Annotated in this window: 774 protein-coding genes, 12 tRNA genes, 1 other RNA gene, 4 pseudogenes and 1 riboswitch (1 of these 792 only partly in view); of the genes and pseudogenes, 257 read left to right on the top strand and 534 right to left on the bottom strand. The window is 47.5% G+C overall.

Annotation, left to right across the window (positions count from 1 at the left end):
* The 5 genes from NNX04_RS03955 to NNX04_RS03935 all read right to left on the bottom strand — a co-directional run.
* Positions 1-1,338, bottom strand: partial view of an efflux RND transporter permease subunit gene (locus NNX04_RS03955; RefSeq protein ID WP_261947591.1) — the beginning only. It extends 1,782 nt beyond the left edge of the window; 1,338 of the gene's 3,120 nt are visible here — the first part of the coding sequence; the start codon lies at positions 1,336-1,338; its stop codon lies off the left edge, out of view.
* A gap of 10 nt (positions 1,339-1,348) precedes the next feature.
* On the bottom strand, positions 1,349-2,380 hold the full coding sequence (locus NNX04_RS03950) for an efflux RND transporter periplasmic adaptor subunit (RefSeq protein ID WP_261947590.1): 1,032 nt from the start codon (positions 2,378-2,380) through the stop codon (positions 1,349-1,351).
* Positions 2,377-3,651 (bottom strand): TolC family protein, encoded by a 1,275-nt coding sequence (locus NNX04_RS03945; protein ID WP_261947589.1) that lies wholly within the window; start codon positions 3,649-3,651, stop codon positions 2,377-2,379. The genes NNX04_RS03950 and NNX04_RS03945 overlap by 4 nt, the downstream gene beginning before the upstream one ends.
* Positions 3,652-3,750: 99 nt before the next feature.
* Entirely contained in the window at positions 3,751-4,131 is a 381-nt protein-coding gene (locus NNX04_RS03940; protein WP_261947588.1) for a hypothetical protein, read from the bottom strand.
* A gap of 107 nt (positions 4,132-4,238) precedes the next feature.
* A complete protein-coding gene (locus tag NNX04_RS03935) occupies positions 4,239-5,246 on the bottom strand; it encodes a site-specific integrase (RefSeq protein WP_261947587.1) in 1,008 nt (335 codons plus the stop codon).
* A gap of 202 nt (positions 5,247-5,448) precedes the next feature.
* Here NNX04_RS03935 and NNX04_RS03930 point away from each other — a divergent pair, with 202 nt between their 5' ends.
* On the top strand, positions 5,449-6,501 hold the full coding sequence (locus NNX04_RS03930; protein ID WP_261947586.1) for a DNA-binding protein: 1,053 nt from the start codon (positions 5,449-5,451) through the stop codon (positions 6,499-6,501).
* 258 nt (positions 6,502-6,759) lie between these two features.
* Here the strand turns inward: NNX04_RS03930 and NNX04_RS03925 are convergent, their stop codons facing one another.
* Together NNX04_RS03925 and pabB are read right to left on the bottom strand one after the other, a co-directional pair.
* Positions 6,760-7,512 (bottom strand): dienelactone hydrolase family protein, encoded by a 753-nt coding sequence (locus NNX04_RS03925; RefSeq protein ID WP_261947585.1) that lies wholly within the window; start codon positions 7,510-7,512, stop codon positions 6,760-6,762.
* A 168-nt stretch (positions 7,513-7,680) separates the two neighbouring features.
* Positions 7,681-9,120, bottom strand: a complete 1,440-nt coding sequence (pabB, locus tag NNX04_RS03920; protein WP_261947584.1) for an aminodeoxychorismate synthase component I — start codon at positions 9,118-9,120, stop codon at positions 7,681-7,683.
* 156 nt (positions 9,121-9,276) lie between these two features.
* Here pabB and NNX04_RS03915 point away from each other — a divergent pair, with 156 nt between their 5' ends.
* From NNX04_RS03915 to NNX04_RS03855, 13 genes are all read left to right on the top strand, one after another.
* On the top strand, positions 9,277-9,903 hold the full coding sequence (locus tag NNX04_RS03915; protein ID WP_007641193.1) for a DUF4230 domain-containing protein: 627 nt from the start codon (positions 9,277-9,279) through the stop codon (positions 9,901-9,903).
* 21 nt (positions 9,904-9,924) lie between these two features.
* A complete protein-coding gene (locus NNX04_RS03910) occupies positions 9,925-12,711 on the top strand; it encodes a DUF2339 domain-containing protein (protein WP_261947583.1) in 2,787 nt (928 codons plus the stop codon).
* A gap of 161 nt (positions 12,712-12,872) precedes the next feature.
* Positions 12,873-14,279, top strand: coding sequence for a DUF3999 domain-containing protein (locus NNX04_RS03905; protein WP_261947582.1), 1,407 nt, complete (start codon positions 12,873-12,875; stop codon positions 14,277-14,279).
* Positions 14,280-14,311: 32 nt separating this feature from the next.
* A complete protein-coding gene (locus tag NNX04_RS03900) occupies positions 14,312-15,223 on the top strand; it encodes an STM4504/CBY_0614 family protein (RefSeq protein ID WP_261947581.1) in 912 nt (303 codons plus the stop codon).
* A 139-nt stretch (positions 15,224-15,362) separates the two neighbouring features.
* The gene (locus NNX04_RS03895; RefSeq protein ID WP_261947580.1) at positions 15,363-16,115 is read left to right on the top strand and encodes a ribonuclease H family protein; all 753 of its coding nucleotides are present in this window, start codon (positions 15,363-15,365) and stop codon (positions 16,113-16,115) included.
* A gap of 61 nt (positions 16,116-16,176) precedes the next feature.
* Positions 16,177-16,749, top strand: coding sequence for a hypothetical protein (locus NNX04_RS03890; protein ID WP_007641202.1), 573 nt, complete (start codon positions 16,177-16,179; stop codon positions 16,747-16,749).
* 32 nt (positions 16,750-16,781) lie between these two features.
* Positions 16,782-17,669: a hypothetical protein gene (locus NNX04_RS03885; protein ID WP_261947579.1), complete on the top strand. Its 888-nt coding sequence runs from the start codon at positions 16,782-16,784 to the stop codon at positions 17,667-17,669.
* A 155-nt stretch (positions 17,670-17,824) separates the two neighbouring features.
* On the top strand, positions 17,825-18,676 hold the full coding sequence (locus NNX04_RS03880) for a 3-keto-disaccharide hydrolase (RefSeq protein ID WP_261947578.1): 852 nt from the start codon (positions 17,825-17,827) through the stop codon (positions 18,674-18,676).
* Between the two features lie 188 nt (positions 18,677-18,864).
* Complete coding sequence (locus NNX04_RS03875; protein ID WP_261947577.1) at positions 18,865-21,039, top strand: cellulase family glycosylhydrolase; 2,175 nt, start codon at positions 18,865-18,867, stop codon at positions 21,037-21,039.
* A gap of 889 nt (positions 21,040-21,928) precedes the next feature.
* Positions 21,929-25,225: a TonB-dependent receptor gene (locus NNX04_RS03870; RefSeq protein WP_261947576.1), complete on the top strand. Its 3,297-nt coding sequence runs from the start codon at positions 21,929-21,931 to the stop codon at positions 25,223-25,225.
* Between the two features lie 62 nt (positions 25,226-25,287).
* Entirely contained in the window at positions 25,288-26,799 is a 1,512-nt protein-coding gene (locus NNX04_RS03865; RefSeq protein WP_261947575.1) for a tryptophan halogenase family protein, read from the top strand.
* Positions 26,800-26,811: 12 nt separating this feature from the next.
* Positions 26,812-28,269 carry a tryptophan 7-halogenase gene (locus tag NNX04_RS03860; protein ID WP_261947574.1) on the top strand — a complete coding sequence of 486 codons (1,458 nt, stop codon included), beginning with the start codon at positions 26,812-26,814 and terminating at the stop codon, positions 28,267-28,269.
* Positions 28,270-28,298: 29 nt separating this feature from the next.
* Positions 28,299-30,200 carry a glycoside hydrolase family 97 protein gene (locus tag NNX04_RS03855; RefSeq protein ID WP_261947573.1) on the top strand — a complete coding sequence of 634 codons (1,902 nt, stop codon included), beginning with the start codon at positions 28,299-28,301 and terminating at the stop codon, positions 30,198-30,200.
* A 45-nt stretch (positions 30,201-30,245) separates the two neighbouring features.
* Here NNX04_RS03855 and istB (NNX04_RS03850) read toward each other — a convergent pair whose 3' ends face one another.
* The 3 genes from istB (NNX04_RS03850) to NNX04_RS03840 form a co-directional block, all read right to left on the bottom strand.
* The gene (istB, locus tag NNX04_RS03850; protein WP_261946238.1) at positions 30,246-31,034 is read right to left on the bottom strand and encodes an IS21-like element helper ATPase IstB; all 789 of its coding nucleotides are present in this window, start codon (positions 31,032-31,034) and stop codon (positions 30,246-30,248) included.
* Positions 31,024-32,565, bottom strand: coding sequence for an IS21 family transposase (istA, locus tag NNX04_RS03845; RefSeq protein ID WP_261946239.1), 1,542 nt, complete (start codon positions 32,563-32,565; stop codon positions 31,024-31,026). Before istA (NNX04_RS03845) ends, istB (NNX04_RS03850) begins: the two co-directional genes overlap by 11 nt.
* Before the next feature lie 405 nt (positions 32,566-32,970).
* A complete protein-coding gene (locus tag NNX04_RS03840) occupies positions 32,971-33,363 on the bottom strand; it encodes a hypothetical protein (protein ID WP_261947572.1) in 393 nt (130 codons plus the stop codon).
* Position 33,364: 1 nt separating this feature from the next.
* Here NNX04_RS03840 and NNX04_RS03835 point away from each other — a divergent pair, with 1 nt between their 5' ends.
* The 4 genes from NNX04_RS03835 (at position 33,365) to NNX04_RS03820 (ending at position 41,277) form a co-directional block, all read left to right on the top strand.
* Positions 33,365-35,551: a dockerin gene (locus NNX04_RS03835; RefSeq protein WP_261947571.1), complete on the top strand. Its 2,187-nt coding sequence runs from the start codon at positions 33,365-33,367 to the stop codon at positions 35,549-35,551.
* Positions 35,552-35,906: 355 nt separating this feature from the next.
* The gene (locus NNX04_RS03830) at positions 35,907-38,792 is read left to right on the top strand and encodes a dockerin (RefSeq protein WP_261947570.1); all 2,886 of its coding nucleotides are present in this window, start codon (positions 35,907-35,909) and stop codon (positions 38,790-38,792) included.
* Between the two features lie 151 nt (positions 38,793-38,943).
* On the top strand, positions 38,944-40,242 hold the full coding sequence (locus NNX04_RS03825; RefSeq protein ID WP_261947569.1) for a GDSL-type esterase/lipase family protein: 1,299 nt from the start codon (positions 38,944-38,946) through the stop codon (positions 40,240-40,242).
* A gap of 75 nt (positions 40,243-40,317) precedes the next feature.
* On the top strand, positions 40,318-41,277 hold the full coding sequence (locus NNX04_RS03820) for a polysaccharide deacetylase family protein (RefSeq protein ID WP_261947568.1): 960 nt from the start codon (positions 40,318-40,320) through the stop codon (positions 41,275-41,277).
* A gap of 104 nt (positions 41,278-41,381) precedes the next feature.
* Here NNX04_RS03820 and pelA read toward each other — a convergent pair whose 3' ends face one another.
* The 7 genes from pelA to NNX04_RS03780 form a co-directional block, all read right to left on the bottom strand.
* Positions 41,382-43,385, bottom strand: a complete 2,004-nt coding sequence (pelA, locus tag NNX04_RS03815; RefSeq protein ID WP_261947567.1) for a pectate lyase — start codon at positions 43,383-43,385, stop codon at positions 41,382-41,384.
* A 268-nt stretch (positions 43,386-43,653) separates the two neighbouring features.
* Complete coding sequence (locus tag NNX04_RS03810; protein WP_261947566.1) at positions 43,654-47,049, bottom strand: HEAT repeat domain-containing protein; 3,396 nt, start codon at positions 47,047-47,049, stop codon at positions 43,654-43,656.
* 221 nt (positions 47,050-47,270) lie between these two features.
* Positions 47,271-48,635, bottom strand: coding sequence for a multicopper oxidase family protein (locus tag NNX04_RS03805; RefSeq protein WP_261947565.1), 1,365 nt, complete (start codon positions 48,633-48,635; stop codon positions 47,271-47,273).
* A complete protein-coding gene (locus NNX04_RS03795) occupies positions 48,628-50,172 on the bottom strand; it encodes a TolC family protein (protein WP_315973074.1) in 1,545 nt (514 codons plus the stop codon). The genes NNX04_RS03805 and NNX04_RS03795 overlap by 8 nt, the downstream gene beginning before the upstream one ends.
* A gap of 35 nt (positions 50,173-50,207) precedes the next feature.
* A complete protein-coding gene (gene cueR / locus NNX04_RS03790) occupies positions 50,208-50,678 on the bottom strand; it encodes a Cu(I)-responsive transcriptional regulator (RefSeq protein ID WP_261947564.1) in 471 nt (156 codons plus the stop codon).
* Positions 50,679-50,680: 2 nt separating this feature from the next.
* The gene (locus NNX04_RS03785) at positions 50,681-52,951 is read right to left on the bottom strand and encodes a heavy metal translocating P-type ATPase (protein WP_261947563.1); all 2,271 of its coding nucleotides are present in this window, start codon (positions 52,949-52,951) and stop codon (positions 50,681-50,683) included.
* 11 nt (positions 52,952-52,962) lie between these two features.
* Positions 52,963-53,169: a heavy-metal-associated domain-containing protein gene (locus NNX04_RS03780; protein ID WP_040391709.1), complete on the bottom strand. Its 207-nt coding sequence runs from the start codon at positions 53,167-53,169 to the stop codon at positions 52,963-52,965.
* Positions 53,170-53,316: 147 nt separating this feature from the next.
* Between NNX04_RS03780 and NNX04_RS03775 the strand changes: the two genes are divergently transcribed.
* The 4 genes from NNX04_RS03775 (at position 53,317) to NNX04_RS03760 (ending at position 56,897) form a co-directional block, all read left to right on the top strand.
* A complete protein-coding gene (locus NNX04_RS03775) occupies positions 53,317-54,297 on the top strand; it encodes an HPP family protein (protein WP_261947562.1) in 981 nt (326 codons plus the stop codon).
* A gap of 178 nt (positions 54,298-54,475) precedes the next feature.
* Positions 54,476-55,279: a peptidylprolyl isomerase gene (locus tag NNX04_RS03770; RefSeq protein WP_151057744.1), complete on the top strand. Its 804-nt coding sequence runs from the start codon at positions 54,476-54,478 to the stop codon at positions 55,277-55,279.
* Between the two features lie 23 nt (positions 55,280-55,302).
* Entirely contained in the window at positions 55,303-55,683 is a 381-nt protein-coding gene (locus tag NNX04_RS03765; protein ID WP_191966433.1) for a hypothetical protein, read from the top strand.
* Between the two features lie 209 nt (positions 55,684-55,892).
* A complete protein-coding gene (locus tag NNX04_RS03760; RefSeq protein ID WP_151057746.1) occupies positions 55,893-56,897 on the top strand; it encodes a right-handed parallel beta-helix repeat-containing protein in 1,005 nt (334 codons plus the stop codon).
* A 184-nt stretch (positions 56,898-57,081) separates the two neighbouring features.
* Here the strand turns inward: NNX04_RS03760 and NNX04_RS03755 are convergent, their stop codons facing one another.
* The 4 genes from NNX04_RS03755 to NNX04_RS03740 all read right to left on the bottom strand — a co-directional run bounded on the left by NNX04_RS03755 (position 57,082) and on the right by NNX04_RS03740 (position 64,074).
* Positions 57,082-57,771, bottom strand: coding sequence for a response regulator (locus tag NNX04_RS03755; protein ID WP_007641264.1), 690 nt, complete (start codon positions 57,769-57,771; stop codon positions 57,082-57,084).
* 78 nt (positions 57,772-57,849) lie between these two features.
* A complete protein-coding gene (locus NNX04_RS03750) occupies positions 57,850-59,373 on the bottom strand; it encodes an ATP-binding protein (RefSeq protein ID WP_261947561.1) in 1,524 nt (507 codons plus the stop codon).
* The gene (locus NNX04_RS03745) at positions 59,373-60,824 is read right to left on the bottom strand and encodes a TrkH family potassium uptake protein (RefSeq protein ID WP_261947560.1); all 1,452 of its coding nucleotides are present in this window, start codon (positions 60,822-60,824) and stop codon (positions 59,373-59,375) included. The genes NNX04_RS03750 and NNX04_RS03745 overlap by 1 nt, the downstream gene beginning before the upstream one ends.
* A gap of 151 nt (positions 60,825-60,975) precedes the next feature.
* A complete protein-coding gene (locus NNX04_RS03740; protein WP_007641267.1) occupies positions 60,976-64,074 on the bottom strand; it encodes a glycoside hydrolase family 15 protein in 3,099 nt (1,032 codons plus the stop codon).
* 309 nt (positions 64,075-64,383) lie between these two features.
* Here NNX04_RS03740 and NNX04_RS03735 point away from each other — a divergent pair, with 309 nt between their 5' ends.
* Together NNX04_RS03735 and NNX04_RS03730 are read left to right on the top strand one after the other, a co-directional pair.
* A complete protein-coding gene (locus NNX04_RS03735) occupies positions 64,384-64,905 on the top strand; it encodes a hypothetical protein (protein ID WP_261947559.1) in 522 nt (173 codons plus the stop codon).
* A gap of 37 nt (positions 64,906-64,942) precedes the next feature.
* A complete protein-coding gene (locus tag NNX04_RS03730; protein ID WP_261947558.1) occupies positions 64,943-65,350 on the top strand; it encodes a DUF3060 domain-containing protein in 408 nt (135 codons plus the stop codon).
* Between the two features lie 19 nt (positions 65,351-65,369).
* On the opposite strand, the gene NNX04_RS03725 is transcribed toward NNX04_RS03730, so the two are convergent.
* The 20 genes from NNX04_RS03725 to NNX04_RS03630 form a co-directional block, all read right to left on the bottom strand.
* Positions 65,370-65,513: a hypothetical protein gene (locus NNX04_RS03725; protein ID WP_261947557.1), complete on the bottom strand. Its 144-nt coding sequence runs from the start codon at positions 65,511-65,513 to the stop codon at positions 65,370-65,372.
* Positions 65,506-65,649 carry a hypothetical protein gene (locus NNX04_RS03720; protein ID WP_261947556.1) on the bottom strand — a complete coding sequence of 48 codons (144 nt, stop codon included), beginning with the start codon at positions 65,647-65,649 and terminating at the stop codon, positions 65,506-65,508. Before NNX04_RS03720 ends, NNX04_RS03725 begins: the two co-directional genes overlap by 8 nt.
* 79 nt (positions 65,650-65,728) lie before the next feature.
* Positions 65,729-66,274: a hypothetical protein gene (locus NNX04_RS03715; protein WP_261947555.1), complete on the bottom strand. Its 546-nt coding sequence runs from the start codon at positions 66,272-66,274 to the stop codon at positions 65,729-65,731.
* Positions 66,271-66,867: a hypothetical protein gene (locus NNX04_RS03710; protein ID WP_261947554.1), complete on the bottom strand. Its 597-nt coding sequence runs from the start codon at positions 66,865-66,867 to the stop codon at positions 66,271-66,273. Before NNX04_RS03710 ends, NNX04_RS03715 begins: the two co-directional genes overlap by 4 nt.
* A 2-nt stretch (positions 66,868-66,869) precedes the next feature.
* Complete coding sequence (locus NNX04_RS03705) at positions 66,870-67,655, bottom strand: hypothetical protein (protein WP_261947553.1); 786 nt, start codon at positions 67,653-67,655, stop codon at positions 66,870-66,872.
* Positions 67,656-68,537: a hypothetical protein gene (locus NNX04_RS03700; protein WP_261947552.1), complete on the bottom strand. Its 882-nt coding sequence runs from the start codon at positions 68,535-68,537 to the stop codon at positions 67,656-67,658.
* Positions 68,534-68,866 (bottom strand): hypothetical protein, encoded by a 333-nt coding sequence (locus NNX04_RS03695; protein WP_261947551.1) that lies wholly within the window; start codon positions 68,864-68,866, stop codon positions 68,534-68,536. Before NNX04_RS03695 ends, NNX04_RS03700 begins: the two co-directional genes overlap by 4 nt.
* A gap of 41 nt (positions 68,867-68,907) precedes the next feature.
* Positions 68,908-69,126: a hypothetical protein gene (locus NNX04_RS03690; protein ID WP_261947550.1), complete on the bottom strand. Its 219-nt coding sequence runs from the start codon at positions 69,124-69,126 to the stop codon at positions 68,908-68,910.
* Complete coding sequence (locus NNX04_RS03685; protein ID WP_261947549.1) at positions 69,126-69,452, bottom strand: hypothetical protein; 327 nt, start codon at positions 69,450-69,452, stop codon at positions 69,126-69,128. Before NNX04_RS03685 ends, NNX04_RS03690 begins: the two co-directional genes overlap by 1 nt.
* 9 nt (positions 69,453-69,461) lie before the next feature.
* Entirely contained in the window at positions 69,462-70,310 is an 849-nt protein-coding gene (locus NNX04_RS03680) for a major capsid protein P2 (protein WP_261947548.1), read from the bottom strand.
* Positions 70,310-70,468: a hypothetical protein gene (locus tag NNX04_RS03675; RefSeq protein ID WP_261947547.1), complete on the bottom strand. Its 159-nt coding sequence runs from the start codon at positions 70,466-70,468 to the stop codon at positions 70,310-70,312. The genes NNX04_RS03680 and NNX04_RS03675 overlap by 1 nt, the downstream gene beginning before the upstream one ends.
* A 130-nt stretch (positions 70,469-70,598) precedes the next feature.
* Positions 70,599-71,054: a hypothetical protein gene (locus tag NNX04_RS03670; protein WP_261947546.1), complete on the bottom strand. Its 456-nt coding sequence runs from the start codon at positions 71,052-71,054 to the stop codon at positions 70,599-70,601.
* Between the two features lie 55 nt (positions 71,055-71,109).
* Entirely contained in the window at positions 71,110-71,697 is a 588-nt protein-coding gene (locus NNX04_RS03665; protein ID WP_261947545.1) for a hypothetical protein, read from the bottom strand.
* On the bottom strand, positions 71,685-72,083 hold the full coding sequence (locus NNX04_RS03660; RefSeq protein WP_261947544.1) for a hypothetical protein: 399 nt from the start codon (positions 72,081-72,083) through the stop codon (positions 71,685-71,687). Before NNX04_RS03660 ends, NNX04_RS03665 begins: the two co-directional genes overlap by 13 nt.
* Positions 72,080-72,229: a hypothetical protein gene (locus tag NNX04_RS03655; RefSeq protein WP_261947543.1), complete on the bottom strand. Its 150-nt coding sequence runs from the start codon at positions 72,227-72,229 to the stop codon at positions 72,080-72,082. Before NNX04_RS03655 ends, NNX04_RS03660 begins: the two co-directional genes overlap by 4 nt.
* A complete protein-coding gene (locus NNX04_RS03650; RefSeq protein WP_261947542.1) occupies positions 72,222-72,368 on the bottom strand; it encodes a hypothetical protein in 147 nt (48 codons plus the stop codon). The genes NNX04_RS03655 and NNX04_RS03650 overlap by 8 nt, the downstream gene beginning before the upstream one ends.
* Before the next feature lie 44 nt (positions 72,369-72,412).
* Positions 72,413-74,140 (bottom strand): replication endonuclease, encoded by a 1,728-nt coding sequence (locus tag NNX04_RS03645; RefSeq protein ID WP_261947541.1) that lies wholly within the window; start codon positions 74,138-74,140, stop codon positions 72,413-72,415.
* Positions 74,137-74,370, bottom strand: coding sequence for a hypothetical protein (locus NNX04_RS03640; RefSeq protein WP_261947540.1), 234 nt, complete (start codon positions 74,368-74,370; stop codon positions 74,137-74,139). Before NNX04_RS03640 ends, NNX04_RS03645 begins: the two co-directional genes overlap by 4 nt.
* Entirely contained in the window at positions 74,351-74,626 is a 276-nt protein-coding gene (locus NNX04_RS03635; RefSeq protein WP_261947539.1) for a hypothetical protein, read from the bottom strand. The genes NNX04_RS03640 and NNX04_RS03635 overlap by 20 nt, the downstream gene beginning before the upstream one ends.
* A 148-nt stretch (positions 74,627-74,774) precedes the next feature.
* The gene (locus NNX04_RS03630; protein ID WP_261947538.1) at positions 74,775-75,008 is read right to left on the bottom strand and encodes a hypothetical protein; all 234 of its coding nucleotides are present in this window, start codon (positions 75,006-75,008) and stop codon (positions 74,775-74,777) included.
* Between the two features lie 238 nt (positions 75,009-75,246).
* Here NNX04_RS03630 and NNX04_RS03625 point away from each other — a divergent pair, with 238 nt between their 5' ends.
* Positions 75,247-75,597, top strand: coding sequence for a hypothetical protein (locus NNX04_RS03625; protein WP_261947537.1), 351 nt, complete (start codon positions 75,247-75,249; stop codon positions 75,595-75,597).
* 163 nt (positions 75,598-75,760) lie between these two features.
* Here the strand turns inward: NNX04_RS03625 and NNX04_RS03620 are convergent, their stop codons facing one another.
* Genes NNX04_RS03620 through glgC form a run of 4 tightly spaced genes read right to left on the bottom strand, consistent with a single transcriptional unit; the run spans position 75,761 to position 80,722 of the window.
* The gene (locus NNX04_RS03620; protein WP_151057749.1) at positions 75,761-76,123 is read right to left on the bottom strand and encodes a hypothetical protein; all 363 of its coding nucleotides are present in this window, start codon (positions 76,121-76,123) and stop codon (positions 75,761-75,763) included.
* A gap of 59 nt (positions 76,124-76,182) precedes the next feature.
* Positions 76,183-77,697: a 4-alpha-glucanotransferase gene (gene malQ / locus NNX04_RS03615; protein ID WP_261947536.1), complete on the bottom strand. Its 1,515-nt coding sequence runs from the start codon at positions 77,695-77,697 to the stop codon at positions 76,183-76,185.
* Positions 77,698-77,736: 39 nt separating this feature from the next.
* Positions 77,737-79,464, bottom strand: coding sequence for a glycoside hydrolase family 57 protein (locus NNX04_RS03610; RefSeq protein ID WP_261947535.1), 1,728 nt, complete (start codon positions 79,462-79,464; stop codon positions 77,737-77,739).
* Positions 79,457-80,722: a glucose-1-phosphate adenylyltransferase gene (gene glgC / locus NNX04_RS03605; RefSeq protein WP_151057755.1), complete on the bottom strand. Its 1,266-nt coding sequence runs from the start codon at positions 80,720-80,722 to the stop codon at positions 79,457-79,459. The genes NNX04_RS03610 and glgC overlap by 8 nt, the downstream gene beginning before the upstream one ends.
* Positions 80,723-81,099: 377 nt before the next feature.
* Between glgC and glgB the strand changes: the two genes are divergently transcribed.
* Together glgB and glgA are read left to right on the top strand one after the other, a co-directional pair.
* Positions 81,100-83,307 (top strand): 1,4-alpha-glucan branching protein GlgB, encoded by a 2,208-nt coding sequence (glgB, locus tag NNX04_RS03600; RefSeq protein ID WP_261947534.1) that lies wholly within the window; start codon positions 81,100-81,102, stop codon positions 83,305-83,307.
* 21 nt (positions 83,308-83,328) lie between these two features.
* A complete protein-coding gene (gene glgA / locus NNX04_RS03595; protein WP_261947533.1) occupies positions 83,329-84,771 on the top strand; it encodes a glycogen synthase GlgA in 1,443 nt (480 codons plus the stop codon).
* A gap of 42 nt (positions 84,772-84,813) precedes the next feature.
* Here the strand turns inward: glgA and ypfJ are convergent, their stop codons facing one another.
* Positions 84,814-85,707, bottom strand: coding sequence for a KPN_02809 family neutral zinc metallopeptidase (ypfJ, locus tag NNX04_RS03590; protein ID WP_261947532.1), 894 nt, complete (start codon positions 85,705-85,707; stop codon positions 84,814-84,816).
* A 205-nt stretch (positions 85,708-85,912) separates the two neighbouring features.
* Here ypfJ and pgm point away from each other — a divergent pair, with 205 nt between their 5' ends.
* Positions 85,913-87,553 carry a phosphoglucomutase (alpha-D-glucose-1,6-bisphosphate-dependent) gene (gene pgm / locus NNX04_RS03585; RefSeq protein WP_261947531.1) on the top strand — a complete coding sequence of 547 codons (1,641 nt, stop codon included), beginning with the start codon at positions 85,913-85,915 and terminating at the stop codon, positions 87,551-87,553.
* Between the two features lie 58 nt (positions 87,554-87,611).
* On the opposite strand, the gene NNX04_RS03580 is transcribed toward pgm, so the two are convergent.
* The 7 genes from NNX04_RS03580 to NNX04_RS03545 form a co-directional block, all read right to left on the bottom strand.
* A complete protein-coding gene (locus tag NNX04_RS03580) occupies positions 87,612-88,466 on the bottom strand; it encodes a pirin family protein (RefSeq protein ID WP_007641279.1) in 855 nt (284 codons plus the stop codon).
* Positions 88,467-88,475: 9 nt separating this feature from the next.
* Entirely contained in the window at positions 88,476-88,871 is a 396-nt protein-coding gene (locus tag NNX04_RS03575) for an OsmC family protein (RefSeq protein ID WP_261947530.1), read from the bottom strand.
* Between the two features lie 33 nt (positions 88,872-88,904).
* Complete coding sequence (locus tag NNX04_RS03570; protein ID WP_007641281.1) at positions 88,905-89,384, bottom strand: pilin; 480 nt, start codon at positions 89,382-89,384, stop codon at positions 88,905-88,907.
* Between the two features lie 28 nt (positions 89,385-89,412).
* Positions 89,413-89,667 (bottom strand): GNAT family N-acetyltransferase, encoded by a 255-nt coding sequence (locus NNX04_RS03560; protein WP_007641282.1) that lies wholly within the window; start codon positions 89,665-89,667, stop codon positions 89,413-89,415.
* A 105-nt stretch (positions 89,668-89,772) separates the two neighbouring features.
* Complete coding sequence (gene rimO, locus NNX04_RS03555; RefSeq protein WP_151057763.1) at positions 89,773-91,176, bottom strand: 30S ribosomal protein S12 methylthiotransferase RimO; 1,404 nt, start codon at positions 91,174-91,176, stop codon at positions 89,773-89,775.
* A gap of 121 nt (positions 91,177-91,297) precedes the next feature.
* Entirely contained in the window at positions 91,298-92,071 is a 774-nt protein-coding gene (locus NNX04_RS03550; protein WP_151057765.1) for a hypothetical protein, read from the bottom strand.
* Between the two features lie 152 nt (positions 92,072-92,223).
* Positions 92,224-93,396: a MalY/PatB family protein gene (locus NNX04_RS03545; protein ID WP_261947529.1), complete on the bottom strand. Its 1,173-nt coding sequence runs from the start codon at positions 93,394-93,396 to the stop codon at positions 92,224-92,226.
* 70 nt (positions 93,397-93,466) lie between these two features.
* On the opposite strand from NNX04_RS03545, the gene NNX04_RS03540 reads away from it, so the two are divergent.
* On the top strand, positions 93,467-94,381 hold the full coding sequence (locus NNX04_RS03540) for a hypothetical protein (RefSeq protein WP_261947528.1): 915 nt from the start codon (positions 93,467-93,469) through the stop codon (positions 94,379-94,381).
* A gap of 42 nt (positions 94,382-94,423) precedes the next feature.
* Here the strand turns inward: NNX04_RS03540 and NNX04_RS03535 are convergent, their stop codons facing one another.
* The 3 genes from NNX04_RS03535 to NNX04_RS03525 form a co-directional block, all read right to left on the bottom strand.
* On the bottom strand, positions 94,424-94,990 hold the full coding sequence (locus NNX04_RS03535) for a dihydrofolate reductase family protein (RefSeq protein ID WP_007641288.1): 567 nt from the start codon (positions 94,988-94,990) through the stop codon (positions 94,424-94,426).
* A gap of 59 nt (positions 94,991-95,049) precedes the next feature.
* Positions 95,050-97,236 (bottom strand): 5-histidylcysteine sulfoxide synthase, encoded by a 2,187-nt coding sequence (gene ovoA / locus NNX04_RS03530; protein WP_261947527.1) that lies wholly within the window; start codon positions 97,234-97,236, stop codon positions 95,050-95,052.
* A 129-nt stretch (positions 97,237-97,365) separates the two neighbouring features.
* On the bottom strand, positions 97,366-98,217 hold the full coding sequence (locus tag NNX04_RS03525; protein WP_261947526.1) for an ATP-binding protein: 852 nt from the start codon (positions 98,215-98,217) through the stop codon (positions 97,366-97,368).
* Positions 98,218-98,317: 100 nt separating this feature from the next.
* On the opposite strand from NNX04_RS03525, the gene NNX04_RS03520 reads away from it, so the two are divergent.
* Complete coding sequence (locus NNX04_RS03520; RefSeq protein WP_151057774.1) at positions 98,318-98,989, top strand: response regulator; 672 nt, start codon at positions 98,318-98,320, stop codon at positions 98,987-98,989.
* Between the two features lie 13 nt (positions 98,990-99,002).
* On the opposite strand, the gene NNX04_RS03515 is transcribed toward NNX04_RS03520, so the two are convergent.
* The 12 genes from NNX04_RS03515 to NNX04_RS03460 all read right to left on the bottom strand — a co-directional run bounded on the left by NNX04_RS03515 (position 99,003) and on the right by NNX04_RS03460 (position 116,440).
* Complete coding sequence (locus NNX04_RS03515) at positions 99,003-102,659, bottom strand: ATP-binding protein (protein WP_261947525.1); 3,657 nt, start codon at positions 102,657-102,659, stop codon at positions 99,003-99,005.
* Between the two features lie 2 nt (positions 102,660-102,661).
* Positions 102,662-103,420 (bottom strand): DUF4194 domain-containing protein, encoded by a 759-nt coding sequence (locus NNX04_RS03510; RefSeq protein ID WP_261947524.1) that lies wholly within the window; start codon positions 103,418-103,420, stop codon positions 102,662-102,664.
* Positions 103,413-104,930 (bottom strand): Wadjet anti-phage system protein JetA family protein, encoded by a 1,518-nt coding sequence (locus tag NNX04_RS03505; protein WP_261947523.1) that lies wholly within the window; start codon positions 104,928-104,930, stop codon positions 103,413-103,415. Before NNX04_RS03505 ends, NNX04_RS03510 begins: the two co-directional genes overlap by 8 nt.
* Before the next feature lie 31 nt (positions 104,931-104,961).
* Positions 104,962-105,354 (bottom strand): DUF3012 domain-containing protein, encoded by a 393-nt coding sequence (locus NNX04_RS03500; RefSeq protein ID WP_040391724.1) that lies wholly within the window; start codon positions 105,352-105,354, stop codon positions 104,962-104,964.
* 43 nt (positions 105,355-105,397) lie between these two features.
* Positions 105,398-106,375 carry a porphobilinogen synthase gene (gene hemB, locus NNX04_RS03495; protein ID WP_261947522.1) on the bottom strand — a complete coding sequence of 326 codons (978 nt, stop codon included), beginning with the start codon at positions 106,373-106,375 and terminating at the stop codon, positions 105,398-105,400.
* Positions 106,376-106,394: 19 nt separating this feature from the next.
* Complete coding sequence (locus NNX04_RS03490; RefSeq protein WP_040391727.1) at positions 106,395-106,820, bottom strand: hypothetical protein; 426 nt, start codon at positions 106,818-106,820, stop codon at positions 106,395-106,397.
* Positions 106,821-106,856: 36 nt separating this feature from the next.
* Positions 106,857-107,483 carry a transglycosylase SLT domain-containing protein gene (locus NNX04_RS03485; protein WP_007641305.1) on the bottom strand — a complete coding sequence of 209 codons (627 nt, stop codon included), beginning with the start codon at positions 107,481-107,483 and terminating at the stop codon, positions 106,857-106,859.
* A gap of 2 nt (positions 107,484-107,485) precedes the next feature.
* The gene (ligA, locus tag NNX04_RS03480) at positions 107,486-109,528 is read right to left on the bottom strand and encodes an NAD-dependent DNA ligase LigA (protein WP_261947521.1); all 2,043 of its coding nucleotides are present in this window, start codon (positions 109,526-109,528) and stop codon (positions 107,486-107,488) included.
* A gap of 100 nt (positions 109,529-109,628) precedes the next feature.
* Positions 109,629-110,813 (bottom strand): cell division protein ZipA, encoded by a 1,185-nt coding sequence (gene zipA / locus NNX04_RS03475; protein WP_007641310.1) that lies wholly within the window; start codon positions 110,811-110,813, stop codon positions 109,629-109,631.
* Between the two features lie 27 nt (positions 110,814-110,840).
* Complete coding sequence (smc, locus tag NNX04_RS03470) at positions 110,841-114,350, bottom strand: chromosome segregation protein SMC (protein WP_261947520.1); 3,510 nt, start codon at positions 114,348-114,350, stop codon at positions 110,841-110,843.
* Positions 114,351-114,647: 297 nt separating this feature from the next.
* Positions 114,648-115,928 (bottom strand): c-type cytochrome biogenesis protein CcmI, encoded by a 1,281-nt coding sequence (ccmI, locus tag NNX04_RS03465; protein ID WP_261947519.1) that lies wholly within the window; start codon positions 115,926-115,928, stop codon positions 114,648-114,650.
* The gene (locus NNX04_RS03460; RefSeq protein ID WP_040392004.1) at positions 115,925-116,440 is read right to left on the bottom strand and encodes a cytochrome c-type biogenesis protein; all 516 of its coding nucleotides are present in this window, start codon (positions 116,438-116,440) and stop codon (positions 115,925-115,927) included. The genes ccmI and NNX04_RS03460 overlap by 4 nt, the downstream gene beginning before the upstream one ends.
* A gap of 229 nt (positions 116,441-116,669) precedes the next feature.
* On the opposite strand from NNX04_RS03460, the gene NNX04_RS03455 reads away from it, so the two are divergent.
* Positions 116,670-116,745: transfer RNA gene (locus NNX04_RS03455), tRNA-Val, on the top strand.
* A 40-nt stretch (positions 116,746-116,785) separates the two neighbouring features.
* Positions 116,786-116,862, top strand: a tRNA-Asp gene (locus tag NNX04_RS03450).
* Between the two features lie 148 nt (positions 116,863-117,010).
* On the opposite strand, the gene NNX04_RS03445 is transcribed toward NNX04_RS03450, so the two are convergent.
* The 8 genes from NNX04_RS03445 to ccmA all read right to left on the bottom strand — a co-directional run bounded on the left by NNX04_RS03445 (position 117,011) and on the right by ccmA (position 122,651).
* Positions 117,011-117,151: a hypothetical protein gene (locus NNX04_RS03445; RefSeq protein WP_191966435.1), complete on the bottom strand. Its 141-nt coding sequence runs from the start codon at positions 117,149-117,151 to the stop codon at positions 117,011-117,013.
* 105 nt (positions 117,152-117,256) lie between these two features.
* Positions 117,257-117,802 carry a DsbE family thiol:disulfide interchange protein gene (locus tag NNX04_RS03440; protein WP_261947518.1) on the bottom strand — a complete coding sequence of 182 codons (546 nt, stop codon included), beginning with the start codon at positions 117,800-117,802 and terminating at the stop codon, positions 117,257-117,259.
* The gene (locus NNX04_RS03435) at positions 117,795-119,777 is read right to left on the bottom strand and encodes a heme lyase CcmF/NrfE family subunit (protein WP_040392005.1); all 1,983 of its coding nucleotides are present in this window, start codon (positions 119,775-119,777) and stop codon (positions 117,795-117,797) included. The genes NNX04_RS03440 and NNX04_RS03435 overlap by 8 nt, the downstream gene beginning before the upstream one ends.
* A gap of 10 nt (positions 119,778-119,787) precedes the next feature.
* Complete coding sequence (gene ccmE, locus NNX04_RS03430) at positions 119,788-120,252, bottom strand: cytochrome c maturation protein CcmE (protein WP_040391731.1); 465 nt, start codon at positions 120,250-120,252, stop codon at positions 119,788-119,790.
* A gap of 40 nt (positions 120,253-120,292) precedes the next feature.
* Positions 120,293-120,490, bottom strand: coding sequence for a heme exporter protein CcmD (ccmD, locus tag NNX04_RS03425; RefSeq protein ID WP_261947517.1), 198 nt, complete (start codon positions 120,488-120,490; stop codon positions 120,293-120,295).
* The gene (locus NNX04_RS03420; RefSeq protein ID WP_261947516.1) at positions 120,490-121,245 is read right to left on the bottom strand and encodes a heme ABC transporter permease; all 756 of its coding nucleotides are present in this window, start codon (positions 121,243-121,245) and stop codon (positions 120,490-120,492) included. The genes ccmD and NNX04_RS03420 overlap by 1 nt, the downstream gene beginning before the upstream one ends.
* Positions 121,246-121,270: 25 nt before the next feature.
* A complete protein-coding gene (gene ccmB / locus NNX04_RS03415) occupies positions 121,271-121,984 on the bottom strand; it encodes a heme exporter protein CcmB (protein ID WP_007641332.1) in 714 nt (237 codons plus the stop codon).
* Positions 121,977-122,651 (bottom strand): cytochrome c biogenesis heme-transporting ATPase CcmA, encoded by a 675-nt coding sequence (gene ccmA, locus NNX04_RS03410; RefSeq protein ID WP_261947515.1) that lies wholly within the window; start codon positions 122,649-122,651, stop codon positions 121,977-121,979. Before ccmA ends, ccmB begins: the two co-directional genes overlap by 8 nt.
* Positions 122,652-122,892: 241 nt before the next feature.
* Here ccmA and fliK point away from each other — a divergent pair, with 241 nt between their 5' ends.
* The gene (gene fliK, locus NNX04_RS03405) at positions 122,893-124,668 is read left to right on the top strand and encodes a flagellar hook-length control protein FliK (RefSeq protein ID WP_261947514.1); all 1,776 of its coding nucleotides are present in this window, start codon (positions 122,893-122,895) and stop codon (positions 124,666-124,668) included.
* 43 nt (positions 124,669-124,711) lie between these two features.
* Positions 124,712-125,002, top strand: a complete 291-nt coding sequence (locus NNX04_RS03400) for an EscU/YscU/HrcU family type III secretion system export apparatus switch protein (protein ID WP_261947513.1) — start codon at positions 124,712-124,714, stop codon at positions 125,000-125,002.
* A gap of 26 nt (positions 125,003-125,028) precedes the next feature.
* Here the strand turns inward: NNX04_RS03400 and NNX04_RS03395 are convergent, their stop codons facing one another.
* The 16 genes from NNX04_RS03395 to prmB all read right to left on the bottom strand — a co-directional run bounded on the left by NNX04_RS03395 (position 125,029) and on the right by prmB (position 140,854).
* Entirely contained in the window at positions 125,029-125,772 is a 744-nt protein-coding gene (locus tag NNX04_RS03395) for a hypothetical protein (protein ID WP_261947512.1), read from the bottom strand.
* Positions 125,759-126,274: a DUF2878 domain-containing protein gene (locus tag NNX04_RS03390; protein WP_261947511.1), complete on the bottom strand. Its 516-nt coding sequence runs from the start codon at positions 126,272-126,274 to the stop codon at positions 125,759-125,761. Before NNX04_RS03390 ends, NNX04_RS03395 begins: the two co-directional genes overlap by 14 nt.
* The gene (locus tag NNX04_RS03385; protein WP_007641361.1) at positions 126,274-127,539 is read right to left on the bottom strand and encodes an SAM-dependent methyltransferase; all 1,266 of its coding nucleotides are present in this window, start codon (positions 127,537-127,539) and stop codon (positions 126,274-126,276) included. The genes NNX04_RS03390 and NNX04_RS03385 overlap by 1 nt, the downstream gene beginning before the upstream one ends.
* Positions 127,536-128,363, bottom strand: a complete 828-nt coding sequence (locus NNX04_RS03380; protein ID WP_261947510.1) for a DUF1365 domain-containing protein — start codon at positions 128,361-128,363, stop codon at positions 127,536-127,538. The genes NNX04_RS03385 and NNX04_RS03380 overlap by 4 nt, the downstream gene beginning before the upstream one ends.
* A 33-nt stretch (positions 128,364-128,396) precedes the next feature.
* On the bottom strand, positions 128,397-129,665 hold the full coding sequence (locus tag NNX04_RS03375) for an NAD(P)/FAD-dependent oxidoreductase (RefSeq protein ID WP_261947509.1): 1,269 nt from the start codon (positions 129,663-129,665) through the stop codon (positions 128,397-128,399).
* Positions 129,666-129,724: 59 nt separating this feature from the next.
* Positions 129,725-130,492, bottom strand: a complete 768-nt coding sequence (locus NNX04_RS03370; RefSeq protein WP_261947508.1) for an SDR family NAD(P)-dependent oxidoreductase — start codon at positions 130,490-130,492, stop codon at positions 129,725-129,727.
* Positions 130,493-130,502: 10 nt separating this feature from the next.
* Complete coding sequence (locus tag NNX04_RS03365; protein WP_261947507.1) at positions 130,503-131,924, bottom strand: cryptochrome/photolyase family protein; 1,422 nt, start codon at positions 131,922-131,924, stop codon at positions 130,503-130,505.
* Complete coding sequence (locus tag NNX04_RS03360; protein ID WP_151057809.1) at positions 131,921-132,355, bottom strand: nuclear transport factor 2 family protein; 435 nt, start codon at positions 132,353-132,355, stop codon at positions 131,921-131,923. Before NNX04_RS03360 ends, NNX04_RS03365 begins: the two co-directional genes overlap by 4 nt.
* Positions 132,356-132,364: 9 nt before the next feature.
* The gene (locus NNX04_RS03355; protein ID WP_261947506.1) at positions 132,365-133,282 is read right to left on the bottom strand and encodes a MerR family transcriptional regulator; all 918 of its coding nucleotides are present in this window, start codon (positions 133,280-133,282) and stop codon (positions 132,365-132,367) included.
* A 2-nt stretch (positions 133,283-133,284) separates the two neighbouring features.
* Entirely contained in the window at positions 133,285-134,244 is a 960-nt protein-coding gene (locus tag NNX04_RS03350) for a YbgA family protein (RefSeq protein ID WP_261947505.1), read from the bottom strand.
* A 221-nt stretch (positions 134,245-134,465) separates the two neighbouring features.
* Positions 134,466-135,440, bottom strand: coding sequence for an HTH-type transcriptional regulator CysB (cysB, locus tag NNX04_RS03345; protein WP_040391738.1), 975 nt, complete (start codon positions 135,438-135,440; stop codon positions 134,466-134,468).
* Positions 135,441-135,734: 294 nt separating this feature from the next.
* On the bottom strand, positions 135,735-136,634 hold the full coding sequence (locus NNX04_RS03340) for a 5'-nucleotidase (RefSeq protein ID WP_151057814.1): 900 nt from the start codon (positions 136,632-136,634) through the stop codon (positions 135,735-135,737).
* A gap of 20 nt (positions 136,635-136,654) precedes the next feature.
* Positions 136,655-137,428 carry an amidohydrolase gene (locus tag NNX04_RS03335; RefSeq protein ID WP_151057817.1) on the bottom strand — a complete coding sequence of 258 codons (774 nt, stop codon included), beginning with the start codon at positions 137,426-137,428 and terminating at the stop codon, positions 136,655-136,657.
* Between the two features lie 2 nt (positions 137,429-137,430).
* The gene (locus NNX04_RS03330) at positions 137,431-138,609 is read right to left on the bottom strand and encodes an MFS transporter (RefSeq protein ID WP_261947504.1); all 1,179 of its coding nucleotides are present in this window, start codon (positions 138,607-138,609) and stop codon (positions 137,431-137,433) included.
* Positions 138,610-138,742: 133 nt separating this feature from the next.
* The gene (aroC, locus tag NNX04_RS03325; RefSeq protein WP_007641389.1) at positions 138,743-139,843 is read right to left on the bottom strand and encodes a chorismate synthase; all 1,101 of its coding nucleotides are present in this window, start codon (positions 139,841-139,843) and stop codon (positions 138,743-138,745) included.
* Between the two features lie 81 nt (positions 139,844-139,924).
* Positions 139,925-140,854, bottom strand: a complete 930-nt coding sequence (prmB, locus tag NNX04_RS03320; protein WP_261947503.1) for a 50S ribosomal protein L3 N(5)-glutamine methyltransferase — start codon at positions 140,852-140,854, stop codon at positions 139,925-139,927.
* Positions 140,855-140,997: 143 nt separating this feature from the next.
* Here prmB and folE point away from each other — a divergent pair, with 143 nt between their 5' ends.
* A complete protein-coding gene (gene folE / locus NNX04_RS03315) occupies positions 140,998-141,540 on the top strand; it encodes a GTP cyclohydrolase I FolE (protein WP_007641392.1) in 543 nt (180 codons plus the stop codon).
* 58 nt (positions 141,541-141,598) lie between these two features.
* Here the strand turns inward: folE and NNX04_RS03310 are convergent, their stop codons facing one another.
* The 6 genes from NNX04_RS03310 to NNX04_RS03285 all read right to left on the bottom strand — a co-directional run bounded on the left by NNX04_RS03310 (position 141,599) and on the right by NNX04_RS03285 (position 146,347).
* Entirely contained in the window at positions 141,599-142,501 is a 903-nt protein-coding gene (locus NNX04_RS03310) for a DUF4892 domain-containing protein (protein WP_261947502.1), read from the bottom strand.
* A 38-nt stretch (positions 142,502-142,539) separates the two neighbouring features.
* Positions 142,540-143,424: an alpha/beta hydrolase gene (locus tag NNX04_RS03305; RefSeq protein WP_261947501.1), complete on the bottom strand. Its 885-nt coding sequence runs from the start codon at positions 143,422-143,424 to the stop codon at positions 142,540-142,542.
* A 53-nt stretch (positions 143,425-143,477) separates the two neighbouring features.
* Positions 143,478-143,948 (bottom strand): phosphohistidine phosphatase SixA, encoded by a 471-nt coding sequence (sixA, locus tag NNX04_RS03300; protein WP_261947500.1) that lies wholly within the window; start codon positions 143,946-143,948, stop codon positions 143,478-143,480.
* Positions 143,945-144,322 (bottom strand): DUF4389 domain-containing protein, encoded by a 378-nt coding sequence (locus NNX04_RS03295; RefSeq protein WP_261947499.1) that lies wholly within the window; start codon positions 144,320-144,322, stop codon positions 143,945-143,947. Before NNX04_RS03295 ends, sixA begins: the two co-directional genes overlap by 4 nt.
* Positions 144,322-145,341, bottom strand: coding sequence for an NAD(P)H-dependent glycerol-3-phosphate dehydrogenase (locus NNX04_RS03290; RefSeq protein ID WP_040392018.1), 1,020 nt, complete (start codon positions 145,339-145,341; stop codon positions 144,322-144,324). Before NNX04_RS03290 ends, NNX04_RS03295 begins: the two co-directional genes overlap by 1 nt.
* 502 nt (positions 145,342-145,843) lie before the next feature.
* Positions 145,844-146,347 (bottom strand): flavin reductase family protein, encoded by a 504-nt coding sequence (locus NNX04_RS03285; RefSeq protein ID WP_040391744.1) that lies wholly within the window; start codon positions 146,345-146,347, stop codon positions 145,844-145,846.
* A 333-nt stretch (positions 146,348-146,680) separates the two neighbouring features.
* Between NNX04_RS03285 and NNX04_RS03280 the strand changes: the two genes are divergently transcribed.
* From NNX04_RS03280 to NNX04_RS03235, 10 genes are all read left to right on the top strand, one after another.
* Positions 146,681-146,757 (top strand) — tRNA-Pro (locus NNX04_RS03280).
* 37 nt (positions 146,758-146,794) lie between these two features.
* Positions 146,795-146,871, top strand: a tRNA-Arg gene (locus tag NNX04_RS03275).
* 76 nt (positions 146,872-146,947) lie between these two features.
* Positions 146,948-147,023, top strand: a tRNA-His gene (locus NNX04_RS03270).
* A 201-nt stretch (positions 147,024-147,224) separates the two neighbouring features.
* Positions 147,225-148,070, top strand: a complete 846-nt coding sequence (folD, locus tag NNX04_RS03265; RefSeq protein WP_040391745.1) for a bifunctional methylenetetrahydrofolate dehydrogenase/methenyltetrahydrofolate cyclohydrolase FolD — start codon at positions 147,225-147,227, stop codon at positions 148,068-148,070.
* Positions 148,071-148,150: 80 nt separating this feature from the next.
* On the top strand, positions 148,151-148,912 hold the full coding sequence (gene truC, locus NNX04_RS03260; RefSeq protein WP_261947498.1) for a tRNA pseudouridine(65) synthase TruC: 762 nt from the start codon (positions 148,151-148,153) through the stop codon (positions 148,910-148,912).
* Positions 148,912-149,607 carry a 16S rRNA pseudouridine(516) synthase RsuA gene (gene rsuA, locus NNX04_RS03255; protein ID WP_261947497.1) on the top strand — a complete coding sequence of 232 codons (696 nt, stop codon included), beginning with the start codon at positions 148,912-148,914 and terminating at the stop codon, positions 149,605-149,607. Before truC ends, rsuA begins: the two co-directional genes overlap by 1 nt.
* Entirely contained in the window at positions 149,604-150,692 is a 1,089-nt protein-coding gene (locus tag NNX04_RS03250; protein ID WP_261947496.1) for a class I SAM-dependent methyltransferase, read from the top strand. The genes rsuA and NNX04_RS03250 overlap by 4 nt, the downstream gene beginning before the upstream one ends.
* Positions 150,693-150,844: 152 nt before the next feature.
* Positions 150,845-150,920, top strand: a tRNA-Asn gene (locus tag NNX04_RS03245).
* 90 nt (positions 150,921-151,010) lie between these two features.
* On the top strand, positions 151,011-151,292 hold the full coding sequence (gene ppnP / locus NNX04_RS03240; RefSeq protein ID WP_040391747.1) for a pyrimidine/purine nucleoside phosphorylase: 282 nt from the start codon (positions 151,011-151,013) through the stop codon (positions 151,290-151,292).
* A 219-nt stretch (positions 151,293-151,511) separates the two neighbouring features.
* A tRNA-Asn gene (locus NNX04_RS03235) sits at positions 151,512-151,587 on the top strand.
* Between the two features lie 78 nt (positions 151,588-151,665).
* Here NNX04_RS03235 and NNX04_RS03230 read toward each other — a convergent pair.
* Positions 151,666-153,180 carry an alpha/beta hydrolase gene (locus NNX04_RS03230; RefSeq protein WP_261947495.1) on the bottom strand — a complete coding sequence of 505 codons (1,515 nt, stop codon included), beginning with the start codon at positions 153,178-153,180 and terminating at the stop codon, positions 151,666-151,668.
* The gene (locus tag NNX04_RS03225; protein WP_261947494.1) at positions 153,177-153,872 is read right to left on the bottom strand and encodes a TIGR01621 family pseudouridine synthase; all 696 of its coding nucleotides are present in this window, start codon (positions 153,870-153,872) and stop codon (positions 153,177-153,179) included. The genes NNX04_RS03230 and NNX04_RS03225 overlap by 4 nt, the downstream gene beginning before the upstream one ends.
* A gap of 464 nt (positions 153,873-154,336) precedes the next feature.
* Here NNX04_RS03225 and NNX04_RS03220 point away from each other — a divergent pair, with 464 nt between their 5' ends.
* From NNX04_RS03220 to NNX04_RS03205, 4 genes are all read left to right on the top strand, one after another.
* Positions 154,337-154,960, top strand: a complete 624-nt coding sequence (locus NNX04_RS03220) for an acyltransferase (RefSeq protein ID WP_261947493.1) — start codon at positions 154,337-154,339, stop codon at positions 154,958-154,960.
* 85 nt (positions 154,961-155,045) lie between these two features.
* Positions 155,046-156,587 carry an FMN-binding glutamate synthase family protein gene (locus tag NNX04_RS03215; protein ID WP_261947492.1) on the top strand — a complete coding sequence of 514 codons (1,542 nt, stop codon included), beginning with the start codon at positions 155,046-155,048 and terminating at the stop codon, positions 156,585-156,587.
* A 27-nt stretch (positions 156,588-156,614) separates the two neighbouring features.
* The gene (locus tag NNX04_RS03210; RefSeq protein ID WP_157152512.1) at positions 156,615-157,202 is read left to right on the top strand and encodes a DUF3806 domain-containing protein; all 588 of its coding nucleotides are present in this window, start codon (positions 156,615-156,617) and stop codon (positions 157,200-157,202) included.
* Positions 157,203-157,501: 299 nt separating this feature from the next.
* Complete coding sequence (locus NNX04_RS03205) at positions 157,502-158,071, top strand: TMEM165/GDT1 family protein (RefSeq protein WP_040391752.1); 570 nt, start codon at positions 157,502-157,504, stop codon at positions 158,069-158,071.
* Positions 158,072-158,129: 58 nt separating this feature from the next.
* Here NNX04_RS03205 and NNX04_RS03200 read toward each other — a convergent pair whose 3' ends face one another.
* Genes NNX04_RS03200 through NNX04_RS03190 form a run of 3 tightly spaced genes read right to left on the bottom strand, consistent with a single transcriptional unit; the run spans position 158,130 to position 160,163 of the window.
* A complete protein-coding gene (locus NNX04_RS03200; RefSeq protein ID WP_261947491.1) occupies positions 158,130-158,837 on the bottom strand; it encodes a hypothetical protein in 708 nt (235 codons plus the stop codon).
* 19 nt (positions 158,838-158,856) lie between these two features.
* The gene (locus tag NNX04_RS03195; protein ID WP_151057849.1) at positions 158,857-159,276 is read right to left on the bottom strand and encodes an HIT family protein; all 420 of its coding nucleotides are present in this window, start codon (positions 159,274-159,276) and stop codon (positions 158,857-158,859) included.
* A gap of 44 nt (positions 159,277-159,320) precedes the next feature.
* Complete coding sequence (locus tag NNX04_RS03190; protein ID WP_261947490.1) at positions 159,321-160,163, bottom strand: 4-alpha-glucanotransferase; 843 nt, start codon at positions 160,161-160,163, stop codon at positions 159,321-159,323.
* A gap of 729 nt (positions 160,164-160,892) precedes the next feature.
* Between NNX04_RS03190 and NNX04_RS03185 the strand changes: the two genes are divergently transcribed.
* A complete protein-coding gene (locus NNX04_RS03185; protein ID WP_261947489.1) occupies positions 160,893-162,722 on the top strand; it encodes a DEAD/DEAH box helicase in 1,830 nt (609 codons plus the stop codon).
* Positions 162,723-162,815: 93 nt separating this feature from the next.
* Here NNX04_RS03185 and NNX04_RS03180 read toward each other — a convergent pair whose 3' ends face one another.
* The 3 genes from NNX04_RS03180 to rapA form a co-directional block, all read right to left on the bottom strand.
* The gene (locus NNX04_RS03180) at positions 162,816-163,574 is read right to left on the bottom strand and encodes a hypothetical protein (RefSeq protein WP_261947488.1); all 759 of its coding nucleotides are present in this window, start codon (positions 163,572-163,574) and stop codon (positions 162,816-162,818) included.
* Between the two features lie 99 nt (positions 163,575-163,673).
* Positions 163,674-163,955, bottom strand: coding sequence for a hypothetical protein (locus tag NNX04_RS03175; protein ID WP_151057855.1), 282 nt, complete (start codon positions 163,953-163,955; stop codon positions 163,674-163,676).
* Positions 163,956-163,979: 24 nt separating this feature from the next.
* On the bottom strand, positions 163,980-166,961 hold the full coding sequence (rapA, locus tag NNX04_RS03170; RefSeq protein WP_261947487.1) for an RNA polymerase-associated protein RapA: 2,982 nt from the start codon (positions 166,959-166,961) through the stop codon (positions 163,980-163,982).
* A 143-nt stretch (positions 166,962-167,104) separates the two neighbouring features.
* Between rapA and NNX04_RS03165 the strand changes: the two genes are divergently transcribed.
* The gene (locus tag NNX04_RS03165) at positions 167,105-168,034 is read left to right on the top strand and encodes a D-hexose-6-phosphate mutarotase (protein ID WP_261947486.1); all 930 of its coding nucleotides are present in this window, start codon (positions 167,105-167,107) and stop codon (positions 168,032-168,034) included.
* A 70-nt stretch (positions 168,035-168,104) separates the two neighbouring features.
* Here NNX04_RS03165 and NNX04_RS03160 read toward each other — a convergent pair whose 3' ends face one another.
* Positions 168,105-169,088 carry a malate dehydrogenase gene (locus NNX04_RS03160; RefSeq protein ID WP_007641441.1) on the bottom strand — a complete coding sequence of 328 codons (984 nt, stop codon included), beginning with the start codon at positions 169,086-169,088 and terminating at the stop codon, positions 168,105-168,107.
* 181 nt (positions 169,089-169,269) lie between these two features.
* Positions 169,270-170,736 carry a dihydrolipoyl dehydrogenase gene (locus NNX04_RS03155; protein WP_261947485.1) on the bottom strand — a complete coding sequence of 489 codons (1,467 nt, stop codon included), beginning with the start codon at positions 170,734-170,736 and terminating at the stop codon, positions 169,270-169,272.
* A gap of 261 nt (positions 170,737-170,997) precedes the next feature.
* Here NNX04_RS03155 and NNX04_RS03150 point away from each other — a divergent pair, with 261 nt between their 5' ends.
* Positions 170,998-171,387, top strand: a complete 390-nt coding sequence (locus tag NNX04_RS03150) for a YkgJ family cysteine cluster protein (RefSeq protein WP_261947484.1) — start codon at positions 170,998-171,000, stop codon at positions 171,385-171,387.
* Here the strand turns inward: NNX04_RS03150 and NNX04_RS03145 are convergent.
* The 4 genes from NNX04_RS03145 to NNX04_RS03130 form a co-directional block, all read right to left on the bottom strand.
* On the bottom strand, positions 171,341-171,958 hold the full coding sequence (locus NNX04_RS03145; protein WP_261947483.1) for a dUTP diphosphatase: 618 nt from the start codon (positions 171,956-171,958) through the stop codon (positions 171,341-171,343). The two genes, NNX04_RS03150 and NNX04_RS03145, sit on opposite strands and share 47 nt — an antisense overlap.
* Before the next feature lie 55 nt (positions 171,959-172,013).
* On the bottom strand, positions 172,014-172,805 hold the full coding sequence (locus tag NNX04_RS03140) for a TatD family hydrolase (protein ID WP_261947482.1): 792 nt from the start codon (positions 172,803-172,805) through the stop codon (positions 172,014-172,016).
* Between the two features lie 80 nt (positions 172,806-172,885).
* Positions 172,886-173,239 carry a PilZ domain-containing protein gene (locus NNX04_RS03135; RefSeq protein ID WP_007641447.1) on the bottom strand — a complete coding sequence of 118 codons (354 nt, stop codon included), beginning with the start codon at positions 173,237-173,239 and terminating at the stop codon, positions 172,886-172,888.
* A gap of 70 nt (positions 173,240-173,309) precedes the next feature.
* Positions 173,310-174,335 (bottom strand): DNA polymerase III subunit delta', encoded by a 1,026-nt coding sequence (locus NNX04_RS03130; protein ID WP_261947481.1) that lies wholly within the window; start codon positions 174,333-174,335, stop codon positions 173,310-173,312.
* 96 nt (positions 174,336-174,431) lie between these two features.
* Here NNX04_RS03130 and NNX04_RS03125 point away from each other — a divergent pair, with 96 nt between their 5' ends.
* Complete coding sequence (locus NNX04_RS03125; protein WP_261947480.1) at positions 174,432-175,070, top strand: pseudouridine synthase; 639 nt, start codon at positions 174,432-174,434, stop codon at positions 175,068-175,070.
* Between the two features lie 28 nt (positions 175,071-175,098).
* Here the strand turns inward: NNX04_RS03125 and tmk are convergent, their stop codons facing one another.
* On the bottom strand, positions 175,099-175,722 hold the full coding sequence (gene tmk / locus NNX04_RS03120; RefSeq protein WP_261947479.1) for a dTMP kinase: 624 nt from the start codon (positions 175,720-175,722) through the stop codon (positions 175,099-175,101).
* Between the two features lie 111 nt (positions 175,723-175,833).
* Between tmk and NNX04_RS03115 the strand changes: the two genes are divergently transcribed.
* Both NNX04_RS03115 and lpxH read left to right on the top strand, forming a co-directional pair.
* On the top strand, positions 175,834-176,328 hold the full coding sequence (locus NNX04_RS03115; RefSeq protein WP_007641451.1) for a peptidylprolyl isomerase: 495 nt from the start codon (positions 175,834-175,836) through the stop codon (positions 176,326-176,328).
* Between the two features lies 1 nt (position 176,329).
* The gene (gene lpxH / locus NNX04_RS03110) at positions 176,330-177,052 is read left to right on the top strand and encodes a UDP-2,3-diacylglucosamine diphosphatase (protein ID WP_261947478.1); all 723 of its coding nucleotides are present in this window, start codon (positions 176,330-176,332) and stop codon (positions 177,050-177,052) included.
* Positions 177,053-177,126: 74 nt separating this feature from the next.
* On the opposite strand, the gene NNX04_RS03105 is transcribed toward lpxH, so the two are convergent.
* The 6 genes from NNX04_RS03105 to NNX04_RS03080 all read right to left on the bottom strand — a co-directional run bounded on the left by NNX04_RS03105 (position 177,127) and on the right by NNX04_RS03080 (position 184,763).
* Positions 177,127-177,537, bottom strand: coding sequence for a LiaF transmembrane domain-containing protein (locus tag NNX04_RS03105; protein WP_261947477.1), 411 nt, complete (start codon positions 177,535-177,537; stop codon positions 177,127-177,129).
* A 17-nt stretch (positions 177,538-177,554) separates the two neighbouring features.
* A complete protein-coding gene (locus NNX04_RS03100) occupies positions 177,555-179,168 on the bottom strand; it encodes an ABC transporter ATP-binding protein (RefSeq protein ID WP_261947476.1) in 1,614 nt (537 codons plus the stop codon).
* A 3-nt stretch (positions 179,169-179,171) separates the two neighbouring features.
* Positions 179,172-180,062, bottom strand: coding sequence for an ABC transporter permease (locus NNX04_RS03095; RefSeq protein ID WP_261947475.1), 891 nt, complete (start codon positions 180,060-180,062; stop codon positions 179,172-179,174).
* The gene (locus tag NNX04_RS03090) at positions 180,062-180,997 is read right to left on the bottom strand and encodes an ABC transporter permease (RefSeq protein ID WP_007641461.1); all 936 of its coding nucleotides are present in this window, start codon (positions 180,995-180,997) and stop codon (positions 180,062-180,064) included. The genes NNX04_RS03095 and NNX04_RS03090 overlap by 1 nt, the downstream gene beginning before the upstream one ends.
* Positions 180,997-182,628 (bottom strand): peptide ABC transporter substrate-binding protein, encoded by a 1,632-nt coding sequence (locus NNX04_RS03085; protein WP_261947474.1) that lies wholly within the window; start codon positions 182,626-182,628, stop codon positions 180,997-180,999. Before NNX04_RS03085 ends, NNX04_RS03090 begins: the two co-directional genes overlap by 1 nt.
* 68 nt (positions 182,629-182,696) lie before the next feature.
* Entirely contained in the window at positions 182,697-184,763 is a 2,067-nt protein-coding gene (locus NNX04_RS03080; protein ID WP_261947473.1) for a M3 family metallopeptidase, read from the bottom strand.
* Between the two features lie 305 nt (positions 184,764-185,068).
* Between NNX04_RS03080 and NNX04_RS03075 the strand changes: the two genes are divergently transcribed.
* The 3 genes from NNX04_RS03075 (at position 185,069) to NNX04_RS03065 (ending at position 187,765) form a co-directional block, all read left to right on the top strand.
* Positions 185,069-185,686, top strand: coding sequence for a hypothetical protein (locus NNX04_RS03075; protein ID WP_007641469.1), 618 nt, complete (start codon positions 185,069-185,071; stop codon positions 185,684-185,686).
* Between the two features lie 5 nt (positions 185,687-185,691).
* A complete protein-coding gene (locus tag NNX04_RS03070) occupies positions 185,692-186,666 on the top strand; it encodes a GGDEF domain-containing protein (RefSeq protein ID WP_007641470.1) in 975 nt (324 codons plus the stop codon).
* A 133-nt stretch (positions 186,667-186,799) separates the two neighbouring features.
* Positions 186,800-187,765 (top strand): sulfite exporter TauE/SafE family protein, encoded by a 966-nt coding sequence (locus NNX04_RS03065; protein ID WP_007641472.1) that lies wholly within the window; start codon positions 186,800-186,802, stop codon positions 187,763-187,765.
* Positions 187,766-187,791: 26 nt separating this feature from the next.
* On the opposite strand, the gene NNX04_RS03060 is transcribed toward NNX04_RS03065, so the two are convergent.
* Entirely contained in the window at positions 187,792-190,005 is a 2,214-nt protein-coding gene (locus NNX04_RS03060; protein ID WP_261947472.1) for a TonB-dependent siderophore receptor, read from the bottom strand.
* 149 nt (positions 190,006-190,154) lie between these two features.
* Here NNX04_RS03060 and NNX04_RS03055 point away from each other — a divergent pair, with 149 nt between their 5' ends.
* Entirely contained in the window at positions 190,155-192,365 is a 2,211-nt protein-coding gene (locus NNX04_RS03055) for a TonB-dependent siderophore receptor (protein WP_261947471.1), read from the top strand.
* Between the two features lie 172 nt (positions 192,366-192,537).
* Here NNX04_RS03055 and NNX04_RS03050 read toward each other — a convergent pair whose 3' ends face one another.
* The 3 genes from NNX04_RS03050 to NNX04_RS03040 are packed head-to-tail and all read right to left on the bottom strand — an operon-like array spanning position 192,538 to position 194,862.
* Entirely contained in the window at positions 192,538-192,852 is a 315-nt protein-coding gene (locus NNX04_RS03050) for a DUF3325 domain-containing protein (RefSeq protein ID WP_261947470.1), read from the bottom strand.
* Positions 192,845-194,551: a PepSY-associated TM helix domain-containing protein gene (locus NNX04_RS03045; protein WP_261947469.1), complete on the bottom strand. Its 1,707-nt coding sequence runs from the start codon at positions 194,549-194,551 to the stop codon at positions 192,845-192,847. Before NNX04_RS03045 ends, NNX04_RS03050 begins: the two co-directional genes overlap by 8 nt.
* A gap of 23 nt (positions 194,552-194,574) precedes the next feature.
* The gene (locus NNX04_RS03040; RefSeq protein WP_007641482.1) at positions 194,575-194,862 is read right to left on the bottom strand and encodes a hypothetical protein; all 288 of its coding nucleotides are present in this window, start codon (positions 194,860-194,862) and stop codon (positions 194,575-194,577) included.
* 211 nt (positions 194,863-195,073) lie between these two features.
* On the opposite strand from NNX04_RS03040, the gene NNX04_RS03035 reads away from it, so the two are divergent.
* Complete coding sequence (locus NNX04_RS03035; protein WP_261947468.1) at positions 195,074-196,165, top strand: efflux RND transporter periplasmic adaptor subunit; 1,092 nt, start codon at positions 195,074-195,076, stop codon at positions 196,163-196,165.
* Positions 196,158-199,316, top strand: coding sequence for an efflux RND transporter permease subunit (locus NNX04_RS03030; RefSeq protein ID WP_261947467.1), 3,159 nt, complete (start codon positions 196,158-196,160; stop codon positions 199,314-199,316). Before NNX04_RS03035 ends, NNX04_RS03030 begins: the two co-directional genes overlap by 8 nt.
* Before the next feature lie 145 nt (positions 199,317-199,461).
* Here the strand turns inward: NNX04_RS03030 and NNX04_RS03025 are convergent, their stop codons facing one another.
* The 11 genes from NNX04_RS03025 to NNX04_RS02975 all read right to left on the bottom strand — a co-directional run bounded on the left by NNX04_RS03025 (position 199,462) and on the right by NNX04_RS02975 (position 215,759).
* The gene (locus NNX04_RS03025) at positions 199,462-200,220 is read right to left on the bottom strand and encodes an HpcH/HpaI aldolase family protein (protein WP_261947466.1); all 759 of its coding nucleotides are present in this window, start codon (positions 200,218-200,220) and stop codon (positions 199,462-199,464) included.
* On the bottom strand, positions 200,213-202,021 hold the full coding sequence (locus tag NNX04_RS03020; RefSeq protein ID WP_261947465.1) for an IucA/IucC family protein: 1,809 nt from the start codon (positions 202,019-202,021) through the stop codon (positions 200,213-200,215). The genes NNX04_RS03025 and NNX04_RS03020 overlap by 8 nt, the downstream gene beginning before the upstream one ends.
* Positions 202,014-203,894, bottom strand: coding sequence for an IucA/IucC family protein (locus tag NNX04_RS03015; RefSeq protein ID WP_261947464.1), 1,881 nt, complete (start codon positions 203,892-203,894; stop codon positions 202,014-202,016). The genes NNX04_RS03020 and NNX04_RS03015 overlap by 8 nt, the downstream gene beginning before the upstream one ends.
* The gene (locus NNX04_RS03010) at positions 203,894-205,771 is read right to left on the bottom strand and encodes an IucA/IucC family protein (RefSeq protein WP_261947463.1); all 1,878 of its coding nucleotides are present in this window, start codon (positions 205,769-205,771) and stop codon (positions 203,894-203,896) included. Before NNX04_RS03010 ends, NNX04_RS03015 begins: the two co-directional genes overlap by 1 nt.
* Before the next feature lie 11 nt (positions 205,772-205,782).
* Positions 205,783-206,814: a 2,3-diaminopropionate biosynthesis protein SbnA gene (gene sbnA, locus NNX04_RS03005; RefSeq protein ID WP_261947462.1), complete on the bottom strand. Its 1,032-nt coding sequence runs from the start codon at positions 206,812-206,814 to the stop codon at positions 205,783-205,785.
* Between the two features lie 173 nt (positions 206,815-206,987).
* A complete protein-coding gene (locus NNX04_RS03000; RefSeq protein WP_261947461.1) occupies positions 206,988-208,232 on the bottom strand; it encodes an MFS transporter in 1,245 nt (414 codons plus the stop codon).
* Between the two features lie 10 nt (positions 208,233-208,242).
* A complete protein-coding gene (gene sbnB / locus NNX04_RS02995) occupies positions 208,243-209,295 on the bottom strand; it encodes a 2,3-diaminopropionate biosynthesis protein SbnB (protein ID WP_261947460.1) in 1,053 nt (350 codons plus the stop codon).
* A 506-nt stretch (positions 209,296-209,801) separates the two neighbouring features.
* A complete protein-coding gene (locus tag NNX04_RS02990) occupies positions 209,802-212,282 on the bottom strand; it encodes a TonB-dependent siderophore receptor (RefSeq protein ID WP_261947459.1) in 2,481 nt (826 codons plus the stop codon).
* 97 nt (positions 212,283-212,379) lie between these two features.
* The gene (locus tag NNX04_RS02985; RefSeq protein ID WP_261947458.1) at positions 212,380-213,354 is read right to left on the bottom strand and encodes a FecR domain-containing protein; all 975 of its coding nucleotides are present in this window, start codon (positions 213,352-213,354) and stop codon (positions 212,380-212,382) included.
* Positions 213,355-213,357: 3 nt separating this feature from the next.
* Positions 213,358-213,879: a sigma-70 family RNA polymerase sigma factor gene (locus tag NNX04_RS02980; RefSeq protein ID WP_040391758.1), complete on the bottom strand. Its 522-nt coding sequence runs from the start codon at positions 213,877-213,879 to the stop codon at positions 213,358-213,360.
* A gap of 200 nt (positions 213,880-214,079) precedes the next feature.
* Positions 214,080-215,759, bottom strand: coding sequence for a tannase/feruloyl esterase family alpha/beta hydrolase (locus tag NNX04_RS02975; RefSeq protein WP_261947457.1), 1,680 nt, complete (start codon positions 215,757-215,759; stop codon positions 214,080-214,082).
* Between the two features lie 160 nt (positions 215,760-215,919).
* On the opposite strand from NNX04_RS02975, the gene NNX04_RS02970 reads away from it, so the two are divergent.
* A complete protein-coding gene (locus tag NNX04_RS02970) occupies positions 215,920-216,216 on the top strand; it encodes a Dabb family protein (RefSeq protein ID WP_261947456.1) in 297 nt (98 codons plus the stop codon).
* A gap of 71 nt (positions 216,217-216,287) precedes the next feature.
* Here the strand turns inward: NNX04_RS02970 and NNX04_RS02965 are convergent, their stop codons facing one another.
* From NNX04_RS02965 to NNX04_RS02955, 3 genes are read right to left on the bottom strand one after another with little or no spacing between them, the layout of a single operon-like run.
* Complete coding sequence (locus tag NNX04_RS02965; protein ID WP_261947455.1) at positions 216,288-219,812, bottom strand: PVC-type heme-binding CxxCH protein; 3,525 nt, start codon at positions 219,810-219,812, stop codon at positions 216,288-216,290.
* Between the two features lie 35 nt (positions 219,813-219,847).
* Entirely contained in the window at positions 219,848-220,993 is a 1,146-nt protein-coding gene (locus NNX04_RS02960) for a Gfo/Idh/MocA family protein (protein WP_261947454.1), read from the bottom strand.
* A 46-nt stretch (positions 220,994-221,039) separates the two neighbouring features.
* Positions 221,040-221,891: a sugar phosphate isomerase/epimerase family protein gene (locus NNX04_RS02955; RefSeq protein ID WP_261947453.1), complete on the bottom strand. Its 852-nt coding sequence runs from the start codon at positions 221,889-221,891 to the stop codon at positions 221,040-221,042.
* Positions 221,892-222,000: 109 nt separating this feature from the next.
* Between NNX04_RS02955 and NNX04_RS02950 the strand changes: the two genes are divergently transcribed.
* The 3 genes from NNX04_RS02950 to NNX04_RS02945 all read left to right on the top strand — a co-directional run bounded on the left by NNX04_RS02950 (position 222,001) and on the right by NNX04_RS02945 (position 224,651).
* The gene (locus NNX04_RS02950) at positions 222,001-222,735 is read left to right on the top strand and encodes an AraC family transcriptional regulator (protein ID WP_261947452.1); all 735 of its coding nucleotides are present in this window, start codon (positions 222,001-222,003) and stop codon (positions 222,733-222,735) included.
* 754 nt (positions 222,736-223,489) lie between these two features.
* Entirely contained in the window at positions 223,490-223,678 is a 189-nt protein-coding gene (locus tag NNX04_RS22870) for a helix-turn-helix transcriptional regulator (RefSeq protein WP_410004074.1), read from the top strand.
* The gene (locus tag NNX04_RS02945; protein WP_261947451.1) at positions 223,668-224,651 is read left to right on the top strand and encodes a site-specific integrase; all 984 of its coding nucleotides are present in this window, start codon (positions 223,668-223,670) and stop codon (positions 224,649-224,651) included. Before NNX04_RS22870 ends, NNX04_RS02945 begins: the two co-directional genes overlap by 11 nt.
* A 39-nt stretch (positions 224,652-224,690) precedes the next feature.
* Here NNX04_RS02945 and NNX04_RS02940 read toward each other — a convergent pair whose 3' ends face one another.
* The 12 genes from NNX04_RS02940 to NNX04_RS02885 all read right to left on the bottom strand — a co-directional run bounded on the left by NNX04_RS02940 (position 224,691) and on the right by NNX04_RS02885 (position 249,067).
* Positions 224,691-225,320 carry a hypothetical protein gene (locus NNX04_RS02940; RefSeq protein ID WP_261947450.1) on the bottom strand — a complete coding sequence of 210 codons (630 nt, stop codon included), beginning with the start codon at positions 225,318-225,320 and terminating at the stop codon, positions 224,691-224,693.
* Positions 225,321-225,360: 40 nt separating this feature from the next.
* The gene (locus NNX04_RS02935; protein ID WP_261947449.1) at positions 225,361-227,157 is read right to left on the bottom strand and encodes a GmrSD restriction endonuclease domain-containing protein; all 1,797 of its coding nucleotides are present in this window, start codon (positions 227,155-227,157) and stop codon (positions 225,361-225,363) included.
* 67 nt (positions 227,158-227,224) lie between these two features.
* Entirely contained in the window at positions 227,225-233,779 is a 6,555-nt protein-coding gene (locus NNX04_RS02930) for a DUF3320 domain-containing protein (protein ID WP_261947448.1), read from the bottom strand.
* Positions 233,780-233,891: 112 nt separating this feature from the next.
* Positions 233,892-234,764: a hypothetical protein gene (locus NNX04_RS02925; RefSeq protein WP_261947447.1), complete on the bottom strand. Its 873-nt coding sequence runs from the start codon at positions 234,762-234,764 to the stop codon at positions 233,892-233,894.
* Positions 234,764-236,395 (bottom strand): AAA family ATPase, encoded by a 1,632-nt coding sequence (locus NNX04_RS02920; RefSeq protein ID WP_261947446.1) that lies wholly within the window; start codon positions 236,393-236,395, stop codon positions 234,764-234,766. The genes NNX04_RS02925 and NNX04_RS02920 overlap by 1 nt, the downstream gene beginning before the upstream one ends.
* Positions 236,395-238,650 (bottom strand): AAA family ATPase, encoded by a 2,256-nt coding sequence (locus NNX04_RS02915; protein ID WP_261947445.1) that lies wholly within the window; start codon positions 238,648-238,650, stop codon positions 236,395-236,397. Before NNX04_RS02915 ends, NNX04_RS02920 begins: the two co-directional genes overlap by 1 nt.
* 9 nt (positions 238,651-238,659) lie before the next feature.
* Positions 238,660-239,835, bottom strand: a complete 1,176-nt coding sequence (locus NNX04_RS02910) for a restriction endonuclease subunit S (protein WP_261947444.1) — start codon at positions 239,833-239,835, stop codon at positions 238,660-238,662.
* Positions 239,832-241,421, bottom strand: a complete 1,590-nt coding sequence (locus NNX04_RS02905) for a type I restriction-modification system subunit M (RefSeq protein ID WP_261947443.1) — start codon at positions 241,419-241,421, stop codon at positions 239,832-239,834. The genes NNX04_RS02910 and NNX04_RS02905 overlap by 4 nt, the downstream gene beginning before the upstream one ends.
* A gap of 35 nt (positions 241,422-241,456) precedes the next feature.
* On the bottom strand, positions 241,457-243,331 hold the full coding sequence (gene rmuC, locus NNX04_RS02900) for a DNA recombination protein RmuC (protein WP_261947442.1): 1,875 nt from the start codon (positions 243,329-243,331) through the stop codon (positions 241,457-241,459).
* Positions 243,332-243,333: 2 nt separating this feature from the next.
* Complete coding sequence (locus tag NNX04_RS02895) at positions 243,334-246,753, bottom strand: DEAD/DEAH box helicase family protein (RefSeq protein WP_261947441.1); 3,420 nt, start codon at positions 246,751-246,753, stop codon at positions 243,334-243,336.
* Between the two features lie 31 nt (positions 246,754-246,784).
* Positions 246,785-248,248 (bottom strand): sigma-54 interaction domain-containing protein, encoded by a 1,464-nt coding sequence (locus NNX04_RS02890; protein ID WP_261947440.1) that lies wholly within the window; start codon positions 248,246-248,248, stop codon positions 246,785-246,787.
* A 594-nt stretch (positions 248,249-248,842) separates the two neighbouring features.
* Entirely contained in the window at positions 248,843-249,067 is a 225-nt protein-coding gene (locus tag NNX04_RS02885; RefSeq protein WP_261947439.1) for a helix-turn-helix domain-containing protein, read from the bottom strand.
* A 157-nt stretch (positions 249,068-249,224) separates the two neighbouring features.
* On the opposite strand from NNX04_RS02885, the gene NNX04_RS02880 reads away from it, so the two are divergent.
* From NNX04_RS02880 to istB (NNX04_RS02870), 3 genes are all read left to right on the top strand, one after another.
* On the top strand, positions 249,225-250,088 hold the full coding sequence (locus tag NNX04_RS02880; RefSeq protein WP_261947438.1) for a hypothetical protein: 864 nt from the start codon (positions 249,225-249,227) through the stop codon (positions 250,086-250,088).
* A gap of 137 nt (positions 250,089-250,225) precedes the next feature.
* Positions 250,226-251,767: an IS21 family transposase gene (istA, locus tag NNX04_RS02875; RefSeq protein WP_261946239.1), complete on the top strand. Its 1,542-nt coding sequence runs from the start codon at positions 250,226-250,228 to the stop codon at positions 251,765-251,767.
* A complete protein-coding gene (gene istB, locus NNX04_RS02870; RefSeq protein WP_261946238.1) occupies positions 251,757-252,545 on the top strand; it encodes an IS21-like element helper ATPase IstB in 789 nt (262 codons plus the stop codon). Before istA (NNX04_RS02875) ends, istB (NNX04_RS02870) begins: the two co-directional genes overlap by 11 nt.
* 449 nt (positions 252,546-252,994) lie before the next feature.
* Here istB (NNX04_RS02870) and NNX04_RS02865 read toward each other — a convergent pair whose 3' ends face one another.
* The 23 genes from NNX04_RS02865 to NNX04_RS02750 all read right to left on the bottom strand — a co-directional run bounded on the left by NNX04_RS02865 (position 252,995) and on the right by NNX04_RS02750 (position 308,926).
* A complete protein-coding gene (locus tag NNX04_RS02865) occupies positions 252,995-254,110 on the bottom strand; it encodes a 1-acyl-sn-glycerol-3-phosphate acyltransferase (protein WP_261947437.1) in 1,116 nt (371 codons plus the stop codon).
* Positions 254,111-254,474: 364 nt separating this feature from the next.
* Positions 254,475-255,212, bottom strand: a complete 738-nt coding sequence (locus tag NNX04_RS02860; RefSeq protein ID WP_261947436.1) for a 4'-phosphopantetheinyl transferase family protein — start codon at positions 255,210-255,212, stop codon at positions 254,475-254,477.
* A 314-nt stretch (positions 255,213-255,526) separates the two neighbouring features.
* Entirely contained in the window at positions 255,527-266,248 is a 10,722-nt protein-coding gene (locus NNX04_RS02855; RefSeq protein ID WP_261947435.1) for an SDR family NAD(P)-dependent oxidoreductase, read from the bottom strand.
* Positions 266,245-279,894: an SDR family NAD(P)-dependent oxidoreductase gene (locus tag NNX04_RS02850; protein WP_261947434.1), complete on the bottom strand. Its 13,650-nt coding sequence runs from the start codon at positions 279,892-279,894 to the stop codon at positions 266,245-266,247. Before NNX04_RS02850 ends, NNX04_RS02855 begins: the two co-directional genes overlap by 4 nt.
* A gap of 60 nt (positions 279,895-279,954) precedes the next feature.
* Complete coding sequence (locus NNX04_RS02845; RefSeq protein ID WP_261947433.1) at positions 279,955-282,396, bottom strand: type I polyketide synthase; 2,442 nt, start codon at positions 282,394-282,396, stop codon at positions 279,955-279,957.
* 28 nt (positions 282,397-282,424) lie between these two features.
* Entirely contained in the window at positions 282,425-288,088 is a 5,664-nt protein-coding gene (locus tag NNX04_RS02840; protein ID WP_261947432.1) for an SDR family NAD(P)-dependent oxidoreductase, read from the bottom strand.
* Positions 288,089-288,199: 111 nt separating this feature from the next.
* Positions 288,200-288,556: a phosphopantetheine-binding protein gene (locus NNX04_RS02835; RefSeq protein WP_261947431.1), complete on the bottom strand. Its 357-nt coding sequence runs from the start codon at positions 288,554-288,556 to the stop codon at positions 288,200-288,202.
* A 2-nt stretch (positions 288,557-288,558) separates the two neighbouring features.
* Positions 288,559-291,435 (bottom strand): type I polyketide synthase, encoded by a 2,877-nt coding sequence (locus NNX04_RS02830; RefSeq protein WP_261947430.1) that lies wholly within the window; start codon positions 291,433-291,435, stop codon positions 288,559-288,561.
* 10 nt (positions 291,436-291,445) lie between these two features.
* Complete coding sequence (locus NNX04_RS02825; protein ID WP_261947429.1) at positions 291,446-292,186, bottom strand: SDR family NAD(P)-dependent oxidoreductase; 741 nt, start codon at positions 292,184-292,186, stop codon at positions 291,446-291,448.
* Between the two features lie 6 nt (positions 292,187-292,192).
* The gene (locus tag NNX04_RS02820) at positions 292,193-293,539 is read right to left on the bottom strand and encodes a class I adenylate-forming enzyme family protein (RefSeq protein ID WP_261947428.1); all 1,347 of its coding nucleotides are present in this window, start codon (positions 293,537-293,539) and stop codon (positions 292,193-292,195) included.
* Positions 293,536-294,477, bottom strand: coding sequence for an acyltransferase domain-containing protein (locus tag NNX04_RS02815; protein WP_410004073.1), 942 nt, complete (start codon positions 294,475-294,477; stop codon positions 293,536-293,538). Before NNX04_RS02815 ends, NNX04_RS02820 begins: the two co-directional genes overlap by 4 nt.
* Positions 294,478-294,595: 118 nt before the next feature.
* The gene (locus tag NNX04_RS02810; RefSeq protein WP_261947427.1) at positions 294,596-296,014 is read right to left on the bottom strand and encodes a PfaD family polyunsaturated fatty acid/polyketide biosynthesis protein; all 1,419 of its coding nucleotides are present in this window, start codon (positions 296,012-296,014) and stop codon (positions 294,596-294,598) included.
* Positions 296,004-296,924 carry an ACP S-malonyltransferase gene (gene fabD, locus NNX04_RS02805; protein ID WP_261947426.1) on the bottom strand — a complete coding sequence of 307 codons (921 nt, stop codon included), beginning with the start codon at positions 296,922-296,924 and terminating at the stop codon, positions 296,004-296,006. Before fabD ends, NNX04_RS02810 begins: the two co-directional genes overlap by 11 nt.
* Positions 296,925-297,770: 846 nt before the next feature.
* Positions 297,771-298,373 carry an HAD family hydrolase gene (locus NNX04_RS02795; protein ID WP_261947425.1) on the bottom strand — a complete coding sequence of 201 codons (603 nt, stop codon included), beginning with the start codon at positions 298,371-298,373 and terminating at the stop codon, positions 297,771-297,773.
* Complete coding sequence (locus NNX04_RS02790) at positions 298,374-299,447, bottom strand: homoserine O-acetyltransferase family protein (protein WP_261947424.1); 1,074 nt, start codon at positions 299,445-299,447, stop codon at positions 298,374-298,376. It lies immediately after the preceding gene.
* Between the two features lie 15 nt (positions 299,448-299,462).
* Positions 299,463-300,458 carry an SDR family oxidoreductase gene (locus NNX04_RS02785; RefSeq protein ID WP_261947423.1) on the bottom strand — a complete coding sequence of 332 codons (996 nt, stop codon included), beginning with the start codon at positions 300,456-300,458 and terminating at the stop codon, positions 299,463-299,465.
* Between the two features lie 24 nt (positions 300,459-300,482).
* Positions 300,483-302,405, bottom strand: coding sequence for a ThiF family adenylyltransferase (locus tag NNX04_RS02780; protein ID WP_261947422.1), 1,923 nt, complete (start codon positions 302,403-302,405; stop codon positions 300,483-300,485).
* Positions 302,402-303,295, bottom strand: coding sequence for a hypothetical protein (locus tag NNX04_RS02775; protein ID WP_261947421.1), 894 nt, complete (start codon positions 303,293-303,295; stop codon positions 302,402-302,404). The genes NNX04_RS02780 and NNX04_RS02775 overlap by 4 nt, the downstream gene beginning before the upstream one ends.
* A 4-nt stretch (positions 303,296-303,299) precedes the next feature.
* Entirely contained in the window at positions 303,300-304,058 is a 759-nt protein-coding gene (locus NNX04_RS02770; protein ID WP_261947420.1) for a hypothetical protein, read from the bottom strand.
* A 42-nt stretch (positions 304,059-304,100) separates the two neighbouring features.
* Positions 304,101-304,904 (bottom strand): SDR family NAD(P)-dependent oxidoreductase, encoded by an 804-nt coding sequence (locus NNX04_RS02765; RefSeq protein ID WP_261947419.1) that lies wholly within the window; start codon positions 304,902-304,904, stop codon positions 304,101-304,103.
* 432 nt (positions 304,905-305,336) lie between these two features.
* A complete protein-coding gene (locus tag NNX04_RS02760; RefSeq protein ID WP_261947418.1) occupies positions 305,337-306,176 on the bottom strand; it encodes an alpha/beta fold hydrolase in 840 nt (279 codons plus the stop codon).
* Positions 306,177-306,766: 590 nt separating this feature from the next.
* Positions 306,767-307,312: a hypothetical protein gene (locus NNX04_RS02755; protein ID WP_261947417.1), complete on the bottom strand. Its 546-nt coding sequence runs from the start codon at positions 307,310-307,312 to the stop codon at positions 306,767-306,769.
* Positions 307,313-307,636: 324 nt separating this feature from the next.
* Positions 307,637-308,926 (bottom strand): tyrosine-type recombinase/integrase, encoded by a 1,290-nt coding sequence (locus NNX04_RS02750; RefSeq protein WP_261947416.1) that lies wholly within the window; start codon positions 308,924-308,926, stop codon positions 307,637-307,639.
* Between the two features lie 208 nt (positions 308,927-309,134).
* Between NNX04_RS02750 and mutS the strand changes: the two genes are divergently transcribed.
* The 3 genes from mutS to NNX04_RS02735 all read left to right on the top strand — a co-directional run bounded on the left by mutS (position 309,135) and on the right by NNX04_RS02735 (position 312,762).
* Positions 309,135-311,783: a DNA mismatch repair protein MutS gene (gene mutS, locus NNX04_RS02745; protein WP_261947415.1), complete on the top strand. Its 2,649-nt coding sequence runs from the start codon at positions 309,135-309,137 to the stop codon at positions 311,781-311,783.
* A gap of 182 nt (positions 311,784-311,965) precedes the next feature.
* Positions 311,966-312,289 (top strand): ferredoxin FdxA, encoded by a 324-nt coding sequence (gene fdxA, locus NNX04_RS02740; protein ID WP_040391760.1) that lies wholly within the window; start codon positions 311,966-311,968, stop codon positions 312,287-312,289.
* Between the two features lie 164 nt (positions 312,290-312,453).
* Positions 312,454-312,762: a PilZ domain-containing protein gene (locus tag NNX04_RS02735; RefSeq protein WP_007641530.1), complete on the top strand. Its 309-nt coding sequence runs from the start codon at positions 312,454-312,456 to the stop codon at positions 312,760-312,762.
* A gap of 95 nt (positions 312,763-312,857) precedes the next feature.
* Here NNX04_RS02735 and NNX04_RS02730 read toward each other — a convergent pair whose 3' ends face one another.
* Positions 312,858-313,592: an MlaA family lipoprotein gene (locus NNX04_RS02730; protein ID WP_040392053.1), complete on the bottom strand. Its 735-nt coding sequence runs from the start codon at positions 313,590-313,592 to the stop codon at positions 312,858-312,860.
* A 430-nt stretch (positions 313,593-314,022) separates the two neighbouring features.
* Here NNX04_RS02730 and NNX04_RS02725 point away from each other — a divergent pair, with 430 nt between their 5' ends.
* The 3 genes from NNX04_RS02725 (at position 314,023) to NNX04_RS02715 (ending at position 319,478) form a co-directional block, all read left to right on the top strand.
* The gene (locus tag NNX04_RS02725; protein WP_007641535.1) at positions 314,023-315,702 is read left to right on the top strand and encodes a hypothetical protein; all 1,680 of its coding nucleotides are present in this window, start codon (positions 314,023-314,025) and stop codon (positions 315,700-315,702) included.
* Between the two features lie 128 nt (positions 315,703-315,830).
* A complete protein-coding gene (locus NNX04_RS02720; RefSeq protein WP_261947414.1) occupies positions 315,831-318,518 on the top strand; it encodes a TonB-dependent receptor domain-containing protein in 2,688 nt (895 codons plus the stop codon).
* A gap of 234 nt (positions 318,519-318,752) precedes the next feature.
* Positions 318,753-319,478 carry an energy transducer TonB gene (locus NNX04_RS02715; RefSeq protein ID WP_040391763.1) on the top strand — a complete coding sequence of 242 codons (726 nt, stop codon included), beginning with the start codon at positions 318,753-318,755 and terminating at the stop codon, positions 319,476-319,478.
* An 89-nt stretch (positions 319,479-319,567) separates the two neighbouring features.
* On the opposite strand, the gene NNX04_RS02710 is transcribed toward NNX04_RS02715, so the two are convergent.
* From NNX04_RS02710 to ffs, 23 genes and pseudogenes are all read right to left on the bottom strand, one after another.
* Positions 319,568-320,023 (bottom strand): hypothetical protein, encoded by a 456-nt coding sequence (locus tag NNX04_RS02710; protein WP_261947413.1) that lies wholly within the window; start codon positions 320,021-320,023, stop codon positions 319,568-319,570.
* 79 nt (positions 320,024-320,102) lie between these two features.
* Positions 320,103-321,047: a porin gene (locus NNX04_RS02705; protein ID WP_261947412.1), complete on the bottom strand. Its 945-nt coding sequence runs from the start codon at positions 321,045-321,047 to the stop codon at positions 320,103-320,105.
* A 139-nt stretch (positions 321,048-321,186) separates the two neighbouring features.
* The gene (locus tag NNX04_RS02700) at positions 321,187-321,684 is read right to left on the bottom strand and encodes an HvfC family RiPP maturation protein (protein ID WP_261947411.1); all 498 of its coding nucleotides are present in this window, start codon (positions 321,682-321,684) and stop codon (positions 321,187-321,189) included.
* Positions 321,685-321,711: 27 nt separating this feature from the next.
* A pseudogene (locus NNX04_RS22865) lies at positions 321,712-321,903 on the bottom strand (HvfC/BufC family peptide modification chaperone); the annotation flags it as partial.
* A gap of 25 nt (positions 321,904-321,928) precedes the next feature.
* Positions 321,929-322,771 (bottom strand): HvfB family MNIO-type RiPP peptide maturase, encoded by an 843-nt coding sequence (locus NNX04_RS02690; RefSeq protein WP_261947409.1) that lies wholly within the window; start codon positions 322,769-322,771, stop codon positions 321,929-321,931.
* Positions 322,771-323,154, bottom strand: coding sequence for an HvfA family oxazolone/thioamide-modified RiPP metallophore (locus NNX04_RS02685; RefSeq protein WP_261947408.1), 384 nt, complete (start codon positions 323,152-323,154; stop codon positions 322,771-322,773). Before NNX04_RS02685 ends, NNX04_RS02690 begins: the two co-directional genes overlap by 1 nt.
* Before the next feature lie 166 nt (positions 323,155-323,320).
* On the bottom strand, positions 323,321-327,283 hold the full coding sequence (hrpA, locus tag NNX04_RS02680) for an ATP-dependent RNA helicase HrpA (RefSeq protein ID WP_261947407.1): 3,963 nt from the start codon (positions 327,281-327,283) through the stop codon (positions 323,321-323,323).
* 90 nt (positions 327,284-327,373) lie between these two features.
* Positions 327,374-328,390 carry a cupin-like domain-containing protein gene (locus NNX04_RS02675; RefSeq protein WP_151057958.1) on the bottom strand — a complete coding sequence of 339 codons (1,017 nt, stop codon included), beginning with the start codon at positions 328,388-328,390 and terminating at the stop codon, positions 327,374-327,376.
* Positions 328,391-328,546: 156 nt separating this feature from the next.
* Entirely contained in the window at positions 328,547-329,257 is a 711-nt protein-coding gene (locus NNX04_RS02670; protein ID WP_261947406.1) for a DUF6445 family protein, read from the bottom strand.
* A 24-nt stretch (positions 329,258-329,281) separates the two neighbouring features.
* Entirely contained in the window at positions 329,282-330,790 is a 1,509-nt protein-coding gene (locus NNX04_RS02665) for a tryptophan halogenase family protein (RefSeq protein WP_261947405.1), read from the bottom strand.
* 22 nt (positions 330,791-330,812) lie between these two features.
* Positions 330,813-331,547 (bottom strand): SapC family protein, encoded by a 735-nt coding sequence (locus NNX04_RS02660; protein WP_261947404.1) that lies wholly within the window; start codon positions 331,545-331,547, stop codon positions 330,813-330,815.
* 100 nt (positions 331,548-331,647) lie between these two features.
* Positions 331,648-334,566 carry a TonB-dependent receptor gene (locus NNX04_RS02655; protein WP_261947403.1) on the bottom strand — a complete coding sequence of 973 codons (2,919 nt, stop codon included), beginning with the start codon at positions 334,564-334,566 and terminating at the stop codon, positions 331,648-331,650.
* Between the two features lie 426 nt (positions 334,567-334,992).
* Positions 334,993-335,460 carry a Dps family protein gene (locus NNX04_RS02650; RefSeq protein WP_151057968.1) on the bottom strand — a complete coding sequence of 156 codons (468 nt, stop codon included), beginning with the start codon at positions 335,458-335,460 and terminating at the stop codon, positions 334,993-334,995.
* A 143-nt stretch (positions 335,461-335,603) separates the two neighbouring features.
* Positions 335,604-336,095, bottom strand: a complete 492-nt coding sequence (locus tag NNX04_RS02645) for a GNAT family N-acetyltransferase (protein WP_261947402.1) — start codon at positions 336,093-336,095, stop codon at positions 335,604-335,606.
* Positions 336,096-336,100: 5 nt separating this feature from the next.
* Positions 336,101-338,083 (bottom strand): VWA domain-containing protein, encoded by a 1,983-nt coding sequence (locus NNX04_RS02640; RefSeq protein WP_261947401.1) that lies wholly within the window; start codon positions 338,081-338,083, stop codon positions 336,101-336,103.
* Positions 338,084-338,317: 234 nt separating this feature from the next.
* A complete protein-coding gene (locus NNX04_RS02635; RefSeq protein WP_261948387.1) occupies positions 338,318-338,839 on the bottom strand; it encodes a hypothetical protein in 522 nt (173 codons plus the stop codon).
* Positions 338,840-338,890: 51 nt separating this feature from the next.
* Positions 338,891-339,334, bottom strand: a complete 444-nt coding sequence (locus tag NNX04_RS02630; RefSeq protein ID WP_261947400.1) for a YcgN family cysteine cluster protein — start codon at positions 339,332-339,334, stop codon at positions 338,891-338,893.
* A gap of 32 nt (positions 339,335-339,366) precedes the next feature.
* The gene (locus NNX04_RS02625; RefSeq protein ID WP_151057976.1) at positions 339,367-339,663 is read right to left on the bottom strand and encodes a YcgL domain-containing protein; all 297 of its coding nucleotides are present in this window, start codon (positions 339,661-339,663) and stop codon (positions 339,367-339,369) included.
* 31 nt (positions 339,664-339,694) lie between these two features.
* Positions 339,695-340,831, bottom strand: a complete 1,137-nt coding sequence (gene rnd / locus NNX04_RS02620) for a ribonuclease D (protein ID WP_261947399.1) — start codon at positions 340,829-340,831, stop codon at positions 339,695-339,697.
* A gap of 5 nt (positions 340,832-340,836) precedes the next feature.
* Positions 340,837-341,430, bottom strand: a complete 594-nt coding sequence (gene recR, locus NNX04_RS02615; protein WP_151057980.1) for a recombination mediator RecR — start codon at positions 341,428-341,430, stop codon at positions 340,837-340,839.
* An 81-nt stretch (positions 341,431-341,511) separates the two neighbouring features.
* Entirely contained in the window at positions 341,512-341,832 is a 321-nt protein-coding gene (locus NNX04_RS02610) for a YbaB/EbfC family nucleoid-associated protein (protein WP_007641584.1), read from the bottom strand.
* 31 nt (positions 341,833-341,863) lie between these two features.
* The gene (gene dnaX / locus NNX04_RS02605; protein WP_261947398.1) at positions 341,864-343,786 is read right to left on the bottom strand and encodes a DNA polymerase III subunit gamma/tau; all 1,923 of its coding nucleotides are present in this window, start codon (positions 343,784-343,786) and stop codon (positions 341,864-341,866) included.
* Positions 343,787-344,009: 223 nt separating this feature from the next.
* An RNA gene (ffs, locus tag NNX04_RS02600) (signal recognition particle sRNA small type) lies at positions 344,010-344,105 on the bottom strand.
* Positions 344,106-344,446: 341 nt separating this feature from the next.
* Here ffs and tpx point away from each other — a divergent pair.
* From tpx to NNX04_RS02575, 5 genes are all read left to right on the top strand, one after another.
* The gene (tpx, locus tag NNX04_RS02595; protein ID WP_007641589.1) at positions 344,447-344,944 is read left to right on the top strand and encodes a thiol peroxidase; all 498 of its coding nucleotides are present in this window, start codon (positions 344,447-344,449) and stop codon (positions 344,942-344,944) included.
* Between the two features lie 269 nt (positions 344,945-345,213).
* Positions 345,214-346,677: a sensor histidine kinase gene (locus NNX04_RS02590; RefSeq protein WP_007641593.1), complete on the top strand. Its 1,464-nt coding sequence runs from the start codon at positions 345,214-345,216 to the stop codon at positions 346,675-346,677.
* Positions 346,670-347,101, top strand: coding sequence for a response regulator (locus NNX04_RS02585; RefSeq protein WP_007641595.1), 432 nt, complete (start codon positions 346,670-346,672; stop codon positions 347,099-347,101). The genes NNX04_RS02590 and NNX04_RS02585 overlap by 8 nt, the downstream gene beginning before the upstream one ends.
* A 30-nt stretch (positions 347,102-347,131) precedes the next feature.
* Positions 347,132-349,636 (top strand): EAL domain-containing protein, encoded by a 2,505-nt coding sequence (locus NNX04_RS02580; protein WP_261947397.1) that lies wholly within the window; start codon positions 347,132-347,134, stop codon positions 349,634-349,636.
* Positions 349,637-349,812: 176 nt separating this feature from the next.
* Entirely contained in the window at positions 349,813-350,373 is a 561-nt protein-coding gene (locus NNX04_RS02575) for a hypothetical protein (protein ID WP_007641598.1), read from the top strand.
* Between the two features lie 113 nt (positions 350,374-350,486).
* Here the strand turns inward: NNX04_RS02575 and NNX04_RS02570 are convergent, their stop codons facing one another.
* The 6 genes from NNX04_RS02570 to NNX04_RS02545 all read right to left on the bottom strand — a co-directional run bounded on the left by NNX04_RS02570 (position 350,487) and on the right by NNX04_RS02545 (position 359,571).
* A complete protein-coding gene (locus NNX04_RS02570) occupies positions 350,487-351,401 on the bottom strand; it encodes a LysR family transcriptional regulator (RefSeq protein WP_261947396.1) in 915 nt (304 codons plus the stop codon).
* A 337-nt stretch (positions 351,402-351,738) separates the two neighbouring features.
* A complete protein-coding gene (locus tag NNX04_RS02565; RefSeq protein ID WP_315973072.1) occupies positions 351,739-353,769 on the bottom strand; it encodes a TonB-dependent receptor plug domain-containing protein in 2,031 nt (676 codons plus the stop codon).
* A 36-nt stretch (positions 353,770-353,805) separates the two neighbouring features.
* Positions 353,806-355,719: a putative bifunctional diguanylate cyclase/phosphodiesterase gene (locus NNX04_RS02560; RefSeq protein WP_261947395.1), complete on the bottom strand. Its 1,914-nt coding sequence runs from the start codon at positions 355,717-355,719 to the stop codon at positions 353,806-353,808.
* 21 nt (positions 355,720-355,740) lie between these two features.
* Positions 355,741-356,304 carry a response regulator gene (locus NNX04_RS02555; protein WP_261947394.1) on the bottom strand — a complete coding sequence of 188 codons (564 nt, stop codon included), beginning with the start codon at positions 356,302-356,304 and terminating at the stop codon, positions 355,741-355,743.
* Positions 356,301-359,009, bottom strand: a complete 2,709-nt coding sequence (locus NNX04_RS02550) for a response regulator (RefSeq protein ID WP_261947393.1) — start codon at positions 359,007-359,009, stop codon at positions 356,301-356,303. Before NNX04_RS02550 ends, NNX04_RS02555 begins: the two co-directional genes overlap by 4 nt.
* Before the next feature lies 1 nt (position 359,010).
* Positions 359,011-359,571, bottom strand: a complete 561-nt coding sequence (locus tag NNX04_RS02545) for a YfiR family protein (protein ID WP_261947392.1) — start codon at positions 359,569-359,571, stop codon at positions 359,011-359,013.
* 171 nt (positions 359,572-359,742) lie between these two features.
* On the opposite strand from NNX04_RS02545, the gene NNX04_RS02540 reads away from it, so the two are divergent.
* Entirely contained in the window at positions 359,743-360,594 is an 852-nt protein-coding gene (locus NNX04_RS02540) for a 6-carboxytetrahydropterin synthase (protein ID WP_261947391.1), read from the top strand.
* Between the two features lie 16 nt (positions 360,595-360,610).
* Here NNX04_RS02540 and NNX04_RS02535 read toward each other — a convergent pair whose 3' ends face one another.
* The 3 genes from NNX04_RS02535 to NNX04_RS02525 form a co-directional block, all read right to left on the bottom strand.
* On the bottom strand, positions 360,611-360,937 hold the full coding sequence (locus NNX04_RS02535; RefSeq protein WP_261947390.1) for a YqcC family protein: 327 nt from the start codon (positions 360,935-360,937) through the stop codon (positions 360,611-360,613).
* A gap of 73 nt (positions 360,938-361,010) precedes the next feature.
* On the bottom strand, positions 361,011-363,149 hold the full coding sequence (gene dinG / locus NNX04_RS02530; RefSeq protein ID WP_261947389.1) for an ATP-dependent DNA helicase DinG: 2,139 nt from the start codon (positions 363,147-363,149) through the stop codon (positions 361,011-361,013).
* The gene (locus tag NNX04_RS02525; protein ID WP_007641626.1) at positions 363,149-364,303 is read right to left on the bottom strand and encodes a 1-acyl-sn-glycerol-3-phosphate acyltransferase; all 1,155 of its coding nucleotides are present in this window, start codon (positions 364,301-364,303) and stop codon (positions 363,149-363,151) included. Before NNX04_RS02525 ends, dinG begins: the two co-directional genes overlap by 1 nt.
* Positions 364,304-364,454: 151 nt before the next feature.
* On the opposite strand from NNX04_RS02525, the gene NNX04_RS02520 reads away from it, so the two are divergent.
* Together NNX04_RS02520 and NNX04_RS02515 are read left to right on the top strand one after the other, a co-directional pair.
* Positions 364,455-364,889 carry a YchJ family protein gene (locus NNX04_RS02520; RefSeq protein WP_261947388.1) on the top strand — a complete coding sequence of 145 codons (435 nt, stop codon included), beginning with the start codon at positions 364,455-364,457 and terminating at the stop codon, positions 364,887-364,889.
* A 201-nt stretch (positions 364,890-365,090) separates the two neighbouring features.
* Positions 365,091-366,383: a diguanylate cyclase domain-containing protein gene (locus NNX04_RS02515; RefSeq protein ID WP_007641629.1), complete on the top strand. Its 1,293-nt coding sequence runs from the start codon at positions 365,091-365,093 to the stop codon at positions 366,381-366,383.
* 19 nt (positions 366,384-366,402) lie between these two features.
* On the opposite strand, the gene NNX04_RS02510 is transcribed toward NNX04_RS02515, so the two are convergent.
* The 8 genes from NNX04_RS02510 to NNX04_RS02475 all read right to left on the bottom strand — a co-directional run bounded on the left by NNX04_RS02510 (position 366,403) and on the right by NNX04_RS02475 (position 372,599).
* Positions 366,403-367,419, bottom strand: coding sequence for an aspartate carbamoyltransferase (locus NNX04_RS02510; RefSeq protein ID WP_151058001.1), 1,017 nt, complete (start codon positions 367,417-367,419; stop codon positions 366,403-366,405).
* A 115-nt stretch (positions 367,420-367,534) separates the two neighbouring features.
* The gene (locus tag NNX04_RS02505) at positions 367,535-368,704 is read right to left on the bottom strand and encodes a glycerol-3-phosphate dehydrogenase/oxidase (RefSeq protein WP_151058003.1); all 1,170 of its coding nucleotides are present in this window, start codon (positions 368,702-368,704) and stop codon (positions 367,535-367,537) included.
* Positions 368,705-368,785: 81 nt separating this feature from the next.
* Positions 368,786-369,085 carry an STAS domain-containing protein gene (locus NNX04_RS02500; RefSeq protein WP_261947387.1) on the bottom strand — a complete coding sequence of 100 codons (300 nt, stop codon included), beginning with the start codon at positions 369,083-369,085 and terminating at the stop codon, positions 368,786-368,788.
* On the bottom strand, positions 369,078-369,755 hold the full coding sequence (locus tag NNX04_RS02495) for an MlaC/ttg2D family ABC transporter substrate-binding protein (RefSeq protein ID WP_261947386.1): 678 nt from the start codon (positions 369,753-369,755) through the stop codon (positions 369,078-369,080). The genes NNX04_RS02500 and NNX04_RS02495 overlap by 8 nt, the downstream gene beginning before the upstream one ends.
* Positions 369,748-370,230 carry an outer membrane lipid asymmetry maintenance protein MlaD gene (gene mlaD, locus NNX04_RS02490; protein ID WP_007641644.1) on the bottom strand — a complete coding sequence of 161 codons (483 nt, stop codon included), beginning with the start codon at positions 370,228-370,230 and terminating at the stop codon, positions 369,748-369,750. Before mlaD ends, NNX04_RS02495 begins: the two co-directional genes overlap by 8 nt.
* A 2-nt stretch (positions 370,231-370,232) precedes the next feature.
* Complete coding sequence (mlaE, locus tag NNX04_RS02485; protein ID WP_261947385.1) at positions 370,233-371,024, bottom strand: lipid asymmetry maintenance ABC transporter permease subunit MlaE; 792 nt, start codon at positions 371,022-371,024, stop codon at positions 370,233-370,235.
* Positions 371,021-371,830 carry an ABC transporter ATP-binding protein gene (locus NNX04_RS02480; protein ID WP_261947384.1) on the bottom strand — a complete coding sequence of 270 codons (810 nt, stop codon included), beginning with the start codon at positions 371,828-371,830 and terminating at the stop codon, positions 371,021-371,023. The genes mlaE and NNX04_RS02480 overlap by 4 nt, the downstream gene beginning before the upstream one ends.
* Before the next feature lie 283 nt (positions 371,831-372,113).
* Positions 372,114-372,599 (bottom strand): VOC family protein, encoded by a 486-nt coding sequence (locus NNX04_RS02475; RefSeq protein WP_261947383.1) that lies wholly within the window; start codon positions 372,597-372,599, stop codon positions 372,114-372,116.
* 275 nt (positions 372,600-372,874) lie between these two features.
* Between NNX04_RS02475 and NNX04_RS02470 the strand changes: the two genes are divergently transcribed.
* Positions 372,875-373,573 carry a hypothetical protein gene (locus NNX04_RS02470; protein WP_261947382.1) on the top strand — a complete coding sequence of 233 codons (699 nt, stop codon included), beginning with the start codon at positions 372,875-372,877 and terminating at the stop codon, positions 373,571-373,573.
* 80 nt (positions 373,574-373,653) lie between these two features.
* On the opposite strand, the gene NNX04_RS02465 is transcribed toward NNX04_RS02470, so the two are convergent.
* The 5 genes from NNX04_RS02465 to NNX04_RS02445 all read right to left on the bottom strand — a co-directional run bounded on the left by NNX04_RS02465 (position 373,654) and on the right by NNX04_RS02445 (position 379,766).
* Complete coding sequence (locus NNX04_RS02465; protein ID WP_261947381.1) at positions 373,654-375,051, bottom strand: DUF2130 domain-containing protein; 1,398 nt, start codon at positions 375,049-375,051, stop codon at positions 373,654-373,656.
* 2 nt (positions 375,052-375,053) lie between these two features.
* Positions 375,054-376,934, bottom strand: a complete 1,881-nt coding sequence (locus tag NNX04_RS02460; protein ID WP_261947380.1) for an ATP-dependent nuclease — start codon at positions 376,932-376,934, stop codon at positions 375,054-375,056.
* A gap of 209 nt (positions 376,935-377,143) precedes the next feature.
* Positions 377,144-377,590, bottom strand: coding sequence for a peptidoglycan-binding protein (locus tag NNX04_RS02455; RefSeq protein WP_261947379.1), 447 nt, complete (start codon positions 377,588-377,590; stop codon positions 377,144-377,146).
* A 258-nt stretch (positions 377,591-377,848) separates the two neighbouring features.
* The gene (locus NNX04_RS02450; RefSeq protein ID WP_261947378.1) at positions 377,849-379,369 is read right to left on the bottom strand and encodes an FGGY family carbohydrate kinase; all 1,521 of its coding nucleotides are present in this window, start codon (positions 379,367-379,369) and stop codon (positions 377,849-377,851) included.
* A 55-nt stretch (positions 379,370-379,424) separates the two neighbouring features.
* Positions 379,425-379,766: a DUF1820 family protein gene (locus tag NNX04_RS02445; protein ID WP_040392063.1), complete on the bottom strand. Its 342-nt coding sequence runs from the start codon at positions 379,764-379,766 to the stop codon at positions 379,425-379,427.
* 217 nt (positions 379,767-379,983) lie between these two features.
* Here NNX04_RS02445 and NNX04_RS02440 point away from each other — a divergent pair, with 217 nt between their 5' ends.
* Positions 379,984-381,360, top strand: a complete 1,377-nt coding sequence (locus NNX04_RS02440) for a DEAD/DEAH box helicase (protein WP_151058022.1) — start codon at positions 379,984-379,986, stop codon at positions 381,358-381,360.
* 123 nt (positions 381,361-381,483) lie between these two features.
* On the opposite strand, the gene NNX04_RS02435 is transcribed toward NNX04_RS02440, so the two are convergent.
* Complete coding sequence (locus tag NNX04_RS02435; RefSeq protein WP_007641687.1) at positions 381,484-381,810, bottom strand: DUF6172 family protein; 327 nt, start codon at positions 381,808-381,810, stop codon at positions 381,484-381,486.
* 210 nt (positions 381,811-382,020) lie between these two features.
* Here NNX04_RS02435 and miaB point away from each other — a divergent pair, with 210 nt between their 5' ends.
* Entirely contained in the window at positions 382,021-383,394 is a 1,374-nt protein-coding gene (gene miaB, locus NNX04_RS02430) for a tRNA (N6-isopentenyl adenosine(37)-C2)-methylthiotransferase MiaB (protein WP_007641688.1), read from the top strand.
* Between the two features lie 85 nt (positions 383,395-383,479).
* On the opposite strand, the gene NNX04_RS02425 is transcribed toward miaB, so the two are convergent.
* From NNX04_RS02425 to NNX04_RS02375, 11 genes are all read right to left on the bottom strand, one after another.
* Positions 383,480-383,686 (bottom strand): hypothetical protein, encoded by a 207-nt coding sequence (locus NNX04_RS02425; protein WP_007641689.1) that lies wholly within the window; start codon positions 383,684-383,686, stop codon positions 383,480-383,482.
* Between the two features lie 187 nt (positions 383,687-383,873).
* On the bottom strand, positions 383,874-385,802 hold the full coding sequence (locus tag NNX04_RS02420; RefSeq protein ID WP_261947377.1) for a response regulator: 1,929 nt from the start codon (positions 385,800-385,802) through the stop codon (positions 383,874-383,876).
* Between the two features lie 22 nt (positions 385,803-385,824).
* The gene (locus NNX04_RS02415) at positions 385,825-386,268 is read right to left on the bottom strand and encodes a response regulator (protein WP_007641700.1); all 444 of its coding nucleotides are present in this window, start codon (positions 386,266-386,268) and stop codon (positions 385,825-385,827) included.
* A gap of 38 nt (positions 386,269-386,306) precedes the next feature.
* Positions 386,307-387,836 carry a sensor histidine kinase gene (locus tag NNX04_RS02410; protein ID WP_157152516.1) on the bottom strand — a complete coding sequence of 510 codons (1,530 nt, stop codon included), beginning with the start codon at positions 387,834-387,836 and terminating at the stop codon, positions 386,307-386,309.
* Positions 387,833-388,063: a histidine kinase dimerization/phospho-acceptor domain-containing protein gene (locus tag NNX04_RS02405; RefSeq protein WP_151058030.1), complete on the bottom strand. Its 231-nt coding sequence runs from the start codon at positions 388,061-388,063 to the stop codon at positions 387,833-387,835. Before NNX04_RS02405 ends, NNX04_RS02410 begins: the two co-directional genes overlap by 4 nt.
* Positions 388,064-388,074: 11 nt before the next feature.
* The gene (locus tag NNX04_RS02400; RefSeq protein ID WP_261947376.1) at positions 388,075-389,400 is read right to left on the bottom strand and encodes a sigma-54-dependent transcriptional regulator; all 1,326 of its coding nucleotides are present in this window, start codon (positions 389,398-389,400) and stop codon (positions 388,075-388,077) included.
* Positions 389,401-389,511: 111 nt separating this feature from the next.
* Positions 389,512-389,754, bottom strand: coding sequence for a hypothetical protein (locus NNX04_RS02395; RefSeq protein ID WP_151058032.1), 243 nt, complete (start codon positions 389,752-389,754; stop codon positions 389,512-389,514).
* Complete coding sequence (locus NNX04_RS02390; RefSeq protein ID WP_151058034.1) at positions 389,720-390,202, bottom strand: hypothetical protein; 483 nt, start codon at positions 390,200-390,202, stop codon at positions 389,720-389,722. The genes NNX04_RS02395 and NNX04_RS02390 overlap by 35 nt, the downstream gene beginning before the upstream one ends.
* Before the next feature lie 10 nt (positions 390,203-390,212).
* Positions 390,213-390,506 carry a DUF883 C-terminal domain-containing protein gene (locus NNX04_RS02385; protein WP_040391789.1) on the bottom strand — a complete coding sequence of 98 codons (294 nt, stop codon included), beginning with the start codon at positions 390,504-390,506 and terminating at the stop codon, positions 390,213-390,215.
* A gap of 83 nt (positions 390,507-390,589) precedes the next feature.
* On the bottom strand, positions 390,590-390,751 hold the full coding sequence (locus tag NNX04_RS02380; protein ID WP_007641725.1) for a DUF1328 domain-containing protein: 162 nt from the start codon (positions 390,749-390,751) through the stop codon (positions 390,590-390,592).
* 289 nt (positions 390,752-391,040) lie between these two features.
* Positions 391,041-392,162, bottom strand: a complete 1,122-nt coding sequence (locus NNX04_RS02375; RefSeq protein WP_232283055.1) for an AI-2E family transporter — start codon at positions 392,160-392,162, stop codon at positions 391,041-391,043.
* A gap of 351 nt (positions 392,163-392,513) precedes the next feature.
* Here NNX04_RS02375 and NNX04_RS02370 point away from each other — a divergent pair, with 351 nt between their 5' ends.
* The 14 genes from NNX04_RS02370 to NNX04_RS02305 all read left to right on the top strand — a co-directional run bounded on the left by NNX04_RS02370 (position 392,514) and on the right by NNX04_RS02305 (position 407,949).
* Positions 392,514-393,218: a BON domain-containing protein gene (locus NNX04_RS02370; RefSeq protein ID WP_261947375.1), complete on the top strand. Its 705-nt coding sequence runs from the start codon at positions 392,514-392,516 to the stop codon at positions 393,216-393,218.
* Positions 393,219-393,449: 231 nt separating this feature from the next.
* Positions 393,450-394,526 (top strand): PhoH family protein, encoded by a 1,077-nt coding sequence (locus NNX04_RS02365; protein ID WP_007641731.1) that lies wholly within the window; start codon positions 393,450-393,452, stop codon positions 394,524-394,526.
* Positions 394,527-394,528: 2 nt separating this feature from the next.
* Positions 394,529-394,996 (top strand): rRNA maturation RNase YbeY, encoded by a 468-nt coding sequence (gene ybeY / locus NNX04_RS02360; protein ID WP_007641732.1) that lies wholly within the window; start codon positions 394,529-394,531, stop codon positions 394,994-394,996.
* Between the two features lie 20 nt (positions 394,997-395,016).
* Positions 395,017-395,892 carry an HlyC/CorC family transporter gene (locus NNX04_RS02355; protein WP_007641733.1) on the top strand — a complete coding sequence of 292 codons (876 nt, stop codon included), beginning with the start codon at positions 395,017-395,019 and terminating at the stop codon, positions 395,890-395,892.
* 88 nt (positions 395,893-395,980) lie between these two features.
* Positions 395,981-397,519, top strand: a complete 1,539-nt coding sequence (lnt, locus tag NNX04_RS02350; protein ID WP_261947374.1) for an apolipoprotein N-acyltransferase — start codon at positions 395,981-395,983, stop codon at positions 397,517-397,519.
* A gap of 701 nt (positions 397,520-398,220) precedes the next feature.
* Positions 398,221-401,160 (top strand): ribonucleoside-diphosphate reductase subunit alpha, encoded by a 2,940-nt coding sequence (locus tag NNX04_RS02345; RefSeq protein ID WP_261947373.1) that lies wholly within the window; start codon positions 398,221-398,223, stop codon positions 401,158-401,160.
* A 120-nt stretch (positions 401,161-401,280) separates the two neighbouring features.
* Complete coding sequence (locus NNX04_RS02340; protein ID WP_261947372.1) at positions 401,281-402,591, top strand: ribonucleotide-diphosphate reductase subunit beta; 1,311 nt, start codon at positions 401,281-401,283, stop codon at positions 402,589-402,591.
* 109 nt (positions 402,592-402,700) lie between these two features.
* Positions 402,701-404,296, top strand: a complete 1,596-nt coding sequence (locus NNX04_RS02335; RefSeq protein WP_261947371.1) for an ATP-dependent nuclease — start codon at positions 402,701-402,703, stop codon at positions 404,294-404,296.
* Between the two features lie 212 nt (positions 404,297-404,508).
* On the top strand, positions 404,509-404,730 hold the full coding sequence (locus NNX04_RS02330; RefSeq protein ID WP_151058044.1) for a hypothetical protein: 222 nt from the start codon (positions 404,509-404,511) through the stop codon (positions 404,728-404,730).
* Positions 404,731-404,895: 165 nt separating this feature from the next.
* Positions 404,896-405,486, top strand: a complete 591-nt coding sequence (gene lepB, locus NNX04_RS02325) for a signal peptidase I (RefSeq protein ID WP_050977005.1) — start codon at positions 404,896-404,898, stop codon at positions 405,484-405,486.
* Between the two features lie 128 nt (positions 405,487-405,614).
* Complete coding sequence (locus tag NNX04_RS02320; protein WP_261947370.1) at positions 405,615-406,061, top strand: hypothetical protein; 447 nt, start codon at positions 405,615-405,617, stop codon at positions 406,059-406,061.
* A 46-nt stretch (positions 406,062-406,107) separates the two neighbouring features.
* The gene (locus NNX04_RS02315) at positions 406,108-406,851 is read left to right on the top strand and encodes a class I SAM-dependent DNA methyltransferase (RefSeq protein ID WP_261947369.1); all 744 of its coding nucleotides are present in this window, start codon (positions 406,108-406,110) and stop codon (positions 406,849-406,851) included.
* A 29-nt stretch (positions 406,852-406,880) separates the two neighbouring features.
* Positions 406,881-407,558 carry a sulfotransferase family protein gene (locus NNX04_RS02310; RefSeq protein WP_261947368.1) on the top strand — a complete coding sequence of 226 codons (678 nt, stop codon included), beginning with the start codon at positions 406,881-406,883 and terminating at the stop codon, positions 407,556-407,558.
* Between the two features lie 7 nt (positions 407,559-407,565).
* Complete coding sequence (locus NNX04_RS02305) at positions 407,566-407,949, top strand: MmcQ/YjbR family DNA-binding protein (RefSeq protein ID WP_261947367.1); 384 nt, start codon at positions 407,566-407,568, stop codon at positions 407,947-407,949.
* A 161-nt stretch (positions 407,950-408,110) separates the two neighbouring features.
* Here NNX04_RS02305 and moeA read toward each other — a convergent pair whose 3' ends face one another.
* Positions 408,111-409,346 (bottom strand): molybdopterin molybdotransferase MoeA, encoded by a 1,236-nt coding sequence (gene moeA / locus NNX04_RS02300; RefSeq protein ID WP_261947366.1) that lies wholly within the window; start codon positions 409,344-409,346, stop codon positions 408,111-408,113.
* A 183-nt stretch (positions 409,347-409,529) separates the two neighbouring features.
* On the opposite strand from moeA, the gene NNX04_RS02295 reads away from it, so the two are divergent.
* Both NNX04_RS02295 and NNX04_RS02290 read left to right on the top strand, forming a co-directional pair.
* Positions 409,530-409,913: a transmembrane 220 family protein gene (locus NNX04_RS02295; RefSeq protein ID WP_261947365.1), complete on the top strand. Its 384-nt coding sequence runs from the start codon at positions 409,530-409,532 to the stop codon at positions 409,911-409,913.
* Positions 409,914-410,034: 121 nt separating this feature from the next.
* Positions 410,035-410,268: a hypothetical protein gene (locus NNX04_RS02290; protein WP_007641761.1), complete on the top strand. Its 234-nt coding sequence runs from the start codon at positions 410,035-410,037 to the stop codon at positions 410,266-410,268.
* Between the two features lie 35 nt (positions 410,269-410,303).
* Here the strand turns inward: NNX04_RS02290 and NNX04_RS02285 are convergent, their stop codons facing one another.
* The gene (locus NNX04_RS02285) at positions 410,304-412,712 is read right to left on the bottom strand and encodes a DNA internalization-related competence protein ComEC/Rec2 (protein WP_261947364.1); all 2,409 of its coding nucleotides are present in this window, start codon (positions 412,710-412,712) and stop codon (positions 410,304-410,306) included.
* A 181-nt stretch (positions 412,713-412,893) separates the two neighbouring features.
* On the opposite strand from NNX04_RS02285, the gene NNX04_RS02280 reads away from it, so the two are divergent.
* Positions 412,894-413,430 (top strand): DUF2062 domain-containing protein, encoded by a 537-nt coding sequence (locus NNX04_RS02280; RefSeq protein WP_261947363.1) that lies wholly within the window; start codon positions 412,894-412,896, stop codon positions 413,428-413,430.
* Positions 413,431-413,483: 53 nt separating this feature from the next.
* On the opposite strand, the gene NNX04_RS02275 is transcribed toward NNX04_RS02280, so the two are convergent.
* From NNX04_RS02275 to NNX04_RS02265, 3 genes are read right to left on the bottom strand one after another with little or no spacing between them, the layout of a single operon-like run.
* Complete coding sequence (locus NNX04_RS02275; protein WP_261947362.1) at positions 413,484-414,713, bottom strand: lipoprotein-releasing ABC transporter permease subunit; 1,230 nt, start codon at positions 414,711-414,713, stop codon at positions 413,484-413,486.
* Positions 414,713-415,450 (bottom strand): lipoprotein-releasing ABC transporter ATP-binding protein LolD, encoded by a 738-nt coding sequence (gene lolD, locus NNX04_RS02270; protein ID WP_261947361.1) that lies wholly within the window; start codon positions 415,448-415,450, stop codon positions 414,713-414,715. The genes NNX04_RS02275 and lolD overlap by 1 nt, the downstream gene beginning before the upstream one ends.
* A 13-nt stretch (positions 415,451-415,463) precedes the next feature.
* A complete protein-coding gene (locus tag NNX04_RS02265; protein WP_261947360.1) occupies positions 415,464-416,705 on the bottom strand; it encodes a lipoprotein-releasing ABC transporter permease subunit in 1,242 nt (413 codons plus the stop codon).
* A 125-nt stretch (positions 416,706-416,830) separates the two neighbouring features.
* Between NNX04_RS02265 and NNX04_RS02260 the strand changes: the two genes are divergently transcribed.
* Both NNX04_RS02260 and NNX04_RS02255 read left to right on the top strand, forming a co-directional pair.
* Positions 416,831-417,403 (top strand): PilZ domain-containing protein, encoded by a 573-nt coding sequence (locus NNX04_RS02260; protein WP_007641776.1) that lies wholly within the window; start codon positions 416,831-416,833, stop codon positions 417,401-417,403.
* Between the two features lie 16 nt (positions 417,404-417,419).
* Positions 417,420-417,761: a hypothetical protein gene (locus NNX04_RS02255; protein ID WP_261947359.1), complete on the top strand. Its 342-nt coding sequence runs from the start codon at positions 417,420-417,422 to the stop codon at positions 417,759-417,761.
* 81 nt (positions 417,762-417,842) lie between these two features.
* On the opposite strand, the gene sthA is transcribed toward NNX04_RS02255, so the two are convergent.
* From sthA to NNX04_RS02215, 8 genes are all read right to left on the bottom strand, one after another.
* Positions 417,843-419,258, bottom strand: coding sequence for a Si-specific NAD(P)(+) transhydrogenase (gene sthA, locus NNX04_RS02250; protein WP_151058070.1), 1,416 nt, complete (start codon positions 419,256-419,258; stop codon positions 417,843-417,845).
* Positions 419,259-419,315: 57 nt separating this feature from the next.
* Positions 419,316-419,567, bottom strand: coding sequence for a (Na+)-NQR maturation NqrM (gene nqrM, locus NNX04_RS02245; protein ID WP_040391792.1), 252 nt, complete (start codon positions 419,565-419,567; stop codon positions 419,316-419,318).
* Positions 419,568-419,661: 94 nt separating this feature from the next.
* The gene (gene nqrF / locus NNX04_RS02240; RefSeq protein WP_151058071.1) at positions 419,662-420,885 is read right to left on the bottom strand and encodes an NADH:ubiquinone reductase (Na(+)-transporting) subunit F; all 1,224 of its coding nucleotides are present in this window, start codon (positions 420,883-420,885) and stop codon (positions 419,662-419,664) included.
* A gap of 17 nt (positions 420,886-420,902) precedes the next feature.
* Positions 420,903-421,511 carry an NADH:ubiquinone reductase (Na(+)-transporting) subunit E gene (gene nqrE, locus NNX04_RS02235; protein WP_007641784.1) on the bottom strand — a complete coding sequence of 203 codons (609 nt, stop codon included), beginning with the start codon at positions 421,509-421,511 and terminating at the stop codon, positions 420,903-420,905.
* A complete protein-coding gene (locus NNX04_RS02230) occupies positions 421,511-422,179 on the bottom strand; it encodes an NADH:ubiquinone reductase (Na(+)-transporting) subunit D (RefSeq protein ID WP_007641786.1) in 669 nt (222 codons plus the stop codon). Before NNX04_RS02230 ends, nqrE begins: the two co-directional genes overlap by 1 nt.
* A 2-nt stretch (positions 422,180-422,181) precedes the next feature.
* Complete coding sequence (locus tag NNX04_RS02225) at positions 422,182-422,958, bottom strand: Na(+)-translocating NADH-quinone reductase subunit C (RefSeq protein WP_007641787.1); 777 nt, start codon at positions 422,956-422,958, stop codon at positions 422,182-422,184.
* Entirely contained in the window at positions 422,951-424,153 is a 1,203-nt protein-coding gene (locus NNX04_RS02220; RefSeq protein ID WP_261947358.1) for an NADH:ubiquinone reductase (Na(+)-transporting) subunit B, read from the bottom strand. Before NNX04_RS02220 ends, NNX04_RS02225 begins: the two co-directional genes overlap by 8 nt.
* Before the next feature lie 3 nt (positions 424,154-424,156).
* The gene (locus NNX04_RS02215) at positions 424,157-425,500 is read right to left on the bottom strand and encodes a Na(+)-translocating NADH-quinone reductase subunit A (RefSeq protein WP_261947357.1); all 1,344 of its coding nucleotides are present in this window, start codon (positions 425,498-425,500) and stop codon (positions 424,157-424,159) included.
* A gap of 580 nt (positions 425,501-426,080) precedes the next feature.
* On the opposite strand from NNX04_RS02215, the gene mfd reads away from it, so the two are divergent.
* On the top strand, positions 426,081-429,542 hold the full coding sequence (mfd, locus tag NNX04_RS02210) for a transcription-repair coupling factor (protein WP_261947356.1): 3,462 nt from the start codon (positions 426,081-426,083) through the stop codon (positions 429,540-429,542).
* A 35-nt stretch (positions 429,543-429,577) separates the two neighbouring features.
* The gene (locus NNX04_RS02205) at positions 429,578-430,438 is read left to right on the top strand and encodes a peptidoglycan binding protein CsiV (protein WP_261947355.1); all 861 of its coding nucleotides are present in this window, start codon (positions 429,578-429,580) and stop codon (positions 430,436-430,438) included.
* A gap of 79 nt (positions 430,439-430,517) precedes the next feature.
* Here the strand turns inward: NNX04_RS02205 and NNX04_RS02200 are convergent, their stop codons facing one another.
* The 19 genes from NNX04_RS02200 to leuC all read right to left on the bottom strand — a co-directional run bounded on the left by NNX04_RS02200 (position 430,518) and on the right by leuC (position 451,733).
* Entirely contained in the window at positions 430,518-430,736 is a 219-nt protein-coding gene (locus tag NNX04_RS02200) for a cold-shock protein (RefSeq protein ID WP_040392075.1), read from the bottom strand.
* A 177-nt stretch (positions 430,737-430,913) separates the two neighbouring features.
* The gene (locus NNX04_RS02195; RefSeq protein WP_007641807.1) at positions 430,914-431,381 is read right to left on the bottom strand and encodes a methylglyoxal synthase; all 468 of its coding nucleotides are present in this window, start codon (positions 431,379-431,381) and stop codon (positions 430,914-430,916) included.
* Positions 431,382-431,494: 113 nt separating this feature from the next.
* Positions 431,495-433,399 carry a molecular chaperone HtpG gene (gene htpG, locus NNX04_RS02190; protein ID WP_261947354.1) on the bottom strand — a complete coding sequence of 635 codons (1,905 nt, stop codon included), beginning with the start codon at positions 433,397-433,399 and terminating at the stop codon, positions 431,495-431,497.
* Positions 433,400-433,562: 163 nt separating this feature from the next.
* Positions 433,563-433,639, bottom strand: a tRNA-Val gene (locus NNX04_RS02185).
* Between the two features lie 81 nt (positions 433,640-433,720).
* On the bottom strand, positions 433,721-434,929 hold the full coding sequence (locus tag NNX04_RS02180; protein ID WP_261947353.1) for an O-succinylhomoserine sulfhydrylase: 1,209 nt from the start codon (positions 434,927-434,929) through the stop codon (positions 433,721-433,723).
* Positions 434,930-434,950: 21 nt separating this feature from the next.
* Positions 434,951-436,477 carry an amidophosphoribosyltransferase gene (purF, locus tag NNX04_RS02175; protein ID WP_007641811.1) on the bottom strand — a complete coding sequence of 509 codons (1,527 nt, stop codon included), beginning with the start codon at positions 436,475-436,477 and terminating at the stop codon, positions 434,951-434,953.
* Positions 436,478-436,506: 29 nt separating this feature from the next.
* A complete protein-coding gene (locus NNX04_RS02170) occupies positions 436,507-437,028 on the bottom strand; it encodes a CvpA family protein (RefSeq protein ID WP_151058083.1) in 522 nt (173 codons plus the stop codon).
* 77 nt (positions 437,029-437,105) lie between these two features.
* Complete coding sequence (locus NNX04_RS02165; RefSeq protein WP_007641813.1) at positions 437,106-437,705, bottom strand: SPOR domain-containing protein; 600 nt, start codon at positions 437,703-437,705, stop codon at positions 437,106-437,108.
* Between the two features lie 34 nt (positions 437,706-437,739).
* Positions 437,740-439,023 (bottom strand): bifunctional tetrahydrofolate synthase/dihydrofolate synthase, encoded by a 1,284-nt coding sequence (gene folC / locus NNX04_RS02160; RefSeq protein WP_261947352.1) that lies wholly within the window; start codon positions 439,021-439,023, stop codon positions 437,740-437,742.
* Between the two features lie 15 nt (positions 439,024-439,038).
* Positions 439,039-439,899: an acetyl-CoA carboxylase, carboxyltransferase subunit beta gene (accD, locus tag NNX04_RS02155; RefSeq protein WP_007641815.1), complete on the bottom strand. Its 861-nt coding sequence runs from the start codon at positions 439,897-439,899 to the stop codon at positions 439,039-439,041.
* 88 nt (positions 439,900-439,987) lie between these two features.
* Complete coding sequence (gene trpA / locus NNX04_RS02150) at positions 439,988-440,797, bottom strand: tryptophan synthase subunit alpha (protein ID WP_007641816.1); 810 nt, start codon at positions 440,795-440,797, stop codon at positions 439,988-439,990.
* Positions 440,798-440,861: 64 nt separating this feature from the next.
* A complete protein-coding gene (gene trpB / locus NNX04_RS02145; RefSeq protein ID WP_007641817.1) occupies positions 440,862-442,088 on the bottom strand; it encodes a tryptophan synthase subunit beta in 1,227 nt (408 codons plus the stop codon).
* A gap of 32 nt (positions 442,089-442,120) precedes the next feature.
* The gene (locus NNX04_RS02140; RefSeq protein WP_261947351.1) at positions 442,121-442,744 is read right to left on the bottom strand and encodes a phosphoribosylanthranilate isomerase; all 624 of its coding nucleotides are present in this window, start codon (positions 442,742-442,744) and stop codon (positions 442,121-442,123) included.
* A 129-nt stretch (positions 442,745-442,873) separates the two neighbouring features.
* Positions 442,874-443,773: a tRNA pseudouridine(38-40) synthase TruA gene (gene truA, locus NNX04_RS02135; protein ID WP_081489675.1), complete on the bottom strand. Its 900-nt coding sequence runs from the start codon at positions 443,771-443,773 to the stop codon at positions 442,874-442,876.
* Positions 443,774-443,848: 75 nt separating this feature from the next.
* A complete protein-coding gene (locus NNX04_RS02130; protein WP_261947350.1) occupies positions 443,849-447,028 on the bottom strand; it encodes a FimV/HubP family polar landmark protein in 3,180 nt (1,059 codons plus the stop codon).
* A 365-nt stretch (positions 447,029-447,393) separates the two neighbouring features.
* The gene (gene asd / locus NNX04_RS02125) at positions 447,394-448,500 is read right to left on the bottom strand and encodes an aspartate-semialdehyde dehydrogenase (protein ID WP_261947349.1); all 1,107 of its coding nucleotides are present in this window, start codon (positions 448,498-448,500) and stop codon (positions 447,394-447,396) included.
* Between the two features lie 34 nt (positions 448,501-448,534).
* Positions 448,535-449,617, bottom strand: a complete 1,083-nt coding sequence (gene leuB / locus NNX04_RS02120; protein WP_410004072.1) for a 3-isopropylmalate dehydrogenase — start codon at positions 449,615-449,617, stop codon at positions 448,535-448,537.
* A 30-nt stretch (positions 449,618-449,647) separates the two neighbouring features.
* Positions 449,648-450,295: a 3-isopropylmalate dehydratase small subunit gene (gene leuD / locus NNX04_RS02115; protein WP_261947347.1), complete on the bottom strand. Its 648-nt coding sequence runs from the start codon at positions 450,293-450,295 to the stop codon at positions 449,648-449,650.
* Between the two features lie 16 nt (positions 450,296-450,311).
* The gene (gene leuC / locus NNX04_RS02110; protein ID WP_261947346.1) at positions 450,312-451,733 is read right to left on the bottom strand and encodes a 3-isopropylmalate dehydratase large subunit; all 1,422 of its coding nucleotides are present in this window, start codon (positions 451,731-451,733) and stop codon (positions 450,312-450,314) included.
* A gap of 161 nt (positions 451,734-451,894) precedes the next feature.
* Between leuC and NNX04_RS02105 the strand changes: the two genes are divergently transcribed.
* Positions 451,895-452,791: a LysR family transcriptional regulator gene (locus tag NNX04_RS02105; protein ID WP_261947345.1), complete on the top strand. Its 897-nt coding sequence runs from the start codon at positions 451,895-451,897 to the stop codon at positions 452,789-452,791.
* A gap of 88 nt (positions 452,792-452,879) precedes the next feature.
* Entirely contained in the window at positions 452,880-453,632 is a 753-nt protein-coding gene (locus tag NNX04_RS02100; RefSeq protein WP_007641828.1) for a TIGR04219 family outer membrane beta-barrel protein, read from the top strand.
* 78 nt (positions 453,633-453,710) lie between these two features.
* Here NNX04_RS02100 and NNX04_RS02095 read toward each other — a convergent pair whose 3' ends face one another.
* Entirely contained in the window at positions 453,711-455,879 is a 2,169-nt protein-coding gene (locus tag NNX04_RS02095; protein WP_261947344.1) for a patatin-like phospholipase family protein, read from the bottom strand.
* Positions 455,880-456,281: 402 nt separating this feature from the next.
* Between NNX04_RS02095 and NNX04_RS02090 the strand changes: the two genes are divergently transcribed.
* From NNX04_RS02090 to xthA, 5 genes are all read left to right on the top strand, one after another.
* Positions 456,282-457,358, top strand: coding sequence for a 3-deoxy-7-phosphoheptulonate synthase (locus NNX04_RS02090; RefSeq protein ID WP_040391798.1), 1,077 nt, complete (start codon positions 456,282-456,284; stop codon positions 457,356-457,358).
* Positions 457,359-457,580: 222 nt separating this feature from the next.
* On the top strand, positions 457,581-457,991 hold the full coding sequence (locus tag NNX04_RS02085) for a hypothetical protein (protein WP_261947343.1): 411 nt from the start codon (positions 457,581-457,583) through the stop codon (positions 457,989-457,991).
* A 203-nt stretch (positions 457,992-458,194) separates the two neighbouring features.
* A complete protein-coding gene (locus NNX04_RS02080) occupies positions 458,195-459,127 on the top strand; it encodes a transporter substrate-binding domain-containing protein (protein ID WP_261947342.1) in 933 nt (310 codons plus the stop codon).
* A 194-nt stretch (positions 459,128-459,321) separates the two neighbouring features.
* A complete protein-coding gene (locus tag NNX04_RS02075) occupies positions 459,322-461,430 on the top strand; it encodes a carboxy terminal-processing peptidase (protein WP_261947341.1) in 2,109 nt (702 codons plus the stop codon).
* 68 nt (positions 461,431-461,498) lie between these two features.
* Complete coding sequence (xthA, locus tag NNX04_RS02070) at positions 461,499-462,311, top strand: exodeoxyribonuclease III (protein ID WP_261947340.1); 813 nt, start codon at positions 461,499-461,501, stop codon at positions 462,309-462,311.
* 89 nt (positions 462,312-462,400) lie between these two features.
* On the opposite strand, the gene NNX04_RS02065 is transcribed toward xthA, so the two are convergent.
* A complete protein-coding gene (locus NNX04_RS02065; protein ID WP_261947339.1) occupies positions 462,401-463,348 on the bottom strand; it encodes a LysR family transcriptional regulator in 948 nt (315 codons plus the stop codon).
* 138 nt (positions 463,349-463,486) lie between these two features.
* Here NNX04_RS02065 and NNX04_RS02060 point away from each other — a divergent pair, with 138 nt between their 5' ends.
* Positions 463,487-464,086: an FMN-dependent NADH-azoreductase gene (locus tag NNX04_RS02060; RefSeq protein ID WP_191966450.1), complete on the top strand. Its 600-nt coding sequence runs from the start codon at positions 463,487-463,489 to the stop codon at positions 464,084-464,086.
* A 36-nt stretch (positions 464,087-464,122) separates the two neighbouring features.
* On the top strand, positions 464,123-464,974 hold the full coding sequence (locus NNX04_RS02055) for a pirin family protein (RefSeq protein ID WP_261947338.1): 852 nt from the start codon (positions 464,123-464,125) through the stop codon (positions 464,972-464,974).
* Between the two features lie 51 nt (positions 464,975-465,025).
* Here the strand turns inward: NNX04_RS02055 and NNX04_RS02050 are convergent, their stop codons facing one another.
* On the bottom strand, positions 465,026-466,021 hold the full coding sequence (locus NNX04_RS02050; RefSeq protein ID WP_261947337.1) for an acetylating acetaldehyde dehydrogenase: 996 nt from the start codon (positions 466,019-466,021) through the stop codon (positions 465,026-465,028).
* A 454-nt stretch (positions 466,022-466,475) separates the two neighbouring features.
* Between NNX04_RS02050 and NNX04_RS02045 the strand changes: the two genes are divergently transcribed.
* Positions 466,476-467,732, top strand: a complete 1,257-nt coding sequence (locus tag NNX04_RS02045; protein WP_261947336.1) for a hypothetical protein — start codon at positions 466,476-466,478, stop codon at positions 467,730-467,732.
* Between the two features lie 22 nt (positions 467,733-467,754).
* Complete coding sequence (locus NNX04_RS02040; RefSeq protein WP_261947335.1) at positions 467,755-468,783, top strand: DUF6976 family protein; 1,029 nt, start codon at positions 467,755-467,757, stop codon at positions 468,781-468,783.
* Positions 468,784-468,921: 138 nt separating this feature from the next.
* Here the strand turns inward: NNX04_RS02040 and NNX04_RS02035 are convergent, their stop codons facing one another.
* Both NNX04_RS02035 and NNX04_RS02030 read right to left on the bottom strand, forming a co-directional pair.
* Complete coding sequence (locus tag NNX04_RS02035; RefSeq protein WP_261947334.1) at positions 468,922-469,446, bottom strand: hypothetical protein; 525 nt, start codon at positions 469,444-469,446, stop codon at positions 468,922-468,924.
* 16 nt (positions 469,447-469,462) lie between these two features.
* Complete coding sequence (locus NNX04_RS02030; protein ID WP_261947333.1) at positions 469,463-469,852, bottom strand: hypothetical protein; 390 nt, start codon at positions 469,850-469,852, stop codon at positions 469,463-469,465.
* Positions 469,853-470,061: 209 nt separating this feature from the next.
* Here NNX04_RS02030 and NNX04_RS02025 point away from each other — a divergent pair, with 209 nt between their 5' ends.
* Entirely contained in the window at positions 470,062-471,891 is a 1,830-nt protein-coding gene (locus tag NNX04_RS02025; protein ID WP_151058113.1) for an ABC transporter ATP-binding protein, read from the top strand.
* Positions 471,892-471,990: 99 nt separating this feature from the next.
* On the opposite strand, the gene NNX04_RS02020 is transcribed toward NNX04_RS02025, so the two are convergent.
* Genes NNX04_RS02020 through NNX04_RS02005 form a run of 4 tightly spaced genes read right to left on the bottom strand, consistent with a single transcriptional unit; the run spans position 471,991 to position 474,574 of the window.
* Positions 471,991-472,236 carry a hypothetical protein gene (locus NNX04_RS02020; protein ID WP_261947332.1) on the bottom strand — a complete coding sequence of 82 codons (246 nt, stop codon included), beginning with the start codon at positions 472,234-472,236 and terminating at the stop codon, positions 471,991-471,993.
* Positions 472,237-472,241: 5 nt separating this feature from the next.
* Entirely contained in the window at positions 472,242-472,787 is a 546-nt protein-coding gene (locus tag NNX04_RS02015; RefSeq protein WP_151058117.1) for a DUF2058 domain-containing protein, read from the bottom strand.
* Positions 472,788-472,820: 33 nt separating this feature from the next.
* Positions 472,821-474,422 (bottom strand): cryptochrome/photolyase family protein, encoded by a 1,602-nt coding sequence (locus tag NNX04_RS02010; RefSeq protein WP_261947331.1) that lies wholly within the window; start codon positions 474,420-474,422, stop codon positions 472,821-472,823.
* The gene (locus NNX04_RS02005) at positions 474,419-474,574 is read right to left on the bottom strand and encodes a DUF2256 domain-containing protein (protein WP_007641854.1); all 156 of its coding nucleotides are present in this window, start codon (positions 474,572-474,574) and stop codon (positions 474,419-474,421) included. The genes NNX04_RS02010 and NNX04_RS02005 overlap by 4 nt, the downstream gene beginning before the upstream one ends.
* 91 nt (positions 474,575-474,665) lie before the next feature.
* Between NNX04_RS02005 and earP the strand changes: the two genes are divergently transcribed.
* The 3 genes from earP to NNX04_RS01990 all read left to right on the top strand — a co-directional run bounded on the left by earP (position 474,666) and on the right by NNX04_RS01990 (position 477,426).
* Entirely contained in the window at positions 474,666-475,805 is a 1,140-nt protein-coding gene (earP, locus tag NNX04_RS02000) for an elongation factor P maturation arginine rhamnosyltransferase EarP (RefSeq protein WP_261947330.1), read from the top strand.
* Between the two features lie 142 nt (positions 475,806-475,947).
* A complete protein-coding gene (gene efp / locus NNX04_RS01995) occupies positions 475,948-476,508 on the top strand; it encodes an elongation factor P (RefSeq protein ID WP_007641857.1) in 561 nt (186 codons plus the stop codon).
* Between the two features lie 150 nt (positions 476,509-476,658).
* Positions 476,659-477,426 carry a hypothetical protein gene (locus tag NNX04_RS01990; RefSeq protein ID WP_261947329.1) on the top strand — a complete coding sequence of 256 codons (768 nt, stop codon included), beginning with the start codon at positions 476,659-476,661 and terminating at the stop codon, positions 477,424-477,426.
* Positions 477,427-477,471: 45 nt separating this feature from the next.
* Here NNX04_RS01990 and NNX04_RS01985 read toward each other — a convergent pair whose 3' ends face one another.
* The 4 genes from NNX04_RS01985 to rlmKL are packed head-to-tail and all read right to left on the bottom strand — an operon-like array spanning position 477,472 to position 482,245.
* Complete coding sequence (locus NNX04_RS01985; RefSeq protein ID WP_261947328.1) at positions 477,472-478,062, bottom strand: sulfite oxidase heme-binding subunit YedZ; 591 nt, start codon at positions 478,060-478,062, stop codon at positions 477,472-477,474.
* A gap of 11 nt (positions 478,063-478,073) precedes the next feature.
* Positions 478,074-479,081 carry a protein-methionine-sulfoxide reductase catalytic subunit MsrP gene (gene msrP, locus NNX04_RS01980; RefSeq protein ID WP_261947327.1) on the bottom strand — a complete coding sequence of 336 codons (1,008 nt, stop codon included), beginning with the start codon at positions 479,079-479,081 and terminating at the stop codon, positions 478,074-478,076.
* 56 nt (positions 479,082-479,137) lie between these two features.
* Positions 479,138-479,965, bottom strand: a complete 828-nt coding sequence (locus NNX04_RS01975) for a hypothetical protein (RefSeq protein ID WP_261947326.1) — start codon at positions 479,963-479,965, stop codon at positions 479,138-479,140.
* Positions 479,966-479,986: 21 nt separating this feature from the next.
* A complete protein-coding gene (gene rlmKL / locus NNX04_RS01970; RefSeq protein ID WP_261947325.1) occupies positions 479,987-482,245 on the bottom strand; it encodes a bifunctional 23S rRNA (guanine(2069)-N(7))-methyltransferase RlmK/23S rRNA (guanine(2445)-N(2))-methyltransferase RlmL in 2,259 nt (752 codons plus the stop codon).
* A 282-nt stretch (positions 482,246-482,527) separates the two neighbouring features.
* Between rlmKL and rmf the strand changes: the two genes are divergently transcribed.
* Positions 482,528-482,752, top strand: coding sequence for a ribosome modulation factor (rmf, locus tag NNX04_RS01965; protein ID WP_007641871.1), 225 nt, complete (start codon positions 482,528-482,530; stop codon positions 482,750-482,752).
* Between the two features lie 149 nt (positions 482,753-482,901).
* On the opposite strand, the gene NNX04_RS01960 is transcribed toward rmf, so the two are convergent.
* From NNX04_RS01960 to NNX04_RS01945, 4 genes are all read right to left on the bottom strand, one after another.
* The gene (locus tag NNX04_RS01960) at positions 482,902-483,930 is read right to left on the bottom strand and encodes a quinone-dependent dihydroorotate dehydrogenase (RefSeq protein ID WP_261947324.1); all 1,029 of its coding nucleotides are present in this window, start codon (positions 483,928-483,930) and stop codon (positions 482,902-482,904) included.
* An 88-nt stretch (positions 483,931-484,018) separates the two neighbouring features.
* Positions 484,019-484,243, bottom strand: a complete 225-nt coding sequence (locus tag NNX04_RS01955) for a DUF2835 domain-containing protein (RefSeq protein WP_007641873.1) — start codon at positions 484,241-484,243, stop codon at positions 484,019-484,021.
* A gap of 51 nt (positions 484,244-484,294) precedes the next feature.
* A complete protein-coding gene (locus NNX04_RS01950) occupies positions 484,295-486,307 on the bottom strand; it encodes a methyl-accepting chemotaxis protein (protein ID WP_261947323.1) in 2,013 nt (670 codons plus the stop codon).
* 63 nt (positions 486,308-486,370) lie between these two features.
* A complete protein-coding gene (locus NNX04_RS01945; protein ID WP_261947322.1) occupies positions 486,371-491,269 on the bottom strand; it encodes an NAD-glutamate dehydrogenase in 4,899 nt (1,632 codons plus the stop codon).
* Positions 491,270-491,474: 205 nt separating this feature from the next.
* Between NNX04_RS01945 and NNX04_RS01940 the strand changes: the two genes are divergently transcribed.
* The 6 genes from NNX04_RS01940 (at position 491,475) to NNX04_RS01915 (ending at position 498,783) form a co-directional block, all read left to right on the top strand.
* Entirely contained in the window at positions 491,475-492,434 is a 960-nt protein-coding gene (locus NNX04_RS01940) for an AAA family ATPase (protein WP_261947321.1), read from the top strand.
* A gap of 5 nt (positions 492,435-492,439) precedes the next feature.
* A complete protein-coding gene (locus tag NNX04_RS01935) occupies positions 492,440-493,426 on the top strand; it encodes a DUF58 domain-containing protein (RefSeq protein WP_261947320.1) in 987 nt (328 codons plus the stop codon).
* A gap of 28 nt (positions 493,427-493,454) precedes the next feature.
* Positions 493,455-494,027: a DUF4381 domain-containing protein gene (locus NNX04_RS01930; RefSeq protein ID WP_261947319.1), complete on the top strand. Its 573-nt coding sequence runs from the start codon at positions 493,455-493,457 to the stop codon at positions 494,025-494,027.
* Positions 494,020-495,024: a vWA domain-containing protein gene (locus NNX04_RS01925; protein WP_261947318.1), complete on the top strand. Its 1,005-nt coding sequence runs from the start codon at positions 494,020-494,022 to the stop codon at positions 495,022-495,024. Before NNX04_RS01930 ends, NNX04_RS01925 begins: the two co-directional genes overlap by 8 nt.
* Complete coding sequence (locus tag NNX04_RS01920; RefSeq protein WP_261947317.1) at positions 495,024-496,958, top strand: vWA domain-containing protein; 1,935 nt, start codon at positions 495,024-495,026, stop codon at positions 496,956-496,958. The genes NNX04_RS01925 and NNX04_RS01920 overlap by 1 nt, the downstream gene beginning before the upstream one ends.
* A gap of 73 nt (positions 496,959-497,031) precedes the next feature.
* Positions 497,032-498,783, top strand: a complete 1,752-nt coding sequence (locus tag NNX04_RS01915) for a BatD family protein (RefSeq protein WP_261947316.1) — start codon at positions 497,032-497,034, stop codon at positions 498,781-498,783.
* Here NNX04_RS01915 and NNX04_RS01910 read toward each other — a convergent pair.
* The 7 genes from NNX04_RS01910 to NNX04_RS01880 form a co-directional block, all read right to left on the bottom strand.
* The gene (locus NNX04_RS01910; RefSeq protein WP_261947315.1) at positions 498,769-499,608 is read right to left on the bottom strand and encodes a nitrate- and nitrite sensing domain-containing protein; all 840 of its coding nucleotides are present in this window, start codon (positions 499,606-499,608) and stop codon (positions 498,769-498,771) included. The genes NNX04_RS01915 and NNX04_RS01910 overlap by 15 nt on opposite strands.
* A 5-nt stretch (positions 499,609-499,613) precedes the next feature.
* Entirely contained in the window at positions 499,614-500,747 is a 1,134-nt protein-coding gene (locus NNX04_RS01905; RefSeq protein ID WP_261947314.1) for a methyl-accepting chemotaxis protein, read from the bottom strand.
* A 332-nt stretch (positions 500,748-501,079) separates the two neighbouring features.
* Positions 501,080-503,779: an aminopeptidase N gene (gene pepN / locus NNX04_RS01900; RefSeq protein ID WP_261947313.1), complete on the bottom strand. Its 2,700-nt coding sequence runs from the start codon at positions 503,777-503,779 to the stop codon at positions 501,080-501,082.
* A 33-nt stretch (positions 503,780-503,812) separates the two neighbouring features.
* The gene (locus tag NNX04_RS01895) at positions 503,813-504,085 is read right to left on the bottom strand and encodes a YeaC family protein (protein ID WP_007641894.1); all 273 of its coding nucleotides are present in this window, start codon (positions 504,083-504,085) and stop codon (positions 503,813-503,815) included.
* Between the two features lie 20 nt (positions 504,086-504,105).
* Positions 504,106-504,978: a rhomboid family intramembrane serine protease gene (locus NNX04_RS01890; protein WP_261947312.1), complete on the bottom strand. Its 873-nt coding sequence runs from the start codon at positions 504,976-504,978 to the stop codon at positions 504,106-504,108.
* A 34-nt stretch (positions 504,979-505,012) separates the two neighbouring features.
* Positions 505,013-506,023, bottom strand: coding sequence for a metallophosphoesterase (locus NNX04_RS01885; RefSeq protein ID WP_261947311.1), 1,011 nt, complete (start codon positions 506,021-506,023; stop codon positions 505,013-505,015).
* 18 nt (positions 506,024-506,041) lie between these two features.
* On the bottom strand, positions 506,042-506,941 hold the full coding sequence (locus NNX04_RS01880; RefSeq protein ID WP_007641897.1) for an NAD(+) kinase: 900 nt from the start codon (positions 506,939-506,941) through the stop codon (positions 506,042-506,044).
* Between the two features lie 89 nt (positions 506,942-507,030).
* Between NNX04_RS01880 and NNX04_RS01875 the strand changes: the two genes are divergently transcribed.
* The gene (locus NNX04_RS01875) at positions 507,031-508,059 is read left to right on the top strand and encodes a DUF1853 family protein (protein WP_261947310.1); all 1,029 of its coding nucleotides are present in this window, start codon (positions 507,031-507,033) and stop codon (positions 508,057-508,059) included.
* A 4-nt stretch (positions 508,060-508,063) separates the two neighbouring features.
* Here NNX04_RS01875 and NNX04_RS01870 read toward each other — a convergent pair whose 3' ends face one another.
* The 6 genes from NNX04_RS01870 to NNX04_RS01845 form a co-directional block, all read right to left on the bottom strand.
* Positions 508,064-509,197 carry a cyclic nucleotide-binding domain-containing protein gene (locus NNX04_RS01870; protein ID WP_232283057.1) on the bottom strand — a complete coding sequence of 378 codons (1,134 nt, stop codon included), beginning with the start codon at positions 509,195-509,197 and terminating at the stop codon, positions 508,064-508,066.
* Between the two features lie 30 nt (positions 509,198-509,227).
* The gene (locus tag NNX04_RS01865) at positions 509,228-510,175 is read right to left on the bottom strand and encodes a 1-aminocyclopropane-1-carboxylate deaminase/D-cysteine desulfhydrase (protein ID WP_261947309.1); all 948 of its coding nucleotides are present in this window, start codon (positions 510,173-510,175) and stop codon (positions 509,228-509,230) included.
* Positions 510,176-510,184: 9 nt separating this feature from the next.
* Entirely contained in the window at positions 510,185-511,564 is a 1,380-nt protein-coding gene (locus tag NNX04_RS01860) for a hypothetical protein (protein WP_261947308.1), read from the bottom strand.
* 268 nt (positions 511,565-511,832) lie between these two features.
* Entirely contained in the window at positions 511,833-511,958 is a 126-nt protein-coding gene (locus NNX04_RS01855) for a hypothetical protein (protein ID WP_255477784.1), read from the bottom strand.
* A gap of 128 nt (positions 511,959-512,086) precedes the next feature.
* A tRNA-Asp gene (locus tag NNX04_RS01850) sits at positions 512,087-512,163 on the bottom strand.
* Between the two features lie 59 nt (positions 512,164-512,222).
* Positions 512,223-512,298, bottom strand: a tRNA-Val gene (locus tag NNX04_RS01845).
* A 227-nt stretch (positions 512,299-512,525) separates the two neighbouring features.
* Between NNX04_RS01845 and NNX04_RS01840 the strand changes: the two genes are divergently transcribed.
* Genes NNX04_RS01840 through trmA form a run of 3 tightly spaced genes read left to right on the top strand, consistent with a single transcriptional unit; the run spans position 512,526 to position 515,875 of the window.
* Entirely contained in the window at positions 512,526-513,938 is a 1,413-nt protein-coding gene (locus NNX04_RS01840) for a two-component system sensor histidine kinase NtrB (RefSeq protein ID WP_261947307.1), read from the top strand.
* A gap of 57 nt (positions 513,939-513,995) precedes the next feature.
* Entirely contained in the window at positions 513,996-514,730 is a 735-nt protein-coding gene (locus tag NNX04_RS01835) for a hypothetical protein (RefSeq protein WP_261947306.1), read from the top strand.
* A gap of 56 nt (positions 514,731-514,786) precedes the next feature.
* Positions 514,787-515,875, top strand: a complete 1,089-nt coding sequence (trmA, locus tag NNX04_RS01830) for a tRNA (uridine(54)-C5)-methyltransferase TrmA (protein WP_261947305.1) — start codon at positions 514,787-514,789, stop codon at positions 515,873-515,875.
* Positions 515,876-515,902: 27 nt separating this feature from the next.
* Here trmA and NNX04_RS01825 read toward each other — a convergent pair whose 3' ends face one another.
* From NNX04_RS01825 to rmuC (NNX04_RS01815), 3 genes are read right to left on the bottom strand one after another with little or no spacing between them, the layout of a single operon-like run.
* Positions 515,903-516,418: a GNAT family N-acetyltransferase gene (locus NNX04_RS01825; protein WP_157152520.1), complete on the bottom strand. Its 516-nt coding sequence runs from the start codon at positions 516,416-516,418 to the stop codon at positions 515,903-515,905.
* Between the two features lie 12 nt (positions 516,419-516,430).
* Complete coding sequence (locus NNX04_RS01820; protein WP_225318389.1) at positions 516,431-516,904, bottom strand: DUF2489 domain-containing protein; 474 nt, start codon at positions 516,902-516,904, stop codon at positions 516,431-516,433.
* A 57-nt stretch (positions 516,905-516,961) separates the two neighbouring features.
* Positions 516,962-518,488 (bottom strand): DNA recombination protein RmuC, encoded by a 1,527-nt coding sequence (gene rmuC, locus NNX04_RS01815; RefSeq protein ID WP_261947304.1) that lies wholly within the window; start codon positions 518,486-518,488, stop codon positions 516,962-516,964.
* A 111-nt stretch (positions 518,489-518,599) separates the two neighbouring features.
* On the opposite strand from rmuC (NNX04_RS01815), the gene murI reads away from it, so the two are divergent.
* A complete protein-coding gene (gene murI, locus NNX04_RS01810) occupies positions 518,600-519,427 on the top strand; it encodes a glutamate racemase (RefSeq protein ID WP_261947303.1) in 828 nt (275 codons plus the stop codon).
* Between the two features lie 79 nt (positions 519,428-519,506).
* Here murI and NNX04_RS01805 read toward each other — a convergent pair whose 3' ends face one another.
* Positions 519,507-520,019: a CBS domain-containing protein gene (locus NNX04_RS01805; RefSeq protein WP_050977007.1), complete on the bottom strand. Its 513-nt coding sequence runs from the start codon at positions 520,017-520,019 to the stop codon at positions 519,507-519,509.
* Between the two features lie 199 nt (positions 520,020-520,218).
* Positions 520,219-521,583 (bottom strand): MFS transporter, encoded by a 1,365-nt coding sequence (locus tag NNX04_RS01800; RefSeq protein ID WP_007641920.1) that lies wholly within the window; start codon positions 521,581-521,583, stop codon positions 520,219-520,221.
* Positions 521,584-522,012: 429 nt separating this feature from the next.
* Here NNX04_RS01800 and NNX04_RS01795 point away from each other — a divergent pair, with 429 nt between their 5' ends.
* The 4 genes from NNX04_RS01795 to NNX04_RS01780 all read left to right on the top strand — a co-directional run bounded on the left by NNX04_RS01795 (position 522,013) and on the right by NNX04_RS01780 (position 530,581).
* A complete protein-coding gene (locus tag NNX04_RS01795; RefSeq protein ID WP_261947302.1) occupies positions 522,013-524,736 on the top strand; it encodes a PD-(D/E)XK nuclease family protein in 2,724 nt (907 codons plus the stop codon).
* Positions 524,736-528,281: a UvrD-helicase domain-containing protein gene (locus tag NNX04_RS01790; RefSeq protein ID WP_261947301.1), complete on the top strand. Its 3,546-nt coding sequence runs from the start codon at positions 524,736-524,738 to the stop codon at positions 528,279-528,281. Before NNX04_RS01795 ends, NNX04_RS01790 begins: the two co-directional genes overlap by 1 nt.
* A 129-nt stretch (positions 528,282-528,410) precedes the next feature.
* On the top strand, positions 528,411-529,529 hold the full coding sequence (locus tag NNX04_RS01785) for a CDP-alcohol phosphatidyltransferase family protein (protein ID WP_261947300.1): 1,119 nt from the start codon (positions 528,411-528,413) through the stop codon (positions 529,527-529,529).
* Positions 529,529-530,581 carry a lysylphosphatidylglycerol synthase transmembrane domain-containing protein gene (locus NNX04_RS01780; protein WP_261947299.1) on the top strand — a complete coding sequence of 351 codons (1,053 nt, stop codon included), beginning with the start codon at positions 529,529-529,531 and terminating at the stop codon, positions 530,579-530,581. The genes NNX04_RS01785 and NNX04_RS01780 overlap by 1 nt, the downstream gene beginning before the upstream one ends.
* Before the next feature lie 130 nt (positions 530,582-530,711).
* Here NNX04_RS01780 and NNX04_RS01775 read toward each other — a convergent pair whose 3' ends face one another.
* The 4 genes from NNX04_RS01775 to ribA are packed head-to-tail and all read right to left on the bottom strand — an operon-like array spanning position 530,712 to position 533,564.
* Entirely contained in the window at positions 530,712-531,089 is a 378-nt protein-coding gene (locus NNX04_RS01775; protein ID WP_007641930.1) for a 6-pyruvoyl trahydropterin synthase family protein, read from the bottom strand.
* Between the two features lie 40 nt (positions 531,090-531,129).
* The gene (locus NNX04_RS01770) at positions 531,130-532,206 is read right to left on the bottom strand and encodes a zinc-binding dehydrogenase (protein WP_261947298.1); all 1,077 of its coding nucleotides are present in this window, start codon (positions 532,204-532,206) and stop codon (positions 531,130-531,132) included.
* 13 nt (positions 532,207-532,219) lie between these two features.
* Complete coding sequence (locus NNX04_RS01765; RefSeq protein ID WP_151058184.1) at positions 532,220-532,933, bottom strand: RibD family protein; 714 nt, start codon at positions 532,931-532,933, stop codon at positions 532,220-532,222.
* Positions 532,911-533,564: a GTP cyclohydrolase II gene (gene ribA, locus NNX04_RS01760; protein WP_007641933.1), complete on the bottom strand. Its 654-nt coding sequence runs from the start codon at positions 533,562-533,564 to the stop codon at positions 532,911-532,913. Before ribA ends, NNX04_RS01765 begins: the two co-directional genes overlap by 23 nt.
* A 158-nt stretch (positions 533,565-533,722) precedes the next feature.
* Between ribA and NNX04_RS01755 the strand changes: the two genes are divergently transcribed.
* Both NNX04_RS01755 and NNX04_RS01750 read left to right on the top strand, forming a co-directional pair.
* Positions 533,723-534,826, top strand: coding sequence for a glycosyltransferase family 4 protein (locus NNX04_RS01755; protein ID WP_261947297.1), 1,104 nt, complete (start codon positions 533,723-533,725; stop codon positions 534,824-534,826).
* 3 nt (positions 534,827-534,829) lie between these two features.
* Positions 534,830-535,633, top strand: coding sequence for a class I SAM-dependent methyltransferase (locus NNX04_RS01750; RefSeq protein WP_151058190.1), 804 nt, complete (start codon positions 534,830-534,832; stop codon positions 535,631-535,633).
* Here the strand turns inward: NNX04_RS01750 and NNX04_RS01745 are convergent.
* The 4 genes from NNX04_RS01745 to NNX04_RS01730 all read right to left on the bottom strand — a co-directional run bounded on the left by NNX04_RS01745 (position 535,630) and on the right by NNX04_RS01730 (position 539,270).
* Positions 535,630-537,246, bottom strand: a complete 1,617-nt coding sequence (locus NNX04_RS01745) for a sulfatase-like hydrolase/transferase (RefSeq protein ID WP_261947296.1) — start codon at positions 537,244-537,246, stop codon at positions 535,630-535,632. The genes NNX04_RS01750 and NNX04_RS01745 overlap by 4 nt on opposite strands.
* Positions 537,247-537,526: 280 nt before the next feature.
* Positions 537,527-537,976 (bottom strand): hypothetical protein, encoded by a 450-nt coding sequence (locus tag NNX04_RS01740; protein ID WP_261947295.1) that lies wholly within the window; start codon positions 537,974-537,976, stop codon positions 537,527-537,529.
* Between the two features lie 99 nt (positions 537,977-538,075).
* Entirely contained in the window at positions 538,076-538,705 is a 630-nt protein-coding gene (locus tag NNX04_RS01735; RefSeq protein WP_261947294.1) for a hypothetical protein, read from the bottom strand.
* 358 nt (positions 538,706-539,063) lie between these two features.
* A complete protein-coding gene (locus NNX04_RS01730; RefSeq protein ID WP_261947293.1) occupies positions 539,064-539,270 on the bottom strand; it encodes a glycoside hydrolase family 88 protein in 207 nt (68 codons plus the stop codon).
* An 89-nt stretch (positions 539,271-539,359) separates the two neighbouring features.
* Here NNX04_RS01730 and NNX04_RS01725 point away from each other — a divergent pair, with 89 nt between their 5' ends.
* Positions 539,360-539,662: a hypothetical protein gene (locus tag NNX04_RS01725; protein WP_261947292.1), complete on the top strand. Its 303-nt coding sequence runs from the start codon at positions 539,360-539,362 to the stop codon at positions 539,660-539,662.
* A gap of 106 nt (positions 539,663-539,768) precedes the next feature.
* The gene (locus NNX04_RS01720) at positions 539,769-539,972 is read left to right on the top strand and encodes a DUF2934 domain-containing protein (RefSeq protein WP_261947291.1); all 204 of its coding nucleotides are present in this window, start codon (positions 539,769-539,771) and stop codon (positions 539,970-539,972) included.
* A 43-nt stretch (positions 539,973-540,015) separates the two neighbouring features.
* Here NNX04_RS01720 and NNX04_RS01715 read toward each other — a convergent pair whose 3' ends face one another.
* Positions 540,016-540,456 carry a DUF3592 domain-containing protein gene (locus NNX04_RS01715; RefSeq protein ID WP_007641943.1) on the bottom strand — a complete coding sequence of 147 codons (441 nt, stop codon included), beginning with the start codon at positions 540,454-540,456 and terminating at the stop codon, positions 540,016-540,018.
* Positions 540,457-540,693: 237 nt separating this feature from the next.
* Between NNX04_RS01715 and NNX04_RS01710 the strand changes: the two genes are divergently transcribed.
* Entirely contained in the window at positions 540,694-542,151 is a 1,458-nt protein-coding gene (locus NNX04_RS01710) for a GGDEF domain-containing protein (RefSeq protein WP_261947290.1), read from the top strand.
* Between the two features lie 120 nt (positions 542,152-542,271).
* Here the strand turns inward: NNX04_RS01710 and NNX04_RS01705 are convergent, their stop codons facing one another.
* On the bottom strand, positions 542,272-542,478 hold the full coding sequence (locus NNX04_RS01705; RefSeq protein WP_007641948.1) for a cold-shock protein: 207 nt from the start codon (positions 542,476-542,478) through the stop codon (positions 542,272-542,274).
* Positions 542,479-542,870: 392 nt separating this feature from the next.
* Here NNX04_RS01705 and fnr point away from each other — a divergent pair, with 392 nt between their 5' ends.
* From fnr to NNX04_RS01685, 4 genes are all read left to right on the top strand, one after another.
* A complete protein-coding gene (gene fnr, locus NNX04_RS01700) occupies positions 542,871-543,629 on the top strand; it encodes a fumarate/nitrate reduction transcriptional regulator Fnr (RefSeq protein WP_007641951.1) in 759 nt (252 codons plus the stop codon).
* A gap of 38 nt (positions 543,630-543,667) precedes the next feature.
* The gene (locus NNX04_RS01695) at positions 543,668-544,264 is read left to right on the top strand and encodes a DUF4202 domain-containing protein (RefSeq protein WP_261947289.1); all 597 of its coding nucleotides are present in this window, start codon (positions 543,668-543,670) and stop codon (positions 544,262-544,264) included.
* Between the two features lie 53 nt (positions 544,265-544,317).
* Positions 544,318-544,695 (top strand): SirB2 family protein, encoded by a 378-nt coding sequence (locus NNX04_RS01690; RefSeq protein ID WP_040391812.1) that lies wholly within the window; start codon positions 544,318-544,320, stop codon positions 544,693-544,695.
* A gap of 303 nt (positions 544,696-544,998) precedes the next feature.
* A complete protein-coding gene (locus tag NNX04_RS01685; protein ID WP_261947288.1) occupies positions 544,999-545,517 on the top strand; it encodes a hypothetical protein in 519 nt (172 codons plus the stop codon).
* 80 nt (positions 545,518-545,597) lie between these two features.
* Here the strand turns inward: NNX04_RS01685 and NNX04_RS01680 are convergent, their stop codons facing one another.
* The 3 genes from NNX04_RS01680 to NNX04_RS01670 form a co-directional block, all read right to left on the bottom strand.
* Positions 545,598-545,936, bottom strand: a complete 339-nt coding sequence (locus tag NNX04_RS01680) for a hypothetical protein (RefSeq protein WP_007641961.1) — start codon at positions 545,934-545,936, stop codon at positions 545,598-545,600.
* A gap of 125 nt (positions 545,937-546,061) precedes the next feature.
* Complete coding sequence (trhO, locus tag NNX04_RS01675; RefSeq protein WP_261947287.1) at positions 546,062-547,072, bottom strand: oxygen-dependent tRNA uridine(34) hydroxylase TrhO; 1,011 nt, start codon at positions 547,070-547,072, stop codon at positions 546,062-546,064.
* A 132-nt stretch (positions 547,073-547,204) separates the two neighbouring features.
* On the bottom strand, positions 547,205-547,525 hold the full coding sequence (locus NNX04_RS01670) for a BolA family protein (RefSeq protein ID WP_261947286.1): 321 nt from the start codon (positions 547,523-547,525) through the stop codon (positions 547,205-547,207).
* Positions 547,526-547,655: 130 nt separating this feature from the next.
* Between NNX04_RS01670 and NNX04_RS01665 the strand changes: the two genes are divergently transcribed.
* Positions 547,656-547,871, top strand: coding sequence for a hypothetical protein (locus NNX04_RS01665; protein WP_040391814.1), 216 nt, complete (start codon positions 547,656-547,658; stop codon positions 547,869-547,871).
* A 136-nt stretch (positions 547,872-548,007) separates the two neighbouring features.
* Here the strand turns inward: NNX04_RS01665 and galK are convergent, their stop codons facing one another.
* From galK to NNX04_RS01650, 3 genes are all read right to left on the bottom strand, one after another.
* A complete protein-coding gene (galK, locus tag NNX04_RS01660) occupies positions 548,008-549,156 on the bottom strand; it encodes a galactokinase (RefSeq protein WP_261947285.1) in 1,149 nt (382 codons plus the stop codon).
* 6 nt (positions 549,157-549,162) lie between these two features.
* A complete protein-coding gene (locus tag NNX04_RS01655) occupies positions 549,163-550,206 on the bottom strand; it encodes a UDP-glucose--hexose-1-phosphate uridylyltransferase (RefSeq protein ID WP_261947284.1) in 1,044 nt (347 codons plus the stop codon).
* Between the two features lie 236 nt (positions 550,207-550,442).
* Positions 550,443-550,814, bottom strand: coding sequence for a diacylglycerol kinase (locus NNX04_RS01650; protein ID WP_007641976.1), 372 nt, complete (start codon positions 550,812-550,814; stop codon positions 550,443-550,445).
* A gap of 185 nt (positions 550,815-550,999) precedes the next feature.
* On the opposite strand from NNX04_RS01650, the gene NNX04_RS01645 reads away from it, so the two are divergent.
* Together NNX04_RS01645 and NNX04_RS01640 are read left to right on the top strand one after the other, a co-directional pair.
* Complete coding sequence (locus NNX04_RS01645; RefSeq protein WP_261947283.1) at positions 551,000-551,542, top strand: phosphatase PAP2 family protein; 543 nt, start codon at positions 551,000-551,002, stop codon at positions 551,540-551,542.
* A gap of 121 nt (positions 551,543-551,663) precedes the next feature.
* Positions 551,664-552,764, top strand: coding sequence for an MJ1255/VC2487 family glycosyltransferase (locus NNX04_RS01640; protein ID WP_261947282.1), 1,101 nt, complete (start codon positions 551,664-551,666; stop codon positions 552,762-552,764).
* Between the two features lie 36 nt (positions 552,765-552,800).
* On the opposite strand, the gene arfB is transcribed toward NNX04_RS01640, so the two are convergent.
* The 5 genes from arfB to rpoE all read right to left on the bottom strand — a co-directional run bounded on the left by arfB (position 552,801) and on the right by rpoE (position 556,273).
* Positions 552,801-553,220, bottom strand: a complete 420-nt coding sequence (arfB, locus tag NNX04_RS01635; RefSeq protein WP_007641982.1) for an alternative ribosome rescue aminoacyl-tRNA hydrolase ArfB — start codon at positions 553,218-553,220, stop codon at positions 552,801-552,803.
* 1 nt (position 553,221) lies between these two features.
* Positions 553,222-553,695: a SoxR reducing system RseC family protein gene (locus NNX04_RS01630; protein ID WP_151058213.1), complete on the bottom strand. Its 474-nt coding sequence runs from the start codon at positions 553,693-553,695 to the stop codon at positions 553,222-553,224.
* Between the two features lie 16 nt (positions 553,696-553,711).
* The gene (locus NNX04_RS01625; RefSeq protein ID WP_261947281.1) at positions 553,712-554,743 is read right to left on the bottom strand and encodes a MucB/RseB C-terminal domain-containing protein; all 1,032 of its coding nucleotides are present in this window, start codon (positions 554,741-554,743) and stop codon (positions 553,712-553,714) included.
* A gap of 88 nt (positions 554,744-554,831) precedes the next feature.
* Positions 554,832-555,557, bottom strand: coding sequence for a sigma-E factor negative regulatory protein (locus NNX04_RS01620; RefSeq protein WP_081489678.1), 726 nt, complete (start codon positions 555,555-555,557; stop codon positions 554,832-554,834).
* A gap of 125 nt (positions 555,558-555,682) precedes the next feature.
* A complete protein-coding gene (gene rpoE / locus NNX04_RS01615) occupies positions 555,683-556,273 on the bottom strand; it encodes an RNA polymerase sigma factor RpoE (RefSeq protein ID WP_007641990.1) in 591 nt (196 codons plus the stop codon).
* Positions 556,274-556,499: 226 nt separating this feature from the next.
* On the opposite strand from rpoE, the gene nadB reads away from it, so the two are divergent.
* Positions 556,500-558,137: an L-aspartate oxidase gene (gene nadB / locus NNX04_RS01610; protein WP_007641992.1), complete on the top strand. Its 1,638-nt coding sequence runs from the start codon at positions 556,500-556,502 to the stop codon at positions 558,135-558,137.
* Between the two features lies 1 nt (position 558,138).
* On the opposite strand, the gene NNX04_RS22860 is transcribed toward nadB, so the two are convergent.
* Both NNX04_RS22860 and NNX04_RS01605 read right to left on the bottom strand, forming a co-directional pair.
* Complete coding sequence (locus tag NNX04_RS22860; protein WP_410004087.1) at positions 558,139-558,585, bottom strand: protein YgfX; 447 nt, start codon at positions 558,583-558,585, stop codon at positions 558,139-558,141.
* A 67-nt stretch (positions 558,586-558,652) separates the two neighbouring features.
* Entirely contained in the window at positions 558,653-558,907 is a 255-nt protein-coding gene (locus NNX04_RS01605; protein WP_007642009.1) for an FAD assembly factor SdhE, read from the bottom strand.
* A gap of 113 nt (positions 558,908-559,020) precedes the next feature.
* Here NNX04_RS01605 and ygfZ point away from each other — a divergent pair, with 113 nt between their 5' ends.
* The gene (ygfZ, locus tag NNX04_RS01600) at positions 559,021-559,980 is read left to right on the top strand and encodes a CAF17-like 4Fe-4S cluster assembly/insertion protein YgfZ (protein WP_261947280.1); all 960 of its coding nucleotides are present in this window, start codon (positions 559,021-559,023) and stop codon (positions 559,978-559,980) included.
* A gap of 17 nt (positions 559,981-559,997) precedes the next feature.
* Positions 559,998-560,834: an HDOD domain-containing protein gene (locus NNX04_RS01595; RefSeq protein WP_261947279.1), complete on the top strand. Its 837-nt coding sequence runs from the start codon at positions 559,998-560,000 to the stop codon at positions 560,832-560,834.
* A 70-nt stretch (positions 560,835-560,904) separates the two neighbouring features.
* On the opposite strand, the gene NNX04_RS01590 is transcribed toward NNX04_RS01595, so the two are convergent.
* Positions 560,905-561,942, bottom strand: coding sequence for a LacI family DNA-binding transcriptional regulator (locus NNX04_RS01590; protein ID WP_040391818.1), 1,038 nt, complete (start codon positions 561,940-561,942; stop codon positions 560,905-560,907).
* 239 nt (positions 561,943-562,181) lie between these two features.
* On the opposite strand from NNX04_RS01590, the gene fucP reads away from it, so the two are divergent.
* On the top strand, positions 562,182-563,507 hold the full coding sequence (gene fucP / locus NNX04_RS01585; protein WP_151058227.1) for an L-fucose:H+ symporter permease: 1,326 nt from the start codon (positions 562,182-562,184) through the stop codon (positions 563,505-563,507).
* A 64-nt stretch (positions 563,508-563,571) separates the two neighbouring features.
* Here the strand turns inward: fucP and moaE are convergent, their stop codons facing one another.
* The 3 genes from moaE to moaC are packed head-to-tail and all read right to left on the bottom strand — an operon-like array spanning position 563,572 to position 564,774.
* Positions 563,572-564,024, bottom strand: a complete 453-nt coding sequence (gene moaE, locus NNX04_RS01580; RefSeq protein ID WP_261947278.1) for a molybdopterin synthase catalytic subunit MoaE — start codon at positions 564,022-564,024, stop codon at positions 563,572-563,574.
* A 1-nt stretch (position 564,025) separates the two neighbouring features.
* Positions 564,026-564,274, bottom strand: a complete 249-nt coding sequence (moaD, locus tag NNX04_RS01575; protein ID WP_007642019.1) for a molybdopterin converting factor subunit 1 — start codon at positions 564,272-564,274, stop codon at positions 564,026-564,028.
* Positions 564,274-564,774 carry a cyclic pyranopterin monophosphate synthase MoaC gene (gene moaC / locus NNX04_RS01570; RefSeq protein WP_040391820.1) on the bottom strand — a complete coding sequence of 167 codons (501 nt, stop codon included), beginning with the start codon at positions 564,772-564,774 and terminating at the stop codon, positions 564,274-564,276. The genes moaD and moaC overlap by 1 nt, the downstream gene beginning before the upstream one ends.
* Positions 564,775-564,896: 122 nt before the next feature.
* Between moaC and dusA the strand changes: the two genes are divergently transcribed.
* From dusA to NNX04_RS01555, 3 genes are all read left to right on the top strand, one after another.
* Positions 564,897-565,898 carry a tRNA dihydrouridine(20/20a) synthase DusA gene (gene dusA, locus NNX04_RS01565; protein ID WP_261948385.1) on the top strand — a complete coding sequence of 334 codons (1,002 nt, stop codon included), beginning with the start codon at positions 564,897-564,899 and terminating at the stop codon, positions 565,896-565,898.
* Positions 565,899-566,050: 152 nt separating this feature from the next.
* Complete coding sequence (gene tal / locus NNX04_RS01560) at positions 566,051-567,007, top strand: transaldolase (RefSeq protein ID WP_261947277.1); 957 nt, start codon at positions 566,051-566,053, stop codon at positions 567,005-567,007.
* Entirely contained in the window at positions 566,997-567,455 is a 459-nt protein-coding gene (locus tag NNX04_RS01555; protein WP_151058236.1) for a TerB family tellurite resistance protein, read from the top strand. The genes tal and NNX04_RS01555 overlap by 11 nt, the downstream gene beginning before the upstream one ends.
* A 27-nt stretch (positions 567,456-567,482) precedes the next feature.
* Here the strand turns inward: NNX04_RS01555 and NNX04_RS01550 are convergent, their stop codons facing one another.
* The 22 genes and pseudogenes from NNX04_RS01550 to trmJ all read right to left on the bottom strand — a co-directional run bounded on the left by NNX04_RS01550 (position 567,483) and on the right by trmJ (position 587,974).
* Positions 567,483-567,965: an STAS domain-containing protein gene (locus NNX04_RS01550; protein WP_151058238.1), complete on the bottom strand. Its 483-nt coding sequence runs from the start codon at positions 567,963-567,965 to the stop codon at positions 567,483-567,485.
* Positions 567,965-569,185 carry a SpoIIE family protein phosphatase gene (locus NNX04_RS01545; RefSeq protein ID WP_225318395.1) on the bottom strand — a complete coding sequence of 407 codons (1,221 nt, stop codon included), beginning with the start codon at positions 569,183-569,185 and terminating at the stop codon, positions 567,965-567,967. The genes NNX04_RS01550 and NNX04_RS01545 overlap by 1 nt, the downstream gene beginning before the upstream one ends.
* 155 nt (positions 569,186-569,340) lie before the next feature.
* On the bottom strand, positions 569,341-570,744 hold the full coding sequence (der, locus tag NNX04_RS01540; protein ID WP_040392101.1) for a ribosome biogenesis GTPase Der: 1,404 nt from the start codon (positions 570,742-570,744) through the stop codon (positions 569,341-569,343).
* 155 nt (positions 570,745-570,899) lie between these two features.
* Positions 570,900-572,126, bottom strand: coding sequence for an outer membrane protein assembly factor BamB (bamB, locus tag NNX04_RS01535; RefSeq protein WP_151058244.1), 1,227 nt, complete (start codon positions 572,124-572,126; stop codon positions 570,900-570,902).
* A complete protein-coding gene (locus NNX04_RS01530; protein ID WP_007642032.1) occupies positions 572,127-572,822 on the bottom strand; it encodes a YfgM family protein in 696 nt (231 codons plus the stop codon).
* A gap of 66 nt (positions 572,823-572,888) precedes the next feature.
* A complete protein-coding gene (hisS, locus tag NNX04_RS01525) occupies positions 572,889-574,160 on the bottom strand; it encodes a histidine--tRNA ligase (RefSeq protein WP_040391822.1) in 1,272 nt (423 codons plus the stop codon).
* Between the two features lie 30 nt (positions 574,161-574,190).
* Positions 574,191-575,315 carry a flavodoxin-dependent (E)-4-hydroxy-3-methylbut-2-enyl-diphosphate synthase gene (ispG, locus tag NNX04_RS01520; protein WP_040391824.1) on the bottom strand — a complete coding sequence of 375 codons (1,125 nt, stop codon included), beginning with the start codon at positions 575,313-575,315 and terminating at the stop codon, positions 574,191-574,193.
* Positions 575,316-575,354: 39 nt separating this feature from the next.
* Positions 575,355-575,717 carry a DUF4115 domain-containing protein gene (locus tag NNX04_RS01515; protein WP_261947276.1) on the bottom strand — a complete coding sequence of 121 codons (363 nt, stop codon included), beginning with the start codon at positions 575,715-575,717 and terminating at the stop codon, positions 575,355-575,357.
* On the bottom strand, positions 575,696-576,262 hold the full coding sequence (locus NNX04_RS01510; protein WP_261947275.1) for a helix-turn-helix domain-containing protein: 567 nt from the start codon (positions 576,260-576,262) through the stop codon (positions 575,696-575,698). The genes NNX04_RS01515 and NNX04_RS01510 overlap by 22 nt, the downstream gene beginning before the upstream one ends.
* 22 nt (positions 576,263-576,284) lie before the next feature.
* Positions 576,285-577,067 (bottom strand): type IV pilus biogenesis/stability protein PilW, encoded by a 783-nt coding sequence (gene pilW, locus NNX04_RS01505; protein ID WP_050977038.1) that lies wholly within the window; start codon positions 577,065-577,067, stop codon positions 576,285-576,287.
* Positions 577,068-577,125: 58 nt separating this feature from the next.
* Positions 577,126-578,304 (bottom strand): 23S rRNA (adenine(2503)-C(2))-methyltransferase RlmN, encoded by a 1,179-nt coding sequence (gene rlmN / locus NNX04_RS01500; protein WP_261947274.1) that lies wholly within the window; start codon positions 578,302-578,304, stop codon positions 577,126-577,128.
* 38 nt (positions 578,305-578,342) lie between these two features.
* A complete protein-coding gene (ndk, locus tag NNX04_RS01495) occupies positions 578,343-578,768 on the bottom strand; it encodes a nucleoside-diphosphate kinase (protein ID WP_007642044.1) in 426 nt (141 codons plus the stop codon).
* 173 nt (positions 578,769-578,941) lie between these two features.
* Positions 578,942-579,364 (bottom strand): SufE family protein, encoded by a 423-nt coding sequence (locus tag NNX04_RS01490; RefSeq protein WP_007642046.1) that lies wholly within the window; start codon positions 579,362-579,364, stop codon positions 578,942-578,944.
* A gap of 45 nt (positions 579,365-579,409) precedes the next feature.
* Positions 579,410-579,946 carry a putative Fe-S cluster assembly protein SufT gene (gene sufT / locus NNX04_RS01485; protein WP_261947273.1) on the bottom strand — a complete coding sequence of 179 codons (537 nt, stop codon included), beginning with the start codon at positions 579,944-579,946 and terminating at the stop codon, positions 579,410-579,412.
* A 26-nt stretch (positions 579,947-579,972) separates the two neighbouring features.
* Entirely contained in the window at positions 579,973-580,332 is a 360-nt protein-coding gene (locus NNX04_RS01480; protein ID WP_007642050.1) for a HesB/IscA family protein, read from the bottom strand.
* Positions 580,333-580,381: 49 nt separating this feature from the next.
* Positions 580,382-581,611, bottom strand: a complete 1,230-nt coding sequence (locus NNX04_RS01475) for a cysteine desulfurase (RefSeq protein ID WP_261947272.1) — start codon at positions 581,609-581,611, stop codon at positions 580,382-580,384.
* Positions 581,604-582,932, bottom strand: coding sequence for a Fe-S cluster assembly protein SufD (sufD, locus tag NNX04_RS01470; protein WP_261947271.1), 1,329 nt, complete (start codon positions 582,930-582,932; stop codon positions 581,604-581,606). The genes NNX04_RS01475 and sufD overlap by 8 nt, the downstream gene beginning before the upstream one ends.
* Before the next feature lie 3 nt (positions 582,933-582,935).
* Positions 582,936-583,625: pseudogene (sufC, locus tag NNX04_RS01465) on the bottom strand (Fe-S cluster assembly ATPase SufC); the annotation flags it as partial.
* Between the two features lie 186 nt (positions 583,626-583,811).
* Positions 583,812-585,248 (bottom strand): Fe-S cluster assembly protein SufB, encoded by a 1,437-nt coding sequence (gene sufB / locus NNX04_RS01460; protein ID WP_007642060.1) that lies wholly within the window; start codon positions 585,246-585,248, stop codon positions 583,812-583,814.
* A 32-nt stretch (positions 585,249-585,280) separates the two neighbouring features.
* Positions 585,281-586,441 carry an aminotransferase class V-fold PLP-dependent enzyme gene (locus NNX04_RS01455; RefSeq protein WP_261947270.1) on the bottom strand — a complete coding sequence of 387 codons (1,161 nt, stop codon included), beginning with the start codon at positions 586,439-586,441 and terminating at the stop codon, positions 585,281-585,283.
* 41 nt (positions 586,442-586,482) lie between these two features.
* Positions 586,483-586,971, bottom strand: coding sequence for a Fe-S cluster assembly transcriptional regulator IscR (gene iscR, locus NNX04_RS01450; protein ID WP_040391826.1), 489 nt, complete (start codon positions 586,969-586,971; stop codon positions 586,483-586,485).
* A 163-nt stretch (positions 586,972-587,134) separates the two neighbouring features.
* Entirely contained in the window at positions 587,135-587,974 is an 840-nt protein-coding gene (trmJ, locus tag NNX04_RS01445; RefSeq protein WP_007642064.1) for a tRNA (cytosine(32)/uridine(32)-2'-O)-methyltransferase TrmJ, read from the bottom strand.
* A gap of 259 nt (positions 587,975-588,233) precedes the next feature.
* Here trmJ and NNX04_RS01440 point away from each other — a divergent pair, with 259 nt between their 5' ends.
* Positions 588,234-589,037, top strand: a complete 804-nt coding sequence (locus NNX04_RS01440) for an inositol monophosphatase family protein (protein WP_040392106.1) — start codon at positions 588,234-588,236, stop codon at positions 589,035-589,037.
* Between the two features lie 93 nt (positions 589,038-589,130).
* Here NNX04_RS01440 and NNX04_RS01435 read toward each other — a convergent pair whose 3' ends face one another.
* From NNX04_RS01435 to queA, 8 genes are all read right to left on the bottom strand, one after another.
* The gene (locus tag NNX04_RS01435) at positions 589,131-589,709 is read right to left on the bottom strand and encodes a TetR/AcrR family transcriptional regulator (RefSeq protein ID WP_007642070.1); all 579 of its coding nucleotides are present in this window, start codon (positions 589,707-589,709) and stop codon (positions 589,131-589,133) included.
* 12 nt (positions 589,710-589,721) lie between these two features.
* Positions 589,722-592,856: an efflux RND transporter permease subunit gene (locus NNX04_RS01430; protein WP_261947269.1), complete on the bottom strand. Its 3,135-nt coding sequence runs from the start codon at positions 592,854-592,856 to the stop codon at positions 589,722-589,724.
* 3 nt (positions 592,857-592,859) lie between these two features.
* A complete protein-coding gene (locus NNX04_RS01425) occupies positions 592,860-594,035 on the bottom strand; it encodes an efflux RND transporter periplasmic adaptor subunit (protein ID WP_261947268.1) in 1,176 nt (391 codons plus the stop codon).
* A gap of 294 nt (positions 594,036-594,329) precedes the next feature.
* Positions 594,330-596,339 carry a PAS domain-containing protein gene (locus NNX04_RS01420; RefSeq protein ID WP_261947267.1) on the bottom strand — a complete coding sequence of 670 codons (2,010 nt, stop codon included), beginning with the start codon at positions 596,337-596,339 and terminating at the stop codon, positions 594,330-594,332.
* 140 nt (positions 596,340-596,479) lie between these two features.
* Entirely contained in the window at positions 596,480-597,646 is a 1,167-nt protein-coding gene (gene secF / locus NNX04_RS01415) for a protein translocase subunit SecF (protein ID WP_261947266.1), read from the bottom strand.
* A gap of 12 nt (positions 597,647-597,658) precedes the next feature.
* Positions 597,659-599,542 carry a protein translocase subunit SecD gene (gene secD / locus NNX04_RS01410; protein ID WP_007642082.1) on the bottom strand — a complete coding sequence of 628 codons (1,884 nt, stop codon included), beginning with the start codon at positions 599,540-599,542 and terminating at the stop codon, positions 597,659-597,661.
* A gap of 172 nt (positions 599,543-599,714) precedes the next feature.
* Positions 599,715-600,836, bottom strand: a complete 1,122-nt coding sequence (gene tgt, locus NNX04_RS01405; protein ID WP_315973089.1) for a tRNA guanosine(34) transglycosylase Tgt — start codon at positions 600,834-600,836, stop codon at positions 599,715-599,717.
* Between the two features lie 49 nt (positions 600,837-600,885).
* The gene (gene queA / locus NNX04_RS01400) at positions 600,886-601,968 is read right to left on the bottom strand and encodes a tRNA preQ1(34) S-adenosylmethionine ribosyltransferase-isomerase QueA (RefSeq protein WP_261947264.1); all 1,083 of its coding nucleotides are present in this window, start codon (positions 601,966-601,968) and stop codon (positions 600,886-600,888) included.
* 233 nt (positions 601,969-602,201) lie between these two features.
* On the opposite strand from queA, the gene NNX04_RS01395 reads away from it, so the two are divergent.
* The 3 genes from NNX04_RS01395 to NNX04_RS01385 all read left to right on the top strand — a co-directional run bounded on the left by NNX04_RS01395 (position 602,202) and on the right by NNX04_RS01385 (position 605,164).
* Positions 602,202-602,287: transfer RNA gene (locus NNX04_RS01395), tRNA-Leu, on the top strand.
* A 482-nt stretch (positions 602,288-602,769) separates the two neighbouring features.
* Entirely contained in the window at positions 602,770-603,792 is a 1,023-nt protein-coding gene (locus NNX04_RS01390) for a nucleoid-associated protein (RefSeq protein ID WP_261947263.1), read from the top strand.
* A complete protein-coding gene (locus tag NNX04_RS01385) occupies positions 603,785-605,164 on the top strand; it encodes a hypothetical protein (RefSeq protein WP_261947262.1) in 1,380 nt (459 codons plus the stop codon). The genes NNX04_RS01390 and NNX04_RS01385 overlap by 8 nt, the downstream gene beginning before the upstream one ends.
* Positions 605,165-605,316: 152 nt before the next feature.
* Here the strand turns inward: NNX04_RS01385 and NNX04_RS01380 are convergent, their stop codons facing one another.
* Entirely contained in the window at positions 605,317-606,114 is a 798-nt protein-coding gene (locus NNX04_RS01380) for a hypothetical protein (protein WP_261947261.1), read from the bottom strand.
* 324 nt (positions 606,115-606,438) lie between these two features.
* Between NNX04_RS01380 and NNX04_RS01375 the strand changes: the two genes are divergently transcribed.
* The gene (locus tag NNX04_RS01375; RefSeq protein WP_261947260.1) at positions 606,439-606,753 is read left to right on the top strand and encodes a hypothetical protein; all 315 of its coding nucleotides are present in this window, start codon (positions 606,439-606,441) and stop codon (positions 606,751-606,753) included.
* Positions 606,754-606,816: 63 nt separating this feature from the next.
* Positions 606,817-607,980, top strand: a complete 1,164-nt coding sequence (locus NNX04_RS01370; protein ID WP_261947259.1) for a hypothetical protein — start codon at positions 606,817-606,819, stop codon at positions 607,978-607,980.
* Between the two features lie 21 nt (positions 607,981-608,001).
* Here the strand turns inward: NNX04_RS01370 and NNX04_RS01365 are convergent, their stop codons facing one another.
* The 15 genes from NNX04_RS01365 to NNX04_RS01300 form a co-directional block, all read right to left on the bottom strand.
* The gene (locus NNX04_RS01365) at positions 608,002-608,982 is read right to left on the bottom strand and encodes a hypothetical protein (RefSeq protein WP_261947258.1); all 981 of its coding nucleotides are present in this window, start codon (positions 608,980-608,982) and stop codon (positions 608,002-608,004) included.
* On the bottom strand, positions 608,958-609,683 hold the full coding sequence (locus NNX04_RS01360; protein WP_261947257.1) for a hypothetical protein: 726 nt from the start codon (positions 609,681-609,683) through the stop codon (positions 608,958-608,960). Before NNX04_RS01360 ends, NNX04_RS01365 begins: the two co-directional genes overlap by 25 nt.
* Complete coding sequence (locus NNX04_RS01355; RefSeq protein WP_261947256.1) at positions 609,680-610,207, bottom strand: baseplate complex protein; 528 nt, start codon at positions 610,205-610,207, stop codon at positions 609,680-609,682. Before NNX04_RS01355 ends, NNX04_RS01360 begins: the two co-directional genes overlap by 4 nt.
* Positions 610,204-611,106, bottom strand: coding sequence for a hypothetical protein (locus NNX04_RS01350; RefSeq protein WP_261947255.1), 903 nt, complete (start codon positions 611,104-611,106; stop codon positions 610,204-610,206). Before NNX04_RS01350 ends, NNX04_RS01355 begins: the two co-directional genes overlap by 4 nt.
* A 2-nt stretch (positions 611,107-611,108) precedes the next feature.
* Entirely contained in the window at positions 611,109-611,468 is a 360-nt protein-coding gene (locus NNX04_RS01345) for a DUF1353 domain-containing protein (RefSeq protein ID WP_261947254.1), read from the bottom strand.
* On the bottom strand, positions 611,462-612,601 hold the full coding sequence (locus NNX04_RS01340; protein WP_261947253.1) for a DUF4376 domain-containing protein: 1,140 nt from the start codon (positions 612,599-612,601) through the stop codon (positions 611,462-611,464). The genes NNX04_RS01345 and NNX04_RS01340 overlap by 7 nt, the downstream gene beginning before the upstream one ends.
* A 14-nt stretch (positions 612,602-612,615) precedes the next feature.
* Positions 612,616-614,790, bottom strand: coding sequence for a phage tail protein (locus NNX04_RS01335; RefSeq protein WP_261947252.1), 2,175 nt, complete (start codon positions 614,788-614,790; stop codon positions 612,616-612,618).
* Positions 614,790-615,314, bottom strand: a complete 525-nt coding sequence (locus NNX04_RS01330; protein ID WP_261947251.1) for a phage tail protein — start codon at positions 615,312-615,314, stop codon at positions 614,790-614,792. Before NNX04_RS01330 ends, NNX04_RS01335 begins: the two co-directional genes overlap by 1 nt.
* Complete coding sequence (locus NNX04_RS01325) at positions 615,311-616,489, bottom strand: baseplate J/gp47 family protein (RefSeq protein WP_261947250.1); 1,179 nt, start codon at positions 616,487-616,489, stop codon at positions 615,311-615,313. The genes NNX04_RS01330 and NNX04_RS01325 overlap by 4 nt, the downstream gene beginning before the upstream one ends.
* Positions 616,486-616,806 carry a DUF2590 family protein gene (locus tag NNX04_RS01320; RefSeq protein ID WP_261947249.1) on the bottom strand — a complete coding sequence of 107 codons (321 nt, stop codon included), beginning with the start codon at positions 616,804-616,806 and terminating at the stop codon, positions 616,486-616,488. Before NNX04_RS01320 ends, NNX04_RS01325 begins: the two co-directional genes overlap by 4 nt.
* Positions 616,806-619,052, bottom strand: coding sequence for a phage tail tape measure protein (locus NNX04_RS01315; protein WP_261947248.1), 2,247 nt, complete (start codon positions 619,050-619,052; stop codon positions 616,806-616,808). The genes NNX04_RS01320 and NNX04_RS01315 overlap by 1 nt, the downstream gene beginning before the upstream one ends.
* Positions 619,053-619,066: 14 nt before the next feature.
* Positions 619,067-619,240: a DUF6890 family protein gene (locus NNX04_RS22855; protein ID WP_410004086.1), complete on the bottom strand. Its 174-nt coding sequence runs from the start codon at positions 619,238-619,240 to the stop codon at positions 619,067-619,069.
* Positions 619,237-619,536 (bottom strand): putative phage tail assembly chaperone, encoded by a 300-nt coding sequence (locus tag NNX04_RS01310; RefSeq protein ID WP_261947247.1) that lies wholly within the window; start codon positions 619,534-619,536, stop codon positions 619,237-619,239. The genes NNX04_RS22855 and NNX04_RS01310 overlap by 4 nt, the downstream gene beginning before the upstream one ends.
* Positions 619,537-619,582: 46 nt before the next feature.
* Positions 619,583-619,849, bottom strand: coding sequence for a hypothetical protein (locus tag NNX04_RS01305; RefSeq protein ID WP_261947246.1), 267 nt, complete (start codon positions 619,847-619,849; stop codon positions 619,583-619,585).
* A gap of 65 nt (positions 619,850-619,914) precedes the next feature.
* The gene (locus tag NNX04_RS01300; RefSeq protein WP_261947245.1) at positions 619,915-620,175 is read right to left on the bottom strand and encodes a hypothetical protein; all 261 of its coding nucleotides are present in this window, start codon (positions 620,173-620,175) and stop codon (positions 619,915-619,917) included.
* Positions 620,176-620,499: 324 nt separating this feature from the next.
* On the opposite strand from NNX04_RS01300, the gene NNX04_RS01295 reads away from it, so the two are divergent.
* The gene (locus NNX04_RS01295) at positions 620,500-620,814 is read left to right on the top strand and encodes a hypothetical protein (protein WP_261947244.1); all 315 of its coding nucleotides are present in this window, start codon (positions 620,500-620,502) and stop codon (positions 620,812-620,814) included.
* A gap of 15 nt (positions 620,815-620,829) precedes the next feature.
* Here NNX04_RS01295 and NNX04_RS01290 read toward each other — a convergent pair whose 3' ends face one another.
* The 13 genes from NNX04_RS01290 to NNX04_RS01230 form a co-directional block, all read right to left on the bottom strand.
* Positions 620,830-621,147, bottom strand: coding sequence for a hypothetical protein (locus tag NNX04_RS01290; protein ID WP_261947243.1), 318 nt, complete (start codon positions 621,145-621,147; stop codon positions 620,830-620,832).
* Positions 621,144-621,536 (bottom strand): hypothetical protein, encoded by a 393-nt coding sequence (locus NNX04_RS01285; RefSeq protein WP_261947242.1) that lies wholly within the window; start codon positions 621,534-621,536, stop codon positions 621,144-621,146. The genes NNX04_RS01290 and NNX04_RS01285 overlap by 4 nt, the downstream gene beginning before the upstream one ends.
* Positions 621,526-621,741: a hypothetical protein gene (locus tag NNX04_RS01280; protein ID WP_261947241.1), complete on the bottom strand. Its 216-nt coding sequence runs from the start codon at positions 621,739-621,741 to the stop codon at positions 621,526-621,528. Before NNX04_RS01280 ends, NNX04_RS01285 begins: the two co-directional genes overlap by 11 nt.
* Positions 621,734-622,336: a hypothetical protein gene (locus NNX04_RS01275; RefSeq protein ID WP_261947240.1), complete on the bottom strand. Its 603-nt coding sequence runs from the start codon at positions 622,334-622,336 to the stop codon at positions 621,734-621,736. Before NNX04_RS01275 ends, NNX04_RS01280 begins: the two co-directional genes overlap by 8 nt.
* On the bottom strand, positions 622,336-622,569 hold the full coding sequence (locus NNX04_RS01270; protein ID WP_261947239.1) for a hypothetical protein: 234 nt from the start codon (positions 622,567-622,569) through the stop codon (positions 622,336-622,338). The genes NNX04_RS01275 and NNX04_RS01270 overlap by 1 nt, the downstream gene beginning before the upstream one ends.
* Positions 622,569-623,021, bottom strand: a complete 453-nt coding sequence (locus NNX04_RS01265; protein ID WP_261947238.1) for a DUF2597 family protein — start codon at positions 623,019-623,021, stop codon at positions 622,569-622,571. Before NNX04_RS01265 ends, NNX04_RS01270 begins: the two co-directional genes overlap by 1 nt.
* 62 nt (positions 623,022-623,083) lie before the next feature.
* Complete coding sequence (locus tag NNX04_RS01260; protein ID WP_261947237.1) at positions 623,084-624,193, bottom strand: DUF2586 domain-containing protein; 1,110 nt, start codon at positions 624,191-624,193, stop codon at positions 623,084-623,086.
* A 2-nt stretch (positions 624,194-624,195) separates the two neighbouring features.
* Positions 624,196-624,840, bottom strand: coding sequence for a phage virion morphogenesis protein (locus NNX04_RS01255; protein ID WP_261947236.1), 645 nt, complete (start codon positions 624,838-624,840; stop codon positions 624,196-624,198).
* Entirely contained in the window at positions 624,827-625,312 is a 486-nt protein-coding gene (locus tag NNX04_RS01250) for a phage tail protein (RefSeq protein ID WP_261947235.1), read from the bottom strand. Before NNX04_RS01250 ends, NNX04_RS01255 begins: the two co-directional genes overlap by 14 nt.
* Complete coding sequence (locus tag NNX04_RS01245; RefSeq protein ID WP_261947234.1) at positions 625,313-625,777, bottom strand: head completion/stabilization protein; 465 nt, start codon at positions 625,775-625,777, stop codon at positions 625,313-625,315. It abuts the gene before it with no gap.
* Positions 625,778-625,874: 97 nt separating this feature from the next.
* A complete protein-coding gene (gene gpM / locus NNX04_RS01240; RefSeq protein ID WP_261947233.1) occupies positions 625,875-626,597 on the bottom strand; it encodes a phage terminase small subunit in 723 nt (240 codons plus the stop codon).
* 70 nt (positions 626,598-626,667) lie between these two features.
* Positions 626,668-627,699: a phage major capsid protein, P2 family gene (locus tag NNX04_RS01235; protein WP_261947232.1), complete on the bottom strand. Its 1,032-nt coding sequence runs from the start codon at positions 627,697-627,699 to the stop codon at positions 626,668-626,670.
* 66 nt (positions 627,700-627,765) lie between these two features.
* Positions 627,766-628,695 (bottom strand): GPO family capsid scaffolding protein, encoded by a 930-nt coding sequence (locus tag NNX04_RS01230; protein WP_261947231.1) that lies wholly within the window; start codon positions 628,693-628,695, stop codon positions 627,766-627,768.
* Positions 628,696-628,759: 64 nt separating this feature from the next.
* Between NNX04_RS01230 and NNX04_RS01225 the strand changes: the two genes are divergently transcribed.
* From NNX04_RS01225 to NNX04_RS01215, 3 genes are read left to right on the top strand one after another with little or no spacing between them, the layout of a single operon-like run.
* Positions 628,760-630,565: a terminase large subunit domain-containing protein gene (locus NNX04_RS01225; protein ID WP_261947230.1), complete on the top strand. Its 1,806-nt coding sequence runs from the start codon at positions 628,760-628,762 to the stop codon at positions 630,563-630,565.
* 4 nt (positions 630,566-630,569) lie between these two features.
* Positions 630,570-631,607 (top strand): phage portal protein, encoded by a 1,038-nt coding sequence (locus NNX04_RS01220; RefSeq protein WP_261947229.1) that lies wholly within the window; start codon positions 630,570-630,572, stop codon positions 631,605-631,607.
* Positions 631,607-631,927, top strand: coding sequence for an ogr/Delta-like zinc finger family protein (locus tag NNX04_RS01215; protein ID WP_261947228.1), 321 nt, complete (start codon positions 631,607-631,609; stop codon positions 631,925-631,927). Before NNX04_RS01220 ends, NNX04_RS01215 begins: the two co-directional genes overlap by 1 nt.
* On the opposite strand, the gene NNX04_RS01210 is transcribed toward NNX04_RS01215, so the two are convergent.
* The gene (locus tag NNX04_RS01210; protein ID WP_261947227.1) at positions 631,924-632,310 is read right to left on the bottom strand and encodes a hypothetical protein; all 387 of its coding nucleotides are present in this window, start codon (positions 632,308-632,310) and stop codon (positions 631,924-631,926) included. The two genes, NNX04_RS01215 and NNX04_RS01210, sit on opposite strands and share 4 nt — an antisense overlap.
* Before the next feature lie 609 nt (positions 632,311-632,919).
* A complete protein-coding gene (locus NNX04_RS01205) occupies positions 632,920-633,213 on the bottom strand; it encodes a hypothetical protein (protein WP_261947226.1) in 294 nt (97 codons plus the stop codon).
* Positions 633,214-633,715: 502 nt separating this feature from the next.
* Between NNX04_RS01205 and NNX04_RS01200 the strand changes: the two genes are divergently transcribed.
* Both NNX04_RS01200 and NNX04_RS01195 read left to right on the top strand, forming a co-directional pair.
* Positions 633,716-633,925: a hypothetical protein gene (locus NNX04_RS01200; protein ID WP_261947225.1), complete on the top strand. Its 210-nt coding sequence runs from the start codon at positions 633,716-633,718 to the stop codon at positions 633,923-633,925.
* 60 nt (positions 633,926-633,985) lie between these two features.
* A complete protein-coding gene (locus NNX04_RS01195) occupies positions 633,986-634,639 on the top strand; it encodes a hypothetical protein (RefSeq protein ID WP_261947224.1) in 654 nt (217 codons plus the stop codon).
* 10 nt (positions 634,640-634,649) lie between these two features.
* On the opposite strand, the gene NNX04_RS01190 is transcribed toward NNX04_RS01195, so the two are convergent.
* The 10 genes from NNX04_RS01190 to NNX04_RS01145 form a co-directional block, all read right to left on the bottom strand.
* Positions 634,650-635,060: a hypothetical protein gene (locus NNX04_RS01190; RefSeq protein ID WP_261947223.1), complete on the bottom strand. Its 411-nt coding sequence runs from the start codon at positions 635,058-635,060 to the stop codon at positions 634,650-634,652.
* 494 nt (positions 635,061-635,554) lie between these two features.
* Entirely contained in the window at positions 635,555-635,722 is a 168-nt protein-coding gene (locus tag NNX04_RS01185) for a hypothetical protein (RefSeq protein ID WP_261947222.1), read from the bottom strand.
* Positions 635,723-635,907: 185 nt separating this feature from the next.
* Positions 635,908-636,123 (bottom strand): hypothetical protein, encoded by a 216-nt coding sequence (locus NNX04_RS01180; RefSeq protein ID WP_261947221.1) that lies wholly within the window; start codon positions 636,121-636,123, stop codon positions 635,908-635,910.
* Positions 636,123-636,401 carry a hypothetical protein gene (locus NNX04_RS01175; RefSeq protein WP_261947220.1) on the bottom strand — a complete coding sequence of 93 codons (279 nt, stop codon included), beginning with the start codon at positions 636,399-636,401 and terminating at the stop codon, positions 636,123-636,125. The genes NNX04_RS01180 and NNX04_RS01175 overlap by 1 nt, the downstream gene beginning before the upstream one ends.
* Positions 636,388-636,612: a hypothetical protein gene (locus NNX04_RS01170; RefSeq protein WP_261947219.1), complete on the bottom strand. Its 225-nt coding sequence runs from the start codon at positions 636,610-636,612 to the stop codon at positions 636,388-636,390. The genes NNX04_RS01175 and NNX04_RS01170 overlap by 14 nt, the downstream gene beginning before the upstream one ends.
* A 12-nt stretch (positions 636,613-636,624) precedes the next feature.
* Positions 636,625-637,578 (bottom strand): hypothetical protein, encoded by a 954-nt coding sequence (locus NNX04_RS01165; protein ID WP_261947218.1) that lies wholly within the window; start codon positions 637,576-637,578, stop codon positions 636,625-636,627.
* 10 nt (positions 637,579-637,588) lie between these two features.
* Positions 637,589-638,062 (bottom strand): hypothetical protein, encoded by a 474-nt coding sequence (locus NNX04_RS01160; protein ID WP_261947217.1) that lies wholly within the window; start codon positions 638,060-638,062, stop codon positions 637,589-637,591.
* Positions 638,055-638,408 (bottom strand): hypothetical protein, encoded by a 354-nt coding sequence (locus tag NNX04_RS01155; RefSeq protein ID WP_261947216.1) that lies wholly within the window; start codon positions 638,406-638,408, stop codon positions 638,055-638,057. Before NNX04_RS01155 ends, NNX04_RS01160 begins: the two co-directional genes overlap by 8 nt.
* A 313-nt stretch (positions 638,409-638,721) precedes the next feature.
* Positions 638,722-641,397 carry a toprim domain-containing protein gene (locus NNX04_RS01150; protein ID WP_261947215.1) on the bottom strand — a complete coding sequence of 892 codons (2,676 nt, stop codon included), beginning with the start codon at positions 641,395-641,397 and terminating at the stop codon, positions 638,722-638,724.
* A 34-nt stretch (positions 641,398-641,431) separates the two neighbouring features.
* Entirely contained in the window at positions 641,432-641,647 is a 216-nt protein-coding gene (locus NNX04_RS01145; protein ID WP_261947214.1) for a helix-turn-helix domain-containing protein, read from the bottom strand.
* Between the two features lie 171 nt (positions 641,648-641,818).
* On the opposite strand from NNX04_RS01145, the gene NNX04_RS01140 reads away from it, so the two are divergent.
* The 4 genes from NNX04_RS01140 (at position 641,819) to NNX04_RS01125 (ending at position 644,926) form a co-directional block, all read left to right on the top strand.
* Positions 641,819-642,121: a hypothetical protein gene (locus NNX04_RS01140; RefSeq protein ID WP_261947213.1), complete on the top strand. Its 303-nt coding sequence runs from the start codon at positions 641,819-641,821 to the stop codon at positions 642,119-642,121.
* Between the two features lie 3 nt (positions 642,122-642,124).
* A complete protein-coding gene (locus NNX04_RS01135) occupies positions 642,125-643,195 on the top strand; it encodes a phage integrase (protein ID WP_261947212.1) in 1,071 nt (356 codons plus the stop codon).
* A gap of 294 nt (positions 643,196-643,489) precedes the next feature.
* The gene (locus NNX04_RS01130) at positions 643,490-644,386 is read left to right on the top strand and encodes an adenylate/guanylate cyclase domain-containing protein (RefSeq protein WP_261947211.1); all 897 of its coding nucleotides are present in this window, start codon (positions 643,490-643,492) and stop codon (positions 644,384-644,386) included.
* Between the two features lie 33 nt (positions 644,387-644,419).
* A complete protein-coding gene (locus NNX04_RS01125; RefSeq protein ID WP_261947210.1) occupies positions 644,420-644,926 on the top strand; it encodes an RDD family protein in 507 nt (168 codons plus the stop codon).
* A gap of 20 nt (positions 644,927-644,946) precedes the next feature.
* On the opposite strand, the gene lptG is transcribed toward NNX04_RS01125, so the two are convergent.
* Positions 644,947-646,005, bottom strand: a complete 1,059-nt coding sequence (gene lptG, locus NNX04_RS01120) for an LPS export ABC transporter permease LptG (RefSeq protein ID WP_007642091.1) — start codon at positions 646,003-646,005, stop codon at positions 644,947-644,949.
* Positions 645,998-647,098 carry an LPS export ABC transporter permease LptF gene (gene lptF, locus NNX04_RS01115; protein ID WP_261947209.1) on the bottom strand — a complete coding sequence of 367 codons (1,101 nt, stop codon included), beginning with the start codon at positions 647,096-647,098 and terminating at the stop codon, positions 645,998-646,000. Before lptF ends, lptG begins: the two co-directional genes overlap by 8 nt.
* A 208-nt stretch (positions 647,099-647,306) precedes the next feature.
* Here lptF and NNX04_RS01110 point away from each other — a divergent pair, with 208 nt between their 5' ends.
* From NNX04_RS01110 to NNX04_RS01100, 3 genes are read left to right on the top strand one after another with little or no spacing between them, the layout of a single operon-like run.
* A complete protein-coding gene (locus tag NNX04_RS01110; RefSeq protein ID WP_261947208.1) occupies positions 647,307-648,905 on the top strand; it encodes a leucyl aminopeptidase in 1,599 nt (532 codons plus the stop codon).
* Positions 648,906-649,325 carry a DNA polymerase III subunit chi gene (locus NNX04_RS01105; protein ID WP_007642098.1) on the top strand — a complete coding sequence of 140 codons (420 nt, stop codon included), beginning with the start codon at positions 648,906-648,908 and terminating at the stop codon, positions 649,323-649,325.
* A gap of 44 nt (positions 649,326-649,369) precedes the next feature.
* Positions 649,370-649,987 carry a hypothetical protein gene (locus tag NNX04_RS01100; RefSeq protein ID WP_261947207.1) on the top strand — a complete coding sequence of 206 codons (618 nt, stop codon included), beginning with the start codon at positions 649,370-649,372 and terminating at the stop codon, positions 649,985-649,987.
* A gap of 28 nt (positions 649,988-650,015) precedes the next feature.
* Here the strand turns inward: NNX04_RS01100 and NNX04_RS01095 are convergent, their stop codons facing one another.
* Positions 650,016-651,224, bottom strand: coding sequence for a sugar efflux transporter (locus NNX04_RS01095; protein WP_225318401.1), 1,209 nt, complete (start codon positions 651,222-651,224; stop codon positions 650,016-650,018).
* 136 nt (positions 651,225-651,360) lie between these two features.
* On the opposite strand from NNX04_RS01095, the gene NNX04_RS01090 reads away from it, so the two are divergent.
* Both NNX04_RS01090 and ylqF read left to right on the top strand, forming a co-directional pair.
* A complete protein-coding gene (locus tag NNX04_RS01090; RefSeq protein ID WP_261947206.1) occupies positions 651,361-651,681 on the top strand; it encodes a hypothetical protein in 321 nt (106 codons plus the stop codon).
* A gap of 30 nt (positions 651,682-651,711) precedes the next feature.
* A complete protein-coding gene (ylqF, locus tag NNX04_RS01085) occupies positions 651,712-652,650 on the top strand; it encodes a ribosome biogenesis GTPase YlqF (protein ID WP_151058279.1) in 939 nt (312 codons plus the stop codon).
* Positions 652,651-652,717: 67 nt separating this feature from the next.
* Here the strand turns inward: ylqF and NNX04_RS01080 are convergent, their stop codons facing one another.
* From NNX04_RS01080 to NNX04_RS01065, 4 genes are all read right to left on the bottom strand, one after another.
* Positions 652,718-654,979, bottom strand: a complete 2,262-nt coding sequence (locus NNX04_RS01080; RefSeq protein ID WP_261947205.1) for a PQQ-dependent sugar dehydrogenase — start codon at positions 654,977-654,979, stop codon at positions 652,718-652,720.
* A 170-nt stretch (positions 654,980-655,149) separates the two neighbouring features.
* Positions 655,150-656,106 carry a DUF4380 domain-containing protein gene (locus tag NNX04_RS01075; protein WP_261947204.1) on the bottom strand — a complete coding sequence of 319 codons (957 nt, stop codon included), beginning with the start codon at positions 656,104-656,106 and terminating at the stop codon, positions 655,150-655,152.
* 137 nt (positions 656,107-656,243) lie between these two features.
* A complete protein-coding gene (gene trxA, locus NNX04_RS01070; protein ID WP_261947203.1) occupies positions 656,244-657,131 on the bottom strand; it encodes a thioredoxin in 888 nt (295 codons plus the stop codon).
* 6 nt (positions 657,132-657,137) lie between these two features.
* A complete protein-coding gene (locus NNX04_RS01065) occupies positions 657,138-657,671 on the bottom strand; it encodes a YaeQ family protein (RefSeq protein ID WP_261947202.1) in 534 nt (177 codons plus the stop codon).
* Between the two features lie 29 nt (positions 657,672-657,700).
* Here NNX04_RS01065 and NNX04_RS01060 point away from each other — a divergent pair, with 29 nt between their 5' ends.
* Positions 657,701-658,555, top strand: coding sequence for an RluA family pseudouridine synthase (locus NNX04_RS01060; RefSeq protein ID WP_261947201.1), 855 nt, complete (start codon positions 657,701-657,703; stop codon positions 658,553-658,555).
* 3 nt (positions 658,556-658,558) lie between these two features.
* Here the strand turns inward: NNX04_RS01060 and NNX04_RS01055 are convergent, their stop codons facing one another.
* The 3 genes from NNX04_RS01055 to NNX04_RS01045 all read right to left on the bottom strand — a co-directional run bounded on the left by NNX04_RS01055 (position 658,559) and on the right by NNX04_RS01045 (position 662,715).
* Positions 658,559-660,376: a glycoside hydrolase family 9 protein gene (locus NNX04_RS01055; protein WP_261947200.1), complete on the bottom strand. Its 1,818-nt coding sequence runs from the start codon at positions 660,374-660,376 to the stop codon at positions 658,559-658,561.
* Positions 660,377-660,589: 213 nt separating this feature from the next.
* Positions 660,590-661,318 carry a DnaA regulatory inactivator Hda gene (gene hda / locus NNX04_RS01050; RefSeq protein ID WP_232283062.1) on the bottom strand — a complete coding sequence of 243 codons (729 nt, stop codon included), beginning with the start codon at positions 661,316-661,318 and terminating at the stop codon, positions 660,590-660,592.
* Positions 661,306-662,715 (bottom strand): DUF2066 domain-containing protein, encoded by a 1,410-nt coding sequence (locus tag NNX04_RS01045; protein WP_261947199.1) that lies wholly within the window; start codon positions 662,713-662,715, stop codon positions 661,306-661,308. Before NNX04_RS01045 ends, hda begins: the two co-directional genes overlap by 13 nt.
* Before the next feature lie 248 nt (positions 662,716-662,963).
* On the opposite strand from NNX04_RS01045, the gene purM reads away from it, so the two are divergent.
* The 4 genes and pseudogenes from purM to NNX04_RS01025 all read left to right on the top strand — a co-directional run bounded on the left by purM (position 662,964) and on the right by NNX04_RS01025 (position 665,949).
* A complete protein-coding gene (purM, locus tag NNX04_RS01040) occupies positions 662,964-664,019 on the top strand; it encodes a phosphoribosylformylglycinamidine cyclo-ligase (RefSeq protein ID WP_261947198.1) in 1,056 nt (351 codons plus the stop codon).
* A gap of 4 nt (positions 664,020-664,023) precedes the next feature.
* Positions 664,024-664,695 (top strand): phosphoribosylglycinamide formyltransferase, encoded by a 672-nt coding sequence (gene purN / locus NNX04_RS01035; RefSeq protein ID WP_261947197.1) that lies wholly within the window; start codon positions 664,024-664,026, stop codon positions 664,693-664,695.
* Positions 664,643-665,311, top strand: a pseudogene (locus NNX04_RS01030) (DUF3108 domain-containing protein); the annotation flags it as partial. The gene purN and the pseudogene NNX04_RS01030, both read left to right, overlap by 53 nt.
* Positions 665,312-665,466: 155 nt before the next feature.
* Complete coding sequence (locus NNX04_RS01025) at positions 665,467-665,949, top strand: FKBP-type peptidyl-prolyl cis-trans isomerase (RefSeq protein WP_007642144.1); 483 nt, start codon at positions 665,467-665,469, stop codon at positions 665,947-665,949.
* 54 nt (positions 665,950-666,003) lie between these two features.
* Here NNX04_RS01025 and NNX04_RS01020 read toward each other — a convergent pair whose 3' ends face one another.
* From NNX04_RS01020 to NNX04_RS01010, 3 genes are all read right to left on the bottom strand, one after another.
* Positions 666,004-666,189, bottom strand: a complete 186-nt coding sequence (locus tag NNX04_RS01020; protein WP_007642146.1) for a hypothetical protein — start codon at positions 666,187-666,189, stop codon at positions 666,004-666,006.
* 26 nt (positions 666,190-666,215) lie between these two features.
* Complete coding sequence (gene dcd, locus NNX04_RS01015; RefSeq protein WP_007642150.1) at positions 666,216-666,785, bottom strand: dCTP deaminase; 570 nt, start codon at positions 666,783-666,785, stop codon at positions 666,216-666,218.
* Between the two features lie 62 nt (positions 666,786-666,847).
* Positions 666,848-667,276 carry a MerR family transcriptional regulator gene (locus tag NNX04_RS01010; RefSeq protein WP_157152526.1) on the bottom strand — a complete coding sequence of 143 codons (429 nt, stop codon included), beginning with the start codon at positions 667,274-667,276 and terminating at the stop codon, positions 666,848-666,850.
* Positions 667,277-667,564: 288 nt separating this feature from the next.
* Between NNX04_RS01010 and NNX04_RS01005 the strand changes: the two genes are divergently transcribed.
* The 6 genes from NNX04_RS01005 (at position 667,565) to NNX04_RS00980 (ending at position 673,971) form a co-directional block, all read left to right on the top strand.
* On the top strand, positions 667,565-667,792 hold the full coding sequence (locus tag NNX04_RS01005) for a hypothetical protein (protein WP_007642161.1): 228 nt from the start codon (positions 667,565-667,567) through the stop codon (positions 667,790-667,792).
* A gap of 141 nt (positions 667,793-667,933) precedes the next feature.
* The gene (locus NNX04_RS01000) at positions 667,934-668,329 is read left to right on the top strand and encodes a GtrA family protein (RefSeq protein ID WP_261947196.1); all 396 of its coding nucleotides are present in this window, start codon (positions 667,934-667,936) and stop codon (positions 668,327-668,329) included.
* A 1-nt stretch (position 668,330) separates the two neighbouring features.
* Positions 668,331-669,287 carry a glycosyltransferase family 2 protein gene (locus NNX04_RS00995; RefSeq protein WP_040391831.1) on the top strand — a complete coding sequence of 319 codons (957 nt, stop codon included), beginning with the start codon at positions 668,331-668,333 and terminating at the stop codon, positions 669,285-669,287.
* A gap of 28 nt (positions 669,288-669,315) precedes the next feature.
* Complete coding sequence (locus NNX04_RS00990) at positions 669,316-671,166, top strand: NPCBM/NEW2 domain-containing protein (protein WP_007642164.1); 1,851 nt, start codon at positions 669,316-669,318, stop codon at positions 671,164-671,166.
* A gap of 61 nt (positions 671,167-671,227) precedes the next feature.
* A complete protein-coding gene (locus NNX04_RS00985) occupies positions 671,228-672,199 on the top strand; it encodes a glycosyltransferase family 2 protein (protein ID WP_040391832.1) in 972 nt (323 codons plus the stop codon).
* A gap of 2 nt (positions 672,200-672,201) precedes the next feature.
* The gene (locus NNX04_RS00980) at positions 672,202-673,971 is read left to right on the top strand and encodes an ArnT family glycosyltransferase (protein WP_007642166.1); all 1,770 of its coding nucleotides are present in this window, start codon (positions 672,202-672,204) and stop codon (positions 673,969-673,971) included.
* 25 nt (positions 673,972-673,996) lie between these two features.
* On the opposite strand, the gene NNX04_RS00975 is transcribed toward NNX04_RS00980, so the two are convergent.
* From NNX04_RS00975 to NNX04_RS00965, 3 genes are all read right to left on the bottom strand, one after another.
* Positions 673,997-675,385 carry an MATE family efflux transporter gene (locus NNX04_RS00975; RefSeq protein WP_261947195.1) on the bottom strand — a complete coding sequence of 463 codons (1,389 nt, stop codon included), beginning with the start codon at positions 675,383-675,385 and terminating at the stop codon, positions 673,997-673,999.
* Positions 675,386-675,499: 114 nt separating this feature from the next.
* Complete coding sequence (locus NNX04_RS00970) at positions 675,500-677,998, bottom strand: ABC transporter permease (protein ID WP_261947194.1); 2,499 nt, start codon at positions 677,996-677,998, stop codon at positions 675,500-675,502.
* 5 nt (positions 677,999-678,003) lie between these two features.
* Positions 678,004-678,687 carry an ABC transporter ATP-binding protein gene (locus tag NNX04_RS00965; RefSeq protein WP_261947193.1) on the bottom strand — a complete coding sequence of 228 codons (684 nt, stop codon included), beginning with the start codon at positions 678,685-678,687 and terminating at the stop codon, positions 678,004-678,006.
* A 20-nt stretch (positions 678,688-678,707) separates the two neighbouring features.
* On the opposite strand from NNX04_RS00965, the gene NNX04_RS00960 reads away from it, so the two are divergent.
* Positions 678,708-679,412 (top strand): arylesterase, encoded by a 705-nt coding sequence (locus NNX04_RS00960; protein WP_261947192.1) that lies wholly within the window; start codon positions 678,708-678,710, stop codon positions 679,410-679,412.
* 33 nt (positions 679,413-679,445) lie between these two features.
* On the opposite strand, the gene recJ is transcribed toward NNX04_RS00960, so the two are convergent.
* The 10 genes from recJ to NNX04_RS00910 form a co-directional block, all read right to left on the bottom strand.
* Positions 679,446-681,182: a single-stranded-DNA-specific exonuclease RecJ gene (gene recJ / locus NNX04_RS00955; protein ID WP_261947191.1), complete on the bottom strand. Its 1,737-nt coding sequence runs from the start codon at positions 681,180-681,182 to the stop codon at positions 679,446-679,448.
* Positions 681,183-681,287: 105 nt separating this feature from the next.
* On the bottom strand, positions 681,288-682,685 hold the full coding sequence (gene thrC, locus NNX04_RS00950) for a threonine synthase (protein ID WP_261947190.1): 1,398 nt from the start codon (positions 682,683-682,685) through the stop codon (positions 681,288-681,290).
* A gap of 15 nt (positions 682,686-682,700) precedes the next feature.
* Positions 682,701-684,005 carry a homoserine dehydrogenase gene (locus NNX04_RS00945; protein WP_261947189.1) on the bottom strand — a complete coding sequence of 435 codons (1,305 nt, stop codon included), beginning with the start codon at positions 684,003-684,005 and terminating at the stop codon, positions 682,701-682,703.
* Positions 684,006-684,150: 145 nt separating this feature from the next.
* A complete protein-coding gene (locus NNX04_RS00940; RefSeq protein WP_007642179.1) occupies positions 684,151-684,948 on the bottom strand; it encodes a DsbC family protein in 798 nt (265 codons plus the stop codon).
* Between the two features lie 57 nt (positions 684,949-685,005).
* On the bottom strand, positions 685,006-685,926 hold the full coding sequence (xerD, locus tag NNX04_RS00935) for a site-specific tyrosine recombinase XerD (protein ID WP_007642186.1): 921 nt from the start codon (positions 685,924-685,926) through the stop codon (positions 685,006-685,008).
* A gap of 168 nt (positions 685,927-686,094) precedes the next feature.
* The gene (rplS, locus tag NNX04_RS00930) at positions 686,095-686,451 is read right to left on the bottom strand and encodes a 50S ribosomal protein L19 (RefSeq protein WP_255321701.1); all 357 of its coding nucleotides are present in this window, start codon (positions 686,449-686,451) and stop codon (positions 686,095-686,097) included.
* A gap of 4 nt (positions 686,452-686,455) precedes the next feature.
* Positions 686,456-687,193, bottom strand: coding sequence for a tRNA (guanosine(37)-N1)-methyltransferase TrmD (trmD, locus tag NNX04_RS00925; RefSeq protein WP_007642188.1), 738 nt, complete (start codon positions 687,191-687,193; stop codon positions 686,456-686,458).
* Positions 687,194-687,289: 96 nt separating this feature from the next.
* Positions 687,290-687,826, bottom strand: a complete 537-nt coding sequence (gene rimM, locus NNX04_RS00920; protein ID WP_261947188.1) for a ribosome maturation factor RimM — start codon at positions 687,824-687,826, stop codon at positions 687,290-687,292.
* Positions 687,827-687,859: 33 nt separating this feature from the next.
* A complete protein-coding gene (gene rpsP / locus NNX04_RS00915) occupies positions 687,860-688,108 on the bottom strand; it encodes a 30S ribosomal protein S16 (protein ID WP_007642190.1) in 249 nt (82 codons plus the stop codon).
* 193 nt (positions 688,109-688,301) lie between these two features.
* A complete protein-coding gene (locus NNX04_RS00910) occupies positions 688,302-690,209 on the bottom strand; it encodes a beta-ketoacyl synthase (RefSeq protein ID WP_007642193.1) in 1,908 nt (635 codons plus the stop codon).
* 145 nt (positions 690,210-690,354) lie between these two features.
* Here NNX04_RS00910 and NNX04_RS00905 point away from each other — a divergent pair, with 145 nt between their 5' ends.
* A complete protein-coding gene (locus NNX04_RS00905; protein WP_007642195.1) occupies positions 690,355-691,359 on the top strand; it encodes a GlxA family transcriptional regulator in 1,005 nt (334 codons plus the stop codon).
* 70 nt (positions 691,360-691,429) lie between these two features.
* Here the strand turns inward: NNX04_RS00905 and NNX04_RS00900 are convergent, their stop codons facing one another.
* Together NNX04_RS00900 and NNX04_RS00895 are read right to left on the bottom strand one after the other, a co-directional pair.
* Positions 691,430-691,924 (bottom strand): Hsp20 family protein, encoded by a 495-nt coding sequence (locus NNX04_RS00900; RefSeq protein WP_007642197.1) that lies wholly within the window; start codon positions 691,922-691,924, stop codon positions 691,430-691,432.
* Positions 691,925-692,063: 139 nt separating this feature from the next.
* The gene (locus tag NNX04_RS00895; protein ID WP_007642199.1) at positions 692,064-692,987 is read right to left on the bottom strand and encodes a TIGR01777 family oxidoreductase; all 924 of its coding nucleotides are present in this window, start codon (positions 692,985-692,987) and stop codon (positions 692,064-692,066) included.
* A gap of 275 nt (positions 692,988-693,262) precedes the next feature.
* Between NNX04_RS00895 and NNX04_RS00890 the strand changes: the two genes are divergently transcribed.
* Positions 693,263-693,574: an HPF/RaiA family ribosome-associated protein gene (locus NNX04_RS00890; RefSeq protein WP_007642201.1), complete on the top strand. Its 312-nt coding sequence runs from the start codon at positions 693,263-693,265 to the stop codon at positions 693,572-693,574.
* A 93-nt stretch (positions 693,575-693,667) separates the two neighbouring features.
* Here the strand turns inward: NNX04_RS00890 and NNX04_RS00885 are convergent, their stop codons facing one another.
* The 21 genes from NNX04_RS00885 to NNX04_RS00785 form a co-directional block, all read right to left on the bottom strand.
* Positions 693,668-694,417, bottom strand: a complete 750-nt coding sequence (locus tag NNX04_RS00885; protein WP_007642203.1) for a SapC family protein — start codon at positions 694,415-694,417, stop codon at positions 693,668-693,670.
* 179 nt (positions 694,418-694,596) lie between these two features.
* Positions 694,597-694,673: transfer RNA gene (locus NNX04_RS00880), tRNA-Pro, on the bottom strand.
* Between the two features lie 171 nt (positions 694,674-694,844).
* Complete coding sequence (locus NNX04_RS00875) at positions 694,845-695,204, bottom strand: MerR family transcriptional regulator (protein ID WP_007642204.1); 360 nt, start codon at positions 695,202-695,204, stop codon at positions 694,845-694,847.
* Positions 695,185-695,493, bottom strand: a complete 309-nt coding sequence (gene ihfA / locus NNX04_RS00870; protein WP_007642205.1) for an integration host factor subunit alpha — start codon at positions 695,491-695,493, stop codon at positions 695,185-695,187. Before ihfA ends, NNX04_RS00875 begins: the two co-directional genes overlap by 20 nt.
* Positions 695,494-695,505: 12 nt before the next feature.
* Positions 695,506-697,881 (bottom strand): phenylalanine--tRNA ligase subunit beta, encoded by a 2,376-nt coding sequence (gene pheT, locus NNX04_RS00865; RefSeq protein WP_261947187.1) that lies wholly within the window; start codon positions 697,879-697,881, stop codon positions 695,506-695,508.
* A 15-nt stretch (positions 697,882-697,896) separates the two neighbouring features.
* The gene (gene pheS / locus NNX04_RS00860; RefSeq protein ID WP_151058320.1) at positions 697,897-698,910 is read right to left on the bottom strand and encodes a phenylalanine--tRNA ligase subunit alpha; all 1,014 of its coding nucleotides are present in this window, start codon (positions 698,908-698,910) and stop codon (positions 697,897-697,899) included.
* Positions 698,911-699,037: 127 nt separating this feature from the next.
* Positions 699,038-699,397, bottom strand: a complete 360-nt coding sequence (rplT, locus tag NNX04_RS00855; protein WP_007642208.1) for a 50S ribosomal protein L20 — start codon at positions 699,395-699,397, stop codon at positions 699,038-699,040.
* Between the two features lie 31 nt (positions 699,398-699,428).
* Complete coding sequence (gene rpmI, locus NNX04_RS00850; RefSeq protein WP_007642209.1) at positions 699,429-699,626, bottom strand: 50S ribosomal protein L35; 198 nt, start codon at positions 699,624-699,626, stop codon at positions 699,429-699,431.
* Between the two features lie 61 nt (positions 699,627-699,687).
* Complete coding sequence (gene infC, locus NNX04_RS00845; protein WP_441303067.1) at positions 699,688-700,149, bottom strand: translation initiation factor IF-3; 462 nt, start codon at positions 700,147-700,149, stop codon at positions 699,688-699,690.
* 161 nt (positions 700,150-700,310) lie between these two features.
* Positions 700,311-702,236 carry a threonine--tRNA ligase gene (thrS, locus tag NNX04_RS00840; RefSeq protein WP_261947186.1) on the bottom strand — a complete coding sequence of 642 codons (1,926 nt, stop codon included), beginning with the start codon at positions 702,234-702,236 and terminating at the stop codon, positions 700,311-700,313.
* Positions 702,237-702,374: 138 nt separating this feature from the next.
* On the bottom strand, positions 702,375-702,776 hold the full coding sequence (locus NNX04_RS00835) for a hypothetical protein (protein ID WP_225318404.1): 402 nt from the start codon (positions 702,774-702,776) through the stop codon (positions 702,375-702,377).
* Positions 702,777-702,861: 85 nt separating this feature from the next.
* Complete coding sequence (locus NNX04_RS00830; protein WP_261947185.1) at positions 702,862-704,241, bottom strand: efflux transporter outer membrane subunit; 1,380 nt, start codon at positions 704,239-704,241, stop codon at positions 702,862-702,864.
* Positions 704,242-704,244: 3 nt separating this feature from the next.
* A complete protein-coding gene (locus tag NNX04_RS00825; RefSeq protein ID WP_261947184.1) occupies positions 704,245-706,188 on the bottom strand; it encodes a MacB family efflux pump subunit in 1,944 nt (647 codons plus the stop codon).
* Entirely contained in the window at positions 706,188-707,537 is a 1,350-nt protein-coding gene (locus tag NNX04_RS00820; protein ID WP_261947183.1) for an efflux RND transporter periplasmic adaptor subunit, read from the bottom strand. Before NNX04_RS00820 ends, NNX04_RS00825 begins: the two co-directional genes overlap by 1 nt.
* A gap of 177 nt (positions 707,538-707,714) precedes the next feature.
* Positions 707,715-709,091: a sulfite reductase subunit alpha gene (locus tag NNX04_RS00815; protein ID WP_261947182.1), complete on the bottom strand. Its 1,377-nt coding sequence runs from the start codon at positions 709,089-709,091 to the stop codon at positions 707,715-707,717.
* A gap of 3 nt (positions 709,092-709,094) precedes the next feature.
* Positions 709,095-709,922: a DUF4198 domain-containing protein gene (locus NNX04_RS00810; protein ID WP_261947181.1), complete on the bottom strand. Its 828-nt coding sequence runs from the start codon at positions 709,920-709,922 to the stop codon at positions 709,095-709,097.
* A 57-nt stretch (positions 709,923-709,979) separates the two neighbouring features.
* Positions 709,980-710,492: a DUF2271 domain-containing protein gene (locus NNX04_RS00805; RefSeq protein ID WP_261947180.1), complete on the bottom strand. Its 513-nt coding sequence runs from the start codon at positions 710,490-710,492 to the stop codon at positions 709,980-709,982.
* Between the two features lie 27 nt (positions 710,493-710,519).
* On the bottom strand, positions 710,520-711,116 hold the full coding sequence (locus NNX04_RS00800) for a PepSY-associated TM helix domain-containing protein (protein ID WP_261947179.1): 597 nt from the start codon (positions 711,114-711,116) through the stop codon (positions 710,520-710,522).
* Between the two features lie 108 nt (positions 711,117-711,224).
* The gene (locus NNX04_RS00795) at positions 711,225-713,711 is read right to left on the bottom strand and encodes a TonB-dependent receptor domain-containing protein (protein WP_261947178.1); all 2,487 of its coding nucleotides are present in this window, start codon (positions 713,709-713,711) and stop codon (positions 711,225-711,227) included.
* A 117-nt stretch (positions 713,712-713,828) separates the two neighbouring features.
* The gene (locus tag NNX04_RS00790; protein ID WP_261947177.1) at positions 713,829-714,512 is read right to left on the bottom strand and encodes a Fe2+-dependent dioxygenase; all 684 of its coding nucleotides are present in this window, start codon (positions 714,510-714,512) and stop codon (positions 713,829-713,831) included.
* Positions 714,513-714,581: 69 nt separating this feature from the next.
* Entirely contained in the window at positions 714,582-716,954 is a 2,373-nt protein-coding gene (locus tag NNX04_RS00785; protein WP_261947176.1) for a catecholate siderophore receptor Fiu, read from the bottom strand.
* A 233-nt stretch (positions 716,955-717,187) separates the two neighbouring features.
* Here NNX04_RS00785 and NNX04_RS00780 point away from each other — a divergent pair, with 233 nt between their 5' ends.
* From NNX04_RS00780 to NNX04_RS00770, 3 genes are read left to right on the top strand one after another with little or no spacing between them, the layout of a single operon-like run.
* Positions 717,188-718,000: a substrate-binding periplasmic protein gene (locus NNX04_RS00780; protein ID WP_261947175.1), complete on the top strand. Its 813-nt coding sequence runs from the start codon at positions 717,188-717,190 to the stop codon at positions 717,998-718,000.
* Between the two features lie 2 nt (positions 718,001-718,002).
* A complete protein-coding gene (locus tag NNX04_RS00775) occupies positions 718,003-718,518 on the top strand; it encodes a hypothetical protein (protein WP_261947174.1) in 516 nt (171 codons plus the stop codon).
* Positions 718,519-718,534: 16 nt separating this feature from the next.
* The gene (locus NNX04_RS00770) at positions 718,535-719,920 is read left to right on the top strand and encodes an energy transducer TonB (RefSeq protein WP_261947173.1); all 1,386 of its coding nucleotides are present in this window, start codon (positions 718,535-718,537) and stop codon (positions 719,918-719,920) included.
* 91 nt (positions 719,921-720,011) lie between these two features.
* Here NNX04_RS00770 and nfuA read toward each other — a convergent pair whose 3' ends face one another.
* A complete protein-coding gene (gene nfuA / locus NNX04_RS00765) occupies positions 720,012-720,599 on the bottom strand; it encodes a Fe-S biogenesis protein NfuA (RefSeq protein ID WP_007642242.1) in 588 nt (195 codons plus the stop codon).
* A gap of 347 nt (positions 720,600-720,946) precedes the next feature.
* On the opposite strand from nfuA, the gene metH reads away from it, so the two are divergent.
* From metH to NNX04_RS00720, 9 genes are all read left to right on the top strand, one after another.
* Positions 720,947-724,669 (top strand): methionine synthase, encoded by a 3,723-nt coding sequence (gene metH / locus NNX04_RS00760; RefSeq protein WP_261948384.1) that lies wholly within the window; start codon positions 720,947-720,949, stop codon positions 724,667-724,669.
* A 60-nt stretch (positions 724,670-724,729) separates the two neighbouring features.
* Positions 724,730-725,419, top strand: coding sequence for a hypothetical protein (locus tag NNX04_RS00755; RefSeq protein ID WP_007642246.1), 690 nt, complete (start codon positions 724,730-724,732; stop codon positions 725,417-725,419).
* Positions 725,420-725,578: 159 nt separating this feature from the next.
* On the top strand, positions 725,579-725,800 hold the full coding sequence (locus tag NNX04_RS00750; RefSeq protein ID WP_007642249.1) for a hypothetical protein: 222 nt from the start codon (positions 725,579-725,581) through the stop codon (positions 725,798-725,800).
* Between the two features lie 42 nt (positions 725,801-725,842).
* Positions 725,843-726,346, top strand: a complete 504-nt coding sequence (locus NNX04_RS00745; protein WP_007642252.1) for a DUF6942 family protein — start codon at positions 725,843-725,845, stop codon at positions 726,344-726,346.
* A gap of 327 nt (positions 726,347-726,673) precedes the next feature.
* Positions 726,674-727,261: a porin family protein gene (locus tag NNX04_RS00740; protein ID WP_261947172.1), complete on the top strand. Its 588-nt coding sequence runs from the start codon at positions 726,674-726,676 to the stop codon at positions 727,259-727,261.
* 183 nt (positions 727,262-727,444) lie between these two features.
* A complete protein-coding gene (locus NNX04_RS00735) occupies positions 727,445-728,068 on the top strand; it encodes a DUF2238 domain-containing protein (protein ID WP_261947171.1) in 624 nt (207 codons plus the stop codon).
* A gap of 140 nt (positions 728,069-728,208) precedes the next feature.
* Complete coding sequence (locus NNX04_RS00730) at positions 728,209-728,565, top strand: helix-turn-helix domain-containing protein (RefSeq protein ID WP_261947170.1); 357 nt, start codon at positions 728,209-728,211, stop codon at positions 728,563-728,565.
* Positions 728,565-729,878 (top strand): type II toxin-antitoxin system HipA family toxin, encoded by a 1,314-nt coding sequence (locus NNX04_RS00725; protein ID WP_261947169.1) that lies wholly within the window; start codon positions 728,565-728,567, stop codon positions 729,876-729,878. Before NNX04_RS00730 ends, NNX04_RS00725 begins: the two co-directional genes overlap by 1 nt.
* A gap of 67 nt (positions 729,879-729,945) precedes the next feature.
* Complete coding sequence (locus NNX04_RS00720; protein WP_261947168.1) at positions 729,946-731,142, top strand: CvpA family protein; 1,197 nt, start codon at positions 729,946-729,948, stop codon at positions 731,140-731,142.
* On the opposite strand, the gene lpxL is transcribed toward NNX04_RS00720, so the two are convergent.
* The 4 genes from lpxL to NNX04_RS00700 form a co-directional block, all read right to left on the bottom strand.
* Positions 731,136-732,053 carry an LpxL/LpxP family Kdo(2)-lipid IV(A) lauroyl/palmitoleoyl acyltransferase gene (gene lpxL, locus NNX04_RS00715; RefSeq protein ID WP_007642263.1) on the bottom strand — a complete coding sequence of 306 codons (918 nt, stop codon included), beginning with the start codon at positions 732,051-732,053 and terminating at the stop codon, positions 731,136-731,138. The two genes, NNX04_RS00720 and lpxL, sit on opposite strands and share 7 nt — an antisense overlap.
* Before the next feature lie 44 nt (positions 732,054-732,097).
* A complete protein-coding gene (locus tag NNX04_RS00710) occupies positions 732,098-732,865 on the bottom strand; it encodes a DUF481 domain-containing protein (protein ID WP_261947167.1) in 768 nt (255 codons plus the stop codon).
* Positions 732,866-732,978: 113 nt separating this feature from the next.
* Positions 732,979-733,203: a DUF2789 domain-containing protein gene (locus NNX04_RS00705; protein WP_261947166.1), complete on the bottom strand. Its 225-nt coding sequence runs from the start codon at positions 733,201-733,203 to the stop codon at positions 732,979-732,981.
* Between the two features lie 91 nt (positions 733,204-733,294).
* Positions 733,295-734,191, bottom strand: coding sequence for an acyltransferase (locus NNX04_RS00700; protein ID WP_261947165.1), 897 nt, complete (start codon positions 734,189-734,191; stop codon positions 733,295-733,297).
* A 93-nt stretch (positions 734,192-734,284) separates the two neighbouring features.
* On the opposite strand from NNX04_RS00700, the gene lepB (NNX04_RS00695) reads away from it, so the two are divergent.
* On the top strand, positions 734,285-734,914 hold the full coding sequence (lepB, locus tag NNX04_RS00695; RefSeq protein WP_151058351.1) for a signal peptidase I: 630 nt from the start codon (positions 734,285-734,287) through the stop codon (positions 734,912-734,914).
* Between the two features lie 35 nt (positions 734,915-734,949).
* Here the strand turns inward: lepB (NNX04_RS00695) and NNX04_RS00690 are convergent, their stop codons facing one another.
* A complete protein-coding gene (locus tag NNX04_RS00690) occupies positions 734,950-735,480 on the bottom strand; it encodes a 5' nucleotidase, NT5C type (RefSeq protein ID WP_261947164.1) in 531 nt (176 codons plus the stop codon).
* A 100-nt stretch (positions 735,481-735,580) separates the two neighbouring features.
* A complete protein-coding gene (gene fabV / locus NNX04_RS00685) occupies positions 735,581-736,756 on the bottom strand; it encodes an enoyl-ACP reductase FabV (RefSeq protein WP_261947163.1) in 1,176 nt (391 codons plus the stop codon).
* 227 nt (positions 736,757-736,983) lie between these two features.
* Here fabV and NNX04_RS00680 point away from each other — a divergent pair, with 227 nt between their 5' ends.
* From NNX04_RS00680 to mgrA, 3 genes are all read left to right on the top strand, one after another.
* The gene (locus tag NNX04_RS00680; RefSeq protein ID WP_261947162.1) at positions 736,984-737,397 is read left to right on the top strand and encodes an MAPEG family protein; all 414 of its coding nucleotides are present in this window, start codon (positions 736,984-736,986) and stop codon (positions 737,395-737,397) included.
* A gap of 108 nt (positions 737,398-737,505) precedes the next feature.
* On the top strand, positions 737,506-737,943 hold the full coding sequence (locus NNX04_RS00675; protein ID WP_261947161.1) for a hypothetical protein: 438 nt from the start codon (positions 737,506-737,508) through the stop codon (positions 737,941-737,943).
* Between the two features lie 216 nt (positions 737,944-738,159).
* On the top strand, positions 738,160-739,173 hold the full coding sequence (mgrA, locus tag NNX04_RS00670) for an L-glyceraldehyde 3-phosphate reductase (RefSeq protein WP_007642275.1): 1,014 nt from the start codon (positions 738,160-738,162) through the stop codon (positions 739,171-739,173).
* A 351-nt stretch (positions 739,174-739,524) separates the two neighbouring features.
* Here the strand turns inward: mgrA and creD are convergent, their stop codons facing one another.
* The 4 genes from creD to creB all read right to left on the bottom strand — a co-directional run bounded on the left by creD (position 739,525) and on the right by creB (position 743,995).
* Entirely contained in the window at positions 739,525-740,898 is a 1,374-nt protein-coding gene (gene creD, locus NNX04_RS00665; RefSeq protein ID WP_261947160.1) for a cell envelope integrity protein CreD, read from the bottom strand.
* A gap of 169 nt (positions 740,899-741,067) precedes the next feature.
* Positions 741,068-741,670 carry a hypothetical protein gene (locus NNX04_RS00660; protein WP_261947159.1) on the bottom strand — a complete coding sequence of 201 codons (603 nt, stop codon included), beginning with the start codon at positions 741,668-741,670 and terminating at the stop codon, positions 741,068-741,070.
* A 121-nt stretch (positions 741,671-741,791) separates the two neighbouring features.
* Positions 741,792-743,285: a two-component system sensor histidine kinase CreC gene (creC, locus tag NNX04_RS00655; RefSeq protein WP_151058358.1), complete on the bottom strand. Its 1,494-nt coding sequence runs from the start codon at positions 743,283-743,285 to the stop codon at positions 741,792-741,794.
* Entirely contained in the window at positions 743,285-743,995 is a 711-nt protein-coding gene (gene creB / locus NNX04_RS00650) for a two-component system response regulator CreB (RefSeq protein WP_261947158.1), read from the bottom strand. The genes creC and creB overlap by 1 nt, the downstream gene beginning before the upstream one ends.
* A gap of 123 nt (positions 743,996-744,118) precedes the next feature.
* Between creB and NNX04_RS00645 the strand changes: the two genes are divergently transcribed.
* On the top strand, positions 744,119-746,326 hold the full coding sequence (locus NNX04_RS00645; protein ID WP_261947157.1) for an FdhF/YdeP family oxidoreductase: 2,208 nt from the start codon (positions 744,119-744,121) through the stop codon (positions 746,324-746,326).
* A 4-nt stretch (positions 746,327-746,330) separates the two neighbouring features.
* Here NNX04_RS00645 and NNX04_RS00640 read toward each other — a convergent pair whose 3' ends face one another.
* Complete coding sequence (locus NNX04_RS00640; RefSeq protein ID WP_151058364.1) at positions 746,331-746,594, bottom strand: hypothetical protein; 264 nt, start codon at positions 746,592-746,594, stop codon at positions 746,331-746,333.
* Between the two features lie 348 nt (positions 746,595-746,942).
* Between NNX04_RS00640 and NNX04_RS00635 the strand changes: the two genes are divergently transcribed.
* Positions 746,943-747,998, top strand: coding sequence for a TerC family protein (locus NNX04_RS00635; protein WP_261947156.1), 1,056 nt, complete (start codon positions 746,943-746,945; stop codon positions 747,996-747,998).
* Positions 747,999-748,045: 47 nt separating this feature from the next.
* Here NNX04_RS00635 and cysG read toward each other — a convergent pair whose 3' ends face one another.
* The 11 genes from cysG to NNX04_RS00580 all read right to left on the bottom strand — a co-directional run bounded on the left by cysG (position 748,046) and on the right by NNX04_RS00580 (position 769,195).
* A complete protein-coding gene (gene cysG, locus NNX04_RS00630) occupies positions 748,046-749,431 on the bottom strand; it encodes a siroheme synthase CysG (RefSeq protein ID WP_261947155.1) in 1,386 nt (461 codons plus the stop codon).
* A 115-nt stretch (positions 749,432-749,546) separates the two neighbouring features.
* The gene (gene serS / locus NNX04_RS00625; protein WP_261947154.1) at positions 749,547-750,833 is read right to left on the bottom strand and encodes a serine--tRNA ligase; all 1,287 of its coding nucleotides are present in this window, start codon (positions 750,831-750,833) and stop codon (positions 749,547-749,549) included.
* Between the two features lie 47 nt (positions 750,834-750,880).
* The gene (gene crcB, locus NNX04_RS00620; protein WP_151058374.1) at positions 750,881-751,255 is read right to left on the bottom strand and encodes a fluoride efflux transporter CrcB; all 375 of its coding nucleotides are present in this window, start codon (positions 751,253-751,255) and stop codon (positions 750,881-750,883) included.
* A 1-nt stretch (position 751,256) separates the two neighbouring features.
* On the bottom strand, positions 751,257-752,609 hold the full coding sequence (locus NNX04_RS00615; protein WP_261947153.1) for a replication-associated recombination protein A: 1,353 nt from the start codon (positions 752,607-752,609) through the stop codon (positions 751,257-751,259).
* 37 nt (positions 752,610-752,646) lie between these two features.
* On the bottom strand, positions 752,647-753,276 hold the full coding sequence (gene lolA / locus NNX04_RS00610) for an outer membrane lipoprotein chaperone LolA (protein ID WP_261947152.1): 630 nt from the start codon (positions 753,274-753,276) through the stop codon (positions 752,647-752,649).
* 70 nt (positions 753,277-753,346) lie between these two features.
* Positions 753,347-755,704 carry a DNA translocase FtsK gene (locus NNX04_RS00605; RefSeq protein WP_007642301.1) on the bottom strand — a complete coding sequence of 786 codons (2,358 nt, stop codon included), beginning with the start codon at positions 755,702-755,704 and terminating at the stop codon, positions 753,347-753,349.
* A 165-nt stretch (positions 755,705-755,869) separates the two neighbouring features.
* Entirely contained in the window at positions 755,870-757,378 is a 1,509-nt protein-coding gene (locus NNX04_RS00600) for a sensor domain-containing diguanylate cyclase (protein WP_261947151.1), read from the bottom strand.
* A gap of 34 nt (positions 757,379-757,412) precedes the next feature.
* On the bottom strand, positions 757,413-763,931 hold the full coding sequence (locus tag NNX04_RS00595) for a putative Ig domain-containing protein (protein WP_261947150.1): 6,519 nt from the start codon (positions 763,929-763,931) through the stop codon (positions 757,413-757,415).
* A 336-nt stretch (positions 763,932-764,267) separates the two neighbouring features.
* Positions 764,268-765,155 carry an efflux RND transporter periplasmic adaptor subunit gene (locus tag NNX04_RS00590; protein ID WP_261947149.1) on the bottom strand — a complete coding sequence of 296 codons (888 nt, stop codon included), beginning with the start codon at positions 765,153-765,155 and terminating at the stop codon, positions 764,268-764,270.
* Positions 765,156-765,207: 52 nt separating this feature from the next.
* Entirely contained in the window at positions 765,208-767,373 is a 2,166-nt protein-coding gene (locus tag NNX04_RS00585; protein WP_261947148.1) for an efflux RND transporter periplasmic adaptor subunit, read from the bottom strand.
* A 4-nt stretch (positions 767,374-767,377) separates the two neighbouring features.
* On the bottom strand, positions 767,378-769,195 hold the full coding sequence (locus tag NNX04_RS00580) for an efflux RND transporter periplasmic adaptor subunit (protein ID WP_261947147.1): 1,818 nt from the start codon (positions 769,193-769,195) through the stop codon (positions 767,378-767,380).
* Positions 769,196-769,650: 455 nt separating this feature from the next.
* On the opposite strand from NNX04_RS00580, the gene NNX04_RS00575 reads away from it, so the two are divergent.
* The 4 genes from NNX04_RS00575 (at position 769,651) to trxB (ending at position 775,238) form a co-directional block, all read left to right on the top strand.
* Positions 769,651-771,804: a sensor histidine kinase gene (locus NNX04_RS00575; RefSeq protein WP_261947146.1), complete on the top strand. Its 2,154-nt coding sequence runs from the start codon at positions 769,651-769,653 to the stop codon at positions 771,802-771,804.
* On the top strand, positions 771,797-772,255 hold the full coding sequence (locus tag NNX04_RS00570) for a response regulator (RefSeq protein ID WP_007643577.1): 459 nt from the start codon (positions 771,797-771,799) through the stop codon (positions 772,253-772,255). Before NNX04_RS00575 ends, NNX04_RS00570 begins: the two co-directional genes overlap by 8 nt.
* Positions 772,256-772,315: 60 nt before the next feature.
* Positions 772,316-774,073 carry a putative bifunctional diguanylate cyclase/phosphodiesterase gene (locus NNX04_RS00565; protein WP_007643579.1) on the top strand — a complete coding sequence of 586 codons (1,758 nt, stop codon included), beginning with the start codon at positions 772,316-772,318 and terminating at the stop codon, positions 774,071-774,073.
* A 217-nt stretch (positions 774,074-774,290) separates the two neighbouring features.
* The gene (gene trxB / locus NNX04_RS00560) at positions 774,291-775,238 is read left to right on the top strand and encodes a thioredoxin-disulfide reductase (RefSeq protein WP_261947145.1); all 948 of its coding nucleotides are present in this window, start codon (positions 774,291-774,293) and stop codon (positions 775,236-775,238) included.
* 80 nt (positions 775,239-775,318) lie between these two features.
* On the opposite strand, the gene NNX04_RS00555 is transcribed toward trxB, so the two are convergent.
* The 6 genes from NNX04_RS00555 to purL all read right to left on the bottom strand — a co-directional run bounded on the left by NNX04_RS00555 (position 775,319) and on the right by purL (position 783,549).
* The gene (locus NNX04_RS00555) at positions 775,319-776,008 is read right to left on the bottom strand and encodes a DUF3313 family protein (RefSeq protein WP_007643581.1); all 690 of its coding nucleotides are present in this window, start codon (positions 776,006-776,008) and stop codon (positions 775,319-775,321) included.
* A gap of 277 nt (positions 776,009-776,285) precedes the next feature.
* Positions 776,286-777,416, bottom strand: coding sequence for an acyltransferase family protein (locus NNX04_RS00550; protein WP_261947144.1), 1,131 nt, complete (start codon positions 777,414-777,416; stop codon positions 776,286-776,288).
* Between the two features lie 44 nt (positions 777,417-777,460).
* Positions 777,461-778,141: an ABC transporter permease gene (locus NNX04_RS00545; protein ID WP_261947143.1), complete on the bottom strand. Its 681-nt coding sequence runs from the start codon at positions 778,139-778,141 to the stop codon at positions 777,461-777,463.
* Positions 778,138-779,022: an ABC transporter ATP-binding protein gene (locus tag NNX04_RS00540; protein ID WP_261947142.1), complete on the bottom strand. Its 885-nt coding sequence runs from the start codon at positions 779,020-779,022 to the stop codon at positions 778,138-778,140. Before NNX04_RS00540 ends, NNX04_RS00545 begins: the two co-directional genes overlap by 4 nt.
* A gap of 51 nt (positions 779,023-779,073) precedes the next feature.
* On the bottom strand, positions 779,074-779,454 hold the full coding sequence (locus NNX04_RS00535; RefSeq protein ID WP_261947141.1) for a GntR family transcriptional regulator: 381 nt from the start codon (positions 779,452-779,454) through the stop codon (positions 779,074-779,076).
* A gap of 222 nt (positions 779,455-779,676) precedes the next feature.
* Positions 779,677-783,549 carry a phosphoribosylformylglycinamidine synthase gene (gene purL, locus NNX04_RS00530; protein ID WP_261947140.1) on the bottom strand — a complete coding sequence of 1,291 codons (3,873 nt, stop codon included), beginning with the start codon at positions 783,547-783,549 and terminating at the stop codon, positions 779,677-779,679.
* Positions 783,550-784,206: 657 nt separating this feature from the next.
* Between purL and mltF the strand changes: the two genes are divergently transcribed.
* The 4 genes from mltF to NNX04_RS00510 all read left to right on the top strand — a co-directional run bounded on the left by mltF (position 784,207) and on the right by NNX04_RS00510 (position 792,802).
* Complete coding sequence (mltF, locus tag NNX04_RS00525; protein ID WP_261947139.1) at positions 784,207-785,715, top strand: membrane-bound lytic murein transglycosylase MltF; 1,509 nt, start codon at positions 784,207-784,209, stop codon at positions 785,713-785,715.
* Between the two features lie 219 nt (positions 785,716-785,934).
* On the top strand, positions 785,935-788,988 hold the full coding sequence (ydiJ, locus tag NNX04_RS00520; RefSeq protein WP_261947138.1) for a D-2-hydroxyglutarate dehydrogenase YdiJ: 3,054 nt from the start codon (positions 785,935-785,937) through the stop codon (positions 788,986-788,988).
* An 84-nt stretch (positions 788,989-789,072) separates the two neighbouring features.
* Positions 789,073-791,649 (top strand): DUF349 domain-containing protein, encoded by a 2,577-nt coding sequence (locus NNX04_RS00515; protein WP_261947137.1) that lies wholly within the window; start codon positions 789,073-789,075, stop codon positions 791,647-791,649.
* A 433-nt stretch (positions 791,650-792,082) separates the two neighbouring features.
* The gene (locus tag NNX04_RS00510) at positions 792,083-792,802 is read left to right on the top strand and encodes a GntR family transcriptional regulator (protein WP_225318412.1); all 720 of its coding nucleotides are present in this window, start codon (positions 792,083-792,085) and stop codon (positions 792,800-792,802) included.
* A gap of 74 nt (positions 792,803-792,876) precedes the next feature.
* Here the strand turns inward: NNX04_RS00510 and NNX04_RS00505 are convergent, their stop codons facing one another.
* Genes NNX04_RS00505 through NNX04_RS00495 form a run of 3 tightly spaced genes read right to left on the bottom strand, consistent with a single transcriptional unit; the run spans position 792,877 to position 794,178 of the window.
* Complete coding sequence (locus tag NNX04_RS00505; RefSeq protein ID WP_007643604.1) at positions 792,877-793,065, bottom strand: DUF4177 domain-containing protein; 189 nt, start codon at positions 793,063-793,065, stop codon at positions 792,877-792,879.
* 5 nt (positions 793,066-793,070) lie between these two features.
* Positions 793,071-793,277, bottom strand: coding sequence for a hypothetical protein (locus NNX04_RS00500; protein ID WP_007643606.1), 207 nt, complete (start codon positions 793,275-793,277; stop codon positions 793,071-793,073).
* A 40-nt stretch (positions 793,278-793,317) separates the two neighbouring features.
* Positions 793,318-794,178, bottom strand: coding sequence for an SPFH domain-containing protein (locus tag NNX04_RS00495; protein WP_261947136.1), 861 nt, complete (start codon positions 794,176-794,178; stop codon positions 793,318-793,320).
* 212 nt (positions 794,179-794,390) lie between these two features.
* Here NNX04_RS00495 and NNX04_RS00490 point away from each other — a divergent pair, with 212 nt between their 5' ends.
* The 4 genes from NNX04_RS00490 (at position 794,391) to NNX04_RS00475 (ending at position 798,241) form a co-directional block, all read left to right on the top strand.
* Entirely contained in the window at positions 794,391-795,482 is a 1,092-nt protein-coding gene (locus tag NNX04_RS00490) for a sensor histidine kinase (protein ID WP_261947135.1), read from the top strand.
* Between the two features lie 29 nt (positions 795,483-795,511).
* The gene (locus NNX04_RS00485; protein ID WP_007643611.1) at positions 795,512-796,108 is read left to right on the top strand and encodes a response regulator transcription factor; all 597 of its coding nucleotides are present in this window, start codon (positions 795,512-795,514) and stop codon (positions 796,106-796,108) included.
* Between the two features lie 190 nt (positions 796,109-796,298).
* Complete coding sequence (locus tag NNX04_RS00480; protein ID WP_040392683.1) at positions 796,299-796,601, top strand: DUF485 domain-containing protein; 303 nt, start codon at positions 796,299-796,301, stop codon at positions 796,599-796,601.
* Positions 796,601-798,241, top strand: coding sequence for a cation acetate symporter (locus tag NNX04_RS00475; protein ID WP_007643618.1), 1,641 nt, complete (start codon positions 796,601-796,603; stop codon positions 798,239-798,241). Before NNX04_RS00480 ends, NNX04_RS00475 begins: the two co-directional genes overlap by 1 nt.
* Positions 798,242-798,285: 44 nt before the next feature.
* Here the strand turns inward: NNX04_RS00475 and NNX04_RS00470 are convergent, their stop codons facing one another.
* Positions 798,286-799,365, bottom strand: coding sequence for a GGDEF domain-containing protein (locus NNX04_RS00470; protein ID WP_261947134.1), 1,080 nt, complete (start codon positions 799,363-799,365; stop codon positions 798,286-798,288).
* A 196-nt stretch (positions 799,366-799,561) separates the two neighbouring features.
* Positions 799,562-800,353 carry a glycoside hydrolase family 16 protein gene (locus NNX04_RS00465; RefSeq protein WP_261947133.1) on the bottom strand — a complete coding sequence of 264 codons (792 nt, stop codon included), beginning with the start codon at positions 800,351-800,353 and terminating at the stop codon, positions 799,562-799,564.
* 112 nt (positions 800,354-800,465) lie between these two features.
* Between NNX04_RS00465 and NNX04_RS00460 the strand changes: the two genes are divergently transcribed.
* Positions 800,466-800,738 (top strand): hypothetical protein, encoded by a 273-nt coding sequence (locus NNX04_RS00460; RefSeq protein ID WP_261947132.1) that lies wholly within the window; start codon positions 800,466-800,468, stop codon positions 800,736-800,738.
* Between the two features lie 141 nt (positions 800,739-800,879).
* Here the strand turns inward: NNX04_RS00460 and NNX04_RS00455 are convergent, their stop codons facing one another.
* Positions 800,880-801,545, bottom strand: coding sequence for an RluA family pseudouridine synthase (locus NNX04_RS00455; RefSeq protein WP_410004085.1), 666 nt, complete (start codon positions 801,543-801,545; stop codon positions 800,880-800,882).
* A 277-nt stretch (positions 801,546-801,822) separates the two neighbouring features.
* Between NNX04_RS00455 and NNX04_RS00450 the strand changes: the two genes are divergently transcribed.
* Complete coding sequence (locus NNX04_RS00450; protein WP_261947131.1) at positions 801,823-803,487, top strand: nitrite/sulfite reductase; 1,665 nt, start codon at positions 801,823-801,825, stop codon at positions 803,485-803,487.
* On the top strand, positions 803,471-803,974 hold the full coding sequence (locus tag NNX04_RS00445; RefSeq protein WP_261947130.1) for a DUF934 domain-containing protein: 504 nt from the start codon (positions 803,471-803,473) through the stop codon (positions 803,972-803,974). The genes NNX04_RS00450 and NNX04_RS00445 overlap by 17 nt, the downstream gene beginning before the upstream one ends.
* Positions 803,975-804,050: 76 nt before the next feature.
* Here the strand turns inward: NNX04_RS00445 and NNX04_RS00440 are convergent, their stop codons facing one another.
* The 14 genes from NNX04_RS00440 to NNX04_RS00375 form a co-directional block, all read right to left on the bottom strand.
* Positions 804,051-805,190 carry a patatin-like phospholipase family protein gene (locus NNX04_RS00440; protein WP_261947129.1) on the bottom strand — a complete coding sequence of 380 codons (1,140 nt, stop codon included), beginning with the start codon at positions 805,188-805,190 and terminating at the stop codon, positions 804,051-804,053.
* Between the two features lie 174 nt (positions 805,191-805,364).
* Positions 805,365-805,832 carry an NfeD family protein gene (locus tag NNX04_RS00435; protein ID WP_261947128.1) on the bottom strand — a complete coding sequence of 156 codons (468 nt, stop codon included), beginning with the start codon at positions 805,830-805,832 and terminating at the stop codon, positions 805,365-805,367.
* A 9-nt stretch (positions 805,833-805,841) separates the two neighbouring features.
* Positions 805,842-806,831 (bottom strand): SPFH domain-containing protein, encoded by a 990-nt coding sequence (locus tag NNX04_RS00430; RefSeq protein WP_261947127.1) that lies wholly within the window; start codon positions 806,829-806,831, stop codon positions 805,842-805,844.
* Positions 806,832-806,887: 56 nt separating this feature from the next.
* Complete coding sequence (locus tag NNX04_RS00425) at positions 806,888-808,507, bottom strand: AMP-binding protein (RefSeq protein WP_261947126.1); 1,620 nt, start codon at positions 808,505-808,507, stop codon at positions 806,888-806,890.
* Between the two features lie 109 nt (positions 808,508-808,616).
* Positions 808,617-809,180, bottom strand: a complete 564-nt coding sequence (locus NNX04_RS00420; RefSeq protein ID WP_261947125.1) for an NUDIX hydrolase — start codon at positions 809,178-809,180, stop codon at positions 808,617-808,619.
* Positions 809,177-809,500: a Nif3-like dinuclear metal center hexameric protein gene (locus NNX04_RS00415; protein ID WP_151058416.1), complete on the bottom strand. Its 324-nt coding sequence runs from the start codon at positions 809,498-809,500 to the stop codon at positions 809,177-809,179. Before NNX04_RS00415 ends, NNX04_RS00420 begins: the two co-directional genes overlap by 4 nt.
* 28 nt (positions 809,501-809,528) lie before the next feature.
* Positions 809,529-810,704: a phosphoglycerate dehydrogenase gene (locus NNX04_RS00410; RefSeq protein ID WP_007643647.1), complete on the bottom strand. Its 1,176-nt coding sequence runs from the start codon at positions 810,702-810,704 to the stop codon at positions 809,529-809,531.
* A gap of 72 nt (positions 810,705-810,776) precedes the next feature.
* A complete protein-coding gene (locus NNX04_RS00405) occupies positions 810,777-811,892 on the bottom strand; it encodes a phosphoserine transaminase (RefSeq protein ID WP_261947124.1) in 1,116 nt (371 codons plus the stop codon).
* 533 nt (positions 811,893-812,425) lie between these two features.
* Positions 812,426-813,982 carry a tryptophan halogenase family protein gene (locus NNX04_RS00400; RefSeq protein ID WP_261947123.1) on the bottom strand — a complete coding sequence of 519 codons (1,557 nt, stop codon included), beginning with the start codon at positions 813,980-813,982 and terminating at the stop codon, positions 812,426-812,428.
* Between the two features lie 158 nt (positions 813,983-814,140).
* On the bottom strand, positions 814,141-815,571 hold the full coding sequence (locus NNX04_RS00395) for a tryptophan halogenase family protein (RefSeq protein WP_410004071.1): 1,431 nt from the start codon (positions 815,569-815,571) through the stop codon (positions 814,141-814,143).
* 89 nt (positions 815,572-815,660) lie between these two features.
* Positions 815,661-816,383 carry a SapC family protein gene (locus NNX04_RS00390; protein WP_007643655.1) on the bottom strand — a complete coding sequence of 241 codons (723 nt, stop codon included), beginning with the start codon at positions 816,381-816,383 and terminating at the stop codon, positions 815,661-815,663.
* An 84-nt stretch (positions 816,384-816,467) separates the two neighbouring features.
* Positions 816,468-819,482: a TonB-dependent receptor gene (locus NNX04_RS00385; protein WP_261947121.1), complete on the bottom strand. Its 3,015-nt coding sequence runs from the start codon at positions 819,480-819,482 to the stop codon at positions 816,468-816,470.
* A 387-nt stretch (positions 819,483-819,869) separates the two neighbouring features.
* Positions 819,870-820,553, bottom strand: coding sequence for a uracil-DNA glycosylase (gene ung, locus NNX04_RS00380; protein WP_261947120.1), 684 nt, complete (start codon positions 820,551-820,553; stop codon positions 819,870-819,872).
* A gap of 110 nt (positions 820,554-820,663) precedes the next feature.
* Complete coding sequence (locus tag NNX04_RS00375; RefSeq protein ID WP_007643661.1) at positions 820,664-821,266, bottom strand: peroxiredoxin; 603 nt, start codon at positions 821,264-821,266, stop codon at positions 820,664-820,666.
* A 395-nt stretch (positions 821,267-821,661) separates the two neighbouring features.
* Between NNX04_RS00375 and NNX04_RS00370 the strand changes: the two genes are divergently transcribed.
* Together NNX04_RS00370 and bfr are read left to right on the top strand one after the other, a co-directional pair.
* On the top strand, positions 821,662-821,871 hold the full coding sequence (locus NNX04_RS00370) for a bacterioferritin-associated ferredoxin (RefSeq protein ID WP_007643663.1): 210 nt from the start codon (positions 821,662-821,664) through the stop codon (positions 821,869-821,871).
* A 162-nt stretch (positions 821,872-822,033) separates the two neighbouring features.
* Complete coding sequence (bfr, locus tag NNX04_RS00365) at positions 822,034-822,510, top strand: bacterioferritin (protein ID WP_151058424.1); 477 nt, start codon at positions 822,034-822,036, stop codon at positions 822,508-822,510.
* 104 nt (positions 822,511-822,614) lie between these two features.
* On the opposite strand, the gene NNX04_RS00360 is transcribed toward bfr, so the two are convergent.
* The 3 genes from NNX04_RS00360 to NNX04_RS00350 all read right to left on the bottom strand — a co-directional run bounded on the left by NNX04_RS00360 (position 822,615) and on the right by NNX04_RS00350 (position 826,679).
* A complete protein-coding gene (locus NNX04_RS00360) occupies positions 822,615-823,451 on the bottom strand; it encodes a general secretion pathway protein GspB (RefSeq protein ID WP_261947119.1) in 837 nt (278 codons plus the stop codon).
* A 4-nt stretch (positions 823,452-823,455) separates the two neighbouring features.
* On the bottom strand, positions 823,456-825,147 hold the full coding sequence (locus tag NNX04_RS00355) for an ExeA family protein (protein WP_261947118.1): 1,692 nt from the start codon (positions 825,145-825,147) through the stop codon (positions 823,456-823,458).
* Between the two features lie 128 nt (positions 825,148-825,275).
* Positions 825,276-826,679, bottom strand: a complete 1,404-nt coding sequence (locus NNX04_RS00350; RefSeq protein ID WP_261947117.1) for an MBL fold metallo-hydrolase RNA specificity domain-containing protein — start codon at positions 826,677-826,679, stop codon at positions 825,276-825,278.
* Between the two features lie 209 nt (positions 826,680-826,888).
* Here NNX04_RS00350 and NNX04_RS00345 point away from each other — a divergent pair, with 209 nt between their 5' ends.
* From NNX04_RS00345 to NNX04_RS00320, 6 genes are all read left to right on the top strand, one after another.
* Positions 826,889-827,818 (top strand): glycoside hydrolase family 16 protein, encoded by a 930-nt coding sequence (locus NNX04_RS00345; protein WP_261947116.1) that lies wholly within the window; start codon positions 826,889-826,891, stop codon positions 827,816-827,818.
* Between the two features lie 269 nt (positions 827,819-828,087).
* Positions 828,088-830,997, top strand: coding sequence for an aminomethyl-transferring glycine dehydrogenase (gene gcvP, locus NNX04_RS00340; RefSeq protein WP_261947115.1), 2,910 nt, complete (start codon positions 828,088-828,090; stop codon positions 830,995-830,997).
* Between the two features lie 154 nt (positions 830,998-831,151).
* Positions 831,152-833,245 (top strand): elongation factor G, encoded by a 2,094-nt coding sequence (gene fusA, locus NNX04_RS00335; protein WP_261947114.1) that lies wholly within the window; start codon positions 831,152-831,154, stop codon positions 833,243-833,245.
* A gap of 181 nt (positions 833,246-833,426) precedes the next feature.
* Positions 833,427-834,266 (top strand): methylated-DNA--[protein]-cysteine S-methyltransferase, encoded by an 840-nt coding sequence (locus tag NNX04_RS00330; RefSeq protein ID WP_261948382.1) that lies wholly within the window; start codon positions 833,427-833,429, stop codon positions 834,264-834,266.
* 15 nt (positions 834,267-834,281) lie between these two features.
* Complete coding sequence (locus NNX04_RS00325) at positions 834,282-834,893, top strand: alpha-ketoglutarate-dependent dioxygenase AlkB family protein (RefSeq protein WP_151058434.1); 612 nt, start codon at positions 834,282-834,284, stop codon at positions 834,891-834,893.
* 216 nt (positions 834,894-835,109) lie between these two features.
* Positions 835,110-835,847, top strand: coding sequence for a helix-turn-helix transcriptional regulator (locus tag NNX04_RS00320; RefSeq protein ID WP_261947113.1), 738 nt, complete (start codon positions 835,110-835,112; stop codon positions 835,845-835,847).
* 29 nt (positions 835,848-835,876) lie between these two features.
* On the opposite strand, the gene NNX04_RS00315 is transcribed toward NNX04_RS00320, so the two are convergent.
* Together NNX04_RS00315 and NNX04_RS00310 are read right to left on the bottom strand one after the other, a co-directional pair.
* Positions 835,877-836,368 carry a GNAT family N-acetyltransferase gene (locus NNX04_RS00315; RefSeq protein WP_261947112.1) on the bottom strand — a complete coding sequence of 164 codons (492 nt, stop codon included), beginning with the start codon at positions 836,366-836,368 and terminating at the stop codon, positions 835,877-835,879.
* Between the two features lie 28 nt (positions 836,369-836,396).
* A complete protein-coding gene (locus tag NNX04_RS00310) occupies positions 836,397-836,942 on the bottom strand; it encodes a DUF4256 domain-containing protein (protein ID WP_261947111.1) in 546 nt (181 codons plus the stop codon).
* 122 nt (positions 836,943-837,064) lie between these two features.
* Between NNX04_RS00310 and NNX04_RS00305 the strand changes: the two genes are divergently transcribed.
* The gene (locus tag NNX04_RS00305; RefSeq protein ID WP_151058442.1) at positions 837,065-837,781 is read left to right on the top strand and encodes a tRNA (adenine(22)-N(1))-methyltransferase; all 717 of its coding nucleotides are present in this window, start codon (positions 837,065-837,067) and stop codon (positions 837,779-837,781) included.
* 4 nt (positions 837,782-837,785) lie between these two features.
* Here the strand turns inward: NNX04_RS00305 and NNX04_RS00300 are convergent, their stop codons facing one another.
* The 4 genes from NNX04_RS00300 to NNX04_RS00285 all read right to left on the bottom strand — a co-directional run bounded on the left by NNX04_RS00300 (position 837,786) and on the right by NNX04_RS00285 (position 846,281).
* Complete coding sequence (locus tag NNX04_RS00300) at positions 837,786-838,955, bottom strand: DUF1624 domain-containing protein (RefSeq protein ID WP_261947110.1); 1,170 nt, start codon at positions 838,953-838,955, stop codon at positions 837,786-837,788.
* Between the two features lie 15 nt (positions 838,956-838,970).
* Entirely contained in the window at positions 838,971-841,082 is a 2,112-nt protein-coding gene (locus tag NNX04_RS00295; RefSeq protein WP_261947109.1) for a TonB-dependent siderophore receptor, read from the bottom strand.
* Positions 841,083-841,269: 187 nt separating this feature from the next.
* Entirely contained in the window at positions 841,270-845,658 is a 4,389-nt protein-coding gene (locus NNX04_RS00290) for a pectinesterase family protein (protein WP_261947108.1), read from the bottom strand.
* Between the two features lie 80 nt (positions 845,659-845,738).
* The gene (locus NNX04_RS00285) at positions 845,739-846,281 is read right to left on the bottom strand and encodes a PEP-CTERM sorting domain-containing protein (protein WP_261947107.1); all 543 of its coding nucleotides are present in this window, start codon (positions 846,279-846,281) and stop codon (positions 845,739-845,741) included.
* Between the two features lie 457 nt (positions 846,282-846,738).
* Here NNX04_RS00285 and NNX04_RS00280 point away from each other — a divergent pair, with 457 nt between their 5' ends.
* Positions 846,739-848,397 (top strand): glycoside hydrolase family 43 protein, encoded by a 1,659-nt coding sequence (locus tag NNX04_RS00280; RefSeq protein WP_261947106.1) that lies wholly within the window; start codon positions 846,739-846,741, stop codon positions 848,395-848,397.
* A gap of 82 nt (positions 848,398-848,479) precedes the next feature.
* On the opposite strand, the gene NNX04_RS00275 is transcribed toward NNX04_RS00280, so the two are convergent.
* The 4 genes from NNX04_RS00275 to NNX04_RS00260 form a co-directional block, all read right to left on the bottom strand.
* The gene (locus tag NNX04_RS00275; RefSeq protein WP_261947105.1) at positions 848,480-849,049 is read right to left on the bottom strand and encodes an SDR family oxidoreductase; all 570 of its coding nucleotides are present in this window, start codon (positions 849,047-849,049) and stop codon (positions 848,480-848,482) included.
* On the bottom strand, positions 849,039-849,233 hold the full coding sequence (locus NNX04_RS22935; protein WP_261947104.1) for an SDR family NAD(P)-dependent oxidoreductase: 195 nt from the start codon (positions 849,231-849,233) through the stop codon (positions 849,039-849,041). The genes NNX04_RS00275 and NNX04_RS22935 overlap by 11 nt, the downstream gene beginning before the upstream one ends.
* A 142-nt stretch (positions 849,234-849,375) precedes the next feature.
* Positions 849,376-850,371 carry a sensor domain-containing diguanylate cyclase gene (locus NNX04_RS00265; protein ID WP_261947103.1) on the bottom strand — a complete coding sequence of 332 codons (996 nt, stop codon included), beginning with the start codon at positions 850,369-850,371 and terminating at the stop codon, positions 849,376-849,378.
* Positions 850,372-850,460: 89 nt separating this feature from the next.
* Positions 850,461-851,033, bottom strand: coding sequence for a nitroreductase family protein (locus NNX04_RS00260; protein WP_261947102.1), 573 nt, complete (start codon positions 851,031-851,033; stop codon positions 850,461-850,463).
* 250 nt (positions 851,034-851,283) lie between these two features.
* Between NNX04_RS00260 and NNX04_RS00255 the strand changes: the two genes are divergently transcribed.
* The gene (locus NNX04_RS00255) at positions 851,284-852,090 is read left to right on the top strand and encodes an endonuclease/exonuclease/phosphatase family protein (protein WP_410004070.1); all 807 of its coding nucleotides are present in this window, start codon (positions 851,284-851,286) and stop codon (positions 852,088-852,090) included.
* Positions 852,087-853,310 (top strand): cardiolipin synthase ClsB, encoded by a 1,224-nt coding sequence (clsB, locus tag NNX04_RS00250; protein ID WP_261947101.1) that lies wholly within the window; start codon positions 852,087-852,089, stop codon positions 853,308-853,310. Before NNX04_RS00255 ends, clsB begins: the two co-directional genes overlap by 4 nt.
* A 34-nt stretch (positions 853,311-853,344) precedes the next feature.
* On the opposite strand, the gene NNX04_RS00245 is transcribed toward clsB, so the two are convergent.
* Together NNX04_RS00245 and NNX04_RS00240 are read right to left on the bottom strand one after the other, a co-directional pair.
* Positions 853,345-853,653, bottom strand: coding sequence for a winged helix-turn-helix domain-containing protein (locus tag NNX04_RS00245; protein WP_261947100.1), 309 nt, complete (start codon positions 853,651-853,653; stop codon positions 853,345-853,347).
* Positions 853,654-853,696: 43 nt separating this feature from the next.
* On the bottom strand, positions 853,697-854,773 hold the full coding sequence (locus tag NNX04_RS00240; RefSeq protein WP_261947099.1) for an alkene reductase: 1,077 nt from the start codon (positions 854,771-854,773) through the stop codon (positions 853,697-853,699).
* Between the two features lie 151 nt (positions 854,774-854,924).
* Here NNX04_RS00240 and corA point away from each other — a divergent pair, with 151 nt between their 5' ends.
* The gene (gene corA, locus NNX04_RS00235) at positions 854,925-855,890 is read left to right on the top strand and encodes a magnesium/cobalt transporter CorA (RefSeq protein ID WP_007643712.1); all 966 of its coding nucleotides are present in this window, start codon (positions 854,925-854,927) and stop codon (positions 855,888-855,890) included.
* Positions 855,891-855,940: 50 nt separating this feature from the next.
* Here corA and NNX04_RS00230 read toward each other — a convergent pair whose 3' ends face one another.
* Complete coding sequence (locus NNX04_RS00230) at positions 855,941-857,674, bottom strand: pentapeptide repeat-containing protein (RefSeq protein WP_261947098.1); 1,734 nt, start codon at positions 857,672-857,674, stop codon at positions 855,941-855,943.
* 328 nt (positions 857,675-858,002) lie between these two features.
* On the opposite strand from NNX04_RS00230, the gene ettA reads away from it, so the two are divergent.
* From ettA to NNX04_RS00205, 5 genes are all read left to right on the top strand, one after another.
* Positions 858,003-859,667 carry an energy-dependent translational throttle protein EttA gene (ettA, locus tag NNX04_RS00225; RefSeq protein WP_261947097.1) on the top strand — a complete coding sequence of 555 codons (1,665 nt, stop codon included), beginning with the start codon at positions 858,003-858,005 and terminating at the stop codon, positions 859,665-859,667.
* A gap of 117 nt (positions 859,668-859,784) precedes the next feature.
* Positions 859,785-861,230: a sodium:proton antiporter NhaD gene (nhaD, locus tag NNX04_RS00220; RefSeq protein WP_261947096.1), complete on the top strand. Its 1,446-nt coding sequence runs from the start codon at positions 859,785-859,787 to the stop codon at positions 861,228-861,230.
* 350 nt (positions 861,231-861,580) lie between these two features.
* Positions 861,581-862,612, top strand: a complete 1,032-nt coding sequence (locus tag NNX04_RS00215; protein WP_007643720.1) for a nucleoside hydrolase — start codon at positions 861,581-861,583, stop codon at positions 862,610-862,612.
* A gap of 71 nt (positions 862,613-862,683) precedes the next feature.
* Positions 862,684-864,048, top strand: coding sequence for a hypothetical protein (locus NNX04_RS00210; protein WP_007643722.1), 1,365 nt, complete (start codon positions 862,684-862,686; stop codon positions 864,046-864,048).
* The gene (locus NNX04_RS00205) at positions 864,048-865,472 is read left to right on the top strand and encodes a hypothetical protein (protein ID WP_007643724.1); all 1,425 of its coding nucleotides are present in this window, start codon (positions 864,048-864,050) and stop codon (positions 865,470-865,472) included. Before NNX04_RS00210 ends, NNX04_RS00205 begins: the two co-directional genes overlap by 1 nt.
* 110 nt (positions 865,473-865,582) lie before the next feature.
* Here NNX04_RS00205 and NNX04_RS00200 read toward each other — a convergent pair whose 3' ends face one another.
* The 13 genes from NNX04_RS00200 to NNX04_RS00140 all read right to left on the bottom strand — a co-directional run bounded on the left by NNX04_RS00200 (position 865,583) and on the right by NNX04_RS00140 (position 886,212).
* Complete coding sequence (locus NNX04_RS00200) at positions 865,583-866,125, bottom strand: hypothetical protein (RefSeq protein ID WP_261947095.1); 543 nt, start codon at positions 866,123-866,125, stop codon at positions 865,583-865,585.
* A gap of 115 nt (positions 866,126-866,240) precedes the next feature.
* Positions 866,241-866,615 carry a PaaI family thioesterase gene (locus NNX04_RS00195; RefSeq protein WP_261947094.1) on the bottom strand — a complete coding sequence of 125 codons (375 nt, stop codon included), beginning with the start codon at positions 866,613-866,615 and terminating at the stop codon, positions 866,241-866,243.
* Between the two features lie 413 nt (positions 866,616-867,028).
* Positions 867,029-868,978, bottom strand: a complete 1,950-nt coding sequence (drt3b, locus tag NNX04_RS00190; RefSeq protein ID WP_261947093.1) for an antiviral reverse transcriptase Drt3b — start codon at positions 868,976-868,978, stop codon at positions 867,029-867,031.
* Positions 868,975-870,201: an antiviral reverse transcriptase Drt3a gene (gene drt3a, locus NNX04_RS00185; protein ID WP_261947092.1), complete on the bottom strand. Its 1,227-nt coding sequence runs from the start codon at positions 870,199-870,201 to the stop codon at positions 868,975-868,977. Before drt3a ends, drt3b begins: the two co-directional genes overlap by 4 nt.
* 478 nt (positions 870,202-870,679) lie before the next feature.
* Complete coding sequence (locus tag NNX04_RS00180) at positions 870,680-872,326, bottom strand: cellulose binding domain-containing protein (RefSeq protein WP_261947091.1); 1,647 nt, start codon at positions 872,324-872,326, stop codon at positions 870,680-870,682.
* A gap of 231 nt (positions 872,327-872,557) precedes the next feature.
* Positions 872,558-874,486 carry a non-reducing end alpha-L-arabinofuranosidase family hydrolase gene (locus NNX04_RS00175; RefSeq protein WP_261947090.1) on the bottom strand — a complete coding sequence of 643 codons (1,929 nt, stop codon included), beginning with the start codon at positions 874,484-874,486 and terminating at the stop codon, positions 872,558-872,560.
* 198 nt (positions 874,487-874,684) lie between these two features.
* Complete coding sequence (locus NNX04_RS00170) at positions 874,685-876,706, bottom strand: family 43 glycosylhydrolase (protein ID WP_261947089.1); 2,022 nt, start codon at positions 876,704-876,706, stop codon at positions 874,685-874,687.
* A 106-nt stretch (positions 876,707-876,812) separates the two neighbouring features.
* On the bottom strand, positions 876,813-878,663 hold the full coding sequence (locus tag NNX04_RS00165; protein ID WP_007643754.1) for an endo-1,4-beta-xylanase: 1,851 nt from the start codon (positions 878,661-878,663) through the stop codon (positions 876,813-876,815).
* 398 nt (positions 878,664-879,061) lie between these two features.
* A complete protein-coding gene (locus NNX04_RS00160; protein WP_007643757.1) occupies positions 879,062-880,222 on the bottom strand; it encodes a helix-turn-helix domain-containing protein in 1,161 nt (386 codons plus the stop codon).
* 383 nt (positions 880,223-880,605) lie between these two features.
* Positions 880,606-881,877 carry a substrate-binding periplasmic protein gene (locus NNX04_RS00155; RefSeq protein WP_261947088.1) on the bottom strand — a complete coding sequence of 424 codons (1,272 nt, stop codon included), beginning with the start codon at positions 881,875-881,877 and terminating at the stop codon, positions 880,606-880,608.
* Positions 881,878-881,984: 107 nt separating this feature from the next.
* Positions 881,985-883,445, bottom strand: coding sequence for a cobyric acid synthase (locus NNX04_RS00150; RefSeq protein WP_261948380.1), 1,461 nt, complete (start codon positions 883,443-883,445; stop codon positions 881,985-881,987).
* A gap of 44 nt (positions 883,446-883,489) precedes the next feature.
* Positions 883,490-884,128, bottom strand: coding sequence for a cob(I)yrinic acid a,c-diamide adenosyltransferase (cobO, locus tag NNX04_RS00145; RefSeq protein WP_040392925.1), 639 nt, complete (start codon positions 884,126-884,128; stop codon positions 883,490-883,492).
* Positions 884,129-884,280: 152 nt separating this feature from the next.
* Positions 884,281-886,212, bottom strand: coding sequence for a TonB-dependent receptor (locus NNX04_RS00140; RefSeq protein ID WP_261947087.1), 1,932 nt, complete (start codon positions 886,210-886,212; stop codon positions 884,281-884,283).
* Positions 886,213-886,335: 123 nt separating this feature from the next.
* Positions 886,336-886,537, bottom strand: a riboswitch (cobalamin riboswitch).
* 143 nt (positions 886,538-886,680) lie between these two features.
* Between NNX04_RS00140 and NNX04_RS00135 the strand changes: the two genes are divergently transcribed.
* Positions 886,681-888,810: a TonB-dependent siderophore receptor gene (locus tag NNX04_RS00135; RefSeq protein ID WP_261947086.1), complete on the top strand. Its 2,130-nt coding sequence runs from the start codon at positions 886,681-886,683 to the stop codon at positions 888,808-888,810.
* Positions 888,811-888,898: 88 nt separating this feature from the next.
* On the opposite strand, the gene NNX04_RS00130 is transcribed toward NNX04_RS00135, so the two are convergent.
* From NNX04_RS00130 to NNX04_RS00110, 5 genes are all read right to left on the bottom strand, one after another.
* Entirely contained in the window at positions 888,899-889,414 is a 516-nt protein-coding gene (locus tag NNX04_RS00130; protein WP_007643766.1) for a hypothetical protein, read from the bottom strand.
* Between the two features lie 26 nt (positions 889,415-889,440).
* On the bottom strand, positions 889,441-889,716 hold the full coding sequence (locus NNX04_RS00125) for a hypothetical protein (protein ID WP_040392728.1): 276 nt from the start codon (positions 889,714-889,716) through the stop codon (positions 889,441-889,443).
* A 1-nt stretch (position 889,717) separates the two neighbouring features.
* Positions 889,718-890,965, bottom strand: coding sequence for a hypothetical protein (locus NNX04_RS00120; protein WP_261947085.1), 1,248 nt, complete (start codon positions 890,963-890,965; stop codon positions 889,718-889,720).
* A 168-nt stretch (positions 890,966-891,133) separates the two neighbouring features.
* On the bottom strand, positions 891,134-893,383 hold the full coding sequence (locus tag NNX04_RS00115) for a PVC-type heme-binding CxxCH protein (protein ID WP_261947084.1): 2,250 nt from the start codon (positions 893,381-893,383) through the stop codon (positions 891,134-891,136).
* Between the two features lie 228 nt (positions 893,384-893,611).
* On the bottom strand, positions 893,612-894,277 hold the full coding sequence (locus tag NNX04_RS00110; protein ID WP_261947083.1) for a 3-keto-disaccharide hydrolase: 666 nt from the start codon (positions 894,275-894,277) through the stop codon (positions 893,612-893,614).
* A 395-nt stretch (positions 894,278-894,672) separates the two neighbouring features.
* Here NNX04_RS00110 and NNX04_RS00105 point away from each other — a divergent pair, with 395 nt between their 5' ends.
* From NNX04_RS00105 to NNX04_RS00070, 8 genes are all read left to right on the top strand, one after another.
* On the top strand, positions 894,673-896,781 hold the full coding sequence (locus NNX04_RS00105) for a TonB-dependent receptor family protein (RefSeq protein WP_261947082.1): 2,109 nt from the start codon (positions 894,673-894,675) through the stop codon (positions 896,779-896,781).
* Between the two features lie 183 nt (positions 896,782-896,964).
* The gene (locus NNX04_RS00100; RefSeq protein ID WP_261947081.1) at positions 896,965-899,322 is read left to right on the top strand and encodes a TonB-dependent receptor; all 2,358 of its coding nucleotides are present in this window, start codon (positions 896,965-896,967) and stop codon (positions 899,320-899,322) included.
* A 118-nt stretch (positions 899,323-899,440) separates the two neighbouring features.
* Entirely contained in the window at positions 899,441-900,772 is a 1,332-nt protein-coding gene (locus tag NNX04_RS00095; protein ID WP_261947080.1) for a 5-methyltetrahydrofolate--homocysteine methyltransferase, read from the top strand.
* Positions 900,773-901,016: 244 nt separating this feature from the next.
* A complete protein-coding gene (locus NNX04_RS00090) occupies positions 901,017-903,320 on the top strand; it encodes an Orn/Lys/Arg decarboxylase N-terminal domain-containing protein (RefSeq protein WP_261947079.1) in 2,304 nt (767 codons plus the stop codon).
* Positions 903,321-903,387: 67 nt separating this feature from the next.
* The gene (locus NNX04_RS00085; protein ID WP_261947078.1) at positions 903,388-904,092 is read left to right on the top strand and encodes a hypothetical protein; all 705 of its coding nucleotides are present in this window, start codon (positions 903,388-903,390) and stop codon (positions 904,090-904,092) included.
* Positions 904,093-904,342: 250 nt separating this feature from the next.
* Entirely contained in the window at positions 904,343-905,356 is a 1,014-nt protein-coding gene (locus NNX04_RS00080) for a metal-dependent hydrolase family protein (RefSeq protein WP_261947077.1), read from the top strand.
* A gap of 44 nt (positions 905,357-905,400) precedes the next feature.
* Positions 905,401-906,057: an efflux RND transporter periplasmic adaptor subunit gene (locus NNX04_RS00075; RefSeq protein ID WP_261947076.1), complete on the top strand. Its 657-nt coding sequence runs from the start codon at positions 905,401-905,403 to the stop codon at positions 906,055-906,057.
* Complete coding sequence (locus NNX04_RS00070; protein ID WP_261947075.1) at positions 906,038-909,184, top strand: efflux RND transporter permease subunit; 3,147 nt, start codon at positions 906,038-906,040, stop codon at positions 909,182-909,184. The genes NNX04_RS00075 and NNX04_RS00070 overlap by 20 nt, the downstream gene beginning before the upstream one ends.
* 122 nt (positions 909,185-909,306) lie before the next feature.
* Here the strand turns inward: NNX04_RS00070 and ggt are convergent, their stop codons facing one another.
* From ggt to NNX04_RS00055, 3 genes are all read right to left on the bottom strand, one after another.
* Positions 909,307-911,034, bottom strand: a complete 1,728-nt coding sequence (gene ggt, locus NNX04_RS00065) for a gamma-glutamyltransferase (protein WP_261947074.1) — start codon at positions 911,032-911,034, stop codon at positions 909,307-909,309.
* 281 nt (positions 911,035-911,315) lie between these two features.
* Complete coding sequence (locus NNX04_RS00060) at positions 911,316-913,070, bottom strand: alpha-amylase family glycosyl hydrolase (protein ID WP_261947073.1); 1,755 nt, start codon at positions 913,068-913,070, stop codon at positions 911,316-911,318.
* A gap of 118 nt (positions 913,071-913,188) precedes the next feature.
* Positions 913,189-914,478: a hemolysin family protein gene (locus NNX04_RS00055; protein ID WP_007643785.1), complete on the bottom strand. Its 1,290-nt coding sequence runs from the start codon at positions 914,476-914,478 to the stop codon at positions 913,189-913,191.
* A 149-nt stretch (positions 914,479-914,627) separates the two neighbouring features.
* Between NNX04_RS00055 and NNX04_RS00050 the strand changes: the two genes are divergently transcribed.
* A complete protein-coding gene (locus NNX04_RS00050; protein ID WP_050977075.1) occupies positions 914,628-915,473 on the top strand; it encodes a PEP-CTERM/exosortase system-associated acyltransferase in 846 nt (281 codons plus the stop codon).
* Positions 915,474-915,478: 5 nt separating this feature from the next.
* Here NNX04_RS00050 and NNX04_RS00045 read toward each other — a convergent pair whose 3' ends face one another.
* On the bottom strand, positions 915,479-916,534 hold the full coding sequence (locus NNX04_RS00045; RefSeq protein ID WP_261947072.1) for an FUSC family protein: 1,056 nt from the start codon (positions 916,532-916,534) through the stop codon (positions 915,479-915,481).
* 9 nt (positions 916,535-916,543) lie between these two features.
* Positions 916,544-917,479, bottom strand: coding sequence for a transporter substrate-binding domain-containing protein (locus NNX04_RS00040; RefSeq protein ID WP_050977076.1), 936 nt, complete (start codon positions 917,477-917,479; stop codon positions 916,544-916,546).
* A gap of 315 nt (positions 917,480-917,794) precedes the next feature.
* Here NNX04_RS00040 and NNX04_RS00035 point away from each other — a divergent pair, with 315 nt between their 5' ends.
* From NNX04_RS00035 to NNX04_RS00025, 3 genes are read left to right on the top strand one after another with little or no spacing between them, the layout of a single operon-like run.
* A complete protein-coding gene (locus NNX04_RS00035; RefSeq protein ID WP_007643792.1) occupies positions 917,795-918,430 on the top strand; it encodes an energy transducer TonB in 636 nt (211 codons plus the stop codon).
* A gap of 58 nt (positions 918,431-918,488) precedes the next feature.
* A complete protein-coding gene (locus NNX04_RS00030; RefSeq protein WP_007643794.1) occupies positions 918,489-919,205 on the top strand; it encodes a MotA/TolQ/ExbB proton channel family protein in 717 nt (238 codons plus the stop codon).
* Between the two features lie 3 nt (positions 919,206-919,208).
* Entirely contained in the window at positions 919,209-919,622 is a 414-nt protein-coding gene (locus NNX04_RS00025; RefSeq protein WP_007643796.1) for an ExbD/TolR family protein, read from the top strand.
* Positions 919,623-919,677: 55 nt separating this feature from the next.
* Here NNX04_RS00025 and NNX04_RS00020 read toward each other — a convergent pair whose 3' ends face one another.
* A complete protein-coding gene (locus NNX04_RS00020; protein ID WP_007643798.1) occupies positions 919,678-919,821 on the bottom strand; it encodes a hypothetical protein in 144 nt (47 codons plus the stop codon).
* 153 nt (positions 919,822-919,974) lie between these two features.
* Between NNX04_RS00020 and NNX04_RS00015 the strand changes: the two genes are divergently transcribed.
* The gene (locus tag NNX04_RS00015) at positions 919,975-921,348 is read left to right on the top strand and encodes an MATE family efflux transporter (protein ID WP_261947071.1); all 1,374 of its coding nucleotides are present in this window, start codon (positions 919,975-919,977) and stop codon (positions 921,346-921,348) included.
* A gap of 66 nt (positions 921,349-921,414) precedes the next feature.
* Here NNX04_RS00015 and NNX04_RS00010 read toward each other — a convergent pair whose 3' ends face one another.
* Positions 921,415-921,744, bottom strand: coding sequence for a type 1 pili tip component (locus tag NNX04_RS00010; protein WP_261947070.1), 330 nt, complete (start codon positions 921,742-921,744; stop codon positions 921,415-921,417).
* Positions 921,745-922,087: 343 nt separating this feature from the next.
* Between NNX04_RS00010 and NNX04_RS00005 the strand changes: the two are divergent.
* Positions 922,088-922,495, top strand: a pseudogene (locus NNX04_RS00005) (polysaccharide deacetylase family protein); the annotation flags it as partial.
* Between the last annotated feature and the right edge of the window lie 251 nt (positions 922,496-922,746).

The raw sequence follows: 922,746 nt of genomic DNA, 5'->3' as shown, positions 1-922,746 counted from the left end.
AACTTCGGAAGTCGCCTCGAAAACCACGTTTAAGCGTTCGCGCAGGCCAAGAGCGCCTTCGCGTTGAGCGTGGGATAAACGTCGGATAGCATTTTCCACGATAATCACAGTGCCATCGACGATGATCCCGAAATCCAATGCCCCGAGGCTCATCAAGTTTGCGGACACCCCGGTGTGTACCATGCCGGTTATGGTGGCAAGCATTGATAACGGGATTACTGCTGCTGTAATCAGTGCTGCGCGCAAATTTCCAAGTAACAGGAAAAGCACCACAATCACCAATAAGGCGCCTTCCAGAAGGTTTTTACTGACCGTTGCAATGGCTTTATCAACTAAAGCCGTACGATCATAAACGGGTGTCGCAATAATGCCATCCGGGAGTGAGGCTTGAATGTCAATCAGCCGTGCTGCTACGTCTCGCGCCACCGTGCGTGAGTTTTCTCCGATGAGCATCATGGCCGTACCCAGCACGGTTTCAACACCATCCTGGGTTGCTGCACCGGTTCGAAGCTCTCTCCCGATAGCGATTTCTGCTACATCACTAATTTTGACAGGAACAGAATCCTGCTGCGCAACAATGACGTTGGCGATGTCATCCAAGGTTCCCAATTGGCCGGGCGAGCGCACCAGTAATTGTTGCCCATTGCGCTCGATGTAACCTGCACCACGGTTATCATTATTGGATTCAAGCGCTTCAACCAAATCTTCCATCGACACCCCGAAGTGCAGGAGTTTCTGTACATCTGGCGTAATGTGGTATTGCTTGTTATAGCCACCAATACTGTTTACCTCTACCACACCCTTTACCTGCGCCAACTGGGGTTTGATTATCCAGTCTTGAATTTCACGCAAGGCGGTAGAATCGTAAGGCTTACCGTCTTGTGTTCGCGCATCGGGAGCCGCTTGAACGGTATACATAAAGATTTCACCCAAACCTGTCGAGATGGGTCCCATTTCGGGTTCCATACCGGTGGGCAACACACTTTTCATCGATCCCAGTTTGGTGTTGATGAGGTTCCGGGCAAAGTAGATATCGGTACCTTCATCAAACACCACGGTAACCTGTGATAAACCATAGCGGGATAACGACCGCGTATAGGACAGGTTGGGTAACCCTGCCAACGCGGTTTCTATCGGGTAGGTAATCCGCTGTTCGGCTTCTAACGGCGAGTAACCTGGTGCAGCGGTATTAATTTGCACCTGGACATTGGTGATGTCGGGCACCGCATCAATAGGGAGTTTTTGGTAACTCCAAAACCCGATGCCGACGATTAATAAAACAAAACTTAAAAACAGATAACGCCGCTCGATGGCTAAGCGTAGTAGTGAATCAATCATGCTACACCCCTTAGTGTTCGTGCTCGGCTTCAGATTTTTCGATGTCAGCTTTAATGAGATAGCTGTTTCGGGTTACGTACTCTGTATCTGGTTTCAGGCCAGATATGACCTCGGCATAGCTGTCATCTTTTCGGCCCACGATCAAGGGGATAAATTCGTATTTATTACCGTGTTTGACAAAAACCCCGGTGCGCCCTCCCAGGATTTGCAGAGCATCTATTTTTACCGCTACGTCTACGTTAAATTCATCGATAACAATACGTCCTTCTGCCATTGAACCTGGAGAGAGCATGGATAGGTCGTTGCTTAGTTTTGCGCGCGCAATGAGATACGGCTGCTCGTCACCTGCCGGGAGGAGGTGCTCAATTTTTGTTTTAACTTTTTGCTCGCCTATGCTCAGAAAAACTTCTTGCCCGATAGCAACAGAGGAACGTTGAGAGGGGAAAATACGCAACTCGGCCCACAAGTTGTCGAAGCTCGAAATTGAAAACAGTATTTGATCTCCTGTCACCTCGCCCGAATTAGCGTGCCGTTGCACAATCATCCCGGCAATGGGTGCGCGGATACTGTATTTCCTCAAACTCTCGTTGGCTTCAACTTCAGCCAGAAGATCACCGGCTGCCACTGTCTCACCAATAGTTACCTGTACCGACGTTACAACACCGGAAAATCGTGCACGCACATGGCTGGTTTGTTCGGGAGCTGTGGTTAATCGCCCATAGGTAAGAATGGTTTGATGAAGTGTTTGTTCTCCAGAGCGTTCCGTCACAATACCCACAGTTTGTGCCATGGCGTCTTCGATTTGACTGGTTCCCTCTTCATCTTCGTGCTTCTCATCGTTCCCATGGCCATGTGAACCGGACTCTTCTGTGTGTTCATCCTCTTGATGTTGGTGATCGTCGCTCTTCGTTGCTGCACTGGCCATATAAATATCGGCCAAAAACATCACCAATAGCAGTGCCAAAATTAAAACCACGCCCGGAGCGGATTTCAGCAAATTTTTGGATGAAGGTTTCGTTAGATGTTTGTTCGATGTTTTCATGGGTTAACCTCAAAATTCTGTTCGTTCAGGGGGGAGCCAATCATTCGCTCCAACTCAATACGGGTTTCCTGCATGCGGGCAGCGGCCTCTACCAAGGCTTGCTGGGCATCCAGCAATTGGCTTTGCGCAAGGTTTAATTCCAGATAGCTGTAGCGCCCCCGGTCAAATGCATTGGCAGTACTGCGCATGGCTTTTTTTAGCGAAGGAAGGGCCTCGTCACGCAACACATTGACTTCATCAATCGCTTGCCGATGGGCCTCATAAGCGGAGATAAGCTGAGCCTCTAATTGCACTCGCGCGCTGTCTCGTTCGAGTTCAGCACTTTGTTGATTGGCATTAGCGGTTGTGATTGCGCCACCGGCTCTACTGCCTGCACCTAAAGGCATGCTCAAGCCAAGCACGACAGCGGAATCCTCGGAAGCCTGAAGACGACGAACGCCCGCACTCCATTCCAGGGAGGGGCGTCGTTCGCTACGCGCTTGTTGCACTTCGGCTATGCGAACATCTACTTCTTTGGTTAATTGTTCCAAATCCGGATTGCCCGACAGCTTGCCCAACAACGTCGGCAACGGCATTGCCGTTGGAACCGCATAAAGATCGGCTTTTACCGCTGTAAAATCCGGCGAGGAATCTGCCCAATAAGCGCTGAGTTTGACTCTCTCACTGCTGACTATTTGTCGGGCTTGTTGCAAGGCAATTTTGGAGCGCGCCAGTGCGGCGTTTCCGCGCAAGAGTTCACTCTCTGCTGTACCGCCTGCCTGAACCTGCCTGGTCAGTGAGCTGAGGGTTTGCTGGATTAACTGGTGCGCCTCTTCCTGTAACGCCAGTTGTTCTTGCGCAGCCAGTAATTGAATGAATTGATGAGTCACCGCTGTAATCACATCCAACGTCAGTAGGCGTTGGGTAGATTGCAGTTGCTGTTGGCGGGCGGTAACGAGATTCATGCGCGCATCGCGCTGACCACCCAACTCAATAGCGGATGACAATGAAATGGTCAGTTCGCTGGCATCGGTACCGCTAAATTCGCCGGTACCTGCGACATTCTCAAGGTCAGCGCTGATGCGATACTCGGGCCGCAGCGCGGCAGTTTGTTTTTCTCCGGCCAAGGCATTGACCTTAAAGGTATAGCCCGCCAGTTGAGGATTTTGTTGCAGGGTTGCCCGGACTGCCTCACTCAACGTGAGTGTTGATTGTGCAGCTGAGGACGCCGCATAGGCACTACAGGTAATGGCAATAACCGAGACGGTTAATGCCCGATGGATAAATTGCATAGAAAGCTCCAGCCATATAGGTATTTCCCGGCGCAGCACGTGGAAGCACAATGGAAATACTCGAATTACCCCTGTCAAAAAAAGGGGCGTTATGGGTAATCAGGCTGGAGTGACGGGAGGCGCGCGCGGCGGCGGGCGTAAACCTACAATGCGACGTGGGTGGGCGGTTTGAGAAGCAGGGAAGAAAAATGCGGATCGAGGCAATACCAAAAACACAAACATGGCAACCAGTAATAGCGCCAATGTTGCATCGAATTTCAGCAGTTTGGCGACCACTGATTGGGATAGATCGATATCCATATCAACATGTGCACTGTCTGCATCATGTTCTTCATGGGTATCGATATTGTCGAGATGAATGGAAATTGGTGGTTCCTGGCCATCAAAGCAATAGTGCCCGTGCACGCCGGTCCAGCTGGTCATCAGCCAAAGCAGCAGTGTCAGAAGCACAAATGTTTTATAACCGGAACGAATTCTCACCTGTGGGGCACCTGATAGTGAAGCTCATTGAGGATATAGCAATCTGTTTGTCATAGCCACCGACCCAGTCCAGAGATACCCTGGACTGGGTCGGTGGCTATGCAATCTCACGGAATGACGATAAATTGAGTCATTTTTTCCATCAGCGTGAGCGCGGCATTATCGGAAAACTGCTGGCCCTCCTCGATGTATTCCCACACTGTTGCGTCACTTTTCCATCCGCCTTGCTTTTTGATTAACTCAAAATCTATCCGCTCCCTTGCCGCCGATGTGGACAGTCCACGCCGAAAGCTATGACTACTGAGGTCTGGAAGAAAGTCGAATTGACAAGCTTTGCCCAGATTTTTAAGCAAATCGTTAATTGCTCCTGGGTTCAGCGGCTTTGTTTGGACCTGACTCCATCGGTTGACCGGCCTGAAAAGTGGACCGTTGTTGATACCGGCAATGTCCACCCAATCCTTAATGGCTGTAGCAGGACAGCAGCCCTTTGTGCCAAAAGGCAGGGCTCGGGTTAGCCCCTGCATCTGCTGGTCGGTTTTGGAGCGAGGCAAACGGATAATCAGTCCTTCCGGTTCCCACACAAGATCCCGTACCTGAATCGAAACCAGCTCGCTGCGGCGAAACGCCCCAAAAAACCCGGTTAATATCAATGCAATATCACGGTATTTTTTTTGATTATCGGGTTGTTGTCGCAGGTGATTTACCATTTGCGCAATGTGCTCCAGTCGCAGCGCTTTGGCTTTACGTTTTGGCTGTCCATGGGTACGGCGAATCCCATCCATGGTTTTGCGTACGAGGAGATCGTGTGCTGGATCAGTTAATCCCTGGTGATGGTGCCATTGGCTAATCGCAGTGAGGTGAAGATCTAAAGTTCGGGAGTTTAGTGATTCGGCTTTAGCCAACAGATAGCGCACGACAATGTCCCTATCTGTGGGCAAACGTCCGCCCCATCTTTCAAATTGCCGGATGGCAGAACGATAGGCCTTACGAGTGTTTTCAGACGTGGCCATCTGAAGATAATGACGGAGCGAATCTGATTCCGTTCGCGCAATTGGGCTCGGCTCCTCGTTACGAAATGACAAATCATTAGCGATTACTGGCGGTTTGATGTTCATGAGCTGAGTTCCTGACGGAGCCGCGGGAAAGGCGGTTATGTACTGATATTACATAGGGAAATTTTGATTGATCAGTTTAACAAGCGATAACATTCATTATCGAAGGTTATGTTTAGCAATTCAAGTTGTATCAAAATAGACAAATATAATGTAATATTATGTAATACGTATTACGTTACTAAATAATCTAAGAGGAACTACAATGGCCCGTGCAGGAGTGACTTACTATGATGTTACTAAAGCCGCAGAAACCATCAAAGCCGGGGATCAAGAGCCCACGGTTGATCGGGTGCGCGAGCAACTGGGTACGGGGAGCAGAAGCACCATCGCTCCGTTATTGAAGCGCTGGCGGTCAGACAACGACGGTGATGCCGAGGTCAGTGGACTGCCACATGACTTGGTGGACGTAGTGAAATCCCTGCACGAACGGGTGCAACAAATGGCCGACCAACGCATCGAGCAGGCCCGGCAGGAATTTGAAACGTTGAATGACGAACGTCAGGAGCGACTAACCGAAGCAAACAGCACCCTAGTGCAGCTGTCTTCGCGGCAGCAGGACATGGAAAAGCAGATAGAACTGCTTAACGAAGAAAAACGTCAGCAAAGTCAGTCTCTGGAAGATACCCGAGTCAACCTTGCCAAGACGGAATCCCAGCGGGATGAAGCGATCACACGATTCACTGAATTGAAAGAAACCGTCACTGAGCTTAGGCAGGAAAACCGGGACATTCGCGATCATTTTGAGCACTACCAACAGCGCACCGCCGAAGACCGTCAACAGGAACGCGATCAATTCCGAGCGACCAACCAGCAGTTGCACGATCAAGTCCACAACCTCCAGGGCCAGCTCACTCAAGCTGCGTCAAGAGAATCCGGACTGTCTGATGCAAACGCGAAGCTCCAAAGAGCAGTAGATGAACTTGAGCAGACTAACGCTTCCCTAAGCAGTGAAGTAAGCCGAAAAATTGAGGATATTCAAAGCCTGACACGTAATGCTGAAGAAGCCTCGAAAGGGATGCGAGAATACCAACATAAAAATGACGAGCTAACTGAAAAAGTGGCAGTGATTACGAGCATGAAAGCAGAAGCGGAGAAAAACGTGGCCGTATTATCGCAAGCGTTGGAAGATGCCAATACCAGACTCAAAGCCTCCCAAGATAAAGTGGAGCTTCTGTCCGACGAGAACAAGGTGATTCTTCTGGAAAAAGCCGTGATTCAAGGGCAGTTTAAACAGCTCCAAAGTTCTTTGCCGTAGGCAGGGGTCGGTCACCTAAATAATGAAGTATATCAATAAGTTATCTGCGAAGTGGCTAAATTCAACGCTTTTACCGGCCGGACCTCAGTAAGGATTTTGTTGTTCTTTTGAGTTGGTATTTTCATCGTAACTCCAAGGTGAATCAGGTGTTTTAACGTTTAGTTCAATACCCACTTCACTTGGACGATCATCTAATGATCTTGTTACAAAATATTATGGTTGAGCCATAGCGTGACACCTCTTTTGTCACTATGGCTACTAGTACAGCACTCGCTTAAACATGCCCAGTGCTGTTTGATAACCCCACAGCTGCAACTCTGCATCGTATCTCTCGCCTTCATCGCGCATAAAAGCATGCACACCATTAACCTCATGCCAAGTGAAGTTCACTCCCTTCGCAACCAGGTTGGCATAAACTTTTGCGCGCCCCTCCGGCGGAATATGCGGGTCTTGTTTGCCCCAAATCATCTGCAATTCCCCTTTAATTTCACCGGTGCGAGTCAGGCTTTCATTGCCGGGGTTGGAGGGTGTTAAGCCGGAGTGAATATCCGTTGCATAAAAACAGCTAGTGGCCGCGATGGCCGGGTTGATGGCCGCGCGATACGCCAAACCACCGCCCAAGCAAAAACCCATAGCGCCGATTTTGCCGGAGTAATAATCCAGTGTTTGCACGTAATCGATCATCGCCTGAGTATCGCTGTCGTGTGCTTCCAGGGTTTTGGCGACTTTATCGGCGTTGCCTTTATCGCGGCCGGCATCGTCATAACCCAGTACGGTACCGATGGGGTTTAACTCATGGAACACTTCCGGAACAATCACAATAAAACCGTGGCCCGCCATAATTTGCGCGCTGCGACGGATCGGAGAGGTCTGTTGGAAAATTTCGGAGTAAAGAATAATCGCAGGGAATTTTTTACCGGCGGTTTCGGGGGTGTTTTTGGGGTGATAGACATAGCAGCGCATAACACCGGTAGGGGTGTTCAGGTCGACTTGATGGTCCTGGATAAGCATTATTTTCTCCTCTATTGATGGGGTAGATGTTTTGCAATTGGCACTGAGTTTTCGGAATTCGGACTCTTCTTTCAAAACCCTCAAGTCAGGGACGACTTGAGGGAGCTACAGGGATGTATTCATGCGTTTTTGAAAGAAGAGTCCGTGTTTCGAAAACGGGCTTCAAATTTAAGAACCAAACTCTTTTTCAAGTGTATCCATCAGCACTTTTACTTTAGCGATGGACTCGCGGTATTCCTGTTCGGTTTCTGAATCTGCAACTATGCCGCCGCCGCCCCAGCAGTGGATTTTCTCGCCGTCACAAACCAAGGTACGGATGGCGATGCTGGTATCCATTTGGCCGTCGGCACTGATGTATCCCAGGCTGCCGCAATAAAGCGAGCGGCGGGTGGGTTCCAACTCTTCGATAATCTCCATGGCGCGAATCTTTGGTGCGCCAGTAATACTGCCGCCGGGAAAGGCATCGCGCAGCAGGTCGAGGGCGGTGGCATTGGGGTTTAACTCGCCGGTCACGGTACTCACCAAGTGATGCACATTGGCAAAGGTCTGCAGTTCACAGAGTGTGGGTACCCGTACTTGCGCGTTGTGTTTGCTCAAATCATTGCGGAGTAAATCCACAATCATCACATTCTCTGCGCGATTCTTCAGGCTGTTTTGTAGCCATTCGGCATTGGCGACATCCTCTTCGGGAGTCGCGCCGCGTTTGATCGTTCCTTTAATCGGCTTGGTTTCAACGCACTTATCACGTACCTGAATAAACCGCTCGGGCGATAAACTCAGCACCGCACCAGCCTCCAATTGCATAAAACCCGAGAAGGGCGAGGGCAGTGCAGCGCGTAATACGCGATAAGCAATAAACGGGTCACCACTGAATTCAGCGCTAAAACGTTGGGCAAAATTGACTTGATAACAATCCCCCGCACGAATGTAGTCGTGAATTTTGGCCAGTGCTTGTTGGTATTCTTCTACTTTAAGATTGCTTTCAAACTCACTGATTTTGAACGATTTTTGATCACTCTTAATGCAATTTATAGCTTCGTGGAACGCTGGGTTTTTAGCGGCTAAGGCGCAGAGCTGCTCGATTTCCAAAAAGTTATAAGCACCGCCAAGCCGTTGACCCAGCTCAGTGTTGATGACTAAACAAGCGGTTTTATGCTGGTGATCCTGAATAATCGCCCAAGGGTAAATGCCGACCGACATATCCGGCAGCGCTATGTCATTTCGAGCAAGATTAGGCATGGTTTCCAAACGGCGGCCGAGGTCGTAACCAAAATAGCCAAGTGCGCCGCCAATAAAAGGCAGGTCGCTATTTGAGTGTTTGGGTAATTGATCGACAGGTAAAAATTGCTTGAGCAGATAAAACGGATCCAGTGCAGATTCGTCTGTGCGCCCATCACCGTAACGAATGGATGTGTTCGCGCCACGTGTTTCCACCAAGCACTGCGGCGCAGCGGCGATAATATCAAAGCGCCCATACGTGCTCTGCGGGCGGCCGGAATCCAGCCAGACAGCATGTGGTAAATAGCGCACCAGAGCGAACCAGTGGGCCGAGTCTGGTTGATAAACAAGCGGAATAATGTGAGGTGTTGTGGCAGTAAAGTCGGGCATGGAATCTCGTCGGGCTATGCCGTTACGGGGGTTGCATTCTACCTTATCAAGCCTCGGCTGCGGCAATTAGACTTTGACGCCAAGCCCGTTTAAGCTGCTGCGACTTCGAGTGTGCTTTTGTCGCTGACAAGTGTTTGTTAATTAAGGACTAACCTGATGGATTTCCTCGTTTTTATAGTGGCCATGTTGATTGGCGGGGTTGCAGCCTGGCAGGCATTTAGCTGGTACTACGCCAAAAAGTTTAAACCTGCTAAGCAGGACGTTGCTGCTGAATCCTTTGTGCTGTTGGAGCGGATCGAAAAGGTGTTTAAGGTGGTATTAGCCGAAGGTTATTTCACCGAAATATACGATCACAAATCCAAAAAAGATTTCTTTGGCATTTTCAAAACTAACAGCAAGGCCTTGGTCGTCGCTAAAGCAAAAGTATCGGTAGGTTACGATTTTGCCAAAATGCGTTTTCGTCGCGATCACCAAAGCCGCACGCTGGTTATCGAGCACTTTGCCGACCCTGAAATTATTTCTATCGATACCGATTACAAGTTCTATGACATCAACCAAGGCTTGCTCAATAAGTTTGATAACGAGGATTACACCGAAATTCTCGCCGAAGCCAAAAAGCTGATGCAGGACAAAGCGCAAGCGAGCGATTTACCCGAAATTGCGCAAAAACAAATTCAATTAATGATGCAACAACTCTGCGCGTCCGTCGGTTGGCAGTTGGAGCATGAAAAGGTATTGGAACCGCTGAAAACGGTACAAGTCCTTGTTGATGATAATAAATAAAAATACACGTAAGGAATTTCTATGGTTTTACTGATTATTTTCACCTTGGTCGGGATGGGCTTGGGTGAAGCGGCATTTTATGAAAATGGTTGGCTGATTGGCGGCGCGCTGGGGTTTTTGATCACCAAAATCATTCAACTCAGCGGTCAGGTTACGCGCCTTCAACGCGATGTAAAACAACTGCAATCCCCGCCGATTCCACCCGCGCCGATTGCGCAACCTGTTACTGCACAGTCGGTGTCGGTAGTGTCGCCTGTTAATGCAGAGCAGGAGCCGCTGCAACAAGCTCCGCAACACCAAACTCTGCTGGATGAGCGCTTAAAGGAGCATGGTATTGAGTTGCCGCCGGCGCAACCGCAATTGCCGCCACAAACTGCCGCACGTCAAACAACAGTGCCGCAATCACAAACTGTTTATCAACCCGCAGCGGCGCGCTATGAGCGCCCGCCTCGCCAGCCCAATGCAGCGGAAAAAGCCGCTGAAAAACTGCAGCAATATCTCAAGGATTTTTTCACCCAAGGCAATCCTATTGTGCGTATCGGCATGGTAGTGATGTTTTTTGGTTTGAGTTTTTTAGTAAAGTACGCCGCGAACCAAGGCATGTTTCCGCTGGAATTACGCATGGCGATAGTGGCTGCCATTGCATTGGTGTTAATTGGGCTCGGCTGGAAAACCCGTGACCGTGAGGGTGGTTACGGGCTGGTATTGCAGGGCGGTGGTATTGGTGCGCTGTACCTCACGGTATTTGCGGCGGCCAAAATGTATGCACTGATGCCTACTGGTGTTGCGCTGGTATTAATGCTGATTATTGTTGCGCTGGGTGTGCTACTCGCTGTTATCCAAAATGCACAAGTACTGGCGCTAATGGCCACCGCTGGTGGTTTTCTTGCGCCCATTCTCACCTCGGACGGTTCCGGGAATCATGTCGGGCTATTTAGTTTTTATCTGCTACTTAACCTCGGCATTCTCGCCATTGCCTGGTTTAAAACCTGGCGCTTGCTCAATTGGGTCGGCTTTGTTTTTACCTTTGTCATTACCTCGCTCTGGGGCGTGCTGAAATACGAGCCGCATTTATATGCCAGCACCCAACCGTTTTTGCTCGCATTTTTTGCGCTTTATTTAAGCGTATCGATTTTATTCTCACTCAAACAACCGCCCAACTTAAAAGGTTTGGTGGATGGCAGTTTGGTGTTCGGTTTGCCGATTGTCGGTTTTGGTTTGCAAACCGCGCTGCTTAAACACACTGAATACGGCTTGGCGATTAGTGCATTAATTCTGGCGATAATTTATATCACGCTGGCGCGCGTGCTCTGGGCAAAATACCAACAAACCCATCGTGTATTGATTGAATCATTTATTGCCTTGGGTGTGACCTTTGCCACGCTCACCATTCCGCTGGCGTTAGACGCGCAGTGGACATCTGCAACTTGGGCCCTGGAGGCCGCCGGTTTAATTTGGGTCGGTTTGCGTCAGCAGCGATTGCTACCGCGCTGTGCCGGTTATTTGTTGTATATCGCAGCGGCGGTGTCATTACTGATTGACGGTATTAGTGCTGGTTCCTTGCCCATTATTCGCGGTGATTTTATCGGCTTGCTGATCCTGTCTGTCGCCGCGCTGGCGATTGCCTTCACTGCAGATCGTTTTATTTCCGTGCTGCGCTCAAGCGAAAAACACCTGGCATCCGTTGCGCAAATTATTGCGTGGCTGTGGTGGTTGCATGCGGGTTATATGGAGTTAAGTGCCCATGTGGCGGGCGAGCAACATTTTGCCGCGCTGATTGGTTTTTTTGCCGTCTCCGTTGCTGGTGTAATGGGGTTAAGTAAAAAATTAAGTTGGCCGTCACTGGCGTCGCTCGGTTTTTGGTTATTGCCTTTAACGTCACTCTGGGCGCTGCGTAATTTTGGCGAAGGCTTATTTATCGGTTTTGGCGTTTATCCCTCGCAGGGTTGGGGTTTACTGGCGCTTGGTTTATTTATTGCGGTGCAATATCGCTTTTTATGGAGCCGCCGCGAATTGTCATCCGGCGGTTTATTAAGTGTGTGGCACATTTTAAGCGCGTGGTTTTTATTCACGCTGGTGTATTGGGAGGCAAGTCACTGGCAGGGTGTTATGCAATGGTATGGCACCAGTGCGGCGGTATTGTGGTTTGCGTGTTTGGTTGTGCCCTTGGTTGCGCTGTTGTATTTCACACCTAAATCCATTTGGCCGTTTGCGGCTTATCCGGCGGATTATAAAAATTATATTCCTGCGCCGTTGTTGCTGTTATTACTTGGTTGGTTTGTTGTTGCTTCACATTATTCCGGTATCACCAATCAATTTTATTTACCCATACTCAACCCGCTGGATTTAGCACAAGCCGCTGTATTAGCGATTGTTGCTTATGCCATTAAGCGCGGCTTTATTAATTTGCACACAGCACCCGCCGAGTTGCGCTACGGCTTGCTCGGTGGTTTGGGTTTTGTGTGGATTAACCTGGTGCTGCTACGTGCAATTCACCATTACGCGGCTGTGGACTATGTCGCCGCAGTAATGTGGGATTCTGCCATCGTACAAATGTCGCTTTCCATTTTGTGGGCGATTTGCGCGTTGGTAGTTATGAATATTTCCCGCCGTCTGCAAGAACGCAAACTCTGGATGCTCGGCGCTGGTTTACTCGCCCTGATAGTCGCAAAACTATTCCTGAAAGATTTAAGCGGCGCAGGTACCTTGGCAGGTGTTGTGTCGTTTATGGCCGTGGGTGCATTAATGTTACTGATTGGTTATTTATCACCGATTCCGGCGAAAGCAAAAGCGGTAGAGCCTGAGTAAACGCACTCCGAAATCGTTTGCGATTAGGGGCTTTGTTTCGAAAACGCATGAATACATCCCTGTAGCTCCCTCAAGTCGTCCCTGACTTGAGGGTTTCGAAACAAAGCCCCTAACAGCAAACTTATACTCTGCCAATGTGCGATTTGTATAAGAGGTAAAAAATGAATTTCGTTAAAAAGTATCTAACAACAATTGCAATAGCACTGGGTTTTAGTGCGGTATGTAGTGCTGAAATAATACCCGTATATAAAATTGACGCTGCCACTGGCAGCTATGTGCAAACTACCTTAACCCACGATATTTATCGCTACAGTGCCGATACACAATTAAAAGATTTAATCGTTACCGATCAACAAGGCAATAAGCTGCCGTACCGCATTAGCGCGCCGGATACAAAAATCAGCGTGCAAACGCAACAAACGCCTGTGCGTTATTTCCCGGTGCCGGTCGGTGCATCGCCAGAAACTTTGTTGATATTAAGCAGCGCCTCTATTCGTTTGGCGGATAACGAAATTTCCGTCAGTGTAGAGAAGGGCAACAACCCCTTAGCGGAAAACCAAACTGCCGCTACCGATTTTTATGTGGTGGATTTGAGCGATGTAAGAACCCGTGTTGACAGCTTGGCTATTCTTTGGCCGATTAACGAGGCGCATCAATATCTGGAAGTGGAGGTCAGTGGCACCAATGATATGACCAACTGGACACCTATCACCAACACCACACTGGTGCAATTGCAGAAAGAGGGCGAGTATTTAACGCGCAATAAAATCGCGCTAAACCTGAATGAAATGCAATATGCCTATTTGCGCTTAAAATTTACGCGCGGTGGCGACAATTTAAAACTCACCAGCGTTCATATTGAAAATACCGATAAAATTGCCAACGCACCCACCGCTGACACCTGGGAAGTGCAGGGAGCCTTGGCAGAAAAACAAAGCTCTGCTTTGCATGGCGAACGCCACAACAATAATTCAGCGGTCGCCGCATGGGAATTTACCCGCGACGATATCGCTCCGGTTAGTCAAGTGAGCCTGAATTTAGGCAATATTCAATACGGTGATCGCCTCAATGTTTTTTCCCGTCGCAGCAGCAAACAACCGTGGCAATTAGTGCATCAAGGCATTTGGTTTAACGCCCAAGTCGGTAGCGAATGGGAGCGCAGCGATGCCATCAGTATTTACAGCAATAGTGATACTCAGTGGCGTGTTGAACTCAACGAATTAGTGCGGACCACACTCACACCCGCGCTGGTCTTTCACCGCACCACACAAACCTTACAATTTATCGCCAACAACACCGCCCCCTACAATATCGCCATAGACAACCAAACCACCACCGACCACCAAGCCGTTAGTGCGCAAATATTTTCGCAACTTATGGCAGGGAAAGACGTGCAATGGGAATCCGTAACCGCAGAACCCCTGAACCCTAATCTTGGTTCCTTCGCCCGTCACCAAGTAGATATCAATTGGAAAACCATTTTGTTTTGGTTTGTGTTGATTAGTGCGGTGGGTGCGTTGGTGTGGGTAGCGGTGAGGTTGGTAGGGCAGATTAATAGCAATAATTAGATCGTAGAATTTATCACGGGAGCTGAAAATATATGTCGATTATTGATGTTTTTTCAAAAAGGCAGAAAAAATACAGAGGCGAAGTTTCTGATGTGTATCAGTACGATAAAATTCCAAATACTCTACGTGTTCAGTTAATTCATATTGTGCGCGATACAATAGGAGTTAATACCCATAATTCCTATGAAGCGTATAGGCAGATTCATAAAGTGCTCTGTAAAGAATATGGTGTGTTTTCATTGCTTCCCTCTGCAAGAGATGACTTTGAGGCGATTTATGATTTCTTTCTAAAAGAAAAAGATGTTGAAAGATGTTTGGATGTTATTGAGTTAAGCATTAGGTATATCGACGGCTACGTGAGGAAAAACTATTATCAGTTTCCTCAAATGCAAAGTCCTGATGATGCGATTGAAGAATTGAACTTGAGATTTAAGGAGTCCTCTGTTGGGTTTCAGTATGTATCAGGTGAATTGATTAGGGTTGATTCTCAATTTTTGCACTCCAATGTAGCAAAGCCTGTACTTAATTTGCTTGGTAGCGAGGAAATGTACCTAGGAGCAAATGATGAATTTTTGTCAGCATTTGAGCACTACAGGCACAAACGATACAAGGAGAGTATGAATGAGTGCTTGAAATCATTTGAGAGCGTAATGAAGGCCATCCATGATAAATATACTTGGCCTTACGGTAAGGGTGATGCGGCACAAAAATTAATCAATAGTTGCCTGGCAAACCAACTAATACCTGACTATCTGCAAACGCAGTTCTCTTCAATCAAAGGCCTATTGGAAAGCGGAACACCTACAGTTAGAAACAAGGAGTCCGGCCATGGACAAGGTGCTGAAATTAAAAGTATTCCTGAGCATTTTGCAAGTTATGCACTGCATTTAACTGCCACAAATTTACTGTTTTTAATAGAATGTGAAAAGAAATTTACTCCATAAAAGTGGTTTCAATTAAAAATCTATTCTTCGTAGGGCCGCTACATTGTCATGTTGGGCTTCGTTCCTCAGCGCCAACCTACGTTCGATATATAAATTAAGTGTGTAAGTATTCGTTGTTAAATAAATTAAAGAGAGTGTAATGGCTTCAAAATTTTATGTGGTATGGGCTGGGCGCGAGACGGGGATTTTTACGGATTGGGCTACGTGTAAAAAGCATATCGATGGTTTTACTGGTGCGCGGTATAAATCATTTTTAACCCGTGAAGAAGCCGAAGCTGCTTTTGGTGGTGCAAAACCCACGGCGGGAACGGGTGGGCGTGCGGCAACTGCTGCGAAGATCAAAACCTATAATGCGGCAGAAGTAAATGCCTTGCCGGTGGATGTGAAAATTTTTACCGACGGTGGTTGTGAACCAAACCCCGGTGAAGCGGGTTCGGGTTTGGCGTTGTATCGCGATAATAAAGTCGCTGAGCTTTGGTATGGCTTGTATGACCCGAACGGTACCAATAACACCGCCGAATTAAATGCATTACACCAAGGTTTGCTACTGGCGAAAGAGGAAATCGCCAAGGGCAAAACGGCGGCGGTTTTTTCTGACTCGCAGTATTCCATTCAGTGTGTTGTGCAATGGGCCGTAGGTTGGGAAAAAGCGGGCTGGAAAAAGAAGGGTGGGGAGATTAAAAACCTGGAGTTGATTAAAGAGATTTATTCCCTACACCAAACCCTGAAAGACAAAGTGCAAGTACTGCATGTGAATGGTCACGTAGGTGTACAGGGCAATGAACTCGCCGATCGCATGTCGATCCTTGCCATTCAATCCCGCGAAACTGATTTTGCCTTGTACCGCGAACCGCTGGATATTGCGGCGATTCTGGCGACGCGTGCGGGGTAATTACTGAACAGTAATTGGGGGCAATTACGGCCTCCAACAGTTTTAATACAAGGAAACAATAATGAAATTAGGTACATGCCCTTGTTGCGGCTCACGCGATTTACAAAAAGTACAAGGGGAAGAATTTGTTTGTCAGGCATGTAAAGCGCCATTGCGTTTTACTTGGAGCGCTGCTCACGGTATTGGTATTGTATTACCACTCACTTTGCCCAATTTGATGCAACAGTTTCCAGAGTTTATTCGCTATGGTGTTCCCGCCGTATTATTGGCGGTGTTATTGGTTTTGTATTTTAAGTATCGCCGCTTTCATTTAGATGAAATCCGCCTTAATGAATTGCTATTGGAATTGCAGCATGACCTACAGTTGGCTGGTAAATTTAGCGCAAGAAAAACTGGTGTGCTTGATTTTATCCAACAAATGAATGGACTAAAAAATACTTACGGTAAAGTGCCAGCAATACAAACGTTATTGCGGGAGCACTTTAATCGGGTTGGTGGCTTTAATATTGAGGAGCAGAGCAGGGCTTTTTCCGGGCTTTATCCTGATATCGATCTAAACCAATTTTCGCAACAACAAATATCTTTTGCTCAAGCAGAAATAGAGCGTTTGCGAGCCTATAGCGTAAAGGCGTGAGCTATTGATATCCACTGTAGATAAAAATAACAATGAACCTGAAAGCCCTGCTAAAAAATAATCACGCACACATGGCGTTAATCATCGGTAACGGTATTAATCGTTACAACAGCGATGCAGGGCTTAGCTCTTGGGATGCGATGCTGCTGGAGCTGTGGGAACGGCATACACACGACGAACCTAAAGATATCCCGCTGGGCATTTCCCTCACCGAATTTTATGACGCGCTGGATTTAAGCAGCAATGCGGTGAGTAAAAATCTGCAAAAAGAATTTTGTTGTTTTCTGGATGGCTGGCAAGCAAAAGAACATCACCTTCGCCTGATGCACTGGGCCCAACAATACGCGGTGCCGGTGTTAACCACGAATTTTGATGAAACCCTCTCTGATTGTGCCGGCCTTCAATTGCACCACACCGATGGTGTCCGCTTTACCGATTTTTATCCCTGGTCGAGTTACTTTGCAGCGCAAGCGATTAATGACCCTGCACAAGAATTTGCGATTTGGCACATCAACGGTATTAAGCGTTACTCGCGCAGTATTCGTTTGGGCCTCAGCCATTACATGGGTTCTGTTGAGCGCGCACGCGCTTTAATTCATAAGGGCGGCGATAAGCGGTTGTACTCCGAAAAACACCAAGGCCAATGGAACGGCTGCAACACCTGGCTGCAGTGTATTTTTAATAATGATCTGGTGTTTGTTGGCCTGGGGTTGGATACCTCGGAAATTTTTCTGCGCTGGCTGCTGATCGAGCGGGCCAAATACTTCAAAACCTATCCCACGCGGCGCCGCGCCGCTTATTACCTGCACGCCGGGCGGGATTTGTCGCAAGGGCAGGTGATCTTCCTCAAAAGCGTTGGCTGCGACATTGTAAAACTGCCCAGTTACGATCAGCTCTATGGCGATGCCTGGCTTGTGTAGCGGGCTTGCGTGTTGGATTTGTATAGCTGGTCTCTGTGGTTAGTTTGGTTTTGTAAATCTCCTGCCATTTATCCGATAATTGGTTTAGATTTCTGCTCTCAGTGTTAATAAGCATATTAATAACAATATCCATCACAGCAGAAAGAGAGCTATTTATGACAATCCAAGGATTCAAACAACACCTGCTGGCAGCTATGTTGCTGTGTGCAGTGGCAAGCTCGGTACAAGCCGCCCCCGCAAAAACCGCCGTAAATGACCCGGACAAAGAAGAATGGATTGAGATGTTCAACGGTAAGGATTTAAGTAACTGGAGCGTGAAAATCAGTGGCTTTGAGTTGAACGACAATGCGTTTAATACCTTTCGCGTCGAAGACGGCATTATGAAAATGCGCTATGACCAGTACAAAGAATTCAATAATCACTTCGGTCATATTTTTTACAACGGCGGCCCATACTCCCATTACCGTATGAAAGTGGAGTACCGTTTTGTGGGTGATCAGGTTAAAAATGGCCCGGCATGGGCGTACCGCAACAACGGCATCATGTATCACACGCAAGACCCCAAAACTATGGGCGTTAAGCAGGATTTCCCCGGCAGCATGGAATACCAATTGTTGGGTGGCGATGGCGTAAACCCGCGCACTACCGGCAACCTGTGTACCCCCGGTACCCATGTGGTTTACAACGGCAAATTTACCGAAGATCACATCATCAACTCCAATAGCGACACCTTCCACGGTGAGCAATGGGTAACTGCCGAGTTGGTAGTTCACGGCAGCGAAAAAGCCGAACACTTTATTAACGGCAAAAAAGTATTGGAATACACCGGTTTGCAATGGGACGACCGCACACCCAACAGCGGTGGTTACATCGCCCTGCAAGCAGAGAGTCACCCTACAGATTTTCGCCGCGTAAGCTTGTTGAATTTGGAAGGTTGTATGGATAAGACCGCGAAGAATTTCAAAAGCTATTTTGTGAAGAATAAACAGGAAGCGTGTGTTTATTAATCGGGGGCAGCATCGCCCCCTTGTCAAACTACCACTAACGTTAAAAAAACTTCCACTTTTTGTTTTTTGGTAACCTTTTTCCGAAAAGCGATATCAGTATTACCAGGGGTTTCAATAGGCTGCGATCAACCGTACTTGCTGTACGGTTGATCGCACATCTATTAATAATAAGTATTGAGATCCCTGTTATGAAAACAATAAATGCATTGTTAGTGCTAAGTATTGCCTCGCTGCTTTCTGCTTGTGGCGGTTCAGGATCAGGCTCGGGTGCCAGTTCGAGTAGTGTCTCGTCAATGGTTGAGTCGGTATCCAGTCAGTCGAGCGCAGTTAGTGTTGATGCTTCATCGGTCGACGCCAGTTCGTCTAGTCTTGCCTCTTCAGTCGCTGATGTCAGTTCATCGAGCCTTGCTATTTCATCGGTTGATATGAGCTCATCCAGCCTCGCTGTGTCATCGGTTGCTATGAGTTCGTCATCCGTTATTGTCATTTCGTCGGCGGATGCAAGTTCATCAAGCCTTGCAACTTCCTCGATTGTGGCAAGCTCTTCCAGCATTGCTGTTTCATCTTCATCGATTGAAGCAAGTTCATCCAGTCTTACAAGTTCTTCTTTAATCGCAAGCTCCTCTAGTCTTGCCGCTTCATCGGCCAGCGCTGCGCTTTACCCCAGTTACAACACTAATCCCATTGCTCCTGATATGACGGGCATGGAAAGTGATGCGGTACAGTTGGCTGCCAAAATGAAGCTGGGTATTAATGTTGGAAACCAAATGGAAGCAACGAATTGCCCGCAGCTGGAATTGACACAGAGAGAGACTTGCTGGGGCCACCCGAAGGTTTCTGAGGCTTATATTCAATTGGTCAAGGACAGGGGTTTTGACGCGATTCGGCTCCCCGTATCCTGGGATCAGTACGCTGATCAAACTACTGGAAAAATCAGTGATTTTTGGCTTAATCGCGTGAAAGAAGTGGTGCAGTATGCGGTGGATAATGGGCTCTACGTAATGGTTAACATCCATTGGGATGGTGGCTGGTTGGAGAGAAGTTTTCACGAAGCCGCTGAATCTGAAACCAAGAAAGAAGCGGTAAAAGCCAAACAAAAAGCTTATTGGGAACAAATTGCCACACATCTGCGCGAATTCGATGAACATGTCATGTTTGCGAGCGCCAACGAGCCTGATACATCTAATGACAACGAGTCAGCCTCTGTGATTGCATCAAGAGTTGCTGTTCTTGATGAGTATCACCAAACATTTGTCGATGCGGTTCGTTCCACCGGCGGTAAAAACGCTTATCGCGTGTTGATAATCCAAGCCCCAAAAACCGACATTGATCTGGCTACCAATAATTGGTTTGTTATGCCATCCGACACTGCAACGGGTCGCCAAATGGCTGAGGTGCATTTTTACCCATTTAGTTTTACCAACCAGGACGCAGATATAGTGGCTGACTGGGGAACCTTACAGTTTTTTTGTTACTGGGGTGAAGGCAACCATTCGGAAACGGATACTTTTCGCAACTCGACTCGCGAGGAAGAGGGGTTTGTTGATGCGAAATTTGCCCAAATGAAAACAAAATTTGCGGACCAAGGCATCCCCGTTGTGTTAGGAGAGTTCGCTGCAAGGCCGCGCTCTGAGGAAGCTTGCTCTGACTATCCCAAGCATCTCGCGTCGCGCGCTTATTACGCTCAATATGTCACCCAAGCGTCAATTGAAAATGGCATGCTGCCATTCTTTTGGGATACAGGCGAGGTGTTTGAGCGCGGTACTCCGGCTGTCAATAATCAACAAGTGCTTGATGGGCTATTAATAGGCTCTGGTAAATTGAACGGTAGTTCATCGAGTAGTCAGTCCAGTTCAGCGAACAGCTCCAGTTCGTCAACAGAAGTCTCCAGCACCTCTAGCAGCTCATCATCCAGTGCGAGCAATAGTATTGTCTTGGATACCAGTCCGAGCAATTGGAGTGTGAGCAATGGTGTAGTTAAAAATGACTCTGCCACTCATATTCAATTCACATTAAGTGCAAGCGGCCAAGCTGCTGAGATCGGGCTTGGTGCGCCAATAAATATGAATGGCTCGACAGTTGAAGTAGTGTTGAATTTTGATCAAGTGTTTGTGACTGACCGCAATAACGGAAATACTCAATTTTTCCAATTTTTTGCTTTAGATGGCGATTGGGATGATGTTGGCGGGCAGCAATGGGTATGCATGCAACAATCTACTCCTATAATTGCAGATCAAGATCAAACATTTACCTGTTCGGGAGCGTTTAATGATGTAGCAGATGCAGCAGTTTTCGGGTTTCAATTCTTCGCAACGGCAGGAACAGTTACCATTAAAAGTGCCACTATTACCTTGGCAAAATAATTAGCATTTCCTAAAGGCCGACTTCATGTATGAAGTCGGCCTTTTTCTTTGGGGTTGCATAATAAAACTGGCATGCTAATTCTGTGAACTCACCTACACCGTGCATCTCACGCCCAATTCCATAAGTATGGAACCCAGCGTGCACCGGCTTCAGGTGTTTTGCCTTTCTTGTGGAGCAGAGCTATGACCCTTTCCAATTGTTTAATCGCAGCCCACCGGCAATCACAAAACCACAATTGGTAGAAGCTTTATTGATTGGGGTTGGAAAAGCCGTTGTAACAGGCCCGCTTTATAAACAAAGCGGGCCTTTTTCTTTTGAACAGATTACTTTGGAGCTAAATCAATTGTTGAGTTGATGGGGTTATCGAGAAATCCAGTTATTAATCAAGCGATGCCTAATGCGCGGTTAAGGGTAGGGTCTATGCAGCTTGCTGGAAAATGATGAGGTATGGAATCTCCAACCAAAATCGCTTATCACGATAACAATATTTTTTATTTTTATAACAATAAATTAAAAAATGGATTAAATAGACAATTTTCCGCATTCTCTGTACGAGATGAATTTGGTCGGATTTTCAACCTCTGCTGTTTATTTGTAACTTTTATTCTCACAAGTTTGTGTTGAAAGTGAAGAACCGACTGAAAAAATAGCAAATTTTGAAATTTTTATTCATATATTTGAAATTAAAAAAAATTTAAGAAAACACGCTATTCAGGATTTATATAAAACCCGCCTAATTGTGTAGAAGGGCAAAAGAAGTTTTAAGCGCCCTTTGGTTTCCCAGGTATGGCAAAAACCTTCTGCAAGGTCGAGAACCTTGCTTGAGGTCTTGCCCTGGACTTGGAGAGCGACACAACCATATAAACATAAATTAGGTGGTATTTAGAGATGTCGAATAACAATAGTTATAACTATGGTCGGTTCAAGAAAACACTACTTGCAGCAAGTATTATGGCGATTGGTTCTGCGGCTTATGCGGCTGACGATTCCAAAACTACGGGCGCCAAAGATGATGATATTGAGGAGATCGTTGTTTCTGGTATTCGCCGGAATATTGAATCTGCCCAGGAGTTAAAGAGAAATGCTAATACTGTAATCGATTCCATTACAGCAGATGAGTTGGGAGACTTCCCGGATAAATCGGTTGCCGAAGCCTTGATGCGTGTTCCTGGTGTAATGATTGAGCGCTTTGCTACGCGAACAGATACAGGCGCATTCTCCGTGGAGCCATCTGGCGTCATCATCCGCGGTCTACCATTTGTGCGCAGTGAATTTAATGGGCGCGATACTTTTAGTGCAGATTCAAGTCGCGGTTTGAGTTGGGGTGATGTATCCCCGGAGCTTATGGGTGGTGTGGATATTTATAAAAACCAAACCGCGGAACTGATCGAAGGTGGTATTTCTGGTCTTGTAAATCTCAAAACCCGCCTGCCTTTTGATAGCGATAGCAGCGTAAATGTTGTCACCTTAGGCGCTAACTACAGTGACTTGTCAAAATCCAGCACCCCGGAGCTTTCAGGTATACATACCAGTCGTTTTGATACAGACGTCGGTGAATTTGGTGTGATGGCTAACTTTGCCTATTCCGATGTGGATGCTACATCGCAAAGCTCCAGAATGGCTCGCGTCAACCGCTTCCGGGATGTCTACGCTGAAGACTCGCTTTATTTTATTCCCCAAGGTGTTTCCTTTGGCGATAGCCAATACAGCCGTGAGCGCAATGGCGCCGCCTTAGCTTTCCAGTGGCAGGATAACGAAGGCCGTTACCTCGCAACGCTACAATACAACCGCTCCCAATATGAGAATACATCTGAAGGGCGTGGTATCGGCGTGGGTTGGGCTGGTCTTGGTGGCGGCGACAGCTTGTTCCTCGAGATTAAAGAGGGTGGCACTGGTTCTGGTGCAATTATTCGACCTGCTCCGGGTACTGACGCATTTACTTTTGCTGAAGATGGTTTGTTTTCCCACGGCACTGTTGTGCAAAACCACGGTTGGTGGGGCGCTAACAATAATGATTCAAAACTGGTTGCGGCCAATGCAAACGGTGAAGCCTTGGTTGAGACTTGCGCTAGTCTGGATTCATGGGCTGGTTGTGGTGAAGGCGCAGTTGTAACGGATTTTATTGGTGGCAACCTCAGCACCAATGCGGATGTGAGCGATTCCAAAAGTGTTACCGAAGATATTAGTTTGAATTTTAAATGGAATGTGACTGATAAATTCCGTGCAAATTTTGATGTGCAGCATGTAAATTCTGATTTGGATGAGTATCGAGTCAATACAGGTTTCAACACGTGGGCAAATCCAGAAGTTGACTTGCGTCATGACCTCAACAGGGTCGTTTTGAACGCGCCTACCAACGTTAACCTTCTGGACGCTGGGCAAGGCATATTTGCCAATCCTAATAGTTATTATCCCACCAGTGTGCTGGAGTTCCTTGGCGATAATAACGGTGAAGAATTTGCCACAAAAGTAGATTTAATTTACGACGTAGATTCCGGTTTTGTTGAGCGTATTAAAACTGGTGTGCGATACGCTGATCGTGATCAACAAGTGAATCAGGCCGGTAACTGGCAAGCTATGTCCACCTCCTGGAATCAGAATGCAGGCTGGTTCAACATCGACAGCCCAGCACATACTGGAATTTATGACGGCGAGGAATACACTTTTAACGGATACAAAGATGCTTTTGTTGTGGATACCTGGAAGTCTAACTACGGCAGTATAAGCATTGCTGATGGTGGTAACTTTTTTGTATTTCCTAACACCAGCACTATGCGCGATTGGAAATACACTAACAGCGCTATGGCGACTGGCCAACCGGTTAATGGTTTTTATCCAATCTGTTCTAATTTGGGTGGTCGCTTAACAGAAGTAGAGGGGACTTGTTTCCGTCCGAACGAGTCACTAAACGTATCGGAAGAGACTGAAGCATTTTATGTTCAGATCGATTTTGGTGGAAATGACCTCACACTGTTTGATCGCCCTGTAAGTGGCAACATTGGTGCTCGTTATGTTAAAACTGAAATCGCAAGTGCGGGTGGAGAGCAATTCCCTGAGTACGATCTTGAAAGCCGTCCATGTGAAGAGACTACTCCAACCGATCCAGACGCTCCAGAAACCCGTCCCCCGGTTCCATTTACGGTTACCTGTTATTTAGGCGCTGATGAGATTGCGTTTATGAACAATGGCGGTAACTTGGGAACCTCCAAAGCAACGCATCACAATGTGTTGCCGAGCTTTAACATCAAATACGATGTGACCGATAATTTTGTTACACGCTTTGCTCTTTCACGAGCTATGTCTCGACCAGATATTGGTAGCTTGAGAAATTACATTACCGTTAGTTCGAATTTACCCAGCGTGGATGACGAAACAGGATCTTTGTGGGTTAAGGACGCTAGTGGAGAAATTGTGGGTGCCAATGTCGCCTACACCGCAAGTGCTGCCAATCCCTATTTGAAACCGACTATTGCTGATCAGGCAGACATCAGTTTCGAATACTATTCAGGGCCTAACAGTATTTCTTTGGCTTTGTATAAAAAGTCATTTGACGATTACATCCAGACGGGAACCTATTTCCGCAAAATGACTAATAACGGCGTCACGAAAGATGTTGTAGTTACTGGTCCAATTAATGGCGATGGTGCAGAGGTTCAAGGGTTTGAAGTTCAAGGAACGCATTTGTTCCACTATTTGCCAGGTTTCTGGAGTGGCTTTGGTATTCAGGCGAACTACACCTATGTTGAAAATAAGGGCATCGAGAATACCGGTGTAAATAGTTCCTCTGAAAATGGTTCGAGCGGCTCCAGTGGTGCATCTGATCGTGTGCAAGTCGATCAGTTAGAAGGCATGTCTAAAGATGCTTATAACCTCGGTGTTTTCTATGAGCGTAATAAGTTTTCTGCTCGTTTATCCTATAACTGGCGCGCTGAATATCTCGTCACCGTTCAGGATTGTTGTATAGGCACACCTGTTTGGCAGGATGATTACGGCCAACTGGATGCTTCATTGCGTTATCGCATCAATGATATGTTTGAGCTGAGTTTATCCGGTAGTAACTTGACGGATCAAAAAGCAGTACTGACACAACAAATGGAAAATAGCGAAGATGGTGGAAAGCGTTTGAAATATTCCATCAATCAAAGTGATATTCGCTATACCCTGGGTCTCCGGGCGCAATTCTAGGTTAGTTGTCCATGGAGCTACCGTTTGTAACGGTAGCTCCAGTTTTTTCTGGAGCACGAGCGATGCAACAACCTTTTAGAATAATAATTGTGGGCGGCGGTACAGCAGGCTGGATGACAGCGGCTGCTATTTCCTCAGTTTATAAAGATCGATCACGTTTTCAAATAACACTGGTTGAGTCGGAAGAGATTGGCAGTATTGGTGTAGGCGAGGCTACTTTGCCCTCTATAAAAAGCTTCAATGACCAGCTAGGTATTAATGAAGTTGAAATGATGAGGCGCACCCAGGCGACCTTTAAGCTCGGTATTCAATTTAATGATTGGGGCAGGTTAGGGGCTAGTTATATTCACCCATTTGGTTTGTATGGCAGCTTGAAAAACTCTTCGGATTTTTACCAGTATTGGTCTCATGTGGCTTCAAAAAAAACCATCCCCGATATATCAAAGTATTCCTTTGCTGTGCAATTGTGCGAGCGCAACCAGTTTACATTTCCTTCCAAAGATTCGGGCCAGATTGAAAGTACTTTTTCTTATGCTTACCATTTTGATGCCGCGCTCTACGCTGCCTATTTGCGCGAGATAAGTGAACGCGCTGGTGTATTGCGTGTGAATGGCATAGTTGAAGCAATTAACAATGACCCTGATACAGGCAACATTACTGCTGTTTTTCTTCGTGATGGAAAAACGTTGAGTGGCGACTTTTTTATCGATTGCTCGGGTTTTCGCTCCCTGTTATTACATAAAAATCTACAATCCGAATTTGAAGATTGGTCTCATTGGCTCTTGTGCGACAGAGCAGTCGCTATGCAGTCTGAGCAGCCAAAAGACATTCCTCCTTACACTATGTCAACTGCAAAAGAAGCTGGCTGGCAGTGGCGAATCCCTCTACAGCACAGAGCTGGTAATGGTTATGTATATTGTAGCAATCTAATCAGCGATGATCAGGCCCATGATTCTTTGCTTAAAGGGCTTGCTGGAAAACCCTTGACCGATCCTAGATTTATTAAATTCAAAGCGGGGCGGTATAAAAAATCCTGGCAAAAAAATTGTGTTGCTATTGGTTTATCAAGTGGCTTTCTAGAGCCGCTAGAGTCAACCAGTATTTATCTAATACATATAGCGATTATTTGTTTATTGCGTGTCTTTTCCTTCCAGTCAAATAAAAACCTATCTATCTTATCCGATGAATATAATCGGTTGATTGATAATGAGTACGAGCGGATACGGGATTTTCTTATTCTGCATTACCGTTTAAATGATCGCACTGATTCAGAATTGTGGCGGCATTGTCGATCTATGAAAGTGCCAGACAGCCTTATGCAAAAAATGGATTTATTCAAGCGTCGCGGTTATTCAGAAAGCTTCAAGTATGGCTTATTCAGTACGCCCAGTTGGCTCGCTGTTTTTCACGGTCAAGGACTTTTCCAGCAGGGCGTTGATCCGTTTATCTCATCTATTCCAACAGAAAAGATCGAGCCGATACTCGCAGAGGTTAGCGGTATGATTGATAAAGGGCTGCAGGCTGCTTCAACTCATGAGCATTTCATCAAACAGTACTGTAACGCCGCCACATGACGGGTAATTTTTATGAACGATGGAATTAAAAAAATTGTAATCGTTGGGCGGGACTTGGATGCGTGGATAACAGCCTTTTTCCTTAAGTATGTACTCGATAAGTCCAGAGACTCATACGAAGTTACTTTAGTGGAGCTAGGGACGCTGTTAACAGAGCATGACATTTTTGCAGTTCTCCCTAGCTACAAAATGTTACACAAAACGCTAGGCGCTAATGAAGATAAATTACGCCAAACCGCAAAAGCTCGCCCTTTTTTTGGTCAGAGATTTACGGGTTGGAACCCGGAATTGCCAGAATTTTTCCATGCCTACGATCGACTGGGTATAAATTTTAATGGTGTAGATTTCTTTCAGTATTGGATGAAAGCTGTTAACAATGGGCTGAAACTTCCTTTGGAGGATTTTTCTCTGGGGGTTGCGGCTGCCAAGCATGGCCGCTTTGTGGCTAGCACTGGGCAGGCCGACTTCTCTCATCTAGCGTATGGCTACCACCTAAGCGCTATTGAATATGTCAATGCAATCGCCCGGGCGGCGATGGAAGTAGGGGTAAAACGAGAGAATGGAAATATCATAACGATTAATAGAAACAATGATGTGATTGATTCTTTAAGCTTGGATGACGGAATGGTTCTTAAGGCTGATTTTTTTATTGATGCATCAGGTGCGGACGCATTATTGATAAATTCGTTAACGGATAATAATTTTGAAAGTTGGGAACATTGGTTCCTGTGTGATCGAATCATTACTGCATCCAGCGCTCCTTTATCTCCTGCTCCAGCATTTAGTCAGGTCACTGCGTTTTCAAGTGGCTGGTGTGGTCTATATCCGTTAAACAACAGAACGGCCATTCAAACACTCTATTCTTCCCGTCATACAGATTTTTCCGGTGTTGTGGCAGAAATGAAAATGCGTGTAGGTGTGGATATTTCACAGGGAGTCGAGCGACCTATTAAATGCGGCATGCTAAGCCGACCATGGATTGGGAACTGTTTAGCTGTGGGAACTGCTGCAGCAAGTATGGAACCTTTGGATGCACTGCAAGAGCACTCGTTAGTTATAAGTATGGTTATGCTCAAACAGCTATTTCCAAACAGTAACGAATATCAAAATGAAAGGGATGTTTATAACAAAAAAATGCATTCTTTTATAGAGAACTTGAGGGATTTTCAGATTGTTCATTATGCGCTTAATTCCAGGGATGAGTTGTTTTGGACTGCCTGTAAAAACCTTAAATTACCTCATATTTTAAAAGAAAAGATTGATATTTTTAAGTGTTGTGGTTACGCGTCGGTCCGCGAGGATGAAACATTTCAAGAGGAGAATTGGATAAGTGTTTTCAATGGTCATGGGTTAGCTCCCGAGTTTTACAGCCCTTTGGTGGATAATATGAGTGATGATGAAATGATACAAAACTTTCAAAAAATCTTGAGGATGATTAAAGAACGAATTAATTCTTCGCCGTTAGTGTAAACCCGAAATTTACTTTTATGTGAGAAGAAATGATGTTGAAAAAATTATTATTGTTGGTGATATCTACAATTCCTATGTTGGCTTTTGCCGATACCTATAACCTAAGCTCACCTAATGGCAGGATTTCCGTTGCTCTTGAAAATGGCGAAAAAGGGTTAAGCTACAGCGTTAAAGTCGATAATAAGTCCATTATTGAAGATTCTGCCCTTGGGCTGATAATTGATGATGCCCCACTGGGCGGTGCCAAAATGAATTTCCTGGGAGAGACGCGAGGTGAAGCTCGTGACTCGTTTGAATTGTTTGCCGGGCGCGCCAAACAAGTGAAGGATTTCTATAATTCTGGTCTGTTTCAATTTGCTTCTGCGAGCGAGAAAAAATTGAAATTGAATCTGGCTGTAAGGATTTATGACGAGGGCGTTGCTATTCGTTACATACTGCCGAATCAAGCGGGTTTAAAAACATTCACCATCCAAAATGAACTCACTCGTTTTTCATTTGCTGCCGATTACACCTGTTACGGTTTAAATCTGGGTAAGTTTGCAAATAGTCACGAAGGTGAGTTTGATCCAATAAAGTCATCATTTATTCGTGAACACAACCTTTACGATAATCCGTTGGTGTGTAAAACGGGAATAGGGCAAGGCGTTTTTGCGCTGGCGGAATCTGATGTGCGTGATTATCCCGGCAGTTGGTTTATGGGCCGCGGTGACGGCGGTTGGGGAGTTGATATCAAACTGACGCCGCGTTTTGATTCCCGTCCAGATGGACTTGAAAAAGCGGCAGTGCGCGCGACTATGTCTGCTGCTGGTGTGCAGTCACCCTGGCGGGTAATTATGCTTGGCGATACGCCCGGCAGTTTGACTGAATCTTCCTTAATTGCTGCGCTTGGCGCTCCTTCCGAAGTAAAAGACACCAGTTGGATCAAGCCAGGCAAGGTAGCCTGGGATTGGTGGAACGATAATCAGGTGGTGCTTGAAGGTACAGATGTCAAACCGGGAATGAATACCGAAACTTATAAGGCCTATATCGATTTTGCGGCAACTCTCGGGCTTGAATACATTCTTATCGATTCCGGGTGGCATGAAGGCGCCGCTTGGACCAGCTCTCCCGGTGCAGACTTGATAAAACCCATTCCAGCGATGGATATGCCCGAGATTTTTCGTTATGCCAAAAGTAAAAATGTTGGCGTTTGGCTGTGGGTTCAATGGCAGCAATTGGATTGGCAAATGGAAGAGGCGCTAAGCACTTACAACAAATGGGGTGTGAAAGGCATTAAAGTGGATTTTATGGATCGTTCAGATCAGGAAATGGTTGCCTATTACCATAAGCTGCTACAAATGACGGCCAAGTACAAAATTATGGTTAATTTACACGGTGCCTATCCACCCAATGGATTGGTTAGAACCTATCCTCACTTTTTAACGCAGGAAGGTGTAATGGGCGCGGAATACAACAAGTGGAGCGCGCGCGTGACAGCGACACACAACGTTACACTTCCATTTACTCGAATGATCCTTGGGCCAATTGATTACACGCCGGGCGGATTCCGCCACACCACACCGGAGGAGTTTCCAGCGCTTCGTCGCAATACTTTGCCTTACGTAAAAACAACACGTGGACATGGCTTGGCAATGTTTGTTGTTTATGACAGCCCGTTACAAATGTTGGCAGATTCGCCAATTACCTATAGCAAGACGGATGGCAAATGGCCGCAACCTGAAAACGAGTGGGCTGATGGTTTGGAATTCATAAAGGATGTACCCGTAACTTGGGATGAAACCAAAATTATTCAGGGGGATATTGGGCAATACATTATTTCTGCTCGTCGGAAAGGAAGTGATTGGTATATAGGTGCCATGACTAACGAGATGGAGCGCAATGTGAAAGTGCCGCTGGACTTTCTGGGGGAAGGACTGTTGATTTGCGTTTAAAACTGACCCACCTTTTGCGTTGAATTTTGACCCACCCTTAATGGTTTATTTTACAGGTTTGGGTTGTGGATAAGTTGTCGTCTTTTTCTCCTTTTTCGGTTGTGCTGAACTCTCTTTGAAACGATAGCTATCATTGCCGGTTTCAACAATATGGCAATGATGGGTGACTCGATCCAATAACGCTGTAGTCATCTTTGCATCACCAAATACATTCGACCATTCAGCAAAGCTGAGGTTGGTGGTGATGATCATGCTGGTGCGTTCATACAACTTGCTCATTAAGTGGAACAACAAAGCCCCACCAGTTTGACTGAGGGGTAAATAGCCCATCTCATCCAGAATCACTAAATCGGTATGCATTAAACGTGATGCAATTTGTCCGGCTTTGCCTTGCTGTTTTTCCTTCTCTAATGCATTCACCAATTCAATGGTCGAGAAGAAACGAACGCGGCGATGTAGTTGCTCAATCGCTTGAATGCCGATGGCACTGGCAAGGTGGGTTTTGCCCGTTCCAGGGCCACCGACAAACACGACATTCTGCGCGTTATCCATAAAGTCACCGGCACACAATTGCCGGATCAATGCTTCATTGGCCATGCTGCTCGTAAAATCAAAGCCACTCAGATCCCGGTACGCTGGGAATTTGGCAGTCTTCAGTTGATAAGCCACCGAACGTACTTCGCGCTCGGCCAGTTCTGCTTTGAGTAAATGATCAAGGATGCCGGTGCTCGCCTGGAATGCTGGTGAATCCTGTTCAGCAAGATCGTTCAGTGCATGGGCCATGCCGTAGAGTTTGAGTGACTTCAGTGCGGGGATCATGGGATTAGTGTGCATGGTGTCCTCCTTGAGTACTGATGGTTTGAGCGCGCAGGTTATCGTAGCGAGTGACGTTAGCCAGTGGTTCCACTCTCAGTGCTAATGCAGGCGGTACTTCAATCGGTGGGATGGGTGTTCCCTCTACTAATCGACTCAGGATATTGATCACGATTTGTTTGGAGGGTGAACCGGTTTCCAATGCAAGTTCTACAGCGGTGAGAACATCTTGCTCATCGTGCAGCAGCACGAGTGCAAGAATATCCACCATCTCGCGGTCACCACCGACACGCTTTAACAAAATGGTTTGCAGTGATTGAAAGGCTTTGGGCAATTCTGCGAAGGGAGCACCGTTGCGAATGGCTCCGGGTTTGCGCTGCAACACCGAGAGGTAATGTCGCCAGTCATACACTGTCGTTACCTGCTCATGCCTGCGGTTAAACACGCGGGTATGCACCGCGATGATATTGCCTTCCGCAATCACCTCCAGGTGATCATGATAGGTATGCAAACTCACCGGTCGATTAGCGAAGGAAGACGGTACGCTGTAACGCGTGCGTTCGAAGGTGATTAAACAGGTGGGCGATACGCGCTTGGGCTGCTCGACAAAACCATCGAACGGTTGCCCCACCGGCATCAGGAAAGATCGCTCATGATCCAATGCCGCTTGAATGGTTAATGCTTCAGTGGGATGGGTGGATTCACTCCAGAGTTGAACGCAGCGCTCGTGTAACCAGTCATTCAAAGCAATCAATGAAGGTTGGGCGGGCACCTGTTGCCAAAGCCTTCTTCGCGCATCCTGCACGTTCTTCTCGACCTGACCCTTCTCCCAACCCGCAGCAGGATTGCAGAACTCTGCATCAAATAAGTAGTGACTCACCATCGCTGCAAAGCGCGCATTCACATCACGCTGCTTGCCACGTTTTACCTTATCGACAGCCGTCTTCATGTTGTCGTAAATCCCGCGTTGCGGAATGCCACCCCAAGCCATAAAGGCATGATGGTGCGCATCGAACAACATCTCGTGGGTTTGCAGCAAATAAGCGCGGACAAAGAAAGCTCGGCTGTAACTCAATTTGAAGTGAGCGACTTGCAGCTTTACCCGTTCGCCCGCAATTACCGCCCAGTCTTCACTCCAATCAAACTGGAATGCTTCACCGGGTTTGAATTGCAATGGGATATAGGTGTGCTTGCTCGCACCTTTACTCGATTCCAACTGCTGGCGGCGCCAATCGCGGGCAAAGACAGCAACGCGATCATAGGAGCCTTCAAACCCCAACGCACGTAAATCAGCGTGCATCTGTTTGAGTGAACGACGCTGCTTGCGGGAGGTGCGTGCAGCATCGACCAACCACTGCCGCAACTTATCGGCAAAGGCATCAAGCTTACTGGGTGTTTGTCGCTTGGGATAAACCGGTTCGCTGATCTCATTGCGCAGGTAGCGGCGAACGGTGTTGCGGGAAAATCCGGTACGTCGTGCAATCTCCCGTAACGAGAGTTTGTCACGGAAATACCAACGTCTGATCTTGCTCAAAATGGCCACGTTAATCACTCCTATCTCCCGCTCAAAAAACAAGCAGGATAGTCGGTTACGTGGGTCAATTTTCGACGCAAATATGCGGGTTTAGTGGGTCAGTTTTAAACGCAAATCAACATCCTGGTAATTAGCGCCTCATAGTCAGTTAACAAGCCTTTCAACTAACAAAACTTCTAAAAAAAATAACAAGAATTTGTTAGTGCTATTAAATCATCCTGCTTGAGATACCTAAGCCGCCTTTCTTTTCTAAATCATATTGATTCGCCGTGGATGGCCCCAGCCGCATTCTCGTTGTGGGTTTGTGTGTGCGCGCATGAATACAACTAATGCAATGGAAGGTTTATGTCGTGATAACACGCCTAAGTGTTCAGTGCACTTCAGATGTTTACAAATAACCAATAATGAATGGTGTTTTATGATTCAAACAAAATTAAGCCTGTATTTGTGCCTGGCCATGTCAGGTGGAATGCTGATTGGATGTGGTGGCGGTTCGTCCGGCTCTTCCCAAACCAGTGCCCCTTCTGTATCGAGTTCATCCGTGTCCAGCGTGCCTGAATCCAGTTCAGCTGTTTCCAGTTTGCCTGCATCCAGTTCATCAGTAGTTAGTTCATCAGTAGTTAGTTCATCTGTATCCAACTTGCCTGCATCCAGTTTGCCTGTAACAAGCTCACCGGCATCCAGTTCGTCTGTATCCAGTAGTTCAGCGGTGGTGTCCTCTGCAAGCTCAAGCAGCTTAATGACCGCCTCAAGTGAGAGCAGCGCTTCGAGCCTTTCAAGCAGTGCGTCAAGCTCCGAGGATGCCGGATGGACCAACGTGAAATACGGTGGTGGTGGTTATGTTCCCGGTTTGGTATTTCATCCAACCACGCCTGACCTTCTTTATGCACGTACCGATATTGGCGGTTCCTATCGTTGGGATGCAGCGGCAGCCATTTGGGCACCGCTGACCGACGGTTTTGGGATAAGGGATAGTTCCCATCAGGGCGCAGAGAGTATTGCGCTGGATCCAACCGATGACAGACGTGTGTACATGACCACGGGTGTGACTGTGAGCCTGTCTGATCTTGGGCGTTTGTATATTTCTACGGATCGCGGCGATAACTGGCAGCGGGTAGATCTGCCATTTCCTGTGGGATCTAATAACAGGGGCCGGGCAATTGGCGAGCGCATGATGGTTGACCCTAATAACCCAGCCATTCTGTTCTACGGTTCTCGCACCGCCGGTTTGTGGAAGAGTTCTGATCGTGGCCAAAACTGGCAGCAAGTGCAGTCCTTAGCCTCGCTGAAAATGAACCAATCCCAGATTGACAACAATTCGGGCGGCACCCCAATTGGTGTGCAACAAGTCATTTTTGATACGGCTACCAGCGGAAGCGGTAGTGCGACCCAAACCATTTATACCGCCGTCGCTCCGGATTATGTCGCCCTGGCTGGCTTGAGCCACAGTGTTTACAAATCAACCGACGGCGGCGCAACCTGGACTGATGTAAACACTCCTGTGCAGGGTTACCACATTCCTCATTGGGTGCGCGCCCAGGATGGGATGATGTACGTGGTCTTTACCAAAACTACCGGCCCAGGTGCAGAAGGGCCTGCGACGCTTTACAAATTTGATGGTACTAACTGGACCCCGCTCAAAAGCTATGAAAAAACCGAATGGACCAGCTTTGGTATAGGCGGTGTGGCAGTTTCTGGTAGTGGTTCGTCCACCCGAATCGTGCTGGGTATTACCAATTCCTGGGGTGATTGGGAAGGTAAGCCAACCGTACAGATCTCCGATGACGCGGGCCTGAATTGGCGCGAAATTGGCTCAATGACGCCGCGCATTCCTGCGACTGGTTCATTTACCGGCTGGCTAGACGATATAGAGATTAACCCGGGTAACCCCGAACACGTTCTGGTGGTTCATGGAGGTGGTGTATGGGAAACCAAAAATGCCTCTGCAACCAAACCTACCTGGAGTGAAATGGTCAATGGCATTGAAGAGACGGCCACTCTATCACTCATGGCCCCACCTTCAGGTGCTTCCTATAGTTTGTTGAACAGCTCCGGGGATATAGGTGTACATGTTCATACCGATTTGTCGACCAAGCCTACTCGTAGTACAGGTCACGTTTTTGCTAACGGTATCGCTACTGATATGGCGTGGGATACACCGTCCTACATTGCGACAATCGGCAGTGCCCACTGGGGTGGCGAAAACAAAGGGGCACTTTATTCCACGGATTCGGGTGCGACCTGGAATGCATTCCCATCGCTTCATCCGAAAGGGCTGACTAATCAAGCCGATTTTTCCAGCTTGGCCGTCTTGAAAGCCAACCATGTGATCTGGGCACCCAATAATTCAGTTCCTGCTTATACAACTAACAACGGTGCAAGTTGGACAAATTCAAACTTGCCGGCCTTGCCGGATGGTTGGGGCCGCGGCTATCGCCTTGCGGCTGATCGCAAAAATTCAAACAAGGTCTATGCCTATGATTCCGGTGGCGGTTGGTGGGGGCCTACACCCAAGTTCTTCACCTCAACCGATGGTGGTAGCACGTTTACTGTTAGCAGTCAGTTCACCAGCCTCAATGCTCGCCCCGAGTTTTTTGGTACGGCTTCCATGGCGGTCAATCCATATGTTGAAGGTGATGTGTGGCTGGTGGATGGACACAGTATTTATCACTCGCTCGACTCGGGTGTTACCTGGACCAAACTCAACGTTGCGGCATCCGTCTGGGGTTCCAATACCAATTCACCGGAAGTGTTTGGCGCAACTTCCATTGCATTGGGTAAAGCACCTGCTGGTTCAGCTTACTCGGCATGGATTTATGTAGTGGGTGTGATTGATGGCGTCTGGGGGCTGCATCGTTCCGAGGATGGCGGCAACACTTGGACACGTATCAACGACGACAAGCACCAGTATGCCGGTATGGGTAACCTGGCGGCGGATCACAATGTGGTTGGTCGGGTGTTCTTCAGCGGTAATGGCCGCGGCATCTTTTCACTAACTAAATAAATGGTCCCTACCTGTGTTCACTTTTGTGGTGGACACAGGTAGAGATTTTTATTAGTACATCTTGTTTTTGTAAAAAAGATTTAACTATTTTTCCCTTCATAAACTAAGAAAAAATTAAATTTTTATTGCTATGAAAAAATGTTGGTACTTATTTTCTATTTATTGCTAATGAATAGGCGAAATTCCGGGTTAACTTCAAAATGCCTGCATCTATTTCTAATAAAGACATCAGGCGTATCACCATGAGCCCTGGGAAACGCGGTCAGCGTGAATAAGAGTTCTTGCAGAAAAATAACAATAACTGTACCTCTCCAACTCATGGATATTAATCCCACTACACCTTTTCGGAGGCTACATGCGGTTCATTTCCAAACTTTTGATTAATAAGCTTGCCATTAACAAGCGTTCCATCAGCAATTTGTCTTTTTTATTTGTTTTTTTCACATCTATACCTGTCACTTTCGCCCAGAGTAATTGTGGGACTGGTGGCGGTACTACGGTTTGCCTTTCTGCGACTGGATCAACGAGCAGTATTGATCTCTCCTGGACGGTAAGCGGATCTGTTAGTCGCATTGAATTGTATCGGGATACCGACAGTAATCCGGCGGGCCGCACCAGAATTGCAGTTCCTGCCACGTCGGCCCGGAGTTATTCTGATACAGCAGCAGTTACCGGAACCCAGTACTGGTATTGGGTTAAATTTAACGCTACTGGCGGCCAATATAATTCTGGCGCAGCGACAGCGACTCGTTTGGCTGCTGTCAGTTGTCCAACACCCAGTGTCGTTCCTTATGTGCAAGTGGGGGGAACCTGGAGCCAAACCGGTTCTGCGACTGTGGCATCCGGGACCTCGATTGGTTTGGGGCCTCAACCTATCGCGGGTGGTAATTGGGCAACGGGAACCTGGAGTTGGAGCGGCTGCGGTACCAGCGGCAGCTCACGTGAGCAGTACTTTGCGCCATCTGCAAGCTGTACCGCCTCTGCAGTATTCACCGATACCTGTGGCCAAACGGCCAGCTACAATTTTGCAATCAACACCACCGCCAAATGGACCAATGTGAAATACGGTGGTGGTGGTTATGTTCCCGGTTTGGTATTTCATCCAACTACGCCTGATCTTCTCTATGCACGTACCGATATCGGCGGCTCCTATCGTTGGGATGCAGCGGCAGCCATTTGGGCACCGCTGACCGACGGTTTTGGTGTAAGAGATGGCTCTCATCAAGGCGCGGAAAGTATCGCGTTAGACCCAACCGATGACCGTCGCGTGTACATGACCACCGGCGTCACCGTGAACTTATCTGACCTTGGGCGTTTGTATATTTCTACCGATCGCGGTGATAACTGGCAGTACATCACTCTGCCTTTCCCCGTGGGTTCCAACAATAGAGGGCGCGCGATTGGTGAGCGCCTGATGGTTGACCCCAACAACCCGGCGATCCTGTTCTACGGCTCACGCACTGCCGGTTTGTGGAAGAGTTCTGATCGCGGCCAAAACTGGCAGCAAGTGCAGTCTTTAGCCTCGCTGCAGATGAACCAGTCCCAAATTGACAACAATTCGGGCGGCACCCCAATTGGTGTGCAACAAGTCATTTTTGATACGGCTACCAGCGGAAGCGGTAGTGCGACCCAAACCATTTATACCGCCATTGCGCCGGATTATGCCGCTTTGGCTGGCTTGAGTCACAGCGTTTTCAAGTCAACCAATGGTGGCGCAAGTTGGACTGGCATAAATACTCCCTTACAGGGCTATCACATTCCGCACTGGGTACGCGCCCAAGACGGCATGATGTACGTGGTCTTTACCAAAACCACCGGCCCGGGTGCAGACGGCCCAGCGACACTTTATAAATTCGACGGAACCAACTGGATCCCACTTAAGAGCTATACGCAGACCGAATGGACCAACTATGGCATAGGTGGTGTTGCGGTTTCTGGCACAGGTTCATCTACCCGAATTGTGCTGGGCATCACCAACTCCTGGGGCGATTGGGAGGGTAAACCAACAGTACAAATCTCCGATGACGCAGGCATTAACTGGCGTGAAATTGGCTCGGCTACGCCACGCATCCCCGCTAATGAGGGCTTTACTGGCTGGCTGGACGACATTGAAATTAACCCATTCAACTCCGAGCACATTCTGGTTGTACACGGTGGCGGCGTATGGGAAACCAAAAATGCCTCCGCAACCAAACCCACCTGGAATGAAAAGGTTAACGGTATCGAAGAGGTTGCTACTCTGGCACTGATGGCACCACCACCCGGTGCGTCTTACAGCTTGTTGAATAGCTCTGGCGATGTAGGCACCCTGGTTCATACTGACTTGTCCGTTAAACCAACCCGCAATACAGGTTCAAACTTCAAGAATGGCCTGGCTACTGATATGGCATGGGAAAACCCCTCTTACATAGCCACCATTGGCAGCGCCCATTGGGGTGGTGCGAATCCCGGCGCGTTTTATTCCACTGATTCAGGCGCGACCTGGAATAGCTTCCCAACGCTTCATCCCCAAGGGCTGACTAACCAACAGGATTTTTCCAGCCTGGCGGTGATGAAAGCCAACCATGTGATCTGGGCGCCCAGCAATTCAGTGCCAGCCTATACCACCAATAACGGCGCCAGCTGGACTTACTCCAACCTGCCGGCACTGCCAGAGGGTTGGGGGCGTAGTTATCGCCTGGTGGCAGATCGCAAAAACCCCAACAAAGTTTATGCCTATGATTCCGGTGGCGGTTGGTGGGGACCTGCGCCCAAGTTCTACAGCTCAACCGATGGTGGCAGCACCTTCACTGCCAGCAGCCAGTTCGCCAACCTCAATGCACGCCCTGAGTTTTTTGGTTATGCGTCGATGGCCGTGAACCCGAATGCAGAAGGTCATATCTGGTTGGTGGATGGCCACAGCATTTTCCGTTCAGTCGACTCAGGGGTTACCTGGACCAAACTCAATGCCGCTGCCTCAATCTGGGGCTCCAATACCAATTCGCCGGATGTCTATGGCGCAACGTCTATCGCTCTGGGTAAAGCACCAGCCGGTGCGTCTTACTCAGCGTGGATTTATGTGATTGGTGTAATTGATGGCGTCTGGGGCCTGCATCGCTCCGAGGACGGCGGCAATACCTGGACGCGTATCAATGACGACAAACACCAGTATGCCGGTATGGGTAACTTGGCGGCGGATCACAATGTGGTTGGTCGGGTGTTCTTCAGCGGTAATGGCCGCGGCATCTTTTTTACTAACTAAATAAGTGGTTCCTGCCTGTGTGCCCTTAATGGTGCACAGGCAGGCTTTTTTATAAACGGCAACATCGAGTTTTACCCAGTGTTATCAACCAAAAGGAGCGTCACAGTTATTTATGCAATACCTTTATCAGAAAAAAAACAGCAAACAACAGATGAAAAATATTAAACAGTTAGGCAGCGCTTTTTTATTCGCCAGCTTCGCGTTATCAATGAGTGCAAACGCGGCGGACGTTATATCCATTTACAAAGATAAGCCGCTTAAAGATTCGCAAATATTTCTAGAGAGCTCAGGCCAGCAACTGAAATTTAATGGCACTAATTTGGTTACGCCAAAAGGTGATGTCCAGTTACAAGCCAGCAGTAAAAAAAATGCGTCTGATGCCCTGAGATTTAGCTGGAAGGATACCTGGTACTCCAGCATGACATTGGAAGCGGTTGCGCCTTTGAATTTGGCGGGAATGATGAAAACCGGCGTATTGGCGCTGGATGTGAAAATCGAGGAGCTCGATAAAGGCGGTATTTCCTTTAAAATGAAATGCAAATCCGATAACTGTAATCGCGTAGTACCTTTCACCATGGCGGCGCGAGAGTTGCGCGGTAAAGGTTGGAGCAAAGCTTACGTTCCCTTGAATTGCTTTGTGCAAGAGCAAGACGACTTTAGCGCAACGACTACCCCGTTTGCCTTGGACGTGGGCGGGCAGGGCGGTGTATCTATTGCGAATGTAGAGTTGCTCGGCAACGCACCTAAAAATATTTCTTTGCTTGAATGCCCTGATTACAAAACTGCTTCGACTACCCCTGACATGTTGAATGAATGGTGGTCTATTGACTGGTGGTTGCCACGTCACGAGCAAAAACGAATGGAAGCCAAAACCATTGCCGAAAAAGGCGGAAAAATAGATTTATTATTTATTGGTGACTCCATTACTCAAGGTTGGGAAGGCGATGGTGCACCCGTGTGGCAAAAGCATTATGCCCACAGAAATGCCTTTGCCATTGGCTTTGGTGGCGACCGCACAGAAAATGTATTGTGGCGCTTACAGCACGGCGCGGTTGAAAACATGTCGCCCAAGGTGGTTGTGTTGATGATTGGCACCAACAATACCGGCCATCGCTATGAAAACCCCATCTACACTGCAGCAGGTATTAAAAAAATACTGCAGGAACTGCAAGTGCGTCTGCCTAATTCCAAAGTGCTGATGCTGGCCATTTTCCCGCGTGATGAACAGCCCAACGGCGGTTTACGCCTAATTAACAAAGGTGTGAATGCGATTATTAAAGATTACGCCGATAATAAGCGGGTGTTTTTTACAGACATTAATTCCGTTTTCTTAACTAATGAGGGCGTGCTGCCAAAAGAAATTATGCCTGACCTGCTGCACCCCAATGAAAAAGGTTACAGCCTCTGGGCGGAAGCCTTGGAACCACATTTACAGAAACTGATGAAATAGTGGTTACAGCGGCGCCCTTGGGCGCCGTTTTTCTGTTATAAAAAAGATATCTATAGCGTTCGGGAGGGAGTAGTTATGAATGAGGCTTATTGTATTAATTTAGCAAGAATGTCTGCAATTCACGTAAAAAAAATCTTTCAGATTGTATTCATGGGGATCTTAGCGGCAACTTCACTTTGTCACGCTCAAGAGTTAGCCATCACCTTTGATGACGCACCTACGCCAGACTCTGCTTTAATGAGTGGTGATGAGCGCACCCAGAAAATAATTGCCGCTTTGCAAAAGGCAAAAGTACCGGATGCTCTGTTTTTTGTGCAGGCCGACAGATTAAATAAATCCACCCAGATGCGTTTGGATCAATATGCGGCAGCCGGATTTCACATAGCAAACCATAGTTACAGCCACCAATCAGCCAGTGCGTTAGGGAAAAAAAATTATATTGCTGACGCCAAGAGCGCTCACTTGCTGCTCAAAAACCAAAATAATTTTTTACCTTTTCACCGCTTTCCCTATTTGGATTGCGGTAAGGATAAATCCTCCATTCTTGCAATTCGGGATTCTTTATCGGAGCTTGGCTATAAAGACGGTTATATAACTATCGCCAACTACGACTGGCACATCAGCAACCTACTTGCGAAGGCGGCGGAAAATAAAAAGAATATCAATTTTGAAAATGCCAAAAAGTTTTACGTGGATACTTTGTTCAGCGCTATTGAGTTCTACGACGAAGTTGCCCGAAAAGCGTTAGGGAAGTCACCAAAGCATGTATTGTTATTGCACGAGAATGACGCAGCGGCTTTGTTTTTGGGAGATTTAATTGCGCATTTGCGAAGTAAGGGGTGGAAAATTATTTCACCGCAAAAAGCCTATGAAGATCCTATTTCTCGCGATCTAAGCAATATTTCCTACCATCATCAAAATAGAGTGGCAGCCATAGCACGGCGATCAGGTATTCCTGAGGATAAGTTGTACCATGTATCGGAGAATGTTGATTATTTGGATAAGGCTTTTGTCGAGGCAGGTGTTGTTTATTAATCGTGTAAAGGGGGAGTGCTTTTTCTTACTTTAGCCTTACCTTAGTCAATTCAAAACCAGCATAAAAATCACCCTCCACCTAAAAAACGGAGGGTGATTTTTTATTAAAGGTAACCGACTTTTTGGGCGAAACTAATTATCGATGTACCGTAAGAGCCGCCCCAGCTATAACCGGTGCGACGCTCCAGTGACATTTGGGTGATGTCATAAAATTTACTGCCATCGCGGTCACTGAAGAAACCCCTGTTGGTATTTAAATCATAAAAGCGATACCACATTTTGCTGCCAGCTTTGGGCACTATGGGGTTAGTTTCCGCTTGCGATGAATCGTAGGTATAACCTTCAAGATAAGTGTTGGGGCTATTAAACCAGGCAACACCCGCACGTACGGCTTTTTCTATATCGGCGGTTTGTGGTTGTGTCATCAGAAACGCAAGTACACCAACGGATTCACTACCGCTCAATGATTCCAACTCATACGCGCGCGCTTTTTTCGGTAAATAATCGGTCGCACCGTGTTGTGCGCACCACGCGGTTAATACCCCATTTTGTTTCCACTGGGCCTTCAAAATATATTCTGTGCCTTTGGTTACTGCGGTTTTAAAACGTGCGCGATCTCCATCGGAAAATACATCGGTATCAAACGGCGCGCGTTTATTCGCAGCGAAATCCAATACCGTCAATGCGTATGCCATGCCGTTATCGTTAAAGGTTGCGTGGTCTGCATAGCCACCTTTTAATGGATAAAACTGCGGCAGGGCACCAGTGCTGTATTGTGAACTCACCAAAAAATTTGCTGCTTTGCGCACTGCATCGCGATATTTGGTAATACCACCTTGTTTGTAAACATCCGCGAGGTAAACCATTTCGGTGATGGTTGCGCCGTTGTCGATAGTCCCGCTTTCACTGCCGCCACTACCGCTGCCCACACTGTTGTAATCCAGATTTTTCGGCCAGCCGCCGTTGGTTTGCTGATAAGACAAAACTACATCAGCGCGGGAAACTGCCCATTTGGTGCGCGATTTGGTTAACCAACTGGCAGCCGGATTGCCATCCAAGGTAAGCATTCTTGCTGTGCCAACTGAACTTGCTACCGAACTGGTTGCCGCGCTGGAGCTGGATTTCACCGACGAAGAGCTGCTGCTAACACCAGTACCACAAACGCCTGCTGTAGTCAGTGCACCTGCTACTGTGAGTGAATCTATATTTGCTAAACCGTCAGCAGTCAGCGATTTGAGTTTTAACAGGTTGTTACCCTGCACCAAATCAATTTCGATGCTCGCTGTTTGCCAATTTGTCCAGCCACCGGTTGGGGGCAATTGCAGTGTGTAATTGCCATTGCTGCCGCCATTAATTAACAAAGAACCATTGCGATTAGCGGTTCCACCATTTGCAAAGCGGAAAGTTAAGGTGTGGCGACTGCTTGAGGTAGCGTTAACAGCCCACTCGATAGCAGCGCCTTGCACGTTGTTGCTATTGGTGTAGCCGTTACCGCTATAACCAGCATTGGTGCTCTCGGTGGCTATGCCATCCACACGGCAAAAACCAGCTTGTTCTTCTTGAATTACCAGCGACGAAATTGTCGTACTGGAACTAGTTGCTAAAGAGCTTGCTGCCAAAGAACTTGCGGGGCGACTACTACTGGATAGCGCAACACTGGACCTTACTGAACTCACCGCGCTGGACTGCGCAATGCTGCTGGGTGCAGATGACGCGTTGGTGCTGCCACATAAGGTGCCATTCACTTTGGGTGCGCCCGCGGTGCCATTTGCTTGAAACCCAAAACTGGCGGACGCACCTGCCGCAAGTGTTGTATTCCAACTTAAACCCGTTGCGCTATAGGGGTTGGAGCCGCTGAGTGTAGCGTTCCAGGCATTGGTAATTGTTGCGTTCGGTTCTTGCCAGGACACAGACCAATTATTTGCAGTTTGAGCGGTGTCGTTAGTTACTTTTATTTCGCCGGTAAACCCGCTGCCCCAGTTGTTGGTGACAGTGTAGGTGCAAGCCGCCCAGGATGCAGGTGATAGTGCAATGAGTGCCGCACTAATCAGCAGCCGCTGTTTGCTTCGAGTGGAAAGTTGTAGTGGTGTGAAAAATTTATTATTCATAGCTGTTCCCTATCATTTTTTGGATAAATGTTGTGACACAGCACCGGAAGGTGCCAGATAGGTAATGACCGAATCGTACAACTTATTATTATTCGCGCGAGTCTACGCGCGCCTTAACAAACATAAAAGTAATCAACTCTGACTTTGAGATTTATTGGCGCGCTATGTTGTATTCAGTCTAATTAATCTGGATGGCAAAATTTCACAGATAAAAAAATCCCCCGGTTTAGCCGAGGGATAAAAATAAATAACGAGAGTTAGTGTGAAATTAATGCCCTTCCTGTACCTCCTCAGTGAGTGTAGACAGGTAGGCCACCACATCGCGAATCTCATCCGCTTTTAACAACATACCCATGGGTGGCATACCGGATACCGGGCCGAAACCTGGTGCCACACGTGCACCCGGGTCAACCAACGCTTGCAGTAATTGTTCGCGTGACAGGGTTTTGGCAATGGTCGTTAAGTTCGGGCCGACATTGGCGCCGCGAGTTCCCACCATATGGCAGCGCACACATTGTGCGGTATTGCTGTAGCGGAAAATATTCATGCCTTTTTCTGCATCACCGCCGTACAAAGATTCGCGGAACATATCCAGTGGGTTGGTTTTGTCTTTGCTGTTTTGGTAAGTGGTGAGCAGTTCGGTTAATTCCGGTGCTTTAATTTTTTCCACAGCTGTAATTAATTCCAGCTGCACTTCCGGTGCAATTTTTCCGGCGATCAGCTGGGTCATTTGATCTTTAAATACCACAACCGCTTCCGGTGCTTCTACATTGACCAGCGACAGGAGTGCTGCTTGCTGTTCACCGGTGGTGCCGTTTTTCAACAACAGGCTGTGCATTTCCACCACTTGTTGTACCGGTAAATCCAGCTCGGGAACCATGGCCAGTGCCGCCATGCGTACACTTTGGTCTTTATCTTTCATGGCGACAAAAACCAGATCCCCGATATTATCGACCGAGAATTTTTTCAGTGTGTGTAGCGCGGCGATACGTGCTTCAGGTGCAGGATCTTTGCTTAGTTGGGTAACCAAATTATTTTTGGCTGCGCGGATATTTAAACCGGCAATTGCATGCACAGTGGCTTCGCGCACCTCTGCGTCACTGTCCGCCAGGAGATTGTTGTAGTTAGCACTCAGTGCTGCAATTGCTTCACTTTCCGGGTGTTTTACGGCGCCGCGATAAGCACCGGTCACACGGTCATAGGCGGAGGTTTCACCCCAGCTTGCCAAGGCATGGATCGCTTCGGCGCGCAGAACACCGGCCATTTTTTGCTGTGACGCAAAACGAATTAAACGTTCAGCATTGTCGGCGGTAGTGTTGGTTGCACTTTTGGCATAAACGTTCGCGTTGATGACACGACGTAATAATTGCTCGTTGGTAAACGTGGGTTTATCCAAATAAGCTGCCAGGGCGGGCAGGGCGTCGGTCACTAAAGTGTCATCGCTAATGGCGCGTGCGGCATTAGTCACGACGTATTCGCTCTTGTCATTAAGAAAAGCGGCGAGGGTAGGGCTGGCCATTTGTTTTAATGCAACCACGGCAGCAATACGTACAGCTTCCGATGAGTGTGTTGCCAATTCACCAAGCGCCGCATCATCACCAATACGTGCCAGGGCGATGGCACCGGCTTGTCGCAAATACACATCTTCATCCTTGTTGGCCGCGAGCATAGCAACTATAGGCGCGATAGCAGTTTTATCGCCAATGCGACCCAAGGCTTGTGCCGCATAAAGTTGCGCGCGTGGATTTTCATCGCTCAACAACGGCAATAATGATTCAGTGGCCGGTGCGTGATTGGCATCGCCCAATACTTTGGCGGCTTGCGCGCGCATTTCACTGTTGGCATCTTTTAATAAAGCAATCAACACGGCATCGACACTGGCATCTTTACGCAATAATTGCCCAAGGCCCCAAATGGCATGGATGCGCGCAAATTCGTCTGTTGCGGTTTGCGCTTGGGTTTCCAACACGCTGCGCTCGTTTTTATCGACCAAAATAAATTGCGCTTTTTGACGCACGCGCATGTCTACATGGCTTAACAATGTTGCTAAATCGTCGGCGCTACGTTGGCGTAAATCTTCTGCAAGTAGCGCTTGGGTTTCGGTGCGGATTGCATTGCCTGCGGTGTCCGGTGTATCCAATTTCCATACACGGCCTTTTTGTTTTAAACCCCAACCTTCAATCCAGTCGCTCATGTACATGGCACCGTCCGGGCCGAAATCCAAACCGGTCGCGAGTACACCGCGGAAAATATTTTCATCCTTATCCAATTCAAAACTGGCGCCTTTGGGTTTCAGGGTAAACGCATTAATACCGGCGCGTGCCGCTGAACCGACAAACTCCACCACAAAGAAGTGATCTTTCCACTTATCGTTAAACGCGGTGCCGGGGTTATAGGTCATACCGGTGGGGCCTGCGTAATAAGGCGCGACTGGTGGAAGAATATGCGCGGCCTGGTCTTTAAAGCGCGGGGTGTAATAGTTTTCATCCATCCAGGGTTTGTAGCTGTTGTTTTTAGGGTCTTTGTATTTACCCAGCTGCCAGTTAATACGCCAGCCGGTGTCGGACCCTTCAATCAAATGCACTACACGCTCATATTCACCGACGTGATCGCCGTCGTTATCCACGCTGATAAAGTTGCCGTATTTGTCGAACGAAAATTCATAAATATTGCGCAGACCGTGGGCAAAGACTTCGAAATTACTGCCGTCCGGTTCGCTGCGCACAATCACGCCTTGATCCTGATAATCCCAGGTTTTACCTGTAGCATCGGTAACAACCGTACCGACATCGCCCATGCTGTAATACATTTTTCCGTCTGGCCCCATCATCGCGCCGGACATACCATGGCCACTAAAACCAATGTGCACGGCAAAACCATGGGCGAGGGATTTTTTCTCGTCCATCTGGCCATCGCCATTGGTGTCTTTCAGCTTCCAGAAATCAGGTGCGATGTTGACAAATAATTCATCCAACAAATCGCTGTAATACATACCACCGATCACATCGGTGACTTCCGTATTAAAACCTTCCACCACGGTTTGCGCAAAATCGGCTTTGCCACTGCCGGACGTATCTTCCAGGCGAACAACCGACTCTTTCATGACCGTCAAGTCGCGCCAGTCATGGCTGCCATCTTTGTTGCGATCAGGAATGCGTTTGTTTTGTGCACTTTTTTCCGGTGCCAATTCTGCTTTGAGGAATGCACGGCGGTCTTCAATATTTCTAAACGCAACGGAAGGGTGCTCCCAGTCGGCATAGCCACGAATATCAAATTCAGAATTGTTACTGCGTTGGGTGATGCCCGCCCAAATGCGGCCTTTGTCATCCACATGGATGGCCACGGTATCGCCCATTAATTTTTCAGAGGCCCAGAGTTCGCCAGTAATGCCATCTGCAAGTTTTAATTCCACTTGCGACTCAATGGTCGCGGCGGTTTTTTTGGCGTCTTCGGGGGTGATGCGGGTAATGTTCAACGCAACACTGCTAACGGCGCTGCTGCTGTGCGCGCTGTTGTCTGTTGTTGTATTGGTGGTTTTGTCGCCGCAGCCGGTTAGTAATACCAGTGCTGCTATGGAGGTTGTGAACCAGACGGCTGGTTTCATTGAGCTTTGTGACCGATAAAGATAATGCGAAAAAGGAATACCGAGTGGGCGTTTTTTCATGAGTCTCTCACGCTGGTTCTGATTATGAAAAAGGGTTAAGTGTATTGGATCGACGTTCGTCTATTTGTAGTTATAGTCAGGCAGGATTATAGGGGAGTGACGCCCCCAAGGCAGTCTGAATTGACGTATGTAGACATTTATTAACACTTCACCAGCAAATAAAAAAACCTCTGTGTCACCAGCGGTGACACAGAGGTTCGGTAATACGCGTTGATAAGTTTTTAAGTGGGAATATCGCTGGGCACCTTATCCACTTTTTTGGCTTGGGTGCCTGCGGGTGGCAGGTACATATCCGCTTGCTCACCTAGTGCGTCGCGCACGCGAATCATGGAAAACATACCGCCCATTTCCAGTTTGCCGTAGCGGCCTTCGCCCATCATCATCGGCAAGGTATTTTCCGGGCCGGGCATATGTCCCATGTCCACATGTTCCTGATGCTCAGCCATGCCATGCTCGCCCATCGCCATATAACCCGGCAGCACTTTATTAATTTGTGCGCTGGGTTGTTTTACGCCGAGCATATTGGGCACATCGTGGCCCATGGCATTCATAGTGTGATGACTCATGTGGCAGTGAAACGCCCAATCACCCGGTACGCCAACAAATTCAATATCGCGGGTTTGACCCACACCCACAATTTCAGTCACCTCACTGCGCCATTGGTTTTCTGGCCAGCGGCCACCATCAGAACCAGTCACTGTAAATTGCACACCGTGTAAATGAATCGGGTGATTCCACATAGATAAATTACCGATGCGAATACGAATGCGTTCACCGGTTTGGCCGACCATGGATTCAATCGCCGGAAACACTTTGCTGTTCATCGTCCACAAATTAAATTCCGTCATGACGCTTGGGTCGGGTCTATAGGTGCCCGGGTGTACCGCCCAGTTATGCAACAGCACGACATAATCGCGATCCACTTCGGGCTTGGTGATTTCTTTGGGGTGAATAATAAACATGCCCATCATGCCGGTGGCGAGCTGCACCATTTCGTCCGCATGTGGGTGATACATATGGGTGCCGTGTTGTTGTAGGGTGAATTCATAGACAAATGTTTCGCCCGGTTTAATCGGCGCTTGGGTTAAACCACTTACCCCATCCATGCCCCAGGGCAATAAAATACCGTGCCAGTGGATGCTGGTATGCTCGGGCAATTTATTGGTGACATAAATTCGCACCTGGTCGCCTTCAACTGCTTCAATCGTTGGTCCTGGTGTGCTGCCGTTGTAACCCCAAGCTTTGATTTTTGAACCCGGCGCAAATTCGTGCTCAATTTCTTCGGCGATTAAATGAAATTCTTTTACGCCATTGTTCATGCGATAGGGTAGGGTGCGGCCATTAGGCGTGATTACCGGGCGATAGCCCAGTGCCGTTAATTCTGGTTTTTGTGTGCTGACGGCAGGAATATCTTTGGTGCTTTTGCGTACTACTTTTTTTGTAGATTGATGCTGTGAGTGGTCCACTTTGGGCTCTGCCGGTGTTGGCATTTGATGTTGGGAGTGATCCACTTGCGCCTGTAAGGGCAAACTCGCGGCCACCAAACCGGCGGCGCTGCCGAGCAGTAAATTGCGGCGATTAATCATGTTGATGCTCCTGCTCTTCGCTGGTGTTTTTATCTGAGTGGTCGCTGTGAGATTGATGACTGGAATGATCCATTTCTGCATGGTTCATTGTTGAGTGATCCATTTTGGAATGATCCATCTCTGAATGGTTCATCTTTGAATGATCCATTTTGGAATGATCCATTTTGGAATGATTCATTTGCGAGTGATCTGGTTTTCCAGTGGAAATAGGCAATGTTTTGCCGATGGATAATTCCAATTGGCTGCGCGCCAGCCAATAATTTTTTAACTCTTTGGTGTAGTCGTGGGCCAATTGGATTTCATTGCGTTTAATCTCCAATAGTTCAAACGGGCTGGTGAGCATAAAATTGACTTCGCGCTGAGCGAGCGCGGTACGTTTTTCCGCCACCTGTAAACTCTGTGTGATTAACGCCAGCTGTGTTTGTGCAGTTTCGAGGGCCAGCAGCGCTTGTGCTATTTCCACATCCGCCGCCAATTCATGCTGTTGTAATTTGGCTTGCAGTTGTGCGACTTGCGCATCCAAAGCCGCCAATTTTCCTTGGTTGCGATTAAAAATTGGCAATGCAAATTCCACTTCCGGGCCGATATTTTTTCCGCCATCCGCCTCTCGCTCCGCATTAATACCCACACTAATATCGCGCCAGCCATTTTCTCTTGCTAGCAATGTACGGCGTTTGCTGGCCAGCGTTAATTGTTGCTGAATAATTTTATTATCCAACCTATGGCTATTGGCCTCAGCCATTAACTGATCTCGGGCAAATGTTTCCGGTTGCAGTACGGGCAATTGTGTAGGCAAGGTGAGTGCGTTGGTGCTGGGTAGGCCGATAAAATTGAGTAAAGTTAATCGTGCATTTTTTGCCGCTAATTGGCGTTGATTAAATTGTTGTTGCACGCGGCGCAATTCATTGTCGTAATACAAAAATTGGTTTTCTGCCATATTGCCCGCACGATAGAGGCTGAGCGCCAGTTGCATTTGCGCTTTGGCTGCGTCTAATACTTGGGTTTGGATCTGTAAATGCTGGGCGGCAGCGAGAGCGCTGTAATAGTGCGATTGGGTTTGCACTACTAATTCCTGCAACTCAGCTTGCAGTTGCAATTGTGCACGCAGCAGATTGTCTTGCGCTAATTGACGGCGCAGCGGGCGAGTAAATAATTCCAGCAGAGGTTGACTTAATCCCGTTTCTAATTGCCAGCGCCCACCACCTTCAGGGCGCATGGCACCGATGGAAATATGTGGGTTACTAATTAATTCGGCTTGGAGTTGTTGTGCATCGGCAATACCTAATTGTGCAAGCTGCATACGCACTTGTGGCGAATGACTTAACAGTAGTTGTATGGCATCGGTTAGTTGCAAGGGTTCTTTTGTTGAAGAACTCACTGTGTGATCCGCGTCTAAACTAGCACCGGGAAAGTTTTGCTCAAGCGCGGTTTGCACGGGCATTAATGAGTTTTGGGGTGCTGTGCTGCTACAGGCGCTGATTAATAAACTACTGGCGAGTAGTAATAGCAGCGCGATTTTTTTTAAGTTTGGATTCATCTTTTCACCTTATGACTTTCTCATTTTTTAGCACGTTACTGTTGCTGTTGCGCCTGTTGATGGCAACAAGAAAGGCCATCTAAAATTGGGCAGTCGGGACGGTCATCGCCCTGGCAGCGATTCGCTAAATCGCTCAGCGCGTTACGCATTTGTTGCAGCGCGTGAATACGTTCATCCATTTCATCAATATGTTCCATCGCCAGTTTTTTTACATCGGCACTGCTGCGTGCTTCGTCTTTCCACAGGCTGGACAGCTGGGCGATTTGTTTCATGGAGAAGCCTAAATCCCGCGCGCTTTTAATAAAACGCAACAGGTGAATCTCCCGCGTTTGATAAACTCGGTAATTCGCTTGCGTGCGATCGGTGGGTGTGATTAAGCCGAGCGTTTCATAATGACGAATCATTTTTGCACTGACACCAGTCAGTTTTGCGGCATCGCCAATGGTATGCAAACCCTGCGCGTGTGCACTTGCCAATTCCAGGTTTGATGAATTGATTTGATACATAGTTATTTGCCCTTTTGGTGGCCGCTAATCGGTGCTTGCCAATTGCGCAGACGCAAGGCGTTAGTCACTACAAATACACTGGACAGCGCCATAGCGCCCGCTGCAAGCATGGGAGATAACAGCACTCCAAATGCAGGGTAGGCAATACCGGCGGCGAGTGGAATTAACGCCACATTGTAAGCAAAAGCCCAAAATAAATTTTGCTTAATGTTACGCATAGTGGCACGCGCCAGCGCAATACTTTTGGGTACGCCTTCAATATCGCCGCTCACCAAAATCAGATCGGCGCTTTCAATGGCGATGTCGGTTCCGGTACCAATCGCCAGCCCCAGGTCCGCTTCGGCAAGCGCTGGCGCATCGTTAATACCATCGCCCACATAGGCGATAGCGCCATGCTCGCTGCGCAATTGTTTTACCGCGGAAACTTTTTGATCGGGCAATACTTCGGCGATCACCACATCTATATTTAATTGTTTAGCAATCACTTCGGCGGTGCGGCGGTTGTCACCGGTAATCATCGCCACTTTAAAACCAAGTGCATGCAATGCGCTTAACGCCCCAGCGGTGCCGGGTTTAATGGTGTCGGCCAGTGCCATCACGGCGGCAATTTGATTATTAACGGCAACATAAATTGGCGTTTTGCCGTCGCTGGCTAATTGCTGGGCCTTGGTACTGAATACCGCCAGATCAATCTCGAGTTTTTCAAACAAGCGATCAGCACCAATATAAATTTCATTGCCAGACACTTGTGCTTTTAATCCGTAACCGGCCATCGCCTCAAAGGATTCCAGCGTGCCGAGCGTTACTTTTTCGGTGGCGGCTGCGGTTACCAACGCTGTTGCTATCGGGTGTTCCGAGTGTTGTTCTGCCGCTGCAACCAGCGCCAGCACGGCATTTTTTTCAAACCCGTAAGCGACGATAAAATCTGTCAATTGTGGTTGGCCCATCGTTAGAGTGCCGGTTTTATCAAAGGCGATAGTTTTTACTTCGGCGAGGGATTGCAGCGCCGCACCGCGACGAAATAACAAACCAAGGTTCGCGGCGCGGCCGGTGCCCACCATAATCGAAGTGGGTGTAGCTAAACCCATAGCACAAGGGCAGGCGATAATCAGTACCGCCACGGCATTCACCAGTGCAAAACCGAGCGCGGGCTCGGGGCCAAAAAACATCCAAACGATAAACGTGAGCAGCGCCACTAGCATCACCGCCGGCACAAACCAGCGGGTGATTTGATCCACCAATGCTTGAATTGGCAGTTTTGAACCCTGTGCCGCTTCCACCAGCTGGATAATTTGCGCCAGCATGGTGTCCTTACCGGTTTTGGTGACGCGGTACTGGAAGGAGCCGGTGCTATTGAGTGTGCCGCCAATCACTTCGGCGCCTGCAATTTTACTCACCGGCATAGGTTCACCGGTCATCATGGATTCATCCACAAAGGAACTGCCTTCGGTCACTGTGCCATCCAGCGGGATACGTTCGCCGGGGCGTACGAGCAAGGTGTCGCCGGGTTGGATGAGATCTATCGCCAGCGTTTGTTGCGCGCCATCCACCATACGTGTTGCGGTGTGCGGTTGAAGTTTTACCAGTTGGGCAATGGCATCGCTGGTGCGGCCACGAGCGCGGGCCTCCAATAATCGCCCCAGCAAAATCAGGGTGACAATCACGGCGGCGGCTTCAAAGTAAACATTCACCGTACCGGCGGGCAGGGCGGCTGGAATGAAGGTGGCAACCAGCGAGTAGCCCCACGCGGCCAAGCTGCCTACGGCGACCAGCGAGTTCATATCTGGCGCCATGCGTATCAAGGCAGGTAAACCTTTGAGGTAAAACACACGGCCGGGGCCGAACATCACCAAGGTGGTTAAAACGGCCTGGATTATCCAATTCCACTGCCCAAGGTTGGCCATTAACCAATGGTGCAGGGCGGGAATAAGGTGGCTGCCCATCTCCATCACAAATACCGGCAAGGTGAGCAAGAGCGCCAGCTGGAACTGGTGGGTTAATTGCTGGTGTTCCTGCTCACGGCGGTCGGCACTGTCGCCGGCATCTTCATCTTGCGCCAGTTTTGCGTTGTATCCTGCCTGTTCTACTTTTTCCACCAGGGTGTTTAGCGCCACTGGGTGGGTAAGTGTAAGGTGCGCTCGTTCGGTGGCGAGGTTGACACTGACGCTGTTCACCCCTTCAACTCTACTCAGTGCGCGCTCAACGTGGGCAACACAGGAGGCACATGTCATACCTTCAACTGCCAGATCTAACTCGCTTGATGAGTTACTCATGATAGGCCTCTCTATTTTTCGCTAAAGGGTTGAGCCGGATAACCGGCCTCCGCAAAAATCCCGAGTAATTGCTCATTACTCAATGTTGATTCGACCCGCACCTGACGAATCGGCGGGAACGTTTTAACGACGGCATTGGCATCAACTGCTTGTAAGGCGCGTGTAATCGCGTTAGCGCAGCCTTGGCAAGTCATGTTTTCTACGTGAAATAACTGCATGGTGGTCTCCTGATAATCTGTTAGTGAGATCAGGTTAAGGCTTACCATCATGGGAAGGTCAAGCATTCTATTGAGTTTAGGCTTATTTGCAGTTAGCGCTATAAACCTCTAGCATTCTGCGCTTTTCTGGTGCATGGAGTATCCCCTGTGAGTATCAAACACTGGTTTCATGAAGCCCGCTTACTGCTCGGTATAGAGCGCAGCACCACTCGTCACGGTGAAAAACTGATTTCCGGGTTGGGCGCTTTTCTCGGCATTCTGGCGGTTTACTGGGGTACACGCTGGTGTTTCCCGGATGGTTTTATGCACACCGCGGGCACTCTGATTATGGTGACTTCTATGGGCGCGACTGCCGTGCTGCTGTTTGCGGTGCCGCAGGGTGCCTTGTCCCAGCCTTGGGCCGTGATTGGTGGCCATGTGCTGTCGGCATTTGTGGGGGTTACTTGTCAGCAGCTAGTGCCGGATCAAACCTGGACACCGGCTTTAGCTGTGGGCTTGGCGGTAGCGGTAATGCACTATGCGCGCTGTATGCATCCTCCCGGCGGCGCCACGGCACTTGCCGCCGTTATTGGCGGGGCAGAAATCTACAAGCTCGAATATTTTTATCTAGTGGCACCCATCCTGATCAATGTGGTCAGCATCATGGCAATGGCTATTGCATTTAATGCTTTTTTCCCTTGGCGTCGCTATCCGGCCCATTTAACCCGTCGGCAAATTGCCAAACCCACAGTTACTGCTGAGCGTCAGTTCGAACTGACCCAGGAAGATTTTTCTGCAGCGATGGAACAGCTGAACTCCTACGTGGATATCACCGCTGAAAATCTCACTCAGTTACTGGAGCTGGCAAAGCAACACGCAGAAAAAAACATCACCCACCCGGAGCAAATTATTCCCGGGCATTTTTACAGCAATGGCAAACTGGGGAACTTATGGAGCGTGCGTCAGGTCGTAGACGCCGCCAACCATGCCAACGCCAATAAAGACCAAGTGATTTTTAAAGTGGTGGCGGGGGCGGGCGGTTATGCCACCGGGATTTGCTTGCGCAGCGAATTTCGCCAATGGGCGCGCTATGAAGTTATTCCTCAGCCTAATGGCCACTGGAAAAAGCTGACCGATGACGATGTATAAATCCCATCAAACACATGAAGAGTCTGCGTTAACTATTACAATTTCCAACAAATTTAGGGTGTGTACCCAGAGTAGTACAGGATAAGATGCCGTCATCCTAACTGGGTGTAACCACGTCCACTTAGCTATAAAAATTAATTATTTTCATTATTTATTTTGTCATCGAGGTTTATCGACCATGCGTTTCAATTCCATTGCAGTTGCACCTTCCACCTTGCTTAAACACACCATTGCCGCTGTTTGCCTGAGCGCTGGTGTATTGATGAGTCAATTAGCAGCCGCTACTACAGTTCAATTTCAAACTGTGATGGGTGATTTTGAAGTTAACCTTTATGACAAAACCACACCTAAAACCGTCGCCAACTTTTTGGCCTATGTGAATGCTAATGCCTATGCAAATACGGTTATTCATCGCTCAGTAAGCGGGTTTATTGTGCAGGGCGGTGGTTTTAAATATGTCACCACAGATAAGTTGGAAGCAATCACAAAAAATGCTGCAGTGGAAAATGAACCTGTGTATTCCAACGTGCGTGCGACCATTTCTATGGCAAAAACGCCTAACAACGCTAACAGTGCGACAAACCAATGGTTTATCAACCTGGCCGACAATTCATCCAATCTTGACAGACAAAATGGTGGCTTTACTGCATTCGGCGAAGTGACCAGTGGCATGGATGTCGTGCTCGCCATCGCAGGTGTAACTCGTTTCAACTTTAATTCCGACTTTACTGAGCTTCCTTTGCGTAATTATTCTGCTGATGATTACAAAGCGAAAAAACCGGTAAGCGACCAAAATTTTGTAATGATCGAAAATGTCGTCGTGTTAAATGCGGACCCGGATACTGCAACCAGCCTTAATCCACCTAAAAACACCCTCATAACAGAAAAGGATGATGGCGGTAGCGGCAGCTTGGGTTTACTTTCCCTGCTTGCACTGGGTTTGCTTGCGCTGGGCCGTAAAACCCTGTTGAATAAGGCTTAACTTATCAACAAGAGGGATGCAGTGTGATTACATACTTGTATTGGATAACGGTTATTGCCGTTGCTGTTTTTGTTTTCTGGGGAATCGGCCGCTACTTTAAATGGAAAGCGGGCGCCATTGGCGGGCTGACAATACTGATCATCGGCTGGGGGATGTATTTCTTCCACTATGAGCAGCACTTTGTAAAGAACTTTGGTGGCGTGATGTCGATTGACGTTCCCAAGGGTCAAATGCACATGGCGGCAACCTGGAAAGACGATAACCTGTGGATCGAAAACTACGACCCGGCAACTAATACCTGTATTTTTAGTGAATATTCAAAGGGTAGTTTGTTGGAAGGTCGGGTAACGATTAAAAACTGTAATCCACTGATGCCAAAAGCAGAAGCACCTGCCGCTGAGTAATTCACCGCGCTAATAAATGAAACACAAAAGGGGCCTTGCGCCCCTTTTGTGTTTCCAGAATACACAGTCTTATCACCGATGAACTGGGCGCCAAGCATAATTAGATTTTTTTAAAATATAAGCCACAGTTTTTCTTGCGAGAGAGTGTTTTAGCACTAGCCTTCAAGCATGAGGAGTGTAAATTCTCCTGTTGTTATAGAGGGTAAACTATGAGTTTTATTCATAGCATGCGGCAGTCTCTGATCTTGTTTTTATTGATTCTTGCAAACAGTGCTCCAGCAGCATTTGCAGCGCAAACGGTCACTGAAAAAACCTGCACGGCAATCCAAAATGCAATCAATAAATTGCCTTCGGCTGGCGGTGAGGTGTTGTTGACCAGCGGCACTTATACCTGCACCCATCCCATCGTGCTCGATAAAAGTCACGTCACCTTACGTGGTCGTGGTACCGCAACAGTACTACGCCTGGCTGATGGAATTAACGCACCTGTCATTGTGATGGGGCAAACTGAAAACGTTCCGAGCAGATCAATTCATTTTGTGAGCGTTAGCGATTTAATGATTGATGGTAATAGAGCAAACCAATCATCAGAATGTATGGGTGGCCCCTGCAGTGACCAGTTTCCTTTGCGCAATAACGGCATAAGCATTCGCCGCTGTATTGATTGCAGTGTGCAGTCGGTAGTCGTTTTTGGTGCTATGTCGGGCGGCTTGGTGACAGAACTCGGTTGTCGCCGTTTGCGAATTCGCGATTACACCTCTTATGACAATGAATTTGATGGCTTGGCAGGCTACGAAACCGAAGACAGTAGTTTTTCCGGTATTTACCTTTACAACAATCAAGCTGCTGGGATATCTACCGATATCAAATTCAACAATAATAAATTTTTTGATGTCACTATCACTAACAATAAAACGGTCGGCATTTTTATGCGTGATTCATTGGATAATTCGTTTACCAATTTGCATATAAGCGACAGTGTGCAGCATGGAATTTTTCTGGCACAAGTAAACCATGACCCGACGACAGGTGCGACTGGCAATACATTTACCGGTGTAGTGATTAGTCGCTCCGGAGGGGCTGGCATGATCGCGAACGATGCATCCTGTGTAAATAATATGATGGTTGGTGCGCAGTTTATTAATAATCGCCACGGCTGTATCAGTGAGGCATCGTCGGGATTGGTGGAAAACGTTGGAACTATTTGTCGTTAGTAGAAAACTAGCAGTAGATTAAAAATTATTTTTGCAAGCTATGGCTTAGCCATCAATGCAATCGCCCTGTGTGTGTAAATGGATGTACGTTGAGTCAGCGCGCGACCCGATTGGTCGCGCGTTTTTTTGCAGAAATTGAGCAAATGAAATTATTTTGGTGGGGATTATTTGAATCAACGGGGGCTTAGTTTTCTACGCTAGGGAGAAAGCGATAGCCAACACCGGGTTCTGTTTCGATATAGCGAGGGTTGGATGGGTCATCACCGAGTTTGGTGCGCAAGCGGGCGATAAAAATACGCAGGTAATGGGTGTCTTCCACATGAGTGCCGCCCCATATTTCGCGCAGCAATTGTTGCTGGGTTACCAAACGTCCAGCGTTATTAATCAAGCGCTTTAATAATTCAAATTCTTTGCGCGATAGCTTGGTAGCCTCTCCATCTACCGTTAATTTACGCTCTTGTAAATCGATCACTACCCGCTCATCCTGAAATGTATGCACACTTTCTACGCTTGGGCCAAAGGCTTTAATCAACCCGCGAATACGGGCCAGCAATTCCTGAATGCCAAAGGGTTTCACTACGTAATCATTGGCGCCAGTATCAAGCGCCTGCACAATTTCAGATTCGCGGTTACGTACAGAGAGCACAATAATTGGCTGGTGGAAAAAGTCGCGCAATTTTTTCAGCACTACCTGACCATCCAGATCGGGCAACCCCATATCCAGAATAATCAAATCCGGGCCAATTTCAGCCGCCAATGCCAAACCTTGGCGCCCCGTATCGGCCTCAAGAATAGTATAGCCTTGGGCGGTGAGGCCGATTTGTAAAAAGCGACGAATTTGCGGTTCATCGTCGATAATCAATATTTTACTCATGATGGCTCCATTGCAGTGAGGCAAAGTATAAACAGCACTGCGCTGAATCAGTGTTATATCGCTGTTAAATTTAGCGGTTTAATGCTCTTGTTGATCTTTTTTGTCTTCGCTTTCAGTGATGGGCAGTTCGATTCTAACGCAGCAGCCTGGATTTTTTTTATCGGCCAATCGGCGTGGGTTAGCATGAATACTTACTTTGCCACCGTGAGCCATGATCATACCCTGGCATATCGTTAAGCCCAAGCCGCTGCCAGATCTACGTCTGTCACCTTTTTCGGCCGTATGGAAACGCTCAAATACCTTTTCACGTTCATCCTCGGGAATGCCTGTTCCCTGATCGCAAATCGTAATAATTATTTTGTCTTGTTCTTTAAAGCAATCTACATCAATGCTGGCGCCCTTGGGTGAGAATTTGATTGCATTATCGATAACATTGAAGATTGCCTGTTCAAGGAAGGCGGTGTGCACATACAGCGGTGGCAGGTTAGGGCTGATGTCGTACTTTAAATCATTGTGTATTAGCAAAGGTTTCAGGCGTTTTTTAACAACACTGATGATCTCTTCAACACCAACCCAGTCACATTCCAATTGGAGATGACCAAAACCAAGCTTGGTCATATCCAATAAATTTTGTGTGTATCGATTGAGCCGCTGCGCTTCTTCCAAAACTGTTTTTAACAGCTCTGTTGTCTCCTCTTTATTTAAATGATCGCCAAATTCAATTACCGTAGAGGTGGCGCCAATCATGGTTGTTAGTGGAGTACGAAAGTCGTGTGATACCGAGGATAATAGCGCAGAGCGCAGTAATTCATTTTCTTTGGCAATTTTTTCCTTTTCCAAATCGGCGGCAAGTCGTGTTCGTTCCAAGGATATATTTACTTGATGCAGAAGTAGCAGAAAAATATCTTTGGGTAAATATTGAATATTCTCGATAGAAATTTTTAACAGTCCGATAACTTGTCGGGTGTTATAGAGAAAGTACACATCATGCTCTTGTTCCAGCTCAGGGATTTTTTTAATCATCTCTGGCGTTAAGCGTAGCTCTAACAATTCCTCAAGATAAGTTTTGCGCAGGTTGGTCATACGCCGGATCATTGGGTGGGTAGCCCAATTATCACCATGAATAATCAGTACACAATTTTCTTTCCACGGTTGCAATGCCTCGCGCATGGCATTGACAACATCGTCGGTATTCAGGGCTTTTGGCAGTTTTTCGAGCAATTCCAATTCAATGTCTGTCATAAATTCGCGCATACGAATTTTTTGAACATTTTTTTTGTGTTTGGTAGCCATGTAACCAACAAGCACTGAAGTAAGCAAAAATAACAGAATCGTTAATAGATCTTCATCCTGATGGATCATTATTGATCTATGAGGAGGCGCAAAGAAAAAACTAAACGCAAAGAAACTTGATAGGGCATTAATAATTGCCAATTCCACTGTTACATTGATGGCAATAAAGACCACCATCACAATGTACAGCAAGGGCACATTGGTTTTTGGCAGGTAATCGGTAATAAGAAATGCGAGCGGTGTTAATAACCAGGGAAATAAAATCCCAATGGGGTATGCAAAGCGGCGTAGGGTTTTTTCAATGATCATTATGCCCGCCAAAATGCAGGGGTGAACAATACAATTATCGTCAAGAACTCAAGGCGCCCGAGCAGCATTCCGGCAGACAAGGCCCACTTTGCGGTATCGCTCAGGCTGGAGAAGTTGCCCGCAGGCCCAATTATGTCGCCCATGCCGGGGCCAACGTTCATTACAGCTGTCAATGAGCCTGTAACACTGGTTACAAGATCAAGACCTGTTAACGCTAGAATCACCGCAATAATCAGCCAACAGGCCACCATTAAAAACATATATGAAATCGACGAAGCAATAATCTCTGAGCTGATCAAACGATTGTTATAGCGGCGACTAATGATTGCACGCGGATGTATGGCTGTCATGATTTGTTCTTTAACAAGCCCCCCAAATATTTGTAACCGGAATACTTTTATGCCGCCAGTAGTGGAGCCAGAGCAGCCACCTACGAATGTCGCAAAGAAAAAAACAACTAACGATAAACTGCCCCATAACTGGTAATCGCCCGATGCAAAACCAGTAGTTGTAATGACGGACACAAGATTAAAGCAGGCCATAGTTACCGCGCGCAGCGGATCCATTTGATCACTGATAATCAACTGTAATGACAATGCAATGGTAGTGACAGCCACAATCCAAAGTAGACCACGCACTTGGGCGTCATTAAATACAATGAACTTCTTGTTTACCAGCAAGCGTACAAACAATACAAATGGGAAGGCTCCCGCAAGCATAAACACAATAGCAATCCAATGGATTAACAAGCTTTCAAACTGTGCAAAAGAACTATCGGAAGTGGAGAAGCCTCCGGTGGACACTGTAGTCATCGCGTGGTTGATTGCGTTAAAGAAATCCATTCCGGCTAGCCAAAAAGCTAAAAAGCAAATAACGGAAAGCGCAAGATATGAATATATAATCATTGCCATCAAGCTTTGTGCTCGTGGCATAGCTTTATCAGACCAATCTGAGGATTCTGTCTTAAATAGGCGCATGCCGCCCACACGCAGAAAGGGCAGAATGGCAATCGCCATACCGATAATACCTACACCGCCAATCCAATTCAGCATTGAGCGCCATAAAAGAATATCTTTAGGAAGGTAATCCAAGCCTGCCATTACTGATGAGCCTGTAGTCGTGACCCCCGACACAGCCTCAAATACCGCGTCAGCCAGCCCCAATGGTTTGGCAGCCAAAATAAAGGGTAGTGCGCTAAACAGTGAGACACCAGTCCACGCGGCGCTAGTAATTAAAAACACCTGGCGTGGCTGCATAAAATCCAGGCGGGATTTTTTACCAATCAGAAGAAAAACAATACCGACAAGGCTGGTAATGGTCGCTGAAGAGAAAAAAGCCAGTTGGTTGTCGCTATTGTAGGCAATGGAGAGCGCCAGAGGCACCAGCATGAACAGCGCAAGAATATTAAGGATTGCACCCAGAATAAGTAGTGTTGGCCCCAGTAATTTCATAGTTCTCAACTTTAGCAAAGTGAAGTGCCACAAGACGGCGCATTCTAAACGCTATGTTGTCGGGAGCCTATGGCCGGTCACTATATATTTCGTAAAAACCGCGTCTTAGAAACTACAAAGTAAATACCGGCACAGGGCTTCTGGATACAGATTAGTAGGGTTGGGTAATCTCCGCAAAAATCAGCGTGACATAAAGGTTAACAATGTGGGGGGATTGCTCAAGGAAGATCATCAGGTCGCTGTCCACACCACGGTTATGCACAGGTGCCCTTCGGTCACGTATATAGCGCTCAGCAGCTAGCTCTAATACTTCAAGGAACACCACCGGTTCACGAAAGCGCACCTGTGGGTTGGTAATACAGAATTGGGTATAGGCATAGAGCGCCTCTATTACTGCACATTTATAGAAAGCAGGGTAGAGCTGGTGGGTGAGTTGATCGATATGGTGGGCAAAACTTTCTTCGCCGGGCGTCATAGAACGGCGAATGGTTTTACAGTCCAAATAAAAACAACTGCCATCCGGGTTACAAAATACCAGCTGTTCGGCAAACATAAGGCTGTGCCATATGTCTTTCAGGAAGTTATCGTCAAAATGGGTGATCAAGCCACGTGCGGTACGCCACTCTTGCCAATCATTGTCTACCGCATCAGAAAGTATTGAGTTTTCATCATTGGGATCTGCCAAATGATGGATAGGGTAAGGTGTAATATGGTTAATTTCTTGCGAGAATACTTTTTTACGCGATGTCAGAATCGCACGGATTTTTTTATAGAGCCGCGCCGGGGACTGAAGCCCTAACCACTCCACCATGCTCACATCTTCAGCATCACCTTTATCCATGCCGCAGAGCAGCATAAAGTTCCGTAATTGCACAGAGTGCAAACCATCAAATAATTTTGGCTCGGCGCGAATTAACGAGCCAATACCGGAAATTAATTCTTGCACCAAGGTGCGCTCTAATAAATCTGGAAAAAGTTCACGTACACTTTCAAAATAAGTTGCATTTGAAAATGATTGGTCAACTTTAATTTCTGTATGATCATTGTCACCCACAGAGATAATCAGGTTGCGCGCTGCCAGCAATGTAAGGCTATCGGCAAGGTCAATCAGCGTATAACTTAACTGTGAAAAACAAAAACGCGATAACAGCCAATAGTTCATTTTTTGAGAGCGATAGAAAAAGTCACGAATCAACTCTTTTAGTGTAATTACAGTGCCACTTGCGCCCACGTTGTCGGTTAATTTTTTGGTGCTCACATAGGCCGAAAACTTTCTAAAAGTAATAATGTCGCTTTCGGTATAAAAATGTTCGAGCAATGCGGCGGCAACCGGCTCAAGCTGTGACGGCTGCAGCGCATCATCTGTTGAGTAGCTGGCCAAAACCTGTTGGCTCATGGATGGAATATGAAAGTGCGGGATGGTTAGTGTATTTACGCGCGATGCACGATAAGCCAAATTGGCAGATGCATATCCAACATATTCTTGTTCATTCCGCAATTGATAATTGCGCAAGGTTTGAAATAATAATTCACTGTTTGGCACCTTATTCAGGCGGTGATCTACCAACAAAGTAAAAACAGCAACTTCCGAACTCAACCAGTTCTTGTGAATAAATGCAATTTCTTGTGTGAGTGTTTCAATAATCCACTCGGCATCGTACCGACGATAATCTTCACGTTCACTTTGCAGCCATGACAGGCTCAAATAAACCTTGTTATTAATTTCATAGGTCTGCGATGAGGCCAAGCTTTGCACACGTCTACGTGGCCTGCCGGTCAAGCCCAAAGCTTTGTTTTCACCGACATGTGCATAAGCCTCCATCAAGCTCGATGCAGATACCACTCCCATAGGTTTAATATCCTGCAGGCTTTCAGCAATAACACCGTGCTTGGATAAGTTTTGTTTAATTGCCTCATTTTCTGTGAGCACAACCAACGCAATATTGGATTTAATAAAGCGGGTAGAGCGACGACGCATTTTTAATGGGTCAAGATCATCCGGGCTCACTAAACCTTCATCAAGCATTAACCCGGTCAAAAATAAACTTTGGGCCCAGACCAAAGGGATATTTTCGTTAGGAACCCGTGTTTGTGAGCGTGGATTACGTTTTTCCGCCTCAACATTTTCCAATGGTAAATAATAAAGTTCAGGCAATAGACCTATACCATTTACATCCACCATGAGCGATTCAAGTTTTTTACGATAATATTTTGCTGTCGCTTCACTGCCATCAAACAACGCGGTGATATACAGATAAGTAAAAAACAACGGCCATTCGGATTCTACATGGGCAAAATTTCCCAGCTCGTCGTGTTCGTAATAAATACGTGAGCTTTCTTCCAGCACAGTCTGGTGGCCGTCCCATAAAAAACGCTTGCAACCGTAGTTTCCGCCGAGCTTGGTTAAAATCGAATCGCGGGTTTGGGTCGCCAGGGTTTCTTTACCAACGGCAAATGCTGGAAACCCGATAATGCTGAGCAGTGCACTGTCAGTTTCCTTTGATAAGGACTCGCGAGGCAAAAGGGAGGTGAGGGTGGTTCTGGCAAGTGAAATTGCATCTGCAATCACATGAATAGTTGCACGCGGATCGCCATGCTTGCCAAACAGATTAAATTTATCCAGCGCCTGTAGCGCCGCTTTTGCCATTCCTACAGAACTGGCATTGATTTCGGTTTTACCATTATTAACTTTGTTGCCACGCTCCCAAATCCCATAATCGGGTGTTCGGTAAGCACTGGCGATGTAATAAACAAGATTTTGGACAAAATCTACTTCATCGTAGGTGCAGACAATCCGTAAACCGGACGCGCTCATTTGTGCCAACATCAATAGAAAAACAGAGGTTGCATCTATCTGCAAATGTCCCCATGCGTCATCTGCTACAACGGGTAAACCCGTGGCAGTATCGTATTTCGCGTGTAATGCATCACCGTTATCTAACGAGTGCTTGAAGGCCTCAACTTTATTGGCCTGGCGCATCATGGACTGCAATAGTCCACGCATCAGTTTTATGGTGGATTGCTCGAGCAGATCGCTTTTGTAGGTTTCGCCTTGGTGTTTGAAGGCCATCGCTAGCGACCAGACGCTGATAATGGAGTACACGTTATCGCGCACCCAGGCGTCGGTGTAATCGCCGTGGCTGGTAATTGCCGTACTGGCAGGTAAGAGTCCGGTAACCGGGTGCTGCTTACTCAAGATGACTGTTTCGACCTCAGCGTACAAACGCTCTAACAGTTGTTTATGCTTCATAGAAACGCAGTGCCATCGCAAAAAAGTATAACCAGGAGAAATGGCCACATTTCCCACGTGTAAACCTCACAGGAGTGCACGCGGTTGTTGATACCCCATCCATTTTTACAATTTAACATAATATACATTATGCGCAATCATTGAGGGGACGACGGTTTTGTCAATATCAAAATGTGACCTACTTGGTCTCAGTATATGCAGCGAACATGCCCATATACAAAAATAATCTAAAAACCCACGGTATTTTTTTTGCTGATTAGCCCCCGGCGCCAAGCGTTTGGCGCTGAAATCACCAATAAGGGTTAATACATGGATTTTTTCAAGAGCACGTTTATAGAGTCCGCTGGACTCACCCCGGCGATTATTGCCGATTATTGTGGCGTTTCTGTGCGCACCGCCCAGCGCTGGCTTGCAGGCCGCACCAAACCGAGCCACGCCGCCCAAGAGTTGCTATTGCTCAAGGTGCGCCGCCGTATCATGCCGAGCCGCTGGCCGGAACACTGGTTCTTTAATTGCAACGGCGACCTGGAGGCCGGAACCAATACCCACGCACTGGCGTGGCAACATTTGGACTGGTACAGCTATTCGCTATCGCGCTGGACCTTCCTGCTGAGCTTGATCCCGCAGATCAATAAGCGACTGGATGAATTACAGGCGCGCGCGACCCCGGCGCAAGTGATCGAACTTGATAAATACCGCAAGCGCTTGGCCGAAGTGACTAAACATGAGTTCTTATTGCCCGAGCGCCTGACGCCGCTCTTTATCCAAACCTACGGCCAGCCAGAACACGAACCGCAGGAAAAAATTACCCACCGGAAAATCGGCTGCTAGAATTCACCCCGCAACACTAACCAATAGGAATTTGATTATGAAATACGCAATTATTGCGCTCACCCTTTCAACTCTTGCCGCGTGTGGCGGCGGTGGTGGCGGCTCGCCATCCAATAACGTATCCACCAGCAGCGAAGGGAAAAACACAACACCCACAGGCACCGTCAACAGCACCGCCAGCAAACTGGAAATTACCGGCAGCTACAACACCGCCACTGTCACCAGCCGCAAAGGCATTGACGTTACCGGCAATAACAACACTGTTTACATTCAGACGTCGATTGATTATCTCGATGTGTCCGGGGACTCAAACACTTTCGATATTTCCAATGGCGTTACCATTGATGAGTGCAACATTATCGGCAATGAAAATAAAACGATTAAAAGCGAACAGCTAAAAATAACCTGCACGGTTATCGGTGAACAAAACACCGGATTTAATTAACAATAAAAAAGGCCGCTGATTAGGCGGCCTTTTTTAATTCTGCTACTTGTTTTTTCAACTCACCCACATCGCGCCATAGGAATTTAATTTCCGTTCGTATTGCGCCCCACACAGCACCGCCACCAATCAACGTACTCGCCAATGTCACAATATACTCAGGCATCACATTCCACCACCGCACACGTAAGCACACTGCCCGCCTGTGCTGCTATTTCCGGGTTGGCAATGCCCAGCGCCATGAACACAACAGTCAACACGCCACCAATAAAACGACGCCCCTTCCAGTTAAATTTTTTCAATCAATCACCTTCGCCTTTTTCAATTGATCCACCACCAACGCCGCAATCACAGCACCCGCCACCGTTAAAAAAATCTGATTCACTTTTCGATACCCCACACTTTTTGCGCGTATTCGTCTGACTCATTAAATGGGTTCAATAAATCAATTGCACCAAAAAAATAATCACCCGCCGCCGCCATATTTTTATCACCCACAGCACCCGTTACCGCCTGATTAATCAAGTTATTGGGGTTCGCCGGGTTCACATATGGCTCTACCTTTTTTGCCGCCGATGCAGCTTGCACAGCAGGTGTAATGCCCGGTAATTGCAATTTGCCAATTAGCCCGGCTATGTCCCAACCCATGCCCGCCGCATCGACAGTAGTGTCGTCATTGTGCGACCACTCGTAAGCCCAACCGCCCAATGTCCAGTTGCTATCGCCTGTCAGCGCCTGCCCAACAGACTCGACACCCTGATTAACAAAATTGTTTTGGCTTGCCGGGTTCACTTTATCAACAGCGCTCGCTATCGCTTCTTTTGCGCCATACAGTTTGTAGCCGATAAAACCCAATAGCGGCACACCAACGCCGATACCAATCAACATCAGCCCGTCAATATTTAGGTTTACTTGCGGCTTACTCATGCTGCATTTATCCCGGCTAGAATTTGCGAATCGGTGTAGGGTTGCTTGCCGTTTTCGTGTTGAATCATCACACGCAGCAGCGGCAAATAATCAGCACGAGTAATGCGCGTACTACGCGATTTGCCCACTCCTTTTTCCACATGCGCCGTATACGCTTCCACATTATTTTCCACCGCTGGCGCCCACGTTTTCACAATATCGCCCAGGGTGAAAATACCGCGCTTGGCGTAGTTATCCAAAATACGCGCCGCCGCTCTTATGCCATTTTCAGGTGTATCAAAAATTGAAAAGCCGCCCGAATCCTTACCCACCTGCCCCTTCCAGTTATTCACCGATGACCAGCGAATATTAAGCGGGTTTTTATTGCGAATGCCGCGAGGCTGTAAAACACTGGCCACTGAGTCCACCACTTGATTCATAAATGAAATATTAATTTCCGGCACTTCTACCAGCTTTGCACCATCGGAAATATTGCCAACACTTGATGCAGGCTTATCGGAAACTGGCACGGCTTTTTTTCGCAATAATAAAAAAGAGCCTGCGCCAACTGCCCCCAAAATTCCCACCGTTAGCGCAACCAGCTTGCCATTCACAGTTAGATATCTTCCTCTACAATTTCAAAATTTGCCGACACCGGCACATTAGCCTCAAACATCATCACAAATATCCCATTTCCGGGAGCCAGCCTAATCGGTTCATCCAGATCAATTACAGTCAACCCCGCTGAACTATAACCATAAAAAAATTGATTACCCGCAAACCCCGGAGCATTACAAACAAAATTACCCGTTACTGACTGGCGGGCGCCACCCGGCCCAAAAAATGATTTTTTTCCAGCAGGCCCCGAATCACCAGAATTCAAACCCGACACCGCCGCATTGGCCTCTACCGCTGCCATATCCGCCGCCGCATATAAAATTATTTTTCCCACAATTGGAGCACCAACAAAAATTTTTCTAACCCAACAGTTCCTTGTTGAACCCACCGGATTACGCAGCGAGACACATGCAAAAGTACCCGTGCCGCCATTCCCGCACCACCGGTTCATCATGAACGACCAGCGATCAGCGGTTCTTTTTTTTAATGGCTCAAATTCATCAATAGGCAACTCGCCAAAATCCACGCGATTATCAAACACCTCGCGATACGAAATAATAAACTCGATATCCTGCTGCCCACTATGAATATTCGTTATCTCAATCGCGAAAAAATTATCCATGTCCGGCTTATTTTCAAAACCCATACCCGGAGACAAATCGAACTCGCCCGGCTCCGAGCTAATTGTTTTTACACGAATACGCCCGGCACCAGATTCATAATAAAAACGAGCACCGCTCACGGTTACAACTTTTGTTTCATTCAGGCCTAAAGAAATTTTCATTTATTTTCCCAGCATTTTTGTGCCCGCATAAATTGCGCCACCAATCAGCGCCACTTTTGCGAGTTCACGTAAATTTTGATTTGCAGGCTCAGTGACCGCCTGCCCCGCCTTAATTTGCATCGCCTGACTTAAAGACTGATTCGCTAAATTTGCCGACGATGTTACCGAACGCTCCACCAGTGAATTAGTTGCTCGCAATACTTCCAACTGATTTTCGCCCAGCATATCAATCACTTTGCCGCCGATATCGCGCACTAAATCCAATGCGTCACCACTGCTTTGCGTGACCGCACCCAGCGCCTCAGTCTGGCCGCCACTCATTTTATCGATGGCATTTTTCACAACTTCGAAAGCGCCACCGTCAGTCACATTCGTAGTGCTACTGTCAGAATATGAGTAGACACTACGATCACTTTCATCGCGCATTTCAACTGTCATTGAGTTATCAGAATAATCGCTAAATTCCGACGTTTGATAATGACTTCTATCGCTGTTGTCCGTAACACTTCGATCACTGTTATCGTCCATTTCCACTTTCATGGAATTATCAGAGTTATCCTCGAAACTGCGATCACTATAATCCCTTACACTACTGTCATACCTGCGCGAGTGATCGCTATTGTCAGTCACCCGGCGATCACTGTTATCCGCTAAATCCATTCGAAAAGAATTGTCCGCGTTATCGGTAAAACTGCGATCACTGTAATCATTAATACTTCTATCGGCGTTATCCGATAACGAGTAAAGACTCGTGTCACCGTAGTTCCCGGCGGCCACCAGCGCTTCTGAAATATCACCACCCAGCCCGGCGTTAAGAGTATTTGTTGTTCTCAAATCGCTGGTGGTCGTTGTCGTTTTTGGGCTTGAGCTACTACTACTCACAAATTAACCTCATATACACTGGCGCGACGTTTAAAACCCAAATCGCCTATAAGCCGTTGAGCTATTTTTTCACTGTGATGCGTTTCAAATCGCGCCCGATCAATACCCAGCGCTTTAGCCCTTCGCAAAAACTCGCGCATTATTTCCCGCGCATTTTTCCCGGCGATCACTTCCACAACCAATTCTTTAACGCCGCTTGGGTACAACTCGACTCGCGTGATCACCCACGTTAAATAATTTTCGCCTTCAATTTTCCACAGCCTACAAATCCCTTGCCTCAACCACTTCATGTACACACTAAAAACATCAGGGGAAATTAATTCCCCCAACGCTTTTGCCGCTTCCTCGCACCACTCGCCCGCCGAAATTTTCATTTTTTCCGCAGCAAAAAAAGGCCGATAACCAGCACACCGCCAACAGCCGCCACCTTTGCAACATCCGTTTCAAAAAAACTTTTGTTACCCATGGTTAAGCCGCCAACGTTAATACCACCGCTTGAAATATTGTTAGCCGTTTCCTGTGAAGCCGACGCGCTGGAACTGGCCGACATGCCGCCCCCGCCCGCCGCTCCCATAAATGCGCCAAACATTATTTCAACGCCTTCCAGACCAGCAGCCCGCCCACCAATGCCAAGCCGCCATACATCAGCAGATTGGCATTGATTGGTGCAGAGCCACCGCCCGAGGCATTACCCCGGACAATTTGCGAGCCGTTGCCAGCTACACCCACGTTATATGCTTCCGACGCGGTATAGCCCTCAGTGCCATGCAGCGCCGCTTGCTGAGTGGCGCCCGCTAACTGGTACTTGGCGACATCGCGCTCAGCACGGGCAATCGACACCGCTTGATAGGTTTTTAAGGTGCTATCAAGAATGGCGCCGAAATCGAACCCGCCTGAGTTGTTTGGTTGCAACATATCGCCCCCTTACGCGGCTGCGCGTGTATTGCTGCCCGCAATGCTTGCCCACGTGGAAAGGTACTCGACCAGATAGCGCGTAGTGGTGGCCGCTGCCGCATCCAAGGTGACAGACAGTCGCATCTGCTGTGCCTGATAACCTTGAGCCTGCATGATCAACGCCTCATCCAACACGCCAGCCGTGGTGAAGTCGATACACGCGCCGTAAGTCGCGCCATACGGCACACGACCACCCACGCTTTCATCGAATTCACCCTGGGCACGAGTTAGATCAAACACAACGGCGTCATCCACTTTCAATTGCATCGCAGTGATCTTGTCGTTCAGTGCATGAATGGCAATGATGCGATCACGCTTTTCGATGCTGTCATAGTGGTTTACACCTTGAGCCTGACCACCCACGTTATGGTTAACGATGTAAGGCAACAGCCCCGCTGATACCGCACGGTTAGCCACTTTACGACCCCACGCCTTAATCACCGGAGTAGTTCCAGTCGCAATATCGAATTCCACACGAATAGCCATTAAGCCTTGAGTACCCAAGGCGGTTGCCATGGATTGCGCTTCGTTTTCCATTTCTGGCTTGCGGAAGTAGAACGACAAAGTGCCCGCTGCAACCTTGCGGCCATAGCGTTTATTCAGTTCGTTCAATTCAGTACCGTTTTTGAATTCCATCAGAGTGATGGAGCGCTCAGGCGATACCAGAATCACGCGAATGTTGGTCATTTGCGCGAGTGTTAAGCCGCCATGCTCGATATGAAAATCAAGCCAAGTACGACCTACCGAGGGTTGAATTAAACAACGCTGACCAGCGGTAGCGTTTTCAATGAGGTAAATGGGTTCACGGATACGAGCCATTACTTACCACCCTTAACGACATCAGCCGCTTGCTTGAGTGGTTTAATCCCGGTACGAACGGCGACATACACAATCGCGCCGAACGCAGCCATACCAACCACAACAGACGTTACCGTCTTAGGGTCAATATTTTTTTGCAGTTTTTGAAGTTGATTCACTTTTTCGCCTCCAAAGCGATTAAAAGAAAAAACCGTTTCCGGTTCGTCTTTTAAATCCTGCGCTTTGGCTCGCTTGCCCCGTCCAGCCCCCTTTCGCTTACAGTTCGCTTAGTTCGCTTAACTTTTTTGCTTAAATAGGTGTAAAAACTTTTATTTTTTCAGCGGCCGCCCCGTTGTTACGGCAAAAAAACTCACCCACCTGACAAGCGCGCAAGTCATCGGCTCCTATATCCATTTCAGCCGCTACCCGCTTGGCCGCCGCCGTATCCATCGCACTCGCCCAAATAATCCCGGCGTTACCCAGCGCATCCTTACTAATCAATTGGGGGCGCTGGCTGGTGGCGTGAAGAATACCGCCGTACTTTCGCCCCTGAGTCCACAGGCGACGGTGCGCATAGTCGTTTTTCTGGCTCAAAATACCGGGGCCACGACAACAGTCTGAGTATTCCTCTATCAGCCCATAGGTCAGGCGATTACCATCCAGAATTTCCCACATCACCGCCGACCATATCTCAAACGCATCCGGCGACGGATCACCGGTATAAGCAATGCGAAAGCCCTGCCCGCTCTTGTTTGCGCGAGCCACCGCCCGCGTAAATTCGCTTAGGCTGTCGAACTGGTGCGCCTTGTGATCCCGGTTGTTATCCCAAAGCAGTACCCGCGCCCCCCGGTCTGGTAAGCCACCCCGGCGCGTCAGGGTCTGCGACTTCCCCCACCCCGACTTCGCTAGGTACAGAGCGTGATTGTTCTTTAGACTGGTGTTTTCGTTCTTCGCCATTGGGTTGTGCACTCGCTTGATACTGTTGCTGGTTCGCTTGCTTTTCCGCTTCCGCTTTCGCTTTATCAGCCGCCTTGAGAGCAGCCAAGGCGCGCCGGAATCGCTTAAACAGACCGCCAAGGTAGAACCCCGCCGTTAGTTCCTCTTGATACGGCAAACGCCCGGTGCCCTCTCCCGCCAAGCCGTACTTTTGAACCACTGGCGCCAAGTTGTCGCGGCCTGCTTCTATTTCTTCATCAGCGAAGTGCAAGCGGTTATCCAGAAACATTTTTGCAGCCGCCTCGGCCACTTTCATCAGCGATTCAACCCGGTTGCCCGCCGCATCAATATCAATAACGGCTTCGACCTTACCCGGCTCAGCGGTGTCGCTCACTTCCTCCCATGTATTTGCATCCTGAGTTTGCTTTTCGAACGATTCAGCGCGCCGCGCCAAGTTGTCTAACTCATCCATAACCCAACCCCTGCCGCTGCTAAAAAGGCCAAACCCGGAATAAAGCGCTTGATCCCCCCGGAAGGGGCAACCGCTTCGCTTTTTTCATCTTCCGGCGCTGGTTGCGACGGGTCAAAATCCTGCGCGATTTTTTCCGGCTCCGGCTTTTGCTCAATCACTTTCGCCCCGGACGCCGTTACCCCGGACGGAATGACAATGGCGGCGCGATCAAAAAATTGCGCCTGGTCAAAAATCTGTTGTTGACGCCCGGCACCAGTACCCTGATTTAAGCCGCAACAATCGCACTTTGTGTAAAAGTGGCGACCCCGCTTAACCGTCTGAAACACCTCAGCCTCGCCGCCGCGCTCGCACTTCCAAACGCCTATTTTTGGGTTTGTCGTTTTCATTGGTTGAAACTCCACGCCAGTTTTATTTCACCGCCACTACCGAACAACACAGCCAGCACCAGCACCAACACGCACAACACCAAAGCGGCACGAGTGACCATCGCCACCAACGCCCATGCTTTGGCGTATTTAAATAAATCACGCATGGCGGCCAGCCTTGCGGCGCTTATTGCGGCGGCGTTTTTTATCCAGTTTTGTAGGCTCACCGCGCAACACAACGGGATTGACTTCCGGTTGCTCGCTCTCCCTTGCCTGCTTTAGTAAATCTTGTGTGACTCTACTCATTCCACCCACCCCGTACAGTTATTGACACAAGTCCAAGGCAACCGCTACGCGGTTGAACCAAGACCATCACCGCGCAACAGGTCAAGCAAATCGTCAGGCGACAAAGTGCAGACCGGTAACGCTTTTACAGCCGCTTTTGCGGCCTCACCTACGCGCTGGACAGTCCAGCGATAAAACCTTGTCAAAACGTATTCACCAGCGGCGATAAGGCCAAACAGCTTGCCCCTGCTGGCCTCGCCGTATTTATTTACAGATTCATCAATCACCTCACCGGTTTGAGAATCATGCTCCAACCAGTACGCCGCCTGAATCGGCGCGGTTGAACGTGACACAAAAGGCAAGCCGTTTGATTGAATAAGGTAATAGGCCGCCCAATCGCTGCTATCAGCCGCCACACGCGCCACCTCTGTAATGCCATCGGCAGAATCCAAACGCCGCAACTCGCGCCAAACGGTGACGCTACCGCCTCCAATTTGCTGGAACTGTCGTATTCCCCATGATGAAGCCCATGCACAAATTCGCTCGGCAGCTTCAAAGCCAGAATTACCCAAAAGATCATCATCAATGTGAGTGCCATCGATACTTTTTGAAATGTATTTAGCGATATAACCCGCAGCACTTCCGCGCTCCTTATCAATCAAAACAATTTTTAAACGATACTTAGCCGCGCCCGCTTCATCAGCATCGGTACGCAACGAATACTTTTTAAAAATGGATTTAACTTGCTCGATATTTTCAGCAGAAAAAAATAAGAGTTGGTGCCAGTGCGGGCACCCATCGGCATGAGGCTCCACAACGCGGAACCCATAACAACGAATTTCTAAACGATCCAGCGCCGCACGAATTAGCGACCATGTTTTATTAAGCCACTCTTGCGCATCACGCGGCGTAGCGCCTTTATATTTTGGATTTTCCTCAACACGCACCAACTGACCGCGCACGTTTTTAACCTGGCGCATCGGGTGAAAACGTGAAGGCGCCGACAAAGTAATAAACAAGCCCGTATGGCCGAACTGTTCAGCGATTTGCTCAAACCCGCGCATACGAACCATCAATTCATGGCGACGGTTAGTAGGGTTGCTCACTGACAAATCGCTCAACTCAGCCAGCGTATAAGTATCACCCTCTTGATTGATTGCCTCAAAACCTTCCAGCGTTCCACGGTTCCTTTTAACCTGCGCCCGGCGCAGCTTTACCGCCTCATTACTTGCATAGGGTTGCGCCTTGGCATGCACCATGCGGAAGTGACGCGCCAATTGATCCATTGCGCGAACCTTGGCAACACGAGCCTGGCGACGCCACCATTTTTCATCCTGCACACGCAATAGCGCGGCTTCATCACCAAACAAACAATAACAAGGCCACACAAAGCCATAGCTTTCAACGTACACACGCGCCAACGCGACAGCGCTTTTTTCATCAAGCTGCTCACAAATACTCACGCACTCACTAGCTTTTGCAGATGCCCAATTGCGCAAGCTTTCATCGCACCAGCTTAAATTCAAATCATGGATACGCAGAGTGCTATCAACATTTAATAGCGCCCGGTTTGCTTCCGCGTATGCCAAATTCTTACGAGTATCGATAGACGCAGCAACGCGCCCGAGAGTGCGCCCCATTAAATCTTTTTGAATTAACTTTGGGCGAGTTTTATAAAATTCCTGCTTAGCAACTGAATTGCGAATAGACGCCAAAAAACCTAGAGAGTCCTTATGGTTTTTCGCCAAAGAACCCTCAAAGTTTTTTTGATCACGAAGCCAACTTTTATTCACACCAACACCGACTCAGTAACAACAAAATCACTTGCAATATTACTTAGCGATGCTAAATGGCCGCGCTCCAAAATTGCATCCACATGGATCATGGCGCCTGTACGCGATTCAGCGGTAAAGGTTCCGAGTCTCTTAATTCGAGCCACTGAGTAACTCCCAGCCACAGCACCAACGCGGCGACCAGCATTAAATAATCTTTGGTTTTTTGGGTCATTGATTAACAGTTCCATTTAAAACACTCCCGATAAATTTGAGTTGATCCCGCACCAGCGCCAACTGTTCGCGCATTACTTTCTGAAATTCAGCCGCATCACGCGGCTGATCATTTTCAGTTGCAGCCATCAGCAAATAGGACGAATGGTTAGCATCACGCGCCGCCGCAACCAACGCGGACAGCGCTAAAAAACAATGCCGGGACTGTTCCGCGGTTAACTGATTATTTGCAGCCGCCAGAATTGCCGCCGCGTGTTGTTGTGCCGCACTCATCAACGCACCTTTTTCTTTTCAAGTGAACGCCTAAGTGCGCGCCTTGACGCTTCACGCCTTAAAACTTTGCACTCCGCTCTATGCTGCTGAACATCTATAGGCGTGGACTCATAACCGCATTTACACTTATCGATCATAATTATCCCCATCACGCCGCCCTCAACTTATTCATCGCACCAAAAATGCGAGAGCGATGCTTTTTTTTCAGATCAGGATTTTTGAACGTATTTGCGATGGACAGCGCCCGCTTTGCCGCCGCCAACTTGCGATCACGCACACGCTCTCTGTGCTGGATGATGGAATAAACACGCAGGCGCTCAAGCGCCTGGCTGGATGGAATCTGCGGCATGGGTTCAGGCCGCATTAATTGATTGGTTTGCATAGTCGCCCCGTTAGTTGACTGGTTTTCGATCCCGTTAGAGTTGGGGTGACAGGGCGGCTTGACTTCGACACACGTCCCAAGGGTTTACCGGCTATTACGGCAACCCTGTCACCCCAGTACCAACGGGGTACGACTCAAAGATATGCAACTCGCGGGATGCATGCAACCAGAGGGAAACCTAATAAACCGGCGGGTAACGTGTTTTAATAAATAAATGTTCTAACAAGAGGTGATCAAAATGGTAACTACAAGAGACCTACTAGATTTACTCAAGGAGAAGTTAGGCAGCGACTACAAGACCGCCAAAGCCTTTGGAATGACAACCCAACGCATCTACAAAATGCGCCACCACGGCGGCGTCTTTACTGATGAACAAGGCCTGAAAGCAGCGGAAATACTGAATTTCCCAGCGGAATTTATTATTTTGAGCCTTGCCGCCGAACGCAGTTTTAACAGCCCGGCCTATGACCTGCTGGTTGATATAACTGACAAATTCGACCCCCGGAAAACCGCCGCAGTGGCCGCCCTGTTTATATTCACAGGCGCCGCGTTTATGGGCGAGTTTTTACCAACCTTCCAGCTAGTGTAATGCGACAAACTGTCGTTTAAAAAACCCCGCTAACTCATTGAATTAGCGGGGTTATTTGGCACTTTAAGTCGGCGTCAGTTTATACATTATGCGCAATCATGTATGGGCAACTGTGGCCATCGATAAGATGCTTGAACGGCTTTAAAGCTCTGCCGTGCTTGTCTCAAGCATTGGCTACCATAGCAAATAACTCGTCCGCTTGGGGAGTTGCTGGCTCCGCCAGCAACATTTCTATGAGTTGATTGCCGGCCTCTTCATTGGAGGAATCAATCTCGACACCGAATCCGCGTCCATTTTTGTGTGCAACTATGGATTCAAACTTGTAGCGCTGGAGTTTTTGCGTCGTGCGATAAACCAGAACCTCAATGCCTAGCTGTTGTAACGGATGCACATCCGCCAGGTCTGACTCGATAAATAAACCGTATCTGTTTCCATTTTTGATACGGCCTATAGCGACCGGAATACCGTAGCGATAAATGAGGATTTTAATATCGGCTGTATAACGATCGCTGCATCTGTGTTCCATAATGATTCCTGCGTTGGTTGAGTGATAATGTGCCATCACCAATTTTGGCTATTCATTCTTTAGCCAAGACGATGATAGATTGTTAACAGCTGCCGGACACGCCCAGCCAATGTTGGATCAACCTGATCCCACAAAAACGTCCACACCCAATTTTTATCCGTTGTACCGGGCATATTCATCCTGTGCCCTCCATCCAGTTCCAAAAGGTCTTGCATCGGAATAATCGCCATACTTCCGACAGATGCCAGCGCCGCCTCAACTAACAGCCAAGGCATTGGCTCCAATGAATTAAAAAAGTACTGTTTTAATTGTTGGCGATTTTGATCAGTCAATGTTTCATACCAACCCAGCGTTGTGTCGTTGTCGTGGGTTCCGGTATAGATAACCTCATCACGACTGTGGTTGTGTGGTAAGTGCGGGTTATTGGTGTTGCCATCAAAGCCGAACTGCAATACCAACATACCCGGTAGATTGAATTGCCTACGCAGTGTTTCAACCTCGTCAGTTATCACACCAAGGTTTTCAGCAACCAATGGCAATTCAGGGTACGCGTTAAAACAAGCCTGTAAAAATTCTTCGCCTGGTGCTTTTACCCATCTGCCAGAGCGAGCATCTTCACCATCAGCAGGGATTTCCCAAAAAGCCTCAAACCCACGGAAATGATCAATCCGAATCAAATCAAATAAATATAGTTGAGTTTTCAATCGCGCGAGCCACCATTGAAAACCATCTTCACGCATTTTTTCCCAGTTGTAATGAGGGTTTCCCCAATGCTGTCCCGTCTCGGAAAAATAATCTGGTGGTACGCCAGCAACGGTTAACGGATGTCCCTTGTTGTCTAGATTAAAATAATGCTGTTGGGCCCAAACATCGGCGCTGTCGTGACCAACATAAATAGGCATGTCGCCAAATAAATAAATACCCTTTTCATTCGCATATTTTTTCAGCGCGTGCCATTGACTAAAAAATGAAAATTGCTCAAATAATATTTGATCAATTTCTTTCTTTAATTGCTGGCGAACCTTGCTCAATGCTATTGGGTCGCGCGTACGAATTGCTTCTGGCCAATCCACCCAGGATGCATTTTTTGTACTGGTGCGCAACGCACTAAACAGTGCAAAATCATCCAGCCAATAGTTTTGCTCAGCGCAAAAATTTAAAAAAGATTGGTTTAACGCTGCCGCGGACTCACTTGAGCATTGTTCATAAAATTGCACTGCCGCAGCTATGCGTAACTCCTGTGCTGTCTGGTGATTGTGAGGGCTCACCTGCCCCCCATTAATCCAATTGTTCTCCACCAACCAATCCAAACTGATTAAATCCGGATTACCTGCATGTGCAGAAATAGATTGATACGGCGACATATCTGCTTGTGTTGGCCCTGTTGGCAACATTTGCCAAATCGAGAAGCCTGCATCCGCCATAAAATCTACAAACGCATAGGCATCTTTGCCCAGAGTGCCAAATACTTTTTTTGTATCATCACACCGATAAGATTCAGTACATGGTAGTGACGTAGGATGTAACAAAACACCAGCTGTACGACGTTGGAACAATGGTGATTTGTTAACCATCAGTAAGTGCCCTTCCCTTTAATACAATATTTTTGAGTGTTAATTGGCTTGACCTTGTCGCATCACGCCACCTGTTGCAGGATCACCACCGCCCACGCTGATTACTTGATGTAAATAAGCTGGCGCCGGTTGATCGATCAGCGCGTACAGATTAATCAGGTGACGACGGAATAGGTATTCAAAATCACTCACACTTTGTGCAGGGTTATAATCGCCGAACCACCAGAACCAATCTGACCCTTCACACAGCGCTAATTGCTTTTCAATTTGTGCTAATTGTGCCGCCGTAAAACTTCGTTTGCTAAGCGCAGCATCGACTTGTTGTTTTGCATCGCACAACATATCCCAACCGCGATTTTTATCTTTGTCACCAATCCAGGTGGAAAAAGTACCATACACCCAGCTACCCGCCACTAAGTGTGGCATAACAACCGGTATTGGTTTTTGTTGATCTAATAAATTGCTATAGGTAGTTAATTCCAATTGTGGATGGTTACTTAACCGTTCATAAAGCGTGTGCAAAAAATGATAGGCATTTTCAGGGAAATATTCCCACGCATTTTCGCCATCCATAATGACCGAAATTACGGTGTTTTTAGTGTCTTTACCATGTTGTGCAATATTTACCATATGGCTAATCAAATCACCTACGGCATCGTCTGAATGCCATGTTGCATATTTAAATCCAATCAAGTCAGACAGCCCGTCATCGCGAAAAAACGTATTGATACGTGTGTTGTGAAAGTTGTAAGCGCGATGTAAGGATTGATGTGTGGCATGCAGGTGACTGGCAGCAGCATGATTTTCAGGGGCACGTAAACTATTGTGTAAAACTGAATCGCCGGTCGCGGCCCAATCAAATTTTTCTGCATCGAGTAGCTGCAGTGTTTCATCGCTCAGCGCGCCTTCAGATGCCCAACAGCCGCGGGGCCTTACCCCAAAATAATGCTCAAAAACCTTGAGCCCTTCATGCAAATGCCAACGTGCTCGATTGCGGCCATCGGGATAAAAGTCGGCATTCGGCAAAGGGACATTGGGCATTGCTTGCTTCGCGCTATTGAGGTCAAGCAACAAGGGGACAATAGGATGTGCATAAGGGCTCATGCACAGTTCAATCTGCCCTGCTTCCGCTAATTTTCGGTAACGCGGGCCAATAGATGCGACCAATTCCCCGATGATTGTTAGTAGCTCTCGCCTATCTGCCATTGAATAATTGCGTTCTTTTTCTTGCAGTTTCTGAATGCGAGAATCGGTACGGCGTGGAATTTCTGCGAGCCAACTGATGTGATACCAAACGCATAAATCAATAATAAATTGCTCATTGAGGTAGCGACTAATAAATGGCTTCTCATCAAAGGTTCCAACAACATCGGCAAGTTCTTTATAAACAGGAAAGCGCTCAATCATTCGCTCGCGATTTGCGCGCAAATATTTTCGTGCGAGATCGGAAAACGCCATAGTGCCTGGCGCTGGTAAGTTAGGTTCTACCAATGAGGCAAGAACGGCATCTTTTATTTTTTCTCCGCGCGACAAATGCGCAGTAATTTGCTGCGCATAGTCGTCGAGTTGTTCAAGCAAGATGGGGGCAAAGTTAACCACTGCTTTTGCAGCAGGCTGCGCCTCAATATGCGCAGCCATGTCTACATAATCTTTAATGGCGTGAAGGTATGTCCATGGAAAATAATATTCTCCTGTCACTATGTCGCGATAATCCGGTTGGTGCATGTGCCAGAGAAAAACAACCTTCGTTTTGCCATGATTAACCATTGACTTCATCCTGTCCTAACATGTCGGGAGTAACCAAGACGACACCTTTGGGCGATACGTGGAAGCGCTTTCTATCTTCTTCCAGGTCGTATCCAATAATAGTGCCATCCGGAATTTTGCAGCGGCGGTCGATTAATGCTTTGCGAATTTTGCAGTTTCGACCTACGTCTACACTTGGGAATAAAACGGAATCCTCAATTTCGCAATAAGAATGTACACGAACACGCGGGAACAACAGTGAATGCTTTACGGCAGAGCCTGAGATAATACAGCCGCCTGCAATTAATGAATCCACTGCATAACCGCGGCGCCCTTCGTCGTTGAAAACAAATTTTGCGGGAGCCACTTGTTCTTGATAAGTCCAGATTGGCCATTCGGCGTCGTACAAATCCAGCTCGGGCGATATGCCGGTTAATTCCAAATTTGCTTCCCACAATGAATCAACGGTACCTACGTCACGCCAATAAGCATCGCCACCGGACACCGGGTCGCGGAATGGAAATGCGGTTACGCGGTGGGTTTTGATCATGGAGGGAATAATATCTTTACCAAAATCATGTGATGAGTTTGGGTCATCACGGTCTTTCAACAGTTCGCGAAATAACACTTTGGTACTAAAAACATAAATACCCATGGATGCCAATGCTTTGTCTGGTTTGCCATGAATAGGTTCTGGATTTTTCGGCTTTTCAGTAAATTTCACAATTCGAAAATCCTTATCGACATCCATCACTCCAAATGCATGGGCAATTTCTAATGGAACTTCGATACAACCTACGGTGATATCGGCGCCACGTTCAACGTGGGCGGCAATCATGGTGCCATAGTCCATTTTATAAACGTGATCGCCGGCAAGAATGAGTACATATTCGGGGTTATGGCGGCGAATAATATCGATGTTCTGTACCACTGCATCAGCAGTACCCACGTACCAGGATTCACTCAAACGCTGCTGTGCAGGTAAGAGTTCTACGAATTCACCCAGCTCACCACCAAGAAAGCCCCAGCCGCGCTGCACATGTCGATCCAGAGAGTGCGACTTATATTGAGTGAGAACGCTAATACGACGAATACCCGAGTTGACACAGTTAGACAGAGGGAAGTCGATAATGCGAAATTTTCCGCCAAAATGAACCGCTGGTTTTGCTCGCCAGTCGGTAAGTTGATGTAATCGGGAGCCACGCCCGCCTGCAAGAATTATTGCCAGTGTTTCACGAGTAAGCCGACTTACAAAACGACCCGATGATTGTGTACTCATTAAATCTTCTTCCTTATGGCTATTGTGTTTGCAGATTATGAATTTTTTGTGACTGCGATGACTATAGCGAGAGCAATATCAGTGCCAATACATTGATCTGGCTCAAGGATTCAATTGTCACAAAAAACTTATGGTGCAATTAACAGTAAGCAAGTGCTTATTCTAAGTGCAGAGATAAGTGTAGCCTCAAGTTTGGCATTGAACCTGCAAATGCCAATTTTGGATGAAATTTTTTTTAAAAATTCGTGCAACAAAATAAGCAGATACTGGCTAAGCTAGCAGAGTAGACTCGGTTGATATTTTTTATGGCTATTAATGCCGTCTCGGGTTTCGCTCTGAAATGCTAAAGCCGCAACAATTAGACAGGAATTGATTGAATGATACATGCACAACAGGATAATAACTTGAGCCACGAGATGTTACGCATAGTGACTGCAACCCATCACGATCCATTTGAGGTACTTGGACGACACCCGCTGGGTGATAAAGCGACCGCCGATATGGATACACTGGTTCGTATTTATATTCCTGGTGCGCGTTCTGCGGCCTTGTTAATTGGTAATCAAGCAATTTCTATGGTGCGTGTTGAAGGCACGGATTTTTTCGTGTGGCGAGGCCTGTCCAAGGATTTGCCAATTCATTATCAAATTCATTGGTTTGATCGTCACAACCTGCCCCATACTGAATTCGACCCTTACTGTTTTGCCCCACAATTGGGCGATATTGATATGCACCTCTTTGCTGAGGGGCAACATTGGAACATCCACGAACATCTTGGTGCACACCCGCGCACGGTCGAGGGAGTTGACGGTGTGGTGTTTGCAACATGGGCTCCAAATGCTGAGCGCATTAGTGTGGTAGGTGATTTTAATGACTGGGATGGCCGCGCTCACCCCATGCGTGTGCGCGGTGGCAGTGGTTTGTGGGAATTGTTTATTCCCGGTGTTAAAGCTGGTGCTATTTATAAATTTGAGATTCGCAATCGCGCGTCAGGGGCAGTGTTTTTAAAGTCTGACCCTTATGGTCAGGCGTTTGAGTTGCGCCCCCAAACAGGCACTATTGTCAAATCCTCATCGGAATATAAATGGCAAGATACTCAGTGGATCAATAAGCGGGAACACTGGAATTGGCAGGCATCGCCTATGTCTGTTTATGAAATGCACTTGGGGTCATGGCGCCGCGGCTGGGTGGGCGAGTTTTTAAACTATCGGGAAATCGCTCATCAGTTGGTGGACTATATAAAGCCGCTAGGTTTTACCCATGTTGAAGTGCTGCCGGTTAGTGAGCATCCGTTTGACGACTCCTGGGGCTATCAAACAACGGGTTATTTTGCGCCAACCAGCCGCTTCGGTTCACCGGATGATTTCCGCTACTTTGTCGATTACCTGCACCAGCACGATATCGGCGTAATTCTCGATTGGGTACCAGCCCACTTCCCCAAAGATGCCCATGCCCTCGCCCGCTTTGATGGCTCCGCACTTTATGAGCATGAAGACCCGCGCTTGGGTGAGCATCGCGATTGGGGTACCCTCATTTATAACTATGGCCGCAATGAAGTGCGCAATTTCTTGCTTGCCAGCGCGCTGTTTTGGCTGAAGGAATATCATCTGGATGGTTTGCGTGTGGATGCTGTGGCGTCGATGCTCTATCTCGATTACTCGCGCGAACACGATCAATGGCTACCCAATAAATACGGTGGCAATGAAAACCTGGAAGCTATGGATTTTCTTAAGCAGTTAAATGAGGTGTGCCACGGCCAAGTGCCTGGCGCATTAGTCATTGCGGAGGAGTCAACCTCCTGGCCGCAAGTGACACGCCCTACGTGGGTGGGTGGATTGGGTTTTTCCATGAAATGGAATATGGGTTGGATGCACGATACGTTGGATTATTTCAGTAAAGATCCAATCCATCGCCAGTACCATCACAATCAATTAACTTTTGGGATGATTTACGCGTTTACTGAAAATTTCCAATTGCCTTTCTCGCACGATGAAGTAGTGCATGGCAAAGGCAGTATGCTCAATAAAATGCCGGGCGATGACTGGCAAAAGTTCGCTAACTTACGTTTGCTCTACACCTATATGTACACCTACCCCGGCACCAAATTATTGTTTATGGGGTGTGAATTTGGACAGTGGAGTGAATGGGCCGCCGGGCGCAGCCTGGACTGGCATTTAATGGACTTCGCGCCGCATCAGGGTTTGCATGGCTTGGTCAAAGACTTAAATCACTGCTACAGAAATATGCCGTCACTTTATGAGCGCAGTTTCCGGCATGATGGCTTTGAGTGGATTGATTGCCACGACAGCACGCAATCCATTATTAGTTACATTCGTAAAAGCGATGAGGGCTTTTGTATTGTTGTGTTGAATTTCACGCCTATCGCACGTGCAAACTACAGAATTGGCGTACCCGTTGCAGGCACCTATCACGAAGTGCTGAACTCGGACTCCAGTTTTTACGGCGGCAGCAATTACGGCAATAGTAGCCCTTTGGCTACACAAGAGGTGCCGTGGATGAACCATCAACAATCACTGGATATAAATTTGCCACCGCTCGGTGCATTAATTCTCAAGCTTTCTTAAATAGTTAAACAAGGACCACTCATGCAGAAAATTCTCTTTGCAACCAGTGAGGTTTATCCACTTATTAAAACTGGCGGCTTGGCTGATGTGGCGGCCAGCTTGCCGCGTGCATTGTTAAAACTGGGCCAAGACGTAAAAATTTTACTACCGGCTTACGCCAGTGTGATGCAAAAATTAACGAGCGGAGTGAAAGAAGTTGCGCAGCTTCAAATTGAAGGGCGCATAGTTTCGATAAAACAAACACGCCTGCCCGGTTCACGGGTCACTGTGCTGTTGGTTGATATTCCAGAGTTTTCCGTGCGCGACGGTAATCCATACTGTGGTCCCGATGGATCTGATTGGTTTGATAACCACAGTCGCTTTTATCTCTTTGCCAAAGCAGCGGAATTAATTGCGCTGGATGAGGCGCAATTGGATTGGCGACCGACCATAGTGCATTGCAACGATTGGCAAACCGGTTTGATTTCTGCCCTGCTCTCTTTGCACCCCGAACGCCCTGCCACCGTTTTTACTATCCATAATCTTGCCTATCGCGGTCTATTTTCTTATCAAGCGTTTGCAGAGTTAAACCTGCCACCCATTTTTTGGCACCACGAGCGCTTGGAGTTTTACGGGCAATTGTCATTTATGAAAGGTGGTTTGGCATTTGCGGATTACATCACTACTGTCAGCCCAAGTTATGCGGCAGAAATCCAGCGCCCGGAATTTGGTTGTGGCCTGGATGGGCTTATGCGCTATCGCAATGAAACTCTGGCTGGAATATTAAATGGCATTGACATGGATGAGTGGAATCCGGGTAACGATGCTCATATCACCGTCAATTACAACCGCCGCACCTTGGGCAACAAGGTAAAAAACAAGGTGGCGCTGCAGGCTGATCTTGGCCTGACTGTGGACGAAAAAATCCCCTTATTGGGATTTGTGGGCCGCTTGGTGGATCAAAAAGGTATAGACCTGATTCTGGCTCAAATGCCACAGCTGCTGGCCACTCCTTGTCAATTGGTCATATTGGGGAGTGGCTTTCCTCATTACGAAGCGGCATTACAAAAGATCGCTGCTGAAAACCCTGCATGGGTTTCCGTCACCCTGGGTTACAACGAAAGTTTTGCGCATCGCATTGAGGCCAGTAGCGACATGTTCCTGATGCCATCAATTTTTGAACCTTGCGGCTTAAATCAGCTTTACAGCTTGCGCTATGGCACCCTACCCATAGTGCATGCGGTAGGTGGGTTGCGCGATACTGTTTTTGAACAGCAAGGCGATGAACCTAGTGATCAAGCCAATGGATTTGTTTTTGAGCACCCCACTCCGGCGTTTTTATTTGCGGCCATCGAGCGTGCAATTGCTGCCTATAAAAATCCTTTGCTATGGAAACAGTTGCAGCTAAACGCCATGAGCAAAGACTTTTCGTGGGATGTTAGTGCGCAGAAGTATCTCGCTATTTACGACAAGCTGTTGCAATAGCTTGATGTCTGGCGCCAGGAGTTAACAAACTGCTACCGCCCGTTATTTGAAAGTATTACAGGCATCGACACTTCCTTGTTCGAAGCCTCGTTTGAACCACTCTACCCGTTGTTTTGAGCTGCCATGTGTAAAGCTCTCGGGGCGTACAACTCCCCCCGCTTGTTGCTGTAGTTTGTCATCACCAATGGCAGCCGCAGCAATAAGCGCTTCTTCAATGTCGCCATCTTCCAGCATTTGCCGCTCCGTATTTGCATAATGACCCCAAATACCCGCATAACAATCTGCTTGAAGCTCTTGTTTGACGGATAACTGATTAGCTTGCTCTTTTGAAGCTCGGTTTTGCGCCTGGCTAACTTTTGCAGAAATCCCGAGCAATGTTTGTACGTGATGGCCTACTTCGTGAGCGATCACGTAAGCTTGTGCAAAATCTCCGGGAGCGCCGAGCTTGGTTTTCATATCTTCATAAAAGGCTAAATCGATATAGAGCTTGTGGTCTCCGGGACAATAAAATGGCCCCATCGCCGACTGCGCATAACCGCAGGCTGAACTCACCGCATTGCGGAACAGCACCAACGTTGGCTCTTGATAGGTCAACCCCAGTCTTTTAAATTCCTGATGCCAGGTGGATTCGGTATCAGCGAGAATTACCGAAACAAAATCTGCCAGCTCTTGATCTTTTGCTGAAAGCTGTTGGTTGTTGGACTGGCCCATGGTATTGGGCGGCGTGGCGAGCTGCAGCAAATCATACCCCATAAACTTGGCACCAAAATAAACTACAACAGCTACCACCAATAACGTTCGTCCTGTTTTAGTGCCTAATAAAATCGGTAAAATTCTGCCCACTGCCGATAGACCACCCATCGCACCCATGGAAGATGAACTGGCGTTGCGTCTATCCTCTACATTGTTACTGCGACGACCTTGTTTCCAACGCATAAATATTTCTCAAGTAGTTAACTTCATGAGCTTTAATTGGCTGTAAGTTAATAGTTAAATGAATTCAAAGCGCGATACTATAGACACTGCAACCAATCAGCGTCAGATCACCTGCTACCGTTGATTACCGTCTAGTGTGGGCAGGTAATACCATAATGACAACAGTTTATTTCAAGCAGTAAATTCGTATAACTCAGGAGTTTTTATGTCTACAAGCCCCTTGGCTGGCCAACTCTTACCGGCAGATCTGTTGGTAGATCTTCCCAAATTAATTGATGCCTATTACACCAATACGCCTGATGTAGGTATCCCTGAACAGCGTGTCAGTTTTGGCACCTCCGGTCATCGTGGCTCCGCATTCAATACTAGCTTCAATGAAAACCATGTACTCGCGATTAGCCAGGCAATTTGCGATTACCGCAAACACGCCGGTATTACCGGCCCTCTCTATGTCGGAATCGATACCCACGCACTTTCTGAACCTGCACAAATCAGTGCAGTTGAAGTGCTGGCCGCCAATGGGGTTGAGATCATGCTCGCTCATGGTGGCGAATACACACCAACACCGGCGATTTCCCATGCTATTTTGACTTACAACCGTGGCCGTACCAGTGGGTTGGCCGATGGTATTGTTATTACCCCGTCACACAATCCACCGGACAACGGTGGCTTTAAATACAACCCGCCCAATGGTGGCCCTGCGGATAGCGATATCACTAATTGGATGCAGGCGCGCGCAAATGAGTTGCTGGAAAATAATCTGCGTGATGTTAAACGTATGGATTATCACCAGGCACTCAAAGCAGCCACTACGCACCACCACGATTATGTTCATCACTACGTGAAAGATTTGATTAACGTTATCGACATGGACGCCATTCGCAGTGCAAATGTGTACATGGGGGCAGATCCACTCGGTGGCGCAGGTGTTAATTATTGGAGTGCGATTGCCGACCACTACCAGCTGAATTTAAAAGTACTCAATACCAGTGTTGATAAAACCTTTTCATTTATGACTGCTGACTGGGATGGAAAAATCCGTATGGACCCATCCTCTGCCTACACCATGCAAGGTATGGTTGATCGCCGTAATTTATTTGATGTCGCATTCGCTTGTGATGCGGATCATGATCGCCACGGTATTGTTGCGCCCAGTTGCGGCCTGTTGCCACCCAACCACTATTTGGCGGTAGCGATTGAATATCTTTTTCAAAATCGCCCGCAATGGGGTGCAGATACTGCGATTGGCAAAACCGTCGTAAGTAGTGCAATGATTGACAAAGTGGCGAAAAAAATTGGTCGTCGTTTATACGAAGTACCTGTCGGCTTTAAATGGTTTGCACCGGGTTTATTTGATGGCTCACTTGGTTTTGGCGGTGAAGAAAGTGCTGGTGCATCTTTCCTTCGCATTGATGGTAGTGTGTGGACAACCGATAAGGACGGGATTATTCCATCGCTATTGTCGGCAGAAATTAAAGCCAAAACCGGGCGCGACCCTGGTGAATGCTACAAATTATTAGCCGATGAATTTGGCCATGCAGCAGAAGCCCGTGTAGAAGCTCCAGCGAATAGCGCACAGAAAAAAGCGTTGTCAAAATTATCCCCTGAGCAAATAACTTCAACTGAGTTGGCCGGTGATGCTATTGAAAGTATTTTGACACACGCCCCTGGCAACAACGCTGCATTTGGCGGCATTAAAGTGATGAGCAAAAATGGCTGGTTTGCCGCACGCCCATCGGGCACTGAGGAAATTTATAAAATTTACGCAGAAAGCTTTAAAGGCAAAGAACACTTGCAACAGCTGATTGCCGAAGCACAAGTAATTGTCGATAAGGCAATTACCTAAATAAACAGCAGTTGCTCGAATAAAAACGCCCGAGTAATCGGGCGTTTTTATTTATTTCTTATGGCTTGGGCAGTGGGATAAAATCACTCTCCCCTTCCACCATCGCAAAACCTTTGTTTTCCCAACGTTCAGCGGCAGCGCGTATTTTTTCGCGTGATGACGCAACAAAGTTCCATAAAATAAATCGCTCACCAGACAATGGCTCGCCGCCGAGCAAGAAGACACGCGCATCGTGAGTGGTTTCGATGACTGCATTTTCCTCCAATACCGCCAAGTGAAATTCAGGCACCTCTTCACCATTCACAGTAACATTGCCCCAAGCGACATAAATAGCCAATTCTTGCTGGGGGAAATCTGGCACGTAGCGTGTACCCGCTCCCAAGGCTAAATCCAGATAAGTTGTTACACTCGCCGTTTTTACCGGCGATTCAACACCAAACGCATTTCCAATAAGCACTTGAGCACTCATCGTGGGTAAGTTGACTGATGGAATAATATCTGCCGGATAATGCGCAAAAGAAGGGGCGCAATCTTCAGTGTTGGTGGGCAACGCCAACCAAATTTGAATTCCCTCAACCGGAATACTGCCCGCGCGTATATCTTCAGGCAAACGCTCGGAGTGAACAATTCCACTCCCCGCCGTCATTAAATTAATAGCGCCCGGTTCAATGCGCTGATGAAAACCAAGGCTGTCTTTATGCATCATGGCGCCGGAAAATAAATAAGTCACTGTCGCTAGGCCAATGTGTGGATGCTGGCGCACATCATCAGCGGTGGTGCCTACACTAAACTGGGCAGGTCCCATATGATCAACAAAAATAAACGGGCCAACACGTTGCTGCAAACGTGACGGCAATAAACGTTTGACAGTAAAGCCAATATCCTGAACGCGCGGTGGAATGATGAGTGTCATAACCTGCTCCTAAACGACCTGAGTGTTTATGCTAATGGTGGCGTGGGATAACAATTTGTGAATCGGACATTTTTCAACAATAGCTGAAAGTTGTTGGCGCTGCTCTTCAGTTAAGTTGCCAATAAATTCCAGTTGGAGTGATAAATTATATTCGCCGGTTTTTTCTTTACTGCTATCGCGCACAACCTCCGCATTAATCGACTCCAGCGGCATGCCGCGACGTTTGGCAAACATTGTCAAAGTGATTGCTGTGCAAGCGGCGAGAGATGAATCCAGTAAATCATGCGGGTCTGGTGCTGAGTCTTCGCCACCTACGTCTGTGCCAACGTCGGCAAAAAACTGATGGCTATTTACGCTGATACGTTGACGGTAAATTCCGGTTAAGTCTTTTTGTAATGTAATCATTTAAATTTACTCGATTTATTCAAATCTTAAGGGTCAAATTCGACAATTGATTGGCAGATCTTTTAATTCCACATCGGTGCGATTCTCTCCCACTGCGTGCATACCTGGAGGCACTGCGCCTTTACCACATAGCCAGGATATAGGGCTTTGTGGTGAGTCTTTTACAATAATGGGTTGCACACTAAGAATTTTATCTTTAATGGAAGGGTGCGCTTTGTTACCAAAATGGATGTGGAATGCGCCGTCTTTTAATTCAATCCAATCCACATAGTTGCCTAACAATTTTTCCGGTTCCGGAATACCGGCCTCTTTATTGTTCTTTAAAAATACCAGGGTGCTTTTGTGATAATAGACAACGAGTTTTTTGTAGTCCTCAATTAGTTCCATTGACTCCAAAACCTGACGGCGTGCAATGGTCGGGTCGGCTTTTGGGATAGCCATTAATGCCAATATTGCAATAATCGCCACAACTACCATCATTTCAATTAGAGTAAAGCCACGCGTTTTTTTCACACCGATTCCTTCTTTTACACAAGGGATATTAACGAATAAATTTTGCTACATACCAACAGCTGGCATGCAGTTCATAGCCTTGGGACTTTGCCCATGTGAGCCCTGCGCGCACCAATTTCTCTGCAAGCCCCTTGCCACGGAATTCAGGTGGTACATAAGTGCTGGTGAAATCGATAGCCGCTGTAGTGCCATTGGTGAATAACCTATAGGCCAATATGGCTTCACCGCCTTCATAATGAATTACAAATCGCTGTTGGTCTGTCAGGTGCTGCACATTTGTCATTAGCTGCTACTCCAAGGTAAGTGCCTAGTGTAGAACACACGGCATAAAAAAATCCCCCAGTGTGCGTACAGCTGGGGGATTTTCCGGCGACAGATTATGGGTTATTTAAACCTTGGTGCCCCACAAATCGTACTCATCCGAGTGCTCGATCAATACATTGATCAAATCACCGGCTTTTACGTTTTCTTCGCCGTTCAAATAAACACAGCCGTCGATTTCCGGTGCATCCGCAAAGCTGCGGCCAATGGCGCCCTCTTCATCAACTTCATCAATCAATACCTGCAATACCTGCCCTACTTTCTGTTTTAAACGCTCAGTAGAGATTTTTTGCTGCAATTGCATAAAGCGATCATAGCGCTCTTGTTTGATCTCATCCGGCACGTGATCTGGTAAGTCGTTGGCTTTGGCGCCTTCAACGGGCGAATACTGGAAACAACCAACACGATCCAATTGCGCTTCTTGCAGGAAGTCGAGCAATTGTTGGAAGTCGTCTTCTGTTTCACCGGGGAAGCCAACAATAAAGGTCGAGCGAATGGTCAGGTTCGGCACCTGTTCGCGCCAGCTCTTGATGCGCTCCAGGGTTTGTTCAACCTGGCCTGGGCGGCGCATTTTACGTAACAAGGTTGGGCTTGCGTGCTGGAACGGAATATCCAAATAAGGCAGTACCTTGCCCTGCGCCATCAGTGGGATCACGTTATCTACATGCAAATAGGGGTAAACATAATGCAGGCGAACCCACACGCCCAATTCGCCCAGTGCAGCGGCTAATTGGTACATATCGGTTTTGAGTGGTCGGCCATCCCAGAAATCCGTGCGGTGTTTGATATCTACGCCGTAGGCAGAGGTGTCTTGCGAAATCACCAATAGTTCTTTAACGCCGGCTTTAACCAAGCGTTCCGCCTCACCCATTACTTGGCCAATCGGACGGCTCACAAGTTTGCCGCGCATGTCGGGGATAATGCAAAAGCTGCAGGAGTGATTGCAGCCTTCGGAGATTTTTAAATAAGCATAGTGACGCGGAGTGAGCTTGATGCCCTGCGGCGGCACCAGATCAGTAAACGGGTTATGGCTTGGATTGGGTGGCAAGTGTTCATGCACTTGCGACAGCACCTCTTCATAGGCGTGTGCGCCGGTAATGCCCAGAACATTAGGGTGAACTTGAATGATTTCGTCCTTTTTAGCGCCCAAACAACCGGTCACCAGCACCTTGCCATTTTCCGCCAAGGCCTCACCAATTGCTCCCAGCGATTCCTGTACCGCGCTATCGATAAAACCGCAGGTGTTTACAATCACCATATCGGCATCGTTATAGGTGGGTACTATGTTGTAACCCTCGGTGCGTAACTGGGTAAGAATACGCTCTGAATCCACCAGGTTCTTAGGGCAGCCGAGCGACACAAAACCAATAGTATTGCCTTTGCTGCTACCAGTTTGTGCTTGGCTTGCCAACGTTTTGGCTGGAGTATCCAAGGTGGTGGTTTGTGAAGGGTCGAAGGTATTTACAGTCATAGTATCTCAAGGGATAGGTCGGTCAAAAAAGGCGGCTATTGTAGGGGGTTGCAGGCTAATTTGCATGCAGCAGGGTGATTCTTCTGCAAAATTTACATTGGCTGTAATGTGTTTGATGGATCTAGTTGATCTGGGGCTGAATTTCTACAAAACGGCTATATAAGCCATTGGTGTCATATGCGGCAATTTCGAAGGTCAATTTACCTTCAAGATGATTGAAATAATAAGTATTCACATAACCGCCCTCGACAACAACCGAGGTGTAATCAGCTTCATTATCTACCTTGTAACGCAGTTCATAACCCCCAATTTCATCCGTTGCCAGTTGCTCGCCATTTTCACGCGCGGATGGCACTGCCCATTTCAATAACACAGGCCCGTTTATGAGGTTGCCCAGTCCAACAGATGACGACGACTGTTGCGATGAAAACGAAATAGCTGACGATGCGCTGGAGGATTCAACCGGTGCAGATGTTATTTCACTGCTAAGACTAGAGCTGGATGTTGGAGTCAGCGAAATCGCAGAAGAAGATTGCTCCACCATCACTGAGGACACTGCAGTATTGTTAGTCGTTTTGTTGCTGTTCGTTGTATTCGTTGCACCGCCACCGCCACCGCATGCCGTCGTCAATATAGGTGCAACAAACGACATAACCAGAGTGGCTTTACGCAAGCGGCTTTGCCACCCTAAAGTCTGCTTCAATTGCCGCCGGTTGATATACCCCAGCTCTACCAGTATTTCCCCAAGTGGCCCTGGCGTGCAAGCTTTTCCAGTTTCACTCAATACTTGACGAGCTTGCTGAATCTCGATGGCTTCGCGGAGTTGTTGCCGTGTAATCACGCCGCGCTCAATCAACATGTCGCCTAATCGCGTCAGTTTGTTCTGATTGGACATATTGATAACCCTACCCTATTAAATGCAAAATTTGTCATGAATGATTCAGCAAATTAAGACCATTTTAATACCAATTAATTTAGGCAAACTAAAAAAATTTCATCAACAGACGCCTCCATCTCCATATCAAGTTCTGTTCTATACAGAGCCAGCTAGCTCTGATGAATTATATTCTCCTTAATACTAACTAGCGCTTCCATAATAACCGATCTGCGGCAACCAATATTCATTCGCATAAAGCCGCTTCCACCTTCTCCAAACACTGAACCAGGGTTCATGCCCAGCTTGCAACCCTTAACAAAAAAATCGCGCAGCGCACTGTCATTTAAACCCAAGGCGCGGCAGTCTAACCATAGCAGATAAGTCGCTTCTGGTTTTATTAACTTAATTTGTGGTAACTCGCGTGCGATAAAGTCAGCAGCAATATCGCGAGTTTGCTCCAAATAAATCATCAGCGCATCGAGCCATTCATCACCATTGCGATAGGCGGCCTCAAAAGCAACCATACTGAGCGGGTTGGAATTACCAACGTGCAAACGCTCAAAAACCTGTTTCATCGCATTTCGTTCTGCAAGGTTGGGAATAATCAAGGCTGACAAGCCCAAACCGGGAATATTGAAACTTTTATTGGGTGCAACTGTAGTGACAATTTTATCGCCCGGTTGTGACAGTCGGCCTAACATAGTGTGAGTTACACCCGAGTAAACTAAATCGCAGTGAATGTCATCAGAGAGAATAGTTAGATTGTAGCGACGGCTAATGTCCAAGAGGCGTAGCAATTCGTCCTCTCGCCATACACGGCCAACTGGATTATGAGGTGTGCAGAGCAGCAACAAGCTCGCGCCTTGTTTTGCGCAATCCTCCAAATGCTCAAAATCAATTTCATAACGGCCATTCACTTCGCGCAGCGGGTTGTTGAATAAGGTTCGATGATTGGTTGTTACTGCAGAAAAGAAGGGAAAATAGACCGGTGATTGCACTATCACGCCCTCACCTTCTTTAGTAAACGCCTGCACAGCAGCAAACAGCGAGGGTACAACCCCAGGGGCAAATACGATCCACTCGCGTTCAATTTTCCACTTGTGCCTGCGCACAAACCAATCGACAACAGCCTGATAAAGGCTTTCGGGGTAAAGCGTATAACCAAACACGGGGTGATTGATTCGTGTTTGCAATGCGCGTGTCACACATTCAGGGACTGCAAAATCCATATCGGCAACCCACAGCGGCAGCACATCACTGGTGCCAAAGTATTGCTGGCGGCCATCAAACTTCACGCAACTGGTCTGCTCTCTATTAATGTACTGGTCAAAGTCAACCGTCATAAAATTATCCTGATACACTTGAAAAATATTGAATAGACTACCCGACATTCACCACAGAACACGCTACAGAATGATACGAATTTTCCTGGCATTAGTCTTTGTTGTTGCGGCTATACCTTTGCACGCAGAGAACAGCCTGAATAATACCCTCGTCGTTCGCATTCCCTACATGGAGCGCGAAGCGGCTCACCGTGTCTACGCGGATGAATTATTGCGTTTAGCGCTTGAGTTATCAAAGGACAAATACGGGCCTTATCAAATTGTGCAACAGCGACAGGAAACCGTTATTCGCCGTCAGCTACTGGAAGTTGAGGCGGGCAAAAACCTCTCTCTCGCAGTATCCATGCCTACATCTGAGTGGCTGGAGAAAACCCAGATCGTTCAAGTGCCGATCATGAAAGGTCTTGCCAGTTATCGATTATTTCTTGCCAGCGATAAAAATCAGGCGATGCTTAAAAACATCAATACCTTAAAAGAATTGAAAGCATTAACTATCGGGCAAGGACAAGGTTGGTCTACAGCAAAAATTCTGGAAGACAACGGTTTCAACGTTATGCACGGTGGCCCCTACGCAACGCTAATTCCCATGTTAAAAGCAAATCGTTTTGAATTATTAATGCGCAGTATTTATGAAGTTGGGCCTGAACTGAAGGCCTACAAACGTACAATGCCGGACTTAACGATTGTCAATAATTTTGGTTTGTACACTTATCTGCCTATGTATTTTTTTGTTTCCAAAAACCAACCACTGTTGGCCGAGCGATTAACGTATGGCCTGCATAGGGCTCATAAAAATGGGCAACTGAATAAACTGTTTGAATCACATTTTACTGAAGCCCTCAAACGCCTGCGCAATAAACAACGAAAAACGTTCTTTTTAACTAACACCAATATCGATAAAAGTTTCTTTGAGCAAGATAAACCCTACTTGCTCAAAGAAATTGTCGAGCTGGAAAAACAAAGCAGGAAAACTAAAAGCAATTAGCGATCAATTTCAATCTTGCATCGATCTATTGAATTGTTGAGTCTATTCTACAGATGCTGTTCGATGAACATCGTAGCGTAATTCCAACATCCCCTCGCCCATTTGCTGTACGGACTTTAATTTCAATGTAGGGCTCAGCACGCGACGCGGAAATACAGGGCGCCCCTTCCCCAAAGTAACCGAACCGAGTTGGATAATAATTTCGTCCAACAACCCAGCCTCATAAAACTGCGTTGCAAGCTCACCGCCGCCAACTATCCAAATATTTTTGCCAGCGGCGGCAGCACGAATTTGTGCATATTGGGCTCGCACATTCCCCTTCACAAAATGAATATTTGCACCATTAACAGCGGGTAAATTGCGATGACTAAACACCCATGCTGGTTGCGTGTAAGGCCAGGGTGAACCCACTTCGGCGATCACTGCATCGGCATTGCGTAGCATCCATTCATATGTCCCAGAGCCCATCACAATAGCCCCGACTTGCTCGATAAATTGGGGATAGCTGGATTGATTGATATCGGCCAGCGGGAATAACCATTCAAGAGAATGGTCCTCAGTGGCAATAAAACCATCGAGACTTGACGATGTGTAGTATTGAATTTTCATTGTTTCTCCTGGCCTGATTTGCATCAGGCCAATGATAACAATATTTTATAAAAATATATTTAGCTAATCCGCTCCCAAAATGTAACCTCAGAAAGCGTATGCTGGAATTTACGTTTGGTTTCGCGAATTACAAACGGAACTTCTTGCGGACCTTTAATTAAACGGAAGTGTTTGCCCAGATGAGCTTGCAGCCCATCCAGTGTGGTGAAACTTTCGCCGTCCTTTTTGAAGCCTCCAATCCACTCTTCACGCGGTGTGTGTTCGGTTAACCAAGTGTAGGGCGAAGTTAGCATCAAAACGCCGCCCAGGTTTAAACGCTCGTGAATACTGGTGAGAAACTTCGCCGGGCTGTAAAGACGATCAATTAAATTGGCGGCGAGGATTAAATCATAGCCGGTGAATTGCGGTTTTAAATTACAAGCATCGCCCTGGAAAAATTCAACTTTGTGTTTGTATTCATTCAACCCCAAATCGTTTAATGAACGGGATTTGTAGGAAACCAGTTCACCTTCATCAGTTAAGGTGTAGCGCAAGGTTTCGCTGTTGGCTAGTTGGACACCCTGACCGATGAAACGGGCGGAAAAATCGATGCCGGTAACAAAATCAAATGCACGCGCTAATTCAAAAGTCGCGCGTCCAGAGGCACAACCCAAATCCAGTGCTTTATGTTTGGGTTTATCGCCAAGTGTTTTTATCGCGAGTTCAGCCAAGGCTTTAGAAAAATTGGGTACACCAAAATATTCATCACCGTAATGGAATTCGGCATATTCAGATAAAAGTTTATCGGTTTCGTAATGGGAACTAGGCAAGGGTTTTACATCTCCGGAAACAACATAGCGAAAGCCCGCATGTTGGAAAAAGTGACGGCGGAATGCGTAGCGCGATGAGCGCAGGGTTTCATTACCGCAGGAAATCCATGAGCCACCCTTAATCAGATTGTGACGCTCATCGAATGTGGGTGTGGTGAAGTCATCGTAAATACTATGCACTTCAAAACCTTCAAAAGGATAAATCGGTGTTTCAGTCCACTGCCAAACGTTGCCGATAACATCGTAAAAATCCCCCTGTGCAAATTTATTCACCGGACAAGATGATGCAAAATGATCTAAATGAAGGTTGGCATTCGCAGCGGATTCACCAATATTGTATAGGCCACTTACATCATACAATCGATACCATTCGTCCTCGGTGGGCAGGCGAACATTCATCCCGGTTTCAGATTTTTTCCAGTTACAAAATGCTTTTGCTTCGTGATAGTTCACTTCAGCGGGCCAGTCCCAACACATAGGCACTTCTTCGGTCATTAACCGCAAATACCAGCCATTGGTTTTTTTAACCCAAAAGGTAGGGTGCTGTGCTTTAGTAAAAGCCAGCCAGCCTTTCCCCTCCTCCTCCCAGTTGTGTAAATTTAAATAGCCACCCGCTTCAACAAACGCTAAAAATTCTTGATTACTCACCAAAAATTTAGCGGCTTTAAATCCGCTAATGTCAGATTCATGCAAGCCGTATTCATTGTCCCAACCGTAGTAAGGGTCTTGTTTGTCTTTGGCAAGACGAACTGTTCCCGCAGCAACTGAAATTAATTCATTTGTTGGTGCAGTCGCCGATTCCTGCGCTGCTTGCCAATTGGATGAGCTTTTTACATATTGCAGTTTGTGTTGGCGAATCAGTACGGATGATGTTTCCAAATGAATCCGCTCATGTTCAACCCCCATAATGATTGCCCACCAAGGGTTATTCCAATCAACCGGCATTTGCAGGGGGGCGGTTTCAATCAGGTTAACCATCAGCGTGCGCACTTTATCGCGATAGGCTTTTACTTCGGCGGGTGTAGGCCATTGGTAATGTGCTTCATTCAAATCATCCCAACTCATTTCGTCCACGCCTACGGCAAACATGGATTCAAAACGTTGGTTAATGCGTTCGCTGATCATGCGTGTCAGCAACAATTTATTTACAAAAAAAGTAGCAGTGTGGCCAAAATAAAAAATCAGCGGATGACGTAAAGTGATGGGCTTGATGTAATAAGCCTGATCATTAGTCAGGCATTCAAAGAGCGATTCATAGCAATCAAACGTAGTGAGAAAATAATCACGTAAAATTCGTCTAAAACTCGCTTCATCCCCCTCACGCAGATTAGGTGTGCGAGTGAGTAAAGGATTGGCCGCAAAGCTTGAAAGTACTCTCGCTTGAGCGGAGTCCATCGATGAGGCGGCTTGGCGCAGCGTGTTATGTCCTGAGTGCATTGGTATGCTCCTGATTCTTTCCTGTAAGTAAGGCGGCGATCCACACCTGTAGGTGTTGCCATAGATCGTTGATCATGGATGCAGAAAACACCAATTTGTTACGCTAATCGCCACCCTTAACAGGCACTATTACTGGCGACCAACATAATCCTTGGCGAACTGCCATGCCACGCGGCCACTGCGTGCACCGCGGGTTCTATGCCACAAGAGCGCAGCCTGCTCAGCTGCTCCCGTCCACTGACCGCCCAAATGAACGATCCAGTACTGGGCGGCAGCGAGGTAATCGTCCTGACTGAATGGGTAAAAGCTCAGCCACAGCCCAAATCGCTCAGACAGAGATACCTTTTCTTCAATGGCGTCACTTGGGCGCACTTCACCGCTTTCATCGCTAACATCCAGATTCTCGCGCATTTTTTGCGGGATAAGGTGACGGCGGTTACTGGTGGCATAGAACAGCATATTCGCAGTGGGTGCAGAAATAGATCCATCCAATACCGATTTCAATGCTTTATAGCTGATCTCGCCTTCTTCAAACGATAAATCATCGCAAAAGATAATGAACTTTTCAGGTCGTTCTCCCAGTAAATCAACGATTTCGCTTAGATGCAGGAGGTCTGTTTTATCTACTTCGATAATCTTTAACCCCTTGGGGGCAAACTCAGCCCAGACGGCTTTGATCAGCGTGGATTTACCCGTACCACGTGCACCGGTCAGCAGTACGTTATTGGCGTCGCGCCCGGCGACAAACTGGGCCGTATTACGCAGAATAGACTGTTTTTGGTGCTCAATATTCTTCAACGACTCCAACGCAACCTTATGCGGGTGTTTAACTGCCTGCAAATAACCCTCACCATTTAAACGTGTACGCCAACGAAATGCGCTGGCATTCCAGTCGGGTTCGGGGCGCTGAGCAGGCAATATTGCCTCTACTCGCTCAATTAGCTGCTCCAAACGGGATATGAATAAATCAAGATTTGACACGCTGGATTACCCTCTAAAATTGGATTAAGTTACTAGCCATGTGATAGCTCTGGGCTATATTGTAAAAGGTTTAATGGTAATTTCACGCAAAAGGTTTTCTATGTTTACCAAACAGGAATTGCAGGTTATTGGAAAAACATTGGCGCAAAAGCGCGATTGGATAACTAAAAACCTGAACAACACAGAAATCGAGAAAGCCAAGGCGCAGCTGATGCAAGACCTGCCCCTGATTGAATCCGCCTTACAAAAATTGAGCGATAAACTACACACTTTTGATGCCCCTGTTAACGAGCGTATCAATCACTACATATCGCCCAAGGCTGTATCCCCCATCCGCCAAGCGGCATTTGGTCGTCGTCAAGAATTGTTGTCAGGGCAAATTCGAGTGTTGGTTGTAGATGATGACCAATTGATATGCGAGCTGATTAACGCATTTTTACGCGCATCAGGTATTTATCAGGTTGATTTTGCCAACGATGGGTTGAAGGCGATTAGCGCTATGTATGACGCAAATCCCATTTACGATCTGGTACTTTGCGATTGGAATATGCCTACCAAATCCGGCATTGATGTACACAATGCGATGCGCGCCGCAGAGCGTTATTTAGGTACGGTTTTTATGTTGGTTACCGCCGTAACAGAAGCCAAACAGATTCGCGCTGCCATTGAGGACGGTGTTGATGACTATGTGGTTAAACCTCTGGAGCAAGATAAGCTAATTAAAAAAATTGCGCGTTTCTTTCCGCAAGTTAAATTAGAAGATGAGAGCTAATGCTCTCATCTTTTTACCCTTCAACCTCCAACATAAAATCCAACGCGGCCTGCTGACGTATCGCTCGACGGTGATTGGCCATTAATTTTTTAATCTTCTCCTGATCACACACTTGACGATCAAGCATTACCCGCGTTTTTAATTCACCAACCGGTTCGGCGGTTGGGCATTTACTGAATACAAACTGGTTGGAAATCAAATCCATAAATGGGCCTGACTTACTGCTTGGCATAATAAAATTAAGCTGCAAGCCCAAGCTTTCCGTTAAGTAATTAATCACTTCACGGGAGCGATGCTCATCCATTTTAGAAAACGCCTCATCTACCAACACCATGCGCAAATGGCTGTTGCCTTCATTAAAGCGAAATGCGGAGGTAATGGCGGCGCTGCGAATAATGTAAGCCGGTGTTTCCAGCTGCCCACCAGAGCCCGTGCCATATTGGCTGAGTGCAATGGGGGCTTTACCTTCTGGTTCTTTGTAAATTTCATAGCAGCGATAATTACGATAATCGGCAATGCGCGTTAATTCACGCAAGGCTTTTTGTTCGTCCTCATCCAGCAACATCGCCATTAGTCGTTCGCGCACACGCTGGTGTTTTTCATCCAGCTTCATATTGAACAGTGTTTCGCCTTCCCCTAGGCTGGGGCTATCGATCACGGCTTTAAAGAATTGCCAATACTCTTTGAATTCAGGTACCCATTCCCAATCAAAACGGAAGCGCTCGCGGTCCGCGCCAAAGCGGTGATGCTCCAATTCTTTATTCAAATCCTCCAGTGTTTTTTTACCATCATTAATAGCTTGATAAATGGAGTGGCACAGATTGGTGACGAAGGCATTGTTAAAACTTTCACGCAGCGATTCAATTTCCTGATGTCGCTGAGCGAGAATATGATTTTTATCGCGATTATAGAGCGCATCAAATTGCCGACGCATATCGCAAATTGCACGGAAATTCGCGCTTCCCAAATCGTCGTTGTAGTCAATATCAAACAAAATGGCATCGCTGGTTGCACAGAACTGGTTGTGCACCATCGCCGCTTGTTGCAAGCGATGTAAAATAGTTTTTAACTCGGCGTTTACGCCAGCTAACTGGGTTTCAAAGTACTGCACGCTGTGTTGGCCTATCTCTTCATCGGCAAGTTGCAAACGTGCGTCCGCGTCAAAGTCTGGCCAGAATGAAGCAATGGCTTGCAGGTTGTTTTCGCAACTATCAACCTGCGCGAGGGTTTTATCTTGCTCTGCATCCAGTTTGTGGCAGAGATTATCCGCTAACTTTAATTCTGCGCGGCAATCCACTTGTGCATTGTTTAAGCGAGCATAATGTTGGTTCTGCTCCTGCAAGCGCAATTGCAGTTCATTTAACTCTGCCTCTAATGCTGTAGTATCACTTAAATCCAATTGCTGCAATTTACTATCAATCGCTTGAATTTTTGTTTGTGCCGCCAGCATCGCCTGTAATGTTTCGGCATAACTCAAGGGCTTAAGTTTATCCAGCGCAAGCAAGAGTTCTTGGGCCTCTTCCGCATAAGCCGTTGCGGCTTGCCATTCACTTACCAGCGTATGGAATTCATTGCGTTTGGCATCCAGTGCGCGCTCGCGAGCGCCTTGGCCAAATACCAATTCTGAATCTGCCATATCACAGCGAAACATCGCGTAATTGCCCGAGCCCATAGCATCTTTGGTGATGCCGCGCCGCGTGTTTTTTAACTCTTTGGCATTTTCTACGCGTTGTACATTGCCATAGCTCGCTTTAATGTAGGCCTCTGCGGTGGCGTGGGAAAAATTCATTACCTGAATAATGGAGTTACTAGTCAGTTCGCCAGATTTATCAATATCCTTACGCGCTTTATCGCCCTGAATAATGCGGGCGCGATTCCCCTGCCCTGCCATATTGCGCACAATAGCAATCGCCTCGGCTTCGTATTCCGGTTCAACAATAATGCCAAAACGTGCTGCGCCAATATAACCTTCGATCGCCGCTTGCCATTCGCGATCGGTGATATCCACGTAATCGCATAAAACCCTGGCATCGGCTTTCGGGCACTGGGTAGCAATCGCGTCAAGCGCGGCGCGCACAAAACCGGGGTAACTCACTTGACGTGATTCCAAGGTCTGGATTTCGCGGCGTTTTACCTCAGTATTTTTTTGCAAACGCTCAGCCTGGGTTTTGCGTTTATCGCGCTCCTGAGCGATTTGATCGCGTAAATTAATCCGCGCAACACCGGCATTGGAATCTTGCGTAAATAAGCTGGCGAAAAATGCATTGTGATGTTTTTGCAGCCCCACCACTTTTTCCAGCTGAGGTTCCAGCGGGCTAAGCTCAATCAAGTCACGATTGAGAAGCTGGTGGATATCCAGTGCCTCGGAATCGCTACACAGGTTTTTAACCAATGCCGTCAGGTTGCTATCTTTTAACGCAGGTAAATCCACTGCGATGGAGGTTTGGCGCAAAGCCAGTGAGAATTGTTGGGCAGCTTCAAGGTTAACCAAAAGTTGCTGATGTTGCTTACGCAGTTCCGGCACTTGGGTTTGAATCAGCTTTTCTTGAGCAACTTTTTCCTGTTCCAGTTGATCTTTATCACGCAGTGCCGGGACGCCTAAGCGGCGGGCTGTTGCGGCAAGAATCAATTGGTTAATTTCATCGCGCTGGGCTTCACAGGCAGATAACGATTGCTGATGTCCCGCCGAGCTTTCACGTAGCAATTGCTGTTTATGTTTTGCATCCAAATACAAACTTTGTGAGTCGGTATAGCGGCGTTTTGCTACAGAGTATTGCAGCACCTGTTGTTCAAGCCAGTTGGCGATAAAGTTGTCCGACCACTGACGCCCCTGTGCCATACGCTCAATGCCTTGGCGCAGCGTGCGGGCGTCTGACTCCATGGCATGAATACGTTTAAGCATGGTGGATACGGTGCGAATGGCTTCGCCTAAATCGCGGTACTCCAGAATCTCGTTGGCAACAAATTCATCGATACCCTTAATAGGTTTGTATGCCATAAAGCGCGAAAATGCGCGGGCGGCATTCATGGCTTCACGCTCGGAGATTGCATCCTTTTTGCCGCGCAAAATACCATAAAGCCGGCACAGATAAGATTTTTTCTTGTCGTATTTCTCTACTTGTGACTGACCATATTTGCGGCGCAAACCAGCGTAGAGTTTGTCGAGTGGAACTACATACTTGTGTGTTTTTTCTTGTTTTAATAAATCGTTTAACCCCAGTTCTACATCACTCAGAATATAAAACTGGGTATCATCCAAACGGGCAACTTTTTGTAGGCCTGCTCCTTGCCCTGCTGTTTCTAAAAACGCACGCATGCCGATTAATGCGGTAAATGGCTCGCTATTTTCACCTTGTGTGGGGTGAAATATTGCCGCTAAATATCCATCGCAACCTTGCGGGCGGGAATACGCACCATCGTCACAGCCCAACACATAGGATGCGAGTGTGCGCACCAGTTTTCCACCGCGGCCACGCTGACTGGATTCATCCTGCCCAGGGTTGAAATGAAACAAATTATCATGGGCTGCCGTCATGATGGTTTGAATCGCATCCGCCGCCGTAGTTTTGCCCGAGCCATTGCCGCCGGAAAATAAATTAATCGGCCCAAATTCAAACTCGGTATTGGGTACATTGCCCCAGTTAACGTAAATAAACTTTTTCAGATACATAACTATTCTTCAGCGGCAAAAAGCGAGCGATTAAAATGCGGGGTGGGCTTGGCGGGAGATGGACGAGCGTCGCTTGCTGTGCTGGGCTCTTCTGCATCCTCATCAACTAGTAGTAAGTTTTCTGCAAGGTGATTACGGATCTGCTCAAGCCATTCGTTATTAACGAGATTAATGATTAACGGGCGAATTTTTATCCAGCTTTCGCTGGAATCAATATCTGATTCGGCGAAAAAATTAATCAACCGCAGCTGGCGTAAACGTTTAAACGCTTGGCGACGCTCACCGATATTTTCCGGCAAGCTGCGACGCAGCAAACTTTTCATCGCCATGGCGATGGCTTCGAGCGATAAAGTGGCGCAACCCTGCTCGTCGATGCTACCTTCACGTAACGCTTTGTCGTATTCGGCGCGCAGCACTAATACCAAAGCAACTTCGTGTTGATTTAAGCGGCTGCGCAACCCTGCGTTGAATGGCTCGTCAGTTTCATCATCCATACCGGGTAAACGTGCACCCGGTGGCAGAATGCGCACAAAACGAAAATGGCTGTCATGCTGAAAGCGAATTCCCATCAAACTCAAGTAATCATTCAGTAGTTCATGAATACGCAAAAAGCGGTCATAGAGTTCGGCTTCAACCTGACTGTCATCGCGACATAAGACACCGTAATCCAGTAGCCGCTGTACCAGCTCACGCCAGTTTTCCAAACTTAAATTGTGTTTATCCAACTGCTCCTGCAGGAGCGAGCTTAATGCGTTACTCATTGGGCTTACCTTCATCGGTCAAGCTAATTACAAATTCATCGCGCTGCTTAAAGTAAGCGCTATTTGCTACCAAAGGCTGTTGGTGCAACCATTCGCTATTTTGTTGAACACAAAAACGATAACGGGACGAAAGATTGTCTGCAGCGCCAACTTCAATGGCATGGGAGAGATTTAATAATTCCTGCATGGAATTCGCCTGCAACTCGCTGCTGCGAATCTCACCTTTTTCCAGCAGTGCACGATGGACATAATCACGCACACTACTGGATTGCAAAATAAAGGCTTTATCCAACGCTTGTTGAATGAACAATGATTTTTGAGCTTCTGCATCCAATGCTTTATCCTCGTCAAGCATTGAGCGTACAACTTGAATATTGCGCGGGGCACGCAATTGGATTTGCGCAGGGTCGATATAACCCATTTGGATACTGGCAATCGCTTCGCCTTGCACAACTAAGGCCTCATCCTGCTGCTCGGGCGATAAATTGCCAAGCGAGCGGTAAATGTCCATCAGGTCATCCTGCCCTCGGCTATTAATGTAGCTGAGCTGGCGAATAATAATGTCAGCCCGCTGGGTAAAGGTGTTCAATGCGCGCCGCAGCGCGGGCAACATAATGTCACAGGCATTTTTCAAGCGTGAGTCAATGGTTTGCAGCAAGGTCTCCAGCAGCGATACACCGGGAACTACTTTTTGCGGTAATGCTTTGCGCAAGCGAATTTCCATTACTGCGCGCCAATCTTTTGCAGCGGTTTCTTCATCGCCCAAACCGTATTTCCGTTTGCGGCGAATTTTGGTGATTATGTCGGAAATTTGGTCGCGGTATTTTTCTACACTATCAGCAGACAAACGTACTTCCAGGTCAGGTTTGAATACCGTCTCCATAAAATCAAAAAACTCATCGCTTGCTTGCTGAATTAATTGGCGTGATTCCACTTCACGCACCAATTGACGCTTGCGCTCTTCAAGCTCGGCGATGACATCGGTGAAATCACTGATGATTCGCTCTGAGTATTCATAAGCATCGAGCAAATCGTTAATTTCACCTTGATCGTAAAAGGCTTGCAAACTATTGCGGGTGTTACGGGTGTTGCGATTGCGGGTACGAAATTGATTCGCATCGTTATCGGCAAAGGGCTGGGTAAATAAACGGCCCATGCGACTAAAACCATAGCTACTTTGCAAACTGGTTTCGTCGACTTGCTTTTCCAGCCAACCATTTTCAATTAAACGGTTAATAATAAAACTCGCCAGATCGCGCTGGGTTTTAAAGCGCCCCTCACTTGTATCCTCACCTTCGGTATCGACATCAAGATCAATATCCAAAATGGGCGCGCGAGCAATTGCCTCTTTAAAAATATCAACTAGCTGTTCGCGATTAATCGCATGTCCATAGTCACGCAGATCTGTGTATAAACGCTGATATAAAAGACGCAGGCACTCAGCAGCGAGCGCCCGGTATTTACCCGTGAGCGGATTAAAAAAATGAAGACGGGAATCGCTAAAAAACATCAGAAGGGTTCACAAAGTTGCGGCGAATAAATTACAGACAATGTTTGGCAAAAAGCGATTGCTCATCTTCAGTCCAATCTTTAGCGTCTTTCACCATCATCACTTCACACCAATCATCGCTACCCACTTCAGGTATACGACCATTTAGTGCAGCGACACGATCAAGCGATTCCTGCGGTTTTATATCACCTACAGTCTGTACCATTTGTTGGTTTGATTGTTGTGCTTTTAATTCCTGTTGAGCAATTTCAGCCACTAAATTCATGGCTGCAACGGTTTTTTCCTGCTCATTCACTAGCTGTTTTGTTTGTTGCTCAGATTTTTTGTTAGTCGATTGAATCATAAATAACCCTAAACCCAGCACCAACACACTGAGAATTAACAATATGACAAGGAATTTTTGCTCGCGAAACAACGACATCATTACTTATAAATCCTGATTCTAATTTCAACCCAATAAGCAAAACTTAAAGCCATTCAGCCATTTTTTCGGCATAGTAAGTGATAATTAAATCAGCTCCTGCACGCTTAAATGCCGTCATGGTTTCAAGAACGATAGATCTCTCATCGATAACACCGGCAGCCGCGCCGGCTTTAATCATCGCGTATTCGCCGCTCACATGGTAAACCGCCAAGGGGCGCGCTGAATTGGCGCGAATACTGGCAAGAATATCCAAATACGCAATGCCCGGTTTTACCATAAGAATATCGGCGCCTTCCATTTCATCCTGCATGGATTCGGCAAGCGCTTCACGTGAATTGGATGGATCCATTTGATAGGTGTTGCGCGTGCCCTTAAAGCTGCTATCAACCGCGTCTCTAAACGGGCCATAAAATGCAGAAGCAAATTTGGTGGAGTAAGACATGATTGGAATATGCGTAAACCCGGCGCTGTCCAACGCTTGGCGAATTGCACTGATCATGCCGTCCATCATGCCCGACGGGGCAATCATATCGACACCGGCTTGCGCTGCCAGTACAACTTGTTTTTGTAAATTTGCGAGAGTTTTGTCGTTATCCACATCATCATGGGTAACTACACCGCAGTGACCATGGTCGGTGTATTCGCAGAAACAGTTATCGCTAATAACTAACATTTCTGGCTGTGCTGCTTTTGCGGCACGAATCATTCGCGCGAGCAAACCATGCTCACACCAGGTATCGGAACCCTCGTGATCTTTATGTGTGGACACACCAAACAAAATAATTGCACGCACACCCTTGTCCCAAGCGCGCACTACAATATCTGCGAGTTGCGCTTCTGGGTAGCGAAATACACCCGGCATGGATTTAATTGGAACCGGCTCACTAATGCCCTCTTCCACAAAAATGGGCAAAATAAAATCGCTCATATGCAAATGAGTTTCACGCACTAATTCACGCAGGGCTATAGTTCTGCGCAGGCGACGAAAACGAAAGTCAGGTTTGGTCAGTGGAATCTGCATAACTAAACTCAATAAATATTTAAATGCTCAAAGAGCCTTCGTGGCTCCATTCACAGCGTACCCGCATATTGCCAGAGCCGGGCTTATGAAAACTTCCGTTCGCTTCCCAAGTAAATGTATGTGTACCTGACAATTCCGTCTCCAAGTGAACGGTTGCAGAAACCCAATACATTTTGCTCAGCAGCGACTCAAACTGGGCAATCCATTGATCCCATTCATATTCCACTGCCTTGTAAGACGCGCCGAAGTGCATGACTTCTGTTTGATAATTAAAAAATGGCGAATTAACACCAGGAATAGAAAACATTTCCTGACTCAGAAACGGCCACTCGTCTGCATGAGGTAAAGACAGCATCGCCTCGCGGTTAACACGAATACGTTCAGACTCCAGCGCTGACGGTGATACATCCTTAATACAACCGTAGACAATTGATTCTTGATCCATAATCACTCCGACATTAGTAACGACAACTAACGACTTTTAAAACGGCCACCACCAACTGCCTTTAAACCGATCCTCACAGGCCCGCAACTGATAGTCATATTGCTGTGCACGGGATTCAACTTTACGGGCAGTATTGATTAACCAATTCTTTCGCTTATAAGTCCCACGATTAAAGCCTCCATGGCCTTCGTGATACGCGAGATACAAATTATAACTGTCCCCGGGGTTGATTCGGCTGCGGGTTTGGCTTTGTCTGTTATACCAACCAATAAAATCAATCGCATCACCAAAATTATCGCGACGCGACCAACCATTTCCACTGTTTTTTTGGTATTCATTCCAGGTGGCATTTTTTGCCTGGGGGTAACCATAAGCATCACTAGGACGCGGCCCTGGAATCACCCACAGGATTTTTGTGCGTGCTGGCCGTGCATTATGTTTGAATTGAGACTCCTGAAACATGATTGACATCATGGTCGGTACTGATGAGCCCCAACGTTTTTCGGCTTTTTTTGATTCTTTGTACCAAGAAGGTTTTTCATCAAAAATTGCACAGAGATCTTGAGGTTTTGTTGGGGGCAAGCTGGAGCACCCGATTAAACCTATTAAGCCAACCAAGCACAGCAACCGCGCAAAAACTATTAATGCGTTTTTATATTGCATTGCTAAATGCTCCTTCCATGCTGCTGTAGTAACTCAAGTAATCCCGCTTCGTCCATAACCTTCAGGCCCAGCTCTTCTGCTTTAGCGAGTTTTGATCCAGCGCCCGGCCCAGCGACAACATAATCTGTTTTAGCGGATACGCTACCGGCTACTTTTGCGCCAAGCGCTAGCAAGTGTGCTTTGGCATCATCACGAGAGAGCGATTCCAATGTGCCCGTTAATACATAAGTAAGCCCAGCCAGTGGCAACTCCTCAGGGCTCACGACATCAATGTTGTCCCAATGAATACCATGGTTGCGCAATGCAGATACGGCGATAATATTGGACTCTTGTGCAAAAAATTCCGCTACAAAGTGTGCGACCACAGGGCCAACATCAGGCACTTTTTGTAAGGTCTCCTGATCGGCAGCCGCTAGCACCTCAAAACTGCCAAAGTAATTGGCAAAATTGCGCGCGGTTGCCTCTCCCACTTCACGAATACCCAAGGCATAAATAAACTTTGCCAAGGTAGTTTTTTTGGAGGTCTCCAACGCGCTTAGAATATTGTCCGCAGACTTTTCCCCCATGCGCTCCATGGCCGATAATTGTTCGCGACTCAGGGAATAAATATCCGCAAGATTATTGACCAAGCCTAAATCGACAAGCTGTTCTACGAGTTTATCTCCCAAGCCCTCTACATTCATTGCCTTGCGTGAGGCAAAATGTTTAATCGCTTCTTTGCGCTGCGCTGCGCACACTAGCCCGCCTGAGCAACGAGCGACAGCTTCATCGGCAACAGTCTCTACGGGCGAACCACAAACCGGACATGAGTCAGGAAAAATAATATCGCGGGCATCGGGTGTTCGCTTACTTTCTACCACTTGCACAATCTGCGGAATAACATCACCCGCACGACGAACAATAACCGTATCGCCAATTTTTATGCCTAGGCGATTGATTTCATCGCGATTGTGAAGCGTTGCATTAGAAACGGTAACGCCACCCACAAATACGGGCTGCAAACGAGCCACTGGCGTGACGGCACCGGTGCGGCCGACTTGAAACTCCACATCCAACAATAGTGTGGACTCTTCTTGCGCAGGAAATTTATAAGCAATAGCCCAGCGTGGTGCACGAGAAATAAAACCGAGCTTTTCTTGTAACTCGCGAGAGTTAACCTTGAAAACTATACCGTCAATATCGTAAGCAAGTCCGTCGCGTCTCAGTCCAATTCGACGATAGAAATCCATTGCTTCCTGAATATTTTTTGCAACTTGCGTTTCGCGATTGGTTAAAAAGCCCCAGTTTTTTAGAGCAGTTAAGGTGTCGCTATGGGTTTCCGGCAACTGACCACCATCAACCAATCCAACACTGTATGCACACATTTCGAGCGGACGACTTGCCGTAATGCGAGGATCCAATTGGCGCAAAGAACCTGCGGCCGCATTACGTGGATTTACAAACAATTTTTCACCCGCCCCCCGAGCCTTTTCATTGAGCGCTTCAAAACCGGCCTTGGGCATATAGATTTCGCCGCGAACTTCTAAAACTACGGGATAACCTTCCCCGTGCAGACGCAAGGGAATTGATTTAATGGTACGTACATTTTGAGTGATATCTTCACCATTGGTGCCATCACCCCGTGTTGCACCACGCACAAGTACGCCGTCGCGATATAACAAACTGACAGCTATACCATCAAGTTTTAATTCGCATGCGTACTCAATATCCCCCGTACTTTTAAGGCGATCTTGTACACGTTGATTAAACGCCAATAAGTCTTCATCGCTAAATGCATTATCCAAGGACAGCATTGGCATTTCGTGAATCACTGTCTGGAATGCAGACAGCGGCGCAGCACCGACCCGTTGGGTTGGCGAGTCGGGTGTGACAGAATCTGGAAACTGAAGTTCTAGTTCACGTAAACGCTGCATTAACCGATCGTAGTCGGCATCGGTTATTTGGGGATCATCCAATGCGTAGTAACGATAACTGTGGAAATTAATCTCCTGACGCAGCTGTTGAATTTCTGGGGGGGAATTATCAAAGAGAGACAAAGTAGACATGAATGAATGTACCTGAAGAAGCGAATCCTGCGGTTAGCAACACGCTGCGATTCATGCCTTGATAGACAGCAGATGCATCCCTGCATCTTAAGAATTTATCTTAGTGGCGCGGTGGACGGCGAAATAGACGAGTTCGTTCAAAATCACGAATACGCTGGCGACAATGTTCGAGTGTTTGACGAGTCATCACACTGCGTTGCTCATCTTTCAATTCGCCATTTAATGTTTCTGCAATCGCACGTGCAGTATCCGCCATCAAATCAAACGATTGCATTGAATCTGCATTAATCGGTAAAGTCATGAACAAACTTACGCCTGGAGTTTCAAATTCATCCATAGCATCAAGATCAAAAGTTCCTGGCTTCACCATATTCGCCATACTAAATAGCAGTGCACCCTCGCCTTTTGCATCACTGTAGCGATGGAAAATATCCATGCTTCCGTAGCGCATACCGCATTTCAGGATGATGTCTAATAAGTCACTGCCCTTAAACATCTCACCTTTATGAGCCATTACGTTAATAATTAAAACCTCTTCCGGTTCTGGCGCGGGCTGTTGGTTTAATTCATTTTTGTTTTGCGCTGCTGGCTGCTGATGATCTTCATATTCATCATCTTCTTCGTAATCTTCATCATCATAGTCAGCATCACCTTGCTCATGATCGTCCTGCGGAAGCTCATCCTCGTATTCGTAATCTTCCTCTTCATTGGAATCTATATCATCTCTTTCATCATCAAGTTCACGCACATAGGGGTGATCATCTTCCTCGTAGTCCTCTCCTTCGTAATCTTGTCCGTCATTGACATGGTCGAGATCCGAGTCAGGTGTTACAGCGGAGAAGCTGGGCTCTATACGCTCATCCAGCGGCAGTGAACGATTTTTATCTTCCACTGATTCCATCAAAATAGGCACCGACTGTCCAAGATTGAGACTGGTCTGCTGGGGTTCGCGTTGAGCTCGTGTAATAGGCGCTTCTGTAAGCGCATTACGCTGCTGTTTTTCTGTGTAGGATTTGGCGTGCGCCTTTTTTTCAATACTTGGAATTGGCGCTTGTGGGTCGCGCTTTGCCACTACACGAGCGCCACCATTAGGCAGTTCACTGGTATAACTAGGTGCTGCGGCAAGCTGATCTTCTTCATCTTCCAGTGCTGGCTGCTTAAGGCTTTTTTTAAGTGAGCGAGACACTTTAATTTTGCCAGTGCGTTCATTATGTTTGCGTCTGATTCCATCGACCAGAATCAAAACAATAAACAGGAATCCAATAATGATGACCCAATCTTTCATAAGGTTATCCGTAATATGTATTTAGTGTTAAACCGCAGCGAGTTCTGCGGCCTCGTCAACATCTACTGTCACCAGGCGTGAAACACCGGGCTCGTGCATGGTGACGCCCAACAATTGGTGCGCCATCTCCATCGCATTTTTATTGTGTGTGATGTAAATAAATTGCACTTGGGCTGACATTTCTTCAACCATACGTGCATAGCGCCCTACGTTTGCGTCATCGAGCGGTGCATCTACCTCATCCAGCATACAGAAAGGCGCCGGGTTCAAACGGAAAATAGAAAATACCAATGCAATTGCTGTTAGCGCTTTTTCGCCGCCCGACAGCAAATGAATAGTGCTGTTACGCTTACCTGGCGGGCGAGCCATAATGGTAATGCCTGTATCCAACAGTTCGTCACCGGTCAGTTCAAGATAAGCATGGCCACCGCCAAAAACTTTCGGGAACAGCTCCTGCAAACTCTTGTTAACCTGATCAAATGTTTCTTTGAAGCGCGTACGCGTTTCACGATCAATACGCTTGATAGCATTCTCAAGCGTTTCAAGTGCTTCCATCAAATCCGCATTTTGCGCATCAAGATAATTTTTGCGTTCGGATTCGGTTTTATATTCATCAATGGCAGCAAGGTTAATTGGGCCCAAACGGCTAATGCGACCGGCAATGGATTCCAATTCCTCTTCCAACGGTTTTACTTCTGTACCTTCAGGCATTTCAGCCAGAATAATATCCAGATTTAATTCTTCTTCCTCAAGCTGTTCAACAATGCCAGCACGCTGCAGTTCGAACATTTGCGCTGCTAAACGCTCCTGCTCCAAATGTGCACGCACTGCTTGCACTTCTTGCTCGGCGCGATTGCGCGCTTGCTCAGAGTTGCGTAATTCGTGCTCCACAGTTTCCAGCGCCCGACGAGCTTCAGTTAATGACGCTTCTACAGAGAGACGCTTGGACAATGACGCCTCAAGCTCTAATTTATACTCTTCTACCGGATCGCGATTATCGGCAATGCTAGCAATTAATTGTTCACGCCGTTCATGCAAGCGAGCAACTTGTTCGCGCAAGCGTCCAATCCCCAAGCGAATCGATTCCAGCTGGGTTTTTACAGACTGATAGCGCATTGCAATTTCGTGCGCTTTGTCTTTGTCGTGGCGGGCGCGTTGTCGTGCGCTATCCAAACCGGAACGAATATCATCGCGCTGTTGTAATAATGACTCTCTCAGGTCAGTATCCTGCTCCATCATTTCGATGGCTTCGCTCAGAATTACTCGTGCTTCCGACAAATGCTCTGCTTCTTGCTCCATTTGCTCGCGCGCTTCGCGGATTTCATTTTCAGCACGCTCACGACGCATGTTCATTTGTTCGATACGAACTTGTTTGGCACTTAACTGTGAGCGCAACTCGCTGTGTTTGCGGTTCTGCTCATCCACTTCGCGCCGCAAGGCTTCACGCTCCTGTTCAAGGCGCTTGATGGCGTCACGCCCCTTATCAAGCTGCGAGCTTAATAACTCAACTTGTTCTTCAGCGCTGGCAATTGCTGCAGTGAGTTCTTCTAATTCCTGACGACGGGCAATAACACCAGAGCTTGCATCCGTATCGCGTGTGACACGCACCCAGTGTGCGCTCAACCATATTCCATCGCGAGTAATCACGGATTCATTGACTGTGAGCTGTTTGCGCAATGCAAGCGCTGCAGATAAATCATCAGCAATATAAATTCCGGCGAGCACGCCTTGCGCATCCCATTCAGCGCTAACTTTCGTGCTTAACAATTCTGCTTTTGTGAAAGGCGCCGCCGCTGTTTTTGCCTGCGGGTCAAATAACACCAATTCACCTTGAGTGAGATTTGTCAGCAGGCCGGCTACGGCATCAAGTTGATCGACACAAACCGCTTGTAACGAATTGCCTAGCACTGTCTCCAACGCTTTGTCCCAGCCATCGACAACCGTAATTGATTCGGCCAGTCGCGACTGTCCAGATAAATTATTCTTGGCGAGCCATTCGGTTACGGCTTTATTTTTTTCGCCCATGGCTGCTTGTTGCAATGCTTCCAGAGAAGCATGGCGGCCGCGCATTTTCTGCAATTGACTGCGCGCCTGATCAAGCTCATTGACGAGGCGATTATTTTCATTACGGGTTGTATCAAGTGTTTCTACAAAACCATCGAGACACGCCCGTTTTTCATCGGCAACCAAATCCAACTCTGCAAGCCGCTCAGTGAGCTCATCAATCGACTCGTCGTCAGAGCCATCCTGCAAGTTCATTTTTTCTTCGCGTAATTTTTCGATGCGCTGCAGTAAGCGCTGCTGAACTTGTTCCAAATGCTGGATGCGGGACTGTTGGACTTCTGCACGCTGACGCGGCTCCGCTGCGCGCTGATTAAAACTATCCCAATCATTTTGCCAGCGTTGCATTGCTTCTTCGGCATCAATCAAGGACTCACTGGAAGTTTCTTCCGCAGCCTTCACCAACTCCAATTCTGGTTCCAGCTCCAGTAGCTCCTCTTCCCACGCCTCAACTTTTTGGGTATCTATGGCAAGATTTTCTTCTGCTTCTTTGCTGTCGCGACTGGTTTGATCCAGATCTGTTTGAAGCTGACGCGCACGTTCATTAGCATGCTGGATGCTTTGTTCAAGGCGCGCAATTTCAGCACCAATAGCGTAATAACGTCCTTGAACTTCGTTAAACTTATCGCCCAGTTCAGTGTACTGGGTGCGATACTTTTCAATTTGGGTATCTTTATTGACTTGATCAGTCACAAAAGATTCCATGCGCAATTCCAAGTCGCGGATGGCTAGCTGTTTGGCCTTGGCTTGCTGATCAAGCTGCTGGTATTTGAGCGCCTGCAACTGCGCTTTTAACAAGCGTTCTTCTTTTTTATATTCGGCATATTTTTCGGCGGCTTGTGCCTGGCGCTGCAATCGTGATAGTTGCCGCTCGAGCTCATCCCGAATATCGGTTAAACGCTCCAGGTTTTCCTGGGTGCGGCGCATACGGCTTTCTGTGTCGCGACGACGCTCTTTATATTTGGAAATACCGGCGGCTTCTTCAATGTAAACCCGTAATTCTTCGGGCTTGGCTTCGATTAACTTCGAAATCATACCCTGTTCAATAATGGCGTAACTGCGGGGGCCCAAGCCGGTACCGAGGAAAATATCGGTAATGTCGCGGCGGCGACACTTGGTGCCATTCAAGTAATAGCTGTTATCACCATCGCGAGAAACTTTACGTTTAATACTGATTTCACTGAAACCCGCGTACTCGCCAGTCAGTGTTGCATCGGAATTGTCGAACACCAGTTCAATGGAGGCCTGACCAACTGGTTTACGGCCACTGGAGCCATTAAAAATAACGTCAGTCATGTTTTCGCCGCGCAGGTTTTTGGCTGATGATTCACCCATTACCCAACGTACCGCGTCGATAATATTTGACTTGCCGCAGCCGTTTGGCCCGACAACAGCGCATAAATTGCTGGGGAAGTTGACCGTTGTCGGATCAACAAACGATTTGAAGCCAGCCAGTTTGATGCACTTTAACCGCATAGATCCGTATCACTCATGATTCAGCAGGTTTTTGCGATTGAAGCGCCCATCTTCAATCCACCTGTTCAAGAAATAGTCCGCTGGCGATTCGAGTCGCCTAGCTGTTTGATTTTGTTAGTCTTTTTGACTGCTATAAAATTTTAAGAAAACGCCAAATTAACCACTAAGGGCGGGATTCTACACATTTGTGTAGAGCTTTACACCCGCCCAAAACGGCAAACATGGGATTGCTTATCAAGTGCGGCAGTGGTCGCCTGCTTTTTAAGCGATTCATCTATTCCTAAATAAATTACAACCCTAGGGAGCGACTTGCTCACTGATGGTTATTTGCAAATCTGCCGGCGCAGCAGCCGCATCCACGGGGCCGATACTGCCTTGCCAATCACCCGCTTTCGCGGTTGCTGTACCATCCTGTGATACCCTCGCCACTAATTCAACACTATCAACTGTGGCGAGTGTCATAGCATCGGTCATTGCCATTGCTTCAGTTAGCAATACGCGCTTGGGTAATTCAGATACTTTGAAACGGGCAATCGCCAAAGGCATTTTGGCCCCCTGCCACGCTCGTGCATAAACAAAAACCAACTGGTCGGGTTGAACCTTCACATCGTTCGCCAGTGAAACATTAACCGCGATTTGCCGCCCGTTGCGCGCTGCATCCAATTGTTCCTGAGTACCGCCGTTGGCAAAAAACAGCCCGGCAGCTCGCTCTATGCCTGCGGTAAGCGCCTGACCACCAGCGGAGTCCGGGCCACTTAGATTAACCACCCGCCCCCAATATTTAATGGCACCTAGATAGTCTTGCTTTCCGAAAGCGTCTATACCTGCCAAGCCCAACGCCATAGTGTTATCAGGGTCTAGCTTTAAGGCTTTTTGTACTAAATCAACAATTGCCGGGTTGACTTTGCTCCCATCGCGCAGAAACATTGCCTGAGCTGCCTCAGCCATCACCATTGATGACTCTTTATCTCGCTCTAACACTTGCAAATAGGCATTGGTTGCGTTGGTAAAATCGCTTATGTCCATGTACATCCGGGCGAGAAAAAACCAGTATTGAAGCTGATCCGGGTTATCGGCCAGACGAGCCTCAATTAAGCGGATCATCTCACGGGTACGCACCGGGTCAGGATTTCGCCCCGCTTGATAGTCCAGCATATCCAGATGCTGTTTTTCGGCTTGCGCCATTCGTATCTCGACATCGGCACTACTGCCCAGCTCGCGATATAAACCATAAGCGGCAAGCAATGCCGCAAGTGCTACCACCGCAAAGGTAATACCACCAACGTTAAGTTGGCGCGTTTGCTGTGCTGCACGAATATTAGCTTCATCATCCAGCAGTGCTCGCTCTTGTTCGAGCTTCAGTTGGGCAAACTGTGCGGAATCAATTCGACCGGAAGCAAGTTGCGACTCCAGTTCGGCCACATGCTCGTGAAATAAACGCACATTTTCAGCAAGTCGCTCTTCCACATTAACTGCTGCAGTTATGGAATTTTGCGACCTGTAGCGCCAAACCGGCCAAAAAATAAATAACGTAGCGATAATACACAGCGCAACAGCGCCTCCCCACAGAGCGGTCATTGCTTGTTCTCCTGCTTGGCAACTGAATCTTTATTTCGCCTGCTGCCCAATAGCCCAGCAAGGCGCTCTCGCTCCTCGGGAGACAAACTTGACCCACTGGCCGTCAAGTCAATCGAACGGCGTTTGCGCACAATGAGTAGCAATAAGATGATGCCTGCAATCAGCAAAAATATTGGTGCCCCCCACAGCAATAGAGTGGACGACGTAACTCGTGGTCGATAAAGGATAAATTCGCCATAACGCTCCACCATGAAATCCACGATCTCTTTGTCTGACTTTCCGTCCTCTATCATTAGATAAAGCTCCCGACGCAAATCCATGGCTATTGGTGAATCCGAACCGGAAAGATTTTGGTTCTGGCATTTAGGGCAGCGCATTTCATCAATAAAACTTTGATAGCGTTTGCGATCAACCTCATTGTCGAATTCATGCACATCAATTGCCGCCATACTCCACGACGAAAACACTAAAAATCCGACATACAGACCTAGCCTTAATAATTGTGATCGCATAACAAGCCATCCGCCGCAAATGAAAATTTGTGCGCGAGTATAACAACTCATAAGCATGAGAGGTACGCCTGAATAAAGGGTAAAAACTGATCGCAAGCGATTGTTTTGCAACCACTTTTTAGGTTTTTTACATTTTTTTGGAAAAACCGTAAGAAAAAGGTTGACCGAAATTTTTACATCATTAGAATACGCGCCACCAACAAGGTGATCGCTGAAAAGCGAATATCTTGGGCGGTTAGCTCAGTTGGTAGAGCAATGCCCTTACAAGGCATGGGTCACAAGTTCGAGTCTTGTACCGCCCACCACTTCTACTCAAAAGGTAATAGTGGTTCTTAGTGACGCTGCGGACCGGTAGTTCAGTCGGTTAGAATGCCGGCCTGTCACGCCGGAGGTCGCGGGTTCGAGCCCCGTCCGGTCCGCCATATATGAAATGAAAAAAGCCCCACATCTGGGGCTTTTTTTATGTCCGCAATATAATGACTAACGAGAAAATAATCGTACTAAAACACAAAAAGCCCACAAGGGGCTCTTTGGTTTCTATCTGAGTATTTAGGTTTTCTCTGCGCTCACTTAAATAGCTTTCTTATTTAGTTCTCTATCTGCTTTTGCAGAGTCTTCTTTAATGTGTTTGTACGCATAGATACCGACATAAGTAATCATTATGCAAGCCAAAGCCACGATTACCAGACCATAAGCAACAATAGAATCCATATACATAAGGCACCTCCGCCAATTGATTCAACGGATTCAGTCTACTTATGCCTGGAATAAAACAATTGATCAGGATCAAACGCGTTTTATGTTGTTGAGATAGGTTTATTGCAAACTATTAAAGATGGGCTTGATGGTGTTTTCCCAAACAACGGCATTCACATCCCCAATGTGCTTATAACGAATCACACCTTGTTTATCGATAATGTAAGTTTCCGGTGCGCCAAATACGCCTAAATTTAATCCCAGGCGACCATCGGCGTCGATCACACTAAACACGTATGGATTGTGTAGCTCGGCTAACCAATTCTGCGCGTCATCATTGTTATCTTTGTAATTTATACCGTAGATAGGAATGCCTTGTGCTTTTAAGGTGTTTAAAAATTCATGCTCCTGTCTGCAGGTGACACACCAGGTCGCCCACACATTTAACAAGCTTACCCTGCCCTTCAATAATTCCTGATTGGCGGTGACCAGACCGGAGGGATTCTCCGGTGCCGGCAATACAGGTAGCTCGAAAACAGGAACAGGTTTATTTAGCAACGCCGAAGGCATGGCGTTGGGGTCAAGAGACAAGCCGCGCCAGAAAAAAATAGCGAGCACAACAAATACCAACAGAGGTATAAATAAAAATAACCGCTGCTTATTCATTGAGTAATTTTCCTGTGGGCAGATCAACCTGGATCTCTTGTTTAACCGCTTTGCGGTAGCGCTTGTCGGCCACGGCAAGCACTGCCCCTAAGGCCATCATCAATGCACCAAGCCAAATCCAACGCACAAACGGCTTGAGGTGGACACGCATCGCCCATGCAGTTTCAGTGAGTGGCTCCCCCATCGCGATATAGAGATCGCGGAAGAACCCTACATCAAGTGCCACTTCTGTCATGGTGCTGCCCGATGCTAAATAGCGGCGCTTCTGCGGTTTCATTTCACGTAAAAACTGACCATCCTTAAATACAGAAATTTGCGCCTCATCGGCGATGTAATTGGGGCCTTCCACTTTTACCAATTTATTCAATACAAATTCGTACTCAACAACCTGTACGTGCTGGCCAACTTCCATCCGGATGTCGCGCTCTTCGGTATAAATACTCGTTAACCCAACACCGGTTACAGTCACCGCAATTCCCGCATGCGCGATAACCATCGCGTAATAGCTGAGGCTTAATTTTTTTAGGCCATTAACTAACGTTGAACCATTGCGGATGCGATAAAGAGTATCGGCAATAAGTGCAGTGAATACCCAGCTAGCTACAAATACGGTCAGTGCAGCAAGTGGCTCATAGGTATCGCGATAAAAGAGCGGAAATAAAAGCGCAAAAATCAAACTGATTACCCATGGTTTCCACAGGAGTGAAAGGAATTGTTTGCCTGATGTGCGCTTCCAGTTAGCCAAGGGGCCAAATGCCATCAGCAGGCACAGCAATCCCATCAAGGGTAAAAAGAACACATTAAAGTATGGCGGGCCGACGGAAATTTTACCCAGATTCAAGGCATCGGCAATTAATGGATAAAGAGTTCCAATCAACACCATAATCATGATGATAGTTAATAAAATATTGTTGCCCAGTAGCAGGGTCTCGCGCGCAAATAAACCAAACCCGGTTGAACCTTTTACGACGGGCGCACGCAAGGCATAAAGGGTAAGCGAGCCACCAACTACCAGTAATAAAAACCCGAGAATAAATACACCGCGCTCCGGGTCATTTGCAAAGGCATGAACTGACGTTAACACGCCAGAACGCACCAGAAAGGTTCCCAGCAAGCTCAATGAAAAGGTGAAAATGGCGAGCAGAATTGTCCAACTTTTGAATAAGCTACGTTTTTCTGTAACGGCTAATGAGTGAATTAATGCGGTACCAATTAGCCAAGGCAAGAAAGAAGCATTTTCCACTGGGTCCCAGAACCACCAGCCACCCCAACCCAATTCGTAATAAGCCCACCAGCTCCCCAAAGCGATGCCCACCGACAGAAAACCCCAAGCCATTGTTGCCCAAGGGCGCGACCAGCGAGCCCAGGCGCTATCCAGCCGGCCTGTCAGTAATGCTGCGATCGCAAATGCAAAACAAACGCTGAACCCCACATAACCCATATACAAAACAGGTGGATGAATAATAAGGCCAATATCTTGCAATAACGGATTGAGATCACTGCCGTCTTGTGGCGGCATAGGCAAAATGCGATCAAACGGATTGGAGGTAAACAAAATAAAGGAGAGGAATCCAATCGCCACAAAACCCATCACCGATAACACTCGCGCCTGCATGTCCAGTGGCAATGAGCGACTGAAAACTGCAACAGCTAAAGTCCAACCAGCCAACATTAAAATCCATAACAACAGTGAGCCTTCATGTCCCCCCCACACAGCGCTGATTTTGTATTGAATCGGCAACAGAGAGTTGGAGTTAGTCGCTACATAGCGAACAGAAAAATCGTCGTGAATAAAAGAATAGGTCAAGCAAAAAAAAGCAAAGGCGACGAAAAAAAAGAAGCCCGTTGCCAATGACGGGCCGGAACGCATGAGCAGATGACTGCCATAGTGCGCGCCGATTAATGGTAAGAAAAATAACGCCGTACTCAGGCAAAGCGACAAAATTAAGGCAAATTGCCCCAACTCGGGCGCCAGTTGGACAAAATCAAGAGGCATATTTTAGACCCTCGCAACTGGCTTGATGCTCGCCTTTATCTTTCATAGCTTCTGCCACTTCAGGTGGGATGTAATTTTCATCGTGTTTGGCTAGCACTTCACTGGCATCAAGCTCGCCAGCGTCAGTTACAACGCCATTGATTACTGCAGCTTCCCCCTCGGCGAACAAGTCAGGCAATATTCCATTGAAATTAACTTTTACATCAGCGGTGCCGTCTGTAATCACAAATTGGATTTGCAGCGAGTCACTGGCGCGTTGGACGCTGCCTGGTTTAACGCAACCACCCGCCCGAATACGTTTATTGTGTGGAACATCACCCGCGGCAATTTTGCTGGGCGGGTAAAACAGGTTGATGTTTTCACGCAGCGCGTAAGCCATAAGGCCCACGGCGATGCTGGAAAACACCACAATAAAAATCACAATCATCAAACGTTGTTTACGAAGCGGATGCATAATTCGTTCTACTCTCAAAAAATCATTTAAAGTCAGTGATCTATTGGTGTTGTGCGGGCGCGCTTTGGGCTAGTTTGCGTAATTTCTGTTGTTGTTTTATCAGTTTCTTTTGCTGTAGTACCGGATTCACTACTAAAAAGATCAGGGCAATAAAGGTGATCGCATAAGAAGCCCATACAAAAGGGCCGTGACCGCTCATTGCCATAAAGTCTGCCAGTGATTCAAATTGGAATTTCATTATTTGGACTCCGGTTTGATATTGTTCAGTAAATCACTAACCCATTGGGTTTTACTTTCACGACGCAACACTTCAAGGCGTGTATTGAGGAGTAATATCAAGGCATAAAAACAATAAAAACCAATCACCATTGTCAGCAAGGGATAGAGCATGGATGGATCGATAGAGGATTTGCTGGTGAATTTAATAGTTGCTGGTTGGTGCAAGGTGTTCCACCAATCCACCGATTTATAAATGATCGGAATGTTCACCATGCCCACCAGCGCTAAGACCGCACTGGCCTTATCGGCGGTATCACGATGCTGGAAAGCCTGCTGTAGGGCAATCATGCCCAGGTAGAGAAAAAACAGAATTAACATGGAAGTGATGCGCGCATCCCACTCCCACCAGGTTCCCCAAGTAGGCTTACCCCAAATTGATCCTGTGACCAAAGAAATGAATGTGAGTACTGCGCCTATGGGGGCAGCAGATTTCATCACCATAAAGGGCAATTTCATTTTCCAGATCAGACCCACTGCACCTGACAGCGCCATGATGTAATAACCCGCCAGCGCCAAAAATGCGGCAGGAACATGGATATAGATGATGCGATAGCTATTGCCCTGCTTGTAATCTGCGGGCGCAAAAGCCAAACCCCATACTGCGCCAGTCAGGAGTAACGCAATGCTAATTCCCGCCAACCATGGCAGCCAGGAAGTGGTTTTTTCATAAAACCAGCGCGGTGAACCTAAACGATGAAACCATTGCCATGCCATATAGAGTAAGACCTGATTATTATGTTTAACCGTTGGCACTGATGCGCAACGCGCCCATTGCCGCTATAGGTGCCAAAACAATCGCCAAGGCTAAAAAAGCCCCCAGAATTGCCAATTGCATACCGATTGCACCGCCCTGCACCGCGCTTTGCACAGCACTTGCACCAAAAATGAGAACCGGAATATACAGGGGCATGACGATCAGCGACAACAATAACCCACCTTTACGCAGTGAAACTGTGAGTGCTGCCCCTACTGCGCCAATTAAACTCATGGATGCGGTGCCAAGTAACAGTGAAGTGAACAGTGCCCAAAAACCTTCCGCAGGCAGGCTCAGCATAAGCGCCAGAACTGGTGCCAACAATGTGACTGGTAAGCCGGATACTAACCAATGCACCAGCACCTTGGCCATTACCGCAAAATAGAGTGATTGCGGGCTGATTAACATTTGCTCAAGTGAGCCGTCGTCATAGTCACTGCGAAATAAACCATCGAGCGATAAGAGTGTTGCCAACAGCGCCATTACCCACACAATACCTGGCGCCAAAAGTGCCAACACTGATTTTTCCGGGCTAACGCCCAAGGGAATCAAGGTGATCGCAATCAGGAAAAATACCAGCGGATTCGCCAATTCGGATTTGTGGCGCGCGGCAACTAACAAGTCACGTCGAAAATTAGCAACAAAACCAGCCAACAACGAGAATCCCCCACGATCATTTTTTAATGTCGGATTAGCCATTGGCAGTTGCCCCACCCGGCTCAAACGCTGATGCTGTTGGCTGGTAACCCTGCAAATTAATCATGCGCAGCTGTGGCAAGGTTAAATCCTGATGCGAGGTCAAAATCACCAAACCACCCTGCGTTACCTGGCGTGCGATAAGTGCTTCCAGTTGGGCAACGCCCGGTTTATCGATAGCGGTAAAAGGTTCGTCAAGAATCCAAATGCGTGCCTGACTTAAATACAAACGCGCCAAGGCCACACGGCGTAATTGTCCGGCGGAGAGCTGGTAACAAGGCGTATCTTCGTAACCGTAGAGGCCCACTGCAGTGAGCGCTTGATGGATGTCCCCGCTGTCGCCTGTTTGTGCTAAATACCAGGAGAGATTTTCTGCAGGGCTTAGGGCTTTTTTGATACCGGCAAGATGACCGAGATAAAGACTGTCGCGCGCGAACTCCCAGCGCGCGGTGGCGAGTGGCTGCCCGCTGTAGCGGATTTCACCTTCATAATCCTGACTGATACCCGCAATGGCGCGTAGCAAGGTGGTTTTACCCGCACCATTAGGGCCGCCGATTTGCACTAAATCGCCCGCTGCAAAGCGGATGTTAAGGCCAGTAAATAAGCAGCGTTCATCGCGCTCGCAACTGAGGTCGTGCAATTCAAGCAGCGGGGTTAGCAAATCAGTCATGCGGTGTTTCAACCTTAGCTATTTACCTTAGTTATCGACCTAGCCGGGAGTGCCAAAGTCTATCTGGGTCGAATCACAAATCGACACAGCAAAAGGGCGAGCCGCTATACTCATCACAGCTCACTTGTCCGGAGTCCGCATCCTGCGCTTAAGAAACTGCGCGCGATTATAGCCGTGTGGCTCCCGGCAAAGCACCTCAAATTGCGCATTTGATGCGATGAATCAATAATCGGAATCGCTAATGGACATTAACGCTATCACCAATAAATCCGATTTGTCTTTGCGCAGCCAACAGCAGATACAGATCGAACAGGTTAGCGCGCTCGCAAAAACCCTCGGGTTGAAAACAGGCGATCAATTTATTGCGCAGGTGGAAAAAGTAACCCAGGCAAGCCCGGCTGAGCGCGCCGAGCTACTGAAATCAATTGAAACAGCATTAACACAACTCAATAAAAACTCTGCTGCCCCGGCAGTGAAAGCCGTTTTAGCACAGCTACTCGAGCAAAAAGCACTGGCCCAAACACCCAGTCTGAAGCTGATCAATTTGGCGGTATCCAACCCGTTGCAAACCTCGACCAGTGCTACGCCACCCGTTCCTACTCACCTGTTGAGCTATAGCATCGAACCTGTGACTGTTGGGCAATCACTCCTGCTGCAGTTAACGGCGAACCAACGCATACAAATACTGGAGCCTATTGCCCACGAGCAGTTGAACAAGGTGATTAGCTTAATTACATCCTTACAGAGCGAAGGAAAAACTTTGCCAGCATCGCTGTTAGACGTATTGCGCAGTGTGCAACAAGGCAGCGTGCAAGAGCAGCTGGCGATGAAGGCGCAAAACGCTATCAGTGAAAGCCTACGCCAGCTACTGCCCGTTAAAGACCGAGGTCAGGATTTACTGGAGGCCCTGCCGAAACTCACCCAATTTGTGCAGCAAATGCCGCCAGCGTCGCGTGGGGAATGGTTGTCGAGCGAGTTACAGGGTGCCTTGAAAACCGTCGCCAACCATATTCGCCTCACCGATCAATTAACCAATCCCAAACTGCTGGAAACGACGCTCAATAACAACGGCCAGCGTTTTGAACAGAAATTGGCGCAAACACTTGGCCTTGTTATGGCGACCGCAAATGCCACAGTTCAGCCAGCTGACAAGCAAATCCCAGTAACTACCGCTGCTCAGGCAGGTCTTGGTGCCAGCGCATCAGCTTCTGATAAAAACCAATTAGCGAACAAGCTTTTGACTGCTGGCGCAACTAACCTTCTCGCTGCTGGAGTTGTAGCAAACGGCTCAAAAACGCCAGTCATCAATCTGGATAAAATCATTTCGCAGGATTTAAAAGGTGCGTTGCTGGGCGTGTTACATCAATTGGAGCGAGAACTTGTCGCCAGCTCAGCTGCCGCACTGGTTCCTATCAGTGAAACCGGCAAATTGAATCTGGCTGGCGCCCTACCCCAATTGCTTGCCTTTATGATGCAAAAACAACCAGCAGAATTGAATCAAAAACAATTGCGCGCCCAGCTAGTGATGTTAATGCACCAGTACACCCTCGGCAGCCTGGCAAAAATCCAGCTGCAGCAAATTCACACCCTCAGCCACCAACTGACACAAACCGATCAGCCACAACCCACCCAATCCTGGCAGATGGAAATTCCCGTTCGCCAAGGACAAGACGTCCACCCCTTAACTATTCAGCTTGAACAAAAGTGGGTTGAAGATTCTGAAGAGTCCACCGAGAAGGAAGCAAAACGCGTACGGCAATGGAATGTCATGTTGGGATTTGATTTGCCAGCGGTAGGAAAGCTTTATGCGCAGCTCGCATTACTCAACGAACGGCTCAGCGTAAAATTTTGGGCAGAACAAGAAAAAACGTTACAGCAAGCACAGGCACAGCTCGATACTTTCAAAGCGCAATTGGAAAAAGAAGGCATTCAAATCGCACAGCTGCAATGTGTACCCGGATTGCCGCCCACACCCAAAATGTCGGTAAATTATTCGTTAGTTGATATAAAAACCTGATGCCCTGACAGGAAAAATTTATTAACTATTGTGAGAGTCTGGTATGACTGAAACCTATTCCGGCACGCAATTACAAAAGGCTGTCGCTCTGTATTACGACGGAAAAAATGCTCCCCATGTAAGCGCCAAAGGCACCGGTGCAGTGGCAGAGCAAATTATTAATATTGCCAACGAACATGGTGTGCCGCTGTGCGATAACGCAGCAGTAGTCGATTTGCTGGTAACGCTGGAGTTAGGCGATGAAATTCCCGAGGCACTTTATATTGCCGTTGCCTATATCATCGCCTTTGCTTATCAATTGGAAGGAAAAGTGCCAGATGCTTGGCAAAACTAACCAAGCATCAAAAATTGTCGGTATGGTTAATTCAGATACTCGTAGTCAATTCTAACATCCACCGGATCACCTGCATTATTATCCAGATTGGAACGGCCGTAGAATCGCATTAGAAATTTGCCATTAGGGTTGTAAGCCAAGTAGATCGGGTCGGCAAAAAAAGAAATAAATGCTTTTGCCGGAGCGATGCGGAAGTGTACCCAATCTGCGCCAAATTCTTTATCGTTTGCTGGCGACTCACTTGCTTTGATTTTGCGCGCTTCCAACTGAATGGTGCTTAGTCGGACTGGCAAAGCAAACTCAAACTTCAAGCGTTTACCTGCCATTAATTGATCCCAATTCAGCTGAATATAAGCGTCAAACCCCGCATCGATAACCAGGCGAGCATTATCGAGAATTACTTTTTCGTTCACATTGGCACTTTTGCCATGGCTCAGCACTAAACGCGCACCTTGAAATTGGGCTGCTACATATTCGTTGTCGCGGTTGTCTTGCAATTCAAAGCTGGGCTGAAAAAACTCCCCCTGATAAACCAGAGTTTTAGTGGCAAAGAGATTTCCCTCTGGCGAAAAATAATCAACAGTTACCGATTTATTTTCATCCAGCGCGGTATACAGCTCACGGTAGGCAAGTTGATTGTTTTCCAGATTGTAGGCGGTACCCGCCACAACATAACTCTTCTCAGCCACAACAGGCAAAGAAACAATAGTGAGCATTAACAATAAAACGCTCACAACATGGGTCGGAATAAGGGAGTTAATGCGGTACATAAGGCTTAATCCTCACACTCAGAAAACGATGCAACGGCAGAACGAGCAGCCACAGGAAGGCTATTATAGGAACAACCTCGGTTAAGGGGCTAGACCATTGTGCCGAAGAAAGCTTAACACCCGCTAAATAACTCAAGGGGCCAGATATTGCCCCCAAGGCTGCAGCCCAATAGGGGCGCTCGTAAACCCAAAGCAATGAGTGATTGAGTGTAATCCCCATCAAAATCCAGAGACAAACCAACCACAAGGGCGGCCAGAGAGGAGATTCAACAAAATTGATTTGACCGGTTCTGATCAAAATAAGGTCGTGCGCCAATCCAATTGCTACGCACAACATCACTGCCACCAAATCGCCAAGGCGCTGCGTCGACAAGAAAAAATGCAAACAGAGCGCCCCTGCGGTGTATAACAATGCCCATTGGCTGCCGCATAAAATGCAAACCAGCCACCCCACCTGAAACAAGAAAATGTTAGTGGCGGTCAATACCAGACTGCGTTTCATTAATCGAAAAACCCTGTGCGATAGTCAGGCTTAGCAAAAACTATCTGTGCGGTTCCTATACTGCGCTCGCGAAATCCGCCTTCACAATAACAAAGGTAAAATTCCCACATGCGAATAAAGCGATCATCAAAACCTTGAGCCCTCACCTCATCCAACTTTTCTATAAACAAATCCCGCCAGTGTTTCAAGGTTTGCGCGTAGTGCTCGCCAATATCTTCGATGTGTAAAATATTCATGTCGGTTTTGCGTTTAACAAAATCGCTAACAACACTAATAGACGGTAAGGAACCACCAGGGAAAATATAGCGCTGGATAAAATCAACAGCTTTTCGTGCACGCTCATAGCGCTGATCTTTAATGGTAATTGCCTGGATCAACATCAACCCGTTTGGCGCGAGCAGACGCGAACAAGTTGCAAAGTATTGCGCGTAATGATCGTGCCCTACTGCCTCAATCATTTCTATTGACACCAGTTTAGTAAATTGCCCCTGGAGATCCCGATAATCATCAAATAGCACAGTAATTTTATCGCTCAAACCTGCCGCCGCAACGCGTGCCAGCGCATACTCCCGCTGCTCTTTTGAGATAGTTGTTGTGGTCACACGACAGCCATAGTGTTGTGCCGCATAAATGGCCATTCCACCCCAGCCAGTACCAATTTCCAACAAATGATCCTGTGCAGTCAGCTGAAGTTTTTCACACACACGCTGCAATTTATGAACCGCCGCAACAGACAAGCTTGCGTCCGGCGCAGGATAAATAGCTGACGAATACATCATGGTTTCGTCAAGAAATAATTTGAAGAAATCATTACCCAAATCATAGTGCGCCGAGATATTTTTACGTGACCCCTCTTTGGTATTGCGATTAAACCAATGAAATACTTTCAACAACCACTGCCCAATAATCGATTGACTATTGTCCAGTCGATCAAGGGCATCCATATTGCGCACAAACAACCGCATCACTTGGGTTAAATTAGGGGTAGACCAATAACCGCTCATGTAGGCTTCACCTGCACCTACCGAACCACCAAAAATCACATCCGAATAAAAATTGGCATCATGTACAAAAATATCCGCCACCAATTCGGTTTGTTCATGCGCTTGACCAAACTCAAACAGCTCGCCCTGCTCATGCACACGCAGGCAACCGGTCTCAAGCCCCCGCAACATGTTGAACAACAACCCTTTGGCGATAGACTGGTTGCGTGTGAGTGAAGTAACGCGGTGTTTAGGCGCAAGTGCGATACTGGTCGATTTCACGATTTTTCCCCTGTCGTTTTAAGTTCTACACTGGTGTCAGTGTGCAAAGGATTTATTGTTTGGTGCGAATACACGGGTGCACCTTTAAAAAATAAACGGGCTGCTTGCCAATAAATTGCGAGTGGCACTTTTATCGCGACCCAAGGTTGTAACCACAGCAATCGTTTTAACAAAATGGGCGACCATGCATAGCGCCGCAAATTGAGAGTGGCATCCATATGGCAGATAGGATTAGTGGTGCCAGTGAGTTTTTTTTGCACAGGCGGTGCGTGATTTTCCATGTGCACTAACAAGTTTTCATCCGGGTTTGTACTTACCCAGTGATAAACCATGTCCAATGGATTAAAAGGTGAAACATGGAATTTTTTTTCAAATTCAGTTTTGGCCTTTCCCGACTGACTGCTGCACTGTACCAAGTAACAGTGACGTTCATTCCACGGCGTATTATTCACCTCGGCAAGAATCACACTTGGGCAGTTCGCATCGGCTTCAAATAGGTAATACAAGGTCACCGGGTTAAAACAGAACCCCCACATGCGTAAATTGGTCAGCATGCGTATTGGGCCAAGGGGACAAGAGCCCGCCAACGCTTTCACTTTGCTGCGCACTGCATCTTTTAATGGGATTGAAGGATCACCTAAATAATCGCTACGCAAAAAGCTGCCAATATTTTTTCGATTCAAAGACCAGCCGCGCACACCAGAAAAAAGTTCAGGTAACTCGTCCAGGTCGATATAAAACAGGGTGGAGTCATAGGTAAATTCGTGACGTTTGGGATGAAAACGTCTGTGACGTAACTTACCTTGATAAATAGCGCTATGCATAAGCGCTACTCCAAACATGATAGGCGTAAATCATCACCAGATTTCTCCGAGCGATTGCGCGACACGTATCGCAGAAACGACGCCGTCCTCATGAAAACCATTGCGCCAATAAGCACCGCAAAAATGTGTTTTGTTTACGCCACTGATCTCTGCCCAACGCGCCTGCGCTGTAATGGAATCAAGTGTGAACATGGGGTGGCTATAGTGATAACGGCCATAGACCTTTTCTGGATCAATGCCATCACCTGTATTAACAGATACACAAAAGGTAACCGGCGCACTCAGCCTTTGCAAAATATTCATGTTGTAAGTGAGTGCCGTTGCATCGGCAGACTCATCCAATAGCAAATAATTCCAACTGGCCCAAGCACGGGTGGATTTTGGCAAATAGCGAACATCGCTGTGCAAAACAACGTCGTTGGGCTTGTAGGGAATCGCCGATAAAATTTCATATTCAGCAGTACTGGGGTCAGCTAATAATTTAAGTGCTTGGTCGCTATGACAGGCGAATACAACTTCATCAAACAATTGTTCGCCAAACTTGGTACTGGTAACCAGCGCACCTTCTGCCACACGTTTTACTGAGCTGACAGCGCAGTTGGTATGGATGTTTTGTTGATAAGAGCGTGTTAGTGGCTCCAGATACTGGTGCGAACCACCTTTGATCGTAAACCACTGGGGCTGTTGGGTTACGGTGAGCAAACCGTGGTTGTGAAAGAAGCGCACAAAAAACACCAGCGGCATAGCGGCTGCCGTTTCCAGCCCGGAAGACCAAATAGCAGAAACCATGGGCAATATATAAAAGCGACGAAACCTCTCGCTATAGTTTTGCTCATGCAAATAATCACCCAAGGTTTTTTCCGTTGGAATGTCATCTGAGTGGTAAAGTTGGGTACAGGCTTTATTAAACCGCACTATTTCATTAAGCATACACAGGTGAGCAAAACTAAAAATATTTTTACGTTGGGCAAATACACCATTCAAAGAAGTACCACTGTATTCAAATTGACTGGCAGTGCAAGAAACACTAAAACCCATATCGGTAGGTTGATAAGCAACACCTAGCAGCTCAAGCAATTTAATAAAATTGGGATAGGTGCGATCGTTAAACACAATAAAACCGGTATCAACATCGAATTGTTCATCACCCAAGCTGACCGTTTTAGTTGCGGTATGACCACCAATTTCATTGGTAGACTCAAACACATGCACATCGTGTCGACGTGCTAATAAATAGGCGCTCAATAAGCCGCTAATACCGCTGCCGATAATGGCAATTTTTTTACGTATCAGTGATGACATTTATTTACTCTTATCCAGGTACTTACCAATTCATATTCAATTTTTAGCAAAGAAAAGATTCAGCCCGAGTTTCGGGAAATTTTTTTCAATAACGCTGTTTGTAATTTCAGTGGTAGATACGCGATAAAGTTCATGATCCACACCAACTGCCACGGGAATGAAATAATCCACTTACGTTTAGCGATACCCTGTACTATTTTTTTTACAGCGAAATCGCTCTCCACCGCAAATGGCATAGGAAAATCGTTGCGTGCTGTCAGCGGCGTTTTTACAAAACCGGGTCGCACAATGGAAATATCAATCGCTTCTTTAACCAGGTCCACGCGCAGTGAATTAAATAAATATTCAAGCGCCGCCTTGGAAGCGCCATAAGCTTGTGAGCGCGGCATTGGTAAAATACTGGCCATGCTGGAAACGCCCACTAATTGCGACCCTTGGCGTTTGCGTAACAAGGGCAAACAAAACTGCAAACTGTTCAATGTGCCGCGCCAATTAATAGCCATTACTTTGTCGAACGGCTCCATGGATAAGTTATAGACATCCGCATATTCACAGGTGCCCGCATTTAAAATGGCGATATCCAAGTAATCAGTTTGCGAATGAATGGCTTCTACAGCACGCAGGCAATCGGCGTCGCTGGTTAAATCCACTGGCACAGCTATACAACTGGCAGGGTAAGCCGCAACCAACTCTGCCAAACTTTCGGCCGAACGCGCCAACACAAATACCCTCTCCCCTGCGGCTAAATAACTGCGCGCCAATTCCCGCCCAATTCCGCTAGAGGCACCAGTAATCAAAATCGTGCGTTGCGCGGCAGCAGGTGTCATGGCAATAACTCTAGGTAGTGGCAACAGGTGATAACTTTTTGAATAGCGCAATCGTGGCTTTGCGGCTCTCTGACAAATCAACAATGGGTCGCGGGTACTTAATCAGGGGCGGCGGATTGTGGATTTCCTTGGCAGATAAATGCGCTACTTCTGGTACCCACTTACGAATGAAATCGCCTTTTGGATCAAAGCGTTCCGATTGACTGCAGGGATTGAAAATACGGAAATAAGGGGCGGCATCGGTGCCGGTAGATGCGCTCCACTGCCAGCCACCGTTATTGGCTGCAAAATCGCCATCAATCAGCTGCGACATAAAATATTGCTCGCCCCAGCGCCAATCAATTTGGCAATTTTTAGTGAGAAACATCGCCACTACCATGCGTAGGCGATTGTGCATCCACCCAGTGGCGTTTAACTGGCGCATGGCTGCATCGACAATGGGAATGCCAGTCATGCCTTTGCACCAAGCCTCAAATAAAGCAGTATCTTTTTGCCAGGGAAACGCTTCAGTGTGCGCCTGCATCGCTTGGCGTTTGCACACTTGCGGGTAGTCCACCACCACATGTTGGTAGAACTCACGCCAGATTAATTCACTGATCCAGCACGCGGCGCCGGCATTACCACTCCAATCGCCATAGGTGTAGGCGAGCACTGCAGATAAGGCCTGCCGCGGCGAAAGCGAACCCACGGCAAAATAGGGAGAGAGTGTGGATGTACCTGCAATAGCGGGATAGTCGCGCTGATCCAGATATTGGGTGAGACCATTGGCGATAAAGTCATCCAAGCGGCGATATGCCTCCTGTTCACCAGCAGGCCAAAGCGCCGAAAGGTCGCGTAAATCATGGCCTGAAAATAGTTGATCTATCGCATCTGGCGAACAAGCTTTGATAACGGAGTCCAATGTTTGCGATTGCGGCAACGCCAATGGTGTTAGCGACAGGGGCATAACTGTTTGCAGCCACTTCTTTTTAAACGCGGTAAATACTTTGTAAGGCTCGCCTTGACCATTGCGCACCATGCCGGGTGGCACAATGCAGCGATCATGGCAGCGTTTTACAGCGATGCCCTGCTCGCGCAGCAATTGATTGGCAGCCATATCGCGATTTAATTCATTAACCGGATATTCCGCATTAAAAAAACAATGGCTCGCATTCACACTTTGTGCGAGACGCAATAATTCCGGTGCGATCTGCGCGGGTTTTTCCACCCGGCTCACCAACAGCGTAATATTCAGCCTTGCCAACTCGTTGCGCAAAATATGCAAGTGACGACGAATAAAGTCGCGTTGGGCGGCAGACTGATCATGCAACCGCACATAGGCATCGCAATGAATATAAACAGCGACCACACCGGCACCCAACTCTGCCGCTTTAAACAACGCCGGGTTATCGCGCAAACGCAAATCGTGACGCAACCACACTAAAGCCGTCATTTGGCACCTATGCGTTTTTTAACGTAGCGAATCGCGGCACCCAATAAGGGTAAATGCTCATACAGCATAGAGCCGGCATCAAAATAATCGCGGTGGTAATAAACTTTTTCGTTGAACAGCAGGTGACTATTACCGGTCAGTTCAAGTGGTTTTCCTCCGGCAATTTTTTTGTGCCGGTAGTGCATGGTCCAAAACAGAATGGCCTCACCGCGCTCTATCATTTCCAATGAATGATGGAATTCAAAGCGACACTCAAGCAAGTCATCCATCATCCCACCAAAATATTGCGCAAGATTATTAATACCATTTACGGCGTGTAATGGATCGCGAAACTGTATGTCCTCGCTATAAATTTCCGGCAGAGTTTTGAGTATTTTTTTATCAAAGCGCATATACATGGCACGCACTTTTTGTGGAACTGTTGGCGTCATAGAGACGAATCATCCCTTCAAAAATTGATTAATAAATAAAACGGCCTCTTGCTGGTTAGTGCAAGGCTTCACCGCAGGTTGCCCGGCCAAATCAAGTGCGGGGAATGGTGCAATCAACTCCCCCACCACCACAATTTGTACAGCGGACTTTTCCAGTAAGCTTGTTAAGTGTAGTTGTAAGCCTGCAGCATTCACGGTGTCGTAACCTATAAGCACAACTATTTTTGCATCAAGCGCCTGACATGCCAGCAGCGCTTCCTGTGGATTCAAGTACCCCAGGTATTCAATCGGATGCTGGTTAATTAACAGGCTATAACCGAATAACTGTGCCAGTAGCGGATTCTCTTGTTCTGTAGGAGACAACAACAAAATTCGCTCGCCCGCTGCGGATTGGCGCTGCCGCGCTTGCGCCTCTAAAATCATCTCCAGCGCCAGATTTGAAAAAAAAGCACGCCGTGCACTCATACCTGGTTCGTTTCCTGCCAAGTCATCCATCAGTGGTACAAATAAATAATCTGCAACCATCTCCGCCGGATAAAGCGCGAGCGTATCGGCGATTAATCGCTCGAGTGGCTTGCGCTGAAAATTATTAATGGCAGTATAAATTTGCTGCGCGAGTTGAATCCAATTTGAATCAATAACTTGCTCATTTTGCGCCAGGGTTTGATTGGCCAGCAGCGCTTTTACTTTGCTAATAGCCAAGCCGCGCCCGAGCCACAACTGCACCTCTTTAACACGCTGGATATCGCTACGACTATAGAGCCGGTGGCCTTTGCTGGTTCGCTGGGGAACTAATAAACCATAACGGCGCTCCCACGCCCGCAGTGTTACGGTATTGACGCCCGTCACACGCGATATCTCGCGAATTGGAACCAGCTCTGCATCAACTGATTCGCCCTCGAGTGGCAATGATTGAGTGCTACTCATTGTCAGCTGTTCTCAATGATGTGGTTACGTAAACCCAGCTGTTCTGGATGCGGTGACCAAAAGGTTTGTGATTTAAGGTAAGGGTTTTCCAACTTGAGCAGATGGTGTTTTAACAGGGTCAAGGGCACCACCAAAGGCACCATGCCAGCTTTGTAGGAATCAATGAGCTGTGACAACTCTTGTTTGTCCTGAGTACTCAGAATTTCTTTGAGGTAGCCACGCAAGTGCATCATGGCGTTGGTATTGCCTTTGCGCGTGGCGTGGTGTGAAAGTGCAGCCATGAATAATTGAAAAAATTGATCGCAGCTGGCTTGAATATCGCGCCCGCCAAGGTTGGATAAAAAACGCCCTATCTCAAAGTAACTGGGCACATGGTGTGCCATCACCTGATATTTATAGCGGGAGTAAAAGTTAATCAGCTTTTTGGCAGTGGGTTCATGGGCAAGGTGCTTTTTAAAATCGTGAAATGCAAATACACGGGTGAGAAAGTTATCGCGCAGCCCCGCATCATTCAGGCGCCCTGCTTCTTCCACCGGTAAATGAGGCATCAGCTCCATAAAACGTTTGGCATAAGCACCGCGCCCTTTGGCATCCATGGTGTAACCATTAGTGCGATAGCGTTTCATGCCATAAACCCCACAGCTGGGGGAGTTTTGCATGAATACATAGCCGCAGATGTCCGGCATTTGTGCAACGGCCAACTCAGCTTGAGCCACCAAAGCATCAGTGACATCCAGCTCGGGATTGGCGACACCAACAACCCGGGTCTCGTCACCAATTACCATCAAGCGGATTGGTTTACGCGGGATTCCCAGACCGATAGCCACTTCCGGGCATACAGGGCGGAACTCGATGAAGTTGGAGAGTACGTCTGTTAAATAGCGGCTACGTTTGTGGCCACCATCAAAACGCACTTGCTCGCCCAAGAGACACTGGCTAACACCTACAGGAATCTTGATCATGGAAAACCTATACAAATAATTGGTGATGTATAAGTTTTAATACACAAGCCTATACAAAGCAAATTATTTGTATAACTTATTAAAAAATAATCGAAAAACCGACAGTTAAATACACTAGTGTGGGGCATCAAGAAATTAAAATTATTTTTAAGATTGATCAGCAACTGCTTGATAAACAAGAATAAAAAAACCGGGCATTTAGCCCGGTTTTTATTTTTCGTTTAATGACGAGGAATTTTGATATTTTCAAATAACTCATCCAACTCGGCACGGGAATGGCGGTTAAATGCTTCATTGATAATATCTTTGGTGAGGTGTGGCGCAAATTTTTCAATAAAGTCGTACATGAAGCCGCGCAGGAACGTACCGCGCCGAAAGCCGATTTTGGTAACGCTGTCCTCAAATAAATGGCTTGCATCCAGTGCAACTAGGTCAGTATCGGTCGTCTCGTTGTAGGCCATGCTCGCAATAATGCCAACCCCCAGCCCCAGACGCACGTAGGTCTTGATTACGTCCGCATCTGCCGCCGTGAAAACAACTTTAGGAGCCAAACCACGATTAATAAACGCTTCGTCGAGTTTGGAGCGCCCCGTGAAACCAAACACATAGGTGACAATTGGATATTTGGCGACATCTTCCAGCGTCAGGTTGGCAACCTGCGCCAGTGGGTGATTCTTGGGTACTACGATGCTGCGATTCCAACGGTAGCACGGCATCATAATCAAATCGCTAAACAGCTCCATGGCTTCTGTCGCGATGGCAAAATCAACTGTGCCATCAGCCGCCATTTCAGAAATCTGCATCGGCGTTCCCTGATGCATATGCAGTGCAACTTCAGGGTATTGCTTGATAAAGGAGCCAATCACCGGTGGCAAGGCATAACGTGCCTGGGTGTGAGTTGTCGCCAAGGTCAATGTGCCCTTGCGTTCATTGCTGAACTCCTGAGCCACCTGCTTGATACTCTCAACCTTACGCAGGATCTCTCCTGCCGTTTTCAGTATGGCTTCACCCGCCGGCGTAATGCGGGTTAAGTGCTTCCCGCTTCGGGAAAAAATCTCTACACCCAGCTCATCCTCTAATAAGCGTATTTGCTTACTGATGCCCGGCTGGGAGGTATACAGACTCTGTGCTGTGGCAGACACATTCAGGTCGTGATGTGCCACTTCCCAGATGTAACGTAATTGTTGCAGCTTCATAAGCCCTCCGATTGGCTCACTCACTGGGGATACCGCCAGTAGCGATACCGGTAACATGATCCTTGAGATGACCCCAAGGTTATAAAATTAAAGGTATTTATTTACAAAAAGAATAGTTGATGCAGGACAGCTCGCTTGGAATTATTAATTTCACGCCAAACAGCTCTGTTTACAACTTTAGACTATATCTACCAAATGCAAAGCGACTAAACCTCTAATATTACAAAAATGATAAAAATTAGGGGCAAAACAGTCATTATTGGCTATATGGGATAACAAATTTACGTGCCAGCCCTAGGGGCGATTCGCAATTCCATGAGGTACATGCCCAGTCGCTACATGTTCTCGGGCCGACTCGCAGTGCATTTTTTGATCATCAAAAAAAACATCTGCCCCATAAGCCTTTAAAAAAGTCCCTTTTGCCAAGCCACCTAGAAAGAGGGATTCATCAATACGAATATTCCAGGCACGCAAGGTGCGAATAACCCGTTCATGAGCAGGAGCTGAGCGTGCTGTTACTAATGCGGTGCGAATGGGGCAATTTTCACCAAACTCCGCTTGCAACCCATGTAATGCGGAAAGAAACTGTTTGAATGGGCCGCCACTGAGAGGCTCTTTGGCAGACGCTTTTTCGCTTTCGGTAAAGGCTGACAAGCCTTGCAACTTATAAACCTGCTCCGCCTCATCGGAAAAAATAACTGCGTCGCCATCAAATGCAAAACGGAGTTCGTCTTCATTCTCAACTTGCGGTTTGGAAGCGATTAAGGTTGCTGCAGCCATGCCGTGATCCAATGCTTGACGCACATCATCCGGCTCAGTTGAAAGGAATAAATGACAGCCAAATGCCGATGCGTAGCGGTAAGGAGAAGTACCGCCACAAAATGCAGCGCGACTAATCTTGAGGCCGTAATGCTCGATGGAGTTAAACACCCGCAAGCCGGTATCTGCACTGTTGCGAGACAACAGAATAACCTCCACACGCGGCTCCCCCCCCAGACGTTCATTCAAACGCAACAATTTTTTGACCATTGGGAATGCGTCACCTGGCGGTAGTATTTCGTCTTCATGATCAATTTGGTATTGCGCGTAAGCAGCCAGGCCATCCTTCATATACACCTGATGGCTATCGTCAAGATTGAATAAGGCACGCGATGAAATCGCTATCACTAACTTGTCACCAAAACCCTTAGCCATACCGCACTCTCCAAATAAAATTAGCCGCGCAATTCAAAGTTGTCTGCATCCAAATGCGCAGGAAAACGCGCGCGATACTCTTGCAATTGTTCGGCAAATAACTCAACGACTAACACCTCAGCTTCCTGGCTGGTAGCAATCAGTTCACCGGTAGCACTGTAAACACTGGAGTCGCCTGCATAATGCTGCGACGCTTCATCCATACCAACACGATTTACACCAATGACATAGCTCAGATTCTCAATAGCCCGCGCTTGCAAGAGACGATTCCAATGCAAGGCGCGGGCACTTGGCCAATTTGCCACATAGAGTGCGAGATCGTAATCGTTTCTGTTGCGACTCCACACAGGGAAGCGCAGGTCGTAACAAATTAACGGCAATATACGCCAGCCGTTAAGCTCCACCAAAACACGCTCACTTCCCATCGCATAGCGGGTATGTTCACCTGCCATGCGAAATAAATGGCGTTTATCGTAATGCACATGAGTGCCATCAGGGCGCATCCACACCAGGCGATTAAAATACTCATCACCTCTTTTTACCACCAGGCTACCTGTCACAACGGCGTTGTACTGATGTGCTTGTTGGTGCATCCATTGATAAGCGCGCCCGCCAACAACTTCAGCGTACTGGCGAGCACTCGAACAAAAACCTGTAGTGAAAACTTCGGGCAAAACGATTAAATCCACTTTTTTATTCATCGATGCCAGCGCGGCAGCGTAGCGCACCAAATTTTCTTCGGGCGCATTCGGGGTAATCATATGTTGAACTAAAGCAACTACCAGATTCTTCAAGGTCAATCACCTCGTAAGGCTTGATGTGCAGGATGCAACCAGAAATAACACAATAAAAATGCGATGCCCACTGAAATCGCCGCCAATAAAAAAGTTAAGGGGGCGCTGTAATCCCAGAGTAACCCACCTACTAACGCACCCGCTGCACCGCCCGCACCAAAACTGAATGAACTATAGAGAGCTTGCCCTTGCCCTTGATGTCCACCGGTAAAATAATTGCGCACTAACTCGATGGAAACAGAATGGGCAATACCGAAACTGCAAGCGTGCATAAGCTGGGCAAACAAGAGTACCCACAATGAATCTGCCAGGTAACCAATTAACAACCAACGCACCATGCTGACCAGCAAACTAAACAGCAATAAAGTGCGCAATGTGAGGCGCTGCAGGAGCTTAAACATCACTATGAATATGGCTACTTCCGCCAGTACCCCCAGTGCCCACAACAGCCCTGTGGCAGAGCGTGAGTAGTTATAATTCTCGACCAGATACAGAGTATAAAAAGTATAGTAAGGGCCATGGCTAAATTGCAGCAAAAAACTGGCGATTAAAAAACACAATACCGTTGGCTGCATTATCACCCCCCAAAAACCACCGCTGATTGCGGCTGTTTTTTTCCGGGTCATGTCTTTCAGGCTTAAACTTGAAAGCCAAATCAGAATTAGAAAACTGAGAATAAAGAGCGGTAAATAGCGAACGGGCAGCACATCAAATACCCAGCCCAATCCCACCACCGCGGCCATAAACCCCATGGAACCCCAGAGACGAATTTGCCCATAGCGCGAGTAGTTATCACCTAAATAACCGAGGGTGATAACTTCAAATTGCGGCAACACGGCATGCCAAAAAAAAGTGTAGCAACTGACTACCAACACCAGCCACCAATAGCGTGAATCCAACATCACGCCGGCAAAAATAATGCTCGCCAGCAAACTGCCAACACGAATAATGCGCAGCCGCTGCTGGGTGCGGTCAGCCAACCAGCCCCAAAAATTGGGAGCGATAATACGCGTGGCCAAAATAATCGCACTGATCACACCCACGTCTTGCGAGGAATACCCCAGTGACTTCAGGTAAATTCCCCAATAAGGAATTAACGCGCCGACCACTGCAAAATAAAAAAAATAAAAGCCGGATAAACGCCAATAGGGAATTGCTTGTTGTGCAAACGAAAGAGACATAGGCATGCTGCGGAGGGAGTAGATTGTTTATTAAGCCGGATTTTGAAAGCCAGCAATAAACCCTGGGATAAAAATAGCCGCTCAATGGAGCGGCTATGTGTGAAGCAAATTCGTTACAAAAACAGCGGCGTACTTATTTAACACTTCCGGGAATGACAGGAACCGAATGCTGCACCGCACCATTCTGCCCACGGTTTCGCAGTAAGTGATCCATCAGCACCAGGGCCAACATTGCTTCGGCAATTGGTGTTGCACGAATACCCACGCAGGGGTCGTGACGCCCTTTGGTAATTACTTCAACTGGATTGCCGTGCACATCTACACTGCGACCGGGAATGTGCAAGCTGGAGGTAGGTTTAAGGGCGATGTTGGCAATAATATCCTGACCGGATGAAATACCGCCCAAAATACCACCCGCGTTATTCGACAAGAAACCTTCGGGTGTCATCTCGTCGCGATGTTGGCTACCACGCTGCTCAACCGAGCCAAAACCTTCACCAATTTCAACACCTTTTACTGCGTTAATACTCATCAATGCGTGGGCGATTTCGGCATCGAGGCGATCAAAAATAGGCTCGCCTAAACCCGGCGGCACATTGGTGGCGACCACGGTGATTTTTGCACCGATGGAATCGCCCTCTTTATTGAGCGCCTGCATAAAGGTCTCCATCTCTGGCACCTTACTGGCGTCCGGGCAGAAAAACGGGTTTTGGTCGATTTGATCCCAATCAACCGATTCAATTTTTATCGGACCAAGCTGCGACAGATAACCGCGCACTTCAATGCCGTGAAAATCTTTCAAATATTTTTTGGCGATAGAGCCAGCTGCAACACGCATGGCCGTCTCACGCGCGGAGGAACGACCGCCACCGCGATAGTCGCGCACACCGTATTTTTGCATGTAGGTGTAATCGGCGTGGGCCGGGCGAAATTGGTCTTTGATATTGGAGTAATCTTTGGAGCGTTGATCAGTGTTCTCGATCAGCATGCCAATCGGTGTACCGGTAGTTTTACCCTCAAACACTCCCGACAAAATCTTGACTGCATCCTCTTCGCGACGCTGGGTGGTGTAACGCGACTGCCCGGGCTTGCGGCGATCCAGATCAATTTGAATATCCGCCTCAGTCAACTCAAGGCCGGGTGGGCAACCATCCACAATCGCGCCCAGCGCTACGCCGTGACTCTCGCCAAAGGTGGTAACCGTAAATAATTTGCCGTAGGTATTTCCAGACATAGAAATCAAACACCTGATCAATAAAAAAGTGGGCGGATTATACGTGAGTTAAGGCCATGACGCATCGCCAGCAGCACTGCGCTATAGAATTCCATCGGCACGCGCTTTGCGCAGGTCTTCTGCATTTAATACGAATACTCCATGACCACCGCGCTCAAATTCAACCCAGGTAAAAGGCAACGCAGGGTAAGCCGCTTCCAGCGCCGGCCAGGAGTTCCCTACCTCCACCAGCAACACGCCCTGCTCGCTCAGGTAATCTACGGCCTCAGTCAATAAGCGACGGGTAAAATCCAAGCCGTCATCACCAGAGGCTAACCCCAGCTCCGGCTCTGCGTGATACTCCTCAGGCAGGCTGGCCATATCTTCGGCGTCAACATAGGGCGGATTGGAAACGATCAGATCAAACACTTGCCCTTGCAGGTTCTCAAATAGATCCGACTGCATGGCAAATACCCGCTCAGCCAAGCCATGCTGCTCGATATTTTCTTCTGCTACCGCCAACGCATCAAAAGAGATATCACTTAATTGCACACAAGCCTCAGGAAAGGCATAAGCGCAAGCAATACCGATACAGCCACTACCGGTGCACAAATCCAGAATCTGCGCAGGTTCATTGACCAACCACGGCTCAAACCGTTTTTGGATCAGCTCGCCAATTGGGGAGCGCGGCACTAATACCCGCTCATCCACCACAAATGGCAACCCGGCAAACCAGGCTTGGCGAGTGATATAGGCGGCAGGAACTCGCTCTTGAATGCGTCGCGCCAGGTTGGCGACAACTTTTTTACGTTCGGGCAAAGTTAAGCGAGCATCCAGCCATTCGTCACCCAAAGGCGGCGACAGGTTAATGGCATGCAGCACTAATTGTTCCGCTTCATCCCAAGGGTTGTCGGTACCGTGACCATAAAACAGTTTGGCCGCAATAAACTCACTCGCACCCCAACGCAAGAAATCGCGAATGGTCAATAATTCATCGCGTGCGGCATCAAAATCAGAAGGAGATAAAGCCATGAATAACCTCGAATACTTTTTTGTAGCAATATTCTACCGAATTAATTGAATCAATCAGGATTTATGTTTTCTAGTAGCACGGCTAACGCGGTAAACTGCGGTTTTGTGAATGGCAGTGCGCAGCTGCCGCAGGAGGAGCACCAATGAAAGAACACTTTGCGAGTATTATTGCCAGCATTGGCGAAGATTTAACCCGCCCCGGTTTATTAGACACCCCCGACCGTGCCGCAAAAGCGTTTCAGTTTCTAACCCGAGGCTACAATCAAACCCTTGAAGAAGTTGTGAATGATGCACTTTTTCCATCGGACTCGGAGGAGATGATTATGGTGAAAGATATTGAACTCTATTCACTTTGCGAGCATCACCTGCTGCCGTTTATCGGCAAAGCGCATGTGGCTTATATACCCACTGGAAAAGTACTGGGGCTATCTAAAGTTGCACGTATCGTCGATATGTTTGCGCGTCGCCTGCAAATTCAGGAGCAACTGACAGTGCAAATTGCGGAGTGCATTCAGCAGATTACCGGCGCATCAGGCGTGGGGGTTATTATTGAAGCAAAACACATGTGTATGATGATGCGCGGTGTTGAAAAGCAAAACTCTTCAATGAAAACCTCTGCCATGCTTGGCTCATTCCGCTCCAACCAAGCAACGCGCAGCGAATTTTTATCATTACTTCGCGACTAGATTGCCACTGTCGGTCACATCGATCGGCCAATAAAAAACCACACACAGTTGTGGTTTTTTATTGGCGGTAAATTTTAACCAATTCAACTCGCGCCGTTCTATCGCCCTTACCTGCTGGCGCTAACCCACCGACCCCATAAGACACCAGACGATCAGCGCCAATACCAGCTTCTTGCACCGCTGTTTTTAATTGCTCAGCGTAAGCATGGGAGTTTTTCTGCTGAACAGCCAGCGGTACCGGCGAATAATCGTGCCCGACAATGGCGAGAGTCCATTCAGGGCGGCTTTTTAACACATCAACCAATGCCTGCAGATGCGCGGGTTTGATATTAATAGTCATAACGCCCTGAGCGTCACCCGTCAGTAAATCCGGAAATACGTAGTAACCGCTGGAATCCAAGGCACGAATAATTGACTCAGGATTAGCTGCAATTCCCTGCTCATTAACCCGATCCACATGCACAATATCTAACTGCAAATAAACGCGTTTATTACCGCGCTGAACTGCATATAGCGCAACATAAAACGGCTTTGCATCGGCATTGATAACTTCATAAGCGCCGTACTGTTGAAATTGATCCAAACCATACAGCTGAAGGATTTTAAAATGATTATTAGCCCACGAATTACTGGTACCGCAATCGCGGCCATTACAATGAAACAACTCGCGCAAATTAAAGTTTTGCAATTGATCCAAATAGAAGTCAAATCCCTTGCTTGCGCTATGCCCCTCAGGCAACTCCACCGTATAGCGAGTCACATTACCACTCAAGCGCTGCTGACGATCCAATCGCCAACTGCCCGCGATTTTTTTATAACTACCTAGCGCAAATAAATAATCATCAGTCTCCCCTGAGCTTTGGAAGAGAATGCGGGCATTGTGATAAGGCTCAAGCGATAACTCTGCCGCATGAACAAAACCGGAGAAAATAAAAACTGCAGTGATCAAAAGCAATTTCATAAGCAATTCCAGGGTAAAAACAACTCTATAAAAGACAGCTATAACGATAATCTTGCAAAAAAAGTGTTCAGCTTTTTTGCAATTAATTCCGACTCTTGCTCCATATGAAGATGATGCCCGCCGCCCAGAACCTCGTAATCCACTTGAGAAAACTTATTAACTTCTTCCAAATAATTTGCATAAAGCTTGGGTAAACCATTGTCCGCAAGCAATAATTTAATTGGTGCTTCAACACGATTCAAAAAAGCCGCTAATTGCTCACGCGACATTTTAAATACCGATGGAACCATCAGGCGTGGATCAGTGCTCCAGGAAAAACCAACGTCGCGCTCAACAACACCTCTCATAGTTAAGGCGGTGGCAGCCTCACTCCCCAAAGGAAACATCCCCCGCTCACGAGCCTTAATCGCCACATCAAGATTGGTGTATACGGATTGAGTTTTTTGTTGCTGGGCACGCAAACCTGTTATGGCACTGGCGAGTTGTGCCGGCGCATCCTGGGGGGATGCCGGCTCTGGCAGAATCCCCTCTATTAGACCAAGCCCAATGCATCGTTCAGGAAATGTGCCTGCCGCCAAAGTGCTAATAATCGCACCGCGGGAATGCCCAAGGAGTGCAAATCGCTGCCAGCCCAAATAATCGGCTACAGCAAAAATATCGTTGACATCATCCCAAGGTGTGTAAGCCGTTTGGCCCAAGCGGTGCGAGCTTTGGCCGTGGCCAGCCAAATCAAGTGCAACTATGTGCAGGTTTTGTAGTTGCGGAGCAAGTTTGAAAAAACTGGCGGAGTTATCCAGCCAACCATGAAGTGCCAGCACTGGAAGCTGACCAGAATCGCCCCACTCCTGTGCGGAGAACTCAAGGTCATTAACAGTGAATCGCAGTTCGCGTGGAGATCTGGAATCGTCTAAAACTTGTTGCATTCTCGAAGCTCCAGCGCTGAGGTGTCGAACATTATTTTTTGGGAGGTACTGGGTTAATGAACTGCGTGATCAAGCCAGAGCAGCTCTCCCAGTCCGGATGCGATAGTTTGAATCTCGACAGCTGCCAATGAGCTAGTCCCCATGGGATAAAACCCCTCCGGTTTGCCGCAAAGTAACCCGAGAAGTTTACCTACCATTGGCTGATGACTTACCAGCAGTATGGCCCCTTGGTTTGATGCATTGTTACGGTAAAGCCAGTCGATTAGTTGATTGGGATCTGCCTCAGGTATCAAAAACTCCGTCGTTTGCAAAGGAATAGCAGGGAAATATTGCTGGGCTATCTGCGCTGTTTGCTGTGCACGAACGAGGGGGCTAGCACAGATTGCTGCGATATTTGCCAGTTCTTTCAGTCGCGCCGCCAGTACTTTCTCGGTTTCAAAAAAACCCTTCTGCGTGAGTTTGCGCGCCTCGTCAGAGGTTATCTGCGCCTCGGCCTGGCCATGGCGCAATATATAAATGATCATTTATCGCCTTTTGTGTCGTCGGTGATGGCATCAGTTACAGCATCGGTATTGACTGGCTCTACTGATTTTTCATCGGCACCAGCATGTTTTTCAGCAGAGCCTTTGGGCCAATCAGCAAACGGGAAGGGTTTTTCATCACTGCTGTAACACAAGAACTTCAACACATCATAAATATAAGTTGAGAGTGAATGGCCAAAGCGACGCAGGTATTGATTGTCCTCACCGGTAATCAGCGAAAAGAAAAATTGGGCAATCACCAATACCCACATAACGATACTTGCCACCTGTAAAACAGCGGCAAAAATAAGCATAAACACCAGTCGAAACCAGTGCTTGCTTGAAGTCAGGTTTGATTTCAATTGTTCGTTATCCATTAGTTTCCCCTTAAAAATTCAACATCGTCGGCTTGCTCACCAACCATTAAACCACGAGCCACTTCAGAAATAGCTCGCCCTTCAAAAAGCACAGCATACAACCCATTTACCAAAGGCATGTAAATACCTAGCTCGCCGGCTTTTTGCTTTACCTGACGCAGAGTATTCACACCCTCGGCTACCTGGCCAAGCGAAGCGACGATTTCATCCAATTGCTTTCCCTGGCCTAAGGCAAAACCTACACGGTAATTTCGGCTTAAATCCGAGGTGCAGGTTAATATCAAATCGCCAACGCCGGCCAAGCCTAAAAAAGTCATGGGATTAGCCCCCATCACCTGCGCAAAACGGCTCATTTCGGCAAGACTACGAGTCAGTAGCATTGCTTGCGTGTTGTGCCCTGCCCCCAGCGCCGCTGCCATACCGCAAATAATAGCGTAGATATTTTTAAGCGCGCCGCCCAATTCCACGCCGTAACGATCATGGTTAGCATAAACACGAAACGTTTCGGACTTTAAAGTGCACTGCACAGCACTAGTCAGAGCATCACTTTCACTGGCGATCACTGTCCCCGTTTGCTGCTGCTGAACTATTTCTTTGGCAAAGTTGGGGCCACTTAACACGCCAATCGCATGCCCAGGCAACTCCTGTTCAAGTATTTGACTCATAAGAGTAAAGCCTTCTGGCTCGATTCCTTTTGCAGTGCTCACCACCATGGTATGGGCATCCAATAATGGTTTGATCATTTGTGTAACGGCCCGGAATGAATGCGTGGGGATAGAAATAAAAATCAAGTCTGCTCCGACAACAGCATCGGCCAAATCAGCGGTGATAACTAAACCTTTGTTAAGCGCATAGCCTGGCAAGTAACGAGTATTTTCGTGTGCTGCCGCCGTGGCTTCCGCCTGCTCTGCAGAGCGCATCCACAAATAGGTAGGGTACTGGTTACAGGCAATAATATTGGCAATCGCTGTGCCAAAACTACCGCCTCCCAATACTGTTATTTTTGAAATTTTACTCATAAAAATATCCACCGAATTAGCCAAAGGGTGCACTGCAAAAACGTCACCTGTTACCAACTAAAAAACTCACAAATCACCCAAACTGTAACTTTTTTGCACAAAAACTTTCATCTAAACTTTGTCCACATTTTCTGTGGATAAGTTAGTGGATAGATTTTGGGAAACCGCCGCAAACCCCTATAAAATCTATAGCAATAACAAATTGATTAATTTTTGATCAATTAAATTAATTTCTTATTAATCAATAAGTTACATAAAAATACAGCATTAAAAGCACGTTTTTTCGCATTTTTGCTCAGCGCTTGTACTGGAATCGTCAAATAGCACAAGAGGTGTGCATAAAGAGTTAGTGATTATTAACCTTAAAGCGCCGATAGACCGGAAAGATTCATATTGCAAGATAATTTTTAACAATATCCATGCTTCATTTTGAATCAAAAAAACACTTCAAAAACATGTGCAAGAAAAATCAGTGGGTCAGCTCAGCGCTACAGGGAAAGCATCACTCAATTGAGCCAAGCGCACCATAGCTTCCATTGGCATAAAGAAGAGGATTCACCTCTTCCCCGTTAACAATTACATTGCTAATCGCACCTATGACTATTTTGTGAGTTCCGTAAGTCATAACCTTATCGGTTTTGCAAATAAACACAGCAAGTGCATCTGCTAACACAGGCAATCCTGACTCATCAGTTACCCAGTGCCCAACGCCAAACCGGTTTTTTGAAGGGTCGCGCCCCGCACAAACATTGGAGACATCCTGATGATTGACGGAAAGTACATTGATGGCAAACATCACATCAGGGCTACTCAGGTGCGCCTGCTGCGAAACAGCCTGATTGATACACACAAGTAATGATGCTGGAGAATCTGACACTGAAGTCACAGAAGATACGGTCATCGCAAACCGCTCATCTCCACCTAAAGAAGTGGACAGCACACAAACACCTGAAGCTAGCCTGCGCATGCCTAACTTCATAGAAGACGCCAAACTGTTGTTTTGCATAAAAACTCCCAAACCTAGTCAAGCGCGTATTCTGACTAGCTACTGCCCTACAAACAAGCGGCGCCAAACACCAAAAAAACACCAAGCTGCCAGGTATCGTTCAAAAAACGGTATGACCACTCTGGTAAAAATGCAGAGTAAAAAGTGTGATAGCCGTGCGCTAAACCAATGCTGTGCCGCAATTTTCACCAAGCCGGAACACTACTTGTTCAAGCTGCTTAGAAATTAACTTGCCGTGCTAAATATTTTATTTTGTTGTGTTTTTTTCGTTGACGACATCAAGACTCACCGTTAATATGCGCACCACTTGAAACGCACAACGTTTTAAGTCGTCGGAGTGTAGCGCAGCCCGGTAGCGCGTCTGTTTTGGGAGCAGAATGTCGGGGGTTCGAATCCCTCCACTCCGACCATCTTTTTTATCGAACCTGCGAAGGTTTGATCCAGTATGTGCCCGTAGCTCAGCTGGATAGAGCACCCGCCTTCTAAGCGGGTGGTCGCAGGTTCGAATCCTGCCGGGCGCGCCACATTGGCATGTATATATCGCTCAAACTTCTCTTAAAGATATTGTCAGGCAAAGCCTGTAAATATTTCCTTGCTACGGTGGCTGTAGCTCAGTTGGTAGAGCCCTGGATTGTGATTCCAGTGGTCGTGGGTTCGAGCCCCATCAGCCACCCCATATTCTCAATAAATCAAAAAAATCTTCTCGTTAGAGAGTGCTATCCAAATTAAATCATGAAGCCCACTGCGGCTACTGCTACTTTTTCAAGCCCCCACCTCCCGATATTAATTTCCTTGGCGTCCTATGCTCACTATGGGAAAATGCGCACAATTTCGTTTTACTACTTCTTTTCTGCTAACACACAGGTAATTAATGCCCATGTCCGCACTCGTATTGGATGGCAAAGCCCTTGCCGAAAAAACTGAACAGGAACTCTCCGCTCGCGTTGCCGCATTAAAGGTGCGGAGCAATGGCCAGACTCCAATTTTGGCAACAATCCTGGTGGGAGACGACCCGGCCTCAGCAACCTATGTAAAGATGAAAGGCAATGCTTGTACACGCATTGGCATGGAATCGATGAAGGTGGAGCTACCGTCAACCACTACCACTGAAGAGCTGCTAAACACTATTCACGAGCTTAACAACAACCCCAACGTGCATGGAATTTTGTTGCAACACCCGGTTCCGCATCAAATTGATGAGCGTATTTGCTTTGATGCAATTAGCGCAGAAAAAGACGTAGATGGCGTGACCTGTTTAGGCTTTGGCCGCATGAGCATGGGCGAAGAAGCTTATGGCTGCGCAACCCCTAAAGGGATTATGCGTTTACTGGAGGCCTATGGCATTCAGTTCGAAGGCAAGCATGCCGTTGTTGTTGGGCGCAGCCCGATTCTTGGCAAACCCATGGCATTGATGATGCTAAATGCGAATGCCACAGTCACTATTTGTCACTCACGCACAAAAAATCTTCCAGATTTAATAAAGCAAGCGGATATTCTGGTTGGCGCTGTAGGCAAGCCGGAATTTATTAAGGCCGAATGGATTAAAGATGGCGCCGTTGTTGTGGATGCTGGCTACCACCCAGGTGGTGTGGGCGACATTGAATTGAAACCGCTGGTCGACCGTGTTGCTGCTTATACCCCTGTTCCCGGCGGCGTAGGCCCTATGACAATCAACACGTTGATTTATCAAACTGTCGACTCTGGTGAAAAGAAAATCAGTTAACACTTGATTGGTCATACATCAAAAAGCAGGCGGACGCCTGCTTTTTTGCTTTTAAGAACTAAAAGGCTCAATAAATAGTAATGAGTGAAATCCTGCCAATTATTTACCGCGATGAATACTTGGTTGCCATCAATAAGCCAAGCGGTCTTCTCGTGCACCGAAGTGAAATTGATCGCCACGAAACGCGCTTTGCCATGCAGTTGCTGCGCGATCAAATCGGTCAAATGGTTTACCCTGTACATCGTTTGGATAAACCCACTTCTGGCGTATTGGTATTTGCACTTTCATCAGAGATTGCACGCCAATTAGGGGATATTTTTGCGTGTCATGCACTAACCAAAACCTATGTTGCATTAGTACGCGGCTTTACACCAGAACATGGAATTATCGACCACCCTCTCGTTGAAGAGCAGGATAAATATACAGATAAAAAAGCGCGCGCTAACAAACCAGCACAGGAAGCAATTACCGAATTCAATACGCTTGCACAGATTGAATTCCCGTTTAGCATTGATAAATATCCTTGTACTCGCTATTCCCTGGTGCAATGCACGCCACAGACCGGACGCAAACATCAAATTCGCCGTCACATGAAGCATATCAGCCACCCTATTATTGGCGATGCAAAACATGGTAAGGGCAACCACAACCGTTTTTTTCAGGAAAAATTTGCTTGCGATGGATTAATGCTCGCAGCGACCGAAATGCAATTAATTCATCCTGTAAAAAATGAAGCATTGATTTTAACGGCACCACTCGCAACAAAATTTATTCATATTATTCACCAATTTAACTGGGGTGATGCCCTGCCCTCAAGTTGGATTACCGCTCAGGATTATTAATGCGCCTAGATAAATTTCTCAGCCAAAATAGCGAACGCTCTCGCTCACTTATTCAGCAGGCTATAAAGGCAGGGCGGGTAACGGTTGATGGTACCATCGCCAAAAAAGGTGAGCAAAAATTACTGGGCAACGAAATCGTTACGCTTGACGGAAAATTAGTTGAAGCGCTTAACGTGCGCTATTTAATGCTGAACAAACCGCTGGGGTATGTGTGCGCAAATAGCGATAGTGAGCACCCCGTAGTAGTTGATCTGATCAACTTGCCACGCTGGCAAGAATTGCAAATCGTGGGGCGACTGGATATTGATACCACAGGTTTGGTTCTGTTGACGGATGATGGCCAGTGGAATCATCGTATCACCTCGCCCCGCCATGAATGCCAAAAAACTTACAAGGTAAAAACAGCCAATCCTATTGACCGCGAAGTCATTGAACTATTTGCACGCGGAGTACAATTACATGGAGAAAAAGCCCCTACCCGGCCCGCACAGCTTGAACTGTTATCCTTGCAAGAGGCACGACTAACGATTCATGAAGGCAAATACCACCAGGTAAAACGCATGTTTGCCGCGACCGGCAATCACGTTGTTGAACTTCATCGCGAAGCGATTGGCTCAATAACACTGGATCCAGCGCTCGCCTCAGGTGAATTTCGCCATTTAAGTACCGACGAAATACAGAGCATTTATTTATGATTGATTTAGCGCTGGCCAAAGTTGTACAGGAATTGGGCGAGCACATGCAAAATACCCAAGGCAAGTTTCTCTGGTGCACAGATGAAAACTCACTCAACAATTTGCCGCCCGCTTTTAATCATCAAGGTTTAATACTGATGACCAACCGGTGGGATGTGGCCCACGAAGCGGCCCAACGTGGATTCAATACACAATTTAGTGACTTCGATTGCAACGCCATCCCCAGCGACAGTCTCGATGGTTTTTTTTATCGCATATCAAAAGAAAAACCACTAGTTCATCATTTATTAAATGAAGCCTGGCGTTGCCTCAAGATTGGTGCCCCGCTGATTATCGCCGGCTATAAAAATGAAGGGACCAAAACCTACATCGAAAAAGTTAGCAAGCTCATGGGCGCCGAAAAAAAGATAGAAAAAGACGGGCCCAGCTACTCCTCGGTTATTTACAAACACGCTGGCTATAACCACGAGCAACGGATTGATGACTGCAATTATGCGCACTTACGCCTTGTTGTGGAGGGTGAAGGCCTTAGGGTTCTAAGTAAGCCTGGGCTTTTTGGTTGGAATAAAATCGATGCAGGTAGTGCGCTACTTATTGAGCAAATTAACAATGATGCATTGGGTGGAATGCACCCTCAATCTTGTTTAGATCTGGGCTGCGGTTATGGATACCTGACGCTGGCAGCCACCCAGCTTGATGCCTGTCAACAAATTAATGACTGGATACTTACCGATAATAATGCCGCTGCACTTATTGCCGCTCAGGCAAACCTGAAAGACAACGGGATTTCTGGTGAAGTGATTGGCGCCGATGCAGGGAAACAGATCAACAAACAAGTGGACTTACTGCTTTGCAACCCCCCTTTCCATCAAGGTTTTAGTGTCGATGGAGACCTGACGGATAAGTTCCTCCGTAGCGCGCAGCGACTATTGGCAATTGATGGCCTGGCGCTTTTTGTGGTTAATCAATTTATTCCATTAGAGCGCAAGGCGGTGGGGCTATTCAGGGATATCTCGCTCGTTATTGATAACGGTAGCTTTAAGGTAATTCGCCTGAGTAAACCGATAGGCGCGGCGCTGGATTGAACAACTTGCCGACATACTGTGGAATTAATGAACAGCCTTGAATTCATTGAGGTTTTTTCAGAAAAAAACTTGCCACAAAGCACCAAAAAACGGTTGACCAACCAAAACCGGCTCTATATCATGCGCTCCACTTCCACAGAGGAAGTCACCGATCCGCCTTAGCTCAGTCGGTAGAGCAAATGACTGTTAATCATTGGGTCGCTGGTTCGAGTCCAGCAGGCGGAGCCAAATTAAACAAAAAAGGCCGCATTTATGCGGCCTTTTTTGTGCGCGCTATATTGTGTATTTCATCCCCATCCATCGTTTGTGGAGCATCCTATGTTTAACGTTAACGAATATTTCGGCGGCGCGGTTAAATCTATCGCCTTTCAAACTGAAACCCTGCCTGCGACTATTGGTGTAATGGCCAAAGGTGACTACGAATTTGGTACCAGCCAGAAAGAATACATGACTGTTGTAAGTGGTAGCCTGACGGTTGTATTGCCTGGTAGCGATAAAGCAGAGACTTTTGCGGCAGGCCAAACCTTTATCGTTGAAGCCAATCAGCGGTTTAAAGTTAGCGCAGACGTGGAAACTTCTTATCTGTGCAAATACGAATAAACATTGTTAGATGAATTGTGTCGCGAGTGATTGCGCCCAATTGAATCAACAAAATAAAGGCGCTTCGGCGCTTTTATTTTTTATTCTGCCGCGTTAATAAACAGATAAACCAAAAACCATACAGCCCTCCCCCACTCAATCATAATCAGATCGCGAACGGGTTGACCAATAGGTAACAGCTCTATATGATGCGCGCCACTTCCTCACAGGAAGCGTAATTCCGCCTTAGCTCAGTCGGTAGAGCAAATGACTGTTAATCATTGGGTCGCTGGTTCGAGTCCAGCAGGCGGAGCCAAATTTAAAAGGTCGCACTTGTGCGGCCTTTTTTATTTTTTTGCCTTCAATTATTTCCACTACCTCCTCATCCAAGAGACTAGCGATCTTCCTCCATACACCTCTCAAAAGTTGCAGCAGGCTGATCGTAAAAATGTACAAGCGACTGCAGTAGGCAGGCCTCACTACTCAATACCGAGTGTGCGGTATTTTGACTGATATGCAGCTGGGTATTTTTCCATTTCGAATGTACCGCTTGCGCCCACTCCACTGGAGTTACCGGATCCAGCTCACCCGCCAGTATCAATGTAGGCACATAAGGCTGGTAGGATTGCAATGGAGCCTCTGCAACCAGGTGATGACACAACTGGTAACGCCATTGATCGCGAGTATAATTTTGCAATAGCGAATATTGATTCACCAGCGCGAGATAATCCATTTCATTCATCACCGGATTATCCGAGCAATCAACAGCCGTAAACGTTAGGCTGTTAAAATCTTCGCTCATACTTTGATTTACAAAAGGCTCTATCAGTGGTTTGAGTGCTTCGCGATTGTGCTCTTCCACACCTTTGATAGCTGCTGCAATTTTTAACCAATCACGAGGCGTGTAAGTTGCCGCAAACGCAGCCGATAAAAAACGATGGTCGTTTAACAAAAAGCTGACTGGCGCTTCACCATCCCAGCGTTTAATAGTTAATTCAATGGGGGATTCGCGCAAACTGTCCAACGCCCCCATAAACAATTCTAGTGGTGACCGGTTAGAGTCACCCAACGCGTTAATACATTCAGGCTGCGCCGCACAACCACTAAAAAATTTATGCATCGCCTCATCAAGCACTTGCGGCCAGGTTTGTACGCCACCAAAACCGGCTGGGTAAATTGAATCAAGCACCATTGCTTTGAGTTTCGTTGGCTGTTGTTGAAGCGATTCCTGATAAGAAATTTCCAGCGCCAAACGCGTTCCGTATGACACACCCAAGATATTCCACTCGGGATACTCAAGTAGCTGCATAAGCGCACGAATATCACTTGCCGATTGCCGGGTACTAAAATGACGGTAATCCAGTGCTGGATTGCGTGCGACGGCTGTGTCGAAACATGTGCGGGTAACATCAAAACCCGACGCCAATTCCTCTGCCAATGAAACATGTTCACGCAGCATTTGCTGATTACTGCGATTGTATTCAGCACATACCAGTGCAGGACTACTGCGCCCGGTGCCGCGGGTATCGATAAGAATAATATCGCGCCCAAGGGCTGCATAGCGCATCCAGTTTAGCCAGCTTTTTATACCATCACTGTGCAAGCGCGCTCCTGCCCCCGGCCCTCCCTGCAAATAAACAATAGAGTCCTTACGTCGTGTGGCAGTCTCATCCTTCAGTATCACAACCGGCAAACGAAATGCGCCGGAGGCGCTTGGCGTATGCAACTCACCGCAACGTATTTCCGCCGTCCAATCCGCATCAAACCAACAAGGTGTCGTGAGGAATTTATAAGCTTGCGGTGAAGTTGATAATTCGCTGGCACCCGCGCGAGTATAAAAATGATGCGCAACAAAAAGTAGCGCCATTAAAGCCATACAGGCAGAAAACCAGTAGCGATGTCTACTCATTTTTCTACAACCTTAGGCCAAGACAGTAACCAAGGATCACGCCACTCCATAATGGCTGCAGAAAAAAAATCATCACGGAAATATTCGCCCTCACGAGGTAATGCGGTATAGCGGTATTGTTTTTCAGCCAATGCAAAGCCCAAGCTATAGGCGTGTAAATAGGTGCGATCTATGGCGCTATTTGATGCAGCATCCGCATAAAGCACATCACCCATAATCGGTGCGCCGATACTTTTTAAGGCAACACGAATCTGATGAGTTTTGCCGGTGTGAGGTTTGATCATAAATAACCGGCGCCCAGGTGCAACGCTCTTACTAAAAAATTGTGTGATAGCGGGGTTTTCTTGTGTCGCCAATAATTTAAATGCGCCGCGCCGTGCGGTAGTCATATCACCCTTAATCAAGCCTTGTTTTTTTGTAGGCTTTTTTGCACTGAGGGCGAGATAATATTTTTCTATGTGGCGTGCACGAAATGCCGCAGTAAGTTGGTTGTTAATTTCAGCGGTTTTTGCCATAAGCAATAAGCCAGAGGTAACCTTATCCAAACGATGTACAGGGTAAAGCTCAGATAGCCCTTGCTGCTGCTTACAATATTCAAATAATCCTATTTCACCGGAGTCACTGTGAAAACTGGTGTTCGGTTTTTTATAGATCACCAAAAAATCGGCATTCTCGTCGATCAACTCATACATTCAGTTATCTCTGTCAGATCAAACCACGACAAACTTTGTCGCAATAAAGTCATAGAATATTTCTGCTATAAAAGTAGAAACGTTGTGACTTAAAAAACTAAGCCAAGGCTAGCGTCATAAGTGCAGCTGACTATAATCAACACAGGTGTCCGATCAGCTGTCGTAATGACGGGTTAACCCTAAGAGTGCCTATCTCGGCACTCCATGTTTCGAATTGTGTCCAGCTTGCTGCATTTGCAGTAGCGCCAGCGACCAAGCGAACAAACCAATCACCTACAGCTGGCGGGCACCTTTTTATATTTAACGTGTTAGCAACACTATTCGCCTCAATCTGGCTATTTTCCTTTATTCTGCGCTACTTTTGTTGTTTGAAGCGACCAGCCTTGTGCTTATAATTCCAATCAACGCTTCTTGCCAATCAAATTGGCACCAGTTCACTCATTCCTCTATTTAACCAAGCCTCTATGATTACGGCTCCATCAGCTACCGAACGTTATCGCACCCAGCATAAACTGCGCTTGAGCTATATGCCGTGGCTTTATGCGCGCCTGAAACCTGCCCAGCGCGAATGGGCGCAGCAATGGCAAGAAGAATGGCAGGCTTATCTCTGCGATATGGAAACAATTATGCTCGGCAAGAATTGTTTTATCGCCCCGGAAGCCAGACTTTTTGCTGAACCCGGACGTCCAATCATTATTGGTGATAACTCCTATATTGCCGCCGATTGTGTGATTCACGGCCCCGTAACGATTGGTCAAGGGGTATCTATCAATCACCACGTCAGTTTGGATGGCGGCAGCAAAGGTATCACCATTGGGGATAACTCGCGTATTGCAGCCTATACCTCTGCTTATGCGTTTAATCATGGCATGGCGCCAGAGAGGTTAATCAACGAGCAACCCGTCAACTCCAAAGGCATCAGTATTGGTTGTGATGTCTGGATTGGCGCCAATGTGGGCATAGTGGATGGCGTGCACATCGGCGATCATGCGGTGATTAGCATGGGCAGCCTGGTAACAAAATCGGTGGCAGACTACAGCAAAGTTGCTGGAAACCCCGCCCAAGTCATTGGGTCTCGCCAAAAATAACAAACTCATTACGTTAATTGACGCGATTAATCGTTTCGCACCCCTTAAACTAGGGGCATTCATTCAGCGCAGGACTCAATGACAAATGGTAGATATGCACTGGGCACTCAAGCTACTCACTTGGCTTGAAGTAACGTTTATCACAGTTATCGGTTTAATCTTGTTGTCACTGGCAATTATGTACATTGCCGATATCACACAAAATACACATACCATTCGCAAAAACTATCCACTTATTGGACGTTTTCGCTATTTTTTCGAGCATTTAGGCGAGTTTTTTCGTCAATATTTTTTTGCCCAAGATCGCGAGGAATTGCCATTTAATCGCGCAGACCGCTCCTGGGTTTATCGCGCCGCAAAAAATATTGACAGCAATGTGGGTTTTGGGTCCACCCTCAACCTGAACCAGCCCGGCACCCTGCTGTTTTTGAACTCTGCATTTCCCGTTCAGGAAGAGGAGGCTCTGATCGCCGCCCCAGTCACTCTCGGCCCCTTCTGCAAAACTCCCTACACCACCAATTCTATTTTTAATGTTTCCGGCATGAGTTACGGCGCCATTTCCCGTCCGGCAATTCTAGCCTTATCGCGCGGTGCGGCCAAAGCGGGCTGCTGGCTCAATACCGGTGAGGGTGGCTTGTCGCCCTATCACCTCGAAGGCAACTGCGATTTGGTTTTTCAAATAGGCACAGCGAAATACGGCGTGCGTGATTTACATGGCAACCTCAACGATGAGCGTTTGGCGGAACTTGCAGCCCTCCCGCAAATCAAGATGTTCGAGATTAAATTGAGCCAAGGTGCCAAGCCCGGTAAAGGCGGCATATTGCCCGCAGAAAAAGTGTCGGCGGAGGTCGCTTATATCCGTGGAATTGCCCAAGGCCAAGCATCCATCAGCCCTAATGGCCACACTGACATTCACTCGGTGATTGATTTGTTGGCAATGGTCAACCATATCCGCAAAGTAACAGGCAAACCCGTCGGCTTTAAAGCGGTGCTCGGCGAAAAAACCTGGTTGGTTGATTTGATCAATGAAATACGCGTGCAAGGCATTGAATCCGCGCCGGATTTCATCACCCTGGATAGCGCCGATGGTGGCAGCGGCGCAGCACCACAACCATTGTTGGACCATGTCGGCTTGCCGATTAAAGAGAGCTTGCCGTGGCTGGCAGCACTTCTGGAGCAAGCAGGCTTGAAAGAGCGTATTAAAATCATTGTGGCCGGTAAGTTGATTACCCCCCATATGGTGGCTTGGGCGCTGGCCTGTGGTGCTGATTTCGTGAATAGCGCGCGTGGCTTTATGTTTGCGCTGGGCTGTATTCAGGCAATGCAATGCCATAAAAATACCTGCCCCACCGGCATTACCACCCACAACACCAAATTGCAAAAAGGCCTGGACACAACTGATAAAGCCGAGCGAGTGGCTTCTTATCAGCGCAACCTGAGTAAAAGTGTTGCGATGATTGCTCATTCCTGCGGGCTCGCTGAGCCGCGACAATTAAAAATGCGTCACCTTCATATCATCACTAACAATGGCTTCTCAGCCCCTTGGGAAAGCGTAAATCCACAGCCCTTAATTTTTACTGCAGCAGAGAACCGCACCAGTAGCGATGAAGCATCGACCAAGCATTAAATATAGTTTTTCTTGCAAGAGGTATTTATGAAAAAAAGTAAACTTATTATCGCACTCGCAATACTTTTCACTGCAAATATTTGTGTTGCCCAGTACACACCATTAAATGTCGTTTCCGAAAACAATAAAAAACCACTTTCCGAAGAAAAAGAAATTAGCATCAAAGAATTGGGCTGGATGGATCACAACAAAATGGAGCAGGAAATAACGTCAGTCAATGAACTGGCTCAAACCAAAATAGGCAGCACCATCCGTCGCGATCTCTCTGATTTACAATTATTACAACGCCTTGTAGATGGTGCCTGGGTGGCACGCGATGATTATGCAACCCAGCAAGCAATGGGAGTTGTGCTCGGCAACGTGATGCTGGCTGATTTTCCAAATACTTTTGCATGGAAAGTGTACGAGGATGAAGTTGGTAGGAGCCGCGCGCTCTGCGTTAAAAATACCAATGAGTGTTTGTTTCCGGTCACTATGTTGTCACGCCGCATGGAAATTGGCTCAGCGCCAAACGTGAAAAAAATCTACGATGATGCAATTTTATTGATGGAAAAGCACCTACCCAAACTCCCCTACGATGGCGGGATAATGTACCGCTTACCTCGCACAAATTAGGTGCTTGCCGAGTGCGTAGCGCATCACTATAATTCGCAGCTCCTCTCGGGGGAGTAATCTGCTCCAGTAAATTTGATAATCATTATCAAAAAACCACTGAGCGCTTTTGTCAACAAACTTGCCGCACTCTTTATCAAAATTGTTTTCTTGATTAAGAGCGCACCTACGGCATGGCAAAAGCGTCCTTTGTAGTGCTGCACCAACAGCACACTTCGGATTGATGAGACCTGAGATACAGCTACAGCCCCGGGCGGGATGTGGCCGTATCTCATGTATTTCATCCCGCCCTGGAAAATCTAATGGAAGCTTTTCTCAGTTCAACCCTCGCTGTCGCTATTGCAGAAATTGGCGATAAAACCCAGTTACTCGCACTTTTTCTTGCTGCCCGTTACGGCCGCCCTTATATCATTAGCTTGGGCGTATTAATTGCGACATTGATAAATCATGCACTTTCCGCTTGGCTTGGTACCGTGCTCGCAGATGTTATCCCCACCGAATGGATTCGCTGGATTATCGCCGGCAGTTTTTTTGTCATCGGCCTCTGGTTGTTAATTCCCGACAAAGAAGATGACAATATGGGCCGTCTCGCCAACTACGGTCCATTTGTAGCAACACTGGTATTATTTTTTCTGGCAGAGATTGGCGATAAAACCCAAATTGCCACCGTGATATTGGCTGCAAAATTCAATGCAGATATGTGGATGACCTGCGCCGTTATTGCCGGTACAACCTTAGGCATGCTGTTAGCTAACGTGCCAGTCATTTTTGCAGGAAAATGGCTCATGGATAAACTGCCGCTCGGCTTTGCCCACAAAGCGGCTTGTGTGCTGTTTATTTTATTGGGAATTGCGACCTTGCTTGGAACTTGATTTGATTATATTTTTGTTTATGAAGCTGTAATCTAGTTCGGCGCGCGATGACTGGGGATCAATCTTTCAGGTACCAGTCGTCGCGATAGGTTTTAACCAAATCCGGATAAAGTACAGTCATCACGGTTGCAATTAATCCGTTAATAAAACCTTCAGGAAACATCATTAATAAAAAAACAAAAAAGTGTTCGCGTGTACTGTTCAAATGCACATCACTAGCGGTTAATGCAAACAATGTAAGTGCCGCCGCTCCCACTAGCAGGCAACTAAGCATGGCGCCAAAAAAGCCAACACCCCAGAAATAGGTGAATGGATTTTTAAACTTCCAGCGATCAACCAGCCATAACACACACCAGGCCCAACTCGCTGGCACTAGAACACTCAAACAAAAATCTACCGGCAATGCACTTAAATCAAACTGGGCTAAAGCCACATCCCAATCCATATGTACTGCACGCAACGGTAGTTGATAGCACTCCAATACCACCAGCGCACAAACACCAATAAGTAGTGCAAAGCTCCACCCAAATACCATTGCGGTAACTGTTATAAGTAAAGGGTGAATAGCCAGCGTTGCACGCACTTCCACTTGCAACAACCACAACAACGCCAGTGCCAATATAGTCGCGAATAAAATATGTTGTCGTGTCTGATTAATAAACAGTTGTGTCCATGGCGCATAGCGGACTGCCAGCAGCAGCGTCGGCAAACTGATCGCTGTAGCCAACCAAAACAATGCGCCATTAGGTGGTAAAAGTAAGTTCATGGTCGGCAACTACCAAGCCTTACACTTTGGATTCACTGTGCCCTTGCTTATGCAAAACCTCGCGAATTTTTTCCGCTGTTTGTTTTAGTGCTTCCCCATCCGCATTTTTTGCAAACGCAAAACTTAGATCATCCATTGAATCCATTGGCACCAAATGAATGTGAGTATGAGGAACTTCAAGACCGGCGATCATAAAACCCACACGCGTGGCAGGATAAGCGACCTTTAATGCATTGGCGATTTTGTGACTCACTTGCATCAAGTGCGCAGCGAGATCCAATGGCAGATCACTCCACTGATCAATTTCTTCCCGTGGAATTACCAGGACATGACCTTGGCGAATAGGTTGAATCGTCAAAATCGCAACGGCTTTGTCGTCCTTCCATACAAAATTGCCGGGGATTTTTCCTTCCATAATCAAACTAAATACACTGGCCATTAATAGCTCCTCTTTAAACTTTTACCATTAATTGAACGATAGGATTAATAAATAGCAACACCGCGACGCAGCATCTCGCGCGCCAGGATTTCATCGACTTGATGAATGTTTTCATCGCGAAACTCTATATAAGCGACTTTGTATTTTTTATAGAGTTGGTGTTTTTCCAATTCATCGCCAATAACCGCCGCGCGGTTTTGCTCTTGACCCAATTGATCGGCCCAACATTCGACACACAGCCCCAGCTCTGGAATATAAAAATCGGCGATCGCGTACTCCACACCCCACTGCAAACGGTAATCCCGCGCATGACTGGTGCGCGTTAGATACAACCAATTGTCAATGCGGCGCTGCATAGCATTGTTAACGCTGTGGCCATCCATGGTTGGATGAGTATCAACACGATCATCGCCCACAATTTGCAGCAGTGCAGCAATCAGATCAGGATCATCCAGAATCGTTTCAGGCCAGGTTACAAACGGCACCCCCGAGTCGGCCTCATGTTGTTGCCCCCCCAGTTTTTTGCCGCGCTCAGTCAACTGCCAACCGCGCACGTAGCGCGAAATCAAACCCTTTTCCGCCAGCAGTAAATTCACAAGGCGCGCAGGAATATCCCACTTGTGCGCGAGATTAGTCGCACTCAAAGGGGCTTCAGGCAATAGCTTTAATAAATGATGATGCTGAATAGCTTCAGGCCACGCAATGTACTCGCCGTATTTGGGGTGGTTAACATAAATCCCGCCCTCAAACTTGCCCTTCTCGGTCAATTGCCAATGGTTATCAACCTTGACGATCCAACCACCGGTGGTGAGCAGCACAAATAGCTCCTTACTCTCTTTGCCGATGAGGCGAGCCAGTGCCGTCGTTGAAATATGCCGTTCAGCCATAATCTGTCCTGTAAAACGAGCCAACTTCTGTCATTTAAGGTCGCTGAGTGTAACGCCCGGTGCCGCGACAATACAGTCGCGCCCTCGCTATTTAGCGATTCCTGATTAGAACTACTCAGTAGTTTTTTGCGACGCGCATCAAATTTAACTGGCCTTGGGACGGCTAAGTCCCTATAATTCGCGCACTTTCAGTGACCCCCTTCCTTGATCGTGAATGTCTTGCCGGGGTAATGCTGATACAGACGGATGTCTGAGGGCTGCCGGTTTACCATCTTGGTAACTATTCACGCTGATCGATTCTGCTCCACAATCTATTCAGCCTGCCCCAAAGTATACAATCGGTTTTGCAATATGGATGTTGTGGATTGTAGCTGTGTCTGCTTGCAGACTACGCGGGAATTTGTTGATTAAATCGCTTTTTATGATTGCCCTTGTGCCCTGACTCACACGAGTTATTTTCACAGGCATTTTCACAGGCACTTAACGCCTGGTATGTAGTTCATACGCATAGCGATCCAATCATCGCTCCCACTTTATTGTGTTTGCCCATTCACTATCGCCTTACTTTTTGCGTTGCGCTTTTTATGTGCTCGTTAATTGGCGATGACTTTTGCAAACACCCTTTAGAACTTATAAGAATCAAACCGTAAATCGCTGGTACAGTTTTTGAACTGTTTCGCTGGCATGGTTTGCGCTTGATTATCATGTTTACTCAAAACAGGTTATTACATGTCTGAAACTATTATGTTTGCCGATTTAGCCCTTTCTGAACCCGTAATGCGCGCCATTCAAAAGGTGGGCTACGAACAACCATCCCCAATTCAAGCTGCTGCTATCCCTGTATTACTTGCGGGCGGCGACATTTTAGGTATGGCTCAGACTGGCACCGGTAAAACAGCGGCATTTGCCTTGCCTTTGTTGTCACGTATCGACACCAAACAAGCAGAGCCACAAATTTTGGTATTGGCACCAACGCGTGAACTCGCGATTCAGGTTGCTGAAGCTTTCCAAAAATACGCCAGTGAAATTCCTGGCTTCCATGTGCTGCCGATTTACGGGGGCCAGGAAATGACTACCCAGTTGCGCTCATTAAAGCGTGGCGCCCACGTGGTGGTAGGTACACCGGGCCGCGTGATGGATCACTTGCGTCGCGGCAGCTTGAACCTCAACAATCTGAAAGCGTTGGTGCTCGACGAAGCCGACGAAATGTTGCGCATGGGTTTTATCGATGATGTTGAATGGATTTTGGAACACACCCCAAAAACCCGTCAAACCGCATTGTTCTCTGCCACCATGCCGAAAGAAATTCGCCATGTATGCAACAACTATTTGAATAACGCTACCGAAATTAAAATCGCCAGCAGCCAATCAACCGATGCCAATATCGAACAAGTGTATTGGATGGTAAGTGGCACCAACAAACTTGATGCGCTTACACGCATTCTGGAAGTTGAGCCTTTCGACGGCATGATTATTTTTGTGCGCACCAAAACTGCCACTGTTGAACTGGCTGAAAAATTGGAAGCGCGCGGTTACTCTGCAGCTGCATTAAATGGTGACATGAACCAACAATTGCGTGAGCGCACTATCGAGCGGTTGAAAACCAACAAGCTTGATATCGTTATCGCGACCGACGTTGCCGCACGCGGTATCGACGTTGAACGTGTGAGCCACGTGGTGAACTACGATATCCCTTACGATAGCGAAGCTTACGTTCACCGCATTGGTCGTACCGGTCGTGCTGGCCGTAGCGGTAAAGCAATTCTGTTTGTTGCTCCGCGTGAAAAACGCCTGCTCTACACCATCGAAAAGGCCACTAAAAAGCCAATTACACTGATGGAATTGCCTAGCGGCGCAACTGTTACCAAACATCGTATCGATCAATTTACCCAACAAATTACCGATACCTTGCAAGCACAAGGCGATCTGACCTTCTTCAATGATTTGCTGGCCGAATACAGCCACAAAAATGATGTATCGCCAGAACAAATTGCCTCGGCCCTCGCCTACTTATTGCAGCGCGAGCGCCCGCTGCAAGTGAAATTTACCGACATTAAACCTGAGCGTGAGCGCAGCAGCCGTGACGAACGCGGTGGTCGCGATGAACGCAGTAGCCGGGACAGTGGACGCGATCGCGGTCCCCGTGAAGATCGCCCACGTCGCGAACGCAATGACGAGAACATGGATCGCTACCGCATTGAAGTAGGTCGCAATCACGAAGCTCGCCCTGGCGACATCGTTGGCGCTATTGCTAATGAAGCGGGTATCGAGAGTCGGTTTATCGGTCACATCAAACTGCACGATGAGTTTTCAACGGTAGATTTACCAACCGGCATGTCAAAAGACATTTTGGCAAAATTGAAAAAAGTGCGCGTGCGTAATCGTCCATTGGAAATTTCATTAGACACTGGCCCACGCGGTGGAGATGACTTTAGCCGCAAGCAGAAGCGTGACTTTGGCCCCCGAGATGGCGCTCCACGTGAAGGTGGCCGTGACAAGCCTCGCTTTGGTGAGCGCGACGGCAAAAAAACCAGCTTTCGCCCAAAAAAATCTGACTAAATAAACAGTAATTCCGTAAGGGCGCAATTTATTGCGCCCTTTTTTTAATTGCAAAAAATGAAATGTTGGGGTTGGGTTCAATAAATTGAATTCCTACTCCTCAAACTGCAATTTCCCATTTACCCGCTCGTTTATCCGCTCCATCATTCGTTCGGATTCAGATTTCCCCCCACAGCCTGTCATATACCAATTTTGTACCTCACCCACTCTGCTCACCACAGATGAACGCAAACATTTACCATTTCCCAAATCAACGATTGTTGCACCAGACGGATCGCTGTAGGTTTTTAGTTCCGCATCAGCGCGCTGCAAATCAGGTTTATTTTCTTCGGCAATCAAACGTTCACGCAATGCAGGGTTAAACACATTCTCGGCAATACTACCCTTCAATTGTGGAGCTATTGTTGATGTGCGCTCAGGGTCGATTTCCTGCATTTCATCGCGCGATAAGGTGGTGATCATTCGCGCTTGTTCTACTGGTAACGGCAATTCATCGCTGCTGATTGCGGTTTCCGGAAGGGTTGCGGGCGATACGGATACTGGTGCAAGATCGCTGGTAGTCACAGGTTTTTCTGGTTGAGCTGACAATAAAATATCTTCTTTCGGTTTAACGTCAATTGGGTTCAGTGTGAGATAAATACGCGGAGCAGATTTGGGTAGCACAGAGCTATCGATCACAGGACTATCGATTTGCCAAAAAAATAAGAAACCATGCAGTAATGCAGAAAAAAACAGGCCAACCAATAAATAGCGGATGGAGGAATAGGAACGAGGGTGGGCGTCTAACTCTGCAATGGAGTTTGCGAAGCGGGAAAGATCAACTTCCCTGACATAAGTGGGATCAGCCAACATACTTGTGAGCCTGGATTCGATAGAACAAGATCGAATCTAGACTCACCGGTCAATCTAAAGTTCAACTATTAACCATTCCAACACAAACAGCGAGCCAAGTTACTCGTCAAACATTTGAATCATATAGCCATCTTTTAGCGCTTCAGCCATTGCCTTGTCGGCCGCAATGACACGTGGATCACTAGTCAAATTACTCGGCACCAGCTTACGGTTTTCGATTTGGATTTCCATAAAACCTGCACGCATCAAATACAGTTTGCATAAGTGTTCAGCACCGAATAAATCCTTAAAGTTGATGTATACAATAAAAGGGACCATCTGCCCTTCTTTGATATCGTCAAATGCACGCTTGGCGCGGCCATTAGCGGAGAAGATATACATAATTTTTATCCTGTTTTTATAAAATCAAATCGTCATGACCACACGCAGTGCATCCAGGCGGATTTTCGCCTGCGCCAAAAAGTGTTGGCTGGCCGCTAAGCGCTGCGCCAAATAATCAATCTCTTCCTGACGAACATTTGGGTTCACCGCTTTAAGCGCTTTCATGCGCGCCAGCTCACCATTTAATTGCTCACTGACTTTTGCTTGCGCTTCCGCAATCAACTCAGCCTGTTTGGCATGAGTAATTTCTTCCGCCTTTTGCACCATGGTCGTCAAGGTTGGGCGGGCGTGACGCACCAGATCTTGCGCATTATTCCGTGGCACTTTTTGCAGGAGCTTACTCAATTGGGTAATGCCCAGCACATTCGATAAGTCCTTGCCCTTGTCATCCAGCAATACCCGTAATAAGGATTGTGGCATATAGCGGAATAACTGCAATTCAGCAGGCGCTGGGCAATGCAATACAAACAAGGCTTCCAGCATCAGTGTGCCGGGCTTTAACGGCGGCAACTTCAGGGTACAAAACGCGGTATTGCCAAATTCACTGAGCGATACCAGATCCTGAGCGCCGCGCACCAAGGGGTGCTCCCAAGTCAAGAACTGCATGTCCTCGCGCGACAGCGCCTGCTGGCGGTCGTAAGTAACGGTCAGACCACCCTCGGGTAAACCCGGGAATTGCTCAATACGCATGTGATCGCTAGGGTGCAATACCAAACTTTTTTCACTGTGTTTTTCATAGTCGATACCAAAACTATCAAACACCTGTTCCATATAAATCGGCAGCGCGGCATTCACATCGTTTTCAGCCAAAGCAGCTACCAATTCAGCGGCTTGCGCAGGTTTGCAGGAATTTAACTCCAGTAAACGATCGCGCCCTTGCTGCAGTTGCGCAACCAAGGCAGCGGAAAAAATGCGAGTTTCTTCAACCAGCTGCGCGAAAGCATTTTCATCTTTATTCACTAGCGCGGGCAAAAGGACATCAACAAATTGCACATAGGCCGCCTGCCCTATGGCGCAGGTTTTTTCAAAAGCATTTAAACCTTGATGATACCAATCGAGTAATTTTTCTTGCGCCGAGTGTTGGTAGTAAGGCACATGAATATTGACGGTGGCGGTTTGGCCGATACGATCCAAACGACCAATACGCTGCTCCAATAAATCGGGGTTGGTAGGTAAATCAAACAGCACCAAGTCTTGAGCGAATTGGAAATTACGCCCTTCACTCCCAATCTCCGAACAAATCAGTACCTGAGCGCCATCTTCCGCTTCCGCAAAATAAGCCGCGGCACGGTCGCGCTCAATCAGGTTCAGGCCTTCATGGAACACGGCGGTAGTGAGACCTTTGCGCAAGCGCAAATATTCTTCGATGGATTGTGCAGAATCCGCGTTAGCGCAAATCACCAATACTTTTTTGCGGCGATTTTGGCGCAACCACTCTGCCAACCAAATTACGCGTGGGTCTTGCACCCACCAATCAGCTTCAGTTTTTTGTTGCCAATATTGCTCAGCACAAATTTGCACAGCTAATGGTTGGGCTTGCACGGCAAACAAGTCATCCTCAGTCAAGGTTAAAGCGTGCGCATGTAATTGACGTTCGGGGAACCCGGTGACTGAGTTACGCGTATTGCGGAATAGTACGCGGCCGGTGCCATGGCGATCCAACAAATAGTGGATCGCGGTGTCAATCGCCGCACCCAGAGTTTGGCTTTCCGCCTGAGCTTGCAACTCTACAATCGTCTCGGCAGGTAAATAATCACCAAGTGATTTCACTAAACTGGCAGGAATTTTTTGCGCGCTGTCACTCTGCGCTTTTAATAATTCCTGCACCAAGTCATTCAGTGGTTGATAAGCTTTTTGTTCGGCAATAAATTTTTCCAAATCGTAATAGCGATCAGGGTCAAGTAAACGCAAACGGGCGAAATGGCTTTCCAGGCCCAATTGTTCCGGTGTTGCCGTGAGCAGCAATAAACCTTTGGATTTTTGCGCCAAGCCTTCAATACAGGTATAAGCCTTGCTTGGTTTTTTTTCGCTCCATTGCAAGTGATGCGCTTCATCCACCAACAATAAATCCCATTCGGCGGCGACAGCCTGCTCGTAGCGATAATTATTTTTGGTAAGGAAATCGAGCGAGCAAATCACCAGCTGGGCTGTTTCAAATGGATTACTAATATCGGCTTGCTGCTCGAAGTTCTCTTTGCCATCACCTTTAAAATCAGCATCGACAAAGTCATCGATATAATCCACTGACTCTTCCACGCTATCTAACCCGACCAGTGCATTACAACGGGCTTCATCCAGCAGCGTGAACGCAAAATTAAAGCGACGTAACATCTCCACCAGCCACTGGTGTTGCAAACTCGCGGGCACCACAATCAAGGCACGCTGTACGCGACCACTCATGATTTGTTGATGCAAAATCAAGCCTGCTTCAATAGTTTTACCCAAGCCCACTTCATCGGCCAACAATACCCGTGGCGCATGACGCTGGGAGACTTCACTGGCGATATATAACTGATGCGGCAACAGTTGCACACGCGGCCCTGCCAAGCCAAACATAGGTGATTGGCGATGCTGGTTTTGGTAGTGAAGTGTTTGGTAGCGCAATGTAAAGTGGGTGTGTTTATCGATTTGACCGGCAAATAAACGATCACGTGGCGTGCTGAACTGAACAAAACTATCCAATTCAAATTCGGGAATAGCAAACTCTTCGTCGTCTTTGGTGAGCCCGATATACATCAAGCAGCCGGCCTGCTCCACGATGCGGGTGATCTGAATTTTAGTACCGTCCTGATGGCGAACTTTTTCGCCCACTTCATACTTAACCCGGCTTACCGGTGCATTGTCCATCGCATAGGTGCGACGCTCGCCCGCAGCGGGGAAGCTCAAGGTTAAACGACGATTGGCCACGTCCAGGACTATGCCCAACCCCAAATCTGCCTCTGACTCACTTATCCAGCGTTGGCCTATTACAAAAGCCGCTTCACCCGTAAACCTGGTTCTACTCACGCAAATACCTACTTACAAAATCAGAATTATCGAAAAGGCGCGCATCATACTGTTTTAGAGGCCACAAAACCAAAAAATTTGGCTGTGAGCTGGCGCAGTTTTCTATAGAATCCAAGCCACTCGTCACCTGAATGGTAGCCTCCATGCACATTAATACACCCGATGCCGCAAGCACCCAGCGCCTTGAACAACTCGTTGCCAAAACCGACTTTTTACGTCTCACCACTAGCAATGCCCACTACCCCAATGCCATGGGCGCAGGCTTGCCACTTCTCATCGTGGAAACCGCCCTGTGCAGTGCAGTTATATCCCTGCAAGGCGCCCATTTACTCGAATTTAAAACCATCGAGGGCGACCCTCTACTCTGGCTGAGCCCCAATTGCGACTTTACCCCCGGCGTCGCTCTGCGTGGCGGTGTTCCACTGTGCTTGCCATGGTTTGGGGTCAATCAAGCCTACCCGGACAAACCCAAACATGGATTTGCTCGCAATAGTTTTTGGGAATTGGGGGGAGCGCACCTGTTGAGTGATGGCGCTGTTGAGCTGGAATTTTTATTCCTGAGCGACGCGAATGAATTGTTCCCCTACGATTTTTCCGCCGAATTGCGTATCACACTGGGGACCAGCGCCAAACTTGAATTAACTATCAACAATACCGACACCGAAGACTTTGACTGCAGCTGGGCTATGCACAACTACCATCGCATCAGCTCGCTAACTGATGTGCAGGTGCTCGGCTTGGCTGAGCGCACTTATTTAGACAACTTTGAAAACTACGCAGCAAAACATCAATCTGGTGATGTCAGTTTTACTGGACCCGTAGATCGCGTTTATCCCGCTATCGATAACAGCGTTCGCATCAGTGGCTCGCCTTCCATTGAAATCACTCACAGCGATTGCCCCAGCGTTGTAGTGTGGAATCCTGGTCAGGAAGCCGCCGCGAAAATTGCCGATATTGGCGAAGGTCAGGAGCAGTTTTATATCTGCGTTGAGCGCGGCGCTGTGCTCAGTGAAAAATGGCACTTAACCGCTGGCACCAGCAAAAGTGCGTGGATGGAATTCAAACAAGTTTAATTATTAAGTGCCCATAAAAAAATGCCGCTGTTTTTCGCAAAACAGCGGCATTTTTTTAGTTAATTGCTAATTACGCAGGCAGCAATTCTTTTACTGCATCGCGCTCTTCTTGCAATTCTTTCTCGGTAGCGGTCATGCGAGCGCGCGAGAATTCATTGATATCCAAACCTTGCACGATTTCCCAGTCACCGTTTTTGCACACAACGGGGAATGAGTAGATCAGGCCTTTTTCAATGCCGTAAGAGCCGTCGCTGTATACGCCCATGCTGGTCCAATCGTTTGCTGGAGTACCCAATGCCCAATCACGGATGTGGTTGATTGCTGCGTTAGCAGCAGAAGCAGCAGACGAAGCACCGCGCGCAGCAATAATGGCAGCACCACGTTGTTGTACGGTTGGGATGTAATCTGCTTCGTACCAAGCTTGATCCACCAAGCTCAGTGCTGGTTTGCCATCAACCAATGTATTGTGCAGGTCTGGGTATTGGGTAGATGAGTGGTTGCCCCAGATCAATGCCTTGGTAATGTTGTTGATGCTGGTGCCGGTTTTGGTCGCCAACTGTGACAGTGCACGGTTGTGATCCAAACGGGTCATTGCAGTAAATTGACGTGGGTTGATGTCCGGCGCGTTGCGCTGAGCGATCAGGGCATTGGTGTTTGCGGGGTTGCCAACTACCAATACTTTGATGTTGCGTGAGGCATGGTCATTGATTGCCTTGCCTTGCACCGAGAAGATTGCGGCGTTAGCAGCCAGCAAATCTTTACGCTCCATACCTGGGCCGCGTGGACGTGCCCCTACCAACAGCGCGTAATCAGTATCTTTGAAAGCTACAGTTGGATCATCAGTGGTCACAATGCCAGCCAACAAGGGGAATGCACAGTCGTCCAATTCCATGGCTACACCTTGCAGCGCTTTCAGTGCCGGGGTGATTTCCAGCAATTGCAGGATAACGGGTTGATCTTTACCTAACATGTCGCCAGCGGCAATGCGGAACAACAATGAGTAGCTGATTTGGCCTGCGGCGCCAGTGACGGTAACTCTTACAGGTGCTTTCACGATGAGACTCCATTTATTCGGGTGATATTGGAAGGAAACGAAAGTTCGGCATTGTGTGCCTGGGTTTTACTGATAAGACGGGCGAGCATTATAGGCATTTGGGTGAAAAATTCACCCCAAGAATCACACTAAATGAGAGAGATTCGCGAGATTAACTGGATATTTACACCCTGCCACCCACTCAAGCACCGGGCCCACAATCCAGGCAGGAATTCCCCGTTGCACTACCCATGTGCAATTTTTGATGTAAATCGCGTAACGCTGTTCGCACCCCCTCCTCAAGAACGGGATGATAAAACGGCAGCTCTAACACCTCCTGCACGGTTAACCGCAACTGGATAACCCATGCCAGTTGGTGAGCAATATGCTCTGCCGCCGGACCAAACATTTCAGCCCCCAGCAGTAACCCACTCCCCTGCTCGCCATACACACGCAATAACCCGCGGTTTTTATTGATGACGGCGGCTCGTCCCTGATTCTCAAAACTGACTTCACCGATGGCATAACAATTACTACAATTTTTCCTCACTGATTCCAGATTCTGCCCAACACTGGCGATTTGCGGATCCGTAAACACAATACTCAACGGCGTGCGGCGAGTACCAGCGCGAATGTCATCCGGGTTGCGTAAAGAGCGGCCTGCATTCCCACCGGCGATGCGCCCTTCATCCGCCGCCTCATGCAACAAAGGAACATCGCTAGAAGCATCACCGGCAATATAAATAGAGGAGTTTCCACATTGGCCGGTATAGCGGTTATAAAGAGGAGTCCCCTTGCCATCTAATTCCAGGCCCGAATTTTCCAGTGCCAGCCCTTCGATATTCGGACGACGACCTGTTGCTGCTAATACATAATTAAACGTTTCTTCAATCATGCCTTTTTCGCGATGGCGATACTCAATCGCTATGGCATTTTTTTCTTCCCGAACAGTTTTAATTTCCGCATTCAGGTCCAAATAAAACTCGCGATTAAATTCTATATCGGCATAGTGACTGATAGCCGCATCCTGAATTACTGCAAGCTCACCACTCCGGCCAAAAAGTACTACCCTGACACCTAATCGACTTAATGCTTGACCAAGCTCCAAACCAATGACGCCCGGGCCAAAAATTGCAATTGATGATGGCAAATCCTGCCATTCAAAAAGATCGTCACTTGGCACTACGCGTTTCCCGGCAGTTGTTAGAAAATTGGGAATGAATGGCGAAGAACCCGTCGCGATAATAATGCGCGCTGCATCTACTTTTATGCTGTTGCCACCTGTTTGTGTTACCTCTAATTCTGTTGGCGAGACAAATTTTGCATAACCATTAAGTTTGTGGTTGTCAGGAAACTCATCAACGGATTCAATGACAGAATTTACAAACCTATCACGCTCCCTACGCACTCGCTGCATTACCGCCGCACCATTAATAACCGGAGGCGCATAACTCACACCAAAAATATCGCCTTGCTGACCATGATGGGCATACTCAGCAGCTGCAATCAGCAATTTACTTGGCATACACCCGACTCGAGCGCAGGTGGTTCCATGTTGGGCCGCTTCAATAAGCACAAGGTTATCGGTGTATTTTTTGGCAGCGCGATAAGCACTTAACCCTGCTGTACCTGCGCCAATAATTGCAATATCAACTTTACGTGCAGTCATACCCTTTACTCCTTTTTTACAAACTGTATGGATCTGACGGATCAAACGAGATTTGGTTTCAATCGTTAACCAATCATGTGATTCACTCCCTATTTAACAGCGACAAAAACGCCAAGTGCCGAATGGTGATTCAATGAGCAAAAATAAAGCTTCCTTAACCACTTGAAAATTTCAACCGATGCAGCACAATCAGCACCCATCAAGAGTTCTCTTGAGCAGTCAGGGATTCTCCCTACCTAAAAACCCTTTGTGTGAATTTAAATGAGTCAGGAATCGCCGTGCCTTAGCTGTGGGGCTTGCTGTGCCCACTTTCGCGTATCTTTTTATTGGGGTGAATGTCAGAGCACAGGCGGTCTGGTCCCTGATGAACTGACAGTACAGATCAGTCCGCACCATGCCTGTATGAAGGGAACAGAAACTAATCCTGCTCGCTGTACTGCATTGACAGGGGATGTGGGTTCAGCGGTTAGCTGTAGCATTTATGAAAATCGCTCAAGCACTTGCCGCGAATTTAATATTTTGGATGAAGAAGGCAAACCAAACGAAGCCTGCACGCGTGCGCGTGCGCGTCATGGACTGCCTCCAGTGCATCCTTCGTCAAGTTTTACTCTTGATAGCGCAGAGCCAATGCTTGATATAACTCGTCTTTGAACTCAACTTTGGTCGCGTCCAAACTGAGCACAGCTTCGACCAAATGCTCATTATCTTCCCGGCCATCATGCCAGTGCTTACGGTAGCTGCCGTCTTTATAACCGTGATCCTGACGGAAGAAATTGAGTACATTTTTACCAACGTAACCGCGATAGAGCTGCTCAAAACTCATATCCACACCTGCCATTAAGCGTGCGAATAAACCGATGTGAAATTGGCGATAGGCTAAAGTAGCAGCGACAAACTTTTCCAAATCAAGACGGAAATCTTGTTCATCTGTCGCAATAACTAACTCGCCTTGCAGGCGCGCAACAATGTCGTCTACAGCGGCGCCGGACTGCAGCAAAATACTCAAGCCAAAGTGCCAGATATCAATCAGCTCTAATGCCACTTGCTCGGTATCGGGCGATTGTTTTTTCCACCATTTCCAACCGTAATGATCCATCAACTCGGCACACTCCACCCATATGGCGCGATACCATTCATAGCCTTGTTGTTTCCAATTGGCATTCACCTTGGTATTCATGGCATCTTGCAGTTCGAGCATGATTTTAATTTGTTGGGCGTTCATGTTGTTTCTCTTTTAAAAGCTGGATCCCCGCTACGCGAGGATGACGACGGAGTTTTTAAGCTGGCAAATACTGTTTCGCTTTACCAAACAAACGATAAAAATTTTCGGTAGTTTTTTCCGCAAGTTCTTGCAGCGGAATTCCGCGTACATCTGCCACAAACTGCGCAACTTCGCGCACGTATTTCGGCTCGTTAGGTTTGCCGCGATAAGGAATTGGAGCGAGGTACGGCGAATCCGTTTCCACCAACAACCGATCGATTGGCATATTGCGCACCACATCGCGGATTTGTTCAGCCGTTTTGAACGTGACAATACCGGAAATCGAAATATAGTAATTCAGATCCAGCGCGGCTTTGGCCATATCCCAATCCTCGGTGAAACAATGCAGCACACCGCTGTGTTCAAGGCTGCCGTGCGTTTTAATCAAGGCAAGGGTATCGGCTTTGGCTTCGCGGGTATGCACCACAATGGGCAGACCAATTTGTTTACCAACGCTCAAATGCAATGCAAAACTTTCGTGCTGGATATATTTACTTTCGGTTTCGTAGTGATAGTCCAAACCCGTTTCACCTAGCGCAACCACTTTGGGTTGTGATGCCCAATTAATTAATTGCTCTGCAGTTGCCGCCCCTTCTTTTACATCACAGGGATGAACACCAACTGACGCGACTACACGTGGATGCGCATGGGCAATATCAATCACCGTTTGGATGTTCTCCAAACTAATACCGATACATAACATTTGTTGGATGCCGCGCTCATGGGCAGCGGCAATAGCAGCACTTAAATCGCCGCCATAGGGATCAAGCTTTAGGCGATCAAGGTGGCAGTGGGAATCAATTAACATGGCAACTCACAGAAGTACGGGCGATAAAAATAGCAAAGCCAGGCATGACCTGGCTTTGCGCATATCAAGAGTAAAGAATTTTACATGGTATGCGTAGGTTTGTCTGAACTGAGCATGCCAGCGAGGTAATTTTCGATTTTGTTGATAGCAGTATTATCCTGATCGCTAAACTGCACACCGATTCCCGCCGCCCGGTTTCCCTGAGCACCTTTTGGTGTTACCCAGACGACTTTGCCGGCAACCGGAATCTTCTCCGGTTCATCCATTAAACTCAGCAACATAAATACTTCGTCGCCCAATTTATAGGTCTTGTTAGTCGGGATAAACATGCCGCCATTTTTTACGAATGGCATGTATGCGGCATAAAGTACGGCCTTGTCTTTGATCGTTAACGAAAGTATGCCGTTGCGGGCACCACCACCAATCGGTTGCATAACTGATCCTGTTTGTCGTTTTTTTAACTACACGAGCGCCAATGAGATCGAACACTAATAGATTAGCTGACTAGTGTCCAGACGCCATTGCGCGATTCGTGCTGGCGCGCAATAAGGCACCCCAATCGAGCAATAATTCCTCCAATAACAATTGCTTATTGGGGTTTGCACCGCTGAGAAGTTGCCTTTTGGAGAGCATCAATTTTTCAACATAGCGATGCAACAGCGGTAAATTCAGATGGTTTAATCGTTCGCGCAGCTCTACTGGTGTTTGCTGCATTTGCGCATCATCAGCTCCAGCTTTCCAGCGAGCTATGCTATGCAGCAAACTGAGCAACCATTCCACCAGCCCTTGTACATCACCGCCGTGCCATTGGGCAGCCACCTCTATCGCCGACACCTGCCCTAAACTTAAGCGGGTAAATAATTGTAGTGTCTGTTCACGCTGCTCCAGTGCATCCCCCTGCAGCAACGCCAGCGCAGTTAAAGGCGACCCACGCGCCGCCGCCAAAAGGCTTTCTGGTGTGGCATTGCTGCCGACCAACAACGGTGATAACCAACGAATTACCTGCTCGCTGCGCGGCATGGGAAATTTACGCAATTGGCAGCGACTGCGGATGGTGGGCAGCACTGCGCTGGGGCTGTGCGCAATTAATACCAGCAAGGTATTTGCTGCCGGCTCTTCCAAAGATTTCAATAGCGCGTTAGCCGCATTGCCATTCATCGCCTCAGCAGGTTCGATAATGACCACTTTATAACCGCCCTGCTGGGCAGTTTTACTAAGCGATTCGGTTAACTCACGCACCTGGTCAACCTTGATTGCCTTCCCCGCTTCTTCTGGCTCCAACCAAACCAGATCCGGATGGGTATGGGCTTTATTCAATTCACAGCCGCGGCATTTGCCACAGGCAGTGCCTTCAATGGGCGCATCGCACAACAAAAGCTGCGCAAAGGCATCGGCCAAATGACGCTTACCAATGCCGCGCGGCCCGGCAAACATCATGGCATGAGGCAGCTTTTGGGCGGTATGTTGCTGCACCAACTGCTGCCACTCAGGTAATTGCCAAGGGTAAGGATGAATCGGAAAGTCACTCATGAAACTACTCGAAAATAGCCAAACGAATAAAAGATTGGGCAAGCTTAGCAAATTTGCGATAATCCGCGCCCGCTTAATTCAGCCTCAGGCCAGCCAATGACCGATTCCCAGCTCGACATTCTCTACCTTGACGAGGATTTGCTCATTGCGAACAAGCCGGCAGGGCTGCTCTGCGTACCCGGTAAAGGCCCTGATAAGCAAGACTGCCTTTACAATCGCGCACTGAAATTCAACCCTAACGCCCGCGTGGTGCATAGGTTGGACCAAGGTACATCCGGTATTGTGATGTTCCCCCTTAATTACCTCACGTTGAAAAACCTTACCCATAAGTTTGAGGCACGCGATATTCACAAGCGTTATGTGGCAGTAGTCGAGGGACTGGTGGCGGAGGATGAGGGCGAGATAACGCTGCCGCTGATTTGCGATTGGCCCAATCGCCCGTTGCAAAAAGTGTGTTTTGAAAGTGGCAAATCAGCCCATACCCGTTACAAAGTACTAGGGCGCCATAGCGACACCAATACCACTCGCGTCCTGCTTGAACCAGTTAGTGGACGAACCCATCAGTTGCGCGTACACATGCTGAGCCTTGAACATCCAATGCTGGGCGATGGACTTTATGCACCCGCCGATGTACTCGCCAAATCTCCACGCCTGTTACTTCACGCCCAGGAGCTATGGTTTGACCACCCTATCACTGGCAATCCATTACGAGTGGAAGCTCCAGCTGCGTTTTAGTTTCTTGTTAACACACCGGGGCAAGAAGTTAATTCAGCAGCGCCGATAGCACTTTATCTATATCAGTTTGAACTTCACTCAGGGTTTGTCCCGCATCCACCAAGGCGTAGCGCTCTGGTGCCGCCAAAGCGCGCTGGCGATAAGCGGTGCGAACCCGCTCAAAAAAGACGATAGTTTCGCTCTCAAATCGATCCAACTCACCGCGCTGACGAGCGCGATCCAGCCCAAGCTGGACGTCTATATCCAGAATTAAGGTTAAATCAGGCCGTAAATCTCCCTGCACCAGCTGCTCAAGCTGCTCGATGGTTGATTTACTCAAACCGCGCCCACCGCCCTGATAAGCGTAGGTCGCATCGGTAAAACGATCACTCAATACCCATGCACCGCGCGCAAGCGCCGGCTTAATCACCTGTGCCAAATGCTGGGCACGGGCGGCAAATACCAGCAAGAGTTCTGCCGTCTCATCCACTGGCTCATCACGTTTGCTAAGCAATAGGTGGCGAATCTGTTCTGCCAAAGGCGTACCGCCGGGTTCGCGGGTAACAATTACCTCAATACCCTTGGCCTCCAACCAATCGCGCACAAAGGCCAGGTTGGTACTCTTCCCGACACCTTCAGTGCCTTCTATAGTAAGAAATTTGCCGCGTTGCATAACTCTCTCTGATCTTAAATTTAATAACTTACGCATTCCTTCCCCTTGGGGGAGCGCGTATCATACCGGCTTTTTCCAGCACCACCCTCTAAATCTCAAGGGAGATTCACCATGATCACATTACACACTAACTACGGCGATATCGTTATTGAACTGGATTTTGATAAAGCGCCCAAGACCGCAGCCAACTTTAAACAATATGTAGAAGAAGGCTTTTATAACGGCACTATTTTTCATCGTGTCATTGATGGCTTTATGATCCAAGGTGGCGGTTTTACGGAAGATTTTCAACAAAAAGAAACCCGTGAAATGATTCAGAACGAAGCTGACAATGGCCTGCAAAACCTGACCGGCACTTTGGCTATGGCGCGCACCAATGATCCGCACAGCGCCACCGCGCAATTCTTTATTAACGTAAAAGACAACAGCTTCCTCAATCACTCAGGCAAAAATGCATCCGGTTGGGGCTACTGTGTGTTTGGTAAAGTTGTTAATGGCATGGACGTGGTAAACAAAATCAAAGGTGTAAAAACTGGCAGCAAAGGTTTCCATCAAGACGTACCTAAAGAAGCCGTTATTATTCAAAGCGCCACTATCGCTGAATAATATGTACACACTGTTTATTTCAGATTTACATCTCCACGAATCACGCCCGCAGATCACGCGGGCGTTTTTTCATTTTTTGCATACACAAGCAATTAACGCCGAATCACTTTATATCCTTGGTGATTTTTTTGACGCCTGGATTGGCGACGATGATGACGCTGAGCTTCCGCAACAAGTAGCGGATCAATTACTTGCACTTACCCGGAATGGCGTCACGATTTATTTTATGCATGGCAACCGGGATTTTTTATTAGGCGATAGCTACGCCAAAAAATCGGGCATGATAATTATCCCCGAAGGCACCGTTATTGATTTATATGGCACAGCAACGCTACTGGTTCATGGCGATGCGCTCTGCACCGACGATAAAGATTACCAAGCATTTCGAGCAATGGTTCGCAGCCCACAATGGCAACAACAAGTGCTTGCGCAGCCACTTGCCGCACGCCGTGCATTAGCAGCGCAACTGCGTGATAAAAGTCAAAGTATGAATAGCCTGAAAGCGGCAGATATAATGGATGTAACACCGGCCGAAGTAGTTAAACAGATGGAAGAGGCAAAAGTACAAGTTATGATTCACGGCCACACTCACCGCCCTGCACGCCATAAGCTGTTGGCTAACAACCGTCCTGCAGAGCGCATTGTACTGGGCGATTGGCATGATTTTGCCTGGTGCATCAGGGCCGACAGCAATGGTATGGAATTAAAAAGCTGGGAGATTTAAAAAACTAATTTATTGTGGCTTTAAATAACCAAGCCTTTTAAGCAAAAGGTCTCACAACCACTCTGGTTGAAAGTTTAACGGCTGCGACTTGTCATCATGTAAAGCCCACCAACAATTACAAACAGCGGCCACCAAGTCCAAAATGAAAGATCCAGCAAAAACATCAGCGCGACAAACACAATTGTTCCCGCTGACACTAGTGAGTTGGCTACAGCAACGCCCAGCCCCTCTTTGCGATAAAAACTAAATGCCTGCTGTAGCGGCCCAATGGCAGCAAGCAAAATAAAAAATGCCCACCAGTTGTGAAAATCCAAAAAGAATAATTCATAGCCCAGGTTGCGCGCCAACAACAAGCCACCAATCACAACAATAGCCAAACCGAGCGGCCAATTAACAGAGCGTGATGCAGTTTTTGGTGTATTCACATTCTGTGGATTATTCGTTTGTGGAGCTGGAACTTGGGGTTTATCGTCTGGCTGATTCATAAAAAATCCTTTCAGGTCTATAACGTTGGAATCGCTGCTAGTAAGTGACGAGTGTATTCTTGCTGTGGCGATGAAAACAATTGCTCTGTTTCACCTTCCTCTATCAACTTACCTTTCTGCATTACAACCACCCTGTCACACAAATAACGCACCACCGACATGTCGTGCGAAATAAACAACATGGTTAAATTGTGTTTTTGAGTTAGCTCCAATAACAGGGCGAGAATTTGTGCACGAATAGTCACATCGAGTGCCGAGACTGGCTCATCGGCAATAATCAAGCGCGGTTTTAATGCAATAGCACGAGCAATAGCGATACGCTGACGCTGACCGCCGGAAAACTCATGGGGATATTTGCGAATAAACCGACGATCCAGCCCAACGTCATCCATTAGTTCTTTTACTTTTTCAAGCACGGTGGCCTGAGTGGCCAGCTTATGCACTAACAGTGGTTCAGCCAAAGTATCAAATACCGTCATACGCGGATTAAGCGATGCATAGGGGTCTTGAAAGATCATTTGAATTTGGGGGCGGACACTACTGAAATCCGCTTCAGTTGCAGCAAGAAGATTTTTACCGTTAAACACAACCTCCCCGGATTGCGCATCCACCAAGCGAATAATACTGCGCCCCAAGGTTGATTTCCCTGAGCCGGATTCACCCACCAAACCCAAAATTTCTCCACGGCGAATAGTGATACTCACATCATCCACACCGCGCGCAAAGCGAGTTACTCTTCTGAAAATAGCACCAACTCTGTGAGGAAATCCAACCTGTAATTTTTTAATTTCCAGCAGTGGCGCTTCATTCGGTTGCACAGCACTTGGAACCGGTTTGGCGGTAGTCAGCACTGCACTCAATAATTTGCGCGTATATTCCTGTGTAGGATTTTTAAAGATTCCCACTGCAGTACCCTGCTCTACCAGCTTACCCTTTTCCATCACCAAGACATGATCAGCCATTTGCGCAGCCACGCCCAAATCATGGGTGATAAAAATAACTGCCAACTTGCGTGTTTGTTGCAGTTGTTTTATGAGGGTGAGAATTTGCGCTTGTACCGTAACATCCAGCGCCGTAGTTGGTTCATCGGCAATTAACAACTCCGGCTCAGCCAATAACGCCATCGCAATCATGACGCGTTGGCGCATACCGCCGGAAAATTGGTGCGGATATTCGTGTATGCGTTTGGCTGCATCTTGAATACCTACTTCATGCAGCGTAGCAATCGCCTTTTCAAGCGCCTGCTGTTTACTTACCCCTTTATGTTGCAATAACACTTCGGTTAGTTGATCCGCAATGCGCATGTTTGGATTAAGACAGGTCATTGGATCTTGAAAAATCATGGCGATTTTATTGCCGCGAACTTGACGCAACTCGGCTTCGCTCATTTGCAACAGATCTTGTCCATGAAATAACGCACGACCAGATTCAATTTTTCCCGGTGGCATAGGAATGAGCCCTAGCAAGCTATAACAGGCTACAGATTTACCTGAACCCGACTCGCCCACTATACCAAGCACCTCACCGGCCTTGAGTGAGAAATGTAGATTTTCAACCGCTACTGTTTGCCCATTGCGGGTATTAAATACCACGCGCAAATTTTCAACCGCTAATAATGTTTCTTGGCTCATGACTTAATCCTTGGAGGCTCGTGGGTCAAGCGCATCACGCAAACCATCACCGAGGAAGTTGAGAGAAAATAGCGTGATAGTTAGCACTAAACCGGGAAAGATAAGTAACCATGGATATTCCTCCATAGTCTCCACACCGCCAGAAATTAATGACCCCCAGGAACTGGCTGGTGGCTGAATACCGAGACCTAAAAAGCTAAGAAATGATTCCAACAAAATCACACTGGGAATAGTCAGCGTGGTGTATACGATGACTGGCCCGAGCACATTGGGAATTAAGTGGCGAGTGATAATCCGCCATGGCGATAAACCCATGGAGATTGCCGCCTCAACAAATTCTTGTCGTTTAATGCTAAGCACTTGCCCGCGCACAATACGCGCCATGGTCAACCACTCAACAGCACCAATCGCCAAAAACAATAGCAACATACTGCTACCAAAAATAACGGTAAGTAAAATAATAAAAATGGTAAACGGCAAGGCATAAAGTGCATCGACAATACGCATCATCACGGCATCAACACGGCCACCAATAAAACCGGCGATTGCGCCCCAGAGCACACCAATCGTAAGTGCGACTGCCGTTGCAATAAAGCCCACCATCAATGAAATGCGGCTGCCGTACATAATGCGCGTGAGTTGATCGCGTCCGAGTGTATCCGTACCCAACCAATGCGCCGCGGATGGAGCAGAAGCACCGAGATCCAAATTTTGCTCTTCATAACTGTAAGGCGCGATCCACGGCGTAAGTAGTGCGATAACCACCATAAACAAAATGACAAACAGACCAATCATTGCCATTTTATTTTTTTTGAGCCGGGCGATTGCATCCTGGGTGAGGGAGCGCCCCTTTTCTGACTCCAGTAATTCAACTGGCAAGCTATTAACCGACATTATTGTTTACCCCCAAGATCCTGACGCACTTTTGGGTTTAACCAGACCAACGCAATATCGGCCAGCAAATTAAACAGCACAATAAGAAAAGCGAAGAAAATGGTTAGGCCGAGAATTAACGTGTAATCGCGATTAAATGCCGCCATGACATAAAAACGCCCAAGCCCCGGAATTTGAAAAATAGACTCAACCACAAATGACCCAGCGAGTAAACCAGCAATGGCTGGCCCGAGAAATGAAATAACCGGTGTAATGCCCCCGCGCAGCGCATGTACAAATACGATACGCGCCGTCGATAAACCCTTGGCTTTTGCGGTGCGAATATAATCCTGCGACAACACATCCAGCATGCCACCACGACTGATACGCGCTATATAAGCTGCATAAGCAAAACCCAACGTGATGGAGGGAAGAATTTTATCCCCCGCAATTTGCCCCCAACCGGCTACTGGCAACCATCCCAACCAGATTCCAAATACCAATAAAAGTATTGGCCCAAGTACAAAAGTCGGCATACAAATACCAATCATTGCAGCAGACATGGGAATGTAATCTTGCAGCGTATTGCTTTTTAAGGATGCAAAAATACCGGCTGCAAGCCCCACCACTAGTGCAAACAAAATTGCATAAAGCGATAGCTCCGCCGTGGCGGGAAAACCCGCTGCAATTAAGTCATTTACGGTATGGGTTGGATATTTAAAAGAAGGGCCAAAATCCCCCTGCAGTAAATTACCCATGTAATCTAAATACTGCTTCCATAAGGGATCATCAAGGTGATAGCGCTCGTTTAAATGTTTAAGTACTTCTGGAGGTACTGCGCGCTCTGCATCAAAAGGGCCTCCGGGAGCCATTCTGATCATAAAAAAAGTGACTGTTGCCACCAGCAACAAAACGGGAATGGCTTGTAGGCTGCGCTGAATAATAAATCGCAACATTATTCGCCCCCCTTATTGCTGGCTTCCAAATACATATATTTGTAGGGGTGATAATCCATAGTATTGGGGAAATAACCTTTTACATCTTCCGAGAGTAAATAATTAGTGGTGTAGTTGTAGATGGGAAGAATTGGCGCTTCATCCACAAGAATTTGTTCGGCTTCTTGGAAATAGGCATAACGCTCATCGCGAGATTTAGCGGATGTTGAAAGGCGCATGAGCTCATCGTAGCGTGCATTACCCCATCCAGTATTGTTATTCCCACCGCCAGTCATAAACAGCTCAAGAAAGGTGTACGGGTCTATGTAATCACCGATCCAACCTCGTCGGCCAATTTGAAAATTGAGCAATTGTTGATTGCTCAAAAAAACCTTCCACTCCTGATTTTGCAACGAGACATCAATATTCAACGCTTTCTTCCACATTTGTTGAATGGCAACTGCAATTTTCTGGTGATCCTGACTGGTGTTATAAACCAATTCTAATTTAGGGAAACCTTTTCCATCGGGATAGCCTGCCTCAGCCAGTAGCTTGCGCGCCAATTCAATGTCATAGGTCATTTTAGCATTAGGTGTATAGCCCAATGTATCAGGCGGTGTGAGTGCATACGTAGGCAACTGCCCGCCGCGAGTAACATTTTTAGTTATAGCCTCGCGATCAACTGTGTAAGCAAGTGCCTTGCGCACACGCACGTCATTTAGAGGCTTTTGTGTCACGTTAAACGCATAATAATAAGTACCGAAATATAAATTCCCTTTGTATTGAGCAGAATTTTTCTCGCGATAGCGCTCAATTTTAGTACTGGGCATAGTTTCAGTTTTATGCAACTGCCCTGCTTTGAACATTCGCTCCTCAACCAATGCTTGATCGATAGGATAGAAATTAATTTTATTTAGCTTAACGGTAGAAGAATCCCAATAATTATTGTTACGTACAACGGAAAACACTTTTCCCGGAGTCCATTCTTCGATAATAAAAGGACCATTACCTACAAAATTTTCGGGGCGCGTCCAGCGTGTAGCGGCTTCATCCATGCGACCATATTTGAGCAGCGTAGGCACATGGACAGGATAAGCACTATGGTGGTCCAATATTTGTAAAAAGTAGGGTGTTGGGTTTTCCAAAATGACCTGCAATGTATGTTCATCAATTGCCGTCACCCCAACCTCAGAAAAATTTGTAATCTTTCCTGAATGGTAGGCTTCAGCATTTTTAATGCTGTAAAGCATACTGGCATACTGATTACCCAAAGCCACTGAAAGCGCGCGCTGCCAGGACAAAACAAAATCCTCAGCAACTAATGCCTCACCATTTGACCATTTTGCAGTTGGGCGAATATGAAAGGTATACACCAAACCATCTTCAGAAATGCTCCATCGTTCGGCAACCGCAGGCACAATTTCCAATGTTTCAGGATGTTTAGAAACCAAACCTTCAAATAAGGCCATTTGCAAATGGTATTCAGGCATACCTGTCGTTGTATGGGGGTCAATTTCGGCGGGCTCAGTGCCATTCCCTATGTGAAGTATTTGTTGTTCCGTACCAATATCAACCAACGTTTTCCGATCACCGCATGACAATAAAGAAAGACTCAAGGCGATCACAAGATAAACTTTTAATGCAGATTTCATAAGAAAACCAATGTCAAGTAAGGCATGAACCACAAAGCCCGCACTGGGGTTGCAGTGCGGGCTTCTCTTTACTCAGTCGCTAAATCTTTCGCAAACGCATCAAAACTATAAGGGCGCCCCAGGAAATCCTGCACCAATTCAGCTGCATCTTTGCTTCCACCGGGTTCGAGTACTGTTTTACGGAAATGGTTTGCCAGTTCAGGGTTGCGCAAGCCTTTCTTCACAAATTCGCTGTGCATGTCAGCGGCGATCACCAGCGACCACATGTAGGTGTAATAAATTGAGGAATAGCCATTGAGATGACCGAAGCTGGCGTAAAAGTAGGTATCTTCTACATAACCAAATGGAGAATAAGTTGATTGGATTGTTTTCATCGCCTCATTCAAATCCAGCGCCGCTGGATCATTGTTGTAGAGGCCCAATGACAGGGCTGCATAAAACAGTTGATGCTTGGTCCACATGGCGCGGCCAAAATCCCTTGCAGCGATCATTTTTTCTACCAGTGCTGGCGGAATAACTTCACCTTTGTCGTTTTGTGCAAAGCTAGCAAGTGTTTCAGCATCCCACACCCACTCTTCCAACATTTGCGAAGGTGCTTCCACAAAATCCCACTCAGTTTTAATGCCGGAAAAATACATCCAACGCTGGTTGGTACCCGCAAAAATGCCGTGTAACAAATGACCAAACTCGTGCAGAAAAGTTTCTACGTCAGCATGTTCCATTAGGCCTGAACTGCCATCCCCACCGGGGAAATTACACACTAAGGCAGCAACAGGTAATTGAACACCTTCAATACCGTTTACAACAGAAAAGGCGGCGGCATGTTTATATTTGCCTGTACGTGGGTGCATATCCAGATAAAAACGCCCGATAACTTTATCACCCTCCACTATTTCAAACGCGTTTACCGATTCATGCCACACATCCGTTTGCCACGGGCGGATGGTCACCCCAAACATTGCCTGTACAAGGTCAAAAATACCCTGTTTAACCTTGTCGTAATGAAAATACTGACGCACTTCTTGTGCGTTAACTTGGTACTGTTCTTTTTTTACCAGATCTTCTACGTACATTTTTTGCCAGTCAGCAACACGGGTCGCCGTAGGATCTATTTTTTGCAGGCGCGCTAATAGTTGTTGATATTCCTGCTCTGCACGCGGAGTTGCAACGCCAGACACTTTATCGATAAAAGTTTGCGCGTTAGCGGGCGAACCAATCATTTTATCTTCTGTGACAAACGCCGAGAAATTTTCATAGCCGAGAACTTTTGCCAGTTCATGGCGTTTTTCAATCAGGTTTTGTAAGACCGCTTTGTTTTCAGGGTAGGCTTGCTGGCGGAAAATAATGTAGAACTGTTTGCGCAGCTCGTCGCTTTCAGCGTATTGCATGAAGGGAACATAATCAGGATAAGCCGTTGTGAGAACAATTTTGCCTTCATCATTCGGCTTGTGAGCGTCGATATAATCCTGCGGCAAACCTTTTAAGTCATCGACAGAATCCAATACCAGCTGGCGCGCGCCATCGCGAATGTTTTTATCAAAACTCTGACCAATTAAATTGATTTCTTCATTCAATTTTTTAATGCGGTTACGGGTTGCTTCATCTTTATCAACACCGGCGCGTTTAAAGTCGCGCAATAAATGTTCGAGAAAACGTTTATCCAGCGCATCCAACCCTTGGTTATCTACCGCCACCAAATGATTGTAAAGTGGGCGCGACAAACTAATTTCGCTAATCAGTTCTACAAATTTTTGCTCACATTCTTCAGCGCTAACACGCACGGCTTCGTTGGGGTGCACATTGGCGTAGAGGCTCGCCAAACTCATTTGTTTATCTAATAGCAGGTCTATATTGTTAATTGCCGAGAGCAATTCTTTTGCTTCATAGCGTTTTGATTCAATAGAAAACGCCTTCATTTGCTCCAGGATTTGACTGTGATCAGCTTGGCAATTTGCAAGGTAGTCTGCGGCAACTTTATCGGTTGGCTGCTGCCATGCGATAGACGCAGTAGAAGAAGAGGATGAACTATTTTCTGTTGGGCTTGGACTGCAACCAGTTAGGAACCCCAGCCCCAGTGCCAGAACAGAAACCGGCTTGAGAAAGCCAAGCGGATTAAATGCACAGATGTTCGTCAAGATAACCTTGCATCGACTCATAATTGCCTCTATTAACTATTGTTCAAGAAAGCGCATGATCGACAATACCATCGTCAACGCCAGCCAACCTACCTTCAGGGCATGGTAGTACACTTTCCACCACAAACAAAGAGCCTAAAAAACCATAGCCGATAGACACTTAGAGTATAAAAAATCAGCCCGATTCAGGCTTGGCAAGAAGCCGAAAACCTTTGCTTTTCACTGCCGGGATCTTTTGCAACAAAGCTACAGATTGCTGCTAAGCTTGAATTAATCCTCCAGATGCGTATAACAAGATCGAAACTATGCCTGAATACCTGCTTACTGAAGACCAGCGCGACTGTTTGCAAGAGATTACCAACGTCGCCATGGGCCAAGCCGGCTCCCATTTGGCTCGCCTGCTGGATGTATTTGTGGTGCTGTCCATTCCTCACGTCAGCGTATTAAACCCAACCGATATCGCCATGGCGCTTCAATCACTCAACCGCGAAAATCACAACGATGTAGTTCATGGTGTATGCCAGGGATTTATTGGCGGTGGAATCGCAGGTGAAGCCATGTTGATCTTTCACGGTACCGACTTCAACGACCTGGCGCGATTGCTGAAATACGACAAAGTACCGGATGAACAAGCGCAATACGAATTACTGATGGATACCGCTAATGTGCTTAACGGAGCCTGCCTGCGCGGACTTGCCGAACAGTTGGATACCCATTTCAGTTTTGGCCCGCCCATGCTACTGGGGCAACACTGCAACATTACCGACTTGTTACAAAATAATAATATGAAATGGAAACAGGCATTGGTGGTAGAGATAAATTACGCCATTGAAGATCACAAAATTAATTGCGACTTATTGTTAGTGGTTGCCGAGCACTCAATCTCGGGCTTAACCGAAAAACTCGACTACCTACTTGATTAGGTTGAATGACACCGATGGCGAAAAATAAAGATTCAAACAAGCTGTTCGACGATGTTCATTGGCAAATGGACATTTTGCAAAATATTGATGTCGGGCTCGTTGTAATGGACGAAAACTATACCATCGATGTGTGGAATAGTTTTATGCAAAACCACAGCGGTAAAGCCCCAGAGAAAGTATTGGGTAAGAGCTTATTTGAAGCATTTCCTGAACTCCCGGAAGCCTGGTTCAAACATAAAGCGCAATCCGTTTTTGTACTTCAAAATACTGCGTTTACTACTTGGGAGCAGCGACCTTATTTATTTCGCTTTCCGCATTATCGCCCTATTACCGGTACCGCTGAATTTATGTACCAAAATAGCAGCATTATCCCGCTACTGGATACCAATGGAGTCGCGCGTCACATCTGCCTGATTATTTATGATGTCACCGACACCGCCGTCAATAAACTCGCACAACAACAAGCTAACAAACAACTGCAAAACCTCAGCCGCACTGATCACCTGACCGGTTTATTTAATCGCGGTTACTGGGAGTTGAGATTAATTCAAGAGTTCAAACGTTTTGACCGGTATGAACAACCTTCCAGCCTGATTATGCTGGATATCGATCACTTCAAAAAAATTAACGATACCTACGGCCACACGGTAGGCGATGAAGCTATTCGCGCCGTCAGTAGAACCATCCGGGAACACACCCGCGATCTGGATATTCCCGGTAGATACGGCGGCGAAGAATTTGGCATTATCCTGACCAACACCAATGGCGATGGTGCCTGCGTATTTGCCGAACGCCTGCGAAAAACCATCGAGGAATCTACCATTTACGCAGAGGGACACGTGATTCAGTTTACCGTTAGCATGGGCGTAGCAGAGCTGAATCAGGACTTGCACGATCATCGTCACTGGATCGAAAAAGCAGACCAAGGCCTTTACCGCTCCAAAGAGGGAGGGAGAAACCGGGTTACCCTGCTCCCCTGAGTTTTCCTGGCAAGGGGCAATAACCTTATTCCCTGGACCAGATGTTATAAGCTGATAACAAGTCGATATTTCTCAAACCGGTGGCATCTCAATAGGATGCGCTCACCCAACACTGGAATGGAAATACGCTTGAATGAAAATTCGTGACCTCGACCTATCCGATAACGCCATCAACCAGGAACATGAAGCACTCGGCATTCCTCCTGTAGAACAAATTCCCCTCCACCCAATTATCCGCACCGCAGTATGGTTTGCGATACTGACACTTATTGGCCTTGTCGCTTTGGGCGCAGCACAGGTATTTGGCAGCAGCTGGGATGAAGGCGTTACTACCATCAAAACCACACTCAATGACTCCATGTTTTGGAATGCTTTACTGGTGGGCTTGTTGGCACAAATAGTCGATGGCGCATTGGGTATGGCTTATGGCCTCACCTCAACCAGCTTTCTGCTCGCGACCGGCGCATCACCGGCATTGGCGAGCGCATCGGTGCATATGGCAGAAGTTTTTACCACCGGCATATCAGGTATAAGCCACGCCAAATTCGGCAATGTTGATAAGAAATTATTTTTACGTTTATTGATTCCCGGCATTGTCGGCGGCCTGCTCGGTGCACTGCTCGTTACTCAAATTGACGGCGACACCTTGAAACCCTTTATCACCGTGTATTTATTGTTGATGGGTATGTACGTGCTGAGCAAAGCGTTTCGCAAACATATTGCCACGCGCAAAGGTGAACCCAAGCATGTTGCCAAACTCGCGTTATTGGGCGGTTTTGTGGATACCTCAGGCGGTGGCGGTTGGGGGCCGGTAGTGACTACTACATTGGTCGGTACCGGCCATGACCCACGCACCACAATTGGCTCGGTTAACTTCGCTGAATTTTTTCTGACGCTCACCAGCGCCGCATCACTGTTTATTCTCGTTGATGAAACCATCTGGCATGTGGTCGCGGGGTTGATTGTAGGCGGATTATTCGCCGCCCCCTTCGCCGCCTATGCGTGCAAAAAGTTCTCGACCAGGACTTTACTGATTTTGGTGGGATTACTGATTAGCGGGATATCGGTGTTTAATCTTTATAAGGCACTTATCGGCTGATAAGTGCGCTCACAAAAACCAACGGCTTAAAACCTATATTTCATGCCCAATGTTGCGCTGCGCGGCTCACCAAAATCAGCATAACCCCACATGGAGCGGTTGTAGAATTCGTCGAACAGGTTATCGATATTGAGTGAGACCGATAGCGATTCATTCAATGCATAACGCGCCATAACATCGACCAACCAATAGGACGGCTGTTCCTGTCTGACATCAATAGGTTCACCCGTTGTACTGACGCTGGCAGCGATGCTGGAGTTGTAATAGGAATCGCTCTGCCACCGCGCACTGGCGCCCAAGGTTAGGCCATCCCAAGTATCCGCAAAGGTATAGCTGTGGGTAATCTTGAACATTTCATTTGGGATGTACGTCTGACGTGGGTTGCCCTCTTTATCTTCTGCTTCGTTATGGGTATAGCCACCGCTGATCTTCCATTGTTCACTCAAGGCGCCGGCAATCTCAATCTCATAACCGTCGGTTTTAATACCATCGATACTTTCGTAGATATAACTGCCATTGGGCAGTCTCCCCAAGTTGGCATATTCAGAAACACTGTCTTTATTGGCGCGATACACCGCCGCAGAAATATTTAAATCATTGTCGAAAAACGCCAGCTTGATACCAGCTTCAGTATTAGTACCCTCGGTAGGTTCCAATATGTTTCCATCCGCACCGTATTGACTGACCGGTAAGAAAATACCGGTGTAGCTAGTGTAAACCGACATAACATCACTCAAGTCATACACTAGTCCGGCATAGGGCGTGACAACATTATTTTCAGAACTACGCTTGGTCGCAGCACTGCCAATCAGATCGGTGTTTTTATAACTCCAGTCGCTTACACGACCACCCACCATTACCTTCAAAGGGTCGGCAAGGTTAAAGCGCACAGTCCCAAAGGTGCCCGATTGAGTGCCCTCTTCAAGGTTGCCGTAACGACGGTGTGATTGTGAGTAATCAGGTGCTGGTGGCGTACTTTCAACATAAAAATTGAGCGACTCGACGTAAGTCGTCGACATATACATAGTGAATTCATTACTGCTGTAGCTGTGCCCTAAAACCACATCGTGATCGCGTTCAAAAAGGACAAAATCACCGTTGACCATCAGATTAAAACTCTGGGTATCGGATTCGCGATCCGATTGCAGTGATGTCGGCCGGGGCGACCAGGGATCAACAAAGGCGCCAGTAACCTTATCGACAAAGGAACCGAAGTTTGCGTTGCTTACGTCTTGCGATGCAGTCGCGTAGCGATAGTTACTTTTGACTGTCCAGCCGTTGCCAAAATCGTGCCTTAGCTCTGGCATCACGCTGCTTTGTTTGATGTTGCGGTGCGCCCATGGCTGGCCAGTGGAGTAAGAAACCTCGTGGTCGATCAGCGTGCCGTCAGTATAAAACGCCGGATTGGAGCTCCAGTTATAAACACCACTGGCGTTGACTTCTGTGTTATCGGCCAATAGCGCGACGGTGGTTTGCTCTGAAAGATCGGCTTCGATAACGCCGTAAATCACCGATTTATCGCGCGTGTAACGGTCAATATAGGAATCGCCATCGAGATAAGCGCCTACAATACGGCCACGCACACTGCCGGACTCGTTTAAAGCGCCCGATATATCGCCCTCGGTGCGATAGTTATCCCAACTTCCGCCCGATACAGAAACAGAGGATTTGAAGTCGCTCGTCGGGCGCTTGCGGATCATATTCACCGTCGCTGACGGCTCACCCTGCCCACCCAAAATACCGGCCGCACCTTTTAATACCTCAATACGTTCAGCAATCACCGGATCAATACTCTGGCTCAGGTCGCCGGAATAAGTTGAATTGGCGGGGGTGGTGATCATGCCATCCACCTGCACGCCGGTATCCAACTGGAAACCGCGCACGAATACCATGCTGTACTCAGAGGCATCGCCCACTTTGCTAACACCGGGAACATGGTCAAGCACCTGCTCCATGTCCACCAACGCTTTGTCTTCAATCATCTGGCTGGTCATGATGGTGACAGTTTGCGGGGTCTCGCGCAGGCTCATCTCAAGCCCGGTTGCACCGTTCATAGAGCGCGTGGTGTAACTGCCGGTCACCATCACCTCTTCAATTGATGCGTTACCAGTGCCAGATTTTTTACTGCCTTTAAGCAACGGTTCGGCTTGCACGTCTGCATCAGCCGCAAAACCCGTGAAGCTAAAACCCAAGCCGAACAGCGTAGCTACTGCCTGCGCCAGTATGCGTTTCGTAAACATTAATGGAGATCCTTATAGCGGGGGGAGAGAAGTTTGTTGGCACGTTTTTCCTTGACGGGGGAAAATTTCGCAACCTAAAATGCGAATGCTAATTATTATCATTATGTTTAACGAAAATATCAACTTCTCTCTCAGGCTCTAAAACCCCCATGAATAAGATTCACTTTCCGTTTTCATTACGAGTAAATACTGTCGCCAAGCATCCATCCAACCGCCATCTAGCAATGACCACTCTCGCATTAACCTTGGGTTTGCCCGCCGGAGCACTTGGGGCTGAAGCTCAGGCTACCGACTTGCCGATGCAACTGGCAGCCGCCAGCCCGGATGTCGAGGAGGTTCAAGTTGACGGCCGCAACCAGGAACGAAAAACCGCTACTCGCCTACCCTTTGCCCTGCGCGAACTACCGCAATCAATCAGTGAAATATCACAAGAAATGATTGAGCTGACCTCCATGACCGACATGAATGACCTGATGATGAATGTCACCGGTGTCAACGTCACACTCTACGACACCCAGCGCCCACTGTACTTTGCGCGCGGTTTCCAAATCACTGACTTTCAGGTCGATGGCATCCCCACCTACAGCGGTTCTACCAACCAGGAATACGACACGGCACTTTATGAGCGAGTGGAAGTAATTCGCGGTGCCAATGGCCTGCTCTCAGGGGTTGGCACGCCCTCGGCCACCGTCAATCTGGTGCGCAAACGTCCGGGTAAAACGCTGGATGCATCAGTATCTGCCAGTGTGAGCTCATGGGATCGCCAGCGCGGCGTTGTGGATGTCTCAACGCCACTGACCAGCGACGGAAAATTGCGCAGCCGGGTTGTTGTCGCCTATCAGGATTCCGACAGTTTTCGCGACCGCTATCGCGAAGACAAAACTGCGGTATTGGGTGTTGTAGAGGGCGATATTGGTGAAAAAACCACGGTTGCGGTGGGTTATCAAAATCAGGACAACAACCCCGAAGGCACCATCTGGGGAACCATCCCACTGTTCGCGGCTGACGGCTCCAAAGCCAAGCTGCCCGTATCGACCAGTTTTGCCCCCGAGTGGACAACCTGGCAGCGTGAATCCAGCACCTTGTTTGCCGATGTAGAGCACAATTTCAATGAGGACTGGAAGCTGCGCTTTGCAGTAAACCGCACTGAAGGCGACGTATTCAGCTTGCGGGTTTATGCACAAGGTTTCCCTGACCGTGAAACCGGAGAAGGCGTGCGACTGTTAGCCGGTGTTGGCGCCGGTGACGACACCCGTGACAGCATCGATCTTTACCTCACCGGTGATTACCAATGGCTGGGGCGCGAGCACACCTTGATCGTTGGCACCAATAGTTATGAGATGGAATCCAATACACCCGGTTATACGTCAGTTGCCTCCTGGAGTTATCTGGTACCCAATGCCTGGAACTACGATGGCAAGGCACCCCAACCCACCTATTCCCGCACAGGCGCATTTCGTATCGCCACAACGGAACAAATGGGTGTTTATACCGCCAACCGTTTTAGCCTTACGAATTCACTCTCTGCCGTAATCGGCGCCCGTGTCACCTCCTGGGAGACAGGAACAGACAACTACAATACCACCGGTGCTTATGTGAATAAGACCGGCACATTTGAGGTCGACAATGAACTGACATCTTATGCAGGGTTGATATATGACCTGAGCAAACAATTTTCGCTCTACGCCAGCTACACCGATATTTTTAATCCGCAAAACTACAAGGATAAGGACAACAATTTGCTTGAGCCGGTGCTTGGCAGCAACGCCGAACTGGGTGTGAAAGGTGAGTTTTTTGATGGCAAGCTGCTCGCATCTACCGCAGTGTTCAAAACCAAACAGGACAACTACGCCGTGCGCGATATGACCCAGCCGGAAAATTCACTGCCGGATGGCAGCTCAGCCTATGTGGGGGTTGATGGCACCGAAAGCGAAGGCATTGAACTGAGCCTGAGCGGGAACCTCAGCGCACAGTGGGTGATTAACGCTGGCTATACCTACGTAGATACCAAGCGCCACACCAATGATCGCATCTGGACCAATCTGCCTGAACACTCAGTGCAATTGTCCAGCCACTACCATTTCTCGGGCGCATTGGCACCGCTGGTTTTGGGCGGCGGCGTTAACTGGCAAAGCGAAACCATCGGCTACGGTGTAACTCATCCGACTCGCACGGATGCAACATTCACCCAGGATTCCTACTTACTTACCAACCTCTATGCCACGTGGAATTTCAACGAAAGCTGGACGGCCTCACTGAGCGCAACTAACGTCTTCGACGAAATCTATTGGGCAAATATTGATTACGCAAACTACGGCGAGCCGAGAAATGTGTCACTCACCGTGAAGTGGAAGTTGTGATTCTTTGCGGCTTAAACCGCTCAACACTTAATCAGTAAAAACATCGCTCACTTAAACATCAGCCACACAAAACACCACCCTCACAAAACCAAAAGGCCCGTAATGGGCCTTTTGGTTTAAGCCAATCATATGGCTCATCTTCAATCTGGATGTTGTGCACAGGCAAAAGTGTTTAACGGCTCGGCCACACCATCCGCAACAACTGTGGGCGCCAGCTCAACAACATACCAACCGACGGCGCCGCTGCCGCCAAGAACATAATCCAAACCAGTACCGCCATAGATGGACGGTCGGCGATAAAACACAGCATGGCCGACAACAAAAGGCCGAGCCCCCCCAACAACCTGAGCTTGATTCGCACCTGGGTGCTGGGTGCGCTTGTTCCCATCACTTGTTGCCAGTGGGCGTTCATCGCCAACGCCAGCCAGGCAAAACCAACAAGGCAACTGATGCCTGCCAATATCAATACAATCCAGGGTTCAAACATGTTTCATATCCCCAACAAGTTCCAGATCAGCCTCTTGCGCAGCAATGTTAGCGACGGGTTGCTCACGTAATTTCAACTTGCGCGCGGCGTAAACCGAGAGCGCCGCGGTAGCCAGCAAACTGAGATCCACTCCCGCAACCGGCCAATAGGTGTGGGTAAACACAGTTTTGACCAAATGATCGCCAGTGGTGAGCCAGTTAAGTACAACGGCTGCAACCGCCAACAAAGCAGCGATCCAACACTGCTCGCGCCAAGCGGGGTTGCGGGCGGCGCGGGCAACGGGTGCACTGCGCCATGCCGCATGTAAAAAGGCCAGTAACCAGGCGAACCAAAAGGCATTGATTTCCCAATCGCCTTTTCCAGCCAGGTCGGCGGGTAATAGGCGATTCGCAACCAGCATGGCGAAACTGGCAATCAACATTCCTGTCACCGTAGTAACCGCCAAAGCATCCACGATACGGCTGCCCTGGCTTTGAGTTTTGGCGTGTTGCTGCTTACGCTTCTCGACGAAGAAAATAAAACCTGTTGCGATACAAATGCAGCCCAGCAATCCACCGATGACATAAAGCCAGCGCAATAACCAATGCTCAAAGTGCTGCAAGTGCAAACCAGTTAAAAACTCATTGATTTCAGACACCACAGTGCGTGGCGGGTCCTCACGCAACACTTCGCCGGTACTGGCTTTAAAGTGAATGCCCTCACCTACCAAGGCAACCCGGTCGCTGCCCGCGCGATAGATACTGACGTAGCCATTTTGGTCGCCCAAATGATCGGCAAACAGGTAGCCCACCTCGCCTGCCATATCGCGCGCCGCCCAGCGGCGTTTCGCTTCGGCCACCATGGCATCCACCGATGCCATGGGCGCAGCAATGCCCGCTGCTTCATGCGGCAACCCCGTGCGCTCCGCCTCCAATACCTCGTGCTGGTCATGCAAGGGTTTGAGCAGGGTGTGCGACACAGGAAAGTAAAAGAAGCTGGCAAAAATTACCAAGCCGGTAAACGCAAAAAAGAAGTGGAAAGGCAAGGCCACCACACCGGTCATATTGTGCAAATCCAGAGCGCTGCGCTGGGTACGCTTTTTAGGGCGGAAGGTAAACAACTCGCGGAAAATTTTGCGATGCATAATCACCCCGGTTACCAGCGCCGCCAGCATCACAAAAGCCGCCAGCCCGACTATGTAATAACCAATATTTTTCCAATGCCAGTTGAGGCTGTAATGCATGGGGTAAAACCAGCGGCTGCCAATTTTTAAGGCATCGTCGGGAATGGCCGCACCGGTGCGCGGATCGATGGTCGCCCAACCATGGACGTGCAGGTGATCGTCGGCTGGATTCAGGGGTTTATTGGGGATACTGAACTCGGCACCAATGGACAATACCGGGTCGCGGTGTGTGGTGTAGGCATAGAGCGATGCCATGGGCATAGTGTCTGGATGGGGCAAATCGCCCACTACCCGCGCTGCGGTTGCGGCCATGTCGTCTGGATGTGCACGCAGTTTTTCAAACACCGGTTTAAGCAAATGATCAAACGACGGCATGGGCTGGGGTTCGAAACGGGTGTCAGGAATCGCCCAGCGGTCAATCTCACGATCAAAGACTGAGAGCGCGCCAAAGAAAAAACAAATCATGAGCACAAAGCCCAGCACCAGGCCAAACCAGGTGTGTACCCATGTCATTGATAGACGAAAATTGTTAAACATTAAAATCTCCCACCATGAAAACCTCAGCCCAATAAGGTGCGTTGCAGCGCCCAAGCGGCCGAGGTCATTAATACTGCCCCACTACCCAACAAGACCCATACCCGCAGCATACTGGCGGCGGCAAACGCCCAGAGGAATAACCCCAAAAACACCAGAAACGAGAGTAGTAAAACCCCGGTCTCGGCCTCGTGAAAATCCACACCCAGCGCCACCAACCCGGCCATGCCGAGTGCGGTAAAACCCCAGGTAAATGCGTAACCGCCCAAAAGCGCCGCCGCGATACGGTTGATGGTGACCCAATACGTCGTCATAAGAAGTCTCGTCGTATAACACTGAGGTACAACATTCTGTCGCCTCACATTTCTGAAAAGTCACACATGCTTTCACAAATGATACTTATTCGCAATAAGAACCAGCAAAGAAGAAGTGTTAAGACGTGAAAGCATTAATCAAATGAGATTGATTCCCAACTTAAACCCATTAAGATGGCCTCCCTGACACCCACCCTAATGATGAGGACTTATGCAGCGCCTGCTCTTAACCACCTGTCTGTTTCTACCATTGTTGGCCACATCCCATTCGATTAACGCTCAGCCCAACGAGCTGCAAGTTGTTACCCATCGCTTGGAAACCACGGCGCTGGGCAGTGAGTTGGAGCTGAGTGGCACGCTGCGTGCCCTGCGCGATTCCACCTTGTCGGTTTCCGTTAATGCGCTAGTCAAGCGCCTGCATGTAGACCTTGGCAGCCGCGTTAAACAGGGTGATCTGCTGCTGGAGTTGGACGACAGCATCGCCAAACAGGAGCACCAGCGCGCTCTGGCGCAGCTGTCTGCCGCTGAAACTGCCGCCACTGAAGCCGCTCGCCTGCGCGATGAAGCACTGCGCTTAAAACAGCAAAGTCATATTGCCCAGAGCGAAGTGAGCGCCCGTGAAAGCGCAGCCAAACTGGCAATGGCACGCTTGCAGGAAGCCCGCGCCGACGCGCGTATCGCCGCCGAACATTTAGCCAAACATCAGCTCAAAGCGCCATTTGATGGGGTGATCAGTGTGCGCTGGACTGATCTGGGGCAATGGTTAAACCCGGGCGATCAAGTTTTTACCCTCGTCTCAATGGATTTATTGCGCCTGGATGTCCAGCTGCCGCAGGAACACTTGCCCAGCATCGAGCATATTCAAACCGTGCAGATCCGCCCTGATTCCCAACCCGGCCTGCAGATTCCAGCGCGGATCGACACGCTAGTGCCGGTGGGTGACGCATCGCGCAGCTTCCTGCTGCGCCTCGCGGCAACGGAGGCTTCGCCCGCACTGGTACCGGGTGCCTCTGCCCGTGCACATTTAGTGTTCAAGCAAGCGAAGACCGCTGTGTTATTGCCGCGCGATGCGGTGCTGCGCAATGCCGACGGTAACTTCAGTGTCTTTGTGGTGGAAAACGGTAAAGCCAAGCGCCGCCAGATTGCGCTGGGCAACAGCGGGCGCGACGGTTATTTAGTCGAACAAGGGTTAAAAGCCGGAGAGCAGGTGGTAATTCGCGGCAACGAGCTGTTAAGTGATGAGCAATCAGTGACCATTACCGCCGCCCCAACATCCAGCGCGCAGGGCCAAAACGATGATTGAAAAACTGGTTCTTCAAGGGCGCTTGCTGAGCGTTATAGTGCTGATTGTGTGTGTACTCGGCCTGGCAGCAGCCCTGCGCATGCCGGTGCAGATGATTCCCAACCTGGATACCCGCATCATCACCGTTGAAACCGGCTGGCCGGGGGCGACACCGCAAGATATTGAAAAAGAAATCCTGCTGGAACAGGAGCGCTACCTGCGTTCTCTGCCCAACCTCAGCCGCATGGAATCCTTCGCCGAGATGGGCACAGCCGTGATCGAGCTGGAATTCCCCATCGGAGTCGAGGCCAATGAAGCGCTTATCCGGGTTTCCAATGCCCTGAGCCAGGTGCCCAACTACCCCGAAAACGTCGATCAACCGCGCCTGTACAGCGAATCTTTTTCCGAAAATGCGTTCATGTATTTCGCCGTGCTGCCGCAAGTGGGCAACCCACGCGATTTGGATATGGACATGATCAGCGATTTTATCGATGACAACCTGCGCCCGCGCATGGAGCGGGTTGCCGGAGTATCGCAAGTCGAGATGAGCAACACCCTGCGCCAGATCCAGATTCAAGTCGACCCAGCGCGGATCGCCCAGCGCAACCTGAGCCTGGAGGATGTGAGCAACGCCATTCGCGCCCGTAACCGCGATGTATCCGCCGGCGACATCAACGAAGGCAAACGCCGTTACTTGCTGCGCACTACCAGCCGCTTCGATGATATTAACGACCTGCAAAACCTGATTATCACCCACAGCGATGGCAGCCATATCCGTTTGGGGGACGTCGCCGAAGTCCGCCTAGATCACTATGAGAAACGCGGCTACTCCATCGTTAACGGCGAGGAAGCACTGACCCTGGCCGTCAAACGCCAGCAGGGTTCCAACGTTATCGATATCAAACGCGCCATGCTCGCGGAGATCGACAAATTGCGCGTTGACCTGCTGGAGCCCAACGGCCTGCGTATTTTGATGATTGGCGACGATGTGCGCTACGTTGAGAGCTCCATCAGCAATGTTTTCTCCAACCTTTGCCTCGGCGCCCTGCTCGCCACTCTGGTGATGTATCTATTCCTGCGCTCGGGCCGCGCTACGCTCATCTGCTTGATGGGGATTCCGGTGTGTACTATCGCCTCCTTCATTGGGCTGGCCGCCTTTGATCGCACCATCAACGTGATCTCCCTCGCCGGTATTGCCTTTGCGATTGGTATGACGGTGGATAACAGCATTGTGGTGCTGGAAAGCATTGAGCAGGCGCGGCGACGCGGACTGGATCGTATCGAAGCCGCCGTCACCGGCGTGCGCGAGGTATGGAGCGCGGTGATTGCATCCAGCGCTACCACCATTTTGGTATTTGCGCCGGTGCTATTTGTTACCGACGAAGCGGGCCAACTCTATTCCGATATCGCACTGGCTATCTCCGCCTCTATTTTTGCCTCAATGCTGTTTGCACTGTTTGTGGTGCCCGCCGCCAGTGCCGCCATCGGTGGGCGCATGGACATAGGCGAAGGCTCCAAACGCGAAGCAGCTATCCTGAAAATAACTGACTGGCTCTGCTGCACCCTCAAGCGTCGCTACCTGACGATGGCTCTGACGCTGGTCGGTAGCCTTGGTTTGGCACTGGTATTTATGCCCGCCGCCGAATACCTGCCTGAGGGCGAAGAGCCAAAAGCCTTTAGCAGTATGTTTGCGCCGCCTGGCTATAACATCGAGGAAATGCACAAGATCGGCACTGAAATTCAAACCGAATTGAATCAGGCAACTGCAGAGGACTTCACCGCTGAAAACGGTGGTATTCCGCCGCTGAAATACTACTTTCTGCGGATCAGTGCCGGGCAACTCTGGCTGATGAGCGAACCGCGCGATCCCGCCGATATCGATGTCATGATGACCGCACTGGTGAACCGCTTTGAGAACTACCCCGGCATGCGCGCCTTTTCGGCCCGTGGTTCGATCATCTCCAGCAATCAGGGCGGCACCCGCGCGGTGGAGTTAAACATCACCGGCCCTGACCTGGGCGAACTCTACGACACAGCGCGCCACGTGATGCGCCGCGCGGAAGACGTATTTGAAGAACCGCGTATTGATTCATCGCCCTCGTCGCTATCGCTTGACCAACCATTGATTGAAATCCGCCCGCGCTGGGAGCGTTTGGCCGAACTCGGTTTTAGCCCCGACGAATTCGGCTTTATTGTTGCCGCTTATAGCGATGGTGCGTTTGTGGGTGAATTTATCGATGGCGACGACAAGATCGATATGTTTTTGTTCAGCACCGCAGGTAATCGCCAACAGCTCAGCGAGCTGGCGCAAGTCCCCATCAGCACACCCAACGGGCAAGTCATGCCGCTTTCCGCGCTCGCCGAGCTGCGCGAAACAGTCGATAGCGAAGAGTTGCGCCGCGTGAATGGTCAGCGCACCGTATCGGTTTATATCATTCCTGCCGATGATGTCGCGCTGGAAACGGCGGTGGATAAAATGCGCACCGAATTAATTCCGGCCATGAAACGCGCTGGCGAATTACCCAGCCGCGTCGCGCTCAGTATTACCGGCGCCGCGGACGATCTCGCCTCCACCCGCGCCTCATTACTGAATAACTTCGCCGTCGCCCTGGTGTTGATTTACCTATTGTTAGTGGCAATATTTTCGCACTGGGGATACCCGCTCCTGATTATGACGACAGTACCCTTGGGAATCGCCGGTGGCCTGGTAGGCTTGGTAGCAACCAATGGCCTGAGCGCACTGCTGGCAACTATCGGCCTGGGCGGCAGCCATCAGGCGTTCGACATGATTACCATGCTGGGTTTTGTGATTTTGTTGGGGACAGTCGTCAACAACCCCATCCTGATTGTGGAGCAAACCCGCCGCAATCTGGATGAGCGCCAACTGCCTATCGCAGAGGCAGTACGCGAAGCCGTCGCAAGCCGCCTGCGCCCCATCCTCATGTCCACCGCCACCACCATCTTTGGGCTATTGCCACTGGTACTTATTCCCGGTGCTGGCACGGAGTTGTATCGCGGTGTCGGCATAGTTGTGCTCTGCGGCCTCACCGCTTCCATGCTGCTGACGCTGAGCTTCTTGCCGTGCTTGTTGATAGAAGTATTAAACCCGGAGGCAAGTTGGCGAGATAAATTAACTCGACTTGTGCCGCGTAAAAATGTGACAAGCAAATAAAAAAACGGGCAGAAATTTTTAAAATCTCTGCCCGTTTTTATTGGCAATTGTTTTTTATTGGCAATTGTTTTTTATTGACAATTGCTTTTTATTGACAATTAATATGCGCGCTTCAAGCTCACAGGAATTAGTCTTCAAATACAGGTCACGCACTAAACCTGTTTTTATTGGCCTGCAATGCCTGCCTTATCACCCCGCGATCCGTCCCAAGAACAAACATAGATACCCCCTGCTCCAACCAGGCTTGGTAGTCTTCAGTGGCTCGGGGAATTGCGCAAAATTGTGCAGGGCTTGATGCAACAGCCGTTGCAATCTTTTTTAATGAATCTTTCACCAGGGGATGTTGTGTTTGCCAGGGCACACCAAGAGATGCAGATAAATCTGCTGCGCCCTCCAGAATCACATCAACGCCATCCACACGGGCTAACTCCTGACAATTTTCAACACCGTTTTTATCTTCAATCATTAACACCACACAAACACTATCGTTTACATTCTGATTGCGCATGGCGAGTTCATCAGATTGAAAATTCAAATGGCGGTGCACACTTAGCCCCCGATCACCTTCCGGCGCATAGCGACATAAGCGCACAGCCATTCGTGCCTGCTCTGCCGATTGAATACGCGGAAACACTATGCCACTGGCTCCCGCATCGAGTATGGGCAATACCAAATGGGATCGCGCCAACGGAACCCTGACCAATACAGCCAATCCGTGGCTGCGAGCGGTCACAATCATATGATCCAAGGTTTGCATATCCGTGAGGCTATGTTCCAGATCAATGATTACAAAGTCGTAGTTTGCAACAGCAATAAACTCCACTAGCAATGGTGATGGAGTAAAACAAAAAATCCCCGACAGCGGCTCTTTGTTATGAACGCGCGCGCGCAACCCACTATGCATACTCCATTACCTCTTCCACTGAAGTAACCATGGGATTGGGCAGCAATACATAACTCGCATCATTATCGGCATGTTGAAAAAATCGTGTTATCAGGTTGGCTTTGGCAATTAAGGCATCCCCTTTTAATAATCCCCCAATACGCCGCTCAACTAATTCTAAATCAACCAGCTCCGAATTAACGCTAGTGGAAAAACGTTCCAAGGTTTTTCGTACCATTTCCCACAACTGCTGTTCATTGAGGCCAAATCGGCAAATCTGATAAATCACTTGCCCGAGATGATTCACAAATAAACAATAATTGAGCCGCTGCCAGGTTTTATTTTCATCGTGTAACACACTGGTCAGGGCTTGTCCTTGCATTCCATGCAGCAAGCTTTGGTCCCACATCCCTTTAATTAATTTTGTGCCTTCCAAATCCCGCAATATGACACCAACAGGCCATCCACTTTCCAATTTTACAACCACATTTTGTAGATGCGGCTCGCACACAACGCCCTGCTCGAAATATGCAGATAATAGCGGCTGCACAAGATGACTGAGATATAGCGAAAACCATTCAAGGGCAACCTGGTTGCCTTGCGAGGTACCCTTGATTGCGCCCAGGGAGTTAAAACATTTTTCTAACCAGGATTCCCCTTTATGGTTATCTCCAAATAAAGTTGCACTCAACACATTCTGAATGTTTTGTGAAAATTGAAATGGTTTGGCATCACGAAAGATGACACCGAAATGGCTACGCAAATCCGCCTGAACATTTTCATCCGCATGCGGAATATCAGCGGATAACGCAAAAGGCTCCAGTACAAATTCAAAACCCGGAAACTGCTTTTTCATACCAACCACAATAGGCGAAAGAATGTTTGTCAACTTGACCGCTGCATCAAGTTCATAATAAGCGTTCTTTCTCACACTATTGGTGATTCGCATACTCAGTGAACATTTTAAAAAATAGGGGAAATCAGCGTTATACAAGGTGCGGACGGATATGGTGGGCTTAAAATAAATACCCGAAGCGCCAAGGTATTTTACTACTCCCTCTTCAATACTTTTATGAATGGGGGCATGCTGCAATAAGTAGTTGGCTTGCCAGGGGTGGCAAGGCACAAGGCTCCATCCAGCGGGAATATCATGACGGGACACCTGCGCCATTTGCTCAACTAAAGGTTGTATTTCAAGCTCACTGCTGTTTGCCACCCACTGAACCTGGGGAGACAACGCAAAATAATGCAATTGGAACGCGCTGCCAAATTCCGGGCTATAACGTAAAGATTCTGTTGCAGAGAATCCTTGCCGACATTTAGGCGCAGGATGAAAGCTATGACCATAAATAAGCGCAGATTCTGACTCGATATAATCGCTGTAGTGTTCTGCGCCGACATCAAAACAACGGGCGACACTTTGTTGAATAAACTCCGTGCTATTTTGTATTTGATCAAGCATTTCCTGCTTTACCTTAGCATTCTGGTAACGCAGGCAAAGCTCCTCCACTATCAATGTGGATAGGCTTTTCCATGGCAATAATTCAAAAACCGAACCGGCATTAAAATCGGCAATAGACAACGCAGAGGTATAAATATAATTTCCAATTGCAGAGCGATTCGCAACCTTAACTGACAAGCGCTTTCCGAGCTGTGGAAACTTGACAAGCAACATTCCTGCAGGGCCTTTCTCAATTTTATTCGGGATAAATTCCAACAAATCATTTGGTATCGCAATTTCTCTGACATAACAATTGAGTAGCGCTAATGCCGAATAGCGGTAAGCAATCAGGTCAATGGATTCAGGGGCAAATTTATTCATGATGTGAAACTTCCATGATGGGCTGCGAAGAACTAGGGAATGGCTGGGAAAACAAGGGGTTTTTAACCCGATTAATGCGAATAGATGATTCATTTTGCAGTCGCCGCTTGGTATGGGCTTCTACAATCACGTACTCAGACTGGAGATTAAACAGTTGGAATTGTTTATATTGCTCAGGAAAATCGCGCTGATAACCCATAATGCAATCGTTGACTAAACACCAAAATGTTGATTCAGCAACTTGGTAGTGAAGGTCAAAAAACAATGCAACCTCTGAAAGGTTCATTGAAAAAAAAGCGCTATACAAAAAATTTTTTACATCTTCGGGTTCGCTGGCACTAATGTAAGAACTGCTATTGCGCGCAAGGTGCTGCCGGGGTGTCGCACGCAAAATAGTTAAGCATTCACTGTGAGTTACCTGGCCTTGAATAAAACGCACACCATCATGAAAATCCTTAAAGGCTACGCGGATGGGCCAGCCATCTTTATGAATAAGAATCATATTTTGGGCGTGGGACTCCAAGGCAACACCGTGAGCATAAAGCAGCCTAATCAGCGGCAGCACACTCACTGTTAATAGCTGCACCAACCACTCGTAAACCCCATAGCGGGCAACCCAATTTTGAATTACCGGTAGCGCATCACGATCCATTTCCGTCAAACCGCTGAATGGGATAGCTCGCTCATCGGCTGTTAAATAGGGGTAAAGACTTTCTCGCCACAGGCATGCGATTTGCCCAGAGGCGATAGCCTCACACGTGGATGAAAAGCTAATTGCCTTAACCTCCCTGAGAATAATTGGATTGAGTTCCTTCGCTAAATAACTATCCTCAGCAACCAAGCGATGCAGCCAGTCACTAATAACCGGTGCATTAGCAATTGTATGTTCCGCTAAACCTCTCGCTGTGGAGGTATTGACAATATTCAACGCGAGCTTTGCGTAATGCAACTCAGGGCGAACAGCATTAGCGAGCGTACGGATAGATTGTTGCGGGCGATATATTTCAACTCCCTCCCCCAACAAAATAATATTTTTCTGATGAATATCGGCCGTATAAAGCGGTAATAATTGGTTTAACCACTGCCAGGGGTGAACCGGCATAAATGCATAATCATCAGGATTGCATCCATACCCCCTGAGCAAGGTATTAAATTGTATTAACTGATCACCTAACTGCTGCTGGTAAAAATCCAATTCGCTTAGTGAAGGCGAAGCAATCGACAAACAATTTAACTTTCTAACGGCGAGCCAAACCAACTTAATATCCGGTGAAAACTCCGGGCCATAATGGAGATTATCGACAGCATCAAAACCAATACGCGATTTATAACAAGGATGATATGGATGTGCCCTGAGCAAACCGCTTTCGATATCGTCATAGAGCATATTCCTCAGCAATCGAATAGCTTGATTATCGGCACCATATGTATATTGCTCATTGGCATAAAACAAAGCAGCGGTATCATTTGCGAGTGTATGATCTAGCTCTTGAATAAAGCGCTCCATAAACTCTGCAGCTATAGTAAAACTGCCTGCTATTTCACTGAGAAACTCACGCACGGATACAGTTTCACTAACCTGACCGGAGCATGTGCGCAATACTGGTTCAGCACTTAGCTCAACCCGCCCAAAGCTTGCCCTACGGTAGCCTTTGCAGCTATAAATCACTGGCTGTCCATTTTTGGCAACACCCTGCACGCTGAACTCAATAAGGCTGGTTGATAGTTTTTTTTCTGCATACTTAATTGTGTCTTCGTACACCAGCGCCTGTATTAATTGCTTAAACAAACGTCGCCTGCTCTGGATATATTCTTCTGTGTGAAAAAGATGGGCACCGCTTGCATCAATCAAGATTTTGGTTAAAAAATTCATTAATTACCTCTCTCTTCCACACAATGAAAAGGATTTGTCACACTTCCTGTTGCACTTGGCATCCCCATCATACGGGTTCGCTTAATCAAACAAGGCAATAAGATTTGTCGCGATGGCCACAAGTGACTATCTATAATCTCCTTGCGCAGAATGGCTTTTGACATAACCGGCAAATTCATTTCGTTGAGAAGGCTTTCAATCACACATTTTAGTTGCCGCCAAAATTCAGCCATAGGTATACCGTAGGCCTGTGACAAAGCATCTGCAATTGCGCGCAAATTCACTTGAACGCCCAAGGTTAAAAAATAACTGAGCAATTGCTGTGGTGATAAACAAATCAAGGAGTTCGGTGTTGACCAATCCATCTGGTAATCAAGCAGGGGAATTTGTTGTTGCTGCAACCACGGAGGAAAGATGCGTAACGTATCGTGGTCACGCAAGGTTAATTGTTCCACGGCGATGAAATTAAATGTAACCAGAATATTTTGCCCGTGAACTTCAGGCATCACGCCATGGCTAAAGCAATGGAATGAAAACTCACAAAACAATCTGGCAATTGCGGTAAATGTTTGCAGGGAAAATTCAGCTATTGAATGGTCTGTAACATGCTGATGATACAACCACTCAATGGCAGGCACCTTGCCTTTGGTTGCTACCGCAAGAGCCGACATGGGAATTAAAGTTTTACCATCAGCTTCCGGGTAACTCCGCAACAGACAAGATAGGAATCCGGATCGGTTAGATAGCTCAGACGTATTCTCTGGTAAGAAAGCCAGCCATTGGCTTTCATCACACAAATTTATTTTTCCCCTCTCCGGCATTCGCGCAATTATCGCCGCCAACATTTGCTGCGCTTGATAACCGTTAAATAAATAGCGGGACGGCAGGATACGCAATGCGCCCAAACACAATAGCGCCAAGGGCAATTTGGCGTGCACTGCCGTTTGGTGATTGGGAATTAGTGATCTGCCGGATGCAGTGGGCAAAAAGCTCCCCAGGGATTCTGTCACCAATATTATCTGGCCATCATTAATTTCGGGATCAAACTCCTTTTTTAAATGCAGTTTAAAATGCCAGGGGTGAACCGGAATAAGCGTATATTGTGTACAGTCCAGAGCAATGTTTCTGCATGCATTAGATAAAGCGTTTTGTTCTGTTTCGTTAAGCAACTGCTCTGCAATTACCATTCCTTGGAGTTGGGCATTACCTACAAGATGATTATTGTTCACTGCAACCCAGGTTAAACCAAACCCATCACTGGTTTCCGCAGAGTATTGCCGGAAATTCTCTGCGCTCCACCCCTTTTTTGACTTTGCCAAGGGATGGAATGGGCGATCACGTAGAGCCGATAACTGTTCCCAATGATGCAAGGTAACATGGTGCTGCCGGCAATTTTCAATGATGATGTCGAGATATTCTGACGACCATGTCGATTGCGCCTGAGCTAAGGCCAAATTTTGCATGAAATCATCCAGCCCACTCAGGTCCGGCAAGGAATCTTCCGTGGCGTATTGCACCAGACATTTCATCAAGGCCAGTGCGTCATTAATTCCGGTTATTGTGCGCGCACCCTGCGCACAAAAAATAATTGGCCCCCGGCTTAAACGGCAGACTTGAACATCAACCTCTGTGGTTACACGTGCGACAAGGCATGCCCCGCTTTGCAGTTCATACGAATAATAATGCTCATTCTCCTGCAGCAAAAAATCAGGTAGCTCTATCGAAAAATTGAGCGTTCGGCTGATTGTGAAGCGTTCCTGCAGAGCAAAAATATTTTCCATTACCAAACCGTCAAAAAGCTCCTTTAGCTTCGCTTCTGCAACGAAACTTTCTTTGCGATTTTCAACCGGATTTTCCATATGAATATTCATTGTCATTCCCATCTCATTTAAACTGCCAAGGATACATCGTACTCAGGAGTACAAACTGCAGGCATTTTTTTGCGGATAAACTGGGGAATAAACTGCGCATCACCCTGTTGCAGAGTTGCTCGCCACTCTGCGTTATAAACCAGATCCATATAGCGATCACCGCGATCAGGAAAAAGAGTAGCAATACAACTGCCTTTAGGAATATGAGGAATTAATTTCTTGATTGCAGCCACCACAGAACCTGATGAACCACCGGCAAAAATACCTTCATCCTTAACCAAATCCAGGCAACTTTCACATGACTCCAAATCACTGGCATAAATCACATCATCAATTTCTTCTTTAGCCAGCAATTCAGGCACACGACTCGCACCAATACCCGGTAAAAACCGTTTGCCAGGCTTATTACCAAACAACATTGAACCCAGTGCATCCACACCAATCACTTTTAATTCCGGATAGGCTTCACGCAATCGCCGTGCAATTCCCAATATTGTGCCGGACGTGCTGACACCCATTACCAAGTAATCCGGACGCTCAGGTAATTGCTTTAGCAATTCTTCACCTTCACCATGGTAATGGCTTTGCCAGTTACGTACATTCGCGTACTGATTAATCCACACGCCGTTTTGTTTTTCTTGTAATAGTGATTTAACACGGGCAATCCGCGTTTCCAGATATCCACCACAAGCATCACGCTCAGTCACCATTTCAATATGCGCCCCATAGAGCTTCATAATTTCCAAATTGGTTTTGGAAATATTAGGGTCAACCACACAAGTGAGTTGTAAGTTGTACACACGAGACATCATTGCCAATGCCACACCCAAATTCCCCGAGGTGCTTTCAATTAAGTGCGCCCCCTTGGGAATACTGCCGTCACGCAAACCTTGCTCAATAATAAATTTGGCTGGCCGATCCTTTACGCTGCCACCGGGATTTAATAATTCCAGCTTGGCGTAAACACGGACATCCTGGTTACCGAAAATGCGACTCAATCGGACTATAGGGGTATTTCCGATGCAATTAGCGATGGACAATGAGTTCATTATTTTATCTCCCTGGTTCGTGGGTTACTGGTTCGTGGGTTATTGGTGTGTGGATTATTAGTTCGTGGATTAATTGTTACTGGCGATGACAAACAAACAGCATGAAACCGTAAACCTATGATTGGCTCTGCGTCATGGAGAACCTATTGCACAATGACTTAATTCGCAGCTGATTAGTTTTTTTCTTGTAAGGTCAACTGTGTCGCCCCGGAAAGTAATGTGCTTTTTGTTTGCTTCTCAGTCACACAGAAAGCAACAAACGCAGAAAGTAAAAATAAACCTGAAACACAGTACAAAATATAAGTCACTGATACCCAGGGAATTAGTATTGCCACTAATAGCGGGCCAACAATTTGCCCAGCCAGCAAATACTGTTTTGCAAGCCCAACGCCCGCCCCCGGCAAGGCATTATTTTTATCGAGTGTCAGCGCATAAAATATGGTTTGTGCGAGCGCGGAAAAACATGCACCTTGAAAAAAACGTAATGCAACAATTAACCAAAGGTCGTGGATAAATGGCAGTACACCGATTGAGATTGCACAACCTAAAGCGGCCAGAAAAAAATTGCGCCGTGGTGAGTAGCGATCATTGGCCCTACCCCACCAGGGACTAAAAAGCATGGTGGCTGCCCAAGCTCCCGCATGGATAACACCCGCCGATGTTGCCAAGGGCAAACCCTGCACTCGACCTTCCAGAAAAAGCACAAATACATTAACCAATGCAAACGCCGCTGCTTGCGATAAACAGGCAGCAATTGCCCAATATTTCAAAGCGGTATTTTTTTGTACGATTTGACCGCTGTTATTGTCGACCAACAATTGAGAAGCACCGGATACTGGCGGTTGTTTTATTTTTATCGGCTCATCCAGTAGCCAAGGCGCTACGATTGCAGCCATGCCAGCAAAGCTAGCGATTAGAACTAAAAATAAAGGCAGCGACCAAAAATCCATCATGGCACCACCAATTGCCGGCCCGGCTAAAGAGCCTAGTGCTGCAGCACTTTGCAATAAGCCCAGCGATTGCCCCCGCCGTGACACCAAGCTTGCCGCACAGGAAAATACCGTTAGCGTTAAGCTCAAACCCGCCGCGCCTAACAATAAACGCCCCATTAAAAAACCGATCATGGACTCACTCAGCGCCATTAAAAACATACTCACTGAAAACCCTGCCAGAGCCATAACCACCATAAAGCGATAGCCATACCTATCGCAGGCTGCGCCCATTTTTTTTGAAAATAATATTCCGGTAATGGCTGGCGCTGCGAGTGCAACACTGGACCAATAAGGTTCGTAACCTTTACCTATGGTTTCCAAATATAAGGGCATAATCGGTACCATCGCCATAAGCCCCAATGTCGCTAGACATTGGCAACTACAAATAAAGAAAAAATGGCGATGGTAATCCGACCAGAAGCGCATAATTAAATCCTTAGAATAACGACAAAGCAGTGCCGGCTGATTGGCTTCTTGCTAATTCGTAAAAATGGCGCGCACACGCAATATCATCTACTGCCATACCCATTGCATTTAATAAAATAATTTCTTCGTTATTTTCACGCCCCACTTTTCTATTGGTGACTAACTCCCCCAACTCAGCGTGTAATTGCTCTTTGGAAAAACGCCCTTCAAGCACTAACTGGTTAATAATTTTCTTTTCGCGATTACACTGTTCCCAATCGTCAACCACAACTTTATCGGCGCGCTCATAAACCTCTTTATGAACATCCATAATGGATACATTACTGATGAATGCCCCTGGCTTTATCCAGTCGTATTCAATGTATGGAGAATCGGTCACCGTACAGGTTACAACCACATCGCCTTGCTTTACGGCGTGTTTGGCGGAATCCATTGCATGGAAATGAATGTGCGGATAATTTTCACCAAACTGACGGGTAAAAATTTCAGCGGCATGTGGGTTAATATCAAATAGATAAATATTTTCGACAGCAGGGAATTGTTCAATCAGCGTAACAATTTGCATTTTAGCTATGGGGCCGCAACCAACACAGGCTACGGATTTGAATCCGGTTTTTGCCAGATACCTGGCTGCGATTGCAGTGACCGCTGCGGTGCGCATACCGCTTATCAAACTCCCTTCTAAAATCGCGATGGGATAATTTGTATTTACATCATTAAGAATGATGACAGCGCTTGCACGGGGCAATCCAAATTTACGGCCATTTGCCTCTCGGCTACCCACCCATTTAATTCCCGCCGCCGGCGTATTGCCGCCAAGATAGCAAGGCATAGCAATAATGCGATCTGCAATATGATTTGCCTCAGGCCAACGCAAATAAGGTTTAATCGGCTGAACCACCTGCCCTTCAGCGTGCTGAATTAAACCCTGGGTAACGGCAGTAATGTAATGATGGCTGGATGCTGCCCCCAGCCCCACCAAATCACTTTGACTTAAATACAAAAGCGGCTCAGGTGAAATTGAAGAAGCGGAAAGTAACAAGGCATTATTTTGAGCGGACATTGTTTGTCATCCTTTGAGATATTCACTTTAAACAAATGATAAGTATTTTCATTTGAGAATCTATACCCAACAAAATAATATATCAATGTGTTTTTGCGATTGAAGTGAATTTTGTCGCCCAAAAACAGATTAAAAACAAAAAAATATTTTTAATAAATAAAAATTAAATTAATTCAAACCAGCACAAGATTAATCACCGCTTCTACAACACATAGAGCGACACCGCTAATTTAATTTATGGATTTTTTAGGGCTTCACATTCGTGAGCATAGGAAATAAGAACTCACATTCGCGAGTGTAAGGAAAAGTGTATTTATGGCGCTTCGTGAAATGAAAGTAACTTACTTATTATTTTTATCATTACATAAAAAATATAAACGGCTTAACGAATTGAAGGTTTCAATTCGTTGCGTTTACTGCAGAAACATTTTCAGCTTGTATTGACGATAAGTTTGTTTTATTGAAAGGCGTAGCCAATTAAGGCTGCGCCTTTCTTGTAAAATCCATTACCAGTTATGGGTAAAGCTTAGCTTCAACACCGTTCCACTTGCAGGCAAATGACTGGTATTGCTATCGCTACGAAGAAGTTGACTGTAGAGTGGGTAGTAATAGTGGTTAAGAAGGTTTTCCACACCCATCGCAACACTGCTTTCGTCATCGATTTTCCAGCGGGAAATTAAATCGACTGTGGCATAGCCATTCGTATCCCTGCGGCTGAAACTTGCAACGCCGTTAAGTCGGTAATCTTTTCCTTGAAATGCCGTTGTTTGGAGTTTATGGCTCCAATTTTCTGAAGGCCGATACTCGACATAAGCAGTAAACTTTAACGGGGGAATACGATTGCCTGGCATGTCCTGATACTGACTGGAATTTTGTGGCAACTCCTCGCCTTTCATCCAGGTAATAGTTGAACCAATACTCCAGCGCTCGTCATCGGTAAAATAATCAATGCCGCCTTCAACACCAAAAATTCGCTCTTTGGTGCGAATCAGCCGAAGACCATTATTAAAACTTTGCACGCCGCCTAAATCTGATCGGGACTCAAATACACTCAAGGTTGCCAGCGAATTATCCCAGCGCCCCCGCCAACCCAATTCGGTAGTATCCGTTTTTACCGCCTGCAAATTTGAGCTATTGATATTAAATGCTGGTGTTGCATTACGGACCTGCAAACCAATATCCGGCAATTGAAAACCCTGGCTAAACGACGCATAAATTTCATGCGCCTTGGTCAAAGAAAACACCGTGCCGGCATTATATGTCCATGCATCGTAATCGACTGAGCCGCCCGCAACCGTTCCGGGATTAGCTAATTTGGATTGTGATAAGGGGATGAAGTCGTCGAAGCTTGCCTTGGCACGGTCGTATCTTGTTCCTGCTTCGATTGACCAGCGCTTATTAACGCGATGCTCCAATTGTGCAAACGCACCTGATGCATCCGTTGTCACTTCCGGCATATAAATAAGTTTGCCTGTTTTTTTGAAAACCAAGCCGCCACTTGCGTCGTAAATCACCGGATCAAAAATATCCAACGGCATATCAGTGACTTCATTGTGAAAATCGCCACCCCACACCAGTTGGGTAGTTTTACTCTCACCAAACGGTGATTTGATCGTCAAACGCCCGCCATAGACTTCAGAGTTTTGCATTGACTGATCAACATTCCCGCCACGCACAGCAACTCTGCGCGCATCAAATGGCGCAAAGCGGGTGAAAAAATCCCGATAATAAAGTTGTGCCGCAAGCGTATTACCCGCGATATTGCGGTGTTCATAATCGACACCAAAAAGTGTATTCTGGACGCGATTTTGCTCTTTCAGATCAAGCCCTTTTATCGAGCGAGCGGGAACACTATTTGGTGGCAGTGAAGCAACAGATGGATCAGTGGCATAGTCAGTATCTTGCTGCACATCGTAATAACTGGCCGACAATTGCAAACGCTGATCTGCATTTATTTTAAAACCGAGTTTTGTCGCGGCACTGTAAATATTTGAATCAAACATATCACCCTGGCTTGGCTCGGGCGCAATGCGATTTCCTTTTGCATCAAATGATCCACCCACATGACGGGCACCAAGGCTCAGAGTGTAATCCACCACTTCACTAGCTGCTGAAATGTAATGCTGGACTTCACCACCCAATCCGGAAGTACCAATTTTTGATAAAGGTACAACACCGCTAATTGTTGTTCGCGCCTGGGTTTCGCCTTCGGGTTTACGCGTGCGAATTGAAATAATCCCACCCGCCGCTCCACTGCCATAAATGGCGCTACTACCACGCAACACTTCTATTTGCTCCACATCGGCAAGGTTGATGTTGGCCAGGTTGCGTGAAGAACCGCGGTTAGTATTCAGCGGCACGCCATCCACTAGCACCAATGTCTCCCTGCCTCGCAATGTCTGCCCATACTCGGTGATGGTGTGGGTTGAATCGCCCATTCCTGCGATTGCTTTTCCAAGCAAGGTGGCAAGGCTGTCCGAACCTTGACGTAAAGTGTCCAGCTCTTCCTTTTCAATAAGCGTCACTGAGCGGGATGGTTCCACAACATTACTGTCGGTACGCGCGGTAACTATTACCGGAGGCAGGGCTTTCACTGCTGTCGGCGCGGGTTTAGTTTCAATGGTGTAATTGCCTTCCTCCAGTTTAACAACGCGCAAATCGGTCTCACTCAATAAATGCGAGAACCCCTCCTCTACTGAAAATGCGCCCACCAACCCAGCGCTGTTCAAGCCCTGCAAATGATCGCTATTGAGACTCAAATTAACGCCAGACTGACCGGCAAATGCCAACAAAGCGGATTCCAATGACCCTGCGTCAATGCGATAGGTTTTTACTTCCTGAGCAGGAATATTTTCTTGTGCCCATGCGCTGGGAACCATGGTGACATTGGCGATAGCCAAGCCAGTACAAATAACCAGGGCGGTATGGATCGCTGTATTGCGCGGAGTTAATCGGCGAGCGGGAAAAAGGGTACGGTATTCAAACATCGGTTAGATCCAAGTCAAAAGTCAGTGAACGAAGTTTTCAAAAGACATGACAGGCGAAACGCAAAAACCGGACACCCAAAATGGAATTTTTTAAAATTTATTGGCGAGGGTTGATTGTCACCCAGTAACGGGTACGCGCATCAATGGTTACAGGCAAGGTATCGGCGAGCAAGCGGAGAACAGTGTCAGTATCCGTGAGCCGGAAAACACCTGTTACTCGCAATTCACCAACAGCGGGATTGCAATGCAGCAAGCCGGGCCGGTATCTGGCCAGCTCTTTAGTGAAATCCACAAGGCGCATTCCTTGAGCGTAGAGAACGCCATTTCGCCAGGAACCCGCACCGGATTGAATGGGTGTTATTGCATCGATAGACCGGGCAGTGAAGTTCACTTCTTGCCCTGACTCAACAATTATTCTGGATTGACTATGGCGGGTTGTGATCTCGACCGCCCCCTCAAAGACGGACAAGCGTGTGCCCGTGTCGCTGTGCCTGACCACAAACTCCGTACCCAGAGCGCGCATTCGACCATTATCGGTTTCAACCAGAAATGGTCGGCTTGATGCGTGAGTATCAGGTGCTGTTCGCACAAAAATTTCGCCGGTTTTATGCTCCAGCAGGCGCTGCAAATTATCAAAATTTACATTCAGCGCCGTGGCGGTATTCAATACAACGACACTGCGATCCACCAAGATAACTTCGCGGCGCTCACCGGTAGCCGTGCGATAAAAATTCGTTTGATTAGCCTGATAATACTGGACGCCAAACCATGTAGCGGCAGGAATAAATAGCGATGTGGCAACTGCGCGGAGGAACCTGCGACGGGATGCCAGCTCACGCGGTCGATCAAGCACAGACATCCCTAATTTAGGCTCAAGGCGATTAAATTGGTCGACAAGCAACTCAGCGTTTTTCCACACGCGCTGATGCTCGGCACTCTGTATCAACCATTGCTCCCATGCATTTTTCTCAGCATCCGACAGGTTTTTGCTGTGCATGCGCGCCAACCAATCGGCGGCCTCATCAATCACCCGGGAGGTAAGCTGTTCATCGCTGTGATTATCCACTTTCATTGGTCAGTCACTGGCCAACATTAAACGCAAACATTGGCGGAACCCCTGCGCCATATAACGGGTAACGGTACGCACGTTCACGTGCAAACGGGCAGCAATCTCCTCATAAGTGACCCCTTCCAATTGGGACATAAGAAAGGCGGAACGAACTCTGGATGGAAGCTCGGCTAGCAGCACATCCAATTCGTGCAATGTCTCTAAAACAATAACCTGCTCTTCAATAGAGGGAACCAAGGGTTCCGGTAATTGCTCAAGCGTCACCATAAACGCCCGCTCGAGCGATTGGCGCTCGTAATAATTGATCATCAATCGCTTGGCGATAGTAGTGAGATAAGCTCGCGGTTCATTGACTTCAGGGGGCTTGTTGGATTGGGATTTAACCCACACCCGGAGAAAAGTGTCATGGGCTAGATCGGCCGCCGTAGCATGATCGCCCAAACGGCGCCGAAGCCACCCTTGCAGCCAGTCATTGTGCGTTGAATACCATGCATCGAATTGCTGGTTTGATACAGCGTCAGGCGGCACTGAGGTTCTCCCATACTAACCAACAATTAAGCAGGGCAATTGTTGATAATGATTATTGTTTAGCATCTTAATTAATTATCAAGACGACAACAACCACCTGTTAGCAGGGATTACTTGTCTAATCCAACGACAGGTACTAGTAGAGGCCCATCGGCGTCACCCGAAAGAACAGAGCGCCCTTCACCTAAATGAGCTGAAGTTTAGTGAATCTCACAAGCAAAACTGCTCGCCACCTCAATATCACCTGCTTTGTAGATAGCAACACTCGGCCAAGGACATAATGGCCTTGAACGGGTTTTGCTCCAGTCGGCAGGAAGGGATTTATTCTCAGGGTTCACTGTGGCGGTAAGGGTTGCAGGTGCCTCACCTTTTTCCACCCATGCCACCAGTGCACCAAAGGCGTCAAACTGATCTGTCGCCGGGCCGCCACTGCAATGGTTCATACCGGGCACGACAAACAAGCGTGCAAAATCTTGTGCTTGGCCCGCATAATTTTTATTGAGCTTTTCATACCATTCCACAATATCCACCGTGGTAAATACCGGGTCGCTTTGGCCGTGGTAAATAATTAGCTTGCCGTCGTTTTTGTAGAATTTTGTAAGTCGTGGATTATCCACATCGGGCGGGGTCATATATTCCATGGCAGACTTTTTAAATTTGCCGTGAGTCGCGTAAATTTTTGGAGCATCGCGGTCAAAATCAAATTCGCTTAAAAACTGCAGCAACTTCTCGGGCGTACCTTCCACTTCGGTGGCGGGTGTCGTGAACAAATAAGCCAGTGAGCCCGCGCCCATGGTGGCAATTAATGGATGGTGATTCCACGCGGGAATGGGGCTTTCAAATTTCCAAAAACGCCAATCATCATCCGCGATACCTGCGTCATACCACCAATGATTGTAAAGCGATTGGCCTTTGCTGTTCTTCGGGCCACTCATCATGCGGGCGAAGGATTTTATTTGTACATCAGTCAAACAGCTGGCCGTTTTTTGTTTATCACAGCGCAGGCTATTGATATCAAAAACCTCCTGACAGTGGCGAACTTTATTGACTAAACCATCTTTGATGCCATCCAAACCATCGCACATTGCAATGACTTTATTTGCCAACAATTTCATATCACTACGACTAAACGCGTTGCGCAATTGTGGATCAACTTGCTGGGTACTTTGTATATCCCACGCATGTTGCACCGCCGATTTGGGCAAATTAAACCCGGGGGCGCCCACTAAAATCCCATCAAACATATCCCCGTAACGGCTGGCCGCGACCATGCCGTGACGACCACCGTTAGAACAACCCGCCAGATAAGTATAAGCGGCTGATTTGCCATAAAGAGCCTTGATAAGCTGATGGGCAATAGGTGTCATGGTTGCAGTTGCGGCGTAACCATAATCATCCCGCGCTTGGGGGTCCAAACCAAAACGATTACCCGCCGCCAAACCATATTGCTGATTTTCTGCAGCGTTGCCCGAGTGGCCCGCATTGGTACTTAACACCGCATAACCCTGCGCGCGCGCCGAACCACCCTCTGCGGGAACCACAGTGCCGTCATTTCCGCCATTCATTTGATACACAAAACGGCCGTTCCACGACAAAGGTAAACGCATTTCAAATTCAATGCCGTAATGTTTACCGTCGATACCAGTACGTGAATTGACAATACCATTCAGCTGACAAAAAGCGTCTGCTTCATTCACTGTTGCATTCTGCACAACCAAGTGCAAAGACGATGGAAACTTATGCTCCATTAAAGCAGTACAATTTTTTGCAGATGTAGCAGGTGCGGCCCATGCAAGCGAAACAGATGTTGCAAACAATAAACTGACTAAGATTGCATTGCGGTTAAAAGCAAAAAAGCGATGACAAAAAGAATGCTGCATGGAGATCTTCCTTTATAACTTTATAAGAATGCAAAAAATATAATTATTCATTTATATACCCATGAAAAGTAGTATAACCAATCCTGTAGAATCAATGATGTAATAATTGCACGCAACAAAACACAATTAGATTTCTTATCACCTATCAATGGAGCAATAAATGATTCGACATATTCTGTTAATAAAATTTAAAGCCTCAGTACAATCGTCACAAATAACTGCCGTCAAAACGCTCTTTGAAACCATGCCAGATAAAATTGAAGGTGTTGTGGATGTGGAGTGGGGCCTGAACGATAGCCCTGAAGGAATGAATAAAAATTTCACCCATGCAGTATTGATGACATTTGCCGATGAAGCTGCCCGCGCGCACTATTTACCGCACCCGCAACACGAAGCTTTAAAGGAGGAATTTGTACCACTGCTGGACGATATTATTGTATTTGATTATCCGGTGTAACCCGCAACACCAACGACATGGCAGCGGGAAGGCGCGCCATGTCGTGGTTGTCTTGAGCCTTCAAAAGCACACTATTGAGCAGATGCATCCAGCGAGTGGATATAAGCTACAACATCTTTCAGTGCCTGCTCATCCGCCAGAGTTTTGGCAATTGCCGCCATCTGTTGACCAGCAACATCGCGTGGATCTGCACCGCGCGCTCCCGCCCGATATTTTTGCAATTGTTTTAGCAAGTACCAATCCGCCTGCCCCGCAATACGTGGCGCCCCCAGATCAGTATTACCTTTGCCATCAGCTCCATGACAGGCCACACAGGTTGCAAAATACTGGGCCCCGCGCTGTATATCACCTTTGACCGTCGCTGGTTGTTTCACGCTGGGCAACTTCGCTACATGATGGGACAGGTGCGAAATATTGCGCATACGCTCTAGCTCCGGCTGGAGGAAATCAACAGCGGCGCGCATGGAAATGCCATCCACATCCTTAAAGTGCGTGCCACGCAACCCCATCAGAAATTTCTGCAATTGCGTTTGTACATAGGCGTGGTCTAGCCCCGCTAGCGCAGGTGCGCCCAATGCAGCATCGCCACCTGCATCACCGCCGTGACAACTGGCGCAATGCTGGCGATAAAGCACAACGCCACTCTCCGGTGATGCCCACTGCCACACTTGCGGCTTGAACGCATACTGCTCGTAGTACTTGGCGTAGGTCGCCTCATCCACATTATTGTATTTAAGGGCAAGCCCTGAAGCCCGGAGCTTAAATACCATTTGCGATTCGCTATCAAACTGATCAAGTAAGCCCTGCAAAGCCTTTAGCTCTGATGCACTTGGCTCCCGGCGCAGGTCGCGCCAAACTTCCAATAACGCCGTGGCCATTAACGGCAAACGCTGATCTGGCAGGCGCTCCCAGCTGGCGATGGTTTTTGTGAGATCGCCCGATTCGCCCGCAAGCATCTTCCGGGTAAGCATGTATTCCGGCGTTTGTTCCAGTGTGGCGAAGTGTTGGAAAAAACTGCCTTTGACAGCAACATCCGCGCGATTTAGCGCCGCCCAATAATGGTCGCCATGGCGCAAGGTTGCCAGGGTAAAGGCTTGTGCCAGCCATGAGTCGGATGGCAGCTGCGTGCGTAAACGCAATAATTCTCGCGCCGCCACTTTGGATGGTTTTTGTTGTGCGACTGCAATAAGCGCCCAAAGTCGGGTTTTAGCATCTGCATCATCGAGGCTGGCAGCTGCCGCCACCAAGTCAGCGGGAGAACCGCTTTCCAACAAGGCTTTCACCGCATTTTTGCGTGTTGCAGGTGATGGGTGTTGCAATGCGCGCTTGATGGCCGCGACATTTGTTTTGTCCGCCATGGTGAACTGCCCTAAGCCTTGCAAGGTCCAGATAGCGTGAATGGATTGCACATCCAAACCGATGGCATCGATTTTGGGTTCAGCCAACAAAATTTTGCGCAGCGCAGACACGGAATCAAACCGCTTTTCTTGTACCAACTTGCGCTGGGCAGTCATCCGCCAAAATAAATTGTCATTCGCCAGGGTTGCAACCAGACCGGCGGTATCTGCCTTGCTTAAATCCAGTGGCTTATAGGCAGGCGCGCCCTTGGCCACAAGGCGATAAATGCGCCCGTGTTTGCCGTCGCGTAGCGGGTTTTCGTGCGCATTGCCTTTGCCGACTACCGCATCAAAACCGGCAGACTCTTTAGTAGGAATAGGATTATGCTGAATAATAAAGTTGTACCAGTCAGCAACCCATAGCTGGCCATCCGGCCCTACATCGGAATAAACAGGTGACAACCATTCATCGGTGCTGGTTAATAGGGAACCCTGATTGCTCGCGCGGTAGCTACTACCGTTTTCCTCCAGAAAAAACTGCCCTAACAAATGGGCGGTAGGTTCGCCAATAAACGCACTGCGGTTCCAGAAACGCTCGGGGAACGCGCGAGCGGTATAAAGGTTAAAACCGGAACCAGCGGTGTAACGACCGTGCGAATCCACCTGCAAAAAATTGTGGGTGATTGGGAAAATTTGGGGGAAGTTATCGATTTTAGCGGCCATGCCTGGCGCCAGCTGCTCGTGCTGACCATAGACATATTTCCGCCACAGCGGCGCATGCCATGCAGGTGCATTGTTGGCAGTGGAACCAAACACTTCAAAATCCTCGCTCAACCCCAAGCCCCAGGTATTGTTATTGAGCTGGGCGATAGGTTCGATGTTGCGGCCATCCACATCCATGCGATAAAGCATGTTTTGAAACTCACCTTGGGTCTCGCTGCGCCCGCCCGAGTAACCCACCGCGCCCCAGATGCGATTGTCGTGACCGTAACGGAGGTTCGACGGACCAGCATGGGTATCTTCTATGCCCCAGACACTGTTTAGCACCTGACGTACATCGGCTTTGCCATCGTCATTGGTATCTTTTAAAAACAGAAAATGCGGCGCTTGGGCAACGATAAAGCCACCATTGACCGCGACTATGCCCGTGGGAATATTCAAACCATCGGCGAATACCGAACAGCGATTAGCGCGACCATCACCATCCGTGTCTTCACACATACTGATGCGATCAGAGCCCTTGCCATCGGCACGTAATTCATTGGGGTAATCCAGTGATTCCACCACAAACAGGCGGCCACGCTCATCCCAGGCAAAGGCCACAGGGTTGGCGATATCTGGCTCAGCCACAAACAGTTGCAGCTCAAAATCCTTTTCAACCATGCTCAAGGCCATGGTTTCCTGCGGTTTGAGTGGATGTTGATATTGTGGCGGCGGAGCCACTTTACGGTAGTTGGGAATAGTGCCTCTGTCCTCATACTTGGCCGTTGGCAGGGATTTGGCGAGCGCGCGATTCGCCTTGCGTTTCTCGTCGCCTACGCTCCACAAAATGCCGCGAATCAGCAGATCGTGAAATTCCAACTGCCCCCAAGTCGCTTCGTCATGACCATAAGCGGTGTAAAACACGCGACCTTTGCCCTGCTCGCGCACCCAGGTCCAGGGCTCCTGGTCGCGCAGCATCAATACGGTACGTCCGTCCTCGTTGTGGTCCCGGTGTACATAGGTTTCATCCTTGGTTTCAAAGCCTTTGTAACCACGGAGCACCGGGTGATTTTCTTGCCCCGGCGCAATACGGGTAGTGAAGGTTTCCAAACCATGGCTGTGGAAACGACCACCCACCAACTTCACGTAAGCGTCTGATTTGCTGAAACAGGCGCTGGCGCTGTGTATGGGCAAAAAGGCACCGCCCTGCTCCACAAAGCGCAGCAGGCTGGCCTCTTGTGCAGGCGTAATTTGATCGTAATTGGCGTAGAGCATTACCGCATCAAATTGCGCCAAACCCTCAGCGGTCAGCTGGCTTAAATCCTCATGGTACTCCATGCGAATTTTTTCTCGGCCGAGCGATTGGTTCAACAAGGGAGCATATAAATACGACAGGTGATAGCCCGAGCCTTCACGCTTGTCATGGCCAATAAACAGTAAGTTGATGATGCCTTTTTCACTGTTTGCCAGAGCGTTATTAAGGGGAAATACGGCGGTGGCAAGCAACAGAATCAGGGTAAACAGTCGTTGGATGGTGTAGTTATTTATAGTTTTCATAGTTATGTCTTTCAGAAAAATAGCGATTACACGATTTACTGCACGAGCGTGAATGCAGGCATGGCCATTAATGTGCCACCCGCAAGCGCAGACTCATGTGCAAGGATTCCCACACAACTGATATTCGCGGACTCCACCGCGTTGGGGTAAGCGTTATGCCCTTCCAATACCGCGCGAATAAACTGATGCACTAAATGCGGATGTGAACCACCGTGCCCACCACCTTGGGTAAAGCTCAGGTGCTGATTGCTGTCGGCGTCGTACACACCACGTCCGGTGAAGTGACGGATGGACTCAGGCAACAAATGGGCATAATCGGGCACATCTACCCATGCAGGAATTTCTGGCTCGGGTTTGCCCAAGGTATGAATGACCGGCTCTTCGCCCTCGACCAGTGGCCATTCGTAGGATTTAAGCGATCCATACACATTGAAACTCTCGCGATACTGGCGCGCCGTATCAAACAGCGAGCGATGGATTTGTGCCGCCACATCGGAATCCTGCAACTGGATATGGCAAGACTCTACCGCAAACGGCGAACCATAGACTTGCGCCAACTCATCGCGGATACGACCCGAACCCACACAGGAGACTGCTTTGGCCAACTTGCGCTCCAGCCCCAACACCGGGCCTACGCAATGCGTTGCGTAATGCATGGGCGGCATGCCTTCCCAGTAGCTTGGCCAGCCGTTCATATCCTGCTGGTGACTGGCTTGTAAAAACTGGATTTTGCCCAGTTCCCCCCGCTCATAGAGCTCTTTAACAAACAGGAATTCGCGGCTGTAAACCACGGTTTCCATCATCATGTACACCTTGCCGCTATCGCGCGACGCCTGCACGATACGCTCACAATCTTCCACCGAAGTCGCCATGGGCACAGTGCAGGCAACATGTTTGCCCGCCGCCAATGCCATCAAGGTGTGGCGCGCATGATCGCCAATGGGGGTATTGATATGTACTGCATCGACATCAGGGTCGGCGAGCATCTCTTCGTAGTTGGTATAACACTTGGCCGCTATCCCAAACTGCTGTACCAGAGCCGCCATCTTTTGTTGGTTGCGCTGGCAAATAGCCACCACCTCCGCCTGCGGATGAGCCTGATAAATAGGGATAAATTCCGCCCCAAACCCCAACCCGACAAGACCAACTCTCAATTTTTTAGCCGTTAACGTCGCAGACATAGTTCGAATCTCCTGTGATACCTGTTATAGGTTTTTAAAAGTAGCGTTAAGCGCCTGCCCACCACTGGCGCAAAAACGTCAGGCCATCGCGCGCAAAGTCATCCTGCGTGTTGGCAAAGCGGCGCCAAATACACACCGCCTCTGCCAAACTGGAGGCATCCGGTGAAAAACTTTCAATGCCGATAGTGCCGTCATAACCGATCTCGATCAGCCCTGCGCGCAACCCGGCCCAGTCACTATTGCCCCCACCCGGCACACCGCGATGGCTGTCTGATACTTGCAAATGAATCAGTTTTTCACCCGCCAGAGTGATAGCGCGATGGAAATCAGTCTCCTCGATATTCATGTGAAAACTATCCAGTGAAATACCCAGATAAGGGCTATTAGCCTGCTGCAAGAAACGCTGCGCATCCGCAACGGTATTGATCATGTCGGTTTCAAAGCGGTTGAGCGGCTCCAGCCCCAAATGCACACCACAACTGCCGGCGGTTTGCGCCAATTGTGCAAGGCTCGCGACGGATCTATCCCACTCCGCAGAGCGCAGGGATTCCGTTGCCAGGCGCGCTTTAGCGACCGGCGCGTACAGCGGGCCCACCACACAAGGCGACCCCAGCCCTTCTGCTAGCGCAAGACAAGACTCAAAGTAATGAAACGCCTGTTTGCGCGTGGCGAGACTCCCTGCACTCAGGTCGCGCTCTTTGGTAACGGCGGCGCAAATCACCGCCGTTAGGCCCAAGTCCGTTAAGACCGGCTTTAGTTTTTCTACCGAGAAGTGGCTCGGGTCCTCCACCGGCAGTTCGACAAAATCGAAGCCTAGTCCTGCAATTTTTTCGAGCAGTGTGATTTGCTGGTCGGTAAAGGGAGAGGTCCAGAGCCAGGTACTAGCGCCAAATTTCATGGGATCAACGAACTCCTGCTTCAACAATTATTATGATGTGGTGCCATGCTAGCCTGCCCGCTCCGGCTGGCGCTTGTACCCTACCGTAATAAAATTGTACGATTCCGACATGAACCATTTTGATGATTGGCTAACCCAGCTAGATCCACGACACTCGCCAGCACAGCTTTTCGACTACATGCCCAACGTGATGTATTTTGTGAAAGACTGCGAAGGCCGCATCATGACTGGTAATCAGGCGTTTGCGGAACGCTGTGGTTGCCGCTCGCCGGATGAGCTTTTTAGTAAACGTGATGAGGAGCTTTTTCCGCTCTACATGGCAGAGAAATTTCGCCGCGATGACGAACTTTTACTAAAAAATGGCACATCTTTACTAAATTTAATTGAACTGTTTCCGACCCGCGAAGGACTGCCGGAATGGTTTATTACGCAAAAACTTCCGCTCTTTGAACGCAGCGGAAAAATTCATGGACTTTGCGGCATAGTGCAAAGTTATGAGCGAATGTTGGACTACTCGCAAAATCCGCTATTTCAAGTGGTTCAATATATTCGCTCACATTATGCGGAGCATTTGAGCGTCCCCGATATTGCCAAACAATTTGGTTTTTCCGAACGCCAACTTGAACGCCGTTTCGCCGACACCTTTCGTATTAGCCCTTCGCAATATTTAATTCGCTTGCGCGTGCTAATTGCCAGCGATCGCCTGAAATACACCATCGAACCTATTGCCGATATCGCCATCGACTGTGGCTTTTACGATCACAGCAATTTCATTCACCACTTCAAACGTATTTTGGGAGTGACGCCCCTGGTGTATCGCAAGCGTTACCGCACTACTGGGTGATCACATCGATCTCTGCATAACCCACTCTGTTATTTGCGGAAGTATTTTGCAGAGCACGTAACAGCCCCAGGTGTAAAACTTGCGTTCTAATCCAGATTATTTCTGGGTTTGAGCCAGCTCAAAATCATGACATAACATTGAAAATCGAGGGGCGCCGCCAAGCACCAGACTGTGGGATAATGCCCAACTCTTATTTGGGCCAAGTCATCAGCGCAGCGAAACCAGCACCTTGCAGCCCGCCAACAATAGAATTATTTATATATAAATCAATTACTTAAAAGACATTTACACAATGAATGCAATAGAGCCAACAGATCAGCACACACCGATGATGCATAGGGGTTTAGTTATTGATTTATAAGGGATTTTATTTAGAAAATATAATCAACCTGTACTTTTACCTATACTATTTTATTACACAGCCTAAACCTCTAAAAACACAAAATTTGAAAAATTTTTAATTTATTTTATCGATACCCCCTCCCTACCACCCATTTCTGAAATTTCACTTCCCATTACCAATCGATTCTTACTCCTGCTGCAAATCACAGATTTTTTCTCGCCGATAAATCAAGCACTTAAAAAAAGTGCAGTTAAAAAAGCATTACGACATTTTTTTAACAATTTCAAAAATTAATCGGTTAAAAAAATATTTACCCTATTGACTTTCCGAAAAACAAGATTTCCCGCTATTGCATTCTGATTTTTTTTGTTCATTATTTTAAATAACAAATCAGTGGCAAACGGGTTAACAATGAATCTACTTCGCATAAATCAGCTATGCAAAAAACTTTCGGTCAGCAGGCCGACTCTCTATCGAATCATGAATTCAGATCAAAGCTTTCCAAAGCCCATCGCACTAACGCCAAGCATTAATGTTTTTAATGAAATGGAAATTGACAATTGGATTGAGCTGAAATCGACGAGAAAAAATGAAAATTAAATACATAATTAACTATGACTTTGATGCGCTTAACGCTATCCACGACATCAAATCGCATTTCTGTAATGCAAGCGAGGAAACCGTTGCAGACTACTACAAGACAGGAGAACGATTAATCAAAAGAAAAAAGATGGATCAAACAATAGTAGATGTACTCATTAAAGCAAAAACAAGCAACACATTTTACAAATGGCTAAATGGAATAAGATTTTATTTGTGCGAAAAAATTGAGCGAAACTTACAACTTTATGAGCTTTCATCGGATAACTTTTATTGTGAAGATGCTTATTCGCTTTTCAATGACTTACAACATATTGCAAATTTCGATGCGTCGGACTTTGACTTAGAATTTGATAAGAAAAAATCAAAAAAAACCGCCCTTCACAAACTACCAAAAAATTGGCGCGAGCTGCTTATTAGCTACAACCAAAGCTCCATGTACAGAATACCCCTTCTCACCGCTGCGTTAACCGGATGCCGGCCATGCGAACTTGTAAAAGGCATAAGAGTCTATATGAGCGATAACCACGTTAACTTTCAAATTGAGGGTGGAAAGGTTGACGAAAACAAAGGTCAACCTTTCAGAACAATAAGCTACCCCGTCACTTCGAGTAATGAATTACTGCATGAATTAATAAAGGAGATTCCAAACCCGCGACAAGCAATTACTGTTTCTATAAACAAAGCTGTTAATTTCACAGTAGAAATTAGACGAATTGGTAAAGAAGTCTGGCCAGCGCACCCCGAATCTATCACAGCTTATTGCTTTCGCCATCAATTTGCGTCTGATCTAAAGAGGACTCACAGTGGCGAAGACGTAAGTAGAGCCCTTGGTCACTCTACCAATAAAACTAGAAAACGTTATGGGCATCACGCTCAACAACGTGGTGATACCAGCCATATCATTATCTCTGCCTCTCGCCCCATCAAGAACTTGGCAAGTAATAAACCAACTCATTCATTTGCTTTTTAGAGGTGGATATTTTAAAAAAGATATGAGCTACCACCCACCCTACCGATGATACTCCATTGAAAATTCACGGTACTCCGCCTCATTACTCCCATCAAAATTATCCATACCCGGCTTTGTTAAGCAGCCCTTCGGCTCAACATAACTATCGATACGCTTTTCTGGACGCTCATGCCAATTAATATTAAAGGCTGCAAGTTTTGGACAGAAATACATGTGGGAGTAACCGGGGACATTATCGTGAATCCACCAAGCGAGAGCTTGCCAATGTTTGGTTTGCTCGTAATAAGGCAAAAATGAAGTTACAACGATACAAGCTGTAGCCCCCATACAACCATCAGCATCCCGCCTATCCCAAATATGCCCAGCGTAATTAGCCTCATTGCGCGAGCAATTGTTTTGGTTTTTATTTTCGGCACCTTTTGCATTTACCGCGCAAGAGCGATAGGCAGAGCGAATAGCAATTCGCCCCAATCCTTCCTGAATTGGCTCTAACACGTTTTCACATAATACCCGCCCAGCAGCAATAGCCAAATCAGGATCATCGGGAATATTGGGTATCTTTTCGATTTGCGAAATCTCTGAGTACAAAAAATCACGCTTAAAAAAGGATTTTGAGAGCTGGACACGGCCGAGCTCTTCTAAGGTTTTTACAGATGCTGGAGATTTCATTCTCGATGATCCCACTTAGTCATTTCTATCTACCATTTCCTTACAGCGAAAAATAATAACCCTTCACCTTCTCCGCCATTTTCTTGCGGCGCGCCAACAAAAAGCTTTCGAAGTTATCGTATTCATAATCGCTCAGGGATTCTGGTAGGCAGTTTTCGTGCAGGTTTTTGCGTAACAATTCGATGTTGTCTATTGCACCAAATTTACAAACACCGGTGGAGCATTGTTCCAGCACGTCCTTCATGTAATCAACTGGTGAGCGGTCTCCGATTTTTATGTTGACCTCTTGCTGTACGATCACATAGTTGGCGACTTGATTGTATTTGGCCTTGCTCAGGCCGCGCCCTTTGAGGAAATTTTTGGGGAAGATGTGGTGAACGTCGCCGTGGTGGACGAGCATGTCCCGGATGGTGATGTCTTTGCTGAGGAAACCTTTCTCATTCAAATAGGCTTGTGCGGCCCAAAAGACTTTTAGTGCGGGCGAGTTGACCACGCTGGTCTCCAGGTTTTGAACCAAACCAATTTCCCAGAAAGCATCGGATAATTCTGCAGCTTCGACCGCCGCGACGTGATCCGCAAACGGGGTTTCATGAACTGCGCGTATGTCTTTATCGAATTGGGACTCCGGTGAACCGGAATAGCGGCCAGTGAGTAGCGACATCACAAACCAGCGGCGCACCCAGCGCTCTATATTCGGGTTATTGCCCAAATCGCGTTTGAGTTTGAGGTAAAGGATGTAGGCAAAGTTGAGCGCATTGGTGGACTGAATCATTCCAGGGTCTACAAAACCGGCGGAGCGGATGATCATTAAAAAGCGTTTGAAGTTGGTCTCGTTGATAAATTCGCGTACCCCCTCGCCCAGCAGTTTAAACGAGCTCTCCTCTATCGCCTTTTCATAGGTGCGGTTTTCGAAATTACGGCCAGACAATAGCCCAACCAAATCGGAAAGCCGTCCGCGATTAAAACGTGTTGTAAACGCAACGCGCAGCATGTCGGAATAGCTGGGATCGTAAAGGTCGTCGTTCTCATTTCGTAGCCAACGCATGGCTGCAAAATAATCGGTCTTAACAAATTCAGAGTCATTCGCTTCAATTTGTGCGTAGAACTCGGGAGCAACAGCCAAGTGGCAAAAATAATCAATCGCCTTGCGTAGGCTGTTCCCTTCAAAATCTTCATTGGCGGCGATTTTAGACATGGCAAAATCCGCTTGGCTGAGTACAACACCTTTGGAATTGATGCGAATAAAAATTTCTGTAACGGTATCGATTTCCAAGTCCGGCGCTAATTCAATTAAGCCGATTTGCTTTTTGACGATGTCGCACAATCTATCCAACCGCTCGTATACCAAATCCTCATTAACATCTGGATTCAACGCCAAATAGTCACGAGCAACTTTGTGAGATTTTTGTTCCCCGCTGACAATAGAAGCAATATCACTAAACCATGCTTTATCTTTTTCGATGGCTGGGTTACACACCTCAAAACGCTCATCCACCGGATTAAACGCAATCCGAATCCGGATTTGCTTGTAATCCTTATTCACCACTTGCTGCCCGGCAATCGCGGCGGTCAACGCGGTAACGCGCTGCTGCCCATCAATCAGCACTTTTTTACCTTCTGCCAAGGTGCCGTCTTTTAGTTTCACGGTCGGGTTACGCCAAGCGATGATGTAACCCACGGGAAATCCCTGATAAAGACTATCCATCAAATCCCGCACTTTGGATGCATCCCAGACAAAGGGGCGCTGAATTTCAGGAATGGCGATCTCGCCAGATTTAACCCAACTCAATAGGGTTTCAATTAGGTGCTGGTTTACAGAATATTTTTGGCTGCTCATAGATAACATTCTTAAAATAGTTTATGGGGCTTACGATTGCATAGAAGTTGGCAATTTTTTCATGATATTAAACCGCACTTCTGACGGCTAAGTCCCATGCCCTTGCCAATCGATCACGACTCGAAGTTCTCAATCGCTGAAGCCCCAGCTTAGATGCCATTACAGACATGCCATCTGGTTTTTGCTGCGTGCCACTCGCAAATATTTCGCGCGCTAAAGCGATTAACTCCGGAATTGCGACCTCTTCAACAGCGCGGCTTTCGCCAAATACGGGGGCTCTAAATTTAACAGTTTGAAGGTCAGATGAATCTTTCCATATAAATGTAAACTCATCTTCTTTGGCAAGATGATAACGATCACGGACTAGTTGATTCACGCGGTCTTGAATTCGAGCACCGGTTCTCATCCATCCATGTGCACGCGCAATGCGTCGTGCAAGCACATCATCTCGTAGAGGCGCTTCACTGCTTACAACGAACTCGATCATTGATAACAACGTTGGGGCGTAAGTTTCCTCAAAAAATGCATCAGGGTTTACCGAAAAATTCGCCTCATTGAAATCAACTTCAACATAAAAACCAGATCTGTAAGGAGAAGTGATCGTATCCGCTTTCGCATACAGAACCTGTTTCGCTGGCGGATTTTCCTCTGCCTTAGGGAGTTTATTGTCTTGCTCGACCTTCTCTTCCCGTTTAGCTTGCAACGAGACAACATTTGATTGGAGCAATCGTTCGGCTCGACATGTTTCTAGCAGTACAGTAAGTTGGTTATGAATTTTTTCCACCACTGTATCTGCGTCAACCCACCAATCGGTTGACCAAATACGTAAGATATTCCAGCCCAATCCACGCAGCATCTGTTCGCGAATCATATCGCGGTCACGAGCGGTCGCAGATCTATGATAGGTTGCACCGTCGCATTCGATTCCAGCCAAATAACTACCCGGCGCATCTGGATCAACCACACCCAAATCGACACGAAATGCAGACACACCTATTTGCGATTGCAGTCGCCAGCCTTTATTCGTCAGCGCTCTGGAAACTGCTTCTTCGAAGGGGCTATCGAAATCACCTTGGCTACCAAATACGGCTTCGCCAAGTGCCTGCGCGCCCCGCTCAGCAAACTCCATAAAATGCTTAAGATCGCGAACACCTTCAGCCTGGGTGCGCGACAAGTCCAATTGCTCGGCACGCAAACTCGAAAACACACGCAGCTCGTGACGAGCTCGGGTAATGGCCACGTTCAAGCGGCGTTCTCCACCTTGCCTATTGAGGGGACCGAAATTCATTGATACCGCACGGGAAATACTCGGCCCATAGGTCAATGAAAAATACATAATGTCCCGTTCATCACCTTGAACGCTTTCAAGATTTTTTACGAATACAGGTTCTAACTCAGTATCAGCAAAGTAGCGTTCCAGTACCGGGTTTTTGCGACGCTCTTCGTCAAGAAGGTCTTCAATCAAGCGCTGTTGCTCAGCGTTAAATGTCACTACGCCTATGGTTAAACCCTTATCCCGGCATTCTGGTGAGTTAAGCTTACCAACCAGATCATCCACCAGTGCCTTAGCCTCAGCCTTGTTGGTTCTCGCACCACCTTTCTCATAGGTTCCATTCGATACGTGATGAAAACTAACTGCCTTGTCTTCGATATATGGCGAAGGAAATGTAACCAAACGTCCTTCATAGTAACGATGGTTTGAAAACGCGATCAGGCTTTCATGCTGGCTGCGGTAGTGCCAAGACAGATTTAACGTTGGCAGATTGGCTCCAATACATTCGTCAAGAATACTTTCAAGATCGGCTTCAACATCAGTGTCCTCACTATCCGTTTCAGCTCGATCAAAAAAGCTCGTGGGAGGCAATTGTTTAGGGTCACCTACCATCACGACTTGCTTGGCCCTTGCTATAGCTCCCACCGCATCCCAAACAGGAATCTGTGAAGCCTCATCGAAAATGACGATATCGAAATTGGCAACTTCCGGTGAAAGATATTGCGCAACGGATAAGGGGCTCATCAACAGACAGGGTGATAAGGTTGTGATGGCTGTAGGTGATCGCCCCATTAAATCCCGCAGGGGCAGATGCTTGGATTTTTTCTGCATTTCATAACGCAATAAACCCCACTCGGAATTTTTACTGACACTATCTTGCGCGGGTAGTTCGGCGCATAGTTGTGCGCGCACCCATGAGCGAGTCAACGTTGTGAAATGTTTATCCAGCTCTTTGAAGTCGCGAATTCTCTTTTCATGCTCGATAGAAACGAAATTTAAAAGTATCTCATCGTTATCGACCACCGCATTCAACCACCACCGGCAGTAATTCACCTCAAAAACCTTGCGGACTGAATTTACAGGTACGCTCCGCTTTTCAATTCCTCCAACAAGAGAAACCAAACCGGCGCCGACTGCAGCTACGCGCGCTTTATTCCAAGCGCACCAATTTTTCAGTTTCGGGGCAGATTGAATAATGTTGCGACAAATCTCAGCAAGCTCATCCGGCGCAAGGTCGTTGTGCGTAGCTTCAGCTTCTGAATTGCGCAAAGCTTCTTTTGCAAACTCACTAAAAGCATTTTGATAATGCGTCCATCCCGCGATAAACCCTTGCCCCAAAGAAGCGACAGAGCCAGATGATTCGAGTAATAAATTACCTTCACCCAACAAGCGTTCGATAGGGGCTCTGATAGCAATTAACAGATCTGTGGTTGTCGCTATTTTGGTAAGAACTGCAGCCATTGAATTGTGAAATTTGATTGTCTCCTGTAACTCGGCAGTATTGCTCGATAACCCGGACCACAAGCCTGCTGTCTTTTCAGCGAGGGGCCTTAGGCTGTGAATCTCTGTCTCTAACCGCAACATTTCACGTAACTTCTTAACATTTTCCTGCGCGATAGATCCGCACCCACCAGCGTCAATGATCGATGATGGCTCCAACTGCCAAGGCTGCTCATTCACCACGGCGCGAATAACAACCTGCAATTTCTGCGCAGTCTCAATGGCTTCCAAATCTGTCGAATACCCTTGCCACACACCATCGGTTGCCTCGCCTAAATAGGCAAGCTCCAGCAAGCGGGCATTGATTGTCTGTAGATCTTTTATGCGCACATAATCTGTTTTGATGCCCTGCCCACAGCGCCCGGCGGCGACAAGATCCAGTGCGCCCTCAAGTGTTGTCACATCGCCTGCGGCAGCAGATGAAAGCCAGCGCTGAAACTCAATAGCCGCTTCGGCAGCCTCCAGATCAGTGAGCAATTGACTCCAAATGTCGTCAGCAGTGGTATGAAACTTTGGCGTGGCTATAACTTCGTTTTTCAACACATGGATTTTGACGAGCCGCTCGATATCTTGGGCGAGATTAGGAGCCCCTTCGTCATCAGAATAGGATTTCAGTTTTTTAATGAGCGCACGCCGACGAATCCAACCTAATGGCCACACCGATTTTTCAACAACTGACCATTCTTGCTGCAATGTGACTGCATCGATATCGAACAGTTCTGCACGGTACTTAAGTGAAAGTTCACTGATAACCTTATTGCGCTCACGTAGCTTGCCAATCGCTGCGATAAAGCGACCGCGTGACTCGGTTGACCAAGGAGGCGACAGCTCAGCTTTTAATTGGCGTGATTGCCGTAGCAATTGCACACCCTCAGTGACATGGTCCACTACCGTTAACGCCCACGGCGACGCTAATGCAGATTTGTTTTGCTTATGACGGGAAATAAAATCAAGGCCAGCTTGCAAGGATTCAACTATCGATTTTGCATCTGGGCGAAGAACAAAACGCCAATCATGCCCATAGGCTTGCGGCAGCGTGCGTGCCAACACAGCCAATGCATTACGTGTAGTGCGATTTAATTGCAGCACCGGGAAGCCAAGCGCTCGAATGTAATCGCCACCCAGCGACAACAAGTGCTCAGAACTTTTGATCACTGCAGCTGTAGTTTCAGTGACTTTTGCTTGCCAACTCGGAGTCCACTCCGTATTCGTGATAGCGCGTAACGGGCCATGGATGAACTGATCTTCGCCAACATTTTGCGCATTAACATCGAGTCGTTCCGCCAATTCCCTGAGTTGCGCTAAATCTTCAGCGTTGTGCTCATTACTACTAGGCCACTGAAAATGCAGATCAGGAAAATCTTTGCCTGAAACCACTTGTCCAATAGCGGCGAATACACTTAAACCGTTAAGGTGGCGTCGATGCAGCCTGGTTACATAGTTATTGAGGGAAGAACGTATCTGCCCTAGCCTCACCGCCTCACGCTTCCATTCATCCGGATCACATTCACCTTGTGCATCCCAGGATTTACGTAATTGTTCTAATACTTCTGTTTTACGCGCTTTGCTTGAATGCAACTCCAAACAAAAATCGCCCAAGCCAATCGCTCGCATACGTCTATAGACGACATCTAACGCGGCCATTTTTTCCGACACGAACAAAACGCGTTTGCGTTCAGCCAAACACTGTGCGATCAGGTTCGCAATAGTCTGGCTTTTGCCAGTACCAGGCGGCCCGATTAAAACAAAATCTTTACCTTTTGCAGCAGCCATCACTGCAGCAAGTTGAGAGGAATCTGCCGGTAACGGACAAAATGTGTCCTGCGGAGTTACCTCATCGTCGAGCGTGCGCGGATTCAAAAAATTGATTTCGCTGGCAAAAGGCTCACGCGGTGTTTCTATCAGGTGACGCACCACAGCATTTTGTTTTAATTGCTCAGTGCGCTCTACCAGATCCTTCCACATTAAATGTTTCGCGAAGGAAAACATGGCGATATAGACATCATCCACCACCTCCCACCCAGCAATATCACGAATAGCTGAAGCAACTGTCCGCCAGATTCCCGCAACATCAAGGCCATGATCATCTTTGGGTAATTCGCCTTCCGGGATTTTCAAGTCAAGATGAAAATCCTGGCGCAGCATTTCAATCAAGGTTGGATTGAAGCGCGCTTCATCGTCATGAAGCTTTAAGCTAAAGCCAGAGCGTGCACTGCGGCGCTCCAATGATACGGGTAATAAAATTAACGGAGCTTTGTAACGCTTGGGATCGTCTTGACTGCGCGTCCAGGAGAGAAAACCCAGCGCTAAATAGAGCGTATTCGCACCGTTCTCAATCAAGCTAGCACGCGCCGACCGATATAATTCAACGAGACGTGTATCAAGTTCGTTCGGCGGGCATTTAATAAATATCTCTTTACGTGCAAGCGCATCCAGCGCATGTTCACGCCGAACATTTTCCTGTTCACGCGCCTGATGAATAGCTTGGTTACGTGGGTCATTTCCATCCATTAAATCGGGGCGAGGCAACAGCTTTAACGCATGGCCCTCCGCGAGCAAATCTTCCAACTGCCCTGGCTCGGGCGCATCAAGTTGAAGTGACTTTTTGCCGCCCTTGAAACTCAACAAATTGTTTCGCAGAGATAAATCAAGTAATTTGCGCTGCCACCGCACCAACCGGCCTTCAGGTGTTTCCGGCATAGTGTTTGTATCAGTCTGCCCAATTTCTTCTGGTAATTCTGGTGCATCCTCTAAGATTGGCACAGCGACAACAGATATTTCTGCTGCAGCTGAATTCGCAATAGCTTCACTACTCGACAAGGGTTTAATTCGTTGTAAGCGCGCGCGACGAATATCAACAGCCAACTCAAACTCGTGCTCTTCACTCTCTGCGATCTGCTCGAAACCACGCTCGGCAGCGTAGCTAAACTTGGGGGACGATCTTTGCGTGGTCAGTGTTGCTTCAAACAACACCATTTCCTTAAGCTTCACTCGCTTGCGCAACGCGGTTATGTCATCAACAACGGACGTCGTAAATTCTTCGCTCTTCAGCCACACGCCGACAAACGCGTGACCTTGCGTAAATACCAATAGTGGGTTCAACCCTGCTTGCTCCAGGAGCGCAGCAAACAACAAGGCTAAATCGAGGCAGGTACCAATACCACAATCAACGATTTGGCTGGGGCTTCTTACTTTTTGGCCCAGGTTTTCAAAGCTTGCCGGTGGCAGTACATAATCCAGGCCGAGCGCACCTACTGCGCTCCAGATAGCGGATGTAATTTCCCACGCGTGCTTGGTACCTGATCCATAACCATTGATGGCTGCCTCTTTGCCACTCGTGCGCAACAATCCTGCAGCTTGTTTCAGTAATTTATCAATCGCAGGGTCGTTGGGTTGAACAAATGCTGCCACCATATCTGGCAAGGATGTTAAGCCACCCCATTGGTTGCGAGGCAGAAGCTCCAAGACACTGGAATGCTCAACTAATAAAACGGGTTCGGCCTCTCGCGTTTGTAAGCGCAGTGTAACGAGCGCATTTTCAGCTTCAGTGAGGCGGCCTAATAGCTGACCATCAAGCGTAATGTCGCAATCCTTAATGCGCATACGCTGACCGGCAGCCACCGCATCCACTCGCCACAATTTACTTTTCAGAAAAGGAGGTTCCGCCGAGATAACCAAATCCAACTCTTTGGCATCGCGTTCGGTATCGTTGGCAATCGCAAGCTCACGGATGACGGGCACCGCATTAATAAAATCGGCAAGATTTAAGCGTTTTGCGAGCGTGGCCTCAATATTGATTGTTGGTTCGATGACATCAATATTTTCTGAGCCGTTGTCCAGGTCATCCATTTCATACACCCCTAAAAATTATAAATTGCCTCACAGCAAAGTTGGTCACTCAAGCAAAACTCAATCTACCTGCCCTATTAAGCCCAAGACTACTTTTTCTAAAATTCGCAACTCAAATCCTGAAAATCTCGACAGCCTGCTGACGTTCAAACAAAGCATCTAAGTCGCTCAATGTTCTGCCAGCCTCTTCCTTTCCTATAATGTTTAGGTTTGCCTTGTCAGCATGAATACCCTTTTGCACCTCGGGCATAAAACCGTGACCTGATCTAACAGCACCAACATCTGTTATAAAATATCGATCATGGAAAAATTTATCAGGAGCTTTAATCCAGGAAAGAGAAATGCCTTTTACATTTTCGGGCTGGTATTCTCTGGTATAAATCTGCAATGCGTTAGGCGAATCCATTGATGTGACAACACGAATGGATGTAATTTGCGAATTTTCAAGACGCGTAAAAAGTTGGGAAATAGTGTCGTTTTTTGTAAGCCTAAAGAACTGATCAATAATAGTTATCGTGTTACTAATTTCAATTAAAGGCATAAGGGCATCTATGATAGCCACTGCGTTTCTATCAACAGAAATAGATCTGCTTAAATTCCAAACATCACAACCATCGTTGATATGGTCGATACCAATGCAATTTATTGCTTGTGATTCAGATACCGCAAAGGAAAATGGCCTCACGCTGATTTGTAGGTTATGCCAATTTATCCATATGTCGTGATCTATTCCTCGACGGTCAGAAGCCAAGTGAAATTCATCATGATTACGTGATATGACGAGCTTGTTTAGATAATTCTTTATTGACTTCTGCTTAACAGGCTGCAACGCGGATTGCTTTACATACTGCATAGCCTCTTTTGCCCATGCTTTCACGTCTGCCGAGATGTAGCGACCATGATCATGCCCAAAGTGCTGCTTGAGCAAACCGTAGTACTCCATGCTGCCCATACATGACGGATCAAATGAAACCTCCTTGTACATTAAAATAGCTCCCTATCTCGCTCATCAAAAAAGCCATGAGGCCAATCGGCCTCAAAGTCGCCGTCCGGGGTAATGAGTAATCGGTGGGATGTTACGCCTTCAGATGTTGGCGATAGATAAACAATACTTATGTCGCCAACACCTAAAGCACCGTTATCACAATTACCTTCTCGTATTCGTCGTAGCAGTCGTAGAACAAGATGCTCGCTGTGTGTTTCTATTAGAAATGAATGCTTATTCATTGACTGTAGAAAAACATCCGCCAATTCAACCTGAAAACGAGGGTGAATATGCAGCTCTGGTTGCTCAACACTGACGAGACCAAGATCATCTGAGTTTGCAGCCACCACCACGGGGAGCACTTGGGATATACCAGTACCCAATTGGTGGGCAGACAATAAAATATTGGTGCGCAGCTCTTTGAAGTAAATATGTCGTTTATTTACGACACTCTGTTGCGCTTGTGTCGGGATGTAATCAGCAGGAAGCGTATCTGCAAGTGATTGATTGATAATTTGGTAACCGGCATTAAGTTTATTTTCTGCTGAAAACCACTCGCTGGTTGCCTCTATTAGCCGTTTGGCCTTTTCGTTTTTGGAGGGATCTCTATAAAGTAAATCCCACGCAGCGGAACCATCTGCCCAGTCCGATTGCTCTGGATGAGGATTAGGCGTGTAGTTGTTATCAGGCACAACCCGTAATGGTCCAATCAGCGCACTGTTTTCCAAGTAATCTAGTAGCTTGTCCAGCGGCAATACAAAAGCCTGACTCAATACTTGCTGAACTACTAGAAATTTAAAGTGTTCCTCAGTTTCATCGAACTCCTGGCCAGATAAATGTGTTTTTACAGGGGCTCCCAATAAAGGAATAGCTCCGCTATGGCAACGTACAGCTATAGGCGCAATTCGATTTACAAACGTTTCACCTGCATTTTCAATGTCTGCAACAGCAGCAGTATTTGCAGGGTTTGGATTGAGGCCAATTAGGGCTTGCTCAAATTCAGTATGGATCTCATCTTCATCCAATGGCTCACGTTCATCTGGAGCCCCATAGGTGTACTCAAGCCATTCATCATTATTGTAAGGGACGAGCAACGGATGCTGAGTGTTTAACTCATTTATAAAGGTATTTCTCTGATCCTCACTTGATGAGATGCAACCGATATATCCCCCATTTATCCAAACGCGATAATTTTTTACTAAAGCGTACTGATGTCGATCAGACCAAACAATCTCAAACTCAACACTACCCGTTTGAGTGCTTCCTCCAAAATCAGTCATTATCGGATAGGATGTGCTGATAAAATCAGCCAACTCATCCACACCAGAACCATAATGTACAAACGGCGTTCTGCCAGATTCGAAGTCCACGCGAATTTTTATAGGGCGATTTAAATCTTGCCCATGCACAAGAGAGCGAAAACCGCCAATAGCCTTGCCGCCAAATGCATCCAACTTCTCGGGATTGCAGTGCCCTTTTTTGAGAATCTGCTGCACATAGGCAAGCGCCATCAACACCGAACTTTTACCAACACTATTAGGCCCAAACAACAAAGTTACTGGTGCCAATTCGATACATTGGGTGCTCTTAAATGAACGGAAATTAGTTAGCGATATTTTAGTTATTTTCATTACGCAACCACCAAAGCAACAGCCTGATTATCATCTGGAGTATCAGCGGTAGTTTCCGTACTCACACCAGCCATCATGTTGTAGTGCCCTAGCTGATTTGCCTTATTGAAAATATCTCGGAAGACACGAAGATAAGCCTCGTTAGTTTGTTCGCCGTGATTTATGTAGAGATCATCGTGAATTGAATGTGAACCGTCATTTACCCAGGAAAATAAAGACTGACAGATCAATTTGTCTCGCCCATCAAAAAGCGCACAAATGTCATCTTTTGTCATCCCACCCCACATAGTGAAATAATTTTCCAAAATTCGGCGCAGTGTATTTTGCAGACTCATACTGGAGATATTTGCAGACTTCACATCACCCCATAGCAGTTCATAAGCTGAACGAATAGGATTGGCGTTACATCGTTCAACATATGAGCCTTGCTGCTGTTTTTTTACTAACCAAAAACTTTCTTCTCTAAGGACAGCGTCATCTGGCCTTGCCCTGTTGTAAGAAATTTCTTTATGAAAATAAACATTATGAGTAAGTATGAATACCTGCTTTATTCGGCTATTTTGTCCTCTAACTTCTTCCATAACACCTTTGATAAGGCTGCTAACTATGTAAAGAATGTCACTATCAAGTGACGATATAGGATCATCGAACACGACCACTCTATTAGTGGTTATGCCCGCTGGGGACTGCGCGCCCTTGATAAGGTAGTAGAAGTACAAAAACGTAATGAAAGTTCGCTCGCCTTCACTAAGCGAGCGACTGGCATCATCCCCGTTGTTGCGGACAATTCGATAATGACGTCCCCCATCAGCATCACCAATTGAAAACGAATTAAAGCCAAATCTTGCTAATAAATCATTGATCGCGGATATGGTTGGTTGAATCGATGTGGTTTGTCTCTCTAACTCTCTAACTCTTGCATTTAATTCCCGAACATTTTGTAGCTTACTTTGCAAGCTAGATTCCATACCTATAATAGTGCTGCTCAACTGCGTCTTTTGTCGCTCATATTGTGACAAATCATCTGCGAGTTCATTCAGCACATAACGCCATACCTGAGATGTTAATATCTGTTTTTCATTCGCAATATTTGCCACTGTTTGATTATGAGCTGTGGTAGCTTCATTTGCAGCTACAGTTAAAGCTTGTAACTGTGTAAGCAATGGCACTATGGATTCAAGTTCAACTCTTCGGCTTGGCTCGGCAAGCTTGGCCTCTATTAATAATTGATTTCGCTTTAGCCTTTCAAACAATATTTGTGCTTCAGCGTTGAATAAATCAACATTTAAGAAAGGATTTACGAGATCAATGTTACTCTGAATAACAGAAAGCACTTGATTACTCGCACGACTGTAATCATTTTGCAATGTTTTTAAAGCATTAACGTCATTGTCATATGCGTCACTAAAGAACGAGGCTAAACTTTCAGAAAAATCTTCATCTGTATGCTGTTGGCAAAAAGGGCATGTCTCGGGGTCTTGCGTATGATATTTGATACCTTGCTTTACCCAGTCGCTATTTCCTAAGCGATTAATTAAAGCAGCGATATCTACATCTTGATTACCTACTATAGCCTTTTGTAGTAGATCATGGGATTCCGCTGCTACAAGATTTTCCCCATTGAGGGTCACAAGTGGAGCAACTCTTTCCACACCACTTGCAAAAACCGTCTTTGCTTTTGCTTTAAGGTCTTCTAATGTGAATATGTCAGCGGTATTTGATGCTCTCTCTGCCAAAACCTTTTCTTTAAATTTTTCAGCGCTACCACGGACACCAGTAAAGGCGACCTGAAAATAATCATCGTGAAGTTGCTTCTGTTTCCAACACTTGTCGCGCAGATCAGGTTCAAGATCAGCAAGCTCCTTACGCTTGCCGGATTGACTGTCAACACCATCGAGTTGATTGTTCAGCGTCGCTATCTGATCACGAGCCCTATCAATTTGAGGTTGCAGGTTAGCTATTTCTCGCTCAGCTTCAACTTGGTTTTCGCCAAGCGTAAAAACGCCCTGTAATGGGTTGTTTTGGTTAAAATTTCTTTCAACAAAATCCCGGTTATACACCATAACATCCAATGGCAGAGCGCCCTGCCACACTAACTGACAGTGAGTATGCCCTTCTGCTTGAGCAATTACTCTGCTAATGGTTGTTTTGCCAGTGCCATTAGCACCAAAAATATAATTGATACGGCGAAGATCACTGAGTGATGCAAGCGAATGATAGGTTGCCACATTATTAATAATAATTTCGCCGATCATAAATCCTCCTTATAGATTCCCTTGAAATGCTCTTTTGCTTGATGAATTAAATAAATCACCACAAAAATCTAGTGTCGTCTCTAACGATTTCGTTAAAGCCAAATATCTTGAAAAGATCTGTCCGAATTTTTCTTGATATATGCAATCAGGAACAATTAATTCAATCTCTTCCATCCGCCCTTTGCTTAACATTCCTTTCATTGAGTTTGTCGAAGCAGCTTGAATTGCTTTTTTTGAAAGCAGTATGAGGGCATAGAGAAACCAACTATTAATGCCATCTTTTGGGGTTAGGGCATTTATTTGCTGATTAAAGGCAACCTCCCGATCTGTATACGCTGCATTACCAATACAATCAAAACTTCCCGCAATACATGTCACCAATGTAGAACCTGCTGGTACCGTTCTACTAACGTTATATCCATCAAGTGATAAGTATTCCGTCGCCTTTGTTAGAAAATGGCTAGGAGTATTGATGTTATCCGACTTAATCCACTCAATATAATCGCCGTAATACTTCGGTTCAGCTCTAGACGGAGTATTTCCTGTTGTAATGCAAGTAAAGTCACTAAGCCTCTTAACATCCCATCCCTTCGGATTAGTCACCGGATCACCAAACATCTCCAAAAACACAGAGCGAAGGAAATCGTCGGCGAGTTTTATGGCTTGTTGACGTTTGCGGCGGATGGCATCGGCTTTGTCGAGGATGGCGGCGATGCGTTTTTGTTCTTCTAATGGGGGAAGAGGGATTTCAAAGTCGCGTAAAAAATCTGCACTTACGCGCTTTTGGCCTGCCGCTCCAGACATAGAAGCTTCACCCAAACTACGAAACTTATCATTCCACAACAAATAGAAAAGATAAGTGCAATCTATTTTATCTGGGATAGCTCTTAAAACATGAAACTCAGTAGAGCCGAATCCAATTTTATTAGTTATTTGATTTGGTCGAAGGCATTTTCCGTTTTCAAAGCATGGAGTAATTTTTGCCAGCAATACATCTCCAGCATCAAAATAAGTAAATCCTTTTTTTGTTTCTCTCAAAACACGGGATTCTTCTGACAACAAAAAGCCTTCGTCTGAAGCAGAGGCCATAGCAACAAACGAAACCTGCTGGTGCTCATCAGCATCTTTAGATAATCGGGGATTGACAATAGCTACATCAGACAACTTCACTACCGGCCAACTCACAGCATCGCCTCCAACTCAAACAGATCCTGCATAATTTCCTGCTCAAGCTTTTTCAGCTCTTTCAGAATTTCTTTGGGCGGTGCGTAGCTTTGCTCTTCGTAAACCACTTCTTTGTAGCGGTTTATGCTGAGGTCGTATTTCTGTTCGGCGATTGCGGCTTTATCCACTAAAAAGGCTTTTTGTTTTTTGTCGCTCCAAGGTGCGTATGGGTTGTTTTTGTCGGAAGTCGCTGCGCTCTTCCAACCTACGGTCTCGCGGGCTTTGCGGTATTTTTCGTATTGCGCAATTAAATCTGGCAGGTCGTTGTCTTGAATGGGTGTGCGTTTGTCGTCTAGCGAGTAGCCGTCTGCAGCTAAATCGTAAAACCAGACTTGATCGGTTTCGCCGCCTTTGGTGAAAATCATTATCGCGGTGCTTACACCAGCGTAGGGCTTGAAAACCCCAGAGGGCAAACTAATGATCGCTTCTAACTGGTTACGCTCGATCAGTTCTTCACGCAATTGTTGGTGGGCTTTGGATGAGCCAAACAGCACACCATCTGGCACGATTACGGCGGCGCGGCCGCCGAGTTTTAACGCACGTAGAATGTGCGCCACAAATAGTAGTTCGGTTTTTTTGGTTTTTACCAAACCTAATACATCCGGGTTGGTATTGGTTTCATCTAAGCTACCTTTAAACGGAGGGTTGGCAAGAATTACATCAAAAAAGTTTTCCTCTTGTTGCGGGAAATTTTCTTTGATGGATTTACTGAGGCTGTCCTGATAAAGAATATTTGCACCATTCACACCGTGCAGCGCCATGTTCATGCTGGATACGCGCAGCATGGTGGTATCAAAATCGAACCCCCAAAACATATTTTTATTAATGTGGGTGCGATAGGGTTCCAATTGGTCACCGGTGTAGTGAATGTTGCCCTCTTCATCCTTCCACTGCCCGCCTTCTGCTTCTGAGCTGGAGTAAACGCGGCTTAGATATTCCATAGTGCGTGCCAGGAAACCGGCCGTGCCGCAAGCTGGGTCGCAAATGCTTTCTGTTGGTTGCGGAGCAATGAGCTCGATCATTGCATCAATAATGTGCCTTGGGGTACGGAACTGGCCGTTGATACCAGCGGTGGTTAGTTTGCTCAATAGATATTCGTAAATATCCCCTTTTACATCGCTTTGGGTAAGCGGCAGCGCTTCTACCATTTCAACCGCGCTGACTAATACCGACTCATTTTTAATTTCTAAATCCGCGTCTTGCATGTATTCCGCTACATGACCAAAACCCGATTCAGTTTTAGCGCCTAGCTTTGCAAAATGCGGATACACCTCTGTTTTTAAATGTTTATGTAGCTCTTTACCGCTCAAGTTTTTAAAGTTTTTCCAGCGTAGTAACTGCCCTTCCGGAGTGTTGGGAAAAATACGATCAAATTCTTTGCCCGAACGCGCTACTTTGCGCTCGGCTACTTCTTCTTGCATATCCAACATGCGCGCAAACATTAAATAACTGATTTGCTCAATTACTGTTAAGGGGTTGGTAATACCGCCCGTCCAGAATTTTTCCCAGAGTTTGTCGATATCGTTACGGATTTTGCCAGTTAGCATTTATTACTTCTCTCAATGACTTTCGTTGTTTTTAATTAGATCAGGGATGCAGTATCAGTATCACTTTGTGCTTGGGTTTCCATGGAATTACTGGCGAGCTGGGTTGCAACATATTCTTCCAGTGGTACTGGTTCAGATGTTTCCAAGTCTTCAATAGGCTCCACGATTAATGCAAGGCGCTCAGTTTCAAAATCCATATGTGCAGGTTCAAGATCAGGCAAGCTTTTGCTTACCTTGGCGGACAACTGATTGAAACGATCTACCTTGCCATATAAGCCTTGGTTACCTGCCAGCGCTTTCACCGTACTATTGTAATGATTACTGACAGTACTTAGAGTGCCGCCCAATTTACTCAAACGCTCCGCGACGACACAGACCTGGTTATAAATATCGCCTGCTTTTTCACTAATCTCTCTTGCTTCAGCGTTACTGCGCTCGATCATCCAGAGATTAGAAACGGTACGCAGAATCGGAATAAGAGTTGTATGAGATACCAGGACTATTCCTTTCTTATAGCCGTATTCGAACAGGTCTTTATTGCTCTTCAATGCTTCAATATAGGCTGGTTCGATTGGCATAAACATCAATACAAAACTCGGACTGCGCATACCCACTAGGCTGGTGTAGTCCTTGGATGCCAGATCATCAATATGCTTGCGCACTGCCTTGAAATGCTCGCTCATCGCCAGCTGATACTCTTCCGGCGATTCTGCACCAACTGCGCGGTCATAGGCATTTAGTGCAACCTTGCTGTCGATGATGATGTGTTTACCATCGGGTAGTTTGATTAAGTAGTCGGTTTGCTTCTGCTTACCTTCCGCATCTTTGAAGGAACTTTGAACTTCATAGTGAGCTTCCTCGATCAAGCCACTCATCTCCAGGGTTCGACGCAACTGTGCTTCTCCCCAAGCACCACGCTGCTGCGAGTCCCCCTTCAATGCCGAGGTTAGGTTATTAGCCTCCTTGCTCATTTGCAGGCCAATATCCAACACTTTCCTAATTTCTGCGTTGAGACTGGTATTTCCCTGAAGAGAAACATCGTGCACTTCATTAATTCGTTTTTGAAAACCTTCAATTTGTTCACGAAATGGTTTGAGCATGGTATCGATGCTTGTCTGGCTGGTATGAGTAAAGGTCTTTCCTTTTTCCTCAAAAATTTTATTGGCCAGATTTTCAAACTCTTTTGTGAGTGATTGTTTGGTTTCGCTTAGCTGTTGCATTTGTTCTTTAAAATGCTCTTCTCTGCGTTGAAGGGTTGTTTTCAGTTCAGTATGCTCATTACTCAATGACTGATAGCGCTCTTGGAGCAGGGTAAAACTTGCCAGTTGCGCTACTAGACTGGCTTTAACTTCTTTCAGTTGTTCGCGAGCATCAAAATTTGAAGCTTCCGATTCCTTGGCTTTTTTGCCCTCTTCTGCCAAATCTTCTTTGAGCTTACTTGCAGTAGCTCTCTCCTGACGCAGCTCTCCTTCCCGCTGTGCCAATCGCTCATTAAGATCTTTAAGTTGCACTGCTTGACCACGAACTTCTGTTATGGCGGACTCTAGTTTTCTTGCAATATCACTACCCTGCTCGACAGCAGTAACTAACTTTCCATTTACTGATTCCAATTCATGTTTACGCTCTGCTAATTCATTCATTAATCGTTTTTCTGTAGCCTGCAAGTTTTCTAACTGTGTATGCAATTTACCTTCTGCAACTTCTTTTTCATGCAAGGAAGTGTTCAATCGCTTAATGTCAGATTGGAATTCATCACTCTTATGGTTTGCCTGAGCCAGCGCCTGCTGTGCCTGTTCCAACTGGACTGTTACGGCAGAACTTTTACTTTTTTGTTGAAAAAAGGCGATTAGATAGCCCAGCACAACTGCACCTACTATTAGCCCCCATACGGCTGCGTTAATCGATTCCATAGTTACTCCTGTAAATTATCGGGTGATAAATCCGCTGACTGGGATTCGGATTTTAAAAAGGGTTTGAGCACTGCAATCAACTCATTCACATCAGCAGCAGTAAACACACCATCAATTCCCTTATAGGAAACTGAGGTAAACGGTGCGTCGTAGAGGGTATCGATAAGGATAGAACCGTGTTGCGCAATATAGTTTTTCAGCAAGTTCATAAAACGAACCTGTTGCGCTGTGAGCGTTGGGTGCGAATGCAGGAAGGCCATAAAGTGAGCCTCTACAGCTTGCGCATCCAAGCCGATAATTTCGCGCAGGGTGATATGCAACTGATCTGCCGTGCGACCATAAAACTCATTCAGCACATCCAAGCTTACGCCGGGGTGTGAGGTGAGTATGGTGGACGCAAGAGTTTTTAATTCCGCCTCGGCAATGGCTTCGCCCTTACGGATTTTTTGTAATGTTGGGTTGGCCGCGACCATTTGATCCAAAATGCCTTTGAGCCTGCGGCGATAAATCATTGCCTCACTGGCACCGGCAATTTTTAGCTCGCGCTCCAACTCTTGGACTCCGCCATCGCCCGTTCTGGTGGTGTTTGTTTCATAGCCCGGCCCTGTTGCTGGCTGGCGATACTTCATAATGCCGCGCAATTCTTTACGCGCGTGTTCGAGCTTTTCAATACTGGCGGTTTGCCAAAAATCGGCACTGCGTAACTCCTGAATTAGCGCGTCTTTCTGGCGAACGGCTTGAATATTGACGGCGAGTTTATCCAGCTCTGCCACTAGCTCATCGCGGCCATCGGCAAAACAACTGGCTTGCTCTACAAAACAACGCTGAATGTTGGCGAGTAATTTATCTAATTGGGTGGCGTGCTTATCTTTAAGCACGCGCGCAGCCATTAAGGGCGCAATCGTGTTACTGAGCAGGTGCTGGGTTTTGGCATCGAGCTTTTTCAATAACTCGGTTTGTCGCAACTGGTGAACCACTCGCAATTCACGCCGCACCGCTACGCTGTTGTCTGGAAGGTCATTAACATCTGCACGAAGTAAGTCTATAGCCACATCAAAAGCGGCTGCATGGTTGTGATGCAATGCGGCCTGTGCAAGCACGAGGCGCGCCTCAAACGCGGTTTGCAGCAGGGACTTGCTGCCTGTGTCTTCAGGCTCTTGGTATTCCTGTTCAAAAAATTCAAAGTTACCGTAGTGGTCAAAAATCAGAAACTCGGTTTTGTGTTTGCCGGGACCGAATAGATTGAGGCGCAAGCGTGTACCACGGCCAATCATTTGCCAAAATTTCACCCAGGATTTAACCGGCTTGGCAAACACCAAGTTCACTACCTCGGGTACATCGATCCCCGTATCCAACATATCCACTGAAATGGCGATGCGAAACTCATTATTCGCTTTTTTGAACTCTTTGATCAGGCTCTCAACATGGGGGACATCATTGTGAATAACCTTGCACACCTTGGCGCCATATTGCGGGTATAGCTGGCAGAACATTTTTTCCAAATGCTCGGCATGATCTTGCCGCTGAGCAAAGATAATCGTTTTGCCGATGAGTGAGCCGGTTTCATCTTTAATCCCGTTGTTAATCAAATTTTCCAGAATGATTTTATCGGTGGTTTCACTGAAAATTTTGCGGCCAATGTCCTTACCCGCGATGGTAGTGCGTTGCGCTTCTTCAATACCAACATCCTCTTCCAGCTGACGCTTTTGTTCGTCGGATAGATCTTTGTAGTGAATACCGTCGCGCAGAAATTCGGTAGTGAGGTCTTTTACACGCGGTGGAACGAGATATGGAGGATCATTGTTAATCGCCGCATCTAACCCAAACTCGAACGTCGGGTCGGTGGTTTCACAATCAAAAATATCAAAAGTATTACGGCTAATAAATTTAACCGGAGTAGCGGTTAAGCCCACTTGTAACGCATCAAAATAATCGAACAAATCGCGGTATTTGTTGTAAATACTGCGATGGGATTCATCGGCAACAATCAAATCAAAAAAACCTACGTCCAACTGTGCAAAGCGGTTCAACATACCTGGATAGGTTGCAATATAGATACGTGCACTTTGGTCGATTTTATTGGTCTCGCCAATGACACAGCGTGGTTCTGAGGGTAGATTATTTTTAAAGGCTTCGTCCGCCTGTATGCGCAGCTCTTTGCGATCACACAAAAACAAAACACGTTTAGCCCAACCGGTACGCAACAGCAATTCGGCCAATGCAATAGCAACACGAGTTTTACCCGTACCTGTAGCCTGAATGATCAACGCCTTGCGGCGCTGTTTTTGAAAATGTGCTGCAACGGTTTTAATCGCCTCGATTTGATAGGGGCGATCTGCAATCGATAAATCCGGGTTAAATTGCTCCACATTAGCCGCGCGATATTGGCGCTGGTAGATGAGATATTCCAGACTGTCTTTACTGTAAAAACCATATACAGGGCGATAGGTGTTGTATTGCCTGTCGTCCCAAATAAAGGTTTCGTAACCATTGGTGTAAAAAATCACCGGGCGCACGTAACCCATTTGCTCTAGGGCATCGGCGTACAAACGCGCCTGCTCTCGCCCTGCTTGCAAACTGGTGTTGCCGGATTTTTTGGCCTCTACCACTGCTAATGGCTGGCCGTTATCGCCCCAGAGCACATAATCCACATAGCCTTTGCCAGATGGGTTATTGGGGAACTTTACTTCTACTTCCTGGCCAACCGCATCAGGATTTTGAACATCCCAACCGGCCTGCAACAACATGGCATCAATTAATAATGCACGGGTTTTTGCCTCGCTCCATTGAAGGCTATAGGCAACTTGCTGACTTTGTTGCTTGCGTTTTGCTTGATCCGGTTTGGAAGGTGCTTCCAAGGCTTCTATATTTTTGGTGCGTTCACGCTCCAGCTGATCCATCACCCGCTGCAACTCTTCTTGTTGCTGCTTTAGTTCTTTCTCGTAAGTGGCGACGGATTTTTGTAAGTGATTAAGCGCTGCTGTTGGGTCTTTAACCTCAACAAGTGCTGGAATTTGATCGCGCTTTTTGCCGTAATACTTGAGTGCCATGTACATGGCCAACTGGTATGCAGTGCCCAAGGCCATTTTGGCATTGTGAAATTCACCTTCTGCACCATGGGCAGTATCGTTGCCTTGGATGCGCAAGAAGTTGATCTGGTGAATCAGCGATTTATCCACGCAGGCTTCAAATACCGGATCTTTGACCAGCTCGAAAAAACTGGCTTGCGGCACGCGAGGGAGCAATTCTTCTTTATATATCGCTTTGGTGAGTTCTTCGGCAAAACTGCGCAAGCGCGTGAGTGCGCTGCCCGGATCTATGTGCAGCACCGCTTCGGCCAAACCGCCCAAATTCGCGAGCACCTCATTCTTGGTCCGCAGAAATTCGAAGTTCATTGATTGCATAAATAATATTCTTTCCATGACAGCCTCATTGCCAAGGCCGTGCCAATTGTTATTTGACGTTGTATTTTTCAATCCAATTATTCAGGGTTTGATAGTTTTTTAACCCCAACAGCTCTGCTGCTCTAGTTTTATTATCCTTCGCTTCGGCAAGTGCCCGAGGGATGTAATGCTGCACCATCTCAGACATTAATTCTTGTATATCAATACCTTGTGATACATCACGATCCAATATGCCGGATTTACTATCGGGCATACTGAAGAGCGCTTGTTGAATATCTGCACCAGTTATTTTATTGCCGGTCGCCCATAGCGAGGCACGCAACAAGGTGGATTGCAACTCGCGGATGTTGCCGCGCCAAGGTTGCTTAAGGATAAGATTTTTTGCGTCGGCAGAAAGTTTTTTATGTTCTGCATCACTCAGGGTTGAATAGATTCCTGACAAGAGCGTTTCGGCCAGCAAGCTAATATCACCACTGCGCTCGCGCAAAGGTGGCAACTTAAGCACACCAACTGCGATGCGGTAGAAAAGATCTTCGCGAAAACGACCAGCAGCCACTTCTTGCAGCAAGTCGCGGTTGGTGGCGGCGATGATACGAACATCTACCTTTATCGGCTTGCTTGCACCTACCGGCGTCACCTCACCGGATTGCAGCACCCGGAGTAATCGCACTTGCACGTTAAGCGGCAACTCGCCGAACTCATCCAGAAACAGAGTTCCGCCATCGGCTTGTTTGAACACGCCATCATGATTATTTACCGCACCGGTAAAAGCGCCTTTTACATGGCCAAAGAAAACGGAGTCAATCAACTCTTGCGGAATTGCGCCGCAATTAACGGGCACAAACGCGCGATCTTTGCGGAGGCTGGCATTGTGTATGGCAGTGGCGAAAAGTTCTTTGCCGGTACCGGTTTCGCCGTAAATCAACACGGGAACATCCCGCACCGCCAGTACCGTTGCCTGGCGTTTGAGGGTTTCCATCAGCGGGTTTTGGGTGATTATATCGTTAAAGGCAGCGCTGGCACTCACCTGCCCGACAGATAAATGAAGGAGTTGCTGATCGCGCTTGGGAACGAATTCGGCTGCAATTTCAAATGGGATATCAACCTGCTGAACACCCTGCTCCAAGGTCGCTTGGTAAAAGGTGACGGGATATTTGGTTTTGCCTAAAAGAATCCACACAGCTTGCATGGCGGGCGTGCCGGGGCTTAACAGGACGGCGATGGGGTCGGAGCTTGCCTGAGCAAGATCGGCAAGCAATGCATCTGCCGCGAGGTAGATATCGTGAAAATCGATAGGAGAAGCTAACTCAGCCCTACGCTTTACCAGAGGAAGAGCATATTGCGATGACAGCCAGGACAGGTAGTTTGCAACCCGTTTTTCGGGATAGCTGTAAAGAAGATGCAGCCCTTCGAAAGACGCGCTGGCGAGAGTTGCCGCAATGGCACCAGGTTGGTCGATCTTGGCTTCTGCTGCATCCAGATCATTGCCACCTACCCAACTTACCAGGCGCACGGGCGAGCCTCGTCAAACCTATTAGCTGACACACAAACTAAATCATTGAGCTTATTACTATTTTTATGCTTCACGAATCGTCCACTGAATTCCCTAAAAGGAACGATAGTAGCCGTTTTGTGAAATGGCGCAAGTATCACGATATTACACCGGTGCATTAAAACCCGCGCACTGAGCCGCATTGTTGACACATTTAAATCGTAGTGATGACACAGTTAAATCACATTGATGACACATTTAAATCGTGCTGTTCACACATTTTAATCACAGTCCGACACATTATTCACACACTGTTTGTTCGCAAAATATCTTCTTTGTGCCCGAGAAATAGCGGCCTTTTCATATTCTTTGTGCTGATTTTTTGAGCACAAAGAATGTGGTCTGTGCGCGGTTTTGCATCCACCTTTTAGCACAGACGATTGGGCACAAAGAAGATAATTTGCGAACAAGGAGGCACAGATAAGCAACCAAGGAAGGGCTCTGGCGACTAGTGCTGCGAAATTGGAATCAGGGAAAGGACTTTGAAAACTTAGTTAAAAACAGGGCAGCAGGCGCAAGGTTTACGCCACCGGCAAAGCAATAATCGGAAACAAACTAGTCTTTAGCGCTCGGAGGCTCCAGAAGCGAAGATGCCGGAACACTCAGGGCTTCCGCAATTTTATGGATATTAACTAGTGCGATGTTTCGTTGCCCCCGTTCCACTCCCCCCAAATAACTTCTTGCAATACCACTCTCAAGCGCGAGTCGTTCCTGAGACCAACCCAGGCGTTTTCTCAACTCTATAAGTCTCTGACCAAAAACGATTTTTGGATCCGTCATAGGGCACCCCGAATAAAATCAGGATGCTATTGCCTTACCCTATATGAGGCCACGCTCTATAAGTTCACTCACTATAAGTGACAATTCGGAGAGCCGATGCTAAATTGACCACTAAGAGTGACAAAGACCTTCAGCATGCAAATACGAGGATATTGTTATGAGAGCGGCAATCACACCTTTGGGTGGCATCAGTAATGACCAGCTGGCTTGGCAGGAGCAAGGTCGCTGGGAGGGGCGGAATGAAGGAATAGATATTGGTAGGCAACAGGGTTTGACTGAGGGTTACAACCAAGGATATACCGAAGGCTACAATCAAGGTCATTATGTGGGGAGCCAGGAAGCGAATACGGCTGGCTACAATGAGGCTATCGATGAAGCCAACTTGGCAATTCAAAACTTGCAGGCGCAGCATGCAGTCTATCTACAGGAAGTCGCGCGAAACTACCAAGCCTACGAGGCTGAGCGCGTTCAGTTAAGGCAGTTAGCGGGCAACCAAACTGCCCAAATCCAAGCCCTTCAAGAGCATCTGGTGAAACACGAGCAAGTTGCTCATCAGCACCAACAGAAAATTGATAACCTGGTTGCAACACATCAGCGCCTTACACAGGAAAGCGCCAACCTTCAGGAGCAATGTTCAAAACTGACGCTGCGTATCCAGTCGCTGCTGCAAGAAAGAGCTGAACTCGATGAGAAAGTGGAAAACTTAACGCTGGCAACGGACACAAATCGATTGAAATATCAGGAACAGGCGGCGCATTACAATAAGACGCTTACTTTCGTGAATTCGATTCTAGGAGCGGTAAAGGCCACGCTGGAATTGAATCCCGAGCTTGAAGACAGTTTTAGCAAGCTGTTTGCAGATGAGTATAAAAAGTCGGTCGAATTCAGAATTTTAGTGGATGACATTAAAACAGCGCCGCACGAAGACAGCGATTTCGCACTTCTACTTCCCCAGACACAGGAATTTATTCTGGCGATGCTAAAGAACGAGCACCGCACTGGGTTATCAAAAAGCGATTGAAAATTTCATTTGCCTAACCGAAAAAATAACAAGATGTTGATTTGCGTTTAAAACTGACCCACTAAACCCGCATATTTGCGTCGAAAATTGACCCACGTAACCGACTATCCTGCTTGTTTTTTGAGCGGGAGATAGGAGTGATTAACGTGGCCATTTTGAGCAAGATCAGACGTTGGTATTTCCGTGACAAACTCTCGTTACGGGAGATTGCACGACGTACCGGATTTTCCCGCAACACCGTTCGCCGCTACCTGCGCAATGAGATCAGCGAACCGGTTTATCCCAAGCGACAAACACCCAGTAAGCTTGATGCCTTTGCCGATAAGTTGCGGCAGTGGTTGGTCGATGCTGCACGCACCTCCCGCAAGCAGCGTCGTTCACTCAAACAGATGCACGCTGATTTACGTGCGTTGGGGTTTGAAGGCTCCTATGATCGCGTTGCTGTCTTTGCCCGCGATTGGCGCCGCCAGCAGTTGGAATCGAGTAAAGGTGCGAGCAAGCACACCTATATCCCATTGCAATTCAAACCCGGTGAAGCATTCCAGTTTGATTGGAGTGAAGACTGGGCGGTAATTGCGGGCGAACGGGTAAAGCTGCAAGTCGCTCACTTCAAATTGAGTTACAGCCGAGCTTTCTTTGTCCGCGCTTATTTGCTGCAAACCCACGAGATGTTGTTCGATGCGCACCATCATGCCTTTATGGCTTGGGGTGGCATTCCGCAACGCGGGATTTACGACAACATGAAGACGGCTGTCGATAAGGTAAAACGTGGCAAGCAGCGTGATGTGAATGCGCGCTTTGCAGCGATGGTGAGTCACTACTTATTTGATGCAGAGTTCTGCAATCCTGCTGCGGGTTGGGAGAAGGGTCAGGTCGAGAAGAACGTGCAGGATGCGCGAAGAAGGCTTTGGCAACAGGTGCCCGCCCAACCTTCATTGATTGCTTTGAATGACTGGTTACACGAGCGCTGCGTTCAACTCTGGAGTGAATCCACCCATCCCACTGAAGCATTAACCATTCAAGCGGCATTGGATCATGAGCGATCTTTCCTGATGCCGGTGGGGCAACCGTTCGATGGTTTTGTCGAGCAGCCCAAGCGCGTATCGCCCACCTGTTTAATCACCTTCGAACGCACGCGTTACAGCGTACCGTCTTCCTTCGCTAATCGACCGGTGAGTTTGCATACCTATCATGATCACCTGGAGGTGATTGCGGAAGGCAATATCATCGCGGTGCATACCCGCGTGTTTAACCGCAGGCATGAGCAGGTAACGACAGTGTATGACTGGCGACATTACCTCTCGGTGTTGCAGCGCAAACCCGGAGCCATTCGCAACGGTGCTCCCTTCGCAGAATTGCCCAAAGCCTTTCAATCACTGCAAACCATTTTGTTAAAGCGTGTCGGTGGTGACCGCGAGATGGTGGATATTCTTGCACTCGTGCTGCTGCACGATGAGCAAGATGTTCTCACCGCTGTAGAACTTGCATTGGAAACCGGTTCACCCTCCAAACAAATCGTGATCAATATCCTGAGTCGATTAGTAGAGGGAACACCCATCCCACCGATTGAAGTACCGCCTGCATTAGCACTGAGAGTGGAACCACTGGCTAACGTCACTCGCTACGATAACCTGCGCGCTCAAACCATCAGTACTCAAGGAGGACACCATGCACACTAATCCCATGATCCCCGCACTGAAGTCACTCAAACTCTACGGCATGGCCCATGCACTGAACGATCTTGCTGAACAGGATTCACCAGCATTCCAGGCGAGCACCGGCATCCTTGATCATTTACTCAAAGCAGAACTGGCCGAGCGCGAAGTACGTTCGGTGGCTTATCAACTGAAGACTGCCAAATTCCCAGCGTACCGGGATCTGAGTGGCTTTGATTTTACGAGCAGCATGGCCAATGAAGCATTGATCCGGCAATTGTGTGCCGGTGACTTTATGGATAACGCGCAGAATGTCGTGTTTGTCGGTGGCCCTGGAACGGGCAAAACCCACCTTGCCAGTGCCATCGGCATTCAAGCGATTGAGCAACTACATCGCCGCGTTCGTTTCTTCTCGACCATTGAATTGGTGAATGCATTAGAGAAGGAAAAACAGCAAGGCAAAGCCGGACAAATTGCATCACGTTTAATGCATACCGATTTAGTGATTCTGGATGAGATGGGCTATTTACCCCTCAGTCAAACTGGTGGGGCTTTGTTGTTCCACTTAATGAGCAAGTTGTATGAACGCACCAGCATGATCATCACCACCAACCTCAGCTTTGCTGAATGGTCGAATGTATTTGGTGATGCAAAGATGACTACAGCGTTATTGGATCGAGTCACCCATCATTGCCATATTGTTGAAACCGGCAATGATAGCTATCGTTTCAAAGAGAGTTCAGCACAACCGAAAAAGGAGAAAAAGACGACAACTTATCCACAACCCAAACCTGTAAAATAAACCATTAAGGGTGGGTCAAAATTCAACGCAAAAGGTGGGTCAGTTTTAAACGCAAATCAACACACAGTCATTGCAAACCAATTGCATCGTAAGCGATTACATAAAACGATACCGCCAGAGCTCTATCAGGTTACGCTCCGAAAAACTTTATTCGACACTGAAAAAAAATGCAAAAGGATCTGGAGGTATAGATGGAATCCTACAACAATGAACGAATACATCAAGACAAGGCCTGCTTTGGTGCACACAATTGAAAACATCACTGAATAGACAGATGGACTTCCCACATTCTAGTGGACACACCTAAGCCATTGAGCAGAAGTAACCTTAGCTCAAACCTAAACTGGCAGGTACTTACAAAAAACCGGTAACTGCCAGATCAGGTCTTAGCTAGTACAGCTGATGCAAATATTTGCGTAAATTACACTAAATATAATTCGCAATCATAGCTAAAAGGGGGGCTCACCACGGCGCATACGCATACTATTAGCATATTGTTTTAAGATATAGGGCTTAATCTCGTCTCGAGCAAAGTGCACTCTTTTTCGCAGTAACTCAATACTTTTATCATGACTAGTAGGTAAGCTACTTCCATCTAGAGCAGCTTCGGCCCATGCATTCGTTCCAAAGGTACGGTAATTGTAATGAAGATGTTTATCGATAGTGGAGGCCACCTCTTTTTCAGTTTGAAAATCTCCACCTATTGGCTTCCCAAATTCTACATGCACTCGACCTTTCCAGCCCGTAATGCCTCGAGCAATGGAAATAAGATCCTCATTATGACGCTTACTACGCTTACCCTTAAATTTATATGTATATAATTCGCGAGCCTTGACCAAATCAAGCGGATCTAATTCGTAGCTAATAGCAACAGGTACAATGTTTAGACTATTAATGTAATCTGAATAGCTGATCTGCCCTGACCTGCTCAAACTAAGCATACTAATCAGTGCAGGGTTAGTCAGGTCGTAACCATCCTTAGCTCGCCCTTCTCTTTGCGCAATCCACACACTGGATTTATCTTCTGAAAGAGAAAATTGGATGTAGCTCGATAGCTGCTTTGCAGCATTGAGTTTCTCCCTTCTTGTTTCAAGATTACGCTTAACAATAAAACTTTTGTTGAGACGCATTAAGTTTGATGAAAATGGTAATGTCAGTAGGTTGTCCCCAATTGCAAGCCTAGGCGTTCGAAAACCGTTTTGAACCAAAGCCCAGCAAATAATACAAGGATCCATAATAATATCTCGGTGATTGGAGATAAATAGATAAGATTTGCTAGTGTCTAGGTGCTCCAAGCCATGAACGGAAAGCTCCGAGATAGATTTCTTTAATAAAACGTGAACAAGAGGCTTTATTTTCATTTGCAAACTATCAATGGTTTTAACTCTACCCAAATAGGACTTTATAATACCTATAACAAGTGGCTGGACTAACCATGGAGCTTTTTCGTTTAATCTAGGAGTCAACAAGCTTCCAATAGACTTTGCAAATTTCCGATCTTTCAATATTTTTTGCAAAACATTCTGGGTTTCTGCATCATTATATGGACGAATATCCTCAAACACTTGTGGCCTCCTATCAATTTGTGCCGATTATCCCCACGCAATGCATGAACCTGCTAGACCTTATAAAAAATTTCTGGTTGTTAGAACGAAAACAGCTGTTAACCATTCGGTTTTAGCATGGGGATAGTTATTTAATATACCTTAATACATTATTATAAACTTAAATATATTCTTTCTCATTATATTTAGTTACATGCATCTATTTGATCTGAGGGTAGCTGTGGAGACTAGCGTCTTAGCAAGCAATGCATTAAGGCATCCCCCGTGGATCTATAAAAAATTTTCCCAGTATTATTTTTTACATATTCTATGTATGGGGGCAATTTAGACTACGCATCAATTAACGGCATTCATCACCCAAGACCTACGTACGCTTGATTACCAGCTGACTCTTGACGCAAGCCTCAAAAAAATTGTAATGAATGGTAAAAACTGAACCTTCACAAGCCAGAAAATTATTTGGGACAATATCTTTGAGCAGCCTTATCGAAATCATTTTGTGGTTAGTATCTATCATAACTATCTCCGCATCGAGAAAATCAAAATAACAACGAACCATCGGATACAAAGCTTTGAACAAGCTTTCTTTGGCTGAAAACGCCAAAGTGAAAAAAGCCCTAGGCTGCATAATCTTAACGATTTGTTTCATTAGCAATCGTTCAGGCTCGGTAAGTATTCGATTCTGAAGAGATTGATACTGCTCATTGCTTACCCAATTTTCGATATCAACACCAACCGCTAAAAATTTGTTAGCATCAGCAACAATTGCACATGCCCTCCAGGCTGTATGAGTTATTGACCCAATAATACCAACAGGCCAAATCGGTGCCCTATTTTCACTATCTAACCGGAGAGGCACTTTTAAGGTATTCCCACGCAATTTTTCTATAGCCAGTCTACTTGCATATCGTCCTGCCAAAAATTCAGCACGTCTTTTTGACACGCTACGATTCATTTTTTCTGGGAAATATACATTTAACTGTCGATACAAAGAATCACTGTATCTAGACAAGTTAAAACAAACTTCATATGAGGCAATATTTGCCGTAGAGACATCCTCCACGGACTCCAGAAACTTTTCCCCATTTTCACATACGGACATTACTTTCCCTGACATATAACTACTTTATCCCACACCATGCGACATTGCACTTCAAATACGTGCAAAACAGCATCAGTAAAACAAACATCACATCACAACAGGATTTTTATCTTAAAGCGATAAAAATTTCAGACTTATTATTCATATCGGTAATTCTACACAAAACGAATAGCACAACCCCAATGCGACTAAAAACCTGCATCTCTATAACTGCAATACAATTAATAGCCAAGGAGGGATAGCCACTCATCATCAACAAAGCATCTTTGTATTACACACCCTGCTGCTACTTTGTGGCCAAATTATCCTATTTGCTAACTAAAGGTAGGATACCCCTGATTATGTTGCTTACCCCCGTGCCCATTTTTAAACTTACGCTTCAAGATGCTTTTCACTTCCGCATTATATTCACGCACTAGAAACGCACCAAACGCCTCCAGATCGGGATACTCTAAAAATATCGTTGGCGACAAGTCAATATCAAATGTGGAGCATATTTTCTGACTAAACTCATTGAAACTAATTGAGTCGAAGCCGTATTCACTCAATTCCAAATCGGCATCAATATCATCTTCAGGTATTTTTAGCTGTACCGAAGCCATACTAATCAAGACCCCTTGAACCGCTTTCGCCAATTCATCACTTGAAAAATCATGGATATCCTTGACCACAATCGAGTCTTTTTTAGGCTCGCCACCGTCAAAGAAATTTCCTTCGGTAACCAAAATCTCTTCAACTTCAACATTTTCGACCTCATCTTCTTTTTTATTAAGATCTATCGCTGCAATAGCGGCAACCTTTTTATAGGTCAATCCGGACAAGACTGCACACACAATACCTTTTTCGTCCATCAAACTTATATTGAATTTACTCTCACTCTGACGATCGTAACTCTCATCACTATAGCGAGCCCACACCCACATATTTTCTGTGCAGCGCGCATATACATCAAGAGCATCCAGAGATAAGGGCAAAAGAGATTCACGTTCGCCAATTTCGTTTATTCCCTGCAGCCTTAATGATATTTGTAGTGCACTATCAAATAAGCTTGGATGCACACTAAATTGTCGCCACTGGTTATGCACTGCTTTAGGTAGACAGACCTTGGCAATACAATAAGGTTGATTCACACCATCCAACCCATGATAAAGGCCTTCAATTGATTGCAACCCAGAACCATATTCCAAACCAATAGAGCTAAAGTACCTGTAAACATCACTTGTGCCTAATGATTCCGTATCACAGTCGTCTAGCAAATCACCAACATTTACATGAGTTACATTGGAGCTCTTAATCAACTCAGCTTTACCACGAAAATATATGTGTTCATCGTCATTTTCATCTAAACCAAAGACTATACAGTGAATACTCTGATCTTTGTGCGGCAACAAATGGGTGGTAATTTGTTGTGGCCTATCGACATCCAAGGACTGCAACCACGCATTATCCGTTAAACGAATATGCCAATAAGTTGTATCAACCAAGTCTTCATAACTTTCACCAAACCCTTGCTGAAGGGATTCACAAACAATTTCCAGATAACACACGCTAGGTAAAATTTTGTGTCCTTGTAGCTGATAATCATTGAGGAAAAATTCTTCGCCGGAAAATTCACTCGTAAAACTCGTTTTAAATGCCGTGGAAATATCACGATGCAAGAGAGGTTTTATTACAGGCAATTGTTTTGCAGTATCCATCTTATTATCAACTGCTATCTCTACCTTTTCTTCACTCTCCTCTTTCTGCTCTGGATTAGCCCCAGCAGCAGTTGTCGAAGCAATGGTTTGTGCTGGTTTTTTTTGAGTAGACGGCCAATAAGACTGTAAATCAAAGGCGTAGGTCGGAAGTTTTACGCGGCGGCGCCTTTGGCCTTCGCTATATAAGTGGGTCCACTCAACGTTAAGGCCTTGGGTCCAAAGATCTAACAAGCGAGTATATTCCCCGCGCTTTATCCACTGCTTAAAAATACCTTGCAGCTCTTCGTCATTTTCAAATGCGGATAAAATATTTTTATTTTGCTTCGCGTTACCAGAGAAAACATTCACACCATTAGGAAGGCTGCCAGAAGAGGGATTATCTAATAAGGCACATAGGGTCGATTCCATTTCACCAAGACTTTCTGCAACAAACCCAATACGTTCATCCATTGCATCTCTACCCACTTGCAAGGTATAGGCAATGTCGGCCATATTTACATTGTTGTACCTGCCACTATGTATCGCCGCAAGTAAATTGCTTATTTGTACACGTAATTGCTTTTGATTTTTTGCAGACAGCACAATAAGTGCCTGCGGCAATGCGCTAGATTCAGATATTACCCTTGCAAAAGATGATGGTACATATTCCTCCACCACCACATGAGCATTTACCCCTCCATAACCAAATGAGCTGACACCAGCTCTGCGAGGAATCTCTTTACCCTGTCTATCCAACATCGCCTGCCAAGGCTGGTTTTGCTGTACTACGTAAAACGGGCTGTCTTCAAGCTTAATGTAAGGATTGATGGCTTCTGAATGTAAGTTGCGTACCAATGTTTTATGTTTGAGCTGCATTAATACTTTCATTAAACCTGCAGCACCGGCGGCAAGCTCTAGGTGTCCAATATTAGTTTTCACTGAACCAAGTCCGCAACGCTGCGGTTCTTTGGATGAACTCACGTTGTCGCTTAAAAGACTGGAAAACGCATTTTTCAAACCATTGATTTCAACTGGGTCACCTAACGCTGTTCCAGTACCGTGGGCCTCAATATAGGTTACCGTGCTGGGGTCAATTCCAGCTTGAGTATAAGCATCAACTAAAAGTGCAGCCTGGGCTTTTGTATTAGGCGCAGTCAAGGAAGTCGCACGGCCACCATGATTTTCAGCGCTGCCGCGTACTACACCATAAATATGATCGCCATTTGCTTCAGCGGCATGAAGTGGTTTGAGCATAAACATTCCTACGCCCTCCCCTCTTACATAACCGTCTGCTTGATCCGAAAACGTTTTGCAACGACCGTTTGGTGAGAGCATACCGGCTTTACTGAAACCAATGTGACCACCCGGTGTCACGAGTGTATTCACTCCACCCACAATAGCTGCTTCCGCCTCGCCGGATTGCACCATTTTTACGCCCCGGTGAATAGCCACCAAAGCACTAGAACACGCAGTTTCTATAGGCTCACTTGGGCCGTGCAAGTTCAGGAAGTAGCTCATTCTATTGGGACCAATAGACGGTGACATACTCATGGCTGTGGAGACGGTAATTGGCGTGCCTGCTCGGGTGACTAAGTCGTTATAACCACTTACAGAAGTACCAACCAAGATCGCGATTTTCGAGCCCGACAAACTGGAAGGGGCATATCCCGCATCTTCAACACATCGCCACACATGCATCATCAATAAACGCTGCTGAGGATCCATTAGCTCGGCTTCCCTTGGAGAAATACCGAAAAATAGCGGGTCAAATTGATCAACCCCCTCAATGAATCCACCCCACTTACAATTGGTTTTATTGTCTTCGGTGGCGGGATCACCATGTACAGCTTCCCAATCCCAACGCGCTTTGGGTATTTCACGAATACAATCCCTGCCTGCAAAAAGGTTATCCCAAAATGCATCAACATCTGCAGCCATAGGAAAACAACCGCTAATTCCAACAATAGCAACGGGCTCATTCAGCCTCGGACTAATTGGAGAGCTTGCAACAGTTATTGGATTTCGACTGAGTATTGAAAGTGGTTTCGGCATGTCGCCACTTTTTCGTGATGCCACTGGTGCATGTTGAATCGCGACTTCTGTTTTTGCAGTCGCACGTTTTGTATTCTCTACTTTTGCTGATGCTCTACCACCAAAGTAACGTTCCAAATTACTTTTGTGCTCTTCCACCAAATACCCGACAAATGAAGATAGTGTTGGGTATTCAAAAAATAGCGTAGGTACTAATTCAATACCAAAGTCATTACTAACTCCCTCGGCAAACTCGGTTAGTCGAACCGATTCATAGCCCAACTCATTCCATTCAATATCTGCCTCAATTTCCTCTTTCGGCAGTTTCAGCTGCTCAGCAATTCGGATAGTTAACAGGGATTCAACTTGGCGCGCGAGGATGACTACATCGATAGCCGTCTCAGTTGACGGCACTTTTATGGCCGACACAGCTACCTCAGCTTGCTTCTCTGACTTAATCCGGGTGACTACTTGACGGACTTTCTGTTCCTCAGGTGTTTGCTTTAACAACACTTCTCTCATTTTCGTCGGGTTGCCATGCAACACCAAACACTGAGAAGGGCCATTGCGCTCATCCGAAGCTGCCATCACTTGATAAAACGCTTCAATACCCGCACGGCTTTCCAGAATCGAAAGACCAGTACTTTTCATCATATGACTTTCGGTGTTCTTATCTAATTGCATGCCCCCTGAGCGCCACAGCGGCCAGTTAATCGACACACTTTTCCCGTGGCGATTCCCTTGTTTAACCCACTCGCGACGCTGGATCATGTAGTGATCCATAAAACTGTTGCCTGCAGCATAGTCCCCTTGACCTGGGTTGCCCAATGCACCAGCAATTGACGAAAATGCCACCAAGAAATCTAATTCCTGCGCTTGGCTTGATGTATCCAAGTACTCCAAACCACACACCTTAGGCCCTAATACTACATCCACGTCGCTCAGATTTTTATTCCGTATATAGCTATCACGGATTACACCTGCACCGTGCAAGATGCCATGAAGCCCTCCATAACGTTGTACTACGGTTGTCATCAAGCCTTTCACAGATTCTGGCTCAGTCACATCCACACGCTCGTACACAACCTGTGCACCACGCTCACGTAATTTGGATAAGTGTACTTCCTGCTCTTCACTCAAGACCGAACGCCCAGTGAGAATCAAGGTTGCTTGCTGAGTATGAGCCACAATATCTTGCGCAAAAATCAGCCCTAAACCGCCAACGCCTCCCGTCAACAGGTAGACGCCATGGTCCCGCCAAGGGTGACTGGGCACTTGACGAACCTCTAGTACGTGCCATCGACTGACTTGGCGCTGGCCATCGACGTAACGGATTTCATCTGCATCTGGCTGGCTGCGGTTTTCGAGCAACACCTCGGGTAATGACTTACCGCTGTGGGATGCCGTCCAGGTAATCGCCTGACAGGTCAGCTTTGGATTTTCCCCCTGAGCTGTTTTCAGTAAACCTGCAATACCACCATACAGCGACTCGCCGGCGGCACTGGGTGGTACAACCACTTGCAGTAAAACAGGCTTGGTTAAGCGACTGCTTATGAGCTGTTGTAACTCATCGTACAACTCAGCAGCCAAGCGTTGGTAACCTGTCGCAGAGATCGCTTGTGCACTACCCACCTGACGATACTCAGCATCAGGAAGCACTGCTGCAAGTTCCGTGGTGGAGACACTCTCAACCGCATACACTAAATGCTTGGCAAACTCAGTGGCCCCACCCTGTGAAGCTTCGGCATCTCGCCACTGGGGGATTACCAATAGGGTTTGGGTTGCAGGGCTGCTTGTTAAGCGACGAGCCGAGAACCCTTGCAAACGAACCGCAACCCGGCCTGTATCGTCACACAGGTCAATATCAAATTTTTGCACTTTGGCATCTGCACTACTACCAGGGCTATAACGCGCCCACGCCCACGCTAAACCACGGCACGCACCATAAATCTCGGCGCTTTCCAAAGCAAAAGGAATACCTTCCGAGGGCGATTCATCCTGCCATATCAGCAGGGCAGTAGCCTGTAAGGCTGCATCCATCACACTTGGGTGTAAATAAAAGTCATTGCCACTTGCAGCAACACTCTGTGGAAGCCTCACCCTGGCTAACACTTGCGAGCCATCTGTATATAGGGCTTCCACACCTCGGAAGGCCGAACCATATTCCAAGCCAATGCTTTTAAAGCAATCGTAATATTCAGGCACAGTCAGTGTGCTTTGTGCTAGCGATTGTTGTAATGATTGAACATCCACTTGCGGGGCTTCCATCACCGGTAAAAGCTGGGCAATCCCTTGGCTGTAAATATGTTTACCTCCCTTATCCTCATCATTTGGACGATCAAGACTGCCGCTGTATATGCTCAGCCCAATGGAATCGCCACCTTGTTGGTTTAATTGAGGGGTTAAATCAATGTGCATGACAAGCGGTTGGTCACCTACCACAGCCGGCCTTAACCAAGTGATATTGCTGAGTAGCACTACCGCTTCATCGGCCTCCATGCCCGAGGACTGCAACACCGCTGCGCGGGCCATTTCTAAATACGCTACACCGGGCAATACACATGCACCCTTGAGCTGATGGTCGGATAAATAGAACTCATCCCTTCTCAACACAGTGCTGAAACGTTGAAGGTCAAATCGCGAAGTATTTCTGTGTAGCAGGGGGTGGAGTTGTTCATGACGAGCGTTGTACGATCCTGCCTTCTCTATGCTATCAGGAGCCCAATAACGTTCTTTAGCAAAGGGATAAGCTGACAAGCTGATTCGCTTAACCGGCACTGAACCATAGAGCCCTTCCCACGCGATAATTTGGCCTGTCACCCAAGCGGACAATAAGCTGCGGTAGTTTTTCTGCTCCAACCATGTGCCTACTTCATGGTTCCCTGCTTGGGTTAAAGCAGGCCCATCACCTCTAACAACTTTCCCTTGATAAAGATTATCCAGAGTATGGCCTTGTAGGTAGTGTGTGAGCTTTTCTTGTAGCTGGACCACCGAATTCACCACAAAGCCTAAACGTTCTCGCATTGCTTCACGCCCGGTTTGCAGTGTGTAAGCTATGCGTACCAGAGTGTCATTGCCACTCTCTTGGTTGGCAACCAGCTCCTGTACATCTGCTAGTAAACGCTCAACTCTCTGCTTTAGCGCAGCTTCTGTACGCGCAGACAAAACGATGGCGACAGAATTGAGAAGGTCTCTTGATGACACAGTTTCACGAGCAGGTGCCACGTACTCTTCTAACACCACACAGGCATTTGAGCCGCCAGCACCAAACGACGAAACAGTGGCTCGACGTGGGTATTCTTTTCGTTCAACACCGTGCTCTATCACTGGGCGGGGCCAATCTGCCAAAGATTGCTGTACCACAAACGGCGTGCGGGAAAAATCAATGTTGCGGTTTAACTGCTCAGAATGCAGCGACGGCACCAACTTGCGATGCTTCATTTGCAGAAGCACTTTACTCACTCCCGCAATACCTGCCGCACTTTCACAGTGACCAATATTCGACTTAACTGAACCAATAGCACAGTACTGTGTATCTTTAGTATATTGTCCAAAGGCACGCGTTAATCCGGCAATTTCAATCGGATCACCCAAGGGGGTACCGGTACCATGAGCTTCCACATAGCTTAGTGTACGCGGGTCAACATCCGCATCGGATAAAGCGTTTTCGATCACTGCCGCTTGGGCCAGGGGGTTAGGAACAGTATAACCATTGGTTTTACCTCCGTGATTGACAGCAGAGCCTTTAATGACACCATAAATATGATCGTTATCACTTATCGCCTTATGCAGTGGCTTAAGCAGCACAGCACCAACACCCTCTCCCGGCACATAGCCGTCGCCACCTTCACCAAAGCTCACACAGCGCCCGTTACTTGCAGTAAATTGCCCCTGAGATAACAACAAATATTTGTTGGGATGAATGGAAACATTCACTCCTCCAGCAATTGCTACCTCGCATAAACCTTTATTGATATTTTCACAAGCCAAGTGAATCGCTGTTAATGACGATGAACACATGGTATCAACAGCCATGCTTGGTCCATGGAAGTTGTAATAATAGGAAATGCGATTAGCAATCGAGGCTGGATTGCCTGGTAAAACCATACCTTGTCCCAGAGCTTGAGCTTGGGCACCGAATAATTGGTACTCGGAATACATCACACCGACGAATACGCCGACATTATTGATCGCCAATACGTTATGGAGTAGGTTCTCTCGGGTATATCCTGCATCTTCGATGGTCTCATACACACACTGTAAAAATAGCCGTTCTTGAGGGTCAATAAACATGGCATCGACAGGTGATACATTAAAGAATTTTGCATCAAACTCGTCCACACCAGAAATAAAGCCTCCCCATTTACTATAGGTTTTTCCTTCTGCTCCCTTTTTGCCGTCAAAGAATTTGCTGTTGTCCCAGCGCTGTTTGGGAATTTCAGAAATGCAATCAGCGCCGTCGACGAGCTTGCTCCAAAGCTCTCCTAATGAATCACTGGAGGCGTAACGGCCGCTTAAACCAATAATCGCGATGTCAGAGTTTTGTGCCTGCGTCGAAATATGATGTCGAACCATACGGGCATCACGAGGGGCCCGTTTGTTACGGGTAGTTTGCGTTTTAATTTCGTTCTCAGAGAGTACGCTTGTTTCCGTGTATGTTTCATGATTAATAATTGACGTACTTGTATTCTCAAAAATAACCGCCTTGCTATCACTTGAGTCTGTTTGCACCAAGCCTTGTAGAATACCGGAATAATTTTGAATAAAGTGATCGGCGACTTCCTGAATGGTACGCACCTCAAAAAATAGCGCTTTAGATAATGAGCCAAATTTCTCCTCCAGGATATTGGTTAATTTACTGACCATCATGGAGTCAAAACCATAGTCTTCCATGGGGGCAGTAATATCAATACGTTCTGCAGGCAGCTTCAACATGCTGGAAAATTGATGAACAAAATATTTATACACAGCCAGCTCGAAAGCATCGCCCTGAGGCAGCTCTTTATTAGAACGAACAGTTGGAATGTTTTGTCCAGTTAATTTTTCTGCGTATTTTTCTGTATCTTTATTGGCGTTATTATTTTTTTCGAGCGACTTGTACATACCCATAAGTCTCCCCTTAACACCGGTATCGAGGAATGCCAATATTTGCGCTACCGCACGATCGTTCACAAACTGTTCATCGTCTGTCGGTTGCACCAAATACACCGATAAGGATGAGCCAGCGCGAACGGAGGAAGACACCAAGGTATTTCTATAGTCCATATAGGCATCCGCAAAACCGCTCATCATTACAGGAGCTGTTTCGTTAAATGACGCAATAGCAAGGCAGACAAAAAAATCGAGCTTTTGATTCTGCGTTGCACTATCCACGTTAATCACACTCACCGGTAATGAGAGTGATGAGTTATTGCTGGATAAATTCTGCCGCTCATCCTCGCAATAAAAGACTCCATTTACAGAGCCTCGCCGCTTTTCTATTTCAGCCACCAATTGCATCAATGCCTGAGGATCACCAAAATTAATACAATGGTATTCCATTGTCGCATTACTTTGGGAAAGCTCTTCCAACCGCGCGCCTTGCTCAGCCGAAAGTGGTGCTTGCCCAACGAAGATAATGACGGGATCATTCACTTTTTCAGAAATGGCTTTAGCAAGGGCGATTTCTACAGGCGTCATTGAACCAAACAGTATGTAAATTCCCTGTTGATTCCATATTGTATTACTGGCCGGCAGCACTGGAGCAGCCACTGCTTGTAAACAAGTCGCCTGCCTTTGACCCCCTAGATAACGCAAGGTAGATAACGATGCATTATCCAAATCCTGGCGTAAGCGCTCAATTAGAGTTTGAGTTTTAATACGGTCGTATATTTCTATACACTGGATAGTAATACCAACATGTTTTTGAGAAAGCGTATTTAACAAACGAGACAAGCCGGTATAGCAGGTGTTAGCAAAGTTAGTTGCTTGATGGCTTTCATATCCTTCCAGTCCACGACTAGCGAGACTGGTATTGGCATTAATCACCATTTGTATATGCAAACGCTCAGACGTAGCACCCCGTATTAACAGCGCAATATAATTCTCCATTGTTGTAGCAATATTACTATAGCGCTCACTTAAACATGAACGGTCACTGTTTAGTTGTATCACGTGGCTTGATGAAAATTCGCCTTGAAGTCCAGCCAATGCTTTTTCAGTGAATTCACCCAGCAGTAATACATGATGTTGCGAGAAGAAATTATCTTTTAACTCTTTATTCGGCTCCTGAGCTTCCCAACGCGCTTGGAAAAATACAGGCTCAGCCTCAAACAATGAATGGTGACTTTCTTTTACAATTTGTTGCGAAGGTCGTGAAAAAACGTCAACATTAAATTTACGCGCAAGAAGCCCTTCCAGCTCCACACAGACTTTTCCGGAAGTATCCATTAAGGAAATATCCAGTGTATCCAGACTAGCCATGTCGGAGTGGTCTGTACTAAACCTTACCCAAACTAAAACTTTAGCAGGCAGAGCCTGATAAACACGCACTTTATTCAGTGCATAAGGAATAGCCAAAGAAAAAAATTCTTCATTTAAATACAAGCCTATGGCGGCCTGTAACGCACTGTCCATTAGACCAGGATGCAGAACGTAATCAGCAAGTGAATCTTTCAGGGTTTCCGCCAATTCCAGTTCAGCTAAAACCTGTCTATGCCCATTTTTATCTGTACCTTTTCTTATTTTTTTGACACCTTGGTGACTAGGACCATACTCCAAACCAGCCTGTTGAAACAACGCATAAATATCACGAGCGTTTTCTTCAAAACACACTGTATTGAGCTCAGACACATTTATTTGTTTAAGATCTTTATTATCCGTAATAGATATGCGCCCTTCACTAAACAGTACGTTATCCCCTTCTCTATCTATACCGAATATTTCGAATTCCGCCTCAGAATCTCCCTGAGGATAAACGGCAATTTTTATTGAGATTGTTGTGTCATATATCCCAATAGGACTCACCCAAGTTACATTATGAAATTCACACTGCCCACGTCGGTTTAAAGCTGTCTCGGCGGCAACTCTGGCCATTTCCAAGTGCGCAACCCCAGGAAGGACTTTGGTACCCAAGAGTTGATGATCTTCAAAAAAAAATTCATGGCCACTAAATTCAGATGTAAATATCAGCTGGTTCGCCGTTGAGTTATTGACATGCACTAACGGACTCAACCTTTGTTTAGCGGGTGTTTTTTGTAGCGCAATATATTCTTCGATCAAACTTTTCGCTTGTACTGAAGAAAGCTTCCTTTCTTTTATTTCACTATAAATATACTCTAAAATATTCATACGCTACTCTTTTCCCCATAAACTTTAAATGGTAAAACTGAGGTTTTCCTAACGGCCTCATCAACACTAATATCATCATTTAAAAGACTATTGATAATCCCTGAGACATCACGTTCTTCCATTATTACCTTTCGTTTAACTGGCGTGGATGTTTCCGGAAATTCCTGCGTCGCTTGAAAGTTTTGTTGCCCTTCAACTACTTGCTCCTCAAAAATCTTTTCAGGTGCAGGCTCTTCATCTAAATAACCTCCAGGCCAATAGCTTTCTTTAGCAAACGGGTAAGTAGGGAGATGTACACGTTGCAGAGAGTGTTGTCCTGCATTATTTCTATATAAATTTAGCCACGGAATATTAAGTCCTTTCACCCACATACTCGCTAATTGGTCATAGTTTTTTTCTAACATCCAGTTTTCAATCAGAATTCCAAAATGCTTGTCCATGCTGAGACTAGAAAATATATCCTTACCGCTTTTTGAATTGCTGCGAAAAGTACGTACATCAGTAGTGTTATCGGTAAGACAAAGAGCCAGTTTTTCTTTAAGCTCAGATAAAGACGTCACAATGCAAGCAAAGCGCTCTTCCATACTGGCTCGTCCAACTTGCAGGGTATAGGCAATATTAGCCAGGTCAGCATCGCCCCATGTATTTTCCTCTTCCAGTAAACGTATAAGATTTTTCACACTGTCTAGTAATCTCTGAGAGTTTTTTGCAGACAGAGTTATCAATACAGGTGGTCTATCTGCAACAATGCGATCTAAGTGCTGGGGCGTTTTGCAATATTCTTCAAGCACAATATGCGCATTAACCCCACCAAAACCAAAAGAGCTTATTCCCGCACGTCGTGGAATGATATTCCCGGTCTGGTCATGCAAGGCTTCCCACTCTTGCCCATCTTGCAGAATATAAAATGGGCTGCCCTTAAGATTGATGTAAGGATTTATTTGATCGCAATGTAATGTTTTAGCAAGCTTTTTGTATTTAAACTGCATTAACACTTTCATTAAACCTGCTGCACCTGCAGCTAATTCAAGATGGCCAATATTCGTTTTTAATGAACCTAACGCACAACGAGGGTCACTCACTGTTGCTTCAGGGTGCTGTGCATAGAGCTCGGCAAACGCACTTTTTAAACCATTAAATTCTACTGGATCCCCCAGTTCAGTTCCCGTTCCGTGTGCCTCAATATAAGTAACTGTACGTGGATCTATTTTGGCTTGGTTGTACACATTTTTAAGCAGTGCTTTTTGTGCATTTACATTCGGCGCAGTTAGCGAAGCCGCTTTTCCACCATGATTTTCAGCAGTACCAAGGATAACCCCATAAATTGAATCACCATCTCTCTCAGCATCACTCAATAATTTAAGAGTAAAAACACCAACCCCTTCACCGCGCACATAACCGTCCGCTTTATCAGAAAAAGTTTTACAGCGACCGGTTTTGGACAGCATCCCGGCTTTACTAAAACTAATATGCTCCGTTGGCGTAACGATAGTATTCACACCACCGACAATGGCGAGCTGGCTACGGCCACTTCTTAATTCAAGTACCCCACGGTGCACTGCAACGAGCGAGCTGGAACATGCGGTATCAATCAGCTGGCTGGCACCATGAAGGTTCAGTAAATAACTCACACGATTAGGACCAACAGAAGCTATCACCCCCGTTGCACTATGTTGTTCGGGTGCAATACCTGCTTGATCAACAAGGTCTCTATAGCCACTAATGGTTGTCCCGAAAAATACACAGGTATCCGACTCGGCCAGCCCACTTGGCGAGTAGCCAGCGTCTTCAATACTCTTCCAAGCATGCATCATCAATAAACGCTGTTGGGGATCCATAAGCTCAGCTTCCCGCGGAGAAATACCGAAAAAGAGTGGGTCAAATTTATCAATTCCATCGATAAACCCGCCCCATTTGCTATGGGTTTTGTTTTCTTCAGTGGTGGGGTCACCATAAATCTCTCGCCAATCCCAACGGGCTTTAGGAATTTCACGGATACAATCTCTGCCGTCAACAAGGTTATCCCAGAAAGTGTCAACGTCTTCAGCCATTGGGAAACAACCACTTATGCCTATCACCGCAACAGGTTCATTGTCACGGCGGCTAACGCTGATAGGTTTCACTACTGAGCTTTGCGCAGCAGTTGCGCCGAACTCAGGCGTTTGCTGTGCTACTGACGGAGTTGGAATGGATAAAGCGCTTGCAACGGATGAAGGATTTCCCTCAGTAAGGAGATATATTGCCTTACTACTCGAGTTGAAGTACCGCTGTAAGTTGCTCGGATATTCTTCAACGAGATACTCAGACAATGCCGATAAAGTGAGGTGCTCGAAAAACAGTGTTGGCACCAATTCGATATCAAGGTCATCATTGAGGCTTTCGGCAAACTCCGTTAAACGAACCGATTCATACCCCAACTCACTCCATTCCATATCTCCCTCAATATCTTCGGTTGGGATTTTCAATTGGTTTGAAATGCGTGACGTCAACATCACCTCAAGCTGACGCAATAATGTCGTTGAAGAAATTTTTTCTTCAGCTACGGCGGTACTTTTTGTCTCCGTTATTTGGACGTCCACTTTTTGGGTTTGCCTTGCACCACCAAAGTAACGTTCCAAATTACTTTTGTGCTCTTCCACCAAATACCCGACAAATGAAGATAGTGTTGGGTATTCAAAAAATAGCGTAGGTACTAATTCAATACCAAAGTCATTACTAACTCCCTCGGCAAACTCGGTTAGTCGAACCGATTCATAGCCCAACTCATTCCATTCAATATCTGCCTCAATTTCCTCTTTCGGCAGTTTCAGCTGCTCAGCAATTCGGATAGTTAACAGGGATTCAACTTGGCGCGCGAGGATGACTACATCGATAGCCGTCTCAGTTGACGGCACTTTTATGGCCGACACAGCTACCTCAGCTTGCTTCTCTGACTTAATCCGGGTGACTACTTGACGGACTTTCTGTTCCTCAGGTGTTTGCTTTAACAACACTTCTCTCATTTTCGTCGGGTTGCCATGCAACACCAAACACTGAGAAGGGCCATTGCGCTCATCCGAAGCTGCCATCACTTGATAAAACGCTTCAATACCCGCACGGCTTTCCAGAATCGAAAGACCAGTACTTTTCATCATATGACTTTCGGTGTTCTTATCTAATTGCATGCCCCCTGAGCGCCACAGCGGCCAGTTAATCGACACACTTTTCCCGTGGCGATTCCCTTGTTTAACCCACTCGCGACGCTGGATCATGTAGTGATCCATAAAACTGTTGCCTGCAGCATAGTCCCCTTGACCTGGGTTGCCCAATGCACCAGCAATTGACGAAAATGCCACCAAGAAATCTAATTCCTGCGCTTGGCTTGATGTATCCAAGTACTCCAAACCACACACCTTAGGCCCTAATACTACATCCACGTCGCTCAGATTTTTATTCCGTATATAGCTATCACGGATTACACCTGCACCGTGCAAGATGCCATGAAGCCCTCCATAACGTTGTACTACGGTTGTCATCAAGCCTTTCACAGATTCTGGCTCAGTCACATCCACACGCTCGTACACAACCTGTGCACCACGCTCACGTAATTTGGATAAGTGTACTTCCTGCTCTTCACTCAAGACCGAACGCCCAGTGAGAATCAAGGTTGCTTGCTGAGTATGAGCCACAATATCTTGCGCAAAAATCAGCCCTAAACCGCCAACGCCTCCCGTCAACAGGTAGACGCCATGGTCCCGCCAAGGGTGACTGGGCACTTGACGAACCTCTAGTACGTGCCATCGACTGACTTGGCGCTGGCCATCGACGTAACGGATTTCATCTGCATCTGGCTGGCTGCGGTTTTCGAGCAACACCTCGGGTAATGACTTACCGCTGTGGGATGCCGTCCAGGTAATCGCCTGACAGGTCAGCTTTGGATTTTCCCCCTGAGCTGTTTTCAGTAAACCTGCAATACCACCATACAGCGACTCGCCGGCGGCACTGGGTGGTACAACCACTTGCAGTAAAACAGGCTTGGTTAAGCGACTGCTTATGAGCTGTTGTAACTCATCGTACAACTCAGCAGCCAAGCGTTGGTAACCTGTCGCAGAGATCGCTTGTGCACTACCCACCTGACGATACTCAGCATCAGGAAGCACTGCTGCAAGTTCCGTGGTGGAGACACTCTCAACCGCATACACTAAATGCTTGGCAAACTCAGTGGCCCCACCCTGTGAAGCTTCGGCATCTCGCCACTGGGGGATTACCAATAGGGTTTGGGTTGCAGGGCTGCTTGTTAAGCGACGAGCCGAGAACCCTTGCAAACGAACCGCAACCCGGCCTGTATCGTCACACAGGTCAATATCAAATTTTTGCACTTTGGCATCTGCACTACTACCAGGGCTATAACGCGCCCACGCCCACGCTAAACCACGGCACGCACCATAAATCTCGGCGCTTTCCAAAGCAAAAGGAATACCTTCCGAGGGCGATTCATCCTGCCATATCAGCAGGGCAGTAGCCTGTAAGGCTGCATCCATCACACTTGGGTGTAAATAAAAGTCATTGCCACTTGCAGCAACACTCTGTGGAAGCCTCACCCTGGCTAACACTTGCGAGCCATCTGTATATAGGGCTTCCACACCTCGGAAGGCCGAACCATATTCCAAGCCAATGCTTTTAAAGCAATCGTAATATTCAGGCACAGTCAGTGTGCTTTGTGCTAGCGATTGTTGTAATGATTGAACATCCACTTGCGGGGCTTCCATCACCGGTAAAAGCTGGGCAATCCCTTGGCTGTAAATATGTTTACCTCCCTTATCCTCATCATTTGGACGATCAAGACTGCCGCTGTATATGCTCAGCCCAATGGAATCGCCACCTTGTTGGTTTAATTGAGGGGTTAAATCAATGTGCATGACAAGCGGTTGGTCACCTACCACAGCCGGCCTTAACCAAGTGATATTGCTGAGTAGCACTACCGCTTCATCGGCCTCCATGCCCGAGGACTGCAACACCGCTGCGCGGGCCATTTCTAAATACGCTACACCGGGCAATACACATGCACCCTTGAGCTGATGGTCGGATAAATAGAACTCATCCCTTCTCAACACAGTGCTGAAACGTTGAAGGTCAAATCGCGAAGTATTTCTGTGTAGCAGGGGGTGGAGTTGGTCCCCACTACTGACGATAGGAACATTACCAGGGCTATGGTCGCCCTGATTATGTGGAGAAAACTGCTCAATGATCTCGGGCACCCAATAACGTTCTTTAGCAAAGGGATAAGCTGACAAGCTGATTCGCTTAACCGGCACTGAACCATAGAGCCCTTCCCACGCGATAATTTGGCCTGTCACCCAAGCGGACAATAAGCTGCGGTAGTTTTTCTGCTCCAACCATGTGCCTACTTCATGGTTCCCTGCTTGGGTTAAAGCAGGCCCATCACCTCTAACAACTTTCCCTTGATAAAGATTATCCAGAGTATGGCCTTGTAGGTAGTGTGTGAGCTTTTCTTGTAGCTGGACCACCGAATTCACCACAAAGCCTAAACGTTCTCGCATTGCTTCACGCCCGGTTTGCAGTGTGTAAGCTATGCGTACCAGAGTGTCATTGCCACTCTCTTGGTTGGCAACCAGCTCCTGTACATCTGCTAGTAAACGCTCAACTCTCTGCTTTAGCGCAGCTTCTGTACGCGCAGACAAAACGATGGCGACAGAATTGAGAAGGTCTCTTGATGACACAGTTTCACGAGCAGGTGCCACGTACTCTTCTAACACCACACAGGCATTTGAGCCGCCAGCACCAAACGACGAAACAGTGGCTCGACGTGGGTATTCTTTTCGTTCAACACCGTGCTCTATCACTGGGCGGGGCCAATCTGCCAAAGATTGCTGTACCACAAACGGCGTGCGGGAAAAATCAATGTTGCGGTTTAACTGCTCAGAATGCAGCGACGGCACCAACTTGCGATGCTTCATTTGCAGAAGCACTTTACTCACTCCCGCAATACCTGCCGCACTTTCACAGTGACCAATATTCGACTTAACTGAACCAATAGCACAGTACTGTGTATCTTTAGTATATTGTCCAAAGGCACGCGTTAATCCGGCAATTTCAATCGGATCACCCAAGGGGGTACCGGTACCATGAGCTTCCACATAGCTTAGTGTACGCGGGTCAACATCCGCATCGGATAAGGCTCGGCTGATTACAGCCGCTTGCGCCTGTGGATGAGGCACGGTAAAGCCGTTTGCTTTTCCTCCGTGATTGACAGCAGAGCCTTTAATGACACCATAAATATGATCGTTATCACTTATCGCCTTATGCAGTGGCTTAAGCAGCACAGCACCAACACCCTCTCCCGGCACATAGCCGTCGCCACCTTCACCAAAACTGATGCAGCGCCCGTTACTTGCTAAAAACTGTTCCTGCGCAAGTACGTGGTACTTATTAGGGTGAATTAATATATTCACACCACCAACAATCGCTGCACTACACTCACCCTGACGAAGGCTTTGGCATGCCAAGTGCAAAGAGGTCAAGGAAGAGGAGCACATGGTATCCGTGGCAATACTCGGACCACGGAAACCCAATGTGTATGACACTCTATTTGCGATAGTACCTGTAGAACCATGCAAGCCGTAGCTTTCGCCCTGGGACATATCCGTTTTACCATAGAGCTGGTACTCAGACATCCATGCCCCAACAAAAACCCCTACCGATCTAGAAGCACAGATGGAATCTTTGGTGTAACCGGCGTCCTCCAATGTGCTATAGGCACATTGGAGGAAAATACGCTCTTGCGGGTCTAGATATTCTGCTTCAACCGGTGAAATGCTGAAAAAGCGTGGATCAAAATCCGCAACACCTTGAATAAAACCACCCCATTTGCAGTAATTTTTTCCCGCGACGCCTTTCCGCTCATCAAAGAAACTTTCACTATTCCAACGCTCACGAGGAATATCAGTAATGCAATCTTTCCCAGCCACGAAATTTTGCCAATATGCGTTCATATTGTCGGCTTGAGGGTAACGGCCAGATAATCCAATGATGGCAATATCTTGCTCTCGCCTATTTGCCATAGGGATAGAACGAAGCTTCACCCGAGGCACAATAAACTTTTCAAAGTCTGAACCCTGAGAATTTTTTTCAATACTTGCTAGAGCATTCTCACTTTGGGTGTTTGTGCTGTGCATTTGTGCATCACTGGCACACATGCGAACGGTTACTTTTTGCAAGGTGGCGGTATGATGTTCAGCAAAAAATTCCGCAAGTTCTTCTATCGTCTGAAATTCAAAAAATAGAGTGGTTGAAAGTGAACCAAAATCCGCTTCGAGTTTTTTGGTCATATCCAAAGTCATGACCGAATTAATGCCGTACTCGGTTAGCTGCGCCTTGGACTCCATATTTTCCACAGGCATCTCAATAGTTTCAGATACCATTTGCTTTAAGAAAGCACACCCTTGCTCAACTAAAGAAAGCGAAGAAAAGTCTTTTGTCACAACATTTTTTTTAACAGGTGAATTGTTTCTTGACTCGCTCTGCGCGGATTCAAAATGAAGCGTGGGTGTTTGTTGCTTGTCGTCGACTTTAATCTGACGTACAGCAAAGCCTTCAATTCGAACACACATATTGCCGTCTTCATCACACAATGCCAAATCGAATTTTTTGATCTTGGATTCAGCTGTTGTACCTGGTGCATAACGTGCCCACACCCACATAACCTCACAGCAACCGCCATAAACAGTCACACGATCCATACTTAATGGAATTGAGGGTTCACGCTCACTATTAAGGGGATTTTCCAAATCCCAAAACATCAGCACAGTGGAGTGGAGCGCCGACTCAAGCATTGTTGGGTGTAATACAAAATCGTTGAGAGTAGATTGTGCAGGCTCAGGCAGCTTTAAACGCGCTAAGACTTCATCATCCCGCGTATACAGTGCATTTAAACCTTGAAAAGCAGGCCCAAAATTATGGCCAATTGCATGGAAATGTTTATAGATCTGAGCAGCAGACAATGGACTATCCGATACACCGCTTCGTATCTCATCCAGATCAATCATAGGTGCAGTCGTTGCAGGTAAAAGTTTAGCCAAACATTGGCTAAACACTGTTTTTTCATCACCCGCCTCACTGTATACCAGCAGATTCACTTCCTGATTTTCTTCAGGAAATAAACCGATATGTATATCCAGTGGCTCGTCACGTACAACGGCGCGATGGCGCCAAAGAATATTACGTATTTCTACACAGATGTCACTCGACTTAGACTCTGTTGCACGCAACAGTGCTTCGCGGGCCATTTCAATATAAGCCACACCAGGTAAAACCGATTCACCTTGAATTTTATGATCCGATAAATAAAAATCGTCCGCACTAAGCCGTGTGCTGTAACGCTGTTCAGAAAACAGCGTTGAGCTATTTTGATGCACTAATGGGTGTAAATTTTGCTCTTGCTTAACACCACTTGACTTAGCATCTTTTGCCCATTCGTCACTAATCCAATAACGTTCTCGAACAAACGGATAAGAGGAAAGACTCACGCGTGCAATGGCTTGCTGCGGGTAACATTTTTCCCAATCTACGTTATAGCCAGATACCCAAATATCTAATAAACGACTGTATTTACGCTTGCTCAACCAACTGTTAACTAATTGCTCATAGTCTTCATCTCTCTCTGCTTTATGGACATCTTGTTTTTGCCCTAGGAAAACACCTTCTGCAGATTTTTCTCCATTGAGAAATTGCTGAATTCTATTTTTTAATTCAGACATGGAGTGAACAATTAGACCAAGTCTTGCCCTCATGGCTTCACGGCCAACTTGCAAGGTGTAAGCAATGCTCACTAAATGTGAATTAAGTTCGCCGTCTTGTACCTCTAGATTATTAAGATCGCTTAGCAACCGCTGTGCTCTTATCTGCAATTGTTCTTGATTGCGCGCAGACAATACAATCGCCACAGGCAAATCCGCTTCATTGATGGCAGCGTTTTGCCCATGATCAAGCGTAGGAGCTTCCTCAATAATGGCACACGAATTTGAACCTCCCGCTCCAAAAGACGAAACACTGGCTCGCAGTGGATATTCTTTTTTCTTACCCTGCTCTTCAATGACTGGGCGTGACCATTTTGTTGCTGCTTGCTGAACAGAAAAAGGCGAATCAGAAAAATCAATATTTTTGTTTAACTGATGCGAGTGCAACGAGGGCACCAGCATTTGATGCTTCATTTGTAGCAAGATTTTACTTATCCCCGCAAGACCCGCAGCACTTTCACAATGACCTATATTCGACTTCACCGAGCCTATAGCACAAAACTGTTTGTCATTGGTGTACTCTTTGAACACTCTGTTTAAGCCGTTAATTTCAATCGGATCACCCAGCGCAGTTCCTGTACCATGTGCTTCCACATAGCTGAGAGTCCGTGGATTAATTTTGGCATCTTTTAAGGCCTGACGAATGACATCTGCTTGTGCAATGGGATTAGGCACATTGTAGCCATTGGTTTTTCCACCATGATTTAGCGCAGTGGATTTAACGATTCCGTAAATATGATCTTTGGCTTTTTTCGCCTCTGAAAGTGGCTTAACTAACAGCGCACCTACTCCCTCAGCCGGGACATACCCGTCGCCACCTTCACCAAAACTTTTACAATACCCATCCGTTGAAGCGAATCGACCCTGGGCAAGTATGTGATATTTATTGGGATGAATATTAACATTCACACCCCCGACAATGGCCGCCTTACACTCCCCTTGACGAATGCTTTGGCAAGCTAAATGCAAAGCCGTTAATGAGGAAGAACACATAGTATCAACGGCAATACTTGGCCCTGAGAATCCCATAGCAAATGACACTCGATTAGGCACGGAAGCCAAGCTACTTAATACCCCATGACCATAACCTGCAGTCATATCAGTCTTACTGTGCAGTTGGTATTCAGACATCCAAATGCCCACAAACACACCGACTTTCCCCTGACCATTTAGTACATCTTTGGTATAACCCGCATCTTCAATTGTGCTGTATGCGCACTCTAAAAATAAGCGCTCTTGAGGGTCCATACCTTTGGCTTCAAGAGGGGATATATTGAAAAAACCAGCGTCAAAATTTTCTACGCCATCTAGAAAGCCACCCCACTTGGTGTAAATTTTTCCTGGGGTTCCTTTTTCAGGGGCATAATATTGTTCAGCGTCCCAACGATTTTTGGGTACTTCGCTGATGCAATCAACACCGTTTTTAATATTTCTCCAAAAAGTAATTAAATCATCCGCCTGAGGGTAACGACCAGACACACCGACAATAGCAATATCGTCCGTTAAACGATGATCCACTGTTTGCCCCGGCCCAATATGACGTTGTGTAATAAATCGTGCTGAAGGCAATTTTTCGGCCACAAGTTCATCTGTAGTAGATTGATATAACGGTTCAGCGGCAGCGGTATTTTTTTTGCTATCGTTTATATTCGCATTAAAACCAATAATATTCGCTAGTGAACCTGAGAATTCTTCGAGAAAATATCCACTCAATTCTTCGAGTGTTCTATATTCAAAGAAAAGAGTCTTAGATAAACGACCGAAATCTTTTTCCAGCTCTTTGGTCATTCCAATCGCCATTACAGAATCAATACCGTATTCCTCTAACTCAGCCTCAGCTTTAATTTGCTCCACAGGCAATTCAGCATAACGTGATAAAACTCTCTTTAGATACTGAATCGAAAAGTCAGATAGAGTTGCTTTCGCCGTTGAGTCATTTAATTCAAGCGCCGAGAATTTACTTGCCGTTGGATTAAGTTCCTCACCCTCACGGGAATAAATAGTTTTTCCACCAACCTTACGTTCTAACAAGGATTTATCAGCACTGACTCTACGTGTAGAAAATCCTTCTAAACGGGCATGCACTTCACCATTTTCATCACACAGGTCAATATCAAAACGACGAACAGAAGATGTCACATTACTGCCCTGGCTGTAACGCACGACTACCCACAAGGAAGTATTACAATTCTCATAAATGGTGATTTTATCCAAAGAGAACGGAATGGACGGGACCATTTTATCTTCTGGTGGGCAACCGTCTTGCCATATTAATACTACGGATGCTTGTAGCGCGGCATCCAAAATACTTGGGTGTAAACCGTAAGCTGTACTGTCACTGGCTACGCTTTGTGGCATAGCGAGATGGGCAAGTAATTGGCCATCACCAAGGTAACATTGATCAATGCCTTTAAACGCTGGACCATAATTTAAACCTACCGAGGCAAACTGCGCATAACAGTCTGACACAGATAATTCATTGACCAACAGTTCGCTTTTTAATGCGGAAAGATCAATAACAGGAGCATCAACGTCTGGCAATAAGCTCATCACACCTTCGCTATGGAAATACCTATTGCTGCCCTCCTCGCTGTAGACGGTGTAGGCAATATCTTCCCCTTCAGGCAGGAGAGCAATATGCAACCTCACATTTTCCTTACCGACAATTATTGGCTGCAACCATGTGATATTTTTTATTTCTACAACACCTTGATCGCTTAACGCTTCCGAAGCGTGGAAAAGCGCTGTTCGAGCCATTTCAAGATGACATACACCTGGCAATACCAAATCATCATGCAATTGATGGTCGGCCAAATAAAATTTCTCCGACTGCAATAATGTACTGTATCTTTGCTGCAATAGAGTGGAAGTATTTCTATGAAGCAATGGGCGTAATACTGTGGAATGATCTTGCACAGAAAGGGCTAAGTCATTCTTTTTAACATCTCCCAACCAGAAGGTCTGTTGCGCAAAAGGGTAAGTCGGCAAACTCATACGCTTAGGCTGCACTTGTTCATCTACGTATAATTTTTTCCAATCAACTTTTGCACCAGCAGCCCACAGCATGGCTTGTGTCTTTACGATTTCTATATCTTTCCATGGCTTAACCACCGTCAGTATTGATTTTTCTTGTTCTGTAAGTTTATTTTTTGTCTGGTTTTTTGCACTACCAACAAAACATAATTCGCTTTTGTTTTCACCCTTAATAAACGCATCAAACTCACGTATCAATGCGTCTTTATCACGCGCAACAAATGCCGCTCGTTGAGGCATAGGTTTGCGGCCGACTTGCAGGGTATACGCAAAGTTCTTTAACGATACATCGTCAGCATCCTTTAAATAGCCAGAAAGACGTTGCACATACTGCGTCAATCTTTCTTCATCGCGAGCAGAAACTACCACTGTGTAATAATTTTTCTCTGTGGTATCCAGGTTATGTGCAGGCTCATCAATTGATTGATATTCCTCCAGAAGCAGATGGCAATTAGTACCACTAAAACCAAAGGAACTAATTGCCGCCCTGCGGGGTTCTCCTGGCACAGCCACCCAAGGTTGGCTTTCTGTATTCACGTAGAATGGCGAATTAAGGAAGTCAATTTTTTCGTTAGCTTGGTTAAAGTGTACAGAAGGCGGAATCGTATTATTTTTAAAAGCCAACAGTATTTTAGTCATACTCGCCACGCCCGCCGCTGCAATGGCATGACCAATATTGCTTTTCACAGAACCAATGGCACAATATTGTTTTTTATCTGTACTGCCTCGAAACGCTGTAGAAAGGGCCTCAACTTCAATAGGGTCTCCAAGCGGGGTACCTGTTCCATGGGCCTCAACAAAACCAATGGTAGCCGGATCAACTTTTGCTTGTTTGTAAACATCGTTAATTAATTGAACCTGGGATAATGCATTGGGAGCTGTAATACCATTGCTTGCTCCATCCTGATTCACACCAAAGCCTTTAATGACAGCGTATATAGAATCTCCGTCTTTTTCTGCTTGACTCAGGCTTTTTAATAAAATAGCCCCCACACCTTCGCCCGGAACAAAGCCATCAGCACGGTTATCAAATGCTTTGCATTTTCCTTCCGGAGACAGCATGCCAGATTGGCTCATCAATATATAACGGCTTTGGTCCAAATGCAGCGTAACACCGCCGGCCAATGCCATGTCACATTCTTGAGAACGAATACTGCAACAGGCCAGATAAATCGCCACTAAGGACGATGAACACGCAGTGTCTACCGCCATGTTCGGTCCTTTAAGATCCAAAAGATAAGAAATACGAGCAGCCAGTATCGAGCTTGAGCTACCAGTAAGTTCACTGGCTTTACGTTCACGTGAACTGTCTTGCTCAAGTAATACTTGATAGTCTTTATTCATTACACCAACATAAACACCACATTTACTTCCGGCGAGGTCTGCTGGTTGATATCCGGCATCCTCAAATGTATGCCATGCCTCTTGCAAAAATATTCTTTGTTGGGGATCCATAGTCGCAGCTTCAGCCGGCGACAAATTAAAAAAGAGGGGATCGAACTCATCCACGCCCTCTATAAAACCGCCCCATTTACTGTAAGAAACATTCTCCTGCGTACCAGTACTATCAAATCCCTGCTCTGCATTCCAGCGAAATTCAGGAATCTCAGAAATGGCACTGCGCCCCTCCTTGAGCAATTGCCAAAAATCATCTTGTGTGCCGCCACCAGGGAACCGACCCGACATACCTATTACTGCAATAGGTTCATTGCGTTGGTTTTCGATTTTTTCTAGTTTTTCCTTAGCTTTACGTAACGCTTGTGAAGCAGTAGATAATATTTCTTTGGTTTTTTTCGCAGATAACATCTTTTCGCTCATACCGGTTATTGCTCGCACTGAATTTCCGTTTATCTATTCAAGTTTAGTTACTTGTCTCTTTTATAAACAAGTATGGATATGGCTATCTAATCTAAATGCTTGTCGTTGCCACGGATAACTTGGCAATGAAGCAAGAACACCTTTGTCGGGATAAATATGTCTCCACTTAACCTGGTATCCACGCTCATATAAATATGCCAACATAATTAATAAAGGATCTGACTGTGGAGAACAGCGGTTAAATATGGATAGTGGGTTTTCATTTGTTTCAATTGCATTTTGGCTACCTTTAGCACATCCAAATTGCACAATGTGATTACATCGCTGGTAAACACCATCGAGAAAATCAACAATGTATTGATTTTCGAGAGCAGTCGTCTGCATGACCATCACCCCATCGAAAGCTTTCACTAGCTCTCCATTTAATGGAGAAATAAAAGGGATGGACACATGATTTACCTTGGATGACGGCAGAGTTTTTTCCTTCTCAAACACAAGCAACCAATCACAAGCATCACTCAGCGACAGTATTTTTGATATATATGCCGCTGTGATAGCACCAACACCAAATCCTGTTACCGCTTTAGGTCGGATTCCCCAATTCGTCAGTAATGCAGCCAAGGCCGACTGGAAAGCAAACACTATGCATGGACGCATAGATAACCATTGATCGTGCTTCGAACTAAGTATCATGTCACACACATTCACGTTTGTTTTTTCTATAAGAACTTGATTACAGTCATCAATGACATCTTTGAAAACGCTGTAGCGCTGATACAAATCGGCAACACTATGCTTGAAGTCTTCATCTAGCCCATTAAAAAATACAAAGCTCGCATGATTTAATTTTGGTGCATCACACGCTGAGTCATTTGCCTCACGCTCCTTGATTAGTTGTGTTAATGACGCCGCAGCACTTTTTCCATTATTGCCGCGAACACATATCCTATAGGGGTAATGATCACGCGCCACTGCTGCACTGTAACTAACAGAATTAAAATCCACATCATTTTTTTCAAGTAGCTTTAAATAACGCTTGGCTAACGCTATTAGGGCCTTATCCGTTTTGGCAGAAATAGGTAAAAGGCAAATATCTTCTGTGCGTTTTCGATCACTCGGCTGATTTTTTTTCACATACTCTTGTAAAATAATATGCGCGTTTTGACCAGACCATCCGAAAGCACTTACACCTGCTGCGCGCGGTGCGTCTCCAGCAGGCCAGTCCATCGCCTCTGTCGCCACAGAAAAACGGCTATTGGTTAAATTAATACTGGAGTGCAGCGATTTAAAATTAATTTGCGGAGGAATTTTTCGATTGTGAAGCGCAAGAGCAACTTTTATAACACTGCTAACCCCTGCAGCAGCTTCAAGGTGACCCATGTTACCTTTAACCGTACCTAAAAAGCATGCTTGTTCAACATCAGTTTTAGATGCACCAAATACAGTTTTAATGGCTTCAATTTCCATTGCATCACCAATCCCCGAACCTGTGCCATGGGCTTCAATATACGACACGTCTTTAGGATCAATCCCTTTTGCACTTTGAATAGCATCACGCATTACTTGCTCTTGTGCTAACTGACTCGGTGCGGTTAATCCGTTACTTTTACCATTGTGGTTTACCGCAGAGCCATTAATAACAGCATATATTTTATCGTTATCGCGCTCGGCATCGCTAAGACGTTTAATGATAATAAGACCCGCACCTTCTCCTCGACCAAATCCGTCGGCATCGGACGAAAAGCTTTTACAACGCCCATCTTCTGAAAGCAGTTGCATTTGGCCACACATTACATGTACCAAAGGCGATAGCATCAAGCTAACTCCACCAACTAAAGCAAGATCACATTCACCCTGACGTAATGCTTTGATAGCTAAGTGAAGTGCAACTAAAGAAGAAGAACACGCCGAGTCAATGGTTAAACTCGGCCCCTGCAAATTAAACATGTAAGACAAACGGCCAGAGGCACCATTGTGTGCATTGCCTACGCCACTATATTTATTAATTTGGCTGTAATCGCGCGGCTGCATCCAAAGGTAATCTACTTTGTCACTCCCCATGCCGATGTAAACCCCAGTACGTGTCGCAGACAAATCCTCTACAACTTGACCAGCATCTTGCAAGGCCTCCACAGCCACTTCAGCGAGCACTCGCTGCTGTGGGTCCATAGTACTAGCCTCTTGTACTGAAATTCCGAAAAAGTCAGCATCAAAGTGGTCTACATCATTAATAAATGCCCCAAAGCGAGTATTAAATTTTCCCACTACTCCAGGCTGTTGATCATAATAAGCATCAACATCCCAACGGCTCTCGGGAATGCGATCCACACAATCAATTCCCTGCACCAAGTTGCGCCAGTATTCTTCTGCATTACCAGCATCCCCAGGAAAACGACAACCGACACCAATGATAGCGATAGGCTCTTCAAGGCTTTGTACTTTCTTTTTAAGCTTTTGGATAACTTGTAAAGCTTTACGCAATGACTCTTCTGCATTAGACATAATTAATCCTTCTCACTCATGACGAATGTTAACTCTCCATTAACTCCAATTCCTGCTCTAACATGGCTTGTAGTTCTTCGGCAGAAATATTGTCAAGGTCGCTATTGTTATCTACATTGTCAGCATTTTCTTCATACGTTTCACTCTCGGTACTTCCATATTCAGCCATTTGCGTAGATATAAACAGAGAGAGTTCTTTAACGGTGGGATAAGCAAATATAAGCATTGCCGGTAAGTCTTGGCTGCGAAGATCACGCTGTAAAAGATTTCTCATATCCACTGCTAATAATGAATCTAAACCTAGCTCGGAAAAGGCAATGTTTTTATCAATACCATCTATTGGAATCCCTAAGATCGAAGAGACTTTTTCGAGCAAATAAATTTCAACCACTTCACTGCGCAATTCCGGTGAAGTCTCTATCAATAGAGTTTCGAACTCACTGAGTTGTTGCTCTTGGGTTTCAGCTTTTTTCACTGGCCGCACCTTGTCCGCAAGGTCGATTAAAAACCTTGGTACTTCAGTGTACTGACGAGTAAACGTCGGCCAATCAATAGAAAGAACAGCTACTTGAGGTAACTCTTGTAAAATTAATGAGGATAAAATGGAAACATCCCTTTCTGGGTTTAATGTGCTAGAGCCCCAAGATTTCCAAACCTCCGCTGCTCGCTCACCCATTGCAGCACCAATACCAACAGTCCACGGCGACCAGTTAATGGCAAGTGCCGACATTCCACAGCGCTGGCGATAATGCGCAAGAGAATCCTGATAAGCGTTAGCCGCAGCATAATTGCCTTGATTTGCAGAACCCATAAGACTAGCAATGGACGAAAACATCACAAAATGATCCAACGACAATCCTTGAGTGTACACATGCAAATTCCAAGAACCTTCGACTTTTGGAGTAAGAATTCTTTCAAAATTATCCCATTGTTGGGTAGCCATCGGTTCATCATCAATAATCGCGGCGCAATGGAAAACACCACGTAATGCAGGCATAGATGCAGTTATTTTTACTAACAATGTCTGTGCTTCCTCAGCATTAGAGACGTTTGCTTTTTGCCACTCGATGTAAACTCCCTTCGCTTGTAGTTTTTTAATCTGCTCCATTGCAAACAGCGGCGGTTCAATCACATCTGTTAAAATAACGTGTTGCGCACCTTGATCCACAAGCCAATTTAATAAATAAGGGCCTAGAGCACCGAACGCTCCGACAATAAGATAGCTTGCGTTGTTTTTAATTCTTCGGTCACTATTATGTTTAAAAGCGAATATTCTTTTACCGATATGCGCGACTTTGGAGAAATCATCAAGCGCTGTAATTGCTTGCGAAAGGGAATAGCACTTCGAAGGCAAAGGTTTAATTTTACCCTGCACCAGCAAAGCGTAAATACGCTGATACATTTCACTAATGACGACATTCGGCTCATCCCCATCCATTAAGTTATACAAATTAACTGCATGATAATCTGCACCATCTTGTTGGATGGCTGTTTCAGGTAGCACCCTACTGAGATCAACATAACTACCTGTTGGCGCTAGCAGTCGATAACTTTCTTCAGCAAGAAGACCAGACAAACCACTTAAGACAATATCCACCCCTGGCTTATCACCAAGCAAATAACGAATTTCACTCACAAAGTGGTGACTGCGCGAATTAAATATATGTTCAACGCCCAACGAACGTAGATAGGTTTCCTTTTCAGTGCTACTCACGGTGGCATATACTGTTGCACCTGCAGCAAGGGCTAAATTTACAGCCGCTAAGCCCACACCGCTTGCCGCAGAGTGAATTAAAATTGTATCCGTTTGCTTAAGCTTACCCAGTAGGTGGAGCGAATAAAACGCAGTGAGATATACCAAGGGTATCGTGGCAGCTTCTTCGTCAGTGATACCGTGCGGAATCGTAGACACTCGTTCACTAGGTACCGTTATATGTGAGCGCCAACTGCCCTGATGTAAAAACATGACTTTATCACCGACATTAATATCAGCTACATCTACGCCTACCGCAACCACGGTGCCTACACCATCATCGCCCAATGTACTGTTTCTTGGCAAAACTCCCTGACCAACTAACAGATCGCGATAACTGATTCCAGAATAATCCACATCGATCTCAACTTCACCCGAGTTCGGTTGCACACGCTCTGTGGACAAGAATTCAATAGATTGAAGATCCCCTCGTGCACCAAAACCAATATCAAACGCATCGCGAGGTACTTTTAATTGTTTTGCAGGCTTTTTCTGAACATCGCTGAAAGATCTTAAGCGTCCAGCAAAACGTGCCCCTTGACGATAGGCCACTTGATCTTCGTCACCACCTGAAAAAATCTCTTGAAAAATAGTACTGACATTAACGATTGCAGCGGGGTCTGTATCCACAAGACAACAGTCTGCCTGCGGTTTCTCCATTGGCAAGGTACGCCCCATACCCCACAACATACCTTGAATAGGATTCAGTCTGGCGTTTTCATTGCCAATAGATACCGCGCCCTGAGTGATAATCCACATGGGAATATTTGCTTTTCCCAAAGCTTGGGTAATATGCAATAGACCACCGCAAAGCACAGCTTTGTCACCTGCAAGGGACCCCACGTGGGTCTGGGTTACCGCAGTACCATTTAAACCCCAAAGATAAATAACACCGTTAATTTTAGATTCATGCTTAATCGAAATATCTTGAAAAATCGAATGATATTCCTCGACGGCATCCGGCCGATGTACTAAATAGTTGTTGTCTTCTACTGGGGAGCGCTGTACGTAAACGCTACTTACTGAATGGCCAGCCGACTCCATCATACGTTGTAGTTTGTCACCGTGTCCGTTGTTATCAGAGAAAATAACCCAGTGGCCAGACTTAGCACTACTTGTATCCACTGGAAGCGATTGCACAGGAACCCAGTCAAAAATATGTTTCCAACGGCTAAAACGTGCAGGCTCATGTGTTGGAATACGATCACGAGCCACACTTTGAATTTTTGCTGCTTCCACTTTTAATGCAAGGGCACCTTGTTCATCCACAAGGTATATATCTGCAACAGTTAAGGCTCCCCGTGAGCGCAACTTCACCGAGTAATATCCTTTTGTTGGGCAAGGCTGAAAACACTGTAAACTCTCCCAGCCTATTAATAGCGATATTTGATTTTCATCTAAATCTTTAATTACCAATAGTTGCATTAATTGAAATAATGCATCAAGAGTTCCTGGGTGGTAGTTGTATGCAAAAGGTTCAGAATCTCTAACTTCGGCAGAACAACCTAATTCGCCAAGTGCAACTAACTCACCTCGTTGTAATGATGTTAAACGTTTATAAGATACTCCCATATGTAAAGAGCGATCAGCTAATTGTGAGTAAAAATCTTCAACATCAATGATTTCATCCAGTGTATTGCTTTCAACATGAGCGCTGGATGCAGTGGCGGACAACTGACTTAATGCCGGTACTAATTTACCTGTCAGCGGTGTACGCCAGCCATTCGCATCATTTTCAAGTAGGTCGTCGAAATAACTGATTTGAAAACCATATTCGCCTTCCTTTTCAGGAGTTAATAATAACTGTACTTTTCTATTCTCACTTTCTGGCAAATAGAAGGCCTCGGAGAATGCCACTTGATCGAGTGTATAGTCACCATCTAAGTGCTCTTTGATGACATCCAATATCAGAGATATCAGCGCCGATGCAGCCACCATTGGCGTTTCGTCAAAAAGGTGGTCGGCCAAAAAGGGAAAGCTCTCGACAGATAGAGTCGACTCAAAAACCAATTTATCACTGAAAATGGGAGATCGAACACGCTCCCCTCCCCAACGAGGCGCAACATTAATAATCGCGGATGCTTTATTGTTGGATTTACTTTCAATATTTATAGATGTATCTACCCAATACCGTTGCCGCTGAAATGGGTAATTTGGTAATGCAACTAATTGCGCAGTTTCACCGGCAAATAGTTTACGCCAACTAACTTGGTGTCCAGACAAATAACATTTTGATAATTCCACCAGACTCCGAGTGTAATCTTCAGATTCGGATTTCTTCAATTCAACTGCCAGCGCGATTAAAGCATTGGGTTCGTATTGCGAGCAGTCTGCGCTATTTTCTAACGATGGATTTTTCGGTGTGTTCAGGCATTGAACGAGTTGTTGTTCAAGATCTTCAATAGAGGTCACCACAAATATTTGTCGACATGAAAAATGGCTGCGACGGCATAATAAGGTATAGCTAAGGTTTTGAAGTACCAAATCTACTTTGTTGTAGGCAATAAATTGTTGTAAATCACGCACCCGTTCAATAAGTGCATTGTTGGACTTGGCTGACAAAGCAATAATATAAGGCTGTGCATCACTATTCGTTTTGGCCTTTTCAATGGGTTGTGTTTCCGCTGAAAACTCTTCAAGCAGAACAAAAGCATTAGTCCCGCCAATCCCTAAAGAATTAACACCCGCTCGATTAGGACCATCCACTTCAGGCCATGACGTTTCTTTGTCCACCACGTAAAAAGGGCTTTGTTCAAAATTAATTTTTGGATTAGGCGTTGTATAATTGATGCTTGGCGGTATTCTCTTATGATGCAATGCAAGCGCAGTCTTAATTAAACTTGTAATTCCTGAAGCCGTGTCCAAGTGCCCCAAATTACTTTTTACAGAACCAATCCCACAGAATTGTTTGCGCTGCGTCTGCTTTGTAAATACTTGAGTTAATGCGGAGATTTCCACCGGATCTCCCATCGCTGTTCCCGTACCATGCGCCTCAATATATCCAATAGAGTCCGCTGAGACTCCGGCAACGGAAAATACATCTTCAATACAGCGAACCTGACCACTTTGGCTCGATGCGGTATAACTTAGTTTTTTCCCGCCATCATTATTAATAGCAGAGGCTTTAATTACAGCGTAAATTAAATCATTGTCTGCTTTGGCATCTTCTAAACGCTTCAGTAAAACCAATCCAACACCACTACCAAATACAATACCATCAGCCTTAGCATCAAATGCACGACAGTGGCCGTCTGGCGAAAATATATCACCGTCCTGACGGTGATAACCGGCCACATGAGGAACTCTAATATTAATCCCTCCGGCTAATGCCATGTCACACTCACCATTTAAAATACTTTGGCAAGCCATATGAACAGCAACTAATGATGTTGAGCATGCGGTTTGTATACCGACACTCGGGCCCTTTAGATCAAGTTTGTACGACGCCCGCGTGGATAAAAAGTCTTTATCATTACCCAGGTGTTGAAAGCCACCCGTCATCCCTTTAACTTCAGGGTGCTGTTCGAGGTAAGCAAGAAGGTAACTTGTTACAACACCGCCACTTCCAGCGAACATCCCAATGGAAGCCCCTTCAGATTGCGTATATCCACCATTTTCAAGCGCCTCCCAAGCGGTTTCTAGAAAAATACGCTGCTGAGGATCGAGCGCTTGAGCTTCGCGTGGTGAATACTGGAAAAAGTCTGCATCAAATAAATCAATATCGTCTAATATTGGAGCCGCTTTTACGTAATTGGGGTTATTTATATCTTCTTCACTTACACCGGCCTTGCGCAACTCTTCATCCGAAAAAAAACGAATGGCTTCCTTACCTGCGCATAAATTTTCCCATAATTCATTTACCGAATTAGCACCAGGAAACCGCCCTGCCATACCGACAATTGCAATTTCATCGATGACTGAACTATTGTTGGAGTTCATTAGATTCGCTTCCTTCTCATACAATTTAGTTTTAAAACAGCCTTTGCCTGCAAAGTCCATTAAATGTGGGTTAGCGCTAATTGCCGCTTTTAAATGTAAAGATGGGACCTTTTAAGAGCTTCTTGAACGTCGCTGTTTGCGACGCTCGATTCGGGAAGATTCAACCTCCTCGATAGCTTGGTCATCCTCTGTGCTATCGGTGCTGAAGTTCAGACATTTTGTATAAAGCCCAATAATATCTTGAACGGTTCGAATTTCTGTTATCACCGCCATATTGTTTGCAAACGGATCAACATCAAATTCCAATTCAAGCAAGGCAGCGAGTGTTGCAACATCCAAGGAAGTGAAACCTAAATCGTCGGTTATTGCATGATGGGTTTCAACACTATGAATACTTAATGCCTGCTCTTGCGCAACCCTTTCAATCAAGGTAATGACGGTAGAGTGTATGTCGTTGTGATTCATCATTGTTACTCCTCAAGTAGTAAATTGAGCTCTTCGATTTGCTGGTCAAGAAAGTCAACCAAATCAACTTCATCCATATCATCAGTGTCGACCACGGCGTCTTCATTGCCATCAGATTGAGGTGTTTTTTCTTCCTCTACAACAGGCATATCTAGCCTTGACAATAAATATTCAGCAAGTGAAAAGACGGTTGGATAATTAAATAGCAATGTGGGTTGTAGCTGAAGCGCAAGGTCGTCTTGCAAGCGCTCAGTTAATTCCACAGCGGTGATTGAGGAAACACCAAGCTCCTGAAAAGTTTGTCCTTCAGAAACTAAACTATCAAACTCACTGGTACTTAAACCAAAATTCATTACGGATTCTAGTAAGCGTGTAATATGCTCTTCTAGGAGAGGCACTCGTTCAACAACAGCTGATGCTTCTAAACTTTTAATAACAGGCAAACTATCTTGAGTGATAAATTTCTCTTCACTATCTGGTTTAACTAATTTTTTAAGCAACGAAGGAAGCTCTCTTGCTGTTTTACGAGCAAGGGCAAGACCCCAGTCAATTGGGAAATACCCTAAATTGCTTTTATTTATATATTCGGGTTGGCTAAGTTCAGAAGATTTAAATTCCGAATTTCTGATCAACGTTTGTTTTAATACATAAATCCCCTCAGCCGCGTCAAAAGCCCTGAACCCTTGCTTATCCCAGAAATTGCGTTGCTGTTCACTCAAAGCATTAAACATGCCTGTTTTCCAAGGACCCCATTGCATGCTTAGGGTGGGAAAACCACTCTCTGATCTACAGGAAGCCAGAGTATTGAGAAAAGCGTTTGCTGCAGCGTAGTTACCCACACCAGCTTGCCCAATGACAGTGGTTACTGAGGAGAAATACACAGTAAAATCTAAATTGTCTTTACGGGTTAAAGCGTGCAACCATAAAGCGCCTAAAACTTTTGGCGCTAACACTTTTTCAAAGCCCTCACGATCTAGCGAAACTAATAAGCCATCTTGTGTTGTGCCTGCCGAATGAAATACACCTTTGAAGGGCAATTGTTTGGTGCGTAATTCATTAAGCACCTGTTCAAGGCTACTTTTATCGCTTATGTCAGTAAAAATGGAGTAAACCCGCGATTGTGAGCTTTCCCATTTTTTTAATAATGATTTTGCTTTATCACTCGGTTCACTTCGCGCTAATAAATAAATAGCGCCCGCACCTTCATCGACCAGCCACTGTGCCAACTCCAAACCTATTTCACCCAATCCGCCGGTCACCACATAGCTTCCCTGAGGGTCTATGCATGTCGCATTACTGGCGCTGCTTTTACCGGTGGATTTAATATCTTCCGCACTCAATGGTTCGAGCCTTGGCACGAAACGATTTCCATTGCGTAATTCAATTAGATTTTCTCGGTCATCAGTGAATACTTCAACAAGAGCTTTTTCCACACTAGTAACAAGATTTTCAGAAGAAATAATGTGAAGGAAGTTTAAATCGGAAAATTCTTGATGAATCGTACACCCTAATCCTGTAACACACCCCATCATAAGCTCAGAGGCTTTATCACTAACAACAATAAATCCATCTAAATTGTTGATACCTGTCTCGCCAAGCGCTTGCACAAAATATAAAACACTATACAAGCCATGATCTAAAACATTATTTACACTGGCTGTATCAACGACACCTGCTGCAATATTTGTATTGTCAATTGAGGTTCCACCAGGTGCCGACAACAAATGTAAAACACCACCAATTTTTGGTGCGCCAGAACGCATTAAGTCACTGACCAAACTCACGTAATCTTCTTTATTTTTTAGTCGAATTTCATAATGATCTCTATGATTACAATAGCTCTCTCCCGGAAATACTCTAATACATATTCCTCCTTGAGATACAATCATGCGAGCTATATCATGAACGCTCTCATTGTTTTTAGATAATACTACCCAAACTTTTCCCTCTAAGGCGCTTAAAGATGCTGGGAGTTCTTCATTGTGCCAATGGATATTAAAATATCCTTGCCGAATACGACTGGAAGTTCCCAGAACATCCCAATAACCAGTCGCAATACGGGACATTCTATAACCACGGATTATTGCCAGTAATTCACCTGAAGCATTAAAAAGGCTAAAGTTAAAATTAATGTACTTATCTTCGCTAGATTCTTCTCTCGTTACATGGCAATAAACTTCATTTGGCAGCACACCAAAAAACTGTACCTGGCTTTCCTGCAGGGTGACAAACACTTCATCATTTGGAATAGCTGGTAACAAAGCCAATGCGATATGACTAAAACTATCAATAAAAGCAGGATGTAGAGCAGCGTCACTTCGATTAAGCTCACTTAAGCATTCAACCACACCCACCGCTTCATCAGTACCGATCCAAACTTCCTTGAGCCCTTGATGTAAGGGACCAAAAAAATATCCCATTGACTCTAAACGCTCATAAATATTCTCGCCTTTCATATTCTCGGAGCAGCGAGATTTTATTGCATTGATATCTTTGATCGCCTCATCAGGTACGATCACACCAGTTGTGTTTGCCGTGCAACTTGCTAATAAAATATTCTTTTTATCTAAGTTTGGTGAATCACTGTGGGTAAGAAACACTTCACAACGTGCTTCGTGTTTACTTGTTTGATTCACTTCAATACTCAGGAAATGCTTATCCCCTTGCTGCAGAGAAAGTGCATTATAAAAATACACATTCTCCATAATAAAAGGCACACTCCACAGATCAGTGAATGCTTTATGGATTGTTTCTTTATAGAAAGTCGCCGGCACAACGGCATTATCATTACCACCAACGCAATGATCAGAGATAAAAGGTAACGACGCCAAGTCGATACAGAACTCATATGAAGACTTACTGTTGCTTAACATAACGATCATATTACATGCATCAGCATGTAATGCCTCCATCGATAATTAGTGTTTGACCCGTCATAAATTTGGCCTCGTCTGACATTAGAAATCGTATCATGCCTACGATATCTTCAACGCCACCAAGGCGAGCCAACGGCGTTCTACGAATAATTTGATTCCTCTGCTGGGGATTCAAAGATTCAGACATATCAGTTTCTAGATAACCAGGCGCTACAGAATTCACTCGAATATTTCTTCCTCCGAGCTCCCGAGCCAGCGAACGAGTCATCGCATCCATAGCACCTTTAGTTGCACTATATATGGATAATCCTGAATACCCACGCACGCCAATGATGGAGGAAATATTAATAACTACCCCACCTTTTTTAGCCAACATGTACTTTATCCCGCTTCGAATCAGGGCAATCGTAGATCCTAAATTTACTGATATTAAGCGGTTAATGTGGTCTTGCTTCATTAGAGATAAAACACCTTCCTCAGCAACACCAACATTATTAATGATGCCGTCTAAACGCTTATATTTTTTGTAAATTCTTTTTACAAAATCTTCTACAGCTAAAGTATCAGTACTATCTATTTGCTCCCACAAAAAGGCCTCGGCATAACTGCCCTTTTCAATCAGCTCGATAGCTTCAGTTTTAGTTCGGCTAAACGTTGCAATTGCATATCCCGACTCAAGTAAATATTGAGTTATCGCTAAACCCAAACCTCTACTACCTCCACTGATAATTACAACCGATTTTGTCATATCAGACATCTACAGCTATCCTCTTTTGAGTTTATTGGTGTATGTCATGGGAACTTCATCAACAAATTCGAATAATTTAGGAACCATAAAATACGGTAATTTGCTTTTTGCAAACAGAGAGATTTCAACACGGGCATCCCGTGCTTCAAAACCCGGCTCCAAGCTTGCAATTACTTTAATCAAGTTTCCAGCCAAGGAACTTTTTTTGGCTGTGATCACCACATCACGAATAAAAGGCAGTTGGCGAAGTTTATTTTCTACAACGACGGGATTTACTTTAAACCCACCTACGTTAATAACATCGTCACACCGTCCGACAAACTTGACTCGTTCATCTTCAAGACGAACTAAATCCCTAGTATTAACCCAATCACTGACGCCTTTATCACTGTTTAGGTAGCATTGCATGGCATTCTTTGGTCGTCGGACAAAGAGGGTTTCATCTACAATTTTTAATGTTTCTTCATTTAACAAGTGTTTAGGAAAGCCTTCTTTTTTATCATCCACCCGAATAAGAGCTCCTAATTCAGTTGAGGCATAAATATGGCTTACTCGAGCTTGAGGAATATATTGATTAATTAAATCCAGAGTTAATTGATCCGCAATTTCACCACCTAGAGTGATGTGTTTAATTCCAGTGTCTACCCAGTCGTCAAGTTTCGTACCCGCCAATATCTGCCTGAGATAAGTAGGCGTTGCGTTGAGGTAGTTCACACCCGCTTCCAGTACTAATTTACGACCTGAGTCTGGAGTAATATCCGAAGGTATAATCAGCTGGCCGGCATTAATTACACTCTGCAAAAATACTTGCATTCCCGCAAAATGCGCTATTGGATAGCCCAATAACCATTTTTCACCTCTAAATCTGTCGGACTGTTTAATATTGCCGCCCAAAGACTGCCAAGTATGTTTAGCCAACTTGGGCTTCCCAGTTGTGCCAGATGTCATTAAGCAAACACTTGGGCTTTGTGTATTACTGCGATTAGATACATCAGAAGCTAGAGTTGTAATCGTTTCTTTTCCAGAGCGAATAGAGATCGCATGCTGGGCTTGACAAGAGGTTGCTACTTCGAGTGCATCTTCTCTTCCATAATAAGAAGGTACTAATACCACTTGCCAATTCAGCGCGTCACTTAAAAAAAGTAATGCGACATCGTCAATGGATTGTGATAAATGCAATACCACTTGATGGGATACCATGTGCTCATATTTATTGACTAATCCATTAACGAGCTGGTAGAGCTCCATCCAGGATAGGCTTTTATTTTTATCAGTTAACGCTATTCCATCTGGCGTCACATCCATATTACGCGTCAAACAATTTATTAATGAAATCTCATCAACCCCCTTGCTATTATTCATCGTAATTCTCCAACAACATAAGAAGAGTTAACGCTATTGACCTGACAGTCATTCAAAAGACTATCAAGGTTCTTGTTTCCCTTTTTAAAAGGCGATAGTAATTGAAAAGCCTTAGACTTGGCGTTATTAGGAAGAATATATTTCAAAAAATTAACCATGGTCCCCGAGGGACCCACATCAATATATCTACCTCCCCCCACATCTTCTATGCACTTAATTGTTTTTTCAAATTGCATGCAACCACGAACAGAAGTCCACAAACTATCGGGTGAAATGGAATCCAGAACCTCAGTGGCAACCGTACAAAAAACAGGTACTGATGGGCGGGAATAATTTATCGAGTTATAAATTTTCTTATACCGGCCTTGGACAGCATCCATCCATTGGGAGTGATAAGGTTTGGATACAGGCAATGCTTGAAAACTATAATTTGATCTTTTCAAATATTTTTCAACTACAGAAACATTTTGATAAGGTATCGAAATTACAATACTTTTATTAAAATTAATCGCAGCTAATTCGGAGTATTCACACAATAAAGGGCTTTGGTTATATGTTTCCACTGACTCCAATATCGCCAACATTTTCCCTTCTTGACAGTTTTCTTTGAAGATATTCCCGTGGTCAATAAGCAGCCGAATACCTTGCTCTTGAGAGAGACATTGAGCAGAAGTACAAGCAGCGACCAAACCTAAGCTCGCACCAATCACGTAGTCTGGCCGAATATCATAATCAGCGAGCATTTTAACTAAGGATGTCTCGACCATATAAATTGATAACCCCGCTTTAAGAGGGTCAGAAAATGGGTCGACGACTTTTACATTATTGTTGTACACAGTATCCAGTAACGAAAAGCCCGCCAATGCTTCGACTTGCTCATCAAAATCAGTCATGTGCCGTTTGAAGAAATGATTCGAATCAAACAGATCTCTACCCATATGGTAATACTGAGATCCCTGCCCCGAAAACATAAACACATTAGGTAAAGAACTTATATTCACACAACTCTCATATATGTATTCGCAATAACTAAACAATAAAAATTACGAAGTCTTGTTACTCATTAATCTCTGAAATAAAGAGTGAAATTGTTGCAGCTGTTTCGCACATAATTTTTTCTGCGATATCCGCAACTTTTCTATTTCGCCAACTATTTAATTCGGTATCACGAACCCATTGATTAAAAGCACCTAATGCAGGTCCACAATGAATCTGATAATCCACTTTTTGTTCGCTATCTCCATTCATTGCCAATCGCGTTGAATGCACAAAATACCAACGAAATATCAGCGCCATCTTTTGCTTTGGATTAATCTTATTCTCGTCAACTTTAGATGGGTCAACTCTTCGATAGTAGGCTTTTGTTTCCTCCCACACATCATCAAATGACTTTTTGAAATACTTTTCTTGTATCTGGAGAGAAGTTCTCTCGTCGAGATCATCCAAACCATCATGACGCATATACAAGTCATAAAGTTTATTGGCCCTTGTTGCAAAGAGAAGCCCTTGTTTTACTACTTGTACTTTTGCACCTAGCTCAAACATATCACCGGCCGGAGCATAACCAGTATCTTGCACATTAATTTCCTGCAAAATATCTTTAACTGTATCGCTTGTTCCTGCCTCAACAGTACATTGATTAATGGAGCCGGTCATAATAAAGTCTGCTCGCATCATAAATGCAGCTGCTGCACTCTGTGGCGTTCCTATACCACCTGCTGCGCCCACTCTAATTTCTTCACGATACCCTTGCTCAGCAATAATGCGGTCACGTAGTTTTTGAATGGCAGGCATCAATACATAAGGGTTACCTTGATCTGTATGCCCACCTGAATCAGCTTCTACACAAATATCTTGTGCGACAGGAATCAATTTGGCGAGCTCAGCTTGCTCGCTAGTTATATGGCCCGCAGCTAAAAGCTTATCGACAATTTTTTGCGGCGCTGGACGCATAAATCCTTCTGCCACTTCAGGACGAGAAATCTTTGCTAATATTTTATGAGCAGCAACAATCTTTCCATCTGCTGTTTTTTTTAGGCCACTCAATCTAAAACGCACAAGACTTGGTGTTACCCTCATAAAGGCTGCAGCTTCAATAAACTTCACACTATGCTCTAGGAAAAGCTCAATAGTTCGCATTTCCACATCAGGGTGATCAGTGTTACATAATAAATTTATGCCATAAGATTCATTATTATTTAATGCGCTTTTTATGGTTAGAATGGCGTTTTCCAAGTCGCCCATTCGCAACCCGCCTGCACCTAAATAGCCCATCAAGCCCGCTTTACCCATCGCAATCACGAGGTCAGTAGAAGCGATACCTTTATACATTGCACCGCTTAAGTAACTGTACTTTATACCGTAATCACGTTGAAAAGACTTACTGCCAAGCCCCTCAGGTAAAACTGAATTTTTTCTTGCACTGAATTTTGTATCATTGCTATTGCCCTGCACGGTATCAAAGCTAGTTTGCATAGTCAGTTTCCATGTAAAGGATTTTATCTTGTTCAACGCGTGATAAAATCTGCGCATTCAAACCGCTTAAAACCGTACCGGGGCCAAGCTCCTCAAATTCGTCAACACCAACGCTCAGAGCATATTTAATAGTATTTACCCACTGTACGCTTTGCGACATTTGTTGCACTAATAGAGAGCGGATAATTTTGGAAAAATTTTCATTTGATTTTGGGCTTGGGTAAGGCTTAGCCGTGACATTGGCAATCACCTGTTTATTTAAGGGCCTAAATTCAAAATCTTGAAGGAATGCATCAAACTCCTTGCTCGCATCATTCATGAAACGTGAATGAAACGCCGCGCTAACGGGTAGAGGAATGCACCTATTAGCCCCTGCCTTTATCATTACATCGTCAACGGCAAAAACTTCCTCTTTTGCACCTGAAATGATGACTTGCGTTGGAGAATTAAAATTGGCGACATCTATACCCATAAATCCCGACTGACGAATCACTTCTTGCACTTTATCTGCATCAAGCCCTAGCACAGCAGACATTGCGCCATTAGTTGATTTAGACATTAATTCGCCTCGCTTTTTGACAATTGACAATCCAGTCAAAAAATCAAAAGCTCCTGCCGCCAATAATGCATTGTATTCGCCTAGGCTATGCCCAGCCATAATATCCGGCCGATAACCTTTCGCCATTGCTTGATAAAAACATAGGGCGTTTATAATGTATAACGCAGGCTGGGTATATTGCGTATTACTCAGCTGCCTTTTGCTATCAGTGAGACAAAGATCTCGTAACGAATACCCAAGGATTTCATCTACTTGCTTTTCCATAAACCCATATTCAGGAATCGAATCGAACAAATCTTCACCCATACCTTTTTTTTGTGATCCTTGCCCCGGAAATAGAAACATCAGCATTGACTTAAATCTCCTTTATTACTCTGCAGCCCATTATCAATACAACCCAAAAAAAATATTAATTTTTTAAAACACAAAAAAACCATTAACAACGTCTATCCTTAATACGGAGAATTCGGAATAAGAATTGTCGCTTCTCACGCATGGTCGTCCGCAATGGCGTACTACCCAAGATATACAGCTTTGGCAACAGTGTGAGTGATTTCATCCGCGCACAATTATCGGAATACAGCACCGTTGGATTCGCAAAACACCGCTCGGACATCACAATACCTGCGACACACCTGCGGCCAAATCGCTACTTTCTTGCTCCTACACTTCCCAACAAATTACCTTACGACTGTAAATACCTTCAATACAAATAACAGAATTGCGCGCGCAGGCGTGTTGGCAAATAAGTAATGTCCTCGACCACGATTTATTGTGGCCCTTCTGTCTCCACCTTTATTTTTGCTCAGAAAGAATTTCTGTGTCTTTGGCCATTCATAAACGCTTCGTTCATCGCTTTCGATTGTTAAGGAACCAAGCTTTTTATTGCAATATTCACCCAGCTTTGCTTCACAAGACTTAGGCACAACACCATCTTTATCGAGCAACTATTTGCGCCAAGTGAGCAAAGTAATCTTTTACTACTGCGAAACTTCCGCAACTGAAACTTTTAACGGTGGCAGCAGCTTTTTTCAAAATGGTCACTTGCGTTCAGGAAATAACTATTAATGCTCACCCTTTACGTTCCCGATCTTTTTTTCATCACTCAGGTGAAGCGACAACAATCCTAATGCAGGAGAAAACACCAGATTGATTCTATATTAAAAACCAGAAATCACTCGCCACATATATTACTAATTATTTTTCCGTCATTTGTTTTACCCACTGGTAATACGATTCATGAGCAAGGCTCAACATTTCATTATCTTCTTGTGTATCGCCATAGGCATAAACCTTATCGAACTGATCCAATGAGTACGAAGATAATATGCGTCTCATTTTCTCCGAACTTGTACAATCACCTTCGATATATCTACCTGTAAGCTTGTCGTTTTTGGACTCCAAGCAACTGCAAATAAGTTCAACCCCTAGAGATTTGCACCAAGGCGCAAGGTAGCCATCTAGTGAGGCAGAAACAATTACCACTTTATCTCCAGAAGACAAATGCCATTTGATACGTTCAAGCGCATTTTTTCTCAGCCAAGTGTGGAGAAAACGACGACAATATATTTGGCCTAATTCATGATACTTTTTTGTTTTCATACCAGATAAAGCAACCCGAACCATTAGCTGTCGCATTCTAGTCGCAGAAACCACACCGGCTTTATAGCCTAAAATAAAGGGGGCTAGGCTGACGTAGCCTATTACTTTCCTTTGAGGTGACGTCACAAACCTAACAAATGCAGTAAATGTATCCTTGTTCGTAATCGTTCCATCAAAATCAAATAATGCCAAATTCATCTACACACACTCCAATTCAGGCATACTGTATGAGGCGACCATAAAATCTCTAATTTTTTTTGATATTGCAGAACAGCTAGTCAGCACACCATCATGCCCATGCACCGATTCAACTTCATGAATCTCTGAATTAGGTAAAGCGTTGTTCATATCATTCATTTCCTGAAAAGGGAAAAGTACATCACCCTCCATCGCCAACAATAATGTTTTGGTTTTAATCCCTTTGAGAACGCCCTCAATACTACCCCTGTTTCTACCAATATTATGGCTATCCATAGCTTTTGTCATTGTCCAATAACAATGCGCATTAAACCTTTCGACAAATTTAAAGCTGATATACCGTTGATAACTTGACGCTTTCATATTATCAATGGCGTCGTCATTAGTTTCTTCTTGAAAATTTTTATAATTAGAATAATTACGATAGGACAACATGGCTATGCTTCGAGCCGCGGCGAGGCCATTTTTCCCAAGATTGCCCTCATCAGAAATGAAAGTTGGATCGGCTTCAATTGCCATTCGCTGCGATTCGTTGAGCGCTGTAGCCCAAGCACTTTGTTTGGCATTGGCTGCAATAATACAAGCATGCTCAAACTTTTCTGGTTCGTCAGCCATCCACTCAATTAGCTGCTGACCGCCAAACGATATACCAACCCCTAAATGTATTGCATCTATACCCAAGCTTCGACATATCATTTTATTAACTTTTACAACATCTCGAATGGTTGTATGAGGGAATGATGCCCCATATACACTTCCAGTAACATTGTTGATGCTGGCCGGACCGGTTGTTCCGTAGCATGAGCCTAACGCACTTATACATACAACATAATAATCATTTGGAGATAGTGCGCCTGTTGGGCTAACTAATGATTCCCACCAAAGACTCGGGTTAGAATCACAACTAAAAGGGTGATGAATCCAAACAACATTAGACCGGTCCTTGTTTAATTTTCCTGCGGTAGAATAGGTAACTTCAATCTCTGGAATAACATCACCGCACTCAAATTGAAAGTCTTCTTTATACACCTTCACTTGGGTAGAAAATTGTTGAGGCCCACTATTGTCTGTCATTGTTATTCCTGCTATTTAATCCAAATAAACTTTATATTTTTCTGTAAGAAAGGATTTTGAGGTAATAGGCTTAACCCCAAAAACGTTATTCATATCTTCTAATTGAGCGTGGGTCTCATAACTTGCCAGCACCCATAAAATTGACATTTGATTTGATAATATTTTGGAAAATGGTTTAGCAATTGACGTACTTAAACGAAACATCGCAGCTGGCATAGCAATTGCTCGAACTTTTTTACCTAGGAGTTCACTGTATATCTGGCACACTTGCGCCCAGGTCATTGCCTCAGGTCCTGTAATATTCGTCACACTGTTATTTCCAGCTCCGCCTGCAGCCGCCACACAACAACGGGCTACATCCTCTACGGAGATAAAAGAATGCCTCATGGAAGCATTACCAGGAATCCAAGCCACACCTCTCTTTTCAATGGAATCTCGAATCATTGAGCGATAAAATTTCGTTAATCCAGATGATCGTTCAATCGTAGCCAAGGCTTCGTTCTTTAATGGAATTTCACTCCCAATCAGCGCAAAATAGTCCTCCATAAACGGTGGACATCTCAAGATGGTGTGCTCGAAAGGGGCGCTAATCAGTAAGTCTTCACACCATTTTTTTAATTCAAATGACTTTGAAACGGAGGTAACACGATCATCAAAGTTGATGCCCATTGATACAAATACAAATTTTTTAACGCCTTTTTCAGAACATGCTTCTGCAAGGTTTCTATACCCTTGCCGCTCATCTTTTTCGAAATCACTGACACCTTTCGGAAAGACTACTGTGGCAGTAGAAATAACCACATCTATTCCATCGCACGCCTGCAACAAACTGTTTTTGTCTTTAAGGTCACCATTAACAAGTTTTGGCTCATACTGCTGTATATACTGAACAGCAGAAGTTGGCCTAACTAACGCCCGAATATTGAATTTATCCGGCGCTTGTGAAAGGTATTTGATGACCGAAGAACCAAGCTGTCCAGTCGCGCCGACAACTAATACATTTGTTTTCATATGTCTATTCCGAGTGTTATTGCCTTACGATGCATCAAGGTTAAGCTCACAAATATTCTCAAGAGATAAACGAGTGCTCACATAATTATTAGCTTTTTTACCTAAACCTACCCGCAATATAAATACCGGCCTATGAATATCATCACAGCCAAATTCCCGTTTGACTTGCTCTCGCCCCTGCTCATTGGATATAGGAAAATCAACTGGCTGACAGGAAACTCCTTTTTGTGCTAGCTGAAGCCAAATTTTCATAATCGACCGTCCCATATTGATTCGACCATCTCTTGTCCAATTATTCGATGAAAACAAGATAAAATTCGAATGCCTGTTAACCGTTTTCACTGCAGTTACAGCCATAATTTCACCTAAGCCAAAGTAACGGCTTATAGAAAAAAGCAACGGTCGCTTTTTAATTACAGCCAACATCTTTGACTCTACCCATGAGATCTTCACCGAATTTCGACAGAACCCAGTGGGGTTTTGTTGAAGTTCAGAAGAACTCAAGCGGAAATGACTAATCAATTCCATTAAGTAGTCTTTCATTCGAAACATTCGAAGGGCTTGTTTTCTTGCTAATTTTGAGATTTTATTGGGCTTATCTTGGAGAAAAGACAGCTTCGTACCATAATATTCAGCAAGAGAGGTGTATTCAAAAATATCTTTTTGACTGAAAGGAAACGGCATAAAAACATTTCTGTTTGTATGACGAGATGCAATTAGATCCCGGTTACGGGCGTAATTTTCGTTATTAAATCTATTAATTTTAATAGTACCAAAAACCAAAGGAACTTCAGTTTCAGGCGCGACATATTCAATGTCCGCTACAGCCGCGGCAGACTCGATTACACAACCTACTGTGATATCCATTGCTTGCGCTTCAGGGTCGATCACATAGAGCAAACGGTCGGGGTTTAACTCAATACGAATCGTATTAGGCGACGTAATGACAAACTTCCAAGGTTGACAATTGTGGGGAGACGGCGCTCTTACCATGCATTGAAGTACACGGCATAACTCTGGATTCTCATCAAGATATAAATCTAAGGCGGAAACATCACTTTGAGTGCCTGCCTCAATTGAGGCCCGTTTCGCTTTTTTTGAGGCAACAAAGGTATGCGCCAAACGTATTGGATAAAAGAGACGCTTTTTCGTTCTTTCCGCCCACGTTCTAGAAGCCATGTGCACATCAAAGGAAACGACATGTGGCACTTTTCGTTTCATTAACAAATCTACAATCGTTCTAGTTGCCAACGCCCCCATCGCCATGACGCAATAGGATACCTGCGGCCAAGGTGTTTTATGTTGTAACCTGTCAGCAATAATAGGCAAGAAGTCGGATGAATATGAAAAGTATCCGAGCCATTTAGTGAGGTCGGATAGATCACCACTTTCATAATCTTTTTGGGTCATTTTTCCATAAAAAGGAAGCACATTCTTCGCCCGATAATCGAATACGTAAATAACCGCCTTTCCGCCATAATCAACACCTGACATGACTGGAATTTTTTTCCTAACAGCAATTTCATGAAGACGGTACTTCATAATTGGGGCTTCGCCAGCATCAATACCATCAAATACGATACTGACATTTTCCATCGCATTTTCAATATTGCTTTCCGTTAAGCCTTGTTTAAAGCACTCGATTTCAATATCAGGGTTGATTGATTTAGCTCGCTTAGCCAGTGTCTCTACCTTTGATTGCCCAACATCACTCAAAAAACACGCCTGACGGTTGATATTAGTGAGATCATAAACGTCTGGATCTGCAAGATATAAGCTACCGGCCCCTAAACGTACCATCGGTTCGACAGCACTCCCACCTACACTGCCGCACCCGGCAATCAAGATCCTAGAAGAACCCAGTAATGCCTGCTCCGTTGAGGAAACAACGTCAATATTACGGATAATGGCTTCATCAGCATCTGTCGCAGAACGAACATGGCTCATATACTTTTTTTCCACCTGAAAATCTTTGTTTTTAGGTTGAATAGACTATGCAACATTCGTCCAATTACATTGGATTTTGGCAAGCCCATTGGATTTATCTTTTGGAGAAAAATGCACAAAGAATGGGAAACAATAGCGGCGATAAATTCCCATTTTTTTGAACTAACCACAATCAATAAGGCATCACCTTCTTCCTTATTAATATTCTCTTTAAAAAACTGGTTAAGGTCTGCGCGAGAACTTTTTGCTATTATTTCGTTACCATACAGATACCCGTAGTAAGCCCCTCGAATCACTGATTTATCCAGTTCATAGTATTTTCCCGGCGAAAGATATTCCGCCATATACTTTGCAATTCTTTGACTGCGTTGCAAATCACGATTGTTTCGCTGCCCTATTTGGGGGTAAATACCTGATGGCAACACAGAATAACCCAGCGAATACACATTCGCATTTTGCGTTCTAAATATCACAGACACAGGCTTGTGTATGAATGTCCAGCTGGAAAGAAGAATTTCTCGCCCTAATAGTGCTCCGAGGCTTTGACCCCAAAACAGATTTCCAGACACAGGAAAAATGTTCATGCAATCAATATAGATAATGTGCTCTCCACAGAGCTCTTCCTCCTTGGTTGTAGCCATGCCAATTAAATTTCCCTTGATGAATATCACCCAAAGTTTAGAGAGCTCATCAAAATATTGGTCGTGCTTATACCAATGAAAAGCAGTATCAGCGCCGTATATCTTGTCAGTCAGCTTACAGAAAGCGGACCTTAGCGTTTCCAGATCACGTCGCAGAATCAGCTTGCTGGGATTTTCAACTCTATATAGGGTGCAATCACCACGCCTCCTACTCGGGATCCCGGATTCTATAAAAATTTTCTCGACCATTACCTTAACCCGTCAGAGAAAACATTGTCATTATCGCAACAAGCAAAGGTGGCGAAACAAACATAATAATCATGTTATCCATCGCCCTTGGAGAAAAATTCTCAACTACGGCGATGAGAAGACCATAGATAAACGCCGCTAAAGCAAGTGTAGGTGAGGCTCCCACGCTAAAAGAAAGTAGTGAAAAAGCCACCAAGAACGAAAATAAAAACACCGAAAAGGTACCAGCAACAGACTTGGTATTTTTATCATTCCAGAAGAAATCACGTACCTTGTACGTATTATTTTTTCCTAGTTTAAGACCTATTGGCTCAGCAAAACCATCTGCAATAGCCACAGTAAAAAAAGCGACTCTGACCACTTCAATAGGATAATTAAGTGCAGTTAATAACAATGCACAACTAAACGAAAGAACTGGGAAAAAGAAGAAGAATTCCTTTCGAGGCTCATCTCGATAACGGTAACTTCCTGAGACAATGCCATATATCAAAGGCTTAGTACTCATTGCAGAAATAATATATATGCCATTTACCAAGCAGGAAGCAATAAACATAGAGGGAAGCAATTGATGCTCAGGGAGAAATGCGAGCGTAGGCGCAGCTAGAATCATGATTCCAACATGGTTCATTTTTCGGGAGTACCCATCTCGCAACTGGAACCGAGCCCTTATAAAAGTTGTTATATTCCCTAATACAACTGTACTTAAAAATACATATGTAAAAAGTCTTAACCATTGAATATCAGAGACCTGATACGCTTCCATTTAGCAATCCTTAACTTGAATTAAATTAACTATCTTAGGTTTTTATGCGATACTTATTTCTGATTCTGGCGCTGCAACACCACTTTTTTTCTTTTCGTTGAACCCAAGAGAAAAGCTCTGACCAGTTGAAATCAGCTCAAGAACATTCACATTTACACTGGGAGGCAGGGAGTACACCCAATAGACCGACTCTGCCACATCCTCAGCTAGAAGGTAGTCGCATTCCTCATATAAACCATTAGCTAAAACTTCATCGCCTTTAAATCTAACTAATGCAAACTCTGTTTTTGACATTCCTGGCGCTATGCAACTCACTCTGATTTTCGTATTACTTAAATCCGATTTTAAATTGAGCGAAAAACTGTTGACAAATGCTTTAGATGCCGCATAAACATTGCCACCAATATATGGGTAGTAAGCTGCTATCGATCCTATATTTATAATATGGCCAGAATTTTTTTCTGATAATAATTTTAGTACGCAATGAGTATAGTAGAGCAACCCATTAATATTCGTATCCACAATTGTCTTCCAATCGTCAATCGAATTGAGTTGCGCGGGACCAAAACCAAGTGACAACCCCGCATTATTCACAAGACAGTGAATGTCTTTAAAATCTTCTGGAAGATCATCCAAATGTCGTTCAATGGCACTCATATCCCTAATATCTACAACATCAATATGAACCAAATCCCCAAACTCGTTAGCAAGCTCTTTTAGCCGCTCTTCGCGACGAGCCACAGCTATCACTCTTTTACCTTCAGAAAGAAAACGACGAGCGATTTGATAACCAAAACCCGAAGATGCTCCAGTAACTATTATTGACTTTCTTCCTAGGTCAGACATACGACACCCCTATCGCTCATTTCATGGATTCATTGAAGCTAAAATTCCAGAAAAATTAAAAATAAAACAGATAAAAAGATAGAAACTTATTTTTAATAAAAATAGAAAAATTAAACAAAGCAAGTAAAATATAAAAACACAATCATTGAACGAATTCAACATCAAGGCGAAAAATAGTTTAGATATCTAATGCAATTATGTGAAAAAAATAATTTACGATGACAGTAAATTTATTACAGAATCCCTTTCCCTACTTGCATTTCCTCACTCGCAACTTTTCAACAGCCTCACTCAATCAACAATCGCAATCAGCGTACAACAAAGACACGCATCCGAGATAGTTTAATTTTTTCAGCTATCACAAACACTCGCCTAACCGTGCGCCAGATATCAACACCTTTCGCCTGCATGTTACACGCTACTAATACGCCATCACTCTTGATGGTTATTTTCAATTTTTGTGTAAAACGAGATCAACTGCTTGCAAAGAAATTTGGGGGATTCGAGCATTGGAAGATGCCCATTATGATCCGATATAACGATTACTGCCGATTTCTGTTTCTTAAAAAAATTCAAGCTTATACTCATATCTGCAACCCTGTCCTTATCACACAGCAAAACCATAGTGGGAGGCAGATCCAACACCAGATACTCTTCAATTGTTTTACTATTCATTAGGTGAGAAAACATCTTCTCTATCAAAGCACTCCTCTTGATATGACGGCTTGCCAGATAGGACTTTACCATATCGGGTATGTAGCAAGGTTTTGCCATCATATAATCTAGAAGCACATCGTACTCGCCAGCACTACTTACAATAAATGGATTTACAGGTCTTACTCTAAAATTACTTAGCTGCTCCATTTGTAGCTTGTTAATACCTACAGGATTAATCAATGAAAGTGATCGCACAAAATACGGATGTGAATTGGCCAACTCTAAAGCGATAAACGCCCCCATTGAGCAGCCAGACACATGTGCTGAATGAATATTTAAAAATAAACAAAACTTGTGAATATAAACAACATGTGATGCTATTCTGTAGTCTTGTTTTAACGGGTCACCTGAATCTCCGTGCCCGATCAAATCCGGAGCAATGACAAAAAAATTTTTTGACAGTGTTTTTAGAATACGCGACCAAACAAGCTTATCTCCCGTAAAACCATGAAGAAGGAGCAATACGGGTTTTCGATTATCACCAATATAGGCATACCTAATTTCGCATCCATTTATGCAAACCTTACTGAATTTAATCGCAAATACAGATTCCACATAAACATTTGCATGATAAATCAGCCTCCCCAAATATGACGTGAGACTGTGAAGCCTATTCATTGTGATCCGCGGGCAACTTTAGACTAGATTGGATGCAAAGAATATGAATGAGCCCCTTCCTCGCAATTTTAATTGAATACATTTGTTCAATGAAAACCATTTTTTAAACGCCAACTGACTTATGCAAACCACCGCATCATTCCACTGAGTGACACAGGGGATTCATTCCTACCGGGCAAAGAAACCACAGGCGACAGAAAAGCTATTCAAATTACTAACAATAACTATCGTTAATACAAATCGTAATCTTGAAGCCTGCAATATCAGTTACAGATGAACCGATTATAAGGACATATACTGACGTAAGCTCTCCGAATCAACCAAGCACATCAATCGACCCCAAACTCCAAACGATGAAACGGAAACTCCAATAAGTGCCGATTTAGCTTATCGCCAAATTCAAAGTCAGCCATATTCACAATGAATGCTTGATGTTTATTTTGTAATTCAGCAAGAAGAAATCCAAAGATTATCAATATACACGCCACTATCCCGAGCACAGCCAAAGAAAATAAGTTTTGGAACATTTAGGGGCTATCAATATTCGCCTGACTGAAGAGAGGATTAATAACTGCAAATACTTGCGTTGCGAGGAACATAAAAATGACGGACAAAAGAAGCTTATCGAGCACTGAGGCACAACTAATTAACCACCCCAACCCAAACGGCTTATTTCCGGGCGCACAACAAGAGGGACAGATCAATACAAAACCGTAAGGCAATAAAAAATTTGATCTATCAAAAGTGGTTTTCTTTATTTTCTTATTAGCAGAGTAAAAAATCTTGGAGTTTCCCCCAAAACCAGTAAGAACCGCGGCAGAGAAAAATTGTTTAATCTTAGCAATTGCAGGTGTTCTGATACTTTTAAAATAATCGATGCTGAATCTACTCTTTTCGAACTGCAAACGAAATCTATTTACAAACATCGTTATTGCAGACAACAGGCCATATATTAGATTTATTGGCTCTACTGAGGCGATTTTTTCTAAGATTATTTTAATCTCACAATATCGAGACGCATAACAGAAAAAATTTCTAAATTTTACTGACTTGGCATTAATTAAGTAATTCACGACAGGTACGATTCCATTCACTAATGATTATTTCAAAACATAATAAATGTGTTTACTTTATAAAAAAATACTTTTATGTCATTTTTATTAAAAATAGTCACTCAAATCAACCAACACCCCCCACACGCAGCCCCCTAGTAGCGAGATTGCCCACATATTCGCACTGAAAACAGAGACTCGAAAGTGTCGAGTAAAGCCCAAGAAGTCCAAAACTCGATCACAGATAATCCCTTCGATGCATGGAGGAATGTTAGTATTACCAACCTAGATAATTCTCGCTCACCATCAAAAGCTCATTGAAAATGCCGCTGTTACCTATAATAGCTAAGCATTTAAATAATCAGCCCATTCCTGCAACCAATGCGCACATTCTTTCTCATACTTGTGCAGGTCATAAGTCCCCTCAATTCCACTACGCGAATGCCCAAGAATTGCCTCCGCGACTTCATTCGGGCACCCCAGCCTCGATAAACCAGTACGCACCGTGCGGCGCAAATCATGTGGCGTCCAAGGATCTATATCCAACATCCGCCCATCAGTTCTTAATCGCCACGCCTGCTCAGTGAGTTGTTTTTGTTGCAGAGGTTTTTTGCCTTTTATTGAGGGAAACAAATAATCGCCGGTGGTTAGTTTTAGCATTTTTAGGAATTCAACGGCTTGATTAGATAATTGCACATGACGCTCCACAGCCGTTTTAGTATCACGGAGGTGCCATGTCTTTTTATCAAGATCAATATCTTTCCACGCTGCTGCACAGACCTCACCTGTACGACAGCCAGTCCACAAAGTAAATCTGAGAACATTTTTTTGGGTAGTCGAATAAGCGGAGCCTGGCAACCATTGCAGCAGCTTTTTCAACTCCGCCTCGGAGAGAACGCGTTTGCCGCGCTCGCTGGTTAATTTTACTTTTGCCTGCCGTAATCCCGCCTTTGCGAGCAATGCCGGATTGGCAAATGTATCCGGCAATTTTTCCAAGCCAATTGCGTACTCGTATGCAGCAGAGAGTTCACGCAATACATTTCCAGCTTGCACCTTGGCACCGCGCTCGATAATCGCCATCACCATATTGGTAATGTCTTTACGAGTAACGTTTACCGCAGGCAAATCACCCAGCACTTTTACCGCATCACCATAAAGTGTACGCCGTGTTTCAAGCTGGCCTTTGGGTTTGCGAACACCAGAGATGATCTTTCCGTTCACCTTGCGATCTTCAATATGCTGAGTGAGATAGAGCTCCACCAGATCCGTCACAGTAAATGTGCTTGGTTGGTTTTGGAGGTCTTGCTGAACCTTCTGCTCTTCTGCTTTTCGCTCGCGTTGCTCAGTGGCGGGGCAGCGTCCATTGGCGCGCATCAACTTCAATTCGGCGCATTTGAGGCGCGCCTCTGCCAGCGAGACTGTGGGATAATGCCCAATACTTATTTGTACCAATTTATTGGTAAGTGGACTGCGATAGCGGTAGATAAAGGTCTTAATCCCTTTTGCACCGCAGGTTACCCTCAGACCGCGATTCTCACCTGAATCGGCCAGCTCCTTTGATGTAGGCTTCATGGCGTCGATGGCTCTGCTGGTAAGAGCTTTGGCTGGCTTATCATCTTGGGGAGTAATCTGCATCGTCAATCCAAGCCTCTGAATTAGTGAAGGATTTTAAAATTAGTATAGGTTGTTTTGTAAGAGTGATCATACCTCAAACAACCTATACTTCAACCTATACTGATTAGTGCGATTACAGGTTGTATCAGGGTGCCTCATGATGTATCACACCCATCACCAAAATGAATTTATTTACTTTTAAATCAATACCTTAAAAGATACTTAAGCAATGAATACAATCGAACCAACAGACCAGCACACACCTATGATGCAGCAGTACTTGCGCATCAAAGCCCAACATAAAGACGAGATAGTGTTTTATCGCATGGGGGATTTTTACGAGCTGTTTTTTGATGATGCAAAGCGCGCATCCCAAATTTTGGACATCACCCTCACCGCGCGCGGCAAGTCCAATGGCGAGCCGATTCCCATGGCGGGCATTCCGTTTCATTCCGCTGATGGCTATCTAGCCAAATTGGTGAAAGAGGGAATTTCCGTAGCCGTGTGCGAACAAATTGGCGACCCGGCCACCAGCAAAGGGCCGGTTGAACGCAAGGTGATGCGCATTGTGACGCCGGGTACTGTGAGCGATGAAGCATTGCTGGATTCGCGCCGCGATAATTTATTGGTGGCATTGCATCAATCCGGCGAGACCTTTGGAATCGCCTCACTGGATATGGCCAGTGGCCGCTTTCTGGTATTGGAAGTGGAAGGTTTGGAATCGGCGCTCGGAGAATTACAGCGCTTGAGTCCTGCCGAATTATTGATTAGCGATCATATCACCACACCGGCATTGGTGGAAAACCGCAAAGGTTTGCGCCGCCGCGGCCCCTGGGAATTTGATTTGGAAACCGCCGAGCGGTTGTTGATCCAACAATTCTCTACCAAAGATTTAGCGGGCTTTGGTTGCGATCATTTAACAACCGCGCTTTGCGCCGCTGGCTGCTTATTAAGTTATGCGCGTGAAACCCAACGTACCGCCCTGCCCCATGTACGCAGCCTCGCCCATGAAAACCGCGATGAAGCGGTAATTATGGATGCAGCGACACGCCGCAATTTGGAATTGGATATTAATTTAACCGGTGGCGATGAACATACATTATTTTCGGTGTTGAATCGCGCTGCAACCAGTATGGGAAGCCGCTTGCTGCGCCGCTGGTTACATCGCCCGCTGCGCGATCTGGATTTATTGGTCGGCCGACAAGATGCGATCGCCGAGTTGCAACACAATTATGCCTTTGAAATTTTTAATGGCATTTTAAAACGTGTCGGTGATATGGAGCGCATTCTCGGTCGCCTTGCATTGCGCTCAGCGCGCCCGCGCGATTTATCGCGGTTATTGATGTCGATTGGTACTTACCCTGAATTACAAAATGAACTTGTACAAAAAAAATCTCCACAATTAAAAAAACTTGCGCAACAAATTTCCACATTTCCTGATTTAGTGGAATTGTTATCGCGCGCGATTATTGAAAACCCACCGGTGGTGATTCGCGACGGCGGTGTTATCGCTGAAGGTTACGATGCCGAGCTGGATGATCTGCGCAATATCAGCACGAATGCTGGCCAGTATTTATTGGATTTGGAAACACGTGAACGCGAGCGCACGGGTATCCCGACATTAAAAGTCGGCTACAACCGTGTGCACGGTTATTTTATTGAGTTGACCACGGCGCAATCGGAAAAAGCACCTGCGGATTATATTCGTCGCCAAACCTTAAAAAATGCCGAGCGTTACATCACCCCCGAACTAAAAGAATTTGAAGATAAAGCACTATCGGCACAGAGCCGTGCGCTTGCGCGCGAAAAAGCTCTCTACGAAGAATTGATTGATATTTTGAACGTGCAATTAATTCCATTGCAGGATTCAGCGGCTGCCGTTGCCGAATTGGATGTGCTCGCCACACTCGCCGAACGCGCCGATGCACTCGGTTTTTGCAAGCCGGAATTATCCTTGCGCGCCGGCATTAATATTATTGGCGGCCGCCACCCGGTGGTTGAGCAAGTGACATCAGCGCCCTTTGTGCCGAACGATCTGGAATTTAATCCGCAGCGCCATATGCTTATCATCACCGGCCCGAATATGGGCGGTAAATCGACTTATATGCGGCAGGCAGCGTTGATCACACTGCTCGCACACATTGGCAGTTTTGTGCCTGCGCAAAAAGCGGCGATTGGAATTGTGGACCGCATTTTTACCCGTATTGGTTCAGCGGATGATTTAGCCGGTGGCCGCTCAACCTTTATGGTGGAGATGACGGAGACTGCGAATATTTTGCATAACGCTACCGAGCGCAGTTTGGTATTGATGGATGAAATCGGGCGTGGCACGAGCACCTTCGATGGTTTGTCGCTTGCGTGGGCCTGCGCAAAACATCTCGCCGAAAAAGTGCGCGCGTTTACTTTATTCGCCACTCACTATTTTGAAATTACGACACTGCCGGAAACCGTGACAGGCATCGCCAACGTGCATTTGAATGCAACCGAGCACAAAGACAATATTGTGTTCCTGCACAAAGTACAGGAAGGGCCAGCCAGCAAAAGTTATGGTTTGCAGGTGGCAAAACTTGCAGGTATTCCCGCGCAAGTATTGGCGGAAGCGCAGCAACAGTTGCATCTGCTGGAGAATGGCGAACATCCGCATTCGATTAAATCATCTCCTTCGGTAGCAGCCCCAAGTATTACAGTGGCAGAGGCTGTACAACAAACTAATGATTTAGTTACTACACTTGTGTCGCCGTTGCAGTCAGGTCTGTTCGATGCATTGCCCAATCCGGCGCTGGCGGCACTGCATAAAATCAATCCCGATAACCTCAGCCCGCGTGAAGCGCTGGAGCAGTTGTATCGCCTGAAAGAACTCTACGCCAAGGGAAAATAGCTGTTAAAAGGAACCATTCTCAACTATCGCTTTTTGCCGCTGTTTTCGCGGCTTTTCTGCTGATTTTCGCCGGCAAAAGCCTACCCAAACCGGTGGATGCTGTTTAGAATGCGCGCTCTTGTTTGAGCGCCATTTTGTTGCGCGCGTTAACTATCGAATTCTGTTACCTGTGGGAGTCTCCTATGACGTTTGTAGTTGGGGAAAATTGCATTAAATGTAAGCACACAGACTGTGTGGAAGTATGCCCGGTAGATTGCTTCTACGAAGGCCCCAATTTTTTGGTGATTCACCCGGACGAGTGTATTGACTGCGCATTGTGTGAGCCTGAGTGCCCAGTTGGCGCCATCTTCTCAGAGGACGAATTACCGGAAGATCAAGCGGTATTCCTGGAGTTGAACGCCGAGTTGGCGCAGGTATGGCCAAACATCACCGAGATCAAAGACTCTCCCGCTGATGCGGAAGAATGGGATGGTGTCCCCGGTAAGTTGCAATATCTGGAGCGTTAATTGGCTTTTGCTGATACACGACTTAAAAAAAAACCGCGCCAGTCGCGGTTTTTTTTCGCCCGGCAAAACTGGCTATTTAAGCGCCTGTGCTACACTCAATTTGACTTTTTAGACCAAGCAAAACCCAAGTCCAATATGAAGTAACCAATAACGAGGAACATGCTATGGGGATCAATGACAAGGCTTACAGCGAAAAGCGCGATTTTATCCGGATGAAAATCGGTGCTCCACTAAACGCTAAAATTGCCGCCGAATCAGAGGTTATTGACGGCCTATGTCTGGATTTAAGTGGCGGCGGCCTGCAAGTGGAAGCACAACAGGCGCTCGCAATAGGCACCCAGGTAGAAGTAGAAGTCTCCTCAGATCACGGCCACAACCCTACACTGAAAGCCAATGCCAAAGTGGTTCGCTCAGTGCCCTCAGACAATGGCGGGCATTTGTTGGGGTTGGAAATTATTAATATTTTGCCCTGAACGGCTTCACTGAATAAGGGTTCGATACACACTATAAAAAACGGCTACCAAGTAGCCGTTTTTTTATTGCGAATCAACAGGTTATAAAGCGATAGCTAGAAATCACCTTCAAAATCTTCCTCGCTAAAATCCTCATCACCAAAGTCGTCCGTCACCTCGCCATTGTTAACAAGATATGCACGGCGCTGCAGGTATACATCACGAATAAATACGTAGCGATCTCCGGTGATATTTTTTTCAAGCTCCAACAGGCCAGCGCGTGCGTCAAGAATCGACAATGCTTTCACACTGATTTCGGTGCGCTCGTGGGAAATATAAGTAGTGGGGTCGGTATACCAATTGACGGGCATGCCAGCCGTATCGCGCACTGTACTTGGACCAAGCAGTGGCAATACCAAATATGGTCCCTGCCCTACACCCCAAGTGGCCAAGGTTTGGCCAAAATCTTCCGGGGTATCGGCTGGCAGGTTCATATGCTTGGCAACATCCAGCAAACCACCCAGACCCAAGGTGCTATTCACTAAAAAGCGGCCTGTATCATACCCGGCACCCTTGAGGTCGCCCTGGAGCGCGCCGTTAATAACGTTGGGTACCTCACCTATATTGGAAAATATATTGCTTACGCCCACTTCAATCGGATCGGGAGTAACGGCTTTATACCCTTTAGCCAGCGGTTTCAGGAACCAGCGATCAACGCGGTCGTTAAAATTGAAAACCGCACGATTCCACCCCTGCCAAGGGTCTGGATTTTTTTCATCCTGCGCATAACAAACGGCTGAAGGTAAAAGTGTTAGCAGCACAAGAGCGATTGGTTTACGGATAGGCGTCATAAAATCCCTGAGTGTCGCCACAGCGACAAAGTCAAAACAGAATTGGAGGTAAGCAGGCCGGAAACTGCTATCGAGGCGCGCCACTTTAGCGAATCGCCGGAAAGCGCTCAACTCAATTAACACTCAAGACCTACCACCCGACCTGTTGGACAACGATTACTGACAAGTGTCACGAGCAACTGCAAAAGATTAAGTGATCCCTCTTAGGTGCATTTAGCGATGCTGCCTATATTCGCCTTGGCACCACAAACAGTTCACTCCCGCGCCACCAATGAAATATTTCTGCCATTTTTTCGCAACAAAAGCTTCATCGTTTTGTCGCCCAAGTTTCACATTTGTCATCAAAGATAGCGTCACCTAAGCGCTAGGGACCAAAACAGCGCAACGATTTTCCATACACCCTTGTGACAACTGAGAAGAGAGTGAACTCATGAAACTGAAGAATATTTTTGCACTGAATGTAATGGCGGCAACCTTGGCAGCCTGTGGCGGTGGCGATATTAATTTGAACCCGAGCAACACGGTGATCGATTCTAACAACACCGTTGTTGAAGGTGGCCCAGTTGCTGAAGTTAACCCTTGCGCCAAATACACCGCTGCCGGTCAAGTTTTCCAAGGTATTTTTGCTTCAGGCAACTGTACTTACGCAGCAAGCTTTGTGAGCGACTCTCGCCCTTTGACCGAAGACTTGTTTATTCCAGAGTTGGCAAACAACGGCCTGCACATTTTTGAAGATAGCCTCTTTGTTGGTGAAGATGTTAACGCCAGTGCCGCCGCTTCTGGCATCCGCGTACCACAAGACGGTGAAGGCCCAACCCTCACTATTGCGGCTGGAGCCAAACTGGCGTTCTCTGCATCGGAAGATTATGTGCGTATTGCCCGTGGCTCACGCATTGTTGCAGAAGGTACCGCAGCCAAACCTATCGTATTCAGCTCAGTAACTGACCTGCGCGACAATGCGGGCACCGAAGCCGACCGCGGTCTGTGGGGCGGTGTACAAATTAACGGTAACGGCCTCACTAATAAATGTTCAGACGCAGAACGTCAGCCAAGCGGTGCAAACCCTCACAACTGTCACGCCACAGCAGAAGGTCGCCCAGCCGCTTACGGTGGTAACAACAATGCTGAAAACTCTGGCAGCTTGCGTTATGTCGTTATCAAACACGCTGGTTACGAAGTTGTGGAAGGCAGCGAGTTGAATGGTTTGACTCTGAACGCTGTTGGTTCAGGTACCCGTATCGAATACGTTCAAACCTACACCACTCAAGATGATGGTTTTGAAATGTTTGGTGGTGCGGTAGACCTGAAACACGTCGTTGGCGTTAACGTGGGTGATGACACTTTTGACTTCTCTGAAGGCTGGACTGGCAATATCCAATTTGCACTTTCAGTAGCAACTTCTGGCGGGAATACCTGTGTGGAAGCCGACAACACCGGTTCAGGCCGTGGCGATGGTATAGCGCCGCTGACCAAAGGCCGTATCTCTAACCTGACCTGCTTAACCTCCAACGTAGATGCTGGCCAAGGTGATCAACCTTCATCTAAAGGCGACTCTGAAGGCCCCGTGTTCCGTGAAGGCGCTTTCTTTGAGATGTACAACTCTATCGTGACCTCAAGTGCTGATGGCATGAGCTCTAACGAGTGCCTGGAAATTATCGACTCTGAAGGCCCAGAGACCATCGCTGGCGCCAAAGCAGGCTGGTCTGTTGCTGCAAGCAACTTCATTGCCTGTACCGAAGCACTGAAACAAGGTGTCAATCCAGCCAATAGTGACTTCTCTTTAGCTACTTGGCTGAACACAGCACCTAACGCTAACAACGTAGTAGTTAACGGTTCGGTTGCTGGTACCTTGCCCGTCACCATCCTCGCAGACCTTGCTACCAACAACCGTGCTTACATTACAGCTGCAGCCTTTGCTGACGGTAATGCCGCTGGAATCAGCATTCCTGCCTACGATGTGACCCGTTTGGAAGACGAGTTTGAGGCTGGCGCAGCACCTGCTCTGGGCAGCGCCGGTAGCAGCAGCTTCTTCACCGCTGTTGATTTCATCGGTGCCGTGAAAGCCGGTAGCGACTGGACTGAAGGCTGGACTGTAGGCCTGAGCGAATAATTCAGGGGAATTGAACCGCTAGGTTGCTGGCAGTGACGAGAGGCGCCTAAGGGCGCCTCTCTTCTTGAAGCCACAGGCGTTTAGCGCCGCTCTCGTTCAGATGAACTGCATTGAAAAAGGTCAGGATCATGCAAACAAATAGTTTACGCAAACACACTTTATTTTTAGCGATTGCTGCTGCCTCTGGTTCTGCTGGCAGCTTTGCGCAGGATAACGAAAACACCGGCATGTCAGTTCCCATGCCCGCAATTGAAGCGCCGGTATTGGAAGAGATGTTAGTTACCGGACGACTGATGAGCGGTGCCCAATCAGTGGTTGATCAACGCCTGCAAGAACCCTTCGCTGCTGACATTCTTGGCAGTGAACAAATCTCCCGCGTTGGCGATTCAAATGTTGCAACCGCCTTGCTGCGTGTACCCGGTATTACGCTGATCGACAATCAATATGTGTATGTTCGCGGTTTGGGTGAACGCTACTCCAGCGTGCTGCTAAATGGCGCCGCTGTGCCCTCCCCCGAATTAACGCGCAATGTATTGCCCTTGGATGGCATTCCTGCATCCATAGTGCGCACCCTCAAAGTACAAAAATCCTACTCACCCGACCTACCCGCGCATTTTGGCGGTGGTAATGTGGATATCCGCACCAAAAGCATTCCCGATGAGCTGGTCTTTGAACTCTCCGTCGGTACCGGCATGAACAGCGAAAGCAGCGATGACGGTCTTTCTTACCGCAGCGGCGGATCAACCAGCGGTTTACCAAAAGCAATTGATCAAGCACTCGATCTCTATCAGGGTAAAGTCAATGTCAACGGTATTGTCGACATCATCGACACCAACGGCGGCTCACCGACTGCAGAACAATTGACCCAAGCGCGCACTATTAACCGCGAATTAATGCTCAACCTCGATCGCAATATCGAAATCGAAAAGAAATCTATCCCCGTCGACGTCAGCACCAGTGTTGCCTTGGGCAACGCGTGGGACATCAACGATGACTGGAGTATCGGCGCAATGCTGAACGCCAGTTACGACAATGAAACCCGCAATAAAAACCAGCGCCGCCAAGCCATCGGCGACCCTGACCAAATCTATTCTGAAACAGATCGTACCGTTGAAGAACGCAGTGACCTGGTAGCAGTTAACTTGGGTATCGACTACCAGGGTATGCACAATCTGGAAATGAATGGCTACAAGATTGATAACCGCGAAGATGAAGCGCAGATTGAAACTGGTCACGATGCCAGCAACCGCGCGCAAGACGGTCGTCAAACCGTTGATTACATCACTCGCTATGAGGAGCGCTCACTGGAAGTGTTGCAGTTCTTGGGCGAACACAAACTGGATCAACTCAGCGGCGGCCTGCTGGGTGACGTAATGGTTGATTGGGTGTATTCCGATTCCAGCGCAGAAACCGACATCCCAGGTAAGGCTGCCGTCAAGGGCCTCAATAACATTGACGCGCTCACCGGAGAAGTGACCAATACCCAAATACTGGCTACCTCATCTGCTGCCACCTATTCATTCTTATCACTGGCTGACGATGTAGAAAACTATGGTTTTGATGTTGCTGTGCCGCTGTTGTTCGACAATACCGAAATCACGTTTTCAGGTGGTTACAACTACAACGACAAAGTGCGCGAATACTACGGCTACACCGCTAACATCAACGCCATTGGAGTTTCCTCCAGCGTATTGCAAGGCACACCGGGCAACGTACTAACCGATGCCAAGCTCACTGATTTGAATTCACCGTTTGAATTTACGGTAGGCGGTGGCTTGGGCACCGAAAGTTATATCGCTGCACAAATGACTGACGCGGCTTACGGTATGTTTGACTTGAAATGGAATGAAACCATTCGTGTCACCGGTGGTGCGCGTTACGAGGATTTCCGCCAAGCCTTGTTGCCGGTTGATTTGCTCGATTACAGCGGCGAGAGCATCGACAAAATCATCGATGAAATTCAGGAAGACGACCAGAAGTTTGCCCTGCGCGATGATGGTTGGTATCCATCATTGGCTGTTACCTACATGAATTCCGGTTTTATGGGTGCGCAGGACTTTCAAGTTCGCGCCAGCTTTGCTCAAACACTGGTTCGCCCGGATTTACGTGAAGTCTCAGATGTTTACTACATAGACCCGGAACTGGGCATTCAAGTACAAGGTAATTCGCGCCTGCAAACATCAGATATAGATCATTTTGATTTACGCAGCGAATGGGTGTACGACAATGGCGATAACTTTACCTTGTCGCTGTTCTACAAAGACATCACCAATCCGATTGAACAAAGCCGCGTTCCCGGTTCGGACGATTCAATTTTGCTGACCTTTTACAACGCCGTCTCCGGTGAAATCACTGGCCTGGAATTTGAAGGCTTGAAAGAATTAGGCGCGGGCTTTTTTGTGACCGGTAACCTGACCTTGACCGATTCCGAAATTATTTCACCTGAAGGTGGTGGTTTCACCAATATCAAACGTCAAATGACCGGCCAATCTGATTATATGTTTAACGGTCAGCTGGGTTTTGATTCGGATGACGGCATGCACACAGTCGCTCTGGCCTACAACCTCTTTGGCGAGCGTGTTTACTACGCCTCCAACAACAATGGTCACGACGATGCGTTTGAACAACCGTTTAATTCACTCAATATTGTCTACTCGTTTTATCCCACAGAGTTGTTCACTACCAAGTTGAAAATCGACAATATTCTCGATGAAAAACGTACTTTTGAACAAACCAACTCAAATGGCAACACCGTTACCATTTTGGAACAAGACGTAGGCACCAGTGTCAGTCTGGAAGTGAAATACACTTTTTAAAACAAACGGTTGATTTTACAGGGTACAACAAAGCCACTTGCGAGTGGCTTTGTTGTTTTTAAACATCCCGCTCCAAATAACTAAAAATTTTTATATTTTTTCTGTTTACACCCAAATTTGTCACAAACTATTCACATTGGTGTGCTAGGTGCGGTGCTAATCTAACCATGAAGACGGCGATCTTGACCCACAAGGGTGCAGATAACCGCATTAATGATTCACGAGGAGCACACTATGACCAACACTATTCTTAAAAAAATGATTCGCTCACTGGTAATGTTAGCGGCTATTGCCCCATTAGCGAGCTACGCAGCTGCTTATACTCCCGCAAAATTTGGCAACGCAGAAGAAACCCTGAGCAAACAAATCACATTACCCACCTCCTTTGGTGAAGGTGTACGTACAGTTGCGGTTTACTGCCAGGCAGATGTTCTCACCAGTGGTTTAATTAACAACGTAAATTGTTATGAAAGCAGCCCTAAAGTTTCAATGCAGAAAGTAACAGAGTCAGCACTGAAATCATCAACCTTTGAACCGGCAACTATTGATGGCAAAGCGGTGCCTGTAAGAATGCAGATGCGGGTAGTTTATTCACTGGGCGGAACCCAAGCTCCTATAGTGTTGCTACCTAACCTGGGAACACTGCAAGCCAAATACGGTACCCACTACTACGCTCCGCAAGAAAGGCTCGACACTAGCGACTGGTATGCCCATTACAGTACTAAAGAGCGCGGTGATGGAAAGTTATTTTTTGCTGACGGGAAGATGACACGTGTTATGGCAAATATCGAAGCAGATGGCAAAGTGGAAACCGTAAGCACGCTGGAAGCCGCCATGCGCAAACAATCCGATGCGGCAAATATTGAAAGTGCGCTGAAAAAGTCGAAGTTTATCCCAGGCTTTGTACAAGACACTCCCACCGCTATGCACTACATCGCAGTGGTGAATTACAAAAAATAAGCAACAATCAATGCTCAACAAAAAGGCCGCACTTGTTGCGGCCTTTTTCATTTAAAAATTAATCATTAATCTAAAATCAGATTAAGAATTTACAAACAATGGTATTCCAAGCTCAATTCTATACGTCCCATAGGTAACGGACGATAGGTTTCTCCCTGCACATTAAAACCCTTGCTACAACGCTCCATAACCTTTTGTAATAATTGATTTTTAGCCAGCCCAACATTCGCCCACTGTTCTACTTCAACACTCAATACTATTTTTTCGCTAGGCGCAGAAATATTTTCTTCAGCTGCAACCTTACTCGCCGCTTGCTCACCGTTCACTTCAGTGGATGTGTTGAGTACCGCACCCTCGCTGCCTTTTTTAAAGGCTTTTTGCAAAAAGCCATTTAATCCTTTATCACTATAATCACAGTCTTTTTGATTTACATTCATTGAATCGGCGGCATCAACGGCATTAGCACATTCCTCTTCAGCAAATGCCGCTGATATGCCACCAGTAGCCAGCCAGATTACTAACAGGGAGCAGCATAATTTTTTCATTGTTTAACCTCGATTTTGTATATCTTTCAAAAACAACAAAGGGTGCCGAAGCACCCTTTGTGATCAGCAAACCACAGAATTAGAATTTAAAATCCATACCTACACCCACATAGGTGTCATCGCGCTGCGAAGCAGGAGCGATTACATCGTTTTCTACTGTGGTGACATAAGAGTAGAGAGTAGCTGCTTTTGTCATTTTATAATCAACGCCAATGCTTGCAGTTTCACCATCGGCCATTTTAACTTCGGACTGACCATATTGAGCTTTTGCCACCCACTTATCAGTCAGGTTCCACAAGGCTGAAACCAATGCACCATCTTCATCAACAATGCCATTGTCGTAGTTTTCAGCCAACAAACCGAACTGGAAAGCACCAACGTTCAAGCGGCCAACCAAACGAACCAAGTCAGTATCTTCAGCTTCCACGTCTTGATCCATAGCAACACCAACGTAGAACACGGGTGAATTATAACCAAAGGATGCGGAAACACCTGCACCATCACCAGTTCTTGGTGTAGTGCCATTGTTCTCTTCAGTTACATAAGCAACCGAACCAGCAAAACCGCCGCCAAAGGTTGGGGTGGTGTATTGCACGATATTACTTGCGCGAATTTCACCTTTGAAAATTTGGGTGATATCACCTTCAAGGTCATTGAACAGGTCAATTTTCTCTTGCGCGACTCTAGTAGGAGTATCGAAATGACCACCAATAAAAGTACCGGCTGTGCCTTGCAAACCCAGGTAAATATTACGCTGACCAAAAGTTTGGGTACCGTTAGTACCATCGTCCACTTCAGTTTGATACTCGAACTGATAAATCACTTTCAGGCTGGAGTTAATGTCTTCGCCACCTTTCAGACCAATACGCGAATTATTGCTAACCAATTCAATTTGGCTAACATCTGTTGCTTGCTCATCAGCATGCTGAATAGAAACATTCGCCTTACCGTAAACAATAACATCGGCAACTGCAGCCATTGGGAAAAGAGAGGCCACTGCAAAGGCCAGTAATGATTTTTTCATGGAGTCGTCTCCTAGAGATGATGATGTGTTCAAATCCTGAACACTGGTCGTTAGTCAAAAATGACACTTGTGTGTCACTGTTGTTGCCATTATGTGAATCTAAGATTACAGAATTATGACAGCGCGCAATAATAGCCGATTACACCGCCGGGTGAACTACACCCAGTTCGCATAACTCTTTCACAAGCGACCCAGCATCAGACGTAAATTGCTCAGGATGAGGAGGACTTATCTCCCCGGCAATCATTGTCAATAGTTCGCTCAAAGAAGAGCCTGTATTAGCTTGCATCAAATAAAGTAGACGCAAAGTCATGGAATTAACAGCCATAAAGCAAACTTTATCGGCGCTGTTACGGTAGACGACCAAATCTACCGGCTCGGGTAGCATCGGTTTAAAATGCGGGGAAATTTTATGGACGGGATATTGATAATGCAATGCAATCGCCAAGGGGGACACACAAAAACTGGCGGCAAAAATGTCATTTGTAACTAATTTGTACTCTGGCAGCTGCGCCTCACTGATATCCAGCGCCAATTCAACCCATTCGTAATGCGCCAATTCACATATAAAAGGCAATTCAGGCAATAAATGCGCAGACTGGGTAAGGAACTGTAAAAACTCTTCACTGATTTCCAAAAAATAAGGGGTTTGGCAGCGGTGATGTTGGATAAATTGCCGTACCAAGCCATGCCATTACTCATCATTCAGCAATGAGCGCAATACCGGAAATACGCCGGCGACTAAATTTTCAATATTGTTGTAAATCAGATCGCGATAAATTTCCATGCGTCGCGCTTCCATCGCGGCGGGTATTGCGTATTCATCCGGTGCGCGCAAATAGCGGGCGAAATCCATTTGAGTTTGCTGAAAGGATTTCATGTTACAAACATTGTGACTGGCGCTGTTTGATGAAGTCCAATTCACTCATCAATTCAGGCAAAGGTGGAATATTAAAATCGCGTTCGAGCAGGGTCGGCTTTACGCCAAAGAGCGCATAACTTTTTTCAAGCAGCGCCCATACAGAGTCAATGATTGCTGTACCGTGTGTATCTACCCGTAAATCGTCAGCCTCTTCATAATGCCCTGCGATATGAATATACGCTGTGCGCTCACCAGGCAAACTGGCCAAAAACTCAAAGGGATCATAGCGATGATTGATACTGTTCACGTAGATATTATTAACATCCAGCAACAGCGCACAATCCGCTTTTTTAATTACCGCATTAATAAATTCACTCTCACTCATCTCTTGTTGCGGCGCGCAATAATAGGATGAATTTTCTATCGCGATACGTTGCCCCAAAATATCCTGCGCTTGCTGAATGCGTGCAGCAACATAATCGACAGCCTCTTCCGTAAATGGAATAGGCAACAAATCGTATAGCTGACCATCGTCAGAGCAATAACTTAAATGTTCGCTGTAATAACGAATACCATGTTCTTGCATCAACTTTTTTATAGCGTGCAATAGTTCGGTATTTAGCGGTGCAGGTGAACCAATAGAAAGCGATAAGCCATGGCACACAAACGGAAAACGTTCAGTGTAACGGCGGAATTTTTTACCCAGACGCCCACCAAGATTAATCCAATTTTCCGGTGCAACCTCCATAAATTGGATGTCATCAGGCGTGGATTGCTCAAGGGTATCAAGCAAACTCCGGCGCAGGCCCAAACCTGCACCGGAGATGGGAGCCACATAATTTGTGGGTAACAACTGGCTCATTACTCTGCTTTTTTATCCGCGCCGCATTTGCCTTCGCCACACTTGCCTTCACCTGCAGCTTTTTTATCGGCACCGCACTTACCTTCACCGCACTTACCTTCGCCACATTTGCCTTCACCGTCTGCTTTTTTATGCTCGGCGCCGCACTTGCCCTCGCCGCATTTGCCTTCACCATCGGCTTTTTTATGCTCAGCGCCACACTTTGCTTCGCCGCACTTGTGCTCACCCTCGGTTTTACCCGCATGGTTATCAGCCAAGGTATAACCGGCATTGAGTGAAGTGGCGGTAAAGCTGGTATCCGCAGAAGCCAGGGGTGAAAGCGTGGCAGAAGCAGCAAATGCAACACCCATTAATGCAGACATAGAAGATATTTTGTTATTCATAAAAAGACTCCGTTGTATTAATACCTGATGTGGAAGTGGCAATAACCGGAATGGACAATCACCGGAATAGACAATCAACAAATGAACTAACCAACTCTAGCGACTGGTTGCACTATAGAATCCGCTACCGCGAATTTGTTACAGATTTTTTTGGTGCCCCCCTTGGTTAGCCCTGAGCCACAAGCATAGCCTGCTCCCACTGTTTATCCAAACGCTTATCTGAGACCGGTACCTGGGTTTTCAGGGTCTGTGCAAAAAGCGAAATACGCAGCTCCTCGATCCACCAGCGGTACTCCAGAAGCTCGCTATTCTGCGCAAGGCGATAATCCCCCTCCTTGGCTAAATAATCCACCAGCCGCTGCCAATGGGGCCCCACCTCGGCCAATTGCAGTTTGTCTTTTTGCGGGTTGAGTGCCGCCTTTTCCAACCGCTGCTGGATCCCCCGCATATATTTGGGGTATTGGTGCAGCCACAGTGCCGGGGTTTTATATACCAAACCGGGATAAAACAACTGGGTTAATTGGTGATTGATATCGCTGATGGTGAATGCCAGCATCAGCATATTTTTTTGCTGTTTAAGCTGCTTTTTAATTTCTACCAATAACTTCAAACTGGCGATTAATTGGCTGGCGAGTTCTTGTGCTTGCAGGATGAGTTTATCCTTGACGAGATTTACCGCCACCTCAAACGCCGCGTGACTACGGGGCAATTGTTGTTGATCGGCGAGCGCTAATTGTTTAATTGCCGCCATGATTAAATCATCCGCTACCTGATCGCGATTACCAATGCCCGCTAGCGTGAGCGCAACCTCTTGCCCTTTTAATAATTCTTTCTGCAAGTATTTAACAGTTTGGTTCAGCGCTAAAAAAATCAACCGCGTTATGCCGCGCTGGGTTAAATCCAGTGCTTGCAAAGGGTTATCCAGTACCTGCAGCGCCACCGAAGTTTGTTTATCAACTAATGCAGGATAAGCGCGAATACTAATGCCACCGCGCGGCAGCTGAATAGCTTGCGGAAGTTCGGCGAAATCCCACGCAATAATTCCATCGCGTTCGATATCGGTGGCGGCCGATTGAATATTTTGTTGCACTCGCTCGCGGTATTTATCGCGCAGCGGTGTCAAGTCACGCCCACTGGCAATAATTTTTCCCTTGTCGTCCACCACGTGGATATTAAAGCGGTAGTAATCGTCCACACTGGTTTCTAACCAAGCTTCTTTGGGTATATCAACACCGGTTAGCCGTTTTAACTGCTGTGTGAGCGCTTCGCTGAGTGGTTTGTTATCAGGCGCAAGTGTGGCGAGAATTTTATCCACCACATCGGGTACCGGTACAAAATGTTTACGCAGGTTTTTGGGCAGGGATTTAATCAAACCAATACATTTTTCACGCAGCATACCCGGCACTAACCATTCCAAGCGCTGCTCTGGCACTTGATGCAAAACACTCATCGGCACATGGATGCTTACACCATCAAACGCATGATTAGGTTCAAAGTGATAGCTCAATGGAAATACCATGCCGCGCCATTCCAATTCATTGGGAAATTGGGCTTGGGTGATATCGCCCGCGCCGTGGCGCATGAGTATTTCGCGGGTGAGAAATAATAGCTTGGGTTTTTCCTGCTCCGCTTTTTTGCGCCATGCCTCAAACCCAGCAAGGTTAACTACATGAACAGGAATTCGCTCATTGTAAAAATCAAAAATCACCTGCTCATCTACCACAATATCGCGACGACGCGCTTTGGATTCCAGCTCTTCCAATTCGGCCAGTAATTGTAATTGATGCGCAAAAAAATCGGTTTCAGGATTTTTATTGCGCAGGCTTTTGCGTTTGGGGTGTTGATCGTATTGCCCTTCCACCAGCGCGGCACGAATAAACACCTCGCGGCATTGCGCAGGGTCTATATGGCTATAGCTGACGGACTTTTTCTCCACAATGGTTAAACCATAGAGCGTGATTTTTTCAAACACCATCACCTGCCCGCTACGGCTGTCGTAGTGCGGTTCAAAATGCTGGCGTTTGATTAAATGCTCAGCCGCCGCCGTGATCCACTCCGGTTCTATTTTGGCAACCGTGTGCGCAAACAACTTGGAGGTTTCAATCAGTTCCGCCGCCATAATCCATTTAGGTGTTTTTTTCACTAAGGATGAACCGGGAAAAATCGAAAACTTGCGATTGCGCGCACCTAAATATTCGCGCTCTTCGTGATTAAAACCAAGGTTGCCAAGCAAACCCGTTAACAACGCTTTATGGATAGACTCGTAATTTGCAGGCTCGCTATTCACACGAATTCCCAAATCCTTCACCGCCACGCACAATTGGTGATGCACATCGCGCCATTCACGCAAGCGTAAGTAAGAGAGGAATTCTTTTTTACACAGTTTGCGCAACTGGTTTTGTGAGAGTTCCTGCCGCTGGGTTTCAAAATAGTCCCACAAGCCAACAAACCCAAGGAAATCCGAATGTTCAACCCAAAACCGGCGATGCATTTGATCAGCCGCTTGCTGTTTTTCTGACGGGCGCTCGCGAGGATCTTGCACGGAAAGCGCACTGGCGATAATCAATAACTCACGCACACAGGACTGCTCCTGTGCAGATAACAGCATGCGCGCCAAACGTGGATCAAGCGGCAATTTGCTCAGCTGTTGCCCCACGGGTGTTAATTGATTTTTGGTGTTTACCGCATGCAATTCTTCCAGCAGTTTAAAACCATCGCTAATCAAACGATGATCTGGCGCATCAATAAAGGGAAACTTATGAATATCGCCCATACGCAATTGCAGCATTTGCAAAATAACAGCAGCGAGGTTGGTGCGCAGAATTTCTGCATCGGTAAACGCCGGGCGCGAATTAAAATCCTCTTCGCTGTACAGGCGAATACAAATACCTTCTGCGACACGACCACAGCGGCCTTTGCGTTGATTGGCGCTCGCTTGCGAGACGGGTTCAATCGGTAATCGCTGTACTTTAGTGCGATACGAATAGCGGCTGATGCGTGCAAAACCTGGGTCAATTACGTAGCGAATTCCCGGCACAGTGATCGAGGTTTCCGCCACGTTAGTCGCCAACACAATTCGGCGCCCAGTATGCGGCGCAAATACTTTTTGCTGCTCGGCCAAACTTAAACGCGCATAAAAGGGAATCACTTCCATGTGCGCAAATTGTGCTTTGCGCAACGCTTCCGCCGCTTCGCGAATTTCACGTTCACCGCTCAAAAATATCAGTATGTCGCCACCACGAGCGCCTGATCCGGTTTTTTCATGCAATTCAATTTCGTGCACCGCGTCCACAATCGCGGCGTATTGATCCGGTTCGTTTTCACTCTCATCGCTACCCTCAAATTCATAGAGTGGGCGATACCAAACTTCAACCGGATAAGTGCGGCCAGAAACTTCAATGATGGGGGCATTGTTGAAATGTTGCGAGAAGCGTTCGAGATCGATAGTCGCCGAGGTGATAATTAATTTTAAATCGGGGCGTTTCGGTAGCAGTTGTTTTAAATAGCCGAGCAGAAAATCGATATTCAAACTGCGCTCATGGGCTTCGTCGATAATGAGCGTGTCGTATTTATTGAGAAAGGGATCATGCTGAATTTCGGCCAACAAAATCCCGTCCGTCATAACTTTGATCAGGGTATTTTCGTTGGACTGATCGCTGAAGCGAACCTGATAGCCCACCTTCTCACCGAGGGTGGTTTTTAGTTCTTCCGCAATGCGATTTGCAACTGTATTCGCTGCAATGCGACGCGGCTGGGTGTGACCAATCAAACCTTTTACACCGCGACCAATTGTCAAACAAATTTTGGGGATTTGGGTGGTTTTGCCCGAACCGGTTTCACCAGCGAGCACTACCACCTGATTGTTGGCAATAATCTGCGCGATTTCCTCGCGTTTTTCACAAACCGGTAAATTGGGGAACTCAATTTGTTCAGGCACCAGTGTTTTGCGGCGCTGCACAGTGGCTTGCGAGCGGGCTAATTGAGCCTGCCATTTCTCCAGCGATTCGGCGTAGGGTTTTTCCGCGCGGGCGAGTTTTTCAATTTCATTGAGGCGACGAACCAGTTTGTACTGGTCCGGCCCCATGACATCAACAATAGATTGTTTATAACTTGACCAAATATTCGACATATCAACTCAGCGCGCTGCACTTCCTGCTAGCTGACGCGACGTGGATTCAGCGCGTCAGTAAATAAGCAGTGGATAATACAGCGCTGCTGGTTAACGATTCAAACGATTGATCAGCCAGGCGCGCAATTGGCGGGATTTGAGATCATCCACCGGGGCCAACAACCCCTGTACAGCAGGTGGAATATTTTCGCGCGGGCGGTCGTTATCGCCAAAAATATAAAAATCGAACAGTGCTTTCCACGCCGCTTTTTCGCGCTCGGGCAAATCGCGAATGCTCAAAATAGCGTGTTTTAACACGTTGACGGCAGGGCCAACAAAGTCCGGCGCGGTTCGCCACCAGTAATTCACCAGCACATTCAGCGAGCTCTGCCCTTCTATATGGTGCCACCACATACTGGGAAGGTAGAGCGCATCACCCGGTTCAAGTTCCGCCACCTGCCCGGCCGCCATGGCGTCGCGAAAGCGCGGAAACTTCTCAAAGTCGGGGTTTACAAAATCTACCAGGCTAATTTGCTGCCCGGCGGGATTAAAATCCAACGGGCCCGGGTAAAGATTCTCCACTTGCTCCGGCGGAAAAACAGTAAACCGACGCTTGCCCACCACATTACAGGCCAGATTATCGGGTGCATCAAAATGGCAGGAAATACGCGATTTATTGCCAATCCAGATACTCACGAGTGGATTATCTTCCTGCGGGATCTTTAAATCGTTTTGCGCACGAAAACCCGGTAAACAGACATCCACCGTAGTTGACCCCACATAAAATGTCGGCGGCAAAGCGTCATCTTTGTGGGCAAGAATATTGTCAAGCACAGTATCCAGCCGCACGCGGTCAGCCACATAATTCAGCGCCGTCATATCCTGATTGTAAAAATAATGGCCTTGAATTTCCGGCGGACCAAAAAATGCGCCTACAGTTTTACCGCTGTAAAACGGGCGCAGATAGGCGTCAGCCGCCTCGTGGGACTTCAAACCAGCTTGCACCAGAGGCCAGTCGCGCGCAATGCCCTTGAGAACAAGGGGCTGGTTACCGCTGAGCAACTCTGCAGGTATATTGTTTGGGTCTATACCCTGAACTTCTTTTACTGTCGTTGGGATGTCGAGCATGGTCAATTCTTCTTGTTAGTTACAACTGGCGAATAGGTTTGATAAGCCGTTTTATCAACCGCGGTTATTGTAATAGCACAGCGAATTTGACCACTAATAGTCGCCAAACACAATTGATATGGATCATGGGCGCCCCTCGACATTAAGGGATGGCCACTATTTGCAGTAGATGAAACTGGTCAGGGTCAAACGCCCGGTAAGGGGATTAGCCGTGAAATTGAAATTAGGCGCTATGGAGGCGGAATGTAAAACATCGCCAGAATAGATAATCAGGCGATTAAAATTCGCCTCGTAGTAGGCAATCTCCTCGTAGTAGTCATTAGTCCCGCAGATGTATCGCTTTTGCCAAGCGGGGTCTTGCTCTTCCTTCGCCAAAAAATCGCTGTAGAGCGGCATTCGCGTTTCATCCAAGCGCTCAAAACCGGTGGCTTTGTGGCGATATAACGAGGTTCCACCCTTGTCCGGAGTACACAAGTAATGCACAGCAGCGAGTTTAGTGGACTTGATACTATCCACATGCGGGCGCGCTTGCGGTACGCTCAGGTGCTCCGGTGGCGTCATCACCATGGAATAAATAGATTGGGAATATTCGATTTGTTCCGGCGAGAGGTTAAAGCAATCACTAATAATATCGCGCAAATGTGTGGCAAGCGCGGCAGCGTAAAATTCCGGCACCTTTGACTGAATACCGGGATAAAAATCAACACCGGGGCGAAATTGGCCGTATTTCACCGCAAAACCCACCAAGGCTTCTGCTTGGTGTAAAAAATTATCCACAACCAATACCGGGCGCTTTTCATTGCCAACATGATCAAAGCGATAACGGAAATTAGCGTGCAACGGCGGTAAAAAATTATCGGTCGTCATAGTATTCCGTATTGTTTCGCCTCATTATTCACACACATCACCCCACGCAGCAGCTTTACAGTAATACTGCAAATAATCATGGTGCCCTGGCATTTTTTGAACGCTGTGTTTTACCTGACTTCTGATATCACTTAAAAACGTTTTCAGCTCAGCGTCTGTCATCTCATTTGCCACCGCATGATAACGCTCCGGCACCAACCCCTGACCCACCATTACTTGCAACCAGGATGACTCCGCAAAAAGTTTATAGGGTGATTCAACAAATAATTTCCCGGTTTCCCTAAACAAACGTATGCGATGCTCAAGCGATTCCGGGATAGGCATATTTTTACAGTAACGCCAGAATCCACTGTCTTCGCGCTCGGTTAAATGGTAATGCATTATCACAAAATCCCTGATCGTTAATATTTCTGTTTTCATCTGGTTATTATATTCATCCATATCACACGCACGAATACCATCATGCGGAAACATTTGAATGAGACGGGTAATACCACGCTGGATAAGATGAATGCTTGTGGACTCCAGCGGCTCGATAAAACCACTCGCCAACCCCAAGGCCACACAATTTTTATTCCAGTGTTTGAGGCGTTGGCCCGTTTTAAATTTTATGACTCGCGGCTCTGATATCAATTGTCCATCAATTTTTTCCAGCAACAGAGTTCTGGCGTCTTCATCACTCATATATTGACTGCAATAAACCAAACCATTGCCAACGCGATGCTGCAACGGAATTTGCCACTGCCAGCCGGCGTGATGCGCAATCGCACGTGTATAGGGAACCGGTTCGCGCACTGATTCGGTTTGCACAGCTATCGCGCTATCGCAGGGCAACCAATGCGACCAATCTTCATAACCCGTATGCAATACCTCTTCAATCAATAAACCACGAAAGCCAGAACAGTCGATAAAAAAATCACCTTCAACGACAGTACCGGATGCGAGGCGAATATTCTTAATGTACCCGGAATCGTCCAAAACCACGTTTTCTACTTTGCCTTCAATGCGGAGAGCGCCCGCATTTTCAGCGATACGACGCAAAAATTTAGCGTAAAAACCGGCATCAATATGGTAGGCATAGGTCAACGGTGGGTTCGACATATGGGCAAATTTATTGTGCAATGCAGCTGCATATTCCAGGGAATAATCACCCAATGGATCATCCACGCCAATATCCAATCCTCTGAGCCAGAAATGCTGAAAGCTCGCAGCCCACGTATCTTTACCGGTATGACCAAAGGAGTGAATATAGCGGTCGTTTATGTTTTTCCAATTTTCAAATGAGATGCCTAACTTGATCGTACCTTTAACGAAGGTCAACAATTCCTGTTCATTTATACCCAGATAACGATTCAATAAAATCAGCGGAGGTACCGTAGCTTCTCCCACGCCGACGGTGGAGATCTCATCGGATTCAACCAATATAACCTCGACACTTTTCCCGAGCAGCTTGGCAAAGGATGCAGCAGCCATCCAGCCCGCTGTACCACCACCGACAATAACTACTTTTTTTACTTTTGTTAGATAATTCATCGCGTGTACCACAGTGCATCGATTATTGATTCTGAAGCCGGGTTTCAAGACGTGCGATTAACTTCACCACGTTGGAATGGGAAGCCAATAGCATATAGATAAACTCCAGATAACCTTTACTGTGTAACTCAGCCACAACACTCCCGTTCAATGCGTTCAACTTTTCTTCATTAATTGTATACAGGCCAGTCAAATTATTACGCTCACCGTTTTTTAAAGTGATATCAAGAGTCACCACTTCAAGCAAATCGTAATTCAATAATTCAGTGATAAAAAGTTCACTCAAATCTGTGCCATATTGAATGTATTCCAACACAGCAACCATTTTTTCCAAAAAAAGTGAGTAGCCACCGTGTGGTAAAAAAACCCGCTCACCCTGGGTTTCACTGACCCGCGGGCTATCCATATCTACATACACCATCCGGTTTGGCTGGTTAGCATCTTGATCTGGCCTGGGAGGCTGTATTCCAATCAGAAATGGCCGTCTTTTTACCGATGCCGGAATATATTGTGCATCCCATCCACTATCAGACAAAAAAAGATTTTCATTTTGGCGCAAGCCAAGCAATGCCACGGTGAGAAACTTTCCAGTCTCGGGATTTTTCCGGAAGAAAATGGGATATTCATTTTGAATGGCGCGAAACTCCTGCGGAAAAGTGACTGCGGACATTTCGTTGTCGCCATAGTGTGGAGCATAGTCTCGAATAACACAGAGATTTTTATGGGCGATATTATTAAGCAATACAAAATTAGGCATACGTAATCCCCGTCATTATTTTTTCCAGTGACTCGATAAATCCAGTAAAAAAAGCCGCTGTTACCAGCGGCTTTTTTGGTTGCTTTACAGCAGCTAATAATTAGAAGCTGTAACGAGCACCCAGGTTGTAACGAGCACCGGTTTCAATATAGTTAAACGTCATATTCTCATGACGGCCATATTGACGCGTGGTTTCGTTGGTAATGTTTAGACCTTCAAGTGACAAAGTCAGGTTGTCAGTAAGCTCGTAACTCACGCTCGCATCCACCTGACCATAGGCTTCAGTGTAGCGTGGGTTTCCACCGCCACCGGCGAGGAAATCATCACGCCAGTTGTATGCAATACGTACCTGCAGGCCATCCTTATCGTAGAAGCCAATCAGGTTGGCTGAATCGCTCAAACCATAAATCGCAAACTGACTAGCCTTGGATACATTGTTGTATTCGGTATCGGAATCCACTTTGGTAACGTTAGCCTGGAAACCATAACCCGACTCACCAAAACTATGTTGCACAGCGATCTCAATACCATCAATGGCTACATCTTCATTGTTGATTGGGCGAGTCACTTCAAAAGGCAGAATTGGATCTTCGGGCAATGCAAATACATGGTTATTTGCCGCATCCACGCTACCGGGATAGTTAGCAACAATATATTCGTTAATTGCCGTCAGGTTATTACCCACCGCTGCAACCGCCGCGTTCCAGCGTGGCCCACCGACTGGAGTATGGAAGCCGCTGTCTGTGATAGTGACAGGCGCACTGCTACCAATGAAATCCACAACGTCTTTCTTGAAGAATCCAAGAGATACATAGCTGGAATCAGCGTAGTACCATTCAGCAGACAGATCGAAATTGGTTGACTCCATTGGGTTCAGGTCAGGATCGCCAGCGGAGGCAGAACCCATGCTGACGCGCGGCGCTGTGCCCCACACAAATCCACCCTTGAGATCATTGTAGTTTGGACGAGAAATCGTTTTGCTAAATGATGCGCGCGCTTTGATGTCATCGGTCAGTGCTATATCAAAATCCAAATTAGGCAAGGTTTTTGAGTAGCTACCGGTGGTGACACCGTACTCACTACCATTGGCTATCAGGGAGTACTCGTTACCACTGTTCCAGCGAATGTAGGGAGTATAGGCAGACACGTAAGCGGTTGATTCGACGTCCGTAGTCTCATGGCGAACACCTACCGCCAAATTAGCAGGCATACCGGCAATCTCAGGTTTGAAACCAAACTGTAAGTAGGCAAAATCTGACGTTTCTACCGTGGTTTGATCGTCCAACCCGTCATTCGCTAAGGCAGGGTCCCGAGTGGTGCAATAGGCTCTGATGCAGTGACCGGTATCTGAACCATAAAGGTCTGCGCCGACGGCCAACAGCTCGTCCCATTTACCGCGGACAAAACTGTTTTGGAAGTTAGCGCCATTCGTGGCATCGTGATCAAAATAGTTAGATAGCTTATCTACAATCCAGTAGGAGCGAGGAATATCGCCAACACCGTTTTCACCCTGTACACCACTCCAACTACCCTGGTTTTGCGCTTGGTAGCCAAGGAAGAAATATTTGTTGGTGATTTCGTTAGTACCTACACCGGCTTTGATGTTATCGATAAAGCTATCATCAAAGTTATAGGTTCCTTTTAATTGATATTCATCAACCGAGGAATCCTGCTCTTGAATGCGGAAGATGTTGTTGGTCAATTGCATCAGAGAGATATCCGGCGCCACGTTAGTGCGGCCATCCTCATGGCCAATTCTATTCATGACCGGGAACTTGCCAGAGAAATCCATAGACACTCGGTAGTTATCGATAGAACCAAAGTTAAATTGGTTGTTACCACCCCACTTGCCGTTTGGACCTGACAACGAAGTTGAGTTGTGTGCGTCAAACTCCAGTTCCAGATTATCAGTTGCATCCCACTTAACATTTAAACCGGATGACTTGAGGTTGGATTTTGTTTTGTTGAACTTAACAATACTATTGATTTCATGACGACCCGAGTTTTCCGTGTAAGACAGCGGATACGCAGGGTTGGTATCACTCCACTCAATGTCCAAATCGTTATCGCGGGTAAACCAAAAGCCGGTACCAAAATTGTTAACTTCGTTTTGCTGGGTTACATAGAGGTAATCCGCCGTCACGGTTAGCTGCTCTATCGGTTGGTATTGCAGGGTCAACTGGCTATTCAAGCGCTTACGGTTTACTTCATTGACCGAATACATCACCTCAGAAGGAATGGCGTAGGTTCTGCCATCTCCCGGCTGATGTTCGGCAGGAATTCCAGCCCAGTCGCCACCGTCTGTGGCATGCACAAACCAGTCACTGACGCTGGCATTGCGATCGCCGCTGTTACGCTCTTGATAACTACCTGTCAGCGCGACACCGATGGTGTCGTCCGCAAAGGTATTACTGAACAAGCCGGAGACTTCCGGAGTCAGGTCATCCTTCATCACCGAAGAATCGTCATATACCGCTTTGCCACCGAGCACGGCTTTCAAACCAGGGCTGCTGAGCGGACGCGGGGTGACAATGTTGATCAATGCACCCATACCGCCAGATTGCACATCAGCACGGCCGCTTTTATACACCTGAACCCCGGAAACACCTTCAGAGGCCAGGTTCGCGAAGTCAAAAGAACGGCTGGTACCGAATGATGATGCAGGCATTTGACGGCTGTTTAAGGTCACCAAATTGTAATCGCCTGACAAACCACGCACGGTTACCTTGCTACCTTCACCGTTTACACGGTCGATCGACACACCGGGGATACGTTGCAGGGATTCGGCAAGGTTGGTATCAGGCATTTTGCCGATATCTTCCGCCGAAATGGCATCGACCACACCCACTGCTTCGCGTTTTACATCCATAGAGGCCTGCAGCGACGCTTTAATACCGGTAACAATGACCTCTTCCAAAGCATTGTCTTGCGCCATTGCCACTGAACTGAAACCAGCCGCCATCACCGATGCCACTGCCGTAGCCATGATCTTTCTTTTAAAGTTGATTGGGTTTTGCATGAGCATAATCCTCGAACCGTTATTGTTATCGTAACTTGCCTCTCGTTGGGGCCTGTGCAAAAGCACAGAACCTTGTGCCAGTTACTCACTAGTCTTATTTTTTTCCTACGCTAGCCACCCATGAAGTGGCATTCACGCGAGCCTATAGTTGCGCGTTGGAAAGGTTCGGGCGTCCGAGTTAGTTAATTAGGGTTAAGGTGGGAAGTTCGAGTTGAGTGTTTTTAAGCGAACACTGAAAATAATCCCTTATTATCAAATAGTTAATAAACAACTTTAACGTTAGATTAGCAGTATTTTTTGCTAAAAATTGGCACCCTATTCCACAAAAAATACTTTCTGAAGGCCAGTTTTAAGGTGCGCGCAGTGAATTTGGGGCAATAAAAAACCCGGCAAGCCGGGTTTTAGGAGCGCAAAAATGGAGAATGATCACTCCAGTAAGCTGCGTAGCATCCAGGCGGTTTTTTCGTGTAACTGAATGCGCTGGGTTAGCAAGTCTGCGGTCGCTTCATCGCTCGCAGCTTCCACTGAGGGGTAAAGTGAACGCGCGGTGCGCACCACTGCCTCCTGTCCTTCAACCAATAAACGAATCATGTCTTTGGCCGCGGGGATGCCCTCCTCCTCTTTGATGCTACTCAACTCTGCATACTGCTTGTAAGTGCCGGGAGCCGGGAAACCCAGGGAACGAATACGTTCAGCAATCAGGTCAACAGCCAAGGCCAGCTCGTTGTATTGGGTTTCAAACATTAAGTGCAAGGTTTGAAACATTGGCCCGGTGACGTTCCAGTGAAAGTTGTGGGTTTTCAAGTAGAGCGTGTAGGTGTCGGCTAATACTCTGGACAGACCGTGGGCGATGTCTTCACGGTGCTCTTGGGAAATTCCGATATCTATATTCATAGTGACTCCTTTAAATCGCTGTTTGAATCGTTTTTCTAAAAAATCGCTCAAATGAGCATGGGGGTGTTTATAAGATAAATCTCCATGATTCGCATCACCAGTTGCTTTTGCCTATGGCTGGTATTGCCAAATGGCGATGCATATCAGGTTTGACCATGATTTGAGGCTAAATATCCCATTAATAACCAATCACGGCCACGTGCACGGTATTGCTGGTATTTTTGTTGGATATCTGTAGGGCAGTGATTGGGTTCTAATTCATACCCCAAACGGTCATAAAACCCCTTCAAATGCGGCAATGCAAAACAGTAACAACCTTTTGGGTAAATAAGCGGTAAGGAGTATTGCAGCAGCGCACTCGCCAACCCCTGCCCACGCCGCTCTTTGGCAACCAGCAAATTGCGCAGCCAAAAATGACCCGAGCTTTGGGGGACATAACGTGCCGCTGCAATGATTTCAGTGGGGCCGCCCGTCCCCCCAACCCCGTAAATAACATACACGGATTCACTAGCAGCCGTTTTTACCTTGTAACCCTGAGCGCGGTAAAAACGATCGACCACTGCGTAACGCTCAGGTTGCTCTGCGCAAAAAACCATTTCGGAGTGTGGCGAGGGTGTTTGTAATAATTCGGACACGGGTATCAAGTTTTATCTTTGTTACTATCGTCTTCCATATTATCCAATGGAAACAGGTTGTCGGCCATCAGGTCATCGGGCATGGATAAATCCATTCCCCCGCCACTATCCATCGCCATGTCACCCGCACTATTACCGCCGGAATCCATTGCTGCCGGGGTGTCTTTTGCAGTGGCTTTTTTAAGGCTATCGGGTGACATATTCAAGGTCTTTTCCATCTCTTCCAGCTCTGCTTTGTGGCTCTTGCCGGCGATAACCCTGTAGGCGACAAACCCCATTACCAGCACCAACAAATTGGCTGCAACAATCGCAATATATACCCAGGTATTGGATGAGTCTGCGGCGGCGGGTGTATCAGTGGTTACCGGCGCTGCCTCGCTGCTAGCAGAGGATGATTCTGTACTCGCCTCACTGGCAGGCACTTGACCAGCCAGGACGGCGGCCTCATCCGGGTAGGCAAAATCATCCAGCGCAATTGTCTCGCTCAATGGGCTGCCATCGATCTGGGTACCCGTTACCTGCATGGCGATTGTGTAACGCGCAGTTTCCGCTGGCGCGAAGGAAAACTCCCATTGGGATTGTTCAATCGCATTCAGTTCACGCTCCAGATTATTACCTTTGGAGTTTTTAATCGTTGCAATTACCTTGGTGCTTGCCACATCGACAATCTCAAGATCTGCAATCAACTTATAGACATAGGTTTTTTTATCGCCCTGCTCATCAATACGCTTTTCAACGCGGAACGCAGAATCACTCACATTGACCCGATGGATAAACTCACGCTTGAAGGTTTTACCATCAATCAGAATCTTAATATCGTGGGCACCTTGGGTAGTGAAACCCTCCAGCTGATCAGAGAAGACACCATTGGCAGCAGCCGGTTTGTTCAAGGTATGGGTTTTGGTTTCCTTGCTTGCTGCGGGAGTCACGAACGCCTCACCGGTCAACAAACTCAAAAAATCGGTATTAGTGAGCGTTTCATTATTGGCAATAAACGAATAGGCGATATCAATAGTTTCATTGAGTTTGATATTGCTTTTAAGCGGCTGCACCACCAACTGTAAATTACTCACCACAGTCACGCGGCTCCCCGGTGCCATGTCAGTTTTTACTTTCCACTGGCCAGCCACAGGTTGCTGCACAGTGATAAGGTCATATTTGTCGGTGCGATACCAATTAACATTGTTAGCAGGGTCAGTCGCGGAATACTCTTTACCGTCAGGCGCAATAATCACCGTAGCGGGAACTTCGGCGCGCCGAAAAATCAGCGCGGTAAACTCTTGAATGCTGTTATCGACTAAAAAACCATTTTCATCCAACGGAACCCGTTCGGCAGGCACGGCCTGATCAAAAATACGCAGGAAGGTCGCCATCAACTCATCGGCGGTATCGGCCACCTCAAAAATGCCGTCGGTGGCGATGGACAGTTTCTTCATCAGCTCTTGATCAGCATCAGCAGAAAGCGCAATGGTATGGATACGGTAATCAGAGGCTTTTAAGCGCGGCAATAATTCGGTGAGGATGCGTTTGCGCTCGTTGAGATTAACCACCGCCTCTTTGCTGATATCGACAACACCGTCGGTAAGCAAAATAACGTTGCGCTGGTAAGCGCTGGATTCCGTTGCGTGATCTGCTGCCGCTGCCTCCAAGGCACCACCGATATTGGTAAACATCGCCACCGAGTTAATTGAGTTCGCTTTTTTTGCTCCCTCTTCGCGCCATTGGGAGTCAACTACACGGTGCGGCACCAACATATTGACCGACTGTCCAAAGGTCCAAAGCCCTGCTTTACTTTGATCCGGTAACAAACGCACGATCAAATCCACGGCGGGTTTACGTAAATTGTTGGGGTCAGTCTTTTTCATACTGCCCGATATATCAATCACCACCCGCACATCGGCCGGTTTAGGGGCAGTAATTTCACTGGCGTCACACACTGCAGAGAACAGTGTGCAACCGAGCAATAAATAATAAAGAACCTGTCGCATGGGTATTTCCACCAAAACAAAAAGCTGAGAGCGCCGATATTGAGAATGCCAAGATAAAGTGCCGTTTACTGGCCATATTGCCATTAGTTATAGCAGCTCCACCCCAATTCGCCATTTATGAAAAAATCCATTCACTGAAAACACTCAAAAAATGCAAACAACAGAATGCCAAAAGCCAGCACTCAGGCTGGCTTTTAAACAACGATTGCTAGCGAAAAGCTAATATATGATCAATTAGCGAATAGCTCTGATGGGCTCTTCGTTTAATAACTCATCCCGTGCGATGCGCTCCTCACGGCTCAAACCGCGACTACTATTGGCACGGCGCGCCTGGGGGCTGTAATCAAAATCAGGTTCATCGTCCTCAACATAGGCCTTATTGCGGTTTTGCCGGGTTGACTGACGGCGACGCGGTTCAGGGATCTCGTGAGTAGCCCCGCCTCTATGGCGGGTCAGCAATTGATAGATCAGGGACAGAATAAGGGCACAGCCCCATAGCCCTAACATAAGCTTCAAGACTGGTTTAACGCTGGCAAAGCCTCCATCCAGGAACCCGAAAAGTAGCGTATAAACAGCAGGTGCCATGGTCATTTTCTCTGCATCAATCGCATAGGGGGTGAACAGCACAACCGTCACGGTGATGACAAAAAAATGTGTAACAGCGCGACCAAAACGGCGGAACATTAGCCATGCCGCAAGCACACAACCTGTTGCACCTGTCAGGTACAGCATCCACGCATATTGATAGTCAGTCATATTTTCCACAGCAAATTCTCCTTCCGGTTCGCCAGCACTAGTTTCAGCCGCTCAATTAACCCAGCGAATAACATAATCTTCATAATCCTCAGGATCGACATCCTGCTCATGCACTACACGCCCCGCCACCGAAATACCGGCTTTATGCACCGAGTCAGGGTCGCCTGAAACTAGTGGATGCCAATCAAACAGCGGAAAACCATCGGCCACTAGCCTATAAGCACAGGTCTCCGGTAACCAATAGGTTTCCTTAACACTGTCCGGCGTTAATACGGCACAGGCTTCTACTAATTGTTGACGATCAGTGTATTCCTGACAACGACAGGTGTCATGATCCAAATAACGACAGGCAACCTTGGTGTAATACACATCACCCGAATCTTCATCTTCCAATTTGTGCAGACAGCACTTGCCGCAACCATCGCAGAGGGATTCAAACTCCTCCGGCGACATTTCCTGAAATGTTTTACGTTGCCAAAAAACTTGTTGTGCCATGACATGCCCAGATCATTAAAAAAGTGTCGATACTACTGGCCAGCCAGCTTGGAATTGAGCGCACGCAAACGCTCAGCTTCCGGGTCGCGATCATTGCGTGGCGGCAATTGCAAATAAAAACCTTGTGTTTCCAGGCTTTCAGCGACTTTTTCAACCGTCGCGTGAGCAAGCTTTTTACCGGGAGTTAACAGCAGAACCATTGCCTGCTGTGGACGACCAAAAAGCTTGAGTAAATCTGGAGGTACCTTACTCAACCCCTCCTCCTTTTTCACGTACAGATACATGCCCTCTTCCTTGGTGCTACGATAAATTTCACAAATAATTTTCACGGGTCTTCACCTTGTTATACGCCTAGTGCGACTAAACATTCTGTTGCCGAACAATACGCAACAAGCCTTCGCCAATTAGATCAAAACGCCAGCCCAATAAACGCTCGGGCAAACGATATTCGCCACCATTCATCCCGGAGCGAACCAAATGCTCGTAATCCTTTTTGCGAATCAATACTTCGGGCGGCAACTGGGCTTGTTCGGCGTATTCGCGCACATAATTTTTCAACGCCTTCATCAGCGGGCCTTCGCTTTGCGCTAAAGGCGGATCGAGTCGCGCAGGCCATGCAGCTTCATCCATTGCCAAAGCGTCGCTGACTATTTGTAAAATAGTTTCACTATCATTTTTTAAAGTGCGCGAGGGAATATCCGGTACACGTTGTAATTGCGTCACATCCTGAATTCTTTTACGCGCAATTTCCCATAATGAAGGCTCTTTTATTAACCTATTGCGCGGAATGTTGCGTGCCCGTGCTTCAGTTTCGCGCCAAATACAAAGCTGCTTTAAAATTAATAACTCCTGTTCACGCAATTTCCAGGCAAAACCTACTTTTTGATACGCCTCGCTAAAATCATCTGCTTTGCGCGCATTGCTTATCAAATCAGCACAATCACTTTTCACCCACTCCAAACGCTCGGTTGTTTTTAATAACTGCAATAATTTTCCATACACAATCAGCATATGCGCAACGTCAAGTGCGGCGTATTTTAATTGCGCTGCACTGAGCGGGCGCTGCAACCAATCCGAGCGAGTTTCTTCTTTGGGAATTTCAATAGTTAGCAGGTTTTTGACTAAATTGGCGTAACCCAACCCAAAGCCCAAACCTGCAAATGCGGCTGCCACTTGTGTATCAAATAATGGCGCCGGCACTACTCCCAACCAGCACTGAAATACCTCCAGATCTTCCGAACAAGAATGCAATACTTTGGTGACTGCAGGGTTTAGCATCAATTCGCGCAAAGGTTCGAGATTGCCAATCGCAAGCGGATCAATTAAATAGCATCCCTTGCCATCGCCAATCTGCAGCAAACCTGCGATGGGATAAAAGGTATCACTGCGCATAAATTCAGTATCAATCGCCAGCGCCGCTTGCTGTTGCCAGCGCGCGCAAAGCTCGGCGAGTTGATCGTCCTGATCAATCCAGATAGGTTCAGTGGGTATTAGCATTAAAATTACAAACTTCTGCGAGAGGAAAAAGCGTGCGCGAGAGTGCCGCCATCGATAAATTCCAGCTCGCCACCGAGCGGGACACCATGGGCAATACGCGAGACAGTTACATTCAAATTTTTAGCGCGTTCACTGATGTAAAAGGCTGTCGCTTCACCTTCCACTGTGGGGTTGGTGGCGAGAATGACTTCAGTGATCGGCTCTTGCTGTAACAAATTAATTAATTGATCGACACCAATATCTTCCGGGCCAATGCCATCAATCGGCGACAAATGCCCCAGTAGTACAAAATATTTACCTTGATAAGTACCCGCCTGTTCGATCGCCAATACATCGCCGGGGGTTTCAACCACGCATAGCAAACTGTTATCGCGCCGGTTATTGGCACAAATTCCACAATGGGCTTGCTCTGTAAGCGTGCGGCAGCGCTGGCAGCGCCCGACACCTTCAACTGCCTTATGCAAACTCAGCGCGAGCCGTTCAGCACCGGCGCGGTCACGCTCCAATAAATGCAACGCCATGCGCTGGGCAGATTTAGGACCCACGCCGGGCAAGCAGCGCAATGAGGCCATAAGGTCATCGATTAAAGGGCTGAACATTCAATTTCCAAAATTTGTAAGGGCGCCGCTTGCTACGCCCTGATATTTTTACGGTTTTTCAGGAGGCGCACGCGCCAACGATTAAAACGGCATTTTGAATCCCGGTGGGATTCCCATACCCGCAGTCATTTTTTCCATTTGCTCGCGATTTTGCAGTTCAATTTTACGCACTGCATCGTTCACGGCGGCCGCCAGTAAGTCTTCCAACATTTCTTTGTCTTCAGTCATCAGGCTTGCATCAATGTGTACGCGTTTTACATCGTGACGGCCAGTCATGACCACACTCACCAAACCGGCACCCGCCGCACCAGTGACTTCCGCTTTCGCTAAATCTTCCTGCATTTTTTGCATATTGGCCTGCATTTCCTGGGCCTGTTTCATCAAATCGCCGAGACCTTTCATAGCATCCTCTTCAGTAAATTAGATAAGTAAATTAGATTGGTTGAATGGTTTCTTCGCGCAATGTCGCACCAAATTGAGCGATGAGTTGCTGCACTACAGGATCATTTTTAATCGCATGGATTGCATCTTGTAAACGCTCCTCACGCAAACGAATCGCCATCATCGACGGTGTTTCGGCCGTCACTTGCCCCAGCTGGATATGCACGCGCACTGGCTCGACAAAATAATCACCCATTAAATCGGCAAGGCGCTTTTCATGGCTCACGTCATACAGGGTGCTATTGGCTTCATCCAGCACAAAAAAGAATTCATTGCCCTGGCGTTTAACCATTTGGCAATTCGCCACCGTACTTTGCAAAATACCGGTAACACCCAAGCCTAAATAAATTTCCGTCCAATCCGCAGGGCCCGCTTGTTCATAGGGAATTTTGCGTAGAGTTTTTGGCGTGGGAACCTTCACAGGTTCCGGCGCGGCTGCAATTTGTGTCGCAGGAACTGTAACTTGCTGCACTGCCGTTGGCGGCGGCTCAGCCGCCTCAGGCTTTTTTGGCTCGTTTACCTCGGGCGCAACGGGCGCTTCGTAATACGCGGGTGCGGGTTCGTATTCGTCTTCACTGGCCGGAACATAATCATCTTCGGGGGCATTGCCGTAAGCCTCCTCAAACGCAGGCGGAAGCTCAGACTCAACCGACCCACCCTGGGCTACAGGCTCAGGTGTAACACTCGCAGGGGGAGCTTCGCTTACCGTCGGAACTGGCGCTGGCGCGGCCACCGGAGCGACAACTGCCGGAGCCGCGACCTGTGGAGTCGATGAAGGCTTTATGGGTGCAGTCGATTGTGGCAATGTCTGGGTCGGCATCTCAATAACGCCCTGCGGCTTAAACGCCAGCATGCGCAACAACACCATCTCAAACCCGGCGCGCGGATCGGGGGCAAGCGGTAAATCGCGGCGCCCCAATAATGCAGTTTGATAAAACAGCTGTACGTCTTCCGAGGGCAATTGCTGCGCAAGCTGCATGATCCGCTCGCGATCACCGTGACTATTATCAACCGCTTCAGGTAGCGCCTGGGCAATCGCAATGCGATGTAGTACTGCTAACATCTCAGCAATCGCACTGGCGTAATCAGGTGCCTGTTCAGACATCCGCTCAACAGCAGCCAACACTGCCCTACCATCCAGCGACGCCAGTGCATTTACCACATCGTACACCGCTGTTTGATCGATGGTGCCGAGCATGGTACTAACTTCAGCTTCCGTAATTTTGCCGGAACCATAGGCAATCGCTTGGTCGGTGAGGCTCATCGCATCGCGCATACTGCCATCGGCCGCGCGCCCCAAATGCCAGAGTGCCGACTCTTCAAACGGTACCAATTCTTCATTCAATACAAACTTCAAATGCTGAACGATACGCTCAGGGTTCATATTTTTAAGGTTGAATTGCAAACAGCGCGACAGAATTGTCATCGGCAGCTTTTGTGGGTCGGTGGTCGCCAGCAAAAACTTTACGTGGGGTGGAGGCTCTTCCAGGGTTTTTAGCAGCGCATTAAAACTGCTATTGGAGAGCATATGAACTTCGTCGATCAGGTAGACCTTATAACGGCCGCGGGTAGGCGCATATTGCACGTTCTCCAGCAGCTCGCGGGTATCTTCCACTTTGGTACGCGACGCCGCATCCACTTCAATCAAATCAACAAAACGCCCCTCGGCGATTTCACGGCAACTGGAACACTGGCCGCAGGGCTCAGAGCTAACACCGGTTTCACAATTGAGGCATTTGGCAAGAATCCGCGCGATGGTGGTCTTACCCACACCGCGGGTACCAGTGAAGAGATAAGCGTGGTGCAAGCGGTTATGATCCAGCGCGTTAATAAGTGCCTGCAGGACATGCTCCTGCCCGACCATTTCCCGGAACACACGCGGGCGCCACTTGCGCGCCAGAACTTGATAGCTCATGCCAATTGCTGCTCTCTGTATGTGAAGTGTACTGGTTGCAAAAACAGGGCGCGATTATAGCTGCCAACGACGGAAATAAATACCGAACATAAGTACCCGACAAGCAGGACGAAGAGCAAAGTGTTAGCAAGGAAACAACAATGAAGTGAGCAACACAGAGTTTGGTAAATTGAATTAAACAGGAAGTTATAAAGAAGGAGGATTCACAATAAATGGGTGGCGACCTAACCAGCCACACCCCGGCACATAACTTACTGCTACCGTTGCTCCCTTCCGGGCCTGGCGGGGTTTACAGATCGTCATTGCGAGGGGACCGGCTAGATCACCATAGCAGCTTACGCAGTAATGCTCACTGGGAGTGGGCTACGCAAGAGGCGCGCATTATCATCAGTTTACCTCGGCATTGCAAGGCTCAATTTAAAGGGCAACTGGTTTAATTACCTCTACCGCACCACCTTAATTTACAGATGTCCCGATTGCAGTTCACAGCTGATCAAAAACGCAACAATCAATAAGCACCGCACGAAATTGTAATAAATCGCACCAGAACAAAGATTTTATTGCAGTGGCACTCATTGCAATTCCCTTTTGCGCCACTATCAACTAGGCTTGTTTAATATTTTAATGATCAAACACACCTAACGCTCAGGAGCATTATTTATGGCAACAGTGACCCTCAAAGGAAATCCATTCAACACTAACGGCAACCTGCCCGCTGCAGGCAGCAAGGCTCCCTCATTTAAACTGGTTAAAACAGATTTATCGGAAGTCTCTTTGGCTGATTTGGCAGGCAAGCGCGTAGTGCTGAACATTTTCCCCAGTGTCGATACCCCGACCTGTGCACAGTCAGTGCGTACATTTAACGCACAAGCAAGCGCACTGGAAAATACGGTAGTGGTCTGTGCCTCTCAAGACCTGCCTTTTGCATTAGCGCGCTTTTGCGGTGCTGAAGGTTTGGACAAGGTAATTCCCGCATCTGCCTTCCGCTCAGACTTTGCCAGTGACTATGGCGTAAAACTGATTGATGGCCCACTGACTGGTTTAACAGCGCGCGCTGTAGTAGTTGTAGGCACCGATGGCAAAGTATTGCACACGGAATTAGTAAGCGAAGTGGCGCACGAGCCTAACTACGACGCCGCATTAAAAGCACTCGCATAATCACGATTGTGCGAAAGCCAAAACGCCAGCCCTTGCGCTGGCGTTTTTATTTGCATCTTTAGGTGGTTTCTCGACCAGCTGATAACAGCAACAATCAACAAAGCCCCTATCAATCAAACTTCTTATCAAAAAGTCATTTTTATGACTAAAGACTCTTAAAAAATAAGATTTTTTAGCCTGCCCAACACGCCTGCCGCGCCTCGCCACCTATACTCAACCCTAATACTACTTGTTGTAGCGCATTAGCAATAATAGGGAGCCGAGTGCACATGCTCACTCAGGATGAAGCAAAAAAATCCGGCAGCGACTTTACCCGCGAACTTTTGGATGCAGTACCTGCAGGGATTATTGTCAGCCGTCAGGATGGCCGGATTAGCTACCTCAACGAAGAGGCTGAACGTCTGTTTGGTTACTCGCGCCATGAATTAATCGATCAAAATATCGAGACCTTACTGCCGGATCGCTTTAGCGGTAACCATGCCGATTTACGCCAAAGCTATTTGCAGCAACCGTCCACTCGCTACATGGGTGCAGGCCGCGACCTTTACGGCAAACGTAAAGACAACACTGAATTCCCGCTGGAAATTGGCCTGCGTCCACTGATTGCCGACGGCGAGCGATTTGTGGTCGCCACCATTGTGAATATCACCCGCCGCAAGCAACTTGAAGACCGCCTTGCCGCTGTTATCGATGCCTCACCCTATGGTCAATTACTGGTTGATGACAGAGGCATTATTCAACTGATTAACCCCAGCCTCCTGACATTGTTTGGCTACGAAAAAAATGAACTGCTGGGTAAGTCCATGGACGTGTTATTGCCTGAGCGTTACCGCGAGGGACACCAAAAGCTGCGCGAAGGTTATGTGCAAAAACCCTCACTCAGAGCCATGGGTTTAGGTCGCGACTTAACCGGCCGCCATAAAAACGGCACTGAAATTCCCATCGAAATTGGTTTAAGCCCTGTGGATAGCGACGCAGGGAAAATGACATTGGCAGTGGTGACGGATATATCCGAGAGAAAACGCCTCGAACTCAATTTAAAACAAGCGAATGCTCATCTGGAGGAATTCACCTATGTCGCCTCCCACGATTTGAAATCACCTTTGCGCGGCATTGCTGATTTGGTTGAATGGATTGCAGAAGACCTGGGCAATAACGTACCTGCACCCGTCACCAATAATATCGACCGAATCCGCATCCGCATCGGGCGTATGGAGCGGTTGATCGAAGACTTACTGCTTTACGCCCGTGCCGGTAGGCGCCATAAAGAATCAGCGGCGGTAAATGTGCCGGAACTAATCAATAACATTGTGGATATGCACCCGGTTCCCGCGCAATTCAGCATCAAACAAGATATCCACATCAATGAAATTTATGCTGCAAAAACACCACTGGAAACCGTGTTGCGCAATTTATTCAGCAACGCCCTTAAACATCATCATGGCACCACACCGGAAATAACCATCAGTGCTGAGCCGAGCGGCAGCTATTGCTTGTTTAAAGTAATTGACAACGGGCCCGGCATTCCCGAAATAGCACAAGAGCGCGTTTTTCGTTTATTTCAAACCCTTAATTCTCAGGAGGCAGGAGGTAGCGGGATTGGTTTGGCATTAGCAAAGCGATTGACAGAAAGCCACGGTGGGCAAATAGAACTCATCAGCAACAGCGAGCAACCAGGCTGCAGTTTTCATGTGTGGTGGCCGCGTTTTTCGAGGAAAGATATCGATGACTAGCGAACCCAAAATTAACATTTTGCTTGTTGACGACGATGATGTATCCGCTGAATCCGTCGTCCGCAGCTTGCGCAAAAATGCTGTTGATTTTCCCATCACCCTTGCGCGCGACGGCATGGAAGCCTTGGAAATACTGCGCTCCGCACACCCTCACCTCAGCATCACCAAACCGTATCTGGTATTGCTGGATTTAAATATGCCGCGCATGAATGGTTTTGAATTTTTACACGAAGTACGCAACGACAAAAAACTTCACAACAGTATTGTTTTTGTGTTGACCACGTCCGATGCCGAGTCGGATCGCGCTCGCGCATACGATGAAAACATTGCCGGCTACATGGTGAAATCGGCGGTGGGCCCGCAATTTTCCAAGCTTGCATCACTGCTTGAAAGCTATCGCTCAACAATCAGCCTTCCCAATTAATTAACGTCAATATCAGGATGATTCATTGATATGCAAGTAACGACTGTAGTGCGCCCGGTATCGTTACTCATTATTGAGGACGACGATGTTGATTTAGAAAAAATAAAACGACTACTGCAAAAAGGTGCCCTCAATGTCACCATTACTACCGCCACCTCAACCAACCAAGCGATAGAATTTATCAATCAACACACATATGACTGTGCAATTTTGGATTATCGACTTCAAGATGGATTGGGCTCGGAATTACTACTGCAGATAAAAAATCACAAACAAAACCCCACTCCCGTAATTATGATTAGCGGCAACAGCGACGAGCGCATTGTCGCTGACATTATGCGCGAGGGTGCATTTGACTACCTACCCAAACGCCAACTTACTGCTGAGACCTTAATTACTACCCTTGAAGCAAGCCTTATTTGGGCAGAACAAGCGCGCCTGCAACAAGAGGATCAAGCGCGCGTACACCACCTTGCCGAAGGCTTACCTCACCTCGCATGGACATGCACACCGGATGGGGCCTGTGATTATTTAAACCAACGTTGGTGTGATTACACCGGTATTCCCAAAGCAGAACAAATGGGCACAAACTGGATAAACGCAGTGCATCCTGATGATCGCGAATACCTTGCTCGCAACTGGGCAAAAGCAGTCGCTAACCGGGAGGAAATGTTTGTCAAATTTAGGATTCGTCGAAACGACGGCCACTATCGTTGGTTTGATACCCGTGCAATACCGCAAAAAAATTCACAAGGTGATGTACTTCGTTGGTTGGGCACCAACACCGACATTACCGAAATGGAATCGACTCGTCAGGCACTGGCTCACAGCGAGCAGTTATTCCACGCTGCGTTTGATTATGCACCGCTGGGTATGGCGCTGATTAATATGCAAGGAATTATCATCCAAACCAACCCGGCACTGCGGCACCTACTGGGGTATGACAATCAGGGAAAAACACAAACTGCCAGCTCAGCAAAACCACTGCTTAAAATCAGTGATCTTTTTATCGCAGAGGATATAACCAATGCGCTGGTTGAGCTGGAGCGACTTTACAGTGGCAATCAACTATTTGCCCAATATGAAACCCGCTGCCAAACCCATAATGGCAACAGCATTCCCACTATGATCAATGCGGCTTATATTAAAGAATTTTCTGGCGAACCTTGTTACCTGCTACAAATTTACGATTTATCCGAGCGCAAACGCTATGAACATCAGCTGCTGAAACTCGCCCATTTTGATAGCCTTACCGGTTTGGGCAACCGCGAAAAAATGAACCGAGAGATTGAATTTTTAATCCGCAAAGCCAGCCGCAGCACAGTCCCTTTTGCAGTTATTTTTGGCGACCTGGATCACTTCAAACAAATCAATGATGGATTAGGGCACGAGGCGGGCGACATACTGCTAAAAACTGTCGCGCGTCGGCTGCAAAAATCGCTGCGCCACGAAGATATTATTTGCCGCTTGGGCGGCGATGAATTTGTAATTTTATTACCTGACATTCCGCGCTTTGAAGCCGTAGCTTCGGTAGCCGATAAACTCCTGCAAAAAATTCACAAACCGATTCGCCTGGGGAAAAATCGTGTACATGTCAGCATGAGTTTTGGCATTGCCCTTTACCCCACCGATGGCGATGATGCCAAAACCCTGCTGCGCAATGCCGACAGTGCTTTGTATGATGCCAAAGCAAAAGGCCGCGGTTGCTATCAACTGTACCGCAAGGAGCTGACTGAATACGTTCACAATCGCTTACAGTTGGATGCCGACCTGCGCAAAGCAATTATCAATCACGAATTTGAGGTGCACTACCAACCGGTGATTGATCTTGATACCAATCAGGTTGTTTCTGCCGAAGCACTTATTCGCTGGAATCACCCCAAACGCGGGCGTGTAGGGCCGGATGAATTTATCCCCTATGCACAAGAAAGTGGTTTGATCTTGCCCATCGGTAATTGGATCATCAACGAAGCATGTCATCAGCTTGCGCTATGGAATAGCGAGGGTATACATATCAATATATCTATTAATGTTTCTGCGCGGCAGTTTATGCAGCAAGATCTATTGCCCTTTTTTGAACAGATGCTTGAGCAATACAACTTGCGCGGCGACCAACTTACCATCGAAATCACCGAGCAAATGTTTCTGGAAAATACGGAAAACAATTTGCGACAAATTACCCAACTTAAAAACCTGGGCATTAAAATATCGTTGGATGATTTTGGTATAGGTTATTCATCGCTGAGCTACATTTTGCGCTTTTCCCCGCAGTACCTGAAAATTGATCGCTCGTTTGTCAGCCTAATTGGCACCGGCAAGGAACATGATGAAATGGTAAATGCGATCATCGGGCTCAATAAAATAATTCCCATGCACATTGTTGGCGAAGGAATTGAAGAGGAAAACCAACGCCACTTCCTACACTCACGCGGCTGTGATTTAGGCCAGGGTTATTTATTTTCAAAGCCCGTACCGCCCGACCAGTTGGCACACTTTATTAACAGCAAACAACCCGCCACACTCTTGCTAAATTGAGCATCAACCCCCGCAAAAGCGGCCCTATATTCACACACCGGTGTAGATTTTAACGTCACATTATATTAGTCTTGCCAAAGCTGTTAGCAGGGTATTTTTTGTAAAAAACCAATAGATATCCCTGCTAACGGCCTACCAAATAGTCATTAACTTAATACGATAAAAAGGAAAACAGGATGTCTCGTTTCAAACTATCTGCGTTATTGGTTCTGGTTACTGCATTGGTTAGCGGCTGTGCCACCCAGGTAACGGAAACCCCGTCAAAAGTAACACCAGCAACTACCGACTTGGGCGAATTCAGTCAGGTTATTTTAGTCAAAACTGAAATTGCACCAACCTATGCTTCTCACCCCGCCAACTTAAAAGCAGTCAAAAAAATTGATGAAATTCTTGCTGAACGTTTGGGTGGTGTTTTGGAGAACATGCAGGTAAAAACTCTGGATCAAATCAAATCTGAAAATTTGGCTAACAATGGCAATGTGCTGTTCATCAAGCCCTATGTTAAACAAATCAAATTTATTGGCGGTGCAGCCCGTTTTTGGGCTGGTGCAATGGCTGGCAGTTCGGTAGTAATTATGGACGTAGCTTTTGAAGACGGCGCAAATGGAACCAAACTAAGTAACCCCGGTTTTATGCGTAAAGCAGGTGCCTATACCGATGCATTTGGTGTTGCGTCCAACGCAATGTTGGATGACGTTGCACAAGACGTTGTTAACTATGTAGCAGCGAACAAATAATCACGCGTTAAAACTCACGCGCTTGATAAATACTGTTCGTATAGATAAAAGGCTGCCGGAAAAATAGGCGGCCTTTTTTATTGGCTGCAACCTGTGCACCAAACCCACACAAGCTAGAGCGCAATGACACCTTGCAAATTTTTCAGGCAATGGGCCTTGGCCAGTGCCAAAAAATCTTGCACATAAGGTAGCACCAAATATTCTTCACGCACTGCCGCATAAAGTGTGGGCCAAATACCTTGTGGCCCGGCAGAACGTACGCTAATCAAACCCTGCGCCACATATTCAGCCGCCACCCAATTTGGTAAAGCACACACACCGCGCCCACTGGCAACCAATTGCACCATCATCAAAGTTAATTCCGAAGTGCGCACAGCGGCTGGCTCTACTCCGGCGGGCATTAAAAATTGGGTAAACACATCCAGGCGATTGCGGCTCACGGGGTAGCTAATTAAGGTTTGATCAGCAAGATCTTGCGGCTGTAAATATTCCCGGGCGGTCAACCGATGCTCATTCGCCAGTGCGATTTGCATTTCGTAACCAAACAAGGGCACATACTCAATACCCTTGATTACTTGTGGATCAGAAGTAATTACCAAATCAATATCGCCCTGCGCCAAGGCTGGTAGTGGCTCAAAGGTAAAACCCCCAGAGAAATCCAATTCAATAGCGGGCCATTGATTGCGATATACATCGATAGTCGGCATCAACCAGTTAAAACAACTGTGGCATTCAATTGCCATGTATAAGCGCCCTGCCTCGCCGTGCACTAATTTTTTTACATCGCGCTCAGCATCGCTAACTCTGGCGAGCACATCATCTGCCAATAGCAGCAATCGTTTTCCTGCCTCAGTAAACCGCAAAGGGCGACTTTTACGGATAAACAATTCGCACTCCACGCGCGACTCCAGTTCTTTGAGCTGGTGAGACAGCGCAGACTGCGTGAGAAATAAACGCTCTGCCGCCTCCACCAAACTGCCGGTTTCACGCAGAGCGATAAGGGTTTTTAAATGGCGAATTTCGATCATAGTTATGCTCTCACGTAGGTTGGAAAAGCGTAGCGCCTTCCGACGATGCAGCCCAATAGCAGTGATATGCCTGAATATTTGTTGTGTCGGAAGTCGCTGCGTTTTTCCAACCTACCCACTCAATGAATCAATCCGCACAGGGTAACATTAACCATATTCACGTTAAAACCGAAAATCACCAGTTTTATTCATGTTTGTGTTTCGCCCAAAATAATCCTTTCGTCAACAAAGGGCGTCGACGCCGATTGACCGCTATTGGGTGGAAATTGCCGATTACATTACCAGGCACAAACAAAAATGCCGCCGTGTTTTGCACGGCGGCATTTTTAGTGAATCATTACCAACGCCACTGAATTTCCGCCGTTAACTCGCGGCCGCGACTAGGTACACCATCCAATTTACCGAGCCCTTGTGCCGGAGTTGCATAATCCTCATCGGTAAGATTTTTTATTTGCAAACTAATGTCGTAACCACTGGTAAAGCGGTAGCGCCATTGGGTGTTGAGTACCCAAAAATCATCCAGTGTTATTTCAGTTGTTGCCGACACAGGAGCTTGGTGTTCATCTTGATATACACCAAGCAAATTCCAATTCCAACGCTGAGCGGCGTAATTAATTTCAAAGGAAGCCAGCGATTCCGCTTCGCGAAATGCCGTCTCCGGTAAATTCATATTGGTATAAGTGCTGCGCAGTGACCAGCGATCGCCGAATTTTTGTAGCCACTCTATTTCAAGGCCATCACTGCGCTCGCTATCGCCATTGACATACGTACGGGTAGTGCCAATAAAACCAGTCATGATCGGTTGTTCGTAGCGGTTTTGAAACACACCAGCGCTAAGGCTGGTGGCCTGCCAATTGCCCATTAGAATCAAGTCCCAGGTTTTTACCACCTCATGTTCAAGATCCGGATTGCCAAGCAATGTGGGGTTATTAATAAACGCTGTCTCTGCCAGCGTCGGTGCGCGGAATGCTTCGCCGTATAACAACTTCAGGCTGTAGGTTTCATTGAGTTGTTCTACCAGTGCCAAACGCGGGCTAAAACGTGCCTCTACATCTGAATAGTCATCATAGCGGCCCCCAATGGTGAGCCTGGTTGAATCGCGCAGGCTGCGAATATATTGACCATGAATACCCGTGGTGGATTGTGAACCTGAAACCCCCAAGGGTGTGCGTTCACTCATTTCGCCGTAATAAGTGATGGGGAATTGTCGCTGGATTAATTGCACCAGATCGTAGTTGCTGTAAGCACGCGCTTTGATCTCTTCGTGGTGCGCCGCTTGTATGCCCCATTGGGCGCTGGACTTGTCGTCTATAGTCCAGTCCGTTGTGTAGGCCAAGCGATAGCTTTCGCCGGCTTGTGTTGCTTGAATCCTAAATGGTTCATTGCTGCTGGGTACGCTTACCGCCGCCAAGGCCCCCGGCCCCTGCACAAACCCTTCAAGCTCAAAGGTGAATTGTTGATAGCTGAGAGAAAAATTGGATTTGATCGCAGGTGTCCATTCAATACCCTGATCCACACTTAAGTTCCACAGCTCACGGGCGTGATCATTCACCCCGTTGGCAGTATTTTCCGAGAGATAAAAATCCTCCGACTCGCCGCGATAATAGGTCAGATCAATTTGGGTTTTGCCGCGACTTAACCCCAGATCCATATTAAGCAAACGACGCGGGTCTTCAGTCTCCAGTGGCAAACGACTGAAGCTATCGGTAATCGTCAAATCTTGCCCTTTGTCCTCATAGGCATGCAAGTACGCATCCGCCTGCCATTCTTCACCGGCGTGACTCCAAAGTGCATCCAGTGCGCGCCGCTGCTCACTGCCCACGCCCACAGCGAGGGCTCTTTGCTGTTTGCGGGTGACAATATTAATTACACCAGTGAAAGCAGAGCTGCCGTAAACCGCAGAGCCTGGGCCGCGAATCACTTCCACCCGCTCAACCTGCGCTAATGGAAATAATGGCAAGGTGACATCGGGGCTGCCAGCACGGGGGTCGTTAAATACCTTGCCGTCAATCAGCAACAGCACCTCCAGCGATACCTGGGTGGTGCGTCGACCACGCGCGCTGTAGGTGTAAGCCAACCCACTATTAGCATTGCGATTAAATTGAAACCCCGGCACCAACCCGAGCAACTCGTGCAGGTAGTCCACACCCAAGCGCTCTATGTGCTCATGAGTAAATACCGACACCGCCGCCGGTACCGTTTTAATCGACTCTTGGGTAAGGGTCGACCCAGTCACCGGGGTTTCCAGCAACTGCTCAAGGCTTAATTCGAGGTAGGCAAATTCATCCGCGTGTGCGCCCATACTGAGCAGACACATCAACGCCAGCAAGCAGCGCGGTGCGCGATAAACTTTCGGTTTGATGACCATAGTGCGATTCTCCACGTCAGTAATACCGGGCGCAGGTCAGCGAGCTGACCAATCTGCTAACCAGGCATCAAACTGCCCAGGCGGTAAGGGTTTGGAAAAGTGATAGCCCTGCATTAAACGACACCCTTCATTCACAAGCAGAGTCATTTCATGGCTGGTTTCTACGCCTTCAGCAATGGTATCCATACCCAGTGACTGTGCGAGACGGATGATGTAACTAACAATCGCCAGCGACGCCTCATCCGACTGCATATCACGAACAAACGATTGATCAATTTTTAAAATGTTTACCGGCAAACGGCGCAGATAATTCAGGCAGGAAAAGCCAGTGCCAAAATCATCAATTGCAATGTGATAGCCCAAGTCGCGAAACTTCTGCAACACCTCGATAGAGGCATCCATATCGCTCATCAGCATGCTCTCTGTCAGCTCCAACTCCAACGACTGGGGTGCCGCGCCCGCGTCGTCCATAATGGTTTGCACCTCAGCCATAAAACCAGGTTGGTGGAATTGCAGTGCTGAAATATTCACACTGACCACCAGTGAAATGGCACCTTCCGCCTGCCAGCGAGTGACCTGTCGCGCCGCTTCGGCGATCACCCAATTGCCGATAGGAATAATCAAACCAATCTCTTCCGCCAGCGGAATAAAATCATTGGGCTGAACCAAACCGCGCTCCGGGTGACGCCAGCGAATTAGGGCCTCAGCACCATAAAGTTGCTGATTAGTGGCATCCATCTGCGGTTGATAATGAAGTTCAAACTGCCCCAACTCCAAGGCTTGTCGCAAGTCGTACTCAAGTTTTAAGCGATCCAACGTGCGCGAATTTAATAGCGGTGTATAGAACTGATAATTGTTGCGGCCTTTTTCTTTGGCGAGATACATTGCAGCATCGGCATTTTTAATCAGTTCGCTCGGTGAACTGCCATCCTCAGGGTAAATCGCGATACCAATACTTGGGCTTAAATGCAGTGGCATCTCTTCCACTAAATAAGGCTTTAATAATTCTTCGCGCACTTTGATTGCCACTTCCGCCAAATCGCGCTCATCATGCACACGCGGCAATAACACCACAAACTCATCGCCACCCAGACGCGCAACTGTATCGTCATTACGGATAACTTTTTTCAAACGCAGGGCTGTCTGGCGCAAAATTTGATCGCCCGCTGCATGGCCGAGCGAGTCATTGATATTTTTAAAACGGTCCAAATCGATAAACAGCAAGCCAACTTTTTCCTGACGCCGTTTGGCGGTATTAATCGCCATTTCCAAACGATCATTTAATAAAGTGCGATTGGGCAACTCGGTGAGGCTGTCGTGGTGCGCAAGAAAGTCGAGTCGTTCGCGGGATTTTTTGCGCTCGGAAATATCAGTAAAAATAGCGATATAATTTTCTATCTGACCGTCGCTACCCAATACGCGGCTAATTGAAAACCAGGAGGGGAATGTCTCACCATTTTTGCGCCGGTTGCTAAGCTCACCCAACCAGGCCCCACGCTCGTTGAGAATGGCAATCAGGTTGCGGAAAAATCCTCGCGGGTGTTGGCTCGCGCCTATTTGGGCGGCGTCCACACCCAACACATCTTCAGCACTGAAGCCCATCATCTTTTCGTAGGTTTTATTCACCAGAACTATGCGGAATTGGTCATCCAAAATCATGATCGCTTCATTGCTGCCTTCAAATACTTTGGCCCACAAACGCAATTCCGCTTCCTGATGTTTACGCTGGGTGATGTCGCGAATCACCATCACCACTTCTTGCTGCTCGCGCAGCATTACCCGTGCCTCCCAGGTGCGCATTTTTCCTGCCAGAGGCGACCAATCAAACTCGACTAATTGTTCACCTTTACCGGCAAACACCCGGCGAATTTGTGGTGCAAGAATGCGATAGACGGGTGCAGGCAAGTGCCCTTCACCACTGTCCTCATCGTAACTAACCCAATGATCCATCTCATGAGTGTAGGCGCCGACTTACATATCAATTACATGACCATCGCGGTCAATACGCAAAATCATGTCGGGAATACCCGCCAGCAGCGCGCGGGTTTTACCCTCACTTACACTGACATCGCGAAAGGCTTTTTTGGCGCGCAGAATAAATTGCAAACGATACGGCAGAGAGCCCCAACTAACGGGCTTGGTAATAAAATCTGTGGCGCCGGATTCATAGGCGTGATGAATGGATTCTATATCGCCGAGCCCGGTGACCATGGCGATAGGTAAATCATGGCCGCGTGGGTCTTGCAGTAACTCGCGGCACAAGCTGAAACCATCACCGTCGGGCAGGAGCACATCTAACAAAACAATATCTGGTTTACGCTCTGCAAAACGTGCGCGTGCAGAGGCGCAGTCGACCGCCTCCATCACCTGAAAACCTGACTGTTCAAGGGTGATAGTAGTCATTAAACGCGCGGCTTCATCGTCATCAACAACCAATACCAAATTCACATTGGTATCACCCAGCGTGATCAGCGGAATGCCGTTGCTGGTTGTTAGGTTGAGTGCTGAATCAGGCATCGAGCGGGTTTCTTTCACGTGGATAACTCCTTTCGCTCTAATTCAGCCAAACCTTCTAGCGATAAATCATAGAGCCGTAAAATGCTGTCGACCTGCTGCGCGGCACCCTCCATTTCACCTTTGCGCGCGCTGGCCTCACAATCGCGACAGGCCGCTGCCAAATCCAGCAAACCTAGATTAGCAGCGCTATTTTTAAAATTGTGTGCGGTTTTGTAGAGTAAATTGGCATCGCCCGCGGCCACTGCCTGATGCAGCTGGGTAATAAGTGTAGGACTAGCGCCGCGAAATAAACCAATAATTTTTGGCAACAAACCAACACGTAACTCGCGCAGTTGGCGAATAACCTGTTGATCAATTTCAATTTTGCCTGACGTGGACGATTCAACAGGCGTTGAATCCTTTTCGGGTAACCAACGGCTCAGGGTTTGGTTCAGCTGTAATTGTGAAAAGGGTTTGCTCAGGTAATCATCCATCCCCTGCGCCAAACAATGCTCACGATCACCACTGATAGCATTCGCGGTAAGCGCAATAATGGGTAAAGGATTCAAGCCCATTGTTTGCTCGCGCTGACGAATTCGTCGGCTGGCTTCAAACCCGTCCATCACTGGCATTTGGCAGTCCATCAACACCAGGTCGAATGACAGGCGATCAATAAGCGCCAGCGCTTCCTGACCGTTGTTGGCAATTGTCATATCCAACCCCATGCGCTGCAGCATAGCTTTGGCAACTTCCTGATTCACTGGATTGTCCTCCGCCAGCAATACCCGACCGCGCAGCGGTTTTACACCGGGCATTGGCTTTGCACCCTCACTGACCAGGGACTCGGAACCGAGCGGTTGGTAGATAAAATCACCAGCCGCAACCTGGGCGATAAGCCCATGTAACTCCGTCTGGCGCGCCGGCTTGAATAACATCAAGGCACGGTTGGCAAGGGACTCCTGAATCGCAATGCCGGCGGGGCACAGCACAATTACCGCTAGCGATTCAAATATTGGTGAGACCGCCAAATTATCCAGCAATGCACCAGCATTCATATCCGGCATCGCCCAGTCAGTTAATAGCAGTTCAAATGGAGCGTCCGTTTTAGCCTGTTTATTTAACAGCGCCAGCGCCTCGGCAGCAGATTCTGCAAGCACCGGAGTGATTCCCCAAGCACGCAACCAATCGTCCAGAATATCGCGGTTGACCTCGTTGTCATCCACCACCAATGTGCGCAAGGGCTTGAGTGGCTGAAACTCCGGTGCCGCCTCAGTATTAATATGCTGCGCCAGCAATAAATCAAAATAGAAACGACTGCCCTCTCCCGGCTGACTTTCCAACTGAATCTGCCCACCCATCATTTCAATCAGGCGCTGCGAAATTGCCAACCCCAAACCAGTGCCGCCGTACTTGCGCGACATGGAGGAATCAGCCTGGGTAAAGGATTGAAATAGTTTTGCGCTCTGCTCAGGAGAAATACCAATTCCTGTATCGCGCACAGCAAAGCGCAGCTGCAATTGGTCTGCCTTGTTGGCCACAAGCCCAACACTGATTTCTACTTCGCCGCTGTCGGTGAATTTGATGGCGTTGCTCAATAGATTGGTAATTACCTGCCCGAGCCGCGGGCCGTCTCCTATCACAGAGACAGGCGGCAATGGTGTTCTACACAGGAGCTCCAAATTTTTCCCGTGCGCAATAGGCGCGTAACGCTCCGCGATATCTTCAATCAGGGTATTGAGCGGGAATGGCAGTAACTCTAATTCCAGTTTACCGGCTTCGATTTTAGAGAAATCAAGAATATCGTTAATGATAAGAAGCAAATCTTCGCTGGAGCGACGCGCCACCCGGGCAAATCGTTTTTGTTTGCTGTCCAGCTCTGTCTCCAACAACAAACCGGTCATGCCCATAATGCCATTTAAGGGCGTGCGGATTTCATGGCTCATGACTGCCAAAAAGTCACTTTTGGCTTTGCTGGCAGCTTCCGCTTGTTCACGCGCGTATTGCAACTCCAGGGTGCGCTCCAGTACCCGCTGCTCCAGCAGCTCCTGATTTTGGCGCAACTCGCTGTCTTGCATTTCAATACGATCCAGCATGGCGTTAAAACGCCGGGTCAGCAGCCCCACCTCATCACGTACAGCGGACTCAGGTGCGCGAGCATCGTAATGTCCTTGATCGCCCACCCGCTGCGCCAATTCACTCAAACTCCCCAAGGGGCGCATTACTCGGGAAATCAAAGCCCAAGCCAAAATCCCGGACACCAACAGCGCCACAAAAGCGGCGGCTAACACCCAACCGATCTGGCCATAAAACTGTTCGCGCAATGGTTTTAGCGTGACATCCAACTCCAAATAGCCCAGAGGCTCTTCTGCCCAAAAAACGTCTGCGCGCACCCGGGTATCGCGCTCAGGGCCGAGCGCTGCAGTATCGCCAAGCGCAGCGCGGTATTCAGCCAGCAACTCGTTGTTGCTGAGAATCAAACGTGCCGCAATCACTTTAGGTTCCACACGCAATACGGCCAGCGTTTGTTGGGCGGCTTCTTTGTCGGCAAACATACTCGGCGCTGCCATATTCAACGCAGTTGCTTCCGCCAAAATTTGCAGCTGGTTATTTACTTGATTCACAAAGTAATTGTATTGCTGCCAACTGGTTGCTAGTGCCGCACCCAAGACTGCAATGCTGGTTAATAACATGGCGAGCAAAGTGATTTTGCGGGTTAGCGATGTATTAGGAATGGAGTTTGGCATCTTAGCGGCGCTCCATTGTTGGCTTTTTAGCCAATTTGAGCAGCTGGCTACTGACTTTTACACCAGCGCTGTCAATCGCCTGTTCGTTGATCACAAACTCAATACGGTTATCACTCGTACGCAGCAGCGCGATAGCAACACGCCCATCCCGAGGATCAGGCTCATCCGCTACGAGCAATACCCCCGGTGGCAATTGTGCGGGCAAGGAAATACGTTCACCGCTTGCGGGGCGATAAATCATTTGGCAAGAATTTAAATGCTGATCGAGATCCGCCGTTTTATCGAGATAGACAACTCTGGTCTGACGCTGCGGTTGGGATTTTTTTTCCAACTGCGCCAAGGCTTGACGGGTAACACCTTCTGCCCCCAAAGCACAAAGCGAAACCGATTGATCTTTGTGTGCGGGCCATTCGATGAATTTCAAAAAGTTATAGACAAATGCAACGCGCAAGCTAGCCTCGGACGCATTCGCCGAAGCCACAAAAAAAGGCGTGAAGAGCAAGACTCCCACACCAGAATAAACCAAGCGACGACCAGTAACTTTGGCCCACCTTCCCAGCACAGACTTCACCTTGTGCGATTCCCTCGTGTAAAGCGTTTTAATCTGCTCAGGATAGCCCAGCGGAGGTGGTTTTGCGATAAAGGGTTTTGCTTTTTCCGTCGCCTCCAGCCACCTTAATAAGACTAAGTGGTATCATGGCAGCCCTCAATTTCCATTCTTATGGCCACTTTTATGCTGTTGTTTGTCGATAACCTAACCAATGTCGATTTCAGTTTCCTTGACCCCCAGCGCGGCCTTCTCGGCGAGACCTGGTTAGCAAATGTTCGTTTGTATGGGGAACTGGATGAACAAGGCATGGTGTGCGATTTCGGCACCGTTAAAAAAGTCATGCGTCATTGGCTGGATACAGAGTTAGATCACCGCTTGGCTGTGCCCATTCGCTCACAGCAAATTCGCATTGACGATGAAGGGGACTTTCTCACCATTCATTGGCAATTTGGCAGCAATGGTGAATTTTTACACACACGCTCACCGCGCGATGCAATTGCTCTTGTCGATGCAGAGGTTCTAACACAAGAATCTATTGCCGAATGGTGCATTAGCCAACTCAAGCAACGATTCCCAATGAGCGTGGCACGTTTGGAGTTGGACTTCTCATTGGAGCCTATAACTGGAGCCTATTACCACTACAGTCACGGTTTGAAAAAACACCGGGGTAATTGCCAACGCATTGCACACGGCCATCGCTCACGCATAGATATTTGGGCCAACGGCAAAAAATCACCGAAACTGGAGCAGCGTTGGGCCGATGAATGGAAAGATATTTATTTGGCTACTCGTGAAGATTTGATTGGCAAACCGCAACACCAAGGCACGAATTACTACCACTTTGCCTACGAGGCAGAGCAAGGCCCGTTTGAAATTACCCTGCCCCAACGCTGCTGCTATCTGATCGATACCGAGACTACCGTAGAGTTTATCGCCCATCACATTGCGCAAAAAAGCCGCCAGGAAAACCCCGACACATTTATTCGCGTGAAAGCGTATGAAGGCATTAACAAAGGTGCAATTGCAGAAGCCTAAAACAGTAGCGCAATTATTAATTGCGAGTTAAAAGATTATCGATTTTTTGCAGGTGGGTAATCAGCGGTGTTGAGTGTAAATTCAACACTGAAAAATACTCTTCAGCCATAGGGGCCACTGAGCAATATTTGGGAAGCTCCATTTGTTGCTCGATCATAGAATACAAGCGCGGTAAAAAAATAAACTGCAACCACTGCGGAAAGTTCATGGTATCTATCGCAAAAGGTTCCGTACTCGCCAGCGCCTCCTCGGAAATCATTTCAAATTCCCACAGCTGCAATTGCCGCAGTTGTTGTTCAACGTCCATTAACACTTCGGCAACGGCGATGTGGAGTTTATTCATGGTATATCCGGCAGTCAGGGTGCTTCGTAGGTTGGTGCTGAGCGCAGCGATGCCCAACACGCTTTTTAAAAAATCATTTGTGAACGATATGGGTAAACGGCGGCAGCGAATTCAAAATCGCTTTGCCGTAACGCTTGGTAATAATGCGGCGATCAAGCAGGCTGATTTTGCCTGTATCCGTTTCAGTGCGCAGCAAACGCCCACAAGCCTGAATTAATTTTAACGATGCATCCGGTACGGTGATTTCCATAAATGCATTGCCGCCACGCGCTTCAATCCACTCCGATAATGATGCCTCAATTGGATCATCGGGAACCGCAAACGGCAGTTTGGCAATAATCACGTGCGTGCAATATTTACCCGGTAGATCCACCCCTTCGGCAAAACTTGCCAACCCAAACAGCACACTACCGCGCCCTTCATCGATAGCTTTTTTATGCTGCACCAACATTTCCTGCTTGGAATTATCACCCTGCACCAAAATAATTTCGCGTAGATCTTCCGGCATATCCTCAAATACATCGAGCATTTGTTTGCGCGATGAAAACAACACCAGAGTGCCCGCATCGGGATCAATTAAATTCGGCAGATCGTCAATAATGGCAAGGGTATGCACATCCGCATTAGTCGCCTCCACTGCAGCCACGGGAATTTCCAGCGTCGCCTGTTGAAAATTAAAAGGGCTGGGCACTACATGGTAGTTGGCGTCCGCAGGTGTTCCCGCGCGCATTTGAAAGCGTTGAAAATTCCCCAACGCGGTTAAAGTTGCGGAGGTAATAACCGCACCGCAGGCTTTTTCCCACAAACTGTATTCAAGGGTTTTGGCGGCAAGAATCGGGCTGGAGCAAATTTCCAAATCGAGGCTGCCAGTGTGGTCTATGGGGGTGATCCAACGGGCTTTGGGAACCGAACCGGGTTTATCGGGCGTAGCAAAACTCGCCCACAAATCGCGATTGGCTTCCGCACGCGACTGCCAGGTTCCCAGCAGCGGATAATTATTTTCCAAATCAATTTTGGGTACGGGGCAATGCGCATCTTCCATAGATTGGGTTAATTCATCGCACATTTTTTTGAGCAATTCACTCAGGCGATCAAAGCCTTTGTACAACTCAACACAAGGCAGGAGTAGATCCTGAGGAATTACGCCGTTGTCAAAACGATAATGATTTTGGCGATCATCAAAGGCAATGCTCTGCGCCAACTGATCAAATACCGGATACAACTGATCCAATCGTTGTTTGCAATCGATTAATGCCGCCGGTAATTGCTCGCCATAACGATCCACATTCCCAGCGCCACTCACCGCACCTAAAATTGCGCCGAGCGCTTTATTGCATTGATCCAGCCATTTGCTGGTCGCGAGCATGCGGCTGTGATGCGCAAAATGATTGAGTGCTTTTTGCGGTAAGTGATGACCTTCATCGAACACAAAAATCGCGTCCTCCGGTGCGGGCAAAATAGCACCACCGCCTAAGGCCAAATCGGCCAGCACCAAATCGTGATTGGTCACAATACAATCCACGGCATGCATTGAATCGCGCGCTTTAAAAAAACTGCACACCGACACATTGGAGCAACGGCGTCCGGTACATTGGCGATGATCCGTGGTGATGATTTGCCACTCGTTTTGTTCGAGTGCTTGCGGCCAGGTATCGCGCTCGCCATTCCATTTATTGCCAGCGAGGGATTCCATCATGGACTGATACAGTTTTACGCTTTGTGCAGACACACTCGGATATTCATCTTCATAAAGTGCGCGGGTGGGATTTACACCGCTTTCGTATTCAGCAATGAGATTATCGAGCTTACTCAAACACAAATAGCGACCACGGCCTTTGGCGAGCGTGAAGGAAAAATTTAGCCCGCTGTTGCGATGTAAATCGGGTAAATCTTTATTTACGATTTGCTCTTGCAGCGCGACTGTAGCGGTAGAGACAACCAACTTCTTACCCAGAGCTTTGGCCATGACCAGCGCCGGCAGTAAATAGGCGATAGTTTTGCCCGTACCTGTACCTGCCTCAACCACACAAATATGACCACCGGCACGCTCTTCCACTAGACGATGATTTTCATCATCCAATTTAATACTGCCAAGCGCTTTAGCGATTTCAGCGATCATTAATTTTTGGCCATAGCGGGACTTTAAGCCCTTATTTTCCAAAAATGTGCTGTAGGCGCTTTGAATTTGTTTTTTGAGGTCATCGGTTAGCATTAGCTGCTGCTACTCAGTTTGCTCACAACCGGGTTAGCATAAATTCCCAGCGCAATTTCGCGCTGCCCTTCGGGGATTGCATTCATACGCTGGGCAAAGGCTGCTTTTTCTGCACTTAAAGTTGCAGGGTCATAAGGTGTGTTGTTTACACCATAATTCACTGTCGGCACATTGCCATGCAACATTTCATAAGCAATACAGTTAGTAGCATGCAATACATAGTTGCCAAGAATTTGTTTGTCCAAGGCGGCAACCAGCTCATCAGTATCGGTGTAATCGCCATCCAAAATATCGCCGAATGCCAAATGTACATTACCTTTGTCGCCAGCAATTCCCATGGCGATGCTTTTTACATCCTCATGCTCTTCTTTTTGGTAACTGCCTTGCGTGCGCTGTAAATAAAGCTCGCGCGCTTTCGCTGCATCGCAAGGGTCCAACTCGTAAGAAATAGATACCGGCACTATGCGCAACTGCCGGATATAAGTGGCCAACTCTTCCGTCTTGGGTTTATTTAGCGCGATCATACCCAGCACCGCGGAATTGGTTTTATCGCAACCATCTTTGGCGCGACCTTCACGCTGGGCGATCCAGATACTTGAATGTTCATTGCAAATTGAATGATGAATATAAGACGACAAATATTTTGCCGCTTTGAGTTTTTCACGCGGCGCTTTTGCCGAACGGTTAACAATAAAACTTTTATTCAACCGCATTAAATCTGACACAAAAGGTTTGGTCAGCAAGTTATCGCCAATCGCGATACGCAAAGTATTGCTGTGGTTGTGATAGAGAACCCAATTGACAAATGCCGGGTCCATCGCGATATCGCGATGGTTGCTTATAAACAAATAGGCCGTTTTTTTATCCAGCTTATCCAGGCCTGATGTAGTTAATGCGGTGACGCGCTTGGCCATCATAGCCGCCATATAGTTTTCAACCACATGCTGAAAACCATCCACATCCTGAATGCCGGATAACTGCTGTTTGAGCTTCGCTTTTACCAGAGGTTTTATCGCCCACCCCAACCATTGGTGCGCACCGGGAAAACGCAAACGGGTTACGGCATCGACCAATTCCGGGTCGGCTAACAGGCGATCAAGCGTGGAGCGAACTTCATCATCGCGGTAGGGGCGAATATCATCAAATTCAGTCATATAAGGGAGTCATCAGTAAGAAGGCAATTTCAACATCTATCGGAATGGGTTTATATCCAAACAGACATTATGCGCTCCAAGAACAAGCGCTTTGCATAAGGGCCGGAAGCCAGCGAAAATAGGCGCACAAAATACCGAAAAGGGTCGCAAAATGCCACCAAAAACACCACCCATCAATCGCAATACCGATAGCAACACCCCCTGCCCGTGCGGTAGCCAGCAATCACTGCAAGCCTGTTGTCTGGATTTTATCGAAGGCATCCGCCTGCCCCCCACCGCTGAAAGCTTAATGCGCTCGCGCTATACCGCGCACAGCCTTGTCGCCGTCGATTACCTGTGGGACACCTGGAGCCCGGAACAGCGTTTGCGCTCCAGCAAGAGCGACATTCGCGCCTGGGCTGAAAGCTGCGACTGGTTGGGTCTACAAATACGCAACACCCACGCAGGAGCCGAGTCTGATGATTCCGGCATCGTTGAATTTGTGGCGATTTTTCGCCAACAAGGGCAACTGCATCAGCACCATGAAACTTCATTATTTAAAAAGCACTTGGGTAAGTGGTTTTATGTTGATCATGTGGAGCCGTGACAGAGTCAAATTTCCGACACAAATAATAAAGAAATGTGATGCAACCGGCGAAGCGCACAAAAATCCGCCACTGATCGCATTAGCTGATCACCTCATCACTCACTAATGCTTAAAATAGCGCCAAAATCATAATATCCATTGCGCTATTAGCGGCTACACTCTCCGGTGTGCCATTTGCCAAGACTCTAACTCTCTCACTCTATGAAAATTTTGCTGGTCGAAGACAGTGCAACCCTGCGCCATGCCATGCGCAATTATATTCTCGAAGCGGGTCATGAACCCTTGATTGCACGCAGTGGCGAAGAAGCGCTGCAGCTGCTCGAAAATACCCCGGTCGATATGATCATTATGGATGTGGAAATGCCAGGCCTGAATGGCTTTGAAACGACACGCCTCATCCGCGAGTGGCTTGCGGGCCACTGGATACCCATCATTTTTGTAACCGGCCTGAATGAGGACGAAAATTACCGCGAGGGCATAGAAGCCGGTGGCGATGACTATCTGATCAAGCCGGTCAGCTTCATGATTATCAAAGCAAAAATCCGCGCGATGGAGCGTATCGCCGAAATGCGCGACCAGCTGAATCAGCTCAACGTGGAATTGGAGGCACTGAGCCAGCTCGACAGCCTCACGCAAATATATAACCGTCGCACCTTTAATGATTTGGCACAGCAACAGTGGTCGCTGGCTAAACGCCATCAACAACCCATTAGTGCGTTGATGATCGACGTGGACCACTTCAAATTATTTAACGATCACTACGGTCACCCGGCGGGTGATGCCTGCCTGAAAAAAGTCAGCCAGGCGATTAAAAGTTGCCTGCACCGCAGTGGGGATATTTTGGGCCGCTATGGCGGCGAAGAGTTTGTAGTACTACTGCCGGAAACCGATGCGAAGGGTGCAATGCGCGTATCCCAATCTATCGGTGAAGCCTTGGCGCAGTTGCAAATACGCCACGATGTATCACCCACCGACAGCTATGTAACCGCCAGCATTGGCGGTGCAACTTGCCTGCGCACCACCGGCCATGATTTGGAAGAACTGATTAAAAATGCCGACCGCGCTCTGTATAAAGCCAAACGCGCGGGGCGCAATCGCAGTTGGGTGGAGGAAGTAGCCACCCACAAAACTATTTTGCTGGCGGATACAGATCAGGAGTTACTGCGTCATTTCAGCGGCTGCTTGCAAGCGCACTTTAATTTGCTCACCGCCGAAACACAGCGTGAATGCCTGGAGTTAGCGATTGAGTTACATCCGGACTTAATATTGTTAGGTAGTGGCATTGTAGATACCCAAGCCGGTGCCGAACTGTGCAACTGGCTCGCACGTACCCCAAAAACAGCCAACAGCCTGTTAGCGCTTGTGAGCGAACAAACCGACGACAAAATCAAAACACTTGGGCAAACACTCAATATCAACCATTTTTTTGATAAGAGCCTCAGTGCGCCCACGCTGCTCAACAACATTGTCAAACTGCTTAACGACGCGCACTGATGAGCAGCCATTCACCGCATTAATTGCTGCGCAGCGAGTTGTACCAATTTACCTCGCGTGAATATTTATCCACCTGATCGGCCACATCCAACACCAGCGCAAACAGCGCCATGCGCACCAACACGCCATTGTCCGCCTGGCGGAAAATGGCCAGGTTGGGGTTTGCATTCAAATCATTATCCAGCTCATTGGCGTCTGCCCGTGAATCTCGCGGCAGCGGGTGCATGATCACCGTATTCGGTTCGCAGTATTGGGTATAGATGGATTGATTCAAACGGAACCGACCGCGATACAAATCGGCCTCTTCTTTACTGGCGAAACGCTCTTCCTGGATACGTGTTGAATAAGCGATATCGATATTGCCGATGCTGGATGCCAAGTCATCCGTAATCGTCACCTTGTGCCCTGCACTGCGCAACTCCTCAACGATATAGTCCGGCATTGCCAACTCTTTGGGTGACACCAAACACACGCTAATGTTTTGAAACAAGCACAGCAACTTACACAGAGAATGCACTGTGCGACCATGTTTTAAATCGCCGATCATCGCAATGCGCAAGCCATCAATACTGCGCCCGTTAGCCCGCAACTCTTTGCGAATGGTGTACAAATCCAGCAGCGCTTGGGTCGGGTGTTCGTTGGCACCATCGCCGCCATTCAGTACCGGTACTCGACTGCCTTCGGCAAATTCTGCGACCGAACCTGCTTGCGGGTGACGCATACAAATCACATCGCTGTAACCGGACAGTACGCGGGCGGTATCAAACAGGGATTCGCCCTTGGTGAGCGATGAGCTTTCAAAACCAGTAGTTTCGCGTACATTGCCGCCCAGCAAATTAAACGCCGAACCAAAACTCACCCGGGTGCGGGTGCTGGGTTCAAAAAACATGTTGCCCAAAATCGCCCCTTCCAATACCCGCGTTACCTTGCGACGCAGGGCGTAGGGCTCCATGGCGTCGGCCACGTCGAAGATGCGCTGGATATCAGCGCGTTCAAATTGTTTGATAGAGAGAATATGCGCGCCGGTAAAATTCACAAGAAGTCCTTAGCGGTGAGACCGCTGACCAAAGAGGCAAAACCAAAGGGGGACAAAAACGGTCGCCATTTTAACGACAGCAAAGCGCGATACCAACGGCTAATGATAAAAAAACCTAGTGCACCGGAATCAGCGAGACCAGGCGCGTATCGGCACGCCGCTCTTTAGTAGGCAGCGATGGCATCATGCGCTCCAATGCCGCCTCGGCCGTAGCGCGATAAGTGGTTAACTTGCCGCCCATTACCGAGAGCACTCTAGGCTGGTGTTCGTTATCCACCGAGAAAATCACATCGCGCGAACGACCAAATGCCGCCTTGTCACTCTTGGGCAGCACTCGCAAGCCAGCAAAGGTATCGACCTGACTATCCTCCACTGGCAATTCCGGGAAATAGTGACGCAAGGTCGCGAGCAAATAAGCCTTTTCTTCATCGCTACAAAACGCGGTTTCCGGGCGCCCTTGGTGCAGCTTTTCGGTGGTGCCGACCATTAACTGCCCCTCCCACGGCAAAACAAACACCGCGCGTTTATCGGCTGGAGCCTCCAGATAGAAATACTGCGCAAGCAGCGGCGGCAATAGCAAATGACTGCCCTGCACTAGCTCGACCTGGGGATGATTTATCGCCGGTTTAATCTTGGCCAATACCTCCGTCGCCCAAGGGCCAGCGCAATTGACCAATACGCGACAGCTGATCGACTGTTGGCCGGATTCGGTTTGGATATCTACCTTGCAACATTGACCATTGCGCTCTGCGCCCACAAAGCGCGCAGGCATGAGCATATCTGCTCCCAACAAAATGGCCGACTGCAATACCGAACGCGTCAGTGCCGCATCATCGGTTTGCGCTTCGTGATAACGGAACACAGCTTTCAACCCCTGCTGCTTTAACCCGCTCAACTGATCCCATTCCGAGCGGGACAATTGACGAAACAAGCTGTTTTTATCAAACCCCGCCAAACCAGCGTAAAGGCTCAGCCCCGCCCGAATTGTCAGCGATGAGCGAGTTGAATTCTCATAAACGGGAATGTGCAAGGGGCGCAGTTTTACCAATTCGGGGGCAAGCCGTAATAGCAGCGCTCGCTCGCGTAAGCTCTCGCGCACCAAACCGAACTGGGCTGTCTCCAGGTAACGCAGCCCGCCGTGAATCAGCTTGGAAGATTTGGAGGATGTACCCGCCGCCGGCGCAGTTTGCTCGACGACCAATACCGAATAACCCGCTGCCGCTGCCGCCTGAGCGACACCGGCGCCCTGAATACCTGCGCCTACAACGACAATGTCGTATTTCATTGAATTTCGTCCGGGAGAAAAATCAGCCAGAGTATAGACAGACTTGTAAGAATGATCGACAGCTGTGCGCTGGAAATGCGATTAATGGTGCTGAATAACACCATCCAGGTCATAAAGCCCAAGCAACTTACTCGCCGCCAGGGGCAGCTGGGCAATGGAAAGCTTCGTACCGGCAGCCTTGGTCAAACTCAATGCCGCCAACAAGAGTGAGGCGATGGAAGAATCCACCTTGGTTACACCGCTGCAATCCAGAGTGCGTATATTGGATTGCACACTGGTGTGAAGGGTGCGCTGCAATTGCTCCCGCAAGTGAGTCACCGTTTTAAAACTCACCTCGCCGCGCACATAAAGCACATGCTCACTCAGTATTAATTCACTCATTTTTAGCCGCTGCCGCTTTGTCGTTTTGTTCAGTCAGGTTTTTTAAAAAAGCATCCAAATTAGTGCGATTGATTTCCTCATCGAACACCCCGCGGGCAGTAACCACCAAACTAATACCCTCCACATTGATGTCCACAATTTTCCACTTATCATCTTGCAGCTCCAACCGCAAAAATAAAATTACCGCCTCACCGCGCTCGTTATTTACCCGCACTTTAAGGGTGGTTTTGGTTTCACTCTGACTGCTGTTTTTATTATCACGACCGAGCATTTCCGGTTTGGTATTGCGGTACAGGTACAAGGTTTTGGTGTAGCTACGAATTAAATAGCGCTGAAATTCGCGCAAGTAAATTTCCCGCTGCTGCGCACTGGCACTACGCCAGTGTTTTGCCAACGCGAGTTGCGCCATACGTTTAATCGCCAGGTTAGGTAATGCAGACTCAGCCACAATACTGCGCAATTGTTCCGGGTCAGTTTGATAAAGCGCCTCATGTTTTTTTAACTGGGTTAATACATTTTCAATCGCAACCTGCATTACCCCAGCCGGATCTGCTTTTTGGTTACCCGCCGTATCGGCACGAACAGCCAATGATAGTGAAAACAAAAACAAGGTACAAAAAATCGCCCTGAATGAACGCGAAAAAAATAATGGTGTTAGCAGGTTATTCATGATTCGTTTCCTCTGCGGAAGTGCTCGTAGCTTTGTTCAAGCCAAATTCACCGATTAATTTTTCCAGCAACAGCGCAGAAGAAGTGAACTCAATAGTGTCACCAGCCTTGAGCATGTCCTCTTCCGCGCCTACATCCAAGCCGACATACTGCTCGCCCAGCAAACCGGAAGTAATAATACTCGCCGAAGAATCCACACTAAATTCATAGCGGTTATCAAGCGCCATACTGACTTTGGCTTGGTAATTGGAGGTATCCAGCTGAATATCAGTAACCCGCCCTACCACTACTCCAGCGCTTTTAACTGGCGAACGCATTTTTAGCCCACCAATATTGGTAAAGTAGGCATGCACCTCATAACTCGGTGCGGCGCGAAAGCTGGATTGGTTTGCAACCTTCAGCGCTAAAAAAACCACTGCCGCCATTCCCAGCGCGACAAAAAAACCAACCCACAAATCAACCAGTGTGCGATTCATTATCAAAACCCTCTGAACATAAAAGCCGTCAGCACAAAATCCAATGCCAACACCACTAACGCTGAAACCACCACTGTACGTGTTGTCGCCCGCGAAACCCCTTCGGCAGTCGCCACCGCAGAATAACCTTCGTATACCGCGATCAAACTTACTGCCACCGCAAAAATCACGCTTTTAATAATGCCGTTAACAACATCCTGACGAAAATCCACCGCGTTTTGCATTTGCGACCAAAAGGTTCCTGCATCCACACCCAGCAATTGCACCGCCACTAAATAGCCGCCAAAAATTCCGAGCGCACAAAAAATGACATTGAGTAATGGCAGCGAAATAACGCCCGCCCAAAAGCGCGGTGCAATTACTCGCGCCAGTGGTTGAATCGCCATCATCTCCAACGCATTTAATTGCTCAGTCGCTTTCATCAAACCGATTTCTGCTGTTACCGCAGAACCCGCGCGACTTGAAAATAGCAATGCCGATAATACCGGCCCCAATTCACGCACCAGTGCTAAGGCTACCACCATGCCCACACCATCACCGGAACCAAAACGCTCCAGCGTGTCGTACATTTGCAAGCCCAGCACCAACCCCACAAATAAACCGGACACCACAATAATTAACAGCGAGAGCACACCAATAAAATAAACTTCGCGCACCACCAACCAGGGGCGGCGCAAACACATGGCAGACATCAATAAAATAGAAATTAAAAACCGACAAATAGCGCCGAGCAATATCAACCGATCTGTCACCTGCCGCCCAATGAACTCAACGCCCTGCAAAATAGATTTCATCGCTCAGCTCCCAGTAAGTGGCTGGCATAATCCGGCGCAGGGTAATGAAATGGCACCGGCCCATCGGCTTTACCGTTGACGAATTGTGCGAGGAAAGGATGATCGGACATTTGAATATCAGCAGGAGTACCTTCGGCGATAACCGTACCGTCGGCGATCATATAAACGTAATCCACTATTTTGAGCGACTCTTTAATATCGTGAGTCACCACAATCGAGGTTGCACCCAGCGCATCATTAAAGCGGCGAATTAACTGCCCGATAACACCAAGTGAAATTGGGTCTAGCCCTGCAAAAGGTTCATCGTAAAGAATTAATTCCGGGTCCAGTGCAATGCAGCGCGCTAAAGCTACGCGCCGCGCCATACCGCCCGACAGTTCGGACGGCATTAAATGATGTGCGCCACGCAAACCCACCGCGTGTAATTTCATTAGCACCAGGTTGCGAATTAAATCCTCAGGCAGATCGGTATGCTCGCGCATTTGAAAGGCAACATTTTCAAACACAGTTTGATCGGTAAATAGCGCACCCATTTGAAACAACATGCCCATTTTGCGGCGCAACAAAAATAACTTTTGCGCATTTAATTCCTCCACCGATTGGTTATCCACCAACACTCGCCCGGAAGTTGGTTTCACCTGCCCGCCAATCAAGCGCAAAATAGTTGTTTTGCCGCAGCCACTCCCGCCCATAATGGCCACCACCTTGCCACGCGGAATGCGTAAACTGATGTTATGCAAGATCTTGCGCGAGCCATAGCCAAACGAGACCTGCTCCAATTCCACCATCGCCGATTGATAATTCATGCCAGTTATTTCATCCCTCTTGCAAAGGTCACACTGCGAAATATCAAATAAACCAAAACACTGTAGGCGCGTCTTTTTAAGATAAAAAGACACTAACCTAAGTGTTACCTTCGTAAGGGAAATTACAAGTGAGGATTCTGATATGGATCAACTGGAAGGGAATTAAAATACGCACTCTGATAAGCAAGCAATCTATTACCTGGATCGGTACATAAGGGCGCCTCTTTCGACACCCAGATGCGCCTTATTTTAACCAGGGCACGGCAAGCGGCGCGCCTACACGTTACCCACGCAACGCAGCCTCAATAGTGGCGATGTCTATTTTTTTCATTGTCATCATCGCATCAAAAGCACGTTTCGCCGCAGCAGGATCAGGATTCACAATGGCCTGCATCAAGGCTACCGGTGTAATCTGCCAGGACAAACCCCACTTATCCTTACACCATCCGCACTCACTCTCCGCGCCACCATTATCGACAATTGCATGCCAATAACGATCAGTTTCTGCCTGATCAACTGTGGAGACTTGAAACGAAAATGCTTCACTGTGCGTGAAAGTATCACCACCATTAAGTCCAAGGCAGGGAATCCCCATGACGGTAAACTCCACCGTCAACACATCACCCTGCTTCCCCGACGGATAATCACCTGGCGCGCGAAATACAGAACCCACCGACGAGTTAGGAAATGTTTCCGCGTAAAATTGCGCCGCCGCCTCAGCATCATCAACATACCAAAGACAAATTCTATTTTTTGCGTGATTACTCATAACTATTCTCCTTTATGAAATTTTAATACCCACCACCGCAACCCCATAGCAACGCTAATTTTTCTAGAGGCAACACTTACTGCCCCCAATTTACCAGATAAGAGAAAAACGCCAAATAAATCAAAAAAACGGTTAACTATTGAGTTGCGCGCCAAACATATTTAATTGAACCACTATGAACTTATAAACACTACTAAATTGCTTCAGAGGCTGCTACTTTGGGGCACAGGTATTATCTGTATGCGTCATCCATCAATCACGATAAGGAGTCGGTTATGAAAGCACCACGGTTTTATTCCGTATTTTACAAACCTCTTGTTTTTATTATTTTCGCTCTATGGGGTTCCAATGCGCTTGCTTATTTAGTGATTAATTATGATAGCAATGACCTCATGTGGCAGAGCGAGGAGTTGCGAATTGGCGATGACGATTACGCCTCTTACGGGGACTTCTTTATAGACCAGACGATCAACTTCAAAATAAAGATTATCATTCCAGATATTGAATCTTCAAACCCAGAAACAGCGCCGTCTGTTTTCAATGATGTTATAAAAAGTATCAGCACATCTAATATTTTCACATCTCCACTAATCACTAAAAGCCGATTTGAGTTAATACCTGAAGGTCCCCTATTCTCTTACTGGAGCCTGACTTTTGACCTTATTGAAAGCGGACCTCTGACAAATGGAACTGCAAGCGGCGGCTCATTCTCCACGGGAGGTTTTATTAGTTGGAACCCGGATGGCTCCGGCGTTGGAAATGGCATCGCTAATTTTATGTATTATTGGGACAATTGGGTTTACAGACGACAACAGATGGAATGGATATTAAACACAGACGTTCACTTTGCAAATTATGAGAGTCAATTGACTATAGAAAAAGTATCCGTAGCGGAACCCATTCCACTTGGGTTATTACTAGCCGGAATGAGCTTTATTTTTTTCGCGCGCCGTCCAATCAAACTTAAAACCTAAGCACGATTGCATTCCTTTGAGTTGTAGGGGCGCCGCTTGCTGCGCCCGTTTACCAGATAAAATAAAAGGCCAATTTCGAATCAATCAGAATCATTCTTAAGCTCAGCAAACTTTGAGGCCATAGTAGGATTGCCCCTCGTCAACTTCTTAACGGTTAAATCATCGGCCTTGTTATTAGCAAGACGGAGATTGTTTTCAGAACCAAGCAATGCTTCCTTAGTTTTCTGTAGGTGATCGATAGTTTTGTCGATTTCATCTATAGCGGTTTTAAACTTCTTGGATGCTAACTCGTAATTCCTAGCAAAACCTGTTTTGAACTCATCGAGTTCATTCTCGAAGTTTGTAATATCGATATTCTGCGCTTTTACTAATGCAAGTTCTGTTTTGAATTTCAGGGAGTTTTGTGCAGCATTTCGGAGTAGCGTAACAATTGGAATGAAGAACTGGGGTCGAACGACATACATCTTCTGAAAACGATGAGAGACATCAACAATACCGGAATTGTATAGTTCACTTTCAGGCTCTAGAAGTGAAACGAGGATTGCGTATTCGCATTTTTTTTCATTCCGGTCTTTATCAAGCTCTTTAAGGAAGTCTTCATTTTTCTTCTTGGTGGCTGTTTCGTCATTCTCGTTTTTCATCTCAAACATAATCGAAACAATCTCAGTACCGGCGTCATCTAAGTCTCGAAAGATAAAATCACCCTTACTACCACCTCGGGCGTCGTTGTCCTTCTCAAAATATGCCTTAGGAAATGCAGTAGCTCTAATACGATTGAACTCAGTTTCACAGTGCTGCTCAAGGGTTTCACCAACCATCTTGGTTGATAAACGAGCTTTCATATCACGTAAACGCTCGATCGCCTCATCACGATCCTTAATTTGTGTTTCATACTTATCCTTGAGAGAGCTTTCTGCAAGCTGCTTCTCAAGCTGCACTCGCTCAAGGTTGTTCTTGAGTTCGTCACGCTGCTTCTCAACTACATTTACCGCCTCAGTAATAGCAAGTTTCTGCGTAACTTCGAGCGTACCGAACTTAGTTTTTAATTCCTGAATCTCAGCATCTTTTGCAGCGGCGATTTTCTGCATTTCATTCGTGAGCCGCGCTTCGGCAAGCTTGATGGCGGACTGCTCTTCAAGTTTCGTTTGCTTGAGTTCATTCGCGAGCTTGTCTCGTTCTCTTTCTAGCTCATTTAATGCTTCTGTCACTGCAAGCTTCTGAGCAACCACTCCGGCATCAAGTTGAGCATTCAACCTTTGGATTTCAGCATCCTTGGCTGCGGCGATTTTCTCCAGCTCGTTAGTGGCCTTGGTGGTCGCAATTTCAACAGCATTCCGCTTATCCTGCTCTGCCAACTCAAGTCTTTCGTGTAACTGCCGCTCAAACTCGCTGTCGTGGACTTGTTTCAGAATATCTGCATAGCCCGCCTCGTCAATTTTGAATGCTTTGTTGCAGTGCGGGCAGATGATTTCATGCATGGTTATTTACCTTCAGCCTTGTTCAATATATTTAAAAGCATTTCTGGCACATCTCCTTGAGCTTGGAGAGTTGCCGTCCGATATGCGAGTTGATTCTTCGTAAGGCTAATACCTGCAACAGTTTCGACTGCTTGGCAAGCTGCAATCCATTCCGTCCAGTTTGCCTGCATAAATGCTTCAAGATGATCTTGAAATATTGCTACCTGATCAAACACATTGGCAGCGGGAAAGTCTTCTTCCTGCAACGCAAAATAGCGCATTAGCTTGCGATTTTCTATTGCATGGTTATTGCGTTCACGATCAATATCTTGTTGATTTTTGTTCTTGGCACGAGCGCGCGCCTCAAATCCGCCATCCGCATCAAAGAGCGTGTAAACCGGAACTCCAATCGATGTCAAAATTGCATGCGCAAGAGGGAGGGATGTCTTAGATCCTACAGGAACAATCGAAAGACCAGCCGTCTCTAGTAAGCCTGATGCAGTTCTATCACCAATACCATAAAACAAAGACATTTCGGTCGCTCCCTCCACCAGGAATGCTCGATTTGCAAAAAGTGCTATGGAGAGTTGGTCGGCTACGTTGTGGTCAAGTCTACGATCGACCACATCAGCCTCCACAATGCCGTGCAACTTGGCCTTCACATCAGCAATAGTTGCGTAATGAACGGAAACCACAGGAGTTTCATCTGATGACCTTGTTAAACGTCTGACTTGATGAAAGTTTCGAGCTTCAATAAAGTAAGGACTATGAGTTGCATAAGTCACTTGAATACGTTTATCAGCATCTTCCGTGAGCGATCGAAGTACTTTTGCAAATGCTTGCGCTTGGATGGGATGCTGAAAAAGTTCAGGCTCTTCGATTGCCAAACAAATTACACCCTCTGCAGATGCAGAACCAGATTGCGCCAAAAGCTGAAGGGCTGATATTAAGATTGTACGTTGAAAACCATGACCTTGTCGTTCTACGGCTGTCTCAGTTGCACCATCAAGCACCGCCACTTCGAATGTAGTTCGAGGAGCTTTAAGCTCTACTTCCGCTGGGGAAACCGTGACCGCGCGACCAGGTGCGTAAGAGCTAATAACATTATTCAGCTGTGAGGTCATATCATCAAGTTGCATTTTGAACTTATCGGTGTAGACCGCTTGTTGCTTCAACCGTGCCTCTTCAACAATCTGTGCGATTTGTTCGTCCGCCGCAGTACGATCGATTGATCGCTCTAGAATTCTGGCAATGATGCTCGATTTTCCATCAATCGACTCTTCGCTCGCACGAAGATCGGCAGTGACTAATACAAAGTCGAACAGACCACTCATCTTGCCGCCGCTGTTAAAACCAAAAAAATTTGTCTGCAAAGCTTCGGGAGCATCAATCAGTACATCTGTGTGTGATGCTTCCCATGCGGTCATCGCCTGTTCAACTGCTGCACCAGTATTAGCCGCTGGGAGTTCCAATTCTGGCCTGTTGCGTCGAAGTTCAGCATATAAATCTTTCTTCGCGGTGGCGCCGCCCGCCGCTTTAATTACATTAAACTCGGGGAAACCCTTAGCATTTGCGGAGAGCACATCGGCCCCCTCAGGAGAGCAGCGCCTCCATGCAGTGAAGGTAGCCACATTTTGCGGTGCGTATTTGCCAAGTGCCTCGCGATCCTTCTCAGTAAGCTCAGCAAATGTGACCTGAACCTCGATATATTCATCGGTCGCACCAAATGAGCAATCTTTATCAGTGAGTGAACTGGACTTGCCATTGAAGAACCAATCTAACGCACGAAGCACCGTTGATTTACCTGCACCGTTAGGTCCAATAAAGGTTGTAACGGAGTCAAATGGAATCGATACATCTTTGAGTGTGCGAAAATTCTTTATGCGAACGGATTTGATTTTCATCTCTAGTTTCTGCTCTGTGAGCTTATTGTCAATTAAATTGCAAAGTGCTGCCACACGCCATCTGCGTGTTAGTGATTGATTATTTCTAACTCAAATCAAAACCTTCCTGCTTTTGCATTTATTTCAATCTGCGATTGAACTACTTTTACGCCATCAGATAATTGACACAGAGTAAAAACTAATTTTCGTTGTGAATACAGAACCACAACTCACCTCACCTTCCCCAACAAAATATCCAACAACAAATAACTCGGTTTACCATCCACAGCCATATCACTATCAACCTGAAAATGCTTTATCGCTTTAACAGTCTGTTTTCCCAAAACACCATCAGGCTCACCCGCTGAATAACCAAGTTGATTTAGCGCTAATTGGGTTTTTCGAACCAAGTCTTTATGAGCAGCAAGATTAGCCTCTCTTACTTGAGAGCTAGCAGGCTGTACTGTTAACGATTGAGGCTTTGCTGAAGTTGTACGCTTTACTTTATCGGACGTGTTAATACTTTGAGGCCTTGGAACTGAGCCACTATTGTGGCAATGGTAGCCGCCGTTTTTTCTGTCGTTATGGCAGCCGAATTTATCTGTTCTGCCGCCGTGGGCAGAAACGAGCGAGGGGATTAAGAGCAGGCAAATAAGTAGTGCTTTATTAATATCCATAATTCCACAGCCGCTAAGTTAGGATTTATCCAAAATTCCATAGTGCAATCCCTGCCCTACTGATACTGCTGTGGTCACTCCTGTGACCGAAGCCACAAAGACTATGTGACTTATAGCGCCCAAAATATTACAGCACATTACACAAGATGAAATGTGCGGATTGGTAACACTAAGGATGTGCCGCGCCCGATTTACCGAATACACACCGAATTTGCCGAATATGGAAAAACCTGGGCACAGCAAGTGGCGCCCCTACGGTTAATTCTGTAGCCACTCATTCATCTTGTTCTGCCAGTTTGCGAAGCGTTGTTGCAATACCGGGTTTTGCTGCGGGGTAAATACATCTTCCTGCAAAGCAGGCTTCCAAGTTTGTGGTAACCCAGCAGCCATGCAGGCGATACCTTGTACGGTTGCATCGGGGTTATCACTGCGGTGAACTGTTGCGTTAGTGAGGTCTGCAATTTTTTGGCAGACGGTATCGGCTTTGCTGAAGCCGCCACTGATAATTATTTTTTGGGTAGCGCCTGACCGATTCATCAATTGCACGTTGATAACAATCTGGAAAATAACGGATTCGATCCACGCAAGAATTTTTTCTGCTGCGGATAAATTGTCGCTAAAGCGCGATTGCAAATCGGTTCGCCAATAAGGCGCACTTAGGCCACCGACGGCGTTAAGGAAATAACAATCACCGGCGGGATTTAATTCAAGTGCGCTGTCAATTTTTTGTGGGGTAATGGTTAACCCGGCGTGCTGCTGGATAAAACTGATCGCCGCCGCTGCACCATTTACGGTTGCCTCCCAGGCGTAATATTTTTTTGCTGCCGGATTTTCTGGCAATTCATTTTCAGGCAACCCATTTTTAGGCAACCATAGGGGACTGACTAATAACCCTTCTGGCGCATGCAAATTTTCACTCAGACGCTGGATAAATGCGCCGGTGCCGATATTGATGTAGCAGGCATCGGGCTCCGGCAAACCACGCGCAAACAATGACGCACCTTGATCGCGGGCGCTCGCGGTGAAGGGAATTGTGTAATCGCCCAATTGCAAATTACCAAAGTGGCTATTGTGGTGTTGGCAATGTGGTAAAACATCGCGTGGGCTTTTAAAAAGTTCCAACAGCGATTGATCCCATTCATTGCGCTGCAAATTCCATAACAGTGTGCGCTGGGCGTGACCGGGATCGACAAGGGATTGTTTATGTATTGCTGAAGAGTTATCCAACAAATGCCAAAAAATATAACTGACGATGGGGCCAATGCTGAGGCAATTATCTTTTTGTGCTTGGGCGACTTTTTCATTGTGTTCCAAACACCAGCGCATTTTTGTGGCGCCGTAATGCGGTGACAAACGCAAACCCGTCAGTTGTTGAGTTTGTTGGTGTGTCAGTGAAATATCGTTTAAGTAGGGTTCGCCGCGAATATCCTGCCAGCTCAACACCGGTGTTAAGGTTTCACCGGTTTGGTTGTTCCAACATAAGAGCGATGAACCCTGCCCCGCAAATCCGGCGCTGATAATATGCTGCACATCGGCACCGAGTTGTTGCTGGATTTTTTGCAAGCAAGTGCGTATGCCCGCAAGAATCTCAGCGCCATCTTGTTCGATAAAGGGATAGGCAGAATTTTCGGGTTGGTAAGTGCGTGTTGCGCAGGGTGCGGAATAAATACAAATCTGTTGGCCGCTGCTGGTATAAATGGCGACGCGTGTGCTTTGACCGCCTTGATCGATGGCGAGGTGCAGGTTGTTGCTAAAAACGGGAGAGGAAACCGGGGGCATAATGCTTGCTCGATAATAGTGGTGTCATCGAGCAAGTGTAGCGAGAATTTACCGTTTATTCGCCGGATTGAGGACCGGGCATAAAACCGCTGTAGGGGAACTGAGCGATTTTATCGCTGCCACCTTTGACTTCGGTGATTTTTGCAGGGCCTTCTTTTTCCACTTCATCGATACGCACGATCGAATGCATGGGAATATAAGAGCGCTTTACGCCCGCAAATTCGGTTTTGAGCTTTTCTTCGGCCGGGTCAATTAACAGGCCGCTGCGTTCACCAAACACAAATTCTTCGATTTCGATAAAGCCGTACATTTCACTTTGGTAAATCGCCGAGCAAAACACCTCGTAGACCTGGGCCTGGTTGAGGAATATCACTTTATAAACGGGTTTAACTGCCATAACTCTCTCTGCTGCAATGCGCTCACTCAGAACGCGACCAAAACACACCATCGCGGTCGGCTTTACCCCATCGCGAGGGGCGCGAAGAATAACACACCTTCCTGGCGATTCACGCCCCAACTGCACAAAAAGTAGCCGATAACGGAGGGCAATCCACTAAAGCGCCCCATTAACCGGTATACTGCGCGCCATTTTTTCCCTTTTCAGTCGATTATTTATGAATTTTGCTTCGCTCGGCCTTGCCCAAGAACTCCTGCACGCGATTAAAGTCATCGGGTTTAAAACCCTTACCCCCATTCAGCAGGAGGCGATTCCCGCCGCCCGCCGCGGTATTGATTTACTCGCTACCGCACAAACCGGCACCGGTAAAACCGCCGCCTACAGCTTGCCCGTACTGCAGCAAATGCTGGAAAAACCCAAACATACCGAAGCCGGTTTTGTGCGCACACTGATTCTGGCGCCCACCCGCGAGCTGGTGGAGCAGATCGCCACCGCGATGCAACAATTTGCGCAGTTCACGCCCTATAAAATCGCCACCGTTTACGGCGGTGTAAAGCTCACCGGCCAAAGCACCAAACTGCGCGCGGGTGTGGATATTCTGGTCGCCACACCGGGCCGGCTGAAAGAACATGTGGAGCTGGGCAATATCAATTTGGCTAAAACCGAATTTGTGGTGCTGGACGAAGCTGACCGCATGATGGATATGGGTTTTGTGAACGATATGCACACGATTCTCACCAGCATTGTGCGCAAACATCAAACGATGTTTTTCTCCGCCACTAGCTCGCCCTTGGTAACTAACCTCGCCAAACAGGCAATGAATCGCCCTACTCTGATTTCCATTTCCAAGCGTAACTCGGTGGCAGAAACCGTCGATCACGTGCTGTATCCGGTGGATAGCGACCGCAAATACGAGCTGTTTATCCATTTGTTGCGCGAGCAAAACTGGCATCAGGTGATGGTATTCAGCAGCACCCGCGACGAGGCAGAGAACCTTTACAAGGCATTAAAAGAAGACAAAGTAGACGCTGCGGTGATTCACAGCGAAAAAACCCAAGGCTCACGGCGCCGTGCCCTGCAGGAATTTAAGGAAGATAAGCTGCAAGTATTAGTAGCCACCGAAGTCGCCGCGCGCGGGTTGGACATTCAAGGGCTGGACTTTGTAGTCAACCTAGATTTGCCCTTCTTCACCGAAGACTATGTGCACCGCGTAGGCCGCACCGGTCGCGCGGGTAAAAAAGGTGTGGCGATTTCGTTGGTCACTCCGGCGGAAGAACACAAGATTTCGCTGATCGAAGAAGTGATTGGTACCAAAATCAAACGCGAAAAAATCAAAGGTTTTGATGTAACCGAGCAAGTGGTTAAAACCGTCACCAAACCCAAAAGCGGATTGTTGAAACTGGCAACCAAGCCAAGCGGCCTTAAACTGGGAGCAAAATCGCGCGCGGGTGATCCGAAAAAATCGGCCTTTGCCAAACCGGGCAAATCCGGTGCCAGCGGCCATACCGCTGCCAAAAAACCGGTGCGCAAAGGCAGTAAAGATGCGCGTCCGGCGAGCAAGTTAGGCTCATCTACCCGCCCTAAAAAGAAGTAACACAAATGAATACCCGCGTTCGCGGGTATGACAAAAGGTGCAGTTGTTTAAAGCTGAGTCCAATAAAAAGCCGCCCTCGATCACTCGGGGGCGGCTTTTGTTTTTCGGGCGATTAGTTGGGAACTAGTCGTTCAAGTCTTCGTCGTCATCCAGCTCATCAAACTCATCACGCGCTTTGCGAACACCGTGAGCAGCAATAATCTCCACATAAAAACTGTCGCCACCGGCGCTGGCAACTTCATCCATCTTTTTAGTGATTTCGCCTAACCGCACCACTTCTGCCTGCTCGGCAGTCACACCGAATTTGCAATCAAACGCCCAGAAATCCACACCCGCTGGCAGGGTTTTGCGGCGCTCACGTTTCACGTATTTGCGCACTTCGTGTTTGATGGCCTCCAATAAACGATCGGGATGCTTGCCTTCGACCTGGAGTTTGAACGTCTTTTTCATGGCTTACCTGTAGATAAAGAAGAGAATGTATATAAAGAAGAATGTGCGCGGCAGTAAAGTGGCGCGCATGGTAACACGGGCGCCATTGCCAAGGGGCATTTGTGTAGGCTTTAGCGCCCAAGATGGCTATAATGCGCGCCTCCTTTTTCTGCGTGTTTTTTAATCAACACTTTTGCGCCAACCATTCTTTTTTAACCAGGTAGTAGTTAGATGTCGACCACCGAAATGCCGATCAAAAAGCTCTATATCAAAACCCATGGCTGCCAGATGAATGAGTATGATTCTTCGCGCATGAAGGATTTGTTGGGTGAATCGCACAATATGGTACCGACCGAAGACCCGGAAGATGCCGACGTAATCCTGATTAATACCTGCTCAATCCGCGAAAAAGCCCAGGAACGCCTGTTCCACGAATTGGGCCGCTGGAAAAAACTGAAGAAGAAAAACCCCGATCTGGTGATTGGTGTGGGCGGCTGTGTGGCTAGCCAGGAAGGTGAAGCCATTGCCAAACGCGCGCCCTATGTGGACCTGATTTTTGGCCCGCAAACCCTGCATCGCCTGCCGGAAATGATGGAAACCAAACGCGAAAATGGCGTAGTGGTGGTGGATGTCAGCTTTCCGGAAATCGAAAAATTTGACCGCCTTCCCCAACCGGATGCCGATGGCGTGAGCGCGTTTGTATCGATTATGGAAGGCTGCTCCAAGTATTGTACTTTCTGCGTGGTGCCCTATACCCGTGGCGAAGAAGTGAGCCGCCCAGTGGCCGATGTGATGGCAGAGATTCTCCATTTGGCCAAACAAGGTGTGCGTGAAGTGAACTTGCTCGGCCAAAACGTGAATGCTTATCGCGGCGCGACCGCCGATGGCACTTTTATCGATTTGGCGGAATTGATCACCTATGTAGCGGCGATTGATGGCATTGACCGCATTCGTTTCACCACCTCGCACCCGGTTGAATTTACCGATGCGCTGATTGAGGTGTACAACCAGGTGCCCGAGTTGGTCAGCCATTTGCATTTGCCAGTGCAAAGCGGTTCAGATCGTATTTTGATGGCAATGAAACGCGGCCATACCGCACTGGAATACAAATCCAAATTGCGCCGCATTAAAAAGAATCGCCCGAACATCAGCTTCTCTTCCGATTTTATTATTGGCTTCCCCGGCGAAACCGAGGCCGATTTTGAAGCGACCATGAAGCTGATCCACGATATGGATTTTGATACTTCCTACAGCTTCATCTACAGCCCACGCCCCGGCACACCCGCGGCAGATTTGCCCGATGACACACCGGAAGAAGTGAAAAAACAGCGTTTGGCAATTTTGCAGGATCGGTTGATTCAACAAGCAATGGCAATCAGCCGTCGCATGGTGGGCAATACCGAGCGCATCTTAATTACCGGTTATTCACGCAAAGATCCAGGCCAATTGTGCGGCCGCACCGAGAACAACCGCGTCGTTAATTTCCGCAGCGACAATGCCGACTTGATTGGAAAATTTGCTGACATATTGATTGAAGAAGCCTTGACCAACTCCCTGCGCGGCACCCTGCTCAGCTCGGAATTGGATGCAGACTGGGTCAAATAATTACTATTGTTTTAAACCCATCAAGAAAAACCCCGTGCTGGTACTGCCAGCACGGGGTTTTGTTTGCCAAGACTGCCAGTTTGCACTAGCAGTTCTTGTCGGATGCCTCTTCACAAGCATCCTCAACACCATCCTTGATTTCATCTGCCGCGTCATCCAATTTATCGCGGGTTTCATCAAGCGCTTTATCAACATCCTCACCCAATTTTTCTGCAGGGCCATCGCTGGAATCACAGGCCGCCAAGGGCAAAGCTAATAAAGCGATGATAAATACACGTTGAAGTAAATTCATAAAAACTCCCTATACGTTGTTTTAATGACATGAAATTCTTTGCGTATTGCGTGCCAACTCCCCCAAACCCGCTACAGACGGGAGTTTCAAGCAAATAAAAGAACAGGATAGTTAATAATGCAGATTATTTTTTGCAATTTTTACAACAAGTAAGCGATGAGTACAAAAATAGGGATACAAAAAGCATTCAATCCAATATTGCTTCAAGTTGTGCGAGCGATACGGGTTTTAATAAGCTCGCAGCAATGCCTGCATCTGCCGCACGCCGCGGATCTAATGTTTCACCACTAGCAACTATGAGGCGCACCTCTGGGTTGCGCTCGCGGATTTTCGCTGCGCATAAATAGCCACTCATATCCGGTAAATTCAAATCGATTAGTGCAGTATGCAGCTTGTGTTTATCCAACTCTTCCAATGCGGCGGCGGCGCATTGCGCGCAAAATACCTGCCAGCCTAACAAAGTCAACAGGCCGGTCATCGCCGCCAAAGTATCTGCATCATCTTCCACAACTAAAATAGATTTAGCAGGAGATGAGGTGGTTAATGCCGAAGTGGAAGGGGTTAAAAATCTTGCCAAACAATTATAAAGCCGGGCCTGATCAAGCGGCTTACCCAGATAAGCGGTAAACCCCGACTCAAAACAATGATCCATATCGCCTTTCATGTGCGCGGCAGTCAAAGCAACCAGTGGCAGAGTGAATCCTTCACTGCGCAATTGCTGCGCAGCTTGATGACCATCCATAACGGGCATATGAATATCCATCAATACCAAATCAAAATGTTTACCCAATAATTTATCAGCGTTGATAATGCGCACGGCGTTGGCACCATCAGTGGCATAAACAACTTCTGCACCGGTTAACTGTACAAAATGGCCGATTAACGTGCGAATATCGCGCAGGTCATCAGCAACCAAAACCCGCCCGGTAAAACGGGGAATTTCCACATTGTGTTCCGTCGCCGCTGCAATGTTTAACGATAAAATGGCAGTTTCCGTGCAGTCAGATTCGTCTATAGCGAGGGTAAAACTAAACTCGCTACCCTCTCCTACCACACTGCTTACCTGAATATTTCCGCCCAGGCGCTCAACTAATTGCTTGCTGATAGTGAGCCCTAAACCTGTGCCCGCTCGTGGATGCACCTGCGCATTTTTGGATTGCACAAAAGGCTCAAAGATTACCTTGAGAGTTTCTTCGCAAATGCCGATACCGGAATCTTTCACAGAAAAACGGATTTTGTCTTTCCGGGTTTGATCAACCCAATCGATAGTGAGCACCACCTCGCCTTGATGCGTAAATTTTATGGCATTGCCCATCAGGTTTAATAAAATCTGTCGCAAGCGCATAGGGTCGGTATTAATGGTAAGCGGCAATGGTTGCGGAGCTTCTATGCGCAGCTGCAAATTTTTATCGGCGGCGGCACCCTGCATTAAAAAATAAATATCAGTCAAAAAAGCCGCGAACGAAACCGGCTGCTTTTCCAATTCCAATTTTCCCGCTTCAATTTTGGAGAGATCCAGAATATCGTTGAGTAAGCCGAGCAAATGTTTGCCATTGCGATGCACAATGCGTAAATGCCCTGCATTCTCGGAATCAGTCGTTTTATTGAGCAGCAGCTCGGTAAAACCTAAAATAGCCGATAAAGGGGTGCGCAACTCATGACTAAGGTGCGCAAGGAATTCACTTTTGGAGCGATTCTCTGATTCCGCTTTCAAGCGTTCTACTCGCTCGCGCTCCACATCCCGTCGTGCCAGCGCATAGCGAATGGCGCGCGCAAGTTGCTCTGCACTGAGCGTGGATTTCACTAAATAATCCACCGCACCAGCTTGCAAAGCTTGCCGATCCACTTCAACTTGATGCATACCCGTTAAAAGAATAACTGGGCCGGAAAAACCAACTTCATGCGCAAACTTTAATAACTCGATGCCATCGCGTGCGCCGAGTTTATAATCCATCAAACACAAATCGTGTTTGTCTTCCTGCAGCAATCGCTGCCCCATCTCATAAGTTGGGGCCCAATCCAATATGCAGCTTTGGCTAATATCGGTTAATAAATCTTTGACGAGAATAAAATCATCTTCGTCATCGTCAATAATTAATAACCTTATATTCTGCATCCCATCCTCACTGCTTCGCCAATCATGGCAACTCTACAAATTCAACCCAATATTTTCCCAAAGTGCGCATCAGATCTACCAAGGCATCAAATGTTACTGGCTTGGTGATATAAGAGGCAGCGCCTAGGTCATATCCCTTCACCATATCTTCCTCTGCTTTGGATGTTGTTAAAATAACAACAGGAATACGGCGCAAACGAGGATCGGCTTTAATGTGTGCGAGTGCTTCACGCCCGTCCATTTTGGGCATATTTAAATCCAGAAGAATCAACCCGGGCATGGGGTAAGCCTGACGATCGGAAAACTCACCATCACCGCGCAGATAACGTAAAAGCTGCACACCATCCTCAACAAAATACAATTCATTGAGCACGCGGCTTTCGTGCATGGCTTCTTGCGCCAATAAACGATCATCAGCATCGTCATCGGCCATTAAAATAATTAATGTTTTTTTGGGAATACTCATAGTCATATCCTTAATCGCAGGAATAGCATAACGTGTTGCTATGAAGCATCAGCGAGCAAATCCCTCAAGGGTTCTATAGATGTTTGAGTCATAGGCAATAACAGTGTAAACACCGCACCTTCACCGGGTTCACTTTGTGCGGTAATAGTGCCACCATGACGCTCAATAATTTTTCGGCACAATGCCAAACCGATACCAGTACCAGAATATTCCTCGCGTCCATGCAGACGCTGAAACAAACTAAACACTCGCTCGGCATACTGCGCCTCAAAGCCGATACCCTGATCAGCAAAACGTAAACAGCACCAGGCTCGATTGTCACCCTCCAGCGGCGATACAAGATTAGTTTCACTGGTTACCGTTACTATTGGGCGATGACCCGGCGCATGAAATTTCAAACTATTGCCGAGCAAATTCATAAATACCTGTGCCATCTGGGAACCGTCTGCATCAATGGTCGGCAATGGATCTATATGAACCTGAGCACCACTGTCCTCAATTGCATAATCCAGGTCATCCATCACACTGTGCATAACGGTATTTAAATCCACTGCAACAAATGGCCGCTGTTTAGTGGTTACCCGTGAGAAGCTAAGCAAATCATCAATTAACGCCGACATACGCCCGGAAGCCGCTTGCATACGCAATACGTAATCCGAACCCGTCTCACCTAACTCGGCAGAAAACTTTTGCTGCAAACGGTCACCAAAGGCGCGAATTTTTCGCAATGGCTCTTGCAAATCATGTGATGCAACAAACGCAAATTCTTCCAGCTCACGATTGCTACGCTGCAACTCTTCAGAATATTGCAATAGAGCCTGGGTGCGCACACCAACCTTTTCCTCCAACTCGGCATTGGCTGCCGCGAGCGCAGAATTCAGCTCAGCCACATAAGTCGCATTGCGATACCAGAAATAAAAAACACCTAGCGACAAAAGCAAACCAATTGCATTGGCAAGTAATAACGCCATGATAATAAACTGACGATTTTCAGCGGCAAGTGCTTTATTTTTTTCCAACACCAAACGCTCTTCACTTTCCATTTCTATTAACAGCTGGGAAATAGCACGCATAAGCTCAATCCCTTCATCTGTTTTTACTTGTCGTATTGCGGCGCGAATTTCCTCGCGATTGGTCAAGGTAACAATACGGTGCATATCATCAATTTTATGCCGAACATAATAACGCAGGGATTCAAAGCGTTTTTTCTGCATTGGTAATTGCGCGGTTGAAGCACCGAGCTGATCGAGTAAATCATCCACCACCGCCAACGTTTGGCGGTAAGGGTGCAAGTATTCAGGGTCTTCCGTAAGCAGATACCCTCTCTGACTGGATTCGGCCGCCATGAGTTCGCGATTTAAATCCTTGATGAGATTAATCGTCTGCAAGGTGTTATTAATGCCAATATTGTTTTGCGTAATGACATCGATGGAACGGTAAGCAAGAACGGCACTGACCGTAAAAAAAGTAATGGCCGCAGCAAGCGCCATTACCCAAACCGAGCTGGGGAGTTTGTTGATAACAAATTGATTAAATGATCGGCCATCCACAAGTGGGCTCTCGCTCATTCTTGCGTCTCGCTATGGCTTTCGTCGCGGACGAAGCGGGTATCTTTTAGGGTTTCCAGTAGTTGGCTGCACTGACGGCATTCCAGCAGAATGGTTTCAAATATACTGATTGCTTTACGTATATCGCCCGTGCGCTCCAGAGTTAGCTTTCCCAATTCAGCATTGACCGAAATGGTATTTAGTGGATTCCGTAAATCATGCACAAAACGATTTTTTTCACCATCCATTTGATTTCCCCTTACAACTCAACACTACCATAGGTATTTAAGCGGTTATAAAGTGTTTTTAAACTGATACCCAAAACATCCGCCGCTTGTTTTTTATCGCCATCAAAATGCTCCAGGGTTGACTCGATCAGCTCGCGCTCCACCTCCTCCACTGTTTTTCCAACCCGTATTCCGGTCTTATGTTGGCCTGCAACTTTTGAAAAGGGCGACGTCAAATTATCAGGCAATACCAATATTTTCTGTTGTTGATCCGCCATGATATAGCCACGATGAATTGCATGGCGCAACTCACGCACATTGCCCGGCCAGTCGTAATCCATCAGACGTTTCAGCGAGGAGCTACTAACACCTATATCGCTTGAATACTCCTGATTAAATGCTTCAAGAAAATATTGCACCAACAAGGGAATATCTTCTTTGCGCTCACGCAGTGGTGGAATATGAATTGGAAATACTGCCAAACGAAAATATAAATCCTCACGCAGGCAACCTTGTATCGCAATATCCTGCTCTGAACGATTTGTTGCCGACACCACGCGGGCTTCAATATCAATACTAGACGTTGAACCAAGCCGGGTTACTTTTTGCGTCTCTAATACGCGTAACAAATTGGGCTGTAATTCAATAGGCATTTCTGTTATTTCATCCAGAAATAAAGTACCTTTATTAGCTTGTTCAAATACACCAATTTTCCGCTGTATCGCTCCAGTAAAAGCACCTTTTTCGTGACCAAATAATTCACTGCTAATTAGCTCGCGGGAAAATGCACCACAATTGGCAGGGACATAATCACCTTCCGCCTGGCTGGCATAATGAATAGCAGCAGCAACCATTTCTTTACCAACACCGCTCTCACCTAGCAACATCACATTAGCTTTGGTGGTCGATACCCGCTCAATCATTTGATACACATGCTGCATGGATGCGGATTCACCCACCAAATGATTAAAATGCAAACTAACGGATGACTCGTTCTTTTTTGTTGCCAGCCGTTTGTCTTCAAATAGAGATTCCAGCTGTTGCAGATCAATTGGTTTAATCAGGTAATTTATATTCGAACCATAGAGATCAGTCACAATGGACTTAATGGAGGGATGCCCGGTAATAAGTGTGATTTTTGTTTGATTTCGCTCAGGTAATGCCTCCAATAAATGCAAGCCACTGCCATCCGGTAAAATTAAATCCAAAATCACATGCGAATAGCGATTTTTGCCAAGCAATTCACGTGCTTGCGCCACCGAATCGGCCGCCATCACCTTGTGGCCCAACAAACTTAATAACTGAACTGTTGCATCCAAGAACCGCCGATCATCGTCAACCAATAAAACTTCAGCCACGATTTATATCCTCATGTTGCCAGTTAGCGCGAGGCTCATTCTAGCACCAGTCAGATATAGGAATGCACCACCGATCAATAACTTAGCGATGCAATTCACTTTTTTGAATATTTAAAAAAATGGCAAAAGGCGCAATCCGGGAAACGCAACGCGAAATATTCGCTGCAGGGTAGACCCTGTGGGTGCAGAGGCAATTCCCGCGACAACACCCACTAACAATGGGGCAAAAACAAAGGTAATCAGAAATGAACTAAATGCCGGTTTATTAAGCGCCAAATTCAGACATTGTTGTAGCTCCGCGCCCTGCAATGCCAAGCGATCACTCTTTTGTTTCACTTCGACGACTAAATTCATTTTTAGTACTCCGCACAAAATTATCAATGTGCGCACGGGTATAAGGAAAAGTCATGCGTGCACGATATTTCACAAACAACCAACGGCAAACAAACAAAAGCAAAACCTGCAGCAAGAAAAACGTGAGCATGCCCAGACCAAGTTGTTCGCTTAAAGCCACAACTGACCAGGCAACCAATGCGGAAAATGAACACCAAGTCAGCAAAATAATGGGCATCATAATCAACCACAGCATCATTACTTTGGGCAGCGTATGTACTGCCAGTAATGCTTCTGTGCGCGCCAAGTCAATCACGCCGCCCGCAAAACCAATTAACTGCTCGCCCAGCTGTACGGTTTGGGCTACATCAGCTTCCCAGTTAGCTGCAGGTTGATCAGCTGACGATGAAACACGCTCCTGAGGCTGGGTAGCCTCAGGAGCCTGCTCATTGCGCTCAGGGGTATGCATATTCGCTTACTCAGTGACGACGAGTAAGTAAATACGACACCAGACAACCGGCTGCAAAAGCAACACCCACCGTTACCAAGGGTTTGGCTCTAACGGCTTCTTCGGCTTTCTCTTCCAACTCAATAGCACGCGCCTTACCTTCATTGAGCTTGATTTTGGCATTAGCCGCTGTAGCCGTACCAATAGAACCAACCGCATCATAGATACTGGAGGTCGCTTCCTTAAACTGGGCGATAGCTTCAGACATGGAGATATCGTCCATTTTACCGTTCTCATTACTTTTTACTGAAGTTTGAGTAGCCATGGTTATTACCTCTTGGGTTGTTGAAAAACAGGTTTAGGATTTTACCAATTTACGTTCAAATCACTGACACAGTTTCTACAGTACTAAAGGCGACGCCGGCCAAAAATAAGCGACAAGATAAACAGCACGAGAAATACAAAAAATAAAATTTGCGCTATTCCTGTTGCTGCCCCAGCGATACCACCAAAGCCTAAAAGACCAGCAATAATGGCAACAATAAAAAATACTAGTGAATAGTAAAGCATGGGATGCTCCTCTGTTTAACATTCACTGTATTACCTTCAATGAACATGCCAACTCATTTTAACTTGGCTGAAAAACACAGAAAAAATTAGCAATGGAGTATAGCTTTAACACTGTAATGGAGCTGGCTACAGGCATTTTTGATCGCAATCAAAACTCAACAAGCTAGATATTGATAAAAATCATAAAAAGCATGGCGCTAACAAAAAAATCATCCTTTGGCGGAGTAATATTTGCAAAGACTACAAAAATTCGAAAAACTTACACCCCTATTCAGTCTGCTATTAGCCACTACTCTTTGTTACTCGCGACATCACCATCAAGAAGATTGATCCAGCAACCGAGCAAATTCAAGTGTAATGATAAAATTTTAAAGCACACCAACAAAGGAATGGCAATTAGCAAGCCGATAACCCCCCACAGCCAACCCCAGGCGAACATCCACAACACGACCAATAAGGGATTCATATTAAACCGTCGACCTAATACTGTTGGCGTTACCAACTGCGACTCAATAAAATTTAATGCCAAAAAACTACCTGGCACCAGCAGCGCCATACTCACTGACTCGTATTCTAAAAAACCGACACCGGTCAGAATTACGCACAACAATAATGGTCCGATATAAGGTGCAAAATTTAACATGGCCGCCAACGTACCCCAAAGCAACGGATCTTCCACACCTATTATTGCCATTACACAGGCCGTTGCTGCCCCCAAACCAATATTGATAATAGAAATTAACAATGCATAGCGGGATATATCGTCGCGCACAGTTTGAAAGATAATCACCGCTTTCTTTTTTTCGGCAAATGATGATTGGGAGCGAACAAAATTACGCATCAGGTTATCACCGTATACCAGAAAGAAATAAGTAATGACAAATACTGCAGCAACCTGGACTAAAAACATCGCCGTAGTACCTGCGGCGAGTGACACCGCAGAAAAAAGAATCGTTTCAAAGAGGCTGCTAACAGCATTACTTTCTTGACTAGCCGAGGGCATGACCTGTGATCGCAACAAATTAAACTGATCAGCAAAGCCATTTAGATGTGCAGTTAATTTATTCCCCAGCTCGGGCAAACTACCTAACCAATGCGCAGCAGGCCCACCGAGGAAAACACAGGTCAAGCCCAGCATAAAAAGCAGAAAAATAACCACTAATGCGGCAGCAAGCGGATGCGGTAATTTAAAATCGGCGAGGAGCCGCACAAGCGGACTGGAAAATAATGCAATAAAACCGGCAACAAATATCGGTAGTAATAAGGTGCGGCAAAAATACAAGGTATAGAGTACTGCAATCACTACCAATATATTTAGAGCCATGCCTATAGTATTGGAGAAATTAATACGCCTTATTATCTGTGTATCAGGCGTACTCCCCGGGTTGTGATGCACAATTGGACTATTCATAACGACTCCCTGAGCATTGGCATTGACTCAGGATATCTGCTATTTCCATACCAGCTTTACGCGAAAAAGATATACCTCACTCCCACAATGTAATTTCCTTTAATAAAAATTTACATATTTTTGTAGTTTTTTCATAAATCTTAATTTATTACCTGCCATATAAACCAAAAATAATCACATCAAATATCCCCCGCAGATTTTCCCCACACGCAAAAACAGTGGTTCCCGGGTAATTTTTGATTAATTGGCATGAATTAAGCTTTATCCTTTACGTGCCCTCTTTAACGAGCGCATGTTTTTCAACGAAATATTTTCAATATTTTTTGAAAAAATTTTCCAAAGGAGAACATCATGAAAAATACTTTATTTGACTCAATCACCATTTCTCTTAGCGCCCTTGCGCTCACCACGTCACTGTCTGCCGTCGCAGCCAACACAGAGCCTGCAGCAAATAATAGTGCCCATACAGAGAACACTTATACCGAAAAAACTTACACTGAGAAAAGAAGCGCGGCAGAATTTTGGGCCGACTTTAAACAGGATAGCAAACAGACCTGGCAGGATAGTAAAGCAGCATTCAAAGACGGCTGGATTGAAAGCAAGCTGGAAACAGCGTTAATCCTGAATGAGCACCTCAATGCATTCAAAATTGACATTGAAGTCGATAAAGATATGGCCACTCTGGGTGGAGAAGTTCACTCCGATATTGAAAAAGAACTGGCCGAAAATATTGCGCTGGGCGTTGAAGGCATTGACGCAGTGACCAATAACATCAAGGTAATTGAAAAACCCGCTAAAAACGCAGAATCTGTTGCCCCGCAAGGTCGTAACTTCGCACAGTATGTCGCTGACGTTTCCACCACTGCGGCAATTAAAACCGAGCTGCTGGCTTCGCCCAACATTAAAGGCTTGGCAATTGATGTGGACACACTAAACCATAAGGTAACCCTTTCCGGTCAAGTGAGTTCACTGGAACAAAAAGCATTAGCGCAAGCAATAGCCGCCAAACACGAAAATGTGAAAGGTGTGGTGAATAATTTGCAAATTAAGTCGTGATTCCAATGAGCACAAAACTTGATGTGAATATTATTAACGGGGCGGGTACCGCCCCGGCTTCGCATTAAGAGAAAAACAAGTGCAAATACAACAAGTTATAAAACAAACCTCACAAAGACATGCAACTTCAGCAAAGGGTTCAGCGTTTGTTCAGCTGTAATTTAGGCTTTATCCCTCCCGCTGAATGGTTTAGTCTTACTTTTAATTAAGTCACACGAGCCTACTAACCACTTGAACACCCACGTTATATCCCCCCCGGAAATTATTACCCAGCCTCTATCGCTGGAGCCTAGTGATAGTCGTCGCCTTGCCAACCTCAATGGTCTGCTCGGCCAACACCTGCGCCAGATTGAAGAGCGCCTTGATATTGAAATTCGCAATCGCGGTTCAGAGTTCCAGCTGGTAGGCCCCGCCAACAAAACCCGTGCTGCCGCCGAACTACTGCGAAACCTTTACGAATTTACCGGTCACAGTGAACTCACCCCGGATGAAGTACATCTCGCTTTGCAAACCTCAGGAATTGAACAGCTTATGCAACAACTCGATAACGCCGAGTCTATTGTGGATGACGCCGCAATCGGCGCTACAGCACCTGCCACCGAAACCACGGGCGACGAAGGCGGCATTACGCTTATCCGCACTAAAAAGTGCACTATCAAGCCACGTGGCCTCAACCAACAGCGTTACGTGCGCGCCGTGCAGCGCCATGACATCAATTTCGGTATTGGCCCAGCCGGTACGGGCAAGACCTACCTCGCTGTGGCCTGTGCGGTAGAAGCCTTATTGAAAAATGAGATAGAGCGTATTTTGCTGGTGCGCCCTGCGGTTGAAGCAGGTGAGAAACTCGGGTTTCTACCAGGCGACCTGGCGCAGAAAGTCGACCCCTACCTGCGCCCGCTTTACGATGCCCTGTTTGAAATGCTGGGCTTTGATACCGTAGGCAAGCTGATGGAGCGCGGTGTGATTGAAGTGGCGCCCCTCGCGTTTATGCGCGGCCGCACCCTGAACAATTCTTTCGTGATTCTGGATGAAAGCCAAAACACCACCCGCGAGCAGATGAAAATGTTCCTGACCCGCATCGGTTTTGGCACTACTGCCGTAATCACTGGCGACCCAACCCAGATCGACTTGCCCCGCGGCATGGCCTCTGGCTTGCGCCACGCGATTGAGGTGTTGGATAACGTCAACGGTATCAGCTTTACCCACTTCACCTCTAAAGATGTGGTGCGCCACCCGATTGTTCAGCGCATAGTCGAAGCCTATGACGCATTTGAACAAAAGAACCCCAAACCGGATGACGCGCGCTAATCATGGCCTACCAAATTGATATAGAAAGTAATAGCCAAAGCCAACAGATACCGGCTCTGGCTGAACTGGAGCGCTGGATTGGTGCCGCGCTGCACAGTCAAAAACTTGAAGATGCAGAAGTAAGCCTCTATATCGTCGACGAAGACGAAAGTCAGCAACTTAATAGCCAGTATCGCAGCAAAGACTACCCCACCAACGTGCTCTCCTTCCCGGCAGATATTCCCGAGGAAGTGGGTGTACCGCTCTTGGGTGACTTGGTGGTCTGCGCCCCTGTGGTGGAGCGTGAAGCTCAGGAACAAGGTAAAACCTTGGCCGCCCACTGGGCACATATGCTGGTGCACGGCAGCTTGCACCTCCTGGGCTTCGATCACATCGACGATACTGAAGCCGACGAGATGGAAGCGCTTGAAACAGCAATTATCACCGGGCTGGGTTACCCTGCTCCCTATAACGAACTTACGGCAGAATAAAAACCTTGGGAACTAGCATCATGTCGGACGACCATCCGAGTAGCACAACTACTGACAAATACGAACGCAGCGATAAACACGAGCGATCGTGGCTGGATAAAGTACTGCACGCCTTCAGCGCGGAACCTAAATCCCGCGATGAGCTGCTGGAAATTATTAAAGACGCCGCCGATAACCAATTGCTCGACCAGGAAGCCCTGAGCATTATCGAGGGCGCACTGGATGTATCCTCCCTGCAAGCGCGTGAAATTATGGTGCCGCGCTCACACATAGTCGCCATTCGCCTGGAAGACTCACCGCAGGAATACCTGCCGCAAATTATCGAATCCGGCCACTCACGCTTTCCGGTGATTGGTGAAAATATCGATGATGTACGCGGTATTTTGCTCGCTAAAGACTTACTGCCGCTCGCCTTAAAAGGCACCGACAACTTCAATCTGGAAACCATACTGCGCCCCGCCAACATTGTGCCGGAGAGCAAACGCGTAAATATTTTGCTGCGCGAATTCCGTGAAAATCGCTATCACATGGCGTTAGTGATGGACGAATACGGCGGCATTACTGGCCTGCTCACCATTGAAGATATCCTGGAAGAAATTGTCGGCGAAATTGAAGATGAAACCGACGAAGAAGATGAAGCCTCAGACTTCATCAAACGCGTGAGCGAAACCGACTATATAGTCAAGGCGCTTACCCCCATTGAAGACTTCAACGAATTTTTCAACACCCAATTCAGCAACGAAGACTTTGATACCCTGGGCGGGATTTTGATGCAGGAGTTTGGCCATTTGCCCAAGCGCAACGAGGTGGTACAAATGGACAAGATGCAGTTCCGCGTACTCTACGCCGACAATCGCCAAATCCATTTATTGCGCTTAACAATCGCAACAGATTAATCTTCGCAGCCGTAACAGAGCAAAAACCTGGAAATCCCGCCCTCTCCCGGCGGGATTTTTTTAACCGTCTAAAAAAGATTACCCACCCATGGCCGATACCTTTCGCAATCTCCCCAACTCACTGGCACTGCTGTTTGCACTGGTTAGTGGTGCGCTTATCACCCTGAGCTTTGCACCGTTTAACCTCTGGCCAATTACCCTACTGGGCCTCACCACCTTTGCCTTGCTGCTCAAAGAGCAGCCCAGAAACCAGGTACTCTGGCGTAGCTTTGCATTTGGCGTAGGGCTTTATGGCGCAGGTATTCACTGGATTTACGTCAGCATCCATAACTTTGGTGGCGCTGCCCCCCTGTTTGCCGCCTTTTTGGTATTGATATTCGCCTGTTTTATGGCGCTTATTTTTACGCTGCCGTTCTATATTTATGGCCGCTGGTTTAGCTATCACCGCTTTGCCTTGCTCATCGCCCTACCCGCATGCTGGTTGCTCGGGGAGTGGTCACGCACCTGGTTACTAACGGGTTTCCCCTGGTTATTTTTAGGCTATAGCCATGTGGATACCTGGCTCGCTGGCTGGGCACCGGTTACCGGTGTGATGGGCATTAGTTTTATTCTGGCAGCCAACGCCGGCGCAATCGCTGAACTGGTATGGCACGGCAAAGCTGCCCGCCAACAAAAGCCGGTAGTCATAAGTGCGATCACTCTTAACCTTGCGTTCTGGGTGAGCGGCGCCGTGCTAAGCAGCATCACTTGGGCTAAACCGGAGCAAACACCCATCAAGATTGGCATGGTGCAGCCCAACGTAGATCAGAGCACCAAACTCACGTTCAATGAGGAAAGCACCCTCGCCGCCCTGAACCAATTACGCGAACTCAGCACTGACCTGTGGAATAACGACTGGGTAGTCTGGCCAGAGGCCGCCATCCCCACCAGCCTTACCTTTCATGAAGCACTGCCCTTTTTGGAGGAGATGAACAGCAAAGCCGCTGCCGCCAATACCGCGCTGTTCACCGGGGTGATTTATGAGGATCGCGACAAACAGAAATACTACAACTCAATAGCCGGACTGGGTGAAGGCTATGGGTTTTATCACAAGCGCCGTTTAGTGCCCTTTGGCGAATACGTACCGCTGGAAGACCAACTGCGCGGGCTGATCGAGTTTTTCAACCTGCCTACTTCGTTTATCCATTTGGGCCCGCAGGATCAACACGGCCTGATTGCCAAGGGAGTACGTATCACGCCCGCGATTTGCTATGAAATTGTCTATCCGGATTTAATAGCCCAAGCCGCCAAAGAGACACAGGTGCTGCTCAGCGTTAACAACCTCGGCTGGTTTCTGGATTCCATCCAGTCCAAGCAGTTTATGCAGATGGCGCAAATGCGCGCCCTCGAAACCGGCCGCTATCTGGTGTACAGCACCAACAACGGCCCCAGCGCGATTATCGACAACAAAGGTAAGATCATCAGTCAAAGCAATTCCTTTACCGCACAAACTTTTACCGGTGTGATTCACGCAGTGAAGGATTGGACGCCGTTTATGATTACCAGCAGCGGGCCACTGGTTATTCTGTGCACACTGCTGTTATTGGCGCTGCAACTGCCCCAGCTGTATCGCAAACAACCAGACTGATCATCACTGCACCATTAACAGCCAGCGGGTCATATTGACTAAAACCCGCTGGCGCCCCTGCAAAAAAACAGCAATCTGTAGCAAAAACCAACAGACACTATATGTAGTCATAACCCGACAATTGGATTATTAGAAAAAAGTCTAAGTTTCACGACAAACCGTCACATTTTGCATACGTCGCCAATTGTGGGGCTTTTCCGGCGCAACGTCTGATTCTTGCTGACTTGCCCCCAGTTTGTACCCCTGTCACCCACACCTTATCCACAGCTTTTCAAGCTTGCATAAAACCCACAATCGCATTATCTTGTAGCCCATTCACGATTTACCCCTAGATATAGGTGTTAAGCGCGCCAAGCACACTAATGGTGCCTAACCCTGCAGAGCTAAATCGTCAAGCAAAATTTTGACCCAATTGAACGCTTACCTATTGTTTGTCGTATTGGCAGCAGTAATTAAGTGGCTGGGGCGCTACTCCAAGTGGGTATCTCCGGCATCAGCTGTATGGGCACCAAGTGCAATGGAGTCAACCACAAGATCTTGTGGTCAGACAAAATAGGCAAAACCGTGTTGCAGACCCTGATTTTAATAACAACGGCTGCTTTTAGAATGCAGCGCCCGGGTCACTCATACACAACGCTTTATCACAGTTTTTTTACCAACCAGTCATTTCAACCAGGAAAGACCTCACGCGGGAGACGTCTATGCAAACTGACATTGAAACCACCACCGGTACACGCAACGTGCAACAGGATATTCACAGCGGCGGCGCGCCGCTCTCGGCCACAGCGCCCGGCCAACTGCGAGTCATCAAACGCAACGGAACGGTGGTTCCCTTCGATGCCAGCAAAATTGCCATCGCCATGACCAAAGCCTTTTTGGCGGTAGAAGGTGGCACTGCCGCTGCTTCTACACGGGTACATGAAGTGGTGAGCAGCCTCACCCAGCAAATTACCGCCACCTTCAAACGCCGTATGCCCTCGGGCGGCACTATCCATATTGAAGAGATCCAGGATCAGGTCGAACTGATTCTGATGCGCTCGGGCGAGCAAAAAATCGCCCGCGATTACGTGCTCTACCGCGAAGAGCACGCTCGCCTGCGTGCCCAAAAACAATCCAGCTCCCAAGAGCCAGACCCGGATTACCCCAGCCTGAACGTGATTCTGGCCGATGGCAGCCGCGCGCCGTTGGATATTGGCCGTATGCGCACCATCGTGCGTGAAGCCTGTGCCGGTTTAGCCGGTGTAGAAGAGAAGGCGATTCTCGATGAAGCCATGCGCAACCTCTATGACGGTGTGGCGGAAAAAGACGTAAACACCTCATTGGTGATTACCGCCCGCACCCTGGTAGAAAAAGAGCCAAACTACTCTTTTGTAACCGCTCGCCTGCTGATGGACAAACTGCGCGCTGAAGCCCTGAGCTTCTTTGGTGTAGCCAACTCAGCAACCCAAGCGGATATGGAAACCCTCTACGCCCAAACCCTGCCGCTCTACATCAAAAAAGGGGTTGAGCTGGAACTGATCTCCCCTGAATTGCAAAACTTTGATTTGGAAAAACTGGGCAAAGCCCTGATCGCCGAGCGCGATCTGCAGTTCACCTACCTCGGCCTGCAAACCCTGTATGACCGCTACTTCATCCACAGCAACGACACTCGCATCGAACTGCCGCAAATATTCTTTATGCGCGTTGCTATGGGCTTGGCGATTCAAGAAAAGAACCGTGAAGACCGCGCGATTGAGTTCTATCGCCTGCTCTCTTCGTTCGATTACATGAGCTCCACCCCAACCCTGTTCAACTCCGGCACCTTGCGCCCGCAGTTGTCCTCTTGCTACCTGACTACCGTACCGGACGACCTGCACGGTATTTACGGCGCCATTCAAGACAACGCCATGCTCAGCAAATTTGCTGGCGGCTTGGGTAACGACTGGACACCCGTGCGTGCACTGGGCGCCTATATCAAAGGCACCAATGGCAAATCACAAGGTGTAGTTCCCTTCCTGAAGGTAGCGAACGATACCGCCGTGGCCGTAAACCAAGGCGGCAAACGCAAAGGCGCGGTTTGTGCGTATTTGGAAACCTGGCACTTGGATACCGAAGAATTCCTTGAACTGCGCAAAAACACCGGTGATGACCGTCGCCGCACCCATGACATGAACACTGCCAACTGGGTGCCCGACCTGTTCATGAAGCGCGTGTTTGACGATAAAGAGTGGACTCTGTTCTCGCCCAACGATGTGCCCGACCTGCACGACTTGTACGGCAAAGCCTTCGAAGAGCGTTACGCCTTCTATGAAGCTGAAGCCGCTGCTGGCCGCATCAAAGTATTCAAAACCGTGCGCGCATTAGACCTGTGGCGCAAAATGCTGGGCATGCTGTTTGAAACCGGCCACCCATGGATCACCTTCAAAGACCCATGCAACCTGCGCAGCCCGCAGCAGCATGCCGGTGTGGTTCACTCGTCCAACTTGTGTACCGAGATCACACTCAATACCAAAGCTAACGATGAAATCGCGGTATGCAACCTCGGTTCCGTGAACCTTGCCCAGCATATTGTGGATGGCAAACTCGATCAAGCGAAGCTGGAGCGCACCGTTAAAACTGCAATCCGCATGCTCGATAACGTGATCGACATTAACTACTACGCCGTGGCTACCTCCAAGCAGTCCAACCTGCGTCACCGCCCTATCGGCCTTGGCATTATGGGCTTCCAGGATGCACTCTATGAGCAGCGTATCGCCTACAGCTCGCAAGCCGCTGTGGATTTTGCCGATACCTCCATGGAAGCCGTGAGCTACTACGCGATCAAAGCCTCCAGCGAACTGGCGGCCGAGCGCGGCAAATACTCTACCTTTGAAGGTTCGCTCTGGAGCAAAGGCATTCTGCCCATCGACTCGATTGAAATCCTCGCGCAAAACCGTGGTGAGAATTACATCAAAGTGGATCGCAGCCAAACCTTCGACTGGGCGACCTTGCGTGCACAAGTAAAAGCACAAGGTATGCGCAACTCCAACGTGATGGCGATTGCACCCACGGCAACCATTTCCAACATCACCGGCGTAACCCAGTCGATTGAACCGACTTACCAAAACCTCTACGTGAAATCCAACCTCTCGGGCGAATTCACCGTAGTTAACCCGCACTTGGTACACGACTTAAAAGCCCGTGGCTTGTGGGATGCGGTAATGGTTAACGATTTGAAATACTACGAAGGCTCACTGCAAAAGATCGACCGCATCCCGGCCGACCTCAAAGCCATCTACGCCACCGCGTTTGAAGTAGAACCCAAGTGGATCGTAGAAGCCGCCAGCCGTCGCCAGAAGTGGATTGACCAAGCGCAGAGCTTGAATCTCTACATCGCTGGCGCTAACGGCAAAAAATTAGACATTACTTACCGCATGGCATGGTTCTCCGGCTTAAAGACTACGTATTACCTGCGTGCCTTGGCTGCAACCACCACTGAGAAATCCACCATCAATACCGGTGCATTGAACGCCGTATCGGCTGGTGGTGCGAGTGGATTGTCAGCTGCACCTGCTGCTGCAAAACCTGCCGTATCAGAAGTAGAAGCCGCGAGTTTCGCCGAAGCAGCGCCAGTGCCATTGGCCTGTTCGATAGACAATCCAGATTGCGAAGCCTGCCAATAAGATGTTGCGGTTCGTTCCTCACCAGCAGCCTACGAAGCACCCTGTAGGTTGATGAGCTTGCGAACCGCGACAAAAACGCAAAATACACGATGCACGCACACAGAATTAAACGAGGATCACATGCTAAGTTGGGATGAATTTGACACCGAAGAAGCGGTAAAAGAAACAGCACGTCAAGACGCCATCAGCGCCGCGCAAACCAAAGCCGCCGCGCCAGTAGCGCAACCGACCCAAGCGCAAGTTGCACAAGCACAGGCCGCCCAAGTAAGTGCTGCTGCCGATGCCCAAGCCGTGAACACCGCCTTTGCTGCCGCCGCCAAAGAAGAAGGTATCAGCCCTGAACTCGCTAAAGCGCGCGCGAGCCTCGCTGCACTTGACCCTGCTCCCGGTTTGCAAGAATTGGAAATGGGCGCCGCCCGTATTCAGGTGGATGAAAAGCGCATGATCAACTGTCGCGCTGACTTGAACCAACTGGTTCCGTTCAAATACGACTGGGCATGGCAAAAATACCTTGATGGCTGCTCCAACCACTGGATGCCACAAGAAGTAAACATGACCGCCGACATCGCCACCTGGAAAAGCAAAGACGGCCTGACCGATGACGAGCGTCGCATTGTTATGCGCAGCCTCGGTTACTTCTCTACCGCCGACTCACTGGTAGCGAACAACCTCGTCCTCGCGATTTACCGTTTGATAACCAACCCCGAATGCCGCCAATACATTTTGCGTCAATCATTCGAAGAGGCGATTCACACTCACGCCTATCAATACTGCATTGAATCGTTGGGTATGGATGAAGGCGAAATCTTCAACATGTACCGCGAATTGCCAAGCGTGGCGAACAAAGCCGCATGGAGTTTGAAACATACCCAAACTTTGGGCGACCCAACCTTCACCACCGGCACACCGGAAACCGATCAGGAATTGCTGCGCAACCTCGTTGCGTTTTATGTAGTGACCGAAGGTATTTTCTTCTACTGCGGATTCAGCCAAATTCTCAGCATGGGCCGCCGCAACAAAATGACCGGCGTTGCCGAACAGTTCCAATACATCCTGCGCGATGAATCCATGCATTTGAACTTTGGTATCGATGTAATCAACCAAATCAAATTGGAAAACCCGCACTTGTGGACTGCAGAATTCCAACAAGAAGTTATCCAAATGATTTTGGAAGGCACCGAGCTGGAAATCCAATACGCGCGCGACTCTATGCCACGCGGCGTACTCGGCATGAATGCCGCGATGATGGAAGAATACCTCCACTTCATCGCCAACCGCCGCTGCGCACAAGTCGGCTTGAAAGAACAATTCCCAGGCGCACAGAATCCATTCCCATGGATGAGTGAGATTATGGATTTGCGTAAGGAGAAGAATTTCTTTGAGACGCGAGTGATTGAATATCAGACTGGTGGGGCGTTGAGCTGGGATTGATTTAATCCTTCCACCGTCATACCTGCGAACGCAGGTATCCATTACGAACGGATTACATATTCCGGAGTGAATAACCTAAACCGCTGTTGAGTTTTGTCAGAGATTTCTGATGGGGCTGAATGGCGGTTTTTTATCCACCAAGGAAAAAATAGGCAGAGCAATTAAAGTGATTATCAAAACCATAAGAATAAGGAAATTTCGTTCATTTGAAGACTCAAAAGAAATTTCACTATCTGATATTAACGTATTAATAGGCGCCAACAATTCAGGGAAGTCATCTGTACTTCGCGCACTACATCATTTACAACAAGGACTTAATGATCCTTTTGGCGATGTTAGAGTAGGAGCAACTAAAGCCACTATCGATATGACATTTAACAAGCAGCCTACAACTCCACCGTGGACACAGTTTGAAAACTCTCGCATTGCCTATTGCTCAATCACAATACAATCCGCTGACAGAAGATCTGGACAAATCAGCAATCAATTAACGGTAGGAAATGGATCAACAACAGTTGGGGAATATAAATCTCCCAACTCAGAACCCAGTCACTTAATAATTCCATTTTTATCTAAAAGAAAAACAGCAAACTATTTAGAGGATGTGAGAGAACAATTCGTTACTCAAATATCATCTGACATGTCTAACTTAGCAGCAAAGCTCTCGCGAATAGCTAACCCAAACTTTCCTGCATACCAACAATATTCAAATGCTTGCAAAGAGATATTAGGCTTTGTAGTGACATCAATCACTTCTCCAAATGGACAACGGCCCGGCATCTATCTTCCTGACCAGTCATCCGTTCCAATAGATCAAATGGGAGAAGGCGTGCCAAATATTGTATCTCTACTTGTAAGCCTATCCATGTCAGAGGGAAAGCTTTTTTTAATAGAAGAACCTGAAAATGATCTTCACCCACAGGCATTAAAAGCATTACTAGACCTAATAGTATTAAGCTCACAAAAAAACCAATTTGTGATCTCAACGCACTCAAATATTGTTGTTACACACCTTTGCTCTGTGGATAAAAGTAAGCTCTTTAAAATCAATAGCGAGAAAGGGCAACTACCTACTACAGCGACTATTGAAGAAGTAAGTAATAGTCCACGTGATCGAGTTCAGGTTCTCCAAGAATTGGGTTATTCATTTTCTGATTACGATTTATGGGAAGGATGGCTATTATTAGAGGAATCTTCTGCTGAGCGTATTATTCGCGACTATTTAATTCCGTGGTTTGCTCCAAAACTTCACCGGATAAAAACTGTAGCTGCAAATGGTATCAACAATGTAGAGCCTACTTTTAACGATCTCTCCCGAGTCGTGCTGTTCACTCACCTTCAACAAGCATATTCAGGCTTAGCTTGGGTAAGAGTGGATGGCGATGATGCGGGAAAAGAGTCAATAGAAAAACTTAGAACAAAATTTTCATCCATACCTAAAGATCATTTTTCCACTTTTGATAAGCCGCAATTCGAACTTTACTATCCAGCCGAATTCCAAGCCAAGGCGAATGCAGCCCTAGCTATTCAAGGCAAGAAGCAAAAGCAGGAAGAAAAAGGAACACTGCTGAAAGAAGTAATCATTTGGATAGAACAAGATATAAATCGAGCCAAGATAGAATTTGAAAAATCCGCAGCAAGCGTTATCACCGAACTGAAACTGATTGAAAAGCAATTTTTACAACAAAAGGATGTGAGGACTTAGGTAGCACGTAGCTCGTAGGTTGGGCTTGATGTAGGTTGCTGGTGAGCTTGCGAACCGCAACATTCGTAATTGCAAACGGCACATTGGTTTGTAAATACGAAAAACCAATCCACAGCACATGTGTTTTGGTTTTGGTGGTTGCGGGTACATGGTCATGTTGCGGTTCGTTCCTCAGGCTACGCGCCCTGCCGAAACCTACAAAAAGATGAACTATGAATAGCGAATTCATTTCACAACTGAGCAATGGAATTCTTTCAGCGATAATCGCCCTGCTCTTTTTGGCCATTCTATCGATGCTTTTTGGTTATCGTTTTATTGCAAAAGAACTGATAAAGATTGGCATGAAAAAAGGTGACGCAAAAGCGTTGGGTCATGCCGTTACGGTAATGACATTTTTGACACTCGGCGCGGTTTATTTGAAATTTTTGTGCTGAATTGATACGACAACCAATCAACGGCACACATAATTTGGTTCTAGTGGCTGCGGGCGCATGGTCATACTGGGGGCTATTTTCCATTCCAATCATTCCTATGACACGCCAATAAAAAACACGGAATCACTTTTTAATTGATAAATTGCTCGCCTCCCTGGAACAATAATGAACATAAAAAAACTAAACCCAGTTACTCAAAACATACTGTATTTGCTCGGCGCTATCGTGTTATCGGCGGTTTTGTTTTTCTCTATTTACATCCCGCGCACTTTTCTTTACGACATATATTCAATACCCGCTGGATCGATGGCACCCACAATAAATGTTGGCGATACAGTTATCGTTAACAAACACATTTACCGAGACACCATAAAAGGCAAGCCCGACAGCAACCAACCCCGGCGGGGGGATATAATTGCATTCAACCCGCCACACCAGCCGAATACGGTTTACTTAAAACGTGTTATAGGAATTCCAGGAGATGTTATTCACTTCACTGACAAACAATTGACAATAAATAATAAACCCGTTGAAACCAAGAAGCTAAATGACGCATTATTTTCGGAAACACTTAACGACACCACATATCAAGTACAATATTTGAATGAAGAAAACCTTTATCGTGATATCAAAGTCACCACCCCTGTCGACCACTATTTCGTAATGGGTGACAACAGAGACAATTCGCTGGATAGCCGTGAATGGGGGTTTGTGCCAAAAGAAAAACTGATAGGAAAAACAACTATAGTCTTCTAATCAAAAAAACTAACAACATCACTTCAACTGCGCATTCTTTATAGTTTTGGTGGTTACGGATGTATGGTCATTTTACGGTTATTCACCCACAACACCCCACCAGTTCAATTTAATTTGGATAATAACAAATGGAAACCAACACAATTTACGATGCCCCCAAAGCAAACCTTGTTGACTTCAACCTCCAACAAACCGAAGGGCTGGAAAACGTTTTACATGTCGCTAAACAGCAAAAAGCGCTTATTTATACCTTTCTTGTATATTTTGTAGCGGCAGTGCTCGTGCAAGCAGCGCCGCCAGAAATCAGGCAAGTCGCAAGCCTTATTGTTATTCCGATATGGATTGCCATCATTATTTTAAATGCGCGCTTATGCTGGAAAGTGTATGGAAAGTTTTTTGCGGTAGTGATGATTATTCTGGGTATTGTTCCCATTATTAACTTTTTAGTGGTAGTTGCTGCCAGCTCACGGGCGAACAGATTAATTAAAAAAGCGGGATTCAAAGTGGGTTTTATGGGTGCCAACACCACACAAATCAAGCAAGCTATACAACAAACCCAGCACGCCGCCTTGTAGGCATTCGACTTATTGAATGCCTACAATTAAACAGAGCACCCACACTATGTCAGTTACCGCCCTCTACACCGACCTCTCTGGTTATTACGATTTAATGTGTGCTGATATCGACTATCGCGAGCAGAGCAATTATGTGCGCAGGCTGCATGAGTTGTTTGGCAATCAGGGGAAAAATGTGTTGGATTTAGCCTGTGGCACCGGCCCACACTTGCGGCATTTTATCGACTTTGGTTATACGGCTAGTGGTGTGGATATTAACCAGCCCATGCTCGATATTGCGCAGCTGCGTTGCCCCGAAGCGCAATTTACCCAACAGGATATGAGCGACCTGAATATGGTCGCGCAGATGGATTTAATCAGCTGCTTTTTATATTCCATCCATTACAACCAAAGTATTGCCACACTTACCGATTGTATTGCCAGCGTTCACCGCGCGCTAAAACCCGGCGGTCTATTTTGTTTTAATGCGGTGGATAAAAGCACTATTGATAATCGCGCTGGCATTAAACACCAACTCACATATGACCAGAGTGATTTTAGTTTTCAGTCCAATTGGTATTACTCAGGTGAAGGCGAACAGCAACAATTACAGCTGAGCATCGAACGAACCACCAACGGTATTACTGAACACTGGCGTGACCAACACACAATGGTCGCCCTCACTTTTGCGCACTTACAACAATTGCTTGAACCCTATTTTGAAGTGCATATTCTTGCGCATGATTACGAGCGAATCGCCCCCTGGGAAAACGCGGCAGGCAATGCGTTTTTTGTTGCGATCAAGCATTAATTTCAAAGCCGCGAATTGTGTAGCACCTTATGAATAAACTTTTTATCATCGGATTGCCGCGTACTGGCACCACCAGCATCAGTGTGGCGCTGTTGGATTATGGATTTAAAGTGGCGCACACGGCGTATACCAAACGCGCATTTGAATTAGCCGATGTTGTTTCCGATGCGCCATGCTTTTGTGATTACCAAGAACTGGATCAGCTATTTCCCCATTCGAAGTTTGTGTATCTGGAACGCAGCCTTGAGCGCTGGGTGCCATCCATGCAAATGCTGCTAAACAAAATGTTGCCGGAACTTGCACCTAAAACCGGTTATTTAAATCCGGTATTGAAACGGGTGATGAACCAGATATTTGCGCCTTTCACAACCAGCAACCCTTTAAGCAAAGAACATTTGGAAGCCTGTTATATAAACCATCAACAACAGGTGATGGATTATTTCGCGCAGCGGGATGACTTTTTACGCATTGATATTAGCGACAGCAATAGCCTGCCAGTATTATTAAGGTTCATGGGGTTTGAACCACCGGTGACTGCACACTCCCCGCATGAACAATCCCTGCATACACAGTTCCCGCATTTGAATAGCGGTAAACAAGTCGATAATTGGAAAGCCATCAAACATCCGAATAAAATTAATTCACTGAGTGCAGGCGCAGAACATCGCCAATTTTTGGATTATCGGCAGCTCAGGCTTAACAGGTGATTCACCCATGAACCCGAATAAAACATTACACAAGTATTTAATCAATCTCCCAGCCGCATTACTGGATTACCCGTTTGGCGATGATATTCATGTGTATAAAGTGGAAGGCAAAGTGTTTGCTATTTATTTTCAGGATGCGAATAGCAAGCGCCTGAACCTAAAGTGCGACCCGGTACTGGCAGAACAACTGCGCATGGTTTTTAGCGAAGTAACCCCCGGCTACCACATGAACAAAAAGCACTGGAACACAGTGGATTTAACCGGCAATTTGCCACAAAGCGAGGTGTTCAAGCAGATAGATCACTCCTACACGCTAATCGTAAAAAAACTCCCCAAGGTAGTTAAGCAGCGTTTGCGAATCCAGCATGAGGGTTTGGCTTGGTTGATATAAGGATTCACTACACTAGACAACCGCATAAATATTAAACGTAAATATCGATGCGGCTTGGACGGGATCGATAGTCTGCTACCGCGTTAGACGCGCAGCTGACCGGGGCATCACCCAGCAGAACTGCTTTAGTCAGTTTCCGGCCCTGACTAAATCATTGTCATTTAGCGAATAAATTTATCGAACGGCATAACATTTACCCATTCGCCCGCCGCTACCGAGCCGCGTTCGCGCTCCAGACAAATATAACAATTGGCTTTAGCCATGCTGCTAAGTACACCAGAGCTTTGCGAGCCAACGCTGATTACACGGTTAGCGCCCTGCTCATTAGTGAGCAGACCACGCTGGAAATCCATACGCCCTGGCTGCTTTTTTAAGGGTGCAACGGCTTGCGCCATAATCGATGCGGCGGCAAACAATTGCTCGCCCGCCAAATGGCGCAGCGCCGGTACTACCAATTGGTGATAGGTGACTGCGGTGGAAACCGGGTTGCCCGGCAGGCCAAAAAACCAACCTTGCCCCAAACGCCCAAACGCAAAGGGTTTACCCGGTTTCATGGCGATTTTCCAGAAGTCGATAGCTCCCAACTCCGCGAGCACATCTTTGGTGTAATCCGCATCACCCACCGAGACACCGCCGGTGGAAATCACCACATCAGCCCACTGGCTTGCAGTAGTGAACGCGGCGCGCAAGGCGTGTGGATCGTCAGGGATAATACCGAGATCCAGCAGTTCTACCGGCAATCGTTGCAGTAATGCCGCCAGTAACGGGCGATTACTGTCGTAAATTTTACCCAACTGTGGCGCCATGCCTGGCAGCAATAACTCATCGCCGGTGGTGAGCAAGGCAATGCGCAATTTGCGCAGCACACTTACGCTGGCACAGCCCACCGAGGCTAGCAGCCCGATATCCAACGCGGTAATCAATTGGCCAGCCGGGAGCAACTCCGTGCCCAGCGCAATGTCTTCACCGGCGCGGCGGATATTCTCGCCGGAAACAGGGGGTTGAGTAATATTTACCTGATCGCCGACACGCAGGGTATTTTCCTGCATTACCACCGCATCGGCGCCAACAGGGATCAGGCCGCCCGTCATGATGCGAACCGCCTCGCCCGCACGCAGCTCACCTACATAGGGGTGCCCCGCGAGTGATTGGCCGATAACTCGCAAGGTACCGGCATTCGCCCCGCTGCAATCAGCAGCCTGCAGGGCATAACCATCCATCGCCGAGTTATCGCCAGCCGGAACATTAATCGGCGCCATTACCGCTTGCGCCAATACGCGATCCAGTGCATCCGCGAGCGCCACTGTTTCGGTCTCTTGCACTGGCGCTAACTGATTTAATATGCGCTCCAGCGCGGCCTCAACAGCCAGTAACCCGGGTTGTGAACATTGATCCATTAACAAATCTCCACCGCCATCATCTGCACCAAAACTTATACCAATAATCCGAGTCGCAGTTTAGCCTTATGTATGAGTTCCGCGACAACTAATCGCCCCTGGCATTAAAACAAACTCGCTTGGCTAGCAGCGGGCCAGCTTGTTACTATCGCACGCCTGCCCGCTTCCCCAAGAGAATAATTTATGCGTTATGTAAGCAATGCTGTCCTCACCATCAACCTGCTATTGTTGCTCGCTTTTTCTGCCGTGCAATGGAACGACCCAGACCCAATTCTGTGGATTGCGTTTTATCTGCTCTGCGCCGCTGTCCCCTTTCTGGCGCTCATTAATAAGCCATTAAAAATCGTTGCGGTAGTAGCACTCATCGCCTGTGCTATTGAAATGGCGCGCACAGGGGCTGGAGCCTATAACTATTATTTGCATATGACAGAAGAGCCGCTTATGCAAAGCATGAACCCCAACAAACCTTATATTGAAGAGGCGCGTGAATTCTTGGGGGCGTTAATTGCACTGGCGCTGGTCATCATCAGCCAATGGCTTGCCGTATTTAAGGCAAAAAATAGATAATTTTTAGTAACAGGTTGGTGCCCAGGCGCATCAGCCTGAGCACTTTGTTTCAGCCAGGTTCTTTCGCCATTTTAATTTAACGATTAATTCCAAATTTCATAACAACAGGAGTGAACTCGCAATGCACTTTCAAAAAAAATTGGGCTTGGGTTTTATCGCATTTGGGGTGCTGATAATCCTACTGGCTTATGTACTTACCAATAGTGGCGGTTTTGTGTTTTCCGCATTGCTTGGTTTGATGGCGATATTTTTTGGCGCCTTTCAGCTGATGCTCTCCAACCTTGCCCTGCAAGCAAAAACTACCGGTAAACACCCCTCAAGCAAAGCGACTAAAACCAAAAAGGCACGTCGTTAATTTTCATATCCCCGTGGCAGTTAGCTCTGCTGGCGCTAGTGGTCATACCAATAGCGCCCTGCTCTTTCCCGCTGTAATTCAACGGCCTGCAGGCTACCATCACGCCAACGAAAAACCGCCGCGCCGGTATCGGCGGTATTAATCGCCTGACTGCCAGCAGTGCGATATCGCGCTTGCACCTGGGGATGCGGGTGCCCGTGTTGGTTGCGATAACCTGCCGAATACACCACGTAACGCGGTTGTGTGCGCTGCACCCACAACACGCCGGACGAAGTGCGACTGCCATGATGCGCAGCTGCAAGCAACGCCAACTTATCGGGCACCTGATCCTCATAGAGCAACTGATGTTCGACGCTGGTTTCTATATCGCCCGGCAAAACAATATGTTCAGCGCCATAACTGATCAGCAGCACACAAGAGTGATTATTGGCACTAGTCCGTGCACTGGTTGGTACGGGTAAAAAGCGGAATTCGACGCTCTCCCAACGCCAAGGTAAATGGTCATGACAGCTTTGCAATTGTGTGAGCGCACTGACCACTCGCTCCGGCTCACCACCCAATAACTGCCTTGGCTCAACTTTTTCCAGCAACCCCTTGAGGCCACCGGCGTGATCCGCATCCCAGTGGCTAACCACCAAATAGTCGATGGTGCGAATACCCTGCGCATACAAGTAAGGGGCAACTATGGCGCTACCGGCATCAAAACTGCGGGAATATTGCGGGCCGGTGTCGTACACCAAGGTGCTCGAGCCGACTTGCACCACGATGGCAGTACCTTGGCCGACATCCAGAACGGTGACGGTTAAATCGTCTGCCGTGGGCGGTTTAATTAAAAAGCTCAAACTGGCCGCCACACTAATACCGATAACCCCCAAGTATTTAGGCAGCAAGCCGCGCGGTAATAACATCACCACAACACTCAGCGCCAGTAGCAGTAATAGGCCGGGTGAAAAAGCCACCACCGGGCTAGCCCAAGAGCCGGCAAACGCGAGCAAGCCGTCCAAAAACACGGCAAGCCATTCCATCGCACCTGCCGCCATCGCCAGTAAACTGTTACTTAGGCCCAACCATACATCGCCCACCGCAGCACCAATCAGCAACAAGGGCACGACAAAAAAAGTGATCAGCGGAATGGCGATAGCATTACCCACCGGCGCGACCAGCGAAACCGTGCTAACCAATAAACTGAGCGGCAGCATAAGCCCTATAAACATTACCCACTGGGAGCGAATGAAGCCGATCAGCAGTTCTTTGAAGGTAAAACCAGCCCAAGGTTCTATAGTGCGTTTGGTCACCAAACGTCCGGAAAAATACATGAGCAACAGTGCTACAGCACCGAAAGACAACCAAAAACCCATGTCGAACGCGGCCAGCGGGTCCAAGAGCATAACGAGTGCCAAAGCCCAGCAAAAAATATCGCTAATACGCAGGTTGCGGCGCGCCAAACACGCGGCGTAAAACAAACTAAGCATAATGAGCGTGCGCACCGTGGGAATATTAAACCCTGCCAAGGCCGCGTAAAAACTGGCGCAAACAATAGCGCTGAGCCAGGCGATCATCTGCGCCGGGCAACGATGCCACAACAATTGCACACACTTGCCTAGCAGCAGCCCCGCATAAAACCCAAAGAGTGCAAGAAACCCCACATGCAGACCAGAGATGGCAATCAAGTGGCTGGTGCCAGTTTGCTGCATACGCTGCCATTGGGCTTTTTCGACCAGCCCCGAATCGCCAATTAATAAGGCCACCAGAATGCCCCGCTCGGGGCTATCGCTGTGCTGCACCACCCATTGCTGGAGATTATGGCGCCGCTGGTTGATCCAATCGTCCCAGTGAAATGATGTATTGATGGAATGAAGCGCGCGATTATCACTTGTCGCTAGCACGTACCCAGTGGCGCCAACGCCTTGCCGCAGTAACCAGGCGTGATAATCAAATCCCGCCGGGTTCACAAAACCGCGCGGTCGCTTGAGGCGCACAGTCAACTGCCAGTAGTCGCCAATTGCCAATTGCGGCAGCTCGCTGTGCGTTAGCCGAGCGGAATCTTGAGCGCCATACGTTCGTGGCAAGTACCAACTCAATTGTAATTTGCGCGGGAATTGGTCAAGTGGGAGAAGTTCGCCACTGGCGCCAGTAATCGCCTGCACCCGAAAGTCAAAACGCAAACGATGTACATCGCGCTCAGGTAACCCAGTAATTTGCCCAGTTACCACAAGGTCGCGACCGACCAAGTTCTCCGCCAACTGCTGTTCGATTAAATTGTGGCCAGATACCAGTCCCCACGCGAGACCTGCGCTGAAAATAACCGGGAGCCGAAATCGCGGCCAATAAATAGCGGCCAGAGCAAGGGGTGCAAGCAACCAAAGCCACGACAGTGAAATTAAGTGCGGGGAATAACCGAAGGCGATTACGCCCAAGCTGAAAAACAGGAGTTTTAATGGCAATTACAGAATCCTTTCGTAGGTGAGTAGTGAGTCCAGATGAGCTCCTTGTCATCAGATTGCAGCCCAGCTTATGGCATGATCCACACGCAAACAAGTGCACCAGCCCGTAAAGTCTGCGTAGTGTTAATGCAGATTTATAGGCATAATGCGCAATCTTTTACGCTGTACTCTGGTTTCCAGCATGGCACGCAATTTACTGAAACGTTTTTTTCCATCACCCGCTGCAATTAAAAGCAATCCGGCACTGCATTTTTTGGGCGATCTGCTGCACGACCCAAACTTATTCCACCTGAATCGCCACTCTGTATCAGTCGCTTTTTTTTGGGGGCTGTTTATCGCATTGCTGCCTATTCCAGGGCAGATGCCTGTGGCGGCGGTAGCCGCGCTGATCTTTCGGTGCAACCTGCCTATTTCGGTGGCATTGGTATGGATTACCAACCCATTAACTATGCCCTTTTTCTTTTTCATCACCTATCAAGTGGGACGAGTAATTCTGCAAAGTGAGCCACTGCTGGTGCAACCAGAATTAACCTGGGATTGGCTGGCAAACGAATTTGGTCATTTATGGAAACCATTACTTGCCGGATCGGTTCTTACCGGTTTGGTGTTTGGGACACTGGGTTATTTTGGTATGCAATTATATTGGCGATGGCATGTGCGACATAACTGGGAAAAGCGGAAGCAAAAACGCGTTCATAAAGCTTCTGAAGAAAAATAAAAGACAATAAAAACCCCGCTAGCGCGGGTTTTTTATGCTTTTAATTTATCCAACTATTCATAGCGCAGCGCATCGGCCGGTTGAATTCGCGCGGCGCGCCATGCGGGGTAAAGGGTGACAAAAAAACTGATCACCAGTGCTGTGATCACCACCTTGGCAACATCAGCAATAACCAATTCGGAAGGCAGATAAGTAATCGGGTAAACATCCGAATGTAAAAACTGAACACCAAAAGTGCGTTCAATCCATTGCACAAAGGGCGTTACCCAATGGGAAAGTACAACACCCAGCACCAATCCGATTGAAGTTCCAATCAAACCAATCAGCCCGCCCTGCACCATAAAGATCGCCATAATTTCATACGTCGAGGCGCCCATAGTGCGCAGGATCGCAATATCGCCCTGTTTATCGACTACCACCATAATCAGTGTTGAAACCAAATTAAACGCGGCGATAGCGATAATCAAAAACAGCAACATGCTGACCATGTTTTTTGACATTTGGATGGATTGATAAACACCACCGTGGGTACGCATCCAGCTTACACCGCTATAGTCATCTGACATGTTTTGCATAATCTCACGCACAATTTGTGGCGCCGCAAATAAATCATCCATCTTCAGCCGGATACCTGTCACCTGCCCCGGGTAACCGGAAAGTTCAGCAGCGCTTTCTATATCCATTAAAGCCAAACCGTTATCGATATCGGTATGAGTATCCAGAATCGCAATTACCTGCAGCACTTTTACTGTGGGCGAGTTATTGCCTTCGTTAGGTAAAATCAAACTGAGATTATCATCCTTACTAAGGCGTAATTTTTCAGCGACGCCGCGACCAATCACAATCGCCGATTTGTTGCCTGCCAAGCTTTCAAGCGTACCTTGCGGTAAAAAGGCGGGCAGCTTCGAGATGTTTTGTTCTTGTGTTGCGTCGATGCCAAAAATAATGACAGGGGCCACGCGCTTTTGCTGACTTAACAGCCCCTGCAGCTGTACAACAGGAGCAGCGCCTACGACGCGCGGATGCTTTTTTAACTCAGCCACTAAGGCTTGTGGATCCTCAATCGCATTCCGGTGATAAACCGTCGCTTGCGGCATAACGCCCAAAATATTGTCACGCAGCTCCTTTTCAAAACCGCTCATAATCGACATCACCAAAATCAATAAGGCGACACCGATAACCAAGCCTGCGATTGATAAACGCGATATAAAAGACACCAAATGATTTTGGCCCCGGGCTATGCCGTAGCGTGCGCCGATTAAAAAGATAGTGCGATTTAACATCAGTAAGCACCGGTCGCCGCAGAGGATTCTTCGTCACGCACCAGAACGCCATCCACCAAACGCAAGGTGCGATCCATACGTGCTGCCAGACGCGGATCGTGGGTTACCACCACAAAACTGGTACCTATCGCTTGATTTAACTCCAGCATCAATGCCTGGATAGCATCAGCAGCATGACTGTCCAAATTGCCGGTGGGTTCGTCCATCAATACACAGGCAGGGTTGGTCACCAAAGCGCGGGCAATCGCCACCCGTTGACGCTCGCCACCCGAAAGCTCGGAAGGCTTGTGATCTACCCGTTTAGCCAAACCCACCCGCGCCAGCAACTCCAGTGCACGGGCTTTGGCTTGAACAGGTGCACAATTGCCAATCAACAGCGGCATAGTCACGTTTTCCAGCGCAGTGAACTCTGGCAACAAGTGATGAAACTGGTACACAAAACCCAGACTACGGTTGCGCAAACGACCGCGCGCATCAGCACTCAAGCGCGACAACTGCTCACCTGCGACAATCACCTCGCCGCTATCCGGCACATCCAGACCACCGAGAATATTAAGTAGCGTTGACTTGCCCGAACCCGAGGCACCGACAATGGCGACGCGCTCGCTCTTGTTGATTTGGAAATCCACGCTGTGCAGCACATCAACTGCCAGCGAACCCTGACGATAAGATTTACTCACCTGACGACAAACTAATACGGCGGCAGAATCATTCATAACAGCTTTCGGATTATTCATAACAGCCTTCGGATTATTCATAACGCAGCGCTTCGGCCGGTTCAATTTGGGCCGCGCGATAGGCGGGATATAAAGTGGCAATAAAACTTAACAACAGCGCCACTGAGCAAATAAATACAACGTCAGTCCACAGCAGTAGCGAGGGCAACTGACTAATAAAATACACCTCTGGATCAAATACCTGCAGCCCGACCAGAGATTCCAAAAAGCCCATCACCGGGGTCAGTGACACCGCGATAACACAACCCAATACAGCACCAATCAGGGTGCCAATAAAACCCACTGCACTGCCCTGCACGATAAAAATAGCCATCACCTGGCGCGCACTCACACCCATGGTGCGCAATACCGCGATATCAGAGCGCTTATCCGCCACCATCAATACCAAACTGGAAACAATGTTGAACGCCGCCACGGCAATAATGATCATCAACAGCGAGCCAATAACGATTTTTTCCATTTTCACCGCTTGAAATAAGCTGCCTTGAGTTTGGCTCCAATCCTTCACCTGATATTGCTGTTCACCCAATTGCTGGCGCAGCTCTGACATTACCCGGCCCGCGCTGTATAAATCCGTGGTTTTTACGTGCAGCCCTTGCACGCCCGGCTGGCGCAGGAATTTTTGTGCATCTTGTAAATGAATCAACGCAAGCGTGGAATCAACCTGTGCCTTTACCTCAAACACACCCACCAGCGTAAAGCTGCGTGAGCGCGTAAATGCGCCCATGGGGGTCATATTAATTTCGGGCGAGGTCACCCGCACTTTATCGCCGGGTGTCAGCATCAAACGACTCGCCAATAGGCGACCCATCACAATGCCGTATTCGCCGGGTTGCAATGCCGCCATATCGCCAACCACCATACGTTGATTGACTATAGATACTCGCTCCTCGCTGTCTGGCAGAATTCCCTGAAGCTCTATGGCCTCAAAACCACCGGCGTAACTCACCATCGCGCTACTGGCGATATAGGGAGCAGAGGCAATAACATCGGGGTGTTTTTCAACTGTTGCAGAAAGCGCTTGCCAATCTTTTAGTGCTGGCAGCTGATCTATGTAGCCGTGAGGAATCACGCTGAGAATGCGCTCCTTCATTTCACGATCAAAGCCATTCATCACCGAAAGTACGATGATCAGCGCCATAACGCCCAGCGCCATGCCGACCAATGAAAAGGCACTAATGAAAGAAATAAACTGATTGCGACGTTTAGCGCGGGTATAGCGCAAACCGATATAGAGGGGAATGTTTTTTAGCATGAGCGCATTAAACCCAATTGCCTTGCGTTGCTCAAGTAAAACCACCCTCCCCACCGATAAATCGGCGCCAGCAGGACCAGCTTGTGCTATGTTTACTCAATCATCACAGCGGGAAGATTTTTGTCATGAGTGAACGCCGCAGCTACTTTCGCATCGATGAAAGTATCGCCATCGAATTTAAAGAGGTGGAAGAGATCACCGCTAATACCGCTGCACCCGAGCTGCAGTTCCCCGACACTTTGTCGTTAAAGTTTTTTGCCGAGCTGCGCAAGATTGATAATGACAACGCGCACCTTTTTCATCAGATCAAGGAAACCAGCCGGGCAATGGGCGAGTATTTACAAAATCTCAATCGCAAAATTGACATCATTAGCCAGCAGATAATGGCGGATTCCAAACCCCTGCCGCCCTCAAAAACCATCAAACAGGTCAATCTCAGTGAAGGTGGTGTGGCTTTTGGTAGTTCGCGTCTCGTTAAACCAAACTCTTTTATCGCCATGCGTTTGATTTTTTTACCCAGTAATGCAGGGCTGGCGTTGTTTGCCAAGGTCATACGCTGTGAACCCAATAACAGTGGCGAATATCAGATTGCGGCAAAATTTCATCGCGCCACGGATGCTCACCAACAACTGATTGGTCAGCAAATCATGCGCGCCCAAATGGCCGAGCGACGTAAAAGCCAACATTACCTGCAATAATTCGGGAGACTACTGAGTGAATACCGCCAACAGTCTGCGTAAATTTATCATCACCAGCGCCATAACGTTCTTCGCGGCCAACATTATGGGCGGCGTCCATGCCGAACAAATAAAAATACCGATAGGGCAACAAACCGCCGCCAAAGCTTCAGTGAAAATGCCCGCAAAAGGAATGACCAAAGCAAGCGTGCAAGCGGCCTTTGGCGAGCCACTGGAAACCATCCCCGCCAAAGGAGAGCCACCTATTTCCAGTTGGAAATACAGCGAGTTTGTGGTGTATTTTGAACATGATCATGTCATTCATACCGTAGCCAAATTCAAACCACAGGAAGATCAAACCATTATATTGGACGAATAAAAAATATCTCCGCAGACAATAAAATAAGGGCGCTTGAAGCGCCCTTATTTATATCTGTGAATCAGCACCAAACAGATTCTACTAACGGCGACTAATGCGATTAATGCCATCCAATGCCGCAACACGATAAGCTTCGGCCATCGTTGGATAATTAAAGATGTTGTTGAGGAAATAATGAATATTATTTCCCTCGCCTTTCTGCGTCATGATCGCCTGACCAATATGAACAATCTCCGCGGCCTCAGCACCAAAACAATGAACACCGAGGATTTCAAGCGTATCCACATGAAATAGCAGCTTCAACATGCCCACATCTTCACCGCTGATTTGGCCGCGTGCGGTATTTTTAAATAACGCACGGCCGACTTCATAGGGAACCTTGGCCTGTGTCAATTCAGTTTCCGTTTTGCCCACCGAACTAATCTCCGGTAAGGTATAAATTCCTGTGGGCACATCTTGAACCGGGCGGCATTCGTCGCCAAAAATACCACCGGACACTGCTCGCCCCTGACCATAGGAAGAACTGGCCAAGCTGGGCCAGCCAATCACATCACCAACCGCATATATATTTTCAACTTGCGTGCGATACTCTGCATCAACTTTAAGATTGCCACGATGATCTGCTTCCAACCCTATCGCCGCTAAATTCAGTTGGTCAGTATTACCACTGCGTCCATTACACCAAAGGATGGCATCCGCCTTTAAACGCTTACCTGACTTTAAGAAGAGAGTGACACTGCTATCGCTCGCCTCTATGGCCTCGTACTCCTCACCATGACGTACAGTCACACCACTGTCGCGCAGGTGATAACTGAGCGCGTCAGAAATCTCATCATCTAAAAATGACAACAATCGCTCACGGTTATTTATTAAATCTACCCGCATACCCAAGCCCGAAAAAATCGAGGCATATTCACAGCCAATAACACCCGCGCCATAAATAATGATGTGACGTGGGGTGTGCTGCATTTCCAGAATGGTGTCACTGTCATAAATACGGGGATGATTAAAATCAATATCAACTGGACGATAAGGACGTGAACCTGTAGCTATTACGATCTTATCGGCATGAATTGTCTCTGTACCACCATCCAGCATCGCCAAATTAATCACATTCGGATTACTAAAGGATGCCTGCCCCATATGTACCGTTACCCGGTTGCGTACATAAAAGTTGGTATGCAATTCAACTTGTTTAGGAATCACTTTCGCGGCAGATTGCAGTACCCGTGGAAAGGTTAAACGGCGGCTATCACCAATTTCACGAAACAGGCTATTAGCTTTAAATTGCAATATTTGTTTGACCACATGGCGCAAAGATTTAGAAGGAATTGTGCCTTTATGTGCGCACCCACCACCAACCAGTGCCCTATTTTCTACCACACCAACACGCTTGCCCGCTTTGGCGGCTGCTATAGCAGCACTTTCTCCCGCAGGGCCAGAACCGATTACTAAAAGATCGTAGCTGTGATCTGCCGATTTTTTACGACCAGTCAATTTATTCCCCTCTAATCATCAAATGAGACATCCAAGACTTGCTGAGTCTTGCAACAATTATTCCTTCTTCTTACTCGCATCATACGAAAGGTCATCTGCCTTCAACTCAGTACGGACAGGCTTGGATTTTTCTTCCGCACATTTTGCTTCGTCGCCACCGCACAACTCGCACACGTAATTGGGATCCCCCAAGGCTTTACCCACACCACCACAGGAACCGGATACAGGTTTACGGCCAGCCAATACACTGATTGACAAAGCGAATGCAACAAACAACATCACCACTAGTGTAACCACAAGTACAGCCATGATAGACCTCCAGGCTTTACTGCTTTTGTTAAAAGCAAATGAACTATCGTTAAAAAAAAACGAGGCGGGTTTCCCTGCCTCGTTTTCCTTTTCATTAACCGCCGAAGTCGTCTAACAAAATATTGTCGTCTTCTACACCAAGACTTTTCAACATTTTAATCACGGCGGCATTCATCATTGGTGGGCCGCACATGTAGAACTCACAATCTTCTGGCGCCGGATGATCTTTCAAATAATTCTCATAGAGAACATTGTGAATGAAGCCCGTGAGGCCGGTCCAGTTATCCTCTGGCTGAGGATCTGACAGCGCCACATGCCATTTAAAGTTCTCATTCTCTGCCTGCAGCATATCGTAATCTTCTTTGTAAAAGAGTTCGCGCAGCGAGCGAGCACCGTACCAGAATGTCATTTTACGATCGGTTTTCAAGCGGCGCAGCTGATCGAAAATGTGCGAACGCATAGGTGCCATACCAGCACCACCACCGATAAACACCATTTCAGCATTGGTCTTTTTAGCAAAGAATTCACCAAATGGACCGTATACGGTGATTTTATCGCCCGGCTTCAAACTAAATACATAAGATGACATTTGACCCGGAGGAATGCCCTGAGATTTTGGTGGAGGTGTTGCAATACGAATATTGAACTTAACCACACCTTTTTCTTCCGGGTAATTCGCCATTGAATAAGCGCGAATCACTGGCTCAGTCACTTTTGATTCCAGATTAAAGAAACCAAAGCGCTCCCAGTCACCGCGATATTCGGGCTCAATATCAAAGTCTGAGAACTTGACGTGGTGTGGTGGACACTCAAGTTGCACATAACCACCCGCACGGAAATCCACGCTTTCACCTTCAGGCAGACGCAGGGTCAACTCTTTAATAAAGGTTGCCACGTTAGGATTGGATTCAACAGTAGTTACCCACTGCTTCACACCAAACACCTCTTCCGGCACATGAATTTTCATGTTTTGTTTTACCGGAACCTGGCAACTTAAACGCCAGCCTTCATTTTGCTCACGGCGATTAAAATGCGCTTCTTCCGTTGGCAAAATAGAACCGCCACCATCATTTACTACGCATTTACACTGTGCACAGCTACCACCACCACCACAGGCTGACGCCAGAAATACATTGTTAGCAGCAAGTGTTTGTAACAACTTGCCACCGGCAGGAACGGTAATGGTTTTCTCATCATTGATAAGAATTTGCACATCGCCGCTGTTAACCAGTTTTGCCTGCGCAACAAGAATCACCACCACCAGTGCCAGCACTATGAAGGTGAACATGCCTACGCCTAATAAAATCTCAGTATTCATTAGATTCCTCGCTTAGCCTAGAGAGAGATGCCGCCAAAGGACATAAAGCCCAATGACATCAATCCCACGGTGATAAAGGTAATACCTAAGCCACGAAGACCTTCAGGTACATCTGAGTATTTCAGCTTTTCTTTGATGCTCGCCAGCACAACAATTGCAATTGCCCAGCCAGCACCCGAGCCGACACCGTAAACTACGCTTTCAACAAAATGGTAATCGCGCTCAACCATAAACAGTGAGCCACCCATAATTACGCAGTTCACGGTAATCAGTGGTAAAAATACCCCCAGCGCGTTGTACAGCGCAGGCATATATTTATCCATCACAATTTCCATAATCTGCACAATTGCAGCGATAACACCAATAAATGAAATAAAACTCAGGAAGGTCAAATCAACACCGGTTACACCAGCCCAAGCCAACGCGTCTTCTTTCAACAAGTAAGTCAAAATCAGGTTGTTTGCAGGAACAGTTACTGTTTGCACCACAATAACCGCGATACCCAAACCAATAGCAGCATTGATTTTTTTAGACATGGCCATAAATGAGCACATCCCCAAAAAGAATGCCAGCGCCATGTTTTCAATAAATACTGAACGGATAAACAAACTCAGTAGATGTTCCATTATGCGATCTCCTGATTTGCCGAAGAGTTAGGCGCTATTTTGAAATCGGCTTTCTCAACCTGGTTTTTCTTCCAGGTGCGCAGCGCCCAGATAATAATACCAATTAAGAAAAACGCACTTGGCGGCAGCAGTAACAGACCGTTAGGTACATACCAGCCACCTTCGGTAACGGTAGGCAGAATTTGAATACCGAACCATTTGCCAGCACCAAAAATCTCACGGAAAGTGGCGATAACAATCAGCAGCGCCGAGTAACCCAAACCATGACCTATACCATCAAGGAAGCTTGGAATTGGTGGGTTTTTCAAGGCAAAGGCTTCAGTGCGCCCCATTACGATACAGTTGGTAATAATCAAACCAACAAATACCGAGAGTTGTTTACTGATGTCATAAGCAACGGCTTTCAGCACTTGGTCAACCACAATTACCAATGCAGAAATAATGATCATCTGCGCAATAATACGCACACTGTTAGGCAGAAAGTTACGCACCAGCGATACAAAAAAGTTGGAAAAGGCAGATACCAAGGTCAGACCTATGGCCATTACCAAACTAACTTTTACACTGGAGGTTACCGCCAACGCAGAACAAATACCGAGGATTTGTAAAATAACTGGGTTATTTTCCAGAATCGGTTTTGTGAGGAGATCTTTCGTTTTCAAGCTCATAATTAAGCCTCTCCGTTTTTCAAGTTAGCAAGGAATGTTTTATAACCCTTGTCACCCATCCAAAACTTCATCAGGTTGCGCACACCATTGCTGGTCAACGTTGCACCTGACAAACCATCTACTTTGTACTCAGCATCTGCGGTAGCTGAATCTACGTGACCTTTGATCACATCAATTTTCACTTCGCCAGAATCCGAGTAGATTTTTTTACCAATCCAGATTTCTTTCCACTTTGGATTGTCAACTTCACCGCCAAGGCCAGGTGTCTCGGCATGAGAATAAAAACCGAACCCAAGAATAGTGTTTAAGTCTTTATCCAAAGCAACAAAACCTGACATGGTTGACCAGAGACCATAGCCACGCACAGGCAGAATGACTTTTGACAAACCATTCGCGTCGTTTACCAAAAATACCTTGGCATACTTTTCACGACTAATGATTTTGGCAATATCTTCCTCTGAGGATAATTTATCGGAAAGATCTGGCTTTTTAGCGGATGCATTTTGATCAAACTTTTCAATATCAGTGATAGCGTCGGTAAAACGACCACTATTCAGATCAACAATTTTTACCTCAACTTGTTTGAACTGCTCTTCAACTGATTGATCTTTATTCAAAATACCTGCGATAGATAAAACGTTACGCTTGAAATCAAGCGCTTTGTTGGCAACCTGTGCGGGGCGCAACAACACCGCAGAACCTGCCACCAATACGGATGCCACCAAACACATAATCAATGTGACTGTGATGGTGTATTTTGCTGTTTGTTGGTTAGCCACGCGCCAGTCTCCGCTTAATGTTGGATTGAACGACGAAGTAGTCGATGGTCGGTGCAAACATGTTTGCGAACAAGATTGCCAACATCATGCCCTCTGGATAAGCAGGGTTGACCACACGAATAGTAATCACCATGAAACCGATCAATGCACCATAGATCCATTTGCCCGCATCAGTCATCGATGCCGACACTGGGTCAGTTGCCATAAAGAAGAGACCAAAGGCAAAGCCACCTATAACAAAGTGCCACCAGAATGGCATTTGGAACATTGGATTACTGCTGCCTGCACCGGCCCAGTTATACAACAGGGTAGTCAGCACTGCACCAATCAACACCCCGACCACAATGCGAGTAGACGCAATGCCCATAATTAGTAGCGCAACACCACCAATCATTAAGGCCAGTGCTGAGGTTTCGCCAATAGAACCGTGCTCAAAACCAACAAACGCATCAAACCAGCTAACGTGGTTGATTACAGCATCCATACCCTGTTGAGCAGCAATAGAGAGCGTAGTCGCACCGGTATAACCATCAACCGCAGTCCAAACTGCATCGCCTGACATTTCCGCCGGGTAGGCGAAGAACAAGAAGGCACGACCGGTGAGCGCCGGATTAAGGAAGTTTTTACCAGTACCACCAAATACCTCTTTTCCAATTACTACACCAAAGCTGATACCCAAGGCGGCTTGCCACAAAGGCAAATCAGGAGGACAGGTCAGGGAGAAAAGAATCGAAGTTACGAAGAAACCTTCGTTAACTTCATGACCACGAGTAGTAGCGAACAACACTTCCCAGAAACCACCGACAATAAATACAGTCGCATAAATTGGCAGGAAGTAAGCAGCACCCAAGACAAAGTTGTCCCAAATACTGTCAGGGTTGTGACCCGCAAACATGGCTGCTAAAGCACCATGCCAGTTATCAATACCAGTAGCACCAGTCGCCGCTAAAATGGTATTGGCTTGCAAACCAACGTTGTACATACCGAAGAACATTGCTGGCCATGCACACAACCAAACCGTGATCATGATGCGTTTCAGATCGATACCATCACGCACATGAGAGGTAGATTTGGTGACATCTGCCGGTTTAAACAAACCGGTATCAACGGCCTCGTACAGTGAGTACCATTTTTCGTATTTGCCGCCTTTGTGGAAATGCGGCTCCATGCTGTCGAGTAAACTTCTCAGACTCATTAATTAGCCCTCATTCTCAATGCGAGTAAGGTTATTGCGCAGGATCGGGCCGTATTCGTATTTGCCGGGGCACACAAAGGTGCACAGCGCCAAATCTTCTTCGTCCAATTCAAGGCAGCCCAGTTTTTGTGCTGTTTCAGTATCGCCAACAATTAAAGAGCGCAGCAGCTGCGTCGGCAGGATGTCGAGAGGCATTACCTTCTCGTAAGAACCCACCGGTACCATTGCACGCTCGGAACCATTGGTAGATGTAGTGAAGGCAAACTTTTTACCCCCAAACAGCTTGGACAAATAAATGCCCATCACGGAGAACTTGTTGGTGCCTGCGCGCAGGTAATGCAGCATTTCACGTTCGCGCCCCTCAAGCAAAACACTGACTTGATTGTGGAAACGACCAAGGAAAGTGAGATTGCCATGGGAGCGACGACCACCAAATACAGAACCAGAAATGATGCGATTCTCACCCTGCTTCAACTGACCGTTAACCAACGAATTCAGATCAGCGCCCAAGCGAGTACGCACCAAACGAGGACGCTCTACTTGTGGACCAGCAAGTGCAACAACACGTTCGGTATTCAATTGACCGGTGATAAACAATTCACCAATCGCAATAACGTCTTGATAACCAACAGTCCAAACGGTTTTACGTGCATTTACTGGATCGAGGAAATGGATATGGGTACCGGCATTACCGGCAGGATGAACTCCAGTAAAGGTTTCGACAGCAGTATTAGCGCCCTGACCTTTTGGCAATTCAACACCCGGAGCCTGACAAACAAACACTTTGCCTTCGGTAAGGCGTGCAATCACGGTCAAACCGTTCGCAAAAGCGTCTTTTTTAGCTGCGATAATCACAGCAGGGTCTGCGGCCAAAGGATTAGTGTCAATCGCTTGAACAAAAATCGAGTTTGGAATTGAGTCTAAGGCAGGAGCCTTGCTGTATGGACGAGTGCGCAATGCAGTCCACAAGCCAGATTGAACAAGGTTTTGCTGTACGCTTTCGCGAGACAAACCGGCCAGTTCAGATGCGGAATATTTAGCAAACTCAACAGCCTCGTTACCTTCCACATCAATTACTAATGAATGGAAAACACGTTGATCACCGCGATTAATTGCGCTGACAGTACCTGATGCTGGAGCTGTGTAGATTACACCCGGGGTCTTTTTGTCAGAAAAAAGTTCCTGACCAAGTTTAACTTTATCACCAACCTGTACCGCCATAGTGGGCTTCATACCATGGTAATCAAACCCGATTAAAGCTACTTGGCGAACCTGTGGGCCATCCTCAATAGATTGATTGGGGCTGCCAGTAATGGGCAAATCCAATCCTCGACGAATCTTGATCATACGTCTCTGCCTAGTCGTTCGTGTGGATGTAGACCTGGATAACCAGGCCGCGGGGGATGCGGTTGACAAGCCTTAAGCCAGCTATTGAAATCCGGTTACTTCCTGGCGGGAACCGGACACAATTTCGGGAGACGCTTGAACCGCGAGTACTCCGGCCATACTTACCAATAATTGGTACGTAGTGATTAAGCAGCCAGAGCATTTGAGCCAGTAACTTTCACGACATCACTCCAGACGACTCTGTTAGTAGCCCAAAGAACGCGCTCAAGAGATTGATTTATGTGAAGTTTTAATTGACCCAAGTAAAACGCGGGAATTATAAACGCGCCCCACCCCTAGCACCATAGCAATGCATCGATTTGAGGCAGCTTTTATGCGGCTTTTCCACTGATTCGATTTATTTTTGCACAGAGCACTCTGCAAACCAGAGGGAAATAAAAATAATTCTCATTGAGAGCCAATATCTTCACCCGGTAGACGTCAGGGCCATCAGAGGTTTATTTATGAGGCTTGCCACCCAGAGCACAACTAACACAGGTAAAATGCCCGCCAACTTTGGATATGACTTGAATATCGCGTTATGACTTATCAGTTAACCAGCAAACCACCTATCTCGGATAAATCAGGCAATCGACAATATTGGGGCCAATTACATGGTAGTGCTCAAGCGCTAACAATAGTAAACGCCGCCAAAGCCTACAAAGGGCTAAGCTTGGTAGTCACTGCCGACACCAGCACCGCAATTCGCCTGGAATCTGAACTGTCTTTTTTTGCCAAAGGACCCGAGGCGCTTCCAGTGTTGCACTTGGCCGACTGGGAAACCCTGCCTTACGATTCCATATCACCGCACCAGGATATTATTTCCGAACGGCTGAGCACACTCTACAAACTGCCCAGCGTAAAACACGGCATTTTAGTGGTGCCAGTAACCACGCTATTGCAGCGATTGATGCCGCAGTCTTATTTGATAGGCAATAGCCTAATGGTCTCTGTCGGCGAGAAATTCGACACTAACGAGTTGCGCCAAAATCTGGAGCGGGCCGGTTATCACTGCGTAGACACAGTGTACGAACACGGCGAATTTGCCGTGCGCGGTTCGCTCATGGATATTTTCCCCATGGGCAGCGATGTACCCTATCGTATCGATTTATTTGATGACGAAATAGAAAGCCTGCGCACCTTTGACCCGGAAACGCAAATGACGGTGGACAAGGTTGAAAAAATTCAACTTTTACCCGCGAAAGAGTTCCCACTGAATAAACAAGGTATCAACTTATTCAAACAACAATGGCTCGAACGCTTTGATGTCAATCACAAAGCCTGCCCGGTATTCCAGGATGTAAGCGCAGGCATATCGCCACCGGGCATCGAATATTACCTGCCACTTTTTTTCGAAACCTGTAGCACGCTATTTGATTACTTACCTACCAACACATTGGTTTATGCGCTGGGCGATATTGAAAAATCAGCCGAAAATTTTTGGTTGGAATTGTTGCGCCGCTACGAAAGCCGTCGCGTAGACCCACTGCGCCCACTGCTTGAGCCGCGCACCATTTATCTGGCGATTGATGAGTTTTTTGGGCAACTTAAAAAATATTCCCGCACCTTTATAGAATCTGCCACGCTCGAAGAAAAAGTAGGCAACTACAACTTTGCCTCTACCCTCACACCATCGCTTCCAATTCGCGCACAAGCAGAAAATCCATTAGCCGCAATTCAAGCATTTTTAATGGAGTTCGATGGTCGCGTTTTATTGTGCGCAGAGTCAGCAGGCAGGCGCGAAACGCTTTTGGAATTACTCAGTCGGATTCGCATTCGCCCTAATACGCTCGATACCTGGAACGATTTTTTAAATCAACCTGAAAAGCTCGCCATAACCATCGCTCCGCTGGAGCAGGGACTGTTATTAACCGATCCAAAGATTGCATTAATTTCTGAATCGCAATTATTTGGTGAACGCATTCAACAACAGCGTCGCCGCAAGCAAACGCAAGATAATGCGGATCTGGTAGTAAAAAATCTGACCGAATTAAAAATCGGCGCATCGGTAGTGCATCTGGATCACGGTGTGGGTCGTTATCGTGGGCTGGAAACCATCACTATTGATAATCAAACCAACGAATTCCTTACTCTGGAATATGCGGATGAAGCAAAACTTTATGTACCAGTCACCAATCTGCATTTAATTAGCCGCTACAGCGGTGCGGATGATGACCTTGCACCACTGCATCGCCTGGGTAGTGAGTCATGGCAAAAAGCAAGACGCAAAGCTGCCGAACAAATTCGCGACACAGCCGCGGAATTATTAGAAGTGTATGCGCGCCGCGCCGCGCGTAAAGGCTATGCATTTCCCGACCCCAAAACAGCCTATGAAGCCTTTGCAGCCAGCTTTCCGTTTGAAGAAACAGCAGATCAACAACGCGCCATTGAAGCTGTTATAAAAGACATGTTGTCCAATAAACCCATGGATCGTCTGGTCTGTGGTGATGTAGGTTTTGGTAAAACCGAGGTGGCGATGCGCGCCGCATTTATCGCCAGTCACGGCGGAAAACAAGTGGTCATTCTTGCGCCGACAACACTGCTTGCACAACAACATTATGAATCACTCAAGGACCGTTTTGCAGATTGGCCAATTACCGTTGAGGTGCTATCGCGCTTTCGCACTACAAAAGAAGTCAATCAAGTGCTTGAGCGAATCGCTGAAGGTAAAGTAGATATAGTGGTGGGCACACACAAACTCTTGTCACCTGACATTAAATTCAAAAACCTTGGCCTGCTAATTATCGATGAAGAACATAGGTTTGGCGTGCGCCAAAAAGATCAAATTAAAGCGCTACGTGCCGAGATCGACATCCTCACCCTAACTGCCACACCCATACCGCGCACACTGAATATGTCAATGGTAGGCATTCGCGATTTATCGATTATTGCAACACCACCGGCGCGCCGCCTATCTGTAAAAACATTTGTGCGCACCTATGATGAGGCGACAATCAAAGAGGCAATCTTGCGTGAAATATTGCGCGGTGGCCAAGTGTATTACCTGCACAATGAAGTCGACACCATTGAAAAAGTTGCGCGCGAAATACAAGAACTGATTCCAGAAGCACGCATTGGTATTGGCCATGGGCAAATGCGTGAGCGTGATCTGGAACGGGTAATGTCGGATTTTTATCACAAACGTTTCAACATTATGGTGTGCACTACTATTATTGAAACTGGTATCGACATTCCCAGCGCCAACACCATCATTATTAACCGCGCCGACAAATTTGGTCTCGCGCAACTACATCAACTGCGCGGCCGCGTAGGCCGGTCTCATCACCAGGCCTATGCCTATTTATTAACACCGGACCGCCGTGCGATGACCGACGACGCACAAAAGCGTTTGGAAGCGATTAGCGCCGCCGAAGATCTGGGCGCTGGTTTTACTCTGGCGACTTACGATATGGAAATTCGCGGCGCGGGTGAATTACTTGGCGATGAACAGAGCGGACAAATTCAAACTATTGGCTTCTCGTTGTATATGGATATGCTTGATCGTGCAGTGAAAGCAATTCGCCAAGGAAAACAAGCAGATCTTGAAAAAGCGATGAGTGAAGCAATTGAAATCAACTTGCGAATTCCTGCACTCATTCCGGCAGATTACTTACCCGATGTTCACACCCGGTTGGTAATGTACAAACGCCTAGCGAGCGCCGAAAACGAAGAGTCACTGCGTGACTTGCAAGTAGAAATGATTGACCGCTTTGGTTTATTGCCCGAACAAATTAAAAATCTGTTCCGTGTCACACAAATTAAAATTACAGCAGAGACTATTGGCATTACCAAACTGGAAGCTAATGCACGCGGTGGTAAAGTAGAGTTTTCCAGTGATACGCGGGTAGACCCGTTGAAAATAGTAAAACTGGTACAGAGCCAACCACGTATTTATAAACTGGAAGGCGCCAATCAACTGAAATTCACTATGGATTTGGAAGCAACTGAAAAACGCATTCAAACCGTAATAGATTTACTTGATCATTTAATGACAGACAAATAATGCAGAGCCCTATGCCTCACAGGTGGAATCAATTTATGCACTATCAATCACTAAAAAAATTAACAACTGCGCTTGGCATTGCAACACTAATCGCCAGCACGCTATTGTCACAAATAAGCCAAGCACAGACGGGAACTGCAGGTCACGAAGGTTGGTATCAAGTGGAGCTCATTGTATTTGCTCGCAAAAATGATACCAGTCAAGAACACTGGCCAAGCAATATTAAATTACGTTATCCGACAGACTGGGCAGAGTTAAAAGAAATTAATAGTGCAGAAGATGTCACTGTCGATTTAACCAAAGAAGCTTTTTATCATCTGCCTGCAACTGAGCGTCAACTTAATGCCGAGGCACAAAAATTGGAGCGTAACCCACGCTTCCAGGTGTTATTCCATAGTGCCTGGCGCCAAATCGTTACCCATGAAAAAGCCGCTAAATCAGTATTAATTCAAGGTGGACAAACGTTTGGGCAACACCAGGAACTGGAAGGTAGCATCCGTCTGAGCGTAGCAACCTATTTAAAGCTACAGACCAATCTGTGGTACTCACAATTTGATCTGAATGTAGGTCAGGAACAAACACGGCAATGGCCGGAGCTACCCAAACAACCTAACTATTTAGCTACACCTATCGCAGGCCTCTCCCTGGATTCCTCGTTGGAACTTGAGCAAGCGCTAGCCGTTGAAAATCAGCAGTGGAATAACGAGGTACCCACTACAGCAAACAGCAGCGAAACGGCGGCTGCAGAAAATAATTATCTGACACGGCAAATTATTCTGCTGCAACAAAACCGAGACATGCGCAGCAGCGAAGTTCATTACATAGACCATCCCGTAGTCGGGATTATTATCCAAGTTACCCCATACCAGACACAAAGCTCAGAACCTGCCCTTTAAAAAGGCGGACGGCAGAAACAAAAACACCAGCCGAAGCTGGTGTTTTTGTAGCTCATAGCCCATCTATACCGCTAATGATCTAGCTCAATAGCAGAACAACATCTTCCGCCTGTAATCCTTTATCACCTTGTTGGAGCTGAAACTCAACACTTTGGCCTTCGGCCAAGGAGCGATAACCTTCAGCGCGGATATTGCGATAGTGGACAAAAATATCCTCGCCACCTTCACCCCGAGTAATAAAGCCATACCCACGTACGTTGTTAAACCATTTAACCGTACCCATCTCACGTTCTGACATATGAAACACCTCTAAAGCCTTGATGCTTATTGTTATTTGCTCGGTTTGCTTCATCCAATGATCGCCGGCAGTAGCCAGCGGCTATCCAAAAACAACCCGGCTTTGGCACTAATAATTAGAACCAAAAACCTGGCGTTAACAGATATTAACAAAACCTGGAAATAAGGAGGGAATTTTTTATGGTTGTTTGCGCGAACGATTAAGGATGTAAGCTTCGTAATCAGGAACTATGTGGGATGACTCGCCATTAAATAGAGGAGATGTCACCATAAAATCAGCAGAACTCTGATTACACGCCACCGGGATGTTCCATACAGCAGCGATCCGAAGCAAGGCTTTCACATCCGGATCATGGGGCATAGGCTCAAAGGGATCCCAAAAAAAGATCAACATATCCACTTTGCCCTCAGTAATCAGAGCACCAATTTGTTGATCGCCCCCCAAGGGGCCAGAAATTAATTTAGTAATTTCCAAGCCGGTCTCGCCTGCAATCAAACTACCTGTAGTGCCAGTCGCATAAAGCCTATGCGCCAGTAAAGTGGTGTGATGAGTTTTACACCACACCAGAAGATCTTGTTTTTTGTTGTCATGCGCAACCAAGGCTATCGATTTTTTCGCCGGTAACACAATGCTTTTGTATTCCATAATCCTGAGACCTAAATAAGACTTAAAAAAAATGACCTTGTCCGATTATAGACAAGGTCATTTTGAATGACATTAGCGATAAACATTAATATATCGCTAGCACTGGCAATTTTTTAGTTACTTAACTCCAGCAACAATTTATTCAAACGCTGCACGTAAGCGGCTGGATCTTGTAAGTGGGCACCTTCAGCAAGGTTTGCCTGGTCAAACAAGATATGCGCCAAATCACCAAAGCGCTCTTCATTCGCTTCTGCTTCCAGCTTTTTAACCAAAGGATGCTCAGGATTCAATTCAAAAATTGGTTTGGAATCTGGCACCTTCTGCCCTGCTGACTCAAGCAAGCGTCGCATCTGTGCGCCCATATCGAACTGACCAACCACCACACAGGCAGGAGAATCAGTTAGTCGATGTGTAATGCGAACTTCCGAGACCTGCGCATCCAATACTGTTTGAACACGCTCCAGCAAGGGTTTTAATTGCTCAGCAACTTTTTCTTGCGCTTGCTTTTCTTCTTCTGTGTCCAGCTTACCTAAATCAAGCTCGCCTTTACCAACATCCTGGAAATTTTTACCTTCAAATTCTTGCAGATGGCTCATTAACCATTCGTCAACACGATCAGACAACAACAGTACCTCAATACCTTTTTTGCGGAATACTTCAAGGTGAGGACTATTTTTTGCAGTATTAAAATTATCCGCCGCGATGTAATAAATCTTCTCCTGGCCATCTTTCATGCGCGACACGTAATCATCCAAGGACTGATCCTGATCTGCACTGCCCGTATGGGTAGATGCAAAGCGCAACAGTTTGGCGATTTTCTCACGGTTGGCGAAATCTTCTGCCGGGCCCTCTTTCATAACCTGGCCAAATTCTTTCCAGAAAGTGGTGTAGTTTTCAGGCTCGCTTTTTGCCATTTTACTCAGCATATCCAATACACGTTTAGTCAGTGCGGAACGCATGGAATCGATATTGGGATCTTTCTGTAAAATTTCGCGTGATACGTTCAGGCTCAAATCGTTGGAGTCCACCACACCCTTAATAAAACGCAGATAAAGCGGTAGGAATTGTTCTGCATCGTCCATAATAAAAGTGCGCTGCACATATAACTTTACTCCACGAGATGCATCGCGGTTGTACAAATCAAACGGCGCGCGCGCCGGGATATACAAGAGGCTGGTGTAATCAAGGTTTCCCTCTACACGATTATGGCTCCAACTTAATGGATCAGTAAAATCGTGGCTCACATGCTTATAAAATTCTTTGTACTCATCATCGGTCACATCAGAGCGTGAGCGCGTCCAGAGCGCTGTCGCCGTGTTGATCACTTCATCTTCCGCTTCAGCCTTATCAGCATCTTCGCCAGCAGGGTTTTGTTTTTGCATTACAACCGGAATAGCGATGTGATCAGAGTATTTTTTGATAATTGAACGCAAACGCCAATGATCAGCAAATTCCAAAGCATCATCTTTTAAATGCAACTCCACGGTCATGCCGCGACCTGCTTTTTCAACCGACTCAACTGTAAATTCAGCATCACCAGAACACTCCCAACGCACAGCTTCATTTGCAGCGACACCGGCACGACGGGTTGTTACCACAACCTTATCCGCAACAATAAAAGCAGAGTAAAAACCCACACCAAACTGACCAATTAATTGTGCGTCTTTTTTCTGGTCGCCCGACAATTTTTGCATAAATTGTGCAGTACCAGATTTCGCGATAGTACCGAGGTTCTCAATTACCTCATCGCGCGACATACCTATACCGTTATCGCTGATAGTGAGAGTTTTTGCATCTTTATCGAAACTGATGCGAATTTTTAATTCCGTATCACCTTCATATAAGTCGCCATTTGACACAGCCTCAAAACGCAATTTATCCGCCGCATCGGATGCGTTAGAAACTAACTCACGGAGGAAAATTTCCTTATTGGAATACAGTGAATGGATCATTAAATGCAGTAACTGCTTGGCTTCGGTTTGGAAACCACGAGTTTCTTTGCGGGCATCAACTGTCATGTTTAACTCCTGAATTAAATGCACAAATAAGTAAACAAATAACGGCCATCAAGATTGATAGCAATGCATAGTAGATGGGGCAAACAGGGGGAAATTCAAGGGGGCGTAAATAAAACGAAATGGCGGGCAATAAAAAAGCCGCTTTAAAAGCGGCTTTTAAAATTGGTAGGACTAAGCAGACTCGAACTGCTGACCCCCACCATGTCAAGGTGGTGCTCTAACCAACTGAGCTATAGTCCTAAAGAGGGGCGCACTTTACCAAGGTGAATTCGCAAGGACAAGACCCAAAAACACTTTTTTCTGCCCTGGCCTCACAAACCCTTAGTAATTGCCTAAACCGCGTGCAAGATCGGCTTTTAAATCACCAATATCTTCTAGACCCACTGCAACCCGAATCAGGTTTTCGGTAATTCCGGCATCAGCTTTTTGCTCAGGTGACAAACGCCCATGCGTTGTTGTTGCCGGATGGACGATGGTGGTTTTGGTATCACCCAAGTTAGCAGTGAGCGACATAATACGTGCCGAATCAATAACCTTCCATGCTTCCTCGCGCCCGCCTTTCACCCGGAACGACAAAACACCACCAAACGCAGATTGTTGTTTAGTCGCTAATTCATAGCCAGTGTGGCTCGGCAAGCCAGCATAAAACACTTTCTCAACCTGAGGATGACCGTTCAACCATTGCGCCAACTCCAGCGCATTGCGTGAGTGAGCCTCCATGCGCAATCGCAAGGTTTCCAAGCCTTTGAGGAAAACCCAGGCATTAAAAGGGCTCATGCTTGGGCCGGCACTACGAATGAAACCCAACACCTCATCAACATATTGTTTAGCACCGGCAACTACGCCCCCCAAACAGCGCCCCTGCCCGTCGATGTATTTTGTTGCTGAGTGAATAATCAGATCAGCTCCAAATTTCAAGGGTTGCTGCAAAGCTGGGGTACAGAAGCAATTGTCGACTACAAACAAAGCATCGTGAGCATGAGTCAAATCGGCTAAACGCTGGATATCAATTACGTCGCACAATGGATTTGAGGGCGTTTCAACAAACACCAATTTAGTATTGGCAGTAAACCCGGACTCCCACTCGGCGTAATTAGTTGGATTGACAAAAGTCGTTGTCACACCAAATTTTTGTAAATATTTAGTGAACAAAACAGTAGTGGTGCCAAATACACTGCGCGAGCACAAAATATGATCGCCAGACTTTAGTAATGCAATGCAAGTAGAGAGAATAGCGGCCATGCCTGAAGATGTACCTACGGCAGCCTCTGCGCCTTCGAGAGCCGCGATACGCTCTTCAAACATCCGTACCGTTGGATTGGTGTAACGCGAATAGACGTTACCCGGCTGCGCTCCGGAAAAACGCTCAGCCGCCTCTTGCGCACTACCAAAGACATAACTTGAAGTTAGGTAGAGCGCTTCACTGTGCTCCCCTTCGTGAGAGCGTGTTTGCCCGGCGCGAACAGCCAAGGTGTCCAGTGCCGCACCAAAGAGCGGATCTTCCGCCAGATGATTATCAAAATTATCCATTGTGATTACCCGCTTGTTTTATTAGCCGCGCGCTGCACCGTTGTGCAAACCAATTGGCAACTCCATTTGTTTGATTTTTTTGCCAGACTTCGCACTGTCATTACGCGCTGCTGCCACCTTTTCCAAATATTCGGGAGTCACATCACCAGCACAATACTCACCGGTAAATACCGAGCAATCGAATTCCGTAACATTACTGTTACCTTCCGTTGATGCCGCCACCAAGTCATCCAAGTTTTGGTATATCAACCAATCTGCACCAATCTCGCGGCAAACCTCTTCATCGCTATGACCATGTGCAATTAACTCGGCCGTTGTAGGCATATCGATGCCATAAACGTTGGGATATTTAACAGCGGGTGCAGCAGAAGCAAAATAAACTTTTTTCGCCCCCACATCGCGCGCCATTTGGATAATTTGCTGACAGGTGGTTCCGCGAACAATCGAATCATCAACCAGCAATACATTTTTACCTTTAAATTCCAACTCAATGGGATTGAGTTTTTGACGCACCGATTTTTTACGCTGCTGCTGGCCGGGCATAATAAATGTACGACCGATATAACGGTTTTTTACCAAACCTTCGCGAAATTTCACACCCAGCTTTTGCGCTAGCGCCTGACCGGCAACACGACTGGTATCGGGAATAGGAATCACCACATCAATGTCGTGATCAGGGCGCTCGCGCAAGATTTTTTCTGCCAGTTTTTCACCCTGACGCAAACGGGCTTTATAGACGGAAATACCATCCATAATCGAATCAGGGCGTGCAAAATATACATGCTCAAAAATACAGGGAGTTAAGCGGGTCTCTTTAGCGCATTGACGACGATGTAATTCACCCTCCTCAGTAATATAAATTGCCTCGCCGGGAGCGACATCACCAATCAATTCAAAACCCAATACATCCAACGCCACGCTTTCTGAGGCCACCATATATTCGATACCGCCCTCTTCTGCTACGCGCTTACCGTAAACGAGAGGACGAATACCATGCGGATCGCGGAATGCAATCAATCCATAATTCGCAATCAGCGCGACTACCGCATAACCACCGGTAACTCGATTGTGAACGCCCGCAACCGCAGCGAACATATCATCTGCCGTTGGGCTCAACTTTCCTTGTACTTGCATTTCATGGGCAAACACATTGAGCAGCACTTCTGAATCAGAATCTGTATTTACATGCCTAAGATCGGTTTTAAAAATATCCTCACTGAGTTTATCGGCATTGGTCAGGTTGCCATTGTGTGCAAGTGCAATACCGTAGGGAGAATTTACATAAAAAGGTTGTGCCAATGCAGGGCCAGAACTGCCCGCGGTTGGATAACGAACATGACCGATACCCATATTGCCCAACAAACGCTGCATATGACGTGTTCTAAACACATCCTGCACCAAACCGTTAGCTTTTTGTTGGCTCATCCGGCCATCCTGACAAGTGACCATGCCAGCGGCATCCTGTCCACGGTGCTGCAAGATCGTCAACGCATCGTAAAGCTGCACATTCACATCGCGTTTACCTACAATACCTACAATGCCGCACATAAGATTGCCTCAATAACAATTAAACAAGATTAAACTTTTTCAGGTGCGTCAACACTGCCAAACAGCGTTAACAACCATTCACTGATCTGGTTATAAGCCGAAACTACCCACTCCTCACAAGCCAGGAAATGGGGAATCAGCGTTGACTCATGCCACCAACCATCCTGATCGACCGGTAAAAAACCAGGTAGAAGAATCAACAGCGCCATAACAACAATAAATGCTCTGGCAGCACCAAATACCATTCCCAATAAACGGTCTGTGCCAGATAACCCCGTGGCACGCACGAGAGCACCAATCAAATAACTCACCATCGCACCCAGTAATAAAGTAGCGACAAACAGCACCGCATAAGCGGTCATCAAACGTATGGAAGGTGTTTCTATCTGATTAGCCAAAAGATGTTCGAACTGGCCACCAAACACTTTGGCAACCAACACAGCAGCAACCCAAATAAATAATGACAGGGCTTCACGCACAAACCCACGGATCATGCCAATCAAACAAGAGAGCGAAAATATAGCGATAATTGCCCAATCAGCCCAATTCATAGGCTCGCCCGCTCCCATATCAGCAATGAGTGGTTTACAGAGGCGCGCATTCTACCAGAGGTCTACAGTTGATTGCTTTAGGGTTTGAAAGGTAAAACGAGAGAATTAACTTTTAGGCGGGAATCTAATTGGGTTTTGAGCGCGGTGGCTTCTGCTTTGTTTTGTTTTGGCCCAATAAATACCCGGTAAATCGTAGTGTTAGCTAAAGGAACTGCTCTTACATAAGCCCGGTGCCCGTCGGCTTGCAATTGATCGCGCAGTTTATTTGCCCCCTCCTGCACACTGAGGCTTGCCACCTGGATAACCCAGCCTTCCGGCAAAACCTGATCGACCGGTGGCGTAATCGAGGATACGGAGCTCGACTGAGACGTCAGTGATACGGCTGAAGATGCACTGACAACCACAGGGGATGCGGCATTTTCTTTTTCATCAGGCAAAGATGACACGGGAGGATCTTCGGGCACAAACATCGTTTCCGGTGCAGGGGCAGGCTCTATACCCTCCGGCTGTTCAGGCTCATTGAAATCAACAGCGGTAATGCTAGGGCGACCGGGTATATGTGAACTGGTATCTACTTGATATTGCTGGCGGTCCTTAAAAAAGCTAGGCAAGAATAATACCGCGACTGCCGCCAACACTGCCGCCCCAATCAAACGGTGTTTTACTGATTCTCTCACCTAAAACCCCTGTATCAAAAGTTAACCTAGCAAATTACAGCGCGTTATCGATGGCTTTCAAGCCTGCAGCAACCGTATAGAAAGAACCAAAAACCAAAATAATATCGCCCGGGTTTGACGCCAAATGCGCCGCCACCAAACAGTTTTCTACACTGCCACTGAATTGTGCTGAGCACCCCATATTTTCGAGCGTCTCCTGCAATTGGGCAACTGAAGCCGCTCGGGGAATTGATGAAAGATCAGCGACATACCAATGAGTAACAACATTTTTCAAATTTGCCAAACTCTCGGTGCGATCCTTGTCTGACATCATCGCAACCACAGCATGAATTGGCCGAGACACTAGCTGCGATTGCCGTAAGCGGGATAACAAATAAGCAGTCGCTGCAGGATTGTGCGCCACATCGAGAACTATCTCACGATCACGCCACTGCAAACGCTGAAAACGCCCCGGAACCCGCAATCGCGACAAACATCCAAAAGCATCAATGAGAGTCAAATCCAAGCCCAAGAGAATAGCAACTTGTAGCGCAGCGGCTAAACTCGGCAGCGGTAATTGCGGTAAAGGCTGATCTGCGAAACGACAATCTCCGCACCACCATGACCAACTATTGTCGTTCTGGGTGAGATAACCAAAATCACGCTCAATGAGGTGTAATTTTGCGCCTATTTCTTTAGCATGAGTTGCAATCGACGCTGGCGGTGATAAATCGGCGCAAACGACGGGCCTGTCAGAACGCATAATGCCGGCTTTTTCAAACCCAATCACTTCACGGTTATCGCCCAACCAGTCGGTATGATCCAGTGCAATACTGGTAATTACGGCGATATCAGCATCGATAATATTAATGGCGTCCAAGCGCCCGCCCAATCCCACCTCTAATACCATGGCAGAAACACCACGCCGACGGAAAATCTCCAGCGCAGCAAGAGTGCCATATTCAAAATAAGTCAAACTAAGTGGTTGAGTTGCAAATTCATCTGCTTGCTGACATGCATTAAATATCGCATTAAAAGCAGCACAAATCTCAGCATCAGAAGCTGGATCGCCATCAACAACAATTCGTTCGTTGTAGCGGATCAGGTGGGGGGAGGTATAAACGCCAACCGAGAAACCAGCTGCGCCAAGCAGTGCAGCGGTTGCCGTAACACAAGAGCCTTTGCCGTTAGTTCCCGCAACCGTGACCACTTTGGCAGCGGGAGCTAACAATGACATGCGCTTTGCTACCGCAGAAATACGCTCAAGGCCAAGCTCTATCTCCCGCGGATGATTTTGCTCCAACCAGGAGAGCCAAGCAGGTAGCGACGCTGACTGCATAAATTAACTATTCGCTTAAACTGCAGCTTTACGGGTGAATTTCGCTAAAAGCGACGCCAATTTATCGCGCATATCACGACGATGAATAATCATATCGATTGCACCATGCTCCAACAAAAACTCAGCGCGCTGGAAGCCTTTAGGTAATTTTTGACGAATGGTTTGTTCGATAATACTGGGGCCAGCAAAACCTGCACGGGAACCTGGCTCACAAATATTTAAATCGCCCAACAAAGCCAAACTAGCGGATACACCACCATACACGGGGTCAGTCATAACTGAAATATAAGGAGTCCCCTGCATTTTCAAGCGCTCAATTACTGCGCTGGTTTTTGCCATTTGCATCAAAGAAATAAGTGCTTCCTGCATACGTGCACCGCCAGTTGCAGAAAAACAAATAAAAGGAATATTTTCTTTCAGCGCAATTGTTGCCGCACGGGTAAAACGCTCACCAACGACATACCCCATAGAGCCACCATGGAACGCAAACTCAAACGCTACCGCAACAACAGGCATCCCTTTTAATTCACCACGCATTGCAACCAGCGCGTCTTTCTCGCCCGTTTCTTTTTGCGCAGCGGTCAAACGGTCTTTATATTTTTTAACATCTTTAAACTTCAAGCGATCAATTGGCTCAACCTCGGTCGCCAACTCCTGGCGATTTTGCGCATCCAAAAACATATTTAAGCGTGCGCGCGCACCAACCCGCATGTGATGATCGCATTTAGGGCAAACATCCAGTGTTTTTTCCATTTCTGGTTTATATAAAACTGCATCGCACTTAACGCACTTCTCCCAAAGCCCTTCAGGCACTTTGGTGCTGCGTTTGGTATCTGTGCGGGAAATACTAGGGATAATTTTATCTAACCAACTCATGGTTGTTTCTCTGTACTCATGTAGATGAAATTAATCGGACGACTTCAGATATAAACTCGCCCGACTCTTTATGAATAAAATCAGTAACTCAAAGACTGTCTATAGCAACACGTATACTACCGACTATATCACCAACAGCCCCGGCAATTTCCTGCGCATCTCTACCTGCCATACTGCCCATTTTATCAACCAAAACACTGCCCACAACAACCCCATCAGCCAAGGCAGCAACGGCTTTTGCTGTTTCTGGATCTTTAATGCCAAAGCCAACGCACACAGGGAGATCTGTCAGTTTGCCAAACTCGGCAAGCTTATTCTTGACTGAATCAACATCCAGATGACCAGCGCCAGTCACACCTTTTAGTGACACGTAGTAGAGAAAACCAGTGGCATGTGCAGCAATTTTTTGCGCACGCGCCACAGTCGTAGTAGGTGCAAGCAAGAAAATATTATCAAGATTATTGGCATCCAAATGAACCTTGAGCTGGACCACTTCTTCCGGCGGTAAATCAACCGTCAAAAGACCATCAACCCCTGCGTCTGCAGCAGCCTTAGCGAACTCAGCATAACCGAAGCGTTCCACTGGGTTAGCGTAGCCCATCAACACAATTGGGGTTGTTGTGTTAGTAGTACGAAACTGCTTAACAAGCTCGATAGTTCCCTTGAGGCTAATATGGTGCTCAAGGGCACGCTCATGACCTTTTTGGATAACAGGCCCTTCCGCCATTGGGTCAGAGAAAGGGACACCTAGCTCAATCACATCAACACCCTGTGCGACCAAGGCATGCATAGTTGGCAATGTAGCCTCAGGATGAGGGTCACCATTAACAATATAAGCAACTAGAATTTTTTTGCCCGCACTCTTGGCTTGCAATAAACGCTGGGAAATACGACTCATCGACAATTCCTGATTTTTCCTGCCGTCACAGCAGTGAATTAAAATATTTTTTGCACCAGTTGAATTAAACAGTTATTCCATCCAAACCAGCGACGGTCAAAATATCCTTATCGCCGCGACCAGAAAGGTTCGCGATAATAATCTGGTCTTTGCTCATAGTTGGAGCCAACTTCTCAACATAAGCCAAGGCATGGCTTGATTCCAAAGCAGGCATAATACCTTCGGTTTTTGTGATTTTGCGAAACGCAGCAAGCGCTTCGTCATCATTGATCGCCACATAATTTACGCGACCAATATCTTTTAACCACGAATGCTCTGGACCAACACCTGGGTAATCCAAACCAGCGGAAACCGAGTGGGTTTCAATGATTTGGCCATTTTCATCTTCCATCAAATAAGTGCGGTTACCATGCAGCACACCCGGAACACCTTTGTTCAAAGGTGCTGCATGTTTACCGGTTTCGATGCCTAGACCACCGGCTTCTACACCATACATTTTGACTGATTCATCAGTCAGGAATGGATGAAACAAACCGATTGCATTGGAACCACCACCCACACAGGCAACCAACGCATCAGGTAGTTTGCCAGCCTGCGCCAATGATTGGCGGCGCGCTTCACGGCCGATAATTGATTGGAAATCACGCACCAATTGAGGATAAGGATGTGGGCCAGCAACGGTACCGATAATGTAGAAGGTATCATCCACATTGGTAGCCCAATCGCGCATAGCTTCATTCATCGCATCTTTGAGAGTGCGTGAACCTGAAGTGACCGGAAATACTTCCGCACCCAATAGCTTCATGCGATACACATTGAGCGCTTGCCGTTTTACATCCTCGGCCCCCATGTAAACACGGCATTTCAAACCCAGGCGAGCAGCCACAGTTGCGGTTGCAACGCCATGTTGCCCTGCACCGGTTTCAGCAATAACACGCGACTTGCCAGTGAATTTTGCCAGTAATGCCTGACCAATTGTATTGTTCACCTTATGAGCACCGGTGTGATTCAAATCCTCTCGCTTGAGATAAATTTGTGCACCACCCAGCTCACGAGTCCAGCGTTCAGCCAAATAGAGTGGTGATGGGCGCCCAACATAATGGGCCATATCCTTGTCGAACTCAGCCTGAAAACCTGGGTCATCTTTCAGACGAGAGTAAATAGACTCAAGCTCATCAAGAGCATAGATCAGCGTTTCGGATACAAAGCGGCCGCCGTATGGACCAAAATGGCCTTCTGCGTTCGGAAATGCACTGTAATCAATAACAGAATTCTGGTCAGTGTTACTCACCGTTTAATCACCTATAAGAAGTGGATGCTGCATCAGGCTGAAGCCATACAGCGTCGCGCGTTATTAATAAAAGCTGTTAGTTTGCTGTGATCTTTTTTCCCGGGTGCAGACTCTACGCCACCGCTAACGTCAACACCGTAAACACGCGTTGCCGCTATCGCCTCTCTCACATTGGTAGGAGTAAGACCCCCAGCCAAGACCAGCGGTGTTGATAACCCTTGCGGAACACGCGCCCAATCAAAGGTATCACCTGTTCCACCCGGCACACCGGGACGGTATGCATCAAGGAGGATTCCAGACGCACTTGGATAAGCAGCAATTGCGGAACTTACTTCCAACCCCGGACGCATACGTATAGCCTTCATATAGGGGCGCTTGAAGGATTCACAATAAGCCTCCGCTTCATCACCATGAAACTGCAATAACTGCAGAGGGACTTGATTCAATACGCTGTGTACAAACTCTGGATCAGCATTAACGAATAAGCCGGTAACCGACATAAATGGCCCTGCAGCCAACGAAATTTTTCGTGCCACATCCAGACTAACTGCCCGGGGACTCGCGGCATAAAAAACTAATCCAAGCGCATCGGCGCCAGCATGGGCGACTGCGATAGCGTCATCAACCGAAGTAATACCGCAAATCTTCACACGCATAGAAGACAAAACCGGCCGCTCCAATGTTCAAACCAAAACAGAGCCCGCCAAGAAGTTCCAGAGGGCAAAAATAAGGCGGCGATAATAACAGAATTTACTCATTATGGCCGCAAAAACACGGGAGTAGACTCAGCCCTTATTAGCAAAACCACCAATAGGTTCAGGGAAATACAAAGGCCCGGGTGGAGCACTGGGTAATTCAAAACCTGCAGAGTATTCAACACCAACGAGATATAAACCAAATGGCTTGGCAGTCACACCGCCTGCACTCCTATCACGCGCAGCAAGCACCTCACCAACCCACTCCACCGGCTTATCACCCGCACCAACCGCCATCAGCACACCAACTATATTACGTACCATATGATGCAAAAAGGCATTAGCTTGCACCTCCAGCACAATCAATTCACCGCGCCGCACGATATGCATATATTCGATGCGGCGGACAGGGCTTTTAGCCTGACATTGCGTAGCGCGAAATGAAGTGAAATCGTGCTGCCCGACCAAGTAACTGGCTGCCGCGCGCATCGAATCGACACACAATGGACGCGACGACCAAGTCACCTGATCATGCAACAATCCTGATGGCACTTTCGCATCAGTTAATAAGTAACGATAGGTACGATTCTGTGCCGAAAATCGCGCATGAAATTGGGGAACAACTTCTTTTGCCCAGCGCACACTGACTGAATCTGGCAAATATGGGCGTGTACCGCGCAGCCAAGCCTTTTCAGGCCGAACAGCCAAAGTGTCAAAATGAATAACTTGATTGGTTGCATGAACACCTGCATCTGTTCTCCCAGCACAAACCAAAGATATAGACTCGTTCGCCACTCGGGAAAGAGCAACCTCTAACGCTTGTTGTACAGTCTTAACACCATTTGGCTGAACTTGAAAACCATGATAGTCAGTCCCCTTATACTCAATACCCAAAGCAATTCGATGCATACCCTCTGGCCATAGGGTATCCATTACAATTTCACCACTGCGTGTATAAGGCTTGGAGCTCGGCACATAGTTATCGTTCATACAATACCAATCAAAAAAATCTGAAATAAAAAAGCCTTGCAGGTTAGTGCAAGGCTTTTTAAAAAACAGCGAAGGTTACACTATACGACCAAGCAACTCGTTAGCCTCATCGCGCTGCTCTTCATTGCCTTCATTCATAACCTCAGCAAGTATATCCTTCGCCCCTTCAGTATCCCCCATATCGATGTAAGCACGCGCCAAATCAAGCTTGGTTGCTGCCTCATCGGCATCAGCAAGGAAATCCAACTCCGAATCCATATCCTCATCAGACAAATTGGCCAAGGTAGATTCATCACTGGAATAACTGTCTATATTCAACTCATCGGATTCAGCACCAAAATCAGACAAGGCCTCATCAAACAAATCCTCGTCCTGCTCCAAATCCAGCGGTTGCTCAAATGCAGGGACGGATGCAACCTGCCCGGTCAAATCCTGTAAACCATCACTACCATCGAGTGCCGATGGAAGTTCGTCATGCAGCTCAAGATCGACAACCTCCTCATCAGTGGCAGGCAACCCCGCATCTATAGACTGCTCATCCAGTGCGGCAAACTCTTCATTGAGGGACTCAAAATCAAGTGATTCATCTGCATCTGACAAGTCAAATGCAGTGTCATCAACTTCTGCCAACAAAGATGCGTCTTCACCATCTCCAAGCAGGTCCGCATCTAGCTCAACTTCTTCAACTTTATCGAGATCATCAGTCAACACCAACTTGGTGGAGTCGAGATCCTCTGCCAAAAACTCCAATTCGCTTTCAGTGTGCAAGGGGTAAATATCGTCATCAAGATCGAGACCCGGCTCGGCCTCGTCTTTAGCTATTTCAGCAGCAACAAATTCAGCAATGACCGGCTCTTCATCCAGAGCTGATTCTCCATCAAAGTCCACATCAAGACTTTCCATTTCATGATCAAGCGCCGCCAAATCAACATCATCAACATCCATATCCAGATTGAAATCATCCGCAACAACCTCCAGCGATTCAGAGCCGGCCACCGGGCGGGGGGAAACGTCCACCAAACCAAGATCGTCATCAAAATCAAAACTGAATTCCTCGTCTAGATCCTGTGAACCTGACGACACATCAGTAACAATCGAGCTGTTATCTAATTCATCCAACTCTAAAGAAAGGTCATCAGTATTCCCAACCGTAGCAGCTACCTCTGGCTCATCTATATCCGACAAATCAAAATCGAATTCTGATACACCGTCCGCAACATCAGAACTCGCAAGCTGAGAGGGCGCCAGCGAAGCAATCGTGGACTCATCGTCATCAAGGTCCAAATCAAAATCGAAATTGAATTCATCTTCGCCCCCTACCGGAGCAGATACCGCTGGCTCGTCACTGGTAGATGACAAGCTTGCATCCGTTGCACCCAGATCATCTAAAGAGAAATCACCATCAAACTCATCATTGCTGGAAACATCCGCCACTGCGGAAAACTCTCCAGCATCAGCAATTGTTTCGCGCAACTCAGAAGCACGCGATATGAGTGCAGCTCCCGCAACCGGCAAAAGAAGCGCATAGTGTTTGTCAAAGGCTGGGGCATTTTGTTGCTGCGCATAAACCTCCAGTAATTTCATGCGAATATCGGCTGACTGTGGGTCTTTATTCAGAGCATTGACCAGCATTTCCTCCGCCTGATCGAGCTTCCCATAGGCAATATAAATATCAGCCTCACCAACTACATCACCCGTTTCCGCAACTGCAGTTGTTTCAACATTCTCTTCAAACAGAGAGGAATCGATATCGTCAACAGCTTCCTCTTCATGACGGGATGAGTAGTCTTCTTGATCAGAGACAGACTCATCCAACGCAAATACATCCTCTTCCTCAGCCTGCTGTTGCTCGGCCTGCTGGCGACGACGATAAGCGTAAGCCGCTGCACCGGCACCAAAGAGCCCAAGAACGGCCAGCGCGAGCCATAAAGGATTATCTTTGAGCGAATCAAAAATACTTGGCTCCGCTACAGGCTGTTGAACAACTGGTTTAGGCTTGGGTGGTGCAGGCTGAGGCGGCTGAGCGGCAGCCACACTGGACGCTGCTGCGGAGACAGCCGGAACAACTTCTGTTGCAGCAGCGGATGCTTGAGAAACCTGAGAAGCTGACTGCTCTGCTGCTGGTTCTTGCCCGGCAGCAACTTGAAGAGCTCGTAACTTCTCGTTGCTCACTGCAACCAGACGCTCCATGGTTTCTATTTGAGCTTCGAGATCTTTAACACGAGACCCAAGCTCAGTATTTTCGGATTTGGTTTTGTCCAGCTCTTCCAGCGTGGCAGCCAATTCACTCTCAAGCGCCCTGCCTGAGCCATCGTTAGCACCACTACCCTGCCCAGTGTTATTGGCACCTGAGGTCGGCGCCGCTAATTTGACTCGACCACTTACCTCTGCAGATTCGGTGCGATTGCTAGTAGAGCGACGAGAAGCATTGAGCTGGGCACCGTAATTTGAATCGCCAGTGGCCTGCGCAAACTGAGTGACAGCTTCCGACTTGGCAACCGAGGTCATATCACTGGCATCAGGAACACGTAAAACCTGCCCACGACGCAACTTGTTGATGTCACCGTTTATAAACGCGTCAGGGTTAGTGCGATATAGGGCCATCATGCTTTGATGTACTGACACACTGGAATCAGGGCGAGCACGCAATGCGATCTCCCATAAAGTATCGTTGGCACGAACTTCATATTCATCGCTATTAAGTGGGGACTTGGTAGCACTGGATGGCTGACGAGATGATGGTGCACCCGAGGACACTGTAGCACTGCGTGAGGTAACGGGTGCCGTAGTTTGCGCACGCGGTGATGGGGCCGTAGCCGCAGGTGCAGCCACCGAAGAGACCTTGGCATCCTCCTCAAATGTCGGCAAATCCATCAATAATGTGTATTCACGCAACAGGCGCCCAGCAGTCCAACGCGCCTCTATAAGAAAGTTCAAGTAAGGTTCGCGTACCGGGTTGCGCGACCTGATAATTACTTTGGGGCCATCCGCAGACTCCAAATCGACCTGAAATTGCAGTTCGGTATAAAAGTAAAGGCGATCTACGCCATTTCGTTCAAAATCTGCCGGGGAAGCAAGCGTAACGAGAATTTGTTCAGCGGTTAAATCGCGGGTATCAAGCAACTTTACTTCAGCTTCGAGCGGCTGATTAAGCGATGATTTGAGTTTAACCTCACCCAACCCCAAAGCACTGGCATAGGGCGACAGCACAAAGGATGTAAGACCACAGGCTAAAACCAACTGACGAAGACGCATAGCGCTATCCTTTTATTATTCCACGGCTTAAATGAACTAGAGCAGCCAGACATTTTAGTTGATAAACACAGCGTAACGCCGGTCAAGAGTGCTGTGTCAAAGAGGCATAAAACCTCGAATGAATCTTCAGTATCGTTCGTAAGTATTCATTATAAATAGCTTTTTATCAATACTCGGGGTCTTGACAAAGCCCTCGGAAAGATCACTTTTTAATGATTTCCAGCAGCGTTTTGATAAAAATGTGAAAAAAGGCTGACATTTAAATCCTTGTTTAGCTTGTTTTGGCCTATAAAAAAGCAAAAACCTCCGAGGAAGCCGCACCCTCGGAGGTTTTAATTTCGTTCAAACCATTAAATCAAAAGTGACTATTTGGACTCTTTGAGTATGCGCAGCATACGGCGCAACGGCTCAGCCGCCCCCCACAACAACTGATCGCCAATCACGAAAGCAGAAATATATTCCGGCCCCATATTGAGCTTACGCACTCGACCTACACCAATTTTGAGGCCACCGGTGATGGAGGCTGGCGTCAATTCTTGCTCAGTGATGCTACGGTCGTTTGGCACAAACTTAACCCAATCATTGCCGGACTTGATGATGGATTCAATCTCTGCAAGCGGCAGATCTTTTTTGAGTTTAATCGTCAGCGCCAAACTGTGGCAGCGCATAGCGCCAATGCGCACACACAATCCATCTACAGGAATGATGTCGCTGTTGCCCAGAATCTTGTTGACCTCAGCCTGACCTTTCCACTCTTCTTTGGACTGACCATTATCCAATTGCTTATCAATCCAGGGAATCAGACCGCCAGCCAGCGGAGCTGGAAAGAATTCGCGCGGCACATCATTACGGATAGTGTTAGCTACTTTTCTATCGATATCCAAAATGGCAGAAGCAGGTGTTGCCAGCTCATCGGCTACAGCACTGTGAATCACACCCATACCCTTCAACAACTCGCGCATGTGGTTGGCACCACCACCCGAAGCTGCCTGATAGGTCATAGAGCTAACCCAATCCACCAAACCAGCATGAAACAAACCACCCACACCCATCAGCATGATGGAATTAGTGCAGTTTCCACCGATGAAGTTTTTAACGCCCTTTTTCAACGCCGAGTCGATAACACCTTGGTTAACCGGGTCAAGAATGATTACAGCGTCATCTTCCATACGCAGACTGGAAGCAGCGTCGATCCAATAGCCATTCCAACCAGAAGCGCGCAGTTTCGGGAAAATCTCATTGGTGTAGTCACCGCCTTGGCAGGTAACAATCGCATCCAGTTGCTTCAAATCATCAACTGAATAAGCATCTTTCAATGCAGGCAATCCAGCCGCAACGGCCGGAGCAGCGCCACCTACATTTGACGTGGTAAAAAATACGGGTTCGATAGCTGCAAAATCATTTTCTGCTTGCATACGCTCCATCAACACAGAGCCGACCATACCGCGCCAACCTACAAAACCTACTTTCATCTCAGTCTCTCTTTAACAATTCACAAGCTAATGATTAGGCCAGCGCTGCAACAACAGCATCGCCCATTTGCGAGGTAGATACTTTGGTCTTACCTTCCGTATAAATGTCTGCGGTGCGATAACCCTGATCCAACACCTTGCCGACTGCAACCTCAATTGCATCCGCAACCTGAGGATAACCGAGCGAATAACGCAGCATCATGGATACCGACAAAATCGTCGCGAGCGGATTAGCGATGCCCTGCCCGGCGATATCCGGTGCAGAACCATGGCAAGGCTCATACATACCCCGACCATCTTTATCCAATGACGCCGACGGCAGCATACCGATAGAGCCTGTCAACATAGCTGCCGCATCGGACAAAATATCACCAAACATGTTGCCAGTCACCAACACATCAAACTGTTTTGGCGCGCGCACCAATTGCATAGCGGCGTTATCAACATACATGTGCGACAACTCTACATCCGGATACTCTTTATGCAGGGTATCCATCACTTCGCGCCACAACATAGTCGCCTCAAGCACATTCGCTTTATCAACCGAACAGACTTTACCATTACGTTTGCGCGCCATTTCAAATGCAGTACGGCCGATGCGGATAATCTCGCCCTCTGAATATTTGTAGGTGTTGTAACCTTCGCGCTCGCCGTTTTCCAATACACGAATACCGCGCGGCTCACCAAAATAAATACCGCCTGCCAATTCGCGTACGATCAAAATATCCAGTCCAGAAACCACTTCTGGCTTCAGCGAAGATGCATCTACCAATTGTGGATATAACAACGCTGGACGCAGATTCGCATACAAGCCCAATTGCGAACGGATTTTCAGCAAGCCTTTTTCAGGGCGAATGGAACGATCCAGCTTATCCCACTTGGGACCACCGACAGCACCCAACAAAATCGCATCGGCTTTGCGTGCTTTTTCAAGCGTTGAATCCGCCAAGGGAACGCCGTGCACATCAATAGCACAACCGCCCATTAATTCATTTTCGAAGGTTAAACCCAAATCGAATTTGGCATTAACCACATCCAGCACCTTGCGCGCTTCACGCACAATTTCAGGACCGATGCCATCGCCTTCCAAAATTAAAATATGTTTGCCCACAAGCATTCTCCAATTAAAAAATTCTTATTTCGCCTCTCATTTAACTACATCAAACAACCAAGGCGCTTCAACGCGCTTTTTGGCTTCGTAGGCGCGAATGGCATCAGCATGTTCGAGAGTTAAACCAATATCATCCAACCCATTTAGCAAGCAATGTTTGCGAAATTCATCCACATCGAATGCAAAACTTTCACCGCTTGGGGTTTTAACAACTTGCGCTGCCAAATCAATTATCAATTGATAGCCTTCTGCCGCGTACATTTCATTAAACAAGCTATCGACAATCTCATCACTTAATACGATGGGCAGCAAACCATTCTTGAAACAGTTGTTATAAAAAATATCGGCAAAGCTAGGAGCTATCACACAGCGAAAGCCGTAATCATCCAGCGCCCAAGGCGCATGTTCGCGGCTGGAGCCACAACCGAAATTTTCGCGCGACAACAGCACAGTCGCACCTTGGTAACGTGGAAAATTCAGTGGAAAATCCGGATTTATTGGGCGCCCTTCGCAACTTTGATCCGGTTTACCTTCATCGAGATAGCGCAACTCATCAAACAAATTTTTCCCGAAACCGGTACGTTTAATCGATTTCAAAAATTGCTTGGGAATAATCATATCGGTATCGACATTGGCGCGATCCATAGGAGCAGCAACGCCTTGCAAAACGGTAAAACTTTTCATCGCGGTCTCCTACTGATTAATTGAATGTGCGCACATCGACAAAATGACCAGCAATCGCAGCGGCGGCAGCCATCGCCGGGCTCACCAAATGCGTTCTGCCACCGTAGCCCTGGCGCCCTTCAAAATTGCGATTGGATGTTGATGCACAGTGCTCGCCATTTCCCAATTTATCCGCGTTCATGGCCAAGCACATGGAACAACCCGGCTCACGCCATTCCAAACCGGCGGCGATAAAAATCTTATCCAGCCCTTCGGCTTCCGCTTGCGCTTTTACTGCACCAGAACCAGGAACCACAATCGCCTCTTTTACCGATGACGCCTTGGTGCGGCCTTTCACCACTTCAGCTGCGGCGCGAATATCTTCAATGCGCGAATTAGTGCAAGAGCCGATAAATACGCGATCAACATGAATCGAGGTAATCGGTTGGTTGGCTTGTAAACCCATATATTGCAATGCGCGCAACATACCTTCGCGCTTGACCGGATCAGTTTCTTGCGCCGGATCGGGCACCTTGTCCTCAACCGAAACAACCATCTCCGGCGATGTGCCCCAACTCACCTGCGGCTTGATTTCAGCACCGCTTAACTCGACTACTGCATCAAAGTGCGCGCCGTCATCACTCACGTAATTGCGCCAATCGGCTACAGCACGCTCCCACAAATCACCTTTAGGTGCGTAGGTTCTCCCTTTTACATAATCGATAGTGATTTGATCTACAGCGACCATTCCAGCGCGCGCGCCCGCTTCAATCGCCATATTGCACACGGTCATACGCCCCTCCATGCTCATATCGCGAAAAACCTGACCGCCAAATTCCATCGCGTAGCCAGTACCGCCGGCGGTTCCGATTTTGGCGATGATCGCGAGCACAACATCTTTTGGTGTCACACCCAAACCGAGCTTGCCATCCACTTTAACGAGCATGTTTTTCATTTTTTTAGCGACCAGACATTGGGTCGCCATCACGTGCTCTACTTCGCTCGTGCCTATTCCATGCGCCAGAGCGCCGAGAGCACCGTTGGTGGCGGTATGGGAGTCGCCGCACACGACTGTCATACCCGGCAAACAAGCACCGGTTTCAGGGCCGACTACATGCACAATGCCTTGACGATGATCGTTGATTTTGAACTCGACAATACCAAACTCATCGCAGTTATCGTCCAGCGTCTGCACCTGGATCAAGGACACAGGGTCTTCAATCCCCGCAACACCATGTGCACGCTCTTTTTGCGTGGTAGGGACATTATGATCTGGTGTGGCGAGGATAGAGTCCACACGCCATGGCTTGCGGCCAGCCAAACGCAGACCATCAAACGCCTGCGGAGAGGTCACTTCGTGAACTATGTGACGATCTATATAAATGAGAGCAGAGCCATCGTCGCGCTGCTGCACGAGGTGGGCATCCCAAAGTTTGTCGTAAAGCGTTTTAGCGGCCATGGTGAATCTCCAATCATTCGGCTTACACGGTGTTTTGTTATGAATAATCAGGTCTGCCCGATCATTACTGCATGGGAGCAATAGTACGACCAGACAACCCATAAAACAAATTTATCTTTTTTATATATTGCATTCCAAAATGGAATGAATTAAAAAGCCTTATGGATACTCAACATTTACAAGCATTTGTCGCCATAGCAGAGAGCGGCTCATTCTCGGCAGCAGCCGAACGATTACATCTTACGCAGCCTGCAATAAGCAAACGCATTGCTTTGCTGGAGGAGCAATTAAAGTCACCATTATTTGATCGGATAGGTAGACAGGTTGCACTCACCCGGGCTGGTCAGGTTTTGTTAAGCAAAGCGACACTAATATTGTCCGAGGTGACAGCCGCCCAACGCGCCATTGCGGATCTGAAAGGAGAAGTTGAAGGCAAACTGAGCATAGCAACCAGTCACCATGTAGGACTTCATTACTTACCACCTTATTTACGCGAATTCTCCAAGCAATTTCCTCAAGTAAAGCTGGATTTGCACTTTTTGGATTCGGAGCAGGCATATCATGAAATACTCCAAGGCAGATTCGACCTCGCCATCATCACGCTCGCACTCGAACAGGATGCGCGCCTCCAAAGCCACAACCTCTGGCACGACCAACTCCACTTCGTTGCGGCGCCAACCCACCCCCTCACCGCGCAATCGTATCTTCAGCTGGCCGATTTAAGCCAGCACCCTGCGATAATGCCCGACACCAACACCTACACAACACAGTTAGTTAGCAACCTCTTTGTGACGCAAAATGCAGCGTTGAACATTGGTATGGTCTCGAATCATCTTGATACGATTAAAATGCTGTTGAGTATTGGCCTCGGCTGGGGGATCCTGCCCAAACGGATACTGGATAACCAACTGGCTATTCTGGATGTAGTACACGAACCTATTATGCGCCCCCTGGGCTGCATTCATCATAAGCAGCGCTCACTGAACAACGCCGCAAAAATGTTTCTGCAACTTTTGCACAAGGAAAATCACTCCATCACTCCTACCGCTTCCCAGTGAAAAAACAGCACACAAACACACTATTGTCATGCACTATTATTTACACTAACTCCACTCGTTTCAGTATCTTCAACAAAAGGAACTCACCATGAAATCACTCTCACCAATTGCTAAATACTCGTTTGGCGCCATGTCCTTGCTGATAGCAAGCCATGCCAGTGCCGATACTATTTTTGGCATTTATGCTGGCGCAGGCACTTGGCAAAGTGAATACAGCGGTAGTGTCGGCAACCCTTCAGCCACTATGGATGAGCTGGGTTTTGATGAAAACAACAACAGCTTTTATTACATTGCCGTTGAACACCCCGTCCCACTAATTCCGAATATCAAATTGCAGCACAACGACATTAGCAGTCGCCAAACCGGCTCCTTAAACAGTGATTTCAGTCTGGATAACACCACTTATCCCACAGGTACCGAAGTTTCAACTGATTTTGACCTTAGCTATACCGATGCCGTGCTCTATTACGAATTTCTGGACAATTGGCTGAATCTGGATTTGGGTGTGACAGTTCGTAAATACTCAGGCCAAATGCAAGCGGAGGCATTCGGTGTAATCGATGAGGTCGATGTGGATGTGACACTACCCCTGGGCTATGCACGCTTCCAATTCGATTTACCACTCACTGGTTTTTCAGCTGGCTTTGAAGGTAATTACATCAATTACAGCGGCAACTCAGTCTCTGATTACAGCGCCAAAGTCAGCTACATGTTCGATTCAGCACTGGATCTGGGCATTGAGGTTGGCTACAAAGCCGCGTCCATTAAAATTGACGAAGACGACATAGATACTGATATTCGCTTAAAAGGCCCTTACGCAGCCGCGATTTTCCACTTCTAAGCTTCAGCTACACCAAGTAACCACAACAAAATACAAAGCCCCGCACATGCGGGGCTTTGTATTTTCAACACCTACGAATTACAGGGCGCCTAGCTGCAAATACAGATTGTAATCGCCACTAAATGTAAACCCATAGCCTAAATACAAAGGCCCCAATGGAGTCTCCCCACCCAGATAAATAACGGCAGAATCAAGCCACAAATCATCAGAATTAAGCGTGTATATTTGATCCAATCGCGCGGCTTCTATACCCAAACCAAGACGCAAGTCCCCATTCAAACCCAGCGGCATACGCCCAATAATACGCTCAGTACGAAGGTGCGCATAAAACGCATCATCACCCAATATTTGATTACTCGCATAACCCGACATATTCAAAAAGCCCCCTAACATCACCGCATCATAAACCGGCAAAACACCCTTCAATGAGGTGATATGAGCGGCGCGCGCCCCGACCACAAAATCATCCAATTTATAAACTGCTCCCAGATCAAGCGATAACTTTTTGTACCCCTGATCTGGTGAATCAAAATAACTAATATCCGCTCGCCACCCATGCGAAGGGAAATACAAGCGGTTGCGACGATCCAAATTTAATTCATAAATAAAACCACCATACTGTTCATCCACATTAGGCAATACAACAGCACTAATATCGGCGCTGCCGCGCATGTGATAATCCCTCCACCCAAATTTCGATCGCCCATAAACTCCCAAATTTTTACCCAGTGCCAGCTCGTAATAAGAAGTATCCAACTTGTATTCTGCGACCTGCTGGTCATCGCTATAAATACCAATAGTCTCGCGCTTTCTGAAATAAAGTGGTTCCACAAAAAAGCGCTGACTGGGTGTTAATGGCTGATAAAAATTCAACTCCATTGAAGGCTTCCCACCCACATCGACCGCAGCAAAAAACTCACCGCCATAGGTATTTATCCAGGTATTACGATAGGCTCCGCGAAAATTAAAACTGGAACCCTGACGGTACTCATTATCAATCGCGAATCCGAAAGTAACATAATCAGAACCCCAGTCTTTTTCTCTAACCAATACCTCCAACACATTGCGCTCATCGCGACGAACCACCCTGTAATCAACGCCATCGTAAAAACCATCTCCATAAGTGCGAATTAAATCTTGCTCCAATGCCGCACGATCCAGCGTTTGACCGACCTGCTGATAAATGTGACGGGCTACGAACGCTGGGTGTACCCGCTTGGTAGGCGCTATAACAACTTCATCAATAATGACCGCCTCGCGTACCGAACTGCGCCGCTTTTGCCCCCACAGCGCATAACTTTCCGGTGTCGCTGTGAGCAGACGCAATGACGATAACTGCCGCTCTGCAGCAGCACGCCCTGTTGCAGCAGCCTCTTCGTAACGGGCAAAGTCAGTGGCCCGGATATCACCCAATTCTGGCGCGATATAGATATCCGCCCCCGTCAAGGTCGATAGGGATCGCTCTACATTTTGTTTGGTTAATATGCCAATCATCTGGGCAGAAACACTGAGCAGCGACCCAACTTCCTCAGGCGCCTTCAGGGGGGAGCCAACATTCACAACAATAACCCGATCGGCCTGACAGAGATCTCGCGCGACCTCGACCGGCAGGTTATCAACCAAACCACCATCGACCAGCTTGCGCCCCTGATATTCCACCGGCGCCATCAGCCCTGGCACCGACATACTTGCGCGCATTGCCTGGGTAAGGCTACCGTTGCGAAACACCACCCGCTCACCGGTACCGATATCGGTTGCCACTATTGCGAGCGGGATGGGAAGTTGTTCGATATTGCGCTCACCCAGGTCTTCATCCACTAGCTGATTAAAAAAGAGCTTGATCTTCTCACCTGCGACCACCCCCGGTTGAATTTGAAAACCTCGCTCAGACAGCCCCACCTGGGTACCCGCCAAGTAGCGCCTGCTCACTCGCTTCTGGCGGTAACTCAATTGCGAGTAATCAGCCAAATCAAGAAATATGTCTGTCCAATCAGCACCTGCCAGCTTGTCCCGCATCATTTTGGGCGAGAGCCCAGCCGCATAGGATCCTGCCACCAAACCGCCCATGCTAGTGCCCACCACACAATCCACAGGGATACGCTCTTGCTCAAGCACTTCAAGCACACCGATGTGGGCAGCGCCGCGTGCGCCCCCACCACCCAGCACTAACGCGGTACGCCCCGATTCCGCAACAGCAGCCACACTGATGCTGATCAACAACAAACTTACAGCCAGTATTCTCTTCATCTGGTCTCAATCTTCCTTAGGATCTAAACAGGGATATGGGCTTGCCAATAACAGGTACTACGAAGGATCAATCACAAAGGCAAACATAGCAACTTTCTTATAACACCCCAATATCAGCTGCAAATAGCTCACTTATTAACCTATAGAAGACAGATTTAGTTGCTATTCAGAGCACTTAAAGGAGTAGATAGAGGATATATGTCCCTAAATTAGACTCGATTTGAGGATTAATGAAACGACAGTCGTTTTTTTTCATGACACACAAACTACACATCCCAATTTAAGCGTAATTATCAGGTACTTTGTCATTATTTATTAGCCCAATTAAAAAAAGCATCCCACTTTTTGCACATCATTCGGTAGAATGACCTACAAATTACGAACCTCCAGGAAGCCATGACCATGTCCCACACACAAGTTGATGACCTCAATGTGGTCTCACAAGAGCTGCTGATTTCCCCTGCAGCCTTAAAACATAAAATTCCCCTCACTGAAAAAGCGCGGGACGTTGTTACTCAGGGCCGCGAAGTTGTACGCAACATCCTCGACCGCAAGGATCATCGTATTTTTGTAGTGATTGGCCCCTGCTCTATTCACGACGTGGCAGCTGCCAAAGACTACGCCCAGCGCCTAAAAAAACTGGCAGAAGAAGTGAGCGACACAATCTACATAGTAATGCGTGTCTATTTTGAGAAACCACGCACTACCGTAGGTTGGAAAGGGTTAATTAACGACCCCTACTTAGATGATTCCTTCAAAATTGAAGAGGGGTTACATATTGGTCGCCAACTGTTGTTGGATATTGCAGAACTGGGTTTACCTGCGGCAACCGAAGCACTGGATCCGATTTCACCACAATACTTACACGATCTGATCAGCTGGTCAGCCATTGGCGCACGCACTACCGAATCGCAGACTCACCGTGAAATGGCCAGTGGTTTGTCATCTGCTGTGGGCTTCAAAAATGGTACTGATGGTGGCCTGACTGTCGCTATTAACGCACTGCAATCAGTATCCAAACCACACCGCTTCCTGGGCATTAATACCGAAGGACAAGTCGCAATTATCCACACTCGCGGCAACGGTTACGGCCATGTGGTACTGCGTGGCGGCAATGGCAAGCCCAATTACGATTCGGTGAGCGTGGCGGTTTGCGAACAAGAATTAACCAAGGCAAAAGTAGTCCCCAACATCATGGTCGACTGCAGCCATGCCAACTCAAACAAGAATCACGAGTTGCAAACACTGGTAATGGAAAATGTCGCCAATCAGATTCTTGAAGGCAACAAATCCATCATCGGCTTGATGGTTGAAAGCAACATTGGTGCAGGCAGCCAAAGCATCCCAGCCAACTTATGCGACCTCAAATACGGTGTTTCAGTGACCGATGCCTGTATCGATTGGGCCACCACAGAGAACAGCCTACGAAAAATGCGCGACACTATCAAAGAAGCCTTGGTAAAAAGAGCGCAGGTATAGTATTGCCCTCTTACAAACCACAAAAAGCGGCCTTTCATGGCCGCTTTTTTGTTTACAGGCATACCGGATAAAAGTTAGCTTGCTCACAGATTGTTAAATTTATCGACACAAATGCCGTTCGTCTCTGGTCTTTTCAGGGGCCGACTGTTAGATTCCACGCCGCAAAGACTCTCAGGATGCAACCTCATCTCAATTTAATCCGGTCACCTTGAAAGGCTCACTATGGCACCCAGTCAACCGCTTAAAACTGCAATTACCAACATCCACTCAGCGCACCATACCCTTGGCACAACTGCGGTCGTGAAAGCGGTGGAGCTGGGCGAGCTGGCATTGAGCGTGAGTAACATGTTGGGCTGCGACTATGTTTTCGTCAGCCATTTTGGCCCCCATGTACTGCTAAGCCCAGAGCACCTACATCGCACCATCCGCGAGCTACTCGATATGCTCGACACCTCACCCAGACAAAGCCTGATAGTTAGCGCCGATGAACTACCCGAAGGGCAAATCACTTTCACTCGTTACGATTACGTCTGGGAAAACCGGAAAGTGGTTAGAGTAAACCCCAATCACATAACCGACCAAGAGCAGATCGATTTTATCCAAATGATGTTTGATTGCAGCTCAACCTGCTAACGCCTCTCACTGCTAGCACAGCCCGGCTTCTTGACCTACACTCTCAAAAATTAAAATAAACAGGCACTCATAAGAGCGTCTGTACTTATCGGCAATTATTCAGTCAACCTGTTGTACAACGGTGAATGCGAACAGAAATGGCGCAATCTTGCGCTGTCCCCTATCGCACATAATTATCAGTCAACTCTTGACGAGTAGTATTTATGCCCAGCTTCATCAAAAAAATTCCCAGTGTTTTCTTAGGGCTCTTTTTCTCTCTAAGCATTTCCCATTGCGCAACAGCAGAACAAAAAACAGTAGTCACCAACATGAAATCCAACGTGCAAACGGATTACATGAACGGGCTCCTAAAGTTGGCACTTTCCTACGCCAATACAAACTATGCCTATACCTCCACACCCGAAGTTTACTCGCGCCCAAGGGTAATGGAGTCAGTCAAATCTGGCAGTATTTCAGTGATGTGGGGGGGAACCTCGGAAGAGATGGAGCGCGATTTTATCCCCATCAGAATCGATGCCTACAGAGGCCTAATGAATCACCGACTCTTTTTCATACGTCAGGGTGATCAGGCGCGCTTCGACAATATCCAAACGCTGGATGATCTAAAAAAAATAAAAATGGGCCAAGGTCGCAGCTGGCAAGATGCGTCAATCCTCGAAAGTGCTGGTCTTGACGTTGTTAAAGCCACAAAAAAACCCAGCCTCTATTATATGTTAGAGGGGGGGCGCTTTGACGCATTCCCACGTGGGGCCAACGAGGTCTGGACTGAACTCACCGCCTTTCCCAACTTGGCACTGACCGTAGAAAAGCGACTGGTCTTGATTTATCCACTGCCCACTTATTTTTTTGTAACTCCCAAAGACCCAGAGTTAGCAAGAGACATAGAAAACGGGCTCGAAGCAGCTATTAAAGACGGTGCTTTTGACCGATATTTTTATGGCAGCCCTGAAGTTCAGGAGGCACTGGAAAAGGCGAATCTACCTAATCGCCGAGCCATTCGCATCAACAACCCTTATCTCCCTAAAGCAACCCCACTGGATAGAAAAGAGCTATGGCTAGACCTGACACGCCAGGCACCAATCGAAAGCAACAATCAAGAAAATGGGATACAAAACGAGGAATTGCCCCAAGAGTAAAATCGCGCATTAGCCAAAAAGGAAACTTTTCGCGAAAAATATAATCCCATTCATGGTCGGCCCTAGGTTGTTTAGGGGGCCGATACTGCTTTTACCCCCCCATTTCCGCTATTATGAGAGCAACAAGTGGGGCATCCCCTCAATCGTTCCTGCCACTTTCGCTCGTATGTATTTGACCTTTTGAGAAGCTCTTTATGCAAATTGCTGTTGTGAGATCGCTAAAATTTACACTACTCAGTGTTTTGATAAGCTTGTCGCTCCCAGGTTTAGCCGCTGTCGAAGAGCTCAAACCTAGCCCGGAGCAAAGTAAAGCCGTTACTGATCTGGTAGAAAAACTCAGCAAAGAGCATTACCGGGATCAAGAACTCAATGACGCCCTCTCCTCTCGTTATTTAGACGGATATTTGAAATCGCTGGACAATGCGAAAAATTTCTTTTTACAAGCGGATATTAACGAATTCGAAAAGTACCGCAAAACATTTGATGATGACTATAAAAAAGGTCAATTGGATAATAGCTTCGCCATATATAACCGCTTCAACAAGCGCATGGTTGAACGCTTGGAAAAAGTTATTAAAGAGCTGGACGATCCCAAAACAAAATTTGATTTTGAAGTAGAAGAATCAATTGTAATTGATCGTGAAAAGGCGGCTTGGCCAGCTACTGCTGCCGAAGCAGACAAACTGTGGCACCAATACCTCAAGTCAAACCTGCTCAATTCAATGCTGTCAGAAAAGACGCTGGAGGAAAGCAAAACAACACTGCGCAAGCGTTACGCTAATCAACTGCGCCGCCTCAAGCAACAAACTCCCGAAGAAGCATTTAGCGTGATGATGAACTCACTCACCACACTCTATGATCCACACACCAATTATTTATCGCCCGAAAATGCAGAGAACTTTGATATTAGTATGTCACTGGAACTACAGGGAATTGGCGCCGTATTGCAGAGCGATGAAGATTACACCAAAGTCAGTAGTTTAGTGGTGGGCGGCCCAGCGCAAAAACAAGGTCAACTAAAACCCAACGATAAAATTGTTTCTATTGCACAGGGTATTGATGGCGAGTTTGTCGATGTAGTTGGCTGGCGCCTTGATGAAGTAGTCAAATTAATTCGCGGGCCCAAAGGCACTATTGTTCGCCTGGAAGTGATGCCTGCCGACCCAACCGCTACCGCGAACAAGCAGGTCACTATTAAACGTGAAACGGTAAAATTAGAGGATCAGGCTGCCAAAAAAGCGGTATTTGAAATTAAAAATGGTGACACCACCTTTAAACTGGGTGTTATTGATATTCCGACCTTTTATATGAATTTTGAGGCTTACCAAAAAGGCGATCCCAATTACAAAAGTACCACTCGCGACGTTTACAACTTACTTAATGAATTAAACAAAGAAAAAGTTGACGGGATTATTATCGACTTGCGCGACAATGGTGGCGGCTCTTTACCGGAAGCAGCAATGCTCACGGATCTGTTTGTTGACCCGGGCCCTGTTGTACAAATTCGCCAAAGCGATGACACAGTTTCGCGCAATTATCGCGCTTATCAGCCAGCTGTTTATCGCGCTCCTGTCGCCGTGCTGATCAACCGTTTAAGCGCCTCTGCATCGGAAATTTTTGCAGGGGCAATTCAAGATTACGGTCGTGGCATTGTGATTGGTTCAACCACCTTTGGTAAGGGTTCAGTGCAAAACCTGGTTGACTTAAAACATGGTCGCCTGAAGATAACTGAAGCCAAATTTTATCGCATCTCCGGTGACAGTACCCAGCATCGCGGCGTCATCCCTGATGTCTCACTACCGAGCCTTCTGGATCCGGATGAAATCGGTGAAAGCAGTTACGACAATGCACTGCCTTGGGATCGAATTCATCCAGCACCGCATCAAAACTATTACAACATCAGTAAATTTCTACCGCGGATTGAAACAGCGCATCAAGAGCGCTTGGCACGAGACCCTGAATTTATTTACTTGAACAAGCAAAGCGAAATATTTAAAGAAGCAGCGGCAAAAAAAGAAGTTTCGTTGCGCCTTGCAACACGTAAACAAGAACAGCAGCAGCTTGAAGAACGCATGCTGAAAATGGAGAACGAATTGCGCGCTGCGAAAGGAGAAAAACCTTACGCTGATTATGCAGCGCTCAAAGCAGACAAAGGTGGAGACGATCCGGATGCAGAACCTGAACAAGAAAATAATAAGGAAATTAATCCCAAAGAAGATCCTTACCTGATGGAAGCCGGTCACATCCTTGCCGACTTTATTGGCCAGGTTAAAGCGCCTGAATCAAAAGTCGCACAACAGTAGTATTTTTCCTAAAAAACCCCAAACACCTGAGCACTTGTGCTCGGGTGTTTTTTTAAAAGAGTTTAGCTATGAAGGCCATATCCTTTAACGTCAATAGTATTCGCATGCGTTTCCATCAGCTTGAAGCGGTGATTGCAAAGCACAATCCGGATTTCATTGGACTACAAGAAACTAAAGTTAACGACCCCGAGTTCCCACTGGAAACGATTCAATCGCTCGGCTATCACGTTGAATATTTCGGCCAGAAAACTCACTACGGTGTTGCTCTCCTTTCCAAATATCCATTCAAAGAAGTCATTAAAGGTTTTCCGGGCGGCGATGCGGATGCACAACGCCGTTTTATCGGTGGAGTATTCGACACGCAACTTGGTGAGATAACAATACTCAATGGTTATTTCCCTCAGGGGGAGAGCCGCGACCACGCCATAAAATTTCCAGCCAAACGAAAGTTTTATGGCGATTTGATCGATTACCTGAAAAATTTTGAAACACCGGATAAACAACTGATGGTCATGGGTGATATGAATATCTCGCATCAGGATATTGATATCGGGATTGGTGAAGTCAACCGCAAGCGTTGGTTAAAAACCGGTAAATGCAGTTTTTTACCTGAAGAACGTGAATGGCTGAATGAATTGCTGGCCTGGGGCTTAAAAGATAGTTTTCGCGAGCATAACCCGGAAATTTGTGACATTTTTAGCTGGTTTGATTATCGCAGCGGAGGCTTTGAGGATAACCCCAAACGCGGCCTACGCATTGACTTGATTTTGATGACTCAAAGCCTGCTGGATAAATGTGGCGCCAGCGGAATTGATTACGATGTTCGAGGAATGGAAAAACCTTCAGATCACTGCCCTATCTGGGTTGAACTGAAGGTTTAAGCTTTAGAGCGATAAATCAAAAATTGTGGTTAGAACAAGCTATCAATAACACCGTGATGGCAAGAAATGACATTCACGGTGCAATAACCCTATGAATACCCGGTTTCATAACCACACATTGTTGGTAAATGAAGCTTCAATATTTCCGCCAGCCGGCGTGTTGCCGGCCCGGCGAAATCGCGATCCGCAAAGGTCAAGTAAGTGGTCACCTCGCGCACCGCACCTACCTCAACCGGTAAATACTTCAAGCGCCCAGCGGCAATATCCTCATAAGTGTAAGCATCGGGTAACCAGGCATAACCAAGCCCCAACCGAATGGCATCAAGTGAGGTTTTGATATGGCTCACCGTCCAGCGCTGATCAGCCTCCTGCCAACCTTCAGTCCTGCGGCGATACTGCCCCGAATCGCGCACGATAATTTGTCGATGCTGGCGCATATCTTCATAAGTAATAGGTCGACCAAGATGCTGTAATGGGTGGTCAGGACTAGACACACCATGCATCACAACCGTGACTAATTTTTCCCCCATAAACCCCGTAGGCACTCGTCCACCAATCGCTAAGTCGATCTGGCGCTGCAGCAACGCATCCTCGGTACCACTGAGTACTGACTCAAACACTTCCACCCGTGTATCCGGAAAATCCTCTGCAAAAATGGCCAAACACTGCAACACCCGCGCCGGAGGGATGATGATATCGGCAGCGATTTTAACCAAAGGTTCTACTTGCACAGATAAACAGCCCGCCGACTTTTCCAAGCGCTCCGCTTGTTCCAATAACTGCTTTGCCCGGCGATATAACAATTCACCTGCTGCCGACGCTACCGCTTTACGTCCCTGCAATTGGAAAACCTTTACTCCCAACGCCAATTCCAATTGCGATATAGCATAAGACACTGCCGATTGGCTTTTATTGAGCAACTCAGCTGCCTTTGCATAACCGCCCGCATCGATCACCGCCAATAACGCGCGCCATTGCTCCAGAGTTACTTTATTTTCCGTGCTGACCACCCGCGCCGGGGTTTGATCTTGTGCCATAGCGACGCTCCCACTCCAATGCCATCAAATTGATTAAATAATTAGATCATAAGCAACCAAATATCGCTATTTATCATTCGCTCGTCAAATCATTAAATGGATACATGGCAATTAAGCCACCCCAACGAGGAATATGACATGGCAACTCTTTTACAGATCAATAGCAGTTTGTTCGGCGAGAATGGTAACTCCAGCCAACTTTCCCAAGAATTTGTACAACGCTGGAAAGCCCTAAATCCAACTGGTGAGGTAATCCTGCGCGATTTCGCCAAGGAAACTATTCCCCATCTGGATGCAACTCGGGTACAGGCACTCTTTACCCCTGAAGCAGACCGCACGACGGAACAACAAGCAGTCGTCGACTACTCGGACAAAATTATTGCCGAGATTCAAGCGGCAGATGTGATTGTGATTGGTGTACCACTCTATAATTTTGGTGTGCCTTCAACGCTGAAAGCCTACTTCGACCATATAGCTCGTGCGGGCGTCACCTTCAAGTACACCGAAACCGGCCCCGTTGGCCTGTTAAATGACAAACCTGTTTACATCATTGCTGCTCGCGGTGGAGTTCATCAAGGTCTGCCCAGCGATACCCAAAGCCAGTTCCTGACCAACTTCCTGAGCTTTGTAGGGCTAAAAGATGTACGTTTCATTTATGCAGAGGGTCTGAACATGGGCCAAAAAGATCAAGCCTTTAGCGCCGCTAAAGCAGCAATTAGCGAAGAGGTTGCGGCTTAAGCCGCCCTCCCGCCTAACCTTAACGAGGAAAATATTATGCAACGCCAGTTACAACAAATCCTTCAAGGGCGCGAGACCAGTGATGGTGCTGGTGTTCGCATTAAACGCAGCCTTGGGCAGCATCAACATGCGCGCTTTGATCCCTTCCTGATGCTCGATGAATTTGGTAGCAGCAGTGCAGATGATTACATCGCCGGGTTCCCTGCTCATCCACACCGCGGATTTGAGACAGTGACCTACATGCTTGAGGGCCACATGTTGCATGAAGACCACATGGGCAACAGAGGCCATTTACGCAGCGGTGATGTGCAATGGATGACCGCCGGGCGCGGCATTATCCACTCCGAAATGCCACAGCAGGAACATGGCTTGATGCGCGGTTTTCAGCTCTGGTTGAATTTACCCGCTGCGGAAAAAATGAAACCAGCGCACTACCGTGATATTCCGGCCGCCGATATTCCACAAGCAAACTTACCGGGTGGCGGACGCATCAAGGTGATCGCCAACACAGCAGTGATCAATGACAAAATTGTCAGCGGCCCCATTCAAGGGTTAACCACTGAAGCAATTTATTGGGATGTACATCTACCCCAGCATGCAGAGTTCAATCATGCCATCCCAAGCGAGCACAATACTTTCATCTACGTGTATGAAGGCGATGTTGCAATCGGTGAAGATAGACGTAAGCTCACGCAAGGCAATGCAGGTCTGTTAAGCAAAGGGGACGAACTGAAAGTACAAGCACTCGGCGCAGACACCCGCTTTTTGGTGATTTCAGGTAAACCCATCAAAGAGCCGATTGTGCAGTACGGCCCGTTTGTGATGAATACTACGGATGAAATTGAACAAGCTATTCAGGATTATCGCGCGGGAACCCTGGCTAGTTGAATGAAATAATGTATCGATAACGGCTATTGCAGGCGCTATCGATACAGCAAATTAATAATCTAAAACCATGGTTTGATAACGGCGACGCCCCAGTGGCCTCTCTTGATGCGCGGCTAACCTGGCTTGCGCATAATGTTCCGCCACGGCTATTGCCGCACAATTAATAATATCCAAATTACCTGCATAGGTTGGCAAATAGTCGCCAACGCCCTCCACAGTCAAATCGATTTGCACACCACCATCAATGCTTATGGGTTCAGACTGCAATTTATATCCGGGCACATAGGCCTGCACTTTTTTTTCCATATCCAACAATGCACAACGCAAAGCGACCATATCAATCGCATCCGCATAGGCACACAAGGTATTTAACATAGGTTTTTGCGTATGCGCTTCGTCATTGATCAACTCAATATCGATCGTGTTAATACCAGTGTATTTATATAAACCAGCGCGGGTATTGCGATAATACTCATCGATATTGGCAAGAGTACCAGGGCCGATAGAATCAGGAGAGACAACAGACTTCAGGCTGAGGCGACTAATGTTGGGAATCAAGCTGGCTAGCACATAGGCAAGAGGAATGGATGATTGGCCACCACAAGAAATCATACTGATATTTTTATTTTCCAACGCTTCACTCATACCCAACGCAGGCACACAGCACTCACCTATTTGAGACGGCGTTAAGTCGATAGCAAATATTCCCAACTGATCAAAAATTTGTGCGTGCTCTATATGGTGCGCGGCTGATGTGGCATCAAAAACAATATCACAGCGGCAAGACTGATCAAAAAAAACACTAACACCTTTATCGGAGACAGGTACACCTAACTTAACTGCATGTTGCATTCCTGCCGATTGTAAATTTCTGCCCGCAAATATTACGCATTCCATATAGGGTGATCGCTGAACTTTTATCAGTAAATCTGTCCCGATCTTACCTGTTCCCAAAATACCTACCCGCAACCGGCCACTCGGTTTAGCGACGGCAGCTTTTCCACCCGTAAAAAAATCGCCTTTTAATAATGATGTAATGAACTGCATAATCAAATCCTTAAGAATTATTGCATTAACCGACCAACTATCGGCGACCACTAAAGCGCAGCAAAGATTCCACAATAGCGTCATGTTGAGAACATCAAGGATTAATTTTCGCGAACCATCTCGCATTAATTTAAAAAGTAAATATAGAAAAATAAAATAGAGCTACGAATATAAACATTACAATTTGAAAAATACTTAATAGAAAACAGCATCAAAATCATAAAATAAATTAGAACACTAATTTAGATGCCACAATTTTTTTATCCCGCGCTAAAAACCTATCATCACACTCTGCAAATGTTCATAATCGCGCGCCCACTGATAAAGAGTGAAGCCACAATATTAATAACGAATTCAAGATAGCCTTAGCACTGCATTCGCACCTGTACTTTGACCTGAGGTATTGTCGAAGTGAAATATTTTTTTTGACAATTACGAACCAAAGGAGAATCAAGTGGTAAAACAGCCCAAGTATTATTTCGAGACCATTCTGGGAATTAATGCGCCATGGTCGATACAGGACGTAAGTATTGATGAGAAGAATAAAATAATTAAAATCGATATTGCCTATCAGCTGGAAAAATCAAAGTTTTCTTTCTTTGCAAAACCCAGTGAAACAGCGTCACAAAAAATTCAACATACCAATAATGTTAAGCGTTGGACACATACCCGGCTAGGACAATACAGCTGTCAAATTAACTCTGCTTACTTTGACCCCACTATTACAACCTTGGGTGTAAGTAGAGATAGCCTGTTACAACCTGGATTTTTGGGGGATGCCAACCGGAACTATAGTCATCAGCTGCGACAACAAATTGCGCTAGCTCATACCCGAGGTTTGGCTGCTGAAGCAATTTCACAAATGCTGCTGATTGAACCATCATTGGTTGATGAAGTACTATCGGATATAGAGAAAACACCAGAATCCTATCGTATGGCAATGGTCTTACCCACCGAAGTAGATCCCATTTGGGAAAACATGGTCTACGATAAATTTCACCTAAAAACCCAGTCCTTTCCGCTGCGACTAATGCTATCAAAATTAAAGCTCAGTATTATCGACCCCAATACCCATGTTCAAATAAGCGATGCAGTGAACGAACTGCGCAAGTTTTTTATTGCGCATATAAATCACTTGGAATCTGAAGTTGGGCAAATATGCGCGCTATCCAATAAAAAACACCCCATAGATGAACGACAAACAACAACTACAAAATTGGTTTTGCCTTCACTAAAAAATAGCATTTGGCTGAAGCTGGTAAGCGGAAAGGTAGATCTAAAATCCACAAACATGCCATTGAATCTATTTTTGGTTCGACTGCGACACGCGTTCACCCATATGGATGATAATAATAGTCGTATTACAGCACTTAATTCATTGCGGGAATTCTTTCGTAAGAACGCAAGAACATTGAAAAAAGAGTTGATATTAATGAATCAACTCATGAATGCACCTGAGGAAAATCAGTTTACGCTACCGGATGAAAACAGTGGTATTTGGCAACGAATTCTTAAAGACGACACGTTTATTCCAAGCTCACACATAGCTTACAAATTATTGCTGGCTAATCTTCGCTCCCAGTTGCTGATGAACCCTGACCCGGTCGTTGAATTAACGGCTGCGCGCCGCGTAAGGGATTTCATCAAACACAACCAGCGCTTCATGCAACAAGAATTGCGCATGGTCATAAATAATAGCCACGCACATTAATTCGATTCCCAAGGAGATAGATATGGCACAAGAGGCCGACATCAGTATTCGCAGCGAGCTTATCGACCGCGTGCAACTTATCGAAAAAATTAACAAAGGGGAGTATTTGGTTATTGCAGCAGATGAATCAGTATTGACTGATCTTCCTTCGGGCAATTGGATTGCAGGGACTATCCCTTACTTCATGACCGCAGAGGGTGGCACTGCAGATCGCAACAATATGTTTGTGCATACTATAGACGGTGTGCAGTCCTCTAACGCGCCGCGCATTACACTTTATGATGGCAATTCCATCTCACGCATAGCACAAGAGGCGCCGGAGCATGGCTTCACCATTGTGATATTGCCAGCCATGTCAGAAATACATTTAGCTTACGCACAAAATTCACCGGACTACACCAATATGTATTTTTCACCCATTATTGGTTGGATTTCTGGCGTGCACCTGGACGATATTGGCAGCCGTAACGCAAAGGTAGGGTTTGGCCCGGCGCGTGGCATGCTCTTTGATCAGCAAGCGGTTGCAATGCATATTCCATTGCCGGTTAATCAACTTGCCAACATTAATATTGTCAATCTGTTTACCCAGGGTAACGGCCCTGAAATCAAATTCAAACATACCGGTTTTAGCGCTACTGATTGCACCATCAACGGTGAGCCAGCAAATTTGGCCGATTACATCAAGCATGCAAAAATTGATACTCGCCTACCACTGGTAGCAAATTATTCCGGCGTGATGGTAAATGTCAGTATCCAACAGGTTGATGAAGCAAATAATAAAGTTGAGCTTTATGCACCAGTGTTTGCAGATATTAGTTATCGTTTTGCCAATCCGGTGGATAATTACATTGAAAGTTTTAACAAAGAATTATCGGCATCTGCCAGTGAGGGAATTTCATTTTCCTGCAACTGTATTCTGAACTATCTTTACTCGGAACTGGAGGGAAAAAAGACCCGGGATTTAACCGGCCCAATTACCTTCGGTGAAGTTGCCTATCAATTGTTAAACCAAACTCTGGTGTATTTAAGTATAAGCGGCGGTTCACGCTAAGTAGATAAAAACAATAAAACCCAACAACCATTGACAATCAATAAATAACAGCCAATAAATAATAAAAAGAAAAATACACGAGCAATAAAAAAGGCGGGCACTCAGGTGCCCGCCTTTTCTTATACTCGGCAGCAACAATCATCGCCCGGCGCCATACGCCTGAATATATTGCTGTAAAGTTTTTTCATTGCGGCGAATAAAATCAATATCCGCCTGTGAAACTGCCAATACAGCAGGGTCAGCTTTTTCTTTTAATTGCTTGGCTTGATCTTCCGTCACTTTACCCAAATCGCCAAACAAAAAGTAAGCGGCAATTGCATTACCTAACTTGGTGCTTAACCGCATATATTCGCCCACTGATTTCCAACCGTACTGTCGAACTATGCTATCAGCCTGCCCCAACAAATTCTCCTCACGCAGCACCAATTCAATGTACTGATCCTGCTCTATCGAAGAGAGAGCTTCAAATGTTTTAAATGATTCTGGAGTGAGGTGGCGAGCATCAATAGCCTGTATCAGTGGTGCCATATCGCGGTTGCTTTTCATCCAGCGATTAACCGATTGCACATTCAGGTTATTGTTGTCGGGCAACAATTGCGCATGGCTTGACACCGCCACCAATACTATTAAAAAAACACTCAGAAACTGAGTTATACATTTCATTGTGTTTACCGCCTTATCAAGAAACACGCAAGCTAATTGCGGCGGTCAGCGACCAAACCCAAAAGAAAAAGAATACTAAAAATGGGGTAAGAATACCCAATGACAAACCTGCCACCCCCTTCCCTTCATAAAAGGGAAAAAACACAAAGAGTGTGATCAGGGTAGGAATCAAGGCAATCACGAAGCTACGCGCAAATATACTGCTCGCATAAATCGGCAACAAAAACAAAAACCCCCACAAACCACCCCATACAATACGTGGGTACATCCAATGCGGGGAAAGAGAACCTGCAAGCCGTACATTTAACGATTGGGTAATGCCGTAATAACTAAATAGCCACATAACCACACACATGACCAACCCACCCAAACAACCTGCCCCAAATACCGTTAATGTATTTCTCATAAAAGCTCACTCGCACAATGACTGATGTATAACGACAGCGAAGGTCCAAACCCGACATAACACCTAACGGGAATAGCCCCCTCTATTTAGTGGACGACAGTGTAGCACCGCAAATTAACACTTGGTTACACGAAGTCTGCAGTTTGAGCTGTTACAATAGCGGCTCAGTTTTTAGCCAGCCCTTCTTATTTATTACCGGCGATTGCATTATGTTTCGTTTTTTTGAAAGCCTGATAAAGCCCTTCCCTCCGCAAGAACCCACTAGCCCACCCAAAACGCTCTATGCATTTTGCCGGCACTATAGCCGGGGCGCGGAATTTTATTTGATTGCCATGGCCGTATTTACCGGCCTCATTGCGATTTTAGAAGTCTCGCTGTTCGGCTTTCTTGGCAATTTAGTCGATTCGCTTAATCAGCACACACCGGCTGTTTTTTGGGCGGAATCCCGGCAGGAATTAATCTGGATGGCAGTTATCCTGTTAATCGGTTTACCCGTTTCAGTATTAATGCACTCATTAATCATGCACCAAACTTTGCTGGGCAATTTTCCCATGCGCATTCGCTGGCAAGCACACCGCTACCTGCTGGGACAGAGCTATCAGTTTTATCAAAATGAATTTGCGGGCCGTGTTGCAACCAAAGTGATGCAAACGGCGCTGGCAGTACGCGAAACTATTATGAAGCTACTGGATGTATTGCTTTATGTAATGGTGTACTTCAGCAGCATTCTGGTATTAGCCTTTTCGCTGGATTGGCGCCTTGCGCTCCCCTTAATTGTTTGGTTTTTTGCGTACTGTGGCCTGCTCTATTACTTTTTGCCGCGCCTCTCCCAAATTTCTACTGCGCAAGCCCATGCACGCTCGGATATGACAGGCCGCCTGGTGGATACCTATACCAATATTTCTACGGTGAAATTATTCTCCCACTCCAATCGCGAGGCCGATTACGCCAAAAAAGGCATGGAATATTTTTTAACAACAGTTCACCCACAAATGCGCCTTGCCACCCTACTCGGCACCAGCGTATGGGTTATTAGTGTGATCCTTATTTTCTCCATTGCTGCCACCTCGCTTTGGCTATGGTCAAACGCAGCGATTACAACCGGAGCCATTGCTGCGGCCATTGGTTTGGTATTGCGTTTAAACGGTATGGCGCAATGGATTATGTGGGAAGTATCTGCACTATTTGAAAACATCGGCACCGCGCGCGATGGCTTAAACACCTTGTCCATTCCCCGCGAAGTGCAGGACAAACCCAATGCCAAGCCGTTACTTATCCAACACAGTGCAATTGACTTTAAATCGGTAAACTTTAATTACGGCAAACACGAAGGTTTGCTGAATAACTTTAACCTGCACATTAATGCCGGTGAAAAAATTGGCCTGGTTGGTCGCTCCGGCGCAGGCAAATCCACTCTGGTGAATTTATTGCTGCGGTTTTACGATGTGGACAGCGGCAGCATATTAATCGACCAACAAAATATCGCCGAAGTGAAACAAGAAAGTTTACGCGCACAAATTGGTATGGTGACGCAGGACACCTCGCTCCTGCACCGCTCTATTCGAGACAACCTGCTCTACGGTAAACCAGACGCTACCGAAGCGGAAATGGTTCAAGCAGCACAGCAAGCGGAAGCGCATGATTTTATTATGGGTCTCAGCGATAACGAAGGCCGCACCGGCTATGATGCCCATGTGGGCGAGCGCGGTGTAAAACTTTCGGGCGGCCAGCGCCAGCGCATTGCTATAGCGCGGGTGCTCATTAAAAACGCACCCATTTTGATTATGGATGAAGCGACATCAGCACTCGACTCCGAGGTGGAAGCCGCCATCCAAACCAATTTAACCACGCTAATGCAAGGCAAGACTGTAATCGCAATCGCGCACCGTTTATCCACCATCGCGGCGCTGGATCGTTTAATCGTGTTGGATAAAGGCCAAATTATTGAACAGGGAACCCACAATGAATTGATTGCATTAGGCGGTGTGTATGCGCATTTGTGGGCACATCAGTCAGGCGGATTCCTGGGAGAGTTCTAGCACGTTTTTGAAATCATTTTCATTGTGATATTTGAAATCATTTTCATTGTGATAAATGTGGCGGGTTGCTGCGCGAACCCGCCCTATTTACACACACAGCTACTTCTTGGCGAAATGTAAATCCCATATCACCAATAAAATTCCAATCAAAAAACCCACGTGGGCTAATACCGCACCCACCGCAAATAACCAACCCAACAATACCGGGCCACCATCATCAGGGCCAAACAAACTGTACAGCATGATCGGCGCTGCACTTGCCAGCACCAACATCAAACTTAACGCAATTATTTTTATACCGCGCGGCGATTTACTATGCAGCACCATGCGGATGGGATTCCACATAGCCCTTACCACATCAAATCGTCAGGAATGACGTAGTCTTTATAGGGATCATCTTCATCCACTTTATTGTCTTGCTTGGTATTGGCAACCACCACAAATTTATCATCGCGCTGTGCTATTTTGTCAGCAACGATACGCGGCACCAGCTCGTAACCTTCACCCAATTTCACTACCGCTAATAAACCCCGCGCAATTTGCTCCAGCACCAAAGGCGATACCCGCATTTTCTTGATGAGCTTACCATCGGTAAAGTTGTACTCCACATCGCCATTACCCGCACCTTTAGATTGGCGATGATTTTCGATCAGCTGTTTAATTTGCGCAGCAATGGCTTTTTGTTGCAACTCCAAATCGCGCTGGCGATTTAATTCGCGGTCGCGCTCAATTTTTTCCAACCGCGCCTGCTCGGCCGATTGTTTTACTTCATCTACCACTTCTTCGCTGGAGCGGCGCGCCACATTGGTTTCTTTGCGTTTCTCTTTGTTGGCCTGTTTGGCTTTTTTGGCATCAATCAAACCGGCTTTTAATAGTTGGTCTTGCAAGGAGGCCATAATAAATTCTGCTCAAAAAGTTAAGTTGTTGAATTAAGTTGTTGGATAGAGATTTGCCGGGTAATGCGCCCTCACCCACTCAGCACGTTTGGCAATCGCACGGCGTTTTTCATCGCTCTGCGCGTCCAGGTGTTTTACCTGTAATGCGAGGCGCGGATGCTTGACGAATTTTTCGCGATGCTTGGCGAGAAATTCCCAGTACAGCGTGGTAAAGGGGCAAGCATTTTCCGTTTCAGCAGCATCGGGCTGGTAAACACAGCCATCGCAGTAATTGCTCATTTTGGCAATGTAGCGACCAGTGGCAATATAGGGCTTGGACGCCATTATGCCACCATCGGCGTACTGGCTCATCCCCAATACATTGGGCAATTCCACCCATTCGACCGCATCCACATACATAGCGAGATACCAGGCATGAATTTGCTGCGGTTGCACCTGCCACAGCTGGGCAAATAAACCGGTCACCATTAACCGCTGGATGTGGTGCCCATAGCCGTGATCCAATACTTGTTTGATGCTCTGCGCCAAGCAGTTCATGTCCACCGCGCCGGTCCAGTAAAAATCCGGTAGGTTGTGCTGGGCGTCCAGCGCATTCATGGTTTGCCACTGCGGCATCAGGCTCCAATAAAGTCCGCGCACGTACTCGCGCCAGCCGAGAATCTGACGAATAAAACCCTCCACGGCATTTAAAGGCACAGCTCCCTTTTGATAGGCGCGCTCGGCGGCGGTGATCACCTCCAGAGGCGAGAGCAGTTTGAGATTAAGTGCCGTCGATAAGCGCGAGTGGTAGAGCCAGGGTTCGTTAGTCCACATGGCATCCTGATATTCACCAAACAGCGGCAGATTTTTGTCGATAAAAAAGTCCAACAATTGCAGCGCCTGGTTGCGATTAACCGGCCAGCCAAAACTGATTAAATTACCAGGATTAGTGGGGAAGAATCGCTCAATTGTCGCGATGGCACTCTGGGTCACGGCATCAGCCGGAAATACTAATGCGGCATCCAGCAAGCCAGGGCCTTGCGCCGAAAAGGTGCCGCGATTGTCTTTATCGTAATTCCACTCGCCGCCTTCGGGTTGATCACCGCGCATTAAAATGCCGCTGCGTTTGCGCAATTGGCGATACCAATATTCCATGCGCCACTGTTTTTTACCTTTTTGCCAAGCGGTAAATTCGCCGGGTTGGGCGATGAAATGATTATCCGCCAGCAGCTCCAACGGCAGATGGTGTTCGGCGCAAAAGCCCCGGAAGGCTTGCAGCACCCGATAATCCCCCGGCAACACCAAACGTAGTTGTGCAGGCTGATAGTGCGCCAGCGTTGCTGCAAGCGCAGCGGAAAAATCGCGTAGGCAAAGCTCATCCAGCGAAATGTAATGCAGCGGCAATTCTTCATCGCGTAGGCTTTGTGCAAAGTGCCGCATGGCCGCCAGAAACATCACGCTGCGCTGTTTATTGGAGGGAACATGGGTACTTTCGCCCTGCACCTCTGCCATCCACAACAAATCATGTCCGGAATCAAAATCATCAAACAACGCGCTATCGCGATTGAGTTGGTCGCCCAAAATCACACACAGGCGGCGAATAGTTGCAGGGGATTTGTCGCTTATGGGCGCAGTTTTTGTAGCGGGCTTAGTCATTGATTGGTTTTGTCCTTGGTTTTTCGCGCGGAACTAGCGCAAGCTTTGGAACAATATTTAACCTCTTGCCACACCCGCTCCCATTTCTTGCGCCAGCTAAAAGGGCGCTGGCAGTGAACGCAGATTTTCTCGGGTAAATGTTGTTTTTTCATATTCTCAGCTAATTGCGGTCGGGTATTTTGGTAATACGACAGTACCGTCTGCTGGTATCATTCACGCCTTATTTATCGTGTAAACCTGACTATGCCAACCAACACCATCAAACGCTGGGACATATTTTGCCGTGTGATCGACAATTTTGGTGATATTGGCGTGTGCTGGCGCTTGGCGCGCCAGTTGGCGGCGGAGCATCAACAGCAGGTACGTTTATGGGTGGATGATATTGCATCGCTAAAACGCATCTGGCCAGAGACCAATATGCAAGAACATCAGCAGCTGGAAGGTGTAGAAGTGCGCATCTGGCATGCGGCGTTTGATGCATCAACTCAGCCCGCCGACGTAGTGATTGAAGCCTTTGCCTGTGATATTCCGGACACTTACCTACAATCAATGGCGAAACTCAAGGCCAGCGGCCAAGCGCCGGTTTGGATCAATCTGGAATACCTGAGTGCTGAGCCTTGGGTAGCAGAATGCCACGGCATGGCCTCTGTTCACCCAGCAACCGGCTTGCGTAAAACCTTTTTCTTTCCCGGCTTCAGTCCGCCTACTGGCGGTTTGTTGCGGGAGCAAAACCTGCTTAGCCAGCGCGATGCATTTTTTCGGTCGCAGTGGCTTAATCAGATGAACATAGACCCAGCACCCAACAGTCTGCTGATCTCCCTGTTTGCTTACGAGAATCCCGCCATTGGTGGTTTACTAGCCGCGTGGAAGCAGTCATCACAACCAATCCACTGCTTGGTACCGGAAGGGAAAATTCTCAGCAGTATTAATCAACACTTGGGTAAAACCCTGGTCTGTGGCGATATTTATCAATCCGGCAGCCTGACAGTGCAAGTCATCCCTTTTCTCACCCAGACCGAATACGACAAGTTGCTCTGGGCCTGCGACATTAACTTTGTCAGGGGTGAGGATTCTTTCATCCGCGCCCAGTGGGCCGGAAAACCGGTGGTATGGCATATCTATGTGCAAGATGACGATGCACATCTGGTCAAATTACAGGCATTTTTAGCCGTCTATGTACCCAAAGATCAGGCGCTCAGGTCGGCCATAACCCAATTCTGGCTCGATTGGAATGAAGCCGGACATACCGATAGCAGCTGGATCACCTTGATAAACCTGCTGCCCGCATGGCAGGAGCACTGCAAAACCTGGACTCAGGCACTGAGCGAAACACCGGATTTAGCACAACAACTATGCAACCATTGCCTGGCAATGCCGGGCTAAAAAAGCACTACAGAAAAACACCAAAGAACTGTATAGTAGCGCGCCGATTTCAAACCCGGGACCTCTGGGGGCTTAAGGCCCGCGCGCTCTGCGAACCAAGGCTTCCCTCCTATTCGTTAACCATTGCAAACTGGGATTTACCATGAAAAATGCTCAAGAATGCCGCGCAGGCAACGTTCTGATGATCGACGGCTCACCCTGGGTTGTTCAAAAAGCGGAATACAACAAATCCGGCCGTAACTCTGCCGTAGTTAAAATGAAATTGAAAAACCTGCTGAGCGGCATCAACACCGAAACCGTTTACCGTGCAGACGACAAATTCGACGACATTCAACTGGATCGTAAAGAAGTAACCTACTCCTACTACGCCGACCCAATGTACGTATTTATGGACCCAGAGTTCAATCAATACGAAGTAACTGCTGAAGAATTGGGCGACCTGTTGCCCTGGATGGAAGACGGCATGGAAGACGTATGTGATGCGGTGTTCTACGACGGTAAAGTAATCTCCGTAACTCCACCTAACGCCATCACTCGCGAAGTGGCTTACACCGAACCTGCAGTACGTGGCGACACCTCAGGTAAAGTGATGAAGACCGCCAAACTCAACAACGGCACCGAACTGCAAGTGGCGGCGTTTGTTGAAATCGGTCAAAAGATTATCATCGACACCCGTACTGGCGAATACAAGTCTCGCGCTTAATCGCAGAGCTGTATCGCAGTTAAAAAATGGCGCCCTTGTGGCGCCATTTTTATTGGTGTGTGGTATTGAACTATTTTTGTTGTTGAATATCTATCCATTTGTGTTTTTACTGACATCAGGATTTTAGTGTTAACAACAATAGGAAATATCATGCACACAATATCTTCACTCAAACTTTTACTTTCCCTTTCCCTCGCCTCACTAATTTCGTCTGCCCATGCCGATAGCTTGCACGACCTGCAACAAGCACTAAAAAAGTTTGAACAAAATTCACCGTTCAGTGCTCAAGTGACTGCCAGCGTGAAAAACCAAAACAAAGAAGGCGACGATCACAATATCAAAGAAGGCCTTGCCCAATTTGCGGTAGAACAAAACCCAGCGGGGTTACACATCCGCTATTCACCGGAACTACTCAGCAATATCGACCGGGAAACTGAAGCCAAAAAACAAAACCCACAAGCATCAACCCCCACAACCGAAGCGATGAATCGTTTCAACTATTCGGAAATCAGCATACTACTCAACCCCGTACGCGATATCGGAGACGATTTAAGCAAAGCACAATTAGTGAAGGAAGAACACGTCACCTACAACGGAAAATCCGCGCGTTTACTTCACCTACAAATTCCGCTTGAAAACCTGAGCGAAGAAGAGCGCAAAAATCTCAAAAAATACCGTACCGACCTGCAGTTCTGGATTGACGAAAATGGCACCCCGCTCGCGAGCCGCTCAACCGGAAAAGGCTCTGGTCGTTTTGCGCTAGTCATCGGATTTGAATTTCATTTTGATGTTGAAAAAACCTATATCACCCAAGGCAACCGATTATTGGTTGCAAAGCTTTCATCGACATCCGGCAGCAGTGGTGCCGGTATGGATACTAACGAAGCGATCACGGCAAGTTTGAAATTGCTGAATTAACCCAAGTGCACGCGTAATTATCTTTAGATGATAGTGGTCAATTTTTTATTTTCGCAGCGCCCAAAAGAGCCGAGGCAACAACAACGCCAATAAAATCATCCCAAATAATACCGCCTCAAAATAACTGGAACGCACCTGCATAAACACATGCACCCAAGCAAGAATTGCAATTAAGTAAATACTTTTATGCAGTCGTATCCAGTTACTCCCCAAGCGTCGCATCATTGATTTAGTTGAAGTAATTCCCAATGCAACTAACAAAATAACAGCAGGGATAGTAACCAGAATATAAGGCCGCTCGACCAATTCTTTTCCGAAGCGAGAAAAGTCCAACCCTAAAATAAAAACCAGAAAAGTAAGTACATGCAAAACGGCATAAAAGAGTGTAAATAGGCCCAACATACGCCGATGGGTTTGCAACCAGCGGAAGTGAAAATTTTTGAAATTGATAAAACGCCGCAGCGGGGTTACGGCAAGGGTGATAAACAAAAAATAGATTGTCCACTCACCCGTAAACAACACAATGGTTTTAGCTGGATCTGCACCCAGCTGATTTGTCAGTGTTTTATAAACAATAAATACCAGTGGAATCAATGAGAGGAAAAAAATTAGAACTCGTCGCCACAATACAGGCATAACAATCACTCTCAATAAAATTTACGCAAATCCATATCTTTATACAGATGCGCCACCTGCTCCGCGTAACCATTAAACAATTGCGTAGGAATAATGTTCGGGCGCAATAAACCGCTCGGCAGGCGGCGCTCTTCCGCTTGACTCCAGCGTGGATGGCTCACTGCCGGGTTTACGTTAGCGTAAAAACCGTACTCATCAGGCGCGAGCATACTCCAGGTGGTTTTAGGTTGCTTTTCGGTGAACTCGATTTTCACAATGGATTTGATGTATTTGAAACCATATTTCCACGGCACTACCAAACGCAGCGGCGCACCGTTTTGATTAGGCAACACCTTGCCATACAAACCCACCGCCAAGGTGGTTAAGGGGTGCATGGCTTCATCCATGCGTAAACCTTCGCGGTATGGCCAATCGATGGTGCTAAAACGGCTTTTTTGCCCGGGCATTTCTGAGGGACGCTCAAGCGTGGTGAACGCCACATATTTTGCTTTACTGGTTGGCTCAGCGCGCTTAATTAAATCGGCCAGTGAAAAACCCACCCAGGGCACCACCATTGACCATGCCTCGACACAGCGCAAGCGATAAACCCGCTCTTCCAGTGCAATACCTTTTAATAAATCTTCCAGTGCAAAGGTGCCGGGCTTGCCAACCTCACCCGCTATTTCAACTGTCCAGGGATTTGTTGTTAACACATGGGCTTTTGCGGCGGGATCCGTTTTTTCGTAGCCGTATTCATAAAAATTGTTGTAACCAGTAATGTGCTCGTAAGGCGTAAGCGCATCAGGGATAACTTCCTTATTCGAACTTGCCTCAGCGATTTGTTGTTTTAGCCAATCAGGCCCTTTTACTTCTGCCTCAGTCACCTGACCAGGTGCCGCTAAAATACCCGGCGCGGCGGCCATACCAACACCCAGCGCAGCAACACTCATCGCACCGCGCATAAAATCGCGGCGCGCGTTATAGATTGCTTCAGGGGTAATTTCGGAAGATGGGATATCGCTTGGTCGCTTGATAATCATATTGACCTCGGTAATGCGGAAGGATTTGCTCTATAGACTCACGGCAGACACATTTGTTACTTGAGCAGCGCAAAAACATAATTTCTGCCCTTGTGGTCGCACACAAAATAGCGATCACCCAAGGTGTCACAGTCCGTGATGCTCAACGCCGGAGGCACACTAACTGACTCGCTGACGGCCATCGCTGCCTTATCTTTCTTAAGAAAGCCAAACATAGTTTCAAAACGTTGCGCGAAATCCAATCCCTTGGTTTGTAAATCTTGATAAAGATAGGCGAACTTTCGATAAGTCATGGTCACTGCACACAGGCCAATTTCACACATTTTGTCGATGTATTTTTCGTAGCTCGCCGCTAGCGCCACTGAACTACCTTTCACGTTCGGCAACGCCATAGTGTTATAGGCGTCTAGCACACCAGCCGCAAGACGGTGATTGGCTTTATTCCCCAATAGTTCGTAGTTGGTGTCAACACAGCGAATGTGACGCCCTTGTAATACACACGCTGACGAATTCATAGGGTTTGATTCAACCAAATTATTACGTGCAGAAACAACACGTGGTTCATTGGTAGAAGAATGAACAGAAGTAGGTGCGACGGTTGGAGCTTGATTAGCAGGCAATAGCGCTGGGGATAATTTTTTTACCGGTGCGGGTAACTTGATTGCATTGCGCTCTGCAGGTCGCTTTAACAGCGAAAACTGAACCTGTTCGTTATTCTTTTTAAATTGATGAAACGGCGGTAAATTTTTAAGTTGTGCTTTGGCTTGCAACTGACAATAGACTTGCTCGTAATAGGTCTCGGCCGAGGCAAAACAAAAGGTGTCCGCCTTGGCGCCACTAGTCAGTAACCATAAAAAAATGATACTGAAACAATAATGACGCATGGGCATTCACCTTTTTATCTATTAATGCGTAATCAACCAACATTGGTGGATTTTAGGGTTGCGTTTAAAATCCTCATCAATCGTTTGTGCGCTGATATCCTTAATGGTGAAACCGCTGAGTGCATCGGCATCCAATTTAAAACTGCGCAGATTGTTAGAGAAAATCAGCGTACCGCCCTCTGCGAGTGAACGCATGGCATTGTTGATCATACCCACATGATCGCGCTGCACGTCCAACACATCTTCCATCCGTTTTGAGTTGGAAAAACTGGGCGGGTCGAGCAGAATCAAATCAAATTGCTGATCGTTATCTTCCAGCCACTGCAAACAATCTGCCTGCTCCAAACGGTTGCGCGATTCACTCAAACCATTTAACGCATAATTCTTACGCGCCCAGTTCAAGTAAGTGTTAGACATATCCACACTCACGGTATAACGCGCGCCCGCCATGGCGGCGTGTACACTTGCGGTTGCGGTGTAGCAAAACAGGTTCAGGAAACGTTTGTCTTTAGCCATATTCGCAATCATCAAACGTACAGGGCGATGATCGAGGAACAAACCGGTATCCAAATACTGCCACATATTGATGTGCAGTTTGGCCTGCCCTTCCTGCACACTAAACACATCACCTGTCGGGCGCTCACTGATTTTTTCGTACTGACTGGTGCCTTTATTGCGGCGGCGTTGTTTGTAGCTGATATTTGCGGCGGGAATATCCAGCACAAATGGTACGGCCATTTCAATTTCAGCAAAACGCTGTGCGGCGCGGTCTTCATCGACCGATTTGGGCGCCGCGTATTCCTGTACATGGGCGTAAAGTTGCGGAGCATGATAGGACTGGGTTTGACCGCGATAAATATCAATGGCAGCCGAATATTCCGGCATATCTGCATCATATAAACGGTAGCAACTGATATCGTTTTTCTTCGCCCACTTTTCCAATTGTTTGAGGTTTTTTTGCAGGCGATTCACCAGCATCTGCGCGCCATTAGACAAGGCAGCAGCTTGCTCTTTTTTGTTTTCAATTTTGACGCGCTGTTCTGCTTCTTTGCGCTCTGTATCATCTTTACTAAAACGCGCATCCTGTTCAACACGGCTTTGCACAAACGCCTCGCTGCTGATGCTAAACATCAACAGTTCGCTGGGGATGGTGCCATTAAAGAATTTGTATTTTTTATCGGCGCGCAAACCCATTTGTTTGCCCAGTTCCGGGTTACCGGTAAACACACCCGCACGCCAACCTTGGAATTCATTGCGCAACCGCTCGCCCAAGTGAGCATACAATAATTTTAGCGATTCAATTTCACCCAAGCGCTCACCGTAAGGCGGGTTGCTAAGCACCAAACCAAATTCCATTGTTTTATTGTGCGTCGGTTTAACAAAATCGGCCAATTCTTTGCGGCTCACACGCAACCAGTGATCCAACTCGGCGCTGACAATATTTTCTTCTGCCGCGCGAATCACTTTTATATCGGCGTCATAGCCGCGAATTTCCGGTAAATTTTCACGCGCGAGGCCGATTTTTTTGCGCTCGAACGCTTCATCTCGCAAAGTTAGCCAGATGTCATTGCGATGATTCAACCAACGTTCAAAACCAAAACTGCCGCGCAGCAATCCGGGCGCTATATCCGCTGCGATTAACGCCGCTTCAATCAAAATTGTTCCAGAGCCACACATAGGGTCCAGCAGCGCACCACCTTGCGCGGCGATTTCCGGCCAACCGGCGCGAATCAAAATACCCGCGGCCAGGTTTTCCTTCATAGGCGCACTGCCCTGCTTAATGCGATAACCGCGGCGATGCAGACTGTCGCCCGACAAATCGATACTGACGATTACTTTGCTCTTGGATAGACGCACATTTACGCGCAAATCCGGGTCGCGTTTGGCGACGGAGGGGCGCTCGCCGCTGAAATCGCGCAGACAATCGACAATCGCATCTTTTACTTTTACCGCGCCAAACTGGGTATTACGGATCGCATCGTTAGTGCCAATAAAATCCACTAACAGGCTACCACTCGGGCTTAAGTGCTCCTCCCAGCGCAACTCACGTACACCGTCATAGAGTTCTTCCTGACTATTGGCCTCGAAACTTGCAAGCGGTAGTAACACCTTATTGGCCAAACGCGACCAGAGGCAGACCCGGTACGCCAGCTCTATATCGCCAGAAAAATAGATGCCCGCAACCGTCTCGCGCAGGTCTTCTGCGCCAAGGGTTTGCAGCTCGGTATAGAGCAAGCCTTCCAGCCCTTTGGGGCAGGTAGCGAAATATTGATATGTCATTAATGTTTCCAATATGAACTTTTCTGAACCACACCTGACTAAACAAAGGTGTTTGTCATTAAGTTGTCAAATACATTTGCTAGGCCGATATGCCATATAGAACGGCCTATGTATAAAAATTTAATCGTTCACGACGCAGGTTAAATCTGGTGTACTCACCCAACCTGTTAACGCTAAGGAGAATCCAAGAACCAGTCAGACCGGCAAGTGAAAGACCGCAACACCGCTTTCGTCGATAACTAAAACCTATCGATAATCCACAACTTAGAGGTGCTATAACTGATGAAACGTCAAAAACGTGACCAAACAGAACGCGCATTTGTAAAAGGGTATCAAGCAGGTATTGATGGGCGTTCAAAAAGTCTTTGCCCCCATGAAACAGGCCAAGCTCGCCAACAATGGCTAAATGGCTGGCGCGAGTCGCGCATTGATCAATGGGATGGCTACAGCCGTTTGGCACAGGTTCAAAAGGTTAACAACATTCAACCCATGGCCATGAGTGGCTAATGTTTAACTCGCCTTATTGGCATCGAACACAGTCCTACAAATTTTTTACCCAATCATGTTAAATGAATAAGCCCGCTACTGCGGGCTTTGTTCTATTCAGGGCATTAATTGTCGATTTATAACACAGCAGTTTGACCAGCCCTACCAACTTACAGACCTCTTTGATAACTGGCGATTCCTTGCGCGGCGCGTGCAATCAGCGCAGGGCCTTCGTAAATAAAGCCACTGTAAATTTGTACCAGGCTGGCTCCAGCGCGGATTTTATCGGCGGCACTCGCGCCATCCAAAATCCCGCCTACGCCAATAATTGGCAACTTCCCGCCCAGGCAAGCATTGAGGGTTTTGATCACATAAGTGCTCTTATCGCGCACAGGCAAACCACTCAGACCACCGGCTTCATTGCCATTTTCATACTCTTCCACACCCACACGGGTGATGGTGGTATTAGTAGCGATAACGCCATCCATACCTTCTTGCAACAGAATACCAGCAACTTGGTGGATTTCGCCTTCATCCATATCCGGGGCGATTTTTACCGCGATAGGTACATAGCGACCGGTTGCCTTGTGCAAGGCGGTCTGTTCCGTTTTGAGTGGCGCTAACAATTGCGACAGCGAGTCGCCAAATTGCAAGTTGCGTAGACCGGGAGTATTGGGTGACGAAATATTCACAGTGATGTAATCAGCGTAGTCATAGACTTTACGCAGGCAGGTCAAATAATCATCTACCGCATTTTCAACGGGCGTTACCGCATTTTTACCGATGTTAATGCCGAGGATCCCGTTATAACGGCGTTTTTTAACCTGCGCGACCAAGTGGTCAACACCCTTATTGTTAAACCCCATGCGATTAATAATCGCTTGGGCTTCAGGAATGCGAAACAAACGCGGTTGCGGATTGCCGGGCTGCGGGCGCGGAGTAATAGTGCCAATCTCCACAAAACCAAAACCTAAGGCGCCAAGCGCATTAAAATAATCACCATTTTTATCCAAGCCTGCGGCAAGCCCAACCGGGTTGTCAAAGCTTAGCCCCATAACCTGCACCGGGTTGCTAGGCACCTTGCTCGTAAACAGACTCAAGAGACGCAAGCGCTCAGCGGCACCGAGCATATCCAGGCTGAGTTCATGGGAGGTTTCGGCGTCGAAGCGGAATAATACATCGCGAATATGCTGATACATGGCAGGCTCTTGGCAGATCAATAAAGGGAGTCAAAACAGGGCGCAAGGATACTGGATTACAGCCCCCAAATCACCCCAAACCTTGAGTTTATCCACCCAGGCGCTGGATGGATTGAAAGCGATTATCCTCATCAAAATTAATTTGAAATGTGCCGCGCACCCCATTGTGCAACACAAACGGCCGCAAAATACCCGCCGGAAAACGAATACTGCGGCCATCTATACTCTGGGCAAAAACGGTTTTGGCGCTGCCTTCATACAAGCGCTGAAATTCTTCGGCTGAAATAGCCAAGCTGACTACAATACTTTTCAAGAAAACCCCACAACAAAAAAACAAATACGACAAAACGAAAAGCCATTCTAATCAGATTTTAAATTGCAGGGTATTTTCCAATAGACGATCCGCCCCCTGACGCAGATTCAAACTGTAACCGAGGGTTTTCTGCACCTGATCCAATATATTTTCCGACGAATCGCCCAACTCACGGGTACTGCGCGACATTTGTTCTGCCACTGCCGCTTGTTGTTCGGCAGCGGTAGCGATTTGGGTATTTAAATCGCGCAACATTTCCACACTGTGCACTATTTGTTGCAGCGACTCACCGGCACTGGCGGCACTTTGCACCGAACTCTGGGCGCCGTCAAAACTCTGCAAAATAATATCCACCGCTTTACCCGCACGCTGCTGTAATTTCTCAATCACAGCGCGGATTTCCGCCGTTGAATCCTGGGTACGTTTTGCCAGCGAACGCACCTCATCGGCCACCACTGCAAACCCTCTGCCCTGCTCACCTGCGCGCGCCGCTTCTATCGCCGCATTTAGTGCAAGCAAATTCGTCTGCTCGGCAATACTGCGAATTACCTCCAGCACCGCACTGATGTCCGCCACATCGCGTTGTAATTCAGTGATGATTGTTTTGGCTTCACCCACATCACTTCCCAAACGGTTGATGACCGCTATAGCCTCATTCACGCGTGCGCGCCCTTCAATTACCGTATCGCGTGCAATATCGGTAGCGGAGCTGGCCTCCACGCAGGTGCGGGCCACTTCGCGCACAGTAGCCGCCATTTCAGTGGCCGCCGACGCAGACTGTTGGGTCTGGTTGTTCTGCTGATCCAACTCATCTTTAGTGACGTCTGTTACGGCTTGTAGCTCAACCGACAGTTTATTAACTTGATCTGCCGACCCTTGGATATTATTGATCAAGCGCGATACCTGATTCACCATCGCGGCCAGATTATCAGCAACTTCACCGATGACATCCTTGCTGCTCACCTGCAAGGTCTCGGAAAAATTACCGTTTTTGAGCGATTGTGTCAGGTTGTTTACGGAGTGCACGCTGGCATTGAGTGCAGCGAGAATTCCCATCGCAACATAACACCCCAGAATCACGCTCCCCAAGGCGACTGCTAACAGCAGTAGCCGCGTATCGGCAGCCTGCGCACGTGCGGTTGTTGCACTGCGCATCAACTGCTCGCTGGCAAGCACGTCCACTGCGGCCAGCGCATCAATCACTGTTGTTGCCTGCGCAAAAAACACGCTATTAGTGACAACGGGCGATGCAGGTGCGAGCGCATCTTGTAGCAGCATAGAATCAAAAAGAGCAGCGGATTTATTGAATTTATCGACTGATGTTGAAAAATAATTGGCGAGGGTTTGATCCTGATTTAACAACTGGATTTGCTGCTCAAAACTGGTCAATGCTCTCTTTACGCCAAAATGCAACCCAACCAATGTTGCGCGTTCCTCAGATGTAATTACCTGATCGGTCAAGGCACCGGCACCACGCCCCCGCAACTGCCCGAGCAATTCCTGGAGTTCAGGAATTTGAAACAGGGTTAATTGCGAGAGGTAATAATTGTCGCGCGTGGATTGCAGTTCAATATCAAAATAATCCACCAGTAATTTAATATCAGCTTGCACGCGCGCGACTAACTGCGTGTGCCCGATAAAACTTTTTGCAGCATCTTTCTCGATAGCCGCCAATTTTAGTGCGCGCCAGGATTGCTCTATTTCTGATAATGCAGAATTAAATGCAGTAGTTTCATCAATACGCTTGATTACCAGTGCAAAGTCCTGATCCAGCTTTTGCTCAAGCTGCTGCAGAGCTGGTGCTTTATCGCTTGCTCCTGCCAGATACTGCGCCATGAGGCCGCGATGTTGCGCCAACCCAAGAGCGATAGGTTTTACCGCGAGTATCAATTCCACACCGGTTTGGGTGCGCACCGCCGCCGCAACCGTACGATTATTTTGCAACCATTGCTGGCTTAACAACCACACAAATGGCAACAGAAAAATAAGTACAATGGTGAGCAATTTACTGGAGAAAGACATTTTATTTGCCAGCTGAACGGCTGGCGCAAAGAGACTGGACATAGCTATTCCCTGATAACAGTTAACAATAAAATAAACAGCGGGCATACCGCACCGCCGAGTTAATCACGCACAATTGTCCAGCGTCTCGCAGTGCTGGGTAGCTTGTGCCAAGTCCAACAGGTCACGCAGCGCGACTGCAATCATCGCAAAATCGGTTCCATTGGCGGCCTGTAATTCATTGACCATGGATTTCCAACGCGCAATTAATAATTGATGCTGCGCACTCCAGCGCTCAATAAGCTGCTCCAAATCCATCGTATCTTCCATCAACCTTACTAACGCCACACTCAGATTGCGCAACTGTGATTCCAGGTCGCCCAGGTAGGTTTCGCGCGCCATGGCCTGCCAAAAATTATCCACTGGCAAATTGGAAATCTGTGCAGAAAACCAAGGCAAACTTAAATAATTTCCCAATGCAAAATACACTTTAGCCAAACTTTCCACGGGCTGATTGGCAATGCGCGCGGCCTCTATCACACTTAAACCGGAATAGAGATCGGCTGGGTGTGCCACACGTTTAATAAGCGTTTCTGGTAAACCCAGCGCACGCAAATGGTCTGTAGCGGCCAACCATTCCTGCAATGTCTCACCATTAAGTAAATGCACTAAATTTTCATTGATATGCATCATACCCGGGATAAATAGCTGCACTTCGGTTGCAGGGTTTAAATAACTGCGGCGATTGCGCAAAAACCAGCGTGTCGCGCGGCGAATTTTGCGCATCATGCCGTTAATCATTTGCAACTGCAGTGCAGATGAAATACTGATTGATGTTCGCTCAAGCGCGATTAAAAACTCGGGCATAGCGTAAATATCACGAGCGATTACATAGGCTTTAGCAATATCGTCTACACTCGCACCTGTAGATTCCATCAAGCGCTGCGCAAAACTAATGCCCATGGTATTTACCATATCATTGGCAATTTGCGTGGCGACTATTTCATGGCGCAAACGGTGATTGCGCAACGCCATGGGAAATAACTGCGAGATTTTTTGTGGGAACGCCGTTTCAATAAATGCCGCCATGTAATCATCGTCGGCAATTGCGGCTTGCGCGAGATCCTCCTTTAATACGGCCTTGGCGTAAGAAATGAGGATCGCCAACTCGGGGCGGGTTAAGCCTTTACCTTGTGTTTGTCGTTCCAATAAATTCTCATCACTCGGCAAAAACTCCAATTTGCGATTTAACCGCCCCTGCTGTTGCAAAGCATTCATCATCCGGCGATATTCCGCGCTGCGCGCCAGCGCATCCGACTGCGCCACACTTATTGCTTGCGCTTGACGGCGATTGTTATAGAGCACTAGCTGGGCTACGTTATCGGTCATATCTACCAATAATTGGTTGCGCTGTTTTTGGGTGAGATCACCATTAACGACAATTTCATTTAATAAAATTTTGATATTGACCTCGTGGTCCGAACAATCCACACCACCGGCATTATCAATAAAATCCGTATTGCAGGCGCCACCCTGCAAACAGTATTCGATACGACCGCGCTGAGTCATACCCAAATTACCGCCTTCACCAAATACTTTGCAGCGCAATTGTTCGCCATTAACGCGCAAACTGTCATTGGCCTTATCACCCACCTCGGCATGGGTTTCAGCCGCTGCTTTGACATAAGTGCCTATGCCGCCATTCCAAATTAAATCTACCGGCGCCTGCAATAATTGATGAATAAATTCGGTGGGTGTGAGGTTGGTCGCATCGATTGCAAAACGCGCGCGTATTTGCGGGGTGAGCACAATCACTTTTGCGCTACGCTCAAATACGCCACCGCCTTCGCTGATTAAATGTTTAGCGTAATCACTCCAGCTACTTTTAGGCAGTGCAAACAACCGTTGACGCTCGGCAAAACTGGCGGCAGGGTCAGGTTCGGGGTCGATAAAAATATGCTGATGGTTAAACGCGGCCACCAACTTCAAGGCTGATGAAAGCAACATCCCATTGCCAAATACATCACCCGCCATATCACCAATACCTAACACGGTAATGGGTTGGCTTTGCACATCAATTTCTTTTTCCAAAAAGTGGCGCTGCACGGAAATCCACGCACCGCGTGCGGTAATACCCATACCTTTGTGGTCATAACCCTGACTGCCACCTGAGGCAAAGGCATCCCCCAACCAATGGTTATATTCCTGAGAAATTGTATTGGCGATATCAGAAAAACTGGCGGTACCTTTGTCCGCCGCTACCACCAGGTAAGGATCATTATCGTCGTAACGCACTACATTATTGGGCGTTACCACACTGCCATCAATTAAATTATCGGTAAGGTCTAATAAGCCGCGAATAAACCATTGGTAACACGCTATCGCTTCTTGTTGTTGCTGTTCACGCGTGGCATTGGCAGGCATTTTTTTGCACACAAATCCGCCCTTGGCACCGCTCGGAACAATCACCGCATTTTTAACCTGCTGGGCTTTTACCAAGCCCAACACTTCGGTGCGATAATCCTGCAGGCGATCTGACCAGCGCAAACCACCACGCGCTACTTTACTGGTGCGCAAATGCACACCTTCCATACGTGTTGCGTACACAAAAATTTCAAACAATGGTCGCGGCTCGGGAACTTCTGCCAAACCTCGCGGTGAAAATTTAATGGAGAGATAAGGTTTATAAGCACCGAGTTCATCGCACTGATAAAAATTGGTGCGCAAACTATTATCGATTAGCGCCATAAAACGACGAATGATGCGATCGTCGTTCAGGTTTTGTACCTGATCCAAATCGCCAACAATGCGCGAGCGAACTGCGTCGATTTGTGCGGCTGTAGATTCACCCTGCACAAGCGGATCAAATTTGTGGTGAAACAATTCAACCAGCTGGCGCGTTAGATCGGCTTGATTCACCAGCGCCGTCGCCATGTAATTAATACTGAAAGGAAATAAGGTTTGATGCATATAATTGGCATAGGCGCGCAGCATCACCACTGAGCGCCAGTGCAAACCTACACTACCCACCAAGGTATTAAACGCATCGTTATCGGCATCGCCCTGCCAAATAGCAATAAAAGCATCGGCAAGTACGGTTTTTAGCGCTGAAAATTCCAGAGTAGATTCTGCTTGATGCGCGAGTTTGAAATCATGCACCCACACCACCTGACCAGAGGTGCTACGAATATCATGAGCACTTTCACTGATAACCCTGAAACCCAAATTCTCCAACACCGGAATAACATCGGACAGTGCCAATGTGGTTGTGGGGTGAAAAATTTTGAACTGTAAACTTGCGCCCTGCTCCTGACCACGCAGCTGGTAAATACTGAGCGCGATAGGTACAACATTTGTGCTGCTGCGCGGTATCTGCTCCAGCAAGGATTGAATTGTGTGAATATCCTGCACAGCGGTGCGCGCATCATATTGCTCCTGATACGCCGACGAAAAAGCATCGCGAAACTCGCGCAACAGTTGGGCACTGGCCTCTTCGCCATGAGCTTCCTGCAGTGCGCCCAGTAAAAAATCTTCCCAAGAGCGGGTGATATTCACAATACCGGCTTGCAGTGCCGCGACATCCACCTGTAGCGGCACATTTTTATCCAATTTAAATACCAGATAAACCCGAGCCAAAATGGATTCAGAAAAATAGGTGGTAAATTCGCATTCGTGAGAGCCTATGGCCTTGCCAATAAGCTCCTGAATGGCCAAACGAATTTTGGTAGAAAAATAATCGCGCGGCACATAGATAATAAAGTTAATAAATTTGCCAAAGGGATCGCGTCGCATAAATAAGCGCACCATGGAGCGCTCATTAATTCGCGCAACACCCATCAAGGTTTCGTATAGCTCGGCACTGCTGCTCAAAAATATTTCGTTGCGCGGAAAGGTATCCAATAGCTGACGAAAATTTTTGCCATCGTGACTGGATTCCAATAACCCGCTGCGAGCAAACACCTGGGCAACCTTGGTGCTAATCAGTGGGATATTCGCCGGGTTCATCAAATACACTGCTGAAGTGTAGAGCCCGAGAAAACGCGCCTCGCCAATCACTTCACCCTGGGCATTAAAGCGTTTGATGATTACATAATCCGAATAGGCATAACGATGCACGCGTGCGCGCAACGAGGATTTGGAAAACACAATGGGCTGCGGCACCAAATGAAAGCGCGCCATACCTTCGTTGAATAAATCCATCGCCAGGGTTGATGGTGGTGTATCGCGCAGGGCAAAAATCCCCAGTCGCTGGACGGGAATTTCGCGCAGTGTTTTTTTGCCCTCCAGCTCACAAAATTCGTACTCGGAATAGCCGAGAAACGTGAACTTATCCTCTGTGAGCCAGCGCAAGAAGGCTTTGGTTTCCTGTACATGGGCAACGCAGGCGGCATCCTGCATAAAGTTCAAATTCTGTTCTGCGGCCAATGCGGCGGCGCGCATGGGTTGGTAATCCCTGACCACCTGTTCCACCTCAGCTAATACACTGCGCAAACCGCTGGTGATGGCCGCCAGTTCTTGTGCGTCACTGTGCGCACTGATCTCCATCACGATTAATGCTTCGTGATTTTCCGTGGTCGCTGCACCATTGCGCGCCTGTACGCTGACTAACTGCTGGCCGTCGCGCTCTACTTTCAACACGGTGCTTTTGATGGTGTAAATGGGAATGCCACGGCGATTTACCTCAATGCGCAGCGAATCCACCAAAAATGGCATGTCGCGCTGTAAAACGACCAACACCGTATGGGAACTGACCCAGCCATCCTCGGCCAGAGTTGGATTAAACAGCCGTATTTTCGGCTCGCGGCGGTCAAACAGCACCATAAACTGCCACCACTGGTACACACTGCCAAACACATCGCTCAAGCGTTTGCCGAGCAATTCATCGAGCGGATAGTGGTTGAAAAACATGCTGGCAAAATCGCCAAATACAGGCTGCTCTGCGGTAGGTAGCTGCTCGTTGGCATAACGCGTAAATTCTTCCAAAAATTCGGCTGGCTTATGCTGGCTCACCAAAGTACTGTTCATGGCATATGCTCCTGTTTGTGCCGCGACTGTATTCTTTAAGCCTAGTCGAAAAATCACTGTAAACACTTGAAATTACAGGGAACCGACACCAGTAAGAGCAGTCTATTTAGCACTTTTGTGGCGCTGTCGCGCGTACTCGTAACGCCCTCAGCAATGACTAACCCTTAATCGCCCTCTTGATTACAACACAAGGTCTTCAACTCCAATGCAGGCATATCAACAATTACAGTCTCTGAACACCTGGCTTAACGATCAAATCATCGGACAGGAACATTTGACCCAGCGCCTATTAATTGCGCTACTTGCCGATGGCCACTTGTTAGTTGAAGGCGCGCCCGGCCTTGCCAAAACCAAGGCGATTAAAACCCTGGCTCAGGCTATTGAAGGCAACTTTCATCGCATTCAGTTCACTCCGGATTTATTGCCATCCGATGTTACCGGTACCGATATCTACCGCCCCGAGCAGCATCGCTTTGAATTCCAGCCCGGCCCGATTTTTCACAATTTAGTACTCGCCGACGAAATCAACCGCGCGCCCGCCAAGGTGCAATCGGCGCTGTTGGAAGCTATGGCTGAGCGGCAAGTGAGTGTGGGCAGCAAAACCTACCCACTGCCTGGTTTGTTTATGGTGATGGCGACACAAAACCCCATCGAGCAAGAAGGCACATATCCGCTACCCGAAGCGCAACTCGACCGCTTTTTATTACATGTGGTGGTGGATTACCCCAGCATTGATGCCGAGCGCCGTATTTTAAAATTGGCCCGCAATGAAGCCGCCGCGGTAAGCAGTGAACAACCGACGCAAATTTCCCAGGCAACCATCGAAGCCGCACGCAAAGAAATTCTGGCGATTCACATGGCCGAAAGTGTTGAGGACTACATCGTCCATTTGATCAACGCCACCCGCCGCCCCGCACAATACTCGGCGGAATTGGCCGGGCTGATAGAATACGGTGCCAGCCCCCGTGCCACTATCGCGCTGGACCGCTGCGCCCGAGCACACGCCTGGCTGGAAGGCCGCGACTTTGTCAGCCCCGACGATGTGCAAGCCGTGGCCCACGATGTACTGCGCCATCGCCTGATTTTAAGTTTTGAAGCCGAGGCAACCGGCACCACACCCGATCAGGCTATCAGCCAACTACTTGCTGCCGTACCTTTGAGCTAATTGTTATGCGCAACCAACAGCAAGTTAAAAATGAGCAGCAGGAATTGAATCCGCGCGGTGCTTACACCGAATTAGCATCGTTATTGCGCTGCCGTTTTTCCGCACAAGATCTAAAACTCTTCGCCCACAGGCCGGCACGCAGTTTATTGTCGGGCGGTGAACGCACCCGATTTCGCGGGCGCGGGATGAATTTTGAAGAAGTGCGCCTGTATCAACCGGGCGATGATATTCGCTCCATTGATTGGCGAGTCACCGCGCGTACCCAAGTCGCCCACACCAAAATTTTTCGCGAAGAGCGCGAGCGCCCGGTATTTATGCTGGTGGATCAACGCTCACCACTTTTTTTTGGCAGCACGCGCTGTTTTAAATCCGTACTCGCGGCGCACATTGCCGCCCTGCTCGGTTGGGCGGCGCTGGCCAACGGTGATCGTTTGGGCGCGCTGGTATTTGGCGATTACGATCAGCGCGATGTACGCCCGCGCCGCAGCAAACATGCGGTGCTGGAATTATTGCATCAGCTGCAGGACTACAATCACCGCCTTGTATCGCCGCTCATGCCCGAACCTGGCACGCTAGCCAATGGCCAACCGCAACAAGCAAACCGCCTGCAAGACATGTTGGGCGATGCACGACGTATCGCCAAACCAGGTTGTGCACTGTTTATCATCAGCGATTTTCACGATATGGATGAAAGCGCCGAGCAACAGCTGTTTGAGCTGGCTCGCCATACCGATGTCACCCTGATTCATATTTACGATCAACTCGAACGACAATTGATCAGCAACTCAGCGCTCACCATTAGCAATGGCCGTGAACGGTTGCAATTAGCCGCAAACGAAAAAGCATTTCAGCAAGCCTATAAAAATCAATTTGACCGACACCTGAACTTGCTCACAACCATCTGCAAACGCCTGCGTATTCCACTGCTAAGTTTTGCCACGCAAGACGATGTTCAGGATGGCTTGCGCAAAGCATTCGGACGTAAAAAATAAATTCACTGAAAAAGAACAATAGTTACTTATGCAACCGCCACCTATGCAAGCAACACCTTCACCACTGGATCAATTAGCCGACATTCATTTGCCCGACAGCCTAAGCTGGTGGCCACTCGCACCTGGCTGGTGGGTTTTAATCGCATTATTCATCATTGCCATTATTGGCTTTTTTATCTGGCGCACGCGCAAACAACAAAACTATTACCGCCTTGTTGCCCAGCAAGAACTCGCCGCTATTTATACGCAGTATCAGCAATCACAAGATACCGCTGCCTATTTGCACTCGCTCAGTGTGTTGTTGCGCCGCACCGCAATCACCGCTTACCCACAGAGTTTTAACGCCAGCATTAAAGGTGCAGAGTGGTTGAGTTGGTTGGATGCTGTTTGCCCGGCGCTCAACCAAAAATTTTCCAGCGAGCTCGGGCAAAGTTTATTAACCAGTGCGTACCAGAAGAATCCGCAGGTGGATGCCACCGGTTTGTACCAGCTCAGTGAGCAGTGGATAAAACTGCATTGCAATCATCGTCAAAAACTTCCCAGCCTACAAAAAGCCACCACACAAAAAGCTAGCGCAACAGCGGAGGCCAACCATGTTTGAAATGCATTGGCCTTGGTTACTTCTGTTGGCTCCCCTGCCCTTAGTGATGGCATTTATTCCCGCTAAAAAACGCATTGAAGCGGCGCTGCGGGTACCCTTTTATCAACACGCCAGCCAACTCGAACAACACAGTAAACTCGGTATTAATAAACGCCCGGCAAAATTATTGGCGCTGTGGCTGATTTGGATTTGTTGTTTATTCGCGGCGACCAATCCCCAGTGGGTTGGCGAGCCAACCAGCATGCCCTCGAGCGGGCGCGATTTATTAATGGCGGTGGATATTTCCGGCAGTATGGAACAGACCGACATGGCCATTGCTGGCCGTCGCGTAACGCGCTTGATGGCCGTGAAAAAAGTAATTGGTGATTTTGTGGTGCGCCGCAATAGCGACCGCATGGGGTTAATTTTGTTTGGCGCCCAAGCTTATTTACAAGCGCCGCTAACTTATGATCGCAAAACCGTTAATCAATTATTGCAAGAGGCACAAATTGGTTTTGCCGGGCGCGAAACTGCGATTGGCGATGCAATTGGTCTCGCGGTAAAACGCCTGCGCGATCGCCCGGATGCCAGCCGTGTACTGGTGCTCTTAACCGATGGCGCCAATACTGCCGGACAACTCTCACCCGACAAAGCCACCGAACTGGCGCAGCAAGCAAAAATTAAAATTTACACCATCGCGTTTGGCGCTGAGTCAATGGAGGTGCCAGGTATTTTCGGTTCGCGTACTGTTAATCCATCGCGCGATCTGGATGAGCCAGCCATGGTTAACATCGCCGAAAAAACCGGCGGCAAATATTTCCGCGCTCGCAATTTAGAGGAGTTAGATAATATTCATCGCGAGTTGGATCGCCTTGAACCTATTGAAATGGAAACGGAAACATTTCGCCCGGTACAAACCCTATTTTACTGGCCACTGGCTATCGCTTTTCTGCTGAGCCTCTTGCTCGCCTGCCTGCATATTTGGCAAGGCCGTGCAGCGCGTGTGGAGCATGCATAATGACTATTGAATCACTCCTTGCACAGTTTCATTTTTTGCGCCCTTGGTGGTTAGGTGCACTACTGCCCGTGGTAATTATCGCCCTATTGCTTTGGTATCAAAAACACAACGCCAAACAATGGCAGCAAATGGTTGCACCTGAACTTTTACATTATTTATTGGATGGTCAAACCACGCGCATTAAACCTTGGCAATTATTGGCCTTATTGTTTGCGTGGGTTGTGAGCTGCATTGCACTCGCGGGCCCCAGCTGGGAAAAACGCCCGGTGGCAGTGGAACAAAATCAGCAAGCACTGGTAATTATGTTAGATCTCTCCCCATCCATGATGAGCGAAGATTTAAAACCCTCACGTCTGGTGCGCGCCCGCTTAAAAATTGCCGACATGTTACGCCAGCGGGAAGATGGTCAAACCGCCTTGTTAGTTTATGCCGGTGATGTGCATGTAGTGACACCACTCACCGACGATACTGAAACCATTAACAATATTATTCCCGCACTGCACCCCAACATCATGCCAGCGCAAGGCAGCAATACCGAAGCGGCCGTCAACCGCGCACTGCAATTATTAAAAGACTCATCCATTACGCAAGGCGATTTATTGTTAATCACCGACGGCGTGGATGAGGATGCGCAATACACAGTGCGCGATATTATGAATCGCGAACCGCAATATCGTTTGTCGATTCTCGGTGTAGGTGGTGATACTCCCACACCCATTCCCAGCAGCAAAGGTGGTTTTGTGCGCGACAACGCACGCAACATAGTCACCACCAAACTTAACAGCGACGAATTGCAACAATTGGCGAGTGATAGTCGTGGCCGCTATCGCACACTAGCGAATACCAGTCGTGATATTGATTACCTGCTCGATTTCCCCGCACCGGCACAAGCAGAAACCCAGCGCGTTGAACGTGAGTTTGATAGCTGGTATGACCGTGGCCACTGGCTGGTATTACTGCTGCTCCCCATAGTGCTGTACAGTTTCCGACGCGGTGTGCTGTTGAGTTTATTGTTAGTTCCACTAATTGGCTTAACACCCAACACCAGTTATGCCATGAGCTGGGACGATTTATGGAAAAATAAAAACCAACAAGCCCGTGAACAATTACAACAAGAACAAGCCGCCGCCGCGGCACAAACCTTTACCGACCCGGAATGGAAAGCCAGCGCCCAATATAAAGCAGGCGATTACGCGGCAGCCGCCAAAACCTTTGCCGACTTTAATACTGACCGCGGGCATTACAACCGTGGCAATGCACTGGCAAAAGCAAATCAATTAGCCGAAGCATTAAAGGCTTATGACCAAGCACTGAAATTAAATCCCGATTTGGAAGATGCCAAAAAAAATCGTCAGCTAGTGGAAGAAGCACTGAAGCAACAACAAGAACAACAAGAACAACAAGAACAACAAGAACAAAATCAGGATCAAAATAAAGAGCAAAACAACGAGCAAAAGAAGGATCAGCAACAGCAGGAAAATAGCGATCAGCAGCAGGATCAACAAAATAATCAGCAGCAAAGTGATCAGCAACAGGATCAGTCGCAAGAAAACCAAGCGGACAATGAACAGCAAAATCAACAAAATCAGCAGAACGAACAACAATCTTCAGCTGATCAGGACGAGCAACAAGAAAACGCTGAGCCTGAACAATCCGATGAAGAAAAATCTGACGAGCAAAAGGCCGCCGAGGCTGCTCAGCGTGAGCAAGAGGAACAGCAAGCAGCGGAAGCCCAGCAACAAATAGCTGAACCTACTGAGGATGATTTAACCGATGAAGAACGTCAGGCCATGGAGCAATGGTTGCGCCGTGTTCCGGATGATCCGGGCGGTTTGCTGCGCAACAAATTCAATTACGAACATTACAAACGCAATCAGGAAATTATGAATGGTGATTGGACACCGCCTGAAAACGGGGCTGAAAATCGCTGGTAATTTTTAACGTATCACTTTCCAGCCAGCAACCAAAATACAAAATGCGTATTGCTCTCCATAGCGACGGAACAGAATGATGAAAGAATCCAGCTTTAGCATGAAAAAATGTGCACGCCAATTAGTGGGCTTTATATTGATGATCACCGGACTCAATGTTTACGCAGGCAACCTCACCGCCAGCGTCGACCGCGATACACTAGGGCTGGAAGAAACCTTCACGCTGGTATTGCGCTACGACGAACAAATCAATGCCACGCCGGACTATGAGTTGCTGCAAAAAGATTTTGATATTCTCAATACCCAAAGCGGCACCCAGATGAGCATTATCAACGGCAATATGGAAGCCTCCACCGAATGGAAAATTGCACTTGCACCCAAACGCATCGGCACCCTACTTATTCCTTCGTTCACCATTGATGGTGCCATTAGCGATGCAATCCCCATCACCGTGGAAGGAAAAAGCCGTACACCCAAAAATAACGACAGCCAGGTCAATGTAGAAATTGAAACCAGTAAAGACAGCGCCTATGTGCAGGAGCAAATTATTGTCACCTTGCGCCTCTATACTACGGTGGGTTTGAGCGGAATCGATTTACAACCGCTGCAAGTAAAAGATGCACTGGTAATGCAACTGGATGAAAAACAATATCAAACCAAAATCAATGGCCGCCCTGGCGCCGTAGTAGAAACACGCTACGCAATTTTCCCGCAACAAAGCGGTGAACTGATTATTCCCGGGGTGCTTTATCAAGTATCGCTTGATTCAGGGCAGCGCGATTTGTGGGATAGATTCTATGGCAACAGTCAAAGTAATATCCTGCGTTTGCGCACCGAAGAACAACGCCTGACGATAAACCCCGCACCAGCCGCGTATAGCCAAAACTGGTTGCCGGCAACCAAGGTGGAATTAGTTGAACACTGGAGTGCCAGCATTGATTCACTCAAAGTGGGCGAACCAATTACGCGTACTATTACAATCAAAGCGGATGGTTTAACAGCCGGACAAATCGCACCGCTCCAATTACCGAATGTGGATGGACTCACTTTTTACAGTGATCAGGCGCAAACGGACGACCAAAAAAATGCTCAGGGAATGATAGGCTCGCGTATAGAAACCATTGCGATAGTACCCACCAAAGCCGGCCGCTTTACGCTCCCGGAAACAACTGTGTCATGGTGGGACACCAACAAACAAACGCAACAAACTGCAACACTTCCAGCAATAACACTCAATGTAGGCAGCGGCGCTATGTCACCCAACAATATGGCACCGCCTGTCGATACACAGACTGAAGATGAACAAACAAACAGTATTCCGCTTAATACCGACTTGAGCAGTATTGCTGCCGAAAGCTCAGTAGTTGCAACAAAAACACCGGTTTGGCTTTATGCGTCCAATTTAATCACGTTGTTGGCAGCGTTATTTTTTGCGTGGCGTTTTTGGACAGCGAAGCGGGAATTAACACAACGGCAGGATAACAAGCAGCACCTGCTAACTCGCGAACATGAATCGGAAGCCGCCGCTTGGGCAGACGTTAAACGCGCACTGGGTGATAAAAACCTGGCGTTGTTGCGTAAAGCCATTCTTAGTTGGAGCCAGATTTATTGGAACGATAAAACCTTAACCAGTTTGCACGGTGTCGCCCAACGTGCCAAAACACAGCCGCTCACTGAGGTATTACAACAATTAGATAGCGCTATTTTTAGTAACACAGCCAGCACACTGGACAGTGAAAACCTGTTGCAGTTATTGGCCAACCTCCGCCGCCGCAAATACAAAAAAACGGCTGCCGGTGAACCCCTGCAGCCGCTATATAAACGTTAAAAAAATGAAAGTGACGCTCCGGCGCTCACTTTCAATATCTAGCCGCTCAATTTGGCGATCAAATTGGTTAAGCACATGCTCAATACAACGGGTCGCCAATTTAAAATAATCTGCGGCCTGAATGCTGGGGCGATCCACCACCAGTTGGGTTTCAATGCAATGTAATAAATGGTGTATTTCGCTACGCGATTGTTCCGGCCAGGTTGCATCAACACTGGATGCAATTTTATTGCGCAGGTGATTCAACTGAATACGCAACACACTTGAGCACTGCCCTTTCGCTGCCACGCCTGTTCCCAACGCACGCGCCTGCCCGATGTATTCGGCAATGGATAACAGGTAGCGCCAATCGGTATCCATCGCATCGCCGGTAACTTTAGTAAGGTGGTGCACGTCCGCAACGTCATCAATCAGATAGAGCAAGTTGGCGATAAGAATATTGTGCTGCTTAAAATTTTTATCTGCATCGCCCTGCATATAAAGCACACTCAGCCGCGACCAATGATCGACCAGACTGGACCATTTAACATTACTGCGCATCCATTCGCCGGACGAATCTACGTCAGACATAGTGCGTTTTATATTCTGCTCAAGGGATTCAATATCCTGCTTGGCCGCGGCATTACCATTGATAAACCCTGTGGTTAGACCCCGGTGTTGCTGAATGTAAGTAAGCAAACCGCGCAACAGTTTTATGTAGGCAATACCCTGCACAAATAATTTACTAGCTTGATTGCGCCTGTGCTGTAGGGAAACCATTAAAAATAATAAGAAACCTGCAGGAACCGCCAGTAGCACAATGGTGAGCAAGAGAGGAGTTTCCATTATTTTTACTCCGCTTGGTGGGTCAATTTATGTAAGTGGTCTGCAATCTCTGCCGCTTGACCGGCGCGAAAACTATTTTGATTGGCTAGGTCGGCAACAGTCTCTATATGTTTTGAAATTTCGCGCGCGGCAATACTCTGTTGACCGGCAGCAACTGCAATTTCATCAATTAAACTGAATACAACATCCGTGGTGGTAAGAATAGATTTTAATGAAGCATCGGCACTGGCAACTTCTTGCAACGAGTTATCGGTTTTTTCCACCACACTTTTCATACTGCCCAATACCTGCTGCATACTCTCTTGTACGCGGGCAATATTGGTTGCAATTTCTACCGCAGAACCATGACTGCGAACTGCCAGTGCACGAACTTCATCAGCGACTACTGCAAAACCGCGCCCATGCTCACCTGCACGCGCCGCTTCAATCGCCGCATTCAATGCCAATAAATTGGTTTGCCCGGCAATATCACCAATGATTTTGGACATTGAGGTAACGTTTTGCATAAGCGCATCCAACTGACTCACACGCACTTCGGTTTCGCGCGCGAGGCTCGCTACGTCATTCACTTCACGGCTTGCACCCGCGAGAGACTGCCCTCCCTGCTTACTTAAATCGCACGCGCTAGTTGCCGCATCACGCGCGGCAGAAATTCGGCTACTAATGTCATCAATACTGTGGCTGATCTCAGTAATTGCCGCCGCACTGGAGATAGTGGCATTGGATTGATAGGCCGCACTTTTGGAAACTTCTTTTGCGTTGGTGGCGAGTTCCAATGAGGAGTGGCCCATTTCTTTTACTGCATCTTTATATTCTGCATTGCGTCGTTGGCGCGCTTTAAAAACCTCGATAAACGTATCGTGCAAACCGTGTAATGGGCCAGTCACTAATTGATTCCAGTCAACAGTTTGTTCGCGATCGACAGCGGACAAATACTGTTTTATTCCCGCAATATCTTTATTGACCCCACCCACAACACCCAGGATCAAAACCACGATGAGTAGTAGCGGCACAATCAACCAAAGGCTCACACTATTTAGCGCGATTGCTCCGGCTACCAACAGCAGATTGCCGAATATCGCCACCAGTAAAACCCAGGATTTAACTGAGGCAACCGCCTGCCCCAAGAAACGCACCATCACTTACCTCCACACCACAAAACCAACAACTCGTTAACCGAACCACAACCTATCGCCCAAAAGTAGTGCAAAGAATTTTTTAAGAAAATTGAAATTACCGCCTGCACTCGCCCTTTAACGGGGCAACAAAACCACTTGCGCACCAAAAACTATACATTCGAAAGCTAGGTGCCAGAACCAAAGCCCTATTTCAAAATCATAAGATGCTTGCTTCAACATTCATGCCATATCTGAGGTACAAGAAGATCAGGCAAAAAAAATGGCCGCTCAGTGAGCGGCCATTTTTAGTCTAATGATTGAGAAAACTTGCTAGTGCTGTTTAACGCACGCCGCTATGCCAAGCTTTTGCTTACCACCTCAAATACATCCTTGGAGAGATTGGGCTCTGCCAAGATTCGCTCCAACTCTGCTTTCATCAGTGCCTGGCGAGCCGGGTTATATTTTTTCCACTTGGTTAAGGGGGTTAACAAGCGCGCTGCAATTTGTGGGTTTTGTTTATTCAGGTGGATAATTTGATCTGCCAAAAACTGATAACCCGCACCCTCGCCTGCATGGAAGTTAATCGCATTGGCATTACAGAAACTGGCAATTAACGCGCGAATTTTGTTCGGGTTTTTCCCATCAAACCCCGCGTGTGTTTGCAGGGCTTTGACTTTGGTAAGCGTGTTGGGCAATGCGCAACTGGCCTGCACACTCAGCCACTGGTTAACCACTAAAGACTCGTACTGCCAGCGCTGATAAAAATCGGCCAGCGCCTGTTCCGCCAACTGCTGCCCAAGCGGGGCCTCACTGTTGACCAATTGCGTCAATGCCGCCATCACATCGGTCATATTGTTGCTGGTGCGATACTGCAGCTCACAGGCGTGAATCAGATTTTCATCATTGAGCAACATTAAATAAGCCAGCGCGACATTTTTTAAACTCCGCGCCGCAATCGCATCGGCTGTTGCACTGTAGCTTTGCTGATGATCGTAGGCTTGATAAATACGTTCAAAATCTTCGCGCAATTCTCGCGCCAGTGCTTTGCGCACGGCGGCGCGACTGAAATGAATCGCCTCAACATCAACTACATCAGTCAACTCACTTAAATACGCTTCCGTTGGCAGGCTGAGCATGTAAGCGACCATTGCCTGATCAAGACTTTCATCCTGCAATACGCTGCGATAAGCGGCGATCAAATCTGCATCTACCACCCAACCCGATAAATCACCGCCCTGCTGGTAGTGCTGCATAGCAGCATAAATGGCTTGCAAGCCCAACTGCTGACTCGCTTCCCAGCGATTAAAACCATCGCTGTCGCGGCTCATGAGTAATACCAAATCGGCACGGCTGTATTGGTAATGCATTTTTACCGGGGCGGAAAAACCACGCAGCAAACTGGGCACCGGTTTTTCCTGAACACGCTGAAATACAAACGTTTGTTCTGTATCCCTCAGCTCGATAACTTTGTGTGTATTATCGCCCGTTTCAAAATCTGGCTCGGCATCTTTTAAATAAAGCGGTAAATCCCCCGCACTGCCCAATAAGCCCATTGCAATCGGGATATGGAACGGCAGCTTGTGTGCACACTCGGGCGTGGCAGGGCAAGATTGGGTGATGGTCAATGAGTATTCTTGCGCATCTTCGTCGTAATGATCGCGAATTTCCAAACGCGGTGTGCCCGCTTGTGAGTACCAGCGTTTGAATTGGGTTAAGTCGCGACCAGAAGCATCGGCGAGCGCCGCAACAAAATCTTCCGTAGTGACCGCCTGTCCATCGTGACGTTCAAAATATAAATCTGTGCCTTTGCGGAAATTTTCTTTGCCGAGCAAGGTGGCGAGCATACGAATAATTTCTGCGCCTTTTTCGTACACAGTCATGGTATAAAAATTAGAAATTTCGATATAGGACTCAGGGCGAATCGGATGCGCCATGGGGCCTGCATCTTCCGCAAATTGCAAGGTGCGCAATAGGCTAACGTCTTCGACACGTTTCACAGTACGCGAACCCATATCGGCGGAAAATTCTGAATCGCGATACACGGTAAAACCTTCTTTTAAACTCAATTGAAACCAGTCGCGACAGGTGACGCGGTTACCGCTCCAATTGTGGAAATATTCGTGGGCCACTACACCCTCTACGCGCTGGAAGCCGCCATCGGTCGTGGTTTCCGGTTTGGCGAGCACACAGGAGGTGTTGAAAATATTCAGGCCTTTATTTTCCATCGCGCCCATATTGAAATCGTCCACCGCGACAATCATAAAAATATTCAGATCATATTCGCGGCCGTAAACCTCTTCATCCCAACGCATGGAATTTTTAAGCGAGGTCATGGCGTGGTCGCACTTGTCCAGGTCTTTGGGTTCTACAAATATTTTCAGTGCGACATCGCGCCCCGAACAAGTGGTGAAACTATCCTCGATATGCGCTAAATCACCTGCCACGAGTGCAAATAAATAAGCCGGTTTTTTAAAGGGATCATGCCAGGTGGCATAGTGGCGATTATTTTCCAGTTCGCCCTGATCGATTAAATTACCGTTGGATAACAGCACCGGGAATTTTTTATCCGCCACTACCGTAGTGGTGAATTCGCTCATTACATCGGGGCGATCGAGGTAATAGGTAATTTTGCGAAAACCTTCTGCTTCGCACTGGGTGCAGTACATAGTGCGAGAGCGATACAAACCCTCCAGCGAGGTATTGGCCTCCGGTTTTATTTTGGTGATGGTTAATAATTTGAATTCGGCAGGCGTATTAAAAAGCGTGAGGCTCTCCTCGCCAAATTCATAATCGCCCTCACCCAAGACTTTTCCATCCAGCGCGATAGAAACTAACTCCACATCAGCGCCATGCAACTTGAGTTGAGTTGCAGGGGCAATTGCTGCAGGGTTGCGATACAAATCTAACATAGCGCTGACAATCGTTTCACCTTCATAAATTTCAAAACGCAGATCCGTCGTTCTGATTAAATAATCAGGTACCTGATAATCCTTGAGATAAATCGTTTTAGGTTGTTGGTTTTGAGCGGGAAGCGATTGTTCAACAGCAGTCATAATAAATTCCTGAGTCGCAGAAAGATGAAGGAGTTATTCAACCCACTTGATGGGTTTATCGGTGTGGGCATGATCGTGATCATGGTCGTCATCACCACAAAAGGTATGTGGCTCAGGTGGAATGTAACCCGTGTGCTGCTCTGGCGGTAAATTTTTGTGTTCGTAGGCAATCACTGCCTGCATACACAATTGTCTCTGCTCGGCAGAGAGACGATTACCATCTGCCCATTTACCCAGCTCTACCGCGCGTTTTAAATTTTGATAAATTTCTGGCGTAAGGCTGGACAGTAATTGGTGTAAATCCATAAGAAGACTCGTACAAAAAATTAACGAAGAAAATAACGACCCGTGAATAGCGCATAAACCGCACCAGCAACCAAACCACCGAGATGCGCCGCATTAGCGACAGAACCGGCAATAAAATAATCAACCACGCCGGTCATGCACAACACCAGCCACACCAACATAAAACCAATCAATGCGGGCGATACAGCAACCAACGGATGAGGGTTTAAACGTTGGCGCACAGCAATAAAACCTACCAAGGCATAGACTACGCCAGACATTCCACCAAAATTGGAAGAACCGCTCCACATATACTGTGTAAGATTAGAGGCAATACCGGTAACTACCACAAATAATAAAAAGCCCCACTTCCCTTGGAGAATTTCCAGGCGACGCCCTAAATCCCACATCCATAAACTGTTAAACAAAAAATGAAAAATACCGAAATGTAAAAAGATCGGTGTTAATAATCGCCAGAGTTCGCCACCTGACAGTGACTCGCCGATAGGAATGTACTGCGTGTCAGTAAAATCCTGAAAACTAAAATAATGCAAAAATAAATTGCCGGCTTCCGTTGTCACCAGTAATCCACCTACCGCACTTAATAAAATTAACGCAAGCACTATGGGAGTATGCAGCGCCTGCACCAACAGCGAAGGCTGAGCAGCACCGGCTTGGATATAGGGAGGCGTAACCAAAGGTTCAGCGGTTGCTGAGGGTAATTGCGCTCGCCCATCCTCCAGCTGTTGTAAAAAATCTTGCAGCGCCGGAATCACCGCCGCATCGGTTACGGCCAAACATTGCTGGGCATTTTCCTCAGTAATGCGATGATCAAGGCCACGCTCGTGCAAATAACGGCTGAGGGCGGATAAGTCGTGATCCAAAGAGAAATATTTTACGGCGATCCAGTTCAAAAGCGTCTTCCAGTTATCAGGGGGAGGTCAACCATCAAGGATCTACATAGACCCAAACAAATTTATCCTGCTGTAATTGTGCCTCACCGTCCATGCGATATGCCACCAAACGGCCGAATTTAACCGCACTGTAATCCAGGCACGCGAGGTTGGGCGCTATGGGACGAGGGCTTCCGGTCAGCCAGTAGTGCCCAACAAACAGTGGTGGCTGTTGTGCATCGTAGTACACCATTTGCGAGCGATGTTCAGGTGCAATCTCCATGGTGGCGATATGCTCGGGCAGTGGGTCAGGCTGAAATAATAATTGCCCATAGGTTTTTGCGTCGGGCACCCAAAACTTGGTGCGAAACGCGCGACGAACATAACCATCGGCCGAGACCATTTCCTCGCCCTCCGGCAGTGGCAAATCCACCCCACCGGTGAGGCGTAGACGGGTGAGGTGCTCCAGGCTGCCCTTGCGGCAAGAGCGCTCCACAAATCCCCAATCAATGTGTCCATCACCAAAGTCCTTACGGTGCTGGTCAATCAGGGCCTGATCCCAGCAAGCATGTACAGCTCGAAATACTTGCTGGGTCAGTGGGTGCTCAATTTCCAAAAACAACGGCAAACTGGCGAACCAATCCATAAACGCTCGCCACTCATGGGGGTAGCGGGAAAATTGCTGCAGAGTTTCGGCGATTTGCCGGGTGGCGGCGGGGGTATGTGCGCGCAAATAGTCGTTTGCGCCCGGCGCGACGGGAGTGCAGTAGGTCATCGCGTTAAATTCGTGGTTGCCGAGAATCATCAGCGCACTGCCCTGCTCGACCATGTTGCGCACCAAGTGCAAAGCCTCGCGAATACGCGGCCCCCGGTCAACTACATCGCCAAGAAAAATGGCTTGGCGAGATGGGTGGCGATAAACACCACGCACTTTTTTGTAGCCCATTAATTCCAGCAGGCGCGCTAAAGTTTGTGCACAGCCGTGAATATCGCCAATCAAATCATAACCATAAGCTTCGCCACGAATAGCGGTTGTTGATACTGATGATGACGGACTCACGACCATACTACTCTTGCAACCATACTACTCTCGCAACAAATGCCCACCCCAGCCTAACTTGGAGCGGCAACGCTGATAGAAGTTGTAATCCAGGGGATGTAGCAACTCGAGTAACTGACTTTTTTTGCGGATACAAATTTCATCGCCCGTCTGTACTTCTACGTGCGAGCTGCCATCACAGGTCACCATCGGCTCGGCGCGATTATGTTCACCCACGCGAATGCTGATTTCACTGTTACCAGCAACAACGATCGGACGGCTGCTTAGGGTGTGGGGGTTCATGGGAACAACAACAATCGCATCCAGGGTGGGGTGCAAAATGGGGCCGCCGCCGCTGAGCGAATAGGCGGTGGAGCCGGTAGGCGTAGCGACTATTACCCCATCTGAGCGCTGGCTGGTGACAAATACACCATCCACATAAATTTCAAATTGCAGCATATGAATAAACTTGCCGGGATGCAGCACTACATCATTCAGCGCATCGGCGGTATCAATTAGTTGACCTGCACGCTTTACTTCCATGTCCAGCAGAAAACGTTTTTCCGAGGTAAATTTGCCGGAGAGCACTTCATCTACTTTATTTTCGATATCTTCCGGGGTGATGTCAGTCAAAAATCCCAGACGGCCGCGATTAACCCCAAGCAATGGGACTTGATACTGCGCCAGCGCCCGGGCACCGCGTAGCAAACTGCCATCACCACCAACCACAATGACCAGATCACACACCTGCCCAAGGGTTTCCATATCCATTATCTGCTGGGCACCAGCGACCATTCCGGCGTCGGTGATTAACGCTGCCGTTTCTGCCTCCAATACAAAGGCTTTGTTGCGCTGCTGCAAAAATCGAATAAGCCGCTTGATGGAATAAACCGCGCGCTCGTTGTTAAGGTGGCCGATAAGGCCGATAGTCGAAAAATGAGTCATAAGTATCACTGGGAGCGCTGATGAAAATGGCAAAAAGCCGACATGTCTGTGGGCTATTATAGCCCTCATCACCGCCAAGACTTAACTTTATGCTAATTGCCCCGCTTGCAGACACCGATCCATTCCACCTACTCCGCCATCAAGCCGTGCGCGATTTGGCCTGGTGTTGCCTGAGCCCACCTTTATTGCAGAAATTATCAGGCAGTAACGCGCACATTTTACCCTTGGTGGACACGAATATCTGGCCTTGGTTACAAGCATTAGATAAACAACCGGCAGCGCTAATGAATGCATTGGCGCAAGTAAAAAGTACACGCCTCGGCATTTATTACGAAACCCTGTGGCGCTTTTATTTTACCCATTCACCGCAGTGGCAATTACTTGCGCATAACTTCCCCATTAACCGCGGCAAAGCGACTCTCGGCGCCTTTGATTTTTTATGCCGGCACGGCGACGACTATTGGCATATTGAAACGGCGGTAAAATTTTATTTATGCGATACCCTCGATCCTCAACAAGCACAAGATTGGCACCATTGGATTGGCCCCAACAGCCATGATCGTTTTGATTTGAAATTGGCGCGCTTGCGCGATCATCAATTACCGCTACATCAAACAGCCGAAGGAAAAACTGCGCTGCAGCAGCATTTCCCCCAAGCGGATCACTGGCGCAGCGGACTTTGCCTGCAGGGGTATTTATTTTCACCCGCACCCGCCACCCTATCCATCAATCAATTAACCAGCGCAGAATATATCCATAGCTTGCCGCGAGCACTGCACAGTCATGCGTATCAAGCCTTGGGATTTTGGTGGTATTTGCGCGATTTTTTAACACTGATCGCTGACACAAAACTCACTAACGCCAAGTTCAATTGGATAGTTTTAGAACGCGAACAATGGTTCTCACCGGTACAGTTACCGGATGTAAACCTGACGATCGAAGTGGAATTGCTGAGCCAGCAATTGATGCACCAACTGCACCAAACAAAACGGCCGCTCATGGTGGCGGCCGTTATAGAGTCATGCGTGGGGAATGATGAAAAAATGAGTATCTGGCGAGAGCAGTTACGCGGTTTTGTAGTGCCCAATGACTGGCCGCAAAACCACAGCAACCCTTAAAAGATTATTTTCCTGCAACCGCCAATCCATCGCGCAACAGATAATTTTGAGTATCAGTCAAATGGATTAGTTGCGCCTGCGGTGTAAAAAGCTGGGCACAATTATCCAGCGCCAAGGTTTTGTAACCCTGCTGCGCCAACAAATGCGCAGCAGCACGACTGCGACGCCCGGTATCGCAATAAAAGAGATACGTGTTTTCTTTATTTAGCAGACGGGATTTAATCGCCAAAATATTTAGCGGCACATTAACTGCCTGCGGCAAATGACCTTCGCTGTATTCTTCCTCACTACGCACATCAACTGCTACCGCGCCCTTGGCAATAGTATTTTGCAACTCATTAAAGGCGAGCGTTGCCACCACGGGTTCTTTCAATAGGCGATAAAAATCCTGTTTGCCCAAGCGCATTAACACGCCGTCAGTGCGCATAATCACGCTGGCATTGCGCGCTGCTTCATTAACCAGTGCATCCTCGCCAAAACAACGCCCCACACCGATGGTAGCCAGATGTTCGCGCTTATTATCCTGATGGCGCGTAACATCGGCTTCGCCTTCTTTGATGAAATAACACTGGTCGCCAATTTCACCCTGGCGAATAATAACGTCACCGGCGTAAACGACCTGCGGTATCAAGCGCGAAAAAATCTGCTCTACATTTAAAGGAGGAACCTTAAAAAATAAATTGGAGCGCAACACTGTCATCATCCAATCAACATCTTCATCCAGATCACGCTCGCGGGAAATATTGAGCTGTAAGTAATCCGCCACTTCACTCCAAGTGAGCAACTTATCCAATTGCTCACTGTTGATGCGCACGAGGCTGCAGTCCGTTTCGGCAATTGCTGTCACCTGACGTGGTTGCTGATGAGCAATAGGAAACAGGGAGGAGCGACCTTTGACACGGGTGCGCGAGCCATCACCGGCCACCAGACTTACATCGCCATGAAGTAAATAAACATGTTGCCCATCGTAATTACCCGCCACAAAAAGTGACTGCCCGGCACAGACCGTTTCCTGCGATGCGTTGCTGAGTAGTGCGAGCAGATGGCTCTCACTCATATCTTTAAGTGGCACCAGTGTGTGCGTCAAATTCAGGTCAAATTCAACTGGTGGCATTGGTATGGATTTTTGAGCCTGCATAGCAACATCCTTCATGGTGAAAGCTGATTCTCAAGGGCAATTAAAACCGCGGCGCCCTTGCAAACCACCGGTGTGAATCGCAATAAGGCGTGAGCCGCGCGGCCAATAACCTTGTTGCGCCAGGGAACTAATCCCCCAAAGCATTTTTATTGTATAAACCGGATCAAGGGGAATGCCCGTGCTACGCTCAAACCCCCGCCAAAACTCGAATAAACTCGCACTTGGTTTTTTGGCATAACCGCCGCCGTGAAAACCGGAAATTAATCGCCAGTTATCGGCAAAGTATGATTCCGCAGAAACCAACTCACGATAACAAGTGGCGATATTAGCCCCTAAGTCACCGGCACCTTTCAACACTGAAAAGCCAATTACCGGTTTCTGTCGATCCACACCAGCAGCCAAACCCGCCAAACTAGTGCCCGTACCAACGGGAATGCATACCGCAGCATAATCACCCTGTGTTTGCTGCTCAAGCGCATGGCCCAACAACTGCACTCCACGTGCACCGGCAAGATTAGATCCGCCTTCAGGAATAAGATATGACGGCCCATAACACGCCTGCATATCGGTCAGCCAATCCGCTTCAGTTTTTCGGTCGTACTCCGCGCGACTAACAAAAACCAGTTTCATCCCCCAGGCCTCGGCATCCATCAAGGTTGCGCTCAAGAGCGCAGGTCGCTCGCCGCGAATAACACCAATAGCGTTAATGCGATAACGATGCGCCGCAGCGGCCAATGCATGTAGATGGTTGGAATAGGCACCACCAAAACTGAGCACTTGGGAGAAGCCTTGGCTACGCGCCATCTGCAAATTAAAAAACAACTTATAAAATTTGTTGCCCGACAATTGTGAATCCAACAAATCATCGCGTCTGACCCACAACTCAATGCCCTGTTTGGCGAGCATTGCCGTTGTTGCCCGCTGTAAAGGCACTGCTAGAGCAGCATCTGCCAACTGCTGCGCGGTTTCTATCACCACCACAAATTCCTATCGCCGACTATCTGCCAACATCCCAAGAGCCACCGCCTGATGCTGCGCACAGCGATCACTCTCACCGGGGTGGAATTCTAACGGAGTTTCGATAACGGGGATGCTCCTACCGCAGGTCTTGCCACGCGCATCTACCGCGTTACAACATGGCAGTTGATGATGCGCCAACCACGCGAGATACACCGGCTCATTTACACCCACTTTAGCCGCCGCGTAGGCATTGGGGTTTTCCAGATAGACACCAATATCATCGAGCGGAATCGCAACCTCCCCCAAACCGGGCAAAAATGTCACCAGATTAACGCCAGCTTTAACTAGCCGGCCAAGCAATTGATCACCACTGTTTTTGAGCAATTGCTGGTTTTCATGCTTAAGTTGGACAAGCTCTTCTTTGAGTGTGCTTTCGTTTTGGTGACGATAAAACAACTCAACCTCGCGCATGTCCAACATTTCACGCAGCTCGGCGGTAGCAGCGTGGATTTTGGCATCCAGCTCTAACGAAAAATTTTCCTGCAACAACTGGATTTGGCTGGATTCACCTTGCTGCGCGGCCTTGAGCTTGTGTGCAAAATACTCGCGCATCCCTTCCACCTTGGTCGCCTGGATATCAAGTGTTTCCTTGAGGGTTTGATTGCGCTCCGCCAGCTCTTTGTTCTCTTGCGCCAATTGCTGCAACTTTTCCTGATAAGCCAAAACACGCTTTTGGTGTTCTTGCTGTAAGCCGTGCAGTTTTGCCTGCTTTTGATTCATCAGGGTTGCAATATGCAAGGTCTGCTCATTAGTTAGCAGCTCGATTTGCTTGGCCAACTCGGCCGTATAGTAATCGTGTAACCGCTGCTCCAAGGCTGCCTGCTCACGCGCAAGCACCTCTTCGCTCAACACCTGATTGGGCACAATTGCATCACGCGAGGATCGAGCAGCTGGCTTTTCGGCTTTAACCACAAACCCCAAGCGATTGGCTTTCACCGCATCACGAATAGCAATAAAACTATTATTGCCAACCTGCATGGAGGGATCCCAAAGGTTCTTTTGATGCCAAGCAACCGGACATTGGCTGTAACACACCAGGCGCACCGCACCCGCGCCCATATCGGGGCCTGTCCCGGCCGAGTCCAACAATTGCTGTAAAGGGACATTCCAGCGTCGATCAACCATGCCTTGCTCATCAAAACTGATAAGGAAAAACACCAGCCCCGTTACAGCCAAGTCGCTGCCCACTTGTATATAGGCTGCCTTGACGGAAGCGCCGGCAAAATCAGGAATGGGGATAAAACCATCGAGAATCGCCTCAAATTCCGTATAAAGCAGCTCACGAGCGACGCGCTCATGATCAAACAGAAAAACGGCTTCAAAATTTGCTGTGGAGGGGTGCGACATAGGCGGGAATCTCAAGCCTGGCTTAGGACAGCTTGAGTATAGGAAATCAGGCGCCAAAAAAAAGTGAACAACCCCCTCTCCGACTGATTTTCAGGCGGATTTGCGGCCTACTCGACGAATTTGAATAGAATAAATTAAGCCGAAAAAACAACTAGTTATAGGTGCCAGGCTTAAAAAATAGAAAAGTGATTAAAATCGTGAAAACAGGCGGGGAAAATCAGAGGAAGTTAACCAGAGCCTTGCAGCAAAACGCTGCAGCAGCTCTTATTTAGATGTCTGAGTAATCTTCGTAAAAGTCATCATCAGCATCGTCGTACTGGATATCCAGTAAATCTTCAACATAGTCTTGCATGGGAGTATCTCCTTGGGTTTGTTTGTTATGTACGCTATTCAATGGACAAGCAGATCAATCGCTTGTTCCTGAGACTAGGCCGCACAAGAAGCAAACTACCAACGAGATGTGACAATTATATGTACAGATAAAAAGAAAAAGCCCGCAACCTGTGCGGGCTTTTTGTATAGTGGCGGACCGGACGGGGCTCGAACCCGCGACCTCCGGCGTGACAGGCCGGCATTCTAACCGACTGAACTACCGGTCCGCATGCTTCTCAAACTGAGTATTTTGCATTGATGCTCTTGTTCATGAGAGCGCAAAATGTGGTGGGCGGTACAAGACTCGAACTTGTGACCCATGCCTTGTAAGGGCATTGCTCTACCAACTGAGCTAACCGCCCCTCGTTGAGAGGTGCGCATTCTATCGAATTTGAACTTCGTGTCAAACATTTTTCAGCGAAAAATATAAAGTTTTTTTAATTTGTACAAAACAGAGGCAAAGGCGAGTAAAAAGCCAACAGACTGATTCAAACTCACCCTGTAAAAATCACCAACCTGGAATTGCATTCGATATATTTACCGGCAGCGAGTAGATTATCAGCCCGACCAAGAGCAACAACATCAACCAATGAATATACCCAATCCATTCAGCAGCCTCTCGGCAACCGATTCCATTACCGGAATGGGTATATTGGTCATTTTTCTGATAATCCTGCAAACCTTACTGATTATAGGTTTACAGCGCAGCCGCATGAGCAATAAACGCGCACGCAATGCGCTCAAAGAATCACAGAAGGCGCTCGAACAACGTATTCGCGAACGCACTGATAGCCTGTATTTAACCAACAACCTACTTATTGATGAGGTAGCGCGGCACGAGCAAACAGGACGCCAACTGCGCGAGACAAAGCTATATTTACAAAGCATGATCAACTCAATGCCATCGATTATTATCGGTGTCACCGCCGATGCGGAAGTAACTCACTGGAACGCCGCTGCCGAAAATACCTTTGAAATTTTTTCTCACGATGCGCTGGGGAAAAAAATTACTGCGTTACTACCTCGCTTCCCCATCACACTGCAAACCATTCAGACTACGATTCGCGAAGGCGAGCCTCTATCCAGCCAACATGTGCAACAGCATGACGATGAAAAAAATCGCTATTTTGAAATAACTATTTATCCGTTGATCTCACGTACCCAGCAAGGGGCAGTGATTCGGATAGATGATGTTACATTTAAAGTAACCATTGAAAACTTGATGATTCAAAATGAGAAAATGTATTCGCTCGGCGAAGTAGCAGCAGGCATAGCCCACGAAATTAATAACCCGCTCAGCGTTATTCTGCAAAATGCCCAAAATATTCAGCGCCGTACCGACCCGCAGCTGGCCATGAATCAAACACGCGCACAACAATTAGATGTTGACCTGAAAAGCCTATACAATTATTTGTCAGCCAGTGAAATTCCACAAATGATGGATTCAATCCGCGAAGCGGGCGAGCGCTCAGCCAGTATTGTGCGCAACATGTTGGAGTTCTCCCACAACTCCAAACGCATTATTGACCTGATTGATATAAAACATTTGCTTGAACAGACCATTGTACTTAACCGCAGCACTCAACATGCAAATGAAAATAATCAGATCGCTATAAACACTCTGTATGTAGAACCTCTCCCCCCGGTAAAAGCATCTGCACCGGAACTACAGCAGGTTTTATTGAATTTATTGCGCAACGCCACTCAAGCGCTTAATCAGTATAAAACTCAAAATCCGCAGATCCTTATTAAGGTCTATGTGGAAAATAATAATCTTGTGATAGAGGTTCAGGACAACGGCCCCGGCATGACAGATACTGTGCGCGAGCATGTTTTTGAGCCATTTTTTACCACCAAAGAAGTCGGCTCTGGCACAGGTCTGGGTTTGTCAGTTTCCTATTTTATTATCACTGAGCGCCATCAAGGTTCTATTGATGTTAAAACCTCCCCCGGCAAAGGCAGTAATTTTATTATTAAATTACCACTTACCAGCGCTCAATAAACAATAGGCAACCCTAGCAAGCTTAATAACAATTAAACTGAATCATCGAGGGGAAAAATGATCAAACCATTACACTTAACCATGATTAGCCTGAGTGCCCTGATTTTTAGCGGTTGCGCTACACCACCGCCGCCAACTATTGATGCCGATACACTTGCCTCCGCTGCCGAAAAAATTCTCTCCGAAAACATTTACTACAATGAGCTGTTCACTAGCTGCGCGGCACTGGGTGGCGAAATTGAAGTCGATGCAATAAATGTGCAGCAAAACTGGTTAAATGCTAACGCGCCATTGGTGGTAGCAGCCGATAGTTACTACAGTCAACAGCAAGCGGAAAACAGCTTTGAATACGCGGGGCTAACCCTTGCACCCACGGCCATTCGTCTGGTGCTTGATGCCAGACAAAAAGCAAAAGATGAACTTTCACTGAGCAAACGCAGCCCGGCAAACCAGCAAAAAACCTGTGCCTTCAAGCTGGCACAAATGGCACCCGCCACACTGCCGTTGAGTAACGACCCAGCGATTGCCCGTGCCCAAACAGAACTGCTAAAACACCAACCACTGGATGAAACACCGCTCAGCGCCCCGCGTTTAGCAGGTGGTATCAACGCCATTCCCGGCGGAAAAAGTTTTTTTACGATCAACAAGAGCCATCAATCCAACTGCCCTGATGCTTACACCTTAGTGATCGCCAATGACTGGCCCAAGGAAGCTTACGCTAACTTCTGTGGTGCCAAGGCAGTGGAAGTGCTGATTTGCGACTGGGGCAAATGCGACATAAAAAAGTTATAATGGCCGAAAACAAGCTCCGGCAACCCGGAGCTTGAGTCATTTTTGATGAGCCATTTATGATTCCTACCGATTTCTCCCCCGCAAGCTACCAAGATCAACTCCGCGAAAAAGTTCGTCGAATTACAGCCGATTTTTCGGCTTTTTCATTGCCCGACATTCAGATTTTTTCATCACCGGAAAAACATTATCGGATGCGTGCCGAATTTCGTGTCTGGCATGAAAAAGAGCGTACCGATTACGTGATGTTTACGCAGGACGAATTCAAGCGTCCCTATCCAATCCATGAGTTTCCGGTTGGATCGGCGCTGATGAATAACCTGATGCCGCGTTTACTCGCTGAAATTAATAGCGATGAATTACTTCGCCACAAACTGTATCAAGTTGAATTTCTGACTACCCGAAGCGGTGAAGCACTCGTCACTCTGATTTATCACAAAGCCTTGGGGGATGACTGGATAGCGCGCGTACGTACGCTGAAAACCGCATTGAAAATTGATATTGTTGGCCGCAGCCGCAAGCAGCGTTTATTGGTAGAACGCGATCACGTTATTGAACGGTTAACGGTTGCCGGGCGCGAATACCAGTATCAACAAGTTGAGGCCAGCTTTACCCAACCCAACGCCAAGGTGTGTGAATCCATGCTCGGTTGGGCGGTAGAACACAGCAAGGAAATTGGCGGGGATTTATTAGAACTCTATTGCGGGAATGGTAATTTCACCCTGCCCTTATCACAGAACTTTGACAAAGTATTAGCCACTGAAGTATCAAAAACCTCAGTGGAATCGGCGCTGTTTAATATCGCTGCAAATAAGATCAACAATATTCAAATTGCGCGCATGTCGAGCGAGGAATTCTCTCAGGCGATGGATGGTGTGCGCGAGTTTAATCGTCTGCGCCATATCAATTTAGCGGATTACAACTTCACTAGCATTTTTGTGGACCCGCCTCGCGCAGGGCTTGACCCACATACCACCAGTATTACCCAGCGCTTTGACAATATTATTTATATCTCCTGCAACCCCGATACATTGCGTGAAAATTTAAAAATCATTACTCAGACTCACACGATTAAAGCCTTTGCGATTTTTGATCAATTTCCCTACACACATCATGTCGAATGCGGCGTAGTGTTGCAGAAAAAGTAATGGGAAATAATTAGTGCTTTGGAAGCTTCATTCGCTGACAAGTTCACGCGTCATATAAATCGCAGGACCAGAGTAGGATGCAAGATTGTACTGCTGGGTTTCATCCAGTTGCGCGCACTCATTGAAACCTAGTTTCTGCCAAAAGGATTTGGAGTTTTGCACCGATACTAACGCTGCTGCACGCAATTCCCGTTGACGCGCCTCCTTCAAAGCGTGATTCACCAACATTGGCCCCACACCACAGCCCGCCGCCGACTTACTGATTGCAAGATCATGTAGATAGAGCGCTGTAGAGTCGGGCTTGTGCGCAAACTCGCTACCCCAAGGTGATACCTCACCCAGCGCAGATTGATAGCCGACCAGATAACCACACACCTCCCCCGCACGCTCTACTACCCAGGATGTATCCGGCGTTTGTGCAAAACGTGCGTGAATTACCTCGTCAGTTTCCAGAATTTCATCGATATAGGCTTCTGCTTGAATTCGGATAACATCAGCAAGGTCGCACAACTGCATGGCACGACAAATAAACTCTACAGTCATTCTTAAATAGCCTTAAAAATCGCGCCCCAGAATACGCTTGGCTGCATCCATCACAAAATCATTAAACGTAGCTTCGTGATTCAAACGCTCCAGATCAAACTTGCGCTGCTCGGCATTGGACAAGTTTTGCCATGCCTGCAAATAAGGAATATGGCTGGTTTTTTCGCGCAGTTGATAAAACGCCGAGAATTCGGTTTTCACCTCCCCATTCACATCCAATGTATCCAGTAACCCGGCGATCCGAATACTCGCCTCAGTCAGGGTCAACTCTTGATTGTGCAGCGCTTGTGCCAATATTTGGATGCTTTTATTAATCCATTCGCGCTGCTCACGCTGCGCTTGTTGATTGGCAAGTTCCTGTGCTTTTAATTTTTGCTCACGCTCTTTTTGTTTGCGATATACCTGAAATACCAAACGCCCGGCAATGACCGCCAACACAATAATAATTAGCGCGCCTAACAAGATTAATATCGATAACAACGTCATAAGTAATCTCTACAGAAATTCCGGGAAATAAATTATTTAGGGCATGCCTGATTTAAATCAGGCACTATCATCTTCCAACCCACCGGCATCCAACAAGTATTCTTCGCTATCACTGCCAGCCTCTTCCAACAAATGACTGGCGATGGATTTTTTAGTTTTAGCACCTAAACGACGAATATCATCCACACGTTTCACCAAATTGCCACGCCCGGTTTGCAAACGGTCACGAGCTTTACTGTAGGCTTCTTGCGTTTTATTGAGTGAATTACCAATAGCATCCAGCGATTCCAGCAACAATACAAACTGGTCGTGCAATGCGCCCGCTTCTTTCGCGATGCGCTCAGCATTTTTGTTTTGCTTTTCGTAGCGCCAGATATTCTCTACAGTGCGCAAGGTTGCCAAGAGTGTTGTTGGGCTTACCAAAATGATATGGCGATCATACGCTTCGCGGTACAAGCCAGGCTCATGCTGCAAGGCAAACATAAAGGCCGCTTCAATCGGGATAAAAATAAACACAAAGTCGAGCGCTTTAATACCATCAAGCTTTTCGTAGTCTTTAATACTGAGACTTTTAATATGACTGCGCAGCGAATTTACGTGTGCATTTAGATACTGCTTGCGCTCAACGTCATCGTCTGCACTGCAGAATTTTTCATAATCAACCAGCGAGCATTTTGCATCGATCACAATATCTTTGTTTTCGGGCAAGTGAATAATCACGTCCGGCATTAACCGGGAGCCATCGCTACCGGTGAAATTAACTTGGGTGTCATATTCGCGGCCTTTCTGCAAACCGGATTCCTCCAGTAAACGTTCCAGCACTACTTCACCCCAATTACCTTGGGTTTTACTATTTCCTTTTAGTGCTTGCGCGAGATTAACGGCATCTTCGCCAATTTTTTGCGCCTGTTTTTGCAACTCAAGCACTTGGCCGGAAAGGCGATTGCGATCGGCATTTTCTTTTTCGTACACGTCTTCCACTTTTTTACGGAATTCCGTGAGTTGCAATTTCAGCGGGTCAAGCGTGTTATCGAGTAGCGTTTTGCTATTTGCACTAAACTGCTGTTGCTTATTTTCAAAAATTTTATTGGCGAGGTTTTCAAACTCTTTGGCTAACTCTACTTTGGCATTCTGTAGCAGCGCGAGTTGTTCAGCGAAATTTTTTCGCTCTTGCTCCAAACGGGTTTTCAGTTCGGTAGTTTCTTTAGCGAACAGCACAAGCTGTTCATCTTTACGCAGGGATTGCTGCTGTAGCTCATCAAAGTGGCGGGTTTTCTCACGCAGAGCCGCGGCGTCTTGCTGCGCAACGCCCAAAGACTGCTGTAACTCAACAGCGTGTTGTTGAACCGATTGAAGCTGTATTTTGATTTCAACCAGCTGGAGTTTGAGCTGATTACTGTCCTGTTGCAGCGCCGCTTCACGCAGGTCATGACTGTGCTGCAATTGCTGTTGGGCAGCTTCAAACTCATGGGTTTTGGTAAGCACAGCTTGGTCGAGGCGGCGCCCGACAATCCAATACACCATCAGGGCGCCAATAACCAAACCCGACAGGGCGGCAATAAGAGTTAGTACCGTTGGATTCACTAAAAAACTCCAGAATGTAAAACGCGGCTAGGTTTTATCGGCCGCGACCGTTAAAATCGCCGCCATTTTAGCAACATATCGCCGCTTTCAGGCTATTGATTTGACTCACCTATGAACACCACCACCTCGTCTTTTCAGGCTCCGCGTATTCTGGTATTCGATTCCGGTGTCGGCGGTTTGAGTGTCGCCCGCGAGATCCAGCAGCGTCTACCACAGAACCCGTTGGTTTACGCCTCGGACAATGCGTTTTTCCCCTATGGTACCAAGGGTGAGGCGGAGCTAATTTCGCGTGTGGATCGGGTGATCAGCCAATTATTGCTGCGCTACCCGGCCGATATCCTCGTCATCGCCTGCAATACCGCCAGCACACTCACCCTGCCCCATTTGCGCAGCAAATTGAGCTTGCCCATAGTCGGGGTAGTGCCTGCGATCAAACCTGCCGTGCTCATGAGTAAAACCGGGGTAATCGGCCTGCTCGCCACACCTGCCACAGTCGCTCGCCCCTATACCCACGAATTAATCCGCGAATACGCAACGGGTTGCCAGGTAATTTCATTGGGCAGTAGCGAGCTGGTGCAAATCGCCGAGCAAAAATTACGCGGCGAAACAATCGATGTGAATGCGATTAGCAAAATTGCCCAGGAATTAATGCGCGATGATCAAGCAGAAAAAATGGATGTGCTGGTTTTAGCCTGCACACATTTTCCGCTGTTGAGGGATGAATTGGCGCAACACTTGCCGGCACACTTAAAACTGATCGACTCGGGGGCAGCCATAGCACGGCGGGTAGAGTTTTTGCTCGCTGATGCTGCAGAGCCACCGGCAGGTTATGTACCGGAACATCGTGCCGTATTTACCAAACACACTGCAGCTGCAGAGCAACTTGCACCAGCATTAACCCGTTTTGGCATTCACCAGCAGGCTTATCTCAATATTTAAAATCCTCCTAAAAAAACCGGGCAGAAAATGCCCGGGTTTTATCTTTACTGCTTAACCATTAATAATTAAACCTTCAAACTCAGACCACCAGACGTAATTCATGTCCATCGGGCTGCAAGTTACGCAAAATATCCATGCTGGTAATAACACCCTGCGCAATTTTATTGTCCGCCACTACCACGCGATGGATATTATTTTTCACCATCACCGCCGCCACTTCCGCCACACTGGCATCTGGTTTTACAGTAATAATTTCGCGTTGCATGATTTGATGCACTGTGCAGTTATATTCTGCCCTGTTACTCCAATCCCGCAGACTGACTTCATCCAAATCAATTTCACAACTTTCGCGATAATAATTTCGCAGTGCTTCGCGGCGATTGGTTTCATCCATGCTACTGAATTTAAAAATATCCGAAACCGTCACCACACCAACTAACTCGTGATCCGATGCAATAACGGGCGCGCCGGAAATACCGTGTTTAATAAAAAACTCAGCAAGGCGATGGATAGTCCAACCCTCGTAGGCACTTAACAAGGTTTTACTCATAATCGCTTGGGCGGTATGGCTATTTTTATGGCTTATCGACATAACTGATTCCTCGCAGAAAAGTAAATGGCGCATTAAGTATTGACCCTGGTGAAAAATTCGACACCATAAAAATCGCCCATTGATTAGACTTTTTCTGCATTAAAAACCACCTTTAGGTTCTTGCCAGAAAATTCTTTCACCCAATAAAAAAGCCGCTGGATGAATAATCCAGCGGCTTTTAGCAATCACATAAAAATTATTACAAATCAGTGATTGGCTTATATTTTGGCACTAACATCTTCATAACGCCCCAGGCCAGCAAATAGGCTACCGCGCAAACGGCAAACATAATCGCGTAACCCGTGTAAATATTGCCTTGTGCGCCGTAGTAGTCAAACAACCAACCACCGGTTTTAGACAAAAATACACCACCCAAACCGCCCGCCATACCACCGATACCGACTACTGAACCTACGGCTTTTTTCGGGAACATATCCGACACTGTGGTGAAGATATTCGCAGACCACGCCTGATGCGCTGAGGCGCCAATACCAATCAGAATTACCGGCACCCAAAAACCGTAATGACCGAGAGGTTGTGCGAGTAACACTACCAGCGGGAAGAGCGCAATCACAAACATAGCGCGCATACGACCATCGTAAGCGTTGTAACCTTTGTTCATGAAATAAGTAGGGAACCAACCACCACCGATACTGCCAATCATAGTCAAGCTATAAAGCACGGTTAAAGGCAACATTAATTGCGTGCCGGTCAAGCCGTATTGCTCACCCAAATATTTCGGCAACCAAAACAAGAAGAACCACCAGACACCATCGGTCATAAACTTGCCAAAAGCAAAGGCCCAGGTTTGGCGATAGCTAAGGAGTTTGAACCATGAGGTTTTCAATTCCTCTTCGACTGCAACCACCGGCGCTTCGCCCGGATTGGTATTGATGTAATCCAACTCAGCCTGACCCAAGCGTTTTTGCTTGGTGGGGATTTCGTAATAAATCTGCCAGAGCACCATCCATACAAAACCTATGGCACCAATCACGATAAACGCGGTTTGCCAGCCCCAGTTAACTGCAATCCAGGGCACAGTCAAAGGCGCAAGAATCGCACCTACGTTGGCACCCGAGTTAAAAATACCGGTGGCAAAGGAGCGTTCTTTTTTAGGGAAATATTCAGCGGTGGCTTTGATGGCGGCCGGAAAGTTACCCGCCTCACCTATCGCCAATACAGCGCGGGAAATCATAAAACCAATAATCGATACCGGAATTGCCGCTATACCCGCAATCGCCAGCACATTATTTGTGAAATGACCAATGGGTACCGCGTAGGCATGCATGATGGCGCCGATAGACCAGACAACAATCGCGACTATATAGCCCAACTTAGTACCAAGTTTGTCGATCACACGACCGGCAAACAGCATGGAAATGGCGTACACAAATTGGAATACCGCCGTGATATTGGCGTAGTCGCTGTTAGTCCAGCCAAACTCTTTGGAGAGCGCCGGTGCTAATAAGCTGAGAACTTGACGGTCAAGATAATTAACAGTGGTTGCAAAGAACAGGAGGGCACAAATGGTCCATCTGTAGTTGCCAATAAGTTGCTGGTTCATAAGGTCACTTGCTTATCGTTATGGAGTACAAAGGGAATCATAGCTGCTGTTTCTGATATCGCTAAAAAAGCGATGTCAGCAAAATAGCGAGCCGATGAAACTCTCACCGGATATTGTATTGACCTTAATTTGCCTGATTGCTTGTCGCAAGCTGCCTGTTTGGCATTTTGAGTGCCGTCCCTATGGGCGGTGTCGACAATGAGCGGGGCTATTGCGACGGCGAACATCCAATTGTTCTTTTATTATGATGCGGAAAAGTAACATGATTCCCCAGGGCAAACAAGCCAAAGGAATAGTTAACTCCTTGTGCGACAAGGGCTTATAACCAAACTTTACACCCGCCAACAAACCACACAAGAAAGAGTCACGGTGCCATAATGCCGCTTACTTTTTCTTGCTACCGTTTACATGGCTCAGGCAAACATCATTATGGTTGATACCTATTTCGACATTACGCCCTACCTGAGCGCGATTGCGCGCGATCAATTAATCATCACTGCCAACAATCGCCTGCGCAACCATATGCTGCGCGCCTACGGGCAATGGCAGGCAAGTAATAGCACCCAGGTCTGGCCCACACCGCGCATTTATTCGCTCAGCCAGTGGCTTGGATCGCAATGGGAGCTGTTGCAACGGCGCGCTTATGGCCCAGCGGCGCAGCGCATAATTAGCAACCTGCAGCGTCAAACCCTGTGGGAAAAAATTATCGGCGAATCCTCCCTCGCCCAAGCATTGCTGCAAGCCGAACCGCTGGCACAAGCGGCAGACAGTGCATTGCGCAACCTCGAACTCTGGCAATTAAATGAAGAGGATGTACGCAGCGCCGAGCCTATCCTCAACCCCCACAGCAATAGCTATTGCTGGCTGACTTGGCTGGGTGATTTTCGCGCGCGCTTGAGCAAACTCGGTTTTATTACTCAGGAAATGGCGAATCAGATTTTGATCGCCGCCTTTAAACAGGGTGAATTACAGCAAGAAGCGATGATTTGCCTTACCGGTTTTGATGATATTCCCCCGCAATATCAGGATCTCATCAACAGCGCCTGTCATGAATTAACCAGCATCAAACCGCTCAATAATGCCAGTCAGTTGCAGCGCACCGAGCTTAATACCACGGAGCAAGAAATGCGTGCGGCGGCGCTGTGGAGCAAACAACAGCTGGAGCAAAACCCGGCGGCGATGATTGGCATTATCGTGCCCAACCTCGGCCAGTGCCGGGATCAGGTCGAACGAATATTTGTTGAGGTATTTGAACCGCTCGCCGCCCTGCCCGATCAACCGCGCTACACATTGCCGTTTAACTTTTCCGCTGGTACACCACTCGCGACTACACCGATTATTGCGGCCACACTGGACTTACTCGAATTACAAAAATCCTCATGGGATTTGGAGAGCATTTGTAATTTGCTACTCTCGCCTTTTTTTGGCGATGCCGACCAAGAATTAGTCTTGCGTGCGCACTTGATCCAAACCCTGCGCAAACTTGGAAAGTTCACTATTAGTTTGAGCGATTTACGTTACCACTGCCAAAAACTCACCAGCAAATTAGCAATACCTGAAAGCGATTCCAATCTGATTACCCGCTTGGTGCAACTGGAAAATTATCGTCGCCAAAGTTTTGGTTTTCACAGCGCCGAATACTGGTGTGATTTTTTCCAGCAGCATTTGCAATTACTCGGCTGGCCCGGAGCGCGCCGGTTAGACAGCCAGGAATACCAGCAGCTCACCCTGTGGAATCAAGTGCTGGATAATTTTTTGCAGCTGGATGGCACCGGCATTAATTTCAGTTACAGCAATGCTATTCAACAACTGCGCAGCATCGCCGGGAAAACACCGTTTCAGGCGCAAACACCCAACTCCCCGATTCAAATTCTCGGCGCACTCGAAGGTGCCGGTTTGCAATTCAGTGACTGCTGGGTGATGGGTTTACACCATCGCCAATGGCCACCGGTGCCAGCACCCAACCCACTGCTGCCTAGCAGTTTACAGCGCACTAAAAAAATGCCTCACGCCAGCGCCGAACGGGAATTGGAATTTGCGCGCGCACTCACCGCCCATTACCAACAGTGTGCAGCGCAGGTGATTTTTAGCTCGGCCCACAGTGACGACGACAGTGAACTCAGCCCCAGCGCCTTAATTCGCCATTTACCACTCACACCACCCGCGCAACTGATTCACAGCCATGCAACTGCCAGCGCGGAAAATTATTCACTGCTGGCACAAAGTAAAGCCTGGGAATTGGTGGATTGCACAAATGCACCCGCGCTGGATATTACGCAAGAACCGGTGCGCGGCGGTGCAAACCTATTTAAAGAACAAGCCGCCTGCCCGTTTAATGCCTTTGCACGTTTACGTTTGGGGGCAGCACGAATTGAAGAACCCGTTGCCGGTTTCTCGGCGATTGAACGCGGCAACTTATTACACGAAGCGCTAGCCACTATTTGGCGCGAATTAAACAATCACGCTGCACTCGTCGCGCTGGATGAAACCTCACTCACCACCTTAATTAACAATGCCGCACAACAAGCGGTTGACGCGCTCAAACAAAAGCGCGGCACCTCCGTTGGAACCTATTACGCACAACTGGAACAAGAACGCTTGAGTGCGCTGTTAGCAGATTGGTTAGCGCAAGAAAAAATACGCCCAGCGTTTACCGTGATCGCAATTGAAGAGGAAGTACAGATTACCTTTGCTGGTTTACCGCTGAAATTGCGTATCGACCGTATCGATAAATTAACCACTGGCGAACTGATATTAATCGACTACAAAACCGGTCAACCCAAAGCCGCCAGCTGGCAAGGCGAACGACTGGATGAACCGCAGTTGCCACTCTATGCCGTGACTGCTAGCAGCGAAATTGCCGCCATCGCCTTTGCCCAAATTAATGCCAAAGCCATGCAATGGATTGGCACCGGTGAATTGCATGTAGCGCACGATGGCATCTTTCCCGGCAAACAAAGTTGGGATGAACAATTGCACGAATGGCAAAACAATTTACAACAACTCGCACAGGATTTTATTCAGGGCGATGCCCGCGTCGATATGAAAAACCCAACCACCGCCCAATATGCCGAAGACTTATTACCGCTCAACCGTTTGCTGGAAGCTGATGCACTCGCCGCGTATATGCAACGTCAGCAAGGAGCGGTGTAATGTCCATCATCATTAACCAGCCTGTCGACCAACAAGTTCGTATTGATGCACTCGACCCACAAACCTCGTTTGCAGTTTCAGCGCCCGCCGGTTCCGGTAAAACCGGCTTGCTCACCCAACGCGTATTAACGCTGCTCGCCACTTGCGATGAGCCCGAAGAAGTATTGGCGATTACCTTTACCCGCAAAGCGGCCGGTGAAATGCAGGACCGTATTATGCAAGCGCTCTGGCAAGCCGCCGACTCACCCGAACCGAGCGACCCCCATGTATTGCGCACCTGGAAAATTGCACAACAAGTGTTACAGCGCGATCAAGAATTACAGTGGAACTTATTGCATAGCCCGCAGCGCTTGCGCGTGCAAACCATCGACAGCTTATGTCGTTCCATCACCAAACAATTGCCCCTCGCCAGCGGCATAGGCGCACAGCCAGACACACTGGAAGACGCCGAACAAGCTTACCAATTAGCAGTGCGCGAATTATTTAAATTACTGGAAGAGGACACGCCGTTACGCGTGGACTTAACTCGCCTGCTGCGCCACTTGGATAACAACCTACCCGCCGTAGAAAAATTATTAACCGGATTGTTGGGCAAACGCGAACAATGGTTGGGAGTATTGCTGCAGGCGCGCCATGAAGAGGCGCGCATTTATTTGCAAACCGTATTGCAAGATGTGATTCGCGAACAATTGGAGCAGGTTTATAACGCGCTGATTATTCACGCCAGCGAACTCTGCGCGATTGCCGACCGCGCCGCAACCAACCTGCAAGAGGAAGCTGAGCGCAAAAATCGCATTCACGAATTATTGGGCATCACCCACTTACCCGAAGCCGAGCCACACGCGATTAATGAGTGGCTAGCTATTTGCGATTTACTGCTCACCAACGGCGGCACTTTTCGCGCACGCTTAACCAAAGCAGAAGGCTTTCCTGCGGGCAAAGAAAATGCCGAATTAAAAAACCAATTCAGTGCATTAATCGCCGCCCTCACCGACACAGCGCCAGACGCTGAACAATTATTACAAGAAGTACGCAACCTGCCACCGCCACACTATGCCGATCACCAATGGCAGTTGCTCGACAGCCTCACCAGCATTTTGCCAATTTTGGTTGCGCAATTAACGCTGGTATTTAAGCAGCAGAGCGCAACGGATTACACCGCTATCAGCCAGGCCGCATTAGTGGCACTGGGTGATGAAGAATCGCCCACGGATCTCGCGCTGCAATTGGACTATCGCATTCGCCATATTTTGGTGGATGAATTTCAGGATACCGCCAGCCCGCAGCTTGAGTTATTGAAAAAACTCACCAGTGGCTGGCAAGCCGGTGATGGCCGCACGTTATTTATTGTGGGCGATGGCATGCAGTCCTGTTACGGCTTCCGCAACGCCAATGTGGGTTTATTTTTAGATGCACGCCAACAAGGCATAGGCTCGGTGGATTTAACCGCGCTGGATTTGCGCGTGAATTTTCGCTCGCAAGCCGGTGTAGTGAATTGGGTTAACACTATTTTTCAAAACGCCTTTCCCGCGCAGGACGACATCAGCCGCGGCGCAGTCAGTTATTCACCGTCCGTTGCGTTTAAATCCGAACTGGAAGGTGATGCGGTGCAGTTCTACGCGTGCACTTATTCATCTGAAACTAAAAATACTTACAGCAGAAGCAGCGATGAAAGTGAGAACGATGACGGCGACGAGCCATCATCACGCGTGCACGCGCAGCAGCAGGAAGCCGTTAAAGTTGTCGAGTTGGTGCAACAAGCGCGCTACGACAACCCCGAAGGTAGCATTGCGATTTTAGTGCGCACACGCAACCATCTCGCGCGCATTTTACCCGCCCTCACCGCCGCCGGTTTGCACTACCAAGCCACGGAAATTGATCGCCTCGCCAGCCGCATGGCGATTGTGGATTTACTCTCGCTCACCCGCGCGCTATTAAACCCCGCCGACCGCACCGCATGGCTAGCCATTCTGCGCGCGCCTTGGTGCGGCTTAAATAATCACGACCTGCACGCGCTTACCACGGCAAATTTAGCGGACGTTAATCCACGCCTGAATGACAATGCGTTTGCGGTAGTCTGGCCGCAGCTGGTTAATTTTGAAAAAATAGTTTCACTCAGCACTGCAGGCAAAACGATTCTTGCACGCGTAGTGCCGGTATTGCAGCAGGCGTTAACCGAAAAATATCGTAAATCGTTGCGTCAATGGATTGAAGGCGTGTGGTTTGCTCTGGGCGGCCCCGCCACACTGCTGGATGAAAACGACCGCGATAATATCAACAGCTTTTTTACCTTGCTGGACAAACACCAACAAGGCGGCAGCATTCGCGATTGGCAAGTATTTAATAACGCCATTGAGCGTTTATTTGCTGCACCGCGTGCCGATGCCGACCCGAAACTACAAGTAATGACCATTCACAAATCCAAGGGATTGGAATTTGATACGGTCATTATTCCCGGCTTGGATCGCAGCGCACGTAAGGACGACAAACAGTTATTGCTCTGGCAAGAACGCATTAACCATCACGGCGAAAAACAATTACTGCTCGGCTCACTCGCCGCTACCGGCAAAGAAGAGGACCGCCTCTACACCTTTATGCGCCGCGAGGCAGATAAACAACAAGCGTTTGAAGCAACCCGCTTGTTATACGTAGGCTGTACTCGCGCCATTAAACGTTTGCATTTAATTGCCTGTATCAACACCAAAGACGATGAATTAATCGCGCCCGCCAAAGCATCCCTGCTGCACAGTATTTGGCCGTTTGTAAACGAAAGCGCACAACTAATTCCGTGCAAATCCGCCAGTGAAAACCAAACAGGCAGCAGTGACCGCAAACCGGGTTTGCAACATTTGCTGCGCCTTGTTCCCACCTGGCAAGCACCCACATTAAACGATGTAACACTGCTGCACAGCTATCGCGGCCACGAATTCGGTGCTACTCCATTAGGGAGCGATGAGACCACAACTGAAAACCCATTAAATATCCCGGAAGTAGAAACCACCGCCGCCCGCCTCGCACGCCACACAGGGACGGTGATTCACAGTGCACTACAAGCACTGGTCGAAAATAAATTCGTCACCAATAGTGAATCTATTGCCGCTGATGCATTTATCAACCAGCAACAACCTTTCTGGAAAATCCAACTACAACAACTCGGCTGGCATGGCGACAATTTACAGCGCGCTCTGCAAAAAATCGCTCAAGCCATTCACACCACCCTCGCCAGCGAACAAGGCCGGTGGTTGCTCAATTGCGACCACGAACAAAGCGCCTGCGAACTCTCGCTGATGCAAAAAAACAAACAAGACGTCAGCGAATCCATCATCGACCGCACTTTCATCGCTGAGGGTATACGATGGATAGTGGATTACAAAAGCAGTGAACCGGAAAGTGGCGAAACTGAAACAACTTTTATCGCACGCGAAATAGAAACCTATAAAGAGCAATTACTGCGCTACCAAAAACTGCTGGCAGCAACAGAACCCCGTCCAATCAAAACAGCACTTTATTTAGTGAGTATGGGGAGGTTAGTTGAAACGGTGTAAGTAAAACCCCCGAGCGAAAGCTCGGGGGTCAGGTTCATTTAATAGATTGGTAACAGTGCTATTTTTGCTCCAAAAAACCCGCCTTCACGTATAGGATGGTATCTCTGATATTTAACGATGACTCTCTCCATGCGATCACCTGTAAAACACGAAATACTTCTGGCCATTTTAGTGGGTATGGCGGTGCTGCTGGCGGTGTTCTTTAGCATTAAACAGTTCACCGCGCTCAATGCGCTGCAATGGTTACTGATTGCGGACTGTTTATGGTTTTATGTGTGTTGGCAATTATGGCAGCGGTTGGAGTTGAACCGCGCAAGTGAAGGTGCTCCACTCTACCCCACTCTGGGTTGGGCGAACCGGTTGACATTGTTGCGCGGTGGATTGATTGCATTAACCGGGGGATTTTTGTTTCAACCGCAAGCGGCGGGATTAATGGCTTGGGTTCCAGGTGCGTTGTATACCCTGGCAGCAATTCTGGACCGCATGGATGGATTTGTGGCGCGGCGCAGCAAACAAACGAGTTTATTGGGTGCTGAGCTGGATACGGTGTATGACGCGCTGGGGTTAGTGGTTGCGCCGTTATTAGCAGTGGGTTACGGAAAAATTCACTGGAGCTTTTTATTGGTAAGCGCAGCCTATTATGTTTTTGTGTGGGGGCTGTACTGGCGGCGCACACATAACTTACCGGTTTATCCACTTATGCCCAGCATGTTACGCCGCACGCTCGCGGGCTTTCAAATGGGGTTTATCGCGTTTATTTTATTACCCTGCTTTCAGGCACCACTGACACTAATTATCGGTATCGCGTTTATGTTGCCAATCCTGCTTGGTTTTATGGTGGATTGGTTAGTGGTGAGTGGCCGCATTGAATCCAACACAACTAATAGCCACTTTTTTAATCGCCTCGCGCAGATTAGCCACAATAGTTTGCAACCATTGTTACGGCTGGTATTAGCTATTGCATTTTTATTGTTCATAACCAGCAACAACCTTTTATCGCTAACCTGGTTACCAATTATTTTATTTCTTGCGGTAGCCATGACTTTTTTTGGGTTGGCTGGCCGTGTAGGGGCGTTGTTGGTAGTGGTATTAATTACTTTATTGCAGGGCGATAAACCTGTTGATGCAATTATGGCAATTATTATTTTCAGTGGTGTGTGGTTAATGCTGCTGGGCACTGGCCGCTTCAGCCTCTGGCAGTGGGACGACCAGTGGGTAAACCGCCGCGATGGTGAGGAGCACAATTAATGCAGCGCGCCGCATTCTTTACGCTCTTGTTGTGGCTAATCGCCATAGCTTTAGCAGCATGGACACTTGCACAATTACCCCTTGCCGACATAACCCACAGCATTAGTGCACTCAGCGCCGTGCAATGGATTTTTTGGTTAGGGCTTAACGCACTTATTATTGTGGTGCTCGGCTTGCGCTGGCAATTATTAACCCAGGCATTGGCCGCGCCGGTTAATTTGTTAAAACTCTTGTTGATTCGCCAAGCGGGGCAAGCAGTAAGTTTCATTACCCCCGGCCCACAATTTGGTGGGGAGCCGCTACAAATTTATTGGCTGTACAAATACGGGCTTCCGCTGCGCACAGCACTCTTGTCCTTGGGGCTGGATCGGTTTTTTGAGCTGTGGGTTAATTTTTCTGTGCTGTTGCTAGCAGTGTTATTACTGCTTGCCGGTGTGGGTGACACCCTTCAATACGACACTCTCCAATACGACATCATCAAATCCAACGCTATCGGCGACTGGCAAACAGCGCTACTGCCACTGCTGATTTTTTTAGGGTTGATGTTTTTGCTGGCGTGGGTTTTAGTGAAACAACCGCAGTGGATAAATAATCGCCTTGAACGCGTCGCCGCACGCTGGCAACACAATCATCGTTTGAACAACATCAATCAACACTGGCAGTCATTGGGCGACGATTTGCGCACCGCACTGCGCACACAAAAAATTCGCTTTTCACTCGCGCTGTTATTGTCATTGCTCGGTTGGGTGGGATTATTAAGTGAGCTGTATTTGATTTTGCGTTTAGTGGGCATTGAAGCTGACTTACATTCTTTTCTGATTATTTTAGTGGCGATGCGCATGGCGCTGTTGTTACCTATGCCCGGTGGAGTGGGCACCTTGGAGGCATCTGTACTCTGGTCATTTCACACTTTGGGTTTACCCGCCAGCGCGGCCTTGGGTTTAATTGCACTCATGCGCGTGCGCGATGCCATTGTGTTGTTGGTCGGGTTGGCGTGTTTGCGCGCTAGCAATACCACTAACGCACAAACCAAATCCATTACTGAAATCTAAGGAAGCTTTGAAATATTCACTTCTCGTCATACCCGCGAACGCGGGTATCCAGAAAAATCAACAGCATGGATTCCTGCTTTCGTAGGAATGACCAATAATTCAGAGACACCCTAGCTTTTCTTCCCCAAGATTAAAACGATTTGCGATACGCCGCCCAACAGGTGGCATTTTCCCAAAGTTTAATCGTGAGCGAACCCGTGCCGGGTGGGTGAATCAGTGCGATGACTTTTTCATTAATAATGCGACTGAAATGTTCGATGCTGGGGTTTAATCCAGCAAATTCTTCTTTGTCATTCAACAGGCTATCGCGGAAGTACCCCACTACTTTATCCAGCGCCGCCTCTATCTCAACAATATCCACCAAATAACCGTGTTTATCCAATTGGTCGCTTTCAATACTCACTTCCGCCACATAGTGATGTGCATGCGGAAAATTTTCACTGCCCCAATCGCCGCCGATCAGAAAATGGTTGGCGATAAAATCGCGGGTCACTGCAACGGTATACATAAAAATCCCTGCCTGCTAAAAATTAATAAATTGAAAAAGATTAAGAGTGTGAATTACAAAAGATGGCTTGCAGTATCTCCGCTGGAGACTGGTGCAAACGCTGATAAAGTGCTGGTGCTTCACTGAGCGGGACGCGATGGGTAATTAATTGGCTGGGCTGCAGCTTGCGCAACATTTGCCAGGTAAGTTCAAACCGACGAGCCTTATCCCACCGGCCACTTAATTCCGGCGCAAGACTACTCACTTGGCTGGTGGTAATTTTTAAGCGATTGCGATGGGCATTTCCTCCCAGCGCAATCGCTGCAGTTTTATTGCCGTACCAACTGCCGATAACAATCCGGCTTGCAAAACCACTTAACTCAATTGCCAAATTTAATGCATCGGGCGCGCCGCTCACTTCATAAATGAGATCGGCACCGGTGTTATTTTCTGCAACACTTAATTGTTGTTTAAGGGCATTAATATCTGTCGTCGAAAATGGATCGAACACCTCACTTACGCCGAGTTGCAAAGCACGCTCGCGGCGCACAGCAATTGCATCCACCCCGTGTAATTGAGTCAGCGGAAACTGCGCTAATAAATTTGCCAACAGCAATCCCACTATGCCCTGCCCCAACACCACCACACGCTCACCCAATGCAGGGCTGCCATCCTGAATCAAATTAACAGCGGTTTCCATATTGGGTAAAAATACGGCGTCTTCCGCGGCTATGCCTGCAGGAACAGGAATAACACTGGCAGGTGTGGCGATAAAATGGCTGGCGTGTGGTTGAAACGCAAATACACGTTGACCGATTAATGCGGCGTCCACACCCTCACCCACTGCTTTAACAATACCAACACTGGCATAGCCGTATTGCAGCGGATATTGTTGCTGATCTTGTTGCTGGGAACGCAACACAGCGATAGTCGCTTCAAGCGGCATTTCATTGGGAATTTGCCCGCGATACACCAGCATTTCGGTACCGGCACTGATCGCTGAGCATTCCACTTGCACCAACAATTCACCTTCAGCCAGTGCGGCAAGAGGTTGTCCGCGCACTTCAACTTGTTCAATGCCGGTGAACCAGAGTTGCTGTGCATATACAGGTTTATTTTGGCCAGCGTCAGTCGTCATATTGCGTAATCCCTTATGCTGTGTGATCGCTATAATTTAAATTGCCCCACACGATTAAATCATCACCCAGGCGTTCAGAGAAAAAAGGTTTTAACTGTGGAAATGTACCGCGCGATTGATTACCTAAACCAGTCACTGCTTTGTAGCCGCCTACAAATTGCGGCGTAATAGTGAGCACCAGTGCGTCCACCAAGCGGGCTTTTAAAAACGCACTGATAACACTGGCTCCACCCTCCACCATTAAACTTTTTATGCCGCGGCTCCATAATAACTTCAACGCGCGCTGCAAACACACACGGCCATCGGCATTGCCTTGCAGCGCGGTAATTTCCAAACCTTCAATAACGGTACCCTCATCATCTACCGTAGTTAATACCCAGCAGCGTTTATCCGGCAGGCAACACAAGCGCGCTTTTGCTGGAATGCGCAATTGACTGTCCAACACAATTGGCTGCGGGTTGTGACCAATCCAGTGGCGCACGGTGAGTTGTGGGTCATCACTTAATACGGTGCCTATGCCAACTAAAATGCCGTCGTGCATGCTGCGCAATTGATGGGTTAACCGCAGCGATTCTTCACCACTCAACGCGAGTGGTTCATCGCAGCGCAGCGCGATACTGCCATCAAGGCTTTGCGCATAGCTTAGGGTAACGAAGGGCCGCTCGCTGGAACGAAACGCGTTTTTATTCTGGGTCAGCCAGTTTTCAATTCGTTGATTGAGGTTCATGCAAATCACTGTGATGGGATGAAACAAACGGCTTACTAAATAACAAATGATCCATGCGTTTGGCTTTGGTGATCATATAACCTTTATTCTCGGCGTTGGCCGCAATTTCCAGCGGCACACGCGCCACCACCTTGATGCCTTCAGCCTGTAATGCCTGGATCTTGGCGGGATTATTGGTCATCAAGCGCACGGATTGCACACCCAAATCCTCCAGAATACACGCGGCTAGCGAGTAGCTTCGCTCATCAGCACCATGGCCTAACATAAGGTTGGCATCAACCGTGTCGTAACCCTGATCTTGCAAGTTGTAGGCAAGCAACTTTTGCTCAAGGCCAATGCCGCGCCCCTCCTGACGCAAATAAATCACCACGCCCTGCCCCTCCTCCGCCACCAGCGCCAGCGCGCGGTCCAATTGCTCACCACAATCGCAGCGCAATGAACCGAGCACATCACCAGTAAAACACTCTGAATGAACACGAGCCAACACGCCCTCTGCGCGAGTCAGGTCACCCATGTAAAAGGCCAAATGCTCTTTGTTATCCAGCGTATTGGTGTAATAACACAATTGAAAATCCCCATAGCGCGTGGGAATGCGGGCGGCAGCAGTGCGAGTAACAGACGGATTTGGCATACACAAAATCTTCAATGGTGAGAGGTAAACTCTATACGATGGCCGTGATCTTATGGGTCAGTCGCGCAATAGGCAAGGCAAGTCGCTGGTAATAGACCCTACACTGATAGAGAATTACCGCGCGTGGGTTAATCGATATTTTCAACGAGTAGAGTGCAATGGCTAAAATTTATTTTGCAATTCCCGGCGATATCAACACCCTCACCGGTGGTTATGCCTATGACCGGCGATTGATCGCAGAGTTGCGCGCACTGGGTCACAGCATTGAACATCTGCAACTATCCTCTCGCTTTCCGCTACCCGATGCCGACGCACTCACCGATGCCGCCGCACAATTAGCTGCCCTGCCCGACCAGGCGCTGGTAATGATTGATGGCCTTGCTTACGGTGTGATGGAAACTATCGCAGAGCAGCATGCCACGCGTTTAAATATTATTGCGCTGTGCCATCACCCACTCATGCTTGAATCGGGTTTATCCAGTGTGCAAATACAGCAGCTTTTTTTATCCGAACAACGCGCACTGAATGCGGCCAAGGCGGTGATAGTCACTAGCCCAATGACCGGTAAAATTCTTGCCGAACAATTTGCAATTCCCGCCGCAAAAATGACGATTGCATTGCCTGGCACCGATGCGCAAACCTTTGCCCCCTGTATCGGCAATCCGCCGGTGCTCTTGTGTGTGGCAACACTGACCCGTCGCAAAGCGCATGACGTATTAATCGATGCGCTCGCGAAGATTAAACAACTTGCATGGACGCTGCGCCTCGTGGGCGGCACAGAGTTTGACCCGGAATGGACATCGATACTGAAAAATAAAGTGGCGCAGTATGGGCTTGAACAGCGCATTGTTTTTCTCGGCAGCATTGCCGAACCAAGCAGCGAATACGCCGCAGCAGATGTATTTGTGCTGCCATCATTATTTGAAGGTTATGGAATGGCGTTTGCGGAAGCACTCAGTTTTGGTTTGCCAATTGTGGCTGCCCGCGCCGGCGCAGTGCCCGACGTAGTGCCTGAAAGCGCCGGTATTTTAGTTGCTCCGCAAGATTCCTCCGCGCTCACCGCTGCGCTGCAAGAATTGTTAACTGATACTGCCGCACGTAAAAAATTACAACAAGGTGCACAGGCTGCAGCGCGAAATTTACCCAGCTGGAAAGATACCGCTGCCGTAGTTGCAAAATTAAGCGCGCAACTAAGCGCGCAATTAACAGCAAAACTATCGACACAACCATCCATACAATCAATGGCAGGAAAAAGTGAGTAATCAATGAGTAGTTTTTCAATCGCATGGTTGGATTTACGCGAAGGCGCCGATTTTGCCGCGCGCGATAAAACATTGGTAACACAGGCGTTGAACTGGCTTGGTCAAGCAATAGACCGCGTATCACCCGACCGCATTATTGTTGACTTGGGTGCAGGTACTGGCTCCACGCTGCGCGCGCTGAGTAAATTGGGTGCAAACAATATTGTGTGGCGTTTGGTGGACCTGGATGGAAAATTATTGGATGAAGCGCTGCGTCGCCACGGCAAAAATTGTTTGATCGAAGACTATCAAGCCGATTTAACAATCATTGAGGAACTACCGCTGACCGGCGCGCACATAGTGTCGGCATCTGCGTTATTTGATTTGGCCTCAAGTACTTTTATTGATGCCTTAGTCGCGCGGCTCGATGCACGCAAAACCGCTGTTTATGCCGCCCTGAATTACGACGGCACAACCACTTGGTCACCGGCACATCCGCTGGATGAAAAAGTATTAACCGCATTTAACCAAGATCAGCACCGCGACAAAGGTTTTGGCCCCGCGCTTGGCCCGGACTGTACCGAATATTTACAAAAAGCACTGGAAAATAAAGGCTATGCGGTCTCCATCCAACCCAGCCCCTGGCAATTAGCAGCAAAAGATCACGCCATGTTGACCGAATTAATTAATGGTATTGCCGCTGCCGTGAGTGAAGGTTATGGGTTAACACCGCAGGCGCTGGAGAACTGGAAAAATTTTCGCATTGCCAATGTGGCCGACGGCAATTGCACAGTCGGCCATTGGGATTTGCTCGCACTACCGCGTTAATGTTCAGGTAGCGAAAACGCCTCGATAAATTTGTTACGCAATTCATTCATAGGCCACACCGGTGCATCGGCAGCGGGCACCATTCCACTGCTCCACTGCCAGTGCGCCACTGCATTTATCAATGCGGAGTCGCGGGTAATTAAATGGATTGGCACATCGCGGTTAACCGTTTTAATGTCGCCCGTTTCGCCCGTAACAATCGGCGCTGGCTGGTGGTCACCCAATACCAACACCACCATATTGTCATCGCCGTAATTCATCACGTAAGACGCGATAGTCTCCAGCGCATATTCAATCGCCAAACGAAATTGTAAACGGATACGCGCTGTTTCCTTCCAAACTTCTTCTGGGCTATCACCACTCATCGCTTGCGCATTAAATACAGTGCCATCACCAACCGCATTCCAATCAATCAATTGTGGAATGGGTGTCCAGGGCGCGTGGGATGAAATCAGTGCAATCTCTGCCATCACCGGTGTAGGTGTCGCGCTGGACGATTGTGCAGCAAGCTCCCGCGCATGAAATGCAGCAAGCGTGTATTGGTCCGGCATGGTCACCCAATTAAAAGGTTTACCCGCGTAACCGAAATTGTGTGCATCATAAATATGGTCGTAGCCATAATAATTTCCTTCCGGCCAATCCATAGTAATCGCGGGCATTACCGCCACAGTGCGCCAACCTGCGGCATTAAATACGCGATTAAGTGTAGGCCGCTCGCTCATCATCAAACTGTTGTAGCGAATCTGATTATCAATCCACAAACCCGACATAGCGGTACCGTGAGCCAACCAACTCAAACCACCCAGGGTAGGTGAAGTTAAAAAACCACTGCGCACCGCAAAACCTTTTTCCGCTAATTCCTCACTCGTGCGCGCCAGCAAGGGGCGAATATGTGGCGCAAATTCGGGGTTATCCAACACCGTGCGCCCATAGGATTCTACAAATATCACCAACACATTTTTATCGCGCAACAACGCCAATACATTCTCATCAGCACGCACGGGGTCATCACTTTTATCCAACTGCGCCCGAAACAATTTCATATCGGCTACCGTAGCCAGCATGTCATGGGTATGCGCCGATAAATGTTGATAAAACTTCATTGCCGCAAATGGCGACCCAACAAAAAACAACAGCACCCACAGCACCAACCCAACCGCTAAAACCACCGCCGATGTACGCACAGAAACCAACAACTGCCGCACCCGCCCCAACACCCAAAAAGCACCCAGCACAATTAACAACACCACAAACAACAGCAATACCGCTATCGCCAAGGCACCTGCCCGACCAATTGTTCCATCGAGTAAATTCATCCCGTTAACCAACAAATAACCATCAAACAACGGATTAAACGGCCGCGCGAACACATTGAAAGTCGCCATATCCGCACAGGTAAAAATCACACCCACCGCCAATAACACCGCCGCGACCCATCGCACCGCCATACCAACGCGCCCCGGCAGCAGGAGCAGCAAACCAATTATCACCAATTCCAGAGGGATAACTAAAAAAGACGATGCGTTAATAGCACTGATACGATTCGGGATAACCAACGCAATAAAAATCAAAACAAGCGCAGCAATATTCAAACTGGATTGAAAACGAAACAAAAGCGCCTCCCGTTAGTAACGATGCGAACAAAAACCATCCCCCAAGCATAATGGATACGCAGTCACGGGAGCAAAGGTTGTATCAGTATCTTCCAGAGCAAACAATTCTAACTCCGCAAACAAAACACCCGAGCTTGGCTCGGGTGTTTGTAGGGCACGTTTCAAACAGCAAGCAGATGGGAGCCGTATAACGGCCAAAAAGTGGAAGTTGGCGGCTGCCAAGATAATTAGGGCTAGGTAATTTGATTGAAATTTTTACCACAGTCGCTTGCTATGAATTTTAATTGGTTAATTCTAGCTCTGAAATATTGAATACTTTTCTTTTGGGTATGCTTGGACAACACTTTGCGTCACTTTCAGCATATTCAAGACCTTCTATTACAATAGAGTTTTCAGAGACGAGCAGCGATCTGGCCAAATAAGTACCACGGACTCCAACTTCTACTGGAACTAAAAGCTTACCGTTTAAGATTCCAGACAGGTATGTATATGTAACATTGCCACAACTACCTGGGGTAAAATTCTCATGAAAGCAAGGCCCCCCAATTGTATATAAAACAAACTCTATTCCCTTGTTGCTATAACGTTCACGGGCTTCGCAATACTCTCCACCACGGATGATGGATTCGTGACTTTTAACGGCACCTTCTAATTTTCCAGAAAAATTAATGCACTCTTGTGAACTGGAAATTTCAGCTAATAAAATCAAAAATAAAAATGTATGTTTCATATGTATAGATTTTGGTCTTACCCACAAAACTGCGACTTACAAACTGCTCAAGGAGCGTAGCGACTGATGCTTGAGCGATTTATTAGGCTTATATGCATACTAAAGCACTAGCTTGGTAAAATTATTCGTAAGTAATTCCCACATTAGTAAATCTTTCAGCACACTATTATTCTTATGGATTTTGCTTATTTCAATTTCTCTGGTAATTCTTGCACTAAAAGGAATTTGCGCGATTGAAAATAGCTCCTTACCACTTTCAATAATGGCCGATACCTTAATATGGCTTTCTCTAATTTGGCAATTTTTATTATTGCATGCTAAAACCGCACCGCACCTTGTTTCTGAACGGTTAATATTTTCATACTGTAGCTCATAACATACCTTATGATTTCTTTTAATTCCGCTATTATTTTGAATTATAAGAATAGTCTCAACTTCTTTTTCTATGTCATTAAATTTTTTATTGCTTATATATAGATTAGGTTTATCCACAACAATAGATTGTATATATTCGGGCTTAATGATTTCAGGAAAACCATTATTTATACGATGAGTTTCCTTGATCTCGCAGAGTTTTTCATTGCATTTTACAATAATTCCACATGAGCTATTTTTTGGACTACAAGCTAAGCGTCCTTTATCGTAATTGTCGTCTGCATAAACCAACCTAATTTCGCAGAACAAAACCGTGTAAAAAAGTGCAGCAAATAAATTAATGAATTTGTTCATGCGCCCTCTGGTTTTTAGCCTAACAGTTTATTAGACGGCCACAGCCGTATATCTTCCCGCTACATATCATTTCTTATGCGAGCTTGCGGCGACCTATAATTACATAAATATCAAATAGTTAAAATTGATTTGGTCTTTTTAAAAAATTGGCATTCCAGCTCGCACTTCATATCACTAGCCGCATATCACTTTTGGCCAATTTTACTGAGTTAACTTAATCATTTGTTTCTATTGGAAGCCACAATGTCATGCTGGATAATTTGGCTACTGTGAACTTAACAGACTCTAGCAGCAAATTACATTACGGCCCATTACCACACCACCCTGCTCACCTTTTTATTTTTTATGACTGCATTTTTTATTTACTCACCAACCGATACATTTCAGCGGCGGCCAATAAAAAAGCGCCCACACCAAAATTAGCAGTTGAACTAGCGTCTACCACTTGGCCGGGAATCGCTCTTTCTCCGATTGGTTGAACGTAACCGAGTTTACCGTTGCTTTGCAGTGCGGTTTCACTCAGGTAGAGCCTTGCAAGCATATCGTCACCCCACTGCTTTTGCATCCTATTGACCCATATCAAAACAACACTGACTGCAGCTGTTTTAATAGCGCGACTGTTAAGAGCAAACATCCACTTAAACGGAATGGACAATGAGACAACGTGTTTACAAAAAAATGGCGGGGACTTCTGCCGTGTTTATCCCCGCCGATTTCAACCATGCATCGCCCGTTGAACGCGATGGTTTAGTCTGGACGGATAGTGAATTGAGCATGCCGGAAAGCCCGCAAACTATGCAGTGGAAACCACCGCTGGACAGCTCGCTGGCATTGGAAGGATTGGAAGAATACGACCCACCTGCAGCGGGTGATGCGCGCTATGTAACTAAACTGGGGCTCGCGTTTGTGTATATCGGGAAAATTCGCGGCTGGGTCGCGCTGACAGATTTTGTGTGAGCATTCCTCACGCGTCAGGATATAAAACCCTATATGGGGCGTAACACACCGAAAAGGAATTTGATGACTGCTATAAAAAGAACTCATTCATTGTGAGGAGTTCATCATGCCTAACGAACACGAGATCCGCGAACTGGCTTATTACCTTTGGGTATCTGAAGGTAAACCCAGCGGGCAAACTGATCGACATTGGCAAATCGCCACCAAGATGGCCGCCGAACAAAAACATGGATCGCCGTCGCCCAAAACATCCACTGATCCTTCAGAAGCAAAAGGCACAACAGAACCCGAACAGCCTGATCAAACCTAGTGTTTTAATAGCAGCGAAACCCTGTTGGCAAATCGTGCGAGCCTTATTGAGTCCGTCGCCAAATCACAAAACCCAACCACACAAAACCGACTGAAAAAAGCAGCCCGATAAAATGACTGCGGGAAATACCGACAGCAATGACGGCGATGTTTTTATCGTCGGGGTCTACATAAACCTGAATCAGCTCGCCATTTTTTAGCGCTGTTTGCGGGCGACTAATGCCAAACCCGATACGAGTGCCGCGATATTCTTTACCATCCACCTCGTAGCTATATTCCAACCAACGCCCACCGTAATAACCTCCTGCCAAGGCACCGCGCAATTCGTTGGTGACGGTACCTTTGTGCACTGGCCAATGCGCGGCAGCAGTGCTTTTATAAATATTGCTCGCGCTGGATAAAAACAACATACCAGCCGCAACTATGCACAATCCAAAAAAAAGTGAGCGCAGACGTTGATATTTTTTCTCGTTGTCGGGATTCATTTACACTCTCGCAAAAAATTTAATTACCAATCACCCGCAGCCTTATCAAATACTGATAAACACAACCATTACAGGGCATTACACCAAGAACACCCTCACTTTACCTGCAATCACTTCCTCGTCAACCAATAGAAAACAAAAATTATCGCGCCACAAAAAAGAAACCCTATACTTCACAGCAGGTTAGATAGCAATTGGACAGTTGCTACTGGAGAATTAAAAGCTGGAGACTTTTTTTTGGACAGTTTGAATCATTACCGGGCACTTTCCCCGACCAAACTCTGGCGGGTTGGCAGCCGTCGGGATAAGACCATTATTTTTGGTGGCTGGTTTGCGCTGGTGCTGGCAAGTATCGCGCTCGGGTTGCTATCGGTAATAAAAAGTTGGTCGGGTATACCGCTGGATTTTGGCGGTGTCACAGTTTATATCACCGTTTACCCTACCCTGATTATTTGTTTATTCCTCACCCTCACCTGCGGTTGGCGCTGGGGGGCAATTCCTGCTTATTTATCCACGCTTTCACTGGCGCTTTATTCGGGCATGCAATGGCATTGGGCGATCATTTTTGCCTGCGCGAACCCATTGGGTTTTGCGATTCTGGCGGTTGGCTATCAAGCGATTCCGGCAAATAAAAACTTACGCGATTCCAATTCATTATTGTTTTATATCCAGCTGAGTTTTGTGGCGAGCATTTTTAGCTCCAGCGGCGCACTCATTTGGTGTTATACCAACCACATTGATCGCACTGCCCTGCTGGCAATTTGGCAGGGTTGGTGGCTGGGCGCATTTTTGCAAAGTGTATTTATTGTGGGCCCATTGCTCGCGCTCTTGTGGCCCAGGATTGCGCACTGGCAACAACATCACCCTGCCTATTTACGCCTTGCCAGCGGCAATGTTCGGCGCTCGGTATTGCGCCTGCTGGGGGCAATTACCACCGGTGTACTGGTGTACGGTGCGGCTACGATTCAGTTAGCGAGCAATCAGTTGGATCGCGCGCTTATCACTAGCAGCAGCTCCATGAGTGCTGAAGTGAGTAATGCCATCATGATTCTGCAGCAGACCACTTGGGTATTTTTTTGGGTATTCGCGATGATTATTTTATTTATCGCATTTTTTGGTTACCAACTGTTTACCCGCTGGCAACGCTCAACCAATGAATTATTAAGTGATCTGCACAGTGCCAACGAAAGCCTGGAGTGCCTTGCCCAAACTGATGGCCTTACCGGTCTGCTCAACCGTCGCACTATGGATGAACGCTTGAGCAGTGAATGGCTCCGCACCAGCCGCATGGGCAGCGGCGGCGCACTGGTGATATTGGATATCGACCATTTTAAAAATATTAATGATCATTACGGTCACGCCGCGGGTGATGCGGTGATCCGCAGTATTGCGCAGGCGATACAAGCGGAAGCGCGCGGGATGGATATCGCCAGCCGTTATGGAGGCGAAGAATTTGTGATTTTACTGCCGCAAACCGACGCAGAAGGTGCGCTGCAATTTGCCGAGCGGATGCGCAATCGCATTGCAACAACTGCGGCTTATCACGAGACCAAAGAACTGCGCGCAACGATTAGCTTGGGTGTAGCTATTTTTTCTGCGCAGGATACCTCTTTTAGCGCATGGCTCGCGCGGGCGGATCAGGCGCTGTACCGCGCGAAAGAAGCGGGTCGCAACCGCGTTATGGTGGCGAGTTAACCCACATCCACCACACTACTATCCCCATCCAAAATAATCCCATCAAAAACAAAAAAGCCGCCCGGGATTACACCGGGCGGCTTCCTATTACTGGTCGCTCAAATGTGCAGGCGCGACGAATTACAAACCAATGACATTCTCGGCTTGCGGGCCTTTTTGACCGGGTTTTACGTCGAACTCTACACGCTGGCCTTCAGCCAGGGTTTTAAAACCTGAACCGCTGATTGCGCTGTAGTGAACAAATACGTCCTGGCCGGCCTCGCTCGCGATAAAACCAAAACCTTTAGACTCGTTGAACCATTTAACGGTACCAGTGCTTCTAGCCATAATAAACCTCGATGTTTCTTTAAATAAAAATGAATACCCCAAGTGGGATTGTGCTGGCGGATTCAGATCTTACTTATGAAAAACAAAACGAGGTGCTAAGAGATTCACTGCTAGTACAACGATGTGACTTACCATAAATAATGCTGCTAACTGGCCAGCGGAATAAATATATTATCCGGCCCACTGCAAGTAAAGAGGGGGTTTTAACAAAGAATATGGCTTTTTGGTTATAAAGCAGCACGACTCAACAACGTCTCCCGCAGGATTAAATTTATCCAGACATTTGAGCTAAATCAACTATTTACCGCCCCCGTTAAAGCTGCAACAATCACTCATCATACTGTTGGCGCGGAGTTTTCCTGCCATAGTCTTATATTCGAGGTGGTGGACCCATGACAGCTAATCAGAACATTGTAAAAACCCAGGATTCAAGCTGCCCTCACGATAAGCGCGTCAGCTGCGGCAATTGCCGTTTAAATACTATTTGCCTGCCTATCAGCCTGCACATTGAGGATATCGACCGCTTGAACGGTATTATCCAACGCGGTAAACCGCTACAAAAAGGCGATTATCTCTATCGCGCTAATGACCACTTTCACTCGGTGTATGCCATTCGTTCGGGTGCAGTAAAAGCACTGACCCTGAGTGATAACGGTGAAGAACAAGTCACCGGGTTTTATTTGCCCGGCGAGGTAGTCGGCATGGATGGTATTGCCGACAATCGCTACACCAATTCAGTAATCGCATTAGAAACCGCATCGGTGTGCGAAATTCCGTTTAATCGCATGGAAGAATTGAGCTTGCAAATCCCTAATCTGCAACGTCACTTTTTTCAATTGATGAGCCGCGAAATTACCCAGGATCAGCAAATTATTACCCTGCTGAGCAAAAGCAGCGCCGAAGAGCGCATTGCCGCCCTACTGCTGAGTATTTCCAGCCGCAATAGCCGCCGCCAGCTATCGGCCAATGCCTTCCGCTTACCTATGTCGCGCACCGATATTGGCAATTATTTGGGCCTGACCATTGAAACAGTCAGCCGTATTTTTACTCGCTTGCAAAAACAGGAGGTGATTTCTGTGGATAAAAAAGAAGTCCTCATCACTAACATGGAGTTGCTGCGCAATATCGCCAATGGCGATGGCCACTGCTAACCACTGCAAGCACCTGCAATAAACCACGAGCACCTACAATGATCAGCAACCAGCGTTTGCAAGACACCCTCGCCGCATTTGATGCCGCCAACCTGCAAGACCCAAATAGCGAAATAGTAGAAGGCAAAACCGTTGCCAAAGAATGGATTTATGCCCAACGTATGAGTGCACAGCTGTCACGTTTTTGCCCCGATGCATCCGAAGCGTTACAGCTCGCGACACGCAGCCAGCATATTTGTCGCTGGAAGATTCCGCGCTCTGACTACCCAATGGATCGTAGCGGCTATAAAAAGTGGCGTCTGGATTTAGCGCAAATGCACGGCGATATCGCCGGTGAAATTATGGCCGCACAGGGTTACGACGAAAGAATCATCTCTCGCGTAAAAGACTTGCTGCTTAAACGCAGTTTAAAGCGCGATGAAGAAGTACAAACACTGGAAGATGTGATTTGCCTGGTGTTTATTGAATTTTATTTAGAAGACTTTGCCAGCAAACACGATGAAGTAAAACTGATTGATATTATCCGCAAGACCTGGAACAAAATGTCAGCCAAGGGCCATGACGCCGCACTGAAATTACCACTGAGTGACAGCATGCTCGCACTGGTAGGTAAAGCGCTCAGCCCGGACACCTGAGTTTATTACCGACAATTTCAATAATTTTCACATAAACAAAAAAGGAAACCACCGTGTATTTAGCCCTTAAACATTTGCATTTAACTTTTGTTGTACTTTCACTGCTCATTTTTTTAGTGCGTGGTGTTTTGTTATTTATGAATTCATCCATGTTGCATAAAAAACTGCTAAAAATTGCCCCCCACATTATCAACACCATTATGTTGGTCTCGGGTATTGTGCTCGCGGTACATTTGGGCATGAAACCAGGTGAACAGCCATGGTTGATGGCAAAAATTATTGGTTTGGTTGTTTTTATTATTCTGGGTGTAGGTGCCTTTAAAGTTAGCAAACCCCTGGTGCAAAAAATTCTATGGATTGACGCACTCGTAGTATTCGCTTACATCATCAGTGTCGCCATCACCAAAAGCCCGATGGGTTTCTTCGGTTAATGTTTCAATCGCACCAGTGGTTTATCACTACTGGTGCGATCTTGCATGCCCATCATCTGATTTTCCCCACGCCTATTCTGTTTCTCCCGAGCCAACCATCTCTTGACCTTCTGAATTAAGCATCGCCCCTGATAGTGAGGCTAAGGGGTAATTATTTGTATTTTTTGCGGGTTGGCCTAGGCTTAGATCTATAAGTAATTAGTAAGGGCTATTTTATTTACAATACTTGACGTTTCTTAAAAAGTGATTTATATCACGTATCTGCTGTTTAGCTTTCCAATAACTTTAATAATGGCGAACCCTATGAAGAAGATATTTTTGATCATCACCCTTATTTGTTTTTCACCATTCAGCTTCGCTTGCGACGAAACCTGTAAACGCGCCAAGGCCGAAGCGGCAAACAATATTAAGTTTGCCAGCTACCTCAACCAGAAATATTGCAAAACTACCGGGATGGATTTTTTACTGCATGGGCGCAAGAGCTTGGAAACCTATCGCGAAAAACAATTGCCAACGGCGCATCGTGGCGGGGCAAAGAATATCCGCAACTTTATTTTGCAACGCAAAGACTGGCTACAAGAGTGCGATAACTATCTGCAATTGACTGAGCAAGGCCGTATTTTCCGCGATAAAGAAAGCACGGAAAAAATTCTTGCATCGCTGAATGGCACTGCTGAAGAGCTGCACAAAATCATGATGCGCCCCCGTGCGGAAGTGGAAAGCCTGGAATTGGTTACTGCACCGGCAGGGCAAAAATTTGATGAGCTGTTTAAAAATGTGGATGCACACTACCTTGAACTGCAACGCCGCGGCTTGCTTTAAGTAAGCGATAAAATCGGCACAACCACCGCAATAAAAAACCGGCACATGGCCGGTTTTTTATTGCGCGCTGGAACCCGCGATCAGGATTTCTTTTTCAACGAGAGCACTGGCCGTTCAGGTTTGTCGGGACGTTCTGCAAAATGCTTGGCCAACTCTTCCCGCGCTTTTATCGCTTCGGATTTAGCATCGGCTACCGGGCTGGAATGCCAGGACTTGGGCGCGCTGCCGCTGGCTTTTGCCAGAAACTCCAGGCCAGATCGCAATAGCCTTGCCTGATCGACAAAACTAATACCCTCTGGAAATTTGCCGGGATAAACATCACTCGGGTCCTTGGGGTTTCCTTCGATACGAATACTAAAACCACTCGTATGTGTCGCTGTGCCGGCAGCCATATCGGCCACCCAATCCTCAAAATTCATAACTACCACTGATGATGATTAACGGAACCTGCATTAAATCATAAACTATTTATGTGACAAAATAGCTATTGGCTATTTAGCGGGGCCACCTAAAGCACCCCCCGGCTAAGTACAAACTTATTTGCTCAACCATTTACTGCAGCGGCATTTTCAGCCGCCGCTGATTTGCGGCGCTGTTCTTCGCGCAACTCCAGTTTTTGCGCCCGACGCAATTGACGCTCGGGTGGCAACACACCTATGTGCGCCTGATTGCGCTGTTTAGCCAATTCGATTTGCTTTTGGCGCTCGGAAAAACGCGTTTTTTGTTCCTCAGTGAGTTTGTCAAAACAGCGCGGGCAGCACACACCCAACATATAGCGCTCTGACTGTTTGTCTTCTTCGGTAATGGGATAACGGCAACCATGGCACTGGTCGTAAATGCCTTTTTCTAATTTGTGATTGACGGCCACGCGGTTATCAAACACAAAACATTCGCCACGCCACAGACTCTCCTCTTCCGGCACTTCCTCCAGATATTTAAGGATGCCGCCTTCCAGGTGATAAACCTCTTCAAACCCCTGCTCTTTCATGTAAGCCGTTGATTTTTCGCAGCGGATACCACCGGTGCAAAACATGGCGACTTTTTTATGTTTGCTTGGGTCAAGATTCTCTGCCACGTAAGCCGGGAACTCGCGGAAAGTTTCGGTTTTGGGATCAATCGCGCGCTCAAAGGTACCGATTTCGTACTCATAAGAATTACGGGTATCAATCACCACCACATCCGGGTCACTGATCAGCGCATTCCAGTCCTGTGGTTTCACATAAGTGCCCACAATTTGTTGGGGATCGATACCGTTAACACCCATGGTGACGATTTCTTTTTTGAGCTTGACCTTCATACGGTAGAAAGGCTGCTCGTCATAGAAAGACTCTTTATAACTGAGGTTATCAAAACGTCCATCCGCATCCAGAAATGCATTCAACGCATCTATCGCCTCGCGACTCCCCGAAACAGTACCGTTGATGCCCTCTTCCGCCAGCAATAGCGTCCCTTTAATGCCCTGCTCATCACAGAAAGTCTTAAGGCGCGGTACCAGCGTTTCATAATCGGGTAATTTGACGAACTTATAGAGGGCGGCAACAACAATCTGACTCATAGATAGCACTTAACAATGTGGGGTTAAACGTAGGGTTAAACGTAAAAATTAAACCTGAAACTAGGCTAGATAAACCTTCACAGATTACTGGGCGCGCATTATAGGCGCTTGTTTTTTGTACAGCCAGTATTATTAATGGTCGTGTTTACTGCCACCAAGACATTGGGGTGACGCCGGAACCACTGCACTTGCCAACCACTCATCCGGGCTGAACGTGTGCAGCGCCAAAGCGTGAACACCATTTTGCAGCTCTTCGGCAAGGCAAGCATAAATAGCTTGGTGGCGCTGTACCTGACGCTTACCTGCAAATGCGGCCGCCGCGAGTACAACTTTGAAATGGGTTTCTGAACCAGGAGGCACCGAATGCATATGGCTTTCGTTAATCACTTCCAGATGCTCAGGTTGAAACTCTGCCGCCAGCTTGGTCAGGATACGATTTTCAACAGGTTTCATAAGGTCACCACAGGGTACAAAATTTTACGCGCATTCTAACGGCAAAGACCTACACTGTGTTGACTTGGAGCAACTAGTCGCCACTTTCTTACAGAGTAATCACCATCCACCTAGGTAAATGGGATTCATCATGAGCGGTTACCGATTTTTTATCGATCGTCGTAAAGGTAATGATCGCCGCCTAGACCGCGACCCCTGCAAATACCTGCCGCTCGACCTTTACCACCGCAAACGCCGCAAATCCACCGAACGCCGCGCCGCTGATCGCACTCTGGAACAAGATCTGGAAGCATTTTTAGGTCTTTCAACCTCCCCACCCCCTAAGGATTCAGGTAACTCCCATTAAGTTACCCCTCTATTTATTATCTGGATTTAAAACTGATTTAGCTGAATTCATGAATAACTGGCTAGCAAAAAAAAGCCCCGCACAAGGCGGGGCAAACAACGACATAAGGGAGAAAAATTACCGCAGTTACTGCAGATTAAAACGCCCCGGCACTGGCTTTAGCGCGGATTAGCGTAGGAATACAGCCGGTGCGGGCTTGATATTTCGTTTCCACGGCGGCTATCAGCTGTGGAATAACTGCCGCAGGCGCAACGGCCACTACACAGCCACCAAAACCACCACCGGTCATACGTGCGCCAGCCTTACCGGCACCCGCTTCCACTAGAATGTCAACCAGGGAATCAATCGCCGGAGTGGTGATATTGAAGTCGTCGCGCATGGAGGCATGGGATTCAACCATCACCTTGATTAATGCAGGTAAATCACCGGCCGCCAACGCTTCTGCCGCCGCCAAGGTGCGTACATTCTCGGTTAATACATGGCGCGCACGACGAAAGCTCAATTCATCCAACTCACCTTCAGCGGCCAGCAACTGCGCAAGCTCAACCGCGCGCAATGAAGTTTGACCAAAAAATGCCGCGGCGGTCTCACATTGCTGACGGCGCTGATTGTATTCACTGTCCACCAAACCGCGTTTCACGCCGCTGTGCACGATCAGAATTTCCCAATCGGCGGGCATAGGCACAGGGCGCACCGATAAATCCTGGCAATCAATCAATAACGCCGAATTTTCCTGCCCGCGCGCGGAAATAAGCTGATCCATAATGCCGCAGTTACAACCGACAAAATGGTTCTCTGCCGCCTGCCCAATCAAGGCTGCTTCCGTCGGGTCCACAGCTTCACCACTGAGCGCCAGCAAAGCGCGAATCAGGGCAATCTCCAACGATGCCGAGCTACTCAGCCCCGCGCCAGCAGGCACATTACCGGCGATGTATAAGTCACCACCCGCCAGAGTGAACCCTTTTTTGCGCAACTCCTGCACCACACCGCGCACATAGTTGGGCCAGGACTCAGCCGCGTCATGTTGTTGTACTGCATCCAGATCAACAACACAGGACGCATTATCAAAGTTGTAAGCAACCAAATGCAGTTGACGATCATCGCGCGGAGCAAGTGCGATAAAGGTGTTGTAATTAATCGCGGCGGGTAGCACGAAGCCGCTGTTGTAATCCGTATGTTCACCGATGATATTGACGCGCCCTGGCGCCTTCACTGTGGTGACCGGTTTAAAACCAAAGGATGCTTCAAATAATTCGCTCACACGAGCGGCAGAGAGAGTCGTCACGCCCGCTTACCTCAATCTAAAATGAACAGGAGATTGCTGACGCAACCGCTCAGCGGCTTGTTCAGGTGACAAGTCGCGCTGTGCTTCGGCCAACATTTCATAACCCACCATAAACTTGCGCACCGTGGCGCTGCGCAGCAATGGCGGGAAAAAGTGTGCATGCAACTGCCAATGACTGGCGTCATCTGCAGTGAATGGGGCCCCGTGCCAACCCATGGAGTACGGAAAGGAACACTCAAAGAGGTTGTCGTACCGGGCAGTAATGTCGCGCAATATATCGCCCAAACTCACTTGCTCAGCTTCGGTCAACTCAGTGATACGCGCACGCGCCTGCTTAGGCAGCAATAAGGTTTCATAGGGCCAAGCTGCCCAAAACGGCACCACCACCAGCCAATGTTCGTTTTCAACAACAACCCGCTCGCCGCTCGCCGATTCTTTGCGGGTGTACTCCAATAACAAGGATTGTTGGTGCTGCTGATAATAGGCGCGCTGTTGCTGATCCTCTTTGCTCACCAGTGTTGGTAGCTGGGACTGCGCCCAAATTTGTCCATGGGGATGAGGATTGGAACAGCCCATCACCGCACCTTTATTCTCAAAAATCTGTACGCTGGCAAAGCGTTTACCTAACTCGGCGGCCTCTTGCATCCAGGTGCTGATCACCGCGCGGATCTCTTCATCGTTCAATAACGGCAAGGTTTTGCTGTGATCCGGAGAAAAACAGATAACCCGGCTGCTGCCGTATTCCGCCTGGATTTGAAACAACGGGTCGCTGGATTTAGGGGCATCCGGCACTTCCGGCATAAGTGCAGCGTAATCGTTAGTAAATACAAAGGTAGTTTTATAAACCGGATTGATTTCACCACCCGCTCGTAGATTGCCGGAGCAGAGATAGCAGTTGGGATCATGGGCGGCACTTTCCGGCCATTGATTGGATTCTTGCTGCCCCTGCCAGGGGCGCTTGGTACGGTGCGGGGAAATTAACAACCACTCGCCAGTAAGCGGATTGAAACGGCGATGGGGATGCTCATTGACCGAAAAGGTTTCTGTCATACACTACCTACTTGGGCATATAAATATGATAATTAAACAATGAGCCTAATTTAACCTAATAGCCAGAAGATCACAATCCGTAATTCTCTTTTTTTCCTGTGTATTACTCACATAGGGGCGAGTTCTGGATGACTCCCAATCAAGCAGTAAGCTTTAGGGCGAATTTACGATCACAAAAAATACAAAACCCCAGCAAGATAACTTGCCGGGGTTTGGAGAAACAAACCTATCAATCATCACGCAAAGCGGTTAAACGCCACTATGCCCCAGACTATTGCGAGTAATAATAAACTCATAAAAACCAGTGCCGAACCTATATCCTTTGCGCGCCCTGATAGCTCATGGCGCTCGGAACCAGTGCGATCCACCACTGCTTCAACCGATGAGTTTGCCAGCTCTGCCATCCACACCCAAAAAATACTGCTGATTAATAAAATCAACTCTATGTGAGTTTGCGCCAACCAAAAGGCAACTGGAATCAGCAACACGCCCATGGTTATTTCCTGACGAAATGCCGCTTCGTATTTCCAACTGGCGGACAAACCTTTCATCGAATAACCAAATGCATCAATCACCCGCGCTATGCCAGTTTTACCAGGCTTACCCATTTATCTTCTCCACATTTGTCAGTTAGATGCCAACCAAGGTCCAGTACAACCCCGCTTGTCAGTTGTCATTCGAGCTTCACCAAGTATTCACAGAAGCGTCACAAAGCAGTGCTAAAAATGATTGCGGAGAGAGCCCAATGCACTGTCGCTCTCATTCATCTGCAAATCATTAATGACGGTGAATCATGAACACTTTCCTACAGCGAGTCCATCACCTGGACACCCTTGCATTCTTGTGGGTACATGTGACAAAACGCTTTCAATATCGTCGCTCGGTAAGATTTATTTCCGCCACCGGCGACGGCCCGGTTTATTTGTGTATCGCGCTGATGCTGGTATTGCTCGAACCCAAAGCGGGCATCACATTTTTTTGGGCGGGCATTATCGCTTATAGTTTTGATGTGAGTCTTTACCTGCTGCTGAAAAACCTGATTAAACGCGATCGCCCCGCAGTAAAAATTACCACTTACCAAGCATTTATCACCCCGTCCGATCAGTTCAGTTTTCCCTCCGGCCATACCGCTGCCGCATTTTTATTTGCCTGTTTGGTATGGCAGTTTTACCCCGCGTTTGCCCTGCCCTGTTTTGTGTGGGCCTCGGCCGTTGGCATAAGCCGCGTACTACTCGGTGTTCATTATCCGACTGATTTAGTGGCCGGTGCACTGCTGGGCAGTACCTGTGCATTTTGGGGAATTTATTTGCATCAACTGCTTATTGCACTGCATTAATTGCTGCACTGCACTGATTGTTGCACTGCGCTAATTTTCTTTACAGCCAGCCTTGTATCAGTCTAACGGCGCGCTGGTCATAACATAACGCGCGCGCTTTTCACTTCAGGAGCAAAACCGCATGAAAATTTTATACGGCGTTCAAGGCACAGGAAATGGCCATACGACTCGCGCGCGGATCATGGCCACAGCACTGGCCGATGCAGGAGCTCAGGTTGATTGGGTATTTTCCGGGCGCGAACGCGCTGACTATTTTGATATGCAAACCTTCGGTGATTTTAAATCCTTTCGCGGGCTAACCTTTGCAACCGAACACGGTAAAGTTCGCTACTTAAAAACCCTGCTGACCGCAAATATCCGCCAACTATATCGCGATGTAAGAAGCCTGAATGTGGAAGGCTATGATTTTATTATTAACGACTTCGAACCCGTCAGCGCTTGGGCAGCCAAACTCGCCGGGAAAAAAGTCATTGGCATCTCGCATCAAAACGCTTTTTTTTACGACATACCCAAAGCAGATGACAATATTTTTGTGCGCTGGTTTATGCGCAACTTTGCACCGGTAACACAGCCGATTGGCTTGCATTGGCATCACTTCGGCCAACCTATTTTGCCGCCATTGGTGGAAACCAGTCACTACCCAAATATCTCCACCCCCAAACACTATTTGGTGTATCTGCCGTTTGCAGGGCTGGATGACATACTGCCACAGCTGCGTGAATTTCCTGACTATGAATTTTTTGTGTATCAACCCGTTCCCGCTGCCTACGACGAAGGCCATATCCATATCCGCCCTTTTTCACGTGAAGGATTTCAAATGGATTTGCATCGCTGTGAAGGCGTTATTTGCAGTGCGGGTTTTGAATTGCCAAGCGAAGCCATACATTTAGGCAAAAAAATTCTGGCCCAGCCCGTCGCCGGGCAAATGGAACAAAAATCCAATGCCATGGCGTTGGAAAAACTAGGTTTAGGCACCGAGGCAAAACAATTTGATGTAGCCACTCTCGCACGTTGGCTACCGCAACCCGCACCCAATGGACCACGAAATTACCCTGACGTTGCCAAGGCACTGGTTGATTGGTTGATTACCAGTCGCGGGGAAAATATGGAGGTTTTACAGCAGCAGTTGTGGCAACCACTGATTCAGCAGGATCGTCTGGAGCTGAGTGAAAAGAAGCAAAAAGAAAGTGTAAGTGTATTGGCTAAGTCAGCTGGGTTTTAAATAACCCGAGGCAACCAACCAAATGGGCAAGGCGCGCTAATCAAAGGATATTTTTTTCTGCCGCGCTGATTTAATGCTGCCGCGCTGGGTTTTTTCATCCATGCGGCGCTGTTTGGAAGAGAATGTCGGGCGTGTGGCGTGGCGAGGCTTCTCAATTTTTATCGCGCCAAGAATTATTTCCCGCAATCGCACTAAAGCATCATCGCGATTCTGTTCCTGCGTGCGGTAAGTCTGTGCCTTGATAATTAAAACCCCGTCGTTGGTGATACGTTTATCACCTAATGCCAACAGGCGGGATTTACAAAAATCGCTTAACGAAGAATTGGGGATATCAAAACGCAAATGTATCGCACTCGACACCTTATTGACGTTCTGGCCACCCGCCCCCTGAGCGCGCATGGCAGTCAGCTCGATCTCACTCGGCGGAATAACGATGGAGGCATTGATACGCAACATCTCAGTGTTGTTCTGCAGGTTCGAAAAAACGCAGTGGTTTTTGCTCATCCACTAACACTGGCTGTAACTCGCGATCAAAACGGGTTCGCCAGGAATGCCAGCGAACGATAAACCCACCAAGAATCAAACCGGTAAAACCGGCCAGTGTTGTCAGCAACTCATGGGCAAAGTAGTTATGTGCCAGCGCTGTCAACACAACCAGGCTAATCACCGGCACCAGATAAACCAGCAACGAACCTTTAGCGACTACCTCTTCGGGAATTCCAATTTGGATTTCATCTCCCACGCGGTACTGCGCGGAATCGCGACCATCCAACAATACCCAGATGTAGGCCGTGTGGCCATCCAACTTACTCAATAGACTTTGGCCGCACCCTTTTTCCGCTTTGCAGGAACCACAGGCCGTTTTTTGGATGGTCTCCACCCAAACACCCTCAGCTTCCAAAGATACGATACGGCCAGTTTCAACAATCATGGGACACCTGAACGATTTAAATTCCAGCTATATTCTGCGCAATTTTTTGCGCGGTGACGACAGGAATTTCACCCACTACTGTGATGCGGTAATTTTTATTGGCGTGACGCAGTGAATCCATCACCGCCAAAGTAGCGCCGCGCTGGGCAACACCTTCCGGGATCGAACCACTGGCCTCTTCGATAAACACAGAAAAGGTGGTCAAGCCGTCGGTATACATCAACATATCAATCTGGTTGCGCACCTGGCGCTGTCCTACAAAAGCAAAACCCGGCGGAACCCACACCAAATTCCAACGCTCAGCTTGTTTAGCATCGGTTGGGTTGCAATCAGCCACTTGCGGTGTTGCCGCACGATGTAAGCGCGCTTTGGGTTCCCGCAAGTTCTCGATTTCCGGGCTTAGATCGAGATCGATAAATTGATAGCGTTCCAGCGGGCGCGCGGATTCATCCACTAACCAGGATTTGAGCACCAAGCCGGTTTCATTGTCGATAGTCAGCAAGGAGCTATGACGGAATTGATCCAACGGCAGAGCTAGAAGAGCAGTTGCCTCACGCCCTGCGACACGCTCAGGTCCGCGAATTTCAAACTTGTAGAGCTGATCCATACGTGCAAGGTTGGCACCAAACTGGCTAATTTTGCCCTGTAACAACTGATCTCCCAGCGATTCACAACCAATCGCTTTACCCGTGCGCAGCACCTCACGTTCCGGCCCATTCAAATGCTGCAAACGTTCGTGCTCTACGCCGTCTTCAACCCAATGAATGATGCGAAAGCTCTGCAGCGCAGGATTATCCTTATGTTGATAGGTAAACGAACCTTGGTAATTAAGGGTATGAGGGATAGTCGCCATTTTGCGCAACAGGTTGGCAACTTCAGGCGATTGGGTCGCCATAGGTGCAACAGTATTTATGGCATCGGCTGAATGAGCTGAGCTATTGAGCCCATCTGACTGTGCCAACACAGTCAGAGGAAAAATAGCGACGAAAGGAATAAAACGAGTAACGCAGGAACGAATAAACTGACGGATAAGAACGGGGATCAACATGCTTGTCTCGGGAGTGTGGGATCAGGGGAGCAGCATAACTACTCCACCTGCTTTTACAAGGATCCGGACAGAAAGGGGGATATAAAAACTAGTCCTCTTCGACCAGAATCACTCGGGTATAAGGCAACATACCTTGCCCGCTATTGAGCGACGCGTTGTCGGTATGCTCTTGGATTAACTGGTTTACATAACTACTCACATCTTCGTTGTACACGGGTGCCACTTGTTGACGCGGTACAAACATCACTCGACGGCTCTCTTGCGGACGAGACTCATAACCACTCTGTACGGCAACAGTGCGCGCAGACAATGCAGGTGCATTAATGCCAGAGGGTAGATTTGCCGCTTTGGTTTCTACTGCCGGTGCAGGCGCCGCAGCCATGGTGCCAGCCGCCATATCAGCAGGGTTAGCACCGGGAGTTTGATATTGTTGAACACCAAGAATTACCGCCCCCGCTACCGAAGCAGCAACGGCGACACGCCCAGCTTGTTGCCACCAGCGCAAAGGCATGGCAACTACATTCGAACCTGCAACAGACGTTTGTTCTGCTACATCACTGATGGCTGGTGCCGAATAGGTTTCTTCCGCCGCAATGGCTGCACTCACACGCGAGGCAAAATCGCTTGAAGCAAGAACCGGAATATCACCCTTTAAGCCTGCACTGGCGATCTGGTAACGCGACCAGGTGGACTTCAGTTCAGAATCCGAGTCCAGCGCTTTAAGTAAACGCTGTAGCTCAAGCTCGGAAGCCTGATTGTCCATTAGTGCTGATAAAGATTCGGCAAGCACTGGTGGTTGAGTTTGCTCTGTCATTCTCGCTGGCGCCTCTGTGCAAATGCTGGTGAAGATTCGGTTATGTAGCTCTGTACTCGATATGACTGGATACTAGTCAATTGGTTCAAAGATTTACAAAAAAATGTGAAAGTTTTTAAAGATGGCTAAATGTCCTCAACGAGCGGCTTGATTCGTTTATCAATTGCCTCTCTGGCGCGGAAGATGCGCGAACGCACCGTCCCTACAGGGCACTCCATGGCCTCGGCAATTTCCTCGTAACTCAGACCATCAATCTCCCGCAAGGTTACCGCTGTACGCAGATCGTCAGGGAGATCTTTAAATGCCTGGGCGATGGTATTTTCAAGCTCCTCACACAACACATTGTGCTCGGGAGTGTTGAGTTCATGCATACCATCATTGCCATCAAAGAACTCGGCATCTTCAATTTCTACATCGCTGGACGGCGGACGGCGGTTGCGCGCCACAATATGATTCTTGGCCGTATTAATCGCAATACGATAAATCCAGGTGTAAAACGCACTATCGCCGCGAAAATTGGGTAGTGCGCGATAGGCCTTAATAAACGCCTCCTGGGCGACATCCTGAGCTTCCGCATGATCGCGGATAAACCGGCTAATCACCGCCAGCACTTTGTGCTGGTACTTAATCACTAGCAAATCAAACGCGCGTTTATCGCCTTTTTGAACTCGCTCGACCAATTGCTGATCAACATCAGGCGCTAGTTGCGCTGTCATTCTTTAAACCCCCAAGGGAAAACACAGTATCTTATGCAAAGTCTATTGGATTTACGCCGCTTATAGACAAAACCCTACACTAAAAGTTCAGGGGGCATTATACGGAGTTATTACCCGCAACGCTGTTTAGTTCGTATATAGCATTGGTGGCCGCTCTTTATGCCACGAAGGCTTGATATACTGGCGACCACTTTTGCCCTCCTTTCCCAACCCGGGTTTGATCTGAATGAATAAACACTACCAATATGATGTGCTGGTGATTGGCTCAGGCGCTGCGGGCCTCACGCTGGCATTAAGCCTCGCGAAGAATGCGCGCGTAGCTGTGCTGAGTAAAAATGCTATTAACCAAGGGTCTACCTGGTATGCCCAAGGCGGGATTGCCGCGGTACTTGACGATCAGGATTCGATTGACGCCCATGTTGCCGACACGCTGATTGCCGGCGCCGGCCTGTGCCACGAAGACGCCGTGCGTTTTACGGTCGAACACAGCAAAGCGGCAATTCAATGGCTGATCGACCAAGGGGTTAACTTCACCAAAGAAAACTCCAATGGCGATTATCACCTCACCAAAGAGGGCGGCCACAGCCATCGCCGCATTATTCACAGCGCCGATGCCACCGGTCAGGCGGTGCACTCCACCTTGATCGATCAGGTGCAGCAACAGTCAAACATCGACATATTTGAAAATCATGTAGCGATTAACCTGATATCCCAAGCCGATGCCGACTCGCGCAAGCTGCGCTGCAGCGGCGCCTATGTGCTCGATAACAACAGTGACGATATTCACGTCTTCCAAGCCAAAGTAGTTGTTCTGGCCACCGGTGGTGCAAGTAAGGTTTATCTTTATAGCAGCAACCCGGACAGTGCCAGTGGCGATGGTATTGCCATGGCCTGGCGCGCCGGCTGCCGGGTGGCCAATATGGAATTCAACCAATTCCACCCCACTTGCCTCTACCACCCGCGCGCCAAAAACTTTTTGATCACTGAAGCCCTGCGCGGTGAAGGCGCTTATTTACGTTTGCCCAGTGGCGAGCGGTTTATGCCGCGTTTTGATGAGCGCGAAGAGCTGGCGCCGCGCGATATAGTGGCACGTGCCATAGACCATGAAATCAAACGCCTCGGCTGCGATTTTGTCTATCTGGATATCAGTCACAAATCGCCTGAATTTATTAGCGAACACTTCCCCACGGTTAAAGCGCGCTGTTTGGAATTTGGCATAGATATCACTAAAGAACCCATTCCTGTGGTGCCTGCTGCGCATTACACCTGCGGCGGCGTGGTAGTAGATAAAAACGGCCAAACCGATTTGCAGCATTTATATGCGATTGGCGAAACCTCATTTACCGGTTTACACGGCGCCAACCGTATGGCGAGCAATTCGCTGCTGGAATGTATCGTTTACGCCCAATCGGCCGCGCAACATATTTTGGCTAAACTCGATCAGATTCATACGCCCGATGTATCCCCCCAGTGGGACGCCTCGCGGGTACGCGATTCCGACGAGGACGTGGTGATTTCGCACAACTGGGACGAGCTGCGCCGATTTATGTGGGATTACGTCGGTATTGTGCGCACTCATAAACGCTTGGAGCGCGCGACCCATCGCATAAAATTGCTGCAAAAAGAAATTGCCGAGTATTACAGCAACTACAACATCAGCAGCGATTTGATCGAACTGCGCAACCTGGCCACTGTCGCGGAATTGATTATTCGCTCGGCCCATGAGCGCAAAGAAAGCCGCGGCCTGCACTACTCGCCCGACTATCCAAACAAATCACCTATTGCACGGGACACCATACTGGTACCGACCAATTTTGCCGGACAGGATGTGATTGTTAGCAAGGATATTGATCTTACTGTATAGGCTAACCTTTTGGCCTTAAACAGGCCCGCAGCCAGGTGCGCAAACGCGCCTGATCTGCGGGCTTAATAGCATCATGGCAAAGCAGTAAAAATCTTTTGCTCCCGCTCTCGGACTGCAAGGGCAAAACAATTAGCCAAGGCCAGCAGAGCACCTCCCCAACCAAGACACAATTCAGCTGCTCTTTTTGGTTGTTGGAAAGAATCCAAAATCCGTTTTCATAAGCGAGCGAACCAACAGGTATTGCTGCACACTGCAGCGCATATAAATGCCATAGCCCAATACAACTACCCAGCAATAGGGCCAACCAAACCAGGCGCATTACACCACCAGTATTAACGTCACTTATATAGGGAAAGAGCGCGATAAATAGCGACAACACAAACAACCCGTAAAAGAGCCGGTAAAAGATGCGCAAAAAAGCAGAGGTTGAAATGGAGAGCACTGCCATTGGCGGCAGTGCTTTTGATGCAGAAGCCGATGGACCGCTTGCCCCATCCGCCAGCAGGTCAACAGTGTCAGCTGTTGGTTTTTTGAAGGCCGGTATTTGCACGAATAATGTCCACAATCCGTTGTAGTTCAGGGCTATCGGGATTTTCGCGACGCATAAACCAAGCAAAAAGATCTTGATCCTGCTCTTCCAATAGCAACCAGAAACGTTCTTTATCGCTCTGTTCCAGCCCTGGGTACACTTTCTCTAAAAAAGGCGCTAGCACCAGATCCAACTCCAGCATACCGCGCCGACAAGCCCACTTTAAACGATTGATATCCACGCTAATACCTGTATTAAAAATAAGAGAAGCACATTATAAACGAGCACCTTGCCAAAGACTCGCTTTGACTAGAGAATCGCGCTGCCTGTAGTCAATTTGCGGAACTCTTCCCCATGCCCAATCCGGATTTATCAACCATGACTTACCTCGCAACGCTCACCAACAAACAGCTGCTCTTGGTCAAAGGCCCTGATGCAGGTAAATTTTTGCAAGGCCAAGTCACATGCGATGTAAAAGAACTAAACGAGCCAGTCACTCGTCTTGGCGCGCAATGCAATCCGAAAGGCCGAATACTCCTGAGCTTTCGCGCCCTGCAAATGAATAACGAAACCATCGCGCTACGCCTGCCTGCAAGCATGATGGAGTCGGCGCAAAAAACACTGGGTAAATACATAGTGTTCTCCAAAGCCAAGCTGCAGGATGGCGGTAATGACTTCGCCCTATTCGGTTTGTTTGGCGATTCCGCCGCTGCTGTAGCGTCCACCTTTTTCCAACAGTTGCCTACAACTTACGAGGGCTGGATAGAAAAAGATGGCAGCTACCTGATTCAATTAGCCGCAAATCGCTTTGAATGCTGGGTTGCCACCGCAACTGTTGATTCCTTTATTGATGTAATAGAAAAACAAACGCAGAAAGTTAGCGCGGATGAATGGCAGCTATTGGATATCGCTGCCGGTATTGGTGAGGTTTATCCGGAATCCTACGAGCTGTTTACCCCGCAAGAACTGAATTATCAATTGGTTAACGGCATCAACTTTCGTAAGGGTTGTTATACCGGCCAGGAAATAGTGGCGCGTCTTCACTATCGCGGAAAACTGAAACGCCATATGTATCGCTTTGAATACAAAAACGACCAAACACCTCCGCCAGGAACCACCATAATCAATAGTTTAAGTGGACAAAATGCCGGCACCGTAGTCATGGCGGCACTGAACCAACAAGGAAAAATCGAACTATTGGCTTCATTGCTGGATGAGCAAATTGATCAAGCAAAAGTAGAATCGGCCACAGAAAAACTCAGCCAACTCAGTCTGCCCTATGCTATACCTACAGCAGAAGAAGCCACTCAATAATGATGTCAGGACAACCAATGAATCCTATTACTGAAAAAGTACGCCAGGAAATCATAACTGCAATTGAAAAAGATCAACTCGTACTACCGACACTACCCGAGGTAGCACTGAAAGTTCGGGAAGTTGCCGACGACCCGGATGCCGACATCGACAAGCTCACCAGCGTTATTGGCAACGATGCTGCGCTGAGCGCGCGCATTATTCGTGTTGCCAATAGCCCGTTACTGCGCGCCAGTCGCGCGATTGAAGATTTGCGCACCGCACTTATGCGCCTTGGCATTCAATACACGTGCAATATCGCCACCGGGCTCGCCATGGAACAAATGTTTCAGGCAACGTCGGATTTGGTGGACATGCGCATGCGCGAAGTGTGGAGCCGTTCAAGCGAGGTTGCTGGTATTTGCCACGTCCTCTGCAAGCACTACACCAAACTGCGCCCGGACCAAGCCACCTTGGCTGGGTTGGTACATAAAATCGGTGTACTGCCAATTCTCACCTATGCCGAAGACCATCCTGCGCTCTTGAAAGACAGCTTTACACTGGATGCTGTTATTGATGAATTACACGCGCCACTCGGGGACCTTATCCTGAAAACCTGGGGTTTCCCCGAGGAGCTCGCGCACATTCCAACCCAGCATATAGACTTTACTCGCTCTATTCCCAAGGCGGATTATGCGGATGTTGTCACTGTCGCCATGCTCCAAAGTTATCTTGGAACTGATTCAGCCATGACCAAAATCGACTTCACCAAAGTAAAAGCGTTTGAAAGACTTGGACTCGACCCAGACATGCAAGTGAGCGAATCAGAAGATTTGAGTGCAGATATGGAAGCAGCCATGTCGATGTTGGTGTAGAAACACCAACTTACCCTATTTATTTGAAACCCCTGCCCTCAAAACTGAGGGCAAAAGTAGTATTGAAAAACTATTTGGTTTTGACTGATTTTGTCGGCACCAGCGGGCCAGTAGATTCACGCACAATGATGCTTGAATTCAGCATACTGGCCGGTAGTTGAATATCTTTTCCCCGCAACTGTTTCAGTAGCAAATCAGTCGCTTTTTTTGCCATCTGCCGAATCGGCTGACGAATAGTTGTTAGTGATGGCCAAATTTGATGCGCAACGGGTGTATCGTCAAATCCGGCCACCGATAATTGCGCAGGAATTTTTACCCCTATTTGATGAGCCACCATCATCACACCTGCCGCCATATCATCATTAGCTGCAAAAATCGCTGTCGGCCGCTCCGACAAACCAAGTAATTGTTTAGCGCAAGTCTCTCCTGATTCAAATGAATTATCGCCCTGAGCCACCAGATTTGTTAATAAGGGCAATTCATTTTCAATTAATGCCGCCTTATAACCCTCATAACGCAACGACATTGCACGGTGATCCGGATGACCACAAATAAAACCAATCCGCATATGCCCCTGCGCAATTAGCTGACAGGTCATGTCGTAGGACGCTTCTTCGTCGTTGGTTTCTACATAGGGTGACGCAGATTTATTTTCTGTTGGCGCCACCCGCACAAACGGAATATTCATTTTTTTTAGCAGCGAGATCACGGCCATGTTATCTGACAACGGCGGTGTCAACATGACGCCATCTACACGCTTCTCCAAAATCAAATCAGTAACTTCATCAATCAAGTTGGGGTCGCGATGAATCGCCGGGTGCACCAATAATTCGTAGCGCTGTGGACGACAAATTTCCAATACACCTTCTTGAATATCCAAGACGTAGTGCGCACTGGGGTGCCCGTAAATAAGCCCCAACAAGTAAGAACGATTGCCCGCAAGACTGCGCGCCGATTGATTGGGTCGATAACTTAACTCCCGAATCGCCGCTTCAACTTTTTCACGGGTAGCTGGTCGCACATTCGGTTCATTATTCACCACGCGCGACACGGTTTTCATTGAAACACCCGCCAGCGCGGCAACATCATCGATAGTTGCTTTAGTCACTAAACTCACCTCAGCGTTATAGTTTTAGAGGTCAATATGACCATAAGACAGTAAGAGTGCAACCGATTGTAAACCGGGAACAAACAATGTGACAGCGTTATAGCCTTGCATTATAGTACCGCGCGCTTGCGTCGGCTTCCTCAAGCTGCGTTAGCGCACCAAGGTTTTGAATCAATCGGCAAACCTTATTTTAAGACCACGACAACGACAAACAATTTTTATAACAACGAGGTAATCTCATGGCCAGCGTACCCCAAGGTTCTACCGCCCCACTCAACAACTCAGTGAGTACGGGCAACAACACAGTCCCACTGATTATCATCACTATTTTGTTTTTTATGTGGGGTTTATTAACCTCACTTAATGACGTACTAATCCCTCATCTGAAAAGTGTTTACACACTCAGCTACACCCAAGCAATGCTCGTTCAATTTTGTTTTTTTGGTGCCTACTTTGTGGTGTCTTTACCTGCTGGAGCGCTAATTAAACGCCTCGGTTATCAGAACGGCGCCGTTGCTGGCCTGATCATCGCCGCTTCTGGTTGCGCACTATTTTATCCTGCTGCAACTAGTGGTTACGCACTTTTTTTGTTTGCCTTATTTGTCCTCGCGTCTGGCATCACAATTTTACAAGTAGCAGCAAATCCTTACGTTACTGTGCTTGGCCCAGCCAAAACAGCATCCAGCCGCTTAACGCTCACCCAAGCATTTAATTCATTAGGAACCACTATTGCTCCTGCATTAGGCGGCATGTTGATTTTAGGCACAGCTGTATTAACTGCAGATCAATTAGCTCTTTTGCCTGCTGCAGAACAAGCAGCGCACAGAGCCCAGGAAGCCGCATCAGTGCAAGGCCCCTATTTAGCATTAGCAGCGGCACTGCTTTCTTTAGCTTTATTTTTTGCATTCGCCAAACTACCTAAGATCCACCATGACGAAGAACCAGGCATATCCAGTGATATGGCCTCTAATAAAGAGTCTGCACTCTCACACAAGCATTTAGTGTTGGGAGCAATTGGTATTTTCTTGTACGTGGGCGCAGAGGTATCTATTGGCAGCTTCTTAATTAACTTTTTTGGCGAAGAAAACATTGCCGGATTAAAAGAAGCTGACGCCGCACATCTGGTTAGTTATTACTGGGGAGGCGCAATGATTGGTCGCTTTATCGGTTTTGCGGTAATGCGCTATGTCAGCCCAGGAAAAACCTTGGCATTTAACTGTATTTGTTCTGTTATTTTAGTATTGGTTGCGGTATTTACCGAAGGCAAGTTAGCCATGTGGGCGATTATTGCTGTGGGCTTGTTTAACTCAATTATGTTCCCCACTATTTTTAGTATGGCACTGCACAATCTCGGCAAGTTTACCGGCCAAGGCTCTGGCTTCCTGTGTATGGCCATAGTAGGTGGTGCATTGGTGCCATTGCTGCAAGGCGCTCTTGCGGACACCATTGGTCTACAACTTTCATTTTTATTGCCTGCAGCATGCTATGTTTACATTATGTATTTTGGTCTTAAGTACGCAGGCATCTACAAATCCGAGCCGGCATCTGAGCCGGCACATTTGTAATTAGTCAGACATAAGTCGTATAAAAATGGGCGCCTCAGCGCCCATTTTTATTTACCCGTTTTATTTACCACCGCTCACGGGCATCTTTATCTTTTTGATTTTCATCCACCCACATCTCACCTTGCGCCGTTATTTCCTTTTTCCAAAAAGGGGCTTGGGTTTTTAAAAAGTCCATCAAAAATTCAGCAGCCTGAAATGCATGTTCGCGATGCTGACTAGTAACACCCACAAATACAATTTGATCACTTAAATACAATTGCCCTACACGGTGAACAATACGCACAGAAATTAAATCCCAACGCTGTCTCGCAACATCCAATATTTGATCTAGCACACGCTCTGTCATACCAGGATAATATTCAAGCGAGAGACCGGACACCAAACGCGACTGATTCATCTCACGCACTCGGCCAACAAAAAAAACCACCGCCCCCGCATCTTTATCATTTTCAACTAGCTGTGCGTATTCATCGCCCACATTAAAATCATTGGTTTGAACTGCAATAGAAAATGGCATATTAACCTCCGGTAACCGGCGGGAAAAACGCCACTTCATCGCCAGACTTCAAGGGGAGATCACCACGTGCATATTCATGATTCAGTGCAATTAATAATTTTTTGTTCTCCAAAAACTCTGCCCATTCAGGGTGATGCGAAATCAAGTATTGCTTTAACTCCCCAATAGACTTTGCTGAATTGGAGTCGACCTGTATGCCGTTACTGCCCAGCTGCTCGCGCAGCTGCGCTAAAAATACCACCTGGATCATTATTCGTTTACCTCGTGCCGCCCTGTTGTTTCACGCTGATAGTGGCCGCGACGCCCGCCCATTTTCTCCAATAGGCAAATCTGCTCAATTACCATGCCCATATCTACTGCTTTACACATATCGTAAATTGTCAGCGCGGCGACACTTGCCGCTGTAAGCGCTTCCATTTCTACGCCTGTTTGACCGGTTAGTTTGCAGTAACTGGTAATTTCTACACTGGAATTAGCTTCATCCAAACTGAAATCGACCGCCACTTTACTCAGCGCTAGCGGATGACAAAGAGGGATCAGATCCGCGCACTTTTTTGCGGCCTGAATACCAGCAATGCGAGCAACAGCCAACACATCCCCTTTTTTCAGGCCGTTGTTTTTGATTTGCACCAATGTTTCAGGCTGCATTACAACCCGTGCAAAAGCGCGGGCTTCGCGCACGCTCGCGGGTTTATCTGAGACATCCACCATGCTTGCGTGACCATGGGAGTCGATATGAGTCAATGACATAAATAGATTCTTCCGATTGTCGAGCTGGTTTACCGTGCAGCCCTAAGTAAATATCGCTATCATAAAACACCTGCCGATATTGCTTGGCATTTTTATTTTGCGCTATTGAAATTCATACCTTGATGACACCAACCCCAACCCTTGACCGCCGCTTTACCCTCGCTCCGATGATGGAGTGGTCAACCTCTGATTGCCGCACCTTTTGGCGTATGCTCACCAAAGAAGCCGTTCTCTACAGCGAAATGGTTACCACCGGTGCGCTCTTGCATGGTGATAAAAAGCGTTTCCTCGATTACAACGCCTGTGAACATCCCTTGGTTTTGCAGCTTGGTGGTAGCGACCCCACCGATCTCGCTGAATGTGCACGCATCGCCGAAGACTGGGGTTACGATGAGGTCAATCTCAACTGTGGCTGCCCCAGTGATCGCGTACAAAATGGCATGATTGGCGCCTGCTTAATGGCCGAGCCAGAACTAGTGGCCGATTGCATCGCAAGCATGCAGCATGCGGTGAAAATTCCGGTGACGGTAAAGCATCGCATCGGAATCGACGACATGGAAGATTATGCCGGGCTGGTCAAATTTGTCAGCACCGTCGCCGCAACTGGCTGTAGTACCTTCATTGTCCACGCGCGCAAAGCCTGGTTAAAAGGCCTCAGCCCTAGAGAAAACCGTGAAGTACCGCCATTGCAGTACGATAAGGTCTATCAGCTCAAACAGGATTTCCCCCAGCTCAACATTATTATCAACGGTGGTATCACTACACTAGAGCAAACGAAAACCCTGCTGGCACATGTGGACGGTGTCATGATTGGTCGTGAGGCTTACAGCAATCCCTATCTACTCGCAGAAGTTGATCAGCAAATTTACGGCAGCTCGCGCACCATCATCAGCCGCGATGAGGTAATGGAACAATTTAAAGAATATTGTATCGAACAGTTAGCGAAGGGCGCACGCCTCAATCATTTGACCCGGCATATTCTTGGGCTCTACCAGGGACTACCGGGTGCACGGCAATTTAGACGCGTTATTAGTGAGCAAGCCCACAAACCCGGTGCTGGAATCGAGGTTCTTGAACGAGCGCTTGCGGCCATAAATGAGTTACCATTAGCAACTATTACTTGATTTACTCTTGGGCCTAAAACCTTAATAGACTATGTATTTATCGCTTTATAAAAAATGACTGTTTCATTCAAAAAGTCATTAAGACTATAATATATCTGACGGCAATAAGACGAATATCAACCACTTGTTATTTCAGAAATAGGATTACCACTGTGACTAGTAAACTCGAACAACTGAAGCAATTTACCGACGTCGTAGCCGATACTGGCGATATAGAAGCCATTCGCCTTTACAAACCTCTGGATGCGACCACCAACCCATCGCTGGTTTATAAAGCAGCACAAATGCCGCAATATGAAAGCCTGCTGACCTCATCTATCGCCGCAAATAAAGGTATCACTAACAGCGCAGAACAACTGAGCGCTGTGTGTGATCACCTTGCTGTTGGCATTGGCTTGGAAATTCTGAAAATTGTTCCCGGCCGTATTTCTACCGAAGTGGATGCGCGCTTGTCATTTGACACCAAAGCCTCTATCGCCAAGGCGCACCAATTAATCAGCCTGTATGAAAAAGGTGGTGTTGATAAATCTCGTGTATTGATCAAACTTGCATCTACTTGGGAAGGCATTCGCGCCGCCGAAGTTTTGGAAAAAGAAGGCATTAACTGCAACCTGACCCTGCTGTTTGGCTTCAATCAAGCAGCCGCCTGTGCTGATGCTGGCGTATTTCTTATCTCCCCCTTTGTAGGTCGTATTCTTGATTGGTACAAAGCCAACACCGACAAAAAAGAATACACCGCAGAAGAAGATCCAGGCGTAGTATCTGTACGTCAGATCTACAACTACTACAAACAAAATGGCTACAAAACTGTGGTAATGGGTGCGAGCTTCCGTAACCTCCGCGAAATTGAAGCGCTAGCAGGTTGTGATCGTTTGACCATCAGCCCACAATTGCTGCAAGAATTGGATCAGGACAAAGGCGAATTAAAGCGCGTCCTATCACCAAACAATTCAGGTGAAAAAATCGCAAAACAAATCGAGACAGAAGCAAGCTTCCGTTTTGGTATCAACCAAGATGCTATGGCCACTGAAAAACTGGCCGAGGGTATCCGCGGTTTTGTGAAAGATCAGATCAACCTTGAGAACCTGATTAAAGCCCGTGCTCAATAAGCTCGCACGCTTTATCGAGCGCCACCTGCAATCAGGTGGCGACTCACTCGCCCTCACCGATCACCAGAAACAACTGGCCATTTCTGCATTGCTGGTGGAAATCGCCATGGCTGATCATCACTTCTCCGAAATTGAAGCTAACAAACTCAATCAATTACTCGCACAAAAATTTTCACTTACCACAAATGAAATCGCCGACTTGATTGATCTCGCCAAAAATGAGTCGCACGATGCAACGTCATTGCATCAATTCACTCAAATTGTGAACACGCAATGCTCAGCGAGCGATAAATTTCGCCTGATAATAGCGATGTGGGAAATGGCTTATGCCGATGGAGATTTGGATAAATACGAAGACTACATGATCAGAAAGGTAGCAGATTTAATCTATGTCCCGCACAGCGAATTTATTCGCGCTAAAAATCTTGTCAAAACAAAACTGCAGTAAAAAATCAAAAAAATTGGTTTAATAGTTTTAACAGTTCTCCAACATGTTTACCAAGTTACGAAATGTATCTGCGTTACTTGCGTTCAAACCCATCAAAATTTTATGGGCCTCTAATACTTTTTCTTTTACTTCTTGTTCATCACAATTAATGCAATTTAGTGGCTGCGCGCTGAGCACTGGAGCATCAAGCTTGTCGACTATAGTAAATATATCGCCGAACCCCATGGTTTGAAGGATACGCTGGATACTCGGGTTACTCGCCAAGATAACCGGTACTATTCCACATCGCTCCTGACCCAAAATTGATATTTTTGCCATCAACCCCAATGTTGTACTGTCAATCGCCTCCGCATCCGAAAGATCAAACAGCACTGAAGTAAAATTCTCACTTTTAAACATTGCATCAATAAATTGATCGAAAGAAATACAGAGAGTAAGGCGAACATCACCCAGCATCTTGATGATATAAACACCATTGTGATCGGCAACTAAAATCTGGCCGGGTTTCATCAACTCACACCTCTAGAAATCGAAAGGACCGCGATATCATCGGGGTTATCACGAATCTCTTTTATCACCAAAGTATTGCAGACGGAATCCAAAGTGCCAGTGCTGGCAGCAACCCGCGCCAATAAATGAGCTTCTTTATCCGCCAACTCAACCTGTGGCAATGTTTCCAAAACACCATCCGAAAAACAAATCAAAGCAAATTTTTCAGGAAGATCTCGTTCATACAGCTGCCAACTAACCTCCTTGAAAATACCTGCGGGTTTACCCTGCCCCACCAAGTACTCCGCGCCGGACTCAGTCAACAAAATTGGCATAGGCAGGTGGCCTGCAACCACATAATGCATTTTATCTGTATGGGTATCTATTATGCCTACAAAAAGTGTTAGGTGATGACTGAGGCGAGTCTCATGCAGTTCACGATTAATTTGCCGCAACATTTGATTAGCACCCTCAACAAACGAGTACTCATCACCAAACAAGCCCTCCTCGCGTACCATTCGGCTTACCAAGTGTTTTAGCCAAATAGTGACAAAAGCAGAAGATGCACCGTGACCTGAAACGTCAGCTAAGTAAAACGCGAGGTAACGTTGTTTAATGTGGGCATAATCAACAAAATCGCCACTGAGAAAAAGCGAAGGAACTATAGTATGTGCAACCTGATAACCCTCTTGGGTGCTGAGCCCAGATGGCATAAGTCGTCGCTGCACCCTGCGACCAGCAATCTGATCTCGCTCCAGAACACGCAAATTCTCTTTCAGCTCGCGATTGGCGTCCTCCAGTTGTGCTCTATAACGCAAATTTTCGGCTTCCAGATCCTGACGATCAAGCACTTTATTGATCGAGTGAACAAGAACCTCTAAATCAGCAAGCGGTTTAATCAAATAATCTCTCGCTCCCAAACGCAATGCAGCTACTACATCGCTCATCACACCAGCACCGGACACCACAATAACAGGCAACTCAGGAAATTGGTCGTGTAACGTTTGCAATAACTGCAAACCATCGCCGTTGGGCATACGCAGATCAGTGATAATCAAATCAGGGTAGTCGTGATTGGACTGAAGAAGGTGAAGTGCAGAGTGGGAGTCAATAGCAAACTGCACAGCAAAACCACTATCAGACAGATAGGTTAAAAGGCTTTGGCGGACAAGGGCATCGTCATCGATGATAAGCAGCTTGCGGCTTGCGGGTGTCATCTTCTGCTCGGGCTTGGAGTTCAAGTGGACCGCCGCGGCGATCAATAAAGCGCGTAACACTACTCCTTCACTACGCCGGTTGCAAGCTGTAGTTGGCTGTGAAATTACTTCTTTTGGGCCATAACAATGGCGCGCCGAGCAACAAGATTTGTGCTGTCTTGGGCGCCATCATGTGGGAATTACTTTGGCTTTTTATTGTTTTTCTCGCGCTCTGCTTTGCGCCGCATCTCAACCAGCTGTCGCTGGGTAAGTTTCCCTTTCCGCTCCGAATAAGGGTTTTCATTGTTACGGAACTCTATTTTTATCGGAGTTCCGTGCAGGTCCAAGACCCGACGGAAGGTTTTTTCCAAATACTTGGTGTAGTGACTGGGAACATCATTGGTCTGGTTACCATGAATCACGATTATCGGTGGATTATGTCCACCCGGGTGAGCGTAACGCAGCTTGATGCGTCGCCCTTGGATCATGGGCGGCTGATGCTCACGTACAGCATCTTGCAGAATTCTTGTGAGGTAATTAGTGCTGAACTTATCTGTTGCCGATTGGTAAGCTAACTCAATGGACTTGTAGAGATTTCCAACACCTGTACCGTGCAAGGCAGAAATAAAGTGAATGGTGGCAAAATCTACAAAGCGTAAACGGCGCTCAATTTCATTTTTCACATATTGTTTGTGCGCATCATCCAAACCATCCCACTTATTCAGCGCTATCACCAACGCGCGGCCAGCCTCAATGGTAGTGCCCATCAGGTGCAAATCTTGCTCAACCACACCTTCGCTGGCATCCATTACCAACACTACAACGTTTGCATCTGCAATCGCCTGCATGGTTTTGACGATAGAAAATTTTTCCACCATCAAATCAATATTTTTTCGCCGACGTACTCCCGCCGTATCAATAATGGTGTAAGGCTTATCAAAACGAGTGTAATTGATATAAATACTATCCCGAGTAGTACCGGGCTCATCGTAAACCACCACCCGATCTTCACCCAGCAAGCGATTTACCAGAGTTGACTTGCCTACGTTGGGACGACCAACAATGGCAATTTTAATACCGGTCGCATCGTCTGGTTGATAATCCTCTGGAAACTCAGGGATTTCTGCCAGAACCTCTTCCATCAAGGATCTCACACCACGACCGTGGCTTGCAGTCGTTGGATAAACTTCACCCAAACCAAGCTCATAAAATGGCGCCAACGCGATATCGGGATCTGTACCGTCAATTTTATTGGCAACCAAATAAGTTTTTTTGTTGTTGACGCGCAAATGCTTGGCAATGGTTTCATCGGCCGGATTAAGCCCGGCACGACTATCGACAATAAAGAGGACTATATCGGCCTCTTGTATCGCCAGCAGCGATTGCCCCGCCATCATGCTGTCGATACCCTCTTCCTCACCGCTGATTCCGCCGGTATCAATAACAATAAAACGGCGGTTCTCTAATATACCTTCGCCGTACTTACGATCGCGGGTTAAACCGGGGTAATCCGCTACCAAGGCATCGCGAGACTGGGTCAAGCGATTAAAAAGAGTGGATTTACCCACATTAGGGCGACCAACAAGTGCTATTACGGGGATAATCATAAAAATATCAATGAGGTAAAAAGTCAGAAATGAAGGCGGATGCCGCCCGGAAATAAACTTTGCTAAAAACAAAACCAGCCGCTGAGGAGTTTACCATTAATCACTCAATGATAAATTCAGCGGCTGGTTTTAGTTTGCTCTAAAGCCGAAGGTTATTCGTCTTTTTCAGCACGAAACGCAATTAGTTTGCCACGATTAGTAAACACATAAAGTGTTTCACCATCCGTTTGCATCGGAGCACGTGCGCCTTTTCTGTCAACACGAGTACGTGCTGCAAACTGGCCATCACTTTGGTTGAGCACGTGCATGTAGCCTTTAAAATCAACTACGGCTACATAATCACCAAATACTTGTGGCCCGTTCAAATTACGGCGCAACATTTGTTCATTAACCCACAATTGTTCGCCCGTGGCCGCACTGTAAGCAGCCACTTTGCCATCGGAATGTGCAACAAAAACTTTATCTGAGGAAACAGCCAGATTTTCACTGGTTGAACCATCAATTCCCCACAGTGGACTGCCAGTTCCACGCGCTATTGCACTGACTCGACCCTGATAGGTACCAACATAAAGAACCCCATCACGCAGAACTGGACTGGAATGGATATCTACCATCCGCTCCAGCTCTGAACGACCTTTTGGTGAAGCTATACGCTGCTCCCACAGTATCAAACCATTACTCGGGTTAAAGGCCATCATGCGACCATTGGAAAAACCGGTGTAAATCGCTGTGTCGGTGACTATTGGTGATGGCGTACCGCGCAACGTCAGAACTGGTGGCTGATTATCATAAAACCACAATTGTTCACCGGTTTTGGCATCCAAGGCATAGAGCTTGCCATTCACCGATTGAGCAGCAACAACACTTCCGTTAGTACGTGGAGCTGAAACTATTTCACCCGGAAGCTGTTTACGCCATAACTCATCGCCATTTTCTTTGGATAAAGCCATAACTTCACCCGCATAAGTCGCCACCAGCAACAAACCATTTTCAGCAGCGATACCACCAATGATTTGGCGGTTCGGGTCAGTGGCAACGAAGAAACCCTTCAGCCATCCCCACAGTCCCTGTTCTGCTTTATTAATCTTGCGTGACCAGAGCTTTTTGCCAGAACCAGTGTTTACTGCAACAACCAAACCTTCAAAATCAACCGCATAAATAACATCGCCATCTAATGCAGGTGTGAGGCTACTAAAACCTTTGTTTTGACCTTCACCAATACCACGTTTCCACACCCGATCTAGGTCGATAGTCTCTTCAAAATCGACTAACTCCATGGGTTCGTTTCCTGTTTTTTTACTAAACCAGGAACATCCGGAAACAGCGAATGCACAAAGCAAAACCAACCAGCTAAAGTGCCTCACAGAGACTTGCGTCATTTACTTCTCCTCAGCAACAGGGGCTGCCGGCACAGAATCATTTACTTTCAAATCATCAACTTTCATTTGCAACAACATGTAACGCTCTTGTTGTTGAGGATCAATTGAGGTCAGCGCTTTTTCAAATGAGGTTCTGGCAGCATCCAAGTCACCTTGTAATTTAAAGATATCCCCGCGTGCTTCAGCGTAATCAGCAACAAATGCTGCCGCTGGTTCTGGAGTCAATTGCGCCAAGGCTTCGTCATAAGCTTTCTGTGCAGTTAACACTCGCGCCAATCGCAAGCGAGCCAACTGCTCAGTTGCAGCATCCGGTTTGGCAGACAAAATCCATTTAAGTTCACTCGCTGCCGCATCTAACTTGTTATCTTCAACAGCCAATTTGGCAAGAAAAAAAGCCGCGCTATGTGCGTACATGCTTTTACTATTTGCCTCTTTCAGCTGACCGGCTAAATGAGTAACAGTCGCTTTATCAGCATCGGTGATTACCTTGCCAGGCTCAACGTTAACCAGTTTCAACAGTTCTTCATACATTACTGATGCTTTTTCAGCCGCTTGACGTTTTTGATCCTGCCACGTTGTAAAACCAAAATAGCCAGCCACAACGACTAATACGGCGATGATTATGGTTCTACCATAATCCTTCCACCAACGCTTTAAGACTTCTAATTGTTCTTCTTCTGAAAGATGTACGCTCACAATTGACTCCTGTAGGACTTGCGCAACGCGCAGGAAATATTAATGATTAAAGAAAACGTTATTTTTTTACTCGAGCGATTGCAGATAGGCAATTGCTTCATCAAATGGAAGGGTTTGCTGTTCAACATCATCACGCAAGAATTTAATACTTACCTTCTCAGCCTGAGCTTCATCTTCACCTAGAATTAACGCGATTTCAGCACCGCTTTTATCCGCTCGTTTTAATTGGCTTTTAAAATTACCACCACCGCAATTGAGCAACAAACGAACAAAAGGTAAATCATCACGTATGCGCTCAGCTAGCTGCATGGCAACAGACTGCACATTACCAACTGCCACCAAGTAAACATCAGCTTGTTGATCCAAACCATCTGGCACTGCCTCCACGGCTTGCAACAACAACACCAAGCGTTCAAGACCAATACCAAAACCTACAGCAGGTGTTGATTTGCCACCCAACTGCTCAACCAAACCATCATAGCGACCACCAGCACAAACCGTACTTTGCGATCCTAATTTATCCGTTACCCATTCGAACGCCGTTTTACCATAATAATCGAGTCCGCGCACCAAGCGTGGATTTACTTCATACGCTATACCAGCCGCATCCAGCAGCGACTTTAACCCTTCAAAATGTTCGCGCGAAGCATCATCCAGATAATCCAGAAGCACCGGCGCTGCGTTTAGTAATGACTGGGTGTTAGCATCTTTTGAATCAAGAATACGCAAAGGATTTGATTCAAGACGACGCTTACTATCTTCATCAAGTTGATCTTTTACCTGCTCCAAATACGCAACCAATGCCTGTTTGTATGTAGTGCGAGCTTCCGTACTACCCAGAGAGTTAATCTGCAAACGAACATGATCAGCAACGCCTAACTCACGCAAAATACGCGCGCTTAACACTAACACCTCGGCATCGATATCGGGGCCCTGGATGCCAAAGGTTTCAACACCAATTTGGTGGAACTGCCGATAACGTCCTTTTTGCGGACGCTCGTGGCGAAACATGGGGCCCATATACCACAAGCGCTGTGTTTGATTGTAAAGCAACCCATTTTCTTCACAGGCCCGCACACAGCACGCAGTACCTTCGGGGCGCAAGGTCAAACTATCGCCATTGCGATCCTCAAAGGTATACATTTCTTTTTCAACAATATCGGTAACTTCACCAATCGAGCGCTTGAACAACTCTGTAGACTCGACGATTGGAAAACGAATTTCCTGATAGGCGTAGCGCGTAAGTATGTCAGTAACCACAGACTCAACATATTGCCAAAGTGGTGAGTCTGCTGGCAGCAGGTCATTCATCCCACGAATTGCTTGTATTTTTTTCAATTTCAAACCTTATTTATAAACACAAAAGCATCAGGCTTTTGCGATGATATTTTTTGCATCCGCATCCATTTGTGCCTGCTTTTGTGCAGCCTTGGCACGAATCAAACGCTCGAGATTATCAACCAGATTTTCATTGGTTAACTTTTGATTGGGCTCACCATCTATGTATATCAAGTTACTCGGGGTTCCGCCTGCCAGTCCCAAATCAGCCTCTTTTGCTTCACCGGGGCCATTTACAACACAGCCAATTACCGCTACATCCAGAGGGACGGTAATATCCTCCACGCGCTGCTCCAGGTCGTTCATGGTTTTGATTACGTCAAAGTTCTGACGCGAACAACTTGGGCAAGCAATAAAGTTCACACCTTTGCTGCGAATTTTCAAACTGCGCAGCATGTCCCAACCTACTTTAATTTCTTCAACGGGGTCTGCCGCAAGCGATACGCGAATAGTATCGCCAATACCATCCATCAGCAGTGCGCCTAAACCTATGGAGGATTTCACTGTGCCAGAACGCAAACCGCCCGCCTCAGTAATACCTAGATGCAAGGGCTGATCGATTAGCGTAGCAAGCTTACGGTAAGCAGCAACCGCCATAAAAACATCTGACGCCTTTACACTGACTTTAAAATTATAAAAATTTAACTGATCAAGAATTTCTACGTGACGCAAAGCAGATTCAACCAACGCATCAGGTGTTGGCTCGCCATATTTTTTCTGCAAATCTTTTTCAAGAGAACCGGCATTGACACCAATTCGGATTGGAATATTTAAATCGCGCGCTTTATCGACCACAGCTTTGATGCGCTTTTCACGACCAATATTACCTGGATTAATGCGCAAACAATCCACACCTAAATCGGCAACACGCAGCGCAATACGGTAATCAAAATGAATATCTGCAACCAACGGAATAGTCACTTGCTTGCGAATGGCACCAAAGGCTTCCGCAGCGTCCATTGTGGGCACCGAAACGCGAACAATGTCGGCACCTGCTGCTTGAATGCGGCGAATTTGCTCGACAGTTGCCGCTACATCTGTTGTCTCTGTATTGGTCATGCTCTGTACAGAAATAGGTGCATCACCACCAACCGCAACATTTCCAACCATTATCTGCCGCGATTTACGACGTTTTATAGGAGACTCGCAATGCATAAGATTTCCCGATTCATTTTGACGCGCAGGACAGCCAGTTTACTGACCCACTTTTAGTGATAACACATTCGTTGTTGGCAATGGCGTTACCACAATTAACTCACCATTGAGTGAAATACTTGCTGCTGGCGCATTGCCAAGCTTTACATCAAATGGCGCCTCCCCCTGCAGTTGTAGACTGCTACCCGCCGCTTGAAGATCAGCGGCAAGCACATCACCACGTGCATCGCTTACTTCCAACCAACACTCCGCATTAAATTCCAGCGTCAGCACTGCCAAACGCCCCGCCACTGCCGCAATTGGAGTATTTTCTACTGCCGCAATAGATGCATCACTTGAATAGGACTCTGAGCTGACAATAGAACTACTGGCTTGTATTTCTACAGCCGCAGCTGAAGACATTGCGCCAACAGAAATAGCGGTAAGCGATGTATCTGAAATGGGGGCATCGCACTGGATGCCGCACTCGATAATGAGTGACGTAAATCCAACTGGGGCACAATAGCGGCCGGTCGATCAATAACGGACTGCTGTCGATTATCGAAAAACCAAATCGAAATTAACCAAAGAATAAAAAGCGCAGCCAATGTAATTACTGCAAATTGCCAAATAGGTTTACTTTCAGACTCGGAGCGACGAGGTGTAGTTAACTCTGCCCCCCCGGTTTTTTGCAGAAACCGATCATAGGCAGACAATACTTGAGGGACATCAAGATGAACCAAATTGGCGTAAGCACGCAAATAACCACGCACAAAAGTATCGGCGCCCATATGACGATAATCGTCCGACTCAAGCGACCTGACTTTTGTAAGCGTCATATAGAGTTCTTTTGCAACTTGCTCTTGTGTAAGGTTGGCACGCTCACGCGCCCACACCAACAGTTTGCCGGGAGAGAGCTCTCTTGACCTGCTATCGTCTATGGATTTTTTATCGTCATCAAAAGTCATTTTAAACCTGTGGAGAAATGTCTCACATCATCGTCTGTTTATATTCAAGATATTCTCTTGAATAAGGAAAACGATTCTTTAACATCAATACATAACTGGCTTCTTTATCCTTATTACCAAAAACGCGCTCCAAACGAATCCCCAGTAACAGTGAACGCGAAGTCACCTGCCCTAGCGCCTGATACCTATCAAGATGTTGTTTTGCAGCTGCGTAATCCTGTTTTTGAAAATTAATATCAGCCAATTCAATCTGCGCGTCAGCCATGCCGCGATCAAGCACAGCGGCATGCTCCAAAGCGGCCTTTGCACGTTCATTTTTACCTAACAACAGCGCCGTTCTTCCCACATTAACCAAGGCAGACGCGCGGTCAACATAATCCAGATCTTCAGCTGCCAGCTCAAATTGTTCCAATGCTTCTTCGTAGCGCTTGGCGCCGAACAAAAACACACCGTAATTATTTCGTGCCAAAGTAAAATTCTTTTTGTTTTTTATCGCTTTTTTGAAGGTTTCTTCTGCCAATTTTGGCTCACCTTCCAATTGATACAAACGCGCGAGAGTTTCTGTTGCATCAGCGGAGTTACGATCTATCTCGGCCGCTTTACGCAAATGATGACGCGCCGACTCACGGTTACCTCGGTCAATATATCCCTGCGCCAGTTTGATATGCAGTTCAAGCGATTTAGCTTTATCAACAGGCCGATTCGGTTTGCCCTTACCGTCAGACACACAGCCAGAGAGCAGCAAAACACTCACCAGACTTACTATTAATAGCTGTAGCAATTTATGTAATTTATTCTTTTGCATAAACACACCTATTTTTAACAAGCTCATCACATTGATAACCCTAATCAGTTCTCACGCACTACTGATTAACAATTTTTACTGCTTGCACCCCATCAAACTGTGCTTTGTATCGCTCGCTACGCCTTGTCACATCGTTCACTTGGCCCGCCAATTGACCGCAAGCTGCATCAATATCGTCACCACGGGTGGTGCGCACAGTCGTGATGTAACCTGCTTCCATTAAAATATCCTGAAACTTGCGCAGTGCGTTATTACTCACCCGCTTGTAGTTAGATAAGTTAAAGGGATTAAACGGAATTAAATTAATTTTAACCGGAACATCACGCAGCAGTTCTGCCAATTCATGGGCGTGATGTGGGCGATCATTCACCTGGTCGATTAAGGTGTATTCGATAGTAATTTTGCGATGGGTATCGGGCATCGCTTCGATATAACGTTTGGCCGAATCGAGCAGCATCGCAATAGGATATTTGCGATTGATAGGCACCAACTCATTGCGCAGCTCATCGTTGGGCGCGTGTAATGAAATAGCCAGACAGGCATCAGTATATTGACTTAAACGATCAAGCTGGGGCACCACACCCGAGGTGCTCAAGGTCACGCGGCGCTTGGAAATACCGTAGGCATTGTCGTGCATCATTAAATTCATTGAGTCGACAACATTATCGAAATTGAGCAGCGGTTCACCCATGCCCATCATCACCACATTGGTCACGCGACGCGGACCGTTAGCTTGTAATTGGCCAAATGATTTGGCGGCAATCCAGACTTGGCCGATAATTTCAGCGGCGGTTAAATCGCGGTTAAAACCTTGTTTGCCCGTGGCGCAAAAACTGCAATCCAGCGAGCACCCCACCTGCGACGACACACATAAAGTACCTCGATCACCATCGGGAATAAACACGGTTTCAATCACACTGCCGCCGGTCACACGGATCAAAAATTTACGCGTGCCGTCGGTAGAGTCAAATTGTTGTACTACTTCCGGCAGGCGAATTTCGGCAATATTTTTTAACTTTGCGCGCAAATCCTTGCTGACATTGGTCATGTCATCAAAGTTGTCAGCGCCAAGCTGATGAATCCACTTCATCACTTGAATCGCGCGAAATTTTTTCTCACCAATAGATTCAAAAAACGCGATCAGCTTGGCTTCTGGCAGGCCCAATAAATTCATTTTGGCAGAGCCCTCTGCAGCAACCGCACCGGCGGAAGAAATGGAGCTGGATACTTCAGTCATGGCTCAATACCTGTAAACAAAATTGGGGTAATTCTTAATTAACGAAGATTAACTTCATTGCTTGCGAAGAAATAAGCAATTTCACGCGCAGCAGATGTAGGCGAGTCAGAGCCATGCACAGCATTGGTACTGATAGCGTCGGCATAATCCGCACGAATAGTTCCGGGGGCCGCCTTGGCAGGATCTGTTGCGCCCATCAACTCACGGTTCAGTGCTATCGCATTTTCGCCCGATAAAACTTGGACAACGACAGGACCTGAGGTCATGAACTCTACCAGCCCATCAAAAAATGGTTTGCCGTGATGTTCGGCATAAAAGCCTTCTGCCTGAGCACGACTCAATTGCATCATGCGTTGAGCTGCTATTTTAAGCCCCGCCTGTTCAAAACGAGTGACTATCGCACCGATCACATTCTTACGCACCGCATCGGGTTTTATGATTGATAAGGTTTGTTCAACAGCCATGAGAGACTCCACACACTATTTTTCAGTTGAAGCAGCGCCTGCGATGCCACTATCAGCGATTGAGGGCTACAAAATACAAAACCCGCGAATTATACGCGGGTTTGCAGTATTTTTATATGCTAGCTATTTGATTAATAAACAAAAATGGCTAGAGGTTATACGCAGGGAAAGAACTAGTGCACATTGCTTGCGCGCTCTTGAATCCGCTTTACCATGGACTTGAGGCCATTGCCCCGGGTGGAACTCAGATGCTGCAACAGATCCAATTGGGCAAAATAGGCATCAATATCAAAAGCCAATATCTCACCCGGAGTTTTGCCATTAAAGGCCGCCAGCACTACCCCTAGCAAACCTTTGACTATAAAGGCATCACTGTCGGCCTGAAAAAACAGCTTGCCAGCGCGCCACTCATCCACCAACCAAACCTGACTTTGACAGCCGCGCACCAGATACTGCTCCGTACGCAGCGACTCATCCATTGGTGGTAACTCTTTACCCAGATCGATAATGTACTTGTAGCGCTCTTCCCAGTTATCAAAGAAGCCGAGGGTATCCACTATATCCTCAGCCGTTACATCTATACCAAATTGGGTCATTGGGCTTCTCTATTACAAAGGCGATAAGTTCTACCGCAAAAGTGATCAGTAAAACATGCCGGTTTGCAGCTGGGCTTCTTCGCTCATCATATGGCGCTGCCAGGGCGGATCAAACACCAGCTCCACCTTAACCGAGTTGACATTGGGCACCAGGCGCACACGGTATTCAACATCGCCCACTAAAACCGGCCCCATGCCACAGGCGGGTGCAGTCAGGGTCATTTGGATGTCGACCTGTTTGGACTGCTGATCGATTTTCACGCCATAAATCAGCCCTAGGTTGACCAGATCCACCGGAATTTCCGGATCAAACACACTGCCCAGCGCCTGCCAAACCTGCTCCTCCAGGATCAAATCATTCACCGGTGGCGGGAATTCAATACTGGTGGGTTCAAGTCCCAATAAATGGGCATCGGTGCCATCCACCCGCACCATTTGGCCGTGATAAGTCAGGGTGTAATTGCCACCCAACGCCTGGGTGATGGTGACAAAGGTGCCTTCAGGGATAGTCAGCGGGGTGCCGTCAGGCACCCGCCGCGCTGGGCAATCTGCCTGGGCTACCACCATACGTCGTTCAGACATAGAAATTCTCTAGACCCAATGGCCCGTTAATTAACACTAAAACTTTCACCACAGCCGCAGTAATCTTTGGCGCGCGGGTTGTTGAACTTGAGTTGGCGATTGACACCTTCAGTCACATAATCGATCTCAGTGCCACTGACCACCGATAAACTCTTGGCATCCACCAACAATTCAACACCCGTCTCCAGCGGCACATGCAAATCATCGGCACCGGCTTCAGCCACCAGATCGACCACATACATCCAGCCGGTACAGCCACTTTGTTTCACACTCAAACGCACCGCTGAAGCCTCTTTACTCGCGCTCAGCTGCCGTTTGAAGTGTGCCGCCGCCGCGGGGGTGACAATAACTGTGTCCTGCTGCGGGTTAAATGAAGCGATACTCATGATCTACTCCGACAAACATTGCAATCAATTAGGATGATGGGACTCATCATCAAATTAAAAAAGTTTTTGCTTTTTCGATCGCAACAAACAGGCGATCCACCTCGGCAAAGGTGTTATAAAAACTGAAACTGGCGCGCACTGTGCCGGGAATGCCAAATTGATCCATGATTGGCTGAGCGCAGTGGTTGCCGGTGCGCACGGCAATGCCCTGCTTATCCAACAGCACACCCACATCGGCCGGGTGAGCACCATCGATTAAAAAACTCATCACTGAGGTTTTATGATGGGCGGTGCCCACCAAAGTTAAACCCTCGGTGGCGCGCGCTTTTTGTTCCGCATAAGCCAACAGCGCCTGTTCATGCTCGGCGGCGGCGATGCGATCCAGCGACTGCAAATAGTCGATCGCTGCCCCCAAACCTACAGCACCGGCGATATCCGGCGTACCCGCTTCAAATTTGTAGGGCAACTGGTTAAAAGTGGTACCAGCAAAAGAAACTGTCTCAATCATCTCGCCACCGCCTTGATAAGGCGGCATGGAGTTAAGTAAATCCTCTTTGCCGTAGAGCACACCCAAACCAGTGGGACCAAATAATTTGTGCGCGGAAAATACGTAAAAATCGCAATTGAGTTTTTGTACATCTACCGCCCAGTGGCTCACCGCTTGCGCGCCATCAATCAACACCCGTGCGCCCACTGCATGAGCCAGGGTAATAATTTTTTCGATGGGATTAATAGTGCCCATCGCATTGGAGACATGGCCCACGGCGACCATTTTTACATGGGCATCGAGCATGGCATCAAAGGCAAGCATGTTGATATTGCCATTGGCATCCACCGGAATAGGCTCCAGTGTTGCACCCGTAGCCTGGGCGATTAATTGCCAGGGCACTATATTGGCGTGGTGCTCCATCGCCGAGACCAAAATGCGATCGCCCGGCTGCAAATTACTTTTGCCCCAGGAGGCGGCCACCAAATTAATGCTCTCGGTGGTACCGCGCGTCCAGATAATTTGTTCGGCGGCAGGTGCGTTTAAAAACTGCGCGACTTTTTCCCGCGCTGCTTCAAATTTTACGGTGGCACGATCCGCCAGCGCATGAGCGCCGCGATGCACATTGCTATTATCAGTGCGATAGTAATCGCTGATGGCATCAATCACCGCGTTGGGTTTTTGGGTGGTCGCAGCATTATCCAAATACACCAGCGGCTGACCATTCACCTGTTGATGCAGAATGGGGAAATCAGCGCGAATTTTTTCCACATCAAACGGGGCATTAGTCATCAGACAACTCCGCCAAATCAGCTACCTCTGCCGTTAGATTCAAATCCCGCCCAAACAAATGCGCGAGACGCGGCTGCAAATAGTCATGCACTACCGGCTGGGCAATTTGCTCCAGCAATTCATTGATAAAACCGAAGCTCAACATCACATCCGCTTCTGCGCGCGACAGACCGCGACTGCGCAAATAATAGCAGGCATTTTCGTTCAGCTGACTGATGGTGGCGCCGTGTGCACACTTCACATCATCGGCATAAATTTCCAATTCAGGTTTGGTATTAACCTCCGCCTTATTGGAGGTGAGCAAATTTTTGTTGCTCAATTCCGCCAGAGTTTTTTGTGCATCTTGATGAATATAAATACGGCCATTAAAAATCGCCTGCGCCGAATCGCTGATAATGCCGCGAAACACTTCATTAGAAGTGCAGTGCGGAACCCAGTGACAAATATTGGTGTGATAGTCCACCACCTGCTGATTGCGCGGCAGGTAAACGCCCTGCAAATCCAGTTCGGCACCGGGGCCGCGATGGTTTAACTGGTAGTCGATGCGCATCACACTGGCACCCAGCGCCAGTGCAAATCCGCGCAGGCGTGCATTGCGCTGCAAATCCACATGCACTGCACCTACATGCTGTGCCTGCTCTGCCTCCATATTTAACCGATAGTGCTGCAAGTTTGCGCCATCGGCCAAATAAATTTCGGTCAAAGAATTAACAAAACCAGTCTGCGCAGCACCGCAAGTAAAATAGTGTTCAACTACTTCGGCTTGGGCATTTTCATCCAGCACAATTAATAAACGCTGGTTACTGGCACATGCCGCACCGCTAGTGATATTGACAATATACACTGGCTTTTCCAAGCGCTGATTGCGCGGCACATGGAGCAGCACCCCCTCGTCCAGCCAGGCATTATTTAAGGTGGCAAACAAGTGGCGTTCGCCTTCAACAATTTTGCCCAGGTGTTTTTCAATCAGCGCTTGCTGCTCACTATTCGCCTGCGAAAAACGCACAGCGACATCGGCAAGAATGGAATTGTCTGCATCAAATACTCCGTTGATAAATACCAGGCGCAGCGCGTCGAGCGGGATAAGTTGGCGGCGCAACTCAGCATCCAGTTCAGCAGAAAAACCGCTACGGTTACCAAACGCCGTCAGCAGCGTTTTTTGCAAGCCCTGCAGCGGTGTATATTTCCAGTGTTCGGTTTTGCGCGTCGGCCAAGCCGACGCCAACCAGTCATTGGCAGCAGCGGCACGAAAACTTTGCAACCACTGAAGTGGCTGCTGTTGTGCGGCAAGTTTTATCGCCTGGGATTGAAAATCGGTCATAACTTATACCGCCTCAGTTTCAAGCCAGCTGTAGCCTTTCTCTTCCAGCTCCAGCGCCAACTCTTTGCCGCCGGTTTTGACTATGCGACCATTGGCCAATACATGTACGTAATCCGGCACTATGTAATCGAGCAGGCGTTGGTAGTGGGTCACTACAATAAAACTGCGCTCGGGCGAACGCATGGCATTGACGCCATTGGCTACCACTTGCAGTGCGTCGATATCCAGGCCCGAGTCAGTTTCATCGAGAATACACAGGCTCGGTTCAAGCAACATCATCTGCATAATTTCATTGCGTTTTTTCTCGCCACCGGAAAAACCTTCGTTGACACCGCGCTTTAAGAACGCCTGATCCAAATTCACCCGTTTACTGGTTTCGCGTGCGAGCTTCATAAATTCAACTGCCGATAATTCCGGCTGGCCGTGATGTTTGCGTTTGGCATCCACCGCGGCTTTCAAAAATTCCATATTGCTCACACCGGGAATTTCAACGGGATATTGAAACGCCAAAAACAAACCTTCGCGGGCGCGCTCTTCAATGTCCAGTTCGAATAAATCTTTGCCATTAAAGGTGACACTGCCGCTGGTAGCTTCATAACCCTCACGGCCGGACAACACATTACCCAATGTACTTTTGCCTGCGCCGTTAGGGCCCATGATGGCGTGCACCTCACCGGGTTTGATGGTCAGATTCAAACCTTTGATAATTTCTTTCTCTTCAACGCGGGCAAACAAATCAGTAATGCGCAACATAAATTTTCAGTCCGATAATCTCTAACACGGTATTTTATTTTCTCCATCGCCATACCTGCGCGGGCAGATATCCATTTTTAACAGCTGGATTCCCGCCTACACGGGAATGACCTGGAGCATTAATTCTTAACCCACAGAACCTTCAAGGCTCACTTCCAATAACTTGCCCGCTTCGACGGCAAATTCCATCGGCAGCTCTTTAAATACTTCACGACAAAAACCATTCACAATCATGGATACCGCTTTTTCAGCATCCAGGCCGCGCTGCTGGCAGAGGAACATTTGATCCTCACTCACCTTGGAGGTGGTCGCCTCATGTTCAATTACCGCACTCGGATTTTTGCTTTCGATATAGGGAAATGTATGCGCACCACACTTATCACCGATTAACAATGAATCGCACTGGGTGTAATTGCGCGCACCTTCGGCGCCAGGGTTGATACGCACCAAACCGCGATAAGCATTGGAACTTTTACCGGCGGAAATCCCTTTGGAAATAATCGTGGAACGAGTATTTTTTCCGATATGGATCATCTTGGTGCCGGTATCAGCCTGCTGATAATTATTGGTCAGCGCCACCGAATAAAATTCACCCACACTGTTATCGCCACGCAAAATACAGCTTGGGTATTTCCAAGTCACCGCCGAACCGGTTTCAACTTGCGTCCAGGAAATTTTGGCATTGGTGTGGCACACGCCGCGCTTGGTGACAAAGTTGTAAATACCACCTTTGCCCTCTTCATTGCCCGGATACCAGTTTTGTACTGTGGAATATTTGATTTCGGCATTGTCGAGTGCAATCAACTCCACCACTGCAGCATGCAATTGATTTTCATCGCGCATGGGTGCAGTACAGCCTTCCAAATAACTTACATGGGAGCCTTCATCGGCGACAATTAATGTGCGCTCAAACTGGCCGGTATTTTGTTCGTTGATGCGGAAATAGGTCGACAACTCCATCGGGCAGCGCACTCCTTTAGGGATATACACAAATGAGCCGTCGGAAAACACCGCGGAATTGAGCGCAGCGTAATAGTTGTCTTTTTGCGGCACCACTGAGCCGATATATTTTTTAATCAACTCGGGATACTTATGCACCGCTTCGCTGATTGAACAAAAAATTACCCCGACTTCGAGCAATTTTTCGCGAAAGGTTGTCACTACGGACACCGAGTCAAACACCACATCCATCGCCACACCGGCAAGTGCGGCCTGCTCATGCAATGGAATGCCGAGCTTTTCATAAGTGCGCAATAATTCCGGGTCTACTTCATCCAAACTTTTGGGTTTGGAATCCATGGATTTGGGCGCGGAATAATAGGAAACCGCTTGAAAATCTATGTCGTCATATTTGACGTGCGCCCATTCTGGCTCAGTCATTTCCAGCCAGGACTGATAGGCTTTCAAGCGCCACTCCAGCAGCCACTCCGGCTCATTTTTTTTCGCCGAAATAAAACGGATCACGTCCTCGTTTAAACCGGGCGGCAAGGTTTCCGTATCAATCGTGGTATGAAAACCGGCGGCATATTCTTTCTTAATGAGCTGTTCGACTTGTTCAGACATGATAATTACCTTGTTTGCAGCGGCCCGAAAACCTAGACCTTATGCAGTTTGCTGATGACACTGCGCAGATGTTCAATCGCAAATTCAATTTCTTCCGCCGTGGTGTAACGGCCAATACTAAAACGCAATGAGGCTTGCGCATTTTCATCGCTCAACCCAATCGCTTTGAGCACATAACTGGGCGACATACTGGCCGAGTTGCAGGCTGAACCACTGGAGATAGCCAGGTCGCGCAGCGATAACAGCAGCATTTCACCATCGGTATTACCAAAGGCGACATTTAAAATTCCACTCACACAGAATTCACTGGAGCCATTGCGTTTAACGCCGGGTAAATCGGCAAGCGCCTGCCATAAATGATCGCGCAGGCCTTTAATACGTTCGGCATCCCTAACAAGATGTTCCTGTGCCAATTTGGCTGCCGCACCTATGCCCACCAACTGATGGGTTGCCAAAGTACCCGAGCGCATACCGCGCTCGTGACCGCCGCCGTGAATTTGCGCAGCCACTTTTACATTGGCAGCACGTTTCACATAGAGCGCGCCCACACCCTTGGGGCCATAAAATTTGTGCGCCGACAGCGAGAGCAAATCCACGCCGAGATCTTTAACATCCAGCGCGATTTTTCCGGCACTTTGCGCGGCATCGCAGTGAAATAAAATCCCGCGCATACCGCAAATAGCCGCGAGAGATTTGATGTCGTTAATGCAACCCAACTCATTGTTGACCTGCATGATACTGACTAAAAAAGTGTCGGCTTGCAGGGCTGCGGCGAGCGCATCGACAGTCACAATACCATCGCTATCAGGCAGTAACCGGGTGACGCTAAACCCCTGGGTTTCAAGCCATGAGGCGGGATCAAGTACCGCTTTATGCTCAATCGCCGAGACCACAATATGTCCGCCGCTGGCATTGCTCGCCCGATAGCTTTCAGCAATACCTTTCAAGGCCAGATTGTTGGCCTCAGTCGCGCCACTGGTCCAAACGATTTCACGCGGATCGGCATTAATAAGTTGCGCCACTTGCGCGCGCGCTTCTTCCACCAACTCTTCCGCCTGCCAGCCATACACATGGGAGCGCGAGGCGGGGTTGGCAAAGGTGCCTTCCAACGTCAGGCACTGCGCCATAAGCGCCGCCACTTCCGGTGCAACCGGGGTAGTGGCGGCATAATCTAAGTACACTGGCTTACGCAAAAACTTTATTACCTTGAGACAAAAAGCGTGAATTAAGAGGATTAACTAATTTCATTGACTGCTATATGGCTGTCATCGCTATGAGCCGAGCGCAAACGCAGGTTTTGCCGCTCGCTGACCGCGCGAATATCCTTGCGCGCCACCAAATCGGCGAGGGTGATGTCGCTGAGGAAACGGTGAATTTGCTCGCTCAGGTTTTCCCACAAATGATGAGTCAGGCACACCTCGCCTTCATGGCAGTTGCCCTTCCCTTCACAGCGAGTGGCGTCGAGCGATTCGCTCACCGCATCCACCACTTGCGCCACTGAAATTTCCGCAGTGCTGCCCATCAGCTGATAGCCGCCGCCGGGGCCGCGTACACTTTTTACCAATTTGAACTGGCGCAGGCGGGCAAATAGCTGCTCTAGGTAGGAGAGGGAAATTCCCTGGCGCACCGAAATATCGGCAAGGCTAACCGGCCCCTGATCGCTGTGTAGCGCCAAGTCCAGCATAGCCGTAACGGCATATCGTCCTTTGGTGGTGAGTCTCATAACAGCTGAACCCCGTAGCAACAAGGCGCCAGTAGCAGGCGTGAGTGAGGCGATAGCGACCCAATACTAGCCGCTGATCTAATTCCGACTATTTTACTCAGGTATTAGCGCTTTTCCAACTCCCAATATAGCGTCGCGCCGCTATAAGCTTGATTTGACAGGGCTATTCGGCGGATTTATCAGCCGCTTTTACATCCTTGGTGAGTTCACGCATATTCTCCAAACCCGGCTGCTGACCAAACTTGGTCATCACCTTGCCGCTGTAATGGATGTAGTTTTGTACCGCCGTGAGCACACCACGCAGAATATTGAACTCCATTTGATCCATGCGCACACGGTTATAAAGGCGACGCAAACGGGTCATGGTCTGTTTGGGGTTATCGCGATCCAGAAAATCCAACTCCGCCAAAGTCTGCTCGAGATGTTCGTAATAACTCTCCATCACCTGGGCTTCCACCGGTGGCATATCCCATTGATGCTGCGGCAGAGTATTTCCTTCAACGGCAGATAAATAAGCCATACGCACTTCGTAGCTAATTACCTGCACGGCGGTGGCGAGATTGAGTGAGCTGTAATCGGGATTGGCAGGGATATGCACGTGATAGTTGCACTTATGCAGCTCTTCGTTGGTCAGCCCGCGATCTTCACGGCCGAACACAATCGCCACCTCATGGCTACCCGCTTCCGCCCACACGTTTTCGCCACATTGGCGCGGGTCCAGCAAGGGCCAGGGAATACGGCGCTCACGGGCGCTGGTGCCAACCACCAAGCTGCAGCCAGCAATAGCTTCATCAAGTGTTTCAACCACTACCGCGTCATCCAACACATCGGTTGCACCAGCGGAGCGCCATACGGCCTTATCAGAAGGGAATTCCTGGGGTGCAACCAGGTACAGGCGCGACAGCCCCATGTTTTTCATCGCGCGCGCGGCACCACCGATATTGCCCGGGTGACTGGTATTAACCAAAACAATGCGGATGTTGGCAAAAGGCTGGGCGGACATAGGCAGTTCTCGTAGCTGGCGTGAAGGAATACAGGGTGCGATGACACAAAAGGCGCGCAGTATACAGTCACTTATGACTAGCCTCCAGTAACGACTTGCCGGTATACTGCGCGCCCTCGGCGAGAGGTGTAGGCAGTTGCTGCCTGAACCACCTGCGGCCCCGCTCTTTTACAATCCCTACCCCCTGAACAATCAGGCGCGCTGGTATCCACACATCTTTGGTGATGACGCGATACAGCAGCCCATTAATTGGTGCTTTATGGAACCCATGTTAACGATTGCCTTGCGCGCTGGGCGCAAAGCTGCCGAATTGATTGAACGCGCCTTTGAACGCGTTGATTTGCTGACCATCGAAACCAAAAGCCGCAACGACTATGTCACTGAAGTTGATAAAGCCGCGGAAAAAGAAATCATTTATCACCTCCGTAAAGCCTACCCCGATCACAGCATCCGCGGTGAAGAAGGCGGCCACCAACCCGGCAAGAATCCCGACTACGAATGGATTATTGACCCACTCGATGGCACCACCAATTTTATTCACGGGGTTCCGCACTTCTCCATCTCCATCGCTTGCAAATACAAAGGCCAGATCGAACACGCCGTTGTTATAGACCCTATTAAACGCGAAGAATTTACTGCTAGCCGTGGCCGTGGCGCCGCACTCAATGGTCGTCGCCTGCGCGTTTCTGCCCGCCGCAGCCTTGAAGGTGCATTGATTGGCACCGGCATTCCTTTTAGCGGTTACGCCCTGGAACATATCGGCCCCTACCTCGCCTGCGTGCAGGAAATTGCCGGGCAAACTTCCGGCATCCGCCGTTGTGGCTCAGCGGCACTGGATCTAGCCTATGTAGCAGCCGGCCGTTTTGATGCTTTCTGGGAAATGAATTTAAACGAGTGGGATATAGCGGGCGGGATATTGCTGGTGAAAGAAGCCGGCGGCCTGATCAGCGACTTTAATGGCGGCGGCGATTATCTGGAAACCGGCCATATTGTTTGTGGTGCTCCCAAGGTGTTTAAACCGATTCTGCAAATCGTGCAAAAAAATCTGGGCCATTTGAAATAAATCTGTTTCACCCAAAAAGATTCATAAAAAACGGCGAGCCATTACTGACTCGCCGTTTTTTATTGCGCAGGTATCTACCTGTCTACAAACCAATCAGGCAGTGGGTTTAACCGCGATAGAATCCCAACTGGCATGAATAATTTGTTCCAACATTGCCTCATCAACAGTGACAAACCCCTGCAGGGATTTGCGCGCGATTTCAAAATAAGGTTCAAACGCCAGCGAGAATAAAATTTCATCCGGAAAATTTTTTAACACTTGCTGTTCGCGCCCGCGGATGAAAAAGGTAAACAGCGGCTCCAGCACCACTTTTGCCTCCTCGTGACGACTGCGCAATAGATCTGCAGGTAAATGATCAAACTGCCCTTTGCTTAAAATCATCTCCGGTTGCTGCTGGAATAAACTCCAGAAACGCCGACACATACCCTGAAACTGTTGATACAAAGACATATCCTTCTCCACGGCGATAAATACCTCTTCACCGACGGTTGCAATAATTTGGCTGTGTAATTTCTTGATCAAGTCTTCGCGATCCTCGAAATACAAATACACAGTACCGGTAGCAACCCCAGCCTCCTTCGCGACATCGCGGATTGAAAAGCCGTGAAAACCACGGCTTGCCAGCAGCTTTAATGTCGCTGCAAGAATTAGATCGCATTTATTCACTGTCATAAGCGCTACTCATTACTCAGCTGATTTTTCGGCGGCAACTTTCGCCGGAAACCAGCGCTGAGCCAAGCGAAACACTACAACAAAAAATACCGGCACAAAGAAAATCGCAAGCACCGTGGCCGAGAACATACCGCCAAATACCCCAGTGCCGATCGCATTCTGGCTACCTGAACCCGCTCCCGTGCTAATCACCAGTGGTGTCACACCAAGCATAAACGCCAGCGAGGTCATAATGATGGGGCGCAAACGCATACGCACCGCCTCCATAGTCGCCTGCACCAAATCCATACCCTGCTCGTAGAGCGCTTTGGCAAATTCCACAATCAAAATGGCATTTTTAGCCGCAAGCCCGATGGTAGTCAGCAAACCAACCTGGAAATACACATCATTAGACAGGCCGCGCGCCATGGCAAATACCACCGCCCCGATAATCCCCAACGGCACCACCAGAATCACCGCAAAAGGTACCGACCAGCTCTCATAGAGTGCAGCCAGACACAGGAACACAATCAAAATAGACAAGGCATAAAGCAGCGGCGCCTGATTGCCCGACTCGCGTTCTTGCAGCGACATACCAGTCCATTGATAGCCTATACCGGCAGGCAGTTTGGCGATAATCTCCTCGGCAGCCAACATCGCATCCCCCGAACTTACACCCGGTGCCCCCTGGCCGATAATATTCAGCGACGGCACCCCGTTGTAGCGCTCAAGACGCGGCGAACCTGAGATCCAGCGCCCTGAAGTGAATGCTGAAAATGGCACCATTTCACCTTTGTCATTGCGCGCGTACCAATTTTTGACGTCTTCCGGCAGCATGCGATATTGGGCGTCACCCTGCACAAATACCTTTTTCACCCGGCCTTTATCGATAAAGTCATTGACGTAGGACGCCGCCCACACTGTGGAAAAAATGGCATTGATATCGCTGAGCGACACACCCAAAGCAGCCGCTTTTTCCTGATCCACATCCAGTTTGAACTGCGGATTATCCTCCTGACCATTGGGGCGCACGCCCACCAGACGGGTATCCTGCGCGGCCATCCCCAAAAACTGGTTGCGCGCCTGCATCATCGCCTCATGACCTAATCCACCTAAATCCTGCAACTGCAGATTAAACCCCGATGACGTACCTAGCTGGGTAATCGCAGGTGGCACAAAGGGGAATACCATTGCATCTTTGATTTGTGAGAAGGCGCCCATGGCACGCGCGGCAATACTTTGTACATGCTGGGATTCATCGGTACGCTCACTCCAATCCTTCATACCCACAAACGCAATGCCGTTATTTTGACCGCGCCCGCTAAAGCTGAAACCAATCACCGAAAATACCGAGCGGACATTGGCCGATTCATTTTCCAGGTAGTGTTTTTCTATTTGATCCATCACCACCATGGACCGCTCTTTGGTCGCCCCCACGGGCAAGGTCATTTGGGTGAACATAATGCCCTGGTCTTCATCGGGCAAAAATGAGCTGGGCAAGCGCATAAACAACAGACCCAATACCAATACAATCACCCCATAAATCAGCATGTAGCGACGGGTTTTGCCGAGCATGCCACCCACACTGCGCTGGTAGCCGTCGGTGGCGCGATTAAAGGTGCGATTAAACCAACCAAAAAAGCCGCCTTTTTCATAGTGATCATGACTCACCGGTTTGAGCAAAGTGGCGCAGAGTGCGGGCGTAAGGGTAAGCGCAACAATCACTGACAACACCATCGCCGACACGATCGTGATGGAGAACTGGCGGTAGATAACGCCGGTCGAACCGCCAAAAAAAGCCATAGGCACAAACACCGCTGATAACACCAAGGCGATACCAATCAACGCACCGGTAATTTGCTGCATGGATTTGCGTGTCGCCTCCAGCGGCGAGAGCCCCTCCTCCGCCATTACCCGCTCGACGTTTTCCACCACCACAATGGCATCATCTACCAGCAAGCCAATCGCCAGTACCATCGCAAACATGGTGAGGGTATTAATCGAAAAACCAAACAGCGAGAGCACCGCAAAAGTCCCCAGCAATACTACCGGGACCGCGATGGTGGGAATCAAGGTGGCGCGGAAGTTCTGCAGGAACAGATACATCACCAAAAACACCAGGATGATCGCTTCAATCAACGTATGAATGACCGACTCAATCGAAAGTTTTACGAAGGGTGTGGTGTCGTAGGGGTAAACAATTTCCAACCCTTGCGGGAAAAAACCCTGCAGTTCTGCAATACGCTGGCGCACGGCATTAGCCGTATCCAGCGCGTTGGCGCCAGAAGCCAAGGTGATAGCAATACCCGCTGCCGGACGGTTGTTATATTCGGTTTCAAATTGATAGTTTTCGCCACCCAACTCAATGCGGGAGACATCTTTCAGGCGAATTTGGGAACCATCCTGATTGACGCGCAGCAGGATGCTGCCAAACTCTTCTGTAGTAGAGAGGCGTGTTTGCACCACAATACTGGCATTAATTTCCTGTCCCGGCAGCGCTGGGGTACCGCCTAATTCACCAGCGGCAATTTGGGCATTTTGTGCGCGAATCGCCGTAGCCACATCGCTACTGGTGAGGCTATAGGTCGCGAGCTTATTAGCATCAAGCCAAATGCGCATGGCGTATTGCGAACCAAATAGCGTGATCTGACCAACACCATTTACCCGGCTGAGTTGATCTTGCACGTTGGCGGCAACATAGTCGGCGATGTCATACCTATCCATCAGGCCATCGCCGGACACAAACCCGATCACCATCAGGAAACCGGCCGAGGATTTAGTCACCCGAATACCTTGTTGCTGCACCTCCTGCGGTAATAAAGGCATGGCTGTTTGCAGCTTATTTTGCACTTGAACCTGAGCGATATCCGGATCGGTGCCCGCCAAAAAAGTGAGGGTTACTTCACCGCGACCACTGGATTCACTGGTAGATGACATGTATTGCACGTTATCGATACCGGTTAAACCCTGCTCGATAATCTGGATAACCGTATCCTGTACTGTCTGTGCAGACGCACCGGGGTAGGTCGCACTGATACTGACCGCCGGCGGGGCAACATCAGGGTACTGGGCAACCGGGAGCTTGAAGATGGATAGCGCTCCCGCCAGCATGATGATGATAGAAATAACCCAGGCAAATACCGGGCGATCGATAAAAAATCTAGCCATAAGTTACTCCCCCGAAACCTTGCTGCCAGATGCAGGAACCGCTTTCGCCGGAGTGCCGGGTTTCACTTTTTGCAGACCTTCAACAATAACCTGATCGCCTACTGCCAAACCTTCCAGAACCAACCATTGATCGCCAATCGCACGCCCGACAGTCAACTGACGCAGCTCAACCACACCTTCGGTATTCACGACCATGGCAGTAGCTGCACCTGTTCGATCACGGGTGATTCCGCGTTGGGACACCAAAATCGCATTACTGCGAACGCCCTCCTCTACCTGAGTGCGTACAAACATACCCGGTAATAACAGGCGATCCGGGTTGGGAAATTGCGCGCGCAGGTTCACTGTGCCGGTGGATTCATTTACCCCCACCTCGGCAAATTGCAGCGTACCCTCGTGTTCGTAAACACTGCCGTCATCCAGAAGCAAGCGCACCTTGGCGGAGTCTGCCGCGGCAACCTGGCCACTTTTCATTTGACGGCGCAATTGCAACAGCTCGTCAGCCGATTGGGAAACATCCACATAAATAGGATCCAATTGCTGGATACTCGCCAGCACATCAGCCTGACCGGCATTCACCAACGCTCCTTCGGTAACAGCAGATTTGCTAATCGCACCATCGATAGGCGCCAAAACCCGGGTGTATTTCAGGTTGATGTTGGCTGTCTCTACCGCGGCTTTGGCTAATGATACGCCGGCTTTTGCCTGATTCAGAGTGGCGAGTGCATCGTCATAGTCCTGCTGACTTATCGCTTTTATCGCCGACAAATTTTTGTAACGGGATTCACGTGCCGCCGCCGCTGCAAGCGTAGCCTGACTGCGCGATAACTCTGCCTGGGCACTACTTAGCGCCGCTTGATAAGTGGCCGGATCAATTTGATACAGCGCTGTGCCCGCCTTGATTTCTGCCCCCTCGGTAAACAAGCGCTTCTGGATTATGCCGCTCACCTGAGGACGTACTTCCGCTTTGCGATAGGCGGTGGTGCGACCGGGCAATTCAGTTTGCAGCGGCACATCGCTGCTAGCCACCTGTATCACGCCAACCTCGGGAACACCGGGCGCTGCCATACCTGCGCCAGGTTTGGCGCCATCGCAGCCCGCGATTAATAGGGCAATCAGGCCTGCAGCGGCCAAATGTACCGGGCGCCCGGAAGCGGTAAAAAGGTTGGGTAACATCATTAACTCCTTAAACAGGTCGCGGCCAACAAGCGGGCCGGAACACAGCAATCAAGAACCGGAAAGGGAAACACACCAAAATGAACATTTGTTCATTTTTTGGATAATAGAGGTTTGTCAGGTAAACGCCACCTGAATTTGCACTAATTAACTTTTATGAAAATATCCACACGGAATCCGTGCGAAGCGCAGGTAAAACTGCCAAAAGCACCAGAATCGTTAATCGCAAAGCAATTACCGGTTCCGGTGGAAATAAAAAATGAATTATTCAGAGGTAATTAGTCGCTCAGTGAGCCGCTAATTGTCATGCAGGAGTTTATTAAACACGTCGATCAACCGATGAATATCTACCGGCTTAGTCAGATAATCAAAAAAGCCGGCCTTACGCCCGCGCTCTACATCATAGGGCATGGCATTTGCCGACAAACCAATCACTGGCACTGCCGCGATCGAGGGATCATTTTTCAATACACTCAATACTTCGTAGCCATCCATGCCCGGCAGATTGATATCCAAAATAACCAGATCAGGGTTCAAACTGCGCGCTTTATAAATCCCTAAAAATGCCTCTTCAGCCACTTCCAGCTCAAGCTGGGGATAGCGATCAAAGATCTGCTGCAACAGGCGCACATTGGTGGGGTTATCCTCTACATAAAGGACTTTGCAGCGGCGCTTAACATTCAAAGTGGCAGGGGTGTAATCTTTATTGCTGGATAATTTTTTAATAGGCTCATCATTCCATTCAGTAGCCACGGGAAAATCAATCCAGAATGTGGTTCCTACCCCTTCAGCACTGACAAAATCGAGCTTGCCCTTCATCATTTCCACCAGCTGTTTGGTGATTACCAAACCAACACCGGAACCTTCAAAATTGGAATTTTCCGCACTTAAGCGATTAAACGGCTGAAATACCTCATTTTGACGCTGTATGGGAATACCGCGACCAGTATCACGCACGCTGATCCGCAGCTCTTGACCCTCCTGCATGCTCAGTTGAACTTCTACCTCACCGCCAACATGATTGTATTTAACAGCGTTACTGAGCAGATTGAGCAACACCTGCTTGACTCGCACATTGTCCGCAACAACGTAGGTATTATTAAATTGCGCCACAGTCGCCACCAACCGAATGCCCTTGGCATCCGCTTGAGGCTGCACCAAGGTAAAACACTCACTGATCAGGCGCGACACCAAAACCGGCTCAAGCGACACGGTCATATTGCCCGATTCAATTTTGGCCAGATCCAGCACATCATTAATCAGCTGCAATAAATGCTCGCCCGCCTTACGGATTTCACGCACGTTTTCAATTTGCTGGGGCTTGAGGTTGCCATCGTATTCAAACAGCTGGGTGTAACCCAAAATCGCATTTAGCGGCGTGCGCAGTTCATGGCTCATGCTGGACAAAAATTCAGACTTGGCGCGGTTGGCCTGCTCGGCCTGCTCTTTGGCTTGAATAACCCGCTCTTCCGCACGCTTGATTTCGGTGATATCCATATTGCTGCCGGACATCATAATCGGCTGGCCTTTTTCATTAAAAACAGCACGGCCACGGCCGCGGATCCAACGAATATCACCTTGCTGGCTCACCAAACGGTATTCGACATCAAAGGGCGCACGACCGGCCATATGTTCAATCAGCGCATTATCAAAAATAGGTAAATCTTGCGGAAAAATATGTTTGCGCCAGATTTTCAGGCGGTCCTCACCCTCGGTGAGCACATCGTCCAAATCATCGTAACCCAACAGCTCCCAGCAGCGATGGGAGAAATGAAACCCACCGCGATCGGCATACCACTCCCAGATGCCATCACTCGACGCCTGGATAATTCGCACTTGCCTCGCTTCACTTTCGCGTAGCGCTGCCTCAACTTTTTTAATTTCGGTGATATCAAAATTCACCCCGGACATGATGGTGGCATGCCCCTGCTCGTCGCGCAGTGAGTCGGCGCGCACTTGCGTCCAGATATAATCACCCGACTTGGTCCTAATACGATAAGACACATCCAGCGGCCGCCCGGTACGCAAGTGCTGACGCGCCGCTTCAATCGCATAATCGCGATCGTCCGGGTGCATGTACATCAGCACTTTTCCCGCATCGCTGATGCTCTCAGCATCTTCAGCGCCATACCCCAAACGCTCCCAAAACCCCCCCGACCATTCGATATGCTGGGTGTGCAGATTCCACTCCCAAAAACCATAGCCACTGCCATTGAATATGCGCTGAAAACGCCCCACAGTTTCACGCAGCAATTCAATATCATTGCTGGTTTGTAGTGAGGGGCTGAAGCTGATGTGTTCGATCATAGGAGTTTGCAGGGAATTGAGAGATGGCTTTGACGATACCCGAGATACTGCAATTGCACAATCCGCGATAAATTGGCAGATCAGAAACGACAACAGCGCCTGCAGGCGCTGTTGTTGAGTAAATCCAATAAAACAAAAAGTCAGGGAGCTTCTGTCGCTTCAGCACCATCCTCTTCTTTCGCTTTAGGCATCAAATCTTCTTTGGTAATGCCCAGTGCCGCAGTGATATTCGCACAGATATAAACAGACGAATAAGTACCGGCAACAATACCGATAATCAATGCCAGAGCAAAACCTTGCAGCACCTCTCCAGCAATGAAATACAAACAGAACAGCACTATAAACACCGATGCGGAGGTCATAATAGTACGACCCAAGGTCTGGCTGATGGAGATATTAATTACTTCATGAGGATCTGTTTTGCGCAGTATGCGGAAATTTTCACGAATCCGGTCGTAGATAACGATTGTGTCATTAATTGAGTAACCAATAAGCGCAAGAATTGCTGCCAGTACAGTCAGATCAAAGTCCCACTGAAAAAAAGCAAAGAAACCCAAAGTCACGATAACGTCATGCACCAAACCAATAATTGCGCCGGTTGAAAACTTCCATTGGAACTGCACTGCAACATAAAGAAATACCAAAACGAAAGCTACAAGCATCCCTAAGCCACCCTGGTCACGCAATTCATCACCAATTTGTGGCCCAACAAACTCACTGCTACGCAATTGGATTTTTGCACCAGTGGCCGCTTCCAGATCGCCAATAATTTGATTGAGATAAACGGAGTCAACGGAGTTTTCAAGCGTCACCAGCACCTTGCCGTCACGTTGCTGGTATTCGACTCGACCGTACTTTGCAGAAGGAAACAAGTCTTTCTGCTGCAGTAGATCCACACCAAGATTGGCAATCACCAACGTATCCGCATACCCCTCCAATTCACGCACCGGACGCTCAAGGGACTCCAATGCCGCCCCTGATCCCAAAGCTGCTATCGTATTTGATAACTTTTCCTGTGCTTTTATTTTCATTTGATCTTGAGTGCGAATCATTACCTCTTGATCCGAGCCGAAGAGCACCGCTACCGGGCTTTTCAGCTCCTCTTTTTCCAATACATCACGAATTTTATCCAGGTCTGCCGGACGATCCAGCAGCATCTCTAATTGCGTACCACCGGTGAAATCTAGCCCAAGTTTCAAACCATTAAGCGCAAGAGACGCAAGAGAAATGATAACTATGAGAATGGATAAAGCGGAGGTGTAATGTCTAACCCCCATAAAATCAATAATGCGTAATTCCTTAGTCATAGCAGTGATCTCTTAAATCGAAATTTTCTGTAAGTTTTTACGGCTGCCATACACCAAATTGGCAAGTGCGCGACTGCAGCTAACTGAGGCATACATGGTGGTGAGAATACCCACGATTAATGTCACAGCGAAACCTTTGATCGGGCCGGTACCAATAGCAAATAGAATTATGCCGACAATTAAGGTGGTTAGGTTTGCGTCAACAATTGTTATAAACGCGCGCTGATAACCGGCAAAAATAGCTTGCTGTGGTGAAGCGCCATTTTTAAGTTCTTCGCGAATGCGCGAGTGAATCAAAACATTCGCATCTACTGCCATACCAATCGTTAATACAATACCGGCAATACCAGGAAGTGTGAGTGTGGCACCAAACATTGAGAGCATGGTGATTACAAGGAGCAAGTTAAGTGCAAGGGCGATATTGGCAAAAATACCAAACATGCGGTAGGCCAGAATCATAAACAACACTACCAAGCCAAAGCCCCACAAAGTCGCGTCCACACCATTTTTAATATTCTCAGTACCAAGTGATGCACCTATAGTGCGCTCTTCAACAAAGTGCATTGGTGCTGCCAATGCACCTGCGCGCAACAATAACGCTAATTCTGATGCTTCTGCCGGGCTATCCAGACCAGTAATACGGAATTGCACACCTAATGCGCTTTGAATAGTGGCAAGACTAATCACTTTGCGCTCAATGTATTGCGTCATTTTTTCAACATCTTCACCGGCAGCATTTTTTACTACTTGGGTGCGAGTTTTATATTCAATAAATAAGATTCCCATCTGACGTCCGACATTGTTACGTGTCACACGGTGCATATGGGTTCCACCGAGACTATCCAGCGTAATATTTACCTGCGGCTGGTTAGTTTCGGGATCAAAACTACTAGTGGCATTGGAGACGCGATCACCGGTAACTATTAATTGTTTTTCCAATACAGCATTGCCACGCTGCATCTGCATCAATTCATCTTTGAATGGAAACTCTTCTTTGTTCGATACCAAGGTGTCAGGCGATGCTCCCAAACGGAATTCGAGATTAGCCGTTTTACCAATAACACGCTTAGCTTCGGCAGGATCTTGAATTCCCGCAAGCTGCACTATGATACGGTTGCGTCCCTGACGCTGGACTATAGGTTCAGATACCCCCAACTCATTGACACGATTCCGTAGAGTAATCAGGTTTTGGCTTACCGCATAATCTTCGATTTCACGGATACCTGCCTCGGTAAAATTCGCCGTATAGCTAAAGTCATTGGAATTAGCCTCAGAATCCGGCTTGGTAAATATTAAGGTCGGATAATCGCTACGCAGCAGATTTACCGCTTCATCACGGGCCTCGGCTGTACGGAAACGCGCAATAATTTGATTATCTTTTTGGGCGACGACAGAGGCATAGCGAACCTTCGCTTTGCGCATTTTGTCTTTCATATCATCAGCGTTAATTTCCTGACGCTTGGCTACTGCTGAGGCGGTATCAACTTCTAATAAAAAATGTACGCCACCCGCGAGGTCGAGTCCCAATTTCAATGGCTCGGCGCCTAATGCTTGCAACCATGCAGGTGTTGTGGATGCCGTGTTTAACGCAACCACATAACCGTCACCTAATGCTTTTTGTACGGTTTTGCGCGCGAGCATTTGTTGCTCTGCGTTTTTGATGCGCAGCATGGCTGTCTTTGGCGTAACCTCGCCGCCAAAAGCTTCAATGTTGGCCGCTTTTAGCGCTGCCTCCATTTTTGCCAAGACTGGCGCATCAATTACTTTTGAACTTGAATCACCAGACACCTGAATTGCAGGATCGGGTGCATAAAGATTAGGGATAGAGTAGATAACGCCAACTACAGTAAAAAACAGTAGCAGCAGGTATTTCCATAATGGATAGCGATTTAACATAGGGTTTTCCCAAGTTGTCTGCGGCAGAGAGTAGCAATCGCACAAGCGTTACATCTAGTCACGCGAATCTATTCCACCTTATTTTTACTTGCGCGCTGCCCGGTTTCGGACAGCGGTATGGCCAAGGGCGCCGGATTATAACCCTAATTCGCGCCCAACAACGATGCCGGAATCATACCGGCGGCGCAGGTGGAACTTCTAAACCCTGACGCCCGTAAAAATCGGCTAAAAATGCATCAAATGTACCTTCTGTTAACGCGGTACGCATATCAGCCATGATGCGCTGGTAATAGCGCAGGTTATGAATGGTATTTAATTGCGCACCCAGCATTTCGTTGCACTTATCCAAATGATGAAGGTAAGAGCGGGAGAAATTTTTGCAGGTATAACAGTCGCACAGCGGGTCAAGCGGGCCAGTGTCTTCACGGTATTTGGCATTGCGCAACTTGATCACACCTTCGCTGGTGAATAAGTGACCGTTGCGCGCGTTGCGCGTTGGCATTACGCAGTCAAACATATCCACACCGCGACGCACACCTTCCACCAAATCTGCTGGCTTACCTACCCCCATCAAATAGCGCGGTTTGTGCTTGGGCATTTGCGGCGTAAGGCTTTCGAGGATGCGCAACATATCTTCTTTGGGCTCGCCAACCGACAAACCACCAATCGCATAGCCATCAAAACCAATTTCCACCAAACCAGTCAGGGATTCGGTGCGCAGGTTTTCATACATACCGCCCTGCACTATCCCGAATAACGCAGAAGGATTATCGCCATGGGCGACCTTGGAGCGTTTGGCCCAGCGCAGTGACAATTCCATCGAATCGCGCGCTTCATGAATAGTCGCCGGATAAGGAGTGCACTCGTCAAAAATCATTACGATGTCGGAACCCAAATCGCGCTGTACTTGCATCGATTCTTCTGGCCCCATAAACACTTTGCTACCGCTGATGGGCGATTTGAAAGTCACTCCTTCTTCAGTAATTTTGCGCAACTTACCCAAGCTGAATACCTGGAAACCACCGGAATCGGTCAGTATCGGCCCTTTCCACTGCATAAAATCATGGAGGTCACCGTGCGCTTTGATGACCTCGGTCCCAGGGCGCAACATCAAATGGAAAGTGTTGCCCAGAATAATATGTGCACCTATATCTTCCACATCGCGCGGAGTCATACCCTTCACGGTGCCGTAGGTTCCTACAGGCATAAATGCCGGAGTCTCGACTGTGCCGCGTGGGAACTTCAAACGGCCGCGACGCGCCCTGCCCGTCTGACTATCTAATTCAAATTCCATAAAACATTGGTTAGTCACGATCTTCTCTCTCGGCTCAGATAAATAGTATTCAAACAGAAGCGCCAACTGGTTGCTGAGCAGCAGCGGGATTGCGGGTGATAAACATGGCATCGCCATAACTGAAAAAACGGTATTGCTGTGCAACGGCTTCTTTATAAGCTGCCATGGTAAAACCATATCCGGCAAAGGCTGATACCAACATAATCAAGGTCGACTCAGGCAAATGGAAATTGGTCACCAGCGCATCCACTACCTGGAATTGGTAGCCAGGGTAAATAAAAATACTGGTTTCACCCTGATAAGGATGGATCGCACCTTTTTGCGCAGGATCGGCATAACCCTGCGCGGCCGATTCCAAACTGCGCACGCTGGTGGTACCCACGGCGATTACACGTTTGCCCGCCGCTTTGGTTGCGCGCACCTGCTCACACACCTCAGGTGACACATCCATAATTTCCGAATGCATTTGGTGCTCGGCAATATTATCGACGCGCATGTTCTGGAAAGTGCCCGCACCCACATGCAAAGTCACAAACGCGATATTCACGCCTTTTGCACGCAGCTGCTCCAACATCAATTCATCAAAATGCAAACCGGCGGTAGGCGCAGCTACCGCGCCCTGTTCCTTGCTATACACGGTTTGATAGCGCTCACGGTCGGCGGCAACATCGTCCCTATCTATATAAGGAGGTAATGGCATATGGCCAATGCGATCCAAAACCACCAACGCCGGATCATCCCCCAGGAATTCCCACTCAAACAATGCATCGTGACGGGCGACCAATTGCACACGTGTACCGTCCTGCAAAATAACCTGTGAAGCCACTTTGGGTGCTTTGCTTGCACGGGTATGGGCGAGCACGCGGCGGTTATCCAACACCCGCTCCACCAGAATCTCCACTTGCCCACCCGAGGTTTTCTGGCCAAACAGCCGCGCGGGTATTACGCGGGTATTGTTGAACACCATCAAGTCGCCGGGTTCAACCAGATTGAGCAGGTCGGGAAACCGTCCATGGGCTAACTGGCCGCTCGTTCCATCCAACTGCAATAGACGACTGCCACGTCGCTCGGCAGCAGGTGTTCGCGCGATAAGGTTGTCTGGCAACTCGTAAAAAAAATCCTGGCGACGCATAAGAAGAGCTTAATGAAGGTTAGATAAAGAATAAAAAGGTCGGCAAGGGTATACCAATTCGGCTCAAGTTTAAATTAGCCACCAACTAACCCACCACTAACCAATAACAGTGAATAAATTTGCAGCGTAAACAGGCACTTTTTAGCCAAGGTGTTTAACAAACAACTGTTTTATAAAGTTTTTGAAATTAGTATTTGACAGCCGGGTTCAAATCATTAGAATGCGCACCACTCGCCAGTGTGGCGGAATTGGTAGACGCACCGGATTCAAAATCCGGCGCCCTTAAAGCGTGTCGGTTCGAGTCCGACCACTGGCACCAAACCCGTAAATGAAGGGCTTACAGTAATGTAAGCCCTTTTTTTATTGCCAAAAATAAGCGCCCAAAAACCATCAAGGGGGCACAAAGGGGGCGCACTTGTTTTACCGCATCGCAAAACACAAATTGCCACCAGAGCCACGCCACTACTGACATAACTCCAATTGCGCGCCTGAATTTGTCTTTCACAACACTGCAATATGCTTTAAATCGTGAACTCAAAGACAAACATACAGCCCACGCGCCATGCGGGTTTGGTTCTATTGGTCACTTCACGAACTAAAATTTTTCAGAAAGCCCGCAGGCGGGGGAGGAGTGAATTTAAGCCGCCCTTCTGATAAACGCTTGATTACTCCCCTCCACTGGAACCACCATGGTCAATTTCCTACACACCTGTCATACATTTCCTACATATTTCCACGCCACCCACCTACATAATCGCCAGCTAAACAAACGGAACAACGTAGAATAAAGAGGGTTTAGCTTTGACAATTCACCATGTGGTTGCGCACGAATTAATAAAAGATATTGATAATCAAGAAGCAGCAAAGGAACTCAATGAGAAAGGCGCTTTTGATAAGAGCCTCCCGATTCTTCAAAGGTTCATCGACACCACCGATAAGGCTTTCAATAAAAAACCTAAAGCATTAGGAAAGTTTGATCCTGATGAGGTTAATTACCCATTTCAAAAAACCCTTGTTGATTACCTAACACTGAGCAACCACAGCGAAGACGAATTTCTAGACATGACGTCTAGCGCAATGGATACATTGGCTGCAGCCGCCACAGGAGTAACAAAAGCATCGGGCGGCATCGTCATTTTTATGCACTATGACGACAGCTTTATGGTTCTACTTCTTAGCAGGAAGGTAGTCTTCAACATCAAAGACTTTGAACTCGAAAACCTAGAAGCAATGGACATAGATTCAATGAGGTACGCCGCAAAAATCAGCGTGAGCGGGTTGTTGGCTACAGATAATAATGAAGAAAAAGACCCCTACATTGGCTTTATGCGAGGCACCGCAACAACAGTGTCCAGTTACTTTTTAGAGTTTATTGGCTGTAAAGATTACCAATCCCCTAAAGCATCTACCGATGGAATGATCGAGGCAGTTAGGGAGTATATGACATCACTAGGGTATAGCACGGATAAGCGCAGAGATATTGAACAGCAAATATTGAGTTACTGCGCCGGCCAAAGAAAAGCGGGCAATCACGTATACCTTTCTGCAATAGCACCACTTATTGATCCCGAAAACGAAAATGGTTTGATCGAATACATCAGCGAGAAAAATTTCAAATGCCCAGATGTATTTGAGGCTGATCCTAGCGCATTAAGAAAATTAAAAAGATATGACTATAAATCAAAAAAATGGTCTCTTAGTTTTGATCACGATCTTTACGGCGGAACAATAACCTTTAACAAAGACGACAATACAATTACAATTACAGACATCCCCGATGACTTCGAAAGCTCTCTAGATTTAGTTGATGATGAAGATGAATAAACCAATTGAATCAATAATCGATTTCTACAGAGAGTTTGGAGAAAAATCAAATTTTGATTCGATTTCAGATATATCTTTCACTACAAAAATAACGACTAATTTAATAAACAAAATAATAAGCCTTAACGCCCTCATCAGAGGGCAATGCGATCAAGACATAATCGAAGTCATTCATGTTGGCGGAAAATCATATCAAGCCAACAATGAGGCCGGACTAAACAATCACCTAGATGAGCAATGCACATTCAACTTTGATAGCGTAAGTATCAAAGGAACCAATAACATCCACTATTCAGTAGATAAATTTTTACGGTTCAATAAAACCAAAAAACCGGACTTTTTTTATATAGCTGAAATCGATTATGCAACCTTCGACAACAAAGAAAATCATTATATAAAAGCCTATGACGCCACCATTGACCTCATTGAGACACTGATCAATGCAGACAGCGGTGTTTGCGACTTCTCCAGCTATAACGACAAAACAAAAACGCACAGAATTGTTTTATTGGGAGAAAAGAAATTTGAATTTGAAACAACGTACAGTAAAAAGGATTTGGACTTTGACAGTGAAAAAATCAAAGCATTCATCAAAGACATAAGCATCGATAGCGACACAGTAACAACGCACAAAAAAGAAAAAAATCAGATACTAAAAAAATCGATATGCGACCTGCTTAAGCACGTAAACAAAGATTCAGAAAAGTTCGCATACATACTGAATCACATTGAAGAACTTCAAAGGGACTACAATAACGGCCTAGACCTCTACCTGAATGAATTTACATTCTCTAAATTCATCAGCGATCTTTCGGACAAAAAAATATCCTATATAGAAAAGATCAACAAAGTTATTTCAGATATTGGATTAAAGTTGCTTTTTTTGCCGCTAATTGGCATTGCAACAAAGCTTTCCTCATCGGATGCAAATAGCACTTTCGCGTTCACCCTGTACGCAGGGCTAATGATGCTATTGATAATCTACACAATAGATTCATTAGCCCAAATTTCACAAGAAATGAAGAACGCTTTCCATCACAAGCGCTACAAAAAATCGATTCTAACGAGTGGCAACATCGAACAAGAATTGATTGATGCTTGGTCGCAGCTAAACACCCGAATCAAATTTATTTATGCCACCTTATTTAGCTTGTATATCGGGCTACTGCTATTTGTCATTAAAAACTTAAACCCAGATGGCTTTTTGGGAGCTTACGAAGCCGAAAACTTAAATCAGTTTATTCAGTTACCCTTTCAATTAGAGCCAGTCTTTAATTTTTTAATTTTTTGCTCTTTATTAGGCGCAGCTTGGTTTTCTATTTCTAGATTACTATGCGGAATATGGCAACTTATTTTTGGACGCACCAAATAACCAACTCTACTTCCAACCATTGCCCACAACCGCCTATGCAGTAGTATTTTCGACCGACGTAGCGTGTGTTGATGAAATAAAAAAAGGCAGTGAAAGCTGCCCCTTTTATATTTTTTTAAATCATTTTGGGATACTTCGATCCTTATGATCACCTACTCATCACCCCTAGGCTCATGACAGTCAACTAAAATGCCATTTTCATATGGGTGAGCAGATAGAATAAGATTTCTAGAAGCTTCATACCGATAATGAAACACATAGTGGTTATCATCTGCATCCCAACAATTGAGGGAAAGTATTGAATCACCGCATTCAGGGAGCTGATCCAAAAGCTCGATTCTGTGCTTACTATCACGCGTAAACTTGCTTGAATCGGCAAATAAAACCGATCTTCTAAACATTTCAGAATCAATTTGAATTCTGTAAGCATCACCGCCGATATTTTCAGCACTTATTACCCATTGAGAATTAGACTGATTTACAAACGTTAAGTAAATGTCAGGCCGCAAAATCCGCAATCTTTCAAGTCGCTTTTCTTCAATTACTCTATTGGTTTCGAACACATTGAAATCATGCATCGACTTCGCAACATTCGCCTGAAGCAAATTGCTATCGCCCAATTCTTTTGTGGCCTCCACTTGCAAAGCCAACTCTGTCAACTGAGCCTTCAAGGCTTCAGTATTCAACCGCAGTTCCTCCCCCTGCTGCCTATAACCCGCAACCAACCAAAACAGCGCAAGCGGCGACATAGTGCCAGCCAGAAAATCCCCAACTGCATTAGGCTCCATTTTTACAAATGCGCACCAATTGCAAAAAACATAAATCGCAACACCACCCAACCAAACAGCTGTAACCCCAATTGCCCACTTAGTCGAAGCACTCATACCCTCTTTATTATTTTCACTTTGCACCTTACCGGCCTCAGGCTGATTTTCCTGCCCCATACTCATTTTCTCCGTTGATCAATAAAAACCCCAATAAACCACAATATTACACATTGACACACAACTCCACCCGCACTACCCTACTTGAGCAATGGCAAAATCCATTGCCGGGATTGAGACCCCGGAAACTACTTGAGAGCAACAAGCGCGCTCTGCGCTTTTTTTGTTGCTGGCGTTCGGCTACCCTGCAGTTATGGTGGCTGGGCGGGGCTATCCTTCGGGGTAGGCCGGTTCTCGAGTGCCGGTAGTCTCAACCCTGTCCAGTCGCCTCCATAAGATTGAGACCTTGTGCAGGCGGTTTTATAGGATATTTAACTCGAGGCCTATGCCATGAAAAAAACAACTGCAACAAAAAACCTTTCTGCTCCAGACTTCCGCCGTGTAATCCAGCTCGACGAATCGCAAATGGCGATTTACAAATCCGGCACTATTGAAATACTAAATCCCGACGGCGAAAAAATTGATTGCATTGGCAAAATCACCAAGCAACTCAACGACAACCAAATAATCGAAGACACCGCCAACAACTTACGCCTAATCGAAGAGTTAATGCTAGGCAACAACGAAGGCCTCCAACTATCGCAACAAGCCATAGCAGGCCTCGCCCACTCGCTTTCACAAGCACAACAAATAATTGAACGCTAAAAATAAATAAGGCGGCCAGTTGGCCGCCAGACATTAAGAAGTTGATGAACGGAATAAACCACAATGCATTTAATCAAACAAGCTATACAATTTTTCAAAATATATTCCATACCTTTAATAAGTTTATTATTGTCAGCTATAGCGATAATCAGCTCAGTCTCATTTGCATTTTTTAATTGGAAATGGCTAGCCATCACTAACAAAGCAAACAATTTCGATATATATGTATTTCCCGTACTCGCATCACTATTTGCTGCGATAGTTTTCTGGATTATTTTCTCAAAAATTCCCGAGCTAAAACTTAAGAGATCTTTCAATTATCCCATTGGCATGGATCTCATCACACTGGAATCAATTATTAGCAAATTATTGAATGAATGTTTCAAAATAGCGGACAACCAGTCCACGCCTTTTCAACCGGAAATTTTTAGTAAAGCCTTAACAAAGAGCGATATGGGAACCATCTTAAAAGGAACTACAATTTATAAAGATTATGACCCACGAGAATATAATCTACCTTTTCCGCTTCGATATATTGGTTCGGCAATATTGGATGCAGCAAACGATATCAAAGAGGTTATGCCCCGCCTTTATTCATTAGCACTTTTCATTGATGCCAATGATTTCATTCTCATTAGGAAAGCACATTCAGTAATCACCAGATACGAAAAGCATATTCAAGAAGGAAGCATGTACGTACGAATTGCAAATATTTCATTCACTGCTAAAGTTGCTGACCCAACCGCCAGCTTCCTTGCGGAGTCGCTAATGGATCTAATGGATATAAGGTTCAAATTATCCGAAGCCATAGTACAACGGTACTCAAATGAAGAAGATTACAAGCGCATTATCTACCATTACATAAGACAGAAAGACACATCATTAAGCTTTAAGTTTTTAAAAAAATATGAACACAAATTTCATAACAACCCAGAGGGCGATCACTACCATTGGCTACGTCTCGCTGGTCTTTACGCAGAAAAAGGAAACGTTAAAAAAGCAAAGCTTTTTGCGAAAAAGTACTGCGAACACGCAAATGCATTATTACATGTGCGCTCTATATACTCTGCTGTATGCAGGCATGAATATATTAGAAATATCATTCTTGAGAAATTCGGTAACGAAGAAATTGAGCGAGTTGAACAGCTCATCCTGATGGAAGCTGCCGCGAAAGATAATCACATCAAAAAATGCATGTTGAATGCTGAAAAGCCCAATCCGAACTAGCATAGCTGCGGCTGTTATTAATCACTCAACAATTGGATCTAACCTTTCCTTCAACCCATCAGCACTACCCTTTTGCCCACCAAAATCGCCCGACTGATCGGGCTTTTTTGTTTTCAGAGGCGCGCCGTTATCCGTGTATTCGTGCGTGTGGTCTTTCGCGGTGTTAGCAATATTTGCTACCACCTGAATTAACTCACTCAATATCTGCAACACGTTTTCGCTTTCACTTCCAAGCCAAACCTTGCCGCCATTTTTTACACGCAACAATTGTTTGGCCACGGCCATTGAGTCGATGTTATTACCTACGCGCTGTTTAACATCGCGCCCCACCTTTTGATTTACATCGCTGCCGGTGGTGATGTTTAAATTATCCAACGCGGATAAGTTCGCAGTGCCCGCACTTAACAACTTCAACGCACCAAGTGCCTCAATTGTTTTTACTCCCACAACTTCCTCGGTGCTGTTTTGTTTTACTCGCAACAAAAACTCATTAGCTGTGGTGGTAGCGGAATAACACTCAAGCACGTAGTTAACAGCATCGTCGTATATGTCACCGGTGGTGCTTCTGTGCCAATCCCCTGCACTATCTGCACGCTGGTAAACGTCGGCGCTTGCTTGCAACAAAACTTCACCACGCGCAACACTGGGCAGGCTCAAACCCTCAGTTAGAATGGTGCGAATGAATGGTCTATCAGGCAATCCAAACGCAAACGCCAATTCAACTATTGTGCCCGCCTCCGGGAAGCCATAGGCACCGCGTTCCAACCCTGCCATAGCCACAGGTAGCGGCACCGCTCTAAACAGCGGCAACAGCTCATCAGGTGCCCCGTTGGGCTTTAAAACCCGTACATCCACTGCATAGCGCGGCCTGTATCGCTCGCTAATCGCTTCCTGGTTAACCGGGTCGCTCACCGCTTCCACACGCGCCAAAATCGGCAAATGGATGTTGCTGAATAGCTCAGTATGTTTGCGCTGGTTTATACGCTTGATCTGTTCGTCCACCGCGTCCCCCAGGGGTTTTTATCCCACTCAATATTTTGGTGCTGTCCATCCCAATGCACTTTAGTGATGTAACTATTCCCATTAATAAAAACACCGGGGCGTAACTTGGGCATACACGCAATGCGCGCTGAATTAGCAAGGCCGGTATTACTCTGCATATCCACGGGCAGGTTTATATTTTTACCGCCCCAAAAACTATCCAACCAACCACCCACAAACACTTTGCCATCCCCCTGCTGCTGCCAAATAAATTGCGGAATCTCAAAAACTTCCGCGAGCGAATCCAGGCACGCATAACCACTTCCAACAGAAAAATAAACAGGGGTGGTCTTTTGGCTGTAGGGTTTATCGGGCGTAACAAACTGCAAACCAGTTTCTGTAGATATTGCGCGCAAAATTTCGTTAATGGTCGCATTGCGCAAACTCACCGGCACTAACCGGCTAAGGCTCGCACACAGCTCACGGCAAAAAACACGGTGTTGTTTTTTATCAATTTGAAAGGTGTTTTCAACGTAACCAAAAAAGACCTGTTGCAATTGCTGCGGGTCGTACCCGGAACTAAAAACAACCAAGCCTTTAATCTCTGCATTGGGTTCAACATCAAAAACCGCACGCCCAGGGTTAAACAAATCCAGTCGTAAATCCTCTGTATTCAAATGCACCTGCGCGCCATTTATCGTCAAGGTTTTATGTAACTTCACGCGAGCGCCCTATCCAGCTTTGCAAGTTGCCGCTCAAAAAATCCGATTTCACCCTCACCCTCTACCGCCTCACCATCATCAGTTGCCGCAACCACATTACCGGTTGCTGTTTGGGTTTGTGGGGCGGCAGTGGTTTGGCGCTGCTCGGCTTTTTCAGGCACGCTTTGATAATCTTGTAAGGAAAACTGCACCGCCCATGCGCTAACCCTATCCATTTCACGCACGTAAAATTCTTCCGTAAATTGCACACGGCGAACTTTTACAGCGTTAGCCAAATCATCGGTTATGTCATAAACCTTTAGCGAACCATCCGCATTTGTTACTTGTGCAACGGCAATCAACGCGCTCAATGCTGTTGGCTCAACATAAGGAATAATGAGCGAAACATTAAAAACTTTTGGCTTAAAACCTTTGTGTGATGTGCTCGTGCCGCTGCTTTGTCCATTAAGCGTTTCCGATTCAATCCGCATAGACATAGAGACTTTTATCTCTTTGTTAGGAACCTCATAGTCATCCAGCATCATAATCCCAGCATCTCCCGTAACAGGCCCAAACTACCCGGCACACCGCTATACACCACACAGCAAGCAAGCGGCTCATCATGGCCTAATGAATTAGCGGCCAACTGGTTTTTAATCTGCTCCGGGGTTTTAGCTGAAATAAAAACACCACGCCCACTACCGCCAGAAAAAGTTGCAGCAAATGAACTAATGGCGGCGGCAATATGGCTTAGCTGCTGTTGTTTTTTTGTTGCCAAATTAATCAGCTCTTGGTCTGGTGAAACACCGCCAGCCTCGTAGCCAACCGCGTGTGCAAAGCGCTCACCCACAAGGCTACACCCACGTTCACCACGTCCAGCCGCGGCTAACCGCCCAGGGCGCCAAAAGGCATTGCCTGCCGCGTCTGGCAAAATAACTTTGTCTTTTTCAATGGTGGATAATTGTTGTGCGCGGCGCTGGCAAAGGCGTAATTGAGCATCCGGGAACACGGTGCAAAATTGCGTTATGGTTTCAGCCAACTGACCATAACTGGCTGCTGTTAATAAAACACAAATAGCATCCACAACAGTTTTCGGTTTGTTTACGTCTGCAACATCAGAGAATTTGTTGGCAACAGCCACAACCGCATTCGCGGGAGACAAATAACGGTTGTGGCTATCGCCCTGCCCTACGCCCTGCGTCCACGGGTGCACGCAAAAACTACTTACTTCATTCGCGAGCAAATTGTTAAGCGCGGTTAATGCCGCCAAACTCCCATTGCACGTAGCCGCAATCGGGTTGTTTACTAATGCCAAATCAGGCGCAGCAGTTAACCGGGTTTTCGCGGTATTTATTTCAGCGTTTGCATTAGCCAACTTTCCTGCTGCATTAGCGATTGCAGCTGAAAAAGTGGCAGGCCATGTAAAGTTAATTTCACTGAACATGGTTAGTATTTTTCCCGTTCGTAGGCATGTTCATAAAAATACTTCCCAAAAATACGAACGCCCCAATAAATCAGAAACGTATAAAACGGCTGAACGTTTAAACGTTTCATCTCAGCCAAAAATAAATCATCAGCCTCACTGCGGTCGTACCCAATCTGGTATAGATAATCGTGTAACAAAGCAGGAACACGCGCGCGTCCCTTTAACACTCTGTACACCAGTGGAATACGTCTAATCGAATCCAAATCAGTGACAAACCCAGCAGGTATTGTGTGGCCTTGCAGTGTCACGGGTTTCAACAGCCGCATCCACTTTGAACTACTGCTAATTTCAACTTCAATGCGAACCTCTGGCTTTACCATCCCACTGCCTCCACTTCCTCCAGCGTTCCCGCATTAGCAATCTGGTCTTTTAGTTGCCAGGCTTTTGCGTAAACCACTTTGCTGTGCTCAGCAACCGCCACGCCCAAGGCAATCGCTTGTTCCGGCGTCAGCATATAGCTGGTATTGCTTTCTGCGCGGAATTCAATCACCGCGCCATCAATACCCGCTTGTTTTAAAATCATAGCGTTCGTAGCAACACCAGAAATATTTATCAAGTCTCTATCATCACGGGTTTGTACAACATCCTCAGTATCCGGCATGAATTCAAACGCAACCCCACTAGCTAAAGCCTGTTTTTGTACCACAGATATTTCCGCGAGTTTTCTATTTTTAGCATCACCCAATAACTCCGCTTCCGTAACTGGGTTATCGTCAATCCACTCACCATTTACAAAACGCGGGCGACGGAACGTTGTTGCACCTAATAGAACGGTGGTAAATAAACCGTTATATTTGCGTGCATCAAAGTTGTAAATGTCATGTAAAAAGTAACCATCAGCATCAATAGCCAGCGCGTGTTCTATCGCGGTCTCTATCCACTCATTGTTTACAAAGCGCGGCGCAATAAAATTAACCGGGGGAAAGTTGGTGCAATATTCGCCGATCAATTGCCGTGGGTCTACTGAATGTTGAACGTGACTAATAAAACCATCGTTCAAATAAACCACAACTGGTAGCGCCCCTTCTACCCAGCTTTCATCTACAAAACGCGGCACCACAAAACCAGAGGGAGGCAATCCATAAATATGGTTTGCAGTCATATTTCGCGGGTCTAAGCCTGTTAATGTCTCAACAAAATAACCATCGTCATCCACTACGGAAACGAGAGACAGCAATCCCTCAACCCATCTACCACTCTCCCAGCGCGGCAACATTAAGTTCCCTGGAATCGGTTCAGTTGTGTAATTGTTTATTGTTCTAGGATCTACGTCCTGCACACCACTGTAAAAATTATCTTCATCGTATACAAAAGCACGACGCACCAATCCTTCCACCCAGCCACCACTTACGAATTTTGGAATCTGTAACGTATCTTGCGGAACCAGCTCAGTAAAACCTTCCGCAATCTCCGCATCGCAAATAAAACCTTGAGCATTAAAATATATTGTCATAGCAACCTGCCTAATTAATAACTTCTAAAAAATGTTGAGCCTGAGAGTGTCTCGGCAATATTTTCAAAATGTAATATAAGAGTACCGTTAGAATTCAATTGCAAACGCAAATTACTGTTGGATGTGGATGTAATTGTTTTAGAAAGCAACTGTGTTGAGTAATTTGTGTAAGGTCTATTTCCAGCAGGTAAAGTCCCCATTGATTTTTCGCCATTAGTATTATTTGCGTTGACGGCAAATTCAAAAATTGCAAATGTGAGAGATCCCATTTTCCAAAAATGGAATGAGCCAGCCCATACAGTTGAATCAAGTAATAGCGTTAGAGCTTGTGCGCGTGAAAAGTTAAACAATCCAGCAGCGTGGTAATCAATAGCTTGCTTAACAACATCTGGCGACCATTGACGAATATTTGCAGAGTCTCCTGCATTAATTTCTGCGGTTGACGGCCTCGGAGAGTTTCCGGCAAACATATTTATCGCCCAGTTTTCCATGGCAATATTCCCTTGGTCTGTGGCATCAACAGTCGCTTTTAACTTTCCGGCATTAGACCAACCCACATAAACTTTATTGTTTAATTGACCGATCCCCCCGCCTTCCTGAACAGGAATGAATGAGAGTTGTGAATAATTTAAGCCATTTAAATTGGATCCATTTCCTAAATAATTGTTCGCGACAATGTTCCCAGCAACCTGTAACTTACCTTGGCCATTATCTGTAGTGCTTCCTATGCTTAAATTTCCATTTTGATGTAATACAGCGCTAGCATTTGCCGCGCTACTAACTACAAACTTTATCGAGCTATAAGACCAAACTGTAGCGGAAGGATCGTAATTCCCCCCGACAATTGAGCTAAAGTTTCCGAAAGCAGCGACAGTAGTTGCACCATTAAAATAATAATGTGCTGCACCTTCATTGACTCCTGAATTACCACCATATATCGGAACCACTATTTGTCCAGTTCCAAGACCTACAGCTATTGTTGTTGTGAAGTTCTTTCCTGACATCGTGTTGGGTATACGTTCATCAGAAAATACACCGGTTGTAATATCATTAGCTGAATGTTGATGAGCAGCTGCAGGATAAACAACAGGCTTCCCGCTTATTTCGTTCCATTCGTGACCATGTGAAGACGGTGGATAAACAACAGGTTTCCCGCTTATTTCGTTCCATTCGTGACCATGTGAAGACGGTGGATAAACAACAGGTTTCCCACTTATTTCACCCCATGGGTGGCCATGTGCTGACGGTGGATAGCTAACTGGCTTCCCCTGAATTGAATCAAAAGTGTGAACGTGGCCGTTGTTTGATTTGCTGTCCAGCTCATCAAAAATAGCTTTAATCAAACAGTCTGCTGTGTTTCTGAATTTTCGGAATTCAGTCACAGCATAGGCGGCGCTAACATCAGCTAGCTTCACATAAAAGTGTTTATTGTTTTGTGCATCGGTGTAATTTGTTAAAACCTCCGCAGTGCTCGCGGCAACAAACGTTGCAACAACATTAGAGCTGCTCGGGCCTTTGTTTAAATGTGCTTTTAACCAAATAGCTTTTGGTAATGGCCCGGTGTTAATCACCTGGTCTGCGCCAAGCACCACACGGTAGCCGCCAACGTACCCATAACCGGCTTTGGCTTTTACTGTCGCACCTTCGGTAATAATTTTAAAACCATCACCAATAAAATAGCCGTTACCAAAAAAATCGTGCATATCGGCACGCATGTTTTCATCGGCACTGTCCAGCCTGCCCATAAAATCAATTTGCCAAGCCTCAGCGGCAACGTTAATGCCGGTAATTTCCGCCGCGTTCGCGTATTGCGTAAGGAAGTTGCGCGTTAACGTGTTACCAACTGCCAAACCAACCGTTTTGTATTTGAATTGCAGTGGCGAGTAAGAAACAGAAATCAGGGTATTGTCAGCATCGACAAGGCCAATCCAGTTAAAATAAAAATCACCCACGTCTGGTGACAAAATAACGCTGTAAACAACCTGGTCAGGTGCCACATAGCCTTGCGCATCTTTGTTTTTTTCATAAACAATATGCTCAGCCGCAGGCATTGATTGGTTAAGGTCAACAGCGGCACTAGGGTCTAAGCCGGGAACGTTTGCAAAAACAAACTTGGTAATATTGAGCGGCTGCGAATTGCTTTGCTGTAATGCAATTTTATTTCTGCCGGAATTAATAATAGCTGCCATTAGTAAACTGCCTTATCCAGTGACCATGTATTGTTAAATTCGATTGTTGTCATACTTATTCCAACCGAAACTAAAATTTCAAATTCATAACGCCTGCATGTGCGCCCATATTGTTCAAGCAATACACGCAAGAGAGCAGAATTTTGGGAGAGCTGGTTGTCTGAAAGGCGCAGCACAATTACATCCCAGTCTCTGTCCGGGGTGCGCTCGTCAACTTCCACATAGCCAATGCCCAAGCGTTCAAAAATTCGTTTTATCCCGGCCACTGAACCAGCGTCCTGCGCGTTGGCGTAGGCATATTTAACACGCAAGCGGAACAACCAAAGCGGCTCACCGTCAAAGCGCGTTATATCGCGCTGGTAGGCAATGAAATTCAATATTGTGAGCGTGCAGGTCTCCGGGTCTGTTTGTGTTAGCGGCCACAACAAACTGTTTGCAATACGTTCCCAATACAGCTGCGCGGTTTTTATCAGCGGTTTTGAGCTGCCTTTATTGCTCCAAAATGGCAAATCCAACTTAATCATGGGTACACCACTTGCAAACTAGAGAGGCGTGGCACATTGAGCGTGCTGGTAATGCTTGGAAGGCTAAAACTCACCGCATATAAATCAGGGAACAGCGCGTGCAGCTCAGCTGCAAGGCGCGAAAAAGAAAATTCAGACCACGGTTGTGTTAGTGTCATTGCGTACTGATTGTTTTGCCGGAATGCAGCGGCTATTGCGTCATAAACAGATGCCTGCAATTGCGTTTTTTCTTCAGGCGTTGTGTTGGGAACGGCTTGAATGGTCGCCACTAAGTTGTGAAATGTTTCCGGCATCGCAAACACGCGCAAATCATCACCGTGGCCGTGGTTGCCGTCGTCCATCACATGCGTTTCAATATCTGCTAGCAATTGCCCACTGGGCTGGCCTACATCCATCAAAATAAACGCATTAGCAGTACCAGGGCCACGGGGCGCGTCATGCTGAAAAAAAACATTGCGCGTATTAATGTTGGCAAAACTGGTAATGATTTTTGTGTAAACAGAATCCGTGTGGTACTGGTTAACGGCGGTGAACTGGTTACGAATGCGCAAGCGGTAATCATCGTCAGACTCTTTATCTGCACCTGCGCTTTGCAACCAGTTGGCAGTATTGGTGACACTATCCACACCGGGTACAGCAACGGGCAAAATCGCGTAATAACCAGCAGGCAAGTTGTAGCCCGCACCGGCTTCAACCGCTTCGCAATTAACCGAAACACTAGCAACGCCATCCAACATGGTTGCGCTGGCCAGTGTTATTAGGTGGTAGGTTTTGCCGTTAATCACCGGGCTTTGCACCACTGTACCGGCGGGAATAATTACTTCACCCGCTGCCAATAAGCGGGCAAAAACAACGGCTCCTTTTGCTTTTGCGGCTTGCTTTAAAGGTAAATCCACCGCCCAACCAAATAACTCTAAAAAAACGCCTTTGGCAGTGCGCAAAAACATGTTGGGCAATAGCTGTGTTAACAACAGGTCTTTTACAATCCACATTAATGGCGCAGTCACTAACGCGCTAATGGTGCGCCAAAACGGCGAGTAATCGCTGTTATTGTTAAACGGTGAGTTAACTTCCTGCGCAACTGAATTCCATTTTTGTTTCGCTTGTGCGTCGGTAGTTGGCAGGCCAGCATCTACCACCATTTTTTCAAATGCCTTATCAAATTCTGTTGTCACAAGCTCACCTCAATATCACCGTATTTCATAGTCTTGGCAGTTAAATAAAATTCGCCTACGTCCGTGCGGGTAACGCTGGCGGTGCCTGGGCGAATGCGTAAATCGTTTTCAATTAACTGCTCTATGCGCACCATGTTGCGCTTTACTTTTTCGCCGCTACGCTCGCCAACAATTTCAACTAACAATCCGCTTTCGCGCACCATGTGTTTAATGTCCTGCGCGATGCTGGCGCGGCCATCAATGCTTAACGGCAAGCCCAGCTCATCTAAAACAATTCCATCGGCGGCAATGAGTAAATCAAAATAATCTGTAGTCATTAGCCGCCCGCCATTCGTAATTGGTCTTGCAGTGAATAACCGTTAACTGCTTGTGTGGTGTTTACATTCAGTTGGTTAATGTTGGTGTTACGGCTTTGTGAGCTGCTGTTAAATTGCTGTTGCAAACCACCGGTTGGCACATTTTTAACAGGCGCGGCGGGTGCCGGTACCATGGCTTTTTTCTGGTTCTCCACACCTTCGTTTGCTGCCTCTGCGCGGGCAATACTTGCGGGTACTTTGGCCGGTTCAACTGTCACAGCGGCCAGCGGTACTTCAACCGGCTGTGGCCCTTTGGGTTGAATTGGCACGGCCATAGGCACTTGAACAGGCTGTGTGTTTTTTGTTGGCACTGGCAAACCAGCAGGCTGTGAAAGCTGTGCGAATTTTTCAGTGGCGGCGTTAGGTTGCGCGGGTTGTTGCGTGGGCAGGTCTACACTGCCAATGTTCAAATCCAAACCGGGTATTAATTTCAATTTATCCAGCAGCCACTTAACTGGTGTAAGTAGCGCGCCGAATATGTCAATGCTAATTAGCCAATCTTTAAAGCCGGTGAACCAATCAGGAATTTTTTGTAAGGCGCTAATTAACACCCCAACAAAATCGGCGGCGAGTAGTAGCGGCTGAAAAATGAATTTCAGTACAGGGTTGTCCTCGATGATTGCGCGAAATGCTTGCCATTTGCCCACCAGCCAATCAATGGCAGCGGCACCGGCGGCGCTTACTGAATCCCAGTGCGTTATTAGCAGTGCCAACCCTGCAACCAGGGCGACAACGCCAACCACAATCCACGTAATTGGGTTCGCAAGTAATGCAGCAGAAAATGCCCATGCGGCTTTTGCACTTAACAACAGCGAACCACGGAACACGCGCATGGCAGCGGCTGCAGCGGGTAAAATTTTGTTGCCCAACGCTAATTGGAAGTTGAACATAACCCACGCCAGGCGAATTGCTTTTAGCAGTGGGCCAAAGGGAACCATCACCACGCGCAATAGCGTCATGGCAACGCCAAAGCCTGTTGCTGCAATCGCTGCCACGCCTTTTATGATTGCCAGCAATGCAACAGCAGCGGTTACACCGGCAACCATCACCAGCAGCTTGGCAAGGGCGCCAAACACGTTCGGGTATTTGTCTATCCACTGGCTGAGCACGGAAAGGTTTTTTATCCCGGCGTCGTAAAATGGCATTAAGGCTTTGTCCACCAACGCACCAAAGCCAATGCGCACAGCAACACCGGCCTGTTTTAATTGGTCGGTTTTCATGGTCATTTTTTCGGCCATTGCCCGCGCTTTTTCCATGCCGGTAATGCTGCCCAGGGAATCTATGGCGCTGCTCAAACCGTTGGTGTCTGCAATTAATAATTTAATCGCGGCCACGGCTTCATCGGAACCAAACGCTTTTTTCAGCATGTCACTTTTTGCGACGGTATCTATCGCGCCAAATTTGCCTTGGAGTTTTGCCAGGATCTGGTCAACCGGCAACATGCGCCCGGCGCTGTCGGTGAATTTCATACCCAGCTGTTCCTGGGCGGCACCTACCCCGCGCAGAAACGCTTTGTACTTCGTTCCTGCTTCGCTTCCGCTCATGGTGGCCTGTAGCTTACCCAGCACCGCCATTTGTTCGTTAATCGCAATGCCGTGGGCGGTTGCGTCTGCTCCCAGTGCGGTGAAAGCGCCGCTCATTTGCACACCGTTGGTTTTAAACATTTCCACGGCTTGTGCAGTTTGCCCAGTGAGTTGTTTTACCCAGTTGGCTTTGCCCATCGCGTCTGCTTGGTTTTTGAAAATACCGTACATGGTGCCCATGTAATTGGTGATTGTGGCGGCGTCGGCCTTGGTGCCTTTTGCAAGCACGTTACTGGCTTCGGTGAACACGGCAAGCTCGCTGCCAACAAGGCCAGCAATAGCACTTTGAATATCGTAAGAGCTGCGCACAAAATCAGCGGCGCTCTCACCGTATTGAATGGAAAATTTCAATGCAGATTTTTGCAGTTGTTGCAGTGCGTCGTCCGCAACAGAAAGGCTGCTCACTTCGCCCAGGGCGCGGTGAAAGTCGTGGTAGTCACTGGTTAGTCTGGTCAGTGAAGCGCTTGCGCCCCACAAACCACCCACGCCTTTTAAAATGTCGGTAAAGCCCGCTTCAACACGCGACTGAAGGTTGTCCATAGTGTTGGCTATGCGGTTAGCGGTGCCGGTTACTTTGTCGATTAACTCGACACGCATCAGCAATTTTTCTAACCGACCAGCCATAACTATTCACCGTATTAATCGCCGTTAAGTGCGAGCGCAATCCCATTGGCTACTGAGTTTTTAAAGTTCTCCCAGTAGTTTTTTTCTAAATGCAGCGCGGTTGCCAACACGTCCAAATCTTTTACGTCACTACCCGGCAAATGCTTTGCAGCTAATGCAAGGTAGTGGCTGTAAGCGTTCTCGCTTATTCGCTCAGCGCGCTGCTGGATTTCTTTACAACAATGCCCAAGTCAGGGGTGTATTCCTCCAGTAAGGCACCAGCCAATTGCACCTCAGCACCGGGCGTGTTTTTCAAAAACTCGCGCAGTTCCGCTCTTTGTTTTTCGTTTACCGTGGTCATCAAAAAATTGTGGCTGGGTGCAACTTTGCTGTTCTGCGTAACACTGTTGACGTACTTGTTGTAATCGTCGCGACCAATATCAAATTCAAGATCAATATCTTTCACAGTGAGTTTTAAAACTTGACCGTTAGACTTGTTGCTCATAGCTATATCCCCGAGGGTTGGTTAAAAAATTAAAATCAATTAGCGCTTAGCTGTTGACGGTAGGGTTATCCGGGCGCGGCTCGCCGTTCAAATCTGCAAGTGCGTCTGCCTCAGTGATCGCGATTTTACTTTCGTAATCTTCATCAACTTCGCGGCAGCTAATGGTCTGGCCTTCGTATAACAGCACATCGCTGTGTTCGCCGGGCTTAATGAATTTATTGGCAGTCACTTTGCCGTGGGTGTGGGTCTGCACCAGTACGCGCTTTTTTGATTCATGCAGATGTTGCGCACAAATTTTTACTGTCATTGTCATTGGTATAATTCCAAGTGTTGGTTAAAAAAATCCGTTCATCGCAGCCGCACGAATGCTGCCGTCAATTACTTGGGTAAAAAAAAATCCTTCAGCCCGAGCAAGATCAAACTGCACAAGCCGGTAAAAAATATGGTGACCAGTGCGCGGGCAGCGAGCTTGCCTATTTGTTCGCTTGCCAGGCGCTGTTTGCGTAGGTGGGCAAAGTCCGCTTGGCTGTCGCGCACGTTGTTAACGTCTATACCCAAACGCTCAAATAATTCTGCCGCCGTTTTTTGTGCGGCCAGCGCGGCTAACTGCTCCATTTCTTGCTTAGTTACTTCGGTCACTTGCCGCCCCTTAGTTGCTGGTTATTACTCAATAAACCCCGTTATTACATGTTGACGCCTTAAAACGCCTGCGCTACTCTGTGTTCACAGCGGCAAAATCCGCTGTCGGGTCTCTCAACCCCGGTAACTACTGACTGGCACAAGACGCGCCTGCGTCTTTTTTTGTGCCCGCAATACAGCTACGCTTATGTTATGGCGGCTGTGCGGGGCCACCTTCGGGTGGGCCGGTTCGTCAGTGACCGGTGTTGAGAACCCTGTGCAGCCGCCTCCATGATTCTCAACTCATGGCGGCGGTTTAAAATCCACTGACATGAGGCTCACGCCATGACTACTGCAAAAAAATCCGCTAAATCTGTTTCCGATATTCCCTTACAAAAATCCCGCCGCGTTATTCAATTGGATCAATCGCAATACGCGTTGTATTTGTCCGGGCAACTCGATATTTATTCACCCGACGCTATGCGCCTGGAATCCATCGGCCACTTTCCCCAGTCAGAAAACCGCACTCGCTTTGTGGATCAACTTTCACTGGTGGAAGCGCTGGTGGTTAATTGCAATGGCCAACTCGAATTAAGCGAACGTGCCATTGCAAGCCTTGCTGATTTACTTAACCAATCGCAGAAAATGATTGCGCAGTAATTTGTAAACGCCCCTCTAAGAACTGGCGGGTTTTACACAGCCCGCCAGCACCCCCTGCACTTGCTCCATGTAGAGCTTTAATTGGGCACGGTCAGTGAGAGCCAAATTTAATAACTCGCAATCATCTTCATGGCCTTGAATTTTCGTAGTCGCCAGCACTGGCACTACCGGTAAATCTTTTTGCTCGATGCAGGGTGCTACAACCACTTTGGTTACATCCACCGGCGTGTACACCGGCACTTCCTCAAACTTTGTGCAGCCTTGCAGAAAAAACACGGCTACCACGGCCACCAACAGCGCCAAACAGAACATTTTTTCTCTGAATAAAATCATTGCGGTAATACCTCGTTCAAAATGGTTTGCCCTATGCCCGCCACGGTGCAGCTGGCGCCTTTGTCTTGCTGTAGCCATACAATTTGGTTCTGCAACTGCTGCACGCGCTGTGCGGCCTCCTGTTGCGCTTTTAAGCGAGCCTCTGCCATTTGCTGGGCGGTGGCTTCAAACGCTTTAATTTTTAATTCCTGGTCGGCCACTGCTTCACGCATGGTGGCTACTTCCATTTTGCGTAACACCGCGTCGGATAACAGTTGGGTTTGTTTGTCCTCCAACCCCTTCACCTTTGCGCGTAGCGACGTGTTGTCGATGAAGGTAGGGATTAGCACCAGCAGCAACAGGAACGCCACCACGAACCCCATGTAAGCTTTAATACTGTCAGTTAACATCGCTCTTACCTCTTGCCATAAAGCTGGCTGCGTTTTGCAATGTGTTGCCGGTAATAAACGCACCCACAGTGCCCATAATTAAAAATTCATAGGTTTTCTGATCGATATCGCCGTGCATTAGCAGCAGCGTATTAATCAGGCAGCTCCCCAGGGCGAGCAAAAACCGCGTGCCGCCGTATTTGCTGAAAATGTGCGGCTCATTCAAAGTCGTGGCTCTCAAATAATGTGTAGGTAAAACTGTTGCCGTGAATGCTTGCGGCGTAACGCACAATATTCATCAGTTCGTCAAAGTTCGCGCTGTTTGCAATTACTTGGCAACCGGCGCTCCATTTGTCCACTTGCTTGCTGGTGCCATCGCTACGTGCACGGTGGCAGTTAATGCCAATTAATTCGCGCACACCTATGCGGGCGTTTAAATCCAAATTCGCGTCGCGGTTGTTATCGCGTATCACCACTGTGGGCGTGCTTTGCACCAGCGCTTCATACTTGCCCTGGTGCTTGCCAATTCTCCACAAGCCACGGTATTGCTCAGGCGGCAAAATGGCGGTGCCTTGCACGTTAATGGGGTTGTTGCGGTAAAAGGTGCCGGGGTCTGTAGTGCAGGCGTATTGCAAAAGCACCGGCTGGCCTTGATCCAAAAACGCAACGCAAAACACGTCATTAAACGTATTGGCGTGCACGTCGCGCATGTTGCGAATGCCAACCAAATTCACGTTGTAGTCGCTGCCTTCAAAAAACGTGTAGCCCTTTGCTCGGCTAATTTGTTTTATGGCTTCATAACTCAAATGTGGTAATTGCATTAGCGAACCCGCTGTGTTTTTAAAAATGTTTCGCGCTGGTGGTAGCCTTCGCATTCTGTGCAACGCTCCACACCGCCTAACGCCTGCCTTTCGTGTTCAATTTCAACGTCGCAATCCGTGCAGTGCGTTAGGCTCTTGATGTGGAATCTGTTTTTACCCAGTTGCGCCTGCAAGGCCGTAGCGTTTAGCGTGGCTTGCAGGTCTACCGCTTCATCTAAATAATCCGCTGGCATTAGCGGATGTTTTCAATGGTTTTTGCAGCAAGGTAAGGCACACCGTTAATGCGTACAAAGTCCGGGTCTGTCACATCAAACGGCAATTTGTGTTTGGTTTTTTCGCCGCCTTTGCTGTCGATGTTGAGCAAATCACTAATGCGCAGGGTGCAGCCAAACAATTCAAGTTTGAATTTGTCGCTGTCGCCTTCCGCATTGGTCACAATGTCGAACGGTGGCAACTGCTCAAAACTTTTTGCTTTTTTTGCAGCGGCAATAATTAAATTGAAATTCTGAGTGTCCACTTCAATTTCGCCGCTACAGCTCATTTCACCGGCAACATGGCCGTTTGGAACACCTTTGGTTTTTGCAACGGTTTTGCCGTCGTCAATGGTTGCGGTGAATGTCTCCACATGCACCATCATGTCGCCAACCATTACGTCAAAATCGCGCCCGCCTATGCGTCTGCCCATTTTCTAAATCCTCACAATCAAACAGTTAAAAAAGTAAAAGCTGGTGAATAACCGCGTGCGCGTTACACGCCTGCGCCGCTTAAATCCAAAATCAGGTTGGCGGTAATTTCTTTGGGGCAATTCCACGGCTGCACTTTTATGTACACCTCCACCGCATTGAGTGAGGGCCACACAATGGTGATGCTGTCGTCAGAGGGCGGGCGAATGTCGCCAGGGAAAACTTGCCCAGCGAACTCAACGCTTTTACTCATTTCACGCAGGGGGCGCATAAAGTAAGTTTTGTTGCTTTCAATGCTGGCGCTGCTGTCGTTCAGGGTGCGGTTGCCCACCCGCGCAATTGCCAGGCTGCGAACAGCGCGTGCGGCTTTGTCCACCGGGCGCAGGTACTCAATCACTTGGAAGTCGCCACCGGGGGCATCTAACAGGTTGCAGTCGCCCCAGTAGGTGCCTGCGTAATCGGTGTAGTGCTGAATGCAGCTAAGGCGGTTCGCGTCCAACGTCGCCAAGGTGGCGTCTGTGAGCGTTTGGCCGCTCATGTCCACTGGGGTAGCCCCCAAGCCAAGAACGGGGCCGGTAGCCACGCGCATGGGCGTATCCGCAATGCTGGCAGCGCGGTTGCACAGGCGGCCAACCAACACACCCAAATCATTGCCGTGCAACAGCGGCACGGCGGCAACGCGGTAGGCGGCAACACCTGTAGTAATGGCGGCTTGCGCAGTGGTGTATTGCGACCAGGTTTGTGTTTCTGAATCCACGCCCTGGGTGGCAACCAAAACAATAATGCGGCGCGCTTGTTGGGTGCGTACTTCTTCGGCTTTGGTGTAGGCGGCTGTCAAATCACTTGCTGTAACAGCGGGAATCAAAACGCCCACTAATTCAACGCTAACGGTTTGCAGTGCAGTGTCCAACGCATCACGCCAATCAGTGCCAGAGCCAATTGGCATGGCATAGGCTTCCCAGTTTTCGCCACCGTTTTGGCGCGCTGCAATCACGTTTGCTTTCAGCGAGGAATCGCCACCCAGCAACACATCCAAATCGCTTTGCGTATTCAGCGCGAGCAATTCACCTTCGTTGGCTAAACCAATACCAATGAAAAGTGCTTTGCGTTCCACCTCGGGAAAACTGCCCTGCCCTAAGTTCAGGTTATTTACCGTTACCTTGCCCTGTGCCATAGCTAAGCCTCTGCGTTAATCGTTTCGTTAAAAATAATGTTTACGAGCTGGTTAATATCGTTCGGGCTAGCGCCTAAAAATGCGCGCTCCGGGAGTTCGATAATCCAACGTTTTTTACTCACTTCATCGCGCAGTGCTTTTAAAATTAAACCGGCCTGCCCGAGCTTTAAATTTTTGGTAATCCACATTAACGATGGCGCTTGCCATTTTTTCCCGCGCTTAATTTTGAAGCCTGCATCGCGTAGCGATTTTGCTTGCTTGCGCGTGGCTGGCTCGTCGTAATCGGGTGTGCCGTAGTCCTTTTCTGCTTGTGCAGCGGTGTAAACAACGCGCTGCCCTTCTTGGTGCTCTTTTGCTATTACACCGGCCAAACCTTTAAATGAAATTTCGGTGTAAGCGTCGGTGCTTTTGTAGTACGCCGCATTCCCAAGTTTGCGAAACATTCTGCCTTTGCGTTTTTCCTTGCGCGGGGCAAAGGGAACGCCGGTTACATCCTTATTGGTTCGCAATCGGCGCCGCGTTTCCGCGTGCAATCGCTTACCTATTTGTGTCATTACTCGTTTGCGTTTTGCGGGCGGTAGCGTTAATAACTTCAGACGTTTTCTAACATCCAACTGGCCGAAAACATCAAACTTAATTGCGCTCATAGGGCAAGTCCGTTGGGCGCTCTTGGGTGTCGCCTACGCCTACTTTGTCCGCTGGGGTAATTACTGCTTGCACTACGCTGTAGCGCTTGCCGCCCCACATCACCACGCCTTCATCGTCTGGCACTATGGTTATGTTTTCTTCAAAGGTAATTTTTACTTCCACATCCACCGTGTGGTCGTCCAGCGGTGTTACATCCACCTCTGGCATGGGTAATTCCAAATTATTGCGCTCGCAGTCGTTATCCATTAGCCACACGCTGAGCAACACTAAAAACAAATCAGCACTTTGGCTGTAGCGCTCCACGCTAAACACGGCTTCATAACGGAAGCGGGAAATCACAAAACCATTGCCGTGTTTTTTGCTGGCGTATTCGTTGGTTCCGTTTTGCATCCAGTAATCGAACTGTTCAGCGGCAAACAAACCTTTGCTTAACAAGTGGGTGGCAAATGCTTGCATTTTTTCCAGCGCCATTTACAGCAGCTCCACACTTACGTTTTCAGTAAGCCCCAGCAAGCGGCGAATAGCGCGGCCAGACTGGGCTAAAAAATATTGAATAGTTTCGTCGCCTTCTTTGGCTTGATTTTCTGCAACCTCGCGGCGGTTCAATGTTGCAAAGGCCATTACCAACAAACCCACGGTGCGGCAAAAAACAGCGCGCTTGTATTGCTCCACCTTCGCCAGTTCATCGCCAATGGTTGCGGCGTCCACTTGCTCCAGCATGGTGAAACCCATCGCAACCCATTTAGCTTTTTGCACAGCCAGTTGGTTATTGCAGTCGCTAATCGCCAAACGGGTGTGGTGTTCAATCACATCCTGTTTGTGTTCAGTTGGCACCCGGTAAAACCGCTGCAACTCGCCCAGCTTTATGTCCGGGTAAAAACCGTCATTGGCAATTTCCGTATTTAAAAATGTGTCTGGCTTGCCGGTGAAACTCATTACAGCTACTCGCAAATAGACACTGAGCAAAGCGGGTTTAGGTAAAGCACGGTGTGTTTACCGCCCCCGCTTGCCAGTGCTCTCGGGGGAGAGACGGTTAGTAAACGGGGGTTGGTTCTTTACCCAATTTCTTTTGCACCGCATGCAGTGCGCCTTTCACGCCGTGGCCTTTTGGGTTCACTTCCACGCACTTCAAAAAATACACTTCGGCTTTTTCCGGTTGGTTATCCTTTTCTGCAACCAGTGCAACCAACTTAAACAACTTGTTCAAAACAATGGGCTGGGTAACTAACCACTGTTTATTTTCAACACGCTCTACCACTTGGCTAAAAAAGGGTTCTGCGCTGTGGCCTGCTTTAAATTGCTTTAGCGCCCAGTCGTGAATAGATTCAGCGGCAAAGGAATCCAAATCGCTTTTAAAACCGTCTGGCATTTTTTGCAGTTGCTTAATCGCGTAGTCAGTCAGTTCAATGGCCTTGTCAATTTCTTCGGCATCGATCAACCAAATCGCTAAACGCACCAGCGGTTCAAATGGGTGATGTGCGCCGCTTTGGATGTACTGCTCCACAAACGGCAACCACTTTGGAATGAGGTGTTCTTTTTTGAGTGCAATTTTCTTTTGCACATCGGTAATGTCGTGCAGTGCGGCCAAGTCGTTTTGCAGTGCTGCAAACAGCACATCCAATGGCGCGTTATGTTCTGGAATAAAATTAATAGCAGCGGCACTACCGGCTTCATTGCGGGCGGTGGCTTCCTGTTCAATAACCTGCGCGGCAAATTTTGCTTTGCATTCTGCTTTGTGCTTTTTAGCGAGTGACATAAATTGTGATCCCCCAAGAATCTGAAAAAGCCCGCCCCAGTTGGAGCGGGAAGCTGCTAGGAAAAACAAATTAAACCCAAGCCGCGCCTTCTTTGATTTTGATGTTCTTAAATTCAAAACCGGCGGCAAGCTCTTCGTTTTCAACCACGTAACCATCGTTAACGCTGGTGTAGTCTTCAACGCGGTTACGCTTGGGATTATCAACAACTTGGCGGCGCACGCTGGTGTCCTGGTAGTACCAGCTCAGGTTGTCGTAAGTGGTAATGAACAGCCCACGTGATGGAAAACCGCTTGGGGTAGCAATAGGCAAACCACCGTAGGTTTTGGTGACTTTCTCGTTAGCAAGGCGCTCTTTTTCGCTGGGGGTTGAACCTTGGGCGGCGTACAGAGCGGCTTTGTCGGCAGCGAGCAAATCAGAACCAATGAATGCAACCAAATCACCGCGCTCACGGAAAATAGGCTCTAACATTTGGCGGCAGTCGTGTACGGCGGCGTCCAAGTTCGGGTAATCGCCACCTTCACCAATGCGAATTTCGCCTGCGGTTGCGCCTTGCAACATCCACTGCGAACCGCTGTCGTATTCGCGCATTAATTGGAACCAGCCCTTGTTAACGTCTTCACCATTGGGGTTGGTTACTTTGTTAGTAACGGCGGCTGCGCTGGTGCCGTACCACCCAGTGCGAACGCGTGCCATGGCAATGGCTTTGCGCACGTAACCTACATAACGGTCTTGAAAGTTAGGGAACTTCGCCCAGGTATCAACTGTTTTGTATTTGATGTAAGTATCAAATTCCGTGGGAAATAATTCGTAATCTTTACTGCCAAGCGCCAACACTTCTTGCGGCTCACGGTCGTCGTTGTCGGTATCGGTACGCTTACCAACAACGCCCGCCACAGCGCCTAATACTTTTTCGCCTTTCAGTTCATCGACCGGAAAGATATTAATTTTTTGAAGAAAGGAATCTTCCTCCACAATTTTGTCTTGCAGCGTTTGCGCAACGGTTGGCGTTACGTTGAATTGCTCAGTAACAGACGCAACACCGAAGGTGGTAGCCATTGCAATACAAAACGCTAAATACTTCTTTTTACTGACTTCATTCATGGTGAAAATCTCTGCAAATGTGGTGATTAAAAACCCGTTAAAAAATCAAACTGTTTGGCCTAGCGGTTAGCAAATAACGCCAGATTGCGCACCTGCATCATCACCAGCAGGCGCTGTTCCTGGCACTGGGTTTTTCTTGGCTTCTTCAAAATCAGTACTGAGCTTTGTGAACTTTTCGGTTAGTTCGCCAAACGCTTTTTTAATGTCAAAGTCATCGCCATCGGTTTTATCGGTAGGCTTGTCCTTACCGTCATTGTTTGGCTTTTCTTCCGGGGCTGTTTTCAGCGCTTTTAAATGCTCACCCATTACGGTGAACGCCTCGACCATTTTGGTTTGTCCATCAATAATTTTTTCTAACAGTTCTTTGCTCATGGGTTCGGGTTCCTGATCGGTATCGGTTGGTTTTTTGTTGCGGAAAAAATCAAAGAAGCCTTTTTCCTCAGCGCTGGATAAATCTAACGCGTCACCTTGAATGTGGAATTTTTCTGCTTCATCACTGAATTGCAATTCAGTAGTTCCAAGGCTTGCGGGATTGTCTGTAACAGCCAAACCACCCAAGTAGAAAAAACCACGGTTAGCGAAGTTTTTAAGCACTTCAATTGAGGTATGAACAAGGCGGCCTTGTTGGTTTGCATAAACCAAATTTTCAGAAGGGGCGAGAATTGCCATTAAATGCACTTCGCCTTTTAATTGCGGGTCTGTTGCTGGCTCTACTTTCAAAGCAAGCACCTTGCCTTGTGAACCATAATAGCGTTCGTGGTTCGGCCAAATTTTGGCACTGTACAAACGTTCGCTATAATTAGCGGCCATATCTTCAAGCCACTTTTTTTCTATTTTTCGGCCATCTGTTGTTTCACCACTGGTAGCAACAATCACCCAACCGGTTTTTAAATTTCGTGCCATGCAATCAACATCCAGTGAATTAAAAATAGAGAAATTATTCAGTGCTTGTTCAGCGAGTGATTGCAGAATATTGGCGTTTTGAACTATGTACAAAGACAAACGTTTCTAATTTTTTGTAACAGCTTCCATTACAAATTTTTAGAATAAATCCGCTTAAATGTTTTTAGTTTTTGGCGTTTACACTGGCGCCATGAATGAAAAAGCAACCACCACTATTAAAGCCACGCCAGAAATTAGAGCCGCTGCACGTGGGCTTTATTTGCAGCACACTCCTATTGCTGTGATTGCACGCCGCTTTGGCGTTTCTGGGCGTACCGTTTACAACTGGCGTGATGAAGGCGAGTGGGACAACTTAATAGCGGGCGTAAGCATTGAACAGGCAATAAGCCGCCGTATTATTGATTTGGCAGGAAAAGAAAATAAAACCACTGCCGAACTGGATGAAATGGACAGGCTGATTAATCAGCTAGAAAAAATGGCAAAGGTTCGCCAATTGGAGGCAAAGACTGCTGCGATAGCAAAGGGTGAAGCCGCCAATGATGGCGGCGAAATCCAAAGCACCCGCACGGATAAAAAGAAGAAAAACAAAACTAAAAATGATATTAGCGGAATAACCGCTGAAGCATTAGAAAAAATCCGAAAGGAAATATTCTACGAATACCAAAATAACTGGCATGAAAATAAATGCCAGCGCACCCGATTTATCCTCAAATCACGCCAAATTGGTGCAACGTACTATTTCGCGTGGGAAGCATTTGAAGATGCAATTCTCACCGGCGACAACCAGATATTCCTAAGCGTCAGTAAAAACCAAGCAGAGATATTCAAAGCCTACATTATTGGCTTTGCTCACAAATATTTTGATGTGGAATTAAAAGGCACTGACTGCATAACCTTGAGCAACGGCGCGGAATTGCGTTTTGTGTCCACCAATGGGCGCACTGCACAGGGCTATCACGGGCATTTATACATAGATGAAGTGTTCTGGATTCCAGACTTTAAAAAACTGAATACCTTAGCGAGTGGTATGGCTGCGCATAAAAAATGGCGCAAGACGTATTTTTCAACTCCATCCATTAAATCCCATGGCGCATACACCTTGTGGAGCGGGGAGAAATTTAACGAGAACCGAAAAACCAAAGCGGTGTTTGATTTGTCGCACGCGGCACTTAAAGATGGCCTGCTGGGTGCGGATAAGATTTGGCGCAACATCGTCACGATAGTTGACGCACAAGAAAAAGGCTGTGATTTATTTGACATTGACGAATTGCGCATTGAGTACAGCGAATCAGAATTTAACAATTTGTTTATGTGCGCTTTTATGGAAGCGGGGCTTTCCGTTTTCAAATTGGGCGACCTGCTTAACTGTTCAGTCGATTCTAATGTTGTTTGGGTTGACTTTAAAAAGGGCGTTGTTCGCCCTTATGGCAACAAGCCTGTATGGGTTGGTTATGACCCTGCACGTGTTGGTGACAAGTCCGCTGTTGTAGTGGTGGCCGTGCCATTGTCACCCACAGATAAATTCCGCGTTCTGGAAAGCGTTAACCTGCGGGGAGCTTGGCGCAACCAGGCAAATGAAATTAAAACACTGTGCGAGAAATACAACGTAGTGTTCATGGGCATTGATTGCACCGGCCCCGGCAATGGCGTTTTTGAAATGGTGCAGAACTTTTTCCCCCGCGCCACACCAATCCATTACGGTTTGGATACAAAAACAAAATTAGTTCTCAAGGCGCAAGACGTTATTGAGCATGGCCGCATTGAATGGGATGCCGAACATACCGACATCCCCCAGTCCTTTTTGCAAATCACACAAACCAGCACTGGTAACGATCAAATTACCTACGCGGCAAACCGCACCCGAGATACCGGCCACGCCGACAAAGCCTGGGCGATTATGCACGCGCTGAGCAATGAACCTTTAAACACCGAACGCCGCAAAAGCGGCATGGCAATGGGCTAACACGATGAGCAACAGACGCAACAACAACGCAACAAAACCAAATACCTTTGTGAACGAAAAAAGCCCCAGTGCGCCCACCATTTTTAAGTTTGGCGACCCTGAATCTGTACTCAGTAACAACATTGCCGATTACCTTGGAGTGTTTGCCGGTTCGGGCAATTATTATGAACCACCCATCTCACTAACCGGGCTTTCAAAAATCCTGCGCGCCAACGGCTACCACTGCACTATTCCCCCGTTTCGCCGCAATCGCTTGTTGCAGTATTACATCACCAACAACGTGCTAAGCGATGAACACTTGGGTAATGCCAGCATTGATTTTGATGTGTTTGGTAATTGCTACTTACAAAAAATATTCAACACATTTGGCGAGGTGATTGGATTTAGACACCTACCTGCTATTTCCATGCGCCGTATGACCAAGACCGATACCTATTGCCAGTTGCGTAAAAATGGTGAAAAGCCCATTGAATTTAAACCCGGTGAAGTGGTTCACCTGAAGGAATATGACGTAAGCCAAAATATTTACGGTGTGCCGCAATACTACGGCGGTATTAACGCGGTACTGTTGGGGGAGGATGCTACATTATTCCGCCGCAAGTATTACGTGAATGGCGCCCACATGGGCTACATACTGTATACCAGTGATGCATCGCTATCCGTGGAGGATGAGGATGCAATTAAAAAGGCAGTGAAGGAATCCAAGGGCGTGGGTAACTTCCGGTCACTGTATTTGAATATCCCGAACGGGAAAAAAGATTCTGTGCAGCTGATACCAGTGGGCGATATTGCCACCAAGGATGAATACGAGCGGATTAAAAAAATCACCCTAGAGGAAATATTAGCAATGTGGCGCATACAACCGGCGCTGGCCGGGGTAATGCCAAATAACACCGGCGGTTTTGGGGATATAGATAAAATTGCCCGCGTCTATTTTCAATATGAAACAGTGCCAATGCAGGATAATTTCTTAAAACTAAACCAGTTTTTAAAACCGGAAAGGCATATCCAGTTTGGAACACCAAAGGAAGGAGAATACTAATGGCAAGCATTACTGCACCCGCCCGAACAAATGTTATACTTCTACCGCGCGTTAATTTAATCCGTGGGGATGAAGCCATGCAAATAAACTGTACCGAATGTGGGGAAAAATCCATTATTCGCACAACTCAGCGACTCGACGCAAAAATGAGTAAGCTGTATTGCATATGCAAAAACCCACATTGCGGCCATACTTTTGTGATGGATTTATGTTTTAGCCACACCCTCTCACCAAGTTCCAACCAGGCAAAAGATATTGTTATAAATTTATTGCGCGCTCTGCCGGAGCAAGAGCGCCAATTAATGCTTGCCTCCCTTTAGCCATTGGCCGCCCTGGTCGAGGCGGCCACCTCCCCTTCCATCACCATTGTAATTACACCCAGCTTTTCGTTTTGCCATTCCAACACCGCCCACAAGCCCGCCGCTTCTTGCTTTGTTAGTTCCTGCGCATCAATACGCGCACAAACCCCTTGAATTAAATTATTAACATATTGCACCTGGTGCATTGTCTCTATTGCTTCGTTAAGTCGGTTGTTCTTTTTGTTCGTAGGCATTTTTGTAACTCCATGTGCTTTTACAGGCGAGCAAATACCTGCAAAAAAATTGCATTGTAAAATTTTGAGTGAGTGAAAAACGAGAAAGGTTTTAGCGGGTTGCCCGCCTTGTTGTGTTCGCGCTTTTTCTAACCACCATGCCATGTACATGGGGGCGACTGAGCAGGGTTCGCAGTGCTGGCGCAAAAGCAAGCCAGCCCACCCCGAGGGGTGGCCCCACCCAGCCGCCATAGAGCAGGCGTAACCGAGGGGTGGCAATTGATCACCTGACGATCAATTGACCAGCTTTTGCTTTTGCGAGCTGCGAAACCCGGAGGCACATGAGGTGCCACGGCGCAAAGGTTAGGCACCGCACCGGATTCTGTCAACGGATTTTTGTGACGTAGTTCCGCCACTGGAAAGTAATGCTGTGTAATTGCATTTTGGTGAAGTTTTCAGTGCATTTTAATGCAAGTTAATTGTGGTCAAATTCGCACAAAGACATGGATAATTTCCTACAGACGAACGAGAAATAAAAAAATATTATTCGCCAAAAATCAAAAGGGAATTTAATTCATGCAGATAAGCATTGTAGAAAACACAGGCACACACGTAATTAAATACATTGAGTTTTTAGACGTGAAAGGCAGACCAATAACGCATTTTTTCCAAACCGTGAAACTACCCGATATTAGCTTGGGAATTTCCGACTCACTTGATGAAGCCCAACGGAAAATAAATAAGGCCGCACATTAGCGGCCTTTTCTTTTGTGGAGCGGATTAGCTCTCAATCATGTGCTGCGATTGGTTAAGAATATCCGCAAGGCTTGCGATGGCGCGATCACTCAATTCAAGCGAGCCATTGCAATTCACCACCAGCGCTTCCACCAGTGAGAGCTGATCCACAAAGCGGGTGCGTTGGTTCACGGCAGGCAGGTGGCCGATGGATTCCAGGCGCGTGCCGTCCGGGGCGCAAATATCGAGCTGGCCGGATTGGTATAGGGCGTACTGGGATGGGTCTAGGGTGACGATACGGCGGGATTTGGGAGCTGTTTTACGGGTAGCAGTGTTCATGGCGTTAGCCTCGTAGAGTAGGTATTTAAACCACCTCAATGAGTTCCAAGTCATGGAGGTGGCCGGACAGGGTTGGAACTACCGGCCTCTACGATACCGGCCTCCCCGAAGGGAGCCCCGCCCGACCACCATAACAACAGGGTAGCCGAACGCTGGGCACAAAAAAAGCGCAGAGCGCGCTTGTGCCCGTAGAGGTTTGCAGGAGTTCCAAGTCCCGACAGCGGATTTTGCCGCTGCCTTTACAGAGTAGTACGGGGGTTGGGCGGGTGTCAATATGTAATAACCGGCAATAATGGGCAGTAATGAGCAGCAGCAGGGCTGATCAAAAATTGATAAACTTTTATCTTTGTGCCATTATTGCTATTGCAATGGTACTGCAATGCAGTGCTCTAGCAGCCAGTAAAGCCACATAGCGGTTTAGAAACTTAGATGTTGGTGATTTGGCTACCGATACCTTAGTGAAAACTAATCTATCCGAGTCCCGCCCATAGAGGCAATTAATATGCAAATTAAACGCACCTACACCGACAAAGAATTCGCCCAAATGCGTCGCGAAAATGCGGAAATGACAAAGGGTGTCAGCTTCAGCCAAGAAGGTATTGCAAAACTCCCCAAAGTAACGCCAAAGGCAAGAGAAGAGGTTAGAAAAATGGCAGCCTCGGCAATGGCAGAATTGCGCGCTCATGGCTGGTTGAGTACAAAAAAAATATAATTTTGATATTGAAAGCCAAAACGCCCCTTAGTTGGGGCGTTTTTTTTGATGGAAAACATAATGACAAACAAGTGGGTTTTTGAAGTTCTTGTTCGAGACGATGAAGATTTAGAAGGATTAATTGCCTATGGCCTTTACAAGGTAAGAAAATCTGAACTAGCAAAGTCACTACGAAAAGACGGTGAAGATGAAGAAGCAATAAAAGAGCGAATAAAAAATTGTCACGACGAAATACTTGCCAGCGAATACGAGCAGACAAAACTTAAAAATGTTGCAGCTGCGTTGCTGAACGCCTTAAAAACAAATGCAAAAAATCAGAGCGAAAATGAAGCTCAATTTAAAATCCAGCAATTGGCAAAAAAACACGAACAAGATTTAGCGGCCTATAAAAAGGACGAAGAAAAAAGAACAAAAAAAGCCGTAGCCAATGATCGTAGCGAATGGATAAAAAAAGTTGATAAAACCCAACTAGACAATCACCACTTCTTAATGCGTTGGTTTTTGTATGCATGGTCAGGAGTACCTAGTGCAGTAGCTACTTTTTTAGGCTATGCAATATTCACATTTTTGTTAATTGTGTTTTTTACGCCACCAGAGAAAAGAGAGGAAGCATTCAACAATGCTGTAACAGAAGGCAGGCAGCAACTGGGAATTGGCGTTTCGTCGAGCAGCAAAGACAACTCTACAACAGAAACAAAAAAGGCCGCTGAATAGCGGCCTTTTTTTATCCCATAAACGCTTTAACTTCGATTATTTCTTGCGGTGCCCTGCCCGTTAGCACGAGGAAGTGACGCCACACGCCGTAAGGAATTGTCCGTGATGCACTTTTGTATTCTCTCACGCGGCGATCACTTGTAAGACCTAACAGATCCGCGAGTTTCGCATCAGTGTTGTAGTCCGGGAAGTGTTGTTGGAAGTGCCGGAAGTAGGCGCCGATAATATCCTGGTGCGGTGGCTCCCAGCCTTCATGCTCGCGCAATAGATGCGTGCGCGGATATTTACTTTCATCCACTTCGGTTTGACCTGGTATTACCGGTGCTTTCAGATTTTTTTTAAGTTGCTCGATTGCGGCCTTTGTACTTTCTTCAAAAATAAGTTGCTGCTGTTTTTTAAGGCCTGGCAATTCAATTTTCATGCTGTAACCCCTTGAGTGAAGTTTGGGGGGCTTTCGCCCCCCTCCCTTAGCACGGTGACAGTTCGATGTTGCGAACGTCGGAAACTCGGATATTAACCAAGCTTAGAGTTCCTGTTGCTAACCCTTTCCAGTGCCCTGTGTTGTGGATACTCACAAACACGTAGAAAAGGTAGTCAGGTAATAGTATGTCGGTTCGCTCTACTCGCAACCCTATGTGTTCTTTGTTAAACACTCGGGTTGGCTCACCGACTCTATCCTCTGAGCCTCGCCTAACTAACCAGAAATGTGCCTCAGGAAAGTTAGTGCGTATGGTTACAATCTCGCAAAGTTTCATCTCAGTTCCTTACCGGTGGCAACGACTAGCCCCCTCGGAGTGAGTGGCTCTCTGCGTGCCACCGTGCAAGCATAATAGGCGCATTGCGCCTACATGTCAACACTACCCCACAAATAAAAAAGGCGACCGATTGGCCGCCTTTCCACACAAATTTATAACTCTACTTTTTTGCCAAAACTTTTTTGCCTTCAAACTCACACGTAAATTTTGAATCTTTGGTTGCCACTTCGGTTACGCATTTGGCGGTATTAACCAGATCAATAATTGGCGTAGTGTTGCAACCGGATAAAAAAAATATAAGCATGATTACAATTAAATTACCTTTCATTGATTGCACCTCCTGTCTTTAAACGAAACTGCGCCCCGGTCTCTGGCAGGTAGCGGATTGGTTTGCCGCCTATTCGCCGCTCTACCAGTTTTGCCCGTAACAACTTGTTTAGTGTTTGGCGGGAGGTTTTTAACTGGTGCTGTGACACCCACCCCGCCCCGTTTAATTTCTCAAGCACTTCTGTGTCATGTTGGCTTAACTGCATGCCTACCACCTGCACAAATAAAATCGTTCAGTTTGCTGCAATATTTTTCTGCGCCCTGCTGGGTAAATTTCATGCCCCCACCGGGCGTTACCCAAATTTGTTTGAATTCATTAAAACAAACTTTTGCTTGGCCGATAATTACATCCTTCGGGTGCCCAACGTGGCCGTCATGGCTGATTCTGATTTGTGCAGTCATTACACGTTCTCCTTCGGCTTTCGCTCGCGTTTGGGTTTAACTTTTTCTGACAACAAAAATGGCATTTGGCGTTGTTCAATTTTTTGTTTTAACTGCTCAACCAATTTAATACCGTAGTTAATTGCCCCCTTTTCCGAGTCGCTGCACTGATTGCCCAAGTAGCGACCTGCGCATACGGGGCGCCAGCCCTCGCCTACATCGCTTTTACCCTTAACGGCACGCACGGTGCGCCCTTTGATTTGGTTGTATAAATTCACTTCGCCTTTAGTTGGTTGCATTGGTTTTAATCTCCAGTTGAAAATTATGTTTTGCACAGAATGCTTTAAAATTACTTTCGTTTTTAAAGTGAATAGTTAAATAGTCGCCGGTGTCAGTGGTGATTGATAAATACATTAATTTTTTCTTATCATCACCAACTGGAGCTTTTGGCATTCGTATTGAGGCATCGAATATCGCGTCATTACAAAATGTCGAGAAAGTTGCACTCATCCCCCTACCCCCTTATGCAATTACCGCTTGAACTAGTTGATATTGCTTGCCTTCCCGCCTTACCTTGTTTTGCTCCACCAAATATTCCAGAACCTTTTTAGCTATGTGGTGCCGCACATTTCCTTCCTGAATTATTCGCCGTACTGCCGGTGGTTGCCCGTAGGTTCCTGCTAGTATTTTTTCGGCTAGTTCATTTTCCCCCGGTGTTAAATCAGCCGGTTTTTGTTGCTGTGCCGATGGTGATTTTGCGGCGGTTGGTGTTGCTGGTTTTGGTGGTGGTTGCACTGGCTGCATTGCTGGCGCCGGGGCTGAATTTTTACCCATTCCGCCCAGGGCTAGTAATGCGGCGATTGCGCAAATATCCACAATTATTGCCAGCCCCATAAATGCGCCCTGCCTTGCTGCGTCTGGCTGCACACCCAAAGGTATTGCCAAGGAGGAAAAAAGCGCCTGTGCGTTGCCCTGCGCGATTTGGCGATAGCTTTTAATTTCTGCCAGTGCGTTATCGCGCTGCTGCTCTAACAATTTCACTTGTTTGGCGGTTTCAATAGCGCGGGTGCGGTAACTGCCTTGTGCGTCTGCTGCTACCAGCCCATTAAGTGAATCTATCTGCTGTTGCAGGCTGTTTAGTTGTTGCGTTTTGGTTTTGTATTCAAGGGTGTTTTGTTGCGCGCTTTGTGTTTGTTGGTTGTAAGCGTTCTCTAAAAAACCAGCAGTAGCGGCAACAGAAATACAAACCAACACACAGCCAATAATTAACAAAGCAGCGCCACCGGCGTTACGTTTTTTCAGGTAGTAAACCCCTGCCGGAAAAAACGAATACTTGCAGGCTTCCAGTGCGGTTGCGGTAACACCGGCCAATACTTTTCCGTGCAGGTCTGTGGGCATTGAGATCCAAAACAGAACGGCACTGGCGAGCGTGACCAGGCAAAGCAATAGTGTTGAAAATGCGATTACGAATTTCATTAACAACACCTCACACACGCGGTTCATAAAACGAATTGATAATTTTTTGTGACTCAGCGAGAGAGTCCAGCGCTTCATTGCGCACTGCATCGCTCATGCCTCCGTACTTCAAACAATTACGCGATAGAACCAAAGCTGTTTTTATTTTTTCAATTTGGCGTTCATGCAAAGTGATAGTGCTACGGCGCGTTACTTTTTTTGGCTCTGGCGCTGGCGCGATCACTGTTGTGTCGCGGCCAGCGGACAAATCTATTCCAACTAACGCGAGATTTTTTTTGCAGTTATCGATGGCGAGAAATATGCCGTTATTGGTTGGTATTTCTTGCATGGTTTTTTCCTCATGTGAGATGACTTGGTTTTTTAAAATGGTTGAATAAGTGCTGTTGGCCAACACTTCTGCCCAGGGAACGTACTGATTCATGGCTGGGGTTTTGTCGTATTCGGCTTTCATTTCCGCTTCTGTTACATCACTCAACTTACGCATAGCTTTTACCCCTATGAACGGTTTTGAATTTACGTTGACGGATTGCCTTCATTTCCAAACGCATTGCTTCTATGTGCTCGCGCACTTCCGGCATTTCGGTTGGTGTCATGTGGGCGATGGTTTCTTCAATCTGAAAGTGCGTGCAGTAGGTCAATAACCACCACGCCTCACAGCGGCGCAGGCGGGTGTGGAACTCTTGGGTTTGCAGCGCTGGTTGACCGGCAATGAACGCCTCGCGCTCTGCACGGGGCTTTTTGGTGAACAGCTCCCACGCCATGCAATCGGCGCGGAATTCCTGCCCGGTTGGGTCAACTGGATCGGTTAAAAAATGGGGCTTGTTGGTCATCGCCACTCCCTCCATAGGAGAATTTTTTGGGTACCTATCAAAAAAGCTGTGAATCGCTGTGAATTTTCTGAAAGCCAGTAACGGCGTGGCTTTCAAGACATAGGGGCTGTGAATCGGCTGTGAATCCGGTGTGAATCTGTGTGAATGAATTGGTTTACAGCGATTTACAGCCGATTCACAAAGTGCAATCCCACAAGTCACTGATTTAAAAGAATAAAATTCATAATTCACAAGATTCACAGTTTCCATTACCCCCCTTACCTTTTTTAATGATTATTTCTCGAGAACAAAAAAATATATAAAAATCAAATAGTTAGTCAGTTACCGGCTTTAAGAAGACAAAACACCGTTTGTTACCCTTGGTCTTGCGGGAGTTCACTGGTTTTTGATCAACAAACGGGTAGTGCCGACTGGTGGTTAAAACTTTTTTCAGATCCTCGATATCAAAGAAGCCCTGACCCCGTAGCCGGGCGTGTTCGATGAATTCATTCAGGTTCACGGCGATGTGTTTGGGGTTGATGGAGTGGTTCAGTTTTTCGTCGTCCACTTCTGTTTCATTGCGGTCTTCATCTATCAACGTCATTTTTTGATCATTGATGTAGTGGTATGCCTCCCAGAACTGTTGCACTAACGGGTGGTCGGCCTTTAAACGGCGCTCACGCTCTTGCGCTCGCAATACAAGGTGTTTGCACACTTGCTGCAGGGTTTCTTTGGTGAGGTTGGGGAAAACGACTTTCAGCGCTTCGGCGGCGGCCATGTGTTGAGCGTGGTTATCGATAATGCGCTGGCTTTTAATGCTGGTGGTTTTGGTGAGCGTGTATCGGTGGTTTTCAAACGCAGCAAAAAACACTTGTAGCCACTCCGGCTCTTTACACAACACCATGTGCAAATACCCTGCGAGTTCCTCAACCGGCATTACTTTCAGCCGGTCTGCTATAGGGCGGTTTTCTATTTTTTTATGGGCAGTGGTGCAATGCAGGTGATTGATGCGAGTCATGATTGCTTGACTAGCCTGCACACTTGCGTTTTGGGTAATTACCAGTGCGCCACGAAAAATGGATTCGTTGACCTGGTTGTCATTGGTTTTTACGCCTCGGCTCATTAACACACCGTCAAGGTCGTAAATCTTTTTGAAGCTGTCCCAATCCACCTGTTTGGATGGCCGCCCACCTTTAGCTTTTAAATCTGTTTCGCGGTCGCTTTCCAGCGCGACCAGGGGAAGGTTGCTCAGCTGCGATAGCATCCGCCCTTCGGATGAACTGGAGGTTGTCAGTAGATCCACGCCTTCATAGTTATCGCGGCCAAAGAGTTTCCACAAAAAATTCATTAAGGTGGATTTACCCGCTTCCGGGTCACCTGTTACTTCAAGAAAGGGGAACGATTTGTGGCGCTCTTTAATCTGGCGTGTGAACAGTGTTGCTGTCCAATACGCGAGTGCGGCCATCCCGTTCATATCAAATATTTTTATAAAATCTGGCAGGATGTTTACATCAAAGTGTTCACTGTGAATAAACTTCACATTTTGGAGCGTGGTTTTAATGCCGAAGTCTTTAAAATCCAGATAGCCGTGATCATTTACTTTTACGCATTTTCCATCTTTGTAACCAGCTTGCGGGAACACATAGGCTCTAGCCGTTTCGTCGTAACCAATAAAGGGAATGGTTTCAATGGTTTTGTGACTGGTTTTGCTCCACCGTTGCTTTAGAAGTTTGAAATCACCGGCACTACCGGTAAATTCCCGGTAGGAAATTTTCCCGAGCAAAGAAAGTGAGAATGAATTTTTATCGGCAATACTAGATGCACTGAACTCAATGATTTGGCCGTTACGATTACTTTCTGTTTTTGCATTAAAAATGTATTTAATTTCTTTGGTGAATTTATCCACTTCGGAATGCAAGCTGTTCACCTCGCAATTAAGCACGAGGTCAACTTTTGAATTTAGTTCAAAAAGATTTTTATGCGTTGCATAGTCGATAGCGTCGCCCTCCAGTGCTTTTGTTAGATCACTGGTAGAAACACTAACTGCATAGGTTTGTCTTTTGAATGTGATCAGCGTGTGATGGTATGGCCGCCAGCAATAGAGGATAAAAGCTTTTTCCCTATATGTTTCTGCTGCCAATAAGCGACCACGCCATTTGCTGTCTTCGAGATATTTATCATCAAGCATTCCTGCTCGATAAAGATCATCCCAATCCATATTTTCAGAATGCGGCAAGCAAATTCTAGCTGCTTCCTTCATTCCATTAATTTCTTTTAGGTATTTGAGACTATAATTTTCACCGCCATTACCGGCGTCATAGGCTAAGCACCAAGTAATATTCTGCTCTTTGTGAGCAGTTATAAATTCACGGGGAAGATTGCTGCAGCTGAATGCAGCAACAACTTTGTAACCTGATAAATATAATGCTATCGCGTGGAAAATTCCTTCAACAACATAGACGTGATCACCCTTCTCAATTATTTGCCCAGGTGGCGTCCAGTGCTTGCCTGTATAGTTGATGTCTTTCTTAAACATCGCTTTACGTGGCTTTCCGCCGTTCCTTACGTTATCGCGCACGTCATCCTTATTGATCAATCGATCCCACCAAAAACCATCCCACAATAAAAAACGAACTGTCGGCGCATAGCGGCCGTTCGGCAATATCACTACGCCTTGTTCAAACCATGATTCAGTTTTTATTAAGGGAAAACCGCGCACCATCGACATATACGCTTTTGCAGTTGCGTTTGGGTCTGACTCTGTAACGGGATATTTTTCAGAAAGGTTCTCAAGCAAATGGCTATAACGTTCCCGTGTAGATTGCTGATAGCCGCAGTTATCTAGTCGATTACATTTCAACTGATATGGTTTTTCGAGGCTGATAAAAACCTCTTTCTTTTTGCAATCGGGGCAAGTACCACCCCAGAGTTTTTTTGAACTGGATGTTTTTGTAAAAGCAAGCTGCGCGTCGTTCAATAACGCCTCAACTATTTGCTGTTCTAAATTCATGCCTAAAGCTCCAACCGGAATTTATTTTTTTGAATTAACGATTAGTGCCTTCGTTTAAACAGCGGTTGGTTAGCTCGGCGATGTTCACAAAACGGCGCTTTCCAATTTTGATGCTGGGGAGCTTTTCGGTTTCGACCATTCCACGGACGGTGTCTTGTGAGATACCTATTTTTTTACTGAATGCTTCCTGGTCCATGATGGGAACGTCGATGGCTACGGGAAGTGATGGAGTTGCGTTTAAGTTTTGCATGTTTGAATCCTCGGGTTTAGTGAATTGATTTGCACTATGTGCAAAGTTATATACACAACCCTATTACCAAAACTCACTTTTGTCTATCACTTTCGTGAAATAATTTGCAGTATCTTGGTGTAATGAGGGTTTGCTGTATGTGCAAACCACAATAATTTAGAGGGGGTAGGCATGGATTATCGGCCGGGGAGACGGTTAAAAATCGCTCGAGAATTGATGGGTATTAATCGGAATAAGTTTTCAAAACTTACCGGTATCGACTACATCCGAATGGTGACTATTGAGGAAGATCGCGGGCGTTTAGGTGTGGATGATGTAGCTCTTGTAGTTGCTCACTTCCCGGAGTTATTGCATTGGTTGGTGCTTGGAACCCCCATTGATTTGCAAGAATTTGCTCGCAGTGAAAACGAGCACATCCGAATGCTTGCTGACAATCTTGAAACTCACGGATATCCCGAGGTTGACGAGGTTTAAGGCATGGCGGTAACGGCAAAGGACAAGGTGCGGCAAGTTGAGCCAGGCATTTGGAAGTTGGTTGATGACCGGTTTTATGTAGAGATTCGCCCCTATGGGCGTGATGGCAAAAAGGTTAAAAAAACCCTCGATAAACTGGATGAGGCGCGCAAATTCAAGACAAGCGAGTTTGCAAAAGCGCAGTCAGGGAGCGAACCGGCCAACCCGGATAAGGATGCCCGGCGACTCAGTGACCTGGTTGAAGACTGGTATAAATTACACGGTTATTCGCTGAAGGATGGTAGCGGTAGAAAAGGCGTTTTGCTGTATGACTGCGAGTTGCTGGGCAACCCTGTTGCAAGCAAATTTACTGCTGAAGATTTTGTTTTGTTTCGTAAAAAACGCCTTGAAACACCGCGTGGTGCGAACACGGGGAAGATGATAACGGCAAATACCATTAACCACTCACAAGCCTATTTTTGCGCTGTTTTTAACACTCTCACCAAGTTGGGTAAGTGGCCCCACCCTAACCCGCTCCACGGGCTACCCAAGCTGAAAATGGATGAACCTGATCTGTGTTTTTTGGATAAAAGCCAAATTAAATCGCTACTGAGTGAACTGAAGTTATCGACCACGGCTGATTTATACATAATCGCCAAGATTTGCCTTTCTACCGGCGCCCGCTGGGGCGAGGCGGCGAGCTTGAAAGCATCGTACGTGAAGGGTGGGAAAATTCACTACAGCAAAACCAAGAGCGGTAAGGCACGGTCGATACCCATTACTGCGGAACTGGAAGAAGAAATACTGAAGGGGCGCCCTAAAAGCGGTTTGCTATTCAACCAGCGCAATCATCGACATGGTTTTGAGGATGCGGTAGCCCGAGCGGGTATTAAGCTGCCAGACGGGCAATTAACCCATGTTTTGCGGCATACATTCGCAAGTCATTTCATGATTAATGATGGAAACATTTTGAAGCTGAAGGAGATCCTGGGGCACAGCACATTGGATATGACAATCAGATACGCAAAGCTTGCACCAAGCCACTTGAGCCAGGCGGTCACACACAACCCTATCGCTACATTACACAGCGTTTAAGGGGGCGCACTTTGGTGAAATACATAGGTGTAATTTGGTAAATCGGTTTAAAAACAGCGCCAAATCACATAGTATTGCACTATGTTAACCCCTGCTGTGGATTCAAAATCCGGCGCCCTTAAAGCGTGTCGGTTCGAGTCCGACCACTGGCACCAAATCCGAAAGGGGCTTACAGCAATGTAAGCCCCTTTTTTTATTGCCTTGAGTTTAAGATGGCTCAACGCAGTTTTTGCACCTGTAAAACAAAGCGCCTATTATCCACCTATTCTTTTTACTCTTGCCCTCGCGGATCACATGACCCAATACAGCCAACCACAAGCAATCATGTTTGCCGATGTGTCCGGCAGCTCGGCGCTGTATAAACGACTGGGCAATGAACAGGCCAAAGCCATCATTGATGAGTCAGTGCAGTTTATGACAGCACTGACCATAGTGCACGAGGGGACGCTGGTCAAAACTATTGGCGATGAAATCATGGCTCGCTTTGACACAGCCAGCCAGGCATGCGAAGCCGCAATTGCAATACAACTACGCGCCATCAAAGAGCCACACTTGAAAGATTTGGGAATACGGATTGGCATTGCGTTTGGCGAGGTACTTATCACAACCGATGATGTGTTTGGCGATAACGTCAACAACGCCGCCTGTGTAGCGCAGATTGCCCGCGCTAACCAAATTGTGATCACCCAATCCACTGTTGATGCACTCAACCCACAATTGCGCCGTGACTGCCAGATGTTTGACCGGATCAACATCAAAGGCGATCAAGAAGAAACCGTTATTTATCGCCTGCAATGGGAACACACTGGCAATAATAACCGCACAACGATCGTAATCCCCCTCGATGATATCGCAGGCTTTGCAGAAAAATTTCAGCTTAAATTACACGTCAATAATGCTGTTGTGTTATTGCTGCCAGAACAAATGCCCTTCGCTATAGGTCGCGACACGAATAAAGCACAATTACTTATCGAAAGTGAATTTGCATCCCGCGAACACTGCCATATCGAATTCCGCCGCGGCAAATACGTGCTGGTTGATCACTCCACCAATGGCACTTATGTATATTTGGAAGAACAAGCACCTATTTACCTACGCCGCGAAGAACTCCCGTTGCAAGGCAAGGGGTTTATCGGTTTGGGACAAACACTAACAGCGGGGCATGAATGGGCGATTCATTTTTCGCTGTAAACATCCTCTTCACCATGACACCAAAAAATTGACATGACCGAATCAATTGTTAGCAATAACCAAAAAAGCTCATTACCAATATACGCCACACCTGGCCTTTCAAGACGCTTGGCAGCAATGGTTTATGATTCACTATTATTGATGGCAGTGAGCATTTTATACGGCGCGCTAGCGGTTGGCACAAACCTGCTAATTAACGGGTCGCCACCAACGGGTGAACGAATTAGCTGGGGACACTGGGGGACAATTGTTTTTGTTGGATGGATAGCAACGCTGATATTATTTTTTTGTTATTTTTGGTGCAAATCAGGGCAGACTCTCGGCATGAAAACCTGGCGAATGAAAATGTTTGACAGCAGCTCAATGGAGTTGCCCAGCATTAAACAATGCCTGACTCGCTGCCTTATGGCACCCATTTCGATGATATTGTTCGGTGCTGGCTATTGGTTGATGTATGCAAATAAGGACCGGCAGACTCTGCATGACAAGATAAGCAAAACACGTATTTTATTGCTTAGCAAAGAACCCCAACTTAAATAGCGCCGAGATCATAGAGCGCATCAACGCGCTCTATTCAGCAGATAAAGCCCCAACAAAATACAAAGTGAGATGGGAATCATCACAGCAATCAGCGGCGGGAAGCCGAATACCAAACTGGAAGGCCCAAGTAATTTTTGCAGTAATAAAAATCCCACACCAAAAACAACGCCGGTGAAAATACGCTGCCCCATAGTTACACTGCGCAGCGGGCCAAATACAAAAGAAATCGCAATCAACACCAAACTCGCAGTTGCCAAAGGCTGCAATACTTTTTGCCAAAAGGCCAAACTATAATTACCTGCCATCAAATTCTGTTCATGCAAATAGTTGGTGTAATAGTGCAAATTACGCATGGACAAATCTTCCGGTTTCAATACCAGAATATTAAATAAATTAGGGGTGAAAGGCGTATCCCAGCGGCGGGATGCAATCACCTCATTGCGCATACCGCTCTCGGTAATGTGGGTAACTGAAACATCTTCTTCCTGCCAATACCCATCTTCATAACGCGCTTGTTTAGTGAAACTTGCCGATTCCAACTGTTGCTGCTGGTTAAACTTATAACGTGTCAAACCATAAATAACACCATTCGGCAGTACGGCACTGACATGCATAAATTCATCCCCCTCTCGATTCCACATATTTTGGGGCGCCGATTGGGTGGTGTTGTACTTTAAATAATGGCGACGGTTGTCCGCCATCTGCTCAGTAAAAGGGGCCACAAATTCACCTAGCAGTAATGCCATCACTATAAAGACACAGGCAGGTCGCAGGGCAATCCAGGTTATGCGCCGCACCGACACACCTGCCGCACGCACAACCACCAACTCGCTACTGCTCGCCAATAAACCAAGCCCGGCAAGGCAGCCAATCAAACAGGCATAGGGAATAAGATCATATAAACGGCGCGGAACCGTTAGCGACATGTAATAAAACGCTTCCAACGCGGTGTAAGCACCGGTGGTTTTTTCTAGTTGCGAAATCAAACCAAAAATAAAATCCAGCGCAATAAATACCAACAGCGTCATGGCGATTGCATAAAAAACAGTGCGCGAGATATAGGCGGTAATTTTAGGCATGAGCGCCCCCTACAGTCTTGGTACGCGAGAGCACTAAAGATTGCCAGTTAAGCATCACCACACCCAATAACAAAAAGGGAATATGCACAACCCACAGCCCCAAGGTATCCGGCAGATCACCCTCAGTAACCGCACTGCGCGCATTAATTAAAAAGGCCAGATAAAAAATATAAATTAAAATTGCAGGCAACATTTTCAAATAGCGCCCCTGGCGTGGATTGGTTTTACTCAGAGGAACAGCAAACAAGGTTGCAATTAACACCATCAGCGGCATAGAGAGACGCCACTGCAAGGTAGCTTTGCTCTCCAGATCTTCGGCAGCTATGAGTTGTGCCGTGGTTTTTGCATCAGCTTCGCTTTCAATTTCTGCAGCGCTGGTAGTGGGCGGCAGGTATCTGCCCCACTCATTAAAACTGGTAATGGTAAATTCGTTAGAACCCGGTTGCCCCTCATAGCGATAGCCATTATTCAAAACCAGGTAACGCTGGCCATAATCTGTGTTGTAGGTTTGCGCCCCGGTTTGGGCTACCACGATAGTCGAGGTGAGCTGTCCATCTTGCTGGGCAACAAAGACGTTTTCCAGGCGCTTATTGTCGTCACTCACCTCTTGCACATAAGTCATGATGCGCCCCTGGCCGATCGCTTGAAAACGCCTTTCTTGTAAACTTTCAAACTCGCTGCGGTTGCGCTGCTCGGCGAGTACTTGTTGGGTTAACTGTGCCCCCAAAGGGCTGAGCCAAAAACTGAACAAGGCGACAATCCCCGCAACCAAAATTGCAGGCACCATAGTCATGCGCACCAATTGCCACTGACTCATGCCGGTGGCAGACAGCACCACCATTTCACTTTCGATGTACATACGGCCATAGGCCAACAACACCGCAAGGTAAAATCCAAGCGGTAAAATCAGCTCAAGCAGATTGGGCATTCGATAAGCAATAATAGTGAAGAGCACATCCACGGCAAGCTTGCCTTCGGCAGCATCATCGAGATAATCACCGAATTTGCCTGAAAGGAAAATCGTTAGCAAAATCGCGCTAACGGCAAGGGCGGTGACCAACAAATCACGCGAGAGATAACGAAAAATAATCAAGGTGCTAATCCTGTCAGTGGATATGGCGCTGGCAATAGGCACAACCTTGTCGGCAAGCCTAAGGGCTAGTGACACGAACCGTTCGAGATGGTTCCAATACAGACCGAATTTTGCCGCCATAAGCGCTAAAAACTGTGGCATTATCACGCACAGCGCCCGATTTGTCTTGAGCGAATTATTAATTGTCTTAGCCCCTTAAGGACACCCTATGACTTCTGCAAAAAGCACCCCGAACACCAGCAAAAAAGCCACCCGCACCAGCGATGAAAAAAAGAGCAAAGGAAGCACAAAAAATAATCTAATCCAGTTCTCCAGCAAGCTCGTTGAGCCCTTAAAACAGGGCACTGACTGCCTTGTGATCGGTTGTTATGAAGGGTTGAAACTAAATGCGGCGGGCAGTGCAATTAATGCAGCAGATGCGCAACAGTTAGAGAGCATTCTGAAGCGTGAAAACTTTCAAGGCAAAGTGGGACAAACCCTGCTGTTGTTAAATCCGCAAGGTATTGCCGCTGCGCGGCTACTGGTGCTGGGGTTGGGCGCAACCAAAGAAGGCAGTATCAGCGGTGACAATTACCGCAAAGCGGTGCAAAAAATCGGCGATGCCTTACGCGCAACCACCTGCAGCGATTTAACCCTGGCACTCGCCGATGTGACGGTAATCAACCAAACTATCGAGTGGCAAGCACGCCAATTGGCGGAGCATTTGAGCCAGCTCGATTACCGCGCCGACAAACTGAAAAGCAAACCCGCTGAAGTCAGCCTGCAATTAAAGAAAGTTACCTTCGCCACAACCAAAGCGGATATTGTTGCAGCAAACAAAGGCTTGGCCTTGGGACAAGCAATTGCCAAGGGCGTAAATCTGGCGCGGGAACTCGGCGACTTGCCGGGCAATATCTGCACCCCAACATACCTTGCCAGTGAAGCCAAACGCCTTGGTCGTAGCCACACCAAACTCAGTGTGAATGTTCTGGAAGAAAAACAACTCAAAGAATTGGGCATGGGCTCATTCTTGTCCGTCGCCGCAGGCAGCGATCAACCAGCAAAATTAATTGTTCTCGAATACAAAGGCAGCGCCAAAAAACAAGCGCCGGTAGCACTGGTGGGCAAAGGCATCACCTTTGACACCGGTGGTATTAGCCTCAAACCCGGCGCCGCGATGGATGAAATGAAATACGATATGTGTGGCGCAGCCAGTGTGCTTGGTACATTCCAAACCCTGATCGATCTGGAATTGCCAATCAATGTAGTCGGTGTGATCGCCGCCACTGAAAATATGCCCAGTGGCAACGCGACCAAACCAGGCGACATAGTTACCTCCATGTCCGGTCAAACCATCGAAATACTCAATACCGACGCCGAAGGCCGCCTGGTGCTGTGCGATGCACTCACCTATACAGAGCGTTTTAAACCCAAAGCTGTGGTTGATATCGCCACCCTCACCGGCGCTTGCGTAATCGCTCTGGGCAACCACGCAACAGGCCTGTTCAGCAATAGCGATGCGCTGGCCAAATCATTGCTCGCTGCCGGTGAAGAAGCCGCTGACCGCGCGTGGCATATGCCGCTGTGGGATGAATACCAGAAACAACTGGATAGCAACTTTGCCGATATGGCTAACATTGGCGGGCGCGAAGCGGGCAGCGTAACGGCCGCTTGCTTCTTATCGCGCTTTGCCAAAAAGTTTGAGTGGGCACATTTGGATATCGCCGGTACGGCTTGGCGTTCCGGTGGAGCCAAAGGCGCTACCGGTCGCCCGGTACCGCTACTGGTGCAATTTTTGTTGAACCAAATCGCTGCGAACAACGCTTAAATGACGCATATTGATTTTTATGTATTACCCGAAACAACCAGCGAAGCGCGCTGGTTGTTTGCATGTCGCCTGCTCGATAAAGTTCACCGCATGGGCATGCGCACACTCGTGGTAATGGATGATGAAGTTGAAGCGCAGCAGTTCGATGAGCTGCTGTGGACATTCAAACCCGAGAGTTTTATTCCACATCAACTGATCAACACGGGGAAACCTGCGCCGGTGGAAATTACCTTTAATGGTGACGCTGGAGATCATCAAGGTTTGTTGCTTAACTTGAGTAAAACTATACCGCCCTACTTTAGCCGTTTTGAGCGCTTGAGCGAGGTGGTGATTCAAGAGCCCCTGAGTTTACAAACCAGCCGCGAGCGTTTCGGGTTTTATAAACAGCGCGGCTACCCGATCGAAACCAGAAAGTTGTGATTGCAACTTAATTTACCAGCACCGAGCATCAGGTAAAAAATATCATGGCCAACACCAATAAAACCAAAGCCGAGATTTTACAAGAACTGGAGTCCATTAAAGGGCTGCTGCTGGAAGAAGATCACATCCCTATTTTGCAGACAATTGATCCCGACTATCCGGATGAAGCGGCGGTATCAAACGCAGCCGGCTACAACAATCCGTCCGTATTGCCGGGTCAAACGTCACTCTTTGAAGATGAGTTCCCGCATCAGCTGGATAGACGCAGCGCAGGCTCTGACGACAACAAAATTTCATTCGCCGATAAAACACCGGGGCCGGCCTCACACCCAACGAATAATCGCCCCACGCTGAGCAACGCAATTCATACCAGTGTTTCCCGTCCGCTGGCTAAAGCCAGCGGTGAAAATCCATTTCTACCAAAACATATTCGCGAGCGCTTGCACGGTAATAATCCGCCCCCCTTGTTTGAATATGAAACAGCAAAAAAAATTGTAAATTCAACCAAAAACATTGCCAATAAAATGAATAAACCACGGCAGATATTGGTGGATGAGGTAGTCAATGGTTTGATGCCGCAAATTGAAGCGGAATTACGTCACCGCTTGTTGGCCATGAGTGTGGAGGACTTGGAAAAACTGTTACACGAGGAAGATGAATAAAACACTCCATCTTCCTACGCTCAGCGAATTACAACCGGGTCGGCGCTAACTCACGCGCTGACCTCACCTTGCCAAATGCCCAAATAGCCAGAATCACCAACACCACGTTAACAATAAACACCTGGTGATAGCCAAAATAATCGGCCACTACCCCCACCAATAAACTGCTAAATAAATTGCCCATATGCGTGGTATTGGTATAGAGCGCCGAAGCACCGCCAGAGCGGCCAGGCATAAGCTCCTGAATGACCGAGACACCCACACCAGCCAACAATCCAATAAAAATAGCGTTGAAAATTTGCAGTACAAACAAGTGCCACAGATCGGTAGCAACATAAACGCCCAGATACAAAAACAAGGCGGCAACACCTGCGCAGCGAATCAAATTCACCAACCGAAAACGGCTGGCGTAATGGCCCGCCAACAACATGAACGGCACCTCCAGGGCGGCAGTAGTGCCCATCACCCACCCCATCCATTGGGCGTCGATGTGTAAGTTATCTTTCAAATGTATTGGCAGGCTGATGAGGTATGCGTTGTTCACGCCCCACATCAACGAGAATGCAACAACACAAAACCAGAGCGATTGTTTAATTGCAGGTGTTAAGGGCAGTAACATCACCTGCTCACCGGTGTGATCAATATGAGGTGCTTTTTTCGGCAAGCGCGGCAGGAGTTTAAAACTCACAATGCCCACCAATAGATACAGCCCTGCCGCCACCGAATAGCTCAGACTAAAACTGTAATAAGTTGCCAATAAAAAACCAGCTGGTGGCCCCGCAACCCAGGCAAATGCAATTTGTGCACGCATAATTGCGTTAAACAGAGGAATACGCTCGGGGGGAATTTCTGCCTCGGCATAATCCAGGCTGTAAGCCATAATTTGCGCGAAGGACACCATCGACAAACTGAATAAAAATATTGCCGTTACAGCAACCAGCCAATAGTTGCGCGACAGCGCAAATACCACACAAGACACTGCCCCCAATACACAAAAACTGGCCACCAGCGGGCGCCGGTCTGCAAGCTTGTCGGACCAGTGCCCGATCCAATGGTTGTAGGCAATACTGGCAAGCGCGATGCCGCCAAAAACGAGACCAACCAACAGCGGGCGCACGCCAATCTCTTTCGCGAGAAAGAGACTAAAGGTTGGCAATACCAGCGCGCCCACAATACCCACAATGAAAAACAGCAGGTAAATACCCAGCGCAACAGGGCGAAACAAGGGAGAGGACACTATCACGACCCAATGATCAGGAATGGATGCCTATAATAGCCGAAACCGGTTACGCGCCCTATGGTACAGACGGGATTTCCGGCGCGGATGGGGCGCTTTCTGTATAATCGCGCCACTCGTCGTTGAGGATAAGACCATGCACTGCATCAGTATTCAAATATCCCCCAAACATGCCCGCGAATTTGATCGCCGTGGATTGTTGGATCGTGTTCGCAGCATTCGCTCACCGGAAGTTGATGCCATTGAAGAAAAAGGCAAACTCTTTTTGAGTTTTAATTTTTTTACTGAATACCCTGCCCAGCTGTGGCAAGAGCTGCAGCAGGCACTTTATTTAGATCAAATTTATGCGCCGCAAATCGCACCGGTATCCATCGTGATTTGCGAGGGTGAAACCGAAGATGACTGCCTGCTGTTGCACCATTTTAATCGCGACGAACCGCTCGATAGTTTTACCTAAGCCCCTACTCTTTTTAATTCCGAGTCATTCATGTCAACAATTAATTGGTTCCCCGGCCATATGCACAAGGCCCGCAAAGAAATTGCGGAAGTCATGCCTCATGTGGATGTGGTGATAGAAGTTATCGACGCACGCATTCCTTTTTCCAGCGAGAACCCACTGGTGCCGAGTTTGCGCGGCGACACACCACTGATTAAATTACTCAACAAAGCCGATTTGGCCGACCCGGCAATTACCGCGCTGTGGGTGGAAAAAATGGAGCAGGAAAAAGGCGTAAAAGCCCTGCCCGTAAGCCAACAGCGTCCCGAGCAAATTCGCAACTTGCTAAATGTTTGCACCTCGCTGGTGAGCGAACGCCAACGTGAAGTGCGCCCGGCGCGGGTGATGATTATGGGTATTCCCAATGTCGGCAAATCCACCATCATCAATACCTTGGCAGGCCGTGTAATCGCCAAAACCGGTAACGAGGCGGGCGTGACCAAAGCCCAACAAAAAATAAAACTGGAGCACGGCATTCTGCTTACCGATACACCCGGATTTTTGTGGCCCAAATTATCACCACCTTCATGTGGTTATCGTTTGGCTATTACCGGTGCGATTAAAGATACCGTATTTGATTACGCAGACATCGCACTCTACGCCGCTGAATATTTATTAGCGGCCTATCCCGATGCGCTAAAAAAACGCTATGGATTAACCGAACTACCTGAATCAGATGTGGAGTTATTGGATGCTATCGGCGTAAAACGCGGCTGCACACGCAAAGGTGGCGGAGTGGAAATCCAAAAAGTCGCTTCGATTTTAATCACCGAATTGCGCGCGGGATTACTCGGACCGATCAGTTGGGAAACACCCGAGATGACGCAACTAGAAGTATTGCGTGCAAAAGAAGAGGATGAAAAAAAGCGAATCGAAAAAGAAGAAGCAGATCGTATTCGCCGCCTGAAAACGCGCAAAAATCGTCGCTAGTATTGATTGTTATGGATACCCGCGTACGCGGGTATGGCGAAAATATATTCTCAAGTGCGTCACCACTTTATTGATCACAATTTTGCAGCCCACCAATCCACGCCGCTATAACCTCAACAGCCTCATCATCAACCAAATGTGATGCAAGTGGCGGCATTTGATTTGCGTCGCGCACCTTCATCCGCGCAAGCAAAACTGAACGCTCCGGTTCACCCGGTGCAATAATACGCGCATTATCGATTCCCAAATTTCCTGCCGTTGGTTGCACGTTGCATGCTTGTGTTGCGGTCAGTGCTGTGCTGTAACGCAAATCCAAATTTACCGGCGTCGGCCCATCCACACTGTGGCAATTACTGCAGTTGCTATGTAAATAACTGCGCGCACGCTGTGCCAACGTTGCGTTGCCACCAGCGAGTGCAAACAAAGTATACGCTCTGTGGGATTGAGTAATTGAGGAAGAAAACAAGCTGATGTGTGCGAGAGAATCTAATTGATGCGCAGTGACGCTGCTCGCACTGTACAACATCGAATTATTTAACTGCACAGTTTCCAAACCCAACGCAAAGTTGGCCACTTGGGTGTGGCAAGTCAAACACTGCGCAGGGCTGGGATACTGCCACTGAATCCCCTCAACCGATTTCTCTTTACTATCCATTAACAGTTGGGCATCGGCTTGATCATCGCGCCATTCGTAACTAAACCCCTGCCACCCCAGCTCGCTGCGGGCAAATAATCGCGTCTCGATAAAACGATTATTCAATTTAAAGTGCTTCATTAAAACGCTGCCCACCGGAAACAAAAAATCGCCGTTATTGGTGAGTTCTATTTTTGTATTGTCAGGCAGCGCAAAGTAGCGCTCTTTTTCAGTGCCATCTGACCACAAGGGACTGGCTACGGAATAGGGAATCATCGCGGCTGCCGGCAATTGTGGATTAGCTACATTTGCACAGCCTGTTTCAGATAATCGTGTCGCCATTGTACCTGGCTGCAAAGTGCCGCCTGTTACTTGCATTTTAACAATTTGGGAACCTGCACCTGACTGACCTATAGCGTATAGCTCACCTTGGTTATCCTGTGCGAATGACACTACGCCACCGGGGGCACTGCCATGTTCTTCAACAAGAATACTGCCGCCACTTTGCAACGTAATAGTTTGAATCGAATTTACACAGTAATCAGTAAAAAAATATTTTCCGTAAGCTGCCGGAAATTGTGCACCACGATAGACGTAGCCGCCTATCACCGAACAAACTCCTGTATTGTGATTGATAGATAACACAGGTTTCACTTTATTAGTTGTGGAGCAATTGCTGCGCCCGCTGTAACAAAAATCGCCCTCCATATCACCCCAGCCGTAATTGCCACCAACTGTTACCAAATTTACTTCTTCCCATGCGCTTTGTCCGACATCGCCCACCCACAGCTCATCGGTTTCCCGATCAAAACTAAAACGCCAGGGATTACGCAAACCATAAGCCCAAATTTCCGGTGCATCGCCAGTTGTCGCAAATGGATTATCGGCTGGAATTGCATAACTGCGGTTACTACTGGTGTTATCAACATCAATGCGCAATATTTTTCCCAGTAAATTTTGCGTGTTCTGACCGTTTTGTTGTGGATCACCGCCGCTGCCGCCATCACCCGAGCCAATATATAAATAACCATCACTGCCAAATGCAATTTGGCCGCCATTGTGATTTGAATAGGGCTGATTAAAGCGCAACAAAATCACTTCAGAATCGGGATTAATGGTTCCATCGTTCGCGACTTCAAAACGCACCACTCGCGTTTCCATTTCGTTGCTGGAATTGCGCCCGATATAGTTGAAATAGACATAGTGATTGGTGGCAAATTGCGGATGAAATGCCATGCCGAGCAAACCAGTTTCACCACCAGAAAAATCCACACGATCTTCAATATTAAGAATCTCTGTCAGGGTATCGACGCTTTCATTATTTTGAAATCGCACCACCCTGCCTGATTGGCGCGTGACATACCAATAACTGTTGTCATCCGGGGCTTGAAGTAAATTAGTGGCGCTGGCGATATTAGGCAGAGAGGGAAATACCGCTTGCCAATGAATACTAATAGCCGAGCCAGAACTGACTAGCGACGGAGCAAGGCATGTAGCGTTGTCAGGCCTTACGGCCAAACCGGAAACAATACTGCTGCTGGAATTTGATGCAACAGAGGAACTAATTGCACTCGTCAGGGCTGGCGCACTACTGGTTGATGATGAAGGGGGATTACCCGAGCCCTTACTGCCGCCACAGGATATAAAAAGCACACAACTGGCTATAAGCAGCAAACTTTTTACGCAAGCCTTCATGGTTGTCACCTCGCAGTGCAATAAAAAAAGCGGCAGTGTTTAATCGCTTAATCATGCGCTTTATTACCCACGAAAGTGTGATTAATTGTTCACAAACAAAAAAGCGAGCATCAATGATGCTCGCTTTTTTAAAATCTCATCGTGCTTTACCGCACCAATAACTGGTATTTTTAGTCGGCGCCAGACTGTAATAGATTGCGCACATAAGCCGCGAGGGCTTGTGGGGTGGGATTTTCAGCAAGGTCTGTCGGTAACTTTTTTACGTGCCAGATCACTGTCCAATCCAGATGCTGCCCAGGCTCAAGTGTAACCAAAGACGCCTGTTGTTTCATCTCAATAAAAATATGCTCAACATGAGCAAATATTTCTATTTCACTTTCACCCTTGGCAGTTGTACCCGCAGGGCTGTCATTAAATTCTTTTACTAATAAATAACCTTGGTCAACATACGCCATCCAACCTTCTTTGCCGTCTTGCATCATCTTGTGATGGTCGGTGCGAATTTTTTTCTTGTCATAATCAAACCAGGTTAGCTCATCAATCATCTGCACATCCAACGGATAAAAAAGACCACTGGAAATTTCGCTGTCACCGCTCGGGAAAAATAAACTGCCAGAGGATGGCAGGCGCGTCACTTCCAACGGCGCTACATTCTTGCGTTCGGTGCTGTGATTGGCAATGCGATAGTCGATGGTAATCCGATCAACACCGCTAGGGCGGTAAGTTTTGGTGAATTGATAGCCGGTGCGTTGATCTATTTCGCTCATCAATACCACACGATCTTCTTCGGTGGTTAAACGATAAGGTTTGTTGTCCAGCACATCAATGGGCGGCCAGCCCCAATCAGTTTGAGGGCTGGACCAGAGCACGGTGCCCCAGTCAGTCACCTTATCCAAATCGACAATGGGCACCAGCAACTCATGCCCTGCATATTTGAGCGACGAGATACGGCCACCAACTTTGGGCATTATTTCCAGCCGAACCTTACCCTGTTTGATCAGCAGGCGAGAGCCATCCTGTTTGCAAAAGTGAGGTAAATCTGCGGACTCCTCTTTACCTTTGCTGCACCCGGCCACAGCCAAAAAGACTATGGCCAAACATGCGATCAGGGAATAGCGAATACTCATTGTCTATCAAAATCCTCTAGCAGTAGCGCAACTGCTACCAAGGTCTAGCGCCACGCGGGCGGGGTTTTACAGTAATTTTACAGCCACCCCAGTGTACCTATTTTTTCCCGCAACAACCATTTAGAGGCAGGTAAAGCCTAGTAAAGCAAGGTAAATAACTTGCGCTGGAACTCAATCGCTAAAGGGTCTGCCTTACCGAGCGATGCAATAATGGTATTAAACGATTGCCGCGCCTCACCTTCTGCAAAGTTGCGATCCTTACGCAAAATCGCCAGTAAATGCTCAAGCGCCAAACGGTGCTCGAGTTCCTGATGGTATTGCAGCGCCAATTGCAAACGCACCTGTAAGTCTTCGGGTGCGGCAGCGTGAGCAGCTTCCAAGGCAGATAATTCAGGTGTTTTGGCGGCTTGTTTTTTCAGCGCCACCTGCGCCATTAATTGTTCGTAAAAAGCATCCTGATCGACCATTTTTATGGTGGATAAAATCGCTTCTGCATTATCAATACGATTTAATTCCAAATGACACTGGGCGATTAATAACCCGATCGCCGCCAAGTGATTCGACTGATCGTAAGCCTGACGCAACAGCGGCAACGCTTGTGCATATTGCGCCTGCGCAATTAACTCTCTGGCTTGTTGTAGCGGCGCTTCCCACGGCTTAGGCAAATACTTGGCAAGCACTTCACGCACTTGTACTTCAGGTAAGGCACCGGTGAAGCCATCAACGGGTTGGCCCTCCTTCATAATCATTACCGTCGGCAAACTGCGCACGCCAAATTGCGATGAAATCATTTGTTGATCATCGGCATTTACTTTTGCCAATAAAAAAGCACCCGCGTATTCATTGGCTAACTTTTCCAAAATGGGCATCAGATTTTTACAGGGGCCACACCAATCAGCCCAAAAATCGATGACTACCGGACGATTGAATGATTCATCAATTAGATACTGCTGGGCATTGTCGAGGGTGATATCGACAACTGTTAATAATGGGCTATTCATCAGGCTATTCATTGGCTCAGTCATTAATCCTTACTCCATCTCACGCAAACTAATTGTCAGGTTTTCAGTCGCCGATGATACATAAGCAATAGTTTCGGTGATGGTTACGCTTAGTTTCATGGTTTTATCGGCTAGCGCGCACAGCTGCTGTAATTCATCGGCGGCAAAATAGTGAATGGATACTTTAGGCAGTGCGCGAATGGCGGCGCCATTGGTTTTCCACCAAACATCCATACCGCGCCCATAGGTAAACACGCGCGCAGCTTGCGCTTGACCCGAGGCTTTTTTTAAACGATCCGGCGCCGGCTGCCCCACTTCAATCCATTGCAAAATCGTGCCGTTGTCATGTTTTAACCACAGATCAGGCTCATCCATGGAAGAGAGACCTTTGGTGAAGGTTAAATTTTCCGCAGCGCAGTAACAAAAGGCTAGAATGCGCACCATCATACGCTCCACCGTTTCCGACGGATGCAGTGCGACAGTCAGGTTATAATCGCCATACACATTGCGATCCATATCTGCCAGGGTAATCGTTGCTTTATAAATTGTTGCCTTTTCTGCCACAGTTTTTCTCACTTAATCAAAGCTAAATAATGTCCGATACTTCGTTTGAAATACCGCAAAAATTTGAATTCACCGTCACCCAAACTGAGCAGACTGCGCTCGATTTGTTGGCAGAAGGCACTGGATTGTCCAAGCAGCGCATTAAAGATGCGATGAATAAAGGCGCCGTCTGGTGGACACTCAAAGGGAAAACCCTACGCTTACGGCGTGCAACCAAGGTGTTATACAAAGGCTCACGCATCCAATTTTTTTACGACGAACAAGTGCTTGCGCGCAAACCGGAAACTGCCACGCTGATTTACGATGCCGGCAACTACAGTATTTGGTTCAAGCCGCCAGGCATGCTCTCACAGGGTTCCCAATGGGGCGATCACTGTAGCATTTTACGGTGGGTCGAAGTGAACGGGCAATTTACCCAGGGGCGTGAAAAACGCGAGTGTTTTTTAGTGCATCGTTTGGATGGCGATGCGAGCGGATTAATTATTCTGGCACACGACAGTCAAGCCGCCGCAAAACTATCAACCTTGTTTCAAGCACGCGATATGCACAAATTTTATCAAGCTTGGGTGGTGGATGACTGCGAAGTACCCACAAGCGGTTTAACGCTGAGCTACGAGCTGGATGGCAAATCGGCCATCACTCACATCAAAAAAATTCGTGCGGAAAATAATAAAACCCTGCTGGATGTAACCATCGAAACCGGCCGCAAACATCAAATTCGCCGCCATCTAGCTAACATCGGCCACCCCATTGTGGGCGACCGTGTTTACGGCAAGAAGGCGAGCGTAGGTTTGCAGCTATTAGCTTATCGGCTGGAATTTATCTGCCCTTTTAGTCAGCAACGCGTGGTCGCGGAGCTGCCTAAAGAGGTGCAATTTAACTAGTAACTACTTGGTAAGCACTTGCAACGCCGCCGATACGTACACCAAGGGAGCATTCCAGTTAATCGCAATTTCATTGCTGGCATAACTGCAATAGTGGTCAAGATAAGATTTGGCAGGAATTGCCGACGGATAGGACACGGGACAATCATCTTTGTCCTGCTGGCGCGGTTGCGGGCCACCAGCGATAAAACCGGGAATGGGCGCCTCAATCTTATCGGCAGCTGAGGGACGATGATGGGGATGCAGAGTGGATTTGTGCCCAAACCCGGTAACAAAGGAGGTATCCACCGCATTGCGTCCTAATACGTAATCCAACGCTGCCTGGGCTGCATCCAGATAATCGCGTTCGCTGGGGTTCAATCGATAAGCCTGCAATAAGATCATCGCCTGCCCCAAGGCCACCGAATTACTACCCCAAATAAAATCCCCGGTCTGCATGGTCACGCGGTAGGCAGAACCCGCCCAGACCGAGCGCGACTGGTTGGCTAAACCTTGGATACGCCCCGTAATCAGCGCTTGATCAGCCGCCGCGGTAAGTTGCGCGCGATGATGCGCAAGGGAGATCCATCCGAGACTGCGCACATCACCCCAAGAAGGAACCGTCGCGGTGGTATTGGCTGCGTTGGACGCCTGGTAGTAACTATCCTTCCTGGTGGTGATGTACAGCTCGGCTGCCGCCCAGAAAAACTCATCTGCCAATTGGCGATCGCCGTACTCACCGGTTTTGATATCTGCAGGCTGCTGGTATATCACCGCAGGATTGGCCTCGGCCCATTGCCAGGCCGATTCTGCAGCAGCCACCATGCGCGCGGATAAACCCGGCAATTCGTTTTCATAGGCGGCAAACACTCGGCTGGCCGTCGCCATTACCGCCGCGAAATCCAGCGCTGCTGCAGTGGATTTTTGTACTACATAACGCTCAGTGGTTGCTTGATGTGGCATCACGGTGCCATCAAAATTTTTGTTGGTGAGTTTGTGGTAAACACCGCCATCGACGGGGTCTTGCATGGTCAACATCCACTCCAGATTCCACAGCGCCTCGTTCAAAAGATCAGGGATGTTGTCGTTACTTTCAGGAATATTCAGGTTTTGTGTGGCGAAAAATTCCGGATAGTGCTCGTAAGCTGCTAGAAGCGAGTAAGTAGAAATGCCTGAGTTCACAATGTATTTGTTGTAATCGCCAGCGTCGTACCACCCTTTAGGGCTACTAATGACGGAGCCTTCGGGCCGCTCAATCGTCGCTGCCGAGGCGTGTATCAATACTTCGGTGTCCGGATGCCCCAAGGGACGCGCGTAAACACCGGCATGTTCCGGCAATAATTCCGCGCTATTGCGGTTAAAGTAAAAGGCTTTAATGCTCGCCGCCGTCACCGCGCCATACACATTTTCAGCAATGCTGAACGCATGGGAATCCGGTGAGCCTGCTACGCGCAACCGGTAACTGCCCGGCGTTTTAACGCTGGAAAAATCTGCCAGCTTAACTTTTTCTCCTGCTTCCGCCCAAGTTGCGGCGACAGTCAAATCAGCACTGAAGGCTTCTGCACCGGTAGCAGCGTCTACCAATATAAACCGCGTAGCCGTTACATCGGGAACCACTGCCCATTTGGCTGAGTTTGGCAAAAATCCCAATTGGTTTAATTTGATAAGTTGGGCGCTTGCGCCGGCGGCACTGCTAGTGGTCGCTTGTGCGGAGGAGTTAACTGCCACTGAACTCGCCGCCGCACTGCGATCACTACCACCGCTGCCGCAACCCAATAGCAAACCGGAAAGGCTGGCCATTGCCAGCCCCGCCATCAAACGGGTGGGTGTACATAAAGCCATCGAAATTCTCCATTACCTGACCGGGCCACCTAGGGGGCCCATTGCTGTTGTTGTCGTTGTTATTAATGGTGCTTCGCTATCGTTCTTATCATCAAGAGCGAACAACACTAGGCAAAAAACTACCAAGACGAGCAGAGGTTTACGCCCCATTTTCCGCTGAAAACCCAAAGTGGGTTCAGTGTCAAGGGAGTCTGGAGATGAAGCGGGGGGAGATCAAATGCTTAGAACTTTCTTTACAAAAGGAATGGTAAGTTTACGTTGCTCGGCAAGCGAGGCATGATCCAAGCGCTGTAATTGCCAAAAAAGCTCATTGGTATCACGCGGTAAGCGCTGGATGATGTACTGCGCCACATCATCACTTAGCTCCAAGCCACGGGCGCGGGCGCGCAACTGCAACGCGAGTTGTTTATCGTCGTCGCTCAAGCTGTGAACCTGATAAGTCAGCCCCCATTGCAAACGTGAGCGCAAATCTTCCAGCGTTAAGGCAAGCTCACGTGGCCCGTACTCTGCCGCAACCAGCAAACGTTTGCCCTCATCGCGCAGACGGTTGTAGAGATTAAAAATCGCCAGCTCCCAATCAGGACGACCAGCCACTGCAGGCAAGCAATCCAGACAAACCAAATCCACCGACTCCAAGCCCACAAACAATTCATCAGGCGCGTAACCCGCCAAATCCCGCAGCGGTAAATATTGCACCGACAAACCACAACGTTGCGCTTCGTGACAAGCCGCTTGCAGCAGGTGCGTTAAACCGCAGCCCGGTGCGCCCCACAAATAGATAAACGCCTCGCCACTGCCATCAACTTGCTGACGCAGGCCCTGCAACACCATTGCGTTGTGAGTTGCAGTTGGCGCATAAAAATTTTCAAAGGTGGCATCGTCGTTCAGGTTAACGCCCAGGGACAATTGTTGCGGCAAATTCACCATCACTACTTCTGCCAAACGTAAATCAGTGGATCCTGCAAAGTGCCGGAATTAATAACTGCCGCGCTCGGTTGCAGGTCGCTAATAGCAGCGGTAACCGGAGCATCCGCGGGAGCCGGGTTATTAGGCATCTGCTCACTGGCCAAGGCGCGTTCAAAATCAGCCATTGCCTCTGCATCTATGCCCTCCGGCAATGTTTCCCCTTGACTTGGTTCAGACTGGGATGCCCCCATCACTGCGGGCTGGGCAAGTGCCAAACGACGCCCCAATGCCAGAGTATTGGTCAAGAGCCGGGTATCCGCCTCTGTCGTCAATCGAACAACGACACCTTCTGCATTTACAGTGACAACTTCCATACGTTGCACTAAAGCCAACCCCTCAAGATAGGCTTGAACTTCTTTAAAGGCGGCAAAACTGGTGATATTTCCCACACGCAACACTATCTGTTGCGCGCCCTGGTTGGTTGGCATGATCGCGTATTGATTCGCAAAATAATCGGCAACCTGATCGATCACATTATTAACTAACCCCTTAACCTCAGGAGTTTCATCGGTAAATCTTGTCTGGTTTTCGCCGTGCAACAGCAGCCACTCACCCTGCCATGGACCTTGTGCAGGCTCGGCAGGCGCAACGCCCAAAGCACCTTCATCACTGCTGGCACTGGAAGCTGCAGGAGAAACTGCCACGGCAGAACTTGCTAGAGCTGTCTCGGCAGAATCGGCGGTAGCTAGGGGATCGATCACCATCGCAAGCGGAATTGACCCCATGCTGCTAGGCATATAGCGCCCCACCAAAATGGCGTCAGCGTTGTAGCGAACAGAAGCCGCCAAAATCTTTTCCTGATTCACCGCCCACAGATCATCGGCCACAATAGACATACTGTCCTCAACATCGTGCTTTGGGAACATCAGGGGCAAACCACGATAAGCTGCAGCACTGTTGATCGCCTGAAAATCAACAACTTCGGGCACTAGATGCAAACCGCGAGAATCCTTGAATACCAGCCACACCAACAAGGTTGGACGCTGGGCAGGCCAGAGCGGCAACTGTGCGTCACGCAATAACTGGCCAATAGCCTGCGGCTCGTAATCCAATTGCAGTGCAAGCGCGGTAAAACTACGCGAGCCCTCGATCAGTTTTTCACTGGAGGATTTGTAGCTAAAACCAAACAGATAGTTTTGGGCTTTAGGCATAGCGGCGCGAACAACCGGGTTATCGAGCGCATTGCGCTGCCCCGAGATTCGCACCATTAACTCGCCAAAAGTCGCGCGTGCCGCTGCATTACGCTCAGCCTCAGCCTGGGATTTCACCAGCGCTTGGGCACGATAAATGTCGACCTGCTGACCAGCATAAGCAGGACTTACACAGATAAAACACAGCGACCACAACAAGATACGGATCAATGAAAGACGCACCAAATTAACCCCTGAAAACAGCCAATAAATGGGATGGGGTCGCATTGTAACAGGCTTAAACCAGCCAACGGCAAGCGCAATTGGGCGCAGATTCAAGAAATTCACAGATACGCGAGCATCGCTAACATCACCGTAGAAGAATAACTTTCACCCTAACCGTGCTTTGCACTGCACGCCTCACCATAAGCTGTTAGAATGGCGGCCTTTTTTTAAACCACTCCAACTGCAAGAGCTGTGAGCCATTTCCTATGAGCCAAAACCAAACTCCCACCCCATCCCTTAGCTACAAAGACGCTGGCGTTGATATCGAAGCTGGCGACGCACTGGTCGAGCGCATTAAAAGTGTCGCCAAACGCACCCGTCGCCCGGAAGTGATGGCAGGCTTGGGCGGTTTTGCTTCTCTGGTAGAGATCCCTGCCGGTTATCGCCAACCCATTCTGGTTTCTGGCACTGATGGTGTAGGCACTAAATTACGCCTCGCCATGAACTTGCAAAAACACGACACCATCGGTATCGATCTGGTTGCCATGTGCGTGAATGACCTGGTGGTCACTGGCGCCGAACCACTGTTCTTCCTCGATTATTACGCCACCGGCAAACTCAATGTTGATGTGGCCGCAGCAGTAGTGTCAGGCATAGGTGATGGCTGCGAATTAGCTGGCTGCTCCTTGGTTGGCGGTGAAACCGCTGAAATGCCCGGCATGTATGAAGGTGAAGACTACGACTTGGCAGGTTTCTGTACAGGCGTGGTGGAAAAATCTGAAATTATTGATGGAAGCAAAGTAAAAGTGGGCGACACCCTAATCGCCCTCGCCTCCAGTGGCCCGCATTCCAACGGCTACTCGCTGATCCGCAAGATCATCGACGTTACCAAGGCCGATTTGAATCAGGATTGCGGCGGTCGCCCGTTAGGTGACGCCCTAATGGAACCAACGCGCATCTACGTTAAATCTGTATTGAAACTGATTAAAGAATCTCACGTTAACGCTATGGCGCATATTACCGGCGGTGGCCTGACGGAAAATATTCCGCGTGTTTTGCCTGACGGAACCAAAGCCGTACTCGACACCAAGAGCTGGGCTTTTCCTCCAGTATTTCAATGGCTGCAGTGCGGCGGCAATGTAGACATACGCGAGATGTACCGCACCTTTAACTGCGGTGTTGGCATGGTCATCGCAATCCCCGCAAGCGAAAAAGACAATGCGTTAAATATTTTGCGCAATGCCGGAGAAAACGCATTTGTAATTGGCCATATCGCCACTGCAAACGCTGACGAGCATCAAGTAGAACTGCAAGGTATCTAATTGCATGCCCACCTCTTCTCGCCCCCAACTGCGTGTTGTTGTTCTTATCTCTGGTAGCGGCAGCAACTTGCAGGCGCTGATTGACGGTGCCAACAGCGGCGAGCTACCCATTGAGATAGCTGCCGTTATCAGCAATCGCCCGGATGTTTTTGGCCTGACACGCGCCAAAGATGCAGGAATTGTCACGCAAGTACTCGATCATAAAGGTTTCGCTAGTCGTGAAACCTTTGATGCCGCACTGATGCAAACCATCGATCACTATCAGCCCGACTTGGTCGTACTCGCGGGCTTTATGCGTATTCTGACCCCTGAATTCACCCGGCACTACCTGGGAAGAATGCTAAACATTCACCCATCATTACTGCCCAAATTTCAAGGATTGCACACTCATCAACGTGCATTGGATGCAGGCGAAAGCCATCATGGCGTCACCGTTCACTTTGTCACTGCGGAGCTGGATGGTGGACCTGCAGCAATTCAGGCAAGAGTGCCAGTTCTGCCAGGCGATGACGCAACGCAACTGGCAAAGCGGGTTCAGCGCCAAGAACATATTATCTACCCTCTTGCCATAAAATGGTTCGCACAGGGGCATCTAGTGATGCACGAAGGTAAAGCCCTGTTAAATGGTGAACTTTTACCCGCAAGTGGTTATCAAATTGAGGCAAATGAGCCCTAAAGGATTTCCTATGCACAGCCTCCGTATCATTTTTCTCTCTCTGGCCACCCTGCTTTCAACCGCCACTTTAGCAGCCGAAGCCCCCAAAACCTTTGACAATGAATACAGAGCCAAGCTCTATGGCTTTAATATCACCGTCACTAATCGCCTGAGCAAGACAGACGATGGCAAATACAATTTGCTATTCAAAGCGGATTCCATGATTGGCACCATTACCGAACAAAGCCATATGCAATGGAACCCCAAACAACAAACAATTACCCCACTAAGATACACCTATGTGCGTCGAAGCCTGGGTAAAGACCGCAATGCTGAATTAATTTTTGATTGGCCTAATAAAACTGTCACCAATAACGTGCAAAAAACCAGCTGGGAAATGGACATAGCACAGAAGGTACAGGACAAATTAAGCTATCAATTGCAAATGCAGCAAGACCTACTCAATGGACACAAGAATTTTGAATACCAGATTGCCGATGGCGGTCGACTCAAGAAATACAAGTTCGCTACTGTGGGCGAAGAAATGCTGGAAACACCATTGGGGAAAGTCAACACCGTAAAAATTAAACGCAGCCGGGAAGATAACGAGCGCGTGACCTATGCCTGGCTTGCCAAAGACTGGAACTACCTACTGGTTCGCTTGCAGCAAGAAGAAAAAGGTGAGACCTACACCATTTATATCCACAAAGCGACAGTTGATGGCAAAGCCATTACCCATTTTTAATCTATACCCTGTATCGTTTTCTTTTTACTTAACCTGAAAGGTTCATTATGAATATCTCCGAAAATTGCGTTGCCAGCTTCCACTACACCCTGACCGATGGTTCAGGCAAGGTGCTCGACTCATCCGAAGGTCAAGAGCCACTGTCTTACTTACACGGTGCAGGCAACATCATTCCAGGCCTTGAAGACGCACTGGAAGGCAAAAAAGTGGGCGATAAATTAAATGTTGCCGTTAAAGCAGCAGAAGCTTATGGCCTGCGCGACGACAGCTTGGTACAACAACTGCCCTCAAACATGTTTTCAGGTATTGAACAAATTGAAGTTGGCATGGAATTTCATGCTGAAACCGAGCAAGGCCTGCAAGTCGTCACCGTTACCCACGTAGAAGGCGATCAAGTGACTATTGATGGTAACCACCCATTAGCTGGTGTGGATTTAACCTTTGATGTAGAAATCACCGAAATCCGCGCTGCCACCGAAGAAGAGCTGAACCACGGCCACGCTCACGGTGCTGGTGGCCATCATCATTAAATGATGCTGCACAAAAAAGGCTCCATTACGGAGCCTTTTTTATTTCCTCGACGTTTATTTCAACTCCACCTTCTGCTCGCCACAACGAGCGCATTTATAGATAGTGACCAATTTCCCCTGCTTCACATCAAACTGCTTTTCCTTAACAACTTCCCACTTATGGAAGCCACTGCGACATAGAGTTTTACCCTTATGTTTTTCAAAAGGGCTCGGTTTTTTAAACTGGATTACATCACCCATAACTGCCCTCAGCCGAGACAATAACCTTAAGTGCGCGGTAGAGTCACACCACGCTGACCTTGGTATTTACCTCCGCGGTCTTTATAGGACGTCTCACAAATCTCATCCGATTCAAAAAACAACATTTGCGCCACACCTTCATTGGCATAAATTTTTGCAGGTAGAGGTGTGGTATTGGAAAACTCCAAAGTCACATGCCCCTCCCACTCCGGCTCGAGAGGGGTGACATTCACAATAATACCGCAGCGCGCGTAGGTAGATTTACCCAAACAAACGGTCAGAATACTGCGTGGAATTCTGAAATATTCAACTGTCCGGGCCAGCGCAAAGGAGTTGGGGGGAATAATGCAAACATCGCTTTTAATATCGACAAAACTTTTTTCGTCAAAATTTTTAGGATCGACCACCGTTGAGTGCACATTGGTGAAAATCTTGAACTCATCGGCGCAGCGAACATCGTAACCATAACTGGAGGTGCCATAAGAAACGATACGTTGACCAGCAGCATCGTAGCGAATTTGCCCCGGCTCAAACGGTTCAATCATGCCGTGCTCTTCAGCCATCCGGCGCATCCACTTATCGGATTTGATGCTCATAATTTCACCTGTCGCAAAATGTTAAACGGCGCGCATCATAGCCTTTTTGGCAACGAAAAACATCAATCGCACCCGGTATCAATGAGTGTAAAAGCCATTGGATGGGGCAGATTTTCCATACCTGATTGTGCAGCCATCGACACGGGATCCCCGCTACATTCATCAAGCATCAACTCCAAACTGGTGCGCATTGAATTCAAAGCAATAAACTGCTGATCCAGCTTACCCAGATACCCTTTGAGCAATAGACGAACCTGTAGATTACGCCGCCCCGGATCACAATAAAGCACTAACAACTCGCGACACTCTTCAAGACCAAACCCCACCGCCCTCGCCCGCTGCAAAAATCTCAACCGCTCAACATCTGCCATAGCGTAAATTCTATAGCCATTAGACGCTTGCCGCGCAGGCACTACCAGACCAACCTCCTCGTAAAAGCGGATCGTCTTAGTCGGCAAACCACAAGCCTGTGACGCCTGACTGATATTCATAGCCCCCTCCAATATTTCGATAATACCCATGAACACAAACATTACATAAACAGAAAGGTTAGCTCAAAAGAATAACTATTCCCTTTCATTTTTTATACGAAAGGCATGTTTTTTCACCGAAACAGGAGTAAAAAAAGTCAAAACCAAGAGACACAACCCACAGTTGTAGAATAATATTTTTGTTTTAAATCATTATGTTAAAGATGTTTGTTGACAAATAGATTTAATAATACAAAATTGGAATCACAAACTGCTGTTTTTCTCCTTACTCAAACGCGGAAACAAGCAATGGAATACCTCGACATTAACCATGCCGAATGGCAGAAAATGTGGGATGAGTTGGCCAGTTACCGCCTGAATGAGGGTGACCCACTGTGCGTAAATGATGGCCATTGCTGGGAGTACATGGGGTCTACTGCGCATCATCACCATTTACGCCACGCCTGTCACCCCTTAACTAACAAGCCTGAATATATCTATATCGAGCGTATGGGCGCAGCTTTACGCTGGGCCTAGAGCAGCGTCACCCAACATGGAAAAGAATTCTATTTGAGACCGTGCAATTCACATCCTTTCCTGTGCAAAAATGTGTTAATGTTCGGGCGCTTTTTAACTGCGCGCGCGCATTAACCTCAAAAATATAATGTAAAAATAACAATGAAACGCTTCGCTCTATTCGTTGGCATTGGAGGGATCTCCAGTCTTATTCAATTCCTTCTACTTATTATTTTTATTGAAACAAAACTGTTAACAGAGGTTTTTGCTTCAGCTGCCGGATATGTGTTGTCATCGTTATTCAACTACTGGGCAAACTACCATTTCACTTTCAAGAGCAGCCGAAGCCACTCAGAGACTTTCCCTCGATTTGTTATTGCAGTGTGCATAGGCTTGTTTTGCAATACAGTATTGTTTGCCGCCTTTTTATGGCTGTTTGACAACTACTTGCCTATTCCCTGGGTTGAAAATTATTTAGTGGCGCAATTCATCGCAACAGGCATTACTGTATTTATTAACTTCGCGGTTCAAAAAATCTGGATATACAGGAATCACTAACATGACTGCATTCATTCCGTCTCTTGCAATCGTCATACCCTGTTACAACGAAGAAGAAATGCTCCCCAAAACATTGGCAACCATGCTCGCATTACGCGATGGGATGATTGCGCGCGGAAAAATTAATGACAAATCCAAAATTTATTTGGTCGATGATGGCAGCAAGGATAAAACCTGGGAAATACTCGCACGAGAAGCTGCACAAAACTCCGCATTAGTAGGGGTTAAACTTTCGCGTAACAAAGGTCATCAGAATGCGCTTTATGCTGGACTATGCACCACCACAGAAGACATCACCGTCAGCATAGATGCAGACCTGCAAGACGACCCGCAAAACATTGAAGCCATGGTAGATGAATACCTGAAAGGCAATGATGTGGTTTATGGTGTACGTTCGGCTCGCAACACCGACACATTTTTCAAGCGTTTTACCGCTGAAGGCTATTACCATTTAATGAAAAAAATGGGGGTAGATCTAGTCTTCAATCATGCCGACTTCCGCTTACTCTCACGTCGCGCCCTGGAATCACTCAAAGAATACGATGAGTCCAATTTGTTTTTACGTGGCATAGTACGTGAAGTAGGCTACCCCTCATCGGTAGTGGAATATGAACGCCAAGCGCGCGAAGCCGGCGAAAGCAAATACCCATTGAAAAAAATGCTCTCTTTTGCATGGAAAGGTATTACTGCATTTTCTACGGCGCCACTGCGCATGATCACAGTGCTGGGATTGGTATCAGGCTTTGCATCATTCACATTAATTGCTTGGGTACTGGCAATTCGTTTTTTTACCGATAATGCCACGCCGGGCTGGGCATCTGTACTTCTGCCATTATTATTTATTGGCAGTGTGCAGCTTTTATGTCTTGGAGTAATTGGCGAGTATCTTTCAAAAATTTACGAAGAAGTAAAAAGAAGACCAAAATTTCATATTAGTGAAATTATTAAAAAGGATTAATTCAACATAACCGGTATAAATTAACGTTATGAACGCTCAAGAATCCAACAATAACAGCCCAGCAATCGAACCAATTAACGGCCTCTCACTATTTTCGCACGCCACCACACAGCCTCCGGCGAGCATACTGCAAACCTATTTAGTATTCGTGGTTATACTCAATTTCAGCTTATTATTTTTAAAAGGCTACAGTCAGGATTTAGGCTATTGGCAAGATTGGGTAAGTCAATTATCTAATAATGGCTACGATGGTTTTAATGGCAACTACCCTCCTGTGTATATTCACTGGCTATACTTGGTTGGAAAATTTTACAATCTGACGGCAATACCACTTGAACACAATGATCTTTTAAAATTCTTAACACAAATTCCAGTCACAATATGCCACTGTTTATTAACGATTGTGATTTTTCGCCAATTACAAACCACCAAAGCAAAACCGGCACTATTACAAGCAGTAATGGTACTTACCGTTTTTAACCCAGCGATTTTGGTGAACGGCCCTATTTGGGGGCAAGTGGATCTTGTTCCTGCTGTGATGGTGTATTGCAGTTTGGTTGCAGCCAGCAGCTGGCGCTATGCACATTTGGCAATTCCACTCTTTACCCTGGCATTGCTAACTAAATTCCAAACAATTGCCTTTGCACCTGTTTTTGGTTTTTTATTTTTTAATAAAATTCGCCAACACTTACTTGGCATTTTGATTGCCGTGGCTCTTGGTGTATTAATATTTTTACCGTCAATTATCGCCGGACATTTCTGGCAATCCTTCCGCCAAGCCTATATTGATACGCTAGGCCAATACCCAATGACTACGTTTAATGCCGCAAACTTGTGGATTCTGCTCACGGGAAATACCGTACCAGACAATATTATTTTGTTCGGTGTACCGCAGGATTCAATCTGGGCGCGTATCTTTATGGCAAAGTATTTTGGAATGCTATTGTTTTCAATAGTTTCACTCCTTATATTCATTCATGGTGTTTATTTTTTAATAAAAAACAAATTGTATGTAGGTAGTAATCAATTATTAAGTTATTCGCTTTTTGCGGCAACTATATGTGCCCTGGCATTTTTCACGCTACTGCCTGCCATGCATGAACGATATCTATTTCCTGCTACCGTTATGGCATTGGGTTATTGCGCAACTGCGCGTCAAAAAATATTCTATCCTGCGCTGATTAGTATTGCTTGTGCGCTGAATATGCTAATCATTCTGGAGATCAACGGCTCAAACATTTGGCTTGGTTTATCGTGGTTAACCGTTGGAATACTAATAATTGCCTTAACAGACCAACTGACGAATCATCAACTATTTACAAACCTTCAACACACTCTCAAATACAGTTATCGAATTCCATTTTTGGGACTGTGGTTTTTTGTGGTGGCGACCGGGCTGATGATGACCTATTTATACGACCGGTATCATATTCATCAAATTGAGTTGACAGAAAAACAGGTTCTGTTAACCAATTTACCATTGGTTTATGCCCGCCAAGACCACGGCACCATGGCCGTTAACCGTAGCTTTGACGGCAACAAACTGTCTGTCGCTAATCGCAGATATGCCCAAGGTATAGGCACCCATGCCAACTCTGACATTCAATATCAATTACCAGACAACGCTGAAATATTTAGCTTTATGGTTGCACTCGATGATGAGGTGGGCACTGCAGATGTTCAGTTTTCGGTGTGGGGCGATGGAAAATTACTCTGGCAATCAACCATTATTTATGGATATGAACGATATCGCCCCACACATGAAATAGATGTGCGTGGAGTAAAAATACTAAATTTGAAAGTATCTTCGTTAAAAGACGAAAGATGGGATCATGCCAACTGGATAAACACAGTCATTACAGTCACGCCAAATAATTAACGACTAAAAAACATAAAATTCATTTATTTTGCATAAAAATATTTTAAAAATGAGAATAAAAATGACCCAAAAAACTCTGTCTGTAATCATTCCGGTGTTCAATGAAAGCGAAATGATTCAAAAAAATATAGAGCGAGTCACAACAATTTTAAAAAACAGCAAAATCAATTATGAATTAATCCTAATTGATGATGGTTCAAAAGATAGTTCTTGGAGCAAAATCAAAGATAGCGCTCAGATGATACCCGGAATAAAGGCAATAAAGCTAAGCCGAAATTTTGGAAAAGAAAGTGCACTTTGTGCAGGCTTGGACCTAGCTACCGGCGACTGCTGTGTTTGTATAGACGCAGACATGCAACACCCTCCCGAAATAATTCCGCAGATGTACCAGCTATGGGAAAATGAAGGCTACGATATTGTCGAAGGAGTTAAAAAAAATAGAGGCAAAGAAAGTTTAAGATATAAAGTAAGCGCTGGAATATTTTACAAAATCCTTCACAAAACCTCGGGAATAGATTTAAACAATGCCTCAGACTTTAGGTTGCTTGACCGAAAAGCCATCAATGCATGGAAGGCCATGCCAGAAAAGCAAACCTTCTTTCGAGGAATGTCTAGCTGGATCGGATTTTCCCGAGCTCAAGTGGAGTTTATTGTTGCAGAACGCGAAGCTGGCGAATCCAAATGGTCATTTATTAGCCTAGTAAAGCTTGCAATAAAAGGAGTTACGTCTTACACAGCAGCACCTTTGTATGCATCAGCTTTTTTAGGTTTTGGCCTTTTGATTGCCTTCGTATTCCTACTTGGTCAAACATTAGTAATGAAAATTTTGGGTTATGCTGCGAGCGGCTTCACTACAGTAATAGCACTTCAATTGGTTATAGGTGGAACACTTATGATGTCCGTTGGTGTTATTGGAATTTATATCGAAAAAATTTATGAAGAAGTAAAAGCACGACCTCGGTATATCATTGAAAACATGGAAGATCGTCTAATCCCAAATAATAATGAAAAGCGTCATTCTGACGGAGAATAAAAATGATTTTTGAAACTATATTTATCGGTTTTACACTTGCCACAGTGATATTCGCTCTCATAATTCGACTCACTTACCAACCAAACCATCCCCATCCAAGTAATAAATTAAAATTTAGTTTTTTCAGCTCAATTAGTAATTGGAGCTCCGTAAACTATCAAAATTTTTTCCTGACAATTATAGCAATAGTAGCAATTATTGTTAGGTCATGGGATTTTGGTGTTATACCTGGTGGATTCAATCAAGATGGCGCGATGGCAGCGGTAGATGCAAAAGCCCTTGCTGATTACGGAACCGATCGCTTCGGTATGTCCTTACCTGTACATTTCACAGCTTGGGGCTACGGACAAATGAGCGTACTGCTCTCGTACCTCATGGTTCCCTTTATAAAAATCGGAGGGCTCAACGAAGTTACCGCCAGACTCCCACTACTCATCGTCAGCCTTTTTGGTCTCTTAGCTTTATATGGTTTTATTAAAGATTCATTTGGCCGAACAACAGCTGTAGTTGTGTTGTTTTTGGCAGCGATCAATCCTTGGCATATTATGCAAAGCCGGTGGGCTTTAGACTGCAATCTATTTCCTCATTTTTTTATTATAGGTTGCTATTTTCTCAACAAAGGAGTGGATAAAAGATACAACCTTTATTTTGCAATGTTTGCATTCTCATTATGCATGTATAGCTATGGCATTGCGTTTCTAACTGTACCTATCTTTTTATTTTCCGTCGCACTTTACGCGCTTATAAAGCGAATTTTTCACTTCAAAGATATAATTATCAGCATTTTTATCTATTCTCTTCTTTCAGCTCCAATTTGGCTGGTGATGATTATTAATTACTTGAAATTACCCACCATTCAATTTCTCTCCATAACAATGCCATTCTTTCCAGAAAGTGTAAGATCAGGAGACATTCTCTTTTTCTCTTCCGATTTATGGGCACAATTGGGAACGAATTATAACAGCCTTTTAAATACAGTAATCCTTCAGAATCCTGACGCGCCATGGAACGCGTTAGATAAATTTGGAACCCAATATCTATTCTCCCTACCATTTGTTGTCTTGGGTTTGGCATACTTAATCGTAAAAATTATTTCTAACCAAGACGAATCAAACACAAATCCAACCATCAAGCTTGGCCCTTTTATCATCCTCGCAGGTTTAGGCATAGGGTTGTGGACAGGCATAGTCATAGCCTCAGTGAACATTAACCGCATCAATATAATCTATTATTTTATGATTATTTTTGCAGGTTTGGGGCTAACGCTTACTTTGAGATGGTTTAGATCTGGCTTTATTATAAGCGGATTAATTTATGCCTCCTTCTTCTGTTTATTCTGTAATTACTATTTCAATATATGGTCAAAAGAAATAGGGAAATATTTTTTTGAAGGAATGGGAAAAGCACTACAACAAGCTTACAAAATTAATTCCCCTAGATACTATATTACTGTAAATAGCCAATATAATGGTTCGAAGAATGTCAGCGAAATTCTTACATTATTTCACCATAAAATTGACGCCAGATATTTTCAAGGAACAAACGCCTTACAAAGTAACAAAACCATTGGCTTAGCTACAGCCTCACTAGATCAAGGTGAAATCCCATATTTGCAACGTTATAGATATGTCAACCCTGGTGATATGATCATCAACCCCGAAGAAAATGCTGTTTATGTGGTTAATAGCCAAGAAAAACGATTTTTTGATGCTAAACGGTTTACATTTATTGATTTTGATGGATTTACGTTAATAACCCCCCGGAATCAATAAATACTTCAAACTTCTCACACCAGACCTAGCGGAAATCTGCCGCGCGCGCTTCGCGCGCTGCAATTCCAGTATGCATCCATTTCCCCTGCTTCCAGCGCCAACCTTTTATTAGGGCACGCAATAACTCATCAAGTATGGCTGCTATTAATAATCCATAAAGCCCAAACCCCAAGGGTATAGCCAATGCATAAGCAAGCGGGACAGAGAACAGCCAAATTACTGCAATACTGGAAACCGACGTAAAAGTTGCATCACCCGCACAGCGCAAGGCACCTCCCACAACAATATTTACCGTACGCCATGGCTCGGCCAAAAAACTCAATACAAATGCCCATACACCGATCGCAATAACCTCTGGATCATTGCTAAACATTTTCAAAATAGATTGATTGAATACCAACCACATAAGCGCCAAGGTTGTGGTGCCTATAAGTGCTATTTTCAAACTCTGCTTTAGTTGCTTATCAACCAAATCGAATTCTTTGCGCCCTACTCGCTGAGCAATAATGGCTTCGGTCGCCATGCCTAGTGCAATGGAAATCATTAAACAAAAGAGAAACGTATTGTAGGCATAGACTTTTACTTTTAACGCGAGATCGCCCACCTCCGCTGCGATCCAGTTAAGTGCAATCATATAAGCCTGAAATGACATAGGTTCAAGTACAGAGGGGGCGGCAATCATAAGTACAGGAGCCATTAGTACTGAAAAGTTTTTCCAGCCCTCATGTAGCGGGATATGAATACGCAACTTGAAATGCACAATCACAACGACAAATAATAAACTCGCCCCTGCTGCAATAATACTGGCAATAGCAACACCCACAACACCGCTAGGCGGAATCCCCATAAACCCATACACCGCAATCGCATTGCCGATTATATTCACTCCAAATAAAATAATATTGCTGTAGGTGTTCCATTGCGGCTCACCATATATATTCAAAATTGTTTGATAGATAACACGGCAACCCCACAGCGCCACCATCCACCCAATAATCGACAAGTAGGTGCGCGCGTGCTGCTCGACCTCACCGCTTAATGACATAGCAGTGGCAACCCATGGGCCGCCATGGTTCACCGCTAATGCGGCGATTAAGGCAAGTACCACAACAAAAATTGCATAGGCAGCGATAGTGGCATTGCCGCGAAGGTAATCATTCGCCCCGATACGCTGGCTTGCGATGCTAGCACCAGCAAACGCGCTCACAATTAAAAAAGCATTAGCCACAAACACCAGAGGCGTGATTGCACCAACAGCCGCCGCTGCACTATCTGAAATGCGACTGAGAAAATACATATCGATCAGCGGAATCGTGTAAGTCACTGCCTGATCGAGAAACATAGGGCGACTCATGCCCCAAATGCCTTTATCTAATACTCGGCTTTGCGGCATGGGTTTATGTGCAGGTTTCATAGTGATTAACTACAAGAGATGTACGTAAATAGCTAAACCCGGCACACCGGGTTTAGAGTTGAAGTAACTATTGTATGACGCGCGTTGTTGCAGAGTATTACCAGAAAACAATCATTACGCCGCTTCACGCAGAACGACTGCCGGTGGTGTTGTAACTGTGTGGCGGCAACAAATATAGCCCAATGCTGAAACAAATACCGCGCCACTCAGCGGCGATATCAACCAGTAAATATAGTGGGGCTGCATCGGAGTTTCCAGAACGAAAGTCTGCAGGCTAATTAATAATATTTCGGTACCAATAATAGCAATCAGCCCTGCCAGAAAACCGAGTATGGCGAACTCCGCACAAATACTGCCCACAATCATACTCCGGGGGCTACCCAAGGCTCGCAACAATCCTGCCTGCTGTTTACGCGCAGCAATACTCCCCATCACTGCCGCAAGCAACACCAAACAGCCGCCGATCAGCGTTAACCAGAGCACCAGTAAAACACCATCACTTACCTGATTAATGATACTGCGGATTTGGCCAATAATGCGATCCAACTCCATCACCAAAATAGTGGGGTGATCCAACAACAACTTGTTAATGACCGACTTCTGATCGGCTGGCAAATAAATACTGGTGATAAACGTTGGTGAATAGGCATCTAATGACCCTGGCTCAAAAATGAAAAAGAAGTTGGGCCTCATGCTGCGCCAATCCAAACTACGAAAACTGGCAACTTCTGCGTCGAGCAATAATCCACCAAATGAAAACTGTAATTTATCGCCGATGTTTAGCCCTATTTCTTTAGCGGTATCCACTTCTACTGACACACCCGGCAAATTAGCTGCACTGCGCTGCCATTTATCCCACCACAAACCAGTGATAATTTTATTATCCTCTGCCAAAGTGTCTGACCAAGTGACATTTAATTCACGCCGCAATGCGTTTGCAACCGAGCGCTGCTCCTCTGTTGTTTCTACGCCGTTGATATGAGTCAAGCGCGCACGCATCATTGGGTAAAGTGGTTCGGGGCGAACCTGATTTTCAGCCAGAATAGCTTGCACATCTTGCAATTCAGCAGGGGGAATATTGACGAGAAAATGATTGGGCGCTTCATCTGGTACTTGCACCTTCCACTCCTCAATCAAGGAGGTGCGTACAATCGTTAGTGTAAACAACAGCATAATCGCAATAGAAAACACCAAAATCTGTATCAGGCTTTGGCCACGCTGACGCTGCAAATTGGCAAATGCCAAACGCCAGAAACCACCCAAGTGCAATACCATTTTTTTACTCAGCAACAACAACCCATAAGCCGCGGCAATGGTAATAAGAATCACGGCCAGCAATGCGCCGCTAATACTTAACGCCAACTCGATATCACGACTAAATAAAATTACCAACACCAATACAGCCAACAGTGCAAGCAATGCTTGCAACCAAATCTGCGGCATGTTGACCGCTAATTCACGGCGAAGAATTTTGAGCGGCGGGATGGTTGGTAAATGCCAAAGCGCAGGCAATGCAAAAAAAACCAAACACAATATTCCGCTAAAAAAACTCAACCCATAAGGATAAAAATTTGCCGCACCCAAGCGTATTTGATAAACCTGCTGCAGACTGACAGCTACAGAGCGTTGCAAAAACTCGCCAATAAATAAACCAATCAGCGACGCGATAATGCCAAGGAAAATAAGCTGTGACACATAAAGTGAACGAATACGACCGGCACTCGCACCGAGACTTTTCATAAGCGCCACTTGATCAGTATGGCGCGCCGAAAACTGGCGCGCGGTTATTGCAATCGCAACTCCCGCCAGCAATACCGCAATAACCGCCGATAGCAATAAAAATTGGCGGCTAGTATCTAATGTACGCCCCACCCGTTCTTGAGCGGAGTTAATATCCACCAGTCGTTGATGTTTACTTAGCTGCGGTTTTAAATCATCAATAAAACTTTTTAAGCGATTGTTATCATCCGAGGCAACCAACCATTGATAGTCAACCCGGCTTCCCGGCTGCACAACTTGAGTTTTTTCCAAATCGGCAATGTTCATTATCAGCCGCGCACCAGTCATGCTAAATGGATTGGCACTGTCAGGCTCACGAATCAAAACACGGGTAATACGCAAGTCGTATTCGCCTACTGCAACCTTATCACCCAATTCAATTTTTAATAGCGGTAATAAACGTGAATCAACCCAAGCTTCGCCAGGATCCGGAATTGCACTGGCAACTTCAATATCAGCAGAATTCATCGCAAATGGAATTTTGCTAACTTCAAATTGACCACGCAGTGGGTAACCTTGATCTACCGCTTTTACCGACGCAAGATGCATTTCATCGCCAGCAAATACCATAGACGAAAATAATGCCGAACGAGTGTGTTTAATCTCTGCCTGTTCCGCAACAGTATTCCAAGCGTTGTCGTGTGGTTTAGAGCCACGCACAATGTAATCTGCACCCAGCACACTATTACTTTCACTGATCAAGGTGGTTTCCAGTCTATCAGTAAAAATAGCGATGCCACTCAAGACTGCAACGGCGAGCATTAATGAAAACCCTAAGAGTTTTAATTCGCCGCTACGCCAGTTACGTCGTAATAAATTAATTGCCAATTTCATCGCTATTACTCCCGTCCGGAAACCAAAGCACCGGCCGCCAATTCAATACGACTTTGACACAACTGCGCCAAACGCTCCTCGTGGGTGATAAAAACCAGCGTCGTTCCCTGCGCACTATTCAAGTCAAATAATAGTTCGATAATACGTGCACCAGTTGCGCTGTCCAAATTTCCGGTTGGCTCATCGGCAAATAACACTTTAGGCTCACTCGCAAAAGCACGGGCAATTGCCACCCGCTGCTGCTCACCACCCGACAACTGTTGCGGGTAATGTTGCAATCGCTGCTCCAGACCAACACGCTGCAAGAACTCGCGTGCTTTACTACTTGCCGCTTTATCGCCGCGCAGCTCCAGCGGCAGCATTACATTTTCATGAGCACTTAATCCGGGCAATAACTGAAATGATTGAAATATAAATCCCACGTTGCCGGCGCGAACTTTTGCACGCCCTTCCTCGTCTAACAGAGAGAGGTTGTGCCCATTAAGAATTACTTCACCTGTACTCGGCACATCCAAACCGGCAAGAATGCCCAATAAAGTTGACTTACCAGAACCTGAGGCACCGGTTATCGCCAGCGATTCACCAGCATTTACGGTAATTGAGATGGGATGAAGAATCCTTAAGGTTCCTTCTTGCGTATTAACTTCTTTGGTAACTGAATTTGCTTGAACCATAGCAACAGCAGACATAATTAAGTAACCTTTATCCGATGAGTAGTCTGGATGATTGTTTAACCCAGATGAGAGAACGTTCAGAAACACCAATAAGTCCATTCTATGGGCATAGGATTTTGATAACCATGAACAAACTGAAGATTTACCTGTTTTTACTCCTGACAATTGCCATCAGTGATGTGTATGCCCAACAGCCGACTAAAGTTTTGGTCATGGGTGACAGCTTAAGTGCGGGCTATGGCATAGACATTGAGAAAAGCTGGGTCAGCTTGCTTGAAAAAGAATTAACGAAAAAAAATGATGTGCAGATCATTAATGCCAGTGTGAGTGGCGAAACCAGCTCTGGTGGGAACAACCGCTTAGGCGCACTGTTAAATGAACACAAACCGGATATCGTCATATTGGAACTGGGGGGGAATGATGCCCTACGTGGTCAACCGCTAAAACTGCTCGAAAAGAATTTACAAGCCATGATTGATTCCAGTAAAAAAAATAATGCAGAAGTATTACTGACTGGCATGCAAATTCCCCCTAACTACGGAGCGCGCTACAGTAATCAATTTAAAGAGCTTTACCCGAAACTGGCGGAGAAAAATAACATCGCACTGGTGCCATTTTTGCTTGAAGGTATTGGCGGTAGACCAGAGCTGATGCAGCGAGATGGCATTCATCCCACCGCTGAAGCACAACCCATTATCGTAAATAATGTAAAACCAGCACTGGAAAAAATGTTGCAGTAGCTGCTATTCAGCTAGCATAGCTTTCAATGCTTTTTATGGTGCAATAGGCTCAAGATAATCGACCAGCAACTGCAAATTGGATTTACCGCGAAACTCATTGATATCCAATTTAAACGCCGCCCGTACTTTTTGTAGATGGGCATTGGGCCAAAGCGCTGGATCAATATTAAAGGCGATAGCATCAATCAGTTGTTGCCCCTGTACGTCAACCGCAAGCGTCATTTTTAAGTGATTGGCGCCCACCAATTTTTGTTGCAACAGATAAAACTCACCATCAAAGGTTGGCTCAGGAAAATGCTGCCCCCATGGGCCAGCGTCGCGCAACTGACCAGCCAATTGCAGTGAAAAGTCTGGTGCGGTCAATTCACCGTCACTAATAACAATTGCTTGTAAATCGTCATCATCCAAGTGGCGACGAACTTCTGCATCAAACGCTTGGGCAAAATCATCAAAGTGTTCGCGCGACAAACTCATCCCTGCTGCCATTGCATGGCCGCCAAATTTTTGCAACAAATGAGGATGGCGAGCAGCGACTGCATCCAATGCATCACGAATATGAAAACCGGGCACCGAGCGCGCAGAACCTTTAATTTGACCGTCACCAACATCGGCAAAAACAATTGTGGGGCGATGGTATTTATCTTTGATACGCGACGCCAAAATACCAATAACACCTTGATGCCAAGTCTCATCAAATAAACACAAACCCCAAGGCAAACTCGCGGCATCAGCCTGCAAAGTTTTTTGCAGCATGGCCATCGCCTCTTGCTGCATACCTGTTTCAATTGCTTTGCGGTCGCGATTCAGTTCATCCAGCTGTGCTGCCATTTCACGTGCAAGATTTTCGCTCTCGCACATCAAACATTGAATGCCGAGCGACATGTCATCCAAACGCCCCGCCGCATTTAAGCGCGGCCCTAACGCGAAACCAAAATCACTCGCAACCAATTTATGCGCTTGTTTACCCGCGACTTCCAACATAGCTTTTATCCCGGGGCGACAAACTCCGGCGCGAATACGCTGCAAGCCCTGAGCGACCAGAATGCGGTTGTTGTAATCCAATGGCACTACATCCGCGACAGTACCCAGTGCGACCAAATCCAAAAAACTCGCCATATTAGGTTCGGTAAAGCCACTTTCTTCAAACCAACCCATTTGCCGTAACTCGCCTCGCAAGGCATTCATTACATAAAAAATAACGCCAACACCGGCAAGATTTTTACTGGGAAACTCACAACCGGGCTGATTGGGATTCACAATCGCATCGGCATCAGGCAATTCAGCCCCAGGCAAATGGTGATCGGTAACGATTACGGCAATCCCCAATTCACGCGCGGCATTTACACCATCGATACTGGAAATGCCGTTATCCACCGTGATAATAATATCCGGCTGCTGCGCAGCCGCAACGGCAACAATTTCTGGCGTCAAGCCGTAACCATATTCAAAACGATTGGGCACCAGAAAATCCACATCCGGCAAGCCCATGGCTTTTAATGCCAACACCGCCAGTGCACTGCTGGTAGCGCCGTCCGCATCAAAGTCACCCACAATGATTATTTTGGCTTGTGCCACAACGGCATCGGCCAAAATACTTACCGCCTCAGGTAAACCTTTGAAATTAGGCTTATGTAAATTCAACAAGGGATATTGCAGCTCGCGCTCACTCAGCACTCCGCGCGCCGCATAAATACGTTGCAACAAAGGATGTACTGCTGCAGTAAATTCAATAGTGGGCGACAGCTCTCGACGACGGATAGCTTTTTGCATAAGTACTTTTTTAACTCAGATAATTAATTAAAGTTTGATTCGCAACAATAAAAAAACGCCGCAGAGACTGCTCCCTGCGGCGTTTGTTAGCACGATAAATAAAAATTATTTGCGCACATTGGCAGCAACAAACTCTTGCACTTTGGCAAGATCTTGCGGCAATACCGTGTAGCGCTCTTCGCGCTCAAATAAATCTTGCATATGGTGAGGCAATACCGGATCTGCGCCCTGCCCTGCTTTACGTACCGCTTCCGGGAATTTTGCCGGATGTGCTGTAGCCAAAATAACCATCGGAATATCCTGACGACGACGGGTTTTACGCGCCGCATCAACACCAATCGCAGTGTGTGGATCGAGCAAATATTCGGTGCGGTCAAACACCGAGCGAATCACATCGATAGTGACTTCATCGCTCACACCATGGCTGGTGAACAATTCGCGCGCGCGCGCCAATGCTGATTCTTTCAGGGTCATGCTGCCGGATTTAAAATCTTCCATCAGCTGACGAATTGCATTGCCATCGCGGTCATACAAATCAAACAACATACGCTCGAAGTTGCTCGACACCATAATGTCCATACTCGGCGACAAGGTGTGTTGCAATTGGTTTTTGCTGTGATCATTACTGCTAATGCAGCGATGCAAAATATCATTGCTGTTAGTCGCAATCACTAACTGGTCAATGGGCAGTCCCATTTGTTTCGCGAGATAGCCAGCAAAAATATCGCCGAAGTTGCCAGTGGGAACCGAGAAGGCGATAGGACGATGCGGGGCACCCAATGCTAAACCGGCATAAAAGTAATACACGATTTGCGCCATGATACGCGCCCAGTTAATCGAGTTTACGGCAACCAGTTGGCGGCCTTCAGGCAGGAATGATTGATCGCCGAAACTGGCTTTCACCATATTCTGGCAATCATCAAAATTACCTTCGAGCGCGATGTTAAATACATTCGGTGCAAGTACGGTGGTCATCTGGCGACGCTGAACATTCGATACACGATTGTTCGGATGCATGATAAAAATATCAATGTTATCGCAGCGGCGGCAGCCTTCGATTGCAGCCGAACCGGTATCACCGGAGGTTGCGCCCATCACCACTACTTTTTGGTTGCGCTTTTTCAACAAGTGATCAAGCAAGTGACCTAAAAATTGCAGTGCAAAATCTTTGAACGCAAGCGTTGGTCCCTGGAACAATTCCAGAATCCATTCGTTATGACCGGTCTGCACCAACGGCGCGATAGCATCGTGACGGAAAGTCGCGTAGGCATCAGCGATAATTTTTTTGAACTCTTCATCGCTAATTGCACCAGCAATAAAGGGTTTCATCACGTTAAACGCGAGTTCTTGATAAGACAAACCTGCCCAGGAAGCAATTTCTTCTTTGGTAAATTTTGGCAGGGTTTCGGGCACATACAAACCGCCATCAGGTGCGAGGCCGGTGAGTACCACTTCTTCAAAACTGAGTGCAGGCGCTAGGCCGCGGGTGCTTATGTATTTCAAGATTAGGCCCCTTAATTATTTCAATGCTTCAACACGGATGCGCTGTACCGCACCACTAATTGAGTCCAGCGCTTCAATGCTGCGAATCGCTGCAGTGAGCTTTTTGTCTTGCACTTTATTAGTAAGCAAGATGAGCGGCACAGTAGACTCACCCTCTGTTGCCTCACGCTGAATCATCGCTTCAATACTAATACCGGAATCACTCAAAATGGTCGCAATTTTTGACAGTACACCAGGCTTATCCTGCGCCGACATGCGCAGATAATTAGCAGTCTCCACCTCTTCAATAGACAGAATTGGCTGTGCAGACACAAATTCTGCACCGAAGCCTAAATAGGGAACACGGTGTTCCGGGGATGCAGTCAAGGTGCGCGCCACATCGACAATATCACCGACAATTGATGAACCGGTTGGCTCTGCGCCAGCACCGGCCCCGTAATACAAGGTAGCACCCACTGCATCCCCTTTGACCAAAACCGCATTCATCACACCATCAACATTGGCAATCAAACGCTTTTCGGGAATCAGCGTGGGATGAACACGCAACTCAATGCCTTTATCGGTACGACGAGCAATACCAAGGTTTTTAATGCGATATCCCAACTCTTCTGCATAAGTTACATCTTCGGTGGCAATCTTGGTGATACCCTCGGTGAATACCTTGTTAATTTCCAAAGGAATACCAAACGCGAGCGACGCCAGAATCACCAACTTATGTGCCGCATCGATCCCCTCAACATCAAAGGTAGGATCAGCTTCGGCATAACCCAATGCCTGGGCTTCAGCAAGCACATCTTCAAAGGAGCGACCTTTGTCACGCATCTCTGTAAGAATGAAGTTTCCGGTGCCATTGATGATGCCGGCCAACCATTCGATATTGTTAGCTGCCAAGCCTTCGCGGATTGCTTTGATGATGGGAATACCACCAGCAACAGCCGCCTCAAATGCAACCGTTACACCTTTGGCTTTTGCGGCCGCAAAAATTTCATTTCCATGATGGGCGATGAGCGCCTTGTTGGCAGTGATGATGTGCTTACCGTTTTCAATCGCTTTAAGAATCAAATCCTTAGCAACGGTAGTACCCCCCATGACCTCAACCAGAACATCAACATCCGGGTTGTTGGCCACATCAAATACATCACGTGTCACATTGTATTTTGAGGTATCACAGTTTGGATTATCGCGGCGCGCACCAATTTGTACGATGGTAATGTCGCAACCGGCACGGGCATCAATCAGCGCTTTATTGCGCGTGAGAATATTTACTGTACCACTGCCCACGGTGCCCAGACCGCAGATGCCAATTCTTACCGGTTTCAAGGTGAATTCCTCGTCAAATGCTAGTGAAAATTACGCCAATACTAAAAAAGACGGCCACCATACTCATGGTGGCCGTCAGTGTCAATTGCGCGGTGAAGGCAGGGTAAAAGAAGTCCCGACCGACCTCCAAAATCTCCGCAAGCGCTTATATACCCAAGGTTTTTGCCAACTCCTCTGGCGGCAAATAGCCAGGCATTAACTTACCATCTGGTAAAAATAATGCCGGTGTTCCGTTAACACCTAATTGGCCACCCAACTGGAATTGTTTTGCAACTGGATTATCGCAAGTTGCGTTAGCTACCGTCTGACCTGCCTTCAGTTTTGTCATAGCATCCAGCTTGTCTTTCGCACACCAGGTTGAAACCAACTTATCTGCCGATGGACTGGGAATTCCTGCACGAGGATAAGCCAGATAACGTATCTCTATACCCAGATCGTTATAACCTGGTTTTTCCTGACCACCCTCATTATAAGTATGCATTTGACTGTGCAATTTACGGCAATAACCACAATCAATATCCGTAAAAACATAAACAACTGCTTTGGCCTTACCTTTTGGTTTGAAGTTAATACTGTCTTTTGCACTTAAACTTGCCAGCGCTTTTTTACGCTCCTCAATGACATAAGGATCTTCAATTTTCGAAAAACCTGTCGCATCAATCCCAAAAATCTCACCTGCTATAAACTTGTCACCTTCAGGTGTCACAAACAACAACGGACCACCGGGAACTTGTACTTGATAAAGCCCTTTAATAACAGCAGGACGTGGCTCGCCAAAATTAATGTCGGGACGCGCTTGGCGCAGCTTTTCCAGAATGGTTTCCTCTGTGGTTTTGCGCTTTAAGAGGTCACCTTGAGCAGACGCTAAAGGTATTGCAACAAATGCACCCAGCGAGAAACCAGCCAAGGCGATAAAACCGAGTTTTTTTAATATTTTTATCATCTATATATCTCTTAAAAAAGTGAAAATAATATGAGGTTAAACCACACCTATTATCAGTCAACCGCGCGGATGGTGTTCAGCATGCTGCTGCTTCATACGAACCTTTGCGATATGGGTATAAATTTGGGTCGTTGATAGATCGCTATGACCGAGCAGCAACTGTACCACACGCAAATCCGCCCCGTGATTCAATAAATGTGTCGCAAAAGCATGGCGCAGGGTATGAGGGGACAAATCTTTTTGAATTCCAGCAACCATCGCCCAATGTTTGATGCGATACCAAAAGGTCTGACGCGTCATAGGCTGCGCACGCGTACTAGGGAATACTATCTCATCAGGCACATTATTCAGCAACACAGGTCGCGCTTCTCGTAAATAGCGAGCCAACCATGCAGAAGCTTCCTCCCCCATCGGGATTAATCGCTCCTTGCTACCCTTACCCAATACCCTAATCACATTTTGGCGAAGGTTAATCTGTGACATCGTCAAATCTACCAGTTCACTAACACGCAAACCACACGCATAAAGCACTTCAAGCATAGTGCGGTCGCGCAGACCAACAGGGTCACCAAGGTCAGGCGCAGCCAGCAATGCTTCGACATCAGCTTCACTCAAAGATTTCGGCAAAGAACGCGATAATTTAGGATTATCAATAAGCGTTAATGGATTTTCTGCCACTTTATTTTCGCGCAACAAATACCGATAAAACCCACGCACACAAGATAGAAAACGAGCCGCTGTGCGACTGGATAAATTCGCCTGTAAGCGCTCACCCAAATACTGCTGCACTAACATGGTATTTACACCGACCAGATCAGCCCCCACGTTTGATAACCAAGAAGCAAATTGCTCAAGATCGCGTCGGTACGATTCCTGAGTATTGCCACTCAATCCTTTTTCCATCCAAATAGCATCTAGATACTCCGCTATCAATTGGGTATCTGCCCCAGATATTTCTGCTTTAACTCCATCACTCATATTCCGACACCACACACCGAAGCACTTTCTTAAAGGACTGTAACGGTTTAAATGATCTCCAGCAACTAATAACATGCCCATAAAAATGCAAAAAGCCGGAACAGTTTCCTGTCCGGCTTTTTACGTACGATGTATTTAACCCACAGGCTAAGTGCACCGCAATAAATCTTATACCAGCTTCTCTTTGATACGAGCAGCCTTACCAGTAAGGTCACGCAGGTAGTAAAGTTTGGCTTGACGCACATCACCACGACGCTTCAGGGTTACGCTGTCGATCATCGGGCTGTGAGTTTGGAAGGTACGTTCAACACCTACACCGTGAGAAATTTTACGCACAGTGAATGCAGAGTTAAGACCACGGTTACGAATGGCAATTACAACACCTTCGTAAGCCTGTACACGCTCGCGATCACCTTCTTTTACTTTCACGTTTACAACAACAGTGTCGCCTGGTGAAAACTCGGTGAGATTTGCTTTCAGTTGTTCGTTTTCCAACGCCTGAATAATTGGGTTACTCATTGATATTCTCCTAAGAGTCTATAGCTTCACAGCTAGAGTTTGTCGTATCAAGGTCACGACGATATTCCGTCAACAGCTTATGCTGCTCCTCGGTTAAATTTATTGCACGCAATAAATCGGGCCTTCTCAGCCACGTTCGCCCTAACGCTTGTTTCAAGCGCCAGCGCCGAATCAGTTCGTGATTACCGGATACCAACACCTCCGGCACACGCATTCCTTCAAAATCTTCAGGACGAGTGTAATGGGGGCAATCCAATAAACCATCCGTAAATGAATCTTGCTCTGCTGAAAGTGCGTGCCCAAGAGCACCTGGAATCAGCCGTGTTACTGCATCGATCAGCACCATTGCTGGCAGCTCACCGCCACTTAACACGTAATCACCGATGGACCATTCTTCATCGATAACTGTTTGTATCAATCGCTCATCGATACCTTCGTAACGACCCGCCACCAACACCATATTGCTGTAGCTCGCCAACTCAGCTACACCAGATTGATCCAGCGTGCGTCCTTGGGGTGAGAGATAGATGACTTTTGCATCATCACCTGCCCAAGTTTTGGCGGCAGCTATAGCATCGCGCAGTGGCTGCACCATCATCACCATACCGGGACCGCCACCAAAGGGGCGATCGTCTACCGTTGAATGACGATCATGTGCAAAATCACGCGGAGTTAGTGTTTTTAATTCCACTAAACCTTGCTTGATTGCGCGACTGGTTATCCCAAAACCGGCAATCGCGTTAAACATGTCAGGAAAAATGGAAACAACCGCAATTTTAAGCAATTGACGATTACCCCTCTCGCCTCACAGCGTTTACGCCAAAATTTTGAGTTTTAAGATAATTTAAAACTCAGGATCCCAATCGACCAGCATTTCGCCAGCATCTAGATCAACAGCTAGCACGAACTGCTCGGGAACATAGGGTATCAAACGCTCGCGCTGATCAATACTCTGTGCATCTGCCGCAACAACTAATACATCGTTTGCGCCAGTTTCCATTAATTTGGAAATTACCCCGAGACGCTGAGGCTCACCACTAAACCGGGTAAACACTACCAAACCCTCAAGCTGGCTCCAGTAATACTCACCATCATCTAACTCAGGTAAGAGGTTACGCTCTACTGCAATATCGACTGCAGTGTACTGTGCTGCCAAATCACGATCATCAATACCGACAATATGAGCGACATACGCGTCACCATGAGGTCGGGCCTCATCGATCTCAATTTTTTTAACACCGTGCTTGGTTTTTAAAAACCAGGGCTGGTACTCAAATAAATTATCTTGCGGCTCAGTGTAAGAGTGGATTTTCACCCACCCCTTTACACCATAAACAGCGGTAATTCGCCCAACATTAACTAAATTAGATTCCGCAGACATCAGGCGCCTTCAACTATTTATTTGGCGAGGCAATTAAGCCGCTTTTTTGCTTTCTTTAACCAGCTGTTCAGCGCGTTCAGAGAATTGTGCGCCTTGACCAACCCAGTATTGCAAACGATCCGCATCAATACGCAGACGCTCTTCTTGACCACGAGCAACCGGGTTGAAGAAACCAATGCGCTCAATGAAACGACCATTACGGGCGCTGCGGCTGTTGGTTACGGTCAGATGATAAAAAGGGCGCTTTTTAGAGCCACCACGAGACAGACGAATAGTTACCATTGAGGTCTTCTTCCTGTGTTTACTGGTAAGGGAAAGGCAAGCTTTCCGGTTAAAAATCGTTAGTCGCACAATAAGCTATGCGAAAGGCGCGGCATTTTAAGGGAAAGATATTACTTTGTATAGGGCAATAAACTAATCCAGAGAATTAACCCACCCCATTAGCTATGGGGCGGCAGTAATTCAACCACTAGATCTAGACAAACATATCCGCAAAACGATTAGTGAAAGACAAATCAATCGGCTGGGCAAACCCGGGCAAACACAGCTTATCCAGATCCACAGTAATCAGCGACTCATCAATTAAACCTTCACCAAAATGGTAGATGGTCGCAAAATCACCCTTAAGCGCAGCGGCGTCGTAGGCGACCGAGGCCGCACGCACTGATGCGCGCTTGAGCTGATATTCAGCGAACTTTTCCGCCCCATAACGACAAGCCAGCATCGACTCCACAACGTGAGGCGCAAACACGCTGGCGGTAGCATTATTACCACCAAAGCCTTTTGAGTTCAGAAAAGCAACATCAACCGGCTCATTACGCACCACATCGACCGTCGAAATAGCGAGACGATCCGCAAAAACATCATCAGCAACCTTATCGATAGTCTTAATACCAGGAACAATGCCGTACTTAAAAACACCCAAACTAGTGATCAGCTGCTCACCACTGGCTGCCGATAACGAGTGCCCAACGTAAGCCTTTACCGCAGCCACAGGCCACTTGGTAATGCCAAACACTTGTGCAATCTGATCAAAAATTTGCGATTCGGTCACACGGTTCTGCGGTGTACTCGACCCATGCGCCTGCACCAAAGAGCGTTTTTGAACAGCCTCATCACCAAGAATTGCGCGCACCGATGCCACCGCTTTGGCCATGGTGATGTAATTGCCTGGACCAGGCGCTGAGATAGACTTTTTAAAACCATCCGCATTGATAAACACATCACCCACGGCGCCGTGCACATCAGCCCCCAACTCCATTACCAATGCATCATCCATCAAGACAACATATTGGCTCGCCTCTGCCATAGTAAAACCAGCATTTTCACCAAACGGGCGACTGGTACGACGAGGATCTACCTCATCAACACCGTCCAATTTCTTGAGCTTATCTTCGCTTGCCAGTGCACCCATAGTGGCATAACCGTCGATAATCTCGGCAACAATAGGGGCTTCGGCACAACCAACCAGCGCAACGCGGCATTTACCCGAAGCAATATCATCCGCCGCCGCTTGCAGGTTGTAGAGGAAAGAGGCGCAAGCACCAGTAATGGCGCCGGTCTGCCCTACACTTCCCAGAATGTAGGCGTTCACAAAATCCGCCGGCATAGTATTTAAACCGAGCGGACACTGCTTGGCACTGACACGCCCCCCCTTGAGCCGTGATTGCAATAAACCACCAAAACCATTTTCATCCATCTGACTCATAACATTGCTGGCATAGACACCAACCTGGTCAGGTTTTACCGAATCGATAATTACCTGCCAATCCAAACCGGTTGACTGCAGAGCATCGGAGGCACCAATCACAGCAAGCTGCAGCGCACGCGGATGATAATGGGAGTTGTAGAGTGCGCCAGGATTAAAACCGCGAGGCATTTGACCGGCCGACTTAACCGGTAAATCCCGGTAGCTGTCAAATTTAACACTCAACCCAGTTGGAGAAGTAACGCGAACACGATCAGCGTCAACCTCCTCCACCAACCAATCTGCAGGAACAGGTTCTGGCAGATCGCGCTTACGCATCTCAACGATGAGTGGCGCATCGCCCGCCCCCAAGGTGGCAGACTTCTGCCAATGGGCAGCATCAACATCAAAAAAAGTCTTGTCGATACGGCGAATTAAAGTGCCATCGAGAATTTCTGCGCCAAAACGTGACTCTATGGTAGCAAGATCAATTGGTTCATCGTTTTGGTCGCGATAGCTGCCTTCTACAAAACTAATCAGCCCCATCATGACGGCTAAACCAGCCAGAGTTTCCTGCCGCTCATGAGCATCAAGACTCTCTATTACCATGCGACGATAGGCGTGATGCCCCGAACTGCGACCCGCAGCATTAAATCCACCAAACCCCACAATAATCGGTAGGCGCGCAAGAGACATACAAACTCCAATATCCACAATCAAGAAATTAGCGAGAAGTGTATGGTGATCCCTATACAAGATCACCTTCTTATTTAGTCATTTTTACTGCTAAATTAGCCATGCATACACAAACCCATTCAGATATAGCGGTACCCCAAGCCTTATGAACAATATCCCACCAATAAAAATTCACTTTTTGCTGTGCGAACACATGCTTGCCACCAGCAGTACCCTACCCATGGAGATGCTGTTAGCAGCAGAAAGCGCTGTACGAACCATGTTGGAACCGGAGCAACGGCGAGATATTGAGATACACACCCTCGCGATCACCAATGAACCCATACTGACGCGAACCGGAATGCACTGGCGACCAGACCTGACCATCAATCAGGTTTCACAGAGCGATTTAATTTACATTCCAGGCTTATGGCGCAACCCACGCCCCATTATCAAAAAAAATGCTGCGATAGTGGCATGGCTGCAACAGCAGCATCAAAACGGCGCCATCATTAGCGCAGTAGGCACTGGCTGCTGCTTTCTCGCCGAGGCAGGTTTACTCGACGGCAAAGCAGCCACAACCCATTGGCATTATTTTGACCAGTTTCAAAAGGACTACCCGCAAGTTCAACTCAAACGACAATATTTTATTACTCAAGCGGGCAGTCTCTACTGTGCTGCAAGTGTCAACTCTCTTGCCGACTTGACCATTCACTTTATCCAACGTTTTTTTGGAAAGGAAATAGCCAGCCATGTTGAGCGCCACTTTTCCCATGAGATCAGAAAGTCTTACGAGAGTAGCGGTTTTTTTGAGGCCAACAAAAATCCGCACCCAGATGAACAAATCACCCAGATACAAATCTGGCTTGAAGACAATTATTATCGTGAAATTTTATTTCCGCAGGTATGCGAACGTTTTGGTATGAGCGTGCGTACACTTAACCGCCGCTTCAAAAATGCACTGGGGCAAACACCACTTGAATATCTTCAAAATATTCGCATCAATACCGCCATAGATTTACTAAAAACCAGCAATTTATCAATAGCAGAAATCGCTGATAAAGTCGGCTATCAAGACACCAATTACTTCACCACTTTATTTAAAAAACATCTTGCAACAACACCCAATGCCTATCGCGAAACAGTGCGGGCAAAATTATTCCGCACATAAAAAAACCTCGCCATCGATGGATAGCGAGGTTTTTACTCTTAATTATAAAACTATTTAGACCAAAGAAAAATCAAGCCGCACTCACAGTTGCATCCTCGGGAATACCAGATCCAGCCTGCACAACAGTAAGCTTATCTGCTTCGCGAACACCAATAGGAATAGTGCGTGGCTTCATAGACTCAGGAATAACGCGCTGCAAATCTATGTGCAAAAGCCCATTCTCGTAGTGCGCCGACTTTACTTGCACATGGTCAGCCAACTGGAAGCGACGCTCAAAACTACGCGCAGCTATTCCTTGATGCAAATAAGTACGCTGCTGCTCATCACCCGCCTTGTTTGCAGATATTGTCAGGTTATTTTGATTCACTTCTATGGTTAATTCAGCCTGATCAAAACCGGCAACTGCCATAGTAATTCGGTACTTATCCTCCCCCGTTAATTCAATATTATAGGGAGGGTAACTGGGCTGGTTTTGTTCTGCGCGAGAAAGATTGTCCAGCAGATTCGCCATGCGATCAAAACCAATTGCTGAACGATAAAGTGGGGTGAAGTCAAAATTACGCATATCCGATATCCTCAAATGAGCAATACAAATGTAGCGGCTTATCTATGATCAAGCCATTTCAAAATAGTGATTCTCTATCATCGAGCCATCACGTAACTGAAATGAGGATGTAGAAACAATTTTCAAGGCAACCAATAAATTATTTTCCAAAAATTTTTTCAAATGCCGTTTGTAGCCGAGGATATTCAAATGAGAAACCTGACTGCAGAATTCGCTCAGGCATTACTCGCTGGCTTGCCAACAACAGAGCATCCGCCATTTCGCCAAATAATAACCGCAGCAGCATCGCAGGCATAGGTAACAACGCGGGACGATTTAACTGCTCCGCCAAACGCGCCGTAAACTCACTGTTAGTGACAGGCTCTGGGGCGACAGCATTGTATACGCCGGATGCATCACCATGCTCCAGCAAATAAATAAACAAGCGAATCAAATCATGGCGAGAAATCCACGACATATAATGCTCGCCAGCTCCCATCCACCCCCCAAATCCCCATCTGAACGCAGGCAGCATTTGTTTTAGCGCACCGCCATGACTATCGAGCACGACACCAATTCGGACTATACAAAGACGGGTAAAGTTAGACGCAAACTGCCGTGCAGCCAACTCCCAATCACGACACAACTGAGCAGCAAAACCATCACCAACGGCTGCCGATTCATTCAAGATGGAGCTTCCCGCATCACCATAAATACCTATGGCACTAGCATTAATCACTACAGCAGGGAAAAGCTGCTGATCTGCAAAAAAACGGTACAGTGTGTTCGTAAAATCTATTCTGCTCTGCCGGAATAGTTGCTTTGATTGCTCATTCCAGCGCCTGCCTCCCAGCGACTCCCCCGCCAAATTAATTAAGGCCACAAATGCCACACCTGCAAGTTCGCTTAAGCCACTTACAAGACGAACCTGTTTATTCAAATAACGCGACGCACGCGGCACGTCACGGGTCAGCACCCAAACTTCATATCCATGATCGATGAGCTCAAGACACAGCGCACCACCAATAAATCCACTCCCGCCGGTCACCAATACACGACCCTTATCCAATGAATCATTTTTCATAACAAAGCCTCCACTGCATATCACCCTAATTTAAGCCTTAAGCCTTTGATTTTTATTACCTCAAAACAAATCAAAACGATCACCCTACGCCACCATCTTAAGCACTATATGGCACTAAGATCACAAAGCTCTATAAGAGAGACCAAAATGTTATTAAGAAAATGAGCAGAAAACTTGATATTTATATCAGGATGATCAATATAAGAAGTGAGGGCAACTGAAACCTGCCTAGGCAGTAACAAACCCTCTCAACATAAACGTTAAGGAGCTTTACGATGAAACCTGCTGTCGACGTTGTATATCGTGATTTGGATTCTTCTGCTGCACTCAACGACATCATTACCAAGAAACTCGAAAAACTCAGCCGCTACACCGACCAAATAATTCACAGCCGCGTCGTCCTGGATGCCCCACACCAACACAAACACAAAGGAAAACAATACCGAGCCTCCATTGAGCTCGATATCAAAGGCCATCCTGTGGCGATTACTCAGGATGATGAATCGATTCATGTTGCTGTACGTGATGCTTTTTCCAGCGCTGAACGCAAAGTTAAACAACTTGCCGCACGCCACCGCGATCGCTGAAAAAACAAGCTGAGCCACTGGAACTTTATCTACCTGAAATAAAAAAGGCCGAAATCAATTAAGATTTCGGCCTTTCAGAAAACCTACAAATTATTATTTTGTGGCTTCAAGTTGTGCAGATTTTTTGCCGATCAACACATTCAAGTTGGATAAAGACTGGATGTGACTGTAGATCAATTCCAAGCCATCCTTTTTGAACAAATCCAAAGCATCTGCATCACTAAGTGCTTTAAGCTTTTCACGCTTAACCACATAAAAACCCATTAGGTTCATATTGGCATCTTCACGCCCCTTAAAGGTAATATTGGCTTGCATAGGCTCAAGTAAATCGAGTTCATGCAGACGCTTACAAAATACCTTGGTCATTTCAGCGCGATATTGATAATCCTTAAGGAACTCCACAACCTCTTTCAAATGCGCGCTTTGCTCACCATTCTCTTCAAACAGCTTACGTCCCTTGCTGCCGTCTTTGATCACTGTTGCGCTATCCGCATCAATGCAAAGCGCCATAGTATCAGCTGCTTTATCGCCCCCCAATACAAATGGATAGCGACGAATGAATGCAGGAATGTAGCGAGAAGTAAATTGATTCTTTTCATTTAGAACCAGATTTTCGCCCTCTTTCAGCCCCATAATAGCTAGAGGAATATACTCACCTTCATTGGCGGTTGCCGAAAAAACAATAGGGAATTCAGCGGCAGCAAAAGGAATTTCTGTGGCCAGAACCGGCACAGAAATCATGTGCGATACAAAAGAATAATCTTCAACTTGTACCGACCAGTTACGATGAACTTCAGATGACAGTGGTTGAATGTTGTCATAAATCATTAATTGCTTTGCCACGAGAATACCTCTATTTATTTTCTATGCAGGGAGTTAGCGATAAACAATACGAGAATGCATGTTAGCACTTTGAGGAAAGACTGCCACTAGAATTGGCACAGTGAAGCACGGCTATAACAGGAGAAGAAAATTCTGACAATAAAAAAGCCGCTTATAAGCGGCTTTTTTATAAAACTAATTGGTCGGAACGGCGGGATTTGAACCCACGACCCCTACACCCCCAGTATAGTGCGCTACCTGACTGCGCTACGCTCCGATATTTTCTGTCGCCCCAGCAGTTCAAGCCGTCACGAAGAGGATCGGCATAATACCCGAATTTATTACCAATGCAATCGTAGTTTTAATAATTAGCATTGGCATTGGTGAAATCAGATATTTCACAATCAAAACGATTATGAATTCACCAAATAGATAAGTTTGAAGTACTTTATTTAACCTTCAATAAATCAAGCAAGTGCTCCAAATCATCGATCATGCGCACTACTAACTGATTGAGCTGGCCAGAGCTGGAGCCATTATCCTCATTAGTCATCTGCAGCCGGGCACCACCAATAGTAAAACCCTGATCATATAAAAGACTGCGAATTTGGCGGATAGTTAATACGTCCTGCCGTTGATAATAGCGACGATTACCGCGCCGTTTAACCGGATTTAATTGCGGGAACTCTTGCTCCCAGTATCTTAAAACATGCGGTTTAACTGCACATAACTCACTGACTTCACCAATAGTGAAGTAGCGCTTACCGGGTATTACGGGAAGTTCGTCGTTATGACTCGGTTCCAACATAAGCTTCTACTCGTGCCTTAAGTTTTTGTCCTGGGCGGAAAGTGACCACACGCCGAGCGCTAATAGGAATTTCCTCGCCCGTCTTGGGGTTCCTACCAGGACGCTGACTTTTATCGCGCAATTCAAAATTGCCGAAGCCAGAAAGTTTGACCTGCTCGTTATTTTCCAAAGCATGGCGGATCTCTTCAAAGAAGAGCTCCACCAATTCTTTGGCTTCACGCTTATTGAGTCCGAGATCCTCATAAAGTTTCTCGGCCAAGTCTGCTTTGGTCAGAGCACCGTCCGACATAGTTATTATTCCCTATCTGAGGGTGGCGGAAAAATTCGCCCCCAGATACTGAACAATCGAGTCAATGGAGGCGTTGATCTCATCTTCATTAAGAGTGCGTGAAGGATGCTGAAAGGTCAACCCCATAGCGACACTTTTTCTATGTGGATCAATACCTTTGCCCATATATACGTCAAAAACCTTTAAGTCGATAAGGTGTTCACCCGCCTGCTCTTTAACCGCCGCCAAGAGCTTGTCAGCAGCCAAATCGCGATCGACCAACAGCGCCAGATCGCGGCGCACCTCAGGGAACTTGGACAGGGAAGTAAAGGCCGGGATTCGCGCCTTTAACAACGAACTGAGACGCACTTCAAACAAATACACCGACTGAGGTATATCCAGCTGCCGCTGCAAGCTTGGATGCAATGCCCCGACTACTCCCTGCCACTCGCCATCGCGATAAATCGCTGCCGTCTGGCCAGGGTGTAATGCGGAATGATTGCCCGGCTTAACAGTGAATGCTGATTCATCACCTGTTAGTGCCAGCAGTGATTCAAGATCCCCCTTGAGATCAAAGAAATCCACTAGCTCGGCAGCATTAGACCAGGACTCAGGCGCGCGACTGCCATAGATCAAACCAGCAAGCATAGCCTCCTGTTTAAGACCATCTGCTGACGGAACAAAACGCAACCCCGATTCAAACAAACGCACACGGTTCTGTTGGCGATTGAGGTTGTTGCGCAACACGCTGACCAAACCTGGCATCAAACTGGTGCGCATTGCTGCCATATCAGCGCTGATGGGGTTACGCAACACAACCGGTGACGTTTCCGGATCAAACAATGCGGATAACTTCGGCTCGATAAAGCTGTAGGTAATCGCCTCTTGATAACCGCGTGCGATCAGCTGATTGCGCAGAGCTGGCAACCCCATTTTCGCTTCGGGGTGAGGTTCGATATCCAGAGGTGCAGCAAGGCTTCTTGTTGGCAAACGGTTGTAGCCATATACGCGCGCCAGCTCTTCAAGCAAATCTGCTTCGATGGAAATATCAAAGCGGTAGCTGGGAACAGCAAACACCCAGCCTTCTGCGTTTTGCAACAGCAAAGTCAAACCTAACCGGGCAAGAATATCGACGACCTCGTTGTCCGCCATCTCCAGACTCAGGCCACTAAAAATGCGGGCTTTACGTAAGGTGACCTGGCGCTCTTGTGGCAAATGCTCGTTGGTGACATGAACAACAGGACCCGCTTCACCACCAACAATTTCCAGCAGCAAAGCGGTGGCACGCTCAATAGCATCCAACTGCAAGCTGTAATCCACACCGCGCTCAAAGCGATGCGAGGAATCGGTGTGCAAACCGTAAGAACGAGCACGGCCAGCTATCGCCAGCGGATTAAAGAAGGCACTTTCCAAAAAGATATCGCGCGTAGTTCCTCCTACCGCACTTTGCTTACCACCCATAATGCCAGCAATAGCCAAGGCTTTTTGTTGGTCGGCGATAACCATGGTATCGGCATTGAGTTTGATCTCCTGCCCATCCAATAATTGAATCGATTCACCCTGCTGCGCCAACCGCACATGAATGGCACTGCCGAGTTTGGATAAATCAAATGCGTGCATAGGCTGGCCCAATTCGAGCAGCACATAGTTGGTCACATCAACCACGGCGTCGATACTGCGCAACCCTGAGCGAAACAACTTATCTTGCAGCCAAGCCGGACTTGGGCGAGTGATATCAATATTGCGGATGACACGGCCGACGTAGCGGCTACAAGCGAACCCCGCTTCAAGATGCACGGGGAAACTGTCGGTAATGGATGCAGCTACAGCAGGGATTGCCGGCGCAGTGACGGGAGCGCGATTCAATACACCAACCTCGCGTGCAACACCTTTAACACTCAAGCAATCGCTGCGATTCGGAGTCAAATCGACTTCGATCAACTTGTCATCAAGGTTCAAATATTCGCGCAGATTAACGCCCACGGGAGCATCGGCGGCCAATTCCCATAAACCGGTATCATCATCGCCCGCTTTTAACTCGGTTTGGCCACAAAGCATCCCAAATGATTCAACGCCACGCAGCTTCGCCTTTTTAATCTGGAAGTCGCCCGGTAATTGCGCACCGATAGTGGCAAAGGGGATTTTGATCCCAACACGCGCATTAGCTGCACCGCACACAACCTGACTAAGACCATCGGGCAGGCCAGCTACCTGGCATACACGCAGTTTGTCGGCATCGGGATGTTGTTCACAGCCAACAATCTCGCCAACAATTACGCCGGTAAAATCACCAGCGACAGATTCCACCGCATCAACTTCCAAACCAGCCATAGTGAGCTGGGCGACTAATTCATCGGTAGCTATGGCTGGATTAACCCACTCACGCAGCCAGGATTCACTGATTTTCATATTTCATTCATTCCGTTAAAACTGTTTCAAGAAGCGCAAATCGTTCTCAAAGAACAAACGTAGGTCATTGACCCCGTAGCGCAACATGGCCAAGCGCTCTACCCCCATACCAAACGCGAATCCGGTATAGGTTTCAGGATCGACACCGCTGGACTTAAACACTTCAGGATGCACCATACCGCAGCCCCCCACTTCCAACCAACCAGTGTTTTTGCACATGCGGCAGCCTTTGCCACGGCATTGGGTGCACTGGATGTCCATCTCAGCCGATGGCTCGGTAAAGGGAAAATAAGATGGGCGAAAACGCACCGGAACATCGGCCTCAAAGAAGGCTTTCAGGAATTGGTCCATGGTGCCTTTGAGATCGGCAAAACTGATATTTTTATCGACCACCAAACCCTCGACCTGATGGAACATCGGTGAGTGAGTCACATCGGAATCGCAGCGATAAACACGACCAGGGCAGATCACCCGGATCGGTGGCTGCTTGTTTTCCATGGTGCGCACTTGCACTGGAGAGGTGTGGGTGCGCAGTACGTGGGTATCATCCACGTAAAAGGTATCGTGCATCGCCCGCGCGGGGTGATGGGAAGGAATATTGAGCGCTTCGAAGTTATGGTAGTCATCTTCAATTTCAGGACCCACTTCAACGCTATAACCGACAGCCGCAAAGATCTCTTCGATGCGCTGTAATGTCCGGGTGACCGGATGTAAACCACCGGTATGCTGACCACGGCCAGGCAGGGTTACATCAACCACTTCGCTAGCAAGCTTGGCGTTAATCGCCGCTTGCTCAAGTAATTCTTTGCGCACATTAAGTGCGTCTTGTACCGCATCTTTGGCTTTATTGATTTCAGCACCGGCAGCGGGACGCTCCTCTGCCGATAATTTACCCAACGTTTTCATCAACGCGGTGATGCTGCCATTTTTGCCGAGATAGTTCACACGTACTGCATCAAGTGCAGTCAGATCTTGGGCATCGGCTACGAGTTTGAGCGCTTCTTGGGTAAGCGCAGCGAGATTTTCCATCTGCTTTTCCAGTTCGAATCGTTAACTATCAATAAATACAGCCATAAAAAAAGAGGAAGAACCCTAAAGCCCTTCCCCTTTTCATCGCGTTCACACAAGCCCTTGCGAGCCTGAGGTTGTTGGACGATTAAGCAGCCAGAGCTGATTTAGCCTTCGCAACAACAGCAGCAAAAGCTGCTTTGTCGTATACAGCCAGATCAGCCAGCACACGACGGTCGAGAACGATGCTCGCCTTTTTCAAGCCAGCAATCAATTGACTGTAGGACATGCCTTCAGCGCGTGATTGAGCATTGATACGAGTGATCCACAAAGCACGGAAATTACGCTTTTTAACGCGACGATCGCGGTAAGCATATTGACCAGCTTTGATAACCGCTTGTTTGGCAACACGGAATGTACGCGAACGTGCACCGTAGTAACCTTTAGCAGCTTTTAATACTTTCTTGTGACGACGACGCGCCTCTACACCACGCTTAACACGGGCCATATTACAATCCTCTCAAAATTAATAAGCGCTATTAGATAGCACGAAACAAACGTTTTACGCGTGGTACATCGGCTGCATCAACGATGCTAGTGCCGCGCAATTGGCGCTTACGCTTGGTCGTCATTTTGGTCAGGATGTGGCTCTTGTTAGCGTGCTTGAATTTGAAGCCAGCGCCGGTTTTTTTGAAGCGCTTTGACGCGCCGCTATGTACTTTAGCTTTGGTTGCCATGTGATAGAACTCCACACATATAGGTAAATAATATAAATAATCAAGGCAGCTAAAAGCCCGACTATTTTCTCTTTTTGGGGGCGATCACCATGGTGAGCTGCTTACCTTCCATTTTGGCAGCCTGCTCTACGGTGCCCATTTCTGCCAGATCGGTCTCGATGCGCTGCATCATTTCCATCCCCAGCTCTTGGTGGGCGAGTTCGCGACCGCGGAACTTTAACGTTACCTTGGCCTTGTCCCCATGCTCAAGGAAGCGCATCAAAGCCTTTAATTTGACTTGATAATCCGCTTCCTCCGTCCCTGGGCGAAATTTCATTTCCTTCACCAGCTGCTGCTTTTGTTTCTTTTTCGCAGCGGCTTTGGTTTTCTTGATTTCAAACAGATGCTTGCCGTAATCCATAATCTTACAGACTATTGGATCGCTATCAGCAACGATCTCCACCAAGTCAAGGGTAGCGGCTTGCGCCTGCGCCAGTGCATCGCTCAATGCGACAATACCGACCTGCTCACCCTCTGCGTTGATTAAACGAACCTGCTTGGCTTCGATCTGATCGTTGATCCGCGCTTTCTTAGAATTGCCTTTGGCCGCGGGAGCGTTATCTCGTTTGATAGTTGTATCTCCAGTAAATTAATAGAAATAAATCTTTTTTCGCTTTAGCCGTCTTTTAGTCAAAAAACTTTCTTTTAAGCAGAGATATTTCGACCTCGACGCGCTATATCGGCGGTCAAGTGCGCGATGAAAGCTTCCAGATTCATTACACCCAAATCTTGTCCGTCCCTTGTACGAATCGCAAGTGATTGATTTTCAACCTCTTTATCGCCAATGACGAGCAGGTAGGGAACCCGCTGAATTGTGTGCTCGCGGATTTTAAAGCCGATCTTCTCATTTCTCAAGTCCGGAATGACGCGGAAGCCCTTTTCACGCAAGGCTTTTTCTACCATTTTGACGTAATCGGCCTGATTATCGGTGATATTCATGACCGCCACCTGAGCTGGCGCCAACCAGGTTGGGAAGGAACCCTCATAGTGCTCGATCAAAATCCCCAGGAAACGCTCGAAGGAACCGAGAATAGCGCGATGTAACATCACCGGACGTTTACGCTGATTGTCTTCTGCGACATATTCCGCATCCAGGCGCTCGGGCAATACATAATCGAGCTGGATAGTACCGCACTGCCATGAGCGGCCAAGGGCATCTTTGATCTGATATTCGATCTTCGGACCATAGAAAGCGCCTTCACCCGGCAACTCTTCCCACTCCAGACCAGCCGCGCGCAACGCCTGACGCAAGCCCTCTTCCGCTTTTTCCCAAGTTTCCAGAGTACCGGCGTATTTTTCGGGGCGCAGGGAAAGTTTTACGGCGATATCGCTAAAACCAAAATCGTCATAAATCGACTTGAGCATCTGGTTAAAAGAGGCAACTTCAGAGACGACTTGTTCTTCAGTACAGAAGATATGCGCATCGTCCTGCACAAAACCGCGCACACGCATAATGCCGTGTAGTGCACCGGAAGCTTCATTGCGATGGCAAGAGCCGAATTCCGCCAGACGCAGCGGCAAGTCTTTGTGTGAACGCAAGCCGTGGTTGAAGATCTGGATATGACCGGGGCAGTTCATCGGCTTAACTGCAAAATCGCGCTTTTCCGATTCAGTGGTAAACATGTTGTCGCGATAGTTTTCCCAGTGGCCAGACTTCTCCCACAGGGTGCGATCCATAATCATGGGCGTTTTGACTTCCTGATAACCCCAATCATTTTGTTTAGCGCGCATGTACTGTTCGATTTGCTGCCACAGAGTCCAACCCTTCGGATGCCAGAACACCATGCCCGGTGCTTCATCTTGCAGGTGGAACAAATCAAATTTCTTGGCGAGCTTGCGGTGATCGCGCTTGGCCGCTTCTTCCAGTAAATTCAAATAAGCTTTTAACTGCTTGGCATCGGCAAACGCAGTGCCGTAGATGCGCTGCAACATTTTATTGTTTGAGTCACCACGCCAGTAGGCGCCCGAAGTGCGCATCAATTTAAAATTCAGACAGAAACGCATGTTAGGTACGTGAGGGCCCCTGCACATGTCGATGTATTCTTCGTGGTGATACAGACCTGGCGTTGCATCTTTAGGCACGTCGCGATCCAGAATTTCCAGTTTGTAAGTCTCGCCGCGCGCGGTAAATACATCGTAAGCTTCTTGCCAACTCACCTTCTTTTTTACTACGTCATATTCGGTTTTCGCCAATTCCAGCATGCGCGCTTCCAAACGCGCTATATCTTCATCAGTCAGCTTGTGCTCGAGGTCGATGTCGTAATAAAAGCCATTATCAATGGTTGGGCCAATAGCCATTTTCACATCAGGAAACAATTGTTTGATCGCATGACCAAGCAAGTGCGCGCAAGAGTGACGAATAATTTCCAAACCGTCTTCGTCTTTAGGGGTGAAAATCACCAGATCCGCATCTTCAGTGATCAAGTCATGGGTATCGACACGCTGACCATTCACACGGCCACCGAGTGTGGCTTTAGCCAGACCAGCGCCGATAGAAGCAGCAACTTCATAAACAGAGACGGGATTATCGAAAGGACGTTTGGAACCGTCGGGGAGAGTAATTACAGGCATGGTAGATCCTTGTCAGTGGTGGCCCCTACGAAAGGTCACGTGATTTTAAGAAAGTAAAAAATAGGCAAAAAACTAAACCCCGCACCTACGATTGTGCGGGGCGACGAGTATAGGGGAGCTTAAGGAGCAGAGGCAACCTCAGCGGGATGACAAGACCAGCCAGCGATTGCGCCATTTAAGTGCTGCAACACATAGTGTGAACAGTAAGCAGGCAGCCAAGGCGATAAGCACTTCGCGCAGATGTGGTGAAAAAATCACCGTATAGCCCTGCCCTTTGATGAGCGATGAAAAACTGGATACTGCAAAAGGCATCCAGAATAGACGAAATGTTTGCCACGGATTGGCGAGCGGCGATTGGCCATTACTGACACTCAACATCAACGCAATACCAATCACCACACTGATTCCCAGCGCATTAATCCAGATTTTGGGATTGGGATCAAAATGGAAATAGACGGTAACGAAATACCAGATGAGGTAATACCAAAGCACCATTTTCCCGAACGGTAAACGAGAAAAATAACACAATAACGCCGACATATGCCCAATAACCTCCTCTGGATTTATAGCTGCTATTCGTAGCACCTAAAAATACCAGCAGAAAAAGTGCCAGTTCATCTCGAAATTAAAGATTCCAACCACCACCAAGGGATTTATACAATTCCACTGCGGCATTTAAACGGGACAATCGCTGCTGCACCAGAGAATCCTGTGCCTGAAACAAACTGCGCTGAGCCTCAAGAAGTGATAGCAAATCATCTGTTCCTTCACGGTAACGTGCTTCAGACAAACGCAAACTGCGTGCGGCATTGGTGACTATTTCCTGCTGGCTGACCTCCTGCCTGGCACTGATATCAGTAGAGACCAAAGCGTTATCCACCTCTTGCAATGCAACTAAAATCGCTTTGTGGTACTGCAAAACCAACTCCGCGCGACGAGCTTCGCTCAAACGCCTTTGATTGACCAAGCGCCCCCCGTTAAAAATAGTTTGCGCTAGCGACAGCGTCCATCCAGAGGCTTGTGTTGCCGGGTTAAGCGCAAATAATTCACTCGCCGATTTACTCGCACTGGCACTAAAACTAATACCTGGCAATAGCGCGGCACGTGCCGCATGAATATCTGCATCAGCCGCTGCCAAATCAGCTTCGCGCGCGGCCAAATCCGGGCGACGCGCAATCAACTCCGCCGGTGTACCGGGTGTAATTTGCGGCACAGCTACTGCGAGTAAATTTTCTGCAATCAGCACAAATTCTTGTGGCGTTTTTCCCAACAAAATTGCAAGGGCTGATTGCGTTTGCCGCGCTTGCAATTCAAGCGGCAAAAGTGCTGCTCGCTGCGTTAACAGGTTGTTTTTTTGTTGCGCCACATCGGCAGCAGTGGCTGCACCATTGCGAAAACGTGCATCAACTATGCGCTGCACACGCTCGGCAATAACGATATTTTTTTGCGCCGTCACGATGCGCTCCTGCAAGGCCAACCATTGAAACCAACCGCTGGCGATAGCCGCTTGTATGCTCAGCGCAGCCGCATCCTGATCATAACGTGTTGCATCAAAACCCGCTTTAACAGCAGACCTATTGGCAGCCAACCCACCCCATAAATCCACCTCGTAATTCACACCAATACTGGCACGTGTGGATTCACCACGTTCACTTCCCTGCCCATCCGCTTTAGTGCGCGACTCACCGGAAGATGCAGTGGCAGTTAATGACGGAAACAAAGTCGCGTTGGCAATGCGCATTTGCAATTCAGCTTGACGCACACGCTCGGCAGAGATCAGTAAGTCGGGGCTTTGTTGCTGCGCAAGCTGGATTAATTCATTTAGTGTTGGCGATGCAAATGCCTGCCACCAATCACTGTCGATTTGGATTGCGGCGGTAGTATTAAGGGTTACAGAATAAGCATTAGCATAATTAATGAGTGGCTTTTCTGATGGGGCAGCACTGCATGCTGACAACAGAATCATGCAGGAAGCCAGTGCAATTTTTTTACTGAACAAGTACATAAACTACTCCGATGCCAAAGCGGTAACAGGATCAAGCCGAGCCGCTTTCCGCGCAGGTAAATAGCCGAACAGCAAACCAGTTAAAAAAGCACAGCTAAATGCCATCACAATCGGTGTCAATGAATAGGCAACGGTTGTACCCAAATAACTTACCAACATGGCCACACCCAAGCCCAGTGCCACACCCAGCACTCCACCAAGCGCAGACACCACCAATGCTTCAATTAAAAATTGTTGCATTATGTGGCGGGTGCGCGCACCGGTGGCCATGCGAATACCAATTTCGCGAGTACGCTCGGTTACACTAACTAGCATGATATTCATTACACCAATGCCACCTACCAGCAGTGAAATAGCGGCGATAGAACCCAACAAAACTGTCATGGTATTTTGTGTTTCAGAGACCATATCAATCAGCGATGACATACTGCGAATTTGGAAATCTTCAGTGCCGTGCCGTTCCATCAATAACGCATGTACTCGAGTTTGCACAGCCTCCATATTTTTCTCATCATCAACCGAGATTGTTATGTTGCGCAAAAAGCGCTGACCAATCACCCTTAAGCTACCGGTTTTAAACGGCACAAAAACCTTATCATCCTGATCCTGGCCACCAGGGTCAGCGCCACGCTCACTCATAACACCTATGACTTGAAATAACACATTATTGATAATAATAAATTCGCCAATCGCATCTTGTTGTGGAAACAATTTAGTGGCTACTGTTTTTCCCAACACCACCACTGTCGCATAATTTCTATCATCTTCTTCGCTAAAGAAAGTTCCTTGGGCAACATCCCATTTTCGCGCGTGAGGGAATTGTGCCGCCGTAGCATTTACTTCTGTGGTGTGATCCACATTGCCATAACGCAAGGTAAACTGACCGTTTAGCTCAGGCAATGCAGCGGCAATATTGGGCAGTGCTGCAATCGCATCCACATCTTCCGGCACCAAGGTTACCGAGTCCCAGCGGAAACGTTGTGTCGGCCCACCCGGCCGCACCAATAACAAATTGCTACCCATTGCGCTAATACTGTCTACCACGGATTTTTTAGCACCATCACCAATGGCCATCAAAGTAATTACCGAAGCAACGCCAATTACAATGCCTAGCAGAGTTAACACGGTGCGAAAAATATTGCTGTGCAGGGAGCGAAATGCCGTTTTAGTTGCCTCAAACAATTCATTGCGCAGGCTGGATTCACCGCGCAACGCATGCTCTTCCAGTGGTGGTTGCGATGGAATTTTTGGTCCGGCATCAGCAATAATTTCGCCATCGCGGATTTCTATCAAACGCTGGGCATGGTGTGCCACTTCCGCATCGTGGGTAATTAAAATAATAGTGTGACCTTGCGCCGATAATTCTTTCAGCAAGCGCATTACTTCTTTGCCGCTGTGACTATCCAGCGCGCCGGTTGGCTCATCCGCCAAAATTATCTGGCCACCATTCATCAGTGCGCGTGCGATAGATACACGCTGCTGTTGCCCGCCTGACAACTGACTAGGGCGATGATGCAAACGTTCGTGCAACCCGAGTGAACTTAATAATGCCGTTGCCCGTGAGCGGCGCGCAGCAGGCGACAAGCCCGAATAGGTCGCAGGCATCTCCACATTTTCACAGGCGGTTGCACCGGCCAACAAATTGTAACTTTGAAACACAAAACCGAAGGCTTCGCGCCGCAACTGGGCAAGGTCATCAGTACCCAACTCGTTAATATTTTTTCCATCAAAAAAATAATCGCCAGTGGTTGCACGATCCAGGCAGCCGAGAATATTCATGAGAGTGGATTTGCCCGAACCCGATTGCCCCATGATGGCAACAAATTCACCGGGGTAAATTTCCAGGTCTATGCCGTGCAATACTTGCGTAGCAAGCTCGCCATTGCGAAAAGTTTTGGTGATACCCGTTAGTTTAATCAGCGGTTGAATAGCATTAGGCGTTGTCATTAACGTCTACCCATGCCCATACCGGGGCCACCCATGCGCATACCGGCTGCCGCTTTTGGTTGTGAGGGGCGCGAGCTGCCACTGACCACTTGCTCGCCCTCCGCAACACCTTCAATAATTTCTGCCTGCACACGATTGGTAACACCGACTAACACCTTGCGCTCTTCAAGGCTGCCGTCGCTTTTCATAATGTTCACCAGCGCTGGGCGCGGAGAATGCGCCGTTTTATCGGCACTTAGATTTCTGCTATCGATGCGTTCTTTTATTTCAGCACGACGTTTTTTCCACTCGGCTTTTTGTTGTTCCGTGCGCTCAGGGCGATTGGGAGTTTGCGCTTGTGGGCGATCGCCCCGCGGCGATATAAAACTCACTGCCGACATAGGTACTAACAACACATCTTTTGCTTGGGATTCAATAAAAAATACCTGCGTACTCATTTGTGTCATCAGCAAACGATTTTCGTTCGGCACATCAAACAGTGCGTTATACAACACCACGTTATTGAGAATTTCCGGCGTCGGCTGAATGCGATCCAACTTGCTATACCAGCGGCGCCCCTGACTGCCGAGTGTGGTGAAATAAACCGGCATAGTTTTACGCAGTTTGCCGATGTCTGCTTCCGACACCTGCGTCTGCACGGTCATGGTTGAGAGATCGGCGATACGCATAATGGTGGGCGCCATTTGATTGGTATTCAATGTCTGCCCTTGGCGCGAGGTAATTGACACCACGGTGCCATCGATAGGTGCGTAAATGGTGGCATAAGTTAAATTAGCGGCTTCTACACGCAAGGTAGATTCCGTTTGTTCAATTTGCGCTTGTAAGGCTTTTAGTTGCGCCTGCGCCGATTTCAAATTGGCTTCTGCCGTTTGCAACGACTCGTTGGTGGTCGCATCTTCTTTGAAAAGATTTTTTTCGCGCTGGTATTTTATATTTGCCAGCGCTAATTGCGCTTCGCGATCCAACAATTGCGCCTGCTGGGTGCGCAGCGAAGCGCGGGTTGCATCCACGCGCGCGGCATAAACCGTTGCATCGATTTCCGCCAATAGATCGCCGGCTTTTACTTCCGAACCCACATCAACATGCAATTTTTCCAACTGACCGGATACCTGCGCACCGACATCAACATAATCCTGCGGCTGCAAAGTACCGGTAGCAGTGACCAGGTTTTCAATATCACCGCGCGTTACCGCCTCTGTTGTATAAATGACCGCCTCGTCGTCGCTTGCCCACAGGCTACGCCACAAGCCGAAAACCACTAGCAATATCAGTAAAAGTGCAACGGCAATATTGCGCCAGGAGTTAAATATTTTTTTAATTGAGGTTTTAACAAGGGAAGGTTTAGCCATGGAAAACAGCATCCGTTAAATGAGTAAGCGGCTTTATTGGTATAAAAGAAAAGGAAAAGGCGTATAAAAATAAAGGGAAATTATAACCTGCACGCGCCGACAGAATAGCCGGCAAAGGGAGGGTTTAACAGTTGTTCCACAATCGTCACGGGTGATCGAACATGTTGTGAACAGTTGTTAATAAACGTCGCGACAGTAGCGCTGTTGATCTGCAAGCAACTCTACTTGCGCGGCCCCCAGAATAGCCGCCAAGGCTTCATCTACTGCTTGTGCCATGCCTTGTAAGCTGCCGCATACATAAATAGCTGCGCCCGCTGCAACCCACTCACGGATTGCCTCGTCATGATAGGGCAATAAATCTTGCACATAACGCGTCTCACCAGACGCTGCGTCACGTGAAAAAACTTTGTTAACCCGGCTCAATAAACCGGTTTCCAACCAATGTTGAATGTCCGCGCTGAAAAAATCATCGGCAAAGTGGCTGCGCTCACCAAAAAACAACCAGTGTTTACCTGTCGCGCGCGCCGGGTTGGCCAAATGCGAACGCAACCCGGCAATACCCGTTCCGTTACCAATTAAAATTAGTGGCACCTGTGCTGGCGGCGAATGAAAATGGGGATTAGAGCGCACACGTAAATGGATGATGCTATTTAATTCCGCCTGGGCGGTTAACCAACCCGACCCCAAACCTAACTCGCCACCGGGCGCACGTACCTGACGCACCAATAAATCGAGTGAGCCCTCACTGGGCACGGAAGCGATAGAATATTCGCGATGAGGCAAATCGGAAGAATTGCGCGGGCCTATCTCCACAATATCTCCCGCACACCATAAAGCAGCACCGGATTGCGGTTGTGTCAACACAACTCCATTGGTAGGTTGTAATTGTAAATGATAGGCAGGCGCACCGGGGCTTGCAGGATTTATACATTCGCGCGCGATTAATCGCCATTCTTCGTAGGCCGGTTTACTCCAATCGCTAAAATAAGAATTGCCGGAAATTTGCCCCAAATAATATTGCCAATGGCGCAGTGCGCTTTCATCCAGCTTATCCACGCTAATCATGTCTGCCATTGCGTGGGCACCACAATGGTGGAGTGCATTATGCAGCTGCTGCGCAAAACCACAAAAATGCAGGTAACTGGAATCACCCAAGCCTAGGACCAGATATTCCAGTGAACTGAGCGCAGTGGGATTTAACGATTCAAGTGTGCGCGCTATAAACCGATTGCCGTTATCGGGCGCTTCACCTTCACCGTAAGTGCTGGCAATAATTAATAGCTGACGGGTTCGCGTTAAGTGTTCAGTATTGAGATTATTGAGCGTAATTAATTGAGTGTTTTTACCAGAAGCATTTAATTGCTGCGCCGTTTGCCGGGCGATACGCGCAGCGTTTCCGGTTTGGCTGGCGTAAGCAATTAGTATTACTGCATCATCGGACGAAGGAACAGCAAGCACCTGTTGTTGCTGTAGCTGACGGCGATGTTTTTGCCAGCAAAACCAACAGAACAACAGGTAAATAAAAACTAACGCACTTGCTGCTAAATAACGCACAACTTATTCCGGCAATACTTCAAAGGTGGCAACATAACTACCAGCGCGAACGGTAGCAGGTTTTTTGGCTTTATCATCGCGATAATTGGCACTTAACCAATACATTCCTGCCTGCGGCCAGGTGATAGAAATATTACCTTTTTTATCTGACTCCACTTCAATGGCGGCTTGATCGTTACGGTAACGCATACCGCCGGGGATGATAGTGACTTTTACACCGGCAACGGGTTTGCCATCCATTTGAAATTGAAAGGTCGCCACTTCACCAGCAAACAAATCATTCGGGTGGGTTACTGGCACCAATTCCAAACCTTGCTTGGTCGCTTTTAATACTGACTCAGTTGGTGAGCCGGCGGTAACAAAAGTTTCCATGCGCCGCGAGAATTGCGACACTTCCAAGTTCTTGGCTTTTTTAGGCACCATTTTGTCAAAATCGGCGGGATTAGCGCGCTCACCACGACCTGGCCACATTTTGCGCTCACCGGTTTCTGTTTCCCAACGCGCCATTAAACCGCTGGATGCCACTGCAATTTTATAAGTACCTTTTTGCGGTAATTGCACATCAAACGTGCTGCGGTATTTTCCGGTCATCGCATTTTGTACTTGCAGTGTGGCGCCATCTGGTGCAGTAACCACAACACCTTCTGCACGCATAGGTGCGTGATCGGCATGAAAAATATCGTTGGATACCGCAGCATCAATACTCACCCAGGCATCGTCACTGGAAAGCACAGTAGCGCTTGGTAATAGCCACGCGCGATGGGCTTGTGCTGTTAACGGCAAGCAAAGAACGAGTGCAGTACAGAGCGTGGTTTTTAGTAAACGATTCATCATTGTTCCTCTTAAAAAATCCAGTTAATAAAGTCTCTGAAACAAAAACACTCAGAGTTAAGGCGTGATTTTTACTTCACCCAATTCTTTTTTTCCGGCAGCGGTTTGCACGCCAGCAATAGGCCAAGTGAAAGGCACTTTTACCAACTCACGACCACCCACTTCACGCGCTGCCTCCACCATAAGCACATAATTACCGGGTTTTAATTTACCCAGAGGTGCGCTGCCTTCAGTAAAAGTCACTGAATGTTTTCCCGGCGCGCGGGTTGCGCCACTGACACCATCAACGGGCATATCGGTATCGCGACCAATACGACGCCACCACTGGCGCATATCTTTAAGCCACTCTTCACCCTTATCACTTTTTTCACCGCGCGATTCCAACTGATACCACACCGCCAAATTAGTGCTCTCGCCTTTTTCATTTTCCAACCAAAGCGCCACATAGGGTTTGTGATACTCGGCAACGTCGAGTGCGGGAATCTCTACCGACACATTTAAATCTGAGGCCATGGCGGAGGAAATACTGGCTACTGACAACAGCGAACTTAGTGCATAACGCAAACGCATAATTAACTCCCTCACTTCACATCATTTTTAATGGATAAATAATAAAATCAGCACCCAAGGTGCTACCAAACCTAAACCAACCATCGGCCAGGTTGCGGGCCGACCACTCGCGTAGCGTTTTAACAACAGCAAACCGGTTATACAAAAAATAATGCAGGCAATTGCGAAAAAATCGAGAAACCAACTCCATATCACCGGCGTATTACGGCCTTTGTGTAAATCGTTGAAATAGGAAACCCAGCCGCGATCAGTAAGTTCATACAACAATTCACCGCTGGTTAAATCCATACTCAACCAAGCATCACCACCGGGGCGCGGTAGCGAGAGATAAATTTCGTCCTCACTCCACTCTGCTAATTGATTGCGAACTTCAATTTTCTGCGTATCCGCCAACCAAGCGCGCAGCGTTTCTGGCAAGGGTGCTTTTTCTGCGTCCGGCACAGAAATAGCAGCCAGTATTTCTGCCGGCAGCTGCGCTTCTTTGGTGATAATTTCTGGCGTGGCTTTAATATCCGCCGCGTGATTCAACGTAATGCCGGTAATCGCAAATAGCAGCATGCCGATTAAACAAATCGCCGAGCTGATCCAATGCCATTCGCGCACACTACCCACATATTTTTTCATGCTGACTATTTTTGCCTTTCAACAATTGTGCTATTCACGGTTTATCTTTTTAAAAGAGACACCACCTACCCTCGCTGCAGCGAGGGCACTGGTGAAGTGAATAACGGATTAAAATTTGACGTTCACACCCAGCCAAATGTTGCGCGCTTTGTCTTTGTTGTTGTAATGATCCAGCACCGTTGCCAAATAACCGTCCGCATCACCTGCAGCGACGATACAGTTGGTATCACCCGCAACACATTCAGTAAACGCAACATCGTAATCGGTAAAGTCACGATCAAATAAGTTGTTGATACGCGCATTAAAAGTGACTGCCGGGCTTGCGCGGAAGGATGCACCCAAGTGAAAAATTTCATAGCTCTTGTAATACAGCGCCTCATCAGTATTCACATCCCATGAGCGATAACGATCCGAGTTCAGTTGCGCGGTAAAGAACACATTTAAGTCTGCCGTTACATCCCAATCCAGCGTGGCATTCGCCATATGTTTGGCAGGGCTTTGACTGCTATCACCTACCGGGCGACCTTTATTCACGCCACTTTTTTGCTCGCTATCGGTGTAAGTGTAATTGGTGCGCAATGCTAAACCGGGCACTAGTTGAATGCGCCCTGCCAACTCCAGACCTTGAATAACCGCTTTATCGATATTGACGGTTTTGCTGCTGGTGGCATAACCCAAATCAGCGTACTCACCGGTTTCTGCACAGCTAATATTGGTGGTAGCACCGCAGGGTTGGGAGGCTAACTTATCGTCAAAATCGTTGTGGAAAATCGTCGCGTTAAAATTGTGGCCAGCGGCGTGTTGCCAATAAACCGCAAACTCTGTGCTAGTCGTGGTTTCGGGTTTCAGATCGGGGTTGCCGTACATGGGTGAAGTCCCCTGCCCGCCAAAACCAACCACACCATCATACAACTGGGTGGTTTTCGGGGTTTTAAAACCAGTGCTCACGCCACCTTTAAAAGTCCATTGTTCGCTTAGCGTGTATACGCCATATAAGCGTGGGCTCACCTGATCGCCAAACACCTCATGATCGTCATAACGCAAACCAGCGGTAATCGCCAAGGGGCTGATGACATACCAGGTATCTTCAGCAAACAAGGAGTACATATTGTGTTCTTGCACACCACCGGGCGTGCCGCTTTCCATGCCAAATACACCGTCCTCCAATTCACCTTGAATAACTTGGGCACCTACGACGGTCACATGCTGCTGGCCAGCCAATTCAAAAGGCATGTCCAGTTTGGCGTCCAGGGTGTATTGGTTGCTGGATAAGGTGCGTTTTCCGCGCGGCAGGAAAGTGCTAGCCGCCAGTGCTTTCCGTTCGGCTTCACTCATCCCGGCATAAGCGCCAGTACCGTCGAACATCGCCAATAGTTGTTCACGTTCAGCCACGGTGAACGGCAAGGTGCGGCCTTCGTTATTAGTATCCACATACGCCAGGGACACAAAGCTATTGCCGATATCCCATTTTCCTTCGTGGGTTAACGACCAGGTGTCGCGGGTGAATTCCTGGATGGCGCTGTAGCCGACACGCGGGTTGGCGCGGCGCGACCAAGTGCCCCCATTGGCAACACACACATTTTCGCGGGTGCCTGCTGCGTCTTTACAGTAATTGGCCGCACTCCAAATACTGTCGATTCCATCCACCGTACCCACCGGATATTCCTGTACGCCGGAGTCATTGATGCGCGGGGAGTTATCGTATTGCTGCTGCGAGGTTTCGATATCAAACGCGATACTTTGATTGTCGGTTGGCGTCCAGGAAAGACGCGCCCCCAGGACTTCGTTTTCGTTATCCACGGTTTTACCGCCGCCACCGAAACCCAAGGGGCGATTACGCACTTCACCATTGGGGTAAACGATATCCGCATAGGTGGGGTTTGAAGCCAAACGGTTGTAAGAACTGCCACGAACAGCCAGACCCAATTTGCCAGGAATGAGGGGCCCCATCACGTTGAAGTCGGTGGTGATATCTTCACCAAAGCTGTCGTCTGTCTGTTGGGTACGGCTATGGCTTACCGACCCCTGCCACTTATCGGTCACTTTTTTAGTGATGATGTTAATCACACCACCCATGGCATCCGAACCGTACAAAGTAGAGGCTGGGCCGCGAATCACTTCGATACGCTCGATGGCATCCAGCGGCGGCATATGGCCAAACTGGTTGCCACCAAAACTGTTGGGGTAAATATCACCGTGATTGTTTTGACGTTTTCCATCCACCAGAATCAGGGTGTAATCCGAGCCCATCCCCCGCATAGAGATGGTGCCCTGCCCGGTTTTATCGCGGGTTTCGCCAATATCCACACCTTCCAGATCGCGCACGGCGTCCAACAGTGTGGTGTAGGGGCGTTTACTCAATTCTTCCGCAGTGACTACAGAAATACTGGCGGGTGCATCGGTAATTTTCTGTTCAAAACCAGCTGCAGAAACCACAACTTTTTGCAATACGGGTGCCGCTGGTGTGGCGGTTTGTGCTGTCGTGCTGGCTTGGGCAAAGGCATGGGTGGATGCCATAAATGCGCCCAGCACCACCATTGATGATGCGGTTAACGGAAGAGAAAAACGGCCAGCCCTGTTGTTTTTTGGGTACATCTGCAATCCACCTTATCAATAAAAATACGCAAAGAGTAATAATGCGCGCATGGTATCGATAAGTATTTGCATTTGCAATGATAACAATTCCTATTTAGTGAAATTAAATATGATTACTCAGACATCAGCCCACTGGCGCAACAGGTTGTGATAATGGCCCGTCAACCCCAGTATTTCGGCGCTATCACCCACCATTTGGCGCAGCGACTGGATATTACAATCCAACTCATGCAGCAAATTACGCTGCCAATCGTCGCGTACCATGCTTTGCGTCCAGAAGAAACTGCACACCCGCTCACCTTGGGTGACGGGAGCTACCTGGTGCAAGCTGGTGGAGGGATACAAAATCAAATCGCCTGCGGGCAATTTCACTTCGTGACTGCCGTAGGTGTCTTGCACGATTAACTCGCCACCCTCGTACTCGTCGGGCTCGGATAAAAACAAGGTGGATGACACATCGGTACGCAAGCTGAGGTTAGTGCCCGGCACTAAACGAATCGCACCATCCACATGAAAACCGTAATGTTCGCCACCGGCGTATGCATTAAATAGTGGTGGCACGATTCGCAATGGCAACGCGGCCGACATAAACAGTGGGTTGGCGTAAAGCGCCGTTAAAATCATTTCGCCCAACGCGCGCGCGACGGGGCCATCCACCGGCAATTGGCGATTGCGTTTAACCTGAGCCCCCTGCTGCCCTACTGTGGCTTTGCCATCCACCCACTGCGCTTCCTGTAAGCGGGCGCGGCACTCGGCAACTTGTTGTTTGGTTAATACTTCTGGAATGTGGATTAGCATCATATCCCCCGCATGCGCGCAATAAATAAAGGGCGCGATAAATCGCGCCCTTACAAATGACCAAACAATTAATTAGAAGCTGAAATTCACACCCAACCGTGCCGACAAAGGCGCCCCAGGATAATAGCGTGAACCACCATTATTCAGGCTGGCCACATAATCCTCATCGGTAATATTGAGCAGATTAAGTTGCACACTCAGGTTTTGGTTAATCGGATAGGACGCCATAGCATCAAACACCCAATAATCACCAAATTCGTACATAGAGCGGGTGCTCAGGGCAGTTGTATTCACCACACTGGAGCTGACCATAGTATCCACGTAGCGTGCACCGCCACCAATCAACAAGCCGCTGTCAAAGGTATAGCTGTTCCAGAGGGTAAATGTAGTTTTTGGCGACCATTGGATAGCACCACCCTCGTTATTGCCAGAGGCTTCATTGGCCGGGGTATTCGGGTTATCCACCGTGCGGTTACCGCGCGTGATTTCGTTGTCCATAAACGCAAGACCAGCGCTGATTTGCCACTTGTCGGTCAATGAACCCACCGCACCAAACTCCACACCTTCCACTTGCTTTTCACCCAAAGCAACGGAAGAGCCGTCGGGGTTAGTGGCGATTTCGTTTTCATTGGTACTGCGGAACAGGGCTGCCGTCAGGAACAGTTTGTTATCCAGCACATTCCATTTAGTGCCCAGCTCGGCGTTAGTACCCTTTTGTGGATCGAGATTAGGGTTATTAATGTTGTTCGCAGCATTGGTAGTGTTGAGCGCAAAGTTCGCTCCACCCGGTGGCAACTCGGACGTGGCGTAGCTGACATACACAGAGCCATTAGCCGCGGGCTTATACACGCCACCCAATTTCCAGCCAAACAATTCATCGGTGAGATGCGCATCGCTCGCAAGCAATGTACCCACTGGAACAGTTTGCACCGCTGGTGCAGTCACTGCCGCCTGACGGGTGATAACGTCAGTCTTGGTATGGAAGCGATCTGCGCGAACACCGGCGCTTAACTCCCATTGATCATTCAGCGTCACTGTGTCCTGCGCATAGAAGGCGTAGGTAGTGGTTTCACCATCGGTTTTAGCACCGGTGCGCAACACCGGCTGGAACACATCGCCCGTGCTTGGATTGTAGAGGTTGGCATTAGCCTGCTGCACAGTGGTCGATGAAGTCGAAGCGGTAAATGGAAGGCCCAAGGTGTAGTTCAGCTGACTCTCATAGGTGAATTCAACACCGGATACCAAATCGTGTTTGATACCACCCGCCTCAAATGAGGCAGACAAATTAGTCTGATTGGTGAGGATCTGGTTAGTTTGATCCTTACCCTGACGCGAGCGGGAAATTGTCCAGGACGCTGGCTCACTCGGGGTTGTAAAAGTGACCGCATTCACCCCCGTCAAGAGTTGATCCTGATTGGTTCGACCATAGCGCGAGGTATTGCGCAAGGTAACACCCTCGGCCAAATCCTGTTCGATGCGCACTGTCACCATACTGGCTTTGACATCGTTAAAGTCATTGGTGGAGCCGTAGAAATTTTCAGTATCAACACGTTCGGGAGTTTGACCGGCCAGTACACCAGTCGCAAAAATCGCGTTGTAATAACCATCCAATCCGATAGTAGGCACACCACCATCCGGCACACCGGATTGCTCCGCTGCAAGAACATTAATGTAGGTGCGAGTATCGGTTCCCAACCCCAACCCGAGAGAGGCGGCAAAACCTTGGGCATTGTTTTCAACCTGGTCACGGCCATCAACACCGGCGTCTTGCTTCATCAGGTTAACGCGTAACGCTGAAGTCGTAGACAGGGTTTTATTCACATCGACAGTTGCACGCTTGTAATCACTGGTACCGCCAGTCACGCTGCCGCTGATGGCATCCTCCTGATTGGCCAGCTTGCTGCTGAGGTTTACATAACCGGACGCTGCACCACGGCCGTTATCCACCCCTGCCGGGCCTTTCGCAATTTCCACTTGTTCAGTATTAAAGGTATCGCGGCTGATGCTACCTAAATCGCGTATACCATCCACAAAAATACTGCCCTGGGTATCAAACCCGCGCATAAAAATAGAATCGCCGGTAGAGGTATTACCGTTTTCACCCATCAACATAGTGATACCGGGCGTATTGCGCAGTGCTTCACTTAGGGTGGTCGCGGCCTGTTGCTGGAACAATTCCTTTTTTACTACCGCGATGGTTTGCGGGGTATCCACCAATGGCTGGGTGAATTTGGGCGAGCTTACCTGCTCGGCTTTGTAGCTCTCTATCGCCTCTGCTTCAACTCTTACGGTATTCAACTTCTTGGTTGTTTTTGCTGCCTCTTGCGCCACAACCCCAGACGAAGCCAGCAGCAATGCAGAAGACAGTGCCGTTGCCCCAAGCTGTAACGCCTTCACGTGCTTTTTGGACACTATAGGTAAGTGAGTAGATTTTCCGATGGTCATGACAAGCCCTTGTAATAGAAATAAACGGAGCGCCTAGCGCTCGCGCATACTAACGAGAATCATTATCGATAACAATGATAATAATTCTTGTTTCTTTTTGTTAATTTTACTTATTACGGCTTTTTTACACGCCACTCAGGAGGGAGGTCATTTGACTTATTGACATATAACTAAAAGCGATTAATCTTCATTATCTATATTACAATATGCACCAATATTGGAGCTATTAACCCATGCACGTCCCCTCTCGCCCCGTCTTGCTCGTGTTGTATTGCCTGACCGCGTTATTGGTCGCGGCGAGCAGCGGGAGCAATGCGGAACAAAAGGCCCCGGTGACAGAGGCAGCGGGTGCAGCCGCATCCGTGGATGGTGTACACCTACGCCTCGGCGCCGAAAATTCCTGGCCACCTTATAGCGATGAACAGGGGCAAGGCATTTCTACCGATCTCATCAAAGCCGCCTTTGCCAATCGTGGAGTAGTACTCAGCTTCCAGGTACTGCCCTATGCGCGCGTCCTGCACGATTTGGCCTCCGGTAAAATTGATGGCGGTTTTAACGTAAGTCGCCAAGCCACCACCGAAAACAAATATATTTTTGGTGAGGTGCCGCTACTCAGCGTCAAGGCTTATTGGTTTTTTATGGCAGGCACTCACAGCAACATCAAATCTTTTAATGATCTGCCGGATAATTTTCGCGTTGGCGTAATCCGCGACTATGAATACGGGGATGATTACGAAATTCATCGCCACCGGTTTAACGAGATACGAGTATCCCAACAGTCGCAAATTATTCGCATGCTAAAACAAGGGCGTATCGATGCAGGAATCATGTTTGAACGCGAAGCCGAATTTGCCATGCGACAAATGCAACTCAAAAGCAGCGTGTTTGATAAACGTTTTTTAAATCACGAGGGCGATGTATACGTCGCCTTCTCACACAAAAGCCCCAGGGCACGGTGGATGGCACAAGAGTTGGACAAAGGGCTGTTGATGCTCAAGGAGACGGGGGAGTATGATCGCATGCTCGCTAATAAAAACAGGGACTAACTATGCCAAGAACGCTACTCAAATCGCTCGTGCTAGGTGCAATTTTCCTGCAACTGCTCGCCTGCACAACCTCCTCTCCAAAAACCACAAACATAACCACGCCTATCCACACTTCGGGTTGGGAAACAGCATTACCTGGAGAGCAAGGCAGTGCCATCATTACTTTCAGCCTGCCCCAATACGCCACTGCAGAAATACAGTTATTTAAAGGCAAATCCGAACGTACAAATCCCCCCATTGCACGTATTAGTTTGACCAATGAAAATTGCACTGTTGGTCATCTGGCTTCTCTCAGCACATTTAATAACTCCATAGAAAAGATCCGCTATTTTGAGAAAGAAACTCTCTGGAATAGCACTCATCGCCTTACGCTGTCGTGGGATAACCAACGTTACTTGAGTGTTCAACTAAATGACGAAACAATTGACTCATCACTTGAGCGCAAGGTTGATAGGTTGCGCCTTAGCAGCTCACACCAACCTATTTACATAGAACATATCGAATTCATAACAAAATAACAGCAAGGAGGCTTATATGCTTATCTCAAATAAAATCAAACTGATGGTTGCAGTAACACTCGCCTTTTGGAGCCATTTCATCCATGCCGATTTTGAGCTTGGCATGAATTATTACAATGCCGGCAATTTTGAAAGTGCTTACAAGGAATTTTATGAAGCTGCGCGCTATGGTGATCACGATGCGCAAAATAATATTGGAGTTATGTATTACCGTGGTGAATACCAGCCCAAAAATATTACCCTGTCATATGCATGGATGGCACTCGCCGCGCAAAATGAGCCCGCAACCGACACGGCGTTGCATAATAAAATTCTGGCAAAAATGACAGATGCCGAGCAAAAAATTGCCAAAGAAGAATTTCAAAAACTATTAGCAGAGTATGGCGACGCTGCTATCGAAGAAAAATTAACACCGGCATTTTCTGGTACTTCGCTTGACGTGAAAAGCCAGCGTGCGATCAAACGGGTTCCGCCCAGATACCCGGATGCCATGCTCCAACAACGTGCCTCTGGTTTTGTGGACATGGTTTTTACCATCGACAAACATGGTTTTACCCGCGACCACACACCAACTTATTCCGTTTCAACGTCATTTACAAAAGCAGCAATCACTGCCTTGCGTCAATTTCAATTTGAGCCCATGAAAGTGAATGGAAAACCGGTGGATGTTAATGGCATGCGCATGCGTTTTACATTTGAAATACAAGGGAATAGCTATAGCAAAAGTAAACTCGATAAAACTATCGTCGATATGCGTGAAAAAGCAGAATCTGGAAGTGATAAAGACAAATTGGGTTACGCGTATTTTTTAGAGCTACTTCCCTCTTTCGCCAGCGACTACAAAATTGATGACAACCCCAATAAATGGTATGTGGAGGCCGCCAATCAAGGCAATGGTGTAGCGAGCTACTTCCTCGGACGCAATATTCTCTATGGCAATATGTGCACCCAAGACTCAGCGCAAAGTATGGGATGGTTGTTAAAAGCAGCTAAATCCGGCGTTGTGGATGCGCAATATATGCTAGCAATAGAGTCCTTCAGCGGAGCTCGCTTTGAAAAAAATGAAGATAAAGCTTTTTATTGGCTAACACGCTCCGCGACCACTAGCCCTTCTGCAAAATTACGCTATGCATGGATACTCGCAACCCACCCTAACACCAAGCGCCGCGATGGAAAACTGGCAAACCAGTACCTATCCCAAATTGCTAAAAACCATCTGGATCGCCAAACCTATTTACGAACCCATGCCGCTGTCGCCGCCGAAAATGGCGATTTCCGAAAAGCGATTAAATGGCAGAAACAAGCATTGAAGGATGCGCAAGAGCTGGATCTACCCGACGAGTATCTCCAACAACAACTCGCCAGTTACTCCGCGCAAAAGCCGTGGCGAGAAGAAATTTAATCGCTAATAAATCAATTACACAGAGAATAAAAAAATCCCGCTCCGGAACACCGCAGCGGGATTTTTTATGCCCTTAACAATACGCAATAAATTACATATACGCGTTGGAGCGATCCGTATGGTCAGTCACATCGCGAATGCCTTTCAACTCGGGCAACTTGTCCATCAACTGCACTTCAATGCCCTGCTTGAGGGTAATTGCCACTGAGCCACAACCCTGACAACCGCCACCAAACTTTAATACGGCAATCATATCTTCAGTGATTTCCACCAAACTCACGTTGCCGCCGTGGGAAGCGAGACTGGGGTTTACATCGTTGTAAAGCACGTAGTTGATACGGTCTTCCAGCGGGCTATCGTCGGTAACACGCGGCATTTTGGAATTGGGAGCACGAATAGTGAGCTGGCCACCCATGCGATCAGGGGAGTAGTCCACCTTGGCATCTTCCAAAAATGGCAAGCTGCGCTCTTCAAAGTGAGCGTTAAAACCCTTAAGCGGCACAATCACATCACCTTCTTTTTCCTCGCCGGGGCGACAATAAGCAATGCAGGTTTCCGCATTGGGTGTACCCGGGTTGGCCACAAACATACGAATGCCTATGCCGTCGTTGTCTTTTTGCTTGTCGAGCAGTTCTTTCAAGTAGTCTTGAGCGGATTCGGTGATATCGACGTTAACCATATAAACCTTTCTACAGAATCTGTGGGAGTCACCACTACATACGCTTAAACGTATATAAAAGGACAAATAATACCCGATTAAATTACTCAGGTATTCTACTGCAAAGTCGCGGCACAGGCACTAGCCAAGCCTGAAAAGAAGCCGCTAAATTTTTATCAGCGCCATAGCCAAACCCTACAACACCCCCTAATGCCGCACAGAAGCAGGCCAAAACGGGCGCCCTTTGGCTGCTTTTCTGCTAGAATTCGCGCCAATTTTCTATATCAATCTTTTTTGATATTGCTTCAGCAATTCTTATTCTATTCAAGCCTTTTAGCGAAAGGTTTCACATGACAGACAGGTTTCCCATGACTGCACCAGCCGCCCTGCAAGCCCGCATTGACTCACTGCACACCGCCATTAAAGAACGCATCCTGATTCTGGATGGCGGCATGGGCACCATGATCCAAAGCTATAAGCTGCAGGAGGCGGATTATCGCGGCGCGCGTTTTGCCGATTACCACATGGATATCGCCGGCAATAACGATTTGCTCAGCATTACCAAACCGGAAGTGATCCGCGAGATCCAGCGTGCTTACCTTGAGGCCGGTGCGGATATTCTGGAAACCAATACCTTTAACTCCACACGCATTTCCATGGCCGATTACGACATGGAAGACCTGAGCCACGAACTCAATTTCGCCTCTGCGCGGTTGGCGCGAGAACTGTGTGATGAAATGACCGCGCAGAATCCGGCCAAGCCGCGTTTTGTTGCCGGGGTGCTCGGGCCGACCAGTCGCACCTGTTCAATTTCGCCGGATGTAAATGATCCCGGCGCGCGCAACGTAACATTTGATCAGCTCGTCGAAAATTATCTGGAATCCATGGATGGCCTAGTAAAAGGCGGCGCCGATATTATTTTGATCGAAACTATTTTCGATACGCTCAACGCTAAAGCCGCGGTGTTCGCGGTAAAACAATATTTTGACAATGTCGGTTTTGAATTACCGATTATGATTTCCGGCACCATTACCGATGCCTCCGGCCGCACCCTTTCCGGCCAAACGACAGAAGCCTTTTACAACTCACTCGCCCATGCACGCCCACTCAGCATGGGTTTGAACTGTGCGCTGGGCGCAAAAGAATTGCGTCAGTACGTACAAGAATTGTCACGCGTTGCTAATTGCTTTGTGAGCGCGCACCCCAACGCCGGTTTGCCCAATGAATTTGGTGAGTACGACCAAACCGCGCAAGAGATGGTGGATATTGTTGAAGAATTTGCCGCAAGCGGATTTCTAAATATTATCGGCGGCTGCTGCGGTACTACGCCCGCGCACATCAAAGCGCTTGCGGATGTAATGAGCAAATATGCTCCGCGCAAAATTCCCGAAATCGAACCTGCATGTCGCCTGTCCGGTTTAGAACCCTTCAACATCACTAAAGATTCGTTATTCGTAAACGTCGGCGAACGCTGTAACGTTACCGGTTCTGCACGCTTCAAAAAATTAATTGTGGAAGAAGATTATTCCACCGCACTCGAAGTGGCGCTGGAGCAAGTGGAAAACGGTGCGCAAGTAATCGACATCAATATGGACGAAGGCATGCTCGATGCTGAAAAAGCCATGGTGCGCTTTTTGAATTTAATTGCTGGCGAACCGGATATCGCCCGTGTACCGATTATGGTGGACTCGTCCAAATGGGATGTTATCGAAGCCGGTTTGAAATGTATTCAAGGCAAACCGATTGTAAACTCCATCAGTTTGAAAGAAGGCGAAGAAGAGTTTTTACAGAAAGCCAAACTCTGCATGCGCTACGGTGCTGCTGTAGTCGTAATGGCATTTGATGAAACCGGCCAGGCCGATACCATGGCGCGCAAAAAAGAAATTTGTGAGCGCTCTTATCGCACATTGGTGGATAAACTGGATTTCCCGCCCGAAGATATTATTTTCGATCCAAACATTTTTGCGGTCGCCACCGGTATTGAAGAACACAACAATTACGCGGTAGATTTTATTGAAGCCACACGCTGGATTCGCACCAACCTGCCTCACGCGGGCGTAAGCGGTGGTGTGTCCAACGTTTCCTTCTCGTTCCGTGGCAACAACCCGGTGCGTGAAGCTATCCACTCAGTATTTTTGTACCACGCGATTAAAGCGGGTATGAATATGGGCATCGTTAACGCCAGCCAATTGGCGGTGTATGACGATTTACCGCAAGAATTAAAAGACAAAGTTGAAGATGTAATCCTCAACCGTCACAGCGGCGGCACCGAAGCATTGCTCGATATCGCTGAAAAATATCGCGGTGATGGTTCTACTGGCGACGTAAAAGAAGACGCCGAATGGCGCTCACTGCCGATTGCAAAACGTATCGAGCACTCACTCGTAAAAGGTATTTCGACCCATATCGTTGAAGACACCGAAGAAGCGCGCCAACACTATCCTCGCCCACTCGATGTAATCGAAGGCCCGCTGATGGACGGCATGAATGTGGTCGGCGATTTATTCGGCGCCGGTAAAATGTTTTTACCACAAGTGGTGAAATCTGCGCGCGTTATGAAGCAATCTGTTGCTTATTTGCAGCCGTTTATCGAAGCAGAAAAAACCGAAGCTTCAAAACCCAACGGCAAAATCCTGATGGCCACCGTAAAAGGCGATGTACACGACATCGGCAAAAATATTGTCGGTGTGGTATTGCAATGCAATAACTTTGAAGTGGTTGACCTTGGAGTAATGGTGCCCTGCGATAAAATTATCGACACCGCCATCGAACAAAACTGCGACATTATTGGCCTCTCGGGTTTGATCACGCCATCGCTGGATGAAATGGTATTTGTCGGCCGCGAAATGGAACGCCGAGGTATTAATAAGCCGCTGATGATCGGCGGCGCAACCACCTCCAAAGCGCATACCGCGGTAAAAATTGATCCGGTGTTCAAACTCAATCAAGTGGTCTACGTTGCGGATGCCTCACGCGCTGTAGGTGTGGCCAGCACATTACTGTCCGACGAATTGCGCCCCAAATTTGTAGCGGATCTTAAACAAGAATATATAGATGTACGCGAGCGCAACGCCAACCGCAAACCACGCGGCACGGTGCGCTCCTACCCCGAAGCTATCGTCAAAGGTTTAAAACTGGATTGGGATAATTACACCCCACCAGCGCCCGCATTTACCGGCGTAAAAGTATTTGAAGATTATGATTTAAATACGCTGGTTGATTTTATCGACTGGACTCCTTTCTTTATCAGCTGGGATCTCGCCGGAAAATATCCAAAAATTCTGGAGGATGAAATCGTCGGCGAAGCTGCACGCAATTTATTTGCCGATGCACAACAGATGCTGCGTAAATTGATCGATGAAAAGCTGATTCGCGCCAACGGCGTGATTGGCTTCTGGCCAGCGAATACGGTCAACAGCGATGACATCGCCGTATATGATGCGGATGGAAAGCAAATCAATACTTTGCACCACATCCGCCAGCAACATTTAAAACAAGGCATGGAATCGCGCCCGCATTATTCACTCGCGGATTTTGTTGCACCGAAAGAAACCGGCAAACAGGATTACATCGGCGGCTTTGCGGTCACTACCGGCATAGGCGCAGAAGAACTCGCCAAGCAATACCAGGACGCGGGCGACGACTACAACAGCATCATGGTAAAAGCCCTCGCCGACCGTTTGGCTGAAGCCTTTGCAGAACACATGCATCAACGCGTGCGCAAAGAATTTTGGGGCTACGACCGCGATGAAAATCTGTCGAATGAAGATTTAATCAAAGAACAATACAAAGGCATCCGCCCTGCTCCCGGTTATCCAGCCTGTCCGGATCACACTGAAAAAACACAGTTGTTCGCATTGCTGGATGGCGAGAAAAATACTGGTATTACCCTGACTGAGCATTTCGCGATGTTGCCGACCGCTGCCGTTTCCGGCTGGTACTTTGCGCATCCGCAAGCAGAGTATTTTAATACAGGGAAGATTGAGAAAGATCAGGTGGAGAGTTTGGCGCAGCGCAAGGGGGTTAGTGTGCAGGAGATTGAGCGGTGGATGAGCCCGGTGTTGGCTTATGAGCCGGGGATTACCGAGTAAATTGGATTTGTAGGGCAGGTTCGCGGAGCAACCCGCCGCATCACAATTAGAGGAAAGCAGATGATTCCAAAACCTTTAAGCCATGATGAGTATACAATTGGTGATTCTGCTAGCTGGGTGAAGATCGAATACGAGTCATTCATCGATCCTGCGAAATACCTATCCTTTTCAAAAAAGGATCTTGAGATTGAAAAATCTGAGAGGACATTTATAAACGCGATATCTAACGCTAAAAGAGCGCTTCACCTTCAAGTCGAAACAATATCTAAAGCCTTTGGTTTCAAATCTAGAAAATCTAAAAACAATGTCAACTTCCATGATCATCTTGAATATTGTGAAAAATGTGGAGTACTGACACCAAAAATTCTTAAATCTATAAACAAGATAAGAAATGCCGTAGAACACGACTATTACATACCAACAGAAGTAGAAACCGAAGAGTTTATAGACATTATTGAACTTTTTTTAGCTGCGACTGACAAGTATGTCTGCCAATTTCCCGAAAGCCTTGATATAGCAGTGAGCAGCGCATCAAAAAATAACCATCCAGCTTTAGATAAAATATCTTTGGAACCATACACTGGAGAAATTAAGCTACAACTATGCATTTTCGAACCAAGTGACGAGGACTTACAAAGTATTGAGTCTTATAAAATATATTTAGAAAAAAATTGTCTAACAATTCCATCAAGTAATGAAGAATATTTTTTATGGATTAAATTATTAATTAGCAAATTTAGAGAATGGTAGTGGTTAGAACGAGAAATAATATCCAGCATCACACTCTCCCCCTGCCGAGCATATCTACCCAACCTACCAAACGAAAAATAATTTATTGTTTTTCCAACCCGACAATTCGCTGTTGCGGTTCGTTCCTCACCGGCAACCTACCCGCACAAGGAAAACGCCATGACCAATCAAACAAATGACGAGCTGATTCAAGCGTTAAAAATTGCCTTTTGTTATATGCCAAAAGCTATAGAGGTGAACAAGTACGAATACGGTGATAGATACCAAACCGTGCTCGACCATATTCAAACGGTGCGAGAGACTTTACTCATTAATGAGATAGACCCAGAAGAAGTGTATGGTGAAATTAATCCCGACAGCACACCGAACTCTTCTTATTAAGCGTTGCGTAAAAACAATACGCAGCCGGTTAAATAACCACCTATGAAAATGATTGGACTTGGATCGCACCACAGCAGCATTAAATTTTATATCGCCAATCGCCCACCGATTGATGATTATCCGGTAATGGATGAATTGCGTGGCTTGGCGATGGGCGAGCTTACACATATTGTAAAAAACACCAGCAACCACTGGCGCAAGGTGTTTAATGTTTACGCCAAGCTACTGTTTGATTGGTACCAGTTGCAGCAACAGAAAAATTTACCCGATACCTGGCAAGCTTATCGTGACCTTGAATTATTTCAGGCACACTCACAAGAGGCACTGTTGTTTAGTGCACCGCAGTTTGAATCGGATGGAAACTCCATCCATATCATTGCCGGTAAAACCTACGCGGCACAGTTAGCATTGCCACCACTGGTTTGGCTGGATGCTTATTTTGCGATTAATAAAGAACAGCGCGTGATTGTTGCACCTTACCCGGATTATCGTCAGCTTTCCAATGAGCGAATTGCGCGCCTGCTTGAGCTGATGCGATTCAGTTGAAATATAGAGCGAAATTCCCACCTCCCCTTCCATATCATGCTTTTCAATCACTCTTTTAAATCAAGCGCCTTTTCGATTTTAAGTTAATTTTTTGAATCTGAATGTACGTTAAATAACATAATAAAAAATATAAATTTCACCAAAAAACCATGGTTGTAAATTTTACTTTTTTTGTAAAAAAATAATTAGAATCCAATAAAAATTAATTTTAATAACTCAACAAAATCGCTTAAAAGCTACGCAATAACTAACTTCAAGCTGATTGGCACAAGCATTGCTCCATCTACTCTGTAGGTTCAGTCAATCACAGAAAATGGAGATTTAATTATGTTTACTAAAACATCTGCCATCCTAAGTATTGCTATGATTTCATCAGCAGCCGTAGCGCAATCAGACACCCAGGAAAACAACAACTGGCGCTTGCATCCGGAATTTTCTATTGGTGCCGGCTACGGCCTTACCAAATTAAAAGATGATGAATTTAAAGAAGATGAGGCCGCTAAAAAAATATTTGCCTTGGTAAAATTTAATGAATACATCGGAGTGGAGGCCTCTTATATTGACTTTGATGAAGCCGGAAATGATGTATTAACTCTGGATGCGGACGGTAGATCACTAGCCGTTATTTTTGAAGCCCCGCTCAGCGAGTCATTTTCTCTTTACGCCAAGGGCGGGCAATTATGGTGGGATGCAGATGCTGCAATAACACCAATTAATGCCAGCGACAATTACGATGGCGATGAGGCGTTTTGGGGTGGTGGTGCAAAAATTCGCTTATCTGAAAACCTTGATTTGCGCATCGAATATGAACGCTTTGATTTCAATATCTCGCGGGACGAAATCGATGTATTGCAACAAGACGACATTGATATGGATGTGGATTTTGCCAGTGTAAATCTGCAGTTTACTTTTTAACGCATCACTCCTCCGATAAACGCAAACCTTATTAGCGGGAGCCTTGTGCTCTCGCTACTATGCCTGTTCTATCCAGTCCCCTTTTACCAGCAAACGAACACCAACCTCAGCACCAAAAACTCTGTTTATAACGTAATATGGCCGTCATTCACGCCACCATTACATTATTATCAGGGACACAAAATGCGCCAAACCCCATTATCACTGCTGGTATTTATGCTTATCGCCACAGGCATAGCTTTAATTGCCTCCGGCTGGCAACCCTATGACCGCGCCACCTGGTTAATGGAGGTGATGCCGGTATTAATCGCGATTCCAATTTTGTGGGCAACGTACAAAAAATTCCCGCTTACTACCCTGCTCTACTGGTGTATTTTTTTGCACGGTTTGATTTTAATTCTGGGCGGGGCTTACACCTATGCGCGGGTTCCAGTGGGTTTTATGGTGCAAGACTGGTTTGAATTGTCACGCAACCCTTACGACAAACTTGGCCACTTTTTTCAGGGCTTTGCACCCGCATTAATTGCGCGGGAAATTCTTATCCGCCACCAGATTGTCAAAGGCGCAAAAATGCTCGCCTTTATTATCGTGTGTATTGTGCTGGCAATTAGTGCCACTTATGAGCTGATCGAGTGGGCCGCTGCGCTGATTATGGGGCAAGGCGCGGATGAGTTTTTGGGCACCCAGGGCGACCAGTGGGATACCCAATCGGATATGTTTTTTGCCCTTATCGGAGCAATCAGTGCTTTGCTACTACTATCGCGCTGGCACGACATCCAACTTCAACAGATTAAACAAAAAACTTAAAGGGTATTAAAATACCCATAAAAAGAAAAAATCGCATTAAAAGATATTTATTTACCTGAAATTTGCAAAATAACATTAATGAGTATAAATTTACTCTTAATTGATTATTTTCACCTATTAGGGGTAGATAAATATCTATTATGAACTATCACTCAATGAGCAATAGCGCCATTGCTACCGAGCTGGGCGAACGCCTTGAACGTTTGCGGCTGGCGCAAAACCTGACCCAACAAATGCTGGCAGATGAAATAGGCATTACTGCCAAAAGTTATCGCCAATTGGTGGCGGGCGGCGGCAAGCTGGAAAATATGATTGCCGCCTTACGCGCGCTCAATGCCTTGGAGCAACTGGATAACTTCCTACCCGATACCCCACCCAGCCCACTCGAACAATTAAAACTGCGCGGTAAACAGCGCCAGCGCGCACGGACTAGTAACTATAAAGCAGCCGAGGCGCGCACTTCCGAGAGCATAAAAGAACCGGGGTTGGACTGGTAATGCTAAACCTCGCTGAAGTGTGGCTATGGGACAAATTGGTCGGCGCCCTTGCCTGGGCACCCGACACCGCAACCGCGACCTTTGAATATACGCCCGAATGGATAAAAACCGGGGTACAAATTGCCCCACTGCACATGCCTAGCCACGCAGACGGCACACATATTTTTCATTTCCCCCAACTCAACCGCGACACCTATAAAGGGCTGCCCGCGTGTTTTGCAGATACCTTGCCCGACGATTTTGGCAACGCGGTAATCAATGCCTGGCTCGCACGCAACGGCCGGGACGCGCAGAGTTTTAACCCACTCGAACGCCTGCTTTACAGCGGCAACCGCGGTATGGGGGCGCTGGAATACGCGCCTGCCCTGCGGCAAACTCAACGGACCAATAGCCAGCTGGAGCTGGAATCGCTGATCGCTATGGCACAACAGGTACTGGATCAACGTGCCGGCCTAAACGGTTCGCTCCAACACAGGGGGAATGATGATCTCACAGCGATACTGCAAGTGGGTACATCCGCCGGTGGCGCGCGCGCCAAGGCCTTGGTTGCGCTCAATAAAACGCGCACTGAAATCCGCTCAGGGCAAGTAGATGCACCTGAGGGCTTTGAACATTATCTGTTGAAATTTGATGGAGTCATTGAACAGGGCAATAGCCGCGAAACCTTTGGCGACCCACAGGGTTTTGGCCGTATGGAATACGCCTATTATTTAATGGCAAAAGCGGCGGGCATTCGTATGGCGCCTTGCGAATTATTGATGGATGGTGAGCGCGCGCATTTTCTGACGCAGCGCTTTGATCGCATTGGCAATCACAAGGTTCACTATCAATCACTTTGTGCCATGGATCACGCCGATTTTAAAAAGCCGGGCCACTACAGCTATGAGCAACTCTTTGCCGTAGCGCGCCAACTGCGTTTAACGCGCGCTGAGGCGGTGGAAATTTATCGCCGCATGGTATTTAACATAGTCGCGCGCAACCATGACGATCACAGTAAAAATATCGGTTTTATTCTGCCCGGCCCGCGCATGCAGTGGCAATTAGCGCCCGCGTTTGATATAGCCTACAGCTACAAACCCGGCTCACCCTGGGTGAATTCGCACCAACTGAATTTAAATGGTAAACGCGATAATTTTACCCGCCGTGATTTATTAAGTGCTGCAACCTTAATTAGTAATTTCACCAAAGAAGCAAAACTGATTATTGAAGAGGTGCTTGATGTTGTCGGCCAGTGGCCAACCTATGCAAGCACGGCGGGTGTATCGCCGGAGTTTACACGCGAGATAAATAACAACTTACGCCTTTCGCTTTAAACACTGAGTTACCAACAGTCGATAGCCAAACAAGTCACCACAACTTTTATTGAATAAGGAATTGGCAATGCAAATCACCACCCTGGTATTTTTTGCGCTACTTATTTTTTTCACCTGGCGCGGTTATCAAAAAGGATTTATTGGCTCTATTACGCGCATTTTGAGTTGGATAGTCGCCTACCCTGCCGCACTTATTTTTACTCCAACGGTTGCCACGTTGTTAATGCAACACACGGCATTAACGGGTTTGATTGTTTATTTTATTGCCGGTGCAGGGATTTTTTTGCTGGTCAGTTTTATTGTTTCATTATTGCTAAGCAGTGTTGGAAAATTGGTGCCGGAAAACCATGTTACTAATACCGGCTCAAAAATAGGCGGTGCAGGTGTGGGTGTACTGGTAGGTGCACTGGCCGGTTTACTCGCGGTTTATGTGTTAGGGCTAGTCTTAACACCGAAACAAAATACCATCACCGAAAACCTCACTACCGACACAACGACCAACGCTCCGCTCACCCATACCCCTGCTAACAGTTCAACGAATCCCCCCGTTCCAACGCTACGCAATTTACAAAGCGCTAACGATTCATTTATTGAAGCAAGCGCTAAAAAATTAATGGGTGCCGCCGCCGCAACCGCGGTGGATTTGGCGGTGGAAGATAAAACCGCCAGCCAGGTCGCCAAAGCCTTTGTACAAGACCCACAAACCATGCTTGGCCATGTGCAGCAGATGACGAATAGCGGTCAAATGCAAACGCTGATGAGCGATGAAAAAATCCAATCGCTACTCACCACGGGCGACACTCATGCACTCATGCGCGACCCGGAATTTAAAGCCTTAATTGATAACCCAAGCATGCAGGCGCTAATGGCGCAAGCTGATGTGAACACCGATGCGGGCGCGCAGGCAGCGGCAGAAAAAATGGTTTTTGCGTGGAATCGGGTGCAGATAATTAAACATGACCCGCGGGTGATTGCGATAGTGACCGACCCGGAGTTTCAACAGCAATTAAATTCACCCAATAAATTGCCACTGATGCTGAACCCAAAATTAAACCAGCTCACGCAGATTATTTTTAGTCAGGAAACTATCGCGGCAAATGGTACGAATAATTACGAGGTGATAGAGGTAAAACAAAACAATACCGGCAGCCAAACAACGGAGGAAACACCGAGAACACCTACCCAAATTTATCGCTGGACCGATGAAAATGGGCAAGTGCATTATTCAGACCAGCCAACAAACCCGACTGCAAAACCTCAGTAAACTTTTGCCAAGCCCTCGGGCCGCGTTTTGAAGCGCGGCTGGGCCCACAAATACTGCTCCGGTGCTTTTAGGATTTCCTGCTCTACAAATTCATTTACCCGGCGCGCATCCGCCAATTCATCCCCTGTGGGGTAGTTTTCAAAGGGCGGGTGAACCACCACATCATAACCACTGCCATCGGCACGGCGGTATTGGGAGAAAGGAATAATTTTAGCGCGCCCCATGCGAGCAAATGTTGCCGTGGCAGTCACGGTCGCGGCGGGTACACCAAAAAAAGGCACAAATACTGACACTTTTGCACCCAGGTCGCGGTCAGGGGCATACCAAATCATTCGCCCTTTGCGCAGCTGTGTCACCATTCCGCGCACGTTGTCACGGCTAAGGGCAATACCTTCTTTTACATAGGCTTCACGACGCTTTTTTTGCACATAATCAAACACTTTGTTTTTATGCGGGCTGTACATCCCATCATAATTTATACACGCCCCCAGCATCGCACTGCCTATATCCAGTGTGGTGAAATGTAAACTAAGCAAGAGCGCGCCCTCGCCATCTGCCTTGGCTTTTTCAATGTGCTCAAGCCCGGTGATGGAGAATAATTTACGCAACCGCGGTTTTGACCAAAAATAACCAATCCCGGTCTCAAAAGCTGCCATCGCAGTGGATTGCAAATTGGCATTTAATAATTGATCAATTTCTGCGGTTGTTTTTTCCGGAAAACAAAGTTGCAAATTAGTGCGCGCCATTTTCACCCGCTTTTTATTCAGGTGAAGCAAAGGTGCCGCGCGGCGAGCCAACGCCATCTGCCAGGAATAAGGTAATTGCGCAATCAAAAACCAAACCCCAAAACCAATCCAGGTAGGCCAATGACGAGGAGCCAGTAAAGCACGATCAAATTGCGATGAAGCCATAGTGATAAATAATCTAGATTGAAGTAGCCAATATCGGCAATAACTTAAAAGCTATAAACCAGATTGATAAAGGTGGTGGTGTCGGTTTTTTCTTTACCGTCTGCCACATCCGAGTCATTCGCAATCGCCACGCCCACTTTCATTTTCATGTGCGCATTAATACTTGTTGCCAGCGAGGTTTCGCTTTGGGTACGAGTATTGTCTGCACCGGATTCAACGCTAATTAATTGTTTGAAGGTGGCGTTGTCGCTAATTTTCCATTCCAGTGCGGTAGCTGCACGCAACATCGCACCACTTTCATCGGTGATGGTATCCGGCAACAAAGGATCCGTGCTTTCGGTCACTTTTTCACCTTCAAAATAACCAGGACCCGCTTCTATAAACCAGTTAAACGTGGGGCTGTAGTACAACCAGTTACCATAACCCAAAGCCAGGGTTGCATAAGTACGATAAGCACCAAACTTATCTTCGGTGTAGGAGCCATAACTAAATAAATAAGACTCTTCCACTCCAATCAAATAAGCAAACTTGGCAGAACCAAAATATTTTTCCGCCGTTTTCTCTCTCTGACTGGTGTTGTCGTCTTGTTTGACACTGTCCTCTTTGAACAGTGAATTAAAAATGTATTGGTTTTCCCATTTCTCCAAATTCTGCTTGGCATCCACTTTAAATTGGAGACTGGTAGTGTCGGTATTACCCGAAGTAGCGATAGCACCTATATCCACTTCTACTTCCCAAGGTTTTTTTGAATCCTCGGCAAAACTGGCAGTGGCACATGTGGTGAGAACAAAAGCAGCGGTCAATTTATACATAGTCAATCCTGTTACCTCTATCTAGGGAGGTGGAACCATAACATAGAAAAGCTGACTCCCAAATGAAAACGACCGGCCAATGGCCGGTCGTTTCTGTTAGGGGTGATAAGCGCTTAGTCGCGCAACAAACAGTTCAGCTCATCCACAACTTCAGCCCAATCAGAGTACTCCTGTCGAGCCTCACGCAGGAATGCCGCTTGTTCGGCAGTCCAAAAGGAGGCGCTCGCCAAGGGTTCGGCTTGCGGTAGCGGGCGATGCTTTTCAATAAAAGCCTCTATCGCGGCGGGAGAGTTGGGTAGACCTAATTTGGCAAAAAGATCATTCAGCGTGTAGAACATGCGGCCCTCCTGTCGATGTTATGGAACAATTCCACTCAAATATTCCACCACTAGGATAGCGGCAAGACAAGCAGTCTCCTAGCTTAATTTTCTATCGCCTTTTTTCCTCGGCCATCATTGCATGCAGTAGCTCATCTTTTTCCTGCCAGAGTTGGTTGACCCAGAGCTGAAAACGCGCGCGAAACGCAGCATCCTCACTGTAATCCCCAATAAGTTCAGGTGGGATGGGCAATTGGCGAATGTGTACACGAATACGCTTCACCCGCCCACAGGCGTATTCCCAGTAAGTGGGAATCCCCTCCGGGTAATAGATGGTGACGTCCAACAAGCGATGCAACTGCCCACCCATGGCAGCGAGCGTAAAGGCCAAACCACCAGCTTTAGGCGGCAATAAGTGGCGATAAGGCGACTGCAACTGGCTATGTTTGGTCTCTGTAAAACGCGTGCCTTCCAGAAAATTAATAATCGTGACCGGGTGATGGCGAAAACGCTCGCAGGCCTTGCGCGTCTGCTCTATATCCTTCCCCTTGAGTTCAGGGTGTCGCTCAAGCTTGGCTTTGGAGTAGCGACGCATGGAGGGGAAATCCAGCCCCCAGAGCGCCAACCCCAATACCGGCACCCATAACAAGCTGCGCTTGAAAAAGAACTTTACCCCGGGAATACGCGCATTAAAGGCACGCACCAATACCAGAATATCGGGCCAGGACTGATGGTTGGCAATCAACATATACCATTCGGCACGGCTCAAATTGCCCAGCCCTTCCACTTCCACCTGGGTGGGCAAGGTATGCTCTTGCTGCCAGGTATTAAAGGTAATCCACAGGTTGGAGGCCGAATCCAACAGACGGTCAATCGCGCGCCGCAAGGCGGTTACAGGAATCAATAATTTCACCAGCCCCAGCACCACTACCGGAACAGAAATCATAATAATGGTGATGGAGAAAATCGCAGTGACTAGCACCGCGCGCAGATGATTGAATAATTGCATATTACCAACCTGTGAACTTGCCTGAGACCCTAGTGTCATAAAAGCTGCGCATTTTTGTGCATTACCCACACAGGATCAAGAGAGGGACAATGAATGAAACGTTTTTGGATGGAAAACCGTTCACTGTTTATATTTTTAGCACTGATGTTTTGCTTCCGCAGTGCTGTCGCTGATTGGAATCATGTACCCAGCGGTTCAATGAAACCCACAATTATTGAAGGCGATCGCATAGGCCTGAATAAGATGGCTTACGATCTACGCGTCCCTTTCACCCATATTTCACTTTATAAAATAACTGATCCACAACGCGGGGACATTGCAATATTTGATTCAAAGGTCGCCAATAAACGCTTGGTTAAACGCGTGATTGGCATTCCCGGTGATACAGTCGCAATGCAGAACAATCGCCTTTATATCAATGGCGAGGCAATTACCTACACGCCCGCTGCTAATGGCGACTGGTTGGAGCACTTACAGGGCAAAAACCATATAGTTCGAATTGACCCGAATACAAAAACCTATGCGAATTTTGCCCCGGTAAAAGTACCCGCAGACCATTATTTGATGCTTGGCGATAACCGCGATAATAGCGCCGACTCGCGCGTAATAGGTTTTGTGCCACGTAGCGAATTTGTCGGCCGTTCCCGCAGCGTTATTATGTCCTTCGATTATGAAGACAATTTTTTACCGCGCGCAGACCGTTTTTTTCATAGCCTTGAATAGCCACTGAACGCTAGCGCACTTATTGCCACAAGAAATTAGCGTAAAAAATAATTGCGCACATCCAACCAATCATTCATACGCACCGCTGCAGCCTCTTCCATATTATGCGCTGCAGAAAACAGTAGGCCCTGCCCCACAAAACCTTCAAAGTGACGCGAGCTGTCATCAATTAAATAATCTGCTTGCACCACATTTTTCTTACCGCAAAAAATAAAATTCATGGGCGACAAAAATGGCAAATGTTTTACCAACCACTGGTATTTGGGTGTAAAGGATGTGGGATGCTCCATAGCGGCGGTGGCGATGACTATCTCATAGTGTTCATGCAACTCCCGAATCACCTCGATTGCATTTTCATAAGGAGGGATATCCTCAAAAAACGCCGGAATATCAGGGTAAGCTCTCACTCGCGCGACATGGGCTTCAGGCACAGCCTTATAAATCTTGGTTGCATATAAATCAGCCTTGGTTAGCTTTTGCTGAAACTCGGTGTTGTACCAATCAAGGTGACGGGCCAAGGTGTCGCAGATGGTTTCATCCATATCAATTGCAATACGTTTACGCATTTTTGCTCCCGAAACAATAGACCTACAAAACAATATACCGAAAACAATAGCTTGATAAAAAAATCCCCCGCCAAGGCGAGGGATTTTAGTGCAATCAACCTTAGAAGTTAGTTGGCACTAGAGGTGTCGTTTCTGCATCGTAGTCCACTCCGTCGATACCGAAACCAAACAGACGCAAGAACTCGGCCTTGTAGCCTTCAAAGTCAGTCAGTTCAAACAGGTTTTCTTCAGTGACTAAATCCCACAGCTCTTCCACTTTGGTTTGCACCGATGGGTCTAATTCCAACTCGTCAACGCGGTAACGATTGGCATCGTCCAGACGCGGTGTGGCGGAGTACAAACACTCTTTGAATAAACGTTGGATCTGCTCGATACAACCTTCGTGGGTACCCTGTGCCTTCATCACTTTAAACAGGATTGCCAAATACAGCGGCATTACTGGAATCGCGGAGCTCGCTTGGGTCACAACGGCTTTTAATACGGCAACGCGTGCATTGCCACCGTGTTTTGCGCTCAGGGTTTTTGCCGCGCGATCCAAATCTTCTTTGGCTTTACCAATAGTCGCTTTACCGTAAATTGGCCAGGTTAATTTGTCGCCAAGGTAGGTGTAGGCAACGGTTTGGAAATTGTCAGCGAGCAGATCTGCGCCTTTGAGTGCATCGATCCACATTTCCCAGTCTTCACCGCCCATTACCTTAACGGTATTGGCGATCTCTTCGTCGGAGGCCGGCTCGATAGTGACATCAGAAATTTTCAGCGTGTCAGTATTGAGGTTTTTGGAGGTGTACTCCTTACCGATGGGTTTTAAGACCGAGTTAAACACTTCGCCGGTTTTAGGGTCGGTACGGCGTGGTGACGCAAGGCTGTAAATCACCAAATCCACTTTGCCCATGCTGTTTTTCAGCTCAGCAATAACTTTGTCTTTACAGGCATCGGAAAAGGCATCGCCATTAATAGTGTGGGCGTACAAACCTTCGGCTTTGGCTGCATCGTGAAATGCAGAGGTGTTGTAGTAACCAGCGGTTGCCGTTTTAGTTTCCGACGGCTCTTTCTCAAAACACACACCCAAGGTATCTGCACCACCGCCAAAGGCGGCAGTAATCCGTGAAGCCAAACCAAAACCGGTTGAACAACCCAGCACCAGCACCTTTTTTGGCGCACCGGCAACGGGGCCTTTGGCTTTGGTGAAAGCGATTTGCTCTTGAACATTGGCAGCACAACCCTGTGGATGCGCATTGGTACAAATAAAACCGCGGACTTTTGGCTTGATAATCATGAATCTACCTTGTGGTGATGTTTATGAATTAGCGGGTGAATCAAACGGAAATGAGCACCAGAGGTGGCTCGCAAAGGCGGCCATTATAGTGCCAGAAAGCGCGAATGTCCCCTGCACCCGCTGCAACTCATCAGCAAGTCCAGAGCTACTCGCTCAAGCCGCAACAAATCTGCACAGGATTTGAACTATAGTTGAATCAATTCCCCACAGGATCAAGGAGCAATTTCATGATTTACCCCATGTTCGCCATGGTTTTACTGACTTTTTTGGTCGCCTTTCGCTTGCTCTTTTTGCGCCTCAAGGCGATTAAAACAGGCAGCGTTAAGCTGAGCCAATTTCGCCTGAATACCGGTGAGATGCCCGATGAAATAGCCCAAACCGCACGTAACTACAGCAATCTATTTGAAATACCCGTACTTTTTTACGCAGCGGGCGCCACCGCGATCGCCATGGGAACAGAAAGTACAGCCATGATGGTCGCCGCCTGGTTGTTTGTGTTCGCGCGCACAGCCCATAGCATCATCCACTTAACGATCAACGATGCAATCAACCGCTTTCGTACCTATGCCTTCGGTAATCTCTGTGTATTGGCGATTTGGGGTATATTGCTAATTGATCATGCCACTCACTATGTGGGGTAAATTGCACCAATAGCAGCACTTTTGTGTCGCCATATGCGCTGGCGCACCGAATTAACACCATCGAGAGGCTAAGCTAAACGCTGTTTTACTACCCAGAGGTACTACATTGTGAACAAAAAAATTATCGCCAGTTTATTACTCAGCTTGAGTGCCCTACCGGGCTTGCCCGCCATGGCCGACGATCTGGGCATTAATGTGATATTGGAAGGTGAAGTTGCCCCCGGCGTTTATGGCCGGGTCGAATTGGGCAATGACTCGCGCCCGGACATTTACTACCGCGAGCCCATGATCATCGTCAGCGATTCAAAATATGCACGCAGCCGACCTGTGTATTTACATGTCCCGCCGGGCCATGCAAAAAATTGGGGTAAACACTGCAGTAAATATCGTGCATGCGACCGTCCGGTGTATTTTGTGCGTTCAGCAGAATATGACGAGCACTACAGTGACGATCATGGTCATGATGAACACAAGCATGAAAAAAATGATCGCCCAGGCAAGGGCAAGGGACAAGGAAACGGCAAAGGAAAAGGCAACAATCACTAAACACTGTGTTTTCACCACCCAAACAATTGCAGCACAACCTTTGCGCTGCTTGATCCCCGCCAGTGTGCGGGGATTTTTTTATCTACTGCAAAAAAACCAGCCACCTTTCTTTACACTCCCGCCACACGGATTTACTGCTTTTCAGGTAAAATCCGGTAATAAATTTAATGCTTATCGGTTTCACTCTCCAACACTACACATTCGGCAGGAATACGCATGATTACCCACGAACCCAATCCGCTTTACGTTGCCCACCCCGATCGTTACAAAACCATGAAATATCAACGCTGCGGCAAAAGCGGCCTGCGCTTATCGCGCTTATCGCTGGGTTTATGGCAAAACTTTGGCGCGGTGGATTCACAAGCCAACGCGCGTAACATGCTGCGCCGTGCGTTTGATTTAGGCATTACCCATTTTGATTTGGCAAATAATTACGGCCCCAATTTCGGCTCGGCGGAATCCACTTTTGGCAATATTTTTAAACAGGATTTTGCGCACTACCGCGATGAATTAATTATCTCCAGCAAAGCGGGTTACGACATGTGGCCAGGCCCTTATGGCATTGGTGGTTCACGCAAATATTTGGTGAGCAGTTGCGATCAAAGCCTGAAGCGTACCGGTTTGGATTATTTTGATATTTTTTATCATCACTGCATGGACCCGGAAACACCGCTGGAAGAAACCATGCAAGCGCTGGATTATATTGTGCGTTCAGGTCGCGCACTTTATGTTGGTATTTCCAATTACCAACCCGAGCAGACCAAAGAAGCTGCGCGTATTTTGCGCGCATTGGGCACACCACTACTCATTCATCAACCGCGTTACAACATGTTTGATCGCTGGATCGAAAATGGTTTAACCGACGTTTTGAAAGAGGAAGGTATTGGCTCGATCGTATTCTCCCCACTTGCACAAGGTGTGTTAACCAACAAATATTTGAATGGTATTCCCGCCGATTCACGCGCAGCGCGCCCTGAATTAATCTACCTGAACAACAAAGACATCACACCGGAAAAATTACAAAAAGTACAAGCCTTGAATGCGATTGCAGAATCACGCGGTCAATCACTGGCACAAATGGCCATCGCCTGGACTTTGCATAATGATGCGGTGACCACCTGTTTGATTGGCGCCAGCCGCCCCGCGCAAATTGATGACTCGGTTGCTGCCTTAAACAACCTTGATTTCAGTGCAGATGAACTCGCAAAAATCGAAACCATTTTAAAATAAACCGCGGCGTAGGTTGGGTTAGAGGCGAGCAGCGCGAGCCTCGTAACCCAACAGCAGTGTCGCCGCCCACCGAATGTTGGGTTACGCGACTCGTTAAACTCGCCGCCAACCCAACCTACGATTTAACAACCAACATTCCATTTATGCTATCAACTAATAACCCGCGCATAATTCTCTCTCAACTGTTTCTGCGGATACTTCAACGCATAAACCTCTGACCCCATCAACAACACCACAGCAAACAAAATTATCCGCGCTCGCCAGCCCCGGCTCCACAAACAATAAGTGAATAACACTGCTAACAATACGGGCAGCCCCACAATCAAACACGATGCAATCAGCTCAATCATTTTAGTGTTCCTTCACTGTCGCACTGGCGGCTTTACTACTAGCGCCCAATGAATACCAATCCACCTTGCGTGTAAGCAACATAAATGCACCAAGCACAACAAACAATAACAATGCGCCCATTAACAATGCGTAATCCTCCGCGCTTAACAGGCCATATAACAACAGGTATAAAAACCCCAACCCCAAGCTAAATCCCGCACCGCGTATAAAACTTTGCAGCACATAGGACACATAAAAACCAATCAGCACCACGCAGGCAAATGAGGAAATAGCGTAAGCCGCAACAAAAGCGATATGTTCAGATAACGCCAGCAACAACAAGTAGAAAAATGCCAATGCCAACCCCACCAAACCGTATTGAACCGGGTGAACCTGTAAGCGTTTTAACACTTCAAATAAAAAGAAACTGGCAAAGGTGAGCGCAATAAATAACAACGCATATTTAATCGCCCGATCACTTTTTACATACAAATTGACCGGTTCAACCAAGCTCACACCAAATTGCCGCTGTTGGTATTGATCACACTGTGTGGTGCGAATACAGGCGGTAAAATATTCTGCAAAATTGGTGGAAAAATAGGATGTCTGCCAACGCGCAGTAAATCCGGTGTTATCAATACTGCGCTCCGCCGGTAAAAAATCGCCCAGAAAACGCGGGTGCGGCCAATCGGAGTGCAATTCAACATGGGTTTCCTTACCCAAGGGCGCTATATTGAATTGCTCCGTGCCTTGCAACATCAACTTGAAAGAAAAAGGTACTGACTGCGCTTGTGAATGGATATCTGAAAAAACAGTTGGCGATAACCGTGCATGCACACCATCACCCAGAATTTTTAGTTGCGAGCCAGGTTCAAAGTCATAGGTTTGCTGATTCAGCTGTAACTGCAGGGAATTTTTAATGCCACGGATATCGCTAATACCCACCGCCACAAAGGGACTGTTAAAGGTGTAATCAGCGAGATTGGTTTTAATGCCGTAATTGAGCGGCAAGGTAAAGTACCCGTCGATACTATTGTCTGCATGGTAAAGCCGCGCAGTGTAAATACCCAACTGGCGCGACTCGGTAGTCATATCACCACTCAAACGAAAGCGGTCAGGTAAAAAGTAGAGATTGTCTTCAATTACCCGCTCATGAAATACTTTTTCCTTAGCCTCATTCAGTGTCCAATAGCGCTCCTTTTTAGAATATGGGACAACTAATACTGGGCCCACCAGAGTTTGGCTATAGGCTGAGCTGCGCGCTATATCGCGCACAACCTGCTCGCTATAGTCGCGACGCTCATCAATGGAGTTGCCAATCATTACCAGTGGAATGAGTAACAACAACATTAAACAGCCAATAGCTAAAAATTTGAACGATAGTGAACGATTCATGGTGATCTCCTTGGATTAATTAGGGATCACTATGCCGAAGCTACATGGATTCTTTATGGAGAGTTGGCGGTGCTGTATGGAGATTGTGTGAATTTTTCGAGGAGATTGTGCGATGCTGACGAGCGCCCTGCCCTTTGCACAACTGCAGAGCGCTCGTAGTAACAGTAAACTACCGGCGGTTAAATACCACCTGATTTTTGCTCGGGAAAATAGTGCGGAACTTTTTCATAAATTCATCATTAAACTTGCGCATCCGTTTGGATAACAACAAATTACCCGAGGTAAAATTGGCAGTACAAAGCTCCAAAGTCTGGTTACACAGGTTTTTAGTATTGATTGGGGATGCAAAAAAATAATCCGCAAAATGCTGCTCAAATTTGTCCATCTGCGCGGGTGATACACGTAAATTCTCATCGTTGACTGCGGCACCAAACAGCATATACACCGGAGTTTCAGAGTTGACGACGGGACGCCCGTTAATCCGCACACTGACTAAATCAACATTAAATACCATGCGCTGTTTAAAGTAAGACACCACAAAACGCCCTTCCGTTTTTTTTGCTTCCTCCGTGTAACGAAAGCTATACCAGCCCTGATTACCCGCCTTGGTAATGCTTAACTGCTTGCTGCCATCTTCACTTAACCAGTCACCGGCTACTGGGCGGGGAGTATCCGGCACATTGGCGCTAGCAAGTGGTTTGGACAAAAGATCTTTACAGGCAGTGAGCGACAAGAGAACAACACAACACAAAAGCTTGAGCGGCGACAACATTCTTTTAACTCCAGCGACAATCGGTATTTTAGTAGGCACTTACAGAGCCATTTTTTAAAACCCGGAGCTTATTTTTTTACCGTCGCCAGAGCTGTAAATAATTGTACTTTCATGCAGCCTTTCACACACTAGGGAATTCCAATATCACACTTACACCAGTTGTGGCTAGCGATTGCGCAAGCGGGACATTGGGGGATAAATCCTGAAGCTGGGTGTTCATAATCGATAATTTTCCAGCGTGTAAATCCATTACCTCCTGCACAAAACTCAACCCCAATCCGGTACTTTTTTTGCCCGTTTGCGGGCGTGGCAGTGAGAAGAATCGCTCGGTTAAACGCGCAAAAGCAAATTCGGGGATTGACTCACCCTGATTGAAAATAGATACCTGTAAATGTTCGCCTTGTTTAATTGTCTGCACAAAAATAATGCCCCCACGGGGCGTAAAATCAAGTGCGTTTTCAAGCAAGTTATTGAGTGCTTGATGCAATAAAAACACTTCACCAACCACCACTGCAGAGGGCGTATAGTCTTTGTGGATTTGAATCGACTGTTGGGCAATACGCGCCATCTGGTTATCCAGCAACTCATCGCACAGTCTATTAAGATCGATAGATTTTGGATCATGCAGGCTCTGCTGCTGTTCAACCAAAGCAAGGTTCAATAATCGCTCGATTAGATGTTGCAAACGCAGACTTTCAGTATCGATATTGACGATAAAGCGCTGCCGCTGTTGCTGGTTTTCAAGTGTTTGCAACAGCGGTGTCTGCAATAATTCAGCGGCTGCACGAATACCCGCCAGCGGGCTTTTTAATTCGTGTGCCAATGTTTGCACATAGCGCTCAATATAGGCTTTACCATCCAATTCACTACGCATGGACTCCAACGCCTGCGCAAGTTGGCGCAATTCACCGCTGGCAATTTTGCTTTCAGGAATTATTGCTCGCTCGCCCTGGCTAACACTCACCGCATACTCGCGCAACTTGCGCAGTTCGCGGCTCAACCACCAGGAAAATACTGCACCGCTGAGCAAGCCCAGCAAAATTAAACTGCCCCCCAAAATACCCAAACGCTGTTGGGTGCGATCAATAAAGGGTTGCACACTGCGGTTCGGTTTGGCTACCGACACCACACCGATAATGTCATCGCCATTTTTAATGGGCGCGGCCACATACATAATGCTGGAACTTTCATCGCCCTCCTGCTCATGGGAAGAGCGCGCACCGTACTTACCTTGCAAGGTTAAATACACGTCATTCCAGCGCGAGTAATCTTGCCCTACCGCAATATTATTGGAGTCCAACAACACAATGCCATTGCGGTCAGTAACATAAATACGGTGGTTAACCGCAAATTTATTCACGCCCCAAATATTGGCATTGGGCGTTCGCTGACCATAGGCACGAAAAATATCCGCATAAAAATCTTTGTTGATTTGATTATTTAACATTGGTTCGCGCAAGAATTCCGCCAGCAAATTGGCAGTATCAACCAGTGTTTCCTCGGTTGATTGACGCACGCCTGGGCGAATTTCTTCCATCACCGTGCGCAATACAAAGTAACTGCACAACGCCACAAACAGCATGTAAATAATAAATATGCGTAAACTCAGCGACATCAATGAGCATCCGGTTGATAGCAATAACCAAAACCACGTTGGGTTTTAATAGGCTCTGCAGCAGGGTTTACACTGCGTAATTTGGCGCGCAGGCTTTTTATATGGCTATCGATGCTGCGATCGTAACCTGCATCCACCGTAACCCCCACCGCTGTGAGCAACTGTTCGCGGCTAAATACCCGCCCCGGCTGCGCCAACAGGGTTTCCAACAAACAAAATTCAAAGCGGGTTAGTTGTAACAATTGTTGGTGGTAGTGAATAGTTTTACGTTCATGATCTATCGTGAATTCCGCTGAAGTCGGGGCGCGGGGCGAACTAACCGCAACCGTCGGAACCTCCTGCTCCCGCACGTGTGTGCGCTTTAAAATAGCTTTAACGCGGGCTGCCACTTCCCGCGGGCTGAAAGGTTTTACCACGTAATCATCTGCACCAATTTCAAGCCCCACTACCCGATCCAGTTCATCACCACGGGCGGTTAAAAACATCACCGGAACTTCGGAAAATTTTCGCAGTTGCTTGCAGGCTTCAAAACCGGTCATGTCGGGCAGCCCCACATCCATAATAATCAGATCGACCGGTTGCTCCTTAGCGTGAACCAATGCCTTGCTCGCCAGACTTTCCCAATGGGTGGTAAAGCTCTCTGCCTGCAATACAAATACCAGGCTTTCAGCGATGCTGGGCTCGTCCTCAAGAATCAAAATATAGGGCATGAAGTCAATCCGTAAATAGATAAGGGCTGGGGCGATTCTACAAGAAAGCCGTGATTTAACGTATTGCAATAGCGAGAAAACCGCCCTACCCTCCAAACATATTCCCGTTTCCGGTCAGAGATTATGTCTTCACACAATTCAACACCTGCCGAGCCTATTAGCATTGTAGGCGGCGGCCCTAAAAAAGTGCTCTACACCTTAAAAACCGTGGCGCGTATCGGCCTGCTTAACTCAGCCAAAGCGCTCAACAGCAAAAACACCTGCAAAGCCTGCGGTTTGGGTATGGGCGGTCAACGCGGCGGTATGACCAATGAAAAAGATGAATTCCCGTCGGTATGCAATAAAAGTATTCAGGCGCAATCCACCGATATTCAAGCGCCGATCCCCGAGGATTTATTTACTCACACACTGGACGATTTTAAACAACTGAGTGCCTACGAAATTGAACATCTGGGGCGGTTAAATACCCCGCTGTTTAAATCTGCCGATGGCAATAAATACACACCAGTAAGTTGGGAATTTGCACTGGATAAAATGGCACGCAGTTTTGCAGCCACCCAGGCGGAGCGCACATTTTTTTATTCATCGGGCCGCTCCTCTAACGAAGCCGGTTTTGTGCTGCAATTACTCGCGCGTTTGTACGGCACCAATAACGTCAACAACTGTTCCTTCTACTGCCATCAAGCTACCGGCGTTGGTTTACACAATGTAATCGGCACAGGCACGGCGACAGTGTCATTAGAAGATGTGGGCAACTGCGATTGTATTTTTGTGATAGGTGCAAACCCATCCTCCAATCATCCACGCTTCGTGCATCAATTAAAAAATTGTCGCGAACGCGGCGGACAAGTGATTGTTATCAATCCGGCTAAAGAACCGGGTTTAGTACGTTTTGCGGTACCCAAGAGCGCTAAATCCATGTTCAGCGGCGGAACCTGGATTGCATCAGAATATGTGCAACCCAAAATCGGCAGCGACCTTGCGTTACTCAAAGGTATCGCCAAAGCATTGTTGGAAGCGCAACACATCGATGAACAATTTATCGCACAGCACACCGATAATTTTTTAGTGTTTAAACAGGATATTGATAATACGTCGTGGCAAACCATCACCACTCATTGCGGTATTGATCAGGAAGTAATTCAACAGCTCGCACAGGCCTACGCCAAAGCTGAGCGCGCTATTTTTGCCTGGGGCATGGGTATTACCCATCATTTACACGGTGTGGAAAATGTGGAGGCGATTGCCAACCTTGCGTTGTTACGCGGGATGTTAGGTAAACCCGCCGCCGGTTTATTACCGCTGCGCGGTCACAGCAATGTACAGGGAATTGGCACTGTGGGTGTTAAACCCATTTTAGCGGAAGATGTTTTATTACAACTGGAAAAACACACCGGTGCACAATTACCGCGTAGCGCAGGCATGGATACCCTCGCCTGTTTGACTGCAGCACACGAAGGAAAAATAGATGCCGCATTGATTATGGGCGGCAATTTATTTGCGGCAACTCCAAATAGCCACTGGGCGCAACAAGCGCTGAATAAAATCCCCTTTAAAGTGTACTTGACCACTACACTCAACCTGGGTCACGTGACTGGCATGGAAACCAGTGAAGCATTAATTTTACCGGTCACCGCGCGGGATGAAGAGTGGCAACCCACCACCCAGGAATCCATGTTTAATTATGTGCGTTTAAGTGATGGCGGTATAAATCGCTTGCACAATGTAAAACCGGAAGTAGAAATTCTGTGCGAATTAGGCAAACGCTTATTACCTGAATGCCCACTCGATTTTAATCAACTGAAACAACACGATTCTATTCGCGCGGCGATTGCCGCGACCATTCCCGGCTTGAGTGAATTAAAAGATATCGCACACACAAAACAAGAATTCACGATTCAAAATCGCTTACTGAGCACACCGGAATTTGCCACGAAAAACGGCAAAGCCCAATTTCAAACCAACGTATTACCCGAGACTATCACCAACAATGATTTCCCGTTTGTATTAGCGAGTATTCGCAGTGAAGGTCAATTTAATTCAATTATTTACGAAGAGACGGACTCTTATCGCGGGACTAATACCCGCTGGTCGGTATTGATGAACAAGGAAGATATTCAAGCGCTGGGAGTTGCCGCCGGTGACGCCGTAACCTTGCGTTCGGCGCAAGGTGAAATGAAAGCCGTCACTGTTTTTGCGTTTGATGTGCCGCGCGGTAATGTCCTGGCTTATTACCCGGAAGCCAATGTCCTGATTGCCACCACTCACGACCCGCGCAGTAAAACACCGGCCTTTAAATCGGTGCCAGTACAAGTGACTCCATGCAAATAGTTTGTTAGATAGAAATATTGATGGTGGTTTTCGGGGCTTTGCGGCGGTCGCGCCCTGCGCGGGTTTCAACAATGGTCTGGTCTGCTTTATGGCGACGATCCTGCTTGCGACGCTCAACTCCACCGGGTGGACCTATAGCATCCAGGCCAGCAGAACGCTGTTGCTGCTGATTTTCATTGGCATAGGGGCTCACCGCCGTAGTCGCTGAAGGACGACTGGGCGCTTTAACCGATACCGGTCGAGGCTGGATTGGTCCAAGGTAAACCATGATTGCACCTGAATTCGCAAGTTACAGTCAATTTATCGGCAGCATTCAATCGCCCTTTAACCTTAAGTGCCCAAGATACGTAAAACTGACACCAAGGTCACATTTTAACCAAAAACTCGGTCAGATTTCCGCCTAAAGAAACACTTGACCATCAATTTCAGTCTTTTATACTCGCTTTACGAAGGGGAGTAGTTATTACCGCGCAGGTCGTCAATACGAGTCAAAGCTCCGGTCGCGCGGGCAAGGTAATACCTTGTAAACGAGACCTTTGTCGCAATGACAAAGGCTTTCGTATATTTCCAATTTGCCCGTCATTGCGTCATTTAACCGACTTTGACGGAGCCTTTCATGCTAAACATCCTTTCTTTTTCATCGCTACCAAGCGCCGAAACCGGGCAGCTTGCTGCAGCAATCCAAACTGCAAATGACACAACGACATCTCTCCAATCTATTGGCACCTGGTGGATGTGGCTGGCTTTTTTCACAATTGTGCTTGTAGTACTCGCTATTGATTTGATTTTTGTTGGTGGCGGAAAACAACACCGCGTTTCACTTAAAGAAGCAGGCAGTTGGTCACTGGTGTGGGTTAGCCTTGCATTAAGTTTTGGGGCAGGCTTATGGTTTTATCTGGACGCCCACTACACCCGTGAATTTGCAAACACCAAAACTATGGAGTATTTAACCGGTTATCTGATTGAAAAATCATTGGCAGTGGACAATGTGTTTGTTTGGTTAATGCTATTTAACTTTTTTGCCATACCGCTCGAATTACAAAAACGAGTGTTAACCTATGGAGTGCTCGGCGCAATTATTCTGCGCACTATTATGATTTTTGCTGGAGTTTGGTTAATCGCACATTTCCATTGGTTACTATATGTATTTGGTGCGTTTTTATTACTGACTGGTATAAAAATGTGGTGGATGGCAGACAAACAAATAGACCTTAACAATAACCCTCTGCTTAACTGGTTTAAGCGGCATTTTGCCATTAGCGATCACTTGGAAGGCGAGCGCTTTTTTGTTGTCGTCAATGGTGTGAAGCTCATGACACCATTATTTTTGGCATTAATTATGGTGGAAATCTCGGATATTATTTTTGCAGTGGATTCGATTCCGGCTATTTTCGCGATTACTTCTGATCCATTTATCGTACTCACATCCAATATCTTTGCAATTCTTGGTCTGCGTGCCATGTATTTTTTGCTGGCTGATATTGCAGATCGCTTCGCTTACATTAAATATGGTTTAGCCTTGGTGCTCATTTTTATTGGAGTAAAAATGTTGTTGATCGACATTTATAAAATTCCAATTGGCGTATCACTTACCACTGTTGCTTTATTAATTGGGGGATCAGTGCTGATTTCCTGGATAAAAACCAAGCCAGCAGCTTCGGGAATTGAGTAACAAAAACGCCTCCCTCGCATGTAGCAAGGGAGGCGTTTACTGGTTTATCACGCCGGATTAAACCATTTTAAATTATCATGCAATTTTACTACTTCACCCACAATAAACAGGGTTGGAGCATGCACATCATTTGCTGCCACTACATCGGCAATCGACTGTAAGTCGGCAATCAAAACACGCTGCTCCTGAGTCGTACCTTTTTCAATCAAAGCAACCGGTGTTTGTGGTGAACGACCATGACTGATGAGCGATTCACAAATCTCTTTTAATCCAACCAAACCCATATAAAAAACCAACGTCTGTGTTGGGTTGGCCAACTCCGGCCATTGCAAATTGGTATTGTCGGACTTTAAGTGCCCTGTTACAAAACGCACCGATTGGGCGTAATCGCGATGTGTCAGTGGAATGCCTGCATAGGCAGAACAACCCGATGCCGCAGTAATACCCGGCACCACTTGAAATGGAATATTGTTTTGCGCAAGTAATTCAATTTCTTCACCGCCACGCCCAAAAATAAACGGATCGCCCCCTTTCAAGCGCAACACCCGCTTGCCTTCTTTAGCTAAATCAACCAACAGCTGATTGATATTTTCCTGCTCCATTGCATGTTCGCTGCGGCGTTTGCCCACATAAATCCGCTCGGCATCGCGGCGCACTAGCTCCATTACACCATCTGATACCAAACGATCGTAAAGCACCACATCGGCTTGTTGCATTAAACGTAGCGCGCGCAAGGTTAATAACTCTGGATCGCCAGGGCCGCCACCGACCAAATAAACTTCGCCTTGAGTAATGGTCTGATCTTCTTTGGCAATTTCAGTGGCGATAATATTTTCTGCCGCTGTTTCCTGACCATTCAAGGCTAACTCCGCTGCCGGGCCTTGCAGAATTTTCTCCCAAAAGCGACGCCGACTATCACCATCATCAAAGCGCGCCTTAACACGGTCGCGCCAACTGCTCGCGATTTGCGCGAGGCGACCGTAGCTAGTGGGAATCAATGTTTCAAGCTTCGCGCGAATTAAACGCGCCAATACCGGCGATTCACCACCACTGGAAATTGCAATCACCAAGGGAGAGCGGTCAATAATTGCAGGAGTGATGTAAGTGCAAAGCGTAGGGCTGTCCACCACATTCACCGGTAAGTTACGCGCTTGGGCATCCGCAGAAATTTGTTCATTGAGTGTTTCGATATCCGTCGCGGCAATGGCAATGACACAATCATTTAAATCACTGGTTTGATATTCACGCTCACGCAACTCGCCATTATTTTGCGCAACCAGTTCGCGTAATTCACTGGAAATTTCCGGCGCAACCACCCGCAAACGCGCACCCGCCTTGGAGAGCAATCGCCCTTTGCGCGTTGCAATATCGCCACCACCGACTAACAGGCAGAGGCGGTTCTTTAAATCGAGAAAGACGGGAAAATATTCCATAATAATCTACACGGTTTTATTTAACTCCAGTCGAACTGCAGTTAACACAATAATCAGATGAATGTAAAAATTAAGATGCAGAAATAAAAAGGGTGGGCAATGCCCACCCTTTTTATTATTTTTTAGCAGAATTCAACACTTCTTGCCCACCCATATAAGGGCGTAATACTTCAGGAATAATTACACTACCATCTTCTTGCTGATAATTTTCTAACACAGCTAACAAGGTGCGGCCAATGGCCAAACCGGAACCGTTGAGGGTGTGCAGCAGTTCAGGTTTGCCGCTTTCTTTGTTGCGGTAGCGCGCCATCATGCGGCGGGCCTGGAAATCGCGGAAGCTGCTACAGGAAGAAATTTCGCGATACTTATCCTGTGAAGGCACCCATACTTCTATGTCGTAAGTTTTAGCAGAGGAAAAACCGATATCACCACCGCACAAAATAACGGTGCGATGGGGCAAGCCGAGTTGTTGCAAAATCGTTTCTGCATGGCCAACCAAGGCTTCCAGCGCTGCATCGGATTCTTCCGGGTGCACAAACTTAACCAGTTCCACTTTTTCAAACTGGTGTTGACGAATCATGCCGCGGGTATCACGACCATAGCTGCCCGCCTCTGAGCGGAAGCAGGGAGAGTGGCAAACCAATTTGATCGGCAGCTGGGTTTCGTCAACAATTTCATCGCGGTAAATATTAGTGACTGGCACTTCGGCAGTGGGAATTAAATAAAATTCGCGGTCGTCGGTCAGTTTAAACAAGTCTTCTTCAAACTTGGGTAATTGGCCTGTGCCAAACAGTGAATCGCGATTCACAATAAACGGCACGTTAACTTCTTCGTAGCCGTGTTGATTGATGTGAGTATCCAACATAAATTGCGCAAGAGCGCGATGCAAACGCGCTACGCCGCCACGCAAAACCGCAAAACGAGTGCCGGTAATTTTGGTGGCCACTTCAAAATCCAAACCGCCTAATTCTGCCCCCAGATCAACGTGATCCTTGATGGGAAAATGGAAACTACGCGGCATACCCCAGCGGCGAACTTCAACGTTATCCTCTTCACTTTTACCATTGGGCACTTCATCGGCAGGAATATTGGGAATTGCCTTTACAAAATCATCCCACTCAGCTTGTACTTTTGCCAATTCAGCTTCGGCGCCTACCAATTCCTGTTTGATGTTTTCTACTGCTTGCATCATAGGTGCAACATCTTCACCGGCTTGTTTGGCTTTGCCTATCCCCTTGGAAATAGAGTTGCGTTCACTTTGCAAATTTTCCGTTTTTATTTGAATCGCTTTGCGGGTTTCTTCCAGAGCCTGAATTTTAGCAACATCTAACTCATAGCCACGTTTGGCCAAACCCTGGGCAACTTGTTCGGTAGCGGTGCGAAGTAACTTTGAATCTAACATGATGAGTAATTTTCTATTTGAAGTTGAAGAACATGAATAATTAATAACTAAAATATTTTTTGGGTTAATGCCATACCAACAAAGGCCATTAATAAACCCAGAATCACCGAGCTGCTGGCATACACAAGCGCGTTTAACACGTGCCCTTCTTGCCACAGCTGTAAAATTTCCAGCGAAAAAGCTGAGAAGGTGGTGAAGCCCCCTAAAATTCCGGTGATAAAAAATAAACGCCATTCGACAGGCAAGGTGGTTTTTTCTACCAGCAGTACATAAGCCACGCCAATCAAAAATGACCCGACAATATTCACCACAAAGGTGCCGAGTGGAAACCGGTAATTCAATAGCGGCGTTAAATAACCGACGGCAGCGAATCTAAGCACTGAGCCAAGAGCACCACCTAATGCGATTGCTAACCACTGCATATTATTTTCCGGGCGATTTTTTGTAGCGTTTCTTTTTACTTTGCTTATCCAACTCGCGTAGATGGGCAAGCTTTTCCTGAATTTTTAATTCCAAACCACGTTCGACCGGTTGGTAGTAACGCGCTTGGGCGATCTCTTCCGGCAAATAATTTTCACCTGCCGCATAGGCGCCGGGTTCGTCGTGGGCGTAGCGATATTCCGCACCGTAATCCATGCTTTTCATCAGCTTGGTCGGTGCATTGCGTAAATGCATGGGAACATCAAATGCGGGTTGGGAGCGAACATCAGCCATGACCTGATTGAACGCATTATACACAGCATTACTTTTGGGTGCGCAGGCCAAATACACCACGGCTTGGGCGATGGCCAACTGCCCTTCCGGGCTACCTAAACGTTCTTGTACATCCCACGCCGACAAACACAGCGGCAACGCGCGTGGGTCAGCATTCCCTATATCCTCACTTGCCATACGCACCACCCGGCGGGCGATATAAAGTGGATCGCAGCCACCATCAAGCATTCTGGCAAGCCAGTAAAGTGCGCCGTCGGGCGATGAGCCGCGCACGGATTTATGCAGGGCGGAGATTTGCTCGTAGAAAATATCGCCGCCCTTATCGAAGCGGCGCACATCGGACGCCAAGACTTCAGCAATCACTTGTTCATTGATGATTTTGTGATCGCCGGTGTCTTCGGCGAGATCAGCGGAAATTTCCAGCAAGTTAAGCGCTTTGCGTGCATCGCCATCGGCGGCTTGCGCGAGAGTCATTAGCGTATCCTTATCGATACGAATGTCCTGCCCGCCCAGGCCGCGTTCATTATCGTCGAGCGCCTGCTGTAATACGTCTTTTAATTGCTCGGGCTGCAGACCGCGCAGCACATACACACGGCACCGTGAGAGCAGTGCGTTGTTTAATTCAAACGAGGGATTTTCAGTGGTTGCACCGATAAAAATAAAAGTGCCGTCTTCCACATAAGGCAGAAATGCGTCCTGTTGGGATTTGTTGAAGCGATGTACTTCATCGACAAATAAAATGGTTTTGCGACGACTGGAGATGCGCTCTTGCTGCGCGGTTGCGACAGCGGCACGAATTTCTTTTACGCCGGACAAAACCGCTGACAAGGATTCAAACCGCGCATCTGCCTGCTCGGCGAATAATTTGGCAAGCGAGGTTTTACCCACACCGGGTGGGCCCCACAAAATCATCGAGTGCAGTTGACCGCGAGTGATAGCTTCGCGCAGCGGTTTGCCCACACTGAGCAGGTGCTCCTGACCAATATAATCATCCAGATTGCGCGGGCGCATGCGCGCAGCAAGCGGTTGATATGCAGGGGCACTGCCGGCAAATAGATCCATGGGCTTACATCTTTATAGGGTTAGATCCGATCAGTGTTTAATCCCTCAGGATCTCAACACCTTCGGGCGGCACAAAGAAAAAGTTTTCTTCCGGCAGTGCATTGTTGCGTTGCACATTGCTCAATACACAGCGGGTCAACTGGCCCAGGCTGTCTTGAATCGCAAACTCGCTCAGCTGCCCACTTTTAAATACCAGAATTAAATGCTGGAACATGCCCTCAGTCACCTTGGGTGTGAGGGTATATTTTTCTGCACTGCCATCCTGTTGATCGCGTGCGACAGAAAAGTTTTTACGCAACTGTTCGATGTCCGCACTCAACAATAATGCAGGCGTTTCACGCAGGTCATCGGTAAATTCGCGGATATTCACCGTTTCCAAATCCGGATCGTAGAGCCAAATAGTTTTATTGTTGGATACCAACAGCTGTGGCATAGGCTCCAGGGTTTTCCAATAAAATTTACCTGGGCGCATCAACATAAAATTGCCGCTACTGGATTCTTGCTCGACGCCAGCCTTGTCGTAAGTGGTCTGTACAAAATCACCTTGCAAGGTGTTCATGGCATCAAGTTGTTTGCGGAGCTGTGCAGCCGCCTGATCGTCAGTCGCATAAGTAGTAACCGACAACACCAACAGCAAACCAGTAAAAATGCGTGCAAAAACGTTCATATAAATTCCAACAAGAGTATTAAGTTACTGACACCGGAATCCTATCGGGTGCAGATGAACCTGAGATAAATCAATCGCGCCCGCCCGGCACCAAAACTTCACGGTTTCCGTTGTGACCCGCCGCGGAAACAACACCCGCCATTTCCATGGTTTCAATTAGACGTGCGGCACGGTTATAACCGATGCGCAATTTTCGCTGTACCGAGGAAATGGAAGCCTTGCGCGATTCGATCACAAAAGCCACAGCTTCATCGTACAGCGCATCACTTTCATTATCGCCGCCCTCTTCACCACCTTCGCTCGGCATGCCTGGCACTGGAATCGAATTATTGCTGTCATCGGTAATGCCATCAATATAGTTGGGTTCACCACGTTTTTTCCAATCGGCCACCACGCGGTGAACCTCGTGGTCATCCACAAAAGCGCCATGAACACGGACTGGCACGCTGGTGCCGGGCGGCAAATAAAGCATATCGCCATGCCCCAGTAACTGCTCTGCCCCGCCTTGGTCGAGAATGGTACGCGAATCGATTTTGGACGAAACCTGGAACGCCATACGCGTCGGGACATTGGCCTTAATCAAGCCGGTGATTACATCTACCGATGGGCGCTGGGTAGCCAAAATCAGATGGATACCCGCTGCACGGGCTTTTTGCGCAATACGGGCGATGAGCTGCTCTACCTTTTTGCCGACAATCATCATCATATCGGCAAATTCGTCGATCACGACCACAACGGCTGGCAGGGTTTCCAGATCGGGCGCAGTAGCCACTTCAGCACCGGGTTCAAAGTTCTCTTCTGGTTTGAATAGTGGGTCTTTGATTGGCTCACCCGCTTTGATGGCATCGTCCACCTTGCGGTTAAAACCAGCGAGGTTACGTACCCCCATGGCGGCCATGAGCTTATAGCGACGCTCCATTTCCCCAACACACCAGCGCAGCCCGTTGGCCGCGTCTTTCATGTCGGTAATAACCGGCGTAAGCAAATGCGGGATACCTTCGTAAACCGACAACTCCAGCATTTTGGGGTCGACCAACATCAAGCGTACTTCTTTGGGCGTGGATTTATACAGCAGGCTGAGTAACATCACGTTTACACCCACAGACTTACCAGAGCCAGTAGTACCTGCGACCAACAAGTGCGGCATTTTGGCAAGATCAGCCACCACCGGCTCCCCGGAGATGTCGTGACCCAACGCCATGGTAAGCACTGATTTGGAGTTCTCGTAGAGTTCAGATGAAATCACTTCCGACAGGCGCACCATTTCGCGGTGTGCGTTCGGGATTTCAATCCCCATCACTGATTTGCCGGGAATAACCTCTACCACCCGCACTGAGACTACCGCCAGCGAACGCGCCAGGTCTTTGGCAAGCCCGGAAATACGGCTGGCTTTAATACCTGGCGCAGGTTGGATCTCAAACCGGGTCACCACCGGGCCGGGCTGTACCGACACCACCTCAATCTCGATACCAAAGTCTTTTAGTTTGAGTTCCAGCATGCGCGACATGGCTTCCAACGACTCTTTGGAATAGCCTTTGTCACTGCGCTTATCGGCAGGATCAAGCAAGTTCAATGGCGGTAAAGTACCCACAGCCGGCTCGATAGATTCAAAGAGCGACGGCTGCTTTTCCTTTTCAATGCGCGGACTGGGCGCAGGCTTCTTTTTGGGTGGCTCGGTGATAATTACCGGGGCCACGCGCTTGGCTTCCTGTTTAACGTGCTGCTCCACCACTTCGCGGCGATGCTCCTGCGCTTTTACGGCGATTTGCTTTTCCGCCCGCTCACGCTGGTAAACCTGCCATTTTTCCAGCCCACGATTGACGCCGATGCTAATCCATCGCCCAATATCCTCAGCGAGCTTAAGCCAGGAGAGATCGGTAAAAATTGTCATGCCCACCAAAAACATACTGAGCATCAACAGTGTGCCGCCGGTGTAGTTAAACGCGTCAAAAATACCGTCAGAGACAGCAGCACCTAACAAGCCACCATTGGAATAAGGTAATACGGAGGCACCGTCGCTGTAATGCATGGCAGCGATGCCAGTACCGGCAACCATAACCAATACCAACCCCACCGCACGTAAACCAAAAAACAACCAATCGATAGCATCCTGACGGGTGCGATCCTTAAGCACTAACCAGGCGCGATAGGCAATCATCACCGGAAACAAGTATGCGAGGTAACCAAACAGCGAGAAAAATACATCGGCAATCCAGGCGCCGAAGGAGCCACCCGCATTTTGTACCTGGGTATTTTCGCCCGTTTTGGACCAACCCGGATCCAGAGGGTCATAGCTGACCATAGCGATCAATAGGTACAGACAGATCGCGCCCAAACCAATGAGCGCCCCCTCTTTCAGCAGGCGAACGAGCAAGCTGGAAGCTTGTTCAGATGCAGGAGTACGGCGTTGCGGAGTTACTGATTTCAATGGAAATGTCCCGATTGAGATACAAAGGCACTAATTAATAAACGAGGGCTATTGTAATTACTGGCGGCAGATTTACCACCGGCAAGATCACTCTGCGGGGAAATGAATGAAAAAACCCGCACAAGTGCGGGTATTCATGGTTGTTTTGCGAGCAACCAAGGGAATTTAATGCTGCGTTTCAGCAATCAGGCTTTCCATACCGGGTGCCCAACGAGTCACCTGATTGCGCCCATGTTGTTTGGAGTAATAAAGAGCCTCGTCTGCCTGCTGGATGAGCTGACTGGAACTTATCGCCCCCATACGCATGGAGGTCACACCAAAACTGCCGGTTACGCTGACACCGTTGGTGACTTGTGAAGCGATTTTTTCGCGGCAGCGCTCCGCAATCATCTGCGCTTGTTCAATAGGGGCACCGGGTAAAATCACACAGAATTCTTCACCGCCAAAACGCGCCACCATATCCATATCGCGCACTACTTCGCGCAAACTGTTAGCAGCCATTTTAATCACTTCATCGCCCACGGCATGACCATAGGTATCATTCACTTTTTTGAAAAAATCGATATCAGCCATGATGCAACTAAACTCGGCATCGGAAGCGCGTGCACCGTCAAATTTACCATTGAGATGTTCGTAGAGCGCGCGGCGATTAAAACAATTAGTCAGTGGATCCCGTGTTGCGAGGTAGGTAAGCTCTTTATTTTTGGTTTCAATCGCTGCCTGGCTCGCGGCCAGTTGCTGCACCATATCCTCCAACAAACGGTTTTTCCCCTCCAGCTCTGTAATATCCTCAAATACCGCAATAGTGCCTTGTATTGCGCCTTTGGCATCCAGAATTGGCACGGCATTTACATGAAAGATTTTTTCGCCATCATCGCCCATAGGTAATAAAACGCGAACCCCGGTTTGTTTGATGCCCTCAGCGATAGCACGCATCCAGGGGTATTCGTTATCAACACTCTTGGGATCGACAAACCAACCCAAGTTACTGGCTTTTTTGCCTAGCAAAAATTCCTCCGTGCGGCGCAAATTTTCTAGTAAAGCAGTATTAGCCAGAACTATCTGTTCGCGCCGATCCAAAATTAACACGCCCTCCGCCAAAATATTTAATGCATTGCGCACTCGCGCTGGCACCACTGCACTCGGGTCCAAATGTTTGAGTGCACGTTTGATGTAAAACCAAAACCCCACAAAACCACTGAGTGAAATAAAAACAATCAGCAGTACAAAAGTAGGCACACCAAAAATAGGGTGTCGGTCATGCAACAATGGCTCAAAACTAATTTCAAATTCGGCACGTTTTGCGCCATTGGTCATTACCGGGAAACGAATATGCGTGGGTGTGGATTCATGTTCTTTTGCATCAGCCCAAAATTTTTCATGCGCATTGGTTTTCGCCACCAGGTTTCCATTATTGTGCCTGACGGCTACCGATAAGATCTCCGGATTGCGCTCCACAGAGGACTCAAGTAAATACTGTAGCAATAACTCATCGCCCCGCATAATCGCCACGCTGACTTGGGACGCCAGAGTTTCAGCTAAACGTTTGCGCACATCCAACTGCTGACGCTCAGCACCGGGCGCCAAACCAATCGCTTGCGCGAGAATCAATAAAGAGACGGTGAGAATCACCAACCCCACACTCAACCTCACGGCAGGTGTAATAGTAAACATTCAAATTCCTTAACAGCATTGAGTAGAAAAATAATTACACATCTTTGGTTTTTTGTTGGGCGTGATCAAAAAGATACCCCACTTCTTTAGCATTTTTATCTTCATGTTTACGATCTTTGCGCTGTTGCTCCAATTCTTTTTTGCGCTTATTCACTTCATCAAGAATAGGCAGCGGATCTAAGCCGCGCCACAGAGGCAGCATAGAAACCATTGCCAGCAATAAACTGCTGGCACGCAGCGACCAAATCAACAAACCGGTAGTCAATGAAAAACTAATGCCAGCAATCAGTGCTTTACGATCATGCTCTTCCTCTAGTGCCTCATCCATTTGCGCACGAATACGCCGCACTTCACTATCAAACTCCGCGGCTTCCCACGGCGCAAAACCGGCATCGGGTACAATCAAACTGACCAGCGATGTGGACGCCGTTAAGCTAGACACCTGCAGTGCATTAGAATTAAGTAGTTGCACTACACGTTCATAATCCTGTGCAGATTTATCCTCCACCACATTGTATGGAGAGTCATACTCATCCCCATTCACAAGTAGCTCCTGGTCAACCACTTCGCTTGTAATATCAGGTTCATCCGGCAAAGCAGGCGAAAGTGTTGACTCGTCTCCATTTGTCGGCGGAATAACGCCGGGATTTTGATTTTCAGGCAACACAACAACAGGAGGAATAATGGGATCAGGGATTGTCGGCGGTGTACTTTCATCAACATCCGGAGTAATAATAGGCGGGGCGACAATCACGGGCGGAATAATTACTGGAGGCGCAACTGGCGGCTCTTTAGCAGACACAGTGACTTTAAAACTGGACTCGACCCACGCGCCATCAGAATCAATTGCTCGCAAGCGAATAATTGATTCACCCGCATTCTCGGATGACACCACAATCGTCATCATCCCGGTATTCTGATCCATCTGGACATCAATTACCGCGTCAGGATTACTATTCCCCATTAATTCAAAATTAAGCGTTACTACATCTTCGATATCAAAAAATTTATTTCGCAAATCAATTTGTTGCGGTGCATCACCTGCAACCATCGTCATATTATCAATTGTAATTGCCGTGGGCGCATCATTCACATTTACGACAGTAATCATAAACGTATCAGTCACTGCGCTATTACCATCATTGGCAATAACATCAATCAATATGGCCCCAACATCACCATTCGTTGGTGTACCGCTAAAAGTCCGAGTAACAGGATCAAAACTCAGCCATGCAGGTAATGCTCCCCCGCCAGCTAATTGCGCGGTGTAAGTTAAAGTGTCGCCAACATCGGCATCTGCAAATGTATTACTGTTGAACTGGAAATTAAACGCAGAATCTTCGGCTGTGTTTTGATTGGGGATGGTATTCGCAACTATAGGGGCATCGTTAGTATTAGCAACAACAACATTGAACGTGTCCGTTACGATACCGCCATTGCCATCATCGGCAATAACATCAATTGATACAGCTCCAATATCACCATTCGTTGGTATACCACTGAAAGTACGGGTTACTGGATCAAAACTCAACCATGCAGGCAATGCACCGCCGCCAGCCAACTGCGCGGTGTAAGTTAAGGTATCACCCACATCAACATCGGAAAATGTATTGCTATTGAATTGAAAGTTAAACGTAGAATCTTCGGCTGTGTTTTGATTGGGGATGGTATTCGCAACTATAGGGGCATCGTTAGTATTAGCAACAACAACATTGAACGTGTCCGTTACGATACCGCCATTGCCATCATCGGCAATAACATCAATTGATACAGCTCCAATATCACCATTCGTTGGTATACCACTGAAAGTACGGGTTACTGGATCAAAACTCAGCCATGCAGGTAATGCTCCGCCGCCAGCTAATTGCGCGGTGTAAGTTAAAGTGTCGCCAACATCAGAATCCGCAAATGTATTGATATTGAATTGGAAGTTAAACGCAGAATCTTCGGCTGTGTTTTGATTGGGGATGGTATTCGCAACTGTGGGGGCATCATTTACGGCGGTGATAGTGATATTAACTGTGTCGCTGTCTATCAAAACGCCACCGCTACCACTATTACCTAAATCGCTTGTAGTAATTGCTAATACCGCAGTGCCGTTGTAACCCGTTGTTGGGTTAAATGTCAGAATTGAAAGTGCATTATTAATATCAGTTTTAGTGCCACTAAATACCAGACTGCTATCGTTGGTGCCATCGCCAGTGGTAAAAATTAAACCTGTAGTACCACCAAGTGTTAATGTGCCATTCGTTACCGAAAGAGTAACCTGTAAATTACCCGTACCAACATCCAGATCATCTATTTGAATTCTATTGCCATTTACTGAGCTGAAAACCAGTGATGTATCTTCACTCGTGACTTGTCCACCGGGCACAGTATTTTCAGGTGCATCATTCAGCGCGGTGATATTTATCGTGGCTGTGTCACTGCCCGACAAACTGCCATCATTGGCGCTAATGGTAAGCATGCGTGTTGCAACAGGGGTATCGCCTGAAAGGCGATACGTAAGTGTGCTACCGCCATTGCCTGCAAACAAATCGTTGAGTTGTGCAGCGGTACCTGTGAGTACCAACGTATTCGTATTCACGCCCGATACAATTACCACACCTGTAGTGCCAACTGTTGCAGCAAGATTACTATTGCTACCCTCAGCGGTCAGCGTGATTGTTAATGCATCGCCATCTACATCAGCAACACTAATTCCAGTTCCGTGCAAATCAATCGGGGTTTGTTCATCTGCAAAATAATCAGTGGCAGTAATGGTGACGCTGGGGGCGTCATTAGTGTTTGCAACCGTAATAGTAAATGTATCCGTTACACTACCGCCGTTGCCGTCATCGGCAATTACCTCGATAGATACAGTACCAACATGCGCATTCAGCGGCGTGCCACTAAAGGTGCGCGTAACGGGGTCAAAACTCAACCACGCAGGTAAGGCACTACCGCCAGCTAACTGCGCGCTGTAGGTCAATGTATCGCTCACATCCACATCGGAAAAGGTATTGCTGTTAAATTGGAAATTAAATGCAGAATCTTCCGTTGCATTTTGATTGGGAATTGCGTTGGCAAGGATAGGCACATCGTTAGTGTTAGCAACAGTGATAGAAAAAGTATCTGTGACTGTGCCACCATTTCCATCATTGGCAATCACATCAATAGATATAGCACCCACATGAGCATTCGTAGGCGTGCCACTAAAAGTTCGCGTAGCTCCGTCAAAATTCAACCATGCCGGTAATGCACCGCCACCGCCAGTTTGTGCGCTGTAGGTGAGTGCATTACCTACATCCTGGTCCGCGAATGTATTTGCTGCAAAAGTAAAATTAAATGCAGCATCTTCGGTTGCGTTTGCATTGGGGATTGGGTTGGCAACAGTTGGAACATCGTTAGTGTTGGCAACAACTAAATCAAAAGTATCTGTTGCGGGTGTCCCACCGTTACCATCATCAGCGGTCACTCTAATTGAAATTGTACCCACATCAGCATTGGCTGGTGTGCCTGAAAAAGTACGTGTAACCGCATCAAAACTTAGCCATGCTGGCAGTGCACTTCCATCCGCCATAGTGGCAGTATAAGTTAGCGTATCGCCAACATTCGGATCATCAAAGGTTGCATTATCAAACTGAAAATTAAATGCAGCATCTTCAGTTGCATTTTGATTGGGGATGGGCGTAATTAAAAAAGGGAAATTGTCTACATTGCCGATAACTACATCAAATGTATCTGACACAGTCGCTTCGCCATCATCGGCAGTTACGCTAATACTAATTGTGCCCACGTCACCATTGGATGGAGTACCACTGAAAGTACGCGTCGCTGAATCAAAACTCAACCATCCCGGTAGTGCACCGCCACCTGCCAAGGTAGCCGAATAAGTCAGGCTATCACCAAGGTCCTGATCACTGAAAGCGTTAATTGGAAAGGTGTAGTTAAACAGTGCACTTTCGGTGGCCGTTTGATTTCCAATAGGATTCGCCACTGTGGGCGCATCGTTGGTATTGGCAATTACAACATCAAAAACATCGTTAGCGGTTCCGCCTGCACCATCATTTGCATTTAATTTAACTGAAATAGTTCCTACATCACTGTTAGTAGGTGTACCGCTAAAAGTACGTGTTGCCGAATCAAAATTTAACCACGCAGGTAATGCACCACCATCAGCCAATTCTGCGGTGTAGCTAAAGGTCGCGCCCACATCGCCGTCACCAAAGGTATTGGCGGGAAAGATATAAGTGAACACAGAATCTTCTGTGGCGTTTTGATTGGGAACGGGAATATTGACGAAAGGATCGTCGTTGACGCCGTTAATCGTAATATCAAAGGTATCATCTGCTGTTGAACCATTTCCGTCATTAGCCGTGACTTTAACGCTAATAAAACCTACATCCCCATCGTCAGGAACTCCACTAAACGTGCGTGTGCCTGCATTAAAATGCAACCATGCGGGAAGCGCATCGCCATTTGCTAAAGTAGCAGTGTAAGTGAGTAGATCCCCATCAACATCAGCGAAAGTATCTGCGGCAAAAGTGAAACTGAATAGTGATTCCTCGGTAGCAATTTGATTGACGATTGGATTCGCAAGTGTAACGGGGTCATTAATCGCAGTGATATTAATTAATGCCGAATCATTTGCACTCAAGCTTCCATCGCTGGCAGAAATGGTTAACTGTTGCGTTGCCGAAGGTGTATCTCCAGCCAAGCGATAAGTCAGCGTGCCACCATTATTACCGGCAAACAAATTATTCAATTGTGTTGATGTGCCAGTGAGGGTTAATACATTGGTAGCATTGCCAGATGAAATAATCACGCCCGTAGTGCCAACTAGCGCAGTGAGTTGACTATAAGTTGATGGCGCTTCGACAGTCACAGTTAACGTATCACCATCCGAATCATTGATCACTATGCCGGTACCATGCAAATCTAATAGTGCCTGCTCATCAACAGCATAACTAGTTTCAGCAATAACAACTGTTGGGGCATCATTAACATTATTAATAGTGATTGCAATATTATCTGTGTCTTGTAAGCCACCGCTTAACCCCAGATCTTTTGTCGTAATACTAAAAGTATCGCCACCAACAAAATTATTTACCGGTGTATAAGTAATAGTGGATAAGGCCGCATTAATTTCAGCTACTGAGCCACGGAATAACATATAGAAATCATTGGTACCATCACCACCAATGAATGTTAAACCTGTGGTTTGTGCAAGGCTGAACGAACCTTGGGCTGCATTGAGAGTTACTTCAAGGTCGTTAGGGAATGCGTCGGCATCAGCCACTTGAATTTGATTGCCGTAAATTGAGCTAAAAATTAACGGCGTATTTTGATTGGTAGATTGCGCACCCGGCACGGTATTAACCGGAGCCTGATTACTGCCATTATTGTATGAAAGCAAAAAATTCAAATCGGCACTGCTATTGCCTGTGCCGTTTACAATCATTTCCGAGTTATTCCAGGCATCGCTTTTGTAGGCGACAGAAACTTTACCATCGGCATTATTGGTGGTTATCTTGATAATGTAGGTTTGACTATCGTTAAGTACAACATCACCAAAATTAAAGGTTTTCCAACCAAAAGTGCTGTCTAACTGATCGGAATTAATCGTTTGTGTAGCCAGCGGTGATGCATCATTCCATCCGCCATCCAATAATTGAATCGTGATGTCCTGATTGGCAGCACCAGATTCCACACGCAGCTGCACACTGATCTGGTTAACGGTATAAGTTGCACCGGGGCTATCATAAAGGAAGGATTGACCTACACCACTAACCGACGACACTGATTGAACGCTAGTTCCCCCTTGAATATTAATATAATGAGTAGACGCTAAAACGCCAACCCACGCCTCTTGCACCGCCGTACTTACAACAACAGTTTGTTCAATACTACCTACTGAAAACTCTAAATCCCAATCACCACTTAATGTGTTATGGCCCGTTGCATCATCACTTGCAGCGACATCCGCGTCGGTTAGCGCTGCAAGTTCTGCAATAAATTCACGCCCCTGCACAGTCGCGGCCACATCGCAGCCGTAAATTAAAATATCGGCATTTTCACCCAATGCAGTGCGCCAAGCGATCAACTCATCTTCATACTGAAACAGATTATTGGTGCTGAGCAATGTACTGCCGAGTGCAACAGAGCCATCCGCGCCGTGAGAAATTATGTGCAGCGAATCAAGCCGGGAAAATTGTGTCAGCTGTTGAGTAATTTGAACGACGCCATCACTGTTGGTATCAAGGTAAACAATTTCCAAATCACCCGTTGAATGTTGTTGGCGAATATCCTCCACAAACTGCTTATAATTTTCGACAGCAGTATCCACAACCACCAAGCTCGTGATTCGTTGAGCAGCGGTTTGTGCATCCAATAACGGATCTGCAGGTGGCAGATAGATGGCGGTCAAATCGAGTTTGGCAGCAGCTTCCGATAACTGCGTTATATCTGCACTGCCATCGTCAAATACGGCGATATCGGCAGTTGCAGAAAATAGCAACCGGGGTTCAAGCGTTTCAATCAGGGGGCGCTTGTGGCGCGACAACTTGGACATGAGCAGTATCGAGTCTTGTTATTTGTACCCGCCTCTTGCATAGGTACAAACAGGGTTAAGGTGTGGTTCTCACCAACTTGCATCCCTGTGGCAGAGCGATGGATTCCAAGCCATGGAAAACATCAACTACTACCATCGTAAAACTATCGTCAGCTCTTCTAGAAACGGAGTGCGTTTTCGCACTTTTATAATATTTATCTTCTTGAATTTTTTCTTATGTGGTTTGAGGATCAATCATGGCACATATTTTTAACAATCACCCTGCTCACAACTAAATAATATAAGGAACGCAAAAATTAAAAAATTTAACCTTAATCGAAACATCGTTTACGTGATTCACGGCAAGCTTTGGGTATCCAATAAATTTAACGTGACGCCTTCAAAGGTAACACGGCATTTTAAACCACTGGGTAAACGGTTACCCGGATTGGGAAATGCCAAGCGAATACCAAAAGTATTACTCGGCCCATCAATCACTTGATCAACCAGAATCACTTTAGCGTCATAACTTTTAGTGGATGCACCCAGCTCTGGTACCACTGTAGCCGTCATACCTGCTTGTACCTTGCCGTAAAGGCTTGCAGGCGCAAATACTTCCACACGCAGTGGATCAAGCTGGGCAAGTTTAAGCACTGGTTCAAAATCAATGTGTTCACCGGGCTGTTTGTAACGCTCTACCACCACCCCATCAATAGGGCTAGCCAATGTGCGACGCTTGAGATCAGCCAGCGCACGATTGTGTTCAAGTTCGGCTTGGCGTTTGCGATCAAGCGCCTGCTGTAATTGTTGCTGGGCAATTGCATATTCAGTTTTGAGTTTATCCAGCTCTGAAAAAGAAGCGGCTTTTTTCTCGTAAAGATCGGTTACACGTTCCAGCGAGCGTTTGCTAAATTCAACTGCCAGCTGCTGGGCTTGTACATCGCTTATCAATTCCGCTTGCACACGACGCAATTCAGCGGTGGCCATTTCCAAACCGGCATCCAGGCGCGCCACCACCTCCCCTTTTTTTACTGAATCGTTTTTATCCACTAATACTTCACTGATTACGCCCTCAACCGCGCTGCTCATTTCCACTACTACCGAAGGTTCAATCCGGCAGTTTAATTGTGCCGGCTCAGAGGTTTGCGCGCTGGCGTAGCTACTCACAACACTGCATAACGCCAGTAGAGACAAGCAACCAGAACCACTAGTGCGAACGGACATATTTAGGATAGATCTGAACATAGTTGACTCGTTATAAAAAATTATTTGCATATAAATATAGTTCAAAAGAACATTAAGAGAAGTGACGAATGAATACTTGTTGCAAAGTACTGTACCACTGCGCTAACAAGGGCCGTGCCGGGTGTGAAAACTTCACATAGGTACGCTCACCATAATGTCCCGTTTGCTGAAAATCATGCAGCACTATATCCAACAAAAATACTTGCTCAGTCACACGGGTTCCGCTGGGTTGCTGCGCATCTACCGCAAGCCTGCCTCCGCCCTGTGCCCCCAGCACTTGACTCGGCAATTCGAAAGTGGCGATTGGCAGTTGCTGCAAAAGCTCACCATGAATATGGCGAGAAGGATTACTCGCTAAACGAACTGAAACATGACGTGTGGCCTGACGCACCAAACCTATCTCTTCTTGTAACAAGGCAGTGCGCACGCGCACCTTACCTGCGCGCTCAATAATCGCCAGTTCATCGCCTTGTGTAAAAAAGCTGCCCGGCAAATGGTGCTGACGCAATAGGCGTACTGTTCCGGCGGTGGGGCTACGCACCACCAGACTGTTCACTCGCGATTGCAACAATTCGATTTCAGCACTGATGGCATCGATATCCTGCTGTAGCAATTGCGCCTGGATGCGATCACTGACCCATGCCTGTTGATAACGCGCTTCAAATTCGCGGAGATGCGCTTGCTGCACTGCTAAATTGGTAGTGAGCGCAGGATTGTGCAAACGCACCAACACTTGCCCCTGCGTAACCTGATCGCCATTATTAACCAACACCTCCTGCACTTCCCCACTGGATTCCACTTTTACCCGCGCCTCTTCCGGTAACCAGATAACAGCCTCAACAGAAGTCGATTCCGGCATAGGAACCCACAGCAGAAAAGAGAAAAAAGCCAACACAAAGGCACCGGTGATTGTCACCGCGCGCTGACGCACCGCCAATAATTGTTTATCAGCCATTAAAAAACGTATCGCTTTTATTAGCGGCCAACACAATTGAAAGAAAATCAGCCAAGCGCCAACAATCAAACCCGCCAGGGGGAAATAACTCGCCACCAATAAAATAATAAAAAACAAAATAAACAGGCGATAACCAAATGCGGCAATGCTGTAGCACGTGAGCACCGCTGCTTCACGATTTGTCTGTGCCGGGGAGAAAATCTCGCTTACACCATAGGCATAGCGGCGCAACAAATAACTCACCTGTTGATTGGCGCGTGTAGCAAGGTTAGGTAAATCAAAGGTATCAGTGAGCAGGTGGTAACCATCAAAACGCATGAGCGGATTGCCATTAAAAAACAATGTGGACACGCTGCCGATAATAATGATGTTGTATAAAAAATCACTGAAAAAACCGGAGGGAACTTGGATCCACAACAGCAGTGCAAGCGCGGCTAAAAATATTTCCACCGCCATACCAGCGGCGCCCACCATTAGCCGCTGACGTTTGGATTGAAATCCGGTCGCGGCACTCGCATCCACGTAGGGCAAGGGTGTACCCACTACAAATACCACCCCGCAATCATTCACCTGGCCGCCCCAGACTTTGGTAAATAATCCGTGACCCAACTCATGCAACACTTTAAAAAATGGATAGGTGAGCCAGAGCAACAACAAATTTCCCGGCGACAGCAAACGCTGCAACTGCCCTTGCGTGAGTTCACTCCAATGATTACCGGCTTGCAATAATGCGTAAGCCACTACAACCAACCACAGGATTCCCATGGTCCGGCTCACCAACAATCGCGCTAGGGGCATGAGTTTATTGAGCAAACGATCGGGGTTGCCGAGTGGTAGGTGCCAAGTGAGCGGGTTCATTAATAAGCGCAGCCAGCGCTGCTGCTTTTTCTGTTCCTGTCGCGCAAATAATTCGCGCGTGCTGGGCGGTAAATCGCACACCAATAAATCAGCCACATGCAAATATTGCAACAGGTGAATTAAATCATCCTGTGTGGGCACATCCTCCGCACAGGTATAAAACTCTGGTTTGGCAGCAGCGGATAAAACCTGCGTTAAATTATTTCGCCCATCCATCGCGCTAATTAAACGCCACGCTGGTGGGCTCAAGCGATGAAAGCGACCATTACTTTTATCTTGCAATAAATACCAGCGCTCACCGTTGTAATCGCGGCGTTGGATATGGATATGTCGCGGCAGTGAGGGACGTAATGATTCGAGCCGCTGCCACGCAGGATTAATATCATGTGATTGGGCGTCATTCATAATGTCACCACCATAAACTTAAACGCAGCCAATGCCAGAGATCGTGAAACCAAATCCAGCCCAGCGCGCGTTTACCAACGGTAATTTTGCCTGAGCCGGTCATGCCGGGGCGCAGCAGATTTTTTATACTGTCGTCATCACTTGCTGCATCAGCCATCAACAACAATTCCACGCGAAAGTAATTGCGCCCTTCTCGCACTTCACTGATCGGCGTAATGGTTTTTACACGCGCAGAGAAAAGTTGATTAGGTAAACTAGACAATTTCACTTGCCCTTCTTGACCGGGCACAAGCGCGGCAATATCGCGTTCATCCACGAAAAGCTGCACAATAAAATCGTTCGCCGCCGCCAACTCAAATAACACATCACCCTGTTTTACCGGAGCGCCCTGCTTTTGCGAAATATCATCTGACACGATAATGCCGTCGATAGGCGCAAGCAGCTGGGTGCGCTGCAATTGTTGCTCGATTAAACGCAATTGAATGGCCGCCTGATCCATTTGTGCGTTGGCAATTGCCGCTTCAACACGATCAGAATTCGCCAGAGCCGCATCATAGGCTTGGCGATAGCGCTGTACCTGACTCGCCAGTTTGCGTCGCTCCAGCAGTAAATCCTCATCCTTTAAGGATGCGAGCAACGCTGCTTTAGTCACACTGTCGCCGGGGCGCACCAATACCTCGCCCAAATAACCGTCCTGTGGGGATACCACCAGATATTTTTCGCTTGTCTGTAACCTGGCATCAGCAGTAATGCGATAACTGATCGGCACAAATAACCCCATCAGTAACAGCAGTGCAGCGGCTAATGCCACACGACTGCGCCAAGCATCTACCCCAAACCAGCGCTGCATACGTTGGCCAATACTGCGTGCCACCAGTTGTTTAAACCCGGCGCCCGCATCCTGCCGTAACGCGATAAGACCGCCAGCAAAATGCAGCGCCGCCTGAATAAACAACTGTTGTGTCTGACTAAGTTTTGTCTGTTTGTCCAACTCGATTGTAAGCACGCCCAGCAGGCGATCACCTTTACGAATTGGAAAGCTGGAAACTGATTGCAATTGTTGTGATTGTTGCAATTGCTGATGAGCGCGAGTAATCGCCACCGCCAATGTCTCGCCTGCAGGTTCCACCGGGGAGTAGCTAATCCTAAGCCCCTGCTCCAGCGCTTCATTCATCGCTTCAGTCACTGCCTGCATTGCTTGGGTGCGCGGATCAAAGTGTGCCGAGTAAGACACCGCTTGCAGGCGCAGTGTTTGTTTGTGCAATAAACCCAAACTCACGCGCGTAGCCCCCAACTGCGACGCAACCATATTGACCAAACTAATCGCCACTTCTTGCAGGGAATTTTCTTTTAATAAAATGGTGCCCAGCTGTAAGGCGGCGAGTTGATAGTCAGCAGCTGGTGTGGTTGCTGGCACCTCTTGCACTTCCCGTTCCAGTGCGGGCGAATCACTCTGCTGATGCAACAAAAATTGCAACCAGAACTGCCCCAACTTGAGTTCTTTGAGCATTCCGGTGAGTGCTTTTTTATCGGCGACACTCACTTCCAATGCCACCACTCCCCAAAAGTTACCATCGATAATTAACGGATGCGCAAGGCGGTAATGATGCTCATCCACCTGCTCCAACTGTAAGCGCTGTTTTATCACCACTTGTGCCAATAGCATGCGCAGCGGCTCGCTTATCGCGTCCGCACCCGGCCACCTGGCAAGTAAATGTTGGGTTCCATTATTGACCTGAACCAGCATGGCGGCACTGACGCCACCGAGCATTTGGCATTGGGTTGCCAGCCAGGTTTTGAGCTTATTGTTGAACGATTGCATGGAGTTAACTGCTTTATCGATCCTGCGGTGCAGGAACCACTGTGTTTTTGTTATTAACTGTTTTACTGAATTAACTGAATTAACTGAATGGGCAGCTGAAATCGATACAGTGAGAATTAACCATAACAACAAAAACCACACTTGTCGTCAATTTCAACATTAAAAGCGAAGATTAAGTCCTTAAATTTCACTACTTCTCAAGCTTATACCAACTTATTGCAGTTTGATTGAAAACAACTGCCAGATTGTTATTAAGCTGAGAAAAATATCTCTTTTTTATCGCTACAAAATATATAAAACGATAAATACTAATTATTTTTTTATGCTCACAACTTTCGAGAGTATTTCTCATTACCTGAACTAGACTCTAGCCTTATAGCTGGAGGTTTTTTCACTTGTCATCGTATTAAACATACAAGTTGGGGAATTTTTAAAGAGTAACGGACTAAGCAACCATGTACGGAATTTTTAACCTTTTGAAGGAGCGCCCGGTGGTAATGCTGGGCTCAGCAAGCCTACTAATACTTGTGGGAGTAACCGTGCTCGCCACCTGGCACGCCCCTCGCCTGCTGGATGTTATTCACCCCTTTGCCACGCTGATGGCATACAACACTGCATTGGGATTTATCGCCTGCGGCTTGGGCTTACTCGCTATTGTTAAAAAATGGCAGCGAACTTTGGTGTACAGCGTTGTTGTGCTGTGGGGCATTGGGTTACTCACCCTGCTCGATTTACTCACTAGCATGGAGTTACACACCACTGATTGGTTTGAGATTTTTCTGAGTGACTCACCCATTCACCACCAGCCCATATCACCCACCACCAGCAGCGCATTTTTATTAGCCGGCGCCGCATTGTTATTAGGGCGCGCGACGGATGGTATTGCAACGTTAATTGCCACGTTGATTTGCTTGTTATTAATTTTAATTGCCACTGCCGCAGTACTCGGGCAGGGTTTTGGCTTGTTACCCAATTACGTATGGCTGGGAATTAAATTAGCGCCTCACACAGTTATTGGGTTAATTGCATTTGCATTGGCAATTATTACGCTGCGCTATTCAGCAGCAATCAATGCGTTTAACCGGCTTAATTTTTTTAACCGGTTAGTGACCGGTTTTATTTTTATGAGCCTGTTATTTGTCGCTATAGGCTCTATTGCCATGCTGCAAATAAATAGTGTGGCGACTATTTCGCAACAACTTTATTCCGGGCCAGTGCAAGTAAACAATGCAATGTTGCGCATCAAAGCCCATGTGAGCAAGCTGAATCGTGGCATCAAAGATGTAGCGGTAGCGCCAGAGTTAATGGAAGAACGTAATTTGCCTGATTTTATAACTAGCTCCGGGCAAAAAATTGTGGCTGAACTGGTACAGCTTGAACAACAACCGCAGCACCTAATTGCCAGCGCACAACTGCGCAGCACATTAAAGGATTGGCAAGAGTTATTACTGGATACTTATCAACAATTGGCCGCAGGCAATGTCGACTATTATCGCAAAATTGCTCTGGAAGACAGCCAAGCCCACACCCAGAAAATTGAAAATTTATGTGATGAAATCATTGCGCAGGCGCAGACCGAAATGCATGCGTTAAACGATCAGGCACTGCTCACCAAGCAACATGCAGGCAATTTAATGCTGGTAGTTATGCTAGGCTTTTTGTTAGCGGGAGTTTTGGTCGCCGCACTTATTACCCGCAGTTTAAGCTGGCAGCTGCAAAAAATTCGCGTTGCTATGCTGGAGCTGGCACAGGGCGATGCCAATATTCAGATTCCCTTTCTGGATCACCCCCAAGATGTTGGTGACATGGCCAGAACACTCAAAGTATTCGCACAAAATATTGACGAGCGCAACAAATCAACAGCACTACTGGCCAGTCACCAAAAAATACTGGAGAAAATCAATTTACAACTTGCACAGACAAATAAAGAACTTGAAACATTTGCCTATGTTGCTTCACACGATTTGAAATCGCCGCTGCGGGGCATTGCCCAATTATCCACCTGGATTGAAGAAGATCTTGAGGAAAAACAATTTTCCGAGGTGAATAAACACACCACCATGTTGCGCAATCGCATTCAGCGCATGGAAAAACTACTGGATGATTTGCTCACCTTTTATCGCGCAGGCAAAACCGATGGCAATCTGGCTGAGGTAGATGTTGCGCAAATGGCCAGGGAGTTATTTGACATCCAAAACACCAAAGCCGGGCTGCGCCTTGAATTGGCAGAGAACCTGCCCTGTTTCAGCACTTTGAGCACGCCCTTTGAACAAGTGCTACGCAATTTATTTTCCAATGCAATTAAACATCACGATCGCGATGAAGGTGTTATTCGTATCAATTACCAACTACTGCCTAATCAATATTATGAATTCAGTGTATGTGATGATGGCCCCGGCATCCCCGAGAAATTTCAGCAGCGAGTATTTGGTATGTTTCAAACGCTGAAACCACGCGATGAATTGGAAGGTAGCGGCATGGGCCTCGCACTGATAAAAAAAATTGTCGCCACCTACGGCGGTCACATCAAACTTGTGTCAGAAGGACGTGGCTGCTGTTTTTATTTCAGCTGGCCGCAACACATAGACAAAGGCGTAAAAGATGACTGATAACTTCTATCCGAATTTAAACCCAAGCCAGTTTAAAACTGTCAGTCTTCTTATCATCGACGACGATGATATAGACGCAACGGCGTTGCGGCGTGCATTACATAAACTGAAATTGCTTAACCCGCTCTACCGTGCCAAAGATGGTGTGGAGGCCCTTGAAATGTTGCGTAATGGCAATGTGCCAAGCCCTTACATTATTCTGTTGGATATCAATATGCCGCGCATGAACGGTATTGAATTTTTGGAGGTATTACGCGCCGATCCGGAACTAACCCATGCGATCGTTTTTGTACTGACCACCTCCAAATCGGACGAAGATATTTTGGCAGCCTACCGTGAACATGTGGCCGGCTATTTACTTAAACAGCGTATGGACAGCGATTTTATGCAGGTGATTGGGTTGCTTGATCACTATTGGCGTGTGATTGAGCTACCACATCCCGAACAATAGCCCCCTAGCTTTAGCACCAGGGTTTAATAACGGGCATTAAGAATAGGAGACCTAATCTGCATGAAGCTATTACTGATTGATGACAACGAATTGGATCGCCTGGCGATCATTCGAACGTTTAAAAAAACCGAGTGGGATATCACTATTGCTCAGGCCTGCTCCGCGAGCGAGGGCCTCGCGCAATTTGATAGCGAAGATTTTGACGCTGTCCTGCTTGACTATCGCCTGCCCGATATCGACGGTATGGAAGTGCTGCAACTTCTCGCCAAACACCCCAATCACCACGCTGCCGTAATTATCCTCACCGGCGCCAGCGCCGACGAAGATCTGGAGCGCGAATTTATTGAGGCCGGTGCCCAGGACGTACTGTTCAAATCGGAGATTGCTCACAAACACCTGACCCGCGCCATCACCCATGCACGCACACGTCATGAATTGGAACATCAGTTACAAGAGAGTCACCAGCGCCTGCGTGCGCTGGCCGAGAATGACTCACTCACCGGGCTTGCCAATCGCTACTATTTTGATGAGAGCCTGCGTGCTGCAATTCAGCGCACCAAACGCCAGCAAGATCAACTTGCCCTGCTCTTTCTGGATTTGGATAACTTCAAATTTATCAATGACGGCCTAGGCCATTTAATTGGTGATCAGGTTTTGATGGAAGTGGCTAAACGTTTGGTTGATGTGGTGCGCGCGGGCGATGTGGTGTGCCGTTTGGGTGGCGATGAATTTGCGATTTTAGCGCATAACTTTGAAACCCACGAAGCCATCAGCCAGCTTGCGCAACGCATTTTAGAGGACCTGCGCCGCCCCATTATTGTGGGCAATTATGAGCACAGCATCTCCTCCAGTATTGGCATTGCCACCTACCCGGAAGCCGGTGACAGCGCCAGCGATCTGCTCAAAGCCGCGGATATGGCCATGTATCGCGCCAAGCAAGACGGGCGCGACAATTACCAATTTTTTTCACCGGCGATGCAAGCGCAAATGCAGGAGCGCATTCACCTCGAAAAAGAATTACGCGCACTGATTCCTACCGATCACTTTATTTTGTTCTACCAACCCATTGTCGATGCGCAAACCTTTGAAGTTTGCGGCGCCGAAGGCCTGATTCGCTGGGATCACCCCGAGCGCGGCATACTGCCACCAAGCGAATTCATCACCCTCGCTGAGGAGATTGGCCTGATTGGTGAAATTGACTCCCGCAGCCGTTTAAATGCCTGCAAACAACTGGCGAAATGGCGCAAAGACGGATTGGTGGATGAGCAGTTCAACATGAAATTTAATGTCTGCGCCCAACTGCTGACTGACGATGATCTCTATCGCGCTATTATTGCAGACCTTACTGCTACCGGCCTGCCCGGACATTGCGTCAGCCTGGAGATTACCGAATCAATCCTGATTGAAAACCTGGGGCGCACCGCAGAAAAACTGCAGATGATTCGCGACTACGGCATCGATATCGCGGTAGATGATTTTGGCACCGGCTATTCCTCCATCGCCTACCTGAAAGAATTACCCGCACGCACCCTGAAGATTGATCGCAAGTTTGTGCAGGACGTGCCCACTAATCTGGCTGATTGCCGGATTCTGCGCGCCATGATTGTGTTTGCCAAAAGCCTGGATCTGATTGTGGTCGTGGAAGGCGTAGAAACCCGCGAGCAGGCGCGTCTTTGCCGCGATTATGGTGCCGACTTACTGCAGGGATATTTATTCTCCAAACCCCTTCCACCCGCCGCATTTGAGCAATTCTTACGCGATCACAATGCAGCCGAGTGGAATAAGCGTCTCTCGGTATTGGGCGCACTCACCGGCTAAGGGTGCGCTGCTCCGGCGGCGCACCACTCAACAACAGCCAAGCACAGCCCCACCTGACCTGGTCAACAGACAGTCAGCTCCAGCAAATAGCCAAACCCAATACGACAGATTGAACCAGACAATTTTGCGCCGCCATTGCGATTCGCCTATCATGCCCCCACATTGCAAAGACCCTTTGGTTTGACCTCCTGTTTTGTTTTAATTTCAAGGATTACCTATGAGTGACGTACAACACCACCGTTTAATTATTCTCGGCTCCGGCCCTGCCGGTTACACCGCTGCTATTTACGCCGCCCGTGCGAACCTCAAACCCGTTGTGATCACTGGCATGCAACAAGGTGGTCAATTAACTACCACCACTGAGGTGGAAAACTGGCCCGGCGGTGTTCACGACCTGCAAGGCCCGGATTTGATGGTGCAAATGCAGCAACACGCCGAGCGTTTTGACACCCAAATAGTATTCGACCACATTCACGAAACTATTCTGACCGAGCGCCCATTCAAACTGATCGGTTCCAATACCTACACCTGTGATGCGCTGATTATCTCTACCGGCGCTTCAGCTCAATACCTCGGCTTGCCTTCCGAAGAAGCCTTTATGGGCAAAGGTGTGAGCGCCTGTGCCACCTGTGATGGTTTCTTCTATCGCGGTCAAAAAGTTGCCGTGGTCGGTGGTGGTAATACCGCCGTGGAAGAAGCGCTGTATTTGTCTAACATCGCCAGTGAAGTAACGCTGATTCACCGTCGCGACAAACTGAAATCAGAAAAAATTCTGCAAGACAAGCTGATGGCCAAAGTCGCTAATGGCAACATCAAAGTGATTTGGAATCATCAACTGGAAGAAGTTTTGGGTAACGACTCCGGCGTGACCGGTCTGCGCTTGAAGAGCACTCAAGACGGCGCAACGCAAGAGATTGATGTCGCTGGTGTATTCATCGCCATTGGCCACAAACCCAACACTGACATCTTTGAAGGCCAATTGGATATGCACAATGGCTACATCAAGGTAAAAAGTGGCCTGGAAGGTAATGCGACATCAACCAATATTCCCGGTATATTTGCTGCCGGCGATGTGGCTGACCACATTTACCGTCAGGCGATTACTTCCTCTGGGGCTGGCTGTATGGCTGCGCTGGATGCCGAGAAGTATCTGGACGATCTGTAACAGCCGGCACGTAGCATCGGCAGCTAAATAAAAAGGGGAAGGTCAGCGATGACCTTCCCCTTTTTAATTGCCCGTGTGGTTTATTTAGCAGCCAGACGATCCAACTCAGTGCGCAAATTGCGCAGCCATTGGTTAAACGCCAGACGGATCTGGACATTATTAGTCACGCGATTGTTCTCCTCCCAAATACGCCCCAAATCGCGACGATCAGTAATAATCGCCAGCACATCGCCTGATACTGAATCCACCAGTGTCAGCTCCAACGTCATAGTCCCCATGCCTTCGCTGTACACTTTCATCATCGTCGGGCGACCTTTGGAGTCGTCTTTACTCGCCAATGGCGCAATCTCCAGCACTTTTGCTTTTACTTGCAATACATCCGCGCCCGTCTGTAAGGATGTCGCAAAACGGCCATCGACAATCAGGTTCGTCATTAACGCCTCGGTATAACGCTCCTGATAATAGCGGCGATCGGCATCGCTCAGCTCCCACGGCGTGTCGTTAATCTTGTCCGTGGACTGCTTGCGGATTTTGACCTCACTCAAATCCAACTGCTCGACCAATAATTTACTGTATTGCGCAAATTGCGCATTGGGCGCAACAAAGGTGCCATCAAAACGGCTGTCTTCCACCGCACTCAACCCCGCTTGATCTGCTTTCAGCGCCGCGTCTTTTTCATGGGGCTTAGTCATTGAACAACCACTAATCACACCAGTAGCCAGTGCAATTAGCACCAGTTTGACACTGAGATTTTTCATTAAACGTTTCATCACATTACCTGCCTGTAGTTCGGGGGACTGAAACTGTATGCTAGCCGCGGCAGTCACAGTCATTGGTTGTACCGCATGTTTATAAGACGTTATTCGCAATCAAGGGTTCATTGGTTGCATAACCCGCAACCTTATTGGTGGCATAAGGCCAAACTGCCAAGTGACTCCAAGTTATTGAAGCACAAAAGCAAACCGGGAAGCAGAGGCCTCCCGGTCAAGTTTGTAATATTTTGTAGTTTGACAGCAACCCTACTGGATTACCAAGACTGTAACAAGGTTACCTTCGACCATTCAACATCCAACCGATTGGTGTCCAACGCACCAGCAACAAATAACTCGCCATACCTACCGCAAAAGTTGCTGCCAGCGTCAGCCCATACTCCGCCCAGACCCCCCAATTTTTATCCATCAAAGGGTACTGCAGGGCAAAAATAATCGGCAAATGAATGATGTAAATCCAGTAAGAGCTATCGGCGATAAGCCGCATCCAACGGTGATGGGAATCCAGAAATTGTCTGGCATAAATTAAACACACCAATGTCATCCACAGCGCAATATAAACCTCACACACTGCCAGAAGTAATTTCTTCCACAACGCTAAAGGCGGCGCCATCAAATCCATCTGCACGGGTAAGTGATAATAATAAAGCGCAAATAACGCAGTGCTGGCAAGAAGAATCCTGAAGGCATAAACATTGAAGCGCGCAATAAAATTTTCCTGAGTGAAAATCCAATAACCCAACACAAAAAATAATCCGAAAAAGCCAAAAGACCATAATTGGGGTATAAAACTTTCCGGGGCGGGCTTGGGCGAAGCAATCAACAATGCACCGGGCAATAGTACCAAGGGTATGATTAAGAGAAATAACCCGGGTGTTAAACGAGCCAAAAAATTGCTCGCCCACTGCCAGTTAACAATGCGCAACAACCACACCAATACACAAAAATAAATCAGGTTATATAAAAACCACAAATGCATCGTAGTGGGTGGTGGGCGCGGGGTATCAGGGTTTTGCATTGCCTCCAGAATCATCAGCATAATTGCTGACTTATTTTCAACCTCATTGGTAGCCGTTAACAAAGGAATGAAAGTGGCGACCATACACAGCGGCAGAAAAATAATAAACGGCAATAAAATTCGCAGCGCGCGATTTTTTAACATACCAACCATCCCGCGCCGCGCCACTAAATAAGCCACAAAAAAACCGGCGATCAGAAAAAACAAAGGCATTCTGAATAGATGTGAAAACCAGGAAAACCAATCCAGCAGCAATGATTGCTCAGTATTTGCCGCCGGCCAGAGCGTCTGTAACTTGGGGCTATAGGCCAACGCCGCATGGAAAAACACACCCGTCAACATCGCCAGTGCGCGCAGGTTATCCATATAATAAAGCCGTGTAGTTACCATCGCTTTCACCTCCCTTTTTAATTATCGCTATTCATTACAGCTATTTATAAAAACGTTTCCTTGCGCGCTTGCCACACAAATGCAACCAGCAATGCAACTGCTAAAACGGACAACTGCACAGCAATAATACCCAGTGCTTCACTACTCCATACCGCCTGCGAACTAAATAAGTGTGTGCGAATACTCTCTATCCGGGCAACCATATAAATCATCGGACCAATCATGCAGTTTAAAAAAATCATTACAAATAACACCATGCCATCCGACTCACTAATCATCCCTGTTGCCCACGTCAAGCAGTAACTCAATAAAAAATACAACGCCAAAATTAAACACAGCGGCAACAATCCATCGGGTATTGGGCTAGCACTAAACACAAATATGGTCGCAGCTACAATCAACAACCAAGGAAAAACAAACAGCGTCATACAGGCAATTAATTTAGCCAGTGCATAGTCAACGGGTGTAACAGGTAAACTCATAATAAAAGGCAGGGTATGTTCCTTTCGCTCATTAATAATAGTGCTGCTAATTTGATGATTCCCCATGCCGATAACAGCGCTCATTAACAAAGTGGAACCCATTACGAATTGCCACTCGCCAAGGCTGATAAAACTCAACGCAGCAATGCCAGCCAAGGTATACAACATGATAAATTTCCGCTGCAGATACCAATCCTTGGCAACTAATTGTTTAACCACCGGTAAGTTCAGTGTGTAACTCATGAATTCACTCCTGCTTTTACTGTAGCGACAAAAATTTTCTCCAGCGTCATAGGCTCTACACTGGTTACATTGACACCTTGCGCACTCAAATGGGCAAGCGTGGATTCTGTAAATTGATTAACAATAATTTCTTGCAAGGAACCGTTATGTTTGACGCGCACCAAACCTGATAATTCGAGACCGGTAGGATCCATACTGCTGGCACAAAGAATTCTTCGCCAGCGCTCCAGATAGGTCTCTTTATCTTGCGAGTCCAGCAACTTCCCTTTGTGCACAAAACTAATCGAATCAGAAAGCTGTTCTATATCTTGCGTATTGTGTGATGAAAACAAAACGCTGCGATCTTCATCACGCAGAATAGCGGCAAGCTCCGTTAATACTTCTTCACGGGCAACGGGATCAAGCCCAGTTGTAGGCTCATCCAAGACCACAAGTTTGGGGCGCCGCGCCAGCACCAGTAGCAAGCCCGCTTTAACACGCTGCCCGTGTGAAAAACCTTTCATTTTTTGGTCCACACGCAAATCAAATATTTTTAATAAATGGGCTGCGTATGTTGGATCCCATGAGGGATAAATTGACTGGATGAACTGCATGTGCCAGCGCAGGGTTTCACTTTTGTAAAGCCGCATATCATCAGAAGCAAAACCGATTTGCTGTTTTACCGCTACCTGCTGCTCCGGTAACTTCTGGCCCAAGACATGCACGCTGCCACTGTCTGGCTGAATCAATCCCATGACTAAACGCAAAGTAGTAGATTTGCCGGCGCCATTAACCCCCACCAACCCCATCACCTGCCCGACCGGTAATTGCAGACTCAGATTATCCAAATAAAAATCCGGATAACGCTTGCACACATTTTGAAGTTCAATTGCATTTTCCATAATCAGACCTTTTAAAAACCCTCGCCTAAAAAATCACAGTCATTTATTAACTTATTTGCGTGCCGCTATAGCCTGCTGAATAAGTGCAATAATTCCTACTTCATCCAAACCCAGTGCAAGAGCATTGTTTACCAGCTCATTAATTTGCAGCGTTAATTCATGCTGCGCTAATACACCTGGCAAATCAGCCTGCGCGGCAACAAAAGAGCCCCGTCCCGGCTGGGTGACTATCACCCGCTCCATTTCAAGTTCGCTGTAAGCGCGCTTGACCGTAATTACACTTACTTTGGTTTGCGCACTCAGTTCACGAATAGACGGCAATGGGTGCCCTGCAGGCCAATCGCCCACACGGATTTTTTGTTTAATCTGGGCCATGATTTGCAAGTACATGGGGCGACTATCGTTTTGCGAGAGAAACAGCTCCTCAGTCACGCACACCTCTATCTGTATATATTTGATATACACAGTATATGCACAGATATACACAGACAGCAAGCGAGAAAAGAGAAAAGAGAAAAGAGAAAAGAGAAAAGAGAAAAGAGAAAAGAGAAAAGAGAAAAGAGAAAAGAGTTTTTCAGGAAGGGAAATAAAAACAACGCCATCAAAAATGACAAAGGAGGCCGAAGCCCCCTTTGTTTTTTGCAGTAGTGGATATTAGCCCACAAACACCCGTGCATTGCGGAACAGACGCAACCAGGCGCCATCGTCTTGCCAATCGTCCGGTTTCCAGGAGTTGGTGACGGAACGGAATACCCGCTCCGGGTGCGGCATCATAATCGTCACGCGACCATCCTTACTGGCCACACTGGTGATACCCAGCGGTGAACCGTTGGGGTTGGCCGGATAGGTTTCGGTGGCGTTTAAGTGGTTGTCGATAAAACGCATTGCCACTGTGCCACTCTCGTTGCAACGTTTGAGTGCATCCGCATTGGCAAATTCGGCATAGCCTTCACCGTGAGCCACAGCGACCGGCATATGGGAACCCGCCATACCCTTAAACAATACCGATGACGATTCCTGCACCTGCACCAGGCTAAAACGCGCTTCAAATTGTTCAGACAGGTTGCGCACAAAACGCGGCCAGTGATCGGCACCGGGAATCAGATTTTTCAAATTCGACATCATCTGGCAACCGTTACATACACCTAAACTGAAAGTGTCATTGCGGTGGAAGAAAGACTCGAACTCATCACGTACTTTGTTATTGAACAAAATGGTTTTGGACCAGCCTTCGCCTGCCCCCAGTACGTCGCCGTAAGAGAAACCGCCGCAAGCCACCAACCCTTTGAACGCTGCAAGCGATACACGGCCAGAGAGCAAATCGCTCATGTGTACATCAATGGCGTTAAAACCAGCGCGGTCAAACGCCGCCGCCATTTCCACGTGACCGTTTACACCCTGCTCACGCAGTACAGCAATGCTCGGGCGCACGCCAGTATTGATAAAGGGTGCGGCAACGTCTTCGTTTTGATCGAAACTGAGTTTTACGCTCAGACCGGGATCTGACTTGAGGATGCCGTCGAATTCAGATTGCGCGCAGGCAGGGTTATCGCGCAGCGCTTGAATGCGGTAGCTGGTTTCCGCCCAGAGGCTTTGCAGTGCAGCGCGCGCCTGATCAAAAATCACCGCGTTGTTGGCACTGATACGCAATGTATCTTCGTCGTTTAATTGGCCAATCACACGCACATGGCTGATGCCGGCGGCGGTAAAACGCGCTTGTACCGCGGCGGATTTATCCCGTGCCACTTGCAACACAGCGCCCGCCTCTTCGCTGAACAGAACGGCGAGTGCATCATCGCCCAGACCATCCAGTGAAATATCCACACCGGTATGACCGGCAAAAGCCATTTCCGCCACAGTGGCAAACAAACCGCCATCACTGCGATCGTGGTACGCGAGGATTTCATTGGCGGCAAGGCTCGCTTGCATCGCATTAAAGAAACCTTTGAGCTGGGTTCCAGAATCCAGGTCAGCGGCTACATCACCCATTTGGTTGTAAACCTGCGTCAGGATCGAACCACCCAAGCGGTTTTTGCCATTACCCAGGTCAACCAGAATCAGGTCGGTAGCGCCCTGGTCGGTACGCAGCTGGGGCGTGAGGGTTTGACGTACATCCACCACCGGCGCAAACGCCGAAATCACCAGCGAGAGCGGTGCGGTAACGGCTTTGTCTTGATTGCCATCTTTCCACGCGGTGCGCATGGACATGGAGTCTTTACCTACCGGGATAGTAATACCCAGCTCAGGGCAGAGTTCCATTCCCACGGCTTGTACAGTGCGATAGAGTTTTTCGTCTTCACCTTTATGGCCCGCCGCACACATCCAGTTGGCTGACAACTTCACATCAGAAAGTTTTTCAATGCGAGTCGCAGCGATATTGGTAATGGCTTCGGCAATTGCCATACGGCCAGACGCAGGCGCATCAAGCAGTGCCAGCGGGGTGCGCTCGCCCATGCTCATGGCTTCGCCTTTGATGCTGTCGTAACTCACGGTAGTCACGGCGCAGTCAGCTACCGGAACCTGCCAGGGGCCAACCATTTGATCACGCACCACCATGCCGGTAACCGAGCGGTCGCCGATGGTAATCAGGAAGTTTTTGCTCGCCACAGCCGGGTGTTTAAGTACACGTTCGGCGGCGTCGTTGATATTGATATCTTCAGTCGAGAAAGGCGCTACAGCGGCGCTATGGGAGTGCGCCGTGCGGTGCATTTTGGGCGGCTTGCCAAACAACACAGACATAGGCAGATCGACGGGTTTGGCGTCGAAGTGTTTGTCGTTGACCAGCAGGTGTTTCTCATCGGTCGCCTCGCCCACTACGGCGTAGGGTGCGCGCTCGCGTTGACAAATGGTTTCAAAACGCGCCAGATCCTGCGGTTTAATCGCCAATACATAGCGCTCTTGCGATTCGTTACACCAGATCGCCAGCGGGCTCATGCCCGGTTCGTCATTAGGCACATTGCGCAGCTCAAATTTGCCGCCGGTGCCGCCGTCTTTTACCAGCTCAGGGAAAGCGTTGGATAAACCACCCGCACCCACATCGTGAATAAAGGCGATAGGGTTGTTGTCGCCCTGTTGCCAGCAGGCGTCGATCACTTCCTGACAGCGGCGTTCGATTTCGGGGTTTTGGCGTTGCACCGAGGCGAAATCCAGATCTTCCGAGGAAGAGCCAGATGCCATGGAAGATGCCGCTCCACCACCCAAACCAATTAGCATCGCCGGGCCGCCGAGCACCACCAATTTTGAACCCGCGACAAAGGGCGGTTTTTCGATATGTTCAGCCTTGATGTTGCCATAGCCGCCCGCCAACATGATGGGCTTGTGGTAACCGCGACGCTCGCCGTCGAAGTCTTCTTCAAAGGTGCGGAAGTAGCCGCAAATATTCGGGCGACCAAACTCGTTGTTAAACGCCGCACCACCGAGTGGGCCGTCAATCATGATATCCAGCGCAGTCACGATGCGACCGGGTTTGCCGTAGTTCTGTTCCCACGGTTGCTCAAAACCGGGGATCTGCAGGTTGGATACAGTGAAACCATTCAAACCCACTTTGGGTTTGGAGCCGCGGCCTACCGCACCTTCATCGCGAATCTCACCGCCGGAGCCAGTACCGGCGCCCGAGAAAGGCGAAATCGCCGTGGGGTGATTGTGAGTCTCCACCTTCATTAATAGATGAATAGGTTCTTGATGGTATTCGTAGGCTTTGGTAGCTGGATTGGGGTAGAAGCGCCCTGCTTCGTGACCAACCACTACCGCGGCGTTATCGGCATAGGCCGAGAGCACATCTTCACCGCCCACTTCATTGGTGTTTTTGATCATTTTGAACAGGCTTCGCTCCTGCTCAACACCGTCGATAGTCCAGGAGGCATTAAAGATTTTGTGGCGGCAGTGCTCAGAGTTTGCCTGCGCAAACATCATCAACTCAACATCGACGGGGTTGCGGCCGAGGGTATTAAAGGCATCAACCAGATAATCAATTTCGTCATCGGCGAGGGCCAAACCGAGTGATTTATTAGCAGCAACCAACGCGTCGCGCCCACCGCCGAGGATATCTACACTGGTTTGTGGTGCAGGCTGTTGCGCGGTAAAAATTTGCTCTGCGGCTTCCAGGCTAGCAAACACGGTTTCCACCATACGATCGTGTAAAACCGCAATAATGGTGGCGCGATCGGCCGGCGAAATAGCGCCCTGCACATAATAGGCAACACCGCGTTCAACCCGTTTTACGGTATCCAGACCGGTATTTTTGGCGATATCGGTCGCCTTGGAAGCCCAAGGTGAAATAGTACCCAAGCGCGGCACTACCAAAAATAACTCACCTTCGTGATTCACTTCCCCTTCGACTTTCGGGCCGTAGGTTAATAGTTGCTGCAATACCTGCAATTGCTCCGCACTCAACGGCGCAGATAGGTTGGCGAAGTGCACAAATTCGGAGCTGACACCAGTGACTGCAGGCACGCGCTGTTGCAGGGTGGTCAGGAGTTTTTGTGTACGGAAACTGGAAAGAGCGGGAGCGCCACGCAGAATCAGCATAGTGGGAAGAGCCTCAGCATCGGGGGATGGGAAAAAAGGCCGCCATTGTACTGGATTTAGCAGTAAATCAGACAGGTTTTTCATCCCACCTATCAGGCTTGGGAAAGCAAGCAATATAAGGGCATCCACTAGCGCCGTCGTAAAGCATGTATATAGAAGGATGAACAGGGCACCTGAAATCCCGGTAAGCCCCTTAACGGTACAAAAATGATCTCGCAGAAAGCACTTAAGACGCCAAAAAAAACCAAGCGAAATAAGAGCCTTATAACTAAAAAATCTGATTTTTGAAGATTATTTGCGTAGATTTTTAACAAAAATTTACGACTACAAGCCTATTTGTGCGCTGCCCAAGAGCAAAGATGGCATCCAAAACACCATTTTTGTGCTTTTTTTTCGCCGCTCGTCGGCTTTTACACAGCGCCTTAAATCCGCCAGAACCCTTGTCAACAGAGGAATTGAGGCAAAATAGGTCAAATTATCGCCAGCGAGCTAACCTATGTGTGATCAAAAAACAAGCTAGGCACACCTAAAAACTGGCTATACCATGGTCGGGTATTTGCACGGGTCATTAATGGATTTGGATTCGGCATGAATGCGCACACACGAAATAGAACACCCTTTCGGGCGATGCAGTTCAGAAACCGGAGTAACCCCCTTATGGAAATTCGCAAACCTTTTGTGTTAGTGATTAAGTCCATGGTGACGAGCCTGATCATCGGTTCGTTACTGATTGCCGGCAGTTTTGTGCTGGTTCGTAGTACCCCACCTACTCAGTTGGAGCAGGTTCTTGAAGCAGGCGAATTGCGCGTAGTATCGAGCAACGGCCCTACTACCTATTATGAAGGCCCTAATGGCCTTACCGGCTTTGAATACAGCTTGGTGAAAGGCTTCGCCGATTCACTCGGTGTACGCTTGGTTATTGAAGATGAATCCAATCTGGAACTCATGCTCACCGGCGTTGAAAGTAAAAAATATCACTTTGCTGCGGCGGGTTTAACGGCGCTGGAAAGTCGCCACAAAAACCTGAGCTTTGCCGACCCATTTATGCAGATCACACAGCAGCTGGTTTATAACAGCCGCTTGCGCCAGCCCTCCAGTATTGAAGCATTGAGGGGGAAAGAAGTTCTGGTGATTGCCAACTCATCGCACACCAAGCGTTTGGATGCACTACGGGCCCAATATCCGGATTTGCTGTGGCGTGAAGTAGATGCCGAAATGATCGACCTACTAGAGCTGGTCAATAAAGGGGAAGCGGATTACGCCGTAGTGGATTCGAGCGCTTATGACCTGAATCGCTACTCTTACCCCAAAGCCAAATTAGCCTTTGACGTCAGTGACCCGCAGGATTTGGCGTGGGCTTTCCCTGCCCTGCAGGATGACACGCTGTTTTCGGTTGCCCAGCGTTATTTAAGCAGTATCAAAACAGATGGCACCCTGGCAAAAGTCACTGAAGAGTTTTTTGATCGTCACATCCAGGAAGTCACGACAGGCGAAGCCATGGCGCTTACCTACAGACTGGAACAACGTTTGCCGCAATGGTTGGAAGACATGAAGGCTTCCGCTGCCGAATTTGATTTGGACTGGCAATTATTGGCGGCAATTAGTTATCAGGAATCGCACTGGAAGGCTGATGCCCGCTCTCACACGGGTGTACGCGGCTTGATGATGCTGACCAAAAATACGGCTAAAGCCATGGGCATTAAGGATCGCGAAGATCCACAACAAAGCATTTATGGTGGCGCCAAATATCTGCGCCTCTTGCTTGATCGCCTGCCGCAACGGATTGAGGGTGATGAGCGCTTATATTTCGCCTTGGCCGCCTACAATCAGGGCCTAGGTCATTTGGAAGATGCACGTGTACTCACCGAGCGCATGGGGGGCAACCCAAGTAAATGGGACGATGTGCGCAAACACATGCCACTACTCTCCAAACACCAGTATTACAGCCGCGCGAAACACGGCTATATGCGCGGTTGGGAGCCGGTGAAGTTTGTAGACAACGTGCTCAACTACCACAAAATTATCGCTTGGCACCAACAACAGGAAGAATTCCGCATAGCTACGACGGGTGCAGGCAATCGCATATCGCTGAATACCCCCTCCAAGAGCGATGACAGCAAAGACAACCAGACAGATAACGGGGCACGCAACCTCTCTGTACTCTGATCGATATTGTTTAACGCACCTCTCCTGACACTGCCGCTATTGCGGCAGTGTTTGTTTTTGCCCATCACTTCTTGCATTCCCCCTACCGGCTACTGCTGCCGATTGAGAGCTATTCTTCAGGCTACAACGTATCAAGGGCAGCGCTCAATAACAGGGACTTTGCGCAGGCAAGGGAGTAGAATGCCGCCCCATGATTAGCTGCTGATTGATGATCACTCCATGATTCCACGTATAGACCAAACCTCACCCGTTCAAGCCCTGTATTTGAGTTTTATCAACGCCCTGCGCGACAGGGGTTTCACCGGTGACCTGAGCCCGGACTACGCCAATCGCACCGTCCTGGCGACGGATAACTCCATTTATCAAGTGCTGCCCCAAGGGGTGCTCTACCCGCGTGATACGGCCGACCTGGTACGCATTGCCAAGCTCAGTCAGGAGCCCCAATTCCAAGGCATAGTTCTCAGCCCTCGTGGCGGCGGCACCGGCACCAATGGTCAATCACTCACTGATGGTTTGGTGGTAGACACGTCCAAGTACATGAACCAGATTCTGGAGATCAACGCCGAAGAGCGCTGGGTGCGTGTGCAATGTGGCGTAGTGAAGGATCAACTCAATGTAGCGATTAAACCACACGGTCTATTTTTTGCTCCGGAACTGTCCACCAGCAACCGCGCCACCATTGGCGGCATGATTAATACCGATGCCTCCGGTCAAGGCTCGTGCCGCTACGGCAAAACCCGCGATCATGTATTGGAATTAACCACGGTACTGCTCGACGGCAGTGAGTGGACATCCGCAGCGATAAGCGAAGACGAGCTGGAAAATCTGTGGAAGCGCGAAGACCGTGTCGGCGATATTCATCGCGTTATTGATGCGATTCAACGCGAGCATCACGCCTTGATCGATAGCAAATTTCCCAAGCTAAACCGCTGCCTGACCGGCTACGACCTGGCGCATATTCGCGATGAACAAGGCCGTTTTAATCTCAACAATATTTTGTGTGGCAGTGAAGGCACGCTAGGTTTCATCACCGAAGCCAAAATCAGCTTACTGCCCATTCCAAAATGCAGTGCGCTCATCAACGTGAATTATCGCGACTTTAACGTCGCCCTGCGCGATGCCACCCAATTGATGAAGGCTGAGCCAACTTCCATCGAAACCGTCGATTCCAAAGTGTTGAACCTGGCGATGAACGATATTGTCTGGCACAGCGTGGCCGAGTTTTTCCCTGCGCCGCAAAGCGGTGAAAAAATCCAGGGGATTAATCTGGTGGAATACACGGCTGATTCGGAAGACGATTTAAAAGCAGATGTAAAAAAACTGACGGACATGCTGGATAAGGCCGCACAAGATACCACCACAGGCCGCATAAGCTATTCCATCGCCTGGGGCAGTGATGCGGTGAATAAAATTTGGGGCATGCGCAAAAAAGCCGTGGGTTTGCTCGGCAACGTGGAAGGTGAAATTCGCCCGGTGCCTTTTGTAGAGGACACCGCCGTGCCGCCGGAAAACCTCGCCGATTTTATCGCCGAATTCCGTGCCGTTTTGGATGAATACAAACTTACCTACGGCATGTTTGGTCATGTAGATGCCGGTGTATTGCACGTGCGCCCAGCTCTGGACATGAAAGATCCCGCGCAAGAAAAAATGGTGCGTATCATCACTGATCGCGTTGTTGCACTGACACAAAAGTATAACGGTCTCTTATGGGGCGAACATGGCAAAGGCGTGCGCTCCGAATATGCGCCAGCATTTTTTGGCGAGCTGTACCCACAAATCCAGCGCATTAAAGCGGTGTTTGATCCCCGCAACCAATTAAACCCCGGCAAAATCGCCACTCCAGCGGCGGACATTCCATTATTAAAAATTGATGGTGTCACAACTCGCGGGCAACAAGACCGAAAAATCCCAGTACAAGTATGGGAAGGTTATAGCGAAGGCATGCACTGCAACGGCAATGGTTTGTGTTACAGCTGGAACCCTAACGATGCCATGTGCCCCAGCTGGAAAGGTACGCGCGAACGCAAGCACTCACCCAAAGGTCGCGCTTCCTTAATGCGTGAATGGCTCAAACAAATGAGCGAGCGTGGCGTGAATGCAGTCGAGGAAAGTAAAAAAATAAAACGCGCAAGTTTTCTATTTAATTTACCCGGCCGCGTCATTAACACTATAGGTAAACGCAAAGGCGACTATGATTTTTCACACGAAGTGCATGAGTCCATGGTTGGCTGTCTCGCTTGCAAATCCTGCGTTGCGCAATGTCCGATTAAAGTAGATGTACCCGAATTTCGTGCAAAATTTTTAGAGCTGTACTACAGCCGTTACCTGCGCCCGCTCAAGGATTATTTTATTGGCGGTTTGGAATTTATGATTCCAACCCTTGCCAAAATGCCCTGGGCTTACAACTTGGCAATGAAACCGAAATTCATGCAGAAATTTATGGCGCGTGCCATTGGCATGGTGGACAGCCCGTTGTTAACTGGCATTAACCTACACAAAGCCGCCGAAAAACTCGGCGTGAATTACGCCACGCTGGAAAATATCGCACAGCTCACGCCAGCCGAAAAAAACAAGGCTGTGATTTTGGTGCAGGATGCTTTCACCAGTTATTTTGAAACACCACTGGTGATAGACACCCTCAAACTGCTTAAAAAATTGGGCTTTGTGCCCTTGCTAGCACCGTTCAAACCCAACGGAAAACCGCTGCAGGTACACGGATTTTTGCAAGCCTTCGCCAAGGCTGCCGATGCCAACGCCACACAATTAAATGGCATTGCCTCGTCCGGTATCGCCCTCATTGGTATTGAGCCCGCAATGACCTTGGCCTATCGCGCGGAATACAAAAAAGTGCTGGGCGATAACGCACCAAAAGTGCAATTGCTGCAAGAGTGGCTCGCCAAACAAGCCGAAGCCCTGGAAAGCAACAACAAGCAATTTAAAGCAGCAGATTTTTCGCTGTTGGCACACTGCACCGAAAAAACCAATGCGGTCAGCTCAGTCAAAGATTGGCAAACTGTATTTGGCAAACTCGGCCAACAACTGAAAGTCATTGAGACTGGATGCTGCGGCATGGCGGGCACCTATGGCCATGAAACCAGCAACCTTGAAACCTCTAAAAAAATCTATGCGCTCTCTTGGGCACAAGTGGTAAATAATCCGGTTAACACCGGCAAGTTGACTGCAACGGGTTATTCCTGCCGCAGCCAAACCAAACGGATCGACAATGTTAAATTGCCGCATCCAGTACAAGTTTTGTTGCAACAATCTATTTAAAGCGTGTCGCAGCAATACCTGACACAGCGGCACGCAGCGCTGTGTCACTAACCTACCAATTCACTGACTGACGAAATCACGATTATGAAACTATTACGCAAACTGTTTGGTGCAAAAAATAAAGTAGAACCCATCAAGGCCGCCCCCATAGTAGTTGCCGAAGTAAAGCCACCCAAGCCAGTTATTACCCTGGATGTGGTTGAGCAAACCAATGATGAAAACGAATTATTAAAGCTTGCCAGCGATGGTGCCACTAGCCCATTGCGCCAAGCCGCTGCTGAAAAAATTCATAGCCGTGAACTACTTGAACAACTGGCTAAAACCGCTAAAACCAAAGACAAAAATGTCTTTAAAATTGTTAAAGCCAAACTCGATGTATTTAAAGCGGAAGATGCCAAATTAGCTGAGCTGGAAATTAGCGCCGCACGTATTTGCGAAAAACTTGAACGCCATGTTCACCAGGAAGCAGACGCACTGTTCAAAGCCAAATTAAGCGTACTGGAAAGTGAATGGGCGGCACTGGGTCAAGTATCCACCGACATTCAAAACCGCTACCAAGTAGCTCTCAACGCTTGTGAAAATAAAATGGCCGCGCGCGCGCAAGCTATCGCCGATGAAGAGGAAAAAATCACGCTTGACCAGCAAGCACTACAGCTCGCGCAGGAGGCTTACAATAATCTTAAAGCCATGGCGCAAGATATTTATCGCGCCGCGCATATCGACGATTTAGTCAATGCAAATTATGAAGCAAAAATTCAGGAACTGGGCAACGCTATACGTCTGGCTGCCAATCGCCAATTACCGCTGGAAAACCTCACCAAAGAATTCGAACAGCGCAAGCAGCAAACACTGAATTTAATCGACCAAATTAAGACCTCCGGCACCGCACAACAAATTGCCGATATGCTGCAACAAGCGGAAGACAGTGAAACGATTAAAAATGCCCAGCAAAAGTTACAGCAATTTGCTAAATCTGCCCGTGAGCTGGGTGAAGAACTACCGGAAACCTTACACGCTGCCAAAGCAAAACTAGATGCAATCTGGGCGGAGCGCCATCAAGCAGAACAAGCGGCTAAAAATAGTTTGCGTGAATTTAGTGAACTGGCACGCAAAGGTTTGTGGGCGGCTGAACAGGGCTTCGTGCGGAAAGCACGCGCCATTCAAAAAGAACTGGAAGAAAAACGTGTGCAATTGGTAGCTGCCACCCAGGAATTACCCAAAGGAATTCAAGCCAAACTGGACGACTTTGAAGCGCAACTTGCAAAACTGGGCGACTGGCATGAATTTGCAGTAACCCCCAAAAAAGAAGCGCTTATCAGCCAAATGCAAGCTCTGGCCAGCAGCAGTATCGACCCTGAAGTTCTCGCCACAAAAATTCACGAATTACAGGATAGCTGGAAAGAGGTAAGTAAAGGCGCACAACAGCAAGACGATGATCTCTGGCAACAATTCCAGCAAGCATCGGCTGTAGCCTATGCTCCTTGCAAAGAGTTTTTTGAAGCGCAAAGTGCCGCACGCGAAGCGAACTTAACCAAACGCCGTGAATTGGTTAATCAGCTGACAGCCTATTTAAACGGTTACGATTTTACTAACGCGGTGTGGAAAGACGTAGAGCAAACCTTAAAAACTGCGCGTGCCGAATGGCAAACTTACTGGCCAGTTCCACGCAAAGCTGGCAACGAATTACAAAAAGAGTTTGAAACCCTAATGGAACAACTCTTTGGCAAAATCACCCAGGAGTATGAAAATAACAAAGCCGCCAAACAACAGCTGATTGAACAAGCGCAAACCTTATTGGATAACGCCGACCTGCGCGCTGCGACAGAATCGGTGAAACAACTACAAGCTCAATGGAAAACCATTGGCAAAAGTTGGCACAAAGAAGATCAACAACTCTGGCAAGAATTTCGCAAACACTGCGATGCAATTTTTGCACGTCGCAGCGAAGCGTTCGAAGCTGCCAAGACCGCACGCGATGCTGTGGTACAACAGGCCGACGCCTTAATTACACAACTCGCTGATTTTGCTACTCGCTCAGTGGAAGAGCTAAAAGCTGCAAAAACTGAGATAGAAGCAATTCAAGCGAGCTTTTTGGCACTGGATCTTCCCAAGGAAGCGGCTAAATCTTTACAGCAAAAGTTCGCCGCCGGCCTCAGCGCAATCGCCACCAAGCGCGACAGCGCCCGTGCACAAGAGGCAGAACAAAGCTGGAAGGATTTATTCAATGCGCTGGATGCTATACGCAATTATGAGTTGGCAGTGATCGCGCAAAAGCCCGCTGAACAATTGGCGACTGAAAAAAATGCACTGGAAACACTTATCGCCAATACCCCACGCTGGCCAAACGGTTGCTTCAACAGTTTGCAGCACCGTTTGGCAAAAGCAGACGCCATTACAGCGGCGGATCAAACCACAAATACCCAAGCCATGAAAATACTGACCATTCGCGCCGAAATTCTGGCGGGACAAGAAAGCCCTGCCAGTGATAAACAAGCACGTATGGCTTATCAGGTACAGCTCATGCAGCAAGGTTTTGGACAGCGTGATACCAGCTTTGAACCGCTGTTGACCGAGTGGATTTTGTTGTCAGGTGTCAGTAATACAGATTACGCCACTCTGCTCGCTCGTTTTAACCACTGCCGAGAACAAATGATGGCTTAATGCAGCAGGCAATTCGGACCGCAGAATTCGGCTAAAGGTATATTGATAAAGGGCAGATTTTTCTGCCCTTTTTTATAGATAAAAATATAGATGGAAAATTGATAAATAAAAAATCACAGGTAAAAAAAAGCAGCAAGCCTAAGGATTGCTGCTCAATGGGAGAGGTCAAAAAAATCGGAACAAGTGATACACAACGGTTGTGGAAAAAACTGGCAGACGCAGTTTGCATCTGCCAGAAAAAGGTCAAACACAACCCCTGTCCAGTATCTCCCGACGAGAAAACACTGAACATTGATGCTATCCTATACCTTGTATACTAGTGGGTCAACCTTTTTGTCACATTGACTTTATCATAAATTTGCACTTTTCATATTTGCATAGAGTTTTATCCTTAAAGTAAACTCTGCGGCTAAATCAACATAAGGAGACACCCGTGGCTAAACAGCCTGTGATAAGCATGCGTACCGATGCCAAAGGCTTGTCTTATGACCGCCCGGCCGCCAGCCAAATATTCGGATTTATTCGCGATGCGATTATCAGCATGGAACTATTACCCGGCCAGATGATTTCCGAAACCGCTCTTGCGCAACAATTCGGGGTGAGCAGAACCCCCGTGCGCGAAGCGCTGATTCAATTGTCCAATATTGGATTTGTAGAGGTATTGCCCCAACGTGGCACTTATGTATCCAAATTCAGCATGGATAAAATTCTGGAAGCGCGTTTTATTCGCGAAGCGCTGGAAGTTGCGGTAGTGAGCCACCTCGCCACCAATACTGACGATGCCACCCGTTTGGAGGCCGTAGCCACCTGCGAAAAAATTATCGCCGACCAGAAAGTCGCCGCCGCAGACGATGACGCCCTCGCCTTTCAAACGCTGGATGACAACTTTCACCAGACATTGGCAGGGTTCACCCATTACGCCCGTGTAGCTGCTTTTATCGAGGCAGAAAAAGCCCACATGGACAGAGTTCGCTGCCTTAGCCTGCACGTCAGCGGTCAGTACAAACGTATCCTCAGCCAGCACTCGGGTATTATTAAAGCGATCAAGTCTGGCTCAGCGGAAAAATCGGCGGCAGCCATGAGCGTTCACTTAAAAGATGTTTACAATATTTTGGAAGTGATTCCGCAGGAACATCCGGAATATTTTGAATAGAAACTTTACGTACCGGCGCTAACAAAAAAGCAGCTTAGGCTGCTTTTTTGTTAGCGGAAGATATGCGCATCACATCAATGCGAACGCTTTAATACCGCAATCACACCTTGCGGAGCCCCCATAAAAATCGCCGGGCAAATACTCACCAACTCCCAACCATCGCGCCCCAGTGCATTAATCTCCTGATTCAATTCATCTGTATCCAATGAACCTGAAAAAAAACTACGCTTTTTAAATTTGATCGTTTTATATTCCCAACGCATTTGTTTTATTCCTCTTGAGGGTCATCCGATTGCAGCAACTCCACATCAGTTACTACTTTCTGGGTTAGCTTGACGCGTCCACTTTTTACTAACGCTTCACGCAGTACGAATTCAATTTGCGCATTTAAACTGCGCAAATCATCATCAGCCCAGCGCTGCATAGCAGCGATAACCTGTTCATTGATTCGTAGCGGAAATGATTTTTTCGTCACTATTAATGGCCTGCAGTTATCGACATAAATGCGATATTGGTTAGGAATAAATAGTGCCAGTATTAATCACCGGTTTAGCCTGCTGATCACCGCAGAGCACCACAAGCAAATTACTGACCATAGCTGCCTTGCGTTCACCATCCAACTCCACTACACCCTGTAGCTTTAATTGTTCGATAGCATCAGCCACCATGCCCACCGCGCCCTGCACAATTATTTTGCGCGCGGCCAATACTGCGCTCGCCTGCTGCCGCTGCAACATTGCCTGTGCAATTTCCGGTGAATAAGCCAGGTGACTCAAGCGCGCTTCCAAGACTTCTACACCCGCTTTTTGCAATCGGTCCTGCACTTCACTTTTTAATTTCAACGCGATGGCATTTGCATCGCTGCGCAGCGATAAACGCGCATCTTCCTGATCATGCTCATAAGGGTAAGTAGTCGCCAAATTACGCAGCGCTGCTTCGCTTTGAATGGTGACATAGTTTTCGTAATCATCGACCTCAAAAACCGCTTCTGCCGTGTCCACCACTCGCCATACCACTACCGCCGCAATTTCAATGGGGTTACCGTTGGAATCGTTAACCTTCAAACGACCGGATTCAAAATTGCGCACCCGTAGACTGACCGACTTTTTACTGTAGAGCGGATTCGCCCAACGCAAACCATTGGTGCGATCAGTTCCCGCATATTGACCGAATAATTGCAGCACTTTGCCTTGATTAGGCTGCACCATGTAAAAACCGAACCAGCAAATAAAAACCAATAAGGCAACAAGCCCTAACAGCACTTTTAGCAACAGCGGCATAAATACCACTCCCGCCACTGTTGCTACCTGCAACACCAGCAAAACCACCAGTAACAAATACCCTGAACCGCTGCGGGCTTCCACTTCTTGAACCATGATGTGCTCCTTGATTGATCGATTAAAAAATTATTTTGATATCATAGTGATATCAAAATAACACACAAAAACCCAACTGACAATTGTCATTGCGCACTAATGACTTTCACAGCTGGCACAAATTTGTCGCAACAAGCAAACTGATCGTTGACAATAAAGAGCAACTATCGCGCGTATTTTGGTTAATCACCCTATCGGACAATTGGCTCACCATGCACAAACCTAGTAACGATTGCGGCGGCTCCGTCTACTCAGCAAAGTCATGGGTCTGGCTTTTTTTTAGCCTGTATTATTTTGTCCCCCTCTACTACATGCCATTTGAGGGGCTGCAACTGCTCATTTTGATTGGCGTTTACTGCGTATTTGTCGGCTTATACCTCTGGGCAATCACCCTCAGTGCGGTGCAAGTATGGAAAGCTATTCTCGCGCTCAGCCTTTTATCCATAACCACCACCGCCTATACCCCTGGCGCCAGCACTTTTTTCTCTTATGTCGGTTTTTTGATTGGCTTTTCCTACCGCACCAAAATTTGGCTGAATTTGCTGGCGCTCCATGCGATGGTAATTGTGGCAATGCACTACACCTTCAATTATCCGGTGCCATTTTTTGCACTACCGGCACTTTCAGGATTAATCACCATCAGCATTATTGGTTATGTGGAACGCGTGCGCCTTGAAGCACGCATTAGCCAACAGAAGAGCCATGAGGAAATAGAGCAATTGGCGGTGATTGCAGAGCGCGAACGTATCGCCCGCGACCTGCACGACATTCTCGGCCACACCCTCTCCAGCATTGCATTGAAAGCCGAATTGGCCGAGAAGCTACTGGCACAGGACAAGCAGGATCGAGCCAGGGAGCAAGTGTCTGAACTGCATCAAATTGCACGCAATACCCTGAGTTTGGTGCGCCAAACGGTGTCCGGCTATAAACATCGCGGGCTTTCCGGTGAAGTGATGGAGCTTTGCGAAAAATTGCGGCAAAACGGCTTTGTGGTTGAACTCATGGGGGAGATTCCGCAATTAAGCGCCCGCGCCGAAACCGCACTTATCCTTGCACTCACCGAATTGACGACCAATGTCTTACGCCACAGTAATGGCAATCACTGCCAAATTGAATTCCGCCACAGCTGCGACAAAATCGTGGTGAGCATGCGCGACAACGGCAGAGTGAGCGCACTAACGCCTGGCAATGGCCTACAGGGGATTCAAGAACGCCTCAATGCTTTGGCGGGCGACATGCAATCGTCCATTCATAAAGGCTGCGAGTTTGTTATTTCGCTGCCGCGCCGCGAACTACACCAGTAATTCGGCATATCCAAGAGAATGTAATAGCGATGAAAATTTTGTTAGCAGAAGATCAATCCATGGTGCGCGGCGCGTTGGCTGCCCTGCTCGGCATGGAAGATGGTTTTGAGATCACTCAGGCAGAAGATGGCGACCGCGCCTGGCTACTGATGAAGCAGCACAGCTACGATATTTTACTAACCGATATTGAAATGCCCGGCCGCTCAGGTTTGGAGTTGGCACAATGGGTGTTGCAACAAAAGATCCCCACCAAAACCATCATCATCACCACCTTTGGTCGCGCCGGTTATATCCGTCGTGCCATCGATATGGGCGTAGCCGGTTTTCTTTTAAAAGATGCGCCCTCTGAACAATTAATTGAATCCATCTACAAAGTAATGGATGGCAAGCGCGTCATTGACGGCGAGCTTGCCATGATGGCACTGGGCGAGGCAGATCCGCTTAACGATAAAGAACGTCGAGCATTGCGCCTTGCAGCCGAAGGTAAAACTACCGCCGAAATTGCCACCGTACTCTGTTTATCGGAAGGCACTGTGCGCAATTATCTCTCCGAAGCGATTGCCAAATTACATGCCGCCAATCGTGTGGACGCCGCGCGTATCGCTCGCCAAAAAGGCTGGATTTAACCCGCAGCGGAATTAGATCAAGTTTAGTAATTTAATCCCTCCAACTGTTTCTGAATGGTCAGAATGACTGTTAGAATCCCGCTGCGCCTGCGGCTGCTCAGCCGCTAGGCACGTAAAAACTACAACAATATCAACACGATCAAATAGCATCCCGCTACTAATAACCAACAAAAACACGGAAACCCAGCTAATGCATACTGATACTATCCGGCAGCTGCCGGAGTACGCGGCCCTGACCCGCGCGCGCAAAAGAATTATGTGGCCTCTCTCACTGGCCACAATCCTCGCTTATTTCGCACTTATCCTGACTATTGCGTTTAACCCCGGTGCATTGGGTGAGCCCATTGGTGAGGGTGTTACCTCTATAGGTATGGTGCTCGGCCTGGGTGTCATTCTATTTTGCATGGTAGTCACCGGAATTTACGTGTATTACGCCAACCGCGTGCTGGAACCGCTTACTCGCGCCATCGTCAATAAAGCAGGAGCAAAATAATGAAAGTTCATGCTCCACTCGCCGTATTACTTTCCGCTATGGCCACCTGCGCCTGGGCACAAGCATCCAGCAGTTCCGCCATCAATGTCACCGCGGTGGCGATGTTTCTAGCCTTCGTATTAGTCACGCTAGGCATCACCTACTGGGCTGCCGGTCGCACCAAAACTGCCAGCGACTTTTACGCCGCTGGCGGTGGCATTAGCGGCTTTCAAAATGGTTTGGCAATTGCGGGCGATTACATGTCTGCCGCCTCCTTCCTGGGTATTGCCGGCTTGGTATACACCTCGGGTTTTGATGGCTTGATTTACGCCATCGGCTTTTTGGTGGGTTGGCCGATTGTATTGGTACTGATCGCGGAGCCGCTGCGCAATTTGGGTAAATACACCTTTGCCGATGTTGCCTCGTTTCGCTTGCAACAAAAACCCATTCGCATCCTGGCCGCCAGTGGCTCGCTAGTGACAGTGATTTTTTATCTGATCGCACAGATGGTGGGCGCGGGTAAATTAATTGAACTGTTGTTTGGCCTACCCTACGAAGCCGCTGTGGTCATTGTCGGTGTGTTGATGACACTCTACGTCACCTTTGGCGGCATGATTGCAACTACGTGGGTACAGCTCATCAAAGCCGTTTTATTGCTCTCTGGTGCATCACTCATGGCGTTTTTAGTGATGATGCAATTTGGTTTCAGTTTTGAAAATTTATTTGCCGAAGCAGTGAAAGTTCACACCAAAGCCAACGCCATCATGGCACCGGGCACCTTAGTGAGCGATCCGATCTCTGCCATTTCGCTCGGTATCGCGCTCATGTTTGGTACCGCAGGTTTGCCGCATATCTTGATGCGCTTTTTTACCGTGAAAGATGCCGTACAAGCGCGTCGCTCGGTATTTTATGCAACCGGATTTATCGGCTATTTCTATATCCTCACCTTTATTATTGGTTTTGGCGCCATCATTTTATTGCTGAAAAATCCGGCCTATTTCACCGATGGTGCGTTGATTGGCGGCGCCAATATGGCCGCGATTCATTTATCCCAAGCCTTGGGTGGTGACATTTTATTAGGTTTTATTTCAGCAGTCGCTTTCGCCACGATTCTCGCCGTGGTATCAGGTTTAACACTCGCAGGTTCCAGTGCCATCTCCCACGACCTTTACGCCACGCTGGTATTAAAAGGTAACCGCGATGAGAAAAAAGAAATTCGCGCATCGCGCATCGCTACGGTGTGCTTGGGAGTGATTGCGGTATTACTCGGCATAGTGTTTGAAAAACAAAACGTGGCGTTTATGGTTGGGCTCGCATTTTGTGTTGCGGCCAGCGCCAACTTCCCGATTTTGTTGCTGAGTATGTACTGGCGCAAACTCACCACTCGCGGTGCAGTAATGGGCGGTGGATTGGGCTTATTTACCGCGGTAATTTTAGTGGTGATTGGCCCCACGGTATGGGTGGATGCATTTGGTTTTGAGCAGGCGATTTTTCCCTACAAATATCCCGCAATTTTCTCCGTGAGCGCTGCGTTTATTGGCATCTGGTTTTTCTCAATTACGGATAAATCAGCCTCGGCAGCAAAAGAACAAGCCGCGTTTGATGCACAGTTCGTTCGCTCACAAACCGGTATTGGCGCCTCGGAGGCCGCTAAGCACTAAGTTACATTTGTGAGTGCTTCCTTCGGAAGCACTCACAAGTTATCTCAAGAGACCTTAAAGTTGCACACCACCTGATCACGTCCATTTGCCTTGGCTTCGTATAGTGCTTTATCTGCCCGGGCAATTAAACTCTCCAGCGTATCATTAGCCCTACGAGAAGTTGCACCACTCGATACTGTGAGCCTGCCTACGGGATGAAACATATCGCGGTTTATAGCCTTGCGCAGCCGCTCTGCCACGCGATAGGCGTCCTGCTCTGCAATCCCGAGAATCAATACCAAAAACTCCTCACCACCCCAGCGAATCAGATGGCCGTCACTGCGCAGTGCATTGCTCACGCGAGCAGCAAACTGTTGCAACACACTGTCGCCGATGAGATGACCATGGGTATCATTAATTTTTTTGAAGTGGTCGATATCCAACATAATGATGCTACCGGTAGTGCCGCTGCACATAAAATCGTCGAGCAACTGTTGACCGCCCCAGCGATTGTATTGCCGCGTTAACGCATCGCGCTCAGCCAAATTATGCATATGGGAATTATCATTTTGTAAGCGCTCCAGTTGCAGACGCGCCCTGTGCTGAAATGGCAATAACACCAGCAAAAGCGAAATGGCCAAGCCATAACTCATCAACATTTCCTGACCGCGCGGTGTCCACAATTCTTCTTTGTGGGTCAGCAAATAACTCAGGATCGGCACTGCATTTAACAACCACGCGGCGATCATTACTGGAAATGCACGCCGCGGTGGAAGCATGACCATCACCAATACAATCAAAATAATGAGGAACGCTGAAATAGGCGGGAAAATATCAATGAGTAGTAAATCGGGGTTTTGCGCCGCACGCAGACTGTAATACCACGCAGGTAACGAGAGTGCAGCAATGGCGACAATAAAAGCAGAATAAACCACATGCAAAATATTTTTTGGCCCACGAACAAGCCACACCGTGAGCACAATATTGGCGAGTGCGACCAAAGGTGGTATCACTAAATCCATTAATTCCGGTTGTGGCTCCAGGTAGTGCAACACACTGGCTGCGGTAGCCATAAGGGCAGTCAGCGTAAGCAGTGCTAAGACTCCGCGATAAAACGTACGCTCATCGATAGATTGGTTCTGCATTCTTTACCTGTTAGACCATCACCTTCGGGTGGGAAATACCCGCAGCGCAGATATTTATAGACTGAAGCGAAGCATCTTAAAGCCTAAAGGTCAAATAACAAGTAATGATGTAAACACAACAAAGGCTCCCTGTTCACTCAAAAACAAATTCTCTTCAGCCCGCGCATCCTTGCGCACAAGCCGTAATAACAGCCGATTAAAGTCCGCAGGGCGAAGGTAGCGACGGGTTTTGCTCTTTCACATCATCCACGTATTCCACTCCGGTAGCTTGTAGATGAGTAACTTGCCCTTCAAGCTCAGCAGGCGTAAGCGCAACACCTTCCTGGAAAAATACCCAATCGATATCTTGCTGATACTCGCGCAACTCCGGTGAATCAACCGGCCCGATTGAACCGTCAGCACCCTTCGGCATAAACCACAGATTGAAATTAATCGACATAAAATCTTCGGGGTAGACCGCACTGCTGTGCTCGGAAAATAATTTGCCATCGACGTAGTAGGTCAGCTTGTTATCGGTGATGGTCAACATCAAGGTGCGCCAACCTGCATAGCTGCCCTCTACGCGGGTATTTTCATTAACCTTAGTCCAAGGCTCTAACTGAAAAGTATCCCAACTGGTTGTCCACATCGCCGGTTTTGCATTTGCGCCCCAACCGCCATTAGGCAGGTATTCAAAATCTGCCTCGCTGTAATCCTTATCCATAGGCGCCTTAAGCGGGCTGATGGTGTAAAAGGTTTGGATTACTTCATCACCGTCCGGACCATAGGTTGGTTCATCGCGGAAGAATACCCGTGCGGCATAGGTACCCTCGCGGTATTTGCGGGCATGACAAAACTGGGTGTGACGGGTGTTCTCGCCCTGCCCGGCCGTTACCGAACTCATACGCACGGCGCCAGCGTGAGTTGCTGGGATATCCTGATGGAAACTGATGCCCTCCGCTGACCAGCTCGCCCCTTTAATACCCGGATGGCCAGCTTCAGTTCTCACCCGCCAGCCGTTGCGATTAAATTCCTCTAGCGAGCTGTAATTAAAATCATCAAAGAAAACAGCGGGAGCCGAAACCTCGCTCGGCGGTGCCGAGGCACTGTGCTGTACCGCATTGGCTGCACTGGTTGCTACTGTTGGTGATGTTTGTGATGTTTGTGATGTTTGTGATGTTTGTGATGTTTGTGATGTTTGTGATGTTTGTGATGTTTGTGATGTTTGTGATGTTTGTGATGTTTGTGATGTTTGTGATGTTTGTGATGTTTGTGATGTTTGTGATGTTGTTGTTTCATTTTTTGCACCGCATGCAACAAGCAAAGATGTTGCCGCGATGGTGCCAATAAAAACTAACCCTTTGTGTTTCATTGTTGTTATCCGTGGTGATTGATTGAAAGCTCACTCTCGCCAATTGGGACAACGTTGTCAATGATTGGTGGGTACAGAAATCGGTAGATTAACCCCCGTTAACAAAAGTTGATGCAAAGTGAAATTGTCTTTAACACTCTATGGGTGCTCGCACACCTGACACTTAAAACGGTGGCGCGACGTCGATGAATACCGGTTCAGCGGTATGCGGATGCAAAAAAGCCAGATCCGTTGCATGCAATAACAAACGATTGGCGGCGCTCGCCCACTCGCCCCCATAAAACCCACAGCCCAGAATCGGGTGGCCTATGGTCTGCAAATGCAAACGCAACTGATGGGAGCGACCGGTGATAGGGTGCAGCAAAACCCTTGTGGTACACGCCTGTTCATCGCGCGCGAGCACCTGGTATTCAGTGACCGAGGGCTTACCGGTCTGCTGACAAATTTTATACGTTGGCCCTGTATCCGCTGCGATGGGCAAATCGATAATACCTTCATCCTGCACCATCAACCCAGCCACTACAGCAGTGTAGTGTTTACTGACACTGCGCGCCTGAAACTGTTTGCTGATATTAGACAGCGCAACCTTATTGAGCGGAATGACCATCACACCCGAGGTATCAAAGTCCAGCCGATGCACGATAGCTGCACCGGGATAATCGACTTGCAGGCGGCTAATCACGGAATCGCGATTCTGAGGGTGGCGACCCGGTACACTGAGCAGGCGAGTGGGTTTGTTAATCAACAAAAAATCCCTATCCACCTGCACTATCTGCAGGTCTTCGGTACAAGCGGGCAGGATAAACAAATCGTCGATAGGCGCAGACATAGGCGTAAGATAGAGGCTGTGGGCAAGGGCTGCCATCATAACCAGATGGAACAAGCTTAGCGATAAACAGTCGTTCACTTCCCTGCCCTCGCCTGCTAAGGTGCCGGCGCTTATTTAGCGCAAAAATCAACCAGAAGGATCTCACACCGAGGTCGCCGAAATGCCGCTTTTCCTGTATCCTGCGCGCCTCTATTTTTCGCCCTAATGCCATTTTTTATGGCCTTTATCCTGATGCCATTTGTGATGGCTTTTATCCTGGTAATAGGTATCTAGCTCCATGTATATCTACGATGAGTACGACAACAGCATTCTGCGCCAGCGTATCGCCCAGTTTCGCGACCAGACCGAACGCTTCCTCGCCGGTGACTTGAAACCCGAACAGTTCCTGCCCCTGCGTTTGCAGAATGGCCTGTATGTACAGCGCTTGGCGCCCATGCTGCGTATCAACGTGCCCTACGGCATGGTGAACTCCACGCAACTGCGTAAGTTGGCCCATATCGCCCGTCATTACGATAAAGGCTACTGCCACGTCAGTACCCGTCAGAATATCCAATACAACTGGCCAGACCTGACCGAAGTGCCGGACATTCTCGCCGAACTGGCTGAGGTGGGCATGCACGGCACCCAATCCAGTGGTAACTGCATCCGCAATACCACCTCGGACCAGTTCGCCGGTGTTGCGCCCGACGAAATGATCGACCCACGCCCCTACTGTGAAATTATTCGCCAGTGGTCCAGCTTCCACCCTGAATTTGCGTTTTTGCCGCGCAAATTCAAAATCGCTGTCACCGGTTCAACGCAAGATCGCGCCGCCGTACAAGTTCACGATATCGGCCTGCAATTGGTGCATAACGCACAAGGCGAAGTGGGCTTTAAAGTTTACGTCGGCGGCGGCTTGGGCCGTACCCCGGTTATCGGCGTGGCGATTCGTGAATTCCTTCCAGAAGAAGATTTGCTGTCTTATCTGGAAGCTATTTTGCGTGTCTACAACCTTTTTGGTCGTCGCGACAACAAATACAAAGCGCGGATCAAAATTTTAGTGCGCGCCTTAACCCCTGAAGTCTTTGCACAAAAAGTGGAAGACGAATGGCAGCATTTGAAAGACGGATATAACAAGCTGACGCAAGAAGAGATCGCCCGCGCCAAAGGTTTCTTCACCGCTCCGGCTTACGAAACCATTGATAACGCAGCGGCGCAAGCAAAGCTCGATGCACAAGCTGCCGAGAGCATTGCTTTTGGTAAGTGGTTGCAGCGCAATGTGCGCGAACACAAAATTGCCGGTTACGCCTCAGTGACACTCTCGCTCAAGCCAACCGGTGTTGCACCAGGCGATATCACCGACAGCCAACTGGAAGTGATTGCCGATCTCGCCGATAAATACAGTTTTGGCGAAGCGCGCACTACCCATGAACAAAATATTGTGTTGGCCGACGTGAAAAAAGCCGATCTGTTTGTACTCTGGCAGGAATGTAAAACCGCTGGTTTTGCCACGCCTAACATCGGCACCATTACCGACATTATTTGCTGCCCCGGCGGCGATTTCTGCTCACTCGCCAACGCCAAATCTATTCCAATTGCTGAAGCTATCCAGCGTCAGTTTGAAGACCTGGATTACGTTTATGATTTGGGTGACATCGACCTGAACATTTCCGGTTGTATGAATGCCTGTGGTCACCACCATGTGGGTCACATTGGTATTCTTGGCGTGGATAAATCCGGCAAAGAATTTTATCAAGTGCAACTTGGTGGCAGCGCCAGTAACGATGCTTCGCTCGGCGATGTACTTGGCCCCTCTTTCGGCGCCGATGACATGCCCGCCGTGATTCAAAAAATCGTCGATGTGTATGTTGCCAATCGCACCGATGAAGAATTGTTTATCGACACCTATCGCCGTATAGGCGCAGCTCCCTTCAAGGAGAAAGTTTATGCAAAAGCTCATTAAAGACGGCCAGATTGTAGAAAATACCTGGACGCTCATCGCCAAAACTGAAGGTGATGCGGCAGCAGTGGAAGTCCCCGCCGGTCAGGTAATTATTCCGGTAGCAGTATGGAATGCGCAAAAAGACACATTGCAAAACCGCACTGATATTGGTGTGTGGCTGGACAGCGATGAAGGTGCAGAACTGATTGGTGCAGACGCCAATCGTTTTGCCGTGATTGGTGTTAACTTCCCGCAGTTTATGGATGGCCGCGCATTTTCTACTGCGCGTCTGCTGCGCGAGCGCTATGGTTTTAGCGGTGAGTTGCGGGCCGTAGGTAACTTTATGCGCGACCAACTCTGCTACTTGCGCCGCTGCGGTGTTAATGCGTTTGCCTTTGCCGATGCAGAAGCTAATTTAGAAGAGGCGGTAAAATCCCTCAGCGATTTACAGGAATATTATCAAGCCGCGGTTGATCAACCCCTGCCGCTATTCCGCCGCCGCGCTTAATTGTTTCAAGCCAACCAATAAAAAACGCCGCAACGATCCACTCATTGCGACGTTTTTTATTGATCAAATTTTATAATTACGCTGTCGTAAAAAACCGTAGAATATCCTCCGACTGCAACAAAGTATCTTTACGTCCAAGCTCCATGAGCTCATTAATAAATTCATTAGAAAAAAGCAGATAACTCGCAGCCGTCGCGCCCCCACCTTTTGCGGTAGAACCTGTCGCACGCATAAAAAAGCGCAAGCTTTTAGGTAGATAACGCACGTTGCGCCCCGCTATACCATCGATGGGGTAACTGGGTGAGATCACCATATTATTGACGGGTCGCAATTGGATTCCTTGCTGATTACGAACATCTTCGGGAATCAACTTCAACAGCTCATTCATGCGTTGCATATGCTCCAAATCCCCCTCGAGGGCATCCACGAATGCACTGTTAAACAAATGACCAACGATCTGCCCCATGGAGGGCGAGTGACGATGGGGCACGCGACGATTTGCCTTGGCAGCCGTGCGGTTGCCACTCACCCCGATAACAAACAATGACTCTGCACCCAGATGTAACGCCGGACTAATCGGTGCCAGCTGGCGCAGAGCGCCATCACCAAAATATTCGCGATTAATTCGCACGGCGGGAAATACCGTTGGAATTGCCGAAGAAGCCAACAAGTGCTCCAAGCGCAGCTCAGTAGCAACGCCACTACGTCTATGCCGGTTCCAACTTTGCAGGTCGGGATGTCCCTGAAAAAAACTCACCGTATGACCAGAGGTATACCCCATGGCCGATACACTCACCGCATGAAGCTTGCCTTTATCAATCGCGTGGCTAATATTTTCAAAATGGATGACTGACCCCAACAAATTCCACAGAGGGGAATTATCCAATAATGAGAGCGGACGACGATGGCCCATACCTTCATTAAACAAAGACAAACCTAATAAACTCAGACCTTTAAAAAGATCCCACCAGCCGTGCAAATACACCTGACCTATATCCAGGTTTTGCCAGACATAAGCCAAAGCGTTTACCGCTGATTTAAAATTACCCTTATGCGCCGCCAGTGCCAGTGCGTTAATTGCTCCGGCAGATGTACCACAAATTATAGGAAAGGGGTTTTCAATATCATCAGGCAGAATTTCAACCAGCGCCTGCAATACACCCACTTGATATGCCGCGCGAGCGCCACCACCAGAAAGAACCAAAGCTGTTTTCATAAATTGTTCTAATGAAGTAATAGTGCTTATAGATGCGAATCACTATTCACAAAGCAACAATTAAAATTTAGTTATCGTTTTTAGACTAGCAGCTATTAATAGCAGTGACACGGATTATTGTTTTTAGAATGAATAACAGCATCCGATAACGGATGCTGTCGATAAAAATAAATATTACTCAGCTTGCACTAACAATAGAGAACCGTCGACCGCCAAAACCCGTACGTGCATTCCAACCGGCACTGGCTCAACGGCTTCTTTTAACCGCACTTGCCATTCCGTACCCGAATAACTAACCGCACCTTGATCGCGAGTCACGAGCTGCGTCACGGGCAGAACCCTACCAATCATATCGCTACTGGTATCTGGCACTACGGCAGCATTTTGAAAACGCTTAAACGGTTTCCACAATATCAGCGCACTTATCGCAGTCAGTAAACCGAGTGACAATATCGCCATTTCCCAACCATTAATTACGCCAAGGGAAATCATCACACCAGTCAATAGCGACCCCAAGGCGACAAATAATATTGGGCCACTCATGCCCAATACGCCTAACTCTAATATCAGGCACAGACCGGTAAGCGTGTAAAAAAGATGCGCAGGATTTTGTACAAAATAATCAACGATATTTGTCACCATTAATCCCTCTTAGACATTGCGTGGGTGATGCGACAAATTAATTGCCGATGACACTGCCATAGCCTGTGCTACCGTACTCACAATGTTATCGCTGGTTTTACCATCTGAAAGCACAACTGTGCCCTCATGCGCGATGGCTTTGTGCGCAGCAATAGCACCTTGTGCCAAGTTCAGTGCAATTGCTTTTTGGCCTTCGTCAGTCGCTGCTGACTTACCGATAGTTGTCAGCGCTTCTGCTTCGGCAATCGCCACCAAACGAATAGCTTCAGCCTTACCTGTAGCCTCCAAAATCTGTGCTTCTTTGCTTGCCTCCGCGGCTAATACTTGCTCTGCCTTGGCTGCTTCCGCATCCAACACACGCGCTTGTTTTTGCCCCTCGGCGGTGGTAATTGCCGCAATTTTTTCACCCTCGGCGGTTAAAATTGCCGAGCGCTTCTGCCGCTCTGCGGTCATTTGTTTTTCCATGTCTTCTTTAATCGACGGTGGAATAGCAATTTCCAGTAATTCAAAACGCAACACAATCAAACCCCAAGGCTGGGTAGCCAGCAACATGGCCTCTTGAATTTTGGCATTGATGGCAGAGCGATTTTGAAAACAATCGTCCAGCTCCATTGAACCGATCGCATTACGCATAGAAGTCATGGCCAATTGGGTACAGGCCAGTTTGTAATCAGTGATATTGTTAGTTGCTGCCGCTGCGTCGATTACTTTAATAAACAACACGCCATCAATCATGATCGCAATATTGTCCTTGGTAATTGCTGACTGCTGCGGAATAACCAAGGTCTGCTCTTTCAAATTGCGGTCTGCCTCAACCGACTCGACAAATGGAACAATAAAATTCAAACCGGAACTTAATGTTTTTGTATATTTCCCAAAACGATAAATCACATAACCCCTATTTTGCGGCACAAAATGAATACCTTTTTTAAGGGTATAAAGCAGTACCAATGCAATCCAAAATGCCGGGCTTGTTACGATTGAAAAAAGCGAATCCATATTATTTTCCTATTTGGTTAAGTTATTCCTGCACAAGTTAACACTCGAGCCTGGTTTTATTTTTTAATATCCTGATCACGCAATTCACGACGCAAAATTTTACCCACGTTAGTTTTTGGCAACTCTTTGCGAAACTCGATTTGATGCGGCACTTTATAAGCAGTGAGTGTTTGCTTGGCAAATTTTCGCAACTCTTCTACGGTCAAATTTTCATTGGCGCTCACAATAAAGGCCTTAACTATTTCACTTCCCTCGCCATCAGGCACACCCACAACTGCAGCCTCAATAACATCGGGATGACTACTCAGCACATCCTCCACTTCGTTAGGGAACACTTTAAAACCACTGACATTAATCATGTCTTTTTTGCGGTCGACAATCTTGATAAAACCATCAGGTTGGATAATGGCAATATCTCCGGTTTTAAACCAACCCTCATCATCCATTACTTCTGCGGTAGCATCGGGGCGCTGCCAGTAACCTTTCATCACCTGCGGACCGCGTACACAAAGCTCGCCCGCTTCGCCGCTGGGTAAATTCTTATTGTGTTCATCAATGACTTTGCATTCGGTATCGGGCAAGGGCAAACCTACAGTCCCCATTTGCACATTATCAATGGGGTTATTGGACACTACCGGCGAAGTTTCGGTTAATCCATAACCTTCACTAATAGGCGCCTTGGTTAATTCCAACCAGTGTTTTGTAGTTTCTGCAGTAAGCGCCATTCCACCCGAACAGGTGAGACGCAAATGACTAAAATCCAAATTGCAGAAATCGGGGTTGCGCATTAATGCATTAAACAAGGTGTTTAAACCGACAAAAAAAGTAAAGGGAACACCCTGTAAGGTTTTAACAAAACCAGGAATATCGCGTGGATTGGGAATTAATAAACTGTGATTACCAAGCGCCACCGCCGAGGTGCAATGAATGGTAAAAGAGTAAATGTGATAAAGCGGTAGCGGCGCGATATAGAGCTCCTGCGCAGGGCGAAACACATCCTTCATGCGCTCATTAAGTTGCATCATATTGGCAACCAGGTTGCGGTGCGTCAGCATCGCCCCTTTGGCAACACCTGTAGTACCACCGGTGTATTGTAAAACTGCTACATCTTCTGGCACTTGGGTTACCGGCTGCCAAGGTAGTGATGCCGCAGCCAATGCTTGGTTAAAGCCTATCTGATTTGGAAAAGAAAATGGCGGCACCATTTTTTTAACGTATTTCACTACTGCGTTAATTAGCGTACGCTTGAAAAACGGATGCAAATCGGCAAGTTCGGTTACTATTACCTGCTCCACGCTCGTTTCTTGAATAATGGAGGCTGCATTTTTGGCGATATTCGCTAACACCACCAATGCCTTTGCACCGGAATCGTTAAGTTGGTGTTTTATTTCATGAGCCGTGTAAAGCGGGTTGGTATTGACTATTACCAACCCTGCGCGCAACGCACCGAATATAACAACGGGATACTGCAGAACATTCGGCAATTGAACCGCAATTCTATCGCCTGGCTTCAGTGAAGTTTTCTGCTGTAAATAAGCTGCAAACTGCCCGGCAAGATGATCGAGTTCAGCATAGGTAAGCGATTGCCCCATACAGCTAAACGCTTTTTTGTCAGCAAACTTTTTACAGGAATCCGAGAAAACCTCTGCAAGCGTTCTGTTGTATTGCAACGACATCTGACATTCTCCATATTTGTTATTGTGCAAAATTGAAACAGCAAGAAAACCGGCAAGGTATTCCTGATTAATATCCTGATTGTAGCCAATTACACCACGCTACGCGTTGTTAGCGAAGTGCACGGTCGATCAATAATAACAACTGAGCAGTAATGGCAGCGGTAAAGCCCCATATCTCATAACCTTGGTAATGATAAACAGGCACACGCAAGGTACGGCCATGCCGCACAAAACAGTCCTCACGCACCTGCAACCCAGATCTGAAATCAGCAATCGGCACCATAAAAATACCGTCCAATTCATCCGGCGAAGGCTGTAATGGTGTGGCCGCATCAAAATGAGCAACAAACGGGGTTACTGCAGTACCGACACGCGTATGCGATTGAGGCAGAGAGCCTAACAACTGAATATGACGAGCAGGTAAACCAATTTCTTCGTGAACCTCCCGCTGGGCGGTAACCAAAAGATTGTCATCGCCCGGCTCCCACATACCACCGGGAAAACAGACCTCACCGGGGTGCTGACGTAAATGTGCAGCACGCTTGGTAAATAAAATGGAGGGATTGTCGCCGCGGCTAATCAGCACCAGCACCGCTGCTTGAGGCGTATTGACTGGATCCAGAGGAGTATTTGTCAGTTGTTGCGCAAGCCCGTCAAATAGCCAGGAAGTCACTGAAAATCCTCGGGGTTAACTAAGAGAGACAGATCAAATGCGGGCTCTTGGTAAGGGTGAGCGGCGCGCAACGCTGTAATAGTGGCTTGAATATACTCATCAGCACAAACCATTTCAACACGATATTCCGGCAGGCATTCAAGCTCACCGATTTTACCAATATAGGGTTTAGCGTCAGCGAGGGGCCGAAACTGGCCTTGCCCCAACACCTGCCAACAACATTGATCATAATTGCCAAGCTTGCCGGCACCCGCGGCAAACACCGCGGTTTTGACTTGTTCAAGATGAGACACGGGAACAAAGAAGACCAATTTATACATCGACTTTGCCCCCAGTAGCTAAGGTTTGTTAGATAACCCGCACCGCAATCACGTGTTCCACTTTGGCCAGCGCATCAATCACTGCCGCTGAAGGTGCCGCTTCAACATCGATAATGTTGTAGGCCACATCGCCGCGGCTTTTGTTGACCATGTCTACCACGTTGACTTTGTGGTCAGCCAATACCGACAGCACATGCCCCAAAACCCCAGAGACATTCTGGTTGGAGAAGGTGATACGCGCACCAATGCCGGGGTTGCGATCCATAGACACAGCGGGAAAATTCACCGAGTTTTTGATATTGCCATTTTCAAGATAATCGACCAGCTGATCGGCCGCCATGATGGCGCAGTTCTCTTCCGCCTCTTCGGTGCTGGCACCTATGTGCGGCATGGCGTAAACATCCTTGCGATTGAGCAGGATCGGCTCGGGGAAATCGCAAATGTATTTACCCAAATGACCGGCATCCAGGCTCTCCACTACCGCATGGGCATCCACAATCGCCTCGCGCGCAAAGTTGAGCAGGGTTGCACCCTTTTTGGTGACTTTCAGGGTGTCAGCATTAATCAGGTGTTTGGTCTGCGGAATGGCCGGCACATGCAGGGTGATATAGTCAGAGCGCGCCAGCAGCGATTGCAGGTTTTCCATACGGCCCACCTGACTGGGCAAACGCCATGCGGCTTCTACCGACAGCGCCGGGTCAAAACCGACCACATTCATACCCAGTGCCAGGGCGGCGTCGGCAATCAGTGATCCGATTGCGCCCAAACCGACAATACCCAGGGTTTTACCGGCCAGCTCAAAACCAGCAAAGTTGGATTTTTCTTTTTCCAACAATTTGGACATCTCATCGGCATCGGTCATGTGGGTCAAGGTGCTCACGTACTCCATGCCCGGCAGAATACCGCGCGAACCGAGCAGCATACCGGCCAGCACCAATTCTTTTACCGCGTTGGCGTTGGCGCCGGGTGAGTTAAACACCACTACGCCTTTTTTGGTGTACTCCTCCACCGGCACATTGTTAGTGCCTGCACCGGCGCGGGCCACGGCTTTTACCGACTCAGGCAGCGGCTCACCCTGCAATTTATGGCTGCGCAATATATAGGCGTCAGGGTGGCCTATGTCGCTGGCGACTTCGTAGTTTTCGCGCGGAAAACGATTCAAGCCTTTGACTGAAATGGCATTGTAGGTTTTGATTTTGAACATGGTTGTTATTCCTCAAATCGGCTAACAAAAAGGCCGTGTAAAAACACGGCCTTAAGAACATTAATTGGCAAATCAGGCCGCGGTCGCTTGCTCGTAAGCCCAGCTCAACCAGGGCAGCAAGGCCTCCAGGTCAACCGCGCTCACAGTCGCGCCACACCAGATACGCAGGCCGGGTGGTGCATCACGGTAAGCGCCAATGTCGTAAGCAACACCTTCTTTATCGAGCAACTTGATCATGGCTTTTACCTGATCGGGGGTGGCCTTCAGGGTGAAGCACACGCTGGTATTGGACAGGGTTTCAGGGGTTTGCGCCAGGAAATCAATCCAATCATTAGCCGCTACAAATTTTTTCAATACGTCGAGATTGGCGTTGGAGCGGGCGATAGTTTCTTTCACACCACCAATCGCACGCACCCAATCCAGCGCGTCTAAATAGTCGGCCACTGCCAACATTGACGGGGTATTGATGGTATCGCCCTTGAAGATACCCTCAACCAGTTTGCCGCCGCTGGTCATACGGAACAGTTTGGGCATAGGCCAGCTGGGTTTGTAAGTTTCCAAACGCTCAACCGCGCGCGGGCTTAGGATCAACATACCGTGGGCGCCCTCACCGCCGAGCACTTTTTGCCAGCTGTAGGTGATCACGTCGAGTTTGTCCCAGGGCATATCCATCGCAAATACCGCCGAGGTAGCATCACAAATGGTCAAGCCTTTACGGTCGGCTGGAATCCAGTCGCCATTGGGCACTTTTACTCCAGAAGTGGTGCCGTTCCAAGTGAAGATTACATCGTTGTCAAAGTTCACTTTGGATAAATCCGGCAGCAGGCCGTAATCCGCCTCATGAGCGTTAACCGTCAATTTCAACTCTTTAGTGGCATCGCTCAGCCAGCCTTTACCAAAGGATTCCCACTGCAGAATATCCACACCGCGCGCGCCGAGCAGCGACCACATGGCCATTTCTACCGCACCGGTATCTGAACCTGGCACCACACCAACACGGTAGCCTTCCGGCAGCCCCAACAATTCAGCGGTGTCTTCACAGGCGCGCTGTAACGCAGCCTTACCAATGGTTGAACGGTGTGAGCGGCCCAGAGTGGAGATATCCAACTGCTCCAAACTGTAACCCGGGCGCTTGCTGCAGGGGCCAGATGAAAAATTGGGGTTATGGGGTTTTACTGCTGGCTTCATGGTAATCCTCTAGCTGACAGGAACAGTGCGCCTTGCGATAAGTACCCAGTTGCGATAGGTATCGCCAAAACGCACCAAAGAGGGCTCGCCCTTGAGCAACGATAATCGGGCAAACCCGTAAAATTCGGGGCGTCGATTATGCCAGCTCGCTTGCAAATAACCTAGCCAGAGAGGTGGCGATGAAAGGTCAAAATGAAACTTCAGGCAAAAAAAAGCCCTCTGAAACTCAGAGGGCGCAGGGAGACGTCGATGCATCAACCAGACATCGACGGTGAGAGAACCTAAATGCTCGAAACCAACAGCGCAGCTCCTTCGCCAACCAAGCATTTCAATTAACTGGCTCTACTTTATGGGCAAATGACAGCGCTGTCAACAATAATTTAACTGCATCGCGTGAATCAACCCACAAGTTCAGCATTGTTCATAGAAAGTAGCGTTGAGGAATAAGGAGGGAGCAAGCAAATCAGTAGCCATAGACTACTGATTTGTCAATACTTGATTCAGAGGGAACAAACCAGAGAAAAATAAAACAACTAAATCAATGGCATTCCATGCTTCATGACATGGTCTATCAGTGCGCGGTTAGAGGGCAAGCCAGACAAATACTTGCGGGTCTTCTCCACCGTCTCACGAATACGCGCTGTCGCCATAGGTAAATTATCAGAAGTACGCGGCAACCTGGATGCATCCATGCTAAAGCCCATACCATAGAGCACGTATTGATAACTGGCGGACGGGAAAATCTCCTCTACCTGAATAAAATCGCTGCGATGTGGTGGGCGATGTTTCCACAGCAATAATAATTCACGTAGATGCTCAGGCAGCGCCTCTGGCGCTGACATATCGCGCCAATAATCGGAGTCGTTCCGCTCAGTCAGCGCATAATGCAATTTTAAAAAATCAATAATGCGATCCCAGCGGTAACTAAATACTTCATTGAAACGTTTCGCCACAATTTTCATTGCAACTTTATCTGCGGGAAACTCTTCGCAAATCATATTCATCGATAACTCAACCAAAGCTAACGCTGACGCCTCCAGTGGCTCGATGAATCCGGCAGACATACCAACAGCAACACAATTCCTATGCCAAAACTCTTGCCTATGCCCCGCCCTGATCGATAGTTTTTTGCTGCTTAAAGAATTCGCTACGGATTGCCCAACACTTTTGGCGATATGAGCACGTAACTCCATTTCTGCTTTTTCTTCAGAGAGATAACTGCTGGAAAATACATAACCCACACCACGACGCGAAGACAAGCCTATATCCCAAGTCCAGCCGGCAGACTGAGCCGTGGCAATAGTACAAGATTCAATTGGGCTGGACTGCTCGGGATAAGGCACTTGCATGGCAAGCGCTGTGTCGTTTAATGACAAGTGCTTTTTATCTACAAAAGGCACACCAAAGTGCTGCCCCAGCAATAGACAACTTAGACCGGAACAATCGACAAAAAGATCACCGTAAATTACACCTGAGGCCTTGGTATCAACCCCGGCAATATCGCCGCTATCGTCGGCAACAACTTGAGTCACATGATCCAGAACATGAATGACCCCCAGTGCTGTTGTGCAATGCCGCTGCAATAATGCAGCAAATTTCCCGGCATCGAGGTGATACCCGTAATTAAGCACGCCGGCATATTCCGGTGTTGTTATTTGTTTTGGAGCGCAGCCCTGCTCCGCCACGACAAATTGCGATGAAACAACTTCAGCAAAGGGGCGATCCGCAAATTGCGCTTGCCACGCAGCAGCCAAATTACATTCAGCATAACCATGCGGAATACTGAACGGATGATGGTAAATATCGTCAGCCGCCCCCGTTTTCCAACCGACAAATTTTGACCCTTGTTTAAAAGACGCAAAACACTCACGAATCAAATCTGTTTCGGAAATACCAATCTTGCGCAGGGTCGCCCGCATGGATGGCCAAGTACCTTCACCAACCCCAATCGTATTCACATCAGGCGACTCAATCAGGGTAATACTGACCCCCGCCTCATTGTGCCTGAACTCTGCCGCTAACAACCCCGCCGCCAGCCAACCAGCAGTACCGCCACCAACAATGATTATTTTTTTTATGGATTCGCTCATAGTGATTTTCTTTTAGTAATGATCTATTAAACACGGCTATCGGTTCCTATCCTAGTTACCGCACGATTCAGCGCGAAAACCAAAACAGCACCGCTTGATGGGTGCCGAGTATATTACTTGGCTTAATAGCAAGTCGATCATGTTTAACTGACATCAAATCACTTTTCCATAGCGCAGTACTGGGCAATAAATTGCTCATGGCTTGGCAACAACGCGAGATTCCTTGATATGTGATCACGAAATCCAGTCATATACTGGCTAAACTCAGTATTTGACATATTATCTACAATAGGCTGGTAATTGGCAGGCGCAAAACCCTGACCAATCAAGACCTGTGTCCAACCATTGGTTCTGAATAATTCATCTCCCCCCAGAAATACCATGCCGCTTTGGGTGAACATATCCATACGATGACGCAAGGTATCTGGTATTTGCATGGTTCGTACGTAATTCCAGAACTCCGTATCGCTACGACGCGTTGCGTGATAATGAAGGATAATAAAGTCGCGAATACTTTCAGCCTCCTCCTTAGATTGGCGGTTATATTCATCTACCAACACTGGCTGAACACCGCGCAGAGGAAATAAGCGCAAAAAGCGAATCAAGCCAGAAGTTACCATGTGAATACTGGTCGACTCCAAAGGCTCAAGAAAACCCGATGCCAGCCCCAATGCTATACAGTTTTTATTCCAACCGAACTTACGCCGCCCAGTGGTAAATTGTATTAGGCGCGGGTTATTTAACATCGTACCTTCGACATTATTGGTTAATGTTTTTTCCGCCCAGGTTTGATCCGTAAATTGACTGGAATAAACGAGGCCATTACCCGTGCGATTTTGTAGCGGGATTCGCCACTGCCAACCAAATTCACGCGCAGTGGAAGTCGTGTAAGGAGTGGCAGGTTTCACCTTGGCTGTTTGTACTGCCAGTGCGGAATCGCAAGGTAACCAATGCTGCCAATTCTCATAACCGGTTTGTAATGCTTGCTCAATCAGCAAACCGCGAAAACCACTACAATCAATAAAAAAATCTGCCTCAATCTTCATGCCGCTATGAAGATGTAAACACTCAATAAAACCAGTATCAGGGTTTAGTTCGACATGCTCGATTTTTCCCTCGTGACGAATCACTCCCAACCCTTCGCTAAACTGACGTAAAAATTTTGCGTAAAGTCCAGCATCAAAATGAAAGGCATAGTTCAGTGCAGGGCTTTCGCTAATCCCAAATCGCTCTGCCCGTGCGGCTTCATGCTCAAGACAATAGGCACCAAAAGGAATATCCAACCCTAATGCTTTTGCACGCGCCCAAAAATGCTGAAATTCTCCAGCCCAAAAAATACGACCAACTTGACCAAATGCATGAATGTAATCCTCACCAATTTCCCCCCAATTCTTAAAATTTATTCCCAACTTAAATGTTGCATGGGTGGCTCGCATCATGTCCGCTTCATTAATACCGATTAATTTATGAAACGCCAGCATAGTGGGTATTGTTGCTTCGCCAACGCCGACCACACCAATCTCTTCGGATTCGACCAACGTTACATTTACCTTTCCCTGATATATCTTTCCAATCGCCGCCGCAGCCAACCACCCCGCCGTTCCACCACCAACAATTACAAGATTTTTAACCGACCGCATGCTCAGCCCCCCTATCTTTATAGACTTGGAAAATCATCTTAGTCGCGTGAAAGTTGAGTATTTTTAAGATCTACCAACGATTGGATATTAGTAAATGATCCGATGATTAAATAGGCATATCGCAATAAGCCAGTGCGATGCAAATTGGCAACCTCTGCATCAGGCAGTGATAATAAACGTGCCTTATTAATGGTTGCATAACTGCTATTTTTATACTTTTTCCCATTTGAAAAATCGATTTCAATCGTGACTTTCTCAATTAAATCCAACCTTTCAAATTCTGCCATCATCCACTCCGCCTCAGCTACACCTTCGTGTAGAACGGATAAAACGTTGGTCATCCTTTCCAAAAAAGGTGAATTTCCCCCATGAGGTAAAAAAAGTAACTCTCCTTGCTGCTCAAAAGAAACACGCGGGCTATCCAAATCAATATTAACAACAGCCTCAACATTACCATTGGTGTGCTCTTGCATCCCGATTACAAAAGGCTCTCGCTCGATCACCGCGGGAACATAGGGAACACGCCACGAATCTCCAGTCAAAAACAGATTTTCATTCGCATCAAAACCAAATAATGCAATTGTCAGCCAGCGATCACTCTCCATTTGCTGAAATAGAATGGGGTAGTATTTTTGGACTTCGTTAAATTCACTCGGATATACCGCGCAGCCGGCAACTGCATCGCCAAACTCTGATCCACGCTGTGTAATAACACGCAGGTTTTTGTGGGCAATATTATTAAGCACTTCATATTTCGCCATTTATTTTTCCTTCTCAAAACTTACAAAAAAACAAAGCCGCTGTCTCCAGCGGCTTTGTTTATTGGTTGCCAATAACGCTATAACTTAAAAAGTATAACGCAAGCCAACCTGGTAACGAGCCCCTAAATCTTCCAGGGATAACAACTGAGCCTTTGAGCGACCATGAGTTCGATAGTTTTCACCAGTTACGTTGATACCTTCAGCTGTGACGCTCAAGTTATCATTGATTTCGTAACCAATAGAGACATCGATTTGTGCATAGTCCTCAACATATTCAGGTTGATTGCCGCCGCCTGCAGTCCGACTTTCAAGGAAGCTGTCACGCCAGTTGTAAGCAACGCGTACTTGCCATGCATCGCGATCGAAGAAACCAACGAAGTTAGCAGTATCTGACAAGCCTGTCATAGCAAACTGACCTTCGGTAGTCAGGTTATCAAACTCCACATCCGCATCAACCATAGTGTAGTTTGCTTGTACCCCAAAACCTGAATCACCAAACCAGTGTTGTACTGCGAATTCAAGACCATCAATCACTGTAGCCTTGTCATTAACAGGTTTGTTGACTTTCCACATCAGTAGCGGATCATCTCCATCAGCGCGAACCCAACGTCCATTGTCAGAAATAAAGGCCGAATCAGAATTTTCCAACACATAAGTGTGCAATGCTAATTCGTTAGCTTGTGGTATTCCGCTACCTACAGCCAATTGACCTAAACGCACGTCACGCAATCCGTAAGCAGACTCTTCAACAATTTGCGTACCAATGAAGTTATCAACGTCCTTGCGGAAATAACCCAAGGATACATAACTATCCTCGGTGTAATACCATTCAGCAGAAACATCGGTATTAAAGGACTCCATTGGCTTCAAGTTTGGCACACCAGCGTTCGCAGTACGGTTATACAAATCGTTCAAACCAACATCTGGACGCAAATCGACATAACTTGGACGACCAATCGTTTCGCTTAAAGAGAGACGCAATTTCAACGAATCAGTTGGGCTAATATCGAAGTCAATATTTGGCAACAAATAGTCATAAGAGCCTGAACCGGTTTGTAATGTTTTTTCACTTTCATAACGTACGGACCAGTCATTGTCACCTTCCCACCAAAGTATTTCAGGCTCATTTACCAATGAGCGAGAACTTACGTCGGTTTCTTCGTAGCGAACACCAACAAGTACATTTGATTCCATGCCGCCAAGTTCAAAATTAGAGTTAAATTGAACGTAAGCTGATTTGGATTCTTCTTCAATAGTACGATTAGTGGTGTAAATATTGTTCCATTGGATTTTGCCATTTACGAAATCATAGAAATCCGCTGGATAGGCTCCACTTGCATTAATTGCTTCGGCAGTTTCTATAATTTTTGGCAAATTAGCATCAACACCGATGAAAAATAACGGGTCATTGGTGGTTGAACCGTAATCGGGGAAGTCTTTACCAAAATCGCGCAACTCAAAATACTGGTCAGGATATGCAGCTGGATCTATACCATCCCAGTTACCAACACCTTGACGGTTATCACCTGACGCAAGACTTTCATTTGTGTCCTTACGCTGCTCAATACCAAATCTAAGTGCTGCATTTTCAAAGAAGCCGGAACCATTAAATTGAAATTCACCAGACAATTGCGTCTGTTCAATTTCAGTGCGGTTGCGCGAGCGTGGGTTATTGGTCATAGCGCCGCTAACATCACCACCATCAAGTACGCCATTACAGTTACCACTACGGTATGGATCTCGCGGGGCGCGATTACGTAAAATACAATCATCAAAAGTCACACTCATCAAAGGCATGCTTTTGGACCAATCAACGTATTCACCAGTAACAACGTTGGCATTCATGCCAACATCAACACCATCACTAGCATTTTTTGCGCTAGAGCTGTGATGATCAAGTGCCAATGAGAATTGATCATTCACTTCAAATGCAAGATTGAGACCGACTGAATTATTATCGGTGTAAGACTCAACATGAGCACCAGCGAAGGACACATCTTTCAAGCGACTAACGCCGTTAGTAAGATAGGACTCACGGTAAATAACCGGAGTGCGAACAGCGCCATTGTCGAAGGTTAATTCTGAAATTGCATCGACATTAAACCAAACTGATTGTTGTGAGCGATCTGAAGTACGATCCAAACCGGAGTATGTGTAATCCAGAGTCGCAGTCAAACGCTCAGTTGGTTTGAATTGAAATACTGCTTGAGCATTGGTGCGCTCGCGCTCATTGTCTTGGACTTCATAACGCAAGTCGGTTGGCAAGGCGTACAAATCGCCGTGATTTGGAGCATTATTGATTACTACACCATCTTTGAAGCGTTCCACTGAGCGCTTGGTAAGATCTGGATTAGTTGAATCCCAAGTATTAATGTTTGCCCAGTTGTTTACAAAGTTGTTCGCGTTTGAATTGTCCCGGCGCTGATAAGAACCGGTAATAGCAACACCAAAGGTATCGTCATCGTTAACCCAGGAATACAACCCTGAAATTTCTGGTGTAATTTCATCACCTACACCCGAGCGCACAGTTTCATCTTGCGTTGCTTTCACGCCAATACTAGCGCGACTACCTGCTTCCAGCGGGCGAAGTGTTTTGATATTGATGGTGGCGCCAAGCCCACCTGTAGCTATATCCGCGCGGCCGGTTTTGTAAACTTCAACACCGAATACTGATTCTGATGCAAGATTGGCAAAATCATAGGCACGAGTTGATGAGTCGCCAGTATTGTTATTAGCAACTGCAGGCATTACGCGACCATTTAAGGTCACCATGTTCAACTCAGCACCAATACCACGAGCAGTTACTTGCGAGCCCTCACCATCAGAGCGATTGATGGATAAACCAGTGATACGCTGCAAAGACTCTGCGAGGTTTGTATCGGGCATTTTACCGATATCTTCTGCAGAAATTGCATCCACAACACCCACTGCATTGCGCTTGGTATCCATCGACTGCATTACCGATGCACGAATACCAGTAACCATCACCTCTTCGAGTTGACTGTCCTGTTGCGCCAACGCCATTCCGCTTACCCCAGCCGCCACTGAAGCAACTGCTGTGGTTAAAAGTTTCTTCTTAAAGCTTATTGTTTTGTACATGGAGCCCTCTCCTTTATTATCGTCGGGATTATATTTCCGGTACTGCTATGCCTGAAGCACGGCCCAAAGAAAGGCAACGCCTCAAGCATTTTCGCTCCAAACCCTGCAAGCGAATTCGCTCTCGCCTATCGCTGTCGTTATTAAAACGATTGCATGACTTTAGCCGAGATAATTAAACATAAACGTTAGAGTCGATATCTTTTTCTTGCCAAACACTCAGAATGAAAAGTCAGGTGCCACTGATTTATTTTTTTGTTAACTGGAGTCAAAATTACCCCCATGTGACAGCGCTGTCAATCGATTAAAAATTAACTTTACACATATTATTTAACGAGACATGCAGAACACCTTATTGTCAAAAAGACACAAATAAGGAGTTTTCAGCTACTACAACTGCCAATCAATAGGAGATTTTCCTTGGGAGTGTAAGTAGTGATTTGCTTGGGAAAAATGTCCGCAGCCGATGAAACCGCGGTGTGCAGATAAGGGAGATGGGTGTGGTGCCTTGAGTACTAAATGCTTTTGTGGGCCAATAAAGGCAGCTTTTTTCTGGGCGTAACTTCCCCATAAGAGGAAAACAACACCAGCACATTGCTGATTTACCAGCTGAATCGCCTTGTCAGTAAATTGTTCCCAGCCCCGCCCTTGATGCGAACCGGCGGCAGCCTGTTGGACAGTCAATGTGGCATTGAGCATGAGCACACCTTGATTAGCCCATGCTTGTAAACATCCATGTCCAGGATGCTTAAAACCTATATCGCGCTGCAACTCCTTAAACATATTTTGCAACGACGGCGGCACTTGAACACCCTGTTGCACCGAGAAGCATAAGCCATGAGCTTGATTGGGGCCGTGATAAGGATCTTGCCCAAGGATTACAACTTTGACCTGATCTAACGGCGTACTGTTGAATGCATTGAAAATATTCCTGGACTCCGGATAAATAACTTTACCCAGTTGCTTTTCCGCCAGCAGAAAGGCTTTTAACTGCTGCATGTAGGGCTGCTCAAACTCTGGCGCCAAATGAAGTAACCAGCTGGGATGAATATCTATCTTTTTAGCAGTCGCCATGATTTAACAGCCTCAGAATACTTACAAAAACACACAAGCAGAACTTTCAGGCAATAAAAAGCCCGACACCAGGCCGGGCTTTTTACAAGACTTACTGTGAAAAGTAAAACTTAGAGCTTGTCGCCGTGCTCAGCCAGATATTTAGCAACACCTGCTGGCGATGCGTCCATACCTGCGTCACCTTCTTTCCAGCCCGCAGGGCATACTTCGCCGTGTTGCTCATGGAAAATCAATGCATCAACAGTGCGAATGGTATCGTCAATGTTACGGCCAATTGGCAAGTCGTTAACGATTTGAGAGCGCACTACACCTGCTTCGTCGATGATGAAAGTGCCACGGAAAGCTACACCATCAGCAGACTCTACATCGAATGCTTTAGCAATTGAGTGCGTAATGTCAGCAACCAGAGTGTAACGAACTGGACCAATACCACCTTCGTTTACTGGAGTATTACGCCATGCGTTGTGGGTGAATTGTGAATCGATAGAAACACCAATCACTTCTACATTGCGCTTTTTGAACTCTTCTACGCGGTGATCAAATGCCAACAGCTCTGATGGACATACAAAGGTGAAGTCCAATGGATAGAAAAATACAACAGCTTTTTTGCCTTTGGTGGCTTCAGCAAAGTTGTAACCGTCTACGATTTCACCATTTGCCAATACGGCTGATGCGGTGAAGTCAGGTGCTTTTTTACCAACTAATACGCCCATGTTTAATCTCCTGATAGTTAAGACTGAGGGTTGAGGTTCAAAAATAAGGACAACAGCAATCGGATACCAAATCTATTCACTGAATGTGACGATTGGATGGTCAGTTATTGATTGCCTATTCTTCGTCGATAGTGCGTGGCTATCATACACAGGCCTAGCCCTATGTCCCATTGATTTTCTATATGACAATTCCAAAACTAAGACTATTGGCCAACAACTGGCACCAAAATATGTAAACAAGTTATAAGAAATAATAGCAATGCATTCCAAATAAGAATTTATCTCACAACTTGTTGACACAACTTCTCATTAGACTTAGAGTTTCATTCGTAATCATATTGAAGCCGCCTCTGCGACTTTGAGATCATTTCCTGAACAATCTGTGGAACTGTGCTATGTACGTTTGTGTATGCAAAGGCATAACTGATAGACAAATCAAAGCCGCTATTGATGATGGCGCCAATTCCTTGGGGCAGCTGCGCAAAGCATTGGGTGTTGCTAGCCAATGCGGTAAATGTTCAGTAATGACGCGCGAAATTCTGAATGAAGCGCTCAACGATACCCCTATGATCAACGGCTTACCGCAATTCTACGCCCTAGCCTAACTCCTGCTGCGCCGAATCAAGCACTAAAAAGAATCTAAATCATTTCGATTTTTAGTGCTTTTTCCTTCCCCATCAAATACTTAGATAAAATCCTTCGCTTGACACTGAGCCGTTCGGCGACCAGACTCTCCTTTTGTTATTTGACGCATTAAGGAGAACTCCATGAAAGGCGATCCACAAGTCATCGCAGTATTGAACAAGGTTCTGGGCAACGAGCTGGTTGCGATTAATCAATACTTCTTGCACGCACGCATGTACAAAGACTGGGGCTTAAAAGAGCTGGCCGATCACGAATATCACGAATCTATTGATGAAATGAAACACGCGGATGCATTGGTCGAGCGTATTCTGTTTTTAGAAGGTCTTCCCAACTTGCAAGACCTGGGTAAATTGCACATTGGCGAAGATACGCCGGAAATGCTCAAGTCTGACTTAAAACTCGAATTGAAAGCGATTCCTGACCTGCGCGACGGCATCATCATCTGCGAAGGTGTGCGTGATTTTGTAAGCCGCGACCTGTTAAAAAGTATCCTCGAATCCGAAGAAGAGCATGTTGATTGGCTGGAGACCCAGCTGTCATTGATTGATACTGTCGGTCTGCAGAATTATCTGCAGTCCAAAATGGGCTCAACCACTTGATTCTGAATAGCTGCCTGGAAAGGTATTAAAAGATAGTAAAAAGGAGCCTGCTGGCTCCTTTTTACTGTTGTGCTCGCGAGGGTTAACCCCACCCACTCGCTAATCTACATATTGATCCAACCATTTAATGCCCGCAATTTGAATACCCGGTCACCATGTTTTAGTACTACACCATCGACCAAAATATCCTGCACCACAAATTGACCGGTAGCGACTATATTGCCCACCCCCAAGGTCTGCCCGTTGATAACCACGCTGCTAATGCCACCGGCCAGATAATCATGACGCTGGTAGCTGATGGTCGGCATCTTCTGTTTGGTATTCCAGGGCAGCTCGTTAAAGTCCTGGACATGAGTCATAGAGTCAAAGGTGCGCGCAGGCTCACGCACAACCTCTGCAGGTGGCAACGCAGCTTGGGCCACTGAAGGACTAGCAAAAGGATCTACTACCGATTCCGAACCCGTCGCTTCTTCAGGGGCATAGAGTTGACTTACATCAGCCTCCATTGTGGGTTCTGGCGCAGCATCTTCCGCATAGAGATCTTTTATATCAGTCGCAGCAACTCCACTGCTATCCGGCCGGACAGCAACAGCACTCGCCAAGCTGGCGGCAGATTGAGAGGGCAACGGTTGCTGCGGTTGGACTGGAGCCACTACCGCCGGTGTTACAGGTTGACTAACCGGAGGTTGCACCTTGGCGGGCGCGGGCTGAACGGGCGAAATAGCAGTTGCTGTCGGCGAGGTATTGGTTGTTTGCCAGCGCCAGATAATGACCGCCACTAGTACAATAATTAGCGCAGCCGCAACCCACCAATACCATGCACGGGAAGACTGCTCCGGTTCCAGCGCCAATGGCCGATGCTGGGTATTCAAATCCGGTACCGGTGTTTGATTTTTACGCTCGGTATCGGCGCGATTGAGGGCATCCAAAATTAACGACATAGAACTACAGCCCTTGTGCTTCTGAGCCCTGCACATTTAAAAGCGCAGGTATTTTTTGTTCATCCAACTGGACCAGTGGTTTATCCACCCCCAGCACTTCATTGAGGCGACGCAAGGTTTGAGCGCCTATAACACCATCCGGCAGAATGTTTTGCGTGCGCTGAAAAAGCTCTACCCGTTTTTTAAGTTTTTCAGTGTAAAACTGGCGCGTCAGGGGTGCAGGTTGCTGATCAAGCTGGGCAAACTGTTCTGCCACCCAAGTGACCAAATCGTTTTTATCGCCCAGCTGCAAACTTTTTTCGAACCCTTGCGGGCGCGACCAGACATAATAAAAGTCGCCCGTCCACAGTGGCGCTATATCGCGCCAAGGGATAATCCGCTCCACCCCATTTTCGATAATAAGCACATAGTTTTCACTCAACCCGGCCAACAACAGATAAACCCACTTTTTATCGCTGGTCGCCAAGGTCATCAAACCTGGGCGATTGATATCCTTTAATTCATCCCAGGAAGCGAGGCGTACTTTTTCGCAACTGTAGTTCACCGCAACCGACGCAAGGCACGGGTTGGTGCTATCGCCTACCGCAAGGGAAAGATGATCAAACAGCACCAATTGCGCCGCTACTAAATCCCTTGTCGCCATCGCAATCAGTGGTGATTGTTCGTTCACGACACCGGCTGACGCTGCACTACTTGAACTTGCGAATAATGAAGAGGATTGCGTTGGCTCATTTATCGCTTCCGCATTGGCCAAAGGTGCAGAGCCGGTTGAGAGCTCATCCGGCAACAAAAACCATACTGCCACCATCACCGCTGCAACAACTGCAACCAATAAGGCATGCCAGGAGGTGCGGGCAGCAGCAACTTTCTCCTCCTGGTGGGTAGCCGTACCCGCGACTTCTTTGGCGGCAGAAGCAAAAATCTGTTTATCGATGTTGTGCTGATTTTGCGCATAGGCGCCAAGCAATAAACGCTCGCAGAGCACGTTGATTAAGCGTGGAATGCCACCGCTAAACTCGTGAATTTTTTTAATGATGGCATCGCTAAACGGGCGCTGATGATCGGGTAACCCAGCAACTTTCAGGCGGTGATGGATGTATGCTTTGGTTTCAGCCGGCGTAAGTGCTTCCAGATGAAAGCGGGCGGTAATACGCTGGGATAATTGCCGCAATGCAGGGCGCGCTAATAGTTTTTTCAGCTCAGGCTGCCCCACCAGCATAATTTGCAGCAGCTTTTCAGTGGTAGTTTCAAGGTTGGTAAGCAGGCGAATCTGCTCTAGCACCGGCACTTTTAACAGCTGCGCCTCATCTATCAGCAATACGGTTTTACGACCTTTGCGATGATTATCCAGCAGGAACTCATTGAGCGCGTCAGTCAGGTTTTTAACCGTTAACTCGTCGCTGATGTAACTCACCCCCAGCTCATCACAAATTGTGCAGAGCAGCTCAGGCGCATTGGCCGTGGGGTTAAGGATAATCGCGATATCGGTATTTTCCGGCAGCTGCTCCAGCAGACAGCGAATAATTGTAGTTTTACCCGTGCCCACCTCGCCGGTGAGCATTACAAAACCACCGTTTTGGATGCCGTATAACAGGTGCGCCAACGCTTCCCGATGCTGATCGCTCATAAAGAGATAGCGCGGGTTAACGGCGATAGAAAAAGCTGGCTCTTTTAGCCCAAAAAATTCGTGATACATAGACGCAGCGGGACACAGTTATTATGAATGGCTAGGCAGGCCGGAATCATAACAGGCCGTGTCGGATACAGGCAGCCTCTTATTAGGTTGACGCACGCAAGCAACACCAGAATTGCCTAACACCGATCTCAAAAATGCACCCCCGCACCACGAGTAGCAACTACCGCTTCAATTTGATGCTGACTCCACAAGGCTTTGGCCAAAGCTTGCAGAGCATCCGGCTCGCCGTGTACTAAATAAAAGCGCGGGCTATCCACAAAACCGGCGGCCCAATCCAGCAATTGCTGCTGCCCGGCATGGGCGGAAAAACCGCCCAAGGTGTGAACTTTGGCGCGCACCATAATCTCCTGGCCAAAGAGTTTTATCTTCTTCACCCCATTTACCAGAATGCGCCCCAATGTGCCTTGGGCTTGGAAGCCCACAAACACTAGATGAGTATTTTTCTGCCAGAGGCGATGTTTGAAGTGATGGCGAATACGCCCGCCGGTACACATTCCGCTGCCCGCAATAATGATCGCCCCCGCTTTGACATGATTGAGCGCCATGGACTCCTCCACACTGGCAGTAATAGTCAGACAAGGCAGAAACTCACTCAATGTGCGGCTGCGATACTCACTCATCACGGCGCGATCTTTGGCGTGCCAGTCATGGCGCATCTGCTCATAGACCTCAGTCACCGCGCCGCCCATGGGGCTATCCAGATAAACCCGCCAACCCTGCAACTTCCCTTGGCGATACATCACCCCTAACTGGAATAGCAGTTCCTGGGTGCGGCCGATAGCAAATGCAGGAATCAAAATATTGCCGTTATCTGCCGAAGCTGCCGCCAGCACCTCCTCAAATTCAGCGATAGTGTCATCAAATGAGCGATGGTTGCGGTCGCCATAAGTGCCCTCCATCAACACTACGTCGGCATGACGCAGTTGCGTGGGCTCAGGCATTAAGGAGGTGTCGGGATTACCCAAGTCGCCGGAAAAAACCAGTGTTTTAGTGCTTTCTCCCGCCCCCAAATGCAACTCAACAATCGCGGAACCAAGGATATGTCCTGCATCGTGAAACACCAGATTCACGTCAGCCCCGATTGCCTGAAGCACACCATAGGTGGAGGGTTCACAGAGAGCGAGGGCACGCTCCACATCCAAATCATCATATTCCGGCCGCAGCAATTCCTTGCCGGCACGTTCACGGCGCAGGTTTTCGTAATCCAGATCGCGCAGATATAAACTCAGGGCATCTTTTAGCAAGATGGGCAATAAGCGTGCGGTGCCCTCGGTGCAGTGAATACTGCCGCGAAAGCCACCGCGCACTAACCGCGGCAAGCGGCCACTATGATCCAAATGCACATGGGACAAAATCACTGCATCAATAGCTGCCGGATCAAAGCTGAATGCCTGCTCTTCGCTGCCCTCTCCCTGCAGAATTCCACAATCAAGCAGGTAGCGTTTGCCAGCCGTTTCCAACAAATGACAGGAGCCGGTAACTTCCTGAGCCGCCCCCAAAAAAATGAGTTGATGCGCTTTAGCGTTATTCATACCGACTCCTTTATTGTTTTCACTTTTGTGTACTCTCTATGGAGCTTAGCAGCTAAAGCGCCGCGCCGACTTGTCAGCTGGCGTTCCATTTTTCTGCACCTATCCCATGTTTAAAAGCCGCCTCAAACTGGCACACATTTCACCTTATGCTGTGCAACTATAGGTGGGTAGTTACTGCTGTCGGGACAATAAAGAGACCAGAGGAATTTATGATAAAAACCCTAACCACCAAACACCTCCCAATACTGCCAGCTGGTTTGGTATTACTAGCGAGCTATCACGCACAGAGTGAGAATGCGTTAATCGCCTACCCCGGTTACACCGGCGAATATCCAGGTTACACCCTGAAAGTCGATGAGCGTTTTGATCGTCTGGATAAGATGCTATGGCGAGTAGGCGACGGAGCGGTGGGTCATGAGTCGGCGTGCCGTTTTACGCCACAAGGTGTGCAAGTAGAAAAGGGCTTACTGAATTTAATCGTCAACCAGGAAAAAGTACCCGCCAGCTGGTCAGAGGATCATCAACAGGAAAAGCGACCCTATAAGTATTCCTGCGGCGAATTGCGTACCGCCCCCACTAAAACCATCAAATACGGGCGTTTTGAAACACGCATGAAAGCCCCTGCTCGTAGCGCTGCCAGCGGTTATATCTCTTCTTTGTTCACCTATACCAATAGCGGTTCACCGCGCGAGTGGGAGGAGATTGATGTGGAGCTGGAAGGCGGCCGCCCTGACAAGCTCCAAGCCAATTTGATTTATGGTTTGGATACCCCCAATTGGGTTGCTACCCGCGAATGGGGTGCATGGGAAGATAAAATTGAAGTAGGCCCGATTGATGACTGGCGGGTATTTGCCATTGAGTGGGCACCCACTTTTATCAAATGGTATGTAGACGGCAAACTGGTCAAAACACTCGATCAAAGCCAGCTGGACTGCAAACCCGAATGTGCGCCCGGTCAGAAAAAGCCAACACCAATTCCCGATAACCTGACATCACTCATGATGAACTTCTGGATTCCCAACGATGAAATTCAGGATGTATTCGGCGGCAATAAAAAACACAACACCTACCCGATGGTGACTCAATACGACTGGATCAGAATTTACCAGTTGGATTCAGCCCCACTCGCGAATTATTGATTAGGTTTTTCTATCACCCGCAAAACGCATCTGCTCGACTACCCATTCCCCCTCCAGCCGACTGCTCCAAGGTCGGCTTTTTTACGTATAAGTGCTGGCTTCTGGTGCAAAGCGCGGCAGGTTAGATTGCCCGCCAAGCCCCAAATTGATACCATTGCGGCCTTTTTAAGCAGGGGCCCTTTTTTTACAGGCAACTCCTGGTAAGCAGCCCCCCTCGGCCGCAACCCTCTCCCGCCTTTATTATTGATTTCCTTACACAGAGAGTTTCTATGTCAGTTGATTTTCGTTCAGCTCCGCTATCCGCTTTGGCCAATCACGACGAGTTTGTAAAGCGTCATATCGGCCCGGATGCCCAACAAACTGCCGCTATGCTGGCAACCCTGGGCGTCAGCTCAGTCAAGGAGCTGATCGACAAAACGGTGCCGGACAATATCCGCCTGAAAAACGAACTCAATCTGGGCGATGCGGTCAGCGAAGCCAATGCACTGGCCCAACTCAAAGCCATCGCCAGTAAGAACAAGATCTTCAAAAACTACATCGGCATGGGCTACCACGACACCCACGTGCCACTGGTGGTTCTGCGCAACGTATTGGAAAACCCGGGTTGGTACACGGCTTACACGCCCTACCAACCCGAAATCGCCCAAGGCCGCTTGGAGGCATTGCTCAACTACCAGCAAATGATCATCGACCTGACCGGGATGGAAATGGCCAACGCTTCGGTATTGGATGAAGGTACCGCCGCCGCTGAAGCCATGGCGATGTGTAAGCGTCAAAACAAGAAAAGTAAATCCGACGTGTTTTTTGTGGATGCAGATACTCACCCGCAAACCATCGCTGTGGTGAAAACCCGCGCCGAACATTTCGGTTTTGAAGTTTTTGTCGCCAAGGCCGATGAACTTATCAATGGCGACTACTTCGGCGCCCTGCTCTCTTACCCAGGCTCTAGCGGTCAGGTACGCGATTTAACCGCGCTAATTGAAACCGCCCATAACAACAATGCACTGGTAACAGTTGCATCGGACTTAATGGCGTTGATGCTGCTCAAATCTCCCGGCGCTATGGGCGCCGATGTGGTGGTCGGCACCAGCCAACGCTTCGGTGTGCCTATGGGTTTTGGCGGCCCGCACGCCGGCTTCTTCGCTTTCCGCGATGCTTACAAACGCTCCGCTCCCGGCCGCATTATTGGTGTGTCAATTGACGCGCGCGGCAAACAAGCACTGCGTATGGCGATGCAAACCCGCGAGCAACATATCCGTCGCGAAAAAGCCAACTCCAATATTTGTACCTCGCAGGTATTGCTCGCGGTGATGAGCGTGTTCTACGCGATTTACCACGGCCCCGACGGCCTGAAACGTATCGCCAACCGCATTCACCGCTTGACCGCGATTGCTGCAGCTGCATTAAAAGCCAAAGGTTTCGGCATTACCAACAACCAGTTCTTCGACACTATTACCGTCAATGTTGGCGACAATCAAAAAGCGATTTATCAAGCCGCATTAAACGCCGAAATTAATTTGCGTTTGGTGGGCAGCGATTCATTGGGCATCAGCCTGAATGAAACAACGTCTGCTGCTGATCTGGAAGCATTGCTTGCTGTATTTGGCGTAACCGGAATTGAACTGACGTCATTTGATGAGCAAGTGCTTGCCGGAAAAAATATCACCGCCAACAACGCGATCCCGGCCGATTTGTTGCGTAGCGATGCGGTATTGTCCCATCCGATATTCAATACCTATCACAGCGAAACCGAAATGCTGCGCTATTTAAAGCGCCTGGAATCAAGAGACATCGCGCTCAATAACGCGATGATTCCACTCGGCTCTTGCACCATGAAATTAAATGCAACTGCCGAGATGATTCCCGTCACCTGGCCGGAATTTGGCAAGTTGCATCCCTTTGCGCCGATTGACCAAGCCGAAGGCTACAAAGAATTATTCGAAGAGTTACAAGAGATGCTCAAAGCCTGCACCGGCTACGATGCCATCAGCTTGCAACCTAACGCTGGCTCACAAGGCGAGTACGCCGGCCTTGTTGCGATCAAAAAATATTTTGAAAGCAAAGGTGAAACCCAGCGCGATATTTGTTTGATTCCCGCGTCTGCCCACGGCACCAATCCCGCATCAGCACAAATGGTGAGTTACAAAGTAGTCGTAGTTGCCTGTGATAACAAAGGCAACGTCGATCTTGCTGACCTCGCAGAGAAAATCGCCACTTACAATAATCAAATCGCCTGCATCATGGTGACTTACCCATCCACGCACGGTGTATTTGAAGAAGGCATTACGCAATTGTGCGATATGGTTCATGCAGTAGGCGGCCAGGTCTATATCGACGGCGCCAACATGAACGCACTCGTCGGCGTTGCCGCACCCGGTAAATTCGGTGGCGATGTGTCGCATTTGAATTTGCACAAAACTTTCTGTATTCCACATGGCGGCGGCGGCCCGGGCATGGGGCCCATCGGCGTTGGCAAACATTTGGAGCCCTTCCTCGCGGCGCATCCCGTGCAAGCAGTTCCGGGCACCGATGTAAACAACGGCACTATTTCTGCTGCACCTTGGGGTTCCGCCAGTATCCTGCCAATCAGCTGGATGTACATCAAAATGATGGGCGCTGTGGGTATGCGCCAGGCGACTGAATTTGCGATGCTGAATGCAAACTACGTAGCGAAAAAATTGGAAGCCGCTTATCCGATTTTGTACAAAGGCACCAACGGTTTTGTTGCGCACGAATGCTTATTGGATTTGCGTCCCTTAAAAGAAGCCAGCGGCATCAGCGAAGAAGACATCGCCAAACGTTTGATGGACTTCGGTTTCCACGCGCCAACCATGTCGTTCCCGGTTGCGGGCACATTGATGATCGAACCAACCGAATCCGAATCCAAAATCGAATTGGATAAATTCATCGAAGCGATGCTGATTATCCGCAATGAAATCGATCAGGTCATCAACGGTGAAATTGCCGCTGAAGCCAGTGCCCTGCACAATGCACCCCATACCCAGGACGATGTACTGGAAGAAAACTGGACCCGCGCCTACTCACGTGAAGTTGCCGGCCGCCCTGCCAGCTGGTTGAAAAACCACAAGGTATGGCCAACGGTAAACCGTATCGACAACGTGTATGGGGATCGGAATTTGGTTTGCTCATGCCCGAGTATCGACAGCTATATGGAGTAATAACAGCGCACGCACCATTATTTTTGACTCAAAATTGTAAAAGGAGCTGGTTAAGCTCCTTTTTCTTTGGGCATTTTTGGATAACTTCCTGTATATTACGCCGCTATTTTCCAACCCTGCATTTTCTAACCTTGCATAACATTAAGAGAGTCCTATGGCTGACTTATCCCTTTACAGAAACATCGGTATCTTCGCTCACGTGGACGCCGGTAAAACCACTACCACCGAGCGTATCCTCAAGCTCACTGGCCGTATCCACAAAATTGGTGAAGTTCACGAAGGTGAATCCACTACTGACTTTATGGAACAGGAAGCCGAGCGCGGTATTACCATCCAGTCAGCAGCGGTAAGCTGTTTCTGGAAAGGTCACCGCTTCAACGTTATCGATACCCCCGGACACGTTGACTTCACCGTGGAAGTGTATCGTTCTTTGAAAGTACTCGACGGTGGTATCGGCGTATTCTGTGGTTCAGGCGGCGTAGAGCCTCAGTCTGAAACCAACTGGCGCTATGCCAACGACGCCAAAGTATCGCGTCTGATTTTTGTTAACAAACTTGACCGTATCGGCGCTGACTTCCTGCGCGTTACCGATCAAGTGAAAAAAGTTCTGGGCGCCAAGCCTTTGATCATGACGTTGCCAATCGGCCGCGAAGATACCTTCGTTGGTGTTGTAGATTTGTTGACTCGCAAGGCTTATGTGTGGGATGAATCTGGCCAACCAGAAAACTACACCATTACCGACGTACCAGCCGATATGGTTGACGACGTAGAAATGTACCGCGACCAAATGGTTGAAAATGCGGTAGAAATGGACGACGACCTGTTGATGGCCTACATGGAAGGTGAACAACCTTCAGTGGAAGACATCAAACGTTGCATCCGTAAGGGTACTCGTGAACTGGCCTTCTTCCCCACTTTCTGTGGTTCAGCCTTTAAAAACAAAGGCATGCAGCTGGTACTGGATGCGGTAGTTGATTACCTTCCAGCACCACAAGAAGTTAACCCGCAACCTTTGACTGACGAAGAAGGTAATCCAAACGGTCAATTCGCCCTCGTGGATGCGAATGAGCCGTTCCGCGCGCTGGCGTTCAAAATCATGGACGACCGTTTCGGCGCCCTGACTTTCGTGCGTATCTACTCAGGCGTACTGAACAAAGGCGACACCATCCTTAACTCTTTCACTGGCAAAAGTGAACGTGTTGGCCGGATGGTTGAAATGCAAGCGAACGAGCGTACCGATCTGACCACCGCGCAAGCCGGTGACATTATTGCGCTGGTAGGCTTGAAGAACGTACAAACCGGTCACACCCTCTGTGATCCAAAGCACCCCTGTACCCTTGAACCCATGATCTTCCCTGAGCCAGTAATCTCGATTTCTGTTACTCCGAAAGACAAAGCCGGCGTAGAGAAAATGGGTATTGCGATCGGTAAGATGGTTGCAGAAGATCCTACCTTCCGCGTTGAAACGGATCAGGATTCAGGCGAAACCATCCTGAAAGGTATGGGTGAATTGCACCTGGATATTAAAGTGGACGTTCTGAAACGTACTTACGGTGTTGAGCTGATCGTTGGCCAACCACAGGTTGCCTACCGCGAAACCATTACCCGTGAGATCGAAGACAGCTACACCCACAAGAAGCAATCAGGTGGTTCTGGTCAGTACGGTAAGATCGACTACCGCATCAAGCCGGGCGAGCCAAACACCGGCTTTGTATTCAAAACCTCATGTGTTGGCGGTAGCGTTCCAAAAGAATTCTACCCAGCGATCGAAAAAGGCTTCAAGTCAATGATGGACACCGGTCCATTAGCTGGCTTCCCGGTATTGGACGTTGAAGTTGACCTGTTCGACGGTGCGTTCCACGCCGTTGACTCCTCGGCAATTGCGTTTGAAATCGCTGCAAAAGGCGCTTTCCGTCAATCTATGCCAAAAGCAGGTCCACAACTGCTTGAGCCAATCATGAAAGTTGACGTTTACGCTCCAGAAGATCACGTAGGTGATGTTATCGGCGATCTGAACCGTCGTCGTGGTATGATCTCTGGCCAAGAAGCCAACGTGACTGGCGTGCGTATCAAGGCTGACGTTCCCCTGTCAGAAATGTTTGGTTACATCAGTACCCTGCGCACCATGACCTCAGGTCGCGGTCAGTTCTCTATGGAATTCTCTCACTACTCCGCATGCCCTGCGAACGTGGCTGAAGCAGTAATTGCCAAAGAGAAAGAAAAGAAAGCTGCCGCTGCTAAAAACTAAGGTTTAAGCAAACGCAAATAAGAAGGCCCCGCCAGTGCAAATTGGCGGGGCTTTTTTATGCAGTGAATTATTGTTTTGAAAAATTAGATTGGTCGCCGCAAGATTCGGGTCGCACTAACCAACATGCTTATTCATACTAAGAGCAACCATCCGGCAAATCCCCTTGGCGAGCTTAATTGTGATGCACCAACACGATATTGATTATGCCCGTATTGCAGCGGCCATTAATTTTATTAAAGATCATTTACAGGATCAGCCATCGCTGGATGAAATTGCGACTGCAGTGGAACTAAGTCCATTCCATTTTCAAAAGCTGTTTACCGAATGGGCTGGTGTAAGCCCCAAAAAATTCATGCAATATTTGACCTTGGAATACGCCAAATCCCTGCTCAGAAACGCTGATGCCACTCTGCTTGATACAGCACATGCAACCGGGCTATCGGGCACAAGTAGACTACACGATCTATTCATTAGCCTTGAGGGAATGACACCGGGTGAATTTAAAAATGGTGGCACAGGGCTACAAATTAATTACCATTTTGCAGAAAGTCCGTTCGGGCAACTGATAGTAGCCTCTACCCACAAAGGTATCTGTCATTTGTTTTTTGTAACGGATAAACAACAAGCTATCGATAATTTAATTGCACGCTTTCCTAAAGCGTCGTTTAAGAACACAACGGATAAACTCCAACAAGATGCACTTAGCTTTTTTCAGAAAGATTGGCACCAACCGGATAAAATTAAACTCCACTTATCCGGCACCCCATTTCAACTAAAAGTATGGGAAAGTTTGCTCAAGGTTCCGATGGGAGCATTGGTAACTTATGGCACTATTGCAAAAAACATCGATAAACCCAGCGCCACCAGAGCGGTGGGTACAGCGATTGGAAGTAACCCAATCGCATTTTTAATCCCCTGCCATCGCGTGATTCAAAATACAGGGCGTTTGGGTGGATATATGTGGGGAGAGACGCGAAAATCAGCCATTATTGGCTGGGAAGCCGCACAGAAAAATAGTTAAGCGAAGAGCAGCAGTATGGATCTTTTTGAACACCTGAATAGTGAACCACACAATTTATTGCCCTACAACGGCGAGGTGTTTTACTACGGAAAAATCCTGACACAGGAACAAGCTAATTATTATTTTCACGCGCTCATGGAAAAAATAGCTTGGGAGAATGATAAGGCGATGATCATAGGCAAAGAAATTATCACCAGGCGCAAAGTGGCATGGTATGGCGATACCCCCTTCAGCTATACCTATTCCGGCACAACTAAAACCGCCCTGCCCTGGATCAATGAACTACTGGAACTCAAACAACTGGCCGAAACCGAAAGTAAAGAGTCATACAACTCCTGTCTGCTCAACTTGTATCACACTGGCGAAGAAGGTATGACATGGCACAGCGATGCTGAAATCGCCCTGAAGAAAAATGGGGCTATAGGTTCATTCAGCTTGGGCGCTGAACGAAAATTTTCTTTCAAACATAAAAAAACCAAACACCCTGTGGCAGTTATACTCGAGCACGGCAGCCTATTGGTTATGAAGGGCGAAACCCAAGCCCATTGGCTGCACAGCTTACCCACCACAAAAAAAGTATTTACACCGCGCATCAACCTCACCTTTCGCTGTATCGTCCAACCTTGACGCACTCACCTGATTGAATGCTTTCTGTTGCCGATCAGATACGCCAATTGCCTGCGCCCAACAGACCGTAATTTGTATGCAAAGCAATAATATCCAAATCGCAAACTTCTGCACGGTGAAGTACATTTGTCACCTCCTCCTTATAGAGTGATTACTGAAACTCCCATCCTATTAATAAAGGTGCCAGAATATGGCACCAAATAATGGAGGTTCAGCATGGGCAAAAATAATCGCTACTCGCAAATAGACCGCCACGATCAATTACTGGGTTTACTCCGCTCAGCAGACAGCCACAAGGTGGATGACCTCGCCATTTCACTTACAGTGAGTCGGCGCACCCTGTTACGGGATTTGAGTTTACTCAAACAGCGCGGTTTTCCCATTGAAACGGATGCGGGTCGCGGTGGCGGTGTGCGCCTGTATAAACACTGGGGAATTGGGCGTTTACAATTAAATTACCAGGAAGTGATAGACCTTCTACTTTCAATATCTATCATGGAAAAACTGAACTCACCTATTTTTCTCACCCACTTAAACAGCGTCAAAAATAAGCTCTTTGCCAGTTTCCCTACAGAACAGCAAGCGCGCATTAAAAAAGTCAGGGAGCGTTTATTGATTGGCGAACTAGCGTCTGATTTTGTTACTAGCAGTTACCAAACCATTACCAGTAACGCCACCACACAACAAATAAGCACCGCATTCTTCGAACAAAAATCGCTCTATATAGAATATTGCGATGAAAAGAAAAACCACAGCAAGCGCCGCATAGAACCGCATTATCTATTTTTGAATTGGCCCGTCTGGTACATACTGGCATGGGATACTGATAAAGATGCTTCGCGCTGTTTCAGACTGGATCGCGTTCAAAAAGCAACAGCGGAAAAAGAAGGGTTTCGCTTGAAAAAGGCGAACATATTAATGGAAGAAGCCGAGAAATATGCGAAAAAACTTTAGCGTGAGAATAATATAAATAAAGGAGATTATTAATCTCGCGGTTGCCACGCCTCATTTATTATCGCCCAACGCTCGTGATCCTTCCACTCAACCCCACCAATTCGCAAATAATTGCGAGAAAACCCCTCTTTTACAAACCCCGCTTTCGCAACTAACGCAATTGATGCAGCATTTTCCGGTTGAACATTGGCTTCCAGGCGATGTAAATTCAACACCTCAAATGCCTCTTTCAACAATAAAGCCAAGCCGCTGCGCATATGGCCTTTACCATGATGTGGATGAAATACTTCATATCCCAAATAGGCCGACTGAAAGTTGCCACGAATAATACCGGAGATATTAAAGGTACCAATAATTTCATTAGTACCACGTTTACACAAAAAATAACGACCTTCCTGCTGCAGGTAGGAGTTAAAATCGCTCGGCGCAGACACCCAAGGGTGATGGATAGATAAACTACGCGCATAAGCGAGCCTAATTTCATGTAAATCACCAAGTGCAGGCTTTCTTAAATAGACCATAAAAAACTCCTGAAAACCGTGCCCTCAATTACACCCTCAGCAAACCACGAAAACCTCTGACAGCATAATAGGACTCAGCGCCGTTATGGTAGACAAATACCTGGTTGTAACGGCGATCACAAAAAAGTGCGCCACCAAGCTCGCGGATAAACTCAGGGGTTTTCACCCAGCTCGAAGATTTCTTATCAAATTCTCCAAGCATTTGTAACTCGCGATATTGCTGTTCCGAGAGCAACTCAATACCCATAGACTCCGCCATTTCAACCGCGCTGCCATCAGGCTTGTGCTGTTTGCGCGATTCAAGTGCTTTACGGTCATAACAAATACTGCGCCGCCCAGTGGGGCTTTCTATTGAGCAATCGCAAAAAATAAATTCGCCCGTCGCATTATCACAGCCAATAACATCTGGCTCACCACCCGTGCGCTCCATTTCAAAAAGCACAGATAATTTTTCCACGTTTACCACTAATTTCGCCGCCACCGCCGCCCAATCAATCCCCACATGGCGACGAGTATTTTTCTCAAATCGAGTTTTAAGAACATGTATAAGTTCATTTATCTGTATATCTTGCATAAGCTCCCTCCAGTCGTTAACTAAGCATAATTGTTATAGTGCAATAACCGTGCAGTACAATAAAATAACATATGAAAATATTAGTAAGCCATAGATGGCAACTCATACCGGGAAACCAATAAGTGCGATTAGGCAAGCGATTAACACAAATTGAGTCCTTGGTGGGCGCAGGCTACACCCACATATGGGACTGCTGCTGCGACCATGGTTTGTTGGGCGCCGCACTGCTATCACGTCAGGCAGCAGCACATATCCATTTCGTCGATATAGTGCCTGAGTTAATGCACGAGCTGAAAAATAAATTGCAACGGTTTTTTCCCGCCGATGCCTTAACCGCGAATAAAAGTACAAATTCCCGGTGGCATATTCACTGCTTGGATGTGGCATTGCTGCCATTAGATCACGTCGTTGGTAAGCAGTTAGTAATTATTGCGGGAGTGGGCGGTGATTTAATGACTGACTTCATCGAGGCAATCTGCAAGCGTCACCCGACACTTGCAATAGATTTTTTACTCTGCCCAGTACACCATAACTTCACGCTTAGGCAGCAATTGATAAACCATGGTTTTGATTTACAACGCGAAGTATTAATAGAAGAGAACCAGCGGTTTTACGAGATTTTATTAGTCACCAGAAATCCACACAGAAAAGCACTATGTTGTCCCGTGAACCCTGTCGGCGATCAGCTGTGGCATTGCGCTGACACCGAACAAATCACTATTGTCCATCAGTATTTGCAGAAAACCATCGCCCATTATCAACGTATGCAACTGCGACCGAATGTAGATGTGCAGCATATAATTGATGCTTACAATGCAGTCAATGTGACTAGCGATTGAAACACTAAAAATACTTAACCCAGCGCCAACTGCTTTTACGCTTAAGCAACGCAAATTGTTTAGTTGGCCAATATAAAAGCACCGCGAGCACCACTGCAATTAGCCACACCCACCCCATATGCGCTACGCCAAAATAACCGCCGTGATTTTTTCCGCACAGCAATACGCACACCTCATAAATAACCAATAACACGTATAGGTGTAACAGGTAAAAGAACATGGGCGCTGCGCCATAGTGAGCGAGAAGATTACTGATTTTTTTCATTCGCCCTGCTTCTAAACAGCGCAGCAGAAAAAACATCACACCCAAGGTCAATAATAAAAAATCCAGCGAGGGTGGATATTTGGTGAGGTTTAAAAATGACATTACCGTTTGCAGCGGGTTTTGCATCACCTGCCAAGGCAAGGTTTCTCCATAACAATTGGTGACGCGCAGTAACATAAATGCCGCCAGACACACACTACCCAAGCCGATTAACTTCGTAGCACGTTGGCTGCTGGAAAAAATATGGGCGTAGAGTGGCCCCGCCAAATAGCCAAGAATAATTACACCAATCCAGGGCAATACCGGGTAACTGGCTTTGAGTCGCACTGGACCTTCAGCGATTAAAAAGTTACGGTCATGCAATATAGTCCAGAGGGAATAACCCCATTCGCCGGGAGAAAATTGTATCGGCCCGAGAGCATTGTGGCCACAGACTATTAACAATCCTAATGCGAGTAACACGTATTTGTGCCAATGGGCGATTAACCCCAGCACTACCATACTCACGCCTATGGCCCAGATAACCTGCAACCAAATAGTGTGATAGCTACCCATCCATGAAAATGTGACCAGCGTAAATTCCAGCGCAATTAAAATCAGGCCACGCGTGATTAAAAACTCGCGCACTGGCCGCTGGCCGCCATCGTTTTTGTGTTGATAAAGCCATGCCGATAAACCTGTTAAAAACACAAAGGTTGGTGCACATAAATGCGCCAACAAGCGGCTAAAAAAAAGTACCGGCGACGTTGTTTCTACATCCATGGGGTCACTAATTTGATGATGATAAAATACGCGCTCACGCACATGATCCAACAACATAATTAGCATCACCAAGCCGCGCATCGCATCGATACTATTAATACGTACAGAGAGATTCTTCGCGGCTAGCCGCCCGGTTTTATTCAGCATGGTTAACAACGTCCGTTAAAAATCGTACCGAAGGCTCACGCGCACACTGCGCGGCTCACCCGGCTGCGTCCAAAGCGGCGAATAGGAATTGAGTACATAATTTTCATCAAATAAATTATCTACCACCGCCTCCACTTGCCAGCGTGGAGTAATGGCAAAGGAACCAAATACCGACATCAATGTATAGGCAGGCAGTTGATAATTTGGGTTGACGGTATCGCCCAAACGCTCGCTGATATAGCGCACCCGCACACCAATATTGGCATCGCGATTATAAATACGCAGCTGTTGCTTAAGCATTGCGCTCACACTGTGATCCGGCACATTGGAGATCGGACTACCAGCAGGCACTAACACACCCCACTCTATATTGACTGAATCAACTGCTGTGCCTGTATCCAAATAAGTATAAGAAATTTGTGCCTCAAGGCTGTCAGTGAGTGCACCACTTACATCGATTTCAATACCGCGACTATTTACCGCACCGAGGGTTGCAGAGAAGCCGGCATTCACGGGATCAGTGGTGAGCATATTAGTTTTTTCTGCATCAAAAAGTGCGATGGTTAACGCCCAGTCCGCAAGATTTATTTTGGTACCGACTTCAATCGATTCACTCAATTCCGGCTTAAAAGCATTGCCAGCATAATTAGTGCCGCTGAGCGGCACAAAACCTTCGGAATAACTCGAATAAATCGTCATGGCGGGATTCACCACAAACACCACACCAATGCGTGGCGACACCTGGGTATCATCCGCGTGCGACACAACATTTTTTAATTGCTCATGAATTTCCTGATCATAAGTATCCACTCGCCCCCCCACAAGCGCGCGCCAGCGATCGGTTAATTCAATTTGATCTTGCAGATAAACACCAGTTGCCTGCTGGTGTTCCAAATTGGCATAAAGGGTTGCCGGTGTTCCCGCAACCGCTACTCCATACACGGGGTCATTGATATTGATTGCGTAACTGCCTTTGGCACCACGATAGCGTCCGAGCAATGTAAATAATTCGTAATCATAAGCATCGGCGCCGATTAATAAATTATGTGTCATCCCCGCCAGCGAAAGCTCACCGCTGAATTCAGCGCGTAGGGTTGTGTCTTTTGAATAATAATCGCGATAGCGACGCTGCCGCGTGAGCGTGGCATCATCGTCGTAGAGTGATTGTCGGCCTGCGGCTAATTCTGCATCCGACGAGAAACCATTTAACTCGGATTCGCGATATCCAACACCAGTGTTAAATGACCAATCGCTCGACAATTGTTGTTGATAGGTTAACTGATGCCCTGTGGATTCAATCGTCGTCGGGCCATCACCCGGCTCACCCAAATAACGGCTGCGTGGCACCGTTTTAAAATCGTTATTCAACACCACATAACCGCGATCAAATAATTGCTCCTGTTTTAAATATTCAAACTCATACAGAAGCGATGCGTCGTCATTCAGCTTATAAAGCAATGAAGGTGTGATGACCTGTTTATCGCTCGTCACGTAATCGCGGAAACTACCATAATCTTGCACGGCACCATTGACCCGCAGTGCGAGCTGATCACTAATAGCTTGTGTGTAATCGCCTTCTACACGCTGCTGCTCAAAACTACCGCGGGTTACTTTTACATAACCCTCACTCGTGAATTGCGGTTTGCGTGTGATGATATTGATAGTGCCGCCGGGTTCGGAGCGACCATAAAGGGCTGAGCCGGGACCTTTTAGAATTTCAATTTGTTCGATATTGGACACATCGCGGTGACCACTAAAACCGCGCCCGCCATTAAACCCATTAATCAAATAGCTGGAGGGCATATTTTCATTGCCGGGAAATCCGCGCAGCGAAAAACTATCCCATAAACCGCCACCATCGTTCTGACGCGCGATGCTGGCAGAGAAATCCAGTACATCCTGAAAACGCGTAAGCGCCAGATCCTGAAAGGTCGATTTTTCGATAACTTGAATTGCTTGCGGCAACTCGGCACGGGGAATATTGCCGCGATAAGCTTGGTGTTGATGAGTAACCAACACCTCCTCGATTACCTCACCGCCCCTGCTTTCTTGCCCATCTACCGCAAGAGAAAAGCCACTCCACGATAAAATAAATGCTAACAAATTGATTTTAAAAGATTTTCTCATAGCAAACAGCTTCACACACCAATAAAACGTTATAATATAACATTATCTGTATAGCATACAAATCATTCAGCTTGAGCTCACCTGATAATGAGGTACAGAGAGCCGCGCAACAGGAACAAAGCGGATCAACAAAAAAGGAGCCAATTACTGGCTCCTTTTTCGATAAGCTTGTTGTGAAGCGTAAATATTAAGGTTGGGGATTCCACCCGCTGCCATTGCCAAAATTTCTGAAAATGGCGGCGCGGCTGCTGTAATCGCTCATCACTTCCTCCTCAGTCAGCGAGTAAAAATGTGTCCACCCACTTATATCTAACGGCGAACCACTCAGTGTTTGGGTATTGAACTGACGCAACCCGGAGTTTGCCGAACCCACAACCGAAGGTGTATCGGTAAACGCATTACTTTTAATGTGCGCATCCACTTTGCAGTTAATTAACGCGATGCTGTCAAAACTGCTGCTACCACCGGTGCGCCCAATCACAGATTGCCCATCGGGAATGTTGTGCCCAAGTGGGCCGGGGCCACGAGTAAAGTTGGAGTTTAAAAACACATAACCTTTATCGTTTACCGTAGGTGTGCGCGCTTGTAGTACATACCCTCCACCACCGTTGCCACGGGAATCACCGAGTGAACGAATTTCGCTTTCTTCAAACAGCGACACACGATTACCACCCCAAATAAAATCTACATTGCCAGCAATTAATGAACGATAGAACCAGTTATAACCTTTGAGCGAAATTGTGTCCTGCTCGCTGATTAAACTGATGTATTTGCCAATCAAACGCCCTTGGTCGCTATTAAAATAAATAGTTTCCGCTTGGCCGCCCTCACCAATCAACGTGGTGTTAGTGAGCGTGAAATGTTCAAGCACTAAATTATCCACCGATTCAATTAACCAAACCGCGCGGCCACCCAAAGCGCCGTCGGCAGTGCCGGTACCACCCGCACCTGGGTTGAGTGTATTGTTATTTTTATAGCGGATTTGTACACCCTGTTGCGATTCACCGGTAATGGTCAGGTTGTTTTTATTACGCAACAATAATGGCTCTTCATAGATTCCATTTTTAATGTGGATCTGCGTTTCAGTATTGATTGAAATATTTGCCATTACATAATTCAGCGCGCCTTGCAGCGTGCTGAAATCGGCAGGTGCGTCATCATCCACAGTGATCACCGTACCGCTGGGTGCGTTTGGTTTGGTGGTAAAAATCCAACCGGCGGCTTTGCCCAAGCCATCAAACGCGAGACCACCAATCGTTGCATTAGTAATTGCACCCGGGCTGATACTCACGTAATAACTGGTGCCGTAATCCAGTGTTTTGTGGGGAGTGATATAAAGGCTGTTGCCCTCCACTTCCACCAACGGCGCATTGATGGTGCGTAAGCGGGTTGGATCTGAACCTATATAGAGTTTTTCATCCACTAACTTGATGGTATCCACCACCGAGTCATCACTGAGTTTATAAATACGAATCGAACCTGCAGATGCAAGAGTTGGCGGCGAATCAAAGGTAATGCGCAATTTTCCATCCACCTGCGATTCCACGGCATTCACCGCAGGTTGTGTTAAACCATTCAAGTTATACACAGTGGGCGATTGCACAAATTGCGGCGCAATACTGGCAGTAATACTGCGTGTTAAATTTGGTTCACTGTTACTGATAAAAGTAATAGTTGCACTACCCGCACCTACCGGCACCAAATTCACTTGATTGCCCGAGCGATTAATTGCCACCACGTTAGTATCGCTAGTCACTACCGAAAACTCATCTTCACTCAGGTCTGGTTTTTTGGCGCTTACCGTGACCACATAGGGCGCGTTGTTTACTTCACTGGCATAACTGACCGCGGCAGGAGAAATGTTTAATTGCGGCGGTTTGTCATTGGCATTACCGATTTTTATATCGTCAATTTCAAAGGATTTATTTTTGGTATACAAACCAATAACACCTTTTCCGCTATAGGTAGCGTCGGTAAAGTTGCTACCGACTTTTTCGCCATTTAAATAAATTACATGCTGATTGCCGGTCAGTTCATAACGCACGGTGTACCACTGGCCACCACAATTACTGCCACAAGAATCAAAACGAATTGCCTGCTCGATAGGAGTATTAAACCGCGTCATTTGCGTAACCACACCATTAATGCGTTTGGCATTTTCCACACGGGTGCTGGTAGTAGCATTTTGTACATTTAAACCGCCGCCGTACCAATTGTTATCATCCACATACCGCGCCAACATATACAGATGTTTGTCACTGGTGGTGCTGTTAGTGCGCGGGCGAATTTTTGCCTCGATAAAATAATCTGCCGAGGGAATGCTATTCATTACTGATTGATTAAGCAGCAACAAAACGCCACCGCTATTACTCGCAGTAAAACGTAAACTTTTATTGCCCTGCTCTTCATAGATATCAAATACACCATTGGCTTGTGGCGCGACATTATTTGCGGCAGTTTTTACATCCCAGTTAGCAGTATTTAATCCACCAGAAAAATCATCGCAAAAATAAAGGCCAGTTGCCGGGCAGCTAAACACTGTGGCAATACTGGATTGTGCGCTGCTGCTCGCAATACTGCTGGACGATGAACTCACTGGCACTATCACAGCGCTGCTTGCGCTACTGGAAGAAAGCGATGCAAGTGAAGATGAAAACTCTGCACTGGAAGCAATAGATGAACTCGATGAACTGGAAGGAACATAAACCGCCGCCTCCACGCCAGCACCAGGAATGTGTTTTACCAGGCTATACCAATAAACTTCGGCATTGCTGTACAAACCCTTTACTTCGGGATACAGCCCGTGCAAGTCAGTAAACATTTCCCAATTGTCGGCAGCACTGTGCGGATTTAATCCATTCGCTAATTCCCACGCATCCGGCATACCATCAAGGTCGGTATCCAAAGGCGCAGCTGCAGAATTTAACGTGGGGTAACCGCCAACATCATTTGGTGAATCAATAATGCCGTTGCCCGATGCACCATTAGCGCCGGTACCATTCACAACATCATTTACCACACGACTGTCGATAGCATCGCGGCGCAGACTCGCACCGGAGGATTGCACTACCAAACCAAACGCATCATCCGGCGAATGGGTATTTACCTTGGCGTGATCTGCCATCGCAAAGGCGGTGGATTGAATGATTAACTCTTTTAAACTTGCATCATCGTAACGCACACCGTCTACATTGTTGGCAGTGACTTGGGGGTTACCCTGTAAGAAATTGCCCTCCACAAAAACACGCCCAACCGGTTTTGCTACCGCACCATTTACCAGAAATTTCGGATCGAGTGTGCCTGCTGCTAACTGCGCGTTGTAATCATTCAAGGTGGCGGTGCGATCTTCTTCATACAGTGGGCGACGGCCACTCGCTAATACAATAAAATTTTTCACGCCGGACGCAACCGTCGCCGGGCCAGGTTTGTAATAGTTATTAATAAATTGCACATCGCGCCCTTCAGCGCCGTAAGGAGGATATTGCACATTGTTATAGATAACATTGTTACGAATGTCCGCTACGCCATCCACACTCGGAATCGCTTTATTCGCAGTCCATTTATCCAAAATACCATCGATGCGTGGGTTGCGACTTTTATGATGAGCCAACATATTGTGGTGAAAACTGGTATTCACACCGCCCCAGTTACCACCATAACCATGTGACCCTTTTTCATGCCCGGAATTATTTAAACTTTCGCTCACAATATTCCATTGGAAGGTCACATTGTTGCTGGCGTAAAGCGATGCAGTTTCATCTATTGCCCAACTGAAACTGCTGTGATCTACGATAATATTATTCAAATAACGCCCATCCAGCGCATCCACTTCTTGCGGCACCTGACCGGGGCGCGAGCGGATAAAACGAATCACCACATTATTAGTACCTTCTTTAATCCGTAGTGCTGCACCGCGCAACGTAATGCCATCCCCCGGCGCAGTTTGCCCGAGAATACTCACATCACCATTGACGATTTCCAAATTTTTAGTGAGCTGAATATAACCGCTTACCGCAAATAAAATAGTGCGTTTACCGCTTCTGTTTACGGCATAACGCAAAGTGCCGGGGGTATCGGTATCCGCCAAACTTGTCACGTAATAAATATCGCCGCCGCGCCCACCCGTTGTTTTTGCACCAAATCCTTCCGCACCAGGAAACGCACGCGCAATTGTATTGAGGCTATAGAAAACTTCGCCGCTCGCCTGCCAAACCAGTGATGATTGATTAAAAGGGTGACTGCGATTGTGCCTGATGGTGATGGTATCGCTACTGGTGATGGTTTGATGCGGTGTTAAGTTGCCGATTGCAACGTCGCCATCAATAATTTGAGTGCCCTGCCCCGCTGCTATTAATTTTTGCGCCGCATTTTTTAATGGCACTTCACCATTGCTCAGTGCGAGCTTAAACACATAATCGTATTCAGTACGATTGATGCGGGTTTCGCTCACTTTTATTAGCGACGTAACATTGAGATTAATGTCTTCGCTGGCGACCACTGATCCGGCAGCTGCGAGCGCAGAGCCAAACAACACCGCCCTCGCATATTGTCCTAAATAGTTACTGATATTTTTCATTAAATTTTCCTCACAGATTATTATTGCTTTTTCAAGGCTGATTAATTCTTGAAGCGTTATTCGTTTTTAAAGGGCCATAATTAAACGATGGCAGTGACTGGCTGTTTAGTTTTTCTGGTAAACGCCAGTGCCATACAGCCAAGCAATAACAGCAACACCGTGGAAGATTCAGGAACAGCCTGGGTCATAACGCGTGTTTGGCCTTTGCCAAGCGGATTAAAATCAGCGTCATAGACTAAAAAATCGAGCGCACCCGGTGCGTCAAAACCTGCGTAACTAAATGCAATTTTGAAACCGGACAGTGCATCGCCAAATGCTAGACCGGTGAATGAATAACTATCAAAAAAACCATCACCCAATAGCGCATCTGGCTGCACCACCAAACTATCCCAAGTGAAAGGGCTGGCAACAATTGTCAGATCGGCAAATAGCTCGGGGGCAAAAAATACCGTGAATTCATGAATGAATTGATCGGGCTGATCATTGTGAATCGTTAAATCCATCGTCCACAGATTGCTATCCACTTGTTCATAACGTGTATCGATCACGACCGCATTGCTCTGCATAGCCAACAAGATCACACACAGCGCGAACAGATATTTACAGGGATTATTAATAGTCATTTTCCTTACCTCAAAGTTAACGTTGTTATTAGTCGCACCGGAAATTTGAAAAAAACCTGACCCTCAAGCGCTGATTGGCCTGATTAACATGCCGGCCTACTGCTGCCGGGTTGAGGGAAACTGGCTTTTATCAGCCTGATGGTGCCATTGGGGCGGTTGATCCCTCACCTGAGGTGCGGAAACAGCCAGGTAATACCGAAAATAACCTTTGCCTAACTCAAAACTGCTTATTGTTTTTATCTCTCACCACATATGGTTAGTTAAACCATATGACATTATGGTAATTGTGACCATAATTTATATCTAGTATGCTAAGTCGAAATAGCAAAGGATTTTGTCGTCAGATTCATCAAAAGACCCGAAATAATAGAGAGGGTAACAACCAACACTTTTACATACGGATAATGTTTTTATCGGCAAAAAAAATCCCAAAGATAAAACCACAAAAGGTAAACCGATGAACAAATCGCTTATTCAGCGCCTCGCTTTTTATACCAGTTGCCTGTTAACGGCTGGCCTGCTCGGCTGCAACACAACCGCTACAAACACTCTGACCTCTGCAGCCAACTCGCCCTGGCAGGCGGATTTAGGCAATGGTTTTTACAAAAATCCGCTGATTCATGCCGATTATTCCGACCCTGATGTGATTCGGGTCGGCAAGCGCTATTACATGACCTCCTCCAGCTTTAACAACTCTCCGGGGCTGCCACTACTGCAATCGGAGGACATGGTGAATTGGGAGTTGGTGGGCCACGCCCTGCCCCAACAAGTGCCAGCCGAGGTATTTGCCAAACCACAACATGGCAAAGGCGTGTGGGCGCCCTGTTTGCGTTATCACAACAATAAATTCTGGATTTTTTACCCAGATCCGGATTTTGGTATTTACGTCATGACTGCGGAGAATTTTGCAGGCCCCTGGAGCGCACCGCATTTGTTGTTGGCAGGCAAAGGGATTATCGACCCCACCCCACTCTGGGACGAGGATGGCAATGCCTACCTGATGCATGCCTGGGCTAAAAGTCGTGCAGGCATTAACAATATGCTGACACTGCGCAAAATGTCACCCGATGGAAAAACCTTGTTGGATGACAAAGGTGAAGTGGTGATTGATGGCAATAAAATTCCCGGCTACATAACGCTGGAGGGACCAAAACTGTATAAACACAATGGCTACTACTATGTGTTTGCGCCATCAGGTGGTGTGGAGCATGGCTGGCAATCCGTATTTCGCGCAAAAAATATTAATGGCCCCTATGAACACAGAACCGTATTGGAACAGGGTTATACCTCAGTGAATGGCCCCCACCAGGGCGCTTGGGTACAAACGCCAGAAGGTAGCGATTGGTTTTTTCATTTTCAGGAACTGCGCGTCTATGGTCGCATAGTGCACTTACAACCCATGCACTGGGTAAACGATTGGCCGGTAATTGGCAAAGATGCGGATAACAACGGCACCGGCATGCCGGTACTGCGCCATAAAAAGCCCATCGCCGGAAACTTTGCGATTAAAAACCCCGCAACTACCGATGAATTTTCCAGTGAGCAACTCGGGTTTCAGTGGCAATGGAACGCTAACTGGAAAAGTGATTGGTATTCATTAAGCGCCAACAAAGGTTCCTTGCGTTTATACGCCGTAAATGATGAAGGCTACAGGCAGCAGCAAAACCTGTGGCATACACCATCACTCTTGTTACAAAAATTACCCGCCGATGAATTTGTAGTTGAAACCAAACTTGCATTGGAAAATTTAGCCGTTGGCGATACTGCCGGTTTGATTGTTTATGGTTTTGATTACCAGTGGCTTGGTATTAAAAAAACAGAAGCAGGACAAGAACTAATATTAATGAACTGCACCAACGCCGAAGCTAATTGCAAAGAAACTCTGCTATCCCGCACCACTTACAAATCAGCGAAAATTTACTTGCGTATGACGCTTGAGCGCGGTGGTATAGTGCAATTTTCCTACGGGGAAACTGCTAACTCCATAAAAAATATAGGCGAAACCTTTACCGCCATCCGCGGCCGCTGGGTAGGTGCACAAATGGGCCTGTTTACCTTAGGAAAAGCTAAGAGCTCGTTTGTGGATGTGGATTATTTCAGGGTGAAAGCGTTGTAGGGCTGATGGCGCAACAAGATGCGTAGATTTTTATGGATACCCGCATTCGCGGGCATCGAAAAATAAAATATTCTTCTTTCTCCTACAACCCACCCGCTGCATCAATAAAACTGCCGGTAACAAAAGAGGACTTATCGGAGGCTAACCAAAAGATTGCCTCCGCTATTTCCTTTGCTTCACCACCGCGCTGCAGTGGAATTTTACTTTTTAATCGGTCAACACGCCCAGGCTCACCACCGGATGCGTGCATGTCAGTATAAATTAGACCAGGGCGCACACCATTCACACGAATACCTTCGGCGGCAACTTCCAACGCGAGCCCACGCGTTAAGGTATCCATCGCTCCTTTGGAAGCAGCGTAGTCAATGTATTCATTGGGCGAACCACTCTTAGCCGCACCCGAGGATACATTTACGATGGCGCCGCCCACCCCACCGTATTTTCTCGACATTCGTTTGACTGCTTCTTTACTACAAAGAAAACAACTCATAACATTAACATTCATAATTTCGGAAAATCGCTCAGCGCTAATTTCATCCAAACGGCATTGCGTTTTTAATATGGCAGCATTGTTTACCAAAACAGATACGCAACCTAATTCTGCATCAACTGTTTCAAATAAACGTTTTACATCCTGCTCTTTAGAAAACATCTGCTTTTATTGCAATGCACTGACCGCCGGATTGGATAATATCCCGTTTAAGGTTTTCAGCCGCTTCATCATTCGCCAGATAATTAATGCAAACCGCATAGCCATGCTGTGCGAACAACTTAGCTGTCTCTGCGCCAATGCCACGACTACCGCCAGTCACTATAACTACTTTACTAAATGCCATTTTAGGCTCCTTTTAATTCGCATTCGAAAAAATAGTATTGGAGATCAAGGAATAAAACTCCAACTCTGAAGTAATATCCAAACATAAAAAAACGCCATAAAAGAAGATCTTTGACGGCGTTTTTAATTGCAGCAGTTAAACATTAATCCGGTTGATAAACGCTAGTCGCATCGCGTCCGCTGGCTTTGCTCATATACAGCGCTTCGTCGGCGAAACGAATTAACTCTTCTCCAGCGCCGTGACGCGAACAGGCGATACCGATACTGAGCGAACAGGCGCGCTGTAATTTATTACTGTGAAGTTTTACGTAACCACTCAAACGCTCTGCCAATAACTTTAACCCATCGCTGTCGGTATTCAGGGCGGCAAGAATAAATTCATCACCGCCGACACGACAAGGGATGTCAGTGCTGCGCGCGATATGTTTCAGCCCGTCGCTGACGATTTTGATAATCGTATCGCCAGTTTCGTGGCCAAACTCATCGTTGAATTGTTTAAAGTCGTCGATATCAATCATCATTACCGACAAGGGTTGTTTGTTGCGTCGACTGAGTTTGATGGCAAATTCGTAGCGATGCTGAAACGCGCGGCGATTGAGCAACCCCGTTAAGGGATCGGTATTGGCAAGCGTGGCAAGGTTTTCAATTTGATCGCGCAGCGAATCCACTTTTGCTTCGGCGTTGCGCGCATCTAGCATGAGTTTTAGTTGTAGCGCGAGGGCGTCGGCAATATAACTGAGGCTTTCTATTTGATGGTTGCTCAGTTCAACTTTGTCATCGCTGGCACCGCACAGCGTACCAATCATTTGGTCGGCAATTTTAATCGGGAGCACCACAAAACTTTGCATCCCCAGAAGCGCTCCACCACTTTCGGGGAACCGTACTTGCACTTCCGCCGTTGCGGTAAGCTGTTCAGAGAGCATGAGCTGGCACATAGAGTCAGTCCAGGCTACCTGCGAACCTGACTCTACTTGCAAACTGCCCGTATTTTGGGCGAGCACCACAGTTTGCTGCTGCGCCTGCCAGTCAATGGTGGTTACAAAAGATGTTTTAAGCCCGGTGATATGGGTAATCAATTTCAGTAACGGGGTTGCCGCACTGATAAACGCATCTTGCTCTATTACTTCCAAACTGTTCATTAGTGGTGTCTCATAAACTCAACCCACAGTGTAGTGTAACTACGGGCAAAGGCAACAAAACACCACTGCTCACACTGGATTAAAAATGCTTATTTTGCCAGCCAGATTTCATCCAATTTTTTGCGCGGCGAAGGAACCTCTTTTGCACGCAACGGTTCGGGTAAAGCGTCTGTATTTCCGTGTTTGCCAATCACAAAAGCCATAATCACTTCCTCGCTGTTGTCATCCAACGTAAAGAATGTTCTTGCGGCGTCTTTGTGGATGCCTGCCATACCATGGCAATGCAAACCTTCCTGTTGGGCTTGCAATACCATACTCATCCACGCCGCACCCGAATCAAAAGCGCTATGGGCATTAGGTTTGCCGTTATGTTCAAAATTCTTTTTGGCAGCCAGAAAACCAATCACCGCTGCATCTTTAGCCCAGACTTGGTTGGCATCAACCAGCAAGGCCAGATAATCGGCAAACGTCGAGTCGTTAGACGTGTAAAAGCGCCAGGGTTGCGCATTAAAACAGGAAGGGGCAAAACGCGCAGCATCAATAATGCGCGCAAGCACTTCAGGTTCGATACTGGTCTTGGTAAAAGCGCGTGGCGACCAGCGGTGTGAAAGCTGCTCCATAACCCCGGGTAGTGGATCGCGTAAGGAAAAATCAGTCGACATATAACATCCTCCCAGATTGAACACAGTGAATTAAACCAGAAGCTACGATACACGCAATCGACGATTGACGTATAGCCTTGTGATATACAAACCCGGAATAAGATTCGATTACTAGAAGCCCCACCTAGGATAAGAGAAATGCTATGTGCGCGAGCCAACAGAAAAACAATCCTCACAATGATAAAAATACCTCATGCCTCCAATTAAATGGAAACATAGCCAACCAACTAACACAGGTCTCAGCATTGCGATGCAGCCTATTGAACCGAAATCATCCTCCGCGGAAAAACAGCTAACCGAACTAATGCAAACCAAACCTGCTATACAAAAATTGCGCATTCTCACACTGAATATGCATAAAGGTTTTACGCCTTTTAACCGATTTATTTTACCGGAGTTACGTGAGGCGATACGCTCGCTATCCACTGAAATTGTATTTCTCCAGGAAGTGCACGGTAGTCATAAACAACAAGCAAAGCGCCACGCTACTTGGCCCGAGACATCACAATATGAATATCTAGCAGACACTATTTGGCCAGAGTTTTCTTACGGACGTAACGCGGTATACCCGCATGGAGATCACGGCAACGCAATACTCAGCAAGTATCCCATCATTCGCTTCCAGAATCTGGATGTTTCAGTAGGCAAAATCGAGCAACGCGGGATTTTACATACAGTGTTGAAAGTTCCGGGCCACAATGAAGTACATGCAATTTGTGTACACATGGGGCTGCGCGAACACTACCGCACACAACAGTTACAGATGTTATGCAATTTGATTGAGCGTATCCCACCAACGGCACCTATAATTATCGCTGGCGATTTTAATGATTGGCGTAAACGCGCCGACACCATTCTGGCGCGGTGCAACTTGTATGAAGCCTTCGTTAGTGAATATCAGCAACCCGCAAAAAGTTTTCCCGCACGTTGGCCGTTACTTTGCTTGGATAGGATTTATGTGCGTAATGTCACCACAAAAAATGCCCAGGTTCTATTTCAACGCCCATGGTCTCACCTTTCCGACCACGCACCTTTGATGGTGGACATTCAGCTATGAAAAATAATTGGCGTGATGGTAATGACCTTACACTGCTTATTAATGGTGAGGAGTTTTTCCCGCGCGTCTTTGAAAGTCTACGAAACGCTCAGACAGAAATTTTGCTAGAAACTTTTATTATCAAAGATGACTCTATAGGCCAAACGCTTCAACGGGAATTAATAGCGGCTGCACAACGGGGAGTGAAAGTCGATATCACGATAGACGGTTATGGCAGTGGCGATTTAACTGAGGATTTTACCGCGGCACTGATGGCGGCTGGGGTGCGGTTACATATATTTAATCCGCAACCAAAACGCTGGGGAGTGCACCTGAACGTGTTCAGACGCTTGCATCGTAAACTGATTGTCATTGATCAGAAACTGGCATTTATTGGTGGAATCAATTTTTGTTTTGATCACATTAGCAACTCTGGCCCCGATGCCAAACAGGATTATGCCGTTGCAGTACAAGGCCCGGTAGTCGCAGACATTCACCAAACTTGTATACACCTGTTAGTCACTGCTGCTGGCTACAACGAAAAAAACAACCCTATTCAACACACCACGACCACCGAGTCACCCGCTGCCGGTAGCGTATGTACAATTGCTGCCGGTAGCGTCCGTGCAATTGTAGTACAGCGTGATAATGCTCAACACCGCCGGGACATAGAACGGCAATATTTATTGGCTGCACGCACCGCGCAAAAGCGCCTGGTTATTGCCAATGCGTATTTTTTTCCCGGTTATAGATTATTGCGAGAATTGCGCCGGGCGGCGCGGCGCAAAGTAGAAGTGATTTTAATTTTGCAAGGCCAATCCGACGTTCCCTTGGCCTGTGCGTTGTCGCGTTTACTTTACAATTATTTACTGCGTGCAGACATCACAATCTATGAGTACTGCAAACGACAATTCCACGGCAAAGTAGCCGTTATGGATGAACACTGGGCTACGATTGGATCGAGCAATTTGGACCCGTTGAGCTTGTCATTAAATTTGGAAGCAAATCTTGTTATCGAAGATGAAGCGTTTAATCAACAGCTTTACCAAAACCTCATTACCCTCGCTGAACACAGTTGTGAAAAGTTAACACTAAAAAACACCTTGCGTGGCTTGTGGTGGCGAGCACCACTGATTTTTTTGAGCTTTCATTTCTTGCGTAAATTTCCCACTATCCTGGGCTGGCTACCGGGGCACGCGCATCATTTACAACTCGCGACACGCGCCGAACCAAATCCTTGAGGGTAGCCTAGAACTTTAAGGCCAGTTTAGAATTTCAAGGATAGTTCAGAACTTTTTTAATGTGCTGGATATTCTCACCTACCCACACCGGATTCACAGCGCCCCAACTCTGAATAGAATAAACACCGTGAGTATTTTGCAGTTGAATATCCAATTCATGAATCGCGGCGAAGGTATCTTGCGCGGTGCGCCGAGGCATACCGGTAGCCGCGATAATGTTGGGTACAGTGTTAATACCCTGTTCCACCAGATAAGCAACGTAAATCCGGCGATAAAAGCTGGTTTTGGTTTTGCTGTGTTCACTCATCATATTAAGCAATGTTAAAACTCCTGAAGAATTCAAAAGAACCCACCTGGTGCAGGCTCTTTTGATTTGATTACCTATATCAATCAGCCATCGTCGGGTAATCAGTATAACCGACAGCATCGGCGGTATAAAAAGTAGATGAGTCAGGTGCATTGAGCGATGCGCCCAGTTTAAAGCGGGCAGGTAAATCCGGATTCGCAAGAAACGGAACGCCGAATGCAATTGCATCTACTTTTCCCACAGCAATGGCCGCCGCGGCTTCGTCGGCTGAATAGCCCATGTTGCCTACTAACACCCCTTTATAATGCTCGCGTGCCGGTGTCATAACATCACCTTGCTGCGCCTGAAAAAAATCGCCGCGCATCAAATGCAAATAACCGAGATTAAAATCATTCAAACGTTTTGCCAACCAGGTGGTAAGTGCGATGGGATCGCTGTCGATCATGCTGTTGTAACTATTAAGGGGCGACAAGCGCAAACCAACCTGCTTGCTATCCCACACTTCGCACACAGCGGCAATTACTTCCAGTAGCAAACGTGCCCGATTCTCAATCGGTCCACCATAGGCACCGCTACGCTTGTTCGAACCATCGCGCAGGAATTGATCCAACAAATAGCCATTAGCACCATGCACCTCTACGCCATCAAAACCAGCTGCTTTTGCATTGATCGCCGCTTGTTTAAACCCGGCAACAATCCCCGGCAATTCGTCATCTGTTAAGGCGCGCGGTTCGGTATAGGGTAATTTACCTTCAGGCGTATGCACTTCATCCTCAATCGCAATAGCACTCGGCGCAACGGGTTGTTTTCCATCGTTAAGGGCGGGATGACAAGCGCGACCGCCATGCCATATTTGCAAGAAGATCCTGCCACCTTTGGCGTGAACCGCATCGGTCACCAAACGCCAACCATCAATCTGGGCCTGCGAGTGAACTCCCGGCTCTTGCCAAAAAGCCGAGTTTCCCTCCATCGCCATAGTGGCTTCAGCTATGATTAAACCGGCGCTAGCACGCTGGGCATAATATTCAGCCATCAGTGCATTGGGCTGATGTTTAAGACCGGCGCGGCAGCGAGTAAGGGGTGCCATCCAGACGCGATTAGGAAGTTCAAGGTTGCCCATCTTCAAGGGGCGAAAAAGGATTTCTGTAGTGCTCATAAAAACTCCGGTTAGCAGGTTGTTGAATAAGTTGTAAGCGATTCGGTACGCTTAAGCTGATTGAAACGATCAACCTGAGCGGGATAAGGTGTTTTATCATTACCTTAACACCCGGTAATCAACTTCACGCATTTTTTACGGAGAATTGCACATGCTCATCAACTGCGTCGCTTATCAAGAGGGGAAAAAGCTTTGCAGTATTCCCGTCGAAGAAATAAGTGATTATGTGAAAAAAACCGACTGTTTTGTATGGGTAGCCTTAAAGGATGCAGAGCCTACGGAATTGCAACAAATGCAGCAGGAATTTTGCTTGCATGAACTAGCAGTAGAAGATGCCCATACAGGTCATCAACGTCCTAAAATTGAAGAGTATGGCGATTCGTTGTTTGCGGTGATGCACACTGTGGAATTTGTTGACGGTGAATTAAATGTTGGCGAAGTGGATGTATTTGTCGGTGAAAATTATGTGCTCTCTACCCGCAACCGTACCCAACAAGGTTTTCTCGGGGTGCGCGCCCGTTGCGAGCGCGAGCAGCATCACCTTGTGCAGGGTTCGGCATTTGTATTTTATGCGTTGATGGATGCCGTAGTAGATCGCTACTTTCCGATAGTCGTCGCATTTGAAACCGAATTGGAAACGATTGAAGACCAAATATTTACCAAAGGCTCCCAACGTACCAACATCGAGCGGCTGTATGAATTAAAACGGAAAGTAACCATTTTAAAACACGCAGTGGCACCACTCATGGAAGCCGTAGGCAAATTGGATGGTGGACGAGTGCCGCCCATTGTTGCCAATACCAAAGATTATTTCCGCGATGTACACGATCACCTTTACCGTATCAATACGTCTATCGATGCCATCCGCGACACCATAGGCACTGCTATTCAGGTGAACTTATCCATGGTGAGCATCGACGAAAGTGAAGTAAATAAACGTCTCGCCGCCTGGGCCGCCATATTTGCAGTAGCCACTGCATTTGTAGGTATCTGGGGGATGAACTTTGAGCACATGCCGGAATTAAAATGGAAATACGGCTATCCGGTGTCATTGGGCATTGTCTCGGTAATTTGTGTGTACTTGTATTACCGGTTTAAAAAATCGGGCTGGCTGTAATAAAAAATCACCGCGCAAGGCGGTGATTTTTTTCGACGAACAAGCTCATTTCAGCTTATAGTTTCCTGCAGGTTTTTAATCGCCTCAACGGCAAAGCACTCAATGTACTCACCCTGCGCAATTGCGCCTATGGATTTTTTCAAGGGTACACGACGTGGGGTGAATTCAAATAATTCACTGCGCTCGGCGTAGTGGCGTACGCGCTGGCTCACCAATACCTCGCCCGGTTCAGCCGCCGCTTCCATACGCGCCGCCATGCTCACAGCGACGCCTTCCAAATCGGGAATATCGGTCACTTCGTTGTGCACCACTAACACTTCACCCAACTCAACACCAATGCGCAGCTCAAAACCAGCGGCACGCAATACGTTGCGGATCATGCACGCGCAGGATAGACCGGCGGTGGCATTTTTAAAGGTGACGCGCAATGAGTCCCCCTCCATGTTCGGGTGACCGGCGGCAAATTTTTTCAGAATGGGTTTTACCAAACCGCGAAACAGCGACAACTTTTCCGAGAGTTCACCATCCGACCATTTGGAAAACCCTTTGAGATCCATAAACAAAATGGTGAGGTTGCGCACCTGCTCGTGTTCATGATCTACCGCCAATTCCAATAAGCGCGGCCAAAACTCTTCGCGAATCGCCGCAACTTTTTCTTTGAGTTGAAAATGTAACTGGGTATTGTTGCGCAACATTAGCTGCGCTAATTGAATACGCTCTGCTTCTGCCTGCAATTGGTTTTTTAATTCCGTGGGGTTATGACTTCCCACCTCCTCCACCACAAATTTAACCAGCGCGCCACCAGCCACATCACTGATGGATTTCAAACGCAAAATAGTACCCCAATGGACTGCCGCTAAATGCTCGATAAAAATAGGTAGCGTGGCGAGTTCATGATCCGCCAGGCGATAGGGGTAACGCAATTCAATAGTAATCGCCTCGGCAAAAATACGCTCAAATTCATGGGGCCGATACGTTGTTTTTTGTTTTGCGGATTTATCCCAAAAACTGTGGGTGCAACGAATATTATTAATTACCCAATTGGCCATATTGGCGTTCCAGAGCTTGGCACCACTGAGCTGGGTATTAATTAATTTTGCTTTGGCTAAGTTTGCTTCGCGCAAATCGCAATTACTGAGATCGGCATTAGTAAAATCGACTTTGTTCAAATCCATCCCGCGTAAACTTACGCCGGCTAAATTGACTGATTTACATTGTGCGCCCGTTAAATTGGCATCTTGTAGATCGCAATCCTGTAAACAGGCACCAACCAACAAAGCACCGGATAAATCCGCACCGCGCAAATTGGCACCGGTTAAATCGGTGTTGGTTAAATCCACACGCGCCAACTGTTGGCCTTCCAAATTACTGCCAGCTAAGGAAACATCGCGCAGCATTAAACCGCTAATGTCCTGACCGCGAAAATCAATGTGCTCTAAAGTGGCATTTGTGGTGTTCGCAGTGAGTAAATTTGCAAGGCGCAACTGTGAATAACTTAAATCGCAGCGGGTTAAATTGGTCGCAATTAATTTTGCCTGTGAAAAATCATTGTGCTGCAACTGCGAGCTATCACAATTGGCCCAAATTAAGTCCGCCTGTTTAAACACGCAGTGGGTAATAGTGGCATTACGTAACGACACTTTGGAAAGATCGTAATGGCTCAAATCCATTGCTGTTAATTCAACACCGTCTAAATTGATGGTGGCTGGTGCGCCTTTTTTGCGCCACTGGTTCCAGGCGCTCGCGCCCTGTCTCAGTTCATGTAGTATCCGTTCTTGATTCATGTATTCCGTCTGGATCGTCTGTAGATGGTGGATGTTATGGCGCGTTCAGTGTGAAAGCACGAGGCTCACAACAGGCGCTCTGGATTAATTATCAGGTACTGCAGGCTGGGCATTTTACGTTCAATTGCCCTACAGAGTCATGTACTTGTATACACCCACTAACCCAAGGCGTTAGCAACTGTACAACTCCCCCCACAACCAGCATCCAATCGGGCGTTTTCCGGGGAATGCTTTAACTCGGGGGAGGCTTTCTTTATAGTACGCCCGCTGAAAAAATTCTCCCGTTATTGGCCCTGGCCGATGACTTTTTCTACCGAGGTTTAGCCCCATGGCTCAATACGTATACAGCATGCACCGGCTTGGCAAAGTTGTGCCGCCCAAGCGTGAAATTTTGAAAGACATCTCCCTGTCATTTTTCCCCGGCGCCAAAATCGGTGTGCTCGGCCTGAACGGCTCGGGAAAATCTACCCTGCTGCGCATTATGGCGGGTGTGGATCAGGATTTTAACGGCGAAGCCCGCCCTATGCCGGGCATTAAAATCGGCTACTTACCGCAGGAACCACAGCTAGACCCAGCCAAAGACGTGCTGGGCAACGTGCAGGACGGTGTTCGCGAAGCGGTAGATGCGCTGGCCGAGCTGGATGCCATCTACGCCGCCTACGCCGAACCCGATGCCGACTTTGATGAACTCGCCAAAAAGCAAGCCAAGTGCGAAGACATCATCCAGGCGTGGGATGCGCACAACCTGCAGCACACGTTGGAAGTTGCGGCCGATGCATTGCGCCTGCCGCCGTGGGATGCAGACGTGACCGTCCTCTCCGGTGGTGAACGTCGCCGTGTGGCGCTCTGCCGCCTCTTGCTGTCGCGCCCCGACATGCTCTTGCTCGACGAACCTACCAACCACCTGGATGCTGAATCCGTTTACTGGCTGGAGCAATTCCTGCACAGCTTTAGCGGCACTGTCGTCGCGATTACCCACGACCGCTACTTCCTCGATAACGCCGCCGGTTGGATTCTGGAACTCGACCGCGGCCACGGCATTCCCTACGAGGGCAACTACACCAGTTGGCTGGAACAGAAAGATGCCCGTTTAGAGCAGGAGCAACGTGCGGAAGCTGCGCACCAGAAAGCCCTGAAAACCGAATTGGAATGGGTACGCCAAAACCCCAAAGGCCGCCAAGCCAAGAGCAAGGCGCGTCTGGCGCGTTTTGATGAATTGCAATCGCAAGAATTCCAGGCCCGTAACGAAACCAACGAGATCTACATTCCGCCGGGTGAGCGTTTGGGCGACAAAGTAATCGTGCTGGAAAACGTGAGCAAGGGTTATGGCGATCGCCTGCTGATTGACAACCTGTCACTGAGCATCCCTAAGGGTGCTGTGGTGGGTATTGTTGGCGGTAACGGTGCGGGTAAATCTACCCTGTTCCGTATGATTGCAGGCACTGAAAAACCCGATAGCGGTACTGTGACTATTGGCGACACCGTAAAAGTGGCCTACGTAGAACAGAGCCGCGAAAACCTGGACGATAAAAAATCGGTATGGGAAGCGGTATCCGACGGTTTGGATATTTTGAAAATCGGCAACTACGAAGTTAGCTCGCGCTCCTACTTGGGTCGTTTTAACTTCAAGGGTGGCGATCAACAAAAACGTGTGGGTGAACTCTCCGGTGGTGAGCGCGGCCGCTTGCACCTGGCCAATACCTTGAAACAAGGCGCCAACGTACTCTTGCTCGACGAACCGTCAAACGATTTGGATATCGAAACCCTGCGCGCACTGGAAGATGCGATCCTCGCCTTCCCCGGCTGCGTATTGGTGATCTCGCATGACCGCTGGTTCCTCGATCGTATCGCAACGCATATCCTCGCTTACGAAGGTGATTCCGATATTGTTTTCTTTGAAGGCAACTACACGGAATACCACGAGGATTTCGTCAAACGTAAGGGGCATGATTCACAGCCGAAGCGGATGAAGTACAAACCGCTCAAGGCGTAAAAAGAAAGCAAAAGGCAGCCGTAAAAAGCTGCCTTTTTTTTCGCCTGTGTCACACTCCACCAAACCTGCACGCTCAATAAATACAACGACAATCACCACAACACTTGGGGAGTTTCCATGATCCAACAACGCCTGTTAATGATGCTACTGCTACTTGGCTGGTGCGCTGCGGCCAACGCCGAATCTGCCGGGTTAAACCTGACCAATACCTTTGCGGGCTGGTTCTGTGTGGGGCTCTTTGTAATAGCCTATGCGTTTGTGATGCTCGAAGAGAAGTTCCACCTGCGCAAATCCAAACCGGTACTGGCAGCAGCGGGCATCATTTGGGTGATTATTGGTTGGATCTACACCCAACACGAACAGTCTGCCCTGGCTGAAGCCGCGTTTCGACACACCTTGCTGGAATTCGCAGAGTTGATGTTATTTCTGCTGGTAGCCATGACCTACATTAACGCCATGGATGAGCGCGGACTATTTAATGCACTGCGCGGTTGGATGATTAAAAAAGGCTTCACCTACAGACAGCTCTTTTGGATCACCGGCCTAATGGCGTTTTTCATCTCCCCCATTGCCGATAACCTCACCACTGCGTTATTGATGTGTGCAGTAGTATTAAAAATTGCTGAAAACGAAAAAGCGTTTATCAACATGTGCTGCGTCAATATTATTGTCGCCGCCAATGCAGGTGGCGCGTTTAGTCCTTTTGGTGACATAACCACATTGATGGATTGGCAGGCCGGTAAAGTGGACTTTTTTACCTTCTTTAATTTGTTCATTCCATCGCTGGTAAATTTTATTGTACCCGCAGCGATTATGAGTTTTTTCATTAAAAACAAACCCTCACACAAGGATGCAGAAGATCTATTTTTAGAAACCCTCACTTACAAAGAGGGTGCGTTTCCAATCCTGTTTTTATTCCTTGCCACTATCGCCAGCGCGGTTCTTGGTCATGTAATCATTCACATGCCGCCGGTATTGGGCATGATGTTGGGTTTAGCCTATTTAAAAATCTATGGTTTCTATTTACGCAAAAAAGGCATAGTGGATTTAAAAAATGCCGAACAAATGCATACCGACTTTATGCCCAACAAAGATGAAAACCCCATCACCAAAGTGCCACTGCCGTTTGATGTATTTCAACCTTTGGCGCGTCTGGAGTGGGACACACTGTTATTTTTCTACGGCGTGATTATGTGTGTGGGCGGTTTGGGTTTTATGGGTTATTTAACCTTGCTGTCCGAATCGCTCTACGGCAATTTCAGCCACACCGTATCCAACGTAAGTTTGGGTTTGATCTCAGCGGTTATCGACAATATCCCGGTGATGTACGCCGTATTAACCATGGCACCCGATTTCTCTCAAGGGCAATGGCTATTAATTACCCTCACCACCGGTGTCGGCGGCAGTATGCTATCAATCGGTTCGGCGGCGGGTGTGGCACTCATGGGGCAAGCTCGCGGCTATTACAGCTTCCTCGGCCATTTGAAATGGACACCTGTAGTAGTGCTCGGTTACTTCACCAGCATTTATGTACACATTTGGTTAAATGCTGCGCTGATGTAAATAAACACGCCACACGACAAAATAAAAAACTAACCGCAACGCAGATTAGCATTACTAATCTGCGTTTTTTTATTCGCACAAATATGATTTGCCATCTACATTCATCCCGGTGCGGCAATATTTTTGCTGCACTGCATAAACGATGCACAGTGTCGGCAAATTCAACCGCCAGCTTGTACATCCGTAATATCGCGTAATACCCACTGGATTATCACGCCAGATATTATGATCAGTGATTACTCATTGTTTGATTTTTATTATTCAACGAGTAATCGATTCACCGCTAAACAGGGAGTTGATAACTATGCGGAACCTTCTAAAAAAACTTGCAACCAAAATAAGGATTCGTTATGAAAAACCTCACACCACCCACCCAAGTATTAATTGATACCGACGCCGATTTTGATGATTACCTGGCGATGTTGTATTTACTCAAACATCCCGCCATTCAAGTTACTGGCATTACCGTCACCGGCACTGGCGACGTGCATTTAACACCCGGCGTGCGCAATGTTAGCAATATGCTCACCTTGCTTGATGATCCCGCTGCACTAAAAATTCCTGTTGCACGCGGCGCACAAGCGCCGATGATTTACAGCAACACCTTTCCCGGCAGTGACCGCACCGCAGCCAACGAACATTACAACGCCGAATTTCCTGCCACTAATCCAACGCCTACTATTGATTGCGCACAAACTTTTTTGCGAGAGTATTTTATTAATAGCACTACCCCCACCACGATATTGTGTATTGGTGGCGGCTCCAATTATGGGAAGCTATTTGAATCAGCCAAAAGCGATCCACAATTGCGCGCGGCGCTGCAGAAAAATATCACTCGGATTGTGATGATGGGCGGAAATTTATTACCAGAATTTACCCCTCCCGGTTTTGAAGGTGCACAGGGAAACATCCAGGCCACCATGCAACCCACGCCCTACTACACCAACAAAGTAGCGGAGTGGAATATTTTTGTGGATGTACGTGGCGCCGAAGAAATTTTTGCCAGTGGTATTCCCATCACCCTGGTTGCCTTAAACGCAACCCAACAAGTGCCAATTACCGATGCGTTTGTTGCACAAATAAAACAAATCAATAACCCCGCCACCAACTTTCTCTACGCCGTATTAACCAGCAGCACTATTAAAGGTGGTATAGGAAAATATCTGGATTTTTGGGACCCTCTCGCCGCTTGTGTATTAACCACACCTTCGCTGGTCACGACACAAACCTTGTCGCTGCGCGTTGAGCAACAACTCAATGAGGAAGACGATAAGTCCGGCATGATCATTGTAGACAACCAGAGCGGCCATCCGCTTGACGTTGCACTCAGCGCCAACGCCGATGCGGTGTACAACACCTATTTGGAAATTATCGCGCGCTAAAAATCCTGATCATTCTTATCCAAATATTTTAATGACTAGCGAATATTTTTATTATCAATAAGGACCGTGTTATGAAACGCACTTTATTTGCACTGGCCTGCATTTTTGCAGCCAATACCACTCTCGCCGAAAACGCCAAAACCGAAGCCTATCGCGATGCTGCCATTTCCGCGCCAAAAGACTGGCAAGGCCCTAAATTTAGCCTGAGCCACAATTATCCCAAACAGCAACCTGCGCCGTGCACTGCCACTGAATGCCCCTGGCTTGCGATTGATTTAAATATGCAAACCGATTTTTCCGCTGCCGGGGTGCCCTCCTGGGAAAAAAATTCGGTATATAACCAATACATCATGAGTATTTTAAATTATGTGAAACAAGGTCAAACCCTGGACCTGAATAATGCAGAAGGTTTAAAGACTCAGGTCGATGGCAAAGATAAATGGTTTCACATTCCCTGGATGGCATTTGACCAACACACCGGGCGCGAATTTGTGCACGGCTTAACCAACGAACGCACCGCGGTAATCAGCGATTTTTACGGCGAAGAGCGTCAGGGTTTACACGGGCTGCCCAATGCCAAAACGGGCACTCAAGCCGGTTTTGAAACCTGGGCGGTCGGCATGTACAACAACTATGGCGGCTACACCATCGGCCAAAGTTGGAGTAAAAAAGGCACGCCCAATATCGAAACCATTAATGGCATTACCTCAACCAAAGGTATGCCGTTTATGCAAGGCACTGTGGTGGTGAAATTTTTATTTACCACTGCAACGCCAACAGATGTCCCCTATTTAACGGGCAGCCCTGCATGGCAGGCAGATCGCCACGTAGAAACCAACCACAAATTTTCCTGTGAACGTAAAGTGCAAGAAGTGCGTTTGGTGCAAGTGGATGTAGCAGTAGTAGATGAACGCTCACCCAGCCGCTGGGTGTATGGCACCTTTGCCTATATCAACGGCCCAGGTAAAACGGTGTGGGACAATTTACAGCCAGTTGGTTTGCAATGGGGTATGGATCCTTGGACATTCCCCGCCGTACCGAAAGCGGAATCCATTGCACCACGCCAGAGTGTGTTGAATGAATCCATTAGCGCCTTTGAACATTTTGGTTGTAATGGTCGCCTCGCTGGCCCAGTAGATAACAAACTCAGTTCCTGCATGTCCTGTCACGGTGGCGCTTTTGCTAACACCGCAGGTAATACTTTTGCCACTGGCGCTTACGGCCCACCTATTTTTGGTTTCCCTGGCATCTGTGAGCAATACAGTCAGGACAATGTAGAATATTTCCAAACCATTCAATTTCCACAGGGTTATACCGGTGGCAATTATCCAGACGCCATGAACCTGGACACCTCACTGCAAATGCAAATCGCACTGCAAGAGTGGTCACTGTTTAAAGCAAAAGGCAAAGCTGCTGCTGCCTGTGAGGTGCAATAATGAAAAAATTATTATTGGCAGTTAGTGTCTTAGCCATTGTTACTGGCAGTGCAATCGCACAGGAAAATATTTATAAAAATCTGCAACCCACCATTAGCGGCACACCACTCAATGAAGTGCCAGCGCAGCCTTTTGCGGCATCAGGTGTAGTGAAGCGCCCCTTCTTTGATTATTTTAATTGGCAAAATTTTATTGCGTTAATGTGGCCCAGCAAGGTGCAATCCCACGGCATTCCCTACAAACCGCAGGATGCAAAAGTCTTTGGTAAATACACGAAAGATTTACAACCAGTGTGGCTGGGGTGGAAATCGGCGTTTGATTTATTCCCGCAAAATGGTGATAAACCTATCGCTTGGGAACAAAACAATGGCACCGCCGTCTGTCGTAATATTAAGGCTGGTGACACTCGTCCGGTATTAATTACCGGCTCAAAATTTACCTCAGTAGCAGACGAACTGGATCAAGCTTTTGGCGGCCCGCTGCCGGATCAAACCGGTTTATTTACGCGCTATGAAGTGCGCATGAATAAAGTGGAATACGATTTTGTGCGCAGCAATGGCTATTACAACAAAAGTAACTGGCCAGCCGATGGCATTACCCTGCCCGCTGGCAATGGTGAAGAGGTTGCAGGTGTAATAGAAGTTAAAGCGGCCTGGCGGGATTTACGCAAAGTGGATAAAAAATTCCACTCGCGTTTTTTCACCTTGGAAAATGCGCTGGTTTCCATTCCAAACACCTGTACCGACAAACCCAACAGCATGATTGTGTGCGACTGCGAACCGACTACTGTTGGTCTGGTAGGCTTTCACATAGCACAAAAAACACCGGATTTTCCGCAGTGGGTTTGGGCTACTTTTGAACAGGTGGATAATTTGGGCGAGGACGCAAGCACACCCAAGGACATGCAACCCTCTTATTACGATCCGGAGCTTTATAGAAAGTATCCGCATGTATTGCGCGCAAATCCGGCGGCACACCCCGGCTCCAATCGCGTGCCTGAGGCTACAGATTTTAATCCCGAACCAATTAACGTTGTGCGTTTAAGCCAAATTCCCGATACGCCCAAACCCGCCGCCGGTGAACAGGATTACTCCACCACTGGCATGAACAACATGTATCGCGAAATGCTCAAAGGCACTGTGTGGGAGCACTATCAACTGATTGGCAGCCAATGGCCGCAATTGCCCTCTATTTCACCCAAAACCCCTACCGATGGCGATTTTGGCTGTGAGGATGGCACCGAAGTACAAGCCGGTGGCATGCCTTTCCCGCAATGCCAATTGGCGAACGTGACAATGGAAACCTATCACCAATACGACAGCTGCATGAACTGCCACCAAGGTGCACAACGCGCCGGTGCAGATTTCAGCTGGCTACTCGCCACACGTGCTTATATAGAGCCTACCGGCGAACTTAAAAAATAATTTCATCCACTAACACACAATACTGACTGCTACTTATGAGTCAGTATTGTGTGGCTTTTAATAAGTATTTGCATAAATAATCCTCACGAGCATGAGGCACTGGTACAGAGTTATAGTTTTGTCTGCCCCTTTGGAAACAAGCTATACCACAAAGGCCAGCACACCAACCAGATTGCTAAAACCCAAAAAATATAGCTAAACCACTCATCCAGTTGAACGGTTTTTTCTGGTTCATCAACATATAAAATCGCGGCAAGCAGTAAACAAGAAGCAATACCACCCGCTAAAACGCCCTTAAACCATTGGCGCCATTCATAAAGGGCATAGCTACAAGCATACAGCTCAATCTTTTCCCTTTTATTTGTTGATGCAAACCGCCCTGCAGCTAATTCATCCAACCATTTAATGACGCCAGAACCATAAACCACAGTAAACCCGAGATATACAGCAGCAAGCCCATGTGCAAATTCAGCCACAGCCCCATTATGCAGATCAATTGCAGTTGCCAAAAGCAGAATGAGATCAAGCAAAGGAACACAAAGTAAAACTGCTGTTCCGGTTTTTGGGAGTTTTAAAATGTAACGAAAAAATAGACCTAAAAACAGGAACACCCAAAACCCAACTTCACATCCAATAATTAACCACAAAAGCATTTTCAGTAATCCTTACTCTTTGAAATCAGAAATATCACGCTCAACGGTAGCTAATATTTTGGGGTTAATGGTGTTTATTATTTACCGCAGTCGCTTGTTATGCTTTTGATAAAACTTAGGCGGACTGAACGTGGCTTGTTGTAACTTCCGCTATTAACTTACCAGATGTATCAGTAACCGTTGTTTTAACCACACTAACAGTACGACCTTTTTTGACATAATTTGATTTTGCCACAAACGCTCCAGCCGTATTATTCCCTAGCAAATTGGCATTAATATTTATTGCCAAAGGAAAGCCTTTCATACCTTGCTCAGGATTAACACCCTCAAGAACAAGTACAGAAGCGTTTACATCAGCAAGCCACAAAGTAGCGCCCGCATTAACAGTACCAAAAGGATTCAATATACCTGGTTGTATTGGCATTTCAGATATAACCTCTTCTGATGACCTTTCAATAACCGTAAATTTAATATGACCTTGAACTTCCATGCTTATACCTTAAAAGTAAATTTATATATTATTGGCCTAACAGCTTATTCAACGACATAGGCCATAGGCTGTATATCTAGAGAGCAGATCTGAACATCCGCGTTGGGCACGAATTCGACCCTCATGATTTCGATTGTCGCAAACCGGCCAATAGCGGAAGTTGAGGTTGCAATGAATAGCAGTACTGTTTTTGGTTAGGGCTAAATAGCAAGTGTCGGGGCGCAACTTTCGAAGAGAAGAAGCAAATTAGGAAGGGCAAAATTAAATGGTCGGTAGAGGGCTCAGCATCAGGTGTGTGGGCTTTCGCCCTCAGCAATTCAAATTTTGTGGTCTGATTTCGACCTCAAAAATTAACGCGAAAATGAATCAAAAGCAATATTGCCACTCTACCTTCCAACTCCACTATAACAAGTCTAATATGTTGACCTCAACTCCTTTCGCTCTAGCAGATGAAGTAAGTTCAGCTCATTCCATTTTACGAACCAATAATTAAAGAGCATTTTATCGAGGATAGCTACCTTAGCGGCCGCATCCAACACAACGGTCGGCTCGTAAAAAGCAAGATACTTATCCAAGAGGTATGATCTTGTAACCTGAGAGACATGGGGACATGAAAGAACATCCAAAAAAAGATGCAGTTTCTCAGATGATTTCCTTAAAGAATCAATTTTTGATAGTTTATCCATAATTAATATTTCGATATGAGCAATCAGTTCGCCGTACTTGGCTCTCCCTCTAAAATAGTAGAGAAGCGAAATTATTTCAAAATAGTTAACCTTTGATGTCTTAATATATTCAAAGTGTTGTGGTGGTATTGAATGTTCGCATCCAAACTCAGCAACTGCGAGAAAAATATTTAACTGTTCAAGAAATATATAGTTTTCCGGGACAGTCTTATCAAAACTCAGCATTACATCCTGAATATGTCTCATAATTTCTGATCTGTAGTATGAGCTTTGTCCTGGATGTTTTTTTACAATAAATTTATCTGCAATAATAACACTTCTGGCAACTCTATTGGATGCCATAACAGATGGGGATATTGTATAGAAGAAGAAAATTATATCGACCAAAATACAAATGCAATCCCTTGTTTGTAAGGGGGTTTCATGTTCATCATGGATGTGAATTTTTGAATTTGTAAGCCGTTCAAGTCGCTTTGATATGACCGAAATCAAAAAAGAAGATATATCACTATAATTTCCACCCCAGACAGAAATAGTACTCTTGATTTCTCGTATGAATCCACTTGTAAATTTTGATCTATCATTAATTTTTTTAAGATTTATCGCTTGTTCATCATCAAGTGAGTACAGCCTATCCATAAGCTTATTTACGGCCAACTCAACGGCACCCAGTATTGATGTCTTTTTTGTTATAAAAGGCCTTTCATATTTTTCCAATTTTCCTTCGTTAAGATATAGATTGTATGCGGATAGCTTCTCGGCGAGAACCAGTGATATTTTTTTGGCTAAATCATCACTTTTAGAAAAAAGAAAGTAATCATCGACATACCTTAGTATTGTGTAATCTGCTCTGCATACAAAACCGTATCTTTTTTCAATTTCATAATCGGTTTCAAAATCAATTGATTGAAATATTATCTCGGAAAAAATTCTACTAAACTCTGAACCGATTGGTATTCCATTTGTTTCTGCGTTATTACTATTCTGCATTGCTTGATCAATATCATTACAAAATTGATGCGCACGCGGAGATTGTAAATTTGCTTTTATATATTCTCTGTTTTTTATTGCCCATGCTATTGAGTGGGTATAAATGCTATCGAAACAATTTGATACGTCTAATTTCCATAGTATTGGGTATGTCTTTTCCAATTTCAAAAAAAGAGGTGATTGATAAAGCTTATATGCACGATCAAAACCGGAGTATGAGAAATATGAATTTGCATGCTTACGGTGTATTTCCTCTTGGATTGTATCTATATTAAATTCCTTATACTTAAATTTTGAATCCGATCCCTTGATGAAGAGTGAATTTGAAACTCGTCTCGGCCGCCTAATTGAAAACTTACTTTTTGAGCAAAGATAGATGATGGCAGGAGAATAATCTCTATATATTTTTATGTAGCGAAACTGCGATGAAGGATGTATTAATCCTAAAGATCTGAACTTTATTTCATTTTTATAAATTTTGTACTCAAAGGGGGTGGTTGCAATGGCATCAGCACCTATAATTTTCTCAAAAACTGAATTGCAAAAGTCAAACACACCAGGTGCTTTGGATTCACTGGCTCGGAAATTAATATAGAGTCCATCATTTGAAAAAATTATAGGGACATCTGACGGAGATGTATCCGTTAGCAAAGCCCTGGCATAATCGCTTTTATCTAATCGTATCATCTCCAGATTTTCCCTATTTTATGAGCTCTATTAGCGCTAAATTCTTTGAATACTCTTTTTTTGTGTCCATTTATAAAACTTATTTTAAGTAGTTTTTCTTTTTGCTCTGGTGTGAACGGGGGACGCATTTTGGCAAGGCGGCTAGATACACATAGAGTATTTTGCAAAACAAAATAATCAAGCATTTTTATTGAGGTGTCTGATTTATTAATTCTTGCGTAATTATAAAATATTCCTGATAGAACTTGCGGATCTCTATTTTTCTTCAACTTTCTATTGGTTGAAAGAAATGTTAGCCGATCAATGAGCATGTCAAAATCATTATTTTTATTAAAACTATAAAAAGATTTTGATATTTTTAGCTTAAGTTTTTTTATTTTATCCTCGGATATGTCAATCTCTACATTTCTTGGATTTTTGCGATTTGCATTTCCTCCAGGATTGTTAATGTTGAACTCATAACCCAAAAACTCGAAAGATATTTGAGCGGCAGCGGTATCAATTTTCTCTAACAATAAAATTTTCTGCTTTTTTGTGTTTAGAGTATATCCATGGATAAACATTTCCTCCTCAATATCACTCACAAAGTGTTGCTCATCTTCATAAGACGTGGTAACTATAATCATGTCATCTACATATCTTGCATAATAGATAACATTTTCGTTCTTATTTATTATCGAATCTATCTCCTTCATCGAAATGTCAGCCAAAATCGAACTTATTTCCACTCCCCTTGGAACGCCGAGAAGAGTATTTTTCTTACAAAGCTCAAGAAATGACTTCACCAAGTATTTGGTTTGAAATGAGAGATTCCTATTTTCCTCTACTGTTTTAGACACCTTATCCTTATCACAAGACTCATAGAAAGACTTTATATCTAATCTATAGATCCGGTAGGCTGATCCATCCTTGAGATAATTAACTAATTCATCAACTATCTTATTTCTGTTTTTTTGATAAATACCAAAACTTCTCTTGAGGTAAGAAGCACATAACCTAAATAATATTCTCTCACTGAGTAACGACGTCGAGTAGCACGATTTTCCTTTTGCAGTGGTTTTTGAAAGTGAAATATCAGCAACTCCCGCGCGGCTTAAGCTGATAGCTGATTCAATAATTTCGTTTTTATACGCCTCATCGTCACGCAACCGGGCATCCTTGTAAAAATCTTCTGCCCTGAAACTTCTGGATAGCGATGAGTGACTATAAACATGATTTTTCATAGGGTGCCATATTAGAATATTGGGGCCGGATTAAAAATTTAACTTCCGCTTTAGGCACGTTACTGTCCTTAAAAGCCGTTGCGGTTCGTAAACTCACCAGCAACCTACCTTGATTGTGCCATTGGTTAAAAATGGGTGCTGATCCGCTAACCCCAAAGGCCAAGTAAAGACTATTACACAACCCTGCGCCAACAATAATTACAGCTTATTACCGCCCTACTCATTTATGACTGAAAAAATTCCAAAAAAAAGCCCAGCATATAGCTGGGCAAAGGTGGGGTTTACGACTAACAGCGGGTTTAAAATTGGCTGATAAATCTCCAAGCTTCTTGTGGAATCCAACTTTCTGCTTGGCCTGCATCGTGTTGTGATGGCCAGTGGCCGCCGCATTTTTTTCAAATCATTTTTGAAACATTTTGATCTGAAATTCTAAAGCCCAGCCATACCGCAGCCACTAAACCGAGACGCCTCACGGCAATTAGAACCGATTAAAGAAGTTCCATGCTCCAGAGCTATAGAATGAAGGCTGCGAATGCCCACCATTGAACGAACACCAGACAACAGGTTTACCTGCTGAACAGTTTTGGTACTCCACACAGGGAGATGGCTGCACCGGCACAGTCGTGTTAGAGCAACCGTTAGCTCTGAGATAAGCATCACGAGCTTGAGCGCCAGAGCTCTGGCTTACCACAGTGTCGTTATTGCCGTGCGCAATCCAGGCCGCAGTCGCTGAACCGCTATCCACATGAGGCGTCAAGAATGCACCTGATACAGGCGCGATAGCACGGAAGGTGGTTGGTAACTCGCGGCCCACTGCAAATGACATCATGCCACCGTAACTCCAACCGGTAGAGAAAATACGGCTTTCGTCGATACACAGGGATGACTTCAGTTGGGTTAGCATCGACTGCAAGAAAGCTATGTCGCGGCCATTGGCATTTGTCCATCCGTCGGTGCCGGCGGCACGATCAGGCGCAACGAAAATCGCACTGTTATTAGAGAGGCTTTTCATGCCGTAGTAGCCTTGACCTACAACATCGTTCGCACTACCACCACGCCAGTGCCAACCAAAGACCAACTTATAGGGATTGTTCTGGTTGTAGTTGCTCGGGATATCCAACACGTATTCGCGGTTCAATCCGTTAACGTTAATGGTACGACGGCCACTCGTTAATTTAGCCGGGGCGCCACAGCCAGCCGAACCGACACCATTACCGCCAGCTGATGACGAACTGCTGGAGACCGAAGAACTGCTTGAACGAGGTTCGCCCGTGACGCTACCGAAATTGATGTAACCTTCGCAATGCAACCATTCGCTGGGCGCACCGCCACCGCAACGGTTATTCCCCCAAGCTCCAGTATTTTCTGTTTGCACTTCTGCTTGACGGGTTACGCCATTGACGTTGACGTAATCGATACGTACATCGGCATTGCCGCCATCATCATTGGCAAAGGCCACAACCACGTCGCCAACCAGAGCCGTTTCTACCGTGTAATTGTTCATGACGGTGCTCAAGGTCCAGGACTGCACTTCAGTACCACCTACGCTGAGAGTGATGGACTCGGTCGCTGTTGTGCCAAGTGCACGCACTGTAATAGCGTTACGAGCACCTGTCGGAATAGATGAAGCAGCGCGTGATGATGAACCCAATGCAACGGATGAGCTGGAGCGCGAAGAACTCACCACCGCTGTGCTGCTTGCCGCAGAACTTGCCGGTGCGGCTGAACAAAGAGTGCCATTAATTTGCGGGCGCTCGGCGGTAGCGCCATTTTTTACCCCTTGAAAACCGAATGACACAGTCTGCCCTGCGGCAATGTTGCCATTCCAGGAGACGTTGGATGCGGTGTAAGGATTGCTGCCTGCGAGATTTGCATTCCAACTATTGGTCACACGGTTATTGGCGTACTGCCAATTCACACTCCAATTATTGACTGGCGCCGCTGTGTCATTTTTTATTTGGATACTGGCGACGAAACCATTGCTCCATTCGTTATCGATTTGATAGGTACAAGCAGCTGATGCAGTCTGTGCCGCTGCAGCCATTGCAGTTGCCATACCGAGAAATACAAGTGGTCGTTTTAAATGTTGCAGCCGCTGATGTGCGCTGGATTTACATGCGTTCATGGTTTTATTCCTTCATAAAAGGTACTAGAAAATCGCGAGTGCCGAACAATAATTCGCGATACCGAAGTAGGGTTGGCTGACGATAGTAAATTTTTATTTTTTTATTCTGATCGTTATTGTTGTTCGTTGATGAATACTAAAAAACACAGTCATTGTCGGTATTTGTGGGAACCGAACCCCCGCTTTGGGGTTTACCAAAGCGGGGAAAAACTTACCGGGTAGCCGCAAACATTATTTCTTTAAGCGTAACAAACCGAGTTTGTATGGAATGGTGTTGTAATTGCCGTCTGGGCTAGGACCTGCTTCGCCTTGATAAAGGAATTCTAAATTACAAGGATCAACAGTCAGACGCTCGTCGTAACCTGAACGAATCAACTCGCCATGGCTAATACCGTTAGCCCATTTTCCAGTCGGCCATTCCACATTGTTGTTGCCCGCAAATGGATTGGCATCGGTATCCGCCAGTGGTGTCCAGGGGCCATCCAAACTGGTAGATGTCCAGGAACGGAACATGCGTGGGCCGCTCGGCCAAGCTTCCACTAATAATAAATATTTGTTTTGTCCATCCAACTTGTACACGTTGGGTGCTTCAAATAAATATTGGTTGCCATTGCCGCGATGATCCTCCATCACAATTGAATAACCGGAGAAGTTGGGGAAATTGGCGATAGTGGTTTTGGACATGTACAACACACCGTCGTCACGCGAGAAATACAAATAGCAGTGTGTCGCGTTACAAATCACCCAGAAGTCCAATGATCCCGCTGGCTCACCTTGCAACAATTTCCGCTTGGCAGTCCAATTAGGCCTACTAATATCGTCGGTAGTTGAATAAGCACCAGCCCACTGGGTAATCAAATACCATTTATTGTGCGGACGGAAATAAAATACTTGCGGTGCAACAGCATTCCCTACCGTAGTTCCATTCATTGAAATATGCGGAGCTTGTTGCGCCGTGTTCCAATCGGTAAAGCTGGTGTACATGGATTTATAAGAGGTGTCGTAGTAAGTCGCGTACACATGGTATGTGCCGTTGTATTTCACTACCGACGGATCTTTAATGGATTTCCAATTGGCGTTTTTCGGGCTAATTAATGGCCCGGTAGAAGTCCAGCGAAGCGGCGCTTTTAATTCACAGGTTTGTGCCGAGCTACTACTTGAACTACTGCTCGAACTGCTGGGTATTTGTGTCACCTGCCCGGCCACTGAAAAATCATCGGCGTAATAACTGATGCTGGTGTCCGTTGCTTCAATAATAAAATGTTGGAAAGCGGTCGCACCTAACTGGGTGTAATAACCTTGCAGCAAACGCCACTCACTAGATGACGCAGTAATGGTTGCAACGTGGGTATACTCGTTGTAGGTGGACGTGTCCGAGTCATCCAAACGTTTTGCAGTAAGAGTGATTACTGAATCCGGTGTACCGGGTGCGAGTTTTACCCACACGGCAGCGTCATACTGGTTGCCGCTGGTGAGTGAGCCCACGGCAAAGGTCAAACCATGCCATGCGGCGGTGCGGCCAGAAATTAATGCACTGGCCGAACCGCTGCGTTTATCTGCCGTAGAACGAGTGACAGTGGCGGCAGTAGTTCCCCAATTGGTCAAGCCAGATTCCACACCACCATTTTGTGCAAAATTATTGGCGGGAGCTGACGAAACGGCAGCGCTGCTGGAAGGTGAACTGCTCGCAGGTATTGAACTGGGTGCAACACTTGCGCGCGATGATGAACTGGCTACCGCACCACCACACAAGCTGCCATTTATGGTTGGGCGCTCGGCGCTGCCACCATTTTTATTCACCTGAAACCCGAAGGAAACCGATTGCCCAGCGGCAATATTTCCATTCCAACTCATATTGGTGGCAGTGTAAGGATTACTGCCAGAGAGATTGGCGTTCCAACTATTCGTTATGCGATTACTGCCGTACTGCCAATTCACACTCCAATTGTTCACCGCTGCATTAGTATCATTTTTTACGGTGATGCTGGCGGTATATCCCGTTGACCATTCATTGTCCACTGTGTATGTACAGGCAGCGGAGGCCAGATTAGTCATCGCGAGCAGGCTTGCGCCCAAACCAATTACACCGCAACTTTTGCGCAATAATTGCAACAAGGTTGGCGGCAATAAATGGACGGAGTTATTTTGCTTATTCATCATTAGTCTCCATTGATTAATAAAGTTCTTTTGAGCGTTCTTTGTTAAAAAGTGCTTCGTTAATAAGTGCTTCGTTAATAAGTGCCTTGGTAAAAGCACCGTGTTAAACAGCATTTCTGATTGTGATCAGATATTTTTTGATTGACCGAGCCGATATTTCTATAATTTGATTGGATAAGTTTATAAATTGATTAAATAGCTTTATGGACTGATTCGATAATAATCAAAATCCACATAGCCCCCGGTAGCTTGAGTGGCGTAGTTAAACAACGCAAAGCGATAGCCCATAAAATGCTTGAGGTCGTAAGTCATGCGCAGGGTGTTGCCGATTACCGTCCAGTTATTGCCATCCAGGCTGTAATAAAATTTCGCCTGATCTGTTTGATTACGAAAATCCATATCGATACGGAAATAAACACGATCCTGATACAAACCAATACGCGTAATTTCCTGTGGTGTACCTGACGTGGCATCCACCATCACAATGGATTTATTGCCGTTGGATTTATTCACACCCACAAAACCATAACGCGCTTGCAGTGCGCCCAAGCCGGCGTAATCGCCATCTTTCATCGCTGCCGTTTCCAGCGCGATACGCGCCGAACTCTGTGGGCCGAAAGTGCGCTGCGTGAGCGTGTTGCGTGTAAACTCAAACGTGGAATCCAGACGCTTATTGGTGATGCGCAAAAAACCCGGGCGCGAGAGCAATGACCAAGCGGAATTATCAGGGTTGTGATTCCACTGCCATTGCAGTGGCAATGTTGCTGAACCCTGCGAGCCCTGATTGAACTCATCGCTGGTTACAATGCCGTTTAGGGCTTTATTTTCGACAGTGAAGCCCAACTTTTGCGGCACTTTTCCACTCACACCCATCACCGGCCAACCGTCCTGCCAGGTCACGGGCACCAAATAAGGAATACGCCCTACTGCGCCGCTATCGCGAAATAAATAGGCGTACCAATTACCAGTAGGAGTGTCGATTAACCCACCCTGCGCCACACCTTGATCCTGTAAGGCGACACGCCCTTCATAAGGCCCGGTTAAATTTGTGGCGCGGAAAATTAATTGTGTGCGTGATTTTCCCGAGGGCCAGGTGATTAATGAAATGTAATAGCGGCCATTGATTTTTTGCAGGTGTGTACCTTCGGGGCGCACAATAAAATTGGTACCTGCCACCGCAGAGGATTTAGCAATAATGGTTTGATTTAAACCGCCTGTTTTAATTGCTGACGCATCCGCCGTGAGTTCAATAATTTTTATATCATCAATACCGTAAGCCAAAAATGCGCGACGATTTTCAAAAAATAACGAGGCGTCGTGATACACACCATTCAAGGCGGAAACCGACCAAGGGCCGCGTTCAATATTATTGGTTTTGTAGATATAGGTTTTATTGGTGGTATAAGAAAAGGTGCTCACATAATAAATGCCGTTCACGTAGCGGATACTGCTTGCCCACGAACCCTTGCTGTAGGCGTTTTGGCCATTTTCCAAATTGAGCGCGCTGGTGTTATCCAATGTGGTGTAGGCGTAATTTACCAATGACCAATTCACCAGATCAGTGGATTTCATAATCGGTACACCAGGGTTCATGTGCATGGTGGTACTGCTCATGTAATAGGTATTACCGACACGAATTACCGATGGATCGGGAACATCGGCCCAAATATTCGGATTGCTCGCTTCAATCAAACTAATAGCGGAAGACGAACTGCTAGTGACCACCGACGAGAGTGTGGATGATGCAACAGAAGTGACAACTGAAGAATTTACTGATGAGCGCAGTGACGATATTGCAGAGGAAGCAGCGGATGACACTGGTACAGAATTGCCACAGAGCGCTCCGCTAACCTGCGGAATTTCTGCGGCCGCCGAACCCTTGGTGCCTTGAAAACCAAACTCTACGGTTTGATTCGGTTGAATACTGCTGTTCCAACTTAACTGTGTTGCTGAATAAGGGTTACTGCCCGAGACATTGGCATTCCAACTGTTACTGATGCGGTTATCACCAGCGTATTGCCAATTCACTGCCCAGCCATTAATAGCAGCTGTCGTATTATTGGTAATTTTTATCGCCGCTGTAAAACCGTTGTTCCATTGATTGGTAACTTGGTATTGGCAGCTTGCGTTTGCATTCCACGCAAAAAATAATGCACATAAACTGCTGGAAATTTTTGCAAATTGCGCCGCATGGCGAACACTTACCTTGATAGTAGTAAACATGGGAATTCACCCTGATTATTGTTAAATGGGCGTGGTTTAACCAAGGCTGTGATCCACAAAATCCATTTTATGGATCACAGCAAAGCTGGTTTACTTGTTAGCCTGGTTATTTATTAATGTAATTGTTTAGCAACCAGGTCATTGCAGGGCGTGGCGTACCGTTTTCGGAAATCAAGCCGGAGCCTTCAATCCAGGTTCTGCCGTTTACATAACCCCAAATGGTGATGCCCTTAACCTGTGGGTGATCCCAAAATACCGGGAAGTGCGCCTGGAAGTTCTGCAGCTGAACCTGGTCATTGGTATCGCCAATATCGTATTCAGAAATATAAATAGGCTTGCCTACTTGATTCCAAATATTGTCGATTGCCGTTTTCACTTGCGCGGCGGTCATCCCCTTCAATTCGTGCGCTTGCAGGCCGACTGCATCTATGTAGTTGCCTTGCGCTTTGGCGAGCGCAATAAACTCATTGTGCTGCCAGCGAATATTGTTGTAGTCGTTGAGGATAAGAATGGAGTTGGGGCAATATTGGCGCGCTAACTGGAATACACGTTGAATCCAGTTATTGCCATACGCCCGCTGTGCATAGCCCGCAGGTTGATGGCCGGGCACTGCTTCGTTCACCACATCGATCATTGCGGTATCCGGGTAGCGGGCGCAGTAATCGCGAATCCACTCTTCAATTTCTGCAGCAGTTTCCGTCGCACTCAAATTGTTGAGCCAAGAAGGTGACTGTGCACCCCATATAAAGGTGTGTGCTTTTACCGGGATATTGTGTTGGCGTGCGTAGGCATAAATGCGATCAACCGGCGCCCAGTTGTACACATCGCGGGTACCTTCCACTGAGCCCCACTTACCTTCATTTTCGCCGGTAATTTGATTCCAGTAATTAATGAAGTCAGAGCGAACTGCACCTGAGGTGGTGATATTGCCGATAAATTTGCGTGTGGTGCCGCCCGTTGAGCTGCTGCTGGAACTGCTACTGGACGAAGCCGCTTGCCCACCGATGGAGAAATCATCCGCGTAGTAACTTACCGTGGTGCTTTCGCCTTCAATAATAAAATGTTGGAACCCGGTGGTGCCGCTTTGGGTGTAATAACCTTGCAACAAACGCCACTCAGTGGACGATGCCGTCACGGTAGAGACACGGGTATATTCGTTGTAGGTTGTGCTGTCGCTATCATCCAGACGTTTACCGGTGAGGTGGATAACACTGTCAGGTGTGCCCGGTGCCAATTTCACCCACACCGCTACATCGTATTGGTTGCCACTGACCAATGAACCCACATTGAAGGTAATGCCGTGCCAGTTGGCAGTGCGGCCGGAAATTAACGCACTCGCAGCACCGCTGCGTTTGTCTTGTGTGCTGCGCGTAACTGTTGCTGCGGTACTACCCCAATTGGTCAAATTATTTTCCACACCGCCATTTTGCGCAAAATTGTTCGCAGGTACGGTATAACCACCGGATGAAGATGAACTGCTGGAAGTGCCTGGCATAGAACTGGGCACTGAGCTTGAAGACGGCGGCACTGAGCTAGGTGCTGAACTTGCCGATGAAGTTGTTGCACCACCACAGGCGGCGCCATTTACACTGGGGCGCTCGGCAGGTGCACCATTTTTATTGCCCTGAAAACCGAAGGTGACAGATTGGCCCACGGCGATGCTGCCGTTCCATGCCATGTTGGTTGCTGAATAAGGGTTGGAGCCAGAAAAATTGGCATTCCAGCCACTGGCCATACGGTTGTTCACATATTGCCAATTCACATTCCAATTATTAATGGGCGCACCCGTATCATTTTTAATAGTGATGTTGGCAACAAAACCGGTATTCCATTCACTTTCAATGGCGTAGGTACATGCCGCCATACTGGTTTGCGACAGCGCCGCAAGTGCGACACCAGCACCAATCAGCGCACAGGAGCGCTTGACTGTGTGGGTAATAAAGTTTGTTTTGTACATAGTGTTAATCTCCGCTTTTTATTAGTCGAATACCCGGTGCACATGTAAAAAAACCTGCGCAAAAAAAACAGGCTGTGCACTAGCTCCTTGATGTTAATCACAATGAGTAAAATAGAGCTGCACAGCAGTAACCCAAGGCTATTGCTGAAGCGCGAGAATAGGTAAGCGGAGCAGAAAAAAATGGAATTATTGAAAGATTTTTTAAGAAATGTAAAAAGTTGAAGGTTTGCTGTAATTATTTTAATGTAAATTTAAACGACAAATTGCAAAATGATAACTAGTTTGTAGTGCATTTCCTTGCTGTGAAACGACGCATCTGTTATGGCTATCTGTTACAGAATATTTGTAAAAAATATCGAAAAAAGTCAAACCAACATCACATCAACGTGAAACTAATATCAAGACAGCTCTTTAATGGGATACAAGGCTTTAAAGGTTTTAGGCACACAACCATATTCCGCTTTAAATAATTTATTGAAATAAGACACATTGTTGTAACCCACTAAATACGCAATTTCCGATACGTTCGCCTCTTCATTTTCCGACAGCAAGCGCGCCGCCTCGGTCAAACGTAATTTATTTAAATAAGCGGTGAAGGTAAGCCCCAACTCCTCTTTTAAAATGTCATTAATTTTGGTGCGGTTGGTTCCCAGCGTGGTTGCCGCGATTTCCAAACTCAACTCAGGGTTGGCGTATTCCGTTGCCATAAACCGCAACACTGCACTTTTTTCTTTATCTTTTTGTGGCGCTATAGATAGTTTTTTATACGCCATCAAGGGCTGATCCAACCTGACCCTTTCGCGAATATCCACGGTTAATACCGCCACATAGCGACGCAATAAAACAATCAGGAACACAACCCACAACAGCACTACCAGCGCTATCGCTACATAGAGATAGGTAAAATTATTACCGAGCAACTGCACATCGGTTATTTTTACGTAGGAAGGAGTATTGAGCGGGCTTTGCAGCGAATTTACCCAGGCGAACCCCATGGTTTTATCCAAGCGGTAGCCGGTATCACTGTGCTCAAAGCCATAGCGCCCCAACCACCAATAAGGAGTGTCCAATTCATCAAATTGGATATTGATGGTGGCCCAATCATGACTGCATGAGAAAGCCGTAGAGGACACGCGGCGGGTTATGGGTTTATTAATATCGGTGACTTTGTCATCAAAACTAAACAGGGCAAATAGCAGCACATTTTTGGGGTCGCACAACACCTTAAACGACACGCTGCTGAATTGTGTAAGGTCAACCACTTTTTGGGGCTGTGCAGAATCCATAAACGCAATGGTGTAATGGGTATAGGGAAAGGGTTTGTGCGGGTCAAGAAAAAACTCGTATTCAACAGTCCCCACTTCATTCTTAAGGGAGAGACGGGTTTTGCCATCGGGGACTTTGGGCTCCACTGCGGAATGCCACAAATAATTGCCATCGCGCGCGGGAAACAGTGATGCAGTCAACTGTGATTTGGAGGCGCCCAGCTGCAACAACGCAGCCGAAAGCAGAAGCAGTGCAATAAAAGCGGCGAGTGCATTTTTATAAAACGTCAACATGATTAAAAGTGGCCATTAAGTTTATGCAAAATACCCCAGCGCTATTTCCATAGCTGCTGCAAACAGTGGGTGCGTGCCTCACCCATTACCACAACCCACAGCCAGCTGCTGTGATAACACAGGCCAGCAGCGACAGGCGGTAATAAATTGTTATGGGAATCAATGCAATTAAACGAAAACTTTTATTATGTTGACCGAATAAAAACCAGCCGAATTTACCTATGAAAGAATTACTTTGCCTATAAAAAGAATAAACCGCGTATAGGCAACTGCGCAGGCAGGAGAGCATAGGATTTTATCGCGAGGCAAAGGTACCACCTATACCAGAGCAAATGCACCCACTAGGTAAATATTTTTTAACTAACAAAAATCACCAGAGCGACTCACTGCACTTGGGACAATACTTTTTCCACATCAACACCAAAAATCATTACCCCCAATGGTTCAAATTTTTGGATGGTGTAAAGCGGCACACTCAGCTGTAATTGGAAGCGCTTGGTGGATTCATCGTAACTAATATCGCCAAAAATAAGGCTGTTGGCCGGCTTGTTGTAAGCGCGAATAAATTTCTCTTCATCGCCCTGCCAGTAATCCGAGGTCATATCGCTAATCGCCACATTAAGGCCGCGCTTGTCGGTCACTATGACCTCGGTGATCATATCCGGCGCCTGTTTTTTCATTTCGCGCAGCTCCGCAGAGAGCGGTTGATTGACCAATTCAATAGAGTAGGCAAAATCATTTTCTGCGAAAGCGTGTATCCATTGTTTATCGCGCGCATTAATTTCCTGCTGGCTCAATTTCGCGCTGGTTTTATTCGCCGCAACCAGCGCTGGCTCCAAACTGGGCAAGCGTTTCCAGCGCTCAATTTTTCGCCCGAGCAGTTCTTTTATTTGTAACTGCTCGTAATCGGTTACTACAAAATTAACCGATGAGCAGCGCGTGATATGGCGATTGAATTCCACCAAAAACCCTGGATTTTGGTTTAAAAACTGTTCATTAAAATAAACCCCGAGCGGCACATAGCGATAGAAGCGCGACTGGAAGTGATTCACATCCATATTCAGCTCTTTGCTCGCCTGTATAAAATGCTCACGGTCAGCAAGAATCACATCAATACGTTTGGACTGCAGCAGTTTAATAAGCTGGGGCAGATTATTACCACTCATCTCCACCTTGTAGCCCGCCTCGGCGAGCCAGGTCTCCTGCTGGCTGCCCAAAATGGAACCCAGTTTGTACCCCTCACGCCAGGATTCGGGAGCGATAGTGTCATTGCGCCAAAACCAGTACCAATTTTCCAATACCAAAGGCGATGACAATACCGCGTAAGGGTCAATTTGACGCATGGGAATGGCGGTGAAAAAACCATCAATACGGTTGCTTTTTACATCCTGATAGGCGCGCCGCCAGGGCATGATTTGCACCGCATATTCGCGCTGCATATGGTTAAAAATACACTGTAAGTGTGGCAGCAGGTTTTGCTCATAACCCGTGGCCGAGCCAGCACTAAAAGCAGAGGAGTTATTAGTGGCTAAATTAATAACCGCGCCGGGTTTTCCGGGAGAGTCCAGTGGGGTATCGGCGGCAATACTTGATTCAGCCAATGCACCACCTGCCCACAGGGAAATCGCGATGAATACCAACAACAGTGACCGCATAACAAAGCTCCCGCCCATTCTGTCGCCATCCGCACAGTAATGATAATACCCAGAGAAAAGATTATAGATTGGATGTGCCGCTATGCCATTCTGATAACTGGCAGCAACTAGGGGACAGAAGAGAACTGCTGCAAAAAGTCGCTGCGCAGTGCCGTTTCGGTGGCACTGGCAAGGCGGGCGATGGAGTCCTCGCGCTGCTGATTGATGTCCAACCTGGTTGCAGATTCTGCACCAGCCCACGCCAGCAGTTTCTGCAGTGCAGCGGGCTGATCAAACAATCCGTGCAAGTAGGTGCCCATAATCGCACCGTCGTCACTGATAGCACCATCGGGTACTTGCTTGTCGGCGCCATCAATAGCGCAATTGAAATAACACGCCGGTTGCAATAACGCGGCACCGCGACTGATGCCAGTGTGAATTTCATAACCGGCGAGCACAGTGTGTTTGTCCCACAATACACCGGTGCGCTGTTGCAATATTTTTTCTTCGGTCAGTTCAGTGCTAAGCGCCAAATACCCCAACCCGAGGGATGTACCCGGTGCAGATTCCACACCTTTGGGGTCGGCAATCGTTTCGCCCAGCATTTGAAAACCACCGCAAATACCGATTAGCTTTCCGCCATAACGCAGGTGTTTTTGAAGTTGTACATCCCAACCTTGCGCGCGCAAAAACTGCAAATCGGCACGGGTATTTTTGCTGCCGGGAATAATTACCAAGTCGCACGCAGGAATGGGTTGATTGGGCCCAACCCAGTGAAAATTAATCTGTGGGTGCAAACGCAGTGCGTCAAAATCGGTGTGATTGGAAATACGCGGCAACGCGAGCACTGCTACCTTTAATTGCGCCGCGGTTTTAGGGGCAGATGCGGTGAGCGCGTCTTCCGCATCCAAATACAACCCCTGCAAATAAGGGATCACCCCTAATACCGGCTTACCGGTTTTTTGCTCCAGCCAATCCAACCCGGATTGCAATAAACCTAAATCGCCGCGAAAGCGATTAATTACAAAACCTATCACTCGTGCTCGCTCGGATTCACTTAATAATTCCAGCGTGCCGACCAAATGCGCAAATACACCGCCGCGATCGATATCCGCAATTAAAATCACCGGGCAATCCACAGCTTCGGCAAAACCCATATTGGCAATATCGCGGTCGCGCAAATTAATTTCCGCCGGGCTGCCCGCGCCTTCTACCAAAATCACATCGTATTGCTGCTGCAAGCGTGCGTAGGAATCCAATACATAACCCATCGCCTGGGTTTTGTAATCGTGATAAACCGCTGCATCCATATCGGTAATGGCTTTGCCCTGCACGATAATTTGCGCGCGGGTATCGCTGGTAGGTTTAATTAAAATCGGATTCATATCCGTATGCGGCTCAAGCCCAGCCGCCTGTGCTTGCAGCGCTTGCGCGCGGCCAATTTCGCCACCATCAATGGTGACAGCGGAATTGAGAGCCATATTTTGTGGTTTAAATGGCACAACCGACACGCCGCGATTTTTTAGAATCCGGCACAGCGCGGCAACCAATGTGGTTTTACCCGCATCGGAGGTGGTGCCTTGCACCATTAAGGTCTTAGCGCCTTGGATCATTAGGGTTTTGCTAGAGAGGCTTACCACTCAATACCCTTCTGTGCTTTTACGCCGGCGTTAAAGGCGTGTTTGATGGCTTTGACTTCGCTAAAAGTATCAGCCAAGTCTTCCAGATATTTTTTAGCACCGCGCCCAGTGATGATTACGTTTTGGTTGCGCGGGCGATTTTGAATTGCGGTAATGACTTTATCTTTATCCAGATATTTGTAGTTAAGCATGTAGGTGAGTTCATCCAGCAATACCAAATGGATATCCGGATCGCGGAATACATGTTCACATTCTTCCCATACTTTTTCAGCGGCAGCTTTATCTTGTTCGGCGCTTTGGGTTTCCCAGGTAAAACCAGTGCCCATCACAAAATATTCCAACTGCGCATTGGCGCCGCGAAAAACACTTTCGGTTAAAAAGTTTTTTTCACCACATTCCCAAGTGCCCTTAATAAACTGCACTATAGCGACTTTGTAGCCGTGCCCCAAACAGCGCAGCGCCGTACCAAAACCGGAGGAACTTTTACCTTTACCGTCACCGGTTAATACAATGACTACACCGCGTTCTTCATCGGCGCGCGCGATAGCGGCATCAACAATTTCTTTGCGCTGCTGCATGCGTTCTTGATGGCGTTTGGCTTTTTCATCGCTTTGGCTATGGTCGTCGGTCATGATGCGGCTCGCTAGTAAGTTAAGTGGTGGATATTTAGCGTCATACCCGCACATGCGGGTATCCAGAGTTTTAAACTTTGGACTCCTGCTTGCGCAGGAGTGACGAAGATTAAATTCCTCCCGTTACAGGAGGAATGGGTTTAATTAAACCATTAAAAACGATAAGTGATGCTAGCTTCGTAATTGCGTTCTGGTTGTGGGTACTGCCCCCAGCCTGCTTGCAGGCCAGCATAACGCTCGTTCGTCAGGTTTTTAATGCGGCCAGCCAACTCCAATTGTTTGTATTCCCAAATTACATTCAAGTTAAACAACTGCAGTGCACTGACTTTTTCCATCGCGTTGGCGTCATCGTCATTTAAATAACGTGTACCGAGGTAAATGGATTCCAGGTTTACGATAAGCGATTCCGTCGGCACAAAGTTAATAGCAAAGTTCAGGGTATTTTCGCTCACATAGGGTACAGCATTGCCTTTATTAACACCTTCGCTCAGCTCTGCATCAGTGTAGGTGTAATTAGCGCGCAGGCCAATTTCGTCACTCAGCTGCAATTGCCCTTCAAAAATAAAACCTTGACGCTCGGAATCAGGCAAGTTGATGTTTGCATAAGCAAAACTGTCAAAGGTGATTTCGTCATTCAAGGCCATATGGTAAAGCGAGTAAGTCACACTGGCTTTTTCGCCCGCCCATGCAGCACCAGCCTCGTAGGATTGACTGGTTTGCACCTCCAAAAATTCAACACCGGGTAACACCGCACCATTTTCATCTGCATTGGCGAAACGGAAACCGTCTGCATAGCGGGCAAAGAGTCGCCACTGGGGATCAATTTGGTAATTCAAACCCAATTCACTCGCGTTGACTTTATCGTCGTGTGCGGTTCCCAGTGCAAAATTTTCATCATCCACTGTGCTGTAGCGTACGCCAGTGGAAACGTTGAGTTTTTCCGTAATGGGATAAACCAACTGCGCATAGACACCTTCTACTTTTTGCGCAATATTGGTAAAGCCATCTTTAGTGGTGTAATCCGCATCCGTGTGATCGTAGCCCATAGTAACCACCGCCACACCATTGCTGGTTGCAATATTGCCTACTACACGCGGAGTAATATTTTTTACTCGCAAATTACTGTCAGAACGCCAAGGCGAGTAGCCGTCCACCAAATAGTAATCATCATAAAAGGCGATGCTGTCTTCATCGCGGTCAGCATATTCAGCAAGGAATTGCCAAGCCTCGGTAATATCTATACCGGTACCAACACGGATTAAATCGGTTTGCTGATCACCGTAGTTATTCGGCGAGTAGGTAACGCGAGCATCCACCGCCGCTTGCGCATTACTAATCGCACCAGGCAAACGCAGCTCATCATCAATCGCCTGCCCTTCAACAAACACAAAGCCTTTTGCAAAATCGTAACGCACATTTCCCAATACGTTTTCATAGGCATTTTGGTTGTTATCGCGGTAGTTATCCGCATTGCGCTTTTGTGCGGAGACACTGTAACTCAAACCATTTTCAAAACCCTGACGTACGCTGGCGGTGTAGTCTTCCAAATTATCGGTGCCACTGGTGGCGCTAATGGTGCCGTCGGTTTCGCCGGCTGCTGCGCGTTTGGTGATGATGTTGATTACACCACCGACTGCCTGATCGCCGTACAACACACCCGCACTACCCTGCACAATTTCAATGCGCTCTACATCTTTTAACGAGACAGTGTTTAATGCCGGTGCTGCGAGGCTTGGGTTATTGAGTTTGCGGCCATCCACCAATACCAACACGTTGTTGGCGCCTGACAAACCGCGCATTGATGCAGTGACATTACGCGCGCCGCTGCCGTCGGAATCGGTGAGTTGAATACCCGCTTGGGTACGCAGTACTTCCGACAATAATTTTGCACCGCTCACGCGAATTTCTTCTTCGCTAATGACTTTGATTTGCGTCGCAACCGGCATGGTTGCGGTTTCGCTGCGGGTTGCACTCACATACACGGTATCTAGTTTTTTCTCGGCGGCGATAGACACCGGCGCGACAATAGAAATAATCGCGGCGCTAAGGCCACTCAGTAAAAACACGGTTGATTTGCTAGACATGAGATTCCTCAATCCAAAATGGGATGAGGGAGGGAAAGCGGAAAAATAGGTATGAGCCGCAGCCCAATACACACACAGATTTCCACCGATGTTGCCCTCCGCGACATCGTGAACAAAAAGGAGCAAATGCTCCGGTTTGAGGCTGGTATCGGACTCATTCACGCGGGATTAACACAGCGCAAATACACCGTTGCGGGGGCAGTGTCGGGATTGCATCGCCGTTAATAACGCAGGCGATACGCACCGACTTCCCATTGACTCTGATCCTGGCTTGCTCTGGTTAAAGAGCGATTACCCATCAGACACCTCGGGCGCGCAAGTTAAAGGCGCGCGCCATGCAAGTCAATCAATTCCTGCCAGCGGTACATCATGCAAATCACTCCCCTTTAAAACAATATTACAATTGATATTATTTATCATTTGAGAATAAAATGGCGCCATTTACATCAGCCCCGAGAGCCAGACACCATGACCCACACCAAAACCCTGCTTGCCAGTGTTATCGCCAGCCTGTTATTGGCACCTGCTACCAGTTTTGCTGCAGAGCAACCGGGCAAACTCAAAACCGTAAAAGTGGAAGCCGACGCACTGGGCAATACCACGGAACAGACCGACGCCTATACCACCGGCAGCATGAGCACCGCGACCAAACTGGATTTGAGCATCCGCGAGACACCACAATCGGTGTCGGTGATTACCAGCCAACAAATTGAAGACTTGAACATCACCACTATTAATGAAGCTCTCGATACCGCAACCGGTGTGAGCGTGAAGCGTTCGGAAACCGACCGCACCTACTTTGAAGCGCGCGGCTTTAACATCAACAACTTCCAAATGGATGGCGTAGGCATTCCCTTGCACTGGGGTTTGCTGGAAGGCGATATCGATATGGCCACCTATGACCGCGTGGAAATAGTGCGCGGCGCCAGTGGTTTGATGAGCGGTTTAGGCAGCCCCGCAGCCACCGTCAACCTGATCCGTAAACGCCCTACGGCGGAAACCCAAGCCAGTGCCAGCCTGACCCAGGCGCGCTGGGATGACACCCGCCTGCAAGCCGATGTGTCCGGCCAGGTAGCAGAACCCATTCGCGCCCGTGTGGTGGTAAGCGAACAGAGCCGCGACTCCTATTTGCAGGATTACCACAAAGACCTGAGCAGTACCTATGGTGTGGTGGAGGCCGATTTGGGCCTGAACACCCTGCTCACCGCTGGTATCAGCCGCCAAAAAAGTGAAGCCGACAGCCCTATGTGGGGCGCCCTCACCCTGACTTATCTGGCCGATGATGGCAGCAGTCGCCCCACCAACTTCCGTCGCTCTATGAACAGCTCGGCCGACTGGGCTTATTGGGATGTAAAAGACACGCGCAGTTTTGTGGAGCTGGACCACACTTGGGCCAATGGCTGGAATACCAAAGCCACTTACAACCGCACTAAAACCCAGGGCGCACAAGAGCTGCTTTATGTATACGGCACCCTCAATGAAGACATGTCTGGCCTGATTGGTTGGGCCGGTAAATTTGACCGCGAAACTGACATCAAACTCTTTGATGTGGCTACCAGTGGCGAATTCACCACCGGCAGCCTTACCCACAAATTTGTGGTGGGCGCCAATCAAGCCGATAACGATGTGGATGAAAATGCCCTCTACGACTACACCACCGGTAACGGCTTCCCCGCCATCACCAATATGGCCGAATGGACCGGCGATACACCTCACCCCACTTTCGCTGACATGCCCAACGGCGAAATCACCAGCGATAAACAAACCGGTGTTTACCTAGCCGGCCAGTTCAGCCTGAGCGACGATTTAAAACTGCTGACCGGTGCGCGCTCGGCGCGCTATGAAAGCGACAGCGTCAGCTACGGGGCCAATCTGAGTAAAAAAGATGATGTAGTGGTGCCCTACGCTGGCCTGACTTACGACCTGAGCAAACAACTCGCGCTCTACACCAGCTACACCGAAACTTTTACCCCGCAAAGCGAGAGCAAGCTTTCCGGCGAGCGCCTTGATCCGGTGACAGGTGTAAATAAAGAAGTGGGTTTAAAAGGCGAATTCTTTGAGGGCAAACTCAACACCAGTTTCGCGGTGTTTGAAACGGCACAAGAAGGTTTGGCGACAGTGGCCGGTTTTAACACCGACCCTAACCAAGGTGAAACCGGTAACTATTATGAGGGTGATGATTATGAGTCGCGCGGTTTTGAATTTGAAATCGCCGGTGAACTGACCGAGCAAATCAACCTGGTGCTGGGTTACACCAACCTCACTATCGACGATAACAAGGGCGAAGTCTCGCGCACCTTCACACCCAAACAATCGGCCAAACTCACCGTCAATTACTACCCGCAATTTGCACCAGGTTTGAAGTTGGGGAGTTTTGTGGAATATCGCTCAGACACTTATTTGCGCGGCACAGTGATTGAGCAGGACGCGTTGACGCTGGTGGATCTGTTTGCCAGTTACGAGTTCAACGACAACTGGTCGGCATCACTCAACCTGAGCAATATCACCGACGAAACCTACCTGACCAGCTTTGAATACAGTCAGGCTTACTACGCCGAGCCGCGTAATATCAGCGCGACTATTCGTTGGCAGTATTGATAAACCAAGCTTGTAACACTTCTCTAATTGCCCAATCGAAAAAACCGGGCGAAAAAAATGGGCGCTACGGCGCCCATTTTTAAAAGCATTAAATTATCCCTTTCTCAATTTTTTCAGCTAGTTTTTTAAATTCATCAAACATCCCTTTTTCAAAAAGCATTTCGTCAGTGAACATAGCCTCTTGAGGATCAGTGGAGTCATCCCATAGATGACTATAGCGTGAATGATTACGAAATCTGTATCCAGACGTACCGAACATCCTCGACACAATTAGTTTCTCGCCATTGATTATCTCTTCGTAACCAAACTGACCTTTAGGTAAGCCACCCTCAGCTTCCGTTTTGAAAAATTTTTCTTCGATAACGTTCACGAACCAAGCGAATCCTTCCTTGGGAATTTCTAACTCAGTCCCACCAACCCAATAACTAGCACCACCATCCAAGGGAGCATAAAGACCCTTTTTTGCCCACAATAGATACTCACCTTCTTTTAGCCAAAAACAGTAGTCATTTTCATTTAGGTGAGATTGAAACTCCGCGTATTGATAAACGATACGTGGATCGTTTATCAGATTTTCGGGGTCTGTATTGGAAATTTTTTTCATGCTATATCCTTAGCAATTAACGCTTTTTAAGATCTTAAAATTCTCGTTACATCATCTATCAATTCCTTTAAAACAAGTTCATCAGGGCTAGCTAATTCACGTGAAGATAGAATTGAATAGGTAAATGTAGTATCAGAGGCCAATTCTTTAGATGGATTTTTACCAGCTGCCGCATTGTCACGTATGAATATCATCTGATTTTTAATCGACGTTAATATATTTTTTGAAGTATATTGCGGGGGGGTCGTATCTATTGCGTCAATAACTTTCTGAGCTGCAATGCGAAGCGTGTTGTATTCCATTTTAAATTCCAATTTTATTCAAAGAAATAATAGTTTTTTTTGTTGTATCATTTACAAACAATTGTTTTCCGCCACCAACAGTACTCACTGGATTGTTTGGATTTGTCCAGTTATCAACAATAGGTTTTGAGTAAGACAACAACCCCTTGCCACAAGGCACTTTAAACGAAGTAAGGGTACGACCTTCAGCACTCAATCCCAATGCATCAGGAGTTTGATTGCTCATAGGATCAAACCAGTTTCCTGGAAATCCATGGGAGTTAACGTACTGAGTCATTTCATCAGGAGGAGGAAAAATCATGATTTCAACAGGTTTAGTTAGGTCTACGCCGCCATCAATGCCTGCCACTTCATCACCAATCGCGTTAGCAATTTGACTTTCAGAGAATCCATTAGATTCCAGAAAGAATCGACACAACTTTTCTCTTGCCTGGATATGGAAACTAGAACTGCCTTCACTTTTTGCCAATGCAACTTCTCTTGTGGTGGGCTCTTCATATACAAAAACGCTAAGGTCACTTTCTGATTGGGAGTTTTTATGCGTACCTAGAGCAGTGACATCAATCTTTCCAGGGTTCTCCGAAACTGATTTATCAACCGCACGATTAACTTCCGGTGCCAAGGGCACTGGTCTATCTGCAGTGGTTGCAGCGACATACTCTACCGCTTTTGCCGGAGGGGCTTTGGGTGGCAAGGGGATTTTATAAGCCAATAATTCGCCGCTGGCGAGTAGTTGTAGGGCTTCGCTAAGCGCATTGTTCTTTTGCGCGGCGTTAAAAAGATTTTCGTTGGCCAGGTGCGCCAAAAACATATCACTGCTAATGCCCAAGTCATCCAACAATTGCCGGGCGGAGTCTGTCGTTTTAATCGGTTCGGGGATAAGGTCAGTGGCGCTATGAGGCTTGGGGCCCTTGATAATACTTAGCCCAACACCTTTTTTACCTGCCAGCGCGTGACTGGCATTGAGCGTTGGCAATTGATAGAGCATTAAATCGCCACGCATTATTGCCTGCGCCACGACCTGATATACCTCTCCCGGATGAGTGCCATGTAGATCAGGTAATCGTTGATGGACACGGTTAAGGATTTGCATCCATTGATCCGGGGCTACCGGCAACCTTGCCACAACGCGAAATGTCGAATAGGAATCGCTGGAATAAGGTTTTGCTGATGACGCGCTAGGAAGTGTGGCGCGACCGGCCAACTCATAGGCTTGGCCGGTATAGTCTTTAATGACTAGATTGATCACATTGGCATCCTTGTGTAGATGATCTTGAAAAAACGCGAGTGCGCAGTTTAAGGATTCAGCACTCCTTGTCCATAGCCTCACACTGTTTTACTGTGCAAATTGTGACGTCAGTTCAAGCAAGCGCAAACCCAATTTGTTGAGCATTTTCTTGGGATTTACCGCCCTAACTCACTCGCCCAACTCACCGGCCGTATAGGGTTGATTACGGTTTTCCGTTTGTGCACGAATCTTGGCGACTTCATCAGCGCTGATTGCGTGTGCGGCATTGCCCCAGTTGTTGCGAATGTAGGTGGCTATGTCGGCAGTGTCCTGATCGCTGAAATTTGGATTAGCGCCCAAGCCCGGCATCATCATCGGTAATTGGTAATGCACACCATTCACGGTGATGGGACCATTTAAACCGTGCAGTAATATTTTGATTAAACGTTCCGGTTCACCGGTAACCCATTCACTCTGTGCCAATGGCGGTGCCATGCCGTCCATGCCCTGCCCTTGTTTGCCGTGGCAACCAAAACAGGCTGCGCCACCGTCAAATAACGCCTGACCACGGTAGTATTGGTTTTGCTCCTGGGTGACAAGTTTGTTGAAATTACTTTCGATAATTTTTTGTTTGCCCACCAAATCCAACAACGCAATTAATTCCTGACTGGCATCAGCGCCTAAAAATGTTTTTAACGCTTGTTCGCGACCCGCGATACCACTGACTACCACCTGATTGATCAACGGCTGATCGCCATAATTCGCCAACACGGTTTTGATCAGCGCCAAACTGGAATCGATTTTTAATTCACCGGCGCTAAGTGCAATTTGCAGGGCGACTTCATAGTCGCTCTTGGCCAGCTCTGTCAAACGCGGGGCAAATTGTTGCTGCTCGGCTTTGGACAAATGCATTAACAACGCGATTGCTGAAATTTGCACCTTGGGGTGAGAAGCATGCAAGCCGGCGCGGATGCTGTTGGCATTAACAGCATTTAATCCCTCCAGCGTCCAGAGCGAATTGATTTGTGCGCGGTGATCGCGGCTTTGTTGCACCAAGCGAGTAATCGCCTCAGTCACACTTTTATCGTTCTGTTGGATGATCAAGCGTCTGGCGGTATCGCGATACCAACCATTGGCGTGCGCCAAATAGGGAACCAATTGCGCAGTGGTTTTACCCTCCAATTGTGGCTTGGGAGCCAAAGGGTTAGTAGCCCAACGCAGGCGATAAATGCGCCCCAGCGTGCTGTTATGTTTATGGAGTTGGCGACTTTCTGATTGCTCGCGCAAATAGCTGGTTAAATATTCTTTATGCTGGATAACACCGTGATACATATCAAGAATGTAGAGTGAGCCATCGGGCGCGGTGTACAAATTTACCGGGCGGAATCGTTCATCGGTGGAGGCAAGAATTTCACCTTGCGGATAAATCTCCTCGCCGCGAAATTGCCCTTGCTCCTCGATAATACGTCTGGCCGAGATTAAATTGGCCGCTGGTTCCGGGGTAAAAGCAACGCCATAAAATTCAGCGGGAAATTGATCCCCGCGATAAACCACACTGCCACTGGCAGCGGTGAAATTAATTAATTCGCCTTTATTTGGCCCTTTAGCAACCAGGGTCTCCGGCATATAAGCGCGGTTCACGCCCGGGTTAATTCGCGCTGGATAAATTTGGTTGCCACCAATGCTCTGGGCTTTTATTTCCTGCACCAAACCGGGGTTTTTATTGAGTGAATTAGGGCGCAAATATTCGCCCTGCGCTGGCGCACTGTTCCAGGTGTGAAACAAGCGGCCATAATCATCCATGCTCATGCCCCACTGGCCGCGATATTCAGTCGTGGCGCTCGCCATTTTCCAATAACGGTTGCGATAAATTTCTTCCGCACCTTGGGGCAATTCACTATCGAGTGGCAATATTTTGTAACGGCGATCACTCTTGGCGTTGTAGTACCAATTGTCCAACCCAAACAACATGCCATTGGCTTTGTGCTCAACACTGCCGCCTTGGGCATAGGTTGGATCAACCACTTCACGCACGCCCAATTTATCACCTGCCAGAACTTCGGCAAAATACAACTGGGTTTGATCCGCGTAGAGAATACCGCCTTTAACCAACACAATGGTGCGCGGCAAAATCACATCATTTAAAAATACTTTGCGCTTATCAACTTTACCGTCGCCGTTTGTATCCTCAAGGATGGCGATATTACCTTTGGGGATTTCTTCATTATTGCCGTCCAAATCCGGCATAAAAGTGTTCATCTCCGCCACCCACATACGCCCGTTACCATCGAAACTCATGGCCACCGGGCTAAAAACATGGGGTTCGGCGGCAACATTTTCTATGACAAAACCGGGCTGTAGCTGCATGGACTTTAATGCTTGTGGCACCGCTAAAACCGGCGCGGGAGGAATATCCTCGGCGGCAATCGGCGGTGTCATATCCTCGCCCTTGCGATCACCGAGATTTCTTACCGGCGTGCTTTTTGTTGCTTCAGGTTTTGTTGCTTCGTTTTTTTTGGTATCAGGCGCAGCATTTTTTTCTGAATGTAAATTATCTGTACTGCAGCTGACTATTGATAAACCCAGCAGTGCACAAATCAACAGATGTGCGTTTGATTTTTTGAAATTTATTCTTGGTTGTTTGGGATCTATTGACGTAGACAAAATTTATTCCAGTTCAGTGATAAATAGATTGCGAAAGCGAACGATGTTATTGGTAGTGCCAGTGGTTTTCAGCAATTCACTGCCGTGGTGCTGCAAGCCAATAAAACCCTGGGTGTCTTTATTATCTTTGACGTGAGTAGTGAGCACACCGTTGAGATAAATTTTAATATCACTACCACGGCATTCAATGCGGTACTGGTTCCATTGCAAATGGCGATAGGCGTTTGCCATTTCAGTGGTCCATGCACCCAGGTAATTTTTTTCAAAATCGGCATCGGGGAAGGAGCGTGTTGCATGTACGGGATGCAACCATTCACGCCGCGCCTGATCATACAAACCGCCACTCCACTTACGTTCACTCGGGTCCACTTCTGCCTGATAACCCATCGCTTGCTGGCGATTATTATCAGTTTTAATCTGACCGCGAAACATGATGCCGGAATTACTGTATTCACTCACATCAGGCATCAAGACTTCAGCCGTCAGAATAAAATTCTTATAGGTTTTTTTGGTGGTGAAAAACCAGTTATCGGTAGAGCTAAGAATCAACTCACCCGCGTTGACCTGGGCACTGCCGTAGTCATAAATATTGTTAAATTGACTTAATTTATCGTCAATCAAATTAACCGGCTGGGGCTGTTGTTGCTCTGCGCAGGCAGCAATTGACATGAGTAACAAAAGGGAAATTATTGTATTTTTTAGCATGACAAATAAGACTCGAGGTGACAGACAGAAAATCTTAAGGCACTTTTTGGAATCGACCTTAATACAAACAAGTCGTAAATGACACTTGGTTTGCACAAATTTAAGGTCAGTCTTGGCCCCCACCTTGGATTAATTCATCTGCTACCGACAAGATTATCCATGCCGAACTCGCCCACGAATAATCACCCCAGGCGATCGAGGTATCAATATACCCTTGATGTAAATGGTTCCTATTTGTTATAGTGGCGCACCTGAAAAACTATGCTGTACGCAATTGATTGCAATAATCAGTCGCCAGAATGCATAGACACCCAATTTCAAACCACTACTAATCACTTAAACAACCCAAGGAACTTCACATGCGTCACTCTGCTCTACCGGCTGCGCGCGCAGTTAATCTTTTACAAAAGCCATTGGCCATGGGTATTGCGCTGGCCTTGAGTGGTGGTGCTTTCATGGCATTGCCTGCTATTGCTGAAACCAAAGCCCTGCCGAAAGTGGTGGTGGTAGGAACGGAACTGGGTGATGCTGAGCGCCAACCCGGTTCGGTCGCGATTGTCACCGAAGAAACACTGGAACTGCGCCAACCGCGCTCGACCGAAGAAGCCCTGCGCGCTGTCCCCGGCGTCGCCATCAAACCGGAAGAAGAAAGCGCGATTGTGGCCAATATTGGTATTCGCGGCCTCAGCTCTGCGGATTACAAAACCCTGATTCTGGAAGACGGCGTACCCGTAGCACCTGGCCTGTTTGTGGGCAATGGCCGCTACTACAACCCACGCATCCAGCGCATGGAAAGCATTGAAGTATTGAAAGGTGCCGCCTCACTGCGCTATGGCCCAAGCACCATCGGCGGCGTGATCAACTACATCACCAAACAACCCAAGGATGGTGTGCAGTTAGAAGCTCGCGCCGGTTCATTTAACAGCCGTGAAGCCACCTTAGAAGTGGGCGGTTCCAGCCCATCGCAAGAAGCGCAGTTTGGCGCCTTTATCACCCGCGCCAGCAGCGACGGTTTTATGGATAAAGGCTACGACATGACCGACGTGATGGTAAAAACCGGTATGGCACTGGGCGACGACCAGTGGTTGAGCGTAAAAGTCAGCGATTACGACAGCGAAGCCAACATTTCCTATCGCGGTCTGTTCCTGCAGCAATACAAAGATGGTGTGGATGAAAACCCCGCACCGGATGATTACCTCATCAGCGGCCGCCGTGGTGTGGACATCAACCATGAATGGGACATCAACGCCACAACCAAACTCACTACCCTGGTGTTTGGCAGCGAAACCTATCGCGATTACTGGCGTTACAACACCAACAATACTGCCTCAGTTGCTGCCGGCCAGTGGGTGTATTTGGACACGCTCAACGGTTACAACCGCAGCTTCGAACGTTTTGGTGTAGATAGCCGCCTGAAACTGCAACATCAGTTGTTTGGCATCGCCAACGAAACTGAATTTGGTGTGCGTTTGATGAACGAATCCATGGATGACGTGACCGTCGGCGCCACCCGCGCCACTCCGCGCACCGGCACCATTAACAAAGACCAGGTTGAATCTGCCGATAGCCTGGCGCTGTATGCGCAAAACCGTTTTGTGGTCACTGAACGGTTAGCGGTTACCGCAGGTCTGCGCGTAGAAAGTTACGAACAAACCACTAAAAACAAACGCGCCGCCACCAACAACGAAGCGGACACCTCCAACACCGAAGTGCTGCCCGGTTTAGGTGCCACCTACCAAATCAACAGCGCCTTGCAAGGTTTCGCCAGTGTTTATGAGGCCTTCTCACCCGCACTGAATGGCGATGCATTGAATGGTTTGGAAGACCAGAAGTTGGATGCCGAGCGCTCAGTCAACGTTGAGGCTGGCCTGCGCGGCGCGCGCGACAAGGTGAACTACGAGTTAACCTTCTTCCGCATGGAATTCGACAACCAGATCATCCCCGCCAACTCCAACAGCCAGTTCCAACGCACCAATGGCGGTGAAACTCTGCACCAAGGTCTTGAAGCGGCACTGGGCTGGGATTTGGGTGCTGGTTTTAGCCTGAACTCAAGCGCCACCTATATCCCGGATGCAGAGTTTGTCGGCGCACGCCGCGATGCCAACGGCAATATCACCACCCCCGATGGCAACCGTGTGACCTATGTTCCTGAGTGGGTAACCAACCTGAGCCTGGAATACAAAACCGGAAAACTGCGCACCGCAATCAGCTTGCACCACACCGGTGAGCAATACACCGACGTGCAAAATACCAAGCCGATCACCGAAAGCACCTCAGGTTTCTTCACCGGCCAAATCGACAGCTACACATTGGTGGATTTGAATGCTATCTATGAATTCAGCAAAGACCTGAGCATCAGCGCCAGCGCCAAAAACCTGACCGATGAAAACTACATCGCCAGCCTGCGCCAAGGTATCTACGTGGGTACTGAACGCACTATCGATGTGGGTGTGAAGTTTAAGTTCTAACATCAGCACTGCTGCAGTAAATAAAACCAAAAAGCCACCCTCGCGGTGGCTTTTTGGTTTTATGCCCCAGCATTAAAGGTTGCCTCATCAAATTGTTATAGTATAACATCACTCAAAATTTGAGAGACTCAGTATATAGCGCTGGGTTGATGGCTTTCTGATGTTGGTGAGGATGTTATGACGATGAACAAATCCCTTTTGTGGTTGGCGCTGGCGGCGGCAAGTGGTTCGGCCTTAGCGCAAGTTGAAGGTGTGGTGCGTGACCCGTCGGGGATGCCGATTGCGGGGGCGACGGTTGAGGTGGTGGGTACCAAAATCCGTACTACTGCGAATGAGCGCGGTGAGTTTCAGTTACCGCAGGTGAAGGATAAACACGTCGAGCTGCATGTGCGTGCGCCCGACTACACCCACAGAACTTTGCATGTGCATGAGGACGATGGCCCGGTGGAGCTGGTACTTACCAGCACCACGCTGGAAATTGTGAATGTGGTGGGCCTGCCCTGGCATGCGTCCAATATGGAATCGGCCCAGCCGGTGAATGTGCTCGGCGGCGAGACGTTGCGCGAGCGCCAGTCATCTACCTTGGGTGAAACCCTGAAACATGAAGTGGGTGTGCATTCCAGCTATTACGGCCCGGTGGCCAGCAGCCCGATTATTCGCGGCTTGGAAGGCCCACGGGTATTGGTCACCCAAAATGGTTTGGATGCGGGCGATGCCTCCCGTGTTGGTCCCGACCATGCAGTCGCGGCGGAAGCCTCTACCGCGCGCCAAATTGAAATTCTGCGTGGCCCGGCGACGTTGTTTTACGGCAGTGGCGCCATTGGCGGGGTAGTGAATGTGGTGGATGACCGCGTTCCACAAAGCACCGACACCTTTGGTGAGTGGCGCTTGCAGCAGGATTCCGTCGCCGATGACAAACTCGTCTCTGCCAGTGGCAATACCGGCATGGGCAGCATGGGTTTGCATTTGGATGGTTTCTGGCGCGAGGCGGATAACTACAAAATCCCCGGTGCTGCAGAAGTAGAAACCCACGAAGAACATGAAGAAGAAGGCCACGACGAGCACAGCGATGATCGCCTTGCCAACTCCTGGAGCGAAGCCAAGGGTTTTAATGCTGGTGTCAGTCAGGTAATGGATGAAGGATTTGTTGGCCTGTCCTACGGTTTGTTGGATCGCCAATACGGTATTCCTGGTCATGGTCACGGTGGCGACGAAGAAGTGGATGTGTACGCCGATGTGAAACAACATCGCATTCAGTTTTTGAGCGAGTTGAATCTGGATCACGAGTTTTTTAGCGCCAGCAATACGCGTTTTGGTTTTACTGATTACGAGCACAGCGAAATCGAAAACGGTGAAGTGGGAACAACCTTCCGCAACGAAACTGCAGAGGCACGCTGGGAATTATTCCATCACCCCATCGCTGAATGGCGCGGTGCGTTAAGCCTGCATTACAAACACAGCGATTTTGAAGCGATCGGCGAAGAGGCATTCACACCGCCGAGCGAAACCGGAACGCTCGCGCTCGGTTTGATGGAAGAGCGTCACTTTGGCGATGTGTTAGTGCAGCTCGGTGCACGTATCGAGCAGGTAAAAATTACGGCGGATAATTTGCAGGTTGATCTGAATGAACACGATCACGCCGATGAAGATGATCACGCGCAAGAATACCTGCGCGTATTTTCCATCGACCAGGAAGCAACGCCTTTTAGTGCATCAGCGGGTGTGGTGTGGGATTTCACTCCCGGTTACAACATCGGTGTTTCTTATACCCACGCTGAGCGCACGCCCTCTGCTGCCGAATTATTATCCTTCGGCCCACATATTGGTTCCGGTTTGTACGAAGTGGGTGCGCTGTTGCAATTAGTGAATGATGAAGACGGCGAATTTCATTTTGATTTGGCGCGCTCCGATTTGGAATTGGAAACCTCTAACAACATCGATATTTCCCTGCGCAAATTTGAAGGCGATTTTGGTTTTATCCTTAACGCCTTTTACAACCGCATCGACAATTATTACTACCTCGCAGACACCGGTTTAACCCGTGAAAGTGGCCATGAACATGATCACGGCGATGAAGACGCGCACGATCACAGCAGCGAATTGCCGGTATTTATTTATCAAGCGCGCGATGCCGAACTTTACGGTTTTGAAACCGAATTTGTGTGGCAATTAACCGCGCCGTTAAAACTCAGCCTCACCAGCGATTACATTCGCGCGCAATTAGTGGATGGCGGCGATTTACCGCGTATTCCACCACTGCGTGTGGGCGCGCGTGCGGAATATGAAATGGGTAACTGGCGCGCAGAATTAAGCGGCCAACACTATTTTGAACAGGACAACATCGATTCATTTGAAACCACCACCGACGCTTACACCCTGGTGGATATGCAAGTGAGTTATGCGCTGAGTGACGGCTTAAAAATTTATGTGAAAGGTAACAACCTCACCGACGAATACGCGCGCGTCCATGCGTCATTCCTTAAAGACAAAGCTCCACTGCCCGCACGCTCCTTTGCGCTGGGTGTGAGCGGTAGTTTTTAGCGCTCACGCTTCCTAAACCACTGGCTTGAACTCAAGCATGCCCGCTAATGCGGGCGTGACGGGACAGCTTTTACCATTAGTTTTTATTTACAGATGAATATTTAAAAGGGCAATTTAAATGATGAAAAAGAACGCCGTTTCCAGCCTAACGCTAATCATGATCGCCGCCTTGTTGGGCGGCTGTGGTGGCAGCGACACCAAAATAGTTGAGCGCGACCCCGTGCCCATCGAAGACGATCATGACCATGACGACGACCATGATCACGACGATGAGCTGACGCAAGGCCGTTTGCTGATCAGCGCAAAAGACCAAGCCAAAGTCAGCATCATCGACATTAAAGAAAAACAATTGCTGGAGGAATTTACCTTCACCGAAGCGCCCAGTGCGATTTACGCCAGCCCAAGTTATCGCTACGGTTATGTTATTCAACGCACAGCGGATTTGGTGAATGTGATTGACAGCGGCTTGTCGCAAGAAGATCACGGCGACCACAAAGACGACGTGATTGAAGCACCGATGCAAATGAGTTTTAACGCGAATGGTTCGCGCCCAACCCACTTCACCGGCAACCACACCCAATCGGTTATTTTTTACGATGGCAATGCCACCACTGCCACACCAGCGAGCGTTGCTGTGTATACCGAAAGCGATATCGCCAACAACACGGCGGGCACGCGTTTGCAATACACCACTCACATGCACGGTGCTGCACAAGGGCGCGGTGATTATTTAATTTCCACGGTGCGCGATGCCGCAACAGAAAGCACACTGCCCGATCGCGTTGCAGTTTATAAAGCAGAAGCAGGTGTATTTACTGAGCAAGAAATATTTACCGAAACCTGCCCCGGTTTGCACGGCAGCGCACAAAATGAAAATCAAATCGCCTTTGGTTGCACTGACGGTGTGTTAGTTATCACCCAAAATGGCGACAACTTTACTGCCGCAAAAATTACCAACCCCACCAGTTTTACCGGCACTACCCGCATTGGCACAGTGCTGGGCGATGAAGCGCTAGAGCAGTTTGTGGGCATAGCAGCAGGGCAATTTTTTGCACTGGATACAACGGCCGCCAGCATCACCGCCATTAACTGGTTGGACACCAGCCTTGCTACACCACCCACTGCACTGGCCTATGGTTTTGCCGATGCCGGTGAACTGTTTGTGATTCTGGACAACCAAGGCGGCCTGACCGTTATTCACACCCATGATTGGGCCGTGGTGGATCGCCTGCAAGTGATCACCAGCAACATCGCCGCCCTGCCCACGGGCAGCCGCTTTGAACTGGCAATCACACCGGGCCACCATATTTATGTGAGCGATCCAATCGCCAACCAAATTAAACAGGTGGATCTGGATTCATTAAATGTGACAGATAGCATCCAGTTGGATTTTGTACCCAACAAATTTACCTGGCTGGGTATCGCCGAACCCGAGGGTAATCACCACTAACGTGAACCACGCCTAACCCCTTAGGGGTTCACGCCTTGCAGCGGTGCCTTTTGGCACCGCTTTTTTTTTGCCCACGCACAGCCACAATCCCCAGAGTTTTTCAGCCGGTTTCATTGCAGTAAGTTAATTTTCATCCACACTCAACTTTTAGAGGGCGGGCGACGTACTGACACTGAATGTGCGATAACACCGCCGCAACACAGGAACATCACCTGAGTGCCGTTGGAATGAAAGGAGTTTGGCTATGATCGGTCGCACCAACAAAACCTTTAAACGCCATGTGCTGGTGGTTGAAGATCAGCTGGCTAATTTGGATAGCACGCGCGGCCGTGCCTTGCATGATTTGGTGAGCGAATTCCAACAGCGGCAAGTAGAGCTGGTGCAGGCGCGCTCCTATGATGACGGCCATGCAGCCATTATTTCGGATGCGGGTTTTCACTGCATTTTTGTGGATTGGACCCTGGGCGACAACGAAGCGGAGAGCCATGCTGAAGTGATGGAGCTACTGCGCACCATTCGCCAACGCAACGCCAATGTGCCCATCTTTTTAATGGCGGATCGCGCCGCCAAACAAACCCTGACCGTGGAAGCCATGGAGCTGGCCGATGAATTTGTATGGACACTGGAGGACACCGCCCCCTTTATCGTGGGCCGTGCGCTGGCTGCGGTGGATCGCTACCTGGACAACCTCTTACCTCCCTTTACCGACGCCCTGTTGCGCTACAGCCAAAAAGACGAACACTCCTGGGCAGCGCCCGGCCACCAAGGCGGGATTGCTTTTACCAAGTCAGCAGTAGGCCGGGTATTTTTTGATTTTTTTGGCGAGAATTTATTTCGCACCGACGGCGGCATAGAGCGCGGCAGCCTCGGTTCGGTGCTCGACCATACCGGCCCGGTAGAGGCATCGGAAAAATTTGCCGCACGGGTATTTGGTGCCCATGAATCCTACGCGGTACTCAATGGCACCTCCGGCTCCAATCGCGCCATTTTTATGGCCTGCGTCGGTGAAAACCAGTTTGCCCTGTGCGATCGCAATTGCCACAAATCCATCGAACAAGGGCTGGTATTGTCAGGCGGTATTCCGGTGTATTTCACACCCACCCGCAATCGCTATGGCATCATTGGGCCAATCCCGGCCGATAGGTTCAACCCCCAGGCCATAGCCCAAGCGATTCAGCAGCACCCGCTGCACGCGCAGGCCAGCAGCGACAAACCCGTCTACGCCGTAGTCACCAACTGTACCTACGACGGCATGTGCCTGGATGCCGCCCGCGCCGAGGCGGTGCTCGCGCAGTCGGTAGACCGTATTCATTTTGATGAAGCCTGGTATGGCTATGCGCGCTTCAACCCTATGTACGAAGGCCGCTATGCCATGCGTGGCGACCCGCGCGACCACACCGAACCGGCGCCCACTGTTTTTGCCACCCACTCCACTCACAAGCTGCTCGCGGCGCTGTCGCAATCCTCCTATATTCATGTGCGCAATGGCCGCAACCCTATCGAACACAGCCGCTTTAATGAATCGTTTGTGATTCAGGCGACAACATCGCCGCTCTATACACTGTTTGCCTCTAATGAAATTGGCGCAGCGATGATGGAGGGCAGCAGCGGCTATAGCCTGACGCAGGATGTGATTCGCGAAGCAGTGGATTTCCGTCAGGCGCTGGCACGGGCGCACCGGGAGTTTGCGCAAAAAGGCGATTGGTTTTTTCAGCCCTGGAACTCACCGGAAATTCGCGACGCACAAAGCGGAAAATGGGTTGCTTTTGCCGATGCCGACCCGGAACAACTGGCCACTGACCCTAGCTGCTGGGTACTGGAACCAGGCGCGGCCTGGCACGGTTTTGGCGGTCTGGAAAAACATTGGTGCCTACTCGACCCGATGAAAGCCGGCATTATGGTGCCGGGCATGGGGCTGGATGGGCAGATGGAAGCGGTGGGCATTCCCGCCCCCGTGTTAAGCGCGTTTCTTTATCGCAACAATATTATTCCCTCGCGCACCACCGATTTTATGGTGCTCTGCCTGTTCAGCATCGGCATTACCAAAGGCAAGTGGGGCACCCTGATCAACGTGCTGCTCGCCTTCAAACGCCACTACGACAACAACACTCTGCTGGAGCAGGTATTACCAGACTTGGTGGATTTAGCCCCCGCCCGCTACCGCGCCATGGGTTTGCAAGACTTGGCCACCGAAATGTTCAACTACATGCGCACCAGCCACATGGATGCATTACAGGCCGAAGCATTTAGCAACTTGCCACAAATTGCCTGCACGCCGCGCAAAGCGTTTCAACAACTGCAAGCGGGTGCGGCGGAGTTACTGCCGCTGGTACAAACGGCCAACCGCGTTACCGGTGTGGGCATCATGCCCTATCCACCGGGTATTCCCATTGTCATGCCCGGTGAAAACCTCGGCCCACTCGACGGCCCTTGGCTGAGTTACATCACCGCCCTGCAGGATTGGAGCAAACGCTTTCCGGGCTTTGAAAAAGAAGTTGAAGGCGCAGTACACAAAGACGACGGCTATCATTTTTGGTGTTTGAAATAAAACGTTCAATAGATGCTCGCCATACTGGATGAGTACCGAAATATCCCCCTAACAAGAGACGGAGTTTATGCTGAAAACAAGACCCACACTTTCATTTATCCAGTCACCTACCGAACCTCGCCGCACCACTTACCTGCGGCGCACAACCCTTGCCCGGCTGATGGGGGCAGTGCTACTAGGGTGCATTGCCCTGCCCGCGGCCGCGAGTAATTTCGGCTTTATGAAAAACACCCTGCCTAGCCAATTGTCTGACAGCGACATGCAGCAATTGAAAGTGGAAGTTGCAACGGTACTGGAGCAAACGCCCGACAAAAAAATCACCCAATGGCAAGCACCGCAATCCAAACTCAGCGTAAAAATCCTGCCTAAACTCAGTTACACCGAAGCCGGAATTCCCTGTCGTCGCACGCTGTTAAATTTCTCTACTGCGCCCAAAAACACAGAAACCTATGGCTTTACCATTTGCAAAAATGCACAAGGCCAATGGCAGATTAGCCAATCGCGCTTGCAAACCCTGGGTAACGAGGATCTGGCCCTCATCGAAACTCACGCCCTGCAAGCACTGAATGACAACAGCATGGGCACCCCCATCACCTGGTTTAACCCCAATTCCAAAATCAACGGCACAGTGGTGCTGGTGAGTGCAGCGCAAAAAAATCAACAGCCGTGTAAAACCCTCGCCATCAGTTTATTTGATGCCGAAGGTGTATCGCTCGAAGGGCAGTATTTGTTGTGCAACGGCGCAGAGGGTTGGAAGCGCGCCAGTTTCTAAGATTGTTAAGCGTTGCGTTTTTATCAAAATCTATCGATCAATATTGTGCTTAGTCCTATGGAGAAAATGGCAATGATTGTTCGCAACAGCTACACCAAAACCGACATTAAAACCAAAATCGATTTCATTTTTTTAAAAGGTTTGAGCCTGGCGATACCGTTAATAATTAGCAGTGTTTTTTTCACTGGTTCTGCCGCCGCACAAACTCCGTCACCACTTACAGGTGGCGCTAAACGGTGAGCCTGGGTATTTGAATTTAATTGCTGCGCGCGAAGCAAAAAATACATTGCTGCGTGGTTTTACCAGTGTGCGCGATTTGGCCGGGCCAGTGTTCAGCATCAAACGGGCGATAGATGAAAGTTTGATTGAAGGGCCGCGCATTTGGCCTTCGGGGGCGATGATTTCGCAAACCAGTGGCCACGCGGATTATCGCAGCCTGAATGAATTACCGCGCACCGCCAACAGCCATTTACATCATTCAGAAGTCACCGGTGGTGCCGCGATTGCCGATGGCGCCGACGAAGTTTTACGCCGCACCCGCGAACAATTAATGCTAGGCGCATCGCAAATAAAATTAGCGGCAGGCGGTGGTGTCTCCTCCAACTACGACCCACTGGATGTTGCGCAATATACCGAGGCGGAATTTCGCGCAGCGGTGGATGCTGCAGAAAATTGGGGCACCTATGTCACCGTGCATGCCTACACACCGCGCGCCATTCAAACCGCCATTAATGCGGGCGTAAAAGTGATAGACCACGCGCAATTAATTGATGAAGCCACCGCAAAACTCGCGGCAAAAAAAGGCGTGTGGCTCAGCTTACAACCCTTTCTGGATGATGAAGATGCCAACCCGCAACCAGAAGGTTCCGCCAATCGGGCGAAACAATTGCAAGTCACCCAGGGTACCGACACTGCATTTGCCTTGGCAAAAAAATACAACATCAAGGTCGCCTGGGGCACCGACAGTTTATTCGATGCAAAACTCACCGCACGCCAGGGTGCGCAGCTCGCCAAAATGATCCGCTGGTACACACCCGCCGAGGTATTAATGATGGCCACCAGTGGCAATGCCGAACTGCTGGCACTCTCCGGCCCACGCAACCCCTACCCTGGAAAATTGGGTGTAATCGAACAGGGTGCATTGGCAGACCTGTTACTGGTTGATGGCGACCCGCTGGCCGACATCAATTTGGTGGCAGACCCGGAGAAAAATTTCCTGGTGATTATGAAAGACGGAAAAATTGCGAAACAATTAATGCGCTAATCCCTCACTGAACTATCGTCCACCTCCTCAAAAGGATCGCCGCCATGCAGACCCGTGCTCTTATTGCTGCCGTGTTTTGTTTAGCTTTAGTTGGTTGTGACAAACCCGCTCCGGCGGGCGCAAGCCCGGTGCAAGTCAGCGTTCAGCAGCCGGAGCGACGAGCGATAGAAATTGAGCGGGATTTTATCGGCGAGGTGGCGGCCGTTGAGGAAGCGGAAATTCGCTCCAAAGTGAATGGGCGAGTACTTTCGGTAGAGTTTGAGGAAGGCAGTTTGGTGCAGCAGGGGCAGCCGCTGTTTCGTATCGACAGTGACAGTTTGCTCGCAGCCCTGAACGAGGCCAAAGCCAATGTGAGCAAGGCGCAAGCCGACCAAACCAAGGTGCTGGCCGATCAAACACGCTATAAAACCCTGGTGGAGAAAGGCACTATTTCCCGCCAGGCTTACGACGACATTATCAACAAAGCCGCGCAAGCCAAGGCCGCACTGGACGCAGCGCAGGCACAATTAAATCAGGCGCAAACCATGATGCAGGAGTCCGCGATGATGGCCACCATAAAGCGCGCCCCGGCATGCAGGTTAAGGCCATCGCCATCGATAGCGCAGCTGTTATTGAGAGCCCCACTGTTATTGAGAGCGCTGGCCCCGACGCTGCAGTCAACGCTGCACAGGGGGATTAACCATGGCGCACTTTTTTATTGATCGCCCCGTGTTTGCAATTGTGCTGTCGCTGTTTATTTCACTCTGCGGCGCATTGGCGCTGAGTGTGTTGCCTATTGCCCAATACCCGCAAATCACCTTGCCCACCATCAACGTCAGCACCGCTTATGTGGGCGCCAATGCCGAGGTGGTACAGGAAAGTGTGGCGCAGGTGATTGAGGATAAGGTCAACGGTGTGGAGGGCATGCTGTATATGGATTCCCAATCCAACGGCAGTGGGCTCTATTCACTCAACGTCACTTTTGGGCTGGAACGCAACGCCGATATGGCCGCGGTACTCACCCAAAACCGCGCCGCTACCGCCAACCCGAGTTTGCCCGGCGAAGTGACTCAAGCGGGCGTGACCATTCGCAAACAGACACCCGATGTACTCATGTACTACGCCCTGCATTCCCCCAAAGGCAGTTACGACCAGTTGTTCCTGAAAAATTACGGCAGCATCTACATTACCGATGTGCTCAAACGTATTCCCGGTGTAGGTAACGTGAATGAATACGGCGCCGATTTTGGCATGCGTATTTGGCTCGAACCCACTCAAATGGCCAAACACGGGGTGACCGCCAACGATGTAAGCCAAGCCCTGCGCGAACAAAATACCCAGGTGCCCGCCGGAACCTTTGGCCAATACCCGGCACCCGCCACCCAAAGTTCACAATACTCAGCGCTGGTACAAGGGAGATTGGTGCAACCGGAAGAATTCTGTGCGGTGATCCTGAAAAGCAACAGCAAGGGCGGTTTTGTGCGGTTGGGCGATGTCGCCCGCTGTGAATTAACCGCAAAAGATTTCCTCTACTTCGGCTCCTTCAAAGGTAATCCCGCCGCTATTTACGCCATCAACCTCACACCGGATGCCAATGCACTGGACGTTGCCGAGCAAATCCGCGCGGAACTGGCCCGCGTGCAAGGCGATTTCCCGCCCGATCTGGCGCTGGATATAGTCACCGACAACACCATTTTTGTGACTGAATCCATGCGCGAGGTACTCAAAACCTTTGTGGAGGCCATGCTATTGGTGCTGGTGGTCGTCACGTTATTTTTGCAAAGCTGGCGCGCCACGCTGATTCCCATGCTCGCCGTGCCGGTGAGCCTGATTGGCACTCTGGCGGTATTTGTGGCCCTGGGTTTTTCCATCAATACCCTCACCCTGTTTGCGCTGGTATTGGCGATAGGCATAGTGGTGGATGATGCCATCGTCGTGGTGGAAGCGGTTGAACATCACATGGAACACAATCGCTTAACCGCACGGGGCGCTACCATCCGCGCCATGCGCGAAGTCTCGGGGCCGGTGATTGCCATAGCCCTGGTGCTCTGTGCGGTGTTTGTGCCGGTGGCACTGTTGGGGGGAATATCGGGCGTGATGTTCCGCCAGTTTGGCCTGACGGTCGCGGTGGCGGTGTTGATCTCGGCGCTGGTCGCCCTGACCCTAACCCCCGCCCTGTGCGCCATGCTGTTACGCCACAAAGACCCCAAAGATAACAGCCTGATCCAACGCTTTTTTGCCGGATTCAACCGCCAGTTTGACGCCATCACCACCCACTATGGGCGCGGTGTAGCGCTGGGTATTCGCCGCAGTACCCTCGCATTGCTGCTACTGGTTGGGCTGGTGATCGCCACTGGGGGGTTATTCAAACAAGTGCCCACCACCTTTGTGCCGGATGAAGATCAGGGTTACTTTTTAGCCGCTGTCACCCTGCCGGAAGCGGCCACCTTGGCGCGCACGCAAGAAACCATGCGCCGGGTGGAAGCCCTGGCACTGCAAATTCCGGGGGTGGATAAAACCATTGGCGTCAGTGGTGTGAACCTGTTGGTGGGGGCACCACAGTCCAACGCGGGGTTATTGGTGATCCGGCTTGAGGATTGGTCAGAGCGCACCACGGCGGAGACCTCACTGCGCGCGATTATCGGCAGTTTCTACGCCCAGGCGCAGGCGATTACTGAGGCACAGGTACTGCCGTTTAACCCACCGGCCATTCCCGGGCTATCGGCCACCGGCGGCTTTAGCATGATGCTGCAGGATAAATCCGGTAAAGGTGCCGAAGCGCTGGAAGAGGTCGCCAATAATTTTGTGGCAGCGGCGCAACAGCGGCCGGAAATTGGCTCGGTATTCTCCAAACTGCAAACCTCCACCCCGGCCATTCGTATTCATGTGGATCGCGAAAAAGCAAAAAAACTGGGCGTTCCGCTCTCGGAAGTGTTCTCCACCCTGCAGGCCATGCTCGGCGGTTTACAGGTGAACGACTTCTCGCAGTTTGGTCGCACCTATAAGGTCACCTTGCAAGCCGACAGCGCCTTTCGCGACAACACCGAAGCACTGGGGTTGCTATTTGTGCGCAGCAACCAGGGCCATATGGTGCCGCTCTCCACGTTGGTCAGTACCGAAAAAACGGGCACGCCGTTTGTGCTAAAACGTTTTAACGGTTACACCGCCGCCGAGATTGGCGGGAAACCGGCTACAGGTTTCAGCTCCGGTGAGACCCTGGCAGCACTGGCCGCCATAGCGGCGGAAACCCTACCCGAGGGCTATGGTTTTGAATGGGCGGGGCTGTCGCGGCAAGAGCAGGAAAGTGCGGGGCAAACCGCACCTATTTTGGCACTGGCGTTGGTGGTGGTATTTCTGTTCCTCGCGGCACTCTACGAGAGCTGGGCGATTCCCTTTGCAGTGCTCTTGTCCCTACCCTTCGGAATTTTTGGCGCCATGTTTACCCTGTGGATTACCGGCGCGCCGGGGTCGGTTTACACCCAAATCGGTTTGGTATTGGTGATTGGCCTCGCCGCCAAGAATGCCATTTTGATTGTGGAGTTTGCCAAAATGAAATACGAACAAGGCCAAGCTCTGCGCGATGCGGCACTGGAAGCGGCACTGCTGCGCCTGCGTCCAATACTTATGACTTCCTTCGCATTTATCCTCGGCGTAGTGCCTTTGGTTCTGGCCTCCGGTGCCGGTGCTGGCGCGCGGGTAACATTGGGGTTAACAGTATTTGGCGGGATGTTGGTTGCGACCCTGCTGGCGATTTTTATGGTGCCCCTGCTCTACTGCCTGGTGCAGGGACTGGCAGAAAAAATCAGCGGAAAACCCAGGTTAGCTAAACCCGCGACAGCGGAGCATTAAAAATAAGCGCGACAGCGGAGCATTAAAGAATAAGCGCGACCGCAGAGCACTAAAAAATAAGCGCGCCGCGCAGATGAAAAAATCCGCGCGGCGCACATGAATCGCTTGAAACCTTTTAGAAATTATCGCCCGCTGTTTTGTTCAATCACCCGCGGTTCGGCCACGGGAATCAATTTGCCATCGCGCAATTCAATCGCCTGTGAAGCCCCCATGCGCGACCAGACTTTCAGGTTGTGGCCTTTTTCCTGCAACGCTTCCTGTACCGGTTGCGGCATGCGCGCTTCCACAAATAATTGATTCGGGTTCCACTGCTGGTGAATACGTGGCTGTGCCATGGCTTCCGCCAATGGCATATTGTCCTGCAGGCGATAGAGCAGCGTTTGCACTACTTGCGAGATAATCGTGGGCCCACCCGCCGCGCCGAGCGTCATCACCGGTTGGTCGCCTTTAAATACCAGCGTCGGGCTCATGCTGGACAATGGGCGTTTTTTTGCAGCAACCGCGTTCGCATCTGACCCCACCAAACCAAACGCATTGGCTGCACCCACCTGCGCAGAAAAATCATCCATTTGGTTGTTGAGCACCACACCGGTACCGGGAATAACGACCTTACTACCAAAACTGGTGTTTACCGTGGAGGTAATGGCAACCCAATTGCCGTGCAAATCTGCCGCGGCGATATGGGTGGTGTGTTTGTTCATCAGGTGCTGGATATCCACTTCAGGATTGCCGTGGGTGATCGCGGCCGTGGTTTTTTCCAAACTGATTTTTTGGGCAATGCTGCGCGCGTAATTTTTATCGGTAAGACCGCGCGGCACACGGGTGAAATCCGCATCGCCCAACCAATGGGCGCGATCGGCAAAGGCAAATTTCATCGCCTCGGCAATCAGGTGATAGCGCTCGCTGGTGGTGGTTTTTTCCAAATCAAATTGTTCAAGAATATTCAGGATTTGCGCCACATGGGTTCCGCCGGAACTGGGCGGTGGAAAACCATAAAGGGTGTAACCGGCAAATTCGGAAACGATTGGTTTGCGCATTTTGATTTGGTAATTGGAAAAATCTTTGCGGGTGATCAAACCACCATTTTGCTGCATCCAGCGCTCGGTTTTGCGCGCAAAATCGCCCTGATAAAAATAGGCTGACCCCTGCTTGGCAATCGCACGATAAGTATCTGCCAAATCCACCTGACGCAGTTCACTGCCAGCCACCCAAGGCTGTTGTTTAGCATCCAGATAAATCGCGGCACTGGCAGGAAATTTCGCCAAATTAGGCGCGGTTGCTGCCAATCGCTCCGCGAGACTATGGGACACCACAAACCCCTTATCCGCCAACTCGGCGGAGGGCAAAATTAAATCCCGCCAGCGCAACGCAGCACCCAATTGCCGCAACTTATCCAACGCCAATACCGAACCGGGAACTCCCACGGCCAACGCACCGGTGCGGCTCAACTCCGGATTAGCCTTGCCATCCACCAAAAATATATCGCGTGTTGCCGCCGCTGGCGCCATCTCACGCCCATCAATCGCAAGCACCCGCCCATCGGCCAAACGCACCAGAATAAAACAGCCACCACCAATGCCCGAGTTATGGCCATCCACTACACCCAGTGCAAAGGTCGCTGCAATCGCCGCATCCAACGCATTACCACCGCGCGCCACCGTATCCATCGCAATCTGCGTGGCATAGGGATTTACCGTCGCCACCGCCACCTTGCCGTCAGCACTGACGCGGGCGTAGTCATTTTCCGTAGAGTGTGATGGTAATTTTGTTTCAGCGGTACTTGCGGCTGTCGCCGAGGCGTAAATCAGACAACTCAGTGCAGCAAAGGTAAATAGCCAGTTCTTCATCATTATTTCCTGGGCAATAACAAACAATCAGAGGGGAAAAGCCGACCCAGCATACAAGCATGCCAACAACGACGGCAAATAAGAAACGTTAATACCAAGAAATACCGCGCAATAAACAACGGTAACGCGTAGAAGTGATGCAGGAAAGAAAAATATAAGGTAGGCGCAATAACTCGGTCTAAACAACTGGATCTAAACCATTCAATCTAAACAATTCAACCTAAACAACGCAGCCTAAACAACAAGCGCAGAATTTTTTTATGAATTCTGCGCCCGAGAAAAAATTAAAAAATCAACGCCTCCGCCGGTTGTAAGGTAATGCGTTCAGTCAGGTTGATTTCCTTGCCGCTGAGTTTTTCGGTGCGTGCACCTTGCAGTGCGGTGGGGATTTGTACTTCGGCGGCTGCGCTTGAATTTAAATTAATCACTACCCACAGGCTGCCGGTCTCGCCAATTTTTTCTACCAGCCAAACATCCTGATTATCCACCGGGTAATAACGGATTTCGTCCGGTTGTTTGAGGGTTGGGTTGTTGTTGCGCACGGCGATTAAACGTTTGTAGTGATTGAGCAGGGAATTTGCGTCGGCACTTTGCGCCGCGACTGATAAGCCTTTGCCTTGCAGCCCTTGCCAATAATTGGCAAACCAGCCTTCGTGGTTTTGCACCCAGGGGAACCACTTGCCTTGATCCAACCAAAAATTGGCGGTGCTATTAAAACCGGCGGAGGGCTCGTCGTTCCATTGCATAATCGCGCGGCGGTATTGATCGTCGCCGGTTTTGTATTGCGACATACCAATTTCTTCGCCGTAATACAGGTACAAAGTGCCAGGAGTTGTCATTAATAAACTCGCGGCAATTTTTGCTTTGTTCATATCGCCGTTGAGCGACAACATGATGCGGTTTTGATCGTGATTGGTGAGGAAGGGTGAAAAATAATTCATCGGTGCGGCAGCTTTACGCGCTTGTAAATTGGCCCACAGATTTTCGCGATTTTGTTGCATGGCATTATTGCCGAGGGTACCAAAATCCGCGCTTTGTTTAACTGCGGGGTTGAGGATATCAACCACCATGGTGCCAAAATCAAAATCAAAAGCGGAGTCCAAACCTTTGCCGTTGTCGCGGTATTTGCCAATGGTATTTAGATCCGCCCAAGCTTCGGCGACTAACATGGCATCCGGCTTTATGGATTTCACGTGTTGGGTAAAAATAGTCCAGTAGTCAATAGTGCCTTTGGTATCCGCTTGCAATGGATAACCGCCCTCTTCCACCGCATAACGCACTGCATCCAAACGGAAACCATCCACACCTTTTTCTAACCAGAAAGTGGCGAGTTTATTTAATTCATCGATCACGACTTGTTTGGTGAGATTTAAATCCGGCTGGCTGCCACCGAAGGCGCCGTAATAATAGGCTTTGCGTGTTTCATTCCAATGCCATACCGCCGCAGGGTTGGATTCGCTCGACCAAGGCTGACCCCAACCGCTTTCGGGGCGGTCATCGCGCCAAATAAAATAATCCTCGTAACCGGCTTCTTTATTGGCAGATTTAGTAAACCAATCGTGTTTATCGGAGATGTGATTGAGCACTAAATCCAGAATCACTTTGATGTCACGCTTGTGGGCTTCGGCGATAAAGTTTTCAAACTCTGCCATGGTGCCGTAGTCGGATTCGACGTTGTAAAAATCCTGAAAGTCGTAACCGTGATAAGAAGGCGCTTCAAAAACTGGCGTTAGCCAAATGCCGTTCACCCCCAACCCTTTCAGGTAATCCAGCTTGCTGGTCATGCCGTTGAAATCACCGCTGCCATCGCCGTCGGCATCGTAAAAAGAGCGCGGCCAGATTTCATAAATAATGGCGTTATGCCACCAGGCATTGGCATCTTCATTAATCACAAGGGATTGATAAGCCGCACTGCTGGCAGTTGCACTGGTGGGCGTTTGGTTGAGAAGTTGGTTTTGATTGGGGGGAGTGGAAGTACCGGATTCGGAACAACCAGCGAGCAGGCTCGCAGCAATAAACAGGGAAAGCAGGCGTTTCATGAAGTGGGCTCCATTGGGTATTAGCATTATGAGAATGAGCTTTGTGAGTAAAGCCCATTCATAACACCAGTGCCAAGCCCTGCTTTGCCCCTGCGCCTATGAATACGTATGCGTCAGCTTAATTATCGTCTTCCTGGTCGATTTTACAGGCGAGCACCTTGTCGATGCGGCGGCCATCCATATCCACAATTTCCAGCTGCCAGCCTTGCAATTGGGCTTTGTCGCCCGTAGCGGGCATGCGCCCAATCAGCAACATCATCAGCCCGTTAAGGGTTTGGTAATCACCCTCGTCCGGCAGTTCGGCAAGCTCAAGGCAGTCTTTAATATCCAGCACTGGCAGCATGCCATCGAGCAGGAAGGAGCCGTCATCGCGGCGAATAATAAACGCGTCCTGATCATCTTCACTGATAAATTCACCGGTGAGTGCTTCCAGCAAATCCTGCAGGGTGACTATGCCTTTCATATCGCCATATTCATCCACGACAAACACCATTTGGCTGCGCGAGGAACGGAAGAACTCCAATAACTCCATCGCCGTGAGCGATTCCGGCACTACCTGGCAGGGTTGCGCCATAGTCGCCAAATCCACTTGATTGCCGCGAATGGCTTCAGCCAATAACTCTTTGGCGTTGATGATGCCAATTACATTGTCATTTTGTTTGGTGCACACCGGAAACCGCGTATGGGGCGATTGCATAACCCGCGCATAGTTGTCCTCCAGCGACAAAGCGGTATCCAGATAGATGACATCCGCGCGCGGCACCATCAGTGACACAATGCTGCGCGCTTCAAGACGCAGTACATTTTTCACCATGGTGTGCTCTTGCTCCTCCAATATGCCCGAGCTTGAGCCCTCATCCAGCATCGCGTGAATATCCTCTTCAGTAACCTGATGCCCCTGCATTTGGTGAAAACCCATAATGCGCATTAAATAACGGGTGGACATAGAAAGCAGCGCGACAAAGGGTTTGGTGAGGATCGCCAATAACTGCATGGGTCTTGCCATCACGCAGGCGATGCGCTCGGCACTGAGTTGACCGATACGCTTGGGCACTAACTCGCCCACCACAATGGATAAATAAGTGACCACCACTACCACCAAAATGGTGGCGAAATTATCGCTAATATTGGTGGGCACACCAAGGGTTTGCAGCCACAGGGCAAAGGGTTCGGCGAATACAGACTCCCCAAAAATACCGTTCATGATACCGATAGAGGTAATACCGATCTGGACGGTGGAGAGGAACTGGGTGGGCTCTTCCGCGAGTTTTAATGCAGCCGCCGCCGATTGGCTGCCCTTAGCCGCCAGAGCAGTAAGGCGGGACTTTTTTGCCGTCACTATGGCAATTTCCGACATGGCAAATACGCCGTTAAGCACAATAAGACCCAGCAGTACAAAAAATTCCATAAATGCCTACTAAAATATTCATAAATAGTGGAGCCTTTGGCGCCACTCTGTTACAAGAGCGGGCGAGTATAGCACTCATCAATTTAATCGATGCAGTGCTACGCTGTAGCCATTTCCCGTTGATTCACTATTCCCGTGCCAAGGATTTTATGAAGACGCAAGCATTGCCCAGCCAGCCGTTAGAGCCGCAAGCTACCCCTACAGACACAAGTGCACCAATCACCAATAAAAACCCCGCCGGAGCGATTGACCGCGAAGATGCCATGGCAATTGCCAAGCACTTCTCGCAGTACCTCACGCCACAATTGGCGCTGAGCGAGACGCTGAAGCACGAGGTTTATCAATTGCGCCACAAAGTCTATTGCGAAGAGTTGCATTTTGAGGACACCAAACCCGAACAAATCGAGCAGGATGAATTTGACCAGCGCTCGGTTCACTGCGCCATTCGCCATATCAAAAGCGAACAACTGGCAGGTACAGTACGTGTCATCACCACCAAAAGCAGCGATGATTTACTGCCACTGCAAAAATACTGTGCACAGGCTGTAACCCATGAAAGCCTTGCCCCCCACAACTTTTTACCCCATCAAATTTGTGAGTTGTCGCGCCTGGCCGTACCCGCGCTGTTTCGCAAACGCCAATCCGACCAGCAGGAAGGTGCAGCGACCGGGGTAATCAATGAAGAGACTTTCTCCGCCCACGAAATGCGCGCGTTTCCCTACATTGCGGTGAGCCTGTACTTATCTGCCATGGCGCTGTGTCACAAAACCCGCCGGGTGCATATTTATTTGATGATGGAGCCGCGCTTGGCGCGCAGCCTCAAATTTGTAGGGATTCACTGCACTCAGCTGGGGCCGGTGGTGGAATATCACGGTCAGCGTGCCGCCTATTATGTGGATGTACGCGAAGCGCGCCGCACACTAAACCCCGGCTACCGCAAACTGCTCAGTTTTATCGAAGCCGAGCTGTTTAATCACACACTGGTTAACACCTGAATATTTTAGGAAGAACAGCGACACAACCGCATCAACCAGCGCTCCATCCGCTCAAATGCGGTTGGGTGATATACCACCCAACCGCCAATCAGCCCCAGCAAACTGCCCAAGACAATATCCAACAAGCGCGCCCGCAATAGCACCTCAGGCACCCAATTCACAGCAGTCGCCTCTGCAAAGAGTACGGTCAACGGCGTGATAAAAATCACCGCGAGGCCGTAATTGCGCATCACTAAGAACTCCACAACAAAGGTCAACAGCATTATTAAGAGTGCGATAGCTACAGGGTTAAGTGGCAGCGTGAATAACAATGCAGCCAAAATCAGCCCGAGCGCCGTTCCAAACACTCGATGCAGCTTGCGCTGCACCACCATGCGGAAACTGGCACCTTGCATAACGGCAGCACAGGAAATAGGTACCCAATAGGGGTTATCCAGCGACAAGGCAATTGCAATCACATACGAAGTGGCGACAAAAAAGGCGATGACACCTGCTTCCAGTATCAGTGCAAAAGGGCGCACCACAGTGGCTGCAGCGGGAGCCTCCTGCGGCGGATAAGCGCGCGGAAGAAGGCTGTAATGCAACGCCAAAAAGCAGGAAAACCCCGCACCGGCAGCGACCAACCCCGCGCGCAGAGGCAACTGGACAACACCAGAGGGTTGAATAATACCAATCACCGTCACCAGGATAAAAAAGAAACTGCCCGGCGGTGCTACAGCGTAAAACCGGGTGATAAGTGTGGCGCCAAACACCGCCACAAAAAGCGCCGCTGTCGCCGTATAAACGCTAAAACTGGCACCGAGCCCCAAGGCAAAACAGGCAACTAATCCCAGAGAACACCAAAATAAGCGGCGCATGCGTTGCAACAATGGCAGCGGTTGGATATACAAAAACACCATGGCTCCCATCGCCGCCAAAATAGCCAGATCCACGCGCCCAAGCAGTGCCCCAACCAGCGCAGGAACACCCGCCCCCAGCGCGACCATAAACGGAATATGCCAAGGGCGATTGGCGGTTTTTATCTGGATCAAGGTTTGCAGCTGGGAGAGGAAACCGGGCACATAAACTCCTTAGTCGAGGAAGCTGGGCACCTTTTGCAGGTGGGCGGGCAGCAGCGGGTTGTGCAGCACAAAGTAGTCCCCCTGCTGCTGTTTGATCAAGGCGATTTCAGCGGCAAAGGTGCGCGTAAACAACTCATCAAATGAACCATCGGACTGGGCGATGCGCAACCCCTCCTCCAGGCGCTGGGCCAATTCCGACTCATGAATGCTCACATAAAACACAAAAGGCAAAGGAAAATAGAGCAAAGGGCGCTGTGCCACTACCATCTTATAGCCCCGTTCAGCCTGACTCTCCAGTAGCAGTGGCGCCTCCACAATACTCATGGGGACATAGTCATAGCGCTTGGCGTTTAACATCGCCAGTACATTGCTGATATTGGAGCTGTCTTGCACCTGATAGCCATTGGCGCGATAAACATCCGTATCCACCCAGCCACGCACTTGCCCCGCAACGAGACGTTTTAAGGCAGATACCTGGGTGATGGCGGCAAAACGAGCCTGATCCTCGCTCCGGACAATCAAGTGACGATACCCCAGCAAGCCTTTATAAAGCGGGATATCAATCCGGATAGCAGGATCAGCGCTTCGCCCCACCGACTGACTCACCCGCCGCCAAGGGCCGACCTGCACATTGATTATTTTCCCCCGGCTCAGCTCGCGCCGCACACGGGGCGTGGAGAATTCGGCTTTTACGCGCAGGATTTTGAATGCACCATGACTGCTACGGGTTTTATCCAGCGCCAGCCGTAACAGCTGCACCTGATAATCATCGCGCTTGGGGGTTACTCCCCAATCCCAATAGCGGTATTCCATGGTTTCTTTGGTGCCCGGCTCGGTATTCGGCTGGGCGCTGACCAAGGGCGCGCCCAGTGCCAACAGCACTAACAGGCCGTAGCCGACAAGGGCATGGTTAGAGAAAAAATGCTCTCGATTGATTTGACTCATAACGGCAAACACAATTTTTTATTAGCTTTATATACAAACACAGGGGGCAAGCACTGATCGCGACTGCTGGGTAGGTTAACACCCGCAGGCCGCATTTACCCTTGGCTGGATGGTTTTTTATTTCTTAAAAATCCCGCTAAATCAAGCTTTTAGGAATAAGAACAGCCAGAGCCTTCACCGGTAACCCAGCCAATTGTTCAGGCAATCGCTCGCTTTCTTTGACTAAACAGGAGTTTATATTGCCTTTACATTTGAGAAGAATTATCATTAACACTGTTTTGTTATTTAACCCTTGCCAAGGCTAGTGCTTCGTTGATGTCGTCCAAACACAGCTCACTGATTTCTCTTCTGCTCGTTGCTGGTGTGCATCTGGGAGCATTAGCGGCAATCGTTTTGTCCGCGCCTGAACCCGCGCCGGTGGAGATAGTTCAACCCACTATTCAAGGTGTGATTGTGATGGCGGAACCAGAGCCAACACCACCACCGCCCGAACCGCTCCCGCCACCGCCACCCCCGGAAAAAAAGCCGGAGCCAACGCCCAAACCAAAACCCAAACCGTTGCCCAAAGCACCGCCGTCCGAGCGGGCAGTAAAGGCACCCGAACCAGAACCACTACCGACTCCACCGGTCGCACAACCGGCTGAACCCAAACCGGCAGCACCTGCACCCGTAGTGCCACCGCGCGCCGATGCCGGGCAAATCAGCAACCCCGCACCAGCCTACCCCAGCCTCTCGCGGCGTTTACGGGAAGAAGGGCTGGTGGTGCTTGAAATTCTCATTCGCGCCGACGGCAGCGTCGGCGAGATAAAACTGAAAGCCAGCAGTGGTTTCAAACGGCTGGATGAAGCGGCGATCAATGCTGTGAAACGTTGGCGTTACCAACCCGCCACCCAGGGCGGCCAAGCCATCGATTTCTGGTACGAACAGCCACTCGAATTTAATTTGCACTGATTGTTTTACTCGGATTGCCACAACTGATTTTTACTTCTACCGCTACAACGAGGTTTTTATGGATTCACCTTACGGCATAGCTTCCATCTGGGCACAGGGCGACGCACTGATCAAAGGTGTCGCAATTATTTTGCTCGTCATGTCCATCGCCAGCTGGTGGGTAATTGTGGTGCGCGCCTGGGGCCTGTGGCGCCTGCGCAGCTCGGCTCAGGGCTTAAACGATTTCTGGCACGCCCAAAGTTTTGCCGAGGGTTTGCGCACCTTGGGGGAAGATCGCACTACTCCATTTCGCCATTTAGCCGAAGAAGGCCAGGCGGCGCTGGATCACCACAGCAACCACAAAGATGACTTGCACGGTCACTTGCCACTCGCCGAATGGCTCACTGCCTGCTTGCGTGGTTCTATCGATGAAAGCGCCGAACGTTTACAGCGTGGTTTGGCGGTGTTGGCGTCAGTGGGATCTACCGCGCCGTTTGTAGGTTTGTTTGGCACCGTGTGGGGTATTTACCATGCGTTGGTTGGCATTGGTGTATCGGGTCAGGCGAGTATCGACAAAGTAGCCGGCCCGGTAGGTGAAGCATTGATCATGACCGCCTTTGGTTTGGCCGTCGCCATTCCAGCGGTGCTGGGCTACAACGCCTTAAACCGCGCCAATAAAGGTGTCCTCAACAAGCTCAACCGTTTTGCCCATCAGCTGCACGCTTATTTCATCACCGGCAGCCCAATGCAAAACAAAGGCACCATCACCAAACTTACTCCGCGCAAAGAGGGTTAAGCCATGGCATTTGGTGGAGGTCTCGACGACGATAGCGAAGTCATGAGCGAAATCAACATGACGCCCTTGGTGGATGTCATGTTGGTATTGCTGATTATTTTTATTATCACCGTGCCGGTGTTAACCCATTCGGTAAAAGTGGATTTACCGCGTGCCGACAATACCCCCAATGAATTAAAACCGGAAACCATCAGCCTTGCCGTCAATGCCGACGGGGCGATTTTCTGGAACGAAACCCAAGTCAGTTTTGAGGATTTGGAAGCCCGCCTCACCGCTGAAGCAAGCAAACAACCGCAACCGGAAATTCACATTCGCGGCGATAAAGCGGCGGCCTACGAACATGTGATACAAACTATGGCGGCGGTGCAGCGAGCGGGTATTTTAAAATTAGGATTTGTCACCGAACCCGGCAATTAGCCGGGTTTTTATTTTTAGCGGGCTTAATGCTGTGCGGGGTTAATGCGGTGCGGGGTTAATGCGGTGCGGGTTTTGGCTGTCCATCGTCACGCCAGGGTTTGCCATCGCAAGTGGCGTAGTGCGGGCAAGTGTCCATACAACCCCGGCAGGGCAAGTGCACCGGGGTATTATTTTCGGTGGGGCTGACTGGCTGCGACATGTTCTCTCCATTATCTATTTAGGTGGGTTATTCGGTTATACGCAAGTTGCCGCCGTTTAGGCGCATATCCCTGCAGTTATTCTTCGCCCAACTGATATATTCACTCGACCCCCTATCAATAACTCACCTTTCCGTTGAATAACGTCTTACCCAATGAATAACAACACTGCTTCAGATCACCCACAGCCAACCCCGCTGGTTAATACCCGTCACAGCGCGATTATTCGCTTGGCGATTCCGATTATTCTCGCCAATGCCGCCGTGCCCTTGCTGGGTTTAGTGGATACCGCCGTGATCGGCCACAGCGGCACCGCTGCAGATTTGGGCGCAATTGCGCTGGGTTCGCTGATTTTCAGTTTTCTCTTCTGGGGTTTTGGTTTTTTGCGCATGGGCACCAGCGGTTTTACCGCCCAGGCGGCGGGCGCTGGTGATTACCGCGAAGTGCGCACGGCTTATGGACGAGCGCTGCTGCTGGGCGTTGCAATTGGGTTGCTACTGATCTTGCTGCAGTACCCGTTAAATCTGCTCGCGTTTTGGTTGTTGGATGGCAGTTTTGCCGTTGAGCAAGCCGCGCAGGTTTATATGCATACGCGCATTTGGGGCGCACCAGCCACACTCGCCACCTACGCGATTATGGGCGCACTGATTGGCCTTGGGCACACCCGGCAATTACTCTGGTTACAACTACTGCTGAATGGCGTGAACTTAATTCTGGATGTGGTTTTTGTTGTGGGGTTTGACTGGGGGGTGCGCGGCATAGCGTTAGGTACGGTTATCGCCGAATGGACTTGTGTGCTAGTGGGCGCGGGGGTTCTTTATCGGGTGCTACGCAAACCGCAAACGGAATCTTTTTTTATCTGGTCCCATATTTTTCAGCGCAGCGCATTAGTCAGCACCTTAAAAACCAATAGCGACATCATGTGGCGCACGCTGTTTATGCTCACCGGTTTTGGTTGGTTCGCCAATCAAGGGGCGCAATTTGGCGATACGGTGCTCGCGGCCAACCATATCCTGTTGCAGTTTTTATCCTTTGCGGCGTTTTTTCTGGATGGTTTTGCGTTTGCGTTGGAGTCGCTGGTAGGTAAAGCCATAGGTGCGCGCAATCGCCAGTTGTTTGATCGCGTGATTGTGGTCTCCACCCAAATTGCTGCTGCCTGTGCCGCCGGATTAATGCTTTTATTGTTGCTGTTTGGACCGCTGGCGATTAACGCATTGAACCCGCATCCAGCCATCCAACTGCAAGCGCAAACTTACCTGCCCTATGCCGCTACTTATGTGTTGTTGTCATTTATGGCATTTCAGCTGGACGGGATTTTTATTGGCGCCACCGCCAGCCGCGCCATGCGTAACGCGGCGCTGGTATCGCTGCTGATATTCCTCGCTGCCGCGTGGCTGCTCGTTGAATGGGCGGGCAACCAGGGTCTGTGGTTGGCATTTATTCTCTACGTTATCGCCCGCGCACTTGCGCTCGGGGCTTATTTACCGGCGTTGCGTCGGCAGTTGCCACCCACCGCAAGCACCGGCTAACGAGCCCGACTAACAAACTCGGTTAACGATCTCGACTAAAAAGTTACGCTTTATAAAAAATACGCATCAACTACTGACTTGATACTTTTGCAGGTGTTTCTCCAACAACTGCATAAAGCGCGGCTCGGGGCCGATATCCTCATACAGCGGATCACCCATTTCATCGGTGGCGATCACTCGATTGCCCTGCACATAGGGAAAACTTTCCTCCACCATATTTAACGCGGCGGATAAAAGTTCACGAATTAATTGCTCCTTGGTGCGTTTGGGGTACATCTCCGCCAAAGCATCAATACGCGCCGCATCTTCAATGGTGAGATGCACATTGTAGGTATCCTTGGTCAGAATCCCCTGCGCCTGTTTTTCCCACTCGCTAACCAAACCTTTTAACGACATATATCTGCTCCTTTTACTGCAATTAAGAGAGAAACAATTGTTCGCTGCCCAGACTGAACGGTAAATGAACTGTGAGGCGCAATGTGAGGTGTACCCTGCGTTGTGTCATGTATTGATTGTAGTCCACCGGTTGTCATTAACGCCCTGCGCACGTAAAAAATCCTTACAAATATTCACATTAGCCCAGTGACAAAATGGCAACCTACCGTAGCAAATTCAACCGACAGCAGCTATGGTTAGCAACACAAAAACAATAATCGCCATCCGCTAAATAGGTTCAGCCGCACCCACAAAAACAATCACCTTAGAAACATTCACAATAGAAACAACAGAGACAAAAACAATGACGAAAAAAATAATTCCTTTAGTTGTCAGTCTGGGGCTGGCTTTCGGCAGCCAACTCACTCTCGCGGCAGACAAAACTTTCAAATGGCCAAACGGTGCCAAGGCGGCAATAAACCTGGCCTATGACGATGCCCTACCCTCGCAGTTGGATAACGCGATCCCGGCGCTGGACAAATACGGCTTAAAAGGTAGTTTTTATTTAACGCTGGGGGCAGACACAGTTGCTACGCGCATGGCTGACTGGCGCAAAGCAGCGGTGAATGGCCATGAGCTTGCCAACCACACACTGTTTCACCAGTGCTCACGTAAAGGTGCCGGGCGCGAATGGGTTCATCCGGAAAATGATTTGGACAAGGTCAGCGCTACCCAACTCGCCGCACAAATTCGCGTAGGCAATATTATGCTGCATGCGATTGATGGCAAAACCGAGCGTACTTTCACGACTCCCTGCGGCGATTTAAACGCAGCCGGCACGCCCTATTTACCCTTGGTAAAAAGTGAATTTGTTGCGGCCAAAGCCGCGTTTGGTACCGTGGTGCCGGACATGAAAACCCTTGACCCCTACGCGGTAGTGGTGGCTACCCCGGCCGAGGTAAGTGGTAAGGAATTAATTGCACTGGTAAAAGAAGCGGCTGCAAAAGGCACCATGATGAATTT

This window comes from Cellvibrio sp. QJXJ (assembly GCF_024452345.1).
Classification (GTDB): domain Bacteria; phylum Pseudomonadota; class Gammaproteobacteria; order Pseudomonadales; family Cellvibrionaceae; genus Cellvibrio.
This window is presented reverse-complemented; position numbering and strand designations above follow the sequence as displayed.

What these genes read in the sequence shown, in the direction of transcription:
- NNX04_RS02860 (WP_261947436.1), bottom strand. Translation starts at nt 255,212, where the DNA reads ATGTCCGTATGTGAAAATGGGGAAAAGTTTCTGGAGTCCGTGGAGGAT.
- pelA (WP_261947567.1), bottom strand. Translation starts at nt 43,385, where the DNA reads ATGAATAATAAATTTTTCACACCACTACAACTTTCCACTCGAAGCAAA.
- NNX04_RS03185 (WP_261947489.1), top strand. Translation starts at nt 160,893, where the DNA reads ATGTCTGAAACTATTATGTTTGCCGATTTAGCCCTTTCTGAACCCGTA.
- NNX04_RS03730 (WP_261947558.1), top strand. Translation starts at nt 64,943, where the DNA reads ATGAAATACGCAATTATTGCGCTCACCCTTTCAACTCTTGCCGCGTGT.
- rplT (WP_007642208.1), bottom strand. Translation starts at nt 699,397, where the DNA reads ATGGCCCGTGTTAAGCGTGGTGTAGAGGCGCGTCGTCGTCACAAGAAA.
- NNX04_RS01080 (WP_261947205.1), bottom strand. Translation starts at nt 654,979, where the DNA reads ATGAAGGCTTGCGTAAAAAGTTTGCTGCTTATAGCCAGTTGTGTGCTT.
- NNX04_RS03225 (WP_261947494.1), bottom strand. Translation starts at nt 153,872, where the DNA reads ATGTATGAGTTGATCGACGAGAATGCCGATTTTTTGGTGATCTATAAA.
- NNX04_RS02930 (WP_261947448.1), bottom strand. Translation starts at nt 233,779, where the DNA reads ATGGATGACCTGGACAACGGCTCAGAAAATATTGATGTCATCGAACCA.
- NNX04_RS02840 (WP_261947432.1), bottom strand. Translation starts at nt 288,088, where the DNA reads ATGAACTCCAACAATAGTTCAGTCATCGATGAAATTGCAATTGTCGGT.
- NNX04_RS02320 (WP_261947370.1), top strand. Translation starts at nt 405,615, where the DNA reads ATGGAAACCAACACAATTTACGATGCCCCCAAAGCAAACCTTGTTGAC.
- NNX04_RS02205 (WP_261947355.1), top strand. Translation starts at nt 429,578, where the DNA reads ATGCACTATCAATCACTAAAAAAATTAACAACTGCGCTTGGCATTGCA.
- NNX04_RS00210 (WP_007643722.1), top strand. Translation starts at nt 862,684, where the DNA reads ATGAAACGCACTTTATTTGCACTGGCCTGCATTTTTGCAGCCAATACC.
- purN (WP_261947197.1), top strand. Translation starts at nt 664,024, where the DNA reads ATGCCCACCTCTTCTCGCCCCCAACTGCGTGTTGTTGTTCTTATCTCT.
- nadB (WP_007641992.1), top strand. Translation starts at nt 556,500, where the DNA reads ATGAATAAACACTACCAATATGATGTGCTGGTGATTGGCTCAGGCGCT.
- NNX04_RS01270 (WP_261947239.1), bottom strand. Translation starts at nt 622,569, where the DNA reads ATGCCAGCGGATTATTTAGATGAAGCGGTAGACCTGCAAGCCACGCTA.
- NNX04_RS03190 (WP_261947490.1), bottom strand. Translation starts at nt 160,163, where the DNA reads ATGGCTGAACGGCATATTTCAACGACGGCACTGGCTCGCCTCATCGGC.
- NNX04_RS01165 (WP_261947218.1), bottom strand. Translation starts at nt 637,578, where the DNA reads ATGAAATTCGTAATCGCATTTTCAACACTATTGCTTTGCCTGGTCACG.
- corA (WP_007643712.1), top strand. Translation starts at nt 854,925, where the DNA reads ATGCTCATCAACTGCGTCGCTTATCAAGAGGGGAAAAAGCTTTGCAGT.
- fusA (WP_261947114.1), top strand. Translation starts at nt 831,152, where the DNA reads ATGGCTGACTTATCCCTTTACAGAAACATCGGTATCTTCGCTCACGTG.
- NNX04_RS00470 (WP_261947134.1), bottom strand. Translation starts at nt 799,365, where the DNA reads ATGCAGAACCAATCTATCGATGAGCGTACGTTTTATCGCGGAGTCTTA.
- NNX04_RS00705 (WP_261947166.1), bottom strand. Translation starts at nt 733,203, where the DNA reads ATGTTCTACACGCTGAATGATCTTTTTGCCAAATTAGGTCTACCCAAC.
- NNX04_RS03810 (WP_261947566.1), bottom strand. Translation starts at nt 47,049, where the DNA reads ATGAAAAAACGCCCACTCGGTATTCCTTTTTCGCATTATCTTTATCGG.
- NNX04_RS01025 (WP_007642144.1), top strand. Translation starts at nt 665,467, where the DNA reads ATGAATATCTCCGAAAATTGCGTTGCCAGCTTCCACTACACCCTGACC.
- NNX04_RS00015 (WP_261947071.1), top strand. Translation starts at nt 919,975, where the DNA reads ATGAATAACAACACTGCTTCAGATCACCCACAGCCAACCCCGCTGGTT.
- NNX04_RS02540 (WP_261947391.1), top strand. Translation starts at nt 359,743, where the DNA reads ATGCTGTTGTTTGTCGATAACCTAACCAATGTCGATTTCAGTTTCCTT.
- NNX04_RS03105 (WP_261947477.1), bottom strand. Translation starts at nt 177,537, where the DNA reads ATGAATCAGCCAGACGATAAACCCCAAGTTCCAGCTCCACAAACGAAT.
- NNX04_RS02105 (WP_261947345.1), top strand. Translation starts at nt 451,895, where the DNA reads ATGGATACTCAACATTTACAAGCATTTGTCGCCATAGCAGAGAGCGGC.
- NNX04_RS01375 (WP_261947260.1), top strand. Translation starts at nt 606,439, where the DNA reads ATGAAAAAAACAACTGCAACAAAAAACCTTTCTGCTCCAGACTTCCGC.
- NNX04_RS03950 (WP_261947590.1), bottom strand. Translation starts at nt 2,380, where the DNA reads ATGAAAACATCGAACAAACATCTAACGAAACCTTCATCCAAAAATTTG.
- dcd (WP_007642150.1), bottom strand. Translation starts at nt 666,785, where the DNA reads ATGAGCATCAAATCCGATAAGTGGATGCGCCGGATGGCTGAAGAGCAC.
- NNX04_RS01655 (WP_261947284.1), bottom strand. Translation starts at nt 550,206, where the DNA reads ATGACAGAAACCTTTTCGGTCAATGAGCATCCCCATCGCCGTTTCAAT.
- NNX04_RS03705 (WP_261947553.1), bottom strand. Translation starts at nt 67,655, where the DNA reads ATGAAAATTTCTTTAGGCCTGAATGAAACAAAAGTTGTAACCGTGAGC.
- mlaE (WP_261947385.1), bottom strand. Translation starts at nt 371,024, where the DNA reads ATGAAATCTATTTTGCAGGGCGTTGAGTTCATTGGGCGGCAGGTGACA.
- NNX04_RS02310 (WP_261947368.1), top strand. Translation starts at nt 406,881, where the DNA reads ATGAATAAACTTTTTATCATCGGATTGCCGCGTACTGGCACCACCAGC.
- NNX04_RS03870 (WP_261947576.1), top strand. Translation starts at nt 21,929, where the DNA reads ATGTCGAATAACAATAGTTATAACTATGGTCGGTTCAAGAAAACACTA.
- NNX04_RS02770 (WP_261947420.1), bottom strand. Translation starts at nt 304,058, where the DNA reads ATGGAAGCGTATCAGGTCTCTGATATTCAATGGTTAAGACTTTTTACA.
- NNX04_RS00995 (WP_040391831.1), top strand. Translation starts at nt 668,331, where the DNA reads ATGACTGCATTCATTCCGTCTCTTGCAATCGTCATACCCTGTTACAAC.
- NNX04_RS03515 (WP_261947525.1), bottom strand. Translation starts at nt 102,659, where the DNA reads ATGTATCTGAAAAAGTTTATTTACGTTAACTGGGGCAATGTACCCAAT.
- NNX04_RS01430 (WP_261947269.1), bottom strand. Translation starts at nt 592,856, where the DNA reads ATGGCTAGATTTTTTATCGATCGCCCGGTATTTGCCTGGGTTATTTCT.
- ggt (WP_261947074.1), bottom strand. Translation starts at nt 911,034, where the DNA reads ATGATGAAGAACTGGCTATTTACCTTTGCTGCACTGAGTTGTCTGATT.
- NNX04_RS00265 (WP_261947103.1), bottom strand. Translation starts at nt 850,371, where the DNA reads ATGAACAGTTTGGAAGTAATAGAGCAAGATGCGTTTATCAGTGCGGCA.
- NNX04_RS00585 (WP_261947148.1), bottom strand. Translation starts at nt 767,373, where the DNA reads ATGAATGACGCCCAATCACATGATATTAATCCTGCGTGGCAGCGGCTC.
- NNX04_RS02535 (WP_261947390.1), bottom strand. Translation starts at nt 360,937, where the DNA reads ATGAATAAACTCCACATCGCCGTTGCCGAAGTGTTAATGGACGTTGAA.
- NNX04_RS02445 (WP_040392063.1), bottom strand. Translation starts at nt 379,766, where the DNA reads ATGGCAGTTAAACCCGTTTATAAAGTGATATTCCTCAACCAGGCCCAG.
- clsB (WP_261947101.1), top strand. Translation starts at nt 852,087, where the DNA reads ATGAAAAATAATTGGCGTGATGGTAATGACCTTACACTGCTTATTAAT.
- NNX04_RS03365 (WP_261947507.1), bottom strand. Translation starts at nt 131,924, where the DNA reads ATGACGGCTTTAGTGTGGTTGCGTCACGATTTGCGTTTGCGCGATAAC.
- NNX04_RS01160 (WP_261947217.1), bottom strand. Translation starts at nt 638,062, where the DNA reads ATGCGTAAGTTGAGTGATGTAACAGAAGCGGAAATGAAAGCCGAATAC.
- mutS (WP_261947415.1), top strand. Translation starts at nt 309,135, where the DNA reads ATGAATACAATCGAACCAACAGACCAGCACACACCTATGATGCAGCAG.
- NNX04_RS01490 (WP_007642046.1), bottom strand. Translation starts at nt 579,364, where the DNA reads ATGACCCAATTTGGTATAGATGTAACGGCTGAGGATATAGTGGATACC.
- NNX04_RS01135 (WP_261947212.1), top strand. Translation starts at nt 642,125, where the DNA reads ATGGCGGTAACGGCAAAGGACAAGGTGCGGCAAGTTGAGCCAGGCATT.
- NNX04_RS00060 (WP_261947073.1), bottom strand. Translation starts at nt 913,070, where the DNA reads ATGAAACGCCTGCTTTCCCTGTTTATTGCTGCGAGCCTGCTCGCTGGT.
- NNX04_RS03130 (WP_261947481.1), bottom strand. Translation starts at nt 174,335, where the DNA reads ATGAGTGACTTTCCGATTCATCCTTACCCTTGGCAATTACCTGAGTGG.
- NNX04_RS02265 (WP_261947360.1), bottom strand. Translation starts at nt 416,705, where the DNA reads ATGCTAAAAAACATTCCCCTCTATATCGGTTTGCGCTATACCCGCGCT.
- NNX04_RS00450 (WP_261947131.1), top strand. Translation starts at nt 801,823, where the DNA reads ATGTATATCTACGATGAGTACGACAACAGCATTCTGCGCCAGCGTATC.
- pepN (WP_261947313.1), bottom strand. Translation starts at nt 503,779, where the DNA reads ATGACTGCTGTTGAACAATCGCTTCCCGCTCAAAACCAACAACCTAAA.
- NNX04_RS02715 (WP_040391763.1), top strand. Translation starts at nt 318,753, where the DNA reads ATGACCAACACTATTCTTAAAAAAATGATTCGCTCACTGGTAATGTTA.
- NNX04_RS00550 (WP_261947144.1), bottom strand. Translation starts at nt 777,416, where the DNA reads ATGGTAACTACACGGCTTTATTATATGGATAACCTGCGCGCACTGGCG.
- NNX04_RS00900 (WP_007642197.1), bottom strand. Translation starts at nt 691,924, where the DNA reads ATGCGTAATTTTGACTTCACCCCACTTTATCGTTCAGCAATTGGTTTT.
- NNX04_RS01060 (WP_261947201.1), top strand. Translation starts at nt 657,701, where the DNA reads ATGTCCGATACTTCGTTTGAAATACCGCAAAAATTTGAATTCACCGTC.
- NNX04_RS00545 (WP_261947143.1), bottom strand. Translation starts at nt 778,141, where the DNA reads ATGAGTTACACACTGAACTTACCGGTGGTTAAACAATTAGTTGCCAAG.
- NNX04_RS03930 (WP_261947586.1), top strand. Translation starts at nt 5,449, where the DNA reads ATGGCCCGTGCAGGAGTGACTTACTATGATGTTACTAAAGCCGCAGAA.
- NNX04_RS03025 (WP_261947466.1), bottom strand. Translation starts at nt 200,220, where the DNA reads ATGCATAGTGGGTTGCGCGCGCGCGTTCATAACAAAGAGCCGCTGTCG.
- NNX04_RS03860 (WP_261947574.1), top strand. Translation starts at nt 26,812, where the DNA reads ATGAACGATGGAATTAAAAAAATTGTAATCGTTGGGCGGGACTTGGAT.
- NNX04_RS02440 (WP_151058022.1), top strand. Translation starts at nt 379,984, where the DNA reads ATGAATTTTGCTTCGCTCGGCCTTGCCCAAGAACTCCTGCACGCGATT.
- NNX04_RS01175 (WP_261947220.1), bottom strand. Translation starts at nt 636,401, where the DNA reads ATGCAACCAACTAAAGGCGAAGTGAATTTATACAACCAAATCAAAGGG.
- NNX04_RS03115 (WP_007641451.1), top strand. Translation starts at nt 175,834, where the DNA reads ATGATCACATTACACACTAACTACGGCGATATCGTTATTGAACTGGAT.
- ccmA (WP_261947515.1), bottom strand. Translation starts at nt 122,651, where the DNA reads ATGACTGATTTGCTAACCCCGCTGCTTGAATTGCACGACCTCAGTTGC.
- istB (WP_261946238.1), top strand. Translation starts at nt 251,757, where the DNA reads ATGCACACTAATCCCATGATCCCCGCACTGAAGTCACTCAAACTCTAC.
- NNX04_RS00175 (WP_261947090.1), bottom strand. Translation starts at nt 874,486, where the DNA reads ATGATGAATAAGCAAAATAACTCCGTCCATTTATTGCCGCCAACCTTG.
- NNX04_RS01910 (WP_261947315.1), bottom strand. Translation starts at nt 499,608, where the DNA reads ATGGAAACTCCTCTCTTGCTCACCATTGTGCTACTGGCGGTTCCTGCA.
- NNX04_RS02075 (WP_261947341.1), top strand. Translation starts at nt 459,322, where the DNA reads ATGCAAATTGCTGTTGTGAGATCGCTAAAATTTACACTACTCAGTGTT.
- NNX04_RS02030 (WP_261947333.1), bottom strand. Translation starts at nt 469,852, where the DNA reads ATGAGAAATACATTAACGGTATTTGGGGCAGGTTGTTTGGGTGGGTTG.
- NNX04_RS01255 (WP_261947236.1), bottom strand. Translation starts at nt 624,840, where the DNA reads ATGAGCGCAATTAAGTTTGATGTTTTCGGCCAGTTGGATGTTAGAAAA.
- NNX04_RS01260 (WP_261947237.1), bottom strand. Translation starts at nt 624,193, where the DNA reads ATGGCACAGGGCAAGGTAACGGTAAATAACCTGAACTTAGGGCAGGGC.
- mlaD (WP_007641644.1), bottom strand. Translation starts at nt 370,230, where the DNA reads ATGAATCGCACACTGGTTGATTTGTGGGTTGGTTTTTTTGTCGCGCTG.
- NNX04_RS02955 (WP_261947453.1), bottom strand. Translation starts at nt 221,891, where the DNA reads ATGAAATTTGGCGCTAGTACCTGGCTCTGGACCTCTCCCTTTACCGAC.
- NNX04_RS03905 (WP_261947582.1), top strand. Translation starts at nt 12,873, where the DNA reads ATGAATTTCGTTAAAAAGTATCTAACAACAATTGCAATAGCACTGGGT.
- rlmKL (WP_261947325.1), bottom strand. Translation starts at nt 482,245, where the DNA reads ATGACATATCAATATTTCGCTACCTGCCCCAAAGGGCTGGAAGGCTTG.
- thrS (WP_261947186.1), bottom strand. Translation starts at nt 702,236, where the DNA reads ATGCCTGTAATTACTCTCCCCGACGGTTCCAAACGTCCTTTCGATAAT.
- tgt (WP_315973089.1), bottom strand. Translation starts at nt 600,836, where the DNA reads ATGGAATTTGAATTAGATAGTCAGACGGGCAGGGCGCGTCGCGGCCGT.
- ligA (WP_261947521.1), bottom strand. Translation starts at nt 109,528, where the DNA reads ATGTCTACTTTGTCTCTCTTTGATAATTCCCCCCCAGAAATTCAACAG.
- NNX04_RS03915 (WP_007641193.1), top strand. Translation starts at nt 9,277, where the DNA reads ATGGATTTCCTCGTTTTTATAGTGGCCATGTTGATTGGCGGGGTTGCA.
- NNX04_RS02895 (WP_261947441.1), bottom strand. Translation starts at nt 246,753, where the DNA reads ATGGAAAGAATATTATTTATGCAATCAATGAACTTCGAATTTCTGCGG.
- NNX04_RS01785 (WP_261947300.1), top strand. Translation starts at nt 528,411, where the DNA reads ATGCGATCACCTGTAAAACACGAAATACTTCTGGCCATTTTAGTGGGT.
- NNX04_RS03545 (WP_261947529.1), bottom strand. Translation starts at nt 93,396, where the DNA reads ATGACGGTTGACTTTGACCAGTACATTAATAGAGAGCAGACCAGTTGC.
- rlmN (WP_261947274.1), bottom strand. Translation starts at nt 578,304, where the DNA reads ATGACTGAAGTATCCAGCTCCATTTCTTCCGCCGGTGCGGTTGCTGCA.
- NNX04_RS03890 (WP_007641202.1), top strand. Translation starts at nt 16,177, where the DNA reads ATGAAATTAGGTACATGCCCTTGTTGCGGCTCACGCGATTTACAAAAA.
- secF (WP_261947266.1), bottom strand. Translation starts at nt 597,646, where the DNA reads ATGACTAAGGAATTACGCATTATTGATTTTATGGGGGTTAGACATTAC.
- NNX04_RS03250 (WP_261947496.1), top strand. Translation starts at nt 149,604, where the DNA reads ATGATTGATTTAGCGCTGGCCAAAGTTGTACAGGAATTGGGCGAGCAC.
- NNX04_RS02720 (WP_261947414.1), top strand. Translation starts at nt 315,831, where the DNA reads ATGCAAACAAATAGTTTACGCAAACACACTTTATTTTTAGCGATTGCT.
- NNX04_RS01125 (WP_261947210.1), top strand. Translation starts at nt 644,420, where the DNA reads ATGACCGAATCAATTGTTAGCAATAACCAAAAAAGCTCATTACCAATA.
- NNX04_RS00430 (WP_261947127.1), bottom strand. Translation starts at nt 806,831, where the DNA reads ATGGATTCGCTTTTTTCAATCGTAACAAGCCCGGCATTTTGGATTGCA.
- ccmI (WP_261947519.1), bottom strand. Translation starts at nt 115,928, where the DNA reads ATGACCGCTCTGTGGGGAGGCGCTGTTGCGCTGTGTATTATCGCTACG.
- hrpA (WP_261947407.1), bottom strand. Translation starts at nt 327,283, where the DNA reads ATGTCGAATATTTGGTCAAGTTATAAACAATCTATTGTTGATGTCATG.
- NNX04_RS03865 (WP_261947575.1), top strand. Translation starts at nt 25,288, where the DNA reads ATGCAACAACCTTTTAGAATAATAATTGTGGGCGGCGGTACAGCAGGC.
- NNX04_RS02015 (WP_151058117.1), bottom strand. Translation starts at nt 472,787, where the DNA reads ATGGCCTCCTTGCAAGACCAACTATTAAAAGCCGGTTTGATTGATGCC.
- NNX04_RS01090 (WP_261947206.1), top strand. Translation starts at nt 651,361, where the DNA reads ATGCACTGCATCAGTATTCAAATATCCCCCAAACATGCCCGCGAATTT.
- NNX04_RS01730 (WP_261947293.1), bottom strand. Translation starts at nt 539,270, where the DNA reads ATGCAAAAGCAGTGGGGTGACGATATGCTTGCAAGGCTCTACCTGAGT.
- NNX04_RS02390 (WP_151058034.1), bottom strand. Translation starts at nt 390,202, where the DNA reads ATGCATACCCCTGAGCGCAATGAGCAGGCTCCTGAGGCTACCCAGCCT.
- NNX04_RS03400 (WP_261947513.1), top strand. Translation starts at nt 124,712, where the DNA reads ATGACTGAAACCTATTCCGGCACGCAATTACAAAAGGCTGTCGCTCTG.
- NNX04_RS00205 (WP_007643724.1), top strand. Translation starts at nt 864,048, where the DNA reads ATGAAAAAATTATTATTGGCAGTTAGTGTCTTAGCCATTGTTACTGGC.
- NNX04_RS03635 (WP_261947539.1), bottom strand. Translation starts at nt 74,626, where the DNA reads ATGAGTGCGGCACAACAACACGCGGCGGCAATTCTGGCGGCTGCAAAT.
- NNX04_RS01295 (WP_261947244.1), top strand. Translation starts at nt 620,500, where the DNA reads ATGACTACTGCAAAAAAATCCGCTAAATCTGTTTCCGATATTCCCTTA.
- lpxH (WP_261947478.1), top strand. Translation starts at nt 176,330, where the DNA reads ATGTACACACTGTTTATTTCAGATTTACATCTCCACGAATCACGCCCG.
- NNX04_RS01885 (WP_261947311.1), bottom strand. Translation starts at nt 506,023, where the DNA reads ATGGTCGTGAGTCCGTCATCATCAGTATCAACAACCGCTATTCGTGGC.
- NNX04_RS02230 (WP_007641786.1), bottom strand. Translation starts at nt 422,179, where the DNA reads ATGAGCTTGAAAACGAAAGATCTCCTCACAAAACCGATTCTGGAAAAT.
- arfB (WP_007641982.1), bottom strand. Translation starts at nt 553,220, where the DNA reads ATGTTGCGTATCAATGCCTCCATCGTTATTCCGCCGAGTGAGATCGAG.
- drt3a (WP_261947092.1), bottom strand. Translation starts at nt 870,201, where the DNA reads ATGAAAAATCATGTTTATAGTCACTCATCGCTATCCAGAAGTTTCAGG.
- NNX04_RS01250 (WP_261947235.1), bottom strand. Translation starts at nt 625,312, where the DNA reads ATGGCGCTGGAAAAAATGCAAGCATTTGCCACCCACTTGTTAAGCAAA.
- NNX04_RS03310 (WP_261947502.1), bottom strand. Translation starts at nt 142,501, where the DNA reads ATGAAATTGCTTTTGATCACTGCAGTTTTTATTTTCTCCGGTTTTGTT.
- folE (WP_007641392.1), top strand. Translation starts at nt 140,998, where the DNA reads ATGAAAGAACACTTTGCGAGTATTATTGCCAGCATTGGCGAAGATTTA.
- NNX04_RS03820 (WP_261947568.1), top strand. Translation starts at nt 40,318, where the DNA reads ATGAATGAGGCTTATTGTATTAATTTAGCAAGAATGTCTGCAATTCAC.
- NNX04_RS01245 (WP_261947234.1), bottom strand. Translation starts at nt 625,777, where the DNA reads ATGAGTTTCACCGGCAAGCCAGACACATTTTTAAATACGGAAATTGCC.
- smc (WP_261947520.1), bottom strand. Translation starts at nt 114,350, where the DNA reads ATGCGGTTAAAGTGCATCAAACTGGCTGGCTTCAAATCGTTTGTTGAT.
- NNX04_RS01340 (WP_261947253.1), bottom strand. Translation starts at nt 612,601, where the DNA reads ATGACAATATATTTTAATGCTCAAGGTTTTATTTGCGATGCGGAGATT.
- NNX04_RS03140 (WP_261947482.1), bottom strand. Translation starts at nt 172,805, where the DNA reads ATGTTAATTGATTCCCACTGCCACCTTGATCGCCTAAAGCTTGATCCC.
- NNX04_RS03440 (WP_261947518.1), bottom strand. Translation starts at nt 117,802, where the DNA reads ATGAATAAGCAGCGGTTATTTTTATTTATACCTCTGTTGGTATTTGTT.
- NNX04_RS02220 (WP_261947358.1), bottom strand. Translation starts at nt 424,153, where the DNA reads ATGAGTCTGAGAAGTTTACTCGACAGCATGGAGCCGCATTTCCACAAA.
- NNX04_RS03910 (WP_261947583.1), top strand. Translation starts at nt 9,925, where the DNA reads ATGGTTTTACTGATTATTTTCACCTTGGTCGGGATGGGCTTGGGTGAA.
- NNX04_RS03000 (WP_261947461.1), bottom strand. Translation starts at nt 208,232, where the DNA reads ATGCGCTTCTGGTCGGATTACCATCGCCATTTTTTCTTTATTTGTAGT.
- NNX04_RS01310 (WP_261947247.1), bottom strand. Translation starts at nt 619,536, where the DNA reads ATGAGCAACAAGTCTAACGGTCAAGTTTTAAAACTCACTGTGAAAGAT.
- NNX04_RS01010 (WP_157152526.1), bottom strand. Translation starts at nt 667,276, where the DNA reads ATGAATATCAGTCAGGCGTCACAGGCTTGTGGTTTGCCGACTAAGACG.
- NNX04_RS00590 (WP_261947149.1), bottom strand. Translation starts at nt 765,155, where the DNA reads ATGTTCAGATCTATCCTAAATATGTCCGTTCGCACTAGTGGTTCTGGT.
- dinG (WP_261947389.1), bottom strand. Translation starts at nt 363,149, where the DNA reads ATGCTAACCGATGACCTCAAAAAACAAATTCAAAGCGCCTACAGCACA.
- NNX04_RS02355 (WP_007641733.1), top strand. Translation starts at nt 395,017, where the DNA reads ATGTCGGACGACCATCCGAGTAGCACAACTACTGACAAATACGAACGC.
- NNX04_RS03500 (WP_040391724.1), bottom strand. Translation starts at nt 105,354, where the DNA reads ATGATGTCGTTGTTTCGCGAGCAAAAATTCCTTGTCATATTGTTAATT.
- NNX04_RS02340 (WP_261947372.1), top strand. Translation starts at nt 401,281, where the DNA reads ATGCTAAGTTGGGATGAATTTGACACCGAAGAAGCGGTAAAAGAAACA.
- NNX04_RS01475 (WP_261947272.1), bottom strand. Translation starts at nt 581,611, where the DNA reads ATGACTAATGCCCCGTTTGATGTGGAAAAAATTCGCGCTGATTTCCCC.
- NNX04_RS02575 (WP_007641598.1), top strand. Translation starts at nt 349,813, where the DNA reads ATGTCTCGTTTCAAACTATCTGCGTTATTGGTTCTGGTTACTGCATTG.
- NNX04_RS00700 (WP_261947165.1), bottom strand. Translation starts at nt 734,191, where the DNA reads ATGCAATTATTCAATCATCTGCGCGCGGTGCTAGTCACTGCGATTTTC.
- NNX04_RS02055 (WP_261947338.1), top strand. Translation starts at nt 464,123, where the DNA reads ATGCAACGCCAGTTACAACAAATCCTTCAAGGGCGCGAGACCAGTGAT.
- NNX04_RS01950 (WP_261947323.1), bottom strand. Translation starts at nt 486,307, where the DNA reads ATGTCCAGTCTCTTTGCGCCAGCCGTTCAGCTGGCAAATAAAATGTCT.
- NNX04_RS02005 (WP_007641854.1), bottom strand. Translation starts at nt 474,574, where the DNA reads ATGAAAAAACAACATTTACCCGAGAAAATCTGCGTTCACTGCCAGCGC.
- NNX04_RS01800 (WP_007641920.1), bottom strand. Translation starts at nt 521,583, where the DNA reads ATGAACCAGCAACTTATTGGCAACTACAGATGGACCATTTGTGCCCTC.
- NNX04_RS03740 (WP_007641267.1), bottom strand. Translation starts at nt 64,074, where the DNA reads ATGAAGCATAAACAACTGTTAGAGCGTTTGTACGCTGAGGTCGAAACA.
- NNX04_RS02985 (WP_261947458.1), bottom strand. Translation starts at nt 213,354, where the DNA reads ATGAAAGTGGATAATCACAGCGATGAACAGCTTACCTCCCGGGTGATT.
- NNX04_RS00300 (WP_261947110.1), bottom strand. Translation starts at nt 838,955, where the DNA reads ATGCTGAATAAAACCGGGCGGCTAGCCGCGAAGAATCTCTCTGTACGT.
- NNX04_RS02810 (WP_261947427.1), bottom strand. Translation starts at nt 296,014, where the DNA reads ATGCAAACTAGCTTTGATACCGTGCAGGGCAATAGCAATGATACAAAA.
- creC (WP_151058358.1), bottom strand. Translation starts at nt 743,285, where the DNA reads ATGTCGCTGAGTTTACGCATATTTATTATTTACATGCTGTTTGTGGCG.
- NNX04_RS01945 (WP_261947322.1), bottom strand. Translation starts at nt 491,269, where the DNA reads ATGAACAGTACTTTGGTGAGCCAGCATAAGCCAGCCGAATTTTTGGAA.
- NNX04_RS02195 (WP_007641807.1), bottom strand. Translation starts at nt 431,381, where the DNA reads ATGGAATACAAAAGCATTGTGTTACCGGCGAAAAAATCGATAGCCTTG.
- NNX04_RS03285 (WP_040391744.1), bottom strand. Translation starts at nt 146,347, where the DNA reads ATGCAAAACAACAGTTTGGCGTCTTCTATGAAGTTAGGCATGCGCAGG.
- NNX04_RS00160 (WP_007643757.1), bottom strand. Translation starts at nt 880,222, where the DNA reads ATGTTGACGTTTTATAAAAATGCACTCGCCGCTTTTATTGCACTGCTT.
- NNX04_RS01645 (WP_261947283.1), top strand. Translation starts at nt 551,000, where the DNA reads ATGAACACTTTCCTACAGCGAGTCCATCACCTGGACACCCTTGCATTC.
- NNX04_RS02905 (WP_261947443.1), bottom strand. Translation starts at nt 241,421, where the DNA reads ATGCTAACTGGCAAAATCCGTAACGATATCGACAAACTCTGGGAAAAA.
- NNX04_RS00050 (WP_050977075.1), top strand. Translation starts at nt 914,628, where the DNA reads ATGAAGACGCAAGCATTGCCCAGCCAGCCGTTAGAGCCGCAAGCTACC.
- recR (WP_151057980.1), bottom strand. Translation starts at nt 341,430, where the DNA reads ATGTTCAGCCCTTTAATCGATGACCTTATGGCCTCATTGCGCTGCTTG.
- NNX04_RS03095 (WP_261947475.1), bottom strand. Translation starts at nt 180,062, where the DNA reads ATGTCGGTTAATAGCTTGCCAGTTGAATTACTGGAGTCAGAAAAGGGG.
- NNX04_RS03680 (WP_261947548.1), bottom strand. Translation starts at nt 70,310, where the DNA reads ATGGCTCGTATCCGTGAACCCATTTACCTCATTGAAAACGCTACCGCT.
- moeA (WP_261947366.1), bottom strand. Translation starts at nt 409,346, where the DNA reads ATGGATCAATGTTCACAACCCGGGTTACTGGCTGTTGAGGCCGCGCTG.
- NNX04_RS02140 (WP_261947351.1), bottom strand. Translation starts at nt 442,744, where the DNA reads ATGCGTGTGAAGATTTGCGGTATTACTTCGGTTGATGACGCTATCGCA.
- NNX04_RS01640 (WP_261947282.1), top strand. Translation starts at nt 551,664, where the DNA reads ATGAAAATTTTATACGGCGTTCAAGGCACAGGAAATGGCCATACGACT.
- NNX04_RS02950 (WP_261947452.1), top strand. Translation starts at nt 222,001, where the DNA reads ATGAACCATTTTGATGATTGGCTAACCCAGCTAGATCCACGACACTCG.
- NNX04_RS02475 (WP_261947383.1), bottom strand. Translation starts at nt 372,599, where the DNA reads ATGAGTAATCACGCAAAAAATAGAATTTGTCTTTGGTATGTTGATGAT.
- bfr (WP_151058424.1), top strand. Translation starts at nt 822,034, where the DNA reads ATGAAAGGCGATCCACAAGTCATCGCAGTATTGAACAAGGTTCTGGGC.
- NNX04_RS00960 (WP_261947192.1), top strand. Translation starts at nt 678,708, where the DNA reads ATGAGTAGTCTGGATGATTGTTTAACCCAGATGAGAGAACGTTCAGAA.
- NNX04_RS00640 (WP_151058364.1), bottom strand. Translation starts at nt 746,594, where the DNA reads ATGGTTTACCTTGGACCAATCCAGCCTCGACCGGTATCGGTTAAAGCG.
- NNX04_RS03540 (WP_261947528.1), top strand. Translation starts at nt 93,467, where the DNA reads ATGATACGAATTTTCCTGGCATTAGTCTTTGTTGTTGCGGCTATACCT.
- lnt (WP_261947374.1), top strand. Translation starts at nt 395,981, where the DNA reads ATGGCCGATACCTTTCGCAATCTCCCCAACTCACTGGCACTGCTGTTT.
- NNX04_RS02215 (WP_261947357.1), bottom strand. Translation starts at nt 425,500, where the DNA reads ATGATCAAGATTCGTCGAGGATTGGATTTGCCCATTACTGGCAGCCCC.
- NNX04_RS02750 (WP_261947416.1), bottom strand. Translation starts at nt 308,926, where the DNA reads ATGCAGATTACTCCCCAAGATGATAAGCCAGCCAAAGCTCTTACCAGC.
- NNX04_RS00020 (WP_007643798.1), bottom strand. Translation starts at nt 919,821, where the DNA reads ATGTCGCAGCCAGTCAGCCCCACCGAAAATAATACCCCGGTGCACTTG.
- NNX04_RS00360 (WP_261947119.1), bottom strand. Translation starts at nt 823,451, where the DNA reads ATGTCGTTAATTTTGGATGCCCTCAATCGCGCCGATACCGAGCGTAAA.
- NNX04_RS02855 (WP_261947435.1), bottom strand. Translation starts at nt 266,248, where the DNA reads ATGAATATTTTAGAGTATATTTATAGTGAAATAAAAGAAAGGAAGCTT.
- NNX04_RS00095 (WP_261947080.1), top strand. Translation starts at nt 899,441, where the DNA reads ATGATGAAAAAGAACGCCGTTTCCAGCCTAACGCTAATCATGATCGCC.
- NNX04_RS00405 (WP_261947124.1), bottom strand. Translation starts at nt 811,892, where the DNA reads ATGAAGCCAGCAGTAAAACCCCATAACCCCAATTTTTCATCTGGCCCC.
- rmuC (WP_261947442.1), bottom strand. Translation starts at nt 243,331, where the DNA reads ATGGAATCGATTAACGCAGCCGTATGGGGGCTAATAGTAGGTGCAGTT.
- NNX04_RS00130 (WP_007643766.1), bottom strand. Translation starts at nt 889,414, where the DNA reads ATGAAAAAAATTTCCAATACAGACCCCGAAAATCTGATAAACGATCCA.
- NNX04_RS03165 (WP_261947486.1), top strand. Translation starts at nt 167,105, where the DNA reads ATGCACATTAATACACCCGATGCCGCAAGCACCCAGCGCCTTGAACAA.
- NNX04_RS01550 (WP_151058238.1), bottom strand. Translation starts at nt 567,965, where the DNA reads ATGAAACCCGGCCAGATTTTAGTTGCCGATCACAATGGTGTTTATATC.
- NNX04_RS02660 (WP_261947404.1), bottom strand. Translation starts at nt 331,547, where the DNA reads ATGCCTAATTTTGTATTGCTTAATAATATCGCCCATAAAAATCTCTGT.
- NNX04_RS01720 (WP_261947291.1), top strand. Translation starts at nt 539,769, where the DNA reads ATGCCTAACGAACACGAGATCCGCGAACTGGCTTATTACCTTTGGGTA.
- NNX04_RS01320 (WP_261947249.1), bottom strand. Translation starts at nt 616,806, where the DNA reads ATGACTACAGATTATTTTGATTTACTCATTGCCGCCGATGGAATTGTT.
- NNX04_RS03445 (WP_191966435.1), bottom strand. Translation starts at nt 117,151, where the DNA reads ATGGATTCTATTGTTGCTTATGGTCTGGTAATCGTGGCTTTGGCTTGC.
- NNX04_RS00260 (WP_261947102.1), bottom strand. Translation starts at nt 851,033, where the DNA reads ATGTCGACTGATTTTTCCTTACGCGATCCACTACCCGGGGTTATGGAG.
- NNX04_RS03735 (WP_261947559.1), top strand. Translation starts at nt 64,384, where the DNA reads ATGGATTTTTTCAAGAGCACGTTTATAGAGTCCGCTGGACTCACCCCG.
- NNX04_RS02935 (WP_261947449.1), bottom strand. Translation starts at nt 227,157, where the DNA reads ATGAGCAGCCAAAAATATTCTGTAAACCAGCACCTAATTGAAACCCTA.
- NNX04_RS00070 (WP_261947075.1), top strand. Translation starts at nt 906,038, where the DNA reads ATGGCGCACTTTTTTATTGATCGCCCCGTGTTTGCAATTGTGCTGTCG.
- NNX04_RS02965 (WP_261947455.1), bottom strand. Translation starts at nt 219,812, where the DNA reads ATGAAAACTATAAATAACTACACCATCCAACGACTGTTTACCCTGATT.
- rimM (WP_261947188.1), bottom strand. Translation starts at nt 687,826, where the DNA reads ATGTCTGCGGAATCTAATTTAGTTAATGTTGGGCGAATTACCGCTGTT.
- NNX04_RS02335 (WP_261947371.1), top strand. Translation starts at nt 402,701, where the DNA reads ATGGGGCTGAATGGCGGTTTTTTATCCACCAAGGAAAAAATAGGCAGA.
- NNX04_RS00125 (WP_040392728.1), bottom strand. Translation starts at nt 889,716, where the DNA reads ATGGAATACAACACGCTTCGCATTGCAGCTCAGAAAGTTATTGACGCA.
- tpx (WP_007641589.1), top strand. Translation starts at nt 344,447, where the DNA reads ATGGCAACAGTGACCCTCAAAGGAAATCCATTCAACACTAACGGCAAC.
- NNX04_RS00295 (WP_261947109.1), bottom strand. Translation starts at nt 841,082, where the DNA reads ATGAGAAAATCTTTTAAAATCAATTTGTTAGCATTTATTTTATCGTGG.
- NNX04_RS02655 (WP_261947403.1), bottom strand. Translation starts at nt 334,566, where the DNA reads ATGCAAAACCCAATCAACTTTAAAAGAAAGATCATGGCTACGGCAGTG.
- asd (WP_261947349.1), bottom strand. Translation starts at nt 448,500, where the DNA reads ATGAAAGTAGGTTTTGTAGGTTGGCGCGGTATGGTCGGCTCTGTGTTG.
- NNX04_RS00040 (WP_050977076.1), bottom strand. Translation starts at nt 917,479, where the DNA reads ATGAGTCAAATCAATCGAGAGCATTTTTTCTCTAACCATGCCCTTGTC.
- NNX04_RS01140 (WP_261947213.1), top strand. Translation starts at nt 641,819, where the DNA reads ATGGATTATCGGCCGGGGAGACGGTTAAAAATCGCTCGAGAATTGATG.
- NNX04_RS02425 (WP_007641689.1), bottom strand. Translation starts at nt 383,686, where the DNA reads ATGAATTTACTTCAACGTGTATTTATCATCGCTTTATTAGCTTTGCCC.
- NNX04_RS01880 (WP_007641897.1), bottom strand. Translation starts at nt 506,941, where the DNA reads ATGACTCATTTTTCGACTATCGGCCTTATCGGCCACCTTAACAACGAG.
- NNX04_RS01350 (WP_261947255.1), bottom strand. Translation starts at nt 611,106, where the DNA reads ATGTTCAGTGAAATTAACTTTACATGGCCTGCCACTTTTTCAGCTGCA.
- NNX04_RS01345 (WP_261947254.1), bottom strand. Translation starts at nt 611,468, where the DNA reads ATGGTAAAGCCAGAGGTTCGCATTGAAGTTGAAATTAGCAGTAGTTCA.
- NNX04_RS03390 (WP_261947511.1), bottom strand. Translation starts at nt 126,274, where the DNA reads ATGAAACGCAGTCTGGTATTGACCGCCACTAACATTTTCTTGTTTCAG.
- NNX04_RS02410 (WP_157152516.1), bottom strand. Translation starts at nt 387,836, where the DNA reads ATGAGCGAGAGCCCACTTGTGGATGGCCGATCATTTAATCAATTTGTT.
- ettA (WP_261947097.1), top strand. Translation starts at nt 858,003, where the DNA reads ATGGCTCAATACGTATACAGCATGCACCGGCTTGGCAAAGTTGTGCCG.
- NNX04_RS03935 (WP_261947587.1), bottom strand. Translation starts at nt 5,246, where the DNA reads ATGAACATCAAACCGCCAGTAATCGCTAATGATTTGTCATTTCGTAAC.
- NNX04_RS03055 (WP_261947471.1), top strand. Translation starts at nt 190,155, where the DNA reads ATGAATAAGATTCACTTTCCGTTTTCATTACGAGTAAATACTGTCGCC.
- NNX04_RS02815 (WP_410004073.1), bottom strand. Translation starts at nt 294,477, where the DNA reads ATGGGTAGAGATCTGTTTGATTCGAATCATTTCTTCAAACGGCACATG.
- NNX04_RS02470 (WP_261947382.1), top strand. Translation starts at nt 372,875, where the DNA reads ATGAAAGCACCACGGTTTTATTCCGTATTTTACAAACCTCTTGTTTTT.
- NNX04_RS03785 (WP_261947563.1), bottom strand. Translation starts at nt 52,951, where the DNA reads ATGAGTAACTCATCAAGCGAGTTAGATCTGGCAGTTGAAGGTATGACA.
- NNX04_RS03885 (WP_261947579.1), top strand. Translation starts at nt 16,782, where the DNA reads ATGAACCTGAAAGCCCTGCTAAAAAATAATCACGCACACATGGCGTTA.
- NNX04_RS00195 (WP_261947094.1), bottom strand. Translation starts at nt 866,615, where the DNA reads ATGGAAGTTCAAGGTCATATTAAATTTACGGTTATTGAAAGGTCATCA.
- NNX04_RS02130 (WP_261947350.1), bottom strand. Translation starts at nt 447,028, where the DNA reads ATGCGTCTTCGTCAGTTGGTTTTAGCCTGTGGTCTTACATCCTTTGTG.
- pabB (WP_261947584.1), bottom strand. Translation starts at nt 9,120, where the DNA reads ATGCCCGACTTTACTGCCACAACACCTCACATTATTCCGCTTGTTTAT.
- NNX04_RS01105 (WP_007642098.1), top strand. Translation starts at nt 648,906, where the DNA reads ATGACGCATATTGATTTTTATGTATTACCCGAAACAACCAGCGAAGCG.
- NNX04_RS02035 (WP_261947334.1), bottom strand. Translation starts at nt 469,446, where the DNA reads ATGAAATGTATAACTCAGTTTCTGAGTGTTTTTTTAATAGTATTGGTG.
- NNX04_RS01975 (WP_261947326.1), bottom strand. Translation starts at nt 479,965, where the DNA reads ATGCGTCATTATTGTTTCAGTATCATTTTTTTATGGTTACTGACTAGT.
- NNX04_RS02785 (WP_261947423.1), bottom strand. Translation starts at nt 300,458, where the DNA reads ATGAAAACAAATGTATTAGTTGTCGGCGCGACTGGACAGCTTGGTTCT.
- NNX04_RS00750 (WP_007642249.1), top strand. Translation starts at nt 725,579, where the DNA reads ATGACCAATCAAACAAATGACGAGCTGATTCAAGCGTTAAAAATTGCC.
- mltF (WP_261947139.1), top strand. Translation starts at nt 784,207, where the DNA reads ATGGAAATTCGCAAACCTTTTGTGTTAGTGATTAAGTCCATGGTGACG.
- NNX04_RS01265 (WP_261947238.1), bottom strand. Translation starts at nt 623,021, where the DNA reads ATGGGCAGACGCATAGGCGGGCGCGATTTTGACGTAATGGTTGGCGAC.
- lptG (WP_007642091.1), bottom strand. Translation starts at nt 646,005, where the DNA reads ATGCCTAAAATTACCGCCTATATCTCGCGCACTGTTTTTTATGCAATC.
- NNX04_RS02330 (WP_151058044.1), top strand. Translation starts at nt 404,509, where the DNA reads ATGAATAGCGAATTCATTTCACAACTGAGCAATGGAATTCTTTCAGCG.
- metH (WP_261948384.1), top strand. Translation starts at nt 720,947, where the DNA reads ATGACTGCACCAGCCGCCCTGCAAGCCCGCATTGACTCACTGCACACC.
- NNX04_RS00570 (WP_007643577.1), top strand. Translation starts at nt 771,797, where the DNA reads ATGACTGATAACTTCTATCCGAATTTAAACCCAAGCCAGTTTAAAACT.
- NNX04_RS01190 (WP_261947223.1), bottom strand. Translation starts at nt 635,060, where the DNA reads ATGAAAATTGAATTGCCAGGCCTTAAAAAACAGCAGCAACTTATTTTT.
- creD (WP_261947160.1), bottom strand. Translation starts at nt 740,898, where the DNA reads ATGAATCGTTCACTATCGTTCAAATTTTTAGCTATTGGCTGTTTAATG.
- folC (WP_261947352.1), bottom strand. Translation starts at nt 439,023, where the DNA reads ATGCAGTCAGCGTCGCTACCTGCTTGGCTCTCCTGGTTGGAGCAAAAT.
- NNX04_RS01055 (WP_261947200.1), bottom strand. Translation starts at nt 660,376, where the DNA reads ATGGCTTTATGTACACCCACCCGTTTGATGGCGGGGCTGGCAATGGCC.
- NNX04_RS03795 (WP_315973074.1), bottom strand. Translation starts at nt 50,172, where the DNA reads ATGAATCCAAACTTAAAAAAAATCGCGCTGCTATTACTACTCGCCAGT.
- NNX04_RS03760 (WP_151057746.1), top strand. Translation starts at nt 55,893, where the DNA reads ATGAGTTTTATTCATAGCATGCGGCAGTCTCTGATCTTGTTTTTATTG.
- NNX04_RS01480 (WP_007642050.1), bottom strand. Translation starts at nt 580,332, where the DNA reads ATGAGTATCGCTTCATTTAACCCGCAGCAGGACACAGTTATTGTCACC.
- NNX04_RS22870 (WP_410004074.1), top strand. Translation starts at nt 223,490, where the DNA reads ATGAATCTACTTCGCATAAATCAGCTATGCAAAAAACTTTCGGTCAGC.
- NNX04_RS00740 (WP_261947172.1), top strand. Translation starts at nt 726,674, where the DNA reads ATGTTTACTAAAACATCTGCCATCCTAAGTATTGCTATGATTTCATCA.
- NNX04_RS01130 (WP_261947211.1), top strand. Translation starts at nt 643,490, where the DNA reads ATGACCCAATACAGCCAACCACAAGCAATCATGTTTGCCGATGTGTCC.
- NNX04_RS01650 (WP_007641976.1), bottom strand. Translation starts at nt 550,814, where the DNA reads ATGGGTAAGCCTGGTAAAACTGGCATAGCGCGGGTGATTGATGCATTT.
- NNX04_RS01195 (WP_261947224.1), top strand. Translation starts at nt 633,986, where the DNA reads ATGACAAACAAGTGGGTTTTTGAAGTTCTTGTTCGAGACGATGAAGAT.
- accD (WP_007641815.1), bottom strand. Translation starts at nt 439,899, where the DNA reads ATGAGTTGGTTAGATAAAATTATCCCTAGTATTTCCCGCACAGATACC.
- NNX04_RS02690 (WP_261947409.1), bottom strand. Translation starts at nt 322,771, where the DNA reads ATGAGCCAGTTGTTACCCACAAATTATGTGGCTCCCATCTCCGGTGCA.
- NNX04_RS01205 (WP_261947226.1), bottom strand. Translation starts at nt 633,213, where the DNA reads ATGAACACTGCTACCCGTAAAACAGCTCCCAAATCCCGCCGTATCGTC.
- NNX04_RS00255 (WP_410004070.1), top strand. Translation starts at nt 851,284, where the DNA reads ATGCAGCCTATTGAACCGAAATCATCCTCCGCGGAAAAACAGCTAACC.
- NNX04_RS02385 (WP_040391789.1), bottom strand. Translation starts at nt 390,506, where the DNA reads ATGGCTACTCAAACTTCAGTAAAAAGTAATGAGAACGGTAAAATGGAC.
- NNX04_RS01315 (WP_261947248.1), bottom strand. Translation starts at nt 619,052, where the DNA reads ATGGCTGGTCGGTTAGAAAAATTGCTGATGCGTGTCGAGTTAATCGAC.
- NNX04_RS03420 (WP_261947516.1), bottom strand. Translation starts at nt 121,245, where the DNA reads ATGGCATGGCAATGGTTTCATCGTTTAGGTTCACCGCGCTGGTTTTAT.
- NNX04_RS00370 (WP_007643663.1), top strand. Translation starts at nt 821,662, where the DNA reads ATGTACGTTTGTGTATGCAAAGGCATAACTGATAGACAAATCAAAGCC.
- NNX04_RS03520 (WP_151057774.1), top strand. Translation starts at nt 98,318, where the DNA reads ATGTTTACCAAACAGGAATTGCAGGTTATTGGAAAAACATTGGCGCAA.
- NNX04_RS02280 (WP_261947363.1), top strand. Translation starts at nt 412,894, where the DNA reads ATGGCACGCAATTTACTGAAACGTTTTTTTCCATCACCCGCTGCAATT.
- NNX04_RS02590 (WP_007641593.1), top strand. Translation starts at nt 345,214, where the DNA reads ATGCTCACTCAGGATGAAGCAAAAAAATCCGGCAGCGACTTTACCCGC.
- NNX04_RS01150 (WP_261947215.1), bottom strand. Translation starts at nt 641,397, where the DNA reads ATGAATTTAGAACAGCAAATAGTTGAGGCGTTATTGAACGACGCGCAG.
- moaC (WP_040391820.1), bottom strand. Translation starts at nt 564,774, where the DNA reads ATGTCATTGACTCATATCGACTCCCATGGTCACGCAAGCATGGTGGAT.
- NNX04_RS00785 (WP_261947176.1), bottom strand. Translation starts at nt 716,954, where the DNA reads ATGACCATCGGAAAATCTACTCACTTACCTATAGTGTCCAAAAAGCAC.
- NNX04_RS01790 (WP_261947301.1), top strand. Translation starts at nt 524,736, where the DNA reads ATGTCCATCATCATTAACCAGCCTGTCGACCAACAAGTTCGTATTGAT.
- NNX04_RS03560 (WP_007641282.1), bottom strand. Translation starts at nt 89,667, where the DNA reads ATGACAAATGTGCAGCACCTGACAGACCAACAGCGATTTGTAATTCAT.
- NNX04_RS02640 (WP_261947401.1), bottom strand. Translation starts at nt 338,083, where the DNA reads ATGCGACAGGTTCTTTATTATTTATTGCTCGGTTGCACACTGTTCTCT.
- sufB (WP_007642060.1), bottom strand. Translation starts at nt 585,248, where the DNA reads ATGTCTGAACAAGTCGAACAGCTCATTAAGAAAGAATATGCCGCCGGT.
- NNX04_RS02295 (WP_261947365.1), top strand. Translation starts at nt 409,530, where the DNA reads ATGCGTTATGTAAGCAATGCTGTCCTCACCATCAACCTGCTATTGTTG.
- NNX04_RS02345 (WP_261947373.1), top strand. Translation starts at nt 398,221, where the DNA reads ATGCAAACTGACATTGAAACCACCACCGGTACACGCAACGTGCAACAG.
- NNX04_RS03745 (WP_261947560.1), bottom strand. Translation starts at nt 60,824, where the DNA reads ATGAAATTACTGGGGCCAACACTACTTATTCTGGGTGCAATCCTTAAT.
- NNX04_RS03380 (WP_261947510.1), bottom strand. Translation starts at nt 128,363, where the DNA reads ATGCATAGCGCTATTTATCAAGGTAAGTTACGTCACAGACGTTTTCAT.
- NNX04_RS02460 (WP_261947380.1), bottom strand. Translation starts at nt 376,934, where the DNA reads ATGAAAATCAAATCCGTTCGCATAAAGAATTTTCGCACACTCAAAGAT.
- fnr (WP_007641951.1), top strand. Translation starts at nt 542,871, where the DNA reads ATGACAGCTAATCAGAACATTGTAAAAACCCAGGATTCAAGCTGCCCT.
- lpxL (WP_007642263.1), bottom strand. Translation starts at nt 732,053, where the DNA reads ATGGCTTCATCGCAATTTGATCGTGCTTTACTGGCTCCTCGTCATTGG.
- NNX04_RS03690 (WP_261947550.1), bottom strand. Translation starts at nt 69,126, where the DNA reads ATGTTTGGCGCATTTATGGGAGCGGCGGGCGGGGGCGGCATGTCGGCC.
- NNX04_RS03780 (WP_040391709.1), bottom strand. Translation starts at nt 53,169, where the DNA reads ATGCAGTTATTTCACGTAGAAAACATGACTTGCCAAGGCTGCGCTAAC.
- NNX04_RS01330 (WP_261947251.1), bottom strand. Translation starts at nt 615,314, where the DNA reads ATGATTAAGTTGGATTTGCCATTTTGGAGCAATAAAGGCAGCTCAAAA.
- NNX04_RS00110 (WP_261947083.1), bottom strand. Translation starts at nt 894,277, where the DNA reads ATGTCAATTGCTGCCTGCGCAGAGCAACAACAGCCCCAGCCGGTTAAT.
- NNX04_RS02435 (WP_007641687.1), bottom strand. Translation starts at nt 381,810, where the DNA reads ATGAAAAAGACGTTCAAACTCCAGGTCGAAGGCAAGCATCCCGATCGT.
- NNX04_RS02065 (WP_261947339.1), bottom strand. Translation starts at nt 463,348, where the DNA reads ATGGCACAAGATCAAACCCCGGCGCGGGTGGTCAGCACGGAAAATAAA.
- NNX04_RS01275 (WP_261947240.1), bottom strand. Translation starts at nt 622,336, where the DNA reads ATGCAATTACCACATTTGAGTTATGAAGCCATAAAACAAATTAGCCGA.
- NNX04_RS00710 (WP_261947167.1), bottom strand. Translation starts at nt 732,865, where the DNA reads ATGTATAAATTGACCGCTGCTTTTGTTCTCACCACATGTGCCACTGCC.
- NNX04_RS00415 (WP_151058416.1), bottom strand. Translation starts at nt 809,500, where the DNA reads ATGTATAAATTGGTCTTCTTTGTTCCCGTGTCTCATCTTGAACAAGTC.
- NNX04_RS03610 (WP_261947535.1), bottom strand. Translation starts at nt 79,464, where the DNA reads ATGGTTAATCATGGCAAAACGAAGGTTGTTTTTCTCTGGCACATGCAC.
- NNX04_RS03625 (WP_261947537.1), top strand. Translation starts at nt 75,247, where the DNA reads ATGGTAACTACAAGAGACCTACTAGATTTACTCAAGGAGAAGTTAGGC.
- rpoE (WP_007641990.1), bottom strand. Translation starts at nt 556,273, where the DNA reads ATGACAGCGCAACTAGCGCCTGATGTTGATCAGCAATTGGTCGAGCGA.
- cobO (WP_040392925.1), bottom strand. Translation starts at nt 884,128, where the DNA reads ATGACCGACGACCATAGCCAAAGCGATGAAAAAGCCAAACGCCATCAA.
- NNX04_RS01170 (WP_261947219.1), bottom strand. Translation starts at nt 636,612, where the DNA reads ATGAGTGCAACTTTCTCGACATTTTGTAATGACGCGATATTCGATGCC.
- NNX04_RS02925 (WP_261947447.1), bottom strand. Translation starts at nt 234,764, where the DNA reads ATGTACAAGGAGGTTTCATTTGATCCGTCATGTATGGGCAGCATGGAG.
- NNX04_RS03090 (WP_007641461.1), bottom strand. Translation starts at nt 180,997, where the DNA reads ATGTTGCGATTTATTATTCAGCGCAGCCTACAAGCCATTCCCGTTTTG.
- NNX04_RS01935 (WP_261947320.1), top strand. Translation starts at nt 492,440, where the DNA reads ATGCGCAACCAACAGCAAGTTAAAAATGAGCAGCAGGAATTGAATCCG.
- ndk (WP_007642044.1), bottom strand. Translation starts at nt 578,768, where the DNA reads ATGGCTGTTGAACAAACCTTATCAATCATAAAACCCGATGCGGTGCGT.
- NNX04_RS02380 (WP_007641725.1), bottom strand. Translation starts at nt 390,751, where the DNA reads ATGCTTTACTATTCACTAGTATTTTTTATTGTTGCCATTATTGCTGGT.
- NNX04_RS02835 (WP_261947431.1), bottom strand. Translation starts at nt 288,556, where the DNA reads ATGATGAATCACAACGACATACACTCTACCGTCATTACCTTGATTGAA.
- NNX04_RS01180 (WP_261947221.1), bottom strand. Translation starts at nt 636,123, where the DNA reads ATGACTGCACAAATCAGAATCAGCCATGACGGCCACGTTGGGCACCCG.
- gcvP (WP_261947115.1), top strand. Translation starts at nt 828,088, where the DNA reads ATGTCAGTTGATTTTCGTTCAGCTCCGCTATCCGCTTTGGCCAATCAC.
- NNX04_RS03230 (WP_261947495.1), bottom strand. Translation starts at nt 153,180, where the DNA reads ATGAGTAGACATCGCTACTGGTTTTCTGCCTGTATGGCTTTAATGGCG.
- NNX04_RS03370 (WP_261947508.1), bottom strand. Translation starts at nt 130,492, where the DNA reads ATGACACCTGCTGCCGCGCAACGCACGATTTTGATTACTGGTGCCTCT.
- NNX04_RS02705 (WP_261947412.1), bottom strand. Translation starts at nt 321,047, where the DNA reads ATGAAAAAATCATTACTGGCCTTTGCAGTGGCCTCTCTTTTCCCAATG.
- NNX04_RS00345 (WP_261947116.1), top strand. Translation starts at nt 826,889, where the DNA reads ATGATAAAAACCCTAACCACCAAACACCTCCCAATACTGCCAGCTGGT.
- NNX04_RS02060 (WP_191966450.1), top strand. Translation starts at nt 463,487, where the DNA reads ATGGCAACTCTTTTACAGATCAATAGCAGTTTGTTCGGCGAGAATGGT.
- lepB (WP_151058351.1), top strand. Translation starts at nt 734,285, where the DNA reads ATGAAACGTTTTTGGATGGAAAACCGTTCACTGTTTATATTTTTAGCA.
- NNX04_RS03085 (WP_261947474.1), bottom strand. Translation starts at nt 182,628, where the DNA reads ATGAAATCTGCATTAAAAGTTTATCTTGTGATCGCCTTGAGTCTTTCT.
- NNX04_RS01380 (WP_261947261.1), bottom strand. Translation starts at nt 606,114, where the DNA reads ATGAGTATGGGGCAGGAAAATCAGCCTGAGGCCGGTAAGGTGCAAAGT.
- NNX04_RS00375 (WP_007643661.1), bottom strand. Translation starts at nt 821,266, where the DNA reads ATGGGCGTATTAGTTGGTAAAAAAGCACCTGACTTCACCGCATCAGCC.
- NNX04_RS00355 (WP_261947118.1), bottom strand. Translation starts at nt 825,147, where the DNA reads ATGTATCACGAATTTTTTGGGCTAAAAGAGCCAGCTTTTTCTATCGCC.
- ispG (WP_040391824.1), bottom strand. Translation starts at nt 575,315, where the DNA reads ATGCATTGCGAGTCTCCTATAAAACGTCGTAAATCGCGGCAGATAATG.
- NNX04_RS22935 (WP_261947104.1), bottom strand. Translation starts at nt 849,233, where the DNA reads ATGGCATTTAGTAAAGTAGTTATAGTGACTGGCGGTAGTCGTGGCATT.
- NNX04_RS03205 (WP_040391752.1), top strand. Translation starts at nt 157,502, where the DNA reads ATGGAAGCTTTTCTCAGTTCAACCCTCGCTGTCGCTATTGCAGAAATT.
- NNX04_RS02725 (WP_007641535.1), top strand. Translation starts at nt 314,023, where the DNA reads ATGAAACTGAAGAATATTTTTGCACTGAATGTAATGGCGGCAACCTTG.
- NNX04_RS01775 (WP_007641930.1), bottom strand. Translation starts at nt 531,089, where the DNA reads ATGTATACCGTTGCAGTGACCCGCGATTTTATCGCCAACCATTTTCTG.
- NNX04_RS00600 (WP_261947151.1), bottom strand. Translation starts at nt 757,378, where the DNA reads ATGTTTACTATTACACCTGCCGTGAGGTTGAGTGTGGGGTTGGTGATT.
- NNX04_RS03725 (WP_261947557.1), bottom strand. Translation starts at nt 65,513, where the DNA reads ATGCCTGAGTATATTGTGACATTGGCGAGTACGTTGATTGGTGGCGGT.
- NNX04_RS00835 (WP_225318404.1), bottom strand. Translation starts at nt 702,776, where the DNA reads ATGTCGGCGTTATTGTGTTATTTTTCTCGTTTACCGTTCGGGAAAATG.
- NNX04_RS01875 (WP_261947310.1), top strand. Translation starts at nt 507,031, where the DNA reads ATGCTAATTGCCCCGCTTGCAGACACCGATCCATTCCACCTACTCCGC.
- NNX04_RS03145 (WP_261947483.1), bottom strand. Translation starts at nt 171,958, where the DNA reads ATGAACGCCCAACAAATTAAAATCATGCTCGAACTGCAAGATGCCATG.
- NNX04_RS02305 (WP_261947367.1), top strand. Translation starts at nt 407,566, where the DNA reads ATGAACCCGAATAAAACATTACACAAGTATTTAATCAATCTCCCAGCC.
- NNX04_RS00770 (WP_261947173.1), top strand. Translation starts at nt 718,535, where the DNA reads ATGCTTATCTCAAATAAAATCAAACTGATGGTTGCAGTAACACTCGCC.
- NNX04_RS00970 (WP_261947194.1), bottom strand. Translation starts at nt 677,998, where the DNA reads ATGAAATTGGCAATTAATTTATTACGACGTAACTGGCGTAGCGGCGAA.
- ylqF (WP_151058279.1), top strand. Translation starts at nt 651,712, where the DNA reads ATGTCAACAATTAATTGGTTCCCCGGCCATATGCACAAGGCCCGCAAA.
- truA (WP_081489675.1), bottom strand. Translation starts at nt 443,773, where the DNA reads ATGAACGATAACTATGTGCCGAGCTCCAAGCCTTATACACGCAGTGGT.
- NNX04_RS00410 (WP_007643647.1), bottom strand. Translation starts at nt 810,704, where the DNA reads ATGTTCAAAATCAAAACCTACAATGCCATTTCAGTCAAAGGCTTGAAT.
- NNX04_RS02735 (WP_007641530.1), top strand. Translation starts at nt 312,454, where the DNA reads ATGGGGATCAATGACAAGGCTTACAGCGAAAAGCGCGATTTTATCCGG.
- NNX04_RS00795 (WP_261947178.1), bottom strand. Translation starts at nt 713,711, where the DNA reads ATGTACCCAAAAAACAACAGGGCTGGCCGTTTTTCTCTTCCGTTAACC.
- NNX04_RS00180 (WP_261947091.1), bottom strand. Translation starts at nt 872,326, where the DNA reads ATGAACGCATGTAAATCCAGCGCACATCAGCGGCTGCAACATTTAAAA.
- NNX04_RS02650 (WP_151057968.1), bottom strand. Translation starts at nt 335,460, where the DNA reads ATGAATATAGATATCGGAATTTCCCAAGAGCACCGTGAAGACATCGCC.
- NNX04_RS02020 (WP_261947332.1), bottom strand. Translation starts at nt 472,236, where the DNA reads ATGTGGAATCCCATCCGCATGGTGCTGCATAGTAAATCGCCGCGCGGT.
- NNX04_RS00735 (WP_261947171.1), top strand. Translation starts at nt 727,445, where the DNA reads ATGCGCCAAACCCCATTATCACTGCTGGTATTTATGCTTATCGCCACA.
- NNX04_RS01075 (WP_261947204.1), bottom strand. Translation starts at nt 656,106, where the DNA reads ATGAGTATTCGCTATTCCCTGATCGCATGTTTGGCCATAGTCTTTTTG.
- NNX04_RS03035 (WP_261947468.1), top strand. Translation starts at nt 195,074, where the DNA reads ATGCAGCGCCTGCTCTTAACCACCTGTCTGTTTCTACCATTGTTGGCC.
- secD (WP_007642082.1), bottom strand. Translation starts at nt 599,542, where the DNA reads ATGTTAAATCGCTATCCATTATGGAAATACCTGCTGCTACTGTTTTTT.
- NNX04_RS02765 (WP_261947419.1), bottom strand. Translation starts at nt 304,904, where the DNA reads ATGTCTGACCTAGGAAGAAAGTCAATAATAGTTACTGGAGCATCTTCG.
- NNX04_RS03210 (WP_157152512.1), top strand. Translation starts at nt 156,615, where the DNA reads ATGAAAAAAAGTAAACTTATTATCGCACTCGCAATACTTTTCACTGCA.
- NNX04_RS02845 (WP_261947433.1), bottom strand. Translation starts at nt 282,396, where the DNA reads ATGTCTAATGCAGAAGAGTCATTGCGTAAAGCTTTACAAGTTATCCAA.
- NNX04_RS00905 (WP_007642195.1), top strand. Translation starts at nt 690,355, where the DNA reads ATGAACAATATCCCACCAATAAAAATTCACTTTTTGCTGTGCGAACAC.
- NNX04_RS02885 (WP_261947439.1), bottom strand. Translation starts at nt 249,067, where the DNA reads ATGACGGATCCAAAAATCGTTTTTGGTCAGAGACTTATAGAGTTGAGA.
- cysG (WP_261947155.1), bottom strand. Translation starts at nt 749,431, where the DNA reads ATGGAATATTTTCCCGTCTTTCTCGATTTAAAGAACCGCCTCTGCCTG.
- NNX04_RS01870 (WP_232283057.1), bottom strand. Translation starts at nt 509,197, where the DNA reads ATGCAGGCTCAAAAATCCATACCAATGCCACCAGTTGAATTTGACCTG.
- NNX04_RS02275 (WP_261947362.1), bottom strand. Translation starts at nt 414,713, where the DNA reads ATGTTAAATCGCACTATCTTTTTAATCGGCGCACGCTACGGCATAGCC.
- NNX04_RS03125 (WP_261947480.1), top strand. Translation starts at nt 174,432, where the DNA reads ATGACCGATTCCCAGCTCGACATTCTCTACCTTGACGAGGATTTGCTC.
- NNX04_RS01385 (WP_261947262.1), top strand. Translation starts at nt 603,785, where the DNA reads ATGAATAAACCAATTGAATCAATAATCGATTTCTACAGAGAGTTTGGA.
- NNX04_RS00275 (WP_261947105.1), bottom strand. Translation starts at nt 849,049, where the DNA reads ATGTTTTCTAAAGAGCAGGATGTAAAACGTTTATTTGAAACAGTTGAT.
- NNX04_RS01765 (WP_151058184.1), bottom strand. Translation starts at nt 532,933, where the DNA reads ATGAACCTCAATCAACGAATTGAAAACTGGCTGACCCAGAATAAAAAC.
- NNX04_RS02090 (WP_040391798.1), top strand. Translation starts at nt 456,282, where the DNA reads ATGTCCCACACACAAGTTGATGACCTCAATGTGGTCTCACAAGAGCTG.
- NNX04_RS00940 (WP_007642179.1), bottom strand. Translation starts at nt 684,948, where the DNA reads ATGATAAAAATATTAAAAAAACTCGGTTTTATCGCCTTGGCTGGTTTC.
- NNX04_RS02260 (WP_007641776.1), top strand. Translation starts at nt 416,831, where the DNA reads ATGAGTGAACGCCGCAGCTACTTTCGCATCGATGAAAGTATCGCCATC.
- recJ (WP_261947191.1), bottom strand. Translation starts at nt 681,182, where the DNA reads ATGCAAAAAGCTATCCGTCGTCGAGAGCTGTCGCCCACTATTGAATTT.
- NNX04_RS02525 (WP_007641626.1), bottom strand. Translation starts at nt 364,303, where the DNA reads ATGACTGAATTTGATGATATTCGCCCCTACCGCGATGATGAAGTTCGC.
- NNX04_RS00485 (WP_007643611.1), top strand. Translation starts at nt 795,512, where the DNA reads ATGAAAATTTTGTTAGCAGAAGATCAATCCATGGTGCGCGGCGCGTTG.
- NNX04_RS01305 (WP_261947246.1), bottom strand. Translation starts at nt 619,849, where the DNA reads ATGACAATGACAGTAAAAATTTGTGCGCAACATCTGCATGAATCAAAA.
- NNX04_RS00030 (WP_007643794.1), top strand. Translation starts at nt 918,489, where the DNA reads ATGGATTCACCTTACGGCATAGCTTCCATCTGGGCACAGGGCGACGCA.
- leuD (WP_261947347.1), bottom strand. Translation starts at nt 450,295, where the DNA reads ATGAAAAGTTTTACCGTTTTGCAAGGCGTTGCTGCTCCTATGGATCGC.
- NNX04_RS00315 (WP_261947112.1), bottom strand. Translation starts at nt 836,368, where the DNA reads ATGGTCTATTTAAGAAAGCCTGCACTTGGTGATTTACATGAAATTAGG.
- nqrM (WP_040391792.1), bottom strand. Translation starts at nt 419,567, where the DNA reads ATGGCTGTACTTGTGGTTACACTAGTGGTGATGTTGTTTGTTGCATTC.
- NNX04_RS02455 (WP_261947379.1), bottom strand. Translation starts at nt 377,590, where the DNA reads ATGGATATTAATAAAGCACTACTTATTTGCCTGCTCTTAATCCCCTCG.
- NNX04_RS00580 (WP_261947147.1), bottom strand. Translation starts at nt 769,195, where the DNA reads ATGCAATCGTTCAACAATAAGCTCAAAACCTGGCTGGCAACCCAATGC.
- NNX04_RS01820 (WP_225318389.1), bottom strand. Translation starts at nt 516,904, where the DNA reads ATGACGTTGTTATCGATATTAATCTTGTTAGGCGCGCTAATTATTATT.
- sufD (WP_261947271.1), bottom strand. Translation starts at nt 582,932, where the DNA reads ATGACCGATTTTCAATCCCAGGCGATAAAACTTGCCGCACAACAGCAG.
- NNX04_RS01155 (WP_261947216.1), bottom strand. Translation starts at nt 638,408, where the DNA reads ATGACCAACAAGCCCCATTTTTTAACCGATCCAGTTGACCCAACCGGG.
- pheT (WP_261947187.1), bottom strand. Translation starts at nt 697,881, where the DNA reads ATGAAAATCAGTGAATCCTGGCTGCGTGAGTGGGTTAATCCAGCCATA.
- folD (WP_040391745.1), top strand. Translation starts at nt 147,225, where the DNA reads ATGTCCGCACTCGTATTGGATGGCAAAGCCCTTGCCGAAAAAACTGAA.
- NNX04_RS01725 (WP_261947292.1), top strand. Translation starts at nt 539,360, where the DNA reads ATGAGACAACGTGTTTACAAAAAAATGGCGGGGACTTCTGCCGTGTTT.
- NNX04_RS01440 (WP_040392106.1), top strand. Translation starts at nt 588,234, where the DNA reads ATGGAACCCATGTTAACGATTGCCTTGCGCGCTGGGCGCAAAGCTGCC.
- NNX04_RS00720 (WP_261947168.1), top strand. Translation starts at nt 729,946, where the DNA reads ATGCAAATCACCACCCTGGTATTTTTTGCGCTACTTATTTTTTTCACC.
- NNX04_RS00690 (WP_261947164.1), bottom strand. Translation starts at nt 735,480, where the DNA reads ATGCGTAAACGTATTGCAATTGATATGGATGAAACCATCTGCGACACC.
- NNX04_RS00540 (WP_261947142.1), bottom strand. Translation starts at nt 779,022, where the DNA reads ATGGAAAATGCAATTGAACTTCAAAATGTGTGCAAGCGTTATCCGGAT.
- NNX04_RS00285 (WP_261947107.1), bottom strand. Translation starts at nt 846,281, where the DNA reads ATGACTATTAATAATCCCTGTAAATATCTGTTCGCGCTGTGTGTGATC.
- NNX04_RS00445 (WP_261947130.1), top strand. Translation starts at nt 803,471, where the DNA reads ATGCAAAAGCTCATTAAAGACGGCCAGATTGTAGAAAATACCTGGACG.
- NNX04_RS01840 (WP_261947307.1), top strand. Translation starts at nt 512,526, where the DNA reads ATGAATATACCCAATCCATTCAGCAGCCTCTCGGCAACCGATTCCATT.
- NNX04_RS03050 (WP_261947470.1), bottom strand. Translation starts at nt 192,852, where the DNA reads ATGTTTGAACCCTGGATTGTATTGATATTGGCAGGCATCAGTTGCCTT.
- NNX04_RS02585 (WP_007641595.1), top strand. Translation starts at nt 346,670, where the DNA reads ATGACTAGCGAACCCAAAATTAACATTTTGCTTGTTGACGACGATGAT.
- NNX04_RS02050 (WP_261947337.1), bottom strand. Translation starts at nt 466,021, where the DNA reads ATGCAGTTCATTACATCATTATTAAAAGGCGATTTTTTTACGGGTGGA.
- NNX04_RS02610 (WP_007641584.1), bottom strand. Translation starts at nt 341,832, where the DNA reads ATGAAAGGTCTCGGCGATTTGATGAAACAGGCCCAGGAAATGCAGGCC.
- NNX04_RS02675 (WP_151057958.1), bottom strand. Translation starts at nt 328,390, where the DNA reads ATGCTCGACATCCCAACGACAGTAAAAGAAGTTCAGGGTATAGACCCA.
- NNX04_RS03830 (WP_261947570.1), top strand. Translation starts at nt 35,907, where the DNA reads ATGCGGTTCATTTCCAAACTTTTGATTAATAAGCTTGCCATTAACAAG.
- NNX04_RS03875 (WP_261947577.1), top strand. Translation starts at nt 18,865, where the DNA reads ATGAAAACAATAAATGCATTGTTAGTGCTAAGTATTGCCTCGCTGCTT.
- NNX04_RS00725 (WP_261947169.1), top strand. Translation starts at nt 728,565, where the DNA reads ATGCTAAACCTCGCTGAAGTGTGGCTATGGGACAAATTGGTCGGCGCC.
- NNX04_RS02580 (WP_261947397.1), top strand. Translation starts at nt 347,132, where the DNA reads ATGCAAGTAACGACTGTAGTGCGCCCGGTATCGTTACTCATTATTGAG.
- NNX04_RS00035 (WP_007643792.1), top strand. Translation starts at nt 917,795, where the DNA reads ATGTCGTCCAAACACAGCTCACTGATTTCTCTTCTGCTCGTTGCTGGT.
- NNX04_RS00350 (WP_261947117.1), bottom strand. Translation starts at nt 826,679, where the DNA reads ATGAATAACGCTAAAGCGCATCAACTCATTTTTTTGGGGGCGGCTCAG.
- NNX04_RS00730 (WP_261947170.1), top strand. Translation starts at nt 728,209, where the DNA reads ATGAACTATCACTCAATGAGCAATAGCGCCATTGCTACCGAGCTGGGC.
- NNX04_RS00165 (WP_007643754.1), bottom strand. Translation starts at nt 878,663, where the DNA reads ATGTACAAAACAAACTTTATTACCCACACAGTCAAGCGCTCCTGTGCG.
- NNX04_RS01225 (WP_261947230.1), top strand. Translation starts at nt 628,760, where the DNA reads ATGTTTTTAGTTTTTGGCGTTTACACTGGCGCCATGAATGAAAAAGCA.
- sbnB (WP_261947460.1), bottom strand. Translation starts at nt 209,295, where the DNA reads ATGTCCGCTCAAAATAATGCCTTGTTACTTTCCGCTTCTTCAATTTCA.
- NNX04_RS03575 (WP_261947530.1), bottom strand. Translation starts at nt 88,871, where the DNA reads ATGATTACATTACAAAAAGACTTAACCGGAATTTACCGTCAACGTATC.
- NNX04_RS02795 (WP_261947425.1), bottom strand. Translation starts at nt 298,373, where the DNA reads ATGAATTTGGCATTATTTGATTTTGATGGAACGATTACGAACAAGGAT.
- NNX04_RS02990 (WP_261947459.1), bottom strand. Translation starts at nt 212,282, where the DNA reads ATGTTTGAATACCGTACCCTTTTTCCCGCTCGCCGATTAACTCCGCGC.
- NNX04_RS01020 (WP_007642146.1), bottom strand. Translation starts at nt 666,189, where the DNA reads ATGGGTGATGTAATCCAGTTTAAAAAACCGAGCCCTTTTGAAAAACAT.
- NNX04_RS03155 (WP_261947485.1), bottom strand. Translation starts at nt 170,736, where the DNA reads ATGACTGCACGTAAAGTTGATATTGCAATTATTGGCGCAGGTACAGCA.
- NNX04_RS03020 (WP_261947465.1), bottom strand. Translation starts at nt 202,021, where the DNA reads ATGAATAAATTTGCCCCTGAATCCATTGACCTGATTGCTTACCGCTAT.
- NNX04_RS03945 (WP_261947589.1), bottom strand. Translation starts at nt 3,651, where the DNA reads ATGCAATTTATCCATCGGGCATTAACCGTCTCGGTTATTGCCATTACC.
- NNX04_RS02880 (WP_261947438.1), top strand. Translation starts at nt 249,225, where the DNA reads ATGAGAGCGGCAATCACACCTTTGGGTGGCATCAGTAATGACCAGCTG.
- NNX04_RS00025 (WP_007643796.1), top strand. Translation starts at nt 919,209, where the DNA reads ATGGCATTTGGTGGAGGTCTCGACGACGATAGCGAAGTCATGAGCGAA.
- NNX04_RS00390 (WP_007643655.1), bottom strand. Translation starts at nt 816,383, where the DNA reads ATGGCGAAATATGAAGTGCTTAATAATATTGCCCACAAAAACCTGCGT.
- xthA (WP_261947340.1), top strand. Translation starts at nt 461,499, where the DNA reads ATGAAGGCCATATCCTTTAACGTCAATAGTATTCGCATGCGTTTCCAT.
- crcB (WP_151058374.1), bottom strand. Translation starts at nt 751,255, where the DNA reads ATGCAGTGGTTAGCAATCGCATTAGGTGGTGCTCTTGGCTCAGTGCTT.
- NNX04_RS01770 (WP_261947298.1), bottom strand. Translation starts at nt 532,206, where the DNA reads ATGACGACTGACGCTGGCCAAAATAAACCTGTATATGCACAGCAACTC.
- NNX04_RS00310 (WP_261947111.1), bottom strand. Translation starts at nt 836,942, where the DNA reads ATGCAAGATATACAGATAAATGAACTTATACATGTTCTTAAAACTCGA.
- zipA (WP_007641310.1), bottom strand. Translation starts at nt 110,813, where the DNA reads ATGAAAGATTGGGTCATCATTATTGGATTCCTGTTTATTGTTTTGATT.
- NNX04_RS03580 (WP_007641279.1), bottom strand. Translation starts at nt 88,466, where the DNA reads ATGACACTCATCATTCCACCGCGCGTTCAGGATATTGGCTTTACTGTC.
- nhaD (WP_261947096.1), top strand. Translation starts at nt 859,785, where the DNA reads ATGATCCAACAACGCCTGTTAATGATGCTACTGCTACTTGGCTGGTGC.
- NNX04_RS01625 (WP_261947281.1), bottom strand. Translation starts at nt 554,743, where the DNA reads ATGTTGATCCCCGTTCTTATCCGTCAGTTTATTCGTTCCTGCGTTACT.
- NNX04_RS00780 (WP_261947175.1), top strand. Translation starts at nt 717,188, where the DNA reads ATGCACGTCCCCTCTCGCCCCGTCTTGCTCGTGTTGTATTGCCTGACC.
- NNX04_RS02085 (WP_261947343.1), top strand. Translation starts at nt 457,581, where the DNA reads ATGGCACCCAGTCAACCGCTTAAAACTGCAATTACCAACATCCACTCA.
- mfd (WP_261947356.1), top strand. Translation starts at nt 426,081, where the DNA reads ATGACTTATCAGTTAACCAGCAAACCACCTATCTCGGATAAATCAGGC.
- NNX04_RS01285 (WP_261947242.1), bottom strand. Translation starts at nt 621,536, where the DNA reads ATGTTAACTGACAGTATTAAAGCTTACATGGGGTTCGTGGTGGCGTTC.
- NNX04_RS02630 (WP_261947400.1), bottom strand. Translation starts at nt 339,334, where the DNA reads ATGGCACAACAAGTTTTTTGGCAACGTAAAACATTTCAGGAAATGTCG.
- NNX04_RS00615 (WP_261947153.1), bottom strand. Translation starts at nt 752,609, where the DNA reads ATGGATCTATTTGCCGGCAGTGCCCCTGCATATCAACCGCTTGCTGCG.
- NNX04_RS01425 (WP_261947268.1), bottom strand. Translation starts at nt 594,035, where the DNA reads ATGATGTTACCCAACCTTTTTACCGCTTCCGGGCGCCCGGTACATTTG.
- NNX04_RS03395 (WP_261947512.1), bottom strand. Translation starts at nt 125,772, where the DNA reads ATGTACCGCATTAACTCCCTTATTCCGACCCATGTTGTGAGCGTTTTA.
- dnaX (WP_261947398.1), bottom strand. Translation starts at nt 343,786, where the DNA reads ATGAGCTATCAAGTTCTGGCGCGCAAGTGGCGCCCGCGTGTGTTCCGG.
- NNX04_RS01335 (WP_261947252.1), bottom strand. Translation starts at nt 614,790, where the DNA reads ATGGCAGCTATTATTAATTCCGGCAGAAATAAAATTGCATTACAGCAA.
- NNX04_RS03895 (WP_261947580.1), top strand. Translation starts at nt 15,363, where the DNA reads ATGGCTTCAAAATTTTATGTGGTATGGGCTGGGCGCGAGACGGGGATT.
- htpG (WP_261947354.1), bottom strand. Translation starts at nt 433,399, where the DNA reads ATGACAGTTGATGCCCGCAAAGAAACTCGTGGTTTCCAAACCGAAGCC.
- NNX04_RS00135 (WP_261947086.1), top strand. Translation starts at nt 886,681, where the DNA reads ATGACCCACACCAAAACCCTGCTTGCCAGTGTTATCGCCAGCCTGTTA.
- NNX04_RS00150 (WP_261948380.1), bottom strand. Translation starts at nt 883,445, where the DNA reads ATGGTGCAAGGCACCACCTCCGATGCGGGTAAAACCACATTGGTTGCC.
- NNX04_RS02180 (WP_261947353.1), bottom strand. Translation starts at nt 434,929, where the DNA reads ATGGATAATTTTGATAATCATCTGGCGGAAGATCCGCTCTTTGGTGCG.
- ccmB (WP_007641332.1), bottom strand. Translation starts at nt 121,984, where the DNA reads ATGGCTAATCCGACATTAAAAAATGATCGTGGGGGATTCTCGTTGTTG.
- NNX04_RS00790 (WP_261947177.1), bottom strand. Translation starts at nt 714,512, where the DNA reads ATGATGCTAATCCACATTCCAGAAGTATTAACCAAACAACAAGTTGCC.
- dusA (WP_261948385.1), top strand. Translation starts at nt 564,897, where the DNA reads ATGACACCAACCCCAACCCTTGACCGCCGCTTTACCCTCGCTCCGATG.
- lolA (WP_261947152.1), bottom strand. Translation starts at nt 753,276, where the DNA reads ATGAACGTTTTTGCACGCATTTTTACTGGTTTGCTGTTGGTGTTGTCG.
- NNX04_RS01005 (WP_007642161.1), top strand. Translation starts at nt 667,565, where the DNA reads ATGGAATACCTCGACATTAACCATGCCGAATGGCAGAAAATGTGGGAT.
- NNX04_RS03075 (WP_007641469.1), top strand. Translation starts at nt 185,069, where the DNA reads ATGCCTGAATACCTGCTTACTGAAGACCAGCGCGACTGTTTGCAAGAG.
- NNX04_RS01860 (WP_261947308.1), bottom strand. Translation starts at nt 511,564, where the DNA reads ATGTCGCACCCCTCCACAGCAAATTTTGAAGCCGTTTTTCTGTTTGAT.
- NNX04_RS03360 (WP_151057809.1), bottom strand. Translation starts at nt 132,355, where the DNA reads ATGACGCCAACAGTTCCACAAAAAGTGCGTGCCATGTATATGCGCTTT.
- pilW (WP_050977038.1), bottom strand. Translation starts at nt 577,067, where the DNA reads ATGCAAAAGAATAAATTACATAAATTGCTACAGCTATTAATAGTAAGT.
- fdxA (WP_040391760.1), top strand. Translation starts at nt 311,966, where the DNA reads ATGACGTTTGTAGTTGGGGAAAATTGCATTAAATGTAAGCACACAGAC.
- NNX04_RS01805 (WP_050977007.1), bottom strand. Translation starts at nt 520,019, where the DNA reads ATGTCGATAAGCCATAAAAATAGCCATACCGCCCAAGCGATTATGAGT.
- NNX04_RS01930 (WP_261947319.1), top strand. Translation starts at nt 493,455, where the DNA reads ATGCAACCGCCACCTATGCAAGCAACACCTTCACCACTGGATCAATTA.
- NNX04_RS02710 (WP_261947413.1), bottom strand. Translation starts at nt 320,023, where the DNA reads ATGAAAAAATTATGCTGCTCCCTGTTAGTAATCTGGCTGGCTACTGGT.
- NNX04_RS01685 (WP_261947288.1), top strand. Translation starts at nt 544,999, where the DNA reads ATGAAGAAGATATTTTTGATCATCACCCTTATTTGTTTTTCACCATTC.
- cueR (WP_261947564.1), bottom strand. Translation starts at nt 50,678, where the DNA reads ATGTATCAAATCAATTCATCAAACCTGGAATTGGCAAGTGCACACGCG.
- NNX04_RS00400 (WP_261947123.1), bottom strand. Translation starts at nt 813,982, where the DNA reads ATGAGCGAATCCATAAAAAAAATAATCATTGTTGGTGGCGGTACTGCT.
- NNX04_RS02465 (WP_261947381.1), bottom strand. Translation starts at nt 375,051, where the DNA reads ATGCATGAAATCATCTGCCCGCACTGCAACAAAGCATTCAAAATTGAC.
- NNX04_RS03510 (WP_261947524.1), bottom strand. Translation starts at nt 103,420, where the DNA reads ATGAGTAACGCATTAAGCTCGCTCCTGCAGGAGCAGTTGGATAAACAC.
- NNX04_RS00745 (WP_007642252.1), top strand. Translation starts at nt 725,843, where the DNA reads ATGAAAATGATTGGACTTGGATCGCACCACAGCAGCATTAAATTTTAT.
- NNX04_RS01715 (WP_007641943.1), bottom strand. Translation starts at nt 540,456, where the DNA reads ATGAATCCCGACAACGAGAAAAAATATCAACGTCTGCGCTCACTTTTT.
- rmf (WP_007641871.1), top strand. Translation starts at nt 482,528, where the DNA reads ATGAAACGTCAAAAACGTGACCAAACAGAACGCGCATTTGTAAAAGGG.
- NNX04_RS03330 (WP_261947504.1), bottom strand. Translation starts at nt 138,609, where the DNA reads ATGTCTCTTTCGTTTGCACAACAAGCAATTCCCTATTGGCGTTTATCC.
- NNX04_RS00170 (WP_261947089.1), bottom strand. Translation starts at nt 876,706, where the DNA reads ATGTTTACTACTATCAAGGTAAGTGTTCGCCATGCGGCGCAATTTGCA.
- glgC (WP_151057755.1), bottom strand. Translation starts at nt 80,722, where the DNA reads ATGAGTACACAATCATCGGGTCGTTTTGTAAGTCGGCTTACTCGTGAA.
- NNX04_RS03880 (WP_261947578.1), top strand. Translation starts at nt 17,825, where the DNA reads ATGACAATCCAAGGATTCAAACAACACCTGCTGGCAGCTATGTTGCTG.
- NNX04_RS02970 (WP_261947456.1), top strand. Translation starts at nt 215,920, where the DNA reads ATGATTCGACATATTCTGTTAATAAAATTTAAAGCCTCAGTACAATCG.
- NNX04_RS02775 (WP_261947421.1), bottom strand. Translation starts at nt 303,295, where the DNA reads ATGGTCGAGAAAATTTTTATAGAATCCGGGATCCCGAGTAGGAGGCGT.
- NNX04_RS00455 (WP_410004085.1), bottom strand. Translation starts at nt 801,545, where the DNA reads ATGTCTGCGCCTATCGACGATTTGTTTATCCTGCCCGCTTGTACCGAA.
- murI (WP_261947303.1), top strand. Translation starts at nt 518,600, where the DNA reads ATGAACACCACCACCTCGTCTTTTCAGGCTCCGCGTATTCTGGTATTC.
- NNX04_RS02565 (WP_315973072.1), bottom strand. Translation starts at nt 353,769, where the DNA reads ATGGTCATCAAACCGAAAGTTTATCGCGCACCGCGCTGCTTGCTGGCG.
- mgrA (WP_007642275.1), top strand. Translation starts at nt 738,160, where the DNA reads ATGATTACCCACGAACCCAATCCGCTTTACGTTGCCCACCCCGATCGT.
- ribA (WP_007641933.1), bottom strand. Translation starts at nt 533,564, where the DNA reads ATGCCAAATCCGTCTGTTACTCGCACTGCTGCCGCCCGCATTCCCACG.
- NNX04_RS03295 (WP_261947499.1), bottom strand. Translation starts at nt 144,322, where the DNA reads ATGGATAACGAACAATTGAAATCAAACCTGACTTCAAGCAAGCACTGG.
- NNX04_RS00565 (WP_007643579.1), top strand. Translation starts at nt 772,316, where the DNA reads ATGAAGCTATTACTGATTGATGACAACGAATTGGATCGCCTGGCGATC.
- NNX04_RS01750 (WP_151058190.1), top strand. Translation starts at nt 534,830, where the DNA reads ATGAGTAGTTTTTCAATCGCATGGTTGGATTTACGCGAAGGCGCCGAT.
- NNX04_RS02095 (WP_261947344.1), bottom strand. Translation starts at nt 455,879, where the DNA reads ATGAAGAGAATACTGGCTGTAAGTTTGTTGTTGATCAGCATCAGTGTG.
- NNX04_RS03505 (WP_261947523.1), bottom strand. Translation starts at nt 104,930, where the DNA reads ATGTTTTTTAGCGATTCCCGTCTTCATTTTTTTAATCCGCTCACGGGT.
- NNX04_RS00325 (WP_151058434.1), top strand. Translation starts at nt 834,282, where the DNA reads ATGGATCTTTTTGAACACCTGAATAGTGAACCACACAATTTATTGCCC.
- NNX04_RS02370 (WP_261947375.1), top strand. Translation starts at nt 392,514, where the DNA reads ATGAAAAATACTTTATTTGACTCAATCACCATTTCTCTTAGCGCCCTT.
- NNX04_RS03640 (WP_261947540.1), bottom strand. Translation starts at nt 74,370, where the DNA reads ATGGAACTGTTAATCAATGACCCAAAAAACCAAAGATTATTTAATGCT.
- NNX04_RS03150 (WP_261947484.1), top strand. Translation starts at nt 170,998, where the DNA reads ATGAGTCAGGAATCGCCGTGCCTTAGCTGTGGGGCTTGCTGTGCCCAC.
- ihfA (WP_007642205.1), bottom strand. Translation starts at nt 695,493, where the DNA reads ATGTCGGACGGTGCTCTGACCAAAGCAGACTTGGCCGAGAAACTTTAT.
- NNX04_RS00595 (WP_261947150.1), bottom strand. Translation starts at nt 763,931, where the DNA reads ATGTCCAAGTTGTCGCGCCACAAGCGCCCCCTGATTGAAACGCTTGAA.
- NNX04_RS03755 (WP_007641264.1), bottom strand. Translation starts at nt 57,771, where the DNA reads ATGAGTAAAATATTGATTATCGACGATGAACCGCAAATTCGTCGCTTT.
- NNX04_RS03010 (WP_261947463.1), bottom strand. Translation starts at nt 205,771, where the DNA reads ATGACAATGAATATTCATATGGAAAATCCGGTTGAAAATCGCAAAGAA.
- NNX04_RS00800 (WP_261947179.1), bottom strand. Translation starts at nt 711,116, where the DNA reads ATGAAAAAATATGTGGGTAGTGTGCGCGAATGGCATTGGATCAGCTCG.
- NNX04_RS02025 (WP_151058113.1), top strand. Translation starts at nt 470,062, where the DNA reads ATGTTTCGTTTTTTTGAAAGCCTGATAAAGCCCTTCCCTCCGCAAGAA.
- bamB (WP_151058244.1), bottom strand. Translation starts at nt 572,126, where the DNA reads ATGACGCAAGTCTCTGTGAGGCACTTTAGCTGGTTGGTTTTGCTTTGT.
- NNX04_RS01355 (WP_261947256.1), bottom strand. Translation starts at nt 610,207, where the DNA reads ATGATGCTGGATGACTATGAGGTTCCTAACAAAGAGATAAAAGTCTCT.
- fabD (WP_261947426.1), bottom strand. Translation starts at nt 296,924, where the DNA reads ATGCTGATGTTTCTATTTCCGGGGCAAGGATCACAAAAAAAAGGTATG.
- NNX04_RS03550 (WP_151057765.1), bottom strand. Translation starts at nt 92,071, where the DNA reads ATGTCCAATCAGAACAAACTGACGCGATTAGGCGACATGTTGATTGAG.
- NNX04_RS00680 (WP_261947162.1), top strand. Translation starts at nt 736,984, where the DNA reads ATGATTTACCCCATGTTCGCCATGGTTTTACTGACTTTTTTGGTCGCC.
- NNX04_RS22860 (WP_410004087.1), bottom strand. Translation starts at nt 558,585, where the DNA reads ATGGCAGTGCTCTCCATTTCAACCTCTGCTTTTTTGCGCATCTTTTAC.
- NNX04_RS03715 (WP_261947555.1), bottom strand. Translation starts at nt 66,274, where the DNA reads ATGAGTAAGCCGCAAGTAAACCTAAATATTGACGGGCTGATGTTGATT.
- NNX04_RS03750 (WP_261947561.1), bottom strand. Translation starts at nt 59,373, where the DNA reads ATGATCATTGAAAAAACCCTACGCCGCTTTGCATACCCCATTGGGATT.
- NNX04_RS03070 (WP_007641470.1), top strand. Translation starts at nt 185,692, where the DNA reads ATGACACCGATGGCGAAAAATAAAGATTCAAACAAGCTGTTCGACGAT.
- ccmE (WP_040391731.1), bottom strand. Translation starts at nt 120,252, where the DNA reads ATGCATCCGCTTCGTAAACAACGTTTGATGATTGTGATTTTTATTGTG.
- NNX04_RS02200 (WP_040392075.1), bottom strand. Translation starts at nt 430,736, where the DNA reads ATGTCAGAACGTGAGATGGGTACGGTTAAATGGTTTAACAACGTACGT.
- earP (WP_261947330.1), top strand. Translation starts at nt 474,666, where the DNA reads ATGCCAACCAACACCATCAAACGCTGGGACATATTTTGCCGTGTGATC.
- NNX04_RS01695 (WP_261947289.1), top strand. Translation starts at nt 543,668, where the DNA reads ATGATCAGCAACCAGCGTTTGCAAGACACCCTCGCCGCATTTGATGCC.
- NNX04_RS01435 (WP_007642070.1), bottom strand. Translation starts at nt 589,709, where the DNA reads ATGACAGTGAATAAATGCGATCTAATTCTTGCAGCGACATTAAAGCTG.
- NNX04_RS00115 (WP_261947084.1), bottom strand. Translation starts at nt 893,383, where the DNA reads ATGACACCGCCGATTGCCGCCGAGGATATTCCTCCCGCGCCGGTTTTA.
- fliK (WP_261947514.1), top strand. Translation starts at nt 122,893, where the DNA reads ATGGACATTAACGCTATCACCAATAAATCCGATTTGTCTTTGCGCAGC.
- NNX04_RS02515 (WP_007641629.1), top strand. Translation starts at nt 365,091, where the DNA reads ATGAAAATTTTGCTGGTCGAAGACAGTGCAACCCTGCGCCATGCCATG.
- trhO (WP_261947287.1), bottom strand. Translation starts at nt 547,072, where the DNA reads ATGAGTCAGATTGTTGTTGCCGCCCTCTATAAGTTCGTCAAATTACCC.
- NNX04_RS03355 (WP_261947506.1), bottom strand. Translation starts at nt 133,282, where the DNA reads ATGAGTAGCACTCAATCATTGCCACTCGAGGGCGAATCAGTTGATGCA.
- fucP (WP_151058227.1), top strand. Translation starts at nt 562,182, where the DNA reads ATGGCCAGCGTACCCCAAGGTTCTACCGCCCCACTCAACAACTCAGTG.
- NNX04_RS02100 (WP_007641828.1), top strand. Translation starts at nt 452,880, where the DNA reads ATGAAATCACTCTCACCAATTGCTAAATACTCGTTTGGCGCCATGTCC.
- NNX04_RS00215 (WP_007643720.1), top strand. Translation starts at nt 861,581, where the DNA reads ATGAAAAACCTCACACCACCCACCCAAGTATTAATTGATACCGACGCC.
- NNX04_RS00385 (WP_261947121.1), bottom strand. Translation starts at nt 819,482, where the DNA reads ATGTACAAAACAATAAGCTTTAAGAAGAAACTTTTAACCACAGCAGTT.
- NNX04_RS02505 (WP_151058003.1), bottom strand. Translation starts at nt 368,704, where the DNA reads ATGAAATACGACATTGTCGTTGTAGGCGCAGGTATTCAGGGCGCCGGT.
- truC (WP_261947498.1), top strand. Translation starts at nt 148,151, where the DNA reads ATGAGTGAAATCCTGCCAATTATTTACCGCGATGAATACTTGGTTGCC.
- NNX04_RS03925 (WP_261947585.1), bottom strand. Translation starts at nt 7,512, where the DNA reads ATGCTTATCCAGGACCATCAAGTCGACCTGAACACCCCTACCGGTGTT.
- NNX04_RS00475 (WP_007643618.1), top strand. Translation starts at nt 796,601, where the DNA reads ATGAAAGTTCATGCTCCACTCGCCGTATTACTTTCCGCTATGGCCACC.
- NNX04_RS02780 (WP_261947422.1), bottom strand. Translation starts at nt 302,405, where the DNA reads ATGAGCCATGTTCGTTCTGCGACAGATGCTGATGAAGCCATTATCCGT.
- NNX04_RS00990 (WP_007642164.1), top strand. Translation starts at nt 669,316, where the DNA reads ATGAACGCTCAAGAATCCAACAATAACAGCCCAGCAATCGAACCAATT.
- NNX04_RS01990 (WP_261947329.1), top strand. Translation starts at nt 476,659, where the DNA reads ATGCACACAATATCTTCACTCAAACTTTTACTTTCCCTTTCCCTCGCC.
- NNX04_RS03175 (WP_151057855.1), bottom strand. Translation starts at nt 163,955, where the DNA reads ATGTATATCTTCTCCGCTAATGGCCGCGCCAAGCGTGCATTTGACGAT.
- NNX04_RS00635 (WP_261947156.1), top strand. Translation starts at nt 746,943, where the DNA reads ATGCTAAACATCCTTTCTTTTTCATCGCTACCAAGCGCCGAAACCGGG.
- NNX04_RS00435 (WP_261947128.1), bottom strand. Translation starts at nt 805,832, where the DNA reads ATGGTGACAAATATCGTTGATTATTTTGTACAAAATCCTGCGCATCTT.
- NNX04_RS02290 (WP_007641761.1), top strand. Translation starts at nt 410,035, where the DNA reads ATGCACTTTCAAAAAAAATTGGGCTTGGGTTTTATCGCATTTGGGGTG.
- NNX04_RS00555 (WP_007643581.1), bottom strand. Translation starts at nt 776,008, where the DNA reads ATGAAACGTTTAATGAAAAATCTCAGTGTCAAACTGGTGCTAATTGCA.
- NNX04_RS01920 (WP_261947317.1), top strand. Translation starts at nt 495,024, where the DNA reads ATGACTATTGAATCACTCCTTGCACAGTTTCATTTTTTGCGCCCTTGG.
- NNX04_RS00495 (WP_261947136.1), bottom strand. Translation starts at nt 794,178, where the DNA reads ATGGTTCAAGAAGTGGAAGCCCGCAGCGGTTCAGGGTATTTGTTACTG.
- NNX04_RS00100 (WP_261947081.1), top strand. Translation starts at nt 896,965, where the DNA reads ATGAACAAATCCCTTTTGTGGTTGGCGCTGGCGGCGGCAAGTGGTTCG.
- NNX04_RS01100 (WP_261947207.1), top strand. Translation starts at nt 649,370, where the DNA reads ATGGCCAACACCAATAAAACCAAAGCCGAGATTTTACAAGAACTGGAG.
- NNX04_RS00825 (WP_261947184.1), bottom strand. Translation starts at nt 706,188, where the DNA reads ATGACAACGCCTAATGCTATTCAACCGCTGATTAAACTAACGGGTATC.
- trpA (WP_007641816.1), bottom strand. Translation starts at nt 440,797, where the DNA reads ATGAGTCGTATTTCCCAGCGTTTATTGCAAGCCAAGAGTGCGGGCAAA.
- NNX04_RS02315 (WP_261947369.1), top strand. Translation starts at nt 406,108, where the DNA reads ATGTCAGTTACCGCCCTCTACACCGACCTCTCTGGTTATTACGATTTA.
- NNX04_RS02830 (WP_261947430.1), bottom strand. Translation starts at nt 291,435, where the DNA reads ATGATCGTTATGTTAAGCAACAGTAAGTCTTCATATGAGTTCTGTATC.
- NNX04_RS03770 (WP_151057744.1), top strand. Translation starts at nt 54,476, where the DNA reads ATGCGTTTCAATTCCATTGCAGTTGCACCTTCCACCTTGCTTAAACAC.
- serS (WP_261947154.1), bottom strand. Translation starts at nt 750,833, where the DNA reads ATGTTAGATTCAAAGTTACTTCGCACCGCTACCGAACAAGTTGCCCAG.
- trmJ (WP_007642064.1), bottom strand. Translation starts at nt 587,974, where the DNA reads ATGTCCGCCCAGCCTTTTGCCAACATCCGCATTGTTTTGGTTAATACC.
- aroC (WP_007641389.1), bottom strand. Translation starts at nt 139,843, where the DNA reads ATGTCTGGAAATACCTACGGCAAATTATTTACGGTTACCACCTTTGGC.
- NNX04_RS02975 (WP_261947457.1), bottom strand. Translation starts at nt 215,759, where the DNA reads ATGCAGCATTCTTTTTGTCATCGCTTTTTTGCTTTTAACCGCAATGCA.
- NNX04_RS02495 (WP_261947386.1), bottom strand. Translation starts at nt 369,755, where the DNA reads ATGAATAACCTGCTAACACCATTATTTTTTTCGCGTTCATTCAGGGCG.
- trmD (WP_007642188.1), bottom strand. Translation starts at nt 687,193, where the DNA reads ATGTTTAACGCGATTGCCGGTTTTGGGATAACCAGTCGCGCAATCAAG.
- NNX04_RS02560 (WP_261947395.1), bottom strand. Translation starts at nt 355,719, where the DNA reads ATGGATCATTGGGTTAGTTACGATGAGGACAGTGGTGAAGGGCACTTG.
- NNX04_RS03485 (WP_007641305.1), bottom strand. Translation starts at nt 107,483, where the DNA reads ATGCAATATAAAAACGCATTAATAGTTTTTGCGCGGTTGCTGTGCTTG.
- NNX04_RS03620 (WP_151057749.1), bottom strand. Translation starts at nt 76,123, where the DNA reads ATGGAACACAGATGCAGCGATCGTTATACAGCCGATATTAAAATCCTC.
- NNX04_RS00575 (WP_261947146.1), top strand. Translation starts at nt 769,651, where the DNA reads ATGTACGGAATTTTTAACCTTTTGAAGGAGCGCCCGGTGGTAATGCTG.
- NNX04_RS01735 (WP_261947294.1), bottom strand. Translation starts at nt 538,705, where the DNA reads ATGAACAAATTCATTAATTTATTTGCTGCACTTTTTTACACGGTTTTG.
- NNX04_RS02170 (WP_151058083.1), bottom strand. Translation starts at nt 437,028, where the DNA reads ATGAATTGGGCTGATTGGGCAATTATCGCTATATTTTCGCTCTCTTGT.
- NNX04_RS03900 (WP_261947581.1), top strand. Translation starts at nt 14,312, where the DNA reads ATGTCGATTATTGATGTTTTTTCAAAAAGGCAGAAAAAATACAGAGGC.
- NNX04_RS01515 (WP_261947276.1), bottom strand. Translation starts at nt 575,717, where the DNA reads ATGTCTTCAGCTGCGGCTGTAGAAATACAAGCCAGTAGTTCTATTGTC.
- glgA (WP_261947533.1), top strand. Translation starts at nt 83,329, where the DNA reads ATGCAGAAAATTCTCTTTGCAACCAGTGAGGTTTATCCACTTATTAAA.
- NNX04_RS03100 (WP_261947476.1), bottom strand. Translation starts at nt 179,168, where the DNA reads ATGAGCCAAGAAACATTATTAGCGGTTGAAAATTTGCGCGTGGTATTT.
- NNX04_RS00820 (WP_261947183.1), bottom strand. Translation starts at nt 707,537, where the DNA reads ATGGCTAAACCTTCCCTTGTTAAAACCTCAATTAAAAAAATATTTAAC.
- trxA (WP_261947203.1), bottom strand. Translation starts at nt 657,131, where the DNA reads ATGACTGAGCCAATGAATAGCCTGATGAATAGCCCATTATTAACAGTT.
- NNX04_RS02820 (WP_261947428.1), bottom strand. Translation starts at nt 293,539, where the DNA reads ATGAATAATAGCAAGGGGGTTGATGAGATTTCATTAATAAATTGTTTG.
- NNX04_RS00975 (WP_261947195.1), bottom strand. Translation starts at nt 675,385, where the DNA reads ATGAAACCTGCACATAAACCCATGCCGCAAAGCCGAGTATTAGATAAA.
- NNX04_RS03630 (WP_261947538.1), bottom strand. Translation starts at nt 75,008, where the DNA reads ATGCAAACCAATCAATTAATGCGGCCTGAACCCATGCCGCAGATTCCA.
- iscR (WP_040391826.1), bottom strand. Translation starts at nt 586,971, where the DNA reads ATGAGACTCACCACCAAAGGACGATATGCCGTTACGGCTATGCTGGAC.
- NNX04_RS03350 (WP_261947505.1), bottom strand. Translation starts at nt 134,244, where the DNA reads ATGATCAAGATTCCTGTAGGTGTTAGCCAGTGTCTCTTGGGCGAGCAA.
- NNX04_RS02670 (WP_261947406.1), bottom strand. Translation starts at nt 329,257, where the DNA reads ATGACGACCGATAATTTTTTACCGCCGTTGCACGCTAATTTCCGTTAT.
- NNX04_RS00980 (WP_007642166.1), top strand. Translation starts at nt 672,202, where the DNA reads ATGATTTTTGAAACTATATTTATCGGTTTTACACTTGCCACAGTGATA.
- rnd (WP_261947399.1), bottom strand. Translation starts at nt 340,831, where the DNA reads ATGCTAATACCCACTGAACCTATCTGGATTGATCAGGACGATCAACTC.
- xerD (WP_007642186.1), bottom strand. Translation starts at nt 685,926, where the DNA reads ATGAGTGATGGAGTTAAAGCAGAAATATCTGGGGCAGATACCCAATTG.
- NNX04_RS01200 (WP_261947225.1), top strand. Translation starts at nt 633,716, where the DNA reads ATGCAAATTAAACGCACCTACACCGACAAAGAATTCGCCCAAATGCGT.
- NNX04_RS00140 (WP_261947087.1), bottom strand. Translation starts at nt 886,212, where the DNA reads ATGTCTAGCAAATCAACCGTGTTTTTACTGAGTGGCCTTAGCGCCGCG.
- NNX04_RS03805 (WP_261947565.1), bottom strand. Translation starts at nt 48,635, where the DNA reads ATGATTAATCGCCGCAATTTACTGCTCGGCAGCGCCGCCGGTTTGGTG.
- NNX04_RS01420 (WP_261947267.1), bottom strand. Translation starts at nt 596,339, where the DNA reads ATGATCGAACACATCAGCTTCAGCCCCTCACTACAAACCAGCAATGAT.
- NNX04_RS03650 (WP_261947542.1), bottom strand. Translation starts at nt 72,368, where the DNA reads ATGAGTAGAGTCACACAAGATTTACTAAAGCAGGCAAGGGAGAGCGAG.
- NNX04_RS00515 (WP_261947137.1), top strand. Translation starts at nt 789,073, where the DNA reads ATGAAACTATTACGCAAACTGTTTGGTGCAAAAAATAAAGTAGAACCC.
- NNX04_RS00830 (WP_261947185.1), bottom strand. Translation starts at nt 704,241, where the DNA reads ATGTACTTGTTCAGTAAAAAAATTGCACTGGCTTCCTGCATGATTCTG.
- NNX04_RS02080 (WP_261947342.1), top strand. Translation starts at nt 458,195, where the DNA reads ATGCCCAGCTTCATCAAAAAAATTCCCAGTGTTTTCTTAGGGCTCTTT.
- nqrF (WP_151058071.1), bottom strand. Translation starts at nt 420,885, where the DNA reads ATGAATACTGAGATTTTATTAGGCGTAGGCATGTTCACCTTCATAGTG.
- trxB (WP_261947145.1), top strand. Translation starts at nt 774,291, where the DNA reads ATGAGTGACGTACAACACCACCGTTTAATTATTCTCGGCTCCGGCCCT.
- rsuA (WP_261947497.1), top strand. Translation starts at nt 148,912, where the DNA reads ATGCGCCTAGATAAATTTCTCAGCCAAAATAGCGAACGCTCTCGCTCA.
- purM (WP_261947198.1), top strand. Translation starts at nt 662,964, where the DNA reads ATGAGCCAAAACCAAACTCCCACCCCATCCCTTAGCTACAAAGACGCT.
- ovoA (WP_261947527.1), bottom strand. Translation starts at nt 97,236, where the DNA reads ATGCACTCAGGACATAACACGCTGCGCCAAGCCGCCTCATCGATGGAC.
- NNX04_RS00280 (WP_261947106.1), top strand. Translation starts at nt 846,739, where the DNA reads ATGAACAAATCGCTTATTCAGCGCCTCGCTTTTTATACCAGTTGCCTG.
- NNX04_RS03065 (WP_007641472.1), top strand. Translation starts at nt 186,800, where the DNA reads ATGAAAATTCGTGACCTCGACCTATCCGATAACGCCATCAACCAGGAA.
- NNX04_RS00505 (WP_007643604.1), bottom strand. Translation starts at nt 793,065, where the DNA reads ATGCGTTGGGAATATAAAACGATCAAATTTAAAAAGCGTAGTTTTTTT.
- NNX04_RS01825 (WP_157152520.1), bottom strand. Translation starts at nt 516,418, where the DNA reads ATGACTGTAGAGTTTATTTGTCGTGCCATGCAGTTGTGCGACCTTGCT.
- NNX04_RS01235 (WP_261947232.1), bottom strand. Translation starts at nt 627,699, where the DNA reads ATGAATGAAGTCAGTAAAAAGAAGTATTTAGCGTTTTGTATTGCAATG.
- NNX04_RS03855 (WP_261947573.1), top strand. Translation starts at nt 28,299, where the DNA reads ATGATGTTGAAAAAATTATTATTGTTGGTGATATCTACAATTCCTATG.
- NNX04_RS01740 (WP_261947295.1), bottom strand. Translation starts at nt 537,976, where the DNA reads ATGAAACATACATTTTTATTTTTGATTTTATTAGCTGAAATTTCCAGT.
- sbnA (WP_261947462.1), bottom strand. Translation starts at nt 206,814, where the DNA reads ATGAACTCATTGTCCATCGCTAATTGCATCGGAAATACCCCTATAGTC.
- NNX04_RS01630 (WP_151058213.1), bottom strand. Translation starts at nt 553,695, where the DNA reads ATGATTGTTGAAACTGGCCGTATCGTATCTTTGGAAGCTGAGGGTGTT.
- tmk (WP_261947479.1), bottom strand. Translation starts at nt 175,722, where the DNA reads ATGCAACGCGGCAAATTTCTTACTATAGAAGGCACTGAAGGTGTCGGG.
- leuB (WP_410004072.1), bottom strand. Translation starts at nt 449,617, where the DNA reads ATGCTTGTGGGCAAACATATTTTAATTTTGGAAGGCGATGGCATCGGT.
- sufT (WP_261947273.1), bottom strand. Translation starts at nt 579,946, where the DNA reads ATGTCTGAACGACGTATGGTGGTAGCCCAGGCAGATTGCCCAGCGCGG.
- NNX04_RS02920 (WP_261947446.1), bottom strand. Translation starts at nt 236,395, where the DNA reads ATGAAAATAACTAAAATATCGCTAACTAATTTCCGTTCATTTAAGAGC.
- NNX04_RS01220 (WP_261947229.1), top strand. Translation starts at nt 630,570, where the DNA reads ATGAGCAACAGACGCAACAACAACGCAACAAAACCAAATACCTTTGTG.
- NNX04_RS02010 (WP_261947331.1), bottom strand. Translation starts at nt 474,422, where the DNA reads ATGACTAAGCCCGCTACAAAAACTGCGCCCATAAGCGACAAATCCCCT.
- NNX04_RS00090 (WP_261947079.1), top strand. Translation starts at nt 901,017, where the DNA reads ATGATCGGTCGCACCAACAAAACCTTTAAACGCCATGTGCTGGTGGTT.
- NNX04_RS01595 (WP_261947279.1), top strand. Translation starts at nt 559,998, where the DNA reads ATGAATCCTATTACTGAAAAAGTACGCCAGGAAATCATAACTGCAATT.
- drt3b (WP_261947093.1), bottom strand. Translation starts at nt 868,978, where the DNA reads ATGATACGATTAGATAAAAGCGATTATGCCAGGGCTTTGCTAACGGAT.
- msrP (WP_261947327.1), bottom strand. Translation starts at nt 479,081, where the DNA reads ATGATTATCAAGCGACCAAGCGATATCCCATCTTCCGAAATTACCCCT.
- NNX04_RS03180 (WP_261947488.1), bottom strand. Translation starts at nt 163,574, where the DNA reads ATGTTGGCTGATCCCACTTATGTCAGGGAAGTTGATCTTTCCCGCTTC.
- NNX04_RS03060 (WP_261947472.1), bottom strand. Translation starts at nt 190,005, where the DNA reads ATGTTTACGAAACGCATACTGGCGCAGGCAGTAGCTACGCTGTTCGGC.
- NNX04_RS00660 (WP_261947159.1), bottom strand. Translation starts at nt 741,670, where the DNA reads ATGTTGTCGCCGCTCAAGCTTTTGTGTTGTGTTGTTCTCTTGTCGCTC.
- NNX04_RS02960 (WP_261947454.1), bottom strand. Translation starts at nt 220,993, where the DNA reads ATGTCTGCGACGTTAACGGCTAAAAAATTGAGAGTTGGTCTTGTCGGG.
- NNX04_RS02040 (WP_261947335.1), top strand. Translation starts at nt 467,755, where the DNA reads ATGGCACAAGAGGCCGACATCAGTATTCGCAGCGAGCTTATCGACCGC.
- pgm (WP_261947531.1), top strand. Translation starts at nt 85,913, where the DNA reads ATGTCTACAAGCCCCTTGGCTGGCCAACTCTTACCGGCAGATCTGTTG.
- nqrE (WP_007641784.1), bottom strand. Translation starts at nt 421,511, where the DNA reads ATGGAACATCTACTGAGTTTGTTTATCCGTTCAGTATTTATTGAAAAC.
- NNX04_RS00875 (WP_007642204.1), bottom strand. Translation starts at nt 695,204, where the DNA reads ATGTTGGAACCGAGTCATAACGACGAACTTCCCGTAATACCCGGTAAG.
- NNX04_RS02570 (WP_261947396.1), bottom strand. Translation starts at nt 351,401, where the DNA reads ATGATCGAAATTCGCCATTTAAAAACCCTTATCGCTCTGCGTGAAACC.
- NNX04_RS01110 (WP_261947208.1), top strand. Translation starts at nt 647,307, where the DNA reads ATGACTTCTGCAAAAAGCACCCCGAACACCAGCAAAAAAGCCACCCGC.
- leuC (WP_261947346.1), bottom strand. Translation starts at nt 451,733, where the DNA reads ATGGCCGCTAAAACGCTTTACGACAAACTTTGGGATGCCCACCTCGTG.
- NNX04_RS01795 (WP_261947302.1), top strand. Translation starts at nt 522,013, where the DNA reads ATGGTTGATACCTATTTCGACATTACGCCCTACCTGAGCGCGATTGCG.
- NNX04_RS03305 (WP_261947501.1), bottom strand. Translation starts at nt 143,424, where the DNA reads ATGCAACAAGTTTTAGACGATTCCAGATCTCCACGCGAACTGCGATTC.
- creB (WP_261947158.1), bottom strand. Translation starts at nt 743,995, where the DNA reads ATGCCCTATATTTTGATTCTTGAGGACGAGCCCAGCATCGCTGAAAGC.
- trmA (WP_261947305.1), top strand. Translation starts at nt 514,787, where the DNA reads ATGATTCCTACCGATTTCTCCCCCGCAAGCTACCAAGATCAACTCCGC.
- NNX04_RS00010 (WP_261947070.1), bottom strand. Translation starts at nt 921,744, where the DNA reads ATGTCGTTAAAAGGTTTGGTTAGCGAGTGGGAAAAACAGGCGCAGGGG.
- prmB (WP_261947503.1), bottom strand. Translation starts at nt 140,854, where the DNA reads ATGGCTTTATCTCCTTCTGATTTTGATGCCGCACGCGATGAATTATTG.
- NNX04_RS03215 (WP_261947492.1), top strand. Translation starts at nt 155,046, where the DNA reads ATGGTAGATATGCACTGGGCACTCAAGCTACTCACTTGGCTTGAAGTA.
- NNX04_RS03045 (WP_261947469.1), bottom strand. Translation starts at nt 194,551, where the DNA reads ATGTTTAACAATTTTCGTCTATCAATGACATGGGTACACACCTGGTTT.
- NNX04_RS00490 (WP_261947135.1), top strand. Translation starts at nt 794,391, where the DNA reads ATGCACAAACCTAGTAACGATTGCGGCGGCTCCGTCTACTCAGCAAAG.
- NNX04_RS01370 (WP_261947259.1), top strand. Translation starts at nt 606,817, where the DNA reads ATGCATTTAATCAAACAAGCTATACAATTTTTCAAAATATATTCCATA.
- NNX04_RS03340 (WP_151057814.1), bottom strand. Translation starts at nt 136,634, where the DNA reads ATGGCTAAGGGTTTTGGTGACAAGTTAGTGATAGCGATTTCATCGCGT.
- cysB (WP_040391738.1), bottom strand. Translation starts at nt 135,440, where the DNA reads ATGAAGCTGCAACAATTACGTTACATCTGGGAAGTGGCACATCACGAC.
- NNX04_RS00890 (WP_007642201.1), top strand. Translation starts at nt 693,263, where the DNA reads ATGAAACCTGCTGTCGACGTTGTATATCGTGATTTGGATTCTTCTGCT.
- NNX04_RS00440 (WP_261947129.1), bottom strand. Translation starts at nt 805,190, where the DNA reads ATGAAAACAGCTTTGGTTCTTTCTGGTGGTGGCGCTCGCGCGGCATAT.
- ccmD (WP_261947517.1), bottom strand. Translation starts at nt 120,490, where the DNA reads ATGAAATTCCAATTTGAATCACTGGCAGACTTTATGGCAATGAGCGGT.
- NNX04_RS03665 (WP_261947545.1), bottom strand. Translation starts at nt 71,697, where the DNA reads ATGGATGAGTTAGACAACTTGGCGCGGCGCGCTGAATCGTTCGAAAAG.
- NNX04_RS00240 (WP_261947099.1), bottom strand. Translation starts at nt 854,773, where the DNA reads ATGAGCACTACAGAAATCCTTTTTCGCCCCTTGAAGATGGGCAACCTT.
- moaD (WP_007642019.1), bottom strand. Translation starts at nt 564,274, where the DNA reads ATGATCCAGGTGGTATTTTTAGCGCAGCTGCGCGAGCAGCTGGGCAGT.
- NNX04_RS02665 (WP_261947405.1), bottom strand. Translation starts at nt 330,790, where the DNA reads ATGAATTATCTAACAAAAGTAAAAAAAGTAGTTATTGTCGGTGGTGGT.
- NNX04_RS00755 (WP_007642246.1), top strand. Translation starts at nt 724,730, where the DNA reads ATGATTCCAAAACCTTTAAGCCATGATGAGTATACAATTGGTGATTCT.
- moaE (WP_261947278.1), bottom strand. Translation starts at nt 564,024, where the DNA reads ATGCCATTTTCTATTGCAGTTCAAACCAATGATTTTAATGTGGGCGAT.
- NNX04_RS01905 (WP_261947314.1), bottom strand. Translation starts at nt 500,747, where the DNA reads ATGGTGCGTTTCTTGGGGCAGGCGGTTGCCTCAGTTAAATCCTGGGTT.
- nfuA (WP_007642242.1), bottom strand. Translation starts at nt 720,599, where the DNA reads ATGGTTAACGTCGATATCACCGAATCCGCTCAAGACTACTTGAAAGAA.
- purL (WP_261947140.1), bottom strand. Translation starts at nt 783,549, where the DNA reads ATGCTGATTCTGCGTGGCGCTCCCGCTCTTTCCAGTTTCCGTACACAA.
- NNX04_RS01215 (WP_261947228.1), top strand. Translation starts at nt 631,607, where the DNA reads ATGGCAAGCATTACTGCACCCGCCCGAACAAATGTTATACTTCTACCG.
- ygfZ (WP_261947280.1), top strand. Translation starts at nt 559,021, where the DNA reads ATGCCCAATCCGGATTTATCAACCATGACTTACCTCGCAACGCTCACC.
- ydiJ (WP_261947138.1), top strand. Translation starts at nt 785,935, where the DNA reads ATGATTCCACGTATAGACCAAACCTCACCCGTTCAAGCCCTGTATTTG.
- NNX04_RS00985 (WP_040391832.1), top strand. Translation starts at nt 671,228, where the DNA reads ATGACCCAAAAAACTCTGTCTGTAATCATTCCGGTGTTCAATGAAAGC.
- NNX04_RS00425 (WP_261947126.1), bottom strand. Translation starts at nt 808,507, where the DNA reads ATGTCGTTGCAATACAACAGAACGCTTGCAGAGGTTTTCTCGGATTCC.
- ung (WP_261947120.1), bottom strand. Translation starts at nt 820,553, where the DNA reads ATGGCGACTGCTAAAAAGATAGATATTCATCCCAGCTGGTTACTTCAT.
- istB (WP_261946238.1), bottom strand. Translation starts at nt 31,034, where the DNA reads ATGCACACTAATCCCATGATCCCCGCACTGAAGTCACTCAAACTCTAC.
- NNX04_RS00480 (WP_040392683.1), top strand. Translation starts at nt 796,299, where the DNA reads ATGCATACTGATACTATCCGGCAGCTGCCGGAGTACGCGGCCCTGACC.
- hemB (WP_261947522.1), bottom strand. Translation starts at nt 106,375, where the DNA reads ATGCAGATTCCACTGACCAAACCTGACTTTCGTTTTCGTCGCCTGCGC.
- NNX04_RS03030 (WP_261947467.1), top strand. Translation starts at nt 196,158, where the DNA reads ATGATTGAAAAACTGGTTCTTCAAGGGCGCTTGCTGAGCGTTATAGTG.
- NNX04_RS01680 (WP_007641961.1), bottom strand. Translation starts at nt 545,936, where the DNA reads ATGAATTTTGAGGATTGGGTGGCCGATATGGCTGCCGGCACAGCGACA.
- NNX04_RS03040 (WP_007641482.1), bottom strand. Translation starts at nt 194,862, where the DNA reads ATGACGACGTATTGGGTCACCATCAACCGTATCGCGGCGGCGCTTTTG.
- NNX04_RS03685 (WP_261947549.1), bottom strand. Translation starts at nt 69,452, where the DNA reads ATGTTGCAACCAAACAACTCAGGCGGGTTCGATTTCGGCGCCATTCTT.
- efp (WP_007641857.1), top strand. Translation starts at nt 475,948, where the DNA reads ATGAAAAATGCTCAAGAATGCCGCGCAGGCAACGTTCTGATGATCGAC.
- NNX04_RS02940 (WP_261947450.1), bottom strand. Translation starts at nt 225,320, where the DNA reads ATGAAATCTCCAGCATCTGTAAAAACCTTAGAAGAGCTCGGCCGTGTC.
- NNX04_RS00230 (WP_261947098.1), bottom strand. Translation starts at nt 857,674, where the DNA reads ATGAATCAAGAACGGATACTACATGAACTGAGACAGGGCGCGAGCGCC.
- NNX04_RS01755 (WP_261947297.1), top strand. Translation starts at nt 533,723, where the DNA reads ATGGCTAAAATTTATTTTGCAATTCCCGGCGATATCAACACCCTCACC.
- NNX04_RS03660 (WP_261947544.1), bottom strand. Translation starts at nt 72,083, where the DNA reads ATGAAAACGACAAACCCAAAAATAGGCGTTTGGAAGTGCGAGCGCGGC.
- NNX04_RS01960 (WP_261947324.1), bottom strand. Translation starts at nt 483,930, where the DNA reads ATGTATCAGCATATTCGCGATGTATTATTCCGCTTCGACGCCGAAACC.
- NNX04_RS00200 (WP_261947095.1), bottom strand. Translation starts at nt 866,125, where the DNA reads ATGCTTTTGTGGTTAATTATTGGATGTGAAGTTGGGTTTTGGGTGTTC.
- NNX04_RS03015 (WP_261947464.1), bottom strand. Translation starts at nt 203,894, where the DNA reads ATGAATTTTTTAACCAAAATCTTGATTGATGCAAGCGGTGCCCATCTT.
- NNX04_RS01925 (WP_261947318.1), top strand. Translation starts at nt 494,020, where the DNA reads ATGTTTGAAATGCATTGGCCTTGGTTACTTCTGTTGGCTCCCCTGCCC.
- NNX04_RS02415 (WP_007641700.1), bottom strand. Translation starts at nt 386,268, where the DNA reads ATGAGTATTCCCAAAAAAACATTAATTATTTTAATGGCCGATGACGAT.
- malQ (WP_261947536.1), bottom strand. Translation starts at nt 77,697, where the DNA reads ATGGTTAACAAATCACCATTGTTCCAACGTCGTACAGCTGGTGTTTTG.
- NNX04_RS03220 (WP_261947493.1), top strand. Translation starts at nt 154,337, where the DNA reads ATGATTACGGCTCCATCAGCTACCGAACGTTATCGCACCCAGCATAAA.
- NNX04_RS01290 (WP_261947243.1), bottom strand. Translation starts at nt 621,147, where the DNA reads ATGATTTTATTCAGAGAAAAAATGTTCTGTTTGGCGCTGTTGGTGGCC.
- NNX04_RS00895 (WP_007642199.1), bottom strand. Translation starts at nt 692,987, where the DNA reads ATGAAAAATGATTCATTGGATAAGGGTCGTGTATTGGTGACCGGCGGG.
- NNX04_RS01510 (WP_261947275.1), bottom strand. Translation starts at nt 576,262, where the DNA reads ATGACTTTTGATGACGATAAAAAATCCATAGACGATAGCAGGTCAAGA.
- NNX04_RS02480 (WP_261947384.1), bottom strand. Translation starts at nt 371,830, where the DNA reads ATGAATTATCAATCGGCGATGGTGGAATTGGAGCAGGTCTCGTTTGGC.
- NNX04_RS01210 (WP_261947227.1), bottom strand. Translation starts at nt 632,310, where the DNA reads ATGTACATGGCATGGTGGTTAGAAAAAGCGCGAACACAACAAGGCGGG.
- NNX04_RS02825 (WP_261947429.1), bottom strand. Translation starts at nt 292,186, where the DNA reads ATGTCTGATATGACAAAATCGGTTGTAATTATCAGTGGAGGTAGTAGA.
- NNX04_RS00965 (WP_261947193.1), bottom strand. Translation starts at nt 678,687, where the DNA reads ATGTCTGCTGTTGCTATGGTTCAAGCAAATTCAGTTACCAAAGAAGTT.
- NNX04_RS00075 (WP_261947076.1), top strand. Translation starts at nt 905,401, where the DNA reads ATGCAGACCCGTGCTCTTATTGCTGCCGTGTTTTGTTTAGCTTTAGTT.
- rpmI (WP_007642209.1), bottom strand. Translation starts at nt 699,626, where the DNA reads ATGGCAACCAAAGCTAAAGTACATAGCGGCGCGTCAAAGCGCTTCAAA.
- NNX04_RS01665 (WP_040391814.1), top strand. Translation starts at nt 547,656, where the DNA reads ATGAGCGGTTACCGATTTTTTATCGATCGTCGTAAAGGTAATGATCGC.
- NNX04_RS00645 (WP_261947157.1), top strand. Translation starts at nt 744,119, where the DNA reads ATGTCTTCACACAATTCAACACCTGCCGAGCCTATTAGCATTGTAGGC.
- NNX04_RS00330 (WP_261948382.1), top strand. Translation starts at nt 833,427, where the DNA reads ATGCACCAACACGATATTGATTATGCCCGTATTGCAGCGGCCATTAAT.
- NNX04_RS03135 (WP_007641447.1), bottom strand. Translation starts at nt 173,239, where the DNA reads ATGCAACCGATTGGTGGTGGTGCCCGCAACGGCATACTTTCGTTAACG.
- glgB (WP_261947534.1), top strand. Translation starts at nt 81,100, where the DNA reads ATGATACATGCACAACAGGATAATAACTTGAGCCACGAGATGTTACGC.
- NNX04_RS00775 (WP_261947174.1), top strand. Translation starts at nt 718,003, where the DNA reads ATGCCAAGAACGCTACTCAAATCGCTCGTGCTAGGTGCAATTTTCCTG.
- ppnP (WP_040391747.1), top strand. Translation starts at nt 151,011, where the DNA reads ATGTTTAACGTTAACGAATATTTCGGCGGCGCGGTTAAATCTATCGCC.
- NNX04_RS01835 (WP_261947306.1), top strand. Translation starts at nt 513,996, where the DNA reads ATGATCAAACCATTACACTTAACCATGATTAGCCTGAGTGCCCTGATT.
- NNX04_RS00320 (WP_261947113.1), top strand. Translation starts at nt 835,110, where the DNA reads ATGGGCAAAAATAATCGCTACTCGCAAATAGACCGCCACGATCAATTA.
- NNX04_RS01940 (WP_261947321.1), top strand. Translation starts at nt 491,475, where the DNA reads ATGCAGGCATATCAACAATTACAGTCTCTGAACACCTGGCTTAACGAT.
- NNX04_RS01915 (WP_261947316.1), top strand. Translation starts at nt 497,032, where the DNA reads ATGATGAAAGAATCCAGCTTTAGCATGAAAAAATGTGCACGCCAATTA.
- NNX04_RS03535 (WP_007641288.1), bottom strand. Translation starts at nt 94,990, where the DNA reads ATGAAAATTCAATACTACACATCGTCAAGTCTCGATGGTTTTATTGCC.
- fabV (WP_261947163.1), bottom strand. Translation starts at nt 736,756, where the DNA reads ATGATTATCAAGCCAAAAGTCCGCGGTTTTATTTGTACCAATGCGCAT.
- NNX04_RS00810 (WP_261947181.1), bottom strand. Translation starts at nt 709,922, where the DNA reads ATGAATCGTTTACTAAAAACCACGCTCTGTACTGCACTCGTTCTTTGC.
- NNX04_RS02730 (WP_040392053.1), bottom strand. Translation starts at nt 313,592, where the DNA reads ATGACGCCTATCCGTAAACCAATCGCTCTTGTGCTGCTAACACTTTTA.
- NNX04_RS02550 (WP_261947393.1), bottom strand. Translation starts at nt 359,009, where the DNA reads ATGCCAAACTCCATTCCTAATACATCGCTAACCCGCAAAATCACTTTG.
- NNX04_RS02945 (WP_261947451.1), top strand. Translation starts at nt 223,668, where the DNA reads ATGAAAATTAAATACATAATTAACTATGACTTTGATGCGCTTAACGCT.
- NNX04_RS00105 (WP_261947082.1), top strand. Translation starts at nt 894,673, where the DNA reads ATGCGTCACTCTGCTCTACCGGCTGCGCGCGCAGTTAATCTTTTACAA.
- NNX04_RS02420 (WP_261947377.1), bottom strand. Translation starts at nt 385,802, where the DNA reads ATGCAGAATATAAGGTTATTAATTATTGACGATGACGAAGATGATTTT.
- NNX04_RS01185 (WP_261947222.1), bottom strand. Translation starts at nt 635,722, where the DNA reads ATGAAAGGTAATTTAATTGTAATCATGCTTATATTTTTTTTATCCGGT.
- queA (WP_261947264.1), bottom strand. Translation starts at nt 601,968, where the DNA reads ATGCGTCGCCAGGATTTTTTTTACGAGTTGCCAGACAACCTTATCGCG.
- lolD (WP_261947361.1), bottom strand. Translation starts at nt 415,450, where the DNA reads ATGAATAATCCGAAAGCTGTTATGAATGATTCTGCCGCCGTATTAGTT.
- rimO (WP_151057763.1), bottom strand. Translation starts at nt 91,176, where the DNA reads ATGACTGTAAATACCTTCGACCCTTCACAAACCACCACCTTGGATACT.
- NNX04_RS01895 (WP_007641894.1), bottom strand. Translation starts at nt 504,085, where the DNA reads ATGGATTTACACCAATTACTGTCCAGCCTTACGCCAGAAATTTATCAA.
- NNX04_RS03490 (WP_040391727.1), bottom strand. Translation starts at nt 106,820, where the DNA reads ATGGATCAAGAATCAATTGTCTACGGTTGTATTAAGGATGTATCACCG.
- purF (WP_007641811.1), bottom strand. Translation starts at nt 436,477, where the DNA reads ATGTGCGGCATTGTAGGTATTGTAGGTAAACGCGATGTGAATGTGCAG.
- NNX04_RS00910 (WP_007642193.1), bottom strand. Translation starts at nt 690,209, where the DNA reads ATGTCTCTTGCGCGCCTACCGATTATTGTGGGGTTTGGTGGATTTAAT.
- NNX04_RS01000 (WP_261947196.1), top strand. Translation starts at nt 667,934, where the DNA reads ATGAAACGCTTCGCTCTATTCGTTGGCATTGGAGGGATCTCCAGTCTT.
- NNX04_RS03655 (WP_261947543.1), bottom strand. Translation starts at nt 72,229, where the DNA reads ATGCGTGATTTATTTAAATACGCCAAAGCATGGGCGTTGGTGGCGATG.
- NNX04_RS03825 (WP_261947569.1), top strand. Translation starts at nt 38,944, where the DNA reads ATGAAAAATATTAAACAGTTAGGCAGCGCTTTTTTATTCGCCAGCTTC.
- NNX04_RS00085 (WP_261947078.1), top strand. Translation starts at nt 903,388, where the DNA reads ATGCTGAAAACAAGACCCACACTTTCATTTATCCAGTCACCTACCGAA.
- NNX04_RS01620 (WP_081489678.1), bottom strand. Translation starts at nt 555,557, where the DNA reads ATGACAGAGCAAACTCAACCACCAGTGCTTGCCGAATCTTTATCAGCA.
- ybeY (WP_007641732.1), top strand. Translation starts at nt 394,529, where the DNA reads ATGGCCTACCAAATTGATATAGAAAGTAATAGCCAAAGCCAACAGATA.
- NNX04_RS02790 (WP_261947424.1), bottom strand. Translation starts at nt 299,447, where the DNA reads ATGACAGACAATAGTGGGCCTCAACAATTTTCTACCCAAGTGAAGGTG.
- NNX04_RS02450 (WP_261947378.1), bottom strand. Translation starts at nt 379,369, where the DNA reads ATGCCCCCGGTTTCCTCTCCCGTTTTTAGCAACAACCTGCACCTCGCC.
- NNX04_RS03200 (WP_261947491.1), bottom strand. Translation starts at nt 158,837, where the DNA reads ATGAACTTACTTTTACCACCTAATGGCGCATTGTTTTGGTTGGCTACA.
- rpsP (WP_007642190.1), bottom strand. Translation starts at nt 688,108, where the DNA reads ATGGTAACTATTCGTCTGTCTCGTGGTGGCTCTAAAAAGCGCCCTTTT.
- NNX04_RS02375 (WP_232283055.1), bottom strand. Translation starts at nt 392,162, where the DNA reads ATGAATAGTCCAATTGTGCATCACAACCCGGGGAGTACGCCTGATACA.
- sixA (WP_261947500.1), bottom strand. Translation starts at nt 143,948, where the DNA reads ATGATCATTTATATATTGCGCCATGGCCAGGCCGAGGCGCAGATAACC.
- NNX04_RS03290 (WP_040392018.1), bottom strand. Translation starts at nt 145,341, where the DNA reads ATGAGTAAAATTTCAAAAATAACAGTATTGGGAGGCGGTAGTTTTGGC.
- NNX04_RS02915 (WP_261947445.1), bottom strand. Translation starts at nt 238,650, where the DNA reads ATGATCGGCGAAATTATTATTAATAATGTGGCAACCTATCATTCGCTT.
- NNX04_RS01145 (WP_261947214.1), bottom strand. Translation starts at nt 641,647, where the DNA reads ATGCAAAACTTAAACGCAACTCCATCACTTCCCGTAGCCATCGACGTT.
- NNX04_RS00155 (WP_261947088.1), bottom strand. Translation starts at nt 881,877, where the DNA reads ATGCGGTCACTGTTGTTGGTATTCATCGCGATTTCCCTGTGGGCAGGT.
- NNX04_RS00290 (WP_261947108.1), bottom strand. Translation starts at nt 845,658, where the DNA reads ATGAAAAATATCAGTAACTATTTAGGACAATATGCGAGGGCGGTGTTG.
- NNX04_RS02635 (WP_261948387.1), bottom strand. Translation starts at nt 338,839, where the DNA reads ATGACTGACTATCAATATGCGTGGATGCTGTACCTGACAGGTGCAACA.
- NNX04_RS03375 (WP_261947509.1), bottom strand. Translation starts at nt 129,665, where the DNA reads ATGTCATCACTGATACGTAAAAAAATTGCCATTATCGGCAGCGGTATT.
- NNX04_RS02405 (WP_151058030.1), bottom strand. Translation starts at nt 388,063, where the DNA reads ATGGATGGTGAAAAAAATCGTTTTGTGCATGATTTACGGAATCCACTA.
- NNX04_RS03195 (WP_151057849.1), bottom strand. Translation starts at nt 159,276, where the DNA reads ATGGCCAGTGTATTTAGTTTGATTATGGAAGGAAAAATCCCCGGCAAT.
- pheS (WP_151058320.1), bottom strand. Translation starts at nt 698,910, where the DNA reads ATGGAAAATCTCGCTGCGCTTACCCAAGAAGCGCTCAAACTCGTAGCC.
- NNX04_RS00805 (WP_261947180.1), bottom strand. Translation starts at nt 710,492, where the DNA reads ATGCGTTTGCGTTATGCACTAAGTTCGCTGTTGTCAGTAGCCAGTATT.
- gpM (WP_261947233.1), bottom strand. Translation starts at nt 626,597, where the DNA reads ATGTCACTCGCTAAAAAGCACAAAGCAGAATGCAAAGCAAAATTTGCC.
- miaB (WP_007641688.1), top strand. Translation starts at nt 382,021, where the DNA reads ATGTCGACCACCGAAATGCCGATCAAAAAGCTCTATATCAAAACCCAT.
- NNX04_RS01985 (WP_261947328.1), bottom strand. Translation starts at nt 478,062, where the DNA reads ATGCCTGTATTGTGGCGACGAGTTCTAATTTTTTTCCTCTCATTGATT.
- NNX04_RS02500 (WP_261947387.1), bottom strand. Translation starts at nt 369,085, where the DNA reads ATGAGTGAATTAATACTGAGTGAGCATGTGCTTTATGTGCGCGGCGAG.
- NNX04_RS02685 (WP_261947408.1), bottom strand. Translation starts at nt 323,154, where the DNA reads ATGAATAACAAAATATCTTCTATGTCTGCATTAATGGGTGTTGCATTT.
- lepB (WP_050977005.1), top strand. Translation starts at nt 404,896, where the DNA reads ATGAACATAAAAAAACTAAACCCAGTTACTCAAAACATACTGTATTTG.
- NNX04_RS01670 (WP_261947286.1), bottom strand. Translation starts at nt 547,525, where the DNA reads ATGAAACCTGTTGAAAATCGTATCCTGACCAAGCTGGCGGCAGAGTTT.
- NNX04_RS01705 (WP_007641948.1), bottom strand. Translation starts at nt 542,478, where the DNA reads ATGGCTAGAAGCACTGGTACCGTTAAATGGTTCAACGAGTCTAAAGGT.
- NNX04_RS03460 (WP_040392004.1), bottom strand. Translation starts at nt 116,440, where the DNA reads ATGCGATCACAATTATTAAGGCTAGGTCTGTATGTCGGATTTTTAGTG.
- NNX04_RS02395 (WP_151058032.1), bottom strand. Translation starts at nt 389,754, where the DNA reads ATGAATTTAGTCGTCGAAGTGAAACAAAAGAGTGATCGCTTGGCATTG.
- NNX04_RS02850 (WP_261947434.1), bottom strand. Translation starts at nt 279,894, where the DNA reads ATGAGCGAAAAGATGTTATCTGCGAAAAAAACCAAAGAAATATTATCT.
- ypfJ (WP_261947532.1), bottom strand. Translation starts at nt 85,707, where the DNA reads ATGCGTTGGAAACAAGGTCGTCGCAGTAACAATGTAGAGGATAGACGC.
- NNX04_RS00055 (WP_007643785.1), bottom strand. Translation starts at nt 914,478, where the DNA reads ATGGAATTTTTTGTACTGCTGGGTCTTATTGTGCTTAACGGCGTATTT.
- NNX04_RS02520 (WP_261947388.1), top strand. Translation starts at nt 364,455, where the DNA reads ATGCCACCAAAAACACCACCCATCAATCGCAATACCGATAGCAACACC.
- NNX04_RS01780 (WP_261947299.1), top strand. Translation starts at nt 529,529, where the DNA reads ATGCAGCGCGCCGCATTCTTTACGCTCTTGTTGTGGCTAATCGCCATA.